This is a genomic window from Streptomyces sp. NPDC101165, assembly GCF_044768135.1.
Lineage (GTDB): Bacteria > Actinomycetota > Actinomycetes > Streptomycetales > Streptomycetaceae > Streptomyces.
Genome location: NZ_JBIWPG010000001.1, coordinates 121,985 through 813,446, shown reverse-complemented (window position 1 = coordinate 813,446; position 691,462 = coordinate 121,985). Strand labels below are relative to the sequence as shown.

Here is a 691,462-nt window from a genome sequence, read left to right as displayed (position 1 = left end):
AACGCTCGGCTGGGAAACCCCAGCCGAGCGCCTGCATAAACTGCTCGCGGCCTGATCAACACAACCACCTGTTGCAATGACCCCTAGAAAGCGCCCTCGCCGGTCCGGGCCCTTCGGCGTACGCAATCAGGAGCGTGCGGACCGACCCCGCACGATCGCGAACGCGGCGGCGACGAGCCCGAGCACGCCGACCACCAGCCCGGCGACGCCGAGGCCACGGGCTGTGGAGTCGCTCGAGTCAGCGGCCTTCGACGCGCTGCCCGAGCCGCTCTTCGAAGCGGCCGGCGTCGTCTTCTCCCCACCGGCCGTGAGCTTGAGAACGGGGGCGGGGTTCTCCGGCTCGTCCCCGCCCGCCGCGGCCTCCTCGATCCAGCGGACGGTCTTTCCGTCGGAGTAGGTCTGCAGCGTCTTGAAGGTCAACTGGTCGGTGTTGTCCGGCAGCTGGCCGAAGGCGACGTCGAAGTCCTCGTACTGTCCGGCACCGATCTTCCCGCCGGTCCAGGTGATCGCGGAGACCGCCTCGTTGATGGTGCCGTCATCGGTCTTGACCGGCGTCTTGAGCTTGGTGGTGGTCACCTTGGCGGTCCAGCCGTCCTGCGGGTGGACCAGCACACCGAGCACGGGGTGGTCGGTGGGCAGGAAGACCTGCACCTTGGTGGTGCTCGCGCTGTCCTCCTCGTTGGGCACACGGAAGGTGAGCAGGCCGTCCGTGGCTCCCTTGGCGTAACTCTCCGGGTGGACGGTGACATGCGCGGAAGCGACACCGGCCGCGGCGAGCACTCCGGCGGCGGCGAGGGCGGTGACGGCCGCGGCGCGGCGCAGGGTGGTGCGTGTCGAGGTCATGTGCTTGGACATGGGTGAGTGGATCTCCGTACGACTGAGGGGTGTTGATCGGTCAGCTCGGGTACGGGATCGGGGCCGGGGGTCCGCGCCGGCTGACGGCGTGCCGCAGCGTCGGCCGACGGGCCGGCTCGGGGCCGGCGGGAAGACACAGGATGCGCCGGGCGGGAGCGGGCAGCGGGGCACCCCGCCACCAGGCGACAAGCCCCGGCACGAACGCGACCGCACGCCGCAGCAGCGCCCACAGCGCGACCTCGCCGCGCCGCAGCCACCAGGAGGCGACGAGGGCGGCGAGGAGGTGGGCGGCGGTGGCGTGGGCCGTCGAGTGGGCGTGCATCGCCACCATGGAGTGACCCGGCATCGACGCCATGCGCATGGCGTGCGCGGATCCGGCGCCACCGCTCCGGTGCGCCGCATCGAAGGCGACGTGCAGACCCGCCTGGGTGAGGAGCATGGCCGTACCGATGCCGGGCAGCGACCGCTCCCGCCCACCGAGCGTCCAACCGACCGCGAAGACACCCAGGAAGGCACCGGCGTCGGCCCACAGGGGCGGCATGTCCCCCATGGCCAGTCCGTGCCCGGCGGCAGCGAGCAGCACACACACCGCGGCGAACACGGCGGCGCGCAGGCTCCTTACTGCCGGGGATGCGGTCATGGTGAGGGATCTTCCCACGGTGGGGGGATACGTGGGACGGCGATGGCCTGTTCAAGACATCCATGCGCATGTGACGTGGACGCCTATGCACGGGACCTGCTGGGCGGCCGGCCCAGAGGCCTCAGCGCGGGATCGATGGGCCATGCCACGAAGGCTCCGACGGAGACGGTCCCTGGTCAGGGAGCCGACCGGCAATGGGCTCTGTTCGTCCGTCAGGCGGCCTGCTCACCTCCGCGGCTGGCGGGCGAGATGACGTTGCAGATCGATATGACGAAACTGGTGGACGGGTCCCACCTGGCGCAGAATGCCTCGGCCTCGGGCGTCGTCGAGGAAGGTCATGAGGTCGGGCGGGAATCCCTCGTACCGGGCGAGGTGGCTTTGCGTGAGGACGAAGAGGATGTACGAGGTCTGCCGCAGGGCGCCCAGCATGGCCCCCAGCAGGGCGTAGAGAAAGGCGAACGTCGCCACGCTGAAGATGCCGGAACCGCCGGTCAGGGTGAGGGGTGCGACCGACAGGCCGAAGACCACCAGGAAGACGCCACCGGTCATCAGTGTCATTGTGGCGGTCACCTCGCGGTCTTGGCGCAGGACGGTTTCGGGTCCCACCACCGTGGCCAGATCGGGCGTCTGGACGGACAGACCGAAACCGATGCCGCCGGCGAGCCCGGTGACCAGGGCGATGGACAAGCCGATCGCGGCGATCACCGTCCATGCGGAGGCGTCTGCTCCCCACTGCAACGGCATCGCCGCGCTCACACACGCGGCGATGACCGTGAGCACCAGACTGAGCAGCAGCGCCGCAAGACAACCGGACCGGCTCCATGCCCAGGCCAGACGTCCGCCGGGTACCGCGGCCACTTCCCTCAGGCTGACACGGGCGGCGTAGGAGAGGCCCAGGAAGAGTCCCAGCCTGGCTCCGCTCTCGAGTGCCTCGCCGGTCACGGTAAGAGAGTTGGCCGAGTCCATCGGCTGGATGGTGACTACGAGGAATGTGAGCACCCCCTGCGTCATCGCACCGATCAGTGCGCCGGTCAGCCCCAGGGCCAGGATCCGCGCGGCCCCCAGTGACCGGAACCTCGCCGCCGTCCGGCGGAGGGCCTGGAAGCCCAGGAAGACGACGATCGCGATGCCGGCGAGGTCGCCGCACGTCCACAGGACCGGGGCGTCGCCGGAGGGTGCGACGAGCGTCACCAGGGCGCACGCGGTCGCCACCAGGGCCGGGCGGGCCCCGGCGACGGTCAGTGCGGTCAGGAGCCCGAAATACAGGCCCAGAGAGACGCAGTAGAGGATGTCGCCCTGCGCCCCGTAAGTCAGCGACGACGTCGCGCCGGCGGTGACCGTGGCCGTCGTCAGGACGGCACCACCCAGGAAGACGGCGACGATACGCGCCGCCCGGCGCGCCGGCAGGAGGGACCTCAGCTTCCACCAGGCGATGTCGGGAGCACCGCCCCGGTCGTACTCCAGATGCTGGGCGATCCGGGTCAGGACTCGGTGTGCCTGCGGGGCGTCGGTTCCGTACACGCTGGGGAGGAAGCTCCCGAGCAGGTGCTCGTCCACCTCTTCCCTCGTGCGGAACCGGCCGTCCCGGCAGAGTCCCGCCGGGTCCGGCGGCAGGGTGCGGCCCGGATAGCCCGGTTCCAGGGAGGAGCGGTAGAACCTGCGCGCGAGAAACAGGCCCAACGGGGTGCTCAGGGCCTGCCCGACGGGACTTTGCGTGCCGAGTTCGGCCACTACCGGCTCCCAGCGCCGTGCCTCCGCGGTGCCGGGCCTCCCTCGGAGGTACCTGGCCGCGTCACCTGCGCCCATGGGCAGAATGCTGATTCCCGCCGCCCCGTACACACCGATGGCGACGTCCGCGGCGTGAACGGCCTCGCGGAACTCCGCGAGGCGGCTGGAGAGCACCAGCGGGGCGGTGATCCAAGGCTCGTCGTTGACAGCGGCCAGCACCTTGGCACGCAGGCCGACCGGCAACTCGTCGAAGCCGTCGAGGATCGGCAAGATGCGCTGCCCCTTGATCAGCGCCTCGGCCAGGTCGGCGGCGCCGTGCGTCGCGGGACCGGCCGGTGGAGGTGCGGTCAGTCCGGGATAGCGCTGACGGAGCTGACGGAGCATCAAGTGTGCCAGATTGGTGTCACCTTGATGCCAGGAGCCGAGGTTGAAGAGTACCGGAACACGTTCCTCGGGGGCCGCGTCTCTGCATTCGAGCATATGCAGCAGAAGGCGGTTCAGGAGCGTCGTCTTGCCCGCTCCGGGTTCCCCGAGGAGGAGCAGCCGCCGCGCTGGTGTCCTGACGCTGAACACATCCCCGATGTCGCCGTCACGGCCGGCCAGGCCGGCGGCCGTGGCCGGCCAGTCGTCGGGGTTCCCGGGGCAACCGCCGGGCCACTCGGCCGCGGTGGACCGCAGATCCGACCAGTCGTGGACGAAGTCGAAGTCCGCGGAGGCCCAGGTGACCGGCATCGGAGCAAAGCCGTCCAAGCCACGGGCCTGCGTCTCGGCTTCCCACTGGAGCCGCACGAGGTCGGCCAGATCGCGGGCCGCGGACTCCATGTCGCTCGCCCGCCCGGCGTCGAGCCGGTCGTGCTGGAACGCCTTCCAGGACAGGTACAAGGGGGCCAGAGTGGGCAGTGTCACGCTCAGCATCGATATGACGCCCAGTTTCCCCACGTAGGCCAGGAGCAACGCGGCGCATGCCCCGCCCATCGCCAACGCCCAGTACCACCGACCGACACGCCCCCGTCCGGACGCCCCCGCATCTGCCATATCGACATGGTGTCGGACCGCGGCCCGCGACGGCGGAATATCAGCGTTTTTCCAGGACCGTCTCTCGGCCGCCGGAGAGCAGCCGCCCCGTGCCACTCCGAGGGCGGCTGCTCGCGGACGGCCGGGCAGGAAGAGGGTCCGGAGCGGACATGCGTGCCCCGACGTCACCGTGCGGCACCCGTACAGAACCCAGGCGTACACGGCATCGACGCTCCACGCCAGGGACACGCGTCGCAAAGAGACGGCAGACAGACCTACCGAATGCTCTGCAGCAGCTGCCCCGTGGCCGTCACGGTCCAAAAGGACCAGCCGTTGCGTTGCGGACTGACGTGCGGGTTGAGGGCTCTCACCACGGCGACCGCTGCTCCGCTGGGTGTCTCGTATTCGCCTCGGCCGGGGCCGGAGGGAATGGTGACGGTTCGGGATGCCGGGTCGTAGAAGCCGTTGACGCGCCGGCTTTCGTAGACCACGTGCACTTCGACACCCAGTTCCGTGCGGAGCTCCCGCACCCGTGCCCCGATGAGGGCCGGAGCCGTCCGTTCCTCCGCGATCACCTCCTCGTCGGCGGGCAGTTCGTCGGCGTCGCGGGGAGCGGCTTGGCCGTCATGGACGGGCAGGCCCAGCAGCCGGTTGAGGACGTTGGCCAGCGCGCGCCTGCGTGCGGCCAGGAACTCGGGGAAACGGTCCAGGGACCGCACCTCGGGGTCGTCAGGGATCCACTGCTCGGCCAGGCGCTCCGGCGCGATGTCCGCCATGTACTGATCAGGCAGTCTGGAGGAGATCATCTTGTTGGTCTGGCCTGTGACGAAGGCCAGGTTGGCGAGGCTGTTCCATTCCTCCTTCGCGTAGGTGCCCTGGACCCGGGCGCGGGGGAAGACATGGTGAAACTCGATCTTGGAACCGCTGGTCATCGGCTGGTCGCTGATGGCGATGTTGGTTGCCCAGTCCCGGGCCGTGCCGCGGAGCGCGGCGATGTAGAGCAGCTTGAAGAAGGGATGCGTGGAGTACTTCTGCTCCAGGTCCCTGGGGTGGAGGGCACTGTCCAGTGACCGTGGGCCGGAGGCCCTGCGGATCAGCTCCGCGAACAGGCCCTGTCCCGCACGCGCCCTGATCAGCCTGGCCTCCGCGTCGAGCTTGCCCTCGACCTGCAGCGAGTAGTGGCTGAACGCCATGGCCGTGTACACCCAGCGACGCAGAAGCTGAGCCTCACCGGGCTGCAGTTTTCCGTCCCGGTGATGCAGCAGCAGGGCAGGCGTGATGGTGACGTTCGGGGACGACAGGACCTCGGACCGCGGGATCGAGCACTCGCTCTTGAGGAAGTCGATGGCGAAGCGCAGGGCCCTCTCGGTTGCCTGCCAGGCCTCCTTCAGCGCGACTTCGTCGATCTGCGCCCCGATGAGCTTGATGTGGTGCGCGCCTGTTCCCGCCAGAAGGCTCATGAGGCGCAGGACGGCTTCGCGGTTGAGGGGGAAGTTGCTGTCCTGCAGTTCCTCGTGGAAGGCGTCCATGGTTGCCAGGCCGTCGGACCAACGAGCCGCGATGGCGCTGTAGACGAGATCCCCCTTGGAGAGCCGTCGGCCGCCTTTGTTGAGCCGGGCGAAGAGCTCGGCGACCTCTTCGTAGTCGTCCGACTCGTAGGTGATGACGGCGATCTGGTGATGCCGGATGTTGTTCACCTTCTGCAGGCGCTGAGTCCATGTGTCGAAGTTCGGGTCGCCGATCGGCACACCTGCCTTCAGCAGGACTTGGTAGAACTGCACGTTCTCCTGCAACAGTGTCGACACCGGGATCAGCAGTTCGTCCTTGCGCTGCACGGCGCTCGGGTTGACGAACTCCTCGGTGCGCACGTCGAAGCGCAGGTCGATGAGCCGTCCGTCGGCCTTGGACGCCGGACGGTACACCCAGGCGAGGGAGGTCAGCCGTTGCTGCCCGTCCAGTAAATAGAGGGGCTGGTGTGCGTACTTGGCCGTCTGGACGACGGAGGCGGTTTTGAAGGGGACAGCGAGGTTGGTCTTCCACAGCAGCAGCGCGCCGACGGGATAGCCCCGGTAGAGCGAGTCGAAGAGGTCTCGCACATCCGGTCTCATCCAGACGAAGTCCCGCTGAATGGAGGGGATCACCACCCTGCCGAGCAGCAGGTCCTCCACCTGGGAGATGATCTTCTCGTTCGCCAGTCCCACGCTGCCCCCAACTGCTTTCGGCATCCGTTGCCGGATCCGCTGTCGGAGTGACGACTACCCCTTCTGCTCCACCCGCACCCAATCCACCTCAGCCTGCACTCCCCCGCCCGCAACCCGGTCCACACTCGACTGCGGCAACCCCCAGTAGGGACTGGTCACCTTGTTCCAGCCCGCCGGATACGCGCCGCCCAGGGCTAGGTTGAGGATCACGTACTGGTCGTGGTCGTAGACCCACTGGCCGCGGGTCGACTCGAGGACGTTGCGGGTCGTCTCCTGGACGAGGCGGTCGTCGACATAGAAGCGCATCGCCGTCGGGGTCCATTCGACCGCGTACGTGTGCCACTGGTCCGCCGTGCCGCCGCCCGGGTACGCCTGGCGGGCGCCGATGTTGCCGTCCGCCGAGTAGCCCGGGCCGTGCAGGGCCGAGCTGGTCCAGTCGCCGTAGCCGATGTTCTCCATGATGTCGGTCTCGCCGGAGGCCGGCCAGGAGACGGAAGGGTCGTCCACGTTGCTGCCGAGCAGCCAGAAGGCGGGCCAGAAGCCGTCGCCGACCGGCAGCTTCATGCGGGCGCTGACCTTGCCGTACGTGAAGTCGACGTGGGTGTGGGTGTCGATGCGGCCCGAGGTGAAGTCGTAGGTGCCGCCGCCCGCCTGGGTGCATCCCTTGCAGTACTTCGCCCGGAGGATCAACTCTTCTTTCTCCGTACGGACGTTGTCCGTCGAGTCGGCGTACGCCTGGGACTCGCCGTTGACCGGGCCCATCTCCGTGCCGGTGCGCACCACCCGCCACTTCGACCGGTCGAGGGAGGCGCCCGTGAAGTCGTCGAAGAAGGTGGTGCGGTACGTGCCCGGCTGGTCGGCCGGCAACCCCGGATAGGCGGCTGAGGCGCTGCCGCCGGTGCCCCAGACCTGGAACTCGTAGAGCGAGTAGCCGAACTGGGCCGTGGCGGGGGCGGGGTTGTAGAAGGAGCGGCGTTCCTTGCCGAGCATCCGGACGTAGCGGGCGGTCACGGGGGAAGGCAGCCTCACCGTGTCGTGCAGGCCTGCCGCTTCGGACGGCGATCTGACGTCGGCGCGGCGGGCGGCGATGTCGGCGGAGGAGGGCTCGTAGACCGTGCGCCAGGTGCGGTTGTCGTCGGACACCTGGAGGAGGTAGTCGACGGCGTAGGCCGACTCCCAGTACAGGTCCACCGTGTCGATCGTCGACTGCGCCCCCAGGTCCACCGCCACCCAGCGGTCCGCGTTCCAGTCGCTCGACCAGCGGGTCAGGTCTCCCTTCAGGTCTGACGGCCAGCCGCCGTCCGTGACGAAGGACGGCGAGTTTCCCGCGTGCTGGTAGTAGTTCGAGTACGCCGGGTGGTTCAGCGCGAGGTTGGTGCGGGTCGTGGACGCCGGAGCGGGTTCTCCGCCGTAGACCTTGAAGCTCCACAGCGAGTAGCCATAGGGGGTGGCGCGTTCCAGGCCGCGCAGGCGGACGTAGCGGCCGGTGACCTCCTGCGGGTAGGTGTGGGCGGTGACGGAGCCGCCGGTGCCCGCGGTCTCGGTGTAGAAGGGGGTCCAGTCCGTGCCGTTCTTCGAGACCTCCAGGACGTAGCGCTTGCCGTAGGCGACCTCCCAGTCGAGGACGACACGGTCGACGCGGATCGTCGAGCCGAGGTCGACGCGGATCCAGGCGTCGTCGGCGAAGTTGCTGGACCAGCGGGTGGCGCCGTTGCCGTCGGCGGCGAGGTCTGGGGTGAGGCCGGCGTTCTCGCTGCCGGAGGCGGTGACCGCGGCCGGGTTCACGGCGTGGGCGGCGGCCGCGCGGTCGGTGTCCCAGGAGACGGCGGCCGCGGCGGCGTGGGCGGGGGCGGCCAGGAGCGGGCCGGAGGCGGCCAGCAGCGCCGCTGCGGCGATCGTGGCGAGCAGGGTGCGGGGGGTACGGGACGGCATACGGCTCTCCTTGTGGGGTGGATGTGCTCGTCGTGCTCGTCGTGCTCCGAGTGCTCGTCGTGCTTCTCGCACACTTGGCGTGTATTTGTTGCGTTCATGACATCTACCCGCAGAGGGCGGGCCAGTGGCCACGGGCTCCCGCACCCGTGGCCACCGGCCGTCCGGGCCCCGGCTCAGGCGGCCCGGCGTGCCTGGCCGCGGTGGGCGCGGACGATGTCCGCGTACCGGTGTCCGCTGCCCTTGATCGTGCGCACCTGGGTGCGGTAGTCGACGTGGACGAGACCGAAGCGCTTGGCGTAGCCGTACGCCCACTCGAAGTTGTCCAGCAGCGACCAGGCGAAGTAGCCGGCGAGCGGGGCACCCTTGCGGGCCGCCGAGGCGCAGGCGGCGAGGTGGCGCTCCAGGTAGTCCTGGCGCTCCGGGTCGTCGACGGTGCCGTCGGGGCGGACCACGTCCAGGAAGGCCGAGCCGTTCTCGGTGACGTAGATCTTCCGTGCGCCGTACTCCTCGGTGAGGCGCAGCAGCAGGGTCTCGATGCCGCTCGCGTCGATCTCCCAGTCCATGCCGGTGCGCGGGACGTCCGGGCGGCGTACGGCACGGACGTGGGGGGCCGGGCCGGCGGGGTCGTCGGCGACGTACGCCGGGAAGTAGTAGTTCAGGCCGAGCCAGTCCAGCGGGGCCGCGATGGTCTCCAGGTCGCCCGGCTGCTCGGGGAGTTCGACGCCGTACGTCTCGACCATGTCGGCCGGGAAGCCGCGGCCGTGCACCGGGTCGAGCCACCAGCGGTTCACATGGCCGTCGTGGCGGCGGGCGGCCGCCAGGTCCTCGGGGCGGTCGGTGGCGGCGTGCACGGTGGAGAGGTTATTGACGATGCCGACCTGTGCGTCGGGGGCGGCGGCGCGGATCGCCTGCGTGGCGAGGCCGTGGCCGAGGAGCAGGTGGTAGGAGGCGCGCACGGCCGCGGTGAGTTCGGTCCAGCCAGGGGCCATCTTGCCCTCCAGGTGGCCGATCCAGGCCGAGCAGGAGGGCTCGTTGAGCGTCGCCCACGACTTCACGCGGTCACCGAGGCGCTCGGCCACGGTCGAGGCGTACTCGGCGAAGGCGAGGGCGGTCGCCCGCTCCGGCCAGCCGCCGCGGTCCTGCAGCGCCTGCGGCAGGTCCCAGTGGTAGAGCGTGACGGACGGGGTGATGCCCGCCGCCAGCAGGGCGTCCACCAACTCGTCGTAGAAGGCCAGGCCCTTGGGGTTGACGGGGCCGTCGCCGCCGGGGATCGCCCGTGGCCAGGCGACGGACAACCGGTAGGCGTTGGTGCCGAGTTGCCGCATCAGGCCGAGGTCCTCGCGCCAGCGGTGGTAGTGGTCGCACGCGACGTCGCCGTTGTCGTCGTTCGCGATCTTCCCCGGGGTGTGCGAGAAGGTGTCCCAGATCGACGGTGAACGGCCGTCCTCGGCGACGGCCCCCTCGATCTGGTACGCCGCTGTGGCCGTGCCCCACAGGAAGTCGTGCGGTAGTGCGGCGAGGTCGATGCGTTCGGACACGTAAGTCCCTTCGGAATACGGGGTGTTGGTCACTTGACGGCGCCCGCCGTCAGACCGGCGACCAGATAGCGCTGGAGGAGGAGGAAGCCGGCCACCACCGGCACGCTGACGACCAGCGAGGCGGCCATGATCTGGTTCCAGTACACGTTGTTGAGGGTCGAGTAGCCCTGGAGGCCGACGGCGAGGGTGCGGGTGGTGTCGTTGGTCATGACGGACGCGAAGAGCACCTCGCCCCACGCGGTCATGAAGGCGTACACGGCGACCGCGACGATGCCGGGGACCGCGGCCGGCACGACGATCCTGAGCAGCGCGCCGAGCGGGCCGCAGCCGTCCACCAGCGCCGCCTCGTCCAGGTCTCGCGGCACCGAGTCGAAGTAGCCGATCAGCATCCAGATCGAGAACGGGAGGGAGAAGGTGAGGTACGTCAGGATCAGGCCGCCGCGGGAGCCGAACAGGGCGATGCCGGTCGCGTTGCCGATGTTGACGTAGATGAGGAACAGCGGGAGGAGGAAGAGGATGCCGGGGAACATCTGCGTCGACAGCACGGTCACCGTGAAGACCCGCTTGCCGCGGAACTCGTAGCGGCTGACGGCGTAGGCGGCGAACACCGCGATGACCACCGAGCAGACGGTCGCCGCGCCCGCCACGATCAGCGAGTTCACGAAGTACTTGGCGAGCGGGACCGTCGACCAGATGTCGATGTACGGCCGGACGGTCAGCCCGCTGGGCAGCCAGCGGAACTTGCCCGTCACGTCCGCGAGCGGCTTCAGCGAGCTGGAGACCATCACGTACACCGGCAGCAGCACGAAGCCGGTGAGCAGGGTGAGGAAGATCCGCCGGGACCACAGGAACGAACGGGGCGGCGCCATCGGGGAGCTGGGATCAGACATCGGCGGCCCTCCGCCCGCGCGAGGTGAACAGGAGGTACAGGCCCGTCACGACCAGCAGGAACAGCAGGAGCAGGACGGACATGGCGGATCCGGTGCCGAAGTTCCAGGTGACGAACGAGGCCTGGTAGATGTGCACCGAGATGAGGTCGGCGGCCTCGGGGGCGGCCTTGCCGAACATCACGTACGGCGTGTTGAAGTCGTTGAACGTCCACAGGAACAGGACCAGGATCAGCACCTGGTTGACCGGGCGCAGGGACGGCAGGGTGATGCGGCGGATCTGCTGCCACATCCCGGCGCCGTCCAGCGCGGCCGCCTCGTACAGCTCGCGCGGGATGTTCTGCAGTCCGGCCATCACGATGAGGAAGGCGAACGGCCAGCCCTTCCACACGGACACGGTCAGCAGGGCGTAGAAGCTGTTGTCGCCGATGAGCCAGAAGGAGGGCTTGCCGGTGAGGTGCAGCTGGTCCTGCAGGACGTGGTTCACCAGGCCGTTGTCGTGCTGGAACATGAACACCCAGGTGATGACGGCCGCGTAGACGGGCAGCGCGTACGGCACCAGGAACAGGGCGCGCAGCAGACCGCGACCGCGGAAGGTGTCCTGCATGAAGATCGCGGCGGCGGTGCCGATCAGCCAGCACAGGCCGACCGACAGCAGGGTGAAGCCGACGGTGACGAAGAACGAGTGCAGCAGTGCCTCGCCCACGGGCGCGTCGAAGTCCACCGACAGCTTGTAGTTGCCGAGGCCGGACCAGGGGGCGGTCCCCCAGTCGCGAATGTAGAACTGGGTGAGTTCCTTGAAGCTCATCACGATGCCGATGACCATCGGCACCAGATGGACGAGGAGTTCGAGCAGCAGGGCGGGCAGAAGCAGCAGGTACGGCAGTCCGATGCGACGGATCCGCCCGGCGCGGCGGCGGTTCTCGCGCGCCGCGCCGGGGGAGGTCTCGCGCACCGGCTCCTTCAGAGCGGTGGTGGTCATGGTGCTCAGGCCGCCGGCATCTGCTGCTGGGCCTTCTCCAGCTTGGCCTTGACGGAGTCGGTGGTCACCGCGCGTCCGGCGGCGGCGTCGGCGAACAGCTCCTTGACGGCCGTGCCGACCGTCGTCTCGAACTGCGACTCGGCGGCGACCTGGGGCAGCGCGGCAGCGCTGGTGGCGAGGGTGCTCTTCAGCACCGCGGTCGCCGGGGAGTTGAACGCCGCGTCCTCCTGGGCGGCCTTGACCGGCGGGACGGTGCTGTAGGCCGTGTTGAGGGTCTTCTGCTCGTCGTCGCTGGTCATGAACTTCACGAACTTCGTGGCGCCGTCGAGGTTGTGGCTGTTCTTGAAGACCGCGATGTTGATGCCGGCGACCATCGAGTTGGTCTGGGCGCCGGCGCCGGGGGTGCCGGACTGCACGGGCACGGGGGCGATGCCGTAGGCGTCCTCGCTCATGCCCTGGGACTTGAGGTTGGCGGAGGCGGACTGCCACAGCAGTATGGCCTGCTTGCCCTTGGCGAAGTCGCTGACGGACTGGTTCTGCGCGTACTCGGCGTCGCCGGTCGGGATGACCTTGTCCTTGGCCATCAGGTCGACGTACTGCTTGACCGCGTCGACCACCTTGGGGTTGGTGAAGTCCGGCTTGCCGTCGGCGGTGAAGAAGTCGGCGCCGTGCTGCTTGGCGAAGACGAAGACGTGGTGGATGTTCTCCGACACGTTCGAGCCCTCGGCGCCGAGGACCGACTTGCCCTTCGCCTTGATCTTCTTGCCGTCGGCGATCAGCTCGTCCCAGGTGGCCGGGGGCTTGGAGATGCCGGCGTCGGCGAAGATCTGCTTGTTGTAGTAGAGCGCGTACGCCATCGAGTACAGCGGTACGGCGGCCGGGTCCTTGCCCTGGGCGCCCGTGGATCCGAGCGCGGACTCGACGAACCGGTCCTTGCCGCCGATCTTGTCGAAGTTCTTGGCGTCCCACGGCAGCAGTGCACCGGTCGCCTGCAGGGAGGCGCTCCAGGTGTTGCCGATGTTCAGCACGTCCGGGCCCTGGCCGGACGTGGTGGCCGTCAGAATCCGGTTGAGCAGGTCGGACCAGGGCACGACCTCCAGCTTCACCTTGATCCCGGTCTGCTTCTCGAACTTGTCGAGTTCGGGCTGGAGGACCTTCTTGTCGACGGCGATACTGGCGCCCTGGTTGGAGGCCCAGTAGGTCAGCGTCTTCGGCGAGTCGTCGGACCCGCTGCCGCTCGACGAACCGCCTCCGCAGGCCGTAGCCGCGAGGGCGAGAGACATGGTGACGGCGCCTACGGCCGCGGCTCGGATGCTGCGCATGGCTCCAGGTGTCCCTTTCCGGGAGTCGAGAACCCCGAGGGACCGCTCGCGGAAGCCGACACCCGTTCGACCCTCGAAGCCCCTCATGGCTTAATTTAGGATGTGAGTTAAACCTCAAGAGAATCGCTCGTCAAGGGATCCGGCAACGGCATCCGCTCCGGCGGGCCACGAATTTGCGCGAACCAGGGAGGTCGGGTGGCAGGGCTGGGCGGCCGTACGGTGCGTGACCTGCGGCGGGAGAGCCGGAGCGCCGTTCTGCAACGGTTGTATTTCGACGGCCCGATGAGCCGGCACGCGCTCGGCCCGGCGGTCGGGCTGAGTTCGGGCTCCGTCAGCAACGTCGCGGCCGAACTCCTCGCCGACGGCCTGGTGGAGGAGGCGGGCAGCGTCGGCTCCGACGCCGGCCGCCCGCGCCGACTGCTGCGGATACGACCGGACAGCGGCCGGCTCATCGGGGTCGACGTCGGCGAGACCCGGGTGCGCGTGGAGCTGTTCGACCTCGGACTACGCGAACTCGCCCACACAGAACGCCTGTTGGGCCCGCGCAGATACGACGTCGACGCCGTCGTCGGCCATGTGCACGAGGGCATGGCCGAGGTGCTCCGTACGGCCGCGCTCGCCCCCGACGACCTCCTCGGCGTGGGCATCGGCGTGCCCGGCATCATCGAGGACGCGGGCGAGCAGGGCGCCGTCGTTCACGGCCAGACGATCGGCTGGGACGCGGTCCCACTGGAGCGACGGCTTCGCCTGACCGGCCAACTCCCCTCCCACATCCCCTACTTCATCGACAACGGCGCCAAGACCCTGGGCCAGGCCGAGATGTGGTTCGGCGCGGGCCGCGGCGCCCGCAACGCCGTGGTCGTCCTCTTCGGCTCCGGCGTCGGCGCCTGCGTGGTCACCGAGGAGGCAGCCCAGGGACGGGCGGTGGAGTGGGGACATCTGACGGTACGGGTCGGCGGGCGCCGATGCCGGTGCGGTGCCCGGGGCTGCCTGGAGGCGTACGCGGGCGCGGAGGCACTGGTGGCACGCTGGCGGGAGGCGGGCGGGCAACCGTCGCCCGGGGCAGGCGAAGAGAGGGCCCTCACCGAACTGCTCGCCGCAGCCCGCCCCTCGAACGACAGCCCGCCCGACCCGGTGGCGGCGGCCGTCCTGGCCGAGACGGCCGAGTACCTGGGCGCCGGCCTGTCCGACCTGATCAACCTCTTCCAGCCCGAACGCGTCCTGATCGGCGGCTGGGCGGGCCTGCAACTCGGCGGCGCCTTCCTGGACGAGGTCCGCGCTCACGCCCTCGCACAGGCACTCCGCTTCCCCGCGGGCCTGGTCGGCATCGAACTGGGCCGACTCGGTCCGGACGCGGTCACCGTGGGGGCGGCGGTCCTTCCGCTGGCGGCGTTCCTCGCCCGGGGCGGGCAACGACCGAGGCCCGCGGCGCGGCCGGTGAAGGCACCGGCCTGGCGGGCGACGGTGGACGGACGGCTGGCGTGAGGGTCCCTCCGGGGGTTGAGCAGGCATCGTGTTCCCGGCCGAGTCGGCACCAGTCAGGGTTTCCGCGTCGGCCGGTGTCGGTGGCCAGCCCGGGGGTGCCGGTGGAGCGCCGTCGGCACCGGTCAGGGTTTCCGCGTCGGCCGGTGTCGGTGCGCAGCCGGGTGGGTGTCGGGGGAGCGCGCCTCATCGCCGCAGCAAGGCGGCGTCGTTACGACCGGCCAAGTGAGCAGTTCGCCGCGCCGCCGACCGGCAAACCGCCCGGCGCGCCACAGGCCCAGCGAGGTCAGCCGCGCCGTCGGCGCCGCCTCGGCACCAGGCTGGGCACGGCAGGCACGGCATTCCCGGACGACGGCCCCGGGCTGGGGCAGCCGTAAGACCGTGTCGAGCGCGCGGCAGCGCGAGTCGGCTGCTCCGAATCGCGCCGCCGGCACGGCGGCACGGCGGCACGGCGTGGCGCGTACCCCGCAGGGCACCGTCAGGGCTCCTCCGGCCGGAAGTCCTGTAGAACGTCCCCGCCCGGTTGGACGATTCCATAGCTGTCCGCCGGGACCTCGATCCAGGCGCCGGGCAGGTCACCGAGGGGTTCCGAGACCACCAGGCGGGTCTCGTCCGAGACGTCCCTCAAGAAGTCGGTCTCCGGGTGCAGGGCTCGTAGGTCCTCCACGCCGGCGCTGTAGTACAGCGACCTCGGCGTGCCCTCGCTGGCGTACCGGAAGGCCAGGAGCCGTTCCCCGTCGGCCACCGCGATCGTCATCTGCAGCGGGGCCTGCACCCCGTGCTCCCGGGCGATCCGCTCGACGAAGCCCGTCATACGGGCGACGGCACCGGGCGGGTCCTCCTCCAGTCCGAACGTGAGGGCCAGGTAGAACATCGCCTCGGAGTCCGTGGTGCCCTCGATCGACGCGAAGAGCTCCGGGTCGACGGCGAGGAGGAGATCCCGGCGGAATGTGTGGAAGCCCGCGATGGAGCCGTTGTGCATCCACATCCAGCGGTCGTACCGGAACGGGTGGCAGTTGGTCTGCTGCACTGCCGTACCGGTGGAGGCCCGGACGTGCGCGAAGAACAGGGGGGCGCGGACGTGCCCGGCGATCTCCCGTAGGTTGCGGTTGCTCCAGGCCGGGCCGATGTCGTGGAACACGGCCGGAGTGCGGGCGTGTTCCTCGTACCAGCCGATGCCGAAACCGTCGCCGTTGGTCGTCTCGACGCCCATCCGCGCGTGCAGGCTCTGGTCGATCAGCGAGTGTTTCGGGCGGTACAGGACCTCGTCCATGACCAGAGGAGTTCCCGAGTAGGCAAGCCAGCGGCACATGGTTCACGCCCTTCGCAGATGATCGCGGCGGCCGACGGTCATGCCGCGTCCGTTCCCGGCAGGTCCAGCCCGAAGGCCACCCCGATGTTCTGGGCCGCGGACACCACACGGGCGCTGCCCACAACGGGGGCGATCGCCACGAGCGTGCCCTGGATCTTCTCGAACGGGAGGCCGAGCTGTTCCGCCGTGCCGATGTTGAGCAGGTAGGAGGCCGGTGCGGCGTCCAGGGCCACCAGGGCGGCGATGCGGGCGAGCAGATAGCTCTCCGCATCGAGTCCGGACCGCTCGAAGGTGTCGAGCGTCATCCGGACGATCGTTTCGAACACAGGAGCGTTCGCCTCGGCGAGAGCGGCCACGCCACTCGCGCCCGTGCTGTCCTCGGTCATCTTCGCCTCACGCCTTCCGGGCCACGGACCACCGGTGTCCGTCTTCCACCTCATCCGGCTCCCCGAGTGAGCGCATCGCCCGGCGAGGGTGATTTTCCGGCCGTCCGGGGGCAGCCCGGGTACCGAGGACCGCCACTGTGTCCTCGGTCCCCCGGCGCTCGTCGTTCCGCTGCAGAGGTCGCGGGCCGGCCGGTGCAGGCACGAGGGGCGCGTGGTGCGCCCCTCGTGCCGGTGCGGCCCACCGCACCAGGGCAGGGCTACCGAGCCGGTGCCGGCTGCGGCGCCGGTGCGTAACCGGCCGGCCGGGTGGTGAACGTGCCCCGCCCCTGGGTCCGGCTGCGCAACCGCGTCGCGTAGCCGAACAGCTCGGCCAGTGGCACGGTCGCGGTCAGCACCGCGGAGCCGCCCCGGCTCTCGGTCCCGTTGACCCGGCCACGCCGAGCGGCCAGATCACCGAGCACCCCGCCGACCGCGTCCTCCGGGACGGTGACCGTGACCTCGGCCACCGGTTCCAGCAGGGCCACCGCGCAGGCACGCAGCGCCTCGCGCAGTCCCAGCCGCCCCGCGGTGCGGAAGGCCATCTCGGAGGAGTCCTTCACATGGGTGGAGCCGTCGGTCAGCGTGACCCGCAGACCGGTCACCGGATGCCCGTCGAGCGGCCCCTCGGCCAGGGCGTCCCGGCAGCCAGCCTCCACGGCGCGCACGTACTCCTGCGGCACCCGTCCGCCGACCACGACGGACCGGAACTCGAAGCCGGTGGCCCCGACTTCGGCCCCGAGCGGCTCGACGTCGAGAACGACATGGGCGAACTGCCCGGCCCCGCCGTCCTGTTTGACATGCCGGTGGACCAGTCCGCTCACCCCGCGTACGACAGTCTCCCGATGCGCGACCCGCGGACGCCCCACGACGACTTCCGGTCCACCGTCACGGCGGATCTTCTCCACAGCAACCTCCAGATGCAGCTCGCCCATCCCGGACAGCACGGTCTGCCCGGTTTCGTCGTCGGTGCGCACCACCAGCGAGGGGTCCTCCTCCGCCAGCCGCGCGAGCGCAGTCGCCAGCCGCCCGGTGTCGGTGCTGCGGCGCGCCTCGACGGCGACGGACACCACGGGCTCGGCGACCACGGGAGCCTCCAGGAGCAGCGGGGCGCCGGGATCGCAGAGGGTCGAACCGGCCCGCGCCGACTTCAGGCCCGCGAGCGCGACGATGTCACCGGCGACCGCCCGGTCCAGCTGGACGTGCCGGTCCGCCATGACCCGCAGGATCCGCGCCACCCGCTCGGTGCGCCCGGTGCCGGGGTCCCACACGGTGTCTCCCTTCCCGATCGTGCCCGAGTAGACGCGCACACAGGTCAGGCGCCCGATGCCGCCCGCGTTCACCTTGAACGCGAGCGCAGCGAACGGCGCTTCGGGGTCGGCGGGCCGCCGCTGTTCGGTGTCGCCGTGGACACCGCGCACGGCGGGCACGTCCAGCGGCGACGGCAGGTACGCCACCACCGCGTCCAGCAGCGGTTCGATGCCGCGGTTGCGGTAGGCGGAGCCGCACAGCACGACCACGCCGTCACCGGTGCGGGTGAGGTCCCGAAGGGCGGCGACCAGGGTCGGCTCGGACAGGGCCGACTCCGCGCAGAACTCCTCCAGCGCGGCCGGATGCAGCTCGGCCACCGCCTCCTCCAGCAGCCGGCGCCGCCGCCGGGCCTCCTCCGTCAGCGTCTCGGGAATCGGCCCCTCCACCGCCGTACCGCCACCGCCGTCCCAGACCAGGGAGCGCATGCGCACCAGGTCGACCACGCCGGTGAAACCGTCCTCGGCCCCGATCGGCAACTGGACGGCGAGCGGGGCAGGATGCAGCCGCTCCCGGATCGAGGCGACGGCCCGGTCGAGGTCGGCGCCCGCGCGGTCCAGCTTGTTGACGAAGGCGATTCTCGGCACACCGTGCCGGTCGGCCTGTCGCCACACCGACTCGCTCTGCGGCTCGACGCCGGCGACGGCGTCGAAGACGGCGATCGCCCCGTCGAGGACGCGCAGCGAACGTTCGACCTCGTCGGCGAAGTCGACGTGGCCCGGGGTGTCGATGAGGTTGATGCGATGGCCGTCCCAGCCGCAGCTGACGGCGGCGGCGAAGATGGTGATGCCACGGTCGCGTTCCTGCGGGTCGAAGTCGGTGACGGTGGTGCCGTCGTGGACCTCGCCGCGCTTGTGGGTGGTCCCCGTCGCGTACAGGAAGCGCTCGGTGACGGTGGTCTTGCCGGCGTCGACGTGGGCGAGGATGCCGAGGTTGCGGACGGTGGCGAGGGTGCTGAGGTTGGTACGCACGGCCCAGGGCCTTTCTGCGGATCAGGAAAAAGGGGCAGCGCGATTTCCCGTGCTCAGGAGCGGGCGGACCCGGCCCGGCCGCCCGCCACCGGGCAGGTGTGGGCTGTGCCGTGTGAGCTGGTGGTGAACCGGGTCAGAACGTCGTCACGGGCATCCGGTGCCGGCCGCGCAGCGGGCACCGGACGGACGAGGACACCAGGATCACCTCGGACCGCGACGGGGGGACGACGACGGCGGTACGGTCACGCACGGCCGGCTCCCCTCGGTGTCAGTGGTCACGAAACGCGCGGCCGAGATGTGTCGACGCCGCGCGATGCAGGATGAGTCTAGGGAAAGCGATCAGGAACCGAGTACCGATTTTTCACGCGCCGATCGGTCCCAGCGCCCGGGCGAGCCGCCGCAGCCACTCCTGCGCCGTGCCCCGCACCCACGGGTGCTTCTGCCGGAACCCGGCCCAGTCCACGTCCCACCGCAGCACCGCGGCCGGGCGAAGAGCGTCCGCCTCCCCGTACGCCGCACGCCGGAAGACCGACCTCAGCAGCCGGGGTGCAAGGGAGGCCCCCTCTTCCTCGGCGAGGAGCACCGCGTCGTACAGATCCTTGCCCTGTGCCCGGCCGTCGTCCCGGCTGTCGGTGTACAGCCACAACAACTTCCAGGCCAGGGACAGCTCCCGGCTCGCGGTCCGCACCGCGGTGGGCGCTCCCCCGTCGCCGCGCGGTATCAGGGTCCACACCGGGGGCTCGGGAAGCAGCTCGTCGCGGGCGAAGTCCAGCCGTACCTCGCCCGCGGGCACCCCTTCGCTCTTCCAGGGGATGAGCAGCCGCACCCCTGGTGTGTCGTACTCCGTGTACGTCCACGTGCCGTCCACGCGCGCCTTCTCCGCGTCGAGGAACACACCCGGGGCCGCCCAGGGCCGCTGCGCCACGCGTTCGAGCAGGTCCAGGTACGGGGGGCCGGATTCCACGACGTCCTCGTCGGGCAGCCAGTGCAGGTCCTCGGGTGGGAGAACGGGCCGCTGTCCGGCGGTGTCGAACTCCTCGTACGTCCACATCTCGTACCGTGCCGCTCCGTCGGCGGCCTCCGGCCACTGCTGCACCGTGTCGAGCGCGTCGACGTACGGATACGGGTCCAGCGCATCGATCCCGGCGGCGTGCTCCAGGACCACCCAGTCGAGATCGGCGGGCTCGCGCGCCGCGGCTCCCACCCAGGCCTGCATGACCATGCTTCCGCGCAGGACCAGGCTTCCGCTCCAGGGAGCGTCCGCGATCAGACCCAGCACATGATCCAGAACCGCACGCCGGCTCACCGGCTCGTCGCCTCGTTCCCCGTTCACGGGGCAGACCGTAGCGTCCGCCACTGACAACGGCGGGTGAGGAGAGCACCCCACGGCGCGTGGACTTCGCCACAATTCACTCCCTTAAGGAGGGATGAATGCGTAAAAGTAGTTCTTTGAATCTGGTTACCCTCCTCCGGTAACCAGTTCCAGGGAATCAACGACCAGTGGCATGGGAGAAGCGTTTGATCACGGTACGTAAGCGACGCACCGCGCAGATGGCTACGGCCGGCGTACTCGGCGGCGTACTCGCACTCACGGTGCTCGGCGGTACCAGCAACGCTGCCACCAGCGACGACAACCCCGGGACCCCCCAGAAATCGCAGGCCCCGGCAGATCAGACGGGCGCCCAGGACGCTTCCGACGCCCGAATAAAGATCACGTCCGGGGAAGGTGCCTACAACGTCGGGATCAACGACCCCGTCGAGGTCACCGTCAGCGACGGCAAGCTCACCAAGGTGACCATGACCGCCACCGCGACCGGTGCCGAGATTCCGGGCACCGTGTCCGCGGACGGCACGTCCTGGAAGCCGAACGGCCCGCTGGCGCCGGCTACCCGGTATCAGGTCGCCGCAGACGCCGTGGACGCCAAGAAGCGCCCCGTCAGCGGGAACGCCATGATCACCACGGTCTCCCCGGCCAACGACTTCATCGGGCACCTCTCCCCCGAGAACGGCTCGACCGTCGGCGTGGGCATGCCGGTGACGTTCAACTTCGGCAAGGCGGTCGGCGACAAGGCCGCCGTGGAGTCGGAGATCCAGGTCAGCTCCAGCAGCGGCCAGCAGGTCGTCGGTCACTGGCTCAGCGACAACCGCCTGGACTTCCGCCCCGAGAACTACTGGAAGCCCGGCTCCACCGTCACCGTCAAGCTCACCCGTCAGGGCATCCAGAAGACGGTCACGTTCAAGATCGGCCGGAGCCAGATCAGCACCGTCGACGCCAGGACGAAGCAGCTGACCGTCGTACGGGACGGCAAGACGATCAAGACCATCCCGGTCTCGTCCGGCAGCCCCGAGCACCCGACGTACAACGGTCAGATGGTCATCTCCGAGAAGTTCAGGCATGTCCACATGAACGGTTCGACCGTCGGCCTCACGGAGAAGGACGGCAAGCCCGCGTACGACATCAAGGCCGTACCGCACGCCATGCGTCTGACCGACTCGGGCACGTTCATCCACGGCAACTACTGGGGTGCCGATTCGGTCTTCGGCAAGGTCAACACCAGCCACGGCTGCGTGGGCCTGAAGGACATCAGGGGTGGCGGCAGCGACAAGCTGCCCGCCGCGTGGTTCTTCGACAACTCGATGATCGGTGACGTCGTGATCGTCAAGAACTCCCAGGACAAGACCACGGTGGCCCCCGGCAACGGCCTCGGCGACTGGAACATGCCGTGGGCCGAGTGGGTCTCGGGTGGCGCGACGGGCTGACGCCACGCCGCTCCAGGCACTGAATCTGCATGACCTCCGCCAGGCGGCGGCCGACACCATGTCGGCCGCCGCCTGCGGCGTCAGAGCCGATCGCCGACCCTCACGGGACGCCGCCTCGGCACATACCAGCTCCCTCACGCACCGCATCCAATCGATCGCGGTGAGCGAGAAACAGCCGTCGAGGACAGGGGGCGGCACCCTGGAGGAGAAGGTGTGCCGACAGGAGGGGAGGCGTGATGCGAACCAGCGACGAGATCTATCACCAGGTCCGCTGGGACCCGCGGTTCGACCCGGCCCGGTTCGTGCTGGGGATCCGCCAGCGCGGAGGTGCCTTCCAACGCGTTTCCCTGACGGCCTTCGTGCCCGGCGGCGACATCCCGTGGCACCGGGTGGTGTTCATCGAGGCGGACGGCGAGGTGATCTGGGACCGGGCCACGGGCGTGGACCGCATCGACGCCTCGGCCGCCGGCCGGGTGCCGGACCCACAGGTGGAACCGAGTTTCGAGATGCGCTTCGGCAGGGGTGACCCCGCCGACGTCCTCGGCGTGTCCCCGACCGCCCGCACGGCGGTGGCCTGGATCCCGCCGGCAGAGCTGTGGCCGCCGATCCAGGACATCCGCCGGGATTACGATCCGCAGATCCACCGCTGGCCGCCGCACGTCAATGTCCTCTTCGGCTTCGTGCCGGAGCCCGACTTCGAGCGGGCCGCCCCACTGCTCGCCGCGGCGACGGGCGAGATGCCGGTCTTCACCGCCCGGCTGGACGGGGTGCGCACCTTCCGGCACAGGGCGTACTTCACCGTGTGGCTCGACCCGACAGCAGCCGGCAAGGGCCCGTGGGCCGAGCTGCACCGCGTACTGCAGCAGCGGTTCCCTCGCTGTCGTGGGCCCAACGAGGACTTCACCCCGCACCTGTCCCTGGGCCGGACCCAGGATCCGCGGCGGGTCAGCGCCGACTGCGCCACCCGGCTCGACGCCATGACGGCGACAGTCTGGGAGCTCGTCCTGCTCTCACGCAGGGGCACCGGGCCTATGCGGCCACGGGCCACGGTCGCCCTGCGCACGGGCGAGGTCCGCCGGCTGCCCGCACCCGGCCTCGAAACGCCAGGCCCGGAGGACACGGCATGGCTGTCCGAGATCACCGACAGGTGAGGCCATGGTCAGGTGGGGCAAAGCGCCGCCAGGCATTCAGGTCGCATGGGTGGAGTGTTTGAGCTGCCGTTGACGAGCAGGCAGTGCGGATCCACTCCACCAGTCCGGGCTCGCCGCGCAGTTGGCCCTGTTCCTGAGCCGCCGTAGTCCCTGTCAGGCACGCACGGGGTCCCGGCCGGCGTACTGCGCACCGCGCGCGTCACCGGCAGCGTAGGGGACTTGGGGGCGCTGTCGTCATCGGCACCTCCCGCAGCCGCGTGTCCGGCCCTACCGTGAGTTCGCTGCTCGACGGAATTCCTTGTGGAGGCGTGGCGATTGGGCACCAGCCTGCCGGCGACGGCCGCGGGCACGATGTTGTCCCAGTGCTGGTGGCCCTGTCCACACTCGCAGGCCTGGGACGGGCGCTTCGGAATGAGTGCAAAGGACAACGGTTCGATTTCTGTACGCGCCAGGGGCTGACACCGGGGTACTGGTGCGCGATAACGTGCGCGCTCGGCCCGATCATCGCACTGTCCAGGGACTTTTATGCCTGATCCTTCCATGCCGCCGGACGACCGGCCGGCGTCGCCCGTGACTTCCCGTGCGACGGCCGTGTCGCGAGCCGGGTCCTTGAGGCGGCGTCTGGTGCTGTCGTCCGTGTTGCCGTCGAGCGTGGTCGCCGTGACCGGTGCGGTGGCCGCCGCGCTGGTCCGTGATGGCCACCTGGACCGGGCGGACCAGGGCGCGGTGTTCGGCGGCGTGGTACTCATCAGCACCATGGCGGCCGGGATCGCGGGCATACGGGCTTCGGCGGAGGCACGAGCAGTCACCAAGCACTGGGCGGAGCTGTCCCGCGCAGCCGACCGAAACCGTGCCGAGCTGGCCGAGCTGACCCGTACCGCAGCCGAGGGCAGGGCCGAACTGGAGTCGCTGAGCCGTCGGTTGCGGGCCGGGGAGCGGCCTGTGCGGCGCCGGCCGGAACTGCCGCCGCAGACCGGCCCGGACGAACTCTCCCGTCTCGGATTCGAGATCGCTGTGGCCCGGCACGAGGCGGAGGCAGCCCTGCTGGAGACCGCCGCCTCTGCGGTCGGTGCGGAACACAACTCCCGGCTGGAACAGTTCGAGGTGTTCGCCAACCTGGCGCGCCGCCTGGAGTCCCTGGTGCACCGCGAGATCGGCCTGCTGGACAACCTGGAGAACGAGGTCGAGGACCCCGACCTGCTCAAGGGACTGTTCCGGGTGGACCACCTGTCCACCCGGATCCGCCGCTACGCCGAGAACCTGGCCGTGCTCGGCGGCGCGAACACCCACCGCCAGTGGACCCGCCCCGTCAGCCTGACCGACGTGCTGCGTTCCGCCGTCGCCGAGATCGACCAGTACGCCCGGGTCAAGCTGGTCCCGCCCGTCGAGGGATCGGTCAGCGGCCACGCCGTGGTCGACGTCGTCCATCTGCTGGCCGAGCTGCTGGAGAACGCGACGGTCTTCTCACCGCCCCAGACCACCGTGCACGTGCGGGTGGAGCCCGTCGCCGCGGGCGTGGCGATCGAGGTCGAGGACCGGGGCCTGGGCATGTCCCCGGCCGAGCGCAGCAAGATGAACACCGTTTTGAGTGCACCCGACAAGGTCGCCCTCGGCGAGTTGCTGCAAGACGGCCGGATCGGCCTGTACGTGGTCTCCGTCCTGGCTCAGCGGCACGACATCGCCGTGCAGTTGCTGAGCAACGTCTACGGCGGCACTCAGGCCGTCATGGTGCTGCCCGAGGCACTGCTCGGTCCGCAGGCGACAGCTCCCGCGCCGGCGCTCCACACCGTCCCGGCCCCTGACGCGGAGCCGCAAGACCCAGTGGCACCCGAGGCGGTGAACCCCCGGGCGACAGAGCCGACCGTCGTTGCGGATCCGCGCGTGTCCGATTCCGAACCCGAGCCCGCCCGTGTCCCCTCCGACGGCGAGGACGACCGTCCGCGGCTGCCTCAGCGCCGCCGCCAGGACCACGCCGCCGAACTGCCGCCCCCGGTCCGCGGCGCCGGTGCGTCCGAGGACATCGCACACGACCCGGGCCTGATGGCCGCATTCCAGACCGGACTACGCAGGGCCGAGGAAGCGGAGACGCCCTGATGGCCGAGGCCGCCCTGAAGGCCCGGGGTCCGTGCAGCAAAACGTTTCCTTCTGCCGAAGAGGAGTACACGATCGTGGCGAGCGAAGACCTTTCCTGGCTGTTGACAGGTCTGGTGAACCGGGTGCCGCACACCCGAAGCGCCTTGTTGCTGTCCTCGGACGGGCTGGTGAAGGCAGCGGAGGGGCTCGACAAGGACGCCGCAGACCAGTTGGCCGCGCTCGCCAGTGGGCTGCACTCGTTGGCGCGCAGCGCGGGCCGGCACTTCGACGACGGCGGTGACGTGCGACAAATCGTGACGGAGCTCAGCACCTCGCTGCTGTTCGTCTCGTCCGCCGGGCACGGCGCGGTGCTGGCGGTGCTGGCCGGACGCGATGCGGACGCGGCGGTACTGGGCTACGAGATGGGGATGTTGGTGAAAAGCGTGCGCCCGCACCTGGCCACACCGCCCCGGCACCCGGTGGGGTGACCGATGACGCCGGTCCTCCCAGACGGACCGCAGATCGACGAAGCGGCCGGGCGACTGGTCCGTCCCTACACCGTGAGCGACGGCCGGACCAGGGCCACGTCCCACTTCACGCTGGTGACCACGGTGCGGGCCACTGGCGCCCAGACGCAGGGCGCTTTCGGCCTGGAGCATGCGCAGGTGCTGGCGCTGTGCGAACAGCCGGTGAGCGTTGCCGAGGTCGCGGCCCGGATGCAGGTGCCCGCCGCCGTGGTCAAGGTACTGCTGTCCGATCTGGCCGAGGGAGGCGCGGTGGTCGCAGGTGATACGCCCCCGGCGCCCACGGGCCACTCCGCACGACCTGATCGAGACCTCCTGGAAGCGGTACGCGATGGCCTCCTCAAACGACTGTGACCCGCTGCCCGCCGAAGTCCTGCCGGTGGGAGTCAAGGTGCTGATCGCCGGCGGGTTCGGCGTGGGAAAGACCACCTTCGTCAACGCGCTCAGCGAGATCGAGCCGCTGAGCACCGAGGAGATACTGACCGCCGTCAGCGCGGCCACGGACCGGCTGGACGGAGTGGAGAACAAGGCCACCACCACGGTGGCCCTGGACTTCGGCCGGATCACGCTCAGTGCGTCCCACGTCCTGTACTTGTTCGGCACGCCCGGGCAGGAGCGCTTCTGGTTCATGTGGGACGAACTCTCCGAGGGAGCGCTCGGGGCAGTGGTTCTCGCCGACACCCGCAGGCTGGAGCACTCCTTCGCGGCGGTGGACTTCTTCGAGCGGCGCGGCATCCCCTTCGTCGTCGCCGTCAACGAGTTCGACGGGGCTCACCGCTACCGCGGGGAGGAGGTGCGGACCGCGCTCGACCTCAGGCAGGAGGTGCCGGTGGTGCTGTGCGACGCCCGCGTCCAGAACTCGGGCATACGCGTGCTGCTCGATCTGATTCAGCATCTGATCACGACAAGGAGTTCCCATGGCAGCGACACCGACCAACCCCCCGTCCGGGCCTGAGTCCGGGATCGCCCTGCGCCATCTGCTCCTCCCCCCGGAGGATCCACAGGTGCGTGCCCGATCCGAGCGGCTGCGCGAGCTGGGCATCGATGCTCGCCCGAATGCCGAACTCGACGCCTTCGCACGGGAGCTGGCACACCGTACCGGCGGCTGTTACGCCGGGGTCAACTTCTTCCTCGACGCCGACCGCCAGTACTTCGCAGGGTTGTACAGCGCCGCGCAGGACACCACGGCCCACGTGGGGCCGCCGTTGCTGGAGGATCCGGTGCCCGGCCGCGTCATGCCCCGCGACATCGACATGGGCATCTGCCCGCACGTGGTCAAGCGCCGCCGGGCGCTGGTACTGGAGGACATCCGGGACTTCCCGCGGTTCGCCGGCAACCCGGTGGTCGACGCGATCGGCGTCCACTCCTACCTGGGCGCACCGCTGATAGACAGCACCGGCGTGGTGCTGGGCACGATCTGCGTGGTCGACCAGGACCCACAGCCGTGGGGGCGCAAGGGGCTGGAAACCATCAAGACCATGGCTGCCGAACTGGTGGAGCGGCTGGAGGAGTCGGCGCGCCGTCGCGGCTGACCGGCGCCGCAGGACTCGCACGCGGCCGCCCCGGAGCGTCCCCGGCGCGGCCGTCCAGCACCCGACCGCGGCTCCCGCACGCCTACTCTGCCACGCTCGCAGATTTCGACCAGTTGTCGGACCACTCATACAAAAAGCCTGGTCAGAGCGCTGACCAGGCTTTGTGAAGAAGAAGTGTCCGAGGGGGGACTTGAACCCCCACGCCCGATAAAGGGCACTAGCACCTCAAGCTAGCGCGTCTGCCATTCCGCCACCCGGACCAGGTGTCTGCCGCCTTGCGGGGGCTGTTCCCCGCGGCGACATGGACAACAATACCAAGGTTTCGAAGTGCGCCTCACCTGCATATCCGTGCGGTGGGCGGGGGCCGGGGCGCGACTGTGCGCCCCGGCCGACGGGGTGTACGCAGAGTGTGCGGGCGGGCACGGAGCGGCTGGACGTGGAGGTCAGGGCTTCAGCTGGTAGTCGGGGAAGTTCCCGGGCGGCCGCTCGCCCGCCGGGCCCCGGGTGACGGCGCGCACCAGCAGCTCGCCGCCGACGAAGGCACCGCGCCAGGAGGCTCCGAACCCGCCGAACAGTTCGTCGCGGTCCCCGCGGGAGCGGGGCGTGCCGTGGCCGACCTTGAACGCGCGGATCTGCGGCGCCAGCCGGTCGAACGTGGCCCGGTCGTCCGTGGAGAGCGTCGCGACCAGGGCACCGTTGGAGGCGTTCATCGCGGCCAGCAGCTCCGCCTCCGTGTCGACCAGGACGATGGTGTCGACCGGGCCGAAGGGCTCGGCGTGGTGGAGCGGGGAGGAGCGCGGCGGGTTGAGCAGGGTGACCGGGTGGACGTAGGCCGAGGTGTCCTGGCCGGGCAGGAAGCGCGCGTCTGCCTCCTTGCCGCGGTACAAGGGGACGGCGCCGCGGTCGATGGCCTCCGTGACCTGGTCACGCAGCTCCTTGGCCTTGGCCGTGTTGATCACCGGGCCGAAGTCCAGCTCCGGGCACGGGTCGCCGCTTCGTTCCACCGCCAGAGGGTGGCCGACCCTGACCCTGCGGACCGCCGGCAGGTACGCCGCGAGGAACGCGTCGAAGAGGTCGCGCTGGACCACGAAGCGCGGGTAGGCCGTGCAGCGCTGTTTGCCGTAGTCGAAGAGTTTCGGGACGACCGCGGTGAACGCGTCCCAGTCCGAGTAGTTCCAGATGCCCCAGGTGTTGAGGCCCTCCTGCTCCAGTACGTGCCGTTTGCCGAGGTCGGTGACGGCCGTGGCGACGGTGGCGCCGGTGTCGCGGCCGCCGACGAAGGAGACGCAGCCGATCTCGGGCGCGCGCACCAGCGCCTGGGACAGCTCGCCCCCGCTGCCGCTGACGAGGGTGACGGGGATCCCCTCGCGGGCGGCGAGTGCGCAGGCGAGGGTCAGACAGGCGACCCCGCCGTCGGTCGGGGTCTTGGCGATGACCGCGTTGCCCGCGAGGGCCTGGACCAGCAGGGCGTGGGCGAGGACGCTCATCGGGTAGTTCCAGCTCGCGATGTTGGACACCGGGCCGTCCAGCGGTGCCCGGCCGGCGATCATCGGCTCGATGCCGTCCACGTACCAGCGCACCCCGTCGATGGCCCGGTCGACGTCCGCCTGGGCGAGCCGCCACGGCTTGCCGATCTCCCAGACGAGCAGCAGGGCGAGGAGTTCGCGGTGTTGCGTGAGGGCGTCGAGGGTGGCGGCGACCCGGGCCCGGCGTTCGGCCGGCGGGATGTGCCGCCAGGCGCGGTGCTGGTCGAGCGAAGCCCGCACGGCCTGCCGGGCGGTGGCCCGGTCCAGCCGGGGCGGGCCCGCGATGGGGGTGCCGTCGACCGGGCTGATGGCGGGCAGCGCCCGGCCGTCCGCGTGCCAGGCGGCGTTCCAGAGGTTGAGGACGCGGTCGTCCCGGAACGCCTCGGGCGCGGCGGCGAGGCAGCGCTGCCAGGCCTCGGTCCAGGACGTTCCGGCTTTGAGGGTGAGGGTGGGTGCCATTCGGATACTCCGCTCTCGGTGCACGGTCGAGAGGAAAGGGCCGCGGGACCTTCCGTGGACCCGTGGGCCTTCCTTGGAAGGGTGGTGGCGGGGGTGCAGGAGGTGCGGGGCCGTCCGGCGCACGGCTCGCACCGTCGTGCGCCGGACGGCTTGCGCGGGACCGCGGCCGTGACCGACGAAGGTACCGACGGACCGGGGAAACCGACAGTCACCGAGCGCCGACTATGAGTGAAGTCACTGCGCTCCGGTCAGCCGTGCGAGGACGAGTGCCGCCGTCTCGGTCGGGGTCCTGCCCACCTGGACGCCGGCCGCCTCCAGCGCCTCCTGCTTCGCCCGGGCCGTGCCCGCCGAGCCGGAGACGATGGCGCCCGCGTGGCCCATGGTCCGGCCCTCGGGTGCGGTGAACCCGGCGATGTAGCCGACGACCGGCTTGGTGACGTGGTCGCGGATGTAGGCGGCCGCGCGTTCCTCGGCGTCGCCGCCGATCTCCCCGATGAGGACGACGAGTTCGGTGTCGGGGTCGTCCTGGAAGGCGGCGAGGCAGTCGATGTGGCTGGTGCCGACGACGGGGTCGCCGCCGATGCCGACGCAGGTGGAGAAGCCGATGTCGCGCAGCTCGTACATGAGTTGGTAGGTGAGCGTGCCCGACTTGGAGACGAGCCCGACGGGGCCCGGTTTGGTGATGTCGGCGGGGATGATGCCCGCGTTGGACTGGCCGGGGGTGATGAGGCCGGGGCAGTTGGGGCCGATGATCCGGGTGCCGCGCTCGGCGGCGTACGCGGTGAAGGCGACGGTGTCGTGGACCGGGATGCCTTCGGTGATGACGACGGCCAGCGGGATGCGGGCGTCGGCGGCCTCGGTGACGGCTGCCCTGGCGAAGGCGGGCGGGACGAAGACGACGGTGACGTCGGCTCCGGTCGAGCGCATTCCGTCGGCGACCGACCCGAAGACGGGAACCGTCTGCCCGTCGAAGTCGACGGTCCGCCCGGCCTTGCGCGGATTCACCCCGCCGACGACGTTCGTGCCGGCCGCGAGCATGCGCCGGGTGTGCTTCATGCCCTCGCCACCGGTCATGCCCTGGACGAGGACCTTGCTCTCCTTGGTGAGGTGGATGGCCATGTTCCCTCTCCTCAGGCGGTGCGGGCGAGTTCGGCGGCCCGGCGGGCGGCGCCGTCCATGGTGGTGGCCACTTCGACCAGCGGGTGGGCGCGCTCCTGGAGGATCGCGCGGCCGCGGGCGGCGTTGTTGCCGTCGAGGCGGACCACCAGCGGCTTGGTCAGCCGGACGGTGTCGACGGCAGCCACGATCCCGTCGGCGACGGCGTCGCAGGCGGTGATCCCGCCGAAGACGTTGACGAAGACGGACTTCACGGCCGGGTCGGAGAGGATCACGGAGAGACCGTCGGCCATGATCCGGGCGGAGGCACCGCCGCCGATGTCCAGGAAGTCGGCGGGCCGGGCACCGCTGCCGGCGACCACGTCGAGGGTCGACATGACCAGGCCCGCGCCGTTGCCGATGATGCCGACCTCACCGTCGAGCTTGACGTAGTTGAGGCCGCGGGCGGCGGCCTCGGCCTCCAGCGGATCGTGGTGCTCCTGCGGCTCGGCGCCCCAACGGGTCTGTCGGAAGCGGGCGTTGTCGTCCAGGGTGACCTTGCCGTCGAGGGCGAGGATGTGGCCCTGGGCGGTGCGCACGAGCGGGTTGACCTCGACGAGCAGCGCGTCCTCGCGGACCAGCACCTGCCACAGCCGTACGAGGACGTCGACGGTCTGCGGCGGCAGTCCGGCCGCCTCGGCGATGTGGCCCGCCTTCGCCGAGGTGACGCCCTCGGCGGGGTCGACGGGGATCCGGGCGACCGCCTCGGGCCGGGTCGCGGCCACCTCCTCGATCTCCATGCCGCCCTCGGCGGAGGCGATCGCGAGGAAGCGGCCGGCCGCGCGGTCGAGGACGTAGGAGACGTAGAACTCGCTGTCGATGTCGACGGGTTGGGCCAGCATCACCTTGCCGACCGGGTGGCCCTTGATGTCCATGCCGAGGATCTGCCGGGCGGTCAGTTCGGCCGCCGCCGGGTCCGCGGCGAGCTTCACACCGCCGGCCTTGCCCCGGCCGCCGGTCTTCACCTGTGCCTTGACCACGACGCGGCCGCCGAGCCGGCGCGCCATCTCACGTGCCTCCTTGGGCGAGTCGGTGACCTCCGCCGAAGGCATCAAGATGCCGTGTTCCGCGAAGAGTTCCCTTGCCTGGTGTTCGTACAGGTCCATTTCGGCTCCTGTCTTGAAAGTGCCGCACGCCCCCTGGACACCACCCACCGGATGCGGGATAACAAGGTTCATACAGTATTCGTCGACTGTATGCAATGTACCGAATGCAGTATCCGCGAGGGTGTTCCCACCCCCTACGAAGGGACAGGACTTCGCCATGCCCGACGACACCCAGGACGTGATTTCCGGTGGTCATCTCGTTGCCAAGGCGCTGAAGGCCGAGGGGGTCGACCGCATCTACACCCTGTGCGGCGGCCACATCATCGACATCTACGACGGCTGCGTCGACGAGGGCATAGAAGTCGTCGACGTACGCCACGAGCAGGTGGCCGCCCACGCCGCCGACGGCTACGCCCGCATCACCGGCAGGCCGGGCTGCGCGGTCGTCACCGCCGGTCCGGGGACGACCGACGCCGTCACCGGGGTCGCCAACGCCTTCCGCGCGGAGTCGCCGATGCTGCTCATCGGCGGTCAAGGGGCGCTCACCCAGCACAAGATGGGGTCCCTGCAGGACCTGCCGCACGTCGACATGATGGCGCCGATCACCAAGTTCGCGGCGACCGTGCCCGACACCGCGCGCGCCGCCGACATGGTGTCCATGGCGTTCCGCGAGTGCTACCACGGCGCGCCCGGCCCCTCCTTCCTGGAGATCCCGCGCGACGTGCTGGACGCCAAGGTCCCGGCGGACCGGGCGCGCGTACCGAGGGCCGGTGCCTACCGCGCCTCCACCCGCTCCGCCGGCGACCCCGAGGCGATCGAGAAGCTCGCCGACCTGCTGGTGCACGCCGAGAAGCCGGCGATCCTGCTGGGCAGCCAGGTGTGGACGACCCGGGGCACCGAGGCCGCCGTCGGCCTCGTCCGCACCCTCAATATCCCCGCGTACATGAACGGCGCGGGCCGCGGCACGCTCCCGCCCGGGGACCCGCACCACTTCCAGCTCTCCCGCCGCTACGCGTTCTCCCACTCCGACGTCATCGTCATCGTCGGCACCCCGTTCGACTTCCGCATGGGCTACGGCAAGCGCCTCTCCCCCGACGCCACGGTCGTGCAGATCGACCTGGACTACCGGACCGTCGGCAAGAACCGGGACATCGACCTCGGCATCGTCGGTGACGCGGGCCTGGTGCTGAAGTCCGTGACGGAGGCCGCCTCCGGGCACGCTTTCAATGGATACAGCAACGGGGGCGCGTCCAAGCGCAAGGAGTGGCTGGACGAGCTGCGCGCCGCGGAGCAGACCGCCCTGGAGAAGCGGCTGCCGAGCCTCAGGTCGGACGCCTCACCCATCCATCCGTACCGCCTGGTCAGCGAGATCAACGACTTCCTCACCGAGGACTCGATCTACATCGGCGACGGAGGCGACATCGTCACCTTCTCCGGGCAGGTCGTGCAGCCCAAGTCGCCCGGCCACTGGATGGACCCGGGCCCGCTCGGCACCCTCGGCGTCGGCGTGCCCTTCGTGCTGGCCGCCAAGCAGGCACGCCCCGACAAGGAAGTGGTGGCGCTCTTCGGCGACGGCGCGTTCTCCCTCACCGGCTGGGACTTCGAGACCCTCGTCCGCTACGACCTCCCGTTCGTCGGCATCGTCGGCAACAACTCCTCGATGAACCAGATCCGTTACGGCCAGGCCGTCAAGTACGGCAAGGAGCGCGAGCGGGTCGGCAACACCCTCGGTGACGTGGCGTACGACAAGTTCGCGCAGATGCTGGGCGGTTACGGCGAGGAGGTCCGCGACCCCGCCGGCATCGGCCCCGCCCTGCGCCGGGCCCGCGAGTCGGGCAAGCCGTCGCTGATCAACGTCTGGGTCGACCCGGACGCGTACGCCCCCGGAACCATGAACCAGACCATGTACAAGTGAGGTGACCCCGGTGACCACCAAGGCACTGACCGGCATCCGCGTCCTCGACATGACCCACGTCCAGTCCGGTCCCTCCGCCACCCAACTGCTCGCCTGGCTCGGCGCCGACGTCGTCAAGCTGGAGGCGCCGAGCGGCGACATCACCCGGGGGCAGCTGCGGGACCTGCCGGACGTCGACTCGCTGTACTTCACGATGCTCAACTGCAACAAGCGGAGCATCACGCTCAACACCAAGACCGAGCGCGGCAAGGAGATCCTCACCGAGCTCATCCGGCGCTCGGACGTCATGGTCGAGAACTTCGGGCCGGGCGCCGTCGACCGGATGGGGTTCACCTGGGACCGCATCCGGGAGATCAACCCGCGGATCGTCTATGCCTCCATCAAGGGGTTCGGGGACGGCCCGTACACCGGCTTCAAGGCGTACGAGGTCGTCGCGCAGGCCATGGGCGGGTCGATGTCGACCACCGGTTTCGAGGACGGGCCGCCGCTGGCCACGGGGGCCCAGATCGGGGACTCGGGCACGGGCGTCCACGCCGTGGCGGGGATACTCGCGGCGCTGTACCAGCGGGAGCACACCGGGCGCGGTCAGCGGGTCAACGTGGCCATGCAGCACGCCGTGCTCAACCTCTGCCGGGTGAAGCTGCGCGACCAGCAGCGCCTGGCACACGGCCCGCTCGCCGAATATCCCAACGAGGACTTCGGCACCGAGGTCCCCAGGTCCGGGAACGCGTCCGGCGGCGGTCAGCCCGGCTGGGCCGTCAAGTGCGCGCCGGGCGGACCCAACGACTACGTGTACGTCATCGTGCAGCCCGTCGGCTGGCAGCCGCTCAGCGAGCTCATCGGCCGGCCCGAACTCGCCGACGACCCCGAGTGGGCGACGCCCGAGGCCCGGCTGCCGAAGCTGAACAAGATGTTCCAGCTGATCGAGGAGTGGTCGTCCACGCTCCCCAAGTGGGAGGTGCTGGAGCGGCTGAACGCGCACAACATCCCGTGCGGGCCGATCCTGTCCACCAAGGAGATCATCGAGGACGCCTCGCTGGCCGCCAACGAGATGGTGGTGCGCGTCCCGCACCCCGAGCGCGGCGAGTTCGTGACCGTCGGCAGTCCGCTCAAGCTCTCCGACTCCCCCGTCGAGGTGACGGGTTCACCGCTGCTCGGCGAGCACAACGAAGAGGTCTACATCGGCGAACTGGGCCTCGGCGACGACGAGTTGCGCCTGCTGAAGTCGAACGGAGTGATCTGACGTGATGGCTGAGGACCGGGTGCTGAAGGTGCGGTCGCTGCTCGACGCCGTGCGCGCCGAGGGCCGTACCGCGCTGACCGCGCCCGAGGGCAAGGTGATCGCCGACGCGTACGGGATCGCCGTGCCGGGTGAGGAACTGGCGACCGACGTCGACGAGGCCGTGGCGTACGCGGCACGCTTCGGCGGGCCCGTCGTGATGAAGATCGTCTCCCCGGACATCCTGCACAAGACCGACGCCGGCGGTGTGGTCGTCGGGGTGGAGGGCGCGGCGGACGTACGGGCCGCGTTCCACAGGATCGTCGAGAACGCGCGGGCGTACGACGCGGACGCGCGCATCGAGGGCGTGCAGGTGCAGGAGCTGCTGCCCCGGGGGCAGGAGATCATCGTCGGCGCGGTCACCGACCCCACGTTCGGGAAGGTCGTGGCGTTCGGGCTCGGCGGGGTGCTGGTCGAGGTGCTGAAGGACGTGACGTTCCGGCTCGCGCCGGTGTCGGCCGACGAGGCGCTGTCGATGCTCGACTCCATCCGTTCGGCGGAGATCCTGCGCGGGGTGCGCGGGCAGGCGGGTGTGGACCGGTGGGCGGTCGCCGAGCAGATCCGGCGGGTGTCCCAACTGGTCGCGGACTTCCCGGAGATCGCCGAGGTGGACCTCAACCCGGTGATCGCGACGGCGGAGGATGCGGTCGCCGCCGACATCCGGGTGATCCTCGCCGAGCAGCAGCCGGTACCGAGGAAGACGTACACACGCGACCAGATCCTCGCGTCCATGCGCCGGCTGATGCAGCCCTCCTCCGTCGCCGTCATCGGCGCCTCCAACGAGCAGGGCAAGATCGGCAATTCGGTGATGCGCAACCTCGTCGACGGCGGTTTCGCCGGGGAGATCCACCCGGTGAACCCCAAGGCCGATGACATTCTGGGCCGCAAGGCGTACAAGAGTGTCACGGACGTTCCCGGTGAGGTGGATGTGGCCGTGTTCGCCATTCCCGCCAGGTTCGTGACCGCGGCCCTGGAGGAGGTGGGACGCAGGAACATCCCCAACGCCGTCCTCATCCCCTCCGGTTTCGCGGAGACCGGCGAGCACGAACTCCAGGCGCAGATCGTGGCGATCGCCGAGCGGCACGGCATCCGTCTCCTCGGCCCGAACATCTACGGCTACTACTCCACCTGGCAGGACCTGTGTGCCACGTTCTGCACGCCGTACGACGTCAAGGGAGGGGTGGCACTGACCTCGCAGTCCGGTGGCATCGGCATGGCCGTCCTGGGCTTCGCCCGCACCACGAAGACGGGCGTGTCGGCGATCGTCGGCCTCGGCAACAAGTCGGACCTGGACGAGGACGACCTGCTGACCTGGTTCGGCGAGGACCCGCACACCCAGTGCATCGCCATGCACCTCGAAGACCTCAAGGACGGGCGGGCGTTCGTGGCGGCGGCCCGGGCGACCGTGCCGAAGAAGCCCGTCGTGGTGCTGAAGGCAGGCCGTACGGCGGCGGGCGCGAAGGCGGCCGGTTCGCACACCGGCGCCCTCGCGGGCGACGACGCGGTGTACGACGACATCCTGCGGCAGGCGGGCGTCATCCGGGCGCCGGGCCTGAACGACATGCTGGAGTACGCCCGCGGCCTCCCCGTCCTGCCCACCCCTAAGGGGGACAACGTCGTGATCATCACCGGGGCGGGCGGCAGCGGCGTGCTGCTGTCCGACGCGGTGACGGACAACGGGCTGTCGCTGATGGAGATCCCGCCCGACCTGGACGAGGCGTTCCGCCGGTACATCCCGCCGTTCGGTGCGGCCGGCAACCCCGTGGACATCACCGGGGGCGAACCGCCGTCGACGTACGAGGCGACGATCCGGCTGGGGTTCGAGGACCCGCGCATCCACGCGCTGGTGCTCGGCTACTGGCACACGATCGTCACCCCGCCGATGGTGTTCGCCGAGTTGACCGCGCGCGTGGTCGCCGAGTTCCGCGAACGGGGCGTCGAGAAACCGGTCGTGGCGTCCCTCGCCGGGGACGTCGAGGTCGAGGAGGCCTGCCAGTACCTGTACGAGCGCGGGGTCGTGGCCTACCCGTACACCACCGAGCGGCCGGTGGCCGTGCTCGGCGCGAAGTACCGGTGGGCGCGGGCGGCGGAAAGGCTGCGGGCCGAAGGCCCTCCGGTAGGGCGGTGGCGGGAGACGGGCGGGATGTCGGGGGGCGGTTCATGAGGTGAGTGAGCGGGGCCCGGCCGACGGTGCGCGTCGGCCGGGCCCGGGACCCGTGCGCGCACGAAAGGCATTGGACAGGGGGCGCTGGCCAGAGCTTTCGACGCAAGGGGTGCTAGCAGGGATGAGAACCACCGACTGCACGACGTCCGTCCCCTACAGGGAGGTGACGGACCGCAACGGCCGCGTGTACCGGATCGGCGAGCGAGACGTCGATCTGATGGGCCGGACACGGAAGTGGATGGTCGTCCTGCCCTGGGTGGGCATGATGGGCATCAGCTCCGCCGAGTACGCGTTCACGTCGGCGGAGGACACGCTCCACGAGGCACATCTGTGGAGCAGCGGGCACATCTTCTGGCTGATGGGCGTCTGGGTGTTCTTCCAGGCGGCCGTGGCCTTCCCGGCGGGGCGGCTGCGGGAGAGCGGACGGCTTCCCGCCCGTACGGCCATGCTGATGGGAGCGGCCGGCACGCTGCTGGGCTATCTGGCGCTGGCGTTCGCGCCGAACGTGGTGGTCGCCTATCTCGGCTTCGGCATGTGCAGCGGCATCGGCGCCGGCCTGGTCTACGCGACCTGCGTGAACATGGTCGGCAAGTGGTATCCGGAGCGCAAGGGCGGCAAGACCGGGTTCGTCAACGGCGGGTTCGCCTACGGGTCCGTGCCGTTCGTGTTCCTCTTCACGTCCTATCTGGACCTGAGCAACTACCGGACGGTGCTCAGCCTGGTCGGCATCGGGCTGTGTCTGATGGTGGCCTCGGCCGGCTGGTTCTTCCGGGACCCGCCGAAGAACTGGTGGCCGGCCCACATCGACCCGCTGAAGGCGACCGCGGACCCGAAGATCCGGCGGGCGCTGGAGAAGAACCCTCCGGCGATCAAGCAGTACACCCCGAAGGAGGCCGCGCGCACGCCCGTCCTGTGGATGATGTGGTTCTGTCTGCTGTGCACGGCCGGCATCAACATCTTCGGCATCGCCTTCCAGGTGCCGTTCGGCAAGGACATGGGCTTCGCCGGCGGGATCGTGGCCACGGCGATGTCCCTGAAGGCCATCGTGAACGGCACCGGACGCGGGGTCATCGGCTGGATATCCGACCGCTACGGGCGCCGCCACACGCTGATCATCGTGTGCCTGGTGCTGGGTGCCGCACAGTTCGGGGTACTGGTCTCGGGCCAGATGGGCAGCATGCCCTTCTTCCTGTTCTGCTCCATGGTCTCCGGCTTCGGCGGCGGGGCGATCTTCCCGCTGTTCGCGGCCATGACGGCGGACTACTTCGGTGAGAACAACAACGCCACCAACTACGGGATGGTCTACAGCTCGAAGCTGATCTCGGGCCTGGTCGGCTCCGGTCTGGGCGCGGTCGTCGTCGGCGAGTGGGACTACCACGGCGCGTTCGTCCTTGCGGGCTCCATCGGTCTGGCCTCCGCGGTGCTGGCCCTCTTCCTCAAGGCACCGGGCAGGCCGAACGCCCGGCGCATCGTCCCCAACCCGCACCCGCTCGGCGAGGAGATGGCGTGACATGACGGCAGACCCGATAGCCACGAACAGCACCGGCGCAGGCGCGCGGCCGTACCGTGAAGTGACGGACGCGCACGGGCGCGTGTACCGCGTCGGGGAGAGCGACCGGGACATCCTCGGCCACTCCCGCAAGCTGATGGTGTACCTGCCGTGGATCGCCATGATGGCGATCAGCGTCTTCGAGTACGCGTACGGCTCCGCGGAGGACACCCTCTCCCACGCACACGGCTGGACGCAGTCCAACACCTTCTGGATCCTGAGCGTCTGGGTGTTCTTCCAGGCGGGCATCGCCTTCCCGGCGGGCTGGATGCGGGAGAAGGGCATCCTGACCGCCCGCCGGGCGATGTACGCGGGATCCGCTCTGTGCCTGGTGGGTTTCCTGGCCCTCTCGCACCTCGGCAATGTGTGGATGGCGATCCTGGGCTTCGGCGTGATCGGCGGGATCGGTGCCGGGCTGGTGTACGCGACGTGCATCAACATGGTCGGCAAGTGGTTCCCCGAACGGCGCGGTGCCCGCACGGGCTTCGTCAACGGCGGCTTCGCGTACGGCTCCCTGCCCTTCATCTTCATCTTCAACTACGCCTTCGACACGGCGAACTACCACCGGGTCCTGGACCTCATCGGCTGCTACGTGATGATCGTGGTCCTCGCCTCGGCGTTCTTCTTCAAGGACCCGCCGAAGAACTGGTGGCCGGCCGACATCGACCCGCTCACGTTCTCCGGCGACGGCAAGAACGCGACGAGCCTCGCCAAGAACCCCCCTGCGGTACGGCAGTTCACGCCCAAGGAGGCCATCCGCACCGGCATGCTCCCGCTGATGTGGATCTCCATCGTGATGACCGCCGGAGTCTCCATCTTCGGCATCTCGTTCCAGGTCGACTTCGCCAAGGACGTGGGCTTCGGCCCGCTGGTCGCGGCCTCCTCGATGGGCGTGATGGCGGTCATCAACGGCGTCGGCCGGGGTGTCGTGGGCTGGCTGTCCGACCGCTGGGGCCGCAAGTCGACCCTCGTGTTCGTCATCGTCGTCCTGGGGCTCGCCCAGTTCGGGGTGATCTGGGCGGGCGACATCAAGAGCGAGTGGCTGTTCCTGTTCTTCGCCTTCCTCTCCGGCTTCGGCGGCGGCGCCTTCTACCCGCTCTTCGCCGCGCTCACCCCGGACTACTTCGGCGAGAACTACAACGCCACCAACTACGGCCTGGTGTACAGCGGCAAGTTGGTCAGCGGCCTGTTCGGCGGCGGCCTCGGCTCGATGGTGGTCGGCGCGTGGGGCTACAACGGGGCGTACGCGCTGGCCGGTTGTGTGTCGATGGTGGCGGCGGCCATCGCCCTGCTGCTCCGGCAGCCGGGGCGGACCGACGGCACGACGGTCCCGGCAGCACGACCCCGAACGGCCTCCTGACGACCAACTCCTTCCCGCTCAACCGGTGTTCCCCCTCTACGATCTGCTCACCGAGCATCGGAGGGGGAACACCGCACCATGGACAGGGACACGGACACCACGCCCGCGCCCAGAGGCACCGAGGAACCAGGACGCCGGGTCACCAGCCTGGAACTCTTCTTCGACCTGGTCTTCGTCTTCACACTGACCCAGCTCACCGTGCTGCTGGCACACAATCTGTCGTTCGCCACGGCCGCGCGCGTGGCGCTGATCCTGGTCGTGCTGTTCTGGATGTACGGCGCCTACGCCTACCTCACCAACCAGGTGCCGCCCGACCGCCCGTCGCGGCGCCTGCTGCTGATGCTGGGCATGGGCGCGTTCCTGGTCTGCGCGCTGGCGATCCCCCGGGTTTTCGACGACACCGGCGTGATCTTCGGACTGGGTTTCCTGCTGGTGGTGATCGTGCACACGGCGCTGTACACCCGCAGCCACGGCTGGGACTCCATCTGGTACGGCGTCCCGAACGCGCTGGCCGCCCTCTCCGTGACGGCTGCGGGCGGCACCGGCGGCCTCGCGGCGGACGGTCTCTGGCTGCTGGCGATCGCCCTGCAGTTCGTGACCCCGTTCGTCGCCGAGCACGGGCCGGGCCGCAGGGACGGACGCAGCGCGGCGACGCTCCGGGTGCAGCTGGGCACTCTGGACCCGGCGCACTTCGTGGAGCGGCACGGGCTGCTGCTGATCATCGCCTTCGGCGAGTCCGTGATCTCCATCGGCGTCGGCATCGGCGATCTGCCGCTCACGCCGGGCCTGTTCGGCGGCGCGTTCCTGGCGCTGGCGCTCGCTGTCGCGCTGTGGTGGACGTACTTCGTACGCGACGAGGAGGGCGCGGAGGCCGCGTTCCGCGCCACACCGGCACCGCAGCGGTGGCGGCTGGCGATGAACGCGTACTACTACGCCTTCCTGCCCATGCTGCTGGGCATCGCCTTCCTCGCGGCCGGCGTGAAGAAGACCGTCGGTCACCTCACCGAACACCCGCACTGGGGCCCGGCCCTGGCCCTGGCGGGCGGCGTGGCCCTCTTCCTGGCCGGTGACGCGGCCTTCCGCGCCACCCTGAACCTCCGCCCGATCCGCTACCGCGCCACCGCGGCCTCCCTGGCCCTGCTGACGTCCCTGCCGTCCACCCACCTCCCGGCCTACGCCGGACTGCTGCTCCTGGTGGCGGTGTTGACGGGGATGCTGGCGGTGGAGGCGCACCGGTGCACGACGACGCCCGAAGTCGCACAACCGGCGGATGCCTAGGCCGTGTCCACATCTCGTCGACCCGTCAGCGGGCGGCGAGAAGGCCGTCCACCATGGCGCGGAGCCCATCCAGGTAGGTGTCCTCGGCGGTCAGCGGCGCCCACCGGTCCGCGACCTGCGCCAAGCGGGGTAGCTCGCTCGGGTCGAGATCGGCGAAGACGCGCTCCCGGTAGGTAGGACGGTCATCGTCCGTGCGCCGCCGGACCGCTGTCGTCCGGATCATGATCTCTCCGGCGGTGTAGTACCAGATGGCCCGGTACCCCTGTACGGCCCGCTCGGGGGTCAGGCCGCATGCGACCAGGCCGTCGACGATCTGCTCGACGAACCACAGGGCGGATGCGGCCATCAGGTCGTCGGCGGTCAGCACCTCCACGATCCAGGGGCAGTCGGCGAGTGCCTCATGGATCGCGGCGGCGGCGACGATGACCCGCTCGCGAGGCCGGTCAGGCAGATCCGGGCGATGCAGCGTCCGCGCGGCGTAGTCGTCCAGCAGCAGGACGAGCAGTTCGTCCTTGTTGCGGACGTGGTGGTAGAGCGCCATCGGCGTACTGCCGATCTCTGCGGCCAGCCGCCGCATGGTCAGCCGGTCCACACCCTCCGCGGCCACGATTCGACGGGCGGTCCCCACGACCTCCTCGCGGGAGATGCGGGGAGGTCGGCCGAGGGTTTTGCGCGGTGCGGGCGGTTGCGGCATGCCCTCATCATCCCTCAGGTGTCGACAGCGACGGGTCTGTGCGGTTAGTTTTCTTACATGTACAAAAACTTAGGAAGGCGTCCTGGAACGGTGCTGGCGGCGGTGGCCGTCGCCCAGTTCGCCGTCGCCCTGGACCTGTCGGTGGTCAACGTCGCACTGCCCGCGATCCGCACCGCACTGGGGTTCGCGCCGCTCGGACTGTCGTGGGTCGTGCACGCATACGCGCTCGCGCTCGGCGGCTTTCTGCTGCTGGGCGGCCGGGCTGGTGACCTGTACGGCCGGCGCCGGCTGTTCGTGCTGGGCCTGGCCGTCTTCGGGCTGTGCTCGCTGGCGGGCGGGCTGGCCCAGGCCCCCTGGCAACTGATCGCCGCCCGCGCCGGTCAGGGACTGGGGGCCGCCGCGGCCGCCCCGGCCGCACTGGCGATGCTCACCACCACGTTCACCGAGGGCCCGCAGCGCGTGCGCGCGCTCGGGGTGTGGAGCGGCGTGAACGCCGTGGGGGGTGCGCTGGGCGTGCTGGCGGGTGGGCTGTTGACCGAGTACGCGGGTTGGCGCTGGGTGATGCTGATCAATTTGCCCATCGTGGCGGTGGCACTCGCACTGGTTCTCGCAGGCGTGCCGGCCGAAGCACGCGCCGTCCGGCGAGAGAGGCTGGATGCACTCGGCGCCGTCCTGGCGACCGGCGGAGTCGGGGTGCTGGTGCTCGGCGTCATCCGCACCGACACCCAAGGATGGGATTCACCGGCCACATGGGGGATGCTCGTGGCCGCGGCCGCACTCCTGGCCGCCTTCGTCCTCACCGAATCCAGGACTCCCACACCGCTGTTGCGCCTCGGCCTCCTGCGCAGCCGCTGGGTCGCCGGCGCCAACGTGCTGGTGTTCTTCTCCACGGCGGGGCAGTTCGCTTCGTTCTACTTCGTCTCCCTGTACATGCAGCAGGTTCTGGGTATGGGTGCCGCAGCAACCGGCGCCGCTTTCCTGCCGTTCTCCGTGAGCCTGGTCGCGGGCACGCTCGTGGCGACCCGCGTCACCGCGGCACGCACCCCCCGCGCAGCCCTGGTGCCCGGCGCCCTGCTGGCCGCCGCAGGCCTCGCCTGGTTCCCCTTCATCGGTCCGGACGGCAGCTTCCTCACCGACGTACTCGGCCCCTGCCTCATCACCGGCGTCGGCGTCGGGCTGGTCATCGCCCCGATCGTCGCCGCCGCGACCACCGGTGTCGCCCCCCGGGAGGCCGGCATGGCCTCCGGTCTCATGAACAGCTCCCGCCAACTCGGCGGCTGCATCGGCCTGGCCGCCCTGGCGACCGTCGCCGCACACCGCACCGGAACGGCCACCACTCCTGCCGCCCTCAATGACGGCTACGCCCTGGGCCTGGCCATCGCCGCCGCCCTCTTCGTGCTCGCGGCCCTCGTGGCGATCGGCGTACTGCCCCGCACCGGGACCGAAACACCTGCCCCGCGACCCGCCGCCCCCGCAGAGAACCGACTGGAAGGAACGCCGTCATGACGACGACGCCCGTCTCACCCATCGACCTGTTCGCCTCGGCACTGCACATCCATCCGGACGGCACCGTCCGAGTCGCCGAACGGCGGATGACGAGCAGCGACTCCGGTGCCTGGCAGATCGCGACCTTCCACGTGGAGACCGACGCCGACGTGCACGCCGACCACTGGGAGATGCACCCGGAGGCCGAGGAGGCGGTGTGCTGCCTGACCGGCGGTGTCCGCCTCTACTTCCGCCCTGCCGGGCACGGCGACACCGAGGACATGGTGCAACTGCAGGCAGGCACCGCCGTGATCGTCCCCCGCGGCCGCTGGCACCGCCTGGAGCTGGACGCCCCCAGCGACCTGATGTCGATCACCCTGCGCCACGGCACCCGCCTCGAAGAGCGCACCGACACCCCCTGACCGGAACGTGGCCCGGTGGCTGCGCTGCCGGGTCGGCACGACCAGGACCGGATCCGATACTGCGGGTGCGCGGGGCGATACCCCTAGGCCGCCGTGTCCAGGAAGATCCAATGGTCGTCCGGCAGGCCGGCGGGCGCCGGAGGGGGTACCGGGCGGGTTTCCTCGTGCCAGGCGGAGCCCACGGCGGTGGTGGCGATTCCACGCCAGAAGCGGGCGGCGCCGCTGTTGGCCTCCTGGAAGGCGATGGCCCATGCGCCCGGGCGGGAGCGCAGGAGCTGGAGAGCGGCCCGTCGGCCGACGCCGCGCCTGCGCAGGGCCCGTACGACGAAGAACGCGGAGATCGAGGTCGAGCCCTCGGGCAGGGGACGGGTCAGGACGAAACCACTTGGGGCCGTGCCGTACCGGATCAACAGGGCTTCCCGCTCCGGCTCGTCGAAGAACAGCGGCAGGCCGCGGAAGCCGAACCTCCCGTCGGCCGCCGGGAGATGGCCGAGGAACTCCGACATGTCGTGACGGTACAGCTGGGACAACTGCTCGACGACGGGGCGCAGTTCGACAGTCGCGGGGAGGAGTGTGACGGGCGCGGAGTCCGTGATCGGTCCCATCCGGGGATTCTCGCACGCGCCGCCGGCTGCGCTCAGGACGCGTTCTGTTCGTGGTACGAGCGGCGGGTGTGCTCCGTGTGTTCGCGCATCAGGTGGGTGGCGCGCTGTTCGTCGCGGGCGGTGATCGCCGTTATCAGCTCGCGGTGTTCGATCCAGGACTGCTTTCCGCGCTGTCGGGCCACCGGCGTGTAGTACCAGCGGACCCGGCGGTCGACCTGGCCGGCCAGTTCGGCGAGGACCGTGTTGCCCGCCAGTTCCATCACCTTGGCGTGGAAGGCCGCGTTGAGGGCGACCGCGCGGTCCACGTCCTCGGCCGCGACCGCCTTCTCACCCTCGGCGCACAGCTCCTGCAGGGCGTCGATGCCCGCCTTGTCGGCGTTCCGGGCGGCCAGTCGGGCCGCCTCCGCCTCCAGGAGAGTGCGGACCGTGAGGAGTTGGTCGGCCTCCTCCTGGGTGGGCTCGTGGACGAACGCGCCCTGTGCGGGCCGCAGGTCGACCCAGCCCTCGGTGTTGAGCCGCTGCAGCGCCTCGCGGACCGGCTGGCGGGAGACACCCAGGTGTCCGGCGAGTTCGCTCTCCACGAGGTGCTGGCCGGGCCGCAGCGCGCGGGTGGTGATCAGCTCCAGCAGTGCCTCGTAGACACGGTCGCGCAACGGTCCGGGCCGTTCCAGCTTGGGTACGGCTCCCTGCGGCAGTCCGGTCGGCAACATCGTGGTCCCCCTCCAGGCTGTTTGCAGTACACGATGGACTGCCCACTATGGATTGTCTTTCGTCTACAGTCTACGGTGCACAAAAGCCAGAAGAAGTGGGAGTTGAGCGCGTCACACCGCCCTGTGCGCCCCCGCGGACGGCGTCACGGGCACCGTACGACCTGCCCCGCGTACGACAGGTTGCCGCCGAAGCCGAACAGCAGAGCCGGGTCACCACTGCGGACGGCGCCCTGCTCGAGCAGCTTGGACAGGGCGAGCGGGATACTGGCCGCGGACGTGTTACCCGATTCGGTGACGTCCCGCGCGATCACGGCGTTGACGGCGCCGAGCTTCTCCGCGAGCGGCTCGATGATGCGCAGATTGGCCTGGTGCAGCACGACCGCGGCGAGGTCGGCGGGTGCGACGCCGGCCTTCTCGCAGGCGCGCCGGGCGATGGGCGGCAGCTGGGTGGTGGCCCAGCGGTAGACGCTCTGCCCCTCCTGCGCGAACCGCGGCGGCGTGCCCTCGATGCGCACCGCGTTGCCCATCTCCGGCACCGATCCCCACAGCACCGGCCCGATCCCCGCCTCCTGACCCGGTGTGCACGCCTCGACCACGGCCGCCCCGGCCCCGTCGCCGACCAGGACGCAGGTGGTGCGGTCGCTCCAGTCGGCGATCTCGGACATCTTGTCGGCGCCGATCACCAGTGCCCGGGTCGCGGCGCCCGCTCGTACCGTGTGGTCGGCGGTGGCCAGCGCATGGGTGAAGCCGGCGCAGACGACGTTGACGTCCATCGCGGCCGGCCGCGGGATGCCGAGGCGGGCGGCCACCCGGGCGGCGGTGTTCGGGGAGCGGTCGATCGCGGTGGACGTGGCCACCAGCACCAGGTCGATGTCCTGGGCCGTGAGCCCCGCGGCGGCCAGGGCCTTGGCGGCGGCGTGCGCGGCGAGTTCGTCGACCGGTTCGTCCGGGCCCGCGATGTGCCGGGTCCGGATGCCCACCCGGCTGCGGATCCACTCGTCACTGGTGTCGACCATGTCCGCGAGGTCCTCGTTGGTGAGTACCTTCGCGGGCTGATAGTGACCGATGGCGGCGATGCGCGAGCCGTGCATGTCGGGGATCCCCTCGTTGCCCTGGGTAGCGGGATCCACCAGTCTGATCAGTGACTCACGAGTACGACGGCAGGTGAAGCCACAGGATTCGGGCGCCCGAGTTGTCGGCTTCCCTCAGACACTCGGACGCCCGAGCACTCACCCCGTGAACAGCTGTGTCGCCTTCCGGACCAGCTCGTACACCCCGTACGCGAGGGGCGCCCCGACCCACAGCCAGGAGAAGCCGATCAGGATCCGGCGGCTAGGCGGGCTGCTGTCGCTGGGCATCGGCGGCCTCCCTCTGGGCGGGGATGTGGTGGCGGGCGTCGACGGGACGGACGAGTTCGTTGGCGACGAAGCCGATGACCAGCAGGCCGATCATGATGCCGAACGACAGCCCGTACAGCGACGAGCCGTGCTTCCCGGCCGCCTCCTGCCGGTCGGCGATCCAGTTGACGATCAGCGGGCCGAGCACCCCGGCCGTGGACCAGGCGGTGAGCAGCCGGCCGTGGATGGCACCGACCTGGTACGCGCCGAAGAGGTCCTTCAGATAGGCGGGGACCGTGGCGAAGCCGCCGCCGTAGAAGGAGAGGACGACCAGCGCGCACAGCACGAACAGGGGCTTCGAGGAGTCCCCGAACAGGGCGATGAGCAGGTACATCAGCGCGCCGACGCCGAGGTAGACGCGGTAGATGTTCTTGCGCCCGATCAGGTCGGAGGTGGACGACCAGCCGATCCGGCCGGCCATGTTGGCGGCCGACAGGAGGGCGACGAATCCGGCGGCCGCGGAGGCCGACACGGGGGTGGAGCTGTCCGCGAAGAAGTCCGTGATCATCGGTGCGGCCTTCTCCAGGATGCCGATGCCGGCGGTCACGTTCATGCACAGGACGACCCACAGGCACCAGAACTGCGGGGTGCGCACCGCACTGCGCGCGGACACCTGCACACTCCCGGCCGCGGCCGGCGCGCCCTCGACGGGCCGGTCGGTGCGGGGTACGCGTACGAGGAGCACGCCGAGTGTCATGAAGACGGCGTACGACAGCCCGTGCACGAGGAACGCGAGGGCGATCCCGGAGTGGCCGGTGCCGAAGGAGTCGAGCATCTGCGCCGACCAGGGCGAGGCGATCAGCGCGCCGCCGCCGAAGCCCATGATGGCGATGCCGGTGGCCGTGCCGGGCCGGTCCGGGAACCACTTGATCAGGGTGGAGACGGGCGAGATGTAGCCGATGCCGAGGCCGATCCCGCCGACGAAGCCGTAGCCGAGGACGATCAGCCAGTACTGCTTCGTCTGGGCGCCGAGCGCGGAGATCAGGAAACCGGAGGAGAAGCAGACAAGGGCCACGGTCATCGCCCAGCGCGGCCCGTTGCGCTCGACGAGCGTGCCGCCGAACGCGGCCGACAGGCCCAGCATCACGATCGCCAGCTGGAAGGGCAGCGCGCTCCGGGTGCCGTCGAGCCCGAGCGCGGACTCCAGGGGCGGCTTGAACACACTCCAGGCGTAGGCCTGGCCGATGGACAGGTGGACGGAGAGGGCTGCGGGCGGGACGAGCCAGCGGCTCCACCCCGGGGGTGCCACAGGAGGGCTGCTCATGGGTCCCGGACGGTAGGGCGGGGCACGGGAGTTGAGAAGACGCCGGGTCGACCGTATGCGGTGAACGGTATGCGGACTGCGCTCAACGGTCGTCGCGCGAACCCTTGCCGCACACCCCTCCATACTGTAGACAATATTTCGTCGACAGGATTCAGCCGTCATTGGTCCGTCAGTCCGTCGGGCCCCGGCTCCTTCTCCCCCCACCTCCGCGGTATCCCTCAAACCGAACGGAGTGCTCCCGTGAAAGTCGCAGTCCTCGGCGCCGGTGCGATCGGCGCCTACGTCGGTGCCGCGCTCCACCGCGCGGGCGCCGACGTGCACCTCATCGCCCGTGGACCGCATCTCGCGGCCATGAGGCAGTACGGAATACGGGTGCTCAGCCCGCGCGGCGACTTCACCGCGCACCCCCACGCCACCGACGACCCGGCGGAGGTCGGCCCGGCCGACTTCGTCTTCCTGGGCCTGAAGGCCAACGCGTACGCGGCGTGCGGGCCGCTGATCACACCGCTGCTGCACGAGCGCACGGCGGTGGTGGCCGCCCAGAACGGCATCCCGTGGTGGTACTTCCACCGGCACGGCGGCCCCTACGACGGCCACCGCGTCGAGAGCGTCGACCCGGGCGGCGCCGTCAGCGCCGTCCTCGCGCCGGAACGGGCCGTCGGCTGCGTCGTGTACGCCGCGACCGAACTCCAGTCACCGGGCGTCGTACGGCACTTGGAGGGCACCCGGTTCTCCGTCGGCGAGCCCGACCGCAGCGTCTCGGCACGCTGCCTGGACTTCAGCGAGGCGATGCTGGCCGGCGGCCTGAAGTGCCCGGTGGAGCAGGACCTGCGCGGCGACATCTGGGTCAAGCTGCTCGGCAACATCTCCTTCAACCCGATCAGCGCGCTGGCCCGCGCCACGATGCGGCAGATGTGCCTGCACGGCGGCACCCGCCGGGTCATCGAGACGATGATGCGCGAGACCCTCGCCGTGGCCGAGGCGCTGGGCTGCGAGGTCGGAGTCTCCGTCGAACGGCGGCTCGCGGGCGCGGAACGCGTCGGCGACCACCGCACCTCCACGCTCCAGGACCTGGAGCGCGGCAAGCCGCTGGAGCTCGACGTGCTGCTCGCGGCCGTCGTCGAGCTCGCGGAGATCACCGGCGTGCCGGTGCCCACCCTGCGCACGGTGCACGCCATCTCGGACCTGCTCGCGCTGAGGAGCGCCGCATGAGGAAACGGCAACCCAAGACCTACACCCGGCTCACCCGCCCCCTGGTGCGCGACTCCCGCGACGAACCGTTCCGGGAGGCGAGCTGGGAGGAGGCCCTGGACCGGGCCGCACGAGGGCTCGAGCGGCACCGGGGGGCGTTCGGGATGTTCTCCTGTGCCCGCGCCACCAACGAGATGAACTATGTGGCGCAGAAGTTCGCCCGGGTCGTGATGGGCACCAACAACGTGGACTCCTGCAACCGGACGTGTCACGCGCCCAGCGTCGCGGGCCTGTCGGCGGCGTTCGGCTCGGGCGGCGGCACGTCGTCGTACGAGGAGGTCGAGCACACCGACGTCGTCGTGATGTGGGGCTCCAACGCCCGCTTCGCGCACCCGATCTTCTTCCAGCACGTGCTGAAGGGGATCAGGAACGGCGCCCGGATGTACGCGGTCGACCCGCGACGGACGTCCACCGCCGAGTGGGCCGAGAGCTGGCTCGGGCTGAACGTCGGCACGGACATCCCGATGGCGCACGCGATCGGCCGGGAGATCATCCGGGCGGGCCTGGTCAACGAGGCGTTCGTCGAGCGGGCGACCTCGGGGTTCGAGGAGTACCGCAAGCTGGTCGAGCCGTGGACGCTGTCGCTCGCAGAGAAGGTGACGGGCGTACCGGCCCGCGCCATCAGGGAGTTGGCGCACGCCTACGCCCGGGCCGAGCGGGCCCAGCTGTGCTGGACGCTCGGCATCACCGAGCACCACAACGGCACCGACAACGTCCGCGCGCTGATCAATCTGTCCCTGCTCACCGGGCATGTCGGCCGCTACGGCTCCGGACTGCAGCCGCTGCGCGGGCAGAACAACGTGCAGGGCGGCGGCGACATGGGCGCGATCCCCAACCGGCTGCCCGGCTTCCAGGACATCCTCGACGCGGACGTCCGGCTGAAGTTCGAGTCGGCCTGGGACACCGTCATCCAGCCGCACTACGGGCTGAACCTGACGGAGATGTTCGAGGCGATGGAGGAGGGCTCGCTACGGGCCGTGTACTGCATCGGCGAGAACCCGGCGCAGTCGGAGGCCGACAGCGAGCAGGCCGTGCGCCGGCTGGGGGCGCTGGACTTCCTCGTCGTGCAGGACATCTTCCGCACGAGGACGGCCGAGTTGGCGGACGTGGTGCTGCCGGCGACCGCGGGCTGGGCGGAGACGGAGGGGACGACCACCAACAGCGAGCGGCGGGTGCAGCGGGTGCGCCGGGCCGTGACCCCGCCCGGCGAGGCCCGTGAGGACATCGACATCATCTGCGAGCTGGCGGCCCGGCTCGGCCACGACTGGAAGTACGCCGACGCGGAGGCCGTCTGGAACGAGCTGCGCTCGGTGTCGCCGGACCACTACGGGATGACGTACGAGCGGCTGGAGGAGCACCAGGGCATCCAGTGGCCGTGCCCGAGCACCCAGCGGCTCGAACCCGGCCATCTGCACGGCAGGTTGTGGGAGAAGGCCCCGGAAAGGCGGGGCCCGGCCGCGCCGTTCGGGCTGGTGCAGCACGATCCGCCGGTGGACCTCACGGACGAGGAGTACCCGATCCGGCTGACCACCGGCCGGCGCCTGGACTCGTACAACACCGGTGTGCAGAGCGGTGGTTTCGCCTCTCCGCTGCGGCGCGGCGAGTACGTCGAGCTGTGTCCGGAGGACGCCGAGCGGTATGGGGTCGTGGTGGGCGAGGAGGTACGAGTGTCCTCGCGGCGCGGGTCGGTGGTGGCGCCGGTGTGGGTCGACACCGCGCTGCGGCCCGGCCTCGCCTTCATGACCATGCACTTTCCCGACGAGGTGGACACCAACCAGCTGACGATCGAGGCGAACTGCCCGATCGCGGGGACGGCGGAGTTCAAGGCGTCGGCGATCCGGATCGAGAAGCTGCCTGCCGTGACGTACGTGAGGTGAGGGCGTGGATCTGCACTTCGGCGACAGCAAGCCGACGGACGAGGAACGGGCCGCCGTGGACGCGTTGTTGGGCCCTCCGGAGTCCTCCTGGGAGGGCGCCGACCGTACGGACGCCGACCTGAGGTGGGCGCGCGGCGGCCGTGCGGCCCGCGACCGGCGCGATCTGCTGCTGCCGGGGCTGCACGCGATCAACGACCGGATCGGCTGGATCAGCGAGGGCGCCCTCGGCTACCTGTGCCGACGGCTGACCGTGCCACCCGCGGAGGCGTACGGGGTGGCCACGTTCTACGCCATGTTCTCGGTCCGGCCCCGCCCGGCCACCGTGCTGCACGTCTGCACCGACCTCGCCTGCACGGCGGCCGGCGCGGGCGACCTGCGCGCGGGGATCGAGGCACGGCTCGGCCCGGGCAGCGGGGTGAGTGTCGAGCGCAGTCCTTGCCTGGGGCTGTGCGAGCGGGCCCCGGCGGCCCTGGCGATCCGGGCGGGCGATCCGGTGCGTACGGCCGTGTCGGCGCCGGCGGTCGTCGAGGCTGCCGCCCTCGCGGCGAGCGCGCCGGACGCGGCACCCGAGGAGCCGCCGGCCGTGGCGGCCCTACCCCAGGCGGGCCATCCGTCGCTGGTGCTGCTGCGCCGGATCGGTGTCGTGGATCCGTCCTCGCTGGACGACTACCGGGCGCACGGCGGCTACACGGCGCTGCGCCGGGCGTTCGAGCTGGGTCCCGCCGGGGTGATCCGGGAGGTCACCGACTCGGGGCTGGTCGGACGCGGCGGTGCGGCCTTCCCGACCGGCCGCAAGTGGCAGGCCACGGCGTCCCAGCCGGATCATCCGCACTACCTGGTGTGCAACGCCGACGAGTCCGAGCCGGGCACCTTCAAGGACCGGGTGCTCATGGAGGGCGATCCGTACGCGCTCGTGGAGGCGATCACGATCGCTTCGTACGCGATCTCCGCGCACCGGGCCTTCGTGTACGTCCGCGGCGAGTACCCGCGAGCCGTGCAGCGTCTGCAGCACGCGATCGACCAGGCCCGGGCCCGCGGTCTGCTCGGCGACGACATCCTCGGCCAGGGCTACCGCCTGGACATCGAGATCCGGCGCGGCGCCGGCGCCTACATCTGCGGTGAGGAGACGGCCCTGTTCAACTCCATCGAGGGCTACCGGGGCGAGCCCCGTTCCAAGCCGCCGTTCCCGGTGGAGAAGGGCCTGTTCGGCAGACCCACGGTCGAGAACAACGTGGAGACCCTGGTCAACGTGCTCCCGATCCTGACGCTGGGGGCACCGGCGTACGCGGCGATCGGCACCGGACGGTCCACCGGCCCCAAGCTGTTCTGCGTGTCGGGCAGCGTGGCGCGGCCCGGCGTGTACGAGCTGCCGTTCGGTGCGACGCTCGGCGAGCTGCTGGACCTGGCCGGGGTGCGGGAGGGGCTGCGGGCGGTGCTGCTGGGTGGGGCCGCCGGCGGTTTCGTACGGCCCGACGAGCTGGGCATCCCGCTCACCTTCGAGGGCACCCGGGAGGCCGGGACCACGCTCGGCTCCGGTGTGGTCATGGCCTTCGACGACGGCGTCCCGCTCCCCCGCCTGCTGCTGCGCATCGCCGAGTTCTTCCGTGACGAGTCCTGCGGGCAGTGCGTGCCGTGCCGGGTCGGGACGGTCCGGCAGGAGGAGGCGCTGGCCCGGATCGTGGAGCGCACGGGGGCCGCGGTCGCCCACGACATCGCCCTGCTGCGCGAGGTGGGCCGGGCGATGCGGGACGCCTCCATCTGCGGACTGGGGCAGACCGCGTGGAACGCCGTGGAGTCCGCCATCGACCGACTGGGGGCGTACGAATGACCGTCACACCGCTGGGGATCCCGCGCCGTCTGCTGGAGTTCACCGTCGACGGCGAGCCGGCCAGGGTGCCGGAGGGCTCGACGATCCTGGACGCCTGCCGGGCCGCGGGCAAGGACATCCCGACCCTGTGCCAGGGCGACACACTGCGCCCGAAGAACGCCTGCCGGGTGTGCGTGGTGGAGGTGGAGAGGTCGCGGACGCTGGTGCCGGCCTGCTCCCGCAAGGCCGAGCCGGGCATGGAGGTCCGTACCGACACGGAGCGGGCCCGGCACAGCCGGAAGATCGTCCTGGAGCTGCTCGCCTCCTCGGTCGACTTGTCGACCACTCCGCGGGCCGCCGAGTGGATCAAGGAGTACGAGGCGAAGCCGGACCGCTTCGGCCCCGGCGCGGCCCGGCTGAACGAGGAGCCGAAGGTCGACAACGAGCTGTACGTGCGTGACTACGACAAGTGCATCCTGTGCTACAAGTGCGTCGACGCCTGTGGCGACCAGTGGCAGAACACCTTCGCGATCTCGGTCGCCGGTCGCGGCTTCGACGCGCGGATCGCCGTCGAGCACGAGGCGCCGCTGACCGACTCGGCCTGTGTGTACTGCGGGAACTGCATCGAGGTGTGCCCGACGGGGGCGCTCTCGTTCAAGTCGGAGTTCGACATGCGGGCGGCGGGTACCTGGGACGAGTCGAAGCAGTCGGAGACGACCACGGTGTGCGCGTACTGCGGTGTGGGCTGCAACCTCACGCTCCATGTGCAGGACAATGAGATCGTGAAGGTCACCTCACCGCACGACAACCCGGTGACCCACGGCAATCTCTGCATCAAGGGCCGATTCGGCTACCAGCACGTACAGAACCGGGGCTGATCAGGACATGGGACGAGTCACGGAACGACGCAAGGTCCTCCGCATCCGGGACGGCGCGGTCTCGACCCGGCCGGACACGCTCGTCGCCGAGGAACCCCTGGAGATCCGGCTCAACGGGAAGCCGCTGGCGATCACCATGCGCACGCCGGGCGACGACTTCGCGCTGGCGGCGGGGTTCCTGGTGAGCGAGGGTGTGCTGGCCACCGCGTCCGATCTGCAGAACATCGTGTACTGCGCCGGGGCGACGGTGGACGGTTCGAACACGTACAACGTGGTCGACGTGCGGACCGCCCCGGACGTCGCCCTGCCCGACTTCACCCTGGAACGGAACGTCTACACCTCGTCCTCGTGCGGGCTGTGCGGCAAGGCCAGCCTGGACGCCGTGCGCACGACCGCGCGCTGGCCGATCGCCGACACTCCCCCGGTCCGGGTCACCCCCGAGCTGCTGGCGAGCCTCCCCGACCGGCTGCGGGCGGCCCAGCGGGTGTTCGACCGGACCGGGGGGCTGCACGCGGCCGCCCTGTTCACCGAGGACGGGGAGCTGCTGGACATACGGGAGGACGTGGGCCGGCACAACGCGGTCGACAAGCTGGTCGGGCGGGCACTGCAGAACGACGGTCTGCCGCTGTCCCGGACGATTCTGCTGGTCTCGGGCCGGGCCTCGTTCGAGCTGGCGCAGAAGGCCGTGATGGCGGGGATCCCGGTGCTGGCGGCGGTGTCGGCGCCCTCGTCGCTGGCGGTGGACCTGGCCGCCGAGACGGGTCTGACCCTGGTGGGCTTCCTGCGGGGCAGCTCGATGAACGTGTACGCGGGTGAGGACCGGGTCGCCCTGCGGGCCGCGGCCGCCCAGGGCTGACCGGTTCCCGCGGCACGGCGGCGGGGCCCCGAACGGCGGGGAGCGCCCCCTGCGCCGCAGGGGCCCCGCCTCAGCCGGCCGCCTCCGCCTGAGCCTGGGCGGCGGTGACGAAGCCGGCGATCAGCGGTGAGCGTCGGCGCGCCTCCCAGGCCAGCAGCACCTCGTCGGGCTCCGCGTCCGGCACCGGCACGCAGGTGATGTCCGGGCGGGAGTACTGCAGGGCGACGGACTCCGGTACGAGCGTGATGCCGGCTCCGCCCGCCGCGCACTCGCCGAGGGCGCGGCGCGGGAGGGCGCCGAGGTGGTGGTCGCCTCGCGTCGGCGGGAGAGTGTGGCCGCGGCACTGAAGCGGCTGCCCGGGAGCGCCGAGGGCCATGTGCTGGACGCGACGGACGAGGCGGCGGTGCGCGGCTTCTTCGAGGGGGTCGGGGGTTTCGACCACCTGGTGTACACGGCCGGTGAGTCGCTGCTGCTGGAGACCCTGGCCGAGGCGTCCGTCGTGCGGGCACGGCGGTTCCTGGACACGCGGCTGTGGGGTGCGTACACGGCGGTGAAGTACGGCGCCGGCTCGATCCGCGAGGGCGGTTCGGTGGTGCCGACCACCGGGACCGCCGGGCGGCGGCCGATGCCGGGGACGACGGCCGCGGCGGCGCTGTGCGGGGCGATGGAGTCGCTGACCCGGGCGCCGGCCCTGGAGCTGGCGCCGGTCCGGGTCAACGTGGTCGCGCCGGGGGTGGTGCGTACGGAGCTGTGGCGGGAGCTGACGGAGGCCGGGCGGGAGGGGCTGTTCCGGTCGTCCGCCGAGTCGCTGCCGGTGGGGCGGGTCGGCGAGCCGGCGGATGTGGCGGAGGCGTACCTGTATCTGATGCGCGGCGGTTACAGCACCGGGTCGGTGGTGACCTTGGACGGGGGCGGGCTGCTGGTGTGAGGGATCAGCGGGTCGCGAGGCGTACCTGGGAGGCGGTCACGACCGTGCCGAGCCTCGGGAAGTCGAGCCTGACCGAGGCCTCGTGCTCGGCGGTGGTGAACGCGGCCATGGCGTCCTCGACGAAGACGAGGTCGTAGCCGAGGTCGGCGGCAGCGCGGGCGGTGGACTCGACGCCGAGGTTGGTGGCGATGCCGCCGAACAGCAGGGTGCGGATGCCGCGTTCGCGCAGCCACTCGTCCAGGCCCGTGCCCTGGAAGCCGCCGATGGTCCGTTTGACGATCTCCAGGTCGCCGTCCCTGGACAGCCCCGCCACCAGCCCGCTGCCGGGCGGCTGCTCGGCGACGGCGGGGCGTTCGACCCGGATCAGGACGACGAGTGCGCCGGCGGCACGGAACGCGGCCGTCAACTCCTCGGCGGCGGCGAGCACTTCGGTGCCTTTGCGGGGTTCCAGGGGCAGCGCGACGATGCGGTCCATCAGGTCGACGAGGACGAGGGCGGTGCGCTGCGGATCGAGTACGGGGGCTGCGGTCATGACGGAACGTTAGCCGCCATCAGCCGTCCGTACCGGAAATCCGGATCAACAGGCCCATGAACTGATCGCGTTCGGCCGTCGACAGCGGGGCGAGCAGTTCGTCGTTGGCCTCGCGGGCGGCCTTCTCGCAGCGGGTGAGCAGGCGGGCGCCGTCGTCGGTGAGGGACACCGCGTTCTTGCGCCGGTCCTTGGGGTCGGGGGCGCGCACGAGGAGGCCGGCGGACTGCAGGTCGTTGAGGACGCCGACCAGGTCCTTGGGGTCGAGGCCCACACTGCGGCCGAGGTCGGCCTGGGCGACGGGGGCGAGGTCGCGGACGGCGGAGAGCACCACGTGGTGCCACATCTTCATGCCCTCGGCCGCGAGGGCGTCGGCGACCAGGGAGCGGCCGCGGGCGGCGGCCCGGCCGAGGAGCCAGCTGGGCAGGGCGCGGATCGCGGGGAGGGGAGCTTCGGCCATGTGTGCACCCTACCGAAGAATCATTGGACTTCCCCACGATCTCTCGCTATCGTTGGGACTCCCAACGAATTCATGGGTGTTCCCAACGATCACCCCCGCTCCTGGAGGTTGCGATGCGCCGCGTCCGGTACGAGTCCACCGGCGGCCCCCTGTTCCTGGAGGAGACACCCGTCCCCGAACCCGGCCCCGGGGAACTGCTGGTGCGCTGCGAGGCGGTCGGCGTCACCCTGCCCATCGTCCGCAAGGTCACCGAGGCCGCCGAACCGATCGCGCTGGGCGGCGAGATCGCCGGTGAGGTGGTGGCCGTGGGCGAGGGCGTGACCCGCTTCCGCCCGGGTGACCGGGTCACCGGGCTGTGCTTCGGCCACGGGTACGCCGACTTCGCCCTGCTGCACGAGGCCATGGCCTCTCCCGTACCCGACGGCGCCACCTCCGTCGACGCGGTCGCGCTGGTGCGCAGCGGACTGGTGGCGCTCGGCGCGCTGGCATCGGCGCGCCCCGTGCGGGGCGAGTCGGTGCTGGTCACGGCCGCGGCGAGCGGGGTCGGGCAGCTCGCGGTGCAGTTGGCGCGGGCTCGGGGTGCGGGCCGGGTGGTGGGCGCCGTGTCCGATCCGGCCAAGGCGGACTTCGTCCGCTCGCTGGGCGCGGACGACTGTGTCCGGTACGCCGACGACAGCTGGGGCGAGCCGGTCGACTGTGTCCTGGACGCGGTCGGCGGCGATCTGCTCACGCCCGCCCTCGCCGCGCTCGCCCCGCACGGCCGGCTGGTCGCCTACAGCTCGGGCGGCGGCACGATCCAGGCGTACGACCTGCTGGTCGGCGCCAAGTCGGTGATCGGCTTCCAGATGGCGCTGATCGCCCGCGGCCGGCCGGAGCTGTACGAGCAGTGGCGGCAGGAGCTGTGGCGGCTGTTCGCCGACGGCACCCTGAAGCCCGCCGTGCACGGCGAGTTCGCCCTGGAGGACGCGGCGAAGGCGCACGAGGCGATCGAGTCGCGGAGCAACCTCGGCAAGGTGGTGCTGCGCCCGTGAGCCCACTGAAGTAGCTGCACGCTTCTTGTGAGGCACCGGAGGCCCCAACTACCGTCTGATACGCGCATGTTGGACGTCGGATGTCCGGATGTCCACATGTCTCGACGCATGAAGGGCAGGTCGCGCCATGCCGTCAGGAATCCGCACCCGTCTGAGAAACTGCCTGGCCGCCGCCTGCACGGCGGCCGCCCTGCTGGTGCTGCCGCACCCGGCACACGCCCAACCCGCCGCCGATACTCCCGAGTTCGAGCAGCAGGTCCTCTTCAAGGCGTCGCAGGACCCGGGCTACGCCTGCTTCCGGATACCGGCGATCGTGCGGACGACCGACGGCACGCTGCTGGCGTTCGCCGAGGGCCGGGTCCTCAACTGCGGGGACGCGGCCGACATCGACCTCGTGGTCAAGCGCTCCACCGACGGCGGCCGCACCTGGGGCCCGCTGCAGGTGGTCAACGAGGGCGCGGGCGACACCCACGGCAACCCGGCGCCGATCGTGGACCGCGACACCGGCCGGATCTGGCTCGCGGAGACGTACAACACCGGCCGTAAGGACAGCGCCAGCTGCTCGGTGCCCTGCGACCGCAGCCCGCATCTGCAGTACAGCGACGACGACGGCGAGACCTGGTCCGAGCCGCGCGATCTGAGCCCCGAGATCCTGCCCGCCGACTGGAACTCCTGGTACGCGACCGGCCCCGTGCACGGCATCCAGCTCACCCACGGCCGGTACGCCGGCCGGCTGGTCTTCGGCGTCAACACCGAGACGTGGGACGGCAGCCGGGTCAGCGCCAACCACGCCGCGCTCATCGTCAGCGACGACCACGGCGGCCACTGGCGGATCGGCGCGACCGACACCTGGCCGATCGCCGCCGACGGCACCTTCCGGCAGAAGCCCTCCGAACTCACCCTCACCGAACGCACGGACGGCTCGGTCCTGGTCAGCGGCCGGGAGCAGGACGGCACCGACCTCGGCCACCGCACCCAGGCCGTCAGCCGGGACGGCGGCGGCAGCTTCGCCGCGCCCTTCCGCGACCTCCCGGACCTCTACACCCCACAGGTGCAGGGCTCCATGCTGCGCGTCGGCGACCGCATCCTGCTGGCCTGCCCCGCCGACCCCGACCGGCGCCGCACGATGATGGTCCGCTCCTCCTACGACGGCGGCCGCACCTGGGACAGCGTGGACCGCGGCACGGTCGTCACCACGGACTGGTCCGGTTACTCCGACCTGGTGCGCGCCGACCACGACACCGTGGGCCTGATGTACGAGGGCGGGGCGGTCGACGCGCGCGACGAGATCCGCTTCGCCCGCTTCACCGAGAAGTGGCTCGCCCCGCGCCGCGGCCCCGACCCGCACACCGCCGACCTCGCCCCGCACGCCCGCCCGGCCGCGGTGCTCGGCGACGCCGAGGAGACCGACGGCGTGTTCGACGGGGCGCTGGAGTTCGACGGCACCGACGACGCGGTACGCCTGCCGTACCGCCCCGGGCTTCCGCTCGGCTCCGGGGACTTCACCGCGTCCCTGTGGTTCCGGTACACGGCCACGACCGGCGAGCAGCCACTGCTCTGGATGGGCGGCATCGGCACCACCCAGCCGCAGGTGTGGGTGCGCGGCGAGCCGGCGAACCACCGTGTGCAAGGGCTGATCACCGTGCGGAACGGTGCGGCGGCTCCGCAGACCGCCTTCGTGCGCACGGACACCGCGTACAACGACGGTCAGTGGCACCACGCCGTCCTCAGGCGCGGCGGAGGCCGGCTGTCGCTGTCGGTCGACGGTACGCAGTCCGGCGTCGCCGACGTGCCCGGTTCGGTCAGCCGCAACTCGCCCTTCGGCGTGCACATCGGCCAGCGCATGGACAGCCGGGCCTTCTTCACCGGAGCGATCGACGAGGTCCACGTCTGGAACCGCGCCCTGACCGACGAGGAGCTGTCCGACCCGAAGGTCCTGCGGTCACCGAAGGACACGGTCCTGTGGCTGCCCCTCGATCGCGTGAGCGGAGGAGACTCCTGACCCCTGGGTGGGCTCCTCCAGGTCGTGGGAGCGCCGCTTGGCGATGACCGCGCACACCATCAGCTGCATCTGGTGGAAGAGCATCAGCGGCAGCACGGCCAGGGAGGCGTGGGCGCCGAACAGGACGCTCGCCATGGGCAGACCGGAGGCGAGGGACTTCTTCGACCCGGCGAACTGGATGGCGATCCGGTCCTCCCGGCCGAAGCCGAGCGCCCGGCCGCCGTACCAGGTCAGGACCAGCATCACGGCCAGCAGGACGGCCTCGACACCGAGCAGCGCGGCCAGCCGGACGGGGCTGACCTGGTGCCAGATGCCCCGGGTCATGCCCTCGCTGAACGCGGTGTAGACGACCAGCAGGATGGAGCCGCGGTCAACCAGCCCGAGGACCTTCTTGTGCCGGGCGACGAACCCTCCGATCCAGGGGCGCAGCACCTGCCCGGCGAGGAACGGCACCAGCAGCTGGAGCACGATCTTCACCACGGAGTCCGCGGAGAACCCGCCGCCGTCGTTGCCCAGCAGCCCGGCCGCCAGCAGCGGAGTGACGAGGATGCCGACCAGCGAGGAGAACGAGCCCGCGCAGATGGCGGCAGGCACGTTTCCGCGGGCGATCGAGGTGAACGCGATCGACGACTGGATCGTGGACGGCACCAGGGTGAGGAACAGCAGCCCCTGGTACAGCGGCTGGGTCAGCACCACCGGCACCAGGCCGCGGGCGGCGACACCGAGCACCGGGAAGATCACGAAGGTGCAGGCCAGGACGGTGACGTGGAGCCGCCAGTGCCTCAGGCCGTCCAGCGCCTCACGGGTGGAGAGCCGGGCGCCGTAGAGGAAGAACAGGAAGGCGATCGCGGCCGTGGACGCCCCGGAGGCCACGTCGGCGCCGGTGCCCCGGGCCGGGAAGAGCGCCGCGAGGCCCACCGTGCCGAGCAACAGCACGATGTACGGGTCGATCGGCATCCAGCTCGGCCAGCGCAGGCGTTTCACGGTGCTCCACTTGCAGTGCGTCACGTACGTGCAGGAGCCCGGAGGGCCCCTCTCCATCGTCCTCTCCCCGGCACCGATCGGGAATCCCGCATACCACTCTGACTGTCATCGCGTTCCGTGATGACCAGCGCTACGCTGCCGTCGTGTACGACCCCACCCAGCTGCGCACGTTCCTGGCGGTGGCGCAGACGCTCAGCTTCACGCAGGCCGCCCGGCGGCTCGGGCTGCGCCAGTCCACGGTCAGCCAGCATGTCCGCCGGCTGGAGGAGGCCACCGGCCGCCAGCTGTTCTCCCGGGACACCCACGCCGTGGATCTGACCGAGGACGGCGAGGCGATGCTGGGCTTCGCCCGCAGGCTGCTGGAGGTGCACGAGCAGGCGAGTGCGTTCTTCACCGGCACCCGGGTGCGGGGCCGGCTGCGCTTCGGCGCCTCGGAGGACTTCGTGCTGACCCGGCTGCCGGAGATCCTGGAGGGCTTCCGCCACGACCACCCGGAGGTCGACCTGGAGCTGACGGTGGAGCTGTCCGGCACCCTGCACGAGCAGCTGGCGGCAGGGAAGCTCGACCTGGTGCTGGCCAAGCGGCGCCCACAGGATCCGCGCGGCGAACTGGTGTGGCGCGACGACCTGGTGTGGATCGGCTCCGAGCACGTCCGTCTGGAGCCCGACCGGCCGGTCCCGCTGATCGTCTATCCGCCGCCCGGCATCACCCGCGCCCGCGCCCTGGAGGCGCTGGAGGAGCAGGGGCGCGACTGGCGGATCGCGTGCACCAGCGGCAGTCTCAACGGCCTGATCGCCGCCGCCCGCGCGGGGCTCGGTGTCATGGCCCACTCGCGGCGGCTGATCCCGCCGGGGCTGTTCCGGGTACCGGACCGTTCGGGCCTGCCGGAGCTGGGCAAGGTGGACTTCGTCCTCGTGCACGGCCGGCGGCGGGGCGCGGCCGACGCCGCGGCGAACGCGCTGGCTGCGGCGGTCCTGGCGGGCGGGGACCGGCTGCACCGGGGTCAGCGCGGCGGACGCTGACACGTCTCCGGCCTGAACGGCACCCTGGTGGTTGCGGGCCTGGCCGGGATCGCGGCGGGCGCGCTGGTCCTCACCCTGGTCAGGACACCCGGCGCGGAGCGGACCGGAGTGACGGAATCCGCTCACGCTACGCTGAAAGAGAAGACGACGGTGCCACACACCCGAGTCCTCCGGCGGCGGCGATGGGCCGTAATCGGGTCGTACAGATTCGGTGGAGATTACTGCGCCGAAACTTACTGCACCGTAAGTATTCTGTCCGACCCTTCCGCATGTGAGTGTATTTTCCGGGCACCGCCCACGCCGTTGGTGAGCATTGGTCGATTTCGCACCCTCTCCCGCCCCGACTGTGGGTGGGGTAGCTTTCACGGCGCTGTGCGGAGCGTCATAGGAACGGGGAGCGAGGGTTTGCGCGAGTTCACCACCCCTCCGTTGGCGTCGGCGCCGCCGGTGGGCGGCCTGGCCGACGTCGTTTTCGAGCATGCCCGGACGGACCCCCTGCACATCGCACTGGGCCGCAAGGACGAGTCCGGCCAGTGGCGGGACGTGACCTCCGCCGAGTTCCGCGACGAGGTCCTCGCCCTGGCCAAGGGGCTCCTCGCCCGTGGCGTCCGGTTCGGCGACCGGGTCGCGATCATGTCCCGCACCCGCTACGAGTGGACCCTGTTCGACTTCGCGCTGTGGACGATCGGCGCCCAGGTGGTCCCGATCTACCCGACGTCCTCGGCCGAGCAGTGCTTCTGGATGCTGTACGACGCCGAGGTGTCGGCGGCGATCGTGGAGCACGAGGACCACGCGATGACCATCGCCACGGTCATCGACCGGCTCCCGCAGCTGCGCGAGCTGTGGCAGCTGGACTCGGGCTGTGTGCAGGAGCTGTACGACGCCGGCGCGCATCTGGACGACGAGGTGGTGCACCGGCACCGGCAGGCGGTCACCCCGGACTCGGTCGCCACGATCATCTACACCTCCGGTACGACCGGCCGCCCCAAGGGCTGTGTGCTCTCGCACGGGAACTTCATGTACGAAGCGGACACCATGATCGAGCGGTGGCAGCCGGTGTTCCACACCAAGAAGGACGACGAGGCGTCCACGCTGCTGTTCCTGCCGCTGGCGCACGTCTTCGGGCGGATGGTGGAGGTCGCGGCGTTCCGTGGCCGGGTGCGCTTCGGGCACCAGCCGCAGCTGCACGCGGCCGCGCTGCTGCCGGACCTGGCCGCGTTCCGGCCGACGTTCATCCTCGCGGTGCCGTACATCTTCGAGAAGGTGTTCAACGCGGCCCGGCGCAAGGCGGAGAAGGACGGCAAGTCGGGGCCGTTCGAGAAGGCGGTCCAGATCGCCGTGAAGTACGCCGAGGCCGTCGAGGCCAAGGCCTGGGGCACCGGTCCGGGCCCGTCGGCAGCCCTCAGGATGCAGCACCAGCTGTTCGACAAGCTCGTGTACGCGAAGGTCCGCGCCGCGATGGGCGGGCGGATCCGGAACGCGATGTCCGGCGGCTCGGCGATGGACCGCCGGCTGGGGCTGTTCTTCGCGGGCGCGGGCGTGCAGATCTACGAGGGCTACGGCCTGACCGAGTCGACGGCGGCGGCGACCGCCAACCCACCTGAGCGCACCCGCTACGGCACCGTCGGCCAGGCCATCCCGGGCTCGACCGTGCACATCGCGGACGACGGGGAGATCTGGCTGCACGGCGGGAACGTCTTCCAGGGCTACCTCAACAACCAGAAGGCCACCGACGCGACCCTGCACGACGGCTGGCTGGCCACCGGCGACCTCGGCTCCCTGGACGAGGACGGCTATCTGACCATCACCGGCCGCAAGAAGGAGATCCTGGTGACCTCCGGCGGCAAGAGCGTCTCCCCCGGCGTCCTGGAGGAACGGGTCCGCGACCATCCGCTGGTTAACCAGTGCATCGTCGTCGGCAACGACCGCCCCTACATCGCCGCCCTGGTCACCCTGGAGCAGGAGGCCGTGGAGCACTGGCTGCAGATGCGCGGCAAGCCGCAGCTGACGCCCGCGGCGCTGGTGCGGGACCCGGACCTGGAGGCGGAGGTGCGGCGGGCGGTGGTCGCCGCCAACACCCTCGTCTCGCAGGCCGAGTCCATCCGTACCTTCCGCATCCTGGCGCAGCCGTTCACCGAGGAACACGGCCTGCTGACACCGTCGCTGAAGTTGAAACGGAAGGCGATCGAGAAGGCGTACGAGAGCGAGGTCGAGGCCCTCTACCGGGCCTGACCCCGTCAGCTGATCGTCACCTTGAAGATCTTGTCGGATCCGTCCGCCGCTCCTCCGTTGTTGTCGCAGTTGGTGGTGGACAGCCACAGCTGGTCGGCGCCGGGCACCTTGGTGACGGTGCGCAGCCGGCCGTAGGTCCCGACGTAGTAGGCGGTCGGGGTGCCGACCTTCTCGGTGTCCCCGCTGATCGGGATGCGCCACAGCCGTTCCCCGCGCAGGGACGCCATGTAGATGACGTTGCGGACGACGGCGATACCGCTGGGCGAGGCCTCGGAGACGTTCCAGGTGGCCTTGGGGTTGGTCATGCCGGCGACGGAGCAGTTGCCTTCGCAGGTCGGCCAGCCGTAGTTGGCGCCGGGCTTGATGAGGTTCAGCTCGTCCTTGGAGCTGTTGCCGAACTCGGCCTCCCACAGCCGCCCGTTGCGGTCGAAGGCGAGGCCCTGCGGATTGCGGTGGCCCAGGGAGTAGACGTAGTTGCCGAAGGGGTTGCCGGGGGCCGGCTTGCCGTCGGTCGTCATGCGCAGGATCTTGCCGTTGAGGGAGTTCTTGTCCTGCGCGAGGTCGGGCGTCTGGGCCTCGCCGGTGGAGACGTACAGATAGCCGTCGGGGCCGAAGGCGAGGCGGCCACCGTTGTGGTAGCGGTTCTTCTTGATGCCCTGGAGCAGCACCTTGTAGTCGGTGAGCTGGGTGCCGTCGTAGGTCATGCGGACGACGCGGTTGCCTTCGGACGCCGTGTGCATGAAGTAGACGTAGTGGTCGGTGTCCCACCTGGGGTCGACGGCGACCCCGAGCAGCCCGCCCTCGCCGTTGGTGGTGACGGCGTTCGGGACGTTGCCCACCTGGGTCTTCGTGCCGTCCTTGGTGACCTTCCAGACCCGGAAGTCGTCCCGCTCGGTGACCAGTGCGGTCTTGCCGTCGGGCATCCAGTACGTGCCCCACGGGATCGTCCAGCCCGTCGACAGCGTGGCGACGGAGGACGGGACACCGCCGTCGGTGGCGCAGGCCTTGGTGCTGAAGGTGACGGTGTTGCTCGGCTGCGAGACGTTCCCGGCCGCGTCCCGGGCGACGACGTTCAGGGAGTACGGGCTGTTGCAGGCGAGACCGGTGAGGGTCGTCGACGTACCGCCGGTGACGGTCTTGTAGACGGTGGTGTCACTGCGTACGTCGTAGGCGACGACGGCGCGGTCGTCCGTCGACGCGCCCCAGCCGAGGTCGGCCGTGTTCGCTGTGATTCCGGCCGCGGACAGGGTGCCGGGTGCGGTCGGCGGGGTGCTGTCGGAGCTGGGCTTCGTCGTGCAGTCGACGACGGGGCTGGCCGGGGAGGTGTTCCCGGCGGCGTCCCGGGCGACGACGGTCAGGTTGTAGGTGGTGTTGGGGGTGAGCCCGGTCAGTGCCTTGCCGGTCGCGCTCCCGGGCGCCTCGCTGATCTTGTTGCCGTGCTCGTAGATGTCGTACGCCGCCACGCCCACGTTGTCGGTGGACGCGCCCCAGCCGAGGGTGAGGCCGCTCTCGCCGATGTCGGAGCAGCCGGGCCGGCCGGGGCGGGTCGGGGCCTGGGTGTCGGCCGCCGCGCCGACGCTGATGCGGTCCAGGTTGGGGCCGCCGTCGGCGGTGGTGGCGGTCGCGCGGATCGTGTTGGACCCGGCGGTGAGGGGCACGTCGACGGTCCTGGTGGCCCAGGTGTTCCAGTCGGCGGTGGCCAGGAAGGAGACGGCGGGCGCGGCGACCGTGCCGCCGACGGAGATGTCCATCGGCCGGTCGGTGGAGGTGCCGTTGGCGTAGCGGAGGGTGACCGCCGCGGTGCCGGCGGCGGCCGCGTTCACCGTGAACTCCACGTAGGAGCCGGTGACGTTGGTGTAGTCGACGAAGCCGGTGCCCGAGTAGCCGGTGTGGTTGGTGGCCACGGTGCCCTGGGAGATCCGGGCGTCCTCGGCCTGGTAGTCGGTGGCCGCGAGGGCGGTGCCCTGGCTCAGACCGGCCAGCGGCAGTGCGAGGGCAGCGGCCAGGCCGTACGGCAGAACTCTCTTGAGATTCATGGGTGTTCCCTTCAGCCCGTGTACTGGGCGAAGACCTTCAGGTAGTCGTACGGCTGCTGTGTCACGCCGCTGCAGGAGTCGCCGTCGGTGCCGGAGCCGCAGGGGCGGTCGCGGTTGACGGACCAGTAGGTGAGGCGTCCGATGTGGTGCTGCCGGGCGTAGGCGAGCATGGTTCTGAAGTCGGCGAGGCGGACGCGTTCCCCGGAGTCGTCCGTCTTCCCGTTCATGGACGAGAGCCCGATGTGGGTGTAGGCGGTGGCGTCGCTGTAGCCGTAGGCAGCCTTGACCCGGGCCTTGAGGCCTTCCATGGCCCGGGTGGTGAGGGTGCCCATGGTGGTGGTGCCGCCGCCGAAGTCGAACGGCATGATGCACCACACGTCGTTCGCCAGGCCTGAGTCGGCCGCCCGCTTGATCATGTCGACGCCGGTGGAGTCGGGTCCGCCGGTCGTCGTGCCGAAGGTGATGACGGTCTTCAGGCCGGGGTTGGCGGCCTTGACGGTCTTCAGCGCGTCGACCACGCGCCGGCGGACGGTGGCGTCGGACCACTCGGTGTTCTCGATGTCGATGTCGAGGGCCTTCAGCTTGTAGGCGTTGATGACCTTCTGGTAGGCGCCCGCGAGCGCGGAGGCGCTGGAGCACTTCTCGCCGAGCTTGGCTCCGCTCCAGCCGCCGACGGAGACGATCACGTCACCGCCGGCGTTTCTGATGGAGTTGATCGTCGCCTGGTCGGTGCCGCCGGTCAGCGGTCGGGAGCCGTCCCACTTCGGGTTGCAGGTGCCGTCGGAGAGGATGAACGCGAGAGTCCACCACTTGACGCCGGTCGCGGACATCACCGAGGTGGGGCTCTGCGGGTTGCCCCAGCCGAGGTACTCGTAGGGGGCGACGGCGAAGCCCGGGGAAGCCGCGGCCTTCGTGGAGTCGACCGGCTTCACCCGGATCAGCCGGGTCTCGCCGGGGCGCAGGGTCGCGCTGTAGGAGTCGGCGATCACGCCCTTGTGGGAGCCGGACCAGAGGTCGGTGACGTCACCGGAGCCGGTGAAGCCGACCTGGGACCAGTTCACACCGACCGTGGCGTTGCCGGAGGTTCCGGTGTTGAACAGCGCCACCACATGGTCGCCGCTGTTCTCGCGTTTGCTCCAGACCTGCTTGACACCACTGTTCACCACGCGTTTCGCGGCCACGCCGTCCTGGTCGACGCCGATCAGCCGGTCGTTGGTCAGCATCGCCTTGTCGACGGGGTCGAGGTGGGTGAGGTCGGTGCCGAGCAGCAGGGGTGCGCCCGCCATCGCCCACAGGGTGAAGTGCGAGCGCCGCTGGTCGGCGGTGAGCCCCACCTGGTCGCCGTTGCCGATCTCCAGGGAGTCCAGGTCGTTCCAGCCGCTGGGTCCGGCGTACGGCTGCCAGTCGGCGGCCGAGGTGAAGCGGGCGGAGACGTGGGACCAGTCGGTGAGCGGATAGCCGCTGCCGTGGGAGCCGGGTCCGCAGTAGCACTCGACGTCGCCCTGGGTGCGCCAGCTGTTGGCCAGCTGCCGCCAGGTGGAGGCGTTCGCGATCGGCAGGTTGTTGGAGAGGGCGAAGGTGATGGGCCGCCCGGTGGCGCGCAGGGCCTTGTCCCAGGCCCGGACGTCGGGGACGTCCTGGCTGCCGACGCCGTCGATCTTCAGGTAGTCGACTCCCCAGGACGCGAACTGTTTCGCCCACGAGTTCACGAACTCCTGCGCGCCCGGCTTGGAGTAGTCGATGTAGTACATGTTCTTGCAGTTGTAGTTCTTCTCCGTCTTCGAGGTGTCCGCGATGTCCTGTGCGTGGTACGACGTGCCCTCGATCGGGGTGTTCCTGGTGACGGCGTTCTTCGCGATGCCCGGAGTGACGTAGAAGCCGAACTTCAGGCCCCTGGAGTGGACGTAGTCGGCGAGCGCCTTGATTCCGCCGGGGAACTTGTCGGTGTCGACGGCCCAGCGGCCGTAGGAGTCGACGACGAAGCCGTTCGAGTCGCACTTCTGCCAGAAGTCGTCGAGGTTGACGTGCACGAAGCCGTGGTTCTTCAGGCCGCTCGACGCCAGCGCGTCGGCCTGGGCCCTGATCTTCGCCTCGGTCGGCAGGCGGCGCACGAAGCTCCAGCTGCTCCAGCCCATGGCGGGGCTGAGGGACTGACCGTTGTCCGACCTGGGGGTGAAGGCCGCCGGTGTCGCGTACGCGGTGCCGATCCACGCCTCGTCGATCCGCAGCCGCTTGTAGCGGGTGGAGTCGGAGGAGGCCGCCCAGGTGCTGTCGACCTCCAGGCGGACGTACCGGGCGTTGGCCGCGGTGAGGTCGATGCCCTGGATTCCGCGGCGACTTGGCAGCTGACCGGTCCTGACCGCGCTCCCCCAGGTCGAGCCGTCGTTGCTGAGGTACACCTTGTAGTCCTTGATCCGCGCCGACTGCTCGGTGTCCGAGCGTGCGTAGGCGACGGAGTCCTCGCGCTGGTTGAGGCCGATGTACTGGACCTTCCTGGCCGAGCCGAGGTCGAAGGTGAGGCTGACCGGCAGGGTCTTGTCGTTGTCCCAGTAGGTGAGGTGGTCCCCGTCGCCGGCGGCGGAGCCGGTGTGCCCGGCGGCCGAGGCGCTCGCGGTCACCTTGACGCCGGTGAGGATGCCCTGGCGACCGGCGCCGGTCACCTTGAAGACGGTGTCGTACGGGTCCCAGGCGCCGAGCCCGGTCAGCGTCAGCACACCGCCGGACTGCGACCAGGAAACCTGCTTGCCCGTACGGAGGTTGGTGACGGACGCGATGCGATACCCGTTGTCACGGATGCGCAGAGTGCTGGTGCTGGGCGGGGTCAGGACGTGGATGTACTGGCGGTTCGGGTCCGCCTTGCTGATCGTGGTCACGCCGTGGGCGCCGTCGTTCCAGAAGCCCGGCTTGAGGCCGCCGTACATGTAGCCGCCGCCCTCGGTGCCGTGCAGGGACTCCCAGATGGGGTCGAGGTAGCTGTCGGCGAAGTTGTTGAAGGCGGCCTGGTTGGCCGGGAACTTGCCGTTGACCTGAGCGGTCTCGGCCATCAGGGCCTTGACCGAGGAGCCGGCGTTGGTGACGAGGCGGCCGAGGGTGAGCGCTCGGTCGACCGACGGGTCGGAGCCGTCGTACCACCAGGCGCCGGTCGAGGGCAGCTTGAAGTCGGCCTCGGTCAGGCGGGGTTGGGCCGTGTAGAGGGCCTGGGGGTAGTCGTAGGCGGGCGTCATCCCCGCCTTCTGCTCATTGCTGATCATGTCCATGATCGGCGTGTCTTCGTTGTTGTTGCTGAGCGTGTAGTCGGGGCGCTTCTGGTAGATCTGCGCGTAGAGGTTGTGGCTCTCCCAGTACGCGTTGTCGTTGTCGATCCAGAAGCCGCCGAGGTCGGGGTAGCGGTCCATGACCTCGAAGAAGTTGTCGTAGCTGAACTGCCCGAACCCGTCGCGGGTGGTCAGATCGACGTTCTTGCCCTTGTAGGCGGAGTAGGCGGCCGAGTCGAGCCACTCGTGGCCGCCCTGGGCGTGCCACTGGGGGTCGTCGGTCATGTAGAGGATGACCTTCATGCCCTTGGCCTTGGCTGCCGTGATCAGCTCGCCGAGGAAGTCCCGTCTGGTGGAGCAGGAGCCGGGGATCTTGGACGGCCAGGGGCGGGCGTAGCCCAGCCGGCTGTGGAACGTGGCCAGGACGAGGTACTGCGTGTGCAGTTTGCGGGCTTCGTTCACCCAGTAGTCCGGGGTCCAGCCGCCGCTGGTGACGTCGTTCTCCCAGGCGCCGCAGCTGGTGTGGGCGGGGGCGGTGCGCAGGCCCCAGTGCAGGAAGAGGCCGCCGACCGAGGCCCGGAGGAAGTCCTGGCGGGGGTTCTCCGTGTCGAGGGGCCTGGCCGCCGTACCGCAGTTCTCGGTGGCGCCCGTGGACGAGATCCGCAGGGCGCCGCCGGAGGTGGTGCGGCTGTCCGTCAGGCAGTAGCCGGTGACGTTCTGGAAGCCGGCGTCGTGCGGGGAGCCGGCGCCGCGCCGGGCGGTGAAGCGGGTGAAGCGGACGTCGCTCGCCGCGTTGGCGATGACCGCGGGACGGCCGTCGTCGGCGGCGAACTTCACGGAGCTGTCGGTGAACCGCACATGGTCGGCGTTGTGCAGGTACCAGCCGTAGGCCGGCCGGGTGCCGATGCTCTTGGGGTTGTAGTCGTTCGGGTCGTTGCCCGGCACCGCGGTGGACATGGTGCCGTTGCCGCCGGGCACGGTGATGTCGACGTGGTTGAAGGTGATGCCGCTGATCCGATGGCCGGTCTCGCCCCACAGGGTCGGGCTGAAGGACGGGCTGTTGCCGGTGGCCGTGATGTCGTCGTACGTCACGTCGCTGATCGAGCCGACGCCCGGGCTGTTGCCGCAGCGCTTGCGCGTGCCGATCTTCAGCATGATCGGCGAGTGGACCTTCGTCATCGTGATGTCGCGGTAGTGGACGTCGGAGATCTTCGCGCCGTCCATGGACACCATGCCGAGGCCGGACTTGTCGGCGCCCTCGACACGGATCTTCTCGAACCGGTAGTCCGAGAAGTCGCCGCAGGTCTCGGAGCCGAACATCAGGGCGTTGCAGCACCGCGCCGAGAGGTACGCATCGCTCACCCGGACATGGCCGTTGGGGAGCTTGGCGCCGAGGGCGTAGTCGCTCTTGAAGACGAGCGCGTCGTCGTTGGCCTTGATGTTCGCGTGGGTGACGGTGACGTCGGTCGTGGAGATGATGTTCCAGCCGTCGCGGTCGCTCGCGGTGTCGATGGTCAGGTGGTCCGACGTCACGTTCTTGCAGCCGTTGATCAGGGCGGCGAAGTGGCCGCCGCGGCGCAGGGTGAGGCCGTCGCCGATCCGCAGTCCGTCGCAGCGGGTCAGCGAGAGGATCTTGTCGGCCTCTCCCGGCTTCGGGTTGCCGGTGATCAGGTTGCCGGCGCCGTCGATGACCCCGCCGCCGACGAAGCCGATGTTCGTGAGCCGGTCGCCGTAGATCATCGCGTTGTGGAAGTGGCTGTGCCCGTAGTCCTGGTACGTGTCGTAGGGGTTGGACTCGGGCGGGTCGTAGGTGTCCGCGGAGGAGCCCTGGATCGTGGCGCCCGTGTCGACCTGGAGCGTCACGTTGCTCTTCATGTGGATGGTGTTCTTGGACCTGTAGGTGCCGGCCGGGAAGCGGACCGTGCCACCGCCGGCCGAACTCGCGGCGTTGATTGCCTTGTTGACGGAAGGGGTGTCGTTGGCGGAACCGTCGCCCTTGGCGCCGTAGTCGCGCACGTCGAAGACGGCGGCGGCGCGGGGCGCGGGCCCGGGGGCCGCGAGGGCGGTGGGGTGGGTGAGGCCGAGGACGACGGCGACGACGAACAGGACGATCGCCGCCGCACCTCTGCCGCGCGGGGGACTGGGACGCATGGGACGGCTCCTCAGACGAGTTGGTAGCCGCGGAGGTTGGTGAGCAGGAGGTAGGTGTTCTGCAGGGAGCCGGAGGTGTCGCCGAGGGAGCGGTAGATGCCCCACTTCGGGCGGACGCGGTCGGCGAGGAAGGTGTCGACGCCGGTCCTCGCCTTGTCGATCACGGTCGTCGAGCCGCTCTTGAGGATCCAGCGGACCGAGCCTGCCGAGCCGTTGCCGACCTTGATCTGGAAGTCGACGTCGGTCCACTTGTCGTGCAGCGGGTCCAGGTCGGTGCGGCCGACCAGAGTGTCGTCGATCGCGAGCCGCAGCTCGATGGTCTGCTTTCCTCCCCCACGCTCGGCTTCGCGCGCGCGGGAGGTGCCCCCATCCCGGCGCAGGGACTGCACGACGATCGGCGAAGTGCCGTTGCCGGGCTGCTTCATCTGCATGATGTGCGTGAAGGTGGTGGTCGCCTTCAGCGAGCTGGGGATGTACATCGAGTACGTGACCCGCCAGGTCTGGCCCTGGGTCCACTCGAGGTAGCTGCTGCCGCTCGTGCGCAGGCCGGTGACCTCCTGCCGCTGGCGGTCCGTCGACGTGTCGCGGTCGACCGTGTGCATGGTGAAGCGCCAGGTGTCGCCCGTGGCGTAGATGTGCGGGTGCCCCGCGGGGTGCGAGTCGGCGCGGTCGTCCTCGACGGTCTCGAAGGCGCCCAGTCCGTCGGCGCTCGCGGACGGGGACCACTTGAGCTGCCAGGACGCGGCCCGGGCCGGGGGCGGCAGGCCGACGGTGGCTCCGGCCGCGCCGCCCAGCGCGGCGCCGAGCATGGCCCTTCTGGACGTGCTCATGACACTATTCACCTCGCAGTTGCTCGTTCATGATCAGGAAGGCGCCCAGGCCGTGGAAGTCGTTGACGGCCCGGGTACGGGCGGCGTAGTACGCGTAGTCGCCGACGTTGGTACCGACGGAGATGTCGGCCAGGTCGGTGCGGCCGTCGGCGCCGACCGAGATCTTCGCCAGCACGCCCTCGTAGCCGCGCCGGGCGACGGCTGCGTAGTGCGGGTCGAGATAGCCCTGCTGGACACCGCGCGCGAGGGCGTAGGTGAACATGCTGGAGCAGGATGTCTCGGTCCAGTCGTCGCTCCTGCTCCCCTGGTCCATGACCTGGAACCAGCGGCCGCTGGCCGGGTCCTGGTACCGCTCCAGGCCTGCCGCCAGCCGCCGGAAGATGCCGAGGAGTTGGGGCCGCCGGGAGTGGTTCGCCGGGATCGTGTCGAGGACGCCGACGATCGCCATCGCGTACCAGCCGACCGCGCGGCACCAGTGCTCGGGGGCGAGCCCGGTCTGCGGGTCGGCCCAGCTAGCGGTCCTCGACTCGTCGTAGGCATGCTTCAACAGGCCGTTGCCGACCTGGAGATGGCCGCCGTAGACGGCTAGCTGCCGGGCCGCCTCGTCGTTCGTGTACGCGCTGTCGCCGAACTCCCTGCCGTACTCGACGAGGAACGGGTTCACCATGTAGACGCCGTCCGCCCAGAGCTGGTGGGCGCGGCTGCTGTTGTCCGCGTGCCAGAAACCGCCGTCGCCGGTGCGCGGGTAGGTGGCGAGGCGGTCGCGGATCTTCTTCGCCGCCTTGCGGTAGCGGTCCTGGCCGGTCTCGTGGTGCAGGATCACCAGGAGGCGGCCGGCCTGCATGCTGTCCAGGTTGTTGAAGGACTGGCCGATGGAGCCGTCGCTCTTCACGAAGCGGTCGACGTAGCTCTTGATGTAGGTGAGGTAGCGCGCTTCGTGGGTGCGCCGGTAGGTGAGGTACTGGCCGTAGAGGTAGAGGCCGACCGGGTACGACCAGCCGCCGATGCCGGTCGGCGTGTAGCGGGCCATGGTGGAGTCGACCACGGCCGTGGACCAGTCGGGGGCGGCGGCCTGCCGGGGCAGGGCGGGAGCGGGGGCGGCGGCGGCCGGGGGCACCGCCGCGGGGAGCGCGGCGAGGCCGGCGGTGGTGAGCGCGAGTGCCGTCAGGGCCGCGCGCAGGCGTCGGCGTCTCATGTTCCTTCCTCTCGCTGAACTTGTCGCTGAACTTGTCGCTGGGCTTCTCGCCGGGCTTGTCACTGTGCTTCTCGCGGGGCTTCGCGGTAGGCGTACGCGAGCTGCCTGGGCGCGCCCACGAGGTCGCGTACGAGGGAGTGGTCCGGGGCGTGCCGGCAGGCCGGGTCGGTACGGGCGGGGTCGCCGGTGAGGGCGTGGGCCTGGCAGCGGCAGCCGCCGTGGTCGGTGGTGCGCAGGGCGCAGTCACGGCAGGGCTCGGGCATCCAGGACTCGCCCCGGAAGGCGTTGAAGGCCTTCGACTCCCGCCAGATCCGGTCCAGTCGGTGCTCCCGGACGTTCGGCAGGTCCAGACCCGGCAGGCTGTTCGCGGCCGGGCAGGGCAGGACCGTGCCGTCGGGGGCGACGGTCAGCGAGATACGACCCCAGCCACCCATGCACGGTTTCGGGGTGGCGTCCAGCAGATCGGGAGCCACCCACACCAACTCCAGCTCGTCGCCCAGTCGTTCACGCCAGCGGGCGACGGTCGAGCGGGCCCGTTCGACCTGTCCGGGTGTGGGCAGCAGGGCGGCACGGTTACGCAGCGCCCAACCGTGGTACTGGGTGTGGGCCAGTTCGAGCCGGTCCGCGCCCCAGTCCACGGCGAGCCGGATCAGCTCGTCCAGGGCGTCGAGGTTGCCGCGGTGCAGGACGGCGTTGATCCCGAAAGGCAGTCCCGCCTCGCGGACCAGCCGGGCCGCGCGCTCCTTCGCCGCGAACGACCGTACGCCCGCGATGCGTTCGGCGACTTCCGGGTCCGCGTGCTGCACGGACAGCTGCACACTGCGCAGCCCGGACTCGGCCAGCCCGGCCAGCCGCCGCTCGCCGAGGCCCACCCCGCTGGTGACGAGCTGGGTGTACAGGCCCGCCGCATCCGCGGCTGCCACCAGCTCGGGCAGATCCCGGCGCAGCAGCGGCTCGCCGCCGGACAGATGGGTGTGGACGACCCCGAGGTCACCCGCCTGCCGGAACACCCCGGCCCACTGCTCTGTGGTCAACTCCACTGACCGACCAACCAGTTCGACGGGGTTGGAACAATAGCCGCAGCGCAGCGGACAGGCGTGGGTGAGTTCGGCGAGCAGGGCCCACGGTGGAGCGGTGGTCGTCATGTCAGCCAGCCCTCCTTGCGCAACCCGGCCAGGAAGTCCGGGACTTCGACGGCGACGGGTGCGCCGGGGTATTCCGCCGACAGCTCGGCGACGATGCCGGCCACGGTCCGGCTGCCGTCGCACCGCCCGAGGACGGCGCCCGCGCGGCCGTGCAGGACGACCACCCGTTCCGGCAGCAGCAACAGGTCCGTGTCCCGCACCGGGTCGTACCGCAGCAGAACACCCCGGGCGAGGGCGGGACGCCAGGCGGTCGGGTTCCGACGGGCCGTGGGGAGCGGTTGGTCGGCTGCGGGAGGCGACCGGTGCGCCGCGGGACGCGAGGAGCTCACGAGGTGCCCCCGTCCACCGCGTCCAGCAGCGCCCACAGCACCTCGCACTTGAAGGTGAGCGCAGCCACCGCCCGCTCCTGCTGCGCACGGGTGCGGGCGGTGGCGAGGACCAGGGCGAGTGCCTCCTCCCCGTCGCGGGCGCCCTGGCTGACCCGCGTGCGGAAGTAGGCGAGACCGGCCGGGTCGATCCACGGGTAGTGGCGTTCGAAGGCGGCGATGCGGGTGCGCATCAGGTCCGGTGCGGACAGCTCGGTCAGGGAGGCGGCGACGGCGTCCAGCGTGGGGCGCAGCCGGCAGAAGCTGACGTAGGCCTCGACCGCGAACCGCACCCCGGCCGGCACCCGGGAGGCGTCCCACAGCTCCTCGCGGCCGAGGCCGGCCGCCTCGCCGAGCCGCAGCCAGCGCTCGATGCCGCCCTCGCTCCCCGGGCCGCCGTCCCCCGTGCCGTCGTGGTCACGGATGCGGCGCAGCCAGAGGCGGCGCTGCTCTGGCCGGTCCAGCCCGGCGAGGATCAGGGCGTCCTTGACGGGGATGTGCCGCTGGTAGTGGAAGCGTGCGGCGATCCAGCGGCGCAGTTCGGCGGGGGTCAGCTCGCCGCGGTGCATCCGCAGGTTGAAGGGGTGCCGGTCGTGGTAGCGGGCCGCGGTGACGGCGCGCAGCCGCTCCGTGAACTCGGCGGCCGGCCAGACGGCACCGGTGGGCGGGGCGGTGACGGGGACATCGGTACGGGGGACGGTCGAGGCGTCCCGGACGGGCGGAACGGTCGTGCTCATGAGGCCTGCGGCGGCTCGGGGGCGCGGCGGTCGGCGAGCGCGTAGGCGGTCACTTCGAGTGCGGTTTCCACAATCTGGTAGCCCGGGCTGCACCAGGCCTTGTCATCCGATGTCTTCGGGTCCTGGAGGGCCGCACGAGGGGTCGTGGGCAGGGTTTTGTTCATGTGCGCGTACCCGCTTTCCTGAGGGTGGGGGATCTCAGAGGGCAGACAGAGGCCATGGTCAGAGGCCGTTCACATGCATGCACCGGGTTCAGTGACACGTCCGGTGGCGCGATACAGAGTCCCGGGAGGAAGGGCCGCGGTCAATGGTCCGGACCGATAACGTCGGATGCGTTTCCGGCCAATCTGAGGTTCCGGGAACTGACTCACGGGTCAGTCGGCACGGATTCCGCGGTCAGGAATGCAGGTCGGCGCGTGATCGTTGACGATGGGAGTACCACCTGTCGACAACCGAAGGATCAAGAAGCTCGTGAGCAGCAAGGTCCCCCCGATCATCCTCAACAACGGCGTCGAGATGCCCCAGCTGGGCTACGGCGTCTGGCAGGTGCCGGACGACGAGGCCGAGCGGGCCGTCGCCACGGCGCTCGAGGCCGGGTACCGCAGCATCGACACAGCCGCGATCTACGGCAACGAAGAGGGCACCGGCAAGGCCATCGCCGCCTCCGGCCTGCCCCGCGAGGACATCTTCGTCACCACCAAGCTCTGGAACAGCGACCAGGGGTACGACTCCACGCTGCGCGCGTTCGACGCGTCGCTGGAGAAGCTGGGTCTCGATCACCTGGACCTGTACCTGATCCACTGGCCGCTGCCGTCCCGGGACAAGTACCTCGACACCTACCGGGCGTTCGAGAAGCTCTACGCCGAAGGCCGCGTCAAGGCGATCGGTGTCTCCAACTTCCTCCCCGAGCACCTGCAGCGACTGATCGCGGAGACCTCGGTCATCCCCGCGGTCAACCAGATCGAGCTGCACCCGCACCTGCAGCAGCGCGCGGCGCGTTCGCTCCACTCGGAGCAGGGCGTCAGGACCGAGGCCTGGTCGCCGCTCGGCCAGGGCAAGGGCCTGCTGGAGGTGCCGGCCATCGTCGCCATCGGCCAGAAGCACAACCGCACGCCGGCCCAGGTCGTGCTGCGCTGGCACATCCAGCTGGGCAACGTCGTGATTCCGAAGTCCGTGACGCCGTCGCGGATCAAGGAGAACATCGACGTGTTCGACTTCAGCCTGGACGACGAGGACCTCGCGGCGATCAGCGCCCTGAACGAGGACCGCCGCCTCGGCCCGGACCCGGCCACCTTCGACATGGGCTGACACCAGCCCGACGAACGGCCGTTCACCCTGCTGGAGCAGCAGGGCGGACGGCCGTTCTCCTGAACTCCCCTGCCCGAGGGCGTTGTCCGGACACCGGCTCGGGACCGGTCAGCCCACGTGCACGTCCGTGTGCACGACCTCGAACTCCTCCAGGCCGACCACGTTCACATGCGCCTTGGCGACGCCTTCGTGCCGGGCAGCCGCCTGGCCGGCCCGCGAGGCCACCATCGAGTCGCGGTCGACGAAGAGGGCGCCGACCTGGCCCGTGCCGCGCTCCCGGTCGACGAGCAGGCCGGCCGCGGCCAGGCCCGGCAGCGTCTCCATGCGCGGAGCCACGGTCGACCGGAACGTCTCGGCGACCAGATCGATGTCCGCGGGGTCGAACTCCACCCGCGTGACGCGCAGTCCGCCGCCCATGCGTGGTGGCTGGAGGGGGTGGTACACCACCGCCTCGAAGTTCTCCACCGTCAGTGTGCCGGCGAACGGCCCGAGCATGGCCTGCCTGCGCAGCCGCATGACCTCGTCGCTGTTGTGCCGCGCCTCGGCCGTGTCCCACCAGCTGACGCCCAGCAGCTTGCCGAGGTCCCGGTCCACGAATACCCCGGCTCCGCAGTAGCCCGGACGTTCCTGGAGCAGCTCGCGCCCTTCCGTGTTCAGGGCCCTGACGGCCGTGTCGATCTTCGTGGGGTCGCCGGTCACATAGACGGTGCGTACGAACATGACGATTCGCCTCCCAGTTCGACATGACCAGTGTTCCCCGAGGGGCAATTCACTGCATCCGGTGGCGAAGTGGCAGCAAACGGCCCAGCCTGCGCGACTTCCCCGCGGGGGCTTGACGAGGACATGCGGGAGGGGCCACCTTGTACGGCACCCGGTAAGGAAACTTTCCTAACAGAAGGGTCCCCCACAGTGCGTCTTCGAACACTGACCCTCGCCGCGGCCTCCGGGGCCGCCCTCCTCGCCGCCGGAGTGCTGCCCGCCAACGCCTCGGGCAACCCGGCACCCGCCTCCGCCCGGGAGGGCTCGGTGAGCGCGGCCGACCTGCTGGCCAAGGTGACGTCCTGTTCGCAGATCTCGAACGGCAAGTACAAGACCGACGACGAGACCTCGGCCACGGTCCCCGTGTGCGGCAAGAACGGCGCGGTGTTCTGGAAGGCCGACATGGACATCGACTGCGACGGCCAGCGCACCACCAACTGCAACGAGAACCGCGACCCCTGGTACCAGGACGACACCGCCTTCCACCAGTCCGACGGCAAGCCGCTGAAGGCGGAGTCCCTGCCGTACGTCGTGGTGCCCAGCTCCAGCAGCATCTGGAACTACTCCGGCGCGGGCATCAAGGGCGGCGGTGTCGTCGCCGTCATCTACAACAACAAGGTCGAGTACGCCGTCGTCGGCGACACCGGCCCCACGAAGATCATCGGCGAGGCCTCGTACGCCACCGCCAAGGCGCTCGGTATCGACCCCGACCCGGCCACCGGCGGGGCCGACACCGGCGTGACGTACATCCTGTTCAAGAACTCCAAGGTCTCCCCCATCGAGAGCCACAGCGCGGCCGTCTCCCTCGGGGACCAGCTGGCCAAGCAGTTCCTCGCAAACAACTGAGGTCCCGCGTACGTCAGTTGGGCTGCCCCAGCGGACGTACGACCACGGTGTTGATGTCGACCCCGGCCGGCTGCCGGATCGCCCAGACCACCGAGTCGGCGATCTGTTCCGCGGTCAGGAGATGCCCCGGAGGCAGGCTGCCGAGCCCGTCCCAGAACGGGGTCTCCACCCGGCCGGGGGCGACCAGCGTGACGCCGATGCCGAACTCCGTGACCTGGCGCCGGGTGTTCTCGGCGAGCCCGGTGACCGCCCACTTCGTGGCGCCGTAGAGGTTGCCCGGCGTGTTCACGAACCCGGCGACACTGCCGATGAGGACGATCCGGCCCCCGGTCTCCTTCAGCGCGTCGACGGAGGCCCGGACGAGCAGGGCGGGGCCGAGGACGTTGGTGAGGACCATCTCGGGCCAGCCGGACGGGTCGCCGTCGGCGACGGAGTCGTGGGTGGCGGAGCCCGCGTTGGCGACGACGGTGTCCAGTCGGCCGTACGCCTTGAGCGTGCGGCCGACCGCGTCCTGTACGTCGTCGAAGGCCGACGCGCTGCCCGCGACCGTCAGTAGTTCGTCGGGATTCCCCAGGCTGTCGGCGAAGTCCCGCAGCCGCTGCTCCCCGCGCCCGGTGACCGTGACCCGGTACCCGGCGTCGAGCAGCTGCCGGGCGACGGCGGCGCCGATACCGCTGCCGCCACCGGTGATGAGTGCGACCGGAGCGTCGTTCATGGTTTCCCCCCTGCGTCTCGGTGAAGACCCGCAGTCCATCACTTCGAGCGTTCTCCAAGTCAAGTCCCTTTACAGGTAAGGCAGTACGGCACCGAGAGGAGGTGGCGGCGGGTGTTCAGACCGGCCGTACCGCCGTGTGGACCGTGTACGCGCCGAGGACGAACACGTCAGGCCTGCGGTGCACGCTCGCCGCATCGGCCGGGTCGAGCAGCCGGTCCAGGGTGGCCAGGTCCTCGGCGTCCAGGCTCTCCGCGCCCGCTTCACGCAGCCGGGCCAGGGAGGCGGCGACATAGGCACGGGCCCGGTCGGTCGCCGGGGCCGGCAGGTCGAGCAGGAAGCTGCGGGTACGGGTGTGCTTCAGGCCGACGGAGGTCAGCAGAGCCGACCAGTCCTCGGTCACCGCGAGCGAGCCGGGCAGGTCGGCCCGCATCCGCGCGAACCACTCCGCCTGCACCACATCCAGCCGCTCCTGAAGTCCGGGGCGTCCGATGCCGAAGTCACGGGGCAGGAAGCGGGAGGGCAGGCCGCCTTCGAGGAGGGCCAGGGTGCCACCGGGGGCGACCCGGGCGGCGAACGCGGTGAGCGCGGCCCGCTGGTCACCGAGGTGGTGCAGGCTGCGGCTGGCCCACAGCAGATCGGCCGGGTACTCCAACTCGTCCAGTACACCGGGAAGTTCACCGGCGACCGTCTCGAAACGGTCCGCCACACCCTGTCGTACGGCGCGGTCGCGGGCGCGCTCCAGCAGCGGCTCGGCGCTGTCGACGGCCACGATCCGCGCCCCGGGGAAGGCCTCGGCGAACAGGCAGGCGACGACGCCGGGGCCGCTGCCCGCGTCGACGATCAGCCCCGGCTCGGTCACCTCCTTCGCCAGCCAGGCCATGGCCCGCTCGTAGACGGGGGTGAACAGCTCCGCCTGCGTCTCCAGGTGCGGAGCCATCTCGGCCCAATCGATGTCGGTGTCGTGCGCGGGCCCGTGGCGGTGGCCGCGGTCGCGCTCGTGGTGGTGGTCGTGCGCCATGGTGCCCAGCCTCTCGTCGGTGTGCGGTCAGCGTGCGACGGCGCACCGGCCGCGGGCCAGTGGTGTTGCCGGTCCGGCAAAAACCGGATGCGGACCGCTCGGCGATGGACCGGACGATCCGCCGGGGCCTGTCCCTGGAGGACAGACCCCGGCGGGCGCTCATCCGGTCAGGACAGCGGCGGAGAGGCGTTCTGCATCAGCTGCTGGAACTGGGCGGAGAACCAGTGCCCGGACAGCGGTGCGTTCGGCAGGGCGCCCGACATGCTGTTGCCGTTGCGGGCATTGCCCGTGTACGTCGGGTCGCACATGCGGTCGAAGCCCTTGCCCTCGTCGTTCGCGATGGCGCTGCTGGAGCCGTCGGACTCGCCCGGGGGCTTCATCCACACGTAGGCGTCGATCCCGGTGGCCGGGGCGGCCTGGGGGCGTTCGCCGAGACCGGCGCCGGACTGGTTGCACCAGTTGCCGACGTGGATGCGGCGGTCGTAGCGGCCGCCGTCGACATAGGTGTCCACGCTGGTCTTCGGGCCGGGGCCGGTCGGGCGGGCGGTGCCGCCCCAGCCGTTGCGGGAGGTGTCGATCAGCATGCCGATGGTGGAGTCGAAGCCGACCGACACCAGCTGGGTGCGGAAGGCCTGGGCGAAGGACAGCTCGTCGACGTAGCGGTTCCAGTCGACCCACTTCGACTGGCGCACCGAGGTGCCGTTGACGCTGTCGCTGACGGTGAAGTTGTCCTCCTTCAGGGCGCTGTAGTTCGCGGTGTTGGTGATGAAGCCCTGGACGTCGTCCACCGTGGCGCCCTCGCTGGTGGCGGCCTGCTTGAAGACGTTGGCGGCCGCGCCGAAGTTGTCGTCCCAGCCGATCCAGCCGTGGTGGCCGGCGTCGAGGTAGTTGTAGACGTTCGGGATGGCGCCGAGCTTGGCGAGGGCGTAGCCGACGCCCTTCACGTAGTTGCCGTTGGCGAGCATGGTGTCGCAGGCCGGAGTGGCGGTGGCACGGCTGCCGGTGTTGGTGACGAGGTTGGGCAGCGAGTCGATCTCGATGGTGGTGACGATCCTGAGGGAGGCGTACTTGGGGTCGGACAGGATCGCCGCGATCGGGTCGATGAACTGCGTCTTGTACGTGTCGATCTCGGTGGGGCCGAGTTCGCCGTTGGAGGCCAGTGCCGCGCAGTCCCGGCCGGGCAGGTCGTAGACGACCAGCTGGACGACCTCTTCGTTGCTGCCCTTCTGGGCGAGGGCCGCGTCCAGGTGGGCGCGCAGCCCCATGCCCCCGTTGACTCCGTCGATCGCGGCGATGCGGTCCAGCCAGACGCCGGTGGGCTGGTTGGAGACGCGGCTGCCGCCCGGTTCGGCGGCGGCCTTCGCCGACCACTCCGGGTTCACGTACACCTTGGCGCCGGCGTAGGGGTTGTCGACGCGGGTGCCGGTGCCGCCGCCGTTCCCGCCGCCGCCTCCGCCGCCCCCGCTGCCGCCGTCGTCGACGTTGCAGGTGACGCCGTCGAGGGTGAACGTGGTGGGTAAGGCGTTGGTGCCGCTGTAGGACCCGTTGAAGCCGAAGCTGACCGAACCGCCTGTGCCCAGCGTGCCGTTGTAGGTCTCGTTGTCGGCGGTGACGGCGGTGCCGCTCTGGGTGATCTTGGCGTTCCAGCCGCTGGTCACCCGCTGGTTTCCGGCGTACGACCACTTCACCGACCAACTCGACTTCGGAGCCGCGTTGTTGGTGACGGTGACGGCGGCGGTGAAGCCGGTGTCCCACTGGTTCTGCACCTTGTAGTCGACGGTGCAGGGGATGGAGGTGGTGGCGGCGCCGGCCGGCGCGGCGGTGAGCGCCGTCCCGGAGGTCCCGGCGACCAGCACCAGGGCGGCGAGCAATGACGTTCTGGTACGACTCATGAGTGCGGGTTTCCTTCTTCCGTGAGTCTTGCCCGGGGCTTACGGGTTGAGGGCGCGCAGATGGTCACGCAGCCCGATGCCGTACGCGGTGGGTGTCCCGTCGTAGGCGGTGATCAGGGACGGGCCGGAGGAGCAGTCCCAGGTGTTCCAGGTCCAGCCGAGGTAGGACAGGTCGCGGTCGTCGAACCACTTCATGACCTGGTCGACGAAGCCGTGCGAGCAGGTGTTCTCGCCGATCTCGCCGGCGACCAGCGGCACCTGGGCCGCGACCGGGGCGAGCGTGGAGTTCCAGCAGCTCTCGCTCGCACAGGTGTTGAAGTTGTAGACGTGGTAGGCGGCGGCGAGATTGCCGGTCGGGTCGGTGGGCTTGTACGTCAGCCACTGGCTCAGGTCGTTCGAGTACGCGAGCCCGCCGGCCATGACGACGTTCTTCGCGCCTGCGCCGCGGATGCTGTCGACGAGATCCTGCACACCGGCGACCTCGTACGAGATCCCGGGGCAGGTTCCGCCGTCCCGCCAGCACTTCCAGGCGTCCGTCGTGCTGGAGGTCGCCCGGTCCGGGTAGGGCTCGTTGAACAGGTCGAACACGGCCGCCCGGTCGTCCTTGAAGGTGCCGGCGACCGACGCCCAGAAGGACGGGGCGTACTGCATGTCGGGCATCGGCTTCTGGCAGGTGGCGTGCACGTCGGAGCAGCCGGAGGAGTTGCCGGTGTACTGGCCGTAGGACCAGTGCATCTCCAGGATCGGGGTCATGCCGTGCGCCTCGACGCGGGCCACCAGGTCCTTGACGGCGTTGATGTAGTTCGTGCCGCCGTACTCGGGCTTGATGTTGGAAAGACCCAGCCAGCACTCCTCGTTGAGCGGGATGCGGACGGCGTTCGCCTTCCAGTCGGCGATCGCCTCGACCGCCGCGTCGTCCACCGGGCCGTCCCAGATGCCGTAGCCCTGCACGCACATGAACTCGCCGCCGGAGCGGTTCACGCCGAGCAGGCGACGGGACGTGCCGGCGGCGTCCACGAGCTTGGTGCCCGAGACGTGCAGGGCGGGCGCGGTGCCGGTGGACGGGGGCGGATCGGTCGGCGGGGGTGTCGTCGGGTCGGAATCCACGTTGCACGGGGTGCCGTTGAGCTTGAACGTCGTCGGTACGGCGTTGCTCCCCGACCAGGAGCCGAGGAACCCGGCACTGACACTCGCGCCGGCGCCGAGGGGGCTGTTCCAGCTCTCGTTGGCGGCGGTCACGGTGGTGCCGGACTGGGACCACTTGGCGTTCCAGCCCTGGGTGACCTTCTGACCGCTCGCGAAGTCGAAGCCGAGCTGCCAACCGGTGAGTGCGGAACGGATGTTGGTGATCTTCACGGAGCCCTGGAAGCCGGTGTCCCACTGACTGGTGACGGCGTACTCCACCGTGCAGGCGGGGGTGGCTCCCTCGGCCGTGACCACCGGGACGACCGCGCTTCCAAGAAGCGCGACCACACCGGCGACGGCTAAAAGTACTGAACGCGGGGGGTGTCGCATGAGCGACTCCTTGCAGCTTGGCGCGCCGTGACGGACGCGTCGACTGAATGGAATCGCTCCCACTGGTGCGAAGGAAGGTAGCGCCAAGTGGCTCGATTGCCCAGGGGAGTTGCCTGACTTTTCCTCAACGGAGTACGTCGAATCTTTTCGACTCTTCAAGCACCTTGACCGCTCTCACCCCCATCCCCACTATGGGAGCGCTCCCACTGGTTCAAGCCTTGTCTTTCCGAGCCGCAAGCCGCAAGGAGGAACCAGCACATGGATCCCGGACGCAGACCCAGAGCCGCCCGGCGGTGGTGGACCGCCGCACTGGCAGCGCTCGCCCTGCCCCTGACGATGCTCGCCACCGGCACGACGGCCGCGCACGCGGCGACCGTCCAGTGCAGCGTCGACTACAAGACGAACGACTGGGGTTCCGGCTTCACCGCCGACCTCACGATCACCAACCGCGGTACGGCCGCGATCGACGGCTGGACCCTGACCTACGACTACACGGGCAACCAGAAGCTGACGAACGGCTGGAACGGCACCTGGTCCCAGTCCGGCCGGACGGTCACCGTGCAGAACGCCTCGTACAACGGCACGATCGCCGCCGGAGCCGCGGTCTCCACGGGGGCGCAGTTCACCTACAGCGGCACCAACGCCGCCCCCACCTCCTTCGCGGTCAACGGCACCACCTGCGCCGGCGCGCACCAGCCGCCGGTCACCGTGCTGACCAGCCCCGGCGCGGGCGCGGTCTACACGCAGGGGGACGCGGTGCCGCTCGCGGCGACCGCGGCGGCGGCCGACAACGCAACGGTCGGCAAGGTGGAGTTCTACGACGACACCACGCTGCTGGGCACCGACACGAGCGCGCCGTACTCGCTCTCGGTCTCCAGTTTGACCGTGGGCAGTCATTCACTGGTGGCGAAGGCGTACGACAGCCTCGGCGCCTCCGCGGAGTCCACACCGGTCGGCATCACGGTCGCCTCGGGACCCGCCGTCGTGGCCTCGCCGACCCAGCTGGGCATCCAGCAGGGCAGGACGGGCTCGTTCTCGGTGAAGCTGTCGACGCAGCCGAGCGCGAACGTGACGGTGAGCGTGGCCCGCACGGACGGCAACACGGGCCTGTCCGTCACCGACGGCTCCTCGCTGACCTTCACCCCGTCGAACTGGAGCACCGCGCAGCCGGTGACGCTCACGGCCGACGCCTCCGGCACCGGGAGCGCCACCTTCACGGCCTCGGCGACCGGCCACACCAAGGCGACGGTCACGGTGACCGAGCTGGCCGCGACGAAGGCGTACGACGCCCGATTCCTGGACCTGTACGGGAAGATCACCAACCCGGCGAACGGCTACTTCTCCCCCGAGGGCATCCCGTACCACTCGGTGGAGACCCTGATCGTGGAGGCCCCGGACCAGGGCCACGAGACCACGTCGGAGGCCTACAGCTACCTTCTCTGGCTGCAGGCCATGTACGGCAAGGTCACCGGCGACTGGTCGAAGTTCAACGGCGCGTGGGACCTCATGGAGAAGTACATGATCCCCACCCACGCCGACCAGCCGACGAACTCCTTCTACAACGCCTCGAAGCCGGCGACGTACGCCCCGGAGCTGGACACACCGAACGAGTATCCGGCGAAGCTGGACACGTCGGTGCCGGTCGGCTCGGACCCGATCGCCGGCGAGCTGAAGTCGGCCTACGGCACGGACGACGTCTACGGCATGCACTGGATCCAGGACGTGGACAACGTCTACGGCTACGGCAACGAGCCCGGCACGTGCGAGGCGGGGCCGACGGCCACCGGGCCGTCGTACATCAACACCTTCCAGCGCGGTGCGCAGGAGTCGGTCTGGGAGACCGTCCCGCAGCCGACCTGCGACGCCTTCAAGTACGGCGGCACCAACGGCTATCTGGACCTGTTCACCGGCGACTCCTCCTACGCCAGGCAGTGGAAGTACACGGACGCCCCGGACGCGGACGCGCGTGCGGTGCAGGCCGCGTACTGGGCGGACGTGTGGGCGAAGACGCAGGGCAAGGGCGGTGACGTGTCCGCGACGGTCGCCAAGGCCGCGAAGATGGGCGACTACCTGCGGTACGCGATGTACGACAAGTACTTCAAGAAGATCGGCACCTGTGTGGGCGCCTCGTCCTGCCCGGCCGGCACCGGCAAGGACGCCTCGCACTACCTGCTGTCCTGGTACTACGCCTGGGGCGGCGCCACCGACACCGGCGCGGGCTGGGCCTGGCGGATCGGCTCCAGCCATGTCCACGGCGGCTACCAGAACCCGCTCGCGGCCTACGCCCTCAGCTCCTACGCCGACCTGAAGCCGAAGTCGGCGACCGGCGCGGCCGACTGGAGCAAGTCGCTGCAGCGGCAGCTGGAGTTCTACCAGTGGCTGCAGTCGTCCGAGGGCGCGATCGCGGGCGGCGCGACCAACAGCTGGCAGGGCCGTTACGCCACCCCGCCGGCAGGCATGTCGACGTTCTACGGCATGTACTACGACTGGCAGCCCGTCTACCACGACCCGCCCTCGAACCAGTGGTTCGGGTTCCAGGCCTGGTCGATGGAGCGGGTCGCCGAGTACTACCAGCAGACCGGGAACGCCACCGCGAAGGCGATCCTCGACAAGTGGGTGAAGTGGGCGCTGTCCAAGACCACGATCAACCCGGACGGCACCTACCGGATCCCCTCCACCCTCCAGTGGTCGGGCCGGCCCGACACCTGGAACGCGTCGAGTCCCGGCAGCAACAGCGGACTTCACGTCACCGTCGCCGACTACACGAACGATGTCGGCGTGACGGCCGCCTACGCCAAGACGCTCACCTATCTACGCCGCCGAGTCCGGTGACACGACGGCGAAGTCGACGGCTAAGGCGCTGCTGGACGGCATGTGGGCCAACTACCAGGACAGCCTCGGCATCGCGGTCCCCGAGACCCGCAGCGACTACAGCAGGTTCGGCGACAGCGTGTACGTGCCGAGCGGCTGGAGCGGCAAGATGCCGAACGGCGACGCGATCAACTCCTCCTCGACGTTCTCCTCGATCCGGTCCTTCTACAAGAACGACCCGGCCTGGTCGAAGATCGAGGCCTACCTCAAGGGTGGCGCCGCGCCCGTCTTCACGTACCACCGCTTCTGGGCCGAGGCGGACATCGCCCTCGCCATGGGCTCGTACGCGGAGCTTCTCGAATAAGTCCCGCTGATCGCTCCGCGTGCACGACCCCGTCACAGGGCGACGGGGTCGACCGGGCCGGGCGGCCCCCCACCCGCACAGGGGGCCGCCCTGTCGTCGCGCGTTCACCTCGAGGAAGGACCCCCACCGTGCGAAGAACCCGCATCCTCACCGCCGTGCCGGCCCTCGCGGCCGGCTTACTCGCGGGCACCCCGCCCGGCGGCGCCTACCGCCGGCAGTCGGGCGCGACGGTGACCGCGAAGAACATGAGCCGGAACGCCGACGTGGCGACTGGTTCGTCGGTGAGCTTCGGGTTCACCGGGAGCTGGTCGGGGCCGAACACGAAAACGACCTCCTTCGAGCTGAACGGCTCATTCTGCAAACTCAGTTGAGCTTACGCAAACTGTTCCCCAAGACTGCCTAGTCATCACAACGGGGGTTCGTGGTTCATGGCCTGGGACGAATGGGAACAGCTGAAGAGCCGGGCTGCTGAGCAGCAACCGACGCATGTGCAACTGAACCACGCACCGGACGCCGTGGGCGGTGCCGGCGGCGCGGACCTCGTCGTCCATCAGGACGACCTCGGCGCCGTCGGCCACGAGGCTTTCCAGCTCCACGCTCGCCTTCACGACCAGGTCGACATCGCCGGAGCCGGGGCCGACGACCACGGTGCCGGCACGACGATGCAGGCCGCCGCCGCACTGAAGAGTCACCATTTCGCGATGGGGGCGGGGCTCGAGACGACCGTTTCGGTGTGGACTTCCCAGATCAAGGCGGTCCTGCAGGCCTTCGCTCACATCTCGAACCACCTCGACTTTTCGAAGAAGCTGCACGCACGCGACGACGGGACGATCGCCGCCGAGATGCGGAGCCGGGACGGGTCCGCCGTTCCTGTGTCCGTTCTGAACAGCTACTTCAAGTGACGGGGGCAGAGCATGAACTACCGAGATCTGCTGGACGTGGACCTGGGCAAGCTCGCCACCGCCGTAGGCACCTGGGAACAAGCGGTCAAACACCTCGAGACGCTGTCCAAGGACGCCCGTGACGGCCTGAAGGCAAAGGCCGACGAGGCCCGTTGGGCCGGAGTCAACGCGACCGTGACCCGCGACTTCGTGGACAGGACGGCCAAAGAGTGCGTCGACCTGCACAGCGAGGCGAAGAGCATCTGCAGCGTCCTGGACGACGCCCACGGGGAACTCGTCGGCCTGCAACGCAGGGCGAAGAGCGTGGAGGCGGATGCCCGCGAGGACGGCTACCTGGTCGTCGCCGGCGAGAACGGCGCGGTGAAGGTCATGCCCGCCATGTGCACCGTCGACGGGAAGGAGGAGGGTCAGAAGGCCAAGGACATGATGCAGTGGTACGCCGACACCCTCGCCGATCTCGTGCGTCACGCCGCGGAGATAGATGCGGCCGTCGTGCGCGCACTCAGCCGCAGCCACGGCAACGACCCCTACAACGCCGGCCACGCCACGTACACCTCCCTGGACGAGGACATGCTGCCGCGAGCCCTGAAGCTCGCGGAACTCGGCGATGACGCCAACGCGCAGCAGAGGGCGGAACTGAGACGGCTGTGGGAGTCGCTGAGTCCTCAGACCCGAGCCGAACTGTGGTCTCACCACAAGGACGACCTGATCTCCGCGGGTGTGCTCGGCGTTCAGGTCAAGCAGGTGGCGCCCGACGACGGTGCGGGCCCGTACGACGTCGAGGACCCCGGCGCACATGACTACTGGATCCTGACCGAAGCCAAGATGATGGCGAACGGTGGCGACTTCATGGGCCACACCGACGCCGCCCGCAACATGGACCACTACCTGCGGGGCACCGGGACAACTCTCGACCTCGACGTGGACCGGATGATGCAGGACGATGCCGAACTGCGTCGCGTGGCCGAGGGAGGCATCCGGGACCACCAGGACGAATGGCGGCAGAAGGCACTGGACGCCTACCAGAAGTCCGGCGGCAAACCCGTGACGATTCCGGTGGAGACCCCCGGCACCGGGTACACGCACACCGATCGCAACTGGTATCTGGCCATCGGCAGTGCCAGCACCAACGCCACCGGCGCGGTCACCGTGGTGCCGGGAGCGGACGGCAAGCCGAAGATCAGTCTCGACTACCAGGTCAACGTCTGGGACAGGTACAACTGGGATCCCGGTAAAGCCACCCCGATCGGGCCGACGACCGTGACCGACGCGGACATGGCTCGTCTGCACACCACGGGGTTGGCCAAGGAGTACGACATGAGAGGCAGTGGGACGGTGCGGCACTACGACCTGGGGACCGGCTCGGGCTCTCTGCCCGCTCCGGCCGACCCCGGCCGGGACGGTATGCGTACGGACATCGGGCGCAACGGAGACGCCCGGTGAGGTCTGCGCTCTTTCGTACAGCCGGGTCCTCGCGCACGCGCGGGACGTTCCTGGGTGCCCTGTGTGCCGCGCTGGTCTGTTCGCTGGCAGCCTGTTCGTCGTCTCCTGCGCAGAGGACACCGGTGCGCGAGGGATCGGAAGGCGTGCGGCGGGTTCCGTACTGGGTCGAGGGGACGACTCCGTCGCAGGTCGCCCGGCGCATGAACGTGACGATTCCGGCGCGGGCCACCGATCTCAGGGCCGCCTACCAGAAAGGCTTCCAGGACGACGGCCTGTTGCTCGCCTTCACGCTGCCCAAGGCTGACACCGAGGCTTTCGTCCGGAAGCTGGATCCCGACAGCCCTCTGTCGCATCGGGCGGCTCCCCTTTCCTCCGCAGGGAAAGGGAAGCCGAAGACCACCCCCTTCGCCCACCTCGGTCTGAAGGAACCGGAGGCGCTCGCCGATGTCACCGAAGGGCCGGTGTGCACGCCTTGTCGGGGGGACTTGAACTGGCTGAACGCTGCTCTGCATCCCCTCGATGCACAGCACAGCCGGGTGTACCTCAGTGGCGCCGACTGACGCGAGTGTCACTTGAGTGGACCCCGGAGCCGGTCAGCGGGCTGGTGCCGGACGAGGTGCCGTACGGCGTGTTGCACCTGCCTGAGCCGAGGCCGCGGCTGCGATCGCCCTGGGGCACTTCCACCCGATCCACCGATGCGCACCCCCGGGCATCGACGTGCGCGATCATGGCCGACAGGTCGGCGTCGCCGCTCATTGGTGGTGCTCGTCCTGAGTGCGCGTTCGGTCCTGCGCGATGGGGCGGAGACGGGTGAGCAGGTCGCGTCGGCCGCGGACGGACAAGCCGAGCCGGCCGGCGAGTTCGAGGTCGATCACGCCGGTGAGCAGTCCGAGGACGGCACGGGGTGGTCCGTCCAGGACGAGGTCCGGGTCGGTGGCGCGGCCGAGCCGGGTGTGGATCCGGCCGTCCCGTAGCTCGATGACGGCCGACTCGTCGGACGCGACGACTTGAATGACTGCCGGTGGGGCGTCGGGATCGGCGTCGGTGGTGAACCATGCCGGGGCATAGGCCAGCCACCGCGCTTGAAATGCGTCGTCCGGCCGTTCGACGGTCATGAACCGCAGGCCCCACAGCCCGAGCGCCTTCAGCACCGGCTCCAGCGCCAGACCGTCCTGGCTCAGGGCGTACAGGGTGGTGGCGACCGGCGGCGGTGCGTCCTCGCGGGTGATCAGTCCGGCGGCCTCCAGTTCCTTGAGGCGGGTCGACAGCAGGTTCGCCGCGACACCCGGCAGCCCGTTTCTCAGGTCCGTGAACCGGCACGGGCCTTGCAACAGGAGCTCCCGGACGATCAGCAGCGTCCAGCGGTCCCCCACTACGTCCAGGGCCCGGGCGATCGAACAGTACTGGCCATAGCTCCGCATGCGTCCAGCGTATGCGGCAGGAGCTTTATTTTCCAAATCAGGCAGTAGAAAAACTCAACTATGTGTGCTTAATCTTCAACCATGACTCGTGCACCGTCGAAACCCCTCGTGCTCGTCGCCCTGCTGCTGGCCTCGTTCGTGATCAACCTCGACACGACCCTGGTCAACGTGGCCCTGCCGACGCTGACGCGCGAGCTGGGTACCTCCACCGCGCAGCTGCAATGGGTCGTGGACGCCTACAACCTCGTGTTCGCCGCACTGCTGCTGACCTCCGGGAGCCTGTCCGACCGCTTCGGCCGCAAGGGCATGCTCATGGCCGGCCTGCTGGTGTTCGGCGTGGCCAGTTTCGTCGGCGGGTACGCCGACTCCCCGGCGGAGCTGATCGCGGCCCGGGCCGTCATGGGCCTGGGGGCCGCCATGACGTTCCCGGCCACCCTCTCGCTGCTCACCGGCGTCTTCACCAGCCGCAAGGAACGAGCTCTGTCCATCGGTCTGTGGGGCGCGACGGCCGGTATGGCCATAGCGCTGGGGCCGATCGTGGGCGGCTTCCTGCTGGAGCACTACAGCTGGTCGAGCATCTTCTACGCCCTGGGCCCGGTGTCGCTGGCCGTCATCGCCCTGGTGGCCCGGTTCGTCCCCAGGTCGCGGAACCCCGTCCCGCACCGCCTGGACTTCCCCGGCCTGATCCTGTCCGGCGGATTCATGGGGCTGCTCGTCTACACGATCATCGAGGCCCCGGACCGCGGCTGGGCTTCGACCGCGTCGCTCGCCGGCTTCGCCGGTGCCGTACTCCTGCTGATCGGGTTCATCGTCGGCGAGCGCCGCACCGACGAACCGATGCTCGACGTACGACTCTTCAGGAACATGCGCTTCAGCGCCGCCAGCGCCTCGGTCACGATCGCGTTCTTCACCCTGTTCGGGTTCATCTTCCTGATGACCCAGTTCTTCCAGTTCGTGCGGACCTACAGCCCCCTGTCCACCGGCGTCCACCTGCTGCCGGTCGCGGTGTCCGTCGCCGTCGGATCGACCTTCGGGACACGGCTGGCCGTACGGGTCGGCACCAAGGCGATCGTCACGGCCGGGCTGGCCCTCCAGGCGATCTTCTACTTCTGGGTCGCCACCGACATATCCCCGACCCTCGGGTACGGGGTCATCGCCATCCAGATGATCGTCTACGGCCTGGGCATGGGCCTGACGTCCGCGCCCGCGACCGAGTCCATCATGGGAGCGGTCGCGACCGAACAGGCCGGCGTCGGATCCGCCGTCAACGACTCAACCCGCCTGCTCGGCGGAACCCTCGGGGTCGCGGTCATCGGCAGCGTGTACGCCTCGCTCTACGACACGCGGCTGGACAGCACCCTTCCGGCGTCCCTGCCCTCCGCGTTGAAGGACCTCGCCCATCAGTCCGCCGGGGCGGCGTTCGCGGTCTCCGACCAGCTCGCCGCCGGCGGCCGACCCGCCGTTTCCGACACCGTACGCCAGGCCGCAATCGGCGCCTTCGACCACGGTCTCGCTGTCGGGTGCGTCGTGGCCGGAGCCGTCGCGGTCGCCGGCGCGCTGCTCGCCGTCGCCTTCCTGCCCGCTCAACCCCCACAGCAGTCCGGCCCGCAACACCTGCCGACCGAGTCGGCCGACACCATCAGCGACCGAAAGGACCCTGTGCGATGACCTACGAGGAAACCGCCGTCGACCAGACCATCGAGCGGCTCCTGAGCGACCATCGCGATCTCGACGCCTCGACCCGGGGAGCCCTCGACAACCTCGACCAGTTCCACATCGGTGGCGCCGAAGCGGTCGAACTGCTCATCCCCACCCTCGCTCTCGAACCCGGCGACGCCGTCCTGGACGTGGGCTCCGGCTTCGGCGGACCCGCACGCCAGATCGCCCACCGCACCGGCAACCACGTCGTCGGCGTCGACATCACCCCGGCCTACGTGGACGCCGCACGCGCCCTCACCACCCGGGCCGGACTGAGCGACACCGTCCGTTTCCACGCGGGGGACATCGCCGGCTTCCGGACCGACCGGGCCTTCGACGCCGCACTCACCATGCACGTCCAGATGAACGTGCGGGACAAGACCACCTGGTTCCGTCACATCGCCAAACACCTCGCCCCCGGCGCGCGCCTGGCCGTCTGGGAGGTCTGCCAACCACCGCACCAGGCCGACCTGCCCTGGCCGATGCCCTGGTCGCTGGACGGCACCGACAGCTTCGTCGAGTCCGCCGACACACTGCGCGCCCACATCGAGAACGCAGGCTTCGCCGCCACCGAGTGGACGAACGAGTCGCCCTGGGTCCAGGACTGGATCACCAAGACCTTCGCCAACGGCCTGCCCGCCGGACCCACGCTGCCGATGCTCCTCGACGACGGCTACACCCGCGTCATCAACTACACCACCGCGCTCGCCGACGGTTCCCTTGAAATCTGGCGCGGCTGTTTCACCAAGGACGCCGGCTGAAGGGCGAACGGTCGGACAGGAGTTCGTCTCAGCGCCGTGTCCTTTGGGCCGAACAAAGGACACCGGCGCGGGTGGGCTGATCGGTGCATCCTTGTAGCCGCTGCGGAACTGGATCGCGTGCTCGGACTCGGGCTGTTCGGCCCCGCCGACGATCACGCGGACCGTGTAGTCGGCCTGAGCGGGGGCGCCGGCGTGGAAGAAGGTCGTGGAGCCGGTGATCGGGGCCGGGTTGACCTTCGTGCCGGCGCGGTTGCGGGTGCTTCACGTGCCGTACCTCCCGGGGAGGACGGACAGGGTCACGTGTCAGTTGCCGCCGTCTGCCCGGGAGTTGCCCCCTGCTTCCGGTACGAGTGCACGCTGAACCGTGGGTCGGCCCGGCGGCGGTCCTGGTCGGGCAGGGCCGCCAGTCGCTCGGCGAACCCGTCGACGCGGGAATCGCCGGGCGGCAGCGCGGTGAACCAGCCGCGCCGCAGGTCGGCGATGGTGGAGCGGGGGCTGCGGCCCTGCCCGAGGCCGGGGAAGGCGGCCCGTCCGGCGGGCTGCAGCCCGTGCTCTGCCGCGTGGGCCGTGAGGACTTCGGCGGCGTCCTGGGCGGGGCGGCGGGGGCGCGGGGCGAGGACGGTGTCGATGTCGCTGCCGACGTCGTGCGCGGCGGCCTTGTCGACGGTGGTGACGTAGACCCCGCCGGGCCGCAACACGCGGGCGCACTCGGCGACGACGGCGTGGACGTCGGCGGGGTCGGACAGCAGGTGCAGCAGCCAGATGCTGGTGACCGCGTCGAAGGTGGCGTCGGCGAAGGGCAGCCGGCGGGTGTCGGTCAGCAGGACCGCGCCGGGCAGGCGGGCCGCGGCCATGCGGGCCATGCCGGGGGCGAGGTCCGCGCCCGTCACCCGCAGCCCGGGGCGGGAGGCGGCCAGGCGCCGGGTGACGATGCCGGTGCCGCAGGCGGCGTCGAGGAGACGGCCCGGCCGGTCGGGGATCAGGCCGAGGACGGCGTGTGCGGCGGCTTCGGCGCGCGGCTCGCCGCCGCGGGACGCGTCGTAGGCGTCGGCTTCCTTGTCGTAGTCCAGCACACCGCTCAGTGTGGCCCGTGACCTGGGGCGATGTCCTCCACCCTGTGGGCGAGTTCGAAGTCCTTCGCGGTGACGACGCCGCCCGCGCTGTGGGTGTTCACGCTGAGGGAGACGGTGTTGTAGCCGAGGGTCAGGTCGGAGTGGTGGTCCAGCTCGTCCTGGATCCGGGCGATGTGCACGACCAGCGCCGTGGCGGCGAAGTGCGAGCCGAGCCGGTAGGTACGGGTGAGCCGGTCGCCCTCCACCGTCCAGCCGGGCAGCTCGGCCAGCCGGTCCTCGATCTCCTTCTGCGACAGCGGTTCGACGGCCATGACCGGTCTCCCTTCGGGGCGGGCTGGTACGCGTTCAGCCTGCCACGCTCAGCCCCGTACGCGCTCCGCGGCGAGGTCGTCGGCCAGTGCGGCGATGCGGGCGCGGCCCTCCACCCGCTCGACCCAGGCGTGGGGCAGGCCGACGTCGCCGTGCCGGGCGCCGAGCAGGTTGCCGCAGATCGAACCGGTGGAGTCGCTGTCACCCGAGTGGTTGACGGACAGCAGCAGGGCGTCCTTGACACGGGGTTTCGCCAGGGCGCAGTACACACCGAGGGCGAGGGCCTGCTCGGCGACCCAGCCCGCTCCGAGGGACTCGACCTTCTCCACGGTCGGCGCCCCTTCAGCGGCCAGGTCGAGGGCCTCGCGCAGGGCCGCCGAGGTCTCCTCGTGGCCGGGGTGGCGCTCCAGCAGCCGCAGGGTGCGCAGCACCGCGCCCTCCAGGGAGTCCCCGGCGACGAGGTGGGCCACGATCGCGGCCGGGGCGCCCGCCGCGTAGTAGCCGGTGGGGTGGCCGTGGGTGATCTGGGCGCCGCGGGCGGCCATGGCGAAGGCCGCGTCGGCGGGGTTGACGAGGCCGAAGGGGGCCGAGCGCATGACCGCGCCGCAGCCCTTGGAGTCCGGGTTGACCTGCCCGGGCCTGCCGTCGAGCGGGAGCCGGGGGTCGGGCGCGTACATCTGGGCGACCCCGGAGAGGCAGGCGTTGCCGGGGGCGCGGCTGGGGGTGCCCCCTCTGGGGGAGTACAGCCAGGCCTCGGCGAGCAGGCCGCCGGCGGGCTGCGGTTCGGCCTCCTCGGGGCCCGGCTTCGACTGGGTCTGCAGCCACCGCTCGTACGCCTGGCGCAGCAGCAGGGCCCAGCCGCCGCCGATCCCCTTCTCCCGCTCCCGGCTGTGGGCCTGGACGAGGGCCTCGACGGTGAACAGGGTCATCTGTGTGTCGTCGCTGATCCGGCCGACCACCCCGTGCGCGCCGGGGACAAGACCGGTCACGCCGCGCTCGCCGTGGGACAAGCGGATCCGGTCGCGGGAGGCGAACTCGACGGGGTAGCCGAGGGCGTCACCGACGGCTCCGCCGAGCAGACAGCCGCGGACCCTGGACCGGTACACCGCCGCGGCCTCCCAGGACGGCTTCCACGGCTGGTTCATGCGGGTGCTCCTCAACTCCGGTGCCCGGTTGCGGTCGGCGGGCGGGCTCCTCGACTACGGTCGTCCGTATGACCATTGTCGCGACCGGCCCGAACGCATCCCCCGCCACCCCCGCCGACAGGACCGACAAGGCCGACAAGGGCATCGGCCCGCTACTGCGTGCCTGGCGGGAGCGGCGCAGGATCTCGCAGCTGGAGCTGGCGCTGCGCGCCGACTCCTCAGCCCGGCACATCAGCTTCATCGAGACCGGCCGCTCCCGGCCCAGCGAGGAGATGGTGCTGCGGCTGTCCGAGCATCTGGACGTGCCGGTGCGCCAGCGCAACGCCCTGCTGCTGGCGGCCGGTTACGCCCCGCACTACCCGGAGACCCCGCTGGACGACCCGGCGCTGGACGCGCTGCGCGACGGCATGGAGCGCCTCATCCAGGGGTACGAGCCGTATCCGGCGCTGGTGGTCGACGCGGGGTACACCGTGGTGGCCGCCAACCGGGGTATCACGATGCTGCTGGAGGGTGTCCCCGAGAAGCTGCTGACGCCCGCGCCGAACGCGATGCGGCTGACCCTGCACCCGGAGGGGCTCGCGCCGCGCATCCGCAACCTGCGCGAGTGGCGCGGGCATCTGCTGACGCAGATGGAGCGGGAGATCGCCCTGCACCGCTCGGACCAACTGCGCGCCCTGTACGAGGAGGTGGCCGCCTACCCGGTGCCCGAGGACGCGCCCGGCGACGAACCGGCCGAGCCGGTGCCGTACTTCGCGCTGCCGATGCAGATCGAGCACGACGGCCGGATCCTGTCGTTCGTGTCGTCGATCTCCACCTTCAACACGCCCATGGACGTCACCGTCGCCGAACTCGCCATCGAGACGTTCCTGCCCGCGGATCCGGCGACCACCAAGTACCTTCACACACTGGCCGGTTGACGAACTCTCCCGAGCCGACTCTCCTCGACCGCGTGTGCGAAACGGCGTCGTCTGACAGACTGCCCGCGTACTTCGGCGCGTAGGGGAGGGCGTGGCGTGAGTGAGCGGCGGCCTGCGCCCACCGTGGGCCAGGTGGTGCTCGGCAAGCGGTTGCAGGAGCTGCGGGAGGCGGTCGGCCTCAGCCGCGAGGAGGCCGCCCGGGTGCTCCGGGTGGCGTCGGCGACCGTACGGCGGATGGAGATGGCCGACGTCGCGCTGAAGATCCCGTACGTGCAGGTGCTGCTGACCACCTACGGGGTGCCCGAGGAGGAGTCGGCCGCGTTCGTGCGGCTGGCCGAGGAGGCGAACCAGCCGGGCTGGTGGCAGCGGTTCCACGACGTGCTGCCCGACTGGTTCAGCCTGTACGTGAGCCTGGAGGGCGCAGCCCGGATCATCCGCTCCTACGAGCCGCACTTCGTGCCCGGTCTGCTGCAGACCGAGGAGTACGCGCGCGAGGTGATGGAGGCCGGGACGATAGGGCAGACCGGCCCGGACACGGTCGAGCGCCATGTGTCGCTGCGCATGGAGCGGCAGCGGCTGCTGGAGCGGGACGATCCGCCCCACCTGTGGGTGATCATGGACGAGACGGTGCTGCGGCGTCCGGTGAGCACCCGGCCCGAGGTGATGCGCGACCAGCTGGACCGACTGCTGGAGTTCGCCGAACGGGACCGGGTCACCCTGCAGCTCGCCGAGTTCGCGGCCGGCCCGCACCCGGGGACGTACGCCCCGTTCACGCTGTTCCGGTTCGCCGAGCCGGAGCTGCCGGACATGGTGTTCACCGAGTACCTGACCGGCGCCCTGTACCTGGACTCGCGCCAGGAGGTCTCGGCGCATCTGGAGGTGCTCGACCACATGACGGCCCGGGCCGCCTCCGCGCAGCGCACGATGAAGCTGCTCCGGGAGTACCGCGAGACCTTCTGACTCCCCTGCGAAACCTGCGACACCCCTGCGACCAGCTGAGGAGCACACACCGCATGACCGGACCGGACGCCGCGCCACCCACCGTGATCGACACCAGCAGGCCGCACCCGGCGCGGGTGTACGACTGGTGGCTGGGCGGCAAGGACAACTACCCGGTGGACGAGGAGCTGGCCCGGAAGATCCTGGCCGCGGACGGCACGGCGGTGCGCGGGGCGCGCGCCAACCGCCGGTTCATGCACCGTGCCGTGCGGGCCGCGGCCGAGGCCGGGATCCGGCAGTTCCTGGACATCGGCACCGGCATCCCCACCGAGCCCAACCTGCACCAGGTGGCGCAGGGCGCGGCCCCGGCGTCCCGGGTGGTGTACGCGGACAACGACCCGATCGTGCTGCGGCACGCCGAGGCGCTGCTGCACGGCTCCGCCGAGGGCAGCACGGAGTACATCCACGCCGACGTCCGGGACCCCGAGACGATCCTGCGGCGGGCCGGGGAGAGCCTCGACCTCGACCGGCCGGTGGCGCTGTCCCTGATCGCGCTGACCCACTACCTGGGCGACGGGGCCGATGCCGACGACGACGTGTACGCCCTGGTCGAGCGCTATGTCGCACAGCTCGCGCCGGGCAGCTTCCTGATCCTGTCCCAGGTCACGCAGGACCTCAGCCCGGACGGGGTGGCCCGGGCCGCCGAGCTGTTCCGCAGGAGCGGCACGCCCTTCCACCCGCGCACGCTGCCCGAGTTCCGGCGGTTCTTCGACGGCCTGGAGCTCCTCGGTCCGGGCGTGATCCCCGTGCACGGGTGGCGCCCGGAGCCGGAGGACGTGGCGGCGCAGGCGGAGGGCGTGGTGCCCGTGTACGCGGGGGTGGCGCGCAAACCCTGAGCCGGACGGGTGACCGCCCGCGCCGAGTGACCCGTACGGCGGTCTGAACAGGTGGGTGTCCCGGCCCGCCCCTAGGTTCTGAACCATGGGGTGAGCAAGGGAGCACTCGTGACGGACACGCAGACACCACCGAGGGAGCCCGGCGCGGCGCTGCTGAGCGCCGGGCGGTTCTTCCGGCCGGGCACGCCCGCGCCCGACCTGCACAGCGTCACGCTCACCGGCGGCCGGGAGGCGGACGCCTTCTACCGGGACCGGTGGAGCCACGACAAGGTGGTGCACTCCACGCACGGGGTGAACTGCACCGGTTCCTGCCGGTGGAAGGTGTACGTCAAGGACGGGATCATCACCTGGGAGACCCAGGAGACGGACTACCCGTCGGTGGGCCCGGACCGCCCCGAGTACGAGCCGCGCGGCTGTCCGCGCGGCGCCGCGTTCTCCTGGTACACCTACTCCCCCACCCGGGTGCGCTACCCGTACGTCCGGGGCGTGCTGCTGGAGCTGTACCGGGAGGCGAAGCAGCGGCTCGGTGACCCGGTGCTGGCCTGGGCGGACCTGCAGAACGACCCCGAGCGGCGGGGCCGTTACCAGCGGGCGCGCGGCAAGGGCGGCCTGGTGCGGGCGAGTTGGGACGAGGCCGTGGAGATCGTCGCGGCCGCCCAGGTGCACACCATCAAGACGTACGGCCCCGACCGCATCGCCGGGTTCTCGCCGATCCCGGCGATGTCGATGGTGTCGCACGCGGCCGGCGCCCGCTACCACTCGCTGATCGGCGCGTCGATGCTGTCGTTCTACGACTGGTACGCGGACCTTCCGGTGGCGTCCCCGCAGGTCTTCGGCGACCAGACGGACGTGCCGGAGTCGGGCGACTGGTGGGACGCCGCCTACCTGATGATGTGGGGCTCGAACGTGCCGGTGACGCGGACCCCGGACGCGCACTGGATGGCGGAGGCCCGCTACCGCGGCCAGAAGGTCGTGGTGGTGGCGCCGGACTACGCGGACAACGCCAAGTTCGCCGACGAGTGGCTGCACCCGCACCCCGGCACCGACGGCGCGCTGGCGCTGGCCATGGGGCAGGTGATCCTCAAGGAGTTCTTCGTCGACCGGGAGACACCGTTCTTCACGGACTACGTACGGAAGTTCACCGACCTGCCGTTCCTGGTGACGCTGCGCGAGCGGGACGGGTCGTATGTGCCGGACAAGTTCCTGCGCGCCACCGACCTCGGGCAGGACGGCGAGGGCGCGGAGTGGAAGACGGTCGTCCTGGACGGGGCGAGCGGCCGCGCGGTCGTCCCGAACGGCTCCCTGGGCTTCCGCTGGACCGAGTCGGGCAAGGGCAGGTGGAACCTCGAACTCGGCGCCGTACAGCCGGAGCTGAGCCTCTACGGCCGTGCGGCGACTGCCAACGTCGAGGTGCTGCTGCCGCGGTTCGACACCGAGGGCGGCGAGCACGGGCAGGGGCGCGGCGACGTCCTGCGGCGCAGTGTGCCGGCGACCCGGCTGGGCGGGTCGGACGGCCCGCTGGTGACGACCGTCTACGACCTCCTGCTGGCGCAGTACGGTGTGTGGCGGCCCGGTATGCCGGGCGACTGGCCCGCCTCCTACGAGGACGCCCGCTCTCCGGCGACGCCCGCCTGGCAGGAGCAGCACACCTCCGTCCCGGCCGCCCAGTGCGTGAAGATCGCCCGCGAGTTCGCGCGGACCGCCGAGCGGTCCCGGGGCCGGTGCATGATCCTCATGGGCGCCGGCACCAACCACTGGTTCCACTCCGAGACGATCTACCGCGCCTTCCTGGCCCTGCTCCAGCTCACCGGCTGCCAGGGCCGCAACGGCGGCGGCTGGGCGCACTACGTCGGGCAGGAGAAGTGCCGGCCGGTGACCGGCTGGGCGACGCTGGCCGCCGCCTCCGACTGGGCGCGGCCGCCGCGGCAGATGATCGGCACCGCGTACTGGTTCCTCAACACCGACCAGTGGCGCTACGACCGCTTCGGCGCCGATGTGCTGGCCTCGCCGCTCGGTGAGGGCAGGTTCGCGGGGATGACGGCCGCCGACTGCCTCGCCCTGTCGGCCCGCGCCGGCTGGATGCCGTCGTACCCGACCTTCGACCGCAACCCGCTCGATCTGGGCGAGGTGTTCGGCGACCCGGTGGCGAGGGCGGTGGCCGAACTCCGTGCGGGCACGCTCAGGTTCGCCTGCGAGGACCCGGACGCGCCGGAGAACTGGCCGCGCGTGCTCACGCTGTGGCGGGCCAACCTGCTGGGCTCGTCGGCGAAGGGCGCCGAGTACTTCACCCGGCATCTGCTCGGCACCCAGTCTTCGCTGCGCGCCGAGCAGGCCGCACCCGGCGAACGGCCCCGGGACGTGGTCTGGCGGGAGGAGGCGCCCGAGGGCAAGCTCGACCTGCTGCTGTCGCTGGACTTCCGGCAGACCTCCTCCACCCTGCTGTCGGACGTGGTGCTGCCCGCGGCCACCTGGTACGAGAAGCACGACCTGTCCTCCACCGACATGCACCCCTACGTGCACTCCTTCACGCCGGCCGTGGACCCGCCCTGGCAGGCGCGCACCGACTTCGACGCCTTCAAGGCGCTCGCCGGGAAGCTGAGCGAACTGGCCGTGGACCATCTGGGCGTCCGCAAGGACCTGGTGGCGACCCCGCTCCAGCACGACACCCCGGGCGAGACCGCCCAGCCCGGCGGGGTGGTCCTGGACTGGAAGCGCGGGGAGTGCGACCCCGAGCCCGGGAGGACGCTGCCCAACCTGACCGTCGTGGAGCGCGACTACACGGCGATCGGAGCCAAGTTCGGCGCGCTCGGCCCGCTGGTGGAGCAACTCGGGCTGCCTGCCAAGGGAATCGCCCTCCGGCCGGACGAAGAGGTTGCGCACCTGAGGGAGTTGAACGGCCCGGTGCGCGGCGGACCGGCCGACGGCCGCCCGTCCCTGGACACGGCGGTGAAGGCGGCCAACACCGTCCTGGCCCTGTCCGGCACCACCAACGGGCGCCTGGCCACCCAGGGTTTCCACACCCTGGAGCAGCGCACGGGCCAGGAGATGGCGCATCTGGCCGCCGAGCACGAGGGCAAGCGGGTCACGTACGCCGACACGCAGGCGGCGCCGGTGCCGGTGATCACCTCGCCGGAGTGGTCGGGCAGCGAGTCCGGCGGCCGCCGGTACACCGCGTTCACGCTGAACACCGAGCACGGCAAGCCGTGGCACACCCTCACCGGGCGCCAGCACTTCTTCCTGGATCACGACTGGATCCACGAACTCGGCGAGGGGCTGCCGGTGTACCGGCCGCCGCTGGACATGAACCGGCTGTTCGGCGAACCGCGGCTCGGGCCGGACGGACAGCGGGAAGTGACGGTCCGCTACCTCACCCCGCACAACAAGTGGTCGATCCACTCCGAGTACCAGGACAACCTGTTCATGCTGGCCCTCTCCCGGGGCGGCCAGAACATCTGGATGGCACCGCAGGACGCGGACGCCATCGGGGTGAAGGACAACGACTGGATCGAGGCGGTCAACCGCAACGGCGTGGTCGTGGCCCGCGCGGTGGTCTCGCACCGGATGCCGGCCGGCACCGTCTACATGCACCACGCTCAGGAGCGGACGGTGAACGTGCCGAAGTCGGAGACCACCGGAATGCGCGGTGGCATCCACAACACGCTCACCCGGCTGATCCTCAAGCCGTCCCATCTGATCGGCGGTTACGCCCAGTTGTCCTGGGCCTTCAACTACCTGGGCCCGACGGGCAACCAGCGCGACGAGGTGACGGTGATCCGCCGCCGCAGCCAGGAGGTCGAGTACTGATGCGCCCGATGGCCCAGATCGCGATGGTGATGAACCTCGACAAGTGCATCGGCTGTCACACCTGTTCCGTCACCTGCAAGCAGGCGTGGACCAACCGGCGGGGCATGGAGTACGTCTGGTTCAACAACGTGGAGACCCGGCCCGGACAGGGCTATCCGCGCCGCTACGAGGACCAGGAGAAGTGGCGCGGCGGCTGGGAGCTGAACCGGCGCGGAGCTCTGAAGCTCAAGGCGGGCGGCCGGCTGCACAAGCTCGCCGGGATCTTCTCCAACCCCAGGCTGCCGGAGATCAAGGACTACTACGAGCCCTGGACGTACGACTACCGGAACCTCACCGACGCCCCGCTCGGCGAGGACTTCCCGGTCGCCCGGCCGGTGTCGTCCCTCGACGACAAGCCGATGAAGATCGAGTGGTCCTCGAACTGGGACGACAACCTGGCGGGCGCTCCGGCCTACGGCGACCTCGACCCGATGGTGGAGCGCGTGCGCCAACAGACCTCGGACAAGGTGAAGTTCGAGTTCGAGCAGACCTTCATGTTCTATCTGCCGCGGATCTGCGAGCACTGCCTGAACCCGTCGTGCGTGGCCTCCTGCCCGTCGGGGGCGATGTACAAGCGGGCCGAGGACGGCATCGTGCTGGTCGACCAGGACCAGTGCCGGGGCTGGCGGATGTGCGTGACCGGATGCCCGTACAAGAAGGTGTATTTCAACCACGCCACCGGCAAGGCGGAGAAGTGCACGCTCTGCTATCCGCGGATCGAGGTCGGGCTGCCGACGGTCTGTTCCGAGACCTGCGTGGGCCGGCTGCGCTATCTGGGAGTGATCCTCTACGACGCCGACCGGGTGACCGCTGCGGCGTCCGTGCGGGAGGAAAAGGACCTGTACGAGGCCCAGTTGGGCGTCTTCCTCGACCCGGAGGACCCGGCGGTGCGGCAGGCCTGCGAGGAGGCGGGCATCCCGCACGACTGGATCGAGGCCGCCCGCCGCTCCCCCGTGCACGCGCTGATCAACAGGTACCGGGTGGCGCTGCCGCTGCATCCCGAGTACCGGACGATGCCGATGGTCTGGTACATCCCGCCGCTGTCTCCGGTGGTGGACGCGCTGGCCGAGACCGGGCACGACGGCGAGGACGCGCGGAACCTGTTCGGCGCGATCGACACGCTGCGCATCCCGCTGGAGTACCTGGCGGAGATGTTCACGGCGGGCGACACCGGGCCGGTGCGGGCCTCGCTGGAGCGGCTCGCGGCGATGCGCTCCCACATGCGCGCGCTCAACCTCGGCGAGCAACCCGACACGGCGATCGCCTCCGCGGTCGGGATGCAGCCGCACGAGATCGAGGAGATGTACCGGCTGCTGGCGATCGCCAAGTACGAGGACCGGTACGTCATCCCGACCGCCGCCGTCGGCGACGCCCGCCGGCTGGAGGAGTCGGCGCTGCCCGAGGGATGCAGCCTCGACTACGAAGGCGGGCCGGGCATGGGCGGCGACGGCCCCTTCGGCCAGGACTCCGGCCGCAGACGGCTGCCGCTGGTGTCCGTCGAGAACTTCCATCTGCTGCGCAGGCGGCAGACCTCGGACCACGCGGACGACGCCTAGGAGGCCCTGATGCCCTCGGACGCGGTGCTGTACCAGGCGGCGGCGCTCTGCCTGACCTACCCGGACGACGACTTCTTCGCCCGGCTGCCGCTGCTGCGCGAAGCCGCCCCGCAGCTGCGCGCGTTCACCGACCACGCGGCCGTCAGCGAGCCGCAGGAACTGGCCGCGCACTATGTGCAGGTCTTCGACTTCAAGAACCGGCACAGCCTGTACCTGAGCTGGTGGCGGGACGGCGACACCCGGCGGCGGGGCATGTCCCTGGTCCGCTTCAAGGACATCTACCGGGAGCACGGGCTGGAGTTCAGCGGCGAGGAGCTGCCGGACTTCCTGCCTGCGGTGCTGGAGTTCACCGCCCGGACCGGCAACACCGATCTGCTGACCGAACACCGTGAGGCCCTGGAACAGCTGCGGTCCCGGCTGACCGACCACGGCACACCGTACGCGGCCGTCCTGGACGCCGTGTGCGCCGCACTGCCGACCGCACGCACCGGGGTGCGCTCATGACCACACTCCTGTGGGGCGCCCTGCCCTACATCGCCTTCGCCCTGCTGATCGCCGGCCTCGTCTGGCGCTACCGCTACGACAAGTACGGCTGGACCACCCGCTCGTCGCAGGTGTACGAGTCGAAGCTGCTGAACATCGCCTCGCCCTGCTTCCACTACGGCATCCTGTTCGTGCTGGCCGGGCACCTGATCGGGCTGTTCGTGCCCGCGTCCTGGACGCGCGCGATCGGCGTCGGCGAGCGCACGTACCACCTGTTCTCGCTGTACGGCGGGACGGCCGCCGGAGCGCTGACGGTCGTCGGGATCCTGCTGCTCGTCTACCGTCGGCGGACCCGCTCCCCCGTGTTCCGGGCCACCACGGTCAACGACAAGATCATGTACGTCGTCCTGCTCGGGGCGATCGTCCTGGGCATGGTCGCCAAGCTCGCCCACACCTCCGGTGACGGCTACGACTACCGCGAGACGATCGCCCCGTGGGCGCGCAGCCTGTTCACGCTCCAGCCGAAGACCCACCTGATGGAGGGCGTGCCGGTGCTGTACCAGGTGCACGCGGTGATCGGCATGCTGCTGATCGCGTTCGTGCCCTACAGCCGCCTGGTGCACATGTTCAGCGCACCGGTGAAGTACCTGTTCCGGCCGTACGTCGTCTACCGGACACGGGATCCGCGGCAGCTCGGGCCGCGGCCGGAGCGACGGGGCTGGGAGCGGCTGGGCGGTTAGGCGGCGCCGCCCTTCTGCTCCCGGTCCTCGTCCACGATCTCCGCGTCCACCACTCCCTCCTCGTCCGGCGGCGCGCTCTGTTCCCCGGCCGAAGCGCCGGAGGCCGAGGGCTGGGCCTGGCTGTACATGGCCTGCCCCATCTTCTGGCTGACCGTGGCAAGCTTCTCGACTCCCGTGCGCAGGGCGGCGGTGTCGGCGTTCTGCTCCAGCAGGGTCTTCAGCTCGGTGGCCGCCTCCTCGACCTCGGTGCGGGTGTCGGCGGGTACGCGGTCCTGGTTGTCGCGGATGAACTTCTCGGTCTGGTAGACGAGTTGCTCGGCCTGGTTGCGGGTCTCGGCGGCCTCCTTGCGCTGCCGGTCCTCCTCGGCGTACTGCTCGGCCTCCCGCATCATGCGGTCGATGTCGTCCTTGGGAAGGGCGGAGCCGCCGGTGACGGTCATCTTCTGTTCCCGCCCGGTCGCGAGGTCCTTCGCGGAGACGTGCATGATGCCGTTGGCGTCGATGTCGAAGGCCACCTCGATCTGCGGGACGCCGCGCGGGGCGGGCGGCAGGCCGGTGAGGTCGAAGACGCCGAGCTTCTTGTTGTAGGCGGCGATCTCGCGTTCGCCCTGGTAGACCTGGATGCCGACCGAGGGCTGGTTGTCGGTGGCGGTGGTGAAGATCTCCGAACGGCGGGTCGGGATCGTGGTGTTCCGCTCGATCAGCTTGGTCATGATGCCGCCCTTGGTCTCGATGCCCAGGGACAGCGGGGTGACGTCCAGCAGGAGGACGTCCTTGACGTCGCCGCGGAGCACGCCCGCCTGGAGGGTGGCGCCGACCGCCACCACCTCGTCGGGGTTGACGCCCTTGTGCGGGTCCTTGCCGGTCAGCTCCTTGACCAGCTCGGTGACCGCGGGCATCCGGGTCGAGCCGCCGACGAGGATGACGTGGTCGATGGCGGAGAGCTTCACACCCGCGTCCTTGACCGCCTGGTGGAAGGGGGTCTTGCAGCGGTCCAGCAGGTCCGCGGTCAGCTCCTGGAACTGGGCCCGGGTCAGCTTCTCCTCCAGGTGCAGCGGGCCCTCGGCGGAGGCGGTGATGTAGGGCAGGTTGATCGAGGTCTCCGAGGACGAGGACAGCTCGATCTTGGCCTTCTCGGCGGCCTCGCGCAGCCGCTGCACCGCCATCTTGTCGTTGCCGAGGTCGATGCCGTGCTGCCCCTTGAACCGCTTGACCAGGTGGTCGACGACCCGCTGGTCCCAGTCGTCGCCGCCGAGGTGGGTGTCGCCGTTGGTGGCCTTCACCTCGATGACACCGTCGCCGATCTCCAGCAGGGACACGTCGAAGGTGCCGCCGCCCAGGTCGAAGACGAGGACGGTCTGCTCCTCGCCGCGGTCCAGGCCGTAGGCGAGGGCGGCGGCCGTGGGCTCGTTGATGATCCTGAGCACCTTCAGGCCGGCGATCTCCCCGGCCTCCTTGGTCGCCTGCCGCTGGGCGTCGTCGAAGTACGCGGGCACGGTGATCACCGCGTCCGTGACGTCCTCGCCGAGGTAGGCCTCCGCGTCCCGCTTCAGCTTCTGCAGGACCCGCGCCGACAGCTCCTGAGCCCGCAGCCGGGCGCCGTCCACCGTGCCCTGGTCGGGGAAGCGCCAGTCCGCGTCGCCCATGTGCCGCTTCACCGAGCGGGCCGTCCGATCCACGTTCGTCACGGCCTGCCGTTTGGCGACCTCACCGACCAGTACCTCGCCGTTCTTCGCGAACGCCACCACGGAGGGGGTGGTCCGCGCGCCCTCCGCGTTGGTGACGACGGTGGGCTCGCCGCCCTCCAGGACGGCCACCACCGAGTTCGTCGTCCCGAGATCGATCCCGACCGCACGTGCCATGGTCCGTCCCCTTCCGTCAGGGCGCCTCGCACCCTTCCAGCACAAAACGCGCGTACGGCGCTGTCAATGTACGAATACCCGGAAACGGCGATGCCGCGCCCCTGCGCGGGAGCGCGGCACCGTGGCGGTGGTACGACGGTCAGGCCAGCTCGGCCGTCAGGGTGATGGTCGTACCGGTCAGGGCCTGGCTGACCGGGCAGTTCTTCTTGGCGTCCTCGGCCGCCGAGGCGAAGCTCTCCGCGTCCAGGCCCGGCACCTCGCCGCGGACGGTGAGGTGGATGCCGGTGATGCCCTCGCCGGGCTGGAAGGTGACGTCGGCCTTGGTCTCCAGGCGGGTGGGCGGGGTACCGGCGCCGGTGAGGCCGTGCGAGAGGGCCATCGAGAAGCAGCTGGAGTGGGCGGCGGCGATCAGCTCCTCGGGGCTGGTCTTGCCGTTGGCCTTCTCGGCGCGCGACGGCCACGACACCGGCTGCTGGCCGATGCCGGAGGAGTCGAAGGTGACGAGGCCGGTGCCCTCGATCAGGTTGCCTTCCCAGACCGTGTGTGCGGTGCGCGTGGTAGCCACGGTGGTTCCTTTCGCATGTGGTCCCGTGTCCAAGTCCTGCGCCCCCATCCGATCACATTCGGGCTCACTGCACCCTGAAGACCGGGCCACGCGGGGTGAACGGAAGGCGACCACCTTCCGGGATCAGATAGGCGTGCTCGCGCCGCACCCGCAGGACGTCGCACCAGCCGTCGGTGATGACCAGCACCGGCGCGCCCGGCGGGAAGTCGGGTGCGCGGTGCAGCAGGTCGATGCCGGGCTGCAGAACGGTGCCGCCGCGCCCGTGCACCCGTACCCGGCCGGCGATCTCGCTGACCGGCACGAAGCCCGCGTCGTGCGGAGCGGCGTCGCAGAACACCACGCGGGCGGCCGGTACGTCGCGGGCCTCGGCGTAGGAGGCGATCGCGCCGAGGGCCTTGCCGAGCAGGGTGCGGTCCATCGAGCCGGAGGTGTCGAGGACGACGCCGAAGGTGCAGCGGGCGATCTCCTCCGGCGGGAACCAGCGGCCCGCGCGCGGGATGTGGGGGGTGGCGGACTGGCGGCGCGAGGGACGGGCGTAGGAGCGTACGGCCTGCGGGCTCGGCACGAACTCGTCGAACCAGCGGGCCAGTCGGGCGTCCCAGGGCAGCGGCGGGTGGCTGAGCGCCCGGATCTCCTCGACCAGCCCGCCGGGCAGGAAGCCGCGCTGCTGCCCCTGGTGCAGGTCCAGACCCCGGACCAGGCCGCGGCGGTAGAACTCGTCCAGGTCAACGGGGGCCCCGGGCGGGCCGAGCGGGGCGCCGAGGACGTCGCCGAGGCCCTTGCCGCGCAGGGTGGCGAGGCGGCGCATGCGGCGCAGGTCGCCGGCGATGCGGTCGTAGACCTCCTCGGCGGACAGACCCGCCAGCTGCGGGTCGTACAGCAGCCCGTCGGGCATGGTGCCGACCTGCATCTCGGCGAGCCAGCCGTTGATGACGTAGTCGCAGGCGACGTTGAACAGGTAGGGGTCGCGGGTGCCGCAGCGGTCGCCGTGGCGCAGGGCGGCGTGCAGCATCTCGTGGGCGAGGATGAACCGCCACTCCTCGTCCTCGAAGGTGCGCAGCGGGTTGACGTAGATCTCGCCGGCCTCGGCGTTGACGGCGGCGACGGCGATGCCGTGGGCGCGGGCGAGTTCGGCGTCGGCGACGAGTTGGATGCCGGCCGCGATGCCGCCGAGCAGCGGGTAGGAGGACACGAACCAGCTCAGGGCGCGCTCCCAGGGGCGCAGCCGGGTGGGGCCGCCGGTCATGGCGTCGCGGCGGCCGCCGGCCAGGTCCATGGCGGTGGCCATGGTGCGGGTGAGGCCGTGGGCGAAGGCGAGCTGCCAGTCGGGGGGCTTCTGCAGGTAGCCGGTCCAGGGCACGAGCAGTTGGTCGGGTTCGGTGCCTGCCGTGCCGCAGTGCTCGTACCCGGCCGGGATGTGCTCGTCGCGGCGCCAGCGGGCGGCGAGCTGCTCCTCGTCGCCGCCGGGATAGGACGCGGGCAGGTCGTCGGGGGTGCGGCCGACGCGGAAGGTGAGCAGGAAGCGGTTGACGACGGCGCAGCGTGCGGCGAGGTCGTAGCGGTCCGGCTGTACCCGTTCGCCCTTGGCGGCGGGGACGTGCCCGAAGCCGAGGTGGATCAGGCCGTGGGCGATGGCCCAGGCCCACTCGGCGGGCTCCGCCCGGCGAGTGGGGTGCAGGTGGACGCGGCCGCCGGAGTCGATGCGGACCAGGCCCTGGCGGGGCGAGGCGGAGCAGTCCTCGCGGCGGCACATGTCGGCCTCGATGGCGGCGAGCGCCGGGTTGGCCCACACCAGCTGGACGCCCTTGGCGCAGTCCTCGGCGGCCGGATCCGGCTTCTTCTTGCTCTTCGCGCCGCGGCCGCTCATCGCCGGGCCTCGACCAGCCGGGGCATGTCCCGGGCGGCCTCGATGAGGAACCAGGCGGGCAGGACGGGGTTGCCGTCGGCGTCGGAGGCGATGACGCTCTGCGCGACCTCGACGGAGATCTCGGCGAGCTGCACCAGCAGGGATTTGGCGCGGTAGGCGGTCTGCCGGCCGTTCGCCGACATGTGTTCCTTGGCGACCGGCAGCTCCTTGACCAGGCGGCCGCGGAAGGACTCGGCGAGGTAGTACAGCAGGTCGCGGTCCTCCGGGCGGTGCGGCCAGCGGGCGTCGCCCTTGAGGATGGCCTCGATGCCGAACCGGCTGCGGACGATCTTGACGTAGCCGCAGAAGGCGGTGGCGTGCGCCGGGGTGAGGGTGCCGTGCGCGAGGACGCTCAGGGTGGCTTCGTCGAGGTCGGGTCCGAAGGAGTGCAGGGCGTCGGAGAGCATGTGCCAGGAGCGGGGCGTGGAGAACGGCTCCTCGGTCTTCGGCGGCTTGGACCACAGGTGGTCGGGCCGGTCGGTGAGGTGGTCCAGGATCCACGGGTGGATGCCGTGGCCGGCGGCCCAGGCGAGCCAGTCCTTCGGGGAGGCCTCCAGGTGGACGTGGGCGAGCCGGTTGACCAGGGCGGAGGCGATGGGCCGGGCGAGGGCGTTGTCGGTGGCGCGGTTGCCGGCGCCGATGACGATGGACCCCTCGGGCAGCTCGTAGCTGCCGATACGGCGGTCGAGGATGAGCGAGTAGAAGGCCTTCTGCACGTCCGGGGTGGCCGCGTTCAGCTCGTCCAGGAACAGGCAGTACGGCTCGTCGCGGGCAATGGTCTCCGGCGGGCAGAACACCGAGCGCCCGTCGCGGATCTGCGGCACGCCGATCAGGTCCTCGGGGGCGAGCTGGGTGCCGAGCAGGCTCACGCACTCCAGGCCCAGCGAGGCGGCGAACTCCCGTACCAGGGAGGACTTTCCGATGCCGGGGGCGCCCCAGACGAAGACCGGCCGGACGGTGGCGAGGCCGAGCAGCAGCTCGGGGAGACGGGCAGGGGTGACCGTGACGGCAGCCTGCAAAGCAAAGGCTCCCTTCTTTGCGCCTAAACCGGCGCCGCTCTCGCGTACGTGGTTGCTCGCCGTCGAGGTTCTCAATTGATGGTTGCGGCCGTCACTTGAATTTTCTGCACGGCCCGGCGCTGAAAGCCTCCACGCTCAGGCGGCCCGCTCCTCCTCGGCCTCCGTGCTGATCGGCACCTGGGGGCCGTTCGCCTCGCGCAGCCAGCGGCGCAGGACGCGGTGCACATGCTCGGCGCCGGTCAGCTCCGCTCCCTCCTCGACCGGGGCGGACAGGGTGAGCGGGGAGAGCAGGAAGGGGTGGGACTGGGCGCCGCCGAGGCCGCCGTGGGAGCCGATCTGCTCCTCGAAGGCGAGGACTTCGCCGTCGGCGGGGTCGTGGAAGGAGTTGACCATGATGTCGGCGGTGTGCGGGAAGGAGTGGGTGCGGCGGACGGCGTCGGCGGCGCCGGGGCCGAACCGGGCGAGCGGACCGGGCTCGTGGTCCAGCTCGGCCAGCGGGATCTCGGTGCCGTTGGGGCCGAGCACCACGCCGTCGTGGCCCTCGCTGCGCACCAGCAGGAAGCCGATGCCGGGGTGGTTGGCGAGGGTGGTGAGCAGGGCGGGGTGGCGGGCCTCGATCTCCTCCTTGGTCATGCGGTGCGGCACGTCCGGGAAGGAGACCAGGCCGAGGTTGCCGGAGGCCAGGACGATCGGCTCGGAGTCCCGGGTCGGCCGGTGCCGCTCGTCCTTCTCCTCCACGGGCCGGCGCAGGGCCGCGCGGACGGCGGTGCGGGCCTCGGCGCCGCTGCGGGTTCGTTCGGCCCGGCGCGGTACGGGCAGTCCGCAGCCGGCGCGGACGAGGTCGGCGAGGGTGAGGCCGTAGCGGGCGCGGAAGGTTTCGCCGGGGCTCTGGCCGTGGTCGGACAGGACGACGATCCGGTAGGGGCGCGGGGCGTGTTCCGCGGCCTTCTCGATGAGCGCGAGGGACCGGTCGAGGCGCTGCAGGACCTGCTCGGCGTCCCGGCCGCACGGTCCGGAGTGGTGGGCGACCTCGTCATAGGCGACGAGGTCGGCGTAGACGGCGGTGCGGCCGACGAGCAGATCGCCCATCACGGCGGCGACCACGACGTCCCGTTCGACGACGGTGGCGAAGGCGCGCACGAAGGGGTAGAGGCCGCCGCGGCTCACCCGTGGCCGCTGCTCACGGATCCGGGCCCGGGTGGACTGGCCGATCTCGCGGGCGACCTCGGCGACGAAGGACAGAGCCGTGCGCACCGCGTTGGCGGGGTCGGAGAAGTAGGCGAAGTAGCCGGCGCGGGAGCGGTTGTCCCGGCCGCGGCGGCGGGTGGCGATGGACAGCACGAGGGCCTGTTCGCCGGCGCCGCCGCCGAAGAGGTTGCCGCGGCTGGCGCCGTCGACGGTGAGCAGTCCGCCGTCCCCGGTGTGTGCTGTGGCGCGGCGTTGGAGCTCCACGGCGCTGGTCGGGCGGTTGCACACCATCACCTCGCCCCGGTCCTTCTCGTACCAGCGGAAGGCCGGCACGTCGAAGGTGCTGCCGTGCAGGATGCCGAGCTGGCTGGCGCCGGTCTGGCTGGACCAGTCGGTGCGCCAGGGGACAAGGCGGTGGGTCGGCTGTACGCCGTCGTCTGTCGACAGCCAGCGGCCGACGGTGGGCATGAGTCCCTTGCGGACGGCGTGCGTGAGCACGTCGTGGCCCACGCCGTCGAGCTGGACGCAGACCAGGCCGGGCGTGGCCGCGCACGGCGGACCGGCTCTGCGGCGACGGTCGGCGAGGCGCAACAGACGGCGGCGGTAGGCGTCGTCGTCGCGCACGGCGAGGGCGGCACCGGTGGTCGAGGCGACGGCGGACATCACGGCCGCCACGATGACGGCGGTCTCCGGGGCGGCCTCGCCCTGCCCGGAGGGATTGATGCGCAGGGCGAGCAGCAGCAGGGAGCCGTTGAGGAAGAAGACCAGCAGGCCGAGGACGAACGCGGGCACGAGCAGCAGCAGCCGTACCAGGAGCGGCCACACCACGGCCGAGAGCACACCGAAGGCCCCGGCGCCCAGCGCGGCGGTGACGGCTATCCGGGTGGCACTGTCGCCGTCGGCGGACTGGAGCCTGAAGTCGGGCAGGAGGCCGGCGAGCACGAGCATGGTGAGGGTGGAGACCGCCCACACCGTGACGCTCCGCCCGACCTGACTGGCGATCCGCCGCCACCGCACGCCCCGCACGCCCCGTACACCTCGCGTCCCGCCCGCTCGATCAGCGGGCCTCACTCCACCTTGTCACACGGGACGGAGCCCGGCCGGGCGGGGCGCCGGGGCCCCTCACCGCCCGTCGTAACCCGCCGTCGGCATGGACAGCCTGCGGTGCACCCGCGCCTTCATCTGGGCGTCGTACGAAGGCTCGGCCCGCCCCACCGTCTCCACCCGCACCCCGCGCCGCGCGCACTCGGCGGTGAACTCCTCCACCGAGGACACCGCACGCTCCAGCACGCGCCGGCTGGGTGCGACGAACACGTCCACGCCGGGCCGGACGCCGTCCCACAGTGCGCAATGGTCGAAACGCAGCCCGCCGACGAGAAGTTCCCGCACGATCACATAGCCGCGCTCCGCCGCCCAGCGGGCGCACATGGCGTGCTGGCTGCGGGAGTCGACCAGGAAGGGGTCGGACTCCAGTTCCTCCAGAGGCGTCAGGCTCGCGATGGCGGTGACCCGCACCTGCGCGAGCCCGCCGGAGGCACCCCGCAGCTGTCCCATGGCGTCCCCCTCACCTCCGGGTTTCGCCGCCGACCCTACTCCTGCCCGTAGGCTTCGGGGGAGTCGCGCGAAGGAGGCGAAGAAGGTGCCGGTGGAGATCACCTGGTGGGGTCACGCCACCTGTGCGCTCCTGGATTCGAACATACGGGTGCTCACCGATCCTCTGTTCGCGAACAGGCTCGCGCATCTGCGGCGCCGCCGGGGCGCGGTGCCCCCCGCCGAGGCCCGTCGTGCGGACGTGGCGCTCGTCTCCCATCTGCACGCCGACCATCTGCACGTGCCCTCGCTGGGCGCCCTCGCCCCGGGCACGCGCCTGCTCGTGCCCCGGGGCGCACCACGGGCGGTCCCGGCGCTGCGCCGGCTGCGACATCTGCAGATCACCGAGGTGGCCCCGGGGGACGCCGTCCGGGTCGGGGGCCTCGTGGTCCGCGCGGTACCCGCACGGCACGACGGGCGCCGGCTGCCGGTCGGCCCGCACCGCTCCCCCGCGCTGGGATACGTCGTCGAGGGCGAGGCGCGGACCTACTTCGCCGGGGACACCGGGCTGTTCGACGGCATGGCGGAGCAGGTCGGGCCGGTGGACGTGGCCCTGCTGCCGGTGGGCGGCTGGGGGCCGTACCTCGGTGAGGGGCACCTGGACGCGGGGCGGGCGGCGCGGGCGCTGGCCCGGCTGGCGCCCCGGGTCGCGGTGCCGGTGCACTACGGGACGTACTGGCCGATCGGCATGGCCGCGGTGCGCCCGCACGAGTTCCACGCGCCGGGCGACGAGTTCGTGCGCCTGGCGGCCGCGGCCGCGCCGCAGGTGGCCGTGCACAAGCTCGGGCACGGGGAGAGCGTGCGCCTGGAGGTCGCGCGGTGAGATGGCCGGCCGCGGTGGTGCTGGCCGCTGCTTCCACGTCCGCGCCGCCTCCGGAGTCCACACAGCAGGCGATCGGGTATCCGTCTCTGTTCCTGCTGGTGCTGATCGGTGCGTTGGTGCCGGTGGTGCCTACGGGGGCGCTGGTCAGTACGGCCGCGGTGGTGGCTTTTCATCAGACGGCACCGTTCTCACTGGTGCTGGTGTTCGTCACGGCCTCGCTGGCGGCCTTTCTCGGGGACGCGACGCTGTACTGGCTGGGGCGGCGCGGGATGCGGTCGCGGAACGGGTCGCGGTGGCTGGAGGCGATTCGTGCTCGGGCGCCGGAGGAGCGGCTCACGCAGGCGCAGACGAAGTTGGCCGAGCACGGGGTGGCTGTGCTGGTGCTGTCCCGGCTGGTGCCTGCGGGGCGCTTGCCGGTGATGCTGGCTTGTCTGGTTGCCGACTGGCCCCTGCGGCGGTTCAGCCGGGGCAATCTGCCTGCCTGTCTGGCTTGGGCGTTGACGTATCAGGTGATCGGGATTCTGGGGGGTTCGCTGTTCCCGGAGCCGTGGGAGGGGGTGGTGGCTGCGGTGGGGTTGACGCTGCTGATCAGCGTGACCCCGAGTGTGGTGCGCCGCTTTTCCCGGTAGCGCCGCTGGTCACAACCTCAGGCCCGGGGAAATACCCTCCAGGACCCTCGAGCCGCCGACCGGCACGTCCCACAGGTCCTCCCGGTCCAGGCCCGCCGTTTCCCATGCCGTCTGTACTCGCGTCAGCGGTTCCAGGACCGGCTCCGCCGACAGGATGAACGTGCCCCAGTGCATGGGCGCCATGCGCCGCGCGCCCAGGTCCAGAGTGGCCTGGACCGCCTCCTCCGGGTCGCAGTGGACGTCACTGAGCCACCAGCGGGGGTCGTAGGCGCCGATGGGCATGAGGGCGAGGTCGATCCCGGGGTAGCGGCGGCCGATACGGGAGAACCAGTGGCCGTAGCCGGTGTCGCCGGCGAAGTAGAGGCGCTGTCCGTCGCGGTCGGTCAGGACCCAGCCGCCCCAGAGGCTGTGACAGGTGTCGGTGAGGGTGCGCTTGGACCAGTGGTGGGCGGGCACGAAGTCGAAGCGGACGCCGGACAGTTCGGCGCCCTCCCACCAGTCCAGCTCGGTGACGCAGGTGAACCGGCGCCGCTGGAACCAGCGGCCGAGGCCGGCGGGCGCGAACACCGGTGTGGTGCGCGGGAGACGGCGCAGGGTGGGGGCGTCGAGGTGGTCGTAGTGGTTGTGGCTGATGACGACCGCGTCGACGCGCGGCAGGTCCTCCCACGGGACGCCGACGGGGGTGACGCGGGCCGGGGTGCCGAGGATGCGGCGGGACCACACGGGGTCGGTGAGGACGGACAGCCCGCCGATCCGGACGATCCAACTGGCGTGTCCCGCCCAGGTGACGGCGAGCGTGCGGGTGCCCGTGCGGGGCAACGGGGCGGGCGCGTACGGGAGCCGGGGGATGTCGGCGAGGCTCTCCGGGCCGGGGCGTACGGAACCCTCGCGGGCGAAGCGGGCGAGGGCCTTGAGGCCGGGCAGGGGCGCGGTGAGCCGGTCGTGGAAGGTCCGCGGCCACACCCGGTGTTCGCCCAGCGGGCGGGGCTCGGCCAGCGGCGGGAACGGGGCTGCGAGGAGGGCCGGGGCCACGGGGGCGCCGGCCTTTCCGCTGGTCGTCGTCGTGGGGGCGGGCCCGGGCTCATGCGTCTGCTGCGTCATCGAGGAGGCTCCCGTCGCTGAGCGTCGCCGCGGAGATCGTCGAAGGCCGACCTCACGGAGACCAACGCGCTTTGCACGTGTGGCAGTTCCAACGGTGAGGGTGACTTGAGACATTCCGTGCGCTCCTCGTCCGTGCCGCCGAGCAGGGACCCCGTGGCGAGCCGCACGCGCAGCGCCCCGAGGTCGTCGCCGAAGCGGTGGCCGCCGGGCGCGGGCATGCCGAGCCGGGCGGTGAGGAAGTCCTCCAGTTCCTGGGCGTCACCGACGCCCTGCTCGGCGAGCACCTCGCGCAACGGGCCGAGGTCGACGTACAGATGGCGGCCGGCCTGTGGCGGCCGGGCGAGCGCGCCGGCCGCGACGACCGCGCCGTGCGCGGCGGCCGCCACGCGCGCGTGCAGGCGTACGGCGGCCTCGCGGCGCTCGGTGACGGGTGCGGGTTCGTCGAGGGCGTATCCGGCGGCCGCGGCGACCGGTACGGCGATGCGGGCGCCGAGCGCGGTGAGGATGTCGAGCACGCGCGCGTGGAGGTGCTCCCCCGTCTCTCCCGAGGGGAAGCGGGCGATGGCCGCGGGCCAGCCGGGCGGCAGCAGGGCCCCGGCCAGGTCGGTGACGACGGTGACCCCGTCGGGCACCATCTCGGCGGGGCTGAGCAGGACCGTCTCACGCGGGTCGTGCACGGTGTCGCGCCAGGTCTCGTCGCTGACCAGGTGCAGGCCCTCGGCGGCCGCCGCCTCGACGGTCTCGTGCAGCAGTTCGGGCGGGGTGACGGTGGCGGTGGGGTCGTCGGCGACGGACAGCACCAGCAGCCGGGGATCCCCGCCCTCGGCACGGACCCTGCGGACGGTCTCCAGCAGGGCGTACGGGTCGGGTACGCCGCCGCCCTCGGCCGGGGTCGGCACGTGGAAGACGGGTCTGCCGAGCAGGCGGGCGTAGGGCGCCCACCAGGCGGCGCACGGGCGGGGCACGAGCACGTCACCGGTGTCACCGGCGAGCGCGGCGGTCAGCGCGAGCAGCAGCGCGGGGGCGCCGGGTCCCGCGGCCACCCGGTCGGGGACGCAGGGCAGTCCGCGCCGGGTCCAGTAGCCGCAGGCCGCCTCCAGCAGGGCGGGGGCGCCGCCGACCGGCTGGGCCTCGGCGCGGCCCGCCGCCGCTGCCAGGACGGCGGAGAGTTCCGGGAGGACGGGCAGGCCGTCGCCGGGCAGGGGCGGCCCGTAACGGACCGGCCCGTGGCCCTCCGGGTCCGTCCGCCGCATGTCCGCCTCCGCGCAGTCCGTGGTGCCGTGTGGTGTTCCCGTCGGGTGGGCCGTGCTCGGTGGGCCGTGCTCTCCTCGTCGGCTGTGCCTCTGCCTGTTCCCGAGCCTGTTCCTGATCCTGCTCCGGGGCCTGCTCCTGTGCCCACTCCTGTGGTGCCGGCTGCGTGGGGGTGCGTGCGGTGCCTGCTGTCGGTGCCCTCGGGATGTGTACCCGGCGGACGGCCCTCCATGGCTGTCCGCCGGAATTGTCCTCCGGCACGGAGCCGGCACGAACCCGGCCCGGGCCGCCCCGCGTCGGCCGTCCACGGACCTCGTCAGGCGTCCACGGACCTCCTGCGGCCGGACAGTCGGTAGACGGCTCCTCCGCAGGCTCCGGCGATCAGCACACCGCCTGCGACCAGCGCCGGAACCGAGTCGTTGAAGCTGCCGCCAATCCCGGCCGCGACCCCGCCCTGTTCCGTTGCCTGGTCGCAGTTGCCGTTGTCGCCATTGTCCCCGTCGTAGCCGCTGCCCCCGCTGTCACCGTTGTAGCCGCTGTCACCGTTGTAGCCGCTGTCGCCGGCCTCGTGGTCCTCGCGGCGGCAGTCTTGTCCGCCGGAACAGGTGCGCGAACCGTCCTCGCACTCCCGCCCCTGCTCCTGCCCCGGCCGCTGTCCCTGCCCTTGCCCCTGCCCTTGCCCCTGCCCTTGCCCCTGCCCTTGCCCTTGCTCCCGCCCCTGCCCCTGCCCCTGCCCCGTCGTCTCCTGCGTTGCCCCGGGCTTCTGCCACTGCCCCGACCCCGTCTCCTGCCCGGTTCCCGAATCCTGCCGCTCTCCCTGCCCCGTCGTCTCCTGCCCCGGCCCCGAATCCTTCCGCTGCCCCTGCAGCAGCCCCGGACTCTCTCCCCGCCCCGGCTCCTGGCCCTGGCCCTGACCCTCGTCACACTGCGCGCTCCCGTCCGCCAAGGGCGGCGGCGCGGCGTCGGGGGTGTCCGGTGCCAGTCCGGTGAGGACGTCGCAGGACAGGGACGCGCTGGGGGTGGCGCCGGGCTGGACGGTGCCGGGGCTCGCCCCGTCCGCGGGGGCCGCGGACACGGCGGGCCCCGCTATGACGAGCGCGGCCCCGGCCAGGACGGCGACGGACAGGGCACGGGCACGGGTGGTGCGGCGCATGGGGCGGGCTCCTCGGCGGTGCAGGCGCGGGACACGGCGGTCGTGCCCTCCCTGCCATCACAGCCCGCCCGGCGCCGCTGCGCGCGCGGCCGGGCCCCATTCGCGGGACGCGAACGGCCTGACGGGTGACCCCACGACAGCGGCCGCCGAACGGCTCCGCACAGGTTTTCCGCCCTCCGGGCAGGTGACTCGGTAGGTGCTGACCTTCGACCATCTGGAGGAAGTCATGCAGCGAGGCAGTGACCGACTGAGCGTCCACCGGGACGACGAGATGAAGCACGAGCTGCAGGAGCTGCTCAGGTCAGGGCACCCGACACGCACCGAGGAATGGGCCGATCCGGAGCCGATCGCCGACGACGACCCGGAGGTCTGGAGCGGGCCGGTGGGCGGTCTGGGATCCCCGGCGTCGCTGGAGCGGGTACGGCTGGCGCTGGCCCGGAACCTGAACCGGCACGCCTTCCCCGCCGACGCGCACGAGCTGGCCCGGGCCCTGCGCCGGGGCAACGCACCGGGCACCCTGATCGACGCGGTGGCCGGGCTGCCGCGCTCGCGGCGGTATGCCAACGTGCAACAGCTGGCCGAGGCGCTGGTGGGCGTCTGACGAGCCGGTACCGGAGTGGTGAGCGCACCGGGAAGAGCAGGTGAGGCCGAACGCGGGCGGCACCTGGGGGCTCCTCAGGTGCCGGACGTGCCCGGAGTCGCCGCCTCGCCGCAGCCGCGCTCCCGTGCGCCCTCGCGGGTGCGGCCGGCGCTGACGAGGCGGCGCGGGTTACGGCGCAGATACTCGCCCTCGAGCTGCGCCATGCGCTCGTTGTGGGCCCGCAGCGCGTCGTTCGAGCCGTACAGGAGGGTGTCGTGGCGCGTGCGGTGGATCGTCTCCAGCTCTTTCATGAGCTGCTGGTCGTCCAGCCGGCTGGGGTCGACTCCGGTCATGGTGGCACCCCGCTCGTCGTGGTCGTTCATCCGGTTCGGGTACCCGCCCGGAACAGTCTGCCCCCGTGCGGTTCCGGGAGGGAGCCGTGGAGCTCGCATTCCTGAGTCCACTGTACGAACATCCGGCTCACCGGGCCCTCCGGCAGAGCCGCCGGGCTACCGGGCCCGTTCCACCCGGCGTTCGTCCCAGACCGGCTCCGGGGTCTCGCGGACGCGGCCGTCGCTGCCGAAGACCAGGAAGCGGTCGAAGGAGCGGGCGAACCAGCGGTCGTGGGTGACCGCGAGGACCGTGCCCTCGAAGGCCTCCAGACCCTCCTGGAGAGCCTCGGCGGACTCCAGGTCGAGGTTGTCGGTCGGCTCGTCCAGCAGCAGCGCGGTGACTCCCTGGAGTTCCAGCAGGAGGATCTGGAAGCGGGCCTGCTGGCCGCCCGAGAGCCGGTCGAAGGGCTGCTCGGCCTGGCCGGTCAGCTCGTAGCGGCGCAGCCGGGACATGGCCGCGCCCCGGTCCTGCGCGTGTTCCTTCCACAGGATGTCGAGCAGGGCACGGCCCTCGAGCTCGGGGTGGGCGTGGGTCTGGGCGAAGTGGCCGGGGACGACCCGTGCGCCGAGCTTCCACTTCCCCGTGTGCGTGACCTCGTCGCCGGCGAGCAGCCTGAGGAAGTGTGACTTGCCCGAGCCGTTGGAGCCGAGCACGGCGACCCGTTCGCCGTAGAAGACCTCCAGGTCGAAGGGGTTCATCAGGCCGGTCAGTCCCAGCTGCTCGCAGGTGACGGCCCGCACGCCGGTACGGCCGCCCTTCAGGCGCATGGTGATGTCCTGCTCGCGGGGCGGCTCGGGCGGTGGGCCGACCTCCTCGAACTTGCGCAGGCGGGTCTGCGCGGCCTGGTACCGGGAGGACATCTCGTGGCTCACGGCCGCGGCCTGGCGGAGGTTCAGCACCAGCTTCTTCAGCTGGGCGTGCTTCTCGTCCCAGCGGCGGCGCAACTCCTCGAAGCGGGCGAAGCGTTCACGGCGGGCCTCGTGGTAGGTGGCGAAGCCGCCGCCGTGCACCCAGGCGTCGGCGCCGGCCGGGCCGGGCTCCACGGAGACGATCTTCTCGGCGGCGCGGGCGAGGAGTTCGCGGTCGTGGGAGACGAACAGGACCGTCTTGCGGGTCTCCTTCAGCTGCTGTTCCAGCCAGCGCTTGCCGGGCACGTCCAGGTAGTTGTCCGGCTCGTCGAGCAGCAGGACCTCGTCGGTGCCGCGCAGCAGCGCCTCCAGGACGAGACGCTTCTGCTCGCCGCCGGAGAGGGTGCGCACCTGCCGCCACTGGGCCCGCTCGTACGGCATGCCGAGAGCGGCGGTGGTGCACATGTCCCACAGGGTCTCGGCCTCGTAGCCGCGCGCTTCGGCCCAGTCGGCGAGCGCCTGCGCGTACTGCAGCTGGGCCGCCTCGTCGTCGACGGTCATCATGGCGTGCTCGGCCCGGTCCACGGCCTGGGCCGCCTCACGGATGCGGGGCGGGGCGACGGAGACGAGCAGGTCGCGGACGGTCGTCTCGTCGCGTACGGAGCCCACGAACTGGCGCATCACGCCCAGGCCGCCGCTGAGGGTGACCGTGCCGCCGTGCGGTTTCAGTTCGCCGGAGATCAGCCGGAGGAGCGTGGTCTTTCCCGCGCCGTTCGGGCCGACCAGCGCGACGGCGGCGCCTTCGCCGACCCGGAACGAGACATCGCCGAGCAGCGCCCTCCCGTCGGGGAGGTAGTACTCGAGGTGCGCGGCTTCCAGATGTCCCATGAGGAGGCATTCTGTGGGGCGGTGCCGACCTGGGGCAAACGCTTATCCTGCACGGTCCGCCGACGCGTGCCCCTTCAGCCCCGGCGCGCTCCGACGACGGCCCACCCCTCGCCCGGCACGCTCCCGACGGCACCTGCCTCATCAGCCCGGCGCGCTCCGGTGGCGCCTGCCCCCTCAGCCCTGCGCGCTCCGACGACGGCGCACTCCTGCTCCGGCACGCTCCCGACGGCACCTGCCTCATCGTCCCGGCACGCTCCCGAAGGCATCTGCCTCATCAGCCCCGCGCGCTCCGTAGACGGCCCACCCCTCCTCCCGCACACTCCGACGGCGGCCTGCCCCTCAGCCCGCCGCGCTTCGACGGCGCCTGCCCTGTCAGCCCTGCGCACTCCGACAGCGGCCGCCCCTCCTCCGGCACACTCCGACGCCGCCTGCCTCATCGTCCCGGCACGCTCCGACAGCACCTGCCCCCGGCCCCGCGCGCTCCGCCGACGGGCCGCCCCCAGCCCGGCGCGCTTCGACGGCGCCCGCCCCCTCAGCCCGCCGCGCTCACCGGTGCCCCGGTCGGTCCGCCCTCGCTCGCCGGTTCGACCGTGGCGCCCGCCCAGGACAGTGCCTCGAAGCCGTCGGACGGGGAGCCCTCCAGGATCACCACGCCGGTGTTCTCCAGCGGGCGGGCGGCGGCGAAGGCCACGTCGACGTTGTCGGCGCGGGCGGCGGTCCACATGCGGATGGCGGCGCCGTGGCTGATCATCGCGGCGCTCCCGGCACCGCTCGCGGCGGCCTCGGCGATGACGGCGTCGTACCGGGCCAGGACCTCCTCGCCGTTCTCCCCGCCGGGGATCCTGAGCGTGGTGTCCCCGGCCGCCCACGCGAACACCGTGCGCATGTAGCGCTCGCCCTCCGGGGAGTCGCCCGGCACCATCTCCAGGTCGCCGGCGGAGATCTCGCGGATGCCGTCGCGGACGATCACCTCCAGGCCGCGGGCTGCGGCCAGCGGGGCGGCCGTGAGCTGGGTGCGGATCAGGGTGGAGGCGTAGAGGGCCTCGATGTCCTCGTCCGCGAGCGCGGCGGGCAGGGCGGCGGCCTGCGCCTCGCCGAGTGGGGTCAGGCCCGGGCCGGGTACGGCCGTGTCCAGCAGATGGTCCAGGTTGGACGGGGTCTGGCCGTGGCGGATGAGGAACAGACGCATGGCAGGGGCCCTCCGGGTGTCGATCATCGCCCGCCGGTCAGGAAACGTCCGGTTCAGGGTACCCGGCAGCCTATGAGCCCAGACGTCGATCTCACTGTTGCCGAGCCCGGCCCCCATCCCCTGCGCCACCGGCTGCTCGCTCTGGACAGCCGGCTGTTCGAGTTCGCGGCGGAGCAGCACTGGCCGTTCGCCGAGCCCGTGCTGCCGCGGCTGAGCCGGAGCGCGAACCACGGTGTGCTGTGGTTCGCGACGGCGGCCGCGATGGCGGCGAGCCGTACGCCGCGGGCCCGCCGGGCGGCCGCCCGCGGGCTGGCGTCGCTGAGCCTGGCCTCGCTGGCCATCAACACCCTCGGCAAGCGCTCGGTGCGCCGCCCGCGACCCGCCCTGGATCCGGTCCCGCCGGTCCGGCACCTGAAGCGGCAGCCGATCACCACGTCGTTCCCGTCCGGTCACTCCGCGTCGGCGGCCGCGTTCGCGACCGGCGTCGCCCTGGAGTCACCCGCCTGGGGCGCGGCGGTGGCTCCCCTCGCCTGGTCCGTCGCGCTCTCCCGCGTCTACACCGGAGTCCACTTCCCGAGCGACGTGCTCGCGGGCGCGCTTCTGGGCGCGGGTGCCGCGTTCGCCGTACGGGGCATGGTGCCGACCCGCGCCCAGGTCGTGCCGCCGGCCCGGCCCCGCGCCGAGGTCCCGGCGCTGCCCGACGGGGCGGGCCTGGTCGTCGTGGCCAACTCCGGGTCGGGCACCGCGGACCGCGTGCGCAGCCTGCGCACCGGACTGCCGCTGGCGGAGGTCGTCGAGTGCGAACCGTCCGCGGTGTCGGTCGAGTTGGAGAAGGCGGCGGCCCGTGCTCGGGTGCTCGGCGTGTGCGGCGGGGACGGGACGGTGAACGCGGCCGCCGAGGTCGCCCTGCGCCACGGCCTGCCCCTCGCGGTGCTGCCCGGCGGCACCCTGAACCACTTCGCCTACGACCTCGGCGTGGAGGACGGCCGCGACCTCGCGCGGGCGGTCCGGCGGGGCGAGGCGGTGCGTGTGGACGTCGGCCGGTTCACCTGCGGCGACAGGCGGGGCATCTTCCTCAACACATGCAGCCTGGGTGTGTATCCGGAGCTGGTGCGGGAGCGGGAGGACTGGTCGCGCCGGATCGGCGGCTGGCCGGCCGGGGTGCTCGCGGCGCTGCGCGTGCTGCGCGCGCACGGGCATCCGATGGAGGCCGAATTCCGTGGCCAGGTACGTCCGTTGTGGCTGCTGTTCGCCGGGAACGGCACCTACCACCGGATGGGCCTCGCCCCCGGCCGCCGCGTCGACCTGGCCGACGGGCGGCTCGACGTGCGGGTGGTGCACGGCGGCCGCCGCCCCGCACTGCGTCTGCTGGCGGCGGCGCTGGCCGGCCCGCTGACCCGCTCCCCCGCGCATGCGGCGGTCCGGGTGAGCCGTCTGCGCGTCGCGGGTGTGGCACCCGGCACGCTTCTCGCCCATGACGGCGAAGTCACCGAGGTCGCGGGCGAAGTGGCGCTGGAGAAGCTCCCCGAGGCGCTCACGGTGTACCGCCCCCTGCGCGGGTTCTGATGCTCCATCAGTCCACATAGCAAAACGTAGTTCTCACTATTCGACATACGGATCTACGGTGAGGTGGAGCGACAGAAGCTCGGACAGGGGAGTTCAGCCATGCCGAAATCGCAGGAGACCGCCGTCTACACGCACGGGCACCACGAGTCGGTGCTGCGGTCGCACACCTGGCGGACCGCCGCCAACTCCGCGGCCTATCTGCTCGGCTCGCTGAAGCCCCACATGAAGATCCTGGACATCGGCTGCGGCCCGGGCACCATCACCGCCGACCTGGCGGAACTGGTCCCCGACGGCCATGTCACCGGCGTCGACCACGCGCCGGGGATCCTGGAGCAGGCCCGGGAGACCGCGGCCGGACGCGGCCTGGCCAACGTGGACTTCGCGGTCGCGGACGTACACGCCCTGGACCACCCGGACGACACCTTCTGCGTGGTCCACGCCCACCAGGTGCTCCAGCACGTGGGCGACCCGGTGCAGGCGCTGCGCGAGATGCACCGGGTGACGAAGCCGGGCGGGTTCATCGCCGTGCGCGACGCGGACTACGCGGCGATGACCTGGTATCCGGCGGTACCGGGCCTGGACGACTGGCTGGACCTGTACGAGCGGGTCGCCCGGGCCAACGGCGGCGAGCCCGACGCCGGGCGCCGGCTGAAGGCCTGGGCGCTGGCCGCGGGCCTCAGCGACATCACGGCCACAGCCGGCACCTGGACGTTCGCCACGCCCGAGGAGCGGGACTGGTGGAGCGGACTGTGGGCGGACCGCACCCTCGCCTCGGCCTACGCCGACCGCGCCACGCAGGGCGGCCACGCCACGGCGGAGCAGCTGCGGGCGGTGTCGGAGGCGTGGCGCGAGTGGGGCCGGCGGGAGGACGGCTGGTTCACCGTCCTGCACGGGGAGATCCTGTGCCGTAAGCAGGCCTGAGGCCGTAAGCAGGCCTGAGACCGTAAGCAGGCCCGCGCCGGTTCGGCTCAGGCGCGGGGAAGCAGCGGTCCGAGCGGCCCGAGGTCGAGGTTCAGGTCCTCGGGCTGCAGCCCGTAGCGCTCCCGCAGCTCGGCCATCCGCTCCTCCAGGAGCATCAGGGTGAGCCCGATCCGCTCCTCCTGCTCCTCGGTCAGCTCACCCGTGTCGAAGCGGCGCAGCGCCTGCCGTTCCATCAGCTGCCGCAGCAGCTCCACCACGGTCAGCACGAGTTTGACCAGGTCGCGCTCGACCGTGTCGGGTTCCAGGTCGAGCCGGTCGTGGGTCCTTCCGCGTGCCGTCATCAGGGCTCCTCGAAGGGCGAGGGCACCGACTCGTTCACCGAGCTGATCAGCGCGTTCAGGTCGATGCGGACGAGGTCGACGTCGGCGATCCGCAGCGTGACGTCGCCGGTGATGACGACCCCGCCGGCCAGGAGCCGGTCGAGCAGGTCGACCAGCGCGATCTCGCGGCGTTCGACCATGGTCATGGTTCCTCCCCGCCGAACTCCCCGGAGAACGAGTAGGCGGCCCAGGGCCCGGTGAGTTCCACCAGCATCCCCGGCGCCTCGTTCTTCGTACGATCCACCAGTTCCACGAACTTCTCGGAATCCGCCCGGCACACGAGATAGGCCGCGTTGAGCACGTTCCGGCCCGGCACCCCGGAGAGCGCGGGGTTCTGCGGCGGATGCAGCCGGGAATCCTCGGCGTGCCGGGCCAGGAGCTCGTGCACGGTAAGGGCGAACGTCTCGGCATTGCGCCACGCCTCCTCGTGCGCGTGCGTGCGCTCACGCCGCCGGCGCAGGTAGTCCCGCCCGCTGGCCGGTCGCCCCGCGGCGGCGGCGACGGGCTCGGCAGGCTCGTCGGTCTCGCTCACCACGGACACCTTGACGCCCCACTCCACCCGGCCGTCCAGCCGGTCGAGGATGCGCCGGAAGTCCTCCTCGCGGGCCTCGATCATCGCGCGTACCCCGCTGTTGTCCCGGAAGACGGTCGCGAGCCGCAGCGGAAGCGGGGTGGTGACGGTGGTGAGCGCGTCGATCACGCCCTGGTGGGCCCGGGCGGTCGCGGCCAGCCAGTCGAGGTCCTCCAGGTGGGACCGCAGGGCCTCCTCGCAGAAGTCGGCCTCCGGGACCGTACTGACGACCGCGACCAGCCCATGGTGGTGCAGCAGGGCGGGCGGGGCGCCCCCGACGCCCGTCAGCTCGGCCTGCAGGGGCGCGTCGAGGGGACGGCAGACAGCGTAGACGTACCGCAGTCCGGTCATCGGGCCTCCTTCGGCACACGGCCGGGTTCCAGTTCCTCGATGCGTGCCAGACGTTCCCTGAGCTCGGCGTTCTCACGCGCAAGTTCGCTCTGGCGGGCGCGCGAGGACAGAGCCGGGTCGGTCTCCCACCAGTCAATGCCCATCTCCCTGGCCTTGTCGACCGAGGCGACGACGAGCCGGAGTTTCACCGTGAGGAGTTCGATGTCGAGCAGGTTGATCCTGATGTCGCCCGCGATGACGATGCCCTTGTCGAGCACGCGCTCCAGGACATCGGCGAGGTTGGTCCCGCCGCTCGGACCGTAGGGCTCGGGAAGCCGGCGTGCCGTCGTCATCGACGGCTCCCCCTCTCAGCGTGTTCGGGCTCTTCCTCCTCGTACTCCTCCTCTTCCTCGTCCTCGTACTGGGGCTCCTCCGCGTTCTCGTACTCTTCCTCTTCCTCGGGCTCCTCCTCGTCCTCGTACTCCTCCTCTTCCTCGGGCTCCTCCTTCTCGTACGGCTCCTCCTCGTCGGCGGCCTCCTCGGTCTCCTGCTCCTCGGCGACCGCGTCCTCATGGCTGTGGACCACCTCGCCGTCACGGATCTCACCGCGCCAGCCGTCCTCCGCCTCGCCCTTGAGGGCGACGAAGCGGGCGAAGTTCTTCAGGTCCAGCCTGGCCCGGCGGCCCTGTGCGCGCCACAGGTTGCCGGTCTTCTCGAACAGGCCGCTCGGGTAGTACTCCATGACCAGGAGGACGCGGGTGAGGTCGTCCGCGAGCGCATGGAAGGTGACGACACCCTTCGTGCTGCCCTTGGCACCCTCCGACGTCCACTGGATGCGCTGGTCGGGGATCTGCTCGGTGGTGCGGGCCTTCCAGCTGCGGCTGGACCAGAAGACCTTCAGCTGCCAGTCGGACTGGGTGTCGTCGGCGCGGCTCGCGCTCTTGACGCCCCTCGCGAAGGTGCCGAAGTCCTGGTACTGGGTCCACTGGTCGTAGGCGGTGCGCAGAGGCACGCCCACGTCGACGGACTCCATGATCACGGTCGGCTTGTTGCCGCCGCCCTTGCGTTTCCCCTTGCCGCCCGCGAGGTTCCGCACCGCCTCCGTCACGTTCTCCTTGACCCGGGAGGCGCCCAGCTCCAGCGCGGAGCGCAGCGGGCCCTTGCCCTCGGCGAACTTGCGACCGCCCTCCAGGGCCAGCTTCGCGAAGCCAGGACTGTTGCCCTCGGCGATGTCGTTGAGCTTGACCGTGGCCTCGCCGAGCTTGTGGCCGAGGCCGACGAGCATCCGCTCGGCCTGCGCCGAGAGGTACTCCTGCACCTCCTCCTTCAAGCGGTCGGCGGCCTCGCTGTGGGCGAGATCGGTCAGCGGGTTTTCCTCGGCGGCGCCCGTTGCCTTACCGGCCGCGGAGGTCGCGGATCCCAGGGTCTCGGTCATCTGTCATCGCCGCCCTTCGACTGCCCGGACCGGCCGCCGCGCGTCGCGCCACCGGCCGAGGCCGTCCTCTTCGCGTCGGCCTTGCGGGCGGGGCCCGTCTTCTTGTCCGCCGTCTTTCCGGGAGCCGTCGCCCTCTTGGTCTGGGCCCGCTTCGGCGGGACCTTCCTGGCCGCCTTCTTGCGCGACATCTCCTGCCGCCGGGTCTTGCGGGTGTCCTCGTCCTCCCCGGTCTCCTCCTCCCCGGATCCGGACTCGGTCAGCTCCCCGGCGAGCTGCTCGTGCAGCTCGGTGGTACGACCGTGCAGCCGGTCGGCGATGGCATTCATCTGCCGCTCGGCCATGGCTCCGGAGGCGGCCTTGCCGACGCCCCGCAGATCCTGGCGCAGCTGGTCCCCGATCTCCTTGAACTGCGGGTTGTCGTGGAGCTGTTGCTGCACCAGCTCCGCGAGCGCCTGCGGCCCGAGGTTCAGCTTCTTTCCGGCCACCAGGGAGCCGACGGCGAGGGCCAGTTTCATCTTCTTCGTGCGCCCCAGCAGGTATCCGGCCCCCAGGGCGAGGCCAAGTGCTGTCCTGTTCATGGTGTCGTCCCGTCTCCTGTGGTGTCGCCGGAGCGCAGGGCGATCTCCAGCCGGTCGAGCAGTTCGTCCTCGCGCCGGTCGAACTCCTCCTCGGTGATCTCGCCCGCCTCCAGCTGCTCTTCGAGCCGAGCGAGTTCAGCCCGTACGGTGGCGGGGTCGTAGTAGATCCGTTCCGCCTCACGAAGCACCTCTCCGATCACCCACGCGCTGCCGCGTACCGGTGCGAACGGCAGCAGCAGCACTTCTCCGATCAGTCCCACGGCGTTCTCCTTCCGTCCGGGCCCGACTACGTCCCGCCGGTACCGGCGCCGATCGGGCTGCCCGCATGTTCGACGGGACCGGGCTCGACGAAGCTGTACGGCGGCAGCGGTCCGTTGACCCGCAGGTCGAGGTGGGTGAGGCTCTTGCGGGCGTGTTCGGCGGCGGCCAGGAAGGACTCGGCCGAGTCCCGGACGACCAGATACGACACGTTGAGCAGCCAGCCGGTGGACGCCTGGCCCACGCTCAGCGCGGCGGCGGTCGGGGCCAGCACGCTCTGCACCTCCGCGCCGTCCTCGGCCTCCTTGGCCTTGACCGCGGCCGCGACCAGCTCACCGAGGCGGATCCGCTCCTCGTAGCTGCCGCCGCCCGCCTGCCGGTTGGCGTCGGCGAGGGCGCGCAGTTCCGCGTTCTCGGCCATCACGAGATGCAGGACGGCCTCTTCGACATGGCTGGCCTTGACGTTGTACTCGTCCTTGCCGTCCAGCTCCCGCAGCCGTTCCCGGTAGTGCTCCGCCCGCTCGCTGAGCACCTGGGTGACGGCGTCGTCGTCGGGTGCGACGTTGCCGAACCGCATGGGCAGCACACAGCGGGCCGCGCCGGCCTCGGCGAGCACGTTCTGGTGGGCGAGCAGGTCCCGGCGCTTGGGGCGCAGAGCCTCTGGGGCGTCACTGACCAGGGCGGCCAGTTCGCCGGCCTTGAGGACACGCACCGGGCGAGGCGGCTCGCCCACGCCGGCCATGCCCTCGGAAAGCGCCGGATTCGACCAGGCGGTGATCCCGTAGACGTACGTACTCACTCCTGCTCCTCCTTCCTGCGTGCCGTGGTCCTGCGGGCGCGCGGCCGGGGCTCGGCCTCCCTTTCCTCACGTCCATGCTTGTCCTCGCGGGCCTCCTTGTCGTCTCGGACCTCGTGGAAGGCGTCGGCCACGGTCTGTGCGGCGCCGGACAGCGCGCCCTTGGACTTGCCGCGGGCGCCGGACTCGGTGATCTCACCGACGACGTCGGGCAGGCCGGGGGTCGCACTCGGACCCGACTCCAGGTCGAGGCGGTTGCACGCCTCGGCGAAGCGCAGATAGGTGTCGACGCTGGCGACGACGACCCGGACGTCGATCTTGAGGATCTCGATGCCGACCAGGGACACACGAACGAAGGCATCGATCACGAGACCCCGGTCGAGAACCAGTTCGAGTACGTCGTAGAGGCTGCTGCCGCCGCCTCCCCCGCCGCCGATCTGCTGTGCCGGTACAACGGTCATGCCTGTCGTTCCTCCCTGTGCGTGGTCGGATGCACGGGGTGTCCGTGGATGTGGGATCCGGGCCGACGGCCTAGCGGCCGCCGGGAGGGCGCGCGTCGGCCCGCCCGCGTTCGTAGCGACGAACGCGCCGATAGCCGGTGAGCTGTCCCCGTGGGTCGAGGTCGACCTGGTAGCTCGCCATCAGGCTCATCGTGTCCGGCACCCTCGGCAGTTCGAGGACCTCCACGTCGAGCGACCATCCGTCTGCGGTCTGCTCGAAGGAGGACACCGACTGCGGTGCGAGCCCGGTGAGTTCGGCGAGCTGGGCGCGCGCCTGGCGCAGCACCTCGATGGGTGCCGGCCGGTCGTTCGCCGCATCCGACCGTGTGCCGTTCTGCTTCTTATGTGAACTGTGTGACTTTTGTGAACTCTGTGGCTGGGGGGTGTTCTCTGTGTTCACTGTGTCCACCTCCCTCTGCGAATGGCCACTCCTCCCCCGGGCAAACACCCGGGAGGCCATGGGTCCTCGAAGTCGCAGGTCACAGGCGGTGGATGAGGTACGGCGACGCGGCCACGACAAGCCACACTGAGCCACGGCCGGCGACGGAGAGCCGCGATCGGCCCCCTACCCTCCCCCGGGAGATCCGCCCCGGGCATCTCCGCGCGGCCGCGGGTCCCCGCTCAGCGCACAACCGCCTCCTCGACCAGCAGTTTCGCCGCGGCCGCGATGCCCGCGGCGTCGATGCCGGCCGCGTGCAGCTGCTCGTCGGGCGCGGCCGAGCCGGGCATGGTGCCCACCGCGAGCCGGACCAGGCGGGGCACGGGCCGGGCGTCGGCGAACGCCTCCGCGACGGCGTCGCCGAGGCCGCCCTGCTCGTGGTGGTCCTCGACGGTCACCAGACAGCCGGTCTCCTCGGCGGCCCGGCGCAGGGTCTCCACGTCGACCGGCTTGACCGAGTACAGGTCGACCACCCGCACCTCGATGTCCTCCTCCGCGAGCCGGTCGGCGGCGGCGAGCGCCTCGTGCACGGTGACGCCGGCCGCCACGAGCGTCAGCCGGTCCTGGTCACCGGAGCGCAGCACCTTGCTGCCGCCGACCGGGAACTCCTCCTCGGGGCCGTAGATCACCGGGGTCGCGCCGCGCGAGGTGCGCAGGTAGCGGATGCCGTCGAGTCCGGCCATCTCCGCGACCAGCCGGGCGGTCTGGTTGGCGTCGCACGGGTACAGCACGGTCGAGCCGTACAGGGAGCGGAACATCGCCAGGTCCTCCAGGCCCATCTGCGAGGGCCCGTCCTGCCCGATCGCGACTCCCGCGTGCGAGCCGACGAGGTTGATGCCGGAGCCGCTGATCGAGGCCATCCGCAGGAAGTCGTGGGCGCGGGTGAAGAACGCCGCGAACGTCGCGGCGTACGGCACCCAGCCGCGGGCCGCGATGCCGACGGCCGAGGCGACGAGCTGCTGTTCGGCGATGTAGCACTCGAAGAAGCGGTCGGGGTGCTCCTTGGCGAACACCTCGGTACGGGTGGAGTCGCCGACCTCGCCGTCCAGGGCGACGATGTCGCCGCGGGCGGTGCCGAGCGCCGCGAGGGCCTTGCCGAAGGCGTCGCGGGTGGCGACCTCGTCCCCCTTGTCGTAGTGCGGCAGTTGGACGACCTCGGTGGTGAGGGAGCGGAGCATCGCGGCGGCGGGCGGCTCGCCGACACGGACGCGCACGTCGCGCGGTCCGCCCAGTTCGGCGACGGCCTCCTCGGGTTCGGGCAGCGGCTTGCCGTGCAGGCCCTCCCGGTCCTCGACCGAGGCGACGCCCCTGCCCTTGAGGGTGCGGGCGAGGATCACCGTGGGCTGCCCGGTCCGCGCCTTCGCCTCGCCGTAGGCCCGGTCGATCGCGTCGACGTCGTGTCCGTCGACCTCGACGGTGTGCCAGCCGAAGGCCGCGAAGCGGCGCGCGTAGGCGTCCAGGTCGTGGCCGTGCCGGGTCGGACCGCGCTGGCCGAGCCGGTTGACGTCCACGATCGCGGTCAGGTTGTCCAGGTGCTCGTACGCGGCGTGTTCGGCGGCCTCCCACACCGAGCCCTCGGCCAGCTCGCTGTCCCCGCACAGCACCCACACCCGGTAGCCGACGCGGTCCAGGCGCTTGCCGGCCAGCGCGATGCCGACACCGACCGGCAGGCCCTGGCCGAGCGAGCCGGTGGCCGTCTCCACCCACGGCAGCCGGCGCGGGGTCGGGTGCCCTTCGAGGCGGCTGCCGATCCTGCGGAAGGTGAGCAGCTCGCCGTCCTCGACGACACCGGCCGCCTTGTAGGCCGCGTACAGCAGCGGCGAGGCGTGCCCCTTGGAGAGCACGAAGCGGTCGTTGGCGGGGTGTTCGGGGCGTTCGAAGTCGTAGCGCAGATGGCGGGCGAGCAGGACGGCCATCAGATCGGCGGCGGACATCGAGGAGGTCGGATGCCCGGAGCTCGCCGCGGCGGCGGCCCGCACACTGTCGACGCGCAACTGCTGTCCGAGTTCGGCGAGTTCGGCGGTGTTCATGAGTCTCCTTCGGGGGGTTGCTGGGGAGCGGGCCGGTGCGCGGCCTCCGTGTCCAGGGGCACCGCCCCGGACCGGACGAGGCCCAACTGGACGGCCTGGCGCGGGAGTACGGCGTCCAGCAGCCAGTCGGCGGCGACGCGGACGCGGTTGCCGGGCAGCGCGGCCAGGTGGTAGCCGCGGGTGACCGCGCCGGCCGGCAGGCCGGACAGCGGGATGCCGAGCGGGTTGGCGGCGGCCCGAACGCCCCCGAGATCGACGGCGAAACCCAGGTCGCGGTGGCGGTAGGCACGCCTGCGCCGGCCGAGACCCAGTGAGGCGGCCACGTTCTCGCCGGCCACCCGGCCCTGCCGCCAGGCGTGCTGGGCCGTCATGGGTGTGAACTCTCCCGGGTGCTGCAGATCCGGTACGGCCGCGGCGTCCCCGCAGGCGAACACGTCCGCGTTCCCCGGCACCTGGAGGTACGGATCGACGATCAGCCGACCCCGCTCCAGCGGCTGTCCGACGACCTCGACCAGCGGATCCGGCCGGACCCCTACGCACCACACCAGGGTCCGTGACTCGACGAACTCCCCGTCGGTGAGCAGCACCCCGTCCCGGGTGGCCTCCTTCACGGAGGTCCCCGTCCGTACGTCGACGCCGCGCGCCCGCAGCACCCGGTCCGCCGTCCGGGAGAGCCGCTCGTCCAGCTCCGGCAGCACCCGGGGTGCGGTGTCCAGCAGGATCCAGCGGGGCCGCGCAGCGTGGTGCCGGCGCGCGAGGCTGTCGGTGAGCAGTTGCATCTGCGCGGCCACCTCGGTGCCGGTGTAGCCCGCGCCGACCACGACGAACGTGCACCGGGCGGCGCGGACCGCGGGGTCGTCGGCCGTGGTGGCCAGCTCCACCTGCCGGGTCACGTGGTCGCGCAGGTACAGGGCCTCGGCCAGCCCGCGGAACCCGTGTGCGTGCCGGGCGACACCCGGGATCGGCAACAGCTTGTTGACGCTGCCGACGGCCAGCACCAGCCGCTCGAAGCCGACCACCCCGCTGCCGCCCTCGGGGTCCGTGAAGTGGACGGTGCAGCCGTCCAGGTCGACACCGTGCGCCTCGCCGAGCAGCAGTCGCACCCCGCGCAGGGTGCCGGGGAGCGACACGGTGACCCTGCGGGGCTCCAGGAGCCCGGCGGCCACCTGGGGCAGCAGGGGCAGATACAGGAAGTAGTCGGTCGGGTTGAGCAGCGTGATCAGGGCACGGCCCCGGGTCACACGGGCGAGGGTGCGAGCGGCCCGGTACCCGGCGAAACCGGCGCCGACGATCACGACGCGTGGTCGACTCACGGTGCGCCTCCGGCGGTGTGGCTCCTCCGAGGCTTTCCGCGTATCCGGGGCCGCGCCGCCCAAACGCCGCTCACCTCACCCGGACGCCGGTGCGGCCCCCGCCGCACCTGCGGGGGTCAGGCCCGGTGGTGCGGGCCCTCGGGGTCGATGTCCGGCCGGAGGGGGGCCTCGGACGGCATCGGCGGGTACGGCGTGCCGGATCCACCGGGCGGGGCAGCGGCCGCATGCGGGTGCTTCGGGCGGGCGGCGCCGCGCAGCACGTAGGCGACGACGCCCAGGATCGCGGCGGTGATCAGCGCGGCGGCCCAGCCGGGCAGGCCGGCCGCGAGGCCGAGGCCCAGGGCGAGCGCGAGCGCGCCGCCCGCGTACAGGGCGACTGCGCCGGAGGCGGCGTAGAGCAGGGCGGTGCGGCGCTGTCTGCGGCTCTGCTCGCGCAGCTCGTCGCGCACCGTCTCGCGTGCCACCTGAGCCAGCTCTTCGACGAGGTGCTTGTCCAGATGTTCCAGGTGATCCAGGTGATCCATGTTCTCCATGTGCTCCATGAACTGCGGGTACCCGTCGCACACGATGCGTAACAGCGTCGGCCGGGGTCCAGGTCTGTGCGCACCCGCCCGCCCCAACTAGGCTCGTCCGCATGGAGATTCTGGGCGCATCGCTGCGCATCTGCGTCGACGACCTCGAAGCCGCGATCCCCTTCTACGAGCGTCTCGCGGGCGGCAGAGCGCTCCGGTTCGAACGCGGGGGCGTGCAGGTCGCCGCGATCGGCTCCTTCCTGCTGATGAGCGGCCCCGAGGCCGAGCTGGAGCTGCTGCGCAAGGTGGCGGCCACGATCGCCGTGAAGGACGTGGACGAGGCCCACCGGCTGCTCACGGAGCTGGGCGCCCAGATCGTCGCGGGGCCGGTGCCAACGCCGGTGGGCCGGAATCTGCTCGCGGTGCACCCGGACGGCTCGGTCTTCGAGTACGTCGACCACGGCGACTGAGCCGCACGGCCGCTCAGGGCGTGTCCGGGCGCATCCGGAAGTCGAAGCGGGCGGGCAGGGGCTCGTCGGTGAGCCGGTCCCACAGCCGGCCGATCACCTCCGCGCCCTCCCGCAGGTCGGCGACCTCGAAGCCCGTGTCGAAGACGGCCCGGGCGGCGGCGCGCCGCCCCTCGGCGAGCAGCAGCTCGGCCTCCAGCAGCCGGAACCGGCCGCGCCGCCGCACGGCGGGCAGCAGCCGCTCCCACACCGCGCGGGCGTCCGCCGCGCGCCGGGCCCTGAGCAGCGCCTCCAGGGCCTCCCGGCCGAGCGCGGCCACGGCGGCCGTCCAGGTCTCGCCGTCGTCGCGCCGCTCGCGGCACAGGTCGTCGAAGGCCTCCGCGTACCGTTCGGCGGCCCGCTCGTGGTGGCCGGACGCCTGGTCGGCCACGGCGAGGCAGCGCAGCAGGGGCCACAGGGACGGGGCGAGCGGGAGGGCGCGTTCCCAGCTGCGGACCGCCTGGGCGCGGTCGCCCGCGTGCCACTGGGCGACGCCGAGGTGGTATTCGGTGTGCGGGGTGGCGGGCGCGGTCTCCAGCATGTCCCGCCAGTGCGGGGCGACCAGCGTCTCACCGGGCGGGCGGACCCGGCGCGGCTCGGGCAGGGAGCCGGTGCGCAGCAGCTCCCGCCAGGGCGCCTGCGCCTCGCCGAGGGTGGACTCGGCGAAGGGTGTGCCGGGCAGCTTCCAGTCGGCGCGCAGGACTTCGAGCGCGCCCCAGCCGGAGCCGGTGGCCAGGATCTCGCCGGGCTCGGTGTCCGCGTACGGCTTCCACGCCGCGTGCGCCTCCTGGACGCGGGCGCGCGGCAGCACCGCGGCGAGCCGCTCCTCGGCGCTCCGGACGACCTCCGGCCACGCGCCCTCGGCGGGTGTGTCGAGCGGGCCGTAGGCCTCCAGCCAGGACACCTCGCTCTCCGGCTCCAGCCGGACGTGCTCCAGCTGCGTGCGGGCGAGTCCCGCCTGGATCTCGCAGTAGCCGCCGGTGCCGGGCTCGGTCAGCCACTGCTGCCAGCGCCGGCCGCCGGGTCCGCTGCCCCACACGAACAGCTTGCGGCCGCGCAGCAGGTCGGTGGAGGTCTGCACCAGCCCGTGCCCGTCCGCGTCCAGCGCGGCGATCCAGCGGCGCCGGCCGTCGGGCACCGCGTAGAAGTAGTCGGCGGCGTAAGGGCTGTTGAGGGGGTGGGTGCGGTCGATGCCGTCGCACGAGGGGACGGGCACCCGGCGCAGGCGGCGCTCGTAGCCGAAGGACCAGGCCTCCTCGGCGGGGGCGAGGATCCGGCGCTCCTCGGGTACGGCGATGTTGGACCACCAGTACGTGGGCACCGGGCGCTCGTGCGGATTGCGGATCCGGACGCCGACGTGGAGGAAGTCGGAGCCCTCCGGGAGCCACAGGTCGACCTGGAAGGGCAGGTCGCGCAGCCGCTCCCACTCCCACAGGCGCAGCATCTCGCCGCCGTCGGGGGCGGGGACACGGGCGGCGTGCACGGGGGCGCAGGAGAGGGTGGTGTGGCCGGTGGCGCCGATGTTCCACTCGATGCCGCCGGAGTACCAGGCGCCGTTGAGGGCGAAGTCGGCGGGCTGGAACACCGGGTTGCGGTAGAGGAGTTCGCGTCCGGTGGGCAGGTGGACCAGGGAGGCGATCCGGCCGCCGAGGCCAGGCAGGACGGTGGCGCGCAGCCGGTCGTTCTCGATCACCAGGGCGTCGAGGGCGCGGGGCTCGCGGGTTCTGCCGTACCCGTCGCGGACGCGCACCGGCAACAGGCTGTGCAGCGGCTCCCAGCCGAGCTGCCGGGCCATGTCCCTGGGCATGTCGTCCCGTTCGCGGCCGTCGATCCGGTGGACCTCGTCATGGGGGTCCCCCCGCTCGAGCGAAGCCGAGAGTGGGGGAGGGCAGAGCGGGGGCAGGGGGTTGTCGGGTCCCAACTGCGCGGCCGGCAGGGTCAGTACCTCACGTCGGATCCTCGTCACGTCGACCATGGAACCCGGGGTACGGGGAGTCGGCCAGGGGCGCTGCCGGTCAGGATTGCGCAAAAGCGGTCTCGGCGGGGTCGCGCATCTCGGCGGTGAGCGCCCAGCGTTCGTGGTCCCGCCAGGCCCCGTCGATGAAGATCATGTCGGGTGAGAAGCCCTCCAGACGGAAGCCGGCGCCGCGGGCCATGGCGACGGAGGCGGTGTTCTCGGGCTGGACGTTGATCTCCAGTCGGTGCAGTCCCAGCGGGCCGAACGCGTACCCGATCACGAGGTCGAGGCCCTCGCGCATCAGCCCGCGGCCGGCCGCGTGGGCGAAGGCGCCGTAGCCGAGGGCGCCGCACTGGAAGCCGCCGCGGACGATGTTGTTGATGTTGATGAACCCGGCGATGTGCCCGCTGTCCTTCTCGCACACGAGGAAGCCGGCGCGGTTCGGGTCCTTGATGAGGGGTCCGGCGTAGGTGGCGTAGCCCTCGTCGGTGTCCGGCGGGAACAGCCACGGCCGGTGCAGGTCCTTGCTCTCCCTGGCCCGGGCGGTGAACTCGGGACCGTCGTCGAAGGTGAAGGAGCGGATGCCCACGCGGGGGCCTTCGGCGAGGTAGCGGGATGCGGTGTGCGGCATCCCGCCAGCCTACGGGTCACCGGTCGCGGCGCTCCGTGCGGTACGCCCCGAGGCGACTCGGCCGAGCACCGGCGTCTGTGTGCCGTCGGGCGCGACGTCGTACAGCTCGGCGAACAGGACGAGCCCGGCTCAGCGCAGAGCGGGCTCGTCCAGCGTCAACGAGCCCGCGTCCGAGTCGAGTTCGGCTGCGACGCCGAAGGGGATGGTCAACGCGCCCTCGCAGTGCCCGAATCCGAACTCCTCGACGACGGGGACACCCAGCGGACCGAGGCGGTCGGCGAGCATGAGCCGTACCCGCTCGTAGGGATCGCACTCCGCCCAGGAGCCGAGCAGCACCCCGCGCACCCCGTCGAGCCAGCCGGAGCGGAGGAGTTGGGTGAGGTAGCGGTCCAGCCGGTACGTCTGCTCGCCCACGTCCTCCAGGCACAGCAGCCCGCCGCTCGCCGACGGGCGGGCGTGCGGGGCGCCGCGTTCCGCCGCGAGCAGGGACAGACAGCCGCCGAGGGTGACACCGCGGGCCCGGCCGGGGACGAGGGCCGTGCCGCCGGAGGCGACGGTGCGCACGGCCTCCGGCTCGAAGAGCGTGGACCGCAGATGCGCCTGCGCCCGCTCGTTCTTGATGAAGTCGATGCCGGCCGCCATCGGCCCGTGCAGGGTGGCGAGCCCCAGGCGGGTGGCGAAGGCCTCGTGCAGGACGGTGATGTCGCTGAAGCCGACGAACACCTTCGGCCCGGCCGCCCGCATCGCCTCCCAGTCGAGCAGGTCGGTCATCCGCTGGACGCCGTACCCGCCGCGGGCGCACAGGACCGCGTCCACCGCCGGGTCGCACCAGGCCCGCTGGAAGTCGGCGGCACGGTCGGCGTCCGTGCCCGCCAGGTAGGGGAACTCCCCGTGCCGGTCCAGCACATGGGGTGCGGCCACCGGGTCGAGGCCCCAGCCGCGCAGCACGTCGAGCCCCGCCTGCAGCCGCTCCTCGGGCACCGGCCCGCTGGGGGCCACCACGGCCACGCGTGCCCCGGGGGCCAGCCGAGTGGGCCGTACCAGCTCTCTCACGTGCGCAACTCCAACTCCGGGACACCCGGCACATCCAACTCGAACACCTGAGCGTACAGCGACAGCTCGGCCTCCAGCGCGCGCACCATGGTGTCGGCGCGACGGAAGCCGTGCCCCTCCCCCGCGAAGGTGAGATAGGCGTGCGGCACGCCCCGGCCCTCGATCCCGGCGAGGAAGCGCTCGCACTGGGCGGGCGGGCAGATCACGTCGTCCAGGCCCTGGAGCAGCAGGAAGGGCACGGTGAGCCGGTCGGCGTGCGCGGTGGGCGAACGCTCGGCGTACCGCGCGGGCACCTCGGTGAGCGGGCCGATCAGCGACTCCAGGTACCGCGACTCGAAGTCATGGGTCTCCCCCGGCCCCCAGGTGGCCAGGTCGAGGACGGGGTAGACGATGGTGCCGCACGCGTACACGTCGGTCGTGGTCAGGGAGGCGGCGGTGGTCCAGCCGCCCGCGCTGCCGCCCCGGATCGCCAGCCGGTCACGGTCGGCGGTGCCCTCCTCGGCCAGGGCGAGGGCGACGGCCGCGCAGTCCTCCACGTCGACCACGCCCCACTGCTCGCGCAGCCGCTCCCGGTAGGCGCGGCCGTACCCGGTGGAGCCGCCGTAGTTGACCTCGACGACCCCGATGCCGCGTGAGGTGAAGTAGGCGATCTCCAGGTCCAGCACGAGCGGCACCCTGCTGGTGGGGCCGCCGTGCGCCCAGACGACGTAGGGCGGCAACTCGACGTCGAGGGCGGTGCGGTGCGGGTGGTGCGGCGGGTAGACGTGGGCGTGCACCTCGCGGCCGCCCGGGCCGGTGAAGGTGCGGATATGCGGCTCGGGGTAGTACGCCGGGTCGACCGGATCCCGGTGCCGGGCACCGATCGCACGGGCGCGTCCGCTCCTGATGTCCAGCTCGACCACTTCGTATCCGGTGCGCGGACTCGCACCGACCGTGACGACCCGGCCGCCGTGGGCCGCGAGGCTGGGCGCGAACTCGGTCCAGGGGCCGGCGGCGTCCACCACCTCGCCGGACTCCGGATCCAGTATCCCGAGCACGGTCGCGCCCCGACCGTGGACGACCGCGATCAGCCCGTGGTCCAGCGGCGCGAACCAACGCAGACCGAGCTTCCACAGCGGCCCGGCGAACTCCTCCTCGCGCGGGCACAGCGGGGTGCCGTCCCGGTACAGGTTCCACCAGCCGCTGCGGTCGCTCGCGTACAGGAGACGGCCGGCCGCATCCCAGTCCACCTGCGCGACGGCCTCCTGCGGACCGCCCGCGACCGTGCGAACGGTGTGCAGCGTGCCGTCGTCACCGACCTCGCCGACGAGCAGTTCCGTGCCGTCCCACGGCATCCGCGGATGGTCCCAGGCCAGCCACGCGGCCCGGCGCCCGTCGGGCGAGAGCCGGGGGCCGGTGACGAACCGGTGCCCTCCGTCGGTGAGTTCGCGTATGGCGGCCCGGTCCTCGGCGGCCGAGCCGTCCAGCGGTACGGCGGCCAGGACGCGCCGTACGTCGTCCGGGCCGTCCCCGGTGAACTCCTCCAGCACGCACCACACTTCGCCGCGGGCGAGGTCCACCTGCGGTTCCGCCCAGCGCAGCCCGCCGCCCACCGGGGAGAGGGGGGTCAGCGGTCGCGGCTCGCCGCCGGGCTCGTACCGGTACAGGCGCTGGTCGGCGAAGTGCGTGAACACCACCAGGGGCCCGTCGTCCCGCATCACCCCGGTCCAGGGCAGGCCGCCGTACTCGATGACCCGGCTGCGCACGTTCCACGGCGCGGCCAGCAGCGACTCCTCGGTGCCGTCGGCCAGCCGCCGCACCAGCGCCCGGCGGCCGCCCTCGGCGGGCCGTGGCTCGGTCCACCAGACCTCGTCCCCGACGAAGCCCACCCACTCCGGGTGCCCGTCGTGCGCGGCGGCCAGCGCCGCGTCGATGGGCGAGGGCCAGGAACCGTACGCCTGCTTGTGCACCCCGTCCCCCATCGTCTAGGCCGTTCGCAGGAAGCGGTCGAGCACCCGGACGCCGAAGTGCAGCGCCTCCACGGGGACGCGCTCGTCGACGCCGTGGAACATCGCCTGGTAGTCGAAGCCCTCGGGGAGCTTCAGCGGAGCGAATCCGTAGGCGGCGTCGATGCCGAGCAGCGAGAACTGCTTGGCGTCCGTGCCACCGGTCATGCAGTACGGCACCACGTGCCCCTCGGGCGCGAACTCCTCGACGGCCGCCCGCATCCCGGCGAAGGTGGGCGAGTCGACGGGCGCCTGCAGCGCGACCGACCGGTGGTGGAACTCCCAGTCCACGTCCGGCCCGGTGAGCCGGTCGAGGGTCGCGATGAACTCCTCCTCGTCGCCCGGCAGATAGCGCCCGTCGACGAAGGCGACCGCCTCCCCGGGGATCACGTTCACCTTGTAACCGGCGTCCAGCATGGTCGGGTTGGCGCTGTTGCGTACGGTCGCCTCGACCAGCTTGGCGGCCGGGCCGAGCTTCTCCAGCAGGCCGTCCACGTTCCGGAAGTCCGCTTCGAAGCCGTACACGGCGGCGAGTTCGGTGAGCGCGGCCCGTACCGTCGGGGTGAGCCGCAGCGGCCACTCGTGCTCGCCGATGCGGGTGACGGCGGCGGCGAGCCGGGTCACCGCGTTCTCCTTGTTCACCTTGGAGCCGTGTCCGGCCCGGCCGCGCGCGGTGAGTTTCAGCCAGCCGGTGCCGCGCTCCCCCGCGGCGATGGGGTAGATCTCCCGGCCGGCGCCGTCGTGGAAGGTGAAGGCACCCGACTCGCCGATGGCCTCGGTGCAGCCGTCGAACAGCTCCGGATGCCGGCCGGCGAGGAACCCGGAGCCGTCCTCGGCGCTGTCCTCCTCGTCGGCGGTGAACGCGATGACGATGTCGCGGCGGGGCCTGATGCCCTGCCGGGCCCAGGAGCGGACGACCGCGAGGATCATCGCGTCCATGTTCTTCATGTCGACGGCGCCGCGCCCCCACACGACGCCGTCGCGGATCTCGCCCGAGAAGGGGTGCACGCTCCAGTCGGCGGCTTCGGCCGGCACCACGTCCAGGTGGCCGTGGACGAGCAGGGCGTGGGCGGACGGGTCGGTGCCCGCGATCCGGGCGACGACGTTGGTCCGCCCCGGTGTCCGCTCCAGCAGCAGGGGTTCCAGGCCGGCTCCGGCCAGCCGCTCGGCCGCGTACTCGGCGGCGGGCCGCTCCCGGCAGTCGCCGCCGCCCCGGTTGGTGGTGTCGATCCGGATCAGGCCGGAGGTGAACTCCACGACCTCGTCCAGCGCCTGCTCGTCAGCCATACTGCTCCTCCACCGCGGCCGAGACGATCGTGGTGACCGCCTTGAAGGTCCTGATTCCCTCGTACATGGTGTCGCTGGTGTACGCCACCTTCCGCTCACCGATGCGCGCGACACCCGGGACGACGGTCGCCGCCATCGCCAGGTGCTCGGCGTCGAACTCGACGGCGACGGTGAACGGCCCGCCGTGCACGGGCTCGTGGCGGACGGCCAGCCGCGCGGCCTCCTTGGCGGCGGCGCGGATGTCGGCGGCGGTCCGGGACGGTGTACGGCATACCGCCGCATACCGGGACACATGGTCCTTGACGGCGACCTTCAGTGCCTCGGGCGCGTACCCGAGGGCGTCCTCGCAGGCCAGGTCGTCGCCGGTGACGAGCACGACCGGTACGCCGTACTCGGCGACGACATGCGCGTTGAGCAGACCCTCGCTCGCGCGGACGTCGTTCACCCACACCCCGGTGATCTGGTTCGCGAGGTAGGTGTGGGCGAGGACGCCCTCCATGCCGGCGCCCGCGTGGTAGCCGACGAACGCGATGCCGTCCACGTCACCGTGCTGCACGCCCTCCACCATGGACAGCGCCTTGTGCCGCCCGGTGAGCATCTCGACCCGCTCGTCGAGCCGCTCCAGCAGCAGGTTGCGCATGCTCCAGTGGGCCTCGTTGACGAGCACCTCGTCGGCGCCGCCGTCGAAGAAGCCCAGCGCGGCGGCGTTCGCGTCCGAGGTGAACATGGACCGGCACCGCTCCCACTGCGGTGTGCCCGGGAGCACGTCGGCCGGCCAGGTGACGCCGGTGGCACCCTCCATGTCCGCACTGATCAGGATCTTCATGTCCGGCACGTTACGCGTCCTGGCCGGGGGCAGGCTACGACGGGGCCGCGCGGGGCGGCGGCTACGGCGTCCGCCGGCCCCGCGCCGGGGGGGTGCTCCCGGGTCTGCGGCCCGCTCACTTCCCGGCCAGGACGAACCAGCGCGCCGGCAGGTCGATGCGGGTGCCGTCGGCGAGGTGCTCGGTCTGCGGCAGGGCCGTCTCGCCGCTCGCCAGCACCTCCAGGCCGGCTTCACCGAGCAGCCGCGGGATCTCCTCGTCGTCGGCGTCGGCGGGCTTGAGGCCGTGCTGGAAGACGCGGCGCAGCTTGGGCCCCGGTCCGTCCGGGCCGGTGGCCGCCCGCTTGAGGACGTCCCGCGAGCCGGAGGTCAGTTCGACCACGAAGGCACGGCCCTCGGAACCGATGATCTCGGCGACCGCGGCGGCCACCGCGGCGCGTGCGTCCGGTTCGCTCTGGTGGATGACGGCCCGCATGTACACGTGGCTGTCGCCGAGCCGCTCGTGCAGGACGTGTACGGCGCCGGTGTCGGTCAGGTCGAGCTGCTGGAACTCGACGGTCTCGCCGTTCTCGGCGTGGCGGGCGTGCTCCACGGCGGCGTGCGAGAGGTCGACGCCGACGGCCCGGGCGAACCGGGTGGCGAGGTAGCGGGTCTGGGTGCCGTTGCCACAGCCCAGGTCGACGATGGTGCGGGTGGTGTCCGCATACGGCAGGAGCAGCTCGCTGTGCGGCTGCGCCGTGAGGGAGGGATCGGAGTCCCAGATCGCCTCGCCCGTCGCGTCGGAGGTCTCGCGCCAGTAACTCTCCCACGCGTTCCGGTAGTTGTCCGAGACGTTCATGACGATCTCCCCACGGTCGGTTCCGTGATCGGGATATCGCGGCGCCAGTGGGTTGGGCAAGGGGCAGGAGGCCACCTTCACCGGAAGTACGGACCCCGGCAACCCCGGGGGGACACGAGCGCCCCCGGGGTTCACTGCCTTGCGTTGACCGCCTGTTCGAACCAGACGGTCTTGCGGTGCCCGGTCGCGCTGGCGCCCCACTCGCGGGCCAGCCGGCTGACCACGCGCAGACCACGGCCCGACTCGTCGTACGGTCCGGTACCGAGCATCGCGGGCAGGCCCGGTTCGTCGTCCGTGACCTCGAAGAGCAGGGCGTCGGTACGCACCACCCGCAGTCCGATCCGGCCGCCCGAGCCGTGCTGGACGGCGTTGGTGACGACCTCGCTGACCAGCAGCTGCGCCGTCTCCACCGTCTGTGACAGGCCCCACTCCAGCAGCCGGTCGCGGACCAGGCGCCGGGCCCGGGCCACCTCGCGCGGGGCGGCGTCGAGGTGCCATTCGGCGACGTGGTCGTCGGGGATGCCGTTGAGCCGGGCCATGAGCAGGGCGACGTCGTCCTTGCGGCCGCCGCGGGTGTTGAGGGCGCGGATGATGGTGTCGCAGGCGACGTCCATGGAGGCCGCGGGGTGGGCGGCGGACTCGCAGAGCGCGGCGAGACCCTCGCCGATGTCGGAGCCGCGCACCTCGACCAGTCCGTCGGTGCACAGCACCAGCCGGTCGCCGGGCGAGACCCGGACGACGCTGGACTCGAACGCGACACCGCCGACCCCTATGGGAGCGCCGGTGGGCAGGTCGAGCAGTTCGCTGCGGCCGTCCTCGGCGCGCACCAGCACGGGCGGGATGTGTCCTGCGTTGGCGAGGTGCAGTTCGCCGCGGATCGGGTCGTAGACCGCGTACAGGCAGGTGGCGAGGTAGTTCTCGCCGAGCCGCCGGGCCAGGTCGTCCAGATTGCGCAGCAGTTGGGCCGGCGGGGTCTCCATGGTGGCCATCGTCTGCACGGCGGTGCGCAACTGGCCCATCATGGCGGCCGAGTTGAGGCCGTGCCCCATGACGTCGCCGACCACGAGGGCGGTGCGCGAGCCGGGCAGCTTGATGGTGTCGAACCAGTCGCCGCCGATCCGGCCGAGCCGGGTGCCGGGCAGATAGCGGGTCGCCACGTCACAGCCGGCCATCCGCGGGCTCACCTGCGGCAGCATGCTGTCCTGGAGGGTGTCGGCGACGTTCTCCTGGTACGTGTACATGCGGGCGTTGTCGAGCACGAGGCCTGCGCGGGCGGCGAGTTCGGCGCCGGTGGTGCGGTCCATGTCGTCGAACGCCGGGCGGTCGGGGCGGCGCATGAGCACCATGAAGCCGAGCACCACGTTGCGCGCCTTGAGCGGGACGATCAGCAGGGAGCGGCCGCCGATCAGCGGCCTGAGGTCGCGCTTCTCGAACTCGCCGGAGATGCGGTTGGACAGTTCCTCGGTGACCCTCGGGATGAGGACCGGTTCGCCCGTGACCATGCACTTGTAGAACGGGGTGTGTTCGGGGAAGGCGAAGGCCTCGCCGACCGGCACGGTGTCGTCCCAGCGGCCCGGTTCGTCGTTGTGCTCGACCCACACCCGGAACATCACGGTGCTGGCGTCCGGCGGTCCGTCCGGGAAGCCCTCGCCGGCCAGGACGGCGGCGCGCAGGTGGGTGCCGGCGAAGTCCGCGAAGCGCGGTACGGCGGCGCTGGTGACCTCGCGGATGGTCTCGCCGAGGTCGAGCGAGGTGCCGATGCCGGAGCTGACCTCGTTGAGGAACTCCAGCCGCTCGCGCACCGCGGCGTACTCCAGGTCGTACTCGGCGCCGGTGGGGATCACGGGTGCCGTGCGCTGCTGCGGTACGACAGCTTCGGCGGGGCTGCCGCGGCCGGGGCGGCGCGGGACTCCCCAGTACGGGGTGACGGGTACCCGGTCGTACTGGCTGAACTCCAGGACGGGGTAGCCGAGTTCGAGGACCTGGGAGACGATGCGGCCGCTGAGGTCCGGGCCCATGTTGGGCAGGATCTCGGGGAGCCGGCGCTCCAGTTCCTCGAAGGCGGGCAGTTCGGTGTGGCGGGCGAAGCCGGGCGAGATGCGTTCGGCGGTCTCGTCGTCGTAGCCGCGCTCGTCGCGCAGCCGGGTGGCGTCGGCGGCGAGGACCAGCAGCCGGGACGGTCCCGGGCCGACCAGCGGGTAGGCCCACCACAGCACGTCGATGCGGGTGCCGTCGTCCTCGTCCGGGCACAGACGGGCGCGGCCCGCGGTCGCGTAGCCGGTCCGCCCGTCGAGGGAGGCCTCCAGCTCGGGGCCGAGCGCGTCGGGCGCCTGGGGGAGACCGTAGGTGTCCGGCAGCGCGTCGTCGGGGAGGTCGTCGGAGAGTGCGCCGGAGACGGGGAGCAGGTCGGCCGCGGGACGCCCGATCGCGTCCTCCCGGTCCACGCCGAACAGGCGGCGCGCGCCGCTGCTCCAGTGGGACACCAAGCCGTCGCGGTCGACGACGACCACGCCCAGCGGAACCCGGCCCGCGGCCGCGTCGCCGGCGCCGCGGCCGGGAGGTTCGTCCCGCTCGCTGCCACGGTCCATGGCCCAGGCCCTCTCTCCCCACGGCTGTTCGCAAACGATCTGTGCCGCCCGCCACTACCGTACGGCTGCGGCCGGTCGCGATGTGTGGCAATCCTGGAATTGGTTTCACCTGATCGCCCCGGCGCGCAGCTCAGCGCCCTGCGGGCGCCCCGCTCAGTCCTCGTGGCCGAGTTGCAGGTCGCGTTCGGTGCGGCCACCGCGCGCGACCTGCAGGACGGTTGCGACCGGCGGGTAACCTGCGGCGATGACGGTGTACTCGCCGGAGGACAGGTCCACGAACCTGAACGTCCCGTCCGCTCCGGTGGTGAGGGTGTCCACGACGTTGCCCGCGGCGTCCAGCAGCGTCACCCGGGCGTCCTCCACGGGTCGGCCGCCGTTCGCCCGGACGGTGCCCTTCAGGACGGCACCGCCCGCGAGTTCGACGTCCTGCCGGGTCTCCCGGGCGGCCTGGACGGTGACCGGGAGCGCGGCGGGGCGGAAGGCGGGGGCGCTGGCGGCGAGGGTGTACTCGCCGGCGACCAGTTCGCTGATGACGTAACCGCCCTCGCGGCCGCTGCGGGTGGCCGCGACGACCTCGCCGTGCACGTTGGTGAGGGTGACGGTGGCGTCCCGGACGGCGCTGCCGTCGGCGGTGAGCACGCTGCCCGCGAGGCGTCCGGCGCCGCCCAGCACGACGTCGAGTTCGACGGGCCGCTCGCCGACGGTGACGGAGACGGCCTGCGGCTGGTGGCCGCCCGCTGCGGCGATGAGCACGTACGAGCCGGAGCCGGGGGTGGCGAGCGCGTACCGTCCGTCCTCGCCGCTCGCACCCCGCCCGATCTGCTGTCCGGAGATGTCGATGAGGGTGAGCGCCGCGCGGGGCACCACGGTCCCGTCGGGGTGCTGCACCGTGCCGCACACCGGGACTCCGGCGGTGTGCGGCGAGCGAAGCGAGATGGGGGTCCCCCCGGCCGAAGGCTGGGGGCGGGCCTGTGGGATGGGGGCGTTCACGGCGTGGGGCTCCGTCTCGGTGGTGTGGTGGGACACCAGCGGTTTCTCCTTGAGGAAGAAGGCGATGAGCAGGCCGAGGACGAGCACCGGGACGAGGTAGAGGAAGATCCGGGGCATCGCGTCGGCGTAGGCGCGGATGTAGGCGTCGCGCAGGGCCGGTGGCAGCGCGTGGACGAGCTGCGGGGTGAGCGACTCGGGGTCGGGCAGCCGGGCGCCCGCGCGTGGGGGCAGTTCCCGGTGCAGGGCGTCGGTGAGCCGGTCGGCGAAGAGGGTGCCGAAGACGGCGGCGCCGACGCTGCCGCCGATCTGCCGGAAGTAGGTGTTGGCGCTGGTGGCGGTGCCGAGGTCGGCGAGGCGCACGGAGTTCTGCACGGCGAGGACGAGGACCGGCATCACCAGGCCGATGCCGGCGCCGAGGACGGCCATCCAGATGCTGTAGTGCAGCCGGGGCGTGTCGGTCTCCAGGCGGGACAGCAGCCACATGCCGACGGCGGCGAGGGCGCCGCCGAGGAGCGGGAGGAGTTTGTAGCGGCCGGTGAGGGTGATGAGCTGGCCGCCGATGACGGAGGCGCCGACGATGCCTGCCGTCATGGGCAGCATCAGCAGCCCGGACTCGGTGGCGCTGGCCCCGTCGACCATCTGCAGGAAGGTCGGCAGATAGCTGGCCGCGCCGAACAGGGCGACACCGATCACCAGGCCGACCAGGCCGGTGACGTTGAAGACGGAGTCCCGGAACAGCCTGAGCGGGATGAGGGGTTCGGCGGCGAAGCGCTCGGCGACGAGGAAGAGGACGGTGGCGGCGAGGGCGCCCGCGCCGAGGCCGAGGATCTCCCGGGAGTCCCAGGCGTACTCGGTGCCGCCCCAACTGGTCAGCAGTACCAGGCAGGTGGAGGCCGCGGCGAGCAGCAGCGTCCCGAGCACGTCGAGCCGGGCGCGGACCCGCGGCCTCGGCAGCTTGAGGACGACGGTGACGACGGCCAGGGTGACCAGGCCGAAGGGGACGTTGACGTAGAAGCACCAGCGCCAGGAGAGATGGTCGGTGAAGTAGCCGCCGAGGAGCGGTCCGGCGACGGAGGCGAGGCCGAAGACGGCGCCGATCAGGCCCATGTAGCGGCCGCGCTGCCGGGCCGGCACGATGTCGGCGATGATCGCCTGGACGCCGATCATGAGCCCGCCCGCGCCCACGCCCTGGAGGGCGCGGAAGGCGATCAGCTGGTCCATGCTCTGCGCGCGCCCGGCGAGCGCGGAGCCGACGACGAAGACCAGGATGGCGAACTGGAAGACGCCCTTGCGGCCGACGAGGTCGCCCAGCTTGCCGTACACGGGCAGGCCGATGGTGGAGGTGAGCAGATAGGCGGTGATCGCCCAGGACATCCGGTCCAGGCCGTGCAGCTCGCCGACGACCTTCGGCAGCGCGGTGGCGACGATCATCTGGTCCAGCGCGGCGAGGAGCAGGGCGAGCATGAGCCCGAAGAAGACCAACCGCACCCGGCGCGCGCCGAGTTCGGCGGCCGGGGCGGGGGTCGGAGGTTCGTCGGCGGTCTCCGCCGGGGCCGGTGCCGCGGCCGGCTCGTGCTGCACCAGAGTCGTCCCGCCCACGTACGGCTCCCCTCGTCGCGTCTGTCACATTTCCCGCGTAAGGCGACAACTGCGAACAAGTACGGCGAGTTACGGTGCAATCCCGGACGAGACAGGGATCCACTCGAACCGGTGAGGGGGCGCGACGCCGACGCAACACCCCTTCACCGGCCGGAGTTTGGCCTCACTTCTCCACGTGGGCGGCGAGGTTGGCGAGGATCGCGTCGTAGATCCGGCCGAGGCCCTTGGGCGCGAAGGTCTTCTCGAAGAAGCCGCCGATGCCGCCGGCGCCCTTCCAGGTGGTGGTGACTACGACCCGGGAGCTGCCCTCGCCGGCCGGGGTGACGCGCCAGGTGGTGACCATGGAGGAGTTGCGGTCCTTCTCGACGAGTTCACCGTCGCTGGGCTCGCTGACCTCCAGGAGGCAGTCGCGCACGCGCTTGCTGGTGGCCTGGAGCTTCCAGTGGACGAGGGTGCCCTCGCCGTCGCCGCCCTCGCGCACCTCGTACTCGCTGAAGTGCTCGGGCAGCAGTTGCTGCCGCGTGCCGCTGTAGTCGGCGAGCGCGTCGAACACCTGCTCCGCGTTCGCCGCGACGACCCGCTCCGTGGTGGCTTCGACCTGCGCCATTGCGTTCCTCCAGGACCTGGTTTCTCGGGGTGGGAGCAAGCCAACCACCCCGGCGCCCGGCCACCCAAATCGGGGTCGCACGATCATGGGAACGTATGTTCTATTCTGTGGGCGAGCGCTACCGAGGAGGCGTCATGCGCTGGGAGAACCTCACCGTGGACTCCGGGGAGTCCGACGGTCACGGCAGGGCCGCCGATGCCGCGCTGTTCGGCGCGGACGCCGTCGTCACCCGCACCTTCGACACCCCGGAGTTCCGCGGGATCACCTTCCACGAGGTGCGGGCCCGCTCGGTCCTGAACCGGGTGCCGGGCGCCTCGCGCATGCCGTTCGAATGGACGGTGAACCCGTACCGCGGTTGTTCGCACGCGTGCGTCTACTGTTTCGCCCGCAAGACGCACAGCTATCTGGACCTCGACACCGGGATCGGCTTCGACACCCAGATCGTGGTCAAGGTGAACGCGCCCGAGGTGCTGCGCCGCCAGCTGGCGTCGCGCCGCTGGCAGGGCGACCACGTGGCGATGGGCACCAACGTCGACTGCTATCAGCGGGCCGAGGGCCGCTACCGGCTGATGCCGGGCATCATCTCGGCGCTCACCGAGCACGCGAACCCGTTCTCGATCCTGACCAAGGGCACGCTGATCCTGCGCGACCTGGAGCTGCTGACCCGGGCGGCCCGGGTGACGGACGTCGGCATCTCGGTCTCCGTGGGCTTCACCGACACCGAGCTGTGGCGCACCGTGGAGCCGGGCACACCGGCGCCCGAGCGCCGCCTGGACGTCGTCCGCACCCTCGGCGAGCACGGCATCGGCTGCGGGGTGCTGATGGCGCCGGTCATCCCGTTCCTGAGCGACGATCCCACCCAACTGCGAGCCACCGTGCGGGCGATCGCGGCGGCCGGGGCCACCTCGGCCACTCCGCTGGTGCTGCATCTGCGGCCGGGCGCCCGGGAGTGGTTCATGGCCTGGCTCGGCCGGCACCACCCGCACCTGGTGCGCCGCTACGAGCGGCTGTACGCGGAGGGCGCCTACGCGCCCAAGTGGTACCAGCGCCGGATCACCGGTCAGGTGCACGAGCTGGCCCAGGAGTACGGCATCGGGCCCACGCGCGCGGGCATGGCCCGGCGGATCCGGCCGGTCGGGACCCCGCCGCCCGCCGAGTCGTCGGCCGTGTCCGAGCCGACCCAACTCACTCTCCTTTGAGAGCGTTAGAGGGCATCCCTCGACCCAATTGGGTCAACTATTGACATAATAGGTTCTTCAGGGCGCTCTCTTCGGGACGATGCGGCGAGAACCGTGACCCCCGCGGTTCGCATCACCCTCCGTCCCGGGAGGACCCATGAGGACACGCGCAGCGATGCTGTGCGCAGCCGCCGCCATGACGGCGGGCTCGGTCACGGCCGTGCCCGCGCAGGCGGCCCCCACCGCTCCGGCGGCGAAGCTCACCTGGAAGACCTGCGGTACCAGCGACTACCCGACGCTGCAGTGCGCGTCCCTGAAGGTGCCGCTGGACCACACGCATCCGTCCGGCACCCAGATCACCCTCGCCCTGTCCCGCGTCCCGCACACCGCGGCGACGTCGCAGGGCCCGCTGCTGGTCAACCCCGGCGGCCCCGGCGGCAGCGGTCTGACGCTCGCCGGGTTCGTCGCGTCCGCGCTGCCGAAGAGCGTGGCGGCGCAGTACGACGTCATCGGCTTCGACCCGCGCGGTGTGGGCCGCAGCACCCCGGCGCTCGACTGCTCGCCACGTCACTTCAAGACGGTGCGTCCCGACACCGTGCCCGCCACGGCCGCGCTGGAGCAGAAGAACCTGCAGCGCGCGCAGTCCTTCGCCGCCGCCTGCGGCCGCAAGTACGCGAGCGTCCTGCCGCACATCAACACCGTCGAGGCGGTCCAGGACATGGACTCCGTCCGGCAGGCCCTGGGCGCGCAGAAGATCAGCTACTTCGGCTACTCCTACGGCACCTACCTCGGCGCGGTCTACGCCAAGCTCTTCCCCGAGCGGGTCCACCGCCTGGTGCTGGACTCGATCGTGAACCCGACCGGCATCTGGTACGAGGACAACCTCGGCCAGGACTACGCCTTCGACGACCGCCACCGGGCGCTGATGGCGTGGATCGCCAAGTACGACTCCACGTACCGGCTCGGCAAGGACCCCGCGAAGGTCGAGGCCGCGTGGTACGCGATGCGGGCGGCCCTGGCGAAGAAGCCAGCGGGCGGGAAGGTCGGCGCCTCCGAACTCGAGGACACCTTCATCCCCGGCGGCTACTACAACGGGTACTGGCCCTACCTGGCCCAGGCGTTCTCGGCCTACGTCCGCGACAAGAACGCCGAGCCGCTGGTGGAGACGTATCAGCACTTCGCCGCCGTGGACGCCTCGGGCGACAACGGCTACAGCGTCTACACGGCGGTGCAGTGCCGTGACGCCTCCTGGCCGCACTCGTGGAACCGCTGGCGGACGGACGCCTGGGGGGTGTACGCGAAGGCACCCTTCATGGCCTGGAACAACGCCTGGTACAACGCGCCGTGCGCGTACTGGCCGGCCGGCACCCTGAAGCGGGTGAACATCGCCAACGGCAAGCTGCCGCCGACGCTGCTGTTCCAGGCGACGGACGACGCGGCGACCCCGTACCCCGGCGGCGTGATGACCCACCACCTGCTGGCCCGCTCCAGCCTGGTGGTCGAGAACGGCGGCGGCAACCACGGCATCACGCTGAGCGGCAACAGCTGCCTGGACACGTACCTGGCCGACTATCTGACGAGCGGCGAGGTTCCGCACGGCATCGGCACGGCCGACGCGGTGTGCGAGAAGTCCCCGGACCCGAAGCCGCTCAAGGCGAAGGCGGCCTCGACGTCGTCGCGCGGCTCGACCCTGCACGGTCTGCTGGGCTTCCGCCGCTGAACGGCTGCTGACGGCCCGTCGGGGGCCAGGTCGGGGCGTTGTCGGACCCGTGGTCCACCATGGGACGCATGAGCGAACCGACCCGCATCCCCGCCCCCGACGGGGTCGCGCCCGCGGCCCAGTACAGCCACGTGGTCAGCGCGACCGGCCGCCTCGTCGCCGTCTCCGGCCAGCTCTCCCTGGACGAGGACGGCAAGCTCGTCGGCGAGGGCGATCCGGCCGCGCAGGCCCGCCAGGTGTTCGAGAACCTGAGGCGCTGTCTGGCCGCCGCCGGGGCAGGCTTCCAGGACGTCGTCAAACTGACCTACTTCGTCACGGACATCGCCCACCTGCCGGCGATCCGCGCGGCCCGCGCCGCGCACATACCCGACGACCGCCTTCCGGCGGCCTCGGCCGTCCAGGTGGCCGCGCTGGTCGCCCCGGAGTTCCTGATGGAGGTCGAGGCGTTCGCGGTGGTGGGCGAATAAACAAGGGCGCGTTGCGGGGGCGGGTCTCTAGGGTGCCGTCATGGACAGCCCCTTCCCGCACATCCGTCCGATGACCCTCGACGACTGCGACGGCGTCTCGGAGATCCGTGTCCGTGGTTGGCAGCACGCCTACCGGGGGCTCGTGCCGCAGCCGTACCTCGACGCGCTCAGCGTGGCGCGGGACGCCGAGAAGCGGCGGGCATGGTTCGGACAGGGGGACGGCGCGGTGGCGAACCTGGTCGCCGAGCAGGACGGCCGGATCGTCGGCTGGGCGGCACACGGGCCGTACCGGGACGGTGAGGTGCGCACCGGGGACTGCGAGTTGTACGCCCTCTACCTCGACCCCGCGCACATAGGCAGCGGGATCGGGCGGGCGCTGCTGGCCGCGTCGGCCGAGCGGTGCTCCGACTACCCGCGCATGTTCCTGTGGGTCCTGAAGGAGAACACGCGCGCCCGCCGCTTCTACGAGCGGGCCGGTTTCCGCGCGGACGGCGCCGAGGAGCCCTTCGACGTGGACGGCGTGGCCGTCCCCGAGGTCCGGTACGTCACGGAGCTGTGAGCGGGCGTCAGCTCTGTTGCTGCTGCGGGATGCGGGCCAGCGCATGCACCGCCGCCTCGGCGAGCGCCGGATGCGCGAGGGCCTCGTTCAGGACCCGGCGGGCGCGGTCGTCGCCGAGGGTGCCGAGGCCCTCCACACAGGCGAGTGCCACCCGCCGGTACGGGTCGTGCGGGCGCAGCCGCCGCTCCAGGGTGGTGATCAGCGCGGGCACGGACTCCGGGGCGCGCAGCTCGACCAGAAGCCGTACCGGGTGCAGGGCGTAGGCGACGCGCAGTTCGTTGGTGGCGAGCGCGGCGGCCGCGCGGGCGGTGCGCGGGTCGCCGAGGCGGGCGAGCGCGTAGGCGGCGGAGGCGCAGCGCGGCGGGTCGCGGTGGTTGAGCAGCAGCACCAGGGACTCGAAGGCGCGCCGGTCGCCGACGACGCCCAGCCGGAATGCGGCCAGCTCCCTGGCCCACAGCGGCTGTCCGGGCGCGGTGAGCACCTCCGCCAGTTCGTCCTGGTCCTCGGTCGCCGCCAGCTGCTCGTACGCCGCCGCGCCGTGCGACTCCTGTCGCATGCGGTCCGTGAGCGATCGCAACTCTTCGTCCACGGAGGCCAGCGTAGGCGGGTCGCGCCCGTGGAGGGAGCTACATCACAAACTCGGTCCGGCTCAGATCTGGCGCGCTCGTTACCCGCCGGTTAAGCTCAGACGAGCGAGTTACCCACTCGCACATCCACTGACGACGGTTTGGTGACGCAGCCGTCGTGAGTTGGTCGGTTCGGTACATCGGTACCGCAGTACGACCCGGCTCCGGGACAGGGCCGGTCGGAATCAGCCTCTCCCGGGCGTGTGCACGCCCGCGGCGACGGCCCACCGGGCGTGTGCGCCAGTTGCCCGGAAACACCCGCACCTCTTTTCTTTCCGCCCCGGTGTGCGCCTCTTGGCGCACCCCGGGTGCGTTCCCAGTCGTCACCCTCATTCCTGGAGTCCCGCGATGGCCACTCCCCTGTCCGACACCCCTCTGTCCCCGCTCAAGACGATCGCCGTCGTCGGCCTCGGCACGATGGGCACCGGCATCGCCGAGGTCCTCGCGAAGGCCGGACGCGAGGTGATCGGCATCGACATCAGCGAGGACCAGGCCGCGAAGTCCGTCGCCGCCCTGGAGGCCGCCACCGCCCGCGCCGTGGAGCGCGGCCGGCTGACCGAGCAGGAGCGCGCCGACGTCCTGGCCCGGGTCCGCACGTCCACCGACATCGGCGCGGCCGCCGACGCCGACCTGGTCATCGAGGTGACCCCGGAGTCGTACGAGGTCAAGCACCAGGTCTTCCGCGACCTGGACGCCGTCGTCCGCCCCGAGACGATCCTCGCGACCGGCACCAACGCCCTCTCGGTCACCCGGCTCGCCGCCGACTCGGCCCGCCCGGAGCGCGTGCTCGGCCTGCACTTCTTCAACCCGGCCCCGGCGATGAAGCTGGTCGAGGTCGTCTCCTCGGTGCTGACCGCGCCGCAGGCCGTCGCCGCGGTCACCGACCTCGCGATCGAGCTGGGCAAGGAGCCGGTCGCGGTCGGCGACCGCCCCGGGTTCGTCGCGGACGGGCTGCTGTTCGGCTACCTCAACCAGGCCGCCGCGATGTACGAGGCCCGGTACGCCTCCCGCGAGGACATCGACGCGGCCATGCGGCTCGGCTGCGGCCTGCCCATGGGCCCCCTCGCCCTGCTGGACCTCGTCGGCATCGACACCGCGCGTACGGTCCTGGAGGCCATGTACGCCGAGTCCGGCGACCGGCTGCACGCCCCCGCCCCGATCCTGAAGCAGCTCAGCGAGGCGGGCCTGACCGGCCGCAAGTCGGGGCGCGGCTTCTACACGTACGAGGCGCCGGGCAGCGCCACCACCGTGCCGGACGCGCTGACCCCGGGTGAGGGGAACACGCAGGTCACGGGCCGTTCCGTGCGCTCCGTCGGGGTTGCGGGCTCGGGCACGATGGCCTCCGGGATCGCCGAGGTCTTCGCCAAGGCCGGGTACCACGTCGTCCTCGCCGCCCGCAGCGCGGAGAAGGCCCAGACCGCCAAGGCCCGGATCGGCAAGTCCCTCGCGCGCTCCGTCGACAAGGGCCGGATGACCGCCGAGGCCGCCGCCCAGACCCTGGACCTGATCACCCCGGCGGGCTCCTACGACGCCTTCGCGGACGTCGACCTGGCCGTCGAGGCGGTCGCCGAGGACCTGGAGATCAAGCAGCAGCTGTTCGCGACGCTGGACAAGGTCTGCAAGCCGGGCGCGGTCCTCGCCACCACCACCTCCTCGCTGCCCGTCGTCGCCTGCGCCCGCGCCACCTCGCGCCCGCAGGACGTGATCGGCATGCACTTCTTCAACCCGGCCCCGGCGATGAAGCTGGTCGAGGTCGTCCGCACGGTCCTGACGGCCGACGACGTCCACGCCACCGTCCGCGAGGTCTGCGCGAAGGTCAGGAAGCACGCCGTGGACTGCGGCGACCGGGCCGGCTTCATCGTGAACGCGCTGCTGTTCCCGTACCTGAACAACGCGGTCAAGATGGTCCAGGAGCACTACGCGTCCCTCGACGACATCGACGCCGCGATGAGGCTCGGCGGCGGCTACCCGATGGGCCCCTTCGAGTTGCTGGACGTCGTCGGCCTGGACGTCTCGCTCGCGATCGAGAAGGTCCTGCACCGCGAGTTCCGCGACCCGGGCCTGGCCCCGGCCCCGCTGCTGGAGCACCTGGTGGCCGCGGGCTGCCTCGGCCGCAAGACCGGCCGCGGCTTCCGCGAGTATGCCCGCCGCTGACGGGGTCGGTGACTGGTTCGACGGTGCCCCCGAGGGCGCGGACTGGGGCGGGCTGCTGGACCCAGTGGCGTTTCCCGCGCTCTCCGGACCCGGCACTCCCCCGCCCTCCACGGGCGGGGGAAACCCCGGACCTGCGCATCGAGCTGCGGACATGCAGTACGTTCGGGTCATGTCCCAGCCCGCCAAGTCCTCACGTACACCAGCCACGCCCGACGCACCGGAAAGTGCCGCAGGCAGTCGCGCCGCCGCCCAGCGGCTGAAAATGCGCCGAGAACTGGCGGCCGCAGCGATGGAACTGTTCGCGACCAAGGGGTACGAGGCGACCACCGTCGACGAGATCGCGGCCGCGGCCGGGGTCGCTCGCCGCACCTTCTTCCGCCACTTCCGCTCCAAGGAAGAGGCGATCTTCCCCGACCACGACGACACGCTGATCCGTGCCGAGGCGGTCCTCAACGCCGCCCCCGCGCACGAGCACCCGCTCGACACCGTGTGCCGTGGCATCAAGGAAGTCATGAAGATGTACGCGGCCCGGCCGGAGATCTCGGTCGCCCGCTACAAGCTCACGCGCGAGGTGCCCACCCTGCGCGAGGCGGAGATCGCCTCGGTGGCCCGCTACGAGCGCCTGTTCACCCGCTATCTGCTGGGCCACTTCGACGAGCACGCGCACGCCGACGACGCCAACGACGACCCGTTGCTCGCCGAGGTCGCCGCCTCCGCCGTCGTCACGGCCCACAACCACGTCCTGCGGCGCTGGCTGCGGGCGGGCGGCCAGGGCGACGTGGAGGCCCAGCTCGACCACGCCTTCGCGATCGTGCGGAAGACCTTCGGCACGGGCATCGGCGCCGGACGCGGCTCGGCGCCCAGATCGGCCCCGGCGACGGTCTCCGCGCACGGCGAGGTGCTCGTGACGGTCGCCCGCACGGACGCCCCGCTGGACGAGGTCATGCGCACCATCGAGGAGGCGCTCAAGGAGCGCTGAGGCGCTCCTGAGACGCTCCGAGCGCGCGTTCCCGCTGTGACAACGGCCACCCCACGGGGTGGCCGTTTTGGCATGTCAGGGGCCCTTTTCCGGCAGATTTCAGAAGCCGTTCGATCGATCATCGCTCATTTGTTACGTAAAGATTTCATCTGAGGCGAACTCATGGCACTCAGTGCCTTGCCACCTGACACGCGGTGTCATACGTTGAAGATGTCCGGGCGGCCGGCGAGCAGAGACCGATCGTTCGCCGGCTGTCCCCGCAAGCTCATGGCCTGCGCGCCCGGACGCCTGCGTCACAGGCAACCTCCCGCGCCACAAAGCGCTGCCGAAGCACCACCCCGCCGAACCGACGGCATCACCCAAAACCCTCAGCAGCACTCCCAGCACCGACGAACCCTCAGCGCCCCTCCCTCAGGGCGCTCACCGCCGGAGGCAATACCGTGACCGTGAAGGACATCCTCGACGCGATCCAGTCGCCGGAATCGACGCCGGCCGACTTCGCAGCCCTGCAGCTCCCCGAGTCGTACCGCGCGATCACCGTGCACAAGGACGAGACGGAGATGTTCGCGGGCCTCGAGACCCGCGACAAGGACCCGCGCAAGTCGATTCACCTGGACGAGGTTCCGGTGCCCGAACTGGGCCCCGGCGAGGCCCTGGTGGCCGTCATGGCCTCCTCGGTCAACTACAACTCGGTGTGGACCTCGATCTTCGAGCCGCTGTCCACCTTCGGGTTCCTGGAGCGCTACGGCCGGCTCAGCGAGCTGACCAAGCGCCATGACCTGCCGTACCACATCATCGGCTCCGACCTCGCGGGCGTCGTCCTGCGCACCGGCCCCGGCGTGAACGCCTGGAACCCCGGTGACGAGGTCGTCGCGCACTGTCTGTCCGTCGAGCTGGAGTCCAGCGACGGCCACAACGACACGATGCTCGACCCCGAGCAGCGCATCTGGGGCTTCGAGACGAACTTCGGTGGTCTCGCCGAGATCGCGCTCGTCAAGTCCAACCAGCTGATGCCGAAGCCCAAGCACCTCAGCTGGGAGGAGGCCGCGGCCCCGGGCCTGGTCAACTCCACCGCCTACCGCCAGCTGGTCTCCCGCAACGGCGCCGGTATGAAGCAGGGCGACAACGTCCTGATCTGGGGCGCGTCCGGCGGACTCGGCTCGTACGCCACGCAGTTCGCGCTGGCCGGCGGCGCCAACCCGATCTGTGTCGTCTCCAGCGAGCAGAAGGCGGACATCTGCCGCTCGATGGGCGCCGAGGCGATCATCGACCGCAGCGCCGAGGGCTACAAGTTCTGGAAGGACGAGCGCACCCAGGACCCGAAGGAGTGGAAGCGCTTCGGCAAGCGCATCCGCGAGTTCACCGGCGGCGAGGACATCGACATCGTCTTCGAGCACCCCGGCCGCGAGACCTTCGGCGCGAGCGTCTACGTCACCCGCAAGGGCGGCACCATCACCACCTGCGCCTCGACCTCGGGCTACATGCACGAGTACGACAACCGCTACCTGTGGATGTCCCTGAAGCGGATCATCGGCTCGCACTTCGCCAACTACCGCGAGGCCTGGGAGGCCAACCGGCTCATCGCGAAGGGCAAGATCCACCCGACCCTGTCGAAGGTCTACTCCCTGGCGGAGACCGGTCAGGCCGCGTACGACGTGCACCGCAACCTCCACCAGGGCAAGGTCGGCGTGCTGTGCCTGGCCCCCGAGGAGGGCCTGGGCGTGCGCGACGAGGAGATGCGCGCCAAGCACATCGACGCCATCAACCGCTTCCGGAACGTCTGAGAGCCTTAGATGACAGAGCGTCAGAAGGACCGTCCGTGGCTCATGCGGACGTACGCCGGCCACTCGACGGCCGAGGCGTCCAACGAGCTGTACCGGCGCAACCTCGCCAAGGGCCAGACGGGTCTGTCGGTGGCGTTCGACCTGCCGACGCAGACCGGCTACGACCCCGACCACATCCTCGCCCGCGGCGAGGTCGGCCGGGTCGGCGTGCCGGTCTCGCACCTCGGTGACATGCGCCGGCTGTTCCAGGACATCCCCCTGGAGCAGATGAACACCTCGATGACGATCAACGCCACCGCCATGTGGCTGCTGGCGCTCTACCAGGTCGTCGCCGAGGAGCAGGGCGCGGACATCACCAAGCTCCAGGGCACGACCCAGAACGACATCGTCAAGGAGTACCTGTCCCGGGGGACGCACGTCTTCCCGCCCGGGCCGTCGCTCCGCCTGACGACGGACATGATCGCGTACACGGTCTCCCACATCCCGAAGTGGAACCCGATCAACATCTGCAGCTACCACCTGCAGGAGGCCGGGGCCACACCGGTGCAGGAGATCGCGTACGCGATGTCCACCGCGATCGCCGTCCTCGACGCCGTGCGCGACAGCGGCCAGGTGCCGCAGGAGCGCATGGGCGACGTGGTCGCGCGCATCTCCTTCTTCGTGAACGCGGGCGTCCGCTTCGTCGAGGAGATGTGCAAGATGCGGGCGTTCGGCCGCATCTGGGACAAGGTCACGCGTGAGCGGTACGGCATCGAGAACCCGAAGCAGCGCCGGTTCCGCTACGGCGTCCAGGTCAACTCGCTCGGCCTGACCGAGGCGCAGCCGGAGAACAACGTCCAGCGGATCGTCCTCGAGATGCTGGCCGTGACCCTCTCCAAGGACGCCCGTGCGCGTGCCGTGCAGCTGCCGGCCTGGAACGAGGCCCTCGGCCTGCCCCGCCCGTGGGACCAGCAGTGGTCGCTGCGCATCCAGCAGGTCCTCGCGCACGAGAGCGACCTGCTGGAGTACGAGGACATCTTCGAGGGCTCGCACGTCATCGAGGCGAAGGTGAGCGCCCTCGTCGAGGAGTCCCTCGCCGAGATCGACCGGATCCAGGAGATGGGCGGCGCGATGGCCGCCGTCGAGTCCGGCTACCTCAAGTCGCAGCTGGTCTCCTCGCACGCCGAGCGCCGGGCCCGGATCGAGTCCGGCCAGGAGAAGATCATCGGCGTCAACATCTTCGAGACCACCGAGCCCAACCCGCTCACGGCCGACCTGGACACCGCGATCCAGACGGTCGACCCGGCGGTCGAGGCCCGGGTCGTCGAGGCCATCGGAAACTGGCGCGACACCCGCTACCAGCCGCCCTTCAACCACCCGCGTCCCTGCAAGGCGCTGGAGCGACTGAAGGAGGCCGCCAAGGGCACCGGCAACCTCATGGAGGCCACCCTGGAGTGCGCCCGTGCCGGAGTCACGACCGGCGAGTGGGCGGGCGCGCTGCGGGAGGTGTTCGGCGAGTTCCGCGCGCCGACCGGTGTCTCCTCCGCTCCCATCGCCGTTCCCGTCGAGGCGGGCTCGGCACTCGCCGAGGTCCGCGCCAAGGTGGACGCCACCGCCCGCGATCTGGGCGTCGGCAAGCTCCGCTTCCTGGTCGGCAAGCCCGGTCTGGACGGGCACTCCAACGGCGCCGAGCAGATCGCCGTCCGTGCGCGTGACGCCGGCTTCGAGGTGGTCTACCAGGGCATCCGGCTGACGCCCGAACAGATCGTGGACGCTTCCCTGGCCGAGGACGTGCACGCCGTGGGCCTGTCGATCCTCTCCGGCTCGCACGCCCAGCTGGTGCCGGACGTGCTCCAACGGCTGCGTGTGGCCGGTGCCACAGATATACCCGTGATCGCTGGTGGCATCATCCCGAATGGTGACGCCGACCAGCTGCGGGCCGCAGGAGTGGCCGCGGTCTTCACCCCGAAGGACTTCGACATCACCGGGATCATCGGCCGCATCGTCGACGAGATCCGGAAAGCGAACAAGCTCGACCCCCTGGAGGTCCCCGCATGACCGTCAACCGTCTTCGTCCGCGGCGTTCCTGCCTCGCCGTGCCGGGGAGCAACCCCCGCTTCCTGGAGAAGGCGCAGGGTCTCCCGGCCGACCAGGTCTTCCTCGACCTGGAGGACGCGTGCGCGCCGCTGGCCAAGCCCGAGGCGCGGCACACCATCGTCAAGTTCCTCAACGAGGGCGACTGGACGGGCAAGACGCGGGTCGTGCGCGTCAACGACTGGACGACCGAGTGGACGTACCGCGACGTCGTGACCGTCGTCGAGGGCGCGGGCCAGAACCTCGACTGCATCATGCTGCCGAAGGTGCAGACCGCCGAGCAGATCGTCGCCCTGGACCTGCTGCTGACGCAGATCGAGAAGACCATGGGCTTCGAGGTCGGCAAGATCGGCATCGAGGCGCAGATCGAGAACGCGCAGGGCCTCAACAACGTCAACGCGATCGCGCAGGCCTCCCCGCGCGTCGAGACGATCATCTTCGGCCCGGCCGACTTCATGGCCTCCATCAACATGAAGTCGCTCGTCGTGGGCGAGCAGCCGCCCGGCTACCCGGCGGACGCCTACCACTACATCCTGATGAAGATCCTGATGGCCGCCCGCGCCAACAACCTGCAGGCGATCGACGGCCCCTACCTGCAGATCCGCAACGTCGAGGGCTACCGCGAGGTCGCCCAGCGCGCCGCGGCCCTGGGCTTCGACGGCAAATGGGTGCTGCACCCGGGCCAGGTCGAGGCGGCCAACGAGATCTTCTCGCCGTCCCAGGAGGACTTCGACCACGCCGAGCTGATCCTGGACGCGTACGACTACTACACGTCCGAGGCCGGCGGCAAGAAGGGCTCCGCGATGCTCGGCGACGAGATGATCGACGAGGCCAGCCGCAAGATGGCCCTGGTCATCTCCGGCAAGGGCCGCGCCGCCGGCATGCAGCGCACGTCGAAGTTCGAGATCCCGGAGGCCTGAGCGCGATGCAGTTCGGACGCACCTACGAGGAGTTCGAGGTCGGGGCGACGTACAAGCACTGGCCGGGCAAGACGGTCACGGAGTACGACGACCACCTGTTCTGTCTCCTCACCATGAACCACCACCCGCTCCACATGGACACCAACTATGCGGAGAAGACGACGGACTTCGGCAAGAACGTCGTCGTCGGGAACTACATCTACTCGCTGCTGCTCGGCATGAGCGTGCCCGACATCTCCGGCAAGGCGATCGCCAACCTGGAGATCGAGTCGCTCAAGCACGTGGCGCCGACGTTCCACGGCGACACCATCTACGGGCAGACGACCGTGCTCGACAAGTGGCCGTCGAAGTCGAAGAACGACCGCGGCATCGTCTACGTCGAGACCAAGGGCTACAAGCAGGACGGCACCCTGGTGTGCGTCTTCCGCCGCAAGGTCATGGTGCCCACCGAGACGTACATCAAGGAGCGCGGCGGCGAGCAGCCCGGCCGCCCGGAGCTGAAGCAGCAGGAGAAGTAATGGCGCGCCTCGCCCAGACCGCCGGTCTGACCGACGTCCAGCAGGAGATCCTCTCCACCGTTCGGAACTTCGTCGACAAGGAGATCATTCCTGTCGCGACCGAGCTGGAGCACCGCGACGAGTACCCGCAGCAGATCGTGGACGGCCTGAAGGAACTCGGCCTGTTCGGTCTGATGATCCCCGAGGAGTACGGGGGCCTGGGCGAGTCGCTCCTCACCTACGCGCTGTGCGTGGAGGAGATCGCCCGCGGCTGGATGTCGGTGTCCGGCATCATCAACACGCACTTCATCGTCGCGTACATGCTCAAGCAGCACGGCACGCAGGAGCAGAAGGACCACTTCCTTCCGCGCATGGCGGCCGGTGACATCCGGGGCGCGTTCTCGATGTCGGAGCCGGGCCTGGGCTCCGATGTGTCGGCCATCACATCGAAGGCGGTCAAGGACGGCGACGAGTACGTCCTGAACGGCCAGAAGATGTGGCTGACGAACGGCGGCACCTCGTCCCTGGTGGCCGTTCTCGTCCGAAGTGACGAAGGACACCCCGAGGGCACGGCGCCCCACAAGTCGATGACGACCTTCCTGATCGAGAAGGAGCCCGGCTTCGGCGAGGTCCGCCCCGGCCTCACCATTCCGGGCAAGATCGACAAGATGGGCTACAAGGGCGTCGACACCACCGAGCTGATCATGGACGGCCTCCGGGTTCCGGCCGATCGGGTGCTCGGCGGCGTCACCGGCCGAGGTTTTTACCAAATGATGGACGGCGTGGAGGTCGGCCGCGTCAATGTGGCGGCCCGTGGCTGCGGCGTCGCTCAGCGTGCCTTCGAGCTGGGTGTCCAGTACGCCCAGCAGCGGCACACCTTCGGCAAGCCGATCGCCCAGCACCAGGCCATCCAGTTCAAGCTGGCCGAGATGGGCACCAAGGTCGAGGCCGCGCATGCCATGATGGTCAACGCGGCACGCAAAAAGGACTCCGGGGAACGAAACGACCTCGAAGCAGGGATGGCGAAGTACCTCGCCTCCGAGTACTGCAAGGAGGTCGTGGAGGATGCCTTCCGGATCCACGGCGGCTACGGCTTCTCCAAGGAGTACGAGATCGAGCGCCTCTACCGGGAGGCCCCGATGCTGCTCATCGGCGAAGGTACCGCCGAGATCCAGAAAATGATCATCGGGCGCAGGTTGCTCGAAGAGTATCGATTCCAGGGCTGATTGTCCGGGTACGGGGTGTTTTCTTCGAGAAGAAGATCACACCCCGTAGATACTCTTCGGGTGCCGACTCGGCTTCCTGGCTTGCCCAGTTGTAGCCCCCGCCCGGTACGATCCCGGGAAAGCCGCCGTCCCCCGTCAGAGCGCGGCATCATCCGCTACGAAGGTCATCCATGCCCCACAGCCAAACCTCTGCACCTCGCGACCGCCAGGTCGGCGTACGCCTCGCGCGCGGAGCATCGCCGTGGCTTCTCCCGACCGTCGCCACCGCAGCCCTCAGCCTGGCCCGCGCCCGCCGTTCCGGCGCCGCCAAGGCCGTGGCCGTGCCCGCCACCGCGCTCGCGGCGGGCATGCTGTGGTTCTTCCGCGACCCCGAGCGTGAGATCGCCCAGGGCCGCGTCATCTCGCCCGCCGACGGTGTGGTGCAGAGCATCATGCCCTGGAAGGACGGCCGCACCCGGGTCGCGATCTTCATGAGCCCGCTCAACGTCCACGTCAACCGCGCGCCCCTTGCGGGCACGGTGACGTCGGTCGAGCACATCCCCGGCGGCTTTGTTCCGGCTTTCAACAAGGAGAGCGAGAACAACGAGCGCGTAGTCTGGCATTTCGACACCGAACTCGGCGACATCGAGATGATCCAGATCGCCGGCGCGGTGGCCCGCCGCATCGTGCCCTACCTCCCGGAGGGCACGAAGGTCGAGCAGGGCGACCGAATCGGTCTGATCCGCTTCGGCTCGCGTGTCGACCTCTACCTGCCCGAGGGCGTGGAGGTCGCGGTCGAGGTCGGCCAGAAGACCGTGGCTGGGGTGACTCGCATTGACCGTGATTGATCCGGAGACCCAGGCGGGCTGGGTGCCCGAGGCGGACGAGGTGGACGAAGAGGAGGAGATGCCCCTCTCTCTCCGCCTCTCAATAGCGGACACCCTCACGCTGGGCAACGCCACGTGCGGCTTCATGGCGGTGTACTTCACCACCACCGGCATCCTGATCCCGCACCTCACCGACAGCCAGGAGTCCGGCATGGCGCGCAACAGCGCGGCCACGGCGGTCATCCTGATGCTGTGCGCAGCCGTGTTCGACCTGTTCGACGGCCTGGTGGCGCGCAAGCTCCGCTCCTCCCCCATGGGCGCCGAGCTGGACAACCTCTCGGACCTGATCAGCTTCGGCCTGGCGCCCGCGTACTTCGTGCTGGTCTACGGCATGGTCGCGGACGACGCGTACCAGAAGGTGGCGGCGGTCGGGGCAATCGTGGTGCTCCTGGCCGTGGTGCTGCGCCTGGCACGCTTCTCGTGCGTGACGCCGACGAACGGCATGTTCCAGGGCATGCCCTCGCCGTTCGGCGCGCTGACGGTCGTGTCGATCGTGCTCCTGGAGCTGCCCTTCTTCGCGACGCTCCTGGCGATCCTCGGTACGGCCTGGCTGATGGTGAGCCGGGTCGAGTACCCGAAGCCGCGCGGCCGCCTCGCCGTGGCCATGCTGTCCTGGATCGTCCTGTCCATGGGCCTCCTGACCGCCTGGGCCTTCGACGCCCCGGGCGGTCAGCTGCTCCTCCAGACGGGCTGTGCCCTGCAGCTGGTCATGGGTGCGGTGATCCCGCTCTTCGCCACGGCGCGCCGGGTGAACAACTTCCGCGACAACCGTCGGGAGGCACGGGCGGCGCAGCTGCCCTGACCCTCCGCACCGACACACCGGGTGTGGCCCGAGCCTCCGAGGCTCGGGCCACACCCGTTTCGCGTTCAAGGGCTGTGTTCGGCTCCCCTTTGACCCGTCAACCACCCCTGTTTCCTGTCGAGTTGCAGCGGTTCAGGGGCAGGAGGACGGTAGAAACGGGGCATTTACGGATATTGATCCCGCCAGGCGGATGGGAGGACGGCCATGCCCGGACCCGTGCGGACGGACTACCCGGTCGCGCACAAGTCGATCAATCCCGCCAACCCGAACAAGCAGGTGGACCTCTTCGTCCGGGAGTGGAACGGCACCCAGCAGGGCCACGATCCCGAACCGGTGCTGATGCTGCACGGCAGAAGCGTGCCGGTGCTCGCCGGATACGACCTCGTGCTTCCCGGCGTGCCCGGGGACGACGCCATCCGGTACAGCTGGGCCCAGCAGCTGGCCAGGGAACACTACGACGTGTACATGATGGACGTGCAGGGCAACGGGAGATCGCCACGCCTGATGATGGACGACCCGTGCAACGCCAACCCGTCCCAGCGGGACGACGTCCTGGGCTCGCTCGCGGCCCCGTGCGGGACACCCCCGTACCCGCACGAGTTCGGCACCTCGCAGAGCGAGTGGTCGGAGCTGGCCACCGTCGTCAGGTTCGTCAGGTCACGGTGCATGAACAAGCCGATCCACTTCATCGGCTGGTCCGCCGCGGGGCCGCTCATGGGGCCGTACGCCCTCCTGCATCCCACGGAGGTCAGGAGCCTGTTCCTCCTCGCCCCGATCTTCGCGCCGCTGGGACGGTGGTCGGAGAAGCTCGCGGACCCGTTCGGGCTCCCCAAAGGGGTCACGGACCTGCCCGTGTCCCCGCCGCAGGCCATGTTCGGTTTCCCGATGCACGTCAACAGCAAGACCGGCTTCAAGACCGCATGGGACCGCGAGACGGGCAGCCCGCTCCAGCGGGAACCCGGCATCGACGACATCGTGTGGGCCGCCATGATGGACAGCGACCCCGTCGGCGCCAAGTGGGGTCCCCTGCTGCCGGACGGCACGCACGAGGGCGTCCACCGGTTCCGGAACTCCTTCTGGTGGGGCTGGAACACCGAGACCGCGAAGTACAACAGCGTGCTCGGCAACCAGGTGCCCGTCGCCATCGTCCACGGCGAATTCGACAGGACGGCCAACACCCCGGCGACCCTCCCGGTGCCGGCGGTCCTGCGCTTCTCCGTCCCGGAGCTCTACAAGGCCGTCCCGGGGCCGGCCAAGCTGATGTTCCAGCTGGCAGGCGCGGGACACTCCATGGTCTGGGAGCGTCCCGCCAAGATCCTGCACCAGATCACGAAGCAGTGGCTGGCCCACCAGAAGGTGTGGGGCCTCACCAGCGGCAGCTACTACCGGGACCTGGACGGGGAGCTGACCGAACTCACGTAGGGCGGGCCGTGCGGCGACCGCTCAGAGCAGGAAGTCCTGACCGATCCGCTCCGCGACCCGCTCCAGGATCGGCCCGGCGTCCGCGATGCACTTCGCCACGTCCGGCTCCAGGGACGTCAGCGGGTACGCCCGGCCGATCCCGGCCCGGTGCAGCGCCTCCTCCGGCAGAGCGAGCCGCCCGCACACCGCGACGACGTCCTTGCCGGCCGCCCGGGCCGCCGCGGCGACCCCCGCCGGCGCCTTCCCGTGCAGGGTCTGCTCGTCCAGCGATCCCTCGCCGGTGATCACCAGGTCGGCCCGGTCCAGCGCCGGAGCGAAGCCGAGCACGTCCAGCATGACCTCGATGCCGGGCCGGAAACGGGCGCCCAGGAGGAGCGCGCCGTAGCCGATGCCGCCGGCCGCCCCGGCACCCGGTGCCGCCGCGTGCTCGGCGGCGCGCGGCCCCACGGCCGCCTCCACGACCTCGGCGAAGTGGGCGAGGGCCGCGTCCAGGGTCGCCACGTCGTCCGGCGAGGCGCCCTTCTGCGGGCCGTACACCGCGGGCGCGCCCTTCGGCCCGGTCAGCGGGTTGTCGACGTCGCTGGCGAGCACCAGCTCCACGGCGGACAGGCGCGGGTCGAGACCGGACAGATCCGCGTGTGCCAGCTCGGCGAGACCGCCGCCGCCCGGCGGGACCGGCTCCCCGTCCTCGTCCAGGAACCGGGCGCCCAGCGCCGACAGCATTCCGGCTCCGCCGTCCGTCGTGGCGCTCCCGCCGACGCCGAACACGATCGTCCGCGCGCCCGCGTCCAGCGCCGCCCGCAGCAGCTCTCCCGAGCCGTACGTGGAGGAGGTCAGCGGCGCGAAGACACCGGCCGGCAGCCGCTGCAGGCCGCTCGCCTCGGCCATCTCCACCACCGCGGTGTCGCCGCGCAGCGCGAACGCGGCCGTCAACTCCTGGCCGAGCGGCCCGGCGACCCGGATCTCCCGGCGCTCGAAGCCGGCCGCGACCGCCGCGTCCACGGTGCCGTCGCCGCCGTCGGCGACGGGCAGCGCCTCGACGTCGAGGCCGGGCACGACCCGGCGCAGCCCGGCCGTCACCCGCTCGGCGACCTGCACGGCCGTCAGCGAGCCCTTGAACTTGTCCGCGGCGATGAGCACCCTGCGGGTCTCGTTCACTGCAGCGTCCGCCACCTTGCTTTCCCCTTGCTCTCCGGGCCCCGCGCACGTCAGGGCCAGTCGCGCCGCTGCGACCTTAACCGGAGGACACCCCCGCCGTCATGCCCCGACCGAACCCTGGGCAGCACCTGGGAGCCGGCTGGGAAAACGGGTAGATCCCAGCCATGACCAATCAGGGCACCGGGCCGGACCTCGCCGACCGCATCCACGGGGGCTGGCTCGGCCGGATCGCGGGCAACATGCTCGGCAAACCGGTCGAACAGGGCGAGGTGTGGACCCGCGAGCGCATCGACCGCTATCTGCGGCAGGCCGCCGCCCTGCCGCTCACCGACTACCTGCCCGAACCCGCCGACGCGGCCGACGGCGCCGTACTGCGCCCGGAGTGGCGGCAGTGCGTGCGCGGCCGGGTCCACGGCAGCTGCCGCGACGACGACGTCGACTACGCCATCCTCGGCCTGCACCTGCTGGAGACCCACGGGTTCGACTTCAGCACCGAGCAGGTCGGCGACCTGTGGCTGCTCAGGCTGCCGTACCTGCAGACCTTCACCGCGGAACGGGCGGCGTACCGCAACCTCGCGAACGGTCTGAAGCCGCCGTTGACGGCGACGTACGACAACCCGTACCAGGAGTGGATCGGCGCGCTGATCCGTGCCGACGTCTACGGCTGGACCTGCCCCGGCGACCCGCCCCGCGCGGCCTCGCTGGCCCGCCGGGACGCGGTGCTCTCGCACACCGGCAACGGCGTCTACGGCGCGATGTTCGCGGCCGCGCTGATCTCGGCGGCGTTCACAGCGCCGGGGGTGCGGGAGGCGCTGGAGGCCGCGCTCGCCGTGATCCCGGCGAGCAGCCGGCTGGCCCGGACCGTGCGCCGGGTCGTGTCCCTGCACGAGACCCGGCTGCCCTGGGAGGAGACGCTGGCCACTGTGTCCGCGGAGACCGCCGGCCTGGGCTGGATCCACACGGTCCCGAACGCGGCCGTCCTCACGGCCGGGCTGCTGTACGGCGACGGCGACTTCACCCGGACCATCGCCCTCACCGTCCGCGGCGGCCTGGACACCGACTCCAACGGGGCCACGGCCGGTTCGGTGGCCGGGGTGCTCACCGGCGCGGCGGCGGTCCCGGGCCGGTGGAAGGACCCGCTCGAGGACACCGTGCGGAGCGCGGTGTTCGGTTTCGACGGGGTACGGATCAGTGCGCTGGCCGAGCGCACCCTACGCCTGGCGTCGCCTCCGCCGTAGCCGTCCGCTGTCTGGTTACCCTTCCTGCGTGACCACGACTAGTGATTTCGCCACATACATCGCGAACCTCCCCCGCGTGCTGGCCGGTGCCGCCGCGCTCTTCCGGGACGACGAGGGGCGCGTGCTGCTCGTCGAACCCAACTACCGTGAGGGCTGGGCCCTTCCGGGCGGCACGATCGAGTCGGACGACGGCGAGACGCCCCGCCAGGGGGCGCGCCGCGAGACGCTCGAGGAGATCGGCCTGGACCGGGAACTCGGCCGGATGCTGGCGGTCGACTGGGTGCACGGCACCGGCCGGCCGCCGCTGGTGGCCTACCTGTACGACGGAGGCGTCCTGCCCGAGACCGAGTTCAAGGCCATCCGGCTGCAGGAGGAGGAGCTGCTGTCCTGGCGTCTGGTGGCCCGTGCGGAGATCCCCGACTACCTGCCCGGGGCCCTCGGCCGCCGCGTCCTGGCCGCGCTCGACGTCCTGGCTCAGGGCACGGGCACGGCGGAGCTGGAGAACGGCCACCGGGTGGCCTAGCCAGTCCCTGGAAGCCTGTCCCCCGGAGCCTGATGCCGCCGGGATGCGGGGTGACCCCGGCGGCGGACGCGTTTCAGGCCGTACGGACCGGCTGCCCGGCGACGACCGGATGGTCACGGTCGATCAGTCCGTGGGCGGCGGCGCCTCCGGGCGAGCCGAGGTCGTCGAAGAACTCGGCGTTCGCCGCCCTGTACTCCGCCCACTCCGCGGGGGTGTCGTCCTCGTAGAAGACCGCCTCGACCGGGCAGACCGGCTCGCAGGCTCCGCAGTCCACGCACTCGTCGGGGTGGATGTACAGGGCGCGCTGTCCTTCGTAGATGCAGTCGACAGGGCACTCCTCGATGCAGGCCTTGTCCTTGACGTCGACGCAGGGCTGGGCGATCACGTAGGTCATGAAGGCTCCTTCTCCCTCTCCATCTGCTCGGCGAGCTTGAGTGCCTCGTCGATGAGGGTCTCCACGATCTTCGATTCTGGCACGGTCCGGACAACCTCGCCCTTGACGAAGATCTGCCCCTTGCCGTTGCCGGAGGCGACGCCCAGGTCGGCCTCGCGGGCCTCGCCCGGGCCGTTCACCACACACCCCATGACGGCGACGCGCAGCGGCACCTCCATGCCCTCCAGGCCGGCGGTCACCTCGTCGGCGAGCCGGTAGACGTCCACCTGGGCACGGCCGCAGGACGGGCACGACACGATCTCCAGTCGGCGCTGCCTCAGGTTCAGCGACTCCAGGATCTGGATGCCGACCTTGGCCTCCTCGGCGGGCGGGGCCGACAGCGACACGCGGATGGTATCCCCGATGCCCTCGCTCAGCAGCGCGCCGAAGGCCACCGCCGACTTGATCGTGCCCTGGAAGGCGGGGCCGGCCTCGGTGACGCCCAGGTGGAGCGGGTAGTCGCACTGCTCGGCGAGCAGCCGGTAGGCGCTGACCATGACCACCGGGTCGTTGTGCTTGACGGAGATCTTGAGGTCCCGGAAGCCGTGCTCCTCGAACAGCGAGCACTCCCACAGCGCGGACTCCACCAGCGCCTGCGGGGTGGCCTTGCCGTACTTGGCGAGCAGGCGCCGGTCGAGGGAACCCGCGTTCACCCCGATCCGGATCGGGACGCCCGCGTACCCGGCGGCCCGGGCGATCTCCTTGACCTTGTCGTCGAACTGCCGGATGTTGCCCGGGTTGACGCGGACCCCCGCGCAGCCGGCGTCGATGGCGGCGAAGACGTAGCGGGGCTGGAAGTGGATGTCGGCGACGACGGGGATCGGGGACTTGCGGGCGATGGCCGGCAGGGCGTCCGCGTCGTCCTGCGAGGGGCAGGCCACCCGGACGATCTGGCAGCCTGCCGCGGTCAGTTCGGCGATCTGCTGGAGGGTGGCCCCGACGTCGGCGGTCGGGGTCGTGGTCATGGACTGGACCGAGACGGGCGCGTCGCCGCCGACGGCGACGGAGCCCACCCTGATCTGCCGGCTGACGCGGCGTGGGGCGAGGCGCAACGGAACGGTGGGCACCCCGAGCGAGACGGACATGGCACGTTTCTCCTCAGTGTGGGGGTACGGCGCGGTGGGTGCGGCGCACGGCGGCGCGGCTGTAGGTCAGCGCCGCCGCCAGGTCGTCGGCGATGCGCGGGGCGGTGAGTCCGGCGGACTCGAGGATCTCGGACCGGGAGCCGTGGGCGAGGAACCGCTGGGGCAGCCCGAAGACGCGTACCGGGGCGGGCGCGCCCGCGTCGCTCAGCGCCTGGGCGACCGCGGCCCCGGCTCCGCCGGCCCGGCCGTTGTCCTCGACCGTGGCGACCAGCCGGTGCCCGAGGCTCAGTTCGACCAGGGCCGGTGGCACCGGCTTGATCCAGCGCGGGTCGACGACGGTGACGCCGACGCCCTGCGGGGCGAGCAACGCGGCGACCTCCAGGCAGGTGCCGGCCATGGCCCCGACGGAGACCAGGAGAAGGTCCGCGTGCTCCCCCCGCCGGAGCACGTCGACCCCGCCGACGGTGCGGACGGCGGGTATGTCGTCGCCCGTCGTGCCCTTGGGGAAGCGCAGGGCGGTCGGGCCGTCGTGGACGGCGACGGCCTCGCCCAGGGCGCGGCGCAGGGTGGCGGCGTCGCGGGGCACCGCGAGCCGCAGCCCGGGGACGAGGTTCAGCAGCGACAGGTCCCACATGCCGTTGTGCGAGGGTCCGTCGTCGCCGGTGACGCCCGCCCGGTCCAGCACCAGGGTGACCGGGGCGCGGTGCAGGGCCGCGTCCATGAGCAGCTGGTCGAAGGCGCGGTTGAGGAAGGTGGCGTAGATCGCCACCACCGGGTGCATCCCGCCCAGGGCCAGGCCCGCGGCGGCGGTGACCGCGTGCTGTTCGGCGATGCCCACGTCGAGGGTGCGCTCCGGGTGGCGGGCGGCGAACTCGGTCAGGCCGGTCGGGTGGAGCATGGCCGCGGTGACGGCCACCAGATGCGGCCGCTGTGTGCCGAGTTCGGCCAGTTCCCGGCCGAACACGGCGGTCCAGGAGGGCGAACCGTCACCGCTCGGCCGGCCGGAGCGCAGCGGACGCACGGCGTGCTGCCGGTCCGCCTCGTCCTGTTCGGCCGGGGCGTGGCCGCGGCCCTTCTCGGTGACGCAGTGCACGACGACGGACCGGCCGAGCTCCCGCGCCCGGCGCAGGGCCGCCTCCACGGCCGTGATGTCGTGCCCGTCCACGGGGCCCAGGTAGGCGAGGCCCAGGGTCTCGAAGAGGCACTCCGGGGTGGTCTCGGTGCGCAGCGCGGCCAGGTGCTCGGCGATGCCGCCGGTGGTGGGGCCGTAGGAACGGGTGTTGTCGTTGAGCACCACGATCACCGGGTGGCCGGGGGCGGTCGCGATGTTGTTCAGCGCCTCCCATGCCATGCCCCCGGTGAGCGCCCCGTCCCCGAGGACGGCCACCACGGCGCGGTGCGTGTCCCCGCGCAGCCGGTACGCTCGGGCCGCGCCGGCCGCCCAGGACAGCACGGTGGAGGCGTGCGAGTTCTCGATGACGTCGTGCGGGGACTCGGCCCGGCACGGGTAGCCGGACAGCCCGCCGCGCTGCCGGAGCGAGCCGAGGGCGCCGGCCCGGCCGGTGAGGATCTTGTGGACGTAGGCCTGGTGGCCGGTGTCCCACAGGATGCGGTCGCGGGGGGACTCGAACACGCGGTGCAGGGCGACGGACAGTTCGACGACCCCGAGGTTGGGGCCGAGGTGTCCGCCGGTGCGGGTGACGGTGTCCACCAGCAGCCGCCGGATCTCCGGTACGAGCCGGTCGACCTGCTGCGCGGACATGGCCCGCAGATCCTCGGGGCCCCCTAACCCCTCGACTGGGCTCTTCTCGTTGCCGGTCTCCGGCGCGCGTGTCTTCGTCGTCACGCGTGTCTCCTCTGCTGTGTCCATCGGTTCATCGCACCTGCGCCTCGTCGGCCAGCGGGGTGCGCGGGATCCGGCCGGTGACCGGGTCGGCCAGCCGGGCCGGCATGGCGAAGACCACGTCCTCGGGCATCGCCTGCTGCAACTCGACGTCCCCGTACCCGAGTTCCGCCAGCAGGGCCAGCAGTCCGCGGACGAGGACCTCGGGCGCGCTGGCCCCGGCGCTGACGCCGATGCTCGCCACGCCGTCCAGCCAGGCCTCCCGGAAGTGGTCCCGGTCGGGGACGAGATGGGCCCGGCAGCCGTGCTCGCGCGCCACCTCGACCATGCGCAGCGAGTTGCTGGAGTTGCCGGATCCCACGACGAGGACGAGGTCGTGACGGCGTGCCAGGTCCTTCACCGCGTTCTGCCGGTTCTGGCTCGCGTAGCAGATGTCGTCGCCACCGGGGGCGACGATGTCCCGGAATCGCGCGCGGAGCGCTTCGACCACCTTGGCGGTCTCGTCGAAGGACAGGGTGGTCTGGGTGAGGAAGGCCACCGGGGTGTCGTCCGGCAGGTCGAGCCGGGCCACGTCCTCCACCGTCCCTACCACGACGGTGTGTTCGGGCGCCTCGCCGAGGACGCCGTCGACCTCCTCGTGGCCGGCGTGGCCGACCAGCAGGATGGTGCGGCCGTCGCGGGCGAAGCGCAGAGCCTCCTGGTGCACCTTGGCCACCAGCGGGCAGGTGGCGTCGATGACCTCCAACCGGCGCCGGTCCGCGCCGGCCCGGACCGCCGGGGAGACGCCGTGCGCGGAGAAGACGCACACGGCGCCGTGCGGGACGTCCTCCTCGCTGTCCACGAAGACCGCGCCGCGCTTCTCCAGTTCGGAGACGATGTAGTGGTTGTGCACGATCTCCTTGCGCACGTACACCGGTGCGCCGTGCAGGTCCAGGGCCCGCTCCACGATGCCGATCGCCCGCCGTACACCGGCGCAGAAGCCGCGCGGCTGGGCCAGGACGACCTTCCCGGCCCCGCTCACTCGGTGTCACCCCCGCCGAAGCGGGGCGCGGGGACCGCTCCCGCCGTGGGGCGCGCGCTGCGGGTGTTGATGCGCAGCCGCAGCCTGCGGGGGTGGTAGACGGTGGCCAGTGGGACCGGCCGGACGTCGGCGTCGGGCTCGCAGGTGATCCGCCACTTGCTGAGGATGGTGGCGAGGCCGAGGGTGGCCTCGGTGCGGGCGTACAGGTCGCCGATGCACTTGCGGGCACCGGTGCCGAACGGCATGAACGCCTGCCGGGCGAGCGGGTTGACCCGGTCGGGCAGCCAGCGGTCGGGGTCGAAGCGGTGCTCGTCGGGGTAGGCCTCCTCGTTCAGCGCCACCGCTGCGGGGCTGAAGACGATGGTGGTCCCCTTCGGCAGCTGCCGGCCCGCCAGTTCGGTGTCTGCGGCGGTGAGCCGGGTGAACAGCCAGGCCGGCGGATGCAGTCGGAGGGTCTCGCTGATGATCCGGTCGGTCAGCGAGAGGTTCGGCAGGTCGTCCCACTGCGGTGCCCGGCCGCCGAGGACGGTGTCGATCTCCTCGTACAGCGCGGCCTCGATGTCGGGGTGCTGGGAGAGCAGGTGGAAGATCCAGGTGAGGGTGCCGGCGACGGTCTCGGTGCCGGCCGCCATGACGGTGATGACCTGGTCGTGGATCTCGGTGTCGTCCAGCCGGCTGCCGTCCTCGTCGCGCGAGGCGAGCAGGGCGGAGAGCAGGTCGTCGTGTTCGGCGTCGTCGCGGCGGTAGTCGTCGATGAGCTGCTGGGTGGTCGTGTGCAGGTAGTCCAGGTTGCGGCGGTAGCGGCGGTTGGCCGGGGTGGGCAGACGGCGCAGGAAGCGGGGCAGGAACATCTGCCGGAACAGCCCGTTGAGGACGGTGTCGAAGGCGCGCTCCACGCCGTCGGCGAGTTCCTTGCTGACGGGTGTGGAGTACAGGGTGCGGGCCACCGTGCGCAGGGCCATGCCGTACAGCTCCTGGAAGGCGTCGACGACCATGCCGTCGTGCCAACGGCCGGAGGTGGCCTCGATCTCGGCGTGCATGGCGGTGGCGTAGCGCTTGAGCTGGGAGCGCTGGAAGGCCGACTGCATCAGCCGGCGCTGTCGGCGGTGGTCCTTGAACGGGCAGGTGACCAGACCGTTTCCGGCGATGTCACGGGCCCGATCGTAGAAGACGCCGCCCTTGTCGTAGGTGCGGTCGTTGGTCAGCACGTCGCGCAGCAGTCCGGGGTGGCAGGGGACGTAGGCGGAGGTCGGACCGATCTTGATCTTCACCAGGTCGCCGTGGGCGGCCAGCGAGGACATGAAGCGGACGGGCTGGCGCATCATCTGCAGGGCGTGGCCGACGACCGGGACCGCCCCGGGGGCCGTCCCGGCGCTGTAGGTCTGCTGGGGCATCGCAACCTCACATCGGGTGGGTGGTTGGGGGGTCTAGCGGCTGCTGCCGAGTTCTTCGAGGTAGCCCTGGACGCTTGCGGCCACCGCGAACTCGGCGTCGTAGCGGCCCGAGGAGCGGTGCCAGTCGTAGGAGCCGCGGATCACCGTGCGCACGGCGTCGGTGCGGTACCGCTCCACGGCCTCGCGCTCGGCGGCGTCGAGGTCGTAGATGTCGCACACCTTGGACAGGCAGGTCTCCAGCAGCAGGTACTGGGAGAGGCGGGCGTGCACCTCGTCCTGGAGGTGCGCGATGCTGCGGCCCTTCGGCCACCCGTGTTCCCGCTGCAGGATGAAGACCAGGTTGTTCCGCTCGCCCCGGGCCTCCTCCTTCTCCAGTGACGCGATGTCGTTGAACATCAGGTTCACGTCGACGGCGATCTGCAGCATCGCGGAGAGCACCGCGCTGTCGAAGACCCGCTGGGGCACCTCGAAGTGCCCGGCGGCCTCGGCCATGTCCACGGTGGGCTGGACGCCAATGGTCTGCCGGCGTACGGCCAGGTACTGGGCGGCGCAGTCGTAGGGGGTGTCGTGGAAGCGGCTGAGGGCCTCGTCGACGTATCCGGTGAAGTAGTTGCGCCAGTGCCGTGCGCTGCGTGCGCACCAGGAGGGGGACATGCCCGCGCAGCTGCGGCGCCAGATGTCGGCGAAGCCGTGCGCGATGGGCGGTGCGGTGGCGGGCAGCGGGCCGTCGAGGGCGGCCGCCACCGCGTCGGTGAGGCTGCGGGTCTCCTCCGGGTCCTCGCCGCGCGGTCCGTCGAAGAGGTCGTCGAAGAGGAAGAACCACGACATCAGGTCGACGCCCAGGTCCAGGTCGGCGCCGGTGGTGTGCGGGTAGAAACGCGAGGCCAGGTCGGCGTAGGCACCGCGCAGATGACGGGCGGCGGCGGCCTCGGTGGTGATGAGGCCCAGGGAACGCGGCCACTCCAACTGGTGGGCCTCGGCACGGCCGTGGTCGGGGCTCTGCCGGCCGGGCAGCGGTATTCGGAAGTCGACGTTCTGCGGCATGGTGATCTCCGTGGTGGGGCGCTGGGGAAGACGGCGGTGGCGTGGGGCGGCGGGTCATGTCCCCCGGGAGGACGGCCGGGCGGCGCTGTCCTACGGCGGATGCGGACGGGTGGGGGGGACCGCGGGCCACGTCGCCCACGGCGGGAGGGAGGCTCCGGGGCGACGCTGCCCGCGGAGCCGGGGTCCGACTGCCGGCACCGTCGCCCTCGGGGGTGGCGGCGGGGCCTCGGCCCGTGTCCCTCACGGTCCTCGACAGTGCTGACAGATCTCTTACGGGGACTGGTCCGGCCGGACTTCTCACACCTCGCGGCGGACGATGAACCGCCCGACCGCGAGCAACTCCTCGCACGCACCGGCGTCCAGACCGGCGCCGCGCAGCGCCGCCTCGCCCAGCGCCATCCGGCGGGCCGCCTCGGCCTGGGCCCAGGCGAGGCCGCCGGCGGCCTCGATCAGGCCGGCCGCGCGGCGCAGCTCGGCCGGGTCGGGGTCGCCGGGTGCGGCCAGCCACGTGGCCAGTTCGACGCCGAGGGTGCCGCCCTGGTTGAGCGCGTAGGCGACCGGGAGGGACTTCTTGCGGGCGCGCAGATCGGAGTGGACCGACTTGCCGGTGGTGGCCGGGTCGCCCCAGATGCCGAGGACGTCGTCGGTGAGCTGGAAGGCGAGGCCGACCTGCTCGCCGTAGAGCCCGAGGGCGTCCACGGCGGGCTGCGGTGCCCCGGCCAGCAGGGCACCGATCGCGGCGCTCGCCGCCAGCAGCGCGCCGGTCTTGCCGCCGGCCATCTCCAGACACTCCTCGACCGTCACGTGCCGGCGCTGTTCGAAGGCCATGTCCTGGACCTGACCGTGGATCAGCCGGCGCGTGGTGCGGGCGAGGAGTCCGGCCGCGGCCGCCGCGGTGGGCAGCCCGCAGTCGAGCAGCACCTCCTGGGCGAGGGCCAGCAGCGCGTCACCGGTGAGGATCGCGCTGGAGGCGCCCCACAGCGACCAGACGGTACGGCGGTGGCGGCGCTCCTCGTCACCGTCCATCAGGTCGTCGTGCAGCAGGGAGAAGTTGTGCACCAGCTCGACGGCGACCGCGCCGGGCAGCGCGGTCTCGGGCCGCGCGCCGACCGCTTCGGCCGACAGCAGGGCGAGGGCGGGACGTACGGCCTTGCCGCCGTCGGCCGCGGTCGGCGCGCCTGCGGCGGTGATCCAGCCGAGGTGGTAGGCGGCCTGGTGGCGGGTCCGGCGGTCGAGCAGGTCAAGGGCGGTGCGCAGTCCGGGTGTGGTGACGTCCCGGCCGCGGTGCAGGCTCGCGGGGGTGACGGTCACGCCATGGCCTCCGCTCGCCAGGGCTCCACCGGGTCGTCGAAGATGGCCACCACCTTGCGCAGGATGCGCCGGTCCGCCGGGTCGAAGGGCGTCTTCGCGTGGATGGTGCCGAGCTGGTCCCACATGACGATGTCGCCGGGCTGCCAGGTGTGGGCGTAGGTCAACCCGGGGGCGCCGGCGTAGCCGCACAGGTCCTGGAGCAGTTCCTTGCTGGCGGTGGGGTCGAGTTCGAGGACGCGCTTGGTGTTGAGCGAGTTGACGTAGACGGCGTGGCGGCCGGTGCGCGGGTTGCGGGCGATCATCGGGTGGACGGTGGAGGTGCCGTCCTCGGGCAGGATCACGGTGGCGTCGGCCGGTCCGGTGCCGCCCTCGGGGCCGGCGAGGGACACCTCGCCCTGGAAGCTCTCCTCGATGGTCTCCTCGTAGCCGGAGCGCAGGGCGTGCCGGGCCCGGTAGGTGTGCAGCCGTCGGCGCAGCTGCGCGGGCAGGGAGTCGTAGACGGCGTACATGTCGGTGAACAGGGTCTGTCCGCCGCCGGAGACGGGGAGTTCCACGGCCGCGAGGAAGCCGATCCGGGACACCCGGGGCCGAAAGGAGTAGTCGGTGTGCCAGTCCATCCAGCCGGCGTCGCCGACGCCGATCTTCCGTCCGTTCTCCACGATGTTGGAGATGATCAGGATCTCGTTGTGGTCGGGGCTGGCGCCGGTGGTGAGCCCGGTCTTGGGGATGTGCCCGAAGCGGCGCCCGAAGCCGAGCAGTGCGTCGTTCGAGGGGTCCCGGTGGCCGCGGAAGACCAGAACCAGGTGCCGGTCGAGTGCGGCCCAGATCCGCTCGACGGTGGTGTCGTCGAGGTCCGGGGTGATGTCGGCACCGTGCACGACGGCTCCGACGGAGGAGCCTGGTATCGGCGAGACGTCCATGGTCTTGCGTCCCCCTTCATGGATGCTGCGTGATTGCTGCGTGGACGGGTGGGTCAGTCGCTCAGTTCGAGATGGGCGAGGTCACCGGCCTCGCGCCAGGTGCGCAGGACGTTCACGAACTCCACCGAGCCGCCGCCGTAGCTGCCGCCCAGGACGTGCAGCTCGCTCGGGCGGCCCTCGTTGTTGAACAGGCCCGGGGTGCACGACTCGGCGTAGTCGAGGTTGCGGTGCGCGAGCCGGAGGATCTCCTCGCCCCACTCCTTCTCGCCCGTGGTGGAGGCCTCCACGACGTGCCGGCCCCGGTCCTGGACGGCCTTGAGGACGTGGGCGACGTGCCGGCTCTGCTCGCCCAGCATGTACGGGACGTTGACATGCAGGCCCGACTGGACCTTGGAGAGGACGAAGCAGTTGGGGAAACGATTCACCATCAGTCCGTGCAGCGTTCGCGCCCCGTCCGCCCACTTCTCCGACAGCCGCAGCCCGTCCCGCCCCACGACCTCGTAACCGGCCCGCGCGGTGTACGGCACCGCGTACTCGGACTCGTAGCCCGAGGCGAAGACCAGACAGTCCACCGGGTACTCCCGGCCGCCCGCGACCACGGCGTGCTCGGTGAGCCGCTCGACACCGCGGCCCTCGGTGTCCACCAGGGTGACGTCGGGCCGGTTGAAGGTCTCCAGGTAACCGTCGTGGAAACAGGGCCGCTTGCAGAACAGCCGGTAGTACGGCTTCAGGGCGGCCGCGGTGGCGGGGTCGTGCACGACGGCGTCGACACGGGCCCGCAGCTCCTCCATCTTGCGGAAGTCGGCGTGCTCGACGGCGCCGGCCGCGTCCTCGGGGCTGGTCCCGGCGGACTTCGGCAGGATCGCCGCGAGACTGGCGGTGATCTCCGTCCAGCCGTCCGCGACGAGGTCCTCCTCCGCGGCGGCTCCCGAGGTCAGCGCGTGGAAGTTGTCCATGCGCCGCTGCTGCCAGCCCGGTTCGAGCCCCTTCGCCCAGTCCGGGTCGGTGGGCCGGTTGGCCCGTACGCCCACCGCGGGCGGGGTGCGCTGGAAGACGTAGGTGTGCGCGGCCGCCTCGGCCAGGTGCGGGATCACCTGGACGGCCGTCGCGCCCGTCCCGACGATCCCGACCCGCTTGTCCCGGAGCTGCGCGAGGCTGCCCGGGACTCCCCCGCCGGTGTAGCCGTAGTCCCAGCGGGCGGCGTGGAAGGAGTGCCCGCGGAAGGTCTCGATGCCCTCGACGGAGGGGAGTTTGGGCCGGTGCAGCGAGCCGATCGCCATGCAGACGTACCGGGCCCGGAAGCGGTCGCCGCGGTCGGTGCGCACCAGCCAGTGCGCCGTGTCCTCGTCCCAGCGCAGCTCGGTGACCGAGGTCTGCAGCAGCGCGTCCCGGTAGAGGCCGTAGTGCCGGGCGACGGCCTGGCAGTGCGCGAGGATCTCGGCGCCGGTCACGTACTTCTCGGTCGGCACGGTGCCCAGCTCTTCGAGCAGCGGCATGTAGACGTAGCTCTCGACGTCGCACCGGAGCCCGGGGAACCGGTTCCAGTACCAGGTCCCGCCCACGTCACCGGCCGCGTCGATCAGACGGATCCGCTCGAAGCCGCACGTCTCGCGGAGCCGTGCGCCCACCAGCAGACCGCCGATGCCGGCGCCGACGACGGCGACGTCGACCTCGTCGGTGACGGGATCCCGGTCGCCCGGCTCGCCGCGGGGGTCTGCGGCGTAGCGGGACAGCTCCCCGCGCGCGGACCGGTACGTCCGGCCGACGGCCGCCGTCAGGCGCTTGTCGCGCTCCGCGCGGTACTTCGCCCGCACCGTCTCGAGGTCGACAGTGCCGGCGGGGTCGGCGGGGCCTGACCCGCCGTCGGCTAAGGGGTCTGTTCCAGAGCGTTCCACAGCGTCTCCTGCGTGGGGTGGACAGGTGAGGTCAGGTGGCGCCGTACGTCGTCGAACTGGTCGCGCAGCCGGGTGGGCGCGTCGGCGTTCGTGAACAGGTAGAAGCGGTCGGAGCCCAGCGCGTCCCACACGGTCTCGGCCACCAGCTCGGCGGAGACCGTCGTGTCGCCGGTCGCGTCCCGTGGCGCGGCGAGCCCGCGGACCATCGGCGTGTCGACCCGGCCGGGGCAGAGCACCGAGACCCGTACGGGGGTCCCGGCGAGGTCGGCCCGCAGGCTGCGGGCCACGGCGAGATCGGCGTGCTTGGAGGCGGCGTAGGCCGCGCTGCCGCTGCCCACGGCGAACGCCGACATGGAGGCGGTGTGCACCAGGTGCGCGGGCCGGCCGCTCGCCAGCAGCCGGGGCACGAAGGCGCGGGCGACATGGACGTGCGCCCAGTGGTTCACCTCGAACACCTCGCGCATCCGGTCCAGCGGCACGGACCACAGCGGCATCCCCACGGGGCCGACGACACCGGCGTTGTTGCAGACCACGTCGATCTCGCCGAGCGTGTCGTACGCCGTCTCGGCCAGGGCCGTCACCGCGTGGGGGTCGGTGAGATCCACGGTCTCGGCGCGTACCCGCGCGCCGCGCGCGGTGAGTTCGGCGGCTCGGCGGTGCAGGGCGGCGCCCTGGATGTCCGCCATGACCACCTCGGCTCCGGACCGGGTGAGGCGGGCGGTGAGGGCGAGGCCGATACCGCTCGCCGCGCCGGTGACCACGGCCGTTCTGGGGTGTAGGTGCACGGGACCGTCCGTTCCTCGCATCCTGTGGGGCGGGCAAGGCACGGGCCGCGTCCTTGCGGCCCGGAGGGGCTGTGCGGGGCGGGCGTACGCCCTGGACCCGGTGGCCTCCACCCCGTGGGGAGCCGGACGGAGGCCACCGGTGGTTCAGGCGGGGTCGGGCAGTCTGAGGCTGATGGCGAAGATGGTCACCGAGAAGACGGCGAGCAGGGCGAGGACGATCACCGCGGCCGAGGAGTGGCCCATCGAGTCGCCCAGGGCGAGATAGAGGGTGCCGCCCACGGTCGCGCCCAGGGCGGTGGCCGTCTGCTGACTGGTGACCAGCACACCGCTGCCCATGCCGGCCTGGGCCGGCGGGACGTCGGCGAGGATCATCCGGAACAGGGTGGGCCCGATCAGCGCCTGTCCGACGCCGGTGAGGGCCAGCACGGCCAGGACCAGGACCACCGGGACGTCCGGCCAGGTGACCCCGATCAGCAGCGCCATCAGCAGCAGTCCGGCTCCCTGGACGGTGGCCCCGAGGGTCACGATGCGCCGGCCGAGGACCGCCGCGATCTTCGGGGTGAACAGCGCGACCACGAAGAAGGCGGAGGCGAACGGGGACAGCACCGCTCCCGAGCCCAGACCGCCCAGACCGAAGTCGTCCTGGGCGACCAGGGCGTAGACGAACATGAAGCTGCCGAACCCGATCGAGAACGGCACCATCGCGAGCAACCCCCGGCGCATCCCGGACTGCGAGAGGACCGACGGAGGCAACAGCGGTGAACCGCCTTCCGCCTCCAGCCGCCGCTCGACCCGGAACAGCGCCACCACCGCGGCGGCCGCGACCACGGGCAGCGCCCACAGCCACAGCGGCCAGCCCAGCGCCTGCCCCTCTACGATCACCAGCAGGACGCAGACCAGGGCCACCCCGAACAGCAGGGTGCCGGTCAGGTCGAAGCCCGGCCTGCGCTCGGCCCTGGTGTCCGGCATGTGCCGCACGGCCAGCAGCGCGGCCACCCCGACGGGCACGTTGATCAGGAAGACCGACCGCCAGCCGACCCCGGCGATGTCCAGCGAGACCAGCAGTCCGCCGAGGATCTGCCCGGCCACCGCAGCGAGTCCCGCGGTCGCGCCGTAGAGGCTGATGGCGCGGGCGCGGGCCTGGCCCTCGGTGGCAGCCTGGATGGTCGCGAGGACCTGCGGTACGAGCATGGCCGCGGCCGCGCCCTGCAGGAGCCGGGCGGCGATGAGGAAGCCGACGCTCGGGGCCACACCGCACAGCGCGGAGCTGAGGGTGAAGGCGATCAGGCCCCACACGAAGAGCCGGCGTCTGCCGTAGGCGTCGCCCAGGCGCCCGCCGAGCACCAGCCCGAGCGCGTAGGCGATGCCGTAGCCGGACACCACCAGCTCCAGTGCGGTCTCTCCGCCGTTCAGGTCGTGGCCGATCGTGGTCAGCGCCACGTTGACGATGAAGAAGTCGACGATGGACAGGGCGAATCCGGTGAGCACCACGACCAGTGCGGTCGTGGACAAGCCGGCGGCCTTGTCGGCTTCCTGCGGGGACGGCTGCTCCTGGGTTCCGGGAGCGCCGGTGGGGGGTGCTTCGCGATGAGTCATCTATTCAGCCGAGCTGGGGGTTCCGGTGATCTTGGACATGATTCCCTTGGCGGGGTCCTTCGCCGACTCCGTCCACGGGGTCAGCGCGTTGAAGCCGCGCTCCGCCGCGGCCGGCTGCACGCGGGTGTCCATCGACATCCGCATGACGGGCGGGGAGGACAGGTTCGGGACCGACCTGTGGCAGGTGTAGGCGTGCAGGAACAGGACGTCGCCCGGCTCCATGGCGGAGTGCAGCAGGATCTCGTCCGCACCCATCAGGTCGGCGGGTATGCCGCGCACCGGGTGGCCGAACCTGCGGAAGGACTCGTGCACGACGTGCTCGCGCGGGCCGCGCCGGTGGCTGCCGTCCACGAGCGCGACCCCGCCGGACTCCTTTGTCGTGGCGATGAGCGGTATCCAGGTGGGGCGGAAGTCCTTGTTGGGGCCTATGTAGAAGCCGTCCTGGTGGAACGGCGTCAGGTGGGCGAAGGACGGGTTCTCCGCGCCCGCGGCCGAGGGGTAGTAGCGGATGGTCGTGGAGCGGAAGACGAAGACGGGCTCACCGAAGACCTGCTCGAACACCCTGAGGGTCGAGGGGTGGTTCCAGAACTCGTCGTACTTCACGTACTTGTGCATGGCCACCTCGTCGACCTCCTCGAAGGAGTCGATGCTGGCGTCGTCCAGCGTGGCCTTCGGATCCGCCGCACCCAGCGCGATCAGGCCCTCCAGCATCTGCTCGGCGGCGGTCCGGACGAGGGCGCGGTCGAGGACGCCGCGCAGATACAGGTAGCCGTGCTCCTCGAAGAAGCCGTCGAGCGCCTCGCGGTCGTCGAGCAGGGGCGAGCAGTCCGTGTATTCCCCGGTCACGTACGTCATGGGTTCCCGTCCTTGTGACATGGCCTGGTGGCATGGTCCGAAGGGGCGTGAGACGTGTCCCGCCCGGCACGCGGGAAGGCCGACGGCGGTGGCGTCGGTGGCCGGCCGTCAGAGGGTGGCGCCGACCAGCAGGGCGAGGTCGATGAGACGGTTCGAGTAACCCCACTCGTTGTCGTACCAGCCGACGACCTTGACCTGCTGGTCGGTGACGCGGGTCAGTTCGGCGTCGAAGACGCAGGAGGCGGGGTCGCCCACGATGTCGGTGCTGACGAGGGGCGCCTCGGTGTACGACAGCAGGCCCTTGTAGGCACCGGCCGCGGCCGCCGCGTACGCCTCCTTCACCTCGGCCACGGAAGTGCGCCGGCTCGGGGTCACCGTCAGGTCGGTGACCGAGCCGGTGGGCACGGGCACGCGCAGGGCGAACGCGTCCAGACGGCCGGCGAGTTCCGGCAGCACCAGGCCGATGGCCTTGGCGGCGCCGCTGGAGGTCGGCACGATGTTCAGGCCCGCGGCGCGCGCACGGCGCAGGTCCTTGTGCGGAGCGTCCTGGAGGTTCTGGTCCTGGGTGTAGGCGTGGACGGTGGTCATCATGCCCGCCTCGATACCGACGCTCTCGTGCAGCACCTTGGCCAGCACGGCGAGGCAGTTGGTGGTGCAGGAGGCGTTGGAGATGATCGTGTGGCGCTCCGGGTCGTAGGCGTCCTCGTTGACTCCGAGCACGACCGTGATGTCCTCACCGCTGGCCGGGGCCGCGATGATGACCTTCTTCGCACCGCCGTCGACGTGGGCGCGCGCCCGGGCGGCGTCGGTGAAGATGCCGGTGGACTCGATGACGATGTCCACGCCGAGATCGCCCCAGGGCAGGGCGCCCGGGTCGCGTTCGGCGAGCACCTTGATCGTCCGGCTGCCCACACGGATCGCGCCCGGCTCGGCGGCGATCTCCTCGGGGAAGCGGCCCAGGATCGAGTCGAAGGCCAGCAGATGGGCCATGGTGTCGACGTCACCGAGGTCGTTGACGGCGACGATCTCCAACTCCGGGCCCCGCGCGGCCATCGCGCGGAAGACGTTGCGGCCGATGCGTCCAAAACCGTTGATGCCGATGCGCACAGTCATAGATGTGTCCCTCACCTTGCGCTGCTGGGTGGTTGACGCGCCGTTGCGCCGAGGTGCGATGCCGGACCACACATCACCGCGGGGCGGGGACGTGGTGCATCACGACCTTATATAAGCATGCGATACATTTCCAGGGTGACCACTCCTCAGAACACCAGCCAGGAAGCCGACTTGGACGTCGACGACCTCACCAGGGCGATCGAGAACTTCAACCGCTTCTACATCCGGCTCGCCTCCGTGCAGAAGCTGTCGTTCACGACGCTGTCGGTGCTGGACACGCTGGCGTTCAGCGGTCCGACACGGCTGACGGACCTGGTCAGAACGGAGCAGTTGAGCCAGCCGGGCATCACCCAGCTGGTGACCCGGCTCGAACGGGACGGACTCGTGGAACGCCGCCCCGACCCGACCGACGGCCGCGCCGTCCTCGTGCACATCACCGACGAGGGCCGGAAGATCGGCCAGGCCCGACACGAGGACCGGGCCCGTCATCTGCGGCCCCTGATCGGCGAGTTGACGCCCGAGGAGCAGCAGACCATCGCCGCGGCCCTCCCCGTCCTCGCCCACCTGGCCGAACTCGGCATGCGGGCACGGCAGTAGGCGCGGCTGCGTCCGTCCGGTCCTCGCCCTGGGACAGCCCAGGGATCACTCGGAGGCTGCTGGGTCCGGAAGTACCTCGTCGGCGCTGCGCGGCTCCGTGCGCGGCTGCTGGTTGAGCTTGTGGCGCTCGATGGAGGAGTGCCGGTAGACCTCTTTGCGAGCCCGCATGATGTTGCCCAGGGGCGCATGCTCGGCGGTGACCCGCCAGGGCGTGAAGGACAGTGCGTCCATCTTCGCCAGATTGTCCGGGCCGGAGATGTCCTGCTGCGGCAACCGCAGTTCAGCAACCGTGACGTACGGCGAGAGTTGCTCGGGCCACTCGACCGTGGTCGACAGGAGCAGGTTGACCAGGGGCGTCCGGGTCAGGCGCCGTCTGCGGAACCTGCCCAGCTTCGTGGTCACCCGCGGCGGCGAGTACTGCTTCCTGCCGGGCCTGCGCGCCCTGCGCTGGATCGCCGAACTAGAGGACTGAGAGCAACAGCGCTGGCAGCACAGTTCGTTCGCTACACGCCGGACGTCGAAGACGACGATCCGCACTTCGACGACTGCCTGAAGAAAGTGATCGAAGAATCGCCGCGCGGCCCCCCCCACCTGCCGCCGCCTCGGCCATCTCGGTGAGAGTGTCACGCAGCGCGTCCGCATGTCCCGGCTTGATCTTGGTGAAGACGGTGAACTCGCTGCACACCCCGTCCGTCGCGCCCGGGCGCTCAGGGTGAGCCGGCTGGGTCGCACCTGTCGCTGCAGTCATCGTCAGAACCTCCTGCCGAGATCGCTTCGAGGGTGGCCAAGCGCTCGCACAGGGAGACACCATCGCCCCCATCACCAACATTGCCCCTGCCTACACCGCCTCGCATCCCGGCCGTGGGGCATGCACGAGCAGGGGCGGATTCGACGTCAAGCCGTGGGCTCCTCTCGCTTGACCGGCCCCGGGTGCGGTGGCCGGGCGTACCCGCCCGGCCTAGCGTGAACGGGGAAGCGGACGTTTCTCCGCACGGTCGACGAGGAGGCCGCGGGTGCGCCGTCGCGGTGGGCTGGAATGGCTGCGGGCCCGTGATCCTGGCCTGCGGGCGGTGCGGCGTGCGGCGCGGGTGGCGCTCGTGGCGTGCACGGGGTTCTACGCGTTCCGCTACGGCCTGGGGAACCATGTCGCGGCGATCTACGCGCTGTTCGGCGCGATCGCCACCGGCGGGATGTCCTTCGTCCCGGGTACGCCGCGTGAGCGCGCCCGCACGCTGCTGGCGGTGCTGCCGCTCGCGGCCGCGCTGGTCACCCTGGGCACCGTGCTCGGGGTGCACTCGTGGACGGCGGCCCTCGGGATGTTCGTGGTGGGCTTCCTGGTGACGTACGCGGGGGTGGGCGCGCCCCGACTGGGTGGGCTGACAGGCGGCCTGCAGGCGTTCTACATCCTGGCGTGCTTTCCGCCGTACGCACCCGCGACGCTGGGGGCGCGCCTGGCCGGGCTGGCGACCGGAGTGGTGCTGATGGCGGCGGCGGAGAGGTGGCTGCTGCCGGATCCCCCGCCGGGACGGTACGCGGACCGGCTGGCGCACGCCGCGGCGCTGGCGTCCGGGGCGCTGCGGGCGCTCGCGGCGGAGCCGCGGCCACCACCGTTCGACAGCCCGGATCAACTGATGACGGCGTCGCAGGAGCTGCGGCTGAGCCTGGTGCCGGACGACGAGCGCCCGACGTCGGCGTCGGCGCGGGACCGGGCGCTGTGCCAAGGCGCCGCCTACCTGCGTCATCTGCTGGCCCAGACACGGCAGTTGGAACAGGACGCCCGCGATGCCCCCGGCACCCGTGACCCCGCGGCGGCCCGGCTGCTGCAAGCGTCGGCCACCGCATGCCACGACGTCGCGCTCGGGCTGTCCGGCCGGGGCCCGGCGCCTTCCGACGCTCCGTACACCGCCGCCGCGGCGGACTTCGAGGCCAACCGTGTCCGCCCGGCGATGTGGTACCCGAACAGCGCGGCCGTGGTGCGCGGCGGCGCGATCGCCCTGGACATCGCACACACCGGAACCTTCCTGGTCACGGCGGTGCGCATCGCGCTCGGCGCGCCCGTGCCCGCGGACGCGACGCCGCCCGCCGAGCGGCCGGGCCCGTTCTGGTACGCGGGGCGTCCTACGCTCTCGCTCTACGCGCGCCGCCTGCAGGCCCAGCTCACACCCCGGTCGGTGTACTTCCAGAACGCCGTCCGGATCGCGCTGGCCCTGGCGGCCGCCCGGCTGATCGTGGGCGTGCTCGGCCTGGGCCACGGCATCTGGGCACTGCTGGCCACCATCACCGTGATGGGGACCAGCGCCACGGGCACCCGTACGGCGCTGTGGCCGGCATTCAGCGGGACCCTCGCGGGCGCCGCCGTGGTAGCTGTGATGCTGTACTCCGTGGGCGACCACGTGGCGGTGTACGCGGTCGTGTTGCCGCCTCTGTACCTCCTGGCGTTCTCCGCGAAGCCCGTGCTCGGCCTGGGCTGGGGCCAGGCGTTCTCCACGATCGCCGCGGCCGCCGCCTTCGCCCAGCTCGATCCCGCCAGGGCGGGGCTGGCCGCCGTCCGGTTCACGGACGTCCTCATCGGCGGCCTCACCGGCGCCCTGGTCGGGCTGCTGGCCTGGCCGCAAGGCGGCGCCGGGGAGCTGCGGCGGGCCTGCTCGCGGCTGCTGGACCAGAGCACCCGGGCCGTCACCGAGACCGTCGAGGCCATCACCGGAGACAGTACGACCGGCGCCGCGCTGGCCGGGACCCGCCGCGCCCAGGTGTTCGCGGAGGCCAGCTACGCGCAGTACGCCACCGAGCGCGGTGACCCGGACCCGACGCACCCCGCCGACGAGGACTGGATGGCCATCCTGCTTGCCGGGAACCAGGTGGTCACCACGGGGCAGAGCCTGGTCAACCACTGTCCCCCGGGCGCGCTGGCGGCCTGGCCGGTCAGCGCCACGCACCTGCGCGACGCCGCCCACCGTCTCCGGCTGACTGCGCTGCCCCTGATGTACGACCTGCGCTCCGAGAAGCGACGCCCCGCGCCCGTCGAGCCCCCGGCCCCGAGCACGCCGACGGACCGCACCGTCATCGCCGATGTGTTCGCCTCCTCGGGCGGCCGGGCGACCGACCCGCTGCCGTACTACGCCGTCGACGCCGCCATCTGGCTGACCAGCCTGCAGGCGGTGGTGACGGCGATCCGCCGGACCACGGATGTTCGGACTGCAGCGCCGGGTTGACCACCGCGAAGATCCCACAAGGCACGTGCTCAGACCGTCAGAGGCAGCACATTGTTGCCGTCGGGCCGATTCGAGGCCACGCCCCGAAACCCATTCGCTCCGCACGAACAGGCGTCCTAGTCTCGGCCCATGGACAGGCCTCTCGTAGCCATTCTCAGTGGCGCAGGTATCTCGACCGATTCCGGAATCCCTGATTATCGCGGTCCCAACGGGTTGTGGCGGCAGGACCCCGAGGCCGAGAAGCTCGTCACGTACGACTACTACATGAGCGATCGGGAGATCCGGCGACGATCGTGGCAGCTGCGGCGCGGGAACCGCGCCCTCCAGGCCGAGCCGAACGCCGCGCATCTGGCCGTGGCGGAGCTGGAGCGATCCGGTGTGCCTGTCCGAGTGATCACGCAGAACGTGGACGGACTGCACCAGCTGGCCGGCATGCCCGCCCGCAAAGTGCTCGAACTGCACGGCACTGCGCGCAGCGTCGTATGCACGCAGTGCCACGCGCGCAGCCCCATGGAGGACGCCCTTGCCCGGGTCGAGGCCGGCGAGGACGACCCGGCGTGCCAGGAGTGCGGCGGCATCCTCAAGTCCGCCACCGTGATGTTCGGCGAACGACTCGACCCCGTCGTGCTCGGCGAGGCCGTGGCGATCACCAAGGCCTGCCAGGTGTTCATCGCCGTCGGGACGAGTCTCCAGGTGCAGCCCGCGGCCGGGCTCGCGGGTGTCGCCGCCGACCACGGGGCACGGCTCGTCATCGTGAACGCCGAACCGACGCCGTACGACGAGCTCGCCGACGAGGTCGTACGGGAACCGATCGGTACGGCGCTGCCGAAGCTGCTGCGCAGCCTGCGGGAGGGCAGTGAGTAGACGGGCTCGCTCGAACGGACGCGTCGGCGGGTGTCGTACCAGGCCACCGGTACGGCCACCCTGGCCCGAAGCACGGTCAGTGGCAACAGCGCGGGCGACGGAGGCGGCATCTTCAGGGCGTCCGGCACCGTCACGCTGAGCGACACCGTGGTACGGAAGAACCGCCCGAACAACTGCAGCCCGCTGGGCGGCATCTCCGGCTGCACCGGTTGACCGCTAGAACAGGGCCGTCCCCCGCTCGAAGTCCAGCAGGCGGCGCTTGCGGTCCAGGCCGCCGCCGTAGCCGGTGAGGTCGCCGCCCGCTCCGACGACGCGATGGCAGGGCACGATGATGCCGATCGGGTTCTTGCCGTTGGCGAGGCCGACCGCGCGGGACGCCCCGGGGTTGCCGAGGGCCTCGGCGAGTTCGCCGTAGGAGCGGGTCTCGCCGTACGGGATACGGGTCAGCTGGTCCCAGACGCTGCGCTGGAACGGGGTGCCGTTCAGACGGAGTTCGAGGGTGAACTCCGTCAACTCTGCGGCGAAGTAGGCCGCCAGCTGCTTCTCGGCGTCTGCGAAGGGGGTGTCGTCGAGGCTGCCGAAGGTCTCCTCCGGCGGGCGGTGGCGCTGGCCGACCATGTAGAGGCCGCACAGGACGCCGTCGTCGGCGACGAGGGTGAGGGGGCCGTAGGGGCTGTCGACGACGGTGTGCCGTTTCGTCTCGCTCATGTCGCTCATCTTGCGGAGATCCTTACACGGGAAGGAAGTTGATCGGGTGGCTGTCGGTCGCCCACAGGTACTGGACCGCGTAGGCCCGCCAGGGGCGCCAGGCCTCGGCGCGGGCGGTCAGCGCGGCCGGAGTGGCGGGCAGGCCCAACTCCCCTGCGGCGCGCCGGATTCCCAGGTCGGTGGCGAGGAAGGCGTCGGGGTCGCCGAGGGCGCGCATGGCGATGACGTCGACCGTCCAGGGACCGAAGCCGGGCAGGTCCAGCAGGCGTGCGCGGGCTTCCGCCCAGTCCGACTCCACACCCAGGTGGAGTGTGCCGTCGGCCAGTTGACGGACGAGGGTGGTGAAGGTGGTGCGCCGGGTGCGGGGCATGGCCAGGGTCTCCGGGTCCACGGCGGCCAGCGCCTCGGGGGACGGGAACAGGTGGGTGAGCCCGCCCTCGGGGTCGTCCAGCGGCTTGCCGTGGGCGGTGACCAGGCGGGCCGCGTGGGTACGGGCGGCGGCCGTGGAGACCTGCTGCCCGAGCACGGCCCGGACGGCGAACTCGGCCTCGTCGACCGTGCGCGGCACCCGGCGACCCGGCGCCTTGTCGACCAGGGGCGCGAGGAACGGGTCCGTGCGCAGGTGGTCGTCGACCGCCACCGGGTCTGCGTCCAGGTCGAGCAGGCGCCGGCAGCGGCTGCCGGCCACGGTCAGATCACGCAGGTCGCTGAGCGTGAGGCGGCAGGCGATGTGGTCGGGTTTCGGGGTGAGGGCGACGATCCCGTGCCCGTACGGCAGCCGCAGCGTGCGCCGGTACGCGCCGTCCCGCCACTCCTCCACGCCCGGTACGGCCGTGGCGGCCAGGTGACCGAAGAGGTTGTCGGGGTTGAGCGGGGCCCGGAACGGCAGCCGCAGCGTGAGGGTCCCGGGGGTGCCCGGGGCACTGGTCCGGCCCTTCGGCACCCGGGCGCGCAGCTCGCTCGGGGACAGGGCGAAGACCTCGCGGACGGTGTCGTTGAAGGTGCGGATGGAGGAGAAGCCGGCCGCGAAGGCGATCTCCGCCATGGGCAGCGGGGTCGTTTCCACGAGGAGGCGGGCGGTCTGGGCGCGCTGGGCACGGGCCAGCGCGAGGGGGCCGGCGCCCAGTTCGGCGAGCAGCTGCCGCTCCACCTGCCGGGTGCTGTAGCCGAGGCGGGCGGCGAGTCCGGGCACGCCCTCGCGGTCCACCACCCCGTCGGCGATCAGCCGCATGGCCCGGGCCACCAGGTCGGCGCGCTGGTTCCACTCCGGCGAGCCGGGGCTGGTGTCGGGGCGGCAGCGCTTGCAGGCCCGGAACCCGGCCTGCTGGCAGGCGGCCGCGCTCGGGTAGAAGGTCATGTTCTCCGCCTTGGGCGGGACGACCGGGCAGCTGGGCCGGCAGTAGATGCGGGTGGTCAGGACGGCCGTGAAGAACCACCCGTCGAACCGCGCGTCCTTGGACTGCACGGCGCGCACGCAGTGCTCCCGGTCGAAGTGCGTCCCTGTCTGCATGCGTCCAGGATCGACCAGCGCGGGGGCGTCCGCTGGCGAGAATCCGACACGTACCTGGGGCCGGCCAGGGGATCCGGTGGCGTCCCCTGACCGATCCTCGCGGCAGGCGTGACGTTCCTGGGCTCCAGGGGCTTCAGGGGCAGACGTAGGTGAAGCTCGCCTTCGCCTCCATCGGGGCGCGCTGGTGCGTGATCCGCAGCCGGGCGGTGCCCTGGAAGCGGCCGGGACCGCGGACCGTCCAGCGCAGGTGCACCCGGAACCGGCGCTCACCTCGGTGGGCGGTGCGGACCAGCTCACCCGAGTCCTGGCCGTCCCCGCGCAGCCACTGGTACGTGACGGGCCCGCCCCGTCCGTCGGTGGTGACGACACCGACCAGGTCGGCCGTCCTGCCGCAGTGCAGCGTCCCTGCGGGGGCCTGAACGCGGACGGCGACGACCGCGGGGGCGGGGGTCGGGCGCAGCAGGAGCCAGAGCAGGACGGCGGCTATTGCCACGACCGCGGTGCTGATGACCCAGCCCCGGCGCCTTCGGCGCGGGCGCTGCCGCGCGGGTACGGCGGCTTCGGCCCGCCACCGGGCTCGCAGCACGTCCTGCTCGTCGGCCGGAATCCCGGGTCCGAAACGGAGCAGGATCTCGCCGGATTCCTCCCCGGCGGATACCGGGGGCGAGGTGACGCGGTGGCGCTTGCCGAGGACGGTGGCCTGGGTGTCGGGCGTGGTGGAGCGGTGGGCGCGGCCGGGGGTGGTGAGCTGGTCGGCGGCGGCTGACGTGGTGAGCTGGTCGGCCGCTGCTGGGGCGGTGAGCCGGTCGGCGGGTGCCGAGGTGGCGAGTTGCTCGGCCGCTGCTGGGGCGGTGAGATGCCCGGCCGATGCCGAAGCAATGAGCTGGTCGGCGGATGCCGAGGTGGCGAGCTGGTCGGGTGCTGCCGAGGTCGCGAGTTGCTCGGCCGCTGCTGAGTCGGTGAGATGCCCGGCGAATGCCGAAGCGATGAGCCGGTCGGCAGGTGCCGGGGCAATGAGCTGGTCGGCGGCTGCCGAGGGGCGAGGTGCCGTGGCTCCCTGGTCCGGGGCTGTCGTGGCGGATCTGAAGGCGGTGGGCTCGGCAGCCGCCGGGCGTGCAGTGGGGGGCGCCGGGAGTGCCGACGCCGGGCGGCGGTCCTCCGGCGGGGCCGGGCTCTCGGGAGCCGCTGGAGTCGGGTGTGGCGGTGGTGCGGCCGGTGCGGCGAACCGCGGAGTCGATGCTGCCGCCACCGCGCGCAGTGCCGTACGGCGCAGGAAGTCCCCCGGGAGTGCCGCGCGCCCGGCCACGAGCGCGGCCCGGGCCGCCGCGAGGCCCTGGGACTCGGCGGTGGTGGCGCAGTGGGCGAAGAGGGCCGCCGCGGGGGTTCCGGACTGGGTCCAGGCGGCGCCGAGGGTGCGGGCCAGGGCGGCCCAGGCCGCGGTGTCGGCTGCCCGGCGGTCGGCGTACGGAAGGTCACCGCCCGGCAGGGGTACGCCCACTGCGGCGGTGTCCGCCCGGTCGGGGCGCGGGGGGCCACCCGGCAGGGGTACGGCCGACCCACCGGCATCCGACCCACCCGAACGCGAAAGCTCACCCGGCACGGGCACCACCGACCCACCGGCATCCGCCCCACCCGAACGCGAAAGCTCACCCGGCAGGGGAACGGCCGCCCCACCGGTATCCGCCGCCGGAGGCTCGGGCTGTGGCGCGTCGCCCAGGACCGCGTTCAGGCCCGCCTCCGCCAGCAGTGCCACGCCGTCCGGCGCGAGGACCACGGCGTCGGGGCCGAGGGAGCCGTGGGCCAGGCCTGCCGTGTGCAGGGCCAGCAGGGTCTGTGCGGTCTCGTTGAGGATGCTCGCCACGCTGCCCGCGTCGGGGCGGGGGCCGGCGGCGGACAGGACGTCGGCGAGCGCGGGGGCCGGCGGGCGGGCCGAGAGCAGCCACACCTCACCGGCCTCGGCCACGAGGTCGACCGTGCCGAGCAGCCCGGGCAGCCGGAGCTTCGCCGTGGCGAGCACCGCGGCCGCCAGGCGCTCGCGGGTGCCCTGCGGCCCGAGCAGGGCCTGGTCGATGCGCAGCGCCCCGAGCACGGGCTCGCCGGAGGCATCCGGGAGCAGGGCGTGCCAGGTGCCGAGGCGCGTGTCCCGTGACCAGCCGGACAGGGGCCGGCCGGCCACTGTGGTGGCTGTCGTCATGTCGATCCGTTCTTGTCGGGCGGTGTTCAGCACGGCGGTGCGTCCAGGGAGGCCGTCCGGGGGCCGTCGACGGCCGCCGGGTCGCTGCTGAGCGTGACGTCCCAGGTCCCCCGGCAGGGGTGGTTGGAGAAGTCCGCCTCGAAGGTCAGGTCGTACCGGGTGCTCCCGGACAGGGGCTGGGACTGGGAGCCGTACGGGTCGGCGGGGGTGTCGACGTAGTAGTTCGCGGTGACGGTCAGCGGACCGGTGCCCGTCGTCTCGACGGTCACGGCAGCGACGAGCGTGCCCGGTTTCTGCCCGCGCTGCCACGAGCCGATGGTGATGGTGATGTCGCCGGGCGTGGCCGCGCCGGGAGCCGCGGTGGTCGGGGTCCCGGCCGGTGCGGTCGGCTCCGTGGAGGGTGTGGGCGAGGACGACGGGCTGTCCGAGGGGGTGGCCGAGGGTGTGGTGTCTGCCGTGGGCGGGAGGCTGCTCGGTGAAGTGGACGGGGAGGATGAAGTGCCGGGTGTCGTGGGCGAGTCGAGCGGTGCGGGAGTCGAACTCGCCACCGTCGTCGACGTCTCGTGCGGGCGGCCCGTCGCGTACGTCGCTCCGCCCGCGACAACCACCAGCGCGGCCACCCCACCGGTCGCCACCTTCCATCCCCCGCGCCTCAACCGGCCCAGCAGGGTGAGTGCGGTGGCCGAGCCGTCGAGCGTCGCGGTCGTGGTGAACGGGAACAACAGGGCCAGCAGCGCGGCGAGTTCGGCGAGCCGCCGGCGGCCGCGCTCCTCCCAGCCCGCGCCGTACCCCTCGGTGGCGGCCCGTTCCAGGTCGGCGAGGAAGGCCTCGACGCCGGGCCGGTCCGCCGGGTCCTTGGCCAGGCCCGCGTGCAGCAGCCCCCGCACCGGTGCGGGTACGTCGTCCAGCGGGGCCGGTGCGCGCAGGTGCTGCAGGCGCAGGGCCGTCAGGTCGTCGGTGGGGAACGGCCGCCGTCCGGTGAGGCACTCGAAGAACACCACGGAGGCCGCGTACACGTCGGCGGCCGGGCCGGCCGGCTCGCCGTCCCACTGCTCGGGCGCCATGTAGGCGGGCGTGCCGGCGGCCTCGGTCTCCCGGCCGCTGCGCACCGCGATGCCGAAGTCGGCCAGCGCGCTGGTGCCGTCGGCGCGGACCAGGACGTTCTCCGGCTTGTAGTCGCGGTGCACCACCCCGGCCGTGTGGGCCGCGCCCAGCCCCAGCAGGGAGCCCTTGAGCAGAACGAGGGCGGCCTCGGGGCCGGTCGCCCCGTGCCGGCGCAGCAGGTGGCGCAGGCTGACGCCGTCGACCGCCTCCATCACGATCGCGGCACCGGCGCGTGCCTCGACGTACTCGTACAGCCGCACCACGCACGGGTGCCGCAGCTCGCCGAGCAGCCGGGCCTCGGCCCGGAACCGGGCCAGGAACTCGTGGTCCGTGCGCAGGCGTTCGCCCAGGTACTTGACCGCGACGGGCACGCCGGTAGCGGTGTGCCGGGCGAGGACGACTCGGCCTCCGGCCCCCTCGCCCAGCGTGCGGACGGTCTCGTAGCCGGGTACGGCCCAGCCGGCGTCGTCGGTCATGCCGTCCCCTCCACGGGCGCGACGGTCCCGGCGCCCTGCGGTACGTCCTTGTTGTCCCGCCGGCGCCGTATCCGGCGCAGCACCCAGCGCACGGGGGCCGCCCACACCGGGAAGGCGACCAGGGCGACGACGGCCGCCTCGATCACCGTGGTCCACGGCTCGGCCAGCCGGCCTTCGAGCAGGTCGCCGATCCGGGAGCGCCAGGCCAGCAGGGCGAGGGCGAGGAAGCCGTAGGTGCCCACGACGACCGCGAGGCCGTAGGCAGCCATGCCCGCCTGGCGCGGCCCCGGCCGGTTGCCCGCGCGCAGGTCTCGCCACAGGCCGGTGCGGAAGTAGGCGCTCGCCTCCTCGCGCAGCCGCGGCACCCGCAGCGCGTCGGTCAGCGCCTGGTAACCGTCCAGCGGCATCAGCGGGTTGAAGTTGTAGAGCGTGTTCAGGTAGAGGCCGAAGGCCAGGTGGTAGAGAACGGCCGAGGCGGGTCCGGCGGGCAGCAGGACCGCGCCCGTGGCGCACCAGCCGGCCAGCGCCGCCGTGGACAGCGGCCCGGACAGCGCCACGACGACCCGGGACCAGCGCGATCCGAACCACATGTCGCTCGTGTCCACGAACGCGAACGGCATGCCCATCATCAACAGGAACCCGCCGCGCCGGACCTTGCGGCCGTACGACTTCACGGCCAGCGCGTGCGTCAGCTCGTGCACGAGCAGCGCGGTGACGTACCCGGCGACCAGCAGGACCGGGCCCCACATGCCCGCCCCGCCGAAGTCCAGCAGGTGGTGCCGGCCCTGGGCGGCGAAGAACGCGACCAGGCCGCCGGCCACCGACAGCCAGGCGAGCAGCACCCCGGTGCGGGTGAACAGCCGCCAGCCGAAGCCCTGGTAGAGCCGGGTCACCAGCCCGTCGAGGCCGGGGACCGACACCTCCAGTTTCAGCAGCGCCCGGTACACCGCACGACCCGCCCGGCGCCAGCCCTTCGGCCGCTCCTGCTCCGGCCGGCCGGGCAGACCGCGCAGCAGGCCGGCGTCCGCGAACGCGGCCAGCGCGGACTCGATGCGGGGCAGGGCGAGTTCGCCGTAGCGCTCGGCGTAGGCGAACAGCAGGTCCCGTACGGTGTTCTCGCCGTCGACGGCGTGCCACAGGAAGACCTGGCGCTCGTCCAGCTCCAGATAGCGGCCGGTACGGGTGGAGCTGAGCACCCAGCGGGGTGCGCCGCGTTCGGTGGGGATCTGCTTGAGGGCCCAGCCGGAACGGCGGCGCGGGCGCGCGGTGAGCGGGCCGCCCGCCTCCGGGGCCTCCTCCTGTCCGGCGGTGGGCAGTTGGGTCAGCTGGGTGCCGACGACCATCGTGCGGGAGCCGATCCGGGCGTCGCGGGGCTGCTCGAACACCAGGCGTACGTCGCCCACGGACAGCTCGGTGCCGTCGGCGAGCCGGGCCGTGCCGCCGTGCAGGTCGACGCCGGCGACGGCGGTGCCGTTGAAGGAGTCCAGATCCTCGATCCGGAAGCCCTCGGCGGTACGGACGACACGGGCGTGGCGGCGCGAGACGCTGCCGTCGGACAGGACCACGTCGTTGTCCTCGCCCCGGCCCAGCGTGGTGACCGGGCCGGTCAGCGGGACGAGCAGCATGGGGTCGTCGAGGCCGCGCAGCTGGGGCGCGGCGAACGACGTCGGCGCGGCACCCCGGCGCGGGGTGCCGCAGTGCAGGCAGTACGGGAAGTCGCGTCGCACATGAACGCGGCAGACATGGCAGAGCATGCGGTGGCTCAGCCCCCGCCGGAACCGCTGGTGAACGTTCCTCCGTCGAAGCCTGCGTCGCCTTCCGCGGCTGGGCCGGAGTCCGGCAGGTGCGTGGCGGCGTTTCCAAGGCCGGAGGCGGTCAGGCCGCCCTGGACGATGATGTGATCACCGCTGCCACCCTCGCCCGAGGGCAGGCCGCCCTGGGCGATGATGCGGTTACCACCGCCGGGCTCACCGACACCGCCGGGACGCCGACCGATGTTCTCCTGGCTGCTTCCGCCGTTTCCGTCGCCGCCACTGTCACCACCGCCATGGCCACCGCCACCACTGGGACGGTTGGTGTTCTCCGGGTCACCACCACCCTCACCACCACCGCCGCCACCCTCGCCACCGCCATGGCCTCCGCCACCACTGGGACGGTTGGTGTTCTCCGGGTCGCCACCACCTTCACCACCACCGCCGCCGCCACCTTCACCGCCGCCGCCATGGCCACCACCGCCGCTGGGGCGGTTGGTGTTCTCGGGGTCGCCACCACCTTCACCACCACCGCCGCCGCCACCTTCACCGCCGCCGCCATGGCCACCGCCGCCGCTGGGGCGGTTGGTGTTCTCGGGGTCGCCACCACCCTCACCACCGCCGCCGCCACCTTCACCGCCGCCTTCACCACCACCATGGCCACCGCCGCCACTGGGACGATTGGTGTTCTCCGGGTCGCCACCACCCTCACCACTGCCAGCGCCACCGCCGCTGTCACCGCCGCCATCGCCGCCATCGCGGTCGTAGATGCCTCCGTGACCGAAGTGACCGGCGTCCCCGCCGCCTTCACCACCTACACCGCCGAAGCCGCCGTCCCCACCGGCACCGCCGAAGCCGCCATGGCCACCGAGGTCGCCGAACCCACCGTCACCGACACCGCCGCCACCGAGGCCGCCGTCACCGAACCCACCATGGCCGAAGCCACCGTCACCGAACCCACCACCGCCCAGACCCCCGTCACCGAAGCCACCGTCCGCGCCACCGAACCCACCGTCGCCGAACCCACCGTCACCGAAGCCACCGCTGCCCAGCCCCCCGTCCCCGCCGCCGAACCCGCCGTCGCCCCCGGCGCCGAAGTCGCCGAAGCCCCCTTCGGCACCCCCGCCGACCTGCCCACCGAGCCCGCCGAGGTCCGTGCCGATCCCCTCGTTCCCGTGCTCGCCGAAGTCGCCGAAGTCACCGAACTCGCCCGGTCCGCCGGCCAGTTCAGCGGGCGACCGGTCCAGCAGAGGACCGCCGAGCAGACTGTGGGAGCCGGTCGACGCCACGTCGACGCCGCCGACGCCCTCCTGACCGGCGGCGGGATCCGGCAGCTCCGACGAGTGGCCGGCGGCCGCCGGGCCCCCGGCGTCGTGGTCGCCGGAGACCTGCTCCGCCGGGACGTCGTGGGTCGTGGAGACGTCGTGCGTAGCCCCGGAGACGTGGTCGGTCGATACGGCGTGGTCGGCCGGGACGTCGTGGTGTGCCAGCGCATGCGCCGCACTGCCGAAGAACAGGGACGACTTGGACAGCCGGGGGTCGAGCGCGGCCGGTCCCCCGTCGGTGCCGGACTCGACGCGGAGGGAGCGGAGTTCGGTGACCTGCGCGGACGACAGGCCGAGTCTTCGCGCCACCTCTTCGGTGTCGCCGTCGAGTTCGGCGCGGAAGGCCGGGTCCACGGCCAGGCGGGTCAGGGCAGCGCGATAGGCGTCGTCGGTCATGGTTCGGTCTCCGTCGGTCTGCGGGGCACTGGTGCCGATCGCGGCGGAGCCGAGGATCCCCCCTGGTCGGCGGCAATTGCCATTTCCGGCCATCCCCGCCGATACCTGCTGGAGACGTTATAGAGCTCTGGCATGACCAGCGCAAGAGCAGCAAGCAGGGAGGCAGGCGGGTCCCGGGCGTCCGGCAGGGCCACGCGCCCACCGATCAGAAATGGCCACCGGCCCACCGGCATACCGTCGAGATGTCGAACGCGAAGCGGAATCCTGCCCGCTTGTCAGGCCTCCCGGTCTCCCCGCCGGTAGCGGGCGATCCACTCCGCCGTGGTGCGCAGGCCTCCGAAGGTGTAGAAGTGCACCTTCATCTCGCCGTGCCGTGCGGGGGCGTAGCCCTGCGCGAGCGCGTGCAGGAAGCGGTCGGGGCCGGCCGTGCCCATGAGGTTGGTCAGCGAGAAGCCGTACTTGCGGGCAATGGAGGCGCTGGTGCCGACACCGAAGCGAGTGGCGTAGGTCACCAGTCGGCGCACGCCGGCCGGACCGGGTACGCCGATGCGGACGGGCAGGGTGACGCCCCGGGCGCGGACGTCCGCCACCCAGCCGAGCACCCGGTCGGCGTCGAAGCCGAACTGGGTGATGACGTCGCCCGCGATCCGCTGCGCCCCGAGCACCGCGCTCTTGTCGCCGAGCGCCGACCACAGGGTGTGCTCGGTGATCGCCGGGTGGCCCTCCGGGTAGCCGCTGATGCCGACGTGCCGTACGCCGTGGCGTTCGAGCAGCCCGGTGCGGATGACGGCGAGGGCGTCCTCGTACGGCCCCTCGGGGCGGGCGGGGTCGCCGCCGACGACGAAGACGTTGTCGGCGGTGCCGTCCGCCGCCAGGCCGGCCAGGAACTCCTCCAGGTGCCGCTGGGAGGGCAGCCGGCGGGCGGAGATGTGCGGGACGGGGACGAAACCGAGCCGCTTGACCGCGCGGGCGGCCCCGAGCCGCATGTCCGGGTCCTCGCCGGCGAGGAAGGTGACGTTGATCCGTGTGCCCCGGGGGATGCTGTCGCGTGCCTCCTCCAGCTTCGGCACGTCCTTGCCGGTCATCTCCAGGGAGAAGTCGTCCAGCAGCGAGGTGCCCACCGCGGGCGGGACGGTGGCGGTGGGGTTCATCGTGCTCCTCGTACGGCTGCCTGCGACCGCGCACGCCCGTCATCGGCTACGTACGGCTTCGGTCCTTACCTCGGCCGATGATGCCACGCGCGCCCGCGGGCGGAGCAGCCGGGAGCGGAGCTGGGAGGTGTCTTCTGGATCACGTCGGTGACGCGGGGGCCGAGTCGCCCCTAGGCGTGCGTCCCCGGGGCCGTGGCAGGTGTGTCGTGGGGCGTCGGGCCGCCCGGTCCCCGTGGGAGGAGGGCCGCCGCGGCCAGGCCGCCCAGGCCGATCACCGCCAGCGTGATCATCGCGGCGGCGTACGCGCCCCTGCTGAGGCCGGCGACCAGGATGGTGCCGGCGATCGCCGTGCCGAAGGACGAGCCGAGGTTGGACACGCTGCGGGACAGGCCGGAGATCTCGCCCTGCTGTTCCTCCGGGAAGGCCGACTGGACCACGTTCACCGACGGGGTCAGCATCACGCCCAGGCCGAGCCCGATCAGCAGGAGCCCGGGGACGAAGGCCCAGGCCGTGGAGGTGCTGCCGACCAGGCCGACCAGCACCGCCACGCCCGCGACGGAGCCCACGAAGCCGGTCATGATCAGTGTCCGCTGGGACCGCCGTCGCGCCAGGCCCTCGGCGCAGAGCGACGACACGAGCAGGCCGAGCGTGGCCGCCGTGAAGACCACTCCGGTCTGGATGGCGTCGTAGCCGCGGACGACCTGGAGGTAGGCGGCGACCGTGAAGGACGTTCCCATGAGCAGCAGCCACTGCACGTTCTGTGTGACCAGCCCGAGGTTGGAGGTGCGGTTGCGGAACAGGGAGAGCGAGAGCAACGGCTCCTGGCCGGCCTGTTCCTTGGCGCGCGACGAGCGGAAGAACCAGGCGAGGACGAGGACGCCGAGGACGATCAGGGCGGTCATCAGCCAGATGTTGTTGTCCGCCGCCAGGATGCCCATGACGACCAGGACGAGGCCGGTCGCGGACAGGACCGCTCCGCCGGTGTCGAAGGAGCGGGTCGGGTCCGGGGGCAGGGGGTCCTCGATACGGCGGCTCAGCCAGACGATCACCGCGATGACCAGGGCCTGGAACACGAAGGCCGCGCGCCAGCTGATGCCGGTCGTGATGAGCCCGCCGATCAGCGGTCCCGCCGCGGCCCCGATGCCGCCCAGCGCCATGATGATCCCGAACGCCCGGGCGCGGGAGGTCAGGTCGGGGTAGAGCAGCGTGGTGAGGATGTAGACGGGCGGGATGAGCAGGGCGGTGCCGACTCCCTCGAGGATGGAGTTGCCCAGGATGAGGACGCCGAGTCCCGGTGCCGCCGCGCTCAGCAGCGCGCCGACGGCGTAGACGACGAGGCCGACGACGAAGCACCGTTTGCGGCCGTAGCGGTCGGTCAGTTTGCCGCCGGGGATCATCAGCGCGGCCATGACCAGCAGGAAGAGGGTGATGGCCACTTGGACGCCCTGGACGGTGGTGTCCAGGTCCTTGCTGATGTCGTTGATCATCACGTTCATGTTGGAGCCGGCGAAGCTGCAGATGAACTGGGCCAGGGCCAGTGCGGCCAGGACCGGCCGCTGCCCCGGCGGCACCTTCGTCGGCTCTGTCCGGTCAGTCATCTCCGGTGCCCCCGCCCATGGGTTCGGGGGGCGCCGTCAGGCCGTGCACGACGGAGTGCCGGCTGCAGGTCCTGTCCCGGTCCGTGCAGGACGGCCGTGTGGTCGTCGACGACGCGGAGTGTGTGGCGGGCGCGGCCGTAGTCGAAGCGCGGCCGGCATGCGAAGGCGAAGGGGAGGCTGCCGCGTACGACGCGGGCCACCCTGATCAGTCGGTGCCGGTCGGTGGGCACCGACGAGTCGATGGGGGGCATGAGGTCGGCGACCTCGCCGACTCCGCCGGGTCCCATGAACCGGGTGATCAGGATGGCCGTGTCGGACGGATACAGCTGCCGGACGGACATGCCGTCGCCGTGCCCGTCCGGGAGCTCCACCGCCAGTCGGCAGTGTCCGCCGCGCTCGCTGTCGAGGAGCGCGGCGGACACACTGGGCGAGTCGAAGCGGGGAGTGCACCACCGGTCGACGTTCCCGCCGGACGACACCAGGGCCGCTGTCTGGAGGTCGCCGACCATGCCGTGGTAGGCGATGGGCGGATACCGGTCCATGAGTTCTCCTACGGCCAGGTGCTGCTGCGGGTTCGCCTGTGACCGGGTTGGTGCTCTATGGACTCATCGTGGTCTCTTCACCCTGGACCACGCACAGGGCCCAGATGATGAAGCCGGACATCGTGATGATCACGATCGACCAGAGCGGGGAGTAGGGCAGGGACAGGAAGTTGGCGATGATGACCAGCCCTGCGATGCCCACGCCGGCGACGCGTGCCCAGGGCGCCGGCCGGACCAGGCCGAAGCTGACGACGCATGCGAGCGCGCCGAGGACCAGGTGGATCCAGCCCCAGCTGGTGAGGTCGAACTTGAAGACGTAGTTGGGCGTCGCGACGAAGACGTTGTCGTGGGCGATCGCCATGATGCCCCGGAACACACCGAGCAGTCCGGCGAGCAGGAGCATGACGCCCGCGAAGGCCGTCAGGCCGCCCGCCCACGCCTGCTTGGCGGTGCGCTGGCCTGCTGCACGTGTGGTGCGGCTGGGACGTGTGGGGTGTGTCGCGGCCATGCGGCTGCCTCGATTCGTTCTCGTGGGTGGTGCTCAGTGTCCGGACGTGGTGGGGGTGGAGCCGGGGCGCTGCGCCGGTCCGGCGCCGCTGAGAACCAGTTCCTTGGCCCTGCGGTACTCGTCCTCGGTGATGTCGCCGCGGGCCCGGATCTCGGAGAGCTTGGCCAGTTCGTCGACGCTGCTGGTCGGGGCGCCGCCCTTGGCGGTCTCCCGGACGTAGGAGTCGAAGGCCTGCTGCTGTGCGCGCGCCTGCTGGATCTCCCGCTTCCCCATGCCCTTGCCGCGGGCGATCACGTAGACGAGGACGCCCAGGAAGGGCAGACAGATCACGAAGAGTGTCCAGCCGGCCTTGGCCCACCCGCTCAGGTCGTCGTCACGGAAGATGTCGACGAGGACCCGGAACAGGATGATGAACCACATGATCCACAGGAAGAACCACAGCATGGTCCAGAAGGCGCTCAGCAGCGGATAGTCGTACGCGAGGTAGTTCGTCGCGCTCATGCTCTCTCCTCTGTCCGGGGCACCGGCCCGGAAGAGCTCTTGAAGCTCTCAGGCCGGTCTCTGCCGTTTTCAGCGTGCACACGGCGAGGCGGGAGAGTCCTCACCCGAGGCGGGTGATCGTGGCGGGTGAGGACGGTGGGCGGGGTCTCCCCCGCCCGCTCACTCCCCCTGGTCCGAAGCGCCCGGCAGCACGCCGCTCCGGCGCAGCGCGGACCGCCACGAGAAGGCGACCCACACCTCGGCCAGGCCCAGCAGGACGAGCCACAGGCCGAGCAGCCGGGTCAGCACCCGCGCCGACTCGGTGGGCAGGGCCAGCACCACGATCCCGGCGACGATGCCGAGCACCGCCGCGGCCAGGACGACACCGCGGTGCGGGAGGTCCTTGGCCGAGAGCGCGGTGTAGAGGGTCACGATGCCGGATGCCAGCCAGGCGAGCCCGACGATCAGCGACAGGGCGGTGATGGTCTGCAGCGGGTTGCGCAGACAGAGCACGCCGGCCAGGACGAAGAGCACCGCGATCAGCACTCCGGCGAAACGTTCGCCGTGCTCCTCGCGGCCGAACGCCATGACGAACCGGAACGCGCCGGCGAGCAACAGATAGAGGCCGATGAGAACGGCCAGGACGTGCAGCGTCTCGTCCGGCCAGACGAGGATCAGCACGCCCGGTACGAACGTCACGACGGCCGACCCCAGCATCCAGGTCCACGACCCGGCGTACGCCGTCATGGCGTCTCCGGGGCCGGCTGTCGTCCCGTCGGACGGGTGCGGCGGTCCGGTCGGTACCGGACCACGCGACTCGGTCATGGCTCCTCCTCGCGCGATCGAACGGGTCGCCGCCGGACCGCCGGCGGGGGCGGCGTGCGCAACCCCTCACCGGAACAGCGTGCCGCGCGGGGCGGGTGCGCCGGGTCACCCACCACGGGTGATCCCTCCGCCCGGCCGCGGCGGTGGGGTGGGTGCACGGGCGGGCGGGCCGTTCGCGGTCCTGCCGCCCCCGCGGCAGCCGGGGCCGGGAGCGGACGGCTGGCCGCCGGAACTGGAGAGTGGATCATGACCGCACCGAGCGCCGTCACCGGCTCCTCGTCACTGGCCGAGCGAGCGGCCCAAGGCCGCGACGCCCGTAATCGTGCCCCGCGTTCGGCGCACAGCGTGTTCGAGCCCGCGCCGGACCGCCCCGACGTCGTCGATGTGCTGGAGCGTCAGTCGGCCACCCGGGTACCCGAGTTGGTGCCGATCCGCTACGGCCGGATGCTCGAGTCACCGTTCCGCTTCTACCGGGGCGCCGCCGCGGTGATGGCGACGGACCTCGGCCCGCTGCCCGACACCGGGCTCCAGGTGCAGCTGTGCGGAGACGCCCATCTGCTGAACTTCCGGCTGCTGGCCTCGCCGGAGCGCCATCTGGTCTTCGACATCAACGACTTCGACGAGACCTTTCCGGGGCCGTTCGAGTGGGATGTCAAGCGGCTGGCGGCCAGCTTCGTCATCGCGGCCCGCGCCAACGGCTTCCCGGCCAGGCAGCAGGACGACGCGGTGCGCACGTGTGTGGAGGCCTACCGGGAGCGGATGCGGGAGTTCGCCGGCATGCGCACGCTGGACATCTGGTACGCCCAGGACGCCACCGACCGGATGCGCGCGCTGCTGGCCTCCGCGATGGACAAGGAGAGCAGGCGCCGTACGGCCGAGGCGACCGCGCGCGCCCGTACCCGCACCTCGATGGAGGCCTTCGCCAAGCTCACCCGGCGCACGCCCGAGGGGCGGCGGATCACCCCGGACCCGCCGCTGATCATCCCGCTGCGGGATCTCCAGGACTCGGCCGCCCGGCGGAACGAGGACAAGGAGCTGCAGACCCTGCTGGAGGACTACGCGCGCACGCTGCCCTCGGACCGGCGGCACCTGCTGCGTCACTACCGGCTGGTGGACCTGGCCCGGAAGGTGGTGGGCGTCGGCAGCGTGGGCACCCGGTGCTGGATCCTGCTCCTGCTCGGCCGGGACGACGACGATCCCCTGCTGCTGCAGGCCAAGGAGGCGCAGGAGTCGGTGCTCGCGGCGCACACGGGCGGCGAGCGGTACGACAACCAGGGCCGCAGAGTGGTGACCGGGCAGCGGCTCATCCAGACCACCAGCGACATCTTCCTGGGCTGGACGCATGTGGTGGGCTTCGACGGGCGTGGGCGGGACTTCTACGTACGCCAGCTGCGCGACTGGAAGGGCATCGCCCGGCCGGACACCATGGATCCGCCCCTGCTGAACCTGTTCGGCCAGGTGTGCGGGGCCTCCCTGGCCCGGGCCCACGCCCGCTCCGGAGATCCCGTCGCCATCGCCGCGTACCTGGGCGGGAACGACCGCTTCGACCGCGCGCTGACCGGTTTCGCGCAGGCGTACGCGGACCAGAACGAGCGGGACTTCGCGACCCTGCGCGAGGCGGCACGCTCGGGCCGGATCAAGGCGGCGGTGCTGTGAGTGCCGCTGTCACTCCGGCAGTTGCCGCATCTCGACGACCCGCAGCCCCAGCGACTGGAAGCGGGTCAGCAGTCCGTAGAGGTGCGCCTCGTCGATGATGCGACCGAACAGCACCGTCTGACCGGACATCTTCACATGGTCCAGTTCAGGGAAGGCCTTGGTCAGCGTCTCCGACATGAGTCCATCGACACGGATCTCGTAGCGCATGTGCCGTTCTCCCGCCGCGGGCCTGCTGCGGTCTTCTTGCGATGCTGCTCCGCCGGGCGGCGCCCGGCCTCACCCGGCACAGGTGATCCGGGGTCCGGGTTCAGTGCGTCAGGGCGAGCTTGAACGAGATGATCACCAGGCCGAGCAGCAGATTGATCGCGGCGGTGACCGACACCAGCCGCCAGGAGGCTCCCGCCTTCCGCGCCCCGGCCGCGGACCAGCCCACCTGCCCGGCCACGGCCACCGCGACCGCCAGCCAGACCGCACCCTCCAGGCCCAGGCCCAGCAGCGGGCTCACGGCGACGGCGAGGGCCGGCGGGACGGCAGCCTTGACGATCGGCCACTCCTCGCGGCACACCCGCACGATCGTCGGGCGGTCCAGGGGCTGTTGCGCGAGGTGGGCGCCGAACAGCTGCGCGTGGACGTGCCCGACCCAGAAGACGAGGCCGGTGAGCACCAGCAGCACCACCAGTTGCAGCCGGGGAAACTGACCCAGGCTGCCGGCGCCGATCACCACGGACGCGGCGAGCATCGACCCGTAGACCGCGCCCGTGTAGTCGGCGTGGGCGCGACGCCCGGCACGGCCTGCCAGTGCTGTGGTGTCGTCGGTCGAGGACATCGCCGTGGCCTTTCGCACTCACTCGGTGGCTTCGGGGACGCCGGTCGGGGCGCCACCCTTCGACGGCCGCGGGCGCCGGGCAGGTGCGGTCGGCAGGTGGGGTGTGACGAGGAGACTCGCGAGGGTGATCCCGCCGGTGGCGAAGATCGCCGCCTTCAGGCCGTCGAGCTGTGCCGCGGCGTACGACTCCGTGACGGCGTCGACCTCGGACGGCGGCAGTCCGGACTGCTCGGCCGCCGAGCGCACCTGGTCGGTCGGCACGAAGTTGACGCCCGCCTCCAGGGCCACTCCGGTCTGCCGGCGCGCCTCGTCCGACAGCTGGGGGTTGTCCCGCACCTGCACCGTGAACGCGTGCGCCAGCGCGCCGATGAGGATCGACCCGATGAGTGCGGTGCCCAGCGCCGAGCCGAGGTTCTGCGCCGTGAACTGCAGGCCGCCGACCTCGCTGCGTTCCGCCTCGCCCACGCTGGACTGGACAACGTTGCCCAGCTGCGAGGCGAGCAGTCCCATACCGATGCCGAGCACCGCCATGGCCCCGGCGAACTGGGCGTCGTCGATGACCGGGTCGATGGTGGCCAGCAGCCACACGATGGCCGCCGCCAGCATCAGCAGGGCCAGCCGTACGACCCGACGCGGCCCCAAGGTACGGCCGAGCCGGGCGGCGGTCAGGGAGGTGATGAGCATCGTGACGGACACCGGCAGCAGCCGCAGCCCCGTCTGGAAGGCGTCGAAGCCCTGCACCACCTGCAGATACAGCGGGATGGCGAAGAACAGGCCCAGCAGGATCAGGTTCTGGCTCAGCAGGGTCAGCAGACCGGATCGCAGGGGCGGCACGCCGAGCAGGGACAGGTGCACCAACGGGTCGGCGCCCTTGGCCTCGCGTCGGCGCTCCCAGTGCACGAAGAGGGACAGCACGGCCACCCCGGCAGCGACGACGAACAGGGTGGGCGCGAAGCCGAGGACGGTGAAGGGCGGGTTGCGCGGCTTCACCCAGCCCCAGGTGCTGCTCTGCAGCACCCCGAGCACGCCCAGCCCCAGTCCTGCCGCCGAGAGCGCCGCACCGATCCCGTCCAGCCGGGGCGGCGGTCCGGTCCGCGCGGACTCGCCGATCACCCGGTGGCACAACAGCACGGCGACGACGACCACGACCTCGCCGGCGAAGACCAGCCGCCAGGTCAGGTACGTCGTCACCCAGCCGCCCAGCAGTGGGCCGACGGCGATGCCGGCGCCCGCCAGCCCGCCGATCACGCCGTAGGCCACCGCCCGGTCCCTGCCCCGGTAGGCCTCGGCGACCAGGGCCGCCATGGCCGGCAGCACCATCGCGGCCCCGAGGCCCTCGATGACGGACCAGCCCAGCGCGAGGACCCACAGGGTGGGCGCCAGCGCGGTCAGGGCGGACCCGATGCCGTAGACGACCAGGCCGAGCAGGAACAGGCGACGGCGGCCGTGGATGTCGCCGAGCCTGCCTCCGATGATCATGAATGCGGCCATCACCAGCGCGTACAGCGTGATGACCGCCTGGATCGAGGTGACCTCGGTGTGGAAGTCCTCGACCAGTTGGCTGATGGACACGTTCATGACGGACGTGTCCAGGACCATCAGGAACTGGGCCGTCCCGAGCACGATCAGGGCTCGCCAATGTCCCACGCCGCCACCTCGGCTCACATCAGTCCCCGTTCACGGGCCCGCCGCACCGCCTCGCCGCGGCGGTTCACACCCAGCTTGCGGTAGACGCTCTTGAGGTGCGTCTTGACCGTGTTCACGGAGACGTACAGGTCGGCGGCGATCTCTTCCGTGGACATCATCTGGCCCAGGCGCCGCAGCACTTCGAGCTCGCGTCCGCTCAGTTCCTCGACGACCAGCGGCGCGCGCTCCTCGGCCACGCGGGGAGCGGGGTCGCCGGGGGTGAGCCAGCCCGCGGCGAGGCTCTGCAGCGGCGGGGTGTCCAGCAGGTGCCGGATGCGTGGTCCGGCGTCCAGGAACGGACGCCGCAGCCGCTCCTTCCGGGCCTCCAGCAGGGCCCGGGCGAGCAGCTTGCGGGCGGTGGCGACGTCCCCGGCGTCCTGCGCGGCACGGGCGCGCACCAGCGCGGCACAGACGCTCACCCCCGGGCCGGTACGGCTCCGGGTGTGCAACTGGTCCACCAGGTCGAGGGCCGCGTCCCGGTTGCCCGCGGCGAGCTGGGCCCACGCCAGCTCCGCCGCGTACGCCGGCTCGGTGCCGTAGGGCACGTCGTCCAGCACCTTCGCGGCGGTGTCCGGCCGGCCCTCGGCCAGATGGGCGGCGGAGGTGACCAGCGCCGTGTGGACCTCGGCCCACGGGGAGGTCACGTCGGCCGGGACGGCGGGGCCGGCGGCCTCAGCGGCGGCCCGTGGGTCGCCCCGCGCCAGCAGCAGCCGGGCCGTCACGAGGGATCTGCCCGCCGCCGTCACCGGGTCGAGCACGGCGGGGCCGGAGTCGCCCGCCTCCTCCAGGAGGGCCTGGGCCTGCGTGAGGTCGTCGCGGTCCACGGCCACCGCGGCCAGCACCAGCCGCCCGAGATCCGCGCCGGAGGGCCGGTGCAGACCGAACTGTTCGGTCTCGCTGAGCGCCGCCAGCGCCTTGCGTTCGGCCCGGCCGAGCCAGCCGTTCAGGTAGTCGATCAGCGCCAGGTGTCCGAGGGAGTCCTGGCGGGGCAGGGCGGTCGCGACGCCGCTGGGGCAGCCGACCACTTCGGACAGGGCGGCCCGGGCCTCGTCGAAGCTGCCGGCCCACAGCCTGGTCGAGCCCAGATGGGTGAGCAGCAGGGCGGTGAGTTCCGGGTGCTTCTCCAGGAGGTGGGCCGGTACCTCGTGGCGCAGCTCCTCGGCCGTGGCCACGGCCTTCTCGGCCCGGGAGGGCGAGCCGGTCAGCCGGGCCGCCAGGGATTCCAGCAGCACGCAGCTCAGCCGGAGTGCGGGATCGGGCTCCTCCTCGGCCAGCTGCTCCTCGGCCTGGCGCAGATGGTTCAGGCCGCGTTCGAGATCGTGCTCGGCCAGGTCGCGGGCGGCCCGCACCACGTCCGGGGCCGCCCCCTCGGCCTCGGGCCCCATCCGCGCGAACAACTCGCCGAGGTCGTCCGCGCGCAGCCCGGTGAAGAGCTGCCCGATCGCGAGGTCGTCGACCAGGGCACCGGCGGTGAACTCCCAGTCGCCCGCGGCGGCGCCGTGCGCCAGCGCCTCCGGCAGGGACCCGGTGGCCCGCAGCCACTCCCCGGCCCGCCGGTGGAGTTCCGGCTCCAGGCCCGGATGCCGGGCCCGCAGATGGGCCCGCAGGATCTCGCCGAACAGCGGATGCAGCCGGTACCAGGCGTGCCCGAGGTCCTCGACGAACGCGTTCTGCCGGTGCAGCCCGGCCAGGACCGGTTCGAGGCCGCTGCGGCCCGTGAGCGCCTCCGCCAGCGCGGGGCAGAAGCGGTCCACGACGCTGACCCGCAGCAGGAGGTCCTGGGTGCGGGCCGTCTGCCGTTTCAGCACCTCGGCGAGGAGGAAGTCGGCGACCGCGCTCCGGCCCGCCTCGAACTCCCTGAGGTAGGCCTCGGGATCCTCGCTCTCCTGGGCGGCCATGGCGCACAGGCGCAGCCCGGCGGCCCAGCCCCGGGTGCGCTCGACCACGGCCCGGGTGGCCTCGGCCGGGAGCCGCAGGCCGTGCAGCTCCAGGAGGTCGGCCGCCTCGTCGGGGGTGAAGGCCAGCTCGGCGTCCCGGATCTCGGTCATGGCCGCGGCCGCCCGGTAGCGGTGCAGCGGCAGCAGCGGTTCGGTGCGGGTGACGAGGATCAGCCGCAGTCCGGGCCCGGCGTGGTGCAGGACGAACTCCAGCTGCTCCGCGGTCTGGGAGGCGGTCTGGCGGTCGAACTCGTCGAGCACGAGGATCGCGGGCCGGTCATGGCCGCTGAGTTCGTCGGCCAGGCGTGCCAGCAGCTTGTGGTCCACGCGGCTCGCGTCCGCGGGGCAGCCGATGTCGGCCGAGAGCGGTACGCCGGCGGCGCGCAGGGCGTGCAGCACATAGGCCCAGAACATGCCGACGCCCTGGTCCCCGGCCTCGTTGGTGAACCAGGCGACCGGCCGCCCGAGCCCGGCGGCCCAGTCCGCGACCAGCAGGGTCTTGCCGGCCCCGGCCGAGCCGTTGACCATCGTCAGCGGCGTGCCGAGGGCCTTGTCCAGGTGTTCGACCAGCCGCGGGCGGCGCAGGAAGGTGGCCGGCCTGGCCGGCGGGGCGAACCGTGTCTGCAGGAACGGCTCGCCCAGGGGATCGGCACACAGGTCGGCCGGTCCCCCGGTGTTCTCTTCACTCATGGCCATCGGGTCACCACCACGGTCCGTGAGGCAGTGGACGACGCTCCACGGGATCAGAATCGCAGTCTTCTCGCTCCGGCGCAGTTCACGCGGGTCCGGCGGCCCCCGCTCTTGCCGTCAGGGCTGGTCGGCGGGCGGTTGCGGCGCCGCCCGGGCGGCGTCCTGCTCGGTGCGGCCGCCTGCCGCGAGCAGCGCGAGCACGGCCAGGACCGCGAGCAGGACGACGACCAGGAGCAGCACCGTGAGCACGGTCGGGTGGTTCCAGAGCGCGAAGACGAGCGCGATGACCAGCAGCGCGGCGAGGGTGAGGCCCTTGCGGTAGGCCAGCGCCCAGGAGCCGGCGCGCCCGGTGTGGATGTGGTGGGCGGCCGCCCACCGGGCGGCGGAGTCCGCGGTGTTGTCGGAGGTGCCCCGGATGGCCACCGGCAGGCGGCCCGGCCCGACGAGGTAGGCGCCCAGGGCGATGACCACGCCCAGGACGACGGCCGTCCGCAGGCTGACCTTGAGGAAGCGGAGCAGGGTGTCGAAGACGGCCGCGGCGGCGGCCTTCGACTGCACCTCGGGCGGCAGGTGGTCCAGGTAGTAGTGGCGGGCGACGACCAGGGCGATGGCCACCACCAGGCAGGCGAAGGCGGCGCCGAGGGCGGTGCGTGCCAGGGCCCGGCGTCGGTGGCGGGCCAGGAAGACGCCCAGGGCACCGAGGACGACGACGAGGACGGGGAACCAGTTCCCGACGACGTTCAGCAGGTGCGCGCCCTTGCGGGCCTTGGCGAGCTGGTCGGAGTGGAAGAGCACCATCTGCTTGTCCACCTCCGGGATCTTCTCGGCGGGCTTCAGGCCCGCGTCGACCAGTTCCTTCTTCACCTCGTCGACGGCCGTACCGACGTTCAGGGTGACCGTGCCGTCGCTGACCCCGACGGCACCGCGGCCCTCGCCGGTCAGGGCGTGCACGACGGCCTGGTGGGCGGCGCGGTTGGCGGTGCGCCAGGTCGTCGCGAAGACGTTGCTGTCGACGACACGGGTGGCGATCTTGGTCACCGCCTGGTTCACGGCGGAGTCGATCTGCGGCCCCAGGCCCTTGAGCGCGTCGGCGGCGCGGGGCGGCAGCCCCTGGGACTGGAGCCAGGTGGCGATGTCGTTGGCGACCTGTGGGCCGTCCACCCGGGCGCCCACGGCCTCGGTGATCCGGTGGACCGCCGCGTCCTGGATGGCGGGGTCCGTGGCCAGTGGCGCGACCGTGGACACGTACCGGTCGGTGTCGAGTGCGATGTCCTTCACCCAGACCGCGAGCAGGGCGACGGGGACGAGGATGCAGGTCAGCACGATCAGCACGGCCGAGGCGGTGCCGCGCGCGGCCCGCGCGGCCGCCCCGCCCCCGCTCCGGCGCGCCCCTTCCTCGCCGCCGGCTCTGGGCTCGTCGTCCGGGCTCGGGGGGTGCGGGGCGGGCGGCTCGGTCACGGTGCCTCCGGCGCGGTGGGAATGCCTGAACCCCCATTGCGTCAGCCGCACGGGCACCGCGCGCGCTGGGCAGGCCGAATGGAGGACGCCCAGGGCCTGTCCGGCCATTCCCGTCGTCCGCCGGAGGGCGGGGCCGCGCGGCGGCGATGGGGCCCCGCGCGAGCGTGGCGAGCGTGCGTGCCGGACGCCGCGCGGCAGGCGGGAACGGTCAGGCAGGCCCTAGGTCTCCCGGCTCCACCGCGGAGGCGGGCTGCCCAGGCGCTTCGCCAGTGGGGGTTCCTGTGCGGCGACGGCGCCCGCGCTGATGCTGATGGCGACCGCGACGGCGACCACGATCATCCAGGACAGCAGCAGGAACACCAGGCCGAGGGAGCCGTAGTCGGCCAGGGCGCGGTTGATGGCCCTGGGCATGTACAGCGGCGCGGTGCTCGTCAGGACGGTCAGGACGACCGCCGTGATCACGGCGCCCGGCAGCAGGGGCTTCCAGGTGATCAGGCCGCCGAGCAGTAGATGCGGCGTCCACCACCACAGGCCCGTCTGGGTCACCAGAGTGAGGGGGATGCCCAGCCAGGCGCCCAGGCCGAACCCGTCGCGAATCGGGCCCTGCAGGATCATGGCCCCGAGCCACAGGAGGAGCCAGGCCACCCAGCGCCAGGGGGCGACGCGGGTGCCCGCTCTGGGGATCTCCCAGGCGCGCTTGCAGAGCCGTTGCAGGGCCCGGCTGACGGCGGTGGCCGAGATCAGCACCATCAGTCCGCCGACGACGCCGGTGGCCTGCCGCAGATCCTCCGTGGTCGGCTGGAACACCTTCTCCAGCTCGGTCTGAGCGTCACCCGTCAGGCCCAGTACCGCGTGCACGGACCTGACCAGCTGCTGCCTGAGCCACGACGGAGCGTAGGCCGCGACCACGAACAGCAGCGGGATGGCGGTGAGGAAGCACTGCGCGGCCAGCCGGGTGGCGGAGTCGAAGATGTTCACGGACACCATGCGGTCCATGAGATGGGTGACGAACGGGAACCGGGTCTCCGCCTCCCGGTGCAGCGTCTTCGCCCGGGCCACGAGCTCGGTGCTGCGCCGCTTCCACCACCCCGGCCCGGGACGCCGCTTCCCCTGCCCGCCCCGTCGCATCAGGGTCCCGCGGGCGCGCTTCGGCGGTACGACCGACGCCTGCTCGGGGTCGGCGCACTCGTGGTCGGCATGGCGTTGCTCATGTCCCTTCAACACGCCTTTCCCTTCGACGCGCCTTTCCCTTCGACACTCCGTGCCCTCCGACCAGAGTGGGGGCCGGGACACCCGGCGGCACCCGGAGGCCGGGGCGGAGGGGGTGTCGCGCGCGGATGTGCGCGGCTCTGGGGCGCGTGCTGCAATGGCCAGGAGGGCTGACGACCGCCGACGCGAGGGCGCTGCCACGGAGCCGCGGACGGCCCCCCTCCCCTGTTCCCGAGGAGTGGCCATGAACGGCATCGAAGAAATGGGCCCGGTCGACTATCTGGTCATCGAGTTCCCCGGCAACCGCATGACGGGCGAGGCCTTCCCCCTGCTGGTGGATCTGGTCGAGCGCGGCCTCGTCCGGATCATCGACCTCGCCTTCCTCCGCAAGGACACCGACGGCTCGGTCGTCGCACTGGAGTTGCGGGACCTCGGCGACGAGGTCGATCTGACCGTCTTCGAGGGCGCCTCGGCCGGCGTGCTGGACCAGAGCGACCTGGACGAGGCCGGCAATGCGCTGGAGCCCGGCAACTCGGCCGCTGTGCTGGTGTACGAGAACGTGTGGGCCGCTCCCCTGGCCCGCGCGCTCAGGCGCAGTGGGGCCCAGCTCGTCGCGAGCGGCCGTATCCCGGTGCAGGCCCTGCTGGCGTCCCTGGACGCCACGGAGGAGACGACTCCCCCCGGCGGCTCCGCGGTCGCCTGAACGGCCGCGCCGACACCGGTCGCCCGAACGGCGTGACCGAACACCGGCCGGCTGAACGGCCGGACCGAATCTTGGGAGATGACCGACATGCCCGGACTGCTTCGGGGCGTCGCACGCACCGCCGTCGTCGCCGGAACCGCCACCGCCGTGTCCAACCGCGTCTCGCGACGGCAGGCGGGGCGATGGGCGCAGCAGGACTACGAGCAGCAGCAGGCCTATGCACAGCAGCAGGAGCCGGCGCCGCCTGCTCCTCCCGCTCCTCCCGCAGCGCAGTCCGCCGCCCCTGACGAGATGACTCAGCGGATCGATCAGCTCAAGCAGCTGGCCGACCTGAAGGCACAAGGGGTCCTGACGGAAGAGGAGTTCGAGAACCAGAAGCGCCGGCTCCTGGGTGGCTGACCTCGGTCGGGGTCAGGCATAGACCCTCTCGACGAAGTCGTGGATCTGGCGGTCCGTCAGGTGCCGGGCCAGATCGGCCTCACTGATGATGCCGACGAGCTTCTTCTTCTGGATCACGGGCAGTCGGCGTATCTGGTTCGTGGACATCTCGTCCAGCACCTGCTCGACGGTCGCGTTCGCGTCGATCCAGCGCGGCGTGCCCTGGGCCAGGTCTCCGCACGTCACCTTCGAAGGATCGTGGCCCTTGGCCACACACTTCACGACGATGTCACGGTCCGTGACGATGCCGCACAGTCGTTCGTTGGCGTCGCTGACGGGCAGCGCACCCACGTTCAGACGGGCCATCAGCTGCGCGGCCCGGTCGAGGGTCTCGGTCGCCGGGATCCACTGGGCCCCGGGATGCATGATCTCTGCGGCGGTGGTCATCGGTTCAACCTCCTGGGACACACGCCCGTACGGGTGAACAAGGGCGTCCTTCTTTCACCGTACGAGCATGTCCGCGTCCCCGCGCGATGTCCCGGACCGGCCCCGCGCCGCCCTACCGGTGCTCGGGGTTCTCGTAGTCGCGGCGGCAGCCGGCGTCCCAGGCGGTGCGCTGGTTGCCGTAGGCGGGGATGCCACCGAGATCCTTCAACGACCGCGCCAGATGCAGCAGGTTCCAGGTCATGAAGGTGGTGTTGCGGTTGGTGAAGTCGTTCTCCGGACCGCCCGAGCCGGGGTCGAGGTACGAGGGGCCGGGGCCCGCCTCGCCGATCCAACCGGCGTCCGCCTGGGGCGGGATGGTGTATCCCAGGTGCTGCAGGCTGTAGAGCACGTTCATGGCGCAGTGCTTGACGCCGTCCTCGTTGCCGGTGATCAGACAGCCGCCGACCTTTCCGTAGTAGGCGTACTGGCCGGCTTCGTTGAGCAGGCTGGAGCAGGCGTAGAGGCGCTCGATCACCCGCTTCGTCACCGAGCTGTTGTCGCCGAGCCAGATGGGGCCTGCCAGCACCAGGATGTCGGCCGCCATGACCTGCCGGTACAGGTCCGGCCAGGCGTCGGTCGCCCAGCCGTGCTCCGTCATGTCGGGCCACACACCGGTGGCGATGTCGTGGTCCACCGCCCGTACGACATCGACGTGCACTCCCTGCGCGCCCAGGATGGCGGTGCTCCGGTCGATCAGCCCCTGGGTGTTGCTGACCTCCGGCGACCGCTTCAGGGTGCAGTTGATCACCATGGCCCGCAGGTCGTCGTAGCGGGCCGGCGGTGTGTCGGTGGCGGGCGACGAAGCGGTCATACGGTCCTCCCGGGGCCCTGGCGGCACGGTGTGCGACGGCGCGTTCACATCCGGCTCCAGCCTGTGGGACGACCGGGGCGGCCGCCACCACAGTTCCTCCGGATGCCCCGGGTGTACCGCGCGGCTACTGTCGAGAAGCCCCCTCCCTCGTCCCCCGTCCGCCAGAAGGCATCTCCGGAAGGAGTGTGGTCGGCGTGGCCCGCAACCGCCGTCTGATCCTGAGCTCGCCGTCCGAGGTCTGGAGCCTGCTCGCCGACGGCCATCGCTACGGGGAGTGGGTGACCGGAACCCAGCAGGTGCTCGCCGCGGACCCGCACTGGCCCGCCGTGGGCGCACGCCTGCGAGTCCGGGTCGGTGCCGGCCCGTTGACCCTCGACGACACCTGCGTCGTCCGCATCTGCGAGCCGCGGCACCGCCTGGAGCTGGAGGCGAAGGCGGATCCCTTCGGTGCGGCCCGCATCGCCATGAACCTGATCCCCTGGGGCGAGCACACGCTCTTCGTCCTCGACTGGCACCCGCTCCGCGGCCCCGGCACCCGGATGCACGGACTCCCCGTGGACTACGTCGTCAGGATCCGCAACGGCATGATGCTGACGAAGCTGGCCCGGATCGCGACGCGCGAACACGGCGAACGCGCTGACGGGGACCTGCTGCACACGGGCAGCGGATGAGGCCGCCCCGGCATGGGTGACACCCCGCGCGCCCGCTTCGCTGTACGGGATGGCTCCTCCGTGGGGCCCGCGGTACCTCTTCCGCCCCTGACCTCCCGGCGGGGTATCGCACGCCGGGGCAGGCAGGCGCACTCCCCCTACGCCTGCCTGCCCTTGCACCGAGCCTGCGGCAGGCGCCCGTAGCGGATGGTCTCCACCGGTTCCCCCTGGTCGCGCCCTCCTCGTGGGTCCCGGGCTTCGCCGCCCTCGGAAGGCAGATGAGGCGGGTGCGAGGGCGGCTCAGTCGCGCAGGGTGAGGACGAGGTAGCCGTCGACGCGGCTGAGCCGGTCCGAGGCAGGGTCGGGCGGGAGCGCGTGGCCGAGGTTGTCGGCACGGACCTCGCTGATCCACTGGTCGTGCTGGTATTCGTGGTTGATCAGTGCGGTCAGCAGGTGGGTCCCGACGACGGCCAGTTGGGTGGGGGCGCCGACCCTCCCGGCGGCGATGTCGCCGATGCGGGCGTGGACGCGTTCGGCGACGGTGTCCCGGAAGGCGGTGAGCCGCTCGACGGTGGGCAGCGCGCCGCGGAACTTCTCCGGATTCGCCGAGTCCATGAGCCCGTCCAGCTCCGGGTCCGGACTGGGCTCGGCCGCGATGAGGTTGCGGATCATGAAGTGGGCGACGTGGGCCTGGTGGCCGAGATGCCAGCCGATGGCACTGGAGTCCTCGTGCGGGCGCCAGGTCACCTCGTCCGGGGTGAGGTCTCTCCACAGGTCGTCGGTGTAGGCGCGGGCACGGTCGTACTCGCGGAGCAGCGCTGTGAGTTCGTGCATGACTCCATCTTTCGGTGTTCGCGGGGACAGGGAGGGCAGTGCATATGGCCGGCGGGCGGCGGCGAGTCCGTCGGCCGGTCGGAGGAGATCTGTACCCCACGGCCCAGGTCCATCAGCCGCCGGCGCGGGACTTCGGGCGAGGTGAGCTTGGAGCGGGGGGACCATCGCCGAGCCCGGGCCCAGCTCGGTCCAGTCCTCCAGGACCTGGTAGCCGGCAGCTCCCCCGGATACGTGTGCAGGGGCATCTCGTGCGTCTGGAAGAACCTGGAGGCCCGCGACCACATCGGCGGACCGGGCTCTCGGCGGACCGGGCTCTCGACCTGGGAGCAACCTGGTTCTGGGACGGACGGACACATCGAAGGCGCCCTCGCCTCCGGCGCGAACGGCCCCGGCATCGGCCTCACCACCCCCGAGCCTCCGCGCGACGACGAGCGGGCTCCGGTCGTAGCCTGCGGCCATGAGTGACATCACCCCGCGCGAAGCCTTCGACCTGCTCCTGGCCGGCAACCGGCGCTTCGCAGCCGGTACGCCTCAGCACCCCAACCAGGACGCCACCCGCCGCGCCGACACAGCCCCCGCCCAGCACCCGTTCGCCGTACTGCTCGGATGCTCCGACTCCCGCCTGGCCGCCGAGATCATCTTCGACCAGGGGCTGGGAGACCTGTTCGTCGTACGCACCGCCGGGCACGTGGCCGGACCGGAGGTCCTGGGCAGCGTCGAATACGGGGTGAGGGTGCTGGGCTGTCCGCTGGTCGTCGTCCTCGGCCACGATGCCTGCGGTGCGGTCGCGGCGACCCGCGCGGCCGTGGCAGACGGTACGACCGCCCGCGGGTACCTACGGGACGTGCTGGAGCGGGTGACACCCAGTGTGCTGGCCGCTCACGCCGCCGGCGTGAGCGAGGACGACGACTTCATCGCCACACACGTCCGGCACACGGTCGACTTCCTCATGGAGCGCTCCCGTGAACTGGCCGACCAGGTCGCCGCCGGGCGCACGGCGGTCGTCGGCCTGTCCTACCGCCTGGCCGAGGGCAACGCTCGGCTGGTCGTCTCCCGCGGCCTGGATCTGCCCTCGGCCCCGGCCCGCCACCCCGACACCGCCCCGACCCCTGGCGGCCGCTGAATCATGCCCAGGCACGGAGCGGTCGGGCGGCAGCAGCGTGCTTCCGTCAGTGAAGCTGCGCGGCGAACACCTCGTACGCCCGCTCGTCGAAGAGGATGAACCGCACCTCTTCCACGGCTGTCCGGGCGGCCCGCACCGTGTCGAGCGCGATCCGTGCCGCGTCGTCCATCGGCCATCGGTACACGCCGGTGGAGATCGCCGGGAACGCGACCGTACGGGCTCCCAGCTCGTCGGCCACGCGGAGGGACTCCCGGTAGCAGGAGGCGAGCAGGTCGGAGCGGTCCTCGGAGGCGGACCAGACGGGGCCCACCGTGTGGATGACCCAGCGGGCGTCCAGATCGCCCGCCGTGGTGGCGACCGCATGGCCCGTGGGCAGGCCCTTGCCGTAGTGAGAGGCCCGGAGCCCCCGGCACTCCTCCAGGATCGCGGGGCCGCCGCGGCGGTGGATCGCGCCGTCCACGCCTCCGCCGCCGAGCAGTGAGGAGTTGGCCGCGTTCACGATCGCGTCGGCGCTCTGCCGGGTGATGTCGCCCTGGGCCAGGGTGATGGTGGTCATGCCTGCCTCAGCCTTCTCCACACGGCCTTCGCCGCGTTGTGCCCCGACATGCCGTGCACGCCGGGTCCCGGCGGGGTGGCCGAGGAGCAGATGAAGACGGCCGGATGGGGGGTGCGGTAGGGGAACAGGGACAGTCTGGGGCGCAGCAGGAGCTGGAGTCCGGAGGCCGCGCCGCAGGCGATGTCGCCGCCGACGTAGTTGGCGTTGCGCGCGGCCATCTCGGCCGGCCCTGCGGTGGCGCGGGCGAGGATCCGGTCGCGGAAGCCGGGGGCGAACCGCTCCAGCTGGCGTTCCATGGCGTCCGTGAGGTCGCCGGTCCAGCCGTTGGGGACGTGGCCGTACGCCCAGAAGACGTGCTTGCCCTCGGGGGCCCGGGTGGGGTCGGCCACACTGGGCTGCACGGTGATCATGAACGGTCTGTCGGGGGCGCGGCCGTCGCGGGACGCGGCCCGCAGGGCGGTGCCGATCTCGGTCTTGCTCGCGCCGATCTGCACGGTGCCCGCGACCCGGGCCTCGGGTGCGGTCCACGGGACCGGGCCGTCCAGCGCATAGTCGATCTTGAAGACGCTGGGGCCGTAGCGGTAGTGGTCGTAGTAACCGCCGAAGCCGGCGATCCGGGCGAGCGCGGCCGGCGAGGTGTCGAAGACGTACGCGCGGGCGGGCGGCAGGTCGTCCAGGCGCTTGACCTCGTAGTCGGTGTGCACGGCGCCGCCGAGGTCCTGGAGGTAGGCGGCGAGGGCGTCGGAGATCGCCTGGGAGCCGCCGCGGGCCACGGGCCAGCCGCGGGCGTGCGCGGCCAGTGCGAAGACCAGGCCGATGGCGCTGGTGGCGAGGCCGTTCAACGGGGCCATGACATGGGCGACGAGGCCCGAGAAGAGGGCCTTGAACCGCTCGTCGTGGAAGCGGCGCATCAGCACGGTGGAGGGCGGCAGCCCGGCCAGGCCGAAGCGGGCGAGGGTGACCGGGTCGCGCGGCAGCGCGGTCAGCGGCAGGGACATGAAGTCCCGGGCGAGCGTGTCCCACCTGGGCAGGAACGGCCTGACCAGTCTGCGGTACGCGCCCGCGTCGCGCGGGCCGAAGGAGGCGGCCGTCTCGGCGACGGAACGGGCCAGCACGGCCGCGGTGCCGTCCGGGAACGGGTGCGCCATGGGCAGGTCCGCGTGCAGCCACTGGAGGCCGTAGCGCTCCAGGGGCAGCGCGCGGAACGCGGGCGAGTTGATGCCGAGGGGGTGGGCGGCCGAGCACGGGTCGTGCCGGAAGCCGGGCAGGGTCAGCTCCTCGGTGCGGGCGCCGCCGCCGACGGTGGACCGTGCTTCGAACAGGGCGACGGAGAAGCCCCGGCGGGCCAGCTCCACGGCAGCGGTCAATCCGTTCGGTCCCGCACCCACCACGACCGCATCGAGCATCGACGGCACCTTCGGACCCCTTCGTCAGCCGATGGCCACTCAGGTTCAGGATATGCCCGGGGGACTGACACTCCCCGGGGCCGGGTGGCTCAGGCGCCGGTGCGCAGCAGATCCACGATCCGGCGGGCGGTGCCGGCGTCCCGGGCGGCGGTGAACGGCAGCGCGTTGGCACCGGTCACCCGGAACGGCTCGCCGGCGCGGGTGACGTGGAGGCCGCCCGCCTCCTCGACCAGGAGCAGGCCCGCGGCGTGGTCCCAGGCGGCCTCCCAGGAGAACGCCACGGCGTCCAACTCGCCCCGGGCGATGGCGAGATACTCCAGGCCCGCCGAGCCGCAGGGGCGCGGGGCGAGGCCGTCGGTCCACAGGGCGCGCAGCGCGTGCTTCTGGTCGTCGGTGGTGAAGTCGGGGTGGGAGGTGGCGACGGTGAGGTCGCGACCGGGCGCGGGCGGGCCCGCGAACAGCCGCTCGCCGTCGAGGAAGGCGCCCCGGCCGCGGACGGCCGTGGCGAGCTGGTCGCGCGCGGCGGCGTAGGTCCAGGAGGCCAGGACGGTGCCCCGGTGGGCCAGTGCGACCAGGGTGCAGAAGCCGTCGTCGCCGTGCACGAACTGCCGGGTGCCGTCGACCGGGTCGATGATCCACACGGGCGCCTCGCCCTGGATCGCGTCGTACGTCGCCGGGTCGGCGTGCACCGCCTCCTCGCCGACCACCACCGAGCCGGGCAGCAGTGCCCCGAGGGCTTCGGTGAGCTGCTGCTCGGCGAGCCGGTCGGCGTCGGTCACCAGGTCGTGCGGTCCGCTCTTCTGGTCCACCTCGTGTGCGGCGAGGCGGCGGAAGCGGGGCAGGATCTCGGTGGCGGCGGCCTTGCGGACCGCTTCCTCGACGTCTGCCGAGCAGCGGGTGAGAAACTCGTCGATGGTTTCCGTGTCTTGGATCATGCCTCCCATGAGAACACGCGCCACTGACAATCCCCGCCCGTCCGATGGACGCCAGGTGGAATCCGGATGAAGAGCGGGTGCCGCCCCCACCGTCACCCACCCCCCCCACCGTCACCGGCCGACCGCGTATCCCTGCATCCCGCGCGGGTTCGCCGCGGCCGAGAGCACGCCGGTCTCCGGGTTCCGGGCCACCGCGCACAGGCGGCCCTCCGACCAGGCGGGGCCGACGGTGACGTCGTGGCCGCGCCGCCGCAGCTCCTCGATCACGTCCGGGGCCGTGCGGGACTCGACGGTCACGCTGCCGGGGCGCAGGCCGCGCGGGTAGAAGGAGCTGGGGAAGCTGTCGTTGTGCCAGTTCGGGGCGTCGATGGCGCCCTGCAGGTCGAGGCCGCCACGGACCGGGGCGCGCAGCACGGCGGCGAGGAGGAAGTGCAGCTGCCACTGGTCCTGCTGGTCGCCGCCGGGCGTGCCGAACGCCAGCACCGGGACGCCGTCGCGCAGGGCCAGGGACGGGGTGAGGGTGGTGCGGGGGCGGCGGCCGGGGGTGAGGGAGTTCGGCAGCCCCTCCTCCAGCCAGGCCATCTGCAGCCGGGTGCCGAGCGGGAAGCCCAGCTCCGGCACGACCGGGTTGGACTGCAGCCAGCCACCGCTGGGCGTGGCCGCGATCATGTTGCCCCAGCGGTCGACGACGTCCAGGTGGCAGGTGTCTCCCCGGGTGCTGCCGTCGGCGGCGACCCGGGGCTCGGCGACGGTCGGCTCGCCCACGCCCATCGGGTTGAAGCCGGTGTCCTGACCGGCCTCCACGCGCGCGCGTGCCTGGGCGGGAAGGCGCGGGGGGCGTCCGCCGGGACTGCCGGGGCGCAGCTCGTACGACGCCTTGGCGCCGACCAGGGCACGCCGCCCGGCGTTGTAGCCGTCCGAGAGCAGCTCGGCGAGCGGCACCTCGGCCGCGTCCCCGTACCAGGCCTCACGGTCGGCCATGGCGAGCTTGCAGCCCTCGATCAGCAGGTGGACGTAGTCGGCCGAGCCGTAGGAGGGCAGCTCGGGCGGGAGCAGGGCGAGCTGCTGCAGGAGGGCGGGGCCCTGGCTCCAGGGGCCGGCCTTGCACACGGTCCAGCCGTTCCAGTCGTACGTCACCGGCGCCTCGTAGCTCGCCGACCAGCCGGCGAGGTCGGCCGCGGTGAGGGTGCCGGTGTGCCGTTCGCCGCTGGCGTCCAGGGTGGGCCGCCGGGCCTGCCGTACCAGCGCCTCGGCGATGAAGCCTGAACGCCACACCTCGCGCGCGGCGTCGATCCGCGCCTCCCGGTCGCCGGCCCCCGCGGTCTCGGCGAGCAGCCGCGTCCAGGTGGCCGCGAGCACGGGATTGCGCAGCAGCTCCCCGGGCCGGGGCGCCCGGCCGCCCGGCAGGTACACCTCGGCCGAAGAGGTCCACTCGGTCTCGAACAGCTCCCGGACGCTCTCCACGGTCGCGCCGACGTTCTCCACGGGTGCGTGCCCGTGCTCGGCGTACCCGATGGCGTACTTCAGGACGCCGTCGAGGGACTTGGTGCCGTGGTCGCGCAGGAGCAGCAGCCAGGCGTCGAAGGCGCCGGGCACGGCGGCCGCGAGCGGTCCGGTGCCGGGTACGAGATCCAGACCGAGCCCCTTGTAGTGCGCGACCGTCGCACCGGCCGGGGCCACACCCTGCCCGCACAGCACGCGGACCTCGCCGCCCGCCGGGGCGAGCAGGATCGGCACCTCGCCGGCGGGCCCGTTCAGGTGCGGCTCCACCACGTGCAGCACGAACGCTCCGGCCACGGCCGCGTCGAAGGCGTTGCCGTCGTCCTCCAGGACCGCCATCGCCGACTGGGAGGCCAGCCAGTGGGTGGAGGACACCATGCCGAAGGTGCCCTGGAGGGTGGGCCGGGTGGTGAACTGCACGGATCACCTCGCTGTTCGAGCGCGTCGGTCGGTCAGCAGGCTATCGAGCGGGCCCGGTTCCGCTCCACGGAGGGATCTCCCCCTGTCCCGGACCCTGGTGGGCCGGAGGTTCCGGTGTGCCCGGTGCCGGACGGCCTGCCCACGGGGGCGGCGCGGGAAAGCCCGCGACGGGTGGGTACGGGGTGGCGAAGGCGGGCGGCGGGCCGGGCGGGAGCGGCGCGGGAGCGGCGCGGACCTGGGAGCGGCGGCGCAGCAGCCACACCACCGCTGCCGTGTACAGCGCGATGCCCGCGACGTCGAGGGCGACCACCTGCCAGGTCGCGTCCGCCGCGGTCTCGTCGCTCTTGAGCCCGTCGACGGTGGCCGCCATGCCGGCGAAGGCGAAGAGGTTGTTGACCGTGTGCAGCACGACGGACGCCTCCAGACCGCCCGTCCGCCAGGTCAGCCAGCCCGCCGCCGCCCCGAACACCACGAGGTCGGCGAACCCCCAGGGCGTGCCCCAGCCGTGGGCGGCGGCGAACAGGACGGCCTGGGGCAGGAGCGCGAACCAGGGCGAGCGCACCCAGCTGCCGACGGCCTGCGTCAGCCAGCCCCGGAAGACGTACTCCTCGGCGGCCGCCTGCAGCGGGACCAGGACGACGAGCATGGCCAGCGCGGGCCCGAAGACCGTCCATCCCGCCCACCGGAACTCCTCGCCGCCGTCGTCGGGCAGCAGGAGCATGCCGCCCGTGGCCAGGGCGAGGATCGGCAGGGCCGTCAGCGCGCACAGGGCCAGCCAGCGCCATCTGAGTCGGCCGGTCACGGAGGAGAGCGTGCCCGCGGGGCGCTGCCCGATCCAGCGCACGGCCAGCAGCACGACGGGTATTCCAGCGGCGATGGCCAGCAGGTCCAGGGCGGTGCCCGGGACGGGGCCGAACTCCACGAATCCGTCGGGGTCCTTGGTGTATCCCCGCCGGGAGCCCCACTCGTCGGCGACGCCGTAGAGGACGGCCACGACGACGATGTAGACCACGGCCACGACCAGGGTCCCCACGAGCGGACGCCACCAGCGGTGGTGCACCGAGAGCCGGGCGAGTCGATGGTAGGGCAGCGGTTCGGGCAGCGGTGGCATCGTCATGGCCCCACTCTCTCCGGCGGCGCCCGGCCCGGACATCGCCCTGCGGCACGAACGGTGCCTCTATCGCTGGGTGGGAACCGGCCTCGGTCTCAGGGCCGGTCCCCGCCGTCCGGGCCGCGCTCTACGCTCGTCGGCGAGATGGAGACGATACGCAACTGGCTTCTGCCGCTGGTGCTGGCAGCCGTACAGGGTGCCCTGATGGGGCCCGGGTCGGGCCCTGCCGAGAGGCCCGGCCTGCCGGGCCTGATCGCCGTCGGCTGTGCCTTGTTCGTGGAGACGGCCGCGCTGGGCCGGCGTCGGCAGGCGCCCGTGCGGGCTCTGGCGGGGGCACTGGGTGCCTACGTCCTGGGCATGGTCGCCTGGCCGGACGGCTACCTCGGCCTCGGCACGCCGGTCGCCCTGTACTCCGTCGCCGTCCGCTGTCCCATGCCGGTGACGGTCCGGGCCGTCGCCGGGCTCGTGGGCGTCGAGTGGGTGATGTCCGCCGTACAGGACGGCTTCCGCGTCTCGCTCCTGACGCTGGCGATCACCCTGTCCGTGTACGTCCTGTGCGCGGGACTCGGCGAGGCGCGGCGCCAGTGGCTCGGCGGACGGCTCACCGCGGCCCACCGGCTGGCCGGGGCGGAGCACGCCCGTCGGACGGCGGGCGACCACGAGCGCCGACGACTCGCGCGCGAGCTGCACGACGTGAGTGCCCATCACCTCACCTCGGTCGTCGTCACCGTGGACGCCGCGCAAAGGCTCCAGGACAGCAGGCCGGAACTGGCCCCCGAGGCACTGTCGTTCGCGGAACGCACCGGCACCGAGACCATGGCATCGCTGCAGCGGCTCGTCGGTCTCCTGCGCGACACCGACTGTCCGGGCGGCCCGGGAGTCACGAGTGCCGAGATCGAGGAACTGGTAGCGGGATTCGGCCGTTTGGGCCGGCCCGTCGCCGCCCACATCCCCGACGACCTGACCGGTCCCGCGGCCGAGGCGATCCACGGAATCGTCCGCGAGGCCCTCACCAACGCCGTACGGCACGCCCCCGGCGCCGCCGCCCGCGTTCACGTCCGCCGGGCGGACGGCCTGCTGGAACTGACGGTGGAGAACGCGCCGCCGCGCACCCCGGCACCGCACGACACCGGCGGTCTCGGCGCGGGACGGGGCGTGGCCGGCATGCGGGAGCGGGCCGCGGCGGCCGGAGGCGAGCTGACCGCCGGTCCCGGCCCCGACGGCGGATGGCTGGTCCGCGCGACCTTGCCGGACGCCGTCGGGCCGCAGCAGCCGCCCGGGCCCGCTTGGCGGCGGCACGTCCTGCGGGAGCAGCGCCTCGCCGATCCGGCCCTCGCCCTCGCCGCGATGATCCTGCCGGTCGTCATCTCCCTCGGGGCCACGGAGGACTGGCCGGAGCGGACCAGGCGCGGCTCGATGCCGGAGCTGATCGTCGTGACGGTGCTGCTGGTCCTGCACGCGCTGCCGCTGTTGTGGCGCAGACGTGCCCCGGTGGCCTGCCTCGTCGCCGTGCTGGCCACGGCCTGGCTGTGGCCCGTGGCCGTCGCGGTGGTGCCCCTGCCGTCACGGGTGTCGCAGTTCCTCGCCGGGGGCACGCTCGTGGAGCTGCTCGCGGTGTACGCGCTCGCCGCCTACGGACGGGGGCCCTCCACCGCCTGGCCGGCGCTGATCGCGACGGCCTTCGGCACGGCCTCCGTCATCACGGCCACGGCCGCTGCCGACGGCTCGTTCGAGGGCGACCCGGTCGACGGGTTCATCGGGGTGATGGTGATCGTCCTGTGCGCCGTGCTGGCTCCCCTCTTCGCCGCCGTGTGCGGTGCGGGTCTCGTCCTGCGCCGCCGGCGCCTGCGTGTGCTGGCGCACGACGACTTCGCCTTCGCCAGTTCGATGTGGCATGCGCAGCAGGCCGCCGAGGCCGAACGGCACCGGCTGGCACTCACGTTGCGCGAGGCCGTACTGCACCACACGGCGTCGCTGGTCGCCCTGGCCCGGCAGGGACGGCTCGACGACGTGGCCACCACGGCCCGGGCCGCCCTCGCCGCCATGCGGGACATGCTGCACGGCCTCGGCGACGCCGGAGACGTCGCCGGCCGCCTCGCTCCCTCCCCTACCGCCGCCGACCTCGACACGCTGTGCCGCACCCTGCGCGCCGCCGGCCGCGACGTGCGGTTGCGGGGCCTGCCCGAGGCCGGGCGGGACCTTCCGGCGTCCGTGCACGTGTCGACGTACCGGATCGTCGCGGCGGCGCTCGGCGCGGGCGACCACGGGCCGGCCCGGGTGACCCTCGGGCGGCGTCGCGGCACCGTGTCCATCACGGTGACGGGCGTACCGCTCGCCGTCGCCGGCCCGGTGGCCGAACGCCTGCGGGTGCAGGCCGCCGCGGGCGAGGGACGGATCGTGCTCGAACCGACCGGTACTGTACGGGTGTCGTTGCCGGCCGGACCCGCTCCGGCGCCCGTCCAGGAGGTGTCCCCGTCGCCGTACGCGTGATCGTCGTCGACGACCAGGCCGTGGTCAGGGCGGGTTTCGCCGCCATCGTGGACGCCGAACCCGACCTCACTGTCGTCGGCGAGGCGGGAGACGGGGCGGGCGCGGTGTCGCTGGCCGCCGCCGAGGCCCCCGACCTCGTCCTGATGGACATCCGGATGCCGGGCATGGACGGACTGACCGCGACCCGCCTGATCACCACGCCGGGGAACGGGCCCCGGGTGCTGGTGCTCACCACCTTCGACCTCGACGAGTACGTGTACGAGGCCCTGCGCGCCGGAGCGTCCGGGTTCCTGCTGAAGGACGCCCGGCCCGAGGACCTGCTGACCGCGATCCGCGTCGTCGCCGCGGGCGACGGCATCCTGGCGCCCGCCGTGACCGGCCGGCTCATCCACACCTTCGCCCAGGGCGCCCCGCGGGTCCCCGGGACGTCCGGCGCCCTCGGCCGACTCACCCCGAGGGAACGGGAAGTACTGCTGAAGGTCGCCTCCGGCCTCACCAACGCCGAGATCGGAGCCGAACTCGGCGTGACCACCGGCACCGTGAAGACCCATGTGAACGGACTGCTGTCCAAGCTGGGCCTGCGCGACCGGGTCCAGGCGACCATCCTCGCCTACGAGATCGGACTGATCCGTCCCCGCGCGAGCCGGGAGAGCTGACCCGGGATCCGCCTCGCGGGTGATCGTTCGGACCTGATCACCGCCCGGGAACCGGGAACACCGCGACCACCTGCGACGTTGGTCTCGTGCGGCAGGACGGAGGCCCAGGCAGTGCACGGTGAGTACAAGGTGCCCGGCGGCAAGCTCGTCGTCGTGGACGTGGAGGCCGAGGACGGCGTGCTGCGCCATGCGCGCGTGGCGGGCGACTTCTTCCTGGAGCCGGACGAGGCACTCGACGCGGTGAACCGTGCGCTGGAGGGTGCTCCGGCGGACACGGACGTGGCCGGGCTGGCCGCGCGGATCGACGCGGCGCTGCCCGAGGGGACCGTCATGTACGGGCTGACCTCGGAGGGCGTCGGGACCGCGGTGCGCCGGGCGCTCGCGCACGCCACGGACTGGACCGACTACGCCTGGCAGTTGATCCACGAGCGCCCGCAGTCCCCGGCGCTGCACATGGCCCTGGACGAGGTCCTGACCGCCGAGGTCGCCGCGGGCCGGCGGCCGCCGACGCTGCGGGTGTGGGAGTGGGGCGCCCCGGCGGTGATCATCGGCAGCTTCCAGTCGCTGCGCAACGAGGTGGACCCGGAGGGCGCCGCCCGGCACGGCATCGAGGTGGTGCGGCGGATCTCCGGCGGCGGCGCCATGTTCGTGGAACCCGGCAACACGATCACCTACTCGCTGTCCGTGCCGGAGTCGCTGGTCCAGGGCCTGTCCTTCCAGGACAGCTACGCCTACCTGGACGACTGGGTGCTGGGCGCCCTCGGCGAGATGGGGATCCGCGCCTGGTACCAGCCGCTGAACGACATCGCCACCGACCAGGGCAAGATCGCGGGCGCGGCGCAGAAGCGGATCGTCGGCACCGACGGCGGGCCCGGCGCCGTCCTGCACCACGTGACGATGTCGTACGACATCGACGCGGACAAGATGGTCGAGGTGCTGCGGATCGGGCGGGAGAAGCTGTCCGACAAGGGGACGAAGAGCGCGAAGAAACGGGTCGATCCGCTGCGGCGGCAGACGGGGCTGCCGCGTGAGGCCGTCATCGAGCGGATGATCGAGTCGTTCCGGGGGCGGTACGGACTCGTGGACGGCAGGGTGACCGACGAGGAGCTGGCGCTGGCACAGGAGCTGGCCCGTACGAAGTTCACGTCCCCGGAGTGGACGGGCCGGGTGCCGTAACCCGCACCCGACTCGCGCGGCCCACGCTCAACTCGCGGACAAAAAGGGAAATACGGGACGTCGATCGTTGGGCTCCGTCACCACACAGGCACACAGCGAGTTGACACTTCCGCCCCACAGGGAGTCGTGTGACACTGTCGTCGCAGTCCACCCTGCGGACCCCCTTCCGCGCCCCCTCCCCCACGAGAAGTGAGCCGTGCGTTCTCTTCCTCTGCCGCTCGCCCTCATCGCGCGTCTGACGCCGGTCGCCGTGCTGGCCTGCGCCGGCTGGGCGATGTCGTCGGGCCCGGCCACGCCGTCCGCCGACAGTCACCGGTCGGGCCAGGAGACGCCCACCCAGTCGGCTTCCGCCCCGTCCTCCACCGCGGCGGCCAAGTCGTTCGACACCGCGCCCACCCCCTGCACCAGCGTGCCGGTGGCGACCGTCAAGTCACTGGTGCCCGGGGCCAGGACGGCGGGCAAGGAGATCCCCTCGACCGACACCTCGCTGCGCCGCACCTGCTCCTGGAACGCCCTGCAGGGCTACGACTACCGCTGGCTCGACGTCTCCTTCGAGGTCGCCGGGTCGGAGCAGGAGGCGAAGAAGGAGTACGAGCAGCGCGTCGCCGAGAAGAGCGGCGGCGGGGCCGTTCCGGGGCTCGGGGACACCGCGTACTCCATCGTGAACCTCACCACCGAGGACAAGCAGGAGACCCGCGAGGGCGTGGTGCTGGCCCGCGTCTCCAACGCGCTGGTGATCGTCACCTACAACGGCAGCGACTTCGAGACGAAGAAGGCCCCGAGCACGGACGAGATCAACAAGGGGGCCATCAAGGCGGCGAAGAGCGCCGTGGCCGCCCTGCAGGGCGGGTCCGGCTGACGAGGCCACCTGACAGAGCCGGGCTGACGGCCCTTCAGGACCGTACGAGCGGCCGTACCAGGTCGCGCACGTCCCGTTCGGTGACGGGCCCGGCATGGACGTTCGCCATCCTGCCCCGGGTGTCGATGACGACCGTGAAGGGCACCCCCTGCGGCACCGAACCCCTGGGGAACGTCAGCACCTTGCGGCCGGAGGGGTCGCTGAAGCTGGGGTAGGTCAGGTGGTGGTCCTGCTGGAAGGATCGGCCGTTGACGGGCTCCGTGTCGGTGTTCAGACCGAGCACCTGCACGCCCTCGGCGGCGAGGTGCTTCTGTGCCGCTTCGAGTTCGGGCGCCTCGGCCCGGCAGGGGCCGCACCAGGAGGCCCACGCGTTGAGCACCACGACCTTGCCGCGGTAGTCGGACAGACGCAGGGGCTTGCCGTCCAGGCTGTCGCCCGCGAGGTCGGGCGCGGCCGCACGCCGGCCTGCGGGAACGGGCCCGCTCTTCTCCTCGGAGGGGTCGGCGGTGGCCATTCCGGCATGGCAGGACGCCAGCAGCAGGCAGGCTGCGGTCCACAGCAACGGTCGCGTCTTCACGAGATAGGAGTATCTCAACCGCCCCATGAGTGACGGATCTTGGGGTGCGGTAGGTTCCGAAGCGACTGATCACCGGCTGTCGCCGGAACCACGACACACGGGGGCTGTAGTGAGGGTGCGGTACGCGGTCGGGGCCGGGGCGCTGGCGGTCCTGGTGGCCGCGGGCGGCTGGGGCTGGTGGGCCGGGCAGGGCGGCGGTGCGCGCTACGGGCTGCACGCGGCCGAGCGGGCGTCCGGACCGGCGTGTGCGGGCCTGGCCGGGCGCTGGCCTGGGCGGCTGGACGGTCACGACCGCGAAGGGGTGGCGGTGACCGGCGCCGAGGCATGGGGCGGTGGCGCCGTCACGGCCCGGTGCGGGCTGGTCTCGCCCGGCCCGTCGCCCGACCCGTGCATCAGCGTGAACGGCGTGGACTGGCTGCTCGAAAAGGCACGGTCCCGGCAGGCGGGGAAGAAGGTCCTCGTCTCCTACGGCCGCGCGCCCGCCGTGGAGGTGACCATCTCCCCCGGCGTACGGGCCATCGACTCGGTGCTGATCGACCTGTCCAAGGCCGTCGCCCCCATCACGCAGCGGTCGCACTGCCTGGACGCCCAGGGCCACTGACGCGCCCGGCGGCTCCTGTGCCGCGAGGACGCCTCGGCACTGCTCTCTCCCACAGCACGACAAGCGGGGAGGTCCGCGCCGACGGTCGCTAGGACGCTTTCTCCCCGGATTCCTCCGCGATCCCCTGGACGATGAATGCGACCCCGGGCCCGAGTTCGACCCGGTCGCCGGCGCGCAGGCGGACCCGGGAACCCGGCACCAGGACGCGGTCGTTGACGCGGGTGCCGTTGGTGGCGCCCCGTGGGACCTCGGTCAGCCAGGCGGCCCCGTCCGAGGCGTGGACGAGGGTCGCGTGCTGGGCCGAGACCGTGTCCTCGTCGGCCAGCAGCTCGGACGCCTCGGGGGCCCAACTGCTGCTGCGCCCGAGCCGGATCTCCGAGCCGCGCGGCACGTCGAGGTGCCGGCCGCCGCCGCGGAAGACCAGTCGCACCGCGCCCCCTGCGATCCGGGGCGTCCGGCGGACCGCACCGGAGCGCTGTCCGGGCACGGCGACCGGGGACAGGCATGCTGGGCATTTCGACGTGCCGGCGGGGACGACCGAGGAGCACTGCTCGCACCGGTCACCGACGGACGGCTGGGTCGGGCGCGGGCGCGGGCGCACGGAGGTGGGGGTGGGTACGGTCACCCACTCGTCCTCGTCGTCATCCCAGTCATGCACGTCAGACATCGCTGTTCCCCTTCTTGAGCACGACCGTCGTGTCCACCCGTCCGCTCTCCGTCTCCCGCACCTCCGTCACCACGACCGTGGTGCCCGGCCCGAGTTCGGGCGCCGCGAACAGCTCCCGGGCGAGCGGGTTGATGAGATGCGTCTCCAGCACCATGCCGATGCCACGGCCGCCGTTCCACTTGTCCCGGGTGCAGTGGTCCAGCAGCTCGCGCCGGGCGTTGTCCTCGATCTCCAGGGCGAGTCGGTGTCCCTGGGCCAGCTGGCGCTGGATGTTGCCGACCTGCAGATCGAAGATCCGCTCGGCGATCGCGTCGGAGATGAAGTCGAAGACGACGACGTTGCCGCCGATCCGGTTCATCAGCTCCGGCCGGCCGATGACCTGCTCGAAGTGCTTCTTGACGTTGTCCTTGACCGTGGCCTCCAACTCCTTGTAGGGCGTGCCGGGTTGGACGATCCACTTGCGTTCCTGGGTGTCCGGGTCCGTGCGCTGGACGCCGAGGTTGGAGGTGAAGATGAGCACGCACTCGCTGAAGTAGGTGGTGACCCCCTGTCCGTCGGTGAGCCGGCCGTCCTCCAGTACCTGCAGGAACTTGTCGAGGATGCCCTTGTCGGCTTTCTCGATCTCGTCGAAGAGGATGACGCGGAAGGGATTCTCCCGTACGGCGGAGGTCAGTTCGCCGCCCGCCTCGTAGCCGACGTATCCGGGCGGCGCGCCCACGAGACGGTCGGCGGAGTGGGCGGCCGAGAACTCGCTCATGTCGAAGCGGAGATACGCCTGGTCGCTGTCGAAGAGGACGGAGGCCACGGCCTTCGCAAGTTCCGTCTTGCCGGTTCCGGTCGGGCCGGCGAAGAACAGCACACCGCGCGGCCGGTGTCCCGGGCTGGTCGCCTGCGCCCCGGAGAGCCCCAGCGCGGCCCGCTTGAGGATGTCCAGGGTCATCGCCACGGCCGCCTCCTGCCCCAGCACCCGGCGGGGGATGGACCGTTCGTTCCCGGGGTCCTCGCCGCGGAGGATGCGCCGGCGGATCTCGCCCCGGCTCCAGGGGTTCTTCTCCACACCGAGCCGGTAGATCCGTACGGCGTCGGGCATGGCGGTGAACGGCATGCCACGGGAGCGGGCGAGCTTCACGCTCTCCTCCATGGCCCGCAGGCTCAGGCCGGTGGCCGCCCGGGCGAAGGCACCGACGGACCGTGCCGTCTCCTCCGCGTCCGCGCCGGCGGGCGAGGCCGAACCGCCGCCCGATCCCTTTCCGGAGTACCGCTCGTAGCGCTCGCGCAGGAGGCGGGCCATCGTTGAGCGCTCGTCCGCGTCCGGCTCCGGCACGGCGACGGCTCGGATCCGCTCGCTGCCGGAGACCAGCCATCCGGGTATGTCCCGCTCCCCCTCGGCGAGCCAGATCACCGGGTTGAACCGGCCCGGTTCGCTGGGGACGACGGGGGTGCCGGTCCAGGGTTCCAGGGGCCGTGCCTCGTGGGCGAGTTTGAGGCAGGCGAGGAAGAAGTCCCGTTCGTCGGTGGTCAGCCGGGACGGGTCGGTGACGAGACGGGAGGCGTGGTCGACGACCAGCGCCACCCGCAGTGGCCGCAGCCGACGTCCGTCCCGCATCATCTCCTCGCGCTGCTCCGCCCACCCGGTGGTGATGTTCCGCAACTGGTCGAGCACCGCCTGGCGTTGCGCCGCGGTCTGGCCGGGGAACTCGCGCGGCCCCTGCAGCAGTTCCTCGAGGGCCGTGTGTGTGTCGCCGTCACCGGCCGCCGCCACATGGAATCCGCCCACCTGGTCGCAGAGCACCAACGCCTGGTAGCCGATCTCCCGCAGCGGGTTCCACAGGACGTCGAGCAGCGGGTGGAACCTGTCCCGGCCGCGCCGGCTCACCAGGTGCAGGTCACGGATGTTGCCGTGCAGCACGTACTGCGCGTGCACGCCGAGTGTTCCGATCAGCTCCTCCACGAAGGGCGGGAGCCGGTCTTCCTTGGACAGGTCCATCGTTCCTCCCCGTTGCACGCGGACGCGGGCCGCGTGCCGGCATGGTGCTCAGTGGCGGTCTCGGCGGCGTTCGTCGCCGTCGACGGTCTGGTGCAGTGGAGGTTCCGGGCGCGTCTCCGCCGGCCTGCCGGTGTCCTCTTCGAGCAGCTCGTCGAGCGTCACGGCGTCCTCCCCCAGCACGCCCGGCAGTGCTCCTTCGGTCCGTACCTCGAACTCGAGGCCCAGTCCCAGTCCCTGGGTGATCTGCTGGAACTCGGCGAGCCGCTTGTGGGTCTCCGCGCAGCGGGTGTCGTCGAGGGCGCGCTGCTCGGGCGTCCGCTCCCCCGGGCCGCCGCGGTACATGGTCGCCACGCTCAGCGCGCCGTCGACCAGGGTCGCCCTGAGCCAGTGATCGGGCTCCCAGCCGTCCGGCGTCCAGTCGAGGCGGATCTCCTGCCCCTCGGGCCGGCCGGCCTCGGTGAGCCCGCCGAACCTCCTGGCCAGTTCCTCGACGGCGCCGGCGCACTGCTGCCGGACGTAGATGGCCTCCAGCGCACAGCGCCGCTCGTCCACGGCGCGTTCGACCCGGTCCAGTTCGTCCCGGCTCAGCGGGACGCCCTCCTCCAGGGTCCGCCGCAGCAGTTCCACGGCCTCCGGTGCAGGGGCGAGGTCCTCGGCGCCCTCCGGGGTCTCGTAGACGAGGAAGTCGTAGTGCAGCGCGGCGCGTTCCTGGGCCTCCCGGGTCGTGCGCGCGTCCTTGTTGGCGTCGCGGACGTACTTGCGCGCCTCGTTGAGGTGGATGCGCGCCCGGCGGGGGTCCTCGGCCGCCCGGCGCACGGCGTGCCGGACGGCCCCCGCGGCGAGTTCGGCGGCCTCGGAGACGGCGTACGGGTCCAGCTCTCCGAGGATCTCCGCCCCGGCCCGGCGGACCTCCTCCGCGTCCGGGCCGGGCCGGGTGCGCCGGTCGGGGGTCGGCGGGGACGTCTGTCGCCCCTCGGCCTCGGCGGTGCGCTCCTCCGAGAACCGTCGCAGCGCCCGCTGCCGGCTCTCGCGCAGGGCGCGCTGCCAGGCGTCGTCCTCGTCGTCCAGCCGCAGTTCCGCGCCGAGCCGCTGCTGCTCCCACGCCGCGTGCCGTTCCTCCGCCCGGCGCACGGCCTCCTCGCTGCGGGCCAGTTCCTGCCGCAGGTCGCACAGTTGCTCGCCGACAGGCTCCAGCGGCGGTGGCAGATCAGGGCGCGGCGGGGCCCCGGCCGGGCCGCCCGCGGCCGTGGCCCGGGCCACCCGCGCCAGCAGGGCGCGCCTGCGGGCGTTGATCCGGACGGCGGCGTACGCGGCCTCCCTCCACTGCTCGGCGGCGGTCGCGGCCAGCTGCTGCTGCCGCTCCAGGCAGCGCTGCTCCTCCGCGGCCCGCACCGCCGCCGCGGCGAGGACACGGGTGGTGAGCAGGGCGGCCCGGCCGGCGAGCAGGACGCCGCTGAGCGAGCCGAGGACCTGCAGCGCCGCGTCGGCGGCCTGATGCACCGCGTGCCCGGCCGCGTCGGCGACGTGGGAGGAGACGTGGCCGGCCGCGTCGTGCAGGTGGAGCATGCCGGTGTGCGGCAGCGCCTGCGGGTCGACGGGCGGCGGGGGCGGCGGGAAGGTCACGGCGGGAGCCACCGCAGTCACCGTCGGGAAGGCGAGACCCGAACTCATGCCTGTCCTCCTGTCCTTTCGGACTTCGTCTCGGCTGTCGTCGCGGACTGCGGGCGGCCCGCTCGCCGCGTCCGGTGCGCACGGAGCCTGCGCCACCGGTCCAGGAGTCGGCGCGGGCTCCACCGGGACCACCGGCCGCCCGCCCGCTGATGCCGGCGCTCATGGCGCCCGCGCCACCACCAGACCAGAAGGCGACGCAGGCTCCACTCGGGCCGGGGGTCGCGCGGCCGCTCACCCGCCCGCAGCCTCCGCCGCTCGTGACGCCCGCGCCACCAGAGCAGGAGACGGCGCGGACTCCACCAAGGCGGCGGCTGGCCCGCCCGCCGCCTGCGACGCTCATGACGTCCGCGCCACCAGGCCAGGAGCCGGCGCAGGCTCCACTCGGTCGCGGGGTCGCGCGGGTGCCGCAGACGCCACCAGGCCCGGCAGCGGCGCACGCTCCACACCGCGACGGCGACGGCCGAGGCGAGCGGCCACACCCAGGGCGCGAGGGCGATCGCGTAGAAGCCCAGGAAGACGGCGAGCATGAGCAGCGCCGCCGTGACGAAGCGACCGGCCCGGGTGCGCGCCAGTCGGCCGGGGCGCTCCGCGTTGCGGATCAGCAGGCCTGCCAGCGATCTTTCCGGGTGGTAGAAGGGCGGGCCGATGTAGACGGCGGTCCACAGCTCCACCGCGAAGACGAACGCGGCCGCGGGCAGTGCCTCCAGCCAGGCCGTCACGACCGCGTCCTGGGAGGCGCGGCCCAGCACGTCGGCGAGGCCGATGACGAAGCTCCAGGGGGCCGTGACGAGCGTGGCGCCGAGCAGGGCCCAGCCCAGGGTGGGCAGGCGGTCCAACCGCCGCAGTACGGCGTGGAGCCCGTGCTCGTCGACCGCGAGTATCCGGTCGATCTCCTGGACGACGCGCCGCTGCCTGAGCTCTTGCGCCGCGGACTCCGCGTGGCCGGAGAGGAGGTGGGCGGCGAGCAGGCGCACGTCGTCCTCCTGGGCGTCGAGCAGCGCGTCGAACCAAGGAACGCGTTCCGGGAACTGTGCGCGCCTGCGCAGCACCGCGTCGGTGAGCAGACTCCTGGTGCGTTCCGGTTCGCGTGCCAGCTGCAGGAGCCAGGCGTCCACCGCCACGGTCTGCCGCAGGTCCGTCCGGGCTCTGCGGACCCGGCCGGTCTCGTGGCCCCGCAGCATCTCCCGGACCGTGGGCTCCCACCGGGCGCGCAGGGTGCGCCACGCGCGGTCGGTCTCGTCCAGCCCGCCGCCGCCCGGCCGCCCGGCGAGTCCGGTCAGGACGGCGGGCTGGTCCGCCAGGTACCGGATCAGGGCGACGGCGTCGGCGTTCCCGTCCCTGGCCCCCTGGCACAGCAGGCGCATGCTCCGCACGTCCAGGTCCGCCCCGTGCCAGGAGACGTCGAGGCCGGGACCGAGCCAGTTCAGGAGCCGTACCAGAGCGGCGACGGACGGCGGTCGGGCCAGCTCGGCCCGCAGGGCTTTGAGCCGGCGCAGCTCCTCGGGGCTGCGGTCGCCGATGGTCTCGAACTGGCCCAGCCAGTCGACGAGTCGGGCCCGGTCGTCGTCGGCGGCGAGCATGCGTGCCGCGGAGACGTGGTTCTGATCCAGATGGAGGGCGAGCGCGTCGGTCCCGGTGAACTCCTGGCCCATGAACGGGAAGGGCTGAATCACGGGGCGCGTCACGTCGTCGCCGAAGACACGCTCGTCGGTGCGCGGGGCGACGTCGGGGTCCTTGCCGTCCAGCCAGTCCCGCACCTGCCCGGCGTGCCAGCGTTTCTCGGGCGCCCGGGTGAGCAGGCCCTCGCAGAGCCGGCGGGTCCTTCGGTGTCCGATGCCGCTGAGGTCGGGGTCGTGCGTGGCGATCTCCGCCAGCACCTCCTCGTCGCGGCGGAAGTCGATGGGGTGTCTGCCGAGGGCCAGTTGGGCGATCACCATGCCGAGCGACCACCAGTCGCCGGCCTCGGAGACGGTCTGCCGCAGCAGCCCTGCCTCCGGCGCGAGGTAGAGGGGCTTGCCCCGCCAGTCGGTGCGGGGCTCGTCGGCCTCGTCGGGCCGGTGGACGGCGGCGCCGAAGTCGATGAGGACGAGGTCGGCCGTGTCGGCGCGGCGGGTCTGCACCATGATGTTGTCGGGGGTGACGTCCCGGTGCACGACGCCCCGTTCATGCAGGGCGGTGACGGCGTCGTACAGCTGGCTCACCAGGCTCCTGACCACCTCGGGGCGTAACCCGTCGGGGTGGTCGGCCTGGTACCTGTCGAGGGTCTCCTCGCCGTGCGACCAGTACAGGTGCCAGGGGTGTCCGTGCGCCTCGCCGGTCTCCAGGAGCCGTTCCAGGTGGGGAGCGGACTGTTCACCGAGTTCCCTCAGCTCCTGCTCGACGTCCGGCCCGGGGGCGTGCAGCCGGTGGTACCACTTGAGGACCAGGGGTATCTCGGCGGCTCCGTGACGTGCCGTCAGGTCACGCACCCTCAGCACCACGGCCTCGGCGGGCCGCCGCGCGCCGGACAGCACGGCGACGAGCGGGAACCTGTCCGCCAGTTCAGGGGGCACGTCGGAGAGGACCGGACGTGTCTCCACGGCCCGGGCGTTGGTGAACCCGCCGCCGTCGAAAGGGACGACTCGGGTGGGCGGCGTGCTCATCGACTTCCGACCTTCCGGGAAACGCGCTGGGTGCGCCACAGGGGCACGGCGCGGAACGAATCGGCCCGATGCGCAAGTCGCGGGACGATGAAGATATCCGAAATCCCTTCGTGCGACGGAGAGTTTCCCGGATCTTCAGCGATTAACCCGCCGGGACTACGATGTGCATCATGCACCCGTTGCCCTCGCACGAAAGTCTCGTAGCCGAACTTCGGGAACTGAGGCGTCGCGGTCTGCCCGGGCTGCGTCACTGCGCCAGGGACTCGCTGCGCGAGGCGGCCGTCGCGGCCGGTCTGTGCACCGGGGAACAGGACGAACAGAGCGGCATCGAGGATCTGCTGGGCGCGGCGGTGCGCCGGCTGGCCGGTGGGCACCCCGTGCGGGACGACGACTCCTGCGATCCGCTGGCCCGCGCGGCCGCGCACACCTTCGGGATCTTCCCCGCCCGCCGCGGGGTCCCCGGCACCGACCGGAGGAAGGCCGCGGCGGGTGTCTACGGGGTGACCACCGAGCGCTTCCGCAAGAGCCAGGAGCGCGACGTCGTCGCCGAACTCGCGGCGGCGATCCTGACCGTGGCCCGGGAGGCGTGCGTACGGGAGACGGTCGGCCCGCGGACCGGCGAGCCCTGGGCGGGCGGCCCGCAGGAGCTGACGGCCCTGCCGCCGACGCCACCCCCGGTGCACGCTCCACCTGCCGCCGCCGGTGTCCCGCCCCAGCGGCCCGCTCACCCGGGCGCCCGGCCGGGAGCCGCCGCGCCGGCGGGCCGGATCACCGTGCGGGTGTGCCCGATCGAGCTGGTGCGGGACGTGGACATCCTCGTCTCCTCGGAGAACACGTTTCTGGAGATGTCCAAGACCTTCCGCTCCACGGTGTCCGGGGCCCTGCGGCGGGCCGCCGCGCTGCGCGACGCCTCGGGCGAGATCGTGGACGACGTCCTCGCCCGCGAACTGGGGGTGTGGCTGCGGACGTACGGCAGATCGGGCGTGCCCGTGCGGCCGGGCACGGTCGTCGCCACGTCCTCCGGTGCGCTGGCCGCGCAGGGGGTACGGCGTATCCACCACGCGGCGATCGCGGCCCCGGTCGGCGACGGTGAGCGCTACCACGTGACGCCCGCCGTGCTGGCGGAGGCGGTGCGAGCGTCCTTCGAACTGGCGCGCCGCGAGGCCGACTTCCTGTCGCTGCCGATGTCCTCGATCTGCTTTCCGTTGATGGGCACCGGCCGGGGCGGCCTGTCCGTCGAGACCGCGGCACGCGGACTGCTCGGCGCCATCAGGCAGGAGCTGCGCCGGGACCCGTCCTGGTCGGTGCTGGTGGTCACGCCCGAGGAGAGCCACGCCCGTATGCTCATGGCCGCCAGCTCCGCTCGGTGAAGGCCACTCCGGCCTCCTTGAGCAGGCGCTCCATCTCGGCGAGTTCGCCACGCAGCGGCACTCCGTAGAGCCGCAGCTCCCGGTCCTCGCCGGCGCCGATCTGCAGGCGCGGTCCGGACGGCTCCTGTGCCAGGTACGACGCGTAGCGGCCGGCGCCGCGGGGTGTCAGGGCGACGATCCGCTGGTTGGCCGAGCCGCGCCAGACCAGCCGGGTGGGCTCCGCGACCCGGAACCGGCCGGTGATCACGGCGTCCGCGCCGACGAGGGCCCGGCGCCGCTCCGGCGTCAACTCCTCGTGCTCGTACCCCGTGTACACCAGCAGGTCGGGGGAACGGGGCCCGGCGCTCCCCTCGTGCCGCCGGGCCTCGTCCCTCAGGCGCGCCGCGCCGGCCAGGAGTTCCGCGAGCGCCGCCGCCTGCTGCAGGGGCTCGCCGCCGCTGACGGTGAGGCCGTCCGCCCCGTCGGCGAGGGCCTGTTGCCACAGCGCGAGCACCTCGGAGACGGTGGTGACCGTCCCGGCCTCGGGGTCCCAGGTGTGCCGGGACATGCACCCGGCACAGGCCAGCGAGCAGCCCTGGAACCAGACGCCGAGCCGCCTTCCCGGGCCCAGCGTTTCCAACGGGTAGTGGGTCCCGTCGAGGCGCATTTCCACGGCATCTCCTCCTCGCACCGGCTTGGAGTATCCAGTGCGTCGATGTGCTCCCGCAATTGCCGGAAGGCGCTCATCCGGCTGTCCGCCGGGCGAGATCCGGTTGTTTTCCGGAACTCCCGAAGAGAGTGATCGATTTCCTTGAAATCACCATCCCTCCGGGGGTTTTGCTCCGCTACTCTCTCCCCCATCGCGGCGCCTTCCCACCCGGACCGCGCGCGAGGAATGGGGGATCTTCGAAATGATCAGCAAAGGTCGAATAGGTGTCCGGGTCCGACGGCTGAGAGCCGGGTACCTCTCGTCGGTACGCGCCCGGTTCCATGGCCGTCGGGACGCGGACGGTCTGCGGGAATTACTGGCGGACGCCTTCGCCGGAAGCACACCTTCCGACGACAACCTGCCGCCCTACGTCCTGGGCCTGCGCGCACAGGTGCGGCACAGCACCGCACGGCTGCGGTCCCGAACGCTGAAGTCGCATCGCGCGCTGCACGTCCGCATCCAGAGCGAGTCGGTGCGGGTGGTGACCCAGTACACCGTGCGCGCGGAGCCGACTCCGGCCGCGCTCGCCCGATACGGACAGTGGGTCGGGGAGTGGCGCTCGGCCGCGTCGGTCTGCCGCTCGCAGGCTCAGCAACTCGCCGACGAGGCGAACCAGTTGCTCGCCTGCTACTGGGACGCCGCCTGGGCCCGCGCTAGGAAGGGCGACCACGTGAGCGGGCGGCGGCCCACGGGCTGGCTGCCCGGGGAGATCACCCTGGACGGCACCTGGGCCCACCTCGACGACGGGCTGCTGAGCGACCGCTGGTACGTCCCGCAGATGCCGGGGCGCGACGCCGACCCCTCGGCGGTCGCACAGGCGTTGCACATTCTCGACCACCAGTCCGCGCGCGGCCGTTCGGGCCCTGCGCGCCACGGCGATGCCTCGAACGGCATCCGCAGGTGATCACCGCTCATCGTCTTCCAGGAAGGCCAAGGACCATCATCGTGCAGCACTCGGCCCGGACCGGTCGTCGGTCCACCGTCCGCGCCACCCGCCGGCTCGCCGTCTTCGTCCCGCTGGTGTGTGCGCTCGGCGCTCTCGTGTCCTGCAGCAAGCAGGAGGAAGCCCTCACCACGCCCTGCGGGCTGGTCGTCGACGGTTCGGGGTCGGCCGCCGCGGTGAAGCAGGGATTCGACTCGGAGGCCAAGCTGAAGGACAGCCTCATCGGCTTCCTCGCCGACCAGAAGTGCGGAACCCTCGACTTCGCCCCCATCACCCGTTCCTCGCGCAGCTCGTCCTGCCGGCAGGACGAGGTGGACCTCGACCCGCCGCACGACGCGACCACCGACCAGAAGGTCCAGCGCGCCAACGCCCAGCGGAACGCCGCCGTCGCGGCTCTCGCCGAGCTCAAGTGCGCGCGCACGCAGAACGGTTCGGACGTGTGGGGGGCGCTGACCCGCATCGGGGAGTCCGTTCCCACCGACGGCCCGGCGCCGAAGCTGCTCGTCGTGAGCGACTTCGACCAGGCCGACCCGGAGTTCCATCTGTCGCGGCAGGACATCTCCACCAAGTCCGCGCGCGACAAGGTCATCGACTCGCTCGTGAACAAGCGCGGCCTGCCCGGCATCAGGGGGATGGACGTCTTCCCCGTCGGGCTCGGCATGCAGTACAAGGCGAAGCCCAGCGAGGCCGACGACTTCGAGTCCTTCTGGACCGAGGCACTCGAGGGGAGGGCCAAGGCACATGTCGACAACAAGTACAAGCGCTGACGAGCCGCAACCGCGCCGACGGCGGATCGCCCGCTATCTTCCGTTCACGGGCCGGACCGCACAGCCGGGCACCGGAACCCGGCCCGGGCCCGCCACCGCCGGCGGCACGCGCACCAACCGGCTGCCCCTGGTCATCGACGACCGGGGCGAACGCGCACTCCTGCAGGACGCCCACAGCAAGGGCCGGCGGGCCGCCCGGCGCAGGACGCTGGACCCGTGGGTGCTGAACAGCGGCGACCGGGTGCCGTACTTCGCGGAACTGGCGTCCGTGCGGGAAGCCGTCGTCCACCGGATCGAGGAGGGGCTGAACCTCCAGGAGGAGGCGGCACGCCTCCTGGACGCCCAGTCGGGCTCCGACGTGACCGCCGGGGAGGCCGAGACCAGGATCCTGGTCGAGCGTCTGCGCGAGACCCAGCAGGAGATCGAGACGGCCCGTCGCCAGCTCGATCTGCTCGCCGTCCGTTCGGCGCGCTGGCTCCGCTTCCGGGACAGTCTGCGCGAGCGGGTGGAGGAGCGCTGGCTCCAGGCCCGCTTCCCGGAGGCGGCCGAGCCACGGGCCGCCGGCTCCCGGGCCGGGGCCGGGGCCGGGGCCGAACCCGGCATCCGGGAGGAGGACCCGGAACAGGCGACGGCCGGCAAGGACGCGGCGGCGGATCCGGGCGGCGACGACTGGCAGTCGGTGTCCACGACCGGTGCCGCTCCGGACGGCACCGCGTCCGCGGCGATGCGGGACGTGTACCGTGCCGCGCGCGCCGAGACCCGCGACACCGCGTCGAGCTACAGCTGGGAGGGGCTGCAGACCCGCCCCGGTCTGCCCCGGTGGATGACCTGGGCCCTGCTCGTCGTGATCATGGCCGTCGAGGTGCCGATCTACTGGGTCGCGTACCAGCCGTTCCACGGGGTCGGCAGCACGGGCGGGGACTTCATGTCCGGCGGGCTGGCGATCTCGTCCGCCGTCATCATGCTGATCCTGCCGCACCTGTCGGGGCTCATGCTGCGGTGGCGCGCGGCGACGGGATCGCCGCGCCGTGGGTGGATACCGGCTCTGGGGCTGCTCGGTGTGTGGGGCGGCCTGACCTGGGCGCTGGGCCTGCTCCGCGCCAAGTTCGTGACCCAGCACGACAGTGCGACCCCTGCCGCGGGGACCGGCGGCTTCCGCGGGCTCGGCGGCGCGGCCGGCGACACCACGACCCTGGTGGACCGGCTGCACCTGTCGACGCAGACGGTGACCTGGCTGTTCTGCGCGCTGCTCCTGCTCTCGGGCGGTGTCGGATTCATGCTCGGCCTGTTCCGGGAACACCCCTTCCTCGACGCCTTCCGCACGGCGGTGGAGCGGCGTACGAGGCTGCTGCGGCGGCACGAGGAGAGCGTCGCCGCCACGGAGCGGGCGCGGGCCGCCCAGGAGACGGCCGAGGACCGGCAGCAGGCCCGCAGGGAGGCCGCGAACGAGCGGATGGCCTCGGCCCGTCAGTTGTACGAGGCCGCCGCCCACTCGTATCTGGACGGGGTCATGACGGCGTCGAAGGATCCGGCCGTGACGGAGTCGGCGATGCGCCTGTCCCGGAACTGGCCGCTGCTGCCGTCGTCGGCCCGCCGGGAACCGGCCCGGGACCGCTGAACGGCCGGTGGACGCCGGCCCGGTGCGCCGGTCACGCGGAGGCCCCGACCCGCTGATGTGGGTCGGGGCCTCCGCGTACCGTCGCCCGCCGTCGCGGTGTCCGCTCACTCCTCCGGGACGGAGATGACCGCGTGCAGCGGTGCCAGCAGCCTGTTGACCTTGCGCACGTCGTCCGTCGACGCCAGCCGGAGGCGCTCCTGCGGGCGCGGGTCGAGCGGGCGGGCCGGGCAGCGGTCCTGGAACAGCAGGAACGCCGGGCGCGGCCTGCAGCGCTTGGACGTCCACCACAGGCCCTGCACGTCGCTGCTCCGTTCGCGGATCACCCGTACCCAGTAGCGGGTACCCGCGTACTCGTCGGTGTCGATCAGCCAGCCGTCCTGCCAGACGGCGGCCAGCCCCTCGGCGGTCGTGAGGTCCACCAGGGTGAGGTCGGCCGTGGTGCGGACGGCCGAGAGGACGTATCGGGACGCCTGCGCCCACGGAATCTGCCGCACCCCGCTGCCGTCGCTGAACTCGACCGACCTCAGCAGCACTTCGGACAGCGCGGTGACCGGGTCGAGGGCCGCGTAGAGGTAGGGGTACGGATCCTTCTCGGTGGGGTCGAAGCGGCTGCCCTTGAAGAACTCGTGCGCGACGCTCGGGTTGAACTCGCCGGCCCCGTACTCCTCGTCATGGCACCGCCACACGAGGGTGCCCGCCGGCACCACGGTGACCATCGGCTTCATCACGACACCCTTGGGCGGAAGTTGACCCACCATCAGAGCGCCTCCACGAGTTCGGCGGCGGCGCGTTCCAGCTCCTCGTCGGGCCGGACGCCGAGCAGGTCCGCGGGGACGCCGCCCAGCCACCGGTTGCCGCCCAGCCACCAGTCGGCGGCTCCCCAGGGGTCCCGGTCCGCCCGGAGGAGTTCGTTGATCCGGCGGACGACGGGCAGCGGTTCGGCCGTGCCGGCCCTGAACTGGAAGCGTGGATAGCAAAATCCGCGGTCCGGGTCGCGGAGTCTGATCAGGCCGGCGGGTGTGTCCGCACCGTCGTGCAGCGCGGCGTGTTCGTGCTCGGTCAGCGCCGGTACGGCGAGCAGCCGCCGGCGGGCCGCCCGCAGCAGTTCACCGGGGTCGGGCGGCGGGGTGCCGAGCACGCCGATCACCGCGTCGATCGTGGTGAGGCTGGGCAGTTCGTGGGTGCCGGAAACGTAGCGGTGGCCGCCGAGCGCCTCGGACACCGGGTGATCGGGCGGCAGCGCGGACAGCGTCCGCCTGAGCCGGCGTACGGCGCGTGCGACGCCCGGCGGGTTCCCGGCGGCGGCCTCCTCCTTCATCTCCCGCAGGGTGCGGGAGAGCAGTTCCAGGTCGTCGTCGTCGAGCCCGGTGATGACGGTGGTCCAGTGGCTCTCCAGGAGCCGGAGCAGCTCCTCCGACGTCATACGCGCTCTCCTTCCTGGGGCCGCGCGGAACGCGCCGCCGGTGCGGGGTTGCCGTGGTGGACGAAGGCCGCCCAGGTGTCGGGCCGGTCCCGGAAGTCCTCCGCGAGGCGACGGGCGGAGATGCCCTTCAGGCCGCGGACGGGCGGCCGTTCGTCGGGCGGGGTGAGCATCCAGCGCTGCGCGGCGCGCAGCGCGTCCGGCGGGGCGAGTCCCCGGGCCAGCGCGTTGTGCAGGACGAGCATGAGCACCTCGGACCGCATGTCGTCGACCTTCCACCGGGAGCCGACGGCGTCGGCGGCCAGCCGGTGCACCATGACCGAGGTGACGGTCAGGGCCTCGTCGTGATCGCGGGTGGTGAGGTCCGTCTCGCAGCCGCCGCAGACGACCAGCGGCCCGGCCGACCGGAAGGCGTCGCCCTCGGCGGGCGTCTCCAGCAGGGTGCTCAGCGTGAGGGCTCCACCGGAGGCGGCCCCGGCCGGCGCGGCCAGTTGGAGGGCCGACCGGGTCGGGTCGGGACCCGCGAGCCCGTGACAGGCGATGTGCACCAGGGAGGCGGGGACGGCGGCCCGGCCGCCGAGCAGGGCCAGCACCGTCTCCGGGGTGGCCGGGTCGTCGTCGGGGCGGTGGATCACGGCCCGCGGGTAGTGGACCTCGGCCAGTGTCTCGATCTCGTCCTCGGCCCACTCCAGGTCGTCCGTCCCGTGGAACACCAGGGCCGGCCGGTCGGCGGGGTTCATGCGCCGACGGGCCGCGGCGCGCAGGAACTCCCGGCCGGACGCGGCGTGCGTGAGGACGGCGACCTCGCAGGCCCGCACCGCGCGCGGCGCGTCGTAGGAGGCGGACGGGCGCAGGAGGGCCGCCTGCCAGGGCACGACGCCGAGTTCGCCGCAGGGCACCAGGACCAGCCGTACGGCCTCGGAGCCGACGGCAGCGGCCGAGGCACCGAGGAAGCCGGACTCGCCGAGGGCGCGGTCCCAGACGCCGAGGTGGTCCAGCGCGGGGCCGAGCACGTCGCCGGCCCACTCGCACATCCGGTCCAGGGCACCGAGCCAGCGCCGCTCGGCGCGCCCGGTGTCCCTCGGGTTGACGGTGTCGGGGCTGTCGAGGGCGGCGGCCTCCAGGCGCTGCCGGTGCGCACCGGCCTCCAGGTACTCCGCCACGGGCCCGCGGCCGGCGAGGGCGAGGCCGGGCAGGGGCAGCGCCTCGACGGGGCCGTCGCGGGTGACGACCAGGACGGCACCGTCCGGGCCGTCGACGCCGGGGACCAGGTACAGCAGCGCGTCCGCTCCCGTCTCCCCCAGCCCGGCGCGCAGGTCGCTCACGGAGGCGACCACCGGCTGTACGTCGGCGTCGCCCTGCCCGCGCAGCACGTCCAGGGAGCGGCGCCGCAGGTCACCGGGGAGATCGGGGGCGCCCGCGCCCGCTTCGGCCAGCACCTCCAACGGGGAGCGGTCCCGCAGGTCACCGGGGAGGCCGGTGCCCGTGCCCGCCGCCGCCGACAGTTCCAGCAGGGAGCGGTCGTCGGTCCGGTCCCAGGAGCGGTCGGCGGCGGCGGCGCTGCGCCAGCGCTCGGCCAGTTCGGTCTCGCCGAGGGCCGCCAGGCGGTCGGCGACGCCCGCCGAGACGGCCGCCGCGCCGAGCACCAGGGAGCGGCCCGCCTCCAGACATGCGATGGCCTCCTCGGTGAGCCCGACACGCAGCGCCCAGAAGGCCGCGCCGCGGCCCCGGTCGGCTGCCGCGCGCGCGATGCGCAGGCCGCGGCGGACGCCCTGCTGGAGGAGTACGTCGTCGGCGGCGAGCCTCAGGGAGGTGCGGGCGAGGCCGACGGCGGCACGCAGCTCGGCGTCGGCGTCGGGCGTGCCCGTCCGGAGGGTGGCGCGTTTGGCGCGGAGCACGGCCTGGTCCCAGGTGAGGCGGGCACCGCTGGGCGTGCCGTCGGGCAGTTCCGTCAGGGCCTGTTCCAGCTCCGCGATCGCCTCGTCCAGCGGCTCGGGGTCGCCGGTGAGTATGTGCAGGGTGTCCAGGGCGACGGCGATGCCGCTCCGGGACCTGGGCCGCCAGTCGGGGGTGAATCCGGGGCTCTCCAGGGCCTTTCTGGTGCGCCGCACGCCGTCGGCGATACGGCTGGGGTCCGACTCGGCGATCGCCGTCAGCGTGATCAGCGGGGCCCAGGTGCTGTCGAGGACGCCGCGCAGGGCGGGCATGTCCACCGACGTCTCCACGGCCCGCCGCAGGTGGTGTGCGGCCGCGCGCAGGTGGTCCGTCCTGTCGTCCGCCGACGGGGCGAGCACGACGCGGCCCAGATAGGCGCTGCCGAGCACGAAGCAGAGCAGGGCGCCGGTCCATTCCTCGGCGCCGTCGTAGCTCTCGTCCAGCTCCACTTCGCACAGCGCGTCGATGACGTCCTCCACCGCCGCGTCGTCGCCGCTGTCCAGGGCGGACATCAGCTTCTCGTTCAGCCGGACGGTCTCCCCGCACAGGCGCAGTGAGGCGGCGGTGCGGCTCGCGGGGTCGTCGTCCCACTGCTGCGCTTCGAGCAGGGCCCGGGCCATGTCCTCGTCCTGCAGGCTGCCGCCGGTGAGGGCGGCCGCGAGGAGCAGTCCGGGCACCACGGTGCGGAGCCATTCGGCGTGCACGCGGCTGTCGAGTTCCCCCTTGGCGTGCGCCTCGTGCATCAGCCGGAACGCTTCCCGGAACCCCTCCAGGTCCCCGGTGCGGGCGGCGAGGGCGGCGTGGAAGAGGGCGGCGATCATCCTGGACGGCAGGGGTGCGCTGCCGTCCTCGCCCGTTGCGGGATCCCGCTCTCCGGACAGTTCGGCGAGAAGCCTGGGCAGTTCGTGCGGCGCGATGGTTCCGGGTGACATCACCTCTGTCAGGGCGAGGAGCTGGGTTCGGACGTGCTGGACTTCCCGGGCTTCGTCGGGGTCGTCGGCCGGCGCGGCGCCGGTGGGGACCGCGTCCGGGAACGCCCCGAGGACGTCCTCGAGCATGGAGAACATCGACGGCATCAGGACGCGCAGCGGCGGCGGCAGCGCCATGCCCGGCATGGTGGTGAGGAGGTGCCGGGCCCCGCTCATGACCGCGTCCGTATCGCCCTTCAGCAGCGCGTCGGTCAACGCGCCCAGACCCCGCAGGTTGTCACGGTCTTCGGGTGTCATGCCCGCCTGCTCGCGTTCGAGCAGCAGCCGCACGAGCAGACCGGTGTCCTCCACCATGCCCGAACCGCCCTGTGCGAGGGGGGTTCCGACGGCGAGCATGGACGTCAGCTGGTCGATGGTCCACTGGCTCTCGGATCCGGGCGAGGTCTCACGGTTCAGCCGCACCAGTCGCGAGCCGAGCAGGCACACGAGGTCCCGGCGCGTGGACTCCCGGTCCTCGTGGCCGAGCAGGGCCGACGTACGAGCCCTGTCCAGCAGGCGCACCGCCCGCTCCCGGTCGGCGGGGGCACCCTCCAGGACGAACCTCACGGCGAGGCATCTCCCGAGACGTGCCTCCACCACCGCGGCCGTCGCTTCGCAGCCCTGAGCCTGCGTCAACTCGGCAAGCAGCAACTCCAGTTCGTTGACAAGACCATCGAGTTCCGGCCCTCGTGTCCCCGCGTACTCGTCCGGGTCGAGCGGGACGGAGATCCCGGCCGTGCGTCCGAGCGCGGCGACGGCACGGTCGGCAGCTGGTACGTCCCCGGCATCACTCATGCGTCATCCCCTCCGCCGTCATGGTGCCCGTTCCCCCGGTCCGGCGGCCGGTTGTCGCGCGCCTCCTCGGCATCCTGCCGGACAACGCCCGGTTCCCGGACGGATTCCGCCCGATCCGTGGGGTGTTGGGGGTCGATGGGCATCCCGGGCGGGCGTGTTCGGGGCGTGATCGACGCCGGCCGTGGCGCCGGACGAGGGAAGTCGCCATGCTGGGTGTCTCGTTGCGGCGAGAGGTCGCGCAAGTCCGGTAGAGCTCCGGGAAGGAGGGGGTGCGGTGACGGACTCCGCAACGGCGCCCGGCGCTGTCGAACCGTACGTGGAGACGACGCGGGACGACTACGCGGCGCGCTACACGACCGGCCTGCGGGTCGAGGCCGCGGACGACGGGGTGGCCGTGCTGCACGGCCGATGTCCGCGCTGCGGCTGCACGTTCAGCTACACGCACACCGACCTGGTCTTCCGCTCCCCGCGCCGTTCGCCCCGGCCGACGCACGTCCCGGTGCTCTGCGAGTGCCAGGCCGAACACCCTGGGCGCCCGGCCGAGGAGAAGGGGTGCGGCGCCTACTGGAACGTCCTCATGGAGCGCACATGACACCGGCATGGCAGGTACGGCCGGGCCCTCCCGCGACCCCTGCCGACCGTCAGGCGGGGCGGCTGACCCGGGAGTTGCTCGCCGGTGAGCTGGCCCGTGCCCGGGAGGCGGCGCTCGCCTGGCGCAACGGGCTCGCGGCCCTCTTCGTCGGACTGCTCAGCTTCGGCCTGATCAAGGGCCGCACCGACGTGGGGAAACTCGCCTCCCCGTACGACGCCCTGGTGGGCGGCGCGCTGCTGCTGTGCCTGGTGTTCGGCACGCTCGGCGCGCTGCTGCTGCTCCGGGCGGCGCACGGGGCACCCACCGGTGTCCGGCTGCCCGCCGGCGTACCCGCCGCGGCCACCGCGCTGCACCTGGGCGACCACATGGAGACCCGCCGCACGGTACGGGCCCTCACGTATGGGGTCGTACTCACGATCGCCTGCGGGGCGATGCTCGTCACGGGCGTGGCGCTGACCTGGTACGGCCCCGAGAAGGACGGCCCCCGGATCTTGGTCCGCACCCCGTCCGGGGAGGTGTGCGGCGAGCCGGTGCGCACGAGCGCCGGAAGTCTGCTCGTGAAGACGGACACCGGTGAGATCACGGTCCGACTCGCCCGGGCCGAGGCCGTGACCGCGGTCGACACCTGCCCCGGGGGCTCGTCCGCCGAGTGACCGGTAGCACCGGGGCGGGCCGGGGCAGGGGGAAACGGCCCGCAGCGGGGACGGACCGCTTCCCGGTGGCAGGCCCCACCGCAAACAACACCCGCCAGACCGGCGACTGGTCGAACCGGTCGCGGTAGGACCGGCCACCGGTCGACCCGGGAGTCGGTCGACCCGGGAGTCGGTCGAAGCGGAAGTCGGTCGAAGCGGAAGTCGGTCGAACCAAGTGCCGGTCAGACCAGGCACCCCGGGCGGGCCGTCGGCGCGCACGCCTCGCTCGAGCGGCCTCCGCCGCGTGCTCCCTCCGCGCGGTCAGCAGCGTCAGCGGAACGGGCCCCAGCGGTGCGGGCCGTCTCCCGATGGCAGGCCCCACCGCCAACAGCACCCGGCAGACCGGCCGGCGGTCGAACCGGGCACCTCGGCGAGGCGGAACGGGCCGCGGCAGGACTCGTTGCCTCCCGGTGGCACGCCCCACCGCCAACAGCACCCGGCAGACCGGCCACCGGCCGGACCGGCCCCGGTCGCACCGGTCGCCGTCGGACCACCCGCCGGCCGAGCAGGACGTCGGCCGGACGGACGGCGGTCCGGCAGGGCACCGATCGGACCGGGCGCCGGAGTGGGACCTCGCTCAGGCGGCCTCCGTCGCCTCCTCCCGTCGGCCGGTCAGCAGCGTCAGTGCCACGTACAGCACCAGCGAGGTGCCGAGGCCCACCGCCCAGCCGTAGTCGGCGAGGGACTTGAGCGCCGGGACGGGGCGGCCGTCGATCAGGGGGTGGAAGTCCGCGCCGCCGATCGCGAGGACGCCGCCGGCCACGAAGGCGACCACCGCCCGCCAGTTCCAGCCGCCGGCGTACCAGTAGCGGCCGCCCGCGCGGTACAGGTCGGCGAGGGCGAGTCGGGTGCGGCGCAGGATCCAGTAGTCGGCGACGAGGATGCCCGCGACCGTGCCGAGCAGGCCGCCGACCAGGCCGAGCCAGGTGAAGATGTAGCCCTGCGGGTCGGAGTACAGCTTCCACGGGAAGATCAGCACGGCGAGGACCGAGGTGATCAGGGCGCCGGTGCGGAAACTGATCCTGCGGGGGGCGACGTTGGAGAAGTCGAAGGCCGGGGAGACCAGGTTGGCCGCGATGTTCACGGAGAGGGTCGCCACCAGCACGGTGACCAGGGCGTAGATCAGGCCGACCACGTTGTCCGTCTTGGCGGCGAGCTGTACCGGGTCCCAGACCGGCTTGCCGTAGACCGCCTGCGAGCCGGACGTGACGAGCACGGAGAGGAAGGCGAAGAGCGTCATCGTGGTCGGCAGACCGAGGGCCTGCCCCCAGGTCTGGGCCTTCTGGCTCTTGCCGTAGCGCGTGAAGTCGGGGATGTTCAGGCTCAGCGTGGACCAGAAGCCGATCATGCCCATCAGCGACGGCCAGAACAGCTTCCAGAACTCGCCGCCCCAGCCCAGCTTGGAGGGCTGGTCGAACAGCGGGCCGACACCGCCGGCCTTGCTGCTCATCCACCACAGCATGACGAACGCGCCGACGAGCACGAAGGGCGCGGCCCAGTTCTCGAAGCGACGGATGGTCTCCATGCCTCGGTAGATGATGGCGACCTGGATCACCCAGAAGATCGCGAACGACAGCCACATGGTCCAGGCGTAGCCGCCGATGTGCGAGGCGTTCGCCCAGCTGTCGCCGATCAGCTTGCCCGCCAGGAAGTAGATGGCCTCGCCGCCGATCCAGGTCTGGATGCCGAACCATCCGCAGGCCACCAACGCCCGTACGACGGCGGGGAGGTTGGCGCCGCGCACCCCGAAGGAGGCGCGGGCGAAGACCGGGAAGGGGATGCCGTACTTGGGTCCCGCGTGCCCGGTGAGCAGCATCGGGACGAGGACGATCAGGTTGGCGAGGGCGATGGTGAAGACGGCCTGCTTCCAGTCCATGCCCACCGCGATCAGCCCGGACGCGAGGGTCCAGGAGGCCGTGTTGTGGGCCATGCCGACCCACAGCGCGGAGAAGTTGTACGTCGTCCAGGTGCGCTTCGCCACGGGGACGGGGAGCAGGTCCTCGTTGGCGTAGGGGCCGCTGGGCTGCGGTGAACCAGGGGCGATCTCCACCCGGCCGTCGGCGCGGGTGACTTGAGCGGTCGGCGGTATGGCTGTGGGAGCGGTGTCGGTCATGGGCAGGCCAATCGAGCAGAGGGGTGGGACGGGGAAAGGCCGTGCGGGTGGCTCCGAGGGGGGTGCGCCCCGACCCTCTGGTGAGGGAAAAGCGCCCTGGCCCCCCTCCCGGGACCGCGGGAAGGGGGAGATCAACCGGTGTGCTGCGGTCAGGCGTTGACGGCCGGGATCACCGTCGTGCCGTAGGCGTCGATGGTGGCTTCCTGGGCGTCGTGCATGTCGTACACCGCGAACTGGTCGACGCCCAGTTCGCGCAGTGCGGTGAGTTTCTCGATGTGCTTCTCGGCCGGCCCGATGACGCAGAACCGGTCGACGATCTCGTCGGGCACGAACTCGGTGTCGGGGTTGTCACTGCGCCCGTGGTGCGAGTAGTCGTATCCCTCGCGGGCCTTGATGTAGTCGGTGAGTTCGTCGGGGACCTGGCCGGAGTGTTCGCCGTACTTGGCGACCAGGTCGGCCACGTGGTTGCCGACCATGCCGCCGAACCACCGGCACTGGTCGCGCGCGTGGGCGAGCGCCTCGGGCGAGTCGTCCGCGGTGACGTAGGCCGGGGCGGCCACGCAGATCGTCACCTCGGACGGGTCACGGCCGGCGGCGACGGCCGCTTCCTTCACGGCCTTCACCATGTACTCGGTCAGGTACAGGTCGGACAGCTGGAGGATGAACCCGTCGGCCTCCTCGCCGGTCATCTTGAGCGCCTTGGGTCCGTACGCGGCCATCCACACGGGGAGTTCGGCGCCCGGCTTGATCCACGGGAACCTGACGACCGTGCCGCCGAGGTCGGCCTCGTCCCCGCGGCCGAGGGCGCGGATGACCTTCATGGCCTCGCTGATCCGGGCCAGGGTGTTGGGCTTGCGGCCGGCGACACGCATCGCGGAGTCGCCGCGGCCGATGCCGCAGACGGTGCGGTTGCCGAACATGTCGTTGAGGGTGGCGAAGGTGGAGGCGGTGACCTCCCAGGTGCGGGTGCCCGGGTTGGTGACCATCGGGCCGACCGTCAGCTTCGAGGTGTTGGAGAGGATCTGGCTGTAGATGACGAACGGCTCCTGCCAGAGCACGGCGGAGTCGAAGGTCCAGCCGTACGTGAAGCCGTTGCGCTCGGCCCGCTTCATCAGGCTGATGACTCGGGAGGCCGGCGGGTCGGTCTGCAGGACGAGTCCGAAGTCCATGGTGCGCCACTCCTAGGTGAGGTACTGACAGGTGGAGCGCGGAGTGTAGGCGCCGTGTCCGGCGTGTCCGGTGTACTCCCGCTCGGTGATGACGGGTTCGCCGCGCGAGAGCACGGTCTCGACCCGGCCGGTCGTCCGCCTGCCCTCGTACGCCGAGTAGTCGACGTTCATGTGGTGCGTCTGTGCGGACATGACCTGCTCGGCGTGCGGGTCGTAGATGACGACGTCGGCGTCGGCGCCCGGGGCGATGGTGCCCTTCTTCGGGTACATGCCGAACATGCGGGCCGGGGTGGCACAGGCGATCTCGATCCAGCGGCGGCGGGAGATGTGCCCGTCGACGACGGCCTGGTGCAGCAGGTCCATGCGGTTCTCGACGCCGGGCAGACCGTTGGGGATCTTGGAGAAGTCGCCGCGGCCCAGCTCCTTCTGGCCCACGAAGCAGAAGGGGCAGTGGTCGGTGGAGACCACCTGGAGGTCGTTGGTGCGCAGGCCCTGCCAGAGCTTGGCCTGGTGCTCCCTGGGCCGCAGGGGTGTGCTGCAGACGTACTTGGCGCCCTCGAAGTCGGGCTCGGCGAGGTTGTCGGTGGACAGGAACAGGTACTGCGGGCAGGTCTCGCCGAAGACGTTCAGTCCCTCGTCCCGGGCCCGCGCCAGTTCGGCGACCGCCTCCATGGCCGAGACGTGCACGACGTACAGGGGTGCCCCGGCGACCTGCGCGAGCCGGATGGCGCGGTGGGTGGCCTCGGCCTCCAGGAGGGCCTTGCGCACCTCGCCGTGGTACCGCGGGTCGGTCTCGCCCCGCGCCAGCGCCTGTTCGACGAGCACGTCGATCGCGATGCCGTTCTCGGCGTGCATCATGATCAGGCCGCCGTTGTCGGCGGAGCGCTGCATGGCGCGCAGGATCTGGCCGTCGTCGGAGTAGAAGACGCCCGGGTAGGCCATGAACTGCTTGAAGCTGGTCACGCCCTCCTCGACCAGCAGGTCCATCTCCTTGAGCGTCTCGTCGTTCACATCGGAGACGATCATGTGGAAGGCGTAGTCGATCGCGCAGTTGCCCTCGGCCTTGGCGTGCCAGGCGTCCAGGCCCTCGCGCAGGGTGTGGCCGACGCTCTGCACCGCGAAGTCGACGATCGTGGTCGTCCCGCCCCAGGCCGCGGCGCGGGTGCCGGTCTCGAAGGTGTCGGAGGCGAAGGTGCCGCCGAACGGCAGCTCCATGTGGGTGTGGGCGTCGACGCCGCCCGGGATGACGTACTTCCCGGTGGCGTCGATGGCCCGCTCGGCGGTGAACGCCTCGGCGGCGGGGGTGCCGGAGGCGGCGAGGGCGGCGATGCGGCCGTCCTCGATCAGCACGTCGGCATGCATCTCGTCGGACGCGGTGATGACGAGACCACCGCGGATGACGGTACGGCTGCTCATGGTCCCTCTCCTGCCAGGGTGGACGGTGTGGTCAGGGTGCGGTCAGCGGCGTGTACGCCCCCGGGGCCCGGTCGCGGTAGAACTGCCAGCGGTCACGGACCTCGCGGAGCTTGGCCAGGTCCAGGTCGCGTACGACGAGTTCGGTCTCCTTGTCGCTGGCCACCTCGCCGACGAACTGGGCCTCCGGGTCCACGAAGTAGGTCGTGCCGTAGAAGTCGTTGTCGCCCAGGTCCTCCACGCCGACCCGGTTGATCGCGCCCACGAAGTACTCGTTGGCGACGGCCGCCGCCGGCTGCTCCAGCTGCCACAGGTAGCGGGACAGTCCGCGCGAGGTGGCCGACGGGTTGAAGACGATCTCGGCACCGGCGAGACCCAACGCCCGCCAGCCCTCCGGGAAGTGGCGGTCGTAGCAGATGTACACGCCGATCCTGCCGACGGCCGTGTCGAAGACGGGCCAGCCGCTGTTGCCGGGGCGGAAGTAGAACTTCTCCCAGAACCCCTGGACTTGAGGGATGTGGGTCTTGCGGTACTTGCCCAGGTAGGAGCCGTCCGCGTCGATCACGGCCGCGGTGTTGTACAGGACCCCCGGCTGCTCCTCCTCGTACATCGGCAGGACGAGGACGATGCCCAGCTCCTTCGCCAGCGCCTGGAAGCGCTTGACGGTGGGGCCGTCCGGGATCTGCTCGGCGTACTCGTAGAACGCCTTGTCCTGGACCTGGCAGAAGTAGGGGCCGTAGAACAGCTCCTGGAAGCACAGCACCTGGGCGCCCTGCGCGGCCGCGTCGCGGGCCGCCTGCTCGTGGACCTGGATCATGGATTCCTTGTCGCCGGTCCAGACCGTCTGGAACAGGGCGGCACGGATCACTCGGCTCATCGGGACCTCCGGTAGCTCGGTGTCCGGTGAGCCTAGAAAGCCGCGAGGGAGCATTTGAGTGGCAGCGTGTCACGTCTGCGGGCGGTCGGCGTGCCACCGTGTCACGCGTCTGCGAGCCCATGTTTCACCGCCGTTTTCCCAGGTCGTAGCATGTTTCACCCCTGTTGCGCGTCGTGCGCGAGGAGCGCGATGTGCACGGAGGCCGCCTGCTCGAAGTCGTCGAGGTCGACGCCCAGCCGGGTCTGTATCGCCTCCAGACGCCGATAGAGGGCGGGCCGGGAGACATGGTGGAGCTGGGCGGTACGGGACTTGTTGCGCCCGGTCGCCAGATAGGTGCGCAGCACGTTCAGCAGCTCCTGGTCGGCCCCGCACAGCAGCCCGTCCAACTCGCGCTCGGCGAAGGACTGCACCTGCGGGTCGTCCCTGAGCAGCCGGATCAGGCCGCGCAGATGGACGTCCCGCAGGCGCACGACGGCCGGCAGGTCGCGGGCGCCCGACGAGTCGGCCACGGCGTCGGCGACATGCTGGGCCTCACGCAGCCCGGCCGGCACGTCGTCCCAGTCGATGCGCGGATCGGCGGCGGCGACCACCGTGTTGGGCAGGCCGGTCTCGGTCCGCAGCCGGGCCGCGAAGTGCGCGGTCAGTGCGTCGGCCTGCTGGTCGCGGGCGAGGCTGAGCAGTACGGCGGTGGCGCCGTCGGCCAGTTCGGCGACCAGCCCGGACAGGCCCAGCACCCGTAGGACGCGCTCAAGTTGTCCGGTCTCCCCGGCCGGGACGACGAGGGGTACGAAGGTCCGCCGGTTCACCGGCAGCCCGGCCGCCCGTGCCCGGGGCAGCAGTTGCCTGGCCGGTACGACTCCGGAGACGAGGTCGGTCACCAGGCTCTGTGCGGACTGCTCCTCCCAGGTGTGGGCGGAGCCACCGCCGAGCATGCGGTGCAGGATCAGGGCCTCGGCGGCCCGTTCGGCGAGCAGCCGCCCGGTGGCCGTGTCGCCCCGGTACCCGCACAGCAGCAGCCGGCCCCAGCGTTCCCCGCGTCCGCCGAGTTCGGCGTGGATCCAGCCGTCGCCCACGCTGCCACCGGCCTGCCGGGCGATCCTCTCCCAGTCGCGCAGCACGTCGTCCACCGCGGGACGCTCCCCCGCCGTGGCGAGGACGCGGTGGGCGAGGTTGGTGACGACGACCGGGCAGCCGCTGTGCTGGGCGACCTCGTCCAGCAGCTGCTGCAACGGGGCGCCCGCGGTGATCAGCCCGGTGAGGGCGGTCCGTACGGTCTCCGACAGGCTCACGGCGGCGAACTTCCGCCGTACCAGCCGGCACTGGACCTCCTCCGTCAACTCCGCGAAGGGGAAGGGCCGGTGCAGGACGACCATGGGCAGCCCGCACCGCTCGGCGGCCCGGCGCATCACCTCGGGCGGCGCGGGAAAGGCCCGGCCGAGCCCGAGTACGACGGCCGCGGCCTCCGCCCGGTGCAGGGACTGGATGTACTCGACCTGCTTGGCCTCGTCACCGGCGAGCAGCACACCGGTGGTGAGCACCATCTCGCCGCCGCTGAGCATCACGCCGACGTCGGCGGCCTCGGCGACGTGCACCCAGCGCACGGGCCGGTCGAGCTGCCCGGCCCCGGCCACCACCTCGGGCTCCCCGGCCTGCACCCGCTCCAGGGTGAGCACCTGGCGGACGGAGAGGGCGGGTTCGAAGCCGGCCTGCGAGGTCACCGAGGTGGTGGTCATGGCGGTACACCCGTTCTCTAGTACGTGCTCCTCAGTGCGCGTTCGAGGATCGCCGCGCCCTCCTCTGCCTCCGCGACGGTCAGTGACAGCGGCGGGGCGATGCGCAGCGCGCTGGTGTTGTGACCACCGCCCTTGCCGATCAGCAGACCGCCCTCACGGGCCGCCTCCAGGACCGCGGAGGCCGCCTGCGGATCGGCCTCGTCCGTCTCCGGCTTGACCAGTTCGACGCCGATCATGAGTCCGCGCCCGCGCACCTCCCGCACGCCCGGCAGCTGGGCGGCGACGGCCCGCAGCCGCTCGATGAGCAGTCCGCCGACGCGCCGGGCGTTGCCCTGCAGGTCGTGTTCGACGAGGTAGGTGAGGTTCGCGAGGCCGGCCGCCATGGTGATCTGGGTGCCGCCGAACGTCGAGATGCTGTTGGCGTCCAGGCAGTTCATGATCTCGGCGCGGGCGACCACCCCGCCGATGGACGCGCCGTTGCCGATGCCCTTGGCGAAGGTGATCATGTCCGGCGGGCCGCTCCGGGCGTGGGCCTGCCAGCCCCAGAAGTGGTCGCCGGTGCGGCCCCACCCGGTCTGCACCTCGTCGGCGATCCACAGGATCCCCTGCTCGTTCAGCACCTCGCGGAAGGCCGCGTACAGCCCGTCCGGCGGTGAGGTGAAGCCGCCGACCCCCTGGATGGGCTCGGCGATCAGCGCGGCCGGCGGGCGGGTGTGCCCGAGGACGTCCTTCAGGTCCTCGACACACGCGTCGATGAACGCGCGGTCGTCCAGCCCGGCGAACGGACCCCGGGTACGGACGCCGCCGTGGACGTACAGGGTCTGCAGCGGGGACAGCGAGGTCGGGGACCAGCTGCGGTTGCCGGTGATGCCGACCGCGCTGAAGGAGCGGCCGTGGTAGCTGTTGCGCATGGCCAGGACCGTGTTGCTGCGCCGGTAGGTGGTGGCGAGCAGCAGGGCGGTGTCGTTGGCCTCGGTGCCGGAGGTGGTGAAGAAGACGCGGGCGTCCGGGATGCCGCTCAACTGGGCGATGCGTTCCGCCAGTTCGACCATCGGCCGGTTGAGGTAGAGGGTCGAGGAGTGGAGGATCCGGCCGGCCTGCTCGCTGACCGCCTTGGTCACCTCGGGCAGGGCGTGCGCGGTCATGGTGGTGAGGATGCCGCCGAAGAAGTCCAGGTACTTGTTGCCTGCGGAGTCCCAGACATGGCGGCCCTCGCCGTGCGTGAGTTCCAGCGGCTCGTCGTAGTAGAGGGCCAGCCAGTCGGGCAGGACACCCCGGTGGCGGGAGTAGAGGTCGTTCACGGCTGCACCAGCCCTTCGTAGGCGTCGGGACGGCGGTCGCGATAGAAGGCCCACTGCTGCCGCACTTCGTCGATGAGGTCGAAGTCCAGGTCCCGGACGACGAGTTCCTCGTCCTTGTCACTGGCGACGTCGCCGACGAACCGGCCGCGCGGGTCGACGAAGTACGACGTCCCGTAGAAGTCGTTGTCCCCGTACTCCTCCTGCCCCACCCGGTTGATGGCGGCGACGAAGTACTCGTTGGCGACGGCAGCGGCGGGCTGTTCCAGCTGCCACAGGTACGAGGACAGACCTCGATGCGTGGCGGACGGGTTGTAGACCAACTGCGCGCCGTTCAGACCCAGTTGCCGCCAGCCCTCCGGGAAGTGGCGGTCGTAGCAGATGTAGACACCCACCTTGCCGACGGCCGTCTCGAAGACCGGCCATCCCAGGTTGCCGGGTTTGAAGTAGTACTTCTCCCAGAAGCCCTTGACCTGGGGGATGTGGTGCTTGCGGTACTTGCCGAGGTAGGTGCCGTCGGCGTCGATCACGGCGGCGGTGTTGTAGTAGAAGCCGGACTGCTCGACCTCGAAGACGGGGACGACGACCACCATGCCGGTCTCGCGGGCCAGCTCCCGCATCCGCCGCACGGTGGGCCCGTCGGGCACCGGCTCGGCCCAGCGGTAGTGCTCCGGCTCCTGGACCTGACAGAAGTAGGGGGCGTTGAAGACTTCCTGGAACCCGATGATCTTCGCGCCCAGACGGGCCGCCTCGCGGGCGTGCTCCTCGTGTTTCGCCACCATGGACTCGGTGTCGCCGGTCCAGGTGGCCTGAACCAGTGCGGCACGTACGACGTTGGCCATGAGCTGCTCCTTCGACGCGACGTCCGAGCCTCTACGCCCGTAGAAACGGCCCGTAGAGGGACGAAAGTAAGCCTCGAGGAAGTCCTTGCCAAGACCATCGTCGTTAACCCGCTGAGTCGATCACGTTTCACACTCCTTAGGGTGAGCGGAAGGACGCTCAGGCGGTGAACCCGGCGACCCTCAGGGCGTGCACCAGGTCCCAGTGGCGCTCCTCCGAGACACCCCGGGCGGCCTCCAGCAGGAGCGGGACGAGGCGGCGCGGATCGGCGCCGGCGCTGCGGGCGGCCTCCTCCGGCGTCCGGACCCGTACATAGGCGTCCAGCAGGGCCCGCACCTCGCGCCCACGCCCCTCCGCGTCCAGCCCCAGCACGGCGGCGCCTATCTCCTCGGCCGGCCTGGCCACGCCCTGCCGCAGCATCTCCTGCCCGTCCGCGAGTCGCCCGGCAGCCTCCAGCGCGTCGGCGGCGGCGACCAGCCGCTCGGCGGGCAGCGAGGCGGCCTCCCACAGCAGCGTGGCCCAGTCGGCACCGAGCCCGGCATGCTGCAGCCGGTCCGCGAGCAGCGGGAACCGAGCGGCGGGCCACCGCGCGATCTCGACCAACAGCACATGCGCCTCACCGGTACGCCCCTCACCCCGCAGCCGCACCAGCTCCTCCACGACCCCCACGACGGCAGCGCCCGCCTCGGCATCCACCGCCACCTCCACGGGCCCCTCGACCGCCTCGCCCTCCGTGGCCCCGGCGAACCGCGCCCCACGCGGGGTGCGCCGTCCGGCGGCCGCCTCGGGTGCGGCCGCAACAGGAGCCTGCGGTACGGCAACCGGGGCGCCCGCGTCCTCGACCATCCCGGCGAAGCGTGCACTGCCGCGGCGCCGCTTGCGGGGCTTGGCGGGGGTGGGTGCCTCGGGGGCGGGCACAGGGCTGACCTCGTGGGTGGGGTGCGCGGCGGGCGGAGCGACCGCCGGGCCGGTGACGGCACCTGCCGGGCGTGCCGCCGGGCCGGCGTCCGCCCGGGCGGGCCATGGGGCCGGATCCGTCACGGAACCGCCCTGACCAGCCTCAGGACCGGCATCCGACGGGGCGGGCCATGGGGAAGGACCCATCACGGACCCGGCCTGACGGGCCGCTGGGCCCGCGTCCGGCACGGCGGGCCGCGAGGCGGGATCCACCGCTGACTCCGGCCGACCAACCACAGGGTCGGCATCCGACGCGGCGGGCCAGGAGGACGGACCCGTCACGACCCCGGCCTGACGGGCCACTTGGCCGGTGTGAGGCGCGGCGGGCCGAGGGGCGTGGTCGGCGACCGGCCCGGCGAACCAGGAGTCCCGACTGTCACCGGTGGACGCGGCGAACCGTCCGTCGTGGTCGGCGACCCGGGCATCGTGTGAGGGGAAGGGGGCTGACGCGGCTCCACGCCAGGCGGCGCCAGGAGCACCCATCCCTCCGGGCACGGCAGCCCCGCCGCCCCCGACTGCCGCGGCGCCGCCGAAGCCCTCCGCACCAGACGTACGAGACCTGCCACCTGCCCCGGCACCGCCGTAGCCGTCAGCACCGGGCGCAAGCGGCCCGCGATCGCCACTCGCCCGCACAGCACCGCCAAAGCCACCATGCGATGCCTGCGACGCACCACCGTCACCTACCGCCCCGCCACCACCAAAGCCCACCGCACCGGACCCACCCGGCCCACCGGCGCCACCCACGGCTGCACCGCCAGGACCCGGCACTCCCCCCTCGCCCGCACCCCGGGCTTCCGCCCCGTCCAGGAGCGGCACTTCCACCGCCCTGCGGTCCAGGTTCACCATCCTGGCCTGCAGTTCGGCGCAGCGGGCGGTGGCTCGTTCGTGGTCGTCGTGGGCCCAGGCGAGGTCCAGGCGGAGGGCGTCGGCCTCCTCGCGGGAGGGCGCCTCGGTGAGCAGGCGGTTCAGTTCGGCCTGGCGTTCCGCGGCGTACCGCTGTTCGCGGAGCATCACGTCGAGCCGGTCGCGCAGGGCGTCCCGGGCGCCGGGCCGGGCGTCGTACGCCGAGACGGCGGCGGAGTGCAGGACGCGGGCGCGTTCCCGCTCGGCCGCTGCCGCGGCGGGGCCGAACGCCGCATGGAGGTCCTGCAGCAGCGCCTCCACCACGTCCCACGGCGACACCTCGCGCCCGTCGAGGCAGGCCTGCATGCCCTCGGGGTCGCGTTGCCAGAAGACCCCGCACCACCCGCCCCCCTGATCGAGGCGCCCCAGGAGGCCGTCCAGGTAGTTCGCGAACTCCCGTACCCGACCGGGGAGTTGATCCACAGCCATGCCCGACTCCCGCCCGACTGCCAGCACTCCGGCCGCCAGGCAACACCAGCTGTGTTACGGGCTTGCTACGCAGAGTTTTCCGGGAGTGGGCGGGCGGCTCATTGCGCGATCTCGACTCTTGCGCGGACCGGCCCAGCACAGGCGCGTTTCAGACACCCACCAGCACGCAGTGCGTCACCAGCTCGTCCATGGACAGCCCGAGCACCCCGGCCAGCGCGGCCACCGTGAAGAAGGCCGGGGTCGGTGCCCGTCCGGTCTCGATCTTGCGGAGCGTCTCGGCCGAGACGCCCGCCTCCGCCGCGACCTCGGCCATGCTTCGCCCGCCGCGCGCCGCGCGCAGCAACCGTCCGAGCCGTTCGCCGCGTTCACGCTCTTCGGGGGTGAGAGGGGTGCGCACCATGACACCCATTCTAATACCGCCCCCTCGCCGTCAACCCCATTCAAATACCGGTATAGTAATTGGCATGGTGGAACTGAAGACGGACACGTCCCTTGACGCGATGCATGCGGCGGGCCAGGTCGTCGCACGAGCCCTGACAGCCGTACGAAAGGCCGCCGGCGTCGGCGTCTCCCTGCTGGAGCTGGACGAGGTGGCCCGGGAGGTGCTGCGCGAGGCCGGAGCCTCTTCCCCTTTCCTCGGCTACCGGCCCTCCTTCGCCCCGACCCCCTTCCCGGCGGTGATCTGCGCCTCGGTCAACGACGCGATCGTGCACGGCATCCCCACCCGCTACCGCCTCCGCGACGGCGACCTCGTCTCCATCGACTGCGGCGCCCACCTGGGCGGCTGGGCCGGCGACTCGGCGATCAGCTTCACGGTCGGCCGCCCCCGCCCGGCGGACCTGCATCTCGTCGACACCGCCGAGCGCGCCCTGGCGGCCGGCATCGAGGCAGCCGTCGTCGGCAACCGCATCGGCGACATCGCCCACGCCGTCGGCCGGGTCTGCCGCACGGCCGGCTACGGCATCCCCGCCGGCTTCGGCGGCCACGGCGTGGGCCGCCACATGCACGAGGACCCGGAGGTCCCGAACGAGGGCCGCCCGGGCCGGGGACTCCCGCTGCGCCACGGCATGGTCCTGGCGATCGAGCCGATGCTGATCGGCAGTGGCAAGGACGCCTACTACGAAGCGGACGACGGCTGGACGCTGCGCACGAGCGACGGCTCCCGCGCGGCCCACGCCGAGCACACCGTGGCGATCACGGAAGCGGGCCCGCGCATTCTCACGCAACGGTAGGACAGGCGCCCCGCGATGCCGTCGGAGACCATCCGTGCCAAGGTGAAATGAACGAACACCAAAGGAACGGAACGTCATGACCGACGGCTACCCTCCCGACCCCTTCGGTGATTTCCTGGGCCGCTTCCTCGGCGGCACCCCCGGCGGATCCGAGCGTCCCCGCCACATCGACATCGGCCGCCTGCTCAGCCAGCCGGCCCGGGAGATGGTGAGAGGGGCCGCCCAGTACGCCGCCGAGCACGGCAGCCGGGACCTGGACACGCAGCACCTGCTGCGGGCGGCCCTGGCCACCGAGCCGACGAGATCCCTGCTGAGCAGGTCCGGCGCGGACCCCGACTCGCTCGCGACGGAGATCGACGACCGCGCGGGCCCGGTCCAGCACCCGCCGGGCGAGACGCCCCCGCCGACGTCGCTCTCGCTCACCCCGGCCGTCAAGCGGGCCCTGCTGGACGCGCACGACCTGGCGCGGTCGAGCGGCGCCGGATACATCGGCCCGGAGCATGTGCTGAGCGCGCTGGCCGCGAACCCGGACTCGGCGGCCGGGCACATCCTGCACGCGGCCCGTTTCTCGGCGGGCGCCCTGCCGCCCGAGGCCCCGGAGGCCCCCCAGACGCGCACGGAGCGCCAGCGGCCCACGTCCACGCCGACGCTCGACAAGTACGGCCGCGATCTGACCGAGCTGGCCCGGGAGGGCCGGGTCGACCCGGTCATCGGCCGCGACGAGGAGATCGAGCAGACGATCGAGGTGCTGTCCCGGCGCGGGAAGAACAACCCCGTGCTGATCGGCGACGCGGGTGTCGGCAAGACGGCCATCGTGGAGGGGCTCGCGGAGCGGATCGCGGACGGGGACGTGCCGGACATCCTGGCCGGGCGGCGGGTGGTCGCCCTGGACCTGACCGGGGTCGTCGCGGGCACCCGCTACCGGGGCGACTTCGAGGAGCGTCTGAACAACATCGTGGAGGAGATCCGCGCCCACTCGGACCGGCTGATCGTCTTCATCGACGAGCTGCACACGGTCGTCGGCGCCGGTGCGGGCGGCGAGGGCGGTGCGATGGACGCGGGCAACATCCTCAAGCCCGCGCTCGCCCGGGGCGAGCTGCACATCGTGGGGGCGACCACGCTGGAGGAGTTCCGCCGGATCGAGAAGGACGCGGCGCTGGCCCGGCGCTTCCAGCCGATCCTGGTGCCCGAGCCGACCGCCGAGGACGCGATCGAGATCCTGCGCGGCCTGCGCGACCGGTACGAGGCCCACCACCAGGTCCGCTACACCGACGAGGCGCTGGTGGCCGCCGTGGAGCTGTCGGACCGCTATCTCACCGACCGGCGCCTGCCCGACAAGGCGATCGACCTGATCGACCAGGCCGGCGCCCGGGTGCGCCTCGGCGCCCGGACGAAGGGCACCGACGTGCGCACGATGGAACGCGAGGTGGAGCAGCTCGTCTGCGACAAGGACCAGGCGGTCGCCGACGAGCAGTACGAGCAGGCCACCCAGCTGCGGGACAAGATCGGCGCGCTGAAGCAGCGGATCGCCGAGGCCAGTGGCGGGGACGAGGCCGACGAGGGGCAGAACCTGGAGGTGACGGCGGAGGCCATCGCCGAGGTGGTGTCCCGGCAGACCGGCATCCCGGTGAGCCGGCTGACCCAGGAGGAGAAGGAGCGGCTGCTGGGGCTGGAGGCGCATCTGCACCAGCGGGTGGTCGGCCAGGAGGCGGCGGTGAGCGTGGTCGCCGAGGCCGTGCTGCGCTCCCGCGCCGGGCTCGCGAGCCCGGACCGGCCGATCGGCAGCTTCCTGTTCCTCGGTCCCACCGGCGTCGGCAAGACCGAGCTGGCCCGCGCGCTCGCCGAGGCCCTGTTCGGCAGCGAGGACCGCATGGTCCGGCTCGACATGAGCGAGTACCAGGAGCGGCACACCGTCTCCCGGCTGGTGGGCGCTCCGCCCGGGTACGTCGGCCACGAGGAGGCCGGCCAGCTCACCGAGGTGGTGCGCAGGTACCCGTACTCGCTGCTCCTGCTCGACGAGGTGGAGAAGGCGCATCCGGACGTCTTCAACATCCTGCTGCAGGTCCTGGACGACGGGCGGCTGACCGACTCGCAGGGCCGCACGGTGGACTTCACCAACACGGTCATCGTGATGACCAGCAACCTCGGCTCCGACGTGATCACCCGGCGGGGTGCCGGGATCGGCTTCGGGCCGGGCGGCGCGGAGGCCGACGAGGAGGCGCGGCGCGAGCAGATCCTGCGCCCGCTGCGTGAGCACTACCGGCCGGAGTTCCTGAACCGGATCGACGAGATCGTCGTGTTCCGGCAGCTGACGAGCGAGCAGCTGCGGCAGATCACCGACCTGCTGCTGGAGCGCACCCGCCGGCTGCTCGACGGCCAGAGCGTCTCGGTCGAGTTCACGGACGCGGCCGTCGACTGGATCGCCGAGCGCGGCTACCAGCCGGAGTACGGTGCCCGCCCGCTGCGCCGCACCATCCAGCGGGAGGTCGACAACCAGCTGTCCCGGCTGCTGCTGGACGGCACGATCGCCCCGGGCAGCCGGGTCACGGTGGACGTCAGGGACGGACGGCTGGACTTCCGTGCGCAGCAGGCGCAGCCGTCCGCTCCCGAGGTGTGACGGTCACGGCGCCGCCGGATCGACCACCATCGCCGAGCCGCCGCCGCGTCGTACCTTCTCGGCGGCGGCCAGCCACCTGCCGTCCGGCAGCCGCTGGACGCCGGTGGCCGCGCCGATCTCCGGGTTCAGCTTGAAGCTGTGCCCGATGGCCTCCAGCTGGGCCCTCAAGTCGCTGTTGTACAGGCCTGGTTCGAGTTCGGTCTGGGCCGCGTTGCGCTGGCTGGCGCGTGGGGCGGCGATCGCGTCGACCAGTGGCAGATGCCGGTCGAGGAACTGGGTCAGGGTCTGCAGCACGGTGGTGATGATGGTCGCGCCGCCGGGCGAGCCGAGCGCCACCACCGGCCGGCCGTGCCGGTCGAGGACGATGGTCGGTGAGATGGAGGAGCGCGGCCGCTTGCCAGGACCGGGCAGGTTCGGGTCGTGCACGGCAGGGTTGGCCGGGGCGAAGGAGAAGTCGGTCAGCTCGTTGTTGAGCAAGAAGCCCCGGCCGGGCACGGTGATGCCGCTGCCGCCGGTCTGCTCGATGGTGAGCGTGTAGGAGACGACGTTGCCCCACTTGTCGGCCACGGTCAGGTGAGTGGTGTTCTCGCCCTCGTACGTCGTCGGGGCCGCCGTACCGCCGGTGCCGCAGGCTGCGGGGTGGCGCGGGTCGCCGGGTGCGAACGGGCTGCTGAGGACCGCGTCGTCCTTGATCAGGCAGGCGCGCGAGTCGGCGTACCGCTGCGACAGCAGGTCCCTGGTCGGTACGTCCTCGAAGGCGGGGTCGCCGACCCAGCGGCCGCGGTCGGCGAAGGCGATGCGGCTCGCCTCGATGTAGTGGTGCAGGTACTGCACCTCACTGGCCTTCGAGAGGTCGGTCTTCTCCAGGATGTTGAGCGCCTCGCCGACGGTGGTGCCGCCGGAGGAGGAGGGCGCGATGGAGTACACGTCCAGACCGCGGTACGAGGTCCTGGTGGGCTTCTGGAGCTTGGCGCCGTAGGCGGCCAGGTCCTTCTCGGTCAGCTTGCCCGGGCGGGCTTTCCAGCCCGAACCCGGGTCCACCGGCGGCTTGTCGACCGTGTCGACGATGTCGTCGCCCAGGTCGCCGTGGTAGATCGCGCCGACGCCCTTCCTGGCCAGTTCCTCGTAAGTGCCGGCCAGATCGGGGTTCTTGAAGGTGGAGCCGACGACCGGGAGCTGTCCGTTCGGCAGGAACAGCCGGGCGGTGTCGGGGAAGTAGCGGAACCGGGTCTCGTTGGACGCGGTCTGCGAGCGGAAGGTGTCGTCGACGGTGAAGCCGTCGCGGGCGATCCGCTCGGCGGGCCTGAGGACCGTACCAAGGCTTCTGCTGCCCCACTGGTCCAGCGCCGTCTGCCAGGTGGCGGGCGTGCCCGGGGTGCCGACGCTCAGGCCGCTGCTGACGGCGTCGGCGAAGGCGAGCGGTTTGCCGTTCTCCGTGAACAGGTCGGCGTCGGCGGTCAGCGGCGCGGTCTCGCGGCCGTCGACGGTGTGCACCGTACGGGACTTGGCGTCGTAGTAGACGAAGTAGCCGCCTCCGCCGATGCCGGCCGAGTAGGGCTCGGTGACGCCGAGCGCGGCGGCGGTGGCGACGGCCGCGTCGACCGCGTTGCCACCCTTCCTGAGCACCTCGATGCCGGCGGCCGAGGCGTCCGCGTCGACGCTGGCCACGGCTCCGCCGTAGCCGACGGCCACCGGAACCTTCGTGGGCGTCTCGCTCGTTGCGGCGGGCGGGGCCGCCGCTCCCACCGACACCATGGCGGCCGAAACCGCCAGCACCGCCAGTTTCCGCGCGCCAGGCCGACCCATCCGTACCTCCCGTCGGGACCGTCCGCGCAGCGTAACGAGATTGCCGTAAAGCCAACAGTACGCCTGGGCCGCCCGCCGCACGACGGTCACAGTTCGAACGCCGGTACGTAGTCGTCGCCCGGGCCCGCTACCATGCGCGGCCATGAACGACGACGTGCGCAACATCGTCCTGGGCCTCATAGCGGCCGGCATCAGTGCCGCACTCGGGTGGCTGGCCCGTACCTACCTGTGGCGGCGCAAGCTGCGGCGCAAACAGGAGTTCTTCGGGCTGCCCGAGAACTCGGAGTCCCTGCTCGTCGTCAACCGCGACCCGGCCACCTCGGAGCCGGCCGTGCACCGCTTCGACGTCTTCGCCCTCCTGGAGCTCTCCGCCCTGATCAAGGACTGCGGGGCGCACCTGCAGATGGTGACGCAGGACGCGACCCAGCAGGGGTTCGGCGAGCGCACCGAGTTCTGCGTGGGCGGCCCGGCGTCGAACCGGCGGATGCTGGCCCACATGGCGGCGATGCTCCCCGGCATCCGCGTGAACATCGATCCCGAACCCGGCCCGGAACGTGGCGCCTTCCAGATCGGCGGCGAGCGGTACCGCCTGGAGCCGGGCGTCTCCGAGTACGTCCTGCTCGCCCGGCTCAGCGCCGGAGAGAACACCCGGCCGGTGTTCCTGTTCTGCGGGCAGCGGGCCATCACCAACCAGGCCGCCACCCGCTATCTGGCCCGCAACCACGAGCGGTTGCACCGCAAGCACGGCAACGGCACCTTCGTGCTGCTGCTGAAAGTGGTCAACTCCCAGGCGTACGGCCCCGATCTGGTCGAGCTGGTCGCGGACGTGACACGGGCGGCGCAGGCGCCTCTCCCGGCGGCGGAAACTGTGCGTGCGTCGCACCGGGCCTCTTGACGCTCAACAAACTTTACCGGCACGTAACTTACTGACGGGTTACTTACGGTAAGTTCCACCGGTTACCGTCGGGTCACTTTGCACTGACACGAGTGAGGAGTGACCCATGGGACACGGTCGCACCACCTTGCGCACCTCCGCCGCAGGAGTCGTCTCCGCGGCGCTGATCGCGGGGACCGTCGTCGGCCTGGCTCCGGCCGCCCAGGCCGCCTCGTCCGTCCGCTTCGTGGACATCACGGGCGACGGCGGCACCGTACTGAAGGCGAACGTCGTCACGCCCACGGGCGCCGACGGCTCGCACGACTACCCGCTCATCGTGCTGCCCACGAGCTGGGGCCTGCCGCAGGTGGAGTATCTCGCCCAGGCACAGAAGCTCGCCGACTCCGGCTACGTGGTGCTCACGTACAACGTGCGCGGGTTCTGGCAGTCCGGCGGCGAGATAGAAGTGGCGGGTCCGCCGGACATAGCGGACGCATCCAAGGTCATCGACTGGGCGCTCGCCAACACCCCCGCGGACCCGCGGCACATCGGCATGGCGGGCGTCTCCTACGGCGCCGGCATCAGCCTGCTGGCCGCCGCCCACGACAAGCGCATCAAGGCCGTCGCCGCGCTCAGCGGCTGGGCCGACCTGATCGACTCGATCTACTCGGGCCGCACCCAGCACGTCCAGGCGGGCGCCCTGCTCGACGGCGCGGGCATCATCACCGGCCGCGAGAGCCCCGAACTCCGAGAGATCTTCGACAACTTCTACGCCTCCAACCTGACCAAGGAACAGGAGATGATCGACTGGGGGCGCAAGCGTTCCGCCGCGACCTACCTCGACCAGCTGAACAAGAACGGCGCCGCGGTCCTCATGGCCAACGCCTGGGGCGACACGATCTTCCCGGCCAACTCCTACGCCGACTTCTACGAGAAGCTGACCGTCCCGAAGCGCCTGGAGATGCGCCCCGGCGACCACGCGACGGCCGAGCTGACCGGCCTGTTCGGGCTGCCCAACGACGTGTGGACGGACACCGGGCGCTGGTTCGACCACTACCTCAAGGGCGCCGACAACGGCATCGACCGCGAGCAGCCCGTCCAGCTCAAGTCCCGTAGCGCGGGGGGATACGAGGGCTACCCGGACTGGAAGTCGGTCGGCGCGACCCGCACCAAGCTCGCGCTCGCGGGCTCCACCACCATCCACGCCAACGTCGACTCGGGCGCGGACGGCGGGATCGTCTTCCTGTCCAGCATCCTGGACCAGGTCGCCCAACTGCCGCCCGTCGCCTCGATCCCGCTGCTGCCGCGCCGCTGGGCGGCCGTGTGGCAGTCGGAGCGGTACGGCACGGCCCAGCAGGTGCGGGGCACGGCCACGCTGCACACCACACTCACCCCGACCAAGGAGAGCGGCACCCTCATCGCCTACCTGTACGACGTGGGGCCGCTCGGCTTCGGCAAGCTCGTCACCAACGCGCCCTACACCTGGCACGATCGGACGCCCGGCGAGCCGTTCGACGTGAACCTGGACCTGTTCTCCACCGCCTACGACGTACCCGCCGGGCACCGCCTCGCGCTGGTCGTCGACACCGTCGACCCGCTCTACATCGAGCACAACCCGTCCGGCGCGCAGCTGACCTTCTCCTCGCCGTCGGACGACCCGTCATACGTGTCCGTCCCCGTGCGCGAGCAGTGATCATCGGCTGCCGCCGGACGAGCCTGGCCCATGTATCCCGGTGCGGTTCGGCGAGATCACCATCACCACAGGGATGAACGGCTCATCGTAGTCGAGGTCTGCGATCCAGGCGTAGTCGCCGTCAGGCCTCGGCGATCTCCCCGTACAGCTGGGACAGTTCGGGGACGCCGGTCGCGGCCCAGGCCCGGCCGGCGTCCACGACCTCGACCTCACGGCCGGAGGCGAGCCGCAGCACGGGCTCGCCGTCGGACCTGATCTCCCAGCCGGCCCCGGGCACGGTGCGCACGACGACCGTGCCCAGGTACAGCCCGGCGTCGCTGCCCAGCCAGGGCAGCAGCTCCGCGTCGTCGCGCCAGCGCGGGACCAGTTGGTCCAACGCCTCCAGGGAAGCCGGCGTGTCGTCGAGGCGGACGCCCGCCTCGTCCGCCTGGGAGCGGAGCAGTTCACATTCGGACAGGAGCGCGGCGATCGACTCGGGGTCGGCCGGCAGTGCCGCGCCACCGTTCTTGTGGTGCCTGGGGCCCAGGAACGGAATGTTCATGGCCCCAGCCTGGCATCACACGTCCAGGTCGACCACCACCGGCGCGTGGTCGGACGCGCCCTTGCCCTTGCGCTCCTCGCGGTCGACGTAGGAGTCCTTGACGGCCTTCGCGAACGGCTCGTTGCCGTACACCAGGTCGATGCGCATGCCGCGGTTCTTGGGGAAGCAGAGCTGGCGGTAGTCCCAGTACGTGTACGGGTGGTCGTACTTCAGGGGCCGCGGCACGACGTCCGACAGGCCCGCCTCCTGGAGGGAGACCAGGGCGGCGCGCTCGGCGGGGGTCACGTGGGTGGAACCCTCGAAGGCGGCCACGTCGTAGACGTCGTCGTCGGTGGGCGCCACGTTGTAGTCGCCCATGACCGCGAACGGACGGCTGCCGGAGGCGTCACCGGCGACGGCGGCCTTCAGGGCCTCGAACCACTGGAGCTTGTAGGCGTAGTGCGGGTGGTCCACCTCACGGCCGTTGGGCACGTACACCGACCAGACGCGGACCGGGCCGCAGGTCGCCGAGACGGCGCGCGGCTCGGTCACGCCCTCGTAGCCGGGGTCGCCGGGCAGGCCCTTGACGACGTCCTCCAGGCCGACGCGGGAGAGCACCGCCACGCCGTTCCACCGGCCGGTCGCGTGGACCGCCGCCTCGTAGCCCAGTTCGCGCAGCTGGTCGAACGGGAACTGCTCCTCGGCGATCTTGGCCTCCTGGAGGCAGAGCACGTCGGTGCCGGTGCTCTCCAGCCAGGCGAGCAGCCTCGGGAGGCGGGCGGTGATCGAGTTCACGTTCCAGGTAGCGATGCGCATGTCTCACAACCTACCCGGCGGGTGTGACAGCGCGCCTCAGACGTCCGCCGACGCCCCCGGGGTGAGCCTCTGGTGGTCCGTGCCGCCGAGGGCGCCGATCTGGCGGTCGTAGATCGGTCGGGCGAGGTCGGTCAGCAGGGCGTCGTGGATGTCGTAGGCACGCTGCGGCTTCACCTCACGGACGTAGTCGATCACCTCGGAGATCTTGTTCCACGGCGCCTGCACCGGGAGCATCAGCGTCTCCACGGGGTGCTCGGGGACGGTGAGGGCGTCGCCGGGGTGGAAGACCCGGCCGCCGTCGATCAGGTAGCCGACGTTGGTGATGCGCGGAATGTCCGGGTGGATCACCGCGTGCAGCTCGCCGTGGACCTGCACGTCGAAGCCCGCGGCGGTGAACGTGTCGCCGTGACCGACGGTGTGCACCCGACCCGGGAAGGCCGCCGCGATCTGGTCGGCCACGGACTTCAGGGTCCAGATCCCGGCAGCCGGGTTCGCCTCCAGGGCGGCCCGCAGCCGGCCCTCGTCGAAGTGGTCCGGGTGCTCGTGCGTGACGAGGATCGCGTCCGCGCCGGCCGCCGCGTCCTGCTCGCTGAACCCGCCGGGATCGATCACGAGCGTCCGCCCGTCCTTCTCCAGGCGGACGCAGGCGTGGGACTTCTTGGTGAGCTTCATGTCTCCCCATCCTGCCGCCTGCGGCGGCCCGGGGCTCACTCGGCGGGGGTGGTCTCCTCGCGGATGACCTGCTGGGCCACCCGGAAGGCGCTGTTCGCCGCCGGGACACCGCAGTACACGGCCGCCTGCAGCAGCACTTCCCTGATCTCGTCCGGGGTGAGGCCGTTGCGCAGGGCGGCGCGGGTGTGGAAGGCCAGCTCCTCCAGGTGGCCGCCGGCGACCAGCGCGGTGAGCGTGACACAGCTGCGGGTACGGCGGTCCAGACCGGGCCGGTCCCAGATCTCGCCCCAGGCGTAGCGGGTGATGAACTCCTGGAAGCCCCCGGAGAACTCGTCGGCCTGGGAGAGCGCCCGGTCCACGTGCGCGTCGCCGAGCACCTCCCGGCGGACCTTCAGCCCGGCCTCGTACCGGTCGGGCAGCCCGAGCGGCTGCGGCGGTACGACGGCGGGGGCGATCTCGGCGACGGGCACGACCTGCGGCGCCGCCGTCAGCGCCGGGTTGACGGGGACGGCCGGGAGGGCCGTCTGACCGGTGTCGAAGGGCTGCTGCCAGGCGGTGGAGAAGTGCCGCACCAGCAGGTCGGTGACGGCGGCGGGCTGCTCCACCGGCACCAGGTGGGAGGCGCCGGGCACGACCGCGAGCCGGGCGTCCGGTATCCCCGCGACCAGGGTGCGGGCCTCGGCCGGTCCGGTGACCTGGTCCTCGGAGCCGACCAGCACCAGGGTCGGCGCGCCGATCCGGCCCAGCTCGGGCCGGACGTCGAACCCGGCGAGGGCCTCGCAGGCGGTTATGTAGCAGCCCGGGTCGGTGGTGCGCACCATCTGTACGGCCCACTCGGTGATCGCGGGCTGCGCGGCGGCGAACCCGCCGGTGAACCAGCGGTCGGGCGAGGTCCGGGCGATCGGGTCGAGTCCGTTGGTCCGGACGACCACCCCGCGCTGGCGGAACTCGTCGGGGGTGCCGAACCGGGGCGAGACGGCGACCAGTGCGAGCGAGGCGAGGCGCTCGGGGTGGCGCAGGGCAAGCTCGATGCCGATCGCACCGCCCAGCGCACAGCCCGCATAGCCGAAGCGCTGCACACCGAACGCGTCGAGGGTCACCAGCAGGCGGGCCGCCAGCTCACCGACGGATCCGGCCGGGTGGGCGGGGGCACCGCCGTGGCCCGGGAGGTCGAACCGGAAGACCCTCCACTGCTTCGTCAGCTCGGGGATCTGGCGGTCCCACATGTGCCAGGTCGTACCGAGGGAAGGGCCGAGGATGAGGACCGGGGCGTCCTCCGGGCCGTCGAAGCGGTACTGCAGGGTGTTCGTCGGTGTCTCACTCACGCCCTGCACGCTCTCACATCTCACCGGTTCCCGGATGCCCGGGTCGGAGCCCCGCGCCGGCCGTCCCACGTTGTGGGAGCTTCGTGAAGAACCTCTACGTGCCGCCGCTCACGTTCGCGCTCCCGCTCCCGTTCGTCCGTGCGGCGAACTCCGCGAACCAGTCCGGCATGTGGCCGTCGGTGACGGATCCCGGACCGGTGACGTCGGCCACACGCGCGCCCTGCAGAAGCCGTTCGACCGGCAACAGCGGCTCGGTGTCCGGTGTCATGGACGGCCTCCGGTGCGCGTCACCCCGAGCCGTGCGCTGCCGGACTCCAGCATGCGGATCAGTTCCTCGGCCGAGGGCCACGCGCCGTGTCCCGAGGCCGGGTTGAGGTGGCCGACCGCGCCCAGCTCCACGAGGCGGCTGCCCCAGCTCCGGGCCAGCCCGGCGACGCGCTCCGGAGCGGCGAGCGGGTCGTCGGCGCTGGCGGCCACGAGGCTGGGGAAGGGCAGCGGCGTCCGGGGCACGGGGGTCCAGCCGTTCTCCGCGAGTTCGGCAGGGGTGGGGTAGCCGTCCGGCAGCGGTGCCTCGAAGTCCGGCGGCGTGGCGAGCAGCGCGCCGCATACGTCTGCGCGGTGGCGTCGCGCCCAGTGGACGGTGGTGATGACTCCGGCGCTGTGGGCGACCAGCAGGACCGGACCGTCCAGGGGTGCCAGCGTCGCGGCCAGGTTGCCGACCTGGACGTCCAGGCGCAGTCGGTTGCCCTCCGCCGGGGGAACGGTGCGGACGGCGCGGCCGGCCTCGGCGAGCCGTTCGGCCAGCAGGGTCTGCCAGTGGTCCGCGACGTGGTCGCGCAGACCGGGGACGACGACCACGGTGGGTTCCGCGGTGGGGCTCATGAGGCAATCTCCGACGGGTGCTTGGGCTCCGCCTTCGTGGCGGGGGCGTCGAGGCGGAGGAGGCCGCGTTCGTACCAGTGCCTGCCGACCAGGAAGGCCACCGTGGCCGCGACCGCGACGAGGGGCACGATGCGCAGGGCACCCAGCAGACCGAGGCGGTCCGCGAGCGCGCCCGTGACCGCGGGCCCCGGGGCCAGCCCGAGCAGGCTGTTGGCCAGGGTGAGGGTGGCGAACGCGGTCGCGGCGACGGCGGCCGGGGTCAGGTTCGCGACCATGGCGGCCGCGGGTCCGGCGGCGCCGGCCGACAGCAGGGAGCCGACGGCCAGAGCCAGCAACTGGGCTGGTCCTGTGGGAAGTTGGAAGGCGAGGGTCAGCAGGAGGAGCGAGCCGAAGCTGCAGCCGGCGGCGACGGCCCACTTGCGGATCGGGGCTGCGGAGCTGATGCGGTCGGAGACGACACCCCCGAGGATCATCCCGATGCCGATGATCATCGCGAAGCCGCCGGCGACCCCGCCGGCCCTGGCCGGTGCCATGTGGTAGTAGCGGTTGAAGAAGCTCGGCAGCCAGGACAACAGCGCACCTGCGACGAACAGTTGCAGTCCGCTGCCGACGTAGGCACTGATGACGGAGACGGAGGAGAACAGGCGGGGCAGATGGGCGCGCAGTCGTCCGCGCGCCGGTCCGCCGTCCTCACCGCCGGTGGGCCGCCCGCGCGGTGCCAGTCGGCTCTCCTTGACCACGGCGCCGAACACCGCGGCGAGCACGAGGCCGAAGACCCCCATCGCGGCGAACGCCCAGCGCCAGCCGGCCGCCTGGGCCACGGCGCCCCCGACGGCGACGCCGAGCACCGAGCCGAAGGCGCCGCCCGCGATGAAGGCACCGGAGAGGGTGGCCCGCAGGGCGACCGGGAAGATGCTGAGGACCACGGCGATCCCCACACTGCCGTACGCCGCCTCGCCGATGCCGACGAAGAGCCGGCCTACGAACATCTCGCCGTAGTTCGCCGACACGGCGCACCCGAGAGTGGCCAGGCTCCACATCGTGGCGGCGAGCAGCAGGCTGCGCACTCTCCCCCAGCGGTCGGCCAGAAGGGACATCGGGAAGGTGAGCACGCCGACCGCCAGGGCCACGATGCCGCTCAGCGAGCCGAGGGCGCCGTCGGACAGCAGCCACTCGGCCTTGAGCATCGGGAAGACGGCGTTGAGGACCTGGCGGGACATGTAGTCGGACAGCAGCAGGCCGAAACCGAGCGCGAAGACCGTCCAGGCATAGCCTCTGGACACGGGCCATTCCGACGCGGACGCGTTCGGGGCCGTGGACGGCGCAGTGGTGTGAAACTCCATTGTCATCACCTCGACTGCTTGGGAAATGGCAGGTCAGAACGGTCTGTCGCCGACGATCCCGGCGCGCTCCATCTTGCGGACGGCGGGCCAGTAGTCCTGGACGGCGTAGTGCTGGGTGGAGCGGTTGTCCCAGATGGCCACGCTGTTCGGGCTCCAGCGCCAGCGCACCTGGTACTCGGGGATCGCGGCCTGGCTGATCAGATGGCCGAGGAGCTGACTCGCGCCCGGCGCGTAGTCCTGGCCGAAACGCACGTTCTCGGGCGTGTGGTAGTTGACGAAGTGCGTCGCGAACGCGTTGACGAAGAGGATCTTCTCGCCCGTCTCGGGATGAGTGCGCACGACCGGGTGCTCGGCGTCCGGGAACCGCTCCTTCAGCGCGTGGCGCCGGTCCTCGGGCAGGACGGCGCCGAAGGTGGCCTCGATGCTGTGCCGGGCGCGCAGCCCCTCGATCCGGCTCTTGATGTGCTCGGGGAGGCGTCGATGGGCCTCGGCCATGTTGACCCAGATCGTGTCGCCGCCCACCGGGGGCGACTCGACGCAACGCAGTACGGCGCCCATCGACGGGTTCGTCCGCCAGGTGCCGTCCGTGTGCAGGGCGTTCTCGTAGTGCTCCGGGGGGCTGTTCAGGTCCTTGTAGATGCGGACCAGTCCGGGGTGGTCGGGGTCGCTGCCGGCGACGGGGTGGTCCTCCAGCGGGCCGAAGCGCGAGGCGAACGCGACGTGGTCGGCACGCGAGATGTCCTGGTCCCGCAGGAAGAGGACCTTGTGGCGCAGCAGCAGGTTCTTGATCTCGGCGAAGAGGTCGTCGTCACGGGCCGCGTCGGCGAGGTTCACACCGGTGAGTTCCGCGCCGATGGTGCAGGTCAGCGGCTCGACCTGGACCGAGGTGCGCCGCGCGCCGGAGCGCGCGGGAGACGGCAGGGTGTCGGGCATGGGTGCTCACTCCAGGGGAGGTGGGTCGAGGGTGCCGGGCTCACAGGACGAAGACGGAGGACCCGACGGTCCGACCGGCTTCCAGGTCGCGATGGGCCTGGACGGCGTCCTCGAGCCGGTAGCGCTGGTTGATCTCGACGGCGATGCGCCCCGAGGAGACGTGATCCAACAGTTCTCCGGCCAGGGCATCGCGTTCGGCGGGGTCGGCGATGTAGTCGGCGAGGGCGGGCCGGGTGACGAACAGCGAGCCCCGGACGGCGAGTTGCATGGCGTCGATCGGTGGCACGGGACCGGAGGCGGTGCCGAAGCAGATGAGCAGGCCACGGCGGGCCAGCGAGGCCAGCGAGCCCGCGAAGGTGTCCTTGCCGACGCTGTCGAGCACCAGCGGTACACCGGCGCCGTCGGTCAGTTCCCGCACCCGCTCGGCCACGTCCTCGTGCCGGTAGCGGATGACGTGCTCGCATCCGTGTGCGCGGGCGATCTCCGCCTTCTCCTCGCTGGAGACCGTTCCGATCACACGGATGCCGAGCAGTGCGGCCCACTGGGAGACGATCAGGCCCACGCCGCCCGCGGCGGCGTGCAGCAGCACCGTGTCCCCCTCCCGCAGCGGGTGGATCCTGCGCAGCAGGTAGGCCGCTGTCAGGCCGCGCATGGTCATCGCGGCCGCCGTCTCGCAGCTGATCCCCCGGGGCAACGGGATCAGGTGCGAGGCGTCCATGACCCGTTCGGTGCTGTAGGCACCGAGCGGGCTTCCGGTGTACGTCACCCGGTCCCCGGCGGTGACGTGGGTGACGCCCGCACCGACCGCCTCCACCACGCCGGCGGCCTCGACACCGATGCCGTCGGGCAGCCGTACCGGGTAGAGACCGGTGCGGAAATACGTGTCGGCGAAGTTGAGGCCGACGGCTTCGTGCCGGATGCGCACCTGGCCCGGCCCGGGGTCGCCGACGGACACCTCCTCCCAGGTGAGGACGTCAGGGCCACCGGTTTCGTAGAAGCGGACGGCGTGTGCCACGGGTAGCTCCCGGAGGGTTCGTGAGGGTGGGAAGGGCCGGGGGTCAGGCCTGGACGTCGCGCAGCATGAAGCCGCGCTGTCCCGGGCGGCGGTTGGGCACCATGCCGAGCCGGGCGAGGGTCTCGTCGGCGTCCGCGTAGTACTCGCCCAGCCGGTAGATCCGCTTGGCGTCCGCTCCGGTGGCGATCTCGCGGCCGAGCGCCTCGGAGATCCTCACCATCTGCTCGACCTGGGCCACGGAGGACATCCGCTCGCCCTTGGCGCGCCAGAGGTTGTCCTCGTTGCCGACGCGCACGTGCTGGCCGAGGGCGATGGCCACGGCGTTCATCGGGGCCACGGCGCGCATGGAGCTCTCGATGGTGAGAACGGCGCCGTCCGGCACGCGGCGGATGAACTCGACCAGGTCGGCAGGGTGCCGGCCGGCGAAACCGCCGCCGATGGCCACGTAGTTGAGGATCAGCGGCCCGGTGTAGGCGCCGGAGCGGATCAGCCGCTCCACGGTCTCCAGCTGGGCCAGGTGGGCGAGTTGGAAGTGGGGCTGAATGCCGTTCGCGTGCAGGCGCTTGAGATGCTCCACGTAGAACTCCGGACCGGCCTCGACCACCATGTCGCGGTAGGCCCGGTAGTAGTCCGGCTTCGCGATCGACGTGCCCTCCAGGTCGTCGTCGTTCATGATCTCGACGATGTTCATCTGGCTGGTGTTGATCGCGATCGTCACCTGGTCGGGCGCCGGGGTGAGTTCGGCCAGCAGGTGGCGGGTGTCGTAGGCGAGCCACTTGGCGTCGCCGCCCTCGCCCTCGGGGGCGAAGGAGATCGAACCACCGATCTGGAGCACCATGTCCGGCACGGCCTCGCGCAGCCGACCGAGCAGTTCGTTGAACATGGACATCCGCTTGGAGCCCTTGCCGTCGAGCTCGCGCACGTGGATGTGGAGCACCGTCGCGCCGGCGTTGTGGCAGTCGACAGCCGCCTGCACGTGCTCGTCCATGGTCAGCGGCAGGTCGTCCGCGTCCCCGGGAAGCCATTCGGGGCCGTACGGCGCGGCCTGGATCACCAGCTTTTCCTGGTTCTCGGGGAAGAGGGAGTCGTCGTGGAAGTGCACGGTGCTTCTCCTTGTCGTAAGGGTGATCGCGTCACGGAGCAGGCGGCGGACGCGACGACAGGGCCTGCGCCGGCGGACGTCCGGGCCGGTGAGCGGCACCTGGCCCGGGCGTGTGCGGGCCGGTCCGGAGGGAGCGCCCTCAGGGGAGTGGCAGCGCGCTCCTTCCGGAGGCCGACCGCCCGCGCGGTGGTGCCACGGTAGGGCGGACGGCACACGCCCGCTTTGCTCGTGGTGACAGGTGATTTGCCAATCGGGGACACACCTGTGGATGCGGCGGCCCTACCGCCCGTAGCGGCCCTGCCGCCCGTACACGTCCCGCGGACTCAGCTTCTGCCGTGCCTCGCCGAGCCGCCCCGGCTGGTGCGCCACTCCCGCGGACTGGTGCCGAACTGCTCGTGGAACCACCGGGAGAACGCACTCAGCGACGAGAACCCCAGCAGCGTGGAAACCTCGGTCAGGGAACGGCTGGGATTGGCGACGAACCGCTCCGCGAGCGCCGTGCGGGTCGCATGGAGCAGGGAGGAGAAGGTCTCCCCGGAACGGGCCAGATGACGGTGGACGGTGCGCCGGTCGACACCGAGGCTGCGTGCGATCTGCTCGATGGAGCAGCGCCCGGTCGGCAGCAGCGCCTCGATGAGATCGCGCACCCGGTCGACCTCGGATGCCTCCCTGGGGGCCGCGACGGGCTCGAAGTACCGCCGGGTGTAGCTGCGCAACTGGGCGTCGGCCATGGCGTTGGGGGCGTCCAGGTCCTCGGCGTAGAAGACGATGCCGTTGAAGTCGCGGTCGAACTCCACCACGGGCCCGAACAGGCGACGGTGGCCCCCGGTGTCCCGCGGCGCCCGGTGGGCGAAGCAGACCGACGACGGGCGCCAGTGCGGGCCGAGGAATCCGCACAGCACGCGGTGGAACGCACCCACGGCGAGCTCCGTGCCCTGCCGGGCCGGCTGCGGTTCCCCGAGCCGGAGGTCCACCTTGAGCGTGGCCACCCCGTTGCCTTCCGAGAGCCGGGCGTGCAGGACCTCGTTGTACGTGTGCTGATGGCGGATCAGCAGTGCCAGGGCGCTGCGCACGTCGGGCTCTTCACGGACGAGCAGACTGATGGGGCCGAGGTTGGAGAAGCGGCGCAGGTCCGCCAGGAGCAGACCGAAGTCCTCCCGGCCGGAAGCGGCGGCCGACAGCTCCAGCAGTCCGACCACCGCCGTGCCCGAGATCCACCGGTCCTGCACGGCCAGGTCCGCGGTGTCCAGACCGACGCTCCTCATCAGCGCACGGGGATCGAGGCCGAGGGAACGGCTCAGCTCGACGTAACCGTTCAGCGCTGCGGTGCGGGCAAGGGGCCTCATGGGCACGCTCCAGGGGCGGCAGGTCCCCAGAAGTTAAGTTTCTCGTCCCTGTACGTCAAGCATGGGGGGCGAGTGGTGCATAGCGTCTCCGTCGACGCGGCCCGTGCGGTGTCCGGCGGCCGTGCCGCCCGGGCGCCGCGCCGCCGGAAGGAGCTGCTCGGCTCACCCGATCTCGCGGAGGCGACCATGGCCGGAACCCCGGACACGACATCGGAGCCGACCGGGCCCTTCACGGGCCCTGCCCTGTGGTACGGCCCCGAGGTGGCGGGCCGTGACGACTGGGTTCTGCGGCTGACCGTCGACCACCGCGAGGAGCTGCGTACGGCTGTGCGGACCGCCCGCGGGCGCGGCGCCACCCTGTTGCGGATGACCGTCGCCGACTTCCCGCTGCCCACACTCGCCGCCGAGCTCGGTCGCGCCGCTGCGGCACTGGCCGAGGGGCCGGGCTTCGTCCTGCTCAGGAGCGTCCCGGCGGAGCTGCTCGGCGAGCCGGAGGCGAGCACCGTGCTGCGCGGGATCGGCCAGTACCTCGGCAGGCCCGTCCCGCAGACCGTCGGCGGCCGCACCCTCTGCCACATCCGGGACGCCGGCCCGGCGCCGGACGGCCGGACCCCGCCCGCGCACCTGACCCGCGCGGCACTGCCGTTCCACACCGCCGAGTCCGACCTGCTGGGCCTGATGTGCCTGCGGCAGGCCCGCTCGGGCGGCCGCACGCTGCTGGCCAGTGCGGCCGCCGTGCACAACGCGGTGCTCGACACCCGGCCGGACCTCGCCGGGCACCTGTACCGCGACCATCTCTTCGACCGTCGGGAGGAGCGGGCGTCCGGTGAAAAGGCGTACCTGGCCTCCCCGCTCGTCACCCGGCACAGCGGCAGACCCAGCATGCGCTACGACCGCGCCCGCCTGGACGACGGCGCACGCGCTGCCCGCGGCGGCGGTCCGGACGGCGCTCCGGCCGCCGACAGGGAGCTGTACGACCTCATCGACGCGACGGCCGCCTCGCCCGGGGTCCGGCTCGATCTGGATCTCCAGCCCGGTGATCTGCTGCTGCTCGACAACCACGTGGTGCTGCACGCCCGCTCGGCGTACGAGGATTGCGACGCCGCGGAGCACAAACGCCACCTGCTGCGCCTGTGGCTGGCCCGCCATGGGGACGCCGACCCGGCGGGACGAGCGGCCGGACCGCGCTCGCGCCCCGAGCCACGCGCCGGGGTCACCCCACACGACGTCATCCGCCCCCGGGGCCTGCGCACGGCGCGCCCCGGCTGCGGCTGTCCGGCGCCGCGCACCCGCTTTGGCGGATCGAGGGCACCACGGTCATGACCGAGCGACCTGGTCGCCACGGCCGGCCCTTGTGTCGCTCCTCCCCGCTGTGTTCTCAGAAGTCGTCCGGCGTGCCCAGGCCCGTGAGAGCGCCGACCGGGTCCAGGTCGGGTGTGCCGCGGGGCCACCAGTCGTCCTGGTCCGGCTCCGACTCGTAGGCGTACCAGAGGCCGTCGCGGCCCAGCCGGAGCTGGACATGGCCGCGGGGGTGGGTGAGGCGGTTGCGCCAGGGGCGGAACGCCGGGAGGTCGGCGGCGAGCAGCAGCGGGCGGGCCCGGTCGAAGCGGCCGGCCGGCGGATCCCACGGTTCCTCCAGGACGGCCAGCCCCTCCGGCCCGCCCTGCCGCCAGGCGGCGACCGCGCGGGCCAGGTCGGCCGTGGTGCGGTCGGTGGCCGCGGCGAGCGTGGCGTACAGGGTGCGGGTGGTGGCGGTCAGGCCGGAGCCGGGGCGGGCGGCGGCGAGGCGTACGGCGTCCTGCCACAGGGTCAGTTCACCGACCGGGTCGCGGCCGGTGGCGAGCAGCGCGTGTGCGCGGGCGGCGGCGTCGGTCGCCAGCTGGTCCAGCGCGAAGGGGTCGGGTCCGCCGGGCGCCGCCGGGTAGACCGGGGGCTGCTCGGGGTGCGGCGGCACGGGCAACGGCATGGGCAGCGGCGGGAGTTGACGCGGGGCGAGGGCCTCGGCCGCACGCACGCCGGGCAGGGACCTCGGTGATCCCTCCTGGGCGGCGCGGGCCGCGCGGGCGGCGCTGCGGCGGGACAGCGCGTCCAGGAGGCCCTTCTCGCCCCGGCCGCGCAGCAGGAGCAGGACGAAGGGGTCGGCGTCGAGCAGACGTGCCATCTGGTAGCAGAGGGCGGCCGCGTGCTTGCAGGGGTGGCCGGAGTCGGGGCAGCTGCACTGCGGGGCGAGGTCGCGGGGGCCGGGCAGCAGGGGCACACCGCAGTCGGCGAGGGACTGGGGCAACTCCTTGTCCAGCAGCGCCGCGATGTGCCCGGGCCGGTCGGCGGCCGCGTCCAGGAAACGCTCCCAGTCCGCGTCCTCCAGCGTGCGCAGCCGCACCTGCACCCGGTACGGACGCGGACGGCTCCCGCGCACGTACGCCAGCACCAGGCCCGGCGTCACGGTGATCGCGTCCACATGGCCCTGGTCCGCGTAACCCCGGCCGCGGCCCAGCCGCTTGACGTCCAGCGCACCCTGTTCGAGCGCGTCGACCCAGGCGTTCCCCCACCAGGTCCCGGCGAACGCTGAGTCCGCCGAGGAGCCCTCCCGGGGCGGGAACGCGGGGAACGTACGGCGGAGTTCGGTGTCGCGGTGGGGGGTGGCCATGGTGGCGGGGATCTGTGGGGATGCCGGGGCCGGGGGGCGGGGTTCGGTGCGCTCGGCTTCGCGGGCGGTGGTGTCCGTACCGGTGTCGTCGTCCGTCGCCGCGTGCAGGTCGGCCGTGTCGGCAACCGACGGCATGCGGAAGGCGTTCGCCAGGAACTGGCGCATGTCGTGGGCGGTTTGGACGCGGGCTGTGGTCCCGGATGCGCCGCCGGGGCGCGCGGACACGGCTGAGGAGCCGACGGACCGCGCCGACGTACGCCTCCCCCGCCGGGCCCCTGCCGCCTCCGCCTCGGCGCGCAGCGCCTCCCGACGGGCGGCCCGAAGCGCTTCCCTGGCCGCGTCGGCGGGGCGTGGGGCGGGGGTGGAGGCGGCGGTCTGCGGCGCGTTCATGTCGCCCGCGTGACCGGACCGCGCCGTGCCACCGGATTCGCCCCGGTCACTGGACTCCGCCATGGCACCGGACTCATCCCGGTCAGCAGGCACCGCGGACCGATCCCGGGCACCGGACGCCGCAGGGGCACCCGAGTCCTCCCGGTCACCAGGCACCGCGACGCCGCCGGCCCGATCCCGGCCACCGGACTCAGCCATGCCACGCGACCCGACCATGTCGCCGGAAACCGCTGCACCACCGACGCCAGTCCAGACACCCGGATCCGCCGAGACGCCGGACTCATCCCGGCCACCAGAAACCGCCGCCCCACGGAACCCATCACGGCCACCGGACTCAGCCATGCCACGCGACCCCACCTGGCCACCGGAAACCGCCGCATCACCCACCCCAGCCCGGACACCCGGATCCGCCGAGACACCAGACTCATCCCGGCCACCCGGCATCGCCGAGCCGTCGGCAGCCCCGCCCATGGCCCTGGTCTCGTCCGTGTCGCCGGGCTCGACGGGGTCGCCCGGCTCGGGCGTGGCGGCATCCGTATCTCGCCGGGCAGGCACAGCCGACCGGAGTGCGGCTCGCGCGGCGTCCGCGGGACTCGGTCGCGCAGCGGCGGCCTGCTCGGTCGGGCGCTCGGGCACCTTCGCCCGCGCGGCCTCCTCGCCCCGCTCGGCCTCCGCGCGCTCCCGCGCCTCCCGCAGGGCCCGTCGCGCCGCGTCGCCGGGGCGCTGTTCCCCGGTCGTCATGAGAACCTCCGCAGGGAGACGAGGTCGGACAGCTCGCGGTCCGTCAGTTCGGTCAGGGCCGACTCGCCGGAGCCGAGGATCGCGTCGGCCAGGGCACGCTTGGACTCCAGCATCTCGGCGATGCGGTCCTCGACCGTGCCCTCGGTGACCAGGCGGTGGACCTGGACGGGCTGGGTCTGACCGATGCGGTAGGCCCGGTCGGTGGCCTGTTCCTCGACGGCCGGGTTCCACCAGCGGTCGAAGTGGACGACGTGGCCGGCGCGGGTGAGGTTCAGGCCCGTACCGGCGGCCTTGAGAGAGAGGACGAGGACGGGGGTCTCGCCGTCCTGGAAGCGGTCGACCATGCGCTCGCGCTCGGGCACCGGGGTGCCGCCGTGGAGGAGGTCCACGGGGACCGCGCGGGCGGACAGATGGGCGGTGATGAGGCGGGCCATGCCGACGTACTGGGTGAAGACCAGTACGGAGCCGTCCTCGGCGAGCACGGTGTCCAACAGCTCGTCCAGGAGGGCGAGTTTGCCGGAGCGGGCCGGCAGCCGGTCGGCGTGCGCGTCCTCCTTCAGGTACAGCGCCGGGTGATCGCAGATCTGCTTCAGGGCGCCGAGCAGCTTCAGGACCAGGCCCCGGCGGGCGATTCCCGCCGCGGTCTCGATGGCCAGCATCGACTCGCGCACCACCGCCTCGTACAGCGAGGCCTGTTCACGGGTGAGCGGCACCGGGTGGTCCGTCTCGGTCTTGGGCGGCAGCTCGGGGACGATGCCGGGATCCGACTTCTTGCGGCGCAGGAGGAAGGGACGCACCAGGCGGGCCAGGCGCTCCACCGCCTCCTGGTCCTCGCCGTTCTCCACCGCGCGCGCGTGCCGGGCGCGGAAGGACTTCAGGGGGCCGAGGAGGCCGGGGGTCGTCCAGTCGAGCAGGGCCCACAGTTCGGAGAGGTTGTTCTCCACGGGGGTGCCGGTGAGGGCCACGCGCGCGGGGGCCGGGATGGTGCGCAGCGCCTTGGCGGTCGCGGAGTACGGGTTCTTCACGTGCTGGGCCTCGTCGGCGACGACCATGCCCCAGGGCTGCCCGGCGAGTTGGGCTGCCGTGGAGCGCATCGTGCCGTAGGTGGTGAGGACGAAGCCGCTGTCAAGGCCCTCCAGGGTGCGGTCGGGGCCGTGGAAGCGGCGGACGGGGACGCCGGGCGCGAACCGGGTGATCTCCCGCTGCCAGTTGCCCAGCAGGGACGCGGGACAGACCACGAGGGTCGGCTCGGTGCGGGCCCGCTTCAGATGCAGGGCGATGAGCGTGATGGTCTTGCCGAGGCCCATGTCGTCGGCGAGGCAGCCGCCGAGCCCGAGGGAGGTCATGAGGTCGAGCCAGGCCAGGCCGCGGAGCTGGTAGTCGCGGAGGGTGGCGGCGAGCCGGGCGGGCGGCTCGGCCGGGCCGAGGCCTGCGGTGAGGCGGTCGCGCAGGGTGGCCAGTGCGCCGAAGGGGACGGCCTCGACGGTCTCGCCGTCGACGTCGGCGGTGCCGGTGAGCGCGACGGACAGGGCGTCCACCGGGTCGAGCAGGCCCAGTTCGCGTTTGCGGGCCTTGCGGACCAGGGCCGGGTCGACCAGCACCCAGCGGTCCCGGAGCCGTACGACCGGCCGGTGGGCCTCGGCGAGCGCGTCCATCTCGGCCTCGCTGAGCGGATCCCCGCCGAGCGCCAGCTGCCAGCGGAACTGGAGCAGGTCCTCGCTCTCGAAGAACCCGGTGCCGTCGGTCGCCGAGCCGGGCGCGGGCCGGACCACGGCGGCGGCGGTGAGGTCACGGGCGAGGTCCCGGGGCCAGTGCACGGCGACCCCGGCCGCGGCGAGCCGGGCGGCCGCCACGCCGAGCAGCTCGCCCAGCTCCTCCTCGGACAGCGCGAGGACGTCGGGGGTCTCCTGCTCGGCGAGCCGGTCCAGGGGCGGCCACACGCGGGCCGCGCGCCGCACGGCGAGGGCGGCGTCCACGCGCGCGCGTGGCCCGAAGGCCGCGTCGGCCTCCCCCGCCCACAGGGCCGTCGCGTCGGCCACCAGGGTCGGGTCGGCGAGGCTGTGCACCTGGACGATCGCCGCGCCGGCCGCGCGGGCGCCCTCGACGGGACTGGCGTCGAAGACGTCGTACGTGGACAGGTCCAGGCGCAGCGAGATCCGTACGCCCGCGTCCATGCCGGCGGCGACCTCCGCCGCCCAGTCGTGGGCGGCGGGCAGTGCCTGGGGCTCGCGGGCGGCGAAGGGGCGGCCGGCGGTGTGGGGGGCGGCCGGGGTACGGGGCAGGGCGTCGGCGACCGCGTCCAGGAAGGAGCGGATCAGCGCCTCGGGCTCGGGCAGCCGGAGCGGTCCGGGGTCCGGCAGCGGCACGGCGTGGCCCTCCGGGGGCAGGGCCGCGGCCACCGCGCGCAGGTGGGCGATGTCGTCGGGCTCCAGCGGGCCGGCCCGCCAGGCGTCGTGGCCGCTCGGGGTCAGACCGGGCAGCAGGCGGCCGCGGGCGACCAGCCGCAGCGCGTGCAGGGCGGCGGCTCCCCAGCAGGCCGTGGACGGGTGGGCGGCCGGGTCGCGGCGGGCCCGGACCAGCAGCGGCAGGGCCTCGGCGAGCGGCAGGGTCAGCGCGGGCACCTGCCTGCGGCGCACGCTCGCTCCATGGCGTCGTACGACGGTCAGCTCGTCGGTGTCGCCGTCGGCCGCCGGCGGGCCGCCGTCGGGGTCCCAGAAGGCGACGCGGCCCTCGCGCGGGAGGGGCGCGGGCAGGTAGACGGACGCGAGGCGCACCGGGACGAGGTCCCCTGGCTCCCGGGAACCTCCTGTGCGCTCGGCCACCGCAGCCGTGCCTGCGCTCATACGTCCTGCCACCTCCCGTCGGCGTCTCGGATCAGACGTCCTCGACTCTACGGGCGGGGTCTGACAGTCGGCTCCGGCGGCCGGCCGGGGCCCCTGTCACGGGACCGTGCGGGAGACGACGTACACCATCGGATAGTTCGGGTCGGACATGTTGACGACCACGTCCTGGGTGGGCGCCGGGTTCTTCTGCTTGTGGGTGAGACCCGACCAGGGGCCGGGGCCGGTGAAGTTCCAGCCGGAGACCTTCTGGTCGCGGGAGCCGATGGTGATGTGGTCCTTCTCCAGCTGGTCCCGGCGTACGCCCATGGCCCCCAGGAAGCTGTCCAGGCCGGCGCTGTTGGTGCGGAACTGCACGTACAGGCGGCTGGTCTTCCAGTTGTTGGTCTCGTAGTAGGCGATGTAGTCGGCGGGGTGCGGGACCGCCACCTGGTAGAGGCGGCGCTGCACCTTCGACGGCCAGCCCGGGGTGAGGCCGGTCGCCGAGTACTTCGCCTCCTTGTCCTTGCCGCTGTTGCGGCTCTGGTTGGCGGAGATGACCAGGTAGCCCGCCGGGACACCGATGAGCAGCCCGATGATCAGCAGGGTCAGCGCCCTGCGCTTGGCCTTGTGCCGCGGGTTCTCGGCGGGCCTGCGCGGTTCGTCCGGGGGCGCGGCCTGATGGGGCAGCGAGGCGATCATGCGGTGTCCCGGTCGCGGCGGGCCTGGGCGTACCGCTCGTAGCGCTCGTACCGCTCCACCCGGCGCCGCTTGGCCCGCCGGAACCGCCGGGCGACCAGCCGGGCCAGGTCGGCGGCGCCGACCATGCCGGCCTCGGGGCCGAGCTGGGCGCGGGTGATACGGGCCTCGGGGCGGTAGCCGCGGCCGGTGAGGTGGCGCTTGAAGGCCTCCCGGGCCGGGCCGATGAGCAGGTCGTCGGCGGCGCTGACGCCTCCGCCGATCACGAAGCAGGAGGGATCGAGGGCGGCGGCGAGGTTGGCGATGCCGACGCCGAGCCACTGGCCGATGTCCTGGAGCAGCTCGACGCACATGGCGTCGCCCTCGCGGGCCAGCTCGGTGATCATCGGGCCGGTGATGTCGTCGATGTTGCCCTTGACGTGCTCGATGATCCCGTAGGCCACCGGGGAGTCCGCCGCGGCCAGCTCCTTGGCCTCGCGGACGAGCGCGTTGCCGGAGCTGTACTGCTCCCAGCAGCCGCGGTTGCCGCACGGGCAGCGGTGGCCGCCGGGCACGACCTGCATATGGCCGAACTCACCCGCGACGCCGTACTTGCCGCGCTTGACCTGGCCGTCCTCCAGGATGGCGCCGCCGATGCCGGTGCCGAGGGTGATCATCACGAGGTGGTCCTCGCCGCGACCGGCACCGAAACGCCACTCCGCCCAGGCGGCGGTGTTGGCGTCGTTGTCCACGAGGACCGGGACGGAGAGGCGGCCGGCGAGGCGGTCCCGCAGCGGCTCGTTGCGCCAGGACAGGTGGGGCGCGAACAGGACGCGGTTGCGGTCGGCGTCGACCCAGCCGGCGGCGCCGATGCCGACCGCGTGCACGTCGTGGCGGTCGGACAGGTCCAGGACCAGTTCGACGATGGTGTCCTCGACGACCTTGGGGCTCTTGGACTTGTCCGGGGTCTCCGCGCGGAGCTTCTCCAGGATGTTGCCGTCCGCGTCCACCACGCCCGCCATGACCTTGGTGCCGCCGATGTCGATGCCGACGGTGGGGACACGGGGGGCAGTCAGATGTGACCGGCGTTCCCTGGTGCCGACCGTTCGGAGCACGGGGGCTCGGCGGGAGCCGATGGGGGCGGTGAGGTCGCGGTAGGTGCTCATCGTTGGTCGATTCTGCCGCACGCTCACGCTGAGTGCTGCGCGGGGCGGGTGAGGGGGGTGCGCGTCCAGTGCCGACTGCGGGTGCGTCGTGGCTGGTCGCGCCCCGCGGCGGAGCCGCATATCGGCACGGCCCCGCCCCCCTAACTTCGCTGCAGTTCGTGGCGTAGAGCGTCGAGGTCGGATCCGCCTGCCATCTGCTGGGTCAGCTCATCCAGTGTGATGTCGGCCCGTGTGTAATTGCCCACCATTGTGCCGCGCCGCAGCAGTACGAAGCGGTCGCCGACCAGGTACGCGTGATGCGGGTTGTGGGTGATCAAAACAACGCCCAGGCCCTCGTCGCGTGCTGCCGCCACATACTTCAGGACCACGCCGGACTGCTTGACGCCCAGGGCCGCCGTGGGCTCGTCCAGGACCAGGACCTTCGCGCCGAAGTGGACCGCCCTGGCGATCGCCACGCACTGGCGTTCGCCGCCGGAGAGGGTGCCGATGGGCTGGTCGACGTCGCGGAGGTCGATGCCCATGCGGAGGAGTTCGGCTCGGGTCGTCTCGCGCATGAAGTCGATGTCCAGGCGCTTGAACGGTCCCTTGCCCTTGCGGGGCTCGGAGCCGAGGAAGAAGTTGCGCCACACCGGCATGAGGGGGACGACCGCCAGGTCCTGGTGGACCGTGGCGATGCCGCGGTCGAGGGCCTCGCGCGGGGAGGAGAGGGTCGTCTCCTCGCCCTCGATGCTCAGCGTGCCGCCGTCGTGCCGGTGCAGGCCCGCGATGATCTTGATGAGGGTGGACTTGCCGGCCCCGTTGTCACCGAGGACGCAGGTGATCTCGCCGGGGTTGACCTCCAGCGAGACGCCTTCGAGGGCACGGACGGTGCCGTAGTGCTTGCTGACGTCGGCCAGCTGGACGAGAGTCACTTGTCGGCCTCCGCGCGCTTGCGGACCCAGGCGTTCAGCAGGGTCGCGAGGAGCAGCATCGCTCCGAGGAAGAATTTGAACCAGTCGGGGTTCCACTCGGCGAAGACGATGCCCTTGCTCGTCATGCCGAAGAGGAGGGCGCCCACGGCGGAGCCGATCGCACTGCCGTAGCCGCCGGTGATCAGACAGCCGCCGATGACGGCCGCGATGATGTAGATCAGCTCGTTGCCGACGCCCTCGCCGGACTGGACGGCGTCGAAGGAGAAGAGCAGGTGCTGGCCCGAGATCCAGGCGCCGAACGCGACGCCCATGTAGAGGCCGATCTTGGTCCTGGCGACCGGGACGCCGACCGCGCGGGCCGCGTCCTGGTTGCCGCCGGCCGCGAAGATCCAGTTGCCGGCGCGGGTGCGCAGCAGGATCCAGGAGGCGAGCGCCACCAGGCCGAGCCACCACAGGATGGTGACCTTGAAGTCGACGCCGCCGAGCGAAAGGCTCGAGGCGAAGACGGCGTGGGCGCTCGGGAAGCCCTCCATGTCGGCGATGGTCTTGGTGGAGACCGTGCCGTCGATCAGCTTGGTGAAGCCGAGGTTCATGCCGGTCAGCATCAGGAAGGTGCCCAGCGTGACGATGAAGCTGGGCAGCTTGGTGCGGGTGAGCACGAAGCCGTTGAAGGCGCCGATGGCGAGCGTGACCAGGAGCGAGACGCCTACGCCGACCCAGGTGTTCGCCGTCATCTGGTAGCTGGACATCGAGGAGATCAGCGCGGAGGACGTCACCAGGACGCCCGCCGACAGGTCGAACTCGCCGCCGATCATCAGCAGGGCCACGGGTACGGCCATGATGCCGATGGTCGAGGAGGCGTACAGGACCGTGCTGAGGCTGGCGGCGCGCAGGAAGCCGTCGGCCGCGAACGCGAAGACGGCGAAGACGGCGAGCGCGCCGACGATCGAGCCCAGTTCGGGGCGGGACAGGAGCTTCCGCAGCGGCGAGGTCTGCAGAAGCCTTTCGTCGGCCGTGCGTTCCACGGTGGCGGTCATCGGGTGCCCCGCTCGGTGTAGTCGGCGAGGGCGGCCGCCTGGTCCTTGGTGATGATCTGCGGGCCGGTGAGGACGGGCTGACCGCCGCCGAGGACGTCGCCGTTGTACCTGTACAGCCACAGCAGGTCGACGGCCTGGTAGCCCTGCAGGTACGGCTGCTGGTCCACGGCGAAGCCGAGGGTGCCGTCCTTCAGCTCGGCGGCGACCTTGGCGTTCAGGTCGAAGGTGTCGACCTCGGCCTTGCTGCCCGCGTCGGCCTTCGCCTTCACGGCGGTGTCGGCGTAGGGGGCACCGAGGGTGACGACGGCGTCGACGGACTTGTCCGCCTGGAGCTTGGCCCCGATCGCGGACTGCACGTCGGGCATGTTGGTGCCGTTGACGTAGAGCTTCTCGACCTTGCCGTGGAAGGTCTTCGCGACGCCGTCGCAGCGCTGCTCGTGACCGACGTTGCCCTGCTCGTGCAGGATGCACAGGGCGTTCTTCCGGCCGCGCTTGTTCAGCTCCTCGCCGACGGCCTGGCCGGCGATGGTCTCGTCCTGGCCGATGTGGGTGAGGGCGCCGAAGGCCTTGGACTCCTCGGAGCCGGAGTTCACCGTGATCACCGGGATGCCGGCCTTCTCGGCGCGGGCCACGGCGGCCTTGAGGGCGTCGGGCTTGGCGAGGGTGACGATGATGCCGTCGACCTTCTTGTCGACCGCCGCGTCCACCAGCTGGGCCTGCTGCTGTGCCTCGTCGTCGTGCGAGTACAGGAAGTTGATGTTGTCCTTGACGGCGGCCTGCTTGGCGCCGCTCTGCACGATGTCCCAGAAGGTGTCGCCGTCTCCCGAGTGGGTGATCATCGCGAAGGTCCAGCGGGGGGTGTTCACCGCCGCCCTCCCCTGGGCGGCGGCGGCCTTGCGGGCGTCCTCGGCCCGCTTGCCGCCGGTGCTGCTGCACCCCGCCAGGGACACGGAGAGTGCCCCTGCCAGCGCTATGCCTACCAAGGTCCGAAACCGTGCCACGAGGCCGTGCCCTTCTTGCCGTGTTCGTACGTGCGCAAGGGGCCGGTGATCCCTCAGCGGCCCCAAACACTCCAGTATCGAACACGGGGAACACTGCTGACCCGACCGGGGAGCGACTGCCCGTCGCATTGTCCGGACATTGCGACGAATGACCGGCGGTCGCTCAGGGTCGCACGAGCAGCTGGAACTCGAAGGAGTAGCGGGTGGGGCGGTAGGTGTGGTCGCCGAACTCGACCGCGCGGCCGGTGTCGTCGAAGGTGGTGCGCTGCATGGTGAGCAGCGGGGCGCCCTCCGCCTCGGCGAGCCGCTCGGCCTCGGCCGCCGTGGCACCGCGGGCGCCGATGGACTGGCGGGCGCTGTGCAGGGTGATCCCGGCGGAGCGCATCAGCCGGTACAGGCCGGTGGCCTCCAGCTGGCCGGTGTCCAGGTCGAGCAGGCCGGGCGGCAGAAAGTTGATCAGGTAGGCCATCGGTTCGCCGTGGGCGAGGCGCAGGCGTTCGATGCGGTGGACGTCGCTGCCCTCGGCGACGGCGAGCGCGGCGGCGACCCCGGCGGAGGCGGGGACGACGGTGTTGACCAGAACCTTGGTCGCGGGCCGCTGGCCGGCCGCCTCCAGGTCGTCGTAGAGGCTGCTCAGCTCCAGGGGGCGCTTGACCTGGCTGTGGACGACCTGGGTGCCCACGCCCCGGCGGCGGACCAGCAGACCCTTGTCGACGAGGGACTGAATGGCCTGGCGGACGGTGGGCCGGGACAGGCCCAGCCGGGCGGCCAGCTCGATCTCGTTGCCCAGGAGGCTGCCGGGCGTGAGACTGCCGTGCTCGATGGCGGCCTCCAGCTGCTGGGAGAGCTGGAAGTACAACGGCACCGGCGAACTACGGTCCACACGGAGGTCGAGCGACACGGTGGGGTCCACATCTGGTTTCGGCACGGGCCCGAGCGTAGCCGCGTGCTCGGTTGACGGGAAGTTGTGTAGATAGATTGTCCAGTTGTTCGGACATTAGTATTGACAGCGTCCGGGGTTCGCCCTCACTTTGTTCCCATGCGCATCGGGGTCATCGGTACGGGCCGCATCGGCACCATTCATGCGAACACGCTGAGCCGCCACCGTGAGGTCGGATCGCTGATCCTGACGGACGCGGAACCGGCGCGGGCACAGGGGCTGGCGCAGCGCCTGGGCGAGACGGCGGCGCCGGGGGTGGACGAGATCTTCAAGTGGGGCGTGGACGCGGTGGTGATCACCACGGCCACGGCGGCCCACGCCGAACTGATCGGTCGGGCAGCCCGCTCGGGCCTGCCGGTCTTCTGCGAGAAACCGATCGCCCTCGACCTGCCGGGCACGCTGGCCGCGCTCGCCGAGGTCGAGACGGCCGGCACGGTGCTGCAGATGGGCTTCCAGCGACGCTTCGACGCGGGGTACGCGGGCGCCCGGGAGGCGGTGCGCTCGGGACGGCTCGGGCGGCTGCACACCGTACGGGCCATGACCTCCGACCAGTCCCCTCCCCCGCCGGAGTGGCTGCCGCTGTCCGGCGGGCTCTTCCGGGACACGCTGATCCACGACTTCGACGTGCTGCGCTGGGTGACGGGCCGTGAGGTCGTGGACGTGTACGCGACGGGGTCGGACGCCGGCCCCGCGATGTTCCGCGAGGCCGGTGACGTCGACACCGGCGCGGCCCTGCTCACGCTGGACGACGGCACGCTGGCCACGGCGACGGCGACCCGGCTCAACGGCGCCGGCTACGACGTCCGCATGGAGCTGGCCGGAGAGCGGGACACGGTCGTGGTGGGCCTGGACGACCGTACGCCGGTCGCGTCCACCGAGCCGACCGGGCCGCCGCCCGCGGACAAGCCGTGGGCCGGCTTCCTGGAGCGGTTCGGGCCCGCCTACGAGGCCGAGCTGTGCGCGTTCGTCGACGTGCTGCACGGTCAGCGGCCCAACCCGTGCGACGGCCGCGAGGCCCTGCAGGCGCTGCGGATCGCCGAGGCCTGCGAGGTGTCCCGGCGGGAGCGCCGCCCGGTGCGGCTGGCGGAGATCCAGGACCGGGCGCAGCCGTCGTACGGCTGAAGCCGCTTCGCTCACCAGCGCACCGGCAGCGTGCGCATCCCTCTCATCAGCAGACCCGGCAGCCACTCGCCGGGGGAGCCGTCGAGCGCGAGTCCGGGGGCGCGCTCCAGGAGGGTGCCGATGGCGGTGCGGCCTTCCAGGCGGGCCAGGGGCGCGCCCAGGCAGTAGTGGATGCCGTGGCCGAAGGCGAGGTGGCCGCGGGTGTCGCGGCGGATGTCGAAGCGCTGCGGGTCGCCGTAGCGGTCGCCGTCGCGCTGGGCGGCGGTGAGGCCGACGATCACGTGCTCGCTCTTCTCGATCGTCGTGCCGGCGATCTCCAGGGTCTCGGCGGCGTACCGGAACGTGGCGCTCTGCACCGGGCCCTCGTAGCGCAGCATCTCCTCGACGGCGCCGTCCAGGAGGCTCATGTCGGCGCGCAGGGCGGCGAGTTGGTCGGGGTGGGTGAGGAGGGCGAGGACGCCGTTGCCGATCAGGTTGACGGTGGTCTCGTGGCCGGCGATGAGCAGCAGGAAGGCCATGCCGCGCAGTTCCCCCGGGGAGAGCCGGTCGCCGTCCTCGGCGGTGGTTCGGATCAGGTCGCTGAGCAGGTCGTCGGTCGGCCCGGCGGACCGCTTGTCCTCGATCAGCTCGGTCAGGTACTCGCCGAGGCGGTTGGTCGCCTCGTACTCCGTGTCCCCGTTGGTCGGCGCGACCACCTCGGTGGACATCTTCCGGAACTCCGCGCGGTCCATGTCCGGGACGCCGAGGAGTTCACAGATGACGGTGATGGGCAGCGGGAAGGCGAGCGCGTCGACGAGGTCGGCATGACCGCGCGGCATCATCTCGTCCAGCAGATCGTCGGTGATCTGCTGGATCCGCGGGCGCAGCCGCTCCACCCGGCGCATCGTGAACGCGCGGGTGACCAGGGCGCGCAGGCGGGTGTGCTGAGGCGGGTCGGTGGCCAGCAGGTGCTTGCCGACCATGTCCTCGTCCAGGAAGGTCACGCCGATCTTGGAGCCGTCCTTGGCCAGCCGGGAGTCGGCGAGCGCCGCCCGCGCCTCTTCGTACCCCACCACCAGCCAGGCCTCGTCCCCCTCGTCCGCTCCCGGCAGCCGGACGCGGTGCACGGGGCCCTGCTCGCGCAGGCGCGCGTACACCGGGTGCGGATCCCGGCGAAAGGCGTCCCCGAACTCCCCCAGATCGACCACGTGTTGCCTGTCCATCGCTCCCCTTCCGGACTCCCCCGAGGCCTCCCGGGCACCTCCCGGTGCACGGACAACGCGCGGGGTGCCCGCTTAGTGCCCGTCCTCGTCGAGAAGTCCCGCGTCGTAGGCCAGCAGGGCGATCTGGACCCGGTTGTTGAGGCCGAGCTTGGCCAGGATGCGCGAGACATGGGTCTTGACCGTGGCCACGCTCATGAAGAGTCCGGCGGCGATCTGGGCGTTGGCCAGGCCCCGGCCGACGGCGACGGCGACCTCCCGCTCACGGTCGTTGAGCGCGGCGAGCCGCTCCCGCGCGCGTTCCTGCCGGGAGTCGGCGGCGGTGCCGGCGGCGTGCCGCATCAACTGGCGGGTGACGGCGGGCGACAGCACCGGCTCCCCGGCCGCGACCCGGCGGACCGCGTCGACGATCTCGGCCGGCGGGGTGTCCTTGAGCACGAACCCGGCGGCACCCGCGCGCAGGGCGTGCAGCACCTGCTCGTCGGCGTGGAAGGTGGTGAGCACCACGACCTCGGGTGCGTCCGCCCGCTCCCGCAGACTCCGGGTGGCCGTGAGCCCGTCCACCGACGGCATCCGGATGTCCATGAGCACGACGTCGGGCCGGGTCCGCCGGACCGCGTCCTCGACCTGGTCGCCGTCGGCGGCCTCCCCGACGATCTCGATGTCCCCGGACCCGCCCATCATCAGCGCGAGTCCGGCGCGCACCAGGGGGTCGTCGTCGACGAGGAGGAGTCTGATCGGAGTCGCAGTCATGGGGGTTACGTAATCACGGGGATACGGGGTGCTGGGCAGGTCCCGGCCAACGGCGGCCGCCCCGCCGCAGCTCAGTCCCCGCCCCACGGCAGCCACCCCCGCACCTCGAACCCCCCGTCCGCCGTCGCCCCGTGCTCCAGGCTTCCGCCGGTCAGAGTGGCGCGTTCGGTCAGGCCGATCAGGCCCTGTCCGGAGCCGGGGACCGGCAGGACGTCGGACTCGGGGGCGGGGTTGCGCACCGTGATCGTCAGACCGGACCCGGGGGCACCGGTGACCTGGACGGTGACGTCGGTGCCGGGGGCGTGCTTGCGGGCGTTGGTCAGGGCCTCCTGGGCGATGCGGTAGGCGGTGCGGCCGACCGAGGCGGGGACCGCGGCCGGGTCGGTGACGCGCTGGTCGAGGGTGACCTTCATGCCCGCCTCACGGCACTCGGCGACCAGGGCGTCCAGCGCGGCCAGCGTCGGCTGCGGGCGGCTCCCGGCAGCGTCGTCGGACTCCCCCGCCCGCAGCACGCCGATGATCTCCCTGAGGTCCTGCAACGCCTCGTGGGCGCTCTCCCGGATGACCCCGGCCGCCCGCGCTATCTCGTCCCGGGGCGCGTCCGGCCGGAACTCCAGCGCTCCGGCGTGCACGCTGAGCAGGGTGAGCCGGTGCGCCAGCACGTCGTGCATCTCGCGGGCGATGGCCTCACGGGCGAGCCGCTGCGCCTGCTCGGCGCGCAGTCGCGCCTCGGTCTCCGCGCGCCGGGCCCGGTCGCGCAGGCTCAGCATGAGGTGCCGCTTGGAGCGGACGAACTTGCCCCAGCCGATGAGGGAGACGGTGAGCAGCACGGTGAACGCGACGACGCCGGCGTAGGGCAGTTCGGGGTCGGGGCGCAGCCAGTAGAAGAGGGGGAGCAGGGCGAGTTCGACGCCGCCGATCCAGGCGACGTGGCGGAAGGGCCGGTGCACCGCGAGGGTGAAGAGGGCGACCATCCCGGCGCCGCCCGCGGTGTTGGACAGGAACCCGACCGGGATCATCGCGACCGCGAGCCCGACCGGCCATCGGCGGCGCAGCCAGAGCGCCCCGCAGGCGAGAGCGCCCAGCACCTGGTCGAGCACGGCGAGGGAGTGCGGCAGTCCGGATTCCTGGGGCAGGGCCTGCGCGGCCGCCAGGCCGAGGACGACGGCCAGCAGGAAGCACGAGAAGTCGACGACCCAGTCGCGCGCGGTGCGCCGCGGCCGTCGGGCCGAGGCACCGGCGTCCGGGTCCAACTCGTGCATCAGGGCGGACGGGAACAGCCAACGGCGGCCCGCGAACTCCTGTGGCGCCCGCGCCGGCTCGTCTTTGCTCACGGTCGACAAATCTATGCAGGATCGGCTCGGGCAGCCGCCCCCTGCCGTGGATCGCCGACCAAAGTCGCACCGCCGTGGACTTTCGGTGGTGCCGCCCGGGCGGGACGTCGTTCCTCTGGCGCACATGCCTCGCCCCGCGGCCGATGTGTGGGGGGAAACCGCGGGGCGAGAGTCGTGCCATGAAACAAGTGCTGGAACTTTTCGGATTCGTCGCCCTGATGCAGGGCGCCCTGGGCCTGGTGCACGAGTTCACCCACTGGCACGTGGGTCTCGTGCAGCGGATCGGCTTCCTCGACGGCTACGAGGTCTTCGCGAGCGTGGCGCTCGTGCTGCTCGCGTTCGCACTGTTCGCCGTCGCGGAACGCCGGGAGTCCGACTGAGCACGGACCGGACCCCCGGCCGGGCGCACCGTTCCCCGGGATCGGACCGTCCGGCTCAGCAGCCGAAGTCGATCAGGTCGAACGTGGCGTAGTGGTCCGAGGTGTAGTAGTCCTCCTGGTACTCCTCACCGGTGACGACGCGGCGGGCACCGCGGGTGGAGGAGCCGGGGGTCTTCACCGTGTACTCGTGGTAGTAGCCGGACGACTGCTTGGGCAGGACGCCTTCACGGTTGGAGAAGACGGTGCCGTCCTGCGAGTACGGGAAGGGACCGCCCTGGTCGATGAGGTCCAGGGTGTCGTACGCCTGCGACGGCAGGTCGCTGTAGCAGATGCTGCCGACGGAGGCAGCGGCGTCCGCCGTGGTGGCGGAGACGGTGCCGCCCACGAGGAGGGCGGACAGGAGGGCAGCTGCAGCGCCGATGCGAGTTGCGCGTGGGGGGAATCTCATGGCTCCATGATGACGCGCGTAGACGTTGGCATGTCAACGACAAAGTTGAAGATTTTCCCGTCAAGTCCGATGAGTTTTCGGGAAATTAACCTGCCGACCGCCGCCCCCACTCGGCCCCCACAAGGGCCGGTGCCGGGCGGCGGTGACGGTCTTCGGCCGGGGCTCCGCCTCAGGCCCCGGCGTCTTCGGGAAGGGCGTAGGAGCCGTACTCCGGGGCGCCCAGCAGGTCGTACGACTGGATGGAGACGCCCGCGCCGGTGACGCGGCCCCCGGTGTGCCGGAAGCGGGTGGGGACCGCGCCCTCCGTGAACAGGCGGCGGCCGGCGCCGAGGACGACCGGGAAGGTCAGCACGTGCAGAGTGTCGATGAGGCGGAGGTCCAGCAGCGAGCGGACCAGGGCGCCGCTGCCGTGGATCTGCAGTTCGCCTTCCGTGCGCTCCTTGAGGGCCGCGATCTCCTTGGCGAGGTCGCCGCCGACCACGGTGGTGCCGGACCACTCCGGCGCCGTCAGCGTGGACGAGACGACGTACTTCGGGAGGGCGTTCAGCTTCGAGGCGATCGGGTCGGCCGGGTCGGTCGTCCTCGGCCAGTGGGAGGCGAAGATGTCGTACGTACGGCGGCCGAGCAGAAAGGCGCCCACGCGGTCGAAGACCTCGGTGACGAACCGGCCGAAGTCGTCGTCGCCGTACGGGAAGCTCCAGCCGCCCTGGTCGAAGCCGCCGCTGGTGTCCTCCTGGGGGCCGCCGGGCGCCTGGTGGACGCCGTCGAGGGTGACGAAGATGGTGGAGACGAGCTTGCCCATGGCGGGTGCCTTCTTCCGGGTGCGGGACCTGCTGTCATCACCGCAGACCCCGCACCCACCCGCAACTCATCGGTTCAGCCCGTATGCGTCGAGAACAGTCCGCCGGTCGGGCCCTGCTTGTCGCCGCCCTGGGCCTTCTTCAGGGCGTTGGCGAGGCTCTCGATGGTGAGGGACTGCAGGATCACCCTGCCGTTGCCCTCCAGCGTGGCCAGGGACAGGCCCTCGCCGCCGAAGACGGCGTTCATGATGCCCTGGCGGTTGAGGCCGCCGACGCGCTGGACGCCGTACTGGATGCCCTCCTCGAAGGCGACCACACAGCCGGTGTCCACCTCGATCCGGCCGCCGAAGTCCGCCGGGTTCAGGTCGATGAAGTTGCCCGCGCCCGCGATGATCACCGTGCCGTGCCCGGTGAACTTCTCCAGGATGAAGCCCTCGCCGCCGCTCATGCCCGTACGGCCGCCCTGGAAGGCGATGCCGAACTGGACGGTGGACTCGGCGGCCACGAAGGCGTCCTTCTCGGCGAACCACGCGCGCCTGCCGTCCAGCTCCAGGGCGCGCATCTCGCCGGGCAGCACGCCCGCGAAGCCGACCGTGCCCTCGCCCCCCTGGGCGCTGAAGTACTGGAACGCCAGCGACTCCCCGGCCAGCATGCGCTGGCCGACCTGCATGGCGGTGCCCATGGCCTGGCGCAGCATGCCGCCCATGCCGCCCGAGCCGCTCTGCTGACCGCCGTTGCCGTTGCCGTTGCCGTTGCCGTTGGCCGACGGGCCGGACAGGCGGGTCTCCATGGTCACGTTCGTCGTCTTGAACAGGAACTTCCCCGCCTCGCAGTACACGGTCTGGCCGGGGTGCAGGTTGACGACCGCCATCTGCATGGCGTTGCCGACGATCTCTTGCTGAAGGGTCACGCGGGGACAACGCCGGAGACGGAGCGAAGAGTTCCGGCGGTGGCCGGATTCGGTGTCCGTTCGCCGCCAGCGGACGGCCCTCGTGGCCGCTGGGATGGAGGCATGACAGCTCACGGAACTCTGAACGGCAAGGTGGCCCTGGTGACCGGCGGCAGCCGGGGCATCGGGGCGGCGGTCGCCCTGCGGCTCGCGCGCGCGGGTGCGGATGTGGCGGTGACCTATGTGAACGGCAAGGAGGCGGCCGAGGACGTCGTACGGGCCGTGGAGGCGCTGGGGCGCAGGGCGGTGGCCCTGCGTGCCGACTCGGCGGACGCCGACGAGGCGGCGGGCGCGGTGGAGCGCACGGCGGAGGTGTACGGCGGGCTCGACGTGCTGGTGAACAACGTGGGCGTGGGGGTGCTGGGCCCGTTGCACACGCTCACGCTCGAGGAGGTCGACCTGGTGCTCGCGGTGAACGTGCGCGGAGTGTTCCTGGCCTCCCGGGCGGCGGCCGCGCGGATGCCTGCCGGCGGCCGGATCGTCACGATCGGTACGTGCATGACGCAGCGGGTGCCGGGACCGGGCGGGACGCTGTACGCGACGAGCAAGGCGGCACTGGTGGGCCTGACGAAGGCGCTCGCGCGGGAGCTGGGGGAACGCGACATCACCGCGAACATCGTCCACCCCGGCCCGACGGACACGGACATGAACCCGGCGTCCGGGCCGTACGCGTCCGCACAGGCGGCGATGACGGCGCTCGGCCGGTTCGGGACGGCGGACGAAGTGGCGTCCATGGTGGCGTACTTGGCGGGGCCGGAGGCGGCGTACGTCACCGGGGCCGAGTTCGCGGTGGACGGAGGACACGCGGCGTGAGCCTTTGCGGACCACGCCCGTCCTGAGAGGACACGTGGGGCGCACCGGTGCTGTCCCGGCCGGTGCGCCCCACGCGCGCGCGAGGGCGGATCAGCCGCCCAGCTCCTGGTGGCGCGTCGACAGGGACGTCGTGCCTGCCTCCGTGAGGGTGCCGTACAACCGCAGGCGGGAGATACCGCCGTCGGGGAAGATGTCCACGCGCGCGTGCGTGCCGACGGCCGGCTCCGGGAGGACGAAGCGGTGGTCGGTGTCGGGCTGGAGGCGGGTGCGCGGGAGGATCTCGGTCCAGTCGCCGTTCTCGCCGTCCTTGACGGAGACCGACGCCCAGCCGGCGCTGTTGCCCTTCAGGTAGGCCGTGTCGATCTCGATCGCGCGGATCTGCGACTGAGCGGCCAGCCGGTAGCGGATCCAGTCGTTGCCCCGGTCGCGGCGGCGGCGCGTCTCCCAGCCGTCGTCCATCTTGCGCGAACGGCCCGGCTGGATGGTGTTGGTGGCCGGGGAGTAGAAGAGGTTGGAGGCGTCCTCGACCTGGCCGCCGTTCTCCAGCGCGACCACGTCGAAGGTGCCAAGGACCGACAGCCACTCGGGGTCGGGTACGACCTCGCCGTACACGCGCAGGCGCGCGATGCCGCCGTCGGGGTGCTGGTTGACGCGCAGATGGGTGAAGCGCTGTTCGACGGAGACGGCGAAGCCGTTCGCCGCGTGGCCGCCCACCGCCGTGCGCGGGACCAGCCTCGTCCATTTCACGTCGTCGGACAGCAGTTCCTCGGGCGACGGGGAGCCGGGCACCGAGGCGCCCTCGACCGACACCGCCTGCGGGTAGTTGCCGCGGAAGTGGGCCGTGTCGACGACGATGCCGCGCACGACACCCGGCGCGCCGAGGCGGACCAGCGCCCAGTCGTGGTCCTCGGCCGTGGGCCAGGGGTGCTCGGCGGAGGCGCCGCGCCGGCGGCGGGTCTCCCAGCCGTCCATGATCTTGCCCTTGTGGCCGAAGTGCTCGGGGTCGAACTCGGCCGCCTCGGGCAGCAGCAGGTTCTCCCGCTGGGCGAAGAACTCGTCGTTGGCGGCGATGACTCCGGCGCCGAGCTGCCGGTCGGCGAGGTTGGCGTACTGGGTGAAGGGGAAGTCGGCGGTGCGGTAGTCCGCGTACGGGTCGCCTCCTCCGTAGGGGTTCGCGTCGCCGGTGAAGCTCGCCCAACTCGAATGTTGCTGCGCCGTCACGGTGATCAGGGGTTCCTTTCGGGAGTCGGCGGGGTGCGGGTGCGGAGGGTGGCTTACTGGGGGCGGGAGAGCAGTCGGCCCTTCGGCTCGGTGAACTCGCCTTCCGCGACGATGCGCTCGCCGCGCAGCCAGGTGGACTTCACTACGCCGTACAGGGTCTTGCCGGCGTACGCGGTGACCCGGTTGCGGTGCTGGAGGCCGGCCGGGTCGACGGTGAACGTCTCGTCGGGGGCGAGGACGGCGAAGTCGGCGTCGCGGCCGGCCTCGATGGCGCCCTTGTCGCGCAGGCCGACCAGGGCGGCCGTCCGCGTGGACATCCAGCGGACCACGTCCTCCAGGCCGTGACCGCGCCTGCGGGCCTCGGTCCACACGGCCGACAGGCTCAGCTGGAGGCCTGAGATGCCGCCCCAGGCGGTGGCGAAGTCGTCGGTCTTCAGGTCGGCCGTCGAGGGCGAGTGGTCGGTGACGACGCAGTCGATGGTGCCGTCGGCCAGCGCCTGCCAGAGCAGGTCCTGGTTGGCGGACTCGCGGATGGGCGGGCAGCACTTGAACTCGCTGGCGCCGTCGGGGACTTCCTCGGCCGTGAGCGTCAGGTAGTGCGGGCAGGTCTCGACCGTGACCCGGACGCCCTCGGCCCGGGCGGCGGCGATCTGCGGCAGCGCGTCACTGGAGGACAGGTGCAGGATGTGCACGCGCGCGCCCAGCCGCCTGGCCTGCGCGACGAGGTTCGCGATGGCCGTGTCCTCGGCGTCGCGCGGCCGGGAGGCGAGGAAGTCTGCGTACTTGGGGCCGCCGTGCTGCGGGGCGGCGGCGAGGTGGTGCGGGTCCTCCGCGTGCACGATCAGCAGGCCGTCGAAACCGGCGATCTCGGCCAGGGACTGGGCGAGCTGCTCCTGGTCGAGGTGCGGGAACTCGTCCACGCCCGACGGCGACAGGAACGCCTTGAAGCCGAAGACCCCGGCGTCGTGCAGCGGGCGCAGGTCCTTGACGTTGTCGGGCAGGGCGCCGCCCCAGAAGCCGACGTCGATGTGCGCCTTGTCGACGGCCACCTTCTGCTTCACCCGCAGGTTCTCGACCGTGGTGGTCGGCGGGAGCGAGTTGAGGGGCATGTCGACGAGCGTGGTGATGCCGCCGGCCGCCGCCGCGCGCGTGGCGGTCCAGAAGCCCTCCCACTCGGTGCGGCCCGGGTCGTTGACGTGCACGTGGGTGTCGACCAGGCCGGGCAGCAGGACGTGGTCGCCGAAGTCCTCCAGGCGCGCCGTGGCCGGGACCTCGGCGTCGTACGGCAGTACGGCCGTGATCTTGCCTGCGGACACGGTGACCGTGGCGGCCCGCGCCCCTTCCGGAGTGATGACGCGCGTCGAGCGCAGCACCAGTTCAGCGTCGGACACCCGAACCCCTCTCTCTGCCGCCGTTTTACTTCCAGGAAACGGGATTTACACCCACGTAACGGAATTCAACGTTCTGTTGAAGGAGTCTTCACTCCCGCCACCCCGCCGTCAAGAGGCACACTTCTGGGCAGCACCCCACGAGCGCCCACTCTGGACGTTTCCACAAAGCGGAATTAGAATTCCATCAAGCAGAACGTAGCTACGTACAAGCAGGGAGTCAACCGACTGCCGGGTAGGCTTCTGCCCTTCCTGCCAGTCCCGAAAGGAACGCGCCGTGCCGACGTCCAGCGCCAGCACCAACGACTCCGCGAAGTCCTCCGCCAGCGGCGGGGTCCAGTCACTGGAGCGTGCCTTCGATCTGCTCGAGCGGATGGCGGACGCAGGGGGCGAGGTCGGCCTCAGCGAGCTGTCCGCCACCAGCGGGCTGCCGCTGCCCACCATCCACCGCCTGATGCGCACGCTGGTGGCCTGCGGCTACGTACGCCAGCAGCCGAACCGGCGGTACGCGCTCGGCCCGCGGCTGATCCGGCTCGGCGAGTCCTCGTCCCGGCTGCTCGGCACCTGGGCGCGGCCGTACCTCGCCCGGCTGGTCGAGGAGACCGGCGAGACGGCGAACATGGCGCTGCTGGACGGCGACGAGATCGTGTACGTGGCGCAGGTGCCGTCGAAGCACTCGATGCGGATGTTCACCGAGGTGGGGCGGCGGGTCCTTCCGCACTCGACCGGCGTGGGCAAGGCCCTGCTGGCGAGCGTGCCGGACGACGAGGTGCGCGCGCTGCTCTCCCGTACGGGGATGCCGGCCGCCACGGAGAAGACCATCACCACACCGGACGGGTTCCTGGCCGCACTGGAGGACGTGCGGCGGCTGGGGTACGCCGTGGACGACAACGAGCAGGAGATCGGCGTGCGGTGCCTCGCGGTGCCCGTGCCGGACTCCCCCACCGCGGCCGCCATCTCCATCTCCGGGCCCGCGGGGCGGGTCACGGAGGCGGCGACGGACAAGATCGTGCCCGTCCTGCAGGGCATCGCCGTGGAGCTTTCTCAGGCGCTGGCCAGTTCGGGCGCCTGAGAGAGACTGCCGTAGTCCTCGTCGGCCGCGCAGAGGCGGCTGCCGCCCGGGCTGACCGCCACCCGGTGGCCGACGGCTCACGACACGTCGGCGGAGGGCTGGTTCAGCCGCTCTGACGGTCGTGCGGCGGCTCCCCGAACAGGTCCACCGCGTCCCGCACCCCCGTCAGCCCGCGCGCCAGCGCGCTGACCGAGCCGATCGCCCCGGCGATCAGTAACAGGGACCTGCGCAGGCGCGGGATCTCCGGCATGCCGCCGGTGGCCATCGCGGCCAGGGTGGCCAACTCGTCCTCGGCTATGCCCCGGTCGGGGAACTCGGACGGGAGCGCGGCGAGTTCGCGGCGCAGCCGGGACACCGCGGTCCGCAGTTCCGCCACCCTCGGATCCTCGTCGCTGCCGGTCACTGGCCTCTGCCCCAAGCTCCGCAACACAGCCCTCCCCCCTGGCACGCCGTCATGCGCGGGTCAGTAAACGCCACGCCGTCCCGCGGCGCCACAGCACGGACCGAAATTCAGCCCAAGGAAACCGGCTGCCGCGGCCCGCGTCAGGTATGCAGGACACATGACGGACAAGCGGGACCATCGTGCGGAGATCGCCGGGCTGCTGCTCGCGGCGGGTGGCGGCAGACGGCTCGGCGGGCGGCCCAAGGCGCTGCTGGAGCACCGGGGGCGCCCCTTGGTCGAACACGCGGTCGGGGTGCTGCGCGCGGCCGGATGCGACCGGATCCACGTCGTCCTCGGCGCGCGGGCGGACGACGTCCGTGAGCGGGCCGAGCTGAGCGGCTGCGTGCTGGTCGACAACCCCGACTGGGCCGACGGCATGGGCTCCTCCCTGCGCGCCGGGCTCGGCTCGCTCGCCGGTACGGGCGTGCGCGCGGCCCTGGTGAGCCTGGTCGACCAGCCGGGGATCGGGCCGGACGCGGCGGCCCGGGTACTCGGCGCGTACGAGGGCGACACCTCGCTGGTCTCGGCCGCCTACGACGGCGTACGCGGGCATCCGGTGCTCTTCGGCGCGGCTCACTGGGCGGGCATCGCGGCGACCGCCACCGGCGACCGCGGCGCACGCGCCTACCTGAAGGAACACGCCTCGGCGGTCCGTCTCGTGGAGTGCGCGGACGTGGCCGAGCCGTACGACATCGACACGGAGGCCGACCTGAGCCACCTTGAGTGAACGGGGTGGCACCGGGCGCCACCTTGCCTCGACTCAGAGAATCTCGACATCAACAAACCATTGAAGTTCCACGATGAGGAAACTACTATCCACTGTTCAGAAGCGTCCGACCGCACAGTGGGCGCTCACTGTCCCATTCGTGCCTCTTGGCACCCGGTGCCACCGCTGAAGGAAGTGACAGCTCATGTCCGCACCAGCGCCGTCCCCGCTGGCCATCGTCGACGCCGAGCCCCTGCCCCGGCAGGAGGAGGTCCTCACCGACGCGGCGCTCGCCTTCGTGGCGGAGCTGCACCAGCGGTTCACCCCGCGCCGTGACGAACTCCTCGCCCGCCGTGCGGAGCGCCGCGCCGAGATCGCCCGCACCTCCACGCTCGACTTCCTCCCGGAGACGGCCGTCGTCCGCGCGGACGACTCCTGGCAGGTCGCCCCGGCCCCGGCCGCGCTGAACGACCGGCGCGTCGAGATCACCGGCCCCACCGACCGCAAGATGACCATCAACGCGCTCAACTCGGGCGCGCGGATCTGGCTCGCCGACTTCGAGGACGCCTCCGCGCCCACCTGGGAGAACGTGGTCCTCGGCCAGGTCAACCTGAGCGACGCCTACACCCGCACCATCGACTTCACGGACGAGCGCACCGGCAAGTCGTACGCACTGCGCCCGAACGAGAAGCTGGCGACCGTCGTCATGCGCCCGCGCGGCTGGCACCTGAACGAGCGCCACCTCGTCGACGCCGACGGCAAGCCGGTCCCCGGCGCCTTCGTCGACTTCGGCCTGTACTTCTTCCACAACGCCCAGCGCCTGCTGGACCTCGGCAAGGGCCCGTACTTCTACCTGCCCAAGACCGAGTCGTACCTCGAGGCCCGCCTGTGGAACGAGGTGTTCGTCTTCGCCCAGGACCACCTCGGCATCCCGCAGGGCACCATCCGCGCCACCGTCCTGATCGAGACGATCACGGCGGCGTACGAGATGGAGGAGATCCTCTACGAACTGCGCGACCACGCCTCCGGACTGAACGCCGGCCGCTGGGACTACCTGTTCTCCATCGTCAAGAACTTCCGTGACGGCGGCGCGAAGTTCGTCCTCCCGGACCGCAACGCGGTCACGATGACGGCCCCGTTCATGCGGGCGTACACCGAACTCCTCGTCCGCACCTGCCACAAGCGCGGCGCGCACGCGATCGGCGGCATGGCGGCGTTCATCCCCTCCCGCCGGGACGCCGAGGTCAACAAGGTGGCCTTCGAGAAGGTCCGCGCCGACAAGGACCGCGAGGCGAACGACGGTTTCGACGGCTCCTGGGTCGCCCACCCCGACCTGGTCCCGATCGCCATGGAGTCCTTCGACAGGGTCCTCGGCGACAAGCCCAACCAGAAGGACCGGCTGCGCGAGGACGTCCACGTCGAGGCGGCCGACCTGATCGCGATCGACTCGCTGGAGGCCAAGCCGACGTACAACGGCCTGATCAACGCGGTCCAGGTCGGCATCCGTTACATCGAGGCCTGGCTGCGCGGGCTCGGCGCGGTCGCCATCTTCAACCTGATGGAGGACGCGGCCACCGCCGAGATCTCCCGCTCCCAGATCTGGCAGTGGATCAACGCGGGCGTCGTGTTCGAGAACGGCGACCGGGCCACCCCGGAGCTGGCCCGCAAGGTCGCCGCCGAGGAACTGGACTCCATCCGCAAGGAGATCGGCGAGGGGGCCTTCGCGGCCGGCCACTGGCAGGAGGCCCACGACCTGCTGCTCCAGGTGTCCCTCGACGACAACTACGCCGACTTCCTCACCCTGCCGGCGTACGAGCAGCTGCGCGGCTGACCCCGCCCACGCCCCCGGCACCACCCGGCGCCGGGGGCGTTCACGTGGACAGCCCGTACCGTCGGCGCTCCTCGGCGGTCAGCGCGCGCAGCTCGTCCTCCGAGTGCCCTTCACCGGACGCCGGACGTCTGCGCGGCCAATATGCCGGTCGCCGGCCAGGCGGAGACGCCGGTCGCCGGCCGAGTCGATGTCACTCGGCGGCCCTGTCCGAGTGGCCCAGGGGCTTCCCCGGGGCCACGAGGTCGCGGACGAGGCGCTTGACCGCAGTGGGCTCCGGGAAGCCCTGTTCGCGGCGGTCCCAGACGACCTCGTCGTTCACGCGGACGACGAAGACGCCCCCGGTGCCGGGCTTGAGCGACAGCTCGGTCAGCTCGGTCTCGAAGGTGGTGAGCAGCTCCTGCGCCAGCCAGGCCGCGCGGGGCAGCCAGCGGCACTGGGTGCAGTACTCGATCTGGACACGGTGGGTCATCCGAGGTGCACCGACCAATCCTGTTCCGCCCCCGGCTTGCCGTGCAGGTCGGGGACCCGCTTGAGCCAGGCCGGGCGGCCCTGCTGGGTCTTCGCCGCGCGGGCGGCCTCCTCGGCCGCGAGTTCCTCACGGCTCGGGAAGTCGGTGGGCAGCCACTCGTGGGACAGCCGTACGCGCGTGAGGAGGTAGTCGACATAGGCGGCGCGGACGTCGTCGGGCGTGGCGAACCCGGCGTCCTCGGCCAGCCAGGGGTCCGGCACCTCGGCGACGACGGACCGCAGCAGCTCCTCGGTCACCCGGGGGGCCAGTTCGGCGTCGGCGGCCCGGACGTCGGGGCCGTAGTGGCCGAGGGCGTGGTGGCGGAAGTCGTACTTCTTGCCCGGGGTCGTGGTGTCCCAGCGGTGGTGGAAGACGAGGGCGGCACCGTGGTCGATGAGCCACAGGCGCGCGGGCGCGGTGCCGAACGTCGGCCAGACCATCAGGTTGGAGCTGCGGACCGTACGGTCCACGTTGGCGGTCAGGGCGTCGAGCCAGACGATCCGGCCGGCCTCCAGAGGGTCCACGGGGAAGGTCTTCGCGATCTCCGGGGTGAAGTCCTTCGCCCCCGGCAGGTAGTCCATCCCCAGGTTGACGCCCGCGCTGGCCTCGTGCAGATCGCGCACCTCCTGGTGCGGCTCGTCGGCGGCGACGGCCGGGTCGAAGTGGGCGAGGACCAGTTCGGGGAAGCGCAGGCCGAGCGCGCGGGCGAGTTCACCGACGATCACCTCGGCGACCAGCGCCTTGTGGCCCTGTGCCGAGCCGGTGAACTTCACGACGTACGTCCCGAAGTCGTCGGCCTCGACGAGCCCCGGCAGCGAGCCGCCCTCACGCAGCGGCGCGATGTAGCGGGTGGCGATGACTTCTCTCAGCATTTTCCCAGGCTATCCATGGTCGAGTGGCTCAACCACGGGCGTCGGCCCGAGCGACGCCCGCGGCCCCGCCACGGGCCGGTGCGCGGGCCGGTCCTGTGCCCGCCGTCATGGCCGACCCGGGTCCGGTGATCCCGCGAGCGCCATGCCGGCGGCGAGTGTCGTGCCGTCGGCCGGGTCGATCAGGAGGAAGGAGCCGGTGCCACGGCAGTCGGCATAGGCGTCGAGGGCCAGTGGTTCGGCGGCTCGCAGCCGGATGCGGCCGATGTCGTTGGCGAGCAACTGTCCGGGCTCCGGGCGCTGGGACAGATCGTCCGGCCCGAGACGGGAAGGGATCTCCTCGACCCGGGCCCGTACGGTCCGCGTGGTGTGCTTGATGAGGACCCGTAGGCCGACGGTGAGCGGAGTGTCGGCGACATGGCAGACGGTCGCCTCCACGTCCTGACTGGTGGTCGGCGCCTCCGTGGAGGGAACGATCAGGTCGCCGCGCGCGATGTCGATGTCGTCCGCGAGGAGAAGGGTGACCGACTGCGGGGCCCGCGCCTCGTCGACCGGCCTGCCGAGCAGATCGATCCCGGTGAGGGTCGAGGTACGGCCGGAGGGGAGGACCGTCACCGCGTCGCCGACCCGGAAGACACCGGCCGCGATCTGGCCTGCATAGCCGCGGTAGTCGGGGTGTTCCGCGGTGCCTGGGCGGATCACGTACTGCACCGGGAAGCGTCCCTGGGCATGAGCCGGATCGTGCCGGGCCCGGACGGTCTCCAGGTGCTCGAGGACGGTGGGACCGTCGTACCACTGCATGGCGGCCGAGGACTCCACGATGTTGTCGCCCACGAGGGCGGAGATCGGGACGGCGGTGACCTGTGGCACCCCCAACGCGCTTGCGTACGCGGTGAATTCGTCGGCGATGGGCGCGAACGCCGTCTCCGCGTAGCCGACCAGGTCCATCTTGTTCACGGCCAGCACCACGTGCGGGACGCGCAGGAGGGCGGCGATGGCGGCGTGTCTGCGGGTCTGTTCGACCACGCCGTTGCGGGCGTCGACCAGGATGACGACGAGGTCCGCGGTGGAGGTGCCGGTGACCATGTTGCGGGTGTACTGCACATGGCCGGGGCTGTCGGCGAGGATGAAGCGGCGGCGGGGCGTGGCGAAGTAGCGGTAGGCCACGTCGATGGTGATGCCCTGTTCCCGCTCCGCGCGCAGCCCGTCCGTCAGCAGCGCCAGATCGGGCGTCGCGGTTCGCGACGCCCTGGCCACGGCTTCGAGTTGATCGGCCAGGACGGACCTGGAGTCGTACAGCAGGCGACCCACCAGAGTGGACTTGCCGTCGTCGACCGAGCCCGCGGTCGCGAAACGCAGTGTGTCCGCGTTCATCAGAAGTACCCCTCGCGCTTGCGGTCCTCCATGGCGGCCTCGGAGAGCCTGTCGTCGGCGCGGGTCGCGCCCCGCTCGGTGAGCCGGGACCGGGTGATCTCGGCGATGACGTCCTCCACCGTGCGGGCCTCCGATTCGACGGCACCCGTGCACGACATGTCGCCGACCGTTCGGTAACGGACCTCTCTGGTCGACACCCGCTCGTCCGTCGAGGGGCCGCCCCATGCGCCCTCCGTCAGCCACATGCCGGAACGGGCGAAGACCTTGCGCCGGTGGGCGAAGTAGATCCGCGGCAGCTCGATCCGCTCACGGGCGATGTACTCCCACACGTCCGACTCGGTCCAGTTGGACAGCGGGAAGACGCGGACGTGCTCGCCCGGAGCGTGCCGGCCGTTGTACAGGTTCCACAGCTCCGGACGCTGACGACGCGGGTCCCACTGGGAGAACTCGTCGCGCAGGCTGAACACCCGCTCCTTCGCGCGGGCCTTCTCCTCGTCGCGCCGGGCGCCGCCGAAGACCGCGTCGAACCGCTCGGTGCGGATCGTCTCCGTCAGCGGAAGGGTCTGCAGCGGATTGCGGGTGCCGTCGGGGCGTTCACGCAGCAGGCCACGGTCGATGTAGTCCTGCACCAGGACCACGTGCAGGCGGAGCCCGTGTGCCGCCACCACCCGGTCCCGGAAATCGAGGACCTCGGGGAAGTTGTGCCCGGTGTCGACGTGCAGCAGGGGGAAGGGGACCGGTGCCGGGGCGAACGCCTTCAGAGCCAGGTGCACCACGACCATGGAGTCCTTGCCTCCGGAGAACAGGATCACCGGCCGCTCGAACTCGCCGGCGACCTCGCGCAGGATGTGCACCGCCTCGGACTCCAGCCAGTCCAGGTGGGACAGCGCGAACGAGCGCGCCGTTGTCCGGGGCGCGGCCGGGGCCGTCACGCCAGCCCCCTGTCGACGAGCAGCCGGTGCACCGCGGCGGCGGACTCGGGCACGGACTGCAGGTGTGTCTGCACGCGAAGGTCGGGCGACTCCGGCAACTCGTAGGGATCGTCGACGCCGGTCAGTCCGCTGATCTCGCCTGCGGCCTGTCTGGCGTACAGACCCTTCACGTCGCGCGCCGCGCACACGTTCACCGGTGCGGCGACATGGATCTCCAAGTAGGGCGTGCCGGTGGTCAGATGGCGCCCCCGGACCAGTTCCCGGCTGTCGGCGAACGGGGCGATGACGGGTACGAGGGCGAGGACTCCGTTGCGCGCGAGTACCTGGGCCATCATGCCGATGCGCTGCACGTTGGCGTTCCGGTCCGCGCGGCTGAAGCCCAGATCGGGCGAGAAGATCTGCCTGAGCCGGTCCCCGTCGAGCACCTCCACCCGTCGAGCCCGCGAGCGCAGCAGGTCGGCCAGTTCCTGGGCGAGCGTGCTCTTGCCGGAACTCGGCAGGCCCGTCAGCCACACCGTCGCGCCGGGCCGGCACGTGCAGACCGGCTGTGTCATGCGGTCCCCCTGGTGACTTCTCTCAGCCGTCATGGCCGGCGTTCTCCTGACGGTTCGTCTGTTCGGCCTGCTGCCCGGCTTTCCGGGTCAGTTCGTCACGTACGGCTTCGGCGTCTGCCGTGCTGCTGTGGTCGGACACCACGTGCCGGCCGGCGAGCCACAGTTCGACGTCGACCGCGCGGGGCGTGGCAAGGGTGGCGAGGAGCACGGAGCGTGCGAGTGCCCGGGACAGGTCGGCCGCGGACAGGTCCGGGGCGACGGTTTCCAGGGACAGGCCGTGGAAGCGGCTGGGTACCTCGCGTGTGACGTTGAGCATGCCGCGGGTGTCGAGGAGACCGGCGGCCCGCAGCAGCACGCTGCCGTCCGGGAGCAGTGAGGTCAGTTCGGCGGAGAGCGCGGCGAGCAGGATCTCCTGCGAGTTCGGGGCTCGGTCGATGCCCAGCATCTGCTTCGCCTGATCCACGCCCCAGGGGCCCGACCGAGGGCGTGTGCCGGGTGCCCCGACGGTGGTGACATAGCTTCCCTCGGAGCCGTACTCCCAGGTCACGGTTGCTTCGACGGTGCTGCTCCGGGTAGGGCCCGCCGCCTCGGACGTCTCGCCGGGCACGGGGACGTCGAGGGCGGTCGTCCCGCCGTCGGTGCCGACGAGCACGACGGTGTCGAGGGGGGCCGCGTCCAGGAAGACCCGGTGGTTGGGGCTGAAGGCGGTCACCAGCCGGTTGATCGAGCGGGCCGTGTCGGGGTCCGTTTCGCAGTCGACGTCGCACCGCCAGGCGATGTTCTCCAGCGGCCGGCCGGCGACGGGCCGTCCCGCCTCGTCCAGCGCCAGATCGGCCCGGACCGTGACGGACATCGCGCCGAGAGTGACGCCCCGCGCGGTGTAGCCGTTGACCGAGGTCACCATGACGCAGGCGCCGAGGGCGGCGAGCGCCGACTCGTACGGGGTGGGGTGGGCGCCGGCCGGGTCGTCGGCGGTCACGGTGCGGCGGTGGCCCAGCCGGAAGTCGCGGGCCATCCGTACGGTGCCGTTGCGTGCCGTGAGCGTACGGGAGGTGACGGTTCCCGCGGTGGCGGCACCGGCCGGCGTCTCCACGGCGAAGCGTGCGACGGCCTCCGCGGGGATCTCCCTTATCTCGTGCACCATCTCCGACACTCCGGCGATGTTCAGTCCGTTGCGCATGCGGCTCAGTCCTTTCCCTCGCGGGTCGCGCGGGTCTCCAGCCCGGTCACAGGCCCCCCAGGGCCTGGTCGAGATCGCCGATGAGGTCGTCGGTGTCCTCGATGCCCGCCGAGAAGCGCACCAGCCCCGGAGCGATCCCCACCTCGGCCCGCTGGCGCCTGGTCAGGAAGCTGTGCGAGGTGTTGAACGGCAGGCTGACCAGGGACTCCACACCGCCGAGGCTGGTGGCGACCACGGGCAGGCGCAGCCGGTCCAAGAGCTTGAGGGCCGCCTCGTCTCCGCCGTGCAGTTCGAAGGAGACCATGCCGCCGAAGCCGTTGGGCGCCATCTCGTGCAGCCAGGGGTAGGGGTAGTCGGGCCGGGACGGATGATGGACCTTGCGTACCGCGGGGTGGCCGGCGAGGAACGCGGCGACGGCGACGGACGTCTCGCTGTGACAGCGCATCCTGAGGGCCAGTGTCTTGAGTCCGCGCTCCAGCAGGAAGCACATCATCGCGTCGAGCGAGCCACCGAACTTCAGCATCTGGGCCCAGATCCGGTCGACGTACTTGCGTGGTCCCGCGGCGACGCCCGCCGTCACATCGCTGTGCCCGTTCAGGTATTTGGTGGCGCTGTGCACCACGAGGTGCGCGCCGTGCTCCAGGGCGCGCAGACACACCGGCGGCAGGAACGTGCCGTCGACGACCAGCAGGAGGTCCTTCTCCCGTGCCAGCCGCCCGAGTTCGGCCAGGGGTGCGGCCTTCAGCAGAGGGTTGGTCAGGGTCTCGAAGAACAGCACCTGGGTGTTGTCGCGGACGGCAGCGCGGACGGCCCCGATGTCGACCGGGTCGGTGAAGGTGACCTCGCGGCCGAGCTGGTGCATGTCCTCGCGCAGCAGATTGAAGGTACCGCCGTAGACGTCGCGGGAGGAGACGATGTGGCCGCCGTGGTTGGTGAGGGCGAGCAGGGTCGTGGTGATGGCCGCCATGCCGGAGGAGAACAGCAGGGCGCTCTCGGCGTTCTCCAGTGCGGCGATCTTCTCCTGCACGGCCCACTGGTTGGGACTGCCGTACCGTCCGTAGATCGGGACGTCCCTGATGTGACCCTGGTCGAAGGCCTGGTAGGTGTCCTCGCTGAAGGTGAACGTGCTGGTCTGGAACACCGGGGTCCCGACGGCACCGGTCACCGGGTCCTCGTAGGTGCCGGCGTGGACGCTGCGGGTACTCGGTCCGGTTCCGTCCACCACCCGCTGCTGGGGCAGCCGGGGTCCCGGCACTCGCCCGCGGCTGAGGGTGTTCATCCAGGGGCGGTCCTGGCCGGCTCCGGAGGGTGCTCCCTGTGATCGGGTCATGTGTGGTCCTGCCTTTCGACGGCGTGGCTGCGTACGTCCCGCAGGGCGAGGGGAGCCAGGCTGATGACCAGCTGGGCCAGCCCGGCGGCCAGCAGGGTCGTGCGCATGCCGGCCTGCGTGGCTATCGGTCCGGCGAGCATGAGCCCGACCGGCTGGGCGGCGTAGGAACCGAACCATTCGTAGGCGCTGACCCGGGACAGTGCGGAGGCGGGAACGCCCGCCTGGAGCGTCGTCTCCCACAGCGGGTTGAACAGCATCAGGCCGACACCCCCGACGAAGGCTGCCGCCGCCGCGGGCACGGTGGCGGAGACCTGCGACAGGACCAGGGGCGGCGCGGCGAAGAGCGCCGTGGCCAGCAGTCCGATGCGCAGCGGCTGGCGGGTGCGCAGCCACAGGGCGCCCGTGCCGCCGAGGACGGCGCCCGCCCCGAAGGCGGTGAGGATCGCACCCCAGGCGCCGCGCCCGCCCAGTTCCCGCTCGCTCAGTACGGGGCCGAGGACGGTGAAGACGGCGTACAGCATGTTGCTCAGCGAGGCCATGGTGATGATCGACCACACCCAGGTGCGGGAGGAGAACTCCTGCCATCCCTCGCGGAGTTCGGTCAGCATGTGCCCGCCTCGGCCGGCGGGTACGGTCGCGTCGCGGGGCAGTCCCAGTCGTGCCAGGCAGTAGGCGCTGACGGCGAAGGTCGCGGCGTCGGCGGCGATCGCCCAGCCGGTGCCGGCGGTGAGGACGAGGAGCGTGGCCAGCAGCGGCCCAGCGATCATGGCGGCCGAGTGGGAGATGCTGCGCAGGGCGTTGGCGGACTGCCGTTGGGGTGCCGGGACGCACTCCTGCACCAGTCCGGTCACGGCCGGCATGAACAGCGCGCTGGCGGTGCCGTGCACGGCCTGCAGTGCCATCAGCTGCCAGACGGCGGCGTGGCCACTGAGCACCAGTGCCGCGGTGACGGCCTGGCTGCAGAACCGGGCCAGGTCGCTGCCGAGCATCACCCGTTGGCGGGGCAGCCGGTCGGCGAGCACGCCCCCGACGAGCATGAACAGGGTGAGGGGGACGGTCCGGGCGGCGAGGATCAGTCCGATGTCGGCGGCGGACCCGGTGAGGTCCAGGACCGCGAAGGCAAGTGCGGGCGCGACCAGGAAGTCGCCGAGCGACGAGCTGGACTGGGCGATGAAGAACAACCGGAAGGAACGCACCCGCAGGACGCCCAGCGCGTTCCGGCGGCTGCGTCGGGGGGGTCGGCTCAACTCTCCTTCGGCAGACCGGGTTTCGCCGGACGCGTCGGAGGTGTGTCCTGAGTGTTGAGTACCTGCCATATGCCAATGCGCCGTTTCTCGTCGTGTTCGTACACCGTGACCGTCCGGACCTGCGGGGTGAGGGCGCAGATGTGCGGCGGGCACAACCGGGCTCCTGGCGGTGCCGTGCTGGCCAGCCGCTGGTGGTCGGCGGCGGTCTGCCACGGGTAGGGGTGCTGGTCGAGCACTCGGTCGGCCGCCTCCTGGTCCGTCGCGACCACCGTCACGGCCACGTCCTCGGGCGCGCAGGCGCCGATCGCCAGCATGCCCCCGTCCTGCAGGGCGTACGCTCCCGAGCAGATCTCGGTGACACCGGATTCGACGAGGGCCCCGTCCGCGGTGGGCGTGCCTCCGATCGCGACACCCGAACAGGGCAGGCCCGCACCGCGCAGCAGGGCGGCGATCCGCAGGGCGTATGCGGCCGTCGACCGCCCGACCGCCACCGGGTCCTTCGCGTCGTCGGCGCCGAGCAGCGCCTGATAGGCGGTGACGCCGTCGAGTCGCAGCGACGGGCGGGCGACTGCCGCGCGGGCCAGGGCGAGCAGTTGGTCGTCGGGGGTGGCGGTGGCGTCGAGGCCGGTGCCGAGCTGCACCCGGACGCCGAGGGTGACGCCGAGTTCGGCCGCGGCGTCGGCCAGCCCTTCGACGGCGGCCTCGCTGTCGACGTGCGCCGACACCCGGCAGTGCCGGGCCAGTTCGGCCGTTTCGCGCCACCTCCAGGGTTCGGGCCACGGGTGCGCGATCACCACGTCGTCGATGCCGGCGGCCACGTACTGGCGGGCCTGGGCGAGTTGGGTGACCGCTATGCCCACGGCGCCCGCCGCGCGTTGGCGCAGCGCGAGTTCGGCGGTGCGGTGTCCCTTCACATGGGCGCGCACGCGGACGCCGCGCGCGGACGCGCGGGCGTGCAGCCGGTGCAGGTTGCGGTCGACGCGGGCGAGGTCGATGAGGACCTGTACGGGGCTGTCCGGGCTGTCAACGGGTCGCTGGTCGGTCACGGCGTTCCCTCTCCGCCGCGGACCGGGTGGGCGGCCGCGGGCATGGGCGGTGCGTCGGGGGCGCGGCTCACCCCAGGCCGTCCCAGGCGTCGCGCGGGTAGGAGAAGCCGACCGGGCCGCCGTCGAGCATCGCCGCCTGCCGCTCGGCCTCCTGCGGGTCCGGTGTCCCGAAACCGCTGACGCCGAGCGGGATCTCGGTGCTCCAGTGCACGCCCAGGTCCCGCTCCACGGTCTCGTCCCGGATCGCGGCGGTGAAGAACACTCCGAGTTCCAGTGCCGTGCCTGCCAGGTAGGTCGTCTGGCTCACGTGTCCCAGCTCGGCGAAGAGCGCGCGGTACGTCCTGCCCATCGGGTACTTCCAGGCCGAGCGCTCCAGGACCGCCGTGTAGAGGAACAGCACGGGGGCGCGGGCCACGAAGCTCTGATCGCCGCACCAATGCAGGATCTCCTCGTCGCTCAGAGGTTCCTCGCGCAGCGGTTCCAGGCCGTGCACGTCCGGTGCGTAGTGGTAGAGGCCCGGTCGCACGCCGTCCACCGACCGGATCACCGGATAGATCTCGATGGGGTGGCGCGACCCGCCGGAGGGGCTCGCCTTCAGCAGTGAGACACCGAAGCCCGGCAGGTCCACGCGGTGTTGAACTCCCCCTGCCCAGTGCAGCATGGTGCTGAGCTGCCGCAGACCGACCGGCTGGTCCGCCGCGAACCGCCGGGTGGTACGCCGGCGTCGCAGCGTTTGGGTGAGCTCCATGGGCAGCGGGTCCGGAGCCGGGAGCGCGACCGGCTCGGTGTCGTAGCGCTTGAACGGCTCGGGCTGGGGCTCCTGTTCGCCCTTCTCGCGGAGCCGGGCGGTGTCCTCGGCGGCGGTGACGAACCGCTCGCTGTCGTGGGTGCGGGTGGCCAGGTGGAAGTAGGTGGCGGCGGTACCCCAGGTGCGCCACGGTCCGAGCGCGTCCTCACGCCGGTGCTCGGGCGAGCCCTCCTCGATCAGCAGGCCAGCCTCCAGGAGTTGCTTGACCACGTGGGTGTCGGCCTCCCGGGGCTGTGCCCACACCGCGTAGTGCGGCAGCAGGTCCCACACCGCGGGGCGCAGGGCGAACTGGCGGTGGCTGACCGGATCGTCGCAGACGAGCTGCCCGTTCCTGCAGGTGAAGACCAACAGGCGCGAGACACGTACCCGCATCGGCTCAGCGCTCCTCGGGAGAGAGTGGTCCGCCGCCCGGTGCGGGACACCGGGCGGCGGAACCGCGGTCACGCGCAGGTCGGGATCAGACAGTGCTGCGGGGCCTCGTACTCGTCCTCCACGAGGGTCTCGAACGCGAGGTCCTGCGTCTCATTGCTCTGCATATTCACTCCTCAGATAAGTGCCGGAAACAGGCCACGGACCGAATTGCCCAGTCATCTAAACACGACGGTCGCCAACATTCAAGAAGGAATTTCAGGGCCACATCGAATCCGTTTCAAGGCAGCGCGAATTACCCCCACGCAGTCCATCAAATAGAGGCGTGCGGCGAATCTCTTCCCCCCTGAACTGGAGGTTTATGGTTCCGCACGGCGCATACGGCGCCCTCCAGCCGGAACTCTGGAAATGCGCCCTATAGGTGTCCGAGGTCGCGATCCGGGTTTGGCCCGACGCACCGCGTCGACGAATTCATTCAGGGTCGGGTTGGCGAATATCGCCTCGATCTCCAAGTCGACCGAGAGCTGCTGGCCCACCTTGTCTATCATTCTCAGCGCAAGCAGCGAGTGGCCGCCGAGCAGGAAGAAGTTGTCCTGCCAGGCCACCCCCTCGTACTCGAGGAGCTCGCCCCAGATCGACCGGACGGCGGCGACCACCGGATCCTTCAGCAACTCGGCGCTCACCTCGCCGGCGGACCCGACGGGCCGGTAGTCGAGAGCGCCGTAGTCGATCTTTCCGTTGCTCAGTCGGGGCAGCTCCGTGCGGCGCACGAAGACCGTGGGAATCATGTGCCGTGGCAGCCGGTCGGCAAGCGCCCGCCTGATGTGCTCGTACTCGCCGGCCACGAGCTGCCGTGGCTCCCCCTCCCCCGCCGTCACCAGATGGCCGACCAATGACATGCCCTGCCGGGTGTGGTGCACCTTGGCCACCGCGTCGAGCACGTCCGGGATCTCCCGCAGGGCCTCCTCCACCTCGCCGGGCTCGATGCGCAGTCCGCGCATCTTCAACTGCCGGTCGACCCGGCCCATGTACTCGAGGTCGCCGTCGGCCGTGAACCGTACGAGATCCCCGGTGCGGTAGAGCCGCGCCCCCGGCTCGCCGAAGGGATCGGGGACGAAGGCCTCGGCGGTGCGGCCCGGGTTCCCCAGGTAGCCACGCCCGACGCCCATCCCGCCGACCCACAGGGCACCCACCATGCCTCTGGGCACCAACTGCAGGTCGGGGTCGAGTACATGGACCGTCATGTTGGCCAGCGGCTTGCCGATCGGCACCGGCCGGGACTGGTCGGAGTCCTCGGTCACCCGGTGGATGCTGACGTCGTCGGCGCACTCGGTCGGTCCGTAGGCGTTGTACAGCTCGACCACGGGGCACTGCGCGAGCCATTCCCGCGCGGTGTCCCAGCTCAGCGCCTCGCCACCGGAGATCATCGCCCGCAGGGCGTGCGGTTCGTGCTGGACACCGGCCTCCAGCAGGGCGGCCACCATGACGGGAACGACCTCCATGAGGGTCATCCCGCTCTCCACGACGGCGTCGCGGAGCCTCGACGGAGACATCACACGCGCGTCGTCGACGATCCTCAGCCGTCCGCCGACCATGAGCGGCGCGAGGAACTGCCACAGCGAGATGTCGAAGGTGGCCGGAGCGGTCTGACCGACGCAGTCCTCGGGCCCGACGCCGAAGTGCTCGATCATCTGCCATTGATGGTTGGTCAGTCCGCCCATCGTGACGACCGCGGCCTTCGGCACACCGGTGGAGCCGGACGTGTGGATGATGTAGGCGCTGCCGATCATCGGCGTCGGGCAGTGCGGGTTCTGCTCGACATGGCCGTCGCCCACCTCGTCGATGTCGAACATGCGGGGGCGCGCGCTGGCGTCCGGCTCGCCGAGCACCTGGTCGAACAGTTTCCGGCCCGTCCGGTCCGCAATCACTGCGCGCGCGCCGAGCGTGGCCGCCATGTCCGCGACCCGTCGCGGTGCCTCCGTGGGGCTGATCGGCACATAGCAGGCACCCGCCTTGTGGATGCCCAGCAGGGCCGCCAGGAACCCGGCCGTGCGCGCGGCGCACACGACGACCTGGGTCTCGGGGCCGACGCCGGCCGCGCGCAGCCGCTGCGCCACGTGATTGGCACGGCCGTTGAGCTCCGCGTACGTGAGCCGCTCGGTGCCGTCGTCGACGGCCTCGGCCTCGGGGGTACGGGCCGCCTGCCGCTCGAACGTGGCCAGGTAGTGCTCCTCGCGTGGGATGCGCGGCCCGGTTCCGGTCGCCAACAGGTCCCGTACGCCGTCGGCGTCCACGAGGGACAGCCGGGTCACGTCGGTGCGCGGATCCGCCGCGACCGCGTCCAGCAGCGTCCGATAGGCGTCCGCGATCCGTTCGGCCTGCTCCCGCGGCAGCAGCGCGGTGTCGTACTGCAGCCCGAACTCCAGCCGGTCCGCCAGCTCCACGACGTTCAACGCGATGTCCGACTGCGCGGTGGGATCCTCGATGGCGAAGCCGCGCAGTACGGCCCCGCCCAGGTCCAGTTCGGCGGCGGGATCGCCGAGGACCACTCCGGCCACGGCACGGCCACCGGGCAGTGCCGTGGAGTAGTGGCTGAACATGGCCTGGAAGACCGGCGGCGCGCCCGAGGCACGGTCGGGGTTGAGCTGCTGCGTCAGGACCGGGAAGGGCAGCTCCTGGTGGTCCAGCGCATCCAGCATCCTGCGGTGCGCCGTCGCGGCGAACTCGGCAAAGCCGGTGCCCCGGCCGAAGCGGGAGCGGATCGGCAGCACGTTGACCAGGTACCCCACGTGCGCGGCGAGTTCCTGGCGCGTCCGGCCGGCGACCGGGACGCCGGTCACCACGTCGGGCTGTCCGGTCACCCGGTGCAGCAGCACCTGGAAACCGGCCAGGAGGACGTTGTGCAGGGTGTGGCCCTCCTGCCGGGCGACGCGTCGCAGGGCTCGCAGCAGTTCCTCGGAACCCTCGAATGCGACGGTGCCGCCCGCATGGCCCCGCTGCCGACCGGCGGAGGGAAGTTCCAGAACGGGCAGCTCTCCGGCGAGCTGTTCCTTCCAGAAAGCGGTGAGTTCGTCTCCTCGTTCGGCCAGAGCCGTGCGCTCCCACACGGCCGGTACCAGGACGGGCGGCCGCTCCTGCCGACCGTCCTGGTCGGCGCCGCCGGAGACATAGGCCCGCTCGAGGTCGGCGACGACGAGGGCCAGTGACGTCAGGTCGCACACGATGTGGTGCAGGGACAGCACGAGCAGCCTGCAGTCCTCGCGGCGTACGACCGCCGCCCGGATGAGCCGGTCCCGCTCCAGGTCGAAGGGCCGGGTGGCCAGCGCGCTGATCCAGCCCCGCACTCGGTCGTCCGACCAGGACCGCGCGTCCACCTGCTCCGGCCGCACCTCGGCCACGGGCTCGATGTGGGCACGCGGTTCACCGTCGTGCGTGCGCAGGGCCAGCCGCAGGGTGGCATGCCGGGCCACCACTTCGGTCAGTGCGGCGGACAGCCGCTCCCCGTCGACGTCACCGGTCAGGCTGAAGGCCCGCGTGACGTTGTAGGCGTAACTCTCGGGCGAGGTGCGCTGCAGGAACCACAGGGCACGCTGTGTCTCCGTGAGTTCGTACTCCTGGTCCCCGTCGGCCGGGGCGGGTTCCGGCTCGGGCGCGGCTTCGGCGCCCGGACCCCCCGTCTCCTGCGCGTGGTCGAGCACGATCTCCGCCAGCTCCGCGAGGGAACCGGCCCGCAACACGAGACTCGGCCGGAGCCGTACGTCGAGCAGGCTCTCCAACTCGTGCTGCAGCTGTACGGCCTTGAGTGAATCGAGTCCCAGCGACGTGGGCGAGGCCGCGCTGTCCAGCAGCTCGTCCTCGCCGAGGGTTTGCCGGACATACCGGAGCAGCGCGTCGGTGAGCAGGTCCCGGCGCTGCCGGCCGGTCGCCTCGCGCAGGCTCCGGGCGCCGATCAGGTCGGCCAGCCGCGCCGACCCGGTCTGCCGGTCCCGGACCGTCTGCGACCACAGCACGGGCTGGTCACCGGAGAGGAACCGGGAGCGTGCCGCCTGGCGTTGCACCTTGCCGCTGGACGTCTTGGGGATCGCTCCCGGGGGCAGGAGTGCGATGGTCCGGGCGGCCACGCCGTACTGACGGGACAGCGCGTCCCTGATCCCCCGGGCAAGCGCCGGGTACTGGTCGTCCGTGAGGCCGGGACGCACCTCCTGGCAGACGACGATCGCCTCCTCCCCGTCGTCGTCCACGCTGAAGACGACACCGCAGCCGGGCCGCAGCCACGGGCTGCTCGCGGCCACGTCGATCTCCAGGTCCTCGGGGTGCAGGTTCCGGCCCCGGTGGATGACCAGGTCCTTCATCCGGCCGGTGACGTGCAACCGGCCGGCGTGCACGAACCCGAGGTCTCCGGTGCGCACGTGGGAGGCCGGCGTCACACCCGACGGTGTGGCGCCGAAGACGGCGCGGGTGTCGGCGTCGCCCCAGTAACCCGCCCCGTTGCTCTCGCTGTGCACCCAGATCTCGCCGATGTGGCCGTCGGGCAGCGGCCGCCCGCCGACCGGATCGACGATGCGCACGGCGGCGTGGTCGAGCAGCCGGTACGCGACCAGCTCCCGGACCGCGTCCCCGGTGCCGGGCGCGTCGTCCTCCGCCCCAGCGCTCCGTTCCACCGCCCGGCCCTGCTCCAGGGAGGCGACGGAGAAGGTCCGGCTCTCGCACTCGGCGGCCGCGTCGGCGCTCGCCACCAGCAGAGTGACCTCGGCCAGGCCGTAGCACGGAGTGTGGGCCGAGGAACGGAAGCCCGTCCCCGCGAAGGCCTCGCTGAACGCGCGGAGGCTGCGCGGCGACACCGGCGCCGCGCCGTTGAAGGCGAGCCGCCACGAGCTGAGGTCGAGGCGCTCCTTCTCCTCGTCGGTGACCTTGCGTACGCACAGGTCGTAGGCGAAGTTCGGGCCGCCGCTGATCTGGGCCCGCTCCCGTGAGATCTCCTCCAGCCAGGAGGCGGGGCGCTGCAGGAAGGAGAGCGGATCGAGGATGACGGCGCGGGCACCCGTGCACAGCGGTTGCAGCAGCCCACCGATCAGCCCCATGTCGTGGTGGAGCGGAAGCCAGCTGACGCTCGTCGAGCCGGGCGTGACCTGGAAGGTCTTCTGGATGGCGACTTCGTTGTGCATGAGGCTGCCGTGCGGGACGACGACGCCGCGAGGCGCCTTGGTGGAACCCGACGTGTACTGCAGGAAGGCCGTGTCGTCCGCCGCGAGGGGAACCGGGTGCCAGTCGGAGTCCTCCGCCTGCTCGACCAGGTCCACGTCGATCCACTCGACCGAGGCGCCGAGCTGCCGCACGACCGGGGCGTCGCCCAGGAACCCGCGGACCAGGGACGTCGTCAGTACGGCGGCGGGAGAGCAGTCCTTGGCCACGTTCAGCACCCGCTGGGTGGCGGAGTCGTCGACCGGTACGGGCAGCGGAACGGCGACCACACCGGCGGCGAGACAGCCGAGGAACGCCGCGGCGAACTCGGGCACGGTCGGCATGACGATCAGCGCCCGGTCGCCGGGGCGCAGCCGCCGCTGCAGCATGCTCGCCACGGCGCGCGTGCGCAGGTCCACGTCCGCGTACGTCAGGTCGGTCCGCGGCGTCCCCAGCGTCGTCGCGGCGAAGGTCAACGCCGGCCGCTCGCCCTGCTGTTCGGCGTGGCCGCGCACCAGGGCAGGAAGATCAGTGAACACGTACAACCCCGCTCCGTCCGTGGGTGAGGAATGCGATCGTCATGACAAGAGCCGGGCAGCGAGCACCGGGCCGATCTCGGCCGCCGCGTTCGGTCCGGTCAGCGCCCCGTGGACGGCGTCCACCGGGTGGACCTCGATGCCCCCGGTCACGTACGGCTGCCACTGGGCGGCGTCGGGCGCGCCGGGGAGGCGGTCCGCCGTGGCGACGAAGAAGAGCACGTCGCCGTCGAACACCCCCGGATCGAAGTGCCGTTGCACGTTCACGTTGTCCGCGAAGACCTTGGCCATGGCCCGCAGGCCGGATGCCCCGAACTCGGCGAGCAGGTCGTCGTCGGCCGACGCGTGACCGAGGGACTCGGCGACGGCCGTCAGGAGTCCCGGGTCGTCGTGGGCGAGGGGTCCGGCGTCGTCGGTGAAGGGGAAGCTGTCCAGCAGGGTGAGGGTGGCCACCCGCTGTCCCTCCTTCTGGAGCCGGGTGGCGATGTCGTGTGCGACGAGACCGCCGAAGGACCAGCCGAGCAGGTGGTACGGCCCCTCCGGCTGGACCTTGCGGATCTCCGTGAGGTACTCGGACGCCAGGTCGGCCGTGCTCATCGGCCTGCGATCCGGCTCCGTGAGCCCTCTGGACTGCAGCCCGTAGACGGCCTGGTCCGGTGGCAGGTGGGGCAGCAGTCCGCGATAGCCCCAGCTGACGCCGGCCGCCGGGTGGACGCAGAAGAGCGGTGTCCCCTTCTCGCTCTCGCGCAGCGGCAGAAGTACCGGAAAGCCCGCGCTCTCGCCGCCGGCCGACCGCTCCAGCAGCCCGGCGACGGTCGGCGACTCGAACAGGTCGCGGATGGTGATCCGCAGGTCCAGCTCCCTGCGAGCCCGTCCGACCAGACGCGCCGCCAGCAGGGAATGGCCGCCTAGGGCGAAGAAGTCGTCGTCGATGCCGGTCGCGGCACGTCCCAGGACGTCCGTGTACAGCGCGCACAGGGCGTGCTCCGCCGCCGTGCGCGGACGGCGGCCGCGCGAGGTGAACTCGGGTGCGGGCAGCGCCTTCCGGTCGACCTTGCGGTTGGGTGTCAGAGGCAGCTCGGGCAGGGGGACCAGACTTGCCGGAACCATGTAGTCCGGCAACTCCCGCCGGGCGTGGGCCCGTAGCCGGTCCACGTCGATCTCGGCGCCGGGGGCCGCGACGACGTATCCCACCAGGTGGTGCAGGCCCGGCTGGTCCTCGCGCAGGATCACCGCGGCTTCGGCGACGGTCTCGTGGCGGCCGAGGACCGCCTCGATCTCGCCCGGTTCGATCCGGAAACCGCGAAGCTTGATCTGCTGGTCGGCCCGGCCGGCGAAGCGCAGTTCGCCGTTCCTGCTCCAGCCGGCCAGATCGCCGGTGTCGTACATCCGTGAACCGGCCGGTCCGAAGGGATCCGGCACGAACCGCTGGGCGGTGAGGGCAGGTTGCCCGAGATAACCGAGGGCCACCCCGTCGCCCGCGATGTGGAGCCGCCCGGTGACGCCCACGGGCACCGGGCGCAGGGCCTCGTCGAGGACGTACATGCGGGTGTTGGCGATGGGCCTGCCGATGGAGGGGATCCCCTCGTCGCCGGTCACCGTCTTGAGGGACGACCACACCGTCGTCTCGGTGGGGCCGTAGCAGTTGACGACACGCTCGGCCGTCCCGGCGAGACGGGTGGCGAGCTCGGCTCCCAGTGCCTCCCCGCCGACCAGCAGCGACAGCCCCTGCAGCGCGTCGGGATCCGCCGACACCATCGCCCGGTAGAGCGCCGGAGTGGCCTGCATCATCGTGGCCCCACCGGCCACGACGAGCCCGGAGAGGGCCGCCGGGTCCCGGACGGCGTCGGACCCGGCGATGACGACGGTGGCGCCGGCCAGCAGCGGCAGGTACATCTCCACGGCCGCGATGTCGAAGGCGATGGTCGTCACCGCGACCAGGACGTCCCGCGGACCGATCCGGGTCGCCTCCCCCATGGCGAGCAGCAGGTTCAGCAGTGCGCCGTGGGAGACCATCACGCCCTTGGGCCGGCCGGTCGATCCCGAGGTGAAGATGACGTACGCGGTGCGCTGCGGATGCCGGGCGGTCGGGCGCTCCTCGTCCGTCAGATCGCCCGCCGGGAGCCGGGCGGCGGCGCGCTCCGCCTCGTCGATGCGGAGCACCGGCACGTCCGGTGGCAGCTGGCCGGCGTACTCGGCCGTGGTCAGGACGAGCGCCGGTGCGGCATCCGTCAGCATGCGGTTGATGCGTTCCGCGGGATACCCGGCGTCCAGCGGGATGTAGGCGGCCCCCGCCTTCAGTACGGCCAGCAGGGCGACCGGCAGGCTGGTGTCGCGCGGCAGGAGCAGGGCGATCATCGGGTCCGGGCCGGTCGCCGCCGTCGACAGCCTGCGCGCGAGCCGGTTGGCCCGGCTGTTCAGCTCCTCATAGGTGAGGGAGGTGCCGTCGCTCCGCACGGCCGTCGCCCCTGGAGTCCGTGCGGCCTGCTCCTCGAACAGGTCGGTGAGCCACCGGGACGTCGGCCGGTCGGCCGCGGTGTCGTTCCACCGCACCACCTGGGTGTGGCGCTCCTCGGGGTCGAGCAGGTCGACGGAGCCGATGGGCCGTCCGGGGTCGGTGGCCGCCGCGTCCAGGAAACGGACCAGCCGTGCGGCCAGCGTCTCGATGCTCTCCCGGTCGAAGAGGTCGGTCGCGAAGTCGATCACGCCGGTGATGCCGCACGGAGCACCCGCTTCGTCCCGGCGCTCGGACACGGAGAACGTCAGGTCGAACTTGGTGGTGCGCGTGGCGACCGGTGCGACGTCGGCCCGCAGGCCCGGCAGGGCGAACTCCGGCTCCTCGTTGTTGTGCAGCATCAGGCTCACCTGGAACAGCGGGTGGCGGGCCAGTGACCGGGCCGGCTTGAGCAGTTCCACGAGCTGCTCGAAGGGCACGTCCTGATGCGCGTAGGCCTCCAGATCCGTCTGCCGCACGCGGGCCAGCAGGTCGGCGAAACTCGGGTCGGCCGAGGTGTCGGTGCGCAGCACCAGGGTGTTGAGGAAGAAGCCGACCAGGTCGTCCAGCGCCTCGTCGGTCCGTCCGGCGACCGGAGTGCCGATGGGGATGTCCTCACCCGCTCCCAGTCGGCTCAGCAGCGCGGCCACCGCTGCCTGCAGCACCATGAACAGCGTCACGTCGTGCGCGCGGGCCAACTCCAGGAGCGTGCCGTGAAGTCGGGCGTCGATGTCCAGGTCGACGAGCATGCCCTGGTAGCCGGTGGACGCGGGCCTGGGACGGTCGGTCGGCAGGTTCAGTTCATCGGGCAGGCCGGCGAGCTGCCGGGACCAGTAGGCGAGTTGCCGGGCCGCCAGGGTGTCGTCGCACACGGACCCTTCGGCGGGCGCTTCCGCGGTTCCGGCCGCAGGCCTCGGAGCCGTTCCTCGCGCGGTCTCCTCCGTGCCGATCAGGCCACGCTGCCACAGCGTGTAGTCGGCGTACTGCACGGGAAGCGGGGCCCAGTCCGGAGCCTGTCCGTCGAGGCGGGCCGCGTAGGCGGCCGAGAGATCGCGGGCCAGCGGCACGGCCGACCAGGCGTCCCCCGCGATGTGGTGGAGCACGAGGAACAGGACGTGCTCGTGTTCCCCGAGGCGGTACAGGTGCGCGCGCAGGGGCAGGTCCACGGTGAGGTCGAAGCCCTCGGCGGCGGCCTTCTCGAGCAGACCGGGAAGGTGCCCGGCCGTCGCCTCCCGCGTCCGCAGCACCGGTGCGCCCGTGTGCGCGTCCAGGATCCGCTGGTACGGCTCACCGTCGGCCTGGGGCAGCACTGTGCGCAGCACCTCGTGCCGGGCGGCCAGATCCGCGAGCGCGGCCTGCAGTGCCCGGTGGTCCAGCTCGCCGGACAGCCGCAGCGCCGTCGGCATGTTGTAGACCGCGCTGCCGGTGTCCAGCTGGTTGAGCACCCACAGGCGCCGCTGCCCGTAGGAGAGCGGAACGCGCTCGGGTCGCGCCATCCGGACCAGCGGGGCCCTGGCACCCGACGCGGCGTCGATCCGGGCGAGCAGACCGGACGGCGTCGAGGCTTCGAACAGGCTGCCCACCGGCAGTTCCACGCCGAACACCGAACGGACCTTGCTGACGAGCCGCGTGGCCAGCAAGGAGTGTCCGCCCAGGGCGAAGAAGTCGTCGTCCAGGCCCACGCCGGGCAGGCCGAGCAGGTCCGCGAACAGGTCGCAGAGCATGCGCTCCCGCTCGGTCCTCGGCGCGCGTGAGTGGGGTGCGCGGGCGAAGTCCGGCGCCGGCAGGGCCTTGTGGTCCAGCTTGTCGTTGGTCGTCAGGGGCAGAGCAGCCAGTTCGACGAACGCTGCCGGGTGCATGTGGCCGGGGAGGATCCGTGCGACGTGGTCGCTCAGCGACTCCTTTGACAGCTCCGCGTCCGGTCGCGCCACGACGTAGGCGACCAGCCGCTCGCCGCCCACGCCGGCGGCGGTGTACGTGGTCACCGCGGCCTGTGCGACGTCGGGGTGGCCGGTCAACGCGTTCTCGATCTCGCCGAGTTCGATGCGGAATCCGCGAATCTTCACCTGGCCGTCGGTACGGCCCAGGAACTCCAGGTGCCCGTCGGCGTTCCAGCGCGCCCGGTCCCCGGTGCGGTACATCCGTGCGCCGGGACCGCCCCAGGGGTCCGGCAGGAACCGGTCGGCGGTCAGGCCCGGCTCGTGAAGATAGCCGCGTGCCACCCCGGCCCCGGCCAGGCACAGTTCGCCCGGCACCCCGATGGGGGCCGGGTTCAGGTGCTCGTCGAGCACATAGGTGCGTACGTTGTCCACGGGGGCGCCGATCACCGGGTGCTCGGAGTCCGTGAAGTCACCGATGGTGGCGAGCACGGTGGCCTCGGTGGGCCCGTACACATTGCAGGCTCGTAGTCCCGGTGTCGTCCGCAGCCGCTGCCACATCCACTCGCTGATCTGCTCTCCGCCGAACGTGAGCACCGAGGGCCGGTACCGCTCGTCGTCCAGCACACCACCGCCGATCAGCTGCTCGGCGAAGGACGGCGTACAGGTCATGGCGTCGATCCGCCGGTCGATCATCAGACGGGCCGTCGCCGCGGGGTCGCGCCTGGTCTCGTCGTCCAGCAGGTGCATCGCATGGCCGGCCAGCAGCCAGAGCAGGCCGTCCCACGATCCGTCGAAGGAGAGCGCGAGCACGTGCGCGACCCGCAGCGGGCGGCCGAGGGCGGCCGCCGCCGGGTCGATGACCCGGCGGCGCTGGCTGTCCAGCAGGTTGACCAGGTTCCGGTGTTCGACGATCACCCCCTTGGGCTTGCCGCTGGAGCCCGAGGTGTACAGGACATAGGCGGGGTGCGCCGGGTCGAGCGGGGCGGTGCGGTCCGAGTCGGTGGGGTCGGCGACGGGCCGCCCGGCCAGGTCTCGGAGCGTCTCCTCGCTGTCGAGCACGATGCGGTCGATGCCGCTGTCCCCGGGGAGGATCCGCTCGTCGGCGACGGTGGTGAGGACCAGCACCGGGTCGGTGTCGGCCAGCATGAAGCCGATCCGCTCGGCCGGGTAGTCCGGATCCACGGGCATGTAGGCGGCACCGGCCTTGAGCACGGCCAGGATGCTCACCATCTGGTGGTCACTGCGCCGCATGGCGAGCGCGACCCGCCGTTCGGGGCCCGCGCCGCGTGAGACGAGCAGATGGGCGAGGCGGTTCGCCCTGGCGTTCAGCTCGGTGAAGGACAGTTCCAGGTCGCCGAAGCCGAGGGCGGGCTCGTCGCGGCGCTCGGCCACTGTGGCCTGGAAGGCGTCGCAGACGGTGCGTACCGGGGTCGCGCGCGCCGTGGCGTTCCAGCGCGACACGACCTGCTCGCGCTCGGCGGGCGCCATGACGGCGAGCTCGCTGAGCGGGGTGTCGGGCTGTGCCACGGCGGACTCCAGGATGTGCCGGTAGTGGTCGAGGAGCCGGGTCGTCCGGGGCGGGTCGAAGAGTTCGGTGGAGTACTCCATGCTCAGGTGGAGGCCGCCGGACGGCAGTTCCGAGAAGCCGAGCCCCACGTCGAAGCGGGAGGTGCCCAGCTCGATCGGCAGTTCCTCGACGAGCACGTCGCCGAGCCGGGCTCCGCTGCGGTCCGTGTCCGCCTGGTAGAGGGCGAACTGGAAGAGCGGGTTGCGCGTCGGGTCCCGCTGCACGTCGAGCTTCTCGACCAGCTGGTCGAAGGGCAGCTCCTGGTGCGAATGCGCACCGAGCACCATGGCGTCGGCCCGGCCCAGCAGGGTCCGGAAGCTGGGGTCGCCGGAGGTGTCGGTGCGCAGGACCACGGTGTTGGCGAAGTAGCCGATCAGCGGTTCGATCTCGGGCCGGCTGCGTCCCGTGAACACCGAGCCGAGCGCGATGTCGTGCTGCCCGGTGTAGCGGGACAGCAGCGCGGCGAAGCCCGCCACCATCACCGGCAGCAGCCGCACCCCGCTGCGGTCGGCGAGTTCTGCCAGACCGCGCTGCAGCTCGGCCGGGTACGTCGCGGTGAGGTTCTCGCCGAGCCAGGTGCGCTCGGCCGGGCGCGGCCGGTCGGTCGGGAACTCGAGCACGGTCAGGTCGGCGAGTGTCGTCCGCCAGTAGTCGAGATCGGCTGTCGGCCCCTCGCCGGCGAGGCGTTCGCGCTGCCAGACGGCATAGTCGGCGCACTGCACCGGCAGCGGCGCCAGGGCCGGCGCACGCCCGGCCCGGATCGCCTCGTAGCACTCGGCGAGCTCGCGCATCAGCAACGGAACCGACCACGAGTCGAGCACGATGTGGTGCATCGAGAGGACGAAGACGTGGTCGTCGTCGGTGAACCGGGCCAGCAGGCCCCACACCAGCGGCCCGCGGGCGAGGTCGAAGGGGCGGGCGCTGGCGTCGGCGGCCACCCGCAGGGCACGCGAGCGGCGCTCGCCCTCGGGGCAGGGGCCCAGCTCGAGGGTCTCCAGGGCCAGCGGTCGCACCGGGTCGATGACTTGGCGCGGGCCGTCGTCGGTGCCCACGTACCGGGTGCGCAGCACTTCGTGCCGGGCCACCACCATGTCGAGGGCGCTCGCCAGGGCCCGGCGGTCGAGCGGGCCGCGCAGGCGCATCGCGAGCGGTGTGTTGTAGAGCGGCAGTCCCGGCGCCAGCTGGTCCAGGAACCACATGCGGGACTGGGCGAACGACAACGGCAGCGGACGGTCCCGGCCGGCCGGGCGAATCGTGTCCTCGACGCGGCGTTGCAACCGCTCGGTGCGCATGGCCTCGAGCAGGCGTTCCCGCTGTGCGGGACTGAGGCGGGCAAGCCTCTGCCGAAGGTCCTCGCGCATACAGCTCCCTCCCACTGTGGCCGACAGTGCGCCGTTATCAGGGTGCGGAGGCGCCCGAGCGGCCCGGCAGTCGGGCAAATGACGGACAGCCCGCGCTCTGTCGCACCGGGCAGGATGGCCAGGACTCCTGGGAGGGACCTTGTCTCGGTTCAAGCGCCTGCCGCCCGCCCGGCTCGGCACGCTGTTGCTGATGCTCGGACTCGTCGTCCTCGGGACGTTGGCCCTGCTCCCCTTGCGAGGTCCGAGCCCGGCCGGTTCCGGCGCACCGGCCGGTCAGTTCTCCGCGGGGCGCGCCGAGCCGTACATCGAGCGGATCGCGGCCGAGCCGCGGCCGATGGGCTCGGCCGCGAACGCCCGTGTCCGGGAGTATCTGGTCGAGCGGTTCCGCGCGTTGGGTCTGCGGGCCGAGGTCGAGCGGACGACCGCGGCCGACAGCTATCCGGACCACGCCTCGGTCGCCGGGCGGGCCGCCAACATCCGCGCCACCCTCCCGGGTACCGAGGGCAAGGGGCGCGTGCTGATCGTCGCCCACTACGACTCGGTCTTCACCGGGCCCGGGGCGACCGACGACGGGATGGGCGTGGCGACCGTCCTGGAGGCGGCCCGCGCGCTGAAGTCCGGTCCCGCGCCCCGCAACACAGTGGAGTTCCTGCTCACCGACGGCGAGGAGCCGGGGTCCATCGGCGCCAAGGGCTTCACGGGCTCCGCCTCGGCGGGCGATCCGAAGCACACGGTGATCCTGAACCTCGAGGCGCGCGGCACCACGGGGCCGGTGGTGATGTTCGAGACCGGCAAGGACAACTCGGCGTTCCTGTCGGCGCTGTCCGACCGCACGCCGTTCGTCACGTCCATGTCCGACGAGATCTACCGGCTGCTGCCGAACGACACCGACCTGACCGTCTTCAAGAAGGCCGGCTTCACCGGGATGAACTTCGCGGTGGTCGGCGGATCCGCCCGCTACGACACCGAGCTGGACAACCTGTCCGCCCAGCGCCGGGGGACCCTGCAGGACATGGGGTCCACGGTGCTGGCGGCGGCCAGGAAGCTGGCCGGCCAGGACATCGACCCGGCGGGGGCCGGTTCCAGCACTTACTTCACGGTGTTCGGGCTGCTGGTGAGTTATCCGCAGTGGCTCGGTCCGGTCCTCGCGGCACTGGCCGTCGTCGCGATCGCGGTGGTGCTCTTGCGGGCCCGCCGACGCGGGGTCCTGCGGCTGCGCGGGCTCGCCCTGGTCGCCGGGACCCTGCCGCTGCCGTTGATCGGTTCGGCGGCCCTCGGCTATCTGGGGTGGGCGGTGCTGGTGATGATCCGGCCGCACTATGCCGCCTTCACCTTCGGCGATCCGTACCGCCCCGGCCCCTCGGTGGCCGGTCTGGTGGTGCTGACGCTGGCGGCGTGTCTGTGCTGGCTGCTGTGGATGCGCCGGCGTACCGACGCCTTCGCCGTGAGCGCCGCGGTGCTGTGCTGGTTCACCGTCCTGGCACTGCTGACGGTCGTCGTGATGCCCGGCGCCTCCTATCTGTTCGTCTGGCCCGCGCTGCTCGGCGCGGCGGGACTCGCCGCCGGCCTGCACCTGCCGGAGAAGTCGCCCTGGCTCGCGCCGGCGCTCTCTGCCGCCGCGCTGCCGGCGATCGTGCTCTTCGTACCGCTCCTCGCGATCCTGTTTCCCACCATCGGGCTCGCCTTCGACTCGGCGGCCCTCGTGGTCGTCGCCCTGCTGCTCCTGCCCCTGCTGCCCGGCCTGTTGCCGCTGCCCCGGCGCCGCGCGGTGCCGGTGGCGGTGGCGGTCGTCGCGCTGGTCGGCGCGGCCCTGGTCGGTGCCGGCGGAGCTCTCGACGGCGTGGACAGGCGCCATCCCGCACAGGTCGCGCTGTTCTACGTCCAGGACGCGGACACCGGGACCGCCTCCTGGTACAGCGGCGCCGACTCCGGCCGGCCGTGGGTGTCCCGGTACACGCACGGCGCCAAGTCCCCCGCCGAGAAGGTCGTTCCCGCGCTGATCGGTCCCGGCGGCTACCGGAAGGGACCGGCCCGGGGCGGCAGCACGTCCCTGCCCGAGGCCAAGGTGACCGGGCAGCGCAGCCTCGGCGGCGGTGTCCGCGAGGTACGGCTCCGGCTCAGCTCGGACCGGGCGGCGACCGGGCTGTCGTTCTACGCCGACACCCGGAGGACGCAGCTGGTCGGCGTCACCGTGGAAGGCAGGCGACTGCCGGGCGGGCAGAACCGGCCGACCTCGACCCCGTGGAAGTGGGGCTGTCATCTGGTGGCTCCGGCGGACGGCTACGACGTGGTGCTGCGCCTGCGCGGTGCCGCGCCGATGCCCCTGCGACTGCTCGCCTACCGGGCCGACGTGCCGGCCGCGGCTCTCACGTCGCCCCGCCCCGACACGATCGTCTGGACCACCTCCGGGTTCGGCCAGAGCATCGGTATCCGCACCATCGACATATGAGGGAACCGCCGTGAACGACCGCCAGGACACCCCCCGCATCATCGCTCTGTGGAGCGCCCCGAGGGCCAGGTCGACCGCCTTCTTCCGGTCCATCGTGGAACGCGGCGATCTGGCCGCACTGCACGAGCCGTTCTGCAACATCGTCGACTTCGGCGAGACCGCGGTGGACGGGAAGACCGTGCGCACCGAGGGCGAACTCATCGCGGCGATGCGGGCGCTGTCGGCGCGGCGGCGGGTGTTCTTCAAGGACACCACCGACTACCGCTATCCCGCGATCCTCGCGGACGCCCGATTTCTGCGCGAGGTCCGGCACACCTTCCTGATCCGGCACCCCGACGAGATCGCCGCGTCGTACTACGCCCTCCGGCCGGAGATGTCCGCCAAGGACATCGGGCTGGAGCAGATGTACGAGCTGTACGAAGCGGTGTCCGCCACCGGGCAGCGTCCGGTGGTCCTCGACTCCGAGGATCTGGTGTCCAGGCCGGACCGGACCATGGCCGCGTTCTGCGCCGCGGTGGGCCTGCCGCCGCGGCCCGAGGCACTGCACTGGCGCCCCGGCAGCCGCGAGGAGTGGCAGCGCACCGACCGCTGGCACACCGACGTCAGCAACAGCTCGGGCTTCACCGCCAAGTCGACCCAGTACGCCGTCACGGTCCACAACAACGAGCTGCTGGCCGAATTCAGCGCCCGGCACGAGCCGTTCTACCGGGCGCTCTTCGACAAGCGGCTGATCGTGGCGTGACCGGAGCTCAGCCCCGGTCGGTCGCGAGGTCGCGCAGACGCGCCCGGTCGACCTTTCCGTTCGCGGTCAGCGGCACGGCGTCCAGTGGGACGATCCGGCCGGGAATCATGTAGGAGGGCAGCAGCGGGCGCAGATGCGCGCGGATCTCCGTGATCGACGGCGTGTCGTCTCCGTCGGACGGCGCCAGGAAGGCGACGAGCGTGTGGTCCGCGCCGTCACCGGTGAGGTCGACCACGGCGGCGCCGACGCACGGATGGCTCTCCAGCGCGGCCTCGATCTCGCCCGGCTCGACCCGGTGGCCGTTCACCTTGAGTTGGGTGTCGATCCGGTCGAGGAACTCGATGTTGCCGTCCGCCCGTCGGCGCACCAGGTCACCCGTGCGGTAGAGCCGGGCCCCCGGCGGGCCGTACGGGTCGGGCAGGAACTTCTCCGCCGTCAGCGCCGGGCGCCCGTGATAGCCGCGGGCCACCCCGACCCCGCCCATGAGAAGCTCGCCCGCCACGCCCACGGGGACCTGCCGGCCGGCTTCGTCCACCACGTGGGCCTGGAGGTTGGCGATGGGACCGCCGATCGGCGGCCGGCTCTCGCACAGCCCGGGCGGGCACAGATAGTCCGTCGACGTGACGGTGACCTCGGTGGGCCCGTAGGTGTTGTGCACCTGCCGGTGCGGAGCCTGGAAGCGGTCGGCCAGCTCGCCGGGGAGCGCCTCGCCGCCGATGTTGGCCATCCGCAGATCGGGGAGTCCGGCGGGGTCGAGGAGGCGGGCCACGGCGGGCGGTATGTCCATCACGGTGACCCGTTCGTCGCGGATCAGCGCGGTGAGCGCCCGCGGGTCGAGCAGGGTCAGCCGCGCCCCCTGGACCAGGGTGATCCCGTTGCACAGCGCGGCGAAGAAGTCGAAGACGCTCACGTCGAAGCAGGGGTTCGCGAACTGCAGGATGCGGTCCGGCGGCTCCAGCCGGTAGGCGCGCCGGCAGTACTCGGTCATGTTGACCACCGAGCGGTGCTGGACGAGCGTGCCTTTGGGAGCGCCGGTCGATCCGGACGTGTAGAGAAGATAGGCCAGGTGGTCGGGGAGGACCCGGTAGTGCGGGTCGTCGCCGGACTGTGCGGCCAGCGCGGCGGCGATGGCGGGGTCGTCCAGGCAGACCGGCAGGACGTCCTCGGGCAGCCGGTCGGCCGGCCCGCTCGTGGTGACCACGATCTGGCATCCGGCGTCCTGGACCATGTACGCGAGGCGGCTCGCCGGGTGCTGTATGTCGAGCGGCAGATAGGCGGCGCCCGACTTGAGGATGCCCAGGAGGGTCACCGGAAGGTCGAGGCCGCGGTCGAGCAGGACGCCCACCACCGTCTCGGGGCCGATACCGAGCCGGTGCAGATGCCGGGCCAGGCGGTTGGCGCGTCGGTCCAGTTCCAGGTAGCTGAGCTCCTCGCCCTCGAACCGGCAGGCCGCCAGCCCGGGCCGCAGGGCCACCCATCGTTCGAAGGCCTGGTGCACACAGAGTCCGGCCGTGTCCGCGTAGTCCTCGGTGGTGTCGTTCCACCGGCTGTGCTCCGTGGCGCCGTCCCTGTCGCCCTGGATGACGTGGTCCACCGTCTTCGTCCCCCTGTGCTCTCGACACTGCCGGTGCGTCGACCCTGTCAGAACGAGGCGCCGCCAACTCGTAGGGATTCCTCCTGACTGTGTCCGTCCCGGCAGATCGCACATTCTCGGTACGGACGTCGTTGCCCCAGATGCAGCATGACCCGCGGCCAGGGAGGAAAACGTGGGCGGGACCCGTACACAGAACTTCGAGGCCGCGCTGCGCCCGCAGGACGGCATGCCCTGCCTCTCGCTGACGTCGGCGGAGGCCGACGCGCTGCGCGCGCTTGCCGAGGCCTTCGTCGAGGAGTGCGGCGCGGCCGAGCCCGCCGACCTCGAGCACCTGCTGGCCGAGATCGCCGTCCATGCCCATCGGGCGCCGGAGCGGCTGCGCTCGGTGCTGAACGGCTTCCGGCTGACCGGCCGTCCGAAGGGCGGACTGGTACTGTCCGGTCTGCCGTTGGACGAGCAGGCCCTCGGCACGACACCACGCAGCTACACCGATGAGCCGGCCGGTGACGAGGTGACCACGTCTACGGCTCTCCTGCTGATGATCGGCTCCCTGCTCGGCGACCCCTTCTCCTACCTGTCGCAGCAGCGGGGCAAGCTGGTTCTCGACGTGTTCCCCATCGAGGGGCACGAGGAGGAGCAACTCGGCTCCAGCTCCACGACGTTGCTGGAGTGGCACAACGAGGACGCCTTCCATCCCCACCGGGCCGACTGGATCATGCTGCTCTGCCTGCGCAATCCGGACGCCGTGCCGACCATGTTCGCGTCGGCCCACGATCTGGAACTCGACGAGGAGCACCGCAAGGTCCTCTTCGAGGACCGGTTCGTGATCCTTCCCGACGAGTCGCACACGGCCCAGTTCAACGCCTCGACGACGGGTGTCGACGACGGCGACGGCCAGGCTGCCGCCTTCGAGCGCATCCGGCGGATGAACCAGGAGCCGGAGCGGATCGCGATTCTGGGCGGCGATCCGGACATGCCCTACGTCCGGATCGACCCGGCGTTCATGCAGCGTGATCTGGGCGACGCCCTCGCCGAGCGGGCGCTGCAGGGCATTGTCGACGCCTTCGAGGCTCGTATGCAGGACGTGGCGCTGGCCCCCGGTGAGCTGCTGATCATCGACAACAAGCGGTCCGTGCACGGGCGACGGCCCTTCAAGGCCCGCTACGACGGCACGGACCGCTGGCTGCGACGCATCAACGTGACCGCCGACCTGCGCAGCTCGGAGGGCCGCCGGTTCGGCGCCCATGGTCGTGCCCTGGTCTGACCATCACCTGCCATCGTCGGGAGAGTCCGGTTTGAGGCCCAGCGTCCGCCCCATCACGATCGACCGCACACCCCCGGCGCGGCTGTCATGACGCAGACCGCGCCCGCGCCGGGGAGCCTCCTGAAGCAGCGGGACTTCCGCCTGTTCTGGACCGGCGACGTCGTCTCGCAACTGGGCTCGGAGATGACGCTGTTCGCCCTCCCGCTGGTGATGGTGAGCACGTTGGACGCCTCCGGCACCCAGATCGGGCTGCTGGAGGCGCTGTACACGCTGCCGTTCTTCCTGCTGCCGCTGTTCGTCGGCGTGTGGCAGGAGCACCGGGCCCGCCGGCCCGTGATGATCGCCACGGACCTCGCCCGGTGCGTGCTGGTCGTCACCATCCCGGTGGGCGCCGCGCTCGACGTGCTGTCCCTTGCGCACGTCTACGTGGTCGCCGTGCTGGTCGGGGCTCTCAGCGTGGTGTACGACATCGCCGCCAGGTCGTACCTCCCGCGCCTCGTCGCGCCGGAGCACCTCGGCTCGGCCAACAGCAAACTCACCGCGGACCAGGCCGTGAGCGCGACGATGGGTCCGGGCGGCGGCGGCTGGCTGGCGGGCGTGTTCGGGCCGGCCAGTGTGCTGTTCCTGGATGCGCTGAGCTATCTGGTCTCCGCACTGGCGATGATCGCGGTCCGAACCCGGGAGAAGGCCGAGCCGCCGCCCGCCGAGCGGGATCTGCGCCGGGAACTCGCCGACGGACTGCGTTCGGTGTTCGGCAATCCGCCGGTGCGTGCCATCGCCCTCCACGCGGCCGTGTACAACGCCGGCGGATCGCTGGTCAACGTGGCCTTCCTGGTCTACTTCGTGCGCCGGCTCGACATGGGCACATTCGCCTACGGCCTGGTCACGGTGGTCGGTGGGATCGGCGCGATCTGCGGGGCCGTCTGTGTGCCCTTCCTGTTCGAGCGGATCGGGTACGGCCCCAGTCTGCTGATCGCCCTGTGCTTCTCCACCAATGCCTACTTCCTGCTGCCGCTGTGCACCGGCCCGGACACGGCCGTGTTCTGGGCGTCCGCAGCCGGGCTCTTCCTCGGTTACGCGGGCTCGGCCGCGGGCAGCGTCATCGCCGTGACGGTGCGCCAGAAGGTCACACCGCCCGAGCTGCACGCACGCATGAACGCCACCTACCGGCTGATGAACTTCGGCACCATCCCGGTCGGTGCGGCGCTCGCCGGAGTGCTGGTGGACGGGCTCGGTGCGCGTACGACGCTGTGGCTGGCGCCCTTCGTCCTGCTGGCGTCGGTGGTTCCGGTCGCCAACCGCACCATCTGGCGGCTGCGGCAGTTGTGAGGCCGGGCGGCCCGCGGCTCAGACCGCGGCCGCCAGCTCCCGGATGGTGTGCTCCCCGAGCACCTTCTCCACCGGCAGTTCGACGCCGAGTTCCCGTGCCCGCACCACCACGCGGACGGCCCTGAGGGAGTTGCCGCCGGCCGCGTAGAACTCGTCGTCGACGCCGACCGTTTCGAGGTCGAGCACCTCGGCCCACAGCCGGCTGAGGAGCACCTCGGTCCGCGTGGTCGGCCGGCCCCCCGTCGCCTCCCGGTGCACCGGCTCCCTCGCCTCCGCCTCCTCGGCGGCCGCCACGGCCGGACTCCGGTCGGCCAGCGGGCAGGGCAGCTCCGAAACCGCCGCGCCGGGGTTCGCCGACGCACCGCGCAGCACGGTGACGACGGACCGGGCCAGCAGGTCCGCGGTCTCCTGACCGAAGAGGTCCGACTGCAGCACCACGGATCCGCTGAGTGCGTCGTCCGCCCCGTCGAGATCGACGGTCACCTCGAAGTGGGCACGCTCCTGGAGCAGCGGGACCGGTTCGATCCTCAGCCCGGCGGCCTCCACCGCCTGGGGAAGCCATGTGTTGTTCACGGCCAGCATGGTCTGCGCCAGCGGTGTGCGCCCCGGGCGCCGCTGCGGCTTCAGGGTGTCCACCAGGACCTCGAAGGGAACCTCGGGGTGCTGGTAGGCGCCCAGGCAGCGTTCCCGTACCTGTCGGAGCAGGCTGAGGAAGTCCGGATCGCCCGACAGGTCGAGGCGCACAGGGAGGGTGTTGACGAAGAATCCGACGAGCGGATCCAGTTCGGTCTGGGTGCGGCCGGCGAAGGGCAGTCCGACGACCACGTCATGCTGCCCGGTCCAGCGGGCGAGCACCGTGGCGTAGGCCGCGAGGACCACCATGAAGGGAGTGACGTCCCCGTCCGAGGCGACCGCCCGGAGCTGACGGATCATGAGGGCGGGCGGTGTCAGGGGCGCGTGCACCGTCCCGAAGTCCGGGGTCCCGTCGGGCAGCCGGTCCACGGGCAGCCTGAGCGGTTCGCACTCGGCCAACTGGTTTTTCCAGTAGTCCAGTTGGTCGTCGAGCTCACCCTCGTCCCAGCGCTGCTTCTGCCAGGCCGCGAAGTCCGCGTACTGCACCTGCAGCTCGGGCAGCACATCCAGCCGTTCGCCTCGGGCGGCGGGCGGGTAGAGCGCCGTGAGCTCGCTCAGCAGGACGCCCAGCGACCAGCCGTCGGCGACCGCGTGGTGCACCACCACGGCGAACAGGTGCTCCTCGGGAGCCGTCCGCATCAGCCGGCAGCGGATCAACGGCCCCCGCCCCAGATCGAACGGGATCTGAGCGAGGCGGCGCGCCTCGGCGAGGGCCGCGTCATGCCCGCCGTCCACGTCCTCGACGGTGAGCCGCACCGGTTCCGGCGCGCGCACCACCTGCACGACCTCGGCGCCCTCCAGCTCCAGCACCGTCCGCAGCACCTCGTGCCGGTTCACCACCTCGGTCATCGCCGCGGCCAGGGCGTCCGGGTCGAGGCTGCCGCGCAGCCGGAGTCCGACCGCCTCGTTGTACAGCGGGGTGTCCGGCTGGATCTGTTCCAGCAGCCACAGCCGTTGCTGGCCGAACGAGGCGGGCAGCACGAACAGGTCTTCGGTCATCATGGCTCCTGCGGGGTGAAGGAATACCTCGGTGGCCGGCTACGGCTACCGGTAGTCGCGCAGCAGCGCGGTCATGCACCGGGTGCCGAACTCCAGCGCCTCGACGGGGATCCGCTCGTCGGCGCGGTGCAGCAGCGTGCGGTACGGGCTGCCCGCCGGCACCTTCATGGGCAGCCAGCCGTAGCAGCGGATGCCCAACTGGGCGAAGAAACCGGCGTCGGTGGAGGCCGGCGACATCATCGGCAGCGGCGCGGCGTCCGCGTCGGCCTTGCGGGTGATGTCCGCGAGCGTCTCGTAGAAGCCGCCGAATTCGGGCTCCGGGATCCGGCTCTGGTCCACGGAGAAGCCTTCCACCAGCAGCTCCAGTGGCAGGTCGGGGCCGATCAGTGCGCGCAGTTCGGAGACGAACTCCTCCCTGGTGTGGTCGCCGGGCAGGATGCGGCCGTCCAGGTCGACGGTGATCTCGCCCGGCACCACGTTGATCTTGTCGCCGGCCCGGACGATCGTGGGGTTCACCGTGTTGCGCAGCAAGGAGTCGATCTGCAGCGCCTGGTCCGCCGGCAGTCCGGCCAGGGGTGCGTCACCGTCGTCGTCCCGGACCGCGAGCAGCCGGCCGGCGAGCGGCTCGGACAGGTGCCCGGCCAGTTCGGTCAGCATGCGGTGGGCGGCGGGCTCGAGGTGCCGCGGCAGCCGCACACCGCTCAGGGCGGTCAGCAGATGTCCGAGCTGCCGCATCGGGGTCTGCGGCGGTGCCAGGCGGGAGGCGTGGCCACCGGGGCCCCTCAGCGTCACCCGGAACCAGCAGGCGCGTTTCTCCGCGACGACGATCGGATGGAAGCGTCGCCCGTCCAGTTCGATGCCCGCTCCGCCCTCCTCGCCCACCGCGTACCGGATCCCGGTGAACAGCTCAGGATGCTCGCGGGTCAGCCACCTGGCTCCGGCGATGCTGCCGTGCTCCTCGTCGGCGACCACCGCGAGGACGACGTCTCCGGCCGGCCGCTGACCCGCCTCGTGCAGCCGGGCCAGCGACGACACCATCATCGCCAGGCCGCCCTTCATGTCGACGGATCCGCGGCCCCACACCTCGCCGTCGACCAGCCTGGCCTCGAAGGGCGGATGCTGCCAGTCCTGGCCGGTGACCGGCACGACGTCGGAGTGCCCGTGCAGGAGCAGCGGCGGGGCTGCGCCGTGTCCGGGGAACCGTACGATCAGATTCGCCCGGTCCCGGCTCGGGCCCAGAACCTTGATGTCCAGGTCCTCGCGGTGGGCGAACCGGTCGATCAGGTACTCGGCGCAGGCGATCTCGTTCCCGGGCGGGTTGGTGGTGTCGATGCGGATCAGGTCCTGGAGCAGCGGCACCGGGTCGGTGAGGGAGTTCATGGGTCACTCCGAGGTCGGGTCGTGCGCCGCGGCCAGCAACCGGGCTGCTTCCAGGCGCAGTTGGGTCGGACTGCCGAGCCGCACGGATTCCACGGCGGCGCACCGGTAGAACACGGAGACGTCGTACTCCTCCGTGAGTCCGGCGGCGCCGTGCAGGTGGACCGCCTCCGCCGTGGCCTCGCGGGCCAGGTCGGCGGCGAGGAAGAGGGCCTGCGCGGCGGTCAGCCGGATGTCCGCCCCACCGTCCGCGTCGTCCGCCACCGCGTGCACCATGCTGCTCACGGCCGTGGCCTCGGCGGCCAGTGCCGCGAGCCGGAAGGCGGGAGCCTGCTGTTTGGCCAGCGGGCGGTCGAAGGCCGAGCGCTGTTGCAGCCGGTCGACCGTGAGTTCCAGCGCGCCGCGTGTCAGACCGGTCAGAAAGGCGGCCTGCTGAAGCCTTCCGCGGGCCAGGGCGGCAGGGTAGTGCGGCCCCACGAGCAGACCGTCGGTGACCGCTGCCACGCCGTCGAGGGTGACCCGGTAGAGGTCCCCGCGCCCGATGTCGTCCTGGCGGTGGAGGCGCACGCCGGGCTCGTCGGCAGGCACCAGTGCGTGTCCGTCCGCGCCGATCACCAGCAGGAAGTCCGCCTCGGCGGCGAAGGCGACGAAGCGCCGGGTACCGCCGACCAGGCCGCGTCCCCGGTCGAGCACGAGGGACGCGGGCACGCCCGGCTCGTCCGCGGCGTGTTCCCGCACGGCGAGCGCGCAGGTCCGCTCCCCCGACGCGATCGACGCGAGCAGCGCGTCATGACGGCCGTCGGCCGCCAGCAGGTCGGCCGCGATCATGGTGTCCAGGTACGGGCTCTGATAGAGCGCGGGTCCCATCAGCTCGGCCGCGTGTACCCGGCGGGCCAGGGCGTCGGCCGGTCCCCCCAGCCGGGGCGGCAGCGCCGGGCGCAGGCCGTCCAGTTCGGCGAGGGTGGACCACACGCCCCGGCGGACCTCGGTGTCCTCCTCGTCCGGCGGTACCGGCCCGGCTCCCTTGGCCCTGGCGCCGAGCCGACGCAGGACCGGGTTGAGTTCCTCGTGGAAGAGTTCGGCGACGTTCACAGCAGACCCAGTCCGTTGGTCGCGATGAGATAGAGCATGATCTCGGAGGTGCCCGACGCCAGGCGGTGGGCGGGTCCGAGGCGGTAGTTCGCTTCCAGCAGGCCCTGGGCGGGCGCTTCCCCGTCCCAGGCGGAGAGCACACCGCCTGCGCCCTCGAGCTCCATGCCGGCGCGCAGGATGGGCCGGAACTGCTCACTCGCGTACCATTTCGACATCGCCGAGGTGACCGGGTCGGCGCGGTCGGCGGCCAGGTTGCCGACCATCTCCCAGGCCAGGGAACGGGCGGCCCGCAACTTGGCATCCAGTTCGACCAGTTGCAGGGCGTACGCCGGATCGGTGAGCCGGCCCGTCTCGGCGGCACGCCGGATGATCAGGTCGAGCAGTCGTCGTGCCTTGCCGTGGAAGTCGATGCCCGTGCGCTCCAGCTGGAGCAGCTCGTTGAGCTGCCACCAGCCCTCGTCGACGGTGCCGACGACGTCCGCCGCGGTGAGCCGTACTCCGTCGATCACCACCAGGTTGAAGCGGTCGTTCTGGATGCTCGGCACCGGTTCGATGTGCACGCCCGGGGACCTCGCCGGCAGCAGGAACAGGGTGATCCCGTGCATGCCGACCGCCCCGTCGGTGGTGCGGGCTGCGCACAGCGAGAAGTCGGCGAACTGGGTCTTCATGTTGAAGACCTTGGTGCCGTACAGCCGCCAGCCCTCCCCGTCCGGCTCTGCGCGGGTACGCAGCGCGGACAGGTCGGAGCCTGCCTCGGGTTCCGTGAACAGCACACTGGCGGTCTGCTCTCCACGGGCGAGTGCGGGCAGACAACGGCGCTTCTGCTCCTCGGTGCCCGCCTTGAGCAGGAACATGCCGACGATGTCGATGCTCAGGACGTGTACGTCGTCGGGCACCCCGGCCAGCGTCATCTCCTCGGTGACCACCGCCGCCTCCGGGGCGCCGAGACCGAGGCCGCCGTAGGCGACCGGCCAGTTCGGGGCCAGCCATCCGCGCTCGCCGAGCAGCCGGTAGAGGTCGAGACGCGCGGCCTCCTCGTCGGGCCGGTGTCCGGCGACGGCCGCGAGGGTGCGCCGGGCCTCGGGGCCGCGGAAGAACCGGCGCACCTCCTGCCGGAAGGTGTCATGGCCGAGGGCGGCCGGTGGCGCGGAGCTCGTCACGGTGTCTCCTCCAGGTGCGCGAGCATCGCCGACAGTTCGTCGTCGGACGCCTCCGCCAGCTCGCTCGTCTCGACGAGTTCGGCGAGTTCGGCGATGGTGGTCCGGACGAACAGCTCCCGCAGCTCCACCTCCACGCCGAACGCCGTGCGGATCCGGGAGGCCAGCTGGGTCACCTTGAGCGAGTTGCCGCCGACCGCGAAGAAGCTGTCGTGCACGTCGATCTCCAACGTCCCGTCCAGCAGCTCACGCCAGATCTCGGCGAGCATCAACTCGGTCCGGGTGCTGGGCGGTACGGCCCTGCGCACGGCGGCCGTACCGGGTTCGGGCAGCCGCCTGCGGTCCAGCTTCCCGCTGCTCGCCCGGGGCAGCTCGGGCAGTTCCACGAAGCTCGCGGGGACCAGGTGGGCGGGCAGCCGTCCGGTCAGATGCCGCCGCAACTCCTCGGGCGTGACCTGTCGGCCCGTGGTGACGGTCACGTAGCAGATCAACCGGGCGTCGGCACCGGATCCCGACGCGATCACCACGGCCTCGTCGACGGCGTCGTGGCTCTGCACCGCGTGCTCGATCTCGCCGGGTTCGACGCGCAGCCCTCGGATCTTGATCTGGTTGTCCACCCGGCCGAGGAAGGCGAGGTTGCCGTCGCTCCGCCGGACCACGAGGTCCCCGGTGCGGTACAGCCTGGCTCCCGGGGCGCCGAAGGGGTCGGGCACGAAGCGCTCAGCGGTGAGCCCGGGTTGGTGGGCGTATCCGCGGACCACTCCGACGCCGCCGATGAGGAGCTCGCCGGGGACGCCGTCCGGCACCGGGTTGCCGTACCGGTCCACGACGTGGGCCTGGTAGTTCGCCATCGGGGTGCCGATCGGCGGCATGGTGGCGTACGTGCCGTCGGGGCACAGATAGTCGATGCAGGCCACAGTGGCTTCGGTCGGGCCGTACCCGTTGTGGAACGCGCGCCCCGGGATGTTCCATCGGTTCACCAGCTCGCCCGGGAACGCCTCGAGCCCCACGAACAGAGCGCGCAGGTCGGGGAAGGTGCCCTCGTCGAGCAGCCCGAGGACGGCCGGCGGCAGATCGGTGACCGTGACCCGCTCCGTGCGCATCAGCTCGGCCAGACGCCCTGGATCGAGCAGGGTCGACTTGGGCGCCTGCACGAGTTGGGCTCCGGAACACAGGCAGCTGAAGAAGTCGAACAGGCTGACGTCGTAGGCCGGGTTGGCGAACTGCAGCACCCGGTCGCCCACTCCGAGAGCGAACATGTCGATGCTCGCCCGGGTGAAGTTGACGATGCTCCGGTGCTCGACCTGGACACCCTTGGGCTTCCCGGTGGAGCCGGACGTGAAGATCAGGTACGCGAGGTTGTCCGGACGCACGCCGACGTGCGGCCGCTCGATGGGCTGCTCGTCGAGGGCGGGATCGTCCACGCAGACGGCGGTGACACCGGCCGGGAGCAGCGCGGCCATGTCGCGTGTGGTCAGCACGGTCGTGCAGCGTGCCTCGGTCAGGACGCTCTCCCGGCGGACGGCCGGGTGATCGGGGTCGAGCGGCAGATAGGCGCCGCCCGCCTTCTGGATGCCGAGGAGGGCCGCAGGCAGCTCGGGGCCACGGTCGAGCAGGACGGCGACCACGGTCTCGGGGCCTACGCCGGCCCGGCGCAGGGCCCACGCCAGGCGGTTGGCGTCCTGGTCCAGTTCCCGGTACGTACGGCGGCAGCCGGCGAAGGACGTGGCGACGGCGTCGGGTGACCGGTCCACCACCGACTCGAACAGTTCGTGCAGGCATCCGCCCGGTACGGGGGCGGGGTTGCTGCTCGTCTCGGTCAGCCGTTCGTGCTCCGGCTCGGTGAGCATCGGCAGCCGGCTCAGCCGGAGATCCGGGTCGGCGGCCACCGCCGACAGGATCCGCTCGTAGTGCCCGAAGAGCCGCTCCACCCGGTCCGCGTCGTAGAGATCGGTGGAGTACTCCGCCCACAGCCGCAGGCCCTCCGGGACCTCGGTGAGCTGGACCGCGAGATCGAACCGAGCGGTGTCGCCGTCCGCGGGATACGCGGCGACCTCGACATCGGCGATCCGGGCCGACTCCACGCCCGCGTGCTGGAGCGTGAAGGACGTCTGGAACAGCGGGTTGCGGCTCGGGTCGCGCTCGGGGCGCAACTCGTCCACCAGCTGCCCGAACGGCAGCTCCTGATGGAAGTGAGCGCCGAGGACGGCCTCTTTGGCCCGGGCGAGGAGTTCGCGGAACGTCGGGTCGCCGGCCGTGGAGCAGCGCAGCACCACCGTGTTGGCGAAGAAGCCGATCAGCGGCTCGACCTCGGGGCGGTCGCGGCCCGAGAACACCGATCCGAGGACGATGTCGTCCTGGCCGGTGTAGCGGTCGCACAGGGCCATGAACGCGGACAGCACCACGGTGAGCAGCGTCACCCGCTCGGTCCGGGCGAGCTGGTTGAGGGCGGTGCGCAGCTCCGGCGGCAGCAGCCGGTCCGTGGTGGCGCCGGCCCCGGAGGGCACGGGCGGGCGTGGCCGGTCCGTCGGCAGGTCCAGGGTCGGCAGGTCGGCGAGCCGGCCCTTCCAGTACGCCAGGTGTTCGTCGAGGACGGCTCCGGTCATCCGGCCGCGCTGCCAGACGGCGAAGTCCGCGTACTGCACGGCCAGTTCGGGTAGGTGTACCGGCGTTGCGGTGTGCTCCGCCCGGTAGAGGTGGAGCAGCTCGCCGACGAGGACGGGCAGGGACCATCCGTCGCTGGCGATGTGGTGCAGGGCCAGGACGAGCACGTACTCGCGCTCCGCGGTCCGCACCAGGTGGGCGCGCAGCACCGGCCCCTTCTCCAGGTCGAACGGCTCCTGGACCAGGCCGAGCACGAAACCCCTGACCTCTTCGTCGGCGGCGCCCTTCAGGTCCGTCACGGGGAACGGCACGGCGCCTTGGGGCTCTGCGATGTCCTGGTAGGGCACGCCGTCGCGCAGGGGGTAGCGGGTGCGCAGGATCTCGTGCCGGTCGACCAGCGCGGTCAGCGCCCTGCCCAGCGCCTGCTCGTCGAGGTCGGCACGGAGCGACAGGACGATCGGGGCGTTGTAGATCGCCTTTCCGGGATCCAGCTGGTCGAGGAACCACAACCGTTGCTGGGTGAAGGACAGCGGCAGCTCACGGTCGCGGGCCACCGGGACCACGCGCTCGCCGGTGCCCCGCACGCCGTCGCGCTGGCGTGCGCGCAGGGCGAGCAGGCTCTTACGGGTCTCCGCGAGGCTCTTCCCGCCGTTGTTCGCTGGATTGGACATGTCACAGACTCCCGAGCGTTGCGGTGAAGCCGACCGTGGTGCCGGCGCCGTCGAGGGCGGCGCTCACCGGGTCGGTGACACGGCCGTCGGCGATCACCACCGCGCCCACCCCGGCGGCCAGCGCCTCGCGGGCGGCCTGCAGCTTCGCGGTCATGCCGCCGTGTACCGCCGCGTCGGTGACCGGCTCGTGCGACAGCTCGATCGCGGGCACCAGGGAACTCTCGTCCGCGGGATCGCGCAGCACCCCGGGCGCGGTGGTCAGCAGCACGAGCCGCACCGGACGGGTGCGGGCCAGCGCACCGGCGATCGCCGCCGCCACCCGGTCCGCGTCCACGTTGACCGCCCCGTCGGCGCCGAGAGCGGGCGGGGAGACGACGGGCAGGCAGCCTGCCTCCAGCAGGGTGAGCAGCACCGTGGGGTCGACGTCCCGGATACGGCCGGTCCGGTCGTCACGGACGACGACGGTGCGACCGCCCAGGACGGCACGGTGGGCGGCGGTGCGCTTGGCCGTCACCAACCGCGCGTCCATGCCGGTCAGTCCGACCGGCCGGGCGCCGTGCCGGGCCAGCGCTGCCACCAGCGCGGGCTTGACCTTGCCCACCAGCGCCATCAGCAGCACCTCGAGGGTGGCGGGGTCGGTGTAGCGGCTGGACGACCCGCTCGGCGTGGTCAGCCGGCGCTGCGGCACGCCGAGCCGGTCGGCGAGCCGGTCCAGCTCGACCGCCCCGCCGTGCACCAGGACCGTGTGGCCGGACGGAAGGCGCGCCACGTCGCGGCAGATGTCCTCATGGGCGTGGGAGAGTCCGCCGCCGCACTTGACCACCGTGATCTCGTCAGTCATCGAACCACCTCATGCCGGGTGCAGTCCGGGGAAGTCGAGCCCCAGCGACTCGTCCCAGCCCATCCGGATGTTCAGGCACTGCACGGCGTTCCCGGCGCCGCCCTTGACCAGGTTGTCGAGTGCGCCGACCAGGAGCAGCTGACCGTCATCGGGGTCCAGTGCGAAGCCGACGTCGCAGTAGTTGGAGCCGATCAGGATCTTCGGCTCCGGCAGCCGGTAGTTGCCGCGCTTGTAGGTGACGACACGGACGAACGGCTCGGCCGCGTAGGCGGCGCGATAGGCGGCACGTATGTCCGCCTCGGTGAGGTCACGGCTCGCGGTGGCCCGGCAGAGCACCTGGACTCCGCGCACGGCGTCCACGCCGGTGGCCGTCATCCGCACGTCGAGGCCCGTCGCCTGGGCGATCTCGGCCTGGTGCCGATGGTTGAGCGGGGCGAACACCCGCAGCACGCCGCTGCGTTCGGCGTGCAGGTTCATCTCTCCGGCCGAGGCGCCCGATCCGCTGGAGCCGACCCTGCCGTCCACCGTGACCCGCGGTGCCAGCAGTCCGGCGACGGCCAGCGGCCGCAGGGCCAGGATGGCGGCGGTGGCCATGCATCCGGGCACGCTGACCGAGTCGGCGGTGCGCAGCGCCGCCCGGTCGGCTTCCGGCAGGCCTCGGGTCGCCGTGCCGAGGAGTTCCGGGGCGGGATGCCCGCCGTAGAACTCCCGGTACCGGTCGGGGTCGGTGAGGCGCAGGTCCGGGCTGAGGTCGTAGACATGCTTGGCTCGGGCCACCATGGCGTGGCGCTGGTCCGCGTCGGTGCCCATCGAGCCGGTCAGGAACAGCACGTCGCACTCGGGCAGCCGCTCCGGGGCGACGTAGGTGAGGTCGACGCGGCCGCGCAGGTTCGGGTGGCTTCCGTCCACCCTTCGTCCGGCCAGCCGGGCCGAGGTGACCGCGGTGATGTCCACTTCCGGGTGTCCGGAGAGGATCCGGAGCAGTTCTCCTCCGATGTAGCCGGCGCCGCCGACGACCCCGACGCTGATCACTCGCCCCAGTCCTCCTCGACCTCCGGCGCCACGGCGACGAGCAGCGGGTCGAGGGAAATGACCTCGAGCTCACCCGCACAATCACCGCATTCGATGATTTCGTTGAGTTCGGGCTTTTCCTTGAGTTCCACGTTCGCGACACATTCAGGGCAGGCCACGATCATTTATTACCTCCACCCATGGGAACGCATTCAACACCTAGAGGCTGTCGAAATCGGGGACTCGGGGACAGTAGGGGAAACCCCTGACAGGTAGTCCGCCATGGCTTCCAGGGCGTGTTCGTAAGCGGCGACGAGCCGGGTCGAGCGGCGCCGCAGGCCGGCCACGGCACCGGCCCGGTCGGAGCGTGCGGTGGCGACCGCGATCCGCAGCGCCGACCAGTGGTGCGCGACCGCGTCGACGAGCCGGGCGAGCTCCAGCAGACGGCTGTCGCCGAAGCGCCGTCCGGCCAGCTCCAGGAAGGAGGCGTGCAGGCCGGTCACCGCGAGGACCGGTCCGGCCACGATGAACACCTCGTCCACCAGGTCCTCGCTGTCCGGCAGCCGCTCCCAGGCGCCGGCAAGGAAGCCGCTCAGACCGGCCAGTCCCGAGGTCCCCGCATCGTCCGGTGCGGTGAGGCCGCGCAGGTTCCCGGTGAGCACCCGGCGGACGAAGGCCGGGTCGAACGCCGGCTGCGGGGACGGGAAGTCCACCTGCAGCCAGCGGTTGCCGATCGGATTGGAGGTGAAGAACATGTCGCGGTCGTGCCGCACCGGATTCCCGGAGTCGCGCGCGGCGGTGAGGGCGTCCAGCGGGATCGCGCCCTGGAAGGCCGGCGGAACCGGGTCGGTCACGAGGACCTCCGCCCGTTCGTCGTCGAACCCGTGGACCACCATCAGGTGGTTGGTGTGCACGTCCCGGTACGCGGGCCGGAACGGCAGGTGGAAGTTGTCCGCGGCGACGGCGACGGCACGGCCCGCGATCAGCTCGGCGCGCACCTCCTGCCAGCCCTGCCCGGCGTCCGCCGGGGTGTGCCAGCGCGAGTGGATCCCGTGGTAGGGCGCCAGACCGCTGAACAGCGAGTCGGCGGACCCCGGCAGGTAGTACTCCTCCCGCCGCAGATCGCCGGGGTAGTGGAACCCCCAGGCGGCGCCGAGGACCACCACCGGGTCCATTCCGCGCTGGGCGAGCAGCACCCCGGCGGTGGTGTGCAGGCAGTGGCCGAGTTCGTGCCGCCAGGGGCGGACCCCGTCCAGTTCAACCCGCACGGCGCACCTCCGGGTCCGTCACCGCCGTGAGGGCGAACACGTGCATGGCGGGGTTGTCCGGCAGGCGTAGTGCGACCAGCTCCCCCGGCACGGTCACCGGGATGCGCTGCTGCCAGACGACGGGCCGGTGTCCGTGCTGGGTGTGCCGGGGGTAGCGCAGGCCCTGCGCGCGGAACGCCTCCGGTTCGCCGAACCAGGCCTCCGTCTCGGGCCAGAAGTCCGACATCCGCAGCCAAGCGGTGCGCGCCGTACCGTCGGCGTAGTGCAGTTCCACCTCGTCCTCGGTGCGCCGTTCGGCCGCGCCGAGGAGGTAGAACCAGTCGTAGTGACCCGGCGGCAGGCTGATCAGCTGCCCGCGGCAGCGGATGTTGTCCCCCGTGCCGGTCGCCCGCGGCGGGAACTCGAATTCCACCCCGGCGACCGTCACCGAGGATCCCGGAGCGGGAAGGTCCTCGGCGGGGAAGGTGTTGCGCCAGATATTGAAGCCGTATTCGTCGCCGGCTCCGGACTTTCCGATACCGAGATTGTCACAGACAGCCGACACGTCTATGACGGTGCTTATCATTTGGGGATGCACGTGAACCTCATAAGTTCCGTTCCGGGAAAACTGGCCGAATCGGTGTCCCGGGTCATCAGGGACGCCTATTCCGCGGGCGATCTCGTGCCCGGTCTGCCGACCGCCGACGGGGCCCGGTCCCACACCGGCGAACTCTTGGACGACGTTGCCGCCGGACAGCTGCTCTGGGTGGCGGAGCTTTCGGACCGGGTGGTGGGCACCGTGCGGGCCGTGCGCAGCTCCCCACACGTCTGGGAGGTGCGGCGCCTGGCCGTCTCTCCGTCGTGCCGGCGTACCGGGGCGGCACGCCGGCTGCTGCGGCGACTGGAGGCCGAGGCACTGGCGTGCGGCGTGTCCCGGGTGGCACTCGACGCGGTGGTGGAGCGGGGCAATCCGGCGTTCTACGCCCGCGTCGGGTACGGCACCGTGCGGCACTTCCCGGCCGGCGACAAACCGCTGTCCGAGGTGCGGATGGAGCGGGATGTGCGCACGGAGCCGACGCCGGTCGCGCACGACGCCGCTCCGGCCGGCCCCGGCCTGCTGGTCGAGTGGCGGGCGGCGCCCGGGGGGACCGTCTGCCGTACCCGTCTCCTGTCGGGCGACGAAGCCCCGGCCTCTGGCACCGTCGGCTCGCTGGGAGCCGACTTCTGGCCGTCCGCCCCTGCCACCCGACTCCGCCTCGTGCACGGCACTCTGGCGCGGGAGGGCGAGCCGGCCGGGAGCGGCGAGGTGTTCTTCGACCGGCCCGCGTCCCACATCGCCGCCTTCCGCACACCACGGCAGGCCCACCCCGAACTGCTGGCCTGGTGGCGCAGTCCGGCCGTGCGCCGCCAGGCCGAGGCCGGAGGGTGACGGGATCACCCCCGCCGCCGGACGATGTCGCACGCTGCCTCCGCGATCCGCTCCGGGCTCACTCCCGCGTGCTCCAGCAGACTCCGCTCGTCGGCGACGAAGTCGAGGTAGGCGTCGGGCACCCCGATGCGACGCACGGGGCACGGATGGTCCTCCGCGACCGCCTCGCACACGGCGGCCCCCAGCCCGCCGACCCGCACATGGTCCTCCACCGTGACCAGGCCGCCGGTCTCCCGGGCCGCGCGCCCCAGCGCCGCCACATCGAGCGGCTTGATCGTGTGCATGTTCAACACGCGGGCGCTGCAGCCCTGTTGGGCCAGCAGGTCGGCGGCTTCCAGGGCCATCACCACGGGGTACGGGCCGCTGGCGACCAGGGTGACGTCGTCGCCCTCCCGCAGCAGGCGTGCCTCGCCGACCCTGAACTCGTACGGCTCCGTGTTGACCAGCGGGGTGCGCGCCCGGCCGAGCCGGAGGAACAGCGGGCCCGGCAGATCGGCCGTGGCCCGCACGGCGGCCTCGGTCTCGGCGGCGTCGCACGGAACGACGACGGTCATATGGGGCAGCGGCCGTATCAGCGCGATGTCCTCAAGGGCGTGATGCGTGGGGCCGTAGTGTCCGGCGGACACCCCCGCGTGCGTCACGACGATGCGGACCGGCAGGTTGTTGCCGGCGACGTCGATCTTCACCTGCTCGGCCGCCCTGCTCGCGGCGAAGCTGGAGATGGTGTTGGCGTAGGGCAGCAGCCCGGAATGGGCCAGGCCCGCGGACACACCCATCAGGTTCGCCTCCGCGATGCCCACGTTGACGTACTGGTCGGGCAGTTCCTGTCCGAAGCCGTCCTCCAGACCGCCCATGTCGGAGTCGACGCAGAAGATCCGCGGATCGAGGCGGGCCAGGTCGAGCAGGGTGCGGCGGTAGGCCTCCCGGGCGGGAACGGCATAGCGCTCGGCCCAGTCCGGCAGAGCCGTCGCGGGAACGTCGGTGATCACTTCGCTCATGACTGCCTGCCTGCCTTCAGCCCCGCCTTCGCCCGCTGGTACAGCCGCGGTGTGAGCTGGACGGAGTGGCTCTTCTTCTTTCCTTCGAACAGGGCGACACCGCGCCCCTTGACCGTACGGGCGATGACCACGGTCGGACGGTCCGTCACCGCGGGCAGCGTCCCGAACACCGCGCGCAGCGCCGCGTGGTCGTGACCGTCCACCTCGACGGCGTGCCAGCCGAAGCTGCGCCATCGCTCGGCCAGCGGCTCCAGTGCGACGCAGTCCTCGGTGTCCCCGGTGATCTGCAGACCGTTGCGGTCCACCACCGCGACCAGATTGTCCAGCCGGTACTGGGCGGCCACCATCGCCGCCTCCCAGACAGAACCTTCCTGCAGTTCACCGTCGCCGAGCAGCACGAAGGCGCGGCTGTCCCGCCCGAGCCTGCGCATCGCCAGCGCGACACCGGCGCCGAGCGACAGCCCGTGGCCGAGCGACCCGGTGGGGAACTCCACGCCCGGCAGCCTGCCCAGGGGGTGGCCCGCCAGGCGGCTGCCCCGCTGGGTGTACGTCTCCAGCTCCTCGACGTCGATGACGCCGATCTCGGCCAGCACCGCGTACAGCGCGGGCGCGGCGTGTCCCTTGCTGAGCACGAACCGGTCCCGTCCGGGCCAGTCGGGCTCGTCCGGCCGCAGCCGCAGCACCTCCGTGTACAGGTGCACCAATACGTCGGTGCAGGAGAGGCTGCCGCCGATGTGCGCACCGTGCTCGGACGCGCCCATGCGCAGCACGTGCTCCCGCACCCGGTAGGCGCGGTCGGCCAGAGCCCGGTCGGACACGACGGCGGTCCGCTCCGTTCCGGCGCTCATCGGGCCGCTCCGCCCAGCACCCGGTGCCACGGTGGCCGGTAGTCCATCGCGGCCGCCGCAGGGGCCAGTTGGCCCAGTCGGTCCCACACCTTCTCGAAGGCGCGCACGACGAGATCGAGCACCGGCTCGCAGCGGGGGTTCAGATGCCAGCGCTGCAGGGTGACCGAGTCGTCGATCACTGCCAGACTGACCTCGTAGTCGGTGACCGGCACTCCCAGGTCACGGAAGGCGGGCTGCCCCGGCAGCGGCACCACCTGGTAGGGCTGCACCGGCACGCCCTCGGCACGCAGCGCCCGCTGCACCGTCGCCCGGAACGCGCCGGGCGACAGCTCGGGGAAGCCCGCGACGACCGGATCGAAGCGCAGCCGCAGGATGTGCCACGCGTGCGTGCGGTCCTCCGGACAGGTCGGCACCGTCACCCCGGGCAGCTCGCCCAGCCTGCCGAGAAAACCCCGCACCACCCGGTCACGGGCGGCCGAGTCGACGTCCAGGCGGCTCAGCTGGCAACGGGTGAAGGCGGCCTGCACCGCGCTCATCTTCTCGTTGCCTGCCGCCAGCCGTGAGATGTAGTCGCGTTCCCTGCCGGACCGCAGCTCCTCGCCGAACTGGCGGTACAGCACCACCCGTTCGTGCAGTTCCTCGTCGTCGGTGGTCACCAGGCCGCCCTCGCCGCAGGTCGGCAGGTTCTTCACGACGTTCAGGCTCACGGCGTTGATGTCACCGATCGAGCCGGTCCGCCGCCCTCGGTAGGCGGCGCCCTGGGCCTGGGCCGCGTCCTCGATCAGGTGCAGGCCGTGTCGCTCGGCCAGCGCGCGCAGCGCGGCCATGTCACAGGGCAGTCCGTGCAGATGTACGGCGATGACGGCCCTGGTCCGGCCGGTCACCGCCTTCTCCGCCGCGACCGGGTCCATGGTGTACGTGACCGGGTCGATGTCGACGAACACCGGCACGAGGCGACGCTGGATGATCGGCACCGCGCTGCCGATGAACGTCAGGGCGGGTACCAGGACTTCCGAACCCGGCTCGATGTCCAGTGCCGCCAGCGACAGTTCGAGGGCCGCGGTGCCGTTGGCGACCGCGGCACAGTGTGCGGTGCCGACGTACTGCGCCCATTCCTGCTGGAGCGCGCTGACCTCGCCGCGGCCGCCGTCGTTGGAGGTGAACAGGCCCCGGTCCAGGACGCCGCGAAGCGCCTCGTGTTCCCGGTCCGTCACCACGGGCCAGCCGACCAGTTCCCTGGTCACGTCCTGTTTGCCGATCACGCGGCTGCCGCCGAACATGGCCAGCTTGACGGCATCGGTCATGCCCTCGGCCTCTCTTTCTCGGTGCTGTGCCGCGAGACGACCGCGGCCATCGTGCGGACGGTGAGGGCCGGGGCGACCGGAAGCCGTACGGCTCGAAGTGCCTGCCGACGCGGTACCGGCAGCCAGACCCGGGTGAGCCCGGCCGGCGGGAGCACGAAGTGCTCGGGGTCGACGCCGTTCTCGTAGTGCAGCCACGCCGTTTCGCCGGTGTCCGCTTCCGCCGGGACGCTCATCTCGATGCACAGCCAGTCGTAGCGCCCCTCGGGCACCTCGACGAGCTGCCCGGCACAGGGCAGCGGCCCCTCGATCGGGACCGGAACGAACCGGTTCACCGGCCGCCCCACAACTTCAGCTGGCCCATGACGTAGTCGACGTAGGCGCCGACCAGGTCCACGTCGAGCACCTCGATGGCACCGTGGAACTCCGGCGTGTGGTTGACCTCGTTGACGAAGTACCGGCCGTCACGGTCCTCGATCACGTCCACCCCCAGGACGCCCTCGCCGATCGCGTTGGCTGTGTCCTGCAGCAACTTGACCAGGTCGTCGGTGAGGGGACACACCTCGGCCCGGCCTCCGCGCGCGGTGTTGGTGCGCCAGTGGTCGTGCCGCACCTTGTAGATCGCGCCGACGACCTCGCCGCCGAACACGTAGGCCTTGATGTCCCGGTCGGGCTTGTCGACGTACTGCTGGACGAAGGTGATCTGGTGCTGCGGTCCGGACAGCGCGGCCCGGTGCTCCAGGAGCGCCTCGGCCTGTTCGTGGTCGTGCATCCGTGCGGCCAGCCGGCCCCAGGACCCGGTGAGCGGCTTGACCACCGCCGGGTATCCGAAGTCGTCCAGCTCGTCGAGCACGGCGTCCGGTGTCAGTCCGGCCAGGGCGCGGATCGTGGGCAGCCCGCCGTCGCGCAGGGCCAGCGTGGTGAGCAGCTTGTCACCGCACAGACCGATGATCCGCGAGCTGTTGACGACCGGGACTCCGGCGTGCTCGAGGAGCCGGCAGGCGTAGAAGTTCCTGGTGTGTGAGATCTCCCTGCTGAGCGCTCCCCCGTACGGCAGCCGCAGCGGCTCTCCGTTGTCCAGCCGCACAAAGAACTTCCGTGCGTCGATCTGGTCGAAGTCGATGTCCCGCTTGCGCAGCTCAGCGAGGAGCAGCCGCTCCTCCAGCCGCACCCTCGACGTGAGGACGGCCAGCTTCTTGGCTTCTGCGGTCACGATCTGACGCTCCCTTTCCCGTCTGCGCGGCGTCCTGGTGAGCCGGAGCAGAGCGCAGCGAATCGACGAGCCGTGGCAACGCATCGGTCAGCACATCGATGGCAGCCAGGTACTCGGGTATCTCGATGTGTTCGTCGTCGCTGTGACAGAGCCGGGAGTTGCCGGGCCCGTAGGCGGCCGTCGGCACCGGCCAGTACTGCGCGACCACGTTCCAGTCGGAGGTGCCGAGCTTGAGCTTGGGCACGGGACGTGCGTCCCTGCGGGACAGGGCCGCCCCCAGGGCCCGCACCACGGGATTCGTGCGGGAGGCACGCACGGCGGGCACCTCCTCGATCACGGTGACCCGGCTGCCGGGCACCGCCGCGAGCCAGGACGTCAGGGCGGGGGCATCGAAGCCGAGCGGGGTCCGGCAGGAGATCTCGAGCGCGGCCCGCTCCAGGTCCGCGGTCATCCCCACGATGGTGGGCAGCGCGCGTTCGAACAGCGGTGCCTCCTCGTGGTCCGGGGCGAGTTCCGCACGCAGGGTCTGCCAGAAGGCGAACGCCGCCTCGGCCGCGGTCGGTCGGTCGGAGCTGGTGTGGGCCGGCGGCTGGGTGAACTCCATCCGGAACCGGAAGACGCCCTTGTAGCCGATCCCGATGGAGTGCACACCGCTGGGCTCGCCGATGATGAGGGCGTCGGGGGCGCTGCGGTGCAGGAGATGCCGGGCACCGTGCGAGGTGGCTTCCTCCCCGACCGCGCCGATCACGACCAGGCGCCCCTGGATCCGGTCCGCCAGCCGGGCCGCGGCACAGATCATCGTCGCCAGGGAGCCCTTGGCGTCGACCGAGCCCCGGCCGCTGAGCACATCTCCGTCCAGTCGCACCGGCAGGGTGCCCGGGACCGTGTCGATGTGGCCGAGCATCAGAACCTCGGGGCCGTCCGGATCGCCGACCGCACCGTGCACGTTGCCGACCGCGTCGACGTGCGTGTCGAAGCCGGCCGCCGCCAGCCGCTCGGTCAGCAGGCCGGCCAGCTCCGACTCCTGCCCCGAGAAGGACGGGACGGCCACGATGGCGCGCAGCAGCTCGATCTCGTCCGCGCCGACCGGCCGGGTCATGCGTCGCTGCCGAAGGGGTTGATGTCGACCAGCAGCATGTCCCGGATTCCCGTCTCGCCCACCGCCTCGGTCGGCGACACCTCGTGGGTGACGAGCCGGTCGTCGACGAAGACCGAGTCCATGGGTTCGGTCAGGGTCAGCCGCACCGCCTCACCGCTGTCCGGGTACACCGTCGACTCGCCGCCCACACAACCGTCTCGGCGGATCAGGTGCATGCCGATGTAGCAGTGTCCGTCCCGGTGCCGTCCCTCAGGTGTCGGCAGGCCCTGTTCTCCGGCGTGGGCGACCATACGGATCTGGTGGATTCCCACTTCCCAGCTCCGTTGCCCCGTGATGCTGCGCGCCAGGTTGGTGTCGAAGCCCACCAGGGCGGTCATCGCCGGGTGCAGCAGGGCTTCGTCCCCGGCCGGTGCGAACTCCCGGTCCGCGCCCTTCCAGAGCGGGATCCCGTCCTGCCGGAAGGTCTTGTGGGGCAGGACCTCGAACTGGGTTCCGTCGTCGCCGATCTCGACACGCAGCCGGCCGTATCGGCGGTGGCGGTACCGTCCGCCGTCGTGCAGGGTCGTGTCGAGCGGAAGGTCGGACCAGAACCGGGCGAACGTGGTGAACTCGCTCTCCGGCAGTAGCGGGCGCAGCTGTGCGCCCGGCAGTATCGCGAAGCCTTCCTGGACCGTTTCCTCCGCGAGCCCCTTCATCCGCTCCTCCATGAAGTCGCTCGCGGCCGCGCCGAAGGCCCCCATACATCCCTCCGCTGGATCGAAACCTGTTGTGATGCCGGGCCCGTTGTGGGTCGTGACGGCCACCAGAGTCTGCGACCACCCTGTCATCGCCGGGGCTGCGGGACTTGTCGGTCATTACCCTGACTGTCACCCGGGGCAGGAGGAGGATTGGTGTGCGGATGCCGCAAAACCCCTGGGTACGGGCATGACTGTGGCGGATGCCGACACAGGGTGCCGGCATCCGCCACAGGTGCTGTTCAGCGGACGGCAGCCGTCCGTCGAGGCCGCGCGATCACCGAGGAACGGCCGACCATGCTCGCGATCTCGGCGCGCGACGAGACGTTGAGCTTGGTGAAGATCCTGCCGAGGTGGGTCTCCACCGTCTTGTGACTGACGTCGAGCTGACGGGCGATCTGCCGGTTCGTCCGGCCCTGGCTGACCAGACGTGCGATCTCGAACTCCCGCTGGCTGAGCATGTACTGCTCCGCCGGAGGCTCTGCCGTCGCCGCGGTGGCGGCGTGCAACTCGGCCCGCAGTTGCCGCACCCGTGGAGCGAGATCCCGCGCTCCGCAGCCGGTGACCGCCGCCTCCGCGGCATCGAGATGCTTCTCGGCCCCGGCGGGGGCGCCGAGGGCCAGCAGAGCCTGGGACGCCAGCAGGTGCCCTGTCCCGGCCTCCAGCACCCGCTCGTTCGCCGTGCCTGCGTCGATGGCCTCCAGGGCGTGGGCCAGGGCCTCGGCCGGGTCGTCGGCCACCCGGGCCCGAGCCGTCGCGACCGGCCCGGTCCCTCCCGGAAGTCCCAGCGTCTCGGCCGCGGCCTGGAGCCGGTCCACCCAGGTGCGGGCTTCGGCCCTGCGGCCCAGCGCGAGTTCCGACCGGCCCATCAGGTCGTAGGCGCGGGGGTGGTCCCACAACGGGAGTTCGGGCAGCGCGGGGCCGCCCCCGGCGTCGAGGACGGCTGCCAGGCAGCCGGCGGGGTCATCGTTCGCGAGCAGTGCAGCAGCCTGCGCCAGCCGGGCCTGGCGCCAAGTGGGGCTGTCCGGGGTGACCGCTTCGCACGCGGCACGGCTGTCGGCGAGGGAGTTCAGAACGGCCCCCTCCGCCAGTGCCGTCTGCGCGCGCAGGGTCAGTGCCATCGCGAGCAGGTCCTCGCAGCCGGGGCTCTGCGCCAGCCGTATCGCCTGCTCGGCATGGCTCTGGGCACCTTCGAGGTGCCGTTGCCGCAAGTGGACGGAGCCGAGCCCGACGAGCAGCGGAATCGTCGACTGCCACTGGCCGTAGGCCTTGCTGACGGCGAGGCCACGGCTGAAGTGCCGCGCCGCCTGTGTGCGGCGTTCGAGGTGGAGTTCGGCGAAGCCGAGGTGCCACACCGCGTCGAGTCCGTGGGCCAGTTGGTCGTCGGTCTGCCGGTCGATCAGCTGTGCCGCCTCGCTGGCACTGCGCCCGGCGGTCACCGAAGCACCCTTGGCGAGGGCGGCCATGGCATGGATGGCGAGTGCGAGCGACTGCAGCATCTGGTCGCCGCTGCCGACGGCTCCGAGCAGAGCGTCCTCGGACCACTCCCATCCCGTGTCCCAGACGGTGGTGGCCGCCAGGGCCAGCCGCAGCCGTGTGGCGCCCACCGTGGAGTCGCTGCGGGTCAGTGCCCGGTGCAGCATGGCGCGCGCCTCGGTGTACCGGCCGGCGTACTGGGCGAGGACGGCGCGGCACTCGACCGCCATGGCCGCGTCGGCGCTGACGTCCGCCTTGCCCTCGACCAGCCCGTCGCGCCGGACGAGCGCCTCCCAGCCGTCGCTGAGACGTCCGGTCAGCACGGCGCCGCGGGCCAGCGCGGTGAGCAGTTCGCGTCGCCGCTCACGGTGCTCGGAACCGTCGCCGGTGAGCCGCAACGCCGTGCGGTACCAGGCGGCGGCGGTGTCCGGGGCGCTCAGCTCGATGGCACGGGCCGCGGCGATGAGAGCCGCGCCCCGCTCCGGCCCTTCGCCGCCGACCCGTTCCACGTGCTCGGCGATGCGGACAGCCGGCTGGTTCCGGCTGCGCAGTGCGTCGATGGCTCGAGCGTGCGCACCGAGCCGCCAGCCGTCCGGCGCTGTGCGGTAGACGACGCCGCGGACGACGGGGTGGCGGAAGCCGAATCGGGCGGGCACCGGGGCCGCCTGGATCAGGTCCCGTGCCAGTAGTTCGTCGAGGGCGACCAGTACGGTCGGGTGGTCCAGTTCCGCGACCGCGGAGGCCACTTCGGGTTCGAAGGTCTCGCCCACGACCGCCGCCGACTGCGCCACGAGCCGGGTCGTGGCGGACAGCCGGTCCAGGTCCATCAGTATCGGGGCGGCGAGCTCGACGGGGATCTCCGCGTCGGTCCTGAGCAGGGACTCGCCCCGGCAGCCCGGACCCTGGCAGAGCGACATCAGGAGTTGCAGATAGCGCGGATTGCCGCCGCTCTCCTGATGCAGCGTCATCTGGTGGCGGCCGCAGAGGTGTTCCGGGAGGAGCTCCTCGACCGCTTCGCTGCTGAGCCCGGCCAGCGGGAGTTCCTCGATGTCCCATTGCGACTGCGCGGCACCGAGCGCGGCGAGCAGCCGGTTCGCGATTCCCCGGGGCCGGTACGCCAGCACGACGGTGAGATCTGATCGTGGCGGATGGCGGAGCAGTTGCTCCAGGGCGATGTTGATCTGATGCGTCGCATCGTGCAGGTCGTCGACCAGCAGCACCAGCCCGCCGGGCTCCGCGAGCCCGTGCAGCGGCGGGAGCGTGGTGAGGCCGTCGAATGGACCGTGCTGACGCTCGGCGGCGGTGCTGGCCACCACGGTGACGTCAGGAATCTCCGTCGCGAGGTCCAGGAATTCCGTCAGCAGCCGGGTCTTCCCTACACCTGCTTCCCCCGGAATCTTGATGAGTCCGGGGCGTCCTTGCCGATTGCGGAGAGCTTTCGCAAGAGTGCTCAATTCCCGCTGCCGTCCGGTGAAACATGTGCCGTTGATTGTGCCGGACAATGCCGATCCCCCGTTGCCAATGATTACTTCGGTTTCCCTCTTCTGGTCATGAGGTTGTCGAACCGCACACGGCGGTCATCCTTGGAACGAACAAGAAAACATGGGGCCCGAGCCGCGGCCCACTGCGGGGCCGCGACTCAATCCCCAGGCCATTCCTCCGGAAGGAAATGGCGATGCGAGGCCCTTACCGGTTTTCTACTCGGTCATCGCGTTGCGGAGGCTCAGCGGGCGCATGTCGGTCCACACCTCTTCGACGTGGGCCAGACACTCCTGCTTCGCGCCCGTCACGCCGACCTCCCGCCAGCCGTCCGGGAGTTCACGACCCACCGGCCAGATGGAGTACTGCTCCTCGTCGTTGACCACCACGGTATAGGTGATCTCGTTGCCCGTCTCTGTCACGACATCTCCCCGTTTTGGCGATTGATCCATCCGTGCAACGCAACAGTTCTGCAGCAGGCAAGCGGTTCACCTGTGCATACATCACGTTCTGGTCAGCACGTGGAGGCCACAGTAATGAAACCCCAAAGGATTCGCCATTACGTTCCCTGGAGAATACGCGTCGCTTTCCAGCCACGCATTGCTCGACGCGAAAGAGGACCGAGCGGAACACGAACCCGGGGGCACGCCACCCAGTCACCTCGCGCAACGTTCCCAAGAGCTGGTCAGGCCCCGCCGGTGACGCCGTCTTAGATCCTGAGATAGCGGGCACTCGTTGTCAACATCGAGGACGGAAGTACCAGTTCAGGCCAATCTCGCCGCCTGATCCCTGCTGTGACACAGGATCACTCATTGCGGGCTACGAGGACATCGGGGGCAGTTCGGCTCGTTCGGATTCGGCCAGGAGGATGCAGAACTCGTTGCCCTCCGGGTCGGCGAGCACGACCCACCCCCAGCCGTTGGGCTTTCGGTGGTCGTCGACCAGGGAGGCGCCCAGCGTCAGCAGCCGCTCGACCTCCGCGTCCCGCGAGGTGTCGGGACGCAGGCAGAGGTGGAGCCGGTTCTTGCCCGCCTTCGGCTCCGGTACCTCGTTGAAGTGCAGGGCCGGACCGCCCGGCAGCATGATCTCCGTCTCGTCGTCGCCCGGTTCGTCCTCGGGGTCGAGTGGATGTCCTGTCACCTCGCTCCAGAACCGGGCCAGTTGGTACGCATTTGCACAGTCGACCGTCATGTTCGTCACTGTTGAAGCCATGCGGGTGATCCTCTCCGAGCGATGGGGCGGACGCCACTGGAAGTGCCGAATCGCCGTGATGTCGCAGGCCGGTTCGCGGACTCAGCGGGAAAGCGGTCTGGGCGCGAGACCGCGGACCTCGTGCCCCGCATCCCGCAGGGCGGCACACGCCTCGTGCTGGAATGACCTCGGCACCAGCACCATGTCCGCGTGGTAGGTGGAGGCCACGAAGACCGGCACGGCCGCGCCGGCCAGGGGACTCACCACAGCGGCCAGCAGCCCCGGTACATCCAGGCCGTGTCCGGCGTCGGCGTCGTACAGGCCGATCCACCGCTCGGCCTCCGGAGTGGCCGGGCCCGCCTCCCTGATCACGGTGAGGCCCTCCGGCGCCTGCACCATGGCATGCCATGTCCCGTCCCCGGGCTCCCGGCGATCCGCGCGGTGTTCCAGAGCGAAGACCGGCTCGAGGATTCTCAGGCGGAGCGCGCCGACGGCACTCGGTGTGGCGTCCGCCCGTCCGCTGCCGCTCTGCGGGCAGGTGTCGAGGTCGAGCACAACGGCAGTCGTCTCCGGCGACGGCACGAATCCGAGCCGCTCATGGAGCATCGCGGCGGCGCCGGCGGCCGCGTGGCACCGGACCAGGTGCCGGCCGTGCGCCCGTACCGCGGCGAAGAACCTCTCATACAGCACGGTCGCCACGCCCCGGCGGCGCACTCGGGGGTCCACGGCGACCTGATGGACGTGTGCCGCGCGCCGGTCGCTCTGCGAGAGAGAGCCGACCAGGAACCCCGCGAGTCCTCCGTCGGTGTTCTCGGCCGCAAAGCCGGTCGCCAGGAAGTCCTCGAAGAGGAACCTCGACAGCGGTGCCTCTTCACGTGCGTCGTGCGGCCCCACGCGCCAGGCGTCGAGCGCGGAGAGCACCTGTGTGTAGTCCTCGGCACGGGCGGGGCGGATGGTCAGATCCGCGGGGAACTCTTTGGTCACCAGCCGAATATGCCGGTACGCGGTCCCGCTCCGACAGTCGGGAACTTCCCCAACGAAGGCGACCCGGTGGGGTGGGTCCGGCCCCACCGGGCACGCCGGCAGTCCGCACGGTTGCCCCCTCTCACATACGACTGCCCCTGACTTGGCCGGTAACGGCGCCCGATGGGCGGACCGGACGCCGCTGCCGCTCGCCTCAGGCCGGTGAGGGGACCGCCCGGCCAAGATGCCGGGCGAGGAACCGGACCGCGCTGTCCGCCTCGAACCTGGGCATTTCAAAGTGCTTGCCCGCGTTGGCGTGCGACGTCTTCTCCTGCGAGGCGAAGGCGTCGAACAGCGCGAGGCCGGCCTCACGCGGGATGCGCTCGTTGTCCCACTGAAGGGCGAACTCGATCGGGACGGTGATCTGCTTCGCCGCCCCGAACATGGCATCGGGCCAGTGCATGCCGAAGACCGCGGCCGTGATCCTGGGCTCGACCGCCACCAGCGGCATCCCGATCGCGGTGCCCAGGCCGATGCCGACGTAGCCCACCGGCCCATCGGCGCCGATCTCCGGAAGTTCCTGAAGGGCGTCCAGGGTCGCCTGCCACTCGGGCACGGCAAGCTCCGCCGGACGGGCGTCGTACGGGACGACGATCGGGCCTTCCGGCTCGCCCGCAGCCTGCGCCTTGCGCAGCGCGGCGATGTCCTGCTCGTCGTGCGCGGAGCGCGGCCGGTCGCCGTGGCCGGGCGCATCGATGACGGCGACATGGAAGCCGCAGCCGGTCACGAGAAGGTGGGCGCGACCCACCATCGCCGCATGCTTCTTGTGGGCGCCGCCGCCGTGGCCCATCAGGACCAGCGGTGCGCGATCGGCGCCGGAGGCCGGCGACCGGAGAACACCGGGGACGTCGCCCACGGTGAAGTCGCGCTCGACCATGCCGTTCGACGACGACTCGGCGGTGAACTGCAGAGAGGCCGTCTCGACGCCTCGATGCCGTGGGTACGGATGGCCCGCCGCCGCTGGTACGTCCGCGAAGCAACCAGCCCGCCGCAAGCCCGCCCACACGTTTTCCCGCCGCTGATCACGACTCTGGGTGAGGCACGGCGGGATCCAGCCGTCGGCGTGGATTCCCGGGCTGCGTGATCGCGGGGCTGGCAGCATGGTCCCGCGCGGCGCACCGGACCGGCGCCGCGGACGACGAAGGGGACGCCGAATGCGTGGTGGCAAGGTCGCGGTCGTGGGCGGGAGCATCGCGGGCTGCGCGGCGGCGCTCGCGCTGGGGCGGGGAGGGACCGAGACGATCACGGTGTACGAGCGCGCGTCGGGTCGCCTGGCCGACCGTGGGGTCGGACTCGCCGTACACAACACCCGCTACGCGGAACTGGAGGCGGCCGGCCATCTCGACGCCTCGATGCCGTGGGTGCGGATGGCCCGCCGCCGCTGGTACGTCCGCGACGACGTGGCGGCGAACGGCCCGCTGGGCCGCGTGATCGCCGTGATGCCCTTCCCGTTCCGCACCTACACCTGGGGACCGCTCTGGCACGAGCTGCGCCGCCGGGTGCCCGGGACGGCGGACTTCCGGCCCGGCTCGGCCGTCGAGGCGGTCGAGGTGACACCGGACGGCGCCGAGGTGCACGCGAACGGGCGCACCGAGCGATACGACGTGGTGATCGGCGCCGACGGCTACCGCTCCACGGTGCGTGCGGCCGTGTACGCCGACGTCCGCCCCGGGTACGCCGGTTACCTCGCCTGGCGCGGCGCCTACCCGTCGGCCCGGCTGCGCGAGCCGGAGCTGTGGGCCGAGGACGAGTGCGCGTACGTCGTCTTCGAGGGCGGCCATCTCATCGTGTACCGGATCCCGGACGGGACGGACGGCGGCCACCGGGTCAACTGGGTCCTGTACACGGCCCCGCCGCCGGGCCTGGACCAGGGCCTGGAGACGCCCACGAGCCTGCCTCCGGGCACGGCGGGCGACGGACTGCGCGCCCATCTGGCGTACGTCGCCGCCGATTTGCTGCCTCCCTACTGGGGCGACCTGGTACGGGAGACGACCCACGACGAGCTGTTCCTGCAGCCCATGTACGACTTCACGGCGCCCCGCTACACGGTGGGCCGTGCGCTGCTCATGGGCGACGCGGCCGCGGTGGCACGACCGCACACCGGCGCGGGTGCCGTCAAGGCGCTGCAGGACGCCACGGTCCTGGAGTCGGCCCTGACGTCGACGACCACCTGGCCCGAGGCCCTGGCCGCGTACGACGCCGAACGCACGCCCTCCGGCCGGGTCATGGTCGACCTGGGGCGACGGCTCGGTCGGGCCCTGGTCCAGGAGACCCCGAGCTGGCGGACGCTCGACCAGACGGGCCTGGAGACCTGGTGGAAGCAGGCGGACGGGACGGGGGCGTTCGGGGGGCGGGAGCTGAAGGGCTAGGAGGTGTCCCGCGCCTCCGGCATGACCCTGCCGGACAGACCCTAGCCCCTGTCAGCCAGCGGGTTCGGCAGCGGCAAGTAGCGGGCGTCCGCGCCGTCCGCTCCCGTCCAGCGCAGCAGCAGGTTGGTCTTGCCGGGCAGGGTCGGTGAGGTGAGCAGGGCGGGGATCTCGGGCAGGTCGTGGCGGGCGAGTTCGCGGCGGGCGGCGGGCCAGGGGTCGAGGCCGGGGTGGTGTTCGGCGAGGGCGGCGGCGATCTCGCTGAGGTGGTTGACCACCAGGCAGTAGACGAGCCGCTCCCAGCCGGCGGCCCGGGGCACGTCCGGCAGGACCTTGGCGCCCTCGGCATCCCGGAACAGCGCCTGCACGGGCATGCCCGCCTCGTCCACGGCGACCAGGGTGTTCTGCAGGTGCGCCTCGATCACGACCCCGTGGGCGTCGAACGCCGTGAGGGCGGGCGGGACCACCTGCCGCAGGTACGCCTCCCACCAGGCGTCCGGGTCGGCCGTGGCGGCCAGGGGGCTGGCCTCGAAGCCCTCCGCGAGCCCTGCCGCGAGCAGGGGCGTTGCGCCCGGCAGGAGGTGGCCGCGCAATCCGTCGCGCACGAGCACCGCCAGCTCCTCGAAGGCGAAGGCGGCAGTGCGGTAGCCACGGTCGCTCAGCCAGGCCGCGGGCGGGCCCATGGCGGCGAAGGCGGCGGTGGCGGCCGCGTCGGTGCGGCGCAGTTTCAGCAGGTCATGACGCCACAGCCGACGGATGTCGTTGGTGATCCGCACGTCCAGGCTGAACTTCAGGAACAGGTCGCGCCGGGGCTCGTACACCGTACGGATCGCCGCCGTCGGGCAGGCCTCGAAGGCGGTGGTGCCGAGCCGGACCAGGCGGCCGTCGGCGAAGGCCGGGGCGAGATCGCGGCCGACGAGGTCGAGCTGCCAGGGGTGGGCGGGCAGCAGCCGGTAGCCGGGCGGGGCCGTGCCGAGGACGTCCAGGGCGCGGGTGTCCCCTTCCTCGGCCACCTGGTCCTCGAGGACGCCGAGCAGCACCAGCGGGAACCGCGCGTGGGCCTCGGGGGCGTACGGCAGCCAGGTCGCGACCGGGCCGCCACCGCGCGCCTTCGGAGCCGGGTGGTAGGGGTGGCCGGTGATCAGGGACTGCTCGGAGCGCAGATACGGGTCCTCGGGCACCGTCGCCCCGGCCCGGGCGGTGAGCAGGGCGGCGACCGCGTCCCGGCTGTCGATCATCTCGGTGGGCAGGTCACCGTTGGACAGCCCCGTGTGCCGACGCAGCTCCTCGGCGACCAGTTTGACCAGCTCGGAGTGGCCGAGCCGGTGCCAGTCCCCCGCGGCCTGCACCTCGGGGTCCGCGGGCCGCCGCCCGGGCCGCACCCGCAGCAGCCGACCGGTCCCGGGCAGCCGGAAGACCGGCCGTGACCCGGAGGCCGGGTACGGCTCGGTGACCTCTCGCAGCAGGCAGTTGAGCAGGGGGGCGGCCGCGTAGGCGTCGGCGCGGTGTCCGACGGTGTCGGCGGGGGGGTTGAGGTCCACGCGATCCATTCGTTCTTCGTCCTGGGCCCGAGCGATCAGTATGAAAGGCTTCCCTGACCATCCTGCCCTGAGCTGTCCTTACCCGAGGAGCCTCCAGCCGGCCGATGCCGGGGCGGGTTATCCGCGCTCGGTGCTCTCCTCCAGCTGAATCCACTGAACGTTCATGTTTCTGCAGGCGAGTTCGGCACGCAGCTCCGTTTCCGAATCCGTGGTGCCGGTGGCCAGGACTGAGTAGCGCTTGGTCCCGGCGCCGCGCGCGAGGAAAGCGGTGGCGTCGGGAATTCGCCCCTGTGCGGGCGGGAGTGGGCGGGGCCCACGGGCATGCCGGTGACCGAATCGCCCCCGGGGGCAGGCGTTCGAAGGTCGCTTGTGCCGGCGTACCGGCGGCTGCGCCGGACACCTGGACGGCTGGTGTCCGTGAGGCTGTTCCTTCGTCCGGGGTCCAAGAGATCAGCATGAATGCCATCCCTGACAATCGTGCTCCGAGCTGCCCGTACCCGAGGAGGAGCCCCCGTGTACCTCTCCCCCACCGCCGAGGCCGACGTCGCCGAGGAGCTGGCCGTCGTCCGGCCCGGCCTGCTGGCCCGGTACAGGGCCGAGCTGCCGGGTGCCCGTGCGGCGGTGCTGACGCGGCTGTGGCGGGGGCTCGCCCATGAGCCGCTGCCGTGGGTCACCGGGCGGGTCCGGGGGGCGCACAGCCTCGCTCTGCGGCTGGCCGACGGGCGGACCCTGCACGGCCCGCACGCGGACCCGTACGCGACCGGCGAGTACGTCACCGCCGTCCGCCTGGACCGGGAGCGGTACGACGATCCGGCGCGACTGATGAGCGATCTCGCGGTGCCGCACGCCGCGGGCTTCGCGGTGGAACTAGGGCACAGCGTGGCCTCGTTGGCGCTGTCCCGGGCCGGTGCGGATCGTCCGGAGGAGTGGCCCGAGCGGGACTGGGAGTGGGAGCAGCGGGTGGTGGACGGGCATCCGTTCCATCCCAACTGCCGTTCCCGGCCGGGTTTCTCGGTGGCGGACCAGCTGGCGTACGGTCCGGAGCACCGGCCGGTGGTCGGTCTCGGCACGGTCGCCGTACCGGCCGCCGAGTGCCTGGTGTCCGGGGACTGGCCGGAGGAACTGCGGGACGGGGAGCACCTGTTGCTTCCGGTGCACCCCTGGCAGGCGGCCCATGTGCTGAAGCGGTCGTACGACCCCTGGCGTCCCGCGCATCCGCTGATGTCCCTGCGCACGCTCGCGCTGCCCGGCGGCCCGCATGTGAAGACCGCGTTGAGCGCCCGGCTGACCTCCTCGGTGCGGGACATCTCCACGTACTCCGTCGGGGCGTCCGCTGCCCTGTCGGCCTTCGCCACGGACCTGGCCGCGCGCACGGACGGGCTGTTGCACGTGACCCGCACCCTGGGCGCGGCGACGGCCCACTCGCCCGATCTGGCCGCGCTGCTGCGGGAGTCGCCGGAGCTGTACGCAGGCCCCGGCGAGCGGGTGCTGCCGGTGGCGGCGCTGCCCACCACCGCCCTTCCGGACTCCCCGGCCTGGCTGGCCGAGTTCGCCCGCCTGGCCCTGACGGTCGGTCTGCGGCTGCTGGACCTGGGGGTGGCGCTGGAAGCCCACGGGCAGAATCTGCTGGTGGTCCTCGCTGCGGACAACTCGCCGCTCCGCCTCGTCTACCGCGACCTCGCCGACATCCGTATCAGCCCGGCCCGTCTGACCGGTCACGGCATCGCCGCGCCGCCGCTGACCGGCCGGCTGATCACGGACGACGTGACGACCCTGCGCCGCAAGCTGTTCGGGTCGCTGGTGGCGGGCGCGCTCGCCGGCACGGCGGGTTCGGGGTCCGCCCTGGGCGCGGCCCTGGCGGCCGCCCTCCCGGACCTGCCTCGGACCCCCGACCTGGCGGCCCTGCGTGAAGGTCCGTTGCCCACGAAGGCGTTGACGCTGATGCGGCTGTCCCCGGACGCCCCGGGCGACCAGTGGACCTCGCTGCCGAACCCGCTCGTTTTGGAGCCCGGCGCCTCTGATCAATAGGATCCGCCGATGATCAGAAGACAACGGCTGGCGGCAGGCGTCTGCGCTCTGCTCGCCGCCCTGACGGCCGGGCTCGCGGTCCCGTCCACGGCTGTGGCCGACGAGACGGAACAGGCCGCTCCGAAGGTCGAACTCGTACTGGACGTCAGCGGTTCCATGCGGACGCGGGACATAGACGGCGGCTCCCGGATGGCCGCCGCGAAGCAGGCGTTCAACGAGGTGCTCGACGCGACGCCCAAGGAGGTCCAGCTCGGCATCCGCACGCTGGGCGCGAACTACCGCGGCAACGACCGCATAACGGGCTGCAAGGACACCGAGCAGCTCTACCCGGTCGGCCCGCTGAACCGGACCGATGCGAAGACCGCGGTGGCCACGCTGGCACCGACCGGGTGGACGCCGATCGGCCCCGCGCTGCAGAAGGCGGCCGCCGACCTCAACGGCGGTGACGGCACCCGCCGTATCGTCCTGATCAGCGACGGCGAGGACACCTGCCAGCCGCTGGACCCGTGCGAGGTGGCCCGTGAGATCGCCGCCAAGGGCATCGGGCTGACCATCGACACCCTGGGTCTGGTGCCGGACGCCAAGACCCGCGACCAGCTCAGCTGCATCGCGGACGCGACCGGCGGCACGTACACCGATGTGCGGCACAAGGAAGAACTCAGCGACCGGGTCGGGCAGTTGGTCGACCGGGCCGCCGATCCGGTGGTGACGCCGGTGGCGACCGAGGGCGCGAACGAGTGCGCGAAGGCGCCGTCGCTCAAGTCCGGGCTGTACACCGACCGTACGGAGTTCGGTCAGCAGCGCTGGTACAAGGTGGACGTCAACCCCGGCCAGGAGCTGCGCGCCTCGGTGAGCGTGGCGGACGACCGGGCCGTCAATCCGAACTACGGGGTGCTGCTGCGGGCGGTGACCGTACACGACCGGGAGATCGTGCGCGGTGAGGCTGCGGGCACCGGCCGTACGGACGTGATCTCGACCGGTCTGCGCTACCCGAAGCCGGAGAGCGACGACGACACCGCCACCGCCGAGACCGTGTGTCTCCAGGTCACCGACTCCTTCTCGGCCGCAGCGGGGGTCAAGACCTCCCCGGGTCTGCCGCTGGAGCTGACCGTCGACGTCGTGGACGGTCCGAGCAAGGCGAGCGACGTGGCCTCCTTCGGCCTCGGGCGCGGCTGGTGGCTGCTCGGCGCGCTGGTACTGGCCGGCTTCCTCGCCGGTCTGCTGTGGGGCTGGCTGTCGCGCTGGCGGGTCGCGGTCTGGAGGACGAACTGATGCGTATCACGCGAGTACTGGGCGCCGCGCTGCTGGCGCTCGGACTGGCCGCCGGTCCGGCGGCCGCCGACTCCTCCCCGTCGCCGAGCGCCACGGACGACGGCAAGGCGCCCACCCAGGCGGGCACGTCGTTCCGTACGGCGACCGAGATCGAGCAGGGGCAGCAGGCCACCGCGTCCGCTTCCACCGGCGACTACATGTACTGGTCGTTCCCCGCGGACGCCGGACAGCGCCCGACCGTCAAGGCGACCGTGAAGCTGCCCGAGACGCACGGGGCGCAGACCTGGCAGATCGACGTGTACGACGGTCTGCGGCGCCGCCAGTCCTGCCAGTACGGTGCGGCGACCCGTACCGCCGCGCAGGGGACGTCCTCGGTCGAGCTGGCCTGTGTGCTGCGCACCGTGCGCGCCTGGTCGGAGACTTGGGCCAACGATCCGCTGCCGGGCACGTACTACGTCCGGCTCACCGTGGTGAACCTCGCGGCCTCCGGCCTGGGGCAGCCGGTGAGCGCCGAGGTGCGCGTCGACTCCAAGGACATCGGCGGCGCGGCGGCCGTGGACGGCTCGCTGGCCGAGCCGCTCGTGCCGGGTGTGGCCGTCAAGTCCCAGGCGAAGGAGGACGACTCGAAGGCAGCCGTGCTGTCGAGCCTCGAACCCGACGACGGCTGGTCCTCCGGCTGGTGGTCCGACCGCTGGGTGTGGACCGCGGTGGGCGGACTGCTCGCCGCACTCGCGGGCATCGGCGGATACACGCTCACCCGCGGCGCGGGACGACCGTCCCGGGTGCCGCCGAGCGTCTGAGGTGACGCAGCTGAAGGCCCGCCCGTCGGCGGGCCTTCAGCTTTCCCAACCGCTCGCCCGAATCGACCGGTTGAAGAGTCACGGTCGGTGGCGGCGACACGACCTACGCGCTTCCGCCACCCGGCCCGCTCCCACCCGGCCCCGCCATCGCGCGGCGCCCGACCGGCACGCAGCGGGCCGCCGGAGCACCGGCGGGCCTCCGGAGCGCAGCAGGCTTCCGCCCCCGGCCCACCGTCGCGCGGCGCCCAGCCGGAACGCAGCGGGCCGCCGGACCACGGCGAACTGCCGGAGCACGGCGCCCCCCGGAGCGCAGCAGGCTGCCCGCCCCGGCGACCGACGACCAGCGCGCCCGGCCCGAGCCGGCAACCCCGCCTCACGCCTCCCGCAACACCTTGGCGAGCGTGCCCTCGCCGGTCACCGTGACCCGCCCCGCCCGCACGGCCTCCAGCAGCCTCAACTCCCCACCGGCGACCGCCGCCCAGGCCTCGATGTCCAGCTGAAACCGCGCCCGCCACCCGGCCCACCGTCGCGCGGCGCCCAGCCGGAACACGGCGGCCCTCCCGAGCTCAACGGGCTGCCCGCCCCGGCGGCCGCCGACCAGCGCGCCCGGCCCGAGCCGGCAACCCCGCCTCACGCCTCCCGCAACGCCTTGGCGAGCGTGCCCTCGCCGGTCACCGTGACCCGCCCGGCCCGCACGGCCTCCAGCAGCCTCAACTCCCCACCGGCGACCGCCGCGCAGGTCTCGGCGTCCAGCTGGAGTCGCGCGTCCGCCTCGCGGGGCGCGGGTCCGTCGCCGTACACCGGTCCCTCCTCGGCGCCGACGCGCAGATGGAAGTCCCCCTCCTCCAGCCGGACTTCGACGAGCCCCTCTCCTTCAAGGGCCCGCAGCAGGGGCAGCGCGAACCAGTGGGCGCGCACCGCGTCCGTCGGCCGTCGCTCGCCGAGATCGGCCTGTCCCCACTCCCCCAGAGCCTGGATCACGGGCAGCAACTCACGTCCTCTCGGGGTGAGTTCGTACACGTACGCCGGACCCGGCGGCGGCAGGCGCCGTCGGCTGGTGAGCCCGTCGCGTTCCATGTCCTTCAGCCGTGAGGCGAGTACGTCCGTGCTCACGCCCGGCAGGTCCGCGTGCAGGTCCGTGTAGCGGCGGGGGCCGGCGAACAGTTCCCGGACGATCAGCAGGGTCCAGCGGTCGCCCACGAGGTCGAGCGCGCGGGCTGCGGAGCAGTACTGGTCGTAGCTTCGGCGAGGAGACATGCGGCGAGTCTAGACGGGTTGTTGGACTTTCCAAGCTCCTACTTGGTAAAACCAAGCAACACGAGTTTCCGGAGGGGCGCATGGAGTTCCGGCAGTCGAACAAGCTCAGCGAGGTCTGTTACGAGATCCGCGGCCCGGTGATAGAGCACGCCAACGCGCTGGAGGAGGCGGGCCACAGCGTGCTGCGCCTGAACACCGGCAACCCCGCGGCGTTCGGGTTCGAGGCGCCGGAGGAGATCCTCCAGGACATGATCCGGATGCTGCCCCAGGCGCACGGCTACACCGACTCGCGCGGCATCCTCTCGGCCCGCCGGGCGGTCGCCCAGCGCTACCAGACCCTGGGCCTGGAGGTCGGCGTCGACGACGTGTTCCTCGGCAACGGCGTCTCGGAACTGGTGTCCATGGCCGTACAGGCGCTGGTCGAGGACGGCGACGAGATCCTCATCCCCGCGCCGGACTTCCCGCTCTGGACGGCGGTGACGACCCTGGCCGGCGGCAAGGCGGTCCACTACCTGTGCGACGAGCAGGCCGACTGGAACCCGGACCTGGCCGACATGGCGTCGAAGATCACCGACCGCACCAAGGCCGTGGTCATCATCAACCCGAACAACCCGACGGGCGCGGTGTACCCGAAGGAGGTCGTCGAGGGCATCCTCGACCTGGCCCGCCGGCACGGCCTGATGGTCTTCGCCGACGAGATCTACGACCAGATCCTCTACGACGACGCCGTCCACCACTCGGCCGCGGCCCTCGCCCCCGACCTGGTCGTCCTCACCTTCTGCGGCCTGTCGAAGACGTACCGGGTGGCGGGCTTCCGCTCCGGCTGGCTGGTGGTGACGGGCCCCAGGCAGCACGCGAAGAACTACCTGGAGGGCCTGACCATGCTGGCCTCCATGCGTCTGTGCGCCAACGCGCCCGCCCAGTACGCGATCCAGGCCGCACTCGGCGGCCGCCAGTCCATCGGCGAACTCGCCGCTCCGGGCGGCCGATTGTACGAGCAGCGGAACGTGGCCTGGGAGAAGCTCAACGAGATCCCGGGCGTGTCCTGCGTGAAGCCGAAGGGCGCGCTGTACGCGTTTCCGCGCCTGGACCCGAAGGTCCACAAGATCCACGACGACGAGAAGTTCGTCCTGGACCTGCTGCTGCGGGAGAAGATCCAGGTGGTCCAGGGCACCGGCTTCAACTGGCCGAGCCCCGATCACTTCCGCATCCTGACCCTGCCCCACGCGGAGGACCTGGAGGCGGCGATCGGGCGGATCGGACGGTTCCTGGGCGGCTACCGACAGTGACGACGCGCGGTCCCGTGCCGGGCGCACACTGGAAGCAGAAGGTACGGGGCATGATCCAACCCTGGAGGTGAGCCATGAGCACCCTGGAAGAACACGTAGATGTCGGGGTGACGATCGACAGGGCCTGGGACAGCCTCCACCAGGTGGAGGACTACTCACGCTTCGTGGCCGGCGTGCGCGACGCCCATACGGAGGGAGGAGGCCGTACGCATCTGAACGTCGAGGCGGGCGGCGGGACCCGGGAGCTCGACGCCGAGCTCTCCGACCGTAAGGGGGAACGCGTGATGGAGTGGCGCACCACGGGCTCCCCGGAGCTGAGAGGAACCTTCTCCCTGCAGCCGATCGACCGGGGCCACACCCGGGTCCAGGCCAGGCTGGAGTACGACCCCGACACCGTCCGGGCCACGTTCGGCGGGCCGAAGGGCTTCGCCCAGGCGACCGCGATCGAACGGCTCGTCCGCAGCGATCTGGAGCAGTTCAAGGAGTACGCGGAACAGAGACGGTGAGCGGAGGCAGTCCCAGGGCCACTGCCCCCTGTCGGTGATCACCGACAGGGGGCTTTGCGCTGACGGGGGCTTCGCACCGCTGAGGGCTTCGCACTGCCCGGGGCTTCGCACTGACGTATGGGAAGATCACCTGGTTCCCGTCGTCATCCGGCGGCGGCACGACCGGGGGGATCCACCGGAGTTCGCGGCGAAGCCGTCCGCCTGCGTGCGCCTGACCAGCGTCGCAGCGGCGACCACTCGTCCCCCTGGTCCGGCTTTCGTGAACCAGGGGGAACCTACTTGTTGTCGTACCGAAGAGGCAGGACGGTTGTCAGCGTCCTGTCCGCGGCGATACTCGCACTCGCGGCTCCGGCCGCCGCAGAGGCCGCATCGCCTTCACCGTCTCCGACCCCGCCGTCTCCGGCCTCACCGTCTCCGGCCTCGCCCGTGAAGGCGGACACAGGAAAGGAAGCCCAGGAGGCCGCGCGGTTCTGGACCGCGCGGCGCATGGCGGGCGCCCGGCCGCTGGACGAGGTCCGGTCGGCGCCGTCCGCGTCCGGCAGGCCCGGTGCGGCGGCGGCAGCCCGGCCCACGGGCACCCCGTTCGGCGGGACCCGGCTCGTGGGAACGTTCTTCGGCTCCGACGGGCCGAGCGGCACCGCCTGGCACTGCACCGGCAGTGTGATCGCCGCCGCTTCGAAGAACATCGTGCTCACCGCGGCCCACTGCGGGCTGAACATGAAGAGCGACTACATCTTCGTCCCGAAGTTCGTCAAGGGAGCGAGCCCCGACCGGCAGCCCTACGGCATCTTCCACATCCAGCACATCTTCATCGACCCGCGCTACGTCCCCGACCACGGCTCGACGACCACCAAGAAGCCCTGGTCCGACCTGGACACCGCGTTCGCCCGCGTCTCGGCGAACCAGCAGGGCAAGCAGCTCCAGGACGCCGTCGGCGGCGGGCTGACCTTCACCCGGCCGACCGGCTACACGCACCGGGGCGTCACGGTGGTCGGGTACCCGTCGCACGCGCACAATGGTGCCGGACGCGCCCTCAAGTGCACCGTGCCGACGAAGCAACTCCCCGGGTACCGGCAGCTGTCCATGACCTGCGGCGGCTACTACGGCGGTGTCTCCGGCAGTCCCTGGATCACCGACTACAAGGACGACGCCACCAGCGGTCACGTCATCGGCAACCTCGGTGGCTACAACGGCGGCGGCAACGACGCGAACGTCGACTACATCAGCTACGCCCCGGCGTTCGGCGCCGACGCCGCCAACCTCCTCGCCTACGCGGTCGCGGGACAGGACCCGCCGTCCGACCTGCCCCCGTACAAGGGCATCGAGGCCAAGCTCCCGGGCGGAGCGCGGCAGTGGCAGCACGCCAGGCTGACGACCTCCGGTGACTACACGGGCGATCGGCGCAGTGACCTGGTCGTGGTCTGGTCGGACGGCGAGACCACGCTCTATCCCGGTGACGGCAAGGGCGGGTTCCGGGCCGAAAAGCGGCTGCAGCCGGCCAACTCCACCTGGACGCACGCCCGGACGATCACCGGTGGGGACTTCGCCGGCAGCGATCTGTCCGACCTGCTGGTGCGCTGGTCCGACGGGGAGGTCACTCTCTACCCGAACGTCAGCGCCGCGGGCCTGGGCCGGGAGGTCCGGATGGCGAAGCCCGGCTCGGTCTGGAAGAACGCCGCCCAGATCTCGGCCGGGCGGTTCCACCGCGGCACGCGTGCCAATGACCTGCTGGTCCGCTGGACCGACGGCGAAGTGACCCTCTACACCTCCGTCGGCACCGGCGGCTTCGGCACCGAGAAGCGCCTGCTGGCGCCGAACGGCACCTGGAAGAACGCCACGCTGCTCACCAGCGGGAACTTCAGCGGCAAGGCCACCTGGGACGTCCTCGTACGCTGGGCCGACGGCGAACTCGACACCTATGTGGGCACCTCGGCCGCGGGACTGGGCACCGAGTCGCGCCTGCGCGACCCGAACGCCCTGTGGAAGCACGACCTGGTCATGACGGCGGGCGACTACACCGCCAACCGCACCAGTGACGACGTGATCGTCCGCTGGTCCGACGGCGAGACGACCCTGTACGCCGACACCGGCGCCAAGGCTCTCGGCACCGAGAACACGCTGGTCTACCCCGGCACATGACCACCCACCCACCCGAAGGTTCAGGGGGAACCATGCGAGCCACGACTCGTCTGACCGGCGGCCTGGCCGTCCTCATGGCCGGACTGGCCCTGACGGCCTGCGGCACGACCACCACCGAAGCGGACGACAACACAAAGCTGAGCAACTGCCGGACCGCGTCCCTGAAGTGGTCGCTGGTCCTGCTCGGCAAGGAGAAGGGCGGCAGCCGGGGCGACGCGCGGCTCACCGCCGTCAACAAGGGCCCGGACACCTGTGTGTTCGACGGCTACCCGGGCATCGAGATCCACTACGGGAAGGCGGAGAGCATCGACGGCGCCGGGCACGGGCACCCCGCCTCCTTCCCGCTGGCCGCGAAGGCGACGGTCACCGTCGACGTGCACTACACGCCCCGCGGCGCGAAGGGGGCCGGCGACTGGTGCGTGCGGCAGGGCGATGCGGTGGTCTGGGCCCCGCGCGACTCCGACCGCACCGTCGTCCCGGTCCTGGACCGGCATCGGAAGTCCACGGTGATCGACGCCTGCGGCGAGACCATGTCCATGGCGCCACCGCACCACGCGCCGACGGGGAACTGAGCGCGGCGGCCCGTCTGGCCCAGTCCGTCCTGCGGGTCGCCGTGGGGGTGTGACACGGTGCTGGGAAGCGAGCGGGAAGGGCGTTGACGTGGGTGACCTCTTTCTCGTCCGGCACGGTGAGACCGAGTGGTCGCGGTCCGGACGGCACACCGGCTGGACCGACCTGCCCCTCACCGAGCACGGGCGGGAGGAGGCGCGCCGACTGGCGCCGCTGATCCGCTCGCAGCGCATCGGCGCCGCCTTCGTCAGCCCCCTGCAGCGGGCCCGGGAGACCGCCGAACTGATCGGCATCCACGACGCCCGGGTCGACGCCGACCTGCACGAATGGGACTACGGCGGGTACGAGGGCATCACCACCGTCGAGATCCGGCGCACCCGGCCCGACTGGTTCCTGTTCACGGACGGCGTCGCGCCGGGCCCGCCCGAGCACCCCGGGGAGAGCCCGGAGCAGGTCGGGGAGCGCGCCGACCGGATGCTGGGCAAGGTGGACGCCGCGCTCGCCGACACCGACGGGGCCGTCGTCCTGGTCGCCCACGGCCACTTCCTGCGCGTCCTCACCGCCCGCCGCCTCGGCCTGCGCCCCCAGCACGGGGCCCTCTTCCAACTGGCGACGGCCGCACTGTGCCGCCTCGGCACGGAACACGGGCGCCCGGTGGTGGCGGGCTGGAACGTACGATCCCACGACTGATCCACCCGGCGAACCTGGCCCGGCCCCACCCGTCACCGATCCCCCTCACGCGCACGAACCCGCCCCGCAGCCTCCGGCAGCCCCAGCCCGTTGTCAGACCCCGGTCGTACGCTTCGAACGGGCTGCTCACCTGGCGGTTCCAGGACGCCGACGCAGCGGAGGGAGGACGCCGTGAGCCGAGTGCCGACCGCTGCGCAGCGGCGGGTGATCGAGGGTGCCGACGCGGTCACCGGGCGGCTGCGCGGGACGGAGGCGCAGCTGGCGGCGCTGGTGAAGCGGGGGCTCGCCTTCCGGCACCCGCGTCCGCCGCACGATCACTTCCTCACCCCCGCGGGCCACCGGATACGCGAGGCGGTGCCCGAGGCCGCCCCGGAGGAGCCCCTACCGTCCGACGGTGTCTTCGCGGCGCGCGTCGGCGGTGAGGAGGAGGCGCCCGCGTCCGGTGCGGCCCGGCTGCGGGAGGTGCACAGCGCCTGGCAGGGGCTGCTGGAGCTGCGCCGGATGACCGACCCGGGCGGTGCGACGGACCGCCCCTGCGGCTGGGAGCGGACGCATCTGGTGCGGGCCGCCGCGCTCGCCCTGGAGGCGGCGGGGCACCGGCCGGCGGGGCCGGACGGCGAGGGCTACCGGGTGCGGGCGACTCCGCAGCCGGAGGCGGTCGCCGTGTACGCGCCGGACGAGGAGATGCTGCGGGCGTGTGCGGCCACGCTGGAGCGGGCGGGCTGGCAGGCCGGCGAGTACACCGAGCCACGTACGCGGGTGCGCTATCTGCTGGCCTCCCCGCGCCGGGTGTGAGCCGCGTGCCAAGATCGGTCGACCGGAGAATTCGAACGCGAGAGGGGCAAGTCAGTGGCCGAACCGTTTTCCGTCCGTGTGACCGTCCGCGGCTATGAGACCGATGTGCAGGGGCACCTCAACCAGGCGGTGTACATCAACTATGCGGAGCACGCCCGCTGGTCGTTGCTCCAGGCCGCCGGGATCACCCAGGCCGGGCTCGTCGGCCGGGGCGTCGGTCCGGTGGCCCTGGAGACCACGATCCGCTACAAACGCGAGCTGCTGGCCGGTGACGAGGTGGACGTGACCTGCGAGTTCGAGTGGAGCGGCGGAAAGACCTTCCGGATCCGGCAGGAGATCCGCAAGACCGACGGCACGGTGGCGGCCGAGATCATCGCGACGGGAGGCCTGCTGAACCTCAAGGAGCGCAGGCTGATTGCCGACCCCGACACGGTGTTCAAGGAGCTGGCCGCGGACCTGAGCCTCTTCGGTCTCTAGCCGCCCCGGCCTACGCGTCGAGCAACTCGGGCTGGTGCTCGGCGTCGTAGGCGGCGCGCGCCTCGGCGATGTACACCCTGTTGCGCTCGGCCCAGTCGGTCAGCCGTTGCAGCGTCTCGTGCAACTCGAGGGCGACCGGGGTGAGTTCGTACTCCACCTTCGGCGGCACCGTCGGATGCACGGTACGGGTCACCAGGCCGTCGCGCTCCAGGTTGCGCAGGGTCAGTGTGAGCATGCGTCGGCTGATGCCCTCGATGCCGCGCTCCAACTCCGTGAAACGGATGGGCCCCTGGGCGGCGGCGACGAGGATCTGCACGCTCCACTTGCCGGCCACCCTGTCAAGAACTTCGCGGACGGGGCACGCCTGCGCGTTCACTGCCTGGACGGTAACACCGGTGTTCCTCTGGGACATCGGACTGCCTCCTTACGCCGGCCTCCATGGTCACCCACGATGTACCCCGTTACAAGTCGTGCACCAAGGTGCGCATGAGGAACGGGGAGCCATGTCAGCCGCGATCGAGAACAGCCCGTCACCGGCAACGGTGGCACCGTCACGAACCTACTCCCGCTGGACGTCCCTCGCAGTTCTGTGCGCGGGCACGCTGATGACGATCCTGGACGGCAACATCGTCACCGTGGCGATGCCGGCCATCCAGAGCGACCTGGGTTTCAGCGGTCCGAGCCTCGCCTGGGTCGTCAACGCGTACCTGATCGCCTTCGGCGGGCTGCTTCTGCTGGTGGGCCGATTGGGTGACCTGGTGGGCCGCAAGCGGATGTTCACCTCGGGGCTCGCCGTGTTCACGGCGGCCTCGGTGCTGTGCGGGACGGCGACCGGGCAGGGCGTGCTGATCGCGGCCCGGGCGCTGCAGGGCGTCGGCGGGGCGATGGCCTCGGCCGTGGTTCTCGGCATGCTGGTCGCCCTCTTCCCGGAGCCGCGGGAACAGGGTCGCGCGATCGCGGTGTTCAGCGCGGTCGGCGCGGCGGGCGGGGCGCTCGGCACCTTCCTCGGCGGCGCCCTCACCCAGGCCCTGAACTGGCACTGGATCTTCCTGATCAACCTGCCGATCGGCGCGGCCGCCTGGCTGGCGGCGGTGCGCGTCCTCACCCCCGAGCGCGGCGCAGGACTCGGCAGGGGTGCCGACTATCCGGGGGCCGGGCTGGTCACGGGCGCACTGATGCTGACGGTGTACGTCATCGTCGGCGCCGGAACCCGCTCCCTGACGGCCACCCTGGTCCTGGTGGCCCTGGCGCTCGCCCTGTTCACGGCGTTCACCGTGCGCCAGGCCCGGGCGGCCCGCCCCCTCCTGCGCCTGCGCCTGTTCCGCTCCCGTCTGCTGACCGGTGCGAACGCGGTCCAGGTGCTGATGATCGGCTCGATGTACGGCTTCCAGTTCATCGGCGCGCTGTATCTGCAACGTGTCCTCGGCTATGGCGAGTTGGCGACCGGGACCGCCTTCCTTCCGGCTCCGGTCGCCATCGGTCTGCTGATGCTGGGGCTGTCGGCACGTACCGTGGCCCGTTTCGGCGGCCACCGGGTGCTGCTGGCCGGGCTGGTGCTGATCACCGCCGGGATGGCCCTGCTGGGCCGCGCCCCCACCGACGGCTCGTACCCCGTCGACGTACTGCCGCCCCTGCTGTTGCTGTCCGCCGGGTTCGCGGCGGCGATGCCCGCGCTGACCGGTCTGGCGATGTCCGGGGCCCGGGACGAGGACGCGGGACTGGCGTCCGGACTGTTCAACACCACGCAGATGGTGGGCGGTTCGCTGGGCCTGGCGGCCCTGACCACGCTGGCCGCGAGCCGCACCGACACCCTGCTCGACCAGGGCGCGGACCTGATCCCGGCCACGGCGGAGGGATACCGGCTGGCGTTCCGCGTGGCCACGGGATTCGCGGTGGTGGCGCTGGCCCTGGCGGCAGCGGTGCTGCGCCCGAGCGCCGACTCCCCTGTCACCCCTCGCTGAACGCCCCCTTGTGGTCCTGTGCCCACTCCCGGTACGTCCTGGCCGGCCTGCCCAGTATCCGCGGCGCATCCTCGGTGACGATCGCGTTGCCCCCGCCGCGGACGAAGGCGGTGCCGGTCAGGACGCCGTCCGCCTGCGCCTCGTCGAAACCCCAGGCGGTGAGCAGATGTTCGCGTGTCTCCTCCGGCGAGAGGTCCCGGGTGGCGACCGGGCGGCCGAGGACGGAGGCGAGGACGACTGCCTGGCCGGGGACGCTGATCGCCTCTGGCCCGGTCAGCGTGTAGGTCCGCCCCGCGTGCCGGTCCTCGACCAGCGCCCGCACCACGGCCTCGGCCACGTCCCGCGGGTCGATCACACCCGACTCCCCGTCACCGGTCATGTTCGGTACCGGTTCGCCCCGCCCGACCGCCTCCACCCAGCTGAGCGTGTTGGACGCGAACGACGAGGGCCGCAGGACCGTCCACTCGGTCCCGCTCTCCCGCACCGCCCGCTCCCCCGCCACGTGCCACCGACCGGCCGGGCCGACCTCGGGATCGCCGGTTCCGATGGCGGAGAGTTTCACCAGCCTGCGCACCCCTGCCGCCCGTGCCGCCGCGACCAGCGCCGGGTCGTGCCCCTCCTCCGGACCCGGGGGACGGAGGAGGAACGCGGCCGTCACCCCCGCCGTCGCACCGTCCAGGGAGCCGGGGTCGAGGTAGTCCCCGCGTACCACCTCGACCCCGGCGGGCACCCGGGCCTTCGCCGGGTCGCGGGTCAGGGCGCGCACCTTCTCGCCGCGCGCCGCGAGCTGTCGTACCACGTCACTTCCGATGGTGCCCGTGGCACCCGTCACCAGAATCATGAGGTCCACGGTGAGCCGAACGGGGTGTCCGTCTCTTGGAAATTCCGGCACGGTCGGCCCGCCCGCGAGGCGGTGCGCCGCCCGTACGGTGGAGGGGTGCCGAACGCCACCGCCGAGCAGGCCCTGACCACGCCCGAGGCCCTGCGCCCCTGGATCACGGGGGTGCGGACCGTGTCCGTCACCGACCCACCCGCCGAGGCCTTCGTCCACCTTCCCGACGCGGACACCAAGGTGGTGCTCCGCGTGGGTCCGGACGGGCACCGCGACGTCCTGGCCGTCGGACCGCGGGTGCGCGCCGGGTACTACGAGGGCAAGGACCATGTCTCCTGTGTGGAGCTGCGCCTCGCACCGGGCACGGCCCTTCCCCTGCTGGGTGTGCCGGCGGCCGAGCTGGCCGGCCGGGTCGTACCGCTGGACAGGCTGCCGGGCCGGGCGGCACACCGCCTCGCGCGCGAGGTGAGGTGGCTGGAGCCGCGGGAGGCGGTGCCGCACCTCGCCGAGGCGCTGCCCGAGCTGCTGTCCGCCGGAACGGACCCCGCCCGGACGGCCCTCCTGCGGGCGGGGGTCGACGCACTGTCGGTCCGGACGGACCGGGCTCCCGCGCAGGTCCGCGACGTGGCCCGCGAACTGGCCGTCAGCGAACGTCAGTTGCGCAACCTGTTCACCGAAGGGGTCGGCGTCTCCCCCAAGCACTACACCCGCATCGACCGCGTCCGCACGGTCATCGACCGCGCCACGACCGCCCCCTGGTCCGAACTCGCCGCCACCACCGGCTACTACGACCAGTCCCACATGACATCCGACTTCCGCGCTCTGATGGGCGTCCCACCGCGCTCGTACTTCACCGGCCGCCTGCCCGCGACGTCTCCGTGCCGGGCGGGGCTCCACGGCTGAATCCGGATGCCGGGCCGGACGCCGGCCGGCCGTGCCGTTGCCGGGCGGTCAGAGGTCGAGGACGACCTCGGAAGTCGGCTCGCTGCAGCAGACCAGGACGGTGCCGGGTTCGGGGAGTTCGAGGGGCGGGGTGGTGTAGGCGACCTCGCCTGCCACGAGGTGGGTGATACAGGTGTGGCAGACACCGGTGCGGCAGGACCAGCGGGTGGGGATGTCGCAGGCTTCGGCGAGATCGAGGAGCGTGGCACAGGCCGACGACCAGGGGGTGGTGATCCCACTGCGGGCGAAGGTGACGAGCGGACCGGTGCCCGGGGGGCCGGGTGGTTGGTGCGCTCGGACGGCGGCCGTGGGCGTCATGCCGGGGTTGACGGCGGGGAGGGCGCTGAACTGTTCCGTGTGGATCCGCTCGGGGCGCAGACCGTGCTCGCGCAGGAAGCCACCGAGGTCGTCCATGAAGGCGGCCGGTCCGCAGAGGTAGGCGTCCGCATCCGCGGGGATGCCCAGCGCCGCGAGCGAGAGGGCACTCGGGCGGCCCTGGGCGATGTGGGCCTCGCCCGGAAGTGGGGCTTCGGCGGTGTAGTAGATGTGCTCGTGGCCGTCGGGGAGCTGCGCCACGAGTGCGTGGCTCTCGCCCGCGAAAGCGTGGTGAGCGCGGTCGTGGGCGGTGTGGATCCACCAGACAGAGCGTGGGTCCCGGGTGGCGGCGAGCTGATGGAGCATGGCGAGCACCGGAGTGGCGCCGATCCCTGCGGAGACGAGGACGACCGGGCGGGTGCCTTCTTCGAGTACGAACGTCCCGCGTGGGCTGGCAATGTCCACCAGCTCGCCGGGACGGAGCGTGCCGTGGATGTAGCCGCTGACCTGCCCGTGGGGCTCGTGCTTGACGCTGATGCGGTAGGTACCGGCCGTGGGTGCGGAGGACAGGGAGTAACTGCGCACCGCGGGGGCGGCATCGCCGACTGCGAGGCGGATGGAGAGGTACTGGCCCGGACGGGCCTCGGGTAGGGGTGTGCCGTCGGTGGTGTCGAGGTGGATCGAGGAGATGGTGGGGGTCTCGGGGACGATGCGGGCGACGCGCATGGTCTTGAAGCCCGGCCATCCCGGTTCCTGCTCGGGCTGCTGGGTGGCGGCGAGTTCGCGGAAGGACTGCTGCCACCCGGGGCTGAGGGCGGGGATGTTGAGTGCTCTGCGCAGCTTTGCCGGGTCACGGTCGGGCAGATAGAGCAGCGCGTCGGTGTCGGCGACACTGAGTTCCTCCGGACCCCTGCGGGTGAGGGTGATCTCGTCGCCGGCTCGGACGTGTCCCTCGGTGATCACGCGCAGGTAGAAGCCGGGGCGGTGGTGGGCGACCAGCAGGGCGGCCATGGAGGGTTCACCCAGGCGCATGCCGACGCGGTAGCAGGTGACACGCGGCTGGGTGACTTCGAACTCGGCTTCGCCGATGCGGTACCGGTCGCCGATGCACACTTCGTCGTCGGGCAGGCCTTCGACGGTGAAGTTCTCCCCGAAGATCCCGAAGGTCAGGTCGTCGCGACCGAGCTGCCTCTGCCAGTACTGATAGGACTGCAGCTGGTAGACGAGGACGGCGCGGATCTCGCCGCCGTGCCCGGCCAGATCTCCTTGGCCGTCTCCGTCGACGTTCAGCCGCCGGACCATACGAGGGCCCTGGACGGGGGCCTTCCAGGCTCCGGTGTGGACGGTCCTTCCCTGCCAGGACACGTCCTTGGGCGTCCCCACGTTGACGGACAGCAGCGTCGCCATTACGGACCTCCTGCGGGGGTGGCCGGCTGGGGCAGTCCCTCATGACGCCGTGATGTGTGTGCTCGGACCGAGCCTAGTTCCGTGTCGGTGCCGCCGCGATTTTGCGATCACGCGTGGTGGGGTGGCCTCGAGCACGGCGTCGGCCTGGAGCACCACGCATCCTAACCACCAAAAATATCTTGACAGGTTACCCCCGGGATGCTCGACCGGATACTTCCCCCCGCGAGGACGTAGCCGACATCGGCGAGGCACGCCGCGCCGCGCGGGCCCCGCGCCCGAATCCGGATGCACAGTAGGACACCCGGCTGCCATGCTCCGGTCCCATGCCCACACGACGCGTCAAGCCCAGCCGCTACATCTCCGTCGACATCGAGGCCGACGGCCCGATCCCGGGGCCGTACTCGATGCTCAGCCTGGGCGCGGCCGTCGCCGGCACCCAGGACGCCGACGGCTTCCGCGCGGCCGACCCCGAGCAGCAGACCTTCTACCGGGAACTCCGGCCCATCTCCGACGAGTTCGTCCCCGAAGCACTGGCGGTCAGCGGCCTGGACCGGGCGCGGCTGCAGACCGAGGGCGCGGAACCGGGAGCGGCCCTCACCGAGTTCAGCGCCTGGGTCCGCGAGGTGAGTGCGGGCGCGCAGCCGGTGATGTGCGGGTACCCGGCGTCGTACGACTGGACGTTCCTGTACTGGTACCTGATCCGCTTCACCGGCGAGAGCCCCTTCGGCCACTCGGGCTGCCTGGACATGAAGACGCTGTACGCGACCAAGGCGGGGCTGCCGTTGCGGGCGGTGGCCAAGGGCACGATGCCGAGGCATCTGCTGTCCCGCCGCCGTCACACGCACCACGCCCTCGACGACGCCGTCGAACAGGCAGACCTGCTCGCCAACCTCATGGCGTGGCCCGGTCCTCCCGCGTAGGCACCGGCACCTGGTTGAAGCCGTAGTAGAGGGCTATCAGGCCGTGGGCGGCGAGGGTGAGGGGCGCCGAGACGAAGGACAGGCCCACGGTCAGCGGGTAGGCCAGGGAGCCCAGGGCGAAGCGGGCGCGGGTGGCTCTGGCCGCGGGGACGTCCACACGGGCGTCGAAGAGGTGGCCGGTGCGGGTGAGGTGCCACCACAGGGCCTGGAAGGTGAGGGCCATCGTCACCATCACCAGGCTGTAGACGGCGGCGGCCACATGCGAGGCCTTGTCCTCGCGCAGGTACTCCGCGAGCATCGCCGTCGGCCACGGCACCGCGGCGACCACCATCAGCACCAGCAGGTTGAGGAACATCAGCGTGCGGTCGACGCGGGCGACGTAGCTGAACACCTGGTGGTGGTTGATCCACATGATGCCGATGACCAGGAAGCTGACCACATAGGCGGCGTAGGAGGGCCATTGGGCGCCCAACGCGTGCCAGAGGCCGCCGTGTTCACCGACCTCGGGGACCTTGATCTCCAGGATGAGCAGGGTGATGGCGATGGCGAACACACCGTCGCTGAAGGCCTCGACGCGGCTGGACTCGTTCATGCGGCACAGCCTGCCTCAAACGACGGCGGGGGGTACGGCTTCCGCCGTACCCCGTGCCGGACCGGTGGGCCGGATCAGTGCGCCGGGGCGAGTTCCTCCCCGGATTCCATCGGGTGGGTCACGTCCTGCGCCTCACGGCCCTTGCCCAGGTGGTTGAAGACCAGGTTGAGCAGGACCGCCGCCACGCAGCCCGTCGAGATGCCCGAGTCGAGGACGATCCTCGCCGTCTCCGGGAAGGCGTGGTAGAAGTTCGGTGCGGTGATGGGGATCAGGCCCACCGCCAGGGACACCGCGACGATCAGGACGTTGTTGTCCTTCTCCAGGCCGGCCCGGACCAGGGTCTGGATGCCGCTGGCCGCCACCGAGCCGAAGAGGACGACGCCGGCTCCGCCGAGGACGGGCCGCGGGACGACCGCGATCAGCGAGGCGGCCATCGGGCACAGGCCCATCAGGACCAGGAAGCCACCGCCGAACGCGACGACGAAGCGGCTGCGGATGCGGGTCATGGCGACCAGCCCGATGTTCTGCGCGAAGGCGCTGCACATGAAGCCGTTGAAGAGGGGGCTGAGGGCCGAGCCGAGCGTGTCGGCGCGCAGGCCCGCCGCGATGGTCTTCTCGTCCGCCGGGCGTTCGACGATCTCGCCGAGCGCCAGCATGTCGGCCGTGGACTCGGTCATCGAGACCACCATCACCACGCACATCGACAGGATCGCGGCTACCTGGAACTGCGGTGCGCCGAAGTGGAACGGGGTCGGGAAGCCGATCACGTCGGCGTCCGCCACCGGGCCGAAGTCCGTGACCCCGAACGGTATCGCCACCAGCGTGCCCGCGATCAGGCCCAGCAGGACCGCGATCTGCTTCACGAAGCCCCGGGTGAAGCGGCGCAGGGCCAGGACGATCAACAGGGTGATGCCGGCCAGGCCGAGGTTGGTGGCCGAACCGTAGTCGTGCGCGGCGGGGTTGGGGCCCTGGGCCCAGTTGAAGGCGACCGGCAGGAGGGAGACGCCGATCAGGGTGATGACCGTACCGGTGACGACCGGCGGGAAGAAGCGGACCGCCTTGCTGAAGAAGGGGGCCGCGACAAAGCCGAGGAGGCCTGCGACGATCACGGCGCCGAAGATGACCGGCAGCGCGTCGGACTTGTCGTGCGCGGAGGCGGCGATCGCCGTCATGGGGGCCACCCCGGCGAAGGTGACGCCGTTGACGAAGGGCAGCCGGGCGCCGATCTTCCAGATGCCGAGGGTCTGCAGGAAGGTGGCGAGGCCCGCGGTGAACAGGCAGGCGCCGGTGAGGAAGGTGAGTTCGGTGCCGGAGAGGCCTACGGCCGCGCCGACGATCAGGGGTGGGGCGACGACTCCGGCGTACATGGCGGCCACGTGCTGCAGGCCGCTCGTCGCCATTTTGAGTGCGGGGAGTTTCTCGTCGACTGGGTGGGTCTCGTCGACGGGGTCGATGATCTGAGCGGACACGGCGGCTCCTCCGGTCGGTTAGACACGTCGGCTCTGACGTGGGTTTCAGGGAGGTGGTGCGCGACGGTCGTGCGGGACCGGAGGCCCGTCGGTGGGCCTGGGGACGGTGACCGTTCCGGGGCGCGCGCGTGAACACGCGCCCCGGAGACGGCCGCCATGGACCCCGCTCGGGTCCACGGCTGCCGACCGGGAGCCGTCCCTCCCGGCCGGAGTTCGGCGGTGGCTCAGCTCTGGGCGGCGATCCGCGCCAGGCGCTGGGCCTCGTCCCGCGTGGAGCGGGCGATGGCGTCCTCGTCGACGGTCAGCAGGCGGCCGTCCTCGACGATCTGACGTCCGTTCACGAAGGAGGCGGTGACCGGGGCCGCCGCTCCGAAGACCAGCGCGGTCACCGGGTCGGCGATGGAGGCGTGGGCGAGGGTGTCCAGCTTCCACAGCACCAGGTCGGCCAGCTTGCCGGCCTCCAGCGAGCCGGTCTCGGCCGCGCGGCCGAGCACCTGGGCGCCGCCGTAGGTGCCGAGGCGCAGCGCCTGGCGGGCGTTGAGCGCGGCCTCGCGGTGGCTGCCGAGGCGGTTGATCAGCAGGGCGTTGCGCAGTTCGGTGTGGAGTTCACCGGACTCGTTGGAGGCGGTGCCGTCGACGCCGAGGCCGACCGGGACGCCCGCCTTCAGCATGTCGGGGACCCGGGCGATGCCGGCCGCGAGGCGGGCGTTGGAGGAGGGGCAGTGCGCGACACCCGTTTTGGTGCGGGCGAAGGCGGTGATGTCGGAGTCGTTCATGTGGACGCAGTGCGCCATCCACACGTCCTCGCCGAGCCAGCCGGTGGACTCGAAGTAGTCGGTCGGGCCCATGCCGAACAGCTCGTGGCAGAACTTCTCCTCCTCGACCGTCTCCGAGCCGTGGGTGTGCAGGCGTACGCCGAGGCGGCGGGCCAGCTCGGCGCCTTCACGCAGGAGTTCGGTGGAGACGGAGAACGGCGAGCAGGGGGCCACGGCCACCTGGGTCATCGCGTCGAAGGAGGCGTCGTGGTGCTCCTTGACGGTGGCCTCGGTCGCGGAGAGGGCGCCTTCGAGGGTCTCGACGGCGAAGTCCGGGGGCAGGCCGCCGTCCTTCTCGCTGCGGTCCATGGAGCCGCGGGCCAGGGTGAAGCGGACACCGGTCTCGCGGGCGGCGCGGATGATCGCGCCGGACAGGTCGCCGGAGCCCTGCGGGTAGACGTAGTGGTGGTCCATGGCGGTGGTGACGCCGCCGCGGGCCATCATCGCGAGCGAACCCTGGGCCGCCGCGTACGCCATCGGCTCGTCGATGCGCGCCCAGGTGGGGTAGAGCGCGACCAGCCAGTTGAAGAGGTTGTGGTCCGTGGCCAGGCCCCGGGTGATCCACTGGTAGAAGTGGTGGTGCGTGTTGACCAGGCCGGGGGTCACGAGATGCCCGGTGGCGTCGATACGGCGTACGACGTTCTCCAGGCCCTCGGGGGCCTTGCCCGCGCCGACCGCCTCGATGCGGTTGCCGGCGATGACCACGTACCCGGAGGCGTACTCGGTGTCGGCGGCGTCGACGGTCGCGATCGAACAGTTCTCGATGACGATGCGCTGGGCTGCTGCCATGATTCGTCCTTTTCGCTCAGCGGACTGAAGAGGGAGGGCACGGCAGGACCCTAGGAGTTTTGAGTGCCGTGACCGGGGAGGCGCCCCCCGGCCACGGGTGCCGAAAAATCGGGATGTGTCAGAGGTTGGTGAGGTCCACCGGGATCTTCGGCTCGCAGCCGTCCCGGAGGATGGTCGCCTCGATCAGGCCGTAGGGCCGGTCGGCGGCGAAGTAGACCTCGTTGTCGTTCTTGAGCCCGAAGGGCTCGAGGTCCACCAGGAAGTGGTGCTTGTTCGGCAGGGAGAAGCGGACCTCGTCGATCTCGCTGCGGTTGTTGATGATGCGCGAGCCCATCTGGTACAGCGTCTGCTGCAGCGAGAGGGAGTACGTCTCGGCGAAGGCCTGGAGCATGTGCTTCTTGACCTGCTCGTAGGACTTCTCCCAGTTGGGCATCTTCTGCTCGTCGTCGGTCCAGTTGAACCGCCAGCGGCCGGAGACCTGGGTGGCCAGGATGCGGTCGTACGCCTCCTGCAGGGTCGTGTACTTGTCCTTGACGTAACCCCAGAACTCGGAGTTGGTCGAGTTCATCACGACCAGGTCCTTCAGGCCGGAGATGACCTCCCACTTCTCACCGTCGTAGGTGATCTGGGTGACGCGGGTCTCCTGGCCCTTGCGCACGAACGAGTGCTTGACCTCGTCCGCGCCGATGAACTTGGAGTTGGCGTCGGAGGTCTCGATCCGCTCCCAGGCGTACTCCTCGATACGGATCCGGGCGATCTGGATCGGCTCCTGCGAGGTGACGAAGTGCCGGGCGAGGTGGATGCCGAACTGCTCGGCGGACTCGATGCCGTGCTCCTTGGCGAACGCGTACACCGTGTTCTTGGTGGTGTCGGTCGGCAGGACGTTGGCGTTGGAGCCGGAGTAGTGGACCTCGTCCATGTCGCCGCTCAGCGCGACGGAGACGTTGAGGTCCTTGATGTGGTGGGTGGCGCCGTCCCGCGTGATCTTTACGACTCGGTTCTCGGCCTTGCCGTACTGGTTCTGTCCCAGGATGGTGGGCATTTAGCTAGCTCCCTCGGTAAACGGAGTAGCCGAACGGGTTGAGCAGCAGCGGTACGTGGTAGTGCTCCCCGGGGTTCACGGCGAAAGTGATCGCCACCTCGGGGAAGAACACGGCACCGCTGTCCCGATTCGCGGGGGCGTCCTGCTGCGCATCGGCTTGCTTCTTCTCGAAATACGCCTCGACTGCGAAGTCGAGCCGTACATGTGTCGCGCCTTCCGGCAGGTCCGGAAGGTCCTTGCACCGGCCGTCGGCGTCGGTCGCGGAGCCGCCGAGCGCCTGCCAGTCCGCGCCGCGCCCGGCGCGGGCGGAGAGATGGACGGCGACGCCCTCGGCGGGGCGGCCGACGGAGGTGTCCAGGATGTGCGTGGACACGGAGGCGGTGGTGCTGGTGCTCATGGTCTCAGACGTCCTCTTCGACGAGTCGGGCCAGTCGGATGCGGTTGATCTTGCCCAGCTCGGTGCGGACGATCTCCCGCTCCTGCTCAGGCGAGTTGCCGATCCGCTCCTTGACCGCGTCCCGCATCTGCTCGCCGGTACGGCCGGTGGCGCAGATCAGGAAGACATGGCCGAACTTCTCCTCGTAGGCCAGATTCAGTTCGAGCATCTCCGCCTTGAGCTCCTCGGTCGCGCCGGCCATGCCGCGCTGCTCACGCGTGGAGGTCGGGTCGCCGGGCTTCGGGCGGCCGATCGGCGGGTGGCCGGCCATCGCCTCTTCCAGGTCCGCGGTGCTCAGCTCGGCCATGGCGGCGTCGCCTGCGGCGTAGAGGTCGTCGGCGGCGGCGTACGGGCGGGCGGCGACCAGCCGCCGGCCCCACTCGGAGGAGGCGCACGCCTCATGGAGGGCGGCGAGGGCCGCGTGCTCCTCCAGGACGTTGAACCGGGCCAGGCCCGGGGGCGTGGAAGTCGTAGTCACGGGAGCCTCCGTGGCCGGAAACGGCCTTCGTGCTGATCGGGCTGCGAACAGCTAACGCCCTCCGAAACACGACGTCAACACTTTGTTGAAAATTCCGCGTAACAAGCCGGGGAAGCACCCAGGGGGGCGTCAGGCACCCTTCTCCCGGTTGAGGTAGTTGTAAACCGTGAAGCGGCTGACGCCCAGCGCGCTCGCCACGGTCTCCACGCCGTGCCGCACGGCAAAGGCGCCGCGCGCCTCCAGTATCCGTACGACCTCCTGCTTGGACTTGCGGTCCAGGTCGGCCAGGGGCCTGCCCTGCCTGCGCTCCATGGCGGCGAGGATGTGGTCGAGGGAGTCGGCGAGCTGAGGCAGGCGTACGGCGACGACGTCGACGCCCTGCCAGGCGAGGACGACGTCCTCGGGGCTGGCCTCGTCGGGCGGGAGCATCTCCCCGCCCATGGCGTCGATCAGCGGCTTCACAGCCGCGATGAAGTTCTCGTCCCCATTGCCGGTCATTCGCCCGCTCCGATCACGTTGACCTGCAGCGAGATCCGGGTGGCACCGGCTTCCAGGGTCTTGCGCAGCAGCGCGTCCACGGCGGTCAGCACCGCGTCGGCACCGCCCTCCGCCGTGTTGCCGAACGGGCCGACGTCCACCGCGTCCAGCTCCGCCGCCTCGATCACCTCGCGGGCCGCCAGCGCGTGCGCGGGCGCCTCGTCCAGGTCGAAGGGCTCGGTCGTGAACTCCACTCTCAGTCGCACTGTGCCCCCATGGCATCTGCTCCTACCCGCGCGTGCCGCCAGGTCCGCGGCGACGGGGGTCGGACCGCCCCGGCCGCTTGGGGAGACCTTAACGGACGTGCGTGCCGACCCGGCTTCCCGAGAAGGTCCGGCTTTCTCGCGACCTTCTGCGACTCCTGCGGCCTTCCCGCGACGGACGGACCGCCCGCCCGCGTAGAGCAGGGGACGGAAAACCGTACAGGAGGGGCCACGAGGTGCTCACATTCGGGACAGACGTGTTCAGAGGTGCCAGGGGTACGGCGATCGCGGCGGCGGCCATGGCCGCGCTGACCGCGTCCCAGGCGCCGGGGGCGGTGCCGGCGCGGGCCGCGGAGCCCGCACGGAAGCCGGTATCCAGGGAACACGGCCCGAGCGTGTCCGGTGACGCCCCGTACCGCACCGATCTCCCGCCGCTCCGGACCGGTACGCCGAAGCCCCGCTCGACGGCGGGAGTACCGGGCGGCGCCCTGCCCGCGACCGTGTTCGCCGCGTACCAGCGCGCCGAGTCGGAGCTGGCTCGCACCGCACCCGGCTGCAGGCTGCGCTGGCAGCTGCTGGCCGCGATCGGCCAGGTGGAGTCCTGGCAGGCGCGGGGCGGCCGGGTGACCCCGGACGGTACGACCGTGACGCCGATCCTCGGGCCCCGGCTGACCGGCGGCGCGTTCGCCGTCGTACGGGACACCGACGGCGGCGCCCATGACGGGGACGCGGTGTACGACCGAGCGGTCGGCCCGATGCAGTTCATCCCGTCGACCTGGGCCCACTGGGGCGCGGACGGCAACGGCGACGGGCGCACGGACCCCGACAACGTCTACGACGCGGCGCTCGCCGCCGGGCGCTACCTCTGCGCGGGCGGCCGGGACCTCTCGAACCCCGCCGACCTGGACCGGGCGATCCTCGGCTACAACCGATCGGAGGCCTATCTGCGCACGGTCAGGGCCTGGTACGCGTACTACCTGACCGGACACCGGGTGGTGCCGGACCGGCCGTCCGAGGCCCGGGACCGACCGGAGCCGTCCCGCCCGAGCACCCCGAAGCCCGCGCCGAAGCCGTCGGACCGCCGGCCGGCCACGGGCGCTCCGTCCCACACGCCGTCCACCCCGCCCGCCTCGCCCTCCCCCGGCCCGTCGCCGACGGCCGGGGCCCCGAAGGAGACGGAGGGGCCGCTGATCCCTGTCCCCGCACCGACCCTCACCCTGACCGGCGGCGGCGTGCTGCCCGGCATGGCCCGCTGACCAGCAACGGCTGGAACACGATGAGCCTCCGCCCCTCCACAACCGCCGATACTCGGCGGTAATGTCGCCACCCGCCGGAAGCACGGACCGGCGGGTGAGCGCAAAGGGGCCCTCATGGCGACGGACATGCCTGCGGACACACAGGCCGCCGAAGAGCGTTGGCAGCGCATGTGGAGCCACCGTGAGCAGCTGCTCAAGGTGGCCCGGCGCCGGTCGATGAGCCTGGAGGACGCCGAGGACGCCGTGCACGAGGCGATGCTGCGCGCGGCGGAGCACCCGGACCTGGACGACGAGCGCCTCGGCGCCTGGCTGACCACGGTGACGATGCGGCTGTGCGTCGACCGCCACCGGCAGGTCAACCGGGAGGCCGAGGTGCGCAGCAGCCCCACGCTCCACGCGCCGGGCCCGGTGCCGGTCGAGGAGGCGGTGTGCGACCGCGCCGAGGCGAAGTGGGTGGCCGTCCGCAGCGGTGAGCTGCCCGCCCGGCAGGCGGAGGCTCTGCGGCTGAAGTCCGAGGACCTGGACGTGGGCCAGGTCGCCGTGCGCATGGGGCTCAGCTACCGGACGGTCGAGTCCCTGCTGGCCCGGGCCCGGCGGACGCTGCGCGCCTCGCTGGCCGGGACGCTCGGGCTCGTGCTGTTCCTGCTCGGGCGCGGGCGGCCGCGCGGGGCGGGCAAGGCGCAGGCCGTGGCGGTCACCTCGACGGCGGCGACCCTGGCGGTGGCGGGGTTCGTGCTGCCGTACGCGCTCGACGGGGGCGGTGGCGCTCAGGCCCCGGCTCCACGGCCGGGTGTCTCCAGCGGCGCGCACGTGCTCCGGACGGACAGCTCCGGGCAGGTGCGCGCTCCGGAGCCGCGCAGGCCGTCGGCGACGGCGGCTCCGAGTCGGGCGGCCGCTCAGCGGCCGGCCGGCGGCTCTGTCGTACCGCTCTCCGTGCCCCCTCTGCCCAAGGTCTCGTCGCCTCCGCTTCCGGACCTGCCGGTGGAGTCCGTGGTGCCGTCGGTGCCGGCCCTCCCCTCGGTGAAGCTCCCTTCGGTCACGGGTGCACCCGCCGTGCCGTCCGTTCCCGTCGTCGTACCCACGCCTTCCCCGAAGCTGCCGTAGCCCCCGGAAACGCCTGCGGAAAAAATCTTGCCTCCGCCGCGACGGACGCCCCTCCCCTCCCCGTAGAGCAGATGTCGGAGCTGCTCCACGGGCGAAGGGTGGGACCGGATGGGTGTCGAGATCTGTGTGGAAGGGCTGACCAAGTCCTTCGGCCACCAGGTCATCTGGCAGGACGTGTCGCTGACGCTGCCCGCCGGCGAGGTGTCGGTGATGCTCGGCCCCTCGGGGACGGGCAAGTCGGTGTTCCTCAAGACGCTCGTCGGGCTCCTCAGGCCGGAGCGCGGGTCGGTCATGGTCGCGGGCCGGGACATCACCGAGCTGCGTGAGCACGACCTCTACGAGGTGCGGAAGCTGTTCGGCGTGCTGTTCCAGGACGGCGCGCTGTTCGGCTCGATGAACCTGTACGACAACATCGCCTTCCCGCTGCGCGAGCACACCCGCAAGTCCGAGAGCGAGATCCGGCGGATCGTGCTGGAGAAGATGGACATGGTCGGGCTGATCGGCGCCGAGGGGAAGCTGCCCGGCGAGATCTCCGGCGGTATGCGCAAGCGGGCCGGGCTGGCCCGCGCCCTGGTGCTGGATCCGGAGATCATCCTCTTCGACGAGCCGGACTCGGGCCTCGACCCGGTGCGCGTGGCCTACCTCAACCAGCTCATCGTCGACCTCAACGCGCAGATCGACGCGACCTTCCTGATCGTCACGCACGACATCGCCTCGGCCCGCCAGGTCCCGGACAACATCGGGCTGCTGTTCCGCCGTGAGCTGGTGATGTTCGGGCCCCGTGAGGAGCTGCTGACCAGCGACGAGCCCGTCGTACGGCAGTTCCTGAACGGCCGGATGCAGGGGCCGATCGGCATGGCGGAGGAGAAGGACGCGGCACAGGTCGAGCAGGAGCTGGCGCAGATCGACGAGGGCGGCGGGGGCAAGGTGCTCACGCCCCGCCTGCTGCCGAGTCCGGGCATCGTCCGGCCGCCCCGCTGGCAGGCGATCGCGAGACGGGAGGCCGAGCTGCACGGCAAGGAGGTGGCGGGCGCATGAGGCTCTCCCCGACCGGAGCGCTACGGCACTCGGGCGACCTGTTCGTGATGGCGCTGGACGTTGTCCGGACTCTCCCCCGACGTCCCTTCCAGGCAAGGGAGTTCATCCAGCAGGCGTGGTTCGTCGCGAGCGTCACGATCCTGCCGACGGCGCTCGTCTCGATCCCCTTCGGAGCGGTGATCGCCCTCCAGATCGGAAGCCTCACCCGGCAGTTGGGAGCGCAGTCCTTCTCGGGTGCCGCCTCGGTGCTCGCCGTACTGCGCGAGGCCTCGCCGATCGTCACCGCGCTGCTGATCGCGGGCGCGGGCGGCACGGCGATCTGCGCGGACCTCGGGGCACGCAGGATCCGGGACGAGATCGACGCGATGCAGGTGCTCGGCATCGACCCGATCCACCGGCTCGTCGTGCCCCGCGTGCTGGCCTCGATGGTCGTCGCCGTGCTGCTGAACGGGCTGGTGTCGGTGGTCGGCGTCGCGGGCGGCTACTTCTTCAACGTCGTCCTCCAGAACGGCACGCCCGGCGCGTACTTGGCGTCCTTCACGACCCTCGCCCAGCTGTCCGACCTGTGGGCTGCCGAGATCAAGGCACTGGTGTTCGGAGCCATCGCGGCGATCGTCGCCTCGTACAAGGGGCTGACCGCGAAGGGCGGCCCCAAGGGCGTGGGCGACGCGGTCAACCAGTCCGTGGTGATCACCTTCATGTTGCTGTTCGTGACGAACTTCGTGATGACCGCGGTGTACTTCCAGCTCGTCCCGCAGAGGGGTTAGCCGATGCGACCACTCAGACTCCTCGAACGCCCACTGCGCTCCCTCGAAGAGCTGGGCACCCAACTCTCCTTCTACGGACGTTCGTTGACATGGACGGGCCGTACCCTGCGCCGCTACAAGAAAGAGATCCTGCGGCTGCTGGCCGAGGTCAGCTTCGGACGCGGTGCGCTGGCCGTCGTCGGCGGCACGGTCGGCGTCATCGCCTTCCTGTCCTTCTTCACCGGCACCGAGGTCGGCCTCCAGGGCTACGCGGCCCTCAACCAGCTCGGCACCTCCAACTTCGTCGCGTTCTTGTCGGCGTACTTCAACACCCGGGAGATCGCCCCGCTGGTGGCCGGGCTCGCCCTGTCAGCGACCGTCGGAGCCGGCTTCACCGCGCAGCTCGGCGCGATGCGGATCAGCGAGGAGACCGACGCGCTGGAGGTGATGGGCGTGCCCTCGCTGCCGTTCCTGGTGACGACGCGGATGATCGCCGGTTTCGTCGCGGTGATCCCGCTGTACGTCATCGGGCTGCTGTCGTCGTACCTCGCCGCCCGCACCATCACCACCGGCTACTACGGGCAGTCCACGGGCACGTACGACCACTACTTCCACCAGTACCTGCCGCCCGTCGACGTGCTGTGGTCCTTCGGCAAGGTGATCGTCTTCGCCGTCCTGATCATCCTGGTGCACTGCTACTACGGCTACTACGCGAGCGGCGGTCCGGCAGGCGTCGGCGTCGCGGTGGGGCGTGCGGTACGGACGTCGATCGTCGCCATCAACGTCCTGGACTTCTTCCTGAGCCTCGCGATCTGGGGCGCCAACACGACTGTACGGATCGCGGGGTGAGGCCGATGAGGGTACTGAGACTCCGGTTGTACGGCATCGCGTTCATCGCGGTGCTCGCGCTGCTGCTGTCGCTCGCCGTCGCCGTCTACCAGCAGGCGTTCACGCCCGTCGTGCGGATCACCCTGGAGGCCGACAGCCTCGGCAACCAGCTCGATCCGCGGGCCGACGTCAAGCTGCGGGGGCTGCTGGTCGGAGAGGTGCGCGAGGTACACACGGACGGCACGAAGGCCGCGCTGGACATCGCGCTCAAGCCGGAGTACGTCCGCTTCATCCCGGCGGACGTGCACGCACGGCTGCTGCCCAAGACGCTGTTCGGCGAGAAGTACGTCGACCTCGTGACACCCGCCCGCTCTGCGCACTCGTCGGCTCGGCCCATCCGCGCCGGGGACGTCATCACCCAGGACCGTACGAAGGTCGGTACCGAGGTGCAGCAGCTGATGAACGACCTGCTGCCGCTGCTGCGGACCGTCCGGCCGGGCGAACTGGACGCCACGCTCTCGGCGTTCGCCACCGCGCTGGAGGGCCGCGGCGACCGGATCGGCGACAACCTGACCCGGGTCGAGGGCTATCTGCACCGCCTCAACCCGCATCTGCCGTCCCTGAAGGAGGACATCGCGCGCTTCGCCGACGTCGCCGAGGTGTACGGCGACGCCGCGCCCGATCTGATGCGGATCCTGCGCAACACGCTCACCACCAGTCGGACGATCGTCGAGAAGAAGGACCAGCTGGCCTCCGCGCTCCGCTCGACCGCTTCCGTGGCGGGCACGGCCGACGACTTCCTGTCCGAGAACGGCGACCGGCTGATCACCCTGGGCCGGGTCTCCCGTCCGACGCTGGAGCTGTTCGCCCGCTACTCCCCCGAGTACCCCTGTGTGTTCGAGGGCGTGGTCCGGCAGGAGAAGGCCTCGGAGGAGGCGTTCCGGGGCGGCGAGATGCGGATCACCCTCGAGGTCGTCCGCCCGCAGGCCGCGTACCGGCCCGGCGAGGAGCCGCGCTACGGCGAGCGATCGGGACCGAACTGCCGGGGCCTGCCCCATCCGCAGGTGCCCGGTCCGAAACCCCATCTCAACGACGGTACGTCGGCCGGAAGTCCGGGCGGCGCGCTTCCCGGAGGTGTCTCCGTGTCCGCCACCGAGGCCGAGCAGCGGGCCGTCGGCTCGCTCGTGGCCCCCGTCATGGGCGTCCCCGCGGACGAGGTGCCGCCCGTCACGACGCTGTTGTTCGGGCCGCTGGCCCGCGGGACGGCGGTGAGCGTCGTATGAGTACCGCAGGAGCCCGGCAGACCGCCGCCCCGCTGATCAAGTTCAGCCTCTTCGTACTGGTCACGATCGCGGCGACGGCCCTGCTCGCCGCGACCATCGTCAACGTCTCCCTCACCCCGAAGGACACGTACCACGCGGTGTTCACCGACGTGACCGGGCTGGAGGAGGGCGACGACATCCGGGTGGCCGGGGTGCGGGTCGGCGAGGTCGAGGGCATCCGGATCAAGGACCGGACGCTGGCCGAGGTCACCTTCACCGTCACTGCCGACCGCCCGCTGCCGGCCGGCAGCCACGCGGTCGTCCGCTACCGGAATCTGGTCGGGCAGCGGTACATCGCGCTGACCGAGGGTGCGGGCGACGGCACGACCCGGCTACGGCCCGGCGGCACCATCCCGCTGTCCCGGACCCAGCCCGCGCTGGACCTCAACGCGCTGCTGAACGGCTTCAAGCCGCTGTTCGCCGCGCTCAGCCCGAGCGACGTCAACCAGCTCGCCACCGAGATCATCAGGACGCTGCAGGGCGAGGGCGGCACGGTGAACAGCCTCCTCGCACACACGGCCTCCCTCACGACGACCCTCGCCGACCGCGACGAGCTGATCGGCTCGGTGATCGACAACCTCAACACCGTGCTGGCGACGCTCGACAAGCGCGGCTCCCGCTTCTCCGGGCTGCTCAAGCAGCTGCGGCGGGTGATCTCCGGGCTGTCCGCCGACCGCAAGCCCATCGGGGACTCCCTGACGAACATCGGCGCCCTCGCCGACGCCACCTCCGGGCTGTTGACGGACGCGCGCCCGTCCCTGAAGGACGACATCGCCGGTCTGAACGACCTGACCGGAACGCTGAACGACAACGAGAAGACCGTGGAGGGCGTGCTGAAGCGGCTGCCGAACAAACTCGACCGACTGACCGGGACGGCGTCCTACGGCTCGTGGTTCAACTTCTACCTCTGCGACTTCGACGGCCGGATCGTGCTGCCGAAGACGAAGCAGGTGCTGACTCCGGAACTGCACGTGGCACGGGCGAGGTGCGGAGGATGAGCCTGCGCATCGCGCGGCGCCGTCGCCGCCGGCCCGAGCCCCTGATCAAGGTACGGATCCTGCCGCCGAAGCTCCCGAGGCTGCCCAGGCGCAGGTCCCGCCGGCCCGAACCCCTGGTGAAGGTCCGCATCCTGCCGCCAAAGCTGCCCAAGCTGCCCAAGCTGCCCAAGCTGCCCAAGCGCAGGCCCCACCGGCCCGAACCCCTCGTCAAGGTCCGCATCCTGCCTCCGAAGCTGCCGCGGATCCGGCTGAAGCGCCCCCGTCCGAAGCCGTTCCGCGACCGCAAACCCGTCGTCGTGGGCGCCGTCGGCCTCACCATCCTCGCGCTGCTGGCCGTCGCCGCGTTCAACGCCGACAGCCTGCCGCTGATCGGCGGCGGCGAGACCTACGGCGCGGCCTTCTCGGAGGCGGGCGGGCTCAAGCCGGGCGACGAGGTGCGGATCGCCGGGGTCAAGGTCGGCAAGGTCGAGGGCGTCGACCTGGACGGCGACCACGTCAAGGTGACCTTCAAGGTCAAGGGCGACCCGGCGTTCGGCACCGACACCGGCGCGTCGATCCGGGTCAGGACGATCCTCGGCGCGAAGTACCTGGCCCTGTACCCGAAGGGGCCCGGCCGGTTGAAGCCGGGCAGCGAGATCCCGCTGAAGCGGACGGTGTCGGCGTACGACGTCGTGCAGGCGTTCAGTGACCTGACGACGACCACGGAGGAGGTCGACACGGACCGGCTCGCGAAGGCGCTGGACACGATCTCCGTCACCTTCCAGGACTCGCCCGAGGAGGTGCGCGCGTCGGTCAAGGGGCTGTCGAGGATCTCCAGGACGGTCGCCTCCCGTGACAAGGCGCTGCGTGACCTCCTGGACCACGCGAACGGAGTCACCAAGGTGCTGGCCGGGCGCACGAAGGACTTCTCCGCCCTGGTGACGGACGGCGACAAGCTGTTCAAGGAGGTCAGCAAGCGGCGCACGGCGATCCACCAGTTGCTCAAGAGCTCCGCCCTGCTGGGCATCGAACTCTCCGGCCTGGTGGCGGACAACCGGAAGGAGATCGGGCCGGCGCTCAAGAACCTCAACACCTTCGTGAAGATGCTCGAACGCAACCAGGCGAGCCTCGACCGGAGCGTCAGGCTGCTCGCGCCCTACGTGCGGCTCTTCACCAACACCCTCGGCAACGGCCGCTGGTTCGACTCGTACGTCCAGAACCTGGTCGCCGCCCCGGTGACGCCACGGACGGGAGGCACCCGATGACCCGCAGACTCCTGGCGCTGTTCACCGCACTCGCGGTCGCCGTCGCACTCGGCGTCCTCCTGTGGCCGCACCCCGACCCCGTCCGCGTCACGGCGTACTTTCCGCGCACCGTCGGCATCTACCCCGGCTCCGACGTCCGCGTCCTCGGCGTCCGCATCGGCGAGGTCAAGCGGATCACGCCGGAGGGTGGCCGGGTGCGGGTGGAACTGGAATACGACCAGGGTCGCAAGGTTCCGGCGGACGTGCAGGCCGCCATTGTCAACTCCTCGGTGGTCAGCGACCGTTATGTGCAGCTGCTGCCGGTGTACCGGAGGGGCGCGGTGCTGCGGGACGGCGCCGTCATCCCCGAGTCGCGTACGGCCGTACCGGTCGAGCTGGACCGGATCTTCGACAGTCTGCACACCACGGCCGAGGCGCTCGGTCCGAAGGGCGCGAACAAGGACGGCTCGCTGTCGCGGCTGCTCGGGGTGAGCGCGGACAACCTCGGAGGCCAGGGCCAGAACCTCAACCAGACCGTCAAGGACCTCTCGCAGGCGGTCACCACGCTGTCCGACGGACGCGGCGACCTGTTCGGCACCGTGCGGAACCTCCAGGTGTTCACGGCCGCGCTGGCGGCGGACGACAAGAACGTGCGGTCGTTCGACACCAGCCTCGCCGAGGTGGCCGCGCAGCTGGCCGGTGAGCGGGGGGACCTCGCGGCGGCGCTGAAGAACCTCGGCGCGGCGCTCGGCGACGTGTCCGACTTCGTGAAGAACAACAAAAAGGCGCTGACCTCGGACGTGCGGGGCCTCAGCAAGGTCACCAAGGTCCTGGTCACCCAACGGGCCGCTCTGGAGGAGCTGTTGGACGTCGCCCCCACGGGTCTGTCGAACCTGCAGAACGCCTACAACCCCGCCGCCGGCACCCTCGACACCCGCAACAACGCGCAGACACCGCAGGACCCGGCGTCCCTGCTGTGCTCCCTCTTGAAGACGACCGGGGCCGACCACGACAACTGTGCGGGACTCAGGAAGCTCTTCGACTCCCTGCCCGAGGTCCCGACGGCGCCGGCGGCGACGGGCTCGGTCGACAGGACCCTCGGCGGAATCCTGGGGGCACGGGCATGAGTGTGCAGCGCTTGGGTCGGGTGGCCGCCTGGACGGCGGTCGGCTCGCTGCTGCTGACCGGCTGCGAGTTCAACGGCTGGTACGACGTCCCGCTCCCCGGAGGTGCCGCCAGGGACGGCCGCGCGTACCACGTCACGGTCGAGTTCCGGGACGTCATGGATCTTGTGCCGCAGTCGGCGGTCAAGGTCGACAACGTCACCGTGGGCGCGGTCGAGAGGGTGGAGCTGGACGGCTGGCACGCGCGTGTGCGACTGCGGATCGCCGACTCGGTGAAGCTTCCCGGCAACGCGGTCGCCGAGCTGCGGCAGACCAGCATGCTCGGCGAGAAGTACGTGGCGCTGTCCGCCCCGGCCGGCACCACCCCGGTCGGCCGGCTCCGCGACGGCGACCGCATCCCGCTGTCCCGCAGCGGCCGCAACCCGGACGTCGAGGAGGTGCTGTCCGCCCTGTCCGCGCTGCTCAACGGCGGCGGGGTGGCCCAGCTCAAGACGATCACCGTCGAGCTGAACAAGGCCCTGGACGGCCGCGAGGACCGGGTCAGGTCCCTGCTCAAGGAGCTCGACACGTTCCTCGGCGGCCTCGACGACCAGCGGGCGGACATCGTCCGCGCGCTGAACGGTGTCGACCGGCTGGCCAAACGGCTGAAGGCGGAGAAGAAGACCATCGCCGAGGCCGTCGACACCATGCCGCCCGCCCTGAAGGTCCTCGCCGACCAGCGCCGCGACCTGACGAAGATGCTCACCGGCCTGTCCAGACTCGGCAGGACCGGCACCAGGGTCGTGAACGCCTCGCGGGACGACACCGTCGCCGACCTCAAGGCGCTGAGGCCCATCCTGCAGGAGCTGAACAAGGCAGGCGACGACCTGCCCAACTCCCTCGAGCTGCTGACCACTTACCCGTTCCCCCGCAACGTGGTGGACGCCATCAAGGGCGACTACGTCAACCTGAAGATCACCGCTGACCTGGACCTCGCAGGTGTCTACGGCAACGTCACCCGCAAGCCGCGCGGGAAGGGCGGCGGCTCCGGCACCCCGGACCTGCCGACTCTGCCCGGCGTCCCCGCACCGACCCCGCTCCCGTCCACCCCGCCCCTGCCGGACACCCCGTCCGCACCCGCCGTGCCCTCGACGCCCACGGACGGCAGCACCCTGCTGTGCCCGCCGGTCTGCACCGCGTCCTACGGCACCGGGGACGGCTCGCACCGCCTCCCGCAGGGGATCGACCTCGGCCTCGCCGAGCTCATGCTGAAGGGGATACTGCCGTGATCACACGTACGGTCAGGGCCCAGCTGCTCGCCTTCGCGACCGTCACCGCCGTCGGGGTGTCGTACGTCGGCGCCGAGTACACGGGCCTGGTGGACGACGTCCTCGACCGCGGCTACACCGTGCATGCGGACTTCGCCGAGTCCGGGGGCGTCTTCCCGGGCTCCGAGGTCACCTACCGCGGGGTGCCGGTGGGCCGGGTGGGAGACCTGAAGCTGACCGGTTCCGGGGTCTCGGTGCCCCTGCAGATCGAGGACGGCGCGCCGCGGATCCCGGCCGACACGCTGGCGGTGGTCGCCAACCGTTCGGCGGTGGGTGAGCAGTACGTCGACCTGCAACCCCGGCGCTCGGGCGGCCCGTACCTGATGGACGGCAGCCCGATACCGCGCAGCCGCACCCGGACCCCGCTGCCGGTCACCGACCTCGTCCTCAGCCTCGACCGGCTGGTCAACTCCGTGGGCAAGGACGATCTGCGCACCACCGTCGACGAGCTGGGCAAGGCCTTCGCCGGCACCGGACCGGATCTGAGCCGCCTGGTGGACTCCGGCAACGAGCTGGTCGAGTCGGCGTCCGAGTCGCTCCCGGAGACGGTCTCACTGATCGAGGACTCGCGGAAGGTGCTCAAGACGCAGGCCGACCAGGGTTCGGCGATCAAGTCGTTCTCCCGCGATCTCGCCACGCTCACCGAGCAGTTGAAGTCGAGCGACGGGGAGCTGCGCCGGCTGATCGGCAACACGGCGCCCGCCGCACAGGAGATCAACTCCCTGCTGAAGTCCACGCAGCCGCACCTGCCGGTCCTGCTGGCCAACCTCATCAGCGGCGGTCAGATCACCGTGGCGCGGCTGCCCGGCGTGGAACAGGCCCTGGTCACCTTCCCGCTCAACGTCGCAGGCAGCTACACCGTCGTCCCCGGCGACGGCACGACCCACTTCGGGCTGACCCTGAACGCCGACGACCCACCGGCGTGCACCCGGGGTTACGGCACGCAGCGCCGCGACCCCGCCGACACCGGAACGCGCCCGGCGAACACCGGCGCGCACTGCACGGCGCCGCGAGGCGGCAAGACCTCGGTGCGAGGCGCGCAGAACGCCCCCGGCGCCTCGGCCGGTTCGGGCAGTGCGAACCAGGCCGCGTACGTGGCCCCGTACGACCCGGAGACCGGTACCTCCACCGGCCCGGACGGAACGCCCGTCGAGATCGGTTCGACGGGCGGCGAACAGACCGTGTTCGGAAAGGAGTCGTGGCAATGGCTGCTCGTGGGACCGATGGCATGAAAGGGGGGCGCATGAGGCCGCTGTGGGTGGGGCTCGTCGCCACGACCGTCCTGGCGACCGCGCTGTCCGTCTGGCTGGGGCTGCGGCTGTCCGACCAGCATGCGGCGGAGCAGCGCCGCCAGGACGTCCTGGCGGCCGCCCGCCAGTCGGCGCTGAACTTCACCTCGCTCGACTACCGGCACTACGGCCGGGACAGCGGCAACGTGCTGAAGGGTGCCACCGGCGACTTCAAGAAGCAGTTCACCGCGCAGACGGCGCAGCTGACCCGACTGGTCGCGCAGAACAAGTCGGTGTCCGAGGGGCAGGTCCTGGAGGCGGGCATCGTGCGGTCCGACGAGCGCTCGGCCCGGGTCCTGGTCGTGGCCGACAGCAAGGTGACCAACACCGCCGCGCCCGAGGGACAGGCGCGGACCTACCGGCTCCAGCTCGATCTGGTGCGCGTGGACGGCCGCTGGCTGACCTCCGACGTCGAGTTCGTGGGCTGACCCGGCAGTGACGCCGGCAGTGAGGAGAGACACCGTGGCGAACCCGACCACCCGAACCCGCGGCACCGGCTCCCCGGCCCGCCGCACCATGACCGCGGCCGCCCGCGCGGCGGCCAAGCGCGCCAGGCGGCCGGAGCAGGACGAGACCGCCCCGCAGGCCGAGGGACGGCCCTCGGGACGCACCGTGCTCATCGAGCCCCCGGGCGGCTGGGACGACCCGCCGGAGCCGAAGCCGGCTGCGGAGCCGGAGACCGACGAGCAGGAGAGCGCGCCTGCGCAGCCGCCCCGCCTGCGAAGGCTGCTCACCGCGGCACTCTGCCTCGCGCTCGCGGCAGCCCTGGCCGTGGCCGCCGTACTGGGGTGGCAGTACCGGCAGGGACAGCAGACCGCACAGGCACGCGCCGAAGCCCTCGCCACCGCCCGGAAGGCCGCGCCGGTCGTGCTGTCGTACGACTACCGCCACCTGGACCGTGACTTCGCGCGGGCCCGTGCCCTGCTGACCGGTGCCTTCCGCGACCAGTACGGCAAGACCACGAGGACAGTGGTCGGGCCGACCGCGAGGAAGTACCACGGCGTGGTGAAGGCGGCGGTGGCGGCGCCCACGGACGGCGGCGCGCCCGCGGTCTCCGTCGTGTCCGCCGCACCGGACAAGGTGGTCGTCCTGCTCTTCGTCAACCAGATCACGCAGAGCACGCAGGTGTCGGGCTCCCGCCTGGACCTCGACCGGGTGCGGATGACGCTCGCCCGTACCTCCGACGGCTGGAAGGTGAGTGGCGTGGACGCCCTCTGACCAGGCCACCGGAAGTGCCCCCGCGCAGCCCGCGCGGGGGCACTTTTTCGTGGCCGCTCTTGACAGTCACCCCTGACCACAGGCAATCTTCCATTAGGCAGAAACGAACTTCCACAATACGGAATCTCTAACCGAAGGGAGCGCGGCCCGAATGGGATTTGCAGACCAGCGCTTCAACGTCAACCTGTCGATCCTCTTCACGGAACTCCCGCTCCTGGAGCGCCCCGCGGCCGCCGCCGCGGCGGGCTTCACGGCGGTCGAGCTGTGGTGGCCCTGGGTCGACTCCCCCACCCCCGAGCAGTCCGAACTCGACGCCCTGAAGAAGGCGATCGAGGACGCGGGCGTCCAGCTCACGGGTCTGAACTTCTACGCCGGACAGCTGCCGGGCCCGGACCGCGGCGCCCTGTCGATCCCCGGTGAGGAGTCGGAGAAGTTCCGCGCCAACATCGACGTGGCGGCGGACTTCGCGGCCTCCCTCGGCTGCACGGCGCTCAACGCGCTGTACGGCAACCGGGTCGAGGGCGTGGATCCGGCCGAGCAGGACGCGCTCGCCCTGGAGAACCTCGCCCTCGCGGCGCGGGCGGCCGACCGGGTCGGCGCGATCATCCTGATCGAGGCCCTGAACCAGCCCGAGTCGCCGAAGTGCCCGATCGTGAGCGCGCCCAAGGCGATCGAGATCGTGGACAAGGTCAACGCGGCGACGGGCCTCGGGAACGCGAAGTTCCTCATGGACCTCTACCACCTGTCCATGAACGGCGAGGACCTGCCCTCGGCCATCGAGCAGTACGCGGCGAGGACCGGCCACGTCCAGATCGCCGACAACCCCGGCCGCGGCGCTCCCGGGACGGGTTCGCTCCCGCTGGAGGAACTGCTCGACCAGCTGAAGAAGGCCGGTTACGACGGCTGGGTCGGCCTGGAGTACAAGGCCGGCGACCGTCCGAGCGCCGACTCCTTCGAGTGGCTCCCGCGCGAAGCGCGCTGAACCCCCCGACTTTGCACAGCAGTCAGAGAGGCACCCCGATGAGCAACCTTGCAGATTCCTCCCGCCCGGCCCGCCCTGCGATCGCCTGGATCGGCCTCGGCATCATGGGCTCCCCCATGTCCGAGAACCTGATCAAGGCGGGCTACGACGTCACCGGCTTCACCCTGGAGCAGGACAAGCTGGACCGACTCGCGGCCGCCGGCGGCACCGTGGCCTCCTCGATCGCCGAGGCCGTGCGCGACGCCGACGTGGTGATCACGATGGTGCCCGCCTCCCCGCACGTCGAGGCCATCTCCTACGGCCCCGACGGCATCCTGGAGAACGCCAAGCAGGGCGCCCTGCTGATCGACATGTCCTCGATCACCCCGCAGACCTCGGTGGACCTCGCGAAGAACGCCAAGGAGAAGGGCATCCGCGTCCTCGACGCCCCCGTCTCCGGCGGTGAGGCCGGCGCCGTCGAGGCCGTACTGTCGATCATGGTCGGCGGCGAGCAGGCCGACTTCGACCAGGCCGAGCCGATCTTCGACGCGCTGGGCAAGACCATCGTGCTGTGCGGCCCGCACGGCTCCGGCCAGACCGTGAAGGCGGCCAACCAGCTGATCGTGGCCGTGAACATCCAGGCCTGCGCCGAGGCCGTGGTCTTCCTGGAGAAGTCGGGCGTGAACCTGCAGGCCGCGCTGGACGTCCTCAACGGCGGCCTCGCGGGCTCGACCGTGCTGACCCGCAAGAAGGACAACTTCCTGAGCCGCGACTTCAAGCCGGGCTTCCGCATCGACCTGCACCACAAGGACATGGGCATCGTCACCGACGCCGCCCGCAACGTCGGCGCCGCCCTGCCGGTCGGTGCCGTGGTCGCCCAACTGGTCGCCTCGCTGCGCGCCCAGGGCGACGGCGGCCTGGACCACTCGGCCCTGCTGCGGGCCGTGGAGCGCCTGTCCGGCGCCCAGGCCTGACGGCCTCCCGAGACTTCCGGGCCGCGGTGCCGCTGACACCTGTCCTGTCGCGCCCAGGCGGCACCGCGGTCCGGAATCGACTTCAACAAACTGTTGACGTCTCGTCCACCCAAATCTAGGCTCACGCCAGCGGAAGCTCCATAAAGCGGAAGTCTCTTTCCGAAAGTTCCGAAGATTCCCGCTGCCCTCTCGCACGGAAGGTCCACGATGTCGAAGCGCGTGCTCACGACAGAGTCCGGCGCCCCGGTCGCCGACAACCAGAACTCAGCCTCGGCGGGCGTCGGCGGCCCGCTGTTGCTCCAGGACCAGCACCTCCTGGAGAAGCTGGCGCGCTTCAACCGCGAGCGGATCCCGGAGCGTGTGGTGCACGCCCGCGGCTCCGGCGCGTACGGCCACTTCGAGGTGACCGACGACGTCACCGGCTTCACCCACGCCGACTTCCTGAGCGCGGTCGGCAAGCGCACCGAGGTGTTCCTGCGCTTCTCGACGGTCGCCGACTCCCTCGGCGGCGCGGACGCGGTCCGTGACCCGCGCGGTTTCGCGGTGAAGTTCTACACCGAGGAGGGCAACTACGACCTCGTCGGCAACAACACCCCGGTGTTCTTCATCAAGGACCCGATCAAGTTCCCCGACTTCATCCACTCGCAGAAGCGGGACCCGTTCACCGGCCGGCAGGAGCCGGACAACGTCTGGGACTTCTGGGCGCACGCCCCCGAGGCCACGCACCAGGTGACCTGGCTGATGGGCGACCGCGGCATCCCGGCGTCGTACCGCCACATGAACGGCTACGGCTCGCACACCTACCAGTGGACGAACGCCGAGGGTGAGGCCTTCTTCGTCAAGTACCACTTCAAGACGAACCAGGGCATCCGCTGCCTCTCCGCCGAGCAGGGCGCCGAGCAGGCCGGCAAGGACCCCAACTCGCACCAGACGGACCTGCTGCAGGCCATCGAGCGCGGGGTGCACCCGTCCTGGACCCTGTACGTCCAGCTCATGCCGGCGGCCGAGGCGGCCGACTACCGCTTCAACCCGTTCGACCTGACCAAGGTGTGGCCGCACCGGGACTACCCGCTGCAGCGGGTCGGCCGCCTGGTGCTGGACCGCAACCCGGACAACGTGTTCGCCGAGGTCGAGCAGGCCGCGTTCTCCCCGAACAACTTCGTGCCGGGCATCGGCCCCTCCCCCGACAAGATGCTCCAGGGCCGGCTGTTCGCCTACGCGGACGCCCACCGCTACCGCCTGGGCGTCAACCACACCCAACTCGCCGTCAACGCCCCGAAGGCGACGACCGCGCAGAACTACGGCCGCGACGGCTTCATGGCGTCCAACGCCCAGGGCCGCCACGCCAAGAACTACGAGCCGAACTCGTACGACGGCCCGGTGGAGACCGGCCGCCCGCTGTCGGCCCCGCTGGCGGTCTCCGGCCACACCGGCGCCCACGAGGCCCCGCTGCACACCAAGGACGACGACTTCTCCCAGGCGGGCGAGCTGTACCGGCTGATGTCCCAGGAGGAGAAGCAGCGTCTGGTCGCGAACATCGCCGGTGGCCTCTCGCAGGTCTCCCGCGACGACGTGATCGAGAAGAACCTGGCCCACTTCCACGCCGCCGACCCCGAGTACGGCAAGCGCGTCGAGGAGGCGGTCCGCGCCCTGCGCGAGGACTGAGGCCACTGACAGCGTCCGGGTTCCGACGGGGAGGTCGGGCCCGGACGCCGACGACCCGCAACCGAGCGGTCCGGATGAGGGGTGACCACTCGGTACGGCGGGCAGGGCGAGGACCGCGGCGGTGTGCGAGCCAGTGCGGTGGTGAAGGAATCGAGCACCCTTCTCGACCAGAGGGAAGGGTTCCCGGCTCCGTCGCATCCGCCGCGGTCCCCAGCCACGACCTCGGTGCCAGGTCCCCAGCCACGACCTCGGTGCTGGGTCCCCGTCTCCGTCCGGCGGCGCGAATGTCCTGTCGCGCCCAGCCTCGCGCCGTCGGACGGCCATCACACGGCACCGAAAGCGCCCCCTGGCCGCAGGGGGCGCTTTCGTGCTGTCCGGGCTCCGGGGGTGCGCTCCTGCCGCTTCCGCAGGACGCTGATGCCATGGGCAATCCGACGCAGTACCCGCACATCGTGGTCCATGCTCCGGCCCTCGACGGCTCCCGGCGCGTCACCGAGGGGGACGTGACCCTGGGGCTCGCCTCCCACCTGGACGACGTCGTCGAGATCCTGCGGCTGGCCGACCTGGACCGCATCGAGGTCGAGGAGAGCGACCTCATCGAGTGGCAGGGCGGCGGGCCCGACGACTGGCCGGGCCTGTCCGAGCACGAGATCTAGGGACGGCGGGTACGACAGCGGCCGTACCCGGCCTACGCAACCCTCAAATCAACCTCTGAACACCGCGAGAGAGGCTTCGACCACCGGCACCGGCGGGCACAACACCGACAGACGGGGCCCGCCGGCACGGGGGCGGCGGGTCCCGTACGGGGGTGCGAGATGGCTGGTACGACGAGGATCCCGACGGAACCGCAGGCGCTCGCTCTGCTGCGGGGAGGTGCCCGGGCCGCCGTGACGGTGGCGGTGCTGGGCCTGCATCTGCGGGGTGCGGTGAGGGCCGGGCGGGCGGGCACGATGCGAACCTCGGGTCCGGCGCCCGGAGCGGCCCTCACGAAGCTCGCGAAGGCGGTGCACGCAGGCCTCTACCGCCCTGCCGGCATGCGGCAGTTGCTGGACCGGCGGCCGGTGCGGGAGGCGCTCGGCGAGCTGCGCGCGGACCTGGTCGGTGCGGGCCTGCTGCGGGCCGTCCTCCCGGGCCGTACCCGCGCCGGCCGCCGGGCCCTGAGAGACCTGCGCGCCCGGCATCCGCTGCCCGTCCGCGGCTCGGGCCCGTCCTCCGAGGACACGCTGCTGCTGGTGGCCCTGCACGGCGACAGGGCTCTGACCGTGCTGGCCCCGCGCTTCACCAGGGACGCGGGCCTGACGGGCCGCGGCGGCACCACGGAACACGAGCTGCCCCGGTCCTGGGGCAGCTCGGGCGGTGGGGGGTTCAGCTGCGGGGCGGTGTGACCGGCGTGCACCCGACGGTCGCAGATCCGTGCGCCCGCGCATGCGCCAGGGGCGGCCCGTCCCCCTCGGACGGACCGCCCCTGGCGTGTTCTCGCGCGCTGGTGCCGGATCAGACCTTCAGCGGCTTGATCGACGTCGGCGCGTGGCCGGGCTCGGTGGCCAGGTCCTCGAACTCGGAGATGTCGCTGATGTCCATCGTCCGGCTCATCGAGATGTTGGTGATGCGCTCCAGGATCGCCTCGACGACGACCGGCACCTGGTACTCGGCGGCCAGCTTCTTCGCCTGCTCGAAGGCGGCGCCCAGCTGGTCCGGCTCGGTGACCCGGATCGCCTTGCAGCCCAGGCCCTCGGCGACCTTGACGTGGTCGACGCCGTAGACGCCGATCTCAGGAGTGTTGATGTTCTCGAACTCCAGGTTGACCTGGAAGTTGAGGTCCAGGCCGATCTGCGCCTGCCGGATCAGGCCCAGGTACGCGTTGTTCACGAGAACGTGGACGTAGGGGATCCGGTGCTGGGCGGCGACCGCCAGCTCCTCGATCAGGAACTGGAAGTCGTAGTCGCCGGAGAGGGCGACCACCGGGGACTCCGGGTCGGCCTTGGCGACGCCGATCGCGGCCGGGATGGTCCAGCCGAGCGGGCCGGCCTGGCCGCAGTTGATCCAGTGGCGCGGCTTGTAGACGTGCAGCATCTGCGCGCCGGCGATCTGGGAGAGGCCGATCGTGGTGACGTACCGGGTCTCCGGGCCGAAGGCCTTGTTCATCTCCTCGTACACGCGCTGCGGCTTCATCGGCACGTTGTCGAAGTGGGTCCGGCGCAGCAGGGTGGCCTTGCGCTCCTGGGTGGAGGCGACCCACTCGGCGCGGTCGGGCAGCCTGCCCTCGGCCTTCAGCTCCTTGGCGACCTCGACGAACAGCTCCAGCGCGGCCTTGGCGTCGGAGACGACACCGTAGTCCGGCGGGAAGATCTTGCCGATCTGGGTGGGCTCGATGTCGACGTGGACGAACTTGCGGCCCTGGCGGTAGACGTCGAGCTTGTAGCCGGTGTGGCGGTTGGCCCAGCGGTTGCCGATGCCGAGAACGAAGTCGGACTCCAGGAAGTTCGCGTTGCCGTAGCGGTGCGAGGTCTGGACGCCGACCATGCCGGCGTTCAGCTCGTGGTCGTCGGGCAGGGCGCCCCAACCCATCAGGGTCGGGACGACCGGGGTCTGGGTCAGCTCGGCGAACTCGACCAGCAGGTCGACGGCGTCGGCGCCGATGATGCCGCCACCGGCGACGAGGAGCGGACGCTCGGACGCCAGGAGGAAGGAGAGGGCCTTCTCGATCTGGGCGCGGGTCGCGGCCGGCTTGTAGACCGGGAGCGGCTCGTACGTCTCCGGGTCGAACTCGATCTCGGTGAGCTGGACGTCGATCGGCAGGTCGATCAGGACCGGTCCGGGACGGCCGGAGCGCATCAGGTGGAAGGCCTGCTGGAAGACGCCGGGGACCTGCGCGGCCTCCAGGACGGTGACCGCCATTTTGGTGACCGGCTTGGCGATCGAGGCGATGTCGACGGCCTGGAAGTCCTCCTTGTGGATCACGCTCGTGGGCGCCTGGCCCGTGATGCACAGGATCGGGATGGAGTCGCCGATGGCCGAGTACAGGCCGGTGATCATGTCGGTGCCCGCGGGGCCCGAGGTGCCGATGCAGACGCCGATGTTGCCCGGCTTGGTCCGGGTGTACCCCTCGGCCATGTGCGAGGCGCCCTCGACGTGGCGGGCGAGCGTGTGGTTGATCCCGCCGCCCTCCTTCAGCGCCTTGTAGAAGGGGTTGATCGCCGCGCCCGGCACACCGAAGGCGTCCGTGACGCCCTCGCGCTTGAGGATCTCAACTGCCGCGCGGGCAGCGGTCATACGAGCCATCGAGTACTCCTGCTTCGGCTGTCGGATGCGTACTCCCGTCGCGCCCCGCGGCGAGTACTTCCGTATTGCGGAAAGTAATTTCTACTATCTGAAATCAATGTAGGGGGGTCGCCGAAGGTCGTCAAGAGAGGGACAAGGAGGGTCCGACAGGAGCACGATGGGGGGCGCAGTCCCGATGCGACGCCTGGAGTGGCCATGCCCGAAAGCGTGCCGGTGCGCTGTCCGGCCTGTCGGCGCGAGCACGTCTACGCCGCGCCGCCGTATCCCTGCGCCTGCGGCAGGCCCTGCGCCCCGCGGCTGGACCCGGCGGCCGCGCCGGCCGTCCTCGCGCACCGCACCTGGGACGAGGACTGGGTCACCGTGCGCTGCACCGCCTGCGGTCTCACCCATCAGCTGCCGCACCCGGAGCTGGGCTGCCCGTGCGGCACGGTCCTGCGCATTCCGGTGAGCGACGCCCCGTCACCGGGGGCACGCCCCGGGGCGGCCGTGCCGAGTGACACCCCGGCGCCGACCGCGCGGCCGGGAACGGCCGCCCCGCGGTACAACGGACGGATCCCGTTCCGGCCCGTCACCATCCGCACCGCGCGGGACGCCGTCACCGCCACCGCGCTGTACTTACGCTGGCTCGGCTACCGGGACATACGCCGCGCCGACCAGCGGCCCCCGTCCGGCATAGGCCTGGCCGCGCACGGCCTGGTCGCCCAGGTGGACCCCGCCGTGCGCCCGGCCTCGCTGCGGGACGTGGAGTGCCTGTGGCTGACGGCCATGACGGAGTCCGCGGGCTGTGTCTACTTCTCCCTGGCCGGATACGCCGAGGACGCCCGCGCTCGCGCCGACACGCTGGGCGTCCCCCTGTTCGTCCTCGACCTTACGGGCACCCCGACCCCGGTGAACGGTCCGGGCCGGAAACTCGCCAGATCGGGCGTGGTCTGACCGCCTAGACCCCGTACTTCTCCCGCAGCTCCACCTTGCGCACCTTCCCGGACACCGTCATCGGGAAGGAGTCGAGGAGCTGCAGTCGGCTCGGGATCTTGTAGTGGGCGAGCCGGCCCTGGCAGAAGGCGCGCAGGTCCTCCAGGGTGAGCGGGTCGGCCGTGTCGTGCGGGATCACGCAGGCGAGGACCTCCTCACCGTACTTCTGGTGCGGCACCCCGACGATCTGCACGTCCCGGATCTTCGGATGGACGTAGAGGAACTCCTCGATCTCACGCGGGTAGATGTTCTCGCCGCCCCGGATGATCATGTCCTTGATCCGGCCGACGATCTCCACGTACCCGTCCTCGCGCATCATCGCGAGGTCCCCGGTGTGCATCCAGCGGCCCGCGTCGACGGCCTCGGCGGTCTTCTCGGGCTCGTTCCAGTAGCCGAGCATCACGCTGTACCCGCGGGTGCACAGCTCACCCGCCGTGCCGCGCGGCTGGGTGACCCCGGTGGCCGGGTCGACGACCTTGACCTCCAGGTGCGGCAGGACCCGGCCGACGGTGCCCGTGCGGTGCTCCAGGTCGTCCTCGATGCGGGTCTGCAGGGAGACCGGGGAGGTCTCGGTCATGCCGTAGCAGATGGACACCTCCTCCATGTGCATCTCGGCGACCACCCGCTTCATCACCTCGACCGGGCAGGGCGAGCCCGCCATGATGCCGGTGCGCAGGGACGAGAGGTCGTACGACGCGAAGTCGGGGAGGTTCAGCTCCGCGATGAACATGGTCGGCACGCCGTACAGGGACGTGCAGCGCTCCTGCTGGACTGCGTCCAGCGTGGCCTTCGGGTCGAAGGACGGCGCCGGGACGACCATGCAGGCGCCGTGCGAGGTGGCGGCGAGGTTGCCCATCACCATGCCGAAGCAGTGGTAGAAGGGCACCGGGATGCAGATCCGGTCCTGCTCCGTGTAGGCGATCGACTCACCCACGAAATAGCCGTTGTTCAGGATGTTGTGGTGGGAGAGGGTGGCCCCCTTCGGGAAGCCGGTGGTCCCCGAGGTGTACTGGATGTTGATGGGGTCGTCGCAGGACAGGGCCTCGAACCGGACGTCGGGGGTCGCGCGGCCGAGCAGCGCCTCCCAGGTCGGGTCGCCGATGTAGACGGTCTCCCGCAGCTGCGGGCACCTGCCCCGCACCTCCTCGACCATCGCGCGGTAGTCGCTGGCCTTGTGGCTGAGGGAGGCGAAGAGCAGCGAGACGCCGGCCTGGTTGAGGACGTACTCGACCTCGTGGGTGCGGTAGGCCGGGTTGATGTTCACCATGATCGCGCCGATGCGGGCGGTGGCGTACTGGACCAGCACCCACTCGGGGCAGTTGACGGCCCAGATGCCCACCCGGTCGCCCTTGGCGACCCCGCTCGCGAGGAGCGCGCGGGCCAGCGTGTCGACGTCCGCGCCGAACCGGGCGTACGTCCAGCGCCGTCCCGACGGCACGTCGACGAGCGCCTCGCGGTCCGGCCAGGCGGCGACGGCCCGGTCCAGGTTGGCGCCGATCGTGTCGCCGAGCAGGGTCGTCCCGCTCGTGCCGTGCGTGTACGACGATTCCGAGGTCACCGGAAGTCCTCCTCGCGGTACTCGTCCTGCGAGCCCGCGGCCGTGGCCTCGCGCAGCTCGATCCGGCGGATCTTGCCGGAGACGGTCTTGGGCAGGGCGCCGAACTCCAGACGGCGGATGCGCTTGTAGGGGGCGAGGACCTCGCGGGAGTGCTCGAACAGCACCTTCGCGGTGTCGGGTCCGGGCTGCCAGCCCTCGGCGAGGACGACGTACGCCTTGGGCACGGCGAGGCGCAGCTCGTCCGGTGCGGGCACGACCGCGGCCTCTGCGACCGCCTCGTGCTCCAGCAGCGCGCTCTCCAGCTCGAACGGGCTGATCTTGTAGTCGGAGGCCTTGAAGACGTCGTCCGCGCGGCCGACGTACGTCAGGTAGCCGTCCTCGTCCCGGGAGGCGATGTCGCCGGTGCGGTAGTAGCCGCCGGCCATGGCCTCGGCGGTGCGGTCCGGGTCACCGTGGTAGCCGGTCATCAGGCCCACCGGGCGCTCGGAGAGGTCGAGGGCGATCTCGCCCTCGGTGGCGCCGGGGGCGCCGGAGACCGGGTCGAGGAGTTCGACGCGGTAGCCGGGGCTGGGCCGGCCCATGGAGCCGGTCTTCAGGAGCTGGCCGGGGCTGTTGGAGACCTGGACGGCGGTCTCGGTCTGCCCGAAGCCGTCCCGGATGGTGACGTCCCAGGCCCGGCGGACCTGCTCGATGACCTCGGGGTTCAGCGGTTCGCCCGCCGCGACGACCTCGCGGGGCGGGGTGGCGAGCTGGCTCAGGTCGGCCTGGATGAGCATGCGCCACACGGTCGGCGGGGCGCAGAAGGTGGTCACCCCGGCCCGGTCCATCTCGGCCATCAGCCGGCCCGCGTCGAAGCGCGCGTAGTTGTGGATGAAGACGGTCGCCTCGGCGTTCCAGGGGGCGAACAGGTTGGACCAGGCGTGCTTGGCCCAGCCGGGCGAGGAGATGTTCAGGTGCACGTCACCGGGCCTGAGGCCGATCCAGTACATGGTGGCCAGGTGCCCGATGGGGTACGAGGTGTGGGTGTGCTCGACCAGCTTGGGGCGGGCGGTCGTGCCGGAGGTGAAGTACAGCATCAGCGGGTCGTCGGCCAGCGTGGGCCCGTCGGGGGTGAACTCGGCGGGGGCGGTGTACGCGACCTCGTACGCCTCCCAGCCCTCCTGCGGCACCCCGCCGACCGCGATCCGGGTGTAGCCGCCGGGCACGTCCGCGAACTTGGCGGCGTCCTCGGCCCGGACCAGCACGTGCTTGACCCGGCCGCGCTCGACCCGGTCGCGCAGGTCGGCGGCGCCGAGCAGCGGGGTGGCCGGGATGACGACGGCGCGCAGCTTCATCGCGGCCAGCGCGGTCTCCCACAGCTCGGCCTGGTTGCCGAGCATGACCAGGATGCGGTCCTCGGCGGCGACGCCCCGCGCGCGCAGGTGGTTCGCGACCCGGTTCGAACGCTCGGCCATCTCGGCGAAGGTCAGCCGGATCTCGGTGCCGTCCTCCTCGACGATGTGCAGGGCGGTCCGGTCGTTGCCGTCGGCGATCACGTCGAACCAGTCCAGCGCCCAGTTGAAGTGCTCGGGCCGCGGCCAGGCGAAGCCCTCGTGCGCGGTGGCGTAGTCCTCGCGGTGCTCCAGCAGGAAGTCCCGGGCACTCCTGAAGACCTCGGTCGCCGTCGTCATCTGCGTCCTCCTAGGTTCCGGACCATTGCCGGGCGGCTCTCTGGCATCGTCTAATCCGTGATGCAGGTCTCACTACCCCCGAACGGGGGTGTGGTCCCCCCACGTGACCGCACCGAAGGAGTGAAGAGGTGTCAACACAGGCCGTGGCGGCGGTGGAGATACGCGGTGCGCTGGTCCGGCTGCGGCGCACCACGGGGCTTCCGGTCGCCTTCGGCGGCCTGGTCGAGTACGGGCGGCCGCAGATCCGCATCAGCGAGCTGAGCGGCACGGCCACCGCCGCCCTCAGCTCGCTCGCGGTGACCTCCGGCAACGGGCTGGGCGGCAAGGCGGTCGCGCTGGCCCGGCCGTGCGCGGTCACGGACTACTCCAGCTCCCGTCAGATCAGCCACGAGTACGACGTCCCGGTGGCCGCCGAGGGCATCCGCTCGGTGCTCGCGGTGCCGGTCGTCGTACGGCGGCGGGTGCGCGGGGTGCTGTACGGCGCGCTGCGGACGGCCCAGCCGCTGGGCGACCGCACGCTGGGCGAGGCGGTGGCGGTGGCTCGGGACGTGGAGCAGGCGCTGGTGGTGCGGGACGAGGCGCGGGTACTGCTGGCGGCGGCCCGGCCGGAGCCCGCCGACGGGTCCGAGGGGCAGGGTGCCGCCTGGGAGCAGGTGCGCGAGGCTCATGCGGCGCTGCGCGCGCTGGCGCCCCGGATCGCCGACCCGGGCCTGCGCGCCGAGCTGCTCGCCGCCTGCGGACTGCTGGCCGTACCTCGCCCCGCCGGGGGCGCGAGCCTGGCGCCACGCGAGCTGGACGTGCTGTCCTGGGTGGCGGAGGGCGCCACGAACGCGGCCGTGGCCGAACGGCTGGGCCTGCGCCCGGAGACGGTGAAAGGCTATCTGCGCTCGGCGATGCGGAAGCTGGGCGCGCACACACGAGGGGAGGCGGTGACCGCGGCGAGGCGGGCTGGACTGCTGCCGTAGGCGGGCCCGTGGGGCTCTTCACAGCAACCGTGAGGAACCTTGCCCATTCAGGCAACGTCGCTTTGAATTTACCTATGCGTGACCGTTTGTTATTTCCCTCACCACGGCTTCCGTCCGAATTTAAAGGATCGTTGCTTAGAATTTGGCCCGGACACGACACAGGAGGGGAGCGGTGACCGTGCGACGGGACTTCCAGGAGCCTGCCCGATGCCGCCCCGACCTGCTCATCGGCCGCGAGGAGCTGTTCGCGGCGGCCCGTGACCAACTCGCCTCGGGCGGCAGCGTGCTCCTGCACGGCCCCGCCGGAATAGGGAAATCGACCGTCCTGCGGGCATTGGCCGAGGAATACGGCGCCAGCGCGCGCACCGTCCTGCGCTGCTCCGCCACGGAGTCCGAATCCCACCTGCCCTTCCTGGCCCTCGCCGACCTGCTCGGTCTGGTGCTCGACGACGTCTCCCCGCGGCTGCCCGCGGCCCAGCGCACCGCCCTGGAGTCGGCGCTCACCGGACGCGGCGAGTCCAGCCTCCAGCGCGACGGCCTCGCCCTGCGCCTCGCGGTGCTCTCCGCGCTGCGCGCACTCGCCGCCCGGGGGCCGGTCCTGGTCGTCGCCGACGATCTGCAGTGGCTGGATCCGGCCAGCGCCGAACTGCTCGGCTTCGCCGCCCGCCGCCTCGAGGGCACCCCGGTGCAGCTGCTGTGCGCGGTGCGCACGGAGGGCCAGGAGAGCCAGGAGTACGACCGCCATCTGCGCGCCTGCCCGCCGGACACGCTCGCCGTCCGGCTCGGCCCGCTCACCCGCACCCAGGTGGCCCAGCTGCTCGACCACCGCGGCCACGGCAGCCTGCCCCGCTCCACGGTGCGCGAGATCCATCGCACCAGCGGCGGCAACCCGCTGTTCGCCCTGGAGCTGGGCCGCGCCCTCGCCGAGAGCCCCACCCCGCCCCGGCCGGGCGAACCCCTGCCGGTGCCGACCTCGCTGCGCGCCCTGGTGCTCAGCCGCCTGGACATGCTCTCGGTCGAGGCCCGCCGCACCCTGCTGGTGGCCAGCGCCGGCGCCCGCCCCACCCCGGCGCTGCTGCACGCGGCCGGCCGGGAGAACGCCGAGGCCGAGTGCGCCCAGGCCGCCGAACTCGGGCTGCTCGCCACCGAGCCGGACGCGCCGGCCGTACGGTTCGCGCACCCGCTCATCTCCGCCGCGCTGTACGCCGAGGCACCCGCTCAGGAGCGGCGGGCCGCGCACGCGGCGCTGTCCACCGCCGCCTCCGACCCGATCGAGCGGGCCCGGCACCTCGCCCTCGCCACCACCGGCACCGACCCCGACGTGGCCGCCCGGCTCGCCGAGGCCGCGGCCCTCGCCCGGGACCGGGGCGCCCCGTCGGTCGCCGCCCAGCTGGGGCTCCTCGCGGCCCGGCACACCCCCGCCGACAGCGTGCCCGGACCCGACGAGCGACGACTGCAGGCCTCCGAGGACGCGATCACCGCGGGCGATCTCGACCTGGCCCGGGACATCGCCCGCGAGGTGCTCACCCGGGCGACCGTGCCCGCCGAGCGGGTGCGGGCCTGGATCATCGTCATCGACACCGCCGGCCACACCATGGCCGAGGTCGATTCCGTCTTCCCGCAGGCCCTCGCCGACGCCGGCGACGACCCGCGGCTGCTGGCCCTCGTCCACTACCAGCTGGCGTGGCGGGCGCTGATCGTGGCGGGCGACTTCACCGAGGCCCGGGAGGCGGCCGCGCACGCCGCCGAGCTGGCCGAGCGCGGCGGCGACCGGCGCACCGAACTGCTCTCCCTCGCCTTCCAGGCGCAGACCGAGACCCTGATGGGCCATCCGGAGGCCCCCCGGACCATCAAGCGCGCCCTGAAGGAGCCCCAGGACCCGACGGTGGCCTGCCACCACAACGGCGCGGGCAGCGCCCGGTTCCGCTGGCTGATCATGGGTGACCAGCTGGCCGAGGCCCGGGCGACGGTCACCGCGCTGCTGCGCGAGGTGCGCCGGCGCGGCTCGGTGGAGAGCGAGGTGCACTTCCTGCGCGGCCTCGCGGAGACGGAGCTGCACGCCGGGCACTGCGGCCGCGCCCTGGAGGTGGCTCGCGACAGCCTGCGGCTCGCCCGGGACTCCGGTATCGGCGAGACCGCCTCGGCGATGCTCACCTCGCTCGCGGAGGCCTCCGGCGGGGACGTGGACCGCGCGCTGTCCCTGGCCCGGGAGGCGGTGGAGCACGCCGAGGAGGACGGCGACCAGATGTACCTGTCCCGGGCGCTGGGCGCGCTCGGGTACGCCCAGTTGGTGGCCGGCGATCCGGCGGGCACGGTGCGCTCGCTGCGCCGGGTGCGCCGCCTGGAGCTGGGTCTCGGCATCACCGACCCGGCGCGCGGCCGCTGGCACGGCGACCTCGCCGAGGCGCTGGTCCGCATCGGTGAACCGGCCGAGGCGCAGGACGTCATCGACGCCAGCCGCGAGCACGCCCTCAGGCTCGGCCGGGACAGCGTCATCGCCGTGCTCGACCGTGCGGAGGCGCTGGTGCGCGCCGCGCACGGCGACCACGAGGCGGCCGTCGCCCAGCTGACGTCCGCTCAGGACCGGCTCGCGAAGCTCGGTTACGGCCTGGAGGAGGCCCGGGCCGCGTTCGCGCTGGCCCAGCTGCGCGCCCGGCGCCCGGAGGGCGGCCCGCGCAGGTCGACGGCGTACGACGAGGCCACCCGGCTGTTCCGCCGCTGCCGCGCGCTACCGTGGCTGCGCCAGGTGGACGAGGCTCTCGCCGCCCCGGAGCCCGAGCCGGCCCTCGCCGTCCCGGACACGATGGACGCGCTGGCGGGCCTGGCCGCGATGGAGCGTCAGGTCGCGGCGCTGGTCATGGAGGGCGCCACGAACAGGGAGATCGCGTCCCGACTGTTCGTCAGTGTGAAGACGGTCGAGGCGACGCTGACCCGGGTCTACCGCAAGCTGGGGATCCGATCGCGGGTGGACATCGTCCGTTTGGCGGCGGCGCGGCGCGCGAAGTGACGGCGCGCCAGGTTAACTGAGCCGGACCGAGGGTTTTCCCTCACCCAACCCCCTAGGGGGTTCCCTCATTGGGAGCCGAGGGATCCGGGTCCTAGCGTAAAGGGCGTGCCGCTCGCCCGGGCATACGGGGGTCGGTCCCGCGCCCCCCGTGCACAACCCCCGCCCGCGCGACCCCCCACCGGCAGCAACCCCCACTGAGGAGACTCATGTTCGGGTCAAGACGTGCCAGAAAGACCGCCGCGACCCTGGTGGCCACCGCCGCCGCCGCGGCGACCGCGCTGATCGCCTCCCCCACGGCGACCGCCGCACCCCAGCCCATCGTGGGCGGTACGACCACCACCACGACGGCGTACCCCTTCGTGATGCAGATCACGGACGCGTCCGGTAACCAGTTCTGCGGCGGCACCCTGGTGGCCGCCAAGAAGGTCGTGACGGCCGCGCACTGCATGATCGGCGAGTCGACCGGCAGTGTCCGCGTGGTCGGCGGCCGGACCTACCTGAACGGCACCAACGGCACGGTCAGCCGGGTCAGCAAGATCTGGATCAACCCGGACTACACCGACGCCACCAACGGCGACGACGTGGCCGTCCTGACCCTCTCGACGTCGATGCCGTACACCGCGGCGAAGTACGTCTCCTCGTCCCAGACGGGCGTGTACGCGGCCGGCACCACGGCCCGCATCCTCGGCTGGGGCACCACCTCGGAGAACGGCAGCTCCTCCAACCAGCTGCGGACCGCGACCGTCCCGATCGTGTCCGACTCCAGCTGCAAGAGCTCCTACGGTTCGGACTACGTCCAGTCCGACATGGTTTGCGCCGGATACACATCCGGTGGCGTAGACACCTGCCAGGGCGACAGCGGCGGTCCCCTGCTCATCGGGGGCGTCCTGGCAGGGATCACTTCCTGGGGCGAGGGGTGCGCGGAGGCCGGTTACCCGGGTGTGTACACCCGGCTGACCGCCTTCTCGAACCTCGTGACCACGCAGGTCAACTCGTGACCCGGAAGCAGCACACCTGAGCATCCCTCAGGTAGATACCAGGGGGGGGGGGGGGGGGCCCCCCCCCCCCCCCCCCCCCCCCCCCCCCCCTCTCCACGCGCGTACGGCGCTGAGACGTCCGGGGGGCGGCTCAGCGCCGTACGACGGTGCCGAACCGGATGTCGTACGACGTCCCGGGGTGCAGCGTCGTCAGCATCCGGGCGCCCTCCGCGGTCACGTCCTCCCGCTGGGCCTTCGTGAGCTCCCCGAAGGGCTCGATGACCAGGGTGTCGCCGTCCGGCTTCCACAGGCCGGCCAGGAAGCCGTCGACGAGGAGGGTGCGGTAGGCCTGGTTGCCCTGCCAGCTGCGGCCCCAGTGCTCGGGGGGTATGACGCGTGTGCGGTCGGCGTGGGAGAGGAGCAGGTTGTCGAACTCGGGCAGGAAGCGCGGCGGGGCCGGGGTGTCGGGGTCGGGGCGGGGCGCGTCGGGCAGGTCGAACAGTTCGACTCCGTTCGGGTCCCGGAAGGTGAGGAGCCGCGGGCGCAGGCGTTCGAAAGCGTCCTTGAGCCGGGTGAGTCCGGCCCAGGTCTGCATGTCCTTGACGGAGGCGGGACCGAACGCGGCGAGGTAGCGCAGGACCACGGCGTCGGGGGCGGGAGCCGGCTCGGCCGGACGGCCCAGCCAGCGCTCGGCCGTCGTCAGCGCCACCTGTCCGCTGCGGCCCCACAGACCGCGCGGGGTCACCTGGACCAGGGGCAGCCGGCAGCGGGCGGCGACGCCGAGGGACTGCGGGTCGGCGTCCGGCCACTCGGCGCCGAGCGCCTCGCGCAGCTGGGCCATGGTCCGCGGCTCGGCTTCGACCAGCTCCCGGGAGAGTGCGGCCAGCCGGTCGAGGTCGACTCCGGCGAGGCCCTTGCGGAAGTTCGTCAGCTCCCGGTCCCGGGCGGGCTGGACGAGCGGCCGGAGCGTCAGGCAGTCCTCGGCGGTGTGGGTGTGGATGGTGGACCGCAGGGTGACGATCCGGACGACCTCGCGGTCGGCCAGGAGCGCGGACAGCTGCTCGGGGGCGAAGCCGTCGAGGCGGGCGGCGAGGGCGTAGTACGGGGGCCTGACGTTCTGTGCCTGCAGGCCGAGGAGGTGCCGTACGGCGTCCGCGGCGGACAGCGGGGAGCGGCGCAGCAGGAGCTGCCGGTCGAGGGTGGCACGGTTCAGGGCACGGGTGTCCAGGAGGGGAGTCCGCGCCGCGCTGCTCTTCGTCATGCCCGCACGCTAGCGCCGATTGCGGACACCTTCTGTCCGTAACTCTCACCGAACCCTGTCCGGGTCCGGGCGCCCGGAGCCGGAGACCGCGGCTATCCTGCACGTATTCCGCTTCGTGATCACGCCGTACGCAGGCTCGACGGAGAGGCCGGCCGATGTCCGAGCGCCCCAACGGCAAAAACGGCGGCCGCAGGTCCGTCTGGCGCCGCGCCGTCACCGCGGCCCCCTCCGCCGAGACCACCACGGCCGCCCCGGAGCCCTCGGAGCCGGCCGGGCCGGTCAGTGTCGTCCAGGCGGCGCTGTACCGCGACGGCGTCCGTGTCTCCTCCCCCACCACGCTCGCCGAGACCTTCCGCGAACTGCGCGAACAGCCCTCGGGCATGGCCTGGATCGGCCTCGCCCGGCCCACGGCGAAAGAACTCCTCTCCCTGGCCGCCGAGTTCGATCTGCACCCGCTCGCCGTCGAGGACGCGATGGAGGCCCACCAGCGGCCGAAGCTGGAGCGCTACGGCGACACGCTCTTCGTCGTCCTGCGTGCCGCCCGCTACCTGGACGCGCCGGAGGAGGTCGACTTCGGCGAGCTGCACGTCTTCGTCGGCGCCGACTTCGTCATCACCGTCCGGCACGGCGCGGCCCCCGACCTGTCCGCGGTCCGCCACCGCATGGAGGACTCCCCCGAACTGCTGAAGCTGGGCCCCGAAGCGGTCCTGTACGCGATCCTCGACGCGGTGGTCGACGGCTACGCGCCGGTCGTCTCCGGCGTCCAGAACGACATCGACGAGATCGAGACGGAGGTCTTCCGCGGCGACCCTGAGGTGTCCCGCCGCATCTACGAACTCTCCCGCGAGATGGTCGAGTTCCAGCGCGCCACCCGCCCCCTGGTCGGCATGCTGCACGGTCTGATGGCGGGTTTCGCCAAGTACGAGACCGACGAGGAACTTCAGCGCTACCTCCGTGACGTCGCCGACCACGTCACCCACACCAGCGAACGCGTCGACGGCTTCCGCCAGGCCCTCACCGAGATCCTGACCGTCAACGCGACCCTGGTGACCCAGCAGCAGAACGCGGAGATGCGGGCCCTGGCGGAGGCGGGGTTCGAGCAGAACGAGGAGGTCAAGAAGATCTCCTCGTGGGCGGCGATCCTGTTCGCGCCGACCCTGGTCGGGACGATCTACGGCATGAACTTCTCGCACATGCCGGAGCTGCACTGGGCGTTCGGCTACCCCTTCGCGATCGGGCTGATGGGGGTCGTCTGCGTCAGCCTGTACGTCATCTTCAAGCGGCGGGACTGGCTCTAGAGGCCTCGGTCCCCGCTCGGCGCGGTCCGCCATGTCACAGACGGACCGGCTGTCTCGTCTTGGGTAGCGAACACAGTCTCACCCGGACAGGAGCTTGATCGTGAACGAGCCCACCACTCACCGGAAGGTGGCGTTGATCACCGGCGCGAACAAGGGGATCGGCCGTGCGGTCGCCGAGCAGCTCGCCGCGTCGGGCATGAGGGTCCTGATCGGCGCCAGAGACCCGCGGCGCGGCGAGGAGGCAGCCGCCGAGGTGTGCGCGGCGGGCGGCCACGCGCACGCGGTCACCCTGGACGTGACCGACGCGACGACCGTCCGGGAGGCCGCGCGGGAGATCGAGGAGCGATTCGGCCACCTCGACGTGCTCGTCAACAACGCGGGCATCACCGGCTCGGGGCAGGTCTCGCCCGAGGACGCCCGGGATCAGATCCCCAGCACCGTCGACCTGGACATGGTCCGGTCGGTGTTCGAGACCAATGTCTTCGGGGTGATCGCGGTGACCAACGCGATGCTCCCGCTGCTGCGGAGGTCACCGGCGCCGCGGATCGTCAACGTCAGCAGCGCCGCCGCGTCGCTGACCCTCACCAGTCAGCCGGACGGCCCGATGGCGGGGCTGCCGACGTCGGCCGCGTACATGCCCTCCAAGACCGCGCTGAACGCGCTGACCGTGCAGTACGCCCAGGAGTTGCGCAAGGACGGCTTCCTGATCAACGCCGCCGACCCCGGTTACGTCGACACGGACATCAACGACCACCGCGGGTACCTCACCCCCGCCCAGGGGGCCGAGGTCGTGGTGCGGCTGGCCACGCTCACGACCGACGGGCCGACCGCCTGGTTCTTCAACGCGGACGGACCGCTGCCCTGGTAGCGAAGCCGATGACTGCAATCGACATACGTGCCACCGCGGAGTTCGAAGAGCTTCGGCCGCTGCTGTTCTCGATCTCCTACCGGATCCTCGGCAGCGTCGGCGAGGCCGAGGACGCGGTCCAGGAGACCTGGCTGCGCTACGAGACGTCCCCGGCCCGCCCCGAGTCGGCGAAGGCCTTCCTCTCGGCGGTGGTGACCCGCATCTCGATCGACGTGCTGCGCTCGGCCCGGGTCCGGCGCGAGGAGTACGTCGGGCCGTGGTTCCCCGAACCACTGCTCACCGACCCCTACCAGGACCCGGAACGCTCAGCGGAACTGACCGACTCGCTGTCGATGGCCGCCCTGTTGCTGCTGGAGCGGCTCAGCCCGCTGGAGCGCGCGGTCTTCGTCCTGCGGGAGGTGTTCGGCTTCGGCTTCCCCGAAGTCGCTTCGGCCGTCGGGCGGTCGGAGGCGGCATGCCGTCAACTCGCGGTGCGGGCACGCCGTCACATGGACGCGGGCCGGCCCCGCTTCGAGGCCGACCGGCGCGAGCGCGAGGAACTCGCCCGACGCTTCCTCGACGCCTTCCGGGAAGGGGACGTCGACGGACTGCGGGAGCTGCTCGCGGCCGACGTGGCGATGGTCGGCGACAGCGGCGGCAAGGCCCCGCAGTGGAAGCCCGCCTTCCGTGGCGCCGGAGACGTGTCCCGGGTGCTCGGCGTGATCGTCCTGTCGTACACCCGGATCGGCGGCGTCATGGAACCGCACGAGGTGAACGGGCAGCCCGGCGCGATCTTCCGCGACCGGGAGGGCCGGGTCATCAACACCTGGGCGCTCGACGTCGTCGACGGGCGGATCCAGACGATCCGCTCGGTGCTCAACCCCGACAAGCTCGGGCACGTGGGCCCGGTGGCGGACACCTGGGCGATCCTCCGCGAGGCGAACCAGGGACCGAGCCGCCACGGGTTCGGCACACCAGAAACGGAACAGGAGAATCGGACATGATCAGGACCGGTGTCATCCTCGGCAGCACCCGCCCCGGCCGGAACGGCGAGCAGGTGGCCCGGTGGGTACGCGACATGGCGGCCGAACACGCGGGCGACGCCGCGGACTTCGAGCTCGTGGACCTGAAGGACCACGCGCTGCCGCTGCTCGACGAGGCCGTCCCGGCACGCAGGGCACCGGGACAGCAGCCGCACACCCGGCGATGGGCCGAGCGGATCGGCTCGTTCGACGCCTTCGTCGTTGTCACGCCCGAGTACAACACCGCCCCGCCCGCCGCCCTGACCAACGCCATCGACTACCTCTACGACGAGTGGGGCGGCAAGCCGGTCGGCTATGTCGGTTACGGCCTCTACGGCGCGGTCATGGCGGTGCAGAAGCTGCGCGCGCAGGCGGGGCCGCTGCGGATGGCGGACATCGGGCCGCAGGTGGCGCTGTCGCTGCGCGAGGACTTCGTGAACTTCGCCGAGTTCACGCCGCAGGAGCTGCGTACGGCGGAACTGCGCGGACTGGTGGACGAGTTGCTGGCCTGGGCGGGGGCGCTCCGCCCGCTGCGGGCACCCGCCTCCCCGGCCGCCGTCTGAAACCCGCGGGCGGCGGCAGTCAGCGGTTCTCCAGGGGCGTCAGCTCGGTGGTGAACGCCTCGACGAAGGCGCGGCGCGAGGTCACCGGGCCCGCCGGGCGCACCACGAACTTCGACAGGCCGGCGTCGGTGAGCCGGCGCAGGTGCTCACGGGCGTCGGCCCAGCCCCAGCACAGCAGGGTGCGCGGGTCGGCCACGTCGGGGCGGTCCTGGCGCAGCCGGGCCAGCAGGGCGTCCACGGCGTGCTCGTCGGCGTCGTCCTGGACGATCGTCAGGTAGGTGCCGTAGTGGTCCTCCTCGATCGTGCGGGCCGCGCGGTCGGCGGCGCTCACGATCCGGGCCCGGCAGCCTTCGGCCTCGGCCGGGGTGATGTTGCTGCCGAGCCAGCCGTCACCGAGCCGGCCGACCCGGTCCAGGGCGGCCGGGACCCGGCCGCTGAGCCACAGGTCCAGGGGCCGCGCGGGCAGCGGGGCGACCGAGGCCCCGTCCAGGTGGAAGTACCGGCCGTGGTGCGTGACGACCGGCTCGGTCAGCAGGGCCCGCACCACGCCCAGTGCCTCCTCGAACACCTCGGCGCGCCGCCCGTCCGGCACGGGGAACACCGCCCGGTCGGCGTGCCGGGCGGGGCGGACACCGAAGACGGGCAGGACGCGGCGCGGGGCCAGCGCGGCCAGACTCGCCAGCTGCGCCGCGAGCACCGCCGGGTTGCGGCCGGGCAGGACCACCACGCTCATGCCGAGCTTGAGCCGCTCGGTGAGACCCGCGGCGTAGCCGACGCCGACCAGCGGATCGACCACGCCCGGCGCGGAGACCAGATCGGACAGCCACACCGAGTCGATCCCGTGCGTCTCCAACTCGGTCACCAGACGGGCGAGATCGGGATCGCCGGGCGGTGTACCGCGCTCGGGCACGTTCCCCACGCCGATGCGAATCTTCATACCGGTATCAGATCGCCTTTCCCGCCGACCGTCACTTCCGTGCCTCGGTGTCGGCGCGCCGGAGCAGTCTGCCGAGCGTGGTGGCCGTGGACAGGACGGCGCCGTCGGCGGTCCGGCTGGCGGCGGATGTGGACGCGGTCGCCGTAGCGGTCGTTCAGCTCGGGGTCGCAGGACAGCGCGACCTCCGGGGCCTCGTTGTGCACGCCCTTCACCTCCTTCCTCCGGGTGCGGGTGCGGCACCCCCGCGGCGCCGCATGCCGTCGAGCATCGGCCCTGACGCACCCGCCGCCCCCATAAGCGGAGTCGATGGCCATAAGCGATGGTTGGGAGCGTGCCGGTTATGCTCCGGAGGTGCCCACGACGCTTGCCATGTTGCGTGCCTTCGCCGCCGTCGCTCGCACGGGTTCGTTCCAGCGGGCGGCCGACGCCCTCGAGGTGCGGCAGCCGGCGGTGAGCGACGCGATCCGCCGCCTGGAGGCCGAGGCCGGCCGGCCGCTCCTGAGCCGCACCCGCGACGGCGTTCATCTCACCGACTTCGGGCGGCAGTTGCTCGGGGACGCCCTCGCGGCCGTGGACGCGGCCGCCCAGGTCGACGCGCTGCTCGCGGACCGCGGACCGCGGCTCACGATCGGCTTCATGGGGGAGGCGGCCGGCCGCCGCACCTCGTGGCTCATGAAGCTCGTCCGGGACGAGACGAACGCCGACATCACCCTGCGCCGCTACGACTACGCCGACCCGAGCTGCGGTCTGACGTCCGGTCAGTCCGACCTCGCCATCGTGTGGCCGCCGCTGGACGACCCCACGATCCGCAGCCTGACCGTGGCCAGTGACCGGCGGGCGGTCGCCCTCCCGCTGGACGATCCGCTGGCCGGGCGTGACCGTGTCGAGCCGTCCGAACTCGCCGGGCGCACCTGGGTCGTTCCCCTCTCCGAGGACCGGGCCTGGGCCGAGTTCCGCACGCCGCAGGCCGTGGGCATCACCGAGCCGCCGGACATGGTGAGGTCACGGTCCATCGAGGAGACCCTCGAACTCGTCTCCGTAGGCCGCGGTGTCGCGCTGGTCTCGGAGAGCACCGACGAGCACTACGCCCGCGCCAACGTCGTCATCGTGCCCCTGTCCGGGAACATCCACTGCTCGACCGCGCTCGCCTGGCGCAGCGCCGACCGAAGGACCGTGGTACGGAGGGTCGCCCAGGCGGCGCTCGACGCCACCGAGCCCTGAGGGCCGGGCACCAGGCCCTGGGAGTCGTTCATGGTCCTCTCTTCGGGGTGCGGTCGCATACGGAGGTCAGCCAGCTCAGGCTCTCCGCGCTGCCGAGGCTGTCCAGGTTCTTCAGCAGGTCGTCCAGTTGCCGCGGATCGGCGAGGAAGTCGATGGTCGCCTGGGTGAAGGCGTCGCGCACCGGCGGCGGCATGGCGTCGGAGGCGTCGAAGCAGTGGACCGCCCCGGGGTCGAGGAGGGTCCGGGCCAGCGAACGGCGCCAGGAGGGGGTGGAGTCACCGGCCGTGGGCTGTGCCCGGTCGTTGGCGGAGAGGCCGGCCTCCTTGACGCTCCACGCCCGCTGGGTCCCGGCGGCGGCGAGGTGGCGGATCAGCTCCTTCGCCTGCGGGGTGGCGTGCAGCAGGGCGACCAGGTCGCCGGAGACCTCCCACGCGTTGTCCTGGGTGGCGCCGGGGATGAGGCGGGCCGAGCGCTCGTAGCGGCCGCGCGCCTCCTGCCACGGATCCAGGTTGCGGATGAAGGAGGCCTGATGCTCCAGGGTGCACTGGGGCGGGTTCGTCGTCACCAGCTCGGACGCCTTCTGGTACTCGGTCTGCAGCGCGCGCAGGACGAGGTCCCTGGAGCCGCCGGCGCCCACCATCTTCCCCCAGGTGATCCAGGCCCCCTCCACCTCCTTGGACTGCCAGGGCAGCAGGCCGCGCGCCCACCGCTCGTAGACGCCCGGGCCGTACCGCTGCAGCAGGATGTCCTCGATCCAGTCGGTGCCCGGCCAGCCGCTGGTGGCACCCGAGCCCATGCCGAGGCACCACTGGTCCGGCCGCTTCGCCGCGTTCCGGCGCTGCTGCGCACCGACCTCCGGCCGGTACCAGACCATGCTCTTGAGGTCGGCCTTGAGCGGGAACCAGTACACGTGCCCGTTCCTGGGAGTCACCCAGGAGTTGCTGAAGTCGCCGTGCGGGACGAGCTTCTCGAGCGGCTGCAGCTGCTGCTGGTCCGCGTAGGCGGCGAGTTCACCGGGACCGGTGAGCACCACCACGTCGGGCGGGGTGCCGGCCTCGACGTCGGCGCTGAGCACCTGACTCTCCGCGGAGCTGCCCTGGTAGTCGACGTGGACGTGGTACTTGCGCTCGAAGGGGTCGATGACCGCCTCCCGGAAGTACTGCTCGTCCTTGCCCGTCCAGTTGGCCAGCAGGGTGACGGTCGGTTCCTGTCCGAGGGCCTGTACGCCCAGCAGGACGGCGACCGCCAGCACGGCCAGGGAGATCACCAGCACGGTGACCGTACGCACCGGGCGGCGCCGGGTGGCGGCCGCGAGGCCGCTGCCGGGGGCGCTCACCGGGGCCTGAACCGGTAGTCGTTGATGTGCTGCCGCAGACCCGTCTCGGTCAGCGCCATGAGCGCGATCCCTCCCAACACGATCCACGCCGAGGCCGCCGCGCGGAAACCGGTGTGCGCCAGGTATCCGGCGGTGTGCTGCCCCGCGTCCGTGACGGCCTGCCCGGACACCAGCCGGTCGAGCAGACCGCGGGTGTCCGTCATGCCCCGGCGCGTCCACACCGTGAACAGCGCGAGGGTCGTGAACCCTCCGGCCAGCAGGGCGCATGCGGCGACGAGTTGACGGTTGAACCTGCGCCGGAAGCGGCGGCGCAGGAAGAGCTGTGTCTCCACCAGGGCGGCGCCCAGGGCGAGAGCGAGCAGTACGGTCGCACTCCAGCCGAGCCACAGCGCCCATCCGAAGGAGGTCTGCCGCCCGACCACGGCGCGATGCTCGTCCTGCAGCCGTCTGAGCCGGTCCTCGATGCCGGTCTTCGCGGTCTTCAGAATGCTGGTCGCATAGCTCAGGTAGGCGTCCCTCGACACGCTTCCCTGGGACTGGAGTTGGGCCTTCTCGACCATGCCGGTGTACCCGATGATCAGTCCGGCGACCGTCTGCAGGGCCTGCCGGCCGCCCGGGCCGCCCACGTCGTCGGCGGCGGCCAGGGCGAGGCTCTGCGCGGCCACCGAGATCTGCTTCTGGAACTCGCTGGTCGACGGGGTCCCGCCGGTCGCGTCCGCCTGCGCCTCACCGAGCGCGTACAGCGCGGTGTCGATGGCGACGACGGCGGGGGCGCTGGAGGTACGCAGCGGGTTGGCGTCCGCGTGCACACCCTCGTAGGACAGGAACAGGGACAGGGTCAGCAGCGCCGTCAGCGCCAGCAGCAGGCGGCGGCGCACGCCGAGTTCGTACGCGGTCGTGCTGCCCGGGTCCGGCGGTCGCGGACCGGCGCCGAGGAGGCGGCCGAGGAAGCGGGGCAGCGGGGCCCGGTCGCGGGGGCCCGCGGTGGCGTGCACCCGCCGGCCGGGTCCGGTGCGGGCGTCGACGCTCACCGGGTTCCCCCCAGGAGACGTCCGCACCGGCCGCAGTACACCGAGTCCGCCGGGCCGAGCCACTTGCAGTCCGGGCAGTCGATCAGCTCGTCGGCGCCGGGCGGGCTCTCCGGGCCGACGGCCGGCGGACCTGCCGCGGGCGGGTCCGCCGCGGGCTGTTCCGGTGGGGTGGTCATGGCGCTGGAGAGGATCAGGTGCTGCCAGTCGACGTCCTTGAGGCCGTCGCGGACCCGGCCCGTGCCGGGCTCGGCCTCGATCCGGCGCAGGGCGCCCAGCAGGTGGGCGTCACCGAGCTCGCCGGCCAGCGCCAGCGCCCGGGCGAGTTCCCGGTCCGCCTCCGCCCTGCCCTCCGCGCGGCGCAGCCAGGCCCGGTAGGCCTGGGCCACGGCGGCGCTCGCCTGCTGGTAGAGCTCGTGCCGGCGGACCCCGGGATGCTGCCGGGACGCGTCGAGCGGGTTGTCGGTCCAGCGCACCAGGACAGGCTGCGGCGCGGGCAGCCGTACGACGGGCCCGAAGTCGGGTACGACCACGTCCACGGCGGCGAGCTGGAGGTCCTCGTCGATCTCGCGGCCGGTCGGGTCGGCGGTCAGCACGACCTGGAAGTGCCGGGTCTCCTCGCCCCAGGCGCGGGTGACGTACTCGGCGCCGCGTGCGCCCAACTCCGCGCCGGTGGCGAGGAGTTCCTGCTCGCTCGGCACGACCTGCTTGACCTGGCGGATCACGGTGCCGGGCGTCGGGGTGATCTTGATGCGCAGCTCGGGGACGGCCGTGCCGAGCAGTCCGTTCACCAACTCCTCGTACGCGGCGGGCAGTTCCGACTCCCGGCGGACGGCTCCGGCCCGGCCGTGCAGCCGCCGGGTGATGCCCAGCAGGAGGTCGGCGTCCCAGTCGTCGCCGATGCCCCACGCGTCACAGACGAACCGGCCGTCGCACGCCTCCAGGGCGGTGTCCAGACGCATACCGGCGCGGTGGTCGTGCTCGTTGCGCCCGTCGGTGAGCAGCAGGACGTGTTTCACGGGCGCGGACTGCTTGCTCAGCAGCCGCCGGGCCAGGTCGAGCCAGTGGCCGATGGCGGTGCCGCCGTTCGCGTCCAGGATCCGTACGGCGCGTTCGGCGGCCTCCCGCTCGGCGGTCCCGGCGACGGCCATGCCCTCACGGTGCGGGCCGGGGTGCACCACGGTGGCGTCGAACCGGCCGGAGAGCACGGCGAACGCGGTGCCCTCGGGCAGCAGCCGCAGGGCGGCGACCGTGGCGTCCTTGGCGGCGCGCAGCTTGGCGTCCGGGTGGAGCATGGAGCGGGAGGTGTCCACGATCAGGACCTCGGCGAGGGCGGGCCCGGCCCCTCGGGCGCCCCCGGTGGCGATGCCCGGGGCGCCGTTGTTGCTGACCCCGATCTCCAGGATGGCGTGCATCTCCCGGTCGTGGGACCGCCCGGCCGCGGTCGGCACGACGGGCAGTTCCTTCTCCTGGCCGACCGCGAGGGTCACCGTGATGTCCTCGGTGCGCTCGCTTCTCCCGGCCACGCTCATGGTTGCGTCCCCCTCGCTTCCCCGATGTCGTCCGCGTCTCAGAATCTGCTCATCGGCCGCACGGCATGGGCCAGGTCGAGCAGCCGGCCGTGTTCGCCCGCGGTGCGCGCCTGTGCGGCCAGTTGCCGGAAGGACTGCTCCAGCAGCGTGCGCAGGGCGTCCTCGGCACCGGCTCCGAGCAGGTCGCCGGCCGGGAACTCCGGCCCCCAGCCGGGCTTCGGGCGGCAGTGCAGGACGTTCTCCCGGACCTCGGCGACCAGCCGGGCCCGCGACTCGCCGCCGGCGGCGCCGCCGTCCAGGTGCAGCTCGGGCAGCCTGTGGTCCGCGTCCCGCAGGTCGGCCACGGACGGGGCCCGGCCGTGCAGGACACCGGCGCGGACCCGGACGGCCGCGATGCGGGCGGCGTCGTAGTGGCGGGAGGTGGCGGGCACGTCGTCGAGGACGCGTACGGCCGCGTCCCGGTCCCCCGTGGCCAGGTGGCCGCGGGCCAGGCCGAACGCGGCGGCGGTGTGGGCGAAGTCCCGGGCCCACACCGCCTCGTAGAACCGCATGGCCCGGGCCGTACGTTGCTCACCGCCGTGTTCGGCGCAGTACCCGAGGGCCAGTTTGGGCACGTACTCGCCGGGCAGCGCCCGGTAGACGGCCTCGAAGCAGCTGCCGGCCCGCCGTACCTCGGCCTTGCTCAGGTGGAGCACGCCGCGGTGCCAGGCGATGCGCCAGTCGTAGGCGGCGGCGCGCTCGCCGAGCAGGGTCTCGGCCTCGGCCAGCCAGCTCTGGGCCTCTTCCTGTGCGCCCTGTCTCAGGTAGGCGCGGCACAGCCACAGCGCGGTCTCGGGGGTGCCGAGGCGGGATTCGCGGGGCCATTGCCGGGCGACCCGGTCGGGGGCGTCGGGCGGGAAGGTGTCGAGCAGCAGGGCGGCGCCGTCGTCGGGGTCGGGGACCGGTTCCGGCAGGGCGCCGGCGACCTCGGCGGCCGCGGGCGGGGAGACGTCGAGATCGGCGGGGTGTGCACCGGGCCGACCTGTCCAGTGGTCCAGGGAGGGGATCGCGCCGAGTCCGGCGTCGAGGCTGGCCTCGGTGGCGCGGAACCGGGTGCTGCTCTCGGGCAGTTGCTCGCCGAACTGCAGCGAACGGAACTCCCGCAGGACCTCCCAGAGCTGGCGGGACATCTCGGCGGCCGAGCGGAACCGGGCGCGGGGTTCGGCGTGGGTGGCGCGGTCGATGAGGCGGCGGAAGGAGTCGGGGGCGAGACCGCGGGCCGCGTCGGTGCCCCGGGCCAGGGCCTGCAGGGTCATGCCGACGGTGTAGAGGTCGCTGTCGACGTGCCAGCCGCGGCTGTCGACCTCCTCCTTGGGCGGGGCGAAGGTCGCGGTGTAGACGTAGGCGGAGCCGCGGTCGCCGATCGCGCGGACCGCGCCGAGGTCGATGACCTTGATCGCCCGCCCGAAGTGGATGACGTTGGCGGGCTTCATGTCGCAGTAGAGCAGCCCGCGTTCGTGCATGTACTGCAGGGCGCCGAGGATCTTGCAGCCGTAGGTGAGGACGTGGTCGAGGCGGGGGCGGCCCTGGAAGACGCGCTCGGCGTCGTCGGCGTCGAAGAGCTGCTGCAGGGAGCGGCCGCCGATGTAGTCCATGACCAGGTAGCCGGTGGGCGAGCTGCCGGGGGCCTGGTGTTCGACGTAGGTGATGATGCGGACGATGTCCGGGTGGTGCAGTCCGGTGAGCGAGCGGCGCTCCTCGACGGCGTTGCGGCGGGCGAGCGCGTCGTGGACGTCGATCAGCCCTTTGAGGACGACGCGGTGGCCGTCGGCGCTGGTGTCCTCGGCGAGGTGGATCCAGCCGAGGCCACCGCGGGCCAGACAGCCGAGGATCCGGTAGTGGCCGGCGACCAGGTCGCCCTTGTCCAGCTGGGGCAGGAAGGAGTAGGGGGTGCCGCAGCGGGGACATCGGCCCTTGACCGGGGCGGGCTGGCCGCCGTAGCCGATGCCGACGATCATCGTGCAGCCGTTCGCGCCGCAGCGGCGGCCGCCGGTGGGCGGCCGGGGGTCCTCGACCAGCCCGCCCTCCGGGGCGGGGAGGTCGGGCAGCAGGACCAGTCCGTGCTGGTCGAGTTCGCCGACTCCGGCGACGGCGTGGGTGGGCTGCGGTCCGGGCGGCTCCTCGGGCACGGGCGGCGGGGGCGGCGGCTCGGACCGCGACTCGGTCCGTGGCTCCAGGTGCCGGTGCCCGCAGGTGTCGCAGTAGCCGGTGCCCATGATGTGGCCCGCGCAGCCGGGACGGATGCACGAGGTCATGGGGTGCCCTCCCTTCCGGGTGCCGTGCCGGAGCAGAAGCCGACGAAGCGCCGGACGGCGGTCTCCGCCTCGTCCACGTCGCAGGGGCTCTGCCGCAGCAGCGACAGGGCGAGTTCGTAGAGCCGGTAGGCCTCCATGACCCGGTCGCCGCCCTGGGCGGCGGCCCGTTCCCGGCACAGCGGCCACTCGGCGGTGACCCGGCCGAGGAGTTCCTCGCGGCGGCGCAGCCGGTCGTCGAGGAGCGAGATCGCCTGTTCCAGGCGCTGGCGGCGGCGCTCGGCGGCGTCCTCGAAGGTGAACAGCAGGTCGGCGTGGCGGGGTTCCCGCTCCCGCTCGGGCGTGTGGGCGACCCAGGCGAGCAGCATGCGGGTGCGCCGTACGCCGGCCTCGGCCTGGTCCAGCAGCTGCCGGGTGCCGGGGTCGGCTGCCACGCGGTCCCGGCGCTCGTCGAGTGCGGGTCCCAACTCGTCGACGATGTGGTCGAGTTCGCGGTGCAGTCGGGTCCAGCGGTGGCGCAGCGGACGATGGACAAAGGATTCGGCAGCCTGGGCCGCGCGGCCGCCCCGGCGGCGGAAGACCAGGAGCAGCCGGGCCCCCTGTTGAGCGAGCCGGTCCAGCAGGCCCAGCAGGGCGTCGGGTTCGGCGGCCTGGTCGACGCCGACCAGGACGGCGGCGAGCGGCACGCGCAGGGCGCCGAGCCGTTCGGGCCTCGGGTCGCCGCGGATGCCCAGCCGCTCGGCGATCCGGTCCATGACCTGACTTTCCGTCATGCCCTTCACGTCCAGGGCGAGATCATGGCCGCCGGCCGGCGGTACGGTCTCGGGCGGGTCGTGGCTGAAGGCGCTGGTGTTCTGCTGGGTGCGCAGCTCCCGGTCGGCCAGGGTGACGGCACGGGTGAGGGTCCAGGCGCGGCCGCTGCGGGCGGGGACGACGGTGACGAGCACCGGCCAGCCCTCGCCCCGGAACCAGCAGGCGAGTTCGGTGGCGAACGGCACGTCGAGCCTGCCGACGGTGCCCGTCGCGCCGGGGCGCAGCGTCGGGTCGACGGCTTCGGCGCCCTCGCTCCAGGCGGCGGCCTGCGGCAGATGGCTCAGGACGGTCTCGGTGGGGCTCATGTAGCTGAAGACGGAGCCCGGGCCCTCGTCGACGCTGAGGACGATCCCGATGACCTCGTCGGTCTCGTGGTCGACCACTCCCCCGCCGCTGAAGCCCGGGGCGGCCAACTCACCCTGGGTCTGCGGGCGCAGCTGCACCTGGTGGTCCCGGCCGCGGGCGGCGACCAGGGTGGCGCCGTGCCAGCGGCCGCCGTCGTCGCCGGCCGGGAAGCCGTACATGCTCACCGGTCCGTGCGGCGAGGCCAGCCGGTAGAGCCGGGTGGTGTGTTCGGCGGGCAGCGGCTCCGCCAGCCGCAGCAGGGCCAGGTCGCCGATGCGGTCACCGAAGGTGTCCTCCCGTTGCGGCACATGCTCGTCCGCCCGGACCGTGGCGGCCACGCCCGGTACGCCGGGCACGCCGACGAAGTGGACGACGTAGGGCCGGCCGGGCCGGACGACATGGGCTGCGGTGAGCACCCGGTCAGGGGCGAGGAGCACCCCCGCGCCGAGCACGTGTCCGTCCTGCTCTTCGATGCGAGCCACCCAAGGTGGCGTCCTTAACCGCGACTTGACGGCTCGCTCCCCCGTGCGCGTCATGTCACGAGAGGTTACTCCGCGTGCCCTTCCGGTACCACTGGTGTGCACGGGGTTGTCGCGGACGGGCGGGTTGCGCGCGTCCGCACCGGATGCCTCGCCGGGTCCGGCATCACCGCGCGCGGGCCTCCCACCCGGTCCAACTCCGCACGCCGACGGCGATCACCGGCCCGTCCGGCGGACGGTCCCGATACTGCGGATACTTCTCGCGCAGCAGCCGTACGGCGGTCTCGTGGGCGTCACGGACGGCCGGGTCGGCCGCGTCGGGCGGCAGGACGCGGGCCTCACCGTCGGCGCGGACCCACCACAGGTGGTCCCAGTTCTCGTCGTAGGCGTCCGCGAGCAGGCACACGGCCGGGTGTGCGGCGATGTTGCGCAGCCGCTTGAGACGGGCGGTGGTCTTGGGTTTGTGGTCGACGGCGGTCACGAGCCGGTCGGTGCCGTCGAGGGTGTGCCGGGCGAAGACCACCGGCACCTGGTGCGGGCGGCCCGCCGCGTCGACCGTGGCCAGCCGGGCGACCCGGGCGGCGGTGAACCGGCGCCGCGCCTCCGCCGCGTCCAGTGCGGGCATGCTCGCTCCCGGTGTTCAGCGCGCGTGCAGTGCGTCGAGCACGTCCGTGTCGGTCAGCTGCCCGAAGTCGACGTACCACTGGCCGACGGCGCTGAACCCGGCCGGCCGGTGCGGGCACACGATCAGGTCGGCCTCTTCCTCCAGCAGGGCGAGGGAGTCCGGGGCGCCGACCGGGACGGCCAGCACGACCCGGGCCGGGCCCCGGCGCCATACGTGGCGCAGAGCGGCGCGGGCGGTGGCGCCGGTGGCCAGACCGTCGTCCACGACGATCACGGTACGGCCCTTCAGTTCCGGGGGCGGACGGTCGCCGCGGTAGCGGTGCTCCCGCCGGGCCAGCTCGGCCCGTTCCCGCTCGACGGTCGGGGCGAGGCGCTCCTCGGTCAGGCCCAGGCGGTCGAGGGTGTCCGAGTCGAAGAGGGGAGGATCGTCGGCGGCGAGGGCGCCGACGGCGAACTCCGCGTGGTGCGGGGCGCCGATCTTGCGTACGACGAGCACGTCGAGCGGGGCGTCGAGGGCGCGGGCGACGGGCGCGGCGACCGCGATCCCGCCGCGGGGCAGGGCCAGGACGACGGGGTCGGGAAGTTCGCCCGTGTCGCGCAGGTCTCTCAGCAGGCCGGCGAGTGTGCGGCCGGCCTCGGCGCGGTCCCGGTAGTACATGGACCCGTCCTCTCGCCGGGGTCCTCCCCTCCCCCGTACCTCCATGGTGCTACGGCGGCCGGACCTGCCGTCGGAACACCCCGAAGAATTCGAACGCACTGACTATACACAGAGTGTATAGTCCGCGCATGCCTTTTTCGACTTCGACCGAGACGAACCCGGCCCGGCAGCACGCGCCCAAGAAGATGCGCACCGGGGGCCGAAGGTTGCGTCTGTCCGCGCTCACGTCGGCCGCCGCCTGCCTGGCGCTGACCCTGTCCGGCTGCGCGGAGGTCGACACGACCGCGCCGAGCACGGTGCGGGCCGAGGCGGCGCACGGGGCGCCGGCCCACTTCGGGACCGTCGACTGCCGCGAGGCCAAGTGCATCGCGCTCACCTTCGACGCCGGGCCCAGCGAGAACTCGCCGCGGCTGCTGGACATCCTCAAGGAGAAGAAGGTCCCGGCGACCTTCTTCCTGCTCGGCAAGCGGCACATCGAGAAGTACCCGGAGCTGGTCAAGCGGATGGCCGCCGAGGGCCACGAGGTGGCGAGCCACACCTGGGACCACAAGATCCTCACCCGCATCTCCGACGCGCAGATACGCGAGGAGCTGAAGCGGCCCGACGACGCGATAGAGCGGCTCACCGGGCACAAGCCCACGCTGATGCGCCCGCCGCAGGGCCGTACGGACGCGAACGTGCACAGGATCGCCAAGCAGCTGGGCCTCGCCGAGGTGCTGTGGAGCGTCACCGCGAAGGACTACACGACCAACGACTCCGCGCTGATCACCAAGCGGGTCCTCGCGCAGGCGTCCCGGGACGGGATCATCCTGCTGCACGACATCTACCAGGGCACCGTGCCCGCCGTGCCCGGCATCATCGACGCCCTGAAGCAGCGCGGCTACGTCTTCGTGACGGTCCCTCAGCTCCTCGCCCCCGGCAAGGCGGAACCGGGGAAGGTGTACCGGCCCTGAGGCCGAGGCGGTTCAGGCGGCGCGGGCAGCCGCGAGGCTCTCGCCCTCCGCGTCCGCGCGGCGCGCGGTGTCCTGCGCGTCGACGAACTCTCGCAGGTCCGCGGTGAGTTGCTGCGCGTGGGTGGCGAACAGGCCGTGGCCGCCGTTCTCGTACACCTTCAGCGTGGCGTGCGGCAGCAGCCGCCCGGCGCGTTCCCCGGTGAGCGCGAGGGGTGCCGAGGTGTCGTGGGTGCCGTGCACGACGAGCACGGGGACCGGCACGTCGGGCAGCTCTTCGGTGAGGTCGAGCGCGGCCACCACGGCCCGCACCCCGTTCGCGGCGCGGGGCGTGGCGGCCAGGCAGCGGTCGACGAGGTGGCGGACATAGGCGGCGGACAGCTCGTTGCCGGGCCGGCTCACGGCGAAGAAGTCGCCCGCCGAGGCGGTGAAGTACCCCGCGCGGTCGCGCCGGAAGATCTCGTCGTCGGCACGCACGACCGCCGGGTCCACGCCCTGGGGGAGTCCCGGCGAACGGACGAGTCCCGGTGTGACGCCGGCGACGAGCGCGGCCCGTGCCACCCGGTCGGCGCCGTGCCGGGTCAGGCAGCGCACCACCTCGGCGGTGCCGACGGAGTGCCCGACCAGCGTGACCTCCCGCAGGTCGAGGTGGTCGAGCAGACCGTGCACGTCGTCGGCGAGGGTGTCGAGGTCGTAGCCGAGCCAGGCGTCGTCGGAGCGTCCGTGGCCGCGCCGGTCGAGACCGACGCACCGGTAGCCGGCCTCGGCGAGCGGCAGCATCTGGTACTCCCACAGCTCGTGCCCCAGGTATGCGCTGCTGACGAAGACGACGACGGGGCCGCGGGCGGGGCCGTGGTCGACGTAGTGCAGCCGGGTGCCGTCGACGGGGCTCTCGTAGTACGGCATGGGGCCTCCTCGGGATGGTCCGGACGGGGTCGGACGGGACGGGGCGTCCCGTCGTGCTGTCGATCCCGATCCTTCCCGGAGCCGGTCCCCGGGTCGATTACCTGCCACGTCAAGCGCTCGGAGCCGGACCGGTTCCGGGTCGGCGCAACGCCTTGGTGAGCAGCGTGCCGGCCACGACGAGGGCCGCGCCCAGCCACCACATGGTGTCGAAGATCAGGACGGCGATCCCGATCGGGACCAGCAGGCCGGCCAGCGGCAGCAGCAGGTCGGCCACCGGGGGCGGGTCCGGGCCGGGGCGGCCCATGTCGCGCCGGGCGCGGGCGCGGACCACCTCGGGGTACCACTCGGTGAAGCGCAGAGCCGCGACGATGGCCAGGATCTGGATGATCCAGCCGGTCCAGAGGTTGTCCGGGTTGTGCAGGACGACGTCGCCGTAGCCGCCCGCGAGCGCCGCCACCAGGAAGGCGAGCCCCCACGCCCCGGTGATGACGTAGTTGGTGCGCAGGAACGCGGGCGTGTCCCAGAGGGCCGGGTCGACCTGTTCGCGGGCGTACTGCAGGGTGAACGGCGTCCGGAACGCCATCGAGCCGAAGGCGATCAGCACCAGCGCGATGTTGGACACCTCCCCGGCGTACGTCTCCAGCCAGCGCAGCGTGCCTTCGCTCGCCAGGGCGCCGACGACGGCCAGGCCGGCGAAGAAGACCACGTCGCAGAGTTCGAGGAGCTTCCAGGAGCTGCCCCGGTGGGCCAGCCTGCCGAGAAGGACCAGGGCGACCGAGCCGGCCAGCGCGAGCGCGACCGAGATCTCGAACCGGCCCGGTCCGACCAGCAGGGAGAAGATGATCCACGGAGCCATGCCGACGACGGGGCTCTCCAGGAACCCTCTCCAGCCGGAGGCCGCCGCGGTGCCGCCCGCGGTGCTCATCCTTCCAGGGTGGACACCTTGCGCCCCATCGGCCACTCGTGGGCTCACACGTTCACCGGCCGCCGCACCGCCGCTGGGCCAGGGAGGTGACCCGGGGCCGAACTCGCAGGTGGCGGGCGCCGATTCCCTACGATCGTGCCGTGCCCTTCTTCTCTTTCGAACGCACGGTGCCGCTCCCCCTCGACGAGGCGTGGCGCCGGCTCACGGAGTGGCCCCGCCACGGTGACGTGGCCCCACTGACCCGGGTCACCGTGATCACACCCCCGCCGACCCGGGAGGGCACACGTTTCGTGGCCCGTTCGGGCCTCGGTCCCCTCGCCTTCGACGACCTCATGGAGGTCACGCTCTGGCATCCCCCGGCGGACGACGAGCCCGGGCTGTGCCGGCTCGAGAAGCGCGGGCGGGTCGTCCTGGGCTGGGCGGAGATCGAGGTCCGGCCCGGGCCGGGGGGCCGTGCCCGCGTGGTGTGGCGGGAGGAACTGCGGGTGCGGTTCCTCCCGCGCCTCGTCGACGGTGTCGTGGAACGCACCGCGCGCTCGGTGTTCGGGCGGGCGGCCAACCGGTTGCTCAGGATGTCATGACAGCCGGTCCCTGATCGCGGCGAGAGCAGCGCAGTCACGGACACCGGAGCCGTGTGCGCAGGTTCGAATCCTGCCGGGGGCACCCCTTATGAGGTGCCCAAAGATCCCGTCACCAGCGGAAACGCCGAGTACGGGGTCTTCGCGTATGTGCAGGCGTGTGCGGTCCGGACCGACCGTATGTCGGTGTCTGTGGACGAGGCGTGGACGGGATCTTGAAGCGTTGCCCCAGGTGAGATCTCGAAATCGACGAGGCCCCTGGACGTGACGCCAGGGGCCTCGGATGCGGTCGCTGATACTCGCAAAGCAGGCCGTCACTGTGTCTCAGCGAGCTGTCGGAGCCAGCTGGCACGCTTCGGGTGACTGCGCAGGTCCCGTCGCGCCCACGGGTCGCGTTGGAGACCGTCTCCGCTCGCTTGATGGACTGGGAGTCCACGTTGTCGACGATGTAGCGGATCGCATCCACCAGGGCGCACCGCGGGGCCTCTTTGCGTGAGTATCACCAGGCGGCGGGATCTGTCGGCCCCGCTGCCGCCGCGCCGGTGTGTTGGCCCCGTCGGCGATGGTCGGCGGGGCGCTGCTGGTTTCAGGGCAGTTGATCGTAGGTGCACCAGCTGCTCTGGTCCAACATGTTTCTCGGCGTATAGGGGTAGTTTGTGGGGAGGGCGAGCCTGTCGTCGATCCGTTCACCCGCATATGTATCCGGGGCTGTCATGTCCGGGGTGTACATCCGGCCATAGCTTTGCAGCCAGCTCTCCCAGGTCCGGTCCACGTTGCAGTGGTGCAGGAAGAACACCGGGTCGTTGGGGGAACTCAGAGGCAGCATGTCGCCGCCTGTCCACAGGTGAACCTGATTGTGCGTCCAGGGCCGCCCCGATGGGTGCCAGCCTTCGAGCCGGCTGCGGAAGCCGTCCGAGTTGACGCTGAAGTCGAGGACGTCGTACCGGTCTTCCGGTTTGGGGTTGGGACTGTCCGGCGCGAAGTCGAGGGCCGCTTTCACATCCGCGCTGGTCGGCAGGGTCTCCCAGCCTTCCGGCCAGGACCGGGCGAACTCCCGGACCAGACCCCGTCCCTGGCCGTTCCCGGCCTGGGACGGCCGTCCGTCGGGGCCGCTTTCGAGGCGGACGGTGAAGTTGTTCGGGTCGTTCGGGTAGAAGCCGAACGGTCCGTCGGAGACGGGGTTGCCTTGCCCGCCCATGTACTCGGGCGTCCAGATCGGGGCATCGGTCGGCGAGCCGTCGTCGCCGTCGGCCGACCAGTCCCAGTACGGCAGCGCAAAGCTGTTGTCTTCGCCGAGTATCCGTTGAATGTTGCGCTCCACGAGGATGAGCATCAACCGGTGCCACGGCAGAAAGACCGGCCCTCGGTGGGCGTAATTGCGCACCATCGGGTCGCCGTTCCGCGGAATGGGGAAAGTTCCCGCCTGAATGTGCCAGATCACAAACAGGTCGTAGGTGTACACCGGGTTTTCCGGGCCGGGGATGCCGAAGTTCCTGGTGGTGCGTCCGGTCCGCTCCTTCTTGAGCAGTTCGACGCCCGTGACGTACTTCTTCAGCGCGTTCTCGTCGTGCAGGATGTTTCTCCGGACCAGGGCCATCTCAGGCGCCTCCTCCGAAGTGGTCGGGATAGGTGGACATCAGTGCCCGGACGGCGTCCAGTGCCGAGGTGAACTGGTGATAGGGCAGGCCGGGGCTGTACAGCATGCCGCTGTCAGCCACGTGCAGCCGGGCCGTCACCGGTGTCCCGTCCACGACGACGTCGTAGGTGGTGGTGACCGCGATCCGGTGCCCCTCGTGCTCCGTCGTGCGGACGGAAGGCGCTGGCTCCGACGTCTGCTCTCCAGCCGACTGGGCCAGCTCGGCCAGGTAGCTTCCGAGCGTGTCGGGCGCGGCGGCAGCAGCGATTTCTTCCGGTTCGATGGCTGTCATGACGGACTCCCTGATGATGGTGGTTCGCAGGGGCCGGGGGAGTATGGACATCCCTCCATTTCCACCATCCCCGGCCCGGCCCCGGCTGTCCAATCGGCCATCCGGTCAAGAGCCTTGTCAGCCTGTAGGCGGATTCCATCCGCAGGCTCGAGCGCCCGTTTCGCCTCGCGACAACGGCTGATCCTGACGGCACACAGCGGCACGACGTGTCACTCGTATTCGCGCAGTAGGCCTTCGATACGCCGGTTGGCAACGTCCTGCCGCCCGTCGAGACACTTCGCGTAGCGGGTCAGCAAGACCTCAACGCTGTTGCCGGCGCGTTCGGCAACCTCGGTGGGATCGACTCCAGCATTGAGCCACGTCGACAGCGCCGAGTGGCGAAGGTCGTACGGCCGACTCGCGAGCGGCGAGCCCGCGGCGTTCGGCGAAAGCGCCAGCAGCCGAGCTTCCTGCCACACGCGGTAGTACGTCGAGGACGGAACAACCGAGCCCTTCTCGCTGAAGAAGAGCCGCCCATCGTCCGCCGTGCCGAACGTGGAGAGGTGCTCGCGCAGCACTGCAACAAGCTGAGGCGGAATGGGCGCATGCCGAACGTCCTCAGTCGGCCGATTCTTGAGCCCGCGGTCGTCGTGGGTCTCCCCCGAGTCGGTCCACTCCTTGCCGACCGAGGGACGAGTCCGGTGCAGCAGCGCCGATCCCCAGCCGCCCTCGGGGAGGAGAACATCAGTCTCGACCAGACCGACCGCCTCAGCGGGGCGCAGGCCGCCGAAGTACATCGCCGCGAACAGCCCGACGAGACGCCGGCCGCGAGCACGCCGGTAGCCGCCCACGTAGGACACCGCCGCCAGGAGATTGCGAGCCTGCTCCGGGTTGGCCACGACACGCGGATCGATCTGGTTGGACACCTTGGGTTTCTGCCAGCGAACAGCCGTGATGGGGTTCTCGCGCAGCTCCCCCAGGTCGACCGCGTAGTTAAAGCGGGTGTCGCAGGTTCGAATCCTGCCGGGGGCACAGACAGAAGGACCAGCCCAGGAGGAGTTTCCTCCCAGGCTGGCGCTTCGTCATGTTCGCGGGCGTGTCACACGCGCGCTAACCAACCGATCAAAGAGACTCACGGCCCAGCACCTGGCCAGGGCAGATGACGAGGGGTGACGGGGGATGCCGCGTCCACAATCGTCACGTCATCCCCCGTCGCCCGCTCTGTGCGGACGATCTCCAATTACTGTCTGCAAGAAGCAATCACCAGCGCGTACATTCGACCGGACACGCCGAGTTGTCGCGCCGGCGCATGCGCACGGGAGTGAAGGGGCACGTCTCCGTGAAGCCGAGCAGTGTCCGCTTACGTGAGGCTCGAACCGGCCGGGGCTGGAGCCAGCCACGGCCGGTAAGGGAGTTACGCCAAGCCGCCGCTCAGCGCGGGCATCAGCTTCCGTCGGACGCCAGCGTGAAGCGCCGCATCGCCAGTTGGGAGAACGGCCACAGCACCCCAGACGACTTCTATGGCCCGCTGCTGTGCGATGCCTTCACCGCGAGTGCCGCAGAACTCGGCCTGAATCACGGAGAACCAAAAGACGCTCCAGTCCTCGACGCCGCGTATCCCGCCAGCCCCGATGACGCCATTCAGACGGTCGGCCAGTTGTGGCGCGCGGATCTCAACCAATATGACCCGCTGCTCACGGCGGAGCCGTCCGAGCCTGCGTGGAGCGAGGCGTCCCTTCGGTGGTTGGTTGCGCCCGAGCCGGGCATCCCCCGCCCGCGTACCGAGGGAATGCGAGTCGGTCTCGGCGACGTGGCAGCCGTCAAGACCACGGCGGACATGTTCGCCCGGCTCGACGACCAGTTCGGCGGAGACCACGCGCGTCACTAGGTCATCCAGTACCTCAACAACGACGTGACCCCACTTCTGCGAGGCCGGTACACCGAGCAGGTAAGCCGGGCCCTCTTCTCCACCGTCGCGGAAGCCACGCTCCTTGCCGGTTGGATGTCGTACGACGCCTGCCGCCACGGGCTCGCCCAGAGGTATTTCCTCCAGGCGCTCCGCCTCGCCCAGGACGCCAATGACCGCCGGCTCGCGGGCAGCATCCTGTCAGCGATGAGCCATCAGGCAACCTTCCGGCCAGTAGAACCTCGTGCAGTCGCTGCCAGACGCCGGCCTCGTTCCAGTCCCGCAGCCGCCGCCAGCAGGTTATGCCCGAGCCGAAACCGAGATCCTGCGGCAGGTACTCCCACTGGATCCCGGTGTGCAGCACGTACAAGATCCCGCACAGCACTTCCCGGTCCGGCAACGGCTTGCGACCCGGATACCGAAAGCGCCGCTCACGCTGCGGCAGCAACGGCTCAAGGCGATCCCACAACTCTGCGCACGGTGGCCGACCGAGCGACGGCGCTGTGGCAGGTTCTACAGCCGCAGCGTCGCCTGACGCTGCTGGGCCAGACCAGACCCGCCGTTCTGGAGGATCTCGTGAGCGCTCCTTGCACGATCTCCTCGACGCCGTCTCCGAAGGGGCGTCTGCGCTGTCGGTCTGACCACGCTGCCGACCTCAGGCCACCGACCCGATCCGCCCCGCCGGCAGCGACGTCGTGTCGTGGTGGATCGGGGTGTGCGCTCCGGTCAGCGAGATCCCGCTGCCTCCGCGCCGGTTGGCGACGATCTCCGCGGCGATGGAGAGTGCCGTCTCCTCGGGCGTACGGGCGCCGAGGTCGAGGCCGATCGGGGAGCGCAGACGGGCCAGTTCGAGTTCGGTGACGCCGACCTCGCGCAGGCGCTCGTTGCGGTCGAGGTGGGTGCGGCGGGAGCCCATCGCACCGACGTAGGCGACCGGCAGGCGCAGGGCCAGTTCGAGCAGCGGTACGTCGAACTTGGCGTCGTGGGTGAGGACGCACAGGACGGTGCGGCCGTCGACCTCGGCGCGCTCCAGGTACTTGTGGGGCCACTCGACGACGATCTCGTCGGCCTCCGGGAAGCGGGTCGGGGTGGCGAACACCGGGCGGGCGTCGCACACGGTGACGCGGTAGTTGAGGAACTTGCCGACGCGGACCAGGGCGGAGGCGAAGTCGATGGCGCCGAAGACGATCATGCGGGGTGCGGGGACCGACGACTCGACCAGGAGCGTGAGCGGGGCGCCGCAGCGGGAGCCCTGTTCGCCGATCTCCAGGGTGCCGGTGCGGCCCGCGTCCAGGAAGGCACCGGCCTCGGCGGCAACCGTGCGGTCCAGTTCGGGGTGGGCGCCGAAGCCGCCGTCGTAGGAGCCGTCGGGGCGGACGAGGAGGGCCCGGCCCAGCAGTTCGGCCGGTCCCTGGACGACACGCGCGACCGCCGCCGCCTCCCCAAGGGCGGCGGCGGCCAGCGCGGCCGCGAGCACCGGCCGGGCGGGACCGTCCGCCCGGACCGGTGTGACGAGGATGTCGATGATGCCGCCACAGGTCAGACCGACGGCGAAGGCGTCCTCGTCGCTGTACCCGAAGCGCTCCAGCACGGTCTCCCCGTCCTCGAGCGCCTGCCGGCACAGGTCGTACACCGCTCCCTCCACGCACCCGCCGGAGACCGAGCCGATCGCCGTGCCGTCGGCGTCCACCGCGAGGGCGGCGCCGGGCTGGCGCGGGGCGCTGCCGCCGACGGCCACCACGGTGGCGACGGCGAAGTCACGGCCCTGCTCGACCCACCGGTTCAGCTCCTCGGCGATGTCCAGCATCTCTCGGTCTCCTTAACGGGGTTGCGTGGAAGGGGAGTTCGGCGGGCCGGCTAGTGCACGCCCAGCCAGCCCTCGATCGGATGCAGTGCGAAGTAGATCAGGAAGATGACCGTCAGACCCCACATGAAGGCGCCGATCTCGCGGGCCTTGCCCTGGGCGGTCTTGATGGCCACGTAGGAGATGACGCCCGCGGCGACACCGGTGGTGATGGTGTACGTGAACGGCATCAGGACGACGGTCAGGAAGACCGGGATCGCGGTGGCGCGGTCCGCCCAGTCCACGTGCCGGGCGTTCATCAGCATCATGGCGCCGATGACGACCAGGGCGGCGGAGGCGACCTCCTGCGGGACGATCGCGGTGACCGGGGTGAAGAAGAGACAGGCCGCGAAGAACAGGCCCGTGACGACGGAGGCCAGACCCGTGCGGGCGCCCTCGCCGACGCCGGTCGCCGACTCGATGAAGACCGTCTGGCCGGAGCCGCCCGCCACACCGCCGATCGCACCGCCGGCGCCGTCGATGAACAGCGCCTTGGACAGGCCCGGCATACGGCCCTTGTCGTCGGCCAGCTTGGCCTCGGTGCCGACGCCGATGATCGTGGCCATCGCGTCGAAGAACCCGGCGAGCACGAGCGTGAAGACGATCATGCCGACGGTCATCGCGCCGACCTTGCCCCAGCCGCCGAACTCGACGTGCCCGAAGAGCGAGAAGTCGGGCATCGAGACCGCGCTGCCGTGCAGTTCGGGGGCGCCGTTCGCCCACTGCTTGGGATTGATGACGCCGGCGGCGTTGAGGACCGCGGCGACGATCGTGCCGGAGATGATGCCGATGAGGATGGCGCCGGGGATGTTCCGGGCCTGCAGCATGAAGATCAGCAGCAGGGTGCCGGCGAAGAGCAGCACCGGCCAGCCGGCGAGTTCGCCCGCGGGGCCGAGGGTGACGGGGGTGTGCGCACCCTGGTGCACGAAGCCGGACTTGTAGAAGCCGATGAGGGCGATGAAGAGGCCGATGCCCATCGTGATGCCGTGCTTGAGCGCCAGCGGGATCGCGTTCATGATCATCTCACGCAGGCCGGTGACGACCAGCAGCATGATGACGACGCCGTACATCACGCACATGCCCATGGCCTGCGGCCAGGTCATCTCGGGGGCGACCTGCGAGGACAGGACGCCGGAGACGGAGAGGCCGGCGGCGAGGGCGAGCGGCACCTTGCCGGCGAAGCCCATCAGAAGCGTGGTGAAGGCCGCCGCGAACGCGGTCGCGGTGATCAGCGCCTTCTGGCCGAGCGTGTCCCCCGCCGCGTCCTTGCCGGACAGGATGAGGGGGTTGAGCAGGAGGATGTAGGCCATCGCCATGAAGGTGGTGATGCCGCCGCGGACCTCTGTCGAGACCGTGGACCCTCTCTTGGATATGTGGAAGTACCGATCGAGCCAGGAACGCCCGGCCGGGACGCGGCTGCCATCGCCCGCGTCGTCGGCTGCGGTCCTGGGCTCCACTGACTGCTGGGTCATGGTGCCATCTCCCAAGGTTCACAGGGGCACCCGTGCAACCGCCTTTACGGTCACGGGATTTGGGAATGGACGACCCGGGGGACGGCCCGAGACGAACGAATTTCCTGGTACTTCAAGGACCGCGAGCGGTGCGGAACTCAAAGGGGTTCCTCCGGGCGGCGCGGCGGAGTGTGTGACGTTCCCTCACGCCGCCCGGAGAGCTGGGGTGTTACGCGGTCCCCGTCAGGTGCTCGGGCCGCACCGGAGTGCGGTTGAGCTCCAGCCCGGTCGCGTTCCGGATCGCCGCGAGGACGGCCGGGGTGGACGACAGGGTCGGGGCTTCACCGATGCCGCGCAGCCCGTACGGGGCGTGGTCGTCGGCGAGTTCGAGGACGTCGACCGGGATGGTCGGCGTGTCGAGGATGGTCGGGATCAGGTAGTCCGTGAAAGAGGGGTTCCTGACCTTCGCCGTCTTCGGGTCGACGATGATCTCCTCCATCACCGCCACGCCCAGGCCCTGGGTGGTGCCACCCTGGATCTGGCCGATCACGGAGAGCGGGTTGAGGGCCTTGCCGACGTCCTGGGCGCAGGCCAGTTCGATGACCTTGACCAGGCCGAGTTCGGTGTCGACCTCGACGACCGCGCGGTGCGCGGCGAAGGAGTACTGGACGTGCCCGTTGCCCTGGCCGGTGCGCAGATCGAAGGCCTCGGTCGGCCTGTGCCGCCACTCCGCCTCGATCTCGACGGTCTCGCCCTCCAGGACGTCGACCAGATCGCCGAGGACCTCGCCGCCGTCGGTGACGACCTTGCCACCCTCCAGCAGGAGTTCGGCGGTGGCCCAGGCGGGATGGTAGGTGCCGAACCTGCGGCGGCCGATCTCCAGGACCTTCTCGCGGACCAGCTCGCAGGCGTTCTTCACGGCGCCGCCGGTGACGTACGTCTGCCGGGAGGCCGAGGTCGAACCGGCGCTGCCCACCTGGGTGTCGGCCGGGTGGATGGTCACCTGGGCGACGCCCAGCTCGGTGCGGGCGATCTGCGCATGGACGGTGACCCCGCCCTGGCCGACCTCCGCCATCGCGGTGTGCACGGTCGCGACCGGCTCGCCGCCGATGACCTCCATGCGCACCTTGGCGGTGGAGTAGTCGTCGAAGCCCTCGGAGAAGCCGACGTTCTTGATGCCGACGGCGTAGCCGACCCCGCGTACGACGCCTTCGCCGTGCGTGGTGTTGGACAGACCGCCGGGCAACTGCCGCACGTCGGCGCCCTCGCTGGACTCCCACTGGCGCTCGGGCGGCATGGGCATCGCCTTGATGCGGCGCAGCAGTTCGGCGACCGGGGCCGGGGAGTCGACCGGCTGCCCGGTCGGCATGAGGGTCCCCTGCTCCATGGCGTTCAGCTGCCGGAACTCCACCGGGTCCATGCCGAGCTTCTTCGCCAGCTTGTCCATCTGCGCCTCGTAGGCGAAGCACGCCTGGACCGCGCCGAAGCCGCGCATGGCGCCGCAGGGCGGGTTGTTGGTGTAGAGGGCGATGGCCTCGATGTCGACGTCCTCGACGACGTACGGGCCGACCGCCAGCGAGGACGCGTTGCCGACGACCGCCGGGGAGGCGGACGCGTAGGCGCCGCCGTCCAGGACGATCCTGCACTTCAGGTGCGTGAGCTTGCCGTCCTTGGTGGCGCCGTGCTCGTAGTAGAGCTTCGCCGGGTGCCGGTGGACGTGCCCGAAGAAGGACTCGAACCGGTTGTAGACGATCTTGACGGGCTTGCCGGTGCGCAGCGCCAGCAGGCAGGCGTGGATCTGCATCGACAGGTCCTCGCGGCCGCCGAACGCGCCGCCGACGCCGGACAGCGTCATGCGCACCTTGTCCTCGGGCAGGCCGAGGACGGGCGCGATCTGGCGCAGGTCGGAGTGGAGCCACTGGGTGGCGATGTAGAGGTGGACGCCGCCGTCCTCCTCGGGCACCGCGAGGCCGGACTCGGGGCCGAGGAAGGCCTGGTCCTGCATGCCGAAGGTGTACTCGCCCGCGACGATCACGTCGGCCCGCCGGCGGGCCTCCTCCACGTCGCCGCGGATGATCGGCTGGCGGTGCACGATGTTCGGGTGCGGGACGTGGCCGATGTGGTGGTCGTCGCGGTTCTCGTGGATGAGGATCGCGTCCGGGGCGGTCGCGGAGGCCTCGTCGGTGATGACCGGGAGTTCCCGGTACTCGACCTTGATCTTGGCGGCGGCGCGGCGGGCCGTCTCCGGGTGGTCGGCGGCGACGATCGCGACCGGCTCGCCGTGGTGGCGTACCTTGCCGTGGGCGAGGACCGGGGTGTCCTGGATCTCCAGGCCGTAGTTCTTCACCTCGGTGGGCAGGTCGTCGTAGGTCAGGACCGCGTAGACGCCCGGCGTGGCGAGGGCCTCACCGGTGTCGATCGACACGATCTCGGCGTGGGCGACGGTGGAGCGCAGGATCTGGCCCCACAGCATGTCCTCGTGCCACATGTCGGACGAGTACGCGAACTCGCCGGTGACCTTGAGGGTGCCGTCCGGGCGGAGCGTGGACTCGCCGATGCCGCCCTTGGTCTGGGAGCCCTGCGTGATCTTCGTAGGAGCGCCGTTGGTCGGCATGTCAGACCCCCTCGGACTGGCGGGCTGCCGCCAGACGGACCGCGTCCATGATCTTCTCGTAGCCCGTGCAGCGGCACAGGTTGCCCGACAGCGCCTCGCGGATGTCCGCGTCGGACGGGTTCGGGTTGCTCTCCAGCATCTCGTCGGCGGCGACCAGCAGACCCGGGGTGCAGAAGCCGCACTGGACGGCGCCGGCGTCGATGAACGCCTGCTGGATCGGCGAGAGGGCTGCGCCCGGGGAGATGGCGCCCTCGCCGGTCTGCGAGTCGGTGCCCTTGGCCTGCCACTGCTGGGCGTCCTGCAGGCTCGTACCGCAGGCGCCGGTCGCGCAGCCGCCCTCGGCGCGCTGCTTGGCGTAGTCGGCGAGGCCCTCGACGGTCACGACCTCGCGACCCTCGACCTGGCCGGCCGCGACCAGGCAGGAACAGACCGGGACGCCGTCCAGGCGCACGGTGCAGGAGCCGCACTCGCCCTGCTCGCAGGCGTTCTTGGAGCCGGGCAGGCCGAGGCGCTCGCGCAGGACGTAGAGCAGGCTCTCGCCCTCCCAGACGTCGTCGGCTTCCTGCGGACGTCCGTTGACGGTGAAGTTGACGCGCATTACGCAGCTCCCTCGGTGGTGCGGCGGGCGCCGCGGTACGACTCCCAGGTCCAGGTGAGCGTCCGGCGAGCCATGACGCCGACCGCGTGGCGGCGGTAGCTCGCGGTGCCCCGGACGTCGTCGATCGGGTTGCAGGCGGCCGAGCACAGGTCCGCGAACTGCTTGGCGACCGACGGGGTGATGATCTTTCCGTTGTCCCAGAAGCCGCCCTCTTCGAGAGCCGCGTTCAGGAAGTCTTCGGCGGCCTTGGCCCGCACGGGGGTCGGGGCGGCGGAGCCGATGCCGGTCCGGACCGTGCGGGTCTCGGGGTGCAGGGCGAGACCGAAGGCGCACACCGCGATGACCATGGCGTTGCGGGTGCCGACCTTGGAGTACTGCTGCGGGCCGTCCGCCTTCTTGATGTGGACGGCGCGGATCAGCTCGTCGGGCTGGAGCGCGTTGCGCTTGACGCCGGTGTAGAACGCGTCGATCGGGATCAGGCGGGTGCCGCGGGCCGCCGACTCCACCTCGACGTCGGCGCCGGCCGCGAGGAGGGCGGGGTGCGCGTCACCGGCGGGCGAGGCCGTGCCGAGGTTGCCGCCGACGCCGCCGCGGTTGCGGATCTGCGGGGAGGCGACCGTGTGCGAGGCGAGCGCGAGGCCCGGCAGCTCGGCACGGAGATTCTGCATGATCCTGGTGTACGGGACGGAGGCACCCAGCCGTACGGTGCCCTCGCCGACCTCCCACTCGGTGAGGTCGCCGATGCGGTTCAGGTCGAGCAGGTACTCGGGCCGGCGGTGGTCGAAGTTGATCTCGACCATCACATCGGTGCCACCCGCAATCGGCACAGCGGTGGGGTGCTCGGCCTTCGCGGCGAGCGCCTCCTCCCAGCTGGCGGGGCGAAGGAAGTCCATGACCGGCTCTCTTCTTCGTCTCGTGGGTCGTACGTATTGAGCCAATCCGTGTGCGGCGGGCCCGGCTCGTTCATGTCCTGTTAACGCGGAGTGGACTCAGTACACCGCCCCGTACTCCGACCCGGTCAGTCACCGAAAACATGAAGGAGTTGGCTGGCCACGGCGGGCATCTTGTAGATTCGTATGAACGGAGGTCATCGGTAACCTCTCCGTTTTCCTCGGGAAACGCAGGACACAGCCCGACGACCCCGGAGAACGGCCTGTGCGCCCCGCGTCGGGTCCCTCCCCCGTCACCCATCCAAGATTCATCGTAGGTTTCGAGACAAAGAACGGCGGCGACGAGATGCGGCTTCGCGCACTTCTGGACACCGATGCGCTGGGCCTGCGGCTGCTCGGCGGTGAGGACGAGCTGGACCGCTCGGTACGCGGAGTCATGACCACCGACCTGCGCGACCCCAGCCGCTACCTCTCCGGCGGCGAGCTGGTGCTGACGGGCCTGGCCTGGCGTCGGGACGCCGACGACTCCGAACCCTTCGTGCGCCTCCTGGTGCAGGCCGGGGTGGCGGCCCTCGCGGCCGGCGAGGCCGAGCTGGGCGATGTGCCGGACGACCTGGTGCTGGCCTGCGCCCGGCACCGGCTGCCGCTGTTCGCGGTGCACGAGTCGGTGGCGTTCGCGACCATCACCGAGCACGTCGTACGGCAGGTCTCCGGCGAGCGGGCCGGGGACCTGGCGGCCGTGGTCGACCGGCACCGCCGGATGATGACCTCGGGCCCGGCCGGCGGCGGCCCGGACGTGGTCCTCGACCTGCTCGGCTCCGACCTGGACCTGCGCGCCTGGGTGCTCTCCCCCACCGGTCGGCTGATCGCGGGCTCGAAGGTCTCGAATCCGGAGCTGCCGCCGGAGACCTGCGCCAAGCTGGCCGCCGAGCACCTGGCCGCCGCCCGCACCGGTCGCCGCGGACCGCACCGGCTGCTGCTGGGCGGCACCCGCTACTCCCTGTTCCCGATCCGCTCCTCCGGGCGTTCCCCGCAGGCCGCCCGCGACGTGCGCGAGACGGTCCTGTCGGACTGGCTGCTGGCCGTCGAGGCGGACGCCGGGGACTGGCCGGAAGAGCGCCTCGACCTGCTCCAGGGCGTCACCCAGCTGATCGCCGTCGAACGGGACCGCCGGGACGCGGCGCGCACGGTACGGCGCCGGCTCGCCCAGGAGGTGCTGGAGCTGGTGCAGACGGGTGCCGCGCCCGCCGAGATCGCCGCGCGTCTGCGGGTGGCCGCACCCGTGCTGCTGCCCGGGCTCGGGGCGGCCCCGCACTGGCAGGTCGTGGTGGCCCGCGTGGAGTGGGAGGGCGACGGGGTCGAGGGCGGTCCGGTCGCTCAGTCGCTGCTGGAGGAGGTCCTGGTCGACCCCATGGCCACGGGCCCGGAGCCTTCGGACCGCATCGCCGTCGCGCACACCGGCGACGAGGCGATCGCCCTGGTCCCCCTCCCGGCGGTCTCCACGGAGCACGACGGCTCGGAGACCGGCCTGCTCGCCGACGCGCTGCTGCAGGCGGTGCGGGAGCCGCTGTCGGCGGGCCTGAACGACGACGGGCGGCTCACGCTCGGCGTCAGTGCCGCCGTGCACTCGGCGGAGGGGCTGCGCGGCGCCCTGGAGGAGGCCCGGCACGCCCGCCGGGTGGCCGCTGCCCGCCCCGGCCGGGTCTGTGCGGCCGGCCACCAGGAACTGGCTTCCCACGTCCTGCTGCTGCCCTTCGTCCCGGACGACGTCCGCCGCGCCTTCACGGCACGCCTGCTGGACCCCCTGAAGGACTACGACCGCCGCCACCGCGCCGAACTGATCCCGACCCTGGAGGCGTTCCTGGAGTGCGACGGCTCCTGGACCCGCTGCGCCACCCGGCTCCACCTGCACGTCAACACGCTGCGCTACCGGGTGGGCCGCATCGAGCAGTTGACGGGACGGGACCTGTCGCGCCTCGAGGACAAGCTGGACTTCTTCCTGGCGCTGCGCATGAGCTGAGGTCAGGCGGGCGTGCGGCGGCCAAACCAACTCACGCCAATGCCCCACCACTTTGTGAAATCTTTCACCCACCCTCTTGGCCCGGCCCCGCCATTGGTGCTGGAATGCCGCCACCACTCAACAGCTCGATGGCGTGCTCGGGGAGGGCAACGTGGCGCATTCCGCCATGTCTGGTAACGGAACGACCGCCGGTGACGATCCGCTCCAGACCGCGGTATGGCGGTTGCGCTCGCGGGCCTGCTGGGCCGATGCGGCGGCGCTGCTCCCGGCGGACACACCGGCCACGACCCTCCAGCGCGCCGCGCTGCTGGTCGAACGGTGCCTGTACACCGAGCGGGGCTGGGAGGAGGCGGAGGACGCCCTCCGTACGGCCGAGGCGCGGGCGCACACCGACGAGGAGCGGGGGGCGGCCGCCTGCGAACGCGGCCAGCTCGCCTACGCGGCCACGCTGCACGGGGTACGGGACCGGGCGGACGAGGCCCGGGCCGCGCTGGGCCGGGCGGCCGCGCTGATCCCTCCGGGGGCCGCGGGCCGGGCCCTGCTGGACTTCCGCCGGGGTCTGCTGGCCGAGAACCTCGCCCGCTCCCCGCAGGCGGCCCGCGCCGCGTACCGCCGGGCCCACGCGGGTGCGACGGCGCACGCCGACCCGCTGCTCCTGTCCTTCACCTGGCGCCACCTCGCCGGACTCGCCCTGCAGGAGGGCGAGTTGGCAGAGGCGCGGCACGGCTTCACCGAATCACTGCGCATCCGCGAGGAGTTGGGCTACCTGGTGGGTACGGCCCCTGCGCTGGCGTCGTTGGCGGACGCGGAGTCCGAGCCGGAGGCCTCACGGCTGCGGGAGGAGGCTCGGCGGCTGTTCCGGCTGCTCGGCGGTGTACCTACGTGGCTGGCCCGCCAGCTGACTCCGCCGGCACCTGGTGCTGCCACGGCTTAGCGGCGGATTCGTATGGGTCGGTTGCCGGGTGCGGGTCCGTTGTGGCTGATCGCGCAGTTCCCCGCGCCCCTTTGGGTAGGCCAGCGCAACGTACTTAAGGGGCGCGGGGAACTGCGCGATCAGCCCCCACCGGGCCGCACCCGGCAATCGACCCATACCCCAACGGCGAAGCCCCGCTCAGCTCGCGCCGGCGAAGTGCTCCCCCACCAGCACCCGCACGACATCGAGATCCCGAGCGATCAACGCGTCAAGCAGCGCAGCGTGCTGCGCCGCGTCCGCCACCAGGTCCGCGCTGCCGTGCCGTACCTGTGACCGCCGGTGCAGGTCCTCCGCGATCTGGACCAGCTGCTCGTTGCCCGCCAGGGACAGGACGGCCCGGTGAAAGGCCCGGTCGGACTCCGCGTACGTGGCCATGCAGCCGGAGGAGGCCGCGCGTACCGTCTCCTCCGCGAGGGGGCGGAGTTCGGCCCACCGCTCGGCCGGGACGGCGCGGGCCAGCCGCAGCATCACCGGCACCTCGATCAGCGCCCGCACCTCGGCCAGCTCGGCCAGCTCGCGCGCACCCCGCTCGACGACCCGGAAGCCACGGTTGGGCACGACCTCGACGGCCCCCTCCAGCGCGAGCTGCTGCATGGCCTCCCGCACGGGTGTCGCCGACACCCCGAAGCGTTCGCCGAGGACCGGCGCCGAGTAGACCTCGCCGGGCTTCAGCTCGCCCGCCACCAGCGCCGTACGCAGCGCGTCCAGGATCTGTCCGCGCACCGAGGAGCGCTGCACGACGGCCCGTGGCTGCGGGACGGGCTGCTCGCAGTGCGTGTGCTCGCCCCGCGCGCCCGGCAGGGTGGTGCCCCTCTCCCGGGTCACGTCCACAGCGCGCTGCTGCGCAGGCACCCGGGGGGAGCCCTGCACACCCTGCTTCACGGGGCCCTCCTCCGGCTGGTCGGTACTCGGGTCATTAACGGCGGGTTGTTACTTGTCCGTCAAGCACCATAGGCGCACAAGGCGACAGTTCAAACTCCCTCAAGGGCGGGTAAGGTTAGCCTTGCCTGAGCGGAGTCGACACCCGGGAACGAGGGGTGGGTCACCGGCACCGGGTCGGGCGGCGCCGGCCTCGACGCCTTCCCCGCCCGGGACGAGGCGCAGGTCCCGCGGGACCACGGGCGGCAAGCCCGCGCGGACGTCGTCGCGAGCCTGGTCTGCACCGCTACGCCTGGCCGGCCTGCCTGCTGATCACCGTCCCGTGATTCCTGCACCGCCGGGTGCCCCGGCTGCCCGTGACGCAGATCTCGTGCGACCGCACCGCCGGCCGCGGATGCGCAGGCGCGAGCGCGGGCGGGCATCGTGGGGCACGGCGACCGACGAGGTCGTGGAGGGGCTGTGGTACGTCGCCCATCTGCCGGGCGCCGCCGAGGAGGCACGGGCCGTACGCGAGCCGGAGCCGCTGCCCACCCGGGACCGGGCCGGCTGCTGCATGTTCTGCACCGTGCGCCCCGAGGACACCTGCGCCACCCGCCCGCGCACCTGCGACAGCGACCGCATCGCCAAACGTGCTACTACTGCTGCCGCCTGATGGTTCCTCAGGTCCGGAGCAGTACCCCGGGTCCACTAGGATCATCGCATTCGTACCACCCACCGCCCGACAGGCAATTCACAACTTCCTCACTTGCCTCGGGAACTTTCCGCGGAACCATCCGTACGGGTAGTCTTATTCGAACTCAACTCCCGCCCCTCAAGCGGCAGTTCGAGCAGATCGCTGCCCTGGGCATCCCCTTGCACTTCCTTGGCGGCCTCTTGCCCCGAAACCCTCTGAGGGCCGTCGGGAGTGGGCCACTATGGCGGGCGTTACGCCCTATCCCAATGCAAGGGACCCCTGATGAGACTGACCGACATATCGCTGAACTGGCTGCTTCCGGGCGCCGTACTGCTCCTGGGGATGCTGGCGGCGGTGGCGGTGCTCGCGCGCGGAAAGCGCTCCTCCGGGGAGAACGCGAGCGCGGACGACTCGTGGGAGCGCAGCGAGGAGCGCCGCAGGCGCAAGGAGGCCATCTACGGCACCGCCTCCTACGTGCTTCTTTTCTGCTGTGCGGCGGTCGCGGCCGCACTTTCCTTCCACGGCCTGGTCGGCTTCGGCGAGCAGAACCTCGGCCTGACCGGCGGCTGGCAGTACCTGGTGCCGTTCGGCCTCGACGGCGCGGCGATGTTCTGCTCCGTCCTCGCGGTGCGCGAGGCCAGCCACGGTGACGCGGCGCTCGGCTCCCGGATACTCGTATGGATGTTCGCCGCGGCCGCGGCGTGGTTCAACTGGGTGCACGCGCCCCGGGGCGTGGGGCACGACGGCGCGCCGCAGTTCTTCTCCGGCATGTCGCTGTCCGCGGCCGTCCTGTTCGACCGCGCGCTGAAGCAGACCCGCCGGGCCGCGCTGCGCGAGCAGGGCCTGGTGCCGCGTCCGCTGCCGCAGATCCGTATCGTGCGCTGGCTGCGGGCCCCCCGCGAGACGTACAGGGCCTGGTCGCTCATGCTGCTCGAAGGCGTGCGCAGCCTTGACGAGGCCGTCGAGGAGGTCCGCGAGGACACCCGGCAGAAGGAGCAGGCGCGGCAGCGCCGGCGCGACCAGCAGCGGGTGGAGCGCGCCCAGCTCAAGGCGATCAGCCGGGGCCACCGCGGTTTCGTCGGCCGCACCGCCGGCCGGCAGATGGAGATCCAGGCGCTGGAGCGCGAGCCCGCGTCGGCGACCGCGGAGCCTGCCATATCGACGCCGGAACAGCTGCCCGTGCGCTCTCGGCCGTCCCTCCAGCCGGTTCGCAAGGCTACTGAGTCGCTCACGGTGGACCTCACGGCGGAGGACGACACCATGGCCCTGCCGCGCCTGGACTCGCTCGAGCGCAAGCTGAAGGACCTCGAGCAGCAGTTCGGCTAGGAGGCCGGGACTTCGGCTCATCACGGGACGGGGGCGTGACCGCGCGGGTCACGCCCCCGTCCCGTTCCCGTCTCCGGTCCCTCTCACGCGGCCTCGGCGCCGAGTTCGAACCACACCGACTTGCCCACCCCGTGCGGCCGTACGCCCCAGGCGTCCGCGAGGGACTGCACCAGGACCAGGCCCCGGCCGTGGGTGTCGTCGCCGGTGTCCGGCGCGCGCAGGTGCGGCCTGCGGGCCACGAAGTCCCGTACCTCGACGCGCAGTCCGCGCGGTGAGACGACGGCGGTCAGCACCGCGTCGTCGTCGGTGTGCACGAGCGCGTTGGTGACGAGTTCACTGGTCAGCAGTTCCGCTATCTCCGAGCGGCCCGGCCTGCCCCAGTGCCGCAGCAGTTCGCGCAGCTCCCGTCGGGCCTCGGGCACCTCCCTGAGGTCCGCCCGCCCCAGCCTGCGCCTGAGCTGGTGCCGGTGCGCCCGTTCCGTGATGGTGTCGGTCTCTTCTTCCCCCGCCTTCGCCGAGGAGGCCCCGATGGCCACGGGACCGCCTCCTCGTGCCTGCCTCTTCATGACCCCCGCCTGCACGTTGCCGGACCTGCCCCTCCTGATCGAACACGTACACGGCAATCCATGCCCAACCGTCCTGCGGGCACGCATGGCGGTCCGCCGACGGCCGTCTGTTCGGCCACCCCCGTACGGCCGTCCGGCCGGCCCTCCGACACCCCCGCAACCGCGCCGGACCCGCCAAGCCCGCCGTACGACGTCACGCGCGCCCCATCGCGGCAGGGCTCGGCCGTCCGGCAGTGGAGGCCGACGGGTCGTCACCCGGCACGAAACTGGCCGGAAACCATCGCTCCGGTCGGCCCGCTCAGGGCCCGGCGGGGAATATTCCCCGGGCCCTCAGGGCCTGGGGACGTTCCGCAGATTGGAGCGGGCCATCTGGAGCATGCGGCCGACCCCGCCGTCGAGCACGATCTTCGAGGCCGAGAGCGCGAAGCCGGTGACCATCTCGGCGCTGATCTTCGGCGGGATGGACAGGGCATTGGGATCGGTGACGATGTCCACCAGGGCCGGGCCCTTGTGGCGGAAAGCGTCCTTCAGCGCCCCGGCGAGCTGCTTGGGCTTCTCCACCCGCACCCCGTGGGCACCGCAGGCGCGGGCCACCGCCGCGAAGTCGGGGTTGGTGTTGGCGGTGCCGTACGAGGGCAGGCCCGCGACCAGCATCTCCAACTCGACCATGGAGAGCGAGGAGTTGTTGAACAGCACGACCTTGACCGGCAGGTCGTGCTGCACGAGCGTGAGGAAGTCGCCCATCAGCATGGCGAATCCGCCGTCCCCGGACATGGAGACGACCTGCCGGCGCCGGTCGGTGAACTGGGCGCCGATCGCCATGGGCAGCGCGTTCGCCATCGAGCCGTGCGAGAAGGAACCGATGATCCGGCGGCGGCCGTTGGGCGAGATGTAGCGGGCGGCCCACACGTTGCACATGCCCGTGTCGACGGTGAACACGGCGTCGTCGTCGGCGACTTCGTCCAGGACTGCGGCCACGTACTCGGGGTGGATCGGGACGTGCTTCTCGACCTTCCGCGTGTACGCCTTGACCACGCCCTCCAGCGCGTCGGCGTGCTTCTTCAGCATCTTGTCGAGGAACCGCCGGTCGGTCTTCTCCCGCACCCGTGGGAGAAGACAGCGCAGGGTCTCGCGGACATCGCCCCACACGGCGAGGTCGAGCCGGGAGCGGCGGCCGATCACCTCGGGCCGTACGTCGATCTGCGCGATCCGCACGTCGTCCGGCAGGAAGGCGTTGTACGGGAAGTCGGTGCCGAGCAGGATCAGCAGGTCGCACTCGTGGGTGGCCTCGTAGGCGGCGCCGTAGCCGAGCAGACCGCTCATGCCGACGTCGTACGGATTGTCGTACTGGATCCACTCCTTGCCGCGCAGGGCGTGCCCCACGGGTGACTTGACCCGCTCCGCGAACCGCATGACTTCGGTGTGCGCGCCGGCCGTGCCGCTGCCGCAGAAGAGGGTGACCTTGTCGGCCGCGTCGATCATCTCCACGAGCTTGTCGATCTCGGCATCGCCGGGCCGGACGGTGGGCCGGGAGGTGACGAGGGCGCTCTGGGGAGCCTTGTCCGGGGCGGGTTCGGCGGCGATGTCGCCGGGCAGGGAGACCACGCTCACCCCGCTCCGGCCGACCGCGTGCTGGATGGCGGTCTGCAGCAGCCGGGGCATCTGCCGGGGGCTGGAGATCAGCTCGCTGTAGTGGCTGCACTCCTGGAAGAGCCGGTCCGGGTGGGTCTCCTGGAAGTAGCCGAGGCCGATCTCGCTGGAGGGGATGTGCGAGGCGAGGGCGAGCACCGGGGCCATGGAGCGGTGGGCGTCGTAGAGGCCGTTGATGAGGTGCAGGTTGCCCGGGCCGCAGGAGCCGGCGCAGGCGGCCAGGCTGCCGGTGATCTGGGCCTCGGCGCCGGCCGCGAAGGCGGCGGTCTCCTCGTGGCGTACGTGGATCCAGTCGATGGCGGAGTTGCGGCGGACGGCGTCGACGACCGGGTTGAGGCTGTCGCCGACGACGCCGTAGAGGCGGCGTACGCCGGCGCGGACCAGGATGTCGACGAACTGCTCGGCGACGTTCTGCTTGGCCATGGCTCTCGTCAGCCCCTTCGATGTCCCGGGATCCGCCCCTCCCGTTCCATCAATCCACAGGGGCCGCGGTTACGCCTCCCAAACGGCCGCCGCCGTGCGGTCGTCGGAGTAGCCCTTCACCCGCACCTGGGTGTCCGCGAGGAACGCGGCGAGGCCGGGCGGGGTGCGGCCGGACCAGCGGCGGGCCAGGTAGGCGCAGAAGGCGGGCTCGCCGCGCAGCGGGTCGGCGAGCCCGCCGGTGCCCATCACCAGCACGTCACCCGGGCGGGCTACCGAGGCCCGGAACCGGAAGGGTTCGCGCGGCGGCTCGGGCGCCGGCTCGTACGGGCTCGGCGGGGTCGGGATGCCGAGGTCCATGGTGAGGCGGTCGCCCTCGGGGGTCTCGGCCGGCGGGGAGCCGAAGCCGAGGACGGGTTCACCGGTGGTGTCGTCGGGTGACACCCGCGGCTCGATGTCCTGCCACTCGCCGTCCCGCAGCCGGAACAGACCCCCCTCGCCGACACCGAAGAACACCCGGGTACGGCAGTCGGGGTCGGCGGGCAGCAGCAGACAGCGCAGGCTCGCCGCGTACTCCTCGGGGTCCAGGCCCTGCTCGACGGCGCTGCCGCGCAGCTTGCCCAGACTGCGGTCGGTCAGCCGGTGCAGCCCCGACTTCAGGTCGCCGCGGCGGGCGGCCCGGATGTCGTCGACCAGCCGCTGATGGCTGCGGCCCACGGCCCGCCCGATCAGCCAGCACGCCTCGGCCGCCGCCAGGTGCGCACCCGGCGTGGCCCGCGCGCCGGTCGCCATCGCGACCAGCACCAGCGCCTGCTCCCCCACCCCGAACCGCGCGGTGAGCAGCGCGTCCCGCCGCGGCTCCCCCCGGTACCGCGCCGAGTCCCCGCGCAACGACACGGCCCGCAACGTCCAGGCCCCGTACCGGGCACCGTCCAGCACGGTGTCGGCGACCAGGTCGCCGAGTTCGTCCGGATCGGCGGCGGGGAGCGCGGTGGGCTCGGGGTCGTAGGTGGGGGGCCCGGAGCCGACGTAGTCGAGGGCGGAGGGCGGTGGGGGTGGAGCGGAGGTGGCGGCGAGGTCGAGCTGGGTGGCCACGGGGGGCGGGCTCGCGAAGGCACCTCCGGGGGCCCGGGTCGCCTCGGGCCGCTCGGACGCCTCGGGGGCGGGGGCACGCTCGGGCGGAACGGCGGACGGGCCGCCGGAGGCCGATCGGGGTCCGGGAAGGGGTGCGGGTGCCTTCTCCGCCCGTCGGTCCGTTCGCCCCGCCCCGGGAGGCGAGGCTGCGGGCACCTCGGGCACCTCGGGCACCCCGGGTCCGGCGCTCCGCGCCGACGTGCGCTCCGCCTCCCCGCGATCCCCGGCGCCGCCCGCCAAGGGCGGCCAGGCGTCGGACTCTTCGCGATCGGCGTTGCGGGCTGGAGCGGGCGCGGACTCCGCCCATCCGTCCGCTCGGCCCGCCACGGGCGGCCAGTCCCCGGGTGCCTCGGGTTCGGCGGGCGGGGGTTCCCAGGGGGCGACCTGTCCGGGTGGTGCGCCGGTCCGGGCGGTGCCGGGGCGTGCCGTGGGCGTCGGGGGTGACGCGGCTCGCTGTGGTGGTACCGCGGGCTCGTGCGGCGGCTCCTGACTCGGTGTCCGAGGTGTCGTGCCCCCGGTGTGCCCCGTCGTCCCGCCCGGCCCCCCGGCCACCGTGTCCTTCGCCGAGGCGAAGCGGTCGTCCAGGGAGTCGGGTGCGGCCGTGGGGCCCGTGTCCTCGGTGGAGTCGTCGTACAGCTGCCCCCACCAGTCGTCCTCGTGACGGGTGGGCCTACCCCCCTGCTGGCTCATGCCCCTAATTGTCCACCGCGCGGGCCGGATGAAAACGGGGCATCAGGAAATTCCGGCGCACGTGGCCGTCTCGAACGGTGTGTCGAGGGATCGCGCGAACGGGCGTACGAGGAACGGAGGTTGATGGCCGCCGGGCGACCCCACCCCCCACGGGAGGGCCGCCCGGCGACATCGGAAGTGACCCGGCCCCGCATCCCCTCGTGCGCTCGCGCACGCGCGGGCCCGGGTCACCGTCTCGCACGACCGGGCCGCCGAGGGCGCCGGCCGAATGGCCTGATTGTGGCTTGGTTTCCTGGGACGCGGCTGTGAACCGTGCGCGGGGCCCCGCGTCCTTCGGTGCCCCCACCTTGGCAGAGTCACCCGAGGTACGGCGATGATGGGCGGCGGCGGGTTTGCGCCGTGGCCGTTTTCCGCCAGGCCGTACGACGCGGACGGCTGGTTCTCAGGGGAGGGACGTGGGCCGATGCTGGCAGCGATAGGCCTGGACGAGACGCACGAGTCGGCGTACCGGGCACTGGTGTCCGCGGGCGCCGCCGAGGTGGCCGATCTGGCCCGGCGCCTGTCGCTGGCCGAGCCGGACACCGAGCGTGCGCTGCGCCGGCTGGAGCGGCAGGGTCTCGCGGCCCAGTCCCCCGCGCGGCCGGGCCGCTGGGTGGCGGCCCCGCCCGGGGTGGCGCTGGGGGCGCTGCTCACCCAGCAGCGACACGAGCTGGAGAAGGCGGAGCTGGCGGCGGCGCTGCTGGCCGAGGAGTACCGGGCGGCGGCCGCCGAGCCGGAGGTGCACGACCTGGTGGAGGTGGTGACCGGCGCCTCGGCGGTCGCCCAGCGCTTCCTGCAGCTCCAGCTGGGCGCCGCCGAGGAGGTGTGCGCGCTGGTCACCGGCAATCCGGTGGTGGTCTCCGGGACGGAGAACGACGCGGAGGAGCAGGCGGCCGGGCGCGGGGTCCGCTACCGGGTGGTGGTGGAGCGTGCGGTGCTGGACCTGCCGCACGGGCTCACCGAGCTGACGGCCGCGCTCGGCCGGGACGAGCAGGTGCGGGTGGTGGACCGGGTGCCGACCAAGCTGGTGATCGCGGACCGCTCCCTCGCCCTGGTGCCGCTGACGTCACGGACGGCCGAGCCGGCCGCGCTGGTGGTGCACGCGAGCGGTCTGCTGGAGCTGCTGGCGGGGCTGTTCGAGTCGGTGTGGCGCGAGGCGCTGCCGCTCGGACTGGGTGCGTCCGGGGTGACCGAGCAGCAGCCGGACGGCCCTGACGCCACCGACCTGGAGGTGCTGTCGCTGCTGCTCGCCGGACTGACCGACGCGAGCGTGGCCAAGCAGCTCGACCTGGGCCTGAGGACCGTGCAGCGCCGGGTGAAGCGGCTGATGGAGCTGACCGGGGTGACGACCCGGCTGCAGCTGGGCTGGCAGGCCTACGAGCGCGGCTGGGTGTCCCGAGAAGGCTCCGGGTGACCTGCGGGTTCTTGCGTCCTCCGGCACTCTGGGCAGATGGGAGCGTGGGAACTCCTGCTGGTCGGCGTGGTGCTGGTGCTCGGCCTGTGCGGAGTGCTGGTGCCCGGGGTGCCGGGGTCGTGGCTGGTGTGGGCCGCGGTCCTGTGGTGGGCGCTGCAGGACCCGCAGCCGGTGGCCTGGGGCGTTCTGGTGGGGGCCACCGGGGTGCTGCTGCTGTCGCTGGTGGTGCGCTGGGCGCTGCCGCCGCGGCGGCTGCGCGCGAGCGGCGCCACGCCCCGCATGGCGGTGTACGCCGGTGTCGGCGCGCTCCTGGGCTTCCTCCTCATTCCGGTGGTGGGCGCGCTGCCGGGCTTCATGGCCGGGATCTACCTGCACGAGCGGCTGCGGCTCGGCCGGCACGGCGAGGCGATGGCCGCGCTGCGCACGACGATGCGCTCGGGCGGCTCCAGCGTGCTCGCCGAGCTGTTCGCGTGTCTGCTGATCGCGGGGGCGTGGCTGGGTGCGGTGCTGTGGGGCTGACCGGTCAGCCGGCGACGACCGCGGCGCTGCCGGCCAGGGCGCCGGTCACGATGTCGGCGACCGCCCTCATGCCCGCGTCGTTGAAGTGCAGGTGGTCGCCGGGGTCGTAGCCGGGCAGGAGGCGCTCGGGGGCGGCCGGGTCGCGTACGGCGGCGTCGGCGTCGGCGACCGCGTCGAAGGCGCCGCCGCTGCGGATGAACGCGTTGACCTGCTGCCGTACCGCCTCGCGGGCCGGCGTGTACGCGGAGTAGCCCCCGAAAGGGGTGAGGGTGACACCGACGACCCGGATGCCGCGGGCGTGGGCGCGGGCGACGAGGGTGCCGTACGCGGTGGCGTAGGCGGCGGGGTCGTTCGCCTCGGGGGTGCCCTTGATGTCGTTGATGCCCTCGAACACGATCAGGGCCCGTACCCCGGCCCGGTCCAGGGCGTCGGCGTCCAGGCGGGCCAGGGCGCTCGGTCCGACGCCGTCGCGCAGCAGGCGGTTGCCGGCGAGGCCGGCGTTGAGGACGCCGAGCCGGTCGGCGCTCAGATGCCGGGCGAGGCCGTCGGGCCAGCGCTGGTTGGTGTCGGCGGTGGAGCCGGTGCCGTCGGTCAGGGAGTCGCCGAAGGCGACGACGCTGCCGGCGCCGGTGCCGAGGACGTCGACGCCGGTCACGTAGTACCAGTAGGCGATGGGCGTGGTGTACGCGGACCCGTCCTCGTCGGCCGCGTGACCTGTGCCGGCGGGGGCGAGGTAGCTGGTCTGCAGGGCGGTGCGGTGGTAGGTGGCCGGCCCGGAGTCGACCGGGGTGAGCACGGTGACCAGCAGGTCGGCGGCATCCGGTACGGGCAGCAGGACCGGGTCGGTGACCAGGTCCTGTCCCGCCGGCACGACGGCCGTCGGGGCGCCGCCGAAGGTGGCGGTGCGCAGGCTGCCGAGCACCGCGTCCGGTCCGGCGCCCCGGCGCAGCGCGACCGTGACCGCACCGAGTTGCAGGGGCGCGCTGCCGAGCCGGTTGCTGAGCCGGATCCGCACGGCCGTGCCGCCGACGCTGAGGTGGACGACGTTGCGGACGGCGGCGCCGGGCAGCGCGGATGCGGTGCCGGAGGGGGCCGTCTCCCAACTGCCGGTCCACACGGGCGTCGTGGGCTGGGCGACGGCCGTCGCCGTCGGGCCCGGCAGCACCGCGAGCAGAAGCGCCGTGAGGACCCGTCCGACCTTGCCCATGCCTGCGCCCGCCCTTCCCGTGCCCGTCGCAGGCGACCGTCCCACACGCCCGCCCCGGGACGCCGGAACATCCGCACCGGTCCACCCGCTCGGCGTAGGGCGTCGGGCACGGGCCGGACGCTCAGGGCCGCCTGCGCGGTGCCTGGGCGTCCGGCGTGAAGGGGCTCGCGAAGTGGAACGGGACCGAGAGACGGGCGGCCAGGGCTGTGCCTGCCCTGGCCGCTGCCGGGGGATGCAGCGGGCCGGGATCCTCGCGCGAACCCTAAGCCGACAGCGCGCCCTCCAGTGTCAGCAGCCACACCTTGCGTTCGAGTCCGCCCGCGTATCCCGTCAGCGAGCCGTCCGCGCCGATCACCCGGTGGCAAGGGCGCACGATGAGCAGGGGGTTGGCGCCGATGGCTCCGCCTACGGCACGGACAGCAGCGCGCGGGGCACCGATGCGGGCGGCGATCTCGCCGTAGGTGGTGGTGCCGCCGTACGGCACGGAGTCGAGCGCGGCCCAGACCCGTTCGCGGAACTCGGTGCCGTGGGTGTGCAACGGCAGCTGGAATTCCTTGAGTTCGCCCGCGAAGTAGGCCGTGAGCTGTTCCTCGGCCGCGCGGAAGGGGCCGGGGTCCTGTCGCCAGCCGTCCAGGACGGTGCGTCCGCCCTTCTGACCCGGCATGGACAGTGAGGTGAGCGCGCCGTCCGGGTCGGCGGTGAGCAGGAGCCGGCCTAGCCGCGTGTCGATGTCGGTCCAGTAGGTCGCTTCCATCAGTCTCTCAACTCTCCCGTGATGCGCAGATGTTGGGCGGCGTAGGAACGCCACGGCCGCCAGCTGTCGGGTACGGCCACTCCGGGTGGACTCACGTCGGGGTCGCCGAGGGCGCGGACGCGCAGGGTGGCCACGACGGACGGGGCCAGGCCGGGCAGGGCGAGCAGCGCCTCCTGGGCGGCGTCGCGGTCGGCGCCGGGGTCCAGGCGCAGGGTGCCGTCGGCGAGCGCGACGGCCAGTGCGCCGAGCGGTCCGCCCAGACCGGCCTCGGCGAGGGCGGCGGCCTCCGGGAAGAGGTGGGTGAGGCTGCCGCACGGGGCGTCGAGTGCCTTGCCGTACCGGCGGACCAGGTCCTCCGCTCCGGCCACGCCCACCAGCGCCCGTACAGCGGGCTCCAGCGGGTCGACGGCGCCGGGTGAGCGCAGTCCGGGCCGGGCGGCGACCAGCGGGGCGAGCGCCGGGTCGGCGCCGAGCCGTTCGTCCACCGCGTACGGGTCGGCGTCGAGGTCGAACAGTCGCCGCAGCCGCTGCACGGCCGTGGCCAGGTCCCGTGGGTCGGTGAGGTGCAGGCGCGCGTCGAGCCAGCCGCCCGGATGCGTGCCGCCGCCCGTCTTCGGCCCCTGGGTGCGCTCCTCGACGGCGACGAGCGCGGTGCCGTAGGGCAGTCGAAGGGTGCGCCGGTAGGTGCGGGCGCCGGGGATACCGCTCACCTCCTCGACGCCGGGTACGGCCTCCCGGGCCAGCTGGTCGAAGACGGCGGTGGCCTGGTAGGGGCCGCGGTGGGCGAGCCGGAGGGGGATGCCCGCGCCCGGGGTGGCCCGGCGGGTGCCCCGGCCCCGGGGTGCTGCGGCCCGTACCTCGGTCGGCGTGGAGTCGTACACCTCGCGCACGGTGTCGTTGAACTGCCGCACGCTGGCGAACCCGGACGCGAACGCGATCTCGGTGATCGGCAGCTCGGTGGTCTGCAGCAGCACCCGGGCGGTGTGCGCCCGCTGGGCGCGGGCGAGCGCCACGGGTCCGGCGCCGAGTTCGGCGGTGAGCTGCCGCTGCACCTGCCGGGCGCTGTAGCCGAGCCGGGAGGCGAGGCCCGCGACGCCCTCGCGGTCCACGACCCCGTCGGCGATCAGGCGCACGGCCCGGCCGACGGCGTCCGCGCGGACGTTCCACTCGGCGGACCCGGGCACGGCGTCCGGCCGGCACCGCCGGCAGGCCCGGAAACCGGAGCCCTGCGCGGCGGCGGCCGTCGGGAAGAACCGCACGTTGCGCCGCTTCGGGGTGACCGCCGGGCAGCTGGGCCGGCAGTAGATCCCGGTCGTCTCGACGGCGAAGAAGAACGCTCCGTCGAACCGCCCGTCCCGGCTGCGCACCGCCTCGTACCTGGTGTCCTCGTCCATCACGTGTTCCAGTGTGCGGCGTGGCGCAGGGGTGGGCTGGCGGAAATCGGACGCGCAGCTGGGCGGTGGCCGCCGGGGCTAGAGGGCGGTGTCGTCCCACTGGTCCAGGAGCTCGTCGGCCGTCCGTGCGGGCTCGTGCCGGTCCTCGTGCAGGGGCAGCTCCGCCCAGATCACCTTGCCGCGGGCCGTGTAGCGGGTGCCCCAGCGGGCGGCGAGCCGGGCGACCAGGAACAGGCCGCGGCCACCCTCGTCGGTGTCCGCCGCACGGCGCAGGTGCGGGGCGGTGCTGCTGCCGTCGGAGACCTCGCAGATCAGGCTGCGGTCGTGCAGCAGCCGGACCCGGATGGGCGGGGAACCGTACCGGATCGCGTTGGTGATCAGCTCGCTGAGGATCAGCTCGGTGGTGTATCCGATGTCCGTGAGCCCCCAGGTGTCCAGGGTGCGGGCGCACGCGGCACGGACCGGGGCCACGGCCGCCGGGTCGGCGCGCACCTCCCAGTCGGCGATGCGGTCGCGGTCCAGCAGCCGGGTGCGGGCCACCAGCAGGGCCACGTCGTCGCTCGGCCGGGCCGGCAGTACCGCGCCGAGGATGTCCGCGCAGGTCTCCTCCGGGGTACGGTCCGCCGTGCCGGCCAGGGTGGCGCGCAACTGCTCCAGGCCCGTGTCGAGGTCCCGGACGCGGTCCTCCACCAGCCCGTCGGTGTACAGCACCAGCCGCGTTCCCTCGGGCAGGGTCAGCTCGCGCGCCTCCACGGGCATGCCGAAGCCCAGGCCCAGGGGCGGGGAGACGGGCACCTCGGGGAAGTCGGCGGTGCCGTCGGGCAGCACGAGGGCGGGCCCGGGGTGGCCGGCCCGGGCGACCGTGACCCGGCTGGCGACGGGGTCGTAGAGGGCGTACAGGCAGGTGGCCCCGGTGATGGCCGAGCCGTCGTTCTGCTCGCCCGTCTCGTCGCTGTCGATCCGGCTGACCAGCTCGTCCAGGTGCGCCAGCAGTTCGTCCGGGCTCTGGTCGAGGGCGGAGAAGTTGTGCACGGCGGTGCGCAGCCGGCCCATGGTGGCGGCCGCGTGCAGCCCGTGCCCGACCACGTCGCCGACGACCAGCGCCACCCGCGCGCCCGGCAGCGGGATGACGTCGAACCAGTCGCCGCCCACCCCGGCCTGCGCGGGCAGATAGCGGTAGGCCACGTCGAGCGCGGACTGCTCGGGGACGCCGTGCGGCAGCAGGCTGCGCTGCAGGGTGACGGCCGTGGTGTGCTCGCGGGTGTAGCGGCGGGCGTTGTCGATGGCGAGGGCGGCCCGGGCCACCAGTTCCTCGGCGACCGTCACGTCCTGTTCCTCGAAGGGTTCGGGCCGCTCGGAGCGCCAGAAGCTGGCCACGCCCATGAGGATGCCGCGGGCGCGCAGCGGGATCACCATCATCGAGTGGATGCCGTGCTCGATGATCCGGCGCGCGTTGACCGGATCCTGTTCCTGCCAGCCGGTGAGGTCGGGCAGGTGCGCCTCCAGTACGGGCTCGCCGGTGCCGAAGCCGATCGCCTGCGGGGTCTCGGAGCCGAAGTCGATGAGGGTGCCGACCGGGAACAGCGGATGGTCCTGGTGGAGGCCGGTGAGGGCGGTGCGCCGCATCATCGTGCCCTCCGGCTCGTGGCCGCCCCGCAGGATCGAGTCGACGAGGTCGACGCTGGCGTAGTCGCTGAACCGGGGGACGGTGAACCGGGTGAGTTCCTCCGCCGTCCGCTCCACGTCGAGGGTGGTGCCGATCCCGGTCATGGCGTCGTACAGCAGGCGCAGCCGCCGCTCCGCCACGGCGGCCTTGCCGGTCAGGGCCCGCAGTTCGGTGGTGTCCCGCAGGGTGACGACGCTGCCGGGCGGGCCGCCGTAGGGTGCGGTCGGCCGGACGCTCACCGCGAGCATCCGGTCGCCGGCCTCGCGGACCTCGTCGGTGGCGGGCTGTCCGCCGGCCAGCAGTGCGGCGAGGCCCGGTTCGAGGCCGAGGTCCCTCAGGCGCCGGCCGCGCACGTCCTCGGGCAGGCCCAGCAGGCGCCGGGCCTCGTCGTTGACGAGCAGCAGCCATCCGGCCTCGTCGACGATGAGGACGCCCTCGCGGGCGGCGTGCAGTACGGCGTCGTGGTGGTCGTACATGCGGCGCAGTTCGGCCGGATCCAGGCCTCGGGTCTGCCGCCGCAGGCGGTGGCTGACCAGTCCGGATCCGGTGGTCGCGAGCAGCAGCGCAGCGCCGGCGGCGGCGAGCACGAGCGGCAGGTGCTGCGCCACGCGCGCGTGCTCGCTGCGGACCGTGATGCCGACGGACACGATCCCGACGACCTTGCCGCGGTTGTCGAGGACCGGCACGGCGGAGTCCACCGCCTGGCCCACGGGTGTCTCGAACGTGGAGGTGGACGGATGCCCGGCGAGCGCTTCGCGGTACGTGCCGGTCACGTGCTTCCCGATCAGGCGCGGGTCGGGATGGGTCCAGCGGTGTCCGGCCGGGCTGAACGCGACGATGTAGTCGACGCCGGAGCCCCTGCGGGCCGCCTCGGCGCGGGGTTGCAGCAGCGCGCTGGGCTGGGCGGAGCGCATCGCGTCGAGCGTGCCCGGGGCGTTCGCGAACGTCTCGGCCCCGGCGAGCGCACGTTCCCGCGCCGCGGTCAGGCTCGTCTGCTGGGCCTGCAGCACCAGGGCCGTCACGGCGGCCGCGCCGAACAGCAGCAGGATGACGAGCTGCAGGACGAACATCTGTCCCGCGACACTGTGCACACCCGACGGCAGACGGCGGGGCCGCCCGGCGGCGACCGGGGACGCCTCGGCAGGGGCGGGAGCGTCCCGCACCCCGAACAGGCCGAAACGCCTCTTCATGGTCTATTTCTACATCAGCGGCAGGAAATGGACGCGCCGCCCGCGCTGGAGCACCGCGGCTCCTGGCGGGGGCCGAAGCCACCCGCCAGGAACGCGCTCTCATCCTCGGGCGCCTAGCTCCACCGGCCCCGCTTGGCCTCCATCGCCGCCCTGCCCTCCGCCCCCTTCCGCTTCCAGTCCTTGCGGATCTCGGAGCGCAGGCGGGCGTCCGTCTTGGCGACGATCCGCTGGTTCTCCCGCATCAGCTTGCGGTAGCTGTCCAGGCGGCGGACCGGGAGGGCACCGCTGTCCACCGCGGCGCGGACCGCGCAGCCGGGCTCGCTCTCGTGGACGCAGTCGTGGAAGCGGCACTGCTCGGCCAGTTCCTCGATCTCGGAGAACACCTGCCCGACCCCGCTCTCGGCGTCGAACAGACCGACGCCCCGCAGCCCGGGGGTGTCGATGAGCACGCCCCCGGAGGGCAGCGGCAGCAGGTTGCGGGTGGTCGTGGTGTGCCGCCCCTTGCCGTCCACGTCACGGGCGGCCTGTACGTCCATGACGTCGTCGCCGACGAGGGCGTTGGCGAGCGTGGACTTGCCCGCGCCGGACTGCCCGAGCAGCACGGACGTGCCCGAGCCGACGAGGGAGACGAGCACGTCGAGGCCGTCGCCGTGCAGGGCGCTGACCGTGAGCACGGGCACGCCGGGCGCGGTCGTCTCGACGTCCTGGACGAGGTGGGCCAGCACCACCGGGTCCGGCACGAGGTCGGCCTTGGTGAGCACGACCACGGGCTGTGCCCCGGACTCCCAGGCCAGCGCCAGGAACCGTTCGACGCGCCCGAGGTCGAGTTCGACGGCGAGGGACACGGCGACGACGGCGTGGTCGACGTTGGCCGCGAGGATCTGCCCCTCGGACCGCTTGGAGGAGGTGGAGCGCACGAAGGCGGTGCGGCGCGGCAGATACGTGCGCACGTAGCGGGGGTTGCCGCCGGGTTCGACGGCGACCCAGTCGCCGGTGCAGACGACCCGCAGGGGGTCGTGCGGGGTGACGAAGGCGGTGTCGGCGCGCAGCACACCGCCCGCGGTGACCACGTCGCACTGACCGCGGTCGACCCGCACCACCCGTCCGGGCAGCAGCCCCTCGGACTCGTGCGGGGTGAACGCGTCGGCCCAGGCGTCGTCCCAGCCGTAGGGAGCCAGCGCGGTGAAAACAGCAGAGCTGGAAGTCAAGGGAGACCCTTCACAGGGGTGGCCCCGGCGGGCGCGTTCAGCGCAGGTCGGTCAGCCGGTGACCACGGAGGTGGACTTGAGGAGTTCCTGGATGAGGGCAGCGCCCAGCGCAGTGACAGCCATTCGGTCGACACCTCCAAGTTCAGCTCGTGCGTACACACGCCACCTCGACGCGTGTGATCACTGTAGCCCGCCTCCGGCGGCTCACGTCAACGCACTAAATTTCCGGCACCCGTCGCGAACGGGTGGGCAGCCGCCGTCAGTTCGTCGCGCAGGCCGCCCCGTTGAGCGTGAAGTCGTACGGCACCCGGTTCTCCCCCTGCCAGGAGGCCAGGAACCCGAACGTCAGGGTCTCCTGCGCGGACACGGACTTGTTGTAGTCGGCGGCGGAGGCGGTGACGCGGGAGCCGTCCTGGCGGACCGTCGCGTCCCACATCTGGCCGACCTGCTGGCCGTCGCGGAAGCGCCAGGCGACCTGCCAGCCGGTGAGGGCCTTGTCGGTGGTGACGGTGACGGTGGCCTGGAAGCCGTCGGGCCACTGGCTGTCCAGGTTGTAGTCGACCCGGCAGCCGGCCGCGGGGGCGGTCGTACGGGTCGGGCCGGCGCTGGTGGTGGCGGCCGAGGTGCCCTGGGGTTCGGGGTCGGGGTTATTGCGGTCGGACCTGCCCTTGGAGGCGGTCGGGGAAGGGGTCGTGGAGGGGGTGCGGGAGGGAGCCGGACCGATGGCCGTGGCGGTGGCGGTGTCCGGGCCGGCGGGGTCGGCGACCGGCTGCCGGTCGTCGCGGGCTGCGGCCGCCCTGTCGTCGCCGGAGTCGCCCGAGCCGTCGAACGGCATCATCGACACGCCGAGGGCCAGTACCGACAGCAGGACGGCGGCGGCGAGCAGGCCGTTGCGCAGGACGCGGCTGCACCCCTCTTTCTCCTCGGAGTCGCCGCCGTCGGCCTCGACCGCGCCCGGCCGGCCCGCCCCGAGCCGGACCTCGGCGGCCCGGCGCCGGCGCTCCAGATAGGCGAGACCGCCCCAGCCGATGACCCCGCCGGCCAGCGCCGCCGGCAGTCCGCCCCCGTGCAGCCGCAGACAGGCGGCGGCCTCGGCGCACTGGACGCAGGTGGCGAGGTGCCGGGAGAGGTCGCCCGGAGTCTCGGCGGCCGGCGAGCGGGTGACCGCGTCCAGCAGGCGGGCGTAGCTGCGGCACTGCGCGTCCATCGGCGTGTCGAGGTGCGCGCGGTGGCAGCGGTCCCGGAACAGGCCGCGGACCTGGTCGAGTTCCTCGGCGATGGTGGCCGGGTCGAGGCCGAGCCGGCGGGCCACCGTCGGCAGCGGCAGCGCCTCCACCTCGGCGAGCCACAGCAGCGAGGCGTCCGCCTCCTGCATGTCCCTGAGGCCGCGCAACGCGACCGGGCGCTGCAGCGGCGGACCGGTGTAGCGGGCGGCCTGGCCGGAGTTGAGCCACAGCCTCAGGTCGGGGTCCAGCTTGTGCCCCTCGCCGTCGGCCTCCCAGCTCGCGGCCGTGTTGCGCACCGCGGCCAGCAGCTCCGGGATCGTCGGCAGCCGGCCGGCCCGTCGGCCGTGCCCGCGCGCGGGCACGGTACCGGCGGCGCGCACCTCGCGCATGCCGAGGGTGAACGCCTCGGTCGCCAGCTGGTGTGCCGTCAGGGAGCCGGAGGTGCACAGGTCGGCGTACGAGAGCACCGCGTCCCAGCACTCCGAGAACAGCGCGGCCTCGGTGGCGTCCTGGGGGGTCGGCAGGTCGGGCATGGGACTCCTGCATCCAGGTGCGAGGTCAACTCACCATAGAGGAAATGGAGTTGGGGGGAACCTCGCGGCGGCAGGAGCCTTTCACGTCTTCGCCACAACTGACAAGCGTCGTATTCAAATTCGGTGACCAAGAGGTCGCACGACGTGACGGCATCCGCGCAGGACCGCAACTCCGGCCTCTGATACGGATGCGGTCGCCGATCCACTCACCGTCCCGCCGGTTCTTTTCCGGAGCGGATCACACCTCCGCCGGCTCGGCGGCGGGCAGGCTGTCCATGAAGGAACTGACGGAGAACACCGCGCGGCCGGGTCCGGGCGGGCCGTAGCCGGGGGGCGAGGAGAGGCCGAATTCGTCCATGGTGGCCCGGTAGGCCTCCAGGAGCCGGATGTGGTACTCCAGCGGCGCGCCCTGCGGGTTGGCCTTGCCGAGCGGGGTGGTGGGCTCCGGGCACCAGGTGGTGAAGCGGGGCGTGATGCCCTGCGACATGAAGAAGCGCAGGCCCTCGGTGGTGGAGGCGATGGCCTCGTCGACGGTGGTGAAGCCGAACGGCTCGGCCATCTCCACGCCCGCGACGAAGTTGGGGATCACGTTGCGCGCGCCGAAGATCTCCGCCGAGTCCAGGATCCGCTTGTGCCACTCGTCCCGGCCGACGTACCGCTCCTTGCCGGGGCAGTACAGCTCGAACAGCCGGCGGTCCCACACCTCGAAGTTGGGGTGGTAGATCTGCACCCCGTAGTCCTTGAACCGCTGCACGTCCGCCTTGGGCAGCGCCTGCGCGACGACCTTGCCGATCCAGCGGCCCGGGAAGCGCTCCTCGATGGCCTTGGCGTAGTGGCCGTAGAAGTCGGCCTCGTCCCGGCCGGCGACCGTCTTGGTGATCGCACCGCCGGTGAGGGTGTAGGCGGTGGACGCCTTCTGGGTGTCGTAGCGGTCGATGATCTCGAGGGCTTCGAGCACCTCCTCGACGTCCTTGACCCCGGTGTAGGGCCGCCCGGCCGCCTTGTGCTGGCGCCAGTTGTGGTTGATGTCGCAGTACTGGCACTCCTCCTTGGCGCCGAAGTACTGGCAGACCCGGAAGACGGTGAGGTAGATCAGGTAGCCCCACTGGATGGTCGGGGCGACCTCCATGACGGACTTCCCGTTGGACAGCTTGTGCCGGTAGTACTCGGGCATCGGCGGCACACCCACGTCGGCGATGCGCTTCCCGTCCAGGTACAGCCCGAGCAACCCCTCGTCGTCGGCGGCGACCCGGTACGGCGAGGCCGGGTTCACCCGCACGGAGACCACCGTGCGGCGCAGGTCGTACGGGCCGCCGGTGAGGATGATCTCCTCCGGGGGCCGGCGCAGCGCGGCCTCGCCCAGCTCGGGCAGGGTGCCGTGGTCGAAGGAGAAGATGAAGTACGACTTCGGCTTGACCTCGCCGCTCTCGTTGTCACTGAGGGCGGATGGGTCGAAAGCGACGCCACCCCGAAGCAGGTCCTCCTTGAAGACGGCCTCCCGCGGTACGTGCGGGAACCTCTCCAGCAGATCCTCGACCAGCGCGGTGCGACTGCCCATCCGTCATCTCCTCCCGGCTCAGGCGTTCGCCTCTCACCGTATGCCCCCGCCTCCGGGTCAGCCGTGCCGGGTCCCCGCACGGCGCGCGACGTGTCCCGGTACGGCGGTGCCGGACGGCAGCGCCGGGTCGGCGACGGGCTCGCCCCAGACGGAGGTGAGCGGCAGGACCCCGGCCCACAGGCCGAGTTCCGCGTCGGGCCCGTCACCGTCGTCGGGAGCGCCGCTCCGTATCTTGACGGAGGCCTCTTCGAGGGAGAGCGCGAGGAGGGTGGTGGCGGCGAGTTCCTTCCGGTTCGGCCGCCGGGCGTACGACCACTGCCCCGGCGTCGCGTGCTCGGTGAGCCGGCGCAGTCCCTCCAGCTTCTCCTCGGCATCGGTGACCTTGCGGGCGGTGCCGTGGATCATGGCGCTGCGGTAGTTCACCCCGTGCTCGAAGACGGACCGGGCGAGCACGAGCCCGTCGATGTGCGTGACGGTCACACAGACCGGGAGATCACCGGCCAGGCTGCGACTGGCCACGGACCCGTGCAGGTACAGCTCCCGCTCGTCCCACCCGTACACGGTCGGCACGACCAGCGGCCGCCCCTCGACCACCACACCCAGGTGACAGACGAACCCGGCGTCCAGAATCGCCTCCAGCTCGGCCCGCTCCAGACTGCCCTGGCCGCGGAGGCGGCAGTGGCGGGTGAGGTCGGTTTCGGGGAGCCGGGCGGAGAAGGCTTCAGAGGGCATGCAACGGAAGCTACCGAAACAGTCGCTATACGGCTAGATATTTTTCGGATTTCGCAGATATAAGTTATCGGAACAACGAAATCCGTTCTACTGCCGGGACAGGAAGGCTGACGCCGCAGCCGCCAGGAGCGGGCCGACGACGACCAGGTTGGTCTGGATGTCACCGAAGGCCGTGCGGTCCACACCCAAAGCAGTTTCCAGCCGGGAACGTTTGTCCAGGGCATCAGCCAATTCATCGGGGGCGAGCGGTGCCAAAGGATGGCATATGTCGACTAGTTCGCGCCCACGCTGACGTAGTTTCGCCGCCACCGGTGCGTACACGATCGCAACGAGCGCGGAGCTGCCGGCTCCGAAGACCAGGGTGGTCTCGCTGCTGGTCTGCGCGTGCATGCGCTGGCTGGTGGCCTCGGCGACCACGAGCAGGGCGACGATTCCACCCATGACGGTCAGCAGTGACTGCAGCAGACGTCCGGCCGAGAGCAGAGTGGCGAGTTGGAGTCCGGGTGCGGCGGGGGCAGCGTCGGCGCGGATGCGCGCCACATGGCCGACACCGACCATGGTGGCGGCCCCGGGGGCGAGCCCCGCGGCGGCGAGCGCGATCAGTACCAGTGCCCGCCAGGCGTGGGCGAGATCCCCGTGCAGGACCAGGACCAGCACCGCGCCACTGATCGCATACAGCAGGGCCAATGGCCGGGCCACCACCTGCGCCGGTACGTCACCGAGCGCGGCGAGTTCTGCCCAGCGCCGCAGACCGTGGACGAAGGCGGCCCCACTCGCGGCGGCCAGCGCGACCGCTGCACAGCTCCAGATGAGCCAGGCATCGGTACCCCGGTAGGCGGACGTCAGCACCACAGCGAACCCCGCAGCGCCGGCCAGGGGAACCGTCAGGCCCGCAAGCCGGGGGAACGGCGGACAGCTCCGAACACTCATCACAACCCCCCATGGCAGTACCGCTGCTGCTTACTGCGCTCTGCGCGTCGAGTCCCGCAGCACCACATGCGTCCCCAGCACCAGATGCTGGCTGTCGGCCAGTTCCTCGTGGTGGAGGGCCAGGCGGACTGCGGCGCGGCCCAGTTCCTCCTGCGGGACGTGGACCGTGGTGAGGGCGGGGTGGACGTCGCGGGCGACCGGGATGTCGTCGTAGCCCGCCACCGCCACGTCGTCGGGGATGCGACGGCCCGCCTCGCGCAGGGCCTGGATCACGCCCGTGGCGATCATGTCAGTGGCGGCGAAGATCGCGGTGAACTCCGGTCCGGAGGCTAGGAGTTCGCGGGTGGACCGGTAGCCGTACGAGCGGGAGAAGGTGCCGTCGACGAGCAGCCGGGGGTCGGGGGTGAGGCCGAGGAGTTCATGGGCCCGGGTGAAGCCGCTGATCCGCTGGGCGCTGGTGGACAGGCCGGGGACCCGGCCGAGGTAGGCGATGCCGCGGTGGCCGGCGGAGAGCAGGTGGGTGGTCAGGGCGAAGGCGCCGCCCTCGTTGTCGTAGTCGACGACCGTGGCGGGGACTCCGGGGCCGAGCGGCGGGCGGCCGACCAGGACCAGCCGGGATCCGGCCCGGTCCAGGGCGTGGGCGAAATGGGTCATGCGGTCCTGGTAGGCCTTGTCCTCCCAGGCGCCGCCCACCACGATGACCGCGTCGGCACGCTGCTCGCGCATGGTCTCGACGACGGCGAGGATGCGCTTCGGGTCGCCGTGCGTGGTGCACAGCATGCACAGCCGGCCCTCCGCCGAGGCCTGCTCCTCCACCCCGCGGGCGATGTGCGCGTAGAAGGGGCCGGTGACGTCGTCCACCACGAAGGCGACCGTGTGGTTGGTCGCGCCGCCGAGCGCCCGGGCGTGCGCGTTGACCACGTAGTCCAGCTCGCGCATCGCCTTGAGCACCTTGGCGCGGGTCGCCGGGGCCACCGGATAGGTGCCGCCCAGCACCCGCGAGACGGTCGACGCGGACACCCCGGCCCGCGCGGCGACGTCCCGCACGGTCGAGGCGTCCCCGCCCGGTGCGGGCTGTGTCCGCTTGACCACCGCTCGGCCCCCCTTCCTCGCGTCTTCGGCTCACCTTACGAGGCGGGCACCCCGTCACGCCGCCCGCTCCAGCGCCGTGTGGTCGATGGCGTAGGCCAACTCGCCCCCGGACAGCAGTCGTTCGGCCTCCTCCACGACGGTCAGGCCGAGCCGGGCCAGCTCATTGCCCTGGGAGCCCGCGAGATGCGGGGTGACGAAGGCGTTGGGCAGGTCGAAGAGGGGTGAGTCGGCGGGCAGCGGCTCGGGGTCGGTGACGTCGAGGACGGCGTTCAGGCGTCCGGTGCGCAGTTCCCCGATCAGGGCGCCGTGGTCGACCAGGGCGCCGCGCGCGGTGTTGATCAGCACCGATCCGGTGGGCATCAGGGCCAGTTCGCGGGATCCCACGAGGTGCCGCGTCTCGGGGGTCTGCGGGGCGTGCAGCGTGACGATGTCCGAGGTGCGCAGCAGGTCGTCGAGGGGCAGCAGGGGCACGCCGAGCCGCGCGGCCTCCGCCGCGTCCACGTACGGGTCGGCGAGGCTCACCCGGAGGTCGTGGGGCCGGAGCAGTTCGATCAGGCGGCGGCCGATGCGCGAGGCGCCGACGACGCCCACCCGGCGGCCGTGGTTGCCGATGCCGGGGACGATGTCGCCGTAGGGGAAGGTACGGCGTGCCCGCAGCAGGTCGCGGAAGGCGAAGACGTCCTTCCCGGCGAGCAGGATCATCGCGAGGGTGTACTCGGCGACCGGCAGCGCGTTGGCGGCGGCCGCCGAGGAGACGACGATGCCGCGCTGCCAGACCTCGGGGGAGGTGAACCCCTTGACCGAGCCGGCCGCGTGCAGCACCGCGCGCAGTTCGGGGGCGGCGTCCAGGGCGGCCGCGTCGAGGCGGGGGCAGCCCCAGCCGGTGACGAGGACCTCGGTGCGGGAGAGGGCCTCCCGGACCCGTGGCTCGGTGAAGTCGTGCGCCACCAGAGTGGGATCGATTTCCACGCAGGCACGCAGCCGCGCGAGCACCTTCGGCGGAAAGATGTGCGGCATGTTCTGGGCGGTCATGGCGAACAGTGCCTGGGGACGCTCGGGCAAGGAAGTGACCTTCCGGCTCGGTGACGCGCGGATAGCAACCGCTCTCTACGGTAGGTCGCCGCGAATGAGAGGGTCAACGGACACGCACTCACCCGGAGGGACGACAGGGATGACCGGAACGGCCGGCACGGCGACCAACTGGGCGCGCAACATCACCTATACGGCGAAGGAGTTCCACCGTCCGCGCTCGCTCGACGCGCTCCGGGCCCTGGTGGCCGGGAGCCCGAAGGTGCGGGTGCTGGGCAGCGGCCACTCCTTCAACGAGATCGCCGACCCGGGGGCCGACGGCGTCCTGCTGTCGATCGCCGACCTGCCACCGGTGTTCGACGTGGACACCACGGCCCGTACGGTACGGGCCTCGGGCGGTGTCCGGTACGCCGAGCTGGCCCGCACGGTCCACGCCCACGGCCTCGCGCTGCCCAACATGGCCTCCCTGCCGCACATTTCGGTGGCCGGCTCGGTGGCGACCGGCACCCACGGCTCGGGGGTGGGCAACGGGCCGCTCGCGGCGGCGGTGCGGGAGGTCGAGCTGGTGACCGCGGACGGCTCGACGGTGTCGATCGCGCGGGGGGACACCCGCTTCGACGGTGCCGTGACCTCCCTCGGCGCGCTCGGTGTGGTCACCGCGCTCACGCTCGACCTGGAGCCGTCGTACGAGGTGGAGCAGTACGTGTTCACCGAGCTGCCGCTGGCGGGGCTGGACTTCGGGTCGGTGGCGGGGGCCGCGTACAGCGTGAGCCTGTTCACCGACTGGCGGGAGCCGGGCTTCCGGCAGGCGTGGGTCAAGCGCCGCACCGATCAGGCACCGGTGGACTTCCCGTGGGCCGCGCCCGCGACCGAGGCGCTGCACCCGGTGCCGGGGATGCCGGCGGGCAACTGCACCGAGCAGTTCGGGGTGCCGGGGCCGTGGCACGAACGGCTGCCGCACTTCCGGGCGGAGTTCACGCCGAGCAGCGGTGACGAGCTGCAGTCGGAGTATCTGCTGCCGCGGTCGGCCGCCGTGGACGCGCTGGCCGCGATCGACGGCATTCGGTCGACGGTCGCCGCTGTCCTGCAGACCTGCGAGGTCCGTACGGTCGCCGCCGACCCGCAGTGGCTCAGCCCGGCCCACGGCCGCGACTCGGTGGCCCTGCACTTCACCTGGGTCGAGGACACGGCGGCCGTGCTGCCGGTGGTCCGCCGGGTGGAGGAGGCACTGGACGCCTTCGACCCGCGCCCGCACTGGGGGAAGGTCTTCACCGTGCCGGCGACCGTGGTGGGCCGACGGTACGAACGCCTTGCCGACTTCCGCGCCCTGGCCCAAGCCCTGGACCCCACGGGCAAGTTCACCAACGCCTTCGTCCGGGACGTCCTGGCAGACTGACGGACGGCCACGGACGGCAGACTTTCTCCACCCCCTTTCCTAACCCCTTGTCGAAAGTCCCTCCCAGCCCATAGCCTGACGCCGCGCCGGTGCCGACCTCGCCCCGGCTGGTCCGACGGGATGGGAGGGGCAGCTCCGTGAAGCGCACATCGCGCGACATCCGCACCGCGAACCGCTACGAGGTGCTGCGCCAGATCATCGCCGAGTCTCCCACCTCCCGGCAGGAACTGGCCGCGGCCACCGGACTGAGCCTCGCCACGGTCGCCACGCTCGTCGGCGAGCTGCTGGACCTGCGCATGATCACCGAGGTCGGTTTCGAGGACTCCGCCGGCGGCCGCCCCCGGGGCCTGGTCGCCGTCAACGCGTCGGGGGGCGCGTTGATCGGCGTCGACATCGCGGAGACGTACGTCCATGTCGAGCTGTTCGACCTGGCGCTGAACGTGCTGGCCCGCGCCGACGAGGACATGCGGCCCGGCGAGAGCCGTCCCGAGCAGGTGGTCGGCCATGTCGCCACCGCCGTCGGCTCGGTGGTCGCCCAGGCCGGGGTCGAGGCCGCCCGTGTGCTCGGTGTCGGGGTGAGCGTGCCGGGCCAGGTGGACCGGGACACCGGCATCGCCGAGTACGCGCCCAACTGGAACTGGCACGACGTCCCGCTGCTCGACCTGCTCGCCGAACACATCGCCTATCCCCTGTACCTGGACAACCCGCTGCGCGCCTGCGCGGTGGCCGAGCTGTGGTTCGGGGCCGCGCGGGGCCGCGGGGACGCCGTGGTGGTCAATCTCGGCACCGGCGTCGGCGCCGGTCTGGCGCTCGGCGGTGGGCTGCACCGGGGCGTGAGCAACAGCGCCGGCGAGTGGGGGCACACCACGCTCGTGCTGGACGGGCGGCTGTGCCACTGCGGCAACCACGGCTGCGTGGAGACGTACGTGGGCGCGCCCGGCATCATGCAGAACCTGCGCGAACTCAGCCCGCAGTCCACGCTGTTGCACCCCGAGGACCAGACGGCCACCATCGACGCGCTGGCCCGGGCGGTCGCCGTGGACGACCCGGTGGCGCTCAAGGTGGTCCGGGACACCGCCCGCTACCTGGGCGCCGGGATCTCCGACCTGATCAACCTCCTCAACCCCGAAGTGGTCGTGCTCAGCAGCTGGGTGGCGTCACGGCTGGGCGAGCCGCTGCTCGGCGAGGTACGCGCGGCCGTGTCCCGGCACGCGCTGCGGCGGCCGCTCGCCGCCACCGAGATCGTCCTCTCCCCGATCCCCACCGACCCGGTGTCCCTGGGCGCTGCCACGTTCGCGCTGGAGGGGGCCCTGCAGTCCGTCGGACAGAGGGCTGGCACGAAGCGCACCACCGCACCCGCAAGGAGCCGTACCGCACCGCCTTCATGACGACGGAAGGGATGCACGTGTCTCACCCCCGCACCGGCCACCCCCGCACCAGGAGATCCGTCCTGCTGACAGCCGCTGCCGCGCTGGTTGTCTCCGGAGCGCTCCTCACCTCCCCGGCCGCGAGCGCCGCCGAACCCGCGACGGCCGAGGTCTCCCCCCACGCCGCCCAGACCATCGACGACTTCGGCGCCTCGGGCGCCTGGTGGGTCAACGACCTCAAGAACTTCGACCCCAAGGTCCAGGCCCGGGTCGCCGGGCTGCTGTTCTCGCGGCAGGGCCTGGACCTGAGCGCGTACCGCTACAACATCGGCGGAGGCGGTACCGGCGTGACGTACGCCCCGCGTGCCCCCGAGGACTTCCTGACCTCCGACGGCGGTTACGACTGGAGCAAGGACAAGGCGGGCCGGTACTTCCTGTACGCGGCCGCCAGGTACGGCGTGAAGGACCTGATCGGGTTCGTCAACAGCGCGCCCGCCGCCTGGAAGACGAACGGCAAGAGCTGCGGCGGCTATCTGAAGGCCGAGAACGAGCAGGACTTCGCCACGTACATGGCCGACGTCACCGCCCACTTCGCCCGCCAGGGCGTGAACCTCGACTACATCAGCCCCTTCAACGAGCCGACGAACAGCTTCGACTCCTGCGGCCAGGAGGGCATGCTCGTCGACCCCTCCCAGCGGGACGACATCGTCCGCGCGCTCGGCGCCGAACAGCGGGCCCGGCACCAGAAGACGGGCATCATCGCCGACGAGTCGACCAGCACGGTCAAGTTCAACGAAGAGGTCCCCCAGTGGATCTCACAACCGGGCACGGCCCAGTACGTCTCCAAGCTGGCCCACCACACGTACGACAACCCCGGCGACGCCAACCGGGCCAAGGTCTACGAGACCTCCAGGGCGGCCGGAAAACAGTCGTGGTCGACGGAGATCTGCTGCTTCGGCAAGGGCGGTACGGGCTGGGCGCAGGAGTACGACCCGACGATCGACGGCGGGCTGAACCTGTCACGGATCATCTACAAGGACTTCGCGACCGCCCATGACTCGGCGTTCCAGTGGTGGGTGGCACTGTCGGAGATGATCGGCAGCGACCCGCTGGCGAGGAACGACGACGGCTGGAACGACGGCCTGATCTACTACGACCCGGACTACGCCACGAACGGCAACCAGACCCTGTACTTCACCAAGCGCTACTACGCGCTGGGCCAGTACAGCAAGTTCGTGAAGCCCGGCTCGGTCGCGCACAACGTGACCGGGGCGCCGGACGGCGTCGAGGTGTCGGCCTACGACCGGGACGGACGGTGGGTCGTCGTGGTGAACAACCACAACACCACCGACACCGCACTGAACCTGCACTTCAACAGCGCGACCCCGGTGCGGGCCGCCCAGGCCGTGCGCACCTCGGCCGACGAGAACTGGGCCGAGGTCGCGAGGCCGGCCGTCCGCGGCGGTACGGCCACGGCGACGCTCGCGGCCCGCTCGATCACGACGTACGTCTTCGACCAGCGGGGTCACGGCAGTTCGGCACTGACCGGGGCGCTGGTGGGCAAGCAGTCGGGCAAGTGCCTGACCGCCGACGCCAGGGGCGCGGCGCTCGCCACCTGCACGGGCTCGGCCGGGCAGTCGTGGTCGTACGACGCGGACGGCACGCTCAAGGGTGCCAACGGCTATCTGACTGCTGGGAGTTCGGGGCTGACCTCGTCCGCCGCGACCGGTGACGGCGCACAGCGCTGGCTGCTGAACTCCAACGGGCAGATCGTTAACGAGGCCTCGGGCACATGCCTGGACGTCAGCGGGCAGGCGACCGCCGATGGCAGCAAGGTGATCCTCTACAGCTGCAACGGCGGCACCAACGAGGCCTGGACCAGGCAGTAGTCCGCGCCACCCCATGACCGAGGGCCGCCGGCCACACTCCTGACCCGGCGGCCCTCATCTCCCTTTCCCCACAACCCCGTTCGGGATTCCGAACCGGGCACAACGCTTCGAACAGGCTTCGTCCAACCCCTTGCCGAAGCCTTAGCCGAAGGTTAACGTCCCGGCACCGCAAGGCAATTCGAGCCAACTGGCTCTCAGGCGGAGAGCCGCAGCAGCACTCGACAGACAAGGACGTCAGCATGTCGGCACTGAGCAGCAACTGGGACCGCCGATCGATATTCCGGGCCGCAGCGGGCCTGGCCGCCGCCGGCACGCTCGCCGCGTGCGGCGGCAACAACGGGCGTGGTGGCGGCTCCGGTTCGGGCAAGAACCTCGTCCAGTACTTCCACGCGTACGGCGAGGCCGGCACCGAGCAGGCCATCAAGCGCTACGCCAAGGCGTACTCGAAGGCCGACGTGACCACACAGTGGATCACCGGCTCGAACTTCGAGAGCAAGCTGTTCGCGTCGCTGCTCACCGACCAGGCCCCGGACCTGTTCGAGTTCCACCCGCAGATCCAGCTCGTCAAGAGCGGGCAGGTGGCGGACCTGACCGACATCATCGATCCCGTCAAGAACGACTTCAACCAGGCCGACATCAAGTCGCACACGGTCGACGGCAAGATCTACGGCGTCCGGATGATCGACGACCCGCAGTTCTTCTTCTACCGCAAGTCCCTGCTGGAGAAGGCGGGCATCCAGCCGCCCACCACCCTGGACGAGCTGATCGAGGCGGCCGCGGGGCTCACCACGAGCAAGGTCAAGGGCCTCTTCCTCGGCAACGACCTGCACGCGGTGATCAACCCGATGATCTGGTCGGCCGGCGCGGACACCCTCGACGACAAGAACCGGATCGCGTACCACACGGACGGCGTGGTCGAGGGTCTGAAGAAGATGCGCAAGCTCTTCACCAGCGGTGACCTCCTGCTCGACGCCCCGGCCGACTACTGGGACCCGTCCGCGCTCAACCAGGGCCTGTGCGCGATCCAGTTCTGCGGCATGTGGGCCATGCCGCAGTTCCAGCAGACCCTCGGCGACGACCTCGGCATCATGCCGTTCCCGAAGGTCACCGACGCGGGCAAGCCCTCCGTCTACAACGGCGGCTGGTCGATGTTCGTCAACGCCAAGGGCAAGAACGTCGAGGCGGCCAAGGAGTACGTGAAGTGGCTGTGGATCGACCAGAAGAAGTACCAGGAGGACTGGGCGACCTCGTACGGCTTCCACATCCCGCCGCGCACCTCCATCGCGCAGTCCGCCACCAAGCTGAAGTCGGGCCTGCCGGCCGAGGGCGTGAAGCTCTTCGACGAGTACGGGCACTTCGACAACATCGGCTGGACCCAGGCGATGATCACCGCCACGGAGAACGTCTTCGCCGACTGCGTCCGCAAGGGCGGTGACCCGGAGGCCGCGCTCGACACGTGCGACAAGACGGTGAACGCCGAACTGAAGAAGCTGTTCGGATAGGCCGCCGGACGGACCACGACATGTCGACGACCACCACGCGCGGTCTCGCGAGCCCCGCCCCGGCCGAGGTCACCAGGACCCGTCCGCGGCGGGGGCTGCGCGGCAGCCGCACCTTCAACTTCTGGCTCTTCACCAGCCCGTTCCTGATCGGGCTGATCGTCTTCGTCTACATCCCCATCCTCTGGAGCCTCTACCTCAGCTTCTTCGAGGCCCGCTTCACCGTCACACCCAGCGACTTCGTCGGCCTGGACAACTACCGGGACATCTTCACGGACAGCCAGTTCACCGGCTCGCTGGTCACCTTCACCGTCTTCGCCGCGTTCATCGTGCCCACCACCTGGGCGGTCTCCCTGGGCCTCGCCCTGCTGGTGAACCGCCTGAAGTTCATGCGGGCGTTCTACCGGTCGGTGTTCTTCCTGCCGACGGCGTGCAGCTATGTCGCGGCCTCGCTGATCTGGAAGATGTCCCTCTTCAACGGCGTGCGCTTCGGCCTGGCGAACACCGTCCTCGGCTGGTTCGGCGTCGACAACATCGCCTGGCTCGCCAACCCCGACCCGCCCTGGTACTGGCTGGTCATCGTCACCGCCCGGCTGTGGCTGCAGTCCGGCTTCTACATGATCCTGTTCCTGGCCGCGCTGCAGAACATCCCGCAGGAGCTGTACGAGGCCGCCGCCATCGACGGTGCCAAGCCCGGCTGGCAGACCTTCCGCCACATCACGCTGCCGCAGCTGCGGGCCACGTCCACGGCCGTGATCCTGCTGCTGCTCGTGGCCGCCTATCAGGCCTTCGACGAGTTCTTCAACCTGCTGTCCAAGACGACCTGGGGCCGCCCGCCGCTCGTCGACCTGTACTACACCGCCCTCGGCCAGGACCAGAACTACGGCAAGGGCAGCGCCGGCGCCATGGTGCTGACCGTGCTGATCTGCGTCGTCACCCTGTTCCAGGGCAGGATCATGGGATTCGGAAGGGGTGACGAGTCCAGGTGACCACCACCGTGCCCGAGACCCGCAAACGCGCCAGGCGCGGCGGCCTGATGAGCTCCACCGGCCTCTACATCGCCGCCGGCGTCGCCGCACTCCTCTTCCTCATCCCCTTCTACCTGCTGGTCCGCAACGCCCTGTCCACGGACCCGGAGATCACCGGCGAGAACTGGAAGTTCTTCCCCACTCACGTCCAGTGGGGCAACCTCACCGAGCCGTTCGACGATCCCACGGTCGACTTCGGCCGGTCGATGTGGAACTCGCTCGTCGTCGGCATCCTGCACACGGTCGGCACGCTGCTCGTGTGCTCCCTCGCTGGCTACGCCCTGGCTCGAATCCCCTACCGGCACGCCAACAAGATCTTCTACGGCGTCCTGGTGACCCTCATGGTCCCGACGGCCGTCACCTTCGTCCCGAGCTTCGTCCTCGTGTCGTCCCTCGGCTGGGTCGACAGCTACCGCGGCCTCATCATCCCGGGCCTCTTCAGCGGTTTCACCTGCTTCCTGTTCCGGCAGTACTTCCTCGGGTTCCCGAAGGAGCTGGAGGAGGCGGCGCGCGTGGACGGGCTCGGTCACTGGGGCGCGTACTGGCGTGTCGTGGTGCCGAACTCGCTGAACTTCTTCGCGGCGATCGCCACGATCACCTTCATCAACGGCTGGAACTCGTTCCTGTGGCCGCTGGTCATCGGCCAGGACCCGAGCGCCTGGACGGTCCAGGTCGCGCTGTCGTCGTACATGACCAACCAGACCGTCAACTATCACCTGATCTTCATGGCGACCGCCATTTCCATCCTGCCCCTGCTGTTCGTCTTCCTCTTCCTCCAGCGCTGGCTGGTCCAGGGAATCGCGCAGACCGGCATCAAGGGCTGAGCTAGGAGACCGATGTCCTTCCGCACCACCACCGAGTACGTCGAGAACGTCTCGCCGGGATCCGGGGCGCTGCCGCCCCGGGGCCGGTACGCGTCCTCGGACGCCACCTCCCTCTCGCTGAACGGCAGCTGGCGCTTCAGGCTGTCGGACACGGCCGACGCCGAGGACGACTCCTTCGCGCAGGAGGGGTACGACGCCGGTGGCTGGGCGGAGGTGTCGGTCCCCGGCCACTGGGTCCTCCAGGGGCACGGCTCCCCCATCTACACCAACCACCTCTACCCGTTCCCGGTCGACCCGCCCCGTGTCCCGACCGAGAACCCGACCGGCGACCATCTGCGCGTCTTCGACCTGCCGGCCCACTGGCCGGCCGACGGGGGTGCCGTCCTGCGCTTCGACGGTGTGGAGTCCTGTGCCCGGGTCTGGCTGAACGGCACGGACATCGGCGAGTTCAAGGGCTCCCGGCTGCCGCACGAGTTCGCGGTCGGCCATCTGCTGAAGGCCGGGGGCAACGTCCTGGCGGTCCGCGTCCACCAGTGGTCGGCGGGCTCGTACCTGGAGGACCAGGACCAGTGGTGGCTGCCCGGCATCTTCCGTGACGTCACGCTGCTGCACCGCCCGGCAGGCAGCGCCCTCGACTTCTTCGTGCACGCCTCCTACGACCACGTGACCGGCACCGGCACGCTGCGCGTCGACTCCGACGTGGACGGCCGGGTGACCGTCCCCGGTCTCGGCATCGACACCGCGACCGGCGAGCCGGTGACGGTGCCGGTCGAACCGTGGACGGCGGAGCGTCCGCAGCTGTACGACGGCGTGCTGGCCACCGAGGGCGAGCGGGTGCCGCTGCGCATCGGCTTCCGCACGGTGGAGCTGGCGGACTGCCTGATCAAGGTCAACGGCAGGGCGGTGCTCTTCAAGGGCGTCAACCGGCACGAGTGGCACCCGGAGAAGGGGCGCGCGCTCGACCTGGAGACCATGCGGGAGGACGTGCTGTTGATGAAGCGGCACAACATCAACGCCGTCCGCACCTCCCACTACCCGCCGCACCCCGCCTTCCTCGACCTGTGCGACGAGCTGGGCCTGTGGGTGATCGACGAGTGCGACCTGGAGACCCACGGCTTCACGGAGCAGGCCTGGCAGGACAACCCCGTCGACGACGACCGCTGGACCCCGGCCCTGCTCGACCGCGCCGCCCGCATGGTCGAGCGGGACAAGAACCACCCCTCGGTGGTCATCTGGTCCCTCGGCAACGAGGCCGGCACCGGCCGCGGCCTGACCGCCATGGCCGAGTGGATCCGTGGCCGGGACTCCTCGCGCCTCGTGCACTACGAGGGCGACCTCGGTTGCCGTGACACGGACATGTACTCGCGGATGTACGCCGACCACGCCGAGGTCGAGCGGATCGGCCGCGGGCTGGACGGCGGCACCCACAGACGCCGCGAACTCCCCTTCATCCTCTGCGAGTACGCCCACGCCATGGGCAACGGCCCCGGCGGACTCGCCGACTACCAGCGGCTCTTCGAGTCGTACGACCGGCTCCAGGGCGGCTTCGTCTGGGAGTGGATCGACCACGGCATCAAGGACGAGCGGTACGGCTACGCGTACGGCGGCGACTTCGGCGAGGAGCTGCACGACGGCAACTTCGTCTGCGACGGCCTGCTCTTCCCGGACCGGCAGCCCTCGCCCGGACTGGTCGAGTTCAAGAAGGTGATCGAACCGGTCGCCCTCGAGGGCGACGGCAGCGGCGGCACCGTCCGCGTCACCAACAAGTACGACTTCGCCGACCTGTCCGCGCTGGCGTTCACGTGGTCGTACCAGGTGGAGGGCGAGACGGTCGGCTCCGGCGCCCTGACGGTGCCCGCGTTGGCGCCCGGCGAGTCGGCCGAGGTGAAGCTGCCCGAGCCGCCGGCCACCGCCCCGGCGGGCGAGGCCCACTGGACGGTACGGGCGGTGCTCGCCGCCGACACCCCCTGGGCGCCGCGGGACCATGTCGTCGCCTGGGGGCAGTTCGCCGTGTCCGCGCGCCAGGCGCCGGCGGTCGCGGCGACCGATGGTCCGGTGCTCGGGGACGGCCTGATCACCCTCGGCCCGGCCTCCTTCGACGCCCGCACCGGCGCGCTGCGCACCGTCGGCGGGGTGGCCGTCACCGGGCTGCGCCTGGACGTGTGGCGGGCGACGACCGACAACGACGACGGCGCGGCCTGGCAGACGGACATCCGCCACGGCCTGCTGTGGCGCAAGCTCGGCCTGCACCGCATGCGGCACCGCCTCGACGCGGTGGAGCTGGGCGACGACGCGCTGACGGTCCGCACCCGGGTGGCGCCGGCGGCCAGGGAGGTCGGGCTGTCGACCGTGTACCGCTGGACGTCGGACGGCACCCGTCTGCGGCTGACCGTGTCCGTGACACCGGAGGGCGACTGGACCGTGCCGCTGCCCCGGCTCGGCATCCGCCTGGGGCTGTCCGCGGCCGACCGTGTGCGGTGGTACGGCGGCGGCCCCGGTGAGGCGTACCCGGACAGCAGGACGGCGTCCGCGGTCGGCCGCTGGGAGTCGACCGTGGACGATCTGCAGACGCCGTACGTCCGTCCGCAGGAGAACGGCGCCCGGGCCGACGTCCGGTGGGCGGAGATCGGCGGTCTGCGCGTCGAAGGCGACCCGGAGTTCTGGTTCACCGCCCGCCGCTGGACCACCGAGCAGCTGGACGCGGCGGCCCACCGCACCGACCTCACCCCCCTCGACACGGTCTGGGTCAACCTCGACCACGGCCAGCACGGCCTCGGCTCCCAGTCCTGCGGCCCCGGCCCGCTGCGCCAGTACTACCTGGCGGCCGAGCCGGCGGAGTTCTCGTTCGTCTTCTCCGAGGCCCCCGCCTCGGAGACCAGGTGACCGACACGGTCCTGACACCTTCCGCGGTCGGCCGGCTGTTGATCCCCGGCCGACCGCGGTCGCGTCCCGCGTACGTTGGATCCGGCAGACGAGGAGACATATCGAGTGCGGTCCCTGATCGCCCCGGAGCGCGTCGCCAAGCACGCCGTCTCCGACATCACCTTCGACGTCGCCGCGGGCGAACTCCTCGCCCTGCTCGGCCCGAACGGCGCGGGCAAGTCGACCACCATCAAGATGCTCACCGGCATCCTCACGCCCACGTCCGGCGAGGCACGGGTCGCGGGCGTGATGCCGTACCGGGAGCGAGAGCGCAACGCCCGTAACATCGGTGCGGTGGCGGTGCACCGTGTGCGGATCAGCGGGCGATCGAGATCGCGAAGGGCGCGAATCCGCTGGACCGGATCACGTGCGGTACGAACAGTATTGCGGCCTCCGTGGCGCGGGCGGTTTGGATCCCGCCGAGATCGGTGATCCACTCCTTGCGCCAGCCGAGGTTGATGAGCAGTTCACCAACGGTCTGCTTGGCCTGCGGGTCGTCGCCGGAGAGGAAGACGTCGGGCGCCTGGGTGAGCGTGGCCGGCGCGGTCATCACCGGGAAGAGCATGGTGTTGAGTGTCTTGACGACGCGCGTTTCGGGGAGCGCTTCCTGGAGTTGCTCGGCGAGGCTTGAGCCGGGGTAGATCAGGTGGGCAGGCAGTCCGTCCGGTCCGTCGACGGTGGCGTTGGAGACGTCGACGAGAATCTTGTCGCGCAGTTCCTCGCGCAGGGCGACGAGCCGTTCCAGCGAGCCGGCGCCCGGGGTGGCGTTGATGACGATCTGGGCTGTCCGGGCGGCGTCGGCGGCGGCGCCCGGCGCACGGTCCGCCACGGTCACCTCATGCCCTGCCCGGGTGAGGGCTGTGGCCAGGTTGCCGCCGACACGGCCGTTTCCGAGAACTGCGATCGTGGTCATGATGATCTGGTCCTTCCGTGCGTGCAGTTGTGGTGCGCGGTCAGCGTGAGAGCGTGGCGACGGCCTCGGCGTGGACGCCGGGCGCGGCGGCCAGGAGGCTCTCGCTCTGCGGGGTCCAGGGGCGGCCCTCGGCGTCGGAGATCTGTCCGCCGGCCTCGGTGACGAGCAGCGCCCCGGGCAGCAGGTCCGCGCGGGCGCCGGCGAACTGCCAGAAGGCGTCGATCCGGCCGGCGGCCACGTTCAGCAGGTGCAGGGTCGCGGGCACGGCGGTGCGGACGACGAGCGCGTCGAAGAGCATCGCGGTGATCGAGGAGCCGACGCGCCGCACGACCGTCTCGTCCTCGTCCGGCCGGGCCTGGCTGGTGGCCACGATGCTCAGACCGAGGTCCGCGGTCGGGGAGACGTGCAGCGGTCGGCCGTCGAGGTAGGCGCCCGCGCCGGTGAGCGCGGTGTAGGTCTCGCCGGTCAACGGCAGGTGGACCGCGGTGAGCACCGGCTGGTTCTCACGCACGAGGGTGGCGGTCACCGCCCACTCCGGCAGGGCGTGCAGGTGGTTGACGTTGCCTTCGGCCGGATCCACGACCCACCATTCGCCGGACGGCAGCGCCCCGCCGTCCAGCTCGTCCTCCACCCAGCCGGCGTCCGGGCGCAGGCGCGTGAGGCGGGGGCGCAGGATGTCGAGGGCCGTGTCGTCGTTGGCGGCGAGCGCGCGCATCAGCTCTTCGCGGGTCTGGTGGCGGACCACCTCGCCGAAGCGCTCGCGCAGCGCCGAACCGGCCGCGCGTACGGCGATCGCGGTCTGGCCGAGCAGGTCGGCGTCGGAGGCGGCGACGTCAGTGGTCTGAAGCGTTTCGGACATGGTGAACTCCCTTTTGAATAGGAGGTGATGAGGCCGCTCGGGCCGAACTGTGCGCTGTGTTCTGCGCTCTGGCCTCGAAGGTATACAGCCCCTTGATTAACTTCAAATGCATGTAAAGCACGGCTAGGATTACTCACATGCAATTGGATTTGAACCTGCTCGCCGCGCTCGACGCGCTGCTGGAGGAGGGCAGTGTGGCCGGGGCGGCCGCACGCATGCATGTCACCGCCCCCGCGATGAGCCGGAGTCTGGGCCGAATCCGGCGCACGACCGGGGATCAGATCCTGGTGCGCACCGGCCGCACGATGACCCCGACGCCGTATGCGATCGCCGTCCGGGAACAGGTGCACGAGCTGCTGCACCAGGTCCAGGGGGTGCTGGCACCGAGCCGTGAACTCGATCTGGCAACGTTGGAGCGCACTTTCACACTCCGTTGGCATGATTCCCTGGTCGCCTTGAGCGGCCCCACACTGCTCTCGGCCGTGCGCGAACAGGCGCCGGGTGTGCGTTTGCGCTTCGTCGCGGAATCGAGCATCGACACCCCCGAGTTGCGGCGCGGCGAGGTGGACCTGGAGGCGAACGCCAACCGGCCGAGCGCGCCGGACATCCGTGCCGAGAGCGTGGGCGAGACTCGCCTCGTCATCGTCGTGAGGCAGGGGCACCCCCTCACCCGCGTCAGGACCGTCACCGCAAAGCGGTACGCCGCCGCTGAGCACGTCACCGTCTCGCGACGTGGAAACCTCGGCAATGCCCTCGACGACGCCCTCGCACGGCTCGGCCTCACCCGCCGCGTGGTGGCGACCGCGCCCACGGAAGCGGCCGCGCTGGAGTTCGCGCGCGGCTCCGATCTCCTGATCTGCGTCCCCGAAGCCACCACGCGGTCAGCGGTCGCCGACCTCGGCCTGGTCGTGCTCCCCCTCCCGCTCGAACTGCCGTCGGCACCGATATACCTGTCATGGCATCAGCGCTACGACACCGACCACGCCCACGCCTGGCTGCGCGGGCTGGCGCGAACCGCGCTGGCCATGTGCGGAACGTCGTCGTAGTCGGCGCCGTCCGGCCGCTTCACCCATACGTCCACGCGACCACCTCGATGCCGCACGGCCGGCCCTGTTCGGACCCGCATCAGATCACCAGCCCCCGGCGGTAGGCGTACACGACCAACCTGAACGGGGTCGCGAAGCCCGAGTTTGCCGAGACTGCAGGACACGAACGTCTTGACGGTCTCCTGGCTGCCTCCACCCCAATGCTGCCGGCCCGCTGCCGCCACGCCTCCGTCCGCTCCCTGGAGCGGTACGCACGCCCCAGCGTCGGCGCGGTCGCTCGGCACGTCGCCGAACGCGGCGGCGATCTGCTTCAACGTCAGCAGCGGCTTGTCCGTGCGGGTGCCGGCCGTGGGGGCGGCCAGACCGACGCCTGCGGCTCACGATCGCGGATCTGTGGGCCCTGCTCACTCGGTCGGCTCCTGGCCGGTGAGCAGGTTGAGCAAGCCGGCGGGGGCGTTGTCGCCGAAGATGAGCTGGTGGTTCTTGTCGGATTCGGCGGCGAACCGGGCGCTGCGGGAAAAGAGAGCCTGCTCGTACTCCGCAAGGGCGGCTTCGATGTCGTCGGGATGTGCGGCGATGGCTTTGCCGAGTTCGGCGCCGTCGAGCATGGCGAGGTTGGCGCCCTCGCCGGCGAACGGTGACATGAGGTGGGCGGCGTCGCCCAGCAGCGTCACTCCGGGAACGCGGTCCCACCGGTGGCCGATCGGCAGGGCGCTGATCGGGCGCGGGGCGAGGGCGGTTTCCCCGTCAGTGATGAGTGCGATGAGTTCAGGAGCCCATCCGGTGAATTCTGCCGCGACCTGGGCCGCCGCCGTTTCGGGACTGGCGAGGATGGCGGCGATCCATTCCTGCGGTTTATTGAGCGCGACGTAGGTGTGCAGAACGGCGTCGGCCTCTCGATGACTGAGGATCCCCTTGCCAGTCGTGACGGCGAACAGGGAACCGTCGCCGGCGGCCTTGGCCGCTGCGGGGTGGCGCTGGTCGGCGTCGTACAGGTAGGTCTCGATGAACGACGTGCCGACGTACTCGGGCTTCGCGTCGGAGAGCAGCGGCCGGACCCTCGACCAGGCGCCGTCCGCGCCCACGAGGAGGCCGGTCGTCACGGTCGGCCCGTCGGCGAACGTCAGCTCGTGCCTTCCGTCTCCGAGGGGGCGGACACTGGTGACTTTGTGTCCCCACTGGATCATCTCGCCGGGCAGCGAGTTGATCAGGATCCGACGCAGGTCTCCGCGGAGCACCTCGGGGCGCCCGCCCGTGCCGTCGTCGGGCTGGTCGAGCAGGACCGCGCCGTGCTGGTCGAGCACGCGCACGGCCTCGCCGCCTTCGTGGATGATCGCGCGGAACTCGTCGGTGAGGCCGGCCGCTTCGAGGGCGAGCTGCCCGTTGTACTCGTGGATGTCGAGCTGGCCGCCCTGCGTGCGGGTGTCCGTCGATGTCTCGGCTTCGTAGATGGTCGCGGGGATGCCGTGCAGGTGCAGGACCCGGGCGAGGGTCAGGCCGCCGAGCCCGGCGCCGATGATCGTGGCGGGAGTGGTCATGGTGGTTTCCCTTTCGGCTGGTCACGCTCTACTCGGGTACAGTGTTCGCAGTAATGGTGGCACGATAGCACTACTGCGAACAGTGAGCGCAGTAGCGAGGAGGGAAACCCGATGGACGACGCTCACACGGTGGTCTGGAACCGGCCGGAGCGGGCCGCGAAAGGCCCCGCACCCTCACGCACCCGGGCGGAGATCACCGCCGCCGCCATCGCGATCGCCGACGCCGAGGGCATCGAGGCACTGTCCATGCGGCGCGTCGCCAAGGAACTGGGAACGGGCACAGCCTCGCTCTACCGCTACCTGGCATCCAAGGACGACCTGCTCGACCTCATGCTCGACGCCGTGGCGGCCGAAGACGGCGGGCTGCCTGCCCCCACCGGCGACTGGCGCGGCGACCTGCGAGCACTGGCCCATCGCTCCCGGGCCACCATCCACCGGCATCCTTGGATGGCCTCCCTCGCGGCAGGGCGCCCATCACTTGGACCGAACTCCCTCGATGCCACCGAACACGCACTCGCCGCCCTCGATCCCCTCGGCTTCGACATCGACGTCATGATCACCGTCGTCAACACGCTGCAGGCATTCGTCCGCGGTTACGCCATTGGCGAGCTCGCCCAGCAGGAAGCCGTCCGACGCTCCGGAGTCGGCACCCAGGAATGGATGGACGCCCACGCGCCCTACCTCGACAAAGTCGTCAGGGCCGGGCGCCATCCACTCCTCGCCCGCGTCATTCGTGATGCCGAACTTCCTCACGCGGCCGACAGCGCCGAGCGCGGTTTCGAACTGGGACTCGAACGACTTCTCGACGGATGGGAGGCCAACCTCCCCGTCCGGCCCTGACGATTCGACAGCGCCAACTGGGGGTTCATCGGGGAACTCCGCACCAGCCCCTCGACGGCACCCTGGGCGCGCAACCTGGGCAGCTCGTTGGTGACGGTGAGCTCGTCGCGCTGAAGGTCGTCCGCCACCCCATGATCACGGCCGAGATGCGCGACGGCCACTCGGTCACTCTCCGCCGCTACTGGGCCCGTCTGCAGCAGCGAGTCGGTGCTGCAATTCGAGGTGCCGGAACTGGTGGACGGCACCGACCCGCCGGAGCACACCCCGGTCGTAGGCGTCCGCGAGGAACGCCATGAGGTCATACGGCAGTCCCTGGCGCAGGGCCAGATAGCAGCGGGCAACCGCGTAGTGTCCCCAGGCAGCCTGTCGGATCCCGATGGCCAACCCGGTCAGGACGGCCGGGATCAGTCCGACCACGAACGCCCACAGAGGCCCGCCGACCGCCCCGGCGCCCCACACCCGCGTCGAGCCCGTCAGTACGGCGCACCAGCCCTGGAACCCGATGATCACGGCGCCGACGACGGCCGCGGCCGATACGCAACTGACGAATGTACGTCGGTCGTTGGCGAGCAGGGCTCGGCCGTCGATCGAGGTGCCCAGATCGACCGGGACGGCGCGCAGTCCGTGCACGAGCACGCAGGACACGGCGAACACCGCGCCGGTCTGCTCGGCCGACCAGAACGCCGCGAGCGAATCCGGCGGCGCAATGTACTCGACGCCGTCGCCGCCTGACAGGACATCTGCAAGCAGTCCTTCCAGCAGGATGCTGCCGCCGAGCAGCATGCCGACCAGGAGTCCGCGGCCGAGACCCCGCAGACTCCAGTGCCAGCGCACCCGGGCGGCCGGACAGGCGGGGTCGGCGAGCACGCCGTCCGCGCCCACCGCAGCTGCGGCCACACCATAGAGAAGGGCGCTGACCGTGCCGCAGCCGTTGCCGAACGCCGCCGCATAGCAGCCGGCGGCCACGACTCCGGCCGCCAGGGCCCGTCGATCCCAGTCGGCGGGCCGCCGCAGACCTGGCCGGCTACCGAAGGCGAAGCCGGAGATGATCGCTCCGACCAGGGCCAGTGAGGTGCCGTCGGCCACGCGGTTGAGCACGAGCGCAGCCGTGACGTCGGGCGTGACAACGAGAACGCACAGCACCATGACGGTGAAGCCCGCAGCGAGCCCGCAGGTCAGGCCGCCGCAGATCCCGGCCGCCACGACGCCGAGGCCGCCCCGCTCGTCCCAGCGCACCGGTACCCGGTCCGGGGTGAAATGGTGGGTCAATTCCATGATCAGACCCTCGAACAGCCAAGCCGCGATGCCCAGCAGCACTCCGGCCAGCACCTGGGGCAGCGCGGCAGGAACGGCGTACCGGAGCTTCCACCAGGCGAGTTCGGCAGCGCCGTCGCGTCCGCGCCCCGTGTATCGGGCGAGGAAGCGAAGGGCAGGGCGAGCCCGAGTAGCGCTCCACCGGGAGAGGCGGCCTGCGTGCGGCCGGTACGCGGCGTCGAGGAAGGCGTCGAGGAGGTGGTGCTCCACGGCCGTGCGGGTGCGTAGCCGCAGCAGTTCTCCGGGATCCGGCAGCCGCTCGTGCCCCTCTTGCGGGCGCGGGTTGTAGATGGACCGCGCCAAAGACACCATCAACGGGCTGGTCAGGGCCTGCCCCACCGGCTCGGCCGTCCCCAGCACCTGGGTCACCGTGCTCCAACGCCCGGCTGCCGGGGCGCCAGGGCCGCCTGCGTCCCGTTGCAGGTAATCCGCGACTTCCCCGGCGCCGAGAGGCAGGAGGTGGATGCCGGCCAAGTCCGCGAGCCGGGCGGGAACCGCGCCACGCGGCCGCAGTGCCGCACGGTACTCGCCCGGACGACTCGACAGGACCATGCCACAGCCGTACGGCAGGGCCTCGTTGACGCGGTGCAGGGCCAGCGCCCCCATCGCAGCCGGGAGTTCGTCGAACCCGTCGAGCACCGGCAGGACCAGCCGCCGTTCCAGCAGCAGGCCGGCCAGGGTGACCCGCCCCCCATAGACATCGGACGCGGGGGTACCGAGCTCCGGGTGGTCCTGCACGAGCCGACGCTCCATCCAGGTCCGCAGATCCAGCGCGGCGGGGTCCCAGGAGGCCAGCGAGAACAGAACCGGCACCGGCTCGTCGGCCTGTCGTCCTTCGATCAGCGCCAGCACGAGCCGCACCAGCAGGAGGGTCTTGCCCGACCCCGGCTCGCCCAGGACCAGCAGCCGCCGGGCCGTGACGCGCCGTGTGAAGACGTCGGCGATCTCATCGTCCCGGCCGGCGAGCCGCTGCGGGTCCGAGGCCTCGGCCAGGTCGCGGTCGGTGCCCTGCCAGGCGACGGGCAGCGGATACGGGTCGGCCAGGCGCCGTATCGCCGCCTCGGCCTCCCACTGTCGTCGTACGGCGTCGGCCAGCCTGTCGGCCGCCTCGGCGGGGCTCGGTGCCACAGCCGCCTCGACCCGGTCGGCCCGGTAGGCGCTCCAGGCCAGATAGGCACCGGCCCAGGTCGGCAGGATCGCCGCTAGCACGGACGCCGGGTCCTCCAGGTGCGGGGCGACCAGGAGCGCTCCTGCGGTGCCCGCGGCCAGCAGGGTCAGGTACACGATCCCGGCACGCCGCACCCGTGCTCCAGGGACAACACCGCTCATCCAAGCAACAGTTGCCTACGCGAGCCGCGACGGGCATCCGTTCGGAGCGTCGCCACACTAGTGGGTGAAACTGGATGAGTTGAACAGTTTTCCCAACTATCCTTCAAAACCTAACACGTTGGCATGAACATGGTCCCCATGCGACCCATGAGACGACTCCTCACCGCCCTCGCGGCCGGCGCCCTGACCCTCGCCGGACTCACCGCCTCCACCGGCACCGCCCAGGCCGCGACCTCCGGCACGTTCAACGTGCTCACGTACAACGTGGCCGGCCTCCCGGAGGGCCTCAGCTCCAGCCACCCGGCCACCAACACCCCGCTGATCTCACCGCGGTTGGCGGTCTACGACATCGTGAACGTCCAGGAGGACTTCAACTACCACGCGGCGCTGTACGCGGGCGACAACCACCCGTACCGCACGGCCACCAGCGGCGGCGCCGGTATCGGCGACGGTCTCAACACCCTCTCGAAGTACCCCTTCGAGGACTTCGAGCGGGTGAAGTGGAACGACTGCACCGGCACCAACTGCCTGACCCCGAAGGGCTTCACGCTGGCGCGGGTGCGTCTGGCCGAGGGCGTCTTCGTCGACCTGTACAACCTGCACCCCAACGCCGACGACACCGACGACGCCCTCGCCGCCCGCCGCGCCAACATCGCCCAGGTGTCGGCGTTCATCAAGGCCAACTCGGCGGGCAACGCGGTGATCGTCATGGGCGACACCAACACCCGCTACACCCGCGCCGGCGACAACATCCGCACACTCGTCGACGACAACGGCCTGACCGACGCGTGGGTGCAGCTGGTGAAGGGCGGTACGGCACCCGCGCAGGGCGCCGACCCGCTGCTGTGCCCGACGTCGGCTCCGCCGAACGACTGCGAGGTGGTCGACAAGGTCCTCTATCGCGGCAGCGACCTGGTCTCCCTGAACGCGACCCGCTACAACGACGAGTGGGCCACGTTCCTGGACGCCGGCGGCGGAAACCTCTCCGACCACTTCCCGCACACCGTCGGCTTCTCCTACACCCTCAGCCCGAAGCTCCGCGCGAGCGACTTCTTCGGCGGCCCGCACGGCAGCGCCTTCAACGACGCCGACGACCTCCCGGCCGCCCTCGCCCCCCGCACGCTGACCCTGCGCGGCGACGCCCGTCTGGACGCGGTCTCCCTCACCCACGACGGCGGCACGGTCCTCTCCCACGGCGGCACGGGCGGCACGGCGACCTCCCTGACCCTGGCCTCCGGTGAGCACCTCACCTCGGTGAAGCTGACGGAAGGCCAGAAGGACGGCCGTACCCGGATCTTCTCGGCCGCCTTCGGCACGGACAAGGGACGCACCCTCTCCGCCGGTACGTCCACCACGGACACCGCCACCTTCACCGCGCCGTCCGGCCGGCAGATCGTCGGCTTCACCGGCCGCTCCGGCAACGAGATCGACAAGCTGGGGGTGCTGTACGCGCCGATCAGCTGAGCGGGACATCCGCCCAGACCGTCTTGTGCACGCCGTCCGGGCGGAGTTCCACACCCCACTTCTCCGCCAGCGCCTCGACCATCAGCAGCCCGCGCCCGCCCTCGTCCGGCTCCCCCTGCGCCCGCATGGGGAGCCGTTCCACGCGCGCGTCCAGCACCTCCACGCGCACGACACCGTCCTCCAGCAGCAACCGGACGCGGAAGCCGCGCCCCCGGACCCGACCGTGTCGTACGGCGTTCGCGGCGAGTTCGGCGGTGATGAGGGTGACGGTGTCGCTCACCTCGCTTCCGTGTGCGAACCCCCATACATTCATCCGGTTCGCCACCAGTTGCCGCGCCTGCCGGGCGCCGTGCGGTGTCGCGCTGAAGAGCTGGGTGAACGTACGTTGCATGCCCCAACCGTCCCGCCGGGCACGGAAGTCGGCCAGCGACAGAACTCGTACGCTGCCCACTGTACGAGTTCACGCTCTGGACAGTCGCCGTGACGTTCCGTGACCCTTGGTCGACATGACCGACAGCACCATCAGCATCGAGCAGACCACCAACGAGCCCGAACCGTCCGACAGCCTGAAGGCGTTCGGCACGGCACACAAGGCCTTCCGCAGGCGGGCCGGTTACACGCAGGAGCAGTACGCGCCGCTGGTCCGATACCAGCCGGGGACGATCGCTTCCATCGAGCAGGGGCGGCGGTTTCCGCCCCGGGTGTTCGTGGAGCGGGCGGAGGAAGTCCTGGACGCGTTCGGCGTGTTGAAGGGGGTGTACAAGCACGCGACCAGGGAGAAGGGGCTGGCCTCGTGGTTCCGGCAGTGGGCGGAGCTGGAGGAGCAGGCGATCAGTCTGTACACGTTCGAGAACCGGTTGGTGCCGGGGTTGTTGCAGACGGAGGAGTATGCGCGAACGTTGTTCCGTGACCGAGTGCCGATGCTCAGCGACTCGGAGATCGAGGCTCAAGTAACCGCTCGTCTTGAACGCCAGTCGCTGCTGAGGGAGCGCCCCAACACGGCGTTCAGCTTCATTGCCGAGGAGCATGTGATCCTGCGGCAGACCGGCGGCGCGGAGGTCATGCGCGAGCAGATCGACCACATCCTGGAGGCGACGGAAGCGCGCAACATCGAGTTCCAGGTGATGCCGATGTCGCGCGGCAATCACGCGGGGACGGACGGCCCCATCCAACTGCTGGAGACTCCGGAAAACGAGTGGTTCGCCTACTGCGAGGGACAGGAGAACAGCCAGTTCCTCACCGACGCGAAGAAGATCAGCGTGCTTCACATGCGCTATGCGAAACTGCGTTCACAGGCTCTGACCCCGGAGGATTCCCGGAGCCTGCTGGAGCAGATGCGAGGAGCACTATGACCACCACCGAACCGGCCTGGTTCAAGAGCAGCTACAGCAGCGGCAGCTCCGGTGACTGCATCGAAGTCGCCACCTGCCCCACCACCATCCACGTCCGCGACTCCAAGAACACCACCGGCCCCCGGCTCGCCCTCGCCCCGGCCTCCTGGACGGAGTTCGTGGCGTTCGCCGCCCGCGACCGCGGGTGAGGCCGGAGCCTTTCAACCGCCGGGTACGTCTGGTCGTCGAAGTACGTGACGACCGGGACGAACTGGAGCTGGCGGACGGCGTGTTCGCCGCTCAGGGATGGCGAGTACGCCCGGCGCGGGACGGCGACGCGGTCAGCGCGGACGACGGATACTCCGCGCTGGTCGTCGAAGTCCCGCTCCGGGGCTCCCGCTTGACGGCCAGGTCGATGGCCTGCGAGCAGGTGACGACACTCGCCGCCCGACGGAAGCTGGACGTCTGGGTACGCGAGGCCAAGCTCGTACGTCCCAGGCCCGCCGAGCCGAACACGACGTACCACGTCCATCACAAGGTGCCGGACGGCGCGAGCCCCGCTCTGCGGTGGCTGGCCGAGCACTGGATAGCCGTCGGTGGGTGGGACGTACGCCATACCCTGCATCTGCGCGGCGAGTACACCGAAGAGCAACGCGACCGCGCACTGGCCGAGTTGAACGCGCGGAACATCGGCGGCTCCCCGTTCGACCCCGCTGCGCACGACATCCGTCGGGCGATCGGTCCCCGGCCCCGCGACGGATCGAGGGATCGACACCGTAAGGCGCTGCAGTTCGCCGTCATCGGCGTGGTCGTACTCGTCAGTCTCGCGTGCGGCATTGTCCTCGGGGCGTCGACCACGCCCTGGCGGTTCCTGGCACTGGCCTGGCCGCTCGGTATGTGCTGGCCGGTGGGCACGTGGGTGTCCGCCAACGAGCCCCGGCCGTGGCTCGTCCGGCTCGGGATCGGCGTGGCCCTGGTCTGGGGCCTGACCGCCTTCGGGTTCATGTGGGGGGACTCCCAGCCGGCGGGACCGTCCAGACAGTTCGCCGGGGTTCTCCTCACCCTGCTCCTCGGCTTCACGGTCTTCGGCCTCTGGTACGCCCTGAGCGAGTCCTGGTTCAGCCGCAACATGCAGTGGTTCCTGCCCGTACTCGCGGCGCCGTTGCCGTTCGTACTGCCGTGGGCCGGGTCGTATCTGCACTCCATGTACCTGGAGGAGCGCTTCGGGATCCCGGCCGACTCGGTGCACGTGGCCTTCTACTGGCAGTACGCCGTGGCGCTGCGGCCGCTCGGGCTGGCCGTGGCGTGTTCGCTGGTGCTGATCGCGATGGGCGGCTGGGCCCGTCACTTCAACCTCCAGACGGGGGCGAGCGGGCTCGTCCGATGGGTCCTGCCGTTGATGGTGCTGGTCTCGGTCCTGTCCGTGGCGATCGAGGCGCTGACCGGTGTGGACCGGGCCGCCGACAGAACGATCACGGACGCCACCGCCGGGAAGCGCTACCCGGCCGGGTACTTCGGCATCCGGGGCGAACTCGTCTGCGTCGAACCGCTCGACCCGAGGATTCCCGTCATCAACGGTCCGGTACCGACGACCCACCCGGTCCTCGTCTTCCAGGCGAGCGGTGACACCGTCTGGCTCTGGGACCCGGACCCGGCCCGGGGCGAGGACACGTCCCGCCATGCGCTGCGCGTGAGGGCGGAGGACGTGCAGTTGTCCGCCGCCGGCGGCAGGCGCTGCAGCGCCTGAGTGACCACCTGAACCTAGATCACCTAGGATTGCCCCTAGGTGACCAAGGAGGAGGTGTCAGATGGCCCGTGCGGGACTCACCGTCGACCGGCTGGTCGCGGCCGCCGCCGACCTCGCCGACGAGGTGGGCTTCGAGAGCGTCAGCCTGTCCGCGCTGGCCCGGCATTTCGGGGTGAAGGACGCGAGTCTGTACTCGCACGTCCGCAACCTGAACGACCTGCGCACCCGGCTCGCCCTGCACGCGGGCGGCGAGCTGATCGACCGGATCGCGGTGGCCGTGGCGGGCCGGGCCGGGAAGGACGCGCTGGCCGCGTTCGCGGGCGCGTACCGGGCGTACGCGCTCGACCACCCGGGCCGGTACGCGGCCACCCAGATCCGCATCGACCAGGCCCTGATCGCCGACTCCCCCGCCCTGCGCCGCACGGCCGAGATCACCTACGGCATGCTGCGCGCCTACGGCCTCGACGAGCCGGATCTCACGGACGCCGTACGCCTGTTGCGCAGCACCTTCCACGGCTACTGCGCCCTGGAGTCCGCGGGCGGCTTCGGCGCGGACCGGGACGTCCAGCTCTCCTGGGACAAGGCGGTCGACGCCCTGCACCTCGCCCTCACGCACTGGCCCCGGGAGATGAGGAACGGAGAAGAGGAACGATGACTGAGCCCCTGTCCTACGACGTCACGGGCAGCGGTCCCGTTCTCCTGCTCGTGCCCGGCGGCGCCGGGCACCCCATGGGGCTCGGCCCGCTCACCGAGCGGCTGGCACACCGCTTCACCGTGGTGACGTACGACCCGCTCGGCCTCGCCCACGGCCGGCTCGGCCTGGCGGTCCCGGACCAGCGCCCGGCGGACTGGAGCGAGGGGGCGTACCGGGTGCTGGAGGCGGTACTGCCCGCGGACGAGCAGGCGTACGTGTTCGGGACCAGCTCCGGCGGCATCGCCGTCCTCGACCTGCTCGCCCGGCACCCGCGGCGGCTGGCGCACGTGGTGGCGCACGAGCCGCCGTGTGTGACGGTGCTGCCGGACGGCCGGGAGCGGCGGGAGGAGCTGATCGGCGCGCTGGACGGTCCCGGACGGCCGCCCGCCGAGGGCGCCGACGCAGCCCCGATGGGCGTCTTCCTCACCCATGTCCTACGCCCGTTCACCGCCTACGTCCCCTCCCTCACCTCCCTGGAACGCCGCCTCACCCTCGCGGTCGGCGCCGAATCACGCGGTCAACTCCTGTATCGGACAGCGGAGTTGCTCGCTGATCGACTCGGCAGCCGCTTGGTGGAGTTCCCCGGCGGGCATCTCGGCACCCTGGATCACCCCGTGGAGTTCGCCGACGCCCTCGCCGACACGTTCCTCTCCAGCGCGCACACCTCGTCGTAGGAGGGTGTCGTACCGCCCGGCACCCGCCCGGCCGCGATGTCGGCCACCGCGTCCAGGGCCGCGCCGAGCGCCCGCCGGTAGAGCAGCGAGCCGAGACTGACGCGGCGGACGCCGAGGTCGGCCAGCTGGGGCACAGTGGGTCCGGCGGGTGAGTAGAGGACGTTGAGCGGGGCGTCGACGCGCCGGACGACGTCCGCGATCCGGCCGGGGTCGGTGAGCCCGGGCACGAACACCCCGTCGGCGCCCGCCTGTCGGTAGGCGTCGAGGCGGCGCAGGGTGTCCGTCTCGTCGCCGTCGCCCAGCCAGTACGTGTCCGTGCGGGCGTTCACGAACAGGCCGGGCACGGCGGCTTTCACCGCGGCGATCTTCGCGGCGTGCAGGGCGGTCGGTCCGAGCCCGTCCTCCAGGTTGATGCCGACGGCCCCGACGGCCCACAACTGGTGTGCCAGCCCGGTGACTTCGGCGGGATCGTCGGAGAATCCGTCCTCGGCGTCGACGGAGAGCAGGTAGGGCTCCGAGCCGAGGGTCAGGGCGAGGCGCAGGGTGTGCTCCCGGGTGGCGGCCTCACCGTCGGGCAGTCCGACGGCCGCCGCCACGGCGAGACTGGTCGTGCCCAGCGCGGAGAACCCGCGGGCCGCGAGGGCGGCGGCCGAGGCGTGGTCCCAGGCGTTGGGCAGGAGCAGGGGCTCGCCGGGGCGGTGGTGGAGTCCGGCGAAGGAGGTCGCGGCAGGCTCTGCGGTCTCTGCGGTCATACGCCCACGCTAGGGGCGGAACGTTTCGGCCCTGGCCGAACTGTGCGCATCGGCCGCCGTCCGGGGCCTCCGCCCCGCCGTTCCGGGTGCTACGCCCCGCGCTCGGCCTCGCTGCGCTCCACGCAGAACTCGTTGCCCTCGGGGTCGGCGAGGAGCGCCCAGCCGGTGCCGTCGGGCTTGCGGTGGTCGGCGACCAGGGTAGCGCCGAGGACGAGCAGCCGCTCGACCTCCTCGTCACGGGTGCGGTCCTGCGGCTGGAGGTCCAGGTGAACCCGGTTCTTGACGGTCTTGGGCTCCGGCACGGTCACGAAGAGGACGCCGGCGGCCTCGATCAGAGCCATCGGATCCCCCGGCTTGTCGTCCTCGTGCAGCGGCTCGCCCAGGACCTGGGCCCAGAAGCTGCCGAGGGCGTAGGCGTCGGCGCAGTCGATCGTCACGTGGCGGATCTTGGAAGTCATGCCTCGGATTCTGCTGGCCAACCCCAGGAATGCAAAGCGAGTTCGGCAACCTTTCGCGGTCCGGCGGCCACCGAAGGGCATGACATCTGCACGACGCACGACACGTCACCGCCGCGTCCGGGTGGCGCGCGAGCCTGCCATCGGCGCCCTCGCGGCCGCCGGACTGCTCGCCGGCGCGTGGTACGCCACCGCCGGGGCGGCGACGACCACCGCGCCCGACCTCACCGTCACCAGCACAACGGTGCATCTGAGCGCCAAGTACCCGTATCTGTCGGCCGGTTACAACAACACCCGGGAGTGGAACCGCACGTCCACAGCGGTCGCCCCGAACGGCACCCTGCGGGTCGCCTGGCCGGCCGCGGACGGCATCCACGTCACCCCGCTGACGGCGGCCGGCCGACGCTCCGGCGCGGACACGGTGGTCAAGGGCGCCAAGGAGGTCGGCAGCCTGGTCGCGCACAACGACGGCTTCGCGCTGCTGACCCGGGTCTCCGACAGCAACAAGTGGAACGAGACGGCCGCCGCGATCGTCCGTTACACCGGCGGCAAGCAGACCTGGCGCACCAAGCTCACCAGCACCGCCTCCCACGACACCGCCCCGACGCTCGACGGCCTGCTCACCTGGAGCGGCGCCAAGTACGGCGCCTACTTGGTCGTGCACGGCGCGGGCGGCTTCGCGGACGGCCACTACGGCGACAAGCTGTCGTACATCAGCACCAAGGGTGCCAAGCTCAGCGGCGGTTGGAGCTGGGGCTGCAGCCACAACGAGGGCATCGCCCTCCACGCCGAGAGTTCCGGCGCCTTCACCTCCCTCTGCTTCGACGACTGGCGCTCGGGCCTGTTCGTCTCCACCGGCATCGGCGCCCCGGACGAGGCCCCGGTGGTGCAGCGCGAGCAGTGCTGGGCGGGGTACTGCGGCGGTACCTTCCCCAGCCGCACCGGCGACCTGGTCAAGTCCGCCACCGGCAGGTACGCGACGGCCTTCGCCTCCCGCGGTGCCACCGCCGCCAAGAAGAACCCGGACGACTCAAGCGGACGCGGCTGGACCGTCACCCCGAGGACCGGCACCCACCAGGTGGCGATCGCCTTCCTCAAGAACCGCAACTCCGGCCCCGGCAAGGCGGTCTACCTGTCGAACACCAAGGGCACGGAGCACGTCAACGTCCATCTCGCCCCGTACGGCAAGGACAAGCTGCTGCTGTCCTGGGAGTCCCTGAACAACGCCAAGTGCTCGGCAGGCACCTGCACCGGCACCTTCGCGGGCACCCACCTCCGACTCGTCTACTGGAACGGCAAGTTCGTAGGCGCGGACAAGGTGGTGAACGCCCGCATCACCGGTGACATGGCGGTCTCCAAGAACGGGTCCTTGACCTGGGCGTACGCCCCGGTCACCCCGTCCTACGCGACCAGGCTCAGCGGGGCGTCACCGACCACGACGACGTTGCGGATCGCCCGTCTGAAGCCGTGAACCGGAAGTTCCTGACCTCGCCCGAGGCCCAGCGGACGCTCAGGTCGTAGTCCCCCCGCACCTCCACGGCCGCCAGGTCCCGGAGGGGCAGGGGGTCGGGGTCCTCGGTGAGGCGGGCGAGGGCGACGAACAGGGTGGGGGTGTCGCAGGTCGTGCCGGAGAGGGCGAAGCCGTGCGACAGGCCGTGGACCGGGACGAGTTCGGCCTGCTCGTCCGCCCAGGGCACCCATCCGGTGATGTGCACCTCGGTGCCGGGGTCCGCTCCCGCCACCAGATGGGCGCGCACCTCCACCGCGCCGTCGGCGACGACGAGGCTGGTCACCTCCGCCCCGGAGCCCACCGTGTACCGGGAGGCCGCCCAGTCCTCCCCCACGCCCAGGGGCACGATGCCCGTGCGGAGCGGGTCGCCGCCGACCGTGACGATGTTGTCGGGCGGGGACCCGAGGGGCCGCGTGACCGTGGAGTACGCGAAGCGCGTGTAGTACGGGTCGTAGCGGATGTCCTCGCTGCCGTGGTTGTGGAGGCGGACCAGGCCGTCCGAACGGGTTGACTGCAGAAGCCAGTTGGGGCCGGCGATCGCCGTCACCGCGTCCGCCCGCTCCGTCGGCCCCGGTTCCTCGGCCGCCGTCCAGACTTCGTGGTCGGGAGGCAGCAGGAGCCCCAGGAAGCCCTTGCTCGCCCAGTACGGGGACGCGGGCCCCGAGTAGGTCTGCAGGACGCCCTCGTCGGGGCCGTGCCAGCCGAGGGTCAGCAGACCACGCGCGTCCACGGCGCCGCGGTCCAGGAAGTACTTCAGGGCTCCGGAGGCCAGCCGTCGTGTCTCGCCCGCCGCGAGGGGCGTACGGCCCGTGAGTGCGCCGAGCCACAGCGGGGCCGCGGTCGCGAACCGGTACGTCAGCGAGCGGCCCTGGTGCAGGGGCGCGCCGTCGCCGCCGAACAGGCGGGCATAGTCGGCGAGATGGCGTTCGAGGCGGCCGCCGTACAGGTCCAGCAGTTCGGCGTCGTCGGCCAGCCAGGCGTGCAGCACCGGATACAGGTGCATGGCCCAGCCGTTGTAGTAGTCGTACTTGCGGCCGTCCCCGTCGGTGTACCAGCCGTCGCCGACGTACCAGTCCTCGATGCGCTCCAGACCGCGGTCGATGGCCTTGCGGGCGGCCTCGGGTGCGTGGTCGATCTCCGCGAGGAAGCCGCCGACGGTGACCGGGAACAACTCCCAGTTGCAGGGCCATGGTTCGGCGGTGAGCGCGTCCGTGAGCCAGGCCGCCGTCCGCTCGCGCACCGACTGGTCCAGGCGGTCCCACAGCAGGGAGCGGGTCAGCCGCAGGGCGAGGGCGATCGAGGCGGCCTCGACCAGCGGCTGGCTGCGGTCGGCGACCTGCGGCCAGACGCCGCCGGGGCCGGCCGCGAGGCCCTCGGCGTAGCGGCCGAGCGCGGTCTCGTCGCGGCGGAAGGCGGCCAGCAGGAGGGTCCGGGCGTATCCCTCCAGGCCGTCGGAGAGGTGGCCCGCGTGGCTCACATGGTCGCCGGGGAGGTGGTAGAGGGCGCGGTCGGCGGTGGCGTAGGGCTCGACGGCGGCGAGCAGGGCGCCGGCGGCGGCTTCCCAGTGGGCGCGGGTGTAGCCGGTGTACGGGCTCGCGGAGCGGTCGTCGGCGGGCAGTTCGATCACGGCGGTGACTGTCCTTCCTGGCGGGCCTGGAGCACCCGGGATCCGGCGGGCCTGGGACGCCCCGGTTCCGGTCGGGGCGCCCCAGGAGTTCATCCCACCCGCACCCTGCCCTCAGGCACCAGATGCCGGGCGAGAAGTTCGTCGCGGACCAGCCCCGCGTAGACGGTGGCGCCGTGCACGGAGGTGTGGGTGTTGTCCCGCTTCTCGTTGTAGAGGTAGAGCGCCTTGGAGCCCTCGACGCCGAGGGACTCCACCAGCGCCCTGGTCTTCGCCGTGAGGTCGATCAGCGGGACGTTCTCGGCGGCGGCGACGGAGCGGATGACGGCCGGGTGGTCGACACCGAGGCCGTTGACCAGCAGGGCGGTGTTGTTGTTCAGGGTGCCGTCGGCGTTGAACCAGCGGCGCACGATCGGGGTCACGAGCACCGGTTCGCCGCCCCGGTCCCGGATGCCGGCCACCAGGGTTTCGAGGTTCGCCCGGTAGGTCGCCTCGTCGGTGGTCTTGTCGTTGTGGGCGAGCTGCACGAGGACGAGGTCGCCGGGGCGGATCAGCGGCTGGACGGTGGCCCACAGCTGCGGGTTCTGCAGGTAGGTGACCGTACTCTCCCCGGAGTCCGCGTAGTTGGCGACGGAGACGCCCTTGCGGAGGTACTGCGGGAGCTGCTGGCCCCAGCCGGAGTACGGGTCGCCCGGCTGGTCGCAGACCGTGGAGTCGCCGATCAGGATGATCTGCCGGGTGTGCCGGGCCGGGGTGACCCGGATGCCGGCCAGGGCAGGGGCGGAGCCGCCGAGGGTGAGGTCGAGGCCCGGGGTGCCGTCGGGGCCCGTCGGTTCGCCCTCGGGGGTGCGGACGTTCACGGTGAAGCTGCGCGTGGCCTGCTCGCCGGCCGCGACGGCGGTCTCCGGGAGCAGGGAGCGACGGGTCTCACCGGCGGCACTCGTGCTCGACGCCGCCTCGCCGCCGAGGGTCACCCGGACGTCGTACGTGCCCGGCGGGACGTCGAAGTGACAGGCGGTCGCGGTGCACTGGTCGATGCCGAACGGCCGGCCACCGCGGGCGTGTGCGGGTGTCGCGGTCAGCGCGGCGCCCAGGGCGGTCGCCACCAGCGCGGCGGCTGTGGCACGTCTCATCGCGGCTCCTCCATCGGTCGAACCTCGGCCAACCCGAGACCGTACCCCTTGTCGACAAGCGCTTTCTAGACTCTGCACCGTTTTCTCGTGATTGCCAACTCAAGGCGTACGAAAGCCCTTTCGCGAAATGGATTCGACTGACACCCTGCCAACACCCGCACCCCCACCCGCTTCCGAAGGAGGCACCCCCATGTCCGGATCCGGCAGCAGCACGGTCCGACGCCGTACCTTCGTCCTCGGCTCTGCGGCCGGGGCCGCCTCGGCCGCGCTGGCCGGCCCACTCGTCGGCTCCGCGGCAGCGGCCGGCTTCGGCTGGAGCGACGACGGCTCGAACTACGTCGTCGACACCGGCGCGAGCCTCGTCTTCAAGGTCAGCAAGACCAACGGCGACCTGACCTCGCTGGTCTACAAGGGCACCGAGTACCAGGGCTACGGCGGCAAGAACTCACACGTCGAATCCGGCCTCGGCACCTCGACGGTGACGATCGGTCAGTCCGGCTCGACGATCCTGGTCTCGGTCGCGTACGGCACGCTCAAGCACTACTACGCGGCCCGCAGCGGCGAGAACAACGTCTACCTGTGGACCAACAAGGCGGACACCTCGGTGAGCGCCACCCGCTACATCGTGCGCGTCAAGGCGGGACTGTTCCTGAACGACGAACCGGACTCCTACACGTACACGACCGGCACCGTCGAGGCCTCGGACGTGTTCGCGAAGTCCGACGGACAGACACGGTCCAAGCACTACTCGAAGCTCCGGGTCATCGACTACGACTACCTCGGCTGGACGACCGGCAGCGTCGGCCTGTGGATCGTCCGCAGCAACCACGAGAAGGCCTCCGGCGGCCCGTTCTACCGCTCGCTCCTGCGCCACCAGAGCGCGGACGGCGGCGGCCTGTACGAGATCCTGTACTACGGCGAGAACCAGACGGAGGACCAGCGCTTCGGCCTCCAGGGCCCGTACGTCATCGCCTTCACGGACGGCGGTGCCCCCTCCTCGCAGCTGTACCACGCGAACCTCACCACCTCATGGGCGGACTCGCTCGGCATCTCCGGATACGTCGGCGCGAGCGGCCGGGGCCGCGTGGCGGGCGTCGGGATCTCCGGCCGGAACACGGCGTACGCGTACACGGTCGGGCTGGCCAACTCGGCGGCGCAGTACTGGGGTTCGGCGCGCTCCTCGGACGGCTGGTTCTCCATCGCGGGGGTGTTGCCCGGGACGTACACCCTGACCGTCTTCAAGGGTGAACTCGCCGTCCACACAGGCTCGGTGACGGTCTCGGCGGGCGCGACGACCACCCTCAACACCATCCCGATCCCGTCCTCCAACGATCCGGGCAACGCCACGGCCATCTGGCGCATCGGCGACTGGAACGGCACCCCGAGCGGCTTCAAGAACGCGGACTTGATGACGTACGCGCATCCGTCCGACGTACGGGCCGCCTCCTGGACCGGAAACGTGGTGATCGGCAGCGGCAGCGAGACGTCCGCCTTCCCCTGCTACCTCTGGAAGGACGTCAACAGCGGTCTGCTGGTCTACTTCAAGCTGACCGCGGCCCAGGCCGCCGCCGCGCACACCCTGCGGATCGGCGTGACGACGGCCTACGCCAACGGCCGCCCGCAGATCACCGTCAACGACACCTGGACCTCGGCGATCCCCTCCCCGCCCACCCAGCCGAGCACCCGGTCCCTGACCGTGGGCTCCTACCGGGGCAACAACCACACGTTCACCTACAGCATCCCGGCGAGCGCGTGGCTGACGGACACCAGCCGGTACAACGTGCTGAAGATCAACGTGGTGAGCGGTTCGGGGACGACGAGCTATCTCAGCGCGGGCACGGCGATCGACGCGATCGATCTGCTGGCCTGAGCGTCATGCGGAGTCGAGTTCGGCGAACTCCGCTTCGGTGAGCTTCAGATCGGCAGCTGCCGCAGAATCACGGATCGTCGTCGGCCGGGACGACCCCGGGATCGGAACGACGACCGGAGACTTGGCCAACTCCCAGGCCAGGCAAACCTGCTGCGGGCTGACCCCACGTTCTCTGGCGATCCGGGCGAATGCGGCGTGTGATGAACCCAAACCGCCGGCCCGGGAGATACCGCCCAGCGGGCTGTAGGGCAGAAAGGCGATCCCCAGCTCGGTGCACAGACGCAGCTGGGGCTCGCTGTCGCGGGTGGCAGGCGAGAAGTTGTTCTGTACGGACACCAGCCGCTCGCCGAGGATCCCGTGGGCTTCGCGTAGCTGGTCGGAGTTCACATTGGAGATGCCGACCGCGCGGATCTTGCCTGCGTCGTACAGGTCGCGCAGAGCGCCCACCGAGTCGGCGTACGGCACGTTCGGGTCCGGCACGTGCAGCTGGTAGAGCCCGATGGCGTCCACACCGAGGCGTTTGAGCGAGCCCTCGCACGCCTCCCGCAGGGTCGCGGGATCCCCGTTGAAGGTCCATGCTCCGTCGGCTTCGCGTGCTGCCCCGCCCTTCGTACCGATCAGCACCTCCGAGGTGTCGCCCCTGTACGCCGACAGTGCTCGGGCGATCAGCGACTCGTTGTGCCCGGTCTCGGACGAGTTCAGGCAGTACGACATGGCCGTGTCGATGAACGTGATCCCGGCGTCGAGCGCGGCATGGATGGTCGCGACCGCGCGCTCTTCATCCGGCCGCCCTTCGATGGACAGTGGCATTCCACCGAGCCCGATGGCGCTGACCACGGTGCTGCCGATATGACGGTTGTGCATGTCTGTGCCCCCTGGATTCACACGATGCGACGCCCGCGACCTTACGCTTCCGGGCTCGTGTCCATCGCTGTTCCTGTTCCACGGATACGCCTGCCCGGGGCGCGAGAAGCTCTGACGTCCGAACACGACGCACTCTTGCTGTGGCAACGCCCTCCGCGTGCAGAGGTGCGCAGCGACGCTCCCGGCCCCTGCCTGGACCCCGTCCTCGAAGGCTGCGCCGGGGTGGGTCGCTCCAGCCCCCTCCCCGGCGTACCGTCGCGCGGGTCGACTTCTGCGGATCAACTACCCCGCATCCACTGCTGATTGGTTCCGCCGTTGCAGGTGTACGTGATGATCGCGGCCGAGTTGGCGGTGGACGCGCCGGACACGTCCAGGCACTTGCGGCTCGCGCGGCCCTCGATGTTCACGTAGGAGCCGGAGGTCACGACCGCCCACTGCTGGGTGGTGGCGCCGGTGCAGTTCTCCTGGGTGACGCCGGAGGTGTTCTCCTGCAGGCACAGGGAGCTGCCCCGGCCCAGCAGCTCGTAGTAGCCGTTGCCCAGGTCCTTGAACCACCACTTCTGGTTGGCGCCGCCGTTGCAGGTGTACTGGCTGATGGCGGTCCCCTGCCAGAGGGACTGGCTCGGCACGTCCGCGCACTTGGAACTGTGCCGCGCGACGAGGGCGTTGTACGTGGCGCTCGTGCCGGTGACCGTGCCGGCGGCGGTGTCGACCGTGACCTCCGGGGACCAGGACAGGGACATCGAGGTGAAGGTCGGGAAGGTGAGCGGCAGCCACACGTACCGGGAGTCGTTGACGGTGCCGCCGAAGGAGTTTCCCCAGCGGTCGCCCATGTACAGGTACGAGGTGCCCGAACTGCCCTGCAGGGGAAGGACGTACGCGGTCTGGGAGCCGTAGGCGGTGGAGTCGCCGACGTTCGTCCACGCGGTCCAGGGGCCGGCGAGGGAGGTGGCGGTGGCGTACTGCTGCTGGTTGGGGTTCCAGCCGGTGGCGCCGGACGTCAGCATGAAGTACACGCCGTTCCGCTTGAACAGCGCCGGTGCCTCGCGGTGGCCGCCGGGCCAGGGGTTGGCGAGCAGGCTTTCGATGCCGGTGTAGTCGGCGGTCAGCCGGTAGATGTTCAGGTCGTAGTTGTTGTTGGCGGCCGAGACCATGTAGGCGGTGCCGTCGCTGTCGACGTAGGTGGTCAGGTCGCGGGACATGTACTGACCGAGCGGGCGGAAGCTGCCCTGGTAGGTGTAGGTGCCGTCGACCGTGTCGGAGACGGCGACGGCGGCGCGGGCCTCGCTGTAGTCGACGCCGTTCTCCTTGTGCATCCACATGACGAACGTGCCGGAGGACGCGTTGTAGATGACCTTGGGGCGCTCGATGTAGGCGGTGGCGAGCTCCGTGGCGGAGGACTGGGACAGGACGTGGCCGCGGAACTCCCAGCTCTTCAGGTCGGTGGAGCGGTAGGCGTCCACGGAGCGGAAGGTGTTGTCGGCGTTGCGGTCCTCGCCGAACCAGTAGTAGTACGAGCCGGCCTTGATGACCCCGCCGCCGTGGGCGTGGACCATGTTTCCCGAAGTGTCCGTGAACCGGGTGCCGTTGGTGATCGTCTGCGGTGCCGCCTGAGCGGGGCCGGCGGTCGCCAGGGCGGCAGCGAGCGCACAGCACAGGGCGAGCAGGATCGCGTACGCGCGTCTCATCTCACGCACTCTCCTTCACGGTGTCGGCGACGGGGACGCCGAAGTCCGGGCTGCCGTCCGGCTTCCAGCCGAGCCGCTGGATCCGGGTGTGGCGGTTGGGGTCGTGCAGCGGGTCGCCGGTGATCTCCTTGTACGGGCGGGCGTGGTAGACGAGGACGTCGCTGTGCCCGTCCTCGGCGACGGTGAAGCAGCTGTGGCCCGGCCCGTACTGCTTCGTCGTGTCATTGCTGGTGAAGACCGGGGTCGGGGACTTGGACCAGCCAGCCGCGTTCATGAGGTCGCTGTCCGCGTCGGCGGTGAGCAGGCCCATGCAGTAGTGGTGGTCGGTGGCGCTGGCCGAGTAGGTGAGGAAGACGCGGCCGTGGCGCTGGATGACGTACGGGCCCTCGTTGACCTTGTAGCCGACACACTCCCAGTCCAACTCCGGTGTGGACAGCCTGACTTGGGGACCGGTCAGCGTCCAGGGGTTGGCCATCCTCGATATCCACAGCGCGGTGTTGTTGTCCATGCCGGGCTCGTGCTGGGCCCAGACGAGGTAGCGGGTGCCGCGGTGCTTGAAGGTGGTGGCGTCCAGGGAGAAGGTCTCCCAGGCCGTCCTGATCTGCCCCCGCTCCACCCAAGTGCCCTGGAAGGGATCGGGGTTGGCGTTCTCCAGCACCCAGATGCGGATCGCCCACACGTCCTCGGCGGGCGCGGAGGCGAAGTAGATGTACCACTTGCCGCCGATCCGGTGCAGCTCCGGCGCCCAGATGTGTGCGCCCATCGGACCGGTGGTGTGCGCCCGCCAGATGACCGACTCGGCGGCGGTGGCCAGCCCGTTCAGGGTGCGGGATTGGCGCAGGACGATGCGGTCGTACTCGGGGACGGTCGCGGTGAAGTAGTACCGGCCGTCGGTGTGGCGGGTGATGTGGGGGTCGGCGCGCTGGAGGACGAGGGGGTTCACGAAGGGGGCCGCCTCGTGGGACGTGGACGGGGACGCGAGTGCGGGGATCGTGGACGTGGCAGTGGTGGCCGCCAGGGCGCCGGCGGCTGCGGCGCCCTTCAACAGCAGGCGGCGGGTCGGAGGGTGGGCAGGGTGGGGGTCGCGGCTCATGCGGGCTGCCTCTCGGTGGGGCGAGCGAGGAGGAGTTCGAGATGGTTCGATATTGCGAACGTCATCTGCCATACCGAACGCGGAAAAGGTAAAGGTGGGCAACCGGGAGGTCAACGGGTCCGACGAGACAGGGGGGTAAGCGATTTCCGATGCGCGATTTCTGTTATCGGCCCTCGGTTCGCGCGTCTCCCAGACGTGCGCACCCTCACCCACAGAACGGCAGCGGCCGCAGGCGCCCTCGCGGCCGTCGCCCTCGCGATCGGCGCCCCCTCCCCCTCCGTCGCGGCCGGCACCCGGGACGTCACCGCCGACGTCCTCGCCGGGCGGGACGTGACGCTCGCCTCGGACGCGGTGGTCACCGTCCCGTCCGGGACGACCACGTACGACGGCGTCTTCCGCGGCCGGGGCACGCTCACCGTGCGCGGCACCGGCACGCTGATCCTCACCAGGGACAGCGACTTCACGCTGCCCGAGTCCCGGCAGCGGCAGGTCGTGCGCACCCAGGGCGGCAACCACCCGTACACCACCGTGACCCACCCCGACCCGCCCGCGATCACGGTCGAACGTGGTGCCACCCTGCAGTACGGCACCGGCGGCGGCACCGGCCTGATCGGCCACTTCCCGTACGACACCCCCGGCTACCGGTTGAACCAGCTCAACGTCCGGGTCGACGGCACCCTCCGGCTGTCCCTGACCCGCACCTTCAACATCGGCACCATCAGCGGCTCGGGCCTGGTCACTCAGCCCCGCCACATGTGGGGCACCCTCGACCTCGCCGGCACCCACCCCTTCTCCGGGGTCATCGACAACGGCACCGGGATGACCGTGGGCCGCCCCGAGTACCCGGTGGCGCTGCCCCGTGCCCGCGCGATCCTCAACCAGGGCTCGTGGATCATCGACACCCCGCTGCACCGGACCATCACCCTGCGGCAGGACTTCTACCAGCGGGAGTACGGCAGCGACATCAACGTGCACACCCGGCCGGGCAGCAAGGTGGTGCTCACCGGGCAGTACAGCTACAGCGACCGGGGCGGCGACTCCCACCCCTCGCTGAGCACTCGGTCCCTGAACTGGCGCACCGTTCCACACCGGTCGAACAAGCGGGGCACCAACATCGAGGGTGCCGACGTGCAGTGGGGCGACGGGACCACGCACCGCATCTTCATGCCGGGCACGCGGGACACCGTGTACATCAATCTGCACACCGCCAGTGGTCGACGGTCCCGGCTGACCCTCGACTACGACGGCCCGGTGACGCTGGGCGCCCCCATCGGCGGCGGCAGGTACCACGACACGCTGGCCGCACCCGGCGCCGGTGACGTGGTGATCGCGGGGACGCGCGGGAACGACGTGACCTTCGCGGCCGCGCAGTACTACGACGGCTCCACGACCGTCGGGAAGGGCGCGGTGCTGCGGCTGGGCTCGGGCGCACCGGGCGGCGACGGCTCCCTGCTGACGGGAACGGTACGCCGGCAGATCGTGAACGACGGGACGCTGTACCTGCGGAACGTCTCGACTCCCGCGCAGCTGGCCCATGTCGGCGGGAGCGGCGCACTGGTCCAGTCGGGCGACGCGACGACCGTGCTCACGGGCGACGCGGTGACGTACACCGGGACGACGACCGTCTCGAAGGGCACGCTGGCCCTGCGCTCCGGGGCGACTCTGCTGCACAGCAGGGCGATCAGGCTCACGTCGGCGGGCGCGCTGCTCGACGCGGGCACCTCCGGGCTGCGGGTGGCCACCTCGCTCACCGGCACGGGCACGGTGCAGGGCGCGGTGACGAACGACGGCCTGGTGGCGGGCGGTCTGACGGTGGCCGGGGACTACACGCAGCACGCGAAGGGTGAACTGGAGCTACGGGAGCGGCCGTTGAAGGTGGCGGGCCGACTGAGGCTCGCCGGGTCCTTCGACCCTTCCGCCGTCGGCGCTCATCCGGCGCCCGAGATCACCGTCATCGCGCACGGCGGCCGCTCCCGGACCATGGGCGCCTTCGGCGACCTGCCGGACGGCGCCCGGGTCGAGCTCGCCGACACGCACTACCGGATCGGCTACAACGGCGGCGACGGCAACGACGTCGTCCTGACCGCGGCCGGCCACAGCCCCGGCCCCGGCGCCCACGCCGGGGCCGCCGCCGGTCCGGGTGCCGTGAGCCCCCGGACCGCGAACACCGTGGCCGACGGCTTCGGCTGGTGGCCGTACGTCCTCGCCCTCGGCCTGCTCGGCGGCCTGGTGTTCCCGGCGACCCTGCGCACCCGGGGCAGAGGCCGGCGCGGGGGCGGCCGACACGCGGCACAGGAGTAGCAGTCGTACGACAGCGGGCCCCGGCGGAACCGGATCCGCCGGGGCCCACCGCCTGAGCGCGTATGCGCTCGCAGGCTCAGTCCGTGCCGGACTCCATCGCGGCGCGGTCGAGCATCGTCTCCTCGTCCGCGGCCTCGCCGCGCGAGGCGATCACCTCCGCGCCGCCCTGGTCCATGGCGCCGATCAGGCCGGTCGAGGCCGCCTGGGCCGCGCCGATCGGAGCCGGGTGGTCGGTGCCGACCAGGCCCAGGGTCGCGTACTGCTCCAGCCGCGCACGGGAGTCGGCGATGTCCAGGTTCCGCATGGTGAGCTGGCCGATCCGGTCCACCGGGCCGAACGCCGAGTCCTCGGTCCGCTCCATGGAGAGCTTGTCCGGGTGGTAGCTGAGCGCCGGACCACGGGTGTCGAGGACCGAGTAGTCCTCGCCGCGCCGCAGCCGCACGGTCACCTCGCCGGTGATCGCCGCGCCGACCCAGCGCTGCAGCGACTCACGCACCATCAGCGCCTGCGGGTCCAGCCAGCGGCCCTCGTAGAGCAGCCGGCCCAGCCGCCGGCCCTCGTTGTGGTACGCGGCGACGGTGTCCTCGTTGTGGATCGCGTTGACCAGGCGCTCGTAGGCGATGTGCAGCAGCGCCATGCCGGGCGCCTCGTAGATGCCGCGGCTCTTCGCCTCGATGATCCGGTTCTCGATCTGGTCGGACATGCCGAGTCCGTGCCGGCCGCCGATCGCGTTGGCCTCCATGACCAGGTCGACCGGGGTGGCGAACTCCTTGCCGTTGATGGTGACCGGGCGGCCCTGGTCGAAGCCGACCGTCACGTCCTCCGTGGCGATCTCCACCGACGGGTCCCAGAACCGTACGCCCATGATCGGGTCGACGGTCTCGATGCCGGTGTCGAGGTGCTCCAGGGTCTTGGCCTCGTGCGTGGCGCCCCAGATGTTGGCGTCCGTGGAGTACGCCTTCTCCGTCGAGTCCCGGTACGGCAGCCCGTGCGCGAGCAGCCACTCCGACATCTCCTTGCGGCCGCCCAGCTCGGTGACGAAGTCCGCGTCCAGCCAGGGCTTGTAGATCCGCAGGTGCGGGTTGGCGAGCAGCCCGTAGCGGTAGAACCGCTCGATGTCGTTGCCCTTGAAGGTGGAGCCGTCGCCCCAGATCTGCACCCCGTCCTCGAGCATCGCCCGCACCAGCAGCGTGCCCGTCACGGCACGCCCCAGCGGCGTGGTGTTGAAGTACGGGCGCCCGCCCGACCGGATGTGGAACGCGCCGCAGGCGAGCGCCGCGAGCCCTTCCTCGACCAGCGCGGCACGGCAGTCCACGAGCCGGGCGATCTCGGCGCCGTACGCGAAGGCACGGCCGGGCACCGACTCGATGTCGAGTTCGTCGTACTGGCCGATGTCGGCGGTGTAGGTGCACGGGACGGCGCCCTTGTCGCGCATCCAGGCGACGGCGACCGAGGTGTCGAGCCCGCCGGAGAAGGCGATACCGACGCGCTCGCCGGTGGGGAGGGAGGTCAGGACCTTGGACATAGCAAGAGTATGCAGCATTCCGCATTTTCATGCAAGGCCCGCGGCGTCACCCCATCGACTAGCGTCATGTCATGAGCAGCAACACCTCCCCCAGCCTCGCCGAAGCCCTCGCCGCCGGGACGGTCGTGCTCGACGGCGGTATGTCCAACCAGCTCGAGTCCGCGGGGCACGACCTGAGTGACCAGCTGTGGTCGGCCCGCCTGCTGGCCGAGCGGCCGGAGGCGGTCACCGAGGCACACCTCGCCTACTTCACCGCGGGCGCGAACGTCGCGATCACCGCCAGCTACCAGGCCACCTTCGAGGGCTTCGCCAAGCGCGGCATCGACCACGCGGAGGCGTCCCGGCTGCTCGGGCTGAGCGTGGAACTGGCCCGGGAGGCCGCACGGCAGGCACAGGACGCCGGGGTCGCACGCCCGCTGTGGGTGGCCGCGTCGGTCGGCCCGTACGGGGCGATGCTCGCGGACGGCTCCGAGTACCGGGGGCGGTACGGGCTGAGCGTGGACGAGCTGGAGGCGTTCCACCGGCCACGCCTGGAAGTACTGGCCGCGGCCGCTCCGGACGTACTGGCCCTGGAGACGATCCCGGACACCGACGAGGCGACGGCGCTGCTGCGGGCGCTGCGGGGACTCGGGGTGCCGGCCTGGCTCTCGTACACCGTCGACGGCCGGCACACCCGGGCCGGGCAGCCCCTGGACGAGGCCTTCGCCCTGGCCGCCGACGTCGACGAGGTGATCGCCGTCGGCGTGAACTGCTGTGCCCCGGATGACGTGGAGTACGCCGCCGAGACCGCGGCGCGGGTCACCGGCAAGCCGGTCGTCGTCTATCCCAACAGCGGGGAGGCGTGGGACGCGGAGGCACGCGCCTGGAAGGGGCGGACCACGTTCGCCGCCGAGCAGGTGAAGGGCTGGCGGGATGCGGGGGCCCGGCTGATCGGGGGGTGCTGCCGGGTGGGTCCGGAGGCGATCGCGGGGATCGCCGGAGCGCTGACCGCGTAGGGCGAGCGGGCCGGTACTTGCGCAGGGGGCCTCGGCGCCGTCACCGCTCGCCACTCCTCGGGGGTGACGGTTTCGACGGTGCCGAGCGACGGCGTTCCCGCGTCGCCGATCAGGACGTCGCCCGCGTCCTCACAGAGGTCACCGGCGTGCCGGTGGTCCACCGGCATCTGACGTACGACCAGATGCGTGACCGGCTGGCCGCGTCCGTGCCGCTGGAGTTCGCCGCCATGCTCGCCGGTCTGGAACGCGCCATCGCGCAGGGAGCCGAGGACCGGACCGCCGAGACCGTCCAGCACCTCGCCGGCCGCCCGCCGCACAGCTTGCGGGCGGTGGCCGAACGCAAGTTGGCAGGGGACGGAACCCGGCTTCGGTCGGCCCAGGACGCCGGTCCGGCCCGGTGGGCGAGGACGGCCGCGTACCGCTCAGCGGCGCCGCGCCCCCACCGAGCGGCGCAACCGCCTTACCGCTGAGGCGAGTTCGGCCCCGGTGGCACGGGTGTCGGAGGCGGAGGCCGGTTCCGGGACCGTGGGGGCGGTCGTCCAGAGCGCGAGTTCCGGATCCCGGGGACCGTACGCGGTGTGCGGGACACCCTCGTCGAAGATCCGTACCGGATGGGAGGCGTCCCAGGGCTGCCAGCCCGGATCCCCGGTCGCGGCGAACCGTACCCAGGCCGCGTGCATCGTGGTGCTCAGCTCGTGCGGGGCTCCCTCGCCGGCCAGCTTGGCGGACTCCGGGACGTCGCCGGTGTCGAAGACGAACCCGAGTTCCAGGGCGTGGCAGGCGGCGAGGCCGGGGAGGCGGGACGGCCAGGCGAACTCGTAGAGGTACGAGGTGCCGGGGCGGGCGTCGGCCAGCCGCTGCAGCGGGACGCGCAGCAGGTGGTCGGTGACCATCTGGCCGACGATCTCGGAGGTGCCGGCGTCGGGGTGCAGGGTGCGGTAGCCGCGCGGGACCTCGGGACCGACGCGGCAGCGGGCCATGGCGCCGGCCAGGGCCACGGGGCCGAGCCGGTCGACGCGCTCCAGGAGTCCGCCGGGCACCAGCCACAGCCGGTACTCGTCCCGGGTCCAGCCCATGAGGAGGTCGACGTCCCGGGCGGCCTCGCCGTCGATGAGGGCCTGGAGCGGATCGTCGGGCACCAGGTCGCCGTCGACGACGATGCCGAAGGCGGGGCCGCCCAGGACGGGGCTGCTCAGCCGCCCCACCTCGGCCTGGGTGCGCAGCAGCAGGTCGCGGTCGACGGTGGCGAAGGCCTCGGCGGTGGCGGGGATCTTCAGCCGGGCGGCCATGCGGCGCACCATGCGCCGTACCTTGTCGCGTTCCGACGCTTCCGGCGGCCCGCTCTGCAGGACCGCCCGGCGTATCAGGCCCTGGGCCTGGGGCGCGGCGATCAGGGCTCCGGCGCCGATGGCGCCGGCCGACTGTCCGCAGAGGGTCACGTTGCCGGGGTCGCCGCCGAAGGCCGCGATGGCCCCGTGCACCCAGCGCAGGGCGGCGAGCTGGTCGCGCAGGCCGGGGTTGGGCGGCGCGTCCGGGAACAGCCCGTACCCTTCGACACCCAGCCGGTAGTTGACGGAGACACAGACGACTCCGTCGCGGGCGAAGGTGCGGCCGTCGTAGACGGGGACGGCCGAGGATCCCCGGGTCAGGGCGCCGCCGTGCAGCCAGACCAGGACCGGAAGCCGGGCGCCGGGGCCCGGCTCGGGGGTCCACACGTTGAGGTTGAGGCAGTCGTCGCCGGGGATGACCGGGTCCGACAGGTACTGGGCGAAGGCCTCGGAGTACGGGGGTTTCGGCGCCGTCGGCCCGAAGGCTCCGGCGTCGCGTGTCCCGTCCCAGGGCTCGGGCGGCTCGGGCGGCCGGAACCGCCGGGGGCCGAAGGGCGGGGCGGCGTACGGGATACCCCGGAACACCGCGACCCCGCGCTCGTACCGGCCGCGTACGGCCCCGTGGGGCGTGACGACCACGGGGCCCGTCCGGTCTGCCGTCATCGCCCACCGCCCTTCGCCGTGCTGCGTGCACCGTTCACATCAGAGCACCACATCACCCGGACGTATTCCGGTGCACAGCCCGCGCGCTGGGCCGTTCGGGCTACGTCGGCCCATTTGGCGTACCTGAGGGTGCAGACGCCGAGCTGGTGGTGTCGGGCGGAGGTGGAGGCGCCGGTTGTAGCGGTGATGGAGCGTCGGCACTCGCGTCTACCGCGCCACAACCACCCCACCCCGTTCGAAGTTTCGAAAGTCCCCCCGCCCACCATCCCGCGAATTCCCATGTCTTCACGCCGTGTTGACGCGCACCTATTGTAGGAAGCGCTTTCTGCATGCTCGGTGAGCAGGCCGCGGAAGCAGCGTTGGTCGCAACTTTCGGAGGCCCAAGGGCGGGTCGGAGAGGCGGTTCCCCATGGTCCGTGCGGGGAGTGCGAGTGTGGCGGCCGGGCCGACGCTGGCGGTGGTCGCCCGCGAGGCGGGGGTGTCGGTGCCGACCGCTTCGAAGGTCGTCAACGGACGGGAGGATGTCGCTCCGGAGACTCGGCGGCGGGTCACCGAGGCGCTCGACCGGCTCGGCTACGTGCGCAGACCCCGCTTCGACGCGACGAAGACGCCGGCCCTGGTGGACCTGGTGGTGCACTCGCTCGACAGCTCCTGGTCGGGTGCCGTACTGCACGGAGTGGAGGAGGCGGCTTACGAGGCGGGCCTGGAGGTGGTGGTCTCGGCGGGCCTGAACCGCACCCGGCGCGACCGCCCCGAGCGCGACTGGCTGGACAAGCTGACCGCGCGCGGTTCCTCGGGCGTGCTGTTCAACCTTGCGGAGCCGTCCCCGGCCCAGCACGCCTGGCTGGACCACCACCGCATCCCGTTCGTGATGATCGACCCCGTGCACGAGCCGCCGGCCGGAGTGATGTCGGTGGGGGCCGCCAACTGGCAGGGCGGGGTAACCGCGACCGAGCATCTGCTGGCCCTCGGGCACGAGCGGATCGCGGTGATCGCCGGCCCGCGGCGCAAGATGTGCAGCAGCGCCCGCGTGGCGGGCTACCGCTCGGCCCTCGCCTCGGCCGGGGTGCGGCACCGCGCCGAGTACGTGCGGCACGCCGGGTTCGAGGAGCCGACCGCCCGCCTGCGCATGCACGAACTGCTGGACCTGCCGCAGCCGCCGACGGCGGTGTTCGTGTGCTCCGACCGGATGGCGCTCGGCGTGTACACCGCCCTGGCCGAGCGGGGGTTGAAGGTGCCGGACGACGTCAGCGTGGTCGGCTTCGACGACCTGCCCGAGGCCCGCTGGGTCACCCCCGCGCTCACCACCGTCCGCCAGCCCCTCGCGGAGATGGCGGCGACCGCGCTGCGGCTGCTGGTGCGGATGATGCAGGGTGAGCGCCCGGAGGGGACACGGACGGAACTGTCGACCCGGCTGGTGCGGCGGGCGAGTACGGCCGCGCCGCCCGCCGCCCGTTCGGCCGCATCGCGGTGACCGCCCCGAACCCGGGGTTGTTTACCGGGCATGACTCCCACCACGCGCACCGCAGCGGCCCTCGCCGCGGCCGCCGTCACCCTGGTCACCGCCTACGGCACAGCCCAGGCCGCCGGCCGCACCCTCGCCCCCGCACAGCACCGCACCACCGTGGCCACCCCCTCCGGCGACGAACACGACCCCGAGGAGGACGTCGAAGTCGACGAGAACGGCCGCCCGGACCTGGACGAGTGAGTCCGATGTCTTCCGTGGTCGTAGGCGATCGGTGAAGACATCGGACTCACTGATCTAGGCGTCCTTGTTGGCCTTGAGCTTCTGCCACACCCTGCTGAGCGCCTGCAGGTCAGCCTCGTCCAGGAGGTCCGTGAAGACGGGGGCGAGGCACTCGCGGCGGGTGGCGTCGGCCGCCTCGAAGAGCCGATGCCCCTCCGGCGTGAGCGAGACCTCGACGGAGCGGGCGTCGCGGGCCGAGGGGGTACGGGTGACGAGACCGCGGCTCTGGAGGGCGTCGACGACGCGCGAGACCTGGCTGCGGCTGAGCATGGTGCTGTTGCCCAGGACGGAGGCCGGAACGGGGTCGGGGCTGGAGGCCAGCCAGAGCAGGACCTCGAACCAGGAGACCGGAAGATCGTGCGCCTTGCTGAGGGCGCGGTCCACGCGGTCCGTCAGGACGGTCCCGGCCCAGACCAGCCCATAGAAGGCGTGGTCCGCCACCGGCATCTCCGCCTGCGCGAGCTTCTTCTTCGGCATGTCATCAGCTTACCGGTTGCGTGTACACGCACGTAAGTGCATTATGGTGTGTGTACACGCACTCAAATGTGCCGAGATTCCCCGCCCCGAAAGGCCTCCCCCATGTCTTCCCACCCCCCCAAGGTCGTCCTCATCACCGGCACCTCCTCCGGCATCGGCCTCGCCGCCGCCGTCTCCGCCGCACGCGCCGGCTGGACGACGGTCGCCACCCTGCGCGACGTCAGCCGCTCGGACGCCCTGCGCAAGGCCGCCGCCGAGGCGGGCGTGGAGGTCGACATCCGCCGACTCGACGTCACCGACGAGGCCTCGATCACGTCCGCGATCGACGGCGTGCTCGCCGACTACGGCCACTTGGACGCCGTCGTCAACAACGCGGGCGCCGGGCACCTCGGCACCCTGGAGAACGAGTCCGTGGCCGAGGTCCGCAAGGTCATGGAGGTCAACTTCTTCGGCGTGCTCAACGTCTCGAAGGCCGCCATGCCCCACCTGCGCGCCTCCGGCGGCCGTCTGATCACCGTGACCAGCGTCGGCGGCGTCATCGGGCAGCCCTTCAACGAGGCCTACTGCGCGGCCAAGTTCGCCGTCGAGGGATACATGGAGAGCCTGGCCCCCGTGGCCGCGGCGCACGGCGTGTCCGTCTCCGTGGTCGAGCCCGGCGCCGTCGCCACCGAATTCGTCGCCAACGTCGGCGTCGACCTGGAAGAGGCCGTGGCCGCTGCCGGGGTGTACGCGCCTCAGCTGAATGCCTACGTGAACCGCACGGTCGCGCAGTTCCTCGACGGCGCGCAGACCGCCGAGGGCGCCGCCGAGTCGGTGATCGAGGCTCTGACCGCGGACGAGCCCGCCTTCCGCCTCCAGACCTCCGACTGGGCCCGCGGCTTCGTCGGCACCAAGCTCACCGACCTGGACGGCTCCGCGGTCCTCGGCCTCACCAACGGCTGGGTCGCCTGACCCCCACCCACCCGGCGAGCGGGCGGCACCCCGGGGACGCCGCCCCCTCGGGGCGCTCTCGCCCGGCACGCCCTGCTACTGGACGAATACGTCCGAACCACTGAGGGCTGATCACAAGTCTCTGTCCAGCCGGTGGCCCAGCTCTGCCAGGGCCTTTTCGGCGGCGACGGCTACGGCTGGGTCGGGGTCGTCGAGAGCCGAGCGGATCAGGTTTGCGTATTCGCTCTCGCCTATGGCTCCGAGCCCACGGACCGATGCAGCTCGTACCCGGGCAACCTCGTCCGTCACCAGAGCCGCCAACAGCTCGACCGATTCGGCCAGTTCGTGGATCGTCACCAGCCTCGCCGCTGTTTCCCGCACCCGCCAGGAAGAGTCGGTCAAAGCTCGGCCGATCGCCGGAGCGGCCTCGGGTGTCCATGCATGGCGCAGTGCTCGGACCGCCCACACACGCGGCCAGTGACTCTGATCGGGTCGGGCGAGCCGCCCTGATCGCAGCGCGGCCACGGCGGGATTGCCACCGATCCAGGCCAAGGACGGTTGGCAGGGGTCGTCGGGCGCGATCCGCTCCTCCAGCAGGGACACGCACCACTCGGACACGGTCGCGCGCCCCAGCTGCGCGCACGCCCGGGCGACCAGCACCTGGGGGTGCAGGTCCACGTCGACGGGAACAGGAAGAGCCAAGGCGACCATCCTTCACAGCCATGCGTAGACAAGATCTAACTACACGCAGCCCCGGGCTCTGCGGAGGGATCGCCCGGCCAGGAGTGCTTGACGTGGTGGACGGCCGGTGGGTGGTCAGGAGGGCTGGAACGTCTGGGTACCGATGACGCGCAGCCGGGCTGTCTCATTTCCCGCGCTTCCAGGACGGCAACCGCGAGCACAACCAGGCGCTCGTGGCCCCGCTGCAGGAGATCGCGGACGCGCACGGTGCCTCGCTCGCGCAGCTGGCGATCGCGTGGGTCGCGGCCCAGGGCGAGGACATCGTCCCGGTCGTCGGGGCCCGGCGGACCCCGCAGGTGGAGAGCCTGGTCGGCAGCGCCGACGTCAGGCTGACCAGCGAGGACCTGGCTCGGATCGAGCAGCTGGTCCCCGCCGGAGCGGTCCGGGGGGATCGCAATCCGACCCCGTTCATGGGCCGGCTCGACAGCGAGCGCTGACGCCCGACGGCCGGCTCGTCGCGTGACGACGTGGGGAAGGCGGGCCGGCCACGGACGCCCGCTCGCCACCGCGGCCCGAAGAACCCGGCGCGGGAAGAGCCGGGTACCCCTCGAAAAGGTCGGGCATGGCCCGCAGAAAGGGCCGGGCATCCCCCGCACGGGGTGCCCGGCCCTTCGCGCTCGGCCTGTCTCAGTCCTCGTCGTCCCTCTCGAAGTCGCCGAAGTCGCCGAGAAGGGCCTGGATGGCGTCCACCGCGCTGCCGTCGTGGTCGCTGCCCGCGGTGCCCTTTCCGGTCTGCACGTTGGCCGTCCGGTCGACCTCCAGGATCGAGTCGGCCTGGGAGTTGTCGATGACGGTGATCAGACTGCTCCCGTTCGCCACCGCGGGCGCGGCACCGGTTGCGAGGAGCGCCGCCGCGATCACCGTGGCCGCCCCGAGCCGGGGCCCGGCGCCACCCGTCACACGCCCACGCCCTCGGGCTGCAGCCGCTCGGGGGCGATGTTCCGTTCCAGCAGCGTGGTCGACGCCTTCACACCGACCCCGCTCGCCGGGTCCACCTGCGGCAGCCGTCCGTCCGCCGCCTTCAGCTCGCCGAGCGCCGAGTCCATCGCCTCGTGCGCCGCGAACAGGCAGGGGGTGCTGTAGATCGCGACGTCGACACCGAGGTCGGACAGCTCGGTCAGCGACAGCCGGGGCGACTTGCCGCCGGCGATCTGGTTGAACAGCAGCGGTTTGTCCCCGACGACCTCGCGGATGCGCTTGATCCACTCGACGCTGCGCACCCCGTCGACCAGCACCACGTCGGCGTCGGTCGCGGCGAGCCGCTCGGCCCGGTGCAGGATGTCGTGCTCGTCGGTGGCGTCCGTACGGGCGACGACCACCAGGTCCTGCCGGGCGGCCAGAACCTTGTCCAGCTTCTCCAGGTACTCGTCCAGCGGCAGCACCTGCTTGCCGTCGGCGTGCCCGCAGCGGCGGGGCCGCTTCTGGTCCTCCAGGATCACCCCGGAGGCGCCGATCCGTTCCAGTCCCTCCACCACGTGACAGGCGACCTCGGGGTCGACGTACCCGTCGTCGATGTCCACCAGCAGGTGGTGGTGCGGGAACGCGCCCCGCAGTCGCTGGACGAACGCGACCATGTCCGGCCACGCGATGAATCCGATGTCCGGCAGTCCGTAGTACGACGCCGCGAAGCCGAAGCCCGAGACGAACATGCCGTCGTAGTGATTGGCCGCGATCGAGGCCGAGTACATGTCGTACACGCCGATCAGCGGTGTGGTCCCGGGCCCGGCGATCCGCTCGCGCAGCTTTGTCCCGTAAGTCAAGGTCCGGCTCCTCCGGTGGGTGGGTGACGCGGGACCGGGGGTCGGGTCACCGCGTCTCGACGCCCTTTGCCAAGACAAGAGCACTTCTAGATACGCACGTGACCCTCTCCATACGCCAGCTTTACTCACTCCAACGGCGGAACGGGTTCACCGCAGAAACGTCACTCGCAGAGCCGTTCCGCCCAGGCGATACCGCCGCTCAGGTGGGTCAGGAAGACCTGGTCCCGATAGGCCTCGGCGGCGCGTCCGAGGGCCGTGCAGAACACCCGTCCGTCCCCCTGACGGCGGCACCGGGCCAGCGGGTGGTCGACGGTGAAGTTTCGATGTTCACGGGACTCGAGTCACGCTCCGTGTCCTTCATGCTGCACATGGGCACGATTCGACGCGCACGGAAGAATGCCTCAGCGATGAAGATGGTGGGGGCGCTGCTCGCCCTCCACCGCGAGGCCGCCGGGTACACACAGAGCTCGCTGGGCCAACGGTCCGTTCTCGGCGAGGAGATGATCGCGTCGATCGAGCAGGGCAGACGGCCGTTGAAGCCGGATGTCGCCGCGCAGCTCGACGAACTCCTCGACACCAAGGGGACGTTGTCGGTCGCGGTGAGCAGGATGCCCGAGGTGGATCTCGTTCCGATGTGGGCGGAGGAGTATCTGGATCAGGAGCGGGAGGCGATCGTGATCTCCTCCTACGAGAACCAGGTGCTGCCGGGACTGCTGCAGACGGACTCCTACGCGCGGGCGGTGTTCCGCAGCCGCGTCCCTGTCTACAGCGAGGAGGAGGTTGAGCAGTTGGTGGAAGCCCGCATCGAGCGCCGGGCCATTCTGCGCCGCAAGGAACCGCCGATCACATGCTTCGTGGTCTGGGAGCCGGTGCTGCGTGCTCCGATCGGCGGGAGGAACGTGTGGATCGAGCAACTGCGGCACTTGCTCACCTGCTCCGAACTCCCTGGTCTCATGCTCCAGGTACTGCCGCTGGACCGCACCGCTCACGCGTCGCTGGATGGTCCGTTTGTCCTGCTGGAGACGCCTGACCACCAGCGACTCGTATATACGGAGACTCAACGCGGCAGCCAACTCATCGCCGATCCCTACGAGGTGGCCATCCTTACGCAGAAGTGTGCGATGCTGCGGTCGCAGGCCCTGACCCCCGAGGACACGAGGGACCTGGTGGACCGGCTTCTAGGAGAGCAATGAGCGGCACCGCGCTTCAGTGGTTCAAGTCGAGCTACAGCGGCAGCGAAGGCGGAAACTGCATCGAAGTTGCCACCGAACCCACCGCCATCCACATCCGCGACTCCAAGACCCCGCACACCCCCCACCTCACCGTCACCCCCTCCGTCTGGACCGCGTTCCTCAAGCTCCCCGGCAGCCTCTGAGGACTCGCCTCACGCAGGTGTTCCACACAAGGGTGTCGTTCCCGTACTCTCCCCCGGAATGAAGCCCATTCCTCCGCTGCTGGACCATCTCGTTCTCGCCACGCCCGATCTGGCCGCGACCGTAGCCGAGTTCGCGTCGCGGACCGGGGTGACGCCCGCGCCCGGTGGGGTGCATGTCGAGCTGGGTACGCGGAACTACCTGGTCGGGTTGGGCGGCCGGAGCTACCTGGAGATCATCGGGCCGGATCCTGAGCAGCCGGAGCCGGTGGAGCTGCGGCCGTTCGGGGTCGACGGGCTGGCCGGGCCGGCCACGGTGACCTGGGCGATCAGCCCGCCCGATCTGGAGGCGGCGATCGCCACTGCCCGCGAGCGGGGATACGACCCCGGGCCCATCCACCCGATGAGCCGTCGTACCCCGGACGGCACCCTGCTGCAGTGGCGGCTGACCGACAGCGGCAGCGGGCATCCCTCCGGACTGGTGCCGTTCCTCATCGACTGGGGCGAGTCGGTGCATCCGGCGGCTTCCGGACTGCCCGTCACCCCGCTGCTGGAGGTGCGGGCCACGGTGCCCGAGCCGGACGTATTCCGGCCCATGCTGTCGGCGCTCGGCACCGGACTCACCCTCGGCGAGGGGCCGTTCACGATCTCCTTCACCGTCGGGACGCCGACGGGGCCGGTGACCTTCGGCTGACGGCCCCGGGTGCCCTGCGTGTCGTGGGCCGGGGGTGATTGCCCGCCGCACCGGCGGCTGCCAGCATGACGCCGTGGTGGTGATCCTCCCCGGCTGGGTGTGGCGAAGCGGTCCGGTTCACCGGGCGGTGATCATCGGACTCTCGGCCGCTGCCTTCTTCGGCGCGTTCGTGCTGGCCGAGTCGGGGTCATGGGTGGGTGCGGTCGCGGCGGTTCTCGTGCTCGGCCCTTTCTACGGGATCAGGGTGGCCCGGCGGATGGGCCGGGTCTGGCCCGGGGCCGAGGACCTGGATCCCGCGGAACGGATGGCAGTGGTGCGCGCCGCCCGACGCGGTGAGGACACCGGCGATGCCCGGCTGGCGCCTGCCGTCGTCGACTACTGCAACGGCCTGCGGACAGCACGGGAACACGATCGTCTCCTCCTCTGGGTGGTCCTGGTCTTCACCGCACTTGCTGTGGCTCTCGCGCTGATCGACACCTTCTCCGGATCGGCACGGCAGGCGGGGGTGTCATGGCTGTTCGTGCTGTTCTTCCTGGTGGAGCTGACGTGGTGGCCCCGGAGGCAGACACGCATCATGTCCCGCGCGGAACAGGCGGAGCGGTCGGCCCGTCGCCTGCTGCGACAGCGGGATGCGTCCGGTGGGTGAGACGGGCTAGAACACGCTGAAGTTCGCGGGCTTCTGGAGGTGGAGGTAGATCCCGCGCAGCCACGGCTCGCGTACGGCGGGCAGTCTGGCCAGCGCGTACAGGAACAGGTGACGGTCGGGCCGGAACGTCCATCCCGGGCGCAGTGGCAGCGGGTCGTCGCGCTCGACGCCGCGGGGCAGTCCTCCGGTCACCGGCAGGCGTGGCAGGTCCTCGGGGAAGGCCAGGCCCAGCCACACGTCGACGGGCAGCGGTACGGTCGCCGGGCTGCCGGGCGGCTGCCACGTCCCGCCGGTCTGCGGGTGCACCGGGACCAGGGCGATGTCCGCACCCGACGCGCCCGACACGGGCAGACCCGGGCCGGCCAGGGCCAGCGTGCGGGCCGGCCGCCCGGGCGGGAGCAGGGCGTCGAGTGCCCGGCCGAACATGTCCGTGACGAGCCCGCCGGGCAGGGCCACACGGGCGCCGGCCGAAGCCGCCAGCAGATGGGCCAGGGCCACTCCGGCAGCCGCCTCCCACTGCGGGCTCCAGTGCCCGGGCTGCTCGACGGGCGGCGTGCTGTGCCCCTCCTCGAGCACGGTCTCCCAGTCGGTGATCCGGGGAGCGGGGCCCGGAACGCGGCGTACGGCGCTGGGGTTCAACCACACCGCCTGCCAGATCGAGCAGTCGTCCAGCCGGGTCGCCACCGGCCGGCCGCACTCCTCGCAGGCCAGGTTGGGGCCGTCCCTGCCGTCCAGGCCCAGGCAGTAGCCGTCGCGGCCCGGGATCAGCACGGTGCCCCGGACGTCGCCCGGCGCGACCACGACCGCGCCCGGCGGACCGGAGAAGAGGGAGTACACCGGGGCGAACACACCCAGGGCCGCCGCTCCCTCCTCGCCCACCTCGTCCCAGGGAATCCAGGGCCCTCCCCGGGGCTCCGGGTCGACGGCGTACGTTCCCGACTCCATCAGGGCGGGGAGCATGTCGTGCCCGAAGTAGTGCCGGGCCCGCACAGGAAGCGCCACTCTCGACACGGGCACGGTCAGTTCCGTACCGCACCGATCACACACGAACACGTCGGCCAACAGCCACTCCCCCACGATGGAACCGAACGGATGGATCATTCCGACCGGAGGAGACGGGGGCAACCGCTTATCCGCCGCTGCCGCCGTGTCCGATTCCTTCAAGACCCGGCGCCCGGTCCCTGCCTACGGTGAACCCATGACTCCACGATTCGCCGTGATCGGCGTGGTGGCCTCCGACCTGGCCGCCTCGCTCGCGTTCTACCGTCGCCTCGGGCTGGTCTTCCCCGAAGGGGCCGAGAACCAGCCGCATGTCGAGGCCGAACTGCCCGGTGGGCTGGTGCTCGCGCTGGACACCGAGGAGACCGTCCGCTCGTTCCACTCCGGGTGGCGGCCGCCCGCCGGCGGGGGCCGGGTCGGGCTGGCCTTCCGGTGCGGCTCACCGGCCGAGGTCGACACCGTGTACGAGGATCTGGTGGGCGCCGGGTACCACGGGGAGCTGAAGCCGTGGGACGCCTTCTGGGGGCAGCGGTACGCCACCGTGCACGACCCCGACGGCAACGGCGTCGACCTGTTCGCGCCGCTACCCGCCGAGTAGCTCTCCGAGCGGCATGCCGGCCAACTGGCGTACGTCCCGGGCGAGATGGGGCTGGTCCGCGTATCCGGCGCGGGCCGCCGTCTCGGCGTACGGGACGCCGGAGCGGGCGAGGGCCACGGCGCGCTGCAGGCGCAGGACACGGGCCAGGGTCTTGGGGCCGTAGCCGAACGCGGTCAGGCAGCGGCGGTGCAACTGACGGGCGCCGATGCCGAGTTCGCCGGCCGTCGCCGCCACCGGGCGGCCCGCGTCCAGGCACTCCACCAGGCGGCGCAGAAGCGGGTCGGGGGGTGCCGCCTGTGCGGCCCGGCCCAGGGCGATGTCCTCCAGGGCCGTCACCGGGTCGGGCGCCACCTCGATCCGGTGGCGCAGTCGTCGTACCCGGGCGGCGGGCCACAGGTCCGTCAACTCGACGCGGGCGTCACGTAGTTCGTGGGCCGGTACGCCGAGCAGGGCGGGCGCGGTGCCGGGGTAGAAGCGGATGCCCGCCCAGGCGCGGGGCGGGCCCGCGGGGACGTACGGGCGCGTGTCGGGTCCGGCGACCAGCAGCCGGCCCTCGCTGAACAGCAGGTCCATGCAGCCGTCGGGCAGTACCGGGCGAACACCCCTCAGGTCCTCCAGGCGCTCCGGGGTGCGCTGCCACACCACCGCGCCGGTCAGTCGGGACGGCCGCTCCTCGTACACGTACGCCAGGCTACGCCGCGCGGGTGCGGTGCTCCTGGGGGCTGACCCCGTACACCCGCTTGAAGGCGCTGGACAGGGCGAAGGCGCTGCCGTAGCCGACCCGGCGGGCGATGGCGGCGAGCGTGTCCTCGCTGTCGCGGAGCCGGTCGGCGGCCAGGGCGAGGCGCCAGGCGGTGAGGTAGGCCATCGGGGGTTCGCCGACCAGCTCGGTGAAGCGGCGGGCCAGGGCCGCGCGGGACACCCCGGCCTTGGCGGCGAGCGAGGACACCGTCCAGGGGTGGGCCGGGTCGTCCTGGAGCAGGCGCAGGGCGCGGCCGACGACCGGGTCGCCGAGGGCCTGGTACCAGCCGGGTGCGGCCGCCTCGGGGCGGGAGAACCAGGCCCGCAGCGCGCTGATGACCAGCAGGTCGAGCAGGCGGTCCAGGACCACCTCCTGGCCGGGTTCGTCGCGGACGATCTCCTCCATGAGCAGCGGGGTGAGCGGGCACTGCCACACCGCGGCGGGGAGGGTGAGCAGCGGGGGCAGGGCGTCCAGCAGGCGGCCGCTGATCTCGCCCTGCATCAGGTAGGTGCCGATCAGCATCACGGTCGGGGCGTCCGGGCGGTCGCCCCAGGTGCGCACGCCGAGGTCCATGGAGCCGTTCAGGGAGCTGCCGTCGGGGTAGCGGCACTCGCCGCCGGGCAGGATCAGCGCCTGCGGGTCGGTGCCGGGGGTGTCGGCACAGGTGTACGGGTCGGGTCCGCGCGCGATGGCCAGGTCGCCGGGGCCCAGCCGGACCTGCTCGCCGCCGTCGGGGGTGACCCAGGCCTCGCCGCGCGCCATGACCATCACCGTCAGCGGGGCGCGGTCCTCCACGCGGACCGCCCAGGGCGGCTCGAAGCACGCGCGGATCATGAAGGCGCCGTGCGCGCGGGGGCCGTCCAGGAGGCCTGCCAGTGCGTCCATGGGCCCAGCGTAGACGCGCGCATATGCGGGTGAGCCGATCGGCGATGGCCCCTTGGCCGGGGCGGCAGTTGACTGGCGGACATGACGCAGAACACGGGCGGGACACAGAGTTCGACGGTGGTGGTGACCGGCGCGTCCGGTCGTACGGGCAGCCGGGTCGCCGAAGCCGCGCGGGCGGCCGGGCTGACGGTCCGGGCGGCCTCGCGGGCGCGGGGCTTCGACTGGCACGACCGGTCGACGTGGGAGCAGGTGCTGAGCGGCGCGGACGCGGCCTACCTGGTGTACCCCTCGGACGTGGGGGCGCCGGACGCGGCGGAGACGGTCGGGCGGCTGGCGCGTGAGGCCGTCGGTCTGGGGGTGCGGCGGCTGGTGCTGCTGTCGGCGCGGGGCGAGGAGCAGGCGTGGCCCACGGAGGAGGCGCTGCGGGCGTCGGGGGCGGACTGGACGGTCGTACGGGCTGCCTGGTTCGCGCAGAACTTCAGCGAGGGCCCGTTGGTGGCGGAGCTGCGGGAGTACGGGGAGCTGGTGTTCCCGGCCGGGGCGGTGCGGGAGCCGTTCGTCGACGCGCGGGACATCGCGGACGTGGTCGTGGCGGCGCTGACCGAGAGCGAGCGGTACGTCGGACGGGTGGTGGAGGTCTCGGGGCCACGGCTGCTGACCTTCGGCGAGGCGGTCGCAGAGATCGCGGCGGCCACCGGACGGCAGCTGTCGTACCGGACGGTGCCGGCCCGGGAGTACGGCGAGCGACTGGCCGGCTTCGGAGTGCCTCCCGAGGAGGTGGACTTCCTGGTCGGCCTCTTCGAGAGCCTCCTCGACGGCCGCAACGCCCACCTGTCGGACGGCGTACGCCAGGTCCTGGGCCGCGAGCCGCGGGACTTCGCCGACTTCGTGCGGGAGACCGTGACGGCGGGCACCTGGAAGCCGTGACCCGGGTGCCGGCCGGCGGTCCGTCCGTCACCCGGCGTGTGGCGGTGTGCTCCCGTTCGTTCCGTTCGCGCCCTTCACCTCGTGGCTCTTGTGGGTGTGGTGGTGGGGGTTCTTCGCGTGGGTGCGCAGGCGAGCCGTGACGTCCTCCGGGGGGAGGAAGCGGGACCAGCGTTCGGGGAACTCGGAGGGCATGTCGGGGTCGTCGGGGTCGGCCTCGCGGGCGGCGGCGACGCGGGCGACGTACTCGACGACCTCCGCCTCGCGCAGCCGCTCGTTGGCGGCGCGGGCCGCGGCCGTGGCGGCGGCCGGCCAGACCCGGTCGATGGCGGCGTTCACCGCGGCGCCGACGAGCACGGCGAAGGCCGACACACCGATCCAGAGGAGGACGGCGACCGAGGCCGCCAGGGAGCCGTAGATCGTGGCGCCCTCGATGGTGTTGGTGAGGTAGATGCGCAGGAGGAAGCTGCCCAGGACCCACATGGCCAGGGCGACCAGGGCGCCGGGGACGTCCTCGATCCAGGGGGAGCGGACGGGCACGGACACGTGGTACAGCGTCGTCAGGAAGACGATGGACAGGACGATGACGACCGGCCAGTACAGGACCTGGACGACCGTCTCCGACCACGGCACGACCCCCACCACCGCGTCCGGCCCGGCCACCATCAGCGGCAGCGCGACCGAGCCGATCAGCAGCGCCACGATGAACAGCAGGAAGGACATCATGCGTGTCTTGACGATGCCGCGGACGCCGTCGAGGCCGTACATGACCGTGATCGTGTCGATGAAGACGTTCACCGCGCGGGAGCCCGACCACAGGGCGAACAGGAAGCCGATGGAGATGACGTCCGGCCGGCCGCCCCTCATCACGTCGTGCAGGATCGGCTCGGCGATCTCCTTCACGCCCTTGTCGGACAGGACCGTGCGGGAGGCCTCCAGAAGGTTGTTCTCCAGGCTCTGGATGGTGTCGGCGCCGGTCCAGGCGTCGACGTAGCCGAGGAGGCCGATGAGGCTCAGCAGCAGGGGCGGCACGGACAGCAGCGTGAAGAACGCCGCCTCGGCCGCCAGGCCCAGGATGCGGTACTCCATGCAGGAGTTGACGGTGTCCTTGAGCAGCAGCCAGGCGGTCCTGCGTTTGGATACGTTCCGGTAGAGGACTCGGGCCCGGTGGAGGCGGCCGGCGGGCCGCTCGGGGGTTTCACTTCCTGGCTGCACGACCTAACGGTATCCGTCGTACGGGATCGCCCTCACCTTCCGGGGCAGGTGACGGGCCGGAGGCGCCCGCGAGCGGTGCTGTGCGACTCTGGAGACCAGTATCGCCGTGATCCCGGATAGGTTCGCAATCATGGCAGGCAACTCCACCCATACCGTGACGAACCAGCCCCCTCCGCTGGTGGGATACGACGTCTTCGGCGCCGACCTGGCCCTCGTCGAGGCGGTCGAGCGGCACACGGATCCCGAGGTCCTGGACGAGGTGCGCGCCGAGCTGTCCGTGCTGGGCCGGGCCTCGGGTTCGGCGCAGGTGCAGGAGTGGGGCGTACAGGCGAACGAGCATCCGCCGCGGCTGCGCACACATGACCGGTACGGCCACCGGGTCGACGAGGTCGAGTTCCACCCGGCCTGGCACCGGCTGCTCGGCAAGGGGGTCGGGGCGGGGCTGACCGGCGCCTGGGCGCACCCTGCCGGGCATGTGCGCAGGGCGGCCGGATTCCTCGTCTGGACCCAGGTCGAGGCGGGCAACTGCTGCCCGCTCTCCATGACCCACGCGGCCGTGCCCGCGCTGCGGGCCGATCCTGCGCTGGCCGCCGAGTGGGAGCCGCGGCTGACGTCCACGATCTACGACCGTGAGCTGCGGCCCGCCGGACGGAAGCCCGGCGCCCTCTTCGGCATGGGCATGACCGAGAAACAGGGCGGCAGCGACGTACGGGCGAACACCACCGAGGCCCGGCCGCTCGCCGAGGAAGGGACCTACGTCCTGACCGGGCACAAGTGGTTCTGCTCGGCGCCCATGTCCGACGGCTTTCTGGTGCTGGCCCAGGCTCCCGGCGGGATCACCTGCTTCCTCGTCCCGCGCGTCCTCGCCGACGGCACCCGCAACGTGTTCCTCATCCAGCGGCTCAAGGACAAGCTGGGCAACCGGTCCAACGCCTCCGCCGAGGTCGAGTTCGACGACACCTGGGCACGCCGGGTCGGCGAGGAGGGGCGCGGGGTGCGCACCATCATCGAGATGGTGGCGGCGACCCGGCTGGACTGTGCGCTCGGCTCGGCCGGCCTGATGCGGCAGGCGGTGGCGCAGGCCGTCCACCACTGTGCCCACCGGGAGGCGTTCGGCGGGAAGCTGATCGACAAGCCGCTGATGCGCAACGTGCTGGCCGACCTCGCGCTGGAGTCGGAGGCGGCGACCGCGCTCACGCTCCGGCTCGCGGCCGCGTACGACGACGGGGGCGAGCAGGAACGCGCCTTCCTGCGGCTCGCGGTGCCGGCCGCCAAGTACTGGATCACCAAGCGCTGCGCGCCGGTGGCGGTGGAGGCCGCCGAGTGCCTGGGCGGCAACGGGTACGTCGAGGAGTCGGGGCTGCCCCGGTTGGTGCGCGAGTCGCCGCTGAACTCCATCTGGGAGGGCGCCGGAAACGTTCAGGCGCTGGACGTGCTGCGGGCGCTGCAGCGCGAGCCGGGCGCGCTGGACGCCTGTCTCACCGAGATCGGCAGGGCGCACGGCGCCGACCACCGGCTGGACCGGGCGGTGAAGGACCTGTTCACCGAACTCGCGGATCTGGACGCCGTCGAGGGCCGCGCCCGGCGGCTGGTCGAGCGCCTCGCACTGGTGCTCCAGGGTTCACTCCTGGTGCGGCACGCGCCGCCGGAGGTCGCCGACGCGTTCTGCGCCTCCCGGCTCGGCGGTGATCGGGGCGCGGCCTTCGGCACCCTGCCGACGAGCCTGGACCTGGCCTCGGTGGTGGAACGGGCCCGGCCGCTGGTCTGACCCCGCCGCCCTGCGCCTTTGCCGGGGATGCGGCACGGGGGTGGTGCTGCGCCGACACGGCACCACCCCCGCCTACTGGGCCCGTTGAAGGCCACAAAACGCCGCACGAAGGCGGCGCCGGGTCAAGTCTCAGCCAGCCTCGTGCCATTCACCAGGGTTGCAAGGGGTTGCAACTTGTTGGTGACTGTGCGCGGACTCTGTGCCTCCGGCATGCGCCGGACGGCAGTATGGGAGGAAGAGTCGGACCGGAAACCGCCGCCCGGACGGCTTGACAAGTGTGTTCGAGGCCTTTCCGGGAGGACCCCAGTGGCGAACCCGCCGATGAACGTGGCGCGTCTGGCCGCCGTGGACGCGGCGCAGGCGGCGCGGGTGCTGAGCGAGATGCGCGAGGCCACGCTCGCCGGGCAACGTGCGCGGATCGCACCCCGGCCGGTGATCGAGCAGTCCTGGGGACGGATGCTGCGCAGCGGCGTCGACCCCGACCACGACTTCAGATCCCGGCTGCTGCCCGCCGACGAAGTGCGGCGCAGACGCGAGGAGTCACCGCTCAGACACGTTCTTCCGGTGCTGCGCCAGGGGCTGCTTTCGGTCGCCGACGTCGCCCAGCACATCATGGTGGTGGCCGACGCCGAGGGACGTGTCCTGTGGCGGGAGGGATCCCCGCCGGTGCTGCGCAAGGCCGACGGACTCGGCTTCGAACTGGGCGCGGACTGGCGGGAAGACGTCGTCGGCACCAACGGCGTGGGCACCCCCGCGGTCGTACGGCGGCCCGTACAGGTCTTCGCCGCTGAGCACTTCGTCCGCACGCACGCCTCCTGGACGTGCACGGGCGCCCCGATCACCGACCCCAGGGACGGCCGGCTCATCGGGGTGGTGGACGTGAGCGGCCCGCTGGAGACCATGCATCCGGCGACCCTCGCCTGGGTGGACTCGGTGGCCAAACTCGCCGAGGCCCGGCTCCGGGAGCTGCACCTGACCTCGCTGGAGCGGCTGCGCGCGGTGGCGGCGCCGGTGCTGGCCCGGCTGGACGGGCGGGCCCTGGCGGTGGACCGGAACGGCTGGACCGCGACCGTGACCGGGATGCCATACCTGCGGCGTGTGGCGCTGCCCAAGTCCCTGACGCCGGGCCACCGGTGGCTGGCCGCGCTCGGCACCTGCGCGGTGGAGCCGCTGGCCGGGGGCTGGCTGCTGCGGGTGGCGGAGGAGCCGCTGCCGTCCAGCGTCACCAGGATCCTGCTGGACCTGAGCCGGCCGGGCCGCAGCTCGGTGACCGTGGCCCGGGCGATGGGCTCCTGGTCCCGCGAACTGAGTCCCCGGCACGCCGAGTTGCTCTACCTGCTCGCTGAACACCCCTCGGGGCGCGGCGCGGCGGGTCTGGCCGAAGACCTGTTCGGTGATTCATCCAGAACGGTGACCGTTAGGGCAGAAATGTCCAGAATTCGCCGATATCTGGGGGACCTTCTGCGACACCGGCCGTATCGTTTCTGCGAGAACACGGAAATCGAAGTGCTCCTGCCCGACAACCCCCGTGACCTGCTGCCCCAGTCGACGGCACCGGCGGTGGCACGACGCCGGACGACCGGCTGACCCGTTGGGTGACAGGCTGGTTCGATGCGGGCATCTTCCGCATATTTGCGGGTCTTGGCCCTGTGACACCCGCCGCTGCCGTAGCATCCCTACGGGCCTCCCCACCTGCTCCTCGGTCAACGTACGGACCACCAGGCGCAGTTGGCCCGCTCGGGAGGAGACATGAGACATCGCGGCAGACACCGCCGGCGCAGACGAGGCGCAGCCGTGCGCGCGTTCCTCGCCGGAACCGCACTCGCACTCACCGCGACCGCCACGCTGATCAGCGCCTCACAGGCCACGGTCGCCGAGAACCCCGGCCCGCTCAAGCCCCTGACCTCGCAGGCCGACACCGCCCCGCTGCGCCTGCAGGAGCACCTGGTGCCGGCCCGCACACTGAACCGGCTCGCTGCGTCCATGGGCCGCCCGGTCGGCGTGGACACCGTCCTGCAGAGCGCCGACCGCACCCTGAACACGAACAGCGACTGCACCTCCGAGGACCACGCGACCCTGCCCGTCGCCCCGGCCGCCACCCGCGCCTACTGCTGGGACCCGGCCGACACCGCCACCACCGCCTGGCACCCGGCCTCGGTGACCACCTCCGGCGACGCCGACGACGACGGCGTCTGGGGCACCCACCGGGCGATCCTCACCGGCTGGGCCCACGGCACCACCACCGGGACCGCCGCCGAGCGGGGCCTCGCCAAGGTCGCCTTCGTCGATGCCGACGACCCCGACCACCCCGTCTACCGCTGGGTGCTGCTGGTGGTCCCCGTCGACGGCGGCCGCGACTACCGGGGCCTCGTCTCCCGCGTCTCCGGCATGGTCTGGTACCAGGACAAGCTCCTGGTCACCACCACGACCGGCAGCGCCGACGCGCTCTACGTCTACGACCTCGACCGCATCCAGCGCACCACGGTCGACGCGCCCGCGATCGGCCGGGTGCCCGGCGGCTGGTCCGCCGACGGCTACGAGTACGTGATGCCCGCCGTCGGCTCCTACCGCTACCTCGCCGGCCGCTGCACCCCCTCCGGCCCGCCCTGCCCCGCGGCCCTCTCCCTGGACCGCGGCACCGCGCCCGACAGCCTGGTCGCCGGCGAGTGGACCGCCCCCGGCAGCGAGCGGCACGCCCGGCTGTGGCGCTACGCCTTCAGCACGGATCCCGCGCGCAGCGGACTGCTCGCCACCGACGCCGCCGGGCGGGTGGACGCGGTCGAGGCCTACCGGACCCGGGCGGCCGGGATCCGGGGCGTCCTGTCGTACCGGCAGGCCGGGTCGGCCGGTCCGTCCTGGTATGTGGGACAGCTGTCCAGGTCCGGGGACGGGCACGGCGGGCTGTGGCGCCAGGACGCGAAGGGAGCGAAGGCGGCACACTGCAGCTCGGACTCCTCCCACCGCTGCTGGGCCGAGTCCGCGGGCTCCCTGTCCTACTGGCAGGAGACGGGCGAGGTGTGGTCCGTCTCGGACCGGATGCTGTTCGCGGTGCCCCTGGCGGTGCTCGACCGTTCGGTGGGCTGACCCGGGGTGACCTGGTCGATCGACAGACCGCCGGGCGGGATGATTCCCTGGCCCGCATGAGCAGCATCCCTGTCACCACCTGGTCCCTGGAACAGACCTCACCGGCCGATCTCCTGCCGGCCGCCGCCCCCGACGGCGACGTCCGCATCGTCCGCGCCGAGGTCCCCTCCCCCGAGTTCAGCCGCTTCCTGTACACCGCGGTCGGCGGCGACATCCGCTGGACCGACCGCCTCGGCTGGAACTACACCCGGTGGCAGGAACACCTGGACCGACCCGGTGTGGAGACGTGGGTGGCCTACGACCGCGGCACCCCCGCCGGATACGTCGAGCTGGACCCGCAGGACGACGGCGTGGTGGAGATCGCCTACTTCGGCCTGATCCCCGCGTTCCGCGGCCGCCGCATCGGCGGCCACCTGCTGTCGTACGGCACGGCCCGCGCCTGGGACCTGGCCGAGCGGTGGCCGGAGCGGACGCCGACGAAGCGGGTGTGGCTGCATACCTGCAGCAAGGACGGGGAGTTCGCGATGGACAACTATCAGCGGCGGGGGTTCAGGCTGTTCGACACCAAGGTGGAGCTGGAGGCGGAGGTGGCCACGCCTGGGTTCTGGCCGGGGGCGTAGGGGGTGGCGAGGGTGTTGACGAAGAACAGCAACTCATCACTGAGGTTGGCCGTCACCTTGTTGTAAGGCCGACGCATGCACAGGCTCATGACCACGAGCAGAAGGATCGCCACGGCCGCGACCGTTTGATTGTCGAGCAACGCCGAAAGGGCGAAGGCGGTGGAGAAGGGCACACTGAGCGTCAGCCATGCCAACACTCCGTACTTGACGCGCTTCCCCGGATCCTCGATGGACCCCGTAAGCAGCAGGCACACGATCAAGCCCCCCAGGACCTGGGACAGACCGGCCGTGGGCACGATCCAGTGGGGGGCCACGTTCCACGGCCGCCAGCCGAACAGTGCGGCGACGGACCTTGCAATCGCTCCCACTCCGGAGGCCAGGTACAGGGAGAGCCCCCACCAACTTGCGTCGGTCCACTCGGACTTGTTGCGGTCGGCCAGCTCGTCCGTGCACTGTTCCCACATGGCCTTGGTGAGGTAGCCGGAATTCAGCAGGACGTCCAGTGTCCGCCTGGCCTCCTGCGGCGGCATTCGGTTGATCAACCACCCGCGCCAGTGAGGCAGTGCGCCCGCCTCCGTCATCTCGCGCGCAACAAGTCTCTCGGCCTGCTGCCCTGCCCGGACCGACTCCACCGGGTCGGCCAACAGCCCTGTCCACCGGTCGACGGGGCCTCCGATCGGGACGGGTGAGTCGGCGTCCGGATCCACGAGGGCGAGCGGGACGAGAATCCGGAGGTCGGGCCGGACATCATCGGGCACGGTGGCGTGGGGGGCGCGGGCGACGTTGGACAGGAAGTGCGCCAGCACGCTGACGGCCCTCGTCATCTGGTCGTCGCCACGGCGTGCGAAGGGCTTCCACGCCCAATCGAACAGAGTCCCGAACTCCATCCGGATGCGGGCATCGCGGATCACTTCTTCGAGTCCGGGTTCGCGCAGTAGATCCGCGAGGAACGTGGCGACGACCGCGTTATGGGGAGCGTCGTAGGTCATCAGGCCTTTCGACAGTGCGAGCGTCGCCTTCTCCGTACGCACCCGCCACAGCACCCGGGCCACCCGCCCCGGCGCGCTCGTCCACCTCTCCTGCAGCGCGGGCACGGCAAGATCCCCCATCGCCACCAGCGCCTCCTCCGCGCCCGGCAGCTCCGCCATCCCCTCCGCCAGGAACCGCGCCGCCCTCGGCACGTTCGACGCCGCAAGCGCCCGTAACGCCATGTACGCCCGCGCGGGGCTCAACGTGTCTCGAGCCGCCGCACACAGCAATTCGAACACCGCAGCACCCCGCGCCCGCCGCTGCGCCGCCACCACCCCGAACGCCGCCACCACCGCCTCCTGCTCCAGCGAAGCCGACTCGTCACCCAGCAGAGCATGGAAGTGGGCGATGATCTCGTCCGCCAGGGAGTCCTCGATCAGCTGGGCGTCGGCCAGGCACTGGAAGGCCAGCAAGGCGTCGACGGTGAGGATCTCGCGGACCAGCGCAGTGCAGTCGCGGGGCTCGGCTCCGCACCACAGGCGGACGACCTCGCGCCAGACCTGGGGGTCGCCGCGGTAGCGGTCCAGCAGGACGTCGGCCTGGAGGGCGGTTGCCGCCAGGTACTCCTGGAGGGTCAGGTGGGCGAACTGGAAGCGCTCACCGTTGTCGATGGCCAGCAGGAGACCGCTGCGGTCGACGATCTCCGTGAGGATGTCGTCGGTCTCCTCCGGGGGACGGCCCAGGCGTTCCAGGACCGTGCCGGTCTCCCGCCGTACCTTCTCGTACGGCATCGCCAGGCGGTCGTACGCGTCCGAGGGCACGCTCTGCGCGGTCAGCGCGAGCTGTTGCAGGACCGCCCGCTTCAGCGTCGGCGGGAAGCGGCGCACCTTGTCCCGGTCCCGGTCCCGCAGCAGGCTGACCGTGACCTCGTTGTAGAAGTCGGCGCGGTTGTGGGGCAGGACCTGGTCGGTGCCCGCGTACTCGTTGCTGTAGAGGTGGGCGATCATCGTCAGGAGCAGCGGGTTGCGGGCCAGCGGCATCAGCTGGGGTGTGTCCCGGAGCGCGCCCAGCAGCTGCTCCACCGTGTCCGCCGCCAGGCCCCGCGGCCAGGGCCAGCCGTGCAGGAAGCGCTGGATCAGGCGGTCGTCGAACTCCTCCACCAGGAGGACCGGGATGCCTTCCTCCGCGAACTCTCCCCGGTACACCGCCACCCGGCAGGTCACCACCGCGCGACAGCGGTCGTACAGCTTCATGAAGCGCCTGATCTCGGTGGCGACCCGCGGCCGCTGGGCCGTGGGGACCTCGTCCAGGCCGTCGAAGTACACCGCAAGGCGGCCTTCGGCGAGGGCCCGCTCCACCCAGCTGCGGGCGTTCGGGAAGTCGCACTCGGCGAAGTGGCCGACGATGTGCTCGGTGATGTCGCCCGCGTCCAGGTCGACGGAGTGGAGTGACAGCAGTACCGGGATGTCGGTCGGCGTGCCCAGGTCGACGCGGTGTCTGCGCCGGGGGTCGTACCACCTGCGGCGCCCGGGCAGGTCGGGGCGGTAGCGCTCGCGCGCCCAGGCCAGCACGGTGTGCCGCAGGAGCATCGTCTTGCCCGCGCCGGGTACGCCGAGCACCACGGCCTGGCGGGACTCGTGCAGCGAGGCGGTGGCCTCTCGCTGTTCGGCGCCGAAGCCGGCGGCGGTGCGCAGCGGGACGTAGACGGACGCCATGTCCATGGCCTGGTTCTCGTCCGGCCGGAAGGAGACGGAGAAGCTCCGGTTCCGTTCGTGCGTCTTGACCGTGTAGCGGCGCAGCGCCGTCCGGCGGAGCAGGGCGCTGCCGGCCAGGCGGCGGTAGAGTGCGGCGGCCGCCTTGTCCACCAGTCGTTTGAGCCAGTCCTTGAGTTTGAGGACCAGAACCCCGAGGACGAAGGCGCCCACCGCCGGCAGCCACTGCCGCACCTGGTCCCCCACGGCCGTCCCCCGTTCGCCGTCTCACTCCCCGGACCGGCAGGATAGGGGCGCAGATGTCGGGGTGTCCCAGGATCGACCAGAGGTCACGAGCCGGTTCTGACACTCCGCACGAGACCCACATCACAGTGTCTTGCCATTCGAGACACGCATGTCCAGTATGCGGATAACAGTGGACTGCCCAGAGATCCCCGTGACACGCTTCCGTCATGTCTGGAACTGGAATTGCCTTGGTGAGTCGGCGGCACGTCGATCTCGGCCGCATGTCCAGCGCCATCTGTCCGGCGAGCTGACCGCCCCAGCACCGCCGATCTCCTCGTACACCTGATCCCTGCCTGCGCAGAGCCGCGCACGCCTGCCCGCGTGCCCTAATGCGCAGGTCAGAGCATCCCGCCCGCCACCCGACCGCCGCCGCTCATCGACGGCGCTGCGCGCCGACCCAATCCATTGATGTCCGAAGGACGTAGAACCATGGCCGCCAACCCGCAGAACCCCGCCGCGTCCGCGCCCGGCCGCAAGGTGAGCCGTCACCGCGGCGAGGGTCAGTGGGCCGCGGGGCACTTCACCCCGCTCAACGGCAACGAGCAGTTCAAGAAGGATGACGACGGTCTCAATGTGCGGACACGCATTGAGACGATCTACTCCAAGCGCGGCTTCGACTCCATCGACCCCAACGACCTGCGCGGGCGGATGCGCTGGTGGGGTCTCTACACCCAGCGTCGGCCCGGGATCGACGGCGGCAAGACCGCGATCCTGGAGCCGGAGGAGCTGGACGACGAGTACTTCATGCTGCGGGTGCGGATCGACGGCGGGCGGCTGTCGACAGAGCAGCTGCGGGTGATCGGTGAGATCTCGCAGGAGTTCGCGCGGGGCACCGCGGACATCACCGACCGGCAGAACGTGCAGTTCCACTGGATCCGGATCGAGGACGTCCCGGAGATCTGGGAGCGCCTCGAGGCCGTCGGGCTGTCCACCACCGAGGCCTGCGGTGACACGCCCCGCGTGATCCTCGGTTCGCCGGTCGCCGGCATCGCCGCGGACGAGATCATCGACGGCACCCCGGCCCTCGACGAGATCAACCGCCGGATCGTCGGCAACAAGGCGTTCTCGAACCTGCCCCGCAAGTTCAAGTCCGCGGTCTCCGGCTCGCCGCTGCTGGACGTGGCGCACGAGATCAACGACGTCGCGTTCGTCGGCGTGGTCCACCCCGAGCACGGCCCCGGCTTCGACCTGTGGGTCGGTGGCGGCCTGTCCACCAACCCGAAGATCGGTGTGCGGCTCGGCGCCTGGGTGCCGCTGGACGAGGTCCCGGACGTCTACGAGGGCGTCATCTCGATCTTCCGCGACTACGGCTACCGGCGCCTGCGCACCCGCGCCCGGCTGAAGTTCCTGGTCGCCGACTGGGGTGCGGAGAAGTTCCGGCAGGTGCTGGAGGACGAGTACCTGCAGCGCAAGCTGGTCGACGGTCCGGCACCCGCGCAGCCCGTGGAGCGCTGGCGCGACCACGTCGGTGTGCACCGGCAGCAGGACGGGCGGTTCTACGTCGGTTTCGCCCCGCGCGTCGGACGCGTCGACGGTACGACGCTGGCGAAGATCGCCGACGTCGCCGAGGCGCACGGCTCGGGCCGGGTGCGTACCACCGTCGAGCAGAAGATGATCGTGCTGGACGTCGAGGAGGCGCAGGTCGAGTCGCTGGTGGCGGGGCTCGAGGCGCTGGACCTCAGCGTCAGCCCGTCCGCGTTCCGGCGCGGCACCATGGCCTGCACCGGCATCGAGTTCTGCAAGCTCGCCATCGTGGAGACCAAGGCGCGCGGCGTCTCGCTGATCGACGAACTGGAGCGCCGCCTCCCGGAGTTCGACGAACCGATCACGATCAACATCAACGGTTGCCCGAACGCCTGCGCCCGTATCCAGGTGGCGGACATCGGTCTCAAGGGCCAGCTGGTCCTCGACGACAACGGCCGGCAGGTCGAGGGCTTCCAGGTGCACCTCGGCGGCGCGCTGGGCCTGGAGGCGAGCTTCGGCCGCAAGGTCCGCGGCCTGAAGGTCACTTCGGAGGAACTGCCCGACTACGTCGAGCGCGTCCTGAAGCGCTACCAGGCGGAGCGCGAGGACGGCGAGCGGTTCGCCACCTGGGCTGCGCGCGCTTCCGAAGAGGCTCTGTCATGAGGTCGGCGAGTGAGCCGAAGGGGCGCGCCGGTGCCGAGAGGGCATGGGGGTCCCCCCGGTCGAGCGAAGCCGAGAGTGGGGGAGCGCGGAGGCCCGAAGGGGTGAGCACGGTCGTCCTCTCGACACCGGCACCCAGCGCCCCGGAGGCGAACCGAGCCCTGAACAAGAGGAGGGCCCTGTCGTGAGCGAGCGGGCCGCACCTTTCTACTGCCCCTACTGCGGTGACGAGGACCTGCGTCCCAGTGAGCAGGGCCATGGCGCCTGGGAGTGCGGGGCGTGCAACCGCGCATTCCAGCTGAAGTTCCTCGGGCTGCTCACCCGGGGTCTTCAGCGAGCCGACAACGGAGGGGACGACCGGATATGACGACGGCTCAGGAACAGCGTACGACCGAGGAGTTGCAGCGGCTCGCCGAGCAGGCGGGCCGTGACCTGGAGGACGCCTCCGCGCTGGAGATCCTCCAGTGGGCGGTGGACACCTTCGGCAAGCGGTTCTGCGTCACCTCCTCCATGGAGGACGCGGTGGTCGCCCATCTGGCCTCCCGCGTGCTGAAGGGCGTCGACGTCGTCTTCCTCGACACCGGCTACCACTTCCCGGAGACCATCGGCACCCGGGACGCGGTCGAGGCCGTGATGGACGTCAACGTCATCACTCTCACGCCGCGGCAGACGGTCGCCGAGCAGGACGCGGAGTACGGCCCGAAGCTGCACGACCGCGATCCTGACCTGTGCTGTGCGCTGCGCAAGGTCCGGCCGCTGGAGGAGGGCCTGACGGGCTACCAGGCGTGGGCGACGGGCCTGCGCCGCGACGAGTCCCCGACCCGGGCGAACACCCCGGTGGTCGGCTGGGACGAGAAGCGGCAGAAGGTCAAGATCTCCCCGATCGCCCGCTGGACCCAGGACGACGTGGACGCCTACGTCACCGAGCACGGCGTGCTGACCAACCCGCTGCTGATGGACGGCTACGCCTCCGTCGGCTGCGCGCCGTGCACCCGCAGGGTCCTGGAGGGCGAGGACGCGCGCGCCGGCCGCTGGGCGGGCCGGGCCAAGACCGAGTGCGGGCTCCACGGATGACGGCGCCCACAGCAACCCACACCTCGCCCACAGTTCCGGTTGTTACTGCTGTTGACGAAGCGACCACTGCGACCCAGGAGAATTACGTGACCACCGGAGCCACCGTCTGGCTCACGGGTCTGCCGAGCGCCGGCAAGACCACCATCGCGTACGAGCTGGCCGGCCGGCTGCGTGCCGAGGGCCACCGCGTCGAGGTGCTCGACGGCGACGAGATCCGCGAGTTCATCTCGGCGGGCCTCGGCTTCAGCCGCGAGGACCGGCACACCAACGTGCAGCGCATCGGCTTCGTCGCCGAGCTGCTGGCCCGCAACGGCGTCAAGGCGCTCGTCCCGGTGATCGCGCCGTACGCGGACAGCCGCCAGGCGGTGCGCGAGCGGCACACGGAGAACGGGACGTCGTACCTGGAGATCCATGTGGCGACCCCGGTCGAGGTGTGCTCGGTGCGGGACGTGAAGGGGCTGTACGCCAAGCAGGCCGCGGGCGAGCTGTCGGGGCTCACGGGGGTCGACGACCCCTATGAGGAGCCCGAGACGCCCGATCTGCGGATCGAGTCGCAGCACCAGACCGTGCAGGAGTCCGCGGCCGCGGTCCACGCGCTGCTCACCGAAAGGGGACTGGCATGACGACCGTCGCCACGGTCGAGGAGGGTACGGCCAGCCCGTACGCCCTCTCCCACCTGGACGCCCTCGAGTCCGAGGCGGTGCACATCTTCCGCGAGGTGGCGGGCGAGTTCGAGAAGCCGGTGATCCTGTTCTCCGGTGGCAAGGACTCCATCGTCATGCTGCACCTCGCGCTGAAGGCGTTCGCCCCGGCGGCGATCCCCTTCTCGCTGCTCCATGTGGACACGGGACACAACTTCCCCGAGGTGCTGGAGTACCGGGACCGTGTGGTCGCCGCACATGGGCTGCGCCTCCATGTCGCCTCCGTACAGGACTACATCGACCGCGGTGTGCTGAAGGAACGTCCCGACGGCACCCGCAACCCGCTGCAGACCCTCCCGCTGACGGAGCGGATCCAGAGCGAGAAGTTCGACGCGGTCTTCGGCGGCGGCCGCCGCGACGAGGAGAAGGCCCGGGCCAAGGAGCGCGTCTTCTCGCTGCGGGACGAGTTCTCCCAGTGGGACCCGCGCCGCCAGCGGCCCGAGCTGTGGAACCTGTACAACGGCCGCCACGCGCCCGGCGAGCACGTCCGCGTGTTCCCGCTCAGCAACTGGACCGAGCTGGACGTCTGGCAGTACATCGCCCGCGAGGGCATCGAGCTGCCGGAGATCTACTTCGCGCACGAGCGCGAGGTGTTCCAGCGGGCCGGCATGTGGCTGACGGCCGGCGAGTGGGGCGGCCCGAAGGAGTCCGAGACCGTCGTGAAGCGCCTGGTCCGCTACCGGACCGTCGGTGACATGTCCTGCACGGGCGCCGTCGACTCCGACGCGACCACGCTGGACGCCGTCATCGCCGAGATCGCCGCCTCCCGGCTCACCGAGCGCGGCGCCACCCGCGCCGACGACAAGCTCTCCGAGGCCGCGATGGAAGACCGCAAGCGCGAGGGGTACTTCTAAGCATGAGCACGACCACGACCGAGGCGCTCTCGACCACCACCCTGCTGCGGTTCGCCACCGCCGGCTCCGTCGACGACGGCAAGTCCACGCTGGTCGGACGGTTGCTGCACGACTCCAAGTCGGTCCTCACCGACCAGCTGGAGGCCGTGGAGCGCGCGTCCGCGAGCCGCGGCCAGGACGGCCCTGACCTCGCGCTGCTCACCGACGGCCTGCGCGCCGAGCGCGAGCAGGGCATCACCATCGACGTGGCCTACCGCTACTTCGCCACGCCGCGCCGCCGGTTCATCCTCGCCGACACGCCGGGCCATGTGCAGTACACCCGCAACATGGTCACCGGCGCCTCCACGGCCGAGCTGACGGTGGTCCTGGTCGACGCCCGCAACGGCGTGGTCGAGCAGACCCGGCGGCACGCGGCGATCGCCGCGCTGCTGCGTGTGCCGCACGTGGTCCTCGCCGTCAACAAGATGGACCTGGTCGACTACCAGGAGTCCGTGTTCGCCGCGATCGCCGAGGAGTTCACGGCGTACGCGACCGAGCTGGGCGTCCCGGAGGTCACCGCGATCCCGATCTCGGCGCTCGTCGGCGACAACGTGGTGGAGCCGTCCGCCAACATGGACTGGTACGGCGGCCCGACCGTCCTGGAGCACCTGGAGACCGTCCCGGTCACCCACGACCTGGCGCACTGCCACGCCCGGCTGCCCGTGCAGTACGTGATCCGTCCGCAGACCGCCGAGCACCCGGACTACCGGGGCTACGCGGGCCAGATCGCCGCCGGTACCTTCCGCGTCGGCGACCCGGTCACGATCCTGCCCTCCGGCCGTACGACGACGATCTCCGGCATCGACCTGCTCGGTGAGCCGGTCGACGTGGCCTGGACGACGCAGTCGGTGACCGTCCTGCTGGCGGACGACGTCGACGTCTCGCGCGGCGACCTGATCGTGCCGACCAAGGACGCGCCGGACACCACGCAGGACGTGGAGGCGACCGTCTGCCACGTCGCCGACCAGCCGCTGGCCGTCGGGCACCGGGTGCTGCTCAAGCACGGCACCCGCACGGTCAAGGCCATCGTCAAGGACATCCCGTCCCGCCTCACGCTCGACGACCTGTCCCTGCACCCGCACCCGGGACAGCTCGTCGCCAACGACATCGGCCGCGTGAAGATCCGCACCGCGGAGCCGCTGCCGGTGGACTCCTACGCCGACTCGCGGCGCACGGGCTCGTTCATCCTGATCGACCCGAACGACGGCACCACGCTCACCGCGGGCATGGTCGGCGAGTCGTTCGCCTCCCCGGAGCCGGTCAAGGACGAGGCCGAGGGCGACGGGTGGGACTTCTGACATGAACTCCACCGACTACTACTCCACGTTCGCGAAGGAGGGCGGCCGCGTCGGCAGCGGTGTTCTCGGCAGCGGGCAGGGCGGAGTGGCGCGATGTGTGCGTTGACGTACGCGCACCGCTTGCGCGCCCTCACCCCCCACCGCCGTAAACGCAGACCTGCCGACCTCCCGGCCACGACCTGAGAGACCGTGACCGCCGGGCCTCCGAGAGGAACACCTCCCGTGCCTGCTACATCTGCTCTTCGCCGTACCTTCGCGGTCATAGCCGCGCTCCCTCTTCTCACGCTCGCCGCCTGCGGCTACGGGTCCAAGTCCACCGCCGACAACGCGAAGGAGAAGGTCGCCGCCGGGTCCTCGAAGATCGACGGCCTTTCCTCCGTCAAGATCGGCTACTTCGGCAACCTGACCCACGGCACCGCGCTCGTCGCCCGTCAGCAGGGCCTGTTCCAGAAGGAACTGGGGGCCACCAAGGCGGACTACCAGATCTTCAACGCCGGCCCCTCGGAGATCGAGGCCCTCAACTCCGGCTCCATCGACATCGGCTGGATCGGTCCCTCCCCGGCGATCAACGGCTACACCAAGGCCAACGGCACCAACCTGCGCATCATCGGCGGTTCGGCCTCCGGCGGCGTGAAGCTCGTCGTCAACCCGAAGAAGATCAAGTCCCTGAAGGACGTCAAGGGCAAGAAGATCGCGACCCCGCAGCTCGGCAACACGCAGGACGTGGCGTTCCTCAACTGGATCGCCGACCAGGGCTGGAAGGTCGACGCGAACACCGGCAAGGGCGATGTGTCGGTGATCCGCACCGACAACAAGATCACCCCGGACGCGTACGCGTCCGGCGCCATCGACGGTGCCTGGGTGCCGGAGCCGACCGCGTCCAAGCTGGTCGCGGAGGGCGGCAAGGTACTGCTCGACGAGGCGGCGCTGTGGCCGGACAAGAAGTTCGTGATCACGAACATCGTCGTGCGGCAGGCCTTCCTCAAGGAGCACCCGAAGGCCGTCGAGGCCGTGCTGAAGGCTTCGGTCGAGGCCAACAAGTGGATCAACGCCAACCCTGACGAGGCAAAGGCCACGGCGAACAAGCGGCTGGAGGCGGACTCCGGCAAGGCGCTGCCGACGGGCGTCATCGACCCGGCGTGGAAGTCGATCCAGTTCACCAACGACCCGCTGGCCTCCACCCTCAACACCGAGGCGGAGCACGCGGTCAAGGCCGGCCTGCTGGAGAAGCCGAACCTGAAGGGCATCTACGACCTCACGCTCCTCAACCAGGTCCTCAAGGGCGAGGGCGCGAGCACGGTGGACGACGCCGGTCTCGGCGCCAGCTGATTCCCGACCCGAGTTCCCAGGAGGTGACGACCATGGCAACGACCCTCGTCAAGGCCGAAGAGTCGGTGGAGTACGCCGCTCGCCTTGAGCATGTCTCGAAGTCCTTCGCAGGACCGGGCGGGCAGCAGCTCGTCCTGGACGACATCAGCCTCGATGTCGCGCCCGGCGAGTTCGTCACTCTCCTGGGGGCCTCGGGCTGCGGCAAGTCCACCCTGCTGAACCTGGTGGCGGGCCTGGACCGGCCGACCGTCGGCGACATCGCGACGGACGGCCGCCCGGCCCTGATGTTCCAGGAGCACGCGCTCTTCCCGTGGCTGACCGCGGGCAAGAACATCGAACTCGCCCTCAAGCTCAGGGGAGTTCCGAAGAACGACCGGCGCGACAAGACCGAGGAGCTGCTCGAACTCGTCCGGCTCAAGGGCGCGTACGGCAAGCGCGTGCACGAGCTGTCGGGCGGTATGCGCCAGCGCGTGGCACTGGCCCGCGCGCTCGCCCAGGAGAGCAACCTGCTGCTGATGGACGAGCCGTTCGCGGCGCTGGACGCGATCACGCGGGACGTGCTGCACGACGAGCTGACCCGGATCTGGGCGGAGACCGGCCTGTCCGTCCTCTTCGTCACGCACAACGTGCGCGAGGCGGTGCGGCTCGCGCAGCGCGTCATCCTGCTGTCGTCCCGGCCCGGCCGGATCGCGCGCGAGTGGACGGTCGACATCCCGCAGCCGCGTCGCATCGAGGACGCGCCGGTCGCCGAACTGTCCCTCGAGATCACTGATGTACTGCGTGGGGAGATCCGCCGTCATGGCCAGCACTGAGACCACGCCGGCCCAGGACGCCGGAAGCGTCGAGGCGGGCCTCGACGCGCTGGAGACCACGGCCACCGGCCGTACGCCCTTCAGCCAGACCTTCAAGAACAAGATCCTGCCGCCCGTCATCGCCGTCGCCGTGGTGCTGGTGGCCTGGAGCCTGCTCTACCCGGTCGTCGACAACCCGTCGAAGCTGCCCTCCCCCGCCGATGTCTGGGGCGAGGTCGAGGACCAGTGGCTCAAGGGGACCCTGCTCGACTACATCTGGGGCAGCGTGTCCCGCGGCCTGCTGGGCTTCCTGCTCGCCCTGGCCATCGGTACGCCTCTGGGTCTGCTGGTGGCGCGGGTGAAGTTCGTGCGCGCGGCGTTCGGCCCGATCCTGTCCGGTCTGCAGTCGCTGCCCTCGGTCGCCTGGGTCGCGCCGGCGGTGATCTGGCTGGGTCTGAACAACTCGGTGATGTTCACGGTGATCCTGCTCGGCGCCGTCCCCTCGATCGCCAACGGCCTGGTGTCGGGCGTCGACCAGGTGCCCCCGCTGTTCCTGCGAGCGGGCCGCACTCTGGGTGCGACGGGGCTGCGTGGCACGTGGCACATCGTGATGCCGGCGGCGCTGCCCGGCTATGTGGCCGGTCTGAAGCAGGGCTGGGCGTTCTCCTGGCGTTCGCTGATGGCCGCCGAGATCATCGCCCAGTCGCCGGACATGGGCATGGGTCTGGGCCAGTTGCTCGAGGTGGGCCGTACGAACAGCAGCATGGCGACGGTCTTCCTCGCCATCCTGCTCATCCTGTTCGTCGGCATCGCCATCGACCTGCTGATCTTCAGCCCGCTGGAACGGTGGGTGCTGCGCAGCCGCGGCCTGCTGGTGAAGAGCTGAAGTCCCATGTACAACAAGCCCGTCCTCCTCGTCATCGCCCACGGCAGTCGCGACCCGCGGCACGCCGCGACGGTGCACGCTCTCGTACGCCGGGTGCGCTCGCTGCGCCCGGACCTGCGGGTGGAGACAGGCTTCCTGGAATTCAACATCCCGTCCGTGCACGGGGTGCTGGAGTCCCTGGCGGCGGAGGGCGTGCGGGACGTCGTAGCCCTGCCACTGCTGCTCACGCGTGCGTTCCACGCCAAGGCCGACATCCCGGCGGTCCTGCGGGAGGCGCCGCACCAGCTGCGGATCCGGCAGGCAGAGGTGCTGGGCCCGTCCCCGCTGCTGCTGTCCGCGCTGGAACGGCGCTTGCACGAGGCGGGGTTGAGTCCCGCCGACAAGTCCTCGACCGGAGTCGTGCTGGCTTCGGCGGGGTCCACGGACCCGGAGGCGATCGCGGTGATCGCAGCAATCGCGCGGGAGTGGCGGCAGACCGGTTGGTGTGCCGTGCGGCCCGCGTTCGCCTCCGCATCCCTTCCGCGCACCGAGGACGCCGTACGGGAACTGCGGGAAGTCGGCTGCAAGCGGGTCGCTGTCGCACCCTATGTACTGGCACCGGGGTTCCTGCCGGACCGCATCGCGCGTGGCGCGCACGGTGCGGACGTCCTCGCGAGCGTGCTGGGCCCAGCGCCCGAGGTGGCCGCTCTGGTGCTGCGCCGTTTCCACGCCGCGGCGTCGGACATTTCTTTGCCGCGAATCGCCTGACTTCGTGTTTCCACAATGTTAAGTACCTCAGGAGATCCTCAACTCCGTTGATCTGCATCCTATCCATGAGCAAGGATGATGTTGACTAAGAAACGGGGAAAGGATTCATCTTGAGAATCACGAAGAAGCGCACGGCTGCAATCGTCGCACCGCTGGCGGCCGCAGTCATGGCGGCAGGCCTCTCCGCTCCCGAGGCCGTCGCCGCCTCCCAGTCCACGGCCTGCTCCGCGTCGATCAACCCCTCCTCGGACGCGAAAATCACGGTCAAGACGTTCTACATGAAGAAGACCAGCACCACCTGGCAGCACACCGACCGCTACTACTACCCCACCAGCCACGGCTTCAGGAAGAGCCGCTCCGACTTCGAAATCCTCTCCTATCTGCTCGACCGCACCACGCGGAAGGGAATAGACCGGCGAAAGAAGGGTGAGGCGCGCTGGGACCTGGTGGCTTTCAGCACCCAGTTCCCCACGAGCCAGCGACCCATCACGAAGAAGGGCACGACCCGCCTCGTCGCTGAGGGCTGGTACAACATGGACGGGATCAACGGGTGGCCCGTCGACTGCAAGTCGAAGTCGTTCGCGTTCTGACGACTGAAGGATAGATACGGGTGTGCGACTCCGGCCGCACACCCGTAATCGTTCGACGGGGGAAATTCATGGCACTGAAAAGGCAGTTGGCCGCGCTCGTCGCAGCGGCCGCCTCGGCGACGCTGATCGCCGGCTGTTCGAGTTCCGACACCGGCCCCGCAGCCGGCGCACCCTCGTCGCAGGGCAGCTTGGTCCTGGTGGACGGGGACAGTCACGGATACATCACCTTCGACACCGACCGCGAGGTCTTGAGCGGGTATACGCGCGACGGGAAGAAGATGTGGCAGGAGAAGCGATACTTCCCCACCGACGTCCACTGCGCCGCAGCATGCCCGGATGCCGCAATATCGGCCACAGTGGACATGAACAAGTCCGCATCCGAATCCCATGTGGTGTGGAAGCACGGTGAAAGTTCCACGACCCAGCCCTTCACGGAGAAGTCCTTGGTCGTCCAGTGGGCCAGAAGCAAGGACACGTGGGTGGCCACGTCGGAATCCTCTATCATCTGGTCGGACGGCGGCAAGACCCACACGAAACCATTCCCCAAGGGCATCAGTGACTCCATGGGCAGGGTCTCGGCGGACAACACCACACTGCTGATCTCCGTCCAGCAGAACAGCGGCGCACCCTGGAGCGCCTTTCGATTCCCCCTCACCGGGGAGCATCTTTCGCCTTCATCGATATCCACCGGCCTCCCCGGGAGCGTCGGATGCCTTTCTCCGGAACAGGGCACGATGTGGACGTTGGGGGACAGGGCGTCCGAGTTCAGCCTGACGACCGGCAAGAAAATCCGTGACACTGCGCAGTTCGCAAGTGATTGCGCGAGCTCTGACACATCGACCATGCTCGGAGCATTCTCCGCAAGCTCTGACGAATCGACACAGGAAATCTCCATTACTTCAGGTAGCCGATCCACCCCGTTCAAGAAGGTTTCGGTCAAGAGCGCCGGGGAGATCGGCCTGTTCCGGGATTGCAGTGTTCTCCTCTCCAACGGCAAGCTGACCACGTTCTCCGCTCAGGGGAAGAAAACCGAGACGGAGATCGGCGCCCACAGCCTGCTGACCCTCCCGGACGGGCAGATCTACAGCGTCGGCTCGTCGGGCAAGATGGAGCAGCACACCATCGCGGCCAAGGGCCGGAACTGCCGGATCAGCTGACCAGCGTCCGCCGGCCTGGTCACGCTACGGTCCCGACCTGCTCGGTTTCCCCGAAACCGTCCCCAGCGACGGTGGCGAGCCCTGTCTCCAGCACCCACGCTCAGCCGAACGCCCCCGACCGGTCGTGGGCGTTGTCACACATTCGGCACAGGAACTCCTGTTCCCTCCTCGACGCCCTCACTCACCGCAGCCCCGACACTCACTCATGCACGCCACAACCCGCCCTTGGCCAGTCAGCGGCTCGCGCCCCTTTCCTGACCCCCTCAGGATCTGCTGGGATGGTGCCTCGAAGCACTATCGGGGGAGAACGTGCGCGTGGCCGGTCAGGAGTTCGGGCATCACCTGGGGCTGCCCAGGGCCCTGTCGGGTCTGCCGCTGAGCCCCCTCGTACCCGGTTACGGCAGCCTGGCCGCCGCCCAGCACGCGGCGGGGTTACGTCATCTCGGCGAGGTCCTGCACGCCTCCCCCGGGGGGTTACGGGTCCTGGACGGGCTGTTCGTGCCGTCGGGGCCGTGGGGGCGGCGCCGGGTGGACGGGCTGTACCTGGACGGTCTCGCGCACGGGTCGGGACCGGGCGCCCCGCTCGCCCCACGGCTCGCCGAGCTGCACCGGCGCGATCCGCAGGCCCTGCGCCGGGTCGTCCTCTACCAGCTGATAGGTCTGCTGCAGGACCATCCGGCGTCCCAACGCCCCCGTGTCGCGGCCGAGTCGGGGGTGCACGCCGACGAGATCGAAGGGCTGGTGGCGGCCGCCCGGCTGCGCCCCGCCCTCGACCGACGCCGGCGCGATGCCGCCGAGTCGCTCGCCGACGCCCTGGAGCGGCGGAAGCTGCACCGGCTGCGAGCCCTGCTCGACCGGCTGCCCCCGGGCGGCGGTGACCCCGCGCTGGCCGCGCTGCGATCGGAAGTGGCCGAGCGGATGGGCCTGGTCGAGGACCTGTTGCGGTCCGCCCGGCGGGCCGAGGAGCAGGGCGACCGGGACGGCGCGAGCGGCGCGTACCTGCAGGCGCTGTGCGGCGCGGCCGACGACCGCCGCGCCCTGCGCGGTCTGGTCCGCCTGCACCGGCCCGAGTCCGGCCAGCACCCCCTGCTGCGTGCCGAACTACTGCCGGATCAAGTGGAGTTGAGCTGGCAGGACCGGCACGACGTTCCGGGCGTGTGGCGGCTGCTGCGGCTGTACCGCACGGAGCGGGGCAGACCCGCGGTACGGAGTGTGCCCGGCGCGGACCCGACGGCGGCCGGGACCGTACGGGACAAGGACGCCCCGCCGGGCGCCGGGGTGCGGTACGCGGCCCTGCCGTTGCGGGACGGCCGGGTGGCGGGCCCGCCGCTGGTGTCGCGCCGACTGCTGGTCGCCCCGGAAGTGGGGCGCCCGGTACTGACGGACGGCCCGGGCCGCATCCACTGCTCCTGGCAGCGACCGACGGACGCGAGCGACATCACGGTCGAGCACACGGGTCCGGACGAGGCCGCCGTCCTCCACGCACGGAGACCGGCGGGCGCCACCGGCAACACCGCCGAGCCCGCAGGCCAGGACAGGATCCCCCGCCGCCCCACCCAGCGACCGGCGGACGCGCCCAAGCTCCGGGACGCAGCCGCCATCCAGCTCGCCCAGCGGTCTGCAGCCGGCACCGACATCACCGCCGAGCCCACCGTCCCGGCCAAGACCCCCCGCCACCACACCCAGCAACCAGCAGACGCGCCCAAGGGTCCGGGCGAAACCGCCGTCCGGCTCGTTCAGCGGCCCGACGGGTTCACGGCCACCGGGCTGACGGCCGGCCCGCACTCCTTCCGGATCGTCTGCCACTACCGGGCGCCCGACGGCAGCCGGGTCGCCTCCCCAGGGCTGCGGGTGACCGGCACCGTCCACCCCTGGCCGGAGCCCGTGCGCAGCCTCGCCGCGCGAGCCGAGAGCGGGGCCGTGCGGTTCGAGTGGAGCGGTGGAGAGGGGGCCGAAGTGCGGTTGGTGGTGTGGCCCGGGCCGGCGCCGGTGCCGGGCACCGAGCTGCGTGCGCGGGAGCTGCCGGCCGCGCTGGAGTGGCCCGAGAAGGCGGGCGCCCTGTGTCCTCCGCCGGGCACGTACGCCGAGGTCGCCGCCGTCGCCGTACTCGGTGCGCGGGCGCTGGCCGGACCGGTCGTCGGCGTGGAGGCCGTACACGCCGTGCCCGGGCTCTCCGTCGAGCGGCTGCCGGACGGGCAGGCCCGGATCACGCTGGACTGGCCCGAGGACGTCGGGCACCTCCTGGTCGGCTGGACGGCCCTGGACGGCCCGGAGAGCGGCGGGGAACGGATCCTGACCGCGCACGCCTACCGGCGCGGCGGGCTGCGGCTGCCCGTCGGCCCCGAAGCCGTGCGGATCCGGGCGGCGACCGTGCCCCGGGTGCCGGGCGCCGTCGTGGTGGTGCCGGACGCTGCCGAGGCGCTGCTGCCGCCCGACGCCGTGATCCGGTACCGACTGGTGTGCACGCAACGGCGGTTCCTCGGCCGAGGCGGCCGCACCCTGCTCCGGGTCACCCTGGCCGCGCCGGGCGCGCCCGGGGACGTACCGGAATTCGTGTGCGTCGCGCGCAGCGGCACCCTGCGTCCGCGCAGCGCGGCCGACGGCACGACCGTCCTGCGGATACCCGGGCCCGATCTGTCGCGGCACGGGACCGTCGAACAGGAGCTGCCGGCCTCCCCCTGCCCGGCCCCTTACACCCTGCGCGGCTTCCTGCTCGGGGAGCACGCGGCCTCGGTGCGACTCGAAGAACCCTCTCTCGCCAGCCTGGTGGTGCGCTGAGCCATGACGACCGTGATATGCCCCTACTGCTTCGCCCGCGCGTCGGCTGCCAAGCTGCCGTACCGCTGCCTGATGACCCCGGGCGGGGTGCGCGGCGGCGCGCCCTGCGGGCCCGAACGCGACGACGCCTGGGCCGGGTTCATGGGTCCCGGCGTGCCTCCGGCGTCCCGGATGCGCGGGCCCGTGTTCACCCCCGCGCGCAAGGTCGCCGGGCTCGGTGGCGGGGGCAGCAGCGTGCCCTGCCCGCAGTGCGGGGTGCCCACGCCCGTACGGGTGTGCGGGTCCTGCCACAGCGATCTGCCGAGCGACTACTGCGACCAGGACAGCCGGATCATCGCGCTGGTCGGCGCGAAGGCGTCCGGCAAGAGCACCTATGTGTCCGTGCTGGTCAACGAGTTGAACCAGCGGGTGGGTCAGGCCTATCACGCCTCGCTCGCGGCGATGGGGCAGAGCACCCAGACGCGGGACAAGGAGATGGCCGAGGACCTGTACGAGCGGCTGCGGCTGCCGGACGCCACCCGGCCGGCCGCGCTCGGCTTCAACGACCCGCTGCTGTACCGGCTGAGCCTGCCCCGCAAGGGCCTGCTCGGCGGCGCCGGGACCCGGCACACCACGCTGGTGTTCTTCGACGCGGCCGGTGAGGACCTCGCGGGCACCGAGGCGATGGACCGCTACACCCGCTACCTCGGCGCCGCCGACGGGATCATCCTGCTCGTCGATCCGCTCCAACTAGGCTCGGTGCGAGACCGGTTGGTGGTGCACGAGGGGCCGCCGCTGCCCGTGGTGGAGACCTCGCCGCAGCAGATCGCCGCCGACCTGGCCGCCCAGCTGCGAGCCCACGGCAAGGGGAGGACACGGGGGCGGGTGTCCACCCCGATCGCGGTGGCGGTCACCAAGACGGACATGCTCAGACCCCTGCTGGACCCGCACTCCCCGCTGCTGCACAACGCCCCGCACAGCGCGGGCACCTACGACGGTGAGGACCGGGTGGCCGTGCACGAGGAACTCCGCTCCCTGCTGACCGACTGGGACTCCGGCGCGCTGCTGCGCCAACTGGAACTGGACTTCGCCGAGTTGTCCCTGTTCGGGCTGTCCGCACTGGGCGCGCCGCCGCCCGCGGACGCCCCGGCCGACGCGCCGAAGTCGGGTCCGCAGCCGGTGCGGGTGGAGGATCCGCTGCTGTGGCTGCTGTCCCGGCGCGGACTGCTGCCCGTGCGCGCCGCGGGGAAGGGGCGTGCCAAGTGAGCCTCGTCCAGCTGCACTACACCTCGGCGCCGCCCGGCCCGGACGGGTCGGGCTTCCGGTTCACCGCGGTCAGCCCCGGCGTGCCGCAGACGCTGCTGCGGGAGGCGGAGCAGCTCATCGGGTACGAGCCGCCGCGCGACCTGCCCGCCCGCCCGGACGCCGAGCAGCTGAAGAGCTTCCCGAAGGCCTTCAGCTGCAGCGAACTGTCCGACGGAGGACGGCTGTTGAGCCGCTCGGTGTACACCGGAGCGGACTACAGCGGGCGGTGGGGCAACTTCCATGCCCACGCCCTGCATCTGCCGCCCGGGGTACGGCTGCCGGACGGGGCGCTGCCCATCACGGCCTGGGAGTCGCCGCGCTGGGCCGACGCCACTCCCCCGGACGGGCGGCCGGAGCCGGTGGAACGGTTCGAGCCGTCGGGTCTGCTGCGCCGGGACGGGCTCGTGGCCTTCGCCCGGTCCCGCGCGGACCGGCTCGCGGCGTTCTTCGCGGACCTGCGTGCCCTGGCCGAGGAGACGGACACCCGGCAGATCGTCCTCGTGGAGCACGACAGCGCCGACGTGGCCCAGTGGATCGCGCTGGCCTGCACCGTCCTGCCGCGCGAGCGGGCGCACCGGCTGACCTTCACCACGTACACGCGCCGTCCGCAGCAGGCCCGCCAGCAGATCGTCGGGGCGCTGCCGTCCTCCGAGCCGGTCGGCCATGACCACCGGTTCCGCGTGCACGACTGCACTGCCGGGGCCGATGAGGACCCCGTCCAGGACGTCTGGGCCGAGGTGTGCGCGCGGGTCTGGGCGGCCGGCCGGCCCGAACTGTTCCGCGACATCTCGGGCGAGCTGGGCCCGCTCGCGGTGGCCGCGCTCGTCCAAGGCGTCGGGCTGCGCTCCGACGGGCGTGCGGTGGCGGCTCGTTGGGCGGCGGACCACGCGTTCACACTGCCTCCGGAGACGCTCCCCGGGTTGGTCGCGGCCCTGGCCGGCGGGAGCGGCAAGGGCCCGGGCGGGCAGGACACGCGATACAGCCCCGTCGGCCAGGACCGGGGCGGGCAGGACGCGCGGTACAGCCCCACCGGTACGGCCCTGGACGACGAACCGGCCGCGCTGGCGGCCCTGTCGGCCCGGCTGGACGGTCAGGTGCCCACCACCGTGTCGGCGCCGCTCGCCGCCCGCGTGCTGGCCACGGCGGTGCTCGGCCGGGGCCCGGTGCCCCCGCTGGTCGCGGGCTCGCTGACCCCGGCGCTCCGCGCCGAGCTGGCCGGGCACCTGGCCCCGGCCCTGCGGCAGGGCATCGCCGACCCGACCGAACCGGCCACCGGCCGGCCCCTCGCCCTGCTGCGCGTCGCCGACCTGCTCGACGTGGACTGCACGGAGGCGCTCCCGGCGTTCGCGGGGCGTATCGCCCGGGACCTGGTGAGCGAGCGGACCGGGGAGCCGACGGCCGAGGAACCGGCGGTCGAGAAGCCGACGGCCGAGGAGTCGTCCTCCGACGGCCAGGGCGTTCCCCCCGCCCTCCTCGACGCCGTGCACGGTCACCCCGCGCTGCGCACCGCCCTGTTCGGAGCGCTCGACGCCCTCGCCGCCGCCAATCCCCCGGGGACCGCAGGCCGGTTGGCCGGGTCCGGGCTGCCGGTCTCGCTCGACTCCGGCTTCCCGCATCTGCGGATGTGCGTCCAGGCCGACGGGGCGCGGCGGGCCGGCGGCGACCGGCGGCGCCGGTTCCACGAGGTGCTGCGCACCGCCGGGGTCTCGCCGCACGCCGAACCGGCCGTCCTGCGCTCCGCGTTCCTCCTGGTGTGGCCGGACGGCCTGCCCACCGGGGAGGAGGCGAGCCTGCTGCTGAGCGAGCTGGGCTCGGACGCGCACCGGCTGGCCGGTACCCGGGACCTGCTGGTCGAGGCCGCCCTCGCCGCCCCGGCCGACGACCCCGCCGTACCGGTCCTCGCCGCCGACCTGCTGCGCTGCTTCACCACCGAGCTGCGGTCGGCGCACCGGGCGCCGCTGCTCCTGCTGGAGTACGCGGGGCTGCTCGACGCCGACCAGGACGTCGAGGGCTGGGTGGACCAGGTGCGGGGACTGCGGGACGGCGCGGCCGAGCCCGCCCCCGAGCCGGTGACGCAGCGGGTGTACGACGCCGTCGCCCGGCGGCTGCTGGCCGTCCCGGCACCGGGGAGCGAGGCCTACACCGGGCCGCGCCCGACGGCGTCCGAGAGCGAGCTGTACGCGCTGGCCCGCTCGGGCGATCCGGGGCTGCTGGCCGCGTACGAGCGGGTGGCGCACGGGGACCGGGTGGGCGAGCGGCTGCGCACCGTGCCGTCGTACGTGGCCGCCTGTTTCGGCGACTGGAGCGCGTATCCGCAGACGCACCCGGCCTGGGCGGCGACGCGCACGACCCTGCTGGCCAAGGTGCTGCGGCCCGTCGTGCGGGCGCTGCCCGACGAGGACCGGGGCGCGGTCGAGGAGGCACTGCGCCGTACCGGCCGGGGCCGGCTGGACGCCTACCGCGCCTGGAACCGCCCGGGTGCCCTGGGCCGGCTCGCCGGCCGGCTGACCGGGCGGGGGCGGCGCGAGGAGCGGCAGGCGACCTGGTACGGCGATGTGGAACCGCCGGGCGAGGGAGGCCTCCGGTGAACGTGGGCGGGGACGGCAACGCCGGCGTGCTGGTGCTGGTGCTCCTGGCCCTGTTCGGCTGGGCCGGGGTCGTGGCCGTGGCGGTGTGCGTGTTCCGCACGCTGTGGGAGTTCCTCGGGCTCGGGGTGCAGGCCGTGTGGCGCGGGCTCGGGCCCTGGCAGGCGGGCCGCACCGATCCGCGGCTCGCGGCGGTCGGGAGCGGTGAGCCCGCGCATCTCGCCCACTGGTGGCGGCAGTCGTGGGCGGACGCGGTGTCCGCAGGACTCGCCGGGATGCGGGCCGTCTGGTCCGCACTGGCCCATCCGTGGCTGAACCGGACCGTGCGGAACCTGTTCCAGGGACGCCGCGCCTCGGGTGTACGCGCCACGGCGCCGCTGTACCGGTTCCTGCTGGTCGTGCTGATCGCGCCCGGCACCGGCGCGGGCGCGCTGGTCGGCGCCGCGCTGGCCACGCTGCTGCTCGGCGCGGTGCTGGTGCTGTTCGCGCTGCTGCTGGCCGTGGTGTGGCTGAGCTGGGCCGCCGGTGTGCCCGTGCTGCGCGGGGTGGAACGCGGTTGGCTGCTGCTGCGCGGCATCCGCGTCAAGTGCCCGCACCCCGGCTGCTACGCCCCGGTCCCGCTGGCGCTGCACCGCTGCCCCAACTGTCAGGCGTTGCATGCCGAGTTGAGGCCCGGGCGGTACGGGGTGCTGTGGCACGTGTGCCGGTGCGGGCACCGGATGCCGGCCTCCCGGCTGCTGGGGCGCGGAAAGCTCACGGCGCTGTGTCCGCGCTGCGAGCAGTTCCTGCCCCGGGCGGCGGGCACCATGCGCGTGGTGCACACCCCGCTGGTCGGCGGCACCTCGTCGGGCAAGACGATGTTGATGGCGGCCATGGTCGAGGGGCTGCACTCCTGGTCCCGGCAGGGCGAACTGCGCGTCGAGTACGCCACCGTCGACGACCAGCGCACCCAGACCGGCCTCAACCAGGAGCTGAACCGCACCGGTTGGGCCCACGCCACCACCGGCGGCCAGCCGCGCGCCATGATGCTGACCGTGGCCCGAGGCCGCAGGCGGCGCCTCCTGTACCTGTACGACCCGATGGGCGAGCAGGTGAGCGACGCCGAACGGGTGCGCGCCCAGCAGTACCTGGCGCACGCGGACGGGGTGGTCCTGGTCGCCGACGTGCTGGCCGATCCCAAGGTCCGCGGCCGGCTGGGCCCGGCGGACACCGAGCGGACGGACCGGGCGCGGCCCTCGGCGCAGGGCCCCTGGGAGACGTACCAGCGGCTCACCGGAGAGCTGGCGGCGCTCACCGGCCGGCGGTCCCGGATGTCCGTGGCCACCGTGGTCACCAAGCGGGACGTGCTGGACCAGCTCGGCTCGCTGCCGGTGCCCGGCCCGCGCATCGACGACTGGCTCGCCGATGTCGGTCTCGGCGCGCTGGTCCGCGCCCTGGGCCACGACTTCGGGGCGGCCCGCTACTGGGCGGTCAGCGCCCACGCGGCCACCGGCACCGGGCCGCTGGAGAGCGAGCAGCGCCGGGCCGCCGAGCCGGTGCTGTGGCTGCTCGCGGCCTCGGGGCTGCGCACCGGCCCGCTCACCGGGTCCGGCGGCAGCGGCGGCCGCCCGGGCAGGCAGCGGCGGCGGCCGGACGGCGCCGAGGCGGGGAGGTACAGCCCGGCATGAACCAGGTCACCCCCTCCGTCTCCCGGGCCCGGCGGGCGCTGGCGGGCCTGTTCGTCACCGCCCTGGTCCTGGCGGCGGCCGCGCTCGCCTGCGGCGTACGGCTGCTGCTGCCCTGACCGAACCGAACTCCCCTTCACCCGAAAGGAATCACGGCGTGAGCGACATTCCCGGCGGGCCCATGGCCAACCGGCCGGTCCACTTCATCTGGCTGCTCGACTGCTCGTACTCGATGCAGGGCGAGAAGATCGCGCGGCTCAACTACGCGATCAGAGAGGCCATCCCGGAGATGAGGTCGGTGGCCCACGACAACCCGGCGGCCCAACTGCTGCTGCGGACCGTCACCTTCTCCACCACCGCCCAGTGGCACCACCAGACCCCGGTCCCGGTCGACGACTTCACCTGGCAGGACGTACAGGTCGACGGCATGACCAACCTCGGTGAGGCACTGCACCTGGTGGCGCGGGAGCTGCAGACCCCGCCGATGCCGCAGCGGGCGCTGAAGCCGGTACTGGCGCTGGTCTCGGACGGGGTGCCCACCGACGACTGGCGGGCGGGCCTGAAGGCCGTCGACGCGAGTCCCTGGGGACGCAAGGCGGTGCGGGTCGCCGTCGCGATCGGCGCGGACGCGGACCGCGGGGTGCTCCAGGAGTTCCTCGGCAACCCCGAGCTGCAGCCGCTGGACGCCAACAGCCCCAAGCAGCTGGCCGCCGCGATCCGGTGGGCGTCCACGGCGGCCGTGAAGGCGGCCTCCCAACCGGTCCTGGGCGACAGCTCGGGCAAGACCCTGACCATGGCCAAGCAGCCGTACGCACCGCCGGTGCTGGACGACGACGATGACGACGACGTGTGGTGACGCTCGGGGTGCGACGGTGGGAGACGCTCGCGGACAGCGTCCAGGGGGTCAACAAGCGGCGCAACCAGGACTGGTACGAGTGCCGGGGCACCGGATCCGGTGAGGATCCGCTGATCCTCGCCGTGGCCGACGGGCACGGCTCGGCGGTGCACGCGCGCAGCGAGCTGGGTGCGCGGTTCGCCGTGGACCGGTTCGTGGGTCTCGCCGCCCACTTCGGCCGGGCCGCGCACGACTGCCACGAGCCGGGGCGGCTGGCCCGGCTGATGACGTACGCCCGGGACGACTTCCCGCGCGCCCTGGTGCACGAGTGGCGGCAGGCGGCCCTGGGGCACTGGGACCGCAACCGTCCGGTCGTCGAGGAGGCGTCCCGGGAGCCGGGGCCCGAGGAGAAGCTGGTGCTGTACGGCACGACGCTGATCGGTGCCGTGCTCACGCCGTGGCTGTTCGTGTCCTGGCAGCTCGGTGACGGGGACCTCGCGGTGGTCGAGCACGACGGCACGCTGAGCCGGCCGCTCGCACCCGCCGAGGAGGACCTGGGCGACGAGACGGAGTCGCTGTGCGGGCGGGAGGCCTGGCGGTCCGTGCGGATGCACTGGGCACCGGTGTTCGAGGAGGCGCGCGCCCCGCGGCTGGTGGTGCTCTCCACGGACGGGCTGTCGAAGAGCTTCGCGTCGGCCGACGGGTACCGCGCGTTCGTCGCGGGCCTGGCCGGCCGGCTGGCCGAGGAGGGCGGTACCGGGGTGCGGAAGGTGCTGCCCGAGTGGCTGGCGCAGGCCGCCCGCTACTCGGGGGACGACACGACGCTGGCGGCGGCGCTGCGCTCGGCACAGGGCGCCGTCGTGGACGACGCGGAGCAGACCGCGGACGCGGGTGGTCCGGTGGACACGGAAGAACGGAAGACGGAGACGTAGATGAGCGGCATGCTCGATGGCGGGACGCGCCTCGCGGCGGAGACCGGTGACGAGGTCGAGATCGTCGACCTCCTCGGCGCGGGCGGCCAGGGCGAGGTGTACCGGGTCCGCACTCCGGACGGGGAGCGGGCGCTGAAGTGGTACTACCCGACCTGTGCGACCGACGAACAGCAGGCGATCGTACGGGAGTTGGTCGCCCGGGACTTCGCGGACGACCGGTTCCTGTGGCCGGAGGCGTACGTGCCCGCGCACCGCGGCTCGTTCGGCTATCTGATGGGGTTGCGCCCGGACCGCTACAAGGGTCTGCCGGCGCTGTTCCGGCGACAGTTGCGCACCAGCCCGCGCGCGCTGCTGACGGCCTGCCTGTACACGGTGGAGGCCTATCAGGCGCTGCACTCGCGGGGCATCGCCTACCGGGACATCTCCTGGGGCAACATCTTCTTCGACCCGGCCACCGGTGACGTGCTGGTCTGCGACAACGACAACGCGGTGGTGGAGGGGGACGCCAGCGGCATCTCGGGGACCATGGAGTTCATGGCGCCGGAGCTGGTGCGCGGCGAGCCGGGTGCGCACCCGGGCACCCAGTCCGACCTGCACTCGCTCGCCGTACTTCTGTTCATGTTCCTGATGAACCATCACCCTCTCAAGGGCAGGCGGGAGTTGGGCATCCACTGCCTGGACGAGGCGGCCGAGCGCAAGCTGTACGGCAGGAGCCCGCTGTTCGTGTTCGACCCGGCGGACGACTCCAACGCGCCGGACCCGATGGAACACGCGACCGTGCTCGCCACCTGGCACGCGGCGGCGGGGACGCTGCAGGAGCTGTTCCGGCGGTCCTTCACGGTCGGACTGCGCGATCCGGCGGCCCGGGTGCGGGAGACCGAGTGGCGCAACGCGCTGCGCGCGGTGCTGGACTCGGTGGTCGAGTGCGCGTCCTGCGGGCGGCAGAACATGACGGAGCCGGGCGAGAACCCGCCGCCCCGCCTCTGTTGGGGCTGTGGGGCGCCGTTGGTGCTCCCGCCCCGGCTGACGGTGACCACTCCCCCGCCCCGCGCCGAGCACCACGTCCGGCTGCGCCGGGGTGCCCGGGTGCAGGCCCATCATCTGCTGCCGGAACCGGCGCGGCACGACTGCTCGGATGCCGCGCTGGTCGCGGAGCTGGTCGAACACCCCAAGAAGCCGGGCCGGTTCGGCATCGCGAACCGGTCGCGGCAGACCTGGACGGGCACCCGCTCCGACGGCACCGCGCAGAGGATCGAGCCCGGTCAGACCGTGCCGCTCAGGGCGGGCCTGGAACTGGACCTCGGCGACGGGGTACGGGCGGTGGTGCGGGCCGAGTGAGGTGTGGACGGGGCCCCGTGACGGCGGCGGGGTCCCGTCCGCTCACAGGCCCATGACATGCATGAGCTGCTGGGTGAACGTGAGGCTGCCGGTACCGGCGGCGGCGCCGATGCTGATCGCCTCCAGGGCGGAGCGGATGCGGCCGCGGTTCGGCGGACCGCCATCCCCGACGGACTCCATCATCGCGCCACGGATGGTCTCTCCGTGCCGCACGAGGCCCGGGTACTCGGCGTGCAGCTGCTCGAGCAGCCCGTCCGAGAGCCGGACCAGGGCCTCCGAGGCCGGCGCGTAGGGGTTGATCTCGATACGGCCGTGATCGCCGATGTTGGCGGGACCGTTGATGTTCCCGAAGTTGTATGTGCTCATCGTCCTGTCCTGACTCCTGCTTCGTGAGGGCCGGCGGGGCTGGGGTTATGACGTGGGCGGGCGGGGGCCGGCGGGTCCCGGTCCGCCCTGGGGTCCCGGCCCGCCGTGCGGCCCGGGACCCTGCTGACCGCCCATGGCGATCGTGCCGCTGTTGCCGAAGATGCTGGGACCGCTGACGTTACCGATGTTGTAGGTCTGTGTGCTGATGACCTGTAAAGCCTTGTCGTACGAACTGGTGTCGACATGGTGGTCCTGGAGGAACCGCTCCGTGGCGACGAGGACGCCCTGCTGGAGCCGGAACAGGAAGTCCTGCGCGTCGGTCCGCTCGGTGTAGCCCGCCTCGTCCCAGGCGCCGAGATCCTCGCGCAGGCTGCCCTTGGCGCCGTAGTCGTGGCGGACGTGCTGCTTGGTGACCGCCTTGCGCTGCCTGGTCAGCCATCGGTCGTGGTCGCGCCGCCAGCGGCTGCGCGCGACCAACCGGCCCAGGGAGGCGCGCAGTTGGGGGCCGGTATGGGAGCTGGCGTACTTGACGAGGTCCCACCAGCGTTCGCGGGGGGCCACCGGAAGGCGGTCCACGCGGTGGAAGCGGCCGTCCAGCGGGGGTATCGCGTAGGCGGCGACCTCCCAGGTCAGGCTGGGTGGCTGCAGGATCGCCCGCAGGTACATGGAGACGATCATCCGGCCGCCCTCGCCGATGCGTTCCAGGCAGAGGTGGGTGCGCATGCCCGCACCGGGGCTCTGCAGCCCCGCCTGCACCAGCTGCCTGGGTATCCGGGCGCGGGGTCTGCGGGTGCTGTCGGGGACCAGTTCGGGCAGGTAGCAGGCGTTGCTCCCGATGACGTAGAGCCGGTTCTGCGCCCGCAGGTTCGGCAGTCCGGAGATGGTCTCCAGGTGTCGGGCCACGTAGGTGTGCAGGTCGACGGCGTCGAAGGGCAGCAGCGGGAGCTTGCCGCCGGTGGGGTCGTCGGCGGGTCTGCTGACGTCGATGGGCTGCCAGACCAGCTCCTTGATCTTCTCGCCGCTGCCGACGAACGGCTTGGTCTGGGCGGACGCGTCCGCGTACGGCAGGACGTTGGCGCGTTTCAGCTCGCTCAGCCAGTCCTCCGCCTCGGCCTCCACGGGCGGAGCCGTCCGCTCGGGCTTCTCGGCGGAGTGGAACACCTCGCGTGCCGTGTCACGTCCCACGGACTCCTTGTGGTGGACCAGGGTCCAGGCGATCACGTACGCGCCGAGAGGGCCGAAAATCGCCACCCATCCGAGTGATCCGTGCCCGTTGACCAGGGCCCACCCTCCCGCCAGAACGGCGACCGGCACGACCACCGCGAGGCACGCCAGCCGGCGGTCGAGGGCGGCTCGGCGGCGGGTGGCCACGCGCGCGTGACGGGCGAGGGCGACGAAGTTGATCCCGAGGCTCAGCCCCAGGGCGTCCAGCCGGTCCCCGGTGAGCGCCCGGTCCACGTACAGGGCGAAGTCGTCGTCGAGGTGCACCGAGGCGCACAGGCGCCGGGTCACCGAGTCCTTCCGGTACTGCGGCAGCGTGGGTAATGGTCTCCCCGGCACACTCATCCGCCCCCCCTCGGCCGTTCCGCGCGCTTCACCCTAGGGACAACCCGTGGGGTTTGTCGCGGGGTTCCGGGGAGCCGGGCCGCCGCGGTCCGGCGCTCCCCTGTGACGTCGGACCGCGGTCGGCTCTTGGTTCTGCGTCATCTGAGCCGGATGTGTCACAGGCAAGGGGAACCTCTCACACCGGATGAATGATTATCAGCCAACCCCCGCTCATCGCCGATCAGTTGTCGCTCCGGTCCGGTCAGTCGAAGCGAAGGGCTCCCGCGCGGGTGCGCTTGAGTTCGAAGAAGTCGGGGTGACGGGCCAACACCCGAAAACTGTCGAAGAGTTCGGCCGCCTCGGAGCCGCGCGGAATCGCGCGCAGGACGGGGCCGAACCACACCGTGCCGTCGACATGGATCGTGGGCGTGCCCACGTAGGCGCCCGAGTCCGGTTCGGCGCCCGCGTCGTGGCTTCGGCGTACCGCGTCGTCGTACGACGGGTCGTGTGCGGCGGCCAACAGGTCGGCGGGGAGCCCGAGTTCGGCGAGCGACTCGGTGATCACGGCGTCGAAGTCCTTGATCCCCCGCTCGTGGATCCGGGTGCCGAACGCGGTGTACAGGTCGCGCAGCACCTTCTCGCCGTGCCGCTCGGCGGCGGCCACGGCGACCCGGACCGGGCCGATCGAACGGTCGACCAAATCCCGGTACCAGTCCGGGAGTTCGTTGCCGATGTTGTGCAGATACAGGCTCATGGCGTGGAAGCGGAGATCGAGCGGCCGGGTGCGCTCGACCTCCAGCAGCCAGCGGGAGGTGATCCAGGCGAAGGGGCAGGCGGGGTCGAAGTAGAAGTCGACACGGGTCGGGTCGGGGCTCGTCGTACGGCTGTGCTCGCTGCGCGTCATGGCGCCGACGCTAGTCCACCAATGGTGCAGAATCCCCACCCAATCCGATCCCTTTTCAGTGGTCCACTTCCGGTTCTCCCGGGACGGTGATCTCGATCTCCCGCAGGCGGTCCGGCTCGGCGACGACCTCGACCCGGGTGATCCGGCCGTCGTCGTCGAAGGTGAAGGCCAGGACCACCCACGGCCGGCCGTACGGCGCCATGACCAGACCGAACCGGCCGTCCAGCAGGGCGAGGCCGGTGAACTGGGCGCGGGCCACAGCGGCCATGGCGCCCCGGGCGACCGGCTCTGCGCCGTGGACCGTGATCGGTTCGGGCGAGGGGACGACCCGGGCATCGGCGTGCAGCACCACGTCCGGGGCGAGCAGGGCGACCAGGGCCGCGAAGTCGCCGCCCCGGGTCGCGGCCAGGAAGGCCTCGACGGCCTCTCGGCGACGGCCGGCGTCCGCGGTGGGCGCGGGGGTCCGGCCCCGGACCCGGCGGCGGGCCCGGCTGGCCAGCTGCCGGGTGGCGGCCGGGGTCCTCTCCAGCAGCGGGGCGATGTCGTCGAAGGGCACGGCGAACAGGTCGTGCAGGACGAAGGCGACCCGCTCGGCGGGGGCCAGGGCGTCCAGGACGACGAGCAGAGCGACGCCGACCTCGTCGGCCAGCAGCGCCTCCCGGACCGGGTCGCCCGCCGCGCCGCCTTGGGCCGCGCCCGGATCCCGGTGGTCGAGGGGGTCCTCCCGGCGGTTGCGGCGCGTGCGCAGCTGGTTCAGGCACACCCGGGTCACCACCGTGGTCAGCCAGCCGGTGAGGTTCTCGACCTCGCCGAGGTCGGCCTGCTGGACCCGCAGCCAGGCATCCTGCAGGGCGTCGTCCGCCTCGGCGGCCGAGCCGAGCAGCCGGTACGCCACGGCGGCGAGATGCGGCCGGTCCGCCTCGAACCGTGCCGCAAGCCGTGCGCTGTCCTCTGTGACGCCGTCCACCGTGCCCCCGCCCCTTCCTTCGCACCCGCGCCTCGCGAGCCCCCGGGACACGAAACGCCAACCCGGCGGGAAGATCAACCGCCTTTGCGGTCAGTGGCACACCGGTCGGCCGCTCACCGGTCGGATGCTCACCGGTCGGCCGCCCGCTCCGCCTCGTCGGCCAGTCGTGCCAACTCCGCGACCGGCAGGGAGCCCGCCGGCCGCCCTTCCCGGGCGAACCGGTTGGCGAGGCGCTGCAGCAGTTCGTTCAGCGGGGTCGGTAGGCCGTGCAGACGGCCGATGAGGACGATCTCGCCGTTGAGGTGGTCGGCCTCGATGGTGCCGGTGCCGCGGACGAGGGACTGCCAGGAGGAGCCGCCGCCGCGCGGGGCCCCGTCGAGCGGGACCAGGGTGACCTTGTCCCCGCGTGCCTCCTTCTGCTCCTCGGCGCTCGCGTACGCGATCCCGGCGGCGTCGAGTACAGCTTCCCCCTCGGCCCGCACGCTCGCGTACAGGGCCATGGACTGCTCGTTGTCGATGGGACCGCCGACGGCCTCCAGGGCGTTGCCGAGGTTGCCGAGCAGCTTGGCGTACTGCCAGCGGGCCACGTCCGGCACGACCGGCGCCTCGAAGCGGGCGGCCGCCAGGTCGGCGGCGATGCGCCGGGCGGTGTCGTCGGTGCCGTGCGGATACCGGCCCAGGTGCAGGATGCCGGTGAGCGGGGTGCCGGCGGCGGAGACGACCCCGGGTTCCACGAAGGTCGAGGGCAGCCAGACACAGACGCCGTACACGTGCCGGAAGCGGCGCAGCGCCAGGCGCGGGCCCTCCACGCCGTTCTGCAGGCACACCAGCGCCAACCGCTCTGCCGCCGTCCCGCCGCCCGCGACCGGGACTTCGCCCCAGGTCTCCAGGGCGGCCACGGTGTCCTGTGTCTTCACGGCCAGGACGAGCACGTCGTCGGCGCGCAGTTCGCCCAGCGGGTCCGGTCCGTCGACGGCGGGCAGTCGGTATGTCGACTCGCCCTCCGGTACCCGCAGCTTCAGCCCCCGCTCGGCGAGTGCCGCCAGGTGCCGGCCGCGGGCGACGAGTACGACCTCACGCCCGGCCTGGGCCAGCCGCCCGCCGACGGTGCCGCCGACCGCCCCTGCCCCGATGATGACGTAGCGCATGGGACAGAGCCTCGCACACCGGCCGTCGCGCTCGGTCCGGGGCTCCCGTCACGCTTCCGGAGCGGTCAACTCGACCAGTTTGAGAACGGTGTTCCAGTTGCGGCTGGTGGCGATCACGCCCTTGGTGATCCGCGGCCGGGACAGGGCCTCGCCGAGTTTGGAGCGGCCGAGGCCGTCCGGGGCGTACAGGTACAGACACCGGTCGCCGAGACGGAACTCCTCGGGGAGATGGACGGCGGAGTCGATCTCCGCGAAGCGCTCCGCGGTGACCGGCGCGGAGAAGTAGGTGACGTGCAGCTGCTTTGCCTCCAGTTCGGCGGCCGGGAACGGGCAGGCCTCGGCCACCGCCCGCAGATAGGTGTGGTCGCGCACGATCACGTCGACCGGGAAGCCGAACCGCTCCTCGATCGTCCGGGCCAACTCGGCCGCCAGGAACTCCTCGTCGCCCCGGTCGGTGGTGAAGACGGCCTGCCCGCTCTGCAGATGGGTCCGTACGCCGTCGTGGCCGAGGCCGGTCATGAGCGCGCGCAGATCGGCCATCGGGAGCTTCTTGCTGCCGCCGACGTTGATTCCGCGCAGCAGCGCCGCATAGGTCGTCATCCGGCCAGCCTAGAGCGGCCGCCGTGCCCCGTGGGGGTGGGCACGGCGGCCGTACCCGTGCGTACGCCGGGTTGCGCGAAACTCTGTCCGATCCGGAGGGTGCGGATCAACTCCTGGACGCAGCTGTGACTTGTTCAACAACCTTTCGTAATCACAAAGTGGATCTCTGTCGGCGGATCGGACATCCCTGAGCCCCGCCCCCGAGAACCTGCCGCGACAACCCCGATAGATGTAAGGGGCCATGGTCCTCCCCAGCGGTGACCCGGGCCCGCGGCACTTCACCGGTCAGCACGACGAGACGTCCTTATCCGGCCCATACCGTCGATGTCGAGCAAGTAAAGACGTGGCGGCAGGGGGCCGTCACCGCACACGAGGGGGACATCCCGTCATGGGGAACACGGACGTGCGCGTGCGGGGCCTGGCTGCCCGCGCCGGCGGCTGGAGCGCCCGGCACCGCTGGGCCGCCGTCGGCATATGGGTGTTGTTCGTCGTCCTGGCCATGGGACTCGGCTCCGCGGCCGGCCGGGTCGACGTGGACGAGAGCGACCAGCTCAAGGGCGAGACGCACACCGCCGCACGCATCATCGACGACGCGGGCATCGAGCAGCCGGTCGGGGAGACCGTGCTGATCCAGTCCGAGGACGGCGCCGTGAAGGCCACGAGCGGCGAGTTCCGGGCCGCCGTCACCGACGTCGTCAAGGCCGTCGGCGCCACCGGCAAGGTCATCGACGTGACGTCGCCGTACGACACCCGCACCATCTCCCGGGACGGCCGCAGCGCGCTGGTGCAGTTCGACATGCGCGGCGACGCGGACACCGCCCCCGACCGGGTCGCGCCGGTACTGAAGGCCGTGGCCGGGGTCCAGAAGGACCACGGCTCGCTGCGGATCGCGGAGATCGGCGGCGCCAGCATGAAGAAGCAGTACAACGACGCCTTCGGGAACGACTTCCAGCAGGCCGAGTACTCGGCCGTGCCGGTGGCCCTCGGCATCCTGCTGATCGCCTTCGGCGCACTCGTGGCCGCGCTGCTGCCGGTAGGGCTGGCGATCACCGCGATCATGGCCACGATGGGCCTGATGGGCCTGGTCAGCCATGTGCAGCCGATGAGCAACACCGCCAACTCCGTGATGCTGCTGGTCGGTATGGCCGTCGGCGTCGACTACTGCCTGTTCTACCTGCGCCGCGAGCGTGAGGAGCGGGACGCCGGGCGGGACCCGGCCACCGCGCTCAGGATCGCCGCCGCCACCAGCGGCCGCGCGGTCATCGTCTCCGGTGTCACGGTGTGCGTGGCCATGGCGGGCATGCTGTTCACGGGTCTCGCCACGTTCGAGGCGATGGGCCTGGCCTCGCTGATGGTGGTGGCCGTGGCCATGGTCGGCTCGGTGACGGTGCTGCCCGCGCTGCTGTCGCTGCTGGGCGAGCGGGTCGAGAAGGGCCGGATCCCGTTCCTGGGCCGGCGCCGGAGCCGGCAGGGCGCGCCCGCGGAGAGCCGGTTCTGGACGGCCGTCCTGCGGGGCGTGCTCGCCAGGCCCGTGATCTCCGTCGTCGTCGCGGCCGGTGCGCTGCTCGCAGTGGCCGCGCCCGCGCTGGGCATGAAGACCCAGCAGCTCACGCTGGACCAGGAGTTCGGCGACACGCTGCCGATCGTGCAGACCTACAACCGCATCAACGACGCGTTCCCGGGCGGTTCCGAGCCCGCCCAGGTGGTCGTCAAGGCCAAGGACGTCAACGCGCCCGAGGTGCGGCGGGCGCTGGCCGACTTCAAGCAGCAGGCGATCTCCTCGGGCGCCTCGCGCGGCCCGGTCGACATCAAGGTGCTCGAGGCGCAGAACGTCGCCCTGGTCTCCGTGCCGCTGGTCGGCGGCTCCGACATGGACCAGGCGGTCAAGAGCCTCGACAAGCTGCGCGACGAGGTCCGGCCCGCCACCCTCGGCAAGGTCGAGGGCGTCGAGGCGCCGGTCACCGGTCAGGTCGCGGGCAACAAGGACTTCAACGACCAGCTGCTCGGCTCGGTGGTCCCGGTCTTCGCGTTCGTGGTCGTCTTCGCCTTCCTGCTGATGCTGCTGTCGTTCCGTTCACTGACCGTCGCGATCACGTCGATCCTGCTCAACCTGCTGTCGGTGGGCGCCGCTTACGGCATCCTCGTCGCCGTCTTCCAGCACGGCTGGGGTGCCTCGCTGGTGGGCGCGGAGGGCGTGGGTGCGGTCGTCACCTGGCTGCCGCTGTTCCTCTTCGTCATCCTGTTCGGCCTGTCGATGGACTACCACGTGTTCGTGGTCTCCCGGATCCGCGAGGCACGGATGCGCGGCCGTACGACGAAGGACGCCATCCAGCACGGCGTGGTCACCACGGCCGGTGTCGTCACCAGCGCCGCGGTCATCATGGTCGCCGTGTTCGCGATCTTCGGCACGCTGTCCATGCAGTCCATGAAGCAGATGGGTGTGGGCCTGGCCGCCGCCGTCCTCATCGACGCGACGATCATCCGCGGCGTGCTGCTGCCGGCCGTGATGACACTGCTCGGCGAGCGCAACTGGTATCTGCCGAAGTGGCTGCACCGGCTGCCCGACCTCACCCACGACGAGTCGCCGGAGCCGGTCGCGCCGGCCCCGGTGCGCGGTGAGGACGAGCGACTGACTGTCTGATTCCGCCCGTTGACACAGGGCCCGTTGGTTTCCGGGGGGAACCGACGGGCCCTGTCGCGTCCTCTGGGCCGTCCGGACCATGCAGGGCACGGCACGACGAGTCCGACTACCTCTGACGGCGCAGTTCGGCCTCGATGAGGTCGGCCGCCCGCCGGGTGCCGCCCTCCTCGGCCATGCTCGCCCGGACCTCCTTCAGGCGCCGGGCCACCTCCGGATCGCCGGAGAGGGCGAGGGCGGCTTCGCGGAGGCGGTCGGCGGTGGCCTCCTCGGTGGCCAGGCGACGGGCGACGCCGAGGGACTGGAGCATGTCGGCGTTGCCGAACTGGTCGACGGCCTGCGGTACGGCGATCATCGGCGTGGCGGTCGCCAGCCCCTCCTGGCTGCCGCCCGCACCGGCGTGCGTGACGAACAGGTCGGCCTGTCGCAGCACTGCCAACTGCGGGACCCAGCCGTGCAGTTCGACGTTGGCAGGGAGGTCGCCCAGCTCGGTGGGGTCGACATGCCGGCCGATCTGCACGACCAGATGCCAGCCGGGCAGGTCCGCGAAGGCGCGCACGCACTCGCGGTAGAAGGCGGGCTGCTTGGTGAAGGCCGAACCGAGCGACACCAGGGCCACCTTCTCGGCGCCGGGCCGCTGCCAGGCGCCCTGGTCGGCACGGTCCCCCTGGCAGGCGCCGACGAAGGTGTGCACGCGCTCGTCGACCCGGTCGGCGTTCGGCTGGAGCGCCTTCGGGATCAGGACCAGGGAGCGGGCGGGACGGCCGCCGAACGAGTCCGGGTGCTCGGTGATCCCGTTCTCCGCCAGCCAGGCCTCGAAGCGGGCGTAGTAGGCCTGCCCGCGCTCGGTCTTCTTCGGCTCCGCCCACATGGGCTCGGCGACCTCCTCCTCATACCCCTCCCAGGCGACGAGATTCGGCGAGAGGGAGATCGCGGGGACGCCCCAGCGGTGGGCCAGGACACGGGCCGGGTAGGAGGCGATGTCGTGCAGGACGAGGTCGGGCTCGTCACCGTCGTAGGCCCGGATCAGCTGGGGCAGCGCCTGGATCGCGTCCTCCAGGAAGGGTTCCACGTTGTCCAGCAGAGTGCTCCCCCAGGCCTCCGGGTCGGCGTCGGGCCCGGGCAGCGTGGAGGTGTACGGCACGGGCCGGGCCCCGGTCGCGGCCACCTTCTCCGCGAAGGCGGGCGGAATGGCATACGTCACCCGGTGCCCCCGGGCGACGAGTTCACGGATCACCTCCAGGCTGGGGTTCACATGTCCGTGGGCGGCGATGGAGAACATGGCGATGTGGGCGGGTGCGTTCATGCCGCCGAGGCTAGACGAGACGAGACGTCTCGTTCAATCAAATTACGGCTGAGCGCATGCGCACCACCGGGAGGTCGCTCTCCGTCAGCCACATCGCCTCCGCCACGGCGCGGGAGTCGGCGCCGGAGCGTTGTCAGTGCTTGTCGGTAAGGTCCGGACAACTGTGCAATGGGCGTGCGGATCGGCGACGAGGGGGAGGGCAAGGCGTGCTGAACTGGGCCAATGTGAGCCCGCTTACGGCATCAGGGCATCTTCGGATGCGGCCAGGAGACTTTCAGAAGAGAGCACGTCTCGTGGAGTCACGTGTCATCGGCCCGGTGACCGGCATGCTCGTGGGGGCGAGGACCGCACACATCGGCCTGAGGACCCGGAACGCGTGGAAGTGGGATGATCACGGATGGCGACCGGACGGCTTCTACCACTACCTCGGCAGCTCATACTCCCGGCACAATGACCGCCTTGTTGCGGAGGCAGAACAGGGCAAGCCGATCCATCTCTTCGAGATGGGTGGTCAGGTCTACCGGTACATCGACGAATTCACCCTGGAAGATGTCGACCCTCCGGTGACGCTTCCCGACCACAGTGGGAACCCGGTATGTGTACCGGTGTTCAGGCTTCGCCCGACTGAGGCCGTTGCACACGTGCCCGGCCAGCTTGAAAGTTTCTGCGACCCTGGTGTCATCACTCTCAAGCCCGTCGAGCAAAGCGCCCTCATGGGCAGTAGCGGAGCAGCGCGTCAGAGGCTCCGCCCCGAGAATGAACTGGTTCTCCGTTTCTGTGAGTTCCTGGAATCCCGGGGCCACCCCTCACAACGGATTCAGATTCGGCACACCGCCGACCATGCTCCCATGTTCACCGACATCTGGGTGGACTCCGCCCTCCTCCTCATCGAGGCGAAGGTCCGACCCGAGCGCCGCGAGGTGAGCAACGCGATCGGCCAGATGGCCGACTACACCCGCTTCCTGCCCAACCCGCAGCGCGCCATACTCCTGTCCGGACGACCGGACGGCGATGTGATCGAGCTCGCCCATGCTGAACGATGTGCCGTCATCTGGCCTGCGCAGCACAACGGATGGCAATCCAGCGTCGGATGGCTCGACCACCTCGGCATTCGACTGGCGATGCCGTGACAGCACTGTGCCAGCGCGCAGGCGCTCGCGGGGCATACGCACGTAGGTGCCCGAGCCGGCACGTCCTTCGAGGAGACCGTCGATGATCAGACGGTCCATGGCCCTATGCATGACGTTGCGCCCGACGACGTTGCGGATTCACGGCTGCTCGAAAACCTTCCACACCGGGGCCTCAGGCACAGGAAGGCCCTCGGCGAGTAGCAGCAGCGCGAGATCGGTGGGGCTTCCCGCGGCCGGCGACAGCTCGCGCACGTGGCCCGACCTGTGTGAATGCCAGACTTGCCGAAGACCGGACACGCACGGCACGGGACGAACGGCACGGAGGCGGACGATGGACGAGGCACGGGCGCGGGGCGTACTGGCCGCGGCGAAGGTGCTGCCGGGCCCGGCGCGGGACGCGCGGCTCCTCGCCCTCGGTGAGAACGCGGTGTTCGCCACCGGCGACCTCGTCGTCAAGGTGGGCCGTGACGCCGAACTGCTGGAGCGGGCCCGGCGCGAGCTGGACATCGCCGGCTGGCTGGCCGAGGCGGACGTACCCGCGGTGCGGGCGGCCGAGCCGAAGCCGCTGCTGGTCGAGGGGCACCCGGTGACCGTGTGGCACCGGCTGGCCGAGCCGGTGCGACCGGCCGAGCCCCGGGATCTGGCGCAGCTGCTGCGGATCGTGCACGCGCTCCCCTCGCCCCCCTTCGCACTGCCGCCCCGCGATCTGCTGGGCGGTGTCGAGCGCTGGCTGCGGCTCGCGGGCACCGCGATCGACCCCGAGGACGCGGCCTACCTGCGGGCCCGCCGGGACGGTTTCGCCGCGGCCGCGGCCGCGCTGACGCCCCGTCTGGAGCCCGGGCCGATCCACGGCGACGCGCTGCCCCGCAACGTGCACGTCGGCCCCGACGGCCCGGTCCTGGTCGACCTGGAGACCTTCTCCGCCGACCTGCGCGAGCACGACCTGGTGGTCATGGCCCTCTCCCGCGACCGCTACGGCCTGCCCGCCGAGGCCTACGACTCCTTCACCGAGACCTACGGCTGGGACGTACGGGAGTGGGAGGGCTGCGGGGTGCTCCGCGGGGCTCGTGAGACGGCCAGCTGTGCATGGGTGGCCCAGCACGCGCCGAGCAACCCCAAGGCGCTGGCCGAGTTCGAGCGCCGGGTGGCGTCCCTGCGGGAGGGGGACGAAACGGTGCGGTGGTATCCGTTCTGAGCGCCGGTTGAACCCTGCGCCCCTCAGGGAGTCTCCTCGCCCTGGATCGTTCGCGCTGCCCGCCTCAGTTCCGTCAGGACCGTGCGCACCGCCTTTCTGGCCGTGCGCTCGGGGCGGCACAGGACGTCGATGTGCCGCGTGGCCTCGACGCCGCCGAGCGGCCGGAGGACCAGCGCCGGATGCGGGCGCATGGTCCAGCGCGGCATCAGCGCGATGCCGCCCCCGGCGGCGACGGCCTCGGCGACCACCGCGAACTCGTTGATGCGATGGGCCAGACGGAGCCGTCGGCCGGCCGCCGCGGCGATGGCCTCGATGGTGGCCATGACCGGGAACCCGTCGTGCACGGTGATCCACGGCAGGTCGGCGACATCGCGCGGTGTCACCCGCCGCTTGGCGGCGAGCGGATGCCCGGCGGGCATCGCCACGTCGAGCGGCTCGTGCAGCAGGGTGGTCACGGTCACCGTGCGCGGCCAGGGCGGGGCGTGGTCCAGGCGGTGGGCGAGCACGAGGTCGTAGGTGCGGGTCAGCCGGGGGAAGTCCTCCTGCGGTACGTCCTCGTCGGCGAGCGCCACCGTCGGCGCGCCCGGCCCGGTGAGGCCGCGCAGCAGCAGCGGGAAGAACGCCGCGCCCGCGCTGTGGAACGCCGCCACCGACACCTCGCCGTCCGGCCTGTCGGCGAACTCCTCGACCGCGTGCCGGGCCCGCGCCAGCGCCGACTCCACCTCGACGGCCGCGTCCGCCAGCGCCTGCCCGGCGTCGGTGAGCACCAGGCGCCGCCCCTGCCGTTCGGTGAGCGGCACGGGGATCGAGCGCTGCAGCAGCCGTAGCTGCTGCGAGATCGCCGACGGAGTCACCAGCAGCGCCTCGGCGACCGCGGTGACACTGCCCAGCTCGCCCAGCTCCCGCAGGATCCTCAGCTGCCGTTCGTCCACGCCGCCAGTGTAGGGCGACTATGTAGGCTTGCTAAAAGATCGTTTAAGAAAGTGGCTCTGGGCTTCAGATACTCCTGCGGTGCACCGTGGGCGGGTGACCGACGCACGCCGTACCGACGCGGTACTCCTGCTCGTCGCGCTCGTCTGGGGTTCCAGCTATCTGTCCGCCCAGACGGCCGCGAGCGCCCTGCCCGTCCTCCTCGTCCTGTTCGCGCGCTACACCCTCGCCGCGCTCCCCTGCCTCGGCCTCGTCGCCGCGCGGGACGGTCTGCGCGGGTGGACCCGCGACGAGGTGCGCGTGGGGCTGCCGCTCGGGGTCACCCAGGCCGCCGTCCTGGTCGTGGAGACGTACGGCGTCGCGCACACCACGGCCGCCAACGCGGGTCTGATCATCAGCCTCACCATCGTGCTCACCCCGCTCCTCGACCGCGCCGGGCGCCGAGGCGGTCCGCCTCCCGCCTTCTTCGCCGCGGCCGGTGTGTGTGTCCTGGCCGTCGGTCTGCTCATGTCCGGAAACGGCTTCCACGCGCCTCGGCTCGGGGACCTGCTGATGCTCGCCGCGGCCTGCGTCCGGGCGGTGCACGTGGCCCTCGTGGGCCGGCTCACCGCGGGCCGGGCGATCCGCCCGCTGCACCTGACGACGGTGCAGACCCTGGTCGGCACCGCCCTGTTCCTCGTACCCGCCGCCCGCGATCTTCCGGCGCTGGCCCGAGCCGACGCGGCGACCTGGACCCAGCTGGTCTATCTCGCTCTCTTCTGCAGCGTGTTCGCCTTCCTCGTGCAGACCTGGGCGGTGCAGCGCACGTCCGCCAGCCGGGCCAGTCTGCTGCTCGGCACGGAGCCCGTCTGGGCCGCGGCGGTGGGCATCGCGCTCGGCGGCGAACATCTCACCCCGCTCACCGCCCTGGGTGCGGCCCTGATGGTCACCGGCACCTACTGGGGCCAGGCCGTGGAACGCGCCCACCGGACCGCCGGGGCCGCCCTCGGTCCCGGTACCACCGACACCGCCGGCGCATCCGCGCCCGCCACGCCCCCCGAGAGGACCGGAGAAGAAGCCCCATGCCGGACCACGACACTTACCAGCAGCTGATCTCCCTGCTCGACGCCTCCCGCGTCGACTACCGCCTCATCGACCACGCGCCCGAGGGCGCCACCGAGACCGTCAGCGCGCTGCGCGGCCATCCGGTGAGCGAGGCCGCGAAGTGCATCGTGCTGCGGGTCAAGGTCGACCGCCGCACCACGCGCCACGTCCTCGCGGTGGTCCCCGGGGACCGGCGGGTGGATCTGGACGCCGTACGGACCCTGTACGAGGCTCGATATGCCGGCTTCAGCGACGCCGGGACCGCCGAGCGGCTCGCCCGCTCGGTGCCCGGCACCGTGCTGCCGTTCAGCTTCGATCCCGAACTCGAACTCGTGGCCGATCCGGACGTCGTCGCCCGGCCGCGGCTGTACTTCAACGCCGCCCGGCTCGACCGCTCACTGTGTCTCACCGGCACCGACTACGCGCGGCTCGCCGCCCCGCGGGTGGCCCGCATCGCGAGCCCCGCGCCTGCGTGACCTGCCCGGCTCAGACCTTCTCGTCCGCCACGTCCGCCAACTCCCGCAGCGGCCACACCCCGTCGACCACCGCGTCCGCATCTCCCTTGCGGCGCAGGAACGCCTGGAAGTCCGCCGCCCATTCGGCGTACCACTCAATCTGTCCGCGGTGCAGTTCCGCCGGGCCCAGGGATGCGATCTTCGGGTGGCGGTCGGCTATCGCTGAGGCGAGCCGGGCTGCGGCCAGGGCGTCGGCCGAGGCGTTGTGGGCCGCGTCGAGGACTATGCCGTACTCGGCGCAGACCGCTTCCAGGTTCCGCTTGCCGCGGCGGTAGCGGTCGACCCAGCGGTCGATGGTGTAGGGATCGACGACCGGGGCCGGGGCGCGGCCGCCGAGCCGGTCGCAGAGCGACGGCAGGCCGTACCTGCGCAGCTCCGCCGAGAGCAGGGTGAGGTCGAAGGCCGCGTTGTAGGCGACGACCGGGACACCCGTCTTCCAGTAGGAGACCAGGACGTCCGCGATGGCATCGGCCACCTGGTCGGCGGGGCTGCCTTCGGCGGCCGCGCGTTCGTTGCTGATGCCGTGGACCGCGACCGCGTCGGCCGGGATCTCCACGCCCGGATCCGCCAGCCATTCCCGGCGCCCCAGGGGCTCACCGACCCTGACCTCGATCACCGCGCCGGTGACGATGCGCGCCTCGCGCGGATCGGTCCCGGTCGTCTCCAGGTCGAAGCCGATCAGCAGCTCCCGGTGCCAGCCCATGGGCGGCCCCCCTTCTTGGTGGTGCTTTCCCCCAGTGACTTCCACCATCGCACGCGGCACTGACAATCCGAGGACCGTGTTCCGCTTGCCGGGGTGGACGGGTCAGGACACCGGGCGCGAATCCACCCAGGCCAGCTCGAATTCCTCGCGGTATGTCGGGAAGAGTCCGGTTTCGACCACGTCGTTCGACTTGACCAGCCGGCTGCCGTTGCGCAGCACCAGCACCGGCGACTCCATCCCGCGCGCCCCGCGCAGATAGGACTGCACCACGGCGATGCCGTCGGCGCCGTCGCCGTCCACGAGGTAGGCGGTGAAGCGGGGCGTCTCGTCGTAGACCTGGATCTCGAAGGCACCGGGGTCACGCAGCCGGGACCGCACCCGGCGCATGTGCAGGATGTTCATCTCGACGGACCGGCTCAGTTCGCCCCGTTTCATCCCGAGTTCGCGCTCGCGGCGCTTCACCGCGCTGGAGGCCGGGTTGAGGAAGAGCAGCCGTACCCGGCAGCCGGACTCGGCGAGCCGGACCAGACGGCGCCCGGAGAAGTTCTGCACCAGCAGGTTGAGCCCGATACCGATCGCGTCGAGGCGGCGGGCGCCCCCGAAGATGTCCTCGGCCGGGAACTGGCGCATCAGGCGCACCCGGTCGGGGTGGACGGCGACGACGTCCGCGTACCGGTCGCCGACCAGGTCCTCGACCGCGTCGACGGGCAGCCGGCGCGCGGAGGGCACGTCGCCGCCCGCGCCCAGCGTCTCCAGCAGCCGGGCCGAGGCCCGCTCGGCCTGGTCCAGGACCGCCCCGGACAGGGCCCGGTTGCGGGAGACGACGTTACGGGTCACCTCCAGCTCGTCCAGGGCGAGTTCGAGGTCGCGGCGCTCGTCGAAGTACGGCTCGAAGCAGGGCCAGTGCTGCACCATCAGCTCGCGCAGCTGCGGCAGGGTGAGGAAGCTGAGCACGTTGTCGTCGGCCGGGTCGAGCAGATAGCCCTTGCGGCGGCTGACCTCGCGGACGGCGACCGCCCGCTGCACCCACTCCTGTCCGGCGGGCCCGGCCGCGGCCACCACCCACTCGTCGCCGTGGACGGGCTCGTAGATGGGGCGCAGCACGGCGGCCACGACCGCGCGCAGCCGCTGTTCGACGAGGTTCAGCCAGATGTAGGCCCGGCCCGCCCGCTGGGCGCGGGTGCGCACCTCCAGCCAGGCGTCGGCGTCCCAGTCCAGTTCCGGCCCGATGGACCCCGCCGCGTCCATCGGGCGGGCCAGGGACACCGCGCCGGGCGGGACGTCTGTGGAGTTTCCCTCGTGACCCTCGTCACCAGGGGGCAGCTCCAGCCCTCCCGAGCCCACCCGTGCACCGCCTTCCGCCACCCCGGGCCTTCCCCGTCTCAACGATCAAGGAAGGGTACTCCGGGAGCGGTCGGCGATGCAGCCGGATGGACAGGTAGGTTTCTCAACTACGCGGCCGCCAGTGGCCGTTCTGCCACGCCAGCGCGTCCGGAGTGAGCGGATTCATAGCCGTGACGTCCCTGGGGGAGATGGCGAAGCCCTGCCAGTGGATCGGCATGGGCTGCTGGTCCTCGTCCCGGGCGATGTGGTGGAAGCCGACGTTCATCCAGACCACCGGGTGAGTGAGCGTCTGGCCGTTGACCCACTTGTCCACGGTCTTGCCCGCCCCGGCCGGGCAGGCGCCCGGGTTGTTGCTGGCGAACTGCTCGCACTTGTTGTACTCGGTGAAGTACACGTCGTGCTTGGTGAAGCTGCGGCCCGGGTACTTCGTGGTGGGGCCGGGGACGATCTCGTACGAACGGGCGTGCCCGTCCTTGTTCTTGCCGGTCGCGCTGACCATCCGCCACCAGCGGTACGTCTTGTAGTCGCCCGCGAGTTCCTTGGTGACCTTGGTGCGGGTGGTCTTGTTGGTGGGCGCCTGCTGGCCGTGGGCGGGGGCGGTGACGGCCGAGTCGTACTGCTCGACCTTCGTCTTGGAGGAGCCGTCGAGGCCGAAGTCCAGCCGCCAGAAGACGTTGTGGCTGTGGCTGGTGGCGTAGGCCTTGGCGCCCTTGCCGATGGGCCAGCCGCGTCCGTCGCCGGCGTCGTAGTCGTCGTACGACAGGCTGCCGGTGGCGCCGACGTTCATGTTGACGGTGCCGTCGTCCTGGAAGCGCCACTCGGTCATGTACTCGTACCAGCCGACCTGGTTGACCGTGTAGACGAGCAGGTCCTTGCCCTGCGCCTGGAAGACCTTGTTGGCGCTGTCGCCCTGCATGCGGTAGGCGTGACCGCGCGAACGCGTGGTCGTGCACAGGCCGTTGACGTCCGGGTGCTGCGGGTCCCAGGCGTCCGGGACCCGAACGCTCTTGATGGTGCCGCCCGGACACTCGCCCGGCGCCAGGTTCATCAGGCCCTGGGCGAAGCCGAAGCCGGTCAGGTCGTCGTACTCGACGCTGCCGTCGTCGTAGGGGACGTCGATCTGGGCGAGGCGGGCGCTGTTGAGGACCTTGATCGGCTGGGTCTCGCCCTTGGGCTGGTACGAGACGTTCTCCAGGACGAGGCCGGCCTTGCTGTCGTAGCGCCAGCACATCCGCCAAGTGGTGCCGCTGGAGAGTTTCTGCTCGATCTTGTAGGCCGCACTGCAGTCGGCGGCCGCCGCGGGCGCGGCCTTGGGCTGGGCGACGGCCGGTCCGGCACCGGCCGTCGCACCGGCGGCCAGTGCCGCCACGGTGACGCCGACGGCCGCCCGCGCGCGGGCACGGCTGATTCGGTTGACGGGCATGACGAAGAGGCTCCCTTGCAGGACGAGCAAGTTGGAAAAGCGAACGGTGGACTGCTGTCGCTCAGCGGCGGTCGAGCTTGGCGACCTTGCGGGCGCTCAGGTCGACGACCAGCCAGCGGGCGTCGATCCAGGGGCCGTTCTTGACCTTCGGGAACAGCCGCACACAGCGGTGTTCGCCGCACTTGTCGAGCACGGCGGGCTGGCCGCCCGGAGTGGCGCGGTAGACGGCGCCGTTGAGCAGCAGCTGGTCCGGAGAGGTCAGCTCGTGGCCGGTGGCGTCCTTGTAGTCCGCCTCGAGGCCCGCGCCGAGCGGGTCGGCGATCAGCAGCTTCGCCGCCTCGGCGTTCTCGGCACGGCTCAGCGGCGGCTGCACGCCGTGCTGGGTGCCGGTCTGCTCGACCTTGCCCGTCTCCAGGTCGACCGTCTTGGTGACGAGCGTGTCGGTCTTGTAGTCGTAGAAGGTCACGTCGGCCCGGCGCGGCGCGTTCGGGTCGTCCAGTTCGTTCGCCTCCGGGTCGGCCAGGTCGACGCTCAGACGCTGCGGGCCGCGGCCGCCGTCGACGTTCTCGCCCGTGTTCAGCAGCTGCTGGTTCATGGCGAGCTTCGCGACGCGGTTGATCTCGTCGTCGGTCAGCGGGTCACGGCCCGTGCCCTTCTTGCCCTCGGCGGGCGCCTGCTCCACGACACCCGGCTGGACCGCGTCCGAGCCCTGTCCCGCCTGCTGCGCGGACTGTGTGCCGTTGCCCGATCCTCCCGATTCATCGGCCCCTGCCGTGCCCGGCAGGGTGATCCCCACCATCACCGCGGTCCCGGCCACTGCCAGAGCCGCGCCCGCCACCACCTTGCCCAGATGGCGGTGCACTATCTCGCGCACATCTTCCCCCTACTCCCCCAAGGTCCCCGGGAGTACGTGTCTGCCCCACTGGTTCGGCACACGGCAGGTAGTGCGGTCGCCGCATGCACTGGTCGGCCGGTAAGAGGGGCGTAAGTCACAGGTGGTTCCCTCACTTTCGGGCAGACTCAAAGTCAACGCGGCCCCGGCGGGGCGGCACACCTGGAAGAGTCGTGTCCATGCAGGTCTGGCCTGGCGAGGCGTATCCGCTCGGCGCCACCTATGACGGCGCCGGAACCAACTTCGCGGTCTTCACGGAGGCCGCGGACCGAGTAGAGCTGTGTCTGCTGCACGACGACGGCTCGGAGACGGCGGTGGAACTGCGCGAGAGCGACGCGTTCGTGCGGCACGCGTACCTGCCGGGCGTCATGCCGGGACAGCGGTACGGGTTCCGGGTGCACGGCCCGTACGCCCCCGAGCGCGGACTGCGCTGCAACTCGGCGAAGCTGCTGCTCGACCCGTACGCGAAGGCGATCAGCGGGGCCGTCCAGTGGGGCGAGGAGGTGTACGGCTACCACTTCGACTCCCCGGAGCGGCGCAACGACCTGGACTCGGCACCGCACACCATGACCTCGGTGGTGATCAACCCGTACTTCGACTGGGGCGACGACCGGCTCCCACGCACCGGGTACCACCACACGGTGATCTACGAGGCCCATGTGAAGGGCCTGACCATGCGCCATCCGGGCCTGCCGGAGGAGCTGCGCGGCACGTACGCGGCGCTCGCGCACCCGGCGATCATCGAACACCTGACCAAGCTGGGTGTGACGGCGCTGGAGCTGATGCCCGTACACCAGTTCGTGAACGACCACCGGCTGGCCGACCTGGGCCTGAGCAACTACTGGGGCTACAACACCATCGGCTTCTTCGCCCCGCACAACGCCTACGCCTCCTGGGGCGACCGCGGCCAGCAGGTCCTGGAGTTCAAGTCGGCCGTCCGCGCGCTGCACGAGGCGGGCATCGAGGTCATCCTGGACGTCGTCTACAACCACACCGCCGAGGGCAACCACCTGGGCCCGACACTGTCCTTCAAGGGCCTCGACAACCCGTCGTACTACCGACTGGCGAACGATCCCCACTACTACACGGACACCACGGGCACCGGGAACTCGCTGCTCATGCGGTCCCCACACGTCCTCCAGCTGATCATGGACTCGCTGCGCTACTGGGTCACCGAGATGCACGTCGACGGCTTCCGCTTCGACCTCGCGGCGACCCTGGCCCGGCAGTTCCACGAGGTGGACCGGCTGTCGTCGTTCTTCGACCTGGTGCAGCAGGACCCGGTGGTCTCCCAGGTGAAGCTGATCGCCGAACCGTGGGACGTGGGCGAGGGCGGCTACCAGGTGGGCAACTTCCCGCCGCTGTGGACCGAGTGGAACGGCAAATACCGCGACACCGTCCGGGACCTGTGGCGGGGCGAGCCGCGGGCGCTCGCCGAGTTCGCCTCCCGGCTGACCGGCTCCTCGGACCTCTACCAGGACGACGGCCGCCGCCCGCTCGCCTCCATCAACTTCGTGACCTGCCACGACGGTTTCACGCTGCACGACCTCGTCTCGTACAACGGCAAGCACAACCAGGCCAACGGCGAGGACGACCGGGACGGCGAGAGCCACAACCGGTCCTGGAACTGCGGCGTGGAGGGCGAGAGCGACGACCCGGCCGTGCTCGGGCTGCGCGCCCGCCAGATGCGCAACTTCCTCGCCACGCTGATGCTCTCCCAGGGCGTGCCGATGATCAGCCACGGCGACGAGTTGGCCCGCACCCAGCGCGGCAACAACAACGCCTACTGCCAGGACAACGAGCTGGCCTGGGTGGACTGGCCCGAGGAGGGGGCCGAGGGCGGGGGCGGGGGCGAGGACGGCGGTGACCTGCTGGAGTTCGTCCGCGCGATGGTCTGGCTGCGTCGGGACCACCCGGTGTTCCGCAGGCGGCGCTTCTTCCACGGGCGGCCGGTGGAGGGCACCCACGACGAGCTGTCCGACATCGCGTGGTTCACCCCCGAGGGCGCCGAGATGACCCAGCGGGACTGGGACTCGGCACAGGCGTCCGCGCTGGCGGTGTTCCTGAACGGCAATGCGATCTCCGAGCCCGGTCCGCGCGGGGAGCGGATCGCCGACGACTCCTTCCTGTTGATGTTCAACGCCTCACCCGGGACGCTGGACTTCCTGGTGCCGGTCGACCACGGCCGGCAGTGGCAGGTCGTCGTCGACACGGCCCGCGCCGAGGGGGTGCCACCGGGAACGGGCGCGAAGGTCGCGGCCGGCGACCGCATCACCCTGCCGGACCGCAGCATGACAGTGCTGCAACGGCCCGCCTGAGGAGGGGTGTCCGCGGGAGGATCGGTCGTATGAGGGGAACAAGCGAGCGGGAGAACGCGGTGACCCTGCTGTGGCAGGAGCACTTGGCCGCGCCCTTCCCGCCGAGGCTGCGCACCGTGGACCCGGCGGGTGTGGACATGGTGCTGCTGGACGCGGGCATCGCCGGGTGCGTGTCCGTCTGGCAGAAGAACGGCGGCCGTCTCGACGCCGGGCGGCAACGGACCCTGCACCACTGCACCAGGGAACTGGACCGGGCCCTGCCGCTCGTCACGGATGCGGCGGAACTTCGGTATCTGCTGCGCCTGCGGCAGCTGGCGGAGCTGACAGCGGCGCACTAGCGGACGGCGTCGCGTCAGCCGGCTCGTCGTGCACGCGCGCGTGGGGGGGGGCGATTTCGGGCTGCCCCGAGTGGGTCGCCGGACAGGCCGTCAGGGCGATGGCGAAGGCGAGCGCGCCGGCCGTACTCGCCTTCGCCGCTCGTCACCGATGCGGAGGAGCTTCGGTATCTGCGGCGACCGGCGGAGCAGACAGCGGCGCTCCAGCGGGCGGCGTCACGTCCGCCGGCTCGTCGTGCACGCGCGCGTGGGGGGCGATTTCGGGCTGCCCCGAGTGGGTCGCCGGACGGACCGTCAGGGCGATGGCGAAGGCGAGCGCGGCCGCCGTGCTCGCTGCCGCGAACGCCGCCGAGGGGCCGTAGGACTCGGCGAGGCGGCCGGTGCCGGCGACCGCGAGGGCCTGGCCGCCGACCAGGGCGCTGGTCGCGAAGGCCATCGCCTCGGACAACCGGGCGGGCGGCACCGTGCGCTCGGTGAGCCCGAACACCGTGATCAGGTGCGGGGCGTAGGCGATCCCGAGGACGGTGACGACGGCGTACAGGCCGGTCATGCCGTCGGTGCGCAGCAGGGGCAGCGACAGCACGAGCGCGGCCCCGGTGGCCAGCCGCCAGCGCGCAGGGAGTCCGAGGCGTGCCGGTACGGCGGCCATGGCGAGCCCCGCCGCGGCGCTCATCACCCCCATGGCGGCGTACACCAGCCCCGCCTGGTCCTCCTGCCCGAGCCGGGCCGTGAGCGCGGTGATCCCGGCCTGGCAGGCACCGAACATGGCGCCCTGGAGGGCGAGGGCGGCGCGCAGGGCGTGGACGGACCGGGGCATGGGGGCGCGGACCGCGGTGGCGGCACGCGCGCGTTCGGGACCGGGCCGGACGGCCCGGGCCGTCGGGTGCAGGGCGAAGGCGGTGCCGCAGGCGGCCACCAGGAGGGCCGCGCCGGCCAGCGCGTACGCCGGATGGGCGAGCACCGCGGCGAGACCGACCAGGGCCGGGCCGAGGACGAAGGACAGTTCGTCCAGGGTGCTCTCGAAGGAGAGCGCGGCGCCGACGGTGGGCTCGGGGGCGCCCGCGCGGCGGGCGAGGGCGACCAGCCGGGTGCGGGCCAACGGGCCGACGAGCGGCACGGTGGCACCGGCAGCGGCCCCCAGGAGGGCCAGGACGGGCGTGGGCAGGCCGGCCAGGGCGCCGGTGACCAGGGCGGCCACGGCCAGCGCGTTGGCGAGCGAGAACGCGAGCACGACCGTCCGCTGGCCGTGCCGGTCCGCGAGCCGCCCCACCGGCGGCCCGCAGGCCACCTGGCCGAGGGCGAGCGCGCCGCCGGTCAGTCCCGCGGCGGCCGGCGAACCGCTCGTACGGGCGACGAGCAGCACACTGCCGAACTGGATGGTGGCGGTCGGCAGCCGGCCCAGGAACGACACGCAGGGCAGCAGCGGCCCCGTCAGGCCGATCACCTCGCGGTACGTGTCCAGCGTGCCGTGCCGTGTGCGGGGCCGTTCGGTCACTCCCATCACCCGAAGCTAGGCACGCGTGCGTGGGTGCGTGCAGAGGGCGATGACACGAAAGACGGCAGGCTGGGTACGTAGGTTTCCATGACTTCTGCGCGACCCGGACCCGGGGTGCCCACGGCCACCTACCGGCTGCAACTCCAGCCCGCGTTCCCGTTCGCCGCCGCGGCGGCGGCCGTACCGTACCTGGCCTCGCTCGGCGTCTCGCACGTGCACCTGTCCCCCGTCCTGGAGGCCGTCCCCGGCTCCACGCACGGCTACGACGTCGTGGACCACGCGCGCGTGCGCGAGGAACTGGGCGGTGAGGAGGGGCTGCGTGCGCTGGCGGACACCGCACGGGAGCACGGCCTCGGTCTGGTGGTGGACATCGTGCCGAACCACATGGCCATGGCACCCCGGCACAACCACGCCCTGCGGGAGGTGCTGCGCGAGGGACCCGGGTCGCCGTACGCGCGCTGGTTCGACATCGACTGGAAGGCGCAGGGCGGACGTCTGCTGCTGCCCGTGCTCGGCGGTCCGCTCGGGACGGAACTGGACCACCTGGTGGTCGACGGCGGTGTCCTGCGCTACCACGACCACGCGTTCCCGCTCCGCGAGGGCACCGAGGAACTGCCGCTGCCGCAGCTCCTGGACGCGCAGTGGTACCGCCCGGTGTGGTGGCGGCTGGCCCGCACCGAGCTGAACTACCGGCGCTTCTTCAGCATCTCGGAGCTGATCGGGCTGCGGGTCGAGGACCCGGAGGTGTTCGACGCCACCCACGCCAAGATCCTGCAGCTGCTGGCGGAGGGCGTGGTCGACGGGCTGCGGATCGACCATCCCGACGGGCTCGCGGACCCCGACGGCTACCTGGAGCGGCTGCACGAGGCGACCGGCGGGCGCTGGACCGTCGTGGAGAAGATCCTCGCCGACGGCGAGTGGCTGCCCGCCTCCTGGCCCGTCGCGGGCACCACGGGCTACGACGCCCTGCACCACGTCGACGGCCTGTTCACGGACCGCACGGGGGCGTATCAACTGCTGGGTCGGTACCGGGCGTTCGCGGCACCGCAGACGGACCGGGGCGGCAACTGGGACGCCACGGCGCGGCGGGCCGCCTACAAGGTGATCACGCACGAGCTGGCCGCCGAGACCGACCGTCTCACCCGGGTGGCCGCCCGGCTGTGCGCCGCCTCCCCGGACCTCTCGCTGCGCGACCGGGCGCCCTGGGCGCTGCGCACGGCCCTGGAGGAGCTGCTGGTCCGGCTGCGGGTGTACCGCCCGTACGCCTCCGGTGACGCGGCCGCCGTCGTCACCGAGGAGGCCGCCGAGGAGGCCCGGCTGGCCTTCGTGGTGCCCGAGGAGGCCGAGGCCGTCGGTATCGTGCGCCGGCTGCTGGTCGAGGCGCCCGGTGACCCGTCGGCGCCGGACCACGCCGACCGGGCGGAGTTCCGCACCCGGTTCGCGCAGACCGCGTCGGCGCTGCGCGCCAAGGCCGTGGAGGACACGGCGTTCTACCGGTACGTGCCGCTGCTGTCGGCGGCCGAGGTGGGCGGCGACCCCGGCGCGCCCGGCGTGTCCCCTGAGCACTTCCACACGTACTGCGCGCGCGTGCAGCGCGACTGGCCGGACACCGGCACGGTCGTGTCCACCCATGACACCAAGCGCAGCGCCGATGTGCGCGCCGCCATGGCCGTGCTCACCGAATGCCCGGACCGCTGGGCGGAGTTGCTGGCCGAGGTGACCCTGGCCGAGGAGGGCGTGCCCGACGGACAGCTCGCCTGGGCGGCCTGGCAGACGGTCTTCGGGCTGGGCTCTGCCGAGGAGGGACGGGTCCAGGGGGCGCTGCTGAAGCATGTGCGCGAGGCCGGCATGTACACGAGCTGGACGGAACAGGAGCCGCCCTACGAGGACGCGGCGGCGGCCTTCGTCACGACCGGGCCGTGCGGGCCGCCGGGAGAGCGTGTGGTGGCGCTCCGCAAGGCGCTGGAGCCGCACGTCCGGGCGAACGTCCTGGGCACCGCGCTGGTCCATCTGACGATGCCGGGGGTGCCGGACCTGTACCAGGGCACGGAGGGCGAGTACCGGGCCCTGGTGGACCCGGACAACCGACGGCCGGTGTCGTTTCCCCCCGCGGCACCCGGCGAGAAGGACGCGCTGACGGCGGCGGCCCTGCGGCTGCGCGCGCGGCGCCCCGACGCCTTCGGCGCGGCGGCCACGTACGCCCCGCTCACCGCGGACGGGCCGGCCGCGGAGCACTGCGTGGCGTTCACGCGCTCCGGCGCGGTGGTCACGGCGGTGACCCGCCTGTCGCTGCGACTGACGGAGTCGGGCGGCTGGCGGGAGACACGGCTGGAGCTGCCGCCGGGGCGGTGGGCGGACCAGCTGACCCCGGGCCGGGAGTTCACCGGGCACGCGCGCGTGGCGGACCTTTTCGACCGGCTGCCGGTGGCACTGCTGGAGCGGCAGGCTGAGGACTGAGGGGCAGACACCCGCAGGAATGAGAGACCGACGCCCGCTCAGCCGACCTGTGCGGCGGGCAGGCTGCGAGCCTCGCACTCCCCCGGCTGGAGCTGCCACCGCGCGGTGGGCAGACATGCAATCGCCGGGAAGGGAGTTCACCAGGTCCGCGCCCATGACGGGCCCAGCCGGGCCGCTGCCGGTGACACTGCTGGAGCGGACCGGTGAAGGCTGGGGGACTGGCCGCCGCTCAGCCGACCTGTGCGGCGGGCAGGGTGTGGTCCTCCTGCTGCCGGGGGGCGGCTGGTCCGAGCGAGGGCCAGGTGGTGCGCAGGAGGTCCACGAAGGACTCGGCGGCTCCGGTGGGCGGCACGCGTGCGTAGACCGTCAGGGCGCGCTTCCAGGCCGGGTCCGGGGTGAGGACGACGCAGTCCTCGCCGACGGCGCCCCGCACGACGTGGGAGGGCGCCACGCACACCCCGACCCCGGCGGCGGCCATGCGCACGGCCGTGGAGGTGTGCTCGGTCCACACGGCGGTCCGGGGGCGGTATCCGGCCTGTCCGCACGCCCAGTCGAGGAAGCGCTCGCCGTGGACGACGGGTTCCATGGCGCAGCGGATCCAGGCGCGGTCGGCGAGTTCCGGCAGCGTCACCGTCGTACGGCCCGCCAGCCGGTCGTCGAAGGGCACGACGAGGACGACTTCCTCGTCGCCGACCGCTACGACGGTGCCGGGCGCGCCGACGGGCTCGGGACCGATCGCGAGATCGGCGGTGCCGCGCTGGACCGCCTCCTCCAGGGCCTCGGAGGTGGCGTACTCGTGCAGGCGCAGCAGGACCCTGGGGTGGGCCGTACGCCAGCGGGCGAAGACGTCGGGGAGAGCGCCGACGGCGATCGAGTGCAGGGCCGCGATGTGCAGCTCGCCGCCCTCGGCGCCGGCGGCGGCACGGGCCGCGCGGCGGGCCTGGGCGGCGCTGCGGACAGCCAGCTCGGCGTGCGGCAGGAAGGCGCGGCCCATCGGGGTGAGGCGCACTCCGCGCGGCATGCGCTCCAGCAGGTCGCCGCCCACCGTCTTCTCCAGGGCCTTGATCTGGTGCGAGAGCGCGGGCTGGGTGACATGCAGCAGCTCCGCCGCGCGCGTGAAGGACGCCTCCTCGACGACCGTCAGGAAGTACTCCATCTGCCGCAGGCTCATCGCGCCGCCTTCCCAGCCTTCCCATAAGGATCCTGCATCGGTTCCACAAAAACATTGCCTTGGACTCATGGCAAGGGAGGGACGGAGGGTGGAGGTCATGAACACACAGGTCATGAGCACAGAGGCAACGCACATGCCGGACGTCGTCGTCATCGGCGGTGGCACGGGCGGGTACGGCACCGCCCTGCGCGCCGCCGCCCTCGGTCTCGACGTCGTCCTCGTCGAGCGCGACAAGGTCGGCGGGACCTGTCTGCACCGCGGCTGCATCCCCAGCAAGGCGATGCTGCACGCCGCCGAGCTCGTCGACGGCATCGTCGAGGCCCGCGAACGCTGGGGCGTGAAGGCCACGCTGGACTCCGTCGACTGGCCGTCGCTGGTGGCCACACGGGACGACATCGTGGCGCGCAACCACAAGGGGGTCGAAGCGCATCTGGCACACGCGGGTGTGCGGGTGGTGCGAGGGAGCGCGCGACTGACGGGGACTCGCACGGTGCGGGTGGAGGGTGTGCGCGCCGACTCCGCGCTCGCGCATGCCGATGCCGTGCACGCCGACTCCGCGCTCGGCGTGCGTGACTTCACCGCGCGCCGCGGGATCGTCCTCGCGACCGGCTCGCGACCGCGCACGCTCCCGGGGCTCGTGCCCGACGGGCGGCGCGTGGTGACCAGTGACGACGCCTTGTTCGCACCGGGGCTGCCGGGGTCCGTCCTGGTGCTGGGCGGGGGTGCGATCGGGGCGGAGTACGCCTCCTTCCACCGGTCGATGGGCGCGGAGGTCACCCTGGTGGAGGCCGCCGACCGGATCGTGCCGCTGGAGGACGCCGACGTGAGCCGGCATCTGACCCGCGGCCTGAAGAAGCGGGGCGTCGACGTGCAGGCGGGCGCGCGGCTGCTGGACGCGGAGGTGCTGGAGAACGGCCTACGCGCGAGGGTGCGCACGGCCCGCGGGGAGACCCGGACCGTGGAGGCGGAGCGGCTGCTGGTCGCCGTCGGCCGGGCCCCGGTCACCGAGGGTCTGGACCTGGCCGCAGCCGGGCTGACGACGGACGAGCGGGGGTTCGTCGTACCGGCGGACTGGAGCCGGCTGGAGACGGCCGTACCGGGGATCCATGTCGTGGGCGACCTGCTGCCGCCGCCCTCGCTCGGCCTGGCCCACGCCTCCTTCGCGGAGGGCCTGCTGGTGGCCGAGACGCTGGCGGGGCTGCCGTCGGCTCCGGTGGACTACGCGGCCGTGCCCCGGGTGACGTACTCGTCGCCGCAGACCGCCTCCGTGGGGCTCGGCGAGGCGGAGGCACGCGCGCGTGGGCACGAGGTCGACGTCAACACGATGCCGCTGACCGCCGTCGCCAAGGGGATGGTGCACGGGCAGGGCGGCATGGTGAAGGTCGTCACCGAGGCCGGCGGCGGGCAGGTGCTCGGTGTGCATCTGGTGGGCCCGAACGTGTCGGAGATGATCGCCGAGAGCCAGCTGATCGTCGGCTGGGACGCCCAGCCCTCGGACGTGGCCCGGCACGTGCACGCGCACCCCACGCTGTCGGAGGCGGTGGGCGAGGTGTTCCTGACGCTCGCCGGACGCGCCCTGCACCAGCAGTGAGCCCCCGGATCGCGGCGGTCCGGCACCGCCCGTGAATGCGTCCGGGCGCCCCCTGGAGCCTCCCGGCCGTGTGCTTGACAGTTCACCCACGCCGTGCGGCACTGGGAGGGCGAAGCCGGGCGGACAAGTCGGGGGTGAGTCTCCTGCCGGAGCTGCGCTACCCCAGCGTTCCCGAACTGGTCGCCTCCGCGCGAGCGTTGGCCGCTCAGGAGCCCGGGCTGTGTTCGCTCAGGCAGGTGGGCCTCTCGCGAGCCGGCCGGCCTCTGCACCTGCTGTCGGTGGGACACGCCCGCCGCGCCGTGCTGGTCGTCGCGGGCGCCCACGCCAACGAGCCGACGGGCGGCTCCACCCTCCGGGTGCTGGCCGAACGGGTGCTGGCCGAGCGCGAGTTGCGGACCGGTACCTCCTGGCACTTCCTGCTGTGCGCCGACCCGGACGGCGCGAGCCTGCATGTCACCCCGGCGCCGCGCAGCCTGCTCGACTACCACCTCGGCTTCTACCGGCCGACCGGCGCGGAGCAGCCGGAGTGGTCCCCCGCGGTGCTCCCGCCGGACCGTCTGCCGCCCGAGACGCGGGCCCTGACCGGGGTGATCGACGAACTGCGCCCCTACCTCCAGGTGACCCTGCACGGCACCGATCTGGGCGGCAGCTGGGTGCAGTTGACCAAGGACGTGCCGGGTCTGGCGGAGCCGTTCGCCAAGTCCGCCGCGGAGCTGCACATCCCGGTCGAGACGGGTGCCTCGGACGCCGCGGGCTGGCCCGCCTCGGGGCCCGGGGTGCATGTGATGCCCGGCCCGGAGACGGGGGTCGCCTACCCGAGCCTGCCGGACGACGCACGGCACAGCACCTGGTACCACGCGCACCGCTACGGCGGTCTGACGGCCGTGGTGGAGGTGCCGATGTGGGCCAGCGACCTGGTGGACGACCCGGCGCCGCACCCGGCACCGGCGGCGGCGATGCGGCGCCTGGCCCAGCGGCTGCTGCGGGACTCGCTGGAGGTGGAGCTGGTGCTCGCCGAGGCGCTGCCCCGGCTGGAGGGTGCGGACGGGCCCTTGCTGCGGGCCGCGCAGTGGGCGCTGGAGCTGATACCGGGCCTGGCGCAGGACTGGATCCACACACCGCCGGCCGGTACGACGATGGCGTACGTCGGCAGTGTGGACGCCTTCGGGCGGCGGCTGCCGCTGCGGGCGGCGGCGATGCTGCTGCGGGTGCTGCGGGAGACGGACGACCGGGCGGCGCCCCGGCTCGAACAGCTGGTCGCCTCCTGGTGCGACGCCTTCGCGGAGCGCTTCCGGGCCCGCTGGGTGCCGTTGGAGAACCAGGTGGAGCACCAGTCCCGGACGGTGCTGGTGGCGGCCCAGCAGGCCCGGGAACGGGCGGCGTGAGGCCTCCACGCCGCCTCCCGCGGGCCGGACTCAGTCGTCCAGCGCGAACACCTCTCCCGTCCGCCCGTTCATGACGCACTTGCTGGAGTACGTCTCCTGGAAGTCGACCTGCCGTCCGTGCCACCGCCCGCGCGCGTGGACGGTGACGGGAGCGAAGATCATCGTGCAGAAGATCTTCTTGGGCGGGATGCGATCGATGTCGCCGTCGGCGGCCGCGAGTTCGGCACAGGCCTCTGCCGCGTGCGCGTGCCCGAGGGGCGGGTCGCACAGCAGCAGCGTGTGGCGCGTGTAGCCGGTCTGGGTGTCACCGCGCGTGACGGTGAGGTCGAGCCAGTTGCCGGTGAGCGTGTGACGGGGTGCCGCCTGGGCCGGGCCCGCGGCGAGCAGGCCGACGGAGGCCAGCAGGGCGCCTGCGGCCGCTGTCGCTCGGGTGATGTACGTCATTCCCGAAGCATCGGCGCGGCGGCCCGCGTTCCGCACCCCGACTCACCCGAACGGGACCGTACGGGCGCACAGCGGTGCGTCAGTTCGAATGCGGGGCGGCGTCTCAGTCCGTCGAGAGCCGGAAGGCGATCCGTCCGAAGCCGACCTGGTCGCCCTCGCGGACCACGACGGCACCCACCACGCGGCGGCCGTTGACGGTGGTGCCGTTGGTGGAGCCGAGGTCCCTGAGGACCCACGTGTCGCCCTGGCGACGGAGTTCGGCGTGTACGCGGGAGACGGTCTCGTGGTTCAGGCGCAGCCCGTTCGCGGGGTCGCGGCCTATGCGCAGGGGATGGCCGTTCGCCGGGTTCGGCAGCCGCAGCTTGGGCAGCCGCTCGGCCTGCCAGGCCCGGCGCAGCCGTACGGTGAAGCCGGAGACGGCCTCGACGGTGCCGAAGACCGCGCGGGAGAGGCGGTTCTCGCGGGGCAGGTCGGCGGTGAGGGCGGCGAGTTCGTCGGCGCGGCGTGCGGCGAGCGCGAGTTCCATGCGGCGTACGAACGTGTCGTGCGACAGGCGTCCCATGGCGGCGCCGTCTCGCAGCACCTGCAGCGCCTTGTCGCGCTCCGCGTCGGACAGTCGCGCGGGGTACATGGGGATCTCGAAAGACGACGTCACGCTGGTGATTGTCGGGCAGTGAACCCCCGGTGTCCAGAAACGCGGAGAACGGTTACCGCACGCGCATCGTTCCACGACACCAGCCGGTAAAGGGCGGATTCGAAAGCGGATTGATCGCTTTCGCGGCACGATGGACGGGCTACATCACGGTGAGCAGACGAAGGGGAACCGTCCGTGCAGTTCGAGGTGTGGGCACCGCAGGCAGACCGTGTGACGCTCCATTGCGACAGCGCCACGCACAGGTTGGAGCGCGACTCCGGACGCGCCGGCTGGTGGACGGGGGAGGCACCGGCGCAGGACGGCTCGCGGTACGGGTTCGCGCTGGACGACGGTCCGGTGCTGCCGGACCCGCGTTCGCGCCGTCAGCCGGACGGCCCGGACGGCCTGAGCGCGGTCGTCGACCACGGCCGGTACGCGTGGCGTTCCGCGTGGGCGGGGCGCGAGCTGCCCGGCGCGGTGCTCTACGAGCTGCACGTGGGCACGTACACCCGCGAGGGCACCCTGGACGCGGCCGCCGGGCGCCTCGGGCACCTGGTGGAACTGGGCGTCACCCATGTGGAGTTGATGCCGCTGTGTCCGTTCCCGGGACGGCACGGCTGGGGGTACGAGGGCGTGTCGCCGTGGGCGGTGCACGAACCGTACGGCGGCCCCGAGGCGCTGAAGCGGTTCGTGGACCGGGCCCACGAACTGGGCCTGGGTGTCGTGCTGGACGTCGTGCACAACCACTTGGGCCCGTCCGGCAACCATCTGCCGCGGTTCGGGCCGTACTTCACGGACACCCACCACACGCCGTGGGGCGCCGCCGTGAACCTGGACGCGCCGGGTTCGGACGAGGTGCGCGCGTACTTCGTGGGCAGCGCGCTGGCCTGGCTGCGGGACTACCGGATCGACGGGCTGCGCCTGGACGCGGTGCACGCGCTCCGCGACACGCGCGCGTGCCACTTCCTGGAGGAGCTGTCGGCGGCCGTCGACAGCCTCGTCGGCGAGCTGGGCCGCCCGCTGTTCCTGATCGCCGAGTCCGACCTGAACGACCCCCGGATCATCACCCCGCGCGCGGAGCACGGTCTCGGGCTGCAGGCGCAGTGGAACGACGACTTCCATCACGCCCTGCACTGCGCGCTGACCGGCGAGTCCCAGGGCTACTACGCCGACTTCGCGCGCGCTCCCCTCGCCGGGCTCGCCAAGACACTCGCCGGCGGCTACTTCCACGACGGCACGTACTCGAGCTTCCGCGGCCGCGGCCACGGGCGGCCGCTGGACCGGGCGAGTGTGGCCGCGCACCGGCTGCTGGGCTACAGCCAGACCCACGACCAGGTCGGCAACCGCGCACAGGGGGACCGCCTTTCGGCCCTGCTCTCCCCCGGTCTGCTGGCCTGCGCGGCCACGCTCACGCTGACCGCGCCCTTCACGCCGATGCTGTTCATGGGCGAGGAGTGGGCGGCGGGCACGCCCTGGCAGTTCTTCACCGACCACACGGACCCGGAGCTGGCCGACGCGGTACGGCGGGGCAGGCGGCGGGAGTTCGCGCAGCACGGCTGGGCCGAGGAGGACGTACCGGACCCGCAGGACCCGGCGACCTGGGAGCGGTCGTGCCTCGACTGGTCGGAGCCGGAAGGCGAGCCCCACGCGCGCGTGCTGACCTGGTACCGGCGGCTGATCGAGCTGCGCCGGGAACAGCCGGACCTCACCGATCCCGACCTGGCCGACACCAAGGTGGCGTACGACGAGGAGGCCCGCTGGCTGGCGTTCCGGCGCGGGGACGTCCGGGTGGCGGTGAACCTGGGCAAGGAACAGGCGGCGATCCCGCTGGGCACCGGGCGGGTGCAGGTCCTGGCCGCCTGGGAACCGGTGGCGGCACCGGGCCCGGACGGGCTGCTGCAGGTGCCCGGGGAGTCGTGCGTGGTGCTGATCCAGCCCTGAGCTACGGCTCCGTCTCGTCGTCCTTGAACTCGGTCACCCGCTCCAGCAGGATCGGCTCCCAGGCGCGCCGCAGCTGGATCCGCAGCAGCGTCAGGGAACCGGTGGCGCGGCCGTCGAGGTGGTCGGTGAGGCGGATGACGGTGTCGCAGCGGGCGAGCCACAGTCCGCGCAGACAGGGGCGGGCGCCGTAGCCGGCGAGGGTGGCGGCGCGGACGGCGGCCGGGGAGCCGACGGCGACGGCGAGCCCGGCGATGTCCTCGGCGGGGTCGCCGATGGCGGCCTCGGTCCAGTCCAGGATGCCGCGGACCCGTCCGTCGGCGCTGACCACCACGTGCTCGCCGGTGAGGCCGTGGTGGGTGAGGACGGCGGTACCCGTCTGTGCGGTGAGCTGGGCGGCGCCGGGCGGGGTGAGCTGGAGCAGGCGGGAGGCGTCGAACTCGTCGGCGGCGGCCAGCCGTTCGGCCGCGTGCACGGCCATGCGGCGCAGCGCTTCCAGGGAGCGCGCGGCGGTGCGCGGCACGCCGAGCGCCTCCGCCTGCCGTGCCGGCACGGCGCGCAGTCCGCTGAGCAGCCCGGCCAGGTCGGCCTCGCCGACGGCGGAGACGTCGTGTTCGTCGGCGGTGCCGCCGGGCAGTTTGGTGTCGAGGGTGAAGGCGAGGCCGGGTGCCCAGTCGCCGTGGGCGACGCTGGTCGGGACGGCGACGGGCACGTGCGGGCGGACCACGTCGCGCAGGCGCAGTTCGCGGCGGCGGCGGGCGGATGCCTCACGGTCGGGGGCGAGGCGCAGCACATGGCGGGTGCCGACCCACCAGGTGTGCTCGCGGCCCTCGGTGACGGGCCGGACTGCGGGGCCCTCGGTACCGTTCGCGGTGTCCTTGCTCTCCTTGAGCAGGGAACGGACCAGTCTGCGGACGGAGTCCGCGGTGGGTGTCGGTGCCTGGGTCATGGGTCGCGCCGTAGCCGTTCCGGGGGGTCGTCGAGGGTGTGTCTCCTGGGCCTCTCAGTCCACTATGACCATCTCACGGGTGGTGTTGTTGAGGCGGCGACCGCCGTCCTCGGTCACCGTGACGATGTCCTCGATGCGTACGCCGAAGCGGCCGGGGAGGTAGATGCCGGGCTCCACGGAGAAGCACATGCCGGGCACCAGGGGCTGTTCCTCGCCCTCGATCATGTACGGCGGCTCGTGGGTGGTGACGCCGATGCCGTGCCCGGTGCGGTGGATGAAGTACTCGCCGTATCCGGCGTCGGTGATCACCTCACGGGCCGCGCGGTCGACCTCCTGGCAGGCGACGCCCGGCCGTACGGCCCGGAAGCCGGCCTCCTGGGCGGCGCGCACGATGTCGTGGACCGTGCGTTCCTCGTCGGTCGGCTCGCCGACGTGGACGGTGCGGGTGGTGTCGGAGCCGTAGCCGTCCTTGAGGCCGCCGAAGTCGAGGACGACCATGTCGCCGTGCTGGATGACGCGGTCGCCGACCTCGTGGTGCGGGTTGGCGCCGTTGGGGCCCGAGCCGACGATGGTGAAGTCGACCTGGGAGTGCCCGAAGCGGCGCAGCAGGTCGGCGAGGTCGTGGCCGACGTCGGACTCGCGGCGCCCGGCGAAGGGAACCTTCCGGATCTCCTCGAACGTTGCATCCGCGGCCGCTCCCGCGGCTGCCAGAAGTTCCAGTTCGGCCGCGTCCTTGACGGCGCGCAGCATGGGCAGGGCATCGGTCAGGGCGGCGTAGGAAGTGCCGGGCAGGGTGCGCTGGAGGCCCAGCAGGTGCATCGCCCAGGTGTTGTCGCTGATGCCGAAGCGGCCGCTGTGGTCGAGGAGGGCGGCGGTGACGGCGTAGGGGTCCTTGCCGTCGGTCCAGTCGCGCACGGTGAACGCGGAGGCGCCGGCCGCGTGCCCGGCGTCCGGGGCCTCCAGGGTGGGCACGACGAGCACGGGGTCGTGCCCCGGGGCGAGGACCAGCACGGTGAGCCGTTCGGTGACCGCGGTGGGCGTGTAGCCGGTGAGCCACACCATGTCCGGTCCCGGCGCCACGAGCAGTCCCGCGAGGCCGGCGTCGGCGGCGGCGTGCGCGGCGCGCTCCGTACGAGCCCTGTAGTCGTCGGCGGTGAAGGGCGCGGGCGTGCTACCGGTCATCCGGGCCTCCGAGCGCGGTCGTGGTGACGGGGCGAAGCGGTCTCGGGCAGCATCCTGCCCGGCCGGACAGGGCGGCGCGAGCCGATCGCGGAGTCCTGTGGTGGCGGTCCGCGGGGACGGGGCTCGGCATGGGGCCATCATGGCGCGTGGGGCGGGGTGCGACCAGCGGGTTTCCCGACGTGTCCGGACACGTCGGGAGGGCACGTCGCCCGCGGTCAGGTCACCACCCCTGGAACGACGGTCAGCTGCTGGTAGCCGCCGCTGGAGTGGCGCACGGTCAGGGTCACCTCCGTGCCGGGGCGCATGCGGGCGACGGCCCGGGCGAGATCGGCGGCCGTGTCGACGCGGGCCCTGCCGAACTGCAGCAGGACGTCGCCGCGGACGAGGCCCGCCGTGTAGCCGGGGCCGGGTACGTGGACGCCCACCACCAGGGCGCCGGCCTTGTCGGCGTCGACGGCCTCCACGCCCAGGGTCGCGCCGGTCCGGGCGTCCGAGGGGCTCGGTGAGGGGTCCGGCTCGGCCGAGGGGTGGTGCGGCGGGGTCTGGCGTTGCAGCTCGGCCAGCCTGCTCATGCCGATGACCGTGGCGCCGACCGTGCCGATGCCGACCCCGGAGAGCACCAGGACGGTGCCGGTGCACAGTCCGAACAGCAGGGTCCTGAGCCGCCGGCCGCGGCGGCGCGCGGCGTGCGGGTGCCGGACGGGGTCGGGAGTGTCGGTCCTCCGCCGCTCCTGACCGGGCATCGGCTTGGGACGCAACGCAGTCTGATCCATGGTTCGCTCGCCTCCGGCTGGTGCTCTACCCGGGGCTCCGCTCCACGACGAGACACGAACGAGTGAGACTGGCCGGAGGGTGGCGGAGGGTAGTCATAGCCGTCGAGGCGATGCACCGGACCCACACTCACGCACGGTCCACCAGCTGCCGGACCACCTCCGCCGCCGTTCCCGTCGGAGCCCCGCCGTGCACGAGTTCGGTGCGGTGGACGACCCGCGGTGCGGTGAGCGGGACGGCGACGGTGCCCGGGACGCCGGTCGCCGTCGAGCGGGGCAGCAGGGTGAGGCCGTGGCCGGCGGCGGCGAGGGCGGTGAGGGTGCGCAGGTCGGTGCCCTCGTAGCGGAGGGCGGGCCGAAAGGCGCCGCCGCCGTTGGCAGCGCGCAGGTGGGCGAGAGGGAGGGACGCGTCGGGTGCGTCGAGCCAGCGGGCGTCGGCGAGGTCGCCGAGGCGCAGGCCGCTGCGGCCGGCGAGCGGGTGACCGGTGGGCAGCAGGACGCTGACGGGTTGCTCGGCGACGCCGTGCGTGGTCAGCGGTGCCACGTCGGGCAGCCGCAGCGGATCGCTGGGAGCGGCGACGCCGTCGACCAGGCCGAGGTCGGCGGTGCCGGTGGCGACGGCGGCCGGGATCGCGTCCCGGGTGAGAACGCGCAGGGTCACGCCTGCTGCCGGGAGCGCGCCCAGGACGCCGGGGCCGAGGGCGGTCGGTGTGGTGGCGAGGGTCAGGCCGTGCGCGGGCACGGCGGCCATGCGGGCCACGTCGGCGCGGGCCGCGTCCAGGCGCAGCAGCAGCGGGCCCGCATGCTCCAGCAGGCGTTCGCCCGCAGCGGTGGGTGCGACGGGCCGCCGGGTGAGCAGGGGCGCGCCGAGGTCCTGTTCGAGGGCGGCGATGTGCTGGGACACCGCGGACTGGGTGTAGCCCAGCTCGCGGGCGGCCTCGGAGAAGGAGGCGAGGCGCGCCACGGTGACGTACGTGCGCAGCAGGTGCGGGTCCATGCGGACCAGGATCGCACCCCATCAGCAGCGCTTATCGACCGTGCAGGAATCATCGTTGGACGTGAACGAGGGGCGCCGCCCAGGATGAACGGCATGACGAACGCCGCGGCTCGTACCGCCACCCTCGCCCTCGTCGGGGACCGCTCCCCGAACGTCGTCTCGCACACCCGTGTCCCGCTCCTGCTGGAGGCCCTCGCCGAACGCGACCGGCTGGTCCTGGACGCCTACTGGATCCCGTCCGAGGACGCGGCGGCCGTGGGCGCGGTGCGCGGCTTCGACGCGGTGTGGGTGCTGCCGGGCAGCCCGTACCGCAGCGAGGCGGGCGTCCTCGCGGCCATCCGCACCGCGCGCGAGGAGGGGATCCCGTTCCTGGGCACGTGCGGCGGATTCCAGCACGCGCTGCTGGAGTTCGCCCGGAACGTGTGCGGACTGACCGAGGCCGCGCACGCCGAGAACGACCCCGACGCCGAGGACCTGCTCATCGAGCCGCTGGCCTGTTCGCTCGCCGGCCACGAGGCCGCGGTGACCCTGGAGCCGGGCTCGCTCGCCCATTTCGTGATCGGTGCGGAGCGGACGGTCGAGCGGTACCACTGCGCCTACGGCCCCTCCCGCCATCTCGACACCCTCCGCGCCCACGGTCTGCGGTTCTCCGGGCACGACGAGGACGGGCAGGTCCGCGTCGCCGAACTGCCGGACCACCGCTTCTTCCTGGCCACTCTGTTCCAGCCGGAGCTGTCCGGCGACGGCTCGCGCCCGCACCCCGTGGTACGGGCGCTGGCGCGAGCCGCGGTCGAGCACGCGGGCCGGGTGGCGGGCCTGCCCGCGTGACCTGACCGGGGTCAGCCGATGTGCCCCCCGCCGTGGCCGCCGTCATGACCGCCGTGCGCCGCGTGGTCGAACTTCATGGCCTCGGCCGGCATGACGACGAAGGGCCGCATCATGCCCATGTCCTCGTGCTCCAGCAGGTGGCAGTGGTACATGAACCGGCCGTACGCCCCGTCGAACCTGCCCATGACGCGCAGGATCTGCCCGCCCGGGACGCGGAAGACGTCCTTGTGGCCCAGCTCGTTGGGCGCGAGCGGTATCCGCGTGCCCGCGTCGTACGCGATGGGGGTACGGGTGCCGCCCACGGCCGGGTCGAAGCCAGAGACGTCGTACGCGTCCCGGCCCAGCAGCTGGAAGTCGGCCAGGTGGATGTGCATCGGGTGCACGATCGGCGCGAGGTTGAGGAAGCTCCACTGTTCGTAGCCGCCCTCGGCGATGGTGAAGCCGAGACCGTCGTTGAACGTCCGTGCCGTGCGCCGGTACGTCTTCGTGGTGCCGTCCGCCCCCGTGAGCTGGATGACGCCGTCGGCGGGGAGCTGGAGCCCGCTCGGGTCCGCCACCTCGGTCATCTCCCAGATCTCCGGGTGGCCGCCGGCGCCCTTGGTGGCGGGCGGTGTGAGCACGATCAGGCGGTGGCCGTGCTCGATGTCGTGCGTGAGGCGGCGGAAGGAGCCGGAGAGCACCTCGGGCAGTTCGAAGGTGTCGCACGTTCCGGTCTCGCGGACGCGGAACTCCAGCACCGCCGGATAGCGCACGTCGCCCGCCGGATCGGGCACGCCCGCGGGCTGGTTGCGGCCCTTGTTGACCAGCCGGAGCTTCCTGCCCGCCAGGCCCCGGAAGTCGACCAGCAGGTCGAACCGCTCGGCCGGGGCCGCGGTCAGCGTGGGCAGTGCCTCGTCGAAGTCGACCGGGGCGGGCCGGGGCAGCAGCCCGCCGTCGCTGCCGATCTGGTGGATGACGCCCGGCACCGGGTTGTCGTCCTCGTCCACCAGGACGAGGTTGAAGATGCGCGCGTTGGATGCGTTGACCAGCCGGAAGCGGTACCAGGCGTCGTCGACGTCGGCGTACGGCCAGATGCGGCCGTTGACCGTGGTGTACGGGCCGCTGAACGGGATGGAGACCGGCTTGCCCGTCTCCGGGTTCTGCTGCTGGACGATCACCGTCTTGTGCAGCAGCCGGCCGTTGAGGCGGCCGTCCTCGTCCGTGTCGAGGTTGCGGTCGGCGAGCAGCAGCGGTATCTCCCGCTCCCCGGAGGGGAGATGGAGGGCGTCCTCCTCGTCGTCACGGACGAGGTAGGTGCCGTACAGGCCCGTCATCACGTTCCACCGCGTGATGTTCATCGCGTGGTCGTGGTACCACCACTGCACCGCCTGGTGGTCGTTCGGGTACTCGGACAGCTGGGCGTCGCCGTGTCCGACGGCGTTGTCGGCCCAGCCGTCGTTGCCGCCGCCGGTCTGGGCGCCGTGCAGGTGGGTCACCGTCCAGGCGGGCAGGGCGGCGACGTCCTTGTTCGGTTCGACGCCCTCGCGGCCGGGCTCGGTGGTGGCGGGCGGGCGGCCGTCGGTGCGCAGCGGCACCTCCACCGAGGTGACCGGGTACTCGCTCTCCTTCGGGATGCGGTTGGTCCAGGCGATGCGGATGCGCTGTCCGCGCCGCACCTCGATGGTCGGGCCGGGCACCTGGCCGTCGTACCCCCACATCAGGGTCGGCGGCAGCTGCGGGTGCAGGCGGACCCAGGTGGGGCGCAGGGCGATCTCCGTCTCCTGCGTCACGTCGGCGGACGCGGCCGCCGGGCGCAGGACGGGCGGAACCGGTAACCGGGTGACGTACGGCGTCAGTTCGCCCGGTTCCGGCGCCTGCTTGCCCGCCGCGTCCTCGGTGATCCTCTCGATGATGTCGGTCAAGGTCGAACACCCCCGTGTTCTGTTGTCTGTTCCCCTTGTCCCAGAAGACTCCCGGCGCCCCGCCGAGGTTCCCTGAATATCCCGTTCCGTACGAGAAGATTCCGAAACGGCCGGTGCGATGTCAGCCGAGGGGCAGCGCCGACCCCAGGTCCGGTACGAAGCCGTGGGTTCTGCGGGCCAGGTAGCCGGCCTTGTAGCGGTCGACCTCCCGGTGCCAGTGCAGGACGCCCGCCATCCAGTTCTGCAGATCGGCCACGTAGTGGCCCATGGCCGTGCGCGCCTCGGCCGACAGACCGAAGTCGTCGTACAGGGCGGGCAGTTCATGGCTCACGATGTGCTCGAACTGTTGGATGCGCTGGGTCATCAGATCGTGGACGATGCCGAGCGCGGCCGGGTAGTCGCAGCCGAAGAAGTTCTGCACGACGAGGATCGCGTTGTGCAGCTCCCCCTCGTACTCGATCTCCTTCTGGTACGAGAAGACGTCGTTGACCAGGCACCCGTAGTCCACGGCGGCGTTCTCCAGCGCCTGGACGGGGCCGCTGCGGTAGACCTCCGGCGGGATCGCGGGTCCCTGGCCCGCGCGGCAGAGGCTCAGGGTGAGGTCGGAGCCGAAGGTGGCGCGGCGCATCTCCAGGTAGTCGACGGGGTCGGGGATTCGGTTCTGCAGCTGGTTGGACAGCTCCCACACCCAGCTCTCGGTCATCCTGTCGACGGAGTCGCGCAGGCCGCGCATCTGGTCGGGGGTCATGTCGGCGGTGGTGCGGGCCCACAGGTCGATCAGGCCCCGCTCGATGCCGTTGACCGGGACGACGGTCGTCTCCTCGCCGTCGCAGGGCATGCACGCCGACAGGCGCGCGGTGGTCAGCCGGGCGGCGGCCAGGTCACGGCGGGCCCCGAAGACCAGTGGGTAGTAGTCGTCGGCGTAGGTGCCCCAGGCGAGCCAGTGGGCGCTGATGTCCAGGGTCTCCGGCGTGGCGTCCGGATCGATTCCGGCCGAGCAGAGCGCGAGGTCGTAGGCGGCGAGCTTGTCCTCGTCCCAGACGCCCTCCTCCAGCATGCCCATGCGGTGCATCCACGCGGTCAGGCGGGGGCGACACTCCGCCAGATGCGGGCTCAACTCGACCTCGTAGGGCATGTGGAAGTCGGGCAGCAGCGACGGGCCGACCTTCTGGAAGGGCACATGCGCGTACGCGCGCAAGCGTTCCGCGGCGGCCGTGGCGAGCAGCGCGCCGATGTCGGCGGCGGAGGTGCCGGGGCCGGTCAGCTTCTGCCAGGGCGCGACGGTGGTGGCGCCCTGGTTCATGTAGCGGCTGGAGCGCTGGTGCCACTCGTGGCCGCCGGACTGCCAGTCCTGAAGTCCCTTGGTGTAGGCGGCGACCGCGGCGACCTCGTCGGGTCTGAGCCCCTTCTCCAGGGCGACGGCGGGCACTTCGGTGAGCGCGGTGTGCTCGAACTGGTGCAGGCGCGAGGTGAGGATGTCGTTGACGGTCTCGGCGGCCTCCTGGGTCGTGCAGCCGAAGAAGGTCTCCAGCACGAGCACGCCGTTGCTGTTCTCGCCCTCGTCCTCGACCTCCCGCTGGTAGGAGAAGAGGTCGTTGCGCAGGTGGACCGCGTCGGAGAACGTCTCCATGAGCACCCTGAGCGGCCGGGTCCCGGCGACGGCGGCGGGCACCTCCGCGGTCGCGTACTCCACGAGCCCCGCCGACCAGGGGGCGCCGCCCACCTTGCGGCGCATCTCGATGTACTCGACCGGGTTGGCGATCCGCCCCTCGTTGATGTTGGACAGCTCCCACATGGACTCGTTCAGCAGGTGCTCGGTGGCCAGGGAGAAACGCCGGCGCCAGTCGACGGACATCGACGGCACCGTCCGCCTCCACAGGTCGGCGAGGCCCGCCTCGACCGGGTTCTCCGGCTCCGGCACGGGGGTCGCCGGGTCCAGCGGCATGAACAGGGGCAGGCGGTCCAGGTGGGCCTTTCCGGCGGCGCGGTCCTGGGTGCGCTTGTACATGTCGAGGAAGTGGTCGTCGAAGAAGAACACCCAGACGTACCAGTCGGTGATCAGCGAGAGGGCCGGGCCGTCGCAGTCGGGGTGGGTGTAGGCGCACAGGAGCCCGTAGTCGTGCGCCTCCAGGTCGGCCTGCTCCCAGATCCCGGAGCCCTCCAGCATGCCCGTCTCGCGGGCCCACGCCGTCGAGTGGGCACGTGCCTCGTCGACATGCGGGTTGAGCCGTGCGGGATACGGCATGTAGAAGTGCGGGAGTTCGAACGGCTGCGTCATGGCCGGGCCCTACCCGGGGCCCGCAAGGGCCATCCACCCTCCGAGCGATGATCACACCATCGCGTGAACCACTGGAGAAACAGGGAACTTCGGTGGCTTTCCGTGGCGTTGGCCTTGGCTCATGCGGGTCCCGTCCGCAGCGCGGTACGCCATCGGGTCGCCCGGCGCCATGTCCCGTCCGCGCCCTTGCCGAGCCCCCGCGCGCGGGTCACGGTAGGCGCATGACCTCCTTCGTGCTGCCCCATGAGGTGCACGGCGACGGCACCCACAAGGTGTTCGCCGTGCACGGCTGGTTCGCCGACCGCTCCGCCTACGAGGCCGTCCTGCCGGATCTCGACCGGACCGCCTTCACCTACGCGCTGGTCGATCTGCGCGGCTACGGAGCGGCCCGGGACGCCGTGGGCTCCTATACGACGACCGAGGCGGCCGTGGACCTGGTGGAGCTGGCCGACCGGCTGGGCTGGGAGCGGTTCTCGGTGGTCGGGCACTCCATGGGCGGCGCGGTGGCGCAGCGTCTGCTGTCCGTCGCCCCGCACCGGCTGCGCCGGATCGTCGGGGTCTCCCCCGTGCCCGCCTCGGGGCTGCCGCTGCCCGGCGAGCAGGGCGTGCTGTTCGCGGACGCGGCGCACCGGCCGGAGAACCGGCGCACGATCATCGACTTCACCAGCGGGAGCCGCCGTCCCGCCGCCTGGCTCGACCGGATGGTGGACCGCTCGCTGGAGCGCAGCGACGCGAAGGCGTTCCGGGCCTGGCTCGGCTCCTGGGCGGGCGAGGACTTCCGCGCCGACGTCGAGGGCAGCGAGGTGCCCGCGCTGGCGGTGGCCGGCGAACTCGATCCGGCGCTGCCGCCCGCGCTGATGCGCCAGACGTGGATGTCCTGGTATCCGCGCGCCGAACTCGTGGGGCTGCCCGGTGCCGGGCACTACGCCATGGACGAGACTCCGCTGGACCTGATCCGGGCGGTGGAGGACTTTCTGCGGGCGGACGAGGGCGAGCCGGCGTGAGCGCACGGGAGGAGGCCCCGCCGGTACCCGACGTCCCCGACGTCTTCGACCCGCGCCGGTACGCCGCCGGGGTGCCGTACGCCGACTACCGCGTCCTGCGCGACCACCATCCGGTGGCCTGGCAGGCCGAGCCGGAGCTGCTGGGCTGGCCGGCCGGTCCCGGGTTCTGGGCGGTGACCCGGCACGCCGACGTGGTCCGGGTGCTCAAGGACTCGGCGACTTTCTCCTCGTACCTCGGCGCTACCCAGATCCGTGACCCCGACCCGGACGACCTGCCGTTCATCCGGCGCATGATGCTCAACCAGGATCCGCCGCAGCACGGCAGGCTGCGGCGGCTGGTGAGCCGGGCGTTCACTCCGGGGCGCGTCGACCGGTTCGCGGCGGTCGCGCGCGAGCGGGCCCGGACCCTGCTCGACCGGGCGGTCGACGAAGCCCGGTCGGGCGACGGCACGGTCGACCTGGTCACCGCCGTCACCGACGAGTACGCGCTGCTCAACCTGGCGGATCTGCTGGGGGTTCCGGAGAGCGACCGGCGGCTGCTGCTGCACTGGACGCAGCGGGTCATCGGCTATCAGGATCCGGACGAGGCCGGCCCTCCGGTGCTGGACGAGGCGGGCAAGCCGGTCAACCCGCGCTCGCCGGCGATGCTGCGGGACATGTTCGCGTACGCCGGGCAGTTGGCCCTGTACAAACGGCGGTATCCCGCCGACGACATCATGACCACACTCGCTCTCCCCCAGTTCTCGGCTTCGCTCGAACCGGGCGGTGCCCCCATCGCCGAACTCGTCGACGCCGAACTGGAGATGTTCTTCTTCCTGCTCACGATCGCGGGCAACGACACCGTGCGCAGCGCCGCACCCGGCGGGCTGCTGGCCCTGGCGGAGCATCCGGAGGCGTACGAGCTGCTGCGCGCCGGGAAGGCCGACATGCCGACCGCGGTGGACGAGTTGCTGCGCTGGCACCCGCCGGTCCTGAGCTTCCGCCGGACCGCCGCGCAGGACACCGAGCTGGCCGGCCGCCGGATCCGGGCGGGCGACAAGGTCGTGGTGTTCCATGCCTCGGCCAATCGCGACGAGCGGGTCTTCACCGAGCCCGACCGGCTGGACCTCGCCCGCACCCCCAACCCGCATGTGTCCTTCGGGGACGGCCCGCATGTGTGCCTGGGTGCCCACTTCGCCCGGCTGCAGCTGCGGCTGCTCTACGAGGAGGTGCTGCGGACTCTGCCGGGCCTGCGCCCCGCTGGACCGGCCGGACGTCTGGTGTCCAACTTCATCAACGGCCTCAAGTCACTTCCCGTGCGGGTCGCTTGAGACGTCCGAGGCGTTCACCTGGATGAGCGCATGGGTGCCGCCGGTGCGCCAGCGCTGTCCCTCGGCCGCGACCAGCGCGCTCTCGGCGGCTGCGGTCAGGCCGGTGATCACGTCGGACTTCAGGGTGCGCAGCGCGGCGACCGGGCCGGGGAAGTAGGCGGTCACCTCCTGGAAGGGCGTGGTGGGCGGCCACAGCCGGTCGCCCACCAGACGGCGGTAGTTGAGGTCGCCCTTGAAGACGGTCAGCGTGGCCGAGGCGAACTCGGCGCGCAGGTCGTCCGGTTGGCCGGCGTAGGGCAGCGGGGCGCAGGAGAAGGGGTGGGCGCGTACCGTGAGGCGGCCGTCGGCCATGGCCGACCAGAGCATGCGGCCGTACCCGGCGGCCGCCCCCGGTGCCGCGGCGAGGCGCTGCAGGGCGTCGACCACGTCGGCGGTCGTGGCGTCGGAGACGTAGTAGGGGTACGGCTTGACGTGCAGGACCGCCCGGCCGATCCGGCCCTCGGCGAGGAGATGGGCGATCAGGAGCAGGTCGGGGACGAGTTCGCGGCCGGCGTTGTCCGCGACCAGCACGAGCGTGCCCGTGCCGGAGGGCGGCAGCAGCGACCACAGGGTCTCGCTGTCGTCGGCGACCAGGGCGGGGGCCGGCTCCGCGGCCTCGGCACCCGCGGCGGACAGCCGGAAGCCGAGGTCGGCGCGGTTGCCCCACAGTGAGCCGTGCAGCAGGGCGCGGGCCCGCTCCGGCTCCGGACCGTCCTGGAGCGCGTCGAGCGCGGCCAGTTCCTCGTCGGTCTCCGGCGCGTCGAGTTCGGCACGCTTGAAGGGGCGGAACGGGTCGATGCCCTGCCAGGCACCCGGGCCGAACCAGCCGACGGCGTCGAGCAGCCGACGGTAGAAGTGGCTCTCGGACCACAGCCACGGCACCTCGAACCAGGACCTGCCGACGTAGCCGTCCAGCCCCCAGGCCCGCCACCGGTCCCGGTCACCGGCACCCTCGGGCAGCGGTTCGATCACGCCTTCGGTGCAGCTCTTCAGCAGCTCGTCCAGCGCGCCGTGCTGCCCGGGGGTGTATGGGAACGCCTCCCGCACCTGCCGGATGATCGCGGGGTGCCGCTCGGCCAGCACACTGTGCGGGAACGAGCCGGGTTCGTCGCCGAGGATGACGGGTGCCGTGGGGGTGTCGGGCATGGGCGTCACCGTATCGCGCGGGTCAGCCGGTTCTTGTCTCCCGTTCCAGCTGCGTGGCGAGGGTCAGATAGCGGGGGCGGCGGTGCACCGGCACCAGGCCCCGGACCATCAGGTGCCACATCTCCGCCACCCTGCGGGGCAGTCGTCCGACCGGTTCCAGGGAGCGGCCGGCGACCCGGGTGCCGATGAAGAAGCACACGAGGGAATGGGCGACGACACCGACATCGGTCTCGGCGTGCACATCCGCCTCCCGCACGGCGCCGCTGAACTTACGGGTGGCGAACTCCAGCCACTCCGTGAAGGGGTGTCTCAACGGCGGCCGTACGGTGACGTCCGCGGTGGCCAGGCGGAGTCCGGCGCGCGGCACCGGATCCTCCACTGCCAGCCGGGCGATGGCGAACGTGGCACGCATCAGGGCCTCCAACGAGGTGTAGCCCCGGCCCTCGACATCTGCCACCACCTGCTGCGCGGCCCTGGCCTGCAGTTCCAGGATGGCGTGGGCCAGATCCTCCTTCGCGGCGAAGTGGAAGTACAACGCCCCCTTGGTGACCTGCGCGTGGCCCACGATGTCGCTCAAACTGGTGGATTCGTAGCCCTGTCGGTCGAACAGATCGGCGGCAGCAGTGATGATCGTCGCTCGGGTCTGCTCAGCGCGTAATTGCCTCGCCATCGACTGACCCCTCCTCGCAGCTCTACCGAACGGGACACGCGGTTTGTTTTGACCCCACGCATACGATAACTCACCAAGCGACAAAGGGAGTCAGACGGTCGTACTTCCATGTGTCACAGGTTCCGCTCCCCGGCACGACACCAGGCCAGGGCGTAACACTCCGCAAACGGACGACACCAGAACGCAGTCCTCCCACCACTTCTGTGTGTTTCCGGAAGCCAAGGCACTGTGTTCACCGTGTTCTTGGCCACCTCGGCGGGAGGCTTCGGACCCGTGTTCCGGTCGGACCTCACCGCGACCCACAAAAACAGTCTGACCGGTCGGGTGCTGTGCACCGGGCGGCACGGGGACGCCGGAGTGGCTGAACGCGAAGGACATGTGTCCCGTACTGGACTCAGCAGACCCCGTTCCCGCGCCTGCCGAGGAGAAGTCCCGGATGACTCGGATGACCGCCCGCCTGAGCGTCACGGCGGTCGCTGCGGCGACCCCACTCCTGCTCCTGCCGTGGGCGGCGGGGTCCGCCCAGGCGCACGGTGCCCCCACGGCCCCGGTCAGCCGGGTGTACGCCTGCTCACCCGAGGGCGGCAGCGCGAACGGGTCGGCGGCCTGTCGCGCGGCGATCAGCGCGAACGGCGCCCCGTTCACGGCTTGGGACAACCTGCGCGTGGCGGGGGTGAACGGCCGGGACCGGCAGGTGATTCCGGACGGCAGGCTGTGCAGCGGGAACCTGCCGGCCTACCGGGGCCTCGATCTGGCCCGGCGGGACTGGCCGACGACCCGGCTGACACCCGGCGGCAAACTGACGATGACGTACGCCTCGACGATCGCGCACACGGGCACGTTCAGGCTGTACCTCAGCAAGCCCGGCTACGACCCGTCGAAGACGTTGAAGTGGGCCGATCTGCCCACACGTCCCTTCGCCGAGGTCACGGACCCGCCGCTGACGAACGGGGCGTACCACATCCGGGCGACTCTGCCGTCGGACCGGACGGGTCGTCAGGTGCTCTACACGATCTGGCAGAACAGCAGCACGCCGGACACGTACTACTCGTGTTCCGACGTGGTGTTTCCGGGGGCGGGCAAGGGCGCGGGGTCGGGCTCGGGCTCGGGTTCGGCGAAGGCCACGGAGACCGCCGCCGCCTCGCAGGCGCCGGCGAGTCCTCATCCGGCACGGACGGAGACTGCACAGCCGTCGTCCGGAACGCCGAATCCGGCTGAAAAGAAGGGGACTTCGGTCGGTGCCACCGGCGACAGCACGCCGGTGGCCGAGGCCACCCGCGCGGACGCGGGCCCCTCGGCGCCGTTGCTGGCGGGCGGCGCCGCCGCGGTGCTGGTGCTCACCGGGGGCGCCGCCCTGGTTCTGCGTCTACGACGACGCTGAACGTCCGTACTGCGAGGGTCAGTTGACGTAGACCCGGGCGCCCGCGTCGGTGACCGGGGCGTACTTGGCGGTGAAGTAGCCGTTCGCGAAGCACAGCGACGAACCGGAGCTCTTCGTGAACTGCTGGTTGGTGAAGGCGATGCTGCTGTCGCTGTTGTCGGCCTTACCCGTCAGGCTCGGCGCCTGGTAGACACAGGTGATGGTGCCCAGCAGGGTGCGCAGCTTCACCGTGGTCTGGATGGTGGAGCCAGTGCCCGGCGAGACGGTGAGGGTGCCGTCGGAGGCGACCGTCGCGCTGTAGGGCAGGTTGTCGACCGTGATGCTGCTGACCCCGAGCACACCGGTGACGTTGCTGGTGCAGCTGCTGCTGTCGAAGGTGTGCCCGGTGACCGACTCGGTGGCCGTACCGGGTGCGGTCGGGTTGCCCGTGACCGTGGCGGTGAACTGCGACGACGTGCAGGTGACCCCACTGGTGCCGGTCGCGCTGGAGTAGAGCGTGGCGGTCGTGCCGCCGGCCAGCGGTGCGGTCAGGGTGTCGCCGACCGCGGCGGCGGTGCCGCCGGCGCTGCCCGTGGTGAGGACGGCGTTTCCGTCCGCGGAGGCGGGGACGGCCACGGCGACGGTGAGCGCGGTGACGGTGCCGGCGAGGGCGAGGAGGGATCGCGTACGCATGCGGGTGCCTCTTTTCTGGGGTGGGGGGCAACGTGAGGTGACGTGGGGGGTGTGGCGCTGTGGGGGCGGTGACGCGGAGCGGGGGGGCGCGCCGTGGAGCTGGGGGTGCCGTAGGGGGGTGCCGCCGTCGCCGGGCCGTGACGCCTTCTCCGTACGTGACGGACCGGCGACGGCGGCCGGCCGGGCACCGGTCGAAGACCTCGGGGGAAGGCCTCCGACCGGGCCGGACAGGGGGCGGCCGGACACGGACCGAGGAGGAAAGCGACCGTGCCGATGCCGCGCTGGTGCGGAGCGGTTGTCGAAGCGAAGAAGGCAGAGCGGTTGCCGAAATGAAGGCCGGGAACGCGGCCGATGCCGCTCGGCGGATCCGGCGCCACGGATCCGGGGAAACCAGGGAGAGTTGTAGACCTGCTCAACCATCAACGTCAAGGCGCAGCAAGGGAGTTGCTGTTCATCGGGGGCTGCCGGACAGCGCTTCGAAACGTGGCCGGTCGCCACCCCCGCACATCCAACACCCTTTTTTCACAACTCCCTTGACCCCCGAAAGTAACCGGCGGTAACTTCCTCGAAGGCTACTGCCGCGTAACGAGAAAGCCCTTGCATCCGCCGGGAGTGCGAGGAGGCGTGTGCGGCAGCCGCTGTCCGCGCCAGGACAACGCGCCACTGAAGCCCAACCCGCATTGTTCTATGCCCCTGGGAGCAGACATGGCCTCGTCCTCGGACCTCTCGTCCGCCGACAACACCCCCGAGAACCCGGGAAGCGGTTCCCCGTCCGAAGCCTCAGCCGCGTCCGGGACCGCCGCCGGCGGCGAAAGACGAGGCCGGGTACGACTGCGCAGGGCCGCTGTCATGGCGGTGCCCGCCACCATGGTCGCCGCGGGCCTCGCGATCCTCACCGCGGAGGGCGCTCTCGGCGTGCAGTTCGCGATCTCCGGAATGCCGTTCACCGTCACGGCGACGGAACTCAACGGCACCGGGTTCGAGCAGTTCGGCGGGCTCGACAACATGGCGGACGGCAGCCCGAACGCCGGGGACACCGGCGGGCAGGTCCTCATCGTCACCTCCGCGATCAAGAACGCCACGCTCACCAAGCTGTGCCAGAGCGTCGACCTGGGCGGCACCAACCTGAAGATCACCGCGGGTGGTGGCGAGCAGAAGGTGACCGCGAGCGACCTCACCACCGACTCGACCGAACTGTCGGGTGACGCGGCCTTCAACAACATCGAGATCGGCAATGACGCGAGCACGCTGAACAAGGCGAACGCGAAGGGCCCGATCGGCGTCTTCAGCCAGCAGGCCGACACCGTGCGCATCGGCAACCTGCGGCAGACCAACTACGCGACCACTGCCGGTGTGTTCAAGCTGCCGGGGCTCAAGCTGAGCTTCAGCGACTCGGGTTGCTGATCCGATGCCGGAGCGTCCACATCAGGGACTGAGGCCCGCCTTCCGCAGGTGGCGGGCCCGCCGGCCGTTCTGGGGCGGACTGCTGCTGGTCCTCGGCGGCGGCGAGATCCTGCTCACCGAGAAGGCCTCGCTGAAGGTCGTGATGCACATCGGCATGCAGGGCCTGGCCGGCTATCTGCTGCCGACGCTGATGCTGATACTGGGTCTGCTCATCCTCTTCAACCCCTCCCAGCGGCTCTTCTACTCCATCACCGGCGTCCTGCTCTCCCTGGGCACGTGGCTCACCTCCAACCTGGGCGGCTTCTTCGTCGGCCTCCTCCTCGGCGTCACCGGCAGCTGCCTCGCGTTCGGCTGGCTCCCCGACCAGGAGCCCCGGGTGAGCCGCCGCCGACGCCGCAAGGCGGCCCGGGCCGCGGGTCAGGGGCTGGGGGAAGGGGCGGGGGAACCAGCCTGATTTCGACGCCCGACCGCCCGCGGCCGCATCGGGTCGTCGGCAATGATCAAGGCATGAACGAGATCGTGCTGATGTCGGATCCGAAGATCGCGGCCGTCCCGGTGGTCGACTGCGGCGAACCGCTCGTGGACGTCCGGCAGCGGGGCCTCGCCGTCGATGCCCGCAAAACCGATGACTCGGGGGCGTTCGCCCATCTGCGAGAAGGGGTGCTGACCCGGCTCCTCAAGGCTCAGGAGCTGCTGCCGGACGGCATACGGATGCTGTTCGTCGAGGGGTACCGGCCGCCCGCGCTGCAGCGCCACTACTTCGAGAGCTATGCCGGCGAACTGCGCGGCGACAACCCGGACTGGTCGCCGACGCAGGTCCGGGACGCCGCGAGCCGGTATGTGTCGCCGCCGGAGATCGCGCCGCACAGCGCCGGCGCCGCTGTCGACCTCACCCTCGGCACCGCCGACGGGCGGGAACTCGACATGGGGACCCGGCTGAACGCCAGCCCGGAGGAGAGTGCGGGCGCCTGCTACACGGACGCCGAGAACGTCTGCGCCGAGGCACGAGCCAACCGGCGGCTCCTCGGTGCCGCGCTGACCGCCGCGGGCCTGGTGAACTACCCCACCGAGTGGTGGCACTGGTCCTTCGGCGACCGCTACTGGGCCCTGGCCACCGGAGCCGACAGCGCGATCTACGGACCGCGCGAGCTCGGCTGACCGGGCACGACGGCACGCGTCCCCCGAACAGGTGACTTAGGAACTTCTATGCCGGAGCGGCAGTTCATCGGGCAGACGGACGGCGCTGGAACGCCGTGCGGATGATCCGATGAGTGAGGAGCTGCGGCGTCATGGTGTTCAAAGGGCTGCTGGGGGCGATCGGGGTCGGCGGTGCAGTTGACCGAGCACCGCGAGGCCTGCGGCACCCACGCGGCGTACGGCCACGGCGAGCCGTACGCCGTCCATGACTCCGGCCACCACCACTCCGGCCCGGGCCTGGGTACGGCCGTGGCGGCGGGCGCGGCGGGCCTCGCCGTCAGTGTGGTGGGCGGGCTGGTGGCCGCGGAGGTCGTGGACGAGATCGGCGACTTCTTCGAGGGCGACGAAGAGGAGGGCTGAGGACCTGCTGCTGACGCCGGTCGCCCCTGTCGCCGTCCCCCTGCCGCTTTACGCTGTCTTTCGCCTGTGTCCGAGGAATTCGGTCCAGGTTGCCGGAACTTATCGGCCGCACCAGAAGTTTCTACGTTGCTGTAGAAGTTGCTGCAGACGTTCTGTCGAGGCATTCGACCGTGGATTAGGAGGAGTTCGCATGGCCCTGTGGGACCGCGTCAAGGAGTCGGCGTCGCAGATGCAGACCCAGTTGGTGGCGAAGAAGAACGACCTGAAGAGCGGCGCCTTCCGCGATGCGAGCATGGCCATGTGCGCGCTCGTGGCCGCCGCCGACGGCACGATCGACCCGTCGGAGCGGCAGCGGGTCGCCCAGCTCATCGCGACGAACGAGGTGCTGCAGAACTTCCCGGCCGACGACCTGAGGCGTCGCTTCGAGGAGAACCTGAACAAGCTGACCACCGACTTCGACTTCGGCAAGGTGAGCGTGCTCCAGGAGATCGCCAAGGCGAAGAAGAAGCCCGCCGAGGCGCGGGCCGTGGTGCAGATCGGCATCGTCATCGGCGGTGCGGACGGCGACTTCGACAAGACCGAGCAGGCGGTGGTGCGTGAGGCGTGCTACACGCTCGACCTGCCGCCGCACGAGTTCGACCTCTGATCCATCGCCACCCGCGAGGATGGAGGGCATGCTCGACGACCTCGACCGTGCCCTCGTCCACGCCCTGCACCTGGACGGCCGGGCGCCGTTCAGCAGGATCGCCGGGGTGCTCGGCGTCTCGGCGCAGACGGTCGCCCGCCGCTACCGCCGGCTGCGCACCGAGGCCGGACTGCGGGTGGTCGGCCTGCCCGACCCGCACCGGGCGGGCCGTACCCAGTGGCTGGTGCGGCTCACGGCGGCGGCGCGGTCCGCACAGGACATCGCCGCGGCGCTGGTACGGCGGCCCGACACGTCCTGGGTGAAGCTGACCTCGGGCGGAACGGAGATCACCACGGTGATCCACGCGCCCGAGGAGGCCTCCCCCGACTCCCTGCTGCTGCGGGACATTCCCCGCACCGGCGGCATCACCGCCGTGTCCGCGCACCTCCTGCTGCACACCTATCTGGGCGGGCCCGCGAACTGGCGGCGCAGCGCCCAGGCCCTCGACGAGGAGCAGCGGGCTGCACTGACGTACCGGGGCGGCAGCGAGGCGATCCGCCGACCCGGCCCGGGGGACGCCGAGTTGCTGGCCGCGCTGGAGAAGGACGGGCGGCTCGGTCAGGGCGAGCTGGCCCGGGCCACCGGCTGGTCCCCCGACACCGCGGCCCGGCGGCTGGCCGAACTGCGGGCGGCCGGCGCGCTGTTCTTCGACGTGGAGGTCGACGCCGGGGTGTTCGGGGCACACGCCCGGGCGCTGCTGTGGCTGTCGGTGCGTCCGGCGGACCTGGAGGAGGTCGCGCTCGCCCTGGCCGGCCACGACGAGCTGGCCTTCGTGGCGGCGACCACCGGCCCCACGAACCTGGTCGCCCAGGCACTGTGCCGTGACCCGGCCGACCTGCACCACTACCTCACCCGTCGACTTGGCGCACTCCCGGCGATCCACACCCTGGAGACAAGCCCCGTTCTGCGCACACTGAAGGCGGCGAGCCCGTCATTGACGGACCTGGCACGGGTGCGGCGCGCATCGAGGTGACGTCGGCCGAGGTCCCCCGCGAGGACCAGGTTCTGTCCGGCGGATCCCTGCGCGGCATCATGAGCCGGGGGCGGAGCGCGGCCTGCTCGCCGCCGCGCACACCCCCACCAGCCCCACCGCCACCCAGCACGCGGCCTGGGCAGCCCGCAGAGCCGCGGCCGGATTCCCGGACCCCGCGCCTGCCAGGTACACACTGCCGAGGACCGCCACGCCCAAGGTGGCACCCAGCTGCTGGACGGCGTTGAGGAGCCCGGCCGCCGAGCCGATCTCCTGGGGGCGCAGTGGGTGCAGGGCCAGGGTGAAGAAGGCCGGGGTGAACAGGCCGGCGCCGAGGCCGATGAGGGCGAGAGCGAGCAGCAGCGCTCCGGGGTAGTGGCCGGGGGTGGCCGTACGGTAGGCGGCGACGGCGGCGAGCAGACCGGCCAGGAGCACGCCGAGCCCGTACAGCAGCACGCGGCGCCCGTACCGCCGTACCGGACGGGCACCCGCCAGCCAGGACGCGACCGCGAGGCCGGCCGACCACGGGATCAGGCTCAGGCCCGCCCTCAGTACGCCGGTGTGCGCACCGAGTTGGAGCTGCAGGACGACCACCGTCGTCATTCCGGTGGTCACCGCGAAAAAGGCGGTCGAGGTGACCAGGGCGGCGGGGAAGCCGCGGTGGGTGAACAGGCTCGGCTCCAGCAGTGGCCGGGCCGAGCGACGCTGGTGCCGTGCGAACAGGGCGAGGACGAGCAGCCCGGCGAGCAGCAACGCCCAGCGGTGTGCGGGCAGTCGGGTGACGTCGGCGCCGATGACGGGATACACGAGGAGTCCGGTGCCGAGCGCCGCCAGTGTCGTACCCGGCCAGTCGAGGGCGGGCCGGCTGGGCGCTCGGTCCTCCGGGAGCAGCGGGGCGAGGGCCAGGACGACTGCGGAGACGGGCACGTTCACCAGGAACGCGGCCCGCCAGGAGGAGCCGAACAGGTCGGCATGGGTCAGCACACCGCCGAGGACGGGTCCGCAGACGGCGGCGAGGCCCATGACGGGACCGATGCTGCCCAGCGCGCGGGTCGTCTCCTCCCCCGAGAACATCGCCTTGATCAGCCCGATGGTCTGCGGGACGACCAGGGCCGCCGCCGCGCCCTGCACCATGCGGAAGCAGATCAGCAGACCCGCCGTGGGCGCCAGGGCGCAGGCCGTCGAGGCCACGGTGAAGACCACGACGCCGAGGACGAACAGCCGGCGCCGGCCCGCGAGGTCGCCGAGCCGTCCGCCGGTGATCAGCAGCACCGCGAACGGCAGGGTGTAGGCGGTGCCGAACCACTGGACGTCGGAGACCGAGCCGCCCAGGTCGGCGTGGACGGCGGGCGCGGCGACCTGGACGACGGTCGCGTCCAGCAGGTTCATCGCCTCGCCCAGGAGAAGGGCGAACAGGGCCGGCCAGCGCCGGCGGTAGGCCTCGGCGGGCAGCACGCGTTCCGTGGTCATGGGGTCCTCTCACGCTCGACACGTAGTTGTCACGGGTCAGCGTGTGAGCGCGAGGGAGATGGGCTCCCATCAGGAGGGGAGAGGTGCGGATTTCTTCCGTCACACCCGTCGGCTGTGCGGAAAACCCACGCTGACGGACGGGACGAGCCCTGGGTTCACAACTCCACCAGCCTTGGCAGGAGTTCGGTCGCCGTCATGATGTCTCCGGTCAGCGGGCGATCCTCGGTGCCGGGCGGGAGCGCGGCGGCCGCGACGGTGAAGGCGGGGACCGTCGGCGTCACCGAATGCAGCCGCAACGCCCGTACTGCGGCAACCAGTTCACAGGCGAGCACGGTGGCGTATGCGCCGGCGGCACGGCTCGTCTGGCGGGCGGCCTGGCCGGCGAAGCCGGCGGTCTCCTCCAGGCCGTGGGAGAGGACGGCATGGCCGGCCGAGGCAGGTGCGGCACAGGAACGCATCTCTGCCAGCGCCGAGTTGGCGGTGTACTCCAGGACCATCGTGCCGGAACTCCCAGTGGGGCCGGAGGCGAGAAAGGCGGGCAGGCCGGTCAGATCGGGGCGGCCCAACGCGGTCAGCCGGGCCACGGAGAACTGGGCGGTCTGCAGCAGGGCGAGGTTCAGGCCGTCGAGGGCCAGGCCCAGCGGGGCCGCGAAGAAGCCGCCGTGATGGTAGAGCTGACCGTCGGGGGCCAGGACCGGGTTCTCCGTGCGGCAGTTGATCTCGACCTCGACGATCCGGCGCAGCGCCGCGCAGGCCTCCAGAGCGGCGCCGTGCACCTGCGGGAAGGCCCGGAAGCCGAAGGGATCCTGGATCCGCCGCCCCGTGGCGACCGGCCGATCGGGCATCCCGAGCAGGCGCCGCACCTCGGCGGCCGCCTGCGCCGGACCGGGGTAGGGCCGCAGGGCGTGCACCGGAGCGGCGTACGCCTCCGGCGACCCGGAGACGGCCGCGAGCGAGAGCGCGGCGACCGCATGCGTGGCCCGCGACAACACGTCCACCTCATGCCAGGCAAGCCCGGCCTGCCCCAGGGCAAGCGCGTTACTGCTCAACAAGGCCAGCGCGTCACCCGCCCGAAGCGTGACGGGGGCGGGGAGCCCGGGCGGGGACTCGGCGGGGCGGAACTCCACAGGGCTGGGCTCACCGGACCGGGCCACGGCGGAACCGGGGCCGGCGGGAAGCACCCAAGGCCGCTCCGCCAGCAACGTCAGCCCCGTCTGCGCCAGGGCAGTCAAGTCGCCCGTGCCGATGCCGCCGTACTCGTTGACGGCCGGGTGGACACGTAGGCGGAGGGCCTCGGTGAGGGCTGCGACGAAGGAGGGGTGGATGCCGGAGCCGCCGGACAGGAGCTGGTTGGCGCGGACGGCGAGCATCGCGCGGATCTGGCGGGGCGGCAGGAGGGGGCCCGCGCCGCCTGCGTGGCTGCGCAGGATCCGTAGGCCGTGGGCGGTCTCGTCGGCGGGGTCGACGGGAACCGAGCGGTGGGCGCCGACGCCGGTGCCGCGGCCGTACCAACGGCCGCCCGCGGCGAGGCGGTCGGCCTGCTCGCGGGCGCGGTGGAGCCGGTCCAGGGCCGTTGAATCCAGGGCGGGTTCGGCCGTGGCGTCGGCGAAACGGATCAGGTCCGGCAGGGACAGGGCCGTTCCGTCCAGCACGACGCGGGTGTCCCCGGCCTCCGGGGGCACCCGCGTCGTCGGGTCCACGGTCGCGACCGCGCCGCGGTGCGTCAGCCGAGACCGGCGGACTTCAGCCAGGCCTTGGCGACGTCCAGCGGGTCCTTGTTCTGCGACTGCACCTGGGTGTCCAGGTCCAGCAGGGTCGCCGTGTCCAGCTTGGCGGAGACGGCGTTGAGCGCGTCGACGCCCTTCTGGGGCAGGGCGCTCTTGTAGACGAGCGGCTGGACGTTCTCGAAGCCGAAGAGGTTCTTCGGGTCCTGCAGGACGACGAACTTCTGCTTGGAGATGTCCGCGTCCGTGGTGAAGACGTCAGCCGCCTGCACGACGTCCTTCTTCAGCGCCGCCTTGGTGAGCGGGCCACCCGCGTCCAGCGCCTTGAAGGACTTGAACTCCAGGCCGTAGGCGTCCTTCAGGCCGACCAGGCCCTGCTGCCGGGTCTGGAACTCCGGCGAGGCGCCGATGACCAGGTCCTTCGCGATGCCCTTGAGATCGGCGATGGACGACTTCCCGGTCAGGCTGTACTTCTTCGCGGTGGCCGCGTTGAGCGTGACCGAGTCCTTGTCCTGCGCGGGCGAGGGCTCCAGCAGGGTCAGCTTGGAGTCCAGCTTGGCCTCGATGGCCGACGTGGTCGCCTCGACGGTCTTGGGTGTGGCCTTCGGGTCGAGGTAGGCCAGCAGCGCGCCGTTGTACTCGGGCAGAACCGACACGGACCCGTTCTTGAGCAGACCGTAGGTGGTCTCGCGGCTGCCGATGTTCGGCTTGTAAGAGACCTTGATTCCCTTGGCCTTGAGGGCCTCGCCGTAGATGTCCGCGAGCAGGATGCTCTCGGCGAAGTTGTTGGAGCCGACGACCACGCTGTCGCCGCTCGCCTTGCTGTCCGAAAGGGGGTTGTCGCCCTTGCCGTCGGAGGAGTTACAGCCCGCCAGCAGGGCCGTCGCCGCCGCGAGGGCGACCGCCGCCGCGCCTCGGTTCCTCCGGATGGGCCTGCTGATGCGCTTGGTGGAAGTCACACCACTGATCCAATCCAGCCAGTTCTCGGTCAGTCAAGTGTCTCTGGGTCACCGATTGGCTTCGATGCGCGGTCAGTTGTGTGCGGAGAGCGCTCACCTTGTAACTCATTCTTGATAAAAGGCGAGGTGATTGATCCTTCAAGGGGCCTGTAGTCTCACGGGAGTCGAAATCGGTCACTGCGGTGCACGGGGCCCGCTTCCGCCGTAAGGCACCCTCATGAAGGAGGCCCGGTGTCCACGAACCAGGTGGACGCGCCCGCCCGGCATGCCCCGGTACACAGCGGTGTCCGAGGCTTCGCCGACCGCTGGCCCTTCCGACGCAAGCTCAACCTGCTCGTCGCCATCCCCCTCGCGGTGGTCGCCGCCCTGCTGTCGTACCTCGTCAACGACCTGGTCGAGCAGTCGGACAACGCCGAGTCGGCGGCCCGGACGGTGCGGGACAGTGCGCAGGTGGCCCGGCTCGTGGACCGCGTCGAGGCCGAGCATCAGCAGGCGATCCTGCTGTCCGCGCGCTACGAGACCGGCTGGTCCAAGCCCTCGCTCGCGGCCTACCGCGCGGCGCAGGAAGGGGTGCAGGCCCAGACCGAGAAGGTGCGCGCCACCTACGGCGACCGGCTGCCGGGCGCCGAGGAACGGGCCCTCAGGGACGTCGACAGCCTCTCCAGCCTGCGCCAGAGCGTCGAGCGGGGCTATCTGCCGGCCGACAACATCGACCCCGCCTACATCGACGTGACCGGCCGGCTGATCGACGGCCTCGGACTCGACCACGACACCACTCTCGCGTCGACCTTCACCGGCAGCCTGCTGGACTCCCTGGTGCGGGCGGACGCGGCCCACGGCGCCTTCGAGACGAGCGTGTTCTCCGCGACGACCGGGGACCCCAACGCGCTGATCGAGTTCACCAACGCGGTCGGCTCGTACGACCTCTACACCCACCAGGCCGACCGCTTCGGCCGGTTCGCCACCGAGCGCCAGGCGCGGCAGCTGGCCGGCATCGACCACACCTCCGCGCAGCAGAACATCGCGCAGGCGTACGCCGATCTGCAGATCGATCCCACGCAGCTGGAGGCCGGGTCGCGGGCCGAGATCCGCAAGGCGGTCCAGGACGCGCTGACCGACTACCCCTACTACCCCGACCAGGCTGCCGCCCGGCTGAAGATCACCACCTCGCTGATCGGCCAGATCGCCGACCGCGCCGACCGTGAGGCCTCCTCGGCCAAGTGGCGCGCGGGGCTGCTGCTGTACGGCGCGCTGGTGGCGTTCGCGCTGTGGATCGCCTTCGCGGTGCTGGTGCGCCGCTCGGTGGTGCGGCCCGTGCAGGCGCTCACCGGGGCCGCGCAGGAGGTCGCCGAGGTGGCCAGGCGCGAGCTGGACCGGGTGGCCGACGACGACGCCGAGGACGACGGTCCGCCCCGGCTGCGGGACATGCCGGTCACCGCGCGCGACGAGATCGGCGATCTGGCCGAGGCCTTCAACCGGGTGCAGACCACCGCCGCGGCCCTGCTGGAACGCCAGGTGCTCAGCCGCCGCAACACCGCCGAGATGTTCGGCAACGTCGGCCGCCGGGTCAGCAACCTGACCACCCGCCAACTCGCGCTGATCGACGCCGTGGAGCGCGGTGAGACCGACCCCGCGCTGCTGGAGCGCCTCTACTCCATCGACCACATCGCCGTACGCCTGCGCCGCAACGCCGACAGCCTCATGCTGCTGGCGGGCATCCGCGAGACGGCGCTGGACGGCGGGCCCCTGGCGCTCTCCAACGTGCTGCGGGCCGCGCTGGGACAGATCGAGGGCTATCAGCGGGTCCGGCTGTACGCCGCCTCGGACACCATGGTCGAACCCGACATCATCGGCGACCTGACCCTGATGATGGCCGAACTCGTGGAGAACGCGGTGTCGTTCTCCCCCGAGGGCAGCCCGGTGGAGGTGACCGTCCGGTCCGGTGCCGAGGGCGCCCACATCGTCGTCACCGACCATGGCCTCGGCATGAGCGCCGAACGGCTCACCGAGGAGAACGCCCGCCTGATCCGCCGCGAACGCCTCGACCTGGTGCCGACGAAGGTGCTCGGCCTGTTCGTGGTGGGCGCGCTGGCCCGCCGCTGGGAGATCGGGGTGGAGCTGACCCGTACGCCCGGCGGCGGTGTGACGGCGGAGGTCACGCTCCCGTCCTCGCTGCTGCTGACGATGAGCCCGGTGGCGGAGCCGGTCGCCGTGGCGCCGACCGCAGCGGACGTCCCGTCCGGACCGGTGCCGTCCAGCTCCGCCGGGGAGCAGACCGAACCCGCCGGGCAGAAGACCGATGCCGCCGGGGAGCAGAGCGACCCCGCCGGGCAGAACACCGAACCCGCGGTCCCCCTGCCCCGCCGTGTCCCGAGCCGCGAGACCGCCACCACCACGGAGCAGCCGCAGCTCGTCTCCTCGGGCACCGGCCGCCCCCTGCGCCGCCGGGTGCGCGGGGCCACGCTCCGGACCACCGCCGGCGCCTCCCAGGTCGCACCGCAGCCGGCGCGCACCCGCGACGCCGAGGCGGAGCGCAGCGCGCTGGAGGAGTTCGAGGCGGCGGTGGAACGCGCCCATCGGGACAGCGACACCGGAAGCCATGCGCGACCGCACCCCGAGGAGGAGACCTCCTCCGCTCCCCCCACGCCGACCCCGCCGCACGACCCGAACCACCTTCCGGAAGGAGCCGAGCAGTGAGCACGTCGACAGGTGACACCCCGACGGGCGGCACCACGCCGACCGACCTGCAGGCAGCCGCAGCCGACTTCACCTGGCTGCTGAACCGTTTCGCGACCGAGACCGCGGGCGTCGTCGACGCGATCGCGGTCTCCTCCGACGGCCTGCTGATCGCCGTGTCGGAGCTGCGCGAGCGCGCCCACTCCGAGCGGCTCGCCGCGATCGTCTCGGGCATCACCAGCCTCGCCGCCGGCGCCTCGGGCAACTACGGCCTGGGCGGCCTGAACAAGGTCATCATCGACCTGGAGGGCGGCCATGTCATCGTCTCCGCGATCGGCAGCGGCGCCGTCCTGGGCGTGGTCACCGACAAGGACGCCAAGCTCGGCAACATCGCCTACGAGATGACGGTGTTCGCCAACCGCGCCGGTGCGGCGCTCAGCCCGCAGCTGGTGCTGGAGCTGAAGAACAGCGTCGGCGCCACGCGCTGAGGCGCGCGCCCGGACAGGAGGAGTGGACAGCCATGGCGGACGGCACCCAGCCCCCGGGCCCGGACCCGGTCGGCCCCGCCCCCGCCGTACGGCCGTTCCTGGTCACCGCCGGCCGGGTGGCGGATGCCGCTCCCGGCCGGTCGATGCCCGTGGAGACCCAGGTGGTGGCCACCGCTGCGGGTCTCGACGCGCTCGGCCGGCTCTCCTTCGAGCGGTACGACATCGTCGCCGCCTGCCGGTTGCCGCAGTCGATCGCGGAACTCGCGGCCCGGCTGCGGCTGCACCTCAACGTGGTCCGTGTCCTGGCCGAAGACCTGCGCGAGGCGGGACAGCTGACGGTCCACGTGCCCGACGTCGAGGCCACCCACGACGCCTCCGTCCTGCGCAGGGTTATCGATGGCCTCCGGGCCGTCTCCGACTCCCGAGGGGTACCGAGTGACACCGACTGAACCGCTCACCCGGGGTACGGCCGCGCCCGCCACCGTGCGGCCGCCGCTGCCGGTGAAGATGGTGATCGCGGGCGGCTTCGGCGTGGGCAAGACCACCACCGTCGGCTCGATCTCGGAGATCGAGCCGCTGACCACCGAGGCCTCGATCACCGAGGTCGCGGCGGGCGTGGACGACCTCACGCACACCCCGCGCAAGACGACGACCACGGTGGCGCTGGACTTCGGCTGCATCACCATCGACCCGACGCTGAAGCTGTACCTGTTCGGCACGCCCGGGCAGGAGCGGTTCGGGTTCATGTGGGACGACATCGTGGAGGGCGCGGTCGGCGGTCTCGTCATCGTCGACACCCGCCGCCTGGACGACTGCTACGCGGCCGTCGACTACTTCGAGCACAAGGACATCCCGTTCGCGGTGGCGGTCAACGCCTTCGACGGGAAGGTGGAGCACTCCCTGGACGAGGTCCGCTGGGCCCTCGACGTCTCCGAGGGCGTCCCGGTCCTGGTGTTCGACGCCCGGGAGCGCGGCTCGGTGCGGGACGCGCTGCTCGTCGTACTCGAACTGGCGCTGGCCCGCACCGAGCAGTGACGCCTCAGTTGCTCCGGCGCACCCCGGGCGAGACCACGATCCTGGACACCGCCCAGAACACCACGAGGGTCGCGAGCGCCATCCCGGCGACCAGGGTGGCGCCGCCGACGACCTTCGCGTAGTCCTTCTGGTAGAGGCCGCCGATGATGTAGCGGCCGAGGCCGCCGAGGCCGATGTACGCGGCGATGGTGGCCGTCGAGACGATCTGGACGGCGGCCGACCGCACTCCGCTGAGGATCAGCGGGAGCGCGACCGGGAGTTCCACCTGGAAGAGGACCCGTGACTCCGGCATGCCCATGCCCCGCGCGGCGTCCACCGGGGAGGGATCGACGGACCGGACCGCCTCGTAGGTCGTGACCAGGATCGGCGGGACGGCGAGCACGACCAGCGGGATCATCACGAGCCCCGTGCTGAAGCTCAGCCAGGTGACCAGCAGCACCAGCAGGCCGAAGGTGGGCAGCGCCCGGGCCGCGGTGGCGATCAGCGCGAGCACGTTGCCGCCGCGCCCGTAGTGCCCGGTGACCAGGCCGACCGGCAGCCCGATCACGGTGGCGAGGACGAGCGCCTCCAGGGAGAACCACAGGTGCTCGACGACGCGGGTAGGGATGCCGTCGTAGCCGTGCCAGTGGTCGCTGTCGCTGAAGAAGGCGTTGACGAAGTGCAGGACGTTCACCGGGCCGCGCGCTCCTTCGGCATCCAGGGGGTCAGCAGGACACGCACGGCGACCAGCACCGCGTCGACCAGGACGGCCAGTACGGCCGTGGTCACCACGGAGTTCACGGCGAGCAGGGGCCGGTTGTAGATCTGGGCGTCGTGCAGCAGATTGCCGAGGGCGCCCTGGTTGCCGATCAGCATGCCGACGCTGACCAGGGAGATGCTCGACACGGTCGCCACCCGCAGGCCCGCGATGATCGCCGGTACGGCGATGGGCAACTGGACCTGGAGATAACGCCGTACGGGTCCGAGGCCCATGGCCGTGGCCGCGGCGAGGGTCTCCGGGGGCACCGAGCGGACGCCGTCCACGATCGCGGGGACCAGCACCACCAGGCTGTAGACGGCGAGCGGGATCATCACCGTGGTCTCGGTCTGGCCGGTGTAGTCGATGAGGACGACGAAGAAGGCCAGGGACGGGATGGCGTACAGCACGGTGGTCACACCGAACACGGGCGGGTAGAGCCAGCGGAACCGTACGCACAGCTGGGCCAGGGGCAGCGAGACGAGCAGCCCGGCCAGCACCGGCAGCAGGGCCTCCCGCAGGTGCAGGCCGATCAGGCCGAAGTAGCTGTTCTGGAGGTCGCTCGGGATGTCGAAGAAGCCGCTCATCGCGCGGCCTTCGCGTCCTGCCGGCCCGCGGTGTGGGCGGCGCGGATCGCCTCGCCGATCACCTGCTGCGAGACGACGCCGACGGCGCGCCCCTCGGCGTCCACGGCGACGGCCCAGCCGGTCGGCGAGAGCACGGCCCCGTCGAGCGCGGTGCGCAGCGAGTCCGTGCCGGGCACGAACGGCCGTCCGTACGGCAGCAGTCGCTCCCGGTCGATCTCCCCGGCGGTGAGGTCGTCCGGCGCGCCCCAGCCGAGCGGCCTGCCGTCGACGTCCGTCACCAGGAGACAGGGAGCCGCGCCTCGGGAGGCGAGCTTCTCCGCGTCCGCGTCGATCGCGACGACGGGGGCGGTCTGCAACTCCAGTTCGGCGGACGGGAAGAAGGAGAGCCGCCGGATGCCCCGGTCGGCGCCGAGGAAGTCCTCCACGAAGGGGTCGGCGGGCGCACTCAGCAGCTCGGCCGGCGGGGCGAACTGGGCGAGCCTGCCGCCGGTGCGCAGCACGGCGACCATCGTGCCCAGCTTGATGGCCTCGTCGATGTCGTGCGTGACGAAGACGATGGTCTTGCCCAACTCGTCCTGAATACGGAGGAGTTCGTCCTGGAGGCCCTTGCGCACGATCGGGTCGACGGCGGAGAAGGGCTCGTCCATCAGCAGCACCGGCGGGTCGGCGGCGAGCGCCCGGGCCACGCCGACGCGCTGCTGCTGGCCGCCGGAGAGCTGGTACGGGTACCGCTTGGCGAGCGCGGTGTCGAGCCCGACCCGCTCCATCAGCTCCGCCGCCCGCGCCCGTGCCTTCTGCTTGCTCCAGCCGAGCAGCCGGGGCACGGTGGCGATGTTGTCGAGGATGGTGCGGTGCTGGAAGAGACCGGCGTTCTGGATGACGTAACCCATCGACCGGCGCAGGGTGTTGACCGGCTGCTGCCGGATGTCCTGGCCGTCGAGGAGGATGCTGCCCTCGCTGGGCTCCACCATCCGGTTGATCATCCGCAGGGTCGTCGTCTTGCCGCAGCCCGAGGGGCCGACCAGGACGGTGATCGCGCGGTCGGGTATCTCCAACGACAGCCCGTCGACGGCCACCGTGCCGTCCGGGTACCGCTTGGTGACTGCATCTATCCGTATCAAAACGCCGCGTACCCTTCGGTTTTGGCCAAGCCTGGGCCGTTGCGGGGAGAGTCTAGACGGCGATTGTTGCCGCACTTCGGCCAGCGACCGCCCGGGACCGGTCCCCACCGATCGGGGGACAGAAAGCCGGGCGGTATGCCAGGTTGTGACCCATGACGAACCGGTTACTGGCCGTCCGGGTGGGGGGCGTGGGATGAGCGGTCTCGTGCGCCGCCCCGGGGTTCCCGGAAGTCTGGGGCGGGTGCTGCTGCGCCACGACGTCCCGGTGGGTACGTGCTTCCAGGTGGCGCCGGGTGTCCTCGTCACGGCCCGGCACGTCCTGGACGGTCTCGGCTGCGGCCTCGTGGGCAGCGAGGTGCTGACCGACGCCCTGGACGGTGCGCCGGGCACGGAGCCCGCCGAGGTGCTCGCCGTCGACCCCGCCCGCGACCTGGCCGTACTGCGCCGGGCGCGGCCGCTCGCCGATTCGGTGCCGGGCTGGGCACCGTCCGACACCGTGGGCTCGGGCACGGGGGTGGTCGTCATCGGTGTCGCCGAGGTCGACGACCACGGTCGCCGCTATGCGTTCCTGCAGGCGAGGGGCACCTGGGAGGGCGGAACGGACCGGGACGGCGTGCTGCTGGGCCGGTTGTCCTGCCCGGACGTGATGCGCGGCATGAGCGGCGCCCCCGTGGTCCGGCCGACCGACGGGATGGTCCTCGGCGTGGTGTGCGCGCGCTACAACAGCACCGACGGCTGGCTGCCCAACTCGGTCTGGGTCGCCCGGACCGAGGACCTCACCCGCCTGCTGGAGCAGGACGCGCGCACTCCGGTACGGCGCCGGATCACGTTCGGCGACAAGGTGGGCACCGTCCTGTCCGTGGGCGGCACCGGGGTGGTGCCCGCCCTGGAGGCGCCGCCGGACGGCGTCGGTCCCGCGGAAGCGGCCCGCGAGGCCGCCCTGGCGCTCGTCGCGCTCGACGGCGCCTTCCGGGGCCTGGGCGGGCTCGGCGACGGCGAGGAGCGGATCTTCTCCCGGGCGTGCGGCACCGGTTGGGACGCGACGGCCGTCTCGGGTCTGCGGCAGCGGCTCCGGCTGCGCGGTCTGGAGCCGAGGGTGCTGCTGCCCCGGCTCCCCGATCACGCGGAGGCCGTCGAGCGCTGGGCACGGGCCGTGCCCGGCACACCGCCGGACCAGGAACTGTCCGGCCACGCCGCCCGGGCGTTCCTCGGCCGGCTGCGCCGGACACTCGCCGAGGAGGTGACGGACGGCCTGCTCTCGGGCCTGTCCGGCGCCTCCCGCCGCTTCCTCCACGAGGCGCTCACGGACGGCACCACGATCCCGCTGTCGGGCTTCCTGCACGCTCTGCTGAGCCACCTTTCGCCGGTCACGTCGAGGGAGGCGGTGCTGCGCACCTCCACGACGGCGGCCACGGCCGGCCCGGGCACCGGCGTCCGCACGGAGCGTCCCGCCGCCGACCCCCCGCCCGGACCCGCACCGGGGCGCCCCGAACTCGGCGCCGTGGCCGCCCAGATGTGCGGGCTGCCGGCCGTGGACCCCTGTGTCGCGGGACGCGAGAAGCTGGTCGCCGACGTGGCCGGCGCCGTCGACCGGCACATGACGCGGCACGGAAGGGCGACCGCCTTCCTCTGCGGGCAGCCCGGCGTCGGCACGTCCGTGGTGGCCGTCGAGGCGGCCCGCGCGCTCGCCCCCGCGTTTCCCGGCGGGGTGTTCCACGTCGACCTGCACGGACTCCTGCCCGACGCCCGACTGAGCGCCCGAACCGTGGTCCGGATCCTCGCAGAGGCGCTCGGCCTCGATCTCGGCGCCGAGGCGAAGGACGACGCCCGGCTGATCGCCGCCTTCACCGCGGGGCTGCACGAGCGGCGGGTCCTGCTGATCCTCGACAACGCCCTGGACGCCGCGCACGCGAGGCCGTTCGTCAAGGCCCCCGCCGGCTGCGCCGTCCTGGTGACCTCCCGCGACCGGGCCCAGGACTACGCGGACCCGGGGCTCGTCTTCGAGGTCGGACCGCTGGACCGGGAGGCGTCGGTGACCGTGCTGACCCGGTGCGCCGAGGGCCGCCCGCCCGAGGTGACCGGGCAGAGGCAGGAGCTGCACCGACTGGCGCACCTGTGCGCGGACGTCCCCCTGGCCCTGCGTATCGTCGGCGCCCGTCTCGCCCAGCCGTCGGGGCCGCCGCCCGACTACCTCGCGCGGCTCCTGGAGGAGGAGTCGGCACGGCTGGAGGGCCTGACGTACGGGGACCGGGCGGTGCGGCTGGCGATCCGGCTCAGCCACGAGGCGCTGGACCCGCCGGCCCGCCGTGTGCTCAGGCTGATCACCGCCGCGCCCGGGGCGGCCGTCACCGGGCCCGAACTCGGCCACTGTCTCCGGGCTCCCGCACTGCGGCAGGAGCTCCTGCTCCTCCGGCTCGTGGACCGCAGCCTCGCCCTGCAGGACCTGGTGCGCATGCCCGACCGGGGCCCGCTGGCCACCTTCCGGCTGTTCGACCTCGTGCACCTGTTCGCCCGGGAACGCCTGGAGGAGGACGAACAGCCCGACGTCGTGCGCGAGTTCCAGCACGCGTCCGTGTCCTACCTCTGCGACCGGCTGACCGAGATCACCAACCAGGAGCACGGGGCGCAGCTCTCGGGCGAGCTGGAGCCCACCCGTTTCCACGCGGCACAGCGGCTCGCGCGCGACAACGACTGGCTCGACCTCGCCACCGACCTCACGGTCGGGCTGCACGTCCTCTACACCGCGCGCCGCGAACTCGACGCGGTCGTCGCCGTCAACAACGACCGGGTGGCGCTCCACCTGCGGCAGAACCGGCCCGAGGACGCCGTCCGGGCCTGCCTGTTGAACATCGACGCGCTGCGCGACGCCGGGGTCCACGACCTCGCCGCCGAGGCCGCGCGGCGGGCGGCGTCCATCGCCCGCGAGTACCGGCTGCCGGAACTGACCGCCGAGGCCGAGTTCCGGCTCAGCCTCGTCCTGTGGGCCCAGGAGGAGTGGACCCAGGCCCTGGCCGCGGGCGAGGCCGCGGTCACCACCCTCACCTCGGCCGGCCGTGGGGCCGCCGCCGTCCCGCTCGCGATCAACAACTGCCGCTTCGCCCGCCGGATGTCCGACTCCGACGCCGCCGTACGGTGGGGCGGCCAGGCCGTGGAGCTGGCCGACCGGTGGGGCACCGCGAACCTGCGTGCCATGGCGGCGAACGCCTACGGCCTCGCCGAGGACGACGCGGGACGCCACGGGTCCGCGCGCGATCTGTACCGTCGCGCGGCCGGGTTGTGGGAGGGCGTCGGCGACCTCTCGAACGCCGCGAACGACTCCAACAACGCCGCCTGCATGGCCCGCGAGCTCAACGACCCGGCCGAAGCCGCCCCGTTGCTGCTGAAGGCCTTCGACCTGTGGCAGCGGGCCGGCTCGCACGCCCGGGCCCTGGAGGCCCTCGTCGACCTCAGCGCCCTCCACGCCAGTCAGGACGCGTACCCCACGGCCGTCGAGACGCTCGCCCGAGCCGAGGCCCTGGCTGCGGGCGCCGCCGCGGACGCGCCCCAGGCCCTGCGCACCGAGGTGTCGGTCCGCCACGCGGCCGCCCGGCTCTTCGGGGACGGGCCGTACGACGTTCCGCCGACGCCGGACGAGAAGGCGCCGGAGCACAAGGACGTGCGCGGCGCCCTGGACGCCCTCGTCCGCCACCACGACGGTCGGCTCGCCCTTCCCCAGGCCCGGGAGAAGGTCCGTTCCCTGCTGACCGTGCGCGCCCGGAACCTGGCGCCGCGCAACGAGAACTGGGTGTACGAGGAACTGGGCGAGGAACCTCCCGACCGCCTCGCGCTCGAGGCCTGACGACTTCGGTCACGTCGCTGCTGTGACGTCAGCCGACCTCTGCCATCGGCACCCCGCCCGTCCGCACCACCCGCCGCCCGGCGTCGACCGCGAACACCTCGCAGCCGGCCCGGGCCGCGGCCCAGGCCACGCCCTCCTCGCCCAGGGCGAAGGCGGCGGTGGCGGTGGCGTCCGCCTCGGTCAGGGTCGGGGCCAGCACGGTCAGGCTGAGCAGCCCGGTCGCCGGGCGTCCGGTGCGTCCGTCGAGGATGTGGTCGCCGCGCTCGTACCGCCCGGAGGTCGCCACCGCCCCGTCGGTCACCGCCAGCACCGCACACACCCGGCCGGCGTCCTCGGGGTGCCGTATCCCCACGCGCCACGGCCCGCCGGAGACCACCACGTCGCCTCCGGCGTTGAGGCAGAACCGCCGTGCCCCGGCCGCCGTCAGCAGCTCCGCCGCCCGCTGCACCGACCAGCCCTTGACCACCGCGCAGGGGTCGAGCCCCCTTCCGGGCAGCCGGGCGTCGAAGGCACCGCCGGTCGCGGTCCGGTACTCCTCGCACAGGCCCAGAACCTCGGCGAGGTCCGCGCTCACCGCGCCGGGCGCCGTCTCACCCCGGTCCAGCCGGCACACCTCGCTGTCCGCCCGGAAGGGACTGAACCGGCGGTCCACCGCACGCAGCCAGGCGAACGCCTCGTCGGCCACGGTGTCCCAGGATCCCTCGTCGTCGATCCGCAGCGACACCGGGAAGCCCATCACGTGCTCGACCCGCCGCAGCATCTACGCCTCGTCCAGCGCGGCCTGCAGCGACTTGCGGTACCCCTCGCTGGTGACCGTGGCCCCGGACACCGTGTCGACGTCGGCGCTCTGCGCCTTGAGCGTCTCCTCGATCAACGTCGGTACGGCGCCCTTGGTCTGGGGGCTGTCCGGCTGCTTCAGCATCCGCACGGAGCTGATCCGGTCCCCGTCGAGGGTCACCTCGACCTGGACGTCCCCCTTCTCGGTGGTGACGGTCGGTCCGGCCACGACCCGGCCGGACGCGGAAGTCCGCGGGGTCGTGGTGGTCGCGGGTGCCTCGGTGGCCGTGGTCCCGTGCGGCGGCTCGTAGCGCCACAGCGGGATCAGTCCGGCGACCGTGAGGGCCAGGACGGGCAGTGCTCGCTTCACGGTGTCGTTCTCCTCATCCCGCCAGGCTGAAGCGCTCGAAGTGGATCTGCCGCTCGGGTACGCCCATGTCGCGCAGGTTGCGCAGGACGGCGGCGGTCATCCCGGGCGGGCCGCACACGAACACGTCACGGTCGCCGATGTCCGGGACCAGGCGGGCCAGTTCGCGGGGTGTGAGCGCGTCGGGCGCGGCCGGCCCGGTGATCAGGTGCAACTGGGCGCCCTTGGCGGCCGCCAGCTCGGACAGCTCCTCGTACAGGACCGCGTCCCGCTCCGCCGTCACCCGGTAGAGCAGGACGGCGTGGCCCTCGATCTCCTCCAGCAGGGCGCGGATCGGGGTGATGCCGACCCCGCCCGCGATGAGCAGGGTGTCGGGGCGGGTGCGGTGCAGGGTGGTGAAGGCACCGTAGGGGCCCTCGGCGAAGACCCGGGTGCCGGGCGCGATCCGGCGCAGGGCGGCCGTGCCGTCGCCGGCGGTCTTGACGGTCAGCCTCAGCTGCCGTCCGTCGGGGGCGGCCGACAGCGAGAACGGGTTGGCCTGCCACCAGCGGTCCCGGGTCAGGAACCGCCAGAGGAAGAACTGCCCGGCGGCAGCGGGCAGCCGGTGGAGGTCGCGGCCGGTGACGTACACGGAGACCACGGTGTCGGACTCGGGGACGACGGCCGTCACGCGCAGCCGGTGCCGCAGGTTGCGCCACAGCGGCAGGGCCAGCCGGCCCACGAGCACCGCGCCAAGGGGCGCGCCCCACACCGTGTACCAGTAGGCCCGCGCGGCGGCGGACGCGGTGAAGGTCGTACCGACCGCGACCTGGTGACCGAAGGCCAGCAGGACGGCCAGGTAGGTGTACAGGTGGATGAAGTGCCAGGTCTCGTACGCCAGCCGGCGCCGGGCCCAGCGCGCGGACACCGCGCCCACCACCACGATCAGGGCGAACGCGACGACCGCCCGCAGCACGCCCTCGGTGGTCTCGGCGAGGTCGACGAGCTGGTCCACCGGGTCCAGGGAGGACAGCTGGGCGTACCCGAAGGTGATGAAGACCAGGTGCGCGAGCAGGGTCCAGAGCACGGCGAAGCCGGTCCAGCGGTGCCAGGAGGTGAGCCGGTCCATGCCGATGCGGCGGTCCAGCCAGGGCAGCCGGGCCACCAGCAGCAGTTGGAAGGCCATGACGAGGGCGCCGTAGAGACCGGCGAGACGGCCGATGAGGATCAGCGCGTTGGAGCCGAGGCCCGCTTGTAGGAACAGGACGGCCACGACCACGGCGTTGGCGGCCAGCAGCGCGTACAGGCCGGTGCGGGCCACGACCCGGGGGCGTATCGCCGTGGGGGGCGCGGGACGGGACTGGAGGGTCGTCACAGGCGGACAGCTCCTTGATCGGGACCTGGGAGTCGAGCTTCGCCCGGGGATGCTGTCGTTTTCCTGTCGGACGACTTTCAACTGGATATCGATGTGCCCGGCGGGGACGGCCGGGTCTGGCGCGACGGTGCCCGTGGCGGAGGATGAGCGGGTGGAGAAAGTACGACTTCTGGTCGTGGACGACGACCCGCCGATCGCCGACCTGGTCGCCACGGTCGCCCGGTACGAGGGCTGGGAGGCGGTCACGGCGTACTCCGGTGAGGAGGCGCTCACCCGGGCCGCGGAGTTCCGGCCGGACATCGTCGTCCTGGACCTGATGCTGCCCGATGTGGACGGCTTCGGCGTTCTCGACCGGCTGCGCGGCTCCGGGACGATGGTGCCGGTGGTGTTCCTCACCGCGCGCGACGGCGTCGCCGACCGGGTCGCCGGGCTCACCCGGGGCGGGGACGACTACCTGGTCAAGCCGTTCGCGGTGGAGGAGCTGATGGCCCGGCTGCGCACGGTGCTGCGGCGCAGCGCCGGCCCCGGCTTCGCGCGCTCGGTGCTGCGGGTCGCCGACCTGACCCTGGACGAGGACACCCGCGAGGTCCGCCGTGCCGAGCGGCTGCTCGCCCTGACGCCCACCGAGTTCGAGGTGCTGCGCTATCTGATGCGCAAGTCGCCGTCCGTGCTCACCAAGGCGCAGATCCTCGACCACGTCTGGGAGTACGGCTTCGGCGGCCGCTCGAACGTCGTCGAGCTGGTCGTCAGCCGACTGCGCCGCAAGCTCGACGAGCCGGGCGCCGAGCCGCTGATCCACACGGTGCGGGGCTTCGGGTACGCCGTGCGGCAGGCCGCCCGGTGATCGCCCGGCTGCGCCATGCCTACGGCAGACTCCGCCTCGGCACCCGCCTGGCCCTGGGCCTCGGCGCGCTGTCCCTGGTGGTGTTCGCGGTGGTCGGCACGGCCCTGACGACGTACATGCGGAACTATCTGTCGGACCAGCTCGACGCGCAGCTCGGGCTCGCCCAGGTCGCCCAGTCCAAGAGCATCGCCGAGCAGGGCACGCTCCAGGGCAAGAAGTACTACCGCTGGTACTACGCCGTGTACGACGTGTCGGACGGCACCCCCGTCCTGCGCAGGCCCGAGGAGAACACCGACCTCCCCCGGGACATCGCCGACGTCACCGCCGTGGCCCGGGCGCAGATCGCCGCCGGCACCGAGGTGCTGCGCACCGAGCACCTCGCGGGCCGGGGCGAGTACCGGCTGCGCGCCTGCGAGGTGGAGCCCGGGGTGGTCCTGGTCAGCGGCGCGCCCATGGACGACATCGAGAACACGGTACGGCGGCTGGTCACGGTCCAGGTGGTCACCTTCGGGCTCGCGCTGCTGGCGCTCGTGGTGTTCGGCCGCAGGACGCTCAGGCGCGGCCTCGAACCGCTCGGCGACATGGCGCACACCGCCCACGGCATCGCCTCGCACGACCTGACGGAGACGGCGGCGCGGCTGCCGGTGCGCGCGGACGGGCGCGACGGCGGCCCGGAGGTGGCGGAGCTGCGCACCGCCTTCAACACGATGCTGGACCACATCGACGACGCGCTCGCCGTGCGCGCGGAGGCCGAACAGCGGCTGCGCCGCTTCGTCGCGGACGCCTCGCACGAGCTGCGCACGCCGCTGATGTCGGTCCGGGGCTACGCGGACCTCTTCCAGTACTCCGCCGCCAACGCCCCCGAGGAGCGGGAGAGGCACCTGGCCCGGCTGCGCGCCGAGGCCGCCCGGATGGGAGTCCTGCTGGACGACCTGCTGCTGCTCGCGCGCCTGGACGCGGCGGAGGTGGACGCCCCGTTGCGGCTGCAGAACACGGATCTGGTGGAGCTGACCGAGGAGGCGGCCGCCGCCTTCCGGGCCGGCCACCCGGAGCGCCCGCTGACGGTCGCGTCCGGTCCGGCCTCGGTGCAACTGCGCCTGGACCCGCACCGCATCCGGCAGGTGCTGGACAACCTGCTCACCAACGCCGCGGTGCACACGCCGGCCGGGACGCGCGTGTCGATGGCGGTGTCCGTCACGCCGGACGCCGCCCTGGTCCGGGTCGCCGACGCGGGCCCGGGCATCCCGGCCGCCGACCGGGACCGCGTCTTCGACCGCTTCTACCGGGTGGACAAGGCCCGCAGCCGGGACCGGGGCGGCAGCGGGCTGGGCCTGTCGGTGGCGCGGGGGCTGGTGGAGGCGCACGGCGGAAGCCTCGGTCTTGACCGGGAGGAGGGGCTGACGGTGTTCACGGTCGGCCTGCCCCTGAGGGCCGCGCACTGAACGACCTCCGCCTCCTTCAGGGCGGTTCCCCTGGCCCCGGGCATCCCTCACCATGGAGGGTCCGGGGCATGGCGAGGGGGCGGTCTGTGCAGGCGGAGAAGGTCGACGCGTTCGTGCTGACGGCGATCGAGCCCGAGTACCTGGCCGTCGTCGGCCATCTCGGCCCCGGCCGCGAAAGACGCACGGCCGACGGTGCCGTGTACGAGATCGGACACTTCCGCGGAGAGCGCGGCGAGCTGACGGTCGGCGTGCAACTGGCCGGACCCGGCAACGAGTTGGCGGCGGCGCTGGCCGAGCGGGCGGTGGCCCGGCTGCGCCCCTCGGTGCTGCTTCTCGTGGGCGTCGCGGGCGGCCGCAAGGACGCGCGGCTCGGCGACGTGGTCGCGGCGGACACGGTCCACGGCTATGAGAGCGGCCGGGACGAGCGGGACGCCTTCCGTCCCCGGATCAAGTCCTGGCCGTCGGCCTTCGCCCTGGTGCAGCGGGCCCGCCTGGTCGCGGCCGACCGGCGGTGGCAGGGCCGTATCGAGCCGCCGCCCGAGCGGGCCCCGGCCGCGCACGTCGGTGCGCTGGCCGCGGGCGCGAAGGTCGTCGCGCACGCCGAGTCGGCGTCCGGCAGGCTGCTCGACGAGGTGGCGGGCGACACGCTGGCCGTGGAGATGGAGGGCCTCGGCCTGCTCACGGCGGCCAGGATCAATCCCCGGGTGCAGGCCCTCGTGATCCGGGGCGTCTCGGACCTGCTGGGCGACAAGGACTCCGCGCACGACTCCCATTGGCAGCCCGTCGCCGCCCGGCACGCGGCCGCCTTCGCCTTCGAACTGCTGGCCACGCTGGGCGGCGATGCGCCCCGGGAGCCCCTGTCCACCCGCCAACTGGGCGAACTGACCACTCTGTTGCTCGCGGTGCCGGGCATCACCACTCCCGTCGCCTGGCAGCAGCTCCTGGACACCCTGCCGGGCATAGGCGACCTGACCAGCCGTCAGCACAGCAGCCGCCTGGAGGCGCTGTCGCTGCTGCGCACCTGCGAGTCCGCGGAAGGGTGGTCGGCCCTCATGGAGGCACTCGACGCACTGTGGCCCGGCACCCCGGCGACAGAGGAGATACGGCACTATCTGATGGAACATCAACTCATCTGAGCAGCACGTGACTTGGGACTACCAACTGTCGCCGGGCGTTCACCCGAATCGCTTGGCGGAGGTCGACGGCTGTGGAAGAGTGCACGGCCATGAAGGGATGAGGAATGACTGCCTACGGGGGCGGCGGTCTCGGACTCGTGCGCGAGTTCGCGGAAGCCTTGGGCAAGTGCGCCAGCTTACAGGAGCGGAGTTCGCGGGCCCTGTGCCTCCGGCTCATGGCCAAGGAACTCGGCACCCCTCCGGCAGTCCGGGAGTACGACGTGGCGCACTACTTCCTCCTGGAACTCGCCTCGGTCTGCCTGGAGAGCCGGAGGACGATGCGGGCCCTGCTGGAAGCGCTCACCGCGTTCCACGAGGACGTCACGGAGATCAGGGCGCTGACCGAGAACCTGATCGCCGAGCCCGCGCTCCCGGTCGACGAGGTCCTCTCGCTCCGCCCCCTGCTCGACGGCTTCGCGCCGCCCAACCTGCCCGCGCTGTACCGCAGAGCCGTCGGCAACCTGCGGCCGGTTCCCGCCTACCCCGACGCCTGGAGCGCCTTCGAGGGGCTCAGCCGGCTCAACGCCCGTCCGGACGGGCTGCCGCCCACCCTCGCCTTCGTCGAGTACGCGGCCGCGGAGGCCCCGCACGACCGGCGCTTCGCGCTGCGGTCCTGGAACGACGGCCAGGCCCAGGCCCTGTCGCTGCTCACGGAGCTGCGCAACCTGCGGCAGCAGGCCGCGTACGCCGGTACGCCCGAGCCGGGCAACGCCTACCTGGTGGTCCGCCTGCTGCGCAGGGAGGAGGCGGGCCGTTACCTGCTCACCTCATGGCATCACTACGACCCGGACGACCCGGACGCCTGGCGTCCCCGGCAGGAGAGGAGCGTGGAGGTGACGCTGGCCGAGGCGGAACGGGAGGTGGAGCGGCTGGTCTTCGAGGCCGACGAGCACTGGGCCCGGGACGCCGACCGCATCCATGTGGAGTTCCTGCTGGGCTCCGACGACCTGACCCTGCCGGTGCACCGCTTCCGCACCGAGCTGGACAGCGATCCGGTGTCGCACCTGAGCGTGGGGTACTGCGTGGTCGTACGAAGCCTGCAGCGGAGCCGGACGCGACGGTGGTTTCGCGCCTGGGAGCAGCGCTGGACGGCCCTGCGGGACACCCCGGAACTCGCCCGGCCGCTCGTCGTGGGCGGTAAGCGGACCGAGGATCCGCGGTCCGGGGACGTGTCCGGCCTCGACGCCCGGCTGCGGGGCGACAGATCGGTCGGCTGTCTCGTGCTGTCCGGGCCGCCGGAGGGCTCCGGCGAAGGGGCGCAGGAAGCACTCGTCGCGCTGCGCTGCGGGGTACCCGCCCTTCTGTGGGACACCCGTGACGCGCGTGACCTGAGGAGACCGCAGGCCGTTGTCCACTCCGACGACAGCGTATACGGCTTGTTCCGCAACCTTTCAGGGCTCCGTGAGGCCGTGACAGAATTGCGAACCGAAGCCCACGGGGGTTCCTTGAACGGCCGCGACGATCATCCGGGGCACCACCTGGTACTCCTCTGGGACGACCCGACCCGGCCGGTCGAGAGCCCTCAGCCGTTGACGGGACCGGACCAGGGGGTGGACGGTCGATGACCGGCGCTGCCCAATTCGAGGGGAACGGCACGGGGGCCATGTCCACGCGCCTTCCGCGGCCTTGGTGGATCTACCGGGGTACCGGACTGCCCCTGCGAGACATCGAACTGACCGAGGTGCTGCCGAAGGCCCCACCGTGGCGGACGTTCACGGGGACTTCCGCGTCCGCCGACGGCGCCTCGGGGACGGCGGCGCCGGTGGAGCCGCCCGCGCCGCCGCAGGACGAGGCCGAGCTGCGGCGCCGGCTCGGGGCGGCCCGCGAGGGCACGGTGCCCGACCCCACCGAGGTCGACCTGGTGAACGCGGCGCTGATCCTGCGCCGTCCCCTGCTGGTCACCGGCCGCCCCGGCACGGGCAAGTCGTCGCTGGCCTACCGCATCAGCCGGGAACTGCGCCTGGGCCGGGTGCTGCGCTGGCCGATCACCTCCCGCACCACACTGGGGTCCGGTCTGTACCGCTATGACGCAGTGGGCAGGATCCACGCGGCTGCCACGACGGACGCCCGGACCACCGCGCCCGAGGACCGGACGCCGGGAGACACCGCCGCCGCTTCGGACATCGGCGCCTTCCTCGAACTCGGCCCGCTCGGCACGGCGTTGTTACCCCACGCCCTGCCCCGGGTGCTGCTCGTCGACGAGTTCGACAAGGCCGACATGGACCTGCCCAACGACCTGCTCGACGCCTTCGAGGCGGGCGAGTTCACCATTCCGGAACTGGCCCGGCTGCGCGGTCACCAGCGGGTGGTGGAGGTACGGTCCGACGACCCCGACCGCACGGTCCGGATCCGGGACGGCCGGATCCGCTGCCGGGAGTTCCCCCTCGTCGTCATCACGAGCAACGACGAGCGCGAGTTCCCGCCCGCCTTTCTGCGCCGCTGCCTGCACCTCCACTTCAAGGAGCCGGAGCGGGACCGCCTGGCCGACATCGTGGCCGCCCACCTCGGATCGCAGGACGACGATCCACGGGTCGCCGAGCTCATCCGCCTGTTCGCCGAGCGCAGCGCCCAGGAGAACGGCCTCGCGACGGACCAGCTCCTCAATTCCATCTGGCTCGCCACGTCCGGCGCGTACTCCCGTGGCGCCGACTGGGAGGCACTGCTGCGCGCCGTCTGGCACCGACTCGACGGCGTGAGAGAGACGTGACGCAGGGCAGCGGCACCGAACCGGCTCCCGCGGACCGGGAGTCGTTCGGTGCCTCGTGGTCCGAGATCGCCGACGCCCTGCTCCTCCTGGCCGCCGGCGCGGGCGACGGCCCCGCGGACCGCCGGGCGGACGCACCGGATCCGCCCGCGTCCGAGCCGGAGCCGCCCGCCGCACCGCCGGCCGACGCCGGACCGGAGGAGGAGGCGGGCACCCCGGAGCCGCCGGCACCGCACGAGCGGAGCGACACCCCGGATCCGGGCGCCTCGGCGGCGCATGCCCCGCAACCCGCCGGGGCCGTGCGCGCCGTCGACGTATCGCAGGACGCCCCGACCGGACCGGCGCCGGAACGTGTGCCGCCGGCCGTCGGCGTGCCCGCCCCCTCCCACCGCTCGGCCTGGCCCCCGATCCGGGCGCGCGAGCTCGCCCGCGCCTTACGCCCCTTCAAGCGGACGACCGCCTCGGTGACGCAGAAGGAGCTGGACGAGGCGGCGACCGCGGAGTCCACCGCGCTCAGCCTTCGCTGGATCCCGCGGTTCCGGCCGCTGCGCGAACGGTGGATGGACGTCGTGCTGGTCGCCGACGTCAGCTCGTCCATGGCCGTGTGGCGGCACACGGTGAGCGAGTTCGAGCAGGTCCTGCGGCACACCGGCGCCTTCCGGGACATCCGGGTGCACACCCTCGACGGCGACCGGATGGCCGAGGCGGACCCGCCCTGGCACATCGGGCCCGCGCCCCTGACCGTGCGGCCGCCCGACCGGGGACGCCTGATGGTGTTCCTGGTGACCGACGGCGTGGGACCCGGCTGGCGCAGCGGACGGGCGGCCCGCCTGCTCGGGGACTGGGCCCGGCACGCCTCCGTGGCCGTGGTGAACGTGCTGAACCAGCCGGTGTGGCACCGCACCGGCCTGCCCGCCCGGCTCGCCCGGGTGCGCGTCCCGGGGCCGGGCGCACCCAACCGCACCTGGAAGGTGGGGGGTACCACGGCGGCGGACGCGCCGGTCGTCCCGGTCCTGGAGCTGACCCCGGCCTGGCTCGGCCGCTGGGCCCGGCTGGCGACGGGGCTGACGGCGGGCGCCCACGACCTCTGGGTCACCTCTCCCGGCGCGGGCCGGCACCAGGAGCCGGCCGACGAGGAGAGCGCACGCCGTGATGCGATGGAGCGCGTCTCGCGGTTCCGGGCCGACGCGAGCCCGGCGGCCTGGGACCTTGCCGCGCGCCTGGCCGCGATCCCGCTCAACATCCCCACCATGGAGCACGTGCTGCGCACCGGCGCGGTGGGAACGGGCCCCGGCGAACTGGCCGAGGTCATGCTGGGCGGCCTGCTGCGCCGGGTCGGCAGCGCTCCCCCGGACGCGGTGGACATCGCCTACGAATTCCACGACGGGGTCCGCGAGTTGATGCTGTCCGCAGGCGAGTCGCGGGACGAGACCCGGTATCTGCTGCGCAGCACCCTGGAACTGCTGAGCCGTACCTGCCGGCCACTACGGGAACTCGGCGCACTCCTGGACGACCCCCGGGCCTCCCCGCCGGACTCCCCGTTACCCGAACGGCTGATTCCCTACGCCCACGTTCAGGTGACCGTGACCAGGGCACTGAGCGGCCCCTATCTGGAGTCGTCACGCAGGCTCCGCAGCCGCCTGGAGCAGTCCACGTCCGCACTCTCGGCCCAGACCGGCCATCTCGAGGTGATAAACGTGACCAATGGACGCAAAAGCCCCGAGACGGCTCATGGAGCCAGGGGCGACCACACCCCGGACGCGCAATCCAGAGACACACGCAACCTACCTGATATTTCGGATAGTTCGATAGAAGGAGCATCTGTGTCAGTCCCCCTCGTCCGAAGCTCTCCGCCAGTGGAAGAGCGTCGGACCGGAGATCCCGCCGTCTGGAACGTCCAGCCCAGGAACCCCAGCTTCACCGGGCGGGCGAAAGAGCTGGCGGCACTCCACCAGAGGCTGACCACCGAAGGGGCTACCGCCGTTCTGCCGGAGGCACTGCACGGCCTCGGCGGCGTCGGAAAGACACAGATCGCCATCGAATACGTGCACCAGCACGCATCGGAGTACGACGTCATCTGGTGGATGTCCGCCGAGCGCCCGGAGCAGATCCGGCAGTCACTGACACAGCTCGGCGCGGCACTCGGCCTGGAGACGGGCGGCGAGCAGGAGATCACCATCGCGACGGTCCTCGCCGCGCTGAGTTCCGGCCGCCCCTACCGCCGCTGGATGCTCGTCTTCGACAACGCCGAGGACCCCGACACGGTCCGGCGCTTCTTCCCCGCTCAGACAACCGGCAGGATCCTCGTGACCTCACGCAACGCACAGTGGGGCCGCGTCGCACGGACGGTCGACATCGACGTGTTCACCACCGAGGAGAGCATCGAACTGCTCGCCCGGCGCGGACCGGAGCTGCAGCACGAACAGGCGGCCCGGATCGCCCAGGCCCTGGGCAACCTTCCCCTCGCCCTGGAGCAGGCCGCCGCCTGGCTGTCCGAGACCGGCATGCCGGTGGACGAGTACCTGCACATCTTCGAGGACGAACGCGCGGACCTGGACTCCCAGCGCAGCGAACTGCTCGCCGCCGGGGTTCCGGTCGACTACCCGGAACCGGTCGCCGCCGCCTGGAACATGTCCCTCGGACGACTGGCCGAGCGGCACCCCGGAGCCCACCAACTCCTGCAGGTCTGCTCCTTCTTCGCGCCCGAACCGATCCCTCGTCGCATCTTCGCCGGTGTCCGCGGTGTCGAACTCCCCGCCGAACTCACCCAGGTGCTGCGCAGCCCCGTCAAACTCGGCGAGGCCATCCGGGAGATCAACCGGTACTCGCTCATCAAGATCAACCACCGGGACGGCACCATCCAGATGCACCGCCTGGTGCGCGCCGTCCTCGTGGGCCGTATGTCCCCGCAGGAGCAGGCCGACATGCGCCACGCCGCGCACGTCCTGCTCGCCAACTACGACCCGGTGGACGTGGCGGCCGTGAACTGGCCCCGGTACGCGGAGCTGCTGGTGCACGCCCGCTTCTCCCGCGCCCTGGAGTGCGACGACGGCTGGGTACGGGACATGGTGGTCAACATCGTCCGCTATCTGCACGGCTCGGGTGACTACCTGACGTGCCGGGAGTACGGCCGTGAGGTGGTCGACGCCTGGACCGCGCAGCGCGGCGACACCGACCTGCAGACACTGAACGTCGCCGGCACGCTCGGACACACGCTTCGCGCCCTGGGCGACTTCCGGGAGGCCGCGGAGCTGAACGACAAGAGCCTGCGGCTGCTGCGGGAGAGTGTCGGGGAGGACCATCCGGACACGCTCGCCGCCATCGGCGCGGTGTCGCAGAACACCCAGATCCGGGGCGACTTCGAGGCCTCGGTGCAGCTGGAGGAGGACCGCTGGCGGCGCGCCGTCCGCGTGTTCGAGGACGGTGACCCCACCCTGCTGGCGGCCGCCAACGACCACGCCCTCGCGCTGCGGCTGGTCGGCAAGTACACCCAGGCGCTCTCCATCGACACCCAGGCCCGGGACGCGGCCAACAGGTCGCTGGGCTACGACGCCCTGCTGACCCTGCTCATCACCAGTAACCTCTCCATCGACGTGCGGGAGTCCGGCGACTACCTGCGCAGCCGGGAGATGCAGGAGGAGACCCTGCAGCGCGTCCGGCACGTCATCAAGGACCGTGCCGCCCCGGTGAGTCTGATCGCCGCCCGCACCCTGGCCGTGGCCCGCCGTAAGGCCGGGGACCACTCCGGCGCCCTCGAACTGAACGAGGAGACGGTGCGGCTGTACCGGAGCAAGTTCGGCGAGCGGAACCTGAACGTGGCCGCGACCGTGCTCAACCTCTCCATGGACCTGCGGCAGAACGCGGACCTCGAAAAGGCCCGTGCCGTGGGAGTCCAGTGCCTGAACACGCTGCGCGACCTGCTGGGTCCACGGCATCCCTACACCCTGGCGGCCGCCGCCGACCTCGCGGTGACGAGGCGGCTGATCGGCGAGGTGGACGAGGCGCTGGCCGCGGACAGAGAGACGTACGAGTTGCACTGCGCCGCCCTCGGCGAGGAGCATCCGGCCTCCCTGGGCATCGCGATCAACCTGGCCAGCGACCACTATGCGCTCGCCGACTACGCCGAGGCGATCGCGATCGACGAGCGCACGCTGCCGCTGTGCCGGGCCCAGCTGAGTGACGACCACCCGGCCACCCTGGCCTGCTCGATGAACCTGTCACTCGACCTGCGGGCGCTCGGCCGGAACGAGGAGGCCCAGCGCCTGCTCGCCGACACCCAGGAGCGCTACCGCGCCAAGCTGGGCAACAGCCACCCGGCCACCGTGGGGTGCGCCCGTGGCATGCGCGCGGACTGCGACGTGGAGGTGCACCGCTAGGTCCTGTCGTCGGACTCCCGTCGTCCGTCCGCAGGACGGGCCGTGCTGCGGGCGGGAGTTCGACTCCGGGGCCCGGCCCGGCCGCCCGTCGCGTCCGGGTGGGCCGGCCACCGGCACCTCATCCGTGTGCGGTGGCGTCGTCGGGTGGCGTCGCCGTCCAGGCGGCGACCGAGTCCGGGCCCTGATCCAGGCCCCGGCGCAGGAGTTCCTGGTGGAGGGCGGCCACCAGCTCGGGGCGGTGCAGCAGGGCGTCCCTGGCCCGCCCCTCGGGCAGGCTGAGGCCCAGGCCCGCCCAGGCGACCGGGTCGGCCGGGTCCTCGGCGACCAGACGGCGGTAGCCGGCCAGCGCGGCGGCGCGGTCCCCGGCCGCCCAGGCGTAGTCCGGCACGGAGGCGCCGGCCAGGGTCGGCGGATCCTCGCGCAGGCGGGCGAAGCGCTCCGGGTCGCCGAAGCGGATACGCATCAGGCGGGTCCGGACCTCCGGTGCCGGCGGCCCGGTCAGCGGACGGACCTCCGGGTACCGGTGCGGGGGCGGCTGCCCGCCCTCGAAGGCGTCCGCCCAGGCCCGGACCCGGTCCGGGTCACAGCTGAGCTGGGAGAGCCGGAAGACCGTCCGGTGGTCGTCGCGGGCCTCCTCCGCGGCCTGGCCGGCGGCGGCCGGAACCGGTTCCTTGAGCAGGGCCGTGAGGGTGTGCTCCATCGCGCGCAGGCAGTGCTCGCCCAGCTCGGTGAGGGACGCCTCGGACCACAGGGTGCGCAGCCCTTCCTCGACCTGCCCCCGGCGCAGCGCGAACTCGAAGTCGGCCTGGGCGCGTTCGGCGTCCGAGAGACCGGTGCCCTCGCGCAGGGCCTGCCAGAAGGACGCCACGCCCAAAAACGCGTAGACGCCCTGCAGAATCCCCCGCAGCGGTCTCGGATCGGCGCGCCAGGGTGCGTAGTGGGTCTCCTCGAGGCCGCCGCGCAACAGGGTGACCAGGTCCAGGAGAGCGCTGAGCTTGATGTGCTGGGCTTCGTGGACGAGGGCCGCGGCGAGGTCGAGCGAGTGGGCCGGCCTGCTCATCAAGAAGCCCCCGTACGATTCGGGGGCGCTGCCGCTGAAGAGGTCCGCGGGGCTGCGATCGGGCAGCGGGGTGAGGGCGAGCAGGCAGTCCGCGACTCCGCCGGGATCGACGCGGTGCTGCGCCGCCACATGCCGCCAGGCGGCCTGGTACAGCTCACGCCACCGGGCCACCTCGTCCTCGCCCAGTCGCTCGACCGGCATGCGGCGCAGGTAGTGCCGCCAGGGGTCGAGGTCCTCCAGCGCCGGAGCGCTCGCCACCTCGGCGTGCGTGGCGCGCAGCCGTCGTATCGCCCACCAGCCGGGGGCGTCGCGGCCGAGGTCGTCGGGCAGGCGCACCGTGCCGGTGTGACAGCGCACTCCGGCACCGTTGTCGTCGCGGAAGGCCTCCACGACGGACTCGGCGGACGGGGGCGCAGCGGACGGCAGCACCGCCCAGCCCAGAGACGGGAACAGGACGCCCGTGCCGAGGACCGGGACATGGACACGGAACGGGATACCTGCCGCGAGGGCGGCCGCGGCGGCCAGCGCATGCAACTGCGCGGCGTCCCGCCACACCTCCGGCTGGGGAGCTGACGCGGAATCGGCTCGCAGCCCTCGGAGTACGCGGGCCAGCCAGCTCCCCACCGGGGGATGGAGCAGTACGGCCTCCACCGCCGCTCGGTCCGCCGCCTCGGCCTCGGCCAGGAGGTCCCAGGCCGTCTGCGCGGACGGCCATGCCGCGTCGGGCGGGACGTCCCGGTCGACTGTTTCGACCAGGGCCCGCAGGAGGACCAGCCGCCGGCTCCGCTGTGCCGTTCGCAGGGCCGCGACGGCATCGCGGCCGCCACCGCCGTGGGCGAGCTGCCGGAAGTGGGGCATGGTCAGCCGGTGCCGTGGGACACCGGTCGGCATCTGTCCGGAATCAGGCCCGGCTTCCGCGCCGTGGACCACGGGTCCGTCATCCGACACGGCTTCTCCTCGCCATCAGCCGGGCAGGAACATGTCAGCAACCACTCCCGGCGTTCGACGCCGCGCCCAGCGTGGGTGGGGAGTCGACCAGAGCCAGCAGGCGGCGGGCCGCCCCGCTCAACCCGGCGGACGCCAGGGAGCCGACGGCCGCCAGCGGCACTTCCGAGAGATCCACCAACTCGGTCTCGACATCGGGTGCCGACAGATCCACGGCCCGTCCCCCTCTCGACAGCACGCGCGTCTCCCTTCATGGTTGCTCAATCGCCGGGGTTGCGAAAGATGGCTGTCCGGCGGGAACAGGTCAACCACGCAGGATGTGCGAGGAGTTGACGGAGAGGGCGGGGCTCAGGAACCCATCGCCTCGGCGCCGTCCGCCACCGCCGCGCTCTCCCGCCGCGGATACGGCCGCGCCGCGAGGACCGCCACGTCGTCCTCCGCGTGGCGTGCGTCCAGGTTGGTCAGGATGGTGTCCAGGACCTCGTCCACGTCGTGGCCGGTGAAACGCAGGGCGGACAGGCGGGCCATGGAGCTGTCGATGTCCTCGCCACGGCGTTCCACGAGCCCGTCGGTGAAGAGCACCAGTGTCTGGTCGGGGGCCAGCTGGTGGGTGGCCGACTCGTAGCCGCCGAAACCGGTGCCGAGCGGCGGCCCGACCGGTACGGGCAGCGGTGCGGTCCGGCCGTCCCCGCTGATGAGCACGGGCGGCAGATGACCGGCGCTGGCGAGCGTGACCTGCCCCCGGCCGGGGTCGATCCGCGCCAGCAGACAGGTGGCCGGCCTCCGGTCGGCCTCGCCGGCGGCGATGTCGTCCATCTGCCGCAGCACGCGGTGCGGGGGCAGGTCGGAGGAGGCGATGTAGCGCAGCGAGGAGCGGTAGGCGCTCATGTCGACGGCGGCCTCCAGGCCGTGGCCCATCACGTCGCCGACGACCAGCAGGGTGCGGCCGAAATGGAGACGTACGGTCTCGCACCAGTCGCCGCCGACCAGCACCCGGCTGCTGCCGGCCGGGAGGTAGCGGATCGCGACGTCCAGGTTCGGGTGCGGCCGGCCGGGCTCCGCCAGCAGTGCGCGTTGCAGGTCACCGGCCGTCCGGCTGACCAGGTCGTAGGCGCGGGCGTGCCGGATGTGGGAGGCGGCGCGTTCGGCGAGGAGGGCGACTCGCTCGGCCTCCGAACGGGCGAACCGCGCTCCGTGCCGCCCCGCGACCAGGACGCCGTACTGGTCGTCGCCGCTGGTCAGAGGCACACAGATCGCGGGACGGCTGCGGCTGCCCGGCGGCTGCTCGGTCCAGGGCTCCGGTTGTCTGTCGACCGCCGGGGTGCCCGCCTCCCGGGCCACGGCCGTGGCCCATCGGACATCGGGCAGCACGTCCGGATCTCCGGCCATCGCCTCGTACCCGGAGACGGTCTTCCCGGTCCGCCGCATGACCGCGGCCGCGCCCCCCACCAGCCGTACGACGGCCCGGGTCAGCTCGGAGCAGGTGGTTTCCTCGTCGAGCGTCGTACCGATCGCGCCCGCGGCCGCCCGCAGGGCCGTCAGCCGGACCTCCTCGCCCTCCGGCTCACCGGCGCCGTCCGCGCGGTTGCCGTCAGCGGGCACGGACCTGCGACGGGCCTGGATCCAGCGCGCGACACCCATCACCTTCACAGAATCTCAAACCGGAGCGAGCCGGGCACCAGTCACAGGTGTCCCGGCCACCCCCGGAGCCCCGGAAGCCTCAGGACTCATCCGGCGTCAGCCGGAGCGAGATGCTGTTGATGCAATACCGCTGATCGGTGGGGGTCGAGTAGCCCTCACCTTCGAACACATGACCGAGGTGGGAGCCGCAGCGGGCGCAGCGCACCTCGGTGCGGACCATGCCGTGGGAGCGGTCCTCGATCAGCTCCACCGCGTCGGTGTCCTTCGGGTCGTAGAAGGACGGCCAGCCGCAGTGCGACTCGAACTTGGTCGTGGAGGTGAACAGTTCGGCCCCGCAGGCGCGACAGGAGTAGACGCCCTTGGTCTTGGTGTCCGTGTACTCACCGGTGAAGGCCGGTTCGGTGCCGGCCTGGCGCAGCACGGCGTACTCGGCCGGCGCCAGCTCCGCGCGCCACTGCTCGTCCGGCTTCTCGACGTCGTACGACATGAGCTTCAGCCCCTCTACTGCTGCGACAGGCGGTCCAGGATCTGCGGGCCCAGGTCGGTCACGTCGCCCGCGCCCATGGTGAGAACGAGATCACCGGGCTTCGCCATTCCCGCGATCACCGCGGGGATCTCCGCCTTGTCGTGCACGGCGGTGACGTCGGCGCCCGCCGCGCGCGCGGCCTCGATGATCAGCTCGCTGGTCACCCCGGGGATCGGGTCCTCGCGGGCCGGGTAGATGTCGAGCACGACCGAAGCGTCGGCGAGCGCCAGCGACTCGCCCATCTCCTTGCCCAGCTCCTGGGTGCGGGAGAAGAGGTGCGGCTGGAAGACGACCAGGATCCGGGAGTCACCGGCGGCGCCGCGCATGGCCTCCAGGTCGGCGGTCATCTCGGTGGGGTGGTGGGCGTAGGAGTCGATCACCTGCACACCGGCCGCCTCGCCCTTGAGCTGCAGCCGCCGCTTGACCCCGGTGTAGGCGGCCAGCGCGGGCGCCAGCTCGGCGGCGGGAATGCCGAGGGCCGCACCGGCGGCCAGCGCGGCGACCGCGTTCAGCGCGTAGTGGCGGCCGGGCACGGAGACCTCGAAGGTCAGCTCCTGCCCGTCCAGCACCGCGGTGACCTGGCTCTTCAGTCCCTGTGGCACGACGGCCAGGACCCGCACGTCGGCGTCCTCGGCCGCGCCGTACGTCACGGTCCGCACGGACCCGGCCAGCCGCCGCGTCAGCTCCCGCGCGCCCTCGTGGTCGGCGGAGATCACCAGCGTCCCGCCGGGCACGATCTTCCCGGCGAAGGTCTCGAAGGACTCGTAGATCTCGTCCATCGAGGCGTAGTTCGCGTGGTGGTCCAGCTCGACGTTGAGGACGATGGCGACCTCGGGCGCGTACTTGTGGAAGCTGCGATCCGACTCGTCGGCCTCGGCGACGAAGATGTCGCCCTCGCCGTGCAGCGCGTTCGAGCCGGGCGCGTCCAGATCGCCACCGATGGCGTACGACGGCTCACGGCCCAGCGCGCTCAGCGAGACCGCCAGCATCGACGTGGTCGTGGTCTTGCCGTGGGTACCGGCCACGGCGATCGGCCGCAGCCCGTCCATCAGCGCGGCCAGCGCGTCGGACCGGTGCACCACCGGGATGCCCAGTTCGGCGGCGCGGGCCAGTTCCGGGTTGTCCTTGCGGATGGCCGACGACACGACGACACAGCTCGCGTCGTCGGCGAGGTGCCCGGCGGCGTGCCCGATGTGCACGGTCACACCGAGCGCCCGCAGCGCCTCGGCGGTCGCCGACTCCTTGGCGTCACTCCCGGCCACCTCGGCCCCGCGCTGCGCGAGGATCTTGGCGATACCCGACATCCCAGCACCGCCGATGCCGATGAAGTGGGGTCGGTCCATGGCGGCAGGAAGTCCGGGTGCCATGCAAGTCTCCATAAGATCCAGTACGAGCCAGAGCAGCCCTAGCCTATGCGCTGAAGGACCGGGCACCTCGCAAGAGCCCCGGGGGGCAGCCGCAGCGCCTAGGCCTTGCTGTGCGAGAACAGCTTCAACACCGGCACCCCCACCTTGTGCCGAGCCCGGGAAGCCCAGTCCCGGTGGAAGAACTCCTCCACGTAGTGAGGGTCGGTCAGCACGATGACCTCGTCCGCGCCGGCCTCGGCGACCAAGGACTTCAGCGCGTCCAGCGGATGATCCTCGACCAGCCGCCCCACGGCCTCACTGCCGGCGGCCCGCAGGGCCTGAAGGGACACGTCGAGAGCCTGCTGCCCGACGCTCCGCGCCTCATCGCCCTCGGGTGTCCTGCCCTCGCGCCGGGCCTCGTCGAGTTCGCCGAGCGCGATGTCGTCGATGGCCCGCAGCAGCCGGTCCGCCTGGTCGCCGCGCGGCTGCAGGAGCACATGGAAGGAGACCTGCTCGTCTCCGTGCAAGGTCGTGACGAACTCCACGTCGGCGGACGTCAGGGCCTTCTCGATCATCAGAACGCTTGTGAACACGCGGCGCCTCTTCCCTCCATGGGCCCGGCAAGGCCCTGCGGAAACCATCCTGCCCCGTGCTCGCACGGGTAGTGCCGGACCTAGTCTGCCCGCCCAGGGCTAAACGGAACGGTAGATTCCGCCGATTTCAGGACCGGCGGTAACGACTGAACAGGAATCCGTCCTCTTCCAGCAGGGACGCGAGTTCGAAGCGGCGCGGAACGGCGACGGACGGCCCTCCGGCGATGCGCTGCGCGTCCCCCGCGCTGAGCATCGGCGACACGGTCAGACACAGCTCGTCGAGCACGTCCGCGGCCACCAGCTGACCGAGCAGCCGGGGTCCGCCCTCGGTGAGCTGCCGGGTGTGACCGAGGTCGGCGAGGGCGCGTACCGCGCGGGCCGGCTCGACGCCCATGCCCTCCCCGGCGACGACCACCCGGGCGCCGGCCTTCTCGGCGGCCGCGATCCGGTCCGGGGCCGCGGTGGCACCGGTGAGGATCACGGTGGGCACCAGGGGCGAGGTGAACAGGGGGAGCGAGAAGTCCAGGTCCAGGCCGGCGGTGACGATCGCGATCGCCGGGGCGGGGCCCTGTCCCGCGGCCTGCCGGGCCGCCGCGAACTCCGCACGCGCCCGTGCCGGGCGGTACTCCTCCTGCCGTACCGTTTCCGCACCCACCACGATCACGTCCGCGAGCGCACGGAGCGTGCCGAAGATGCGCATGTCGGCCGCGCTGGAGATGGGCTGGGAGTGCCCCTCGTGCTGGGCGGCGCCGTCGAGGGTCGAGACCATGTTGGCCCGCAGCCACGGCTGCCGGGCCCCGGAACCCGTCTCCGGATACGCGTAGGCGGCGGCCAGCTCGGCGAGGCTCCACTCCCGGTTCACGAGTGCGTCGGCACCGGTGGGCCCGCCGGGCCCACCCGGCGCGGGAGCCCCTGCCGCCCCGCCCACCTCCTCCCTCTCCGTGCCCCCGCCGAAGGCCTGGGCTGCTGTTTCGTAGGTCACAGGGAACAGGCGTCGCATGTCGTGCAGTGTGACACGGCGCTTAGCATGGGTAACCGTGTCGTCCTCCACCACCGCCCCCGGTTCCAGCCCTCTGACCGATGCGGGCCCCCTCTCCCTGTGCACCCGCGAGCCACACGTCCCCGCGGACCGGCTGGTCGCCGAGATGGTGCCGCCGCCGCGCTTCGACTCGGTGCGCTTCGCCACGTACCTCCCGGACCCGAACCAGCCCAGCCAGACCGAGGCCGTGGGGGTGCTGGACGGCTTCGCGGCCGGCCTCGGCGGTGCCCACGCCTCCGGCGCCGGCCGGCGCGGCCTCTTCGGGTTCGGCAGGGCCAAGGCGCCCAAGGTCCCGGCGGGCCCCCGCGGTGTCTACCTGGACGGCGGCTACGGCGTCGGCAAGACCCATCTGCTCGCCTCCCTGTGGCACGCCACCCCGGCCGAGCCCGCACTCAAGGCGTTCGGCACCTTCGTGGAGCTGACCAACCTGGTCGGCGCGCTCGGTTTCCAGAAGACCGTGCAGACGCTCAGCGGCCACCGCCTGCTGTGCATCGACGAGTTCGAGCTGGACGACCCGGGTGACACCGTGCTCGTCTCCACGCTGCTCGGCAAGCTGGTCGAGGCGGGCGTGGCGCTCGCCGCCACCTCCAACACGCTGCCCGGCAAGCTCGGTGAGGGCCGGTTCGCCGCCGCCGACTTCCTGCGCGAGATCCAGGGCCTGTCCGCCCACTTCCGCGCCCTGCGCATCGACGGCGAGGACTACCGCCACCGGGGCCTGCCGGAGGCCCCCGCGCCGTACTCGGACGAGCAGGTGACCAAGGCGGCGTACGCCACCGCGGGCGCCTCGCTGGACGACTTCCCGCATCTGCTGGAGCACCTGGCCAAGGTGCACCCGAGCCGGTACGGCGCCCTGACCGACGGGGTGAAGGCGGTGTGCCTGACCGACGTGCGGCCGGTGCCCGACCAGTCGACGGCGCTGCGGCTCGTGGTGCTGGCGGACCGGCTGTACGACCGCGAGGTCCCGGTGCTCGCCTCGGGCCTGCCGTTCGACCAGCTGTTCAGCGAGGAGATGCTGAACGGCGGTTACCGCAAGAAGTACTTCCGCGCGATATCCCGGCTCACCGCGTTGGCCCGGGACGCGAAGGGTCTCGTCAGCTCGTAGTCAAGAGCTGGATCTCGCCATCCGACCGGCACTTTTCACGCTCTCTTGCGCTCGTAACGCCCAGTTAACCCTGCAAAGGACTTTGCAGGGTTAACGTGTTTCTTGACCAACCATTGACCAAGGCTTGGTGCGTGCAAGAGGTGTGAACTCCTGGGAGGAGGGTGCATGTTCCGAGGTAAGAAGGCCCGGACCCTGCTTGCCCTGCTCGCCACCACCCTGCTCGCCCTGCAGTTCTTCGCACCCACGGGAACCTTCGCATCCGCGCATACGCTCAGTCATGCGAAGGCCAAGGCCGCACCCGAAACCGTGCGCCCCTCGAAGCCCGCGCGCACCAGCGCGAGCGCACTCCGCGACGGCGGCTGCACCCAGAACCCCGGCGGGGGCCGGCACCTGCGCGACCGGCAGCGCGGCCCCGCCTCCGGCTGCGCGCAGGAACACCCGCTCATAGCCCGGCAGACGGCGACCCCGCGATCGCCGGGCACGTCCGGTGCCCCGCACCACCGCACCACGAGATCCTCCAGAGCCCACTCCCCGGCAGCCCTTCAGGTCTTCCGCTGCTGATCGACGGCTCATCCCCCACGAACGTCGTGCAAGCCCGACGCGCCGCTGCGGCGCGCCAGGAGGAGTCCACACACATGCAGCCCCTCATCGACAACGCCCGTACCTTCGGACAGCGCCCTGAGGAGTTCGCCAAACTCGCAGAAGGCCAGTCCCCGCAGGTCCTGTTCATCACCTGCTCCGATTCCCGGGTCGTCCCGGCCCTGATCACCGGCGCCCGCCCCGGCGAGCTCTTCGAGCTGCGCACCGCGGGCAACATCGTCCCGCCGTACACCTCGCAGCACCCCACCGGCGAGGCCGCCACCATCGAGTACGCCGTGGAGGTGCTCGGCGTCCGCGACATCGTCGTCTGCGGCCACTCGCACTGCGGCGCCGTCGGCGCGCTGGTGCGCGGCGACGACCTGACCGCCGTACCCGCCGTGCGCGACTGGCTCGCGCACGCCACCCCGCGCCCGGCCGGTGCGGCCGAGGACCCGGAGGTGGCCGAGGGCGTCCAGAGCCATGTCCTGACCCAGCTGCTGCGGCTGCGCTCGTACCCGTGCATCGAGCGGAAACTGGCGCAGGGTCAGCTGGACCTGCACGCCTGGTACTACGAGGTGCACACCGGCGCCGTACGCACGCACCGCCCGCAGTCCGACACCTTCGAAGCCCTGTGAGCGCGCCGATGAACAGTCCTCTCATATCCCGTTTCCCTCATCTGAGGCAGGACTTCGCCGCCTCTCTCGTCGTGTTCCTGGTCGCGCTCCCGCTGTGCGTGGGCGTGGCCGTCGCCTCCGGAGTGCCGGCCGAACTCGGCCTGGTCACCGGCATCGTGGGCGGCCTGGTCACCGGGCTGATGCGCGGCAGCAGCCTGCAGGTGTCCGGGCCGGCCGCCGGACTGACCGTGCTCGTCTTCGAGGCGGTCAAGGAGTTCGGGCTGCCGATGCTCGGCGCCATCGTGCTCACCACCGGCGTGCTCCAGCTGCTCATGGGCGCGCTGAAGCTGGGCCGGTACTTCCGGGCCATCTCGGTCTCGGTCGTCGAGGGCATGCTGGCCGGAATCGGTCTGGTCCTGATCGCCGGTCAGCTGTACCCGGCCATGGCGGCCAAGGCCCCCGACTCGGGCCTGGGCAAGATGGCCGGGCTGCCGAGGGCGTTCCTGGACGCCCTCGGTGCCGGGCCGGCCCTCACCTCGCTCGCCCTGTGCGCCGGCACCGTCGTGGTGCTGGCGCTGTGGAAGCACACACCGGCCACGGTACGTACGGTGCCCGGTCCGCTCGCCGCGGTCGGCCTCGCCACCCTGGCCGCCCTGGTGCTCAGCCTGCCGGTGGCCACCGTCGAGGTGAAGGGGCTGCTGGGCGCCGTCCAGCCACCGCCGCTCGACGCCTTCGCCGAGTTCGCCGGTGTCGGGGTGCTCGGCACGGTCGTGGCGTTCACGCTGATCGCGTCCGCCGAGTCGCTGTTCAGCGCGGCGGCCGTGGACCGGCTGCACGACGGTCCGCGCACGAAGTACGACAAGGAGCTGATCGCCCAGGGCGCGGGCAACGCGGTGTGCGGGCTGCTCGGCGCGCTGCCGATGACCGCGGTGATCGTGCGCAGCGCGGCCAACGTGCAGGCGGGCGCCCGGACGAAGGCGTCCCGCGTGCTGCACGGCGTCTGGCTGCTGCTGTTCGCGGCCCTGCTGCCGGGCGTGCTCGCCTACATCCCGATCCCGGCCCTCGCGGGCATCCTGATCTACTCCGGCGCCAAGCTGGTGCCGGTCCGGGCGCTGGTCGGGCTGTGGCGCGAGCACCGGGGCGAGGCGCTGATCCTGGCCGTCACCGCCGTGTCGATCGTGGCGGTCAGCATGTTCGAGGGCGTGCTCATCGGCCTGGCGCTGGCGATCGTCAAGACGGCCTGGGAGGCCTCGCACCTCCGGCTGGAGATCGTCGACAAGGGCGCGGGTCCCGTCGAGGCGTACCTGTCGGGCAACGCGACCTTCCTGCGGCTGCCGAGGATGCTCGACAGCCTGGAGGCGCTGCCCCAGGACCGCCCGGTCCGGCTCGACCTGTCCGGACTGCACCACCTGGACCACGCCTGCCGCACGGCCCTGGAGAACTGGGCCGAGCGTCACAGCGCGACGGGCACCGAGCCGGTGGAGGTGACCGCACCCGAGGAGCCTGCCAGAGCCACGGTCGCCTGATCGGCCACCGTCCCCGGGTCGGGGCGCCGACGCCCCTCGGCTCCCTGGCCCGGCCTTTCCGCACCGCCCATGGCTTCTGTCCCGGCCCGGAACTATCGTTACAGCAGCGGACAGAAAGCAAGGCCTCTCCCTGAGGAGGTCACCATGCTCCAGGATCTGCTGGGGGCGCTTGCGGCGCTGGGTTCCGTCGGGGTCGTGTACTTCGCGATGGCGGCACGGGTCATCAAGCAGTACGAGCAGGGGGTGCTCTTCCGGCTCGGGCGGGTCACGAGTGAAGTACGCGAACCGGGTCTGAACCTGGTGATCCCGTTCGTGGACCGGCTGCACAAGGTGAACATGCAGATCGTGACCATGCCGATCCCGGCCCAGGAGGGCATCACCCGCGACAACGTCACGGTGCGCGTGGACGCGGTCGTCTACTTCCGGGTGGTCGACTCGGTGAGTGCGCTGGTGAAGGTCGAGGACTACAAGTTCGCGGTCTCCCAGATGGCGCAGACCTCGCTGCGCTCGATCATCGGCAAGAGCGACCTGGACGACCTGCTGTCCAACCGGGAGAAGCTCAACCAGGGCCTGGAGCTGATGATCGACAGCCCGGCCGTCGGCTGGGGCATCCAGGTCGACCGGGTGGAGATCAAGGACGTGTCCCTGCCGGACGCGATGAAGCGGTCCATGGCCCGCCAGGCCGAGGCCGATCGGGAGCGCCGGGCCCGGATCATCAACGCCGACGCCGAACTGCAGGCCTCCAAGAAGCTCGCCGAGGCCGCACAGCAGATGGCCGACACACCGACCGCGCTCCAGCTGCGGCTGCTCCAGACGGTGATGGCGGTGGCCGCCGAGAAGAACTCCACGCTGGTCCTGCCGATCCCGGTGGAGCTGCTGCACTTCCTGGAGAGGGGCCAGCAACCGGAGAGAGGCCAGCAAGAGCTCGCGCCGCACGCGGACGGAGGACCGCCCTCCGGCTAGCGTGCCGGGCATGCGCAAAGGTTGGGTGATCGCCATGGCCGCGATGGCCGTGGTACCGGGGTGCACGGACGGGGGCGGCTCGTCGTCGGCCCCCTCCCCCACCGCCCTGAGGCTCACGGTCACGAGCCCCGCGTACGCCGACGCCGACACGATCCCGAGCCGCTACACCTGTGACGGCGAGAACGTCTCGCCCCCGCTCGCCGTCACCGGCGTACCCCCACAGACCGCCTCCCTGGCCCTTCTGCTCCAGGATCCCGACGCCCCGCGCGGCACCTTCACGCACTGGCTGGTGTGGGACATCGACCCGCACACCACGCACCTCACGGCCGGCGAGCGCCCGCAGGGAGCGGTCGAGGGCCGCAACGGCTTCGGGAGGACGGGTTACGGCGGTCCCTGCCCGCCCCGCGGCGACAGCCCGCACCACTACGTCCTCACGGTGTACGCCGCCGACCGCCGACCGGACCTCGCCCCCGACGCCACGCCCACCGACCTCCTCCAGGCCCTGTCCGGCCACACCCTGGCGACGGGCACCCTGACCGGAAGGTACGGCCGCTAGCCGGGCGTACGCCGTACGGGCGGCGTGACCCCGGAATCGGAAGTCATATCACCGTATAAGCGGTCATTCAGTCCTACTTTCATACGGTGATTGCACCAGCGCTCCGTATCACTGCCGTCTGCGCCCTGGGCGCGGCCCTCGCCGCCTGCGGTACCGCGGGCACCCCCGGCCCCGCGCGCCCGGCGCACGCCAAGCCGGCCGCCTCCCCGTCCGCCTCACGGACGCCCGTGCTCGCCCCGGGTCCGGGCGGTCTGACCCCGGTGTTCGAGCACGGCCCGCGCACCCTGGGCAAGACCGTCGCGCTGACCTTCGACGCCGACATGACCGCCGACCAGGGGCCCCGCGCCGCCTCCGGCGAGCACTTCGACAACCCGGACCTGATCGGCACCCTGCGCACGCTGAAGGTGCCGGCGACCGTCTTCATGACCGGCCGGTGGGCCGATCAGTACCAGGCGCAGGCCCGCTCCCTCGGCCAGGACCCGCAGTTCGAGGTGGCCAACCACTCCTACAGCCACTACGCGTTCACCTCCGACTGCTACGGCCTGCCGACCGTCGAACCGGACCAGATGCGCAAGGACGTCGAGCGGGCGTACGCCGCCTTCCGCAAGGCGGGCGTGCCCCATCCGCTGCCCTACTTCCGTTTCCCCGGCGGCTGTTACGACCGTCAGGCGCTGCGCGCGCTCAGCGGGGTCGGGGTCACCGCGGTGCAGTGGGACGTGGTGAGCGGTGACGCGTTCGCCACGGACGCCGACGCGGTCGTCCGGCAGGTGCTGGACGGGGTGAAGCCCGGGTCGGTGGTCGTCATGCACTGCACCCGCAGCGCCGCCCCGACGACCGAGCAGGTCGTGCGCACGGTCGTGCCGCAGCTGCGCAAGCAGGGCTACCGGTTCGTGAAGGTCTCCGAGCTGATCGGCGAGACGAACGGCCACCGGTGACCGTCCTACGCTGAGGGCATGAGCGACGACGACTACTGCACGGTCACCGACGCGACCCGGCCCCCGAAGGCCGACGGCCCGCCGTACGCCATGGGGGTCCCCCCGCTCGAGCGCAGTCGAGAGTGGGGGAGTGTCCTGTGCCGGGAGCCGACGGAGTACCCGGAGTCGCACAAGGGCATCACGCTGTGCCCCGTCTGCGAGTGGCAGGAGGCACAGCGCACCGCCTGTTCAGGGTGACCGGCGGGCGGTGAGCGCGCAGGCCGCCGCGAAGGCCGCGGCGGTGACGAGGGCGGCCCCGGCCAGGGGCAGCAGCGGCACCGGGACCCGGCCCGACTGCGAACCGGTCACCAGACCGCTGACCGCGGCCTGGGCCGGGGAGCCCGCGAGCACCACCGACAGCAGCGCGGCCAGTAGCATCGCGGGCACCGCGCGGCCGGTGGAGTGCAGCACCGGCCGGTTGGTGAGCGCGCCGACGGCACTGCCCAGCAGGGCGCAGGCCAGGGCGGCCAGGAGCCCGGCCAGGCCGGCCCCGAGCGGCGGGACATGGGTGCGGTGGCCGTTGCTCGCCGGGTCGCTGATCAGCGTCATGACCAGGGTCGCCACCGCCCCGAGCGCCACCGAGGCGAGCAGCGCCGTCAGCAGGCAGGCCAGGTGGGCGCGGGCGGGGCCGCGCGCCGCGGCGACGCAGGCACGGGCGGCGTCCGGCTCGCCCGTGACACAGATCCGCACCAGCCAGGCGGCCACCGGCAACAGACCGGCGGCCGCGTAGCCGAGCGAGTCGAGCACCGGCTGACCGCTCTGCACGCCGACCCCGAGGAAGGCGACGTAGAGGATCACCGGCGGCAGCCAGCGCTGCGAGCGCAGCAGCAGGTCGGCCTGGTAGCGCAGGAGAGCGGTCATGGGCGGCTTCCGGGGTCGAGTGGGGTGGTGCCGTCCGGCTCGACGCTCACCACGTGCCAGGGCGGGCGGGCCGTCAGCAGGGCGCGCAGGAGAACGTCCGAATGGGAGGCGGGGACGGCGAGGCGGTGGACGCCGGGGGCCGTCTCCCGCGCCGAGGTGACGGTCCGCACCGCGTCGGGCGACAGCTGCGCCCCCGGCGCGCCCTGTACGGTGACGTGGGTGAGGGGCCCGGCAGGCGGCGAACTCCCGCCGTCCGCACCGAGCTTGATGCCACCGTCCACGACGGTGTACGTCGCGTCGGGCACCCCGGCCAGGCGGCGCGGGTCGTGATCGACGAAGACGACGGCACCCCCCGCCGCGGTCCGCTCGGCCACCGCCCGCTCCAGTTCGGCCCGCGCGGCCGCGTCCAGCCCGGTCCACGCCTCGTCCAGGACTATCAGCTCCGGGTCGGCGAGGAGGGCCTGCGCGACGGCGACCTTCTGGCTGCTGCCCTTGGACAGGCGTGACATGGGGGTACCCGCGTAGGCCGCGGCGCCGAACCGCTCCAGCCAGCCGTGTGCGGCGTTCGCGGCGGTCTTCGGGGAGAGGCCGTGGATGGTGCCGAGGTGGGTGAGGTAGCCGGCCGCGGTGAAGGGCAGGGCCGAGGGGAAGCGCTCCGGGACGTAGGCCGTACGCGGGCGCCCGGTGACACGGCCTTCGGTCGGGGCGTCCAGGCGGGCGATGAGGCGGAGGAGGGTGGATTTTCCGGTGCCGTTCGCTCCTTCGATGCGGGTCAGGGTTCCGGGGGTGAGCGTGAGGTGGATGTCTCGTAACACCCAGGGGCCGCGGATGCCGTAGCGGCGGCCTACGGCTGTCAGTCGTAGGTCATGTTGCATGGGGAGATTTTGTCCGGTCTCGCCGTAGGGGCTGATCCTGGGTCCGGTCTTCGAGACGTCCGGGCTGGTCGCGCCCACGCGGGCAGAGCCGCAGATGGTGCACACCCCCGCGCCCCTTAGGGTTGGGTGGTGTGAGCCAAGTTTCGTCGTCCCCCGGTGACAGTCCCTTCCAGACCGAGCCCAACCCTCGTGACGAGGCACAGCAGTACGTACTGCCTCTCGTCGTCCGCATCGAGCGGAGTGCTCCTCCGGCCCGTACCGATGCGCTGGAGACGGCTGCTCGGGCCGTGCTTCTGCTGCTGAGTGACGAGCGGGCCGTCGGGGACGGGGAGTGGGCCGAGGTCGTGCGGGACTGGGAGGACGCGCGGATCCGGAAGGTCGTACGGCGGGCCCGAGGATCCGAGTGGCGGCGGGCCGAGGCGCTGCCCGGGATCACGGTGCACGGCAAGTCCGCGGAGGTGCGGGTCTTCCCGCCGGTTCCGCTGGACGGCTGGCCCAAGGATCTGGCGAAGCTGCAGGTGTCGGGAACCGAACTGGACGATCCGGAGCCGCCCGTCGGGGCCGATCGCGGCCGGCCGGTGCTGTGGCTGAACCCGGATCTCGAGATGTCTGCCGGGAAGACGATGGCCCAGGCGGGGCACGGTGCCCAGCTGGCCTGGTGGGCACTGTCCGACGAGGAGCGGACCGCGTGGCGGGAGGCCGGGTTTCCGTTGGCCGTCCGCCCGGCCGATCCCGCCGAGTGGGGCCGGCTGACCGGCAGCGGGCTGCCGTTGGTACGGGACGCCGGCTTCACGGAGATCGCGCCGGGCTCCTGCACGGTGGTCGCCGACCACCCCGCGCTGCGGTAGGGGGCGCCGGTGACTCGGCTCGACGGGCGCGTCGAACGGGGCAACCGGACCCGGCAGTTGGTGCTGCGCCGGACCGTGGAGATCGCCTCGGTCGAGGGGCTGGAGGCGCTGACCGTCGGCCGGCTGGCCACCGAGCTGGAGCTGAGCAAGAGCGGGGTGTTCGCGCTCTTCGGCTCCAAGCAGGAGCTGCAGCTGGCCACCGTGCGGGAGGCGGCCCGGATCTTCACCGAGCGGGTGCTCCGGCCCGCGGGCGAGGTGCCGGCCGGCATCGGACGGGTGTGGCAGCTTTGCGAGTTGTGGCTGGAGTACTCGCGGGGTCGGGTGTTCCCGGGCGGCTGCTTCTTCTACGGCGTCATGGCCGAGTTCGACGCGCGGACGGGCCCGGTGCACGACGCGGCGGTCCGCGCGCAGCGCGACTGGTCGGCCCGCGTGGAGCGCACGATCGAGGAGGCCCGCGCGGCGGGTGAGCTGCGCGCCGACACGGACATCGCCCAACTGGCCTTCGAGCTGGTGGCGTTGATGGAGACGGCGAACGCCCTCTCCGTGCTGCACGACGAGGAGACCGCCTATCGCAGAGCCCGGGCGGGCATCGCGCGGCGGTTGCGGGACACGGCGGTGGGAGGCGTGCCGGTTCCCGAAGTCTCTTGAGGGGACGAGCCGATGAGGACTGCGGTGGGGTGCTGATTAAAAACTAGCACGATCGTTCGCACAGTTTTATGCTCGTCCGCATGACCGTCACCGAGAGCGACATCGTGGAACTCGACCGCATCGCCGTGCGCGAGGCCGTGCGGATGGTGGGACTGGCGGAGGAGTCGGACTGGGAGCGGGGCACCCCGTGCGCGGGGTGGACGCTGCGGCGGCTCGTGGCGCACATGACCGCACAGCACCTCGGTTTCGCGGCGGCCGCGCGCGGTGCGGGGCACGACGCGGCGTACTGGCGGGAGCAGGAGGACCTGCGGGAGCCCGCCGGGATGCACCGGGTGGCCGCCACCGCCGTACTCGCGGCCTTCGCCGAACCGGGCGCGGCCGAGCGCGAGTTCGCGCTGCCGGGGCTGGGCGGGAGCTTCCCGGGCGGCCGGGCCATCGGCTTCCACTTCATCGACTACGTGGTGCATGCGTGGGATGTCGCCGCCGCCCTCGGTGCGCGTCTGGAGCTGCCGGAGCACGTGCTCGACGCCGCGCTCGCCGTGGCCCGGCGCGTGCCCGTCGACCCTGCCCGACGCGGGCCGGGGTTCGCCTTCGCCCCGGCGCTGGGGGTGCCGGCGGGGTCCGGGCCCCTGGAGGAGGCGTTGCGCCTGCTGGGCCGGGTCCCGGAGGAATGGCCGGTGCGAGGGTGAGGAGCGGCGAACCTCAAATGTTGCTCTGAAGGCGCGGGCGCGGGGATTGGGTGCCACGCGCCGGGGCCATACCCCCGTCACTCGGAGAAGGAGGGGGTGGAGCGGTGCGGCGACTGGGGACGGGAATCGGCTGGCGGCCGGAGATCGCGGACGCCGTGGAGCGCATGCCGGGCATCGACTGGGTGGAGGTCGTGGCGGAGAACGTCTGCCCCGGCCACCTCCCGGACTCGCTGCGCAGGCTGCGCGAGCGCGGGGTGACCGTGATCCCGCACGGCGTCTCCCTCGGCCTCGGCGGTGCGGACCGGCCCGACGCGGGCCGGCTGACGGCGCTCGCCGAGCGGGCGGAGGCGCTCGGCGCGCCGCTGGTCACCGAGCACATCGCGTTCGTGCGGGCGGGCGGCACGCTCACCGCCTCGCCGCACCTGGAGGCGGGCCATCTGCTGCCCGTGCCGCGCACCCGGGACGCGCTCGACGTGCTCTGCGAGAACGTGCGGATCGCACAGGACGCGCTGCCGGTGCCGCTCGCCCTGGAGAACATCGCCGCGCTGTTCTCCTGGCCGGGCGAGGAGATGACCGAGGGGCAGTTCCTGGCCGAGCTGGTCGAGCGGACCGGGGTGCGGCTGCTCATCGATGTGGCCAACCTGCACACCAACCACGTCAACCGGGGTGAGGACCCGGCCGAGGCGCTCGCCGCGCTGCCCCTGGAGGCCATCGCCTACGTCCATGTCGCGGGCGGCTTCGAGCGCGACGGTGTCTGGCACGACAGCCACGCGCACCCCGTGCCGCGTCCGGTGCTCGACATCCTGACCGACCTCGCGTCCCGGGTCGCACCGCCCGGGGTGCTGCTGGAACGGGACGAGAACTTCCCCGAGCCGGCCGAGCTGGAGCGGGAGCTGGGGGCGATCCGGGGGGCCGTGGCGGCCGGCCGGGCGACCGCTCCGGTCGGCGGTACGGCTAAGCCGGGCGGGGGCGTCGCCGTCCTGGCCCCGCCCGAGGCCCGGCAGCGGCTCGGTGTCGCCCAGGCCGCGGTGCTGTCCTCGCTGGTGGCCGGCACGCCGGTGCCGGAGGGGTTCGACCGGGTGCGGATGGGGGTGCAGGCGCGGGCCCTCGCGGCGAAGCGGGTGGACGTCGTGGCCAAGGTGGCGCCCGAGCTGCCTGCGCTGCTCGGGGAGGGGTACCGGGGAGCGTTCCTCGAGTACGCGCGGGTGCGGCCGATGAGCGGGGGGTATCGGCGGGATGCGCTGGACTTCGCGGAGCACCTGCTGAAAGTCGGGCGCCCGGAGGACGCGAGGGTACGGCGTCAGCTGCGCGAGTGGTGGCTGCACCGGGCGGGTCCGACGCCGCGGTCCCCGGGGCTGGCGGCCCGGGCGAGGGTACTGCTGCGGAGACGCTGAACGGCAGTGGTGCGGGCCGGGGGTGCCCGCAGCTGCGTGGGGATTGCGGCGGGCGTCATGCGGGCGACGGCCCGCTGCTCGACGGCGCGGTGCAAGGTCGCCCCGAACCCCGCAGTAATATGCCAAGCCCGCCCCCGCCGCACGAACCCCCGGGGTGCGGAGCAGGAGGCACCATGCGACCGCGACCCCCCATCACGGGCCGAGGCATATTCAGCGGCACAGGACTCATCATCACGGGCCTGGCGGCGACCACCGCAGCGCTGCTCTTCCCGGTCTGGTCCTACGCCGACCGATCGGGCACGACCGACGCGAACACGCTCAGCGCACAGACCGTGACGACCCCGTACGGCCCGCTGTCCGCGCAGGACCGGGACCTCGTCACCAAGGTCCGGCTCGCGGGCCTGTGGGAACTGCCCGCCGGACAGATGGCGGAGCGGAAGGGGACCACACAGGCCGTACGCGACGCCGGGAAGCACCTGATCGACGGCCACACCTCCCTCGACGCACACGTCCGCACCGTCGCCACCCAGCTCGGCGTACCCCTGCCCAACGAGCCCAACGAGCAGCAGAGGCAGTGGCTCGTCACCCTGAACGCGGCGCAGGGCCAGGACTTCGACCGCACGTTCACGAGCATCCTGCGCCTCGCGCACGGCCGGGTCTTCTCCCTGGTCGCCCAGGTCCGCGCCGGCACCCAGAACACCCTGGTCCGCGACCTGGCCGACGACGCCAACGCGACCGTGCTGGACCACATCAAGATCCTGGAGGCGACCGGGTACGTCGACTTCTCGGCGCTCGCCCGGGATCTCGCCGCGTCGGCCTCCCCCGTGCCCACACCCCCGGTGGTCGACCCCGCCTCCGCGGTGCCGGTGGCGCCCTCGCCGTCGACGACGTACTCCCTGCCGCCCGCCGCGGCCAGCCCGCCCCCGGCGAACAGCCCCTGACCTGCGGGGAAAACGGAACGTCACAAACCGGCAACACTCGGTCCGGATGGTGAACAAGGCATGGAGTTTCCCCGGCCCCTGGCATAGAAACACGTCATGTTCTGGGTCCTCCTGCTGCTCCTGGCCTGGGTGTTGGCCGGCATCGCGTGCACCCGGCTGTGCCTGGCCGCCGTACACGCCGCGGCCGTCGACACGGACGGCACCGTCGCGGACCACGGGCACGCCCTTACGCTGTACGAGGCGGCGTTCCTGTCCGGCGGCCCCGCGCGGGTCGCCGATGTGACCATGGTGTCCATGGCCCGGCAGCGGCGGTTGCTGCTCGCGCACACCGGGTGGGCCACGGTCGTGGACCCGCGGGGCCACGACGAGATGGAGCGGTCCGTCATAGGGGCGATAGGGCCCGAGGGACAGTCCCGGATCGCACCGGTGCGTGCCGCGGCGGCCGGTGCGGAGGCCGTACGCCGGCTCTCCGACGGTCTGGTGCGCGCGGGACTCGCGGTGCCCGACGGCGCGCGTACGACCGTGGCGGCGGGAGTGCGCCAAGTGCGAGCCGCCGCGCTGCTCGTGCTGACGCTGGGCCTGACCGCGCTGCTGATGCCCGGTCAGACCGGCATGCCGCGCCTGCTCGTCGCCCTGTGGTTCGCGCTGCCGCTGATCCTCACCCTGAGCTGTCTGGCCATCGCCCGGGTCGAGGTGCTTCCGTACTCACGCTGGGCCTCCCCCGCCGGACAGCGGCTGCTGGGGTCGCTGACCCGGCGTTCGACCGGTGACGGCGACGAGCGCTCCTTTCTCACCTCCGTCGCCGTACGCGGTATCCGCGCGATCGGCGAGCCCGAACTGCGCGCGGCCTTCACCCACCGCGACCAGCCGTGGCGGGAGTGAGGCCGGACCCGGGGGCGCATCGGGGGCATTGACCGCGACACCCGCCGGGCGGTGCTTGCCTTCACCGACGAGCGAACGAAACATCCCTTCTGTCGTCGCCGGGGCCGTGGCAGCCGTGCCATCGCCGCCGTGCACGGAAGGGATACGCGATGAGAGCTGCCGTCCTGTACTCGGCCGCCGGTTCCTTGCTCCTGACCACCCTGGCCGCGGCCCCGGCGGACGGCGCCCCCGCCGTTCCCGGCGCGGCGGAGCTGCACGGGGCCGCGGTGGCCGCCGCGCGCGCCCGCACGGCCGGCGTCGACTTCGCCAAGTGCGCCGCCGAGCTGCACATGCCGGCCGGCCTGCAGTGCGGCACGGTGAGCGTTCCGCTGGACTACGCCCACCCCGACGGCGAGCAGATCAAACTGACCGTCAGCCGGGTGCGGGCCACCCACAAGGACCCGCACAACAGCAAGCGGAAGGTGCCCCGGCAGGGCACCCTGGTCTACAACCCGGGCGGCCCCGGCGCGTCCAGCATGTACTTCCCGATGATCGGCACGTTCCCCGAGTGGAAGCGGATCGCCGCCGCCTACGACCTGGTCGGCTACGCCCCGCGCGGGGTGGAGCGTTCGGCGCCGCTGTCGTGCGTGGACCCCAAGCACTTCTTCAAGGGACCCACCCAGTCGCCGACGCACCCCTCGGAGCAGTACAAGCGGCAGCGCATCGACCAGGCGAAGGCGTACGCGCGCGGCTGCGGCGGGCGGTCCGGCGGCAGGCTCCGGTTCTACAACTCGCTCAACAACGCCCGGGACCTGGACGTCCTGCGGGCGGCGCTGGGCGAGGATCGGCTGACCTTCATGGGAGCGTCGTACGGCACCTACATCGGCGCGGTGTACGCGACGCTGTTCCCCTCGCACCTACGGCGGATGGTGCTGGACTCGGCGGTGGACCCGGACCCGGCGAAGGTCTGGTACCGCAACAACCTCGACCAGTCGGCCGCGTTCGAGGACCGCTGGACCGACTTCCGCGAGTGGGCCGCCCGGCACGACGACGTCTACCGGCTCGGCGACACGGCGGCGAAGGTGCAGCGCAGTTACGACACCGCGCTCGGACGGCTGGCCGCGAAGGCCGCGGACGGGAAGGTCGGACCGGGGCAGCTGCAGAACGTGTTCCTCGGCGCCGGGTACTACGACGACTACTGGCCGAGCCGGGCCGCCGCGCTGTCGGCGTATCTGAAGGGCGATGCGAAGCCGCTGGTCCGGCTGGCGGCACCGAGCCCGGAAACGGCCACCGAGGCCGAGAACGGCAGCGCGGTGTACACGGCCGTCGAGTGCAACGACGCGGCCTGGCCGACGGACTGGAAGGTGTGGAACCGGGACAACACGCGGCTCGCGCGCGTGGCGCCGTTCGAGACCTGGGACAACGCGTGGATGAACCTGCCGTGCGCCTACTGGCCCGCACCCCGGCAGCAGCCGCTGGACGTGCGCACCGGACCCGGTGAGCTGCCGCCGGTGCTGATCCTGGCGGCCGAGCGGGACGCGGCCACGCCGTACGCGGGGGCGCTGGAGATGAACCGGCGGCTGGCCGGCTCGGTACTGGTGACCGAGCGGGACGCGGGCACGCACGGGATCGGGGGCGGCCCGAACCGGTGCGTCAACGGGCATCTGGACGCCTACCTGCTGGAGGGCCGGCTCCCGGGGCGGCACACGGCCTGCGCACCGCGCCCGGAGCCGAAGCCCGAGGCCCCCGCGGACAACGCCCCCAGGAAGTCCCTGCGGGACTCCCTGAAGGGCAAGGCCGCCTAGGCGAGCCCGGCGACCAGCTCGGCCACGGACTTGCGGCGTCCGGTGAAGAACGGAACCTCTTCACGGACGTGCATGCGGGCCTCCGAGGCGCGCAGGTGGCGCATGAGGTCGACGATGCGGTACAGCTCGTCGGCCTCGAAGGCGAGCACCCACTCGTAGTCGCCGAGCGAGAACGAGGCGACCGTGTTGGCGCGCACGTCCGGGTAGCCGCGGGCCATCTTGCCGTGGTCGGCGAGCATGCGGCGGCGGTCCTCGTCCGGCAGCAGGTACCAGTCGTAGGAGCGCACGAACGGGTAGACGCTCACGTAGTTGCGGGGCGTCTCGTCGGCGAGGAACGCGGGGATGTGCGAGCGGTTGAACTCGGCCGGGCGGTGCAGCGCCATGTTCGACCAGACCGGCTCCAGGTGGCGGCCCAGCCTGGTGCGGCGGAAGAGGTTGTACGCCTCCTGCAGCTGGTCGCTGGTCTCGGCGTGCCACCAGATCATGAGGTCCGCGTCGGCACGCAGGCCGGAGACGTCGTAGGTGCCGCGGATCGTCACGTCCTTGGCGGCGAGCTGGTCGAACAGCTCCTGGACCTCGTCGGCGTAACCCGCGCGGTCCTCCGGCAGCACCTCCTTCAGCTTGAAGACCGACCAGAGGGTGTAGCGGATGACCTCGTTGAGGTCCTTGGCCAGCTTGCCCTTGTTCGGGACCCTGCCGGACTCGGTGGTGGGGGCGTCGTCACTCATGGTCCCTATTCTCCCGCTCCGCCGTGCAGGCTCTGCACCGGGTTGGCCGTCGGCTCCCGGACCCCGCTCAGGCCCCTTTTTTTGGCTCGTTCGCCTCCGGGGCGCCCCTACGGCTCACTCGCGGCCCAGCTGGTCCACCGCCGCGTAGGCGCTCGCGATGCAGGCGGGGATGCCGACGCCGTCGTACTGCGCGCCGCACACCGCGAGGCCCGGCAGCTTGGCGACGTGCTCGCGGATGCGGGCCACGCGCGCGTGGTGGCCCACCGGGTACTGGGGCAGGCCGTCGGTCCAGCGGGTCACCCGGGTCTGCAGCGGCACGGCGTCCAGGCCGGTCGCCTCGCGCAGGTCGTGCCGGGAGACCTCGACCAGGCCGGCGTCCTCGCGCTGCAGGATCTCCGTCTCGCCGTGGCGCCCCACGGAGGTGCGCAGCACCACCACGTCCGGGTCCTCGTCCGCGATCCAGCCCCATTTCCGGGAGGCGAAGGTCGACGCCTTGATGGTGCGGCCGTCGACGGGCGGCACCAGGAAGCCGCTGCCCTCGGGGAGGGCGAGGTCGGCCCGGCGGTAGGCGAGGGTGATCAGGGCCATGGAGGCGTACTCGACGGTGGCGAGTTCGGCGGCGGCCTCGGGGGACTCGGCGCGCAGGAGGCCGGCCGCGACGGGCGCGGGCACGGCGACGATCACGGCGTCGGCATGCAGGACACGGTCGCCGGCGACCACGCGCCAGACCGTGTGCGGCCGCGCCGCCGCGGGGGCCTGCGCGAGCGGCGAGCCGACGGCGCCCGCCGGTACCCCGAGATCGAGGGCCCTCGGCTCGCCCGCGCCATCCGCCTCCGGCTCGGCCACCCTTCTCAGCTCCGTCACCGGAGCGCCGGTCAGAAGCTCGCCGCCGCGCGCCCGCACCGCCTCGGCGACCGCGAGCGGCAGCCGGCCCACCCCGCCCTCGATGCCCATGAACACGGGCCCGGTCTGCTGGGCGGAGGCAGCCTTGGCCTGGATGTCGCGGACGGCCGCCGTGAGCGAGTCGTGGGTGCGGGCGGCCTGGAAGAGCTGCGGGACGGCCGAGCGCATCGAGATGCGGTACGCGTCGCCCGCGTACACCCCGCCCAGCAGGGGCTCCACCAGGCGGTCGACGACCTCGCGGCCGAGCCGCTCCGCGACGTACTCCCCCACGGCCACGTCGTCGCCGACCTCCGTGCGGGGCAGTGCCGCGTCGCGCTCGATGCGGGCCAGGCCCTCGTCCGACAGGACGCCGGCCAGGGCGTTCGCCGTGCCGGGGACGCCCATCACATGGCCCTTGGGCATCGGGCGCAGGGCGCCGCGCGTCCAGATCGAGGCGGTCGCGGTGGCCGGCGGCTGAAGCTGCTCGGCGAGGCCCACCTCGCGGGCCAGGGCGACCGCCTCGGGGCGGCGGGCGAGCATCGACTCGGCGCCCAGGTCCACCCGGACACCCGCGATCTCGCCCGGCAGCAGCTTGCCGCCGACCCGGCCCGAGGCTTCGAGGACGGTCACGCGCAGCCCGCGCTCCAGCAACCGGTGTGCGGCGGCCAGCCCCGCGATCCCGGCCCCGATGACGACGACACGCTCCGTGCCCCTGGGTGGTCCGCTCATGGGTCCACCTTCTCAGACGCCACTGACACTCGGGCCAGGGCCATGTGGCCCTGCCGAGTCGTGACCGTGACCGCATCGCGACCGCATACGCCAAACGTCCGGCCCTGCCCCGGCGTCCAAGGAGCGTCACAGGTCACCGTCATCGGGGGGTACAGCCCATGCGCACACCACGTTCCGCACGCTCCGTCCAGGTCCTGGCCGGGGTCCTGCTCGCCGCCTCCCTCACGCTCGCCGGGTGCAGCGGCGCGAACGACTCGGGCGACGCGAAGTCCGCCGCGGGGGGCTCGGCACCGCAGGCGGGCGCCGCCGCGGCCAAGGCGGAGGACGCCAAGTCGGCCCCGAGAACGCCCCGGCTGACCCCGAGCGCCATCATCCGCACCGCCTCCCTGACCGTCGAGGTCAAGGACGTGCCCAAGGCACTGGAGGCGGCCCGTACGACGGCTGAGAGCGCGGGCGGCTACGTCGGCAAGGAGAGCACCCGCCGGGACACCGAGGGCCACGAGCAGACCCGGGTCGTGCTGCGCGTGCCCACCGAGAAGTACGACGACGTCCTCGCCGACCTGCAGGGCTCCGGCAAGCTGGTCGAGCGCACGGCGAAGGCGGAGGACGTCACCGACCAGGTCGTGGACGTGGACAGCCGGATCACGTCGCAGCGGGCCAGCGTGGCCCGGATCCGCGAGCTGATGGACAAGGCGACCAAGCTGAGCGACGTCGTCACCCTCGAAGGGGAACTGAGCAGCCGGGAGGCGGACCTGGAGGCGCTGCTCGCACAGCAGGCGTCGCTGAAGGACCGCACCAGCCTCGCCACCATCGCCCTGGCCCTGTCCGAGACGCCGGTGAAGAAGGCCGCCGAGGACGGCACCCCCGGCTTCGTGGACGCCCTGTCGGGCGGCTGGCACGTGTTCGTCACGATGCTGCGCTGGATCGCCCTGGCCCTCGGCGCGGTCCTGCCGTTCGCCGCGCTGGCGGCACTGCTGGCGCTGCTCCGGCTGCGCGTCGTACGCCCCCGCCTGCTGCGCCGCGCCCAGCCCGCACCCGCGACGCCGACCGCTGCCCCGCTGCCCCAGGCCCGCCCGGTACCGGACCCGTCCGGCACGCCCGACCAGGACTGAAATGGACACGCCCCGTAGCGTGTTCGCATGAGCATGAGGAGCGGGCGGGGCGACAGGGAACGGCTGGTCGTGATCGGCGGCGACGCCGCGGGGATGTCCGCGGCGTCGCAGGCGCGCCGGATGCGGGGGCCGGACGAACTGGAGATCGTGGCCTTCGAGCGCGGCCACTTCTCCTCCTACTCGGCGTGCGGGATCCCGTACTGGGTCGGCGGTGACGTGCCCGAGCGGGACCGGCTGATCGCGCGCACACCGGAGGAGCACCGCGCGCGGGACATCGACCTGCGGATGCGGACGGAGGTCACGGAGATCGACGTCGCGGGCCGTCGGGTACGCGCGCGTGACGTCGATTCCGGGGACGAGTCCTGGGTGTCGTACGACAAACTCGTGATCGCGACCGGCGCCCGCCCGATCCGCCCGGACATGCCCGGCGCGGACGCCCCGGGCGTGCACGGCGTGCAGACACTCGACGACGGCCAGGCCCTGCTGGACTCGCTGGTCCACACGGGCGGCCGGCGCGCGGTCGTCGTCGGCGCCGGATACATCGGCGTGGAGATGGCCGAAGCGCTGATCAACCGCGGCTACGAGGTGACCGTCGTCAACCGCGGCAGCGAGCCGATGTCCACGCTCGACCCGGACATGGGCCGTCTGGTGCACCGGGCCATGGAGGGCCTCGGCATCACCATGGTGAACGACGCCGAGGTCACCAAGCTGCTCACCGGCGGGGACGGCCGGGTCCGCGCGGTGGCCACGGAGGACGCCGAGTACCCCGCGGACGTCGTCGTCCTCGGCATCGGCGTACACCCCGAGACCACGCTCGCCCGAGCGGCGGGCCTCCCCCTCGGCGCCCGCGGCGGCCTGCTCACCGACCTCGCGATGCGCGTACGCGGTCACGAGGAGATCTGGGCGGGCGGCGACTGTGTCGAGGTACTGAACCTGGTCTCCGGGCAGGAGCAGTACGTCCCGCTCGGCACTCACGCCAACAAGCACGGCCAGGTCATCGGCACCAACGTCGGCGGCGGCTACGCCACCTTCCCGGGCGTGGTCGGCACGGCCGTCAGCAAGGTGTGCGACCTGGAGATCGCCCGCACCGGCCTGCGCGAGAAGGACGCCCACCGCGTGGGCCTGCAGTTCGAGACCGTCACCATCGAGTCGACCAGCCGCGCCGGCTACTACCCCGGCGCCTCCCCCATGACGGTCAAGATGCTCGCCGAACGCCGCACCGGCCGGCTGCTCGGCGTCCAGATCGTCGGCAGAGAGGGCGCGGCCAAGCGGGTCGACATCGCGGCGGTGGCCCTCACCGCAGGCATGACGGTGGAGCAGATGACAGCCCTGGACCTGGGCTACGCCCCGCCGTTCTCGCCGGTCTGGGACCCGGTACTGGTCGCAGCGAGAAAGGCGGCGTCAAAAGTACGGCCGCGGTGACGTACGCAGCGCTCCTCAGGCCGTCCCGCTACTGATGCGCGGCAAGGAAGTGACGCCCGCACTCGATGTCACGGCCGCGGGCTGCTCGGCCGAAGGCTTCGCATGAGAGGCGGACGGCCGAGTCGACCGCAGCCGATAGCTCACCGCCTCGTCCAACGTCACGGGCCGCTGCATCTGCGAGGCCAGCCGCCCCGCCTCCTGACCGAGCCGCGCAACGTCCTCCCAGGGGAGCCGTACCACCAAAGACAGCTCGGCCTCACCATCGGGCAGAGCATGCATCGCCGAAACCTGCGGAGCTTCCATCGCCTGTCCTCACGTCGGTTGAGAACAGATACGCAAGCCCGCCCGGCCGCGTTCACCGATTCGCGCGCCGCATCGCGGGCACTAGTTCTGTGTGGTCATCCCCGTCCATGACGTGAACCCGGCACGCCGGACGCCCTACGTGACGTACGCGCTCATCGCCGCGAACGTCCTGGTCTTCCTCACCACGCCCGGCATGGCCGGCTCCGTGGCGGGCGGCAGCGATCTGGCGCAGCTGTGCCATCTGCAGGCGTTCACGGACCACTACGCGGCGGTCCCCCGGGAGTTGATCCACCATCAGTTGCCGCAGCTGGTCCCGACGGGCGACGTGGGCGTGGGCCCGCACGGCCCGGGCTGTGTGGTGGGGCCGGCCCGCTACCGCAAGTCCCCGCCCCTGTCCGTGTTCACCGCGATGTTCCTGCACGGCAGCTGGCTGCACCTGCTGGGCAACATGCTCTTCCTGCTGATCTTCGGCAACAACGTCGAGGACCGGATGGGCCACATCCGCTACTTCCTCTTCTACGTCGTCTGCGGCTACGCGGCCGGTTACGGCTTCGCGCTGCTCAACGACTCCTCCGGCGACCCGCTGATCGGCGCGTCCGGGGCGATCGCCGGAGTCCTCGGCGCCTATCTGGTGCTGTATCCGAGAGCGCGGGTGTGGGTCCTCGTGCCGTTCCTGGTCTTCCTGCCGCTCAGGCTGCCCGCCTGGCTGGTGCTGGGCTTCTGGTTCGGCCTGCAGGCGGTGTACTCCTCCGGGCACGGGGTCTCCGGCGGAACGGTGGCCTACGCGGCCCATGTGGTCGGCTTCGTGGCGGGCATGCTGCTGGCCTGGCCGCTCAAGCCCGGCACCCCGCCACCTCCGGAGCCGCCCCGCCTGCTGTTCGGCAGGCAGGCCCGGCCCCGTCAGGTGTGGTGACGGGGGCCGCTGCGAGCGGGTCCGCTCAGCGGGCGCTCGCCGCGTGGACGTAGTCCACGAGCCGGGTCAGCACGTCCGGGTCGGTGTTGGGCGGCACTCCGTGGCCGAGGTTGAAGACATGCCCCTCGAGACCGGCGGCCGCGTCCAGCACCTCGCGGGCCCTGGCCTCGACGGTGTCCTTGTCGGTGAACAGGACGGTCGGGTCGAGGTTGCCCTGCAGCGCCTTGCCGGGGCCGACCCGGCGCACGGCCTCGTCCAGCGGGACGCGCCAGTCGACGCCGACGACGTCCGCACCGGCCTCGCCCATGAGCTTCAGCAGCTCACCGGTGCCGACACCGAAGTGGATGCGCGGGACGCCGTACCCGGCGACGGCCTCGAACACCTTCGCCGAGGCGGGCATCACGGACTTCACGTAGTCGGCCGGGGCCAGCGCGCCGACCCAGGAGTCGAAGAGCTGGACGGCCGAGGCGCCCGCCTCGATCTGCACCTTCAGGAAGGCGGCCGTGATGTCGGCCAGGCGGTCCAGCAGGTCGGCCCACAGCTCGGGGTCGCCGTACATCATCGCCTTGGCGTTCTCGTACGAACGCGAGGGACCGCCCTCGACCAGGTAGCTCGCGAGGGTGAAAGGCGCGCCCGCGAAACCGATCAGCGGGGTCGAGCCCAGCTCGCGGGTGAGCAGGCCGATCGCCTCGGTGACGTAGGCGACGTCCTCGGGGGTGAGATCGCGCAGCCGGGCGAGGTCGGCACGGGTGCGGATCGGCTGTTCGACGACCGGGCCGACACCGGGCTTGATGTCGAGGTCGACGCCGATCGCCTTGAGCGGGACGACGATGTCGCTGAAGTAGATCGCCGCGTCCACGTTGTGGCGGCGCACCGGCTGCAGCGTGATCTCGGTGACCAGCTCGGGCCGCATGCACGACTCCAGCATGGGGATGCCCTCACGCACCTTGCGGTACTCGGGCAGCGAGCGGCCGGCCTGACGCATGAACCACACGGGGGTGTGCGGCACGGGTTCGCGCCTGCACGCCTTGAGGAAGGCGCTGTCGTACGCGGCTGTCGGCTGCTGGCCCGTGGAGGCGTCGTTGGCGGTCACCGGGCAAGTCTCCCACGACGCCGGTGAGCGGAACGCACGTGGCCACGGCAACAACGGGTGCGGGGTGTGTTGCCCTGCACAAAGCCCCGGTTCCCCTTACTCTTCCCCGCATGGCTGCGGCTCAGGGACGACTGTCGGACGGCGCTGGCGGAATGGACGACGCGAAGGGGAACGCGGAGGCGGAGGGGCATGCGGGTGCGGCGGGGCCGCCGGCGTTCCGGGCCGCGGTCGAGGCGCTGCGGGCCGCGCGCCTGAGGCCGCAGGTCGAGGTGGAGCCGACGCCGGCTCCACAGCGGCTGGCGCCGTACGCGTACGCGGTGGAGGCCGTGGTGATCGACGGCGAGCAGGAGCTGGCCGACGGACGGCTGGTGCTGCTGCACGACCCGGCCGGGCACGACGCCTGGCAGGGCACGTTCCGGCTGGTGACGCTGGTGCGCGCGGAGCTGGAGCCGGAGATGGCGGCCGATCCGCTGCTGCCGGAGGTGTGCTGGTCGTGGCTGACCGGTGCGCTGCAGTCGCGCGGGCTGACGTACGGCGAGCCGAGCGGCACCGTCACACGTGCCAGCTCGCACTACTTCGGCGGTCTGTCCGAGCGCCCCGCCGCCTCGCAGATCGAGATCCGCGCTTCGTGGACGCCCCGCGAAGGCCTCGGCGGAGTGCCGGACACCGCCGGTCACCTGGCCTCGTGGTGCGATCTGCTGGCCCAGGTCGGCGGGCTGCCCCCGGCCGGACCGGGCGACGCCTCGGTGGTGACGCTGCCGCAGCGCAGGGGTCCGCAGTCCCGGTGACGTGATCCCGGCCGTATCGACGTACTCCTGACAGGGCTCCGTAATCCTCACAGACCCCTTGTTGACCATCTCTTTGTCGATACGGCCACTTTCCGCACTCGAATCGCATAGGCCCGAACCGACTCGATCTTCGGATGATCGATCGTGTGTCCGAATTGCACGGATTGTTACTCACTAGATCGTGATCATTCTCTAAAGGCGGACGCGTTTGCTGCCGAAGACGACTGTGACCTTCAAAGCACGGTTCGTCCCGGCTTCATCCCCACAAGCCGGCCCCGTCCCCCCACCCCAGGAGGCCTGGTGTCCGTTCTCCTCGAGCAGCCCGCAAGCCTGGTCGCCTACCGCCCGAACAAGCCGACCGCCATGGTGGTCGTGGCCGACCCGCGCGTCCGCTCCACCGTCACCCGCCATCTGTGGGCGCTCGGTGTCCGCGACGTCATCGAGGCCTCGTCCGTCGCGGAGGCTCGTCCCCGCATCGGCAACCCCCGCGACATCTGTGTCGCCGACGTCCACCTGCCCGACGGCTCCGGCCTGACCCTGCTGTCCGAGACCCGCGCCGCGGGCTGGCCCAACGGGCTGGCCCTCTCCGCCGCCGACGACATCGGCGCCGTCCGCAACGCCCTGGCCGGCGGAGTCAAGGGCTACGTCGTCACCGGCACCCGGACGAACATCGGGCTCCCCACCCGACCCGGTGCCGCCCCCCTCGGTGCCGCCGCCCGGATGCACCGCCGCCCCCCGGGTGCCCCGAGCCACCCGGGCGGCTACCGCGAGCTGTCCGGACGCGAGGTCGAGGTGCTGCGGCTAGTCGCGGAAGGCCAGTCGAACAAGGCCATCGGCGTCTCGATGGGCCTGTCCGCCCTGACCGTGAAGAGCCACCTCGCCCGCATCGCGCGCAAGCTCGGCACGGGCGACCGGGCCGGAATGGTCGCCGTGGCCCTGCGTACCGGGATCATCCACTGAGCCCCTACCCCTTGCCCCCCGTCCCCCATTCCCCCATCCCCTGAACCGCTAAGCCCTTGAGCCCCTGACCGACACCGCCGCCGAGCTGCTCGGCGGAGCCCCTGGTTCACTCATGTGAACCGTGAGTTTCACCGGCCTGACTGGTTTACGACCCTCCGGTGCCCGTCGACGGAACGTTCCGTCGACGGGCGCTGTCCACACACGGATACCCTTGACAGGTGACCGACGCCCAAGACACCGCAGCAGACAGTGCCCTGCGCACCACCGGAGGCACTCCTCCGGACGACGCCGGATCTTCTGTGACGGGGGCGCCGACGCCACTTCTCGAACCCCGCGAGGGCATTCCGCCGGTGATCACCGACGAGAACGCCCTGGCCGAGGTGATCGCCGCCTTCGCCGCCGGCTCCGGCCCCGTCGCCGTCGACGCCGAGCGCGCCTCCGGCTACCGGTACGGCCAGCGCGCCTATCTGGTGCAGCTGCGCCGCGAGGGCGCCGGCACCGCGCTGATCGACCCCGTCGCCTGTCCCGACCTGTCCGGTCTCGGCGAGGCGCTGTCCGGCGTCGAGTGGGTGCTGCACGCCGCCACCCAGGACCTGCCCTGCCTGCGCGAGATAGGCATGGTGCCGACATCGTTGTTCGACACCGAGCTGGCCGGGCGGCTCGCCGGGTTCCCCCGGGTCGGCCTCGGCGCCATGGTCGAGGGCGTCCTCGGCTTCGTCCTGGAGAAGGGGCACTCCGCCGTCGACTGGTCCACCCGTCCGCTGCCCGAGCCGTGGCTGCGCTATGCCGCCCTGGACGTGGAACTCCTCGTCGACCTCAGGGACGCCCTGGAGAAGGAGCTGGACCGGCAGGGCAAGCTGGACTGGGCGCGCCAGGAGTTCGACGCGATCGCGTCCGCTCCGCCCGCCGAGCCCCGCAAGGACCCCTGGCGCCGCACGTCCGGCATGCACAAGGTGCGGCGGCGCCGGCAGCTGGCCGTCGTCCGGGAGCTGTGGCAGACACGGGACCGGATCGCCCAGCGGCGGGATGTGTCGCCGGGCAAGGTGCTCTCGGACGCGGCCATCGTCGAGGCCGCGCTCTCTTTGCCGATCAACACACACGCCCTGGCCGCGCTGAACGGGTTCGGGCATCGGGTCGGGCGGCGGCAGCTGGACCAGTGGCAGGCGGCGGTCGACCGGGCCAAGGCCCTGCCGGACTCCGCGCTGCCGCAGCCCGGGCAGCCGGTCGCCGGGCCGCCACCGCCGCGGGCCTGGGCGGACAAGGACCCCGCTGCCGCGGCTCGGCTGTCCGCGGCCCGGGCAGGAGTGTCGGCTCTGGCCGAGCAGCTCACCATGCCCCAGGAGAACCTGGTCTCCCCGGACACGGTGCGAAGGATCTGCTGGGAGCCGCCGAAGGTGGTGGACGCCGGGTCCGTCGAGGTCGCGCTGGCCGGATACGGTGCGCGGGCCTGGCAGGTGGAGCAGGTCACGCCGGTGCTGGTCGCTGCGCTGGCTGCCACGGGTGCCTAGTCGCCGTAGCGCTTGATCTCGTACGGCGACCGCGGGTCATTCGTGGTTGCTCGCGCAGTTCCCCGCGCCCCTTTGGGGCGCGTCTACGTGACCGCTCGCCGCATGAGGCGCCGTAGATCAAGCGGAACAGAGGCGTCGAGATCACGCCAAGATCCTGGGCGGGCGGATGTGACGTTCGCCGCTCCCGCCGCCGGGACTGGGCAGCTACGTTACTCATAAGTAGCATGTGTCTGAGCGCGCGCTCAGCGCATCGCAGCAGTGCCATCCCGCACCCTGGAGGAGAGCCATCGTGCCTCGTACCGTCAGGGACGTCGTCTTCGTCGACGGCGTCCGCACCCCGTTCGGCAAGGCGGGCCCGAAGGGCATCTACCACGAGACCCGCGCCGACGACCTCGTCGTGAAGGCGATCCGGGAGCTGCTGCGACGCAACCCCGGGCTGGACCCGAAGAAGATCGACGAGGTCGCCATCGCCGCGACCACGCAGATCGGTGACCAGGGCCTGACCCTCGGTCGTACGGCCGGCATCCTCGCCGGTCTGCCGCAGTCCGTCCCGGGCTACTCGATCGACCGCATGTGCGCCGGCGCCCTGACCGCCGTGACGACCACCGCCGGTTCGATCGCGTTCGGCGCCTACGACGCCGTCATCGCCGGTGGTGTGGAGCACATGGGCCGCCACCCGATGGGCGAGGGCGTGGACCCGAACCCGCGCTTCGTCAGCGAGAAGCTGGTCGACGAGTCCGCCCTGTTCATGGGCATGACCGCCGAGAACCTGCACGACCGCTACCCGACCATCACCAAGCAGCGCGCCGACGAATACGCCGTGCGCTCGCAGGAGAAGGCCGCCAAGGCGTACGCCGACGGCAAGATCCAGCAGGACCTGGTGCCGATCTCGGTGCGCCGCACCAACCCCGAGGCCGGCGAGACCGGCTGGGGCCTGGTCACCGCCGACGAGCCGATGCGCCCGGGTACGACCCTGGAGAACCTGCAGGGCCTCAAGACCCCGTTCCGCGTCCACGGCCGGGTCACCGCCGGTAACGCGGCCGGCCTGAACGACGGCGCCACCGCGTCGATCATCGCGAGCGAGGACTTCGCCCGCGAGAACAACCTGCCGGTCAAGATGCGCCTGGTCTCCTACGCCTTCGCCGGCGTCGAGCCCGAGGTCATGGGCTACGGCCCGATCCCGGCCACGGAGAAGGCCCTCGCCCAGGCGGGGCTCAGCATCTCCGACATCGGTCTCTTCGAGATCAACGAGGCCTTCGCCGTCCAGGTTCTCGCCTTCCTGGAGCACTACGGCATCGCCGACGACGACGCGCGCGTCAACCAGTACGGCGGCGCCATCGCCTACGGCCACCCGCTGGCCTCCTCCGGTGTCCGTCTGATGACGCAGCTGGCCCGCCAGTTCGAGGAGCAGCCGCACGTCCGCTACGGCCTGAACACCATGTGCGTCGGCTTCGGCATGGGCGCGACGGTCATCTGGGAGAACCCGCACTTCGAGGGGGACAAGTGAGCACCACCGCTGAGCTTCTGAAGGGTGCGGCCGAGCTGTTCCCCGACGAGGTCGTGACGTCCGCGCACGTACGCCACCTCGACCTGCCGTTCGGTGCGGGGCGTTTTGCGCTCATCACCCTTGACAACGGCTTCGACCACACCAAGCCGACCACCTTCGGTCCGGCCTCGCTGGCGAACCTGAACACCGCGATCGACCAGGTCGAGGCGGAGGCCGCGGCCGGCGACATCGTCGGCGTCGGCATCACCGGCAAGCCGTTCATCTTCGCGGTCGGCGCCGACCTCAAGGGCGTCGAGCTGCTGAAGAAGCACGAGGACGCGCTGGCCATCGGCAAGGGCGGCCACGAGGTCTTCAAGCGTCTCGCGGCCCTCGCGGTCCCGACCTTCGCGTACTACAACGGCGCGGCGATGGGCGGCGGCGTCGAGGTCGGCCTGCACTGCTCCTACCGGACCGTCTCCAAGGCGATCCCGGCGTTCTCCCTCCCCGAGGTCTTCCTGGGCCTGGTCCCGGGCTGGGGCGGCTGCGCGCTGCTGCCGAACCTGATCGGCGCCGACAAGGCCGTCTCGGTCATCATCGAGAACAGCCTCAACCAGAACAAGCAGCTCAAGGGCCAGCAGGTCTTCGACCTCGGCATCGCGGACGCGATCTTCGAGGGCGCCGACTTCCTGGAGCAGTCGCTGATCTGGACCGCGAACGTCCTCAAGGGCGACGTCGAGGTCGAGCGTCCGGTGATCGACCGCGGCGAGGCCTGGGACCAGGCCGTCGCCAAGGGCCGCTTCGTCGCGGACTCCAAGGTGCACGGAGCCGCTCCGGCCGCCTACCGCGCCCTGGACATCATCGCGGCCGCCAAGAACGGCGACCTGCAGCAGGGTTACGACGCCGAGGACGTCGCCCTCGCCGACCTGATCATGGGCGGCGAACTGCGCTCCGGCATCTACGCGTTCAACCTGGTGCAGAAGCGCGGCAAGCGTCCCGCGGGCGCCCCGGACAAGAACCTGGCCCGCCCGGTCACCAAGGTCGGTGTCGTCGGCGCCGGTCTGATGGCCAGCCAGCTCGCGCTGCTCTTCCTGCGCCGCCTGGAGGTGCCGGTCGTCCTGACCGACATCGACCAGGAGCGCGTCGACAAGGGTGTGGGCTACGTCCACGCCGAGATCGACAAGCTGCTCGGCAAGGGCCGGATCAACCAGGACAAGGCCAACCGCCTCAAGGCGCTGGTGACCGGTGTCCTGGACAAGGCCGAGGGCTTCTCGGACGCCGACTTCATCATCGAGGCGGTCTTCGAGGAGATCGGCGTCAAGCAGCAGGTGTTCGCCGAGGTCGAGGCGGTCGCCCCGGCGCACGCGATCCTCGCCACCAACACCTCCTCGCTGTCGGTCACGGAGATGGCGTCGAAGCTGCAGCACCCCGAGCGGGTCGTCGGCTTCCACTTCTTCAACCCGGTCGCCGTCCTCCCGCTCCTGGAGATCGTCCGGGGCGAGCAGACCGACGACGCCTCGCTGGCCACCGCGTTCGGCGTCGCCAAGAAGCTGAAGAAGACCGCGGTCCTCACCAAGGACGCCCCGGCGTTCGTCGTGAACCGCATCCTGACCCGCTTCATGGGCGAGATCCAGAACGTCATCGACGAGGGCACCCCGGTCGAGGTCGCCGAGAAGGCCATCGAGCCGCTCGGTCTGCCGATGTCCCCGCTGGTGCTGCTGGAGCTGGTCGGTCCCGCGATCGGTCTGCACGTCTCGGAGACCCTCAACCGGGCCTTCCCGGACCGCTTCACGGTCTCCCCGAACCTCGCGGCCGTCGTCAAGGCGGGCAAGCGCGGCTTCTACGTCTACGACAGCGGCAAGCCGGAGCTGGACCCCGAGGTCGCGGCGCTGCTGCAGCAGGGCGACTCCGTCCTGACCGAGGAGCAGGTGCGCGACCGCGTGCTCGACGCGGTGGCGCAGGAGATCGGGCTCATGCTCGACGAGGGCGTCGTCGCCGAGGCCCAGGACATCGACCTCTGCCTCATCACGGGCGCCGGCTGGCCCTTCCACCTGGGCGGCATCACGCCGTACCTGGACCGTGAGGGCGTCTCGGAGCGCGTGAACGGCAAGAAGTTCCTCGCCCCCGGCGTGGCGAGCGTTCCCGCGTAACACCCGGTGACATGAAGAAGGGCCCCGCTTCGGCGGGGCCCTTCTGCGTGGTCAGAGCGGCCGCCACGCCTGTAGCGCCAGTCCCGGCTCGTCCTTGCGTCTGGTCAGCAGGAGTTGGCCGGTCGACGGGGACAACGTTGCCGCCACCACCCGGTCGTCCTCGTCCACGGCCAGGGAGACCAGCGCGTCCACCGGCAGGTGCGGACCCGACTCCGTCCACCACGCGCCCGCCGACTCCAGCTCGGTCGGGTACGCGGCGAAGGCGACGCGACCGCTCGCCGAGCGCTGGGCCAGCAGAGTGCAGTCGTGGCCGTCGAGCTCGCAGCGGACCGCCGCGACCGGGCCGGAGCCCGCAGCGGGAAGAAGGGTGACCGGCTTGGTGCCGGGGCGCCAGGCGCACAGGTCGCCCGAGTCGTCGGTGTAGTAGACGGTCGTGCTGTCGGGGGACGTGGCCAGGGCGTGCAGGGTGCCGGGGCGCACTGCCGTCTCCAGGGCCTCCTGGAGCACCGGCTGGGCGCCCGGCTCCTCCTGACGCCAGTACAGGACGACCCCCGGGGCGGCCGCGTACAGCTCGACCCTGCCGGACTCCCCCGTCACCGCCGCCAGGCCCTCCTGGACCTCACGGCCCTTCAGGTCCCGCCAGGGCTCCCAGCCGCCCTTCTCCTTCTGCGCCAGCAGGCTCACCCCGCCGCCCTTGTTCCGTACGAAGACATGGGCGCGGCCCCGCGCGTCCACGGCGACGGCGGGGGTGCCGGTGCGGTCGCCCTTCTTGTCCGGGTGGCCGATGGGGCTCCAGTCCAGGGCCGCGAGGTGCGGGCGGAAGTGGGTGGAGTGCACCAGACCCGATTCGCCCTTGGTGGTGGGCCGCCAGGAGACCAGGTGGGCGTAGCCGTCGGCGCCCTGGCCGACGGTGAGGACGGGGTGGAGTTTCTGGTCGCCGCCCACCTTGTGCGGGTCGGACCAGTGGCCGTCCGGGCCGCGCTCCGCCCGGCACAGGACGGCGTCGCCCGACAGCTGGTAGACACCGAGTCGGCCGTCGCGGCCGCGCAGGAGCCAGTCGCCGTTCACCGGATCACTCTAAGCGGACCTGGTCGCAGGCCGGGGCCCGCCCCCTCACCGGTGGCGTGGGACCCTTGCCCCATGGACGACCCCCTCGGTTCCCCGGACCCGGACGGCCCGCTGCTCGTGATCGTCGACGGCGCGAACGTGGTCGGGTCGCGGCCCGACGGCTGGTGGCGGGACCGCAGGGGCGCCGCCGAGCGGCTGCGCGACCGGCTGGCCCGCGAGGGCCTGCCGGGTCATGAGGGCGCCGTGGAGCTGGTGCTCGTGGTCGAGGGTGCCGCCCGTGGCGTGGAGTCGGTGCCTGGAGTACGGGTCGCGGAGGCGCCCGGCAGCGGGGACGACCGGATCGTGCAGCTGACCGCCGAGCACCCCGACCGGGCCCGTCTCGTGGTCACGGCCGACCGTGAACTGCGGCGCCGGGTGACCGAGCTGGGCGCGGAGGTGGCCGGTCCGCGCACCGTCCTCGGCTGAGCGGGCGGGGGCCGCCCTACCACTCGGCCAACGCCACGATCAGGGTGAGGGCACCGGCCACTCCGACGAATCCGAGGGCGGTTCCGGCGACGGCGGTCCACATGCGGCCGATCCCCCGGCGGGCGAAGTGGATGCCCGCGAGGCCGAAGGTGAGGGCGAGCGGTGCCGCGATGAGCGACCACGGCAGTACGGCCAGCATGAGGGAGGGCCAGGCACCGATGGCCGCGACGGCCCCGAAGACGAGTGAGGTGGGGCCCAGGGCGACGGCGGGCGAGTCCTTGTGGCCGGGCGCGGTCGGTACGTACATCAGATCCCCCTGAGTTGAACGTGTTCAAATCACTGCTGCGAGCATAGCAGCGGGTCCGCCCGGCACCACGGCCAACTCCCCCTCAGCCGCGCGGAATCCGGGCGTAGAGCACCGCGCCGTCCACCGTCCCCACCTCCTCGTACCGCGCGTCCAGCACCCGGCGCAGGCTGGGCACGCGGTCGGGTGCGTACGGCTTGCCGCGTGAGTCGTCGACGACGAGGGCGGGGGCGTGTGCGGTCAGTTCCGCCCGGAAGACGGGCCAGGCGCCCTCGACCGCGTACTTCTCGCCGACCTGGGGGCCGTCGCGGCCGCCGCTGTAGTTGGTGAGCAGGCCGGCGGTGAGGTAGCGGGTGGCGGGGGTACGACGGGCCAGCCAGTACGTCTCCGGGTGCATGCCCCACACGAGGACGCGGTCGGCGGGCGCGGTGCGCTGGGCGAGGGCGGCGGCGAGGCGCTGGGCGTGGGCGAGTTCGGTGCGCGGCGCGAGCAGGCCCCAGGCGACGAACAGGGCGCAGCAGCCGGCCGAGGTGAGAACGGCGACCGCCGGCCGCTCGCGGGGCGAAGCCCGCAGCGCGGCCGTGGCCAGCAGGGCCGCGGGCGGGGTGAGTTGCAGAAAGTAATGGCCGAAGAAGTGGAAGCCGAGGGTGACGGCGACGGCCGAGGACGCCAGCCACAGCCACAGGTCGGCCACGCCGGCCACGCCGCTGCGGGCGCTGCGGGTGGTACGCAGGGACCGTACGACCGGTGGGATCAGGCCCGCGCAGGCCACGGCCAGCAGCGCGGTGTTGGCCAGGCCACGGTCGAGGGCGTGGAGTTCCGAGCCGGTGAAGGAGGCGTAGGCGGCGGAGCCGGTGACCGTCCAGAACAGGAATCCGGCGGGGTCCGTGACCAGGGCCGCGCACAGCACCGGTACGGCGAACCCGGCCGCGAGCCGCAGCGCGCCCGCGCCCGGGGTGCCGGCACGGTGCAGCAGCCAGGCCACCGGCAGCAGCACCGCTCCCCCGGTCTGCTTGGCGAGGAAGGCGCAGGCGACGGCGGTCCCGGCCGCGCCCCAGCGGCCGCGGTCCGCGCACCACAGGGCGGCCGCCGTGGCGGGCAGTATGAACACCTCGAAGGTGGCGGCCTGCGCGTCCTCGGGGTTGAGGCCGACGGACACCAGCAGGTACAGCACCCCCGCGGTACGGCCCGCGGTGTCGCCCCAGCGGCGCCGCGCCAGGGAGGCGAGCAGGACGGCGGTGAGCGTCTGCGCGAGGACCGCCAGCACCCGGACCGGCGCGAGGGAACCGGAGCCGCAGACCGCGAAGGCGGCCTCGTACAGCCAGGGCACCAGCGGGGGTTTGCGGTCCACGACCGTCTCGTACAGGTGCCCGCCATGGGCGAGCAGGCGGGCCTGTACGGCGAGATAGCCCTCGTCGGCGTTCCACACCGGCCGGACGAAGGAGGGCACCCGGGTGACACAGGCCAGGGCCGCGAGGGCGGGCAGCAACCGCGTCCAGTACGCCGTTCGGGTCGTCACGGACCGTGCGGGGGCGAGCGGGGCGACAAGCATGAGGAGCACGCTATCCGGCCCCACAGTTCCCACCTCAGCAGGACATACGGGGCAGGATCAGAGACTCGGGCGGTTACTTGCCGTCGCCGTTCGGCGGGTGGATGACCTGGCCGGCGGTGGTCTCCTCGTGCCGGCCGAGGCGGCTGTGCGAGCGGCCGTAGAGGAAGTAGACGAAAGAGCCGATGACCATCCAGATGGCGAACCGGAGCCAGGTCTCGGCAGGCAGGTTCAGCATCAGCCACAGGGTGGCGGCGACGGACAGGATCGGGATGAACGGCACCCACGGGGTGCGGAAGGACCGGTGCAGGTCCGGGCGGGTGCGACGCAGGACGACCACGCCGACCGCGACGACGACGAAGGCGAACAGCGTGCCGATGTTCACCAGTTCGGCCAGCTCGCTCAGGCTGGTGAAGCCCGCGATGACGGCGATGAGCACGCCGAGCAGGATGGTCGGCCGGTGCGGGGTGCGGAAGCGCGGGTGGACGATGGAGAAGAAGCGGGGCAGCAGGCCGTCGCGGCTCATCGCGAAGAAGACCCGGGTCTGGCCGAGCAGCAGGATCATGCAGACCGTGGTCAGGCCGATGACGGCGCCGAAGCTGATCGCGCCCGCGAACCAGGGATGGCCGTTGGCCTTGAAGGCGTCGGCGAGCGGGGCGTCGACGGACAGCTCGCTGTAGTGCTGCATGCCGGTGACGACGATGGACACCGCCACGTACAGCGCCGTGCAGATGAACAGGGAGCCGAGGATGCCGCGCGGCATGTCCCGCTGCGGGTTCTTGGTCTCCTCGGCGGCGGTGGCCACGACGTCGAAGCCGATGAAGGCGAAGAAGACCACGGAGGCGGCGGTGAAGATGCCCAACACGCCGAAGTTGGACGGCGCCCAGCCGGCCATCAGCTGGATGAGCGGCGCCTTGAGATTGCCCCCGGCCTCCACCGTCTGGGCCTTGGGGATGAACGGCTTGTAGTTGTCGCTGTTGATGAAGAAGGCACCGGCCACGATCACGATCAGGACGACCGTCACCTTGATGGCGACGACGACCTCGGTGACCCGCGCGGACAGCTTCATGCCGATGACGAGGATGGTGGTGAGCACCAGGACCAGCCCGGCCGCCAGGATGTCGAAGCCGAAGCCCGTGGCCCCGTCCCGGCCGGCGAGATAGTCGGGCAGGTGCCAGCCCGCGTTGTCCAGCAGCGACCTCATGTATCCGGACCAGCCGACGGCGACCACCGCCGTGCCGAGCGCGAACTCCAGGACCAGGTCCCAGCCGATGATCCAGGCGGGCAGTTCACCGATGGAGGCGTACGAGAAGGTGTACGCCGAACCGGCGACCGGGACCGTGGAGGCGAACTCCGCGTAGCACAGCGCGGCGAGGGCGCAGACGACGCCGGCCACCACGAAACCCAGGGAGACCGCGGGGCCCGCGGTCTCCTTCGCGACCTTGCCGGTGAGGACGAAGATGCCGGTACCGATGATGACACCGACACCGAAGACGGTCAGGTCCAGCGCGGTCAGGGACTTCTTGAGCGCGTGTTCTGGCTCCTCGGTGTCGAGGATGGACTGCTCGACCTTCTTCGTCCGGAAGAGGCTGTTGCTCACGGGGCCTACCTCCCACGCGCTCGTCGTCCTCGACATGATCGAGAGGGCTGGGGATGCGTATGCCCCGGCACAGGCAGGTTCACGCAAAAGGACCGGCTCCGCCACCTGGGAAGGGGGCGAAACCGGCCATGCGGGGGCTTTCCCGAAATTGCCTAGTCGCGTGCGGTTTCGACGGATTCGACCTCGTCGGCAGTGCGGTCGAACCGGCCGTCCAGCTTGGCGACCAGACCGGTGACCTGCCGGGCGATGTCCGGCGCGGTCAGCCCGATCTCTGCCATGACCTCCGCGCGGGAGGCGTGGTCGAGGAAGCGCGGCGGGATGCCGAAGTCACGCAGCGGCACGTCCACGCCCGCGTCCCTGAGGGCCTGGGCGACCGCCGAGCCGACACCGCCGACGCGACTGTTGTCCTCGACGGTGACGACGACCCGGTGGCGCTCGGCGAGCGGGGCCATCGCCTCGTCGACGGGCTTGACCCAGCGCGGGTCGACGACCGTGGTGGAGATGCCCTGCTTGTCGAGCAGGGCGGCGATCTCCAGGCACATCGGGGCGAGGGCGCCCACGGAGACCAGCAGCACGTCCGGGCGTTCGGTGCCCGGCTCGCGCAGCACGTCCATGCCGCCGACGCGGCCCACGGCCGGTACGGCGGGGCCCACGGCGCCCTTGGAGAAGCGCACCACGGTGGGCGCGTCCTCGACGGCGACGGCCTCGCGCAGCTGCGCCCGCACCTGGTCGGCATCGCGCGGCGCGGCCAGCCGGAGCCCGGGCACGACCTGCAGGATCGACATGTCCCACATGCCGTTGTGGGAGGCGCCGTCGGTGCCGGTGACGCCGGCCCGGTCCAGGACGAAGGTCACCCCGCACTTGTGCAGGGCCACGTCCATCAGGACCTGGTCGAAGGCGCGGTTGAGGAAGGTCGCGTAGACGGCGAACACCGGGTGCACACCGGCGTGGGCCAGGCCGGCCGCGGAGACGGCGCCGTGCTGCTCGGCGATGCCGACGTCGTACACGCGCTCGGGGAAGCGCTTGGCGAACCGGTCCAGGCCGACCGGCTGGAGCATGGCCGCGGTGATGGCGACGATGTCCTCGCGCTCCTCGCCGAGCCTGACCATCTCCTCGCCGAACACCGAGGTCCAGTCGGCGCCGGAGGACGCGATCGGCAGGCCGGTGTCCGGGTGGATCTTGCCGACGGCGTGGAAGCGGTCGGCCTCGTCCTGGAGGGCGGGCTGGTAGCCACGGCCCTTCTCGGTGAGGCAGTGCACGATGACCGGCCCGCCGAACCGCTTGGCCCGCGCCAGCGCGGACTCCAGCGCCTCGATGTCGTGGCCGTCGATGGGACCGACGTACTTCAGACCCAGGTCCTCGAACATGCCCTGCGGGGCGATGAAGTCCTTCAGCCCCTTCTTGGCGCCGTGGAGCGTCTCGTACAGCGGCCGGCCGACGACCGGGGTGCGGTCGAGGATGTCCTTCGTCCGGGCCAGGAAGCGCTCGTAACCGTCGGTCGTGCGCAGGGTGGCCAGGTGGTTGGCGAGGCCGCCGATGGTCGGGGCGTAGGAGCGCTCGTTGTCGTTGACGACGATGACGAGCGGGCGGTCCTTGGCCTCGGCGATGTTGTTCAGCGCCTCCCAGGCCATGCCACCGGTCAGCGCACCGTCACCGATCACGGCGACGACGTGGCTGTCCCGCTTCTTCAGCTGGTTGGCCTTGGCGATGCCGTCGGCCCAGCCGAGCACGGTGGACGCGTGGCTGTTCTCGATGACGTCGTGCTCGGACTCGGCCTGCGCCGGGTAGCCGGACAGACCGCCCTTCATCTTCAGCCGGGAGAAGTCCTGCCGGCCGGTGAGCAGCTTGTGCACGTAAGACTGGTGGCCCGTGTCCCACAGCACCTTGTCCTTCGGGGACTCGAAGACGCGGTGCAGGGCGATGGTGAGCTCGACCACGCCCAGGTTAGGGCCGAGGTGGCCGCCTGTCTTGGAGACGGCGTCGACGAGGAAGGTCCGGATCTCCTCTGCCAGCTGGTCCAGCTCCTCCAGGCTGAGCCGGTCCAGATCGCGCGGTCCCCTGATGCGGGTCAGCAGCGGCACCCGTGCCTCCTTGCAAGTAGAGCTGATCGAGCTGTTGCCGGGCTTGACGAGTCTAATGTTCCGGCTTTGTGGGACACGACAGTGCCCGGCACCTTTGAGGCACCGGGCAACTGTCCAACCTTAAGGGGCGCTACGCGCGACCCGCGGTCTTCTGCGTCTTCCGGGTGATGGAGTCGATGACCACGGTGGTCAGCAGAACCGCGGCGGTGATCATGTACTTCACCGGCTCCGCGATGGACTCCAGCTGGAGACCGTACTGGATCGACACGATCACCAGCACACCCAGCAGGGCGTTCCAGGTACGACCCCGGCCACCGAACAGCGACGTGCCACCGATGACGGCCGCGGCGATCGCGTTCATCAGCAGGTCACCCGTACCGGCGCTCTGGTTGGCGGAGGCGATCTTCGAGGCCAGGAAGAGGCCGCCGATCGCCGCGAACCCACCGGAGATGGCGAACACGGAGATCCGCACCGCGGTGACGTTGATACCCGCACGGCGCGAGGCCTCGACGCTGCCACCGAGCGCGAAGATCTTGCGGCCGTAGGCGGTGCGCCGCAGGAGGAAGTCGGTGGCGACCAGGAACCCGAGGAAGATCACGGTGGCCAGCGGCAGGCCCTTGTACTGGTTGTACATGTAGGCACCGGCGAAGGAGACCACGGCCAGCAGGACCGTGCGCAGGACCGTGTCGCTGAGCGGCCGGGACGGGACGCCCGCGGCCTCCCGGCGGCGGTTGCCCAGGAAGGAGCTGATGAAGAACAGCGCGACCACGACGACCGCGAGCCCGTAGGCGGCGGCCACGTCCTCGAAGCTGTACGTGGTCAGCTTGCCGATCAGACCGTCGCTGTCGAGGTTGATCGTGCCGTCCTCGCCCAGCACCTTGAGCATGAAGCCGAGCCAGAACAGCAGACCGGCCAGGGTCACGGCGAAGGCGGGCGCGCCGAGCACCGCGAAGAAGAAGCCGTGCAGCGAGCCGATGGCGGCACCGACGGCGATGGCGACGAGCACGGCGAGCCACTCGGGCCAGCCCTGGTTGACCGTGAGGACGGCCGCGAGGGCGCTGGCCGCGCCGCTGACCGAGCCGACCGACAGGTCGATCTCACCGAGCAGCAGCACGAAGACGATGCCCACGGAGATCATGCCCGTGCCGACCATCGTGACCGTGATGTTGCTGATGTTCTGCGCCGAGAGGAACTCGGAGTTCAGGGCCTGGAAGATGATGCAGATGATCGCGAGGCCCAGGACGACCGGGAGGGAACCCAGTTCACCGGCCTTCATCTTGCGCTTGAACTCGGTCCAGTAGCCGAGCAGGCCCTGCTCGCGCACCAGCAGGCGCGGGTCGACCGCGGTGACCGCGGCGGCCGCGGCCTCGGGGTTCACGACGGGCGCGTCCGCGCCGGACTTGTCCACGTTCGCGGAGGTCTTGTCGATGCTCACTTGGAAACCTCCCCGGACGTGCGCGCCGCACGGCGGGTCACGGCGTTGTCGGTGGCGCCGGTGATGGCGGAGATGATCTCCTCCTGCGAGGTCGACTTGACCTCGAAGACGCCGTTGTTGCGGCCGAGGCGCAGGACGGCGACCTTGTCGGCCACCGCCTTCACGTCCGCCATGTTGTGGCTGATGAGGATGACGGCGTGACCGCGCTCGCGCAGGCGCTCGACGAGGTCGAGGACCTGTGCGGTCTGCTCGACACCGAGGGCGGCGGTGGGCTCGTCCAGGATGACCAGCTTGGGGTCGCCGAGCATCGAACGGGCGATGGCCACGGTCTGGCGCTGACCGCCGGAGAGCGAGGCGATCGGGATGCGCACGCTCGGGATGCGGATCGAGAGCGTGGTGAGCAGCTCGCGGGCGCGGCGCTCCATCTCGACCTCGTCCAGGACGCCCCACTTCCTCAGCTCGCGGCCGAGGAACAGGTTGCCGACGACGTCGATGTTGTCGCACAGCGCGAGGTCCTGGTACACCGTCGCGATGCCCAGGGCCTGGGCGTCGTGCGGCCTGCTGATCGAAACAGGCTTGCCGCCCCACTCGATGACGCCCTCATCGATGGGGTGCACGCCGGCGATCGTCTTGACCAGCGTGGACTTTCCGGCACCGTTGTCGCCTACGAGGGCGACCACCTCACCGGCGTGGATCTCAAGCTCTACGTCGGTGAGCGCCTGAACGGCACCGAATCGCTTGGAGACCCCGCGCAACGCCAGCACGGGCGTAGCGGACACGTGAACCATCTCCTTCGCCGCCTGACCCGGCGGGAGGTTGTGCAGAAGTTTGGGGGAGTTCCGTCCGGCGCCCCGCGCCGAGCTTGCGGGGCTGTCTGATGCGCGGGGCGCCGGAGGGGCCTGGGGCAGTCCGTCCGGTCCCGGACGGGCGTTCGGGGTGCGAATGCCCGTGACCGGGAAGGGACTTGGGGACTGCTTAGCTGATGCCGAGCTTGTCGCAGGCGGACTTGTACTTGCCCGTGCAGATGTCGGCGGCCGTGTAGACGCCGTCCTTGATGACGGTGTCCTTGATGTTGTCCTTGGTCAGCGAGGTGACCGGGACCAGGACCGACGCGACGTCCTTGGCGGAGCCGGAGGAGACCTTGTCCTTGGCGACCGAGTCGAGCGACTTGCCCTGGGCGAGGTACACGGCCATCGTGGCGGCGGCGTCGGCCTCCGGGGCGTACGGCTTGTAGACGCTCATGTACTGCTCACCGGAGACGATGCGCTGCACACCGGCCAGCTCGGCGTCCTGGCCGGTGACCGGGACGGAGAGACCCGCGGCCTTCAGGGCGGTGATGATACCGCCGGCCATGCCGTCGTTCGCGGAGTAGACACCCGCGATCTTGCCCTTGCCGACCGCGGAGATCGCCGACTCCATCTCGGAGTTGGCGTTGTCCGGCGACCACTCCTTGGTGTCGTACTCCTTGGCGATGGTGACCTTGCCGTCGAGGACGGAGTGCGCGCCCTTCTTGAACATGGCGGCGTTCGGGTCGGTCACCGAGCCGTTGACCATGACGATCTTGGAGGACTTGCCGGCCTTGCTGCCCAGCGCCTTCAGCAGGGCCTCGCCCTGGGTCTTGCCGACCTCCTCGTTGTCGAACGAGGTGTAGGCGCTGATCGGGCCCTCGGCGAGGCGGTCGTACGCGACGACCTTGATGCCGGCGTCCACGGCCTTCTGGACGGAGTTCTGGATGGCCTTGGCGTCCACCGCGTCCAGGATCAGGACGTCCACCTTGTTGGTGATCATGGTGTCGACCTGCTGCGCCTGCAGGTTCGCGTCCTGACGGGCGTTGTTGTACTGGAAGTCCGCCTTGTTGTTCGTCAGCTCCATGATCTTCTTCTCGATCAGCGGCTTGTCGAACTTCTCGTAGCGGGCGGTCTTGTTCTCCGGAAGCAGGAGACCGACCTTGATGTTGTCGCCCTTCTTGGCGGACGACGAGGAAGAGCTGTCGCTGCCCTTGGACTCCTTGGCACTGCCACAAGCGGCCAGCGACACGGCCATGGCACCAGCAGCAACGGCGAAGGCCGCACGACGCATACGCATGTTCACTCTTTGAAACCTCCCTGACGAGGCCGCGTCGTTGCGGCCGAGGTGGCTGGAAGTCAACTCGGCCACACGTGCGACGTCAAGAAGTAAATCCTTAACGAGATGGCAACGGTGCCATCCGTTCTCTAAGTGAAGGCAGGCGTGGCCGTCGACAGCGAGCCGGTCACAGAGCCGTCCAAAAGTGTCGAATCGCCCATCTCGCTGAGTGCGAGAGCGAGCGCTCCGAGCACCTCCGCACGGCCTCCAAGTGCCCCCGGGAGAACGGACAGTTGGCGCGCCGCACTGGGGATGGCGTAGCGGCCGACAGACTCCCTGATGGGTCCGAGAACGAGCTCTCCGGCCTCGGCGAGATCACCGCCCAGGACCACCCGGCTCGGGTTCAGAAGGTTGCAAAGATTGGCCACTCCACTGCCGATATGGCGGCCGACGTCGGCGATCACCCGACGGCAGCCCGGGTCTCCGTCCCTGGCCAGCCGTACGACGCCTTCCATCGTCAGGTCGGAGCCATGGCTGGGCTGGAGCAGCGGGAGCACGTACCGCGCGGCCGCGAAGGTCTCCAGGCAGCCGCGGTTGCCGCAACGGCAGACCGGGCCGGATTCATCGAGTGTAATATGTCCGATTTCACCTGCGGTGCCACCCGGGCCGCGATAGATCTTCCCGTTGATGACCAGACCGGCGCCGACACCGCTCGCGACCTTGATGTAGGCGAGGTCGCGCACGCCCTTGCCGCTGCCCCAGACCAGCTCGCCGAGGGCGCCGAGGTTGGCGTCGTTGTCCACCTGCACGGGCACACCGAGGCGCTCGCGCATCTCCTCCGCGGGCTTGGTGCCGCCCCAGCCGGGCAGGATGGCGGTGGACCCCAGGGTCCCCGACTCGACGTCGATCGGGCCGGGCACGCCCAGCCCCACTCCCGCCACCTTGGACCGATCCACGCCGGTTGCCGCGATCAGGCGATTGACCAGCTCTTCCGCCCGGTCGAAGCCCTGGGTGGCGGAGGCGTCGACGTCCAGCGGCTCGGACTCCTCGGCCAGTACCTGGTGCGCGAGGTTCCCGATCGCGACGCGCAGGTGCGTGTGCCCGAAGTCGACGCCGATCACGATGCCGGCGTCCCCGCTCAGCGAGACGCTGCGGGCGCGTCGCCCGCCCGCCGACGTGGGCGTGACCTCAACCGTCCCGCCGTCCTTCAGTTCCCGCACGATGTTGGAGACCGTCGCCGCGGACAGGCCGGTCGTACGCGCGATCTCCGCCTGCGTGAGCGACCCGGCAAGCCGCACTGCCCGTACGACTCGTTCCAGGTTGGCTCGGTGCAGCGACGACTGCGACCCCGGAGTCTCCATCGACCCATCCACTCCCGCCATCGGCCGGGCGGCCCCTGCGCCGCCCGTGGCCCAGGTCACATCTGCGGAACCGGGCCACTTACAAGTTATGAACTCCAAGCTCGGCTGTGTGGGTTACCGCAGTCAAGTACTTGACGGAAATCGCTGTCACTTCCGTGGTCCGCCCCGGACACCTCACGGACACGCGAATGCCACTCTGAGCAGGGCGGAAGACGACCCGCACGGGGCTACGGGACGGGGTGCGAGGCGTACCACTCCGACACCGCACCGAAACCGGCAGCTCGTTCGGCCGCGGAATCCGGGGACGGTCCGTGACCGTGCCGTGACCGAAGCCGGGCAGACCGCAAGCGAATCGCACCTGCGAAGCCGCACTGCTGCGCAGCTTCGGCTGTCTCCGGTTCGTCAGGCGGCTCGGCGGGGCGGCGGGACGGCTGTCTCCGGTCCGCCAGGCGGCTCGCCGAGGCCGCGAGGCCGCGAGCAGCGTAGGAGTCGGTGGCGGCGAGACTGCGGCCGGCTGCAAGAAGGCAGAGCCGCGAGGCCGCATGGGCAGGGAGGCCGCAGGCCGACGAGCCGCAGGCCGACGAGCCGCAGGCCGACGAGCCGCAGGCCGACGAGCCGCAGGCCGACGAGCCGCAGGCCGACGAGCCGCAGGCCGACGAGCCGCT

Annotated in this window: 589 protein-coding genes, 1 tRNA gene and 10 pseudogenes; 262 read left to right on the top strand and 338 right to left on the bottom strand. The window is 71.7% G+C overall.

Going from position 1 to position 691,462, the window contains the following annotated elements:
• Positions 1 to 126: 126 nt before the first annotated feature.
• From ACIRVH_RS03525 to ACIRVH_RS03485, 9 genes are all read right to left on the bottom strand, one after another.
• Complete coding sequence (locus ACIRVH_RS03525; protein WP_403947823.1) at positions 127 to 843, bottom strand: YcnI family protein; 717 nt, start codon at positions 841 to 843, stop codon at positions 127 to 129.
• A 52-nt stretch (positions 844 to 895) separates the two neighbouring features.
• On the bottom strand, positions 896 to 1,495 hold the full coding sequence (locus tag ACIRVH_RS03520; protein ID WP_403947768.1) for a hypothetical protein: 600 nt from the start codon (positions 1,493 to 1,495) through the stop codon (positions 896 to 898).
• Positions 1,496 to 1,720: 225 nt separating this feature from the next.
• Entirely contained in the window at positions 1,721 to 4,129 is a 2,409-nt protein-coding gene (locus tag ACIRVH_RS03515) for an NACHT domain-containing protein (RefSeq protein ID WP_403947767.1), read from the bottom strand.
• Between the two features lie 383 nt (positions 4,130 to 4,512).
• Positions 4,513 to 6,438 carry a DUF262 domain-containing protein gene (locus tag ACIRVH_RS03510; RefSeq protein ID WP_403947766.1) on the bottom strand — a complete coding sequence of 642 codons (1,926 nt, stop codon included), beginning with the start codon at positions 6,436 to 6,438 and terminating at the stop codon, positions 4,513 to 4,515.
• Positions 6,439 to 6,492: 54 nt separating this feature from the next.
• Positions 6,493 to 8,370, bottom strand: coding sequence for a discoidin domain-containing protein (locus tag ACIRVH_RS03505; RefSeq protein WP_403947764.1), 1,878 nt, complete (start codon positions 8,368 to 8,370; stop codon positions 6,493 to 6,495).
• Positions 8,371 to 8,543: 173 nt separating this feature from the next.
• A complete protein-coding gene (locus ACIRVH_RS03500) occupies positions 8,544 to 9,908 on the bottom strand; it encodes a GH1 family beta-glucosidase (protein ID WP_403947762.1) in 1,365 nt (454 codons plus the stop codon).
• Positions 9,909 to 9,937: 29 nt separating this feature from the next.
• A complete protein-coding gene (locus tag ACIRVH_RS03495) occupies positions 9,938 to 10,777 on the bottom strand; it encodes a carbohydrate ABC transporter permease (protein WP_403947821.1) in 840 nt (279 codons plus the stop codon).
• Between the two features lie 13 nt (positions 10,778 to 10,790).
• Complete coding sequence (locus ACIRVH_RS03490) at positions 10,791 to 11,777, bottom strand: carbohydrate ABC transporter permease (RefSeq protein ID WP_403947760.1); 987 nt, start codon at positions 11,775 to 11,777, stop codon at positions 10,791 to 10,793.
• 5 nt (positions 11,778 to 11,782) lie between these two features.
• Positions 11,783 to 13,099 carry an ABC transporter substrate-binding protein gene (locus tag ACIRVH_RS03485; protein WP_403947758.1) on the bottom strand — a complete coding sequence of 439 codons (1,317 nt, stop codon included), beginning with the start codon at positions 13,097 to 13,099 and terminating at the stop codon, positions 11,783 to 11,785.
• Between the two features lie 195 nt (positions 13,100 to 13,294).
• Here ACIRVH_RS03485 and ACIRVH_RS03480 point away from each other — a divergent pair, with 195 nt between their 5' ends.
• Positions 13,295 to 14,584, top strand: coding sequence for an ROK family protein (locus ACIRVH_RS03480; protein ID WP_403947756.1), 1,290 nt, complete (start codon positions 13,295 to 13,297; stop codon positions 14,582 to 14,584).
• 475 nt (positions 14,585 to 15,059) lie between these two features.
• Here ACIRVH_RS03480 and ACIRVH_RS03475 read toward each other — a convergent pair whose 3' ends face one another.
• From ACIRVH_RS03475 to ACIRVH_RS03460, 4 genes are all read right to left on the bottom strand, one after another.
• On the bottom strand, positions 15,060 to 15,893 hold the full coding sequence (locus ACIRVH_RS03475; protein ID WP_403947754.1) for a class II glutamine amidotransferase: 834 nt from the start codon (positions 15,891 to 15,893) through the stop codon (positions 15,060 to 15,062).
• Positions 15,894 to 15,931: 38 nt separating this feature from the next.
• Positions 15,932 to 16,279, bottom strand: coding sequence for a carboxymuconolactone decarboxylase family protein (locus tag ACIRVH_RS03470; RefSeq protein ID WP_403947752.1), 348 nt, complete (start codon positions 16,277 to 16,279; stop codon positions 15,932 to 15,934).
• Between the two features lie 257 nt (positions 16,280 to 16,536).
• Positions 16,537 to 18,594: an elongation factor G gene (gene fusA, locus ACIRVH_RS03465; protein ID WP_403947751.1), complete on the bottom strand. Its 2,058-nt coding sequence runs from the start codon at positions 18,592 to 18,594 to the stop codon at positions 16,537 to 16,539.
• Between the two features lie 361 nt (positions 18,595 to 18,955).
• The gene (locus tag ACIRVH_RS03460; RefSeq protein WP_403947750.1) at positions 18,956 to 19,927 is read right to left on the bottom strand and encodes a nucleotidyl transferase AbiEii/AbiGii toxin family protein; all 972 of its coding nucleotides are present in this window, start codon (positions 19,925 to 19,927) and stop codon (positions 18,956 to 18,958) included.
• 218 nt (positions 19,928 to 20,145) lie between these two features.
• Here ACIRVH_RS03460 and ACIRVH_RS03455 point away from each other — a divergent pair, with 218 nt between their 5' ends.
• The 7 genes from ACIRVH_RS03455 to ACIRVH_RS03425 all read left to right on the top strand — a co-directional run bounded on the left by ACIRVH_RS03455 (position 20,146) and on the right by ACIRVH_RS03425 (position 26,634).
• A complete protein-coding gene (locus ACIRVH_RS03455; RefSeq protein WP_403947819.1) occupies positions 20,146 to 21,354 on the top strand; it encodes an Ig-like domain-containing protein in 1,209 nt (402 codons plus the stop codon).
• Positions 21,355 to 21,590: 236 nt separating this feature from the next.
• Positions 21,591 to 22,505, top strand: coding sequence for an RNA repair domain-containing protein (locus ACIRVH_RS03450; RefSeq protein WP_403947817.1), 915 nt, complete (start codon positions 21,591 to 21,593; stop codon positions 22,503 to 22,505).
• A gap of 660 nt (positions 22,506 to 23,165) precedes the next feature.
• Positions 23,166 to 24,599: an ATP-binding protein gene (locus tag ACIRVH_RS03445; RefSeq protein ID WP_403947749.1), complete on the top strand. Its 1,434-nt coding sequence runs from the start codon at positions 23,166 to 23,168 to the stop codon at positions 24,597 to 24,599.
• Positions 24,600 to 24,673: 74 nt separating this feature from the next.
• The gene (locus ACIRVH_RS03440; RefSeq protein ID WP_403947816.1) at positions 24,674 to 25,066 is read left to right on the top strand and encodes a roadblock/LC7 domain-containing protein; all 393 of its coding nucleotides are present in this window, start codon (positions 24,674 to 24,676) and stop codon (positions 25,064 to 25,066) included.
• A 3-nt stretch (positions 25,067 to 25,069) separates the two neighbouring features.
• Entirely contained in the window at positions 25,070 to 25,456 is a 387-nt protein-coding gene (locus tag ACIRVH_RS03435; RefSeq protein ID WP_099940523.1) for a DUF742 domain-containing protein, read from the top strand.
• Positions 25,434 to 26,057, top strand: coding sequence for a GTP-binding protein (locus ACIRVH_RS03430; RefSeq protein ID WP_403947747.1), 624 nt, complete (start codon positions 25,434 to 25,436; stop codon positions 26,055 to 26,057). The genes ACIRVH_RS03435 and ACIRVH_RS03430 overlap by 23 nt, the downstream gene beginning before the upstream one ends.
• The gene (locus tag ACIRVH_RS03425) at positions 26,020 to 26,634 is read left to right on the top strand and encodes a GAF domain-containing protein (protein ID WP_403947745.1); all 615 of its coding nucleotides are present in this window, start codon (positions 26,020 to 26,022) and stop codon (positions 26,632 to 26,634) included. The genes ACIRVH_RS03430 and ACIRVH_RS03425 overlap by 38 nt, the downstream gene beginning before the upstream one ends.
• Positions 26,635 to 26,809: 175 nt before the next feature.
• Here ACIRVH_RS03425 and ACIRVH_RS03420 read toward each other — a convergent pair.
• From ACIRVH_RS03420 to sucC, 4 genes are all read right to left on the bottom strand, one after another.
• Positions 26,810 to 26,894 (bottom strand) — tRNA-Leu (locus ACIRVH_RS03420).
• A gap of 183 nt (positions 26,895 to 27,077) precedes the next feature.
• Positions 27,078 to 28,619 (bottom strand): aldehyde dehydrogenase family protein, encoded by a 1,542-nt coding sequence (locus ACIRVH_RS03415; RefSeq protein ID WP_403947743.1) that lies wholly within the window; start codon positions 28,617 to 28,619, stop codon positions 27,078 to 27,080.
• A gap of 234 nt (positions 28,620 to 28,853) precedes the next feature.
• Positions 28,854 to 29,738 carry a succinate--CoA ligase subunit alpha gene (gene sucD / locus ACIRVH_RS03410; protein ID WP_403947741.1) on the bottom strand — a complete coding sequence of 295 codons (885 nt, stop codon included), beginning with the start codon at positions 29,736 to 29,738 and terminating at the stop codon, positions 28,854 to 28,856.
• 11 nt (positions 29,739 to 29,749) lie between these two features.
• On the bottom strand, positions 29,750 to 30,880 hold the full coding sequence (gene sucC, locus ACIRVH_RS03405; RefSeq protein WP_403947740.1) for an ADP-forming succinate--CoA ligase subunit beta: 1,131 nt from the start codon (positions 30,878 to 30,880) through the stop codon (positions 29,750 to 29,752).
• Between the two features lie 157 nt (positions 30,881 to 31,037).
• Between sucC and ACIRVH_RS03400 the strand changes: the two genes are divergently transcribed.
• From ACIRVH_RS03400 to ACIRVH_RS03375, 6 genes are all read left to right on the top strand, one after another.
• Complete coding sequence (locus tag ACIRVH_RS03400; protein WP_403947738.1) at positions 31,038 to 32,735, top strand: thiamine pyrophosphate-binding protein; 1,698 nt, start codon at positions 31,038 to 31,040, stop codon at positions 32,733 to 32,735.
• A 10-nt stretch (positions 32,736 to 32,745) separates the two neighbouring features.
• On the top strand, positions 32,746 to 33,978 hold the full coding sequence (frc, locus tag ACIRVH_RS03395; RefSeq protein ID WP_403947737.1) for a formyl-CoA transferase: 1,233 nt from the start codon (positions 32,746 to 32,748) through the stop codon (positions 33,976 to 33,978).
• A 4-nt stretch (positions 33,979 to 33,982) separates the two neighbouring features.
• Complete coding sequence (locus tag ACIRVH_RS03390) at positions 33,983 to 36,178, top strand: acetate--CoA ligase family protein (RefSeq protein ID WP_403947735.1); 2,196 nt, start codon at positions 33,983 to 33,985, stop codon at positions 36,176 to 36,178.
• A gap of 121 nt (positions 36,179 to 36,299) precedes the next feature.
• Entirely contained in the window at positions 36,300 to 37,688 is a 1,389-nt protein-coding gene (locus ACIRVH_RS03385) for an OFA family MFS transporter (protein WP_403947733.1), read from the top strand.
• Between the two features lies 1 nt (position 37,689).
• Entirely contained in the window at positions 37,690 to 39,087 is a 1,398-nt protein-coding gene (locus tag ACIRVH_RS03380) for an OFA family MFS transporter (RefSeq protein ID WP_403947731.1), read from the top strand.
• A 78-nt stretch (positions 39,088 to 39,165) separates the two neighbouring features.
• The gene (locus tag ACIRVH_RS03375) at positions 39,166 to 40,365 is read left to right on the top strand and encodes a low temperature requirement protein A (protein WP_403947729.1); all 1,200 of its coding nucleotides are present in this window, start codon (positions 39,166 to 39,168) and stop codon (positions 40,363 to 40,365) included.
• Positions 40,366 to 40,390: 25 nt separating this feature from the next.
• Here ACIRVH_RS03375 and ACIRVH_RS03370 read toward each other — a convergent pair whose 3' ends face one another.
• Positions 40,391 to 41,059 (bottom strand): TetR/AcrR family transcriptional regulator, encoded by a 669-nt coding sequence (locus ACIRVH_RS03370; protein ID WP_403947727.1) that lies wholly within the window; start codon positions 41,057 to 41,059, stop codon positions 40,391 to 40,393.
• 57 nt (positions 41,060 to 41,116) lie between these two features.
• On the opposite strand from ACIRVH_RS03370, the gene ACIRVH_RS03365 reads away from it, so the two are divergent.
• Together ACIRVH_RS03365 and ACIRVH_RS03360 are read left to right on the top strand one after the other, a co-directional pair.
• On the top strand, positions 41,117 to 42,565 hold the full coding sequence (locus ACIRVH_RS03365; protein WP_403947726.1) for an MFS transporter: 1,449 nt from the start codon (positions 41,117 to 41,119) through the stop codon (positions 42,563 to 42,565).
• The gene (locus ACIRVH_RS03360) at positions 42,562 to 42,966 is read left to right on the top strand and encodes a cupin (protein WP_403947724.1); all 405 of its coding nucleotides are present in this window, start codon (positions 42,562 to 42,564) and stop codon (positions 42,964 to 42,966) included. The genes ACIRVH_RS03365 and ACIRVH_RS03360 overlap by 4 nt, the downstream gene beginning before the upstream one ends.
• Positions 42,967 to 43,049: 83 nt before the next feature.
• Here the strand turns inward: ACIRVH_RS03360 and ACIRVH_RS03355 are convergent, their stop codons facing one another.
• From ACIRVH_RS03355 to ACIRVH_RS03335, 5 genes are all read right to left on the bottom strand, one after another.
• Positions 43,050 to 43,571 (bottom strand): GNAT family N-acetyltransferase, encoded by a 522-nt coding sequence (locus ACIRVH_RS03355; RefSeq protein WP_403947723.1) that lies wholly within the window; start codon positions 43,569 to 43,571, stop codon positions 43,050 to 43,052.
• A gap of 32 nt (positions 43,572 to 43,603) precedes the next feature.
• On the bottom strand, positions 43,604 to 44,281 hold the full coding sequence (locus ACIRVH_RS03350; protein WP_403947721.1) for a GntR family transcriptional regulator: 678 nt from the start codon (positions 44,279 to 44,281) through the stop codon (positions 43,604 to 43,606).
• Between the two features lie 143 nt (positions 44,282 to 44,424).
• A complete protein-coding gene (locus ACIRVH_RS03345) occupies positions 44,425 to 45,372 on the bottom strand; it encodes a beta-ketoacyl-ACP synthase III (protein WP_403947814.1) in 948 nt (315 codons plus the stop codon).
• A gap of 138 nt (positions 45,373 to 45,510) precedes the next feature.
• The gene (locus ACIRVH_RS03340) at positions 45,511 to 45,639 is read right to left on the bottom strand and encodes a hypothetical protein (protein ID WP_403947719.1); all 129 of its coding nucleotides are present in this window, start codon (positions 45,637 to 45,639) and stop codon (positions 45,511 to 45,513) included.
• Positions 45,614 to 46,942: an OFA family MFS transporter gene (locus ACIRVH_RS03335; protein ID WP_403947717.1), complete on the bottom strand. Its 1,329-nt coding sequence runs from the start codon at positions 46,940 to 46,942 to the stop codon at positions 45,614 to 45,616. The genes ACIRVH_RS03340 and ACIRVH_RS03335 overlap by 26 nt, the downstream gene beginning before the upstream one ends.
• Before the next feature lie 240 nt (positions 46,943 to 47,182).
• Between ACIRVH_RS03335 and ACIRVH_RS03330 the strand changes: the two genes are divergently transcribed.
• From ACIRVH_RS03330 to fdhD, 5 genes are read left to right on the top strand one after another with little or no spacing between them, the layout of a single operon-like run.
• Positions 47,183 to 48,154: a 2-dehydropantoate 2-reductase gene (locus ACIRVH_RS03330; RefSeq protein ID WP_403947715.1), complete on the top strand. Its 972-nt coding sequence runs from the start codon at positions 47,183 to 47,185 to the stop codon at positions 48,152 to 48,154.
• Positions 48,151 to 50,070, top strand: coding sequence for a molybdopterin oxidoreductase family protein (locus ACIRVH_RS03325; protein WP_403947713.1), 1,920 nt, complete (start codon positions 48,151 to 48,153; stop codon positions 50,068 to 50,070). Before ACIRVH_RS03330 ends, ACIRVH_RS03325 begins: the two co-directional genes overlap by 4 nt.
• A gap of 4 nt (positions 50,071 to 50,074) precedes the next feature.
• Complete coding sequence (locus ACIRVH_RS03320; protein WP_403947712.1) at positions 50,075 to 51,898, top strand: NADH-ubiquinone oxidoreductase-F iron-sulfur binding region domain-containing protein; 1,824 nt, start codon at positions 50,075 to 50,077, stop codon at positions 51,896 to 51,898.
• A complete protein-coding gene (locus ACIRVH_RS03315) occupies positions 51,895 to 52,755 on the top strand; it encodes a 2Fe-2S iron-sulfur cluster-binding protein (RefSeq protein WP_403947710.1) in 861 nt (286 codons plus the stop codon). Before ACIRVH_RS03320 ends, ACIRVH_RS03315 begins: the two co-directional genes overlap by 4 nt.
• Before the next feature lie 7 nt (positions 52,756 to 52,762).
• On the top strand, positions 52,763 to 53,611 hold the full coding sequence (fdhD, locus tag ACIRVH_RS03310; RefSeq protein WP_403947708.1) for a formate dehydrogenase accessory sulfurtransferase FdhD: 849 nt from the start codon (positions 52,763 to 52,765) through the stop codon (positions 53,609 to 53,611).
• A gap of 70 nt (positions 53,612 to 53,681) precedes the next feature.
• On the opposite strand, the gene ACIRVH_RS03305 is transcribed toward fdhD, so the two are convergent.
• Positions 53,682 to 53,987, bottom strand: a complete 306-nt coding sequence (locus tag ACIRVH_RS03305) for a LysR substrate-binding domain-containing protein (protein ID WP_403947826.1) — start codon at positions 53,985 to 53,987, stop codon at positions 53,682 to 53,684.
• Here ACIRVH_RS03305 and ACIRVH_RS03300 point away from each other — a divergent pair.
• Positions 53,913 to 54,539 (top strand): SDR family oxidoreductase, encoded by a 627-nt coding sequence (locus ACIRVH_RS03300; protein WP_403947706.1) that lies wholly within the window; start codon positions 53,913 to 53,915, stop codon positions 54,537 to 54,539. The genes ACIRVH_RS03305 and ACIRVH_RS03300 overlap by 75 nt on opposite strands.
• A gap of 4 nt (positions 54,540 to 54,543) precedes the next feature.
• Here ACIRVH_RS03300 and ACIRVH_RS03295 read toward each other — a convergent pair whose 3' ends face one another.
• Together ACIRVH_RS03295 and ACIRVH_RS03290 are read right to left on the bottom strand one after the other, a co-directional pair.
• Positions 54,544 to 55,071, bottom strand: a complete 528-nt coding sequence (locus ACIRVH_RS03295; protein ID WP_403947704.1) for an isochorismatase family protein — start codon at positions 55,069 to 55,071, stop codon at positions 54,544 to 54,546.
• 19 nt (positions 55,072 to 55,090) lie between these two features.
• A complete protein-coding gene (locus ACIRVH_RS03290; protein WP_403947703.1) occupies positions 55,091 to 55,528 on the bottom strand; it encodes a MarR family winged helix-turn-helix transcriptional regulator in 438 nt (145 codons plus the stop codon).
• A gap of 113 nt (positions 55,529 to 55,641) precedes the next feature.
• Here ACIRVH_RS03290 and ACIRVH_RS03285 point away from each other — a divergent pair, with 113 nt between their 5' ends.
• Together ACIRVH_RS03285 and ACIRVH_RS03280 are read left to right on the top strand one after the other, a co-directional pair.
• Complete coding sequence (locus ACIRVH_RS03285; protein WP_403947701.1) at positions 55,642 to 56,559, top strand: zinc-binding alcohol dehydrogenase family protein; 918 nt, start codon at positions 55,642 to 55,644, stop codon at positions 56,557 to 56,559.
• Between the two features lie 127 nt (positions 56,560 to 56,686).
• Positions 56,687 to 58,561, top strand: a complete 1,875-nt coding sequence (locus ACIRVH_RS03280) for an exo-alpha-sialidase (protein WP_403947699.1) — start codon at positions 56,687 to 56,689, stop codon at positions 58,559 to 58,561.
• Here ACIRVH_RS03280 and ACIRVH_RS03275 read toward each other — a convergent pair.
• Entirely contained in the window at positions 58,502 to 59,518 is a 1,017-nt protein-coding gene (locus tag ACIRVH_RS03275; RefSeq protein WP_403947812.1) for a bile acid:sodium symporter family protein, read from the bottom strand. The genes ACIRVH_RS03280 and ACIRVH_RS03275 overlap by 60 nt on opposite strands.
• A 170-nt stretch (positions 59,519 to 59,688) precedes the next feature.
• On the opposite strand from ACIRVH_RS03275, the gene ACIRVH_RS03270 reads away from it, so the two are divergent.
• Together ACIRVH_RS03270 and ACIRVH_RS03265 are read left to right on the top strand one after the other, a co-directional pair.
• The gene (locus ACIRVH_RS03270) at positions 59,689 to 60,567 is read left to right on the top strand and encodes a LysR substrate-binding domain-containing protein (protein WP_403947697.1); all 879 of its coding nucleotides are present in this window, start codon (positions 59,689 to 59,691) and stop codon (positions 60,565 to 60,567) included.
• 405 nt (positions 60,568 to 60,972) lie between these two features.
• Positions 60,973 to 62,799 (top strand): AMP-dependent synthetase/ligase, encoded by a 1,827-nt coding sequence (locus ACIRVH_RS03265; protein WP_403947695.1) that lies wholly within the window; start codon positions 60,973 to 60,975, stop codon positions 62,797 to 62,799.
• A gap of 5 nt (positions 62,800 to 62,804) precedes the next feature.
• Here ACIRVH_RS03265 and ACIRVH_RS03260 read toward each other — a convergent pair whose 3' ends face one another.
• The 8 genes from ACIRVH_RS03260 to pqqA are packed head-to-tail and all read right to left on the bottom strand — an operon-like array spanning position 62,805 to position 74,676.
• On the bottom strand, positions 62,805 to 64,835 hold the full coding sequence (locus tag ACIRVH_RS03260; RefSeq protein ID WP_403947694.1) for a PQQ-dependent sugar dehydrogenase: 2,031 nt from the start codon (positions 64,833 to 64,835) through the stop codon (positions 62,805 to 62,807).
• Between the two features lie 11 nt (positions 64,836 to 64,846).
• On the bottom strand, positions 64,847 to 70,240 hold the full coding sequence (locus tag ACIRVH_RS03255) for a glycosyl hydrolase family 28 protein (RefSeq protein ID WP_403947692.1): 5,394 nt from the start codon (positions 70,238 to 70,240) through the stop codon (positions 64,847 to 64,849).
• Between the two features lie 11 nt (positions 70,241 to 70,251).
• The gene (locus tag ACIRVH_RS03250) at positions 70,252 to 71,070 is read right to left on the bottom strand and encodes a heparin lyase I family protein (protein ID WP_403947690.1); all 819 of its coding nucleotides are present in this window, start codon (positions 71,068 to 71,070) and stop codon (positions 70,252 to 70,254) included.
• Positions 71,071 to 71,074: 4 nt separating this feature from the next.
• Positions 71,075 to 72,265 (bottom strand): glycoside hydrolase family 105 protein, encoded by a 1,191-nt coding sequence (locus tag ACIRVH_RS03245; RefSeq protein WP_403947688.1) that lies wholly within the window; start codon positions 72,263 to 72,265, stop codon positions 71,075 to 71,077.
• Between the two features lie 59 nt (positions 72,266 to 72,324).
• Complete coding sequence (pqqE, locus tag ACIRVH_RS03240; protein WP_403947687.1) at positions 72,325 to 73,410, bottom strand: pyrroloquinoline quinone biosynthesis protein PqqE; 1,086 nt, start codon at positions 73,408 to 73,410, stop codon at positions 72,325 to 72,327.
• Positions 73,407 to 73,739, bottom strand: coding sequence for a pyrroloquinoline quinone biosynthesis peptide chaperone PqqD (gene pqqD / locus ACIRVH_RS03235; protein WP_403947685.1), 333 nt, complete (start codon positions 73,737 to 73,739; stop codon positions 73,407 to 73,409). Before pqqD ends, pqqE begins: the two co-directional genes overlap by 4 nt.
• Entirely contained in the window at positions 73,736 to 74,512 is a 777-nt protein-coding gene (gene pqqC, locus ACIRVH_RS03230) for a pyrroloquinoline-quinone synthase PqqC (RefSeq protein WP_403947684.1), read from the bottom strand. The genes pqqD and pqqC overlap by 4 nt, the downstream gene beginning before the upstream one ends.
• Positions 74,509 to 74,676 (bottom strand): pyrroloquinoline quinone precursor peptide PqqA, encoded by a 168-nt coding sequence (gene pqqA, locus ACIRVH_RS03225; protein WP_403947682.1) that lies wholly within the window; start codon positions 74,674 to 74,676, stop codon positions 74,509 to 74,511. Before pqqA ends, pqqC begins: the two co-directional genes overlap by 4 nt.
• Positions 74,677 to 74,983: 307 nt before the next feature.
• Here pqqA and ACIRVH_RS03220 point away from each other — a divergent pair, with 307 nt between their 5' ends.
• Positions 74,984 to 75,820 (top strand): aldo/keto reductase, encoded by an 837-nt coding sequence (locus tag ACIRVH_RS03220; RefSeq protein WP_403947681.1) that lies wholly within the window; start codon positions 74,984 to 74,986, stop codon positions 75,818 to 75,820.
• A gap of 108 nt (positions 75,821 to 75,928) precedes the next feature.
• Here the strand turns inward: ACIRVH_RS03220 and ACIRVH_RS03215 are convergent, their stop codons facing one another.
• A complete protein-coding gene (locus tag ACIRVH_RS03215) occupies positions 75,929 to 76,540 on the bottom strand; it encodes a hypothetical protein (protein WP_403947680.1) in 612 nt (203 codons plus the stop codon).
• A gap of 189 nt (positions 76,541 to 76,729) precedes the next feature.
• Between ACIRVH_RS03215 and ACIRVH_RS03210 the strand changes: the two genes are divergently transcribed.
• Entirely contained in the window at positions 76,730 to 77,425 is a 696-nt protein-coding gene (locus ACIRVH_RS03210; protein WP_403947678.1) for a glycoside hydrolase family 75 protein, read from the top strand.
• A 13-nt stretch (positions 77,426 to 77,438) separates the two neighbouring features.
• On the opposite strand, the gene ACIRVH_RS03205 is transcribed toward ACIRVH_RS03210, so the two are convergent.
• From ACIRVH_RS03205 to ACIRVH_RS03190, 4 genes are all read right to left on the bottom strand, one after another.
• Positions 77,439 to 78,140, bottom strand: coding sequence for an SDR family oxidoreductase (locus ACIRVH_RS03205; protein WP_403947676.1), 702 nt, complete (start codon positions 78,138 to 78,140; stop codon positions 77,439 to 77,441).
• 115 nt (positions 78,141 to 78,255) lie between these two features.
• Positions 78,256 to 79,158, bottom strand: a complete 903-nt coding sequence (locus ACIRVH_RS03200) for a class I SAM-dependent methyltransferase (RefSeq protein WP_403947674.1) — start codon at positions 79,156 to 79,158, stop codon at positions 78,256 to 78,258.
• Positions 79,159 to 79,325: 167 nt separating this feature from the next.
• Positions 79,326 to 81,050, bottom strand: coding sequence for a glycoside hydrolase family 6 protein (locus ACIRVH_RS03195; protein ID WP_403947672.1), 1,725 nt, complete (start codon positions 81,048 to 81,050; stop codon positions 79,326 to 79,328).
• Positions 81,051 to 81,089: 39 nt separating this feature from the next.
• Positions 81,090 to 82,565: a cellulose binding domain-containing protein gene (locus ACIRVH_RS03190; protein WP_403947671.1), complete on the bottom strand. Its 1,476-nt coding sequence runs from the start codon at positions 82,563 to 82,565 to the stop codon at positions 81,090 to 81,092.
• 258 nt (positions 82,566 to 82,823) lie between these two features.
• Between ACIRVH_RS03190 and ACIRVH_RS03185 the strand changes: the two are divergent.
• The 5 genes and pseudogenes from ACIRVH_RS03185 to ACIRVH_RS03165 all read left to right on the top strand — a co-directional run bounded on the left by ACIRVH_RS03185 (position 82,824) and on the right by ACIRVH_RS03165 (position 88,645).
• Positions 82,824 to 85,740 (top strand): annotated as a pseudogene (locus tag ACIRVH_RS03185) (glycoside hydrolase family 48 protein).
• A gap of 245 nt (positions 85,741 to 85,985) precedes the next feature.
• The gene (locus ACIRVH_RS03180) at positions 85,986 to 86,111 is read left to right on the top strand and encodes a cellulose binding domain-containing protein (RefSeq protein WP_403947810.1); all 126 of its coding nucleotides are present in this window, start codon (positions 85,986 to 85,988) and stop codon (positions 86,109 to 86,111) included.
• A gap of 57 nt (positions 86,112 to 86,168) precedes the next feature.
• On the top strand, positions 86,169 to 86,642 hold the full coding sequence (locus ACIRVH_RS03175) for a hypothetical protein (RefSeq protein WP_403947669.1): 474 nt from the start codon (positions 86,169 to 86,171) through the stop codon (positions 86,640 to 86,642).
• Between the two features lie 12 nt (positions 86,643 to 86,654).
• Positions 86,655 to 88,085, top strand: coding sequence for a hypothetical protein (locus ACIRVH_RS03170; RefSeq protein WP_403947667.1), 1,431 nt, complete (start codon positions 86,655 to 86,657; stop codon positions 88,083 to 88,085).
• Positions 88,086 to 88,285: 200 nt separating this feature from the next.
• Positions 88,286 to 88,645, top strand: a complete 360-nt coding sequence (locus ACIRVH_RS03165; RefSeq protein WP_403947665.1) for a hypothetical protein — start codon at positions 88,286 to 88,288, stop codon at positions 88,643 to 88,645.
• A gap of 192 nt (positions 88,646 to 88,837) precedes the next feature.
• On the opposite strand, the gene ACIRVH_RS03160 is transcribed toward ACIRVH_RS03165, so the two are convergent.
• A complete protein-coding gene (locus ACIRVH_RS03160) occupies positions 88,838 to 89,506 on the bottom strand; it encodes a winged helix-turn-helix transcriptional regulator (protein ID WP_403947664.1) in 669 nt (222 codons plus the stop codon).
• 81 nt (positions 89,507 to 89,587) lie between these two features.
• On the opposite strand from ACIRVH_RS03160, the gene ACIRVH_RS03155 reads away from it, so the two are divergent.
• A complete protein-coding gene (locus ACIRVH_RS03155) occupies positions 89,588 to 91,174 on the top strand; it encodes an MFS transporter (RefSeq protein ID WP_403947662.1) in 1,587 nt (528 codons plus the stop codon).
• On the top strand, positions 91,171 to 91,965 hold the full coding sequence (locus tag ACIRVH_RS03150; protein WP_403947661.1) for an SAM-dependent methyltransferase: 795 nt from the start codon (positions 91,171 to 91,173) through the stop codon (positions 91,963 to 91,965). The genes ACIRVH_RS03155 and ACIRVH_RS03150 overlap by 4 nt, the downstream gene beginning before the upstream one ends.
• 66 nt (positions 91,966 to 92,031) lie before the next feature.
• Here ACIRVH_RS03150 and ACIRVH_RS03145 read toward each other — a convergent pair.
• The 4 genes and pseudogenes from ACIRVH_RS03145 to ACIRVH_RS03130 form a co-directional block, all read right to left on the bottom strand.
• Positions 92,032 to 92,214 (bottom strand): annotated as a pseudogene (locus tag ACIRVH_RS03145) (rhamnogalacturonan lyase); the annotation flags it as partial.
• A gap of 47 nt (positions 92,215 to 92,261) precedes the next feature.
• Positions 92,262 to 93,038 (bottom strand): class I SAM-dependent methyltransferase, encoded by a 777-nt coding sequence (locus tag ACIRVH_RS03140; protein ID WP_403947659.1) that lies wholly within the window; start codon positions 93,036 to 93,038, stop codon positions 92,262 to 92,264.
• A 5-nt stretch (positions 93,039 to 93,043) separates the two neighbouring features.
• On the bottom strand, positions 93,044 to 93,349 hold the full coding sequence (locus ACIRVH_RS03135; RefSeq protein ID WP_403947658.1) for a 4a-hydroxytetrahydrobiopterin dehydratase: 306 nt from the start codon (positions 93,347 to 93,349) through the stop codon (positions 93,044 to 93,046).
• A gap of 48 nt (positions 93,350 to 93,397) precedes the next feature.
• Positions 93,398 to 94,492, bottom strand: coding sequence for an ADP-ribosylglycohydrolase family protein (locus ACIRVH_RS03130; protein ID WP_403947656.1), 1,095 nt, complete (start codon positions 94,490 to 94,492; stop codon positions 93,398 to 93,400).
• 68 nt (positions 94,493 to 94,560) lie between these two features.
• Here ACIRVH_RS03130 and ACIRVH_RS03125 point away from each other — a divergent pair, with 68 nt between their 5' ends.
• The 7 genes from ACIRVH_RS03125 (at position 94,561) to narI (ending at position 103,866) form a co-directional block, all read left to right on the top strand.
• Complete coding sequence (locus ACIRVH_RS03125; RefSeq protein ID WP_403947654.1) at positions 94,561 to 95,409, top strand: helix-turn-helix domain-containing protein; 849 nt, start codon at positions 94,561 to 94,563, stop codon at positions 95,407 to 95,409.
• A gap of 96 nt (positions 95,410 to 95,505) precedes the next feature.
• Entirely contained in the window at positions 95,506 to 96,369 is an 864-nt protein-coding gene (locus ACIRVH_RS03120; protein WP_403947653.1) for a helix-turn-helix domain-containing protein, read from the top strand.
• A gap of 53 nt (positions 96,370 to 96,422) precedes the next feature.
• A complete protein-coding gene (locus ACIRVH_RS03115; RefSeq protein ID WP_403947651.1) occupies positions 96,423 to 97,244 on the top strand; it encodes an SAM-dependent methyltransferase in 822 nt (273 codons plus the stop codon).
• Positions 97,245 to 97,352: 108 nt separating this feature from the next.
• On the top strand, positions 97,353 to 101,048 hold the full coding sequence (locus tag ACIRVH_RS03110; protein WP_403947649.1) for a nitrate reductase subunit alpha: 3,696 nt from the start codon (positions 97,353 to 97,355) through the stop codon (positions 101,046 to 101,048).
• Positions 101,048 to 102,643: a nitrate reductase subunit beta gene (gene narH / locus ACIRVH_RS03105; protein ID WP_403947648.1), complete on the top strand. Its 1,596-nt coding sequence runs from the start codon at positions 101,048 to 101,050 to the stop codon at positions 102,641 to 102,643. The genes ACIRVH_RS03110 and narH overlap by 1 nt, the downstream gene beginning before the upstream one ends.
• A gap of 9 nt (positions 102,644 to 102,652) precedes the next feature.
• Positions 102,653 to 103,147: a nitrate reductase molybdenum cofactor assembly chaperone gene (gene narJ, locus ACIRVH_RS03100; RefSeq protein ID WP_403947647.1), complete on the top strand. Its 495-nt coding sequence runs from the start codon at positions 102,653 to 102,655 to the stop codon at positions 103,145 to 103,147.
• Complete coding sequence (gene narI / locus ACIRVH_RS03095) at positions 103,144 to 103,866, top strand: respiratory nitrate reductase subunit gamma (protein WP_403947645.1); 723 nt, start codon at positions 103,144 to 103,146, stop codon at positions 103,864 to 103,866. Before narJ ends, narI begins: the two co-directional genes overlap by 4 nt.
• On the opposite strand, the gene dnaK is transcribed toward narI, so the two are convergent.
• The 6 genes from dnaK to ACIRVH_RS03065 all read right to left on the bottom strand — a co-directional run bounded on the left by dnaK (position 103,863) and on the right by ACIRVH_RS03065 (position 111,960).
• The gene (dnaK, locus tag ACIRVH_RS03090) at positions 103,863 to 105,728 is read right to left on the bottom strand and encodes a molecular chaperone DnaK (protein ID WP_403947643.1); all 1,866 of its coding nucleotides are present in this window, start codon (positions 105,726 to 105,728) and stop codon (positions 103,863 to 103,865) included. The two genes, narI and dnaK, sit on opposite strands and share 4 nt — an antisense overlap.
• A gap of 139 nt (positions 105,729 to 105,867) precedes the next feature.
• Positions 105,868 to 106,293, bottom strand: coding sequence for an OsmC family protein (locus ACIRVH_RS03085; protein ID WP_403947642.1), 426 nt, complete (start codon positions 106,291 to 106,293; stop codon positions 105,868 to 105,870).
• A gap of 64 nt (positions 106,294 to 106,357) precedes the next feature.
• Positions 106,358 to 108,160 carry a hypothetical protein gene (locus tag ACIRVH_RS03080; protein ID WP_403947640.1) on the bottom strand — a complete coding sequence of 601 codons (1,803 nt, stop codon included), beginning with the start codon at positions 108,158 to 108,160 and terminating at the stop codon, positions 106,358 to 106,360.
• Positions 108,157 to 109,218, bottom strand: a complete 1,062-nt coding sequence (locus ACIRVH_RS03075; RefSeq protein WP_403947638.1) for an ATP-binding protein — start codon at positions 109,216 to 109,218, stop codon at positions 108,157 to 108,159. Before ACIRVH_RS03075 ends, ACIRVH_RS03080 begins: the two co-directional genes overlap by 4 nt.
• A 135-nt stretch (positions 109,219 to 109,353) precedes the next feature.
• A complete protein-coding gene (locus tag ACIRVH_RS03070; protein ID WP_403947637.1) occupies positions 109,354 to 111,432 on the bottom strand; it encodes a phage holin family protein in 2,079 nt (692 codons plus the stop codon).
• A 96-nt stretch (positions 111,433 to 111,528) separates the two neighbouring features.
• Complete coding sequence (locus tag ACIRVH_RS03065) at positions 111,529 to 111,960, bottom strand: hypothetical protein (RefSeq protein ID WP_403947635.1); 432 nt, start codon at positions 111,958 to 111,960, stop codon at positions 111,529 to 111,531.
• Positions 111,961 to 112,045: 85 nt separating this feature from the next.
• Here ACIRVH_RS03065 and ACIRVH_RS03060 point away from each other — a divergent pair, with 85 nt between their 5' ends.
• On the top strand, positions 112,046 to 112,819 hold the full coding sequence (locus tag ACIRVH_RS03060) for an MBL fold metallo-hydrolase (protein ID WP_403947634.1): 774 nt from the start codon (positions 112,046 to 112,048) through the stop codon (positions 112,817 to 112,819).
• Between the two features lie 14 nt (positions 112,820 to 112,833).
• Positions 112,834 to 113,448 carry a DedA family protein gene (locus ACIRVH_RS03055; RefSeq protein ID WP_403947632.1) on the top strand — a complete coding sequence of 205 codons (615 nt, stop codon included), beginning with the start codon at positions 112,834 to 112,836 and terminating at the stop codon, positions 113,446 to 113,448.
• A gap of 9 nt (positions 113,449 to 113,457) precedes the next feature.
• Here the strand turns inward: ACIRVH_RS03055 and ACIRVH_RS03050 are convergent, their stop codons facing one another.
• The 3 genes from ACIRVH_RS03050 to ACIRVH_RS03040 all read right to left on the bottom strand — a co-directional run bounded on the left by ACIRVH_RS03050 (position 113,458) and on the right by ACIRVH_RS03040 (position 116,953).
• Positions 113,458 to 114,549, bottom strand: coding sequence for an MBL fold metallo-hydrolase (locus tag ACIRVH_RS03050; RefSeq protein WP_403947630.1), 1,092 nt, complete (start codon positions 114,547 to 114,549; stop codon positions 113,458 to 113,460).
• Positions 114,546 to 115,802: an aminotransferase class I/II-fold pyridoxal phosphate-dependent enzyme gene (locus ACIRVH_RS03045; protein ID WP_403947628.1), complete on the bottom strand. Its 1,257-nt coding sequence runs from the start codon at positions 115,800 to 115,802 to the stop codon at positions 114,546 to 114,548. Before ACIRVH_RS03045 ends, ACIRVH_RS03050 begins: the two co-directional genes overlap by 4 nt.
• Before the next feature lie 314 nt (positions 115,803 to 116,116).
• Complete coding sequence (locus ACIRVH_RS03040) at positions 116,117 to 116,953, bottom strand: hypothetical protein (protein ID WP_403947627.1); 837 nt, start codon at positions 116,951 to 116,953, stop codon at positions 116,117 to 116,119.
• Positions 116,954 to 117,179: 226 nt separating this feature from the next.
• Here ACIRVH_RS03040 and ACIRVH_RS03035 point away from each other — a divergent pair, with 226 nt between their 5' ends.
• Positions 117,180 to 117,554, top strand: a complete 375-nt coding sequence (locus ACIRVH_RS03035) for a DUF2795 domain-containing protein (RefSeq protein WP_403947809.1) — start codon at positions 117,180 to 117,182, stop codon at positions 117,552 to 117,554.
• Positions 117,555 to 117,628: 74 nt separating this feature from the next.
• Here ACIRVH_RS03035 and ACIRVH_RS03030 read toward each other — a convergent pair whose 3' ends face one another.
• The 3 genes from ACIRVH_RS03030 to ACIRVH_RS03020 form a co-directional block, all read right to left on the bottom strand.
• Positions 117,629 to 117,916 (bottom strand): DUF6158 family protein, encoded by a 288-nt coding sequence (locus tag ACIRVH_RS03030; protein ID WP_403947625.1) that lies wholly within the window; start codon positions 117,914 to 117,916, stop codon positions 117,629 to 117,631.
• A 126-nt stretch (positions 117,917 to 118,042) separates the two neighbouring features.
• The gene (locus ACIRVH_RS03025) at positions 118,043 to 119,662 is read right to left on the bottom strand and encodes an ABC-F family ATP-binding cassette domain-containing protein (protein ID WP_403947624.1); all 1,620 of its coding nucleotides are present in this window, start codon (positions 119,660 to 119,662) and stop codon (positions 118,043 to 118,045) included.
• A 532-nt stretch (positions 119,663 to 120,194) separates the two neighbouring features.
• Positions 120,195 to 120,851 carry a histidine phosphatase family protein gene (locus ACIRVH_RS03020; protein WP_403947623.1) on the bottom strand — a complete coding sequence of 219 codons (657 nt, stop codon included), beginning with the start codon at positions 120,849 to 120,851 and terminating at the stop codon, positions 120,195 to 120,197.
• 72 nt (positions 120,852 to 120,923) lie between these two features.
• Between ACIRVH_RS03020 and ACIRVH_RS03015 the strand changes: the two genes are divergently transcribed.
• Both ACIRVH_RS03015 and ACIRVH_RS03010 read left to right on the top strand, forming a co-directional pair.
• Positions 120,924 to 122,417, top strand: coding sequence for a bifunctional phosphatase PAP2/diacylglycerol kinase family protein (locus tag ACIRVH_RS03015; RefSeq protein ID WP_403947621.1), 1,494 nt, complete (start codon positions 120,924 to 120,926; stop codon positions 122,415 to 122,417).
• Between the two features lie 99 nt (positions 122,418 to 122,516).
• Entirely contained in the window at positions 122,517 to 123,338 is an 822-nt protein-coding gene (locus ACIRVH_RS03010) for a class I SAM-dependent methyltransferase (RefSeq protein WP_403947619.1), read from the top strand.
• 47 nt (positions 123,339 to 123,385) lie between these two features.
• Here the strand turns inward: ACIRVH_RS03010 and ACIRVH_RS03005 are convergent, their stop codons facing one another.
• The 13 genes from ACIRVH_RS03005 to ACIRVH_RS02945 all read right to left on the bottom strand — a co-directional run bounded on the left by ACIRVH_RS03005 (position 123,386) and on the right by ACIRVH_RS02945 (position 132,492).
• Positions 123,386 to 123,679, bottom strand: coding sequence for a gas vesicle protein K (locus ACIRVH_RS03005; protein ID WP_403947617.1), 294 nt, complete (start codon positions 123,677 to 123,679; stop codon positions 123,386 to 123,388).
• Complete coding sequence (locus ACIRVH_RS03000; RefSeq protein WP_403947616.1) at positions 123,679 to 123,864, bottom strand: gas vesicle protein; 186 nt, start codon at positions 123,862 to 123,864, stop codon at positions 123,679 to 123,681. Before ACIRVH_RS03000 ends, ACIRVH_RS03005 begins: the two co-directional genes overlap by 1 nt.
• The gene (locus ACIRVH_RS02995; protein WP_403947614.1) at positions 123,861 to 124,640 is read right to left on the bottom strand and encodes a GvpL/GvpF family gas vesicle protein; all 780 of its coding nucleotides are present in this window, start codon (positions 124,638 to 124,640) and stop codon (positions 123,861 to 123,863) included. Before ACIRVH_RS02995 ends, ACIRVH_RS03000 begins: the two co-directional genes overlap by 4 nt.
• Positions 124,637 to 124,972 carry a gas vesicle protein gene (locus tag ACIRVH_RS02990; RefSeq protein WP_403947613.1) on the bottom strand — a complete coding sequence of 112 codons (336 nt, stop codon included), beginning with the start codon at positions 124,970 to 124,972 and terminating at the stop codon, positions 124,637 to 124,639. Before ACIRVH_RS02990 ends, ACIRVH_RS02995 begins: the two co-directional genes overlap by 4 nt.
• Positions 124,969 to 126,054: an SRPBCC family protein gene (locus ACIRVH_RS02985; protein ID WP_403947611.1), complete on the bottom strand. Its 1,086-nt coding sequence runs from the start codon at positions 126,052 to 126,054 to the stop codon at positions 124,969 to 124,971. Before ACIRVH_RS02985 ends, ACIRVH_RS02990 begins: the two co-directional genes overlap by 4 nt.
• The gene (locus tag ACIRVH_RS02980) at positions 126,051 to 126,632 is read right to left on the bottom strand and encodes a DNA primase (protein ID WP_403947609.1); all 582 of its coding nucleotides are present in this window, start codon (positions 126,630 to 126,632) and stop codon (positions 126,051 to 126,053) included. The genes ACIRVH_RS02985 and ACIRVH_RS02980 overlap by 4 nt, the downstream gene beginning before the upstream one ends.
• On the bottom strand, positions 126,629 to 126,892 hold the full coding sequence (locus tag ACIRVH_RS02975) for a gas vesicle protein GvpG (protein ID WP_403947608.1): 264 nt from the start codon (positions 126,890 to 126,892) through the stop codon (positions 126,629 to 126,631). Before ACIRVH_RS02975 ends, ACIRVH_RS02980 begins: the two co-directional genes overlap by 4 nt.
• Before the next feature lie 26 nt (positions 126,893 to 126,918).
• Positions 126,919 to 127,689, bottom strand: coding sequence for a GvpL/GvpF family gas vesicle protein (locus ACIRVH_RS02970; protein ID WP_403947606.1), 771 nt, complete (start codon positions 127,687 to 127,689; stop codon positions 126,919 to 126,921).
• A complete protein-coding gene (locus ACIRVH_RS02965) occupies positions 127,686 to 128,147 on the bottom strand; it encodes a gas vesicle structural protein GvpA (protein ID WP_403947604.1) in 462 nt (153 codons plus the stop codon). Before ACIRVH_RS02965 ends, ACIRVH_RS02970 begins: the two co-directional genes overlap by 4 nt.
• A 70-nt stretch (positions 128,148 to 128,217) precedes the next feature.
• Positions 128,218 to 128,586: a gas vesicle protein gene (locus ACIRVH_RS02960; protein ID WP_403947602.1), complete on the bottom strand. Its 369-nt coding sequence runs from the start codon at positions 128,584 to 128,586 to the stop codon at positions 128,218 to 128,220.
• A 221-nt stretch (positions 128,587 to 128,807) separates the two neighbouring features.
• Positions 128,808 to 130,655: a transketolase gene (locus ACIRVH_RS02955; protein ID WP_403947601.1), complete on the bottom strand. Its 1,848-nt coding sequence runs from the start codon at positions 130,653 to 130,655 to the stop codon at positions 128,808 to 128,810.
• Positions 130,652 to 131,968 carry an NAD(P)/FAD-dependent oxidoreductase gene (locus tag ACIRVH_RS02950; protein ID WP_403947599.1) on the bottom strand — a complete coding sequence of 439 codons (1,317 nt, stop codon included), beginning with the start codon at positions 131,966 to 131,968 and terminating at the stop codon, positions 130,652 to 130,654. The genes ACIRVH_RS02955 and ACIRVH_RS02950 overlap by 4 nt, the downstream gene beginning before the upstream one ends.
• Positions 131,969 to 132,084: 116 nt before the next feature.
• Positions 132,085 to 132,492, bottom strand: coding sequence for a phage holin family protein (locus ACIRVH_RS02945; protein ID WP_403947807.1), 408 nt, complete (start codon positions 132,490 to 132,492; stop codon positions 132,085 to 132,087).
• A gap of 110 nt (positions 132,493 to 132,602) precedes the next feature.
• On the opposite strand from ACIRVH_RS02945, the gene ACIRVH_RS02940 reads away from it, so the two are divergent.
• A complete protein-coding gene (locus tag ACIRVH_RS02940) occupies positions 132,603 to 132,950 on the top strand; it encodes a VOC family protein (protein ID WP_403947597.1) in 348 nt (115 codons plus the stop codon).
• A 13-nt stretch (positions 132,951 to 132,963) separates the two neighbouring features.
• Here the strand turns inward: ACIRVH_RS02940 and ACIRVH_RS02935 are convergent, their stop codons facing one another.
• The 10 genes from ACIRVH_RS02935 to ACIRVH_RS02890 form a co-directional block, all read right to left on the bottom strand.
• Entirely contained in the window at positions 132,964 to 134,961 is a 1,998-nt protein-coding gene (locus ACIRVH_RS02935) for a DUF5107 domain-containing protein (RefSeq protein WP_403947595.1), read from the bottom strand.
• A 40-nt stretch (positions 134,962 to 135,001) separates the two neighbouring features.
• The gene (locus ACIRVH_RS02930) at positions 135,002 to 135,574 is read right to left on the bottom strand and encodes a GNAT family N-acetyltransferase (RefSeq protein ID WP_403947593.1); all 573 of its coding nucleotides are present in this window, start codon (positions 135,572 to 135,574) and stop codon (positions 135,002 to 135,004) included.
• 129 nt (positions 135,575 to 135,703) lie between these two features.
• On the bottom strand, positions 135,704 to 136,627 hold the full coding sequence (locus ACIRVH_RS02925) for an LD-carboxypeptidase (RefSeq protein ID WP_403947591.1): 924 nt from the start codon (positions 136,625 to 136,627) through the stop codon (positions 135,704 to 135,706).
• Entirely contained in the window at positions 136,624 to 138,576 is a 1,953-nt protein-coding gene (locus ACIRVH_RS02920; protein ID WP_403947589.1) for a prolyl oligopeptidase family serine peptidase, read from the bottom strand. The genes ACIRVH_RS02925 and ACIRVH_RS02920 overlap by 4 nt, the downstream gene beginning before the upstream one ends.
• A gap of 15 nt (positions 138,577 to 138,591) precedes the next feature.
• On the bottom strand, positions 138,592 to 139,899 hold the full coding sequence (locus tag ACIRVH_RS02915) for a M20/M25/M40 family metallo-hydrolase (RefSeq protein WP_403947588.1): 1,308 nt from the start codon (positions 139,897 to 139,899) through the stop codon (positions 138,592 to 138,594).
• Positions 139,892 to 140,725 (bottom strand): M55 family metallopeptidase, encoded by an 834-nt coding sequence (locus tag ACIRVH_RS02910; RefSeq protein ID WP_403947586.1) that lies wholly within the window; start codon positions 140,723 to 140,725, stop codon positions 139,892 to 139,894. The genes ACIRVH_RS02915 and ACIRVH_RS02910 overlap by 8 nt, the downstream gene beginning before the upstream one ends.
• 115 nt (positions 140,726 to 140,840) lie before the next feature.
• Entirely contained in the window at positions 140,841 to 141,560 is a 720-nt protein-coding gene (locus ACIRVH_RS02905) for a class I SAM-dependent methyltransferase (RefSeq protein WP_403947584.1), read from the bottom strand.
• 131 nt (positions 141,561 to 141,691) lie between these two features.
• On the bottom strand, positions 141,692 to 144,148 hold the full coding sequence (locus tag ACIRVH_RS02900) for a SpoIIE family protein phosphatase (protein ID WP_403947582.1): 2,457 nt from the start codon (positions 144,146 to 144,148) through the stop codon (positions 141,692 to 141,694).
• Positions 144,149 to 144,301: 153 nt separating this feature from the next.
• The gene (locus ACIRVH_RS02895; protein WP_403947580.1) at positions 144,302 to 146,737 is read right to left on the bottom strand and encodes an MFS transporter; all 2,436 of its coding nucleotides are present in this window, start codon (positions 146,735 to 146,737) and stop codon (positions 144,302 to 144,304) included.
• A 163-nt stretch (positions 146,738 to 146,900) separates the two neighbouring features.
• Positions 146,901 to 147,344: an SRPBCC family protein gene (locus ACIRVH_RS02890; protein WP_145884653.1), complete on the bottom strand. Its 444-nt coding sequence runs from the start codon at positions 147,342 to 147,344 to the stop codon at positions 146,901 to 146,903.
• Between the two features lie 134 nt (positions 147,345 to 147,478).
• Here ACIRVH_RS02890 and ACIRVH_RS02885 point away from each other — a divergent pair, with 134 nt between their 5' ends.
• The 4 genes from ACIRVH_RS02885 to ACIRVH_RS02870 all read left to right on the top strand — a co-directional run bounded on the left by ACIRVH_RS02885 (position 147,479) and on the right by ACIRVH_RS02870 (position 151,268).
• The gene (locus ACIRVH_RS02885; protein WP_403947806.1) at positions 147,479 to 148,543 is read left to right on the top strand and encodes an Rv2578c family radical SAM protein; all 1,065 of its coding nucleotides are present in this window, start codon (positions 147,479 to 147,481) and stop codon (positions 148,541 to 148,543) included.
• Between the two features lie 136 nt (positions 148,544 to 148,679).
• A complete protein-coding gene (locus ACIRVH_RS02880; protein WP_403947578.1) occupies positions 148,680 to 150,242 on the top strand; it encodes an alpha/beta hydrolase in 1,563 nt (520 codons plus the stop codon).
• Positions 150,243 to 150,310: 68 nt separating this feature from the next.
• Entirely contained in the window at positions 150,311 to 150,709 is a 399-nt protein-coding gene (locus ACIRVH_RS02875; protein ID WP_403947576.1) for a RidA family protein, read from the top strand.
• Between the two features lie 40 nt (positions 150,710 to 150,749).
• Complete coding sequence (locus ACIRVH_RS02870) at positions 150,750 to 151,268, top strand: GNAT family N-acetyltransferase (RefSeq protein WP_403947575.1); 519 nt, start codon at positions 150,750 to 150,752, stop codon at positions 151,266 to 151,268.
• Positions 151,269 to 151,275: 7 nt separating this feature from the next.
• Here the strand turns inward: ACIRVH_RS02870 and ACIRVH_RS02865 are convergent, their stop codons facing one another.
• Positions 151,276 to 151,857: an adenylosuccinate lyase gene (locus tag ACIRVH_RS02865; protein ID WP_403947573.1), complete on the bottom strand. Its 582-nt coding sequence runs from the start codon at positions 151,855 to 151,857 to the stop codon at positions 151,276 to 151,278.
• Between the two features lie 385 nt (positions 151,858 to 152,242).
• Between ACIRVH_RS02865 and ACIRVH_RS02860 the strand changes: the two genes are divergently transcribed.
• The 10 genes from ACIRVH_RS02860 (at position 152,243) to ACIRVH_RS02815 (ending at position 164,617) form a co-directional block, all read left to right on the top strand.
• Positions 152,243 to 154,048, top strand: a complete 1,806-nt coding sequence (locus ACIRVH_RS02860) for a 3-hydroxyacyl-CoA dehydrogenase family protein (protein WP_403947572.1) — start codon at positions 152,243 to 152,245, stop codon at positions 154,046 to 154,048.
• Positions 154,049 to 154,199: 151 nt separating this feature from the next.
• Positions 154,200 to 155,027, top strand: coding sequence for a TetR family transcriptional regulator (locus tag ACIRVH_RS02855; RefSeq protein ID WP_403947570.1), 828 nt, complete (start codon positions 154,200 to 154,202; stop codon positions 155,025 to 155,027).
• Positions 155,028 to 155,467: 440 nt separating this feature from the next.
• Positions 155,468 to 156,811, top strand: a complete 1,344-nt coding sequence (gene ccrA, locus ACIRVH_RS02850) for a crotonyl-CoA carboxylase/reductase (RefSeq protein ID WP_403947569.1) — start codon at positions 155,468 to 155,470, stop codon at positions 156,809 to 156,811.
• A 9-nt stretch (positions 156,812 to 156,820) separates the two neighbouring features.
• Entirely contained in the window at positions 156,821 to 158,848 is a 2,028-nt protein-coding gene (locus ACIRVH_RS02845; protein ID WP_403947567.1) for a protein meaA, read from the top strand.
• Positions 158,845 to 159,804 carry an HpcH/HpaI aldolase/citrate lyase family protein gene (locus ACIRVH_RS02840; RefSeq protein ID WP_393481466.1) on the top strand — a complete coding sequence of 320 codons (960 nt, stop codon included), beginning with the start codon at positions 158,845 to 158,847 and terminating at the stop codon, positions 159,802 to 159,804. The genes ACIRVH_RS02845 and ACIRVH_RS02840 overlap by 4 nt, the downstream gene beginning before the upstream one ends.
• 5 nt (positions 159,805 to 159,809) lie before the next feature.
• Positions 159,810 to 160,322: a MaoC family dehydratase gene (locus ACIRVH_RS02835; RefSeq protein WP_062716551.1), complete on the top strand. Its 513-nt coding sequence runs from the start codon at positions 159,810 to 159,812 to the stop codon at positions 160,320 to 160,322.
• Positions 160,322 to 161,527, top strand: a complete 1,206-nt coding sequence (locus ACIRVH_RS02830) for an acyl-CoA dehydrogenase family protein (RefSeq protein ID WP_403947565.1) — start codon at positions 160,322 to 160,324, stop codon at positions 161,525 to 161,527. The genes ACIRVH_RS02835 and ACIRVH_RS02830 overlap by 1 nt, the downstream gene beginning before the upstream one ends.
• 170 nt (positions 161,528 to 161,697) lie before the next feature.
• A complete protein-coding gene (locus tag ACIRVH_RS02825) occupies positions 161,698 to 162,354 on the top strand; it encodes a phosphatidylserine decarboxylase (RefSeq protein ID WP_094220828.1) in 657 nt (218 codons plus the stop codon).
• A gap of 22 nt (positions 162,355 to 162,376) precedes the next feature.
• Entirely contained in the window at positions 162,377 to 163,195 is an 819-nt protein-coding gene (gene pssA, locus ACIRVH_RS02820; protein ID WP_393481755.1) for a CDP-diacylglycerol--serine O-phosphatidyltransferase, read from the top strand.
• A 204-nt stretch (positions 163,196 to 163,399) separates the two neighbouring features.
• The gene (locus ACIRVH_RS02815) at positions 163,400 to 164,617 is read left to right on the top strand and encodes an alpha/beta fold hydrolase (RefSeq protein ID WP_403947564.1); all 1,218 of its coding nucleotides are present in this window, start codon (positions 163,400 to 163,402) and stop codon (positions 164,615 to 164,617) included.
• Positions 164,618 to 164,638: 21 nt separating this feature from the next.
• Here the strand turns inward: ACIRVH_RS02815 and ACIRVH_RS02810 are convergent, their stop codons facing one another.
• Positions 164,639 to 165,790: a glycerate kinase gene (locus ACIRVH_RS02810; protein WP_403947563.1), complete on the bottom strand. Its 1,152-nt coding sequence runs from the start codon at positions 165,788 to 165,790 to the stop codon at positions 164,639 to 164,641.
• Between the two features lie 149 nt (positions 165,791 to 165,939).
• Between ACIRVH_RS02810 and ACIRVH_RS02805 the strand changes: the two genes are divergently transcribed.
• Together ACIRVH_RS02805 and ACIRVH_RS02800 are read left to right on the top strand one after the other, a co-directional pair.
• Positions 165,940 to 167,013 carry an ADP-ribosylglycohydrolase family protein gene (locus ACIRVH_RS02805; RefSeq protein WP_403947561.1) on the top strand — a complete coding sequence of 358 codons (1,074 nt, stop codon included), beginning with the start codon at positions 165,940 to 165,942 and terminating at the stop codon, positions 167,011 to 167,013.
• Between the two features lie 28 nt (positions 167,014 to 167,041).
• Positions 167,042 to 167,536, top strand: a complete 495-nt coding sequence (locus ACIRVH_RS02800) for an NUDIX domain-containing protein (RefSeq protein WP_403947559.1) — start codon at positions 167,042 to 167,044, stop codon at positions 167,534 to 167,536.
• Positions 167,537 to 167,609: 73 nt separating this feature from the next.
• Here ACIRVH_RS02800 and fdxA read toward each other — a convergent pair whose 3' ends face one another.
• The 13 genes from fdxA to gap form a co-directional block, all read right to left on the bottom strand.
• Complete coding sequence (fdxA, locus tag ACIRVH_RS02795; protein ID WP_403947557.1) at positions 167,610 to 167,930, bottom strand: ferredoxin; 321 nt, start codon at positions 167,928 to 167,930, stop codon at positions 167,610 to 167,612.
• A complete protein-coding gene (gene ispG / locus ACIRVH_RS02790; protein WP_403947555.1) occupies positions 167,927 to 169,054 on the bottom strand; it encodes a flavodoxin-dependent (E)-4-hydroxy-3-methylbut-2-enyl-diphosphate synthase in 1,128 nt (375 codons plus the stop codon). The genes fdxA and ispG overlap by 4 nt, the downstream gene beginning before the upstream one ends.
• Before the next feature lie 13 nt (positions 169,055 to 169,067).
• On the bottom strand, positions 169,068 to 170,900 hold the full coding sequence (locus ACIRVH_RS02785; RefSeq protein WP_403947554.1) for a 1-deoxy-D-xylulose-5-phosphate synthase: 1,833 nt from the start codon (positions 170,898 to 170,900) through the stop codon (positions 169,068 to 169,070).
• Positions 170,901 to 170,928: 28 nt separating this feature from the next.
• Positions 170,929 to 171,918, bottom strand: a complete 990-nt coding sequence (locus ACIRVH_RS02780) for a 4-hydroxy-3-methylbut-2-enyl diphosphate reductase (RefSeq protein WP_403947552.1) — start codon at positions 171,916 to 171,918, stop codon at positions 170,929 to 170,931.
• Positions 171,915 to 173,312 carry a pentalenene oxygenase gene (ptlI, locus tag ACIRVH_RS02775; protein ID WP_403947550.1) on the bottom strand — a complete coding sequence of 466 codons (1,398 nt, stop codon included), beginning with the start codon at positions 173,310 to 173,312 and terminating at the stop codon, positions 171,915 to 171,917. The genes ACIRVH_RS02780 and ptlI overlap by 4 nt, the downstream gene beginning before the upstream one ends.
• Positions 173,313 to 173,345: 33 nt before the next feature.
• A complete protein-coding gene (gene ptlA / locus ACIRVH_RS02770) occupies positions 173,346 to 174,356 on the bottom strand; it encodes a pentalenene synthase (protein ID WP_403947549.1) in 1,011 nt (336 codons plus the stop codon).
• A gap of 297 nt (positions 174,357 to 174,653) precedes the next feature.
• Positions 174,654 to 175,667 carry a polyprenyl synthetase family protein gene (locus ACIRVH_RS02765; RefSeq protein ID WP_403947548.1) on the bottom strand — a complete coding sequence of 338 codons (1,014 nt, stop codon included), beginning with the start codon at positions 175,665 to 175,667 and terminating at the stop codon, positions 174,654 to 174,656.
• Complete coding sequence (gene ptlD / locus ACIRVH_RS02760) at positions 175,664 to 176,587, bottom strand: neopentalenolactone/pentalenolactone F synthase (protein WP_403947546.1); 924 nt, start codon at positions 176,585 to 176,587, stop codon at positions 175,664 to 175,666. Before ptlD ends, ACIRVH_RS02765 begins: the two co-directional genes overlap by 4 nt.
• A gap of 53 nt (positions 176,588 to 176,640) precedes the next feature.
• The gene (gene ptlE, locus ACIRVH_RS02755; RefSeq protein ID WP_403947544.1) at positions 176,641 to 178,401 is read right to left on the bottom strand and encodes a neopentalenolactone/pentalenolactone D synthase; all 1,761 of its coding nucleotides are present in this window, start codon (positions 178,399 to 178,401) and stop codon (positions 176,641 to 176,643) included.
• Positions 178,402 to 178,454: 53 nt separating this feature from the next.
• A complete protein-coding gene (gene ptlF / locus ACIRVH_RS02750; protein ID WP_403947542.1) occupies positions 178,455 to 179,267 on the bottom strand; it encodes a 1-deoxy-11-beta-hydroxypentalenate dehydrogenase in 813 nt (270 codons plus the stop codon).
• Positions 179,268 to 179,411: 144 nt separating this feature from the next.
• Positions 179,412 to 180,863, bottom strand: a complete 1,452-nt coding sequence (locus tag ACIRVH_RS02745) for an MFS transporter (RefSeq protein WP_403947540.1) — start codon at positions 180,861 to 180,863, stop codon at positions 179,412 to 179,414.
• Entirely contained in the window at positions 180,864 to 181,718 is an 855-nt protein-coding gene (gene ptlH, locus ACIRVH_RS02740) for a 1-deoxypentalenic acid 11-beta-hydroxylase (RefSeq protein WP_403947538.1), read from the bottom strand.
• Positions 181,719 to 181,826: 108 nt separating this feature from the next.
• Positions 181,827 to 182,831, bottom strand: coding sequence for a type I glyceraldehyde-3-phosphate dehydrogenase (gene gap, locus ACIRVH_RS02735; RefSeq protein WP_403947536.1), 1,005 nt, complete (start codon positions 182,829 to 182,831; stop codon positions 181,827 to 181,829).
• Positions 182,832 to 182,966: 135 nt separating this feature from the next.
• On the opposite strand from gap, the gene ACIRVH_RS02730 reads away from it, so the two are divergent.
• Positions 182,967 to 183,428, top strand: coding sequence for a MarR family winged helix-turn-helix transcriptional regulator (locus ACIRVH_RS02730; protein ID WP_403947534.1), 462 nt, complete (start codon positions 182,967 to 182,969; stop codon positions 183,426 to 183,428).
• A gap of 45 nt (positions 183,429 to 183,473) precedes the next feature.
• On the opposite strand, the gene ACIRVH_RS02725 is transcribed toward ACIRVH_RS02730, so the two are convergent.
• Entirely contained in the window at positions 183,474 to 183,830 is a 357-nt protein-coding gene (locus ACIRVH_RS02725; RefSeq protein ID WP_403947532.1) for a hypothetical protein, read from the bottom strand.
• Positions 183,831 to 184,441: 611 nt separating this feature from the next.
• Here ACIRVH_RS02725 and ACIRVH_RS02720 point away from each other — a divergent pair.
• The 3 genes from ACIRVH_RS02720 (at position 184,442) to ACIRVH_RS02710 (ending at position 187,717) form a co-directional block, all read left to right on the top strand.
• Positions 184,442 to 186,640, top strand: a complete 2,199-nt coding sequence (locus ACIRVH_RS02720) for an FUSC family protein (RefSeq protein ID WP_403947530.1) — start codon at positions 184,442 to 184,444, stop codon at positions 186,638 to 186,640.
• Positions 186,641 to 186,769: 129 nt separating this feature from the next.
• Positions 186,770 to 187,504, top strand: a complete 735-nt coding sequence (locus tag ACIRVH_RS02715; RefSeq protein ID WP_403947529.1) for an SIR2 family NAD-dependent protein deacylase — start codon at positions 186,770 to 186,772, stop codon at positions 187,502 to 187,504.
• A gap of 30 nt (positions 187,505 to 187,534) precedes the next feature.
• Positions 187,535 to 187,717 carry a hypothetical protein gene (locus tag ACIRVH_RS02710; protein WP_403947527.1) on the top strand — a complete coding sequence of 61 codons (183 nt, stop codon included), beginning with the start codon at positions 187,535 to 187,537 and terminating at the stop codon, positions 187,715 to 187,717.
• A 3-nt stretch (positions 187,718 to 187,720) separates the two neighbouring features.
• Here ACIRVH_RS02710 and ACIRVH_RS02705 read toward each other — a convergent pair whose 3' ends face one another.
• The 5 genes from ACIRVH_RS02705 to ACIRVH_RS02685 form a co-directional block, all read right to left on the bottom strand.
• Positions 187,721 to 188,212, bottom strand: a complete 492-nt coding sequence (locus ACIRVH_RS02705) for a methylated-DNA--[protein]-cysteine S-methyltransferase (protein WP_403947526.1) — start codon at positions 188,210 to 188,212, stop codon at positions 187,721 to 187,723.
• A gap of 22 nt (positions 188,213 to 188,234) precedes the next feature.
• On the bottom strand, positions 188,235 to 189,722 hold the full coding sequence (locus tag ACIRVH_RS02700) for an AlkA N-terminal domain-containing protein (protein ID WP_403947524.1): 1,488 nt from the start codon (positions 189,720 to 189,722) through the stop codon (positions 188,235 to 188,237).
• Positions 189,723 to 189,855: 133 nt separating this feature from the next.
• Positions 189,856 to 191,916, bottom strand: a complete 2,061-nt coding sequence (locus tag ACIRVH_RS02695; protein ID WP_403947523.1) for a hypothetical protein — start codon at positions 191,914 to 191,916, stop codon at positions 189,856 to 189,858.
• A gap of 26 nt (positions 191,917 to 191,942) precedes the next feature.
• Entirely contained in the window at positions 191,943 to 193,496 is a 1,554-nt protein-coding gene (locus ACIRVH_RS02690) for a serine/threonine-protein kinase (RefSeq protein ID WP_403947522.1), read from the bottom strand.
• The gene (locus ACIRVH_RS02685; RefSeq protein WP_403947521.1) at positions 193,493 to 195,223 is read right to left on the bottom strand and encodes an FHA domain-containing protein; all 1,731 of its coding nucleotides are present in this window, start codon (positions 195,221 to 195,223) and stop codon (positions 193,493 to 193,495) included. Before ACIRVH_RS02685 ends, ACIRVH_RS02690 begins: the two co-directional genes overlap by 4 nt.
• Positions 195,224 to 195,339: 116 nt before the next feature.
• Here ACIRVH_RS02685 and ACIRVH_RS02680 point away from each other — a divergent pair, with 116 nt between their 5' ends.
• The gene (locus ACIRVH_RS02680; RefSeq protein WP_403947519.1) at positions 195,340 to 197,091 is read left to right on the top strand and encodes a hypothetical protein; all 1,752 of its coding nucleotides are present in this window, start codon (positions 195,340 to 195,342) and stop codon (positions 197,089 to 197,091) included.
• Positions 197,092 to 197,243: 152 nt separating this feature from the next.
• On the opposite strand, the gene ACIRVH_RS02675 is transcribed toward ACIRVH_RS02680, so the two are convergent.
• The 6 genes from ACIRVH_RS02675 to ACIRVH_RS02650 all read right to left on the bottom strand — a co-directional run bounded on the left by ACIRVH_RS02675 (position 197,244) and on the right by ACIRVH_RS02650 (position 202,072).
• The gene (locus tag ACIRVH_RS02675; RefSeq protein ID WP_403947517.1) at positions 197,244 to 198,119 is read right to left on the bottom strand and encodes a methylenetetrahydrofolate reductase; all 876 of its coding nucleotides are present in this window, start codon (positions 198,117 to 198,119) and stop codon (positions 197,244 to 197,246) included.
• Positions 198,120 to 198,289: 170 nt separating this feature from the next.
• Positions 198,290 to 199,717: an MFS transporter gene (locus tag ACIRVH_RS02670; RefSeq protein ID WP_403947515.1), complete on the bottom strand. Its 1,428-nt coding sequence runs from the start codon at positions 199,715 to 199,717 to the stop codon at positions 198,290 to 198,292.
• Positions 199,714 to 200,259: a trehalase-like domain-containing protein gene (locus tag ACIRVH_RS02665; protein WP_403947513.1), complete on the bottom strand. Its 546-nt coding sequence runs from the start codon at positions 200,257 to 200,259 to the stop codon at positions 199,714 to 199,716. Before ACIRVH_RS02665 ends, ACIRVH_RS02670 begins: the two co-directional genes overlap by 4 nt.
• Before the next feature lie 55 nt (positions 200,260 to 200,314).
• Positions 200,315 to 200,767, bottom strand: a complete 453-nt coding sequence (locus ACIRVH_RS02660; protein ID WP_403947511.1) for a hypothetical protein — start codon at positions 200,765 to 200,767, stop codon at positions 200,315 to 200,317.
• A 33-nt stretch (positions 200,768 to 200,800) separates the two neighbouring features.
• Positions 200,801 to 201,268 carry an SHOCT domain-containing protein gene (locus ACIRVH_RS02655; protein ID WP_403947510.1) on the bottom strand — a complete coding sequence of 156 codons (468 nt, stop codon included), beginning with the start codon at positions 201,266 to 201,268 and terminating at the stop codon, positions 200,801 to 200,803.
• A 159-nt stretch (positions 201,269 to 201,427) separates the two neighbouring features.
• A complete protein-coding gene (locus tag ACIRVH_RS02650) occupies positions 201,428 to 202,072 on the bottom strand; it encodes an HdeD family acid-resistance protein (protein ID WP_403947508.1) in 645 nt (214 codons plus the stop codon).
• A 246-nt stretch (positions 202,073 to 202,318) separates the two neighbouring features.
• Here ACIRVH_RS02650 and ACIRVH_RS02645 point away from each other — a divergent pair, with 246 nt between their 5' ends.
• Positions 202,319 to 203,728 carry a DUF2252 domain-containing protein gene (locus tag ACIRVH_RS02645; protein WP_403947506.1) on the top strand — a complete coding sequence of 470 codons (1,410 nt, stop codon included), beginning with the start codon at positions 202,319 to 202,321 and terminating at the stop codon, positions 203,726 to 203,728.
• A gap of 9 nt (positions 203,729 to 203,737) precedes the next feature.
• Here ACIRVH_RS02645 and ACIRVH_RS02640 read toward each other — a convergent pair whose 3' ends face one another.
• The 6 genes from ACIRVH_RS02640 to ACIRVH_RS02615 all read right to left on the bottom strand — a co-directional run bounded on the left by ACIRVH_RS02640 (position 203,738) and on the right by ACIRVH_RS02615 (position 211,549).
• The gene (locus ACIRVH_RS02640) at positions 203,738 to 203,935 is read right to left on the bottom strand and encodes a hypothetical protein (protein ID WP_386576123.1); all 198 of its coding nucleotides are present in this window, start codon (positions 203,933 to 203,935) and stop codon (positions 203,738 to 203,740) included.
• A 100-nt stretch (positions 203,936 to 204,035) separates the two neighbouring features.
• Positions 204,036 to 204,554: a hypothetical protein gene (locus ACIRVH_RS02635; protein ID WP_403947504.1), complete on the bottom strand. Its 519-nt coding sequence runs from the start codon at positions 204,552 to 204,554 to the stop codon at positions 204,036 to 204,038.
• An 18-nt stretch (positions 204,555 to 204,572) separates the two neighbouring features.
• A complete protein-coding gene (locus ACIRVH_RS02630; RefSeq protein ID WP_403947503.1) occupies positions 204,573 to 206,201 on the bottom strand; it encodes an MFS transporter in 1,629 nt (542 codons plus the stop codon).
• 14 nt (positions 206,202 to 206,215) lie between these two features.
• The gene (locus tag ACIRVH_RS02625; RefSeq protein ID WP_403947501.1) at positions 206,216 to 208,873 is read right to left on the bottom strand and encodes a LuxR C-terminal-related transcriptional regulator; all 2,658 of its coding nucleotides are present in this window, start codon (positions 208,871 to 208,873) and stop codon (positions 206,216 to 206,218) included.
• A 111-nt stretch (positions 208,874 to 208,984) separates the two neighbouring features.
• A complete protein-coding gene (locus ACIRVH_RS02620) occupies positions 208,985 to 210,325 on the bottom strand; it encodes a hypothetical protein (protein WP_403947499.1) in 1,341 nt (446 codons plus the stop codon).
• Between the two features lie 219 nt (positions 210,326 to 210,544).
• The gene (locus ACIRVH_RS02615; RefSeq protein ID WP_403947497.1) at positions 210,545 to 211,549 is read right to left on the bottom strand and encodes a YhjD/YihY/BrkB family envelope integrity protein; all 1,005 of its coding nucleotides are present in this window, start codon (positions 211,547 to 211,549) and stop codon (positions 210,545 to 210,547) included.
• Between the two features lie 229 nt (positions 211,550 to 211,778).
• Here ACIRVH_RS02615 and ACIRVH_RS02610 point away from each other — a divergent pair, with 229 nt between their 5' ends.
• Together ACIRVH_RS02610 and ACIRVH_RS02605 are read left to right on the top strand one after the other, a co-directional pair.
• Positions 211,779 to 212,237, top strand: a complete 459-nt coding sequence (locus ACIRVH_RS02610) for a DUF6325 family protein (RefSeq protein WP_403947495.1) — start codon at positions 211,779 to 211,781, stop codon at positions 212,235 to 212,237.
• Positions 212,238 to 212,324: 87 nt separating this feature from the next.
• On the top strand, positions 212,325 to 212,636 hold the full coding sequence (locus ACIRVH_RS02605) for an SHOCT domain-containing protein (RefSeq protein WP_403947804.1): 312 nt from the start codon (positions 212,325 to 212,327) through the stop codon (positions 212,634 to 212,636).
• Between the two features lie 12 nt (positions 212,637 to 212,648).
• Here the strand turns inward: ACIRVH_RS02605 and ACIRVH_RS02600 are convergent, their stop codons facing one another.
• The gene (locus ACIRVH_RS02600) at positions 212,649 to 213,062 is read right to left on the bottom strand and encodes a CBS domain-containing protein (protein ID WP_403947493.1); all 414 of its coding nucleotides are present in this window, start codon (positions 213,060 to 213,062) and stop codon (positions 212,649 to 212,651) included.
• Positions 213,063 to 213,174: 112 nt separating this feature from the next.
• Positions 213,175 to 213,912: a flavodoxin family protein gene (locus ACIRVH_RS02595; protein ID WP_403947491.1), complete on the bottom strand. Its 738-nt coding sequence runs from the start codon at positions 213,910 to 213,912 to the stop codon at positions 213,175 to 213,177.
• 194 nt (positions 213,913 to 214,106) lie between these two features.
• Between ACIRVH_RS02595 and ACIRVH_RS02590 the strand changes: the two genes are divergently transcribed.
• Positions 214,107 to 214,583: an SRPBCC family protein gene (locus tag ACIRVH_RS02590; protein WP_403947489.1), complete on the top strand. Its 477-nt coding sequence runs from the start codon at positions 214,107 to 214,109 to the stop codon at positions 214,581 to 214,583.
• A gap of 279 nt (positions 214,584 to 214,862) precedes the next feature.
• Here the strand turns inward: ACIRVH_RS02590 and ACIRVH_RS02585 are convergent, their stop codons facing one another.
• On the bottom strand, positions 214,863 to 215,396 hold the full coding sequence (locus ACIRVH_RS02585) for a DinB family protein (RefSeq protein ID WP_403947487.1): 534 nt from the start codon (positions 215,394 to 215,396) through the stop codon (positions 214,863 to 214,865).
• A gap of 457 nt (positions 215,397 to 215,853) precedes the next feature.
• Here ACIRVH_RS02585 and ACIRVH_RS02580 point away from each other — a divergent pair, with 457 nt between their 5' ends.
• Positions 215,854 to 216,519 carry a carbonic anhydrase gene (locus ACIRVH_RS02580; RefSeq protein ID WP_403947485.1) on the top strand — a complete coding sequence of 222 codons (666 nt, stop codon included), beginning with the start codon at positions 215,854 to 215,856 and terminating at the stop codon, positions 216,517 to 216,519.
• Between the two features lie 46 nt (positions 216,520 to 216,565).
• Here ACIRVH_RS02580 and ACIRVH_RS02575 read toward each other — a convergent pair whose 3' ends face one another.
• The 5 genes from ACIRVH_RS02575 to ACIRVH_RS02555 form a co-directional block, all read right to left on the bottom strand.
• On the bottom strand, positions 216,566 to 217,075 hold the full coding sequence (locus tag ACIRVH_RS02575; protein WP_403947483.1) for an O-acetyl-ADP-ribose deacetylase: 510 nt from the start codon (positions 217,073 to 217,075) through the stop codon (positions 216,566 to 216,568).
• Positions 217,072 to 218,481 (bottom strand): phytoene desaturase family protein, encoded by a 1,410-nt coding sequence (locus tag ACIRVH_RS02570; protein ID WP_403947481.1) that lies wholly within the window; start codon positions 218,479 to 218,481, stop codon positions 217,072 to 217,074. The genes ACIRVH_RS02575 and ACIRVH_RS02570 overlap by 4 nt, the downstream gene beginning before the upstream one ends.
• Before the next feature lie 89 nt (positions 218,482 to 218,570).
• Positions 218,571 to 219,416 (bottom strand): inositol monophosphatase family protein, encoded by an 846-nt coding sequence (locus ACIRVH_RS02565; protein WP_403947479.1) that lies wholly within the window; start codon positions 219,414 to 219,416, stop codon positions 218,571 to 218,573.
• Positions 219,417 to 219,527: 111 nt separating this feature from the next.
• Positions 219,528 to 221,294, bottom strand: coding sequence for a gamma-glutamyltransferase family protein (locus tag ACIRVH_RS02560; protein WP_403947803.1), 1,767 nt, complete (start codon positions 221,292 to 221,294; stop codon positions 219,528 to 219,530).
• Between the two features lie 82 nt (positions 221,295 to 221,376).
• A complete protein-coding gene (locus tag ACIRVH_RS02555) occupies positions 221,377 to 222,453 on the bottom strand; it encodes a lysostaphin resistance A-like protein (RefSeq protein ID WP_403947477.1) in 1,077 nt (358 codons plus the stop codon).
• A 138-nt stretch (positions 222,454 to 222,591) separates the two neighbouring features.
• On the opposite strand from ACIRVH_RS02555, the gene ACIRVH_RS02550 reads away from it, so the two are divergent.
• The 4 genes from ACIRVH_RS02550 (at position 222,592) to ACIRVH_RS02535 (ending at position 227,628) form a co-directional block, all read left to right on the top strand.
• Positions 222,592 to 224,937 carry a histidine kinase gene (locus ACIRVH_RS02550; protein ID WP_403947475.1) on the top strand — a complete coding sequence of 782 codons (2,346 nt, stop codon included), beginning with the start codon at positions 222,592 to 222,594 and terminating at the stop codon, positions 224,935 to 224,937.
• Positions 224,934 to 225,593 carry a response regulator gene (locus tag ACIRVH_RS02545; RefSeq protein ID WP_403947473.1) on the top strand — a complete coding sequence of 220 codons (660 nt, stop codon included), beginning with the start codon at positions 224,934 to 224,936 and terminating at the stop codon, positions 225,591 to 225,593. The genes ACIRVH_RS02550 and ACIRVH_RS02545 overlap by 4 nt, the downstream gene beginning before the upstream one ends.
• Positions 225,594 to 225,704: 111 nt before the next feature.
• Positions 225,705 to 226,769, top strand: a complete 1,065-nt coding sequence (locus ACIRVH_RS02540) for a biotin/lipoate A/B protein ligase family protein (protein ID WP_403947471.1) — start codon at positions 225,705 to 225,707, stop codon at positions 226,767 to 226,769.
• A gap of 196 nt (positions 226,770 to 226,965) precedes the next feature.
• Positions 226,966 to 227,628 carry a hypothetical protein gene (locus ACIRVH_RS02535; RefSeq protein ID WP_403947469.1) on the top strand — a complete coding sequence of 221 codons (663 nt, stop codon included), beginning with the start codon at positions 226,966 to 226,968 and terminating at the stop codon, positions 227,626 to 227,628.
• 34 nt (positions 227,629 to 227,662) lie between these two features.
• Here ACIRVH_RS02535 and ACIRVH_RS02530 read toward each other — a convergent pair whose 3' ends face one another.
• Positions 227,663 to 228,205 carry a TlpA family protein disulfide reductase gene (locus ACIRVH_RS02530; RefSeq protein WP_403947467.1) on the bottom strand — a complete coding sequence of 181 codons (543 nt, stop codon included), beginning with the start codon at positions 228,203 to 228,205 and terminating at the stop codon, positions 227,663 to 227,665.
• 109 nt (positions 228,206 to 228,314) lie between these two features.
• On the opposite strand from ACIRVH_RS02530, the gene ACIRVH_RS02525 reads away from it, so the two are divergent.
• Positions 228,315 to 228,806, top strand: coding sequence for a DUF3515 family protein (locus ACIRVH_RS02525; RefSeq protein ID WP_403947465.1), 492 nt, complete (start codon positions 228,315 to 228,317; stop codon positions 228,804 to 228,806).
• Between the two features lie 88 nt (positions 228,807 to 228,894).
• On the opposite strand, the gene ACIRVH_RS02520 is transcribed toward ACIRVH_RS02525, so the two are convergent.
• From ACIRVH_RS02520 to ACIRVH_RS02505, 4 genes are read right to left on the bottom strand one after another with little or no spacing between them, the layout of a single operon-like run.
• Positions 228,895 to 229,473, bottom strand: coding sequence for an FHA domain-containing protein (locus tag ACIRVH_RS02520; protein ID WP_403947463.1), 579 nt, complete (start codon positions 229,471 to 229,473; stop codon positions 228,895 to 228,897).
• The gene (locus ACIRVH_RS02515; RefSeq protein ID WP_403947461.1) at positions 229,466 to 231,460 is read right to left on the bottom strand and encodes an AAA family ATPase; all 1,995 of its coding nucleotides are present in this window, start codon (positions 231,458 to 231,460) and stop codon (positions 229,466 to 229,468) included. Before ACIRVH_RS02515 ends, ACIRVH_RS02520 begins: the two co-directional genes overlap by 8 nt.
• A gap of 48 nt (positions 231,461 to 231,508) precedes the next feature.
• Positions 231,509 to 233,131, bottom strand: a complete 1,623-nt coding sequence (locus ACIRVH_RS02510; protein WP_403947459.1) for a hypothetical protein — start codon at positions 233,129 to 233,131, stop codon at positions 231,509 to 231,511.
• Positions 233,128 to 235,773: a protein kinase gene (locus ACIRVH_RS02505; protein ID WP_403947457.1), complete on the bottom strand. Its 2,646-nt coding sequence runs from the start codon at positions 235,771 to 235,773 to the stop codon at positions 233,128 to 233,130. The genes ACIRVH_RS02510 and ACIRVH_RS02505 overlap by 4 nt, the downstream gene beginning before the upstream one ends.
• A gap of 170 nt (positions 235,774 to 235,943) precedes the next feature.
• Here ACIRVH_RS02505 and ACIRVH_RS02500 point away from each other — a divergent pair, with 170 nt between their 5' ends.
• Complete coding sequence (locus tag ACIRVH_RS02500; protein ID WP_403947455.1) at positions 235,944 to 237,143, top strand: macro domain-containing protein; 1,200 nt, start codon at positions 235,944 to 235,946, stop codon at positions 237,141 to 237,143.
• Here the strand turns inward: ACIRVH_RS02500 and ACIRVH_RS02495 are convergent.
• Positions 237,118 to 237,789, bottom strand: a complete 672-nt coding sequence (locus tag ACIRVH_RS02495; protein WP_403947453.1) for a 4Fe-4S single cluster domain-containing protein — start codon at positions 237,787 to 237,789, stop codon at positions 237,118 to 237,120. The genes ACIRVH_RS02500 and ACIRVH_RS02495 overlap by 26 nt on opposite strands.
• A 244-nt stretch (positions 237,790 to 238,033) precedes the next feature.
• On the opposite strand from ACIRVH_RS02495, the gene ACIRVH_RS02490 reads away from it, so the two are divergent.
• Genes ACIRVH_RS02490 through ACIRVH_RS02480 form a run of 3 tightly spaced genes read left to right on the top strand, consistent with a single transcriptional unit; the run spans position 238,034 to position 241,159 of the window.
• Positions 238,034 to 238,735 carry a hypothetical protein gene (locus ACIRVH_RS02490; protein ID WP_403947451.1) on the top strand — a complete coding sequence of 234 codons (702 nt, stop codon included), beginning with the start codon at positions 238,034 to 238,036 and terminating at the stop codon, positions 238,733 to 238,735.
• A gap of 41 nt (positions 238,736 to 238,776) precedes the next feature.
• Positions 238,777 to 239,541: a hypothetical protein gene (locus ACIRVH_RS02485; RefSeq protein WP_403947449.1), complete on the top strand. Its 765-nt coding sequence runs from the start codon at positions 238,777 to 238,779 to the stop codon at positions 239,539 to 239,541.
• Positions 239,516 to 241,159 carry a hypothetical protein gene (locus ACIRVH_RS02480; protein ID WP_403947447.1) on the top strand — a complete coding sequence of 548 codons (1,644 nt, stop codon included), beginning with the start codon at positions 239,516 to 239,518 and terminating at the stop codon, positions 241,157 to 241,159. The genes ACIRVH_RS02485 and ACIRVH_RS02480 overlap by 26 nt, the downstream gene beginning before the upstream one ends.
• Positions 241,160 to 241,263: 104 nt before the next feature.
• Here ACIRVH_RS02480 and ACIRVH_RS02475 read toward each other — a convergent pair whose 3' ends face one another.
• Genes ACIRVH_RS02475 through ACIRVH_RS02465 form a run of 3 tightly spaced genes read right to left on the bottom strand, consistent with a single transcriptional unit; the run spans position 241,264 to position 246,277 of the window.
• Entirely contained in the window at positions 241,264 to 241,917 is a 654-nt protein-coding gene (locus tag ACIRVH_RS02475) for an RES family NAD+ phosphorylase (protein ID WP_403947445.1), read from the bottom strand.
• Positions 241,917 to 242,582 (bottom strand): hypothetical protein, encoded by a 666-nt coding sequence (locus tag ACIRVH_RS02470; RefSeq protein WP_403947443.1) that lies wholly within the window; start codon positions 242,580 to 242,582, stop codon positions 241,917 to 241,919. Before ACIRVH_RS02470 ends, ACIRVH_RS02475 begins: the two co-directional genes overlap by 1 nt.
• Complete coding sequence (locus ACIRVH_RS02465; RefSeq protein WP_403947441.1) at positions 242,579 to 246,277, bottom strand: CHAT domain-containing protein; 3,699 nt, start codon at positions 246,275 to 246,277, stop codon at positions 242,579 to 242,581. Before ACIRVH_RS02465 ends, ACIRVH_RS02470 begins: the two co-directional genes overlap by 4 nt.
• 274 nt (positions 246,278 to 246,551) lie before the next feature.
• On the opposite strand from ACIRVH_RS02465, the gene ACIRVH_RS02460 reads away from it, so the two are divergent.
• Complete coding sequence (locus ACIRVH_RS02460; RefSeq protein WP_403947440.1) at positions 246,552 to 246,869, top strand: hypothetical protein; 318 nt, start codon at positions 246,552 to 246,554, stop codon at positions 246,867 to 246,869.
• Positions 246,866 to 247,522: a hypothetical protein gene (locus tag ACIRVH_RS02455; RefSeq protein WP_403947438.1), complete on the top strand. Its 657-nt coding sequence runs from the start codon at positions 246,866 to 246,868 to the stop codon at positions 247,520 to 247,522. Before ACIRVH_RS02460 ends, ACIRVH_RS02455 begins: the two co-directional genes overlap by 4 nt.
• A 616-nt stretch (positions 247,523 to 248,138) precedes the next feature.
• Here ACIRVH_RS02455 and ACIRVH_RS02450 read toward each other — a convergent pair.
• The 9 genes from ACIRVH_RS02450 to ACIRVH_RS02410 all read right to left on the bottom strand — a co-directional run bounded on the left by ACIRVH_RS02450 (position 248,139) and on the right by ACIRVH_RS02410 (position 259,693).
• Complete coding sequence (locus tag ACIRVH_RS02450) at positions 248,139 to 249,674, bottom strand: NCS1 family nucleobase:cation symporter-1 (RefSeq protein ID WP_403947437.1); 1,536 nt, start codon at positions 249,672 to 249,674, stop codon at positions 248,139 to 248,141.
• A 149-nt stretch (positions 249,675 to 249,823) separates the two neighbouring features.
• Positions 249,824 to 250,843 (bottom strand): TIGR03842 family LLM class F420-dependent oxidoreductase, encoded by a 1,020-nt coding sequence (locus ACIRVH_RS02445; RefSeq protein WP_403947435.1) that lies wholly within the window; start codon positions 250,841 to 250,843, stop codon positions 249,824 to 249,826.
• Between the two features lie 12 nt (positions 250,844 to 250,855).
• Positions 250,856 to 252,259, bottom strand: coding sequence for a dihydropyrimidinase (hydA, locus tag ACIRVH_RS02440; RefSeq protein WP_403947433.1), 1,404 nt, complete (start codon positions 252,257 to 252,259; stop codon positions 250,856 to 250,858).
• Between the two features lie 31 nt (positions 252,260 to 252,290).
• The gene (locus ACIRVH_RS02435) at positions 252,291 to 253,133 is read right to left on the bottom strand and encodes a nitrilase-related carbon-nitrogen hydrolase (RefSeq protein ID WP_403947431.1); all 843 of its coding nucleotides are present in this window, start codon (positions 253,131 to 253,133) and stop codon (positions 252,291 to 252,293) included.
• A 155-nt stretch (positions 253,134 to 253,288) separates the two neighbouring features.
• On the bottom strand, positions 253,289 to 254,866 hold the full coding sequence (locus ACIRVH_RS02430) for a PucR family transcriptional regulator (protein WP_403947429.1): 1,578 nt from the start codon (positions 254,864 to 254,866) through the stop codon (positions 253,289 to 253,291).
• Positions 254,867 to 254,883: 17 nt separating this feature from the next.
• Entirely contained in the window at positions 254,884 to 256,167 is a 1,284-nt protein-coding gene (locus ACIRVH_RS02425) for an aspartate aminotransferase family protein (RefSeq protein ID WP_403947427.1), read from the bottom strand.
• Positions 256,164 to 257,006: a nitrilase-related carbon-nitrogen hydrolase gene (locus tag ACIRVH_RS02420; RefSeq protein ID WP_393481663.1), complete on the bottom strand. Its 843-nt coding sequence runs from the start codon at positions 257,004 to 257,006 to the stop codon at positions 256,164 to 256,166. The genes ACIRVH_RS02425 and ACIRVH_RS02420 overlap by 4 nt, the downstream gene beginning before the upstream one ends.
• Positions 257,007 to 257,163: 157 nt before the next feature.
• Positions 257,164 to 259,293 (bottom strand): hypothetical protein, encoded by a 2,130-nt coding sequence (locus tag ACIRVH_RS02415; RefSeq protein WP_403947426.1) that lies wholly within the window; start codon positions 259,291 to 259,293, stop codon positions 257,164 to 257,166.
• Positions 259,294 to 259,441: 148 nt separating this feature from the next.
• Positions 259,442 to 259,693 carry a helix-turn-helix domain-containing protein gene (locus ACIRVH_RS02410; protein ID WP_403947425.1) on the bottom strand — a complete coding sequence of 84 codons (252 nt, stop codon included), beginning with the start codon at positions 259,691 to 259,693 and terminating at the stop codon, positions 259,442 to 259,444.
• 64 nt (positions 259,694 to 259,757) lie between these two features.
• Between ACIRVH_RS02410 and map the strand changes: the two genes are divergently transcribed.
• Together map and ACIRVH_RS02400 are read left to right on the top strand one after the other, a co-directional pair.
• Entirely contained in the window at positions 259,758 to 260,525 is a 768-nt protein-coding gene (map, locus tag ACIRVH_RS02405) for a type I methionyl aminopeptidase (protein WP_403947424.1), read from the top strand.
• A gap of 76 nt (positions 260,526 to 260,601) precedes the next feature.
• Positions 260,602 to 263,142, top strand: coding sequence for an ATP-dependent Clp protease ATP-binding subunit (locus tag ACIRVH_RS02400; RefSeq protein ID WP_403947423.1), 2,541 nt, complete (start codon positions 260,602 to 260,604; stop codon positions 263,140 to 263,142).
• A gap of 3 nt (positions 263,143 to 263,145) precedes the next feature.
• Here ACIRVH_RS02400 and ggt read toward each other — a convergent pair whose 3' ends face one another.
• Complete coding sequence (gene ggt / locus ACIRVH_RS02395) at positions 263,146 to 264,948, bottom strand: gamma-glutamyltransferase (RefSeq protein ID WP_403947422.1); 1,803 nt, start codon at positions 264,946 to 264,948, stop codon at positions 263,146 to 263,148.
• A gap of 142 nt (positions 264,949 to 265,090) precedes the next feature.
• Between ggt and ACIRVH_RS02390 the strand changes: the two genes are divergently transcribed.
• The gene (locus ACIRVH_RS02390) at positions 265,091 to 265,843 is read left to right on the top strand and encodes a hypothetical protein (RefSeq protein WP_403947421.1); all 753 of its coding nucleotides are present in this window, start codon (positions 265,091 to 265,093) and stop codon (positions 265,841 to 265,843) included.
• Between the two features lie 106 nt (positions 265,844 to 265,949).
• A complete protein-coding gene (locus tag ACIRVH_RS02385; protein WP_403947420.1) occupies positions 265,950 to 267,515 on the top strand; it encodes an alpha/beta fold hydrolase in 1,566 nt (521 codons plus the stop codon).
• Between the two features lie 121 nt (positions 267,516 to 267,636).
• On the opposite strand, the gene ACIRVH_RS02380 is transcribed toward ACIRVH_RS02385, so the two are convergent.
• The 11 genes from ACIRVH_RS02380 to ACIRVH_RS02330 all read right to left on the bottom strand — a co-directional run bounded on the left by ACIRVH_RS02380 (position 267,637) and on the right by ACIRVH_RS02330 (position 277,469).
• Entirely contained in the window at positions 267,637 to 268,056 is a 420-nt protein-coding gene (locus tag ACIRVH_RS02380; protein ID WP_403947419.1) for a DUF6278 family protein, read from the bottom strand.
• A gap of 15 nt (positions 268,057 to 268,071) precedes the next feature.
• Complete coding sequence (locus ACIRVH_RS02375; RefSeq protein WP_403947418.1) at positions 268,072 to 268,851, bottom strand: exodeoxyribonuclease III; 780 nt, start codon at positions 268,849 to 268,851, stop codon at positions 268,072 to 268,074.
• 36 nt (positions 268,852 to 268,887) lie between these two features.
• Entirely contained in the window at positions 268,888 to 269,523 is a 636-nt protein-coding gene (locus ACIRVH_RS02370; protein WP_403947417.1) for an MBL fold metallo-hydrolase, read from the bottom strand.
• 35 nt (positions 269,524 to 269,558) lie between these two features.
• Positions 269,559 to 270,848 carry a 4-carboxymuconolactone decarboxylase gene (gene pcaC, locus ACIRVH_RS02365; protein WP_403947416.1) on the bottom strand — a complete coding sequence of 430 codons (1,290 nt, stop codon included), beginning with the start codon at positions 270,846 to 270,848 and terminating at the stop codon, positions 269,559 to 269,561.
• A 94-nt stretch (positions 270,849 to 270,942) separates the two neighbouring features.
• Positions 270,943 to 271,116, bottom strand: a complete 174-nt coding sequence (locus ACIRVH_RS02360) for a hypothetical protein (protein ID WP_403947415.1) — start codon at positions 271,114 to 271,116, stop codon at positions 270,943 to 270,945.
• Positions 271,113 to 271,730 (bottom strand): RBBP9/YdeN family alpha/beta hydrolase, encoded by a 618-nt coding sequence (locus tag ACIRVH_RS02355; protein WP_403947414.1) that lies wholly within the window; start codon positions 271,728 to 271,730, stop codon positions 271,113 to 271,115. Before ACIRVH_RS02355 ends, ACIRVH_RS02360 begins: the two co-directional genes overlap by 4 nt.
• Positions 271,727 to 273,013, bottom strand: coding sequence for an MFS transporter (locus ACIRVH_RS02350; protein ID WP_403947413.1), 1,287 nt, complete (start codon positions 273,011 to 273,013; stop codon positions 271,727 to 271,729). Before ACIRVH_RS02350 ends, ACIRVH_RS02355 begins: the two co-directional genes overlap by 4 nt.
• 93 nt (positions 273,014 to 273,106) lie before the next feature.
• The gene (locus ACIRVH_RS02345) at positions 273,107 to 274,006 is read right to left on the bottom strand and encodes a TauD/TfdA dioxygenase family protein (RefSeq protein WP_403947412.1); all 900 of its coding nucleotides are present in this window, start codon (positions 274,004 to 274,006) and stop codon (positions 273,107 to 273,109) included.
• Positions 274,007 to 274,046: 40 nt separating this feature from the next.
• Positions 274,047 to 275,021 (bottom strand): quinone oxidoreductase family protein, encoded by a 975-nt coding sequence (locus ACIRVH_RS02340; protein ID WP_403947411.1) that lies wholly within the window; start codon positions 275,019 to 275,021, stop codon positions 274,047 to 274,049.
• Between the two features lie 43 nt (positions 275,022 to 275,064).
• A complete protein-coding gene (locus ACIRVH_RS02335) occupies positions 275,065 to 276,123 on the bottom strand; it encodes a 3-keto-5-aminohexanoate cleavage protein (protein ID WP_403947410.1) in 1,059 nt (352 codons plus the stop codon).
• 323 nt (positions 276,124 to 276,446) lie between these two features.
• Positions 276,447 to 277,469, bottom strand: coding sequence for an AraC family transcriptional regulator (locus ACIRVH_RS02330; protein ID WP_403947409.1), 1,023 nt, complete (start codon positions 277,467 to 277,469; stop codon positions 276,447 to 276,449).
• A 75-nt stretch (positions 277,470 to 277,544) separates the two neighbouring features.
• Between ACIRVH_RS02330 and ACIRVH_RS02325 the strand changes: the two genes are divergently transcribed.
• Positions 277,545 to 278,792: a TauD/TfdA family dioxygenase gene (locus ACIRVH_RS02325; protein ID WP_403947408.1), complete on the top strand. Its 1,248-nt coding sequence runs from the start codon at positions 277,545 to 277,547 to the stop codon at positions 278,790 to 278,792.
• Between the two features lie 55 nt (positions 278,793 to 278,847).
• Here ACIRVH_RS02325 and ACIRVH_RS02320 read toward each other — a convergent pair whose 3' ends face one another.
• The 8 genes from ACIRVH_RS02320 to ACIRVH_RS02285 form a co-directional block, all read right to left on the bottom strand.
• Positions 278,848 to 280,722 carry an SWIM zinc finger family protein gene (locus tag ACIRVH_RS02320; protein WP_403947407.1) on the bottom strand — a complete coding sequence of 625 codons (1,875 nt, stop codon included), beginning with the start codon at positions 280,720 to 280,722 and terminating at the stop codon, positions 278,848 to 278,850.
• A gap of 521 nt (positions 280,723 to 281,243) precedes the next feature.
• Positions 281,244 to 284,090 (bottom strand): DEAD/DEAH box helicase, encoded by a 2,847-nt coding sequence (locus tag ACIRVH_RS02315; protein WP_403947406.1) that lies wholly within the window; start codon positions 284,088 to 284,090, stop codon positions 281,244 to 281,246.
• 96 nt (positions 284,091 to 284,186) lie between these two features.
• Positions 284,187 to 284,768 (bottom strand): sugar kinase, encoded by a 582-nt coding sequence (locus tag ACIRVH_RS02310; protein WP_403947405.1) that lies wholly within the window; start codon positions 284,766 to 284,768, stop codon positions 284,187 to 284,189.
• Positions 284,765 to 285,910, bottom strand: a complete 1,146-nt coding sequence (locus ACIRVH_RS02305) for an ROK family glucokinase (protein ID WP_403947404.1) — start codon at positions 285,908 to 285,910, stop codon at positions 284,765 to 284,767. Before ACIRVH_RS02305 ends, ACIRVH_RS02310 begins: the two co-directional genes overlap by 4 nt.
• 140 nt (positions 285,911 to 286,050) lie before the next feature.
• Positions 286,051 to 286,821 carry an ATP-binding cassette domain-containing protein gene (locus tag ACIRVH_RS02300; protein WP_403947403.1) on the bottom strand — a complete coding sequence of 257 codons (771 nt, stop codon included), beginning with the start codon at positions 286,819 to 286,821 and terminating at the stop codon, positions 286,051 to 286,053.
• The gene (locus ACIRVH_RS02295) at positions 286,818 to 287,858 is read right to left on the bottom strand and encodes an ABC transporter permease (RefSeq protein ID WP_403947402.1); all 1,041 of its coding nucleotides are present in this window, start codon (positions 287,856 to 287,858) and stop codon (positions 286,818 to 286,820) included. The genes ACIRVH_RS02300 and ACIRVH_RS02295 overlap by 4 nt, the downstream gene beginning before the upstream one ends.
• On the bottom strand, positions 287,855 to 288,859 hold the full coding sequence (locus ACIRVH_RS02290) for a sugar ABC transporter substrate-binding protein (protein WP_403947401.1): 1,005 nt from the start codon (positions 288,857 to 288,859) through the stop codon (positions 287,855 to 287,857). The genes ACIRVH_RS02295 and ACIRVH_RS02290 overlap by 4 nt, the downstream gene beginning before the upstream one ends.
• A gap of 163 nt (positions 288,860 to 289,022) precedes the next feature.
• Positions 289,023 to 289,760 carry a GntR family transcriptional regulator gene (locus ACIRVH_RS02285; protein WP_403947801.1) on the bottom strand — a complete coding sequence of 246 codons (738 nt, stop codon included), beginning with the start codon at positions 289,758 to 289,760 and terminating at the stop codon, positions 289,023 to 289,025.
• A 138-nt stretch (positions 289,761 to 289,898) separates the two neighbouring features.
• Here ACIRVH_RS02285 and ACIRVH_RS02280 point away from each other — a divergent pair, with 138 nt between their 5' ends.
• The gene (locus ACIRVH_RS02280) at positions 289,899 to 290,921 is read left to right on the top strand and encodes a Gfo/Idh/MocA family oxidoreductase (RefSeq protein ID WP_403947400.1); all 1,023 of its coding nucleotides are present in this window, start codon (positions 289,899 to 289,901) and stop codon (positions 290,919 to 290,921) included.
• An 11-nt stretch (positions 290,922 to 290,932) separates the two neighbouring features.
• Here the strand turns inward: ACIRVH_RS02280 and ACIRVH_RS02275 are convergent, their stop codons facing one another.
• The 3 genes from ACIRVH_RS02275 to ACIRVH_RS02265 all read right to left on the bottom strand — a co-directional run bounded on the left by ACIRVH_RS02275 (position 290,933) and on the right by ACIRVH_RS02265 (position 294,207).
• Complete coding sequence (locus ACIRVH_RS02275) at positions 290,933 to 292,123, bottom strand: cytochrome P450 (protein ID WP_403947399.1); 1,191 nt, start codon at positions 292,121 to 292,123, stop codon at positions 290,933 to 290,935.
• 72 nt (positions 292,124 to 292,195) lie between these two features.
• Positions 292,196 to 292,873 carry a response regulator gene (locus ACIRVH_RS02270; protein WP_403947398.1) on the bottom strand — a complete coding sequence of 226 codons (678 nt, stop codon included), beginning with the start codon at positions 292,871 to 292,873 and terminating at the stop codon, positions 292,196 to 292,198.
• A 71-nt stretch (positions 292,874 to 292,944) separates the two neighbouring features.
• Entirely contained in the window at positions 292,945 to 294,207 is a 1,263-nt protein-coding gene (locus ACIRVH_RS02265) for a sensor histidine kinase (RefSeq protein ID WP_403947397.1), read from the bottom strand.
• A gap of 179 nt (positions 294,208 to 294,386) precedes the next feature.
• Between ACIRVH_RS02265 and ACIRVH_RS02260 the strand changes: the two genes are divergently transcribed.
• Positions 294,387 to 294,587, top strand: coding sequence for a hypothetical protein (locus tag ACIRVH_RS02260; RefSeq protein WP_403947396.1), 201 nt, complete (start codon positions 294,387 to 294,389; stop codon positions 294,585 to 294,587).
• Between the two features lie 55 nt (positions 294,588 to 294,642).
• On the opposite strand, the gene ACIRVH_RS02255 is transcribed toward ACIRVH_RS02260, so the two are convergent.
• The 3 genes from ACIRVH_RS02255 to ACIRVH_RS02245 form a co-directional block, all read right to left on the bottom strand.
• Positions 294,643 to 295,035, bottom strand: coding sequence for a ribonuclease domain-containing protein (locus ACIRVH_RS02255; protein ID WP_403947395.1), 393 nt, complete (start codon positions 295,033 to 295,035; stop codon positions 294,643 to 294,645).
• Positions 295,036 to 295,204: 169 nt separating this feature from the next.
• Complete coding sequence (locus ACIRVH_RS02250; RefSeq protein ID WP_403947394.1) at positions 295,205 to 295,837, bottom strand: dihydrofolate reductase family protein; 633 nt, start codon at positions 295,835 to 295,837, stop codon at positions 295,205 to 295,207.
• A 74-nt stretch (positions 295,838 to 295,911) separates the two neighbouring features.
• Positions 295,912 to 296,745, bottom strand: a complete 834-nt coding sequence (locus ACIRVH_RS02245; protein WP_403947393.1) for an AIM24 family protein — start codon at positions 296,743 to 296,745, stop codon at positions 295,912 to 295,914.
• Between the two features lie 102 nt (positions 296,746 to 296,847).
• On the opposite strand from ACIRVH_RS02245, the gene ACIRVH_RS02240 reads away from it, so the two are divergent.
• Entirely contained in the window at positions 296,848 to 297,597 is a 750-nt protein-coding gene (locus tag ACIRVH_RS02240; RefSeq protein WP_403947392.1) for an SDR family oxidoreductase, read from the top strand.
• 90 nt (positions 297,598 to 297,687) lie between these two features.
• Here ACIRVH_RS02240 and alc read toward each other — a convergent pair whose 3' ends face one another.
• Both alc and allB read right to left on the bottom strand, forming a co-directional pair.
• The gene (alc, locus tag ACIRVH_RS02235; protein WP_403947391.1) at positions 297,688 to 298,818 is read right to left on the bottom strand and encodes an allantoicase; all 1,131 of its coding nucleotides are present in this window, start codon (positions 298,816 to 298,818) and stop codon (positions 297,688 to 297,690) included.
• Between the two features lie 53 nt (positions 298,819 to 298,871).
• Positions 298,872 to 300,209: an allantoinase AllB gene (gene allB / locus ACIRVH_RS02230; RefSeq protein ID WP_403947390.1), complete on the bottom strand. Its 1,338-nt coding sequence runs from the start codon at positions 300,207 to 300,209 to the stop codon at positions 298,872 to 298,874.
• 274 nt (positions 300,210 to 300,483) lie between these two features.
• Between allB and ACIRVH_RS02225 the strand changes: the two genes are divergently transcribed.
• Positions 300,484 to 301,278, top strand: a complete 795-nt coding sequence (locus ACIRVH_RS02225) for an IclR family transcriptional regulator (protein WP_403947389.1) — start codon at positions 300,484 to 300,486, stop codon at positions 301,276 to 301,278.
• A 103-nt stretch (positions 301,279 to 301,381) separates the two neighbouring features.
• On the opposite strand, the gene ACIRVH_RS02220 is transcribed toward ACIRVH_RS02225, so the two are convergent.
• Positions 301,382 to 301,708 (bottom strand): DUF5955 family protein, encoded by a 327-nt coding sequence (locus ACIRVH_RS02220; RefSeq protein ID WP_403947388.1) that lies wholly within the window; start codon positions 301,706 to 301,708, stop codon positions 301,382 to 301,384.
• A gap of 130 nt (positions 301,709 to 301,838) precedes the next feature.
• Here ACIRVH_RS02220 and ACIRVH_RS02215 point away from each other — a divergent pair, with 130 nt between their 5' ends.
• Positions 301,839 to 302,447, top strand: coding sequence for an NTP transferase domain-containing protein (locus ACIRVH_RS02215; RefSeq protein WP_403947387.1), 609 nt, complete (start codon positions 301,839 to 301,841; stop codon positions 302,445 to 302,447).
• Between the two features lie 184 nt (positions 302,448 to 302,631).
• Positions 302,632 to 304,257, top strand: a complete 1,626-nt coding sequence (gene aceB, locus ACIRVH_RS02210) for a malate synthase A (protein ID WP_403947386.1) — start codon at positions 302,632 to 302,634, stop codon at positions 304,255 to 304,257.
• 190 nt (positions 304,258 to 304,447) lie between these two features.
• Here the strand turns inward: aceB and ACIRVH_RS02205 are convergent, their stop codons facing one another.
• From ACIRVH_RS02205 to ACIRVH_RS02150, 12 genes are all read right to left on the bottom strand, one after another.
• Complete coding sequence (locus tag ACIRVH_RS02205) at positions 304,448 to 304,726, bottom strand: SelT/SelW/SelH family protein (protein WP_389170903.1); 279 nt, start codon at positions 304,724 to 304,726, stop codon at positions 304,448 to 304,450.
• Positions 304,723 to 305,637: a HipA family kinase gene (locus ACIRVH_RS02200; RefSeq protein ID WP_403947385.1), complete on the bottom strand. Its 915-nt coding sequence runs from the start codon at positions 305,635 to 305,637 to the stop codon at positions 304,723 to 304,725. The genes ACIRVH_RS02205 and ACIRVH_RS02200 overlap by 4 nt, the downstream gene beginning before the upstream one ends.
• Positions 305,638 to 305,742: 105 nt before the next feature.
• Entirely contained in the window at positions 305,743 to 307,008 is a 1,266-nt protein-coding gene (locus tag ACIRVH_RS02195; protein ID WP_403947384.1) for a sulfate adenylyltransferase subunit 1, read from the bottom strand.
• Complete coding sequence (cysD, locus tag ACIRVH_RS02190; protein ID WP_403947383.1) at positions 307,008 to 307,940, bottom strand: sulfate adenylyltransferase subunit CysD; 933 nt, start codon at positions 307,938 to 307,940, stop codon at positions 307,008 to 307,010. The genes ACIRVH_RS02195 and cysD (ACIRVH_RS02190) overlap by 1 nt, the downstream gene beginning before the upstream one ends.
• Complete coding sequence (gene cysC / locus ACIRVH_RS02185; RefSeq protein WP_403947382.1) at positions 307,937 to 308,494, bottom strand: adenylyl-sulfate kinase; 558 nt, start codon at positions 308,492 to 308,494, stop codon at positions 307,937 to 307,939. The genes cysD (ACIRVH_RS02190) and cysC (ACIRVH_RS02185) overlap by 4 nt, the downstream gene beginning before the upstream one ends.
• 22 nt (positions 308,495 to 308,516) lie before the next feature.
• Positions 308,517 to 309,674 (bottom strand): OsmC family protein, encoded by a 1,158-nt coding sequence (locus ACIRVH_RS02180; protein WP_403947381.1) that lies wholly within the window; start codon positions 309,672 to 309,674, stop codon positions 308,517 to 308,519.
• Positions 309,675 to 309,720: 46 nt separating this feature from the next.
• Entirely contained in the window at positions 309,721 to 311,004 is a 1,284-nt protein-coding gene (locus tag ACIRVH_RS02175; protein WP_403947380.1) for a trans-sulfuration enzyme family protein, read from the bottom strand.
• Positions 311,001 to 312,251 carry an MFS transporter gene (locus ACIRVH_RS02170; protein WP_403947379.1) on the bottom strand — a complete coding sequence of 417 codons (1,251 nt, stop codon included), beginning with the start codon at positions 312,249 to 312,251 and terminating at the stop codon, positions 311,001 to 311,003. Before ACIRVH_RS02170 ends, ACIRVH_RS02175 begins: the two co-directional genes overlap by 4 nt.
• Positions 312,248 to 313,297, bottom strand: a complete 1,050-nt coding sequence (locus ACIRVH_RS02165) for an alanine racemase (RefSeq protein WP_403947378.1) — start codon at positions 313,295 to 313,297, stop codon at positions 312,248 to 312,250. Before ACIRVH_RS02165 ends, ACIRVH_RS02170 begins: the two co-directional genes overlap by 4 nt.
• 67 nt (positions 313,298 to 313,364) lie before the next feature.
• Positions 313,365 to 314,477, bottom strand: coding sequence for a SagB family peptide dehydrogenase (locus ACIRVH_RS02160; RefSeq protein ID WP_403947377.1), 1,113 nt, complete (start codon positions 314,475 to 314,477; stop codon positions 313,365 to 313,367).
• Positions 314,478 to 314,833: 356 nt separating this feature from the next.
• The gene (locus ACIRVH_RS02155) at positions 314,834 to 320,194 is read right to left on the bottom strand and encodes an amino acid adenylation domain-containing protein (protein ID WP_403947376.1); all 5,361 of its coding nucleotides are present in this window, start codon (positions 320,192 to 320,194) and stop codon (positions 314,834 to 314,836) included.
• A gap of 39 nt (positions 320,195 to 320,233) precedes the next feature.
• Positions 320,234 to 327,493: an amino acid adenylation domain-containing protein gene (locus ACIRVH_RS02150; protein ID WP_403947375.1), complete on the bottom strand. Its 7,260-nt coding sequence runs from the start codon at positions 327,491 to 327,493 to the stop codon at positions 320,234 to 320,236.
• 139 nt (positions 327,494 to 327,632) lie between these two features.
• Here ACIRVH_RS02150 and ACIRVH_RS02145 point away from each other — a divergent pair, with 139 nt between their 5' ends.
• Positions 327,633 to 329,942: a M20/M25/M40 family metallo-hydrolase gene (locus ACIRVH_RS02145; protein WP_403947374.1), complete on the top strand. Its 2,310-nt coding sequence runs from the start codon at positions 327,633 to 327,635 to the stop codon at positions 329,940 to 329,942.
• Positions 329,943 to 329,952: 10 nt separating this feature from the next.
• The gene (locus ACIRVH_RS02140) at positions 329,953 to 330,684 is read left to right on the top strand and encodes a sulfotransferase family protein (RefSeq protein WP_403947373.1); all 732 of its coding nucleotides are present in this window, start codon (positions 329,953 to 329,955) and stop codon (positions 330,682 to 330,684) included.
• A gap of 7 nt (positions 330,685 to 330,691) precedes the next feature.
• On the opposite strand, the gene ACIRVH_RS02135 is transcribed toward ACIRVH_RS02140, so the two are convergent.
• Positions 330,692 to 332,278, bottom strand: coding sequence for an amino acid adenylation domain-containing protein (locus ACIRVH_RS02135; protein WP_403947372.1), 1,587 nt, complete (start codon positions 332,276 to 332,278; stop codon positions 330,692 to 330,694).
• A 172-nt stretch (positions 332,279 to 332,450) separates the two neighbouring features.
• Between ACIRVH_RS02135 and gntD the strand changes: the two genes are divergently transcribed.
• Both gntD and ACIRVH_RS02125 read left to right on the top strand, forming a co-directional pair.
• Positions 332,451 to 333,542 carry a guanitoxin biosynthesis L-enduracididine beta-hydroxylase GntD gene (gene gntD / locus ACIRVH_RS02130; protein WP_403947371.1) on the top strand — a complete coding sequence of 364 codons (1,092 nt, stop codon included), beginning with the start codon at positions 332,451 to 332,453 and terminating at the stop codon, positions 333,540 to 333,542.
• Positions 333,543 to 333,629: 87 nt separating this feature from the next.
• Entirely contained in the window at positions 333,630 to 334,871 is a 1,242-nt protein-coding gene (locus tag ACIRVH_RS02125; protein WP_403947370.1) for an MFS transporter, read from the top strand.
• Between the two features lie 18 nt (positions 334,872 to 334,889).
• On the opposite strand, the gene ACIRVH_RS02120 is transcribed toward ACIRVH_RS02125, so the two are convergent.
• From ACIRVH_RS02120 to ACIRVH_RS02075, 10 genes are read right to left on the bottom strand one after another with little or no spacing between them, the layout of a single operon-like run.
• Positions 334,890 to 336,506 carry a condensation domain-containing protein gene (locus tag ACIRVH_RS02120; RefSeq protein ID WP_403947369.1) on the bottom strand — a complete coding sequence of 539 codons (1,617 nt, stop codon included), beginning with the start codon at positions 336,504 to 336,506 and terminating at the stop codon, positions 334,890 to 334,892.
• A gap of 42 nt (positions 336,507 to 336,548) precedes the next feature.
• Complete coding sequence (locus ACIRVH_RS02115) at positions 336,549 to 337,883, bottom strand: M20/M25/M40 family metallo-hydrolase (RefSeq protein ID WP_403947368.1); 1,335 nt, start codon at positions 337,881 to 337,883, stop codon at positions 336,549 to 336,551.
• Between the two features lie 3 nt (positions 337,884 to 337,886).
• Complete coding sequence (locus ACIRVH_RS02110) at positions 337,887 to 338,972, bottom strand: acyl-CoA dehydrogenase family protein (RefSeq protein ID WP_403947367.1); 1,086 nt, start codon at positions 338,970 to 338,972, stop codon at positions 337,887 to 337,889.
• Positions 338,969 to 340,132, bottom strand: a complete 1,164-nt coding sequence (locus ACIRVH_RS02105) for an acyl-CoA dehydrogenase family protein (RefSeq protein WP_403947366.1) — start codon at positions 340,130 to 340,132, stop codon at positions 338,969 to 338,971. Before ACIRVH_RS02105 ends, ACIRVH_RS02110 begins: the two co-directional genes overlap by 4 nt.
• Positions 340,129 to 343,404 carry an amino acid adenylation domain-containing protein gene (locus ACIRVH_RS02100; RefSeq protein WP_403947365.1) on the bottom strand — a complete coding sequence of 1,092 codons (3,276 nt, stop codon included), beginning with the start codon at positions 343,402 to 343,404 and terminating at the stop codon, positions 340,129 to 340,131. Before ACIRVH_RS02100 ends, ACIRVH_RS02105 begins: the two co-directional genes overlap by 4 nt.
• 1 nt (position 343,405) lies before the next feature.
• The gene (locus ACIRVH_RS02095; RefSeq protein ID WP_403947364.1) at positions 343,406 to 344,245 is read right to left on the bottom strand and encodes a [LysW]-aminoadipate kinase; all 840 of its coding nucleotides are present in this window, start codon (positions 344,243 to 344,245) and stop codon (positions 343,406 to 343,408) included.
• Positions 344,246 to 344,254: 9 nt separating this feature from the next.
• The gene (argC, locus tag ACIRVH_RS02090; RefSeq protein ID WP_403947363.1) at positions 344,255 to 345,277 is read right to left on the bottom strand and encodes an N-acetyl-gamma-glutamyl-phosphate reductase; all 1,023 of its coding nucleotides are present in this window, start codon (positions 345,275 to 345,277) and stop codon (positions 344,255 to 344,257) included.
• A complete protein-coding gene (lysW, locus tag ACIRVH_RS02085; RefSeq protein ID WP_359064802.1) occupies positions 345,274 to 345,441 on the bottom strand; it encodes a lysine biosynthesis protein LysW in 168 nt (55 codons plus the stop codon). The genes argC and lysW overlap by 4 nt, the downstream gene beginning before the upstream one ends.
• A gap of 27 nt (positions 345,442 to 345,468) precedes the next feature.
• Positions 345,469 to 346,524, bottom strand: coding sequence for a BtrH N-terminal domain-containing protein (locus ACIRVH_RS02080; protein ID WP_403947362.1), 1,056 nt, complete (start codon positions 346,522 to 346,524; stop codon positions 345,469 to 345,471).
• Complete coding sequence (locus ACIRVH_RS02075; protein WP_403947361.1) at positions 346,514 to 347,068, bottom strand: hypothetical protein; 555 nt, start codon at positions 347,066 to 347,068, stop codon at positions 346,514 to 346,516. The genes ACIRVH_RS02080 and ACIRVH_RS02075 overlap by 11 nt, the downstream gene beginning before the upstream one ends.
• 27 nt (positions 347,069 to 347,095) lie before the next feature.
• Here ACIRVH_RS02075 and ACIRVH_RS02070 point away from each other — a divergent pair, with 27 nt between their 5' ends.
• A complete protein-coding gene (locus ACIRVH_RS02070) occupies positions 347,096 to 347,932 on the top strand; it encodes a GNAT family N-acetyltransferase (protein WP_403947360.1) in 837 nt (278 codons plus the stop codon).
• A 5-nt stretch (positions 347,933 to 347,937) separates the two neighbouring features.
• Here the strand turns inward: ACIRVH_RS02070 and ACIRVH_RS02065 are convergent, their stop codons facing one another.
• The 13 genes and pseudogenes from ACIRVH_RS02065 to ACIRVH_RS02005 all read right to left on the bottom strand — a co-directional run bounded on the left by ACIRVH_RS02065 (position 347,938) and on the right by ACIRVH_RS02005 (position 360,171).
• Entirely contained in the window at positions 347,938 to 348,930 is a 993-nt protein-coding gene (locus tag ACIRVH_RS02065; protein ID WP_403947359.1) for a transketolase family protein, read from the bottom strand.
• A complete protein-coding gene (locus ACIRVH_RS02060) occupies positions 348,927 to 349,778 on the bottom strand; it encodes a transketolase (RefSeq protein ID WP_403947358.1) in 852 nt (283 codons plus the stop codon). The genes ACIRVH_RS02065 and ACIRVH_RS02060 overlap by 4 nt, the downstream gene beginning before the upstream one ends.
• Complete coding sequence (locus ACIRVH_RS02055) at positions 349,775 to 351,082, bottom strand: DegT/DnrJ/EryC1/StrS family aminotransferase (RefSeq protein WP_403947357.1); 1,308 nt, start codon at positions 351,080 to 351,082, stop codon at positions 349,775 to 349,777. Before ACIRVH_RS02055 ends, ACIRVH_RS02060 begins: the two co-directional genes overlap by 4 nt.
• A complete protein-coding gene (locus ACIRVH_RS02050; RefSeq protein WP_403947356.1) occupies positions 351,079 to 351,414 on the bottom strand; it encodes a hypothetical protein in 336 nt (111 codons plus the stop codon). Before ACIRVH_RS02050 ends, ACIRVH_RS02055 begins: the two co-directional genes overlap by 4 nt.
• Positions 351,411 to 352,292: a RimK family alpha-L-glutamate ligase gene (locus tag ACIRVH_RS02045; protein ID WP_403947355.1), complete on the bottom strand. Its 882-nt coding sequence runs from the start codon at positions 352,290 to 352,292 to the stop codon at positions 351,411 to 351,413. Before ACIRVH_RS02045 ends, ACIRVH_RS02050 begins: the two co-directional genes overlap by 4 nt.
• Positions 352,219 to 353,391: a M20/M25/M40 family metallo-hydrolase gene (locus ACIRVH_RS02040; protein WP_403947354.1), complete on the bottom strand. Its 1,173-nt coding sequence runs from the start codon at positions 353,389 to 353,391 to the stop codon at positions 352,219 to 352,221. Before ACIRVH_RS02040 ends, ACIRVH_RS02045 begins: the two co-directional genes overlap by 74 nt.
• On the bottom strand, positions 353,388 to 354,131 hold the full coding sequence (locus ACIRVH_RS02035; protein ID WP_403947353.1) for a 2OG-Fe dioxygenase family protein: 744 nt from the start codon (positions 354,129 to 354,131) through the stop codon (positions 353,388 to 353,390). Before ACIRVH_RS02035 ends, ACIRVH_RS02040 begins: the two co-directional genes overlap by 4 nt.
• Positions 354,132 to 354,367: 236 nt before the next feature.
• Positions 354,368 to 356,914 (bottom strand): LuxR C-terminal-related transcriptional regulator, encoded by a 2,547-nt coding sequence (locus tag ACIRVH_RS02030; RefSeq protein ID WP_403947799.1) that lies wholly within the window; start codon positions 356,912 to 356,914, stop codon positions 354,368 to 354,370.
• 18 nt (positions 356,915 to 356,932) lie between these two features.
• Positions 356,933 to 357,103 (bottom strand): annotated as a pseudogene (locus tag ACIRVH_RS02025) (AAA family ATPase); the annotation flags it as partial.
• A gap of 195 nt (positions 357,104 to 357,298) precedes the next feature.
• Complete coding sequence (locus ACIRVH_RS02020) at positions 357,299 to 357,502, bottom strand: MbtH family protein (RefSeq protein ID WP_403947352.1); 204 nt, start codon at positions 357,500 to 357,502, stop codon at positions 357,299 to 357,301.
• 397 nt (positions 357,503 to 357,899) lie between these two features.
• Positions 357,900 to 358,292 carry a VOC family protein gene (locus tag ACIRVH_RS02015; RefSeq protein ID WP_403947351.1) on the bottom strand — a complete coding sequence of 131 codons (393 nt, stop codon included), beginning with the start codon at positions 358,290 to 358,292 and terminating at the stop codon, positions 357,900 to 357,902.
• A gap of 81 nt (positions 358,293 to 358,373) precedes the next feature.
• On the bottom strand, positions 358,374 to 359,255 hold the full coding sequence (locus ACIRVH_RS02010; RefSeq protein ID WP_403947350.1) for a GNAT family N-acetyltransferase: 882 nt from the start codon (positions 359,253 to 359,255) through the stop codon (positions 358,374 to 358,376).
• Between the two features lie 193 nt (positions 359,256 to 359,448).
• Positions 359,449 to 360,171, bottom strand: a complete 723-nt coding sequence (locus ACIRVH_RS02005) for an alpha/beta hydrolase (protein WP_403947349.1) — start codon at positions 360,169 to 360,171, stop codon at positions 359,449 to 359,451.
• A 277-nt stretch (positions 360,172 to 360,448) separates the two neighbouring features.
• Here ACIRVH_RS02005 and ACIRVH_RS02000 point away from each other — a divergent pair, with 277 nt between their 5' ends.
• Positions 360,449 to 361,663 carry an FAD-dependent monooxygenase gene (locus ACIRVH_RS02000; RefSeq protein WP_403947348.1) on the top strand — a complete coding sequence of 405 codons (1,215 nt, stop codon included), beginning with the start codon at positions 360,449 to 360,451 and terminating at the stop codon, positions 361,661 to 361,663.
• A gap of 41 nt (positions 361,664 to 361,704) precedes the next feature.
• Here ACIRVH_RS02000 and ACIRVH_RS01995 read toward each other — a convergent pair whose 3' ends face one another.
• Complete coding sequence (locus ACIRVH_RS01995; protein WP_403947347.1) at positions 361,705 to 363,210, bottom strand: IucA/IucC family protein; 1,506 nt, start codon at positions 363,208 to 363,210, stop codon at positions 361,705 to 361,707.
• A 504-nt stretch (positions 363,211 to 363,714) separates the two neighbouring features.
• Between ACIRVH_RS01995 and ACIRVH_RS01990 the strand changes: the two genes are divergently transcribed.
• Genes ACIRVH_RS01990 through ACIRVH_RS01980 form a run of 3 tightly spaced genes read left to right on the top strand, consistent with a single transcriptional unit; the run spans position 363,715 to position 367,301 of the window.
• Positions 363,715 to 365,229, top strand: coding sequence for an IucA/IucC family protein (locus ACIRVH_RS01990; protein ID WP_403947346.1), 1,515 nt, complete (start codon positions 363,715 to 363,717; stop codon positions 365,227 to 365,229).
• Positions 365,230 to 365,238: 9 nt separating this feature from the next.
• Entirely contained in the window at positions 365,239 to 366,501 is a 1,263-nt protein-coding gene (locus ACIRVH_RS01985) for a VWA domain-containing protein (RefSeq protein WP_403947345.1), read from the top strand.
• Positions 366,501 to 367,301, top strand: coding sequence for a hypothetical protein (locus ACIRVH_RS01980; RefSeq protein ID WP_403947344.1), 801 nt, complete (start codon positions 366,501 to 366,503; stop codon positions 367,299 to 367,301). Before ACIRVH_RS01985 ends, ACIRVH_RS01980 begins: the two co-directional genes overlap by 1 nt.
• A gap of 373 nt (positions 367,302 to 367,674) precedes the next feature.
• On the opposite strand, the gene ACIRVH_RS01975 is transcribed toward ACIRVH_RS01980, so the two are convergent.
• Positions 367,675 to 367,935 carry a hypothetical protein gene (locus ACIRVH_RS01975; RefSeq protein ID WP_403947343.1) on the bottom strand — a complete coding sequence of 87 codons (261 nt, stop codon included), beginning with the start codon at positions 367,933 to 367,935 and terminating at the stop codon, positions 367,675 to 367,677.
• Positions 367,932 to 368,558 carry a winged helix-turn-helix transcriptional regulator gene (locus ACIRVH_RS01970; protein ID WP_403947342.1) on the bottom strand — a complete coding sequence of 209 codons (627 nt, stop codon included), beginning with the start codon at positions 368,556 to 368,558 and terminating at the stop codon, positions 367,932 to 367,934. Before ACIRVH_RS01970 ends, ACIRVH_RS01975 begins: the two co-directional genes overlap by 4 nt.
• An 80-nt stretch (positions 368,559 to 368,638) precedes the next feature.
• Here ACIRVH_RS01970 and ACIRVH_RS01965 point away from each other — a divergent pair, with 80 nt between their 5' ends.
• The 7 genes from ACIRVH_RS01965 (at position 368,639) to ACIRVH_RS01935 (ending at position 375,024) form a co-directional block, all read left to right on the top strand.
• A complete protein-coding gene (locus ACIRVH_RS01965; RefSeq protein ID WP_403947341.1) occupies positions 368,639 to 369,847 on the top strand; it encodes a pyridoxal phosphate-dependent aminotransferase in 1,209 nt (402 codons plus the stop codon).
• A 74-nt stretch (positions 369,848 to 369,921) separates the two neighbouring features.
• A complete protein-coding gene (locus tag ACIRVH_RS01960) occupies positions 369,922 to 370,353 on the top strand; it encodes an SRPBCC family protein (protein ID WP_403947340.1) in 432 nt (143 codons plus the stop codon).
• A 426-nt stretch (positions 370,354 to 370,779) separates the two neighbouring features.
• Positions 370,780 to 372,492, top strand: a complete 1,713-nt coding sequence (locus ACIRVH_RS01955) for a trypsin-like serine peptidase (protein ID WP_403947339.1) — start codon at positions 370,780 to 370,782, stop codon at positions 372,490 to 372,492.
• 32 nt (positions 372,493 to 372,524) lie between these two features.
• Complete coding sequence (locus ACIRVH_RS01950; protein WP_403947338.1) at positions 372,525 to 373,064, top strand: DUF4232 domain-containing protein; 540 nt, start codon at positions 372,525 to 372,527, stop codon at positions 373,062 to 373,064.
• Positions 373,065 to 373,152: 88 nt separating this feature from the next.
• On the top strand, positions 373,153 to 373,752 hold the full coding sequence (locus ACIRVH_RS01945) for a histidine phosphatase family protein (protein ID WP_403947337.1): 600 nt from the start codon (positions 373,153 to 373,155) through the stop codon (positions 373,750 to 373,752).
• Between the two features lie 171 nt (positions 373,753 to 373,923).
• Positions 373,924 to 374,547, top strand: coding sequence for a hypothetical protein (locus ACIRVH_RS01940; protein WP_403947336.1), 624 nt, complete (start codon positions 373,924 to 373,926; stop codon positions 374,545 to 374,547).
• Positions 374,548 to 374,601: 54 nt separating this feature from the next.
• Positions 374,602 to 375,024, top strand: a complete 423-nt coding sequence (locus ACIRVH_RS01935; protein ID WP_403947335.1) for an acyl-CoA thioesterase — start codon at positions 374,602 to 374,604, stop codon at positions 375,022 to 375,024.
• Between the two features lie 10 nt (positions 375,025 to 375,034).
• Here the strand turns inward: ACIRVH_RS01935 and ACIRVH_RS01930 are convergent, their stop codons facing one another.
• On the bottom strand, positions 375,035 to 375,436 hold the full coding sequence (locus ACIRVH_RS01930) for a winged helix-turn-helix transcriptional regulator (RefSeq protein ID WP_403947334.1): 402 nt from the start codon (positions 375,434 to 375,436) through the stop codon (positions 375,035 to 375,037).
• Between the two features lie 91 nt (positions 375,437 to 375,527).
• Between ACIRVH_RS01930 and ACIRVH_RS01925 the strand changes: the two genes are divergently transcribed.
• Positions 375,528 to 376,985, top strand: coding sequence for an MFS transporter (locus tag ACIRVH_RS01925; RefSeq protein ID WP_403947333.1), 1,458 nt, complete (start codon positions 375,528 to 375,530; stop codon positions 376,983 to 376,985).
• Here ACIRVH_RS01925 and ACIRVH_RS01920 read toward each other — a convergent pair.
• Positions 376,972 to 377,826, bottom strand: coding sequence for an NAD(P)H-binding protein (locus ACIRVH_RS01920; RefSeq protein ID WP_403947332.1), 855 nt, complete (start codon positions 377,824 to 377,826; stop codon positions 376,972 to 376,974). The genes ACIRVH_RS01925 and ACIRVH_RS01920 overlap by 14 nt on opposite strands.
• Positions 377,827 to 377,922: 96 nt before the next feature.
• On the opposite strand from ACIRVH_RS01920, the gene ACIRVH_RS01915 reads away from it, so the two are divergent.
• Positions 377,923 to 378,720 carry a helix-turn-helix domain-containing protein gene (locus tag ACIRVH_RS01915; protein ID WP_403947331.1) on the top strand — a complete coding sequence of 266 codons (798 nt, stop codon included), beginning with the start codon at positions 377,923 to 377,925 and terminating at the stop codon, positions 378,718 to 378,720.
• 48 nt (positions 378,721 to 378,768) lie between these two features.
• On the opposite strand, the gene ACIRVH_RS01910 is transcribed toward ACIRVH_RS01915, so the two are convergent.
• A complete protein-coding gene (locus ACIRVH_RS01910) occupies positions 378,769 to 380,481 on the bottom strand; it encodes an MOSC domain-containing protein (protein WP_403947330.1) in 1,713 nt (570 codons plus the stop codon).
• A 323-nt stretch (positions 380,482 to 380,804) separates the two neighbouring features.
• Between ACIRVH_RS01910 and ACIRVH_RS01905 the strand changes: the two genes are divergently transcribed.
• Entirely contained in the window at positions 380,805 to 381,401 is a 597-nt protein-coding gene (locus ACIRVH_RS01905; protein ID WP_403947329.1) for a 3'-5' exoribonuclease domain-containing protein, read from the top strand.
• On the opposite strand, the gene ACIRVH_RS01900 is transcribed toward ACIRVH_RS01905, so the two are convergent.
• The 8 genes from ACIRVH_RS01900 to ACIRVH_RS01865 form a co-directional block, all read right to left on the bottom strand.
• Complete coding sequence (locus ACIRVH_RS01900) at positions 381,373 to 381,993, bottom strand: TMEM175 family protein (RefSeq protein ID WP_403947328.1); 621 nt, start codon at positions 381,991 to 381,993, stop codon at positions 381,373 to 381,375. The genes ACIRVH_RS01905 and ACIRVH_RS01900 overlap by 29 nt on opposite strands.
• Before the next feature lie 74 nt (positions 381,994 to 382,067).
• Positions 382,068 to 383,462, bottom strand: a complete 1,395-nt coding sequence (locus ACIRVH_RS01895; RefSeq protein ID WP_403947327.1) for a nucleobase:cation symporter-2 family protein — start codon at positions 383,460 to 383,462, stop codon at positions 382,068 to 382,070.
• 224 nt (positions 383,463 to 383,686) lie between these two features.
• Positions 383,687 to 385,066 carry an 8-oxoguanine deaminase gene (locus ACIRVH_RS01890; RefSeq protein WP_403947326.1) on the bottom strand — a complete coding sequence of 460 codons (1,380 nt, stop codon included), beginning with the start codon at positions 385,064 to 385,066 and terminating at the stop codon, positions 383,687 to 383,689.
• A 118-nt stretch (positions 385,067 to 385,184) separates the two neighbouring features.
• Positions 385,185 to 386,108 carry a factor-independent urate hydroxylase gene (pucL, locus tag ACIRVH_RS01885; protein ID WP_403947325.1) on the bottom strand — a complete coding sequence of 308 codons (924 nt, stop codon included), beginning with the start codon at positions 386,106 to 386,108 and terminating at the stop codon, positions 385,185 to 385,187.
• A gap of 4 nt (positions 386,109 to 386,112) precedes the next feature.
• Entirely contained in the window at positions 386,113 to 386,505 is a 393-nt protein-coding gene (gene uraH, locus ACIRVH_RS01880) for a hydroxyisourate hydrolase (RefSeq protein WP_403947324.1), read from the bottom strand.
• Between the two features lie 4 nt (positions 386,506 to 386,509).
• Positions 386,510 to 387,022 (bottom strand): 2-oxo-4-hydroxy-4-carboxy-5-ureidoimidazoline decarboxylase, encoded by a 513-nt coding sequence (uraD, locus tag ACIRVH_RS01875; RefSeq protein ID WP_403947323.1) that lies wholly within the window; start codon positions 387,020 to 387,022, stop codon positions 386,510 to 386,512.
• Between the two features lie 129 nt (positions 387,023 to 387,151).
• The gene (locus ACIRVH_RS01870) at positions 387,152 to 387,520 is read right to left on the bottom strand and encodes a helix-turn-helix domain-containing protein (RefSeq protein WP_403947322.1); all 369 of its coding nucleotides are present in this window, start codon (positions 387,518 to 387,520) and stop codon (positions 387,152 to 387,154) included.
• Complete coding sequence (locus ACIRVH_RS01865; protein WP_361226935.1) at positions 387,517 to 387,765, bottom strand: hypothetical protein; 249 nt, start codon at positions 387,763 to 387,765, stop codon at positions 387,517 to 387,519. Before ACIRVH_RS01865 ends, ACIRVH_RS01870 begins: the two co-directional genes overlap by 4 nt.
• A gap of 254 nt (positions 387,766 to 388,019) precedes the next feature.
• Here ACIRVH_RS01865 and ACIRVH_RS01860 point away from each other — a divergent pair, with 254 nt between their 5' ends.
• The 18 genes from ACIRVH_RS01860 to ACIRVH_RS01775 all read left to right on the top strand — a co-directional run bounded on the left by ACIRVH_RS01860 (position 388,020) and on the right by ACIRVH_RS01775 (position 406,200).
• A complete protein-coding gene (locus ACIRVH_RS01860) occupies positions 388,020 to 389,018 on the top strand; it encodes a lytic transglycosylase domain-containing protein (protein ID WP_403947321.1) in 999 nt (332 codons plus the stop codon).
• A 114-nt stretch (positions 389,019 to 389,132) separates the two neighbouring features.
• Complete coding sequence (locus tag ACIRVH_RS01855; RefSeq protein ID WP_403947320.1) at positions 389,133 to 390,122, top strand: sigma-70 family RNA polymerase sigma factor; 990 nt, start codon at positions 389,133 to 389,135, stop codon at positions 390,120 to 390,122.
• 108 nt (positions 390,123 to 390,230) lie between these two features.
• Positions 390,231 to 391,160 carry an ABC transporter ATP-binding protein gene (locus tag ACIRVH_RS01850; protein ID WP_403947319.1) on the top strand — a complete coding sequence of 310 codons (930 nt, stop codon included), beginning with the start codon at positions 390,231 to 390,233 and terminating at the stop codon, positions 391,158 to 391,160.
• Entirely contained in the window at positions 391,157 to 391,927 is a 771-nt protein-coding gene (locus tag ACIRVH_RS01845) for an MlaE family ABC transporter permease (protein ID WP_403947318.1), read from the top strand. The genes ACIRVH_RS01850 and ACIRVH_RS01845 overlap by 4 nt, the downstream gene beginning before the upstream one ends.
• Positions 391,928 to 391,930: 3 nt before the next feature.
• Positions 391,931 to 392,755, top strand: a complete 825-nt coding sequence (locus ACIRVH_RS01840) for an MlaE family ABC transporter permease (RefSeq protein WP_403947317.1) — start codon at positions 391,931 to 391,933, stop codon at positions 392,753 to 392,755.
• Between the two features lie 5 nt (positions 392,756 to 392,760).
• Positions 392,761 to 394,017 (top strand): MCE family protein, encoded by a 1,257-nt coding sequence (locus ACIRVH_RS01835; RefSeq protein WP_403947316.1) that lies wholly within the window; start codon positions 392,761 to 392,763, stop codon positions 394,015 to 394,017.
• Positions 394,014 to 395,054: an MCE family protein gene (locus tag ACIRVH_RS01830; RefSeq protein ID WP_403947315.1), complete on the top strand. Its 1,041-nt coding sequence runs from the start codon at positions 394,014 to 394,016 to the stop codon at positions 395,052 to 395,054. Before ACIRVH_RS01835 ends, ACIRVH_RS01830 begins: the two co-directional genes overlap by 4 nt.
• A 233-nt stretch (positions 395,055 to 395,287) precedes the next feature.
• Positions 395,288 to 396,298, top strand: coding sequence for an MCE family protein (locus ACIRVH_RS01825; protein ID WP_403947798.1), 1,011 nt, complete (start codon positions 395,288 to 395,290; stop codon positions 396,296 to 396,298).
• Entirely contained in the window at positions 396,295 to 397,404 is a 1,110-nt protein-coding gene (locus ACIRVH_RS01820; RefSeq protein WP_403947314.1) for an MCE family protein, read from the top strand. Before ACIRVH_RS01825 ends, ACIRVH_RS01820 begins: the two co-directional genes overlap by 4 nt.
• Positions 397,401 to 398,669, top strand: a complete 1,269-nt coding sequence (locus tag ACIRVH_RS01815; RefSeq protein ID WP_403947313.1) for an MCE family protein — start codon at positions 397,401 to 397,403, stop codon at positions 398,667 to 398,669. Before ACIRVH_RS01820 ends, ACIRVH_RS01815 begins: the two co-directional genes overlap by 4 nt.
• A complete protein-coding gene (locus tag ACIRVH_RS01810; protein WP_403947312.1) occupies positions 398,666 to 399,940 on the top strand; it encodes an MCE family protein in 1,275 nt (424 codons plus the stop codon). Before ACIRVH_RS01815 ends, ACIRVH_RS01810 begins: the two co-directional genes overlap by 4 nt.
• 11 nt (positions 399,941 to 399,951) lie before the next feature.
• Positions 399,952 to 400,425, top strand: a complete 474-nt coding sequence (locus tag ACIRVH_RS01805) for a hypothetical protein (protein WP_403947311.1) — start codon at positions 399,952 to 399,954, stop codon at positions 400,423 to 400,425.
• A 34-nt stretch (positions 400,426 to 400,459) separates the two neighbouring features.
• On the top strand, positions 400,460 to 401,215 hold the full coding sequence (locus tag ACIRVH_RS01800) for a hypothetical protein (protein ID WP_403947310.1): 756 nt from the start codon (positions 400,460 to 400,462) through the stop codon (positions 401,213 to 401,215).
• Positions 401,216 to 401,366: 151 nt separating this feature from the next.
• A complete protein-coding gene (locus ACIRVH_RS01795) occupies positions 401,367 to 402,197 on the top strand; it encodes a TIM barrel protein (protein WP_403947309.1) in 831 nt (276 codons plus the stop codon).
• A 38-nt stretch (positions 402,198 to 402,235) separates the two neighbouring features.
• Positions 402,236 to 403,150, top strand: a complete 915-nt coding sequence (locus ACIRVH_RS01790) for a 2-hydroxy-3-oxopropionate reductase (protein WP_403947308.1) — start codon at positions 402,236 to 402,238, stop codon at positions 403,148 to 403,150.
• 207 nt (positions 403,151 to 403,357) lie between these two features.
• Positions 403,358 to 404,815, top strand: a complete 1,458-nt coding sequence (locus tag ACIRVH_RS01785; RefSeq protein ID WP_403947307.1) for a catalase — start codon at positions 403,358 to 403,360, stop codon at positions 404,813 to 404,815.
• A 422-nt stretch (positions 404,816 to 405,237) separates the two neighbouring features.
• Positions 405,238 to 405,471, top strand: coding sequence for a hypothetical protein (locus ACIRVH_RS01780; RefSeq protein ID WP_403947306.1), 234 nt, complete (start codon positions 405,238 to 405,240; stop codon positions 405,469 to 405,471).
• Positions 405,472 to 405,630: 159 nt separating this feature from the next.
• Complete coding sequence (locus ACIRVH_RS01775; protein ID WP_403947305.1) at positions 405,631 to 406,200, top strand: TIGR04222 domain-containing membrane protein; 570 nt, start codon at positions 405,631 to 405,633, stop codon at positions 406,198 to 406,200.
• A 109-nt stretch (positions 406,201 to 406,309) separates the two neighbouring features.
• Here ACIRVH_RS01775 and gcl read toward each other — a convergent pair whose 3' ends face one another.
• Complete coding sequence (gene gcl, locus ACIRVH_RS01770; RefSeq protein WP_403947304.1) at positions 406,310 to 408,097, bottom strand: glyoxylate carboligase; 1,788 nt, start codon at positions 408,095 to 408,097, stop codon at positions 406,310 to 406,312.
• Positions 408,098 to 408,292: 195 nt separating this feature from the next.
• On the opposite strand from gcl, the gene ACIRVH_RS01765 reads away from it, so the two are divergent.
• Complete coding sequence (locus ACIRVH_RS01765; RefSeq protein ID WP_403947303.1) at positions 408,293 to 409,030, top strand: hypothetical protein; 738 nt, start codon at positions 408,293 to 408,295, stop codon at positions 409,028 to 409,030.
• A gap of 4 nt (positions 409,031 to 409,034) precedes the next feature.
• Here the strand turns inward: ACIRVH_RS01765 and ACIRVH_RS01760 are convergent, their stop codons facing one another.
• Together ACIRVH_RS01760 and ACIRVH_RS01755 are read right to left on the bottom strand one after the other, a co-directional pair.
• Positions 409,035 to 410,627 carry an AMP-binding protein gene (locus ACIRVH_RS01760; RefSeq protein ID WP_403947302.1) on the bottom strand — a complete coding sequence of 531 codons (1,593 nt, stop codon included), beginning with the start codon at positions 410,625 to 410,627 and terminating at the stop codon, positions 409,035 to 409,037.
• Positions 410,624 to 412,297, bottom strand: a complete 1,674-nt coding sequence (locus tag ACIRVH_RS01755; RefSeq protein WP_403947301.1) for an AMP-binding protein — start codon at positions 412,295 to 412,297, stop codon at positions 410,624 to 410,626. Before ACIRVH_RS01755 ends, ACIRVH_RS01760 begins: the two co-directional genes overlap by 4 nt.
• Before the next feature lie 128 nt (positions 412,298 to 412,425).
• Between ACIRVH_RS01755 and ACIRVH_RS01750 the strand changes: the two genes are divergently transcribed.
• The 3 genes from ACIRVH_RS01750 (at position 412,426) to ACIRVH_RS01740 (ending at position 417,267) form a co-directional block, all read left to right on the top strand.
• Complete coding sequence (locus ACIRVH_RS01750) at positions 412,426 to 413,262, top strand: response regulator transcription factor (RefSeq protein WP_403947300.1); 837 nt, start codon at positions 412,426 to 412,428, stop codon at positions 413,260 to 413,262.
• A gap of 172 nt (positions 413,263 to 413,434) precedes the next feature.
• Positions 413,435 to 416,269 (top strand): ATP-binding protein, encoded by a 2,835-nt coding sequence (locus ACIRVH_RS01745; RefSeq protein ID WP_403947299.1) that lies wholly within the window; start codon positions 413,435 to 413,437, stop codon positions 416,267 to 416,269.
• A gap of 206 nt (positions 416,270 to 416,475) precedes the next feature.
• Positions 416,476 to 417,267 (top strand): S1 family peptidase, encoded by a 792-nt coding sequence (locus ACIRVH_RS01740; RefSeq protein WP_403947298.1) that lies wholly within the window; start codon positions 416,476 to 416,478, stop codon positions 417,265 to 417,267.
• A gap of 130 nt (positions 417,268 to 417,397) precedes the next feature.
• Here the strand turns inward: ACIRVH_RS01740 and ACIRVH_RS01735 are convergent, their stop codons facing one another.
• A complete protein-coding gene (locus ACIRVH_RS01735; RefSeq protein WP_403947297.1) occupies positions 417,398 to 418,507 on the bottom strand; it encodes a winged helix DNA-binding domain-containing protein in 1,110 nt (369 codons plus the stop codon).
• A gap of 155 nt (positions 418,508 to 418,662) precedes the next feature.
• Here ACIRVH_RS01735 and ACIRVH_RS01730 point away from each other — a divergent pair, with 155 nt between their 5' ends.
• The 4 genes from ACIRVH_RS01730 to ACIRVH_RS01715 all read left to right on the top strand — a co-directional run bounded on the left by ACIRVH_RS01730 (position 418,663) and on the right by ACIRVH_RS01715 (position 422,237).
• Positions 418,663 to 419,805, top strand: coding sequence for a magnesium and cobalt transport protein CorA (locus ACIRVH_RS01730; protein ID WP_403947296.1), 1,143 nt, complete (start codon positions 418,663 to 418,665; stop codon positions 419,803 to 419,805).
• Between the two features lie 100 nt (positions 419,806 to 419,905).
• Entirely contained in the window at positions 419,906 to 420,673 is a 768-nt protein-coding gene (locus ACIRVH_RS01725; protein WP_403947295.1) for an SDR family NAD(P)-dependent oxidoreductase, read from the top strand.
• Between the two features lie 8 nt (positions 420,674 to 420,681).
• Positions 420,682 to 421,656 carry an RNA polymerase sigma-70 factor gene (locus ACIRVH_RS01720; RefSeq protein ID WP_403947294.1) on the top strand — a complete coding sequence of 325 codons (975 nt, stop codon included), beginning with the start codon at positions 420,682 to 420,684 and terminating at the stop codon, positions 421,654 to 421,656.
• Positions 421,653 to 422,237, top strand: a complete 585-nt coding sequence (locus ACIRVH_RS01715; protein ID WP_403947293.1) for an NADPH-dependent FMN reductase — start codon at positions 421,653 to 421,655, stop codon at positions 422,235 to 422,237. Before ACIRVH_RS01720 ends, ACIRVH_RS01715 begins: the two co-directional genes overlap by 4 nt.
• Positions 422,238 to 422,256: 19 nt before the next feature.
• Here ACIRVH_RS01715 and ACIRVH_RS01710 read toward each other — a convergent pair whose 3' ends face one another.
• Positions 422,257 to 423,174, bottom strand: coding sequence for a TIGR03854 family LLM class F420-dependent oxidoreductase (locus ACIRVH_RS01710; RefSeq protein WP_403947292.1), 918 nt, complete (start codon positions 423,172 to 423,174; stop codon positions 422,257 to 422,259).
• Positions 423,171 to 423,377, bottom strand: coding sequence for a hypothetical protein (locus ACIRVH_RS01705; RefSeq protein WP_403947291.1), 207 nt, complete (start codon positions 423,375 to 423,377; stop codon positions 423,171 to 423,173). Before ACIRVH_RS01705 ends, ACIRVH_RS01710 begins: the two co-directional genes overlap by 4 nt.
• Positions 423,378 to 423,525: 148 nt before the next feature.
• Here ACIRVH_RS01705 and ACIRVH_RS01700 point away from each other — a divergent pair, with 148 nt between their 5' ends.
• Positions 423,526 to 424,395 (top strand): LysR family transcriptional regulator, encoded by an 870-nt coding sequence (locus ACIRVH_RS01700; protein WP_403947290.1) that lies wholly within the window; start codon positions 423,526 to 423,528, stop codon positions 424,393 to 424,395.
• A gap of 28 nt (positions 424,396 to 424,423) precedes the next feature.
• Here ACIRVH_RS01700 and ACIRVH_RS01695 read toward each other — a convergent pair whose 3' ends face one another.
• The 7 genes from ACIRVH_RS01695 to ACIRVH_RS01665 all read right to left on the bottom strand — a co-directional run bounded on the left by ACIRVH_RS01695 (position 424,424) and on the right by ACIRVH_RS01665 (position 433,501).
• Positions 424,424 to 425,731: an extracellular solute-binding protein gene (locus ACIRVH_RS01695; protein ID WP_403947289.1), complete on the bottom strand. Its 1,308-nt coding sequence runs from the start codon at positions 425,729 to 425,731 to the stop codon at positions 424,424 to 424,426.
• Entirely contained in the window at positions 425,728 to 426,762 is a 1,035-nt protein-coding gene (locus ACIRVH_RS01690; protein WP_403947288.1) for a hypothetical protein, read from the bottom strand. The genes ACIRVH_RS01695 and ACIRVH_RS01690 overlap by 4 nt, the downstream gene beginning before the upstream one ends.
• The gene (locus ACIRVH_RS01685) at positions 426,759 to 428,291 is read right to left on the bottom strand and encodes a VWA domain-containing protein (RefSeq protein WP_403947287.1); all 1,533 of its coding nucleotides are present in this window, start codon (positions 428,289 to 428,291) and stop codon (positions 426,759 to 426,761) included. Before ACIRVH_RS01685 ends, ACIRVH_RS01690 begins: the two co-directional genes overlap by 4 nt.
• A gap of 38 nt (positions 428,292 to 428,329) precedes the next feature.
• Complete coding sequence (locus ACIRVH_RS01680) at positions 428,330 to 430,585, bottom strand: tetratricopeptide repeat protein (protein WP_403947286.1); 2,256 nt, start codon at positions 430,583 to 430,585, stop codon at positions 428,330 to 428,332.
• Positions 430,582 to 432,222: a trypsin-like serine peptidase gene (locus ACIRVH_RS01675; RefSeq protein ID WP_403947285.1), complete on the bottom strand. Its 1,641-nt coding sequence runs from the start codon at positions 432,220 to 432,222 to the stop codon at positions 430,582 to 430,584. Before ACIRVH_RS01675 ends, ACIRVH_RS01680 begins: the two co-directional genes overlap by 4 nt.
• Before the next feature lie 163 nt (positions 432,223 to 432,385).
• Positions 432,386 to 432,844, bottom strand: a complete 459-nt coding sequence (locus ACIRVH_RS01670; RefSeq protein WP_403947284.1) for a TIGR03668 family PPOX class F420-dependent oxidoreductase — start codon at positions 432,842 to 432,844, stop codon at positions 432,386 to 432,388.
• A 15-nt stretch (positions 432,845 to 432,859) separates the two neighbouring features.
• Positions 432,860 to 433,501, bottom strand: coding sequence for a phosphoribosyltransferase (locus ACIRVH_RS01665; protein ID WP_403947283.1), 642 nt, complete (start codon positions 433,499 to 433,501; stop codon positions 432,860 to 432,862).
• Positions 433,502 to 433,686: 185 nt separating this feature from the next.
• Here ACIRVH_RS01665 and ACIRVH_RS01660 point away from each other — a divergent pair, with 185 nt between their 5' ends.
• The gene (locus ACIRVH_RS01660; RefSeq protein ID WP_403947797.1) at positions 433,687 to 434,454 is read left to right on the top strand and encodes a polysaccharide deacetylase family protein; all 768 of its coding nucleotides are present in this window, start codon (positions 433,687 to 433,689) and stop codon (positions 434,452 to 434,454) included.
• Positions 434,455 to 434,466: 12 nt separating this feature from the next.
• Here the strand turns inward: ACIRVH_RS01660 and ACIRVH_RS01655 are convergent, their stop codons facing one another.
• Complete coding sequence (locus tag ACIRVH_RS01655; protein ID WP_403947282.1) at positions 434,467 to 435,357, bottom strand: alpha/beta fold hydrolase; 891 nt, start codon at positions 435,355 to 435,357, stop codon at positions 434,467 to 434,469.
• Positions 435,358 to 435,466: 109 nt separating this feature from the next.
• A complete protein-coding gene (locus ACIRVH_RS01650; protein ID WP_403947281.1) occupies positions 435,467 to 436,282 on the bottom strand; it encodes a hypothetical protein in 816 nt (271 codons plus the stop codon).
• Positions 436,283 to 436,422: 140 nt separating this feature from the next.
• Here ACIRVH_RS01650 and ACIRVH_RS01645 point away from each other — a divergent pair, with 140 nt between their 5' ends.
• Complete coding sequence (locus ACIRVH_RS01645) at positions 436,423 to 436,863, top strand: SRPBCC family protein (RefSeq protein ID WP_403947280.1); 441 nt, start codon at positions 436,423 to 436,425, stop codon at positions 436,861 to 436,863.
• A 583-nt stretch (positions 436,864 to 437,446) separates the two neighbouring features.
• Here ACIRVH_RS01645 and ACIRVH_RS01640 read toward each other — a convergent pair.
• The 3 genes and pseudogenes from ACIRVH_RS01640 to ACIRVH_RS01630 form a co-directional block, all read right to left on the bottom strand.
• Positions 437,447 to 438,457 (bottom strand): tyrosinase family protein, encoded by a 1,011-nt coding sequence (locus ACIRVH_RS01640; RefSeq protein ID WP_403947279.1) that lies wholly within the window; start codon positions 438,455 to 438,457, stop codon positions 437,447 to 437,449.
• A gap of 1 nt (position 438,458) precedes the next feature.
• Complete coding sequence (locus tag ACIRVH_RS01635) at positions 438,459 to 438,788, bottom strand: hypothetical protein (RefSeq protein WP_403947278.1); 330 nt, start codon at positions 438,786 to 438,788, stop codon at positions 438,459 to 438,461.
• 209 nt (positions 438,789 to 438,997) lie between these two features.
• Positions 438,998 to 439,762: pseudogene (locus ACIRVH_RS01630) on the bottom strand (tyrosine-type recombinase/integrase); the annotation flags it as partial.
• A 470-nt stretch (positions 439,763 to 440,232) separates the two neighbouring features.
• On the opposite strand from ACIRVH_RS01630, the gene ACIRVH_RS01625 reads away from it, so the two are divergent.
• Complete coding sequence (locus tag ACIRVH_RS01625; RefSeq protein WP_403947277.1) at positions 440,233 to 440,655, top strand: hypothetical protein; 423 nt, start codon at positions 440,233 to 440,235, stop codon at positions 440,653 to 440,655.
• A 247-nt stretch (positions 440,656 to 440,902) separates the two neighbouring features.
• Here ACIRVH_RS01625 and ACIRVH_RS01620 read toward each other — a convergent pair.
• From ACIRVH_RS01620 to ACIRVH_RS01595, 6 genes and pseudogenes are all read right to left on the bottom strand, one after another.
• A pseudogene (locus ACIRVH_RS01620) lies at positions 440,903 to 441,142 on the bottom strand (transposase); the annotation flags it as partial.
• Between the two features lie 186 nt (positions 441,143 to 441,328).
• The gene (locus ACIRVH_RS01615) at positions 441,329 to 442,480 is read right to left on the bottom strand and encodes an XdhC family protein (protein WP_403947276.1); all 1,152 of its coding nucleotides are present in this window, start codon (positions 442,478 to 442,480) and stop codon (positions 441,329 to 441,331) included.
• Between the two features lie 50 nt (positions 442,481 to 442,530).
• A complete protein-coding gene (locus ACIRVH_RS01610; protein ID WP_403947275.1) occupies positions 442,531 to 443,988 on the bottom strand; it encodes an NCS2 family permease in 1,458 nt (485 codons plus the stop codon).
• Positions 443,989 to 444,196: 208 nt separating this feature from the next.
• Positions 444,197 to 446,581, bottom strand: a complete 2,385-nt coding sequence (locus ACIRVH_RS01605) for a xanthine dehydrogenase family protein molybdopterin-binding subunit (RefSeq protein WP_403947274.1) — start codon at positions 446,579 to 446,581, stop codon at positions 444,197 to 444,199.
• Between the two features lies 1 nt (position 446,582).
• Positions 446,583 to 447,179 carry a (2Fe-2S)-binding protein gene (locus ACIRVH_RS01600; protein WP_403947273.1) on the bottom strand — a complete coding sequence of 199 codons (597 nt, stop codon included), beginning with the start codon at positions 447,177 to 447,179 and terminating at the stop codon, positions 446,583 to 446,585.
• On the bottom strand, positions 447,179 to 448,072 hold the full coding sequence (locus tag ACIRVH_RS01595) for an FAD binding domain-containing protein (protein WP_403947272.1): 894 nt from the start codon (positions 448,070 to 448,072) through the stop codon (positions 447,179 to 447,181). The genes ACIRVH_RS01600 and ACIRVH_RS01595 overlap by 1 nt, the downstream gene beginning before the upstream one ends.
• A 343-nt stretch (positions 448,073 to 448,415) precedes the next feature.
• Here ACIRVH_RS01595 and ACIRVH_RS01590 point away from each other — a divergent pair, with 343 nt between their 5' ends.
• Both ACIRVH_RS01590 and ACIRVH_RS01585 read left to right on the top strand, forming a co-directional pair.
• Positions 448,416 to 450,089: a PucR family transcriptional regulator gene (locus tag ACIRVH_RS01590; protein WP_403947271.1), complete on the top strand. Its 1,674-nt coding sequence runs from the start codon at positions 448,416 to 448,418 to the stop codon at positions 450,087 to 450,089.
• A gap of 166 nt (positions 450,090 to 450,255) precedes the next feature.
• The gene (locus tag ACIRVH_RS01585) at positions 450,256 to 451,023 is read left to right on the top strand and encodes a hypothetical protein (RefSeq protein WP_403947270.1); all 768 of its coding nucleotides are present in this window, start codon (positions 450,256 to 450,258) and stop codon (positions 451,021 to 451,023) included.
• A gap of 177 nt (positions 451,024 to 451,200) precedes the next feature.
• Here ACIRVH_RS01585 and ACIRVH_RS01580 read toward each other — a convergent pair whose 3' ends face one another.
• Positions 451,201 to 451,944, bottom strand: coding sequence for a GntR family transcriptional regulator (locus tag ACIRVH_RS01580; RefSeq protein WP_403947269.1), 744 nt, complete (start codon positions 451,942 to 451,944; stop codon positions 451,201 to 451,203).
• A gap of 132 nt (positions 451,945 to 452,076) precedes the next feature.
• Here ACIRVH_RS01580 and ACIRVH_RS01575 point away from each other — a divergent pair.
• Positions 452,077 to 452,593 (top strand): annotated as a pseudogene (locus tag ACIRVH_RS01575) (iron-sulfur protein); the annotation flags it as partial.
• A 303-nt stretch (positions 452,594 to 452,896) separates the two neighbouring features.
• Complete coding sequence (locus ACIRVH_RS01570; RefSeq protein ID WP_403947268.1) at positions 452,897 to 453,940, top strand: DUF2637 domain-containing protein; 1,044 nt, start codon at positions 452,897 to 452,899, stop codon at positions 453,938 to 453,940.
• 83 nt (positions 453,941 to 454,023) lie between these two features.
• Here the strand turns inward: ACIRVH_RS01570 and ACIRVH_RS01565 are convergent, their stop codons facing one another.
• From ACIRVH_RS01565 to ACIRVH_RS01555, 3 genes are all read right to left on the bottom strand, one after another.
• Positions 454,024 to 454,476: an ATP-binding protein gene (locus ACIRVH_RS01565; protein WP_403947267.1), complete on the bottom strand. Its 453-nt coding sequence runs from the start codon at positions 454,474 to 454,476 to the stop codon at positions 454,024 to 454,026.
• Between the two features lie 360 nt (positions 454,477 to 454,836).
• Entirely contained in the window at positions 454,837 to 456,579 is a 1,743-nt protein-coding gene (locus tag ACIRVH_RS01560) for a pyruvate dehydrogenase (protein WP_403947266.1), read from the bottom strand.
• A gap of 69 nt (positions 456,580 to 456,648) precedes the next feature.
• On the bottom strand, positions 456,649 to 458,400 hold the full coding sequence (locus tag ACIRVH_RS01555) for a protein phosphatase 2C domain-containing protein (protein ID WP_403947265.1): 1,752 nt from the start codon (positions 458,398 to 458,400) through the stop codon (positions 456,649 to 456,651).
• Positions 458,401 to 458,863: 463 nt separating this feature from the next.
• On the opposite strand from ACIRVH_RS01555, the gene ACIRVH_RS01550 reads away from it, so the two are divergent.
• Together ACIRVH_RS01550 and ACIRVH_RS01545 are read left to right on the top strand one after the other, a co-directional pair.
• The gene (locus ACIRVH_RS01550) at positions 458,864 to 459,853 is read left to right on the top strand and encodes a helix-turn-helix domain-containing protein (RefSeq protein ID WP_403947264.1); all 990 of its coding nucleotides are present in this window, start codon (positions 458,864 to 458,866) and stop codon (positions 459,851 to 459,853) included.
• Between the two features lie 36 nt (positions 459,854 to 459,889).
• A complete protein-coding gene (locus ACIRVH_RS01545) occupies positions 459,890 to 460,372 on the top strand; it encodes a DUF456 domain-containing protein (RefSeq protein ID WP_403947263.1) in 483 nt (160 codons plus the stop codon).
• A 4-nt stretch (positions 460,373 to 460,376) separates the two neighbouring features.
• On the opposite strand, the gene ACIRVH_RS01540 is transcribed toward ACIRVH_RS01545, so the two are convergent.
• The 11 genes from ACIRVH_RS01540 to ACIRVH_RS01490 form a co-directional block, all read right to left on the bottom strand.
• Positions 460,377 to 461,579 carry a GDSL-type esterase/lipase family protein gene (locus ACIRVH_RS01540; RefSeq protein WP_403947262.1) on the bottom strand — a complete coding sequence of 401 codons (1,203 nt, stop codon included), beginning with the start codon at positions 461,577 to 461,579 and terminating at the stop codon, positions 460,377 to 460,379.
• Positions 461,580 to 461,841: 262 nt separating this feature from the next.
• Positions 461,842 to 462,333 carry a methylated-DNA--[protein]-cysteine S-methyltransferase gene (locus ACIRVH_RS01535; protein WP_403947261.1) on the bottom strand — a complete coding sequence of 164 codons (492 nt, stop codon included), beginning with the start codon at positions 462,331 to 462,333 and terminating at the stop codon, positions 461,842 to 461,844.
• Positions 462,333 to 463,727, bottom strand: coding sequence for a DNA-3-methyladenine glycosylase 2 family protein (locus ACIRVH_RS01530; protein ID WP_403947796.1), 1,395 nt, complete (start codon positions 463,725 to 463,727; stop codon positions 462,333 to 462,335). Before ACIRVH_RS01530 ends, ACIRVH_RS01535 begins: the two co-directional genes overlap by 1 nt.
• A 78-nt stretch (positions 463,728 to 463,805) precedes the next feature.
• Entirely contained in the window at positions 463,806 to 466,583 is a 2,778-nt protein-coding gene (locus tag ACIRVH_RS01525) for a SpoIIE family protein phosphatase (RefSeq protein ID WP_403947260.1), read from the bottom strand.
• 113 nt (positions 466,584 to 466,696) lie between these two features.
• Entirely contained in the window at positions 466,697 to 467,791 is a 1,095-nt protein-coding gene (gene rsgA, locus ACIRVH_RS01520) for a ribosome small subunit-dependent GTPase A (protein WP_403947259.1), read from the bottom strand.
• Positions 467,792 to 468,050: 259 nt separating this feature from the next.
• On the bottom strand, positions 468,051 to 469,550 hold the full coding sequence (locus tag ACIRVH_RS01515; protein WP_403947258.1) for a cellulose binding domain-containing protein: 1,500 nt from the start codon (positions 469,548 to 469,550) through the stop codon (positions 468,051 to 468,053).
• A 238-nt stretch (positions 469,551 to 469,788) separates the two neighbouring features.
• Positions 469,789 to 471,108 carry a radical SAM protein gene (locus ACIRVH_RS01510; protein ID WP_403947257.1) on the bottom strand — a complete coding sequence of 440 codons (1,320 nt, stop codon included), beginning with the start codon at positions 471,106 to 471,108 and terminating at the stop codon, positions 469,789 to 469,791.
• 57 nt (positions 471,109 to 471,165) lie between these two features.
• Entirely contained in the window at positions 471,166 to 471,840 is a 675-nt protein-coding gene (locus ACIRVH_RS01505; protein ID WP_403947256.1) for a pyridoxamine 5'-phosphate oxidase family protein, read from the bottom strand.
• Positions 471,841 to 471,927: 87 nt separating this feature from the next.
• The gene (locus ACIRVH_RS01500) at positions 471,928 to 472,692 is read right to left on the bottom strand and encodes a hypothetical protein (RefSeq protein ID WP_403947255.1); all 765 of its coding nucleotides are present in this window, start codon (positions 472,690 to 472,692) and stop codon (positions 471,928 to 471,930) included.
• 108 nt (positions 472,693 to 472,800) lie between these two features.
• Positions 472,801 to 473,862: a LacI family DNA-binding transcriptional regulator gene (locus ACIRVH_RS01495; protein WP_403947254.1), complete on the bottom strand. Its 1,062-nt coding sequence runs from the start codon at positions 473,860 to 473,862 to the stop codon at positions 472,801 to 472,803.
• Positions 473,863 to 473,916: 54 nt separating this feature from the next.
• Entirely contained in the window at positions 473,917 to 474,924 is a 1,008-nt protein-coding gene (locus ACIRVH_RS01490; RefSeq protein ID WP_403947253.1) for a hydroxyacid dehydrogenase, read from the bottom strand.
• A 109-nt stretch (positions 474,925 to 475,033) separates the two neighbouring features.
• Between ACIRVH_RS01490 and ACIRVH_RS01485 the strand changes: the two genes are divergently transcribed.
• From ACIRVH_RS01485 to ACIRVH_RS01450, 8 genes and pseudogenes are all read left to right on the top strand, one after another.
• Complete coding sequence (locus ACIRVH_RS01485) at positions 475,034 to 476,287, top strand: FAD-binding protein (RefSeq protein WP_403947252.1); 1,254 nt, start codon at positions 475,034 to 475,036, stop codon at positions 476,285 to 476,287.
• 137 nt (positions 476,288 to 476,424) lie between these two features.
• Positions 476,425 to 477,675: an ROK family transcriptional regulator gene (locus ACIRVH_RS01480; protein WP_403947251.1), complete on the top strand. Its 1,251-nt coding sequence runs from the start codon at positions 476,425 to 476,427 to the stop codon at positions 477,673 to 477,675.
• A gap of 11 nt (positions 477,676 to 477,686) precedes the next feature.
• Positions 477,687 to 479,543, top strand: coding sequence for a glycoside hydrolase (locus ACIRVH_RS01475; RefSeq protein WP_403947250.1), 1,857 nt, complete (start codon positions 477,687 to 477,689; stop codon positions 479,541 to 479,543).
• 239 nt (positions 479,544 to 479,782) lie between these two features.
• A complete protein-coding gene (locus ACIRVH_RS01470; protein ID WP_403947249.1) occupies positions 479,783 to 481,045 on the top strand; it encodes an ABC transporter substrate-binding protein in 1,263 nt (420 codons plus the stop codon).
• Positions 481,046 to 481,065: 20 nt separating this feature from the next.
• The gene (locus tag ACIRVH_RS01465) at positions 481,066 to 482,031 is read left to right on the top strand and encodes a carbohydrate ABC transporter permease (protein ID WP_403947248.1); all 966 of its coding nucleotides are present in this window, start codon (positions 481,066 to 481,068) and stop codon (positions 482,029 to 482,031) included.
• Positions 482,028 to 482,894 (top strand): carbohydrate ABC transporter permease, encoded by an 867-nt coding sequence (locus ACIRVH_RS01460; protein WP_403947247.1) that lies wholly within the window; start codon positions 482,028 to 482,030, stop codon positions 482,892 to 482,894. Before ACIRVH_RS01465 ends, ACIRVH_RS01460 begins: the two co-directional genes overlap by 4 nt.
• 12 nt (positions 482,895 to 482,906) lie before the next feature.
• The gene (locus ACIRVH_RS01455) at positions 482,907 to 485,777 is read left to right on the top strand and encodes a glycoside hydrolase family 2 TIM barrel-domain containing protein (RefSeq protein WP_403947246.1); all 2,871 of its coding nucleotides are present in this window, start codon (positions 482,907 to 482,909) and stop codon (positions 485,775 to 485,777) included.
• Between the two features lie 105 nt (positions 485,778 to 485,882).
• Positions 485,883 to 486,134, top strand: a pseudogene (locus ACIRVH_RS01450) (ATP-binding cassette domain-containing protein); the annotation flags it as partial.
• On the opposite strand, the gene ACIRVH_RS01445 reads toward ACIRVH_RS01450, so the two are convergent.
• Both ACIRVH_RS01445 and ACIRVH_RS01440 read right to left on the bottom strand, forming a co-directional pair.
• Positions 486,133 to 486,729, bottom strand: coding sequence for an NADPH-dependent F420 reductase (locus ACIRVH_RS01445; protein ID WP_403947245.1), 597 nt, complete (start codon positions 486,727 to 486,729; stop codon positions 486,133 to 486,135). The pseudogene ACIRVH_RS01450 and the gene ACIRVH_RS01445 sit on opposite strands and share 2 nt — an antisense overlap.
• 40 nt (positions 486,730 to 486,769) lie before the next feature.
• Positions 486,770 to 487,588, bottom strand: coding sequence for an inositol monophosphatase family protein (locus ACIRVH_RS01440; protein WP_403947244.1), 819 nt, complete (start codon positions 487,586 to 487,588; stop codon positions 486,770 to 486,772).
• A gap of 137 nt (positions 487,589 to 487,725) precedes the next feature.
• Here ACIRVH_RS01440 and ACIRVH_RS01435 point away from each other — a divergent pair, with 137 nt between their 5' ends.
• Complete coding sequence (locus tag ACIRVH_RS01435; RefSeq protein ID WP_403947243.1) at positions 487,726 to 488,634, top strand: LysR family transcriptional regulator; 909 nt, start codon at positions 487,726 to 487,728, stop codon at positions 488,632 to 488,634.
• A 404-nt stretch (positions 488,635 to 489,038) separates the two neighbouring features.
• Here ACIRVH_RS01435 and ACIRVH_RS01430 read toward each other — a convergent pair whose 3' ends face one another.
• Positions 489,039 to 490,172 (bottom strand): FAD-dependent oxidoreductase, encoded by a 1,134-nt coding sequence (locus ACIRVH_RS01430; RefSeq protein WP_403947242.1) that lies wholly within the window; start codon positions 490,170 to 490,172, stop codon positions 489,039 to 489,041.
• A gap of 111 nt (positions 490,173 to 490,283) precedes the next feature.
• Between ACIRVH_RS01430 and ACIRVH_RS01425 the strand changes: the two genes are divergently transcribed.
• Complete coding sequence (locus ACIRVH_RS01425) at positions 490,284 to 491,012, top strand: TetR/AcrR family transcriptional regulator C-terminal domain-containing protein (protein ID WP_403947241.1); 729 nt, start codon at positions 490,284 to 490,286, stop codon at positions 491,010 to 491,012.
• Positions 491,013 to 491,177: 165 nt separating this feature from the next.
• Here ACIRVH_RS01425 and ACIRVH_RS01420 read toward each other — a convergent pair whose 3' ends face one another.
• On the bottom strand, positions 491,178 to 493,655 hold the full coding sequence (locus ACIRVH_RS01420) for an NACHT domain-containing protein (RefSeq protein ID WP_403947240.1): 2,478 nt from the start codon (positions 493,653 to 493,655) through the stop codon (positions 491,178 to 491,180).
• A 147-nt stretch (positions 493,656 to 493,802) separates the two neighbouring features.
• Between ACIRVH_RS01420 and ACIRVH_RS01415 the strand changes: the two genes are divergently transcribed.
• Positions 493,803 to 495,119 (top strand): jacalin-like lectin, encoded by a 1,317-nt coding sequence (locus tag ACIRVH_RS01415; RefSeq protein ID WP_403947794.1) that lies wholly within the window; start codon positions 493,803 to 493,805, stop codon positions 495,117 to 495,119.
• Here ACIRVH_RS01415 and ACIRVH_RS01410 read toward each other — a convergent pair.
• A complete protein-coding gene (locus ACIRVH_RS01410) occupies positions 495,112 to 495,510 on the bottom strand; it encodes an ATP-binding protein (RefSeq protein ID WP_403947239.1) in 399 nt (132 codons plus the stop codon). The two genes, ACIRVH_RS01415 and ACIRVH_RS01410, sit on opposite strands and share 8 nt — an antisense overlap.
• A 115-nt stretch (positions 495,511 to 495,625) precedes the next feature.
• Here ACIRVH_RS01410 and ACIRVH_RS01405 point away from each other — a divergent pair, with 115 nt between their 5' ends.
• From ACIRVH_RS01405 to ACIRVH_RS01385, 5 genes are all read left to right on the top strand, one after another.
• On the top strand, positions 495,626 to 496,471 hold the full coding sequence (locus ACIRVH_RS01405) for a Scr1 family TA system antitoxin-like transcriptional regulator (RefSeq protein ID WP_403947238.1): 846 nt from the start codon (positions 495,626 to 495,628) through the stop codon (positions 496,469 to 496,471).
• Positions 496,468 to 496,659, top strand: coding sequence for a DUF397 domain-containing protein (locus ACIRVH_RS01400; protein WP_403947237.1), 192 nt, complete (start codon positions 496,468 to 496,470; stop codon positions 496,657 to 496,659). The genes ACIRVH_RS01405 and ACIRVH_RS01400 overlap by 4 nt, the downstream gene beginning before the upstream one ends.
• Positions 496,656 to 498,197: a hypothetical protein gene (locus tag ACIRVH_RS01395; RefSeq protein ID WP_403947236.1), complete on the top strand. Its 1,542-nt coding sequence runs from the start codon at positions 496,656 to 496,658 to the stop codon at positions 498,195 to 498,197. Before ACIRVH_RS01400 ends, ACIRVH_RS01395 begins: the two co-directional genes overlap by 4 nt.
• Before the next feature lie 61 nt (positions 498,198 to 498,258).
• On the top strand, positions 498,259 to 498,852 hold the full coding sequence (locus ACIRVH_RS01390) for a TetR-like C-terminal domain-containing protein (RefSeq protein WP_403947235.1): 594 nt from the start codon (positions 498,259 to 498,261) through the stop codon (positions 498,850 to 498,852).
• Positions 498,849 to 499,565 (top strand): alpha/beta fold hydrolase, encoded by a 717-nt coding sequence (locus tag ACIRVH_RS01385; RefSeq protein ID WP_403947234.1) that lies wholly within the window; start codon positions 498,849 to 498,851, stop codon positions 499,563 to 499,565. The genes ACIRVH_RS01390 and ACIRVH_RS01385 overlap by 4 nt, the downstream gene beginning before the upstream one ends.
• Here the strand turns inward: ACIRVH_RS01385 and ACIRVH_RS01380 are convergent.
• Together ACIRVH_RS01380 and ACIRVH_RS01375 are read right to left on the bottom strand one after the other, a co-directional pair.
• Positions 499,499 to 500,317 carry an isocitrate lyase/phosphoenolpyruvate mutase family protein gene (locus ACIRVH_RS01380; protein ID WP_403947233.1) on the bottom strand — a complete coding sequence of 273 codons (819 nt, stop codon included), beginning with the start codon at positions 500,315 to 500,317 and terminating at the stop codon, positions 499,499 to 499,501. The two genes, ACIRVH_RS01385 and ACIRVH_RS01380, sit on opposite strands and share 67 nt — an antisense overlap.
• Before the next feature lie 89 nt (positions 500,318 to 500,406).
• Positions 500,407 to 500,775, bottom strand: coding sequence for a VOC family protein (locus tag ACIRVH_RS01375; RefSeq protein WP_403947232.1), 369 nt, complete (start codon positions 500,773 to 500,775; stop codon positions 500,407 to 500,409).
• 79 nt (positions 500,776 to 500,854) lie between these two features.
• Here ACIRVH_RS01375 and ACIRVH_RS01370 point away from each other — a divergent pair, with 79 nt between their 5' ends.
• On the top strand, positions 500,855 to 502,243 hold the full coding sequence (locus ACIRVH_RS01370) for a hypothetical protein (protein ID WP_403947231.1): 1,389 nt from the start codon (positions 500,855 to 500,857) through the stop codon (positions 502,241 to 502,243).
• Here ACIRVH_RS01370 and ACIRVH_RS01365 read toward each other — a convergent pair.
• Both ACIRVH_RS01365 and ACIRVH_RS01360 read right to left on the bottom strand, forming a co-directional pair.
• Positions 502,188 to 503,906 (bottom strand): DUF2264 domain-containing protein, encoded by a 1,719-nt coding sequence (locus tag ACIRVH_RS01365; protein WP_403947793.1) that lies wholly within the window; start codon positions 503,904 to 503,906, stop codon positions 502,188 to 502,190. The two genes, ACIRVH_RS01370 and ACIRVH_RS01365, sit on opposite strands and share 56 nt — an antisense overlap.
• Positions 503,907 to 503,998: 92 nt before the next feature.
• The gene (locus ACIRVH_RS01360; protein ID WP_403947230.1) at positions 503,999 to 505,039 is read right to left on the bottom strand and encodes a rhamnogalacturonan acetylesterase; all 1,041 of its coding nucleotides are present in this window, start codon (positions 505,037 to 505,039) and stop codon (positions 503,999 to 504,001) included.
• A 190-nt stretch (positions 505,040 to 505,229) separates the two neighbouring features.
• Between ACIRVH_RS01360 and ACIRVH_RS01355 the strand changes: the two genes are divergently transcribed.
• Positions 505,230 to 506,909, top strand: a complete 1,680-nt coding sequence (locus tag ACIRVH_RS01355) for a rhamnogalacturonan lyase B N-terminal domain-containing protein (protein WP_403947229.1) — start codon at positions 505,230 to 505,232, stop codon at positions 506,907 to 506,909.
• 3 nt (positions 506,910 to 506,912) lie between these two features.
• Here the strand turns inward: ACIRVH_RS01355 and ACIRVH_RS01350 are convergent, their stop codons facing one another.
• The 3 genes from ACIRVH_RS01350 to ACIRVH_RS01340 all read right to left on the bottom strand — a co-directional run bounded on the left by ACIRVH_RS01350 (position 506,913) and on the right by ACIRVH_RS01340 (position 510,554).
• A complete protein-coding gene (locus ACIRVH_RS01350) occupies positions 506,913 to 507,773 on the bottom strand; it encodes an aldo/keto reductase (RefSeq protein ID WP_403947792.1) in 861 nt (286 codons plus the stop codon).
• Positions 507,774 to 508,051: 278 nt separating this feature from the next.
• Positions 508,052 to 509,461 (bottom strand): RICIN domain-containing protein, encoded by a 1,410-nt coding sequence (locus tag ACIRVH_RS01345; RefSeq protein ID WP_403947228.1) that lies wholly within the window; start codon positions 509,459 to 509,461, stop codon positions 508,052 to 508,054.
• A gap of 1 nt (position 509,462) precedes the next feature.
• On the bottom strand, positions 509,463 to 510,554 hold the full coding sequence (locus ACIRVH_RS01340) for a family 43 glycosylhydrolase (protein ID WP_403947227.1): 1,092 nt from the start codon (positions 510,552 to 510,554) through the stop codon (positions 509,463 to 509,465).
• A gap of 195 nt (positions 510,555 to 510,749) precedes the next feature.
• Here ACIRVH_RS01340 and ACIRVH_RS01335 point away from each other — a divergent pair, with 195 nt between their 5' ends.
• The gene (locus ACIRVH_RS01335; RefSeq protein WP_403947226.1) at positions 510,750 to 512,855 is read left to right on the top strand and encodes an autotransporter; all 2,106 of its coding nucleotides are present in this window, start codon (positions 510,750 to 510,752) and stop codon (positions 512,853 to 512,855) included.
• A 76-nt stretch (positions 512,856 to 512,931) separates the two neighbouring features.
• On the opposite strand, the gene argG is transcribed toward ACIRVH_RS01335, so the two are convergent.
• The gene (gene argG, locus ACIRVH_RS01330; protein ID WP_403947225.1) at positions 512,932 to 514,380 is read right to left on the bottom strand and encodes an argininosuccinate synthase; all 1,449 of its coding nucleotides are present in this window, start codon (positions 514,378 to 514,380) and stop codon (positions 512,932 to 512,934) included.
• Positions 514,381 to 514,451: 71 nt separating this feature from the next.
• On the opposite strand from argG, the gene mmuM reads away from it, so the two are divergent.
• Together mmuM and ACIRVH_RS01320 are read left to right on the top strand one after the other, a co-directional pair.
• Entirely contained in the window at positions 514,452 to 515,375 is a 924-nt protein-coding gene (mmuM, locus tag ACIRVH_RS01325) for a homocysteine S-methyltransferase (RefSeq protein ID WP_403947224.1), read from the top strand.
• 146 nt (positions 515,376 to 515,521) lie between these two features.
• Positions 515,522 to 515,845, top strand: coding sequence for a hypothetical protein (locus ACIRVH_RS01320; RefSeq protein WP_403947223.1), 324 nt, complete (start codon positions 515,522 to 515,524; stop codon positions 515,843 to 515,845).
• On the opposite strand, the gene ACIRVH_RS01315 is transcribed toward ACIRVH_RS01320, so the two are convergent.
• Positions 515,798 to 517,366: a carboxylesterase/lipase family protein gene (locus ACIRVH_RS01315; RefSeq protein WP_403947222.1), complete on the bottom strand. Its 1,569-nt coding sequence runs from the start codon at positions 517,364 to 517,366 to the stop codon at positions 515,798 to 515,800. The two genes, ACIRVH_RS01320 and ACIRVH_RS01315, sit on opposite strands and share 48 nt — an antisense overlap.
• Before the next feature lie 409 nt (positions 517,367 to 517,775).
• On the opposite strand from ACIRVH_RS01315, the gene ACIRVH_RS01310 reads away from it, so the two are divergent.
• Complete coding sequence (locus ACIRVH_RS01310; protein WP_403947221.1) at positions 517,776 to 518,840, top strand: LacI family DNA-binding transcriptional regulator; 1,065 nt, start codon at positions 517,776 to 517,778, stop codon at positions 518,838 to 518,840.
• A gap of 30 nt (positions 518,841 to 518,870) precedes the next feature.
• Positions 518,871 to 519,074: a hypothetical protein gene (locus tag ACIRVH_RS01305; RefSeq protein ID WP_403947220.1), complete on the top strand. Its 204-nt coding sequence runs from the start codon at positions 518,871 to 518,873 to the stop codon at positions 519,072 to 519,074.
• Positions 519,075 to 519,128: 54 nt separating this feature from the next.
• Here ACIRVH_RS01305 and ACIRVH_RS01300 read toward each other — a convergent pair whose 3' ends face one another.
• Complete coding sequence (locus tag ACIRVH_RS01300; protein WP_403947219.1) at positions 519,129 to 519,590, bottom strand: MarR family winged helix-turn-helix transcriptional regulator; 462 nt, start codon at positions 519,588 to 519,590, stop codon at positions 519,129 to 519,131.
• 102 nt (positions 519,591 to 519,692) lie between these two features.
• Here ACIRVH_RS01300 and ACIRVH_RS01295 point away from each other — a divergent pair, with 102 nt between their 5' ends.
• Entirely contained in the window at positions 519,693 to 520,541 is an 849-nt protein-coding gene (locus tag ACIRVH_RS01295; RefSeq protein ID WP_403947218.1) for an SDR family oxidoreductase, read from the top strand.
• 111 nt (positions 520,542 to 520,652) lie between these two features.
• Here the strand turns inward: ACIRVH_RS01295 and ACIRVH_RS01290 are convergent, their stop codons facing one another.
• Complete coding sequence (locus tag ACIRVH_RS01290; protein ID WP_403947217.1) at positions 520,653 to 521,222, bottom strand: HEAT repeat domain-containing protein; 570 nt, start codon at positions 521,220 to 521,222, stop codon at positions 520,653 to 520,655.
• Between the two features lie 158 nt (positions 521,223 to 521,380).
• Between ACIRVH_RS01290 and ACIRVH_RS01285 the strand changes: the two genes are divergently transcribed.
• Positions 521,381 to 521,698 carry an aldo/keto reductase gene (locus ACIRVH_RS01285; RefSeq protein WP_403947790.1) on the top strand — a complete coding sequence of 106 codons (318 nt, stop codon included), beginning with the start codon at positions 521,381 to 521,383 and terminating at the stop codon, positions 521,696 to 521,698.
• Positions 521,699 to 521,888: 190 nt separating this feature from the next.
• Here the strand turns inward: ACIRVH_RS01285 and ACIRVH_RS01280 are convergent, their stop codons facing one another.
• The 3 genes from ACIRVH_RS01280 to ACIRVH_RS01270 form a co-directional block, all read right to left on the bottom strand.
• Positions 521,889 to 522,161 (bottom strand): hypothetical protein, encoded by a 273-nt coding sequence (locus tag ACIRVH_RS01280; RefSeq protein ID WP_403947216.1) that lies wholly within the window; start codon positions 522,159 to 522,161, stop codon positions 521,889 to 521,891.
• Entirely contained in the window at positions 522,158 to 523,021 is an 864-nt protein-coding gene (locus ACIRVH_RS01275; RefSeq protein ID WP_403947215.1) for an oxaloacetate decarboxylase, read from the bottom strand. The genes ACIRVH_RS01280 and ACIRVH_RS01275 overlap by 4 nt, the downstream gene beginning before the upstream one ends.
• A gap of 161 nt (positions 523,022 to 523,182) precedes the next feature.
• Positions 523,183 to 523,287 carry a hypothetical protein gene (locus ACIRVH_RS01270; protein WP_403947214.1) on the bottom strand — a complete coding sequence of 35 codons (105 nt, stop codon included), beginning with the start codon at positions 523,285 to 523,287 and terminating at the stop codon, positions 523,183 to 523,185.
• 102 nt (positions 523,288 to 523,389) lie between these two features.
• Between ACIRVH_RS01270 and ACIRVH_RS01265 the strand changes: the two genes are divergently transcribed.
• The 4 genes from ACIRVH_RS01265 (at position 523,390) to ACIRVH_RS01250 (ending at position 525,733) form a co-directional block, all read left to right on the top strand.
• The gene (locus ACIRVH_RS01265; RefSeq protein ID WP_403947788.1) at positions 523,390 to 524,214 is read left to right on the top strand and encodes a Scr1 family TA system antitoxin-like transcriptional regulator; all 825 of its coding nucleotides are present in this window, start codon (positions 523,390 to 523,392) and stop codon (positions 524,212 to 524,214) included.
• On the top strand, positions 524,211 to 524,396 hold the full coding sequence (locus tag ACIRVH_RS01260) for a DUF397 domain-containing protein (RefSeq protein ID WP_403947213.1): 186 nt from the start codon (positions 524,211 to 524,213) through the stop codon (positions 524,394 to 524,396). The genes ACIRVH_RS01265 and ACIRVH_RS01260 overlap by 4 nt, the downstream gene beginning before the upstream one ends.
• Positions 524,397 to 524,454: 58 nt before the next feature.
• The gene (locus ACIRVH_RS01255) at positions 524,455 to 525,087 is read left to right on the top strand and encodes a VOC family protein (RefSeq protein ID WP_403947212.1); all 633 of its coding nucleotides are present in this window, start codon (positions 524,455 to 524,457) and stop codon (positions 525,085 to 525,087) included.
• 73 nt (positions 525,088 to 525,160) lie between these two features.
• Positions 525,161 to 525,733: a hypothetical protein gene (locus tag ACIRVH_RS01250; RefSeq protein ID WP_403947211.1), complete on the top strand. Its 573-nt coding sequence runs from the start codon at positions 525,161 to 525,163 to the stop codon at positions 525,731 to 525,733.
• A 6-nt stretch (positions 525,734 to 525,739) separates the two neighbouring features.
• Here ACIRVH_RS01250 and ACIRVH_RS01245 read toward each other — a convergent pair whose 3' ends face one another.
• Positions 525,740 to 526,750, bottom strand: coding sequence for a hypothetical protein (locus tag ACIRVH_RS01245; RefSeq protein ID WP_403947210.1), 1,011 nt, complete (start codon positions 526,748 to 526,750; stop codon positions 525,740 to 525,742).
• 181 nt (positions 526,751 to 526,931) lie between these two features.
• Here ACIRVH_RS01245 and ACIRVH_RS01240 point away from each other — a divergent pair, with 181 nt between their 5' ends.
• Entirely contained in the window at positions 526,932 to 527,330 is a 399-nt protein-coding gene (locus ACIRVH_RS01240; protein WP_403947209.1) for a VOC family protein, read from the top strand.
• Here ACIRVH_RS01240 and ACIRVH_RS01235 read toward each other — a convergent pair.
• Entirely contained in the window at positions 527,316 to 528,011 is a 696-nt protein-coding gene (locus ACIRVH_RS01235; RefSeq protein ID WP_403947208.1) for a helix-turn-helix domain-containing protein, read from the bottom strand. The two genes, ACIRVH_RS01240 and ACIRVH_RS01235, sit on opposite strands and share 15 nt — an antisense overlap.
• 10 nt (positions 528,012 to 528,021) lie before the next feature.
• Positions 528,022 to 528,957, bottom strand: coding sequence for an AraC family transcriptional regulator (locus ACIRVH_RS01230; protein WP_403947207.1), 936 nt, complete (start codon positions 528,955 to 528,957; stop codon positions 528,022 to 528,024).
• Between the two features lie 81 nt (positions 528,958 to 529,038).
• Between ACIRVH_RS01230 and ACIRVH_RS01225 the strand changes: the two genes are divergently transcribed.
• On the top strand, positions 529,039 to 529,884 hold the full coding sequence (locus ACIRVH_RS01225) for an NmrA family NAD(P)-binding protein (protein ID WP_403947206.1): 846 nt from the start codon (positions 529,039 to 529,041) through the stop codon (positions 529,882 to 529,884).
• Positions 529,885 to 529,911: 27 nt separating this feature from the next.
• Here the strand turns inward: ACIRVH_RS01225 and ACIRVH_RS01220 are convergent, their stop codons facing one another.
• Positions 529,912 to 531,096: a YihY/virulence factor BrkB family protein gene (locus ACIRVH_RS01220; RefSeq protein ID WP_403947205.1), complete on the bottom strand. Its 1,185-nt coding sequence runs from the start codon at positions 531,094 to 531,096 to the stop codon at positions 529,912 to 529,914.
• A 130-nt stretch (positions 531,097 to 531,226) separates the two neighbouring features.
• On the opposite strand from ACIRVH_RS01220, the gene ACIRVH_RS01215 reads away from it, so the two are divergent.
• From ACIRVH_RS01215 to ACIRVH_RS01200, 4 genes are all read left to right on the top strand, one after another.
• On the top strand, positions 531,227 to 532,864 hold the full coding sequence (locus tag ACIRVH_RS01215) for an acyl-CoA dehydrogenase family protein (RefSeq protein ID WP_403947204.1): 1,638 nt from the start codon (positions 531,227 to 531,229) through the stop codon (positions 532,862 to 532,864).
• A gap of 321 nt (positions 532,865 to 533,185) precedes the next feature.
• Entirely contained in the window at positions 533,186 to 534,451 is a 1,266-nt protein-coding gene (locus ACIRVH_RS01210; RefSeq protein WP_403947786.1) for a GAF domain-containing protein, read from the top strand.
• A 162-nt stretch (positions 534,452 to 534,613) separates the two neighbouring features.
• Positions 534,614 to 535,948, top strand: coding sequence for a hypothetical protein (locus ACIRVH_RS01205; protein ID WP_403947203.1), 1,335 nt, complete (start codon positions 534,614 to 534,616; stop codon positions 535,946 to 535,948).
• A 56-nt stretch (positions 535,949 to 536,004) separates the two neighbouring features.
• Positions 536,005 to 536,568, top strand: a complete 564-nt coding sequence (locus ACIRVH_RS01200; RefSeq protein ID WP_403947202.1) for a GNAT family N-acetyltransferase — start codon at positions 536,005 to 536,007, stop codon at positions 536,566 to 536,568.
• Here the strand turns inward: ACIRVH_RS01200 and ACIRVH_RS01195 are convergent.
• Positions 536,484 to 539,495, bottom strand: a complete 3,012-nt coding sequence (locus ACIRVH_RS01195; protein WP_403947201.1) for an NACHT domain-containing protein — start codon at positions 539,493 to 539,495, stop codon at positions 536,484 to 536,486. The two genes, ACIRVH_RS01200 and ACIRVH_RS01195, sit on opposite strands and share 85 nt — an antisense overlap.
• A 206-nt stretch (positions 539,496 to 539,701) precedes the next feature.
• On the opposite strand from ACIRVH_RS01195, the gene ACIRVH_RS01190 reads away from it, so the two are divergent.
• From ACIRVH_RS01190 to ACIRVH_RS01095, 20 genes are all read left to right on the top strand, one after another.
• Positions 539,702 to 539,785, top strand: a complete 84-nt coding sequence (locus ACIRVH_RS01190) for a putative leader peptide (protein ID WP_309486338.1) — start codon at positions 539,702 to 539,704, stop codon at positions 539,783 to 539,785.
• Between the two features lie 178 nt (positions 539,786 to 539,963).
• Positions 539,964 to 541,661: a nitrite/sulfite reductase gene (locus ACIRVH_RS01185; protein ID WP_403947200.1), complete on the top strand. Its 1,698-nt coding sequence runs from the start codon at positions 539,964 to 539,966 to the stop codon at positions 541,659 to 541,661.
• A 181-nt stretch (positions 541,662 to 541,842) separates the two neighbouring features.
• Positions 541,843 to 542,025, top strand: coding sequence for a hypothetical protein (locus tag ACIRVH_RS01180; RefSeq protein WP_403947199.1), 183 nt, complete (start codon positions 541,843 to 541,845; stop codon positions 542,023 to 542,025).
• Positions 542,022 to 542,732 (top strand): phosphoadenylyl-sulfate reductase, encoded by a 711-nt coding sequence (locus ACIRVH_RS01175; RefSeq protein ID WP_403947198.1) that lies wholly within the window; start codon positions 542,022 to 542,024, stop codon positions 542,730 to 542,732. The genes ACIRVH_RS01180 and ACIRVH_RS01175 overlap by 4 nt, the downstream gene beginning before the upstream one ends.
• An 86-nt stretch (positions 542,733 to 542,818) precedes the next feature.
• Positions 542,819 to 543,355, top strand: coding sequence for an adenylyl-sulfate kinase (gene cysC, locus ACIRVH_RS01170; RefSeq protein WP_403947197.1), 537 nt, complete (start codon positions 542,819 to 542,821; stop codon positions 543,353 to 543,355).
• On the top strand, positions 543,352 to 544,287 hold the full coding sequence (cysD, locus tag ACIRVH_RS01165; protein ID WP_403947196.1) for a sulfate adenylyltransferase subunit CysD: 936 nt from the start codon (positions 543,352 to 543,354) through the stop codon (positions 544,285 to 544,287). Before cysC (ACIRVH_RS01170) ends, cysD (ACIRVH_RS01165) begins: the two co-directional genes overlap by 4 nt.
• A gap of 2 nt (positions 544,288 to 544,289) precedes the next feature.
• Positions 544,290 to 545,624, top strand: a complete 1,335-nt coding sequence (locus ACIRVH_RS01160; protein WP_403947195.1) for a sulfate adenylyltransferase subunit 1 — start codon at positions 544,290 to 544,292, stop codon at positions 545,622 to 545,624.
• A gap of 222 nt (positions 545,625 to 545,846) precedes the next feature.
• Positions 545,847 to 546,953, top strand: a complete 1,107-nt coding sequence (locus tag ACIRVH_RS01155; protein ID WP_403947194.1) for an aliphatic sulfonate ABC transporter substrate-binding protein — start codon at positions 545,847 to 545,849, stop codon at positions 546,951 to 546,953.
• Between the two features lie 32 nt (positions 546,954 to 546,985).
• Positions 546,986 to 547,765 (top strand): ABC transporter ATP-binding protein, encoded by a 780-nt coding sequence (locus ACIRVH_RS01150; protein WP_403947193.1) that lies wholly within the window; start codon positions 546,986 to 546,988, stop codon positions 547,763 to 547,765.
• Complete coding sequence (locus tag ACIRVH_RS01145) at positions 547,752 to 548,630, top strand: ABC transporter permease (RefSeq protein WP_403947192.1); 879 nt, start codon at positions 547,752 to 547,754, stop codon at positions 548,628 to 548,630. Before ACIRVH_RS01150 ends, ACIRVH_RS01145 begins: the two co-directional genes overlap by 14 nt.
• Before the next feature lie 6 nt (positions 548,631 to 548,636).
• Positions 548,637 to 549,377 (top strand): sirohydrochlorin chelatase, encoded by a 741-nt coding sequence (locus ACIRVH_RS01140; RefSeq protein ID WP_403947191.1) that lies wholly within the window; start codon positions 548,637 to 548,639, stop codon positions 549,375 to 549,377.
• Positions 549,378 to 549,487: 110 nt separating this feature from the next.
• Entirely contained in the window at positions 549,488 to 549,967 is a 480-nt protein-coding gene (locus ACIRVH_RS01135) for a hypothetical protein (RefSeq protein WP_403947190.1), read from the top strand.
• Between the two features lie 68 nt (positions 549,968 to 550,035).
• Positions 550,036 to 551,124, top strand: a complete 1,089-nt coding sequence (locus ACIRVH_RS01130; protein WP_403947189.1) for a hypothetical protein — start codon at positions 550,036 to 550,038, stop codon at positions 551,122 to 551,124.
• Positions 551,125 to 551,439: 315 nt separating this feature from the next.
• Entirely contained in the window at positions 551,440 to 553,902 is a 2,463-nt protein-coding gene (locus ACIRVH_RS01125; RefSeq protein ID WP_403947188.1) for a hypothetical protein, read from the top strand.
• A 3-nt stretch (positions 553,903 to 553,905) separates the two neighbouring features.
• Positions 553,906 to 555,147, top strand: coding sequence for a hypothetical protein (locus ACIRVH_RS01120; protein WP_403947187.1), 1,242 nt, complete (start codon positions 553,906 to 553,908; stop codon positions 555,145 to 555,147).
• Positions 555,144 to 557,774, top strand: coding sequence for a GTPase-associated protein 1-related protein (locus ACIRVH_RS01115; RefSeq protein WP_403947186.1), 2,631 nt, complete (start codon positions 555,144 to 555,146; stop codon positions 557,772 to 557,774). The genes ACIRVH_RS01120 and ACIRVH_RS01115 overlap by 4 nt, the downstream gene beginning before the upstream one ends.
• Positions 557,771 to 559,438 (top strand): hypothetical protein, encoded by a 1,668-nt coding sequence (locus ACIRVH_RS01110; protein WP_403947185.1) that lies wholly within the window; start codon positions 557,771 to 557,773, stop codon positions 559,436 to 559,438. The genes ACIRVH_RS01115 and ACIRVH_RS01110 overlap by 4 nt, the downstream gene beginning before the upstream one ends.
• A 178-nt stretch (positions 559,439 to 559,616) precedes the next feature.
• Positions 559,617 to 560,291, top strand: coding sequence for a tellurium resistance protein (locus ACIRVH_RS01105; RefSeq protein WP_393474093.1), 675 nt, complete (start codon positions 559,617 to 559,619; stop codon positions 560,289 to 560,291).
• Complete coding sequence (locus ACIRVH_RS01100) at positions 560,285 to 561,202, top strand: protein phosphatase 2C domain-containing protein (protein WP_403947184.1); 918 nt, start codon at positions 560,285 to 560,287, stop codon at positions 561,200 to 561,202. The genes ACIRVH_RS01105 and ACIRVH_RS01100 overlap by 7 nt, the downstream gene beginning before the upstream one ends.
• Positions 561,203 to 562,540, top strand: a complete 1,338-nt coding sequence (locus tag ACIRVH_RS01095) for a protein kinase (protein WP_403947183.1) — start codon at positions 561,203 to 561,205, stop codon at positions 562,538 to 562,540.
• Positions 562,541 to 562,582: 42 nt separating this feature from the next.
• On the opposite strand, the gene ACIRVH_RS01090 is transcribed toward ACIRVH_RS01095, so the two are convergent.
• The 6 genes from ACIRVH_RS01090 to ACIRVH_RS01065 form a co-directional block, all read right to left on the bottom strand.
• Positions 562,583 to 562,906 carry a hypothetical protein gene (locus ACIRVH_RS01090; RefSeq protein ID WP_145885305.1) on the bottom strand — a complete coding sequence of 108 codons (324 nt, stop codon included), beginning with the start codon at positions 562,904 to 562,906 and terminating at the stop codon, positions 562,583 to 562,585.
• Between the two features lie 45 nt (positions 562,907 to 562,951).
• Positions 562,952 to 564,472, bottom strand: a complete 1,521-nt coding sequence (locus tag ACIRVH_RS01085) for a hypothetical protein (RefSeq protein ID WP_403947182.1) — start codon at positions 564,470 to 564,472, stop codon at positions 562,952 to 562,954.
• Positions 564,473 to 564,713: 241 nt separating this feature from the next.
• Positions 564,714 to 565,355 (bottom strand): DsbA family protein, encoded by a 642-nt coding sequence (locus tag ACIRVH_RS01080; RefSeq protein ID WP_403947181.1) that lies wholly within the window; start codon positions 565,353 to 565,355, stop codon positions 564,714 to 564,716.
• A 55-nt stretch (positions 565,356 to 565,410) separates the two neighbouring features.
• A complete protein-coding gene (locus tag ACIRVH_RS01075) occupies positions 565,411 to 566,322 on the bottom strand; it encodes a sigma-70 family RNA polymerase sigma factor (protein WP_403947180.1) in 912 nt (303 codons plus the stop codon).
• 128 nt (positions 566,323 to 566,450) lie between these two features.
• A complete protein-coding gene (locus ACIRVH_RS01070; RefSeq protein WP_403947179.1) occupies positions 566,451 to 567,470 on the bottom strand; it encodes a ketopantoate reductase family protein in 1,020 nt (339 codons plus the stop codon).
• 48 nt (positions 567,471 to 567,518) lie between these two features.
• Positions 567,519 to 568,070, bottom strand: coding sequence for a DUF1697 domain-containing protein (locus ACIRVH_RS01065; RefSeq protein WP_403947178.1), 552 nt, complete (start codon positions 568,068 to 568,070; stop codon positions 567,519 to 567,521).
• Positions 568,071 to 568,458: 388 nt separating this feature from the next.
• Here ACIRVH_RS01065 and ACIRVH_RS01060 point away from each other — a divergent pair, with 388 nt between their 5' ends.
• Positions 568,459 to 570,711, top strand: coding sequence for an MMPL family transporter (locus tag ACIRVH_RS01060; RefSeq protein WP_403947177.1), 2,253 nt, complete (start codon positions 568,459 to 568,461; stop codon positions 570,709 to 570,711).
• A gap of 106 nt (positions 570,712 to 570,817) precedes the next feature.
• On the opposite strand, the gene mgt is transcribed toward ACIRVH_RS01060, so the two are convergent.
• Positions 570,818 to 572,014 (bottom strand): macrolide-inactivating glycosyltransferase, encoded by a 1,197-nt coding sequence (mgt, locus tag ACIRVH_RS01055; protein ID WP_403947176.1) that lies wholly within the window; start codon positions 572,012 to 572,014, stop codon positions 570,818 to 570,820.
• Between the two features lie 317 nt (positions 572,015 to 572,331).
• Here mgt and ACIRVH_RS01050 point away from each other — a divergent pair, with 317 nt between their 5' ends.
• Entirely contained in the window at positions 572,332 to 573,144 is an 813-nt protein-coding gene (locus ACIRVH_RS01050) for a hypothetical protein (RefSeq protein WP_403947175.1), read from the top strand.
• Positions 573,145 to 573,475: 331 nt separating this feature from the next.
• Positions 573,476 to 574,339: a phosphotransferase enzyme family protein gene (locus tag ACIRVH_RS01045; RefSeq protein ID WP_403947174.1), complete on the top strand. Its 864-nt coding sequence runs from the start codon at positions 573,476 to 573,478 to the stop codon at positions 574,337 to 574,339.
• 23 nt (positions 574,340 to 574,362) lie between these two features.
• On the opposite strand, the gene ACIRVH_RS01040 is transcribed toward ACIRVH_RS01045, so the two are convergent.
• Positions 574,363 to 575,271: a LysR family transcriptional regulator gene (locus ACIRVH_RS01040; RefSeq protein WP_403947173.1), complete on the bottom strand. Its 909-nt coding sequence runs from the start codon at positions 575,269 to 575,271 to the stop codon at positions 574,363 to 574,365.
• A 94-nt stretch (positions 575,272 to 575,365) separates the two neighbouring features.
• Here ACIRVH_RS01040 and ACIRVH_RS01035 point away from each other — a divergent pair, with 94 nt between their 5' ends.
• Both ACIRVH_RS01035 and ACIRVH_RS01030 read left to right on the top strand, forming a co-directional pair.
• Positions 575,366 to 576,361 (top strand): DMT family transporter, encoded by a 996-nt coding sequence (locus ACIRVH_RS01035; protein ID WP_403947172.1) that lies wholly within the window; start codon positions 575,366 to 575,368, stop codon positions 576,359 to 576,361.
• Positions 576,331 to 576,828: a YbaK/EbsC family protein gene (locus tag ACIRVH_RS01030; RefSeq protein ID WP_403947171.1), complete on the top strand. Its 498-nt coding sequence runs from the start codon at positions 576,331 to 576,333 to the stop codon at positions 576,826 to 576,828. The genes ACIRVH_RS01035 and ACIRVH_RS01030 overlap by 31 nt, the downstream gene beginning before the upstream one ends.
• Before the next feature lie 10 nt (positions 576,829 to 576,838).
• Here the strand turns inward: ACIRVH_RS01030 and ACIRVH_RS01025 are convergent, their stop codons facing one another.
• From ACIRVH_RS01025 to ACIRVH_RS01010, 4 genes are all read right to left on the bottom strand, one after another.
• Entirely contained in the window at positions 576,839 to 577,570 is a 732-nt protein-coding gene (locus ACIRVH_RS01025) for a 3'-5' exonuclease (protein ID WP_403947170.1), read from the bottom strand.
• 102 nt (positions 577,571 to 577,672) lie between these two features.
• Positions 577,673 to 578,914 carry an SAV2148 family HEPN domain-containing protein gene (locus ACIRVH_RS01020; protein WP_403947785.1) on the bottom strand — a complete coding sequence of 414 codons (1,242 nt, stop codon included), beginning with the start codon at positions 578,912 to 578,914 and terminating at the stop codon, positions 577,673 to 577,675.
• Positions 578,915 to 579,017: 103 nt separating this feature from the next.
• Entirely contained in the window at positions 579,018 to 580,337 is a 1,320-nt protein-coding gene (locus ACIRVH_RS01015) for a copper amine oxidase (RefSeq protein ID WP_403947169.1), read from the bottom strand.
• 61 nt (positions 580,338 to 580,398) lie between these two features.
• Positions 580,399 to 581,211 (bottom strand): Tat pathway signal sequence domain protein, encoded by an 813-nt coding sequence (locus tag ACIRVH_RS01010; RefSeq protein WP_403947168.1) that lies wholly within the window; start codon positions 581,209 to 581,211, stop codon positions 580,399 to 580,401.
• Positions 581,212 to 581,408: 197 nt separating this feature from the next.
• Between ACIRVH_RS01010 and glgX the strand changes: the two genes are divergently transcribed.
• Both glgX and ACIRVH_RS01000 read left to right on the top strand, forming a co-directional pair.
• On the top strand, positions 581,409 to 583,547 hold the full coding sequence (gene glgX, locus ACIRVH_RS01005) for a glycogen debranching protein GlgX (RefSeq protein WP_403947167.1): 2,139 nt from the start codon (positions 581,409 to 581,411) through the stop codon (positions 583,545 to 583,547).
• 29 nt (positions 583,548 to 583,576) lie between these two features.
• The gene (locus ACIRVH_RS01000; protein WP_403947166.1) at positions 583,577 to 583,885 is read left to right on the top strand and encodes a hypothetical protein; all 309 of its coding nucleotides are present in this window, start codon (positions 583,577 to 583,579) and stop codon (positions 583,883 to 583,885) included.
• Between the two features lie 142 nt (positions 583,886 to 584,027).
• On the opposite strand, the gene ACIRVH_RS00995 is transcribed toward ACIRVH_RS01000, so the two are convergent.
• Positions 584,028 to 585,383, bottom strand: a complete 1,356-nt coding sequence (locus ACIRVH_RS00995) for an MFS transporter (RefSeq protein WP_403947165.1) — start codon at positions 585,381 to 585,383, stop codon at positions 584,028 to 584,030.
• Positions 585,384 to 585,464: 81 nt separating this feature from the next.
• Here ACIRVH_RS00995 and treY point away from each other — a divergent pair, with 81 nt between their 5' ends.
• Positions 585,465 to 587,834, top strand: coding sequence for a malto-oligosyltrehalose synthase (gene treY, locus ACIRVH_RS00990; protein ID WP_403947164.1), 2,370 nt, complete (start codon positions 585,465 to 585,467; stop codon positions 587,832 to 587,834).
• A 229-nt stretch (positions 587,835 to 588,063) separates the two neighbouring features.
• On the opposite strand, the gene ACIRVH_RS00985 is transcribed toward treY, so the two are convergent.
• On the bottom strand, positions 588,064 to 589,005 hold the full coding sequence (locus ACIRVH_RS00985; protein WP_403947163.1) for a LysR family transcriptional regulator: 942 nt from the start codon (positions 589,003 to 589,005) through the stop codon (positions 588,064 to 588,066).
• Positions 589,006 to 589,117: 112 nt separating this feature from the next.
• Here ACIRVH_RS00985 and lpdA point away from each other — a divergent pair, with 112 nt between their 5' ends.
• Positions 589,118 to 590,596 (top strand): dihydrolipoyl dehydrogenase, encoded by a 1,479-nt coding sequence (gene lpdA / locus ACIRVH_RS00980; protein ID WP_403947162.1) that lies wholly within the window; start codon positions 589,118 to 589,120, stop codon positions 590,594 to 590,596.
• Between the two features lie 134 nt (positions 590,597 to 590,730).
• The gene (locus tag ACIRVH_RS00975) at positions 590,731 to 591,981 is read left to right on the top strand and encodes a M14 family zinc carboxypeptidase (protein ID WP_403947161.1); all 1,251 of its coding nucleotides are present in this window, start codon (positions 590,731 to 590,733) and stop codon (positions 591,979 to 591,981) included.
• A gap of 30 nt (positions 591,982 to 592,011) precedes the next feature.
• On the opposite strand, the gene ACIRVH_RS00970 is transcribed toward ACIRVH_RS00975, so the two are convergent.
• Both ACIRVH_RS00970 and ACIRVH_RS00965 read right to left on the bottom strand, forming a co-directional pair.
• Positions 592,012 to 592,425: an SSI family serine proteinase inhibitor gene (locus ACIRVH_RS00970; protein ID WP_403947160.1), complete on the bottom strand. Its 414-nt coding sequence runs from the start codon at positions 592,423 to 592,425 to the stop codon at positions 592,012 to 592,014.
• A gap of 103 nt (positions 592,426 to 592,528) precedes the next feature.
• On the bottom strand, positions 592,529 to 593,080 hold the full coding sequence (locus ACIRVH_RS00965) for an FHA domain-containing protein (protein ID WP_403947159.1): 552 nt from the start codon (positions 593,078 to 593,080) through the stop codon (positions 592,529 to 592,531).
• Positions 593,081 to 593,254: 174 nt separating this feature from the next.
• On the opposite strand from ACIRVH_RS00965, the gene treZ reads away from it, so the two are divergent.
• A complete protein-coding gene (gene treZ, locus ACIRVH_RS00960) occupies positions 593,255 to 595,000 on the top strand; it encodes a malto-oligosyltrehalose trehalohydrolase (RefSeq protein ID WP_403947158.1) in 1,746 nt (581 codons plus the stop codon).
• A 1-nt stretch (position 595,001) separates the two neighbouring features.
• Here the strand turns inward: treZ and ACIRVH_RS00955 are convergent, their stop codons facing one another.
• From ACIRVH_RS00955 to ACIRVH_RS00940, 4 genes are all read right to left on the bottom strand, one after another.
• Complete coding sequence (locus tag ACIRVH_RS00955; protein WP_403947157.1) at positions 595,002 to 595,946, bottom strand: aminoglycoside phosphotransferase family protein; 945 nt, start codon at positions 595,944 to 595,946, stop codon at positions 595,002 to 595,004.
• 54 nt (positions 595,947 to 596,000) lie between these two features.
• Positions 596,001 to 597,128 (bottom strand): M24 family metallopeptidase, encoded by a 1,128-nt coding sequence (locus ACIRVH_RS00950; protein ID WP_403947156.1) that lies wholly within the window; start codon positions 597,126 to 597,128, stop codon positions 596,001 to 596,003.
• A gap of 215 nt (positions 597,129 to 597,343) precedes the next feature.
• Positions 597,344 to 597,901, bottom strand: a complete 558-nt coding sequence (locus tag ACIRVH_RS00945) for a PDZ domain-containing protein (RefSeq protein WP_403947155.1) — start codon at positions 597,899 to 597,901, stop codon at positions 597,344 to 597,346.
• 127 nt (positions 597,902 to 598,028) lie between these two features.
• Positions 598,029 to 598,895, bottom strand: coding sequence for a LysR family transcriptional regulator (locus ACIRVH_RS00940; RefSeq protein WP_403947154.1), 867 nt, complete (start codon positions 598,893 to 598,895; stop codon positions 598,029 to 598,031).
• A 93-nt stretch (positions 598,896 to 598,988) separates the two neighbouring features.
• Between ACIRVH_RS00940 and ACIRVH_RS00935 the strand changes: the two genes are divergently transcribed.
• Positions 598,989 to 599,723: a gamma-glutamyl-gamma-aminobutyrate hydrolase family protein gene (locus tag ACIRVH_RS00935; protein WP_403947153.1), complete on the top strand. Its 735-nt coding sequence runs from the start codon at positions 598,989 to 598,991 to the stop codon at positions 599,721 to 599,723.
• Positions 599,724 to 599,734: 11 nt separating this feature from the next.
• Here ACIRVH_RS00935 and phsA read toward each other — a convergent pair whose 3' ends face one another.
• The gene (gene phsA / locus ACIRVH_RS00930; RefSeq protein WP_403947152.1) at positions 599,735 to 601,624 is read right to left on the bottom strand and encodes an O-aminophenol oxidase PhsA; all 1,890 of its coding nucleotides are present in this window, start codon (positions 601,622 to 601,624) and stop codon (positions 599,735 to 599,737) included.
• Positions 601,625 to 601,745: 121 nt separating this feature from the next.
• Entirely contained in the window at positions 601,746 to 603,902 is a 2,157-nt protein-coding gene (gene cyc2 / locus ACIRVH_RS00925) for a germacradienol/geosmin synthase Cyc2 (RefSeq protein ID WP_403947151.1), read from the bottom strand.
• A 221-nt stretch (positions 603,903 to 604,123) separates the two neighbouring features.
• Between cyc2 and ACIRVH_RS00920 the strand changes: the two genes are divergently transcribed.
• Entirely contained in the window at positions 604,124 to 604,906 is a 783-nt protein-coding gene (locus ACIRVH_RS00920; RefSeq protein WP_403947150.1) for an alpha/beta fold hydrolase, read from the top strand.
• Positions 604,903 to 606,216 (top strand): cytochrome P450, encoded by a 1,314-nt coding sequence (locus ACIRVH_RS00915; protein WP_403947149.1) that lies wholly within the window; start codon positions 604,903 to 604,905, stop codon positions 606,214 to 606,216. Before ACIRVH_RS00920 ends, ACIRVH_RS00915 begins: the two co-directional genes overlap by 4 nt.
• On the opposite strand, the gene ACIRVH_RS00910 is transcribed toward ACIRVH_RS00915, so the two are convergent.
• Complete coding sequence (locus tag ACIRVH_RS00910) at positions 606,193 to 607,401, bottom strand: damage-control phosphatase ARMT1 family protein (protein WP_403947147.1); 1,209 nt, start codon at positions 607,399 to 607,401, stop codon at positions 606,193 to 606,195. The genes ACIRVH_RS00915 and ACIRVH_RS00910 overlap by 24 nt on opposite strands.
• A gap of 22 nt (positions 607,402 to 607,423) precedes the next feature.
• A complete protein-coding gene (locus ACIRVH_RS00905; protein WP_403947145.1) occupies positions 607,424 to 608,071 on the bottom strand; it encodes a ScbR family autoregulator-binding transcription factor in 648 nt (215 codons plus the stop codon).
• 436 nt (positions 608,072 to 608,507) lie between these two features.
• Here ACIRVH_RS00905 and ACIRVH_RS00900 point away from each other — a divergent pair, with 436 nt between their 5' ends.
• Positions 608,508 to 609,452 (top strand): lytic polysaccharide monooxygenase, encoded by a 945-nt coding sequence (locus ACIRVH_RS00900; protein WP_403947143.1) that lies wholly within the window; start codon positions 608,508 to 608,510, stop codon positions 609,450 to 609,452.
• Positions 609,453 to 609,470: 18 nt separating this feature from the next.
• Here the strand turns inward: ACIRVH_RS00900 and ACIRVH_RS00895 are convergent, their stop codons facing one another.
• Positions 609,471 to 610,124, bottom strand: a complete 654-nt coding sequence (locus ACIRVH_RS00895) for a Tat pathway signal sequence domain protein (RefSeq protein WP_403947141.1) — start codon at positions 610,122 to 610,124, stop codon at positions 609,471 to 609,473.
• 705 nt (positions 610,125 to 610,829) lie between these two features.
• Here ACIRVH_RS00895 and ACIRVH_RS00890 point away from each other — a divergent pair.
• From ACIRVH_RS00890 to ACIRVH_RS00865, 6 genes and pseudogenes are all read left to right on the top strand, one after another.
• The gene (locus ACIRVH_RS00890) at positions 610,830 to 611,528 is read left to right on the top strand and encodes a DUF6230 family protein (protein WP_403947139.1); all 699 of its coding nucleotides are present in this window, start codon (positions 610,830 to 610,832) and stop codon (positions 611,526 to 611,528) included.
• A 4-nt stretch (positions 611,529 to 611,532) separates the two neighbouring features.
• On the top strand, positions 611,533 to 611,982 hold the full coding sequence (locus tag ACIRVH_RS00885; protein WP_403947137.1) for a DUF6114 domain-containing protein: 450 nt from the start codon (positions 611,533 to 611,535) through the stop codon (positions 611,980 to 611,982).
• A 53-nt stretch (positions 611,983 to 612,035) separates the two neighbouring features.
• Positions 612,036 to 612,686, top strand: coding sequence for a M15 family metallopeptidase (locus ACIRVH_RS00880; protein ID WP_403947135.1), 651 nt, complete (start codon positions 612,036 to 612,038; stop codon positions 612,684 to 612,686).
• Positions 612,687 to 612,860: 174 nt separating this feature from the next.
• A pseudogene (locus tag ACIRVH_RS00875) lies at positions 612,861 to 613,085 on the top strand (sporulation protein); the annotation flags it as partial.
• Positions 613,086 to 613,275: 190 nt separating this feature from the next.
• On the top strand, positions 613,276 to 613,731 hold the full coding sequence (locus tag ACIRVH_RS00870) for a tellurite resistance TerB family protein (protein ID WP_097251767.1): 456 nt from the start codon (positions 613,276 to 613,278) through the stop codon (positions 613,729 to 613,731).
• 28 nt (positions 613,732 to 613,759) lie between these two features.
• Positions 613,760 to 614,743, top strand: a complete 984-nt coding sequence (locus tag ACIRVH_RS00865; protein WP_403947133.1) for an Lrp/AsnC family transcriptional regulator — start codon at positions 613,760 to 613,762, stop codon at positions 614,741 to 614,743.
• A gap of 57 nt (positions 614,744 to 614,800) precedes the next feature.
• Here the strand turns inward: ACIRVH_RS00865 and ACIRVH_RS00860 are convergent, their stop codons facing one another.
• The 3 genes from ACIRVH_RS00860 to ACIRVH_RS00850 form a co-directional block, all read right to left on the bottom strand.
• Entirely contained in the window at positions 614,801 to 616,210 is a 1,410-nt protein-coding gene (locus ACIRVH_RS00860) for an MFS transporter (protein WP_403947131.1), read from the bottom strand.
• A 155-nt stretch (positions 616,211 to 616,365) separates the two neighbouring features.
• Complete coding sequence (locus ACIRVH_RS00855; protein ID WP_403947129.1) at positions 616,366 to 617,910, bottom strand: aromatic amino acid ammonia-lyase; 1,545 nt, start codon at positions 617,908 to 617,910, stop codon at positions 616,366 to 616,368.
• A 23-nt stretch (positions 617,911 to 617,933) separates the two neighbouring features.
• Positions 617,934 to 618,893, bottom strand: coding sequence for an ABC transporter substrate-binding protein (locus tag ACIRVH_RS00850; RefSeq protein ID WP_403947128.1), 960 nt, complete (start codon positions 618,891 to 618,893; stop codon positions 617,934 to 617,936).
• Between the two features lie 231 nt (positions 618,894 to 619,124).
• Here ACIRVH_RS00850 and ACIRVH_RS00845 point away from each other — a divergent pair, with 231 nt between their 5' ends.
• From ACIRVH_RS00845 to ACIRVH_RS00830, 4 genes are read left to right on the top strand one after another with little or no spacing between them, the layout of a single operon-like run.
• Entirely contained in the window at positions 619,125 to 621,590 is a 2,466-nt protein-coding gene (locus ACIRVH_RS00845) for an ATP-binding protein (RefSeq protein ID WP_403947126.1), read from the top strand.
• Complete coding sequence (locus tag ACIRVH_RS00840; protein ID WP_403947124.1) at positions 621,587 to 622,057, top strand: roadblock/LC7 domain-containing protein; 471 nt, start codon at positions 621,587 to 621,589, stop codon at positions 622,055 to 622,057. Before ACIRVH_RS00845 ends, ACIRVH_RS00840 begins: the two co-directional genes overlap by 4 nt.
• A gap of 32 nt (positions 622,058 to 622,089) precedes the next feature.
• Positions 622,090 to 622,506, top strand: a complete 417-nt coding sequence (locus ACIRVH_RS00835; protein ID WP_403947122.1) for a DUF742 domain-containing protein — start codon at positions 622,090 to 622,092, stop codon at positions 622,504 to 622,506.
• Positions 622,493 to 623,092, top strand: coding sequence for a GTP-binding protein (locus ACIRVH_RS00830; protein ID WP_403947120.1), 600 nt, complete (start codon positions 622,493 to 622,495; stop codon positions 623,090 to 623,092). The genes ACIRVH_RS00835 and ACIRVH_RS00830 overlap by 14 nt, the downstream gene beginning before the upstream one ends.
• A 4-nt stretch (positions 623,093 to 623,096) precedes the next feature.
• Here ACIRVH_RS00830 and ACIRVH_RS00825 read toward each other — a convergent pair whose 3' ends face one another.
• Genes ACIRVH_RS00825 through ACIRVH_RS00815 form a run of 3 tightly spaced genes read right to left on the bottom strand, consistent with a single transcriptional unit; the run spans position 623,097 to position 625,536 of the window.
• Positions 623,097 to 623,765 carry an ABC transporter permease gene (locus ACIRVH_RS00825; protein WP_403947118.1) on the bottom strand — a complete coding sequence of 223 codons (669 nt, stop codon included), beginning with the start codon at positions 623,763 to 623,765 and terminating at the stop codon, positions 623,097 to 623,099.
• Positions 623,762 to 624,415, bottom strand: a complete 654-nt coding sequence (locus ACIRVH_RS00820) for an ABC transporter permease (RefSeq protein WP_403947116.1) — start codon at positions 624,413 to 624,415, stop codon at positions 623,762 to 623,764. Before ACIRVH_RS00820 ends, ACIRVH_RS00825 begins: the two co-directional genes overlap by 4 nt.
• Positions 624,412 to 625,536 (bottom strand): ABC transporter ATP-binding protein, encoded by a 1,125-nt coding sequence (locus ACIRVH_RS00815; RefSeq protein WP_403947114.1) that lies wholly within the window; start codon positions 625,534 to 625,536, stop codon positions 624,412 to 624,414. The genes ACIRVH_RS00820 and ACIRVH_RS00815 overlap by 4 nt, the downstream gene beginning before the upstream one ends.
• Before the next feature lie 193 nt (positions 625,537 to 625,729).
• On the opposite strand from ACIRVH_RS00815, the gene ACIRVH_RS00810 reads away from it, so the two are divergent.
• Complete coding sequence (locus tag ACIRVH_RS00810; protein ID WP_403947112.1) at positions 625,730 to 629,374, top strand: trypsin-like peptidase domain-containing protein; 3,645 nt, start codon at positions 625,730 to 625,732, stop codon at positions 629,372 to 629,374.
• A 28-nt stretch (positions 629,375 to 629,402) separates the two neighbouring features.
• On the opposite strand, the gene ACIRVH_RS00805 is transcribed toward ACIRVH_RS00810, so the two are convergent.
• The 3 genes from ACIRVH_RS00805 to ACIRVH_RS00795 are packed head-to-tail and all read right to left on the bottom strand — an operon-like array spanning position 629,403 to position 631,872.
• Complete coding sequence (locus tag ACIRVH_RS00805) at positions 629,403 to 630,131, bottom strand: FAD:protein FMN transferase (protein ID WP_403947783.1); 729 nt, start codon at positions 630,129 to 630,131, stop codon at positions 629,403 to 629,405.
• A 3-nt stretch (positions 630,132 to 630,134) separates the two neighbouring features.
• Positions 630,135 to 630,521 carry an FMN-binding protein gene (locus ACIRVH_RS00800; RefSeq protein ID WP_403947110.1) on the bottom strand — a complete coding sequence of 129 codons (387 nt, stop codon included), beginning with the start codon at positions 630,519 to 630,521 and terminating at the stop codon, positions 630,135 to 630,137.
• Between the two features lie 13 nt (positions 630,522 to 630,534).
• Positions 630,535 to 631,872, bottom strand: coding sequence for a ferric reductase-like transmembrane domain-containing protein (locus tag ACIRVH_RS00795; RefSeq protein ID WP_403947108.1), 1,338 nt, complete (start codon positions 631,870 to 631,872; stop codon positions 630,535 to 630,537).
• Between the two features lie 91 nt (positions 631,873 to 631,963).
• On the opposite strand from ACIRVH_RS00795, the gene ACIRVH_RS00790 reads away from it, so the two are divergent.
• The 6 genes from ACIRVH_RS00790 (at position 631,964) to fxsT (ending at position 642,413) form a co-directional block, all read left to right on the top strand.
• Entirely contained in the window at positions 631,964 to 632,716 is a 753-nt protein-coding gene (locus ACIRVH_RS00790; RefSeq protein WP_403947106.1) for a response regulator transcription factor, read from the top strand.
• Positions 632,713 to 634,158 (top strand): sensor histidine kinase, encoded by a 1,446-nt coding sequence (locus ACIRVH_RS00785; RefSeq protein WP_403947104.1) that lies wholly within the window; start codon positions 632,713 to 632,715, stop codon positions 634,156 to 634,158. The genes ACIRVH_RS00790 and ACIRVH_RS00785 overlap by 4 nt, the downstream gene beginning before the upstream one ends.
• A 68-nt stretch (positions 634,159 to 634,226) precedes the next feature.
• Positions 634,227 to 635,294, top strand: a complete 1,068-nt coding sequence (locus ACIRVH_RS00780) for a hypothetical protein (protein ID WP_403947102.1) — start codon at positions 634,227 to 634,229, stop codon at positions 635,292 to 635,294.
• A gap of 104 nt (positions 635,295 to 635,398) precedes the next feature.
• Positions 635,399 to 636,898 carry a hypothetical protein gene (locus ACIRVH_RS00775; protein WP_403947100.1) on the top strand — a complete coding sequence of 500 codons (1,500 nt, stop codon included), beginning with the start codon at positions 635,399 to 635,401 and terminating at the stop codon, positions 636,896 to 636,898.
• A gap of 38 nt (positions 636,899 to 636,936) precedes the next feature.
• Positions 636,937 to 638,040, top strand: coding sequence for an AAA family ATPase (locus tag ACIRVH_RS00770; RefSeq protein WP_403947098.1), 1,104 nt, complete (start codon positions 636,937 to 636,939; stop codon positions 638,038 to 638,040).
• Positions 638,037 to 642,413 (top strand): FxSxx-COOH system tetratricopeptide repeat protein, encoded by a 4,377-nt coding sequence (fxsT, locus tag ACIRVH_RS00765; protein ID WP_403947096.1) that lies wholly within the window; start codon positions 638,037 to 638,039, stop codon positions 642,411 to 642,413. Before ACIRVH_RS00770 ends, fxsT begins: the two co-directional genes overlap by 4 nt.
• Positions 642,414 to 642,531: 118 nt before the next feature.
• Here fxsT and ACIRVH_RS00760 read toward each other — a convergent pair whose 3' ends face one another.
• The 7 genes from ACIRVH_RS00760 to ACIRVH_RS00730 form a co-directional block, all read right to left on the bottom strand.
• The gene (locus ACIRVH_RS00760; protein WP_403947094.1) at positions 642,532 to 644,421 is read right to left on the bottom strand and encodes an HEXXH motif domain-containing protein; all 1,890 of its coding nucleotides are present in this window, start codon (positions 644,419 to 644,421) and stop codon (positions 642,532 to 642,534) included.
• Between the two features lie 34 nt (positions 644,422 to 644,455).
• Positions 644,456 to 644,632, bottom strand: coding sequence for a hypothetical protein (locus tag ACIRVH_RS00755; protein WP_403947092.1), 177 nt, complete (start codon positions 644,630 to 644,632; stop codon positions 644,456 to 644,458).
• Positions 644,633 to 644,766: 134 nt separating this feature from the next.
• Entirely contained in the window at positions 644,767 to 646,059 is a 1,293-nt protein-coding gene (locus ACIRVH_RS00750) for a PP2C family protein-serine/threonine phosphatase (protein WP_403947781.1), read from the bottom strand.
• A 79-nt stretch (positions 646,060 to 646,138) separates the two neighbouring features.
• Positions 646,139 to 646,546: a peptide-methionine (R)-S-oxide reductase MsrB gene (gene msrB / locus ACIRVH_RS00745; protein ID WP_403947090.1), complete on the bottom strand. Its 408-nt coding sequence runs from the start codon at positions 646,544 to 646,546 to the stop codon at positions 646,139 to 646,141.
• A 14-nt stretch (positions 646,547 to 646,560) separates the two neighbouring features.
• The gene (gene murC, locus ACIRVH_RS00740; RefSeq protein ID WP_403947088.1) at positions 646,561 to 647,952 is read right to left on the bottom strand and encodes a UDP-N-acetylmuramate--L-alanine ligase; all 1,392 of its coding nucleotides are present in this window, start codon (positions 647,950 to 647,952) and stop codon (positions 646,561 to 646,563) included.
• A gap of 98 nt (positions 647,953 to 648,050) precedes the next feature.
• Positions 648,051 to 648,524 (bottom strand): indole-3-glycerol phosphate synthase, encoded by a 474-nt coding sequence (locus ACIRVH_RS00735; protein WP_403947086.1) that lies wholly within the window; start codon positions 648,522 to 648,524, stop codon positions 648,051 to 648,053.
• A gap of 127 nt (positions 648,525 to 648,651) precedes the next feature.
• Positions 648,652 to 649,524, bottom strand: coding sequence for a pyrimidine reductase family protein (locus ACIRVH_RS00730; protein ID WP_403947084.1), 873 nt, complete (start codon positions 649,522 to 649,524; stop codon positions 648,652 to 648,654).
• Between the two features lie 37 nt (positions 649,525 to 649,561).
• Between ACIRVH_RS00730 and zapE the strand changes: the two genes are divergently transcribed.
• From zapE to ACIRVH_RS00690, 8 genes are all read left to right on the top strand, one after another.
• Positions 649,562 to 650,665, top strand: coding sequence for a cell division protein ZapE (gene zapE / locus ACIRVH_RS00725; protein WP_403947082.1), 1,104 nt, complete (start codon positions 649,562 to 649,564; stop codon positions 650,663 to 650,665).
• Positions 650,666 to 650,830: 165 nt separating this feature from the next.
• The gene (locus tag ACIRVH_RS00720; protein ID WP_403947080.1) at positions 650,831 to 651,226 is read left to right on the top strand and encodes a hypothetical protein; all 396 of its coding nucleotides are present in this window, start codon (positions 650,831 to 650,833) and stop codon (positions 651,224 to 651,226) included.
• A 74-nt stretch (positions 651,227 to 651,300) separates the two neighbouring features.
• The gene (locus tag ACIRVH_RS00715) at positions 651,301 to 651,879 is read left to right on the top strand and encodes a carbonic anhydrase (RefSeq protein ID WP_403947078.1); all 579 of its coding nucleotides are present in this window, start codon (positions 651,301 to 651,303) and stop codon (positions 651,877 to 651,879) included.
• Positions 651,880 to 651,887: 8 nt separating this feature from the next.
• Positions 651,888 to 653,384: a SulP family inorganic anion transporter gene (locus ACIRVH_RS00710; protein WP_403947076.1), complete on the top strand. Its 1,497-nt coding sequence runs from the start codon at positions 651,888 to 651,890 to the stop codon at positions 653,382 to 653,384.
• Positions 653,385 to 653,528: 144 nt separating this feature from the next.
• On the top strand, positions 653,529 to 654,347 hold the full coding sequence (locus tag ACIRVH_RS00705) for a slipin family protein (RefSeq protein WP_403947074.1): 819 nt from the start codon (positions 653,529 to 653,531) through the stop codon (positions 654,345 to 654,347).
• A 10-nt stretch (positions 654,348 to 654,357) separates the two neighbouring features.
• Positions 654,358 to 654,903: a YbhB/YbcL family Raf kinase inhibitor-like protein gene (locus ACIRVH_RS00700; RefSeq protein ID WP_403947072.1), complete on the top strand. Its 546-nt coding sequence runs from the start codon at positions 654,358 to 654,360 to the stop codon at positions 654,901 to 654,903.
• An 86-nt stretch (positions 654,904 to 654,989) separates the two neighbouring features.
• Complete coding sequence (locus ACIRVH_RS00695; RefSeq protein ID WP_403947070.1) at positions 654,990 to 655,838, top strand: polysaccharide deacetylase family protein; 849 nt, start codon at positions 654,990 to 654,992, stop codon at positions 655,836 to 655,838.
• Positions 655,839 to 655,856: 18 nt separating this feature from the next.
• The gene (locus ACIRVH_RS00690; RefSeq protein WP_403947068.1) at positions 655,857 to 656,075 is read left to right on the top strand and encodes a hypothetical protein; all 219 of its coding nucleotides are present in this window, start codon (positions 655,857 to 655,859) and stop codon (positions 656,073 to 656,075) included.
• On the opposite strand, the gene ACIRVH_RS00685 is transcribed toward ACIRVH_RS00690, so the two are convergent.
• Both ACIRVH_RS00685 and ACIRVH_RS00680 read right to left on the bottom strand, forming a co-directional pair.
• Positions 656,067 to 656,738, bottom strand: coding sequence for an ABC transporter (locus tag ACIRVH_RS00685; RefSeq protein ID WP_403947067.1), 672 nt, complete (start codon positions 656,736 to 656,738; stop codon positions 656,067 to 656,069). The genes ACIRVH_RS00690 and ACIRVH_RS00685 overlap by 9 nt on opposite strands.
• Positions 656,735 to 657,613 (bottom strand): ATP-binding cassette domain-containing protein, encoded by an 879-nt coding sequence (locus ACIRVH_RS00680; RefSeq protein WP_403947065.1) that lies wholly within the window; start codon positions 657,611 to 657,613, stop codon positions 656,735 to 656,737. Before ACIRVH_RS00680 ends, ACIRVH_RS00685 begins: the two co-directional genes overlap by 4 nt.
• A 131-nt stretch (positions 657,614 to 657,744) precedes the next feature.
• Between ACIRVH_RS00680 and ACIRVH_RS00675 the strand changes: the two genes are divergently transcribed.
• The 7 genes and pseudogenes from ACIRVH_RS00675 to ACIRVH_RS00645 form a co-directional block, all read left to right on the top strand.
• Positions 657,745 to 658,461 (top strand): peptidyl-tRNA hydrolase, encoded by a 717-nt coding sequence (locus ACIRVH_RS00675; RefSeq protein WP_403947063.1) that lies wholly within the window; start codon positions 657,745 to 657,747, stop codon positions 658,459 to 658,461.
• Between the two features lie 9 nt (positions 658,462 to 658,470).
• Positions 658,471 to 659,109, top strand: coding sequence for a TetR/AcrR family transcriptional regulator (locus tag ACIRVH_RS00670; protein WP_403947061.1), 639 nt, complete (start codon positions 658,471 to 658,473; stop codon positions 659,107 to 659,109).
• An 80-nt stretch (positions 659,110 to 659,189) separates the two neighbouring features.
• Complete coding sequence (locus tag ACIRVH_RS00665; protein ID WP_403947059.1) at positions 659,190 to 659,798, top strand: TIGR03086 family metal-binding protein; 609 nt, start codon at positions 659,190 to 659,192, stop codon at positions 659,796 to 659,798.
• Positions 659,799 to 659,902: 104 nt separating this feature from the next.
• Complete coding sequence (locus tag ACIRVH_RS00660; RefSeq protein ID WP_403947058.1) at positions 659,903 to 661,192, top strand: DUF692 domain-containing protein; 1,290 nt, start codon at positions 659,903 to 659,905, stop codon at positions 661,190 to 661,192.
• Positions 661,193 to 661,365: 173 nt separating this feature from the next.
• Positions 661,366 to 662,133, top strand: a complete 768-nt coding sequence (locus tag ACIRVH_RS00655; RefSeq protein WP_403947056.1) for a DUF4142 domain-containing protein — start codon at positions 661,366 to 661,368, stop codon at positions 662,131 to 662,133.
• Positions 662,134 to 662,229: 96 nt separating this feature from the next.
• A complete protein-coding gene (locus tag ACIRVH_RS00650; protein ID WP_403947054.1) occupies positions 662,230 to 663,015 on the top strand; it encodes a TIGR04222 domain-containing membrane protein in 786 nt (261 codons plus the stop codon).
• A 149-nt stretch (positions 663,016 to 663,164) separates the two neighbouring features.
• Positions 663,165 to 664,649 (top strand): annotated as a pseudogene (locus ACIRVH_RS00645) (alpha/beta hydrolase); the annotation flags it as partial.
• A gap of 17 nt (positions 664,650 to 664,666) precedes the next feature.
• On the opposite strand, the gene ACIRVH_RS00640 reads toward ACIRVH_RS00645, so the two are convergent.
• From ACIRVH_RS00640 to hemG, 3 genes and pseudogenes are all read right to left on the bottom strand, one after another.
• Positions 664,667 to 664,750 carry a hypothetical protein gene (locus ACIRVH_RS00640; protein ID WP_389171950.1) on the bottom strand — a complete coding sequence of 28 codons (84 nt, stop codon included), beginning with the start codon at positions 664,748 to 664,750 and terminating at the stop codon, positions 664,667 to 664,669.
• A 45-nt stretch (positions 664,751 to 664,795) separates the two neighbouring features.
• Positions 664,796 to 665,527 (bottom strand): hydrogen peroxide-dependent heme synthase, encoded by a 732-nt coding sequence (gene hemQ, locus ACIRVH_RS00635; protein WP_403947052.1) that lies wholly within the window; start codon positions 665,525 to 665,527, stop codon positions 664,796 to 664,798.
• 5 nt (positions 665,528 to 665,532) lie between these two features.
• Positions 665,533 to 667,138: pseudogene (gene hemG / locus ACIRVH_RS00630) on the bottom strand (protoporphyrinogen oxidase).
• Positions 667,139 to 667,296: 158 nt separating this feature from the next.
• Here hemG and ACIRVH_RS00625 point away from each other — a divergent pair.
• Both ACIRVH_RS00625 and ACIRVH_RS00620 read left to right on the top strand, forming a co-directional pair.
• A complete protein-coding gene (locus tag ACIRVH_RS00625; RefSeq protein ID WP_403947050.1) occupies positions 667,297 to 668,250 on the top strand; it encodes a DUF4349 domain-containing protein in 954 nt (317 codons plus the stop codon).
• Positions 668,251 to 668,277: 27 nt separating this feature from the next.
• A complete protein-coding gene (locus ACIRVH_RS00620; protein ID WP_403947048.1) occupies positions 668,278 to 669,672 on the top strand; it encodes an FAD-dependent oxidoreductase in 1,395 nt (464 codons plus the stop codon).
• Positions 669,673 to 669,687: 15 nt separating this feature from the next.
• Here the strand turns inward: ACIRVH_RS00620 and ACIRVH_RS00615 are convergent, their stop codons facing one another.
• The gene (locus tag ACIRVH_RS00615; protein WP_403947779.1) at positions 669,688 to 669,951 is read right to left on the bottom strand and encodes a hypothetical protein; all 264 of its coding nucleotides are present in this window, start codon (positions 669,949 to 669,951) and stop codon (positions 669,688 to 669,690) included.
• Between the two features lie 115 nt (positions 669,952 to 670,066).
• Here ACIRVH_RS00615 and ACIRVH_RS00610 point away from each other — a divergent pair, with 115 nt between their 5' ends.
• Complete coding sequence (locus tag ACIRVH_RS00610; protein WP_403947046.1) at positions 670,067 to 670,888, top strand: rhomboid family intramembrane serine protease; 822 nt, start codon at positions 670,067 to 670,069, stop codon at positions 670,886 to 670,888.
• Positions 670,889 to 670,913: 25 nt separating this feature from the next.
• Here the strand turns inward: ACIRVH_RS00610 and hemE are convergent, their stop codons facing one another.
• Positions 670,914 to 671,981 carry a uroporphyrinogen decarboxylase gene (gene hemE / locus ACIRVH_RS00605; protein WP_403947044.1) on the bottom strand — a complete coding sequence of 356 codons (1,068 nt, stop codon included), beginning with the start codon at positions 671,979 to 671,981 and terminating at the stop codon, positions 670,914 to 670,916.
• 110 nt (positions 671,982 to 672,091) lie between these two features.
• Between hemE and ACIRVH_RS00600 the strand changes: the two genes are divergently transcribed.
• The 5 genes from ACIRVH_RS00600 (at position 672,092) to ACIRVH_RS00580 (ending at position 678,870) form a co-directional block, all read left to right on the top strand.
• Positions 672,092 to 672,769 (top strand): DUF3000 domain-containing protein, encoded by a 678-nt coding sequence (locus ACIRVH_RS00600; RefSeq protein WP_403947042.1) that lies wholly within the window; start codon positions 672,092 to 672,094, stop codon positions 672,767 to 672,769.
• A 300-nt stretch (positions 672,770 to 673,069) separates the two neighbouring features.
• A complete protein-coding gene (locus ACIRVH_RS00595) occupies positions 673,070 to 673,729 on the top strand; it encodes a response regulator transcription factor (RefSeq protein WP_250401061.1) in 660 nt (219 codons plus the stop codon).
• Positions 673,730 to 673,947: 218 nt separating this feature from the next.
• Positions 673,948 to 675,237 carry a ribonuclease D gene (locus ACIRVH_RS00590; RefSeq protein ID WP_403947040.1) on the top strand — a complete coding sequence of 430 codons (1,290 nt, stop codon included), beginning with the start codon at positions 673,948 to 673,950 and terminating at the stop codon, positions 675,235 to 675,237.
• Positions 675,238 to 675,526: 289 nt separating this feature from the next.
• A complete protein-coding gene (locus ACIRVH_RS00585; RefSeq protein ID WP_263213749.1) occupies positions 675,527 to 676,744 on the top strand; it encodes an acetyl-CoA C-acyltransferase in 1,218 nt (405 codons plus the stop codon).
• Positions 676,741 to 678,870, top strand: coding sequence for a 3-hydroxyacyl-CoA dehydrogenase NAD-binding domain-containing protein (locus ACIRVH_RS00580; RefSeq protein ID WP_403947038.1), 2,130 nt, complete (start codon positions 676,741 to 676,743; stop codon positions 678,868 to 678,870). Before ACIRVH_RS00585 ends, ACIRVH_RS00580 begins: the two co-directional genes overlap by 4 nt.
• A 51-nt stretch (positions 678,871 to 678,921) precedes the next feature.
• Here the strand turns inward: ACIRVH_RS00580 and ACIRVH_RS00575 are convergent, their stop codons facing one another.
• Positions 678,922 to 679,938 carry a hypothetical protein gene (locus ACIRVH_RS00575; RefSeq protein ID WP_403947036.1) on the bottom strand — a complete coding sequence of 339 codons (1,017 nt, stop codon included), beginning with the start codon at positions 679,936 to 679,938 and terminating at the stop codon, positions 678,922 to 678,924.
• Between the two features lie 72 nt (positions 679,939 to 680,010).
• Between ACIRVH_RS00575 and ACIRVH_RS00570 the strand changes: the two genes are divergently transcribed.
• Positions 680,011 to 680,403, top strand: coding sequence for an NTP pyrophosphohydrolase (locus tag ACIRVH_RS00570; protein WP_403947034.1), 393 nt, complete (start codon positions 680,011 to 680,013; stop codon positions 680,401 to 680,403).
• A 16-nt stretch (positions 680,404 to 680,419) separates the two neighbouring features.
• Here the strand turns inward: ACIRVH_RS00570 and ACIRVH_RS00565 are convergent, their stop codons facing one another.
• The 8 genes from ACIRVH_RS00565 to ACIRVH_RS00530 all read right to left on the bottom strand — a co-directional run bounded on the left by ACIRVH_RS00565 (position 680,420) and on the right by ACIRVH_RS00530 (position 690,797).
• A complete protein-coding gene (locus ACIRVH_RS00565) occupies positions 680,420 to 680,710 on the bottom strand; it encodes a hypothetical protein (RefSeq protein WP_403947032.1) in 291 nt (96 codons plus the stop codon).
• 82 nt (positions 680,711 to 680,792) lie between these two features.
• Complete coding sequence (locus ACIRVH_RS00560; RefSeq protein WP_403947030.1) at positions 680,793 to 682,259, bottom strand: ArnT family glycosyltransferase; 1,467 nt, start codon at positions 682,257 to 682,259, stop codon at positions 680,793 to 680,795.
• Positions 682,260 to 682,332: 73 nt separating this feature from the next.
• Entirely contained in the window at positions 682,333 to 683,856 is a 1,524-nt protein-coding gene (locus ACIRVH_RS00555) for an amino acid permease (protein ID WP_403947028.1), read from the bottom strand.
• A 152-nt stretch (positions 683,857 to 684,008) separates the two neighbouring features.
• Positions 684,009 to 685,937 carry a 1-deoxy-D-xylulose-5-phosphate synthase gene (dxs, locus tag ACIRVH_RS00550; RefSeq protein WP_403947026.1) on the bottom strand — a complete coding sequence of 643 codons (1,929 nt, stop codon included), beginning with the start codon at positions 685,935 to 685,937 and terminating at the stop codon, positions 684,009 to 684,011.
• A 130-nt stretch (positions 685,938 to 686,067) separates the two neighbouring features.
• Positions 686,068 to 687,372: a sugar ABC transporter permease gene (locus tag ACIRVH_RS00545; protein ID WP_403947024.1), complete on the bottom strand. Its 1,305-nt coding sequence runs from the start codon at positions 687,370 to 687,372 to the stop codon at positions 686,068 to 686,070.
• The gene (locus ACIRVH_RS00540) at positions 687,369 to 688,160 is read right to left on the bottom strand and encodes an ATP-binding cassette domain-containing protein (protein ID WP_403947022.1); all 792 of its coding nucleotides are present in this window, start codon (positions 688,158 to 688,160) and stop codon (positions 687,369 to 687,371) included. The genes ACIRVH_RS00545 and ACIRVH_RS00540 overlap by 4 nt, the downstream gene beginning before the upstream one ends.
• 187 nt (positions 688,161 to 688,347) lie before the next feature.
• The gene (locus tag ACIRVH_RS00535) at positions 688,348 to 689,451 is read right to left on the bottom strand and encodes a sugar ABC transporter substrate-binding protein (protein WP_403947777.1); all 1,104 of its coding nucleotides are present in this window, start codon (positions 689,449 to 689,451) and stop codon (positions 688,348 to 688,350) included.
• Positions 689,452 to 689,585: 134 nt separating this feature from the next.
• Positions 689,586 to 690,797, bottom strand: coding sequence for an ROK family transcriptional regulator (locus ACIRVH_RS00530; protein WP_403947020.1), 1,212 nt, complete (start codon positions 690,795 to 690,797; stop codon positions 689,586 to 689,588).
• Positions 690,798 to 691,462 lie beyond the last annotated feature (665 nt).

Excerpts from the sequence above, each read along its gene's own strand:
- uraH (WP_403947324.1), bottom strand. The coding sequence starts at position 386,505 with ATGAGCACCAGCACCACCGCCTCCGTGTCCACGCACATCCTGGACACC.
- ACIRVH_RS03050 (WP_403947630.1), bottom strand. The coding sequence starts at position 114,549 with ATGACGCAGCAGACGCATGAGCCCGGGCCCGCCCCCACGACGACGACC.
- ACIRVH_RS02160 (WP_403947377.1), bottom strand. The coding sequence starts at position 314,477 with ATGCGGGTACGTGTCTCGCGCCTGTTGGTCTTCACCTGCAGGAACGGG.
- ACIRVH_RS02965 (WP_403947604.1), bottom strand. The coding sequence starts at position 128,147 with ATGACCGTTGTACCGGCACAGCAGATCGGCGGCGGGGGAGGCGGCGGC.
- ACIRVH_RS00750 (WP_403947781.1), bottom strand. The coding sequence starts at position 646,059 with ATGGGTGTCGCGCGCTGGATCCAGGCCCGTCGCAGGTCCGTGCCCGCT.
- ACIRVH_RS01540 (WP_403947262.1), bottom strand. The coding sequence starts at position 461,579 with ATGGGCAAGGTCGGACGGGTCCTCACGGCGCTTCTGCTCGCGGTGCTG.
- cyc2 (WP_403947151.1), bottom strand. The coding sequence starts at position 603,902 with ATGACGCAGCCGTTCGAACTCCCGCACTTCTACATGCCGTATCCCGCA.
- ACIRVH_RS03005 (WP_403947617.1), bottom strand. The coding sequence starts at position 123,679 with ATGACGGCACGCGGAAGGACCCACGACCGGCTCGACCTGGAACCCGAC.
- ACIRVH_RS02595 (WP_403947491.1), bottom strand. The coding sequence starts at position 213,912 with ATGACCGCTTCGTCGCCCGCCACCGACACACCGCCGGCCCGCTACGAC.
- ACIRVH_RS00600 (WP_403947042.1), top strand. The coding sequence starts at position 672,092 with ATGGCTGCGGCTCAGGGACGACTGTCGGACGGCGCTGGCGGAATGGAC.
- ACIRVH_RS02205 (WP_389170903.1), bottom strand. The coding sequence starts at position 304,726 with ATGACCCACCGTGTCCAGATCGAGTACTGCACCCAGTGCCGCTGGCTG.
- ACIRVH_RS00710 (WP_403947076.1), top strand. The coding sequence starts at position 651,888 with ATGAACAGTCCTCTCATATCCCGTTTCCCTCATCTGAGGCAGGACTTC.
- ACIRVH_RS03520 (WP_403947768.1), bottom strand. The coding sequence starts at position 1,495 with ATGACCGCATCCCCGGCAGTAAGGAGCCTGCGCGCCGCCGTGTTCGCC.
- ACIRVH_RS03425 (WP_403947745.1), top strand. The coding sequence starts at position 26,020 with ATGGCAGCGACACCGACCAACCCCCCGTCCGGGCCTGAGTCCGGGATC.
- ACIRVH_RS03335 (WP_403947717.1), bottom strand. The coding sequence starts at position 46,942 with ATGAGCAGCCCTCCTGTGGCACCCCCGGGGTGGAGCCGCTGGCTCGTC.
- msrB (WP_403947090.1), bottom strand. The coding sequence starts at position 646,546 with ATGTCGTACGACGTCGAGAAGCCGGACGAGCAGTGGCGCGCGGAGCTG.
- ACIRVH_RS02370 (WP_403947417.1), bottom strand. The coding sequence starts at position 269,523 with ATGAAGCTCACCAAGAAGTCCCACGCCTGCGTCCGCCTGGAGAAGGAC.
- ACIRVH_RS00935 (WP_403947153.1), top strand. The coding sequence starts at position 598,989 with ATGACGAACGCCGCGGCTCGTACCGCCACCCTCGCCCTCGTCGGGGAC.
- ACIRVH_RS02320 (WP_403947407.1), bottom strand. The coding sequence starts at position 280,722 with ATGGTCGGGTCGCGTGGCATGGCTGAGTCCGGTGGCCGGGATCGGGCC.
- pqqA (WP_403947682.1), bottom strand. The coding sequence starts at position 74,676 with ATGAACAAAACCCTGCCCACGACCCCTCGTGCGGCCCTCCAGGACCCG.
- ACIRVH_RS02450 (WP_403947437.1), bottom strand. The coding sequence starts at position 249,674 with ATGACCGACACCGCTCCCACAGCCATACCGCCGACCGCTCAAGTCACC.
- sucD (WP_403947741.1), bottom strand. The coding sequence starts at position 29,738 with ATGGCCATCCACCTCACCAAGGAGAGCAAGGTCCTCGTCCAGGGCATG.
- mgt (WP_403947176.1), bottom strand. The coding sequence starts at position 572,014 with ATGAACGCACCCGCCCACATCGCCATGTTCTCCATCGCCGCCCACGGA.
- ACIRVH_RS02120 (WP_403947369.1), bottom strand. The coding sequence starts at position 336,506 with ATGATGACCGAAGACCTGTTCGTGCTGCCCGCCTCGTTCGGCCAGCAA.
- ACIRVH_RS01925 (WP_403947333.1), top strand. The coding sequence starts at position 375,528 with ATGTCAGCCGCGATCGAGAACAGCCCGTCACCGGCAACGGTGGCACCG.
- ACIRVH_RS00685 (WP_403947067.1), bottom strand. The coding sequence starts at position 656,738 with ATGACCGCTCTCCTGCGCTACCAGGCCGACCTGCTGCTGCGCTCGCAG.
- ACIRVH_RS02555 (WP_403947477.1), bottom strand. The coding sequence starts at position 222,453 with ATGACGATGCCACCGCTGCCCGAACCGCTGCCCTACCATCGACTCGCC.
- ACIRVH_RS01655 (WP_403947282.1), bottom strand. The coding sequence starts at position 435,357 with ATGCCGTACTACGAGAGCCCCGTCGACGGCACCCGGCTGCACTACGTC.
- ACIRVH_RS00955 (WP_403947157.1), bottom strand. The coding sequence starts at position 595,946 with ATGACCCAGGCACCGACACCCACCGCGGACTCCGTCCGCAGACTGGTC.
- ACIRVH_RS01200 (WP_403947202.1), top strand. The coding sequence starts at position 536,005 with ATGAGCAGCATCCCTGTCACCACCTGGTCCCTGGAACAGACCTCACCG.
- ACIRVH_RS01890 (WP_403947326.1), bottom strand. The coding sequence starts at position 385,066 with ATGGCAGCAGCCCAGCGCATCGTCATCGAGAACTGTTCGATCGCGACC.
- ACIRVH_RS02400 (WP_403947423.1), top strand. The coding sequence starts at position 260,602 with ATGACCGACGGCTACCCTCCCGACCCCTTCGGTGATTTCCTGGGCCGC.
- ACIRVH_RS01505 (WP_403947256.1), bottom strand. The coding sequence starts at position 471,840 with ATGCCCTCTGAAGCCTTCTCCGCCCGGCTCCCCGAAACCGACCTCACC.
- ACIRVH_RS02385 (WP_403947420.1), top strand. The coding sequence starts at position 265,950 with ATGGGACACGGTCGCACCACCTTGCGCACCTCCGCCGCAGGAGTCGTC.
- ACIRVH_RS01065 (WP_403947178.1), bottom strand. The coding sequence starts at position 568,070 with ATGACGACCTATGCGGCGCTGCTGCGCGGAATCAACGTCGGCGGCAGC.
- ACIRVH_RS03165 (WP_403947665.1), top strand. The coding sequence starts at position 88,286 with ATGAACGTGACGATTCCGGCGCGGGCCACCGATCTCAGGGCCGCCTAC.
- ACIRVH_RS00655 (WP_403947056.1), top strand. The coding sequence starts at position 661,366 with ATGCGACCGCGACCCCCCATCACGGGCCGAGGCATATTCAGCGGCACA.
- ACIRVH_RS01670 (WP_403947284.1), bottom strand. The coding sequence starts at position 432,844 with ATGCCCGCACTGGACGCGGCGGAGGCGCGGCGCCGGTTCACCGCCGCC.
- ACIRVH_RS00945 (WP_403947155.1), bottom strand. The coding sequence starts at position 597,901 with ATGGATCAGACTGCGTTGCGTCCCAAGCCGATGCCCGGTCAGGAGCGG.
- ACIRVH_RS00970 (WP_403947160.1), bottom strand. The coding sequence starts at position 592,425 with ATGACGTACATCACCCGAGCGACAGCGGCCGCAGGCGCCCTGCTGGCC.
- ACIRVH_RS02070 (WP_403947360.1), top strand. The coding sequence starts at position 347,096 with ATGCACGTGAACCTCATAAGTTCCGTTCCGGGAAAACTGGCCGAATCG.
- ACIRVH_RS02360 (WP_403947415.1), bottom strand. The coding sequence starts at position 271,116 with ATGACACCGGACACCGAGCCGCTGTTGCCGGTCGAACGGCTTCTGCAG.
- ACIRVH_RS00790 (WP_403947106.1), top strand. The coding sequence starts at position 631,964 with ATGTGCCCGGCGGGGACGGCCGGGTCTGGCGCGACGGTGCCCGTGGCG.
- ACIRVH_RS03195 (WP_403947672.1), bottom strand. The coding sequence starts at position 81,050 with ATGAGTCGTACCAGAACGTCATTGCTCGCCGCCCTGGTGCTGGTCGCC.
- ACIRVH_RS00540 (WP_403947022.1), bottom strand. The coding sequence starts at position 688,160 with ATGGTTCACGTGTCCGCTACGCCCGTGCTGGCGTTGCGCGGGGTCTCC.
- ACIRVH_RS03215 (WP_403947680.1), bottom strand. The coding sequence starts at position 76,540 with ATGTTCGTACGCACCGTCTATGTGACCGGCGACCCCACGAAGATCGAC.
- ACIRVH_RS02870 (WP_403947575.1), top strand. The coding sequence starts at position 150,750 with ATGGACAGCCCCTTCCCGCACATCCGTCCGATGACCCTCGACGACTGC.
- ACIRVH_RS01980 (WP_403947344.1), top strand. The coding sequence starts at position 366,501 with ATGCGTATCACGCGAGTACTGGGCGCCGCGCTGCTGGCGCTCGGACTG.
- ACIRVH_RS01950 (WP_403947338.1), top strand. The coding sequence starts at position 372,525 with ATGCGAGCCACGACTCGTCTGACCGGCGGCCTGGCCGTCCTCATGGCC.
- ACIRVH_RS00810 (WP_403947112.1), top strand. The coding sequence starts at position 625,730 with ATGAGCGGTCTCGTGCGCCGCCCCGGGGTTCCCGGAAGTCTGGGGCGG.
- ACIRVH_RS03415 (WP_403947743.1), bottom strand. The coding sequence starts at position 28,619 with ATGGCACCCACCCTCACCCTCAAAGCCGGAACGTCCTGGACCGAGGCC.
- ACIRVH_RS02465 (WP_403947441.1), bottom strand. The coding sequence starts at position 246,277 with ATGAGTGATGCCGGGGACGTACCAGCTGCCGACCGTGCCGTCGCCGCG.
- ACIRVH_RS02005 (WP_403947349.1), bottom strand. The coding sequence starts at position 360,171 with ATGGTCGAGCGCGACTTCACCGTGGGCGACGTCCCCGGTGTTCTCCGG.
- dnaK (WP_403947643.1), bottom strand. The coding sequence starts at position 105,728 with ATGGCACGTGCGGTCGGGATCGATCTCGGGACGACGAACTCGGTGGTG.
- ACIRVH_RS01120 (WP_403947187.1), top strand. The coding sequence starts at position 553,906 with ATGACGACCGTGATATGCCCCTACTGCTTCGCCCGCGCGTCGGCTGCC.
- ACIRVH_RS01440 (WP_403947244.1), bottom strand. The coding sequence starts at position 487,588 with ATGTCCGAAACGCTTCAGACCACTGACGTCGCCGCCTCCGACGCCGAC.
- ACIRVH_RS02295 (WP_403947402.1), bottom strand. The coding sequence starts at position 287,858 with ATGACCGCCACCGTGGAACGCACGGCCGACGAAAGGCTTCTGCAGACC.
- ACIRVH_RS01525 (WP_403947260.1), bottom strand. The coding sequence starts at position 466,583 with ATGAAGAGGCGTTTCGGCCTGTTCGGGGTGCGGGACGCTCCCGCCCCT.
- ACIRVH_RS03470 (WP_403947752.1), bottom strand. The coding sequence starts at position 16,279 with ATGACCGAGGACAGCACGGGCGCGAGTGGCGTGGCCGCTCTCGCCGAG.
- ACIRVH_RS01830 (WP_403947315.1), top strand. The coding sequence starts at position 394,014 with ATGAGTACCGCAGGAGCCCGGCAGACCGCCGCCCCGCTGATCAAGTTC.
- ACIRVH_RS02875 (WP_403947576.1), top strand. The coding sequence starts at position 150,311 with ATGAGCGAACCGACCCGCATCCCCGCCCCCGACGGGGTCGCGCCCGCG.
- ACIRVH_RS01570 (WP_403947268.1), top strand. The coding sequence starts at position 452,897 with ATGAGACTGACCGACATATCGCTGAACTGGCTGCTTCCGGGCGCCGTA.
- ACIRVH_RS01345 (WP_403947228.1), bottom strand. The coding sequence starts at position 509,461 with ATGAGACGCGCGTACGCGATCCTGCTCGCCCTGTGCTGTGCGCTCGCT.
- ACIRVH_RS02510 (WP_403947459.1), bottom strand. The coding sequence starts at position 233,131 with ATGAGTTCGGGTCTCGCCTTCCCGACGGTGACTGCGGTGGCTCCCGCC.
- ACIRVH_RS00535 (WP_403947777.1), bottom strand. The coding sequence starts at position 689,451 with ATGCGTCGTGCGGCCTTCGCCGTTGCTGCTGGTGCCATGGCCGTGTCG.
- ACIRVH_RS03280 (WP_403947699.1), top strand. The coding sequence starts at position 56,687 with ATGCCGTCAGGAATCCGCACCCGTCTGAGAAACTGCCTGGCCGCCGCC.
- ACIRVH_RS02610 (WP_403947495.1), top strand. The coding sequence starts at position 211,779 with ATGAACGGCATCGAAGAAATGGGCCCGGTCGACTATCTGGTCATCGAG.
- ACIRVH_RS01160 (WP_403947195.1), top strand. The coding sequence starts at position 544,290 with ATGAGCACGACCACGACCGAGGCGCTCTCGACCACCACCCTGCTGCGG.
- gap (WP_403947536.1), bottom strand. The coding sequence starts at position 182,831 with ATGACTGTGCGCATCGGCATCAACGGTTTTGGACGCATCGGCCGCAAC.
- ACIRVH_RS01380 (WP_403947233.1), bottom strand. The coding sequence starts at position 500,317 with ATGACCGCAGAGACCGCAGAGCCTGCCGCGACCTCCTTCGCCGGACTC.
- ACIRVH_RS00985 (WP_403947163.1), bottom strand. The coding sequence starts at position 589,005 with ATGAGCCTGCGGCAGATGGAGTACTTCCTGACGGTCGTCGAGGAGGCG.
- ACIRVH_RS00900 (WP_403947143.1), top strand. The coding sequence starts at position 608,508 with ATGACTCGGATGACCGCCCGCCTGAGCGTCACGGCGGTCGCTGCGGCG.
- ACIRVH_RS01720 (WP_403947294.1), top strand. The coding sequence starts at position 420,682 with ATGACTGCAATCGACATACGTGCCACCGCGGAGTTCGAAGAGCTTCGG.
- fdxA (WP_403947557.1), bottom strand. The coding sequence starts at position 167,930 with ATGACCTACGTGATCGCCCAGCCCTGCGTCGACGTCAAGGACAAGGCC.
- lpdA (WP_403947162.1), top strand. The coding sequence starts at position 589,118 with ATGAGCACAGAGGCAACGCACATGCCGGACGTCGTCGTCATCGGCGGT.
- ACIRVH_RS03190 (WP_403947671.1), bottom strand. The coding sequence starts at position 82,565 with ATGCGACACCCCCCGCGTTCAGTACTTTTAGCCGTCGCCGGTGTGGTC.
- ACIRVH_RS00905 (WP_403947145.1), bottom strand. The coding sequence starts at position 608,071 with ATGGCGAGGCAATTACGCGCTGAGCAGACCCGAGCGACGATCATCACT.
- ACIRVH_RS02490 (WP_403947451.1), top strand. The coding sequence starts at position 238,034 with ATGATCAGCAAAGGTCGAATAGGTGTCCGGGTCCGACGGCTGAGAGCC.
- ACIRVH_RS03245 (WP_403947688.1), bottom strand. The coding sequence starts at position 72,265 with ATGAGACGCCGACGCCTGCGCGCGGCCCTGACGGCACTCGCGCTCACC.
- ACIRVH_RS01260 (WP_403947213.1), top strand. The coding sequence starts at position 524,211 with ATGAGCGGCACCGCGCTTCAGTGGTTCAAGTCGAGCTACAGCGGCAGC.
- ACIRVH_RS01410 (WP_403947239.1), bottom strand. The coding sequence starts at position 495,510 with ATGCAACGTACGTTCACCCAGCTCTTCAGCGCGACACCGCACGGCGCC.
- ACIRVH_RS01730 (WP_403947296.1), top strand. The coding sequence starts at position 418,663 with ATGTCCGAGCGCCCCAACGGCAAAAACGGCGGCCGCAGGTCCGTCTGG.
- ACIRVH_RS02115 (WP_403947368.1), bottom strand. The coding sequence starts at position 337,883 with ATGAACTCCCTCACCGACCCGGTGCCGCTGCTCCAGGACCTGATCCGC.
- ACIRVH_RS03180 (WP_403947810.1), top strand. The coding sequence starts at position 85,986 with ATGAGCCGGAACGCCGACGTGGCGACTGGTTCGTCGGTGAGCTTCGGG.
- ACIRVH_RS02910 (WP_403947586.1), bottom strand. The coding sequence starts at position 140,725 with ATGAAGATCCTGATCAGTGCGGACATGGAGGGTGCCACCGGCGTCACC.
- ACIRVH_RS00565 (WP_403947032.1), bottom strand. The coding sequence starts at position 680,710 with ATGTACGTACCGACCGCGCCCGGCCACAAGGACTCGCCCGCCGTCGCC.
- ACIRVH_RS00705 (WP_403947074.1), top strand. The coding sequence starts at position 653,529 with ATGCTCCAGGATCTGCTGGGGGCGCTTGCGGCGCTGGGTTCCGTCGGG.
- ACIRVH_RS03125 (WP_403947654.1), top strand. The coding sequence starts at position 94,561 with ATGACCATTGTCGCGACCGGCCCGAACGCATCCCCCGCCACCCCCGCC.
- murC (WP_403947088.1), bottom strand. The coding sequence starts at position 647,952 with ATGGCACCCGGACTTCCTGCCGCCATGGACCGACCCCACTTCATCGGC.
- ACIRVH_RS01815 (WP_403947313.1), top strand. The coding sequence starts at position 397,401 with ATGAGTGTGCAGCGCTTGGGTCGGGTGGCCGCCTGGACGGCGGTCGGC.
- ACIRVH_RS01585 (WP_403947270.1), top strand. The coding sequence starts at position 450,256 with ATGTCTGGTAACGGAACGACCGCCGGTGACGATCCGCTCCAGACCGCG.
- ACIRVH_RS01635 (WP_403947278.1), bottom strand. The coding sequence starts at position 438,788 with ATGACAGCCATCGAACCGGAAGAAATCGCTGCTGCCGCCGCGCCCGAC.
- ACIRVH_RS01435 (WP_403947243.1), top strand. The coding sequence starts at position 487,726 with ATGCAATTGGATTTGAACCTGCTCGCCGCGCTCGACGCGCTGCTGGAG.
- ACIRVH_RS02650 (WP_403947508.1), bottom strand. The coding sequence starts at position 202,072 with ATGACCGAGTCGCGTGGTCCGGTACCGACCGGACCGCCGCACCCGTCC.
- ACIRVH_RS03315 (WP_403947710.1), top strand. The coding sequence starts at position 51,895 with ATGACCGTCACACCGCTGGGGATCCCGCGCCGTCTGCTGGAGTTCACC.
- ACIRVH_RS01090 (WP_145885305.1), bottom strand. The coding sequence starts at position 562,906 with ATGAGCACATACAACTTCGGGAACATCAACGGTCCCGCCAACATCGGC.
- ACIRVH_RS02890 (WP_145884653.1), bottom strand. The coding sequence starts at position 147,344 with ATGGCGCAGGTCGAAGCCACCACGGAGCGGGTCGTCGCGGCGAACGCG.
- ACIRVH_RS03030 (WP_403947625.1), bottom strand. The coding sequence starts at position 117,916 with ATGAACGACCACGACGAGCGGGGTGCCACCATGACCGGAGTCGACCCC.
- ACIRVH_RS01765 (WP_403947303.1), top strand. The coding sequence starts at position 408,293 with ATGCCCGAAAGCGTGCCGGTGCGCTGTCCGGCCTGTCGGCGCGAGCAC.
- ACIRVH_RS01545 (WP_403947263.1), top strand. The coding sequence starts at position 459,890 with ATGGGAGCGTGGGAACTCCTGCTGGTCGGCGTGGTGCTGGTGCTCGGC.
- ACIRVH_RS00720 (WP_403947080.1), top strand. The coding sequence starts at position 650,831 with ATGTTCCGAGGTAAGAAGGCCCGGACCCTGCTTGCCCTGCTCGCCACC.
- ACIRVH_RS02640 (WP_386576123.1), bottom strand. The coding sequence starts at position 203,935 with ATGCGCTACGAGATCCGTGTCGATGGACTCATGTCGGAGACGCTGACC.
- ACIRVH_RS01845 (WP_403947318.1), top strand. The coding sequence starts at position 391,157 with ATGAGGCTCTCCCCGACCGGAGCGCTACGGCACTCGGGCGACCTGTTC.
- ACIRVH_RS00940 (WP_403947154.1), bottom strand. The coding sequence starts at position 598,895 with ATGGACCCGCACCTGCTGCGCACGTACGTCACCGTGGCGCGCCTCGCC.
- ACIRVH_RS00730 (WP_403947084.1), bottom strand. The coding sequence starts at position 649,524 with ATGCGACGCCTGTTCCCTGTGACCTACGAAACAGCAGCCCAGGCCTTC.
- pqqC (WP_403947684.1), bottom strand. The coding sequence starts at position 74,512 with ATGAGCACGACCGTTCCGCCCGTCCGGGACGCCTCGACCGTCCCCCGT.
- ACIRVH_RS02665 (WP_403947513.1), bottom strand. The coding sequence starts at position 200,259 with ATGGACCGGTATCCGCCCATCGCCTACCACGGCATGGTCGGCGACCTC.
- ACIRVH_RS01870 (WP_403947322.1), bottom strand. The coding sequence starts at position 387,520 with ATGACCGGCAATGGGGACGAGAACTTCATCGCGGCTGTGAAGCCGCTG.
- ACIRVH_RS01590 (WP_403947271.1), top strand. The coding sequence starts at position 448,416 with ATGCGGCTTCGCGCACTTCTGGACACCGATGCGCTGGGCCTGCGGCTG.
- treY (WP_403947164.1), top strand. The coding sequence starts at position 585,465 with ATGACTTCTGCGCGACCCGGACCCGGGGTGCCCACGGCCACCTACCGG.
- cysD (WP_403947196.1), top strand. The coding sequence starts at position 543,352 with ATGACGACCGTCGCCACGGTCGAGGAGGGTACGGCCAGCCCGTACGCC.
- ACIRVH_RS03160 (WP_403947664.1), bottom strand. The coding sequence starts at position 89,506 with ATGCGGAGCTATGGCCAGTACTGTTCGATCGCCCGGGCCCTGGACGTA.
- narH (WP_403947648.1), top strand. The coding sequence starts at position 101,048 with ATGCGCCCGATGGCCCAGATCGCGATGGTGATGAACCTCGACAAGTGC.
- ACIRVH_RS01455 (WP_403947246.1), top strand. The coding sequence starts at position 482,907 with ATGTCCTTCCGCACCACCACCGAGTACGTCGAGAACGTCTCGCCGGGA.
- ACIRVH_RS02410 (WP_403947425.1), bottom strand. The coding sequence starts at position 259,693 with ATGGTGCGCACCCCTCTCACCCCCGAAGAGCGTGAACGCGGCGAACGG.
- ACIRVH_RS01965 (WP_403947341.1), top strand. The coding sequence starts at position 368,639 with ATGGAGTTCCGGCAGTCGAACAAGCTCAGCGAGGTCTGTTACGAGATC.
- ACIRVH_RS02380 (WP_403947419.1), bottom strand. The coding sequence starts at position 268,056 with ATGAACATTCCGTTCCTGGGCCCCAGGCACCACAAGAACGGTGGCGCG.
- ACIRVH_RS02415 (WP_403947426.1), bottom strand. The coding sequence starts at position 259,293 with ATGGCTGTGGATCAACTCCCCGGTCGGGTACGGGAGTTCGCGAACTAC.
- ACIRVH_RS02505 (WP_403947457.1), bottom strand. The coding sequence starts at position 235,773 with ATGAGCACGCCGCCCACCCGAGTCGTCCCTTTCGACGGCGGCGGGTTC.
- ACIRVH_RS00570 (WP_403947034.1), top strand. The coding sequence starts at position 680,011 with ATGGACGACCCCCTCGGTTCCCCGGACCCGGACGGCCCGCTGCTCGTG.
- ACIRVH_RS03000 (WP_403947616.1), bottom strand. The coding sequence starts at position 123,864 with ATGACCATGGTCGAACGCCGCGAGATCGCGCTGGTCGACCTGCTCGAC.
- ACIRVH_RS02715 (WP_403947529.1), top strand. The coding sequence starts at position 186,770 with ATGGACAGGCCTCTCGTAGCCATTCTCAGTGGCGCAGGTATCTCGACC.
- ACIRVH_RS00770 (WP_403947098.1), top strand. The coding sequence starts at position 636,937 with ATGTCCACGCGCCTTCCGCGGCCTTGGTGGATCTACCGGGGTACCGGA.
- ACIRVH_RS01240 (WP_403947209.1), top strand. The coding sequence starts at position 526,932 with ATGACTCCACGATTCGCCGTGATCGGCGTGGTGGCCTCCGACCTGGCC.
- ACIRVH_RS02035 (WP_403947353.1), bottom strand. The coding sequence starts at position 354,131 with ATGGGGGCCTTCGGCGCGGCCGCGAGCGACTTCATGGAGGAGCGGATG.
- ACIRVH_RS02015 (WP_403947351.1), bottom strand. The coding sequence starts at position 358,292 with ATGGCTTCAACAGTGACGAACATGACGGTCGACTGTGCAAATGCGTAC.
- fdhD (WP_403947708.1), top strand. The coding sequence starts at position 52,763 with ATGGGACGAGTCACGGAACGACGCAAGGTCCTCCGCATCCGGGACGGC.
- ACIRVH_RS02745 (WP_403947540.1), bottom strand. The coding sequence starts at position 180,863 with ATGACTCATCGCGAAGCACCCCCCACCGGCGCTCCCGGAACCCAGGAG.
- ACIRVH_RS02600 (WP_403947493.1), bottom strand. The coding sequence starts at position 213,062 with ATGACCACCGCCGCAGAGATCATGCATCCCGGGGCCCAGTGGATCCCG.
- ACIRVH_RS01600 (WP_403947273.1), bottom strand. The coding sequence starts at position 447,179 with ATGCGCGTCAACTTCACCGTCAACGGACGTCCGCAGGAAGCCGACGAC.
- ACIRVH_RS01920 (WP_403947332.1), bottom strand. The coding sequence starts at position 377,826 with ATGATTCTGGTGACGGGTGCCACGGGCACCATCGGAAGTGACGTGGTA.
- ACIRVH_RS02260 (WP_403947396.1), top strand. The coding sequence starts at position 294,387 with ATGAAACAAGTGCTGGAACTTTTCGGATTCGTCGCCCTGATGCAGGGC.
- ACIRVH_RS03285 (WP_403947701.1), top strand. The coding sequence starts at position 55,642 with ATGCGCCGCGTCCGGTACGAGTCCACCGGCGGCCCCCTGTTCCTGGAG.
- ACIRVH_RS02860 (WP_403947572.1), top strand. The coding sequence starts at position 152,243 with ATGGCCACTCCCCTGTCCGACACCCCTCTGTCCCCGCTCAAGACGATC.
- aceB (WP_403947386.1), top strand. The coding sequence starts at position 302,632 with ATGTCCGCACCAGCGCCGTCCCCGCTGGCCATCGTCGACGCCGAGCCC.
- ACIRVH_RS00890 (WP_403947139.1), top strand. The coding sequence starts at position 610,830 with ATGGCCTCGTCCTCGGACCTCTCGTCCGCCGACAACACCCCCGAGAAC.
- ACIRVH_RS02520 (WP_403947463.1), bottom strand. The coding sequence starts at position 229,473 with ATGTCTGACGTGCATGACTGGGATGACGACGAGGACGAGTGGGTGACC.
- ACIRVH_RS03155 (WP_403947662.1), top strand. The coding sequence starts at position 89,588 with ATGACTCGTGCACCGTCGAAACCCCTCGTGCTCGTCGCCCTGCTGCTG.
- ACIRVH_RS03385 (WP_403947733.1), top strand. The coding sequence starts at position 36,300 with ATGAGAACCACCGACTGCACGACGTCCGTCCCCTACAGGGAGGTGACG.
- ACIRVH_RS03260 (WP_403947694.1), bottom strand. The coding sequence starts at position 64,835 with ATGAATCTCAAGAGAGTTCTGCCGTACGGCCTGGCCGCTGCCCTCGCA.
- ACIRVH_RS03150 (WP_403947661.1), top strand. The coding sequence starts at position 91,171 with ATGACCTACGAGGAAACCGCCGTCGACCAGACCATCGAGCGGCTCCTG.
- ACIRVH_RS03045 (WP_403947628.1), bottom strand. The coding sequence starts at position 115,802 with ATGCGGCGGACGGACCCGGAGGGCCACGGGCCGGTCCGTTACGGGCCG.
- ACIRVH_RS02885 (WP_403947806.1), top strand. The coding sequence starts at position 147,479 with ATGCGCTGGGAGAACCTCACCGTGGACTCCGGGGAGTCCGACGGTCAC.
- ACIRVH_RS01615 (WP_403947276.1), bottom strand. The coding sequence starts at position 442,480 with ATGCTGGACATCGCCGAGGAGCTGAACCGGTGGGTCGAGCAGGGCCGT.
- ACIRVH_RS02150 (WP_403947375.1), bottom strand. The coding sequence starts at position 327,493 with ATGCGCGAGGACCTTCGGCAGAGGCTTGCCCGCCTCAGTCCCGCACAG.
- ACIRVH_RS02840 (WP_393481466.1), top strand. The coding sequence starts at position 158,845 with ATGACCGTCAACCGTCTTCGTCCGCGGCGTTCCTGCCTCGCCGTGCCG.
- ACIRVH_RS01310 (WP_403947221.1), top strand. The coding sequence starts at position 517,776 with ATGGTCCGTGCGGGGAGTGCGAGTGTGGCGGCCGGGCCGACGCTGGCG.
- ACIRVH_RS03275 (WP_403947812.1), bottom strand. The coding sequence starts at position 59,518 with ATGCCGATCGACCCGTACATCGTGCTGTTGCTCGGCACGGTGGGCCTC.
- ACIRVH_RS01355 (WP_403947229.1), top strand. The coding sequence starts at position 505,230 with ATGTCCGGATCCGGCAGCAGCACGGTCCGACGCCGTACCTTCGTCCTC.
- ACIRVH_RS02000 (WP_403947348.1), top strand. The coding sequence starts at position 360,449 with ATGCGTGGTGGCAAGGTCGCGGTCGTGGGCGGGAGCATCGCGGGCTGC.
- ACIRVH_RS02390 (WP_403947421.1), top strand. The coding sequence starts at position 265,091 with ATGAACGACGACGTGCGCAACATCGTCCTGGGCCTCATAGCGGCCGGC.
- ACIRVH_RS02805 (WP_403947561.1), top strand. The coding sequence starts at position 165,940 with ATGACCAATCAGGGCACCGGGCCGGACCTCGCCGACCGCATCCACGGG.
- ACIRVH_RS01595 (WP_403947272.1), bottom strand. The coding sequence starts at position 448,072 with ATGGACTTCCTTCGCCCCGCCAGCTGGGAGGAGGCGCTCGCCGCGAAG.
- ACIRVH_RS00620 (WP_403947048.1), top strand. The coding sequence starts at position 668,278 with ATGAGCATGAGGAGCGGGCGGGGCGACAGGGAACGGCTGGTCGTGATC.
- ACIRVH_RS02435 (WP_403947431.1), bottom strand. The coding sequence starts at position 253,133 with ATGAGCCGAGTGATCCGTGCCGCCCTGTTCCAGACGGTCTGGACCGGC.
- ACIRVH_RS02845 (WP_403947567.1), top strand. The coding sequence starts at position 156,821 with ATGACAGAGCGTCAGAAGGACCGTCCGTGGCTCATGCGGACGTACGCC.
- ACIRVH_RS01185 (WP_403947200.1), top strand. The coding sequence starts at position 539,964 with ATGGCCGCCAACCCGCAGAACCCCGCCGCGTCCGCGCCCGGCCGCAAG.
- ACIRVH_RS03015 (WP_403947621.1), top strand. The coding sequence starts at position 120,924 with ATGAGCCCAGACGTCGATCTCACTGTTGCCGAGCCCGGCCCCCATCCC.
- ACIRVH_RS01790 (WP_403947308.1), top strand. The coding sequence starts at position 402,236 with ATGAGCAACCTTGCAGATTCCTCCCGCCCGGCCCGCCCTGCGATCGCC.
- ACIRVH_RS03200 (WP_403947674.1), bottom strand. The coding sequence starts at position 79,158 with ATGGCGCACGACCACCACCACGAGCGCGACCGCGGCCACCGCCACGGG.
- ACIRVH_RS01785 (WP_403947307.1), top strand. The coding sequence starts at position 403,358 with ATGTCGAAGCGCGTGCTCACGACAGAGTCCGGCGCCCCGGTCGCCGAC.
- ACIRVH_RS01910 (WP_403947330.1), bottom strand. The coding sequence starts at position 380,481 with ATGGCGACGCTGCTGTCCGTCAACGTGGGGACGCCCAAGGACGTGTCC.
- ACIRVH_RS01855 (WP_403947320.1), top strand. The coding sequence starts at position 389,133 with ATGGCGACGGACATGCCTGCGGACACACAGGCCGCCGAAGAGCGTTGG.
- ACIRVH_RS02705 (WP_403947526.1), bottom strand. The coding sequence starts at position 188,212 with ATGAGCGAGACGAAACGGCACACCGTCGTCGACAGCCCCTACGGCCCC.
- ACIRVH_RS02605 (WP_403947804.1), top strand. The coding sequence starts at position 212,325 with ATGCCCGGACTGCTTCGGGGCGTCGCACGCACCGCCGTCGTCGCCGGA.
- ACIRVH_RS02580 (WP_403947485.1), top strand. The coding sequence starts at position 215,854 with ATGAGTGACATCACCCCGCGCGAAGCCTTCGACCTGCTCCTGGCCGGC.
- ACIRVH_RS02670 (WP_403947515.1), bottom strand. The coding sequence starts at position 199,717 with ATGACTGACCGGACAGAGCCGACGAAGGTGCCGCCGGGGCAGCGGCCG.
- ACIRVH_RS01970 (WP_403947342.1), bottom strand. The coding sequence starts at position 368,558 with ATGTCTCCTCGCCGAAGCTACGACCAGTACTGCTCCGCAGCCCGCGCG.
- ACIRVH_RS02445 (WP_403947435.1), bottom strand. The coding sequence starts at position 250,843 with ATGGACTTCGGACTCGTCCTGCAGACCGACCCGCCGGCCTCCCGAGTC.
- ACIRVH_RS02095 (WP_403947364.1), bottom strand. The coding sequence starts at position 344,245 with ATGACTGACGAGATCACGGTGGTCAAGTGCGGCGGCGGACTCTCCCAC.
- ACIRVH_RS03295 (WP_403947704.1), bottom strand. The coding sequence starts at position 55,071 with ATGACCGCAGCCCCCGTACTCGATCCGCAGCGCACCGCCCTCGTCCTC.
- ACIRVH_RS01835 (WP_403947316.1), top strand. The coding sequence starts at position 392,761 with ATGAGGGTACTGAGACTCCGGTTGTACGGCATCGCGTTCATCGCGGTG.
- ACIRVH_RS03340 (WP_403947719.1), bottom strand. The coding sequence starts at position 45,639 with ATGCCCAGCGACAGCAGCCCGCCTAGCCGCCGGATCCTGATCGGCTTC.
- ACIRVH_RS02315 (WP_403947406.1), bottom strand. The coding sequence starts at position 284,090 with ATGAGCGCAGGCACGGCTGCGGTGGCCGAGCGCACAGGAGGTTCCCGG.
- ACIRVH_RS01300 (WP_403947219.1), bottom strand. The coding sequence starts at position 519,590 with ATGCCGAAGAAGAAGCTCGCGCAGGCGGAGATGCCGGTGGCGGACCAC.
- ACIRVH_RS01215 (WP_403947204.1), top strand. The coding sequence starts at position 531,227 with ATGGCAGGCAACTCCACCCATACCGTGACGAACCAGCCCCCTCCGCTG.
- ACIRVH_RS02980 (WP_403947609.1), bottom strand. The coding sequence starts at position 126,632 with ATGAACAGGACAGCACTTGGCCTCGCCCTGGGGGCCGGATACCTGCTG.
- ACIRVH_RS02995 (WP_403947614.1), bottom strand. The coding sequence starts at position 124,640 with ATGACCGGACTGCGGTACGTCTACGCTGTCTGCCGTCCCCTCGACGCG.
- ACIRVH_RS03350 (WP_403947721.1), bottom strand. The coding sequence starts at position 44,281 with ATGTTGCCGACCGGACTGCCGCAGGGAGCCGTACCCAAGCTGGAACGG.
- ACIRVH_RS01775 (WP_403947305.1), top strand. The coding sequence starts at position 405,631 with ATGGCTGGTACGACGAGGATCCCGACGGAACCGCAGGCGCTCGCTCTG.
- ACIRVH_RS03010 (WP_403947619.1), top strand. The coding sequence starts at position 122,517 with ATGCCGAAATCGCAGGAGACCGCCGTCTACACGCACGGGCACCACGAG.
- ACIRVH_RS00530 (WP_403947020.1), bottom strand. The coding sequence starts at position 690,797 with ATGGAGACTCCGGGGTCGCAGTCGTCGCTGCACCGAGCCAACCTGGAA.
- ACIRVH_RS01305 (WP_403947220.1), top strand. The coding sequence starts at position 518,871 with ATGACTCCCACCACGCGCACCGCAGCGGCCCTCGCCGCGGCCGCCGTC.
- ACIRVH_RS02815 (WP_403947564.1), top strand. The coding sequence starts at position 163,400 with ATGCCCGGACCCGTGCGGACGGACTACCCGGTCGCGCACAAGTCGATC.
- ACIRVH_RS01045 (WP_403947174.1), top strand. The coding sequence starts at position 573,476 with ATGGACGAGGCACGGGCGCGGGGCGTACTGGCCGCGGCGAAGGTGCTG.
- ACIRVH_RS03450 (WP_403947817.1), top strand. The coding sequence starts at position 21,591 with ATGCGAACCAGCGACGAGATCTATCACCAGGTCCGCTGGGACCCGCGG.
- ACIRVH_RS02375 (WP_403947418.1), bottom strand. The coding sequence starts at position 268,851 with ATGCGCATCGCTACCTGGAACGTGAACTCGATCACCGCCCGCCTCCCG.
- ACIRVH_RS01340 (WP_403947227.1), bottom strand. The coding sequence starts at position 510,554 with ATGAGCCGCGACCCCCACCCTGCCCACCCTCCGACCCGCCGCCTGCTG.
- ACIRVH_RS01715 (WP_403947293.1), top strand. The coding sequence starts at position 421,653 with ATGATCAGGACCGGTGTCATCCTCGGCAGCACCCGCCCCGGCCGGAAC.
- ACIRVH_RS02355 (WP_403947414.1), bottom strand. The coding sequence starts at position 271,730 with ATGAGCCCCACCGCGGAACCCACCGTGGTCGTCGTCCCCGGTCTGCGC.
- ACIRVH_RS00700 (WP_403947072.1), top strand. The coding sequence starts at position 654,358 with ATGCGCAAAGGTTGGGTGATCGCCATGGCCGCGATGGCCGTGGTACCG.
- ACIRVH_RS01555 (WP_403947265.1), bottom strand. The coding sequence starts at position 458,400 with ATGAGCCAGCAGGGGGGTAGGCCCACCCGTCACGAGGACGACTGGTGG.
- ACIRVH_RS02215 (WP_403947387.1), top strand. The coding sequence starts at position 301,839 with ATGACGGACAAGCGGGACCATCGTGCGGAGATCGCCGGGCTGCTGCTC.
- ACIRVH_RS01415 (WP_403947794.1), top strand. The coding sequence starts at position 493,803 with ATGAGACGACTCCTCACCGCCCTCGCGGCCGGCGCCCTGACCCTCGCC.
- ACIRVH_RS01150 (WP_403947193.1), top strand. The coding sequence starts at position 546,986 with ATGGCAACGACCCTCGTCAAGGCCGAAGAGTCGGTGGAGTACGCCGCT.
- ACIRVH_RS02570 (WP_403947481.1), bottom strand. The coding sequence starts at position 218,481 with ATGCTCGATGCGGTCGTGGTGGGTGCGGGACCGAACGGATTGACCGCT.
- argG (WP_403947225.1), bottom strand. The coding sequence starts at position 514,380 with ATGTCCAAGGTCCTGACCTCCCTCCCCACCGGCGAGCGCGTCGGTATC.
- ACIRVH_RS01360 (WP_403947230.1), bottom strand. The coding sequence starts at position 505,039 with ATGAGACGTGCCACAGCCGCCGCGCTGGTGGCGACCGCCCTGGGCGCC.
- ACIRVH_RS01530 (WP_403947796.1), bottom strand. The coding sequence starts at position 463,727 with ATGGACGAGGACACCAGGTACGAGGCGGTGCGCAGCCGGGACGGGCGG.
- ACIRVH_RS01060 (WP_403947177.1), top strand. The coding sequence starts at position 568,459 with ATGGGGAACACGGACGTGCGCGTGCGGGGCCTGGCTGCCCGCGCCGGC.
- ACIRVH_RS01985 (WP_403947345.1), top strand. The coding sequence starts at position 365,239 with ATGATCAGAAGACAACGGCTGGCGGCAGGCGTCTGCGCTCTGCTCGCC.
- ACIRVH_RS03035 (WP_403947809.1), top strand. The coding sequence starts at position 117,180 with ATGCAGCGAGGCAGTGACCGACTGAGCGTCCACCGGGACGACGAGATG.
- ACIRVH_RS01755 (WP_403947301.1), bottom strand. The coding sequence starts at position 412,297 with ATGACGACGGCGACCGAGGTCTTCAGGAGTGCCCGGGACTTCCTGCTG.
- ACIRVH_RS01930 (WP_403947334.1), bottom strand. The coding sequence starts at position 375,436 with ATGTCCCAGAGGAACACCGGTGTTACCGTCCAGGCAGTGAACGCGCAG.
- ACIRVH_RS03400 (WP_403947738.1), top strand. The coding sequence starts at position 31,038 with ATGCCCGACGACACCCAGGACGTGATTTCCGGTGGTCATCTCGTTGCC.
- ACIRVH_RS01735 (WP_403947297.1), bottom strand. The coding sequence starts at position 418,507 with ATGACGAAGAGCAGCGCGGCGCGGACTCCCCTCCTGGACACCCGTGCC.
- ACIRVH_RS01510 (WP_403947257.1), bottom strand. The coding sequence starts at position 471,108 with ATGGGCAGTCGCACCGCGCTGGTCGAGGATCTGCTGGAGAGGTTCCCG.
- ACIRVH_RS01660 (WP_403947797.1), top strand. The coding sequence starts at position 433,687 with ATGCGCACCGGGGGCCGAAGGTTGCGTCTGTCCGCGCTCACGTCGGCC.
- ACIRVH_RS01080 (WP_403947181.1), bottom strand. The coding sequence starts at position 565,355 with ATGACGCGCAGCGAGCACAGCCGTACGACGAGCCCCGACCCGACCCGT.
- glgX (WP_403947167.1), top strand. The coding sequence starts at position 581,409 with ATGCAGGTCTGGCCTGGCGAGGCGTATCCGCTCGGCGCCACCTATGAC.
- ACIRVH_RS03490 (WP_403947760.1), bottom strand. The coding sequence starts at position 11,777 with ATGACCACCACCGCTCTGAAGGAGCCGGTGCGCGAGACCTCCCCCGGC.
- ACIRVH_RS00625 (WP_403947050.1), top strand. The coding sequence starts at position 667,297 with ATGCGCACACCACGTTCCGCACGCTCCGTCCAGGTCCTGGCCGGGGTC.
- ACIRVH_RS03360 (WP_403947724.1), top strand. The coding sequence starts at position 42,562 with ATGACGACGACGCCCGTCTCACCCATCGACCTGTTCGCCTCGGCACTG.
- ACIRVH_RS00870 (WP_097251767.1), top strand. The coding sequence starts at position 613,276 with ATGGCCCTGTGGGACCGCGTCAAGGAGTCGGCGTCGCAGATGCAGACC.
- ACIRVH_RS01780 (WP_403947306.1), top strand. The coding sequence starts at position 405,238 with ATGGGCAATCCGACGCAGTACCCGCACATCGTGGTCCATGCTCCGGCC.
- cysC (WP_403947382.1), bottom strand. The coding sequence starts at position 308,494 with ATGACACAGCCGGTCTGCACGTGCCGGCCCGGCGCGACGGTGTGGCTG.
- ACIRVH_RS03130 (WP_403947656.1), bottom strand. The coding sequence starts at position 94,492 with ATGAACCAGCCGTGGAAGCCGTCCTGGGAGGCCGCGGCGGTGTACCGG.
- ACIRVH_RS02195 (WP_403947384.1), bottom strand. The coding sequence starts at position 307,008 with ATGAACGCGGACACACTGCGTTTCGCGACCGCGGGCTCGGTCGACGAC.
- ACIRVH_RS02240 (WP_403947392.1), top strand. The coding sequence starts at position 296,848 with ATGACAGCTCACGGAACTCTGAACGGCAAGGTGGCCCTGGTGACCGGC.
- ACIRVH_RS02175 (WP_403947380.1), bottom strand. The coding sequence starts at position 311,004 with ATGACCCGATCACAGGGAGCACCCTCCGGAGCCGGCCAGGACCGCCCC.
- ACIRVH_RS01405 (WP_403947238.1), top strand. The coding sequence starts at position 495,626 with ATGACCGACAGCACCATCAGCATCGAGCAGACCACCAACGAGCCCGAA.
- ACIRVH_RS01030 (WP_403947171.1), top strand. The coding sequence starts at position 576,331 with ATGCCGGACCACGACACTTACCAGCAGCTGATCTCCCTGCTCGACGCC.
- ACIRVH_RS03345 (WP_403947814.1), bottom strand. The coding sequence starts at position 45,372 with ATGCACGGCTCGCGCATCGCCGCCATCGGTCACTATCAGCCCGCGAAG.
- ACIRVH_RS03380 (WP_403947731.1), top strand. The coding sequence starts at position 37,690 with ATGACGGCAGACCCGATAGCCACGAACAGCACCGGCGCAGGCGCGCGG.
- ACIRVH_RS02330 (WP_403947409.1), bottom strand. The coding sequence starts at position 277,469 with ATGAGGCCCCTTGCCCGCACCGCAGCGCTGAACGGTTACGTCGAGCTG.
- ptlD (WP_403947546.1), bottom strand. The coding sequence starts at position 176,587 with ATGGACGTCTCGCCGATACCAGGCTCCTCCGTCGGAGCCGTCGTGCAC.
- ggt (WP_403947422.1), bottom strand. The coding sequence starts at position 264,948 with ATGGGTCGGCCTGGCGCGCGGAAACTGGCGGTGCTGGCGGTTTCGGCC.
- ACIRVH_RS03250 (WP_403947690.1), bottom strand. The coding sequence starts at position 71,070 with ATGAGCACGTCCAGAAGGGCCATGCTCGGCGCCGCGCTGGGCGGCGCG.
- ACIRVH_RS00865 (WP_403947133.1), top strand. The coding sequence starts at position 613,760 with ATGCTCGACGACCTCGACCGTGCCCTCGTCCACGCCCTGCACCTGGAC.
- ACIRVH_RS02625 (WP_403947501.1), bottom strand. The coding sequence starts at position 208,873 with ATGGCCATGAGTGAAGAGAACACCGGGGGACCGGCCGACCTGTGTGCC.
- ACIRVH_RS01205 (WP_403947203.1), top strand. The coding sequence starts at position 534,614 with ATGAGACATCGCGGCAGACACCGCCGGCGCAGACGAGGCGCAGCCGTG.
- hydA (WP_403947433.1), bottom strand. The coding sequence starts at position 252,259 with ATGAGCAGCCGTACCGTCATCCGCGGTGGTCTCGTCATCACCGCGTCC.
- ACIRVH_RS01900 (WP_403947328.1), bottom strand. The coding sequence starts at position 381,993 with ATGAACGAGTCCAGCCGCGTCGAGGCCTTCAGCGACGGTGTGTTCGCC.
- ACIRVH_RS02310 (WP_403947405.1), bottom strand. The coding sequence starts at position 284,768 with ATGATCGCCTCGCTGCCCCATCAGGCCGCGCCCCCGGACGAACCGCGC.
- ACIRVH_RS02255 (WP_403947395.1), bottom strand. The coding sequence starts at position 295,035 with ATGAGATTCCCCCCACGCGCAACTCGCATCGGCGCTGCAGCTGCCCTC.
- ACIRVH_RS02100 (WP_403947365.1), bottom strand. The coding sequence starts at position 343,404 with ATGTCCAATCCAGCGAACAACGGCGGGAAGAGCCTCGCGGAGACCCGT.
- ACIRVH_RS01385 (WP_403947234.1), top strand. The coding sequence starts at position 498,849 with ATGACTGAGCCCCTGTCCTACGACGTCACGGGCAGCGGTCCCGTTCTC.
- ACIRVH_RS02040 (WP_403947354.1), bottom strand. The coding sequence starts at position 353,391 with ATGACCCGGCCGGTCGGCGCGGACGAGATCGAGCTGCTGCGCGCCATC.
- ACIRVH_RS02945 (WP_403947807.1), bottom strand. The coding sequence starts at position 132,492 with ATGGATCACCTGGATCACCTGGAACATCTGGACAAGCACCTCGTCGAA.
- ACIRVH_RS02955 (WP_403947601.1), bottom strand. The coding sequence starts at position 130,655 with ATGAACACCGCCGAACTCGCCGAACTCGGACAGCAGTTGCGCGTCGAC.
- ACIRVH_RS02455 (WP_403947438.1), top strand. The coding sequence starts at position 246,866 with ATGACACCGGCATGGCAGGTACGGCCGGGCCCTCCCGCGACCCCTGCC.
- ACIRVH_RS02060 (WP_403947358.1), bottom strand. The coding sequence starts at position 349,778 with ATGAGCGCCGGAACGGAGCGGACCGCCGTCGTGTCCGACCGGGCTCTG.
- ACIRVH_RS00820 (WP_403947116.1), bottom strand. The coding sequence starts at position 624,415 with ATGAGCGGCTTCTTCGACATCCCGAGCGACCTCCAGAACAGCTACTTC.
- ACIRVH_RS03430 (WP_403947747.1), top strand. The coding sequence starts at position 25,434 with ATGGCCTCCTCAAACGACTGTGACCCGCTGCCCGCCGAAGTCCTGCCG.
- ACIRVH_RS00780 (WP_403947102.1), top strand. The coding sequence starts at position 634,227 with ATGGCGAGGGGGCGGTCTGTGCAGGCGGAGAAGGTCGACGCGTTCGTG.
- ACIRVH_RS01995 (WP_403947347.1), bottom strand. The coding sequence starts at position 363,210 with ATGGATCGCGTGGACCTCAACCCCCCCGCCGACACCGTCGGACACCGC.
- ACIRVH_RS01840 (WP_403947317.1), top strand. The coding sequence starts at position 391,931 with ATGCGACCACTCAGACTCCTCGAACGCCCACTGCGCTCCCTCGAAGAG.
- ACIRVH_RS02280 (WP_403947400.1), top strand. The coding sequence starts at position 289,899 with ATGCGCATCGGGGTCATCGGTACGGGCCGCATCGGCACCATTCATGCG.
- pqqE (WP_403947687.1), bottom strand. The coding sequence starts at position 73,410 with ATGACGACCACCGCTCCACCGTGGGCCCTGCTCGCCGAACTCACCCAC.
- ACIRVH_RS03080 (WP_403947640.1), bottom strand. The coding sequence starts at position 108,160 with ATGAGCGGCCGCGGCGCGAAGAGCAAGAAGAAGCCGGATCCGGCCGCC.
- ACIRVH_RS02420 (WP_393481663.1), bottom strand. The coding sequence starts at position 257,006 with ATGGCCAACGTCGTACGTGCCGCACTGGTTCAGGCCACCTGGACCGGC.
- ptlH (WP_403947538.1), bottom strand. The coding sequence starts at position 181,718 with ATGACGTACGTGACCGGGGAATACACGGACTGCTCGCCCCTGCTCGAC.
- ACIRVH_RS02500 (WP_403947455.1), top strand. The coding sequence starts at position 235,944 with ATGCACCCGTTGCCCTCGCACGAAAGTCTCGTAGCCGAACTTCGGGAA.
- ACIRVH_RS03290 (WP_403947703.1), bottom strand. The coding sequence starts at position 55,528 with ATGGCCGAAGCTCCCCTCCCCGCGATCCGCGCCCTGCCCAGCTGGCTC.
- ACIRVH_RS01685 (WP_403947287.1), bottom strand. The coding sequence starts at position 428,291 with ATGAGCGTGGCCGGGAGAAGCGAGCGCACCGAGGACATCACGGTGACC.
- ACIRVH_RS01445 (WP_403947245.1), bottom strand. The coding sequence starts at position 486,729 with ATGACCACGATCGCAGTTCTCGGAAACGGCCGTGTCGGCGGCAACCTG.
- ACIRVH_RS02495 (WP_403947453.1), bottom strand. The coding sequence starts at position 237,789 with ATGCGCCTCGACGGGACCCACTACCCGTTGGAAACGCTGGGCCCGGGA.
- ACIRVH_RS03495 (WP_403947821.1), bottom strand. The coding sequence starts at position 10,777 with ATGGCGCCGCCCCGTTCGTTCCTGTGGTCCCGGCGGATCTTCCTCACC.
- ACIRVH_RS02935 (WP_403947595.1), bottom strand. The coding sequence starts at position 134,961 with ATGGTCGACGTGACGAGGATCCGACGTGAGGTACTGACCCTGCCGGCC.
- ACIRVH_RS03305 (WP_403947826.1), bottom strand. The coding sequence starts at position 53,987 with ATGGCCCTCGGCGCTCCCGGGCAGCCGCTTCAGTGCCGCGGCCACACT.
- ACIRVH_RS00860 (WP_403947131.1), bottom strand. The coding sequence starts at position 616,210 with ATGACCACGGAACGCGTGCTGCCCGCCGAGGCCTACCGCCGGCGCTGG.
- ACIRVH_RS01665 (WP_403947283.1), bottom strand. The coding sequence starts at position 433,501 with ATGTACTACCGGGACCGCGCCGAGGCCGGCCGCACACTCGCCGGCCTG.
- narJ (WP_403947647.1), top strand. The coding sequence starts at position 102,653 with ATGCCCTCGGACGCGGTGCTGTACCAGGCGGCGGCGCTCTGCCTGACC.
- ACIRVH_RS02835 (WP_062716551.1), top strand. The coding sequence starts at position 159,810 with ATGCAGTTCGGACGCACCTACGAGGAGTTCGAGGTCGGGGCGACGTAC.
- ACIRVH_RS03485 (WP_403947758.1), bottom strand. The coding sequence starts at position 13,099 with ATGCGCAGCATCCGAGCCGCGGCCGTAGGCGCCGTCACCATGTCTCTC.
- ACIRVH_RS02830 (WP_403947565.1), top strand. The coding sequence starts at position 160,322 with ATGGCGCGCCTCGCCCAGACCGCCGGTCTGACCGACGTCCAGCAGGAG.
- ACIRVH_RS01740 (WP_403947298.1), top strand. The coding sequence starts at position 416,476 with ATGTTCGGGTCAAGACGTGCCAGAAAGACCGCCGCGACCCTGGTGGCC.
- ACIRVH_RS01350 (WP_403947792.1), bottom strand. The coding sequence starts at position 507,773 with ATGCACAACCGTCATATCGGCAGCACCGTGGTCAGCGCCATCGGGCTC.
- ACIRVH_RS02515 (WP_403947461.1), bottom strand. The coding sequence starts at position 231,460 with ATGGACCTGTCCAAGGAAGACCGGCTCCCGCCCTTCGTGGAGGAGCTG.
- ACIRVH_RS02930 (WP_403947593.1), bottom strand. The coding sequence starts at position 135,574 with ATGCCGCACACCGCATCCCGCTACCTCGCCGAAGGCCCCCGCGTGGGC.
- ACIRVH_RS03370 (WP_403947727.1), bottom strand. The coding sequence starts at position 41,059 with ATGCCGCAACCGCCCGCACCGCGCAAAACCCTCGGCCGACCTCCCCGC.
- ACIRVH_RS02905 (WP_403947584.1), bottom strand. The coding sequence starts at position 141,560 with ATGAACGTCTCGGACAACTACCGGAACGCGTGGGAGAGTTACTGGCGC.
- ACIRVH_RS01370 (WP_403947231.1), top strand. The coding sequence starts at position 500,855 with ATGACATCTGCACGACGCACGACACGTCACCGCCGCGTCCGGGTGGCG.
- ACIRVH_RS00680 (WP_403947065.1), bottom strand. The coding sequence starts at position 657,613 with ATGCAACATGACCTACGACTGACAGCCGTAGGCCGCCGCTACGGCATC.
- hemQ (WP_403947052.1), bottom strand. The coding sequence starts at position 665,527 with ATGAGTGACGACGCCCCCACCACCGAGTCCGGCAGGGTCCCGAACAAG.
- ACIRVH_RS00560 (WP_403947030.1), bottom strand. The coding sequence starts at position 682,259 with ATGCTTGTCGCCCCGCTCGCCCCCGCACGGTCCGTGACGACCCGAACG.
- ACIRVH_RS02055 (WP_403947357.1), bottom strand. The coding sequence starts at position 351,082 with ATGACCGATGCCGTCAAGCTGGCCATGTTCGGCGGCAGCCGCGTGATC.
- ACIRVH_RS00715 (WP_403947078.1), top strand. The coding sequence starts at position 651,301 with ATGCAGCCCCTCATCGACAACGCCCGTACCTTCGGACAGCGCCCTGAG.
- ACIRVH_RS03375 (WP_403947729.1), top strand. The coding sequence starts at position 39,166 with ATGGACAGGGACACGGACACCACGCCCGCGCCCAGAGGCACCGAGGAA.
- ACIRVH_RS01515 (WP_403947258.1), bottom strand. The coding sequence starts at position 469,550 with ATGCCCGACCTGCCGACCCCCCAGGACGCCACCGAGGCCGCGCTGTTC.
- ACIRVH_RS03475 (WP_403947754.1), bottom strand. The coding sequence starts at position 15,893 with ATGTGCCGCTGGCTTGCCTACTCGGGAACTCCTCTGGTCATGGACGAG.
- ACIRVH_RS03170 (WP_403947667.1), top strand. The coding sequence starts at position 86,655 with ATGAACTACCGAGATCTGCTGGACGTGGACCTGGGCAAGCTCGCCACC.
- ACIRVH_RS01145 (WP_403947192.1), top strand. The coding sequence starts at position 547,752 with ATGGCCAGCACTGAGACCACGCCGGCCCAGGACGCCGGAAGCGTCGAG.
- ACIRVH_RS02550 (WP_403947475.1), top strand. The coding sequence starts at position 222,592 with ATGGAGACGATACGCAACTGGCTTCTGCCGCTGGTGCTGGCAGCCGTA.
- ACIRVH_RS03325 (WP_403947713.1), top strand. The coding sequence starts at position 48,151 with ATGAGGAAACGGCAACCCAAGACCTACACCCGGCTCACCCGCCCCCTG.
- ACIRVH_RS01485 (WP_403947252.1), top strand. The coding sequence starts at position 475,034 with ATGACCGGAACGGCCGGCACGGCGACCAACTGGGCGCGCAACATCACC.
- ACIRVH_RS03455 (WP_403947819.1), top strand. The coding sequence starts at position 20,146 with ATGGCTACGGCCGGCGTACTCGGCGGCGTACTCGCACTCACGGTGCTC.
- ACIRVH_RS01850 (WP_403947319.1), top strand. The coding sequence starts at position 390,231 with ATGGGTGTCGAGATCTGTGTGGAAGGGCTGACCAAGTCCTTCGGCCAC.
- ACIRVH_RS02635 (WP_403947504.1), bottom strand. The coding sequence starts at position 204,554 with ATGTCCTCGACCGACGACACCACAGCACTGGCAGGCCGTGCCGGGCGT.
- ACIRVH_RS01085 (WP_403947182.1), bottom strand. The coding sequence starts at position 564,472 with ATGAGTGTGCCGGGGAGACCATTACCCACGCTGCCGCAGTACCGGAAG.
- ACIRVH_RS00880 (WP_403947135.1), top strand. The coding sequence starts at position 612,036 with ATGAACGAGATCGTGCTGATGTCGGATCCGAAGATCGCGGCCGTCCCG.
- ACIRVH_RS00920 (WP_403947150.1), top strand. The coding sequence starts at position 604,124 with ATGACCTCCTTCGTGCTGCCCCATGAGGTGCACGGCGACGGCACCCAC.
- ACIRVH_RS01070 (WP_403947179.1), bottom strand. The coding sequence starts at position 567,470 with ATGCGCTACGTCATCATCGGGGCAGGGGCGGTCGGCGGCACCGTCGGC.
- ACIRVH_RS02690 (WP_403947522.1), bottom strand. The coding sequence starts at position 193,496 with ATGACCGACGACGCCGGCTGGGCCGTACCCGGCTACGAGACCGTCCGC.
- ACIRVH_RS02270 (WP_403947398.1), bottom strand. The coding sequence starts at position 292,873 with ATGACTGCGACTCCGATCAGACTCCTCCTCGTCGACGACGACCCCCTG.
- ACIRVH_RS02940 (WP_403947597.1), top strand. The coding sequence starts at position 132,603 with ATGGAGATTCTGGGCGCATCGCTGCGCATCTGCGTCGACGACCTCGAA.
- ACIRVH_RS02900 (WP_403947582.1), bottom strand. The coding sequence starts at position 144,148 with ATGGACCGTGGCAGCGAGCGGGACGAACCTCCCGGCCGCGGCGCCGGC.
- ACIRVH_RS01680 (WP_403947286.1), bottom strand. The coding sequence starts at position 430,585 with ATGACCTCGTGCATCCGTCCCGGCTGCGCGGGCCACATCATGGGCACC.
- ACIRVH_RS02065 (WP_403947359.1), bottom strand. The coding sequence starts at position 348,930 with ATGAGCGAAGTGATCACCGACGTTCCCGCGACGGCTCTGCCGGACTGG.
- ACIRVH_RS03525 (WP_403947823.1), bottom strand. The coding sequence starts at position 843 with ATGACCTCGACACGCACCACCCTGCGCCGCGCCGCGGCCGTCACCGCC.
- ACIRVH_RS01140 (WP_403947191.1), top strand. The coding sequence starts at position 548,637 with ATGTACAACAAGCCCGTCCTCCTCGTCATCGCCCACGGCAGTCGCGAC.
- ptlI (WP_403947550.1), bottom strand. The coding sequence starts at position 173,312 with ATGCCCCAGCAGACCTACAGCGCCGGGACGGCCCCCGGGGCGGTCCCG.
- ACIRVH_RS00775 (WP_403947100.1), top strand. The coding sequence starts at position 635,399 with ATGACTGCCTACGGGGGCGGCGGTCTCGGACTCGTGCGCGAGTTCGCG.
- ACIRVH_RS01390 (WP_403947235.1), top strand. The coding sequence starts at position 498,259 with ATGGCCCGTGCGGGACTCACCGTCGACCGGCTGGTCGCGGCCGCCGCC.
- sucC (WP_403947740.1), bottom strand. The coding sequence starts at position 30,880 with ATGGACCTGTACGAACACCAGGCAAGGGAACTCTTCGCGGAACACGGC.
- ACIRVH_RS02475 (WP_403947445.1), bottom strand. The coding sequence starts at position 241,917 with ATGGTGGGTCAACTTCCGCCCAAGGGTGTCGTGATGAAGCCGATGGTC.
- ACIRVH_RS01130 (WP_403947189.1), top strand. The coding sequence starts at position 550,036 with ATGGCACTGAAAAGGCAGTTGGCCGCGCTCGTCGCAGCGGCCGCCTCG.
- ACIRVH_RS02985 (WP_403947611.1), bottom strand. The coding sequence starts at position 126,054 with ATGACCGAGACCCTGGGATCCGCGACCTCCGCGGCCGGTAAGGCAACG.
- ACIRVH_RS02565 (WP_403947479.1), bottom strand. The coding sequence starts at position 219,416 with ATGATCCAAGACACGGAAACCATCGACGAGTTTCTCACCCGCTGCTCG.
- lysW (WP_359064802.1), bottom strand. The coding sequence starts at position 345,441 with ATGATCGTGGCCTGCCCTGAATGTGTCGCGAACGTGGAACTCAAGGAA.
- ACIRVH_RS02990 (WP_403947613.1), bottom strand. The coding sequence starts at position 124,972 with ATGACGACGGCACGCCGGCTTCCCGAGCCCTACGGTCCGAGCGGCGGG.
- ACIRVH_RS03040 (WP_403947627.1), bottom strand. The coding sequence starts at position 116,953 with ATGCGCCGCACCACCCGTGCCCGTGCCCTGTCCGTCGCCGTCCTGGCC.
- ACIRVH_RS01805 (WP_403947311.1), top strand. The coding sequence starts at position 399,952 with ATGAGGCCGCTGTGGGTGGGGCTCGTCGCCACGACCGTCCTGGCGACC.
- ACIRVH_RS02125 (WP_403947370.1), top strand. The coding sequence starts at position 333,630 with ATGACGCAGACCGCGCCCGCGCCGGGGAGCCTCCTGAAGCAGCGGGAC.
- ACIRVH_RS03255 (WP_403947692.1), bottom strand. The coding sequence starts at position 70,240 with ATGCGTCCCAGTCCCCCGCGCGGCAGAGGTGCGGCGGCGATCGTCCTG.
- ptlA (WP_403947549.1), bottom strand. The coding sequence starts at position 174,356 with ATGCCGCAGAACGTCGACTTCCGAATACCGCTGCCCGGCCGGCAGAGC.
- ACIRVH_RS01210 (WP_403947786.1), top strand. The coding sequence starts at position 533,186 with ATGAACGTGGCGCGTCTGGCCGCCGTGGACGCGGCGCAGGCGGCGCGG.
- ACIRVH_RS01000 (WP_403947166.1), top strand. The coding sequence starts at position 583,577 with ATGAGGGGAACAAGCGAGCGGGAGAACGCGGTGACCCTGCTGTGGCAG.
- ACIRVH_RS01650 (WP_403947281.1), bottom strand. The coding sequence starts at position 436,282 with ATGAGCACCGCGGGCGGCACCGCGGCGGCCTCCGGCTGGAGAGGGTTC.
- ACIRVH_RS01265 (WP_403947788.1), top strand. The coding sequence starts at position 523,390 with ATGGGCACGATTCGACGCGCACGGAAGAATGCCTCAGCGATGAAGATG.
- ACIRVH_RS02655 (WP_403947510.1), bottom strand. The coding sequence starts at position 201,268 with ATGAGCGCGACGAACTACCTCGCGTACGACTATCCGCTGCTGAGCGCC.
- ACIRVH_RS01710 (WP_403947292.1), bottom strand. The coding sequence starts at position 423,174 with ATGAAGATTCGCATCGGCGTGGGGAACGTGCCCGAGCGCGGTACACCG.
- ACIRVH_RS01960 (WP_403947340.1), top strand. The coding sequence starts at position 369,922 with ATGAGCACCCTGGAAGAACACGTAGATGTCGGGGTGACGATCGACAGG.
- ACIRVH_RS00665 (WP_403947059.1), top strand. The coding sequence starts at position 659,190 with ATGACCGTCACCGAGAGCGACATCGTGGAACTCGACCGCATCGCCGTG.
- ACIRVH_RS00895 (WP_403947141.1), bottom strand. The coding sequence starts at position 610,124 with ATGCGTACGCGATCCCTCCTCGCCCTCGCCGGCACCGTCACCGCGCTC.
- ACIRVH_RS02675 (WP_403947517.1), bottom strand. The coding sequence starts at position 198,119 with ATGAACCCCACCGCCACCGTCCCGCCCGCGGTGGGCACCTCGCTGCTG.
- ACIRVH_RS01550 (WP_403947264.1), top strand. The coding sequence starts at position 458,864 with ATGCTGGCAGCGATAGGCCTGGACGAGACGCACGAGTCGGCGTACCGG.
- ACIRVH_RS02180 (WP_403947381.1), bottom strand. The coding sequence starts at position 309,674 with ATGCGCAACGGACTGAACATCGCCGGAGTGTCGGAGATGGTGCACGAG.
- gcl (WP_403947304.1), bottom strand. The coding sequence starts at position 408,097 with ATGGCTCGTATGACCGCTGCCCGCGCGGCAGTTGAGATCCTCAAGCGC.
- ACIRVH_RS01820 (WP_403947314.1), top strand. The coding sequence starts at position 396,295 with ATGACCCGCAGACTCCTGGCGCTGTTCACCGCACTCGCGGTCGCCGTC.
- ACIRVH_RS01795 (WP_403947309.1), top strand. The coding sequence starts at position 401,367 with ATGGGATTTGCAGACCAGCGCTTCAACGTCAACCTGTCGATCCTCTTC.
- ACIRVH_RS01475 (WP_403947250.1), top strand. The coding sequence starts at position 477,687 with ATGCACGTGTCTCACCCCCGCACCGGCCACCCCCGCACCAGGAGATCC.
- ispG (WP_403947555.1), bottom strand. The coding sequence starts at position 169,054 with ATGTCCGTCTCGCTCGGGGTGCCCACCGTTCCGTTGCGCCTCGCCCCA.
- ACIRVH_RS02305 (WP_403947404.1), bottom strand. The coding sequence starts at position 285,910 with ATGAGCACCTACCGCGACCTCACCGCCCCCATCGGCTCCCGCCGAGCC.
- ACIRVH_RS02275 (WP_403947399.1), bottom strand. The coding sequence starts at position 292,123 with ATGGACAGGCAACACGTGGTCGATCTGGGGGAGTTCGGGGACGCCTTT.
- ACIRVH_RS03020 (WP_403947623.1), bottom strand. The coding sequence starts at position 120,851 with ATGCGTCTGTTCCTCATCCGCCACGGCCAGACCCCGTCCAACCTGGAC.
- ACIRVH_RS02480 (WP_403947447.1), top strand. The coding sequence starts at position 239,516 with ATGTCGACAACAAGTACAAGCGCTGACGAGCCGCAACCGCGCCGACGG.
- ACIRVH_RS02430 (WP_403947429.1), bottom strand. The coding sequence starts at position 254,866 with ATGACCACCACCTCGGTGACCTCGCAGGCCGGCTTCGAACCCGCCCTC.
- ACIRVH_RS02560 (WP_403947803.1), bottom strand. The coding sequence starts at position 221,294 with ATGGTGTCCTCCACCCACTGGCTGGCCTCCCAGTCGGCGATGGCGGTC.
- ACIRVH_RS00885 (WP_403947137.1), top strand. The coding sequence starts at position 611,533 with ATGCCGGAGCGTCCACATCAGGGACTGAGGCCCGCCTTCCGCAGGTGG.
- ACIRVH_RS01605 (WP_403947274.1), bottom strand. The coding sequence starts at position 446,581 with ATGCCGACCAACGGCGCTCCTACGAAGATCACGCAGGGCTCCCAGACC.
- ACIRVH_RS01430 (WP_403947242.1), bottom strand. The coding sequence starts at position 490,172 with ATGACCACTCCCGCCACGATCATCGGCGCCGGGCTCGGCGGCCTGACC.
- ACIRVH_RS03115 (WP_403947651.1), top strand. The coding sequence starts at position 96,423 with ATGACCGGACCGGACGCCGCGCCACCCACCGTGATCGACACCAGCAGG.
- ACIRVH_RS01560 (WP_403947266.1), bottom strand. The coding sequence starts at position 456,579 with ATGGCCAAGCAGAACGTCGCCGAGCAGTTCGTCGACATCCTGGTCCGC.
- ACIRVH_RS01025 (WP_403947170.1), bottom strand. The coding sequence starts at position 577,570 with ATGGGCTGGCACCGGGAGCTGCTGATCGGCTTCGACCTGGAGACGACC.
- ACIRVH_RS00650 (WP_403947054.1), top strand. The coding sequence starts at position 662,230 with ATGTTCTGGGTCCTCCTGCTGCTCCTGGCCTGGGTGTTGGCCGGCATC.
- ACIRVH_RS03435 (WP_099940523.1), top strand. The coding sequence starts at position 25,070 with ATGACGCCGGTCCTCCCAGACGGACCGCAGATCGACGAAGCGGCCGGG.
- ACIRVH_RS00835 (WP_403947122.1), top strand. The coding sequence starts at position 622,090 with ATGGCGGACGGCACCCAGCCCCCGGGCCCGGACCCGGTCGGCCCCGCC.
- ACIRVH_RS00995 (WP_403947165.1), bottom strand. The coding sequence starts at position 585,383 with ATGGGAGTGACCGAACGGCCCCGCACACGGCACGGCACGCTGGACACG.
- ACIRVH_RS01105 (WP_393474093.1), top strand. The coding sequence starts at position 559,617 with ATGGCCAACCGGCCGGTCCACTTCATCTGGCTGCTCGACTGCTCGTAC.
- pucL (WP_403947325.1), bottom strand. The coding sequence starts at position 386,108 with ATGCCCACCATCCTGGGACAGAACCAGTACGGCAAGGCCGAGAACCGA.
- ACIRVH_RS02695 (WP_403947523.1), bottom strand. The coding sequence starts at position 191,916 with ATGACGACAGCCACCACAGTGGCCGGCCGGCCCCTGTCCGGCTGGTCA.
- ACIRVH_RS01420 (WP_403947240.1), bottom strand. The coding sequence starts at position 493,655 with ATGAGCGGTGTTGTCCCTGGAGCACGGGTGCGGCGTGCCGGGATCGTG.
- ACIRVH_RS01535 (WP_403947261.1), bottom strand. The coding sequence starts at position 462,333 with ATGGAAGCGACCTACTGGACCGACATCGACACGCGGCTAGGCCGGCTC.
- ACIRVH_RS00950 (WP_403947156.1), bottom strand. The coding sequence starts at position 597,128 with ATGACCGGTAGCACGCCCGCGCCCTTCACCGCCGACGACTACAGGGCT.
- ACIRVH_RS01015 (WP_403947169.1), bottom strand. The coding sequence starts at position 580,337 with ATGCCCGTCAACCGAATCAGCCGTGCCCGCGCGCGGGCGGCCGTCGGC.
- ACIRVH_RS03390 (WP_403947735.1), top strand. The coding sequence starts at position 33,983 with ATGGCTGAGGACCGGGTGCTGAAGGTGCGGTCGCTGCTCGACGCCGTG.
- ACIRVH_RS01095 (WP_403947183.1), top strand. The coding sequence starts at position 561,203 with ATGAGCGGCATGCTCGATGGCGGGACGCGCCTCGCGGCGGAGACCGGT.
- ACIRVH_RS01190 (WP_309486338.1), top strand. The coding sequence starts at position 539,702 with ATGTCTGGAACTGGAATTGCCTTGGTGAGTCGGCGGCACGTCGATCTC.
- narI (WP_403947645.1), top strand. The coding sequence starts at position 103,144 with ATGACCACACTCCTGTGGGGCGCCCTGCCCTACATCGCCTTCGCCCTG.
- mmuM (WP_403947224.1), top strand. The coding sequence starts at position 514,452 with ATGAGCAGCAACACCTCCCCCAGCCTCGCCGAAGCCCTCGCCGCCGGG.
- ACIRVH_RS02880 (WP_403947578.1), top strand. The coding sequence starts at position 148,680 with ATGAGGACACGCGCAGCGATGCTGTGCGCAGCCGCCGCCATGACGGCG.
- ACIRVH_RS03175 (WP_403947669.1), top strand. The coding sequence starts at position 86,169 with ATGGCCTGGGACGAATGGGAACAGCTGAAGAGCCGGGCTGCTGAGCAG.
- ACIRVH_RS00690 (WP_403947068.1), top strand. The coding sequence starts at position 655,857 with ATGAGCGACGACGACTACTGCACGGTCACCGACGCGACCCGGCCCCCG.
- map (WP_403947424.1), top strand. The coding sequence starts at position 259,758 with ATGGTGGAACTGAAGACGGACACGTCCCTTGACGCGATGCATGCGGCG.
- ACIRVH_RS01255 (WP_403947212.1), top strand. The coding sequence starts at position 524,455 with ATGAAGCCCATTCCTCCGCTGCTGGACCATCTCGTTCTCGCCACGCCC.
- ACIRVH_RS03065 (WP_403947635.1), bottom strand. The coding sequence starts at position 111,960 with ATGGGACAGCTGCGGGGTGCCTCCGGCGGGCTCGCGCAGGTGCGGGTC.
- ACIRVH_RS02575 (WP_403947483.1), bottom strand. The coding sequence starts at position 217,075 with ATGACCACCATCACCCTGGCCCAGGGCGACATCACCCGGCAGAGCGCC.
- ACIRVH_RS01465 (WP_403947248.1), top strand. The coding sequence starts at position 481,066 with ATGTCGACGACCACCACGCGCGGTCTCGCGAGCCCCGCCCCGGCCGAG.
- ACIRVH_RS00615 (WP_403947779.1), bottom strand. The coding sequence starts at position 669,951 with ATGCATGCTCTGCCCGATGGTGAGGCCGAGCTGTCTTTGGTGGTACGG.
- ACIRVH_RS01640 (WP_403947279.1), bottom strand. The coding sequence starts at position 438,457 with ATGGCCCTGGTCCGGAGAAACATCCTGCACGACGAGAACGCGCTGAAG.
- ACIRVH_RS01905 (WP_403947329.1), top strand. The coding sequence starts at position 380,805 with ATGCCCACACGACGCGTCAAGCCCAGCCGCTACATCTCCGTCGACATC.
- ACIRVH_RS01470 (WP_403947249.1), top strand. The coding sequence starts at position 479,783 with ATGTCGGCACTGAGCAGCAACTGGGACCGCCGATCGATATTCCGGGCC.
- ACIRVH_RS02915 (WP_403947588.1), bottom strand. The coding sequence starts at position 139,899 with ATGGCTGACGAGCAGGCGCTGGACGAGGTCGTGGAGTTCACCTCCGGC.
- ACIRVH_RS01315 (WP_403947222.1), bottom strand. The coding sequence starts at position 517,366 with ATGACGGCAGACCGGACGGGCCCCGTGGTCGTCACGCCCCACGGGGCC.
- ACIRVH_RS03505 (WP_403947764.1), bottom strand. The coding sequence starts at position 8,370 with ATGCCGTCCCGTACCCCCCGCACCCTGCTCGCCACGATCGCCGCAGCG.
- ACIRVH_RS02645 (WP_403947506.1), top strand. The coding sequence starts at position 202,319 with ATGACCGCACCGAGCGCCGTCACCGGCTCCTCGTCACTGGCCGAGCGA.
- ACIRVH_RS03205 (WP_403947676.1), bottom strand. The coding sequence starts at position 78,140 with ATGAACGACGCTCCGGTCGCACTCATCACCGGTGGCGGCAGCGGTATC.
- ACIRVH_RS03355 (WP_403947723.1), bottom strand. The coding sequence starts at position 43,571 with ATGGGACCGATCACGGACTCCGCGCCCGTCACACTCCTCCCCGCGACT.
- ACIRVH_RS03135 (WP_403947658.1), bottom strand. The coding sequence starts at position 93,349 with ATGGCCGTCGAACCGCTGTCGCAGAAGGAGATCGAGGACCGGCTGGCC.
- ACIRVH_RS01225 (WP_403947206.1), top strand. The coding sequence starts at position 529,039 with ATGACGCAGAACACGGGCGGGACACAGAGTTCGACGGTGGTGGTGACC.
- ACIRVH_RS01175 (WP_403947198.1), top strand. The coding sequence starts at position 542,022 with ATGACGACGGCTCAGGAACAGCGTACGACCGAGGAGTTGCAGCGGCTC.
- ACIRVH_RS01295 (WP_403947218.1), top strand. The coding sequence starts at position 519,693 with ATGTCTTCCCACCCCCCCAAGGTCGTCCTCATCACCGGCACCTCCTCC.
- ACIRVH_RS03025 (WP_403947624.1), bottom strand. The coding sequence starts at position 119,662 with ATGGGACATCTGGAAGCCGCGCACCTCGAGTACTACCTCCCCGACGGG.
- ACIRVH_RS02345 (WP_403947412.1), bottom strand. The coding sequence starts at position 274,006 with ATGCCCGACACCCTGCCGTCTCCCGCGCGCTCCGGCGCGCGGCGCACC.
- ACIRVH_RS01375 (WP_403947232.1), bottom strand. The coding sequence starts at position 500,775 with ATGACTTCCAAGATCCGCCACGTGACGATCGACTGCGCCGACGCCTAC.
- ACIRVH_RS03365 (WP_403947726.1), top strand. The coding sequence starts at position 41,117 with ATGTACAAAAACTTAGGAAGGCGTCCTGGAACGGTGCTGGCGGCGGTG.
- ACIRVH_RS01400 (WP_403947237.1), top strand. The coding sequence starts at position 496,468 with ATGACCACCACCGAACCGGCCTGGTTCAAGAGCAGCTACAGCAGCGGC.
- ACIRVH_RS01610 (WP_403947275.1), bottom strand. The coding sequence starts at position 443,988 with ATGACCCAGCAGTCAGTGGAGCCCAGGACCGCAGCCGACGACGCGGGC.
- ACIRVH_RS02855 (WP_403947570.1), top strand. The coding sequence starts at position 154,200 with ATGCAGTACGTTCGGGTCATGTCCCAGCCCGCCAAGTCCTCACGTACA.
- ACIRVH_RS02660 (WP_403947511.1), bottom strand. The coding sequence starts at position 200,767 with ATGGCCGCGACACACCCCACACGTCCCAGCCGCACCACACGTGCAGCA.
- ACIRVH_RS02585 (WP_403947487.1), bottom strand. The coding sequence starts at position 215,396 with ATGCACGAACTCACAGCGCTGCTCCGCGAGTACGACCGTGCCCGCGCC.
- ACIRVH_RS01230 (WP_403947207.1), bottom strand. The coding sequence starts at position 528,957 with ATGGACGCACTGGCAGGCCTCCTGGACGGCCCCCGCGCGCACGGCGCC.
- ACIRVH_RS00910 (WP_403947147.1), bottom strand. The coding sequence starts at position 607,401 with ATGCCCGACACCCCCACGGCACCCGTCATCCTCGGCGACGAACCCGGC.
- ACIRVH_RS02825 (WP_094220828.1), top strand. The coding sequence starts at position 161,698 with ATGCCCCACAGCCAAACCTCTGCACCTCGCGACCGCCAGGTCGGCGTA.
- ACIRVH_RS02250 (WP_403947394.1), bottom strand. The coding sequence starts at position 295,837 with ATGGGCAAGCTCGTCTCCACCATCTTCGTCACCCTCGACGGCGTCCAC.
- ACIRVH_RS02200 (WP_403947385.1), bottom strand. The coding sequence starts at position 305,637 with ATGCTGAGAGAAGTCATCGCCACCCGCTACATCGCGCCGCTGCGTGAG.
- ACIRVH_RS02700 (WP_403947524.1), bottom strand. The coding sequence starts at position 189,722 with ATGCAGACAGGGACGCACTTCGACCGGGAGCACTGCGTGCGCGCCGTG.
- ACIRVH_RS02470 (WP_403947443.1), bottom strand. The coding sequence starts at position 242,582 with ATGACGTCGGAGGAGCTGCTCCGGCTCCTGGAGAGCCACTGGACCACC.
- ACIRVH_RS01425 (WP_403947241.1), top strand. The coding sequence starts at position 490,284 with ATGGACGACGCTCACACGGTGGTCTGGAACCGGCCGGAGCGGGCCGCG.